802 protein-coding genes, 21 tRNA genes, 1 other RNA gene, 14 pseudogenes and 1 riboswitch (2 of these 839 only partly in view) are annotated in these 922,746 nt (G+C 57.7%); of the genes and pseudogenes, 394 read left to right on the forward strand and 444 right to left on the reverse strand.

Features of this window, described 5'->3' with window-relative positions:
- A protein-coding gene (locus tag ACQQZ8_RS05785; protein ID WP_431711730.1) for a nicotinate phosphoribosyltransferase crosses the window boundary here: on the reverse strand, window positions 1–320 show its beginning. It extends 979 nt beyond the left edge of the window; 320 of the gene's 1,299 nt are visible here — the first part of the coding sequence; it begins with the start codon at window positions 318–320; its stop codon lies beyond the left edge, outside the window.
- A 124-nt stretch (window positions 321–444) separates the two neighbouring features.
- Between ACQQZ8_RS05785 and clpS the strand changes: the two genes are divergently transcribed.
- From clpS to ACQQZ8_RS05805, 4 genes are read left to right on the forward strand one after another with little or no spacing between them, the layout of a single operon-like run.
- Entirely contained in the window at window positions 445–729 is a 285-nt protein-coding gene (clpS, locus tag ACQQZ8_RS05790; protein ID WP_431711731.1) for an ATP-dependent Clp protease adapter ClpS, read from the forward strand.
- Window positions 730–733: 4 nt separating this feature from the next.
- A complete protein-coding gene (locus ACQQZ8_RS05795) occupies window positions 734–1,318 on the forward strand; it encodes a DUF2017 domain-containing protein (protein ID WP_431711732.1) in 585 nt (194 codons plus the stop codon).
- Between the two features lie 3 nt (window positions 1,319–1,321).
- Complete coding sequence (gene murI, locus ACQQZ8_RS05800; RefSeq protein ID WP_431711733.1) at window positions 1,322–2,239, forward strand: glutamate racemase; 918 nt, start codon at window positions 1,322–1,324, stop codon at window positions 2,237–2,239.
- 3 nt (window positions 2,240–2,242) lie between these two features.
- Complete coding sequence (locus ACQQZ8_RS05805; RefSeq protein WP_431711735.1) at window positions 2,243–3,151, forward strand: MBL fold metallo-hydrolase; 909 nt, start codon at window positions 2,243–2,245, stop codon at window positions 3,149–3,151.
- Between the two features lie 235 nt (window positions 3,152–3,386).
- On the opposite strand, the gene ACQQZ8_RS05810 is transcribed toward ACQQZ8_RS05805, so the two are convergent.
- Together ACQQZ8_RS05810 and ACQQZ8_RS05815 are read right to left on the reverse strand one after the other, a co-directional pair.
- On the reverse strand, window positions 3,387–3,587 hold the full coding sequence (locus ACQQZ8_RS05810; RefSeq protein ID WP_431711736.1) for a hypothetical protein: 201 nt from the start codon (window positions 3,585–3,587) through the stop codon (window positions 3,387–3,389).
- A gap of 363 nt (window positions 3,588–3,950) precedes the next feature.
- Window positions 3,951–4,271, reverse strand: a complete 321-nt coding sequence (locus tag ACQQZ8_RS05815) for a hypothetical protein (protein ID WP_431711737.1) — start codon at window positions 4,269–4,271, stop codon at window positions 3,951–3,953.
- Between the two features lie 441 nt (window positions 4,272–4,712).
- On the opposite strand from ACQQZ8_RS05815, the gene rph reads away from it, so the two are divergent.
- The 3 genes from rph to ACQQZ8_RS05830 all read left to right on the forward strand — a co-directional run bounded on the left by rph (window position 4,713) and on the right by ACQQZ8_RS05830 (window position 6,795).
- Complete coding sequence (rph, locus tag ACQQZ8_RS05820; protein WP_431711738.1) at window positions 4,713–5,447, forward strand: ribonuclease PH; 735 nt, start codon at window positions 4,713–4,715, stop codon at window positions 5,445–5,447.
- Window positions 5,444–6,079: an RdgB/HAM1 family non-canonical purine NTP pyrophosphatase gene (rdgB, locus tag ACQQZ8_RS05825; RefSeq protein ID WP_431711739.1), complete on the forward strand. Its 636-nt coding sequence runs from the start codon at window positions 5,444–5,446 to the stop codon at window positions 6,077–6,079. The genes rph and rdgB overlap by 4 nt, the downstream gene beginning before the upstream one ends.
- Window positions 6,080–6,312: 233 nt before the next feature.
- The gene (locus ACQQZ8_RS05830) at window positions 6,313–6,795 is read left to right on the forward strand and encodes a hypothetical protein (protein ID WP_431711740.1); all 483 of its coding nucleotides are present in this window, start codon (window positions 6,313–6,315) and stop codon (window positions 6,793–6,795) included.
- A gap of 226 nt (window positions 6,796–7,021) precedes the next feature.
- Here the strand turns inward: ACQQZ8_RS05830 and ACQQZ8_RS05835 are convergent, their stop codons facing one another.
- The gene (locus ACQQZ8_RS05835) at window positions 7,022–7,300 is read right to left on the reverse strand and encodes a hypothetical protein (RefSeq protein WP_431711741.1); all 279 of its coding nucleotides are present in this window, start codon (window positions 7,298–7,300) and stop codon (window positions 7,022–7,024) included.
- Between the two features lie 433 nt (window positions 7,301–7,733).
- Between ACQQZ8_RS05835 and ACQQZ8_RS05840 the strand changes: the two genes are divergently transcribed.
- The 3 genes from ACQQZ8_RS05840 to ACQQZ8_RS05850 are packed head-to-tail and all read left to right on the forward strand — an operon-like array spanning window position 7,734 to window position 9,728.
- The gene (locus ACQQZ8_RS05840; RefSeq protein WP_431711742.1) at window positions 7,734–8,126 is read left to right on the forward strand and encodes a GntR family transcriptional regulator; all 393 of its coding nucleotides are present in this window, start codon (window positions 7,734–7,736) and stop codon (window positions 8,124–8,126) included.
- A complete protein-coding gene (locus ACQQZ8_RS05845) occupies window positions 8,119–9,036 on the forward strand; it encodes an ABC transporter ATP-binding protein (protein ID WP_431711743.1) in 918 nt (305 codons plus the stop codon). Before ACQQZ8_RS05840 ends, ACQQZ8_RS05845 begins: the two co-directional genes overlap by 8 nt.
- Entirely contained in the window at window positions 9,033–9,728 is a 696-nt protein-coding gene (locus tag ACQQZ8_RS05850) for a hypothetical protein (protein ID WP_431711744.1), read from the forward strand. Before ACQQZ8_RS05845 ends, ACQQZ8_RS05850 begins: the two co-directional genes overlap by 4 nt.
- Before the next feature lie 310 nt (window positions 9,729–10,038).
- Here the strand turns inward: ACQQZ8_RS05850 and ACQQZ8_RS05855 are convergent, their stop codons facing one another.
- Entirely contained in the window at window positions 10,039–10,692 is a 654-nt protein-coding gene (locus tag ACQQZ8_RS05855) for an FAD-dependent monooxygenase (protein WP_431711745.1), read from the reverse strand.
- A gap of 17 nt (window positions 10,693–10,709) precedes the next feature.
- Window positions 10,710–11,078, reverse strand: a complete 369-nt coding sequence (locus tag ACQQZ8_RS05860; RefSeq protein WP_431711746.1) for a hypothetical protein — start codon at window positions 11,076–11,078, stop codon at window positions 10,710–10,712.
- 369 nt (window positions 11,079–11,447) lie between these two features.
- Here ACQQZ8_RS05860 and ACQQZ8_RS05865 point away from each other — a divergent pair, with 369 nt between their 5' ends.
- Complete coding sequence (locus ACQQZ8_RS05865) at window positions 11,448–12,446, forward strand: exonuclease domain-containing protein (protein ID WP_431711747.1); 999 nt, start codon at window positions 11,448–11,450, stop codon at window positions 12,444–12,446.
- A 51-nt stretch (window positions 12,447–12,497) separates the two neighbouring features.
- Window positions 12,498–13,898 (forward strand): plasmid pRiA4b ORF-3 family protein, encoded by a 1,401-nt coding sequence (locus ACQQZ8_RS05870; RefSeq protein WP_431711748.1) that lies wholly within the window; start codon window positions 12,498–12,500, stop codon window positions 13,896–13,898.
- Between the two features lie 55 nt (window positions 13,899–13,953).
- On the opposite strand, the gene ACQQZ8_RS05875 is transcribed toward ACQQZ8_RS05870, so the two are convergent.
- On the reverse strand, window positions 13,954–14,862 hold the full coding sequence (locus ACQQZ8_RS05875) for an ADP-ribosylglycohydrolase family protein (RefSeq protein ID WP_431711749.1): 909 nt from the start codon (window positions 14,860–14,862) through the stop codon (window positions 13,954–13,956).
- Between the two features lie 186 nt (window positions 14,863–15,048).
- On the opposite strand from ACQQZ8_RS05875, the gene ACQQZ8_RS05880 reads away from it, so the two are divergent.
- The 4 genes from ACQQZ8_RS05880 to ACQQZ8_RS05895 all read left to right on the forward strand — a co-directional run bounded on the left by ACQQZ8_RS05880 (window position 15,049) and on the right by ACQQZ8_RS05895 (window position 21,746).
- Complete coding sequence (locus tag ACQQZ8_RS05880) at window positions 15,049–16,104, forward strand: YeiH family protein (protein WP_431711750.1); 1,056 nt, start codon at window positions 15,049–15,051, stop codon at window positions 16,102–16,104.
- A gap of 63 nt (window positions 16,105–16,167) precedes the next feature.
- Complete coding sequence (locus ACQQZ8_RS05885) at window positions 16,168–17,334, forward strand: exonuclease SbcCD subunit D (RefSeq protein WP_431711751.1); 1,167 nt, start codon at window positions 16,168–16,170, stop codon at window positions 17,332–17,334.
- Window positions 17,331–20,381, forward strand: a complete 3,051-nt coding sequence (locus tag ACQQZ8_RS05890) for an AAA family ATPase (protein WP_431711752.1) — start codon at window positions 17,331–17,333, stop codon at window positions 20,379–20,381. Before ACQQZ8_RS05885 ends, ACQQZ8_RS05890 begins: the two co-directional genes overlap by 4 nt.
- A 138-nt stretch (window positions 20,382–20,519) precedes the next feature.
- Entirely contained in the window at window positions 20,520–21,746 is a 1,227-nt protein-coding gene (locus tag ACQQZ8_RS05895) for an MFS transporter (RefSeq protein WP_431711753.1), read from the forward strand.
- 87 nt (window positions 21,747–21,833) lie between these two features.
- Here the strand turns inward: ACQQZ8_RS05895 and ACQQZ8_RS05900 are convergent, their stop codons facing one another.
- Window positions 21,834–22,526 carry an IclR family transcriptional regulator gene (locus tag ACQQZ8_RS05900; RefSeq protein WP_431711754.1) on the reverse strand — a complete coding sequence of 231 codons (693 nt, stop codon included), beginning with the start codon at window positions 22,524–22,526 and terminating at the stop codon, window positions 21,834–21,836.
- 386 nt (window positions 22,527–22,912) lie between these two features.
- Between ACQQZ8_RS05900 and ACQQZ8_RS05905 the strand changes: the two genes are divergently transcribed.
- Window positions 22,913–24,280, forward strand: coding sequence for an MFS transporter (locus tag ACQQZ8_RS05905; RefSeq protein ID WP_431711755.1), 1,368 nt, complete (start codon window positions 22,913–22,915; stop codon window positions 24,278–24,280).
- A 173-nt stretch (window positions 24,281–24,453) separates the two neighbouring features.
- Here the strand turns inward: ACQQZ8_RS05905 and ACQQZ8_RS05910 are convergent, their stop codons facing one another.
- Window positions 24,454–25,476 (reverse strand): LacI family DNA-binding transcriptional regulator, encoded by a 1,023-nt coding sequence (locus tag ACQQZ8_RS05910; RefSeq protein ID WP_431711756.1) that lies wholly within the window; start codon window positions 25,474–25,476, stop codon window positions 24,454–24,456.
- Between the two features lie 48 nt (window positions 25,477–25,524).
- Window positions 25,525–27,204 (reverse strand): glycoside hydrolase family 13 protein, encoded by a 1,680-nt coding sequence (locus ACQQZ8_RS05915; RefSeq protein WP_431711757.1) that lies wholly within the window; start codon window positions 27,202–27,204, stop codon window positions 25,525–25,527.
- A 250-nt stretch (window positions 27,205–27,454) separates the two neighbouring features.
- On the opposite strand from ACQQZ8_RS05915, the gene ACQQZ8_RS05920 reads away from it, so the two are divergent.
- The 5 genes from ACQQZ8_RS05920 to ACQQZ8_RS05940 all read left to right on the forward strand — a co-directional run bounded on the left by ACQQZ8_RS05920 (window position 27,455) and on the right by ACQQZ8_RS05940 (window position 34,427).
- The gene (locus ACQQZ8_RS05920) at window positions 27,455–28,714 is read left to right on the forward strand and encodes a sugar ABC transporter substrate-binding protein (RefSeq protein WP_431711758.1); all 1,260 of its coding nucleotides are present in this window, start codon (window positions 27,455–27,457) and stop codon (window positions 28,712–28,714) included.
- An 89-nt stretch (window positions 28,715–28,803) separates the two neighbouring features.
- Entirely contained in the window at window positions 28,804–30,387 is a 1,584-nt protein-coding gene (locus ACQQZ8_RS05925; RefSeq protein ID WP_431711759.1) for an ABC transporter permease subunit, read from the forward strand.
- Entirely contained in the window at window positions 30,387–31,307 is a 921-nt protein-coding gene (locus tag ACQQZ8_RS05930) for a sugar ABC transporter permease (protein WP_431711760.1), read from the forward strand. Before ACQQZ8_RS05925 ends, ACQQZ8_RS05930 begins: the two co-directional genes overlap by 1 nt.
- A 141-nt stretch (window positions 31,308–31,448) precedes the next feature.
- Window positions 31,449–32,429, forward strand: coding sequence for an HAAS signaling domain-containing protein (locus ACQQZ8_RS05935; protein WP_431711761.1), 981 nt, complete (start codon window positions 31,449–31,451; stop codon window positions 32,427–32,429).
- Between the two features lie 498 nt (window positions 32,430–32,927).
- Window positions 32,928–34,427 carry an MFS transporter gene (locus tag ACQQZ8_RS05940; RefSeq protein ID WP_431711762.1) on the forward strand — a complete coding sequence of 500 codons (1,500 nt, stop codon included), beginning with the start codon at window positions 32,928–32,930 and terminating at the stop codon, window positions 34,425–34,427.
- On the opposite strand, the gene ACQQZ8_RS05945 is transcribed toward ACQQZ8_RS05940, so the two are convergent.
- The 3 genes from ACQQZ8_RS05945 to ACQQZ8_RS05955 all read right to left on the reverse strand — a co-directional run bounded on the left by ACQQZ8_RS05945 (window position 34,424) and on the right by ACQQZ8_RS05955 (window position 38,189).
- Entirely contained in the window at window positions 34,424–35,083 is a 660-nt protein-coding gene (locus ACQQZ8_RS05945; protein ID WP_431711763.1) for a phosphoribosyltransferase, read from the reverse strand. The two genes, ACQQZ8_RS05940 and ACQQZ8_RS05945, sit on opposite strands and share 4 nt — an antisense overlap.
- A 160-nt stretch (window positions 35,084–35,243) precedes the next feature.
- Entirely contained in the window at window positions 35,244–36,353 is a 1,110-nt protein-coding gene (locus tag ACQQZ8_RS05950) for a fatty acid desaturase family protein (RefSeq protein WP_431711764.1), read from the reverse strand.
- Window positions 36,354–36,542: 189 nt separating this feature from the next.
- Window positions 36,543–38,189 carry an ABC-F family ATP-binding cassette domain-containing protein gene (locus ACQQZ8_RS05955; RefSeq protein ID WP_431711765.1) on the reverse strand — a complete coding sequence of 549 codons (1,647 nt, stop codon included), beginning with the start codon at window positions 38,187–38,189 and terminating at the stop codon, window positions 36,543–36,545.
- 110 nt (window positions 38,190–38,299) lie between these two features.
- On the opposite strand from ACQQZ8_RS05955, the gene ACQQZ8_RS05960 reads away from it, so the two are divergent.
- From ACQQZ8_RS05960 to ACQQZ8_RS05995, 8 genes are all read left to right on the forward strand, one after another.
- Complete coding sequence (locus tag ACQQZ8_RS05960; RefSeq protein ID WP_431711766.1) at window positions 38,300–38,668, forward strand: META domain-containing protein; 369 nt, start codon at window positions 38,300–38,302, stop codon at window positions 38,666–38,668.
- A gap of 388 nt (window positions 38,669–39,056) precedes the next feature.
- A complete protein-coding gene (locus tag ACQQZ8_RS05965) occupies window positions 39,057–39,836 on the forward strand; it encodes an IclR family transcriptional regulator (protein WP_431711767.1) in 780 nt (259 codons plus the stop codon).
- 251 nt (window positions 39,837–40,087) lie between these two features.
- A complete protein-coding gene (locus tag ACQQZ8_RS05970; protein ID WP_431711768.1) occupies window positions 40,088–42,172 on the forward strand; it encodes a hydantoinase/oxoprolinase family protein in 2,085 nt (694 codons plus the stop codon).
- Between the two features lie 22 nt (window positions 42,173–42,194).
- Window positions 42,195–43,958: a hydantoinase B/oxoprolinase family protein gene (locus ACQQZ8_RS05975; RefSeq protein WP_431711769.1), complete on the forward strand. Its 1,764-nt coding sequence runs from the start codon at window positions 42,195–42,197 to the stop codon at window positions 43,956–43,958.
- Between the two features lie 52 nt (window positions 43,959–44,010).
- The gene (locus tag ACQQZ8_RS05980) at window positions 44,011–44,877 is read left to right on the forward strand and encodes a hypothetical protein (RefSeq protein ID WP_431711770.1); all 867 of its coding nucleotides are present in this window, start codon (window positions 44,011–44,013) and stop codon (window positions 44,875–44,877) included.
- An 11-nt stretch (window positions 44,878–44,888) separates the two neighbouring features.
- A complete protein-coding gene (locus ACQQZ8_RS05985) occupies window positions 44,889–45,221 on the forward strand; it encodes a hypothetical protein (protein ID WP_431711771.1) in 333 nt (110 codons plus the stop codon).
- Window positions 45,218–46,165, forward strand: a complete 948-nt coding sequence (locus tag ACQQZ8_RS05990) for an acetamidase/formamidase family protein (protein ID WP_431711772.1) — start codon at window positions 45,218–45,220, stop codon at window positions 46,163–46,165. The genes ACQQZ8_RS05985 and ACQQZ8_RS05990 overlap by 4 nt, the downstream gene beginning before the upstream one ends.
- 423 nt (window positions 46,166–46,588) lie before the next feature.
- Complete coding sequence (locus ACQQZ8_RS05995; protein ID WP_431711773.1) at window positions 46,589–48,139, forward strand: purine-cytosine permease family protein; 1,551 nt, start codon at window positions 46,589–46,591, stop codon at window positions 48,137–48,139.
- 85 nt (window positions 48,140–48,224) lie between these two features.
- Here the strand turns inward: ACQQZ8_RS05995 and ACQQZ8_RS06000 are convergent, their stop codons facing one another.
- From ACQQZ8_RS06000 to ilvD (ACQQZ8_RS06035), 8 genes are all read right to left on the reverse strand, one after another.
- Window positions 48,225–48,500, reverse strand: coding sequence for a LysE family translocator (locus ACQQZ8_RS06000; protein ID WP_431711774.1), 276 nt, complete (start codon window positions 48,498–48,500; stop codon window positions 48,225–48,227).
- Window positions 48,501–48,827: 327 nt separating this feature from the next.
- On the reverse strand, window positions 48,828–49,925 hold the full coding sequence (hpaD, locus tag ACQQZ8_RS06005; protein WP_431711775.1) for a 3,4-dihydroxyphenylacetate 2,3-dioxygenase: 1,098 nt from the start codon (window positions 49,923–49,925) through the stop codon (window positions 48,828–48,830).
- 36 nt (window positions 49,926–49,961) lie between these two features.
- Window positions 49,962–51,467: a 5-carboxymethyl-2-hydroxymuconate semialdehyde dehydrogenase gene (gene hpaE, locus ACQQZ8_RS06010; RefSeq protein WP_431711776.1), complete on the reverse strand. Its 1,506-nt coding sequence runs from the start codon at window positions 51,465–51,467 to the stop codon at window positions 49,962–49,964.
- A 58-nt stretch (window positions 51,468–51,525) separates the two neighbouring features.
- Window positions 51,526–52,185, reverse strand: a complete 660-nt coding sequence (locus ACQQZ8_RS06015) for a GntR family transcriptional regulator (protein WP_431711777.1) — start codon at window positions 52,183–52,185, stop codon at window positions 51,526–51,528.
- Window positions 52,185–53,687 carry a fumarylacetoacetate hydrolase family protein gene (locus ACQQZ8_RS06020; protein ID WP_431711778.1) on the reverse strand — a complete coding sequence of 501 codons (1,503 nt, stop codon included), beginning with the start codon at window positions 53,685–53,687 and terminating at the stop codon, window positions 52,185–52,187. Before ACQQZ8_RS06020 ends, ACQQZ8_RS06015 begins: the two co-directional genes overlap by 1 nt.
- Before the next feature lie 678 nt (window positions 53,688–54,365).
- Window positions 54,366–57,971 (reverse strand): hypothetical protein, encoded by a 3,606-nt coding sequence (locus ACQQZ8_RS06025; protein WP_431711779.1) that lies wholly within the window; start codon window positions 57,969–57,971, stop codon window positions 54,366–54,368.
- On the reverse strand, window positions 57,964–58,665 hold the full coding sequence (locus ACQQZ8_RS06030; RefSeq protein ID WP_431711780.1) for a hypothetical protein: 702 nt from the start codon (window positions 58,663–58,665) through the stop codon (window positions 57,964–57,966). The genes ACQQZ8_RS06025 and ACQQZ8_RS06030 overlap by 8 nt, the downstream gene beginning before the upstream one ends.
- A gap of 495 nt (window positions 58,666–59,160) precedes the next feature.
- Window positions 59,161–61,074 carry a dihydroxy-acid dehydratase gene (ilvD, locus tag ACQQZ8_RS06035; protein WP_431711781.1) on the reverse strand — a complete coding sequence of 638 codons (1,914 nt, stop codon included), beginning with the start codon at window positions 61,072–61,074 and terminating at the stop codon, window positions 59,161–59,163.
- An 81-nt stretch (window positions 61,075–61,155) separates the two neighbouring features.
- On the opposite strand from ilvD (ACQQZ8_RS06035), the gene ACQQZ8_RS06040 reads away from it, so the two are divergent.
- Entirely contained in the window at window positions 61,156–61,944 is a 789-nt protein-coding gene (locus tag ACQQZ8_RS06040) for a helix-turn-helix transcriptional regulator (RefSeq protein WP_431711782.1), read from the forward strand.
- Window positions 61,945–62,007: 63 nt separating this feature from the next.
- Here the strand turns inward: ACQQZ8_RS06040 and ACQQZ8_RS06045 are convergent, their stop codons facing one another.
- Window positions 62,008–62,439, reverse strand: coding sequence for a hypothetical protein (locus ACQQZ8_RS06045; RefSeq protein ID WP_431711783.1), 432 nt, complete (start codon window positions 62,437–62,439; stop codon window positions 62,008–62,010).
- Between the two features lie 792 nt (window positions 62,440–63,231).
- Entirely contained in the window at window positions 63,232–63,981 is a 750-nt protein-coding gene (locus tag ACQQZ8_RS06050; RefSeq protein ID WP_431711784.1) for an alpha/beta fold hydrolase, read from the reverse strand.
- A gap of 186 nt (window positions 63,982–64,167) precedes the next feature.
- Here ACQQZ8_RS06050 and ACQQZ8_RS06055 point away from each other — a divergent pair, with 186 nt between their 5' ends.
- The 9 genes from ACQQZ8_RS06055 (at window position 64,168) to ACQQZ8_RS06095 (ending at window position 73,056) form a co-directional block, all read left to right on the forward strand.
- Window positions 64,168–64,842: an NUDIX hydrolase gene (locus tag ACQQZ8_RS06055; RefSeq protein WP_431712150.1), complete on the forward strand. Its 675-nt coding sequence runs from the start codon at window positions 64,168–64,170 to the stop codon at window positions 64,840–64,842.
- On the forward strand, window positions 64,839–66,101 hold the full coding sequence (gene nadA / locus ACQQZ8_RS06060) for a quinolinate synthase NadA (protein ID WP_431711785.1): 1,263 nt from the start codon (window positions 64,839–64,841) through the stop codon (window positions 66,099–66,101). The genes ACQQZ8_RS06055 and nadA overlap by 4 nt, the downstream gene beginning before the upstream one ends.
- Window positions 66,098–67,693, forward strand: coding sequence for an L-aspartate oxidase (gene nadB / locus ACQQZ8_RS06065; RefSeq protein WP_431711786.1), 1,596 nt, complete (start codon window positions 66,098–66,100; stop codon window positions 67,691–67,693). The genes nadA and nadB overlap by 4 nt, the downstream gene beginning before the upstream one ends.
- Entirely contained in the window at window positions 67,693–68,556 is an 864-nt protein-coding gene (gene nadC / locus ACQQZ8_RS06070; protein ID WP_431711787.1) for a carboxylating nicotinate-nucleotide diphosphorylase, read from the forward strand. The genes nadB and nadC overlap by 1 nt, the downstream gene beginning before the upstream one ends.
- A 5-nt stretch (window positions 68,557–68,561) precedes the next feature.
- Window positions 68,562–69,698: a cysteine desulfurase family protein gene (locus ACQQZ8_RS06075; protein ID WP_431712151.1), complete on the forward strand. Its 1,137-nt coding sequence runs from the start codon at window positions 68,562–68,564 to the stop codon at window positions 69,696–69,698.
- Between the two features lie 387 nt (window positions 69,699–70,085).
- A complete protein-coding gene (locus ACQQZ8_RS06080; protein ID WP_431711788.1) occupies window positions 70,086–70,970 on the forward strand; it encodes a prephenate dehydratase in 885 nt (294 codons plus the stop codon).
- A 161-nt stretch (window positions 70,971–71,131) separates the two neighbouring features.
- Window positions 71,132–71,644, forward strand: a complete 513-nt coding sequence (locus ACQQZ8_RS06085; RefSeq protein ID WP_431711789.1) for a GNAT family N-acetyltransferase — start codon at window positions 71,132–71,134, stop codon at window positions 71,642–71,644.
- 71 nt (window positions 71,645–71,715) lie between these two features.
- Complete coding sequence (locus tag ACQQZ8_RS06090) at window positions 71,716–72,489, forward strand: alpha/beta fold hydrolase (protein WP_431711790.1); 774 nt, start codon at window positions 71,716–71,718, stop codon at window positions 72,487–72,489.
- Window positions 72,490–72,579: 90 nt separating this feature from the next.
- A complete protein-coding gene (locus tag ACQQZ8_RS06095; protein WP_431711791.1) occupies window positions 72,580–73,056 on the forward strand; it encodes an SRPBCC domain-containing protein in 477 nt (158 codons plus the stop codon).
- A gap of 53 nt (window positions 73,057–73,109) precedes the next feature.
- On the opposite strand, the gene ACQQZ8_RS06100 is transcribed toward ACQQZ8_RS06095, so the two are convergent.
- Both ACQQZ8_RS06100 and ACQQZ8_RS06105 read right to left on the reverse strand, forming a co-directional pair.
- Complete coding sequence (locus tag ACQQZ8_RS06100) at window positions 73,110–73,577, reverse strand: MarR family winged helix-turn-helix transcriptional regulator (RefSeq protein WP_431711792.1); 468 nt, start codon at window positions 73,575–73,577, stop codon at window positions 73,110–73,112.
- A 20-nt stretch (window positions 73,578–73,597) separates the two neighbouring features.
- Window positions 73,598–74,686 carry an LLM class flavin-dependent oxidoreductase gene (locus ACQQZ8_RS06105; RefSeq protein ID WP_431711793.1) on the reverse strand — a complete coding sequence of 363 codons (1,089 nt, stop codon included), beginning with the start codon at window positions 74,684–74,686 and terminating at the stop codon, window positions 73,598–73,600.
- 394 nt (window positions 74,687–75,080) lie between these two features.
- Here ACQQZ8_RS06105 and ACQQZ8_RS06110 point away from each other — a divergent pair, with 394 nt between their 5' ends.
- Entirely contained in the window at window positions 75,081–75,809 is a 729-nt protein-coding gene (locus tag ACQQZ8_RS06110) for a uracil-DNA glycosylase family protein (RefSeq protein WP_431711794.1), read from the forward strand.
- Between the two features lie 230 nt (window positions 75,810–76,039).
- Here the strand turns inward: ACQQZ8_RS06110 and ACQQZ8_RS06115 are convergent.
- From ACQQZ8_RS06115 to ACQQZ8_RS06135, 5 genes and pseudogenes are all read right to left on the reverse strand, one after another.
- Window positions 76,040–76,385: pseudogene (locus ACQQZ8_RS06115) on the reverse strand (hypothetical protein); the annotation flags it as partial.
- An 84-nt stretch (window positions 76,386–76,469) separates the two neighbouring features.
- Window positions 76,470–79,790 carry an efflux RND transporter permease subunit gene (locus ACQQZ8_RS06120; protein WP_431711795.1) on the reverse strand — a complete coding sequence of 1,107 codons (3,321 nt, stop codon included), beginning with the start codon at window positions 79,788–79,790 and terminating at the stop codon, window positions 76,470–76,472.
- Window positions 79,791–79,988: 198 nt separating this feature from the next.
- Window positions 79,989–81,482, reverse strand: coding sequence for a malate:quinone oxidoreductase (locus tag ACQQZ8_RS06125; RefSeq protein WP_431711796.1), 1,494 nt, complete (start codon window positions 81,480–81,482; stop codon window positions 79,989–79,991).
- Window positions 81,483–81,542: 60 nt separating this feature from the next.
- On the reverse strand, window positions 81,543–83,387 hold the full coding sequence (locus ACQQZ8_RS06130) for an ABC transporter substrate-binding protein (RefSeq protein ID WP_431711797.1): 1,845 nt from the start codon (window positions 83,385–83,387) through the stop codon (window positions 81,543–81,545).
- Window positions 83,388–83,567: 180 nt separating this feature from the next.
- On the reverse strand, window positions 83,568–84,503 hold the full coding sequence (locus ACQQZ8_RS06135; RefSeq protein WP_431711798.1) for a 2-hydroxyacid dehydrogenase: 936 nt from the start codon (window positions 84,501–84,503) through the stop codon (window positions 83,568–83,570).
- A gap of 169 nt (window positions 84,504–84,672) precedes the next feature.
- On the opposite strand from ACQQZ8_RS06135, the gene ACQQZ8_RS06140 reads away from it, so the two are divergent.
- The 8 genes from ACQQZ8_RS06140 to ACQQZ8_RS06175 all read left to right on the forward strand — a co-directional run bounded on the left by ACQQZ8_RS06140 (window position 84,673) and on the right by ACQQZ8_RS06175 (window position 89,780).
- Window positions 84,673–84,748: transfer RNA gene (locus ACQQZ8_RS06140), tRNA-Lys, on the forward strand.
- A 669-nt stretch (window positions 84,749–85,417) separates the two neighbouring features.
- Window positions 85,418–85,490, forward strand: a tRNA-Lys gene (locus tag ACQQZ8_RS06145).
- A 67-nt stretch (window positions 85,491–85,557) separates the two neighbouring features.
- Window positions 85,558–86,049: a thioredoxin-dependent thiol peroxidase gene (bcp, locus tag ACQQZ8_RS06150; protein ID WP_431711799.1), complete on the forward strand. Its 492-nt coding sequence runs from the start codon at window positions 85,558–85,560 to the stop codon at window positions 86,047–86,049.
- An 86-nt stretch (window positions 86,050–86,135) separates the two neighbouring features.
- Window positions 86,136–86,217, forward strand: a tRNA-Leu gene (locus ACQQZ8_RS06155).
- Between the two features lie 216 nt (window positions 86,218–86,433).
- On the forward strand, window positions 86,434–86,922 hold the full coding sequence (locus ACQQZ8_RS06160; RefSeq protein WP_431711800.1) for a MarR family winged helix-turn-helix transcriptional regulator: 489 nt from the start codon (window positions 86,434–86,436) through the stop codon (window positions 86,920–86,922).
- Window positions 86,923–86,962: 40 nt separating this feature from the next.
- Window positions 86,963–88,351 (forward strand): cryptochrome/photolyase family protein, encoded by a 1,389-nt coding sequence (locus ACQQZ8_RS06165; RefSeq protein ID WP_431711801.1) that lies wholly within the window; start codon window positions 86,963–86,965, stop codon window positions 88,349–88,351.
- Window positions 88,352–88,431: 80 nt separating this feature from the next.
- Window positions 88,432–89,043, forward strand: a complete 612-nt coding sequence (locus ACQQZ8_RS06170) for a hypothetical protein (RefSeq protein ID WP_431711802.1) — start codon at window positions 88,432–88,434, stop codon at window positions 89,041–89,043.
- Complete coding sequence (locus ACQQZ8_RS06175) at window positions 89,040–89,780, forward strand: glycosyltransferase family 2 protein (RefSeq protein ID WP_431711803.1); 741 nt, start codon at window positions 89,040–89,042, stop codon at window positions 89,778–89,780. Before ACQQZ8_RS06170 ends, ACQQZ8_RS06175 begins: the two co-directional genes overlap by 4 nt.
- Window positions 89,781–89,808: 28 nt before the next feature.
- Here ACQQZ8_RS06175 and ACQQZ8_RS06180 read toward each other — a convergent pair whose 3' ends face one another.
- Together ACQQZ8_RS06180 and ACQQZ8_RS06185 are read right to left on the reverse strand one after the other, a co-directional pair.
- Window positions 89,809–91,296 (reverse strand): SDR family oxidoreductase, encoded by a 1,488-nt coding sequence (locus ACQQZ8_RS06180; RefSeq protein ID WP_431711804.1) that lies wholly within the window; start codon window positions 91,294–91,296, stop codon window positions 89,809–89,811.
- Window positions 91,293–92,114, reverse strand: a complete 822-nt coding sequence (locus tag ACQQZ8_RS06185; protein WP_431711805.1) for a tryptophan-rich sensory protein — start codon at window positions 92,112–92,114, stop codon at window positions 91,293–91,295. The genes ACQQZ8_RS06180 and ACQQZ8_RS06185 overlap by 4 nt, the downstream gene beginning before the upstream one ends.
- A 116-nt stretch (window positions 92,115–92,230) precedes the next feature.
- Here ACQQZ8_RS06185 and ACQQZ8_RS06190 point away from each other — a divergent pair, with 116 nt between their 5' ends.
- The 8 genes from ACQQZ8_RS06190 to idi all read left to right on the forward strand — a co-directional run bounded on the left by ACQQZ8_RS06190 (window position 92,231) and on the right by idi (window position 98,405).
- Window positions 92,231–92,716 carry a MarR family winged helix-turn-helix transcriptional regulator gene (locus ACQQZ8_RS06190; protein ID WP_431711806.1) on the forward strand — a complete coding sequence of 162 codons (486 nt, stop codon included), beginning with the start codon at window positions 92,231–92,233 and terminating at the stop codon, window positions 92,714–92,716.
- Window positions 92,713–93,804 carry a polyprenyl synthetase family protein gene (locus ACQQZ8_RS06195; protein ID WP_431711807.1) on the forward strand — a complete coding sequence of 364 codons (1,092 nt, stop codon included), beginning with the start codon at window positions 92,713–92,715 and terminating at the stop codon, window positions 93,802–93,804. Before ACQQZ8_RS06190 ends, ACQQZ8_RS06195 begins: the two co-directional genes overlap by 4 nt.
- 4 nt (window positions 93,805–93,808) lie before the next feature.
- Window positions 93,809–94,687, forward strand: a complete 879-nt coding sequence (locus ACQQZ8_RS06200) for a phytoene/squalene synthase family protein (RefSeq protein WP_431711808.1) — start codon at window positions 93,809–93,811, stop codon at window positions 94,685–94,687.
- Window positions 94,684–96,267, forward strand: coding sequence for a phytoene desaturase family protein (gene crtI, locus ACQQZ8_RS06205; protein WP_431711809.1), 1,584 nt, complete (start codon window positions 94,684–94,686; stop codon window positions 96,265–96,267). The genes ACQQZ8_RS06200 and crtI overlap by 4 nt, the downstream gene beginning before the upstream one ends.
- Window positions 96,264–96,599, forward strand: coding sequence for a lycopene cyclase domain-containing protein (locus ACQQZ8_RS06210; protein ID WP_431711810.1), 336 nt, complete (start codon window positions 96,264–96,266; stop codon window positions 96,597–96,599). The genes crtI and ACQQZ8_RS06210 overlap by 4 nt, the downstream gene beginning before the upstream one ends.
- Window positions 96,596–96,925, forward strand: a complete 330-nt coding sequence (locus ACQQZ8_RS06215; protein ID WP_431711811.1) for a lycopene cyclase domain-containing protein — start codon at window positions 96,596–96,598, stop codon at window positions 96,923–96,925. Before ACQQZ8_RS06210 ends, ACQQZ8_RS06215 begins: the two co-directional genes overlap by 4 nt.
- On the forward strand, window positions 96,922–97,788 hold the full coding sequence (locus ACQQZ8_RS06220; protein WP_431711812.1) for a prenyltransferase: 867 nt from the start codon (window positions 96,922–96,924) through the stop codon (window positions 97,786–97,788). Before ACQQZ8_RS06215 ends, ACQQZ8_RS06220 begins: the two co-directional genes overlap by 4 nt.
- A gap of 86 nt (window positions 97,789–97,874) precedes the next feature.
- On the forward strand, window positions 97,875–98,405 hold the full coding sequence (idi, locus tag ACQQZ8_RS06225) for an isopentenyl-diphosphate Delta-isomerase (protein ID WP_431711813.1): 531 nt from the start codon (window positions 97,875–97,877) through the stop codon (window positions 98,403–98,405).
- An 83-nt stretch (window positions 98,406–98,488) separates the two neighbouring features.
- On the opposite strand, the gene ACQQZ8_RS06230 is transcribed toward idi, so the two are convergent.
- Window positions 98,489–100,810 (reverse strand): glycosyltransferase family 2 protein, encoded by a 2,322-nt coding sequence (locus tag ACQQZ8_RS06230; protein ID WP_431712152.1) that lies wholly within the window; start codon window positions 100,808–100,810, stop codon window positions 98,489–98,491.
- 250 nt (window positions 100,811–101,060) lie between these two features.
- Here ACQQZ8_RS06230 and ACQQZ8_RS06235 point away from each other — a divergent pair, with 250 nt between their 5' ends.
- Window positions 101,061–102,662, forward strand: coding sequence for a chitinase (locus tag ACQQZ8_RS06235; RefSeq protein WP_431711814.1), 1,602 nt, complete (start codon window positions 101,061–101,063; stop codon window positions 102,660–102,662).
- 107 nt (window positions 102,663–102,769) lie between these two features.
- Here ACQQZ8_RS06235 and ACQQZ8_RS06240 read toward each other — a convergent pair whose 3' ends face one another.
- The 3 genes from ACQQZ8_RS06240 to ACQQZ8_RS06250 all read right to left on the reverse strand — a co-directional run bounded on the left by ACQQZ8_RS06240 (window position 102,770) and on the right by ACQQZ8_RS06250 (window position 105,756).
- On the reverse strand, window positions 102,770–103,153 hold the full coding sequence (locus ACQQZ8_RS06240) for a hypothetical protein (protein WP_431711815.1): 384 nt from the start codon (window positions 103,151–103,153) through the stop codon (window positions 102,770–102,772).
- A gap of 110 nt (window positions 103,154–103,263) precedes the next feature.
- The gene (locus tag ACQQZ8_RS06245) at window positions 103,264–104,778 is read right to left on the reverse strand and encodes a putative bifunctional diguanylate cyclase/phosphodiesterase (protein WP_431711816.1); all 1,515 of its coding nucleotides are present in this window, start codon (window positions 104,776–104,778) and stop codon (window positions 103,264–103,266) included.
- A complete protein-coding gene (locus ACQQZ8_RS06250) occupies window positions 104,779–105,756 on the reverse strand; it encodes a hypothetical protein (RefSeq protein WP_431711817.1) in 978 nt (325 codons plus the stop codon).
- A gap of 120 nt (window positions 105,757–105,876) precedes the next feature.
- Between ACQQZ8_RS06250 and ACQQZ8_RS06255 the strand changes: the two genes are divergently transcribed.
- On the forward strand, window positions 105,877–106,041 hold the full coding sequence (locus ACQQZ8_RS06255) for a hypothetical protein (protein ID WP_431711818.1): 165 nt from the start codon (window positions 105,877–105,879) through the stop codon (window positions 106,039–106,041).
- Between the two features lie 934 nt (window positions 106,042–106,975).
- On the opposite strand, the gene ACQQZ8_RS06260 is transcribed toward ACQQZ8_RS06255, so the two are convergent.
- Complete coding sequence (locus ACQQZ8_RS06260; protein WP_431711819.1) at window positions 106,976–107,437, reverse strand: hypothetical protein; 462 nt, start codon at window positions 107,435–107,437, stop codon at window positions 106,976–106,978.
- Window positions 107,438–107,764: 327 nt separating this feature from the next.
- Between ACQQZ8_RS06260 and ilvD (ACQQZ8_RS06265) the strand changes: the two genes are divergently transcribed.
- The 9 genes and pseudogenes from ilvD (ACQQZ8_RS06265) (at window position 107,765) to ACQQZ8_RS06305 (ending at window position 119,392) form a co-directional block, all read left to right on the forward strand.
- Window positions 107,765–109,477, forward strand: coding sequence for a dihydroxy-acid dehydratase (ilvD, locus tag ACQQZ8_RS06265; protein ID WP_431711820.1), 1,713 nt, complete (start codon window positions 107,765–107,767; stop codon window positions 109,475–109,477).
- Between the two features lie 289 nt (window positions 109,478–109,766).
- The gene (locus ACQQZ8_RS06270; protein ID WP_431711821.1) at window positions 109,767–111,647 is read left to right on the forward strand and encodes an acetolactate synthase large subunit; all 1,881 of its coding nucleotides are present in this window, start codon (window positions 109,767–109,769) and stop codon (window positions 111,645–111,647) included.
- Between the two features lie 4 nt (window positions 111,648–111,651).
- On the forward strand, window positions 111,652–112,170 hold the full coding sequence (gene ilvN, locus ACQQZ8_RS06275) for an acetolactate synthase small subunit (protein WP_431711822.1): 519 nt from the start codon (window positions 111,652–111,654) through the stop codon (window positions 112,168–112,170).
- Between the two features lie 61 nt (window positions 112,171–112,231).
- Window positions 112,232–113,263 (forward strand): ketol-acid reductoisomerase, encoded by a 1,032-nt coding sequence (gene ilvC, locus ACQQZ8_RS06280; protein WP_431711823.1) that lies wholly within the window; start codon window positions 112,232–112,234, stop codon window positions 113,261–113,263.
- Between the two features lie 776 nt (window positions 113,264–114,039).
- Window positions 114,040–115,569: an IS21 family transposase gene (istA, locus tag ACQQZ8_RS06285; RefSeq protein ID WP_431710132.1), complete on the forward strand. Its 1,530-nt coding sequence runs from the start codon at window positions 114,040–114,042 to the stop codon at window positions 115,567–115,569.
- Between the two features lie 2 nt (window positions 115,570–115,571).
- The gene (gene istB / locus ACQQZ8_RS06290; protein WP_431710131.1) at window positions 115,572–116,351 is read left to right on the forward strand and encodes an IS21-like element helper ATPase IstB; all 780 of its coding nucleotides are present in this window, start codon (window positions 115,572–115,574) and stop codon (window positions 116,349–116,351) included.
- 168 nt (window positions 116,352–116,519) lie between these two features.
- A pseudogene (locus ACQQZ8_RS06295) lies at window positions 116,520–117,161 on the forward strand (CshA/CshB family fibrillar adhesin-related protein).
- 60 nt (window positions 117,162–117,221) lie between these two features.
- On the forward strand, window positions 117,222–117,446 hold the full coding sequence (locus ACQQZ8_RS06300) for a transposase (protein ID WP_431711824.1): 225 nt from the start codon (window positions 117,222–117,224) through the stop codon (window positions 117,444–117,446).
- A gap of 497 nt (window positions 117,447–117,943) precedes the next feature.
- A complete protein-coding gene (locus ACQQZ8_RS06305) occupies window positions 117,944–119,392 on the forward strand; it encodes a Coenzyme F420 hydrogenase/dehydrogenase, beta subunit C-terminal domain (RefSeq protein ID WP_431711825.1) in 1,449 nt (482 codons plus the stop codon).
- A gap of 328 nt (window positions 119,393–119,720) precedes the next feature.
- On the opposite strand, the gene ACQQZ8_RS06310 is transcribed toward ACQQZ8_RS06305, so the two are convergent.
- A complete protein-coding gene (locus ACQQZ8_RS06310; protein ID WP_431711826.1) occupies window positions 119,721–120,863 on the reverse strand; it encodes a polysaccharide pyruvyl transferase family protein in 1,143 nt (380 codons plus the stop codon).
- Window positions 120,864–121,685: 822 nt separating this feature from the next.
- Between ACQQZ8_RS06310 and ACQQZ8_RS06315 the strand changes: the two genes are divergently transcribed.
- From ACQQZ8_RS06315 to ACQQZ8_RS06340, 6 genes are all read left to right on the forward strand, one after another.
- A complete protein-coding gene (locus tag ACQQZ8_RS06315; protein WP_431711827.1) occupies window positions 121,686–124,175 on the forward strand; it encodes a helix-turn-helix transcriptional regulator in 2,490 nt (829 codons plus the stop codon).
- A complete protein-coding gene (locus tag ACQQZ8_RS06320; protein ID WP_431711828.1) occupies window positions 124,105–126,711 on the forward strand; it encodes a LuxR C-terminal-related transcriptional regulator in 2,607 nt (868 codons plus the stop codon). Before ACQQZ8_RS06315 ends, ACQQZ8_RS06320 begins: the two co-directional genes overlap by 71 nt.
- Window positions 126,712–127,264: 553 nt before the next feature.
- Window positions 127,265–128,773, forward strand: a complete 1,509-nt coding sequence (locus ACQQZ8_RS06325; RefSeq protein ID WP_431711829.1) for a sugar transferase — start codon at window positions 127,265–127,267, stop codon at window positions 128,771–128,773.
- 777 nt (window positions 128,774–129,550) lie between these two features.
- Entirely contained in the window at window positions 129,551–131,215 is a 1,665-nt protein-coding gene (locus ACQQZ8_RS06330) for a carbohydrate binding domain-containing protein (RefSeq protein WP_431711830.1), read from the forward strand.
- 22 nt (window positions 131,216–131,237) lie between these two features.
- Window positions 131,238–132,476: a hypothetical protein gene (locus ACQQZ8_RS06335; RefSeq protein ID WP_431711831.1), complete on the forward strand. Its 1,239-nt coding sequence runs from the start codon at window positions 131,238–131,240 to the stop codon at window positions 132,474–132,476.
- An 88-nt stretch (window positions 132,477–132,564) separates the two neighbouring features.
- Window positions 132,565–133,332: a sulfotransferase family protein gene (locus ACQQZ8_RS06340; protein WP_431711832.1), complete on the forward strand. Its 768-nt coding sequence runs from the start codon at window positions 132,565–132,567 to the stop codon at window positions 133,330–133,332.
- Window positions 133,333–133,420: 88 nt separating this feature from the next.
- Here the strand turns inward: ACQQZ8_RS06340 and ACQQZ8_RS06345 are convergent, their stop codons facing one another.
- The 3 genes from ACQQZ8_RS06345 to ACQQZ8_RS06355 all read right to left on the reverse strand — a co-directional run bounded on the left by ACQQZ8_RS06345 (window position 133,421) and on the right by ACQQZ8_RS06355 (window position 137,629).
- Complete coding sequence (locus ACQQZ8_RS06345) at window positions 133,421–134,455, reverse strand: sulfotransferase (RefSeq protein WP_431711833.1); 1,035 nt, start codon at window positions 134,453–134,455, stop codon at window positions 133,421–133,423.
- A gap of 78 nt (window positions 134,456–134,533) precedes the next feature.
- Complete coding sequence (locus tag ACQQZ8_RS06350) at window positions 134,534–136,072, reverse strand: lipopolysaccharide biosynthesis protein (RefSeq protein WP_431711834.1); 1,539 nt, start codon at window positions 136,070–136,072, stop codon at window positions 134,534–134,536.
- A gap of 3 nt (window positions 136,073–136,075) precedes the next feature.
- Window positions 136,076–137,629 carry a hypothetical protein gene (locus tag ACQQZ8_RS06355; protein ID WP_431711835.1) on the reverse strand — a complete coding sequence of 518 codons (1,554 nt, stop codon included), beginning with the start codon at window positions 137,627–137,629 and terminating at the stop codon, window positions 136,076–136,078.
- 209 nt (window positions 137,630–137,838) lie between these two features.
- Between ACQQZ8_RS06355 and ACQQZ8_RS06360 the strand changes: the two genes are divergently transcribed.
- Window positions 137,839–138,234 carry a UDP-N-acetylglucosamine--LPS N-acetylglucosamine transferase gene (locus ACQQZ8_RS06360; RefSeq protein WP_431711836.1) on the forward strand — a complete coding sequence of 132 codons (396 nt, stop codon included), beginning with the start codon at window positions 137,839–137,841 and terminating at the stop codon, window positions 138,232–138,234.
- On the forward strand, window positions 138,231–138,779 hold the full coding sequence (locus tag ACQQZ8_RS06365; protein WP_431711837.1) for a glycosyltransferase: 549 nt from the start codon (window positions 138,231–138,233) through the stop codon (window positions 138,777–138,779). The genes ACQQZ8_RS06360 and ACQQZ8_RS06365 overlap by 4 nt, the downstream gene beginning before the upstream one ends.
- 111 nt (window positions 138,780–138,890) lie before the next feature.
- Here ACQQZ8_RS06365 and ACQQZ8_RS06370 read toward each other — a convergent pair whose 3' ends face one another.
- Window positions 138,891–139,784: a glycosyltransferase family 2 protein gene (locus tag ACQQZ8_RS06370; RefSeq protein WP_431711838.1), complete on the reverse strand. Its 894-nt coding sequence runs from the start codon at window positions 139,782–139,784 to the stop codon at window positions 138,891–138,893.
- A 251-nt stretch (window positions 139,785–140,035) separates the two neighbouring features.
- Entirely contained in the window at window positions 140,036–142,042 is a 2,007-nt protein-coding gene (locus ACQQZ8_RS06375; RefSeq protein WP_431711839.1) for a hypothetical protein, read from the reverse strand.
- A gap of 589 nt (window positions 142,043–142,631) precedes the next feature.
- Here ACQQZ8_RS06375 and ACQQZ8_RS06380 point away from each other — a divergent pair.
- The 3 genes from ACQQZ8_RS06380 to ACQQZ8_RS06390 all read left to right on the forward strand — a co-directional run bounded on the left by ACQQZ8_RS06380 (window position 142,632) and on the right by ACQQZ8_RS06390 (window position 150,213).
- Window positions 142,632–147,614: a PKD domain-containing protein gene (locus ACQQZ8_RS06380; RefSeq protein ID WP_431711840.1), complete on the forward strand. Its 4,983-nt coding sequence runs from the start codon at window positions 142,632–142,634 to the stop codon at window positions 147,612–147,614.
- Window positions 147,615–147,619: 5 nt separating this feature from the next.
- The gene (locus ACQQZ8_RS06385) at window positions 147,620–148,159 is read left to right on the forward strand and encodes a hypothetical protein (RefSeq protein ID WP_431711841.1); all 540 of its coding nucleotides are present in this window, start codon (window positions 147,620–147,622) and stop codon (window positions 148,157–148,159) included.
- A 290-nt stretch (window positions 148,160–148,449) separates the two neighbouring features.
- Window positions 148,450–150,213 carry an SLC13 family permease gene (locus ACQQZ8_RS06390; protein WP_431711842.1) on the forward strand — a complete coding sequence of 588 codons (1,764 nt, stop codon included), beginning with the start codon at window positions 148,450–148,452 and terminating at the stop codon, window positions 150,211–150,213.
- 131 nt (window positions 150,214–150,344) lie between these two features.
- Here the strand turns inward: ACQQZ8_RS06390 and cysC are convergent, their stop codons facing one another.
- On the reverse strand, window positions 150,345–151,508 hold the full coding sequence (cysC, locus tag ACQQZ8_RS06395; protein WP_431711843.1) for an adenylyl-sulfate kinase: 1,164 nt from the start codon (window positions 151,506–151,508) through the stop codon (window positions 150,345–150,347).
- A gap of 194 nt (window positions 151,509–151,702) precedes the next feature.
- Between cysC and ACQQZ8_RS06400 the strand changes: the two genes are divergently transcribed.
- The 10 genes and pseudogenes from ACQQZ8_RS06400 to ACQQZ8_RS06445 all read left to right on the forward strand — a co-directional run bounded on the left by ACQQZ8_RS06400 (window position 151,703) and on the right by ACQQZ8_RS06445 (window position 163,995).
- Complete coding sequence (locus ACQQZ8_RS06400) at window positions 151,703–152,449, forward strand: 3'(2'),5'-bisphosphate nucleotidase CysQ (RefSeq protein WP_431711844.1); 747 nt, start codon at window positions 151,703–151,705, stop codon at window positions 152,447–152,449.
- Window positions 152,450–152,494: 45 nt separating this feature from the next.
- Entirely contained in the window at window positions 152,495–153,424 is a 930-nt protein-coding gene (cysD, locus tag ACQQZ8_RS06405) for a sulfate adenylyltransferase subunit CysD (RefSeq protein WP_431711845.1), read from the forward strand.
- Between the two features lies 1 nt (window position 153,425).
- Window positions 153,426–154,676 (forward strand): sulfate adenylyltransferase subunit CysN, encoded by a 1,251-nt coding sequence (gene cysN / locus ACQQZ8_RS06410; protein WP_431711846.1) that lies wholly within the window; start codon window positions 153,426–153,428, stop codon window positions 154,674–154,676.
- 318 nt (window positions 154,677–154,994) lie between these two features.
- Window positions 154,995–156,614 carry a phosphoglycerate dehydrogenase gene (serA, locus tag ACQQZ8_RS06415; protein ID WP_431711847.1) on the forward strand — a complete coding sequence of 540 codons (1,620 nt, stop codon included), beginning with the start codon at window positions 154,995–154,997 and terminating at the stop codon, window positions 156,612–156,614.
- Window positions 156,615–156,943: 329 nt separating this feature from the next.
- Window positions 156,944–158,533: a cellulase family glycosylhydrolase gene (locus ACQQZ8_RS06420; RefSeq protein WP_431711848.1), complete on the forward strand. Its 1,590-nt coding sequence runs from the start codon at window positions 156,944–156,946 to the stop codon at window positions 158,531–158,533.
- 232 nt (window positions 158,534–158,765) lie between these two features.
- Window positions 158,766–160,054: pseudogene (locus tag ACQQZ8_RS06425) on the forward strand (IS3 family transposase).
- Between the two features lie 578 nt (window positions 160,055–160,632).
- Window positions 160,633–161,616, forward strand: a complete 984-nt coding sequence (locus tag ACQQZ8_RS06430; RefSeq protein ID WP_431711849.1) for a hypothetical protein — start codon at window positions 160,633–160,635, stop codon at window positions 161,614–161,616.
- A gap of 162 nt (window positions 161,617–161,778) precedes the next feature.
- Window positions 161,779–162,483 (forward strand): hypothetical protein, encoded by a 705-nt coding sequence (locus ACQQZ8_RS06435; RefSeq protein ID WP_431711850.1) that lies wholly within the window; start codon window positions 161,779–161,781, stop codon window positions 162,481–162,483.
- 124 nt (window positions 162,484–162,607) lie between these two features.
- Window positions 162,608–163,575, forward strand: a pseudogene (locus ACQQZ8_RS06440) (transposase).
- A 150-nt stretch (window positions 163,576–163,725) separates the two neighbouring features.
- On the forward strand, window positions 163,726–163,995 hold the full coding sequence (locus tag ACQQZ8_RS06445) for a transposase family protein (protein WP_431711851.1): 270 nt from the start codon (window positions 163,726–163,728) through the stop codon (window positions 163,993–163,995).
- Window positions 163,996–164,073: 78 nt separating this feature from the next.
- Here ACQQZ8_RS06445 and istB (ACQQZ8_RS06450) read toward each other — a convergent pair whose 3' ends face one another.
- The gene (istB, locus tag ACQQZ8_RS06450; protein WP_431710131.1) at window positions 164,074–164,853 is read right to left on the reverse strand and encodes an IS21-like element helper ATPase IstB; all 780 of its coding nucleotides are present in this window, start codon (window positions 164,851–164,853) and stop codon (window positions 164,074–164,076) included.
- A gap of 2 nt (window positions 164,854–164,855) precedes the next feature.
- On the reverse strand, window positions 164,856–166,385 hold the full coding sequence (gene istA / locus ACQQZ8_RS06455) for an IS21 family transposase (protein ID WP_431710132.1): 1,530 nt from the start codon (window positions 166,383–166,385) through the stop codon (window positions 164,856–164,858).
- A gap of 283 nt (window positions 166,386–166,668) precedes the next feature.
- Between istA (ACQQZ8_RS06455) and ACQQZ8_RS06460 the strand changes: the two genes are divergently transcribed.
- Window positions 166,669–167,532: an ISAs1 family transposase gene (locus ACQQZ8_RS06460; protein WP_431711852.1), complete on the forward strand. Its 864-nt coding sequence runs from the start codon at window positions 166,669–166,671 to the stop codon at window positions 167,530–167,532.
- A gap of 107 nt (window positions 167,533–167,639) precedes the next feature.
- On the opposite strand, the gene ACQQZ8_RS06465 is transcribed toward ACQQZ8_RS06460, so the two are convergent.
- Window positions 167,640–168,890: an ISAs1 family transposase gene (locus ACQQZ8_RS06465; protein WP_431711853.1), complete on the reverse strand. Its 1,251-nt coding sequence runs from the start codon at window positions 168,888–168,890 to the stop codon at window positions 167,640–167,642.
- 95 nt (window positions 168,891–168,985) lie between these two features.
- The gene (locus tag ACQQZ8_RS06470) at window positions 168,986–170,158 is read right to left on the reverse strand and encodes a putative transposase (protein WP_431711854.1); all 1,173 of its coding nucleotides are present in this window, start codon (window positions 170,156–170,158) and stop codon (window positions 168,986–168,988) included.
- Window positions 170,159–170,311: 153 nt separating this feature from the next.
- Between ACQQZ8_RS06470 and ACQQZ8_RS06475 the strand changes: the two are divergent.
- A pseudogene (locus ACQQZ8_RS06475) lies at window positions 170,312–170,506 on the forward strand (IS3-like element ISAar44 family transposase); the annotation flags it as partial.
- A 287-nt stretch (window positions 170,507–170,793) separates the two neighbouring features.
- Here ACQQZ8_RS06475 and ACQQZ8_RS06480 read toward each other — a convergent pair.
- The 3 genes from ACQQZ8_RS06480 to ACQQZ8_RS06490 form a co-directional block, all read right to left on the reverse strand.
- Window positions 170,794–171,435 (reverse strand): hypothetical protein, encoded by a 642-nt coding sequence (locus tag ACQQZ8_RS06480; protein ID WP_431711855.1) that lies wholly within the window; start codon window positions 171,433–171,435, stop codon window positions 170,794–170,796.
- A gap of 14 nt (window positions 171,436–171,449) precedes the next feature.
- Entirely contained in the window at window positions 171,450–173,531 is a 2,082-nt protein-coding gene (locus ACQQZ8_RS06485; protein ID WP_431711856.1) for a glycosyltransferase, read from the reverse strand.
- 538 nt (window positions 173,532–174,069) lie between these two features.
- Window positions 174,070–175,236: a nucleotide sugar dehydrogenase gene (locus ACQQZ8_RS06490; protein ID WP_431711857.1), complete on the reverse strand. Its 1,167-nt coding sequence runs from the start codon at window positions 175,234–175,236 to the stop codon at window positions 174,070–174,072.
- Window positions 175,237–175,451: 215 nt separating this feature from the next.
- On the opposite strand from ACQQZ8_RS06490, the gene ACQQZ8_RS06495 reads away from it, so the two are divergent.
- On the forward strand, window positions 175,452–176,888 hold the full coding sequence (locus tag ACQQZ8_RS06495) for an IS1380 family transposase (RefSeq protein WP_431711858.1): 1,437 nt from the start codon (window positions 175,452–175,454) through the stop codon (window positions 176,886–176,888).
- Between the two features lie 500 nt (window positions 176,889–177,388).
- Here ACQQZ8_RS06495 and ACQQZ8_RS06500 read toward each other — a convergent pair whose 3' ends face one another.
- Entirely contained in the window at window positions 177,389–177,853 is a 465-nt protein-coding gene (locus ACQQZ8_RS06500) for a transposase (RefSeq protein WP_431711859.1), read from the reverse strand.
- A gap of 95 nt (window positions 177,854–177,948) precedes the next feature.
- On the opposite strand from ACQQZ8_RS06500, the pseudogene ACQQZ8_RS06505 reads away from it, so the two are divergent.
- The 5 genes and pseudogenes from ACQQZ8_RS06505 to ACQQZ8_RS06525 all read left to right on the forward strand — a co-directional run.
- A pseudogene (locus ACQQZ8_RS06505) lies at window positions 177,949–178,062 on the forward strand (hypothetical protein); the annotation flags it as partial.
- 134 nt (window positions 178,063–178,196) lie between these two features.
- The gene (locus tag ACQQZ8_RS06510) at window positions 178,197–178,337 is read left to right on the forward strand and encodes a UDP binding domain-containing protein (RefSeq protein ID WP_431712153.1); all 141 of its coding nucleotides are present in this window, start codon (window positions 178,197–178,199) and stop codon (window positions 178,335–178,337) included.
- A complete protein-coding gene (locus tag ACQQZ8_RS06515) occupies window positions 178,297–178,518 on the forward strand; it encodes a UDP binding domain-containing protein (RefSeq protein WP_431712154.1) in 222 nt (73 codons plus the stop codon). Before ACQQZ8_RS06510 ends, ACQQZ8_RS06515 begins: the two co-directional genes overlap by 41 nt.
- A gap of 186 nt (window positions 178,519–178,704) precedes the next feature.
- Window positions 178,705–179,778 (forward strand): hypothetical protein, encoded by a 1,074-nt coding sequence (locus ACQQZ8_RS06520; RefSeq protein WP_431711860.1) that lies wholly within the window; start codon window positions 178,705–178,707, stop codon window positions 179,776–179,778.
- Between the two features lie 161 nt (window positions 179,779–179,939).
- Window positions 179,940–180,219, forward strand: a pseudogene (locus ACQQZ8_RS06525) (helix-turn-helix domain-containing protein); the annotation flags it as partial.
- Between the two features lie 19 nt (window positions 180,220–180,238).
- Here ACQQZ8_RS06525 and ACQQZ8_RS06530 read toward each other — a convergent pair.
- Together ACQQZ8_RS06530 and ACQQZ8_RS06535 are read right to left on the reverse strand one after the other, a co-directional pair.
- Window positions 180,239–182,515, reverse strand: coding sequence for a putative transposase (locus tag ACQQZ8_RS06530; RefSeq protein ID WP_431711861.1), 2,277 nt, complete (start codon window positions 182,513–182,515; stop codon window positions 180,239–180,241).
- 401 nt (window positions 182,516–182,916) lie between these two features.
- Window positions 182,917–184,354 (reverse strand): annotated as a pseudogene (locus ACQQZ8_RS06535) (IS1380 family transposase).
- A 113-nt stretch (window positions 184,355–184,467) separates the two neighbouring features.
- Between ACQQZ8_RS06535 and ACQQZ8_RS06540 the strand changes: the two are divergent.
- Window positions 184,468–185,136: pseudogene (locus ACQQZ8_RS06540) on the forward strand (DDE-type integrase/transposase/recombinase); the annotation flags it as partial.
- On the opposite strand, the gene ACQQZ8_RS06545 reads toward ACQQZ8_RS06540, so the two are convergent.
- Window positions 185,071–185,469 (reverse strand): hypothetical protein, encoded by a 399-nt coding sequence (locus ACQQZ8_RS06545; RefSeq protein ID WP_431711862.1) that lies wholly within the window; start codon window positions 185,467–185,469, stop codon window positions 185,071–185,073. The pseudogene ACQQZ8_RS06540 and the gene ACQQZ8_RS06545 sit on opposite strands and share 66 nt — an antisense overlap.
- 20 nt (window positions 185,470–185,489) lie before the next feature.
- Window positions 185,490–185,801 carry a transposase gene (locus ACQQZ8_RS06550; RefSeq protein ID WP_431711863.1) on the reverse strand — a complete coding sequence of 104 codons (312 nt, stop codon included), beginning with the start codon at window positions 185,799–185,801 and terminating at the stop codon, window positions 185,490–185,492.
- 53 nt (window positions 185,802–185,854) lie between these two features.
- On the opposite strand from ACQQZ8_RS06550, the pseudogene ACQQZ8_RS06555 reads away from it, so the two are divergent.
- Window positions 185,855–186,296: pseudogene (locus ACQQZ8_RS06555) on the forward strand (transposase); the annotation flags it as partial.
- Window positions 186,297–186,654: 358 nt separating this feature from the next.
- Here the strand turns inward: ACQQZ8_RS06555 and ACQQZ8_RS06560 are convergent.
- Entirely contained in the window at window positions 186,655–187,803 is a 1,149-nt protein-coding gene (locus ACQQZ8_RS06560) for a hypothetical protein (protein ID WP_431711864.1), read from the reverse strand.
- A 174-nt stretch (window positions 187,804–187,977) separates the two neighbouring features.
- Between ACQQZ8_RS06560 and ACQQZ8_RS06565 the strand changes: the two genes are divergently transcribed.
- Entirely contained in the window at window positions 187,978–188,280 is a 303-nt protein-coding gene (locus ACQQZ8_RS06565; RefSeq protein ID WP_431711865.1) for a hypothetical protein, read from the forward strand.
- 150 nt (window positions 188,281–188,430) lie between these two features.
- Window positions 188,431–189,738: an ISL3 family transposase gene (locus tag ACQQZ8_RS06570; protein WP_431711866.1), complete on the forward strand. Its 1,308-nt coding sequence runs from the start codon at window positions 188,431–188,433 to the stop codon at window positions 189,736–189,738.
- Window positions 189,739–190,218: 480 nt separating this feature from the next.
- On the opposite strand, the pseudogene ACQQZ8_RS06575 reads toward ACQQZ8_RS06570, so the two are convergent.
- The 3 genes and pseudogenes from ACQQZ8_RS06575 to ACQQZ8_RS06585 all read right to left on the reverse strand — a co-directional run.
- Window positions 190,219–191,507: pseudogene (locus ACQQZ8_RS06575) on the reverse strand (IS3 family transposase).
- Between the two features lie 48 nt (window positions 191,508–191,555).
- The gene (locus ACQQZ8_RS06580) at window positions 191,556–191,801 is read right to left on the reverse strand and encodes a hypothetical protein (protein WP_431712213.1); all 246 of its coding nucleotides are present in this window, start codon (window positions 191,799–191,801) and stop codon (window positions 191,556–191,558) included.
- A 6-nt stretch (window positions 191,802–191,807) separates the two neighbouring features.
- A pseudogene (locus tag ACQQZ8_RS06585) lies at window positions 191,808–192,086 on the reverse strand (IS110 family transposase); the annotation flags it as partial.
- Window positions 192,087–192,219: 133 nt separating this feature from the next.
- On the opposite strand from ACQQZ8_RS06585, the gene ACQQZ8_RS06590 reads away from it, so the two are divergent.
- Entirely contained in the window at window positions 192,220–192,756 is a 537-nt protein-coding gene (locus ACQQZ8_RS06590; RefSeq protein WP_431711867.1) for a transposase, read from the forward strand.
- A 39-nt stretch (window positions 192,757–192,795) separates the two neighbouring features.
- Here ACQQZ8_RS06590 and ACQQZ8_RS06595 read toward each other — a convergent pair whose 3' ends face one another.
- Window positions 192,796–194,622, reverse strand: coding sequence for a hypothetical protein (locus ACQQZ8_RS06595; protein ID WP_431711868.1), 1,827 nt, complete (start codon window positions 194,620–194,622; stop codon window positions 192,796–192,798).
- Window positions 194,623–195,085: 463 nt separating this feature from the next.
- Between ACQQZ8_RS06595 and ACQQZ8_RS06600 the strand changes: the two genes are divergently transcribed.
- The 8 genes from ACQQZ8_RS06600 to metG all read left to right on the forward strand — a co-directional run bounded on the left by ACQQZ8_RS06600 (window position 195,086) and on the right by metG (window position 209,755).
- Window positions 195,086–199,429, forward strand: coding sequence for a glycosyltransferase (locus ACQQZ8_RS06600; RefSeq protein ID WP_431711869.1), 4,344 nt, complete (start codon window positions 195,086–195,088; stop codon window positions 199,427–199,429).
- Between the two features lie 119 nt (window positions 199,430–199,548).
- Window positions 199,549–201,474 (forward strand): glycosyltransferase family protein, encoded by a 1,926-nt coding sequence (locus ACQQZ8_RS06605; protein WP_431711870.1) that lies wholly within the window; start codon window positions 199,549–199,551, stop codon window positions 201,472–201,474.
- A 46-nt stretch (window positions 201,475–201,520) separates the two neighbouring features.
- Window positions 201,521–202,702: a glycosyltransferase family 4 protein gene (locus tag ACQQZ8_RS06610; protein WP_431711871.1), complete on the forward strand. Its 1,182-nt coding sequence runs from the start codon at window positions 201,521–201,523 to the stop codon at window positions 202,700–202,702.
- Window positions 202,703–202,740: 38 nt separating this feature from the next.
- Entirely contained in the window at window positions 202,741–204,459 is a 1,719-nt protein-coding gene (locus ACQQZ8_RS06615; RefSeq protein ID WP_431711872.1) for a glycosyltransferase family 4 protein, read from the forward strand.
- A 121-nt stretch (window positions 204,460–204,580) separates the two neighbouring features.
- Complete coding sequence (gene wecC, locus ACQQZ8_RS06620) at window positions 204,581–205,813, forward strand: UDP-N-acetyl-D-mannosamine dehydrogenase (protein ID WP_431711873.1); 1,233 nt, start codon at window positions 204,581–204,583, stop codon at window positions 205,811–205,813.
- Window positions 205,814–205,844: 31 nt separating this feature from the next.
- Window positions 205,845–207,029 carry a non-hydrolyzing UDP-N-acetylglucosamine 2-epimerase gene (gene wecB / locus ACQQZ8_RS06625; RefSeq protein WP_431711874.1) on the forward strand — a complete coding sequence of 395 codons (1,185 nt, stop codon included), beginning with the start codon at window positions 205,845–205,847 and terminating at the stop codon, window positions 207,027–207,029.
- Between the two features lie 104 nt (window positions 207,030–207,133).
- Window positions 207,134–208,141 (forward strand): NYN domain-containing protein, encoded by a 1,008-nt coding sequence (locus tag ACQQZ8_RS06630; protein ID WP_431711875.1) that lies wholly within the window; start codon window positions 207,134–207,136, stop codon window positions 208,139–208,141.
- A gap of 57 nt (window positions 208,142–208,198) precedes the next feature.
- The gene (metG, locus tag ACQQZ8_RS06635; protein ID WP_431711876.1) at window positions 208,199–209,755 is read left to right on the forward strand and encodes a methionine--tRNA ligase; all 1,557 of its coding nucleotides are present in this window, start codon (window positions 208,199–208,201) and stop codon (window positions 209,753–209,755) included.
- Window positions 209,756–209,814: 59 nt separating this feature from the next.
- On the opposite strand, the gene ACQQZ8_RS06640 is transcribed toward metG, so the two are convergent.
- Together ACQQZ8_RS06640 and ACQQZ8_RS06645 are read right to left on the reverse strand one after the other, a co-directional pair.
- Entirely contained in the window at window positions 209,815–210,435 is a 621-nt protein-coding gene (locus ACQQZ8_RS06640; protein ID WP_431712155.1) for a LuxR C-terminal-related transcriptional regulator, read from the reverse strand.
- A 74-nt stretch (window positions 210,436–210,509) separates the two neighbouring features.
- Window positions 210,510–211,643 (reverse strand): sensor histidine kinase, encoded by a 1,134-nt coding sequence (locus ACQQZ8_RS06645; RefSeq protein WP_431711877.1) that lies wholly within the window; start codon window positions 211,641–211,643, stop codon window positions 210,510–210,512.
- 236 nt (window positions 211,644–211,879) lie between these two features.
- Between ACQQZ8_RS06645 and ACQQZ8_RS06650 the strand changes: the two genes are divergently transcribed.
- The 11 genes from ACQQZ8_RS06650 (at window position 211,880) to thiL (ending at window position 223,086) form a co-directional block, all read left to right on the forward strand.
- The gene (locus ACQQZ8_RS06650) at window positions 211,880–212,938 is read left to right on the forward strand and encodes a 3-isopropylmalate dehydrogenase (RefSeq protein ID WP_265159116.1); all 1,059 of its coding nucleotides are present in this window, start codon (window positions 211,880–211,882) and stop codon (window positions 212,936–212,938) included.
- Between the two features lie 122 nt (window positions 212,939–213,060).
- A complete protein-coding gene (locus tag ACQQZ8_RS06655) occupies window positions 213,061–214,155 on the forward strand; it encodes a branched-chain amino acid aminotransferase (RefSeq protein WP_431711878.1) in 1,095 nt (364 codons plus the stop codon).
- Window positions 214,156–214,234: 79 nt separating this feature from the next.
- Window positions 214,235–215,353, forward strand: a complete 1,119-nt coding sequence (gene galE, locus ACQQZ8_RS06660; RefSeq protein ID WP_431711879.1) for a UDP-glucose 4-epimerase GalE — start codon at window positions 214,235–214,237, stop codon at window positions 215,351–215,353.
- Window positions 215,354–215,356: 3 nt separating this feature from the next.
- On the forward strand, window positions 215,357–216,121 hold the full coding sequence (locus ACQQZ8_RS06665) for a fumarylacetoacetate hydrolase family protein (protein ID WP_431711880.1): 765 nt from the start codon (window positions 215,357–215,359) through the stop codon (window positions 216,119–216,121).
- A gap of 129 nt (window positions 216,122–216,250) precedes the next feature.
- On the forward strand, window positions 216,251–217,756 hold the full coding sequence (gene gltX, locus ACQQZ8_RS06670) for a glutamate--tRNA ligase (RefSeq protein ID WP_431711881.1): 1,506 nt from the start codon (window positions 216,251–216,253) through the stop codon (window positions 217,754–217,756).
- A gap of 489 nt (window positions 217,757–218,245) precedes the next feature.
- A tRNA-Gln gene (locus ACQQZ8_RS06675) sits at window positions 218,246–218,317 on the forward strand.
- A gap of 49 nt (window positions 218,318–218,366) precedes the next feature.
- Window positions 218,367–218,439: transfer RNA gene (locus ACQQZ8_RS06680), tRNA-Glu, on the forward strand.
- A 40-nt stretch (window positions 218,440–218,479) separates the two neighbouring features.
- Window positions 218,480–218,552, forward strand: a tRNA-Glu gene (locus ACQQZ8_RS06685).
- Between the two features lie 91 nt (window positions 218,553–218,643).
- Complete coding sequence (locus ACQQZ8_RS06690; RefSeq protein WP_431711882.1) at window positions 218,644–220,410, forward strand: dynamin family protein; 1,767 nt, start codon at window positions 218,644–218,646, stop codon at window positions 220,408–220,410.
- Window positions 220,407–222,050 carry a GTPase gene (locus tag ACQQZ8_RS06695; protein ID WP_431711883.1) on the forward strand — a complete coding sequence of 548 codons (1,644 nt, stop codon included), beginning with the start codon at window positions 220,407–220,409 and terminating at the stop codon, window positions 222,048–222,050. The genes ACQQZ8_RS06690 and ACQQZ8_RS06695 overlap by 4 nt, the downstream gene beginning before the upstream one ends.
- A 7-nt stretch (window positions 222,051–222,057) precedes the next feature.
- Window positions 222,058–223,086 carry a thiamine-phosphate kinase gene (gene thiL, locus ACQQZ8_RS06700; RefSeq protein ID WP_431711884.1) on the forward strand — a complete coding sequence of 343 codons (1,029 nt, stop codon included), beginning with the start codon at window positions 222,058–222,060 and terminating at the stop codon, window positions 223,084–223,086.
- Window positions 223,087–223,088: 2 nt separating this feature from the next.
- On the opposite strand, the gene ACQQZ8_RS06705 is transcribed toward thiL, so the two are convergent.
- Window positions 223,089–223,829 carry an IclR family transcriptional regulator gene (locus ACQQZ8_RS06705; protein ID WP_431711885.1) on the reverse strand — a complete coding sequence of 247 codons (741 nt, stop codon included), beginning with the start codon at window positions 223,827–223,829 and terminating at the stop codon, window positions 223,089–223,091.
- Window positions 223,830–223,943: 114 nt separating this feature from the next.
- On the opposite strand from ACQQZ8_RS06705, the gene leuC reads away from it, so the two are divergent.
- From leuC to ACQQZ8_RS06735, 6 genes are all read left to right on the forward strand, one after another.
- Complete coding sequence (gene leuC / locus ACQQZ8_RS06710) at window positions 223,944–225,392, forward strand: 3-isopropylmalate dehydratase large subunit (protein ID WP_431711886.1); 1,449 nt, start codon at window positions 223,944–223,946, stop codon at window positions 225,390–225,392.
- A gap of 15 nt (window positions 225,393–225,407) precedes the next feature.
- Window positions 225,408–226,013 (forward strand): 3-isopropylmalate dehydratase small subunit, encoded by a 606-nt coding sequence (gene leuD / locus ACQQZ8_RS06715; RefSeq protein ID WP_431711887.1) that lies wholly within the window; start codon window positions 225,408–225,410, stop codon window positions 226,011–226,013.
- Between the two features lie 256 nt (window positions 226,014–226,269).
- Window positions 226,270–227,589, forward strand: coding sequence for a UDP-N-acetylglucosamine 1-carboxyvinyltransferase (gene murA / locus ACQQZ8_RS06720; protein ID WP_431711888.1), 1,320 nt, complete (start codon window positions 226,270–226,272; stop codon window positions 227,587–227,589).
- Window positions 227,590–227,605: 16 nt separating this feature from the next.
- Window positions 227,606–228,388 (forward strand): lysophospholipid acyltransferase family protein, encoded by a 783-nt coding sequence (locus tag ACQQZ8_RS06725; protein ID WP_431711889.1) that lies wholly within the window; start codon window positions 227,606–227,608, stop codon window positions 228,386–228,388.
- A 22-nt stretch (window positions 228,389–228,410) separates the two neighbouring features.
- Window positions 228,411–229,448, forward strand: coding sequence for an NAD(P)H-dependent glycerol-3-phosphate dehydrogenase (locus tag ACQQZ8_RS06730; protein WP_431711890.1), 1,038 nt, complete (start codon window positions 228,411–228,413; stop codon window positions 229,446–229,448).
- Window positions 229,445–230,566: a D-alanine--D-alanine ligase family protein gene (locus tag ACQQZ8_RS06735; RefSeq protein WP_431711891.1), complete on the forward strand. Its 1,122-nt coding sequence runs from the start codon at window positions 229,445–229,447 to the stop codon at window positions 230,564–230,566. Before ACQQZ8_RS06730 ends, ACQQZ8_RS06735 begins: the two co-directional genes overlap by 4 nt.
- Window positions 230,567–230,632: 66 nt before the next feature.
- On the opposite strand, the gene ACQQZ8_RS06740 is transcribed toward ACQQZ8_RS06735, so the two are convergent.
- Window positions 230,633–231,154 carry a DUF3515 domain-containing protein gene (locus ACQQZ8_RS06740; protein ID WP_431711892.1) on the reverse strand — a complete coding sequence of 174 codons (522 nt, stop codon included), beginning with the start codon at window positions 231,152–231,154 and terminating at the stop codon, window positions 230,633–230,635.
- Between the two features lie 66 nt (window positions 231,155–231,220).
- Here ACQQZ8_RS06740 and ACQQZ8_RS06745 point away from each other — a divergent pair, with 66 nt between their 5' ends.
- From ACQQZ8_RS06745 to rsmD, 4 genes are read left to right on the forward strand one after another with little or no spacing between them, the layout of a single operon-like run.
- Window positions 231,221–232,276: an LCP family protein gene (locus ACQQZ8_RS06745; protein ID WP_431711893.1), complete on the forward strand. Its 1,056-nt coding sequence runs from the start codon at window positions 231,221–231,223 to the stop codon at window positions 232,274–232,276.
- 21 nt (window positions 232,277–232,297) lie between these two features.
- Entirely contained in the window at window positions 232,298–233,266 is a 969-nt protein-coding gene (locus ACQQZ8_RS06750) for a DAK2 domain-containing protein (protein WP_431711894.1), read from the forward strand.
- On the forward strand, window positions 233,253–235,436 hold the full coding sequence (locus ACQQZ8_RS06755) for an ATP-dependent DNA helicase RecG (protein WP_431711895.1): 2,184 nt from the start codon (window positions 233,253–233,255) through the stop codon (window positions 235,434–235,436). Before ACQQZ8_RS06750 ends, ACQQZ8_RS06755 begins: the two co-directional genes overlap by 14 nt.
- 33 nt (window positions 235,437–235,469) lie before the next feature.
- The gene (rsmD, locus tag ACQQZ8_RS06760) at window positions 235,470–236,060 is read left to right on the forward strand and encodes a 16S rRNA (guanine(966)-N(2))-methyltransferase RsmD (protein ID WP_431711896.1); all 591 of its coding nucleotides are present in this window, start codon (window positions 235,470–235,472) and stop codon (window positions 236,058–236,060) included.
- Here rsmD and ACQQZ8_RS06765 read toward each other — a convergent pair.
- A complete protein-coding gene (locus ACQQZ8_RS06765; protein WP_431711897.1) occupies window positions 236,031–236,810 on the reverse strand; it encodes a spermidine synthase in 780 nt (259 codons plus the stop codon). The genes rsmD and ACQQZ8_RS06765 overlap by 30 nt on opposite strands.
- Window positions 236,810–238,021 carry an aminotransferase class I/II-fold pyridoxal phosphate-dependent enzyme gene (locus ACQQZ8_RS06770; protein ID WP_431711898.1) on the reverse strand — a complete coding sequence of 404 codons (1,212 nt, stop codon included), beginning with the start codon at window positions 238,019–238,021 and terminating at the stop codon, window positions 236,810–236,812. Before ACQQZ8_RS06770 ends, ACQQZ8_RS06765 begins: the two co-directional genes overlap by 1 nt.
- Window positions 238,022–238,152: 131 nt before the next feature.
- On the opposite strand from ACQQZ8_RS06770, the gene coaD reads away from it, so the two are divergent.
- The 17 genes from coaD (at window position 238,153) to mutM (ending at window position 255,383) form a co-directional block, all read left to right on the forward strand.
- Window positions 238,153–238,623 carry a pantetheine-phosphate adenylyltransferase gene (gene coaD / locus ACQQZ8_RS06775; RefSeq protein WP_431711899.1) on the forward strand — a complete coding sequence of 157 codons (471 nt, stop codon included), beginning with the start codon at window positions 238,153–238,155 and terminating at the stop codon, window positions 238,621–238,623.
- Between the two features lie 82 nt (window positions 238,624–238,705).
- On the forward strand, window positions 238,706–239,602 hold the full coding sequence (gene galU / locus ACQQZ8_RS06780; protein WP_431711900.1) for a UTP--glucose-1-phosphate uridylyltransferase GalU: 897 nt from the start codon (window positions 238,706–238,708) through the stop codon (window positions 239,600–239,602).
- 130 nt (window positions 239,603–239,732) lie between these two features.
- The gene (locus ACQQZ8_RS06785; protein ID WP_431711901.1) at window positions 239,733–240,812 is read left to right on the forward strand and encodes an LCP family protein; all 1,080 of its coding nucleotides are present in this window, start codon (window positions 239,733–239,735) and stop codon (window positions 240,810–240,812) included.
- Between the two features lie 137 nt (window positions 240,813–240,949).
- Window positions 240,950–241,798, forward strand: a complete 849-nt coding sequence (locus tag ACQQZ8_RS06790) for an ABC transporter permease (RefSeq protein WP_431711902.1) — start codon at window positions 240,950–240,952, stop codon at window positions 241,796–241,798.
- Window positions 241,788–242,666: an ABC transporter ATP-binding protein gene (locus tag ACQQZ8_RS06795; RefSeq protein WP_431711903.1), complete on the forward strand. Its 879-nt coding sequence runs from the start codon at window positions 241,788–241,790 to the stop codon at window positions 242,664–242,666. Before ACQQZ8_RS06790 ends, ACQQZ8_RS06795 begins: the two co-directional genes overlap by 11 nt.
- Window positions 242,667–242,669: 3 nt before the next feature.
- Window positions 242,670–243,707, forward strand: coding sequence for a glycosyltransferase family 2 protein (locus tag ACQQZ8_RS06800; RefSeq protein ID WP_431711904.1), 1,038 nt, complete (start codon window positions 242,670–242,672; stop codon window positions 243,705–243,707).
- Between the two features lie 3 nt (window positions 243,708–243,710).
- The gene (locus ACQQZ8_RS06805; RefSeq protein WP_431711905.1) at window positions 243,711–244,526 is read left to right on the forward strand and encodes a CDP-alcohol phosphatidyltransferase family protein; all 816 of its coding nucleotides are present in this window, start codon (window positions 243,711–243,713) and stop codon (window positions 244,524–244,526) included.
- A 39-nt stretch (window positions 244,527–244,565) separates the two neighbouring features.
- The gene (locus ACQQZ8_RS06810) at window positions 244,566–245,453 is read left to right on the forward strand and encodes a glycosyltransferase family 2 protein (protein ID WP_431711906.1); all 888 of its coding nucleotides are present in this window, start codon (window positions 244,566–244,568) and stop codon (window positions 245,451–245,453) included.
- Between the two features lie 78 nt (window positions 245,454–245,531).
- Entirely contained in the window at window positions 245,532–245,990 is a 459-nt protein-coding gene (locus ACQQZ8_RS06815) for an adenylyltransferase/cytidyltransferase family protein (RefSeq protein WP_431711907.1), read from the forward strand.
- 214 nt (window positions 245,991–246,204) lie between these two features.
- Window positions 246,205–247,446: a stealth conserved region 3 domain-containing protein gene (locus tag ACQQZ8_RS06820; protein ID WP_431711908.1), complete on the forward strand. Its 1,242-nt coding sequence runs from the start codon at window positions 246,205–246,207 to the stop codon at window positions 247,444–247,446.
- A gap of 406 nt (window positions 247,447–247,852) precedes the next feature.
- Window positions 247,853–248,413, forward strand: a complete 561-nt coding sequence (locus tag ACQQZ8_RS06825; RefSeq protein WP_431711909.1) for a hypothetical protein — start codon at window positions 247,853–247,855, stop codon at window positions 248,411–248,413.
- A 5-nt stretch (window positions 248,414–248,418) separates the two neighbouring features.
- Complete coding sequence (locus ACQQZ8_RS06830; RefSeq protein ID WP_431711910.1) at window positions 248,419–251,169, forward strand: stealth conserved region 3 domain-containing protein; 2,751 nt, start codon at window positions 248,419–248,421, stop codon at window positions 251,167–251,169.
- A 4-nt stretch (window positions 251,170–251,173) separates the two neighbouring features.
- On the forward strand, window positions 251,174–252,811 hold the full coding sequence (locus ACQQZ8_RS06835; protein ID WP_431711911.1) for a Stealth CR1 domain-containing protein: 1,638 nt from the start codon (window positions 251,174–251,176) through the stop codon (window positions 252,809–252,811).
- A 157-nt stretch (window positions 252,812–252,968) separates the two neighbouring features.
- Entirely contained in the window at window positions 252,969–253,532 is a 564-nt protein-coding gene (locus tag ACQQZ8_RS06840; protein WP_431711912.1) for a YceD family protein, read from the forward strand.
- A 2-nt stretch (window positions 253,533–253,534) separates the two neighbouring features.
- The gene (rpmF, locus tag ACQQZ8_RS06845; protein WP_013348816.1) at window positions 253,535–253,738 is read left to right on the forward strand and encodes a 50S ribosomal protein L32; all 204 of its coding nucleotides are present in this window, start codon (window positions 253,535–253,537) and stop codon (window positions 253,736–253,738) included.
- Window positions 253,739–253,740: 2 nt separating this feature from the next.
- Window positions 253,741–254,439: a ribonuclease III gene (rnc, locus tag ACQQZ8_RS06850; RefSeq protein WP_431711913.1), complete on the forward strand. Its 699-nt coding sequence runs from the start codon at window positions 253,741–253,743 to the stop codon at window positions 254,437–254,439.
- Window positions 254,440–254,459: 20 nt separating this feature from the next.
- Window positions 254,460–255,383 (forward strand): bifunctional DNA-formamidopyrimidine glycosylase/DNA-(apurinic or apyrimidinic site) lyase, encoded by a 924-nt coding sequence (mutM, locus tag ACQQZ8_RS06855; RefSeq protein ID WP_431711914.1) that lies wholly within the window; start codon window positions 254,460–254,462, stop codon window positions 255,381–255,383.
- 285 nt (window positions 255,384–255,668) lie between these two features.
- Here mutM and ACQQZ8_RS06860 read toward each other — a convergent pair whose 3' ends face one another.
- Together ACQQZ8_RS06860 and ACQQZ8_RS06865 are read right to left on the reverse strand one after the other, a co-directional pair.
- Window positions 255,669–257,870 (reverse strand): GH25 family lysozyme, encoded by a 2,202-nt coding sequence (locus ACQQZ8_RS06860; RefSeq protein ID WP_431711915.1) that lies wholly within the window; start codon window positions 257,868–257,870, stop codon window positions 255,669–255,671.
- 192 nt (window positions 257,871–258,062) lie between these two features.
- On the reverse strand, window positions 258,063–258,875 hold the full coding sequence (locus ACQQZ8_RS06865) for a serine hydrolase domain-containing protein (RefSeq protein WP_431711916.1): 813 nt from the start codon (window positions 258,873–258,875) through the stop codon (window positions 258,063–258,065).
- Window positions 258,876–259,025: 150 nt separating this feature from the next.
- Here ACQQZ8_RS06865 and smc point away from each other — a divergent pair, with 150 nt between their 5' ends.
- The gene (smc, locus tag ACQQZ8_RS06870; protein WP_431711917.1) at window positions 259,026–262,607 is read left to right on the forward strand and encodes a chromosome segregation protein SMC; all 3,582 of its coding nucleotides are present in this window, start codon (window positions 259,026–259,028) and stop codon (window positions 262,605–262,607) included.
- Window positions 262,608–262,636: 29 nt separating this feature from the next.
- Here the strand turns inward: smc and ACQQZ8_RS06875 are convergent, their stop codons facing one another.
- Window positions 262,637–264,589 carry a hypothetical protein gene (locus tag ACQQZ8_RS06875; protein ID WP_431711918.1) on the reverse strand — a complete coding sequence of 651 codons (1,953 nt, stop codon included), beginning with the start codon at window positions 264,587–264,589 and terminating at the stop codon, window positions 262,637–262,639.
- Window positions 264,590–264,602: 13 nt separating this feature from the next.
- On the opposite strand from ACQQZ8_RS06875, the gene ACQQZ8_RS06880 reads away from it, so the two are divergent.
- Window positions 264,603–264,914, forward strand: coding sequence for a hypothetical protein (locus ACQQZ8_RS06880; RefSeq protein ID WP_431711919.1), 312 nt, complete (start codon window positions 264,603–264,605; stop codon window positions 264,912–264,914).
- A 79-nt stretch (window positions 264,915–264,993) separates the two neighbouring features.
- On the opposite strand, the gene ACQQZ8_RS06885 is transcribed toward ACQQZ8_RS06880, so the two are convergent.
- Window positions 264,994–266,250 (reverse strand): MFS transporter, encoded by a 1,257-nt coding sequence (locus tag ACQQZ8_RS06885; protein WP_431711920.1) that lies wholly within the window; start codon window positions 266,248–266,250, stop codon window positions 264,994–264,996.
- 109 nt (window positions 266,251–266,359) lie between these two features.
- On the opposite strand from ACQQZ8_RS06885, the gene ftsY reads away from it, so the two are divergent.
- The 3 genes from ftsY (at window position 266,360) to ACQQZ8_RS06900 (ending at window position 270,989) form a co-directional block, all read left to right on the forward strand.
- Window positions 266,360–267,541, forward strand: a complete 1,182-nt coding sequence (gene ftsY, locus ACQQZ8_RS06890; protein WP_431711921.1) for a signal recognition particle-docking protein FtsY — start codon at window positions 266,360–266,362, stop codon at window positions 267,539–267,541.
- Between the two features lie 349 nt (window positions 267,542–267,890).
- Window positions 267,891–268,589 (forward strand): hypothetical protein, encoded by a 699-nt coding sequence (locus ACQQZ8_RS06895; protein WP_431711922.1) that lies wholly within the window; start codon window positions 267,891–267,893, stop codon window positions 268,587–268,589.
- 288 nt (window positions 268,590–268,877) lie between these two features.
- Window positions 268,878–270,989 (forward strand): catalase, encoded by a 2,112-nt coding sequence (locus ACQQZ8_RS06900; protein WP_431711923.1) that lies wholly within the window; start codon window positions 268,878–268,880, stop codon window positions 270,987–270,989.
- 74 nt (window positions 270,990–271,063) lie between these two features.
- Here the strand turns inward: ACQQZ8_RS06900 and ACQQZ8_RS06905 are convergent, their stop codons facing one another.
- The 3 genes from ACQQZ8_RS06905 to ACQQZ8_RS06915 form a co-directional block, all read right to left on the reverse strand.
- The gene (locus ACQQZ8_RS06905) at window positions 271,064–272,908 is read right to left on the reverse strand and encodes a thiamine pyrophosphate-requiring protein (RefSeq protein WP_431711924.1); all 1,845 of its coding nucleotides are present in this window, start codon (window positions 272,906–272,908) and stop codon (window positions 271,064–271,066) included.
- A 73-nt stretch (window positions 272,909–272,981) separates the two neighbouring features.
- Window positions 272,982–273,272, reverse strand: coding sequence for a hypothetical protein (locus ACQQZ8_RS06910; RefSeq protein WP_431711925.1), 291 nt, complete (start codon window positions 273,270–273,272; stop codon window positions 272,982–272,984).
- Window positions 273,273–273,392: 120 nt separating this feature from the next.
- Entirely contained in the window at window positions 273,393–273,992 is a 600-nt protein-coding gene (locus ACQQZ8_RS06915) for a cysteine hydrolase family protein (RefSeq protein WP_431711926.1), read from the reverse strand.
- 331 nt (window positions 273,993–274,323) lie between these two features.
- Here ACQQZ8_RS06915 and ACQQZ8_RS06920 point away from each other — a divergent pair, with 331 nt between their 5' ends.
- On the forward strand, window positions 274,324–275,403 hold the full coding sequence (locus ACQQZ8_RS06920) for a carboxylate-amine ligase (protein WP_431711927.1): 1,080 nt from the start codon (window positions 274,324–274,326) through the stop codon (window positions 275,401–275,403).
- 73 nt (window positions 275,404–275,476) lie between these two features.
- Here the strand turns inward: ACQQZ8_RS06920 and ACQQZ8_RS06925 are convergent, their stop codons facing one another.
- Window positions 275,477–275,986, reverse strand: coding sequence for a Dps family protein (locus tag ACQQZ8_RS06925; RefSeq protein WP_431711928.1), 510 nt, complete (start codon window positions 275,984–275,986; stop codon window positions 275,477–275,479).
- A 258-nt stretch (window positions 275,987–276,244) separates the two neighbouring features.
- Here ACQQZ8_RS06925 and ACQQZ8_RS06930 point away from each other — a divergent pair, with 258 nt between their 5' ends.
- The 3 genes from ACQQZ8_RS06930 to ACQQZ8_RS06940 all read left to right on the forward strand — a co-directional run bounded on the left by ACQQZ8_RS06930 (window position 276,245) and on the right by ACQQZ8_RS06940 (window position 278,814).
- A complete protein-coding gene (locus ACQQZ8_RS06930) occupies window positions 276,245–277,189 on the forward strand; it encodes a glycosyltransferase family 1 protein (RefSeq protein ID WP_431711929.1) in 945 nt (314 codons plus the stop codon).
- A gap of 174 nt (window positions 277,190–277,363) precedes the next feature.
- Window positions 277,364–277,858 (forward strand): transporter substrate-binding domain-containing protein, encoded by a 495-nt coding sequence (locus tag ACQQZ8_RS06935; protein ID WP_431711930.1) that lies wholly within the window; start codon window positions 277,364–277,366, stop codon window positions 277,856–277,858.
- On the forward strand, window positions 277,855–278,814 hold the full coding sequence (locus ACQQZ8_RS06940) for a cation diffusion facilitator family transporter (protein ID WP_431711931.1): 960 nt from the start codon (window positions 277,855–277,857) through the stop codon (window positions 278,812–278,814). The genes ACQQZ8_RS06935 and ACQQZ8_RS06940 overlap by 4 nt, the downstream gene beginning before the upstream one ends.
- 92 nt (window positions 278,815–278,906) lie before the next feature.
- Here the strand turns inward: ACQQZ8_RS06940 and ACQQZ8_RS06945 are convergent, their stop codons facing one another.
- The 5 genes from ACQQZ8_RS06945 to ACQQZ8_RS06965 all read right to left on the reverse strand — a co-directional run bounded on the left by ACQQZ8_RS06945 (window position 278,907) and on the right by ACQQZ8_RS06965 (window position 282,650).
- The gene (locus tag ACQQZ8_RS06945) at window positions 278,907–279,521 is read right to left on the reverse strand and encodes a flavodoxin family protein (protein ID WP_431711932.1); all 615 of its coding nucleotides are present in this window, start codon (window positions 279,519–279,521) and stop codon (window positions 278,907–278,909) included.
- A gap of 106 nt (window positions 279,522–279,627) precedes the next feature.
- Window positions 279,628–280,044 carry a CBS domain-containing protein gene (locus ACQQZ8_RS06950; RefSeq protein WP_431711933.1) on the reverse strand — a complete coding sequence of 139 codons (417 nt, stop codon included), beginning with the start codon at window positions 280,042–280,044 and terminating at the stop codon, window positions 279,628–279,630.
- Window positions 280,045–280,271: 227 nt separating this feature from the next.
- Window positions 280,272–280,475 (reverse strand): DUF6480 family protein, encoded by a 204-nt coding sequence (locus tag ACQQZ8_RS06955; RefSeq protein ID WP_431711934.1) that lies wholly within the window; start codon window positions 280,473–280,475, stop codon window positions 280,272–280,274.
- Between the two features lie 55 nt (window positions 280,476–280,530).
- Entirely contained in the window at window positions 280,531–281,448 is a 918-nt protein-coding gene (locus ACQQZ8_RS06960) for an SDR family oxidoreductase (protein ID WP_431711935.1), read from the reverse strand.
- Between the two features lie 122 nt (window positions 281,449–281,570).
- Window positions 281,571–282,650 (reverse strand): hypothetical protein, encoded by a 1,080-nt coding sequence (locus ACQQZ8_RS06965; protein ID WP_431711937.1) that lies wholly within the window; start codon window positions 282,648–282,650, stop codon window positions 281,571–281,573.
- Window positions 282,651–282,993: 343 nt separating this feature from the next.
- On the opposite strand from ACQQZ8_RS06965, the gene ACQQZ8_RS06970 reads away from it, so the two are divergent.
- The 5 genes from ACQQZ8_RS06970 to ACQQZ8_RS06990 all read left to right on the forward strand — a co-directional run bounded on the left by ACQQZ8_RS06970 (window position 282,994) and on the right by ACQQZ8_RS06990 (window position 288,471).
- On the forward strand, window positions 282,994–284,166 hold the full coding sequence (locus tag ACQQZ8_RS06970; protein ID WP_431711938.1) for a zinc-dependent alcohol dehydrogenase: 1,173 nt from the start codon (window positions 282,994–282,996) through the stop codon (window positions 284,164–284,166).
- 846 nt (window positions 284,167–285,012) lie between these two features.
- Window positions 285,013–285,270, forward strand: coding sequence for a DUF4235 domain-containing protein (locus tag ACQQZ8_RS06975; RefSeq protein ID WP_431711939.1), 258 nt, complete (start codon window positions 285,013–285,015; stop codon window positions 285,268–285,270).
- 47 nt (window positions 285,271–285,317) lie between these two features.
- Window positions 285,318–286,376: an acyl-CoA dehydrogenase gene (locus tag ACQQZ8_RS06980; protein ID WP_431711940.1), complete on the forward strand. Its 1,059-nt coding sequence runs from the start codon at window positions 285,318–285,320 to the stop codon at window positions 286,374–286,376.
- A complete protein-coding gene (locus tag ACQQZ8_RS06985) occupies window positions 286,370–287,740 on the forward strand; it encodes a PIG-L family deacetylase (protein ID WP_431711941.1) in 1,371 nt (456 codons plus the stop codon). The genes ACQQZ8_RS06980 and ACQQZ8_RS06985 overlap by 7 nt, the downstream gene beginning before the upstream one ends.
- Window positions 287,737–288,471 (forward strand): glycosyltransferase, encoded by a 735-nt coding sequence (locus ACQQZ8_RS06990; protein WP_431711942.1) that lies wholly within the window; start codon window positions 287,737–287,739, stop codon window positions 288,469–288,471. The genes ACQQZ8_RS06985 and ACQQZ8_RS06990 overlap by 4 nt, the downstream gene beginning before the upstream one ends.
- A gap of 183 nt (window positions 288,472–288,654) precedes the next feature.
- On the opposite strand, the gene ACQQZ8_RS06995 is transcribed toward ACQQZ8_RS06990, so the two are convergent.
- From ACQQZ8_RS06995 to ACQQZ8_RS07030, 8 genes are all read right to left on the reverse strand, one after another.
- Complete coding sequence (locus ACQQZ8_RS06995) at window positions 288,655–289,512, reverse strand: M23 family metallopeptidase (RefSeq protein ID WP_431711943.1); 858 nt, start codon at window positions 289,510–289,512, stop codon at window positions 288,655–288,657.
- Entirely contained in the window at window positions 289,509–290,048 is a 540-nt protein-coding gene (locus tag ACQQZ8_RS07000) for an ArsR/SmtB family transcription factor (protein WP_431711944.1), read from the reverse strand. Before ACQQZ8_RS07000 ends, ACQQZ8_RS06995 begins: the two co-directional genes overlap by 4 nt.
- Before the next feature lie 751 nt (window positions 290,049–290,799).
- The gene (locus ACQQZ8_RS07005; RefSeq protein WP_431711945.1) at window positions 290,800–291,231 is read right to left on the reverse strand and encodes a MepB family protein; all 432 of its coding nucleotides are present in this window, start codon (window positions 291,229–291,231) and stop codon (window positions 290,800–290,802) included.
- A 140-nt stretch (window positions 291,232–291,371) separates the two neighbouring features.
- The gene (locus tag ACQQZ8_RS07010) at window positions 291,372–291,854 is read right to left on the reverse strand and encodes a hypothetical protein (RefSeq protein WP_431711946.1); all 483 of its coding nucleotides are present in this window, start codon (window positions 291,852–291,854) and stop codon (window positions 291,372–291,374) included.
- A gap of 30 nt (window positions 291,855–291,884) precedes the next feature.
- Complete coding sequence (locus tag ACQQZ8_RS07015; protein ID WP_431711947.1) at window positions 291,885–292,208, reverse strand: hypothetical protein; 324 nt, start codon at window positions 292,206–292,208, stop codon at window positions 291,885–291,887.
- Window positions 292,205–292,507: a HigA family addiction module antitoxin gene (locus tag ACQQZ8_RS07020; RefSeq protein ID WP_431711948.1), complete on the reverse strand. Its 303-nt coding sequence runs from the start codon at window positions 292,505–292,507 to the stop codon at window positions 292,205–292,207. The genes ACQQZ8_RS07015 and ACQQZ8_RS07020 overlap by 4 nt, the downstream gene beginning before the upstream one ends.
- A complete protein-coding gene (locus tag ACQQZ8_RS07025) occupies window positions 292,494–292,775 on the reverse strand; it encodes a type II toxin-antitoxin system RelE/ParE family toxin (protein WP_431711949.1) in 282 nt (93 codons plus the stop codon). The genes ACQQZ8_RS07020 and ACQQZ8_RS07025 overlap by 14 nt, the downstream gene beginning before the upstream one ends.
- Before the next feature lie 526 nt (window positions 292,776–293,301).
- Window positions 293,302–293,823, reverse strand: coding sequence for a hypothetical protein (locus ACQQZ8_RS07030; RefSeq protein WP_431711950.1), 522 nt, complete (start codon window positions 293,821–293,823; stop codon window positions 293,302–293,304).
- Between the two features lie 569 nt (window positions 293,824–294,392).
- On the opposite strand from ACQQZ8_RS07030, the gene ACQQZ8_RS07035 reads away from it, so the two are divergent.
- Window positions 294,393–295,610, forward strand: coding sequence for an ammonium transporter (locus tag ACQQZ8_RS07035; RefSeq protein ID WP_431711951.1), 1,218 nt, complete (start codon window positions 294,393–294,395; stop codon window positions 295,608–295,610).
- 115 nt (window positions 295,611–295,725) lie between these two features.
- Here the strand turns inward: ACQQZ8_RS07035 and ACQQZ8_RS07040 are convergent, their stop codons facing one another.
- Window positions 295,726–296,418, reverse strand: coding sequence for a DNA-3-methyladenine glycosylase (locus ACQQZ8_RS07040; RefSeq protein WP_431711952.1), 693 nt, complete (start codon window positions 296,416–296,418; stop codon window positions 295,726–295,728).
- 178 nt (window positions 296,419–296,596) lie between these two features.
- On the opposite strand from ACQQZ8_RS07040, the gene ffh reads away from it, so the two are divergent.
- Entirely contained in the window at window positions 296,597–298,162 is a 1,566-nt protein-coding gene (ffh, locus tag ACQQZ8_RS07045) for a signal recognition particle protein (protein WP_431711953.1), read from the forward strand.
- Window positions 298,163–298,251: 89 nt separating this feature from the next.
- On the opposite strand, the gene ACQQZ8_RS07050 is transcribed toward ffh, so the two are convergent.
- Window positions 298,252–298,809: a hypothetical protein gene (locus ACQQZ8_RS07050; RefSeq protein WP_431711954.1), complete on the reverse strand. Its 558-nt coding sequence runs from the start codon at window positions 298,807–298,809 to the stop codon at window positions 298,252–298,254.
- Window positions 298,810–298,968: 159 nt separating this feature from the next.
- Window positions 298,969–300,681 (reverse strand): AMP-binding protein, encoded by a 1,713-nt coding sequence (locus ACQQZ8_RS07055; RefSeq protein WP_431711955.1) that lies wholly within the window; start codon window positions 300,679–300,681, stop codon window positions 298,969–298,971.
- 319 nt (window positions 300,682–301,000) lie between these two features.
- Here ACQQZ8_RS07055 and ACQQZ8_RS07060 point away from each other — a divergent pair, with 319 nt between their 5' ends.
- Complete coding sequence (locus tag ACQQZ8_RS07060; protein ID WP_431711956.1) at window positions 301,001–302,185, forward strand: hypothetical protein; 1,185 nt, start codon at window positions 301,001–301,003, stop codon at window positions 302,183–302,185.
- 47 nt (window positions 302,186–302,232) lie between these two features.
- Here ACQQZ8_RS07060 and ACQQZ8_RS07065 read toward each other — a convergent pair whose 3' ends face one another.
- Window positions 302,233–302,736, reverse strand: coding sequence for a hypothetical protein (locus ACQQZ8_RS07065; RefSeq protein WP_431711957.1), 504 nt, complete (start codon window positions 302,734–302,736; stop codon window positions 302,233–302,235).
- Window positions 302,737–303,023: 287 nt separating this feature from the next.
- The gene (locus ACQQZ8_RS07070; RefSeq protein ID WP_431711958.1) at window positions 303,024–304,100 is read right to left on the reverse strand and encodes a thermonuclease family protein; all 1,077 of its coding nucleotides are present in this window, start codon (window positions 304,098–304,100) and stop codon (window positions 303,024–303,026) included.
- 206 nt (window positions 304,101–304,306) lie between these two features.
- Here ACQQZ8_RS07070 and ACQQZ8_RS07075 point away from each other — a divergent pair, with 206 nt between their 5' ends.
- The gene (locus tag ACQQZ8_RS07075) at window positions 304,307–305,182 is read left to right on the forward strand and encodes a VOC family protein (protein ID WP_431711959.1); all 876 of its coding nucleotides are present in this window, start codon (window positions 304,307–304,309) and stop codon (window positions 305,180–305,182) included.
- On the opposite strand, the gene ACQQZ8_RS07080 is transcribed toward ACQQZ8_RS07075, so the two are convergent.
- The 4 genes from ACQQZ8_RS07080 to ACQQZ8_RS07095 form a co-directional block, all read right to left on the reverse strand.
- Window positions 305,179–305,913: a hypothetical protein gene (locus tag ACQQZ8_RS07080; RefSeq protein ID WP_431711960.1), complete on the reverse strand. Its 735-nt coding sequence runs from the start codon at window positions 305,911–305,913 to the stop codon at window positions 305,179–305,181. The two genes, ACQQZ8_RS07075 and ACQQZ8_RS07080, sit on opposite strands and share 4 nt — an antisense overlap.
- A 197-nt stretch (window positions 305,914–306,110) precedes the next feature.
- Window positions 306,111–306,584 carry a DUF3237 family protein gene (locus ACQQZ8_RS07085; RefSeq protein ID WP_431711961.1) on the reverse strand — a complete coding sequence of 158 codons (474 nt, stop codon included), beginning with the start codon at window positions 306,582–306,584 and terminating at the stop codon, window positions 306,111–306,113.
- A gap of 65 nt (window positions 306,585–306,649) precedes the next feature.
- Complete coding sequence (locus tag ACQQZ8_RS07090) at window positions 306,650–307,279, reverse strand: LysE family translocator (RefSeq protein ID WP_431711962.1); 630 nt, start codon at window positions 307,277–307,279, stop codon at window positions 306,650–306,652.
- A gap of 61 nt (window positions 307,280–307,340) precedes the next feature.
- Window positions 307,341–308,516, reverse strand: a complete 1,176-nt coding sequence (locus ACQQZ8_RS07095; protein ID WP_431711963.1) for a thiolase family protein — start codon at window positions 308,514–308,516, stop codon at window positions 307,341–307,343.
- Window positions 308,517–308,928: 412 nt separating this feature from the next.
- Between ACQQZ8_RS07095 and rpsP the strand changes: the two genes are divergently transcribed.
- The 8 genes from rpsP to ACQQZ8_RS07135 all read left to right on the forward strand — a co-directional run bounded on the left by rpsP (window position 308,929) and on the right by ACQQZ8_RS07135 (window position 315,937).
- Window positions 308,929–309,342, forward strand: a complete 414-nt coding sequence (gene rpsP / locus ACQQZ8_RS07100; protein WP_265159261.1) for a 30S ribosomal protein S16 — start codon at window positions 308,929–308,931, stop codon at window positions 309,340–309,342.
- Window positions 309,343–309,344: 2 nt separating this feature from the next.
- The gene (locus ACQQZ8_RS07105; RefSeq protein ID WP_431711964.1) at window positions 309,345–309,584 is read left to right on the forward strand and encodes an RNA-binding protein; all 240 of its coding nucleotides are present in this window, start codon (window positions 309,345–309,347) and stop codon (window positions 309,582–309,584) included.
- Window positions 309,585–309,798: 214 nt separating this feature from the next.
- Complete coding sequence (gene rimM, locus ACQQZ8_RS07110; RefSeq protein ID WP_431711965.1) at window positions 309,799–310,323, forward strand: ribosome maturation factor RimM; 525 nt, start codon at window positions 309,799–309,801, stop codon at window positions 310,321–310,323.
- 7 nt (window positions 310,324–310,330) lie between these two features.
- Entirely contained in the window at window positions 310,331–311,140 is an 810-nt protein-coding gene (gene trmD, locus ACQQZ8_RS07115) for a tRNA (guanosine(37)-N1)-methyltransferase TrmD (protein ID WP_431711966.1), read from the forward strand.
- A 234-nt stretch (window positions 311,141–311,374) separates the two neighbouring features.
- Window positions 311,375–311,734 carry a 50S ribosomal protein L19 gene (gene rplS / locus ACQQZ8_RS07120; RefSeq protein ID WP_431711967.1) on the forward strand — a complete coding sequence of 120 codons (360 nt, stop codon included), beginning with the start codon at window positions 311,375–311,377 and terminating at the stop codon, window positions 311,732–311,734.
- A 13-nt stretch (window positions 311,735–311,747) separates the two neighbouring features.
- Window positions 311,748–312,395, forward strand: a complete 648-nt coding sequence (gene lepB, locus ACQQZ8_RS07125) for a signal peptidase I (RefSeq protein ID WP_431711968.1) — start codon at window positions 311,748–311,750, stop codon at window positions 312,393–312,395.
- A gap of 404 nt (window positions 312,396–312,799) precedes the next feature.
- Window positions 312,800–315,211, forward strand: coding sequence for an LPXTG cell wall anchor domain-containing protein (locus ACQQZ8_RS07130; protein ID WP_431711969.1), 2,412 nt, complete (start codon window positions 312,800–312,802; stop codon window positions 315,209–315,211).
- Window positions 315,212–315,385: 174 nt separating this feature from the next.
- Window positions 315,386–315,937 (forward strand): hypothetical protein, encoded by a 552-nt coding sequence (locus ACQQZ8_RS07135; RefSeq protein ID WP_431711970.1) that lies wholly within the window; start codon window positions 315,386–315,388, stop codon window positions 315,935–315,937.
- 110 nt (window positions 315,938–316,047) lie between these two features.
- Here ACQQZ8_RS07135 and ACQQZ8_RS07140 read toward each other — a convergent pair whose 3' ends face one another.
- Window positions 316,048–316,419, reverse strand: a complete 372-nt coding sequence (locus ACQQZ8_RS07140; protein WP_431711971.1) for a helix-turn-helix domain-containing protein — start codon at window positions 316,417–316,419, stop codon at window positions 316,048–316,050.
- A gap of 286 nt (window positions 316,420–316,705) precedes the next feature.
- Here ACQQZ8_RS07140 and istA (ACQQZ8_RS07145) point away from each other — a divergent pair, with 286 nt between their 5' ends.
- Both istA (ACQQZ8_RS07145) and istB (ACQQZ8_RS07150) read left to right on the forward strand, forming a co-directional pair.
- A complete protein-coding gene (gene istA, locus ACQQZ8_RS07145; protein ID WP_431710132.1) occupies window positions 316,706–318,235 on the forward strand; it encodes an IS21 family transposase in 1,530 nt (509 codons plus the stop codon).
- Between the two features lie 2 nt (window positions 318,236–318,237).
- A complete protein-coding gene (istB, locus tag ACQQZ8_RS07150; protein ID WP_431710131.1) occupies window positions 318,238–319,017 on the forward strand; it encodes an IS21-like element helper ATPase IstB in 780 nt (259 codons plus the stop codon).
- A 78-nt stretch (window positions 319,018–319,095) separates the two neighbouring features.
- Here istB (ACQQZ8_RS07150) and ACQQZ8_RS07155 read toward each other — a convergent pair whose 3' ends face one another.
- Window positions 319,096–321,429 (reverse strand): AAA family ATPase, encoded by a 2,334-nt coding sequence (locus tag ACQQZ8_RS07155; protein WP_431711972.1) that lies wholly within the window; start codon window positions 321,427–321,429, stop codon window positions 319,096–319,098.
- A 799-nt stretch (window positions 321,430–322,228) separates the two neighbouring features.
- Here ACQQZ8_RS07155 and lepB (ACQQZ8_RS07160) point away from each other — a divergent pair.
- The 8 genes from lepB (ACQQZ8_RS07160) (at window position 322,229) to ACQQZ8_RS07195 (ending at window position 329,081) form a co-directional block, all read left to right on the forward strand.
- Complete coding sequence (gene lepB, locus ACQQZ8_RS07160) at window positions 322,229–322,936, forward strand: signal peptidase I (RefSeq protein WP_431711973.1); 708 nt, start codon at window positions 322,229–322,231, stop codon at window positions 322,934–322,936.
- A gap of 32 nt (window positions 322,937–322,968) precedes the next feature.
- Entirely contained in the window at window positions 322,969–323,697 is a 729-nt protein-coding gene (locus ACQQZ8_RS07165; RefSeq protein ID WP_431711974.1) for a ribonuclease HII, read from the forward strand.
- Window positions 323,697–324,017 carry a DUF2469 domain-containing protein gene (locus tag ACQQZ8_RS07170; protein ID WP_431711975.1) on the forward strand — a complete coding sequence of 107 codons (321 nt, stop codon included), beginning with the start codon at window positions 323,697–323,699 and terminating at the stop codon, window positions 324,015–324,017. The genes ACQQZ8_RS07165 and ACQQZ8_RS07170 overlap by 1 nt, the downstream gene beginning before the upstream one ends.
- 274 nt (window positions 324,018–324,291) lie before the next feature.
- Window positions 324,292–324,651, forward strand: a complete 360-nt coding sequence (locus ACQQZ8_RS07175) for a YraN family protein (RefSeq protein ID WP_431711976.1) — start codon at window positions 324,292–324,294, stop codon at window positions 324,649–324,651.
- Window positions 324,648–326,183 carry a YifB family Mg chelatase-like AAA ATPase gene (locus ACQQZ8_RS07180; protein ID WP_431711977.1) on the forward strand — a complete coding sequence of 512 codons (1,536 nt, stop codon included), beginning with the start codon at window positions 324,648–324,650 and terminating at the stop codon, window positions 326,181–326,183. Before ACQQZ8_RS07175 ends, ACQQZ8_RS07180 begins: the two co-directional genes overlap by 4 nt.
- A gap of 5 nt (window positions 326,184–326,188) precedes the next feature.
- Entirely contained in the window at window positions 326,189–327,406 is a 1,218-nt protein-coding gene (gene dprA / locus ACQQZ8_RS07185; protein ID WP_431711978.1) for a DNA-processing protein DprA, read from the forward strand.
- A 35-nt stretch (window positions 327,407–327,441) separates the two neighbouring features.
- On the forward strand, window positions 327,442–328,431 hold the full coding sequence (locus ACQQZ8_RS07190; protein WP_431711979.1) for a tyrosine recombinase XerC: 990 nt from the start codon (window positions 327,442–327,444) through the stop codon (window positions 328,429–328,431).
- Between the two features lie 146 nt (window positions 328,432–328,577).
- Complete coding sequence (locus tag ACQQZ8_RS07195; protein ID WP_431711980.1) at window positions 328,578–329,081, forward strand: DUF3145 domain-containing protein; 504 nt, start codon at window positions 328,578–328,580, stop codon at window positions 329,079–329,081.
- 137 nt (window positions 329,082–329,218) lie between these two features.
- Here ACQQZ8_RS07195 and ACQQZ8_RS07200 read toward each other — a convergent pair whose 3' ends face one another.
- The 6 genes from ACQQZ8_RS07200 to ACQQZ8_RS07225 all read right to left on the reverse strand — a co-directional run bounded on the left by ACQQZ8_RS07200 (window position 329,219) and on the right by ACQQZ8_RS07225 (window position 335,162).
- Window positions 329,219–329,803 carry a dihydrofolate reductase family protein gene (locus ACQQZ8_RS07200; RefSeq protein ID WP_431711981.1) on the reverse strand — a complete coding sequence of 195 codons (585 nt, stop codon included), beginning with the start codon at window positions 329,801–329,803 and terminating at the stop codon, window positions 329,219–329,221.
- Window positions 329,804–329,949: 146 nt separating this feature from the next.
- Window positions 329,950–331,188: a beta-ketoacyl-[acyl-carrier-protein] synthase family protein gene (locus ACQQZ8_RS07205; RefSeq protein WP_431711982.1), complete on the reverse strand. Its 1,239-nt coding sequence runs from the start codon at window positions 331,186–331,188 to the stop codon at window positions 329,950–329,952.
- A 175-nt stretch (window positions 331,189–331,363) separates the two neighbouring features.
- The gene (locus tag ACQQZ8_RS07210) at window positions 331,364–331,609 is read right to left on the reverse strand and encodes an acyl carrier protein (protein ID WP_431711983.1); all 246 of its coding nucleotides are present in this window, start codon (window positions 331,607–331,609) and stop codon (window positions 331,364–331,366) included.
- A gap of 138 nt (window positions 331,610–331,747) precedes the next feature.
- A complete protein-coding gene (locus ACQQZ8_RS07215; RefSeq protein WP_431711984.1) occupies window positions 331,748–332,803 on the reverse strand; it encodes a beta-ketoacyl-ACP synthase III in 1,056 nt (351 codons plus the stop codon).
- 52 nt (window positions 332,804–332,855) lie between these two features.
- Window positions 332,856–333,776, reverse strand: a complete 921-nt coding sequence (locus ACQQZ8_RS07220) for an ACP S-malonyltransferase (protein ID WP_431711985.1) — start codon at window positions 333,774–333,776, stop codon at window positions 332,856–332,858.
- 177 nt (window positions 333,777–333,953) lie between these two features.
- The gene (locus ACQQZ8_RS07225; protein WP_431711986.1) at window positions 333,954–335,162 is read right to left on the reverse strand and encodes a PucR family transcriptional regulator; all 1,209 of its coding nucleotides are present in this window, start codon (window positions 335,160–335,162) and stop codon (window positions 333,954–333,956) included.
- A 247-nt stretch (window positions 335,163–335,409) separates the two neighbouring features.
- Here ACQQZ8_RS07225 and ACQQZ8_RS07230 point away from each other — a divergent pair, with 247 nt between their 5' ends.
- Window positions 335,410–337,317, forward strand: a complete 1,908-nt coding sequence (locus ACQQZ8_RS07230; protein ID WP_431711987.1) for a heavy metal translocating P-type ATPase — start codon at window positions 335,410–335,412, stop codon at window positions 337,315–337,317.
- Window positions 337,318–337,468: 151 nt separating this feature from the next.
- Here the strand turns inward: ACQQZ8_RS07230 and aceE are convergent, their stop codons facing one another.
- A complete protein-coding gene (aceE, locus tag ACQQZ8_RS07235; RefSeq protein WP_431711988.1) occupies window positions 337,469–340,213 on the reverse strand; it encodes a pyruvate dehydrogenase (acetyl-transferring), homodimeric type in 2,745 nt (914 codons plus the stop codon).
- A 296-nt stretch (window positions 340,214–340,509) separates the two neighbouring features.
- Here aceE and ACQQZ8_RS07240 point away from each other — a divergent pair, with 296 nt between their 5' ends.
- The 3 genes from ACQQZ8_RS07240 (at window position 340,510) to ACQQZ8_RS07250 (ending at window position 341,615) form a co-directional block, all read left to right on the forward strand.
- Entirely contained in the window at window positions 340,510–340,986 is a 477-nt protein-coding gene (locus ACQQZ8_RS07240) for a DUF3052 domain-containing protein (RefSeq protein WP_431711989.1), read from the forward strand.
- Between the two features lie 2 nt (window positions 340,987–340,988).
- On the forward strand, window positions 340,989–341,450 hold the full coding sequence (locus ACQQZ8_RS07245) for a redoxin domain-containing protein (protein ID WP_431711990.1): 462 nt from the start codon (window positions 340,989–340,991) through the stop codon (window positions 341,448–341,450).
- 89 nt (window positions 341,451–341,539) lie between these two features.
- Window positions 341,540–341,615 (forward strand) — tRNA-Val (locus tag ACQQZ8_RS07250).
- A 392-nt stretch (window positions 341,616–342,007) separates the two neighbouring features.
- Here ACQQZ8_RS07250 and ACQQZ8_RS07255 read toward each other — a convergent pair.
- Both ACQQZ8_RS07255 and ACQQZ8_RS07260 read right to left on the reverse strand, forming a co-directional pair.
- Window positions 342,008–342,997, reverse strand: a complete 990-nt coding sequence (locus ACQQZ8_RS07255) for an Abi family protein (RefSeq protein WP_431711991.1) — start codon at window positions 342,995–342,997, stop codon at window positions 342,008–342,010.
- 997 nt (window positions 342,998–343,994) lie between these two features.
- On the reverse strand, window positions 343,995–345,011 hold the full coding sequence (locus ACQQZ8_RS07260) for a zinc-dependent alcohol dehydrogenase (protein ID WP_431711992.1): 1,017 nt from the start codon (window positions 345,009–345,011) through the stop codon (window positions 343,995–343,997).
- A 130-nt stretch (window positions 345,012–345,141) separates the two neighbouring features.
- On the opposite strand from ACQQZ8_RS07260, the gene ACQQZ8_RS07265 reads away from it, so the two are divergent.
- Both ACQQZ8_RS07265 and ACQQZ8_RS07270 read left to right on the forward strand, forming a co-directional pair.
- Window positions 345,142–345,735, forward strand: coding sequence for a TetR/AcrR family transcriptional regulator (locus ACQQZ8_RS07265; RefSeq protein ID WP_431711993.1), 594 nt, complete (start codon window positions 345,142–345,144; stop codon window positions 345,733–345,735).
- A 224-nt stretch (window positions 345,736–345,959) separates the two neighbouring features.
- On the forward strand, window positions 345,960–346,574 hold the full coding sequence (locus ACQQZ8_RS07270; RefSeq protein ID WP_431711994.1) for a class I SAM-dependent methyltransferase: 615 nt from the start codon (window positions 345,960–345,962) through the stop codon (window positions 346,572–346,574).
- Here ACQQZ8_RS07270 and ACQQZ8_RS07275 read toward each other — a convergent pair.
- Window positions 346,571–347,728: a methyltransferase gene (locus tag ACQQZ8_RS07275; RefSeq protein WP_431711995.1), complete on the reverse strand. Its 1,158-nt coding sequence runs from the start codon at window positions 347,726–347,728 to the stop codon at window positions 346,571–346,573. The two genes, ACQQZ8_RS07270 and ACQQZ8_RS07275, sit on opposite strands and share 4 nt — an antisense overlap.
- Window positions 347,729–348,047: 319 nt before the next feature.
- On the opposite strand from ACQQZ8_RS07275, the gene ACQQZ8_RS07280 reads away from it, so the two are divergent.
- A complete protein-coding gene (locus tag ACQQZ8_RS07280) occupies window positions 348,048–348,482 on the forward strand; it encodes a hypothetical protein (RefSeq protein WP_431711996.1) in 435 nt (144 codons plus the stop codon).
- 34 nt (window positions 348,483–348,516) lie between these two features.
- Here ACQQZ8_RS07280 and trhA read toward each other — a convergent pair whose 3' ends face one another.
- On the reverse strand, window positions 348,517–349,203 hold the full coding sequence (trhA, locus tag ACQQZ8_RS07285; RefSeq protein WP_431711997.1) for a PAQR family membrane homeostasis protein TrhA: 687 nt from the start codon (window positions 349,201–349,203) through the stop codon (window positions 348,517–348,519).
- A 210-nt stretch (window positions 349,204–349,413) separates the two neighbouring features.
- Here trhA and ACQQZ8_RS07290 point away from each other — a divergent pair, with 210 nt between their 5' ends.
- Both ACQQZ8_RS07290 and ACQQZ8_RS07295 read left to right on the forward strand, forming a co-directional pair.
- Window positions 349,414–350,064: a hypothetical protein gene (locus tag ACQQZ8_RS07290; RefSeq protein WP_431711998.1), complete on the forward strand. Its 651-nt coding sequence runs from the start codon at window positions 349,414–349,416 to the stop codon at window positions 350,062–350,064.
- On the forward strand, window positions 350,057–350,353 hold the full coding sequence (locus ACQQZ8_RS07295; RefSeq protein ID WP_431711999.1) for a transcriptional regulator: 297 nt from the start codon (window positions 350,057–350,059) through the stop codon (window positions 350,351–350,353). The genes ACQQZ8_RS07290 and ACQQZ8_RS07295 overlap by 8 nt, the downstream gene beginning before the upstream one ends.
- A 50-nt stretch (window positions 350,354–350,403) precedes the next feature.
- Here ACQQZ8_RS07295 and ACQQZ8_RS07300 read toward each other — a convergent pair whose 3' ends face one another.
- Both ACQQZ8_RS07300 and ACQQZ8_RS07305 read right to left on the reverse strand, forming a co-directional pair.
- Window positions 350,404–351,639: a hypothetical protein gene (locus ACQQZ8_RS07300; RefSeq protein WP_431712000.1), complete on the reverse strand. Its 1,236-nt coding sequence runs from the start codon at window positions 351,637–351,639 to the stop codon at window positions 350,404–350,406.
- Between the two features lie 206 nt (window positions 351,640–351,845).
- On the reverse strand, window positions 351,846–352,106 hold the full coding sequence (locus ACQQZ8_RS07305) for a GlsB/YeaQ/YmgE family stress response membrane protein (RefSeq protein ID WP_431712001.1): 261 nt from the start codon (window positions 352,104–352,106) through the stop codon (window positions 351,846–351,848).
- A gap of 378 nt (window positions 352,107–352,484) precedes the next feature.
- Here ACQQZ8_RS07305 and ACQQZ8_RS07310 point away from each other — a divergent pair, with 378 nt between their 5' ends.
- Together ACQQZ8_RS07310 and ACQQZ8_RS07315 are read left to right on the forward strand one after the other, a co-directional pair.
- Complete coding sequence (locus ACQQZ8_RS07310; RefSeq protein WP_431712002.1) at window positions 352,485–353,003, forward strand: gluconokinase; 519 nt, start codon at window positions 352,485–352,487, stop codon at window positions 353,001–353,003.
- Window positions 353,004–353,042: 39 nt separating this feature from the next.
- Entirely contained in the window at window positions 353,043–354,455 is a 1,413-nt protein-coding gene (locus ACQQZ8_RS07315; protein WP_431712003.1) for a GntP family permease, read from the forward strand.
- Between the two features lie 102 nt (window positions 354,456–354,557).
- Here the strand turns inward: ACQQZ8_RS07315 and ACQQZ8_RS07320 are convergent, their stop codons facing one another.
- Entirely contained in the window at window positions 354,558–355,289 is a 732-nt protein-coding gene (locus tag ACQQZ8_RS07320; protein ID WP_431712004.1) for a FadR/GntR family transcriptional regulator, read from the reverse strand.
- Between the two features lie 204 nt (window positions 355,290–355,493).
- Here ACQQZ8_RS07320 and gndA point away from each other — a divergent pair, with 204 nt between their 5' ends.
- On the forward strand, window positions 355,494–356,933 hold the full coding sequence (gene gndA / locus ACQQZ8_RS07325; protein WP_431712005.1) for an NADP-dependent phosphogluconate dehydrogenase: 1,440 nt from the start codon (window positions 355,494–355,496) through the stop codon (window positions 356,931–356,933).
- 119 nt (window positions 356,934–357,052) lie between these two features.
- Here gndA and ACQQZ8_RS07330 read toward each other — a convergent pair whose 3' ends face one another.
- On the reverse strand, window positions 357,053–357,544 hold the full coding sequence (locus ACQQZ8_RS07330) for an N-acetyltransferase family protein (RefSeq protein ID WP_431712006.1): 492 nt from the start codon (window positions 357,542–357,544) through the stop codon (window positions 357,053–357,055).
- 197 nt (window positions 357,545–357,741) lie between these two features.
- On the opposite strand from ACQQZ8_RS07330, the gene ACQQZ8_RS07335 reads away from it, so the two are divergent.
- Window positions 357,742–359,028, forward strand: a complete 1,287-nt coding sequence (locus ACQQZ8_RS07335; protein ID WP_431712007.1) for a dicarboxylate/amino acid:cation symporter — start codon at window positions 357,742–357,744, stop codon at window positions 359,026–359,028.
- Between the two features lie 112 nt (window positions 359,029–359,140).
- Here ACQQZ8_RS07335 and ACQQZ8_RS07340 read toward each other — a convergent pair whose 3' ends face one another.
- From ACQQZ8_RS07340 to msrA, 4 genes are all read right to left on the reverse strand, one after another.
- On the reverse strand, window positions 359,141–361,408 hold the full coding sequence (locus ACQQZ8_RS07340) for an ATP-binding cassette domain-containing protein (RefSeq protein WP_431712008.1): 2,268 nt from the start codon (window positions 361,406–361,408) through the stop codon (window positions 359,141–359,143).
- A 161-nt stretch (window positions 361,409–361,569) separates the two neighbouring features.
- Window positions 361,570–362,154, reverse strand: coding sequence for a serine O-acetyltransferase EpsC (epsC, locus tag ACQQZ8_RS07345; protein ID WP_431712009.1), 585 nt, complete (start codon window positions 362,152–362,154; stop codon window positions 361,570–361,572).
- 142 nt (window positions 362,155–362,296) lie between these two features.
- Window positions 362,297–363,232, reverse strand: a complete 936-nt coding sequence (gene cysK / locus ACQQZ8_RS07350) for a cysteine synthase A (protein WP_431712010.1) — start codon at window positions 363,230–363,232, stop codon at window positions 362,297–362,299.
- A 109-nt stretch (window positions 363,233–363,341) separates the two neighbouring features.
- Window positions 363,342–363,890, reverse strand: coding sequence for a peptide-methionine (S)-S-oxide reductase MsrA (msrA, locus tag ACQQZ8_RS07355; RefSeq protein ID WP_431712156.1), 549 nt, complete (start codon window positions 363,888–363,890; stop codon window positions 363,342–363,344).
- Window positions 363,891–364,001: 111 nt separating this feature from the next.
- Between msrA and ACQQZ8_RS07360 the strand changes: the two genes are divergently transcribed.
- On the forward strand, window positions 364,002–364,961 hold the full coding sequence (locus ACQQZ8_RS07360) for a Nif3-like dinuclear metal center hexameric protein (protein ID WP_431712011.1): 960 nt from the start codon (window positions 364,002–364,004) through the stop codon (window positions 364,959–364,961).
- A 123-nt stretch (window positions 364,962–365,084) separates the two neighbouring features.
- Here the strand turns inward: ACQQZ8_RS07360 and ACQQZ8_RS07365 are convergent, their stop codons facing one another.
- From ACQQZ8_RS07365 to ACQQZ8_RS07390, 6 genes are all read right to left on the reverse strand, one after another.
- Window positions 365,085–365,303 (reverse strand): hypothetical protein, encoded by a 219-nt coding sequence (locus ACQQZ8_RS07365; RefSeq protein WP_431712012.1) that lies wholly within the window; start codon window positions 365,301–365,303, stop codon window positions 365,085–365,087.
- On the reverse strand, window positions 365,300–366,349 hold the full coding sequence (locus ACQQZ8_RS07370; protein WP_431712013.1) for a WxL protein peptidoglycan domain-containing protein: 1,050 nt from the start codon (window positions 366,347–366,349) through the stop codon (window positions 365,300–365,302). The genes ACQQZ8_RS07365 and ACQQZ8_RS07370 overlap by 4 nt, the downstream gene beginning before the upstream one ends.
- 69 nt (window positions 366,350–366,418) lie before the next feature.
- Entirely contained in the window at window positions 366,419–367,045 is a 627-nt protein-coding gene (locus ACQQZ8_RS07375; protein WP_431712014.1) for a hypothetical protein, read from the reverse strand.
- Window positions 367,046–367,084: 39 nt separating this feature from the next.
- Window positions 367,085–369,445, reverse strand: coding sequence for a fibronectin type III domain-containing protein (locus ACQQZ8_RS07380; protein ID WP_431712015.1), 2,361 nt, complete (start codon window positions 369,443–369,445; stop codon window positions 367,085–367,087).
- A gap of 199 nt (window positions 369,446–369,644) precedes the next feature.
- On the reverse strand, window positions 369,645–370,103 hold the full coding sequence (locus ACQQZ8_RS07385; RefSeq protein WP_431712016.1) for a hypothetical protein: 459 nt from the start codon (window positions 370,101–370,103) through the stop codon (window positions 369,645–369,647).
- A 241-nt stretch (window positions 370,104–370,344) separates the two neighbouring features.
- On the reverse strand, window positions 370,345–371,202 hold the full coding sequence (locus ACQQZ8_RS07390) for a YaaA family protein (protein WP_431712017.1): 858 nt from the start codon (window positions 371,200–371,202) through the stop codon (window positions 370,345–370,347).
- Window positions 371,203–371,229: 27 nt separating this feature from the next.
- Between ACQQZ8_RS07390 and rnpB the strand changes: the two genes are divergently transcribed.
- The 3 genes from rnpB (at window position 371,230) to ACQQZ8_RS07405 (ending at window position 373,926) form a co-directional block, all read left to right on the forward strand.
- An RNA gene (rnpB, locus tag ACQQZ8_RS07395) (RNase P RNA component class A) lies at window positions 371,230–371,593 on the forward strand.
- Between the two features lie 237 nt (window positions 371,594–371,830).
- Entirely contained in the window at window positions 371,831–373,288 is a 1,458-nt protein-coding gene (locus ACQQZ8_RS07400) for a glyceraldehyde-3-phosphate dehydrogenase (protein WP_431712018.1), read from the forward strand.
- 275 nt (window positions 373,289–373,563) lie between these two features.
- Complete coding sequence (locus tag ACQQZ8_RS07405) at window positions 373,564–373,926, forward strand: hypothetical protein (protein WP_431712019.1); 363 nt, start codon at window positions 373,564–373,566, stop codon at window positions 373,924–373,926.
- Here ACQQZ8_RS07405 and ACQQZ8_RS07410 read toward each other — a convergent pair.
- Both ACQQZ8_RS07410 and ACQQZ8_RS07415 read right to left on the reverse strand, forming a co-directional pair.
- Complete coding sequence (locus tag ACQQZ8_RS07410) at window positions 373,923–374,345, reverse strand: hypothetical protein (RefSeq protein ID WP_431712020.1); 423 nt, start codon at window positions 374,343–374,345, stop codon at window positions 373,923–373,925. The two genes, ACQQZ8_RS07405 and ACQQZ8_RS07410, sit on opposite strands and share 4 nt — an antisense overlap.
- A gap of 63 nt (window positions 374,346–374,408) precedes the next feature.
- Complete coding sequence (locus tag ACQQZ8_RS07415) at window positions 374,409–375,026, reverse strand: hypothetical protein (RefSeq protein WP_431712021.1); 618 nt, start codon at window positions 375,024–375,026, stop codon at window positions 374,409–374,411.
- 284 nt (window positions 375,027–375,310) lie between these two features.
- Here ACQQZ8_RS07415 and pstS point away from each other — a divergent pair, with 284 nt between their 5' ends.
- Entirely contained in the window at window positions 375,311–376,465 is a 1,155-nt protein-coding gene (gene pstS / locus ACQQZ8_RS07420; RefSeq protein WP_431712023.1) for a phosphate ABC transporter substrate-binding protein PstS, read from the forward strand.
- A gap of 80 nt (window positions 376,466–376,545) precedes the next feature.
- Here pstS and def (ACQQZ8_RS07425) read toward each other — a convergent pair whose 3' ends face one another.
- Window positions 376,546–377,124 (reverse strand): peptide deformylase, encoded by a 579-nt coding sequence (gene def, locus ACQQZ8_RS07425; protein ID WP_431712024.1) that lies wholly within the window; start codon window positions 377,122–377,124, stop codon window positions 376,546–376,548.
- A 444-nt stretch (window positions 377,125–377,568) separates the two neighbouring features.
- Window positions 377,569–380,100, reverse strand: coding sequence for a response regulator transcription factor (locus ACQQZ8_RS07430; protein WP_431712025.1), 2,532 nt, complete (start codon window positions 380,098–380,100; stop codon window positions 377,569–377,571).
- Window positions 380,101–380,672: 572 nt separating this feature from the next.
- Here ACQQZ8_RS07430 and ACQQZ8_RS07435 point away from each other — a divergent pair.
- Window positions 380,673–381,425 (forward strand): MerR family transcriptional regulator, encoded by a 753-nt coding sequence (locus tag ACQQZ8_RS07435; protein ID WP_431712026.1) that lies wholly within the window; start codon window positions 380,673–380,675, stop codon window positions 381,423–381,425.
- Window positions 381,426–381,501: 76 nt separating this feature from the next.
- Here the strand turns inward: ACQQZ8_RS07435 and ACQQZ8_RS07440 are convergent, their stop codons facing one another.
- The 7 genes from ACQQZ8_RS07440 to ACQQZ8_RS07470 form a co-directional block, all read right to left on the reverse strand.
- Complete coding sequence (locus ACQQZ8_RS07440) at window positions 381,502–381,717, reverse strand: hypothetical protein (RefSeq protein ID WP_431712027.1); 216 nt, start codon at window positions 381,715–381,717, stop codon at window positions 381,502–381,504.
- 98 nt (window positions 381,718–381,815) lie between these two features.
- On the reverse strand, window positions 381,816–382,448 hold the full coding sequence (locus ACQQZ8_RS07445; RefSeq protein WP_431712028.1) for a TetR-like C-terminal domain-containing protein: 633 nt from the start codon (window positions 382,446–382,448) through the stop codon (window positions 381,816–381,818).
- A 3-nt stretch (window positions 382,449–382,451) separates the two neighbouring features.
- Window positions 382,452–383,216: a tyrosine-protein phosphatase gene (locus tag ACQQZ8_RS07450; RefSeq protein WP_431712029.1), complete on the reverse strand. Its 765-nt coding sequence runs from the start codon at window positions 383,214–383,216 to the stop codon at window positions 382,452–382,454.
- The gene (gene phnE, locus ACQQZ8_RS07455; RefSeq protein WP_431712030.1) at window positions 383,213–384,100 is read right to left on the reverse strand and encodes a phosphonate ABC transporter, permease protein PhnE; all 888 of its coding nucleotides are present in this window, start codon (window positions 384,098–384,100) and stop codon (window positions 383,213–383,215) included. Before phnE ends, ACQQZ8_RS07450 begins: the two co-directional genes overlap by 4 nt.
- Window positions 384,087–384,926 carry a phosphonate ABC transporter ATP-binding protein gene (locus ACQQZ8_RS07460; RefSeq protein WP_431712031.1) on the reverse strand — a complete coding sequence of 280 codons (840 nt, stop codon included), beginning with the start codon at window positions 384,924–384,926 and terminating at the stop codon, window positions 384,087–384,089. The genes phnE and ACQQZ8_RS07460 overlap by 14 nt, the downstream gene beginning before the upstream one ends.
- Window positions 384,926–385,870 (reverse strand): phosphate/phosphite/phosphonate ABC transporter substrate-binding protein, encoded by a 945-nt coding sequence (locus ACQQZ8_RS07465; RefSeq protein ID WP_431712032.1) that lies wholly within the window; start codon window positions 385,868–385,870, stop codon window positions 384,926–384,928. The genes ACQQZ8_RS07460 and ACQQZ8_RS07465 overlap by 1 nt, the downstream gene beginning before the upstream one ends.
- A gap of 483 nt (window positions 385,871–386,353) precedes the next feature.
- Complete coding sequence (locus ACQQZ8_RS07470; RefSeq protein ID WP_431712034.1) at window positions 386,354–386,920, reverse strand: hypothetical protein; 567 nt, start codon at window positions 386,918–386,920, stop codon at window positions 386,354–386,356.
- A gap of 446 nt (window positions 386,921–387,366) precedes the next feature.
- Here ACQQZ8_RS07470 and ACQQZ8_RS07475 point away from each other — a divergent pair, with 446 nt between their 5' ends.
- The 4 genes from ACQQZ8_RS07475 to ACQQZ8_RS07490 all read left to right on the forward strand — a co-directional run bounded on the left by ACQQZ8_RS07475 (window position 387,367) and on the right by ACQQZ8_RS07490 (window position 390,684).
- Window positions 387,367–387,594: a hypothetical protein gene (locus ACQQZ8_RS07475; RefSeq protein WP_431712035.1), complete on the forward strand. Its 228-nt coding sequence runs from the start codon at window positions 387,367–387,369 to the stop codon at window positions 387,592–387,594.
- Window positions 387,595–388,546: 952 nt separating this feature from the next.
- Window positions 388,547–389,143, forward strand: coding sequence for a helix-turn-helix domain-containing protein (locus tag ACQQZ8_RS07480; RefSeq protein ID WP_431712036.1), 597 nt, complete (start codon window positions 388,547–388,549; stop codon window positions 389,141–389,143).
- A complete protein-coding gene (locus tag ACQQZ8_RS07485) occupies window positions 389,140–389,694 on the forward strand; it encodes a DUF6036 family nucleotidyltransferase (protein WP_431712037.1) in 555 nt (184 codons plus the stop codon). The genes ACQQZ8_RS07480 and ACQQZ8_RS07485 overlap by 4 nt, the downstream gene beginning before the upstream one ends.
- 369 nt (window positions 389,695–390,063) lie before the next feature.
- Window positions 390,064–390,684 (forward strand): hypothetical protein, encoded by a 621-nt coding sequence (locus tag ACQQZ8_RS07490; RefSeq protein ID WP_431712038.1) that lies wholly within the window; start codon window positions 390,064–390,066, stop codon window positions 390,682–390,684.
- Between the two features lie 799 nt (window positions 390,685–391,483).
- Here ACQQZ8_RS07490 and ACQQZ8_RS07495 read toward each other — a convergent pair.
- A complete protein-coding gene (locus tag ACQQZ8_RS07495; RefSeq protein ID WP_431712039.1) occupies window positions 391,484–391,831 on the reverse strand; it encodes a hypothetical protein in 348 nt (115 codons plus the stop codon).
- Window positions 391,832–391,979: 148 nt separating this feature from the next.
- Between ACQQZ8_RS07495 and ACQQZ8_RS07500 the strand changes: the two genes are divergently transcribed.
- The 4 genes from ACQQZ8_RS07500 to ACQQZ8_RS07515 are packed head-to-tail and all read left to right on the forward strand — an operon-like array spanning window position 391,980 to window position 394,706.
- The gene (locus ACQQZ8_RS07500; protein WP_431712040.1) at window positions 391,980–393,122 is read left to right on the forward strand and encodes an ABC transporter permease; all 1,143 of its coding nucleotides are present in this window, start codon (window positions 391,980–391,982) and stop codon (window positions 393,120–393,122) included.
- Window positions 393,122–393,841, forward strand: a complete 720-nt coding sequence (locus tag ACQQZ8_RS07505) for an ABC transporter ATP-binding protein (protein ID WP_431712041.1) — start codon at window positions 393,122–393,124, stop codon at window positions 393,839–393,841. Before ACQQZ8_RS07500 ends, ACQQZ8_RS07505 begins: the two co-directional genes overlap by 1 nt.
- A 24-nt stretch (window positions 393,842–393,865) precedes the next feature.
- Window positions 393,866–394,519: a TetR/AcrR family transcriptional regulator gene (locus ACQQZ8_RS07510; protein WP_431712042.1), complete on the forward strand. Its 654-nt coding sequence runs from the start codon at window positions 393,866–393,868 to the stop codon at window positions 394,517–394,519.
- A gap of 34 nt (window positions 394,520–394,553) precedes the next feature.
- The gene (locus tag ACQQZ8_RS07515) at window positions 394,554–394,706 is read left to right on the forward strand and encodes a hypothetical protein (protein WP_431712043.1); all 153 of its coding nucleotides are present in this window, start codon (window positions 394,554–394,556) and stop codon (window positions 394,704–394,706) included.
- On the opposite strand, the gene ACQQZ8_RS07520 is transcribed toward ACQQZ8_RS07515, so the two are convergent.
- Window positions 394,707–395,012 carry a hypothetical protein gene (locus tag ACQQZ8_RS07520; protein ID WP_431712044.1) on the reverse strand — a complete coding sequence of 102 codons (306 nt, stop codon included), beginning with the start codon at window positions 395,010–395,012 and terminating at the stop codon, window positions 394,707–394,709.
- 341 nt (window positions 395,013–395,353) lie between these two features.
- Between ACQQZ8_RS07520 and ACQQZ8_RS07525 the strand changes: the two are divergent.
- Window positions 395,354–395,636: pseudogene (locus tag ACQQZ8_RS07525) on the forward strand (transposase).
- A 44-nt stretch (window positions 395,637–395,680) separates the two neighbouring features.
- Window positions 395,681–396,499 (forward strand): IS3 family transposase, encoded by an 819-nt coding sequence (locus tag ACQQZ8_RS07530; RefSeq protein WP_431712045.1) that lies wholly within the window; start codon window positions 395,681–395,683, stop codon window positions 396,497–396,499.
- 468 nt (window positions 396,500–396,967) lie between these two features.
- Here the strand turns inward: ACQQZ8_RS07530 and ACQQZ8_RS07535 are convergent.
- Window positions 396,968–397,040 (reverse strand) — tRNA-His (locus ACQQZ8_RS07535).
- Window positions 397,041–397,191: 151 nt separating this feature from the next.
- Complete coding sequence (gene orn, locus ACQQZ8_RS07540) at window positions 397,192–397,770, reverse strand: oligoribonuclease (RefSeq protein ID WP_431712157.1); 579 nt, start codon at window positions 397,768–397,770, stop codon at window positions 397,192–397,194.
- A 255-nt stretch (window positions 397,771–398,025) separates the two neighbouring features.
- Between orn and mptB (ACQQZ8_RS07545) the strand changes: the two genes are divergently transcribed.
- From mptB (ACQQZ8_RS07545) to abc-f, 6 genes are all read left to right on the forward strand, one after another.
- On the forward strand, window positions 398,026–399,543 hold the full coding sequence (gene mptB, locus ACQQZ8_RS07545) for a polyprenol phosphomannose-dependent alpha 1,6 mannosyltransferase MptB (RefSeq protein WP_431712046.1): 1,518 nt from the start codon (window positions 398,026–398,028) through the stop codon (window positions 399,541–399,543).
- Entirely contained in the window at window positions 399,522–401,039 is a 1,518-nt protein-coding gene (gene mptB, locus ACQQZ8_RS07550) for a polyprenol phosphomannose-dependent alpha 1,6 mannosyltransferase MptB (RefSeq protein ID WP_431712047.1), read from the forward strand. Before mptB (ACQQZ8_RS07545) ends, mptB (ACQQZ8_RS07550) begins: the two co-directional genes overlap by 22 nt.
- Before the next feature lie 63 nt (window positions 401,040–401,102).
- Window positions 401,103–402,209 carry a VanZ family protein gene (locus ACQQZ8_RS07555; RefSeq protein ID WP_431712048.1) on the forward strand — a complete coding sequence of 369 codons (1,107 nt, stop codon included), beginning with the start codon at window positions 401,103–401,105 and terminating at the stop codon, window positions 402,207–402,209.
- A gap of 126 nt (window positions 402,210–402,335) precedes the next feature.
- Window positions 402,336–403,115 (forward strand): DUF2637 domain-containing protein, encoded by a 780-nt coding sequence (locus tag ACQQZ8_RS07560; RefSeq protein WP_431712049.1) that lies wholly within the window; start codon window positions 402,336–402,338, stop codon window positions 403,113–403,115.
- Window positions 403,116–403,172: 57 nt separating this feature from the next.
- Window positions 403,173–404,264, forward strand: coding sequence for a GTP pyrophosphokinase (locus ACQQZ8_RS07565; protein WP_431712050.1), 1,092 nt, complete (start codon window positions 403,173–403,175; stop codon window positions 404,262–404,264).
- Window positions 404,265–404,475: 211 nt separating this feature from the next.
- Window positions 404,476–406,077: a ribosomal protection-like ABC-F family protein gene (abc-f, locus tag ACQQZ8_RS07570; RefSeq protein ID WP_431712051.1), complete on the forward strand. Its 1,602-nt coding sequence runs from the start codon at window positions 404,476–404,478 to the stop codon at window positions 406,075–406,077.
- A gap of 103 nt (window positions 406,078–406,180) precedes the next feature.
- On the opposite strand, the gene ACQQZ8_RS07575 is transcribed toward abc-f, so the two are convergent.
- From ACQQZ8_RS07575 to ACQQZ8_RS07600, 6 genes are all read right to left on the reverse strand, one after another.
- The gene (locus ACQQZ8_RS07575) at window positions 406,181–407,551 is read right to left on the reverse strand and encodes an MFS transporter (protein WP_431712052.1); all 1,371 of its coding nucleotides are present in this window, start codon (window positions 407,549–407,551) and stop codon (window positions 406,181–406,183) included.
- A 227-nt stretch (window positions 407,552–407,778) separates the two neighbouring features.
- Window positions 407,779–408,360: a TetR/AcrR family transcriptional regulator gene (locus tag ACQQZ8_RS07580; protein ID WP_431712053.1), complete on the reverse strand. Its 582-nt coding sequence runs from the start codon at window positions 408,358–408,360 to the stop codon at window positions 407,779–407,781.
- Window positions 408,347–409,876 (reverse strand): MFS transporter, encoded by a 1,530-nt coding sequence (locus ACQQZ8_RS07585; protein ID WP_431712054.1) that lies wholly within the window; start codon window positions 409,874–409,876, stop codon window positions 408,347–408,349. The genes ACQQZ8_RS07580 and ACQQZ8_RS07585 overlap by 14 nt, the downstream gene beginning before the upstream one ends.
- Window positions 409,877–410,238: 362 nt before the next feature.
- On the reverse strand, window positions 410,239–411,147 hold the full coding sequence (locus ACQQZ8_RS07590) for an SURF1 family cytochrome oxidase biogenesis protein (RefSeq protein ID WP_431712055.1): 909 nt from the start codon (window positions 411,145–411,147) through the stop codon (window positions 410,239–410,241).
- A 10-nt stretch (window positions 411,148–411,157) separates the two neighbouring features.
- Window positions 411,158–411,430 (reverse strand): acetone carboxylase, encoded by a 273-nt coding sequence (locus tag ACQQZ8_RS07595; RefSeq protein WP_431712056.1) that lies wholly within the window; start codon window positions 411,428–411,430, stop codon window positions 411,158–411,160.
- Between the two features lie 11 nt (window positions 411,431–411,441).
- Window positions 411,442–411,858, reverse strand: coding sequence for a DUF3099 domain-containing protein (locus tag ACQQZ8_RS07600; RefSeq protein WP_431712057.1), 417 nt, complete (start codon window positions 411,856–411,858; stop codon window positions 411,442–411,444).
- Between the two features lie 218 nt (window positions 411,859–412,076).
- On the opposite strand from ACQQZ8_RS07600, the gene ACQQZ8_RS07605 reads away from it, so the two are divergent.
- Both ACQQZ8_RS07605 and ACQQZ8_RS07610 read left to right on the forward strand, forming a co-directional pair.
- Complete coding sequence (locus tag ACQQZ8_RS07605; RefSeq protein ID WP_431712058.1) at window positions 412,077–412,799, forward strand: beta-ketoacyl-ACP reductase; 723 nt, start codon at window positions 412,077–412,079, stop codon at window positions 412,797–412,799.
- A 42-nt stretch (window positions 412,800–412,841) separates the two neighbouring features.
- On the forward strand, window positions 412,842–413,591 hold the full coding sequence (locus ACQQZ8_RS07610; protein WP_431712059.1) for an SDR family oxidoreductase: 750 nt from the start codon (window positions 412,842–412,844) through the stop codon (window positions 413,589–413,591).
- A gap of 70 nt (window positions 413,592–413,661) precedes the next feature.
- Here the strand turns inward: ACQQZ8_RS07610 and ACQQZ8_RS07615 are convergent, their stop codons facing one another.
- Entirely contained in the window at window positions 413,662–414,117 is a 456-nt protein-coding gene (locus ACQQZ8_RS07615) for a MarR family winged helix-turn-helix transcriptional regulator (RefSeq protein WP_431712060.1), read from the reverse strand.
- 62 nt (window positions 414,118–414,179) lie between these two features.
- On the opposite strand from ACQQZ8_RS07615, the gene ACQQZ8_RS07620 reads away from it, so the two are divergent.
- Together ACQQZ8_RS07620 and ACQQZ8_RS07625 are read left to right on the forward strand one after the other, a co-directional pair.
- Window positions 414,180–414,809, forward strand: coding sequence for a maleylpyruvate isomerase family mycothiol-dependent enzyme (locus ACQQZ8_RS07620; RefSeq protein WP_431712061.1), 630 nt, complete (start codon window positions 414,180–414,182; stop codon window positions 414,807–414,809).
- An 18-nt stretch (window positions 414,810–414,827) separates the two neighbouring features.
- On the forward strand, window positions 414,828–415,238 hold the full coding sequence (locus tag ACQQZ8_RS07625) for a DUF1304 family protein (RefSeq protein WP_431712062.1): 411 nt from the start codon (window positions 414,828–414,830) through the stop codon (window positions 415,236–415,238).
- A gap of 62 nt (window positions 415,239–415,300) precedes the next feature.
- On the opposite strand, the gene ACQQZ8_RS07630 is transcribed toward ACQQZ8_RS07625, so the two are convergent.
- Complete coding sequence (locus ACQQZ8_RS07630; RefSeq protein ID WP_431712063.1) at window positions 415,301–417,040, reverse strand: VanW family protein; 1,740 nt, start codon at window positions 417,038–417,040, stop codon at window positions 415,301–415,303.
- 200 nt (window positions 417,041–417,240) lie between these two features.
- The gene (gene serB / locus ACQQZ8_RS07635) at window positions 417,241–418,152 is read right to left on the reverse strand and encodes a phosphoserine phosphatase SerB (RefSeq protein ID WP_431712064.1); all 912 of its coding nucleotides are present in this window, start codon (window positions 418,150–418,152) and stop codon (window positions 417,241–417,243) included.
- Window positions 418,153–418,281: 129 nt separating this feature from the next.
- Here serB and ACQQZ8_RS07640 point away from each other — a divergent pair, with 129 nt between their 5' ends.
- From ACQQZ8_RS07640 to ACQQZ8_RS07670, 7 genes are all read left to right on the forward strand, one after another.
- Window positions 418,282–419,067 carry an ABC transporter ATP-binding protein gene (locus tag ACQQZ8_RS07640; RefSeq protein WP_431712065.1) on the forward strand — a complete coding sequence of 262 codons (786 nt, stop codon included), beginning with the start codon at window positions 418,282–418,284 and terminating at the stop codon, window positions 419,065–419,067.
- A 16-nt stretch (window positions 419,068–419,083) separates the two neighbouring features.
- Complete coding sequence (locus tag ACQQZ8_RS07645; RefSeq protein WP_431712066.1) at window positions 419,084–419,890, forward strand: sulfite exporter TauE/SafE family protein; 807 nt, start codon at window positions 419,084–419,086, stop codon at window positions 419,888–419,890.
- A complete protein-coding gene (locus ACQQZ8_RS07650) occupies window positions 419,883–420,707 on the forward strand; it encodes a TrmH family RNA methyltransferase (protein WP_431712067.1) in 825 nt (274 codons plus the stop codon). The genes ACQQZ8_RS07645 and ACQQZ8_RS07650 overlap by 8 nt, the downstream gene beginning before the upstream one ends.
- Window positions 420,704–421,453 carry a hypothetical protein gene (locus ACQQZ8_RS07655; protein WP_431712068.1) on the forward strand — a complete coding sequence of 250 codons (750 nt, stop codon included), beginning with the start codon at window positions 420,704–420,706 and terminating at the stop codon, window positions 421,451–421,453. Before ACQQZ8_RS07650 ends, ACQQZ8_RS07655 begins: the two co-directional genes overlap by 4 nt.
- 182 nt (window positions 421,454–421,635) lie before the next feature.
- Window positions 421,636–421,893: a type B 50S ribosomal protein L31 gene (locus ACQQZ8_RS07660; RefSeq protein ID WP_138173919.1), complete on the forward strand. Its 258-nt coding sequence runs from the start codon at window positions 421,636–421,638 to the stop codon at window positions 421,891–421,893.
- A 127-nt stretch (window positions 421,894–422,020) separates the two neighbouring features.
- Complete coding sequence (locus ACQQZ8_RS07665) at window positions 422,021–423,076, forward strand: lipoate--protein ligase family protein (RefSeq protein WP_431712069.1); 1,056 nt, start codon at window positions 422,021–422,023, stop codon at window positions 423,074–423,076.
- An 86-nt stretch (window positions 423,077–423,162) separates the two neighbouring features.
- Window positions 423,163–424,785, forward strand: a complete 1,623-nt coding sequence (locus ACQQZ8_RS07670) for a DUF222 domain-containing protein (protein WP_431712070.1) — start codon at window positions 423,163–423,165, stop codon at window positions 424,783–424,785.
- Between the two features lie 95 nt (window positions 424,786–424,880).
- Here ACQQZ8_RS07670 and pepN (ACQQZ8_RS07675) read toward each other — a convergent pair whose 3' ends face one another.
- The gene (pepN, locus tag ACQQZ8_RS07675) at window positions 424,881–427,532 is read right to left on the reverse strand and encodes an aminopeptidase N (RefSeq protein ID WP_431712071.1); all 2,652 of its coding nucleotides are present in this window, start codon (window positions 427,530–427,532) and stop codon (window positions 424,881–424,883) included.
- Window positions 427,533–427,547: 15 nt separating this feature from the next.
- Here pepN (ACQQZ8_RS07675) and ACQQZ8_RS07680 point away from each other — a divergent pair, with 15 nt between their 5' ends.
- The gene (locus ACQQZ8_RS07680; RefSeq protein WP_431712072.1) at window positions 427,548–428,162 is read left to right on the forward strand and encodes a VOC family protein; all 615 of its coding nucleotides are present in this window, start codon (window positions 427,548–427,550) and stop codon (window positions 428,160–428,162) included.
- Window positions 428,163–428,229: 67 nt separating this feature from the next.
- Here ACQQZ8_RS07680 and ACQQZ8_RS07685 read toward each other — a convergent pair whose 3' ends face one another.
- Window positions 428,230–430,245: an acyl-CoA dehydrogenase gene (locus tag ACQQZ8_RS07685; RefSeq protein ID WP_431712073.1), complete on the reverse strand. Its 2,016-nt coding sequence runs from the start codon at window positions 430,243–430,245 to the stop codon at window positions 428,230–428,232.
- Between the two features lie 25 nt (window positions 430,246–430,270).
- A complete protein-coding gene (locus ACQQZ8_RS07690; protein ID WP_431712074.1) occupies window positions 430,271–430,951 on the reverse strand; it encodes a TetR/AcrR family transcriptional regulator in 681 nt (226 codons plus the stop codon).
- Between the two features lie 70 nt (window positions 430,952–431,021).
- Between ACQQZ8_RS07690 and ACQQZ8_RS07695 the strand changes: the two genes are divergently transcribed.
- From ACQQZ8_RS07695 to ACQQZ8_RS07705, 3 genes are read left to right on the forward strand one after another with little or no spacing between them, the layout of a single operon-like run.
- A complete protein-coding gene (locus tag ACQQZ8_RS07695) occupies window positions 431,022–432,317 on the forward strand; it encodes an acetyl-CoA C-acetyltransferase (protein ID WP_431712075.1) in 1,296 nt (431 codons plus the stop codon).
- A complete protein-coding gene (locus tag ACQQZ8_RS07700) occupies window positions 432,317–433,654 on the forward strand; it encodes a 3-oxoacyl-ACP reductase (RefSeq protein WP_431712076.1) in 1,338 nt (445 codons plus the stop codon). The genes ACQQZ8_RS07695 and ACQQZ8_RS07700 overlap by 1 nt, the downstream gene beginning before the upstream one ends.
- Window positions 433,654–434,511 (forward strand): MaoC family dehydratase, encoded by an 858-nt coding sequence (locus tag ACQQZ8_RS07705; protein ID WP_431712077.1) that lies wholly within the window; start codon window positions 433,654–433,656, stop codon window positions 434,509–434,511. The genes ACQQZ8_RS07700 and ACQQZ8_RS07705 overlap by 1 nt, the downstream gene beginning before the upstream one ends.
- Here the strand turns inward: ACQQZ8_RS07705 and ACQQZ8_RS07710 are convergent.
- The 6 genes from ACQQZ8_RS07710 to ACQQZ8_RS07735 form a co-directional block, all read right to left on the reverse strand.
- Window positions 434,508–435,725: a glycosyltransferase gene (locus tag ACQQZ8_RS07710; protein ID WP_431712078.1), complete on the reverse strand. Its 1,218-nt coding sequence runs from the start codon at window positions 435,723–435,725 to the stop codon at window positions 434,508–434,510. The two genes, ACQQZ8_RS07705 and ACQQZ8_RS07710, sit on opposite strands and share 4 nt — an antisense overlap.
- Before the next feature lie 88 nt (window positions 435,726–435,813).
- Complete coding sequence (locus tag ACQQZ8_RS07715) at window positions 435,814–436,302, reverse strand: DUF1772 domain-containing protein (RefSeq protein ID WP_431712079.1); 489 nt, start codon at window positions 436,300–436,302, stop codon at window positions 435,814–435,816.
- A 162-nt stretch (window positions 436,303–436,464) separates the two neighbouring features.
- On the reverse strand, window positions 436,465–437,436 hold the full coding sequence (gene nrdF, locus ACQQZ8_RS07720; RefSeq protein WP_431712080.1) for a class 1b ribonucleoside-diphosphate reductase subunit beta: 972 nt from the start codon (window positions 437,434–437,436) through the stop codon (window positions 436,465–436,467).
- Window positions 437,437–437,814: 378 nt separating this feature from the next.
- Window positions 437,815–438,789, reverse strand: coding sequence for a TAXI family TRAP transporter solute-binding subunit (locus ACQQZ8_RS07725; RefSeq protein WP_431712081.1), 975 nt, complete (start codon window positions 438,787–438,789; stop codon window positions 437,815–437,817).
- Window positions 438,786–440,210 (reverse strand): sensor histidine kinase, encoded by a 1,425-nt coding sequence (locus ACQQZ8_RS07730; protein WP_431712082.1) that lies wholly within the window; start codon window positions 440,208–440,210, stop codon window positions 438,786–438,788. The genes ACQQZ8_RS07725 and ACQQZ8_RS07730 overlap by 4 nt, the downstream gene beginning before the upstream one ends.
- Window positions 440,207–440,872 (reverse strand): response regulator transcription factor, encoded by a 666-nt coding sequence (locus ACQQZ8_RS07735; protein WP_431712083.1) that lies wholly within the window; start codon window positions 440,870–440,872, stop codon window positions 440,207–440,209. The genes ACQQZ8_RS07730 and ACQQZ8_RS07735 overlap by 4 nt, the downstream gene beginning before the upstream one ends.
- Window positions 440,873–441,136: 264 nt before the next feature.
- On the opposite strand from ACQQZ8_RS07735, the gene ACQQZ8_RS07740 reads away from it, so the two are divergent.
- The 5 genes from ACQQZ8_RS07740 to ACQQZ8_RS07760 all read left to right on the forward strand — a co-directional run bounded on the left by ACQQZ8_RS07740 (window position 441,137) and on the right by ACQQZ8_RS07760 (window position 446,323).
- On the forward strand, window positions 441,137–442,438 hold the full coding sequence (locus ACQQZ8_RS07740; RefSeq protein ID WP_431712084.1) for an Nramp family divalent metal transporter: 1,302 nt from the start codon (window positions 441,137–441,139) through the stop codon (window positions 442,436–442,438).
- A 159-nt stretch (window positions 442,439–442,597) separates the two neighbouring features.
- Window positions 442,598–443,278, forward strand: a complete 681-nt coding sequence (locus ACQQZ8_RS07745; RefSeq protein ID WP_431712085.1) for an NADPH-dependent F420 reductase — start codon at window positions 442,598–442,600, stop codon at window positions 443,276–443,278.
- A 176-nt stretch (window positions 443,279–443,454) separates the two neighbouring features.
- A tRNA-Leu gene (locus tag ACQQZ8_RS07750) sits at window positions 443,455–443,539 on the forward strand.
- A 321-nt stretch (window positions 443,540–443,860) separates the two neighbouring features.
- Complete coding sequence (locus ACQQZ8_RS07755; protein WP_431712086.1) at window positions 443,861–445,177, forward strand: M20/M25/M40 family metallo-hydrolase; 1,317 nt, start codon at window positions 443,861–443,863, stop codon at window positions 445,175–445,177.
- Window positions 445,178–445,186: 9 nt separating this feature from the next.
- Window positions 445,187–446,323, forward strand: coding sequence for an acyl-CoA dehydrogenase family protein (locus ACQQZ8_RS07760; RefSeq protein ID WP_431712087.1), 1,137 nt, complete (start codon window positions 445,187–445,189; stop codon window positions 446,321–446,323).
- Here ACQQZ8_RS07760 and ACQQZ8_RS07765 read toward each other — a convergent pair.
- Complete coding sequence (locus tag ACQQZ8_RS07765; RefSeq protein WP_431712088.1) at window positions 446,300–446,554, reverse strand: DUF5703 family protein; 255 nt, start codon at window positions 446,552–446,554, stop codon at window positions 446,300–446,302. The two genes, ACQQZ8_RS07760 and ACQQZ8_RS07765, sit on opposite strands and share 24 nt — an antisense overlap.
- 45 nt (window positions 446,555–446,599) lie before the next feature.
- Between ACQQZ8_RS07765 and ACQQZ8_RS07770 the strand changes: the two genes are divergently transcribed.
- From ACQQZ8_RS07770 to mshC, 3 genes are all read left to right on the forward strand, one after another.
- Window positions 446,600–446,809 carry a hypothetical protein gene (locus ACQQZ8_RS07770; protein ID WP_431712089.1) on the forward strand — a complete coding sequence of 70 codons (210 nt, stop codon included), beginning with the start codon at window positions 446,600–446,602 and terminating at the stop codon, window positions 446,807–446,809.
- A 79-nt stretch (window positions 446,810–446,888) separates the two neighbouring features.
- The gene (locus tag ACQQZ8_RS07775; RefSeq protein WP_431712090.1) at window positions 446,889–447,713 is read left to right on the forward strand and encodes an undecaprenyl-diphosphate phosphatase; all 825 of its coding nucleotides are present in this window, start codon (window positions 446,889–446,891) and stop codon (window positions 447,711–447,713) included.
- Window positions 447,714–447,789: 76 nt separating this feature from the next.
- Window positions 447,790–449,052 (forward strand): cysteine--1-D-myo-inosityl 2-amino-2-deoxy-alpha-D-glucopyranoside ligase, encoded by a 1,263-nt coding sequence (mshC, locus tag ACQQZ8_RS07780; protein ID WP_431712091.1) that lies wholly within the window; start codon window positions 447,790–447,792, stop codon window positions 449,050–449,052.
- Here mshC and ACQQZ8_RS07785 read toward each other — a convergent pair.
- Both ACQQZ8_RS07785 and ACQQZ8_RS07790 read right to left on the reverse strand, forming a co-directional pair.
- Complete coding sequence (locus tag ACQQZ8_RS07785; protein WP_431712092.1) at window positions 449,049–449,960, reverse strand: proteasome assembly chaperone family protein; 912 nt, start codon at window positions 449,958–449,960, stop codon at window positions 449,049–449,051. The two genes, mshC and ACQQZ8_RS07785, sit on opposite strands and share 4 nt — an antisense overlap.
- Window positions 449,961–450,080: 120 nt before the next feature.
- Entirely contained in the window at window positions 450,081–451,079 is a 999-nt protein-coding gene (locus tag ACQQZ8_RS07790; RefSeq protein ID WP_431712093.1) for an aldo/keto reductase, read from the reverse strand.
- A 145-nt stretch (window positions 451,080–451,224) separates the two neighbouring features.
- On the opposite strand from ACQQZ8_RS07790, the gene ACQQZ8_RS07795 reads away from it, so the two are divergent.
- From ACQQZ8_RS07795 to ACQQZ8_RS07875, 17 genes are all read left to right on the forward strand, one after another.
- Complete coding sequence (locus tag ACQQZ8_RS07795) at window positions 451,225–451,668, forward strand: hypothetical protein (protein ID WP_431712094.1); 444 nt, start codon at window positions 451,225–451,227, stop codon at window positions 451,666–451,668.
- A 112-nt stretch (window positions 451,669–451,780) separates the two neighbouring features.
- Window positions 451,781–452,494, forward strand: a complete 714-nt coding sequence (locus ACQQZ8_RS07800; RefSeq protein ID WP_431712096.1) for an HAD family hydrolase — start codon at window positions 451,781–451,783, stop codon at window positions 452,492–452,494.
- Entirely contained in the window at window positions 452,491–453,612 is a 1,122-nt protein-coding gene (locus ACQQZ8_RS07805; protein ID WP_431712097.1) for a site-2 protease family protein, read from the forward strand. The genes ACQQZ8_RS07800 and ACQQZ8_RS07805 overlap by 4 nt, the downstream gene beginning before the upstream one ends.
- Before the next feature lie 38 nt (window positions 453,613–453,650).
- A complete protein-coding gene (locus ACQQZ8_RS07810; protein WP_431709280.1) occupies window positions 453,651–454,691 on the forward strand; it encodes a tRNA (adenine-N1)-methyltransferase in 1,041 nt (346 codons plus the stop codon).
- Window positions 454,692–454,860: 169 nt separating this feature from the next.
- Window positions 454,861–456,498 carry a proteasome ATPase gene (gene arc, locus ACQQZ8_RS07815; protein WP_431712158.1) on the forward strand — a complete coding sequence of 546 codons (1,638 nt, stop codon included), beginning with the start codon at window positions 454,861–454,863 and terminating at the stop codon, window positions 456,496–456,498.
- Window positions 456,495–458,120: a depupylase/deamidase Dop gene (dop, locus tag ACQQZ8_RS07820; RefSeq protein ID WP_431709281.1), complete on the forward strand. Its 1,626-nt coding sequence runs from the start codon at window positions 456,495–456,497 to the stop codon at window positions 458,118–458,120. The genes arc and dop overlap by 4 nt, the downstream gene beginning before the upstream one ends.
- Window positions 458,121–458,160: 40 nt before the next feature.
- Window positions 458,161–458,346, forward strand: coding sequence for a ubiquitin-like protein Pup (locus ACQQZ8_RS07825; RefSeq protein WP_431709282.1), 186 nt, complete (start codon window positions 458,161–458,163; stop codon window positions 458,344–458,346).
- A gap of 45 nt (window positions 458,347–458,391) precedes the next feature.
- Window positions 458,392–459,765, forward strand: coding sequence for a Pup--protein ligase (gene pafA / locus ACQQZ8_RS07830; protein ID WP_431709283.1), 1,374 nt, complete (start codon window positions 458,392–458,394; stop codon window positions 459,763–459,765).
- Between the two features lie 99 nt (window positions 459,766–459,864).
- Window positions 459,865–460,815 carry an FKBP-type peptidyl-prolyl cis-trans isomerase gene (locus ACQQZ8_RS07835; protein WP_431709284.1) on the forward strand — a complete coding sequence of 317 codons (951 nt, stop codon included), beginning with the start codon at window positions 459,865–459,867 and terminating at the stop codon, window positions 460,813–460,815.
- A gap of 39 nt (window positions 460,816–460,854) precedes the next feature.
- Window positions 460,855–461,250, forward strand: a complete 396-nt coding sequence (locus tag ACQQZ8_RS07840) for an FKBP-type peptidyl-prolyl cis-trans isomerase (RefSeq protein WP_431709285.1) — start codon at window positions 460,855–460,857, stop codon at window positions 461,248–461,250.
- 94 nt (window positions 461,251–461,344) lie between these two features.
- The gene (locus ACQQZ8_RS07845) at window positions 461,345–463,339 is read left to right on the forward strand and encodes a helix-turn-helix transcriptional regulator (protein ID WP_431709286.1); all 1,995 of its coding nucleotides are present in this window, start codon (window positions 461,345–461,347) and stop codon (window positions 463,337–463,339) included.
- Window positions 463,339–463,698, forward strand: coding sequence for a hypothetical protein (locus tag ACQQZ8_RS07850; RefSeq protein WP_431709287.1), 360 nt, complete (start codon window positions 463,339–463,341; stop codon window positions 463,696–463,698). Before ACQQZ8_RS07845 ends, ACQQZ8_RS07850 begins: the two co-directional genes overlap by 1 nt.
- 36 nt (window positions 463,699–463,734) lie before the next feature.
- Complete coding sequence (gene tatA, locus ACQQZ8_RS07855; protein WP_431709288.1) at window positions 463,735–463,953, forward strand: Sec-independent protein translocase subunit TatA; 219 nt, start codon at window positions 463,735–463,737, stop codon at window positions 463,951–463,953.
- Between the two features lie 14 nt (window positions 463,954–463,967).
- The gene (gene tatC / locus ACQQZ8_RS07860) at window positions 463,968–464,783 is read left to right on the forward strand and encodes a twin-arginine translocase subunit TatC (protein ID WP_431709289.1); all 816 of its coding nucleotides are present in this window, start codon (window positions 463,968–463,970) and stop codon (window positions 464,781–464,783) included.
- A gap of 72 nt (window positions 464,784–464,855) precedes the next feature.
- On the forward strand, window positions 464,856–467,639 hold the full coding sequence (locus ACQQZ8_RS07865) for a DEAD/DEAH box helicase (RefSeq protein ID WP_431709290.1): 2,784 nt from the start codon (window positions 464,856–464,858) through the stop codon (window positions 467,637–467,639).
- 40 nt (window positions 467,640–467,679) lie between these two features.
- The gene (locus tag ACQQZ8_RS07870; RefSeq protein ID WP_431709291.1) at window positions 467,680–469,278 is read left to right on the forward strand and encodes an amidohydrolase; all 1,599 of its coding nucleotides are present in this window, start codon (window positions 467,680–467,682) and stop codon (window positions 469,276–469,278) included.
- 371 nt (window positions 469,279–469,649) lie between these two features.
- Window positions 469,650–470,381 (forward strand): polyprenol monophosphomannose synthase, encoded by a 732-nt coding sequence (locus ACQQZ8_RS07875; protein ID WP_431709292.1) that lies wholly within the window; start codon window positions 469,650–469,652, stop codon window positions 470,379–470,381.
- A gap of 78 nt (window positions 470,382–470,459) precedes the next feature.
- Here the strand turns inward: ACQQZ8_RS07875 and ACQQZ8_RS07880 are convergent, their stop codons facing one another.
- From ACQQZ8_RS07880 to zapE (ACQQZ8_RS07905), 6 genes are all read right to left on the reverse strand, one after another.
- A complete protein-coding gene (locus ACQQZ8_RS07880) occupies window positions 470,460–470,807 on the reverse strand; it encodes an RNA polymerase-binding protein RbpA (protein WP_431709293.1) in 348 nt (115 codons plus the stop codon).
- Window positions 470,808–470,985: 178 nt separating this feature from the next.
- Window positions 470,986–471,903: an SPFH domain-containing protein gene (locus ACQQZ8_RS07885; protein WP_431709294.1), complete on the reverse strand. Its 918-nt coding sequence runs from the start codon at window positions 471,901–471,903 to the stop codon at window positions 470,986–470,988.
- A gap of 51 nt (window positions 471,904–471,954) precedes the next feature.
- Window positions 471,955–472,425: an NfeD family protein gene (locus ACQQZ8_RS07890; RefSeq protein WP_431709295.1), complete on the reverse strand. Its 471-nt coding sequence runs from the start codon at window positions 472,423–472,425 to the stop codon at window positions 471,955–471,957.
- A gap of 116 nt (window positions 472,426–472,541) precedes the next feature.
- On the reverse strand, window positions 472,542–473,375 hold the full coding sequence (locus ACQQZ8_RS07895; RefSeq protein WP_431709296.1) for a methyltransferase domain-containing protein: 834 nt from the start codon (window positions 473,373–473,375) through the stop codon (window positions 472,542–472,544).
- On the reverse strand, window positions 473,375–474,016 hold the full coding sequence (locus tag ACQQZ8_RS07900) for a peptide deformylase (protein WP_431709297.1): 642 nt from the start codon (window positions 474,014–474,016) through the stop codon (window positions 473,375–473,377). Before ACQQZ8_RS07900 ends, ACQQZ8_RS07895 begins: the two co-directional genes overlap by 1 nt.
- 14 nt (window positions 474,017–474,030) lie before the next feature.
- Window positions 474,031–475,086 carry a cell division protein ZapE gene (gene zapE, locus ACQQZ8_RS07905; RefSeq protein WP_431709298.1) on the reverse strand — a complete coding sequence of 352 codons (1,056 nt, stop codon included), beginning with the start codon at window positions 475,084–475,086 and terminating at the stop codon, window positions 474,031–474,033.
- 313 nt (window positions 475,087–475,399) lie between these two features.
- Here zapE (ACQQZ8_RS07905) and ACQQZ8_RS07910 point away from each other — a divergent pair, with 313 nt between their 5' ends.
- Window positions 475,400–475,762: an ArsR/SmtB family transcription factor gene (locus ACQQZ8_RS07910; RefSeq protein ID WP_431709299.1), complete on the forward strand. Its 363-nt coding sequence runs from the start codon at window positions 475,400–475,402 to the stop codon at window positions 475,760–475,762.
- 374 nt (window positions 475,763–476,136) lie between these two features.
- On the opposite strand, the gene ACQQZ8_RS07915 is transcribed toward ACQQZ8_RS07910, so the two are convergent.
- On the reverse strand, window positions 476,137–476,976 hold the full coding sequence (locus ACQQZ8_RS07915) for a hypothetical protein (RefSeq protein ID WP_431709300.1): 840 nt from the start codon (window positions 476,974–476,976) through the stop codon (window positions 476,137–476,139).
- Window positions 476,977–478,082: 1,106 nt separating this feature from the next.
- Between ACQQZ8_RS07915 and ACQQZ8_RS07920 the strand changes: the two genes are divergently transcribed.
- Window positions 478,083–478,460, forward strand: coding sequence for a DUF3054 domain-containing protein (locus ACQQZ8_RS07920; protein ID WP_431709301.1), 378 nt, complete (start codon window positions 478,083–478,085; stop codon window positions 478,458–478,460).
- On the opposite strand, the gene ACQQZ8_RS07925 is transcribed toward ACQQZ8_RS07920, so the two are convergent.
- Together ACQQZ8_RS07925 and ACQQZ8_RS07930 are read right to left on the reverse strand one after the other, a co-directional pair.
- Window positions 478,434–478,988, reverse strand: a complete 555-nt coding sequence (locus ACQQZ8_RS07925; protein WP_431709302.1) for a hypothetical protein — start codon at window positions 478,986–478,988, stop codon at window positions 478,434–478,436. The two genes, ACQQZ8_RS07920 and ACQQZ8_RS07925, sit on opposite strands and share 27 nt — an antisense overlap.
- A gap of 8 nt (window positions 478,989–478,996) precedes the next feature.
- Window positions 478,997–479,581, reverse strand: coding sequence for a hypothetical protein (locus ACQQZ8_RS07930; protein ID WP_431709303.1), 585 nt, complete (start codon window positions 479,579–479,581; stop codon window positions 478,997–478,999).
- Window positions 479,582–479,759: 178 nt separating this feature from the next.
- Between ACQQZ8_RS07930 and ACQQZ8_RS07935 the strand changes: the two genes are divergently transcribed.
- The gene (locus tag ACQQZ8_RS07935) at window positions 479,760–480,041 is read left to right on the forward strand and encodes an Lrp/AsnC family transcriptional regulator (RefSeq protein ID WP_431709304.1); all 282 of its coding nucleotides are present in this window, start codon (window positions 479,760–479,762) and stop codon (window positions 480,039–480,041) included.
- An 86-nt stretch (window positions 480,042–480,127) separates the two neighbouring features.
- Here ACQQZ8_RS07935 and trpD read toward each other — a convergent pair whose 3' ends face one another.
- Window positions 480,128–481,201 carry an anthranilate phosphoribosyltransferase gene (trpD, locus tag ACQQZ8_RS07940; RefSeq protein WP_431709305.1) on the reverse strand — a complete coding sequence of 358 codons (1,074 nt, stop codon included), beginning with the start codon at window positions 481,199–481,201 and terminating at the stop codon, window positions 480,128–480,130.
- 288 nt (window positions 481,202–481,489) lie between these two features.
- Here trpD and ctaE point away from each other — a divergent pair, with 288 nt between their 5' ends.
- From ctaE to ACQQZ8_RS07970, 6 genes and pseudogenes are all read left to right on the forward strand, one after another.
- Window positions 481,490–482,128, forward strand: a complete 639-nt coding sequence (ctaE, locus tag ACQQZ8_RS07945; RefSeq protein WP_431709306.1) for an aa3-type cytochrome oxidase subunit III — start codon at window positions 481,490–481,492, stop codon at window positions 482,126–482,128.
- Window positions 482,129–482,203: 75 nt separating this feature from the next.
- A complete protein-coding gene (gene qcrC, locus ACQQZ8_RS07950) occupies window positions 482,204–482,995 on the forward strand; it encodes a cytochrome bc1 complex diheme cytochrome c subunit (RefSeq protein ID WP_431709307.1) in 792 nt (263 codons plus the stop codon).
- A gap of 69 nt (window positions 482,996–483,064) precedes the next feature.
- Complete coding sequence (qcrA, locus tag ACQQZ8_RS07955) at window positions 483,065–484,114, forward strand: cytochrome bc1 complex Rieske iron-sulfur subunit (RefSeq protein ID WP_431709308.1); 1,050 nt, start codon at window positions 483,065–483,067, stop codon at window positions 484,112–484,114.
- A 2-nt stretch (window positions 484,115–484,116) separates the two neighbouring features.
- A complete protein-coding gene (gene qcrB, locus ACQQZ8_RS07960) occupies window positions 484,117–485,781 on the forward strand; it encodes a cytochrome bc1 complex cytochrome b subunit (protein WP_431709309.1) in 1,665 nt (554 codons plus the stop codon).
- Between the two features lie 404 nt (window positions 485,782–486,185).
- Window positions 486,186–486,353, forward strand: a complete 168-nt coding sequence (locus ACQQZ8_RS07965; RefSeq protein ID WP_431709310.1) for a hypothetical protein — start codon at window positions 486,186–486,188, stop codon at window positions 486,351–486,353.
- A gap of 76 nt (window positions 486,354–486,429) precedes the next feature.
- Window positions 486,430–487,131 (forward strand): annotated as a pseudogene (locus ACQQZ8_RS07970) (NAD-dependent deacylase).
- 14 nt (window positions 487,132–487,145) lie between these two features.
- On the opposite strand, the gene ACQQZ8_RS07975 reads toward ACQQZ8_RS07970, so the two are convergent.
- The 6 genes from ACQQZ8_RS07975 to ACQQZ8_RS08000 form a co-directional block, all read right to left on the reverse strand.
- Complete coding sequence (locus ACQQZ8_RS07975; RefSeq protein WP_431709311.1) at window positions 487,146–487,928, reverse strand: GntR family transcriptional regulator; 783 nt, start codon at window positions 487,926–487,928, stop codon at window positions 487,146–487,148.
- Window positions 487,929–488,020: 92 nt separating this feature from the next.
- Window positions 488,021–488,422, reverse strand: a complete 402-nt coding sequence (locus ACQQZ8_RS07980; RefSeq protein WP_431709312.1) for a cytochrome c oxidase subunit 4 — start codon at window positions 488,420–488,422, stop codon at window positions 488,021–488,023.
- A 2-nt stretch (window positions 488,423–488,424) separates the two neighbouring features.
- Window positions 488,425–490,143, reverse strand: coding sequence for an aa3-type cytochrome oxidase subunit I (gene ctaD / locus ACQQZ8_RS07985; RefSeq protein ID WP_431709313.1), 1,719 nt, complete (start codon window positions 490,141–490,143; stop codon window positions 488,425–488,427).
- A gap of 6 nt (window positions 490,144–490,149) precedes the next feature.
- Complete coding sequence (gene ctaC, locus ACQQZ8_RS07990; RefSeq protein ID WP_431709314.1) at window positions 490,150–491,040, reverse strand: aa3-type cytochrome oxidase subunit II; 891 nt, start codon at window positions 491,038–491,040, stop codon at window positions 490,150–490,152.
- A 212-nt stretch (window positions 491,041–491,252) separates the two neighbouring features.
- Entirely contained in the window at window positions 491,253–491,627 is a 375-nt protein-coding gene (locus ACQQZ8_RS07995; protein ID WP_431709315.1) for a HesB/IscA family protein, read from the reverse strand.
- Between the two features lie 137 nt (window positions 491,628–491,764).
- Window positions 491,765–493,174, reverse strand: coding sequence for a dipeptidase (locus ACQQZ8_RS08000; RefSeq protein ID WP_431709316.1), 1,410 nt, complete (start codon window positions 493,172–493,174; stop codon window positions 491,765–491,767).
- Window positions 493,175–493,385: 211 nt separating this feature from the next.
- Here ACQQZ8_RS08000 and ACQQZ8_RS08005 point away from each other — a divergent pair, with 211 nt between their 5' ends.
- Window positions 493,386–493,973: a DUF3043 domain-containing protein gene (locus ACQQZ8_RS08005; protein ID WP_431709317.1), complete on the forward strand. Its 588-nt coding sequence runs from the start codon at window positions 493,386–493,388 to the stop codon at window positions 493,971–493,973.
- A gap of 354 nt (window positions 493,974–494,327) precedes the next feature.
- Here ACQQZ8_RS08005 and ACQQZ8_RS08010 read toward each other — a convergent pair whose 3' ends face one another.
- Entirely contained in the window at window positions 494,328–495,392 is a 1,065-nt protein-coding gene (locus ACQQZ8_RS08010) for a quinone-dependent dihydroorotate dehydrogenase (RefSeq protein ID WP_431709318.1), read from the reverse strand.
- Window positions 495,393–495,453: 61 nt separating this feature from the next.
- On the opposite strand from ACQQZ8_RS08010, the gene ACQQZ8_RS08015 reads away from it, so the two are divergent.
- Window positions 495,454–496,485 (forward strand): alpha/beta hydrolase, encoded by a 1,032-nt coding sequence (locus ACQQZ8_RS08015; protein WP_431709319.1) that lies wholly within the window; start codon window positions 495,454–495,456, stop codon window positions 496,483–496,485.
- On the opposite strand, the gene ACQQZ8_RS08020 is transcribed toward ACQQZ8_RS08015, so the two are convergent.
- From ACQQZ8_RS08020 to ACQQZ8_RS08050, 7 genes are all read right to left on the reverse strand, one after another.
- Entirely contained in the window at window positions 496,482–497,291 is an 810-nt protein-coding gene (locus ACQQZ8_RS08020; protein ID WP_431709320.1) for an isoprenyl transferase, read from the reverse strand. The two genes, ACQQZ8_RS08015 and ACQQZ8_RS08020, sit on opposite strands and share 4 nt — an antisense overlap.
- The gene (gene recO / locus ACQQZ8_RS08025) at window positions 497,288–498,037 is read right to left on the reverse strand and encodes a DNA repair protein RecO (RefSeq protein WP_431709321.1); all 750 of its coding nucleotides are present in this window, start codon (window positions 498,035–498,037) and stop codon (window positions 497,288–497,290) included. Before recO ends, ACQQZ8_RS08020 begins: the two co-directional genes overlap by 4 nt.
- 138 nt (window positions 498,038–498,175) lie before the next feature.
- Window positions 498,176–499,918, reverse strand: a complete 1,743-nt coding sequence (gene leuA / locus ACQQZ8_RS08030) for a 2-isopropylmalate synthase (protein ID WP_431709322.1) — start codon at window positions 499,916–499,918, stop codon at window positions 498,176–498,178.
- A gap of 297 nt (window positions 499,919–500,215) precedes the next feature.
- A complete protein-coding gene (gene era, locus ACQQZ8_RS08035) occupies window positions 500,216–501,178 on the reverse strand; it encodes a GTPase Era (RefSeq protein ID WP_431709323.1) in 963 nt (320 codons plus the stop codon).
- Window positions 501,171–502,460, reverse strand: a complete 1,290-nt coding sequence (locus ACQQZ8_RS08040) for a hemolysin family protein (RefSeq protein WP_431709324.1) — start codon at window positions 502,458–502,460, stop codon at window positions 501,171–501,173. The genes era and ACQQZ8_RS08040 overlap by 8 nt, the downstream gene beginning before the upstream one ends.
- Window positions 502,461–502,463: 3 nt before the next feature.
- Entirely contained in the window at window positions 502,464–502,937 is a 474-nt protein-coding gene (gene ybeY / locus ACQQZ8_RS08045; RefSeq protein WP_431709325.1) for an rRNA maturation RNase YbeY, read from the reverse strand.
- The gene (locus ACQQZ8_RS08050) at window positions 502,934–503,959 is read right to left on the reverse strand and encodes a PhoH family protein (RefSeq protein WP_431709326.1); all 1,026 of its coding nucleotides are present in this window, start codon (window positions 503,957–503,959) and stop codon (window positions 502,934–502,936) included. Before ACQQZ8_RS08050 ends, ybeY begins: the two co-directional genes overlap by 4 nt.
- A gap of 314 nt (window positions 503,960–504,273) precedes the next feature.
- On the opposite strand from ACQQZ8_RS08050, the gene ACQQZ8_RS08055 reads away from it, so the two are divergent.
- Window positions 504,274–505,149 (forward strand): GerMN domain-containing protein, encoded by an 876-nt coding sequence (locus ACQQZ8_RS08055; protein WP_431709327.1) that lies wholly within the window; start codon window positions 504,274–504,276, stop codon window positions 505,147–505,149.
- A gap of 145 nt (window positions 505,150–505,294) precedes the next feature.
- Here the strand turns inward: ACQQZ8_RS08055 and ACQQZ8_RS08060 are convergent, their stop codons facing one another.
- The 3 genes from ACQQZ8_RS08060 to hrcA all read right to left on the reverse strand — a co-directional run bounded on the left by ACQQZ8_RS08060 (window position 505,295) and on the right by hrcA (window position 508,268).
- Entirely contained in the window at window positions 505,295–506,068 is a 774-nt protein-coding gene (locus ACQQZ8_RS08060; protein WP_431709328.1) for a 16S rRNA (uracil(1498)-N(3))-methyltransferase, read from the reverse strand.
- A gap of 3 nt (window positions 506,069–506,071) precedes the next feature.
- Complete coding sequence (gene dnaJ / locus ACQQZ8_RS08065; RefSeq protein WP_431709329.1) at window positions 506,072–507,193, reverse strand: molecular chaperone DnaJ; 1,122 nt, start codon at window positions 507,191–507,193, stop codon at window positions 506,072–506,074.
- A 61-nt stretch (window positions 507,194–507,254) separates the two neighbouring features.
- Window positions 507,255–508,268 (reverse strand): heat-inducible transcriptional repressor HrcA, encoded by a 1,014-nt coding sequence (gene hrcA / locus ACQQZ8_RS08070; RefSeq protein WP_431709330.1) that lies wholly within the window; start codon window positions 508,266–508,268, stop codon window positions 507,255–507,257.
- 128 nt (window positions 508,269–508,396) lie between these two features.
- Between hrcA and ACQQZ8_RS08075 the strand changes: the two genes are divergently transcribed.
- Window positions 508,397–509,269, forward strand: coding sequence for a DUF3097 family protein (locus ACQQZ8_RS08075; protein ID WP_431709331.1), 873 nt, complete (start codon window positions 508,397–508,399; stop codon window positions 509,267–509,269).
- Between the two features lie 95 nt (window positions 509,270–509,364).
- Window positions 509,365–509,769 carry a DUF4870 domain-containing protein gene (locus tag ACQQZ8_RS08080; RefSeq protein ID WP_431709332.1) on the forward strand — a complete coding sequence of 135 codons (405 nt, stop codon included), beginning with the start codon at window positions 509,365–509,367 and terminating at the stop codon, window positions 509,767–509,769.
- A 5-nt stretch (window positions 509,770–509,774) separates the two neighbouring features.
- Here the strand turns inward: ACQQZ8_RS08080 and hemW are convergent, their stop codons facing one another.
- Both hemW and lepA read right to left on the reverse strand, forming a co-directional pair.
- Window positions 509,775–511,004: a radical SAM family heme chaperone HemW gene (gene hemW, locus ACQQZ8_RS08085; RefSeq protein ID WP_431709333.1), complete on the reverse strand. Its 1,230-nt coding sequence runs from the start codon at window positions 511,002–511,004 to the stop codon at window positions 509,775–509,777.
- A complete protein-coding gene (gene lepA / locus ACQQZ8_RS08090; protein WP_431709334.1) occupies window positions 511,005–512,849 on the reverse strand; it encodes a translation elongation factor 4 in 1,845 nt (614 codons plus the stop codon).
- A 112-nt stretch (window positions 512,850–512,961) separates the two neighbouring features.
- Between lepA and ACQQZ8_RS08095 the strand changes: the two genes are divergently transcribed.
- Window positions 512,962–513,525 carry a type II toxin-antitoxin system PemK/MazF family toxin gene (locus ACQQZ8_RS08095; RefSeq protein WP_431709335.1) on the forward strand — a complete coding sequence of 188 codons (564 nt, stop codon included), beginning with the start codon at window positions 512,962–512,964 and terminating at the stop codon, window positions 513,523–513,525.
- A 204-nt stretch (window positions 513,526–513,729) separates the two neighbouring features.
- On the forward strand, window positions 513,730–513,990 hold the full coding sequence (rpsT, locus tag ACQQZ8_RS08100) for a 30S ribosomal protein S20 (protein WP_431709336.1): 261 nt from the start codon (window positions 513,730–513,732) through the stop codon (window positions 513,988–513,990).
- Window positions 513,991–514,088: 98 nt separating this feature from the next.
- Here rpsT and ACQQZ8_RS08105 read toward each other — a convergent pair whose 3' ends face one another.
- From ACQQZ8_RS08105 to ACQQZ8_RS08140, 8 genes are all read right to left on the reverse strand, one after another.
- The gene (locus tag ACQQZ8_RS08105; RefSeq protein WP_431709337.1) at window positions 514,089–514,544 is read right to left on the reverse strand and encodes a pentapeptide repeat-containing protein; all 456 of its coding nucleotides are present in this window, start codon (window positions 514,542–514,544) and stop codon (window positions 514,089–514,091) included.
- A 216-nt stretch (window positions 514,545–514,760) separates the two neighbouring features.
- Window positions 514,761–515,750 (reverse strand): DNA polymerase III subunit delta, encoded by a 990-nt coding sequence (gene holA / locus ACQQZ8_RS08110; protein WP_431709338.1) that lies wholly within the window; start codon window positions 515,748–515,750, stop codon window positions 514,761–514,763.
- Between the two features lie 35 nt (window positions 515,751–515,785).
- Window positions 515,786–518,053: a DNA internalization-related competence protein ComEC/Rec2 gene (locus ACQQZ8_RS08115; RefSeq protein ID WP_431709339.1), complete on the reverse strand. Its 2,268-nt coding sequence runs from the start codon at window positions 518,051–518,053 to the stop codon at window positions 515,786–515,788.
- Window positions 518,050–518,730: a helix-hairpin-helix domain-containing protein gene (locus ACQQZ8_RS08120; protein ID WP_431709340.1), complete on the reverse strand. Its 681-nt coding sequence runs from the start codon at window positions 518,728–518,730 to the stop codon at window positions 518,050–518,052. Before ACQQZ8_RS08120 ends, ACQQZ8_RS08115 begins: the two co-directional genes overlap by 4 nt.
- A 33-nt stretch (window positions 518,731–518,763) precedes the next feature.
- On the reverse strand, window positions 518,764–519,684 hold the full coding sequence (locus ACQQZ8_RS08125) for a DegV family protein (RefSeq protein WP_431709341.1): 921 nt from the start codon (window positions 519,682–519,684) through the stop codon (window positions 518,764–518,766).
- A gap of 10 nt (window positions 519,685–519,694) precedes the next feature.
- Window positions 519,695–522,139 carry a leucine--tRNA ligase gene (gene leuS / locus ACQQZ8_RS08130; RefSeq protein WP_431712159.1) on the reverse strand — a complete coding sequence of 815 codons (2,445 nt, stop codon included), beginning with the start codon at window positions 522,137–522,139 and terminating at the stop codon, window positions 519,695–519,697.
- A 292-nt stretch (window positions 522,140–522,431) separates the two neighbouring features.
- Complete coding sequence (gene glpK, locus ACQQZ8_RS08135; RefSeq protein WP_431709342.1) at window positions 522,432–523,955, reverse strand: glycerol kinase GlpK; 1,524 nt, start codon at window positions 523,953–523,955, stop codon at window positions 522,432–522,434.
- 43 nt (window positions 523,956–523,998) lie between these two features.
- On the reverse strand, window positions 523,999–525,678 hold the full coding sequence (locus tag ACQQZ8_RS08140) for an FAD-dependent oxidoreductase (RefSeq protein ID WP_431709343.1): 1,680 nt from the start codon (window positions 525,676–525,678) through the stop codon (window positions 523,999–524,001).
- A 343-nt stretch (window positions 525,679–526,021) separates the two neighbouring features.
- Here ACQQZ8_RS08140 and ACQQZ8_RS08145 point away from each other — a divergent pair, with 343 nt between their 5' ends.
- Entirely contained in the window at window positions 526,022–526,837 is an 816-nt protein-coding gene (locus tag ACQQZ8_RS08145) for an alpha/beta fold hydrolase (protein WP_431709344.1), read from the forward strand.
- A gap of 48 nt (window positions 526,838–526,885) precedes the next feature.
- Here ACQQZ8_RS08145 and ACQQZ8_RS08150 read toward each other — a convergent pair whose 3' ends face one another.
- The 28 genes from ACQQZ8_RS08150 to ACQQZ8_RS08285 form a co-directional block, all read right to left on the reverse strand.
- Window positions 526,886–528,835, reverse strand: coding sequence for a primosomal protein PriA (locus tag ACQQZ8_RS08150; RefSeq protein ID WP_431709345.1), 1,950 nt, complete (start codon window positions 528,833–528,835; stop codon window positions 526,886–526,888).
- An 18-nt stretch (window positions 528,836–528,853) separates the two neighbouring features.
- Window positions 528,854–530,059, reverse strand: a complete 1,206-nt coding sequence (gene metK / locus ACQQZ8_RS08155) for a methionine adenosyltransferase (protein ID WP_431709346.1) — start codon at window positions 530,057–530,059, stop codon at window positions 528,854–528,856.
- Window positions 530,060–530,159: 100 nt separating this feature from the next.
- Window positions 530,160–531,362, reverse strand: a complete 1,203-nt coding sequence (coaBC, locus tag ACQQZ8_RS08160) for a bifunctional phosphopantothenoylcysteine decarboxylase/phosphopantothenate--cysteine ligase CoaBC (RefSeq protein ID WP_431709347.1) — start codon at window positions 531,360–531,362, stop codon at window positions 530,160–530,162.
- 71 nt (window positions 531,363–531,433) lie between these two features.
- Entirely contained in the window at window positions 531,434–531,691 is a 258-nt protein-coding gene (gene rpoZ / locus ACQQZ8_RS08165; RefSeq protein WP_431709348.1) for a DNA-directed RNA polymerase subunit omega, read from the reverse strand.
- Window positions 531,692–531,701: 10 nt separating this feature from the next.
- A complete protein-coding gene (gene gmk, locus ACQQZ8_RS08170; RefSeq protein WP_431709349.1) occupies window positions 531,702–532,265 on the reverse strand; it encodes a guanylate kinase in 564 nt (187 codons plus the stop codon).
- A 3-nt stretch (window positions 532,266–532,268) separates the two neighbouring features.
- Complete coding sequence (mihF, locus tag ACQQZ8_RS08175) at window positions 532,269–532,604, reverse strand: integration host factor, actinobacterial type (RefSeq protein ID WP_431709350.1); 336 nt, start codon at window positions 532,602–532,604, stop codon at window positions 532,269–532,271.
- A 138-nt stretch (window positions 532,605–532,742) separates the two neighbouring features.
- Window positions 532,743–533,576 (reverse strand): orotidine-5'-phosphate decarboxylase, encoded by an 834-nt coding sequence (gene pyrF / locus ACQQZ8_RS08180; protein WP_431709351.1) that lies wholly within the window; start codon window positions 533,574–533,576, stop codon window positions 532,743–532,745.
- Complete coding sequence (carB, locus tag ACQQZ8_RS08185; RefSeq protein ID WP_431709352.1) at window positions 533,569–536,847, reverse strand: carbamoyl-phosphate synthase large subunit; 3,279 nt, start codon at window positions 536,845–536,847, stop codon at window positions 533,569–533,571. The genes pyrF and carB overlap by 8 nt, the downstream gene beginning before the upstream one ends.
- Complete coding sequence (carA, locus tag ACQQZ8_RS08190; RefSeq protein WP_431709353.1) at window positions 536,847–538,016, reverse strand: glutamine-hydrolyzing carbamoyl-phosphate synthase small subunit; 1,170 nt, start codon at window positions 538,014–538,016, stop codon at window positions 536,847–536,849. Before carA ends, carB begins: the two co-directional genes overlap by 1 nt.
- Window positions 538,016–538,519, reverse strand: a complete 504-nt coding sequence (locus ACQQZ8_RS08195; protein ID WP_431709354.1) for a hypothetical protein — start codon at window positions 538,517–538,519, stop codon at window positions 538,016–538,018. The genes carA and ACQQZ8_RS08195 overlap by 1 nt, the downstream gene beginning before the upstream one ends.
- Window positions 538,520–539,821: a dihydroorotase gene (locus ACQQZ8_RS08200; RefSeq protein WP_431709355.1), complete on the reverse strand. Its 1,302-nt coding sequence runs from the start codon at window positions 539,819–539,821 to the stop codon at window positions 538,520–538,522.
- Window positions 539,822–539,825: 4 nt separating this feature from the next.
- The gene (locus ACQQZ8_RS08205) at window positions 539,826–540,797 is read right to left on the reverse strand and encodes an aspartate carbamoyltransferase catalytic subunit (RefSeq protein ID WP_431709356.1); all 972 of its coding nucleotides are present in this window, start codon (window positions 540,795–540,797) and stop codon (window positions 539,826–539,828) included.
- Window positions 540,794–541,366: a bifunctional pyr operon transcriptional regulator/uracil phosphoribosyltransferase PyrR gene (pyrR, locus tag ACQQZ8_RS08210; RefSeq protein ID WP_431709357.1), complete on the reverse strand. Its 573-nt coding sequence runs from the start codon at window positions 541,364–541,366 to the stop codon at window positions 540,794–540,796. The genes ACQQZ8_RS08205 and pyrR overlap by 4 nt, the downstream gene beginning before the upstream one ends.
- A 181-nt stretch (window positions 541,367–541,547) precedes the next feature.
- On the reverse strand, window positions 541,548–542,246 hold the full coding sequence (locus tag ACQQZ8_RS08215) for an AfsR/SARP family transcriptional regulator (RefSeq protein WP_431709358.1): 699 nt from the start codon (window positions 542,244–542,246) through the stop codon (window positions 541,548–541,550).
- Between the two features lie 327 nt (window positions 542,247–542,573).
- Entirely contained in the window at window positions 542,574–542,984 is a 411-nt protein-coding gene (gene nusB / locus ACQQZ8_RS08220; RefSeq protein WP_431709359.1) for a transcription antitermination factor NusB, read from the reverse strand.
- Entirely contained in the window at window positions 542,984–543,544 is a 561-nt protein-coding gene (gene efp, locus ACQQZ8_RS08225) for an elongation factor P (protein ID WP_431709360.1), read from the reverse strand. The genes nusB and efp overlap by 1 nt, the downstream gene beginning before the upstream one ends.
- Before the next feature lie 76 nt (window positions 543,545–543,620).
- The gene (locus ACQQZ8_RS08230; RefSeq protein WP_431709361.1) at window positions 543,621–544,169 is read right to left on the reverse strand and encodes a tetratricopeptide repeat protein; all 549 of its coding nucleotides are present in this window, start codon (window positions 544,167–544,169) and stop codon (window positions 543,621–543,623) included.
- A complete protein-coding gene (gene aroB / locus ACQQZ8_RS08235; protein ID WP_431709362.1) occupies window positions 544,166–545,257 on the reverse strand; it encodes a 3-dehydroquinate synthase in 1,092 nt (363 codons plus the stop codon). The genes ACQQZ8_RS08230 and aroB overlap by 4 nt, the downstream gene beginning before the upstream one ends.
- A 61-nt stretch (window positions 545,258–545,318) precedes the next feature.
- Complete coding sequence (locus ACQQZ8_RS08240; RefSeq protein WP_431709363.1) at window positions 545,319–545,813, reverse strand: shikimate kinase; 495 nt, start codon at window positions 545,811–545,813, stop codon at window positions 545,319–545,321.
- Window positions 545,814–547,013 carry a chorismate synthase gene (aroC, locus tag ACQQZ8_RS08245; RefSeq protein WP_431712160.1) on the reverse strand — a complete coding sequence of 400 codons (1,200 nt, stop codon included), beginning with the start codon at window positions 547,011–547,013 and terminating at the stop codon, window positions 545,814–545,816.
- A 29-nt stretch (window positions 547,014–547,042) separates the two neighbouring features.
- The gene (locus ACQQZ8_RS08250) at window positions 547,043–547,855 is read right to left on the reverse strand and encodes a shikimate dehydrogenase family protein (protein WP_431709364.1); all 813 of its coding nucleotides are present in this window, start codon (window positions 547,853–547,855) and stop codon (window positions 547,043–547,045) included.
- Window positions 547,855–549,111, reverse strand: a complete 1,257-nt coding sequence (mltG, locus tag ACQQZ8_RS08255; RefSeq protein WP_431709365.1) for an endolytic transglycosylase MltG — start codon at window positions 549,109–549,111, stop codon at window positions 547,855–547,857. Before mltG ends, ACQQZ8_RS08250 begins: the two co-directional genes overlap by 1 nt.
- A 34-nt stretch (window positions 549,112–549,145) precedes the next feature.
- The gene (ruvX, locus tag ACQQZ8_RS08260; protein WP_431709366.1) at window positions 549,146–549,619 is read right to left on the reverse strand and encodes a Holliday junction resolvase RuvX; all 474 of its coding nucleotides are present in this window, start codon (window positions 549,617–549,619) and stop codon (window positions 549,146–549,148) included.
- The gene (alaS, locus tag ACQQZ8_RS08265) at window positions 549,612–552,302 is read right to left on the reverse strand and encodes an alanine--tRNA ligase (protein WP_431709367.1); all 2,691 of its coding nucleotides are present in this window, start codon (window positions 552,300–552,302) and stop codon (window positions 549,612–549,614) included. Before alaS ends, ruvX begins: the two co-directional genes overlap by 8 nt.
- Window positions 552,299–552,532, reverse strand: a complete 234-nt coding sequence (locus ACQQZ8_RS08270) for a hypothetical protein (protein ID WP_431709368.1) — start codon at window positions 552,530–552,532, stop codon at window positions 552,299–552,301. The genes alaS and ACQQZ8_RS08270 overlap by 4 nt, the downstream gene beginning before the upstream one ends.
- 10 nt (window positions 552,533–552,542) lie before the next feature.
- Window positions 552,543–552,914 carry a DUF948 domain-containing protein gene (locus ACQQZ8_RS08275; RefSeq protein ID WP_431709369.1) on the reverse strand — a complete coding sequence of 124 codons (372 nt, stop codon included), beginning with the start codon at window positions 552,912–552,914 and terminating at the stop codon, window positions 552,543–552,545.
- 124 nt (window positions 552,915–553,038) lie between these two features.
- On the reverse strand, window positions 553,039–553,665 hold the full coding sequence (rpsD, locus tag ACQQZ8_RS08280) for a 30S ribosomal protein S4 (RefSeq protein ID WP_431712161.1): 627 nt from the start codon (window positions 553,663–553,665) through the stop codon (window positions 553,039–553,041).
- A gap of 166 nt (window positions 553,666–553,831) precedes the next feature.
- The gene (locus ACQQZ8_RS08285) at window positions 553,832–555,199 is read right to left on the reverse strand and encodes a replication-associated recombination protein A (protein WP_431709370.1); all 1,368 of its coding nucleotides are present in this window, start codon (window positions 555,197–555,199) and stop codon (window positions 553,832–553,834) included.
- Between the two features lie 123 nt (window positions 555,200–555,322).
- On the opposite strand from ACQQZ8_RS08285, the gene dtd reads away from it, so the two are divergent.
- Both dtd and ACQQZ8_RS08295 read left to right on the forward strand, forming a co-directional pair.
- Window positions 555,323–555,760, forward strand: a complete 438-nt coding sequence (dtd, locus tag ACQQZ8_RS08290) for a D-aminoacyl-tRNA deacylase (RefSeq protein WP_431709371.1) — start codon at window positions 555,323–555,325, stop codon at window positions 555,758–555,760.
- 58 nt (window positions 555,761–555,818) lie between these two features.
- The gene (locus ACQQZ8_RS08295; protein WP_431709372.1) at window positions 555,819–557,585 is read left to right on the forward strand and encodes a DUF222 domain-containing protein; all 1,767 of its coding nucleotides are present in this window, start codon (window positions 555,819–555,821) and stop codon (window positions 557,583–557,585) included.
- Between the two features lie 43 nt (window positions 557,586–557,628).
- On the opposite strand, the gene ACQQZ8_RS08300 is transcribed toward ACQQZ8_RS08295, so the two are convergent.
- The 4 genes from ACQQZ8_RS08300 to hisS all read right to left on the reverse strand — a co-directional run bounded on the left by ACQQZ8_RS08300 (window position 557,629) and on the right by hisS (window position 562,375).
- Complete coding sequence (locus ACQQZ8_RS08300) at window positions 557,629–557,949, reverse strand: PadR family transcriptional regulator (RefSeq protein ID WP_431709373.1); 321 nt, start codon at window positions 557,947–557,949, stop codon at window positions 557,629–557,631.
- Window positions 557,942–559,063: a hypothetical protein gene (locus ACQQZ8_RS08305; RefSeq protein WP_431709374.1), complete on the reverse strand. Its 1,122-nt coding sequence runs from the start codon at window positions 559,061–559,063 to the stop codon at window positions 557,942–557,944. Before ACQQZ8_RS08305 ends, ACQQZ8_RS08300 begins: the two co-directional genes overlap by 8 nt.
- Window positions 559,064–559,210: 147 nt before the next feature.
- Window positions 559,211–560,995: an aspartate--tRNA ligase gene (gene aspS / locus ACQQZ8_RS08310; RefSeq protein WP_431709375.1), complete on the reverse strand. Its 1,785-nt coding sequence runs from the start codon at window positions 560,993–560,995 to the stop codon at window positions 559,211–559,213.
- 57 nt (window positions 560,996–561,052) lie between these two features.
- On the reverse strand, window positions 561,053–562,375 hold the full coding sequence (hisS, locus tag ACQQZ8_RS08315) for a histidine--tRNA ligase (protein ID WP_431709376.1): 1,323 nt from the start codon (window positions 562,373–562,375) through the stop codon (window positions 561,053–561,055).
- Between the two features lie 141 nt (window positions 562,376–562,516).
- On the opposite strand from hisS, the gene ACQQZ8_RS08320 reads away from it, so the two are divergent.
- Both ACQQZ8_RS08320 and ACQQZ8_RS08325 read left to right on the forward strand, forming a co-directional pair.
- Window positions 562,517–563,887, forward strand: a complete 1,371-nt coding sequence (locus tag ACQQZ8_RS08320) for a DUF349 domain-containing protein (RefSeq protein WP_431709377.1) — start codon at window positions 562,517–562,519, stop codon at window positions 563,885–563,887.
- 56 nt (window positions 563,888–563,943) lie between these two features.
- Entirely contained in the window at window positions 563,944–564,549 is a 606-nt protein-coding gene (locus ACQQZ8_RS08325) for a hypothetical protein (protein WP_431709378.1), read from the forward strand.
- On the opposite strand, the gene ACQQZ8_RS08330 is transcribed toward ACQQZ8_RS08325, so the two are convergent.
- The 9 genes from ACQQZ8_RS08330 to pdxT all read right to left on the reverse strand — a co-directional run bounded on the left by ACQQZ8_RS08330 (window position 564,546) and on the right by pdxT (window position 573,966).
- Window positions 564,546–566,810: a RelA/SpoT family protein gene (locus ACQQZ8_RS08330; protein WP_431709379.1), complete on the reverse strand. Its 2,265-nt coding sequence runs from the start codon at window positions 566,808–566,810 to the stop codon at window positions 564,546–564,548. The genes ACQQZ8_RS08325 and ACQQZ8_RS08330 overlap by 4 nt on opposite strands.
- 193 nt (window positions 566,811–567,003) lie before the next feature.
- Window positions 567,004–567,975: a protein translocase subunit SecF gene (secF, locus tag ACQQZ8_RS08335; protein ID WP_431709380.1), complete on the reverse strand. Its 972-nt coding sequence runs from the start codon at window positions 567,973–567,975 to the stop codon at window positions 567,004–567,006.
- Window positions 567,968–569,665: a protein translocase subunit SecD gene (gene secD / locus ACQQZ8_RS08340; protein WP_431709381.1), complete on the reverse strand. Its 1,698-nt coding sequence runs from the start codon at window positions 569,663–569,665 to the stop codon at window positions 567,968–567,970. Before secD ends, secF begins: the two co-directional genes overlap by 8 nt.
- A 55-nt stretch (window positions 569,666–569,720) precedes the next feature.
- Window positions 569,721–570,107, reverse strand: a complete 387-nt coding sequence (gene yajC / locus ACQQZ8_RS08345) for a preprotein translocase subunit YajC (protein WP_431709382.1) — start codon at window positions 570,105–570,107, stop codon at window positions 569,721–569,723.
- Between the two features lie 132 nt (window positions 570,108–570,239).
- Window positions 570,240–571,289 carry a Holliday junction branch migration DNA helicase RuvB gene (gene ruvB, locus ACQQZ8_RS08350; RefSeq protein ID WP_431709383.1) on the reverse strand — a complete coding sequence of 350 codons (1,050 nt, stop codon included), beginning with the start codon at window positions 571,287–571,289 and terminating at the stop codon, window positions 570,240–570,242.
- A gap of 9 nt (window positions 571,290–571,298) precedes the next feature.
- On the reverse strand, window positions 571,299–571,922 hold the full coding sequence (gene ruvA, locus ACQQZ8_RS08355; RefSeq protein ID WP_431709384.1) for a Holliday junction branch migration protein RuvA: 624 nt from the start codon (window positions 571,920–571,922) through the stop codon (window positions 571,299–571,301).
- A 61-nt stretch (window positions 571,923–571,983) separates the two neighbouring features.
- Window positions 571,984–572,580 carry a crossover junction endodeoxyribonuclease RuvC gene (gene ruvC / locus ACQQZ8_RS08360; protein WP_431709385.1) on the reverse strand — a complete coding sequence of 199 codons (597 nt, stop codon included), beginning with the start codon at window positions 572,578–572,580 and terminating at the stop codon, window positions 571,984–571,986.
- Between the two features lie 14 nt (window positions 572,581–572,594).
- Complete coding sequence (locus tag ACQQZ8_RS08365) at window positions 572,595–573,350, reverse strand: YebC/PmpR family DNA-binding transcriptional regulator (RefSeq protein WP_431709386.1); 756 nt, start codon at window positions 573,348–573,350, stop codon at window positions 572,595–572,597.
- A 4-nt stretch (window positions 573,351–573,354) separates the two neighbouring features.
- Window positions 573,355–573,966, reverse strand: coding sequence for a pyridoxal 5'-phosphate synthase glutaminase subunit PdxT (gene pdxT, locus ACQQZ8_RS08370; protein WP_431709387.1), 612 nt, complete (start codon window positions 573,964–573,966; stop codon window positions 573,355–573,357).
- A gap of 227 nt (window positions 573,967–574,193) precedes the next feature.
- On the opposite strand from pdxT, the gene ACQQZ8_RS08375 reads away from it, so the two are divergent.
- Window positions 574,194–575,024, forward strand: a complete 831-nt coding sequence (locus ACQQZ8_RS08375) for an aldo/keto reductase (protein WP_431709388.1) — start codon at window positions 574,194–574,196, stop codon at window positions 575,022–575,024.
- Between the two features lie 56 nt (window positions 575,025–575,080).
- Here ACQQZ8_RS08375 and ACQQZ8_RS08380 read toward each other — a convergent pair whose 3' ends face one another.
- Complete coding sequence (locus tag ACQQZ8_RS08380; protein ID WP_431709389.1) at window positions 575,081–576,226, reverse strand: CapA family protein; 1,146 nt, start codon at window positions 576,224–576,226, stop codon at window positions 575,081–575,083.
- Between the two features lie 72 nt (window positions 576,227–576,298).
- Here ACQQZ8_RS08380 and ACQQZ8_RS08385 point away from each other — a divergent pair, with 72 nt between their 5' ends.
- The 3 genes from ACQQZ8_RS08385 to ACQQZ8_RS08395 all read left to right on the forward strand — a co-directional run bounded on the left by ACQQZ8_RS08385 (window position 576,299) and on the right by ACQQZ8_RS08395 (window position 580,588).
- The gene (locus ACQQZ8_RS08385) at window positions 576,299–578,311 is read left to right on the forward strand and encodes a M3 family metallopeptidase (RefSeq protein WP_431709390.1); all 2,013 of its coding nucleotides are present in this window, start codon (window positions 576,299–576,301) and stop codon (window positions 578,309–578,311) included.
- Between the two features lie 2 nt (window positions 578,312–578,313).
- Window positions 578,314–579,078 (forward strand): GNAT family N-acetyltransferase, encoded by a 765-nt coding sequence (locus ACQQZ8_RS08390; protein WP_431709391.1) that lies wholly within the window; start codon window positions 578,314–578,316, stop codon window positions 579,076–579,078.
- 598 nt (window positions 579,079–579,676) lie between these two features.
- Window positions 579,677–580,588: an alpha/beta fold hydrolase gene (locus tag ACQQZ8_RS08395; protein WP_431709392.1), complete on the forward strand. Its 912-nt coding sequence runs from the start codon at window positions 579,677–579,679 to the stop codon at window positions 580,586–580,588.
- Window positions 580,589–580,618: 30 nt separating this feature from the next.
- Here the strand turns inward: ACQQZ8_RS08395 and pdxS are convergent, their stop codons facing one another.
- The 4 genes from pdxS to ACQQZ8_RS08415 all read right to left on the reverse strand — a co-directional run bounded on the left by pdxS (window position 580,619) and on the right by ACQQZ8_RS08415 (window position 585,204).
- A complete protein-coding gene (gene pdxS / locus ACQQZ8_RS08400; protein ID WP_431709393.1) occupies window positions 580,619–581,521 on the reverse strand; it encodes a pyridoxal 5'-phosphate synthase lyase subunit PdxS in 903 nt (300 codons plus the stop codon).
- Window positions 581,522–581,846: 325 nt separating this feature from the next.
- Window positions 581,847–582,404, reverse strand: coding sequence for an HIT family protein (locus tag ACQQZ8_RS08405; protein WP_431709394.1), 558 nt, complete (start codon window positions 582,402–582,404; stop codon window positions 581,847–581,849).
- A 27-nt stretch (window positions 582,405–582,431) separates the two neighbouring features.
- Complete coding sequence (gene thrS / locus ACQQZ8_RS08410; RefSeq protein WP_431709395.1) at window positions 582,432–584,447, reverse strand: threonine--tRNA ligase; 2,016 nt, start codon at window positions 584,445–584,447, stop codon at window positions 582,432–582,434.
- A 109-nt stretch (window positions 584,448–584,556) separates the two neighbouring features.
- The gene (locus tag ACQQZ8_RS08415; RefSeq protein WP_431709396.1) at window positions 584,557–585,204 is read right to left on the reverse strand and encodes a helix-turn-helix domain-containing protein; all 648 of its coding nucleotides are present in this window, start codon (window positions 585,202–585,204) and stop codon (window positions 584,557–584,559) included.
- Window positions 585,205–585,283: 79 nt separating this feature from the next.
- Here ACQQZ8_RS08415 and ACQQZ8_RS08420 point away from each other — a divergent pair, with 79 nt between their 5' ends.
- Both ACQQZ8_RS08420 and ACQQZ8_RS08425 read left to right on the forward strand, forming a co-directional pair.
- Entirely contained in the window at window positions 585,284–586,684 is a 1,401-nt protein-coding gene (locus tag ACQQZ8_RS08420) for an MFS transporter (protein WP_431709397.1), read from the forward strand.
- A gap of 111 nt (window positions 586,685–586,795) precedes the next feature.
- Window positions 586,796–587,236 (forward strand): VOC family protein, encoded by a 441-nt coding sequence (locus ACQQZ8_RS08425; RefSeq protein ID WP_431709398.1) that lies wholly within the window; start codon window positions 586,796–586,798, stop codon window positions 587,234–587,236.
- Window positions 587,237–587,455: 219 nt separating this feature from the next.
- On the opposite strand, the gene ACQQZ8_RS08430 is transcribed toward ACQQZ8_RS08425, so the two are convergent.
- Window positions 587,456–590,899 (reverse strand): DNA polymerase III subunit alpha, encoded by a 3,444-nt coding sequence (locus ACQQZ8_RS08430; protein ID WP_431709399.1) that lies wholly within the window; start codon window positions 590,897–590,899, stop codon window positions 587,456–587,458.
- 72 nt (window positions 590,900–590,971) lie between these two features.
- Window positions 590,972–591,280 carry a DUF6504 family protein gene (locus tag ACQQZ8_RS08435; RefSeq protein WP_431712162.1) on the reverse strand — a complete coding sequence of 103 codons (309 nt, stop codon included), beginning with the start codon at window positions 591,278–591,280 and terminating at the stop codon, window positions 590,972–590,974.
- Between the two features lie 398 nt (window positions 591,281–591,678).
- On the opposite strand from ACQQZ8_RS08435, the gene ACQQZ8_RS08440 reads away from it, so the two are divergent.
- Window positions 591,679–591,843 carry a hypothetical protein gene (locus ACQQZ8_RS08440; RefSeq protein WP_431709400.1) on the forward strand — a complete coding sequence of 55 codons (165 nt, stop codon included), beginning with the start codon at window positions 591,679–591,681 and terminating at the stop codon, window positions 591,841–591,843.
- A 53-nt stretch (window positions 591,844–591,896) separates the two neighbouring features.
- Entirely contained in the window at window positions 591,897–592,352 is a 456-nt protein-coding gene (locus ACQQZ8_RS08445) for an NUDIX hydrolase (RefSeq protein WP_431709401.1), read from the forward strand.
- Window positions 592,353–592,649: 297 nt separating this feature from the next.
- Here ACQQZ8_RS08445 and ACQQZ8_RS08450 read toward each other — a convergent pair whose 3' ends face one another.
- Window positions 592,650–593,081, reverse strand: coding sequence for a hypothetical protein (locus ACQQZ8_RS08450; protein ID WP_431709402.1), 432 nt, complete (start codon window positions 593,079–593,081; stop codon window positions 592,650–592,652).
- Window positions 593,082–593,305: 224 nt separating this feature from the next.
- Here ACQQZ8_RS08450 and ACQQZ8_RS08455 point away from each other — a divergent pair, with 224 nt between their 5' ends.
- Window positions 593,306–593,860 (forward strand): GNAT family N-acetyltransferase, encoded by a 555-nt coding sequence (locus ACQQZ8_RS08455; protein ID WP_431709403.1) that lies wholly within the window; start codon window positions 593,306–593,308, stop codon window positions 593,858–593,860.
- Between the two features lie 92 nt (window positions 593,861–593,952).
- Entirely contained in the window at window positions 593,953–594,468 is a 516-nt protein-coding gene (locus tag ACQQZ8_RS08460; protein ID WP_431709404.1) for a tetratricopeptide repeat protein, read from the forward strand.
- A gap of 96 nt (window positions 594,469–594,564) precedes the next feature.
- Here the strand turns inward: ACQQZ8_RS08460 and ACQQZ8_RS08465 are convergent, their stop codons facing one another.
- The 3 genes from ACQQZ8_RS08465 to ACQQZ8_RS08475 all read right to left on the reverse strand — a co-directional run bounded on the left by ACQQZ8_RS08465 (window position 594,565) and on the right by ACQQZ8_RS08475 (window position 596,860).
- Window positions 594,565–594,939, reverse strand: coding sequence for a phosphotransferase (locus tag ACQQZ8_RS08465; RefSeq protein ID WP_431709405.1), 375 nt, complete (start codon window positions 594,937–594,939; stop codon window positions 594,565–594,567).
- A 144-nt stretch (window positions 594,940–595,083) separates the two neighbouring features.
- Window positions 595,084–595,773, reverse strand: a complete 690-nt coding sequence (locus ACQQZ8_RS08470) for a YqjF family protein (RefSeq protein ID WP_431709406.1) — start codon at window positions 595,771–595,773, stop codon at window positions 595,084–595,086.
- Between the two features lie 385 nt (window positions 595,774–596,158).
- Window positions 596,159–596,860 (reverse strand): DUF6308 family protein, encoded by a 702-nt coding sequence (locus ACQQZ8_RS08475; protein WP_431709407.1) that lies wholly within the window; start codon window positions 596,858–596,860, stop codon window positions 596,159–596,161.
- A gap of 608 nt (window positions 596,861–597,468) precedes the next feature.
- Here ACQQZ8_RS08475 and ACQQZ8_RS08480 point away from each other — a divergent pair.
- Both ACQQZ8_RS08480 and ACQQZ8_RS08485 read left to right on the forward strand, forming a co-directional pair.
- Window positions 597,469–598,554 carry an S-(hydroxymethyl)mycothiol dehydrogenase gene (locus ACQQZ8_RS08480; RefSeq protein ID WP_431709408.1) on the forward strand — a complete coding sequence of 362 codons (1,086 nt, stop codon included), beginning with the start codon at window positions 597,469–597,471 and terminating at the stop codon, window positions 598,552–598,554.
- A complete protein-coding gene (locus ACQQZ8_RS08485; RefSeq protein ID WP_431709409.1) occupies window positions 598,554–599,183 on the forward strand; it encodes an MBL fold metallo-hydrolase in 630 nt (209 codons plus the stop codon). Before ACQQZ8_RS08480 ends, ACQQZ8_RS08485 begins: the two co-directional genes overlap by 1 nt.
- A 226-nt stretch (window positions 599,184–599,409) precedes the next feature.
- Here ACQQZ8_RS08485 and ACQQZ8_RS08490 read toward each other — a convergent pair whose 3' ends face one another.
- The gene (locus ACQQZ8_RS08490; RefSeq protein ID WP_431709410.1) at window positions 599,410–600,120 is read right to left on the reverse strand and encodes an SOS response-associated peptidase; all 711 of its coding nucleotides are present in this window, start codon (window positions 600,118–600,120) and stop codon (window positions 599,410–599,412) included.
- A 54-nt stretch (window positions 600,121–600,174) separates the two neighbouring features.
- Here ACQQZ8_RS08490 and ACQQZ8_RS08495 point away from each other — a divergent pair, with 54 nt between their 5' ends.
- The gene (locus tag ACQQZ8_RS08495; protein WP_431709411.1) at window positions 600,175–600,459 is read left to right on the forward strand and encodes a glutaredoxin domain-containing protein; all 285 of its coding nucleotides are present in this window, start codon (window positions 600,175–600,177) and stop codon (window positions 600,457–600,459) included.
- A 132-nt stretch (window positions 600,460–600,591) separates the two neighbouring features.
- On the opposite strand, the gene ACQQZ8_RS08500 is transcribed toward ACQQZ8_RS08495, so the two are convergent.
- Window positions 600,592–601,326 (reverse strand): lipoate--protein ligase family protein, encoded by a 735-nt coding sequence (locus ACQQZ8_RS08500; RefSeq protein WP_431709412.1) that lies wholly within the window; start codon window positions 601,324–601,326, stop codon window positions 600,592–600,594.
- A gap of 111 nt (window positions 601,327–601,437) precedes the next feature.
- On the opposite strand from ACQQZ8_RS08500, the gene ACQQZ8_RS08505 reads away from it, so the two are divergent.
- Window positions 601,438–602,049, forward strand: coding sequence for a uridine kinase (locus ACQQZ8_RS08505; RefSeq protein ID WP_431709413.1), 612 nt, complete (start codon window positions 601,438–601,440; stop codon window positions 602,047–602,049).
- Here ACQQZ8_RS08505 and ACQQZ8_RS08510 read toward each other — a convergent pair.
- Window positions 602,046–602,864, reverse strand: a complete 819-nt coding sequence (locus ACQQZ8_RS08510; RefSeq protein WP_431709414.1) for a thioesterase family protein — start codon at window positions 602,862–602,864, stop codon at window positions 602,046–602,048. The genes ACQQZ8_RS08505 and ACQQZ8_RS08510 overlap by 4 nt on opposite strands.
- Window positions 602,865–602,954: 90 nt before the next feature.
- The gene (locus tag ACQQZ8_RS08515; protein ID WP_431709415.1) at window positions 602,955–603,539 is read right to left on the reverse strand and encodes a helix-turn-helix domain-containing protein; all 585 of its coding nucleotides are present in this window, start codon (window positions 603,537–603,539) and stop codon (window positions 602,955–602,957) included.
- A gap of 74 nt (window positions 603,540–603,613) precedes the next feature.
- Between ACQQZ8_RS08515 and ACQQZ8_RS08520 the strand changes: the two genes are divergently transcribed.
- The 3 genes from ACQQZ8_RS08520 to ACQQZ8_RS08530 all read left to right on the forward strand — a co-directional run bounded on the left by ACQQZ8_RS08520 (window position 603,614) and on the right by ACQQZ8_RS08530 (window position 606,069).
- A complete protein-coding gene (locus ACQQZ8_RS08520) occupies window positions 603,614–604,537 on the forward strand; it encodes an NAD(P)/FAD-dependent oxidoreductase (protein WP_431709416.1) in 924 nt (307 codons plus the stop codon).
- Window positions 604,538–605,162: 625 nt separating this feature from the next.
- Complete coding sequence (locus tag ACQQZ8_RS08525; protein ID WP_265156112.1) at window positions 605,163–605,366, forward strand: cold-shock protein; 204 nt, start codon at window positions 605,163–605,165, stop codon at window positions 605,364–605,366.
- Window positions 605,367–605,457: 91 nt separating this feature from the next.
- Window positions 605,458–606,069 carry a tetratricopeptide repeat protein gene (locus tag ACQQZ8_RS08530; RefSeq protein WP_431709417.1) on the forward strand — a complete coding sequence of 204 codons (612 nt, stop codon included), beginning with the start codon at window positions 605,458–605,460 and terminating at the stop codon, window positions 606,067–606,069.
- Window positions 606,070–606,303: 234 nt separating this feature from the next.
- Here the strand turns inward: ACQQZ8_RS08530 and ACQQZ8_RS08535 are convergent, their stop codons facing one another.
- The 10 genes from ACQQZ8_RS08535 to ACQQZ8_RS08580 form a co-directional block, all read right to left on the reverse strand.
- Window positions 606,304–607,467 (reverse strand): FAD-dependent oxidoreductase, encoded by a 1,164-nt coding sequence (locus ACQQZ8_RS08535; protein WP_431709418.1) that lies wholly within the window; start codon window positions 607,465–607,467, stop codon window positions 606,304–606,306.
- Window positions 607,468–607,560: 93 nt separating this feature from the next.
- A complete protein-coding gene (locus ACQQZ8_RS08540; RefSeq protein ID WP_431709419.1) occupies window positions 607,561–608,817 on the reverse strand; it encodes an MFS transporter in 1,257 nt (418 codons plus the stop codon).
- Window positions 608,818–609,313: 496 nt separating this feature from the next.
- A complete protein-coding gene (gene nrdF, locus ACQQZ8_RS08545; protein WP_431709420.1) occupies window positions 609,314–610,288 on the reverse strand; it encodes a class 1b ribonucleoside-diphosphate reductase subunit beta in 975 nt (324 codons plus the stop codon).
- A gap of 207 nt (window positions 610,289–610,495) precedes the next feature.
- On the reverse strand, window positions 610,496–612,646 hold the full coding sequence (nrdE, locus tag ACQQZ8_RS08550) for a class 1b ribonucleoside-diphosphate reductase subunit alpha (protein ID WP_431709421.1): 2,151 nt from the start codon (window positions 612,644–612,646) through the stop codon (window positions 610,496–610,498).
- Window positions 612,643–613,125: a class Ib ribonucleoside-diphosphate reductase assembly flavoprotein NrdI gene (gene nrdI, locus ACQQZ8_RS08555; RefSeq protein WP_431709422.1), complete on the reverse strand. Its 483-nt coding sequence runs from the start codon at window positions 613,123–613,125 to the stop codon at window positions 612,643–612,645. The genes nrdE and nrdI overlap by 4 nt, the downstream gene beginning before the upstream one ends.
- 64 nt (window positions 613,126–613,189) lie before the next feature.
- Window positions 613,190–613,420: a glutaredoxin-like protein NrdH gene (nrdH, locus tag ACQQZ8_RS08560; protein ID WP_054820723.1), complete on the reverse strand. Its 231-nt coding sequence runs from the start codon at window positions 613,418–613,420 to the stop codon at window positions 613,190–613,192.
- A gap of 531 nt (window positions 613,421–613,951) precedes the next feature.
- Window positions 613,952–614,764 carry a PfkB family carbohydrate kinase gene (locus tag ACQQZ8_RS08565; RefSeq protein WP_431709423.1) on the reverse strand — a complete coding sequence of 271 codons (813 nt, stop codon included), beginning with the start codon at window positions 614,762–614,764 and terminating at the stop codon, window positions 613,952–613,954.
- Window positions 614,761–615,513, reverse strand: coding sequence for a YggS family pyridoxal phosphate-dependent enzyme (locus tag ACQQZ8_RS08570; RefSeq protein WP_431709424.1), 753 nt, complete (start codon window positions 615,511–615,513; stop codon window positions 614,761–614,763). Before ACQQZ8_RS08570 ends, ACQQZ8_RS08565 begins: the two co-directional genes overlap by 4 nt.
- A 132-nt stretch (window positions 615,514–615,645) precedes the next feature.
- The gene (gene poxB, locus ACQQZ8_RS08575; protein WP_431709425.1) at window positions 615,646–617,370 is read right to left on the reverse strand and encodes a ubiquinone-dependent pyruvate dehydrogenase; all 1,725 of its coding nucleotides are present in this window, start codon (window positions 617,368–617,370) and stop codon (window positions 615,646–615,648) included.
- Window positions 617,371–617,526: 156 nt separating this feature from the next.
- Complete coding sequence (locus tag ACQQZ8_RS08580) at window positions 617,527–618,306, reverse strand: YggS family pyridoxal phosphate-dependent enzyme (protein ID WP_431709426.1); 780 nt, start codon at window positions 618,304–618,306, stop codon at window positions 617,527–617,529.
- A gap of 130 nt (window positions 618,307–618,436) precedes the next feature.
- Between ACQQZ8_RS08580 and ACQQZ8_RS08585 the strand changes: the two genes are divergently transcribed.
- Window positions 618,437–619,045 carry a DUF2249 domain-containing protein gene (locus ACQQZ8_RS08585; RefSeq protein ID WP_431709427.1) on the forward strand — a complete coding sequence of 203 codons (609 nt, stop codon included), beginning with the start codon at window positions 618,437–618,439 and terminating at the stop codon, window positions 619,043–619,045.
- Between the two features lie 8 nt (window positions 619,046–619,053).
- Here ACQQZ8_RS08585 and ACQQZ8_RS08590 read toward each other — a convergent pair whose 3' ends face one another.
- Window positions 619,054–620,136 (reverse strand): PLP-dependent cysteine synthase family protein, encoded by a 1,083-nt coding sequence (locus ACQQZ8_RS08590; protein WP_431709428.1) that lies wholly within the window; start codon window positions 620,134–620,136, stop codon window positions 619,054–619,056.
- A 182-nt stretch (window positions 620,137–620,318) separates the two neighbouring features.
- On the opposite strand from ACQQZ8_RS08590, the gene ACQQZ8_RS08595 reads away from it, so the two are divergent.
- From ACQQZ8_RS08595 to ACQQZ8_RS08605, 3 genes are all read left to right on the forward strand, one after another.
- Complete coding sequence (locus ACQQZ8_RS08595) at window positions 620,319–621,158, forward strand: hypothetical protein (protein WP_431709429.1); 840 nt, start codon at window positions 620,319–620,321, stop codon at window positions 621,156–621,158.
- Between the two features lie 140 nt (window positions 621,159–621,298).
- Entirely contained in the window at window positions 621,299–621,664 is a 366-nt protein-coding gene (locus tag ACQQZ8_RS08600) for a hypothetical protein (protein ID WP_431709430.1), read from the forward strand.
- A 283-nt stretch (window positions 621,665–621,947) separates the two neighbouring features.
- Window positions 621,948–623,630 carry an ABC-F family ATP-binding cassette domain-containing protein gene (locus tag ACQQZ8_RS08605; protein ID WP_431709431.1) on the forward strand — a complete coding sequence of 561 codons (1,683 nt, stop codon included), beginning with the start codon at window positions 621,948–621,950 and terminating at the stop codon, window positions 623,628–623,630.
- Window positions 623,631–623,944: 314 nt separating this feature from the next.
- Here the strand turns inward: ACQQZ8_RS08605 and ACQQZ8_RS08610 are convergent, their stop codons facing one another.
- Together ACQQZ8_RS08610 and ACQQZ8_RS08615 are read right to left on the reverse strand one after the other, a co-directional pair.
- Complete coding sequence (locus ACQQZ8_RS08610) at window positions 623,945–624,844, reverse strand: VOC family protein (RefSeq protein WP_431709432.1); 900 nt, start codon at window positions 624,842–624,844, stop codon at window positions 623,945–623,947.
- Between the two features lie 84 nt (window positions 624,845–624,928).
- On the reverse strand, window positions 624,929–625,807 hold the full coding sequence (locus tag ACQQZ8_RS08615; protein ID WP_431709433.1) for an SDR family NAD(P)-dependent oxidoreductase: 879 nt from the start codon (window positions 625,805–625,807) through the stop codon (window positions 624,929–624,931).
- Window positions 625,808–626,052: 245 nt separating this feature from the next.
- On the opposite strand from ACQQZ8_RS08615, the gene ACQQZ8_RS08620 reads away from it, so the two are divergent.
- The 3 genes from ACQQZ8_RS08620 (at window position 626,053) to ACQQZ8_RS08630 (ending at window position 629,308) form a co-directional block, all read left to right on the forward strand.
- The gene (locus ACQQZ8_RS08620) at window positions 626,053–626,532 is read left to right on the forward strand and encodes an Lrp/AsnC family transcriptional regulator (protein ID WP_431709434.1); all 480 of its coding nucleotides are present in this window, start codon (window positions 626,053–626,055) and stop codon (window positions 626,530–626,532) included.
- A 221-nt stretch (window positions 626,533–626,753) separates the two neighbouring features.
- A complete protein-coding gene (hisC, locus tag ACQQZ8_RS08625; protein WP_431709435.1) occupies window positions 626,754–627,896 on the forward strand; it encodes a histidinol-phosphate transaminase in 1,143 nt (380 codons plus the stop codon).
- A complete protein-coding gene (locus ACQQZ8_RS08630; protein ID WP_431709436.1) occupies window positions 627,893–629,308 on the forward strand; it encodes an amino acid permease in 1,416 nt (471 codons plus the stop codon). Before hisC ends, ACQQZ8_RS08630 begins: the two co-directional genes overlap by 4 nt.
- A gap of 64 nt (window positions 629,309–629,372) precedes the next feature.
- On the opposite strand, the gene ACQQZ8_RS08635 is transcribed toward ACQQZ8_RS08630, so the two are convergent.
- Complete coding sequence (locus ACQQZ8_RS08635; RefSeq protein ID WP_431709437.1) at window positions 629,373–630,062, reverse strand: DNA alkylation repair protein; 690 nt, start codon at window positions 630,060–630,062, stop codon at window positions 629,373–629,375.
- A 1,001-nt stretch (window positions 630,063–631,063) separates the two neighbouring features.
- Here ACQQZ8_RS08635 and ACQQZ8_RS08640 point away from each other — a divergent pair.
- Complete coding sequence (locus ACQQZ8_RS08640) at window positions 631,064–632,431, forward strand: NAD(P)-binding domain-containing protein (RefSeq protein WP_431709438.1); 1,368 nt, start codon at window positions 631,064–631,066, stop codon at window positions 632,429–632,431.
- A 486-nt stretch (window positions 632,432–632,917) separates the two neighbouring features.
- Entirely contained in the window at window positions 632,918–633,589 is a 672-nt protein-coding gene (locus ACQQZ8_RS08645; protein WP_431709439.1) for a hypothetical protein, read from the forward strand.
- A gap of 501 nt (window positions 633,590–634,090) precedes the next feature.
- Here ACQQZ8_RS08645 and ACQQZ8_RS08650 read toward each other — a convergent pair.
- The 12 genes from ACQQZ8_RS08650 to ACQQZ8_RS08705 all read right to left on the reverse strand — a co-directional run bounded on the left by ACQQZ8_RS08650 (window position 634,091) and on the right by ACQQZ8_RS08705 (window position 645,776).
- The gene (locus tag ACQQZ8_RS08650; RefSeq protein ID WP_431709440.1) at window positions 634,091–634,549 is read right to left on the reverse strand and encodes a GatB/YqeY domain-containing protein; all 459 of its coding nucleotides are present in this window, start codon (window positions 634,547–634,549) and stop codon (window positions 634,091–634,093) included.
- 231 nt (window positions 634,550–634,780) lie between these two features.
- Window positions 634,781–634,853 (reverse strand) — tRNA-Ala (locus ACQQZ8_RS08655).
- Between the two features lie 70 nt (window positions 634,854–634,923).
- Window positions 634,924–635,304 carry a ribosome silencing factor gene (gene rsfS / locus ACQQZ8_RS08660; protein ID WP_431709441.1) on the reverse strand — a complete coding sequence of 127 codons (381 nt, stop codon included), beginning with the start codon at window positions 635,302–635,304 and terminating at the stop codon, window positions 634,924–634,926.
- A 63-nt stretch (window positions 635,305–635,367) separates the two neighbouring features.
- On the reverse strand, window positions 635,368–636,825 hold the full coding sequence (locus tag ACQQZ8_RS08665) for a hypothetical protein (protein ID WP_431709442.1): 1,458 nt from the start codon (window positions 636,823–636,825) through the stop codon (window positions 635,368–635,370).
- Between the two features lie 51 nt (window positions 636,826–636,876).
- Window positions 636,877–637,467 (reverse strand): nicotinate-nucleotide adenylyltransferase, encoded by a 591-nt coding sequence (gene nadD, locus ACQQZ8_RS08670; RefSeq protein WP_431712163.1) that lies wholly within the window; start codon window positions 637,465–637,467, stop codon window positions 636,877–636,879.
- Window positions 637,468–637,515: 48 nt separating this feature from the next.
- The gene (locus ACQQZ8_RS08675) at window positions 637,516–637,776 is read right to left on the reverse strand and encodes a hypothetical protein (RefSeq protein ID WP_431709443.1); all 261 of its coding nucleotides are present in this window, start codon (window positions 637,774–637,776) and stop codon (window positions 637,516–637,518) included.
- Window positions 637,777–637,821: 45 nt separating this feature from the next.
- Window positions 637,822–639,108 carry a glutamate-5-semialdehyde dehydrogenase gene (locus tag ACQQZ8_RS08680; protein WP_431709444.1) on the reverse strand — a complete coding sequence of 429 codons (1,287 nt, stop codon included), beginning with the start codon at window positions 639,106–639,108 and terminating at the stop codon, window positions 637,822–637,824.
- Between the two features lie 21 nt (window positions 639,109–639,129).
- Window positions 639,130–640,275 carry a glutamate 5-kinase gene (proB, locus tag ACQQZ8_RS08685; RefSeq protein ID WP_431709445.1) on the reverse strand — a complete coding sequence of 382 codons (1,146 nt, stop codon included), beginning with the start codon at window positions 640,273–640,275 and terminating at the stop codon, window positions 639,130–639,132.
- A gap of 5 nt (window positions 640,276–640,280) precedes the next feature.
- A complete protein-coding gene (gene obgE, locus ACQQZ8_RS08690) occupies window positions 640,281–641,867 on the reverse strand; it encodes a GTPase ObgE (RefSeq protein ID WP_431709446.1) in 1,587 nt (528 codons plus the stop codon).
- 133 nt (window positions 641,868–642,000) lie between these two features.
- A complete protein-coding gene (gene rpmA, locus ACQQZ8_RS08695; RefSeq protein ID WP_265156077.1) occupies window positions 642,001–642,255 on the reverse strand; it encodes a 50S ribosomal protein L27 in 255 nt (84 codons plus the stop codon).
- Between the two features lie 51 nt (window positions 642,256–642,306).
- On the reverse strand, window positions 642,307–642,615 hold the full coding sequence (gene rplU / locus ACQQZ8_RS08700) for a 50S ribosomal protein L21 (RefSeq protein ID WP_431709447.1): 309 nt from the start codon (window positions 642,613–642,615) through the stop codon (window positions 642,307–642,309).
- A 218-nt stretch (window positions 642,616–642,833) separates the two neighbouring features.
- The gene (locus ACQQZ8_RS08705) at window positions 642,834–645,776 is read right to left on the reverse strand and encodes an Rne/Rng family ribonuclease (protein WP_431709448.1); all 2,943 of its coding nucleotides are present in this window, start codon (window positions 645,774–645,776) and stop codon (window positions 642,834–642,836) included.
- Between the two features lie 487 nt (window positions 645,777–646,263).
- On the opposite strand from ACQQZ8_RS08705, the gene ACQQZ8_RS08710 reads away from it, so the two are divergent.
- The 5 genes from ACQQZ8_RS08710 (at window position 646,264) to ACQQZ8_RS08730 (ending at window position 650,068) form a co-directional block, all read left to right on the forward strand.
- Window positions 646,264–646,884: a vitamin K epoxide reductase family protein gene (locus ACQQZ8_RS08710; RefSeq protein ID WP_431709449.1), complete on the forward strand. Its 621-nt coding sequence runs from the start codon at window positions 646,264–646,266 to the stop codon at window positions 646,882–646,884.
- Between the two features lie 4 nt (window positions 646,885–646,888).
- Window positions 646,889–647,278 (forward strand): DUF2809 domain-containing protein, encoded by a 390-nt coding sequence (locus ACQQZ8_RS08715; protein WP_431709450.1) that lies wholly within the window; start codon window positions 646,889–646,891, stop codon window positions 647,276–647,278.
- 138 nt (window positions 647,279–647,416) lie between these two features.
- Complete coding sequence (locus ACQQZ8_RS08720) at window positions 647,417–648,016, forward strand: GNAT family N-acetyltransferase (protein ID WP_431709451.1); 600 nt, start codon at window positions 647,417–647,419, stop codon at window positions 648,014–648,016.
- Between the two features lie 217 nt (window positions 648,017–648,233).
- On the forward strand, window positions 648,234–649,547 hold the full coding sequence (locus tag ACQQZ8_RS08725) for an AI-2E family transporter (protein ID WP_431709452.1): 1,314 nt from the start codon (window positions 648,234–648,236) through the stop codon (window positions 649,545–649,547).
- Between the two features lie 353 nt (window positions 649,548–649,900).
- Window positions 649,901–650,068, forward strand: coding sequence for a hypothetical protein (locus ACQQZ8_RS08730; protein ID WP_431709453.1), 168 nt, complete (start codon window positions 649,901–649,903; stop codon window positions 650,066–650,068).
- Between the two features lie 113 nt (window positions 650,069–650,181).
- Here the strand turns inward: ACQQZ8_RS08730 and ndk are convergent, their stop codons facing one another.
- The 11 genes from ndk to ACQQZ8_RS08785 form a co-directional block, all read right to left on the reverse strand.
- Entirely contained in the window at window positions 650,182–650,598 is a 417-nt protein-coding gene (gene ndk / locus ACQQZ8_RS08735) for a nucleoside-diphosphate kinase (protein ID WP_431709454.1), read from the reverse strand.
- Between the two features lie 32 nt (window positions 650,599–650,630).
- On the reverse strand, window positions 650,631–651,071 hold the full coding sequence (locus tag ACQQZ8_RS08740; protein ID WP_431709455.1) for a DUF4233 domain-containing protein: 441 nt from the start codon (window positions 651,069–651,071) through the stop codon (window positions 650,631–650,633).
- Window positions 651,072–651,076: 5 nt separating this feature from the next.
- Complete coding sequence (locus tag ACQQZ8_RS08745) at window positions 651,077–652,426, reverse strand: bifunctional folylpolyglutamate synthase/dihydrofolate synthase (protein ID WP_431709456.1); 1,350 nt, start codon at window positions 652,424–652,426, stop codon at window positions 651,077–651,079.
- The gene (gene ileS, locus ACQQZ8_RS08750; protein ID WP_431709457.1) at window positions 652,423–655,662 is read right to left on the reverse strand and encodes an isoleucine--tRNA ligase; all 3,240 of its coding nucleotides are present in this window, start codon (window positions 655,660–655,662) and stop codon (window positions 652,423–652,425) included. Before ileS ends, ACQQZ8_RS08745 begins: the two co-directional genes overlap by 4 nt.
- Before the next feature lie 142 nt (window positions 655,663–655,804).
- On the reverse strand, window positions 655,805–655,990 hold the full coding sequence (locus ACQQZ8_RS08755; RefSeq protein WP_431709458.1) for a hypothetical protein: 186 nt from the start codon (window positions 655,988–655,990) through the stop codon (window positions 655,805–655,807).
- 37 nt (window positions 655,991–656,027) lie between these two features.
- Entirely contained in the window at window positions 656,028–656,189 is a 162-nt protein-coding gene (locus ACQQZ8_RS08760; protein WP_431709459.1) for a hypothetical protein, read from the reverse strand.
- 66 nt (window positions 656,190–656,255) lie between these two features.
- Window positions 656,256–657,299: a hypothetical protein gene (locus ACQQZ8_RS08765; RefSeq protein WP_431709460.1), complete on the reverse strand. Its 1,044-nt coding sequence runs from the start codon at window positions 657,297–657,299 to the stop codon at window positions 656,256–656,258.
- A 300-nt stretch (window positions 657,300–657,599) separates the two neighbouring features.
- Entirely contained in the window at window positions 657,600–659,054 is a 1,455-nt protein-coding gene (locus ACQQZ8_RS08770) for an FAD-dependent oxidoreductase (RefSeq protein WP_431709461.1), read from the reverse strand.
- 276 nt (window positions 659,055–659,330) lie between these two features.
- On the reverse strand, window positions 659,331–660,086 hold the full coding sequence (locus ACQQZ8_RS08775; RefSeq protein WP_431709462.1) for an SDR family oxidoreductase: 756 nt from the start codon (window positions 660,084–660,086) through the stop codon (window positions 659,331–659,333).
- Between the two features lie 40 nt (window positions 660,087–660,126).
- Window positions 660,127–661,239, reverse strand: coding sequence for a hypothetical protein (locus ACQQZ8_RS08780; protein ID WP_431709463.1), 1,113 nt, complete (start codon window positions 661,237–661,239; stop codon window positions 660,127–660,129).
- Window positions 661,236–661,556: a PadR family transcriptional regulator gene (locus ACQQZ8_RS08785; protein WP_431709464.1), complete on the reverse strand. Its 321-nt coding sequence runs from the start codon at window positions 661,554–661,556 to the stop codon at window positions 661,236–661,238. Before ACQQZ8_RS08785 ends, ACQQZ8_RS08780 begins: the two co-directional genes overlap by 4 nt.
- Before the next feature lie 124 nt (window positions 661,557–661,680).
- Here ACQQZ8_RS08785 and valS point away from each other — a divergent pair, with 124 nt between their 5' ends.
- Window positions 661,681–664,299, forward strand: coding sequence for a valine--tRNA ligase (gene valS / locus ACQQZ8_RS08790; RefSeq protein ID WP_431709465.1), 2,619 nt, complete (start codon window positions 661,681–661,683; stop codon window positions 664,297–664,299).
- A 116-nt stretch (window positions 664,300–664,415) separates the two neighbouring features.
- Here the strand turns inward: valS and ACQQZ8_RS08795 are convergent, their stop codons facing one another.
- From ACQQZ8_RS08795 to ACQQZ8_RS08845, 11 genes are all read right to left on the reverse strand, one after another.
- Window positions 664,416–665,561 carry a hypothetical protein gene (locus ACQQZ8_RS08795; RefSeq protein WP_431709466.1) on the reverse strand — a complete coding sequence of 382 codons (1,146 nt, stop codon included), beginning with the start codon at window positions 665,559–665,561 and terminating at the stop codon, window positions 664,416–664,418.
- 138 nt (window positions 665,562–665,699) lie between these two features.
- Window positions 665,700–666,308: a DsbA family protein gene (locus tag ACQQZ8_RS08800; RefSeq protein ID WP_431709467.1), complete on the reverse strand. Its 609-nt coding sequence runs from the start codon at window positions 666,306–666,308 to the stop codon at window positions 665,700–665,702.
- Between the two features lie 41 nt (window positions 666,309–666,349).
- Window positions 666,350–667,642, reverse strand: a complete 1,293-nt coding sequence (gene clpX / locus ACQQZ8_RS08805; protein WP_431709468.1) for an ATP-dependent Clp protease ATP-binding subunit ClpX — start codon at window positions 667,640–667,642, stop codon at window positions 666,350–666,352.
- Between the two features lie 170 nt (window positions 667,643–667,812).
- Entirely contained in the window at window positions 667,813–668,469 is a 657-nt protein-coding gene (locus tag ACQQZ8_RS08810; protein ID WP_431709469.1) for an ATP-dependent Clp protease proteolytic subunit, read from the reverse strand.
- A 46-nt stretch (window positions 668,470–668,515) separates the two neighbouring features.
- Entirely contained in the window at window positions 668,516–669,115 is a 600-nt protein-coding gene (locus ACQQZ8_RS08815) for an ATP-dependent Clp protease proteolytic subunit (RefSeq protein ID WP_431712164.1), read from the reverse strand.
- A gap of 254 nt (window positions 669,116–669,369) precedes the next feature.
- A complete protein-coding gene (tig, locus tag ACQQZ8_RS08820; protein ID WP_431709470.1) occupies window positions 669,370–670,716 on the reverse strand; it encodes a trigger factor in 1,347 nt (448 codons plus the stop codon).
- Window positions 670,717–670,808: 92 nt separating this feature from the next.
- Window positions 670,809–670,883 (reverse strand) — tRNA-Pro (locus ACQQZ8_RS08825).
- A gap of 160 nt (window positions 670,884–671,043) precedes the next feature.
- A tRNA-Pro gene (locus ACQQZ8_RS08830) sits at window positions 671,044–671,118 on the reverse strand.
- 357 nt (window positions 671,119–671,475) lie between these two features.
- Window positions 671,476–671,549 (reverse strand) — tRNA-Gly (locus tag ACQQZ8_RS08835).
- Between the two features lie 173 nt (window positions 671,550–671,722).
- Complete coding sequence (locus ACQQZ8_RS08840; protein ID WP_431709471.1) at window positions 671,723–672,682, reverse strand: Fpg/Nei family DNA glycosylase; 960 nt, start codon at window positions 672,680–672,682, stop codon at window positions 671,723–671,725.
- 2 nt (window positions 672,683–672,684) lie between these two features.
- Window positions 672,685–673,158: a ribose-5-phosphate isomerase gene (locus tag ACQQZ8_RS08845; RefSeq protein WP_431709472.1), complete on the reverse strand. Its 474-nt coding sequence runs from the start codon at window positions 673,156–673,158 to the stop codon at window positions 672,685–672,687.
- A 246-nt stretch (window positions 673,159–673,404) separates the two neighbouring features.
- Here ACQQZ8_RS08845 and pepN (ACQQZ8_RS08850) point away from each other — a divergent pair, with 246 nt between their 5' ends.
- From pepN (ACQQZ8_RS08850) to ACQQZ8_RS08860, 3 genes are all read left to right on the forward strand, one after another.
- Window positions 673,405–675,948 (forward strand): aminopeptidase N, encoded by a 2,544-nt coding sequence (pepN, locus tag ACQQZ8_RS08850; protein WP_431709473.1) that lies wholly within the window; start codon window positions 673,405–673,407, stop codon window positions 675,946–675,948.
- A gap of 96 nt (window positions 675,949–676,044) precedes the next feature.
- Window positions 676,045–676,539, forward strand: coding sequence for an OsmC family protein (locus ACQQZ8_RS08855; RefSeq protein WP_431709474.1), 495 nt, complete (start codon window positions 676,045–676,047; stop codon window positions 676,537–676,539).
- Window positions 676,526–677,026, forward strand: coding sequence for a globin (locus ACQQZ8_RS08860; RefSeq protein ID WP_431709475.1), 501 nt, complete (start codon window positions 676,526–676,528; stop codon window positions 677,024–677,026). The genes ACQQZ8_RS08855 and ACQQZ8_RS08860 overlap by 14 nt, the downstream gene beginning before the upstream one ends.
- A gap of 165 nt (window positions 677,027–677,191) precedes the next feature.
- Here the strand turns inward: ACQQZ8_RS08860 and ACQQZ8_RS08865 are convergent, their stop codons facing one another.
- A complete protein-coding gene (locus ACQQZ8_RS08865) occupies window positions 677,192–677,851 on the reverse strand; it encodes a hypothetical protein (RefSeq protein WP_431709476.1) in 660 nt (219 codons plus the stop codon).
- A gap of 133 nt (window positions 677,852–677,984) precedes the next feature.
- Between ACQQZ8_RS08865 and ACQQZ8_RS08870 the strand changes: the two genes are divergently transcribed.
- Window positions 677,985–678,914, forward strand: coding sequence for an acyl-CoA thioesterase (locus ACQQZ8_RS08870; protein ID WP_431709477.1), 930 nt, complete (start codon window positions 677,985–677,987; stop codon window positions 678,912–678,914).
- 83 nt (window positions 678,915–678,997) lie between these two features.
- Here ACQQZ8_RS08870 and ACQQZ8_RS08875 read toward each other — a convergent pair whose 3' ends face one another.
- A complete protein-coding gene (locus ACQQZ8_RS08875) occupies window positions 678,998–679,504 on the reverse strand; it encodes a flavin reductase family protein (protein ID WP_431709478.1) in 507 nt (168 codons plus the stop codon).
- Between the two features lie 173 nt (window positions 679,505–679,677).
- On the opposite strand from ACQQZ8_RS08875, the gene soxR reads away from it, so the two are divergent.
- The gene (gene soxR, locus ACQQZ8_RS08880; protein ID WP_431709479.1) at window positions 679,678–680,103 is read left to right on the forward strand and encodes a redox-sensitive transcriptional activator SoxR; all 426 of its coding nucleotides are present in this window, start codon (window positions 679,678–679,680) and stop codon (window positions 680,101–680,103) included.
- A gap of 47 nt (window positions 680,104–680,150) precedes the next feature.
- Here the strand turns inward: soxR and ettA are convergent, their stop codons facing one another.
- Window positions 680,151–681,833 carry an energy-dependent translational throttle protein EttA gene (gene ettA, locus ACQQZ8_RS08885; protein ID WP_431709480.1) on the reverse strand — a complete coding sequence of 561 codons (1,683 nt, stop codon included), beginning with the start codon at window positions 681,831–681,833 and terminating at the stop codon, window positions 680,151–680,153.
- 112 nt (window positions 681,834–681,945) lie between these two features.
- Window positions 681,946–682,419, reverse strand: a complete 474-nt coding sequence (locus ACQQZ8_RS08890; protein ID WP_431709481.1) for a single-stranded DNA-binding protein — start codon at window positions 682,417–682,419, stop codon at window positions 681,946–681,948.
- Window positions 682,420–682,584: 165 nt separating this feature from the next.
- Between ACQQZ8_RS08890 and ACQQZ8_RS08895 the strand changes: the two genes are divergently transcribed.
- Window positions 682,585–682,661: transfer RNA gene (locus ACQQZ8_RS08895), tRNA-Arg, on the forward strand.
- Window positions 682,662–682,752: 91 nt separating this feature from the next.
- Here ACQQZ8_RS08895 and ACQQZ8_RS08900 read toward each other — a convergent pair.
- On the reverse strand, window positions 682,753–683,703 hold the full coding sequence (locus ACQQZ8_RS08900; protein ID WP_431709482.1) for a CPBP family intramembrane glutamic endopeptidase: 951 nt from the start codon (window positions 683,701–683,703) through the stop codon (window positions 682,753–682,755).
- Window positions 683,704–683,991: 288 nt separating this feature from the next.
- Between ACQQZ8_RS08900 and ACQQZ8_RS08905 the strand changes: the two genes are divergently transcribed.
- Window positions 683,992–685,215, forward strand: coding sequence for an MFS transporter (locus ACQQZ8_RS08905; protein ID WP_431709483.1), 1,224 nt, complete (start codon window positions 683,992–683,994; stop codon window positions 685,213–685,215).
- On the opposite strand, the gene ACQQZ8_RS08910 is transcribed toward ACQQZ8_RS08905, so the two are convergent.
- The gene (locus tag ACQQZ8_RS08910; protein ID WP_431709484.1) at window positions 685,187–685,633 is read right to left on the reverse strand and encodes an Lrp/AsnC family transcriptional regulator; all 447 of its coding nucleotides are present in this window, start codon (window positions 685,631–685,633) and stop codon (window positions 685,187–685,189) included. The two genes, ACQQZ8_RS08905 and ACQQZ8_RS08910, sit on opposite strands and share 29 nt — an antisense overlap.
- Before the next feature lie 160 nt (window positions 685,634–685,793).
- Between ACQQZ8_RS08910 and ACQQZ8_RS08915 the strand changes: the two genes are divergently transcribed.
- From ACQQZ8_RS08915 to ACQQZ8_RS08940, 6 genes are all read left to right on the forward strand, one after another.
- Window positions 685,794–686,525 carry a LysE family translocator gene (locus ACQQZ8_RS08915; protein ID WP_431709485.1) on the forward strand — a complete coding sequence of 244 codons (732 nt, stop codon included), beginning with the start codon at window positions 685,794–685,796 and terminating at the stop codon, window positions 686,523–686,525.
- A 226-nt stretch (window positions 686,526–686,751) separates the two neighbouring features.
- Window positions 686,752–687,483 carry an energy-coupling factor ABC transporter ATP-binding protein gene (locus ACQQZ8_RS08920; protein WP_431709486.1) on the forward strand — a complete coding sequence of 244 codons (732 nt, stop codon included), beginning with the start codon at window positions 686,752–686,754 and terminating at the stop codon, window positions 687,481–687,483.
- Complete coding sequence (locus ACQQZ8_RS08925) at window positions 687,477–688,079, forward strand: energy-coupling factor transporter transmembrane component T family protein (RefSeq protein ID WP_431709487.1); 603 nt, start codon at window positions 687,477–687,479, stop codon at window positions 688,077–688,079. Before ACQQZ8_RS08920 ends, ACQQZ8_RS08925 begins: the two co-directional genes overlap by 7 nt.
- Window positions 688,080–688,115: 36 nt before the next feature.
- Entirely contained in the window at window positions 688,116–688,712 is a 597-nt protein-coding gene (locus tag ACQQZ8_RS08930; RefSeq protein WP_431709488.1) for a biotin transporter BioY, read from the forward strand.
- A gap of 5 nt (window positions 688,713–688,717) precedes the next feature.
- A complete protein-coding gene (locus tag ACQQZ8_RS08935; RefSeq protein ID WP_431709490.1) occupies window positions 688,718–690,205 on the forward strand; it encodes a class I adenylate-forming enzyme family protein in 1,488 nt (495 codons plus the stop codon).
- Complete coding sequence (locus ACQQZ8_RS08940) at window positions 690,202–691,380, forward strand: thiolase family protein (RefSeq protein ID WP_431709491.1); 1,179 nt, start codon at window positions 690,202–690,204, stop codon at window positions 691,378–691,380. Before ACQQZ8_RS08935 ends, ACQQZ8_RS08940 begins: the two co-directional genes overlap by 4 nt.
- Before the next feature lie 69 nt (window positions 691,381–691,449).
- On the opposite strand, the gene ACQQZ8_RS08945 is transcribed toward ACQQZ8_RS08940, so the two are convergent.
- From ACQQZ8_RS08945 to ACQQZ8_RS08965, 5 genes are read right to left on the reverse strand one after another with little or no spacing between them, the layout of a single operon-like run.
- Entirely contained in the window at window positions 691,450–691,794 is a 345-nt protein-coding gene (locus ACQQZ8_RS08945; RefSeq protein WP_431709492.1) for a metal-sulfur cluster assembly factor, read from the reverse strand.
- A 10-nt stretch (window positions 691,795–691,804) separates the two neighbouring features.
- A complete protein-coding gene (sufC, locus tag ACQQZ8_RS08950) occupies window positions 691,805–692,563 on the reverse strand; it encodes a Fe-S cluster assembly ATPase SufC (protein WP_431709493.1) in 759 nt (252 codons plus the stop codon).
- A gap of 51 nt (window positions 692,564–692,614) precedes the next feature.
- A complete protein-coding gene (gene sufD / locus ACQQZ8_RS08955) occupies window positions 692,615–693,898 on the reverse strand; it encodes a Fe-S cluster assembly protein SufD (RefSeq protein ID WP_431709494.1) in 1,284 nt (427 codons plus the stop codon).
- A 2-nt stretch (window positions 693,899–693,900) separates the two neighbouring features.
- Window positions 693,901–695,361, reverse strand: coding sequence for a Fe-S cluster assembly protein SufB (gene sufB / locus ACQQZ8_RS08960; RefSeq protein WP_431709495.1), 1,461 nt, complete (start codon window positions 695,359–695,361; stop codon window positions 693,901–693,903).
- Window positions 695,358–696,143 (reverse strand): helix-turn-helix transcriptional regulator, encoded by a 786-nt coding sequence (locus ACQQZ8_RS08965; RefSeq protein WP_431709496.1) that lies wholly within the window; start codon window positions 696,141–696,143, stop codon window positions 695,358–695,360. The genes sufB and ACQQZ8_RS08965 overlap by 4 nt, the downstream gene beginning before the upstream one ends.
- Before the next feature lie 193 nt (window positions 696,144–696,336).
- On the opposite strand from ACQQZ8_RS08965, the gene ACQQZ8_RS08970 reads away from it, so the two are divergent.
- The 3 genes from ACQQZ8_RS08970 to ACQQZ8_RS08980 are packed head-to-tail and all read left to right on the forward strand — an operon-like array spanning window position 696,337 to window position 699,030.
- The gene (locus ACQQZ8_RS08970) at window positions 696,337–697,296 is read left to right on the forward strand and encodes an ABC transporter ATP-binding protein (protein WP_431709497.1); all 960 of its coding nucleotides are present in this window, start codon (window positions 696,337–696,339) and stop codon (window positions 697,294–697,296) included.
- Window positions 697,293–698,060: an ABC transporter permease gene (locus tag ACQQZ8_RS08975; protein WP_431709498.1), complete on the forward strand. Its 768-nt coding sequence runs from the start codon at window positions 697,293–697,295 to the stop codon at window positions 698,058–698,060. The genes ACQQZ8_RS08970 and ACQQZ8_RS08975 overlap by 4 nt, the downstream gene beginning before the upstream one ends.
- A gap of 28 nt (window positions 698,061–698,088) precedes the next feature.
- A complete protein-coding gene (locus ACQQZ8_RS08980; protein ID WP_431709499.1) occupies window positions 698,089–699,030 on the forward strand; it encodes a COX15/CtaA family protein in 942 nt (313 codons plus the stop codon).
- A 74-nt stretch (window positions 699,031–699,104) separates the two neighbouring features.
- Here the strand turns inward: ACQQZ8_RS08980 and ACQQZ8_RS08985 are convergent, their stop codons facing one another.
- The 3 genes from ACQQZ8_RS08985 to ACQQZ8_RS08995 all read right to left on the reverse strand — a co-directional run bounded on the left by ACQQZ8_RS08985 (window position 699,105) and on the right by ACQQZ8_RS08995 (window position 701,488).
- Window positions 699,105–700,076 (reverse strand): HAAS signaling domain-containing protein, encoded by a 972-nt coding sequence (locus ACQQZ8_RS08985; RefSeq protein WP_431709500.1) that lies wholly within the window; start codon window positions 700,074–700,076, stop codon window positions 699,105–699,107.
- Entirely contained in the window at window positions 700,069–700,410 is a 342-nt protein-coding gene (locus ACQQZ8_RS08990) for a PadR family transcriptional regulator (protein ID WP_431709501.1), read from the reverse strand. The genes ACQQZ8_RS08985 and ACQQZ8_RS08990 overlap by 8 nt, the downstream gene beginning before the upstream one ends.
- A 130-nt stretch (window positions 700,411–700,540) precedes the next feature.
- Entirely contained in the window at window positions 700,541–701,488 is a 948-nt protein-coding gene (locus tag ACQQZ8_RS08995; protein WP_431712165.1) for a heme o synthase, read from the reverse strand.
- Window positions 701,489–702,114: 626 nt separating this feature from the next.
- On the opposite strand from ACQQZ8_RS08995, the gene tkt reads away from it, so the two are divergent.
- The 9 genes from tkt to ACQQZ8_RS09040 all read left to right on the forward strand — a co-directional run bounded on the left by tkt (window position 702,115) and on the right by ACQQZ8_RS09040 (window position 711,697).
- A complete protein-coding gene (tkt, locus tag ACQQZ8_RS09000) occupies window positions 702,115–704,217 on the forward strand; it encodes a transketolase (RefSeq protein ID WP_431709502.1) in 2,103 nt (700 codons plus the stop codon).
- 15 nt (window positions 704,218–704,232) lie between these two features.
- A complete protein-coding gene (gene tal / locus ACQQZ8_RS09005; RefSeq protein WP_431709503.1) occupies window positions 704,233–705,336 on the forward strand; it encodes a transaldolase in 1,104 nt (367 codons plus the stop codon).
- Window positions 705,337–706,911, forward strand: a complete 1,575-nt coding sequence (locus ACQQZ8_RS09010; RefSeq protein ID WP_431709504.1) for a glucose-6-phosphate isomerase — start codon at window positions 705,337–705,339, stop codon at window positions 706,909–706,911. It begins immediately after the preceding gene.
- Between the two features lie 6 nt (window positions 706,912–706,917).
- The gene (zwf, locus tag ACQQZ8_RS09015) at window positions 706,918–708,438 is read left to right on the forward strand and encodes a glucose-6-phosphate dehydrogenase (RefSeq protein ID WP_431709505.1); all 1,521 of its coding nucleotides are present in this window, start codon (window positions 706,918–706,920) and stop codon (window positions 708,436–708,438) included.
- Window positions 708,435–709,376 carry a glucose-6-phosphate dehydrogenase assembly protein OpcA gene (locus ACQQZ8_RS09020; protein ID WP_431709506.1) on the forward strand — a complete coding sequence of 314 codons (942 nt, stop codon included), beginning with the start codon at window positions 708,435–708,437 and terminating at the stop codon, window positions 709,374–709,376. Before zwf ends, ACQQZ8_RS09020 begins: the two co-directional genes overlap by 4 nt.
- Window positions 709,366–710,106 carry a 6-phosphogluconolactonase gene (pgl, locus tag ACQQZ8_RS09025; protein WP_431712166.1) on the forward strand — a complete coding sequence of 247 codons (741 nt, stop codon included), beginning with the start codon at window positions 709,366–709,368 and terminating at the stop codon, window positions 710,104–710,106. Before ACQQZ8_RS09020 ends, pgl begins: the two co-directional genes overlap by 11 nt.
- Before the next feature lie 477 nt (window positions 710,107–710,583).
- The gene (locus tag ACQQZ8_RS09030; RefSeq protein ID WP_431709507.1) at window positions 710,584–710,709 is read left to right on the forward strand and encodes a hypothetical protein; all 126 of its coding nucleotides are present in this window, start codon (window positions 710,584–710,586) and stop codon (window positions 710,707–710,709) included.
- A gap of 504 nt (window positions 710,710–711,213) precedes the next feature.
- Entirely contained in the window at window positions 711,214–711,396 is a 183-nt protein-coding gene (locus tag ACQQZ8_RS09035) for a hypothetical protein (protein WP_431709508.1), read from the forward strand.
- Window positions 711,397–711,505: 109 nt separating this feature from the next.
- Window positions 711,506–711,697 carry a hypothetical protein gene (locus tag ACQQZ8_RS09040; RefSeq protein ID WP_431709509.1) on the forward strand — a complete coding sequence of 64 codons (192 nt, stop codon included), beginning with the start codon at window positions 711,506–711,508 and terminating at the stop codon, window positions 711,695–711,697.
- Between the two features lie 119 nt (window positions 711,698–711,816).
- Here ACQQZ8_RS09040 and secG read toward each other — a convergent pair whose 3' ends face one another.
- The 13 genes from secG to ACQQZ8_RS09105 form a co-directional block, all read right to left on the reverse strand.
- Window positions 711,817–712,008, reverse strand: a complete 192-nt coding sequence (gene secG, locus ACQQZ8_RS09045; RefSeq protein WP_431712167.1) for a preprotein translocase subunit SecG — start codon at window positions 712,006–712,008, stop codon at window positions 711,817–711,819.
- Window positions 712,009–712,091: 83 nt separating this feature from the next.
- Entirely contained in the window at window positions 712,092–712,907 is an 816-nt protein-coding gene (gene tpiA / locus ACQQZ8_RS09050) for a triose-phosphate isomerase (protein WP_431709510.1), read from the reverse strand.
- Window positions 712,908–712,911: 4 nt separating this feature from the next.
- Complete coding sequence (locus ACQQZ8_RS09055; RefSeq protein ID WP_431709511.1) at window positions 712,912–714,138, reverse strand: phosphoglycerate kinase; 1,227 nt, start codon at window positions 714,136–714,138, stop codon at window positions 712,912–712,914.
- A gap of 17 nt (window positions 714,139–714,155) precedes the next feature.
- Window positions 714,156–715,163: a type I glyceraldehyde-3-phosphate dehydrogenase gene (gene gap, locus ACQQZ8_RS09060; RefSeq protein ID WP_431709512.1), complete on the reverse strand. Its 1,008-nt coding sequence runs from the start codon at window positions 715,161–715,163 to the stop codon at window positions 714,156–714,158.
- 185 nt (window positions 715,164–715,348) lie between these two features.
- Window positions 715,349–715,978 (reverse strand): superoxide dismutase, encoded by a 630-nt coding sequence (locus ACQQZ8_RS09065; RefSeq protein ID WP_431709513.1) that lies wholly within the window; start codon window positions 715,976–715,978, stop codon window positions 715,349–715,351.
- Between the two features lie 62 nt (window positions 715,979–716,040).
- The gene (gene whiA / locus ACQQZ8_RS09070; RefSeq protein ID WP_431709514.1) at window positions 716,041–717,021 is read right to left on the reverse strand and encodes a DNA-binding protein WhiA; all 981 of its coding nucleotides are present in this window, start codon (window positions 717,019–717,021) and stop codon (window positions 716,041–716,043) included.
- A 30-nt stretch (window positions 717,022–717,051) separates the two neighbouring features.
- Window positions 717,052–718,074 carry a gluconeogenesis factor YvcK family protein gene (locus ACQQZ8_RS09075; RefSeq protein WP_431709515.1) on the reverse strand — a complete coding sequence of 341 codons (1,023 nt, stop codon included), beginning with the start codon at window positions 718,072–718,074 and terminating at the stop codon, window positions 717,052–717,054.
- A gap of 14 nt (window positions 718,075–718,088) precedes the next feature.
- Complete coding sequence (gene rapZ / locus ACQQZ8_RS09080; RefSeq protein WP_431709516.1) at window positions 718,089–718,982, reverse strand: RNase adapter RapZ; 894 nt, start codon at window positions 718,980–718,982, stop codon at window positions 718,089–718,091.
- A 9-nt stretch (window positions 718,983–718,991) separates the two neighbouring features.
- Window positions 718,992–720,929 (reverse strand): excinuclease ABC subunit UvrC, encoded by a 1,938-nt coding sequence (gene uvrC, locus ACQQZ8_RS09085; protein ID WP_431709517.1) that lies wholly within the window; start codon window positions 720,927–720,929, stop codon window positions 718,992–718,994.
- A gap of 2 nt (window positions 720,930–720,931) precedes the next feature.
- The gene (locus ACQQZ8_RS09090) at window positions 720,932–721,603 is read right to left on the reverse strand and encodes a lysophospholipid acyltransferase family protein (protein WP_431709518.1); all 672 of its coding nucleotides are present in this window, start codon (window positions 721,601–721,603) and stop codon (window positions 720,932–720,934) included.
- Window positions 721,603–722,307 carry an HAD hydrolase-like protein gene (locus ACQQZ8_RS09095; RefSeq protein ID WP_431712168.1) on the reverse strand — a complete coding sequence of 235 codons (705 nt, stop codon included), beginning with the start codon at window positions 722,305–722,307 and terminating at the stop codon, window positions 721,603–721,605. Before ACQQZ8_RS09095 ends, ACQQZ8_RS09090 begins: the two co-directional genes overlap by 1 nt.
- A gap of 104 nt (window positions 722,308–722,411) precedes the next feature.
- Complete coding sequence (uvrA, locus tag ACQQZ8_RS09100; protein ID WP_431709519.1) at window positions 722,412–725,285, reverse strand: excinuclease ABC subunit UvrA; 2,874 nt, start codon at window positions 725,283–725,285, stop codon at window positions 722,412–722,414.
- 403 nt (window positions 725,286–725,688) lie between these two features.
- The gene (locus tag ACQQZ8_RS09105; RefSeq protein WP_431709520.1) at window positions 725,689–726,066 is read right to left on the reverse strand and encodes a GntR family transcriptional regulator; all 378 of its coding nucleotides are present in this window, start codon (window positions 726,064–726,066) and stop codon (window positions 725,689–725,691) included.
- Between the two features lie 84 nt (window positions 726,067–726,150).
- Between ACQQZ8_RS09105 and ACQQZ8_RS09110 the strand changes: the two genes are divergently transcribed.
- Entirely contained in the window at window positions 726,151–726,804 is a 654-nt protein-coding gene (locus tag ACQQZ8_RS09110) for an MBL fold metallo-hydrolase (protein WP_431709521.1), read from the forward strand.
- Window positions 726,805–726,883: 79 nt separating this feature from the next.
- Here the strand turns inward: ACQQZ8_RS09110 and ACQQZ8_RS09115 are convergent, their stop codons facing one another.
- Complete coding sequence (locus tag ACQQZ8_RS09115; RefSeq protein ID WP_431709522.1) at window positions 726,884–727,675, reverse strand: methyltransferase domain-containing protein; 792 nt, start codon at window positions 727,673–727,675, stop codon at window positions 726,884–726,886.
- 76 nt (window positions 727,676–727,751) lie between these two features.
- Between ACQQZ8_RS09115 and ACQQZ8_RS09120 the strand changes: the two genes are divergently transcribed.
- Window positions 727,752–730,286, forward strand: coding sequence for a DEAD/DEAH box helicase (locus ACQQZ8_RS09120; protein ID WP_431709523.1), 2,535 nt, complete (start codon window positions 727,752–727,754; stop codon window positions 730,284–730,286).
- 188 nt (window positions 730,287–730,474) lie between these two features.
- On the opposite strand, the gene ACQQZ8_RS09125 is transcribed toward ACQQZ8_RS09120, so the two are convergent.
- Window positions 730,475–731,227, reverse strand: a complete 753-nt coding sequence (locus ACQQZ8_RS09125; protein WP_431709524.1) for a metal-dependent hydrolase — start codon at window positions 731,225–731,227, stop codon at window positions 730,475–730,477.
- A 63-nt stretch (window positions 731,228–731,290) separates the two neighbouring features.
- On the opposite strand from ACQQZ8_RS09125, the gene ACQQZ8_RS09130 reads away from it, so the two are divergent.
- Together ACQQZ8_RS09130 and ACQQZ8_RS09135 are read left to right on the forward strand one after the other, a co-directional pair.
- Window positions 731,291–731,767 carry an N-acetyltransferase family protein gene (locus ACQQZ8_RS09130; RefSeq protein WP_431709525.1) on the forward strand — a complete coding sequence of 159 codons (477 nt, stop codon included), beginning with the start codon at window positions 731,291–731,293 and terminating at the stop codon, window positions 731,765–731,767.
- A complete protein-coding gene (locus ACQQZ8_RS09135; protein ID WP_431709526.1) occupies window positions 731,767–733,062 on the forward strand; it encodes an alpha/beta fold hydrolase in 1,296 nt (431 codons plus the stop codon). Before ACQQZ8_RS09130 ends, ACQQZ8_RS09135 begins: the two co-directional genes overlap by 1 nt.
- A gap of 83 nt (window positions 733,063–733,145) precedes the next feature.
- On the opposite strand, the gene ACQQZ8_RS09140 is transcribed toward ACQQZ8_RS09135, so the two are convergent.
- Entirely contained in the window at window positions 733,146–734,192 is a 1,047-nt protein-coding gene (locus ACQQZ8_RS09140) for a TerC family protein (protein ID WP_431709527.1), read from the reverse strand.
- A gap of 250 nt (window positions 734,193–734,442) precedes the next feature.
- Here ACQQZ8_RS09140 and ACQQZ8_RS09145 point away from each other — a divergent pair, with 250 nt between their 5' ends.
- Complete coding sequence (locus tag ACQQZ8_RS09145; RefSeq protein WP_431709528.1) at window positions 734,443–734,745, forward strand: protease inhibitor I42 family protein; 303 nt, start codon at window positions 734,443–734,445, stop codon at window positions 734,743–734,745.
- Window positions 734,746–734,764: 19 nt separating this feature from the next.
- On the opposite strand, the gene uvrB is transcribed toward ACQQZ8_RS09145, so the two are convergent.
- On the reverse strand, window positions 734,765–736,852 hold the full coding sequence (gene uvrB, locus ACQQZ8_RS09150) for an excinuclease ABC subunit UvrB (protein ID WP_431709529.1): 2,088 nt from the start codon (window positions 736,850–736,852) through the stop codon (window positions 734,765–734,767).
- 163 nt (window positions 736,853–737,015) lie between these two features.
- Here uvrB and ACQQZ8_RS09155 point away from each other — a divergent pair, with 163 nt between their 5' ends.
- From ACQQZ8_RS09155 to ACQQZ8_RS09165, 3 genes are read left to right on the forward strand one after another with little or no spacing between them, the layout of a single operon-like run.
- Window positions 737,016–737,354, forward strand: a complete 339-nt coding sequence (locus ACQQZ8_RS09155; protein ID WP_431709530.1) for a Pvc16 family protein — start codon at window positions 737,016–737,018, stop codon at window positions 737,352–737,354.
- Window positions 737,355–737,367: 13 nt separating this feature from the next.
- Entirely contained in the window at window positions 737,368–737,973 is a 606-nt protein-coding gene (locus ACQQZ8_RS09160) for a hypothetical protein (RefSeq protein ID WP_431709531.1), read from the forward strand.
- A 13-nt stretch (window positions 737,974–737,986) separates the two neighbouring features.
- Entirely contained in the window at window positions 737,987–739,960 is a 1,974-nt protein-coding gene (locus ACQQZ8_RS09165) for a DNA/RNA non-specific endonuclease (RefSeq protein WP_431709532.1), read from the forward strand.
- Between the two features lie 66 nt (window positions 739,961–740,026).
- On the opposite strand, the gene ACQQZ8_RS09170 is transcribed toward ACQQZ8_RS09165, so the two are convergent.
- The gene (locus ACQQZ8_RS09170) at window positions 740,027–740,287 is read right to left on the reverse strand and encodes a hypothetical protein (RefSeq protein ID WP_431709533.1); all 261 of its coding nucleotides are present in this window, start codon (window positions 740,285–740,287) and stop codon (window positions 740,027–740,029) included.
- Window positions 740,284–740,880, reverse strand: a complete 597-nt coding sequence (coaE, locus tag ACQQZ8_RS09175; RefSeq protein WP_431709534.1) for a dephospho-CoA kinase — start codon at window positions 740,878–740,880, stop codon at window positions 740,284–740,286. The genes ACQQZ8_RS09170 and coaE overlap by 4 nt, the downstream gene beginning before the upstream one ends.
- Before the next feature lie 26 nt (window positions 740,881–740,906).
- Between coaE and ACQQZ8_RS09180 the strand changes: the two genes are divergently transcribed.
- Window positions 740,907–741,581 carry a YigZ family protein gene (locus tag ACQQZ8_RS09180; protein WP_431709535.1) on the forward strand — a complete coding sequence of 225 codons (675 nt, stop codon included), beginning with the start codon at window positions 740,907–740,909 and terminating at the stop codon, window positions 741,579–741,581.
- A complete protein-coding gene (locus tag ACQQZ8_RS09185; protein ID WP_431709536.1) occupies window positions 741,578–742,693 on the forward strand; it encodes a class I SAM-dependent methyltransferase in 1,116 nt (371 codons plus the stop codon). The genes ACQQZ8_RS09180 and ACQQZ8_RS09185 overlap by 4 nt, the downstream gene beginning before the upstream one ends.
- Window positions 742,694–742,805: 112 nt before the next feature.
- On the opposite strand, the gene ACQQZ8_RS09190 is transcribed toward ACQQZ8_RS09185, so the two are convergent.
- The 7 genes from ACQQZ8_RS09190 to ACQQZ8_RS09220 form a co-directional block, all read right to left on the reverse strand.
- On the reverse strand, window positions 742,806–744,137 hold the full coding sequence (locus tag ACQQZ8_RS09190) for a hypothetical protein (protein WP_431709537.1): 1,332 nt from the start codon (window positions 744,135–744,137) through the stop codon (window positions 742,806–742,808).
- 231 nt (window positions 744,138–744,368) lie between these two features.
- A complete protein-coding gene (gene rpsA, locus ACQQZ8_RS09195; protein ID WP_431709538.1) occupies window positions 744,369–745,838 on the reverse strand; it encodes a 30S ribosomal protein S1 in 1,470 nt (489 codons plus the stop codon).
- Window positions 745,839–746,057: 219 nt separating this feature from the next.
- Window positions 746,058–746,975: a polysaccharide deacetylase family protein gene (locus ACQQZ8_RS09200; protein ID WP_431709539.1), complete on the reverse strand. Its 918-nt coding sequence runs from the start codon at window positions 746,973–746,975 to the stop codon at window positions 746,058–746,060.
- 5 nt (window positions 746,976–746,980) lie between these two features.
- Window positions 746,981–748,279: a GNAT family N-acetyltransferase gene (locus ACQQZ8_RS09205; protein ID WP_431709540.1), complete on the reverse strand. Its 1,299-nt coding sequence runs from the start codon at window positions 748,277–748,279 to the stop codon at window positions 746,981–746,983.
- A 76-nt stretch (window positions 748,280–748,355) separates the two neighbouring features.
- Window positions 748,356–750,977: a DNA polymerase I gene (gene polA / locus ACQQZ8_RS09210; RefSeq protein WP_431712169.1), complete on the reverse strand. Its 2,622-nt coding sequence runs from the start codon at window positions 750,975–750,977 to the stop codon at window positions 748,356–748,358.
- 136 nt (window positions 750,978–751,113) lie between these two features.
- Window positions 751,114–751,662: a dihydrofolate reductase family protein gene (locus ACQQZ8_RS09215; protein ID WP_431709541.1), complete on the reverse strand. Its 549-nt coding sequence runs from the start codon at window positions 751,660–751,662 to the stop codon at window positions 751,114–751,116.
- A gap of 233 nt (window positions 751,663–751,895) precedes the next feature.
- Window positions 751,896–751,980 (reverse strand) — tRNA-Leu (locus ACQQZ8_RS09220).
- 182 nt (window positions 751,981–752,162) lie between these two features.
- Here ACQQZ8_RS09220 and ACQQZ8_RS09225 point away from each other — a divergent pair.
- Complete coding sequence (locus ACQQZ8_RS09225; protein ID WP_431709542.1) at window positions 752,163–752,780, forward strand: ANTAR domain-containing response regulator; 618 nt, start codon at window positions 752,163–752,165, stop codon at window positions 752,778–752,780.
- Window positions 752,781–752,923: 143 nt separating this feature from the next.
- Here ACQQZ8_RS09225 and ACQQZ8_RS09230 read toward each other — a convergent pair whose 3' ends face one another.
- From ACQQZ8_RS09230 to hisI, 12 genes are all read right to left on the reverse strand, one after another.
- Window positions 752,924–753,427 (reverse strand): DUF1648 domain-containing protein, encoded by a 504-nt coding sequence (locus tag ACQQZ8_RS09230; protein WP_431709543.1) that lies wholly within the window; start codon window positions 753,425–753,427, stop codon window positions 752,924–752,926.
- A 125-nt stretch (window positions 753,428–753,552) separates the two neighbouring features.
- On the reverse strand, window positions 753,553–755,061 hold the full coding sequence (gene pyk, locus ACQQZ8_RS09235) for a pyruvate kinase (RefSeq protein ID WP_431709544.1): 1,509 nt from the start codon (window positions 755,059–755,061) through the stop codon (window positions 753,553–753,555).
- An 81-nt stretch (window positions 755,062–755,142) separates the two neighbouring features.
- Entirely contained in the window at window positions 755,143–756,600 is a 1,458-nt protein-coding gene (locus ACQQZ8_RS09240) for a glutamate synthase subunit beta (RefSeq protein ID WP_431709545.1), read from the reverse strand.
- Window positions 756,593–761,200, reverse strand: a complete 4,608-nt coding sequence (gene gltB, locus ACQQZ8_RS09245; protein ID WP_431709546.1) for a glutamate synthase large subunit — start codon at window positions 761,198–761,200, stop codon at window positions 756,593–756,595. Before gltB ends, ACQQZ8_RS09240 begins: the two co-directional genes overlap by 8 nt.
- Before the next feature lie 376 nt (window positions 761,201–761,576).
- The gene (gene lgt, locus ACQQZ8_RS09250; protein ID WP_431709547.1) at window positions 761,577–762,527 is read right to left on the reverse strand and encodes a prolipoprotein diacylglyceryl transferase; all 951 of its coding nucleotides are present in this window, start codon (window positions 762,525–762,527) and stop codon (window positions 761,577–761,579) included.
- Window positions 762,524–763,312, reverse strand: a complete 789-nt coding sequence (trpA, locus tag ACQQZ8_RS09255) for a tryptophan synthase subunit alpha (RefSeq protein WP_431709548.1) — start codon at window positions 763,310–763,312, stop codon at window positions 762,524–762,526. Before trpA ends, lgt begins: the two co-directional genes overlap by 4 nt.
- Window positions 763,313–764,581, reverse strand: a complete 1,269-nt coding sequence (trpB, locus tag ACQQZ8_RS09260) for a tryptophan synthase subunit beta (RefSeq protein ID WP_431709549.1) — start codon at window positions 764,579–764,581, stop codon at window positions 763,313–763,315.
- Window positions 764,582–764,661: 80 nt separating this feature from the next.
- Complete coding sequence (gene trpC, locus ACQQZ8_RS09265; RefSeq protein WP_431709550.1) at window positions 764,662–765,492, reverse strand: indole-3-glycerol phosphate synthase TrpC; 831 nt, start codon at window positions 765,490–765,492, stop codon at window positions 764,662–764,664.
- Between the two features lies 1 nt (window position 765,493).
- Window positions 765,494–765,742: an HGxxPAAW family protein gene (locus ACQQZ8_RS09270; protein WP_431709551.1), complete on the reverse strand. Its 249-nt coding sequence runs from the start codon at window positions 765,740–765,742 to the stop codon at window positions 765,494–765,496.
- 154 nt (window positions 765,743–765,896) lie between these two features.
- Window positions 765,897–766,487, reverse strand: coding sequence for a Trp biosynthesis-associated membrane protein (locus ACQQZ8_RS09275; protein WP_431709552.1), 591 nt, complete (start codon window positions 766,485–766,487; stop codon window positions 765,897–765,899).
- Complete coding sequence (locus tag ACQQZ8_RS09280; RefSeq protein WP_431709553.1) at window positions 766,487–768,049, reverse strand: anthranilate synthase component I; 1,563 nt, start codon at window positions 768,047–768,049, stop codon at window positions 766,487–766,489. The genes ACQQZ8_RS09275 and ACQQZ8_RS09280 overlap by 1 nt, the downstream gene beginning before the upstream one ends.
- Before the next feature lie 52 nt (window positions 768,050–768,101).
- Window positions 768,102–768,503: a phosphoribosyl-AMP cyclohydrolase gene (gene hisI / locus ACQQZ8_RS09285; RefSeq protein ID WP_431709554.1), complete on the reverse strand. Its 402-nt coding sequence runs from the start codon at window positions 768,501–768,503 to the stop codon at window positions 768,102–768,104.
- Between the two features lie 135 nt (window positions 768,504–768,638).
- Between hisI and ACQQZ8_RS09290 the strand changes: the two genes are divergently transcribed.
- The 3 genes from ACQQZ8_RS09290 (at window position 768,639) to ACQQZ8_RS09300 (ending at window position 771,041) form a co-directional block, all read left to right on the forward strand.
- Window positions 768,639–769,280 (forward strand): TIGR03085 family metal-binding protein, encoded by a 642-nt coding sequence (locus ACQQZ8_RS09290; protein WP_431712170.1) that lies wholly within the window; start codon window positions 768,639–768,641, stop codon window positions 769,278–769,280.
- A 394-nt stretch (window positions 769,281–769,674) separates the two neighbouring features.
- The gene (locus tag ACQQZ8_RS09295) at window positions 769,675–770,106 is read left to right on the forward strand and encodes a DUF6318 family protein (protein ID WP_431709555.1); all 432 of its coding nucleotides are present in this window, start codon (window positions 769,675–769,677) and stop codon (window positions 770,104–770,106) included.
- A gap of 218 nt (window positions 770,107–770,324) precedes the next feature.
- Window positions 770,325–771,041, forward strand: coding sequence for a PKD domain-containing protein (locus ACQQZ8_RS09300; protein WP_431709556.1), 717 nt, complete (start codon window positions 770,325–770,327; stop codon window positions 771,039–771,041).
- Between the two features lie 73 nt (window positions 771,042–771,114).
- On the opposite strand, the gene hisF is transcribed toward ACQQZ8_RS09300, so the two are convergent.
- The 13 genes from hisF to ACQQZ8_RS09365 form a co-directional block, all read right to left on the reverse strand.
- A complete protein-coding gene (hisF, locus tag ACQQZ8_RS09305) occupies window positions 771,115–771,885 on the reverse strand; it encodes an imidazole glycerol phosphate synthase subunit HisF (RefSeq protein WP_431709557.1) in 771 nt (256 codons plus the stop codon).
- Window positions 771,886–771,912: 27 nt separating this feature from the next.
- Window positions 771,913–772,761 (reverse strand): ATP phosphoribosyltransferase, encoded by an 849-nt coding sequence (hisG, locus tag ACQQZ8_RS09310; RefSeq protein WP_431709558.1) that lies wholly within the window; start codon window positions 772,759–772,761, stop codon window positions 771,913–771,915.
- Window positions 772,762–772,899: 138 nt separating this feature from the next.
- On the reverse strand, window positions 772,900–773,163 hold the full coding sequence (locus ACQQZ8_RS09315) for a phosphoribosyl-ATP diphosphatase (protein WP_431709559.1): 264 nt from the start codon (window positions 773,161–773,163) through the stop codon (window positions 772,900–772,902).
- A gap of 82 nt (window positions 773,164–773,245) precedes the next feature.
- Window positions 773,246–773,722, reverse strand: coding sequence for a 6,7-dimethyl-8-ribityllumazine synthase (gene ribH, locus ACQQZ8_RS09320; RefSeq protein ID WP_431709560.1), 477 nt, complete (start codon window positions 773,720–773,722; stop codon window positions 773,246–773,248).
- A 33-nt stretch (window positions 773,723–773,755) separates the two neighbouring features.
- Window positions 773,756–774,982: a 3,4-dihydroxy-2-butanone-4-phosphate synthase gene (gene ribB, locus ACQQZ8_RS09325; protein ID WP_431709561.1), complete on the reverse strand. Its 1,227-nt coding sequence runs from the start codon at window positions 774,980–774,982 to the stop codon at window positions 773,756–773,758.
- Window positions 774,979–775,602 (reverse strand): riboflavin synthase, encoded by a 624-nt coding sequence (locus tag ACQQZ8_RS09330; protein WP_431709562.1) that lies wholly within the window; start codon window positions 775,600–775,602, stop codon window positions 774,979–774,981. Before ACQQZ8_RS09330 ends, ribB begins: the two co-directional genes overlap by 4 nt.
- Window positions 775,603–775,605: 3 nt before the next feature.
- Window positions 775,606–776,670, reverse strand: coding sequence for a bifunctional diaminohydroxyphosphoribosylaminopyrimidine deaminase/5-amino-6-(5-phosphoribosylamino)uracil reductase RibD (gene ribD, locus ACQQZ8_RS09335; RefSeq protein ID WP_431709563.1), 1,065 nt, complete (start codon window positions 776,668–776,670; stop codon window positions 775,606–775,608).
- Entirely contained in the window at window positions 776,670–777,371 is a 702-nt protein-coding gene (pnuC, locus tag ACQQZ8_RS09340; protein WP_431712171.1) for a nicotinamide riboside transporter PnuC, read from the reverse strand. The genes ribD and pnuC overlap by 1 nt, the downstream gene beginning before the upstream one ends.
- Window positions 777,372–777,486: 115 nt before the next feature.
- Window positions 777,487–777,627, reverse strand: a riboswitch (FMN riboswitch).
- 31 nt (window positions 777,628–777,658) lie between these two features.
- Entirely contained in the window at window positions 777,659–778,318 is a 660-nt protein-coding gene (gene rpe / locus ACQQZ8_RS09345; RefSeq protein ID WP_431712172.1) for a ribulose-phosphate 3-epimerase, read from the reverse strand.
- 56 nt (window positions 778,319–778,374) lie between these two features.
- A complete protein-coding gene (locus ACQQZ8_RS09350; protein ID WP_431709564.1) occupies window positions 778,375–779,883 on the reverse strand; it encodes an RsmB/NOP family class I SAM-dependent RNA methyltransferase in 1,509 nt (502 codons plus the stop codon).
- Window positions 779,880–780,812, reverse strand: a complete 933-nt coding sequence (fmt, locus tag ACQQZ8_RS09355; protein ID WP_431709565.1) for a methionyl-tRNA formyltransferase — start codon at window positions 780,810–780,812, stop codon at window positions 779,880–779,882. Before fmt ends, ACQQZ8_RS09350 begins: the two co-directional genes overlap by 4 nt.
- A 4-nt stretch (window positions 780,813–780,816) precedes the next feature.
- Entirely contained in the window at window positions 780,817–781,380 is a 564-nt protein-coding gene (gene def / locus ACQQZ8_RS09360) for a peptide deformylase (protein WP_431709566.1), read from the reverse strand.
- A 74-nt stretch (window positions 781,381–781,454) separates the two neighbouring features.
- On the reverse strand, window positions 781,455–782,306 hold the full coding sequence (locus ACQQZ8_RS09365; protein WP_431709567.1) for a cytochrome: 852 nt from the start codon (window positions 782,304–782,306) through the stop codon (window positions 781,455–781,457).
- A gap of 196 nt (window positions 782,307–782,502) precedes the next feature.
- Here ACQQZ8_RS09365 and ACQQZ8_RS09370 point away from each other — a divergent pair.
- The 8 genes from ACQQZ8_RS09370 to ACQQZ8_RS09405 all read left to right on the forward strand — a co-directional run bounded on the left by ACQQZ8_RS09370 (window position 782,503) and on the right by ACQQZ8_RS09405 (window position 785,602).
- Window positions 782,503–782,575, forward strand: a tRNA-Gly gene (locus ACQQZ8_RS09370).
- Window positions 782,576–782,628: 53 nt separating this feature from the next.
- Window positions 782,629–782,699: transfer RNA gene (locus ACQQZ8_RS09375), tRNA-Cys, on the forward strand.
- Window positions 782,700–782,738: 39 nt separating this feature from the next.
- Window positions 782,739–782,810, forward strand: a tRNA-Val gene (locus ACQQZ8_RS09380).
- Between the two features lie 30 nt (window positions 782,811–782,840).
- Window positions 782,841–782,913 (forward strand) — tRNA-Gly (locus ACQQZ8_RS09385).
- 52 nt (window positions 782,914–782,965) lie between these two features.
- Window positions 782,966–783,037 (forward strand) — tRNA-Val (locus ACQQZ8_RS09390).
- 36 nt (window positions 783,038–783,073) lie between these two features.
- Window positions 783,074–783,149 (forward strand) — tRNA-Gly (locus ACQQZ8_RS09395).
- Window positions 783,150–783,373: 224 nt separating this feature from the next.
- A complete protein-coding gene (locus ACQQZ8_RS09400; protein WP_431709568.1) occupies window positions 783,374–783,592 on the forward strand; it encodes an antitoxin in 219 nt (72 codons plus the stop codon).
- 207 nt (window positions 783,593–783,799) lie between these two features.
- On the forward strand, window positions 783,800–785,602 hold the full coding sequence (locus ACQQZ8_RS09405) for a hypothetical protein (RefSeq protein WP_431709569.1): 1,803 nt from the start codon (window positions 783,800–783,802) through the stop codon (window positions 785,600–785,602).
- 77 nt (window positions 785,603–785,679) lie between these two features.
- Here the strand turns inward: ACQQZ8_RS09405 and zapE (ACQQZ8_RS09410) are convergent, their stop codons facing one another.
- On the reverse strand, window positions 785,680–786,741 hold the full coding sequence (gene zapE / locus ACQQZ8_RS09410) for a cell division protein ZapE (RefSeq protein WP_431709570.1): 1,062 nt from the start codon (window positions 786,739–786,741) through the stop codon (window positions 785,680–785,682).
- Window positions 786,742–786,947: 206 nt separating this feature from the next.
- Here zapE (ACQQZ8_RS09410) and ACQQZ8_RS09415 point away from each other — a divergent pair, with 206 nt between their 5' ends.
- From ACQQZ8_RS09415 to ybaK, 3 genes are read left to right on the forward strand one after another with little or no spacing between them, the layout of a single operon-like run.
- Window positions 786,948–787,862 carry a sulfurtransferase gene (locus ACQQZ8_RS09415; RefSeq protein WP_431709571.1) on the forward strand — a complete coding sequence of 305 codons (915 nt, stop codon included), beginning with the start codon at window positions 786,948–786,950 and terminating at the stop codon, window positions 787,860–787,862.
- The gene (locus ACQQZ8_RS09420; protein ID WP_431709572.1) at window positions 787,859–788,299 is read left to right on the forward strand and encodes a SufE family protein; all 441 of its coding nucleotides are present in this window, start codon (window positions 787,859–787,861) and stop codon (window positions 788,297–788,299) included. The genes ACQQZ8_RS09415 and ACQQZ8_RS09420 overlap by 4 nt, the downstream gene beginning before the upstream one ends.
- 6 nt (window positions 788,300–788,305) lie before the next feature.
- The gene (gene ybaK / locus ACQQZ8_RS09425) at window positions 788,306–788,797 is read left to right on the forward strand and encodes a Cys-tRNA(Pro) deacylase (protein WP_431709573.1); all 492 of its coding nucleotides are present in this window, start codon (window positions 788,306–788,308) and stop codon (window positions 788,795–788,797) included.
- 23 nt (window positions 788,798–788,820) lie between these two features.
- On the opposite strand, the gene ACQQZ8_RS09430 is transcribed toward ybaK, so the two are convergent.
- A complete protein-coding gene (locus ACQQZ8_RS09430; protein ID WP_431709574.1) occupies window positions 788,821–790,056 on the reverse strand; it encodes an alpha/beta hydrolase in 1,236 nt (411 codons plus the stop codon).
- A gap of 62 nt (window positions 790,057–790,118) precedes the next feature.
- Here ACQQZ8_RS09430 and msrB point away from each other — a divergent pair, with 62 nt between their 5' ends.
- The 9 genes from msrB (at window position 790,119) to ACQQZ8_RS09475 (ending at window position 799,999) form a co-directional block, all read left to right on the forward strand.
- Window positions 790,119–790,526, forward strand: coding sequence for a peptide-methionine (R)-S-oxide reductase MsrB (gene msrB / locus ACQQZ8_RS09435; protein WP_431709575.1), 408 nt, complete (start codon window positions 790,119–790,121; stop codon window positions 790,524–790,526).
- A 147-nt stretch (window positions 790,527–790,673) separates the two neighbouring features.
- Entirely contained in the window at window positions 790,674–792,047 is a 1,374-nt protein-coding gene (locus ACQQZ8_RS09440) for a DUF6421 family protein (RefSeq protein WP_431709576.1), read from the forward strand.
- Between the two features lie 10 nt (window positions 792,048–792,057).
- On the forward strand, window positions 792,058–792,762 hold the full coding sequence (locus ACQQZ8_RS09445; protein ID WP_431709577.1) for an SDR family NAD(P)-dependent oxidoreductase: 705 nt from the start codon (window positions 792,058–792,060) through the stop codon (window positions 792,760–792,762).
- 98 nt (window positions 792,763–792,860) lie between these two features.
- A complete protein-coding gene (locus ACQQZ8_RS09450) occupies window positions 792,861–793,922 on the forward strand; it encodes a threonine aldolase family protein (RefSeq protein WP_431709578.1) in 1,062 nt (353 codons plus the stop codon).
- A 56-nt stretch (window positions 793,923–793,978) separates the two neighbouring features.
- Window positions 793,979–794,617, forward strand: coding sequence for a DUF3000 domain-containing protein (locus ACQQZ8_RS09455; protein ID WP_431709579.1), 639 nt, complete (start codon window positions 793,979–793,981; stop codon window positions 794,615–794,617).
- A gap of 33 nt (window positions 794,618–794,650) precedes the next feature.
- Window positions 794,651–795,868 (forward strand): HRDC domain-containing protein, encoded by a 1,218-nt coding sequence (locus ACQQZ8_RS09460; protein WP_431709580.1) that lies wholly within the window; start codon window positions 794,651–794,653, stop codon window positions 795,866–795,868.
- Window positions 795,869–796,047: 179 nt separating this feature from the next.
- Complete coding sequence (locus tag ACQQZ8_RS09465) at window positions 796,048–797,286, forward strand: thiolase family protein (protein WP_431709581.1); 1,239 nt, start codon at window positions 796,048–796,050, stop codon at window positions 797,284–797,286.
- Between the two features lie 10 nt (window positions 797,287–797,296).
- A complete protein-coding gene (locus tag ACQQZ8_RS09470; RefSeq protein ID WP_431709582.1) occupies window positions 797,297–799,411 on the forward strand; it encodes a 3-hydroxyacyl-CoA dehydrogenase NAD-binding domain-containing protein in 2,115 nt (704 codons plus the stop codon).
- Window positions 799,412–799,516: 105 nt separating this feature from the next.
- Window positions 799,517–799,999 carry a Rieske (2Fe-2S) protein gene (locus tag ACQQZ8_RS09475; protein WP_431709583.1) on the forward strand — a complete coding sequence of 161 codons (483 nt, stop codon included), beginning with the start codon at window positions 799,517–799,519 and terminating at the stop codon, window positions 799,997–799,999.
- Between the two features lie 90 nt (window positions 800,000–800,089).
- Here the strand turns inward: ACQQZ8_RS09475 and ACQQZ8_RS09480 are convergent, their stop codons facing one another.
- Complete coding sequence (locus ACQQZ8_RS09480; RefSeq protein ID WP_431709584.1) at window positions 800,090–801,064, reverse strand: aldo/keto reductase; 975 nt, start codon at window positions 801,062–801,064, stop codon at window positions 800,090–800,092.
- Window positions 801,065–801,201: 137 nt separating this feature from the next.
- On the opposite strand from ACQQZ8_RS09480, the gene argG reads away from it, so the two are divergent.
- Window positions 801,202–802,629 carry an argininosuccinate synthase gene (argG, locus tag ACQQZ8_RS09485; RefSeq protein WP_431709585.1) on the forward strand — a complete coding sequence of 476 codons (1,428 nt, stop codon included), beginning with the start codon at window positions 801,202–801,204 and terminating at the stop codon, window positions 802,627–802,629.
- Between the two features lie 120 nt (window positions 802,630–802,749).
- On the opposite strand, the gene ACQQZ8_RS09490 is transcribed toward argG, so the two are convergent.
- From ACQQZ8_RS09490 to ACQQZ8_RS09530, 9 genes are all read right to left on the reverse strand, one after another.
- The gene (locus ACQQZ8_RS09490) at window positions 802,750–803,085 is read right to left on the reverse strand and encodes a hypothetical protein (protein WP_431709586.1); all 336 of its coding nucleotides are present in this window, start codon (window positions 803,083–803,085) and stop codon (window positions 802,750–802,752) included.
- Between the two features lie 17 nt (window positions 803,086–803,102).
- On the reverse strand, window positions 803,103–803,423 hold the full coding sequence (locus ACQQZ8_RS09495) for a hypothetical protein (RefSeq protein ID WP_431709587.1): 321 nt from the start codon (window positions 803,421–803,423) through the stop codon (window positions 803,103–803,105).
- Between the two features lie 56 nt (window positions 803,424–803,479).
- Window positions 803,480–804,049, reverse strand: a complete 570-nt coding sequence (locus tag ACQQZ8_RS09500) for a hypothetical protein (protein WP_431709588.1) — start codon at window positions 804,047–804,049, stop codon at window positions 803,480–803,482.
- A 24-nt stretch (window positions 804,050–804,073) separates the two neighbouring features.
- Entirely contained in the window at window positions 804,074–804,664 is a 591-nt protein-coding gene (locus tag ACQQZ8_RS09505) for a DUF402 domain-containing protein (RefSeq protein ID WP_431709589.1), read from the reverse strand.
- Window positions 804,661–806,628, reverse strand: a complete 1,968-nt coding sequence (dxs, locus tag ACQQZ8_RS09510) for a 1-deoxy-D-xylulose-5-phosphate synthase (protein WP_431712173.1) — start codon at window positions 806,626–806,628, stop codon at window positions 804,661–804,663. The genes ACQQZ8_RS09505 and dxs overlap by 4 nt, the downstream gene beginning before the upstream one ends.
- Before the next feature lie 214 nt (window positions 806,629–806,842).
- Window positions 806,843–807,334 (reverse strand): hypothetical protein, encoded by a 492-nt coding sequence (locus ACQQZ8_RS09515; protein WP_431709590.1) that lies wholly within the window; start codon window positions 807,332–807,334, stop codon window positions 806,843–806,845.
- A gap of 254 nt (window positions 807,335–807,588) precedes the next feature.
- Window positions 807,589–810,297, reverse strand: a complete 2,709-nt coding sequence (gene acnA, locus ACQQZ8_RS09520; RefSeq protein ID WP_431709591.1) for an aconitate hydratase AcnA — start codon at window positions 810,295–810,297, stop codon at window positions 807,589–807,591.
- A gap of 189 nt (window positions 810,298–810,486) precedes the next feature.
- Window positions 810,487–811,803, reverse strand: a complete 1,317-nt coding sequence (locus tag ACQQZ8_RS09525; protein WP_431709592.1) for a class I SAM-dependent RNA methyltransferase — start codon at window positions 811,801–811,803, stop codon at window positions 810,487–810,489.
- A 32-nt stretch (window positions 811,804–811,835) separates the two neighbouring features.
- Window positions 811,836–813,818, reverse strand: coding sequence for an APC family permease (locus tag ACQQZ8_RS09530; RefSeq protein ID WP_431709593.1), 1,983 nt, complete (start codon window positions 813,816–813,818; stop codon window positions 811,836–811,838).
- A 131-nt stretch (window positions 813,819–813,949) separates the two neighbouring features.
- On the opposite strand from ACQQZ8_RS09530, the gene ACQQZ8_RS09535 reads away from it, so the two are divergent.
- Both ACQQZ8_RS09535 and ACQQZ8_RS09540 read left to right on the forward strand, forming a co-directional pair.
- The gene (locus tag ACQQZ8_RS09535; protein ID WP_431709594.1) at window positions 813,950–814,645 is read left to right on the forward strand and encodes a potassium channel family protein; all 696 of its coding nucleotides are present in this window, start codon (window positions 813,950–813,952) and stop codon (window positions 814,643–814,645) included.
- On the forward strand, window positions 814,642–815,307 hold the full coding sequence (locus ACQQZ8_RS09540; protein ID WP_431709595.1) for a potassium channel family protein: 666 nt from the start codon (window positions 814,642–814,644) through the stop codon (window positions 815,305–815,307). Before ACQQZ8_RS09535 ends, ACQQZ8_RS09540 begins: the two co-directional genes overlap by 4 nt.
- Before the next feature lie 6 nt (window positions 815,308–815,313).
- Here ACQQZ8_RS09540 and ACQQZ8_RS09545 read toward each other — a convergent pair whose 3' ends face one another.
- Genes ACQQZ8_RS09545 through dut form a run of 4 tightly spaced genes read right to left on the reverse strand, consistent with a single transcriptional unit; the run spans window position 815,314 to window position 817,658 of the window.
- Window positions 815,314–816,027: a DUF3159 domain-containing protein gene (locus ACQQZ8_RS09545; RefSeq protein ID WP_431709596.1), complete on the reverse strand. Its 714-nt coding sequence runs from the start codon at window positions 816,025–816,027 to the stop codon at window positions 815,314–815,316.
- A gap of 30 nt (window positions 816,028–816,057) precedes the next feature.
- Window positions 816,058–816,447: a hypothetical protein gene (locus tag ACQQZ8_RS09550; protein WP_431709597.1), complete on the reverse strand. Its 390-nt coding sequence runs from the start codon at window positions 816,445–816,447 to the stop codon at window positions 816,058–816,060.
- 13 nt (window positions 816,448–816,460) lie between these two features.
- A complete protein-coding gene (locus ACQQZ8_RS09555) occupies window positions 816,461–817,162 on the reverse strand; it encodes a DUF3710 domain-containing protein (protein ID WP_431709598.1) in 702 nt (233 codons plus the stop codon).
- A gap of 37 nt (window positions 817,163–817,199) precedes the next feature.
- Entirely contained in the window at window positions 817,200–817,658 is a 459-nt protein-coding gene (gene dut, locus ACQQZ8_RS09560; protein WP_431709599.1) for a dUTP diphosphatase, read from the reverse strand.
- A 167-nt stretch (window positions 817,659–817,825) separates the two neighbouring features.
- Here dut and ACQQZ8_RS09565 point away from each other — a divergent pair, with 167 nt between their 5' ends.
- Window positions 817,826–818,380: a DUF3093 domain-containing protein gene (locus ACQQZ8_RS09565; protein ID WP_431709600.1), complete on the forward strand. Its 555-nt coding sequence runs from the start codon at window positions 817,826–817,828 to the stop codon at window positions 818,378–818,380.
- A 70-nt stretch (window positions 818,381–818,450) separates the two neighbouring features.
- Here ACQQZ8_RS09565 and ACQQZ8_RS09570 read toward each other — a convergent pair whose 3' ends face one another.
- Window positions 818,451–818,753, reverse strand: coding sequence for a DUF4193 family protein (locus tag ACQQZ8_RS09570; RefSeq protein ID WP_431709601.1), 303 nt, complete (start codon window positions 818,751–818,753; stop codon window positions 818,451–818,453).
- 240 nt (window positions 818,754–818,993) lie between these two features.
- Between ACQQZ8_RS09570 and sepH the strand changes: the two genes are divergently transcribed.
- A complete protein-coding gene (gene sepH, locus ACQQZ8_RS09575; protein WP_431709602.1) occupies window positions 818,994–820,037 on the forward strand; it encodes a septation protein SepH in 1,044 nt (347 codons plus the stop codon).
- 91 nt (window positions 820,038–820,128) lie between these two features.
- Here sepH and ACQQZ8_RS09580 read toward each other — a convergent pair whose 3' ends face one another.
- From ACQQZ8_RS09580 to ACQQZ8_RS09590, 3 genes are all read right to left on the reverse strand, one after another.
- On the reverse strand, window positions 820,129–821,301 hold the full coding sequence (locus ACQQZ8_RS09580) for an alkaline phosphatase family protein (RefSeq protein ID WP_431709603.1): 1,173 nt from the start codon (window positions 821,299–821,301) through the stop codon (window positions 820,129–820,131).
- 14 nt (window positions 821,302–821,315) lie between these two features.
- The gene (locus ACQQZ8_RS09585; protein WP_431709604.1) at window positions 821,316–821,903 is read right to left on the reverse strand and encodes a DUF5998 family protein; all 588 of its coding nucleotides are present in this window, start codon (window positions 821,901–821,903) and stop codon (window positions 821,316–821,318) included.
- Window positions 821,904–822,017: 114 nt separating this feature from the next.
- Window positions 822,018–824,678: a GNAT family N-acetyltransferase gene (locus tag ACQQZ8_RS09590; RefSeq protein WP_431709605.1), complete on the reverse strand. Its 2,661-nt coding sequence runs from the start codon at window positions 824,676–824,678 to the stop codon at window positions 822,018–822,020.
- 112 nt (window positions 824,679–824,790) lie between these two features.
- Here ACQQZ8_RS09590 and ACQQZ8_RS09595 point away from each other — a divergent pair, with 112 nt between their 5' ends.
- Window positions 824,791–827,406: a DNA gyrase/topoisomerase IV subunit A gene (locus ACQQZ8_RS09595; protein WP_431709606.1), complete on the forward strand. Its 2,616-nt coding sequence runs from the start codon at window positions 824,791–824,793 to the stop codon at window positions 827,404–827,406.
- A 98-nt stretch (window positions 827,407–827,504) separates the two neighbouring features.
- On the opposite strand, the gene cydC is transcribed toward ACQQZ8_RS09595, so the two are convergent.
- Genes cydC through ACQQZ8_RS09610 form a run of 3 tightly spaced genes read right to left on the reverse strand, consistent with a single transcriptional unit; the run spans window position 827,505 to window position 833,474 of the window.
- Entirely contained in the window at window positions 827,505–830,810 is a 3,306-nt protein-coding gene (gene cydC / locus ACQQZ8_RS09600; RefSeq protein WP_431709607.1) for a thiol reductant ABC exporter subunit CydC, read from the reverse strand.
- A gap of 27 nt (window positions 830,811–830,837) precedes the next feature.
- Entirely contained in the window at window positions 830,838–831,863 is a 1,026-nt protein-coding gene (gene cydB, locus ACQQZ8_RS09605; protein WP_431709608.1) for a cytochrome d ubiquinol oxidase subunit II, read from the reverse strand.
- A gap of 21 nt (window positions 831,864–831,884) precedes the next feature.
- Window positions 831,885–833,474, reverse strand: a complete 1,590-nt coding sequence (locus ACQQZ8_RS09610; protein ID WP_431709609.1) for a cytochrome ubiquinol oxidase subunit I — start codon at window positions 833,472–833,474, stop codon at window positions 831,885–831,887.
- 447 nt (window positions 833,475–833,921) lie between these two features.
- On the opposite strand from ACQQZ8_RS09610, the gene ACQQZ8_RS09615 reads away from it, so the two are divergent.
- The gene (locus ACQQZ8_RS09615) at window positions 833,922–834,296 is read left to right on the forward strand and encodes a BlaI/MecI/CopY family transcriptional regulator (RefSeq protein WP_431709610.1); all 375 of its coding nucleotides are present in this window, start codon (window positions 833,922–833,924) and stop codon (window positions 834,294–834,296) included.
- A 21-nt stretch (window positions 834,297–834,317) separates the two neighbouring features.
- Window positions 834,318–835,280: a M56 family metallopeptidase gene (locus tag ACQQZ8_RS09620; protein ID WP_431709611.1), complete on the forward strand. Its 963-nt coding sequence runs from the start codon at window positions 834,318–834,320 to the stop codon at window positions 835,278–835,280.
- Window positions 835,281–835,346: 66 nt separating this feature from the next.
- Here ACQQZ8_RS09620 and ACQQZ8_RS09625 read toward each other — a convergent pair whose 3' ends face one another.
- A complete protein-coding gene (locus ACQQZ8_RS09625; protein ID WP_431709612.1) occupies window positions 835,347–837,455 on the reverse strand; it encodes a DNA gyrase/topoisomerase IV subunit B in 2,109 nt (702 codons plus the stop codon).
- A 222-nt stretch (window positions 837,456–837,677) separates the two neighbouring features.
- Here ACQQZ8_RS09625 and ACQQZ8_RS09630 point away from each other — a divergent pair, with 222 nt between their 5' ends.
- Complete coding sequence (locus ACQQZ8_RS09630; RefSeq protein WP_431709613.1) at window positions 837,678–837,902, forward strand: DUF7455 domain-containing protein; 225 nt, start codon at window positions 837,678–837,680, stop codon at window positions 837,900–837,902.
- Window positions 837,903–838,033: 131 nt separating this feature from the next.
- Here ACQQZ8_RS09630 and ACQQZ8_RS09635 read toward each other — a convergent pair whose 3' ends face one another.
- The 4 genes from ACQQZ8_RS09635 to ACQQZ8_RS09650 form a co-directional block, all read right to left on the reverse strand.
- Window positions 838,034–839,248 carry an RNA polymerase sigma factor gene (locus tag ACQQZ8_RS09635; protein ID WP_431709614.1) on the reverse strand — a complete coding sequence of 405 codons (1,215 nt, stop codon included), beginning with the start codon at window positions 839,246–839,248 and terminating at the stop codon, window positions 838,034–838,036.
- Window positions 839,249–839,497: 249 nt separating this feature from the next.
- A complete protein-coding gene (locus ACQQZ8_RS09640) occupies window positions 839,498–840,613 on the reverse strand; it encodes a DUF4192 family protein (protein ID WP_431709615.1) in 1,116 nt (371 codons plus the stop codon).
- Between the two features lie 61 nt (window positions 840,614–840,674).
- Window positions 840,675–841,898: an MFS transporter gene (locus tag ACQQZ8_RS09645; RefSeq protein ID WP_431709616.1), complete on the reverse strand. Its 1,224-nt coding sequence runs from the start codon at window positions 841,896–841,898 to the stop codon at window positions 840,675–840,677.
- Window positions 841,899–841,942: 44 nt separating this feature from the next.
- The gene (locus tag ACQQZ8_RS09650; RefSeq protein WP_431709617.1) at window positions 841,943–842,923 is read right to left on the reverse strand and encodes a proteasome assembly chaperone family protein; all 981 of its coding nucleotides are present in this window, start codon (window positions 842,921–842,923) and stop codon (window positions 841,943–841,945) included.
- Between the two features lie 231 nt (window positions 842,924–843,154).
- Between ACQQZ8_RS09650 and ACQQZ8_RS09655 the strand changes: the two genes are divergently transcribed.
- From ACQQZ8_RS09655 to sucB, 3 genes are all read left to right on the forward strand, one after another.
- Window positions 843,155–844,666: a leucyl aminopeptidase gene (locus tag ACQQZ8_RS09655; RefSeq protein WP_431709618.1), complete on the forward strand. Its 1,512-nt coding sequence runs from the start codon at window positions 843,155–843,157 to the stop codon at window positions 844,664–844,666.
- 266 nt (window positions 844,667–844,932) lie between these two features.
- On the forward strand, window positions 844,933–846,312 hold the full coding sequence (lpdA, locus tag ACQQZ8_RS09660) for a dihydrolipoyl dehydrogenase (RefSeq protein WP_431709619.1): 1,380 nt from the start codon (window positions 844,933–844,935) through the stop codon (window positions 846,310–846,312).
- 162 nt (window positions 846,313–846,474) lie between these two features.
- Window positions 846,475–848,211 (forward strand): 2-oxoglutarate dehydrogenase, E2 component, dihydrolipoamide succinyltransferase, encoded by a 1,737-nt coding sequence (gene sucB, locus ACQQZ8_RS09665; RefSeq protein ID WP_431709620.1) that lies wholly within the window; start codon window positions 846,475–846,477, stop codon window positions 848,209–848,211.
- 103 nt (window positions 848,212–848,314) lie between these two features.
- On the opposite strand, the gene ACQQZ8_RS09670 is transcribed toward sucB, so the two are convergent.
- Window positions 848,315–849,910 (reverse strand): serine/threonine protein kinase, encoded by a 1,596-nt coding sequence (locus ACQQZ8_RS09670; RefSeq protein WP_431709621.1) that lies wholly within the window; start codon window positions 849,908–849,910, stop codon window positions 848,315–848,317.
- A 105-nt stretch (window positions 849,911–850,015) separates the two neighbouring features.
- On the opposite strand from ACQQZ8_RS09670, the gene lipB reads away from it, so the two are divergent.
- The 3 genes from lipB (at window position 850,016) to ACQQZ8_RS09685 (ending at window position 852,634) form a co-directional block, all read left to right on the forward strand.
- Entirely contained in the window at window positions 850,016–850,681 is a 666-nt protein-coding gene (gene lipB, locus ACQQZ8_RS09675) for a lipoyl(octanoyl) transferase LipB (protein WP_431709622.1), read from the forward strand.
- 37 nt (window positions 850,682–850,718) lie between these two features.
- Window positions 850,719–851,720, forward strand: a complete 1,002-nt coding sequence (gene lipA, locus ACQQZ8_RS09680) for a lipoyl synthase (RefSeq protein ID WP_431709623.1) — start codon at window positions 850,719–850,721, stop codon at window positions 851,718–851,720.
- A 152-nt stretch (window positions 851,721–851,872) separates the two neighbouring features.
- Window positions 851,873–852,634 carry a DUF4191 domain-containing protein gene (locus ACQQZ8_RS09685; RefSeq protein ID WP_431709624.1) on the forward strand — a complete coding sequence of 254 codons (762 nt, stop codon included), beginning with the start codon at window positions 851,873–851,875 and terminating at the stop codon, window positions 852,632–852,634.
- A gap of 75 nt (window positions 852,635–852,709) precedes the next feature.
- Here the strand turns inward: ACQQZ8_RS09685 and ACQQZ8_RS09690 are convergent, their stop codons facing one another.
- Window positions 852,710–853,042, reverse strand: coding sequence for an RDD family protein (locus ACQQZ8_RS09690; protein ID WP_431709625.1), 333 nt, complete (start codon window positions 853,040–853,042; stop codon window positions 852,710–852,712).
- 333 nt (window positions 853,043–853,375) lie between these two features.
- Here ACQQZ8_RS09690 and glnA (ACQQZ8_RS09695) point away from each other — a divergent pair, with 333 nt between their 5' ends.
- Window positions 853,376–854,800, forward strand: coding sequence for a type I glutamate--ammonia ligase (gene glnA, locus ACQQZ8_RS09695; protein WP_431709626.1), 1,425 nt, complete (start codon window positions 853,376–853,378; stop codon window positions 854,798–854,800).
- 335 nt (window positions 854,801–855,135) lie between these two features.
- Here glnA (ACQQZ8_RS09695) and ACQQZ8_RS09700 read toward each other — a convergent pair whose 3' ends face one another.
- The 3 genes from ACQQZ8_RS09700 to glnA (ACQQZ8_RS09710) all read right to left on the reverse strand — a co-directional run bounded on the left by ACQQZ8_RS09700 (window position 855,136) and on the right by glnA (ACQQZ8_RS09710) (window position 860,183).
- Window positions 855,136–855,603: a nucleoside deaminase gene (locus ACQQZ8_RS09700; protein WP_431709627.1), complete on the reverse strand. Its 468-nt coding sequence runs from the start codon at window positions 855,601–855,603 to the stop codon at window positions 855,136–855,138.
- Window positions 855,604–855,759: 156 nt separating this feature from the next.
- Window positions 855,760–858,783: a bifunctional [glutamine synthetase] adenylyltransferase/[glutamine synthetase]-adenylyl-L-tyrosine phosphorylase gene (locus ACQQZ8_RS09705; protein WP_431709628.1), complete on the reverse strand. Its 3,024-nt coding sequence runs from the start codon at window positions 858,781–858,783 to the stop codon at window positions 855,760–855,762.
- A gap of 59 nt (window positions 858,784–858,842) precedes the next feature.
- On the reverse strand, window positions 858,843–860,183 hold the full coding sequence (gene glnA, locus ACQQZ8_RS09710) for a type I glutamate--ammonia ligase (RefSeq protein ID WP_431709629.1): 1,341 nt from the start codon (window positions 860,181–860,183) through the stop codon (window positions 858,843–858,845).
- 133 nt (window positions 860,184–860,316) lie between these two features.
- Between glnA (ACQQZ8_RS09710) and panB the strand changes: the two genes are divergently transcribed.
- Window positions 860,317–861,153, forward strand: a complete 837-nt coding sequence (gene panB, locus ACQQZ8_RS09715) for a 3-methyl-2-oxobutanoate hydroxymethyltransferase (RefSeq protein ID WP_431709630.1) — start codon at window positions 860,317–860,319, stop codon at window positions 861,151–861,153.
- 28 nt (window positions 861,154–861,181) lie between these two features.
- Here the strand turns inward: panB and ACQQZ8_RS09720 are convergent, their stop codons facing one another.
- Entirely contained in the window at window positions 861,182–861,376 is a 195-nt protein-coding gene (locus ACQQZ8_RS09720) for an SPOR domain-containing protein (protein WP_431709631.1), read from the reverse strand.
- 106 nt (window positions 861,377–861,482) lie between these two features.
- Between ACQQZ8_RS09720 and map the strand changes: the two genes are divergently transcribed.
- A complete protein-coding gene (map, locus tag ACQQZ8_RS09725) occupies window positions 861,483–862,358 on the forward strand; it encodes a type I methionyl aminopeptidase (protein WP_431709632.1) in 876 nt (291 codons plus the stop codon).
- Window positions 862,359–862,398: 40 nt separating this feature from the next.
- Complete coding sequence (ppgK, locus tag ACQQZ8_RS09730; protein ID WP_431709633.1) at window positions 862,399–863,184, forward strand: polyphosphate--glucose phosphotransferase; 786 nt, start codon at window positions 862,399–862,401, stop codon at window positions 863,182–863,184.
- Window positions 863,185–863,283: 99 nt separating this feature from the next.
- On the opposite strand, the gene nrdR is transcribed toward ppgK, so the two are convergent.
- The 24 genes from nrdR to dinB form a co-directional block, all read right to left on the reverse strand.
- The gene (nrdR, locus tag ACQQZ8_RS09735) at window positions 863,284–863,772 is read right to left on the reverse strand and encodes a transcriptional regulator NrdR (protein WP_431709634.1); all 489 of its coding nucleotides are present in this window, start codon (window positions 863,770–863,772) and stop codon (window positions 863,284–863,286) included.
- An 88-nt stretch (window positions 863,773–863,860) separates the two neighbouring features.
- The gene (gene hisD / locus ACQQZ8_RS09740; RefSeq protein ID WP_431709635.1) at window positions 863,861–865,213 is read right to left on the reverse strand and encodes a histidinol dehydrogenase; all 1,353 of its coding nucleotides are present in this window, start codon (window positions 865,211–865,213) and stop codon (window positions 863,861–863,863) included.
- A 69-nt stretch (window positions 865,214–865,282) separates the two neighbouring features.
- The gene (gene dnaE / locus ACQQZ8_RS09745; RefSeq protein WP_431712174.1) at window positions 865,283–868,792 is read right to left on the reverse strand and encodes a DNA polymerase III subunit alpha; all 3,510 of its coding nucleotides are present in this window, start codon (window positions 868,790–868,792) and stop codon (window positions 865,283–865,285) included.
- Window positions 868,793–868,931: 139 nt separating this feature from the next.
- A complete protein-coding gene (locus ACQQZ8_RS09750) occupies window positions 868,932–869,879 on the reverse strand; it encodes an RluA family pseudouridine synthase (RefSeq protein WP_431709636.1) in 948 nt (315 codons plus the stop codon).
- Entirely contained in the window at window positions 869,876–870,439 is a 564-nt protein-coding gene (gene lspA / locus ACQQZ8_RS09755) for a signal peptidase II (protein WP_431709637.1), read from the reverse strand. Before lspA ends, ACQQZ8_RS09750 begins: the two co-directional genes overlap by 4 nt.
- A gap of 103 nt (window positions 870,440–870,542) precedes the next feature.
- Complete coding sequence (locus ACQQZ8_RS09760; RefSeq protein WP_431709638.1) at window positions 870,543–871,280, reverse strand: DivIVA domain-containing protein; 738 nt, start codon at window positions 871,278–871,280, stop codon at window positions 870,543–870,545.
- Window positions 871,281–871,502: 222 nt separating this feature from the next.
- Window positions 871,503–871,799 (reverse strand): YggT family protein, encoded by a 297-nt coding sequence (locus tag ACQQZ8_RS09765; RefSeq protein WP_431709639.1) that lies wholly within the window; start codon window positions 871,797–871,799, stop codon window positions 871,503–871,505.
- A gap of 24 nt (window positions 871,800–871,823) precedes the next feature.
- Window positions 871,824–872,372, reverse strand: coding sequence for a cell division protein SepF (locus ACQQZ8_RS09770; protein ID WP_431709640.1), 549 nt, complete (start codon window positions 872,370–872,372; stop codon window positions 871,824–871,826).
- A gap of 122 nt (window positions 872,373–872,494) precedes the next feature.
- Complete coding sequence (gene pgeF / locus ACQQZ8_RS09775; RefSeq protein WP_431709641.1) at window positions 872,495–873,217, reverse strand: peptidoglycan editing factor PgeF; 723 nt, start codon at window positions 873,215–873,217, stop codon at window positions 872,495–872,497.
- 23 nt (window positions 873,218–873,240) lie between these two features.
- Window positions 873,241–874,425, reverse strand: coding sequence for a cell division protein FtsZ (ftsZ, locus tag ACQQZ8_RS09780; protein WP_431709642.1), 1,185 nt, complete (start codon window positions 874,423–874,425; stop codon window positions 873,241–873,243).
- 221 nt (window positions 874,426–874,646) lie between these two features.
- Entirely contained in the window at window positions 874,647–875,381 is a 735-nt protein-coding gene (locus ACQQZ8_RS09785; protein ID WP_431709643.1) for a cell division protein FtsQ/DivIB, read from the reverse strand.
- Window positions 875,382–875,394: 13 nt separating this feature from the next.
- Window positions 875,395–876,798 (reverse strand): UDP-N-acetylmuramate--L-alanine ligase, encoded by a 1,404-nt coding sequence (gene murC, locus ACQQZ8_RS09790; protein ID WP_431709644.1) that lies wholly within the window; start codon window positions 876,796–876,798, stop codon window positions 875,395–875,397.
- On the reverse strand, window positions 876,798–877,925 hold the full coding sequence (gene murG / locus ACQQZ8_RS09795) for an undecaprenyldiphospho-muramoylpentapeptide beta-N-acetylglucosaminyltransferase (protein ID WP_431709645.1): 1,128 nt from the start codon (window positions 877,923–877,925) through the stop codon (window positions 876,798–876,800). Before murG ends, murC begins: the two co-directional genes overlap by 1 nt.
- A 103-nt stretch (window positions 877,926–878,028) precedes the next feature.
- Window positions 878,029–879,201, reverse strand: coding sequence for an FtsW/RodA/SpoVE family cell cycle protein (locus tag ACQQZ8_RS09800; protein ID WP_431709646.1), 1,173 nt, complete (start codon window positions 879,199–879,201; stop codon window positions 878,029–878,031).
- Between the two features lie 94 nt (window positions 879,202–879,295).
- A complete protein-coding gene (murD, locus tag ACQQZ8_RS09805) occupies window positions 879,296–880,828 on the reverse strand; it encodes a UDP-N-acetylmuramoyl-L-alanine--D-glutamate ligase (RefSeq protein WP_431709647.1) in 1,533 nt (510 codons plus the stop codon).
- Window positions 880,810–881,913: a phospho-N-acetylmuramoyl-pentapeptide-transferase gene (gene mraY / locus ACQQZ8_RS09810; RefSeq protein ID WP_431709648.1), complete on the reverse strand. Its 1,104-nt coding sequence runs from the start codon at window positions 881,911–881,913 to the stop codon at window positions 880,810–880,812. The genes murD and mraY overlap by 19 nt, the downstream gene beginning before the upstream one ends.
- Window positions 881,910–883,367 carry a UDP-N-acetylmuramoyl-tripeptide--D-alanyl-D-alanine ligase gene (locus ACQQZ8_RS09815; protein ID WP_431709649.1) on the reverse strand — a complete coding sequence of 486 codons (1,458 nt, stop codon included), beginning with the start codon at window positions 883,365–883,367 and terminating at the stop codon, window positions 881,910–881,912. Before ACQQZ8_RS09815 ends, mraY begins: the two co-directional genes overlap by 4 nt.
- 28 nt (window positions 883,368–883,395) lie before the next feature.
- Window positions 883,396–885,006: a UDP-N-acetylmuramoyl-L-alanyl-D-glutamate--2,6-diaminopimelate ligase gene (locus ACQQZ8_RS09820; protein ID WP_431709650.1), complete on the reverse strand. Its 1,611-nt coding sequence runs from the start codon at window positions 885,004–885,006 to the stop codon at window positions 883,396–883,398.
- Window positions 885,000–886,817 (reverse strand): peptidoglycan D,D-transpeptidase FtsI family protein, encoded by a 1,818-nt coding sequence (locus ACQQZ8_RS09825; RefSeq protein WP_431709651.1) that lies wholly within the window; start codon window positions 886,815–886,817, stop codon window positions 885,000–885,002. Before ACQQZ8_RS09825 ends, ACQQZ8_RS09820 begins: the two co-directional genes overlap by 7 nt.
- Window positions 886,818–886,891: 74 nt before the next feature.
- A complete protein-coding gene (locus tag ACQQZ8_RS09830; RefSeq protein ID WP_431709652.1) occupies window positions 886,892–887,656 on the reverse strand; it encodes a hypothetical protein in 765 nt (254 codons plus the stop codon).
- 1 nt (window position 887,657) lies between these two features.
- Complete coding sequence (gene rsmH / locus ACQQZ8_RS09835) at window positions 887,658–888,650, reverse strand: 16S rRNA (cytosine(1402)-N(4))-methyltransferase RsmH (protein ID WP_431709653.1); 993 nt, start codon at window positions 888,648–888,650, stop codon at window positions 887,658–887,660.
- A 163-nt stretch (window positions 888,651–888,813) separates the two neighbouring features.
- A complete protein-coding gene (mraZ, locus tag ACQQZ8_RS09840) occupies window positions 888,814–889,245 on the reverse strand; it encodes a division/cell wall cluster transcriptional repressor MraZ (RefSeq protein WP_431709654.1) in 432 nt (143 codons plus the stop codon).
- Between the two features lie 421 nt (window positions 889,246–889,666).
- Window positions 889,667–890,053, reverse strand: a complete 387-nt coding sequence (locus ACQQZ8_RS09845) for a DUF3040 domain-containing protein (protein ID WP_431709655.1) — start codon at window positions 890,051–890,053, stop codon at window positions 889,667–889,669.
- 167 nt (window positions 890,054–890,220) lie between these two features.
- Window positions 890,221–891,414, reverse strand: coding sequence for a DNA polymerase IV (dinB, locus tag ACQQZ8_RS09850; RefSeq protein WP_431709656.1), 1,194 nt, complete (start codon window positions 891,412–891,414; stop codon window positions 890,221–890,223).
- A 145-nt stretch (window positions 891,415–891,559) separates the two neighbouring features.
- Between dinB and ACQQZ8_RS09855 the strand changes: the two genes are divergently transcribed.
- Window positions 891,560–892,666 carry a polyprenyl synthetase family protein gene (locus ACQQZ8_RS09855; protein ID WP_431709657.1) on the forward strand — a complete coding sequence of 369 codons (1,107 nt, stop codon included), beginning with the start codon at window positions 891,560–891,562 and terminating at the stop codon, window positions 892,664–892,666.
- A gap of 99 nt (window positions 892,667–892,765) precedes the next feature.
- On the opposite strand, the gene ACQQZ8_RS09860 is transcribed toward ACQQZ8_RS09855, so the two are convergent.
- Window positions 892,766–893,119 (reverse strand): Rv2175c family DNA-binding protein, encoded by a 354-nt coding sequence (locus tag ACQQZ8_RS09860; protein ID WP_431709658.1) that lies wholly within the window; start codon window positions 893,117–893,119, stop codon window positions 892,766–892,768.
- 202 nt (window positions 893,120–893,321) lie between these two features.
- Here ACQQZ8_RS09860 and ACQQZ8_RS09865 point away from each other — a divergent pair, with 202 nt between their 5' ends.
- A complete protein-coding gene (locus tag ACQQZ8_RS09865) occupies window positions 893,322–895,052 on the forward strand; it encodes a LysM peptidoglycan-binding domain-containing protein (RefSeq protein ID WP_431709659.1) in 1,731 nt (576 codons plus the stop codon).
- Between the two features lie 69 nt (window positions 895,053–895,121).
- Here the strand turns inward: ACQQZ8_RS09865 and ACQQZ8_RS09870 are convergent, their stop codons facing one another.
- From ACQQZ8_RS09870 to ACQQZ8_RS09890, 5 genes are all read right to left on the reverse strand, one after another.
- Window positions 895,122–896,600, reverse strand: coding sequence for a sensor histidine kinase (locus ACQQZ8_RS09870; protein ID WP_431709660.1), 1,479 nt, complete (start codon window positions 896,598–896,600; stop codon window positions 895,122–895,124).
- Between the two features lie 7 nt (window positions 896,601–896,607).
- The gene (locus tag ACQQZ8_RS09875; RefSeq protein WP_431709661.1) at window positions 896,608–901,419 is read right to left on the reverse strand and encodes an NAD-glutamate dehydrogenase; all 4,812 of its coding nucleotides are present in this window, start codon (window positions 901,417–901,419) and stop codon (window positions 896,608–896,610) included.
- Window positions 901,420–901,529: 110 nt separating this feature from the next.
- On the reverse strand, window positions 901,530–902,768 hold the full coding sequence (locus tag ACQQZ8_RS09880; protein WP_431709662.1) for an AAA family ATPase: 1,239 nt from the start codon (window positions 902,766–902,768) through the stop codon (window positions 901,530–901,532).
- The gene (locus tag ACQQZ8_RS09885; protein ID WP_431709663.1) at window positions 902,765–903,430 is read right to left on the reverse strand and encodes a hypothetical protein; all 666 of its coding nucleotides are present in this window, start codon (window positions 903,428–903,430) and stop codon (window positions 902,765–902,767) included. The genes ACQQZ8_RS09880 and ACQQZ8_RS09885 overlap by 4 nt, the downstream gene beginning before the upstream one ends.
- Before the next feature lie 93 nt (window positions 903,431–903,523).
- Window positions 903,524–904,075 (reverse strand): hypothetical protein, encoded by a 552-nt coding sequence (locus ACQQZ8_RS09890; RefSeq protein ID WP_431709664.1) that lies wholly within the window; start codon window positions 904,073–904,075, stop codon window positions 903,524–903,526.
- A 116-nt stretch (window positions 904,076–904,191) separates the two neighbouring features.
- On the opposite strand from ACQQZ8_RS09890, the gene ACQQZ8_RS09895 reads away from it, so the two are divergent.
- A complete protein-coding gene (locus ACQQZ8_RS09895; RefSeq protein ID WP_431709665.1) occupies window positions 904,192–904,932 on the forward strand; it encodes a LysM peptidoglycan-binding domain-containing protein in 741 nt (246 codons plus the stop codon).
- 11 nt (window positions 904,933–904,943) lie between these two features.
- Window positions 904,944–905,459, forward strand: a complete 516-nt coding sequence (locus ACQQZ8_RS09900; protein WP_431709666.1) for an Rv3235 family protein — start codon at window positions 904,944–904,946, stop codon at window positions 905,457–905,459.
- On the opposite strand, the gene secA is transcribed toward ACQQZ8_RS09900, so the two are convergent.
- From secA to ACQQZ8_RS09970, 14 genes are all read right to left on the reverse strand, one after another.
- Entirely contained in the window at window positions 905,456–908,134 is a 2,679-nt protein-coding gene (secA, locus tag ACQQZ8_RS09905) for a preprotein translocase subunit SecA (protein WP_431709667.1), read from the reverse strand. The genes ACQQZ8_RS09900 and secA overlap by 4 nt on opposite strands.
- A gap of 67 nt (window positions 908,135–908,201) precedes the next feature.
- A complete protein-coding gene (locus tag ACQQZ8_RS09910) occupies window positions 908,202–909,440 on the reverse strand; it encodes a winged helix-turn-helix domain-containing protein (RefSeq protein ID WP_431709668.1) in 1,239 nt (412 codons plus the stop codon).
- A gap of 34 nt (window positions 909,441–909,474) precedes the next feature.
- The gene (hpf, locus tag ACQQZ8_RS09915) at window positions 909,475–910,164 is read right to left on the reverse strand and encodes a ribosome hibernation-promoting factor, HPF/YfiA family (RefSeq protein ID WP_431709669.1); all 690 of its coding nucleotides are present in this window, start codon (window positions 910,162–910,164) and stop codon (window positions 909,475–909,477) included.
- A gap of 160 nt (window positions 910,165–910,324) precedes the next feature.
- A complete protein-coding gene (locus ACQQZ8_RS09920; RefSeq protein ID WP_431709670.1) occupies window positions 910,325–911,116 on the reverse strand; it encodes a ComF family protein in 792 nt (263 codons plus the stop codon).
- Between the two features lie 61 nt (window positions 911,117–911,177).
- Window positions 911,178–912,881: an LpqB family beta-propeller domain-containing protein gene (locus ACQQZ8_RS09925; RefSeq protein WP_431709671.1), complete on the reverse strand. Its 1,704-nt coding sequence runs from the start codon at window positions 912,879–912,881 to the stop codon at window positions 911,178–911,180.
- Window positions 912,871–914,685, reverse strand: a complete 1,815-nt coding sequence (gene mtrB / locus ACQQZ8_RS09930) for an MtrAB system histidine kinase MtrB (protein ID WP_431709672.1) — start codon at window positions 914,683–914,685, stop codon at window positions 912,871–912,873. Before mtrB ends, ACQQZ8_RS09925 begins: the two co-directional genes overlap by 11 nt.
- Window positions 914,682–915,362, reverse strand: coding sequence for an MtrAB system response regulator MtrA (mtrA, locus tag ACQQZ8_RS09935; RefSeq protein ID WP_431709673.1), 681 nt, complete (start codon window positions 915,360–915,362; stop codon window positions 914,682–914,684). Before mtrA ends, mtrB begins: the two co-directional genes overlap by 4 nt.
- Window positions 915,363–915,498: 136 nt before the next feature.
- Window positions 915,499–916,563 (reverse strand): hypothetical protein, encoded by a 1,065-nt coding sequence (locus ACQQZ8_RS09940; RefSeq protein ID WP_431709674.1) that lies wholly within the window; start codon window positions 916,561–916,563, stop codon window positions 915,499–915,501.
- Entirely contained in the window at window positions 916,556–916,927 is a 372-nt protein-coding gene (locus tag ACQQZ8_RS09945; RefSeq protein ID WP_431709675.1) for a chorismate mutase, read from the reverse strand. The genes ACQQZ8_RS09940 and ACQQZ8_RS09945 overlap by 8 nt, the downstream gene beginning before the upstream one ends.
- Window positions 916,928–917,280: 353 nt before the next feature.
- The gene (locus ACQQZ8_RS09950; RefSeq protein ID WP_431709676.1) at window positions 917,281–917,496 is read right to left on the reverse strand and encodes a hypothetical protein; all 216 of its coding nucleotides are present in this window, start codon (window positions 917,494–917,496) and stop codon (window positions 917,281–917,283) included.
- Between the two features lie 1,366 nt (window positions 917,497–918,862).
- A complete protein-coding gene (locus tag ACQQZ8_RS09955; RefSeq protein WP_431709677.1) occupies window positions 918,863–920,536 on the reverse strand; it encodes an ABC transporter ATP-binding protein in 1,674 nt (557 codons plus the stop codon).
- Window positions 920,533–921,519 carry an ABC transporter permease gene (locus ACQQZ8_RS09960; RefSeq protein WP_431709678.1) on the reverse strand — a complete coding sequence of 329 codons (987 nt, stop codon included), beginning with the start codon at window positions 921,517–921,519 and terminating at the stop codon, window positions 920,533–920,535. Before ACQQZ8_RS09960 ends, ACQQZ8_RS09955 begins: the two co-directional genes overlap by 4 nt.
- Before the next feature lie 2 nt (window positions 921,520–921,521).
- Window positions 921,522–922,610 (reverse strand): ABC transporter permease, encoded by a 1,089-nt coding sequence (locus ACQQZ8_RS09965; protein WP_431709679.1) that lies wholly within the window; start codon window positions 922,608–922,610, stop codon window positions 921,522–921,524.
- A gap of 135 nt (window positions 922,611–922,745) precedes the next feature.
- Window position 922,746 carries a 1-nt sliver of an ABC transporter substrate-binding protein gene (locus tag ACQQZ8_RS09970; RefSeq protein ID WP_431709680.1) on the reverse strand. 1,637 nt of this gene lie beyond the right edge of the window, so just 1 of its 1,638 coding nucleotides falls inside the window; the start codon falls outside the window, past its right edge — the gene reads right to left on this strand; only part of the stop codon is in view: it crosses the right edge, with 1 base visible at window position 922,746.

Consider the following 922,746-nt stretch of genomic DNA (forward strand, 5'->3'; position numbering starts at 1 on the left):
ATCGGGGAGTTAGGGAAGTAGAGTTCCCCCTCCTGATACCCAGTGATATTGCCGCTAAACTTGAAGTTCTCCAGATAGTTCAGGGTCTGCTTGTTGACCACCTTGTGATCAGCGAGGAACTTTAATTGTTCATCCTCGAAGCGGAAATTGGCTAAGCCCTCCAGTAGCCGCCCGGTGCCGGCCACCACGCCATAGCGGCGTCCATCGGGCAGTCTGCGGGCGAAAGCCTCGAAGACACTGGGACGCTGAGCTGCGCCGGAAGCCAGCGTGGCCTGCAGCATGGTCAGCTCATAGTGGTCGGTGAACAAGCTGGTGAGCATAGGGTGCTCCTGTGAAAATCGTGGACAAACCTCGACTTACTGTATCCCGCCGCGTACCTAAGTGTGATATCCACGCCTTGGCGTAGGTGCCCGTTGCGCGCCAGAAGGGCGTAAAATGGGGGCCATGACCGTCATGCCCGAAATCCTTGAAGAAGTTAGTGAGCAGGTTCGCCACGATAAAAAGTGGCGCCTGATCGTGTGGAACGATCCGGTAAACCTGATGAGCTATGTCAGCTACGTTTTCCGCAGCCACTTTGGGTTCAGCGCCGAAAAAGCCGAAACCCTGATGATGCAGGTGCATCACGATGGTTTTTCCATCATTCTTTCTGGCACTCGGGAAAAGATCGAAGCCCATGTGCAGGCGATGCACGGCTACGGATTGAACGCAACCATGACTCAGGAGGCCTAGCTTCGTGGCCAAGGCCTTTCGACGGACCTCGCGCGGGATCGCCGGTTCATTGCACGAACCGGAACGTAAACTGCTGCGAGATCTTTTCGCCGATGTCATCACCCTGCTCGAAGAGCGCGACGAGATTCACCAGGTTGATGCCTCCGAAGATTTAGACCCACTCTATGCACTGACCGGGATGAGCCCGGATCGCGGCCCACTACCCGAACCGGCCGACCCGGCGACCGCCCGGTTGCTGCCTACGGCCAGTGATGATGAACAGGTGGCCAATGAGTTCCGCCGCTTTGGTGAACACGATCTGATTACCTCCAAGATCGGCCGGCTGCGTGAGGCGCAGTTCTTGATGGAAAATACCAAGATTGTGCTGGATGAGGCTGCCGCCTCCCGCTTTGCGCAGGCACTGAATGACGTGCGTCTGGTGCTTTCACAGCGGTTGGGGATTGAAAGCGAAGCCGACTCGGCCCGTATCGGTCAGATCAATGACGCCGCGCAAGTGCACACCCCGCAGGATTACATGGCCCTGGTCTACAACCTCATCTCTTGGGTTCAGGACACCGTGATGCAGGCGCTGCTGGACTCGGATTACTAATACATGAATTCTTTTTTCACTAGCGGACCGCAAAGCGTGCCGAACCAAGACACCCCGATCGGAATCTTTGATTCCGGGGTTGGGGGACTGACCGTGGCGCGTGCGGTGATCGACCAGTTACCTGGCGAATCACTGATTTACGTGGGAGATACTAAGAACTCGCCCTATGGCCCGCTGCCGATCGCGCAAGTGCGTGCCAATGCGCTGGGGGTCATGGACGAGCTGGTGGATGCCGGGGTGAAGCTGCTGGTGATCGCCTGCAACTCGGCTTCCTCCGCAGTGCTGCGCGACGCACGCGAACGCTACACCGCCCGGCACGGAATCCCGGTGGTCGAAGTAATTCAGCCCGCGGTACGGCGTGCTGTAGCCGCCACCAAGAACGGCAAGATCGGGTTGATCGGTACCCAAGCCACCGTGGGCTCACGGGCCTATGAGGATGCCTTCGCCGCAGCCCCGAACCTGGAAGTGACTTCCGTAGCCTGCCCCCGATTCGTGGATTTCGTGGAGTCCGGGATCACCGCCGGAAGTGAACTTTTGCAGATTGCCGAGGAATATTTGGCACCCTTGCAGACCGCTGGGGTGGACACCTTGATCCTGGGTTGTACCCACTACCCGTTACTGACCGGGGTGATCTCCTATGTGATGGGTGATTCGGTGAGTCTGGTCTCCAGTGCCGAAGAGACCGCGAAGGACACATTCCGGGCGTTGACAAGTCACGGGCTGTTACGCAGCGATGGAAATGACGCGCGTCACGAATTCCTTGCAACGGGTAACGCTGATAGTTTTGGGGTACTAGCGCGACGCTTCCTCGGTCCTGAGGTTCTGGAAGTCCGTCACGTGGAGAACGTAGCAGCCCACTATCCGACCGGTTCGATTGCCCGCATAACACCGCAGATGATCGCAGCGTCGAAAGGCGAGTGAGAGATGAAGCTGACCATTATCGGTTGTACCGGGTCTTTTCCCGGTCCCGGATCCCCGGCGTCGTGCTATCTGGTCAGCGCCTTCGACGGCACCCGTGACTGGAAGATTCTCTTGGATCTGGGCTCCGGCGCCCTAGGGGTCTTGCAACGCTACACCGACATCAAAGACATTGATGCGATCGCGATTTCCCATCTGCACCCGGATCACTGCATGGATTTGTGTGGTCTGCACGTGGCGATTCGTTGGGATCCGAACGGCTGGGACCGTGAGCGGATGCTGGTCTGGGGTCCGAAGGACACCGCGGATCGGATTGAAACGGCCTATGGGCTTCCCGCCGGTGACACCATGCACAAGGACTATGACTTTAATGTGTGGGCAGAGCGCGAGCCGGTCAATATTGGCCCGTTCACCATCACCCCCTACCCGGTGCGGCATCCCATCGAGGAAGCCTATGCACTACGGGTAGAAGCCCATGAGCCGGGGCCCGATGGGGAAATTCTGACCAGTGTGCTGACCTACTCGGGAGACACCGACACCTGTGAGGGGTTAGTGGAGGCCGCCCGCGGTGCGGACATGTTCCTGTGTGAGGCCGCCTTTGAAGAAGGCCGCGATGACCATATCGACGGAGTACACCTGACCGGCAAACGTGCCGGACAGATGGCCACCGACGCGCAGGTTGAACGCCTGCTGCTGACACACGTCCCGGTGTGGACTTCGATTAACAAGATTGTTGACGAGGCCAAGGAAACCTATGCTGGCGGGATCGCGGTGGCGGTTTCCGGGGTGACGTATGGCGTGTACTCCGGATCGCAACTAGGCACCCCGAAGTCCTTGCCGACCGCACCGGTTTCGGTGATTCGTCCTTCGAAACAGCGTGACTGGAGGGGCACTCGGCCGATCCGGAAAAAGTAGCGCTGCTCTACGTGGTCCGGTGCACGGTATTCCCGGGGCTACGTGGCCAACCTGTAGCCGTTCGCGGCCCCGATTCCCCAAAGACTGTTTACCAGCCTTCAAGGTGAAGAGCCGCAGCAACTAAAACTAACTCGACGAACGTTCTGCCCACCGGCTTAGCTTTCGTCGGTCTGGTGTGCTGACGGGCACTGCGCACCCTCTGCACGATGCCGAAGTGCGGCGAGGAACGGAGTGCTTACTCGCGCTCTTCCAGGACCATGGTTCGTATTTTTTCAATTTCCTCTGCTCGACCGGACCAATACTGCGCGTCAAGACCGAAACCCAATGAGGCTTCTTGAGCTTGGCGCAGAAAATAATCTCTATAATCTTCCAAGGCGTTGGTGAGATCGCGAAACTGATCGTCATTTAACGGGAGGGTAAGGATATGGTGTTTCATAACTAGAGCTTCCGTGTAGGCAATTCTCTACTTGCCTTCCCGATTTTACGAGGAATCATTTGATGTCTCTCCACCGTGGAGAGAATTAACAGATTCCCTAGTTAGAAGCCTGAGTGATAGTTGCACGCACTGTCGAGTCAACTGTCGGTCCACAGACAGTCAAACCTCTTCCCCACACCACTCTATGAGATCTAGGGCAGACCAGTGCAGGAAGGGTGCGCTGACCTCGCGTGGAAACGACAAGACGCGTGCTGTCGCAGCCTCAAAGACTGCCACAGCACGCGTCCGATAGCCTAAGCCTTTAGCTCAGAAGGTCTTCTCGTGCGTGTTCAAAAGAACGTTTGCTTCGGATTTTCCCCTGACCTAGACCCCGCTTCCCACATGACGGTATCCCGCGGAATACTCCGCCTCAAGGCTCGGCACCGGAGGTAAGACATGAGCCACCGCACTGTACTTCCAGTACTTCACCCGGAAGGTCTGATGCCCTTCGTCCCGAACCATGGTGAGGAACTGGGAGACACAAAGTCCATCAGGGACGATGTCAACGATGCGCAGTGAGTCGCAGGTTTCGGAAATATGGAGGAACACAAGCTCATCGTCCTCAATAAGGGCGACGAGAGCCGGTCCCATATGAACCGAAACCAGACCCATGACTTCGTCTACGGTTTCTGTGGGTTGTGTCATGACAATGGGCATTCCCTGGCGCCATCCGCAACTAGTCAAAAAGTTTCGTCCTGTGCGGGAATCCACAAGTTGGGCAACGCGCTGGGCGGTTTGTGATCTGACGATTCGACCTGGCATGGTAGCTTCCTTTACCTCTAACGATAATCTCTGGCTGACCCCATTGGCCTGTCGGTGTGTGCCCCGGTCACCGGAGCAATCGTTACGACGAGGCCCGCTTAATACCCTATCAATGCTACGGAGTGACCGTGGTCATTCATAAATACTCACAGCTTGCCTTCAGGAAGGGACAATGGGCACCACCGAAGGGGGAATTTAAGGGATCATTCGACGCGTTGCGACAGCGCTGGACATCTACCGAAACGCCACGCTAGTGCAGCGTCACATGGCCTGATGCGCAGTGGCTGGTGCGCAGTAGTGCAAGGGGATAGTTAGGATGGAACCATGACTTTACGTGCCGACGGCCGCAGCGCCGAGCAACTTCGAGACATTACCATCACCCGTGGCTGGTCCGCCCAAGCCGAAGGATCAGCACTGATTGAATTCGGTGACACCCGAGTATTGTGCACCGCCTCCTTTACCGAAGGAGTGCCACGCTGGCTGAAGGGGCAGGGGACCGGCTGGGTCACCGCCGAGTACGCCATGCTGCCCCGGGCCACTAATACCCGCAACTCGCGCGAATCGGTCAAGGGCAAACTTTCCGGTCGCACCCATGAGATTTCCCGTCTGATCGGCCGCTCCTTGCGTGCGGTGATTGACACCAGCGCGCTGGGCGAAAACACCATCGTCTTGGACTGCGACGTGTTGCAGGCTGACGGCGGCACCCGCACCGCGGCCATTACCGGCGCCTATGTGGCGTTGGCCGAAGCCGTGGAATGGGCCCGCCGCGAAGGGCTGGTGAAGAAGAACGCTAAGGTGCTCACCGATTCGGTGGCAGCGATCTCGGTCGGCATTATCGACGGCACTCCGATGTTGGACCTGCCCTATGAGGAAGATGTTCGCGCCGAAACCGACATGAACGTGGTGGTCACCGGCTCCGGTGATTTCGTTGAGGTGCAGGGTACCGCCGAGGGCGTGCCCTTCAAACGCGCCGAACTGGACGCCCTATTGGATCTGGCACTGATCGGCACCACCGAATTGGCGCAGATTCAGACTCAAACGCTGCGGGCCGGTGCATGAGCGCCCCGGTGCTGGTGCTCGCCAGCTCCAATCAGGGCAAGCTCCGTGAGCTGCGCGAATTGCTGCGCGACCAAGTTCCCGGCCTAGACGTGGACACTCAGGTGATCGACGCGGCCACCGCGGGAGCCGGGGATGTGGTGGAAGATGCGGTGACCTTCCAAGGCAACGCGCTGAAAAAAGCCCGGGAAATCGCGGCCAGCACCGGACTGATCGCGCTCGCCGACGATTCGGGAATCTCGGTTGATGTGCTCGGCGGAGCACCAGGGATCTTCTCGGCCCGCTGGGCTGGGCGACACGGTGATGACGAAGCGAATATTGATCTGCTGCTGGCCCAGTTGGGCGATATTGCCACCGAACACCGTTCGGCGGCCTTCATCTGTGCCGCGGCGATCGCCTCACCCGATGGGCAAGCCCATGTAGAACTGGGCACGCTGCCCGGGATCTTGCGTACCGAGCGCTCCGGGGACGGCGGGTTTGGTTATGATCCAATCTTCCAGCCCTCTGGCTCGGATCGTTCCCTGGCCGAATATTCGGCGGCGGAGAAGAACGCGATCTCACACCGGGCACGTGCCTTCGCGGCCTTACTCCCGCAGATCGTTGAACGCGTAACGGCACAACTTTCAGCGGGCTAAACCGCATCACGCCCACGCACGCCAAGAGCCGGTCAGCAGCTTATCTTCGGATGGGATGCTGACCGGCTTTTGCATGCCCAGATCTTTGATGCCCCTGCGGGGAACCTGTGGTGCGTGAGCCGGTGGCGTGCAGGCTTCTGACGGTGTTTGCTCGGCGTTTACGCGTAACTGAAACACTGTGCCTAGATCCGGGTCAAGGATGAGCGTGGTCGAAGTTCTAAGGGGGCTGAGGTATGAAACGTTCCGTTGTGATGCTCCGAGTCACCGCGCTCTGTCTCGGCATCGGCTGCTGGCTGTGGGTCTTCAGCCGCTACCTCCTGATCCCCGCCGGGCAACGCGGTACAGCACAGCTGGCTGACCTGGTCCTCGGTCTCGTCGTGGGTGCGCTGATTGTAGTACTGGCCTGGTTCGTCACCCGGCGCCGGGTGCCACCGCAGGATAACTATAGCGAGCTTGCCACGGGTGTGGGGACACTAATCAGCGCCCAGCCCACCGGACGCAACGAGAAAAATCTTCGGCAGCTTGAGCTCGTCATTGAGGTTCATGCGGCGGATGGTAAAAATTTCCCGGCTCGGATCACCGAGTCCTTCAATGCTGCCGCCGCGCGAAGAATGCTGCCAGGGGTGTTGATCCCGCTGAGTTTTCTTTCGGATCACCGCATCATCTATGCGTTGGATGCCGAGGACGAGGAAAGCAACAACGAGCCGCGCCGATAACAAAACGCCCCCACCCTTCTGGGCATTACCGCGCCATGCTAGTGCCACTACCCAGCCTGCTCTCGGCGCGGGAGTGCCTTGACTGCAGAAAAGAAGAGCGAGATCCGAGTCCACGCCCGCAGCTTAAGTAACGAGCGAGGACATGATGCGGAGCTGAACCGTAGTCGTGAGCTGGCCGCGCGATGGATGGTGGCGAACCCGGAGCCCATTGTCTGTGAGCCATTGGTTATGGGGCCGTGGGCAATTCTTCGTCCGCCAAAGGTTCTTCGTGCTCTGGTCGCAGATTGCCGGTGCTACTCGTGACGACAGCGGCATTGCCGGCGGCGGAAGCTACGGACGGAATGGACTGGGCGCCGGGCTGTGCACTGGCTACCGTTGGGCCGGTGGTTCCCAGACTTATCCCGAGGCTAAGCATTGAAATTGAAGCCAGCAAAGTGGTGTAGCGCGAACGATTATTGGCGCGCTGCTCGGCCTGCGAAGGACCCGAATAATTCGAGAAATACATCCGTCGTGTGCTCCTTAGAAGTGGTTTTTGCTCGGCGTAGGTTCATCGCTCATCGTTCGGGTGAACGTGCGAGGTGGGGCTATGAACCTTGAGTAACTAACCTCAATGGGTGCGTACGGCTCCTTTCGTGCTTCCTTGTCCATCATTTCTTCGGAATTTTTGTAGTTGCTGAGCGTGCGCTTCAGATCGGCTGGAGTTGCCGTAGTTCACGGAATTACTCCTAGTCAGATCCTTGACCGGAGAGTTTGGAGAATTCTCTGGGCGGACATCAGCGCGGGTGTTGCAGCGGAAATACGCCCCGAAAAGGTCGATCGGCCAAGAAAATAGATTGTGTCTTAGCCTCGTTAGTTATATGGTTAGTTACATGAGTAACTAACCAAGCAACTTAGGGGTTGATCCGAGTTGTGTTTGACGGACGTAAGGGAGGCGCGCAGTGATCAATGATTCGAAGCCGATCTTCATGCAGATCGCAGAACTGATCGAAGGCGACATCGTCTCCGGGGTACTGGCCGAAGAGTCGCAGGTGCCCTCAACCAATGAATTCGCCGCGTTCTATCGCATTAATCCGGCCACCGCCGCTAAAGGGGTGAACCGACTTGTTGAGAACGGGCTGTTGTACAAGAAACGGGGGATCGGAATGTTTGTCGCGCAAGGGGCACGCAACCAACTGTTAGCAGCACGTCGCCAACAGTTCCACGAACAGTTCATCCGGCCACTGACCGCCGAGGCAGCAAAACTGGGCATCGGGGTAGCAGAACTGGTCTCGATGATTCAGGACTCAACCCACAGTGAACCTAACGCCCAAGGAAGTGTTATCAATGACTAACGCACCAGCCATCAAAGTGACCAACCTCAGCAAAAGGTACAAGGAACTGACCGCGCTAGATGACGTGAATCTGTCCTTGGCCCCTAACCGCATCTACGGGTTGTTGGGGCGAAACGGTGCAGGTAAGACCACGCTGATGTCGATTCTCACCGGGCAGAGTTTTGCCCACTCGGGTAGCGTGGAGATTTTCGGACATAACCCTTACGAGCATGACGCCACACTGTCTCGGATGTGCTTCATTCGTGAGTCGCAAAAGTATCCGGACGATTTTCGTGCTGACCAAGCGTTCAAGGCGGCGGCCCTGTTTTACGAGAACTGGGACGAGGATTTGGCCCAAGATCTAATTCGGGCGTTTCAACTTCCGGTCAAACGCCGGATTAAGAAACTTTCACGCGGTCAGCTTTCAGCCGTGGGGGTCATCCTCGGACTGGCCTCACGCGCCGACATTACCTTCTTTGACGAACCCTATCTAGGCCTTGATGCGGTGGCTCGGCAGGTCTTTTACGACCGACTGGTCCAAGACTTTTCCCTCTTCCCGCGCACTATTGTGCTCTCCAGTCACCTGATTGACGAGGTGGCCAACCTGCTGGAGCACGTGGTGGTGATCGATGGCGGAAAGATCGTGATGGATGATGAAGCGGAAAACCTGCGCGGTGCAGCGGTGACCGTAACCGGCAATGCGGAAAAGGTCGCCGAATTTATCGGTGACTATCCGGTGCTGCACCGAGACGCGCTGGGCTCGCTGGCCAGTATCAGCATTAGGGCCAGATTGAGCGATGCACAACGACAGCAGGCCAAAGATATGGGGCTCGAACTTTCTAGTGTGTCCCTGCAACAGCTGGTGGTGCGCAGCGCCATGGGCCGTGACGAGGACCGAATCAACAATGCGAATGTCGAGGCAATGAAATGAACCGGATTATCAATGTTGCACGAATGCAGCTGATCAATAAATGGACCTTCATTGGGATCCCGTTGGTGATCCTGTTTGGCGCCTTCCTGTTCACCATGGCCATCTTCTGGCTGGTACGGCTCGGAGGCGGAACCGAGGTGATGTTCAGTGGTGGCGCGCAGGCTCCGATGTGGTACTTCTTGGCTTTGGGGATCCAGTCGCTGACGATGACCTTCCCGTTCTCCTTGGCGATGAGCGTTTCGCGCCGCACGTTCTTCCTTGGCACACTGATGCTGTTCGCAGTCAGTGCGCTGGCACTTTCGGCCTTCTATTACGTGATGGGATTGATCGAAACCGCCACGAACGGTTGGGGCCTGGGAGGGCGATTCTTCGCCCTTGATTGGGTGGCCAACAATAACGCGTTCATTCAGATCATGTTCTACTTTGTGCTTATGGTGTTGCTCTTCATCACCGGATTCTGGGCGGCGACCATCTACATGCGCTGGCGCACCACCGGTCTGCTGATCTTCTTCATCGTTCTGGGAGTGGCGCTGTTGGGAGCAGCGTTCTACCTGACCCTCGCGGAGCGCTGGGGAGAAGTATGGAGCTGGATGGTCACCTGGAGCGCGGGAGGCATCGCGCTATGGGGTGGTGTCATAGCTTTGGCCATGGCCGCAGCTTCCTACACCACCTTGCGCAAGGCCACCGCATAGATCGACCGAAGATACGCAATAACGCTGCGCAGTTCTCGCCTCGTCGAGGTGAGAACTGCGCAGCGTTTACGTTAAAAGGGCTGGGCATTAGCGCGCGAATGTGCCTATGCCATTGTGCGGCTTGGGTAATCCTGCTCCGAGAGCATTCTGTTTTCCCTCGTGCAGAACCAACTCTGCGCGGTTCCATGGGGGTTCAGCGTGCCCCACGCGGCCCGAGCTGATTGAATTTCTCGCCTACTCCTCGGACGTATGGCGATCGTCCTTTGCGCCGCAACAATAGATCTCGGGGGTTCTCCTGGATGATCTTGCCTCAGGCCGGCATCGGTGGCATGAGTCGCATGAGCGCATCTCGCGCTACTCCGGGGAATCCGCGCAGTGATGACAGCTGACCGGTCAAGCGTGAAAATCGAAGCATTTTCGCGGTGCGAGCGCGGCGGGCCTTTTCGTAGAGTCGCAAGGCCGCGGGAATATCGTGCGGGCTGGTGCGAAGCGCGTCGATGAGTGCGGTGGCGTCTTCGAATGCTTGACTTGCCCCTTGTCCAAGATCCGGGGTGAGTGCGTGAGCGGCATCCCCGAGTAGCGCCACTCGTCCCGAGGCGAGGGACGCTAGTGGCTTGGCCAGCGAAGCCGTTTCTCGCACGTGGATTCGTTGCGGGTCCGTGGCGGAGAGTAGGTCACCCACGGCTGGATGCCATTCCTCGCGGTCATAGCGCAGCCAGCGCAGAAGAGACACGGTATCGCTGGGCGTCTGCTGTTTCGAATTCCATAGCGCGTACCAGTAGACACTTCCGTCAGCCATGGGCAGTGTTCCAAAACGTCCCCTTGATCGATGGTCGAGCATTTCACCGATAATTGGCGCTACGTCTGGGGTGAAGTTCGGAACGATAGCTTGAGCGGCGTGCTGGCCCGAATGCTTGAGCCCTGGGTGGCCGGGAAAGAGGATTCTGCGCACCCGGCTACGCACGCCATCAGCTGCGAGGATCAGATCCGCCTGTACTGTTCCTCGTCGCTGGATGCTCCTTGGTAGGCGCCGTTGAAGATTCCCTCCGCCCAAGACCGCATGATCCGTCGGTTCGACCTATTTTCTAGGGAAGCGGCCAATTCGACCTGGACCCAGAACCCCAGCGCCTCCTCGCGCAACACGAGTGGCTGTGTCGATGAGCAAGTGCCCACCTCTTGCAGCAACGCCAGCTTGCGTTTCATAGCATTTAGCGTGTCCAGCAGATTCTCTCCGTAGCGGATCCGGCGCTGCCTGCGTGAGCCCCAGAGACTGATAGCCACAGAAATCGCACCGCCTACGACTGCGCCGAGCAGTGTGGAGCCAATGTAGATCAGGGCGTAACTGTCCATCCGTGTCAACTCTTTCGTTTGTGCTCCGACATGCTGTTTTGCTCAGTACTCTACGCTTCGCGGTGGGTCGCATTCGTGGCATTACTGATCAGGGGGTACGACAGCTGCGTAGCAAAAAGATGGCAAGTCAGGGGAATCGCGAGTCCTCACCTTCATCCATTGACCTAAGGCGTCGAAGGGCTGGCGGCAGGTCACGGGCGTGTGAGATGCCCTGCTTCCCGCTGAAGCTAGCCTGCCGTCGGGTGCACCGATCTGCGCAGGTCAACACCGAGAAACCAAATGATTACGAAGATGCGAGCGTACGGTATCAGCAAGTGATCACGGCTCGCGGAAACTCGTTCCCGGGCAGAAGCGAGTATGCTATTGGGCGTGGCATTGGATTTCACGGCAGTAGATTTTGAGACAGCAAACGGATTTATTGGCTCCGCCTGTTCGGTGGGGCTGGTTAAGGTCCGTTCGGGACGCATCGTGGAAACCGAACAATGGCTGCTGAAACCACCGGCCGGTTTTGACCACTTTGATCCACGCAACGTCTCTATTCACCAGATCACCGAAGACATGGTTCTGCAAGCTCCGCGGGTGGGCGAGAAACTCAGTGATCTGCTCGACTTCGTGGGAACTGACGTTCTGGTCGCGCATAACTCGGCTTTTGACTCCGGGGTCATTCGTGCCGCGGCCGAAGCTAGTGAACTGGCCGTGCCAGAAATCCAGCACCTCTGCACCGTGAAGCTCTCCCGCAAGGCCTATAACCTGCCCAGCTATTCGCTGCCCTTCGTGGCCGAAGAAGCCGGGCATCCAATCGAAAACCACCACGAGGCGCTCGCCGATGCCGAAGCCTGTGCCTGGGCCATGATCGATATCGCCGAACGCGGCCAGACCCCTACCGTGCAGAATACCGCCGAACATTATTCGGTGCCCCTAGGTCTGACCCGCGCGTGGCAACCCGGAGATGAACTCTCCCGAGCCATGCGGGATGCGCAAGGCTGGTTGGCCCGCGGAAACTCGTTCCCGCCCCGCGATGCTTTCACCTTCTGGCCGCAGGAGGGGGATAACCCCCGCCCGAACCGTGAGGCTGATCCGAGCCACCCGCTGTTCGGACAGGTTGTGGTGTTCACCGGAAATCTGTCGGTGCCACGTCCCCAAGCTAAACAGTGGGCCGCAAACCGTGGGGCGCAGACTGCTTCCCGGGTTACTCGTGCCACCACGGCACTGGTGGTCGGTGACGGGTTTGTTCCCGAAGACTTGGCCAACGGGCGGCTGACTAACAAGGCGAAGCATGTGCTGCGGCTGCGTGATGCCGGTCAGCGCGTTGAGGTGATCTCCGAGGGTGAGTTCATGCAGCTCGTTGAAGGATTCGCACTGCAGTAATACGGGCTCGGAGACGGTGCGCGGCGGCACCTCATCTGACAAGATGGGCTTATGTCCCGCGCGCAGTTGCTCACCCTGAAAATCGAGCTAGTTGAATCCCAACCGGTCATCTGGAGAACCTTCCAGCTCCCCGACACCGTCATGCTGGATGAAGCCGGCGATCTGATCCAATTGGTGATGGGGTGGGAAGATTGCCATCTGCAGGCCTTCCATTCCGGAATTCCGCTCGAATCATTCCATACTGATCCGCGCTTCCGCAGCTGGTATGACATGTTTTCCATCGATGAGCTGGAAGGCGAAGCGCAGGAAGAAACCACGCTGGCTCAAGCCCTGGAATACTCTGCCGGAGAGCTCTACTACGAATACGATTTCGGTGATAGCTGGCTGCACCGGATCACCGTAGAGCACGCCGAAGAGCTCAGCTACGTACCGGATGCCGCCCGTGCTCTTGACGGTGCCATGCGTGCACCCATTGAGGACAGCGGGGGACTGGGTGGATGGTACTCCAAACTTGCGGACGCAGCAGCACCCCACCCGAATGAGGAACAACAAGAGACCGTGGCCTGGATGCGCTGGCGTGTGGGCGAAAACGGGACGATTGATCCCAACGCCTTCAACTTAGCTGAAATCAATGCACGGCTGGCGACCCGCGGTCTGGAAGAGCACTGGAACAATGTCTTGGCACGCTGGCTCTATTCGCGTCCTCAGCTGCGGCGGCAATTCATTCTAGACCTGGCCAGTAGGGGAGAGGTGCGGCCGTTTAGTGAGCCAAGCGCGCTGCCCGATTGGTTTATCGCCCGCTTAGTGCAGCCGTTGCTGCGGCTCATTGCGTTGTGTGGTGAGAAGGGTGTCAAACTGACGCAGGCCGGAAACCTGCCGTCACTGGCCGTCAGTGCCCTAGTGTCCGATTTGGGTTGGGAATCATTCGACTACTCGCAGGGCAGCCGGATGGTGGAGAGCAATGTCGTCGAGGTGGCCGAACTTCGCGAAGCCGCCACCGCCATGCGACTCGTGCGCAAATATCACGGACGCCTCATCGTGACGAAAAAAGGCCGAGAACTCAGCGAGAAACCAGAAGAGCTGGCTTATCTGATGATCGAACAGGTGTCTTGGGTAGGTAATAATCAGCTGGAAATCGACGAAAACTTCGCCAACTGGCTGACCTGTGTCGGGGTGGGGGACACCAGTTCCCCGGCAGCCCGGGAATCACTGGCTGATGTCATGAACGGTCTGGGCTATGCCAACGGACGAACGAGGATGCCACTGACCGCCGAAGATTATGTTGGATTCAGTTCCCTGGCAGGATTCATGCGACGCGTTGCCACAGCTGAAATGAATTCCGGATACTGGGAGCCGGAAAGTGAACAGGCGCGGGTTCGCGCCCGTGAGCTAGCACGAATCATCCTCTTGAGCGTGGTGCGCGAACCGCACGGTGTTCTAAAGACCGCTTAAATACACGGTTCTGGGCTACCCAGCGCAACCCAGAACCGTGCGAAGAACTGTCGGGTCAGCCGACGAGTTTCATCCAACGCTCATGCAGTTCGGAGATGATTTCATCCATGGCGCTAGCCGGGCGCTCAAGCACCAGATCACTGCCGTGCAGGGCAGCGAGCAGCGCCACAGCATAAGCATCTGCTTCCGGGTCACGTTCCTGATCAGTTGCCGGTTGATCTTCGTCCTCGGAAGCCTGCTCCCCGAAGTAGGCGTTGTAGGCCGCGGTTGGTTCCATGCCTAAGGTGGCGCGCACCGCGTCAATGACCTGGCGCAAGGACTCGGCGGCGTTGCCGCTGAGCTCACCGAGCTCGGAATCCCACGAGTCGGCGGAGGCCGCACCGTTCTCCAATGCGGAGCGCAGGATCAGGGCGGCCGCCTTAGCGGTAGCTGCTGCCTGCTCGCCATGGGTGAGGAACGCGGCCGAGCTAGCTAGGGCGGCGGTGTTGGCCAGCGGGACGCGGGCTACCAATGCGGTCACGGCGGCGCGCGGCAGCACCCCACTGGAATCGTGATCGGCTGCGGTGGGGCGAGCGGCATAGCCCATGTCTGCGGAGTCCAACCCGGCCAGGTTCAGCGGGTCCCCGTCGGCAAGGCCTTCGTAGCGTTCCACCGCCGCAAATTCCGTGTCGATCCAGCGTGGTTGCGGCTCCGGGGCGGAGGCCGGGAACTTCCCGGTCAGTTGCTTGTAGGCACGCAGCCCGGCCAGCCACATGCAGGCGGCTTCATCACTGGCCACCCCGTCATGAGCCCACTCCAGGGCTTCCAAGAGCCCATCGGCCAGGAACAGGGCTAAGATTTCGGTGGCGCCGGGTTCATGTCCGTCACGGGCGTGGACCGCACCGTCGGCCAGACCCAGCAAGACCGCGAAGACCTTATCCGAGTAGTCGTTGGGAAGAGATGCAAATTCACCGTTATCAGTCACAAGCTCATTCTAAAGCGCCCGCTAGCGATACCGGCATTCGCGCTCGCCAAGAGTGGGCAACGGTTCAGTAAATGGGCGTCAAATACGAGCTGTTCCGCGAAACACGTTGGCTGGTAGGCGCAGAACCCCGGCAGGATTTAGGTATTCGGTTACCACCGCGGGGGCATTTCATGAAAAGTTTGGAAGATGCCACTGAAGAAGACCGCCGCAAACGATGCTGCGAAACGGAAGCAGCACTCGGCCGCGCCCTCGCGTTTTGCCGGGCTACGGGGAATGCTCCCCGGGTTGGCGGTGTGCCTCACCGGAGGAGCCCTGGCGCTACTTGCCGCCCAAGTACTTCCGGTCAGCGCCCTGCTGATTGCGATCTTGCTCGGTGCGCTCTGGCGAAATCTTGCCCCCGTCCCGACGGTGCTAGCCCCTGGCGTGCAGCTCTCGGCCAAGCGTCTGCTGCGAATCGGGATTGTGCTCTTGGGACTACAACTGTCCCTGTCCACCATTTTGGGATTGGGACCCGGAGTCTTGGCCGTGGTGGTGCTCTGCGTAACCCTGACCTTCGGTGCATGTCTGCTTCTAGGACGTTGGCTTGGCTTAGAGATGCCGCAACGATTGCTGATCGCGGCAGGATTCTCGATCTGTGGTGCCGCAGCAGTGGCCGCCACCGAAAGCACGGTGAAAGCCAAACAGGAGCAAGTGGCCACGGCCATTGGGTTGGTGGTGCTCTTTGGCACGCTGATGATCCCGCTCGGGCCGGCACTGGGTGCGCTGGTGGGGATGGATGAGCGCTCCACCGGGATGTTCATCGGTGCGGCAACCCATGAGGTGGCCCAGGTGGTTGCCGCCGGGGGTGCGGTCGGCGCGTCGGCGTTGGCGGTCGCTGTGACGGTGAAGCTGGCACGGGTGCTGATGTTGGCCCCGGTGATGGCCGGGGTGGCGCTCTATATGCGGCGGAAACATTCGGTACATTCGGCGCAGCGCCCACCGATCATGCCCCTGTTCGTGGCCGGGTTTATTGCCATGGTCTTAGTGCGCAGCGCCGGATGGCTGCCTCAGACGGTGTTGGAGCTTGCGGCGCTGGCTCAAACCTTCCTGCTGGCCACGGCAATGTTCGCTCTCGGGTTGGGTGTTCACCTGCGCAGCATCTTCCGAACCGGTGGGCGTTCGCTGATTTTGGCGGCCGCCGCAACCGTAGTGATCATCTTGGTCGCTTTGGCCGGCACCGCACTTTTCCCGCCGCTGGGTTAGCGGGCGGCACACAGCGGGGATCGCGATGGCAGAACTGTCGCAATGATTGCCTAAGCTGAAACTATGCGATTGCTTCACACTTCGGATTGGCATTTGGGCCGTTCCTTTCACGGTGCCTCACTGCTCAATGACCAACGTGCCGTCCTGGAACACCTGGTTGAGGTGGTGCGCGAGGAACACATCGACGTGGTGCTGGTCGCCGGAGACATTTATGACCGGGCGCTGCCGCAAATCGACGCGGTGAAACTGTGTAATTCCATCCTGAGGCAGCTTCGGGCCGCCGGCGCGACGGTGATCCTCACCAGCGGAAACCATGATTCGGCGGCCCGGCTGGGTTTCGCCGCGGACCTACTTGATGCCTCCGGTGTGCACATTATTGCCGATACCGAGCGCATGGTTCAGCCCATTGAACTGGATGCCGGGGATCATCAGATCCTTGTTTATGGGATTCCTTATCTGGAACCCCGGATGGTGATGAGTGAGCTGGGTGCCGAAAAGAATTCGCATTCGGCGGTCATTGCGGCCGCGATTCAACGCATCACCGAAGACCTTGAGGCGCGGCGCGCCATCGCCACCCAGCCGATCCTCGCCATGTCGATGGCTCATCTCTTCGCCGCGGGCGGGTTCACTTCCGAATCCGAACGCGATTTGAGTGTGGGAAATCTTGATGTGGTTCCGGTCGAGCTCTTTGAACCCTTTGACTACTCGGCCTTGGGGCATCTGCACGGCAAACAAACATTGCGTCCCGCAGTGCGTTATAGCGGATCGCCGCTGGCCTATTCCTTCTCTGAAGTGAATCAACACAAGGCCGTGTGGATCATTGAGACCCAGACGAGCGGGGTAGAGCAGATTCGCGAGGTGGCCTTACCGGTGCCGCGTCGACTTGCGGTCCTACGCGGCAAATTGGACCACCTGCTCACCGATGCGCAGTACACCTGGGCCGAATCCGCGTGGTGCCAAGTGACACTGACCGACACGGATCGACCCGCCGAAGCGATGGCGCGCATTCGCACGCGTTTCGAACACACCGTGGTCTTGCTCTTTGCTCCGGAAGAATCTACCCGCGAGACGGAGATCAGCTACGCCCAACGTCTGGCGCAGGCCAAAAGTATCGACCAGGTCTGTGAAGACTTTATCGATCACGTCAGGCACCGTCCGGCCGATGATGCCGAACGGGTGTTAGTGAATCAGGTTATTGGGGCAGTACGCGAAGGAGCACACGAACAGTGAGAATCCACCAACTGTCCATTCAAGCCTTTGGACCGTTTGCCGGCACCGAAGAGATCGACTTCGACGATCTCGGTAATGCTGGGCTGTTTCTGCTGGATGGGCCAACGGGAGCCGGTAAATCCAGTATTTTGGATGCCATCTGTTACGCCATTTACGGTTCATTACCCGGAAACCGGCAGGGGAGTCGACAGATTCGTTCGGATCATGCCGCCGAAGGACTGAACCCAGAGGTCAGGCTTAAACTGTCGATTGGTGAGCGTCGATTCGAGCTGACGCGTTCCCCGGCCTGGATGCGTCCGGCGAAGCGGGGGAAGAATAAATTTACCGAGGAGAAGGCCAAAAGCTCGCTGCGCGAACTCGTTGCCGGGCAATGGCAGGCCCTGTCCACCCGAAATGATGAAGTCGGGCAGATGATGGGCTCGGTCCTAGGACTGGACCGGGAACAATTCACCAAGGTCGTGATGCTACCGCAGGGCGGATTCGCCGACTTCTTGCGCGCCAAGGACTCCGAACGCGAAAAATTGCTCTCCCGACTCTTTGACACCAGCGATTACGCCAAAATCGAAGAAGAGTTCGCCACGCGGCTGACTATTTCACGCAAGAACACCGAGGCAATTGAAGCAGAGCTGGCGGCCTTAGCGAACCACATCCGGGAGGATGCCGAGCGGTCGCTACGTCACGAGGGAATTGAACTAGCAGGCGGCCACGAGGGCGAAGAGTATTTTGCGGAACTGGAAGAGCAACTGCTGACAGTGGCTACCGCGAACCAACAGGCATTCCTCGAACGCAAAAAAGGCTATGGTGCGGCCAACCAGAAACACTCAAGTCTCGCGAACCGACAACGGGTCTTTGCCCGGCTGAGCGAGTTGGAGCAGCTGCGCAAGGAACATGAATCCAGTGCCGAACGTGCCGCTGGAGTGAGTGCAGCGCTGATCCTCGATCAGCAGGCGCGACGGATTCGGCCCTACTTCGAACAGTTAGCCGAAGCGCAGAAGCGTGTCGTGGAGCTAGAGATCGCAGCGACGCAAGCTGTCTCCGCCTTACAGGAAAACGAACCCCGGCCTGCGCTGTCGCTGGATCAGCCTACCTTGGTGGCCTTGACAGAAGAACGTGATCAGCTCACCGGGCAGCTTTCGGTGCTTCGTGCAGCGTTGCCGGAGGAACACTCGCGCGTAGCTTTAGCCAAGCAGCACCAAGAGCTGGAGCTACGGGTGGAAAAGGAAAATTCCACGGCTAGTAACGCCCAGAGCCAGCTGGAACAATTCGCGGCCGAACGCACCAACCTGCTCACCCAAGACCTTGATGCGGTGGCCGCGGCGACCACCGTGCTGCAAGCCCAGCAACAGCTAGAGGCCAGTGAAACTGCGGTCGAGCAGGTCAAGCAGCGGGAGACGGCGGAACAGAAGCTGGACACCGCAAAGGACCAGCGCCGCGAAGCAGCAAAGGTGTTGGACGAGCAGCAGAACACCTATCTGCAGGCTCAGCGTCAACTTATGGAGCAAGCAGCGGTTCGATTGGCTGCGGCACTTGAACCAGGCGAACCGTGCCTGGTCTGCGGTGCAAGAGAGCATCCTCAGTTAGCCACTGCAGAAGCCGGGGCACAGCTGATGGATGAAGAACATCTTGACGTGCTCGAAGAGCAATTACAGGCTCAACGGGGCGTTGTGAGCCAGCATGAGATCAAGATCGAATCCTTGCGCACCACCCACCAAGCGCTGGTGGAACAGGTCGGCTCGCTATCGTTGCGTGAAGCCGCAGAGAAACTCGTTGAAGCGCGGGACCAGCTACAGCAAGCGAAGGATAAACAACAACAAATCAGCACCCGGGTGGCCCGGGCGGAAACCTTGGAAACCCAAATCCAGGACATGCAGGCCAAGATCTCTGCCTCGCAGCTCGCCGCCACCACGGCGAGCGAACAATGTGCTGCCGCAGGGGAACAACTGCGCCAACTCGATGAGCGATTAGCGCAGCTGCGAGGTGACTACCCATCTTTGACGGAGCGAACGAAATCCCTCGAACACACCCACCGGTTGGTACAGCAGACGCAGCAAGCGCTCGAACGGTTGCTTGATGCGCAGCAAAGCCGGATAGGGGCTCAGCAACGCTGGGACAGCGAATGTCAGCAGGCCGGGTTTGAAAGTACTCAAGGCTACCAAGACGCCTTGTTGCCGGCCGCAACCCGCACCGAGTACGAAAAGCTCTACAAGGCACGGCAAGAACGTGCCACCACCATCACCACCCTGTCCGAGTCGGCAGATATTGCCGAGGCTCGAAAGTTCGAAGCGCAAGGGCTGAGCACCCCCACCGAGGATGAACTCGAGCGGCTTCGTGCGGAACTCAGTGAGGCCGAACAACTACAAGAGGCGGCACGCCAAGCTGAGGTCGTGGCGCGCAGCGCGTTACAGCGGCTGCGCGACGGCAGGCAACGGCTAGAGAATCGCATTACCCAAGCCGGGCCGGTTATCGAGGACTACCGTCGGTTGAAGGCCCTGGCCGAAGTGATGCGTGGAGGCGGGGAGAACCGGCTCAAAATGACGCTGAGCACCTATGTACTCGCCGCGCGTTTGGAAGAAGTCACGGCGGCGGCCACCGAAAGGTTGCAGGTGATGAGCTCCCAACGTTATTCCTTGCACCATGATGACAGTGCGCGGGGTAATGCGAAATCTGGGTTGGGAATCCGGGTTCATGATGCCTGGACCGGCCGTGACCGGGAAACTCAGACACTCTCTGGAGGCGAGACCTTCATGGCCTCACTGTCCTTGGCTCTCGGATTGGCGGATGTCATCACCCACCATTCCGGGGCAGTGGATATGCAAACGCTCTTCGTTGATGAAGGTTTCGGATCTTTGGATACCGAAACCTTGGAACTGGTGATGGAGTCCTTAGAATCCTTGCGATCTGGTGGTCGGGTGATTGGCGTGGTGTCCCATGTTTCTGAGATGAAACAGCGCATCACCAACCGGCTGACTGTTGAGAAAACCCGCGAAGGCTCCACGATCCGCACTGTCGATGCTGAGGTGTCGCTCGCACTCAGTGGACAGCTTTAGACAAGAAACGTATCTTGAAAGTAGCGCCTAATGGCGTGTCTGGGTAGTTGCGCGTTGCGGGGTGAGGGACAACGCGCTCTTTAGTATGGGAGAAAATTGACCCAATCGTCTGCTTCTGAGGCACAAACCTCTGAGTCAATGAAGTCGACCGGCTACTCGGCGTTACTACCGCTGGTTGGTCGCAGCTACCTACCGCTCGCATTTTTTGCTCGCCTGCCCTTGGCGATGCTGACCATCGGCTCGATGACCCTGGTGACCGCCACGACCGGATCCTACGCCATGGGTGGCCTCGCCGCCGCGATGGTGGGAGTGGGATCCGCAGTGGGAGGTCCGACCATCGGCTATCTCGCCGACCGGCTCGGCCAACGCCGCGTGCTGCTCTGTGCCGCCTTCCTGCACACCATCATGCTGTGTGTGCTTACCTGGTATGGCAACGCGAGTGAACTCATCGCCCCGGGACTGCTCACGCTGATCTCACTGCTGACCGGTGCCACCGGCCCGCAGGTCGGACCCATGTCCCGAGTGCGCTGGATTTCCATGACACGCACCAAGAAAGCCAATCCCAAGGTTTTGGGTGCGGCTTTGGGAGTCGAATCCATGCTCGATGAGCTCGGATTCGTTTTCGGCCCGGTGGCCGTGGGTTTCCTCGCCTCGCTGCTACACCCGGTGTTGCCCTTGATTATTGCCGCGGTCCTCACCGCGGTGTTAGTTCCGATCTTTGGCATGCACCGGACCGAACGCGCGGTGGTGCCGGTACCGAAAAACACCCAACGGGTGAAGGCTACGAAGATCCAGCTCGCTGCCATATCCACACTGGTGTTGGGAATGATCGGGCTAGGCACCGTCTTTGGTGCCTCGGCGGCCGGGACGCTAGCTTTCGCCGGCGCGATGGGGGACTCCAACCGAGGTGGCTTGCTCTATGGTGCGGTGGGGCTCTCCAGTGCGCTTGCGGCGTTGTCGGTGGCTCTGTGGCCAGCCAAGTTCAAGCACACCTCACGCTGGATCGCTTCGGCTTCGTTCTTGGCGCTGAGCAGTATTCTGTTGCAGCTGCCGCAAAGTACCGGGCTGATGCTATTGATGCTGTTTATCGTCGGTTTCGGTGTGGGGCCGATCATTGTCGTGGTGATGACCCTGGGTGGGGAAGTTGCTCCGGCCGGTCGACTGTCCACCGTGATGACCATGCTCTCGGCCGGGATCGTGGTAGGCACCGCGATTGGCAATGGTGTAGCTGGGCTCTTGGCCGAATCCATGGGATATGCCGGCGCCTATTGGGCGTGCACCGTCGCAGCGACAGTTATCGCCTTGGCGGCGATGGCCATGAAACTGCTGGTCCGTCGCTCCACGCAACTGCAGCAAGTGTCCTAAACACAGAAAAGAACACCCATGAATATGGCCGCTTCGGAAGAAGCGGCCATATTCGTTGGTTAACGGGGGAATGTTCCCGCGCGGCGCTTAGCCCAGCTCATCACTAATCGTGATCGCCGATTCCTTCAACGCGCGCACAATCTTCTCGCGGGATTGCACGGTACTGGTGGCAAAAACTACCGCGAGGGCCGCTGGCGCGGTGGTCGTGGTGTCCAGTGGCACGGCAATGGACGTCACTCCGTGGATCACTTCGTTCTCACTGGTTGCATACCCATCTAAGCGTGCCTGACGGACTTGCTCCCGGTAGGGGATGCCATTATTCAGCGCATCCCATTGCGCCGGAGTGTACTTGGACATGATGGCAACCGGTGGGGCTCCCACATCCATGCCGTGAGCGGTGCCCGGACGGTGCACGATCGCGCGGAAGGAATGGGCCGGCTCGACGGAAATTAGCGTGGTGCACATATCGTGTTCCCATACGGCCAGGAACGCGGTCATGGATAGCCCATTGGCCAGCTTCGTCAGTTCCGGCAACGCAGTATTTTGTAGTTCGCGTTGCACCGAACGCGCTAGTGAAGCAAGACCCGAAGCAGAGCGGATCCGTCCGGATTCGTCCCGGGTGAGTAGCCGATGATCCTCGAAGGTTCGCAAAATCCGGTAGGCGATGGAACGGTGGACGTCCATCTTTTCTGCGATTTCCGCAATGGTGAGATTGGTGGGGGAATCCGCGACGATTTCCAACATACGCACGCCACGCGAGAGAGTCTGTGAAGCTGACATAATCCCTTAATTCTCCTTGGAGCCGGTGCACTTTTCGGGGCACAACCTAGAATTCCGCATATGACGGTCATCACCTCTTGCAGTGTATCCGTTCTCAGTTAGAACAGCTAGTTCGTTTTTTGAACGATATTTCGCCCGGTTCAATTACCAGAGCGCGAATGGATCACGTACGGAGCGCGCTGGCACGTAGGTCACGGCACCCAATTCCGTGACCATTCACTGGCGTGAACCTCGGGCTGCGAGGTCATATTCACGCGCATTGCGGGCTTTTCTCAGACTGTAGAAAAAAGACCTTGTGAGCTCTCTCACTCATAAACTATGCTTGGTTTCCGGGATACCGTCCGAACGTTCGGTAATTCTTTTCACCGCAATCTTGAGGGAATCAGATGTCCAACACAATCGTAAATCGTCGGAAGGAAGAGCGCCGCGTTCTGGCTGGCACTTTGGTCGGAACCACCATCGAGTGGTACGACTTCTTCATCTTCGCGCAGCTGACTGCCACGCTGCTCACCCCACTGTTCCTCGCGCCAGTGGGCGAATCCAACCCGGGCTTGGCACAAATTTTGTCTTTCGCCATGATCGGTATTTCCTTCTTCTTCCGCCCGCTGGGTGCGATCGTCGCCGGGCATTTGGGTGACCGCTTTGGACGCAAGAAGATTCTGGTTGCAACCCTGATCCTGATGGGTATCGCCACCTCGCTAATCGGCCTGCTACCAACCTATGCCCAGATTGGCATTGCCGCTCCGATCTTGCTGGTGGTCCTGCGTATTCTGCAGGGCTTTTCGGCTGGTGGTGAATGGGGTGGTGCCGCGCTGATGAGTGTGGAGCACGCTCCGGATAACCGCCGTGGCTACTTTGGATCCTTCCCGCAGATCGGGGTGCCGCTGGGTATGATCCTGGCCACCGGTTTGCTGTACGTCCTACGCGTTTCGATGACCCCCGAACAGTTCCAAGAGTGGGGTTGGCGTATTCCGTTCCTGCTCTCGGTAGTACTGATTCTGGTCGGCCACGTGATCCGCCGCGCCTTGGAAGAGTCACCGGTCTTCCAGGAACTGGCCGAACGCAAGAGCGAGGAACATACCCCGCTGAAGGACCTGATGCGTACGAACGCGAAGCAGGTTGTTCAGGCAGCGCTGATTTTCGTGTCGAATAATGCTGCCGGTTACCTGGTGATTGCTTTCTTCATCGCCTACACCACCAACGTGCTGGGGATGGAACTGGCACCGGTGCTATTGGCCACCACTATCGGTTCCGTTGGCTGGTTGACCTTCACCTTGGTCGGCGGGTGGCTCTCCGACAAGATGGGCCGTCGCAACACCTTCGTGCTGGGTTACGGGATGATCTTCGTGTGGATGATTCCAATGTTCATGCTGGTCGACACCGGCAACATTGTGCTGTACACCGTGGCGATCTTCGTCTTGACCATGGGACTGGGACTGTCCTACGGGCCCCAGTCGGCCATGTACGCCGAAATGTTCCCGGCACATATCCGCTACTCGGGGATCTCCATTGGTTACGCGATTGGTGCGATTCTGGGTGGCGCCTTCGCTGCCACCGTGGCGCAGATCCTTTTGGAAACCACCGGTTGGTCCGGTTCCATTGCCATCTACATCATGGTGCTGACCGTGATCTCCGCGGGTGCGGTGCTCTGGGTCGGTGAGACCCGCCACCGTTCGCTGGGTGTCACCGGATTCCACGCGGATGGCACGGCCAAGATCCCGGGCGTTCATTCCACGGATAACACCAAGGCATAAGTACCCTGTGTCGAGGCTCAAGCCTTGACAGAAGTGAACCCGTTTGTCGGAGAACGAACTCCGGCAAGCGGGTTTACTTGTGCCATATCGGCGCTGCTCACTGCGCGGGATCCCACTCGTGGGCGGTGAAGTGTGAGGCGCATTTGCGGTTAGCTGGTTGAGGATTTGAGTGTTTAGTGGCTTTGATCCTGATTGGCTTGGCGGCGAGTGCTGCCCCGGACGATCAGCCGATGAGTGATTTGGTGACCGGTGGCATCCTTGTGCCCAGCCAGAGTGCGCATCAGCATAGCCACCGCCTGTTCACCCTGCTCGCGCGGGCGTTGCTCTACCGTGGTCAGCGAAAAAACCTCGGCCAGCGGATGGTTGTCGATACCCACTACGGAAACGTCCTGCGGGACCGCAAGACCAAGTTCTCCCGCGGCGAGGATTGCGCCGATGGCCATCTCGTCACTGGCCGCGAAGATCGCGGTGGGCCGGTTTCCGGGGTGGCCAAGGAGTTGTCTAGCTACCTCTCGGGCCTGACCTATCGAGAAGTCGGCACTTCGGTACAAGAAACTGTCCGGTTCCACCCCGGCCTGACGCATGGCGCGTTCATAACCGATGCGTCGATGAGTGGGCATAGAGAAATCGGCATCTGTTTCTCGGCTGCCACCAATATGGGCGATCCGGGTGTGGCCGAGCTCCAGCAGGTGTTCGGTGGCTAGTTGAGCGACCTGTTCATCATCAACATAGAGCGTGGGAACTCCGGGCAGGGGCCCGCCCACGCCAACCAGTGGTTTAGCTAGCGCATGCAGGGCGGCCAACTCCTCGCTGGTCAGTTCCACGCTGATGGTGATCACCGCGTCAACGCGTTGGCGAAGCAGGAAATCGCTGAATACCCGTTCGCGTTCGGCGCGGTCCTTGCTCAGTTGATACAAGGTGGTGTCATAGCCCGCGCGCAGTAGGGCGGCGGAAATCCCTTCTAATACCAGTGCGTAGAACCAATGGCTGATATTGGGCAGGAGCACCCCGATATTGCGGGTACGGCCCGAGGCCAGTCCCGAGGCGCTGGAAGAAACCACATAGCCCAAGTCGTCCGCCGCTTGGCGGACACGTTTCAGCGCCGAGTCAGAGACGTTCCCACGGCCGGACAGGGCGCGAGAAACCGTCGCGATGGAGACTCCAGCGCGCTCAGCCACGTCCTTAATACCGGCCACGGATGTTCCTCTACTCATTCTCAACGTCAGCTAACTCTGGATACCATCCTAGTTTCCGGCACTGAGCCACAGTGCAACCTCGCCGGGAAGCGTGCCGGAGGGCGCAGCCGCATCACTGGAAACGAGCACTTCCAAACCTTGTAGCTGTGTCGGTAGCTCTAGAGGATGCGCGGCGAAGTTCACCAGCACGATGACCGCGCCGTTGCGTAGTGCCAGCAGGTCTGGGTGTCCGGTATCCAGCCACTGCACCGAACCTGCTCCGAGCCGATGACTGCGCCGCAGCGCGAGGAGCTGACGGTAGAGACTCAGCGTGGAATCCTGGTTCTGCTCCTGCACATCCCGAGCATAGGTGTCCCAGTGCGCTGGTTGGGGTAGCCAGGATTCGCCGGTTTGGCTGAATCCGAACGCGGGGGCCGTAGCCTCCCAAGGCAGTGGTACTCGACATCCGTCCCGGCCATAGCGTTCACCCTCGGTACGGAACCAGGTGGGATCCTGACGCGCTGCATCGGGCAGGTCTACGGCTTCGGGAAGTCCCAGCTCCTCGCCTTGGTACAGATAAGCACCACCGGGTAACGCCAGCATGAGGGTGCTGGCTGCCCGGGCACGGCGCAGCCCCACGGCCGGGTCGGGCAGGTTCTCGGTGCGTGGTCCGATCCCGTCACCCTGGGGGTTATCGGCCGTCAGGGCCAGACGGGTGGCATGGCGCACCACGTCATGGTTGGACAGTACCCAGGTGCTGGGAGCTCCCACCTCACCAAAGGCGCGCAGCGACTCATCGATCACCGCGCGGATTTCAGCCGGGTCCCACTGAGTGGATAAATAAGGGAAGTTGAAGGCCTGATGCATCTCATCACTGCGGACCCATTTGGCCATCAGGGTGAGAGGGCTGACCCAGGCTTCGGCGCACAGCACCCGCTCACCGGGGTACTCATCAATGACCTGACGCCAGTCGCGGTAGATTTCATGCACACCCTCCTGACCCCACCACGGGGCCAGTTCCTCGGTACCACCCATGGAAGCGGCAGTTGGATCCGGGGTGAAGTCAGGCAATCCCGCCGCTTTGATCAACCCATGAGCCACGTCAACCCGGAACCCGTCAACTCCGCGATCCAACCAGAAGCGCAGAACCCCGCGGAACATTTCGCGTACTTCGGCGTTATGCCAATTGAAATCTGGTTGCGAGGAATCAAAAATGTGCAGGTACCACTGGCCGTCGGTGCCATCCGGATTGCTGGTTTGGGTCCACATGCTGCCGCCAAATACCGACTCCCAGTTGTTCGGGATCTGCGGGCTATCGCGGAAGATAAACCGATCGCGCTCAGCGGAGCCAGGAGCCGCGGCGAGAGCCTGCTGGAACCACGGGTGTTGATCGGAGCAATGGTTGGGAACCAAATCAATGATCACCCGCAGATTCAGCTCGTGGGCGCGGGCGACCATCGCATCAAAGTCGGCCAAGGTGCCAAAGAGTGGATCCACATCGCAGTAGTCGGACACGTCATAACCGGCATCGCGTTGCGGTGAGGTGAAGAAGGGGGAGAGCCAGACGGCGTCCACGCCCAGCCCAGCCAAGGACTCCAGGCGGGAAGTGATACCGGGCAGATCGCCCATGCCATCCCCGTTGGAATCGGCAAAAGACCGCGGGTAAATCTGGTAGATCACCGAGGTGCGCCACCATTCCAGGGCGTCGGTGTCAGTATCGGTGGAGGCAAGTAGCGGCAAATCGGTCATGACGGTAACCCTAAGTGATTTCCGCCGCCTTGTAAACGCTTCCAGAATTGTCCCGTGAGTGCTCCGCTTCCTCGCCTTAGGAAATTGAAAGATATCAATTCTGCATAGCATCTTGCGAGGAAACATGATCTATGCCACTCTGGAAACGCTTACATTCGATAGATTGACCCCGATTCAATTCCGCACTTCGACCATTCGGGGAGCAGTACCCACTGCGGCGGAATCGATCCCCTTCCTGAAAGGCGCACCCATGAAGCTGAATACTCGCTCACTGCTCACCGGTGGAGCTCTGACCGCCGTGGCCGCACTGACGCTGAGCGCTTGTGGCGGGTCGACCACCCCGGCCGAGAACAGCCCCAGTGCCGCACCGAGTTCCTCGGCCGCCGCAGCCTCCAGTACGCTGACCGTCTGGGTGGACGCTAACCGCGCGCCGGTGCTGACCGAGGCCGCCAAGTCCTTTGAAGAGTCCTCCGGGGTAGCCGTGGAATTGGTGACCAAGGACTTCTCCAAGATCCAGGAAGACTTCCTGCGTCAGGTACCCACGGGCAAGGGCCCGGATATCACCATTGGTGCTCACGACTGGTTGGGTAACCTCGTGAACAACGGTGTGGTGCAGCCCGTTGAGCTCGGTGATACCGCCGGTGATTTCCAACAGGTTGCCGTGGACGCGATGAGCTATGAAGGTAAGGCCTACGGGGTCCCGTACTCGACCGAGAACCTGGCCCTGCTACGCAACACCGAGCTGGCTTCCGAAGCACCGAGTGACTACGCGCAGATGCTGGCCGCCGGCGAAGAATCCGGCGCCGAATTCCCGTTCCTGGTTCAGGTTTCCGAGACTGGGGATCCCTTCCACCTCTACCCCTTCCAGACCTCCTTCGGAGCGCCGGTCTTCGGTACCGATGAAAGCGGCGCCTACGACGCCAGTGACCTGACCTTGGGCAATGAAGGCGGACTAGAGTTCGCGCAGTGGTTGGCCGAGCAGGGTGAAGCAGGCAACCTGAACACCTCGATCGATGCCGATATCGCCAAGGAGAAGTTCGTTGCTGGGGACTCGCCATTCTTGATCACCGGTCCGTGGAATGTTGAGGCCGCTGAAGAAGCCGGTATTGAGCTGGCCATTGACCCGCTGCCAAGCGCCGGTGGGGAACCTGCCCAGCCGTTCGTGGGTGTCCAGGGCTTCTTCGTCTCCTCGAAGACCGAGAACTTGCTAGCCGCCACCGAATTCTTGACCAACTACATTGGAACCGAAGAGGTGCAGACCAAGCTCTACGAGGTGGGCAACCGCCCACCAGCACATAACGCCGCCTTCGAAGCTGCCAAGGGTGATGCCACCATCGCCGCCTTCGGTGAAGTCGGCAAGGACGGCGTACCGATGCCAAACGTCCCTGAAATGGCCGCGGTGTGGGAATTCTGGGGTGTAGCCGAAGCCGATATCATCACCGGCAAGGCTGAACCGGCCGAGCGCTGGACCCAGATGGCCGAGGATATCGAAGCCGCCATCAGCAAGTAGCGAACAGCAAGACACTCACAACGCCGGGGTGTGGGGCAAGCGCCCCCACACCCCGGCGTTGTACCGACACCAGTGGTGAGGGACAATCGATGACACTGACAACCAGCCAGAAGCCCGGTTCGCGGCGCAGCTCGCGTGAGCGTACCGCGGCCCGCTATGTGCGGGAAGCCAGCGGGGGACCGGGAGTGCTGCTGGCGAAAATTGCGATGCTTGCGGTGCTCGATGCCACCGCCGTCTTTGCGGTGTTTACCGCGCTGGTGCGCGATTCGATCCTCATTGCGGTGGTCATCGGGGTGCTGACCCTGGTGATCAACGTGGTGTACTTCAAACGTGGCTGGTTACCGGCCAAGTACCTGATCCCGGGCACAGTTTTCCTGCTGATCTTCCAAGTATTTGTTATCGGGTATACCGGGTACATTGCCTTCACCAATTATGGGTCGGGGCATAACTCGGATAAGGATGACGCGGTGATGTCCCTGCTGCAGTCCACCCAAGAACGAGTTCCAGAATCCACCGGCCTGCCGGTCACCATTCTGAGCGATGGGGAAGACCTCTCGCTGCTGGTGGAACGCGACGGGCAGACTCTCTGGGGTGATACCGAGAACGCGCTGGCCCCCATCGATCCGGCCGAGCTCAGCGAGTACACCCGACTGAATTTCGCTGATCTGCTCTCCCGACAGCAGGAGGTGACCTCCTTGCAGGTGGCCATCTCCGATGACCCGGAGGCCGGGAGCCTGCGAACCACCGATGGACGTACCGCCTATCCGTACACCTCGACCCTGGTGTGGGATGAAGAAGCGGACACCATGACCGATACCCGCACCGGGACCGTGTATTCGGACACCGGTGTGGGAGCCTTTACCGCCGCCGACGGACAACAGTTGATGCCCGGCTGGTCGATTAACGTGGGTTTTGATAACTTCACCCGCGCACTCACCGACCCATCGATCCGCTCTTCCCTATTGTCGGTCACCGTTTGGACCTTCGTCTTTGCGTTCCTGTCGGTGGCCACCACCTTCTTCTTAGGGTTGTTCTTGGCCATTGTCTTCAACGATCAGCGGATGCGGGGGCGGAAGATATACCGGGTGCTCTCGATTCTGCCCTACGCGTTCCCGGCCTTCCTTGGCGGGCTAGTCTGGGCAGGGATGCTTAACCGCGACTTTGGTTTCGTCAACCAAGTGCTCTTTGATGGAAGTTCCATCCCCTGGCTCACCGACCCCTGGCTAGCCAAATTCTCGGTACTCTGGGTGAATCTCTGGCTAGGTTTCCCCTACATGTTCTTAGTCTGTACCGGCGCCTTGCAATCAATCCCGGAAGAACTCTCCGAGGCCGCCAAACTCGATGGCGCCGGCCCCTTTGCGACCTTCCGGCTGATCAAACTGCCCCTGTTACTCGTTTCGGTAGCCCCGCTATTGATCTCCTCCTTCGCCTTTAACTTCAATAACTTCAACGTGATCTACATGCTCACCGAGGGCGGACCACGGCTTGAGACCAGCGGATTGAATGTGGGGTCCACCGACATTCTGATCTCCATGGTCTATAAGGTCGCTTTCGTGGGTGCCCAACGCGATTACGGTCTGGCCAGCGCGTTCTCCATCATCATCTTCCTGGTGGTGGCTGTCATTGGAATCATCAGCTTTAAGCAGACCAAGGCACTGGAGGATCTGAACTAATGACACGCACAGCACTAACGCCTCGCAGCACCGAACGTCCTGGCAAACCACAACCGGTGAAACACCGGAGTTTTGGTGCCTGGTTTGCGGCCACCGGGTGGCGGCACCTGATCGGAGTCGCCCTAGTCATTTATGCGGCTTTCCCACTGCTCTATGTTCTCTCGGCCTCGCTGAATCCCAATGGCACACTGTTATCCTCGAACGGGCTGTTTAGCACCATCGGCTTTGAAAGCTATGCCAAGCTCTTTGATGATCCGCAGCGCCCCTTTGCCGCATGGTTCGGCAATACCCTCGTCATCGGGCTGACCACCGCAGTGGCCTCGGTCTTTCTCGGCGCCTTGGCAGCCTACAGCTTCTCGCGCATGCGTTTCAAAGGACGGCGTTTCGGTCTGGTGACCTTGCTGGTGGTACAGATTTTCCCGCAGCTGCTGGCCGTGGTGGCGATCTTTATTCTGCTCAGCACCCTAGGTGATGCGTTCCCTGCTCTGGGGATTGACAACCAGCTGGCCCTGATTATGGTGTACCTCGGGGGCGCGCTGGGAGTGAACACCTATCTCATGTATGGCTTCTTTAACACCGTCCCGGTCGAAATCGATGAGGCCGCCAAGCTGGATGGGGCCGGCCATGCCCGGATTTTCTTCACCATCATCCTGCGTCTGGTGGCCCCGATCCTGGCGGTGGTGGGACTGTTGTCCTTCATCTCCACCACCAGCGACTTTGTGATCGCCTCCGTGGTGCTGGTCTCGCCGGAAAACCAGACCCTGGCAGTGGGTCTCTACCAATACGTATCCGAAGAATTCACCTCCAACTGGTCGGTCTTCGCTGCTGGCGCGGTGCTGGCCGCCCTGCCGGTGATGGCGCTGTTCCTCTTCCTGCAGAAGTATATTGTTGGTGGGCTGACGGCTGGTTCGGTGAAGTAACCCATCCGGTTCGCTGCATGGAGGGTTGCTCCCCGCAGGGACTGCGATCCTGTGGGAGGCAGTACGGCGTGCTCCGCCTGAACAAGTTCGGGCTGTGGCACCATGAAGAGGAATGCCTCTGCCCGAACGAAGGATCCTTTGATGGCCGCACGTCTGCCCAAAGCCGCCCGCGAGTACCTCGAGCAGCTCAGGATCGCACTCCAAGAGTTGGAACCAGACGAACGTTCACGAATCCTGCGCGAAACCCGTAACCGGCTGGCGACCTTACCGCGGCGCGGCCGCAACCCGCAAGATATTATCGCCGCCCTTGGCCCAGCGGAAAGCTATGCCGCCAACTTTGCCCGGGTACAGCCCGAAGCTCTCCAAGTCTCTAGCGGTCGTCACTTCCTGACCCGGATTTTGGCGTGGCCGACCTTCGCCTTTGCCCTCTTAACCGCCGCGGTACTGCTCTTCGCACCCGGTGCCAGCATCTCGGTCATGTTGGGTTTCGAGGCCTTCAGCTTGGCGGACCTGTCCTTCGGGTATGTCGAGGGAGCGGATCCGAGCTGGATCAATCTGTCCTTGCTCCCGGCGGTGCTCGTCTCACTGGTCCCGGGGCTCTTTAGCCTCACCCCGCTGATGATCGATGGGAAAGCCGGGATCTGGCTGCAACTGCTCGGAGCCGTGGTGATGAGTGTAGTGGCGGTACTAGCCGGGGAGGGTATTGGCTTATTCTTGCTACCTGCGGTGGTGCTGTTGTGGACTCAGGTGCTGGTTCCACCGGTTTTGATACGTAACTCCATGGGACGCCCGGGGTGGACGTGGCGCAGCGTGGGGACCATGCTGGTGGTGTTGCTGGCAGCCAGCGCGGTCTTCGCAGGATGGATGGGGCAAGAACCACTGTGGTTGATGCTGCTGCCAGCACTACTACTGATTCCGGCGATCGGTCACCTCATGCGTGCTCGCTGGGCCGAGATCGCTCTGATTGCCTGCGGCCTAGGCCTCATCCTATATGCCGGGATTGCCCTGACATTGCTCAGTGTCACCTTCTTGAGCGGCGCGCTGCTCTTTATAGTCGGTCACCTCGGATTGGCGGGGAATATGTGGAACCGACGTTCAGCGAATCTTTTGGCGCTGCTCTAGCGTGATTCCAGTGCGGTGATGCCGGGAGCTATGGTGTCGAGTTTTCCAGGATGCACTACGTCGAGTCGCTCGTTTCCCACGTGGCGTAGCGGGACAGCGGATGATCCTCGGAAAACACGGACATCACCCATGGCTGAGGGATAAAGTAAGGTTTTGCTGACTCCGTCAAGAACAGCTCTGGCAGCTTAAATCGCATGAACCCGGCCGATGATTCAGCTAGTCCAACGGTGGGGGCCAACTCAGTACGTGGGAGTGTTCTCCGTACTCGAAGCTCTCGTACCGGACTATGACGCTGACGGTAGGCTCCGCCCACGTGCCGGTGTGCGGCGACCGGACCCCGCCCCATGGGCTCGGAAATTTCGTGCAATGACACGCCCAGCGTCCTCAACTTCGTCATACCCACTGCTCACGTGGGTACATTTACTCTGATTTCCGATAGCCTTCGAATATTAGCAAAACCGAATAGGTGAGCGGCAGCGGGACTGGGTAAGGGGATTTATGGGTCAGCGCGGGGCAATCGGGTCGGAACCACTCTCTTCGGCCGCCCGCTGGAAGATGCTCGTGGTGCTTCTAGCAACCATGTTCATGTCGCTGGTGGGCGTGAGTATCGTCAACGTGGTCCTGCCGGCCATTCAGCATACGCTCGGTGCCACCGAAGCAGACCTGCAATGGGTGCTCTCGGGATATGCGCTGACTTTCGGCGTGGTCTTGGTTGCCGCAGGACGGGCCGGGGATGTCTACGGGCGGGGTCTGATCTTCCTCGCCGGGCTGGTCATCTTCACCGGAGCCTCAATCCTGGCGGGATTCGCCCCCGACGCGACCAGCCTGAATGTTGCCCGCTTCATCCAAGGTTTAGGTTCAGGACTGCTCAACCCACAGGTGCTGGGCATGATTCAGCAACATTTCCACGGTGCCGAACGTGGACGAGCCTATGGCGCCTTGGGAACGATGGTGGGTGTCTCTGTTGCCATTGGCCCGGTGCTGGGCGGTTTCCTTGTCGAAGGATTGGGCGAAGATTTTGGGTGGCGTTCAACGTTCCTAGTGAACGTTCCGATCGGGCTAATCGCCATTCTGCTGGCTATTCGTTGGTTGCCTAAACCCCTCTTCACGCGTTATCAGCCGCAAGTCGAAAAACCCGGTACTGCGCAGGAACCGAAGAAACCAGCGAAGCAGCGGGCAGACCTGGACCCGGTGGGATGCATCATGCTGGGGCTGGCGATCCTCGCGCTCATGATTCCCTTCGTTGTTGCCCGCGATATTCCGTGGACGTGGTGGTTGCTGCCGGTGGCTTTGTTCTTGCTGGCCGGATGGATCCTCTGGGAGAAGAACTACAAAACCCGGGGCCGCGAACCCATGGTAGATCTTCAGCTGTTTAAGATTCGCTCCTTCACTCTGGGAAATATGATTGCCGGGTTCTACTTCATGGGTGTTTCTAGCGTGTGGGTGTTGGTTGCGGTCTATGTGCAGCAGGCGCAGGGGCTCAGCCCGTTGGAAGCCGGGCTGGTCGGCCTACCCGCGGCTCTGGCCTCGGCGTGGAGTTCTCACGTGGCCGGCAAACATGTGGTGTCCTTGGGACGCAAACTGGTGATTTGGGGCATTATTAGCGCCTTACTGGGGTTGTTCAGCACCATGCTGGTCGTGGAGCTTCAGGCCGTTGGAATGGTGAGCATCTGGTGGATGCTCTTGACCCTGAGCTTCATTGGCCTAGCCCAAGGGGCGATTATCTCCCCAAACCAAGCATTGACACTGATGGATGTCCCGGTTGCCAACTCGGGGAGCGCCGGAGGGCTCATGCAGACCTCACAGCGTATCGGTACCGCTGTTGGGCTGGCTGTCATTACCGCCATTTACTATGCCACCGAGCTGATTACCGGTGCCTGGCATACGGCGATGACGGTCGGTTTCGTGGCGATTACCATCATGGTGGTGTTGACGTTGATTGTTGCGATCATCGATCACCGTAAGGGACACGAGTTTGCCGATGTGCTGGGCCACTAGCCGGCAGCACGAAGTAACTGGTGTACTCGCTGCTCGGTGACCTGAGTGAAATCTTCGTAGTAGGCACCCACGGCATTGAATTCTTGGGGCCGAATCAGAGCGAAACTTCGATCCGCATAGCGGCTGAGTTCATCGAGTTCGGTCGGGGCTGCCACCGGAACCGCGGCGATCAACATGGCTGGCTGGAATTTTCTTACAAGCGCCAGTCCCGCCTTCATGGTCGCGCCGGTAGCCAGCCCATCATCACATAGCACGACGATGCGGTCGGTCAGCTCAGGGGCGTAGTCCGCGAACTGGTCGGATAATGCGCTCAGCTTCTGTCGCGCGGCAGTTTCGGTGTCTTCCAGCGAATCGAGCCCGAAGGATCTGCTAGCACGGCGATACAGTTCGGCATTCAGTACCCGGTCTTCTTCGCCCCTGTACTGGGCCAATGCTCCCAGCGCGAGTTCGGGATTGCTCGGTGCCCCGAGCTTGCGTACTGCTAAAGCGCCGAGAGCGGCACCTAAAGCGTGGGCTACTTCGGCGGCGATGGGCACGCCGCCGCGCAGGAGGCCCAACACGACGTATTCGCCGGCTGGCAACTCGGTGGCCAGCGCCAATCCCAATGCGGCGCCAGCCTGTGTCCGATCCGAAAACCCTTGGTGTGCCCGTTGCATACTATTTAGTCTTCCTGATTAAACGTCATAGCAACAGTCAACCGAGGGCTACAGGTCAACGGATTCAGTGCTTGGCGCACGGAAAACCGAGCCAGCCGGAGAATCCGAACGGCGGGGAACACCGGCTGCTTGGCGAAACTCGGCGAAGGGTTTTGGCGTACTAGAACTGGCGGTAGCTGGCGATCATGGGGCAGTCGAAGGGATCGCGGGCCGAGAGTCCGACCTTGTTCAGATAAGTGATCACCGAGGCGTAGGATTGCCGAACCGTAGCCACCGTGTACGGGATCTGATGTTCGGCGCAGTACTTCCGGACAATGTCGGAGACTGCGGCCAGGTTGGCGCGTGGCATTGAGGGGAAGAGGTGGTGTTCGACCTGGAAGTTCAGGCCACCATACACGATGGACAGGATCTCATTGCCCCAACGGCTCTTGGCCATCACATTGCGGCTGGTGAGCACCTGACGGGAGAAGAAATCGATACGCTGTTCCTTCGGCACCATTGGCATGCCCTTATGATTCGGGGCAAAAGACCCACCCATGTACACGCCGAACACGGCCAACTGAACCCCGACGAAGGCGAAAGCCATGCCTACGGGAAGGAACGCAAAAACCAATCCGAGGTAAATGGCAATGCGAAGCGCGATCGCTGTCAGTTCACGTCCACGGTTCTTCACCCGCTCGCCCACAAACAGGTACTTGATGGACTGATAATGCAGGTTCAAGCCCTCTAAGGTCAGCAGCGGGAAGAACAGGTAGCCCTGACGTTCGGTGATCCACTTCAGCAGCCCGCGCTGACGCTGCGCATCAGCGGGCTGAAAGGAAATGGTGTCCCACTCAATGTCCGGGTCCTTGCCCACGGTGTTCGGGGTGGCGTGGTGTTTATTGTGCTTATTCATCCACCACTGGTAGCTGATCCCCACCACCACATTGGCCAGAAAGCGGCCGAGTTTGTCATTGGTTTTCGCTGAGGACAGGATCTGCCGGTGAGCGGCCTCATGAGCCAAGAACGCAAACTGGGTCAGCAAAATACCCAAAGCCGCCGCCATCAGAAGCTGAAACCAACTGTCGCCCAGCAAAATGAACCCGGTAACAATCCCGCCGAAGAGGGCCACTAACACCAAACCCATGATCAGGTAGTGTCCCCGGCGGCGACCGGTCAAACCGGCTTCACCCACCAAAGCTTTGACATGGAAAAAACTCTGCGGATCTCCGGGACGAACAGTTTTCTGTTCTGTACGTGGAGCGGACAATGTGGAAGAGGTGCTACTCAAGTAAAGGTCCTTGGGTGTGTAGCGGCGACTTTTCAGTCGAAAGAACTGAAAGTCTCAACTCCTATGATTGAAGTCTACGGTGAAATGCTGTGTGGTGACTGATCATGACGTGCAATCCAGCTAGCACTTCCAAAGCTCAGCAAGCGTCCGAGACATCGAGGCGCGGGCTAGTACGAATGACGCCGGGCTTTAACCGTTCACACCGACGGTGATCTGACCAGCTTCCACATGCCACCGTTGATCCAAGCACACATTTTCAAGCATCCGCCGATCATGGGTCACCAACACTAAAGCGCCAGTGTAGCTTTCTAAAGCTTCCTCCAGCTGTTCAATGGCGGGCAGATCCAAATGGTTGGTGGGCTCATCAAGAACGAGCAGATTCACCCCGCGAGCCTGTAACAGTGCCATCCCGGCCCGGGTACGCTCGCCAGGGGACAAGTTCTTCACCGGTGACGCGGTTTGATCCGCCTTCAAACCGAACTTCGCGAGCAGTGTGCGCACCTCGGCGGGGGAGAAGTCCGGCACCGCCGCTTCAAATGCCGCACCTAAAAGGTCCTCGGGCGGCAGATAGCTGCGCGCCTGATCAATTTCGCCGATCTGCACGGAGGAACCGAGCGAACTGCTCCCCGCATCAGGGGTCAAACGACCGAGCATGAGTTTGAGTAACGTGGATTTTCCCGCACCGTTGGGTCCGGTGATCCCAATCCGTTCGCCCACATTCAGCTGGGCGGAGATCGGACCTAAGGTGAAATCACCGAGTGTCAGCTGCGCATTGTTCAGGGTGCATACCACCGAGGAGGACCGTGGGGCAGTGGCAATCTCGAACTGCAGTACCCATTCCTTCCGCGGTTCCTCCACTTCCTCCAGACGCGAGATCCGCGATTCCATCTGACGTACCTTCTGTGCCTGCTTCTGCGATGACTCGGTATTGGCACGCCGGCGAATCTTGTCGTTATCCGGGGACTTCTTCATGGCGTTCCGCACGCCCTGTGAAGACCATTCACGTTGAGTGCGGGCCCGGGCCACCAGGTCTGCTTTCTGTCCGGCGAATTGGTCGTAGGCTTCGCGGGCGTGACGCCGGTTAATAGCCCGTTCCTCCAGATAGGATTCGTAGCCGCCGTCATAGACGGCCACGGAATTCTGGGCCAGGTCCAGCTCCACGATCCCGGTGGTGCAGCGGGCTAAGAATTCACGGTCATGGGACACCAATACCACCCCGGTGCGTAAGGAGGTAATAAAGGATTCCAGGCGTTCCAACCCTGCCAGATCCAGGTCATTGGTTGGTTCATCGAGCAACACAATGTCAAAGCGGCTGAGCAGCAAGGCGGCCAACGCCACCCGGGCCACCTGGCCACCGGACAGGGCGGTCATCAGGGTGTCGCCGGGAAGCTCAAGCCCCAGTTCGGCCAACACGGCAGGTGCACGGTCCTCCAGATCGGCAGCCCCACTGGCCATCCAATGATCAAAGGCAGCAGCATAGGCATCATCGGCCCCGGGAGCCCCGGATCCTAGCTGTTCGGCGGTGGACTCCATGGCCTCGGTGGCGTGCGCGCATCCGGTGCGCCGTGAGAGATAGGCGGTGATGCTTTCGCCCGCAATCCGTTCATGTTCCTGCGGCATCCAGCCAATAAAGGCCTGATCCGGGGCGGTGGACACGGTTCCGCCCTGGGGTTCATCTACCCCGGCCAAGAGCCGTAGCAGGGTGGATTTTCCGGCCCCATTGGCACCCATCACACCTAGCACATCCCCGGGGGAGAGAGTGAAGTTGAGGTTGGAAAACAGGGTTCGGTGGGCGTGGCCGCCTGTGAGGTCCTTGGCCACGAGTGTTGCGCTCATAGACCCTATTCTAGGTTTGCTTGGCCCCTGCATCAGTCTGAGGCGTAAGAGAGCTTGCGCACGATGTACCGGCCTTCCTCGGCTACCAGTTGCTGGACTACGCTCGGGATATGAAACAACTAGCGCTTGCTCTGTTGCTACTATCCCTACTAACGGTTGGTGCCGCTTGTGCGGTGAACCAGCCCCAGGAACCACGGATTGTAGGAATCTGGGGGAGTCAAGAACCGGGGCAACCCTGGCTGGAATTTGCGAAGGATGGGACGCTCAGCGGTAGTGATGGCTGTAACAGGGTAATGGGTCAGTGGAGTGTCGCGAGGGCGGAACTGAGTTTAGGTGAAATAGCTTCCACGAAGATGTTTTGCGAAGGGGTGGACACCTGGCTCAACGGAATCCACTCGGCCAGCATTGCGCGCGATACCCTGAAGGTCCGTGACGTGCATGGAACCGAAATTGGAAAATTGCGGCGTACCGATTCCTGACCCCGCCACGTGGTGGTGTGAGGACCTCTCGGAATTGAATACGCTGGCGATACTGTGGAACTTGAGCGCTGGTAGTCAAACGTTGACAAACTGGCACACACGGCCGCCCCACCGTGTTCATCGTGCACAGGCAAAAGAGGCCACTGGGCTGCTCGAACCTCCAGTTCTAGACAGCGCATTGCCCAAAAGTTGCCCAACATTCGAGTAAATAGGCAATAAATCACTAGATAAGACAACGCAGGCAGACGGTGACGGTAGTGGTGGCAGGTCTGGATACTACGATGTAAGCAGCCACGGGTACTATGTCGAGGGGCATGACAGCATCGTGCTACCGATCCTTTGCCATGGCGCACCGAACGTACTATGGATGGAAGCGTGAAAACTAGTCATGATCGAAAGTCTAGATCGGGCCACCAGAATCCTGGATTTGTTTTCTTCCGATATCCCCGAATGGACCGTCAGCGAAGTATCCCGGGCTTTAGGTTTACCGAAAACTACCGCGTGGGAACATCTGAAATCAATGGTGGAATTGGGGCTTCTGCGTAAATCCGGTGCAGCGAACTATCGCTTGGGTTGGCGTTCCTTCCAACTTGGACTGCGGGCCAGGGCGACCTCGGAAATTGCCAGGCCCGCAAGAGCGGAGCTACAGCTGTTAGCTGAGCGCTTTGGTGAGACGGCTCAACTCGTTTCGCGGTATGGGACCGAGGTGGTCTATTTGGAAAAGGTCGTCATCCAGTCAGGGGTCCGCTCCAGTCTCACCCGGGTCGGTGAACGCTTGCCTTCCACCTGCACCGCGGGCGGTAAGGCGTTGCTCGCGCACCTAGCCAGCCCGCAACTCGATGAGCTGTTTCCCGGGCCGGGACTACCTCAAATGACCGAGAAGTCGCTGGATACGGTGGAGAAATTGGCGCGGGATCTCGAGCTGGTGCGTCGGCGCGGCTACGCCGTGGATCACGAGGAAACTCTGGAGGGCATGTGTTGTGTGGCCGCGGTGATCCGCAACAGGCAAGGTGATGCCACCTGGGCGTTGACCTTGAGCTTTCTAGAATACAAATTTGATCAGCATGCCGCAGAATATGCCCAAGCCCTGATCGAAGCCTCCGAGCGATTATCTCATCCTCCACTGCCCGAGTTGGAAGAACGATCCGTACGAAAAACCGGTAACTGACCTGTCTGCGAGTTATTTGCACTGGCCCCGGCACTACCCTTTCGAATTTGTTGGTTCCGAAAATAATCCACGGCTGTTCGGGTAGTCCGAACAAGCCTCTTGTCGGGCATAGTGCTCCAGATTACAGTTTCAACTCAAGATCGAGCCGCGAATCATCCGCATTCTCTGGTCCTGATCGGCACCAGAAGGATAAAAGCCCAAACCACTCTCGGCACTTCACCCTGCCCAATTTTTGACCTAGGGAGCAATCAGTGAGCAAAGCATCCAGCCCAGTCGGCCGTCGCGTCGGAATCGACATTGGTGGAACCTTTACCGACCTGTTCGTCGTGGAAGCCGATGGCACCGGGAAAATCTACAAATCGCCAACTACCCCGCATGACCCCTCCGAGGGGTTGCTCGCCGGGTTGAGTAAGGCGGCTAAGGCGAACGGTGAATCCCTCGAAGTTTTCATGGCCGGGATCACCACCATTGTGCACGGCACCACCATTGCCACCAATGCGGTGCTCACGGGTCAGGGAGCTAAAACCGGGTTCGTGACCAATGAGGGCTTCCGCGACCTGCTGAACATGCGCCGCGGGATCCGGGAACGGCAAAACGATTCCAAATACGGTCCGCCAGCTCCCCTGGTACCTCGCGACCTGGTTGGCACCGTACACGGCAGGATCGACGCCACGGGTACCGAACTTGTGGCCCTGGATGAAGTTGGGGTACGCGAAGTAGCCGCACACTTCCGTGAAACCGGGGTGGAGTCGATAGCTGTTTCCTACCTCTGGTCATTCCTAGACCCCGGCCATGAGCAGCGTACCGCCGAAATTTTGGCTGAAGAACTTCCAGGACGTTTCATCACCCTCTCCAGCGATGTGCTGCCACAGATTAGGGCCTATGAACGACACAGCACCACCACGCTCAACGCTTTTGTGGGACCCAAATTGCGAGGTTACCTGGCCAATATCGAAAAGAAACTCACCGATCGTGGCTTTGCCGGTACCCTGCTGATCGTACAGTCCAATGGCGGGGTCATGTCCCCGCAGGTGGCCAGCGACATGGCGGTTAATGCGTTGATGTCCGGTCCGGCGGCAGCCCCCGAAGCCGCCTTGCAGTATGCGCGCCGTCACGGCTCGCAGAACGTGATCACCGTAGATATGGGCGGCACCAGTTTCGATGTGGCCCTGGTGCGTGATGGGGAACCGTTGCTGACCAGCGACAGCGAAATTGGTGGATACCGGGTGGCGCTACCGATGCTGGATATTCATACGGTCGGAGCCGGGGGCGGCTCCTTGGCCTGGGTAGACTCCGGTGGCATTCTGCGGGTTGGCCCGCAAAGTGCCACCGCAAACCCGGGGCCGGCCTGTTACGGTCGCGGTGGCACCAACCCCACCTCCACCGACGCCGACCTCGTCCTGGGGTACCTGAATCCCACCATGTTTGGTGACGGTGCATTCGACTTGGACGTTGAAGCGGCCCGCAGCGCGATAATGGACAAGGTCGGTACACCACTGGGTCTGGATCTACTGACCGCTGCCGAGGGGATTTTCCGGGTGGTCAATGCCACCATGGCTGAGGCCATCAATGAGGTGTCGGTCAAACGAGGATATGATCCCCGAGAGTTCACCTTAGTGGTGGCCGGTGGAGCCGGACCGATCCATGCGGTGGCCATTGCCCAGGAATTGGGTATCGGCCAGGTGATCGTCCCGCGTGAATCCTCGGTCTTCTGTGCGGTGGGAACCCTACTCACTGACCTGAAGCATATGTATGCCCGAACCTTCGTCTCCGATATCGCGGGTCTCGAAGTAGACAAGGTCAGCGCCGTCTTCCGTGAAATGCGCACCGAGGCTCTTGACACCTTGCGCTCCGAGAAGGTCCAGGAACAAGATATCGAACTGGTATTCTCGGCCGACCTGCGCTACATCGGACAATTCGATGAAATCGAGGTTGAGCTTGCTTTCGATGAATCGCTGACCGAGGAAGACCTGTTCAAGCTGGTGGCAGATTTCGAAGCGCACCACGAGGCACTGAATGGTTATTCAATGCCCGGTGAACAAACTGAACTGATCAACCTGCGTCTGACCGCACTGGGGCGCACCGACAAGCCGGTTCTGCAAGATGACGAACCTGCCGGCGCGGATCCGCAAGCCGCAGCCAAGGGCCCCCGCCTCGCAGTATTTGGCGGGGAACAGATCGAGGTGCCAACATTTGACGGCCTGGCCTTGCGCCGTGGCAACTATGTTGCTGGTCCGGCCATTATCGAACAACCCACTACCACCGTGGTGTTGGTCAAGGGCTACGGATTAACCGTCGATGCCCAAGGCAATTACCTCATCGAGCCAACCAACTAATCTTTTGAAGGAGTCAATAGCCATGACCCAGACACCGACACAGACCAACACGGATCCAATCCTTGTAGCGGTCATCGGAAATGCCCTTGACGGAATCACCCGCGAAATTGGGCAAACCATGTTGCGCACCTCGCGTTCCCCAATTTTCGTGGAAGCACGTGACTTTGCCACCTCGATTTTCAGTGCCGATTGCCGACTGCTGGCTCAGACCCACTACATCCCCGTGATTGGCGGCGCCACTCCCTTTGCCCAGCGCGCCATTGCCGAATTTTTCGTAGGGGATGTGCAGGATGGCGATGTCTTTATCCACAATGATCCATTCAACGGCGGCTCTCATCTGCCCGACATTACGATTACCCGTCCGGTCTTTTGGGAAGGCGAACTGAAATTCTGGGCGATGACCAAGGGGCACAACGCCGACGTGGGCGGCGGGGGAGTCGTCGGGTTCAACCCGGCGGCCACCGATGTTCACGACGAGGGGATTCGGATCCCGCCGACCAAGATTATTGCCGAGGGCAAACTACGCAGGGATGCCTGGGAAATGATTCTCGGAAATGTGCGCATGCGTTCCCTGGTGGAAAGCGTGTTGAACTGTCAGATTGGCGCAACCGCCATTGGCGAACGCCGGCTGCACGGACTGCTTGAAAAGTACGGACCGAGCACCATCGAACAAGCCAGCGACGAACTACTTGCCGCCAGTGCCCGTCAGGTACGGAAGGAAATCGAGCAGATCCCCGATGGTCACTACAGTTCACACGCCCTGGTGGACAACGACGGCATCGAGAAGAACCGGGCCTATCAGATTGCGTTGACCATCAAGGTTCAGGGCTCGAAAATGATCTTCGACTTCAGCGACAGCGATCCGCAGGCCGCAGGCTTTATCAACAGCCCGCTGGCCAATACGGTGGCCTCGGCACACTTGGCACTTTTCGGAGCAATGGATCCGGATATCCGCTACAACAGCGGAGCCATCGAACCACTTGAGCTCATCGCCCCAGCCGGTTCGATCGTGAACCCGCTGGAACCGGCACCCGTAGCAGCTTGCACCGTTCCCACTTGCGAAACCATCGCCGGTGCCGTCTGGTTGGCGTTGGCCCAGGCCATCCCGAGCCGGGCTCACGCCGGCTGGGCGCGCTGGTGCACCCCGGCCACCATGGGGGTGAACCCGCGCACCGGCCGTCCCTTCGGAGACCTGCACTTCCTGGGGAAGGGCGGCAGCGGTGCCACCGAGGGTTTTGACGGCTGGGACCACCTGTCACCGGCCAATACCTTGGGCGGGTTGCGCACTCCAGACCCGGAACTCCACGAACTGGACACCCCCTACCTGCTCGAAGAGCTGGAATACCTGAAAGACAGTGCCGGCGCCGGACAATGGCGTGGCGGCCTGGGAGTTCGCTACCGCTGGAAGGTGCTGGCCGATAAAATTTCCTGCGCCACCTACGGCAGCGGGTTCATGCCAGAAACCGCTCCCTACGGTTTGCTCGGTGGGCAGCCCGGAATTGTCCAAAAATTGACGCTGGCCCAGGGCGAAGCCGAACCTGTAGCCGTAGAAACGAACTCCTTCTACACGCTGAACAAGGGAGACGTTTTTGAGGTCACCGCCAGCGGTGGCGGCGGCTTCGGTCACCCGCACCTGCGCCCCGCCGAACTGGTGGCCCGCGATGTGCGCCAGGAAGTGGTGTCCCTGGATGCGGCACGCACCAACTACGGAGTGGCCATCGACCCGGACACCTTCGAGGTCCTCTCGGAAGAAACCGCACGGCTGCGCGCCGGCAGCACCAAATAATTCCGCCCTGCCCACGGCAGGAACACACCTTTGAAAATCTAAGGAGATAGTCATGGCAGAAATAGTTCTGGCGGTCGCCGCCAGTCATGCTCCGGGCCTCTTGGGCCTATTCGATGAAGCACCCGAGGACTCGCGCCGTATCGTCACCCGCGCCTATGGGGAGATCGCCCGGCAGATCCGCGAAGCCGATCTGGATGTGTTGATTATGGTCGCTAATGACCATATGGCCAATAATCGTATCCGGGAATACCCTGACTTTGTCATTGGGATGGCACCGGTGCATAGCGGTCCGGCCGAGTTCTTCAGGGATTGGCTCAACTGCGGCGATTACGCCGTACCCGGGCGTGCCGACCTGGCCGAGATGGTCTTCAATGGCCTGAACCATCGTGGGGTGCGCGCCACGGCCACGCGCGAGAATCTGAATTTTGATGACAATATTTCGGTGCCGGTGAAGAAAACCGAAATCGACTTGGCCGGGGTGCCGATTATCCCGATATTGCAAAATGTGACCGTGCCACCGGTACCAGATCAGAACCGTTGCTATCAGGTGGGTCAAGAATTGGCCGACGTGATCAAAAATGATCTTCCCGAGGGACTGCGGGTGGGTCTATTCGCCACCGGAGGATTGAGCCACGAGCCCGGTGGAAAGCGTGACTTCTGGATTGATGAGGAGTTCGATAACTGGTTCCTGGGATTGCTGGCTGACGGGGATCACTCCAAGGTATTGACCGAAGCCACGGTGGAAAAGATGGAAGGTGCCGGGAACCATGGCACCGGTGAGTTGCTGAGCTGGATTGTGGTCATGGGTGCCATTGGCGAGAAGGAATGCGACGTGCTGGGCTACACGGCCTGGGATAAGTGGCGCTGCGGAATTGGTGCGGTGAGCTGGAATATGAACACCGCCGTGGTCGCCGGTTAGGAGGGGTGAAAATGAGTTTGGGAAAGATTAACCTGGCCCTGGTTTCACACGATCTGGTGCAGGACCTGAAATGGAGCGCCGAGTTGCGCACCGAATTCGAAATCGACGAAGCCCAAGTCCTGGATAGGTACCCACTACGGGAGGATGAGCGTAAGGCCATCGAGGAGCGGGATTTTCACACCCTCTACGAAATGGGGTTCCACCCCTACCTCGGGGCACAATTTGCCCGAATCCTCTTCGCCAATAACAAGAAGGGCGCGACCAGCGCGGTGGAGCATCTGCTGGCCTCAATCCGCCAGGAAGAAGTGCCGCACACCGAAGACGTAGTGGCAGGTGGGAAGTGACCTCTGCGGAGGTGGTCGGGAAGATCCATGAGCTTCCTGCCACGGAAGCTACGGTCACGGTGGGTCGGATCGACCCGAACGCACCCCCGGCGCTGTGGATCGATCCGGGAGACGAAGTGGTGCTCTCCACCTGGGCTCACTGGGGCAATCGGGTCACACCGCTGACTCAAATCGGTGATTTTGCTGCCATCAAGGCGGGTTTTCCCCAGGCCTTGGGACCGCATTCGCTCACCGGACCCATTCATGTTCGTGGTGCCAATCCCGGGGATGGACTGGTGGTGGAGATCCTCGAAGTGATTCCCGCCGCACATGGCTTCAACCTCGTGGTGGAAAATCCTCGGGGTCGCGGCGTACTGCGCGAACGCTTTGGCCAAGGCATGATCCGGCACTTTGAGCTGGACCGCGAATCCATGAGCACCACCCTCGGTCCGGTGCGGATCCCCTTGAAACCGTTCCTGGGGATCATGGGGGTGGCCCCGGAGTCCGATGAGGTGATCTCCACCGTGGAACCCGGCCCTTTCGGCGGGAATATGGATCTGTCCGCCCTGGTCGCCGGAACCCAGCTGACCCTTCCAGTCTTCCGCGAGGGGGCCGGGTTCTTCTGCGGGGACGCCCACGCGGTGCAGGGGGACGGGGAAGTCAACCAGACGGCCATCGAGACCGCGGCCGAACATGTCCGCTTGCGTTTTAGTCTGGTCCCGGGCGCAGGGTTAAGCACCCCACGAGCCGAAACCGCAACGGAGTTCATCTCCACCGGATTCGGCCAGACCCTGGAGGTCGCCGCCCACGACGCGGTCAATGACATGGTCAACTGGCTGGTTACCGAAGGGTTGGAAGAATCGGAAGCCTACAGCCTGTGTTCGATTGCCGCCGATGTGCGGGTGACCCAAATGGTCAACGGAGTGGTCGGTGTGCATACCGTGATGCGCAAACTGACCCGGTAACGGGACCCGTTACGGTTTCCGCCTCACAGAGGTGAGGCGGAAACCAGCACCGGCTGCTAAGCAGCCGCAAAGTATTTCTCGCTACGTCGTTCAGTCACGGCGAGCAGCGCAAAGTTTTCTTTTCCAGGTATCGATGGGGATATCTGATGTTGCATCACCGCATGACGCGCTGATGAGTGAGCTGAGCCACTACCGCCCAAAAAATGAGGGCAGTACCGGATACAGCCAGGTTGCCCACTAGCTGGCATAAACCTCTACCGGCCGACGTATGTACTGACCGCATGCTCAATGAGGACGTTGCGGGGAAAGTCATCACTTGGCGACCTTTTTGCTGCATCGCACCAGAGGGCCAGATGCAGCCCCTCACCCACATTCGCACCGGGTTCATGTTCGCGGATGCCCATTTCTGGCAAGGAGCGACCGATGTCGCGAATAATTCACTCCACCCTCCCCGAAATGAAGTCGCGTTCCACCGATGATCCACAGGTGGTTGCGGCTCAGCGGGCCAACGACTATAGCAATCACATGGTGCCAATCACCGCTCGGATTGGACGCTGGCAACTCACCATGTCGTACTGGTCACTGCTCAGCGCCATGATCTGGATTTTCTATGGAGCACTGGTGGCCGGCCTGTACGGCAGCGTCAACGCGGTGATCGCAATCGTGCTCAGTGTCGTGACCTATTCGATTATGGGAGGCATCTTTACCCGTTGGGGGATCCGCAGCGGCCTGAATAGCGCCATGCTCACCCGGCGGATGTTCGGCACCGTGGGCGCCCTACTGACCGCGTTTTTGGTCAGCGCCAATACCGTGTACTACGCGGTCTTTGAAAGTAGCACGCTGGCGGTCGCCTTTCAGTACTACACCCCGGATTGGGATATCCGCATCTGGTACGCGATTGTGGTGGTGGCCATGCTGCCGCTGATGCTTGGCGGCGTGCAGACTTGGATGGGCCGGATGAACGGGATTCTGCTGCCCTTCTACGGGCTCGGTTTGATTCTCGTTCTGGTTCTGACTGCGGTGAACTACGACTCCCAGGGCTGGATGGACTTTGCTGGGATCGTTCCCGAGGAGGCTCGCGCCTACCCCGGCTGGCTGCTCGGCTTCGTCCTGTACATGGGGGTTTGGCTGTTGCTGCCGACTACCCAAGATTTCGCTCGTTTCGGCAAAATCGAAGATGAGAAATTCCATACCGTCGTTTCCTTCGGACCGGTTTTCTACTTTTTCCTCTTCCTAGTGAACGGGGTGGCCGGAATCTTCCTGGTCCGCACCGTCGTTCCGAATGAGGCAACGGCGGAAGCCGGCGTGGTGATTGCGATCCTGGGAGCTTCGGGGCTATTAGGTAGGGTATTCATCGCTGTATCGCAGATTCGTATCAATTCGTTAAACTTCTACCAGGCTTCAACGAATTGGAACCGCATTTGGACAGGGGTGACTGGAAAACGAGTTCACCGAGCCATCTGGATCCTGCTCATTGGCACACTGGTCTTCTTATTGATGCTCACCAATGTCTTCAGCTATTTGGAGCGGGCGCTAACGTGGCAGGGTGTCTTCCTCGTGGGATGGGCTACCGTCGCACTGACGCACTATGTGATGGTTCCGAAGGACCGTCGGGTGGGCCCGGAATTTCGGGCCGGACGACTACCCAAGTTCACCTTGGGACTACTGGTGTGGGTTATTGCGGCCGGTGCCGGTATTGCAGTGGCCGAGATTCCGGGAGTTCCTCCCGTATTTAGTGCCGTCCCTGCCCTGGTGACCCTGGTGATTGCCGCGGTACTTTATGCGACATTGCTTGTCCTGAGGCCCGAACCGGTGAAAACCGGAATGCCGGATCCGCACACCGAAGTCAGCGATGCGCAACAGACCTGGATTCAGTGCCATAGTTGCGAGCTATCCTATGTGGCCTGGGAAATGGACCGGGATCCGAACCATGATCTAGAACCAATATGTGATGCCTGTTCCATGAACCATTAGGGATATGTGGGATGGCAATCTAGGAATGTAGAAGACCGGCCTCGAACCATCTTTAGTGGTGTTCGAGGCCGGTCTTCTCAATGCGTCAGGAACGGCTGTGGCCCGGATGGCTCAGGTACAGGATGCCGGCCCATTTGATCAGCTGGAACTGCAGCTCAGAGCGTTCAAGCAACGGGCCGAGGCCAAAGGCAATGGCGACTCCCGCAGAAAAGCATCCAATGGCGTTAGCGAAAACACTTGCTAGTGCGTTGGCGCGACCCTGGCTAAAAGCCCTTCCGACAACGAATATGACACTTGCTCCGGGGACGGCGATCAGGACCATGGAAACCAATATCAAGCCGATCCTTTGGGTCGCGGTCATTAACCGGAAATCCTATAAGGTTTGCAGATGTTTCACACGAGAACATGGGAAAAGTGTCGTCAAACACAAACGCGCTAGTCGCGCGCGGACGGATCATGGGGGAGTCGAGCCGGGATGCCAGCAAGGGCGTACACACCCGGAAGCCCCAGCTGATTACGTCGACTATTTCGTTCCTTTGGAGGTGCACAATAAATGCCGGGAACCGCCAATACTTGTGTATTATTCTAAGGAATAGCCAAAGCCCGGTGCGCTGGTGGCCAAGGATCAGGGAAGAACCTTGGTACCAGCACACCGGGCTAAGAAAACCGTTAGCCGGCTAGCGTGGGTTTAGAGCTGGTTGCCCAGCTTGAAGCCCTTAGCTGCTTCACCGTGGTAGGCGCCATCTTCGTCGCCAGCACGGGTGTAGGAGAAACCGTCGGCACCGATGGTGACGTCAAGCTCCGAGTCATCGGTGCGCTCAACGATTTCCTGCACGTTGCCGTCCAGGTCCAACACCAGCGAGGCCTCGGTGTACCAAGAAGGAACAACTGGGTTGCCCCACCAGTCGCGGCGCTGGTTATCGTGCACATCCCAGGTGATGACTGGGTTGTCTGGATCTCCGGTGTAGTAGTCCTGGGTGTAGATTTCCACGCGGTGGCCATCTGGATCCAGGATGTACAGGTAGAACGCGTTGGACACGCCGTGACGGCCTGGGCCGCGCTCGATGCGGTCGGACATGCGCAGTGCGCCGAGCTTGTCACAGATCTGGATGATGTTGTGCTTCTCGTGGGTGGAGAAGGCCACGTGGTGCATGCGTGGGCCGTTGCCACCGGTGAGTGCGGTGTCGTGCACGGTACCCTTGCGGTGCATCCAGGCGGCGTAGGTGGTGCCCTTGTCGTCCTTGATGTCCTCGGTGACGCGGAAGCCTAGGTCTTCCATGTACTTGCGGCCGCGTGGCACGTCCGGGGTGACCTGGTTGAAGTGGTCCAGACGGACCAGCTCACCGGCCGAGTACAGGTCGTAGCGCATGTGCAGACGCTCAACGTGCTCGGTCTCGAAGAAGAACTCGTACGGGAAGCCCAGCGGATCTTCCACGCGCAGCGAGTCGCCGATACCCTTGACGAAGCCGTCCTTGCGACGCTCGGTGCGGCAGCCCAGCTCCTTGTAGTAAGCCTCGGCCTTGTCCACGTCCTCTGGAGTGCGAACACGGTAGGAGAATGCGGCCACTGCGGCGATTGGGCCTTCGGTCAGCACCAGGTTGTGGTGGATGAACTCTTCGAAGGAACGCAGGTAGATACGCTTGTCATCTTCCTCGGTGACATGCAGACCCAGTACGTCAACGTAGAAGTCACGGGACTTCTTCAAGTCGGTGACGACAATTTCCATGTAGGCGCAGCGCAGGATATCCGGCGCTGGAACTGAAGGCTTAGGGATTTCGTTGCTCATGATGTTGCTCCTTTGCAAGCAGGAATGGTGGGTAAGTTAGGCGCCGAACTTCGGGGTGTGAACATCACCGAGGGTGATGTGAACAGCCTGCTGGTCGGTGTAGAAATCGATGGAGCGGTAGCCGCCCTCGTGGCCCAAGCCCGAGGCCTTCACGCCGCCGAAGGGGCTGCGCAGATCACGCACGTTGTGGGAGTTGAGCCACACCATGCCGGCCTCGATGTTCTGGGCGAAGTTGTGGGCACGCTTCAGGTCATTGGTCCACAGGTAAGCGGCCAAACCGTACTTGGTGTTGTTGGCCAGCTCCAGAGCCTCTTCCTCGGTGTCGAACGGGGTGATCGCCACGACGGGGCCGAAGATTTCTTCCTGGAAGATACGGGCATCTGGGGAGACATCTGCGAACACGGTTGGAGCCACGTAGGAGCCGTTTTCCTGACCTTCTGGCAGGTTCTCTGGGCGACCGCCACCGGCCACCAGACGGCCTTCAGACTTGCCGATCTCGACGTAGCTCATGACCTTGTCGTAGTGCTCTGGGTGAACCAGTGCGCCAACCTGGGTGGCTGGATCGTGTGGATCGCCCACCTTGATGTTCTTGGCACGGGCTGCGTAGGCCTCAACGAACTGATCGTAGATGCCACGCTGAACCAGGATGCGGCTACCGGCGGTGCAACGCTCACCGTTCAGCGAGAAAACACCGAACAGGGTGGAGTCAATCGCAGCGTCAAAGTCGGCATCGTCAAAGACGATGGCTGGGGACTTGCCGCCCAGTTCCATGGACATGCCCTTGAGGTTCTCGGCGCAGTTGCGGTAGATCAGCTGACCGGTGGAGGATTCACCGGTGAAGGAGATCAGTGGCACGTCTGGGTGCTTGACCAGTGCGTCACCGGCGTCTTCGCCGATGCCGTTGACCAGGTTGAACACGCCCTTAGGCAGTCCGGCATCTTCAAAGATCTTGGCCCAGAGGCTGGCCGAGAGTGGGGTGAATTCTGCGGGCTTGAGCACCACGGTGCAGCCCGAGGCGATCGATGGTGCGAGCTTCCAGGATTCAAGCATGAACGGGGTGTTCCAGGGGGTGATCAACCCGGCCACACCGATAGGCTTGCGGTTCACGTAGTTCAGCTGGCTGCCTGGCACCTTCAATGCGGTGTCGTGCTGCGCAACGATCAAATCGGCGAAGAAGCGGAAGTTCTCTGCGGCACGCTGGGCCTGGCCACGAGCCTGGGTGATCGGCAGGCCGGTGTCGAAGGTTTCCATTTCGGCCAGGCGATCTTCCTGAGCCACTACGGCATCAGCGATCTTGTACAGCACGTTGGCGCGCTCGCGTGGCTTCATCTTTGGCCATGGGCCGTTCTTGAAAGCTTCGGTGGCCGCGGCGACGGCGGCGTCGATGTCAGCCTTCTGGCCGGCGGCGGCGTTCACGTAGGGCTTGTTGGTTACTGGATCCAAAACCTCGAAGGTTTCGCCACCGATGGAATCAACGAATTCACCGTTGATGTAGTGCTGAATCTTGCTGGGCAGGTTCTCCGGGACAAAGTGCTTGCTCATTGAGGGATGTTCCTTTCGCTTCGGTGAATCTTAGAAAGTTTTTTTTGCTTCAGTGAAACTAGATGGCCGAGGGTTCCATGCCCGCAGCCGACAGGTACGCGTTGAGCGTGTTGGTGCGGTGGACCCTGGCCGCCTTCTCGATTTCGTTGGCAGGGGCCTTGGCATCGAGTAGATCCAGCAGCTGCTGGTGTTCCTCGACGGACTCGGCTGCCCGGTGCGGGATGTGTGAGAAGGAGCTCGAACGCATGGCTGCCAGGCGCCGCCACCCGCGATGGACCAGATCCAAAATATGCGGGTTGGGGCAGTTGCAGTACAGCAGTTCGTGGAATTCGGTATTCAGTTTGGTGAAGGCCAGCGGGTTGAAATCAACCAGTGATTGGCGCATCTGTTTGTTGACCTCATGGGCTCGGGCGAGCATCTGATCGGTCATCAGCGGGGCGGCCAAGGCGGTGGCCGCCGGTTCGATGACCGCCAGGGTCTGCATGGTGTGCAGATACAAGGTGCCATCGAGCTGAGCCACGGTGGCTCCGACATTGCGGGTGAAGTTCACTAGACCTTCGGCTTCCAGCCGGCGAATTGCTTCACGCACCGGAACCACCGAGCAGCCCAGCTCTTCGGCGATAGTCCCCAGCACGAGTCGATAACCTGGGGAGTAAGCCCCGTTATTGATCCGTTCGGAGACGATCGCGTAAGCTGCTTCGGATTTTGAGGGGGTCATTAGACTTCCCAGCTGGCCAGATCAGGCTTACCGGCATCCTGCCAAGCCTGGTACTTAGCCTTCCACTCGGCGTTCATCGGGAACAGGCCCTCGATGATGTGGCCGCGCTGCACCATGGCGAAGATGAATTCGTCGCTCATTTCGGTGGCTACCGCTGCCTCGGCTACCTCGGCGACCAAGTGTGGTGGAATGACCACAATGCCATCGGAGTCGGCCACGATCACGTCACCCGGCTGTACGGTGACGCCACCGCAAGCCACGGTGATGTCGCTGTCCCATGGCACGTGCTTGCGTCCCAGTACCGCTGGGTGTGCACCGTTGTAGAAGACCGGGACTTCTAGGCCGGTGACAGCCTCCAGGTCGCGAACCCCACCATCGGTGATGATGCCGGCGGCACCAAGAGTCTGGGCACGTAGCGCGAGGATGTCACCTAAGGTGGCCGAACCGGTTTCACCGCGAGCTTCCATGACGAGAATGTCGCCGTCGCCCAGCGAGTCAATGGACTGCTTCTGCATGTTGTAGCCGCCGCCCTTGGACTTGAACAGGTCCTCGCGGTTCGGTACGTAGCGTAGGGTGCGGGCGGTTCCGATGACGCGCTTCATGCCCTTGGTTGAGCCGGGTACTTCGATGTTCACGTTGTTCAGGCCCAGCTTGCGCAGGGTGGCAGACAGGGTAGCGGTAGCTACGGCGCCCAGCTTGGCGCGCACCTCATCGGTGAGTACCGACTTGCCGGTGACCACTGGTTCTAGACCGGCGGACTCGCGGTCTCCGTAAGCGTCTTCCTTGTCCTTTTCGGTGACCTTTGGCTGGTTACCGAATGCGGCAAATGCGGTGTTGCCTTCCACTGCGGTGGTCTTCAGCTTGCCGGTGCTGGCACCGGTTACTAGGTCGGTCACCTCAACTTCAACCACATCGCCAGGGAAGAATACGGAGGAACCAGCTGGAGTGCCGGTGAGGATGACATCACCTGGCAGCAGGGTCATCTGCTGGGAAAGGTCGGCCACGATGGTGGCGAAGGAGAAGAGTAGTTCGGAGGTGTCGGCATCCTGCACTAGCTTGCCGTTGACCCAGGTCTGCACACGCAGCTTGGCGGGATCGATGTCGGCTGCGTCGAGAGCAACTGGACCCATTGGGGTGTAGCCGTCACCGGACTTGGATCGGATGTTCGAACCCTTGTCGGCGTACTTGATGTCATGTACACCCAGATCGTTGGCGGCGGTGACCGAGCCAACGTAGCTCCAGGCGTCTTCGACGGATACGCGGCGGGCTGGTTTGCCAATGATCAAGGCAATTTCACCTTCAAAAGCCAGCAGTTCGGTGCCCGCTGGACGTTCCACGGTGGAACCGGAGACGGCGAGCGAAGAGGAGGCCTTCATGAAGTAGCTAGGGAACTTCGGGGTGCGTCCACGCTGTGTTGCCCGCGAGGAGTAGGACAGGTGTACGGCCAGGACCTTACCTGCCTGGCTGAAGGTCGTCTCGTCAACCGAAACCGAGGTGCTCATTGATTCTCCCACTTCCGTCGTACATCAAATCGTATACGATCAGTGTGCTCCGAATCTCAGCCGGTGTCAAGTGCTTGTGAGAACCAATTGTTGATGCCGAGTTTTTGGCTTGTTTGTGGAGCAACGTGGAATTGTGCGGGATGTTGCGGTGGCTCCAGCCTAGGGCAGCGCATAGGGTTTGGGGAGGACTTGCAGAAATTCCTCGGGTGCAATTCACGGGTGTGGTGTCGATTGAGGGGTTTCGCATCCTTACGGAGTCTGTGGAGCCCGGCCAAGGAGACCCGCTGCACGGCGCGGTTTGCCTCCAGCGCATACCTTCGTTGAATACCGAAGGCGAATAATTGCGGCTAAGTTTTAAGTATCGAGCATGAGTAGGAAGTAGTGCGGAACCTTGTTGATAGGGGCGCAGCTCGTGGAACCACGTCTTGTCATGTCTTCATGGGGACTGACTGTGGATATTAGGACAAGGACTTGCTGCTACTGACACCACGAGGCTCGGCAGCGCGGAAGAGACTGCCTGCCCCCGGAGGTAGCTGACTGTGATTGCTGTCGAAGCCGAGCACAGAAATCCAAGATTAAACGCCCCAGGGTATGACCTCAGTGGACTCCTGAGGTCATACCCTGGGCGAGGTGGTTGGCAAAGAACTGGCTTTGCCAACCACGGATCATATTGAAGATCTACTTGTTGCTGCGCTGGATCTCGTCCTGCGTCTGATCGAGCAGTTCCTCAGTGATCAACCCTGGTTCAGCAATACGTTGGGTGGTACCCGCCGCACCGCTGATGCCTGGTTCATCGGACAGATTGTTCAGAATGACCAGCTGGCCATTCTGGATTCTGAAGACATTCCAGTATAGTTCTTCGTCTCCAGCTGGAACATCAAAATCGGCAATCTTGTTATTGCCCTGGTAGAGCGCCACATTTGCGCCGGACGCCGCAAGCGATGGGAAACCACTGTAATTGTGAATGAAGAAGGTGTAATCACCGGTGCTGGTCACATCAAAAGTTGTTGTTTCCGGCCCGTAGGAGGTGACATCATCGACATCTAATTCAGCAATGATTTCTTCCCAGTTCGCGTCATAGGCTTGTTTCCTACCGTAGTACACGTGGTAGTCGTGTTCGGAGTCCACACCGATCAAATGCGAGTCCAGATCCGATGGTTCGGCACCCCAAGTCAGTACCGCACGGTACTGCGTGCTTTCCAGTTCCCGGGAGAGCTGAATATCTAGGGTTCGCGTTTCGCCTTCGGGAACAGCAATGGTTCGCGAGTACGGGATGTACCCATCGGCAGTGGCGCTGACAAATACTTGGCCATAGGCCAAGGCTACCGAGTATTTACCCTGTGCATCAGGGGTAACGTTATGGGTTTCGCCCTGACTGTCTTTGAAGCTCAACTGCACGTCGGTAAGTGGCTCGGTGGTGGCCGCGTCGGTGACTTGTCCCTCTAGTAGCGAGTCGGCGGCTTCCTCACCGTCGTCATCCTCATCGTCCGGATTTGGGCTGGGCTGCTCGTTGGCGCACAAGTCCAACTGAATGGGTAGCTCATGGTTCAGTTCATAGACGCGTTCAAGCCGTGCCATCTCCCATTCTTCACCGATCTCAACGCCAATGATTTTAATCTTGGCATCGACCTTGAGTGCGGCGGCCAGCACGAGTGCGTTAGTCAGGGCTGCACTGAGTTCGTCTTTGGCGCCATCATAGGTGACATTGAAAGTGGACTTACCCTCAGCAGACACCGAAGCTTTCGGACCTGCCCAGCCAAAGATTTTCACATCGACAGACAACTCCAAACCGCCTTGCCCGGAGACCTCACCTGAAGCCTTGACATTGCTACCCCAGCCAACACATTGGGCAGGCTCCTGAGGCTCTCCTTGGCCCGGGGCGCGAACCGGATTCCACGATCCATCCTTGTATTCCACGCCGTATTCGAAGGTCGGATTGAATTCTTGTCCGTAGGAGAAACTCACCGAGGCATCAAGGTTGCCAATGGCTTTGAGAGAGGCTCCTGGCACGAGAACAACCGGAACCGGTCCAACCATCACTGTGACAGGTGCACCCTTGAGCTTGGTGATTTCATAAGATAGTTCTTCGGAATATGTGCCGGATACTGCAGCCTCATATCCTGCCTTAAAACTACCCTTGAAAACAGACTTGAAGTGCGTCAGTTCGCCTCGTGGAATGCCCCAACTCCACTTGATCTCGACCTTCAACAATGTTTCCAGACCAAGCATGGCCTCAACTTCACCGACGAAGGAGATGCCACCGGAGGACTTAACCTCCTCAATAGCCTCTTCCTTGGTTCCGTCCGAGGCGAAAGACAGGTCGATTCTCTTCGATTCATTACCCTTGGTGAAGGCTAGTTCTGCCTTGCCGCTTAGCTTGTACTCACTCTTGAGGGAATCTTGTTGCGTAGTCTCGGCAGGCTGCACCAAGTTGCTTCGCCCCGAGCCCGGTGCCAGAGCACTTTCCTCAACTTCGATCAGTTCCGCGTTCGGGACACCCTCGTCGATGACCTCGAAGCCTTGATCGCCTTCCGGAGCGATCAGCTCGGTGCCTTCGGTGAACGCAGCCGTGCTACTTTCGTTATCAGCCTGCAAGAAAACATCGGTCAGGGTGGCTTCCTCGGTCTCTACAAGCCAACCCTCATCGGTTTGCTGAATGGAAGTTACTCGGCCCAGCGCGCCTTCGGGAGTGGCCTGCGAGGCATCTGCCACCAGAACATCTCCGGGGGACAACTCAGGCTCGGTGCCGAAGCGGAACGTTCCCTCGGAGTAGCCGTCAAGTTCGTCGGTTTCCACGATGACGACATCCGGGGAGATAACCGTCAGATCCTCGTCGGGGATGGTTACCTGGACCTTGGTCTCCGCGCTGGCTTTGCTCCCATCACGGGCAATAGCCGTTGCCGAGTAGCTGATTTCCCCTTCCTGTGGGGCAGCGGTGCGGAACTGCCAGTTCGCGCCTTCGGGCGAGTAGCGAACCGCGGCAGTGCCAATGTATTGACCGTTACCGTGTAGTTCGACCCGAGAAACCGGGGCATTGCTGGAGATTGAGCCCTGCAGCAGTACTTCACCCTCCGCGCCTAGATCCACCGACTCGGGGGCCTGAATCTCTACCGCGGTATCCCCGGCAGTGTTCGTGGTCTCTCCGACAATGTCACCCAACGCCAGCACGTTGACATCAACGCTGGAACCTTGCACGCTCAGCGCGGCCTGCGTGGTGGAGACTTCAACCAATTCGATCTGTGGCAGCGCGCCCAGCTCGGGATCGACCAGAACTCCTCGGCTACGACCCGAAGCCTCCTGACCAACATTCACAAAGGAGCGCATAGCGCCTTCGGTCGGTTCGGCCGAGACCAGTGCTAGAGCCTGTGCGCGCGTGGTGTGACCGCTGATCTCTACAGTGGTCGGTGCTTCGGCGGACACCTGACCACTAGTCCACTGCGCCTCGGCGGTGGGGACGTAGCTACCAGTGGAGTTCGCCGAGCTGACATTTTGCGCGGATCCCACAACCCAACCGGTGACATCAAGGCGTAAATGACCAGCAACGTTCGAGCTGATTTCAATGGTTCCGGCTTCGCTCACCATCGCGATGGTGGTGATGATGCTCTGGCCCGCGGGTAGTGCAAGGTCCTGACCGGAGATGGTCACGGTTCCGGCCTGCTCCAGCTGCAAGTTCGCCGTCACATAAACCGCGCGAACATCCTGGCTGGGAACTCCGCCGATGCCGACCACGCTAAGTTCTTCTGCGGTGGTGGGAAGCTGATCAAATCCCAATTCATTGATCGACTCGGCACGCTTGACCGCCTCGGGCAATGCAATAGTTGCACCCGGGGTTTGGTTATCGGCGGCGAAGGAAGCCAAAACTTCTACGCGCACCTTGGCTTGCGCGGAGGCGCTGACCGGGATGTGCCCGTTACTCACCGGCACCAAGATGGTGGTCGATGCTTCGCTGTTGCCCGGCACCTGAAGTACCGCGGCGCCAGCAGCAGAAACCTGCGTGGCCGCGTCACTGGCAAATACCGATAAACGGACCAGTGCTGACCCGTCCTCGAGGCCTGCAACAGTGAGCCCGGTTCCGGCAGTGGGAATTGTCCCCACGACGCCCGGCTCAATTTCCGGTAGACGATTCAGTGTATTGAAGCCCACCGTGTCGGAGACATCTTGAATCTGCGGGGTAAAAGTTTCCGATTCGTCGTTCGGAGCGGCCGCGGCGACCGGCGCCAATAGGGACAGTAGCAAGGAGGCGGAGAGCGCAACGCCGCCAGTTTTCCATAGTCGTTTAGTCATGGCTGCGGACTCCTCGCCGACGAATTACCAAAACTCCGAGGCCAACAGTCAACAGGGCCAGAGCCGCTCCAAGCGTCCACATGACCGATGCGCCCGTTACCACCGGGTTGCCCGGATCCTTCGCTTCGTGACGTGGATCTGAAGAATCGGGGCTTTGTTTCGACTCATCGGGACCGGTGTGCGGAGTACCGTCTTCAGAACTGTCCGGAGTGTCATCTGAGGAGTCTGGTCCGGTCTGATTCTGATCTGGATCCGGCTCAGAAGTCGGTTCAGGTTTCGGTGTCTCCTGATCGTTCTGGGCTGGAATGATGGTCGCGGTTCCTTCCTCAGAAAGAATCGCTTGCTGGGCGGTGGCGAAGGTGACCGCTAGTCGAGCGGAAGTTTCGGCCGGTGCAGACAGGGTCAGAGAAAATTCTTGCGGAAACTGATCCAATACCGCAGTGACACCCGATGGTGAAGTGCGGAATTCAAGAGAATTCTCAAAATCATCGCTGGTGATGGTTCCGGTGATCGTCGAAGCGTCGAGATTGCTAGCTTCCACGTCGATCCAGAGGACTTCAGCGTTATCAGGACTGGTAAAGGTGTTTTCGTCAGCCGCGGCGGCACTGCCTGCGGCCAGAATTACCACTGCTGCTGTCACCAGTCCACCGATCGGACGCCACAGCCTGTGGCGTCCGTGAACTTTATTGGGCATTATGCCCCCAAAACTGCACCAAGGTTCCCCCTATTTAGGTGATGATTGAAAACATCGCGTTCGACACCTTAAGAATCGATGCGTTTGACGTATATACAGTGAACGTCGAGCGAATCTTAAGATTATCTTAGGGTTGCCAGACTGACCACGATTATCTAACAAATAGACAGAATATGAAGGTCAATCATCAGTAGCTGATTCGATCGGCATTCCATCGCGGCCGAGGGTCTGTGTCACCAGAAATGCGATGGCTCGGTTCGGTGCAGTTGGAGTTCCACTCACGGGAAGACCTGAGCTTTCAATACACTTGGCGCAGAACTAAGCACCTGGCGCGCCGTGATGCCACGGGGTACTGAATTGGGGTTAGCGAACCTAATAAAGAAAAACCGGCCCTTCGAGGATCGCACCGATTCATCGGTTTGATCCTCGAAGGGCCGGACTCTTCATGGGCTAGGCCATGGTGAGTTTGAGCCTCAACGAGTGCACTTGTTGTGACTAGCGGGCGCTTTCCAGTGCTGCTGCACGCTCATCAGCTTCGCGCAGTGCACGCTCGACGCGATCCACATCGCGAACTGCACCCTTGTCCGCCGACAGCGCCATGGCGGCGTAGGCGCGCAGTGCCGGGGAGACAACGCGTTCGCGGTTGGCTGGGCGGTATCCGGTGGTGGACAACAAGCGTTCGCGGCGTTCAGCCAAGATATCTTCGGAGACATTCAAGGTCAGTTCGCGGGTGGGAATGTCGATGGAGATGATGTCGCCATCTTCTACCAGTGCGATCATGCCGCCGGAGGCAGCTTCGGGGGAGACGTGCCCGATAGACAACCCTGACGTACCGCCGGAGAACCGACCGTCAGTGATCAGTGCACAAGCCTTGCCCAGCCCACGACCCTTGAGGAATGAGGTTGGGTAGAGCATTTCCTGCATGCCCGGCCCACCCTTAGGACCCTCGTAGCGGATGACCACCACGTCCCCTTCCTTCACCTGCTTGTTCAGGATCTTCTCCACGGCCTCATCCTGCGATTCGCAGACCACTGCCGGGCCGGAGAAGGTCCAGATCGAGGGATCTACACCGGCGGTTTTCACCACGGCACCATCCACGGCGATATTGCCGCGCAGCACGGCCAGTCCGCCGTCCTTGGAGTAAGCATGCTCTACCGAACGGATGCATCCCTCTGCGGCGTCGGTATCCAGTGCGGCCCAACGCTCGGACTGCGAGAAGGCGGTGGAAGAGCGGACCCCGCCCGGGGCCGCGTGCCATAGCTCGAAGGATTCTTCGATGGCTTGACCGCTGCGGATATCCCAGGCGTCCAGCCATTCGCCCATGGTCTTGGCATGGACGGTGTGTACGGTTTCATCCAGCAGACCGCCGCGGCGCAGTTCGCCGAGGATGGCTGGGATGCCGCCGGCGCGATGCACGTCTTCCATGTAGTAGATCTTGCCGGCGCCCGCGGCGTTGGGGGCAACCTTGGCCAAGCATGGCACACGGCGGGAAACCTCATCGATTTCATCTAGTCCGAAGTCCACGCCAGCTTCGTGGGCTGCGGCCAGCAGGTGCAAGATGGTGTTGGTTGAACCGCCCATGGCGATATCTAGTGCCATGGCGTTGCCGAAGGCCCGCTTGGTGGCAACGTTGCGCGGCAGGACGGTTTCATCATTTTCACCGTAGTAGCGGTTGGCGATGTCTACCACGAGCTTGCCGGCGTTCTGGTACAGGTCTTTGCGGGCGGTGTGAGTGGCCAGCGTGGAGCCGTTACCTGGCAGAGCCAAACCCATGGCTTCGGTGAGGCAGTTCATCGAGTTCGCGGTGAACATGCCCGAGCAGGAACCGCAGGTTGGGCACGCGGACTCTTCGATGCGCAACAAATCGGCGTCCGAAACGTTTTCATTCACGGCCTCGGAGATGGCATCCACCAGGTCCAAGGTGCGTACGGTGCCGTCCACCAAGGTGGCGCGGCCAGCTTCCATGGGGCCGCCGGAGACAAAGACGGTCGGGATGTTCAGGCGCAGCGCGGCCATGAGCATGCCCGGGGTGATCTTGTCGCAGTTAGAGATACAGATCAACGCGTCGGCGCAGTGCGCGTTGACCATGTACTCCACCGAGTCGGCGATCAGATCGCGTGAGGGTAGCGAGTAGAGCATGCCGCCGTGGCCCATAGCGATGCCATCATCCACGGCGATGGTGTTAAATTCGCGGGGGATGCCGCCAGCGGCTTCGATGGCTTCGGAGACAATTCGTCCCACCGGCTGCAGGTGCGTGTGCCCGGGGACGAACTCGGTGAAGCTATTAGCTACCGCGATAATCGGCTTTTTGCCCAGATCGGCGCCGTTAACGCCGGCGGCGCGGAAGAGTGCGCGGGCTCCAGCCATATTGCGGCCATGGGTGACAGTATGCGAACGAAGTGTGGTCATACCCTAATCTCATCACAGGTTTTGCAGAGAACCGAGACGGTGTCAATACTAGTAGTGGTACTACTAGGAAAAGAGGGTTGCATGGATGCCGCGCAACGGCGCCGTGATGAGCTTGCGGCGTTTCTGAAGGATCGTCGGGCTCGGGCCGAACGTGCCGCGCATGGCCTGCCCGATGTGGGACGAAGTAGAGGCTTTGGGTTGCGCCGCGAGGAGGTGGCCACCTTGGCCGGGATTTCGGTCACTTGGTACACCTGGTTGGAGCAAGCCAGAGACATCAACCCCTCCCGGCAAGTGTTGGAATCCTTGGCCAGACTGTATCGGCTGACCCCGGTGGAAAACACCTATCTGCTCTCCTTGGGTGGGCATGGGCAATCTGGGCCGGCTGGCCCAGGGGCGATGACCCCGGCACTCCAGCGTTTGCTGGATGCCATGGATTTCCCGGCCTTCTTACTGGCCGCCGACTGGACGATCATTGGGTGGAATGCGGCCTATGCGCAGCTCTACCCGCGGATCAACGCACTGGAAGAGAAGGACCGAAACTTATTGTGGCTCGTATTCACCGACACCCAATTACGGCAGATGCTGCCGGACTGGGCGGAACAGAGCCGTGGTTTCGTCGGGAGTTTCCGCGCCGAAACTCGGGGTTGGCTCAGCCCGGCGGGAGAAAGCGGAATCGTTGCTCGGGTCTCGGCTGCCTCCGACGAATTTGCGGCCATCTGGACCGAACGTGATGTGGCCGGTTTCCGGACCCGTGAACGTTTATTCCGACACCCGGACAAGGGCGTGATGCGCTACGAGCAGCACAACCTCACACCGGCCGAAGCCCCCGATCTCACGCTCTTGGTCTACGCACCATTATGCGGAAGCTAACGTCAGTCTTTGCGCGGATGCCTTGAGCTGAACTACGCACTAGCCCGCAGTCACGGTCAGTTGCTACTTCAGCACGGTCGCTTCGCTTCCAAGAACCCCGTCCAAACTCGTTTTGACCGTCAGTGGCGAATGCTGTGCGTCATCGGGCAAAGTGAAGACGTGCGTGGTGGGTGCCAGATCGGCGGTGCAGTCCCTCCCCTCGACCGATTCAAAGGAGATGACTAGTTCCTTCTCGCTGTTCAGCATCATGTCGACGGCGCTCGGTGGACAGCTCGAAGAGCCCCAAGTGGTAACAGTGATGGATTGGGGCTTATATCCCCAGGTCACTAGTGGGGACTGCAGCGGCTGATCGATGGTCACACCCTCGGGTAGTCCACGGAATTGTTCATCGCTGACGGGTTGTGTTGCGCAGGCGCTGACCAGCAAAATGCAGGGCAAGATCAAGAGTGCGGTACGGAACTTGCCAGCTGGCCTTACCGGTGCAGGTGCGGTCATACGGCCGAGTCTACCCAGCAAGAGGTTCTACGGTCAGCGGCAGGCGAATCTTCCCACGTAGTCCACAGAGGGCTATCAGGAGTTGGATCTTACGCAGACCATCCGGGGATTCTCTCATTCGCTGAAAACTCGAGAGGAATCGCTAACAGCCTTGCCATAGCCGAATTATTGTCTCCCGAGCCTGCGCCGGGGAGCGTGCGATCCAGACCCTGGCAGGTACGGACTCTCATGCTTCGTCACCATCTCTGTTTCACAGTAGCGTGGTGAACCCGAAGCAAAGAGTCATGTGATCTGTGTTACGCAGCGTGCATGAAATTTGACGCATACGAATATAAATTTCTGGTAACGCTCTGGCTTCATGTTTCGAAGTGTCCGAATGATGCGCTTCGTGCTGGGCCGACTAACCCATTGGCCAGTTTGAATAGCTAGTTGACTAGCTAATTGTGGGGCGCACGCTGCGTGGCGCCGGTGCGTATCGAAGCAGACGAATGCTGACTCGGTGTAGGGAATTGAGTCAACCGCTTGACTCAGGGAGTGCTCAAGTAAGGCAAAACTGCCCAGTCAAATGCACATCGGTTTGATAAAAGGCGGTCTCACGTCGAATAATGAGTTCAAGTCGAACGAAGCACCCTAGACCTAGAGAGATAGCCGTTGGTTTCCATTGGGGTGGATACTAGCCGGGGATGCATTGGGGGAATGCTTCTCGCTGGGGCTGAGGTGGCTTCGTTCGACGATTAACTTATTCCGCGCAGTCGCCAAGCTTTCTGTTGACGGTCTTTTTGGCGCGTAGTTTTAGCTGACGCTCAGAAATTCTAGAGTCGCATTCTTGAACTCGCGGCTGGTCACCGCATTGGCATGGTTGCGTCCGGCAAGCCAGAGAACCTCACTGGGTGTCCCGGACTGCGCGAGCAAGCGGCGCAATTGTGGCATGGTCGTGGCCAAATCGTCCTGATCGCCAGCGACCAGTAGGGTCGGGGTGCTCGGTACTGCCTCGCCCGGATCATAGGGTTCGTCCTTGATACCCTCAACAAGCTTGAACAGAGCCGAAAAGTCATTTGACGCTTCATTGGTGGCAATCTTCATGACCTTCGCGGTGTACTCATCAGCAATGGATTCGCCGGTAGCCACGAACCGGCGGGCCTCATCTAGTGCTAGTGCCGCCAGTGGGTCGAGGCTGCCGGGCCCGCCAATGACCAGTCGGCGCACCAATTCAGGGTGCTTGGCAGCAAATTCCCAAGCCAGCCGTGCGCCGAGGGAGTAACCCAAAATATCTATGGGAGTATCGATCTCGGCCAGTGCCGAAGCCATCGACTCGCGGATCTTGCTGGGTGTCCACGGGCCCGGGGAGCGGTTCGGCTCAGCGCCGTGCCCTGGGAGGTCAATCAGGGCAACCTTGCGCCCGTGATCGGCTAGATGACGCACCCAGCCTGAACGTTCCCAGTTCAGTTCGGATGACGAAGCGAACCCGTGGATTAGCAGTACGGTCGGTGCGCTGACCTCAGTGTTCGCAGGAATAACTCGAAGATTCAAATCCAAGCTCATAGGTCAAACTATATGTCACTTTGATCACAGCCGTCGTTTCAGTAGAATCTGGTCATAGTTAATGTCAAACTGACTTTAACGACTTGGGTGGGTGACTTCCGCTCAAGTGAATCAAGATATTCCGCGCTAAAGAGGATGACCGTGAGCCTGCCCCTAGGATCCGCCAACGTTGCCGAGCGGCGGAACATGCCGCCGGCACTGGCCGTATCCACCGTGATTTTTGGGATTCGGCCCAACGCGCAAGGCCGGGCGGAACTCTGGCTGCCGTTGGTACGCCGCATCCGCCAGCCCTTCGCCGGGCATTGGGCACTACCCGGTGGGCCGGTGGGCGCTCGGGAATCCCTGGGTGCAGCTGGAGCCCGCACGCTGGCCGAAACGACGGGACTGCGTCCAAGCTATCTGGAGCAGCTCTACACCTTCGGGGACCCGGACCGCTCACCCACTCAACGCCTTGTGACCATTGGCTACTTCGCACTCGTCACCGAACAACAGGTTGGTGCCACCGTGGAAGACGACAACGTTGCCTGGTTCTCTGTCAATGACCGCGAACTGAACCAGCTGGCCTTCGACCACCGAGAAATTATCGACTACGCGCTCTGGCGGCTACGCAACAAAGTCGAATACGGGCAGATCGCCCACCGGCTACTCGGCGAGCGCTTCACCCTCGCTCAGCTACGTTCGGTCTATGAGGCGCTTTTGGGCAAGGAATTAGATCCGGCAAACTTTCGCCGCCAACTCAAAGCCACCGACAGTATTGCGGCCACCGACGAATATCTTGCCGGGGGCCAACACCGACCACCGCGGCTGTACCGCTATGCGGGTACTGGCCATGACCCACTGGAAGTAGACACCACACTATGAGTACACAGACTTTTTCCTCCACCGTCACCCGGTTGACCCTCAAAGCGCCGGGATCGACTTGCTCCTCAGGCTTATCGAGTAACCCGTGGGATACCCCGGCTGGTTACGGTCCCGGGGCTTCAGAGCAGGATGTGGTTCCGGGCGATTATCCACGACAGCAGAAGCTTCCGCAACAGTACATTGATGCCAGTGATGCGGAACTTGATGCTCGGATTCGTGCTGCCAAGGAGACGCTGGGTGATGATGTGGTGCTGCTCGGGCACTTTTATCAGCGTGACGAAGTGGTGAAATACGCCGATTTTGTGGGCGATTCCTTCCAACTGGCTAATGCCGCCCTGACCAAGAAGGACGCGAAATACATTGTGTTCTGCGGGGTGCACTTTATGGCCGAGACCGCTGACGTGCTCTCCGAGGCTGAGCAGGCGGTGATCTTGCCGAACTTGTCTGCCGGATGCTCAATGGCCGATATGGCTGATACCCCCAGTGTGCAGCAGTGCTGGGATGAGTTGATGGAACTGTACAAGGACGAGGAGGATGACGGGCGAGCCCCGGTCATTCCGGTCACTTACATGAACTGTTCGGCGGCGTTGAAGGCGTTCGTGGGCCGTAATGGTGGTTTGGTGTGTACCTCTTCGAATGCCAAGACCGTGTTGGAATGGGCTTTCCAGCGGGGCCGGCGAGTGCTGTTCTTCCCTGACCAGCACTTGGGCCGGAATACGGCGAAGGCCATGGGTGTGCCCTTGGAACAAATGCCGATGTGGACCCCGCGCAAGGCCTTGGGTGGCAATGCGGAGCAGACCATGCGTGATGCTCGGGTGATTCTCTGGCATGGTTTCTGCTCGGTGCATAAGCGTTTCAACACCGCCCAGATCGACAAGGCGCGCGCCGAGCACCCCAATGTGCGGGTGATCGTGCACCCCGAGTGCCCGATGGAAGTGGTGGACGCCGCGGATGAGGCTGGCAGCACCGATTACATCCAAAAGGCGATCGCTAACGCCACCGAGCCGACTACCTTTGCTATCGGTACCGAGATCAATATGGTCAATCGGTTGGCGGCGCAGTACCCGCAGCACACCATCTTCTGTCTGGACCCGGTGATCTGCCCATGCTCCACCATGTATCGGATCCACCCCGGCTACCTGGCTTGGGTGCTTGAAGAACTGGTCGAAGGTCGGATTGTTAATCGGATTCAGGTGCCCGACAGCGACCAGGGCGATGCCAAGATCGCCTTGGAGCGGATGCTGGCTGCCCGGCCATGACCCGGCAACTTCTCATTATCGGTTCCGGGGCGGCCGGGATGCTGGCCGCCTTGGAAGCGGTGTCGCACGGGGTGCACCCGGTCCTGCTGACCAAAGCTGAGCTGGGGGCAGGCAACACCGGTGAGGCGCAAGGTGGGCTGAGTGCGCTTACTGCTCTGGGGGTCTCTCGTGGGGATTCGGTGCAAGCCCATGTGAGTGACACCTTGAACGCCGGAGCCGGACATTGCGCCCCACACGCGGTCAGCACCCTATGCCAGGATTCCCCGGACTTGGTCACCCGCCTTGAAGCCCTGGGTGTGCACTTCGACCGGGATCCAGCCAAGAACTATCAGCTCGGGTTGGAAGCTGCGCATAGTGCGCACCGGATCTTGCATATCGGTGGGGATGCCACCGGTAAGGGGCTCGTCAATGCCCTGGGTGCCGCCTGCCGGTCCCAACAAGAGGCCGGAGCCCTAGAAATCATTGACCATGCCATGGCCACCGAACTGTGCGTGCGCGAAGGACGTGTCAGCGCAGTGCGATACCTGCGTGATGGGCAGCAACAGGTTCGCTCCGCAGATGCGGTATTGGTCGCTACCGGCGGGATCGGACAGCTGTACCAAAGCAGCACCAACCCGGCAGGTGCCACCGGAGATGGGATCGCCTTGGCAGCCCGGGCGGGGGCGGCAATCTCGGATCTAGAATTCGTACAATTCCACCCCACCATGGTGGACCCCGTGAAGTATCCCGGAGTCGGGATGATCAGTGAAGCGGTACGCGGGGAGGGTGCGTGGCTGATCAATGATGCCGGTGAACGGTTCATGCTCCAGATCGATGAGCGCGCCGAGCTCGCCCCACGCGATGTGATCGCCCGGGCCATCCATGCACAGCAGTTGGCTGGGTATCAAGTATTCCTTGACGCACGACATGTCGAAGCGGCGCAAGGTACCGGGTTCCTGGCCAAACGCTTCCCCTCGATCACCGCCCGGCTAGCAGCCTGCGGGCTGGATCTTGCTGCCGACCAGATCCCGGTGACCCCGGCCCAGCACTACTTGATGGGCGGGGTGCTCACCGATCTGGAGGGACGCAGCACCCTGCCGGGACTCTATGCGGCCGGGGAATGCGCTAATTCGCGCGTGCACGGAGCGAACCGCTTGGCCAGTAACTCGCTCTTGGACGCCATGGTCTTCGCCCGGCGCGCCATCCGGGCGATGCTCACCGATAGCGCGGACCAGCATGCCGACCTTCCTCCCACCGACAGTCGCCGATTGCCGGCAGCTAGGACAGGTAAACCCATCGACTTGCCCGAACTACAACGGATTGCGACTCAAACACTGGCCGTGTACCGCGAGGCAAGCGCCCTGCAGCAAACGATCGCGCGGTTGGACGCATCCACCGCGCAGGCCGCTGATGAGCGAACACTGGCCGAGCTGGAAAACCTCCTACTAGTGGCCCGGTTGATCGCTCATGCGGCTTTAGCACGCACTCAGAGCCTAGGCGCCCACTACCGGGTAGAGAATCCCGAACCCCGAACCGGCGAACGCACCAGCTGGCAACTGAGCCCCACCGACGAACGACAACACACCGACGAAGCGAAGGAAATATTCGCCTGATGAAGCAGATCCACCCAGTACCACAGCGCGTCATCGATCAGATCGTGGCCAACGCGCTCGCCGAAGACTGCCCGCGCGGGGACATTACTGCCGGAACGATTCTGCCCGCCGAAGCCCGGGCGACCGCCGCCGTGGTGGCCCGGCAACCCGGTGTGCTGGCCGGGGCGCAGGTCTTTGCTCGGGTTATGCACCAGGTGGATGAACGTATCGAGGTGAACCACCTGCTGGTTGACGGGCAGCCCTTTAGGGTTGGCGATCGCCTGATCGAGGTCACCGGGCCGGCGGCAAGCATTCTTACGGCCGAGCGCGTGGGACTGAACCTCCTGCAGCGTATGAGTGCTATTGCCACCGCCACCGCCGTATTGGTTGAACGTGTGGCACACACCAAGGCGCGGATCGCCGATACCCGGAAAACCACCCCGGGGTTACGTGCCTTAGAACGCTATGCGGTGCGTTGTGGCGGGGGAGTGAACCACCGCGATAATCTCTCTGACGCGTTCATGGCCAAGGACAATCACTTGGCGCTGCTCGGTGGAGGTCAGGCGCTGACCGCCGCACTACAACAGGTGCGTTCCCAACTGGGGCACACCACCGCCATGGAAGTAGAAGTCGATGAGATCTCCCAAATCCCTGCCGTGCTTGCGGCCGGTGTGGATGTAATTATGCTCGATAACTTCGCACCCCAAGATATCCCCGCCGCGATTAAACTCATTGATGGTCAAGCGATGGTGGAAGCTAGCGGTAACGTCTCGGCTCGGACGGTAGCTGAGATCGCCGAAACCGGGGTAGATATTATTTCTTCGGGCGCGATCACCCATTCGGTCGCCGCCATTGATCTGGGATTGGATGTGGTCATCGAGTGATCTATATGGACGCCGCGGCGACCGCACCAACACATCAGGGCGTACTAGATGTGATCTCGCCGCTGCTCACCCACGACTTCGGTAACCCTGCCTCACGCCACGAACTGGGCCGCAATGCCGAACGTGCCGTGGACTGGGCCCGCCACGTCATTGCCGAGGAACTCGCGGTGGGGGAGCACGAAATCTACTTCACCTCCGGCGGGACCGAATCGGATAATCTGGCGATTATTGGAGCGGCACTGGCCGCACCACGCGGGAAGAAGATCATTACCAGCGAGATCGAACACCCTGCGGTGAGCGAAGCGGCCAAATATCTGGTGGAATACCACGGTTTCACCCACGAACAGATCCGTGTAGACCGCCAAGGCCTAGTGGATTTAGCGCATGCCGCACAGCTGATCGATCAGGACACCGCAGTGGTCTCAGTATTGGCAGTGAACAATGAGGTCGGTACCGTCCAGCCGATCGCGCAGCTTGGCGCACTGGCGCGTGAAGCCGGTGCGTATATGCACACCGATGCGGTGCAGGCCGCCGGGTGGCTGGATTTAAGCGAATTGACGGCACAAGTTGATGCGCTAAGTATTTCCGGGCACAAGATCGGTGCCTTGAAAGGTAGCGGAGTGCTCTACGCCAGTGCCGCGAGCGAACTGGTGCCGTTGCTCCACGGTGGGGGACAGCAGCGCGGTGTTCGTTCGGGAACCGAAAACCCGGCCGCAGCGGTGGGAATCGCCCGAACGCTGCAACTGATCGCCGAGCAGCGCCAGGCCGGGGCCGCCGAATCCTATGCCTCCTACCTGATCGAACGAATCACCAGCCAACTGAACGACAAGTTCCCCGGCGCGGTGCAACTCACCGGTCATCCGGAACAACGTGTCGGAGGCATTGTCTCCTTCGTCTTCCCGCGCACCGCGGGGGAGACCGTACTGATCGAACTGGAACGCCGCGGCGTGTTGTGCTCTTCCGGGTCGGCCTGTGCTGCTGGCTCCACGGATCCTTCCCCGGTGCTCACCGCCATGGGATACGAGGCGGAATTAGCCCATACCGCGGTACGACTGTCCTTTACCCGCTCCTTGAAAGAAAACGAGATCAGTCAGGTTGCCACCGCTGTCATCACTGCCGTGAGCGGGTTGCTTGGCGGCTAAGTGACCGTGTTGTCGTTTTGGCGGTTCGTTCACTCGGAATCAGGTATGAGGTTGCTCGGTAATCGTTGTAGTCGTCCATCCCCAGCCGTCCGGCTTCTTGGAGAGAACCGTCCCAGAAACGGAATTCAATATCGAAGGATTCCTAGTCGACGTGCTTCCGCGCTCGCTGAGAAATCTAGATCGGTCGACGAGGGACAAAGGATAATCCGTGCCGGTATGCCACCGGCGAATGATGAACTTTAAACTTCATCATTTCGGTGAGGTGGGCACCGCCTCGTTACACTGACTGGGTGCCTGAACCGATGAACGTAAGTGTGGGCACAACCCGTAGCGGATGTTGGAATAGCTGACGCGGCGTAGCGAAGAACCACCACTTGGATTGAGATCATGAGTCAGAAAATTGCGTATCAGGGTGAACCGGGCTCGAATTCGAGTATCGCCTGCACCGAAAAGTACCCACAGATGGTGCCGGTACCCTGCGCGCGTTTCGAAGACGCATTGGCGATGGTGAGTTCGGGTGAAGCGGAGTTGGCCATGATCCCGATCGAGAATTCAATCGCTGGACGAGTTGCCGACATTCATACGTTGTTGCCGCAATCCGATCTGCAGATCATTGATGAGCACTTCCTGCGGATCCGTTTTGATTTACTGGGACTACCCGAGGCGAGTATCGAGGATGCCAAGGAAGTGTATAGTCACGTCCACGCATTGGGACAGTGCCGCGGGCTGACCAACTCCCTGGGACTCACTCCCATGGTGACCGGAGATACCGCCGGATCAGCTCGTGAAATCAAAGAATGGAATGATCCCACCAAGCTTTCCCTTGCCCCTCCGGGCGCCGCGGAAATCTATGGGTTGAAGACCTTGGCTCAGGGCGTGGAAGACGACCAAACGAATACCACCCGGTTCGTTGTTCTGGCCCCCAAACAGGACTTTCCAACGCGCGAAGACCTACCCAGTGCGGTCATGACCAGCCTGCTATTCAGGGTCAACAATATTCCTAGCGCTCTGTACAAGGCCTTGGGTGGCTTTGCCACCACCGGGGTGAACATGGTGCGCCTAGAGAGCTACATGGTCGGATCCGGGTTTACCGCCACCCAATTCATGGCAGATATTGAAGGTCACCCACAGGATGAACCGGTGCGTCTGGCTTTGGAAGAGCTCGCCTTCTTTACTTCCGAGGTCACCATCCTCGGTGTATATCCCGCACACCCGCACCGTCAGCTCGACTCCTCCGATCAGCGCGAATTCGCTGGCGCTTCCAACCGCTAACCAGGGTCCATGCGGGAGAGCATTCTGCGCTCACGGTGAACCTCGGGGAGTCGGCAAAGAGCCAGAAATTTTCCTAACACCCATGTCAGGGGCTAGCTATATGTTACTCAGGGTGGATTCGGCGTGGCCGGGATTCACCTGAGTTTGGTAGGTTAGCCTGCATGGAAGTTCGGCAGGAAGAATTTGATGACAGGGCCGGTGTCTATGCCGTAGTCCACGCAGCATTCGCCTCGGGGGATCAAACTATCGAACCGCCCGAAGTGGGTTTGCTGCAAAAGCTCTTTACCTGCCAAGACTACGACCCACAGTTCTCTCTAGTCGCCCTCGACGAAAACGTGGTGATCGGTCACGTGATCGCCAGTTGGGGAACCCTGGATGGTAAACATCGGTTATTGGGCTTGGGTCCGTTAGCCGTTGCGCCCGAGTATCAGCAGCGAGGCGTAGGCTCGATCCTCATGCAGGCCATTCATGACCGGGCCAAGGAACGGGAGCTACCTGGGATTGTCCTTCTTGGGCATATCGACTACTACCGGCGCTTCGGCTATGAGCCAGCCAGCGCCCACGGAATCACACCCTCGGACCAAGGGTGGGGAGAGCACTTCATGGTCAAGGTACTGAACGCGCAAACGCTCCCCACCGGGGCTTACCGCTACTCCGAACCCTTCGGTTGCTAGCGGGTCATCACATTCTGAGCTGAGCGATCAGATAGCCACTTGAGTAGTAGCGTTGCTATCCTATGGTCATCATGACGAACTATTTGTTGCCGGTGAAGCTTGACCGTGGTCAGGGAACACCCGTGGTGTTATTACACGGTTTAGGAAATAACCACCACAGCTGGGAATTCGTCCTCGAATACCTAGATTTCACCCGTCAGCGGGTGATCGCAGTAGACCTGTTGGGCTTCGGAGATGCACCCAAACCAGATGTGCGTTACACCCTCAAGGATCATTCCAGCGCTGTGGCTAACACCTTGGAATCTCTGGGTGTAAAAGACGCAGTGGTTGTGGGGCATTCCATGGGATGCAATGTGGCTCTGGATTTGGCGACCCGCTCACCCGAACTGGTCAATCGTCTGGTCTTGCTCGGCGCACCGTTATACCGTCGCGAACCACGAGCTAGCCGCCTGCGAAAGTTACTGCGTTCCGAAGGCCTATATTTTTCGCTTTTCGATCTCGTCTCTAGGTCACCGGAGCCGGTGCAAGCTGGGGGAGAGCTTGCCGAGGAATACGTCCCGTTCATTAAGGGCATGGAAATCACCGAAGAAACCTGGCCGGCCTACCGCAAGAGTTTGCAAAACTCGATCATGCAGTACGAGTCCTACCAGCAAGCAGAGAAGCTGAAAATCCCCGCACTCTTCGTTAACGGGATCTTGGATTTCTTCATTATTCGGCGCAATACCGTGCAGGTGCGTATCAAGAATAGGCGAATGATCCGGCTGAAGACTACACGTGGGCCGCACGAATTGACGCCTACACAGGGACAAGTGGCCGCGCGGTTGATTAATCGTGCCGCGGCCTAAGTCGCGGTGAGGAAATCCGTATAGCTCGCGGGTAAGAAATTCTTAGCAGTGCCTCTTGCCGAGGGTAAGGGGGAACTGTTTCCATGGATTATGAGCTCAGAGGATTCCATCGACGAATTGACCTTTACCGTGTCGGGGCATATTTCCAAACCGGTAGATCTGGTCTATGAAGCGGTAGCCGACCCGGAACAACTGTCGAAGTATTTCACTACCGGGGGTGCCCAAGGACGGATGGAAACCGGGGCAGAAGTGAGCTGGGACTTCCATGACTTTCCCGGAGCCTTCCCAGTACAAGTTATCAACGCACAACGCCCACATCGGCTCGAATTTACGTGGGCTGGCAATCACACGGTCGATAATAGTCGGCTTAACCGCGTGCTCTTCGAATTCTCGTCCGTTGATGCCGGAGCGCGAACAAAGGTCAGCATTAGCGAATTTTCGTGGCAACCCACCAAAGCCGGAGCGAGTGCCGCTTTCGATAATTGCGAAGGGTGGGCGAGCATGCTCGCGGCCATGAAAGCGTGGATGGAATACGGAATCAACCTACGTGAAGGGTTCTATAAGTAATTCTGCACCTTGTAGAACCCCTCATCGCGGCTAACCAAGCCGCAAGGTAATTCTTAGGCTTCGACGGCTGCGCGCAATTTTGAACATAAGTGCTGCAGTTGGTCGAACTCTTCTTCGCTGAGGGCGGCACCAAGGAGGTCGTGTAAGTGTCGGACATGTTCACGCCCAATATCACGTTGTACTTCCAACCCTTTGTCGGTCAGTGAGAGGATCATGGCGCGCTGATCCGCAGGATCAGTGATCCGGAAGATCAACCCGCGCTCCTCCAACCGGGTCACCATGCGACTCAATGACGGTTGAGAGATCAGCAGATGCTTATTCAGATCCACCAAACGTGACTTCCCGCCCGGGCAGTTGCGCAGATTGAACAGCACGTCATATTCGCGTAGCGAGAGTCGCTTGAACTCCGGCATGGCAGTGAGATGGCGCATCACCGAAACCTGGGCGCGAAAAAGTGCTTCCCAGGCTTCGATGGTGTTCTTCGCCGTTGCCGGCACCGAAGCTTTCTCAGATTGTGGCACGGGGCTCCTCAGCTCGTTCTTTACCCGCTAATCTTAGCCTTTTTCGCTTCGAGACGACCTGCGTGAGTTGGAGCTGGGGTGAGGTCAGATGGCGCGCGGGAAGCCATTTCCTTGCGCAGTTCGGGCAGTACGTACTCGCCGAACATATCCAGCTGGTTCAGCACGGTCTTCAGCGGCAAACCAGCGTGGTCAATCAGGAACAATTGACGCTGATAAGAGCCAAAGAACTCTTGGAAGGTCAGGGTCTTTTCCAAGACTTCCTGGGGCGAGCCCACGGTCAACGGGGTCTGCGCAGTGAAATCTTCGAGTGATGGGCCGTGACCATATACCGGGGCATTGTCGAAGTATGGGCGGAATTCACTCTTTGCCTGCTGGGTGGTCTTTGCCATGTAGAACTGGCCACCCAGGCCTACGATGGCTTGATCCGCGCGGCCGTGACCGTAATGTTCGTAGCGTTCACGGTATAGGCCGATCAATTGCTGGTAGTGCTCCTTCGGCCAGAAAATGTTGTTGGCAAAGAATCCGTCACCGTAGTAAGCGGCGATCTCTGCCACCTGTGGGGTGCGGATGGAGCCGTGCCACACGAATGGCGCTACGTCATCAAGTGGGCGCGGGGTGGAGGTGAAGTTCTGCAGCGGGGTGCGGTAACGGCCCTCCCAATTCACCACGTCTTCGTCCCACAGGCGGCGTAGTAGGTTGTAGTTCTCGATTGTCAGATTCACCGAGTCCTGCATGTTCTTACCGAACCAAGGGTAAACCGGTGCCGTGTTGCCGCGGCCAAGGACCAGATCCACCCGCCCATTGGACAGGTGCTGCAACATTGCGAAGTCCTCCGCGATTTTCACCGGATCATTCGTGGTGATCAGGGTGGTTGCGGTAGATAGAATGATGCGCTCGGTCTGGGCGGCGATGTACGCCAGCGTGGTTGTGGGGGAGGAGGAGAAGAATGGGCGGTTGTGGTGCTCGCCGATGGCATAGACATCCATGCCGATCTCTTCGACCTTCTTGGCGATGGCTACCTGCGCGTCAATGCGTTCCTTCTCTGTGGGCACCTGACCGGTGGTGGGGTCACGGGTGATGTCACTGACGGAAAAGACTCCGAACTGCATGGTGCTCCTTGAAACTTACCGAGGTATTGACGGGTTCGCGCCACTACCAATTTATATGCGTATGCATGTTAAAACAAGTTGATGCGTCAAATATTCCCCCCTGCTGGTTCTGGCCCCGCATTTGTACGTGACTGTGTGTTGTGGCCGTGCCTTACTGAAGACGCAGACTTATTCGTTCCAGCCAAGTAGAGCCGCAGGATCCTCTCTGATGGCATGTGAGCCACGGGCTGGTCTGAGCTGATGATAAGGACGTCACTGAGCAGAGTTTCGTCAACTTGGTTGGTAAGGTCGCTCCCGTCGTCGGCGGGCGATGGCTTGGGTATCCGTTGTTTGCCGGCAGGAGATGCGATCCTAGATTGAAGAAGATCATTGCATCAGTGAAGTGGGGAAAATTATGACTTTAATTGGGCATCAGGAAGTGTTGCCGGATGGTCAGCTGACGCTGGCTGATTTATGGCCTGACGGTGAGATCGAGATTGTGATTGCCGGTCTTAACCCGGCTCCGCCTAGCGTGGATGCGGGCCACTACTATCAGGGACGCAATGGGAAGCAGATGCTGAAGCGGGTCGCCTCGGCCATGTTCGCCCCAGAGCTGCTAGGGGGCGAGCACTTAGATGATGCTCTCCTAGCTAGGGGCATCGGTTTCACAGACCTAGTGAAAGCTCCGACAGTGGGGGAGAAGGATGTGAGTGAGCAACAGCTCGTGGAATCCTTGCCGGAGTTCGAGCGAAAACTTGCAGACCGGGATGTACGCTTGGTGATCAGCATTTACCGGCATGCCGGCATGCGCCTTCTGCGGAAGAAGAAGCTGGAACGCCCTGGACTACAAAATGAATTGACCAGTTGGGGTGCGCGCGTGTTCATCACTCCGAACCCTTATGGTGCAGCTGAACAGACCCGTCCCGTCTACGAACAGCTAGGGCGCGAAGTTTATAGGATCCAGACTGAGCCGGTGTTCAAAAGGGTGTTGCCGAAGGACTGGGTCGAGTTCTACGAAACGGTGTATAAGGTCGCTGCGTTCAGCTCGCAGAGCTTGGATGAAATCGCATGGGGGATGTATGACGAAGAGGTGAAAGCGAAGCTCGGTGCGTTGCCGACCCCGCCGTGGCACTTAAATAAGTAGCAGTAACGTTTAGAGCGTCGATATGCGCATCAGCTTTTTGGGGCGCTTTGCTTTCACCGATTCTTAGAGTGAGGATATGGTTCGACGGCCCCCGTCGGCTAACCGTGCAAGAGTCTTTCAAGGGAGTTCCCGAAAACTGGTGCCGGGGCTTGTCATAGAGTTCATAAAACCGTTAAAAGCAACCCGGCTACCTCTGATGCGAGTGCCACGAGGTGTCCCTTCAATCCGTGTCAAGCTATTTTCAACTCTTGAACGTCATAGGGTGAACCGTCCCGGATCATCGCAAACAGCACCGTATTCCGCCGGTGAGCCAACGCGATGAGTGCTTGGCTATTGTGTTTACTCTGGGCTTCTTTCCGGTCATAGTACTTACGGCTAGTCATACCGAAACGGATGGACTCGAACACCGAGAGGAACAGTGCCTGTTTCCAGCCCTTTGTTCCGGCTCTTTTAACTAGATTCGATCCGGCACTATCCCAAGGGGTACGGCCCTTCCTCTGAGTATCCTTGCACCGTTCACCAGACCCGCTTGTCCTCGATATTGCAGATCGCCAACCACAGCATCTTCACCGTCGCCGCAACCCAATAGGCAAAGAAGAACCCCATGAGACGCTTAGTCTGACCGACTACCACTCATGGGGTTCGTGCATTACTGCACCACTATTCTGTTTCGGGTTTGTCCTTCTTCAGCATTTCTTCGATCTCCCGACGTTCTTTGCGGCTGACCGGTAATTGTCCGGTCATCGGATTGATCAGTTCTGAATCGCTGTGTTGTGCGCGCTTGGCGGTCTTCTTCGCCTTGGTGAGCACCGGCGTGACACCGGTGTCTGCTTCTGCGGCGTCGGCATTGCTCGCCGGAGCATGTGCTCCCACCGCTGCCGGCACACCGTACTTGGCGTTCAGTCTTGCCTCGCGACGTTCGGCGTTCTTCTCCTTGCGGCTTTCCACCAGTCGGTAGAGCACCGGTACCAGAATCAGGGTCAGCAGGGTTGAGGTTACCAGACCACCAATCACCACAATGGCCAGCGGCTGCGAGATGAACCCGGAGTGTCCGGTAATACCCAAAGCCATGGGGATCAGCGCGAAGATCGTCGCCGCGCTGGTCATCAGAATTGGGCGCAAACGTTGGCGTGCACCATGGGTAATGGCATCCTCCAAGCTCATGGCATCACGTTCCGGTGTCTTCAACCGGTATTGGTTAATCAGGTCGATCAGCACGATCGCGTTGGTGACCACTACGCCGACCAGCATCAGCATGCCGATCAATGATGGTAGACCCAGCGGGGTACCGGTGAGCAGCAGTAAGCCAATGGAACCGGTCGCCGCAAATGGAATGGATACCAAGAGCACCAGCGGCTGAACCAGTGACTTGAAAGTGGCCACCATGATGACGTACACGATCGCTACTGCGGCCAGCAGTGCGAGGTACAGCTGTTCAAAGGATTCGGCCTGTTCGGTCGCAGCGCCACCGAGCTCGGCACTGGCACCTTCGGGTAGTTCCAGAGTCTCAAGTAAGTTGGTGATGTCTGCGGAGACCGTACCGAGCTGGTCAGCTCGTGGTGTCACGCTCACCGTGGCGACACGTTCACCATTGGAGGTGGTGACCACCTGCAAGACTTCGGCGATCTTGACCTCGGCGATGTCCTGCAGTTCCATCATGCCGGTGGCAGTCGGGATCTGCAGTTCACGCAGCTGCTCTTCACTAGTGAGCTGGTCTGGCTGACCGATATTAATGCTTAGATCCGTGTAGTCGATCCGCAACGTACCGGCAGGGATTGGAGAGAGCTGGGAAGCGACCATTCCAGCCAGCTGAGTCTCGGTCAACCCAACCTCAGCAGCCTTCTCAGCATCGATATCCACGGTGACCTGCTCGCGCTTTTCGGAGAGGTTATCGGTGATGCCAATGGTGTTCTCGACGGAGCTCAGTTGCTCCCGAACCGTCGCGGTTGCTTCGGCGAGGATCTCTTCCTGCGGGGCACTGACTTCAACGGTGACATCCGAAGACATCATCATGCCCGAACCCGAGGCCACGGTGATGTCCTGATTATCTGGCAGGCCAAGCTCATCAATGCGATTACGCAGCGAATCAGCCAAGGCTTCCTGGTCCATCTCTGGATCGGTGATCACGGTGAAGCTAGCAGTATCCGCGCCGGAGGAGCCCATCATGGCGCTCATGGCATCCCCTGAGCTACCAATGGTCAGCTGAACGTCCTGCACACCCTCGGCATCAGCCAGGACGCTTTCCACCTTGGTTGCTTCTTCCAAAGTAGTGTCCAATGCGGTGCCCGAAGGTAGCTTCTGGGTGACCTGCAAGGAGTTCTCGCCGGTTCCGCCAAAGAGGTTGGTGTTCAGCAGCGGGGTCATGGCCACCGTACCGGCCAGGATCAGCACCGACACCAGCAGGGTAATCACTGGATGCTTCTGAGTCTTGCGCAGCACCGGGGCATAGGAGCGCTGCAGCAGACCCTTATCCTCGGCGGTGTGGGCGGTCTTCGCAACCCCGGTACCGGGACGGTGGGGGAGGAACCAGTAGGCCAGCACCGGCACAATGGTCAAGGAGACCAAGAGCGAAGCCAGCAGCGCAATGGTCATGGTCATGGCGAACGGACGGAAGAGCTCTCCGGCCATTCCGGCTACGAGCGCAACCGGCAGGAACACCGCTACGGTGGTTAGCGTGGCCGAGGTGATGGCACCGGCCACTTCGCGCACGGCCAGGAGGATCGCGTCCTTTTTCGCCTCACCGTATGACAGGTGGCGCTTGATATTCTCGATCACCACAATCGAGTCATCCACCACGCGGCCAATGGAGATGGTTAGCGCGCCCAAGGTCAGCATATTCAGCGTGTACCCGAAGGTCTGCATACCGATGAAGGTGACCATCAGGGATAGCGGGATCGAAATTGCGGTGACCAGCGTGGAGCGGATCGAGAACAAGAAGATCAGGATCACGATTACCGCAAACACCAGACCCAATAGGCCTTCGGTGGCCAGCGCCTCGATGGACTGCTCAATAAACGGTGCCTGATCGAAAACAGTGGTGATCGTGGCGTTGGAACCCAGTTCGGCTTCCAGCTGCGAGATCATTTCACTGACCGCATGAGAAATCGCTACCGTGTCACCGGCGGGGGTCTTGGTAATGGAGATTGAGAGCGTTTCATCCCCATTGGTGCGGGTAATGCTGGTGGCCTCATCCGCCTCGATGGAGACCTCGGCCAGTTCGGACAGCAGTACCGGGCCAGTGTCAGTCTGTACCGGGATCTGGCGGATCGTCTCTAAACTATCCGGGGCCGAGCCAGCGATAATCGGTAGCTCCATCCCATCGGTGTTCAGTGTTCCCACCGGTAGCGGGGAACCGGCATTCTCAATGGCGTCCTGAAGATCGGCAACGGTCAAACCGGCCTGAGCTAACTCGCTGTCTTCGGGCAGCACCAGAATGTGCTGGGGTGAACCGCCGGATACCGCCGCTTCACGTACTCCGTCGATTTTGCGCAGTTTGGGCAGAGCAATGCGCTCAACGTCGTCATGCAGCTTCTCTAGTGAATCATCTGATGCCACGGCGAGGTAGGCCACGGGAAGGTCAGAAACCGATCCGGCAAAGCTGGTGGGTTCCACATCCTCGGGCAGCTGGCTCTGTGCATTGGCAATGGCTCGCTCCACTTGGGAACGCGCCCGATCCATATCGGTGCCATACTCGAACATCAGCGACAAGGTGGCCATATTGGTGCGTGAGGTGGCAGAGGAAGACTCCAGGCCCTCTACCGCCTGCATGGCCGTTTCCAGTGGTCTGGCTACCTGCTCGTCGACAACCTCAGGGCTAGCCCCGGGTTGTACCGCGATCACGGAGATTTGCGGGAATTCTAGAGAAGGGATGAGTTCCTGCTTGAGGGAACTCATCGATATCAGGCCGAAAATTGCCGAGAAGATCGTGATCAGAGCGATCAGAGCTCGGTTTTTCAGCGAGAGCTGGGCCATACGCTGCATACGGTTGAAGTCCTAGAGGTATCGCGGAAACGAAAAAGGGGCTTACACCTTAATCCTAGTTCGTTGGCAACCAACAACAGAATTGAAGTTGATTTGGCACCGTGAATTTTGGCACAGCCTACCGGAGAAGATCCCGGAAAACACGATCGGCCCGCTACACCAGCAACTGGTGCAACGGGCCGAGGGTACTCCGTGGATTTACTTCAGCTTCAAAACCTTATCGGTGTTGGCGACAACTTCGGCCAACAGCTTCGGGGATTCGTTTAGCTTCTGTCCGTAGGACGGAATGATCTCCTTCAGCTTGGCTTCCCAGCCAGCGAACTGCTTCGGGAAGCAGCGCGAGAGCAGACCAATCATGATCGGGGTAGCCGTGGAGGCGCCAGGGGAGGCCCCGAGCAGACCTGAGATGCTACCGTCCGAGGAGGTGATGACTTCGGTGCCGAACTGCAGCACGCCGCCCTTCTTCGCATCCTTCTTGATGACCTGAACGCGCTGACCGGCAGTGATCAGCTCCCACTTGGAACCATCGGCCTCGGGGAAGTACTCCGCCAGCGTCTGGTCCTTCTTGGCCCGGGACTTCAAAACTTCCTTGATCAGGTAGGAAGTCAGGGCCATATTGTCCTTGCCCACAGCCAACAGCGGGATGATGTTGTGTGGACGAACCGAGAGCGGCAGATCCAACTGGCTGGTGGACTTCAAGAAGTTCATCGAGAATCCGGCGTAGGGGCCGAAGAGCAGCGAACGCTTGCCATCCACGAAACGGGTATCCAAGTGTGGGACCGACATGGGGGGAGCGCCCACCGACGCCTGGCCGTACACCTTGGCGTGGTGCTGTTCGTTGATTGAGGAATCGGTGCAACGCAGGAACTGACCTGAAACCGGAAAACCGCCGTAGCCCTTGATCTCATCGATACCAGCGTTTTGCAGCAGTGGAAGTGCGCCGCCACCGGCGCCGACGAAAACAAACTTCGCGTTGACCTTGAACTTAGCACCGGTGGCCTTGTTCTTGACGGTCAGCTGCCAACCGGCACCCTCACGCGAAAGATTGACAACCTTATGGCCATAGTTGACCTCGGTGCCATTTGCACTCAGCGATGCGGTTAGATCCTTGGTCAGACGGCCAAAGTCCACGTCAGTTCCGCCGACAACACGGGACGCGGCAACCTTCTGTGCTTCGCTGCGACCACGGGCCACCAGTGGGGTCCACTCGTTAATGGTGGAAAGATCCTCGGTGTACTCCATATCGGCGAACAAAGGCTGTGCCTTCATAGCCTCGTAGCGGGTCTTGAGGTACGTGGCATGATCCTGGCCAATCACAAAAGACATATGCGGCAGCGAGTTGATGAATTTCTCTGGTGCACCCACTCGCTGATTTTCCACGGCCCAAGAGAAGAACTGGCGGGAGATGTGGTACTGCTCGTTAATGCCAATGGCCTTGGTGGGATCCACCGAACCGTCGGCTTGAGCCGGAGCGTAGTTCAGCTCGCAGAGAGCCGCGTGACCGGTTCCGGCGTTATTCCACGGGGAGGAAGACTCTTCGCCCGCCTGATCCAGGTTTTCGAATAGTCCGATAGACCAATTCGGTTCAAGCTGGTTGATGAGGGTACCTAAGGTGGCGCTCATAATACCGGCACCAATAAGTACGACGTCAAAATTCTTGGTTGACGCTTCAGAAGGCACGAGGATCTCCATCGACAGTGATACTTTGCTCTTAGGTCAGACTAGACCCATTACGTGAAGGATAAGAAATTCTCAACCCGTCAAATGAGTGTTCCGCTCGAGTTTGATGTCGAGAAACACTTCGTCCAGAACGGGTGAAGATGGGTAAAAGGTCACCGCGGCATCTAGAGCCAGTGCGGAGATCGGAAATACTAGTGGGACTAACGGAAGATCGTGAGTCAGTGTGGTGAGGATGCTGCGGTAGGCGGCCGTCCGCTCTTCGCCCACCGGGATGGAGCGGGCGGTCAGGATTTGAGCATCGAGCAGCGGTGAGGTGTAACCAAACTCATATTGCTTTGCGCTGAGAACACCTGAGATAAAGTCATCCTCGTTGCGGTAGGCGCCGGAGAAGCCTAAGAGGTGCAGTCCCTTGAATCCTTCGCTGCGAACCTTCTGGAGGTATTGACCCTCGATCCAGTCCATGGGGACCGGATTGACCTTGATCCCCACTGCGGCTAGATCCTCGGCAATCAGCGCGAAGGTCCGCTCGGGTAGCGCCATGTAGTTCCGGGCCACATTGCGTGGGTAGGCAAAGTCGATCGGACTGCCGTCATATCCGATCAACTCCAATAGCTTTTTGGCCTCATCCGGAGAATAGAAAATGACGTTGTCCGGGTTCTCCACACCGAAGGTGGAGGGCAAAATGCCTTGCGCGGATTTGGTGCCGTTGATGAATAATTCGCGGCTTAATCGGCCCTTGTCCACGGCGTGAGCGATGGCGCGGCGGAAGGTGGGGTTATCCAGCCAAGCGGCGCCGTGGTGCAATCCGAGGTACAGCACGGAGAAAGGATCTCGGTTGACCACCATCCGGGCATTGCGAACTAAGGTGCGCAAGATGTCCACCGACACCATGTCAAAAGCATCGATATCCCCGGACAATAGGGCCGTCTGCCGGTTCTGAGCCCGGGAAATCGAAGAAATTTCGATACGTTCCGGATGCTGCGGATTGTTGGTCACCCGCGCGGTATTCCAATAGGACTCGTTCAGTTCCAATCGCAGCAGATTGTCCTGGTGTTCCACAAAACGGTATGGCCCGGTACCCACTGGCAGTTCATTCAATGGTGGGACGGGCTGCTCGGCGGATCCACCGCTCAGCGACGCAGGCGAGGCAATGGCCAAACCCGGCAGGGTGAAGGCTTCGATAACTCCGGTAAGGCGCCGGCGCAGGTTGAGCTGCACCGTAAATTCATCCGGTGCCTCCACCGATTCGAAGTAGCTGGCGCTGCCGCCTTGCGAGTCACCGGTGAACAGTTCGCTTTCGAACTGAATGCGCATGGCTTGTAGCTGGGACTCCTGTTGAGCCAACGTAGCTTCCAGCTTTTCGTTGGTTTCGCTGGGGTTGGTCTGCGGAGCCTGAGCGCTCTGATTGTCTTCGGGTAGTTCGGGGACGTCCGATAGGTGGTGGAAGACCTGATAAAAGCCCTGTAGGCCGTTCTCCCGCTGCTCGGCACTGAGGTTAAGCCAGCGTTCAAAGTTTGCCACCACAGCTTGCGCGTTGAATTCGGTCCCGTCGTGGAAGCGTACGCCGCGACGCAGCGCAAAGGTGTAACGCAGACCATCTTCACTTTCGGTCCACGATTCGGCGAGACCTGCCATTGGACCGCCGGTCTGTGGATCGATGGAAACCAGGGTTTCGTAAATCTGTCGTGTCACGCGGAAGGAATCGTTATCCCCGGCGGCCGCCGGGTCTAGAGACAACGCCGGGGCAGCGGCCGCGAACTTGAGCTTTCGAGGTGGGATAGCGCCCGTGGGCGAGCCGCTAACCGGAGCCGGTTCGGGAGTGATGTCGGTGCAACCTGTCAGACCCAGCATGAGAGCCGCAAAAGATCCAGACAGTACGGCTCGGCGAGAGACCTGTTGCGGGGTATGAGATGACAAGATTCTGGCTCGACTTCCTAGGTCACATGGTCACAGGATGCGTGCTCCGAATATCGCGGCCAACACCGACATACGGTGTAGCGGACATGGGAGGATCTTCTCAAAGATAGCGCACCCACCACGCAGCAGGTTCAGAGCTAGCGCCGACTCGCCCTAATTGTGGCCGAACGGTTACCCATTTCACGGGCTATGCACAACATTCTCACCGAGTTCCCCCGCCGACCATGCCTGCAGCTGTCGTTTAAGCAATGCCACCATGCGCGGGAAGAAAGCCTCGGTGTTGCCCCCGTTATGCGGCAGAATCAACGCATTGGGCTGCTTCCACAACTCGTGATCGGCCGGTAGAGGTTCGGGATCAAAGACATCCGAAGCGACAAAGAGCCGGCCCGAAGCTACCTCCCGAGTCAGCGCCTCGGTATCCACCACCGGGCCACGGGCCACGTTGATCACCCGGGCACCATCGGGCAGCAGTGCCAATAGTTCGGCATTAACCAGATGGTGGGTGGAATCGGTGAGCGGCACAATCAGGATCAGTACCTCGATCTGAGGTGCAAGACTCCCAAGTTCTGCAATGCTGTGGATCTGACCATGCTCGTCACTCCGCGATGACGAAGCAAAGCGCAACAGGTTCACTTCAAAGGATTCAAGCCGCCGCCGGATCTGATCCCCGATCCGACCGGCCCCAACGACGGCCACCGTACGGTCGGCAAGCCCGGGCCAACGCTGAGGCGCCCACGTGCCAGTGGCTTGGTTTCGTACCGCATCCGGGAATCCGCGTAAGGAGGCAATGGCCAAGCCTAGAGCCATCTCGGCGGTCGCCGCGGCATGAACGCTTCCCGCAGTGGTGATGCTGGCTCGTTCGCCGACCAGTTCGATGAAGCCGTCATAGCCCGTGGTCTGCGTTTGAACTTGGCTGAGATTAGTGGCGCGGTGGATGCCCTGTAATTGGGACAGATCTGCCATATAAGGCAGCACCGCGATATCGATGGCTTCCACCTCCACCTCCGTCTGCCTATCGCTGACATCCCATACGACACCCCGAAGGTTTTCCGGCAGTGGACCTGCGGCTTCGAGTAGCTCGGCGGAAGGGAAGGACACGATGCGTTGTTCAGTCATAACCCCACCCTAATCAGCACCGGCCTAGGTGTGTAGAACCCCTAGTCATGTCGTGTAATCCAACTCACGCAGAAAAACCCTCTCGCCGATTTGCGTGACCAGAGAAAACTGGTAGAGTTTTATCTCGTTGCGAAAGCGCGAAACGCAAGTTTCTAGACCATCGCAACGGGCGCCTCTAGCTCAATTGGCAGAGCAACTGACTCTTAATCAGTAGGTTCCGGGTTCAAGTCCCGGGGGGCGCACCAACTACCGGCGAGATCTGATCTCGTCGGTTTTTTCATTTGTCCCGGAGCCCGAAGGCATGGCTACCGTGAGTGGGACCTCCAGTTGGAGCGATGCGGCGGCGGGTCATCCAAATAGTCCCCACATCGTCGGTAAATGAATTCGACTGGTGATTCCGGTATTTTGCTGAGCGGCCGGATTGGTTATGGATGCCCATTTTCTTTTCCGGTGTATATTTTCCGTACGGCGTTCCCTTTGGGGTTCCTGCGTTGGGGCAAGTGCTGGGGAAGTGCGCAATCTTGGAGCAGGCCTGAGTGCCCGGGCACGGCGGGAACTAAGTGAACAAGAATCCTGCGCCGGTACCGTTGTGTGACTATCTGGACCCGAGGTATGAAATGGCGTGCCAGTCACCGCAGCCATTAGGCCAGCTTGTAGGTGAACTTCGGTGCCGCGCATATGAATTCAACAAGCCGGAGGTGACGGGGATGAAGGTGTCCTGTGAGCCACTCCACGTATGAATTCTTGGAGAATTTTGCCGATCAGTCCCAAAAATTGCCAAATATAGGGATCTGACTAGGGTCTTTGTGTAAAGTGTTGGTACTTGCCCCCGATTTTTATTTTGGGGCAAAACCTGCGTATGATTATATCCGTCGCACGGACGGGTTCGGAAACGGACTAGTCAGCAACGGTAAGCGCCTCTAGCTCAATTGGCAGAGCAACTGACTCTTAATCAGTAGGTTCCGGGTTCAAGTCCCGGGGGGCGCACAGTGATCCGATCTGAATTATCAGGTCGGATTTTTTGTATACCGCAAACCGGATGAAGGGGATACGCATGACTACCGAAGCAACTGCCAAGCGCCTTGCTGTGGGGGATACCGCACCAGCATTCACTTTGAGTGACTCTGAAGGTAATTCGGTTTCGCTCGCGGATTTCCGCGGCAAGAAGACAATTGTCTACTTCTACCCTGCAGCTTCCACTCCGGGCTGCACCAAGCAGGCCTGCGATTTTAGGGATTCTCTGGAATCACTGCAGGGCTTGGGTTACGCAGTGGTTGGCATCTCCCCGGATCAGACCACCAAATTGGAAAAGTTTGCGAGCAAGGAAGAGCTGAATTTCCCGCTCTTGTCAGATCCGGAACATACTGTCTCGGAGGCCTATGGTGCCTGGGGAGAGAAGAAGAACTACGGGCGAGTCTATGAAGGACTCATTCGTTCCACCATTGTTGTTGACGAAGAAGGCAAGGTCTCCTTGGCGCAGTACAACGTACGGGCCACCGGCCATGTTGCGAAGTTGCGTCGCGACTTGGGGATCGACCCGAAGTAGGGACAAAGGCTCCGATTTTTTATCGGCCGATTTTTCCGCTACACTGATTTAGGTCGCACGGGCCAGAGATGGTCGGTGTAGCGTGAGCGAGTGTGGCGGAATTGGTAGACGCGCTGGATTTAGGTTCCAGTGTCTTCGGACGTGAGAGTTCAAGTCTCTCCACTCGTACAAAACAGGAAAAGCCTTGCAAAGGTGCCGGACGGCGCGAATTGCAAGGCTTTTTTGTCGCCAATTTGATCACTCTGCGTCCCGGAACGTTTGTGGTGGTCGTATGATGGATTGGCACGATCGACAGAGCATAAATGGGACGGAGAGCCAATAATGGAACGTGAGCCTCTGCCCACAACTTTTAGCTTGTCCTCTAGCGATCCGAAAGGTGCACTCGTGGATCGCGCCGGCATGAGCCCCATGGAATTAGAACAAATCGATTTGATCATGGCTCAGATGGGACGCCTGCGTGCGGTCGAACGAAAAATTTCCCAAGCGTCGCAGCGCTTTATGAAGCTCAACGAGACCGACATGCGGGCCCTTCGGCGGCTGATCGTGGCCAAGCATCGAGGAGATTTCGTCACTCCCGGACAACTGGCCAAATATTTAAACGTCAGCTCTGCTTCGGTGACTAAAATGCTGGACCGGTTAGAAAAAGGCGGACACCTTACCCGGCATCCGCATCCTCAGGATCGCCGGTCGCAATACTTGCAGATTACCGCCGAAACTCACCTGGCTGCCCGTGAGCAGGTGGGTAAGATCCACGCCGTGCGTTTTGAAGCCGCACGCAGGCTCAGCGTCGCCGAGCGTGAGATTGTCATCCGATACCTTGCCGAATCCGCCGATGATCTGGAATCGGCGATGATTTCGCTCGATTCCCCGTAAATGGAGCGGGCCGTCAGATTCTGGCACTAGGCTGGAGAGTGTGAGAAAAAATTCCGCACTCAATCTTGTCTGGTTCCGTGATGACCTGCGTCTAGCCGATAATCCAGCATTGGTGGCAGCCATGGAGGCTGGACCGAGTGTCGCGCTCTATATCCTGGATGAACAGAGCACAGGGATTCGACCACTGGGTGGGGCCGCACGTTGGTGGCTGCATCATGCATTAGCGGACCTCTCCGAGGAACTAGCCTCGCACGGTGTTCCGCTGCTGCTCTTTCGCGGGGAAGCGCCAGAAATTTTCCAAAAGCTCAGCGATGAACTCGACATTTCCCAAGTTCATTGGAACCGCAGATACGCGCTAGCCGAGCGGGAGATCGATGCGCAGATTAAATCCGCCTTACAAAACCAAGGCATCGAAGCGCACAGCCATGCGGCAAGTCTTCTGGTTGAACCGTGGCAGCTTAGCAACGGCCAGAACCAGCCCTATAAGGTCTTTGCCGCATTTCACCGACAGATCCTCGCTGCTACTTTCCGGCCCGTGCTGGAAGTGCCGGAAACCCAAGCTCAGGTGGAGTTCGAGGGCGAGCCGCCCGGTGTGAAGCTCGACCAATTAGACTTGCTGCCACAGAAGCCGGACTGGGGCGAGAAACTCCACGCGTGGTGGACACCGGGGGAAAGCTCGGCGCAACAGCGGCTGGAAGACGTCTTAGCCAATATCGCTGAGAACTACACCCAGGAACGTGATCGGCCGGACCGGGAAGGCACCTCGCGGCTGTCACCGGCCCTGCGCTGGGGGCATCTCAGCCCGGTGCAGGTGGTAACTGCGCTGACCAAGCAGATTGGCCAGCACGCAGATCCGGAAGGTGCTGCGGCGCTACGACGCCAAGTGATCTGGCGGGAGTTCTGCTGGCACTTGCTGTACCACTTCCCGCAAATGCCCACCCAGAATTTCCGGCCTGAGTTCGACTCCATGGATTGGACTCGCGCGCAGGATGACGAGCTGGCAGCCGAGTTCCTATCCGCGTGGCAGTCGGGGGAGACCGGCTACGGCTTGGTGGATGCCGGCATGCTAGAACTCTGGGATACCGGGTGGATGCACAATCGGGTGCGGATGGTTACCGCCAGCTTCTTGGTGAAAAATCTCGGGGTGCATTGGAAGGATGGCGAGCAATGGTTCTGGGATACATTGGTTGACGCCGACTTAGCCAGCAACACCGTTAATTGGCAGTGGGTGGCTGGCAGCGGTACCGACGCCGCACCGTTTTTCCGGATCTTCAATCCCGAGTTGCAAGCAAAGAAGTTTGATCCGCAAGGCTCCTATGTGGCGCGGTTTGCCCCGCTCAGTGCTCAGCCACTGGTGGATCTGAAGGAATCGCGAGCTGCGGCCTTAGCGGCCTACGCTCAAATCAAGGACGAGAAGCGGCAGGGCTAGGCACTGCATGGGTGCGGTGTCCGAGTGCGGGCACCGCAAACACTTGAGGACATGTGAACCCATCCAAAGGAGCGGGAACTGTGAAGGAACCAACGATCGAGCGCACGAAGCGGGACGCTGCCGTGGGCCGGGGATACGAAGGTCACTTTGTATTCCATGCCAACGACATTCTGCGGCTGCTGTCTTTGGCGTTAGTTGGGTTCAGTTGGTGGCAGTGGGGAATCCTTGAAGCGGTGGTGATGCTCCTGGTCAGCGGTGGCACCTGGGCGTTGCGCTTTTATAGTCTGACGCGCTGGCGGGACTTCTTCGGACAAATCGTGCTTCTGGCCTCGGGGTTGTTCAGCGTCATGGGCACCTACCAGCAGGTGAGCTGGCTAGATCTGGCCGTGCACACCACCATGCTCTGGGTGCTGACCCTCTTACTGCATGATGCTTTGCGCACGCACCGGTGGATTACCGCGCCGGAGACCCGTCAAACCCGATGGGGACAGGCCCTGATGATGCTCTCTGTCGGCTCGCTGCTGGCCGTGTTGTGGGAGATTGGGGAGTGGTTCGGCCACGACTTCATCGATTCGGCGGTAGGCGTGGGATACCGCGACACCATTGGCGATCTGGGTGCGGGATTGCTCGGCGCAGCCGCCGCGGCAGTGCTGATGTTACGGCGCCCGCACGGTAGGCGGGATGGACTGTGATCGGTCTGAGCGTGGTGATTCCAGTCCTCAACGATCAGGCACACTTAAAGAATCTCTTGCAAGCATTAGCCCTGCAGACTTATCAGCCGCAACAGATCATCGTTGTCGATAACGGCAGTACCGATCACAGTGCCGAGCTAGCTCACAGCACCGCCGGAACTACAGTGATCTTTGAGCCGCGTCCAGGTATCGCATCCGCCTCCGCCGCTGGTTACAACCAGGCACACGAAGCGGTGATTGTGCGCTGTGACGCCGATACTTTGCCGGATGCGCAGTGGTTAGAACGGATTGCCGCCCGATTTGCGGAAGACCCCGAATTGGATGCACTGACCGGTCCGGGCTACTTCACGGACTTACCCCGGTGGGCCAGGAGCATCGGATCTGGATTCTACGCTGCCGCCTACTTTGGTGGGTTCGGCGCAGCTTTGGCCCGCGTTCCCCTCTGGGGCTCCAATATGGCGTTTCGGCGCGAACTCTGGGCGCAGGTTGAACCGAACCTGCATCTGGATGAGGCGGCTCTCCATGATGATCTGGACATCAGCTGCAATTTACCGGACAGTGTCCGAGTGGTCTTTGATGCCAGACTTCGCGTGCGCGCCGCGGGGCGCGTTTTCCTTCGCGACGGTGCGTTGCGTGATTCGATGAGTCGGGCGTGGCGAACCTTGCAGGCCAACGGTGGACGGGAACTTATCTTTCGGCGTTGGCACACCCGGCTTGGCCTGCCTTCGGGACGTTAACCCGCGCCCGACCCATGAACGATCACGGTCAGTCAGCAGCCGGGTCCGCTGGCGCTTGAGCGCTCAGCTCTTCGGCTGCTGTGACGACGCGGCGTGCCATGGAGGAGAAGATCAGCCCGTGAAAGGGCATCATGGACCACCAATAGAGCCTGCCGGCTAAGGACCGGGGGAAGAAAATTGCGCGCTGGGTATAACGTGTCTTTCCTTCCTCCGGGCTCAGGCTGAATTCCAGCCAAGCCCGGCCTGGCACGCGCATTTCGGCGCGGAGGCGCAGCATCCGTGACTCTTCGAGGGCTTCGACCTTCCACCAGTCCACGACATCTCCCAAGACTAAATTATTGGGATTGCGTCGGCCGCGAATGAGTCCCACTCCGCCGACGAGTTTGTCGAGCACTCCGCGCAAGCGCCACGCCACGGGTAAGGAGTAATAGCCGCGATCCCCGCCTAAACCACAGATGACCGTAAACAGTTCCTTGCTCCCGGCGGTGGTGAGGCGTTCGCGACGGTCCTGATAAACCCGACGACCGGCCCACTGCGGGTCCGAGGGGAGGGGTTCACCTGGGGCGCTGACCGGGTGAGCGGTGGCCCAACTGGTTTGGACCGCATCGGCGCGGATCTTTTCCAGGGCTAGGTTCACGGCCTGCCGGTAATCGGTCAGTCCTTCCTTCGGAGGTGGGATGAGCTGGTGGATCTCCCAGTTTCGGACCACACAATCATGTTGTAGCGAGCCCACCAAGGGCACGGCCAAGGATCGCGGGATCGGGGTGACCAGATTGACCCACTGGGCGGCCAGCCACGGAGTTAACACTGGCAGAGCCAGTATGCGCGGCCTTCTAATGCCGGCCGCGTCCGCGTAGATACGCATCAGGTCCGCATAGCTATGGGCTTGCGGTCCACCCACATCGACACAGGCGTTCACCGGTTCGGGCAGTTTGGCTGCCTGAGCTAAGTAATACAAAATATCGCGGACCGCGATCGGCTGCACCTCATTGAGCACCCAGCGTGGGGCCGGCATCACGGGCAGCACATCACACAGGTGCCGGACCATTTCAAAGCTGGCCGACCCCGAACCAATGACCAGACCTGCCTGCAAGATGAGGGTGGGTACCGAACTGTCTTGAAGGATTTCTCCTACGGCTACCCGCGAGCTCAGGTGCGGACTCAACTCCCCGTCGGGGTGTAACCCGGAGAGGTAAACCAGCTGTTTCACCCCGGCTTCACGAGCGGCGGTGGCTACCGTGTGGGCGCATTCGCGTTCTAGTTGGGCAAAATTCGAGGAGGTGGCCATCGAATGAACCAGATAGAAGAACACCTCACTCTGCGCACAGAGTTGCGCGGCAGCTTCCGGGTCGCTCAGATCTCCCTGGATTACTTCAACCTGATCTTTCCAGGGAATATCGCGAAGTATCTCAGGGCGGCGGGAGAGCACCTTCACACGGTGCCCCTGTTCAAGGAGCAAAGGTACGAGACGTCCGCCGATATACCCGGTAGCACCCGTGACGGCTACGACGCTCATTGGTCAATTCCCTGAGCTGCGCGCCGAGGCAGCAGGAAACGCAAGGCCAACGCGCCCAGCACGATTACCCCACTGGCAATGAACGCGCAGATCGAGACCAGCTCGGAGGCATTGGGCTCGCTTTGCCGGCTGATGCCGATCCAGAAGATGCCCCAGGCCATGGCAGCGGCTACTCCAAGATGTCCCCGGTTGTACCAGGTGGTGAGCAAAGCGATGAGCGCGGCCACAGCCAATAAGGCCACCGCGGCCCCGGTGATCCACGATTCTCCTTCGCCTACTCCTAGCGAGCCCAGCAGCGCCGAAGTGTTGGCAATGGCTGCCACATTAACCCAGCCCAAGTACACCCCGAAGACAATCCACATCAGCCAGCGTTCGAAGGTGGTGTTCGCAGGGGTGCGGATCAGTAGCAGCATGATGCGAATCAAAGTCACCAACAGCAAGAGGATGACCACGAGGGATCCAGGCAGGGAATCCAGCTGCACCACGCCGATCCAGGCGGCGTTCAGCAATGCCGAGGCGATGATCCACGCCCGAAGTTCACGCTGCAGGGCCGAGGAACGTGCTTGCGGGAAGAACTGCCAGATCGCGTACACCACGAGCCCAAGATAGATGAAACTCCAGATGCTAAATGCGGTCCCGGCCGGCGAAAGCAGTGTGGAGTTGGTGTCGAGCCAGCCGCCGGCGGAATCGTTGACTGATGTTCCGCCAAGCGCTCCACTTCCGAGGAACGCGCCGAAAATCGCTACCGCCATAGCCAGTGCCGTTAGGATGCTCACCCCGAGAGAGGCGGGTCGCGTCGAATTGCTCGTTTGTTCCATCTGTCTTCTCCTTCGGTGAAACTCTGTGAGTTTGGGAAATACGCTGGACATATGAAATTATCTAAACAATGATGTATCTAACTTAGCTAACAATCAACCATGTAAGAGATTTTGTCATGGAACGTACAGGAAAGACCACAAGGGAGGCGGCCCGTTTGTTTCAAGAAATTATTGACCACTGTCAAGCCGCCGACACCGTCACCCGAGACCAGTTGGGCTTGAATATCACCGATTTCAAGGCCTTGAAGCTTTTATGCGAACACGGGGACTTTGGACCTGGACAGTTAGCGGCGGAGCTGAACATCAGTACCGCTGCCACCACGACGGTGCTCGATCGTTTAGAGACACGCGGTTACATCACACGTACCATGCACCCCACGGATCGCCGCCGAAGTAGTATTGCCGTCAATGGAGAACTTATTGCGGACCCATTCCTCGCGGCGAAGGCCCTGCTGCGTGATGCTGATGCCGCCATTTGTCGGATGCCGGAGTCTGCGCGAGAGCAGATGCTGATTTTCTTGCGGGATCTAAGTTCTCGAATGGAACGAACGATCCTGCAGCTGACCGTACCCAGCCCCCACCAGCGAAATGATCAGAAATGACAACCCTTCATCTTGGACCTAACTCAACCCGGCAAAGCAGTACTGCTGACGCTCGTGGCGCCGAGGAAGACCTGATCCGTCAACAGCTGGATCGACTCCTAACGGATCAGATTCACCGAGCAGCACGCTTCTCCTCCGAAACCGCAGCCCTCTGGAGGCTGGTGGCACCGACCGTGGGGGCCGGAAAACTCACTCGTCCTAAACTCGTTGGACTCGGTTACCGCAGCTTCGGCGGTCAAGATCCCGCCCGCAGCGTGGCCCTAGGGTGCGCCTTTGAACTTCTGCACTCAGCGCTACTGATTCATGATGACGTGATCGATCGCGACTTCATTCGACGCGGCGAGCCCACTCTCTCGGCGCATTACCGGGATCGCGCCCAAGAAGCATCGATGTCCGTGCCGGACGCCGAGCATGTGGGGGCAAGCGCCGCAATCATTGCCGGAGATTTGCTCTTGTCTGCAGCAATCAGGCAGGCCGGACAGGCCGCGGCCGGATTACCGATGGCGGATACGATCGCCCAATTTTTCGACCTTGCCGTGGTGCAAGCCGGGGCAGGGGAGTTAGAAGACCTGCTGTATTCCGTGCAAAGTAGCCCGGCCAACACCGCCGAAGTGCTACGCATGGAAGAGCTGAAAACCGCCGGGTATTCCTTCCAGCTGCCGTTGCTCTGTGGTGCCTTGCTCGCCGGAGCCAGTGAAAGTGATGCTGCGGGACTCAGTGAAATCGGCTGTCGGCTGGGTGTGGCCTACCAGATCGTGGATGACATCCTGGGGTGTTTTGGCGACCCACAAACTACCGGAAAATCGGTGGAATCGGATCTGCGGGAAGGCAAAAGCACGGTACTCACTGCCCTGGCTGCCGAAGATCCAGAATTTAGCGCCGAACTTGCCTCCTTTCGTGCCGGGCAAAGCAGCCTCGAACAATTGCGTCTCGCGCTGCAGGCCTCCGGGGCTGCGCAGACCGCGCGCATGCTTGCCGAGTCACTGTGCACCGCGGCACTGCAATCCACGCATTTCATGAGACTGCCGCAACAAACACAAGATGAGTTGCGCGCCTACGCCACGTTTATCTTGGAACGGAAAGCCTAAGAGCATGAGTATCAGTGCATTACATCTGTATACGCGCACCGCATCACGCAGCGCACGGGTGGTCATCGGACAGTACTCAACCTCTTTTTCCTTAGCCTGCAGGCTACTGGGCAAAGAAACCCGCGAGCACATCTCCAATATCTACGCCTTGGTCAGGCTCGCCGACGAGGTCGTTGACGGGGTGGCCAGCGAAGCGGGTCTAGCCACACCGGCCATTGCTCAGGCGCTGGATCGGTTGGAAGAAGAAACCACCGCGGCGCTGCACAGCGGGTACAGCACGAACCTGGTTGTGCATGCCTTTGCCTGCACCGCCCGCGAACATGGGATCGGTCTGGATCTGACGACTCCCTTCTTTGCCTCCATGCGCCAAGACCTTTCACGCAAAGACCACAACAGCGATTCCTTGCAGGACTACATTTACGGTTCGGCGGAAGTCGTCGGCCTAATGTGCCTAAAGGTATTCCAAAAAATGCCCGGAGCCCGGCCAGACCCCGAGGGGATTACCGTCCAGGCCGCCAAACGCTTAGGCGCAGCCTTCCAAAAAGTGAACTTTCTGCGCGACCTGGCGACCGACAGCGAAGAATTGGGTCGGAACTACTTACCGGGAACCCAGCCCACCCAATTTGATGAGAGCGCCAAACGAGCACTGGTCCAAGAAATCAATGATGACCTCGCCGCAGCCCTGAAAGGGGTTGCCTACCTGGCTCCGCGGGCAGCCCAAGCGGTACGCATGGCCCACGGACTCTTTAGCGAACTCAACGACAAACTGGCGCGCACCCCTGCGGACGAACTGCTCCAACGCAGAATTTCAGTTTCCAACGGACGCAAGGCGCTGATCGCCGCCGGCACTTTCCTCCCGGCTAAACACAGGAGCCACGTATGAGCACACCCCAGACACAATCCGTGATCGTCATTGGCGGTGGATTCGCCGGTCTGGCCAGCGCAGGTCTGCTCGCCGCAGCCGGACACCGGGTGACCCTGCTAGAACAGGGAGAACATTTAGGTGGCCGCGCCGGACGCCTGCACCGTGACGGATTCACCTTCGATACCGGGCCCTCCTGGTATCTCATGCCGGAAGTCTTTGAGCATTGGTTTGAGCTCATGGGCACCTCCGTGGACCAAGCCTTAGACCTCAAAGAATTAGCGACCTCCTATCGCACCTTCTTTGAAGGTGAAGAACCAGTGGATTTGAACCCGGCCAACGCTGTCGAAGTTTTTGAATCACTGGAAACCGGTGCCGGAGCGCAACTGCAAAAGTATCTGGCACAGGCCAGCGATAGCTATCGGCTGGCCCTGGACTATTTCCTTTACGATGACTTCGCCAAGCTCACCAACCTCATCCAGGGGCCAATACTCAGCAGGCTTCCGCAGTTGCTACCTTTACTGACGGGGTCTTTGCACCGGCACGCCGCCACTCGTTTTAACGACTGGCGCCTCCGCCAAATTTTGGGTTACCCCTCCGTTTTTCTGGGCAGTAGTCCGCGGCGCACCCCGGCCCTATATCACCTGATGAGCCACCTCGACTTGGTTGAGGGAGTCCGTTACCCGATGGGCGGTTTCAATGCGTTGGTTGATGCGATGGCCGACACCACCAGTCAGGCCGGCGCACGGCTCGAAACCAATTCACGGGTGATCGGTCTATCGACCGACGGCCCGAACGGTGCGGTCAGTGCGGTGCAGTGGAGCGACGCCGATGGAAAAATCCATCAGCAAGAGGTGGATGTAGTGGTCGGGGCGGCGGATCTGCATCACCTAGAGCATCACTTATTGGACCCGAAGCTACATACGCGTTCCAAACGACAATGGACGCGTGCGGATCCCGGACCCAGCGCCGTCCTGCTCTGTCTAGGAGTCCGTGGAAAGCTACCCCAGCTGGAACACCACAACCTGTTTTTCACCAAAGATTGGGACGAGAACTTTTCGCGCATCCACAACGGGCAACCGTTGGAACAAGAGACCAGCATCTATGTGTGCATGCCCAGCCATAGCGATTCGAGTGTGGCACCCGAGGGACATGAAAACCTCTTTGTTTTGGTCCCGGCCCCGGCAAACCTCGCCTGGGGGCGCGGTGGCAGCGAGGGGAGTGGTGACCCAATGGTGGAACGAGTCGCTGAGGCCGCCATTGATCAAATAGCCGCTTGGGCAGGGATTGCGGATTTGCGCGACCGGATTGTGCTGCGGCAAAGTTACGGTCCCGCCGACTTCGCGCAGAATGTCGGCGCATGGCAGGGTGGCGCCTTAGGGCTAGCCCACACGCTTGGGCAAAGTGCGTTCTTCCGCCCGGGGAATCACAACCCGAAGGTGCCAGGCTTGTACTATGCCGGTTCCTCGGTGCGTCCGGGCATTGGTATTCCCATGTGCCTGATTAGTGCGGAACTGGTGACCAAGGCCGTTTCGAAGATCACCACGCCCGGTCCGTTAACCGCAGTGCCCACGACGCGAAGGTTGGAACAGCACCAATGACCTATCTGCTGATCCTGCTGGCTTTGATCGGCTGCATGCTGGCGCTTGATGCCCGCTTCAAACTATTCGTCTTTGACCGGCCCATACCTGCCCTGCTCTCGCTGGCCGCGGGCACTGGAATTTTTGTTCTCTGGGATGTCCTAGCCATCGCCGAAGGGATCTTCCTGCACCGCGATTCCCAGTGGATGACCGGAGTGATGGTGGCTGACCAACTGCCACTGGAAGAGATCTTTTTTCTCCTCTTCCTGTGCTATCAAGTCATGATTTTGGTGAACGGTTGGCCAGTCTTGCGTAAGGCTCGGGCCAAGACTCAGCTCCGGGAGGACGCATGAGCTTTATTCAGATGGGGCTATTTTTCGTGGCCGGATCCTTACTCCTGCTCATACTTGCCCTCCGGTTGCGGCGAATCCCGATTCGCCGGGTGCTCAGTTCATTAATCGTGGCCACCGTGACACTCTTTGTGCTCACCGCGATCTTTGACAATGTCATGATCGCCTCCGGGCTCTTCGATTACGGACAGCACCTCCTCGTGGGCGTGCACCTGGGGCTGGCTCCAGTGGAAGATTTCCTCTACCCGCTGTGTGCGGTGATGTTCATGCCAGCATTGTGGTGGCTCTTTGGCGGACGCAAACCGCAACAAGTTGAGGAGCAGGCATGACACAGCTGTTGAAATCCCTGACGCTCACATCCAGGCCAGTGTCTTGGATCAATACCGCCTATCCCTTTGCCGCCGCCTACCTCTTAGCAGGTGGAGGGCTCGATTGGTTATGGATCGTCGGAACCATCTTCTTCCTAGTGCCCTATAACTTGGTCATGTACGGCATCAATGATGTCTTTGATTACGAGTCGGACCTACGCAACCCGCGCAAGGGTGGAGCCGAAGGAGCCTTACTGGAACGCGCGGTCCATCGTAAGGTGCTGTGGGCCTGCGCCATCGTGGCACTGCCATTTCTGCTGGTTCTGCTCTGGGGTGGGAACGCGGAAGCTAACCTCGCGTTGAGTATTTCGGTGTTTGCACTCCTGGCGTACAGTGCTCCACGGTTGCGCTTCAAAGAACGTCCGTTCTTAGACTCGGTGACCAGCGCGACCCACTTTGTCTCTCCGGGTGTCTACGGGTGGTTGCTCGCGGACAGCTCCTTGGGTGGGGCTGCTTTGGCAGCATTCGGGGCCTTCTTCCTCTGGGGAATGGCTTCGCATGCGCTGGGGGCAATCCAAGATATTGAACCGGATCGACAAGCCGGTCTGGGGTCAATCGCCACGGTACTCGGCGCACAGACCACCGCCCGCCTGGTAGCTGTGTGGTACGTGATCGCCGCGATCTTGGTCCTGTTCCTCTCCGGAGCCGAACGCTGGGCGGCCGTGTTGGCGCTCCCATATCTGCTCAACGTGTTGCCCTACCTGAACCTGAGCGATCAGGATTCGGCCCGCGCACACCGTGGCTGGGTTCGTTTTCTCTGGTTGAACTACCTGTGTGGGTTCCTGCTGACCATGTTGCTGATTTACATCGCACTAACCCAGTGACCGGCACCACCTCCAAATTCGTGAGCCCGAAGACCGGGCTATGGTTGAAGAACCGTTCAAAGTATAAGAAAGCTGGCTGATACACGGTGGAAGAATTAGATGTGGTACTGCTCTCCGACACCGGGGAACCGATCGGATCGCAGAGTAAGGCATTAGTCCACACCACAGATACCGCCCTACACCTGGCCTTTTCCTGCCACCTGTTTAACGATCAGGGACAGGTACTGGTCACGCGCCGGGCAATGTCCAAAATCACCTGGCCCGGAGTATGGACCAACTCTTTCTGCGGTCACCCACAACCCGGGGAAGACCCACTGGATGCGATACGACGCCACGCTGAAGTGGAGTTGGGCTGCAAGATTGAGGATCTGCAGATTCAGCTACCCGACTTCCGATACCGCGCCGTAGATGCCTCGGGCATTGTGGAGAATGAAATTTGCCCGGTCTACACCGCGCGCCTGGTGGGGGAGCTTCAGCCTAATCCCGCCGAGGTGGTGGATTGGCAGTGGGTTAACCCGCAAGATCTGGCGCAGTCCGTGGACGCCACCCCGTGGGCTTTCAGCCCCTGGTTGGTCGAGCAGCGCCCACAACTGCGGATCTATCACGCAGGCCTGTAGGAGCGGCTCCAGCTACTGGGTATTCAGTACAGTGCCCCCGGACCGTAGAACGAATCTACGGTCCGGGGGCACTGCTCTAAGCACTAACGGATACCAATGCGCTTACGTCGATCCTCAGAGCCACGCAGGTCACGATTGAGGCGCCGATCGCCCTGATAAAGGATCGTGGCCCAGTCGGTTGATTCGGGGGTGGCTTGTGGGTATTCCGGTGCGGGCTGTGCTTTGGTCCGCGGAGTGACAAACAGCCAGGAAACGATGCCCAATACCAAGTCGGCAATCGAGTTCTTCACGCCGATATAGGACCGGATGGCGTAGGCGGCCAAGGTGGCGTTAATGGCAGCAAACGCCGCATTGCCCCAGTTCTGTTGTTCCAGGTCCCGCCACAGGGTGAACAGCGAGAAGAACACGATCAGGTAGGGTACTGCCACATGCAGGGCAGGGGCAGCGGTGCGGTTACGTACCTTCGGAGTACGCGCAAAGGGGATCTTCTGGCCGGTGAAGGCCTGTTGGATGGATTTGAGGACACCGGCCAGATTGACCACCAGCAGCACCAAGTTAAAGCCATAGATACGGAAAATATCACTGAATCTGTGTCCACAATCCCGCAGGTCGCTACCCATGCACAGGAAGTAAGGGATGGCCGCGGCAAAGATCATGGGGCTGAGCAGGCGGCTGTCATAGGGGTAAGCCAGCAGGAACACCAAACCGAAACTTGCCCAGGCAATGGATGCCATGTAATTGATCCGCACCAAGAATTCACGCAACCGCATAGGATTATCGGTGCGCCTGCGGCTTCGTGCTTGTTGCCACAGTTTGGGAAGGATCAGCAACCCACCATTAGCCCAGCGACGGCGCTGCACGACCAAGGAACCGAAATCCGGGGGAGTGGCGCTGTAACTGAGCCGTTCCGGGTAATTCGCGAGGGTCCAACCATAGACCCCCAGGTCGATACTCGACTCGGTATCTTCAATCACTGTCCGGTCTTGGACATAGGTGTGAATCTGATAACCGCCCACCGTGCTGATCTGTTCAATGTCCTGCAGTGCGCGTTTGCGAATGACAGCGTTCGCGCCAACCCAGAACGTGGCGTCATAGTGGGTCATGCCCTGATGCAAAATATGCTGAATGTCCGTGGTGGCTCCGGCGACACGTTCAATGCGGGTGGGTGCGCCGCGAAAGGACGAATAGGGGGTCTGGACCACGGCGACCTGGGAGTTCTCCTCGGATTCCAAGAAGTACACCAGACGCAGACAGTAGTCCCGTAAGAGCAGTGAGTCGGCATCCAGGGTGAGGATATAGGCGCTATCGGGCACGCGCAGAACATCTTCCGGAACATCCTCTGGGGCCAGATCGGTGGTGTCATAGGGTTGCAAGATCAGCGCATCGCCGCGTTGCTCGGGCAACCAATCCTTGCCCATGACACTGATATAGGAGTTCAGGTTCATTGCCTTATTCGCTTCCTGCGACAGGCTGGCATACCTTTTGCGTTCGAAGTAGTCCATCTCCGCTTCGAAAATGCGCACCAGACGAAGATGCAATTCCTCCATACGCAAAAGATCCGGGTACTGATGTTGTGCGGCAGCCGCGTCCAAGGCTAATAACGTCAAGCGCAGCTCACGAGCCAAGCCCATGAGCACTGAATCGACGAAAAACTCCTCTACGTGATCCGTGACTTCTTCGGCTTGTGCCAGAGATTCCAGCCATTCGGCTGACCACCGGTAGCTAACGCGTAGCCGGTCGAGTAGAACTTCAGGAGCTTGTTCCCGGGCTACGTCAGCCAGAAAAGACTCTAGCGCCGCTCGATTGTAATCAGCTGGTTCGCTCAGTGCCTGAGCGATGTCAGCACCCAAAGCGCGAGTTGCGTTCAACTTGGTCAGAGTCTGCGGATCGCTGGGATTGGGATGGTCATCGAGGAGCAACACCACCCGTAAGTTGGGGAACTCTTGGAGGGCTGCTGACCACAGCGTGGCTCGAACTACCGATGGTTCCTCAGCATAGCTAGGAACCAGAACGGTCATTCCCTCGGAATAGCGATGAAAGTGTCGATCCAACTCACCACGAGGTACGCGCTGATGAGCGGCAAAACGTTGCATGGCCCCTTGTCGCGCGGTGAGATACATGAGCGCTGAGAAGGTCAGGAAGGTCACCACGATCAGGTACATGATCGCTTCGAACTGGAAACGGAAGCCAGCGCCGGGATTATTCGCAAATTGCCGGAAAATGGTAGTGATCAGATAACCCACCCACGCCAGGACGGTCGCGGTAATCGCGACACGCCCCCACGCCAATTTGCGGGTAGATGGCTTGGGATGCACGATCGACAGCGGTTCGGAGCGCTTCTCGGAACCCCACTGGCGACGCTGCGGAAGTGTCACATTGTCATTGGAATGTTTGGCTGCGCCCATGCGGGTTCCCTTCACGGAGCTAGGCTAGTTCCGTTTTGCGCTACGGTGAATTAGTCCCGAGCTGCCGGAGTTCTGTGATCTCGAGTTAAGCACATCAAGTTTTCGAATTCGGCTAATTCTAGAACACACCCTTAGGATATTTACAACATCAGCTTAATATAGACTGACAATGTCTTTGGCTGGGCTCCGATTCATGATTTCGAGGTGCCTGCGGGTACTGGAGACGTCCGTATTTTCACGAAGGTTACCGATGGCCATTGAATTCCAAGGACGCAGACTCTCATGGTTGCGCCTGAGCGTACTGCTCATCATCATTTCGCTACTCATTGCCGTGGGCTACGGGCTCTGGTTCCGAGCCAAAGATAGCCAAGCAGCTAACCAAAGTGAACAATGGTTCGGCGCTTATGTCGATGCGAGCTCCACACCCTTTTACGATATTGGATCGAACATTTCCAGGGGTGAGCGGGTGGTCTTAGGCTTCATGGTGGCCCATCCGGAGGCGGGCTGTACTCCCAGCTGGGGCGGCTACTACACCATGGACGAAGCCAATGAGACTTTCGATTTGGAACGCAAAGTAGCCCGCGTCCATGACGCGGGTGGCCAGGTGGTGGTTTCTTCCGGGGGATTACTCAACGATGAGTTAGCAACGGCCTGCGAAGATGTCACTCAAATTGCTCAGGGCTACCGACAGGTTCTTGAACGCTACGATTCGCGGATCCTTGATCTGGATATCGAAGCAGATGATTTGACCAATCTGGACGGCGGATTACGCCGGGCCGAAGCGGTTGCGCTGCTTCAAGAACAAACTCCAGTCGAAGTCTGGTTGACCCTTCCTGCGGCTACCTTCGGGATGGCGCCTGAAGGTCTGGCCGAGGTCGAACGGGTACTGGCGGCGGGCGTAGAACTTGCTGGTGTGAACCTGATGACCATGAACTTTGGCGAAACCCGAGACGCCAGGCAGAGCATGGGTCAGGCCTCCATTGAGGCCGCCGAATCCGCGCACCGACAGCTGGATGCGATATACGCCAAGCATTCTCAGCAGCTCGGTGAACAGAGTCTCTGGCGCAAAATTGGGGTGACCCCGATGATTGGCCAAAATGACTTGCTCGGTGAAGTCTTTGACTTGCAGGATGCCGAGCAGCTCAACGCCTTCGTCCAGGAAAAGGGTTTGGGACGCATCTCCTTCTGGTCCGCCAACCGCGATCAGTCCTGCGGGGAAAATTTCCCGGACCTTACCCGGGTATCCAATAATTGCAGCGGTGTGCAGCAGGCCCCCGGTGAATTTGCGCAGCGCCTCGCCGTGTTGGAGGGGCACACCCCGTCACCGGCTCCCTCGCCCACACCGAGTGCGGCAGTGCAGTCAGCGCCGGTTGAAACGGAAATCGCGGACGATCCTGCGACAAGCCCCTACCCGATCTGGAGTGATCTAGCAGCCTACGTCGAAGGTGACCGGATCGTGTGGCGCAAGAACGTCTACGAAGCCAAGTGGTGGAACCAGAACAACGCCCCGGACGCTCCGGCGACCAATGGGCAACCCTCGCCATGGCAGCTAGTCGGTCCAGTGCTGCCGGGTGATAAACCGCTGACGGTGCTCAAGGCGCCCGAGGGAATCTACCCGCAGTGGGATCCGGAAGAAACTTACACTGAAGGCGATCGGGTCTGGTTCGAGGATCGTATCTTGCAGGCCCGCTGGTGGAATACAGCTCAGTCGCCGCAGGCCGCCTTGCAGGGGGCCGCGGCCTCACCGTGGCAGGTGTTGGACAATGCGGAGGTTCAAAAAATCTTAGATGAGCAGGCGAATCCGTCCGCAACCGCATCTGCAGACGCGCAGCCTTCAGCTACCACGGACTGAGTCACTAGATTCAGTACGGTGCGAACCCGAGAGACCTTGGGTTCACACCTTTGGAGTCCGGCAGTCGGCTTGCTGATGGCAGCTTCGAAGACCGGGGCACGCAGTGGCTAGAGTGTGCGGAAGTGTTCTTCCGCTTCGGCGACGCTGGTGACGTACTTGGCGATCTGGGGATTCTTCAGATCACAGATCATGAAACCGGCCAAGACTTGATCCATATGGCTTGAGCCGAGCAAGGCCAGCCGTGTTGACGGATGCGAGGCAGCCAAGCGCGTGGACGCTTCAGGACGCACATCACTGATCCCAGCGATGAGAATCAACAGATGGATGGGGTTTTTGGCCTGAATTTCCAGAAGGTGTTCAGCTATGTCCTGGACAAGCTCTTCGGTAATTACGGTGCCCTCGGTGAAACCCAGCTGGAACCAGCCAGCGTCACTAGCTCTCAGTTCCCAGCACTGATGGCCTGAGCCGTGTTCGAGCTCCGCCGACTGCACATTCATTATTCCCCCCAGCAATATCCAACCGAACCGTCGAAGCTACACCTGAAGGTTACGACGAGTTCAACATCACAATATTTGTGTAAGCCAAAGTCTACCCAAAGATTTTACTTATTTGGGACTTTGTTCGAAGATGTGAAGGGACCGGGCCACCCGTAGAGGTACCCCTGAACCAGATTCGCACCAACCTCGCTCAGAGTGCGCGCTTGTTCAGGAGTTTCCACGCCCTCCACGATGCATTCCAGACCGCAGGTGGCTGCTAGGTCGATCACCGATTTCATAACCGCGCGCTGCTGTTTATTGGAGTCCACGCCAGTGGTGATGGTGCGATCGATCTTAATACCGGCAATGGGTAGCTTGCTGAGGTAGCCGAAGGAAGCGTATCCCGCGCCAAAGTCGTCAATATAAACGCGCACGCCCAACTCGCGTAGGGCAATGAAGGAATACATGTCGAGTTTGTCGCCCGAAATGAAATCTTCCTCGGTCACTTCGATAATGAGTGCGTGTGCCGGGACATTGTGCCAGCGCAAAAGTTCGGTGACTAAATCGGGAAAGCTGAGATCGCGCAGTTCCTTGGGTTTGACGTTGACTTGAACTCGGAAGTCATCGTCCACTGCGCTCTGCGCACGCCAGCGAGCTAAGTCTCGCAGTGCGTCGTCGAGGAGCCGTCGGGTGAGCTGGTTGAGCAAGCCGGCTTTTTCCAATAAGGGGAGGAATATCGCCGGCGGAAGGACACCGAGGGTGGGGTGGTTCCACCGCGCCAGCGCTTCGACTGCCACCGGTTGTTGGTCTTCGAGTCGTATCACCGGTTGATAAATCGGAGCGATTTGCCCGTCGCTCAGTGCGGTCGCTAATTCGGCACTCAACGCGGCGCGGCGGTGACGTTCCTGCAACATATAATCGGCGAAATTTCGCAGCTTATGGTTCGGATCGCGTTTGGCCACGTACATGGCCGTGTCCGCGCACTCTAACCAATCCTCGGCGGTAAAGGATTCGATTCCGAGACAAAAACCAATGCTGCATCCGGCGGTAATGACTGCCGGGCCCACTTGAATGGGACTGTTCAGGACTTGCAACAGGCGCTGACCTAAAGCACGAGCCGACGCGGTATCGGCCTGAACCAACACGGCGAATTCATCTCCACCCAGACGGGCCGCCATGTCTTGCGGGCGTAGGCTGGAAACGAGTCGCCGTGCAATTTCTTGCAGCACCTTATCGCCGGCACTATGCCCGTGAATATCGTTAATCGGTTTGAAGCCGTCCAAGTCCAAAAGGAACAGCGTGACCGGCGGTTCACCACGCCGAATGCCATCTAAGCGAGCCGCCAGTTCGCGGAGCAATGCCGGACGATTCGCTAGCGACGTCAAGGCATCGGTATATGCCAAGACTTCCAATCGATCGCGTGCTGCTTCTAGCAACGCGGTGCGCTGGCGTACACGTTTTTCGAGCTCGTCGTAGGTGGCCGAGAGCCTGATAGCCATGGAACGGATACCCACGATAATGGCATCTAAGTCGTCGCGTTCACGGCTGGGGGTCAAGCTCACGGAGAAGTCGCCCCGCGATATTTGGAGGACGGATTCGACGATTTGTTCTAATCGTGGGTCGGGCAGTTCCGCAGTCATTTAGTGACCCTTTGTACTGATTCGCGTGGCCTGAGCTCGTTTGTCCTCAGCACCGGACCAATCCTGTCTGGACTCCAAGAGTTCAGCCCACCACTGCAACAGGGGGACCAGATGGACCGGCTCTCCGCTGTATTGGGCCGTAAACCGTTCGAGTCTCTCCAAGGCCTGATCGTCCTGGCGCTGGGCCGAGAGCATGCGGGATTCGGTTAATGCCAGTCCTACCGCATCCAGATCCCCGGGCTCGATGAGCATGAACGCGAGCTTCGCGCGTTTGAGGCAGTCGAGGGTTGCTTCATCAGTGATATCGGCTTGAAGCCGAAACTCTGCGCTTGCACGATTGAAGCGGGCCCACATCAGCATGTCATTTGCCGGAGTCATCAGGCTGGCCGCCTGTTGATGATACTGCACACCTTGGGCCGGTTTACCGACCATGAAGGCCAAATTTCCAAGCGTCCAGTAGCCTTTGGCTTGCTCTTGCGAGGCGGCAACCAGCCGCAACGAACTAGCCAGATCGGTATGGAAACTCCATGCCTGATCAAGGTCACCGATCTCGACCAGCGCAGCCATGATCACCTGATAAATCCGTACCCAATCTGGTGAGTCTTGGGGCAGTTCGCGGGCGAGCCGCAGCGCCAGCTGGGCTGTATTCAGCGAAGCCTGGTGCTCAAAGGCGCAACGTTCAGCGGTCGAGCGTTCCAGCAAAGCCAAGATTTCATACTCGGTGCTCTGCGCTTGACGAGCGATATCGATCATCAGCTCGGCGACCCGTTTCATCAACGCATAATCGTCCACCGCATGGGCCGCTGTACCCCACGCGTCCAGCACAAGCCAGAGGTCTTTAACATCCGGGTGCTGATCAGCTTGATCGAGCACCAGTGGAGCGAATTCTAGTACGCGCGGGTAGTCACCATCACTGGCAGCGGCGAGCACTTCACCGATGATGGATTGTCCTCCGAGGACGCGTGGATGTTCTTGCACAGAATAAGTATTGCACTATTGCCTCAAGGAACCCTGAAGCCGTAAAGTTATCTCGGCCAGGATGAGCGTGCTTCACCTGCCAATGACCAGTCAATTCGATCATGTCAAGAAGGACTACATATGAAGAAGAGCTTCCTCAAGATTGCCGCACTGACGGGAATCGCCGCGGCGGTTCTTGCCGGCGCAGTGGTCGATAACAATGCAGATTCCGAGGTTAACGCCGGTGGGCTGTGGCCATACAGTTCGGTGATTAGCGTTCCTGCCGGCGGTCTGTGGCCTTACTAAGCTGGTGAATTCATCGCGACGACTCGCGATGAGATAAATGCCGTATTCAGTCCGTGACTGAATACGGCATTTCTATATCTACAAACCACACACGATCCATTGATTCCCGGATAGCCGGTTCAGATCTGCCGGATTAATGCGGCGAGATTCGACGCTGCGTTCACGGGCAACAGGTGAATTAGCCTACGGCTCAAGGCATTCCTGCGCCTTTCGTGACAGAAAGCTTCCAAGCTGTGCCCGGGAAGATGTGGACCTACGCTTCCGACTGTCCCCGTTATGCATCGTAGAAGACGATCCTGATGGTTATAGCGTCGAAAGATCACTTCGCTCCAGCGACAGCCTGCAATCCGCTGCTGCGGCGACTTTTTCTCTAAACTGCGGGCGAATTCTCTTATGAAACGTAATAGTCTCTCTAAAGACGTAATAGTTTGAAAGATGAGGGATTCTTGGGAACGTCGTTGGATAACTCAAACTCAAAGGTGAGCATCACTGGGTAGATCTTAAGGTGATATTGATCCACCCAAGTAGACGTAAGCGGCATACGCAACTGATGCTCTGCCTGTCAATAAAATACGCTAAGCCTTAGCCGGTTGTGCGCGTGCAGGAGGCGTAGAGTTTTTGAGGGCATGTCACTGTATCGAGGTTTCGTGGCTGTCTCAGTGGGTCAAAACATGATCCTCTAGAGATAGAGCTGGTTCGCCAGCTCTGCGCCCTAGCACCATCTTTGGGGGATCTGTCGTCGGTGGATGGCAGTTGTGTGTCGCTAGTGAAAGCCAAACTTCACTGGGGTGTGTCTTGCTGGGTGCCCGGTCGTCATTGACGATCGGGCACCCAGCGCGGCAAATGCTGCCGGGCCGCAGTATCCAGCGGAATCGGACCTGAGCCGTAATGAGGTACCTAGAAGCTCGTATCTCAGCGCTCTGTGCGCAACGTGCTAAACGAAGTTTTCGGTACCTTCAATGGTGTTCATGAAGTGGTTCATGAAATCTGCGAAATCCTCGGCATCTGAAACCTGATCCAACTCCACGCTATGTACTACGGCATCATCGATATGCAGATCAATGCTGGGCCGTTCGGCGATATTAAAACGGAAGACACGTCCAGTCGAGGTGGCAATTTCGTAGCCACCGTCATTGATGACCGCCAGCTGATTGACGTTGGTGTTATTGATGGTGATGGCTGCTTCCGAAGCCGATAAGTCCGTTGGTCGGATGGGTGCAATCACTAATTCGGCTGGTTGACGCCGATAGCCAATAATCTTTAGCCCGCCGCTACCTGCCAAACCCCCGGCTGCCACAAGGTTGTAGCTGGCGAAGTTTGGGATCTGCTGATCAAAAGTCTCATGTAGGAGACGCTTGACACTCTCGCTGGGATTCTCGGTGGGGCTACTGTCCATGATTCCCACTGTACTAATGTTGATCCGCATTCGGGGGAAGGCAAGCTCTAGGCGAAACAATCCGCAAAGTGGTGGCGGTACGTGGTCAGTGCAGTGCTAATGCCTCGAATTACTAGTCACTGCACGCCGTGAATAGGTCACCTGCGAGCTATTCGGTTGCTTATTAGCTGGCCGAGTAGATGATTGCTCGCCACGCTCGCAGCGACGGCTACATCCCTTTCGGCGCTGTAATCCGCTTGTGCTGGGCAGATTGATCAATAGTTTCCGAAAAAGATTTGTGTCGTTGCCGCGTCATGGGTTCCCCGATTGGTCATATTGACTTCTAGAATGAAAAACATGAGCCAGGACACTACGCCAGATATCAAGCCCCGTTCCCGGGCAGTGACCGACGGTATCCATGCAGCGCCTTCACGCGGAATGCTCCGTGCGGTTGGCATGGGGGATGAAGACTTCGTCAAGCCGCAGATCGGTATCGCCAGCTCGTGGAATGAAATCACCCCTTGTAACCTCTCGTTGAACCGCTTGGCGCAGGGCGCCAAGGAAGGTGTTCATGCCGGGGGAGGTTTTCCGATGCAGTTCGGAACCATCTCTGTTTCCGACGGCATTTCCATGGGGCATGAAGGGATGCACTTCTCCTTGGTATCTCGAGAAGTCATTGCCGACTCGGTGGAAACCGTCATGATGGCCGAGCGCCTCGATGGCTCGGTCCTGCTGGCTGGCTGCGATAAGTCGCTACCGGGCATGCTCATGGCAGCCGCCCGGCTCAACCTCTCCTCGGTATTCCTCTACGCCGGATCCACCATGCCTGGCTGGGTCAAGCTCGAAGATGGCACCGAGAAGGATGTCACCCTGATTGACGCCTTCGAGGCGGTAGGTGCTTGTGCCGCCGGCAAGATGAGCGAAGAGGACCTTGGCCGGATCGAACGGGCGATCTGCCCCGGTGAAGGCGCCTGCGGTGGCATGTATACCGCAAACACCATGGCCTCGATCGGTGAAGCCCTGGGGATGAGCCTTCCGGGTTCCGCCGCTCCACCTTCGGCCGACCGCCGCCGCGATGTCTTCGCTAAGCGTTCGGGTGAAGCGGTAGTAGAAATGTTGCGCAAGGGTATCCGTGCCCGCGACATCATGACCAAGAAAGCCTTCGAAAACGCCATCGCCGTGACCATGGCCTTCGGCGGCTCGACCAATGCTGTGCTGCACTTGCTAGCTATTGCCCGCGAGGCAGACGTTGAACTGAGCCTGGCCGACTTCAACCGAATCGGTGATAAGGTGCCACACTTGGCGGACCTGAAACCATTCGGACGCTATGTGATGACCGATCTGGATCGCATCGGTGGGGTGCCCGTGGTGATGAAGGCGCTGCTCGATGCTGGCCTGCTTCACGGGGACTGCCTTACCGTCACCGGCAAGACCGTAGCCGAAAACTTGGCACATATTGCCCCACCGGACCCGGATGGCAAGATCCTGCGCGCCATGAACGATCCGATTCACAAGACCGGTGGCGTGACCATCTTGCACGGAACCCTAGCTCCGGAAGGTGCGGTCGTGAAGTCCGCGGGCTTCGACGCCGATGTTTTTGAAGGTACCGCACGCGTCTTCGAGCGCGAGCAGGGTGCCCTGGAAGCTCTGGACAAGGGCGAGCTGCAGGCCGGGGATGTGGTGGTGATCCGCTACGAGGGCCCTAAGGGCGGCCCGGGAATGCGCGAAATGCTGGCCATCACCGGCGCCATCAAGGGCGCAGGATTGGGCAAGGACGTGCTGCTGCTGACCGACGGACGCTTCTCCGGGGGCACTACCGGATTGTGCATCGGCCACGTGGCACCCGAAGCCGCCGATGGCGGTCCGATCGCCTTCGTGCAGGACGGGGATAAGATCCGCGTGGATATTCAAGCACGCAGCTTCGATCTACTGGTGGATCCCGCAGAGCTTGCAGCCCGCAAGGTGGGTTGGGAACCGCTGCCGGCGAAGTTCAACTCCGGTGTACTGGCCAAGTACGCCAAGCTGGTCAACTCGGCATCAACCGGTGCCTACTGCGGCTAAAACCGAGCTGTGGGCGATGGGTGGACGGCTCCGGTATGTCCACCCATCGAACAGTAGTCTCATATATTGAGATAAGATAAGGGTCTTGTTGAACTTTTTCCGTACTTCGACAAGACTGGGTACATGCAAACAAGAACCAATGTTCTACTAGTTATCAGGCGCGGAGCCTGAATCACTGTCTGATACTAGACAGAACATTCGGTGACGCGCAGAGCCCCCTTTCGTCAGTAGTGACGGCCGCGGGGCGTTTTTTATGCGCAAACGAAGAGATAGAGAAGGAAGGATCCCGATGAGCAACGGAAAACCTGCCAATCCGGCTACGGTTGCTAAATCATTGAACCGCAGCAAGGATGCCACCGCTGTCTCTTCCGTCGTGGAAGCTTCGAACCCAGTTCAGGGTCCGAATAATATCGTCGCTCCCACACAGATGACGGGCTCACAAGCCATCGTCCGCTCGTTGGAAGAACTAGGCGTCAAGGACGTCTTCGGGTTACCAGGTGGGGCCATCCTTCCCACCTATGACCCACTGATGGATTCATCCAAGATCAATCACATCTTGGTACGCCATGAACAGGGTGCAGGCCATGCCGCACAGGGTTACGCGATGGTGACCGGGGAAGTGGGCGTCTGCATCGCCACCTCGGGTCCGGGCGCAACCAACCTCGTCACCGCGCTAGCCGATGCCAATATGGACTCGGTACCGATGGTGGCAATTACCGGTCAGGTCAACAGCAACTTCATTGGCACCGACGCATTCCAGGAAGCGGACATTGTTGGCATTACGATGCCAATCACCAAGCACGCCTTCCTGGTTACCAAGGCCGAGGATATTCCCCGGGTAATGGCTAGCGCCTTCTACCTGGCCCAGACCGGCCGTCCCGGCCCGGTACTGGTGGATATTTCCAAGGATGCCCAGACCGCTGACACTGTTTTCTCCTGGCCGCCAAAGATCGATTTGCCCGGCTACCGGGTCGTGACCAAGGGACATAACAAGCAGCTGCGCGAAGCTGCGAAGTTGATCTCCGGGGCCACCCGTCCAGTGTTCTACGTGGGCGGCGGGGTCATCAAGGCCAATGCCCATGAAGAGTTGAAGAAGTTTGCCGAGTACATTGGCGCCCCGGTGGTCACCACGCTGACCGCCCGTGGCGCATTCCCGGATTCACACCCCCAGCACGTGGGGATGCCAGGCATGCACGGCTCGGTGTCCGCGGTCACCGCATTGCAGCAGGCCGATCTGCTGATCACTCTCGGTGCCCGATTCGATGACCGAGTCACCGGGGTGCTCTCAAGTTTCGCACCCAATGCCAAGGTGATTCACGCCGATATTGACCCGGCGGAAATTTCCAAGAACCGCACCGCGGATGTGCCGATCGTTGGCTCGCTGGATGAGATCATCCCGCAGCTGCACGCGGCCTGTGAAACCCGCTTCGAAAGCGAAGCTCCGCAGGATCTGAAGCCTTGGTGGGATCTGATCTCGCGCTTGCGTGACACTTACCCGATTGGTTACACCCCGACCCATGATGGGTTGACCGCCCCGCAGAAGGTGATCGAACGGATCGGTGCGATGACCGGTCCGGAAGGCGTCTATGTGGCCGGTGTGGGACAGCACCAGATGTGGGCCGCACAGTTTGTGAAGTACGAGCGTCCGCGCTCGTGGCTGAACTCGGCTGGCCTGGGAACCATGGGCTACTCGGTGCCAGCAGCCATGGGTGCCAAGGTCGCCCAGCCGGACCGTGTGGTCTGGGCAATCGACGGAGATGGTTGTTTCCAGATGACCAACCAAGAGTTGGCCACCTGTGTCATTAACCAGATCCCGATCAAGGTGGCGGTGATCAATAACTCCTCCTTGGGCATGGTTCGTCAGTGGCAGACGCTGTTCTATGATTCACGCTATTCCAACACCGATCTGAACACCGGTCACGGAACCGCGCGGATCCCGGACTTCGTGAAGCTGGCTGACGCTTACGGTTGCGTGGGTCTGCGCTGCGAACGTGAAGAGGACATTGATGCCACCATCGCTAAGGCGCTGGAAATCAATGACCGCCCGGTAGTGATCGACTTCGTGGTCTCGGCCGACTCAATGGTGTGGCCAATGGTCCCCGCCGGAGTGAGTAACGACCAGATCCAGATCGCCCGGGGCATGACCCCCGAATGGGAAGAGGAGGACTAGGAACATGGCAAAGCACACCCTATCGGTGCTCGTCGAAGACGTTCCCGGTGTACTAACCCGAGTGGCTGGCCTTTTTGCCCGCCGCGCCTTCAACATCCACTCATTGGCCGTAGGCCCCACCGAGCTGGACGGCATCAGCCGCATCACCGTGGTGGTTGACGCTGAGGGGGACTCGCTGGAGCAGGTGACCAAGCAGCTCAACAAGCTGATCAATGTCATCAAGATCGTGGAACTACTCCCCGAAGCCTCGGTACAACGCGACCACATTATGGTCAAGGTTCGCGCCGATGCCGCAACCCGGTTGCAGGTCACGCAGGCCGCGGAGCTCTTCCGCGCATCAATCATTGACGTGGGTCCGGAATCGCTGGTGGTGGAAGCCACCGGCAACTCCTCGAAGATCGAAGCCCTGCTGGCAGTGCTCGAACCCTTCGGGATCCGCGAGATCGTGCAGGCCGGAACCCTGGCTGTGGGCCGCGGTGCCAAGTCGATGAGCGACCGGGCACTGAAAACCCTGTCCGCCTAAGGACATCAAAACTTAAGCTTTAAACACTTCTGAAACGAAGAAAACCATAAGGAGAAATACAGTGGCTGATTTGTACTATGACGACGATGCGGATCTGTCGATCATCCAGGGCAAGAAGGTTGCCATTATCGGCTACGGCTCGCAGGGTCATGCCCACGCACTGAGCCTGCGCGACTCGGGTGTAGATGTTACCGTTGGTCTGGCCGAGGGCTCTAAGTCCCGCGCCAAGGCCGAGGCCGAGGGCCTGAAGGTTGCTTCGGTTTCCGAGGCTGCCAAGTGGGCCGATGTCATCATGATCCTGACCCCGGACCAGGTTCAGGCCAAGGTCTACGCCGAGTCGATCGCCGAGAATCTGGAAGAGGGCAACGCCCTGTTCTTCGGCCACGGCTTCAACATCCGCTTCGGTTTCATCCAGCCTCCAGCCAACGTTGACGTGGCTCTGGTTGCTCCCAAGGCTCCAGGCCACACCGTGCGCCGCGAATTCGAGGCCGGCCGTGGTATCCCTGACTTGATCGCTATCGAGCAGAACCACACCGGTGGCGCCAAGGAACTGGCACTGTCCTACGCCAAGGGCATCGGTGGCACCCGTGCCGGTGTTATCGAAACCACCTTCACCGAAGAGACCGAAACCGACCTGTTCGGTGAGCAGGCTGTACTCTGTGGCGGTACTTCACAGCTGGTTCAGTACGGCTTCGAAGTTCTGACCGAAGCTGGCTACAAGCCGGAGATCGCCTACTTCGAGGTGCTGCACGAGCTGAAGCTGATTGTGGACTTGATGTGGGAAGGTGGCATCGCCAAGCAGCGCTGGTCGATCTCCGACACCGCTGAGTACGGTGACTACGTTTCCGGCCCACGCGTGATCACTCCAGAGGTCAAGGAAAACATGAAGGAAGTTCTGGCTGACATTCAGTCCGGTGCTTTCGCCAAGCGCTTCATGGATGACCAGAACAACGGTGGCAAGGAATTCAAGGAGCTGCGCGCCAAGGGTGAGCAGCACCCAATCGAGACCACCGGCCGCGAACTGCGTTCGCTGTTCTCCTGGATCTCTGATTCTTCCTCGGATGACTACGTGGACGGTTCGGTCGCCCGCTAAGCGCGGCTGAGCACACTGAAACCAAGGCTGCGGTACCCCAACGTTGGGGCACCGCAGCCTTGGTTTTTTTAAACCCTGCGGGAGAGTTTTACCTCAGTATCTTGCGTCCGCTCATCCTTGCAGAACCGCTCTGCGTCTGAGGATCAGCCCACTTTGGAAAGCTCACGGACCGACTTAAGATCCCAATAGCCACTCAGAAAATAATTTTTAGCCAGTTGGTCAATTTTGTCGTTTAGAGGGTGAGATGTGGTCATTGTGATCACACTTTCTACTTCCGGGCTAGAAATCTTAGGGAATACGCCCTCCAGTACGGTCCGTTATTCCCAATAAATCAGATATCCACCCACTGTTATGCCGATAAGTCAAGAAATTTCTGAGAGCCTCGGGGTGGGAGCTGTTTTTGCTCCGCGTGTAACTGCGTTAGTGTAATCGGCGAGTACCCTTTGTAGAGCATTTGAATCCTTTCAATAATTCCTGAAATTGATTTATGCCTTCGGTGTTTGCTCTGCCCCACCGTTACGTAGAATGTAAGCGGACATGAAAAACTGCCCATAGGTGGCCAAATAAATGCCCACACACGGACAACAAAACTGCCCGCTGACGGACAGCAGAATTACCCGCTCATGGCCAGCACTCTTTGCCCACTGATTTCATAACCAACCTTGTTCTCACCCTGATGCCACCTCGGCGAGGGAAGAGAGCGGGGCTCCTTTCCATCGGGTTTGATGAAAAGTACCAACAACTCATCAACCCATGGTTCTGAAAGGAGCCCCTCTATGAAGTCTGACGGAGAAATCATGGAAATTCTTGCAGCGTACGACCGAACCGGTTCGTTTCGCGCAGCCGCCGAACTTGCCGGCTGCTCACACCACACCGTTGCTAAGCACGTCAAAGCCCGTAATTCAGGCGCTCCGATTCCTGGGATGAAACCCCGCACAAAAATCACCGATGAGTACCGGGTAATAATTGAGCAGCTCATTGGTGAGTCTTCGGGCCTGATCCGTGCCGATAAAGTCCACGAAAAACTCATCAGCATGGGCTACACCGGTTCTGAACGTTCCACCCGCCGATCGGTGGCCGAGCTGAAGCGTTCCTATCGGCTAGGCAATCAGCGCAATCATCTGCCGTGGGTGACCGAGCCAGGGTTGTGGCTTCAGTACGATTTCGGTGATGGGCCAGTGGTGAACGGCGTGAAAACCGTGCTGTTCGTCGCCTGGTTGGCTTGGTCTCGCTTCCGGGTTGTGCTCGCGTTGCCTGACCGGCAGGGGCCTACCGTGTTCGCCGCTTTGGACCGCACCTTCCGGCTGTTGGGTGGTGCGCCGACGTATGTGTTGACCGATAACGAGAAAACCGTGACGGTGATGCATGTAGCCGGTATCCCGGTGCGTAACAGGTCGGCGGTGACGTTCGCCCGCTACTACTCGGTGAGCGTATTGACCTGTGAACCACGAGATCCAGCAACGAAGGGCGGAGTGGAGAACGCGGTGAAAATCGCGAAGGCGGATCTCGTACCCACAGAGACGAACTTGCGCCCCGCTTACAACTCTTTTGAAGAGCTTGAGGAGGCTTGCGACCAGTTCATGGCGCAGGTGAATCAGAAGAAACACCGGTCCACTGGGCAAGCACCGATGGACCTGCTCACCGCTACAGAGCAGGGTGCGCTGCACCGGATCCCGGATGAGCCGTTCACCCTCGCGCTGGGCGAAAGCCGTAAGGTGCCGATGAACACTTCCATGATCAGTTATGAGAACGCACGCTACTCAGTGCCCGGACGGTTGCTCGGTGAAACGGTGTGGGTGCGCACCGTGGGAGTCGGTTTACAAGCCACCGTGGTCATTGTTCATCAAGGTGTTGACGGGCCAGAACAGGTGGCCTCGCACTTGAAGCTGGGCCCGGGGATGGTGGCGGTGAAATCCGAGCATTTCTCCGGGAATCAAGAGCAGAAGATTCCGGGAGTGAAAGAGCCTAAGCCCCGTACCCAGGCAGAACGAGATTTCTGCGCCATCGGTGCCGGAGCCACCACCTGGCTGTGTGAAGCGGCCGCGGTAGGCACGGACCGGATCTTGGTGAAAATGGCTGAAGCGGTCAGCCTTGCCAAGTTACATGGCACTGCTGCGGTGGACCGGGCCCTCGGGTTAGCTGCGACGCATCATCGGTTCGGTTATGAAGACTTACGCTCCATCTTGGCCTGTGAAGTCGTTGGCAATCAGCCCGTGAAGCATCAGGGTAGTGAGCAGAGTTCCTTGACGCAAGGAACCAGATCATGGGCCGATTTCGGGGCCACTGAACCGACAGGAGAACAGTAGAAATGGTGATCAGCATCAATTCCGCACCACCGCTTCCAGAAGACCTCGAAGCCCAGTTCCGTGCCCTAAGGATGCCACACGCCCGCCTCGCGGCCCCCGAACTACTCGCCACGGCAAAGTCCCAGCGGTGGGAACCGGCCGAGGTGCTGCGGGCCTTACTTCAGGAGGAAACAACCGGCCGTTCCCGGTCGGTGATCGCTAGCAGGCGCAAAGCCGCAGGGTTTCCCACTGGGAAAACGTTCGATACATGGGATCCAACGCTTTCAACCATCCCGGTTGCGACGCAGCAGGCCTTACGAACTTTGGAATGGGTTCAGCGTGCGGAAAACCTTGTGCTGGCAGGCCCTTCTGGCACTGGTAAAACGTTCTTCCTCGAAGCGTTGGGGCAGCACGCGGTGGATGAAGGGCTGAAAGTTGCGTGGTTTACCCTTGAACGCCTTGCCGGGATCGTGCGCTCACACCGGGTCGACGCGTCAGTGAGCAAAGCCGTGGACAAGATTCTGCGTTCTGACCTGGTCATTATTGATGATATTGGGTTGTTACCGGTGCCTGAAGACGCTGCTGAAGCGCTTTACCGGGTGGTTGATGCCGCGTATGAGAAGAGCTCGGTAGCGATTTCCTCGAACTTGCACCCCGCGGGGTTTGACGAGTTGATGCCAAAGACTCTTGCTACCGCGACAGTGGACAGGTTGCTACACCATGCCCATATTTGCCAGACCAGTGGTGACTCGGTCCGACTGACTCAGGCGCTGGCCGGGGCGGGGGTGAGCGCGTTGCACTAGGACGAGTTCCCGGGGTGGACTGCTGTTGGTCACCGCCAGGCTGGAAATTACTTTCACAGTGGGCAGTGGTGGTGGCCGTCAGCGGGCAGTTTTGTTGGCCAATGGTGGGCATTTTTCGTGGCCGCCCGTGGGCAGAAACCAATGTCCCTTGACATAGAACTCGGATTTATGAATTACCACTTCGCTAACGTGTCCGCTGCAAGGCCTAGTCCCGCGAAAAGAGTGCTGTGCGCTTTGCTCGCCGCGATTCTTGTCCTCCTGGGTTTGCAGGCCGTTGAGTTTGTCGCTCCACCCAAAGCCCAAGCCACATACGCCACGGGGGGAAGTGGTGAGTATCGAGGGCTAATTGACTGGCTTGAGTGGGGTACGCATAATCAGGTCGTTCGCAATGGACGAGTCGCAACCACGCAGCGAACTATTGGGGGACAAACGCTGCTGACCACCTGCTCGCTTAGTGGAATCAGCGGAGGGGGAGTTGATCCGTGATCAGCCTATCGGCCAGGCACATGGACCAACGATGCATTTGACAATGTCTATAACATTGGTGGACAAAACAATGCCAACCAGCTGATTGCTGGTCTGACAAATACTAATAATGGGCAGCTAGTTAATCTCTCTGTCTCCTGCCAGACCACGCTCGATGGGCGACAGGCACCGATGGCAGGACTCGTCATTGCCGATGCTGAGGCTAGTAACGCGAGACAAAGCGAATATATTCAAGCCACCCCGCATCAGAATGCGAGCTGGCGGCTCATTGAGCGATTTCGCTCGTGCAGTCACCCGATGAATTCGGTCGTCTGGTCGGCCTAGGTTTTTCGGACAGTAGCCCCGAGTAAAATCTGGGTCAACTACCGAAGGAAGAACACACCAATGACAGCACCACGCCGTCGATACCCGCAGTCCCTCAAAGACGAGGTCGTCAAGAACATCATCGACACCTCACGCCCCATCAAAGACGTCGCCGCAGAGTACGGCGTCGGAGCTGAAACAGCCCGCGTGCTCAATGATTTGCGGATCTACTGGAATTCGGAAACACCTAAGCATTGCTGGTCGATGAACTCGGTGGCCAATCCCGCCGAGAATCCAGCTGTCTAACGCAAAATTCACTGATTATTTCAACACGTCGTTTGCTTCTTCAAGGTTTCTAACCTTGCTTTCAACGCTTTGATTTCAGCGATCTCTTCTCTGGTTGAACCGATGCATGCACCTGCGTGTATTTGGATTCGGAGGACTCAACGAATCGGAGCCTCCTTGCCCACATTGATCTTTGGATCCATGTCCGTGGAGGCTGCGAAGACCGACTTGTAGTTGGCGATGGGTTCCCGTGCGTGGTCCGGTGCACGGCCTTGGACAATGGGCGTGTACTACTGGGCTATGTTGTTGCTCGTCGCAAGCGAAGACATTATGAAACCAGGGGTGAATCACCAAGGGAGTTCTTACTCTGCGCTATCAACTCATGAGATCCAGTAGCCGGATGTGCATCAACAATACGTTGCATGGAATTGTTGAATCGACCTGAGTTAAACGCTGGCGTACCGGAAGCAGGTCACCTAGACTGGCCACGGACTAGCCTTTAAAGATTGGGGACTCTAATGGCTCGTGATCTACCTTTCGTTGTTAAATCTGGGCTTTGTGTGGGCTGCGGCGCCTGTGCGGTAGCTGAACCACAAGCCATTAGCATGGAATTGGGCGAACTTGGGGCCTATTTACCAGTACGAAAAGACGGAGGGGATCTCGAAGAGCTTCCCCCGGATGTATTGACTCGCGCTAGTGCTGTGTGCCCGTTCTCTAATAATGCGCGGAATGAAGACTCCATTGGACAGGAACTGTTCGACAAAGACGACGCGCGGCACCACTCCGCACTTGGTTTTCATCAGAAAATTGTCGCGGGGTACGTGAACGAAGAGCAATACCGAGAGCTCGGCACCTCGGGTGGCTTGACTTCATGGGTGCTCACGCAATTGTTGATCGACGGAGAAATAGATGCTGTCGTTCACGTCGCCTCGACTTTGGAAGGACTACCAAATCCCCTATCTCGATACACCATCTCAAGATCAGTGGATGAGCTTCTTGCAGGACGGAAGTCTCGGTATCACGTACAGACCTTAAACGAAGTCATGGCCGAAGTTCGTGAGATTCCCGGTCGCTATGCCATCGTCGGCGTACCCTGCTTTATCAAGGCGGTCCGGCTCCTTGCCGACCAAGATGAGACCATCAGGGATAGAGTCGTTTTCGGTGCCTCACTCTTTTGCGGTCACATGAAATCCACTTTGTACTCGGATTATCTTGCCCAATCTATGGGACTTGAAACACCCAATGTTAAAGACATTGATTATCGTCATAAAGAGCCAGGCCGGCCACCTAATAGGTACTGTTCGAAAATTTCCACCTTTGATCATCAAGAAGTGATTCGTGGTTCGGAGCAGATTCCCATGGCTAATTGGGGGATCGGCATTTTTAAGCTCGGTGCATGTGATTACTGTGATGACATCACCGGGGAGACTGCCGACATCAGTTTCGGTGATGCTTGGCTACCACCGTTCATGTCTGATTGGCAAGGAACCAATGTTGCCGTGGCGCGCTCTAAGATCGCAGCGAAAATCCTAGAACGGGGGGAGACCTCCGGAGCCTTGGAGGTCATTGATTGGTCGGCAGAAAAAGTGGCCGAATCCCAAGCTGGGGCAGTACGCCATCGTCGCCTAGGTTTGGCCATAAGGCTTGCTAATAGGATCAAAATGGGTCTATGGGTACCGAAAAAGCGTGTTTCTCCTGCATCAGACAAAGACCTGAAAAGTCTCTTCGGTCAGCGAATGATCAACCGGGAAGCCATCGCGCTGGCCTCTGGACCGACCTATTTGCGTGCCCGAAGAGCCGGTAACCTGAGCATTTTTATTGACGAAATGAGGCCCTACATCCGAAAGTACGATGGGTCTCGTTCATCAACATTATGGCGCCGAGCAGCCACGTGGGTTGTACTACGACTACCCACACCGCTGGAAGCTGCAGCGCGACGAGTTGCCCGGATATTGAAATTTAGCTAATGGGTGATGCACTGTTCAACTAACGCCAGCCGTGTTTTTTTACCGCATCTACAGCGAACGATAATTCACCCAAGTTCGCACACTAAAAATGCCGATGCGTATGCCCTCGCCATAGGATCTCTTGTAGGAAGGGTAGCGGGTCGTGAGATTTTCTAGCTCGACGATGAGCACGGTATAAAAAGCGTTCGGTTAGGCCGAAGACCATGAGTATTCGGTTCCAAGCAAAGAACGATTTCCGAAGGTATCGGTGCCAGCCTAGACCTTTAGTGTGCCCGGTACTGAAGACGAGGGAAGCTTGCTCGCTCGTTCTATTTTGGGTGGCTTCCGCCTAAGAGTGAGTGTTCAGGTCGTTGAGCGGTTTGACTGCGTTAGTTAAGTAGTCGCATGAGCGCTGTTTCTCGAACGCGATAATCTCACCGACACTGTGATAGTCAATCTCAGGTTCGAGAACCATTTCTAAGTCGTGGATCGTGATTAGTTCACGCTGAGGCAATCCCAGAACGTTGAGTAGATAACCGAGTTTTTCGATATTTCCGTATCCATGTCCCTGGCTCGATCGGGTGATGGTGGCAAAACTACGCTTGGAAATGACTGAGAAAATCGTTCCGTGGAATGTATCGGTCACAACGGCTGTTGCTTGTTGGAAGTATCCCAGCAGTTCAAAGGGGGAACAATCGACGAACATATCGCCGCAGGACTGCGCTCCGCCGAAACAAAGTACTTTCAATCCCTGCTTCTTCGCGTAGGCGCGGATATGGTCATTCTCCTCACGGGTGAGCCGTCCCGGATAGGCGTAGACCAACAGGTAGGGATCGCTGGCAATTGGCAAACTCGGGATATCTGCCCAGGTGGATAGGTCGATAATGAGCGTGGGGTCAAGGTGGATAGGTGGCGCGATGCCGGTGAGTTCTTGGACAATCTGTGCCGAATTAGTGTCCCTGACCGAGATGTGGTCAAACTGTGCGAAGGCACTGGCAAGTTCCTGCTCCAGACCGTGTGATCGGATTTTTTTCAGCGTTGTATTTCCGAATGATCCCGCATAGGAAATTAGGCTACGTGCCGACGAATCGATTCCAAATAGGTCTTTGGCATAACCGACATTGGCATTAGCCTGAACACAGTTAAAGACCTCATCGCTACCGATGACTTGCAAGTCAACGGCAAAGTTCTGGTTAGTTTCCGGTTTCAATGAAATCAGGGGAAAATACTTCTTTGCGTAATTGCGTTTATGATTCATGAAGCGCAAAACATCGACCACTCGTGCATCGATGGCGGAGTATTCCCGCAGTTTACCCAACAACCGCCCAACCTGGCCCTGTGTCCGGTGTCCTGTACTCTCATGAATTAGCGGCTTACCCGGTCGATAGTCGAGATAGTCAACCTGTGCCTCCGGCGACAGTTCGGTTAGCAGCGTGCGCAGGGCAAATGCTTGCAAGGATGAGCCGTAATTCAAGATCCGTTGCATGGTCATGATTCCTATGGTTGCCAATTCCCTGCCTCCTGTAGTTTGTGGGATGGTGAGAAGTACCAATTCCGAGCTATCTGGCGCTTGCCTGATGTTATTGAGTGCCGACTGGTCGCGATGAATACGGTATTGCTCATATCGTTGTATTGATGCTTTTGACCATGCTTTGTGTGGCGAACAGGCGCTGTTCGTGACCCTGGAATACTCATCGAGTCATTGCTGTTCAGCTGTCTATCGCACGGCAGGAGGCTGCTGAATTGCCCGAGCGGCCAATGAATACTGCTGGCCAAGGACGCGGCAAAGTGGAGAAATTTTGGCGATATTTCGCTACACGGTGAAGTGTTACTCTGCAGAGCGAACTGACCGTTACGGGTCAATCTCCGCACGGAAGCATCGGTTGTTGCGAACTCCACTCGCACGAACTGGCCCCCCAAGTACCTAGCGTTACGCGCAAATCAAAAGTAGTGAAAAATGTTCCCCAATAATTGCTCACTGATTCATGAGCCTAACCAGTCTGCCCAACGTTGACAAGAGGGTACGCTCGACCGGGAAAGAGTTGTTTGTGAGGAAGGAATCTTTACTCCTCGGAGAATGATTACCTGTCATGGCGGTTGATGTTTGCCAGATGGAACAGATCTGGCCATTTTAGCTGGTTCATGAACTGTGTTGGTGTCTCGATCCCCAGCCCATAAACGAACAAAAAAGAATCCAAAGATTTCCCAAAATCTCGTTTTCGCCAGCAGTAACAGGTAGCATGACTTCAACGAACCTAGCAGCCTATCTTGGGGATTGGCTGACATTATCCGAATCTTTGGGGGGATGGGGTAATTGGGTAATTTTTTGACGACTCATAAATGGGGAAATGAGTGGGATGGTATCCCGGAAAGTTGTGTCAGATTTGACCACGACACTGGGTTTTCACGTTCAGAAATTCACGACCGACTCAAAAAACTGTCCCAAGATCCGGCCAATGGCGGATATATCTTGCAGGGAAGACCAGGGTCCGGAAAGCGCGAGATAGTCCTCGACACCCTAAAACGATCTCGGACTATCTCCGATCCAATCTGGATTACAGGCAGTGAATACGCTAAGCAGTTGCCTTACGGCGCAATCCAATATCTGCTTACAGAATTGTCCGAAGAGCAGCTAGTTTCTCCCTTAGCCGTGTATGGACACCTACATCGTCAATTTCGCGAAACTGATCGCCCAAACGTCGTCATGGAAAATATTTCGGTGATTGATTCAGCTACCACGATGGTGCTGACACAACTTGTGACCAATCGAGTTATCACTTTGTTGGTCATGGATGACCGACAGGGGGAACTCGCTGAAGACTTGCAAGTTCTGGTTCGCAGTGGGGTTCTGAGTTTAGTCCGCCTTGGCGGACTGGGTTTAGAAGAGTCCAAGCATCGTATCGAAGCAAACCTTGGTTATCGGATTTCTTATCTGACAGCGTCTCGCCTCTGGGAGTTTAGTGCAGGAAACCCCGAGTCCATTGACGCGATAGTTGCCGATTGTCGTGAAGCCGATCAGTTTGTCTTTCAGAAAGACTATGCCGCTCTAAAAAATGAGCCACTTCATATCGGCATACATTTGGAACTTCGCGTCGCAGCTCAAATGGAGCGGCTCAATTCAACTCAACAACAGATGTATAAAAAAATAGCTCTGGGCAATTATAAGATGGTTGCCGCTGGAACTACGGGGTTTCAGGAGTTAGATTTCTTGCACGCACAGGGGTTGATTGAGCAAACTTCTACCGGCTGGAAACCTAGTGAACCATGTATGCATCGTGCTTTGCGCTCACTCTGGCCCGAACCGTCGGTTAGCGGAGAAGAAGGCGCAACGGTATCGGATTTCGTCACAGTGATCGACTTTCAACGAGTCGCTCAATCACACTTTGCGGATGTCAGGTCTCACGAGACCGGGCAAACAATCGAGATGAGTGGTGCATCTAATCGCCGGCTACGTGACCGGTTGCAAGAGTTACGAGCTCAGAAAGTGTATACGGCTGAGTTGCAACAAGTCGAACGCATAGACTTGACCCTACGCCTTCTGACTTATTACCTCGAAACTGGAGAAATTTCCCAAGCAGCACCCCTGGTGCGGGATTTTCTTGACCATGGATCGTGGCTCTGGCGATCATTAAGCCAGTGTCAGCAACACTTGGTACTTGCTCAAGCCGCCGAGTTCTACGCTCGGGTCAACGAGCTAGATAAATCCACAGAACTGTTGGATGCTCTCTTGGCGGAGTTACCACAGAATCCTCGATCGTCCAGCGAGTATTGTTTAGCCAATTGCATGGCAATGACTTTACGTTCATTGATTAATACGGCAGCGGCGTTAGCCCGCTGGGCAGAGTGCAGCTCACTTATTGATCTAGTTTTACGTGGGAAAACCAGTAATCCGGAACTGATCGCCCATGCAGAGGTCACCCGGTCCTTGGCGTTGTCTATTACCGGTAACTTTGCTGAGGCCATGGAAAGCATCAATCCATTGCGTCTACAGATTTTTCTCAGTGGCTCGGAATCGGCTAAACGTTGGATCGGCGTGATCTCTGCTGAAGAGGACGATGCTCGGGTCATACCGCAGGATCCCGCTTCCAATCTGACCGAGCAGAGTTCCTTGCCGTTCGAGGAACCGGTGAACACCCAAGAGTGTGTACGCTTGCTCTTTGAAATATTGGCTTCTCGTCAGATAAACCAATATGGAACGATCGTGCCAGACTTGGAAAGACTCGCTAGGTGGGCCTTGGTAAGGGGAGAAAAACTCCTAGCATCGCATATCTGGGCATTGTGTATTCGGGAAGGCCGTTTCGATCGGGCAACGGATCTAGAAAATCTTCAGGTAGCGGTAAAGCATCCGTTGGCTCTTGGGTTCCTTAAGCTAGTCCAAGCAACTAAGGACCTCAGTGCCGCAAGAATTTTTGATGCACTGCATGCCATGGTGTCTTTGGGATATGTTTCATACGCTAATGATCGTTTCAACGCTCTATTTGCTCGGTTATCGGCGCATCAAAATCGCGTTTTGGTTCGCAGCGCCAAACAAGGCATGGGGTCACGGCATCCAGAGATCTCCGAAGCATTTGGATACACGGATCTGGATAAACTAACTGGTTTAACACGACGTGAGATTTTCGTGGCCTCGGCAGCAGCCAACGGGATGACCAATGCGGAAATTGCCCAACGGGCCAACGTATCGGTTCGAACTGTTGAAGGCCACCTTTACCAGGTGTATTCGAAACTGGGCATTGGCAAGCGCGACGAACTTCAGAAACTGGTCGCTAACCAGCGAAAGAGTCATAGCAATGCCACACGGTAAGTTTCAAGCGGAAAGCTGGAAACGAAAAGAATTCCATGACTTGCAACGTGCACTGGTTTCCGACGATAGCAGCGGAGCGATTGTTAGCGGTGAAGTGGGAACCGGCAAGGCGATGCTGCTGCGTTCGGTGCTAGATTCACCATTGGTGACCTTGCCAACGGTGCGATTGATCTGCAGCCCCGGACTACGACAAGTTCCCTATGCAGCCTTGGCACCATTACTGGTAGGTGGGGCAGAACAACTTGATGATTCAAACATAGTTCATCACGCGATGTCCAGCGTACAAAGGATACTGGCAGAGCACCCCGGATCCAAACAAGTACTCATTGTCGTTGATGAAGCTCAGTTCATCGACCCTGCTAGTGTGTTTGTGCTCGGACAACTAGTGAATTCTCGACGCATTAAGTTCGTGGCGCTACGCGATGCTGCACAACACGAGCAGATAGCATCAGATCCTTTGAACTCCGTGATCAGGCTGGAACGAATCGTTTTGTATCCACTTGACGCACACGATGTAGGACATTATGCCTATACGTTGCTGGGAACACGATTAAGCCGGTGCGCGATAGCTCATATTCATCGGGCGACCAGTGGTCTGCAGGTGCTCGTGGAGCAGTATCTCAAGCTACTTGAACGTCAGGGGGCTCTGCAGACTATTGCGCAGCGTACTGTGATCAGGGATAGCCGAACTCTGATTGACAGTGACATGGTTGAAACAGTCCACGACCTACACCGTCGACTAGATGGGTCGCTGGCACGAGCTCTGGAAATACTTAGTTTGGCTGGCCCCGTGGGACAACAGCGACTTAATCAATTGGGCATAACACAACACGTCCATCTCATAACGAGTTCGCTGCTTGTGGTAAGTGAAGGCACAATCAGTATCGGCGGCAAATGCTATGCTCAGGCTCTGCGGAAGAGTATCCGTCCGGGACGAAGCCGAGAGTTATATGAGCTGGTTGCGCCAGTGCTAAACGACACCGAGCGCGCAAATCCAGAATTTGTGTTGTGGGGACTGTCTTTGGGTGAAAAGCCCAATGAAGAACTGGTCTTCCAAGCCATTAAACGGGCAAACTTAAGGGGCGACTTTCAGGCTTCCATGCAGATATGGGAACTTGGCCTAGAGGAGCAAGACAGGAAGAAGTACGTCCCAGATCGCGTACGTAGCCTATTGGGTTCCGGTCAGTACTTTGGAGCACTACATTTCGTGGACGGCCTAGTTTCGGGAACTGCACAGCAAAACCACTTCGTAGACGAGATACGTCAGGTTCTGCAGTGGTTGAACCCGACAGGATTATTCGATCCACCTGAAAGCGTGCAGCCAAGCAACTCACAGTTGCAGGCACTCGTGGAGGCGAGTTCTAATTTTGCCGACATTGCATTGATTTCGAAAATCATTGCGCTACGTCAGCGCTTCAATGCCGGGGATGGATCGTCATTGGTCAGCGAAGCTGATTACCGGAACCTCGATCAAAAACAAACGATACTTCCCGCGATAAGCTACCAAGCAGAAGTCCTGGTACTAGATGTTCGTTATCTTATTGAATCCGGTCATTACTCTAGGGCTCGTGAGCGACTTGCGGATTTCTTGCAGGAGAAAAGCGAAAGTCTAGGTGACTATCGGGGAGCAGTGCAGGCGCTGCAGGCCTACGCGCTAGTACGTCAGGGCAAGATGCGCCTGGCAAAGGACCTAGCCGCCGATGCGCTCGCCGAGCTTAGTGTCAGTGACCCATTGGGGTTGATGCCATTGAGTTTGTTGGTATCAGAATTTGCCGGCGTGCTGACCCCACAGGCGACAATAGACCAGATTTTCGAGATGCCGGGTTCTAGTGATCTTTGCCCAATTAGTACACGCGGTTTCTGGTCCGTGCAGGACAAGGAGATGTTGCGACTACTGCATTTGCTTAATGGTTCCCAAGACGCTGACCAGATCACTGAAGTTCTGCAGGGAATTGATCCGGGAAATATACTCCTTCACCATACCGCGCACTTTCTTGTCTGGCGTCACACCGTGAATCAGGTAGTACGCGATTATGCTGCCGAGATGATGCAGCGGCATACCGAGTCCCTCAGTCCCTTGATGCACCGTCAACGGATAATAGTTCAACAAGTACAGCAAGGTGATCCCGCACAGCTACGCGAGCTTGTCCAAAAGCTCGATACCTGGGGCGAGGTGGTACTCGCACTGGAGGTGCTCACCGATATTGCGCAGATCTGGACAGAGGCCGGTGATGCAAGGAAACGCGGCTTAGTCATCCGACAGATCTTGCTGAGACTTGAAGAACAGGCGCAGGAACCTTGGGGGGTCATTGCGCGAACGGTCAAAGACAGCGAGTTGACGTCGAGGGAAAGCGAAATCGTGGATTTGGTATGTAGCGGATTGAATAACCGAGATATCGCTCGGGAACTTACAGTATCCCAACGCACCGTCGAGGGGCATATGTATCGGATATTCACGAAACTTGGTATCTCGCAGCGTTCGGAGCTTACCCGGCGTGCAGCAGCGGAGACCTCCATGGAACGAGAAGAACTCTGAAGCAGGAGTAGCGTGCTTCGGGGCACCTGCGGGCACACACCAATTCATATCGTGCTTCCTGTACACGCCGCGCCGGCTGCTCTTGTGACATGAGCCGGTGTTTTTCATTGCTCGTGACTCTCGTCTGTTGCCCCACAGGTGCCTTTATTCTGCAGAATACTGCACATTGTTCGGATTTGTCCCGTCGAGCACCCTCGCGGTAGATCTTCCTCAGCACAGCCGGAGGCAGTGAGTGGCAACGAGTATCCAGAATCGAGGAGCACTATGTATACGCGTAGTCAGTACTTGGTTAAAGGGCATGAATACGAGTGTTGGCAGTAGGGAATTTAAAGGCATCTCACAGAAATGGGGTACCTGTTTACCCGTGAGTGCCAAGCTCTGGATTAATAGACTTCAATCAATGGTTGCTTTGCTTTGAAGTGCAAAAAGTAAGGCAAGATATTGGGGAAAATCTAGGCGGTTGGGGAGCCTGCACTCGCAAAAGCACGCTGCGTCGGAAGTGGGAATCCGAAGCACTATTTGCGTTGCCGGACATCGCCGCCGAGGGGGAAGCGTGTCGCAAGCATACGAAACATTGGGCAGTGCCCGATTCGGTGGAAAAGTCAACGACAAGGCCACCGGGACATGGGAGCATATTCTTGAAACACCGCAATCACAGCGGCAAGAAGGCTTCTCGGCAAACCGGTGGAGGCAAAAATTCACTCGAATTCTGGTTGTCTCCGATCTTGGGCTGATGCTGTTGGCTGCCGGAATGGTACATGTTCTTTATATCCCGGGAACTCAAGAAGCTTTGTTGCTTACCGCAGCCGCGCTGACAATCTGGTTGGTCTATCTTGCACTCCTCCGTAGCAGGGCCCCGCAGCGGATCGGCGTAGGGGCTAAAGAGTACAAACGTGTAGTAGATGCGACATTCTTTGCCGCGGGAACCGTGGCACTCGGTGCCAGTGTCTTGAACATTGCCGGGACTCGCGAATTGATCTTGGTTATGTTTCCAGCTGGTCTAAGCCTGTTGTTGCTCGGTAGATGGAGCTGCCGGCGCTGGTTACATGTCAAGTCCGCGCAGGGCTACGCACTATCTCAGGTGGTAGTGGTCGGACAAGCACCTGATGTTTCGTATGTTGTTCGTCAGCTGGAGAAAAAAGCCAGCCCGGCTTATCGGGTTTCGGCTGTGCTCTTTGACGGACAACCGGATCAAGAAATTGGTCACGGGGAATTTCCAGTTTTCGCGAATCTAGAGAACCTCGAGTCATCGGTCAATGCGGTGGGAGCCGACTCCGTCATCGTTGCAGGACCGTTGGCTGGAGGTAGTTCTGCGTTGAAAGATCTGAGTTGGCGACTCGAACAGACGAAAACTAACGTTATTGTGGTGTCTTCGTTGACGAATGTGGCAGGACCACGCATTAGTGTTCGCCCGGTGGAGGGTCTGCCACTGATGCATGTAGATATTCCGAACTTCTCCGGTGGGCACCATGTGGTTAAGCGCGTCATCGACGTGGTTCTCTCCAGCCTAGCTTTAGTGGCATTGTCTCCACTGTTCGTGGTGATTGCGCTGGCAGTGCGTCGCGATAGCCCCGGCCCAATTTTCTTTAGCCAGGAACGCGTTGGACGCAACGGAAGTAGTTTCCGGATGTATAAGTTCCGCTCAATGGTGGTCAATGCCGAAGCTGAATTGGAAAAGCTCAAAGAGCTCAACGAGGGTAGTGGTCCGCTGTTCAAGATGAAGCGTGACCCGCGGGTAACCAAAGTTGGTCAGTGGCTTCGCAAGTTCTCTTTGGATGAACTTCCACAGATATACAACGTCTTACGCGGGGACATGTCGTTGGTTGGTCCGCGTCCCCCCTTGCCGGAAGAAGTGGCAACGTATCAGGGGCATACCAGTCGCCGTCTCTTTATTAAACCTGGTGTTACCGGTCTATGGCAGATCAACGGAAGGTCTGACCTGGACTGGGAGGAAAGCGTACGGCTAGACCTCTACTACGTCGAAAACTGGTCTCTGACCGGAGACATTATGATCATGTGGCGTACATTCAGGGCGATGGTACAACCCGAAGGGGCCTATTAGAGCTCACCTACGTTTCATTGGGGCAATGCATTGACCATACGCAGACCAAATGCCGCAGCGGAATCTAATTCCGCTGCGGCATTTGGTCTGTTTATGCATGTCGGGACGTGATGATCAAAGCGTGCTGCTATCGCAGAGGCATTGCAATTTTCTAAGTACTATTTACTTGAAAGTAGGTGGCGAACAAGTACCGGTTACCCGTGTAAAGCATCAACCATGTACCTAAGGTTGGGTACAAGGTGGAAGCGTTCTCTGGCGGGGGCTGTTGGCAGGGTGTCAACAGGCAGTAGAGGTTCGTCATTGCCCGAGAGGCCTACCATGAAGATCGTTCACCGGCATTCCCCAGAAGTCGGTGGGAAATCCACCTTCTGAAGACGGGATCGGCGGTGAGTAAACGGCCCTAGCGGTCGTTTTATCCCCCAGCCGCCGCCGATCCCTTCGACTCAAAGTTTTGCTTCCGGTGACGGATGAGGACAAGTCGGGTTTAGCGGCTTCAACTCGGTGGTGAAGATGAGTTGTAAAAACGGTAGCTGCGTTCGGCTGGAAGGAGTTAGGTCAACCATCTTTTAAGTTGGTGCAACTAGTAAAGGCGGTGAGAAGGAGGGGGCTGTGGCAGGAATCACGAGGCGGTCCAGTGGGGCCTAATTTTCAAATCGTCTGAGTATTTCGTGAATTCGGCATCGATATCTGATCACGGCATATAGGATCTCTGAATAAAAGATCCTAGTCTAGTGTACAAAATTTGAGGTGGTGGCGAATTAGTGACTTAGGGGCAAATTGTTATCTAAACGTTGCTTTAAGCAATTTCCTCTCTGTAGAGTCGGTGACCGTGCCAGCTTGCCGCGGTTTTCTTCAGCGGTGAGGCCCTCGAAAGATACTTGGAGAAGTTGCTTGACTGTCCCGAACATTTCTAAAACCCATCACGGTTCGCATGCTAAACGTCGCACCGGACGCATCGTGGCCGCTACATTGGCTGTTGGTGTGGTGATCGGCGGCGGTGTTCCACTGACTTCAAATACCCTGCCGGCGGCGTGGGGCGCAGCCCAGCTGGTGAAGAATAGCACCTTTGATTCCGGGGTCAGCGATTGGAAGACCAACGGAAAGAACGAGCTGCTGCGCCACACTAGCAATGGCCGAAGCGGCGGAGCCGCGGAGTTGCGGATTGCCTCCGGTACCGGGCATGTCGCATTGAACGATGCCAAGCCAAGCGCGACCAATGTGAAGGCTGGCGCTCGTTACACCGTGACCGCGTGGGTCAAGGCAAAGAATCCAGGCGTAGGCGGGCACCTCCGCGTGCGGGCTATTTCCTCTGTCACCGAAACTCACCGTCAGTACTTCCAGCTGGATAACACGCAGTGGACCAAGGTCAATTTCACCTTCACCAACAAGAACGCTGGAGCCAAATTTGACTTGAACGTCATTGGCTACGACTTAAAGTCCGATAATGCGCTTTATATTGACGATGTAACTTTGATGGAGGGCGAAAACGAATCGCCTGTCTCACCGCCGTTGAGCAGTGCTGAACCGGAACAAGGCGACCTAAGCCCGGCCCCAGAGACCCCCGAGACTCAGCCGGAAGAGATCGGCGGTTACCTGACTAACAACAGCACCTATTCGAAGATTGGTGTTCCTTCTAAGGGCGCGTACTTTGGTGCAGCCGTTGGTTCAAATACCGATCCTTCAGTTTTTGAGAATGAAGTCGGTGGCAAACTCGGTATTCGCCGGACCTTCTACCAGGCTAATCAGGTTGACAATGCCGTGCGCAACGCAACGACTGATCTAAAGAACAACCGTCTACCGTGGATCAGCTTCAAATTGCCTTACAGCTGGAAAGAAATGGTAGCGGGCAAGGGTGATGCGTGGGCCAAGGACCTGGTGGCTAAGCTAGATGCCCTCAATGGGCCTGTTTGGGTTGCATTCCATCATGAGCCAGAAACTGAGCAGAACATTGCCGACTGGACCGCCATGCAAAAACGCTTGTCCCCAATCGTCAAGAACAACTCCGATAACATCGCGTTTACGACGATCTTGATGGGGTACCACCAGCTGTATGGCGAGGAACAGTACTCGTTAGAAAATACTTGGCCTGGTGACGGCCTAGTTGATGTGATTGGTTTTGACGTGTACAACTATCAGGACACCGTCAAGAATGGCAAAGTTCGTAAAGCAAGCGATATGGATGCCTACTTCGAACATTTCGAAGCTTTTGCCAAGAAGCACAACGTGCGCTGGGGCATAGCCGAGACTGGTCTCAACAATGCCGCGGCTGGCAACAGCCCGGAGTGGATGGAAGAGACCTATCAGCAGATCGTCAAGCGTGGTGGAGTGGCTATGACCTACTTTAATACCCACCTAAATTCGACGACTTCTTGGGAGATTACCGATAGGCTTAAGACGAGGCAATTTGCTGATGTCTTGAGTACATCACCAAAAATGAAGTAGTCCACTGGGGGAGGGCAGCTGCGTGTCAGACTCACCGGCGAACGGCAACGTTCAGCAGGCCGAGGGAGACGTGGCTGCCCTTCGTGCTGTTCTAAAGGACTTGGGAATAGCGGCCGTGTTGGAGCCTGTCCCGCGCCGCGGTGCAAGCTACGGAAACCTGGCGGTGCTTCCCGATGTCCGCAGCCCACGGATCGTGATCCCCACCCAACCTCGTAAGGCCGCACGTTTGGCATTGCAACGCTTCAGCGCAGACCTGTCGTTGAAGTCTAAAGTGCAGCGTTTTGGTGCGGCTCTTGCCTTGGCTGTTATGGGAAGCACTCCACCGCTGGTCAAATATCAACTAACGTTGAAATCCTCAGATGAGCATAATCTGCTAGGGCACTTGGCTGAGATCTTTAGTCAGGAAGTGCTTTTTAGCATGAGTATCGGCAACGAGCGGGTTAACCGTAAGCCGGTGCTGCAGCTTTTCTCCCGGTCCGGGACGTGCCTTGGCTACGCGAAGATTGGCACAACCGCGCTTACTTCCGATTTAGTGCGAACTGAGGCCTCGGCATTAAAGGAGCTGAACAGCAAACGTTGGGAGAACCTGCGAGTTCCCGAATTAATACACTCTGGCACGTGGAATGGGCACGAACTACTGATTATGGGCTATCTGCCGACGACGATTTTCACCCGGCAGGCCACGGTGGAGAAGCTTCGAATTTCGGCCCAAGACGAATTACAACGCACTTTTGCCACGACGGTGTCCCCTCTGGGGGAGCAGGACTGGTGGAAGGAGTTGTGCAGCAGCACGGAAGATTTAGCCGTTCGGTTCGCACCTGCCATCCGACTTAACGAAAACCTGAAACGAATTAACGAACATTATGGACGTCATGAATTGCAGCCAGGAGCATCGCATGGGGACTGGACTGCATGGAATATGGCGGTCCACCGTTCAAAGCTGCAGGTGTGGGATTGGGAACGCTTTAGCCGCGGATTGCCGGTAGGTTTCGACGCATTGCATTATGCGATTCATCATCAGGTTTCGCTCACCAAGGTGAGCAAAAATAGTCTGCTGCGGGGGATAAAGCGCAGCGGCGTGGGGGACTGTGCCACCCAACTGGCTTATCTTGCGCACTTGTGCGGAAGGTATCTTCAAGGGCTGGCACAACTTCAGATAACGGCCACCGAGGATAAAGCTGTGGCCCTGATGGAAACAATCGAGTGCATCTTGGGGGATTTAGCACATGCGAACACAAAACTTACGTCCATGGACGAGTAGGGCAAAGGAAGCACTACCGGATCCAGCGGTGTCAAAAATTCGGGGTGCACTCAGAGCCTGGGGTACGCTGACAGCCCGGTGGCGGGCATTGCCGGACTTTATCGTCATTGGAGCTCAGCGAAGCGGAACAACCACCTTATATCGGCTGTTATCGAGCCATCCGCAGGTGGTGCGACCCACAGCTTCTAAAGGCATCAAGTACTTTGAGGATTATTACCACCGCGGGCCGCGTTGGTATCAAGGACACTTTCCCCTGCGTCTCACGGCAAAATTCTTGGCTCACGGTGAACCTAAAACCTTTGAAAGCAGTGGATATTACAGTTTTCATCCGTTGGCGGCCCAACGAATAGTCAAGGATTTACCGGGCACCAAACTGGTGATGATGCTTCGTGACCCAGTGGACAGGGCATATTCGGCGCACCGCCATGAACTGATGCGCGGGTTTGAGACGGAAGAATTCGAGCGTGCCTTGGAGTTGGAGGCCGGAAGAGTCGACGGTGAGCTAGAACGGATCGAGCAGGACCCCAACTACAGTAGCTACAGCCTGCGTCACCACGCATACCTGTTGCGAGGGAAATATATCGATCAAATCCGTCGGATTCACGATGCTGTTGGTAAAGAGAATCTCTATCTCATGGATGCTGATGATTTCTTTTCTCATCCGCAAGAAGAATTTCGAGCATTGCAGCTGTGGCTGGGACTTGAACCGTGGACACCGGATAATATTCCAGCAGAAAACTCTCAACCACGAGCACCCATGACAGCTCAGCTGCGCGAGAAACTTCGCGAGTACTACGACTCCGCAGATGCTGAGTTAGCGCAGGTCATGGGTAAACAACCTTCATGGCGCCGCTAGGTAGCCAGTTTCAAGACGCATTGGGGCGGGTTGCTAAACCCGCCCCAATGAAATGTACAGATGCCAGTGGATGGTTGTTGTCAGTCCTTTAGCTGGCCCGCAGACGCCTGTTGAGCGCGTAGATCAAGCGTAACGGAGCGCTGATGATGCTGGCCGTCCAACGCTGGATGCGAGGCATCTGGGCGCGCCACTGCTCATCGGTGCTTAGCTGAATCTGTCCCACCTTAAAGCGCATGGGATTACCCGCCACTGTATGGTGCGCGTCGAGTCTCACCGTCTTGTTCGGGCTGATCGCTACCCGGTGCTCGGCTGCATCCAACCCCACAAATTCGAGAATCCGATCAATCGTTGTGGCCGGACTATCCATAAAGTCCTCATAGTGTACGGTTAACACTGGTATCTTGAGCAGACTCAGCGCATGAAACATCAGACTATAGGTCATCCAGTTGCCCATAGAGGATGGAATTGAATAGCGCGGCATCTCTTTGGCTTGCGCACCGGTTTCGGGACGCTGAATAACCTTTAACCACGAAAAAGCCACCCCACGTGGATCGCGTACCACGAGGACGCAGCGCAGTTCAATATCCAATGAACGTAGGAAGTACCCATAGGCCGGATGCTTACTAGAATCGACTAAGACCTCGGCTCCAGTAACCTGCTGGGCTGCACGATACAACTTATTTAATGAACTGATCAGTCGCGTCCGTTGAGCAGATGAGGTTTTGGAACTCCGTTGCAAGGACAACCACGGTAAGTAGCGGTTACGAACAATTGACCACCGGTCGCTGATCACTTGCTCCGTATCTACCGAGGACCATGAACCGAACGCCTTGGCACCGATGTCTTTCCACCGCTGACATTCATGGAAGCTATTGCCACAACCACACAATTCATTATCACGCAGGCCACGCTCCCAGAGATGTAGAACCTCCCCCATGGCTTCTACCCCCTGGCATTGAGCCAAACAGCGTTCCAAGACGGTTGACCCACTGCGCCCAAACCCGCCAAGCATCAATACGCGGGGTTTTTCCACCTTTGCTCCGGTGTGTGGCTTCCGCGGGTGGACAGCTTGATGCGGTTGTGGCTGTGGTTCGTTTGCTTGACTTTCCTGAAACGGTTCCACGAAGTTCCCCCTCAATGACTTCGGTTATGAATGTTGCATCAATGTTTGGTGTTTAGCCCGGTGGCGGCTTTTGACCAATTAGGTGCCGACGGGTTTCTTCTGAGTCAGTGATTTGCCAAGAACGGCAAAGGATTCCAATTGCAGAGGGCGGCGGAAAAGCCACAGCGCCGAAGCATAGAAGAGAATTCCTACAGCGGCTCCTGCGGCAAAGTGTAGGTAGGAATCACTACCGGTCAGTGTCACTGCCACAAGCGGTAAACCCAGACCTGCCACGGCACTTAGCCCTACCAGGAATCCAGCCCGACTCCACGGGTTCATTTTCAGTGTGCCGCGCACGAATATGTAAGTCAGCAGGTTTCGCAAGGTGATCGCCAGAGCCCAGGCCAGTGCTGCTCCGAATAAACCCATCGGTGGGATCAGTACGAAACACAAGAAAATGTTCAGAGTCAGACCGACAAGAGAAATCCAAAGGCTGGTGGTGCTTCGGCCTGCCATGAGAAGCATTGAATCCAAGGGCCCGCAGGCAGTACCGAGCAACATTGCTAAGGCCATCACCCACACTACGGACCGGGCCTCGTCACTGATGTAGTCTGCGCCGAAAACCATCAAGTAGAAATTTACTCCGATACCTGCAACAACGTAGATAGGCCACGAAACAACCATGTTCCATGCTGTGGATGTCTTAAATACTTGTTTGAGTGTGTCGAGTTGTTCGAGTGCCAACATCTGACTAAAACGTGGTTGCAATACCTGTTGAATTGCCTGCACACCGAATTGACCGAGTGCAACGAACCGGGTCGCCGCGGTGTAGATTGCCGCTTCGGCAGGACCTATGAGTGCCGCCACGATGACGATATCGGAGCGTTGCACCAGCGCCTGTGAAATTCGAGAGACCGCTCGCGGCCAAGTGAATTGCCAGAACTCCACACGGAGCCTGCGGGTGGGCGTCTGTGGTTTTTGCCGGGTAACGCGATAATCACGAAACACCGCTCGGAAAAATAGATAGGACAACACAGCGGAAAAGACATAGGGGGCGGCCCAACCAACCGTAAGTAGCAGTAGCCCCCCGCCGCTGGCGGCCACCACCAAGGCTCCCACTGGTTGCAGGGCCGGGCGCATGACTTTTTCGGATAACACCGTGCTACGAAAGGTTCCTAGGGCTCGGGCCGAAGCCATGCAGAACTCGGCAAACACTGCACACGGCAAGAAGCTGAGCAAAAGCATTACTACTTGTGCACCAGAATCAGCCGGTAACCCGATCAGCTCGGCTAGCACGGGAGCCGAAATGAGCCCGAACAATACCACCAGGACGGTTGCGACCATGACGGGTAGCCGGGCAACGCCCAAAACCGGGCGGATGTCACTGGCCCGTCCGGTTGCTTGCAAGCGCAGCAGGTATCGTGAGAGACCCACATCGGTACCCAGCGAACAGATGCTCAAAGCAATCATGAAAACTGAGGTGGCGGAAAAAAGCGCCCCGGCGGTGTGCTGAGAGAAGTACCGGGTCACCGCGATGATCAGCAACAAGTTAAAAACGGCCGATGCCGCAGCACCCAGCAAATTCGCTGTTCCACTTCGCGCAATGGTGCGTAGCTGGCCTTCTAAATGGTTCGGCATGAGTTAGCCAACTTTGCCGGAACTGATTTCCGGAATCTCTTCGGAGTTAGCGGCGTCGTGCCGAGCACTGGCATAGTTACTCTGGTGCGTCCTCCAGTGCGATGCATTCTGCGGGCAGATTAGTGTGCCGTGAACCGGGGCCTGTAGATCGGAACAGATTTGCTGCGCGGCGAGTAACTCGCTACTGCGCGTTGTCCGTAGCCGAACTTCTAAGAGCACACTGTGAACGCCCGACATCAACCACTGTGTCGCGCTATCGCTTGGATCGGCCGCTACGATCACTACCGCATCGTAGCGGCTGGTTGCCTCCGCGAGAAGCTGTGTCAGGAGTCGTTTGTCCTTTACTGCGGTAAAACCATGGCGCCAGGAACCGACACCGAGTACCGATAAATACTCGGAGCGCTGGTCTACCGCACGGGTCAGTGTGATCGTGCCGTCAAGTACTTCACCAAATCCTTCCTTGGGAATCATCGACTGCTCGGGATCAAGCCCCGAACCGGTCGTGTCAATGATCAGCGTTCGGTAATGCGCGCTACTCAATGCCTCAGCCACAGCGATCGAAGAGAGCGGGAAACCTGTTTCTTTCGCAGTGGGAAGAACCATCACAACCCGGTTCTCACCCTGATTGAGTATTCCCAGGAGCTGTGAGCGAAAAGCCGAAAAACTATGGCTTTTGGCGTTTCCTGCCGTACGTGTGGCGGTGCTGATGACCGCGTGGATTGGATTGAGCTCTAAACGCTGTAACTGGCGTTCTACACGGATCTTGCCACGACGGACCGCTAACCAGAGCAAGCCCGCAGCGAGGAATGCTGCGAGGAATAACCCCGCAACGGCACCGAGGAATGGCGGACTGAGCAGTGACGCCCGGTCAGCCAGAGCTGGCGTGACGACCTGCCCAGGATCCACCAGCGTGGTGCTCAAGGAACTCATCCGAGCCCCTAATGCGGCAATCTGGCCGGCCCCGGCTTCCAGCTGAGCCTGCAGAACTGTCTTTTCTACTGCAGGGGTAGTATCGGAGTTAAGCAGAACAGTGTACTCGGCCATGTCACTGCTGAGCTTGTCGATTTCTTCCTGAATTCCAGTAACCTGCCCTTGCAGACTGCGATTGGCCTGTGAGCTGCGGAACTCCAAGTATGCTTCGGCAAATGCTTGCGAGATGCGAACTGCTTCGTTCTTATCTGCATCTGCGTAGGTGATTTCGATCAGCTGAGTGTTGACCGGCACGTTGGTGCTCAGACTTTGCCTGATCTGGCCAGGGGTACCATTCAGCCCGGTAGCTTGGATCACTTGGGAAACTACAGTATCCGATTTGATGACCTGAGCCTCGGTGATGAGATTGACCAGTTGCTCGCCACGGGCACTGGGGTAGAACGGGTTGCCTTCCAGCGGTGCCACGAGAATCACTCCAGTGGCGGAATGATTCTGGGGTATTTGCAGGCCGGCGAAGTAACCGGCACCAGTTCCTCCCAGAAGTAATAGCAGGCAGAAGAACCACAGTCTGCGTAGTTCCAGAAGCCAGCGTTTTAACCGATGACTGGGCGTAGTTGCGATATTCAAGATGAGTCCCCCATGCACTTATCTTTTGAACCGGGGCTTCCCCAAGCACCCTTCTCTGTAATATACCTCTCATTTGACTTAGTGGGCCGACGTTAGCAAATAAATTTCGGACTTCACTGTCCAGCGTTTAGAAAACTGAGTACGCTGTGCCCATGGGGAAATTGATGTTTGTTGGGTCTAGTGGGGGACACCTAGCCCAGATGTTGAGTATGTCTGCGTGGTGGAAAGACCAGCAACGGTGCTGGGTTACTTTTGATACACCTGATGCAATTTCAGCATTGCGAGGTGAGCGTGTGCATTGGGCCTATCACCCGACAACGCGAAACCCGTTAAATGCGCTACGCAATTTCTTGCTCTCGATCAAACTTTTGCGTGTCGAACGTCCCGAGGCGATTATCAGTACGGGAGCCGGGGTTGCCTTGCCATTTTTTCTGACCGCGAAACTGATGCGTATTCCCACCGCGTATGTGGAGGTTTACGACCGCATCGACTCACAGACGTTGACCGGAAAACTTTGTCGCCCGCTGGCCTCAATTTTTTGTGTGCAGTGGGAAGAACAGCTCAAGCACTATCCGGGCGCAGTAGTGATTGGGCCGCTATTATGAGTCGCATACAAAGGGTTCTGGCTCTGGTGGGAACCGACCACCACCCTTTCGATCGATTAGTTCAGGTGTTGGATAAGTGGTATCAAAATCAGGATGCGCCTGACCGCGGGTTGGTGTGCGAAATCCAGTACGGTACCTCCAAACCACCCACGTATGCCACAGGCTACAGCTACCTAGAGCGAGTTGAGCTTGATGAAAAGATGGCCCAAGCCGATCTGGTGATTTGTCATGGCGGTCCGTCCACCATTATCGAGCTCTTGCGCGGCGGAAAGTTCCCACTGGTAATGCCGCGTGATCCGAAGCGTGGGGAGCATGTTGATGGTCATCAGCAACGTTTCGCCGCACATATGCAACGGCGGGGCATGATTGAAATAATTGAGAGTCTTAACGATCTCAATGCGGGGATTCAGCGGGTGCATAGCGGTCACTACGATCGCGTGCTGCAGAATTTAGACTTGCCGGATCCGGCGGTAGCAGCATGGAAACTGGCGGGGTTCGTGGACCGGTTAACCGCCGCCCGAAATGCAAGGAACGTTTCCGGTTAAGACCATTAGACACCGGAACTCATCGTAGATAGTCCGTGACACCACAATCACCAGTGAGGGCGTGGTCTAATTGCAGCCCACGCCCTCACTGGTCTCTCGGGCCTACCGTGTCTAGATTCCGCGGCCGCGCTGGTGCGCTAAGTCCTGTAGTTTTTGAGCGGAGACCAGTCCGAGCGAGACCGCGATCGCTAGATAGGCGCGTCGCTCACGTGCCGAGTGCCGTATTGTCCGCCAGGCGGTACGCAGTGCCGCCTGGCGGTGGCCTAGCGCAGCGTAGGCAAATGCTTGACGCCCGAGTAGACGGGCCTTACCTCGCGGGTCTAAACCGAGCACCGGGTGTTTGTTCAACAGGTAGTCGCAGGCCTGAATGATAATTTCCCAGCGTTGCGAGAATTGTGAGTACCCCCAACGCACTCTTACCAGTGGTTCTTCTGCCACGGCGATCGGTCCCGCTTGGACTGCACGCAAGATCCAGTCGAAGTCCTCTCCATAACTACCTGGCATTTCTTCGTCGACCAAACCTATTTTGTCTAAGAGCGCATCACGTTTGACGATTACTGAGGACGGGTGTCCCTCCATGACGCGTCGTCGAACCATCGGTGCAAGAGTCATATCCTGAGGAGAGGGAATCCGGACATTGGAGTGATCGCCATAGTCAATGATGATCCCCGAGATCGCAGTTAAGGCTTTAGAATTTTCCAGCAGGGCCACCTGCTTAGCGAGTTTGGATGGCAACCAAATATCATCGTCGTCGCAAAATGCAACATAGTGACCTGTCGCCGCCATGATGCCACTGTTACGGGCCCCAGCTAGCCCCGGCGTTTTGGTATTGGTGATTACTCGTATCGATCGACGCTCCTCGGAGGTAACCAAGGAGTTGTCAGGATCGGATTTGTCGAAGACCACGATCAGTTCGATTTCTCCGGCATAGTCTTGTTCAATTACTCCCGCAATGGCGAGCTTCAGTAATTCAGGACGGTTATGCGTGGCAATCACCACGCTCACTCGCCCCGGTTTCGTTGAATCTTGCGCAGATGAGCTAGGGCGTTCTTGAGCCGAGATGTCATACGTCATTTTTCCCCCAAATATTTTCGTTTTCGTATTGCTCACCAGGGCGTCGGGTCCCCGAAAATTCTGCTGGCTTCGAGATCATGGCCATGAAAGGATCAGCATGGCCCGTTGATCCACGGCGGTGCCCCCGCGAATTCGAACTATGCCCACGCGTAGGCCACGGTCAGTGAATGTCCGTTGAATCGTCATCGTTCCTGTCCTGTCCGCCGTGGCTTTGTGCCTCGACTGAGCTGAGACTCAATGGCTGCTGCACTATGATTTCGGAATCGATGAAGTGCTAAGCCGCCTAATAACCCGACCAGTCCGAGTGAAACAATCAAGACCTCTGGCTGATTGCGTGCTGTTTTCCCTTCCGGGGCACGAAGTACCTGACCGGCAGTGGTATCACTAACCGTTAGATCGATAACGGTCTCTTGAAAGACGCGCCTGCTCTCATCCGCAGTCAGATTGGGGTCACCATCCTCTGCTGTATTCACTACATCCAAAGTCAACAACTGATCCTGTAACTCATTGAGTATCTGATTTCTGCGGTCCGTTAAGTATTCCTGTCGCATCTGCAAGTAGTTGCGCGAGAGCATGTCGGTGACATCCACGGCTCGCGCCAAATCTGAATCGGTGAATTTCAGATGCAATATTCGGGTGTTTGCCGTTGCCGTAATTTCTACGCGCTCGCGCAGATCATAGTAACCCAGCTCGGGATACCGGGTTTGAACAGCACGCACCGTACGATCGGCCAACACCAAAGCCGCTTCAGTATCGACGGTGATACTGCGTGGACTGGAAGACTCGATGGCCGATAAGTGCAAGGGCGTGGGCGCAAGAAGGATGGAAGTTTGCGCCGAATACACCGGTGGACGGAGCCCAGTAATTGCCCCACCGACTAGCAACCCGCAGGCTACGGTGCCAGCGACCATGAATTTGCTCGTACGATTATGCGGAAAGTAGGATCCTAATTCGCGTAATGAACCTGGGTGAGTGTCGTGGTATTCACGCCACGCGAGTCCGATTGCCAGCATGATGGTCAGCAGCGGGGTTCCTAAGGTGTCGTAGATGAACATTTGCAAAGCAAAAAAGGTCAACACGGATAAGGCCAAGAGTTGCAGGTGCGTGCGCGCGCGTAGAAAAGCCAATCCTTGGTGCAGAAAAAAGGCTAGGAAAAAGACCAGCCCCACCACACCTTGAGTGAAAACTACCAACCAAATGTGGCCTTGGGTGCCCAAGGGAGGAACTCGGCAGGCCGAACAGTCTGCGCTGCCTCCGCCGGCGATGGAAGCGAAATTTCCTTGAACGTCCCGGGTGGTGCCAAATCCTGCAACTGGAGAACCCGTTGCAGCACTAACTGCCGAGAGCGTCAATAGCTGGGCCCGACGCTCGTTGCTGTGCGCATTATCGAGCCGTTCAGTGGCGCTATCGGCTAGCGGACTCATGGAGAAGCCCACCGCACCAATTATCAACGCGGCACTCAAGGAGGCAATGAGGCGCAGGCGTTGTTTACGTGGGACTCGCAAGATCAGATAGACAACAAGGATCAATGCGCCGACTCCCAGCGACGCCCATAGGCCTCGGTTCATTGAATACACCACCGGGGGTACCGCTGCGATCAAGACGAGCACGCCAAGAATCCGCTGCCAACCGCGACGTCCGATGATCCAGCCCAAGACGAAGAAAGGCAAATACATCGACAGATTGCTACCCCAAGAATTGGCGTAGGAGAAGGGCGCCATGGGCCGAAACTCTTCACGCCCCAAGAAATTCGTCAGGCTCGAAGCTGCGGGATGGACTAAGGAACTAATGAAACTATTGGACCGTATCGAACTAGGCAAAATCATTTCAACTAGCGAGGTCACTTCGAAGCGCGGAGCGATCATTCCTAGCAATCCACCGCCCACGGTGACAACGAACATCCATCCCAGCAGGCGCACAATCCATGAATCGGAGACCTGATCCTTGCGAGCGTTGAGGATCCACAACAAGGCGATGGTGCAGCTGGCGTACCACAGACACCGATAGAAAAATACGAGTAGGCGGCCAGGCCCTCCGCCGGGTACAGCATCCGGTGCATTTGCCCAGAGCAGGAAAACTCCGGCGGCAACCCAGATCAAGAAGAGGATCCACCAGCCGAAACCTCGCGGAACCAGAACCTTTTTTTTGAACAATTGACGGGCGAAGGGGATCGCAATCAGAATTGGCAAGATTGAGCTAAGTCCCAGTAGCCACCACAGTGGAAAACCTAGAAGAACTATTGTCAGTGGTGCATGAGCATGCCGATACCACACAGGTCTGGAACCAGTTTTATCCTCACGTGCTGCGGAAGAGGACCTCAAAAGTATCTGCACGACCTTAGCCCCCCAAGCAAGAAAGTCACAGTGCAACTTGTCGGTGCGGTTACCGGACCCCAATCCGAGCCGCACCAAGATACTTGAGCCTAACCAGTAGTGTGGCCGAAAACAAGTGACCATTGCACAATGAGGTCTTGCGTGCCAAGAAGGTAGCGAACACGGAGCCTAACGGTCATCAGGCCTAATCACAAACCTCACGGCATACTCGACTTTGCTCTTAACTACTTGAATTCACATAGATTCTGGTTTTGCTTCTGGCGCCAAGAGCCTAACGTGAGAGCATCACCACTCTTGGGGATTGGGAAGCATGGAATCTGAGCGAAACCATGTGCCAGGTGAGGTGGGGGATCACAACAACTTATGGGGAGAGTTCTTAATGGAACTACGTCGTGGGAAGCCCAGAGGCCGTCTGGGCCAAATTATTTTGTCCTTAATTGCGGCCATGGCAATGATGGTAGTCACGCTGACGGTACCGACCGTAGCGCAAGGTGCCGAAGTAAGTGAACACCCTAATCTGGTCAGTGACCAACCGTCTAACAACACACCGCATGTAATCGATGGTTACGTCACCGGTGTGGTGCAGGTCGGGGCCAACACCATTGCGGTAGGTAACTTCAGTCAGGTGCGCAATCCGGGAAATAACACCCCGGTGATGACCCGGAATAATATTTTTTCCTTCAATACAGCCAGTGGCCAGATCAACTCCGGCTTCGTACCTGCCGTGGATGGTGAGGTAACCGATGTCATTTCGGCAAATGATGGGGACAATATTTTTATTGCTGGTAACTTCAACTCAGTCAATGGCGACAACGCTCGCAAGGTTGCCAAACTGAATGCCGTGACCGGCAACCGCGTCTCGGGTTTCGGCAATCCCGCATTTAATGGGCGGGTCGCCGAGGTGCAGCTGGCCAACGGTGTTCTCTACGCAGTTGGTCGTTTTACTGCCGTTGGGAGTAATTCACGCACACTGCTGGCAGGACTGGACCCCAATAGCGGGGCTCTCCTTCCGGACGTTAACCTGGTCTTTGCAGAACCCCGCAAGGGTGCCATGACCATTTACGGTATGGACATCAGCCCGGACGGATCACAAATGATTGTGATGGGAAATTTCCAGCAGACTGAGGGGCAAGAACGCCGCCAGATCGCCAAACTCGACCTGGGGTCGAATGGGCAAGCATCCCTCGCGGACTGGTCCACCCAGCGCTACGCACCGGCCTGCGCCGGTGCCTTCAACACCTATATGCGTGATGTCGAGTACTCCCCGGACGGTGAGTTTTTCGTGGTTGTCACCACCGGCGCTTACTTCGCTGGAACCCTGTGTGACACGGCGGCACGTTTTGAAAGCTCACAAACCGGCTCAGGAATCAGCCCCACTTGGGTCGACTACACCGGTGGAGACACACTCACGGCAGTGACGATCACCGACCGTGCCGTCTATGTGGGTGGACATCAGCGTTGGATGAACAATCCCTATGCCGGTGACCGCTGGGGGCCAGGAGCGGTGGAGCGAGAAGGCTTAGCCGCACTTGATGTTCGTAATGGTGTCCCATTCACTTGGGATCCGGGCAGAACCCGCGGATATGGGGTTTACGAGCTGGCGGCTAACACCGGCGGCATGTGGATCACCAGTGACACCGATCGTATCTCTGGATGGCAATACCGAGGTCGCATGGCCTATATGCCACTAGCTGGCGGCGCCGAGTATCCAAATGAGAACATTGGAAGCCTCGACGAGTCGCTCTACGTTATCGGGGCTAGCTCTGAGGACAATGAACAGGTGCTGGTCCAACGAGATTTCTCACCGGCCGGCGTAGCCAGTAGCACCGAGATTGAGACCGGAACTGACTGGTCACAGGTGCGTGCCGGATTCATGATCGACGGAGTGCTCTACACGGCGCACAACGACGGGACCATGCAGCGCCGCTCCTTCAACGGTACGAGCTTTGGTGCTTCCGAAGCGGTTGATACCTTGGGACTAAATGCCTTCGTCAGTGAACTGGCGAACATGACCGGAGCATTTTATGACTCGGAGCGTGCCCGGTTGTATTTCACTCGTAGTGGTTCGAACACCTTGTACTATCGGTATTTCGTCCCCGAAAGCCAGATCATGGGCGCGGAAGTCTATTCTTCCCCATCCAATGGTGCGTCCTTGAACTGGGGACGGACCACCGCGGTATTCCTCTCCGGTGATCAGCTGATGGTAGCCGATAACACAGGTAATCTGTCTTCGTGGCAGTGGGATGCCCAGGCCGGAAATGTGGTTCCGGATTCTAAGCAAACAGAATCCGGGCCGCAGATTGATGGCATTGACTGGAGTGCTAGGGATGCCTTCCTCTACGCGGCTGACGAGCCACAGCAGTCGGTGTCGGTACCGGACCCGCGGGCCGATTTTGACACCACTGTGAGCGGCAGTCTCGTCAACTTTGACGCCTCCTCCAGTAACACCGAGGAAGGCAGCATCAGCTCCTACGAATGGGATCTGGGCGACGGGACAACCGCCACCGGTGAACTTGCACAGCACAGCTATACCGAAACCGGTAACTACACTGTCACGTTGACCATCACCACCAGCACCGGTGAGACCGCTTCTAGTAGCCGGTTGATCCAGCTCGGAGGCGAGTTTAGCGGGCCGGTTGCACCTGCTGATGTCTATGGGGCAGCAGTGTATAACGATCAACCAGATCTGTATTGGCGACTGGGTGAATCAGAGGGTAACACCGCGGCCGATTCCAGTGGAGCCGGCAACGAAGGTACCTATTACCGTTCAGTGAATCGTGGCGCTGAGGGTGCGCTCGCCGGGGTAAGTGACGCGGCTATCGAACTGTCCAATAATCAGTCGTTCAACTACGGCTGGCTGGCCAGTAATCGTACCGCCACCAATCCTGGTCCATTCTCTATTGAAATCTGGTTCAAGACTGATACCACCGGGGGCGGAACATTGGCTTCCTTCGGTAACCGGAATGATCAGCTTTCAAGTCAGCATGACCGTAAGATCTTCATGCTGAATAACGGTCAATTAGTCTTTGGTACCTATCCTGGTTCCGAGGCTCGAGCGACGACCAACGAAACCTTCAATGACAATCAGTGGCACCATGTGGTGGCCACGCAAGGTGTCGAAGGGATGAAGCTCTACGTTGATGGAACTCTGCGTGCTAGCCATGCGGCAACATCCGCGGAGAACTTTACCGGGTACTGGAAAGTCGGGGCTGAAACCAGCTGGTCTGGTCCTAGCAGGGCATGGTTCATTGGTGCGCTGGATGAGTTCGCCATCTACGGCTACCCGATGGATGAGGCAACTATTGCCGAACACTACACACTGGGTAGCAACGAGCCGCCGGCCAATCAGCTGCCCGTTGCAGAATTCTCACTGCAAGCCAATGGACTGCAGATTGGAGTGGATGCTTCGGCTTCTAGCGACCCGGATGGATCGATCACCTCATACTCGTGGGACTTTGGGGATGGCAATACCGCCAATGGAATATTCCTGAACCATACGTACGAACAGGACGGTGAATACCAGGTCAGTCTGACCGTCACGGATAACCGTGGCGATACGGCCACGGTCACTCAAGAAGTCACGGTCGAACAACTGCCGAACCAACTGCCTGAGGCAGCGATCGGTTTGACTGGTGCCGGACTGCAGGTGGCCCTCGATGCCAGCGGATCAACCGATACCGATGGTGCGATTGCCAGTTACGAATGGGATCTGGGCGATGGTACGACCCAGTCTGGAGCAAGCATTGAGCATGAATATGCTGAAGCCGGGACCTACACCATCACCTTGACCGTCACGGACGACCGGAACGGTAGCCATAGCGCCACTGTGGATTATGAAGCGGCGGAAGTCCAACCGCTGGTCTTCATTGATTCCGCCGAGGTGAGTATGACCAGTAACCAGGCAAGGGTCACTTTGCCATCGGGCATCCAGGCCGGTGACGGTTTGCTGCTGCTGACGGCCTCGAACTCTACAGGTCACACCATGGCTGACCCCAGTGGGGTCACCGGATGGGAAGAACTCGGGGAGCAGGCAACCGGTGGAGTGCACTCCCGAGCGTTTAGCAAGGTAGCCGCGGCCACCGATGCCGGTGCTCAGCTTACGCTGGCCACCAGCGGAACCATCAAGACGTCGATCCATGTCTTGGTATACCGCGGGATCGGAGATAACTGGGTGCAGGAAGCCAATGGATTGATCACTTCCAGTAGCAGCACTGAGAAGCAGGCACCGTCGGTGAATGTGGGACAAGCCGGTAGTACCGTGGTCAGTTACTGGGCTGATAAGGGTAGCGTGGAGAATCCGGTGACCCCACCGGAGAGCGACACGGTTCGTGGTACCGCTGCAGGAACCGGTGGTGGTCGAATGACCTCGGCAGTCAGCGATCGTGTGGAAATGGTTGTTGGAGAACACCCCGGAGCGATCGCACAGTTACAGCAGTCCTCTACTCGGACGGCCGTCTGGTCGGTGGTGCTGAACCCAAGCGGTGGAGCGCCAATTGTGCTCAATGAACCCCCAGTGGCTGACTTTACGGTTAGCAGTGACGGGCTGGAAGTAAGTATCGATGCCTCTGCTTCCAGTGACCCAGACGGTGAAGTCGCTGGCTACAGCTGGGACTTCGGGGACGGTAATACCGGGAATGGGGTGAGTGCCAGCCACAATTACGCCGAAGCTGGCACCTACACCATCAGCCTAGTAGTAACCGACAATTCCGGTGCCAGTTCGACGGCAGTGGAACAGGAAGTGACTGTCGAAGAGATCGTCATTGATCCGGAGCCCGAACCGGGAGTCGGTGAGACGGTGGAGTTTGTAGCTGCCTCAGAAACAAACCTTTCCAGCAGCGTTCCGCAGCTAGCAGTGCCGGCTCAAGTGACCGAAGGCGACGGGTTGCTGCTGATGGCTACGGTGAACTCGTCCAATCCCACCGTCAGCGAGCCCAGCGGGGTCACCGGCTGGACGCTGGAGGATTCCTTGATACAGGATGGGACGCAAACCTTCCTGTATTCCAAAGTGGCCGAGGTCTCGGACCCCGAAAGTACCGTAGTTCTGGGACTGAGCTCCATCGCGAAGACCGGCATGCATCTGCTGGCCTATCGCGGGATCGGTGAGGACTGGGTCCAGGACGTGAATATCGAACTGATACGCGATGCCGGAACAGAGAAGTTCACTCCTTCAGCCACTGCTACCGGTGAAGGAGTGCTGGCCATCGGCTTCTGGGCCGATAAAGGTGGCATCACAAATGAGTTGACCCCGGGGCCTGGACTGGTGGCGTTGGGTGCCACCAGTGGTTCTGGTGGAGGTCGAATCACTTCCTTGGTCGCGCATAGTGATGGTCCGGTTGCTGCGGGTACGGTGGGCGACTTGTTGGCTACCACCGATAATTCAGCGCACCGTACGGTGAGCATGATTATCACCTTGAGAGGGAAGGAATAAGCACCATGAGTAGCAAAGTTGAAGAACGCACAAAGCGAGCCACCGGCCACCGACGGATGCGCACGCTTCTGGTGGTGCTTCTCGCCGCTGCGGTCCTGCTCGCCTTGTGGCTAGCTCAAGGAGCCGGGTGGTTTGGTAACCAACAATCGGCATCGGACGGACAGTCAGGAGCTGAGGTAGTCACCATTGCCGAATTGGAGGCCGAAAAACAGGTTCCTCCGGTGTTGAGTTTCGAAGATAGTAAGCCTTCGGACTGGCCCGAAGGTGAGACTACCGGGTGCACGTATGTTCACGAGCAGTTCCAGAAGATCGCCGACGACGTGGACGCGCGAGGGTTGGATGCCATGCGGTATTGGTTAGATGCCCTAGACGAGTTGGAAGGTGATCCAGAAATGGATCAGTACTCCCAGCAGTTTATGGAAATCAAGCGTGAATGGAGTACCGTCCTAGCCGCGGCGGAAGCTGAGGATGCTGATACGGCCTCATTACTGGCCCAGGGCGAAGAATCCTTGGACAAACTGCGGGAAGGAACTGGCTGTGAGTAAGCGGAGCGAAAGTTAGGCACTGGTATCACGAATAATTGGCTGTGTCCCGGAGGCGCGTAGCAAGGCCTCTGGGACACAGCCATGCTCCTGGCTGTCTCGCAGGCCCTTTCTGGGCTGCTTTGCGGAGAAATAAATCCACACCGCATCTGGACGCTGGGGCGATGCTTTGACATGATGAGACACACCGTAGTGGCACGCTTGGGGGAGGGCGTGACCGGTCGGGGGACCGGTTAGCGAAGGGGGTAGCAGACTTTCGCAGCTCGCGGTGCTGACAATACAAGGGGAGTATTGTGGGGATTGACGCGATTTTTACGCTGATCGTTGTGGGTTTGGTGCTAGTTGCCTTGGCCTTGACGAGGCTAGGTGCGGATCTGATCCTTTTGGGTGCCGCTCTGACTCTGATGGTCAGCGGTATCCTCGAACCAGACGAGGCTTTTGTCGGTTTTTCTAATCCCGGCGTCATCACGGTGGCAGTTCTCTACGTGGTAGCGGCCGGGCTGACCGAAACTGGGGCCGTGCAGTGGATTACTCAACACTTTTTAGGCCGGCCAAGCTCCATACGCGGAGCTTACCTGCGCATGTTGCTGCCGGTTGGAGCAATGAGTGCCTTCCTTAACAACACGACAGTGGTAGCCATGCTCTTGCCCGCTATCCAAGATTGGTCATCTCGGCTGCGCATTCCAGCCTCAAAACTGCTGATTCCGTTGAGCTACATGGCAATTATTGGTGGCACCATAACGCTGATTGGAACAAGCACCAATCTTGTGGTTAGTGGCCTACTCCAAAGCGAGAAGGGCGTAACGCTACGAATGTTTGATATAGCCGTTGTCGGAATTCCGGTGACTCTTGCCGGGGGACTGCTACTGTACCTGTTTGGAAATAAGCTTCTGCCAGAACGTCGAAGTGCTCTGGAACAATTACAACAAGCTCGTGAATATGCGGTTGAGTTTAGTGTCGCCGAATCCGGTGGTTTGGCGGGAAAGTCTGTGGCCGATGCCGGACTGCGAAACCTCACCCATGGTTACTTGGCCAAGGTGCAGCGCGGTGGTTGTGAATTGGAGGAAGTTACCCCGGAAACTCTCCTAGAACCCGCAGATGTGTTGATCTTTGTCGGGGCGCCAGAATGCGCTGGAGAGCTTCGCCAAGTCCGCGGACTGAACCCGAACGGTGGGGACGTCACTAAACTTAAGGTTCGGCATTCTCAGCGGCGACTTGTGGAAGCAATTGTAGGACCTGACTTTGCTGGCATTGGTCAAACCGTGAAGGAAAGTAAATTCCGTTCAAACTATCAAGCAGTGATCCTGTCGATCTCTCGATCAGGTGAAATGTTGCGTGGAAAGATCGGGGATGTGAAATTACGGGTAGGCGATACCCTATTGCTGGAAGCCGGGGCGGATTTCGTGCGCCGCTACAGGTTTCGCCGTGACTTTATGCTGGTCAGTAATATCAACAATAATCCGCCGGCAAACTTCCGGAAGGCACCGTGGGCGTTAGGCATTCTCCTGTCCATGATTTTGCTCAATGCCAGCGGAGTTTTGCAGGTAATCGAGGCGGCCATGCTCGCGGCTGCCGCCATGGTATTGTCCGGTTGCCTGGCAGTGGGCAATATTCGACGCTATGTCAACACCCAAGTCATCATAGTTATCGGGGCTTCGTTCGCTTTGGGTGCAGCCATGCTAAAGACTGGTGCCGCCGAATTTATTGCATCAAAAATGCTTTCCGTCGGTGTTGGACCTTGGGGTGCTCTGGCGTTGACTTTCTTACTGACCCTGATCTTTACCGAGATACTAACTAATAACGCAGCGGCGGTCCTGGTCTTTCCTATTGCTATGGCTGTGGCAGACTCGGTGGGAGCCAACTTTATGCCATTTGCAATCACCGTCATGATTGCCGCCTCAGCTAGCTTCATTATCCCGATTGGCTACCAAACGAATCTGATGGTGATGGGTCCTGGGGGGTATCGTGTTAGCGACTTTATTCGTATCGGGATTCCCATGAGCATGGTGACAGCTTTAGTAACTCTCACCGTGGTTCCGGCGGTCTGGCCGTTATAAGGACTGCAGAAGAGCGTAGCAGAGCAGTTGTGGATGTCTTGAAAGACCCGAATACACGTCTGCGCGTCATTCCGTTGAAAGACGCGCACCGACCTGAACACCGACCTGTGTGCCAAATGTGTGGCAGTGCGTTAAGAGTCGGTTTCCGAGGCTAAGAGTTCCATCACTCGCGAGGTTGCCTCCGCGATCGATAATTTTGATAGGTCCAATGACAGGTCTGCATCCATGGGTATTTCATAAGGTGAATCGATACCGGTGAAATCTTTAAGCAGACCGGCGCGAGCTTTGGCGTAGAGTCCCTTGCGATCTCTAGCCTCGCAAACCTCCAGAGGGGTACTGACGTGTATGAGTAGGAAGTTTCCGACTTCCAAAGCGTGCTTACGTACCGTGGCTCGTGTCGTTGCGAAGGGTGCGATGGGAGCGCATAAGGCAATCCCCCCGGATTCACTGATGCGTGCGGCGATCCAGCCGATACGTTCGACATTTGTTTCACGATCTTCGCGGCTAAAGCCCAGCCCTTTGGAGATAAAACGACGAATATCATCACCATCTAGCAGAATCGGCCTATGACTTTGAGCCACTTGAAGTTGCTGGCGCACGGCTCGCGCCAATGTCGATTTACCCGAACCAGATAGACCGGAGAACATAATGACAGTCCCGCTTCTCACTGCCCGCACAGGTTTGGCTACACGCAGGTCCCTAATGATCCGCGGGGAGATTCGTTTCAGTAGTTCAGCAGGACCAACCTCAGCAGGAATAATCACATACCGAGCTCGAACCCCGGTAAAAAGTTGCGCAGCATGTTCTAACTGCTGAATTTGTGATGCCGTGGTGCCCTGCTCGTTGGCTGGGTTAGAGAGAACAAGCAAGAATACCGTGTCAGGCAGCAACATGTTCCGGGTACGTAACTCGGCAAGCTCCGCAAGGGTCGGTGGCTGACTAAAAAGTATCACCGGCGCATCACCCAGTGAGCCAGTGACCCGCAACATCCGAAATACTCCGTGCTCAGGCGCCGCTAGGGCTCGCACTTCGCTAATTCTTGCCGTCTGAGGTGTTGGAACGTCATCACGTACCCACCGCACTAAAGCTAAACCCGTGCCATCCGGATCCGCCAAGATTTCCGGTCCCTCAGGCACGCTCTTCGCCGTGGCGAGTTCTGGTTGTTCGGCGGTCAACCGCGAGGCGAGTACCGACTTTGAAACCAGCCCCCCCAACACTAGTTCCAACAAATCCAGCAGCGGCTCATCCAATTGCCGCAACGGAACATCAATGAGCTCTGGAGCGTCGCTATCCATCCGGTCCCCCCTGAAACATCGCTATGAACACCACACTAGAGAGCATTGGGCATTTCGAACAGAGCTTAGGCGTAAACGCAATGAAATCGCTATACCCCTATGATCCGAGGCACAAACGTGGGTACTATGGCTCAACACGACATGATCTTTGGGGGATCACTCGTGTGAATAACGGGACAAAAGGGGGATGTTCTGTGGGGGACCTAGAGTACGCACGTGCCTTTGCTCAAGGCGCGGGCCAGCGGCTGCTCGAATTGCGAGTAGCCGCTCAAGCACGCGGAGTAACCGGCAAAGAACTCAAAGATGCTGGGGATAGTGCCGCGCAAAAGTACCTCAGTGAGCAGTTGCGTCAGCATTATCCCGATGACGCGGTACTTTCCGAGGAATCCGAAGATACAAAAGAACGCCTGCATAGTAGCCGAGTATGGATCATTGATCCCCTGGACGGGACCCGCGAATACTCTGAATATCGCGGCGACTGGGCAGTACACGTCGCTTTATGGGAGTGCGGGAAGCTGGTGACCGGAGCCGTAGCCTTACCCGGGCTAGGGGTCGTGCTCGGTACTGATGCAGTCATTGAGCGGCAGCCAACAGCGAAGGGGAGCCCCATCCGGGTCGCCGTATCGCGGAGCCGTCCGCCGGCACTGATCCACGAACTTGCGCAACAGCTTGATCTTGATCTGATACCTATGGGCTCAGCTGGATATAAGGTGTGCGCGGTGGTACGCGGTGAGGTCGATGCCTACATCCACGCCGGGGGTCAATATGAATGGGATTCGGCGGCACCGGTAGCCGTGGCCGCCGGCATGGGACTACACACCAGCCGTATTGACGGGAGCGTCCTGCGCTACAACCAAGAAAACCCGTACCTGCCGGACTTGCTCGTGTGCCGGCCCGAACTCAAGGACAGGCTCCTAGAAGCCATCCGGTTCTACAACTAAGCAAATCGAATATCAGTGCACTCATTGACCTTGGGGGATTAATCAATGAAACTCAAAAATTCCGTTGCTACGGGCATGCGCTATCAGCTTGATCAGCTCTCCGCGCTCGAAGCCGAATCGATTTTCATCATTCGTGAAGTCGTCGCCGAACTGGAAAGACCTGGATTACTTTTTTCCGGCGGCAAAGACTCGGCGGTGCTTTTACATTTGGCTGCCAAGGCCTTCGCTCCAGCATCCATCCCATTTCCGGTGGTTCACATTGATACCGGGCATAACTTCCAAGAGGTACTGGACTTTCGCGACGCCGAAGTGGCTCGGCGCGGAGTCCGGCTAATCGTGGGCTCAGTTCAGGAGGCCATTGATGTCGGTGCCGTGGTTGAAGAACGCAATGGTTCGCGCAATCGGATCCAAACCCCGGTACTGCTGGACACCATTGAAAAGTACGAACTGAATGCACTCATGGGTGGTGCTCGCCGGGATGAAGAGAAAGCTCGGGCGAAAGAAAGGGTGTTCTCTTTCCGTGATGAGTTTGGTCAATGGGACCCGAAGAATCAACGGCCGGAGCTGTGGGGGCTCTATAACAGTCGGCTGAACTATGGGGAAAGTATCCGCGTATTCCCGTTATCGAACTGGACCGAGCTGGATATCTGGAACTATATCCACCGCGAGAACGTGCAGATTCCCTCGATTTACTTTGCCCACGAGCGTGAAGTCTTTGAACGCAACGGGATGCTTTTCGGTGTCCACGAGTTCTGTCAGCCACGCCCCACCGAAGAAGTCCGGACCCAGCTGGTGCGCTATCGCACTGTAGGAGATGCCAGTTTGACCGCCGCGGTGGCTTCCGAGGCCAGGACCAGCGCGGAGATTATCGACGAGGTGGCAATTACACGGATCACCGAACGTGGGGCTACGCGTGGTGATGACCAAGTCAGCGAAGCGGCGATGGAAGACCGCAAGAAGGAAGGGTACTTCTAAAATGGATCTGCTACGCATTGCTACCGCTGGCTCAGTGGACGATGGAAAGAGTACTCTGATCGGGCGTCTACTCTTTGATTCCAAAGCCATTTTTGCCGACCAATTGGCATCGGTGGAAAAGACCAGCCAAGAACGCGGAACCGAATATACCGACCTTGCGTTACTGACGGACGGGCTACGTGCCGAACGCGAACAAGGGATTACCATCGATGTGGCCTACCGGTACTTTGCTACGCCAAATCGGAAATTCATTGTTGCCGATACACCCGGGCATATTCAATACACCCGCAATATGGTCACTGGTGCGTCAACCTCGGATTTATCGATCATTCTGGTTGATGCCCGCAAAGGACTGGTCGAACAATCTCGGCGGCATGCATTCTTGGTGTCACTGCTGCAAGTACCGCACCTAGTCGTAGCGGTCAATAAAATGGATCTCGTTGACTGGTCGCAAGAGGTGTTTGACCAGATCCGCCGAGAGTTTACGGACTATGCTGCGCGGCTGAATATCGCCGATATTCAAGTGATCCCAGTCTCCGCACTCACCGGAGATAACGTAGTGTCCCGTTCGGAGAATATGCCCTGGTACCAAGGCGCTTCGCTGATGCATCACTTGGAGCATGTACAGATCGCCAGTGATTCGAATCTGGTGGATGTGCGTTTCCCCGTGCAATATGTGATCCGACCGCACAACAATGACTACCACGACTACCGTGGCTATGCCGGCCAAGTAGCCAGCGGGGTGATGAAAGCGGGAGACAAAGTGACGGTATTGCCCAGTGGGCTACCGTCAACGATTAAAGAAATCTCCACCGCCGATGGGCCGGTTGAGGTGGCCTATCCACCCATGTCGGTGACCGTGCGCTTGGACGATGATGTGGATATATCGCGCGGCGACATGATCGTTCGACCCAATAATCAACCGAAGGTGGCACAAAACTTCGAAGCGATGATTTGTTGGATGGGCGAAAAGCCGATGAAAAGCGGGCAGAAACTCGCCATTAAGCACACCACAAAATCGGCCCGAGTGCTGATTAAGGAACTGCGCTATGGTTTGAATATCAACACGCTGCACCGAGACGAGGAAGCTAGCACGCTCAGTTTGAATGAGATTGGACGGGTTTCCTTGCGCAGTACACAGCCACTCTTAGCTGATGAATATCAGAAGAATCGGACTACGGGTGGATTCATCCTGATAGACGAGATCACGAACAACACGGTGGCGGCTGGAATGATTATTGAAGCCGAATAACGAGTAGGACAGATAAATTTCCTGAGCATCTTGTTGCTAAGCCTCGGCGATTAGCAACAAGATGTTCTTCGTGTGAATTGAAGAGTTTCCGGTGTGCGCCGCTGAGAAGAAAAGAATCACTGTTTGTCCGTGCAGGGCTGTGCCGACGGGTGAAATCACAGATGTCAATCGATTATAGCTACTAAGTGAAAGTTTTCACAAAGTCCTTCTGGGATTGCGTAATATCCTGCAAATCGCCCGAAATCAAGGCCTCGGGGCGATAATCTATTGCGTGGGAACGATCCGTAATGGACGCTCCCTGCGCAAGCATCCAGCCCAATGAAATCGCAAAGGTGCCCTCCTGTGTCTGACAACAAGCCCGTAGTACTTCTGGCCGAACAGCTTTCTCCTGCAACCGTGGCTGCACTCGGTCCCGACTTTGAAATTCGTCAGACGGACGGAGCCGACCGCTCCCAGCTGCTCGAAGCCATCGCCGATGTCGACGCGATCCTCGTTCGCTCGGCCACCCAGGTAGATGCCGAAGCGATTGCTGCAGCCAAGAACCTTAAGGTGATTGCTCGCGCTGGTGTTGGTCTGGACAACGTAGACATCAAGGCCGCAACACAGGCCGGCGTCATGGTGGTCAACGCGCCCACCTCTAACATCATCTCTGCAGCGGAACTGACCGTGGGGCACATTGTTTCCCTTGCCCGCCGCATCCCCGCAGCCAACGCTTCGCTCAAATCCGGTGCATGGAAGCGCAGCTCCTTCACCGGTATTGAACTTTTTGAAAAGAAAGCCGGCATTATCGGACTGGGTCGTATTGGTGCACTCGTTGCACAGCGGCTTCAGGGTTTCGGTATGGAGATTGTGGCCTATGATCCATATGTCACCCCCACCCGTGCCCAGCAGCTGGGCGTCACCCTATTGAGCCTAGATGAACTACTGGCTCAGTCCGATTTCATCACCATCCATATGCCACGCACCCCAGAGACCGTCGGCATGTTGGGACAAGAAGCCTTCCGCAAGATGAAGAAGAGCACCTACGTTATCAACGTGGCCCGCGGCGGTCTGGTAGACGAAGACGCACTCTACGAAGCCTTGAAGAACGAAGAAATCGCTGGTGCCGGTATTGACGTATTCGTCAAGGAACCAAGCACCGACCTACCATTCTTCGAGTTTGACAATGTCACCGTCACCCCACACTTGGGCGCATCCACTGATGAAGCCCAGGAAAAGGCCGGTGTATCAGTAGCTAAGTCGGTACGACTGGCGCTGGCCGGAGAACTGGTACCGGATGCGGTCAACGTGGCCGGAGGAGTCATTGACGAGAATGTCCGTCCAGGTATCCCACTGATCGAAAAGCTGGGACGTATCTTCAACGCTTTGGCCACAGGCTCGCTGACCAGCATTGACGTTGAGGTTGCCGGTGAAATCGCTTCCCTCGACGTCAAGGCCCTGGAACTGTCGGCTCTGAAAGGTGTCTTCATGGACGTGGTTTCGGATCAGGTTTCCTACGTCAATGCGCCAGTACTGGCCGAACAGCGTGGCGTTGCCACTCGTTTGATCACCAGCCCGGATTCACCAGAGTACCGTAACCAGCTAACCATCAAGGGTGCTTCCACCGAGGGCACCCAGCTTTCGGTCGCTGGTACCTTGACCGGTCCGAAGCAGATTGAAAAGCTAGTCGGCATCAATGGCTACGAGATCGAAATCCCAATTTCGGATCATATGATCATCGTGCGCTACACCGATCGCCCTGGCATCGTTGGCAGCTTGGGTAACGTTTTGGGGGAGCAGAATGTGAACATCGCCGGTATGCAGGTCTCGCGCGATGAAGCACGTGGCGAAGCTGTCGCGGTGATCAATATTGATTCCGCACTGCCGGCCGGGGTTCTCGACGTCGTTGGCGCAGCAATCGGAGCCAGCGTCGCTCGCGAGATCAACTTGGCAGATTAATCGAAATAGCTTTTTAGAGATTGCTGTTTGACGTTTCTAAATGAACTGCTCCCTGAAAATGGAACTGAGAATTCAGTTCTAAATTCAGGGAGCTTTTCTATTGGTATATTTGGTCGTTCTATCCGCCGATCCTAGTACTTTTGAGCGCTCATCTTTAAACTTGACGGCAGGTACCTCAACAATTTGATGGAATTCAACGAGCAGAGTCACTGGTCGGTCGGCCCTAGGGGTTCAGGCTAGTGTTAGTTAGGCCGGACCTGAGCGGTAGCGTATAACTGCGTCGGTACCGTTACCCCGTCACACAAACACGGATTCGAAGAACTGATCGAATGGGAGAACCTTACTTGAAATCGAAATGGACAAGTTTTGCTGTTGTGCTTCTTACCTGCAGTTTGATCGCAGGCTGTTCGTCGTCAAACACCGAAGCTGATCATATCGATTCTTATGAAGAGGAGTCGTTCACAAGAAGCTCAACGACGCCCACTCCTGGAGCCGAACAATTCTTCTCCCAAAAGTTCAACAGCCATCCCAAGAGACCAGCCGTAAATATTACGATCGAGAACGACGCGTCGGGTACGACCCTTAGCGATGACAATATTGGTCTCTCGTTTGAGGCTGTTGAACTTACGGATCCGCGCTGGGATCCGGACTTTGGCAACCTGGATGAGACGTTGCAACGCTTAGGCAGTCCTGGGTTGCGTTTTGGTGGAAATTCACTGGACCGGCAAGTATTTTGGAGTTCTACCGGGGAAGAAGCTCCGCAAGGAAAGACACTGATTACGCCTGAAGATTTTAAAAAGGTAATGAAGACTGTACAGCTGTTAGACGCAAAGGTCACCATCGGTATCCCCCTTGGCGATTTCGCACCTGAGCGCGGCGCCGACATGGCAAAACATGCTAGTAAAATCTTCGGCGATAATTTAATCGGCATTTCTATTGGAAACGAACCCAATGGTTATACAGCCCAGCATCGGCCCGGATTACAGATTCGCAAATCTGATGATTGGGGAACAGCAGAATACGTCAAACAGGTCGAAGCGTACGCAGAAGAAATTAGAGCCGTGGTAGGGAACGAAACGCCGCTGATTGGGCCCGGAGTATTCGACGGTTCCTGGATGACTGCATTCCTAGACGCAGAAATACCCAATACTGCGGCACTAACACAACATTATTATGCGACTTATGATTGTACAGCTACCGATGTCCCAAGTAGAGGACCTGAATGGCAGAACTTATTAGACCCAATCGTCGAAAACAGCTCCAAGAAAATGCTGGGGATCGGACTTAGCAAAGCTCAAGCAGAGAATTTGCCGTTATGGGTAGAAGAAACCGGTTCAACTAGTTGTCCTGGGACAAATAACACCTCGAAGACTCATGCCACAGCATTGTGGACGGTAGAACAGATTCTTAGCGCGGCTCAACAGGGCGTAGAACGCATGAATATGCATTCCATGCTTGGTGCCTGTCGGGGTGGTGCCCCCATGTCACCAATTTGTTCCGAGACAGGCGACGGATTGGGTGGTACTGGGGAAATTCTTGCACAACCAAACTACATGGCAATGCAGCTGGCCAGTATTAGCGTTGGGGGAGAATTCTTGCGAGTCGCAATGTCCGGAGATAAGGATGTGCATGCTTATGCGGTAAAGACCAGTGAGGGTCGCATTCTCGTAACCATTGTGAACCAAAATGATGCTGCAAAATACTCCTCTAGCCCTGTCACTATTGAAATTCCTGATGGGTATGCTAGGGTGCGTGCTGCCCAGATAAGCGCACCGGAAAATGCTAGTCGCAGCCGGACCAAATTTACCGGCTTGTTGCCCGTAGAAAAGAGCGACGGTAGCCTATCGGTTTCGCAGAAAGGATTGTTGGGGATCGAATTGTTGGCCAGTAGCGCGACAGTGCTTGAATTCGAGAAGTAGTGCAAACGTAGGGTAAACAGGCACTTAAAAGTTTGTGAGTTTTGAGGTGGCTGATCTGGGACTAACATGCAGGATAAGAATCAGCAGTCCCACCCCTAGATCTAACTCATTAAAAGCTTCACTCGCAAGGTGTCTTTCATTTAAACTTTCCATCCCATATGGGTGGGTCGGCCGGTAGCAATGAACCGTCCCGGATTTGATGCCGCTGTCTTTCGAGAGAAAGATAGTAACTATGCCCAAGAGGTACCCTGCCGAAGTTCGTGACCGTGCTGTAGCCATGGTGATGGATCGACTTTCCGAATATCCCTCCATTTATGCTGCATGCAAGGCATTGGCCCCAAAGTTGGACGTTGGTAAAGAATCCTTACGGCGCTGGGTTCTTCAAGCCCAGGTTGATGCCGACCAAAAAGAAGGCTCGACCACCGATGAGCAAGACGAACTCAAGCGTCTGCGGGCCGAAAACAGGGACTTGAAGGAAGCCAACGAAATCTTGAAGGCTGCCTCGATTTTCTTCGCGAGGGAGCTCGACCCTCGCCGCCGCTAATCTGCCGGTTCATTGACGAACAAAGAGCTTTAGGTCATGCGGTCGAGTCGATCTGCGCCGTCCTGCGATCGCAGGGCGTGCAGGTTGCCGCACGAACCTACAGAGCCTGGAAAACACGTTTGCCAGCCCTGCGCGCCTTTGAGGACGCGAAGATCATTGACACGTTACGCAGCCTCAAAGAGTTAGACAGTAAAGGAAGACCGAAACCAGAAATCCTTTACGGCCGGCGGAAAATGACTGCTTGGCTGCGGCGCAACGGTCACGCGGAGGTCTCCAAGCACACCGTGGATCGGCTCATGCGAGATGAAGGCATGAATGGCCTGATTCGTGGACGTAAGACCCGCACCACAATCCCCGGCAAAGACGGCCACAGAGCCGGTGACCTGCTAAATCGAGACTTCAGCGCAGAGGCACCCAACCGGATTTGGGTCACGGACTTCACGTACGTACCGGTGTATTCCGGGTTCGTTTACGTTGCGCTGGTGATTGACTTATATTCACGGGCGATTGTTGGGTGGGAAACCTCCACTGTGAAAGACACGGCCTTCGTGGAACAATGCTTAAAGATAGCTTTATGGCGTCGCAAACACACTAAAAGACCAGTTGACAAGGGGCTTCTGCATCACTCAGATGCAGGATCGCAGTATACTTCGATCCGTTATACCGACACGTTGGAGATTGAAGGCTTGGTTCCTTCCATCGGAAGCGTCGGTTAAGCGTACGATAACGCCGCTGCCGAAACTGTGATGGGTCTATTCAAGAATGAAGCCGTGGCCAAGGGATCGCCATTCAGATCTGGTGCACTGAAGACCGAATCAGATGTCATTGAGATCGTCTTCGACTGGGTGTTTTGGTACAACAATGATCGCTTGCATTCCTCGCTGGATCACCAAACTCCCGAGGAATTTGAGCAAGCCTACTATGATGAAATAACAGGCTCGTTACCCGACGCTGCCGCACATAAGACGGCGGCATGATTTCCGGGACGGTTCAGTTAAAGAGCTTGAACGTCTTGGGTATGACGTTCAGCTGGTACCGTGTGCAGCTTAGGGCAAGTTTGTCCGAAGCCGTATATTTCTGTGAGCACTTGGTCGGCACTGAGTTGTTTACCAAGGTGATATGTTGCGGGCCGTAACCTTGGTCGGCTTGGGAGCATCGCTAAAGTATTCGTGTACTAGATATACAAAGCTCTGATTTCAAGGCTCAACGCCCGTAATAACATACCGGTAAAGGTTTTCGGTCGCAGTATCAGGTCAGTGAGCACGTCGCGTTGGAAATGGATCCGTTAGCGTTGGACCTACCATGTAGGCTGGATCCTTTTAACACTGTGAGTCGGCCTCTACTTCCAGAAATAGCTATTTGTAATTCCAGTCCGGCCACCAAACTGACAGCCCAAAGACTTCCAAGCCATTCACGCATAAGTGACCTACGTACCTTTCGTACGACCTACGTAGTAATCTAATTCCGGTTTGTTAAACCAACAGTCGACGTCAGTTTCTTGTATCGACCCAATTATTGGGATACTAAGTAGGTTCAGATTTAAAAAGGAGTCACCTTGCCCTCGCACCCCTTCTATAAAGTTCCGATTCAGAAACTAAGTTCGTTCGAGTCCTTTCAGCCAGTCGAAGGTGATCGCGAGCAAATCTACACGCTCAACATTGGCGACAACATGGAACTCGGTACCTACGTCGGTTTTTCTAAGACCGGTTCGGACGTGTTGCGCATAGCATTTCATGCCGCTAAGACATCGAAAGAAGCACGTGGGCACAAGTTCTCTCCGCTGGGTATGTCGCGGAACTCGGGTGATTCATTCATTCTCTTCTCGGACCCGACCTTGACGATCAGCGACAGGTCACTTCTTGCTTGGTATCTGGGCACTCCTGACGTCAATCCGGACGACTGGATGGAGCTTCTCGTCCGTCGAATGATGCAAGCTTGTAAGGCAAAGTTCCTCATCGTGGAAGGGTCTTCCGGTGGCGGATATACTTCTTTGCGTTTCGCTTCCAGGTTCAACAACGCTGTTGCAGTACCGAAAATGCCTCAAACGGACCTGTTTCGCTACATGCCTGGGCCTCTTTCTATCGCTCTTCGCGATGCCGGCTGGGGAAATTGGACATACGAACGGATCCTTGAAGAATGCCCGGAGAGGTTTCGTATTGCAGACGTGTATAACGACCCCGCGTGGCATAGAAACAACCTTGTCCAGTACGTGCAGAACATGGGTGACACTTCGCATGTTGATGGCCAGTTGAGGCCGTTCATGCGCGAAGTTGGCGCGTCGCACGAAAGTGCATTCTCAGTGCTGCGGGGGCAATTCGCAATTTCTAGGCCGTTCACTGGCGGGGGGCACGTTAATATGCCGCCAGAGTACTGGCACGCAGAAAATTCTTTCGCAATGAATCGCCTACGTAGCGCTCGCGCCAATGTCACGCCCGAGGATAGGTGGCAACGGCCAGCCAATCGTGTCATTCCTGAGCATCTAAAAGCCGTGCGGGCCGAGAACCTAGCTCAGCATCCAGACCTCAACAAAACTTGGTAAGGTCAGACGCTTCATGATTGACACCTATTTGGACAGGGACTCTGCAAAATGTTAAATCCAAGAAGACGCGACACAGAACAATATATTGACGATGGGGTGTCTCGTTTCAAAAACCTTGAATCCTTTCTATCTAGACGCATCCGACCGGGTTTATCTTCGATCATGGAAACCAACCGCTGGTTTGACTTCTTCTATGAAGATCGTGGATCGAAAGTCACCTTTGTAGTTTTTCCAGCGGCTGTGCCTTCTTCGTTTGAAACGTATCCGTTCTTCACCAGCCGCTCCATGGCCGAAAAGCTCGGCGCGAATTACTTATGCTTTGCTGACCCATCAGTTGGTGGCAACGAAGGCCTATCAACATTCTGGTACTTGAATACTCGAAGAGTCCGAACTCAGACCTTGGTCCCAGCTATTGTGCGTCATGCACTCCAAACCGGTTCTGGTGAGAAGCTTCTATTTTTCGGTTCCTCCGCGGGCGGTTTCGGGGCTCTCATGTACAGTTCGATGTTCCCAAGTTCGTCATGCTTGGTGATGAATCCTCGAATTGATTTATTGGTACCTCCTGTTTGGTTCGACGAATATGCTTCATTCGTGTACCCAGGATGGGACACCGTAAAACTTAGAAACAAGCTTCCTACTAACGTGGCTAAGTTCTATGCTCTCCCTCCAGGTAATCGAGTGGTCTACTTACAAAACAGACAAGACAAGAATTACTTCGAGAACCACTATCCTCAGTTTTCGTCAGTAGTGAAGGGCCGGAGCGATGCCGAGTTCGTACTGGGCGATTGGGGTGTTGGACATGTAGTGCCGCCCCGTGATGAGTACATGCCTCGTCTTCGGAGAATGGTAGCGCGTCTTCTGACATAAGCTAAGCCAAGTAGTGTTCCTAAATAGGTATGGCTTCCTGACTTCGAAAGCGGTTCTGAAAAAGCATTGGTCACGGCGCGTTTAATCCATCCCAGCAATACCGGAATGTTATTTCTAGTGGCAGGTGCAACTCACTGATGAAGAACGTCGGCTACTCAAAGAGTATAAAGCTAATGCACCGCACAAGCTCGTGATGAAAAAGGCCGAAGCGTTGCTCTGACTTTCTCGGGATGTCGCCCCGGAAATTGTTGCGGAATTCGTGGACCGTGAGCCCTCGACCCTTCATGACTGGGTGACAGATTGGCACAAGCCGCGCATGGCCTCGTTGTTAACCGGGCATGCGGGAAACCTGAACCGCAGCTTCCTCACCGAAGAGCAACGAGAAACAGTCACCCAGATGCTCTCGTAACCGCCAGGAGATGAGTATCTTCCTGCCCAGTTCTGGGATGTTCCAAAATTGGATCACTGGTTATCGACCACGTTCAACATCGAGTACGCCTCTGATTCTTCGTATCACTTCCTGTTGCGCATGGGTGGACAGTCCTTCCATAAGCCGGAGAAATTTGACCGCAGACGAGCTGATGCAAAGGCTATTGACCTGCGGATCAAAGAAATCCGTGAAGAATTGGTTGTCCCCTTGGTTGATGAGAACACAGTGGTGTTCACTGCGGATGAGGTGTGTATCGGTCAGGAAGCAGTGGTGCGCAAGGCCTGGTATGAGAAGAACACGAAAACCGTGTTAAAAGTGGAGTGGCAGAACAGTGCCACCATCCTGGAAGCAGTGCAAACGCTGGTAGGGCTGAAGCCAGGGAAGAAAATCATGATCGTGTGGGATAACGCTTCCTGGCATAAGAACAAGCTGATCCAAGCAGAACTGGCCTCGGGGCAGACTTTGCAGGATATTCATTTGATCAATTTCCCGCCCTACGCGCCGGATCATCACCCGATTGAGCATGTGTTCAATGATGGAAGAACGCGATCAGTAATGTGCAGCGTAATGATTTTAAGTCTACGGTTGCGGCAGGGCTGTTGCGTTCTTCGATAAAACACACACCGACTAGGGGAAACCCGTCCATGACACCGGGTTGTTAATCAAGGAAATTCCTGTTAAGAATGTTTGCGACCAAGCAAAACCTTCTCCAACAGGAATTCCGTATGCAAGTATCTCTCGAGAACCTCATCGAACGCTAACACGAACTGCCGGCACTGTCCTACGACACCCTCACCACCATTCCCTCAGGCTTGATCAAAGCCCTCAAAGCCGTTGAAGATCCCCGCAGAAAACAAGGCCAACGCTACGACCTCGCATGGCTACTAGCGATCATGCTCTGCACCATCATGTGCAAACTGACCGGATATCGACAGATGAGCCGCCTCGCCGCCCGACTACCAGGCCGTGGCATCCACCGCATCCCGGATCCTTCCACCTTCCACCGTGTCAAGGGACATTGGTTTCTGCCCACGGGCGGCCACGAAAAATGCCCACCATTGGCCAACAAAACTGCCCGCTGACGGCCACCACCACTGCCCACTGTGAAAGTAATTTCCAGCCTGGCGGTGACCAACAGCAGTCCACCCCGGGAACTCGTCCTAGTGCAACGCGCTCACCCCCGCCCCGGCCAGCGCCTGAGTCAGTCGGACCGAGTCACCACTGGTCTGGCAAATATGGGCATGGTGTAGCAACCTGTCCACTGTCGCGGTAGCAAGAGTCTTTGGCATCAACTCGTCAAACCCCGCGGGGTGCAAGTTCGAGGAAATCGCTACCGAGCTCTTCTCATACGCGGCATCAACCACCCGGTAAAGCGCTTCAGCAGCGTCTTCAGGCACCGGTAACAACCCAATATCATCAATAATGACCAGGTCAGAACGCAGAATCTTGTCCACGGCTTTGCTCACTGACGCGTCGACCCGGTGTGAGCGCACGATCCCGGCAAGGCGTTCAAGGGTAAACCACGCAACTTTCAGCCCTTCATCCACCGCGTGCTGCCCCAACGCTTCGAGGAAGAACGTTTTACCAGTGCCAGAAGGGCCTGCCAGCACAAGGTTTTCCGCACGCTGAACCCATTCCAAAGTTCGTAAGGCCTGCTGCGTCGCAACCGGGATGGTTGAAAGCGTTGGATCCCATGTATCGAACGTTTTCCCAGTGGGAAACCCTGCGGCTTTGCGCCTGCTAGCGATCACCGACCGGGAACGGCCGGTTGTTTCCTCCTGAAGTAAGGCCCGCAGCACCTCGGCCGGTTCCCACCGCTGGGACTTTGCCGTGGCGAGTAGTTCGGGGGCCGCGAGGCGGGCGTGTGGCATCCTTAGGGCACGGAACTGGGCTTCGAGGTCTTCTGGAAGCGGTGGTGCGGAATTGATGCTGATCACCATTTCTACTGTTCTCCTGTCGGTTCAGTGGCCCCGAAATCGGCCCATGATCTGGTTCCTTGCGTCAAGGAACTCTGCTCACTACCCTGATGCTTCACGGGCTGATTGCCAACGACTTCACAGGCCAAGATGGAGCGTAAGTCTTCATAACCGAACCGATGATGCGTCGCAGCTAACCCGAGGGCCCGGTCCACCGCAGCAGTGCCATGTAACTTGGCAAGGCTGACCGCTTCAGCCATTTTCACCAAGATCCGGTCCGTGCCTACCGCGGCCGCTTCACACAGCCAGGTGGTGGCTCCGGCACCGATGGCGCAGAAATCTCGTTCTGCCTGGGTACGGGGCTTAGGCTCTTTCACTCCCGGAATCTTCTGCTCTTGATTCCCGGAGAAATGCTCGGATTTCACCGCCACCATCCCCGGGCCCAGCTTCAAGTGCGAGGCCACCTGTTCTGGCCCGTCAACACCTTGATGAACAATGACCACGGTGGCTTGTAAACCGACTCCCACGGTGCGCACCCACACCGTTTCACCGAGCAACCGTCCGGGCACTGAGTAGCGTGCGTTCTCATAACTGATCATGGAAGTGTTCATCGGCACCTTACGGCTTTCGCCCAGCGCGAGGGTGAACGGCTCATCCGGGATCCGGTGCAGCGCACCCTGCTCTGTAGCGGTGAGCAGGTCCATCGGTGCTTGCCCAGTGGACCGGTGTTTCTTCTGATTCACCTGCGCCATGAACTGGTCGCAAGCCTCCTCAAGCTCTTCAAAAGAGTTGTAAGCGGGGCGCAAGTTCGTCTCTGTGGGTACGAGATCCGCCTTCGCGATTTTCACCGCGTTCTCCACTCCGCCCTTCGTTGCTGGATCTCGTGGTTCACAGGTCAATACGCTCACCGAGTAGTAGCGGGCGAACGTCACCGCCGACCTGTTACGCACCGGGATACCGGCTACATGCATCACCGTCACGGTTTTCTCGTTATCGGTCAACACATACGTCGGCGCACCACCCAACAGCCGGAAGGTGCGGTCCAAAGCGGCGAACACGGTAGGCCCCTGCCGGTCAGGCAACGCGAGCACAACCCGGAAGCGAGACCAAGCCAACCAGGCGACGAACAGCACGGTTTTCACGCCGTTCACCACTGGCCCATCACCGAAATCGTACTGAAGCCACAACCCTGGCTCGGTCACCCACGGCAGATGATTGCGCTGATTGCCTAGCCGATAGGAACGCTTCAGCTCGGCCACCGATCGGCGGGTGGAACGTTCAGAACCGGTGTAGCCCATGCTGATGAGTTTTTCGTGGACTTTATCGGCACGGATCAGGCCCGAAGACTCACCAATGAGCTGCTCAATTATTACCCGGTACTCATCGGTGATTTTTGTGCGGGGTTTCATCCCAGGAATCGGAGCGCCTGAATTACGGGCTTTGACGTGCTTAGCAACGGTGTGGTGTGAGCAGCCGGCAAGTTCGGCGGCTGCGCGAAACGAACCGGTTCGGTCGTACGCTGCAAGAATTTCCATGATTTCTCCGTCAGACTTCATAGAGGGGCTCCTTTCAGAACCATGGGTTGATGAGTTGTTGGTACTTTTCATCAAACCCGATGGAAAGGAGCCCCGCTCTCTTCCCTCGCCGAGGTGGCATCAGGGTGAGAACAAGGTTGGTTATGAAATCAGTGGGCAAAGAGTGCTGGCCATGAGCGGGTAATTCTGCTGTCCGTCAGCGGGCAGTTTTGTTGTCCGTGTGTGGGCATTTATTTGGCCACCTATGGGCAGTTTTTCATGTCCGCTTACACACCGCCTACTGGCGGCTTTGGACCCCTCCAGCGTGCAGAAAGCGCTCACCCGCTGGGTTGCCGAACATGCACAACGGAGCAACACCAGCGCTCTGCTGGCCGAAGCGATCAGCATCGACGGCAAGGAACTACGTAGCGCCAAACATGGTGTTAACCAGCGTGTTCACTTACTCTCAGCCTGCACCCATGACACCGGCACGATCCTGGGACAAGTCGATGTTAACGCGAAAACCAATGAGATCAGTCGGCTACCTGAACTGTTGGAGGACCTCTCCGAGCAATACGATCTGACTGGACGAACCATCACCCTGGATGCTTTACATACTCAGAGGGACACCGCGAAGCTCATTACCCACACGTACCAAGCGCACTACGTATTCACGTTGAAGGGCAACCAACCCACGCTCCATGCTCAAGTTAAAGATTTGCCGTGGAAGCAGGTACCGGTCACGGATACCACGATCGACACGAGTCACGGGCGTTTGGTGATCCGTAAACTGCAGCTCGCGACGGTCAAGGAGCGGATGTTGCCAGCTTGGCCCGGACTCAAGCAGGTCGGACGGATAACCCGAGAACGGATTCGCAACGGGGTGACGAGCACTGAAGTCGTTTACGTGCTCACGAGCCTTCCTTCGTTTCTGGCTGGTCCTGCCTATCTTGCTGACGCTATTCGAGGTCATTGGAGCGTAGAGAACAAAGTGCACTGGGTGCGGGATGTGACGTTCAACGAGGATAAGAATCAGGTGCGTACCGGGTTTGCTCCCCGGAATTTAGCGGCGTTAACCAATGCGGTGCTCACAGCATTTCGGATGATTGGGGTGAAGAATATCGCTGAAACCGCGTCGGAATTGCATGCGTCGCATCGATTGATCCGTCAGGTGTTAGAGGCGGTGTGAGGGATCACTTTTTAGAACGCAACGACCCTGATTCGGGGTGCCATTCGTGCCTTTTTAGGACCCCGGTGTCCACAGGGCTTCCGCAAAGTCGTGAGTGACCTCCACCACTAACCCTCTACGCGGATTTCACCTAACAGCAGCCCGGCCATGAACTCCGGATCCCGCCCAGCCCTGCGCCGCGACTCGGCGACCCGATCAAACCCGGCCAGCCGCAACAACGACAACACCAAATTCGCCAAAGACGCAGCCACCCTCGCCGCCGTTCCACGCCTAATCTGATTCTTGTCCTCATTAAACCCCACGTCACGCACCCAATGGACCTTGTTCTCGATACCCCAATGATTCACCAGCATCCGATTGACCACCGACACATTCGCCATGCCCGGGGCTAGTGAAGTCACCACGTAAACAGTCTCGCTATTCGTTTTCCCGTGTGCTGTCCGTTGGCTGAAACGGGTCAGCTGACCAACCTGCAAAGCCCACGGCCACGCGATCTTCAACGCTCCTACCGGTTGCACCAGTTTCAACTCACGACGTACGTACCGGCCATGATCCCAATCCTCAATCACATCGCTCACTGGGATCTGCTCCCAAGCATGCTCAGCGCATTCAGCCTGCAGGGACGGTTGGTTACCCTTCACCGTCATCACGTATTCACACCCGTAAGAACGAATCAGCATGGCGGTGTCCCTCTGGGTATGCAACGCGTCAACAGTGAGCACCGCACCAGATAGGTAGCCAGGCTGATTCTCATCGATGGTGCGCAACAGGTTCTTCAAGTAGGGGATCTCATTAGACTTTTCCCTTACTGCTACCTGGCCCAGGACAGCACCCGTCTGCTGGTCGGCTGCAGCAAGGTTATGACTCCGAGTGCCGGTACCGTGTTTAGCACTACGTGATTCCTTGCCATCGGCACTGAACGTCTTGAAATCAGCGTATTTCTTCACCCCACGCACCACTTTGCGCGCACCAGGCGACCGTTTGGTCAGTTGGCTGGCGACCCACCCACTGCTGGCCGTGTCCAGCTCATCAGGATTGATCAGTGCGAGGACCCGTTCGAAGGTGTCCTGTGATGGTGGGCCATGAACGAATTGTTCACCCCATGCAGGGTTTCGTTTCCACAGGTCCACCACGTATTCATACATCTGAGTGTAGCTGTGGTGGTTCGCTAGGTACGCGGCAATAGCCAACGTGAGCACCAGCTGTAAAGGGTGGCGGATCCCTCGCCGGCTACGCGGATCTTTGATACCTGCCAGGACGGTGAACAGCGGACCGTTTGGGTGCGGGTCGTGAAGTTCTGTGGCGAGGGTCGCGTCGGTGAATTGGCGTTGGAGCAGGGTGATCAGGGAAGATAGCAAAGGTAAAGGCTTCTGTTTGGTTCTATTGTTTCGCAACTCCAGAATTAACAGAGGCCTTTGCTGTATCGCGATTTAATGACGTTTAATGACTTCACCTAGTCAGATAGTGGTTTGGGGTGTGCGCCCGGACTTTGCGGTAACCCTGTGAACACCGGCGCCCCGGTGGGGTCCGATACCCAGGTTTCCATGCTCGCCGGGGTGGGGAACTTCAACCTGGTGGAGTACTGTTTGCCGGTGTACTTCGTCCCTTGGTAGGTGCGGGCATGCCCATCCACATAAAACAATTCCAACCCGTCCCCGGCGGCGTCCAACCGGTGCAGGTGATGGCGGGCCAACGCTTCAACCAGATCCGTCGCTTTGCCTTCCGCGGCCAGTTCCTGGTGTTTACGGCGCACGGTTTGCACCTCCGGGGCCCGGTCCATGCCCAGGATCCTGCCGAACGCGACCGGGTCTAACTGGGTCGCTCCCTCCGCCCGGGGTTCACCGGCCAGGGTACGGAACACGGTGTCCAGGACCATCGTATCCAGCCCATAGAACCCCGGTTTTAGACACCCATACACCTGGTGCACACACCCGCGCAGGCCCGTGGCCTCCAACACCGGTAACGCCAAGAGCAGTCCGGCGTACGGGACCCTGGCTGCGGCGGTGAACACCGGCGCGGCCTCGGTGAGTGCACCGATGGATGCGGCGACCCGCTCATGGGTTCGGGATTCCGGGGCAGCTAACAACGGCAATTCCTCCTGCACCATTGGCTGGGGTTCCCTACCAAGGGCATCGGTTACCGGGGTGACTGTTGGGTGTTCCTGTGGCCGGTGGCCGGTGGCTGGGTCCAGCCTCATGGCCCGGCGGACACTGAATTCCGAAACCCCCGCCTGTTCGGCGGCGGCACGGTTCGATAGCCCGGAAGCCTTCAGTTCGTGGATCTGGGTGATCAGTTCGGGGGTGAGTTTGGAGTTGCTTTGCGGTCCGGGTTTGTCGCTGATCAATCCGGCGATCCCTGACGTAGTCACCGAGGCTTTCCACCGCCACAAGGTCCCGGTGGAAACACCGAATGCGGTGGCGATCACCCCGGCGCTGGCTGCCCGCAGGGTCAACAGGTTCACAGCCGCGAAGCGGCGGGTTTCCTGATCCTCGGCATCCCACACATGGGTCAGCAGACCATGGATGAACACCTGCCCACCATGTTCATCTTGGACCAGTTCCGTGGCCGCGCCGATCAGGGTTCCCGGCCCGGTAGGAGCGAAGGTCAGGGGTGGTTGTGTCGTCATTAAACCCATTGTTCCACCCCACCAAAACACTAGTAATCGTCTTAATGATTATATCTCAACAGTGGTGGGATTAACAGGCTCGAGCGGGTGAACTTCCCCGAAATCCCGGGGAACTTCAGCAGACGAGGAGGAACCGATAACCAGAGCCCTGATACCCCTGCGGACGTGCATTTCGGGATGACCGGACATGTTGAGGACCAGCGCCTGACCGCGCTGGCGAAGGCGTGGGAGGAACACCCCGAACGGTTCGGTCAGCGACGTGTGCCGAAGAAACTACAACTGCCTGCGGCCGCGTGGATCAACGAACCGGTGAAGCAGGAGGAAGGTGAAGAAATGCTCGCGGTTTAGCACCCTTTGGTCTCACTTGACTTGAAAATTTCCGTACGCGCGGTGGCAGGGAGTTACTCATGCCTTGACTGTCGCAGTATTTCATCGTCAATTTGTTCACGATGTAGTGAGACATCGTGTCCACGATGTCATGAGATCGTGTGTCCACGAAGTGATGAGACAGGACAATCCCAAATAAGGGTACCTGACACCCGATTATGTTGCATGGAACATAATCGGGCACGGTTATAGGAAACCTTTTGGATTTTGATTTCGGTGGACCACACCGGTCAGAAATGCGAAGCTAGCTACAATTCCTCGATTTCTAATCCTAACCGAGCGGTACCAAGCAAGTACTCCAGAATTCGTCGTTCGTTGGCGTGAAGTTCCGCTGATGGTGGAAGCACGATAGTTCCAGCATCCAGATCTTCTGCAAATAGGCAAGCTATCGCAATTAGTGGAAACCAGCCCTTATTTCCGGATGCAACCGTATGTAACCATGCGTTCGAAGCTACGGTAATCCCGTTGACTCGGCGTATTGCGCCACTAGCTTGGTCCGAGCGTAAAATCTCCAAAAAAGCTACTTCTTGGTTGTTCGGCTTCAGCAGCTGTTCAGGAACCGTTTCATTTGAAACGATGCGCAATTTCCGTTCGCCAATAGGTAGAGCTTTTGGGTAGTACTCAATAGGTTGGATGTCGAGCTGAACGGGTTTTGCAGCGGCTTTTATTGCAGTCGCTACAGCAGGAGAAAACTTGTGGGGCATGGATACTGGCCCACCAAAGCTGTCCCCGAAAACTAAGTATGCCGCGATGGCTTGGCGATCCCAATGGCGGTTCTTGGGGGCAGAATCAATCCATAAATGACTAATTCTCGGAGTACCATCATAGTCTTCTGGTTCAGCTAAGAACCCCGTGGGCCCATGTAGTTCACTAAGCCACTTTATAATCATAATATATCGCTCTTTTATTTATTTGAAGTTGATTCCAAAATAGGATATTCTAATTTTTTGTTATTTACAGCCAAAACTGCCCGCTTATCTTCTAATAGCAGATGAAGCATTTCATGAGCAGAGTAACAATTCAAAAATTCGCAATAATTCAACCGATTACCCTGCTTTATTTTTATTATTTCCTTATCTGAATTGACTATACTTTGATATTCTTTTTCACTTATATTTCGAACGATTACTGCGACACAAGTATTGTCCGAATCTTCAAGAAGCATCTGGGCATTTTCAGACAAGTAGTTTTGAATCAATTGCTCCGAATCATCAGAATTATCGTAGAAAGCTGACGTTAAATCATTTCGTAGAACAGCCTCAAATTCATCCACATGCCCTGACTTTGTCAGACTCATCAATTCTGCATATGAAAGTTCATGTGCAGGTGCCAAACTTCCCAAAAGTTCATTGTTGCGCCAAATAGTTGGAAATTCTGGACCTAAATTATTTTTTAAAATTTTAGGGGAAATAAATTTTCTTGCCACAAGATGATCGGGAAGATAAGGCAGCAAAACATTAAGTTGCTCGGCGTGTCGGATTTCTGTCCAGTCATTCGCCCCTCGCTCCTCCTTCATTTTATTCTTGCCCCAAGCTGAAGTCTCGAAAGAGAACATTTGACGCGTCTGACGTGCAGCCAATTTTTGAGTATGTTCATCGGTGACGGTAATTTGTCCTGGATGAAGCCTGCGCAACATTAAAATCTCGCCGCAGTGAACAAATTTGAATCCGCTGCGCACCATACGAAGCGCGAGATTATTGTCCACGCCGCTAGTTAAAGATTCGTCATAGCCGAGCGAACGAATTATATCGGTCTCTACCATCCAAGTGCCATGGCCAGGAGCACCGCCGGTCTCATCAATAGTCCCTGGGTTGAGCGCCTTGGTTCTAAAGAGGTGCATCTGTCCAGTCTCGTCATCGAAGTTAACGAATGCACCGAAAGTCCCATGGATTCCTGCTTCAATGACATCTAGCTGTGCCTGCAACCTCCAAGGTGTCATTAAATCGTCATCATCGTGAACCGCTGTGTAGGTACCGCGAGATTCACGTGCGGCTAGATTGCGAGCAGACGCGACGCCTCGTTGCTCTTGGTAAAAGTACCGAATACGCGGATCGCTAAAACTTTCAACGATGGACTTAGTCTCATCAGTCGAGCCATCGTCAACTACGACAATCTCAAAATCTTGCATGGTTTGCCCAAGCACCGAGAGAATGCTTTGAGTGAGATATTCTGCTCTGTTATGGGTTGCGATGGCCACCGAGACCAGCGGTGGAGCAGATTGAAGACGATGCTCCCACAAATGAGTGTTCCGTATAAAGGTTTTGTCTGAGTAAACTATATCCTTATTAAACTGAATCGCTTCTCGCGCATCAGCTGTCACTTCAATCTGAGCTCGGGTTGGCTGGTGCCACATATGATACATGCGGACCTCAGCATCGTCTATCCAGAGCAACCGTTGACCGGCTCGTTTGGCACGTGTGGCAAAATCGATGTCTTCTCCGCCGTACGTATGCATGCGTTCATCGAGACCGCGGATTTTTGTGAAAACCTCGCGGGAAACTGCCATCATTCCACCCATACCCCAGCGAGGTCTGAGGCGAGAAACAGATTCAAAGGTTTCCCAATCAAATCCAGCCTCATATACCTCTTTGTCGCTCCACGTCGAAGGTAAATCCCTGCATTGCAATAAAATACACAATGATGGGTTCTCAAGGAGGGTTCGGCCGATGATTTCAAATGAACGAGGGCTAAACACCATATCGGCATCGGTCGACACTAGTATTTTTCCACGTGCATGGGAAAAGCCTGCATTTAACGCCCGAGATCGTGACCAGGAACCATCCGTTTCCGTATAAACATAGCGAGCGCCCGTTACTTCGATGCCTTCCTTGGTTACCTGACCGTCATCAGAACCATAGTCTGAGACGATTACTTCTCCCTTCAACGGACCAAATGAGTTGATTATACTCTTAACTGCTAGTTGAAGTCGCCTTTCTCCCCAGTTTCTAAAACCTATAACTACCGAGATATCTATATCAGTCTGCATTTGAAGTTTCTCCTGTAGCGAGCCGGAACAACGAAGAATAAGTGGAGTCTGCGCCCGGCACTATTGAATGTGCGTAAACACTGGTTACCGGATTGTATGCAAGCGGTTTTCTAGAGGGCCAAGAAAGAAACTCTATCTCTAATTTTCCACTGTTAGGTAAGTTTAACAATGGCCCCTTAAAGAGACCTTTTGAGCTGCTTTTTGGAATATAAACAAAATATGAATCTAATGCTGTCGACCAACTTATATTGAGTTTAGACGAAGCGGATTCCAGATGTGGTAACCAGCGAATTAAGGCAACGATAGAGCGCTCGGCAACCGGTCCGTCCAATAGAAATAATAGCTGGAGATCCGATTGTGTATAATTTGAATTAAGACGCAGAGTTTCCTGCGAAGAATTGGACATTCTTGCCCTACTTTCGTATGAATTTACGCAATCGATAGATAATAAATAAATTATTATTACTGTTTTATAAATTTCTTCAAAGATACGATATGCGGATAAGTACCACGAAATGGATCGTGATGCTCACTCGATTTAGTCGCGACCATATATGTCCCGAGTATAGATCTTACTAGAAACGTCATCTAGCTCAGGCGATCTGCGATTCGCTATAATGACACTTGCGCGAGATTTGAAATCATCAAGATTTTGTACTATTTCGGAATTGAAAAAACTCTCCGCATCCAAGTTAGGTTCATAAATAATTACCGGGACACCCTTGGCTTTGATTCTTTTCATGATTCCCTGAATCGCCGACTCTCGAAAATTATCTGATCCTTCCTTCATCACGAGACGGTAGATCCCAACAGTTTTTGGTGAGCGTCTTAGCACATCATCTGCAATGAAATCCTTACGTGTCCGATTGGCATCAACTATGGCGGTGATCAAATTCTGAGGAACTTCGGCGTAATTAGCTAAAAGCTGTTTAGTATCCTTGGGTAAGCAATAACCACCGTAACCAAATGATGGATTGTTATAGTGGTCACCGATGCGTTGGTCTAACCCAACACCGGTAATAATCTGTGCCGAGTCTAAACCTCTCGAAACTGCATAGGTGTCCAGCTCATTGAAATATGCAACTCGCAGGGCGAGATAGGTGTTCGAGAAAAGCTTTATAGCTTCGGCTTCCGTCGAACCCGTCAGAAGTAGCGGAACTTCACTTTTCAGGCTTCCTTGCTTCAGAAGATTTGCGAACTCTATACCCTTTTCGCCCTCATCTCCCACAACAATCCGAGATGGATAGAGATTGTCATAGAGGGCGCGCCCTTCACGTAAAAACTCGGGGGAAAAAATAATGTTCGCATTCTGATGCCTATTACGTAGCATCTCCGTAAAACCCACCGGAATCGTCGATTTAATGACAATGCATGTCTCAGGATTTTCCCTTAATGCCGCGTATGTAACGCCTTCGACGGAGGATGTATCAAAATGATTGGTCTCGGGGTCATAATTAGTGGGTGTCGCTATGACCACAAAATCGGAGTTTGCGTACGCTTCCTTGGCGTCCAGTGTCGCGTGTAGATTTAGTTGCTCCGTGACTAAATACTCAGATAGCTCTACATCGACGATTGGAGACCTCCGTTCATTAACAAGTTTAACGCGGTGTGCGTCGATATCTAGAGCGACAACTTGGTGGTGGCGTGCTAGGAGTACTGCATTTGACATCCCGACATAGCCAGTTCCAACTACGACTATCTTCATATGCTCGTCCTTCTAACATTCGTGAAGCCTTAAAATTGTTCCGTTGTGGACCGGCGTTCCCATGCGACGGTACACAAAGTTTAATTCTAACCTTGTTTGTTTAACCCAGTGGTTTCATGACGGGGCTCCGTCATTAACAAAGAAAAGGTGACCTGAACAGGGTAAATAGGAGTTGTTGAAGCTCTAAAATACCCGTTCGAAGGATCACCTTTTCGATGATCAATTCTACCCTGACTTATCCCACGCCGCGAGTTGAACTCACCGACCAGCACCTGATTTCCCACGCTGGACTGAGCGCTATGGGTGACCTGCTGAACGCTGTGGATTTCAGGGCCCTGTGCGAGGACCGGTTCTCCCAGTTCGTCCCCAAAGCTGCGATTCATCGTCCAGGGAAAATCATCGCAGACCTGGTGCTCACCCTCGCCGCCGGGGGCGAGCAGGCCTGCGATCTGGATATCCTGCGCACCAGTGCCGGGATGTTCGGCCCCGTTAGCTCCGAGGCTACGGTCAGCCGGTTCATGGGGCGGGTCAAACATATGCCCGAGGCGTTCACCTACGGGTACCAGACCATGAGTAAGACCCTGCGCTCCAGGCTCTGGGGGGCGGCCGGTGACCGGAACCCGGCGAAGCGTGCCACGAGGATCAACCCGTTAATCATCGACATTGATGCCACACTCGTTCAGGCACATTCGGACAAACAGGGCGCGGCGGGCACCTATAAGGGCGGGTACGGTTTCGCGCCTATGATCGCGAGCGTGGATTACGGGCAGGGGTATGGCACCGGAGAAATCTTGGCCGTGCTGCTGCGCTCAGGGAACATGGGCGCGAACAGCGCCAAGGACCACATCGAAGTTTTGTCGCAGGCACTGGCCGTGCTGCCCGATGACTTTTACGACGATCACGGCGTGCTGATTGGTGAGAAGCTGCTGGTGCGCACCGATTCAGCTGGTGCTTCCCGGGAATTTTTGAACCACCTGGATTCGTTGGGCCTCCAGTTCAGCACCTCGTATTCCCTGCCCGTGATTAAGGAACGCGAGATCGGGTGGATCAGTCAGAAGAAATACTGGGAACCGGCGGTTGATCAGCATGGTCAGCGGCTGCGTGATGTGTGGGTTGTGGACGCCACCGAGGTGATGAAGCTGAAGGCTTATCCGCCGAACACCCGGATCTATGTGCGGGCTGAGCCCCTGCATTCGGGAGCGAAAGCTTCTTTGTTCGATACGGACGGGAACAGGATCACCGCGTTTCTCACGAACAGCCCGTACTACAACATTGCCGAACTTGATCGCCGACATCGTGCTCGTGGACGCTGCGAGAACCGTATCAAGTCCCTGAAGCATGCCGGGCTGGGTAAGCTGCCCTATTGGTCGTTTGCCGCGAATCAGGCCTGGACGTTACTCGCGGCGCTGGCGGTCAATCTGTTGGCGTGGGTGCAACTGTCGGTGCTGCCGGTCGGGCATCAGGCATCGGTTTGGGACCTGAAGCGGTGGCGGTACCGGTTGTTTAGTATTGCGGGGAAGCTGGTGCGCAGCGGTAGACAGGCGAAGCTGCTCATCCCCAAACATGCTCCGGAAGCTGGGCTGTTCACACTCATCGGTGATGTCTGCCAGAAGCTGCATCAGCGCTGGCGGCAGGGGCACCTTATCGCCTGAATCAGGGTCCTGTTCAATAACCATGACGAGATGAAAGAGCATCAGAAGTTTCGAGGAGGTGGACCTCGACGCCCAAGGGCTGGCGCACCCCAGCCAACGCCAGCCTGCCCGAAAACAAGGATGGCCGCTGACCTACGAGAGTTTCGGGGGGTCAGCGGCCTTCAGGCAACCGATGAAACGGCTGGGTTAGGTGGTTACACTCATTTTCGAAGAGCCTGATTACCGCATGACAACTGTTTCGGCGCGAAGTGTACCAGGGTCTAATACCGAGCGTCACCAGTGAACTGGTGGCATATAGATTTTTCGTGGGTTAGCTCCAATTGCTACCCTGCCAACCTTTACCTCAGTGCGGGGTACGTTTTGAACTGGTGGCAGCAGGATCCTGCCTGACCACCAAGTCTTCTAGATATTACCGAAGAACTAGCTCGTGAGATGATCCATCTTCGAAGCTTCCTGCAACGGCGAAGCCAAAGACCAACACCAAGCAGCTAGCTCCCTAGCTATCGCGGTGTTCGCTTTGACCGGGAGCTTGCCACGCTTATCAAAAGCAATCCACCGGTCAGCAAGCCTACGGTTACCTTTAATGCTCGGCACCTCGTGGAGGAATCCACCAAATCCAATTGACGTTGCAACCGCAGCCCAGGCCGTGAATACGCTCGCTTGTGATGCCATGCAGCTTCGATCAACAGCTTACGCATATGCTTGTTTCCGGCCTTGGTAATCGGTCCCTGCACTCGCTTAGTCCCGGACGAATACTCGCTGGGCGTCAATCCCACATAGGAAGCAATCGTTGCCCCAGTGAACCGGGTGAAGTCACCAATCTCGGCAGTCAACCCAAATGCTGTGGTCGTTTGAATGCCACGCAAGCACATCAGTGCATTGATGACCGCACTGTACTCGCAGGCTTGTGCTTGAGTTTCAATGTGCTCGTCCAAACGGTTCACATGCTCCGTCAACGTCAACACGAGTTCAAGGTCAGCATCATAGGCCAACTGCGTGGCGATCTGTTCGAAGCGCTGCTTCTTCAGAAATTACCGAGCGTATTGGTGGAGAAATCCGTGTGTTGGCAGACGACATAGGTTACGACGCACGAATCGGGCGTAAGTTTTTGAACGCAGGAGTGGGGTTCGGTGGCGGTTGCCTGCCCAAGGATATTCGCGCGCTACAGACCCGCGTCAGCGAACTTGGGATGGATCGCACCATGTCGTTCTTACACGAGATCGATCAGATAAATCTGCGCCTTAGGGAAAGTGTAATAGACCTTACGAAAGCTATTCTCAAGGATGTTGCAGGAAAAAAGTCGCAGTACTGGGTACCACGTTTAAGCCGAACAGCGACGATGTTCGCGATTCTCCGGTACTTGAGGTTGCCTCTCAAATTTATAACGCAGGTGCGGACGTACATGTTTATGACCCGCAGGGGAAGAAAAACTCTGCTTCATTTTCCTAGACTTAGATATAGCGAATCACTCGAGACAGCCTTGCAGGACGCTGACTTGGTGCTCCTTCTGACTGAATGGCAAGTATACAAGGAAATCAACCCTTCACATTCATTGGCACTGGTATCGCAACCTAATATAGTCGACGGAAGGAATGCACTAGACACTTCCGCTTGGGAAATGGCAGGATAAAAATTCTATGCGCTAGGGAAGAAGACGGATGATCTTTGTATTTCGTGAATAACTCCTCGAATAAATATAAAACAATTCACGCTCTGACATACAAAGAAAGCCAAGAACCTTAATTCCTATCAAATATTAAATTAATCAACAGAATTATCAGTTTAACTAAATGACTTAAAATATACTAGGAGAAAGATGTCTGGAGATTATTCTTCTTTGACAAAGTTCGTTCGCGAAACGATTGTTGAACCAAGGCTGGAATTCAATCATCTTAAAACGACGAAATCGGCGATCAATAGTATAATCAATGAATTTCAGAAATTGGGCTGGACTACGGAGCATGTAGAGAACACCAAATCCAAAGTCCCCAAGCACAGAATTATCTCGAAGGATGGAAGCATAATTCTCTCTATGAGCAGTGCGAAAGTTTTTCGTCATCCTATGTATACGGAACAAATTTGTCAGCGAAAGCATCTGACAAAGCGGATGCTAGCTTTTGAAAAATTACCGATTCCTGCTGGATCTGATTTTTCGCCAACGGAAAAAAATATTGCGCGAGCCTTTTTCGGAAAAATCCCAAAACCCGTAGTTATCAAGCCAACCAATTCTGGTGGTTCGCATGGTGTCACAGTTGGGGTATTGACGATAGAGGACTTTGAGTCTGCGTGGAATTTTGCCATCGATGAAGGTGGAAGTAATTCCAGCGTGCTCATTGAAGAGTTTGTTCGGGGTATTGAGTTACGTGTCTTGGTTATCGGCGACCAAGTTGTAAGCATAGTCGCACGGATACAGCCCTTTGTTGTGGGCGACGGTAAATCGGAACTCAGTTTTCTGATCAAGGAAGCAGAAAATGCGCGGAAAGTACACTATAGGGCCATGCAGCTTCCTGTAGTCATCGACTGGAATTTTGTATCTAAACGTGGCTATTCCAGCGAATCGGTCCCTAAGGAAGGAGATATAGTTTTCCTAAATCCCTTGAGTCTCCTTGCCAACGGCGCTTTCTACGTCGACATAACTGATTCGGTTTGCGGTCCGATTAAAAGCATGGCAGTAAACGCCCGAAAGGCAATTCCAGGTTTAGAAGTAGGTGGCATAGATATTCTGGTTGAAGATATCAACGATGTCACCACGGCTGTAATATTGGAGGTGAACACTGCCCCTTCGCTTAATATACATAGATATGCAACTCATGGGCAGCCACGAGCTGTAGATCTCGATATTGTGGAATATTTTCACGCACAGAGCTTAAGTAGTGTTTTAACTAAGTAATGTTCTCTATCGGGACTTCGGTAACAGTTCTGTACCAGGACATCGGTGACTGTTCCGCGATTAAAGTGGTAACACTTCGTCAGGATCTTTAACCCCAAGGGGAACCACACAGCCCACCCAACGGCACAAAGACCAATGGGTGGGCTGATGAACTGGAAAGTGTGAAAAATGATCCAGTTGACCCGACGATACGCCTTGCCATCGCCCGATGGCCAGACGACGCACCCAGAAGGCGCTGTCACCGCCTTCTGCACCGAACACGAAATCAGCCGCAAAACGTTCTACCAAATCCTGAAACGAGCCCGAACCGAAGGCCAAGCCGCAGCGTTGGAGCCCCGCTCACGACGCCCGAAAACCTCCCCGAACACCACAAGCGAAGCCATCAAAGACCAGGCTGTGGCCATGCGCGCGACCCTGGAAAAGTCCGGATGGGATCAGGGTTCTGGTTATCGGTTGAAAATTAATGCGCCACTTCCCGGCCCTTGACCCGATACCGCAGCACCCGGTCCGTGCCCGGATACACGGTCCCAGTCGCGGTGAGTCGTTCACAGAACTCGGCCAAGGCCGCGCTCTGCCTCTTAGTGGGCATGGGGTCCAGGACCACGTCCAGGTAGCCGTCCTGCCGCGGATCGATATCCCCACTGCCGGTCAGTGCTTGGCGGACGAACTGGTGAGTATAGTTGTGCGCCTTCAGGCTGGTGTGCACCCGCACCTCGGTGGCCAGCATCATTGATACGTTATAGGCGGCCATCCGGAACGCGTGCATGAGCTGCTTCAGCTCGGTGTCCAGCACCAATTGCCCCGGGTTCACTTCACCCAACGGCAACCTGGTGGGGATCTTCTTGTACGCCGCTTCGGCCTGATCCAGTTCCTTCTTCGCCTTGGTCACCGGGGCCCACAGGTCGTTATGCATCTGGTTCGTGAACACCAGGTTTTCCCCGGGCTGCGGGGTTGTGAGCCTCAGCTCCTGGGCTTCGACCGCACCAGCCAGGGCGTTCAGCTGCACCGCCAGCAGGTCCCGCTTCCGTTTGGCTTTCTCCTTGGCCGGGTTTGGCACACTACGCTCCACATCATCCAACGAGGCCTGGTAGGAATCGTGGGAGTCCAGGGCGAAGTGTTCCCGGGCGCACCGGAAGTAGTTTTCCTGCCGCCACCGGGAGGCGGCGTGGTACATCAACTCCGCCGCCGGCAGGGTCGTGTTGGTGGTCAACAAATGGATTTGCCGGGTCTTTTCCCCGGTCGCCTCACGGGCTTGTTTCCCGGCGGCCACGATCCGGCTGATCTGCCGGATCGGGAAACTTCTCTGGTTCTCGCCCTTCCCGTAGGTCAACTCCACCATGGTGTCAGCCAACTGCTGATACGTGTACTGCACACCGTGCCGGTCGGTGTGGGTCGCTTCGGCGAACAGGGTTGTGTCCACGTCCTTGGTCTCGCCCTTGCGCCAGGACAGCGGGTCGAACCCCGCCAAGGAGAGGTCATGGAACAGTGCCGGTGACCAGCCATCCCGGTCGAAACACACCAGCACCCGCCGCTCATCACCCACCAGCTCCCGCATCATCGGCACCAACCGGCGCAGCTCACCCACCAACGAGGAATTCGGTTCAGCCATGACCATGAACACCGGCGCCCCGGTGGGGTCCGATACCCAGGTTTCCATGCTCGCCGGGGTGGGGAACTTCAACCTGGTGGAGTACTGTTTGCCGGTGTACTTCGTCCCTTGGTAGGTGCGGGCATGCCCATCCACATAAAACAATTCCAACCCGTCCCCGGCGGCGTCCAACCGGTGCAGGTGATGGCGGGCCAACGCTTCAACCAGATCCGTCGCTTTGCCTTCCGCGGCCAGTTCCTGGTGTTTACGGCGCACGGTTTGCACCTCCGGGGCCCGGTCCATGCCCAGGATCCTGCCGAACGCGACCGGGTCTAACCGGGTCGCTCCCTCCGCCCGGGGTTCACCGGCCAGGGTACGGAACACGGTGTCCAGGACCATCGTATCCAGCCCATAGAACCCCGGTTTTAGACACCCATACACCTGGTGCACACACCCGCGCAGGCCCGTGGCCTCCAACACCGGTAACGCCAAGAGCAGTCCGGCGTACGGGACCCTGGCTGCGGCGGTGAACACCGGCGCGGCCTCGGTGAGTGCACCGATGGATGCGGCGACCCGCTCATGGGTTCGGGATTCCGGGGCAGCTAACAACGGCAATTCCTCCTGCACCATTGGCTGGGGTTCCCTACCAAGGGCATCGGTTACCGGGGTGACTGTTGGGTGTTCCTGTGGCCGGTGGCCGGTGGCTGGGTCCAGCCTCATGGCCCGGCGGACACTGAATTCCGAAACCCCCGCCTGTTCGGCGGCGGCACGGTTCGATAGCCCGGAAGCCTTCAGTTCGTGGATCTGGGTGATCAGTTCGGGGGTGAGTTTGGAGTTGCTTTGCGGTCCGGGTTTGTCGCTGATCAATCCGGCGATCCCTGACGTAGTCACCGAGGCTTTCCACCGCCACAAGGTCCCGGTGGAAACACCGAATGCGGTGGCGATCACCCCGGCGCTGGCTGCCCGCAGGGTCAACAGGTTCACAGCCGCGAAGCGGCGGGTTTCCTGATCCTCGGCATCCCACACATGGGTCAGCAGACCATGGATGAACACCTGCCCACCATGTTCATCTTGGACCAGTTCCGTGGCCGCGCCGATCAGGGTTCCCGGCCCGGTAGGAGCGAAGGTCAGGGGTGGTTGTGTCGTCATTAAACCCATTGTTCCACCCCACCAAAACACTAGTAATCGTCTTAATGATTATATCTCAACAGTGGTGGGATTAACAGGCTCGAGCGGGTGAACTTCCCCGAAATCCCGGGGAACTTCAGCAGACGAGGAGGAACCGATAACCAGAGCCCTGGGGATCACGGACCGATCAGCGTACACGACAAGATGAACAAACTTGGCATGCAAGCCCCCTCGATCGCCGTCCTAGCCCAGCGGTTTCATCTGGGTGCAGGTCGCCGCTGATTTCCGGTTTTTCCGGGAATCAGCGGCTTTCCCCGTATCTGGGCTCGCTTCAGGCACCATGGTCACTGGTGTAGGTGCCGGGCTCCACGATTCCCGGGTATTCTTCTTTCATCTCGTCTGTGGTCAGCGGGTCCGCGGTGTCAGGCCGCGAGGTGGCCGTGTTTCCACTGCTGGTACCAGGCATGGCTGCGATCCAGTAGCTCCATGACCAGTCCGGCCTCCGGCGCGGTTTCCGGGATCAGCAGCCTGGTTTTCCTTCCGCTGGTGGTTAGTTTCCCGGCGATCGCGTACAACCGGTACCGCCACCGCTTCACATCCCAGCAGCCGGCAGGATGCCCCAACGGGAGCATGGCCAATTGAATCCACGCGGTGAGGTTCATGGCCAGTACCGCCAGGTTGATCCAGACCTGGTTCGCGGCAAAGGACCAGTAGGGCAGTTTGCCCATCCCGGTCGCCTTCAGCGTCTTGATCCGGTTTTCACACCGTCCCCGCGCCCGGTGCCGGGCATCAAGAAATGCCGGGTTGTAGCGTGGCGCGTTCGTCAGGAACGCGGTGATGCGGTTCCCATCGGTGTCGAACAGGGAGGCCTTCGCCCCTGGGTGCAGCGGTTCGGCACGCAGATAGATGCGGGTGCCTGGCGGGTAGTTATTCAATACCAACACTTTGCTCGCATCAATCACCCACGCGTCATCGCGCAGGTTGCCGTGCTGGTCCGTGGCAGGTTCCCAGTACTTCTTCTCATCGATCCACCGGATGAACCGCTCATTGACCACCGGCAGCGCATAAGAAGTGGAGAACTGGATCCCCAGCGAGTGAAGGTGGTGCAGGAACTCGCGGGAGGCGCCAGCGCTGTCGGTGCGCACCAGGATCTTCTCACCGAGCAGATGGCCTTCAGCATCGTAGAAGTCCTCCGGTAGCTGGGCCAGGGCCTGGTCCAGGACGGTGATGTGATCCTTGGCTGAGTTCGCGCCCTTGTTCCCGGGGCGTAGCATCACCGCGAGGATTTCCCCTGTCCCGTTCTCTTTGCCGTAATCCACCGAAGCGGTCATCGGGGCGAACCCGAAGCCGCGCTTATAGGTGCCCGTAGCGTGTTCCTTATCGGAGTGCACGTGCACCAAGGTGGCATCGATGTCGAGGGTCAGTGGGTCCTTGGCCGTGGCCCGGGCAGCCGGATTCCTCGCCCCGGCCGCGGCCCAAACCCGGGAGCGCAGCGTGCGGTGCATCGTGGCGAACGCGTAGTCGAACGCCGCCGGCTGGTCCTTGATCCGGGCCATGAATCGGCTGATCGTCGCCTCGAAAGGCCACCGGGCCAAACAGGCCCGGTGAGGAGCTGAGCTGGTCGATATCGGTGACTTGCTCGCCACCGGCAGCGAGCATGATGGCAAGGTCAGCGATCATCTTGCCCGGACGGTGCATCGCGGTGACAGGGACGAACTGGGAGAAGCGGTCCTCGCATAGCCGCCGGAAGTCCAAGGCGTTGAGGAAGCTGGTCAGTACCCCGAGCCCTGCTTGGGACACCAGGGCCTGCCCAGTGAGTTGGGCCGGGACATGCGGGAAACCGCGGGTAGAATGGTGCATCGAAAAGGTGATCCTTTGAACTGGGTGAATGAAGCTTAGATACCTCTATTTTCCCAGTTCAGGTCACCTTTTCCTCGTTAGAGACGGTTAATGACGCCTCAAACGATGAAACCGCCGGGCTAGCGCGGATCTTCCGTGAACGCGGACTGATCGTCCCAGCCCCACAGAAACGCCCGCGTTCCTCCTTCCGATCCTTCCGGTACCCGATGCCCAACGCGTGCTGGCAGCTGGACGCCACCGAGTACGTGCTGGAAGGCGGACGTAAATGCGTGATCTTCCAGCTCATTGATGACCACTCCCGAGTGGCCGTAGCATCCTTGGTCGCCACCACAGAGAACGGCGAGGACGCGGTGAAAGTCTTCCGTACAGGTGTTGCGGCCCGCGGCCTACCGCAACGCTTACTTAGCGACAACGGCGAGGCGCTAAATCCGATCCGTCGAGGCGTGATCAGCGAGCTGGTCGCTTACGCCAACAGCCTGGGTGTTGCCACGATCACCGGCAAACCGTATAAGCCCACGACACAGGGGAAGAATGAGAGGTTCCATTCGACCTTGTTCAAGTGGTTGAAGAAGCAGCCGATCGCCAAAGACCTGGCCGAGTTGCAGGCGCAGGTGAATGTCTTTGACTAGGTATATAACACGCAGCGCGGGCACCAATCCTTTGAGGAGGGCTGCACACCGCAGGAAGCATGGGACGCCACTGAAGCTGCGGAGCCTTTAGCGGAAGGTGAATGGGTGAAGCTGAGCACCACGCCCAGCCCCACCATCGCAGAAACAATACTTGCTACTGCTCCTGTGCCCAGAGGCCGTACCGGGGCCACGGTCCCCAGGGCTCTGGTTATCGGTTCCTCCTCGTCTGCTGAAGTTCCCCGGGAAGCCGTTGCGGCGCAGCCAAGCGGTCATTTTCAGGCGTCCGTAAAGGATCTCCGGTCGCGGCCGCCCCTTGGCGTCTCGGATGTTCAGTCCGCGCAACGTGTCGATGATCTTTGCGTCCTCAATCGCGCGCAGGGCCGGCAACCGTGTTTTCCAGGCCCGGTAGGTTCGTGCGGCAACCCGCACGCCCTGCTGACGCAGGACGACGCAGATCGACTCGACCGCATGGCCTTCGGATCTCAATTCGTCAATGAAACGGCAAATCAGCGGCGGCGAGGGTCGAGTTCCCTCGCGAAGAAAATCGAAGCAGCTTTCAGGATCTCGTTGGCTTCCTTCAAATCCCGTACCTCGGCCCGCAGCGCCTTGAGTTCCTTGAGCTCATCGGTGGTCGGCCCGTCCTTCACACCGGAATCCACCTGGGCCTGAACCACCCAACGGCGCAACGACTCGGGGCCGACGTCAAGCTTCGGTGCCACTGCCTTGCAGGCGGCATACACGGAAGGGTATTCGGAGAGCCGCTCCAGGACCATCCGCACGGCACGTTCACGGACTTCGGCGGGATATTTCTTGGGCATGGTTGCCATCTTTCTCTCGAAAGACAGCGGCATCAAATCAGGGACGGTTCACACTGTATACATGCCGGTGGACCCTGACCACGGGGCAGTCTTCTGCTACAGAACAGCAAGATTGAGGATCTGTTCTAAGTGCCGGAGCATGAACCGGTACAGCTGGTCTGGAGTGCTTATCAGAAGATGGTGGATGCCCACCGGCAGCCGAAACCCGAGATCGGGCGGTGGGCGTTGGAGCCACTAATCAACGAGGTCGGTACGAGGGTCCCGAAGGGATTGCCGGAGTTGAAGAAGCTCGGCGGCACCTTACGCAGGAGGAAGATCGATAGCTTGGCATATTTTGACCATGCGGGAAGCTCGAATGGGCCTACTGAAGCCTTAGATGGCCGGTTGGAACACCTGCGGGGTATCGCGTTGGGGTTCAAGAATTTGACGCACTATAACGCACGGTCTCTATTGGCGGCTGGTGGGTTTAGGCCTCGTTTACATCCTGAATCCTGAAGAGCCGGTAATCAACCCGCGTATATCAGAGTGAAATTGATTTCGTTACGAACGTTCCTGCAGCTATGAAGCACAGTGTGGTGGTACTAGAAAGCAACCTGCCTCGGGCCCACTGAATTAATGGTTCGAGATCGGTCGTCTATGCCCCTTGACTAATGCTTACTACATATCAGATCAGGAGCTTAGAACGCAATGCCCCTGCATCTTCCGTTGGGGAAGATCCGCGCGGACGGTTAGCAATGGAGGTCACCAACCACTTTGCGGAACCCCCGCCGGTGGCGGGGGACTGTCACGCCGGGATCCATGGGAGCCGGAGGGTGAAATCCCCTCCGGCCACCCGACCCTGCTGAGACCAAGGCTAGATTAACCCTTCGTGCCATTGAGACAGAAATTCTATACATTCTCTGTATTCTTCAAAGTCTTCTTCCGTATATAGATCTATTCCAGCATCTAGACACTTACTGTAAACCCGAATCTTCTCACTCGTCGTCCACGATTGAGTGAAGGTTGGATTGAGTCGTTCGTAAAAATTAAGGGATTTTTTGTGCGTGAATTCAAAAACTTTCTTAGGGATATCTTCAGAAATTAAAGATGCAACTTCTATTCCAAATTTCTTTACCATATAAAGCGTACGAAAATCCGATGGCAGATTAGTTCCGAATTTAAGCTCCGGCGTTATATTCTTCATCTGAATGTCGCTTATTTTGCCACCACTATGCAGTGACTCTATAGCGTCAAAAAGGAGTGCTTTACGTTTAAATTTCTCGGATCCTGGCGCGGCGAGTGATTCTAAGCTAGCTTTTGCTAGTCCATGTGAATAGTGTTGCAGAAGCTGGATGGCACCCATTTCTGTTAGCCCTAGGATCGGATTGAACATACGCAATCCTGCCGCCGCAAAAACTGGTTGAGCCTTATTAGCAAAGCGCTTTCTTTGTAGATTCCACACTGATCCTTCCAATATGGAACCGAAACTGTAAGAATGAGCTTTAAAGTAATCGCGCAGAAGAATCGGGGCAACGCCCATAAAAGTCCAATGATTACGCGCAAAGCCCTCTTTTCTAAAGTTCGTTTTGACAGTCGTTGTTTCGAAGCGACTAAAGAATTTAGCTTCACGTTCAAATGCTCCACCGAAATCCATTGAAGCGAGCTTCACCGTATCTGGCATGACAGCTAAAGCCGCGAGTGAATCGAACCCTCCGCTGAAGTTAAGCACATAATTTTCGGATGGTGGCGCACTCTGCGGAAGATCTTGTAATGGTGCTTTGACTGAGGACTTCGTGATCCCCTCTATTGACTTCCTGACTTTTCTCGATATCGGAAGATCAAAGACTATTTCGTCATATTTGGTACCGCATAACGTTGTGAACGCTAATGCAATTAGATCATTTGCCGGAACAAATCTTTCCGGTAGCGAGAATGTAAGAATACGCTCTTCTAGACCGACTGATGTTCTAAACGACAATATCGAATCGTTGTCAACCTCGAAATTATCTACTGTGATTTTCATAAATTCCTTCTATACCCGGGAAGCCTTTCCGGATTGTTGTGTCATCACTGAAACAACCATCTGACATGTTCGTCTTAATATGTGGATACAACTTGAGATGGAGAAAGAGCTTCTGTTAATTCTTGGTTGTCACACACAGAACAACGAAAACCCTTTGCATGCTATCTTCCCTCATTGTTGCCTCTGAACGCCACTCCAAACCTGCCGCAGATCGATATCAACGCACTGACCAGCCCGCAGGTCTCCCTACTCGACGCCCTACGGCTAGTGACCGACCCGCGCTTCAAACACGACATCCGCTACCCCTTCTCCCGGCTGCTGACAGTATGCATCTGTGCAGCTCTATCCGATGACATCTCGTTGCTGCGTATCGCCGAATGCGCAGCATGGCGGACCCTTGGTGCCCGAAAGAGCGCTCCGGCCACCACGACCATCCAACGCGTGGTTCCCCAGAGGCATTGCGTTCTAAGCTCGTGATCTAAACCACTTTGTGGGCTCTTCAGGATTGAGAGTGTAACCGCCTGAACCCGACACCTCGAATCCCGGGCATGTCGCAAAGCGCGAAAAAGTCGAGGCCTTCTAGAAGAATGGAAGTTCCTACACAAGCCATTTCTAGAGACCTCGACCGTGCACCATTCTATCTATACTCCCGCAAATCTCACGACGTTCGCCAACCTCGACCAGCTGGGACTGACTGCCATCGGGCAGCACCTCAGCACGGCGAAAGCTGAGATCCTTTGCGAAGTCACCAGTCCTGACCCGTGGTGCCGCACCTGCGGTGAGCCCGGGGTCCCCCGCGATACGATCACCCGGCGCCTGGCCCACGAACCCTTTGGATGGCGGCCCACCGTCTTGGTCATCAAACACCGCCGCTACCGCTGCAATCATTGCCGACGAGTATGGCGTGAAGACCTGTCTCGAGCAGTAGCGCCACGACAGAAAATCAGCCGGGCCGGGCTGCGCTGGGCGTTGGTCGGTTTGGTCTGCCAGCACCTGTCGGTCTCCCGGATCGCCGAAGGGCTGGGGGTCACTTGGAACACCGCCAACGAAGCCGTACTGGCTGAAGGCCAACGCCTGCTGATCAATGATCCTGCCCGTTTCGACGGGGTGAAAGTCCTTGGTGTGGATGAGCATGTGTGGCGGCATACCAAGACTGGAGACAAATACGTCACCGTCATCGTGGACCTGACCTCTGTGCGCGACGGCACCGGCACCGCACGCCTGCTCGACATGGTTCAGGGCCGGTCCAAAGCGGTGTTCAAGACCTGGCTGGCCGAACGTGACGAGCAGTGGAAGCAGGGCATTGAGGTGGTCGCGATGGACGGGTTCACCGGGTTCAAGACCGCTGCAGCCGAAGAATTACCAGCGGCGGTGGAAGTCTTGGATCCTTTTCATGTGGTCAAGCTTGGATCTGACGCGTTAGACAAGACCAGGCAGCGGGTGCAGCGTGAGCAGCACGGGCGGCGCGGGCGTAAAGACGACCCGCTGTATCAGTGCCGGCGTACCTTGACCGTCGGGTTGGATTTGGCCACGGAGAAGCAGAAGGACAAGCTCGAAACATTGTTCGCAACGAAGACGCATGAACAGGTGCAGTTGGTGTGGAGCGTGTATCAGAAGATGGTGGACGCCTACCGGCAACTGAAACCCGAGATCGGTCGGTGGGCTATGGAACAGCTCATCAAAGCCATCGGTACGAAAGTGCCCAAGGGTCTACCGGAGCTGAAGAAGCTCGGCGGGACCCTGCGGCGCAGGAAGGCTGATATCCTCGCGTATTTTGACCACGTGGGCAGTTCGAATGGGCCTACTGAAGCGTTGAATGGCCGGCTAGAACACCTGCGAGGTATCGCGTTGGGGTTCAGGAATCTGGCGCACTATATCGCACGGTCGTTGCTGGAGACTGGCGGGTTTAGGCCGCGGTTACACTCTGAATCCTGAAGAGCCACTTTGTGCGCCTCGGGTATCAGCTTACACTGAGCATAAAACGCTTCCGTGTTCTCACGGATCTTCAAAAGTCCGGCACTACGAAATGAACCGTCTGTAAGTGTTGAAGGTGGCTGGCCTGAGGCTAGCTGGCAGAGTGGTACTGGTTCCTCCAGCCAAGTGTGACTCATGAACCGTCTGACCCCTACGGGGTGTAATTCCCGGGATCTGTCCACCTGGCTGGAAGGGCCAGCGCCGCCCCGGCCCACCGGGATGGCTTGATTAGAAGCCTGCCCAATCCCTGTGGATTGTGGTCCCTTACAGGCATGCCTCGTAGTGATCTTCTCCCGGGCCGACGCCGGTCACGACGTTCGCACGTTAAAAAGGAGACATCGCATGTCAATTGTGGCAGATCACTATCGATTTATCGTCGGCGTGGATACACACGCCGCAACTCATACCTACGCGATCATGGAGTCTGAACCGTCCCGGAAATCATGCCGCCGTCTTATGTGCGGCAGCGTCGGGTAACGAGCCTGTTATTTCATCATAGTAGGCTTGCTCAAATTCCTCGGGAGTTTGGTGATCCAGCGAGGAATGCAAGCGATCATTGTTGTACCAAAACACCCAGTCGAAGACGATCTCAATGACATCTGATTCGGTCTTCAGTGCACCAGATCTGAATGGCGATCCCTTGGCCACGGCTTCATTCTTGAATAGACCCATCACAGTTTCGGCAGCGGCGTTATCGTACGCTTAACCGACGCTTCCGATGGAAGGAACCAAGCCTTCAATCTCCAACGTGTCGGTATAACGGATCGAAGTATACTGCGATCCTGCATCTGAGTGATGCAGAAGCCCCTTGTCAACTGGTCTTTTAGTGTGTTTGCGACGCCATAAAGCTATCTTTAAGCATTGTTCCACGAAGGCCGTGTCTTTCACAGTGGAGGTTTCCCACCCAACAATCGCCCGTGAATATAAGTCAATCACCAGCGCAACGTAAACGAACCCGGAATACACCGGTACGTACGTGAAGTCCGTGACCCAAATCCGGTTGGGTGCCTCTGCGCTGAAGTCTCGATTTAGCAGGTCACCGGCTCTGTGGCCGTCTTTGCCGGGGATTGTGGTGCGGGTCTTACGTCCACGAATCAGGCCATTCATGCCTTCATCTCGCATGAGCCGATCCGCGGTGTGCTTGGAGACCTCCGCGTGACCGTTGCGCCGCAGCCAAGCAGTCATTTTCCGCCGGCCGTAAAGGATTTCTGGTTTCGGTCTTCCTTTACTGTCTAACTCTTTGAGGCTGCGTAACGTGTCAATGATCTTCGCGTCCTCAAAGGCGCGCAGGGCTGGCAAACGTGTTTTCCAGGCTCTGTAGGTTCGTGCGGCAACCTGCACGCCCTGCGATCGCAGGACGGCGCAGATCGACTCGACCGCATGACCTAAAGCTCTTTGTTCGTCAATGAACCGGCAGATTAGCGGCGGCGAGGGTCGAGCTCCCTCGCGAAGAAAATCGAGGCAGCCTTCAAGATTTCGTTGGCTTCCTTCAAGTCCCTGTTTTCGGCCCGCAGACGCTTGAGTTCGTCTTGCTCATCGGTGGTCGAGCCTTCTTTTTGGTCGGCATCAACCTGGGCTTGAAGAACCCAGCGCCGTAAGGATTCTTTACCAACGTCCAACTTTGGGGCCAATGCCTTGCATGCAGCATAAATGGAGGGATATTCGGAAAGTCGATCCATCACCATGGCTACAGCACGGTCACGAACTTCGGCAGGGTACCTCTTGGGCATAGTTACTATCTTTCTCTCGAAAGACAGCGGCATCAAATCCGGGACGGTTCAAACCGCTTTAATTTTGGAACGCGACTCGTTACGTTGAGCATAGAAATTCGGTCCGAGTTCTTTAAAAACCTCACCATGGGCAAGCAAATGCCAGATAGCCACGATCAAGGCGGGCTCCACAGCGACTAATGTACGGCTCCCGCCACGACGAGCATAAAGCCGTAGGAACTTCGCCGCGAAGAACGTATCTTTCTGCTTCGTGGAGGCTAAAGCGGCAGTTCCCAACGCCGCTTTCAAATACATGTTCCCTCCCCGGGTATGTGATGACTCCGACCGGCCAGCGGACTCATTCTGTCCCGGACAGACACCAGCCCACGAGGCCAGATGCGCAGCATCAGGGAACACTGTCATATCCGCGCCAATCTCCGCCAGAATCACTTGCGCACTGCTTCGGGAGATCCCGGGAATCGTTTCTAACGCTGACCAAACATCATGAAAAGGGCTTATCGCCTCATCGATCTTCCAAGGTCGGGTGGCCGGAGGGAATTTCACCCTCCGGCCACCCGACCCTGGTACAAAGGTGCCCACTAAACGCCAGAGCTCGCAGTGACGTGGTGAGAAGCCGGTGCTCAAAGCTACCGGGCCTGGGCAGATCTAGTCGTGGGATATCACAGATGTGTATTCGCCGTGGCGGAAAATCGTGTTCAAAGTCTATTCTGTGATGGATATTTTCTCCCGCCATATCGTGGGATACAGGGCGGAAGAGCGTGAAGCGGACCATTTGGCGGTAGACATGTTTGAGACGGCGATTGCTCAGCATGGGGCACCGAAAATAATCCACGCTGATTCAGGCCCTTCGATGAAAACTAATTTGCTCCGCGAGGTGTTAACCGCCCATGACGTGGAGATTTCACATAACCGTCGGTACTTGAGTAACGATAATCCTTTCAGCGATTCCGGTTTTCGCACCATGAAATACCGCCCTGCTTACCCACGTATTTTCAGGACCGTTGAAACGGCACGAGCTTACATTGATGAGTACCTGCCTTGGTACAACACGGCGCATAAGCATTCGGGGATCGCGTTGTTCTCTCCTTCTCAGGTCCATGATGGGTCTTGGGTGGATGTCTGGGATGTTCGAGATGCTGCATTGCAGAGTTATTACCGGAAGAATCCTGCACGGTTCCGTCGTCGTCCGGTGACGCCTTCGCCGGCGGATCATGTGGGCATTAACCTGCCCGAAAAAGACTTGGCCTGATTATCGGTTTAGTGGCTCCACACAGCTTGACATTTTTCGCTAGCCGAAACTTAGCCAAGTAAGAATCCCACCTAAGCTATATAGGTCACGCAGTTCCTGTCTTCTGAGATTTCCTTTTGTGGCTAGATGATTAATATATTTTGAGTCCACAATATCTAGAATGGTGTTGCTACCTGATTGCTCAAGAGCATTCGATAGAAGCTCCTGACCGGTGCTCTGATAAGCGACTTGCCAAAAGTTGACGCCTAGAGTATTAGCTTTGTTAACCAGTTCAGCCCTTTCTTTTGCAGTGTGGTTAGGTTCTGAGACCTGAAGATTACGGAGTTTGGAGAGAAACGGACTGTCGTCCGAGTACGTCATCTCTTGGACAGGCTCAAATTTTATCGAGTCGACAGTTTCTGCGAACTGAAGTTGAGATGGGCGCTTCCGTAAGGTCGAGAGCTCGGGACTAAAACGATCGTAGTCGAAAGGAAAACTAAGCAACTCTTTCTTAAGAGCTTCCATGAGATCGAAGCCCAGAACGTTCGCCTTGCGAGCAACGCTTCCGAGACGACGCGACAATTCGTATCCAGCTACGGAATAGAGGGGGTCGAATCTTGAACCAACTCTGCTCCAGAGCAACGACGACTGACCGATGTGGTACCTGTTGCGGACATGCGTGTAATAAGCATCAGGGAGAAACGAAATATCATCGTATAGGTTATCGAGTACGTCAATTCTCGAGGTCAACTTGGATCTAATGTGAGCCATGGCCGACGGTGATATAAACGATGCGTGTGGCGATTCACTTGGCATCAGTCGCTCGCAAAGCTCACTTGTACCGAAAGAATCAGGAATCGGTTCAGGTAGGCGATTGCCGTAAAAGGTGCGCAACACCTCTCCGTACCCTCCGCCCAGTGCGACTACATTTGACTTTAATTCGCGTCCGTAGGGTCCGGTGCTGGTGATACCACCACTTGCAAATAGTGCACCTAAGAGTCGTTCGGTCATATTTGTGGTGGGAGCGTTCGCTAACCCAGCTGAGTCTGTGCGGCGCAGTTTAAGCGTATGTGTTAGCCCATCGGCTATCTTACGATCGGTCGAACCCTCAGGTCCTGAACAGAACATTAGGAACTGGTTTTTCGTCCCAAGTTTGAGAATCGATGCGAGAACAAGTCGGGAATCGAACCCACCCGTCAGATGTGCAATCGCGGTGGAGCTTTCTGATTTCGAGATAGCTGATGTCGAATTAAGTACATCGCTGATCAATTCACCAAAAAGTTCGTGGTTTGAAGCTGAAGATAATTCATCACGAATTGTATAGTTCTCAACGCTGACACATTGATTAGACAATGAATAATATTGGAAGGGTTCAAGCGAAGTCACGCCTTGGTAGCTGGATGGTGTGAGCCCCCCGTTCCCGAAGATTAGCCGCTCAATTTGGAAAAGTGGATCCTTGGACATCGGAATATTGAGTTCCGTAGCTTTTTCCACAATCGACTGTATCGAGGTTGATATGAAAACGCTTCCGTTGGCTGAAAAGCTGTATGCGATTGCGCCGCCTAAAGGATCTGGAAAACAGGCGGCCCATCCCTCGTTTTTGTCTTGAACGTAGAGAGCGCTTGGATTGCTTGCAGAGCTCGACCACCAACGGGCGATCTGGCCCTTGGTCCAGTGGGCCGCTGCGGATGGGAGGACGGATTTCAGATCGGAAGTTCTTCGAATGCATTGGCCTGCAATGATGGCACTGCCGTCAAGCCAAAAATGTCGTTCACCGACTCTCATAGATGGAATCTCGGATTCAATCTGAGGTGCGGCAATTCGACCATTGTGTGATTCGTTTGAGCTTGACCGAATGACTGGTGCTTTCAGCAGCGTTGTATTCATAAAAAAAGACTCTACTTCTTATTATCTCGCTAAGCTGAATCGAGTTGGTTCGGATTCCTGTCGCATGCTGCCGATTTACCTCAGTAAAACGGAATCTAGGGCAAGGCAACGAACGTAAAGAAATTCTGATGGTCTTTCTTCCTAGTTGAAACATCTACGAATAGAAGGTGCGAAGACGGTGCAGGTTCACATCAATATGCTGGTCAAAACTTCGGATCAACATTCCTAAAGCTTGGTGACTGGGATTCAATTCGCATTATCGATTGAGCAATTACACAGTTTTCTAGAGATCTCTGTCGAACCGCTAGAATAAAAGGGTTCGTGAACGTTCGAAATTATTAACGGAGATTCGTAGTTGCGGAATTCTAAGGCAGTAGAACCAGCATCCATCACTTCTAGGGCGCAGAACCGACAACTGCGTCAGCGCTACCTTCGCGGAGGGACGCTAGATGAGGCTTCGCTCTTGCAAGACTTCTTGGAACTGGAGATACGGTACTCTGAAGTCTCGTCTGAAGCTGCCGCATTGAGAACTGGGAAGGTGAAGCTCGAAGGCCTGATTGCAAGATATGATCGGTCGAGCAAAAAAGACGCCACAGAACTTGCGCAACTCAAGAAGAACGTCCGAACACTTGAAGCCAAGCTGAAGAACGAGACGGCGCGCGCAGATAAGTTTAAGAAAGCCTATGACGCGCTTCGCAACCACCCGGTGGTTCGTACAGCACGTAGCCTTAAAACACCTTTCGCCCGTAAGCCGAATACGCCGACTCCAACTTTAGGCGCGGCCGTTCAATCCGAGGCTACTGCGAATAAGGCTAGCGTTGACCCGTCAGTAAATTCTGTGAGCACCGCTGACACCGGTTTCCCGGAACAAAAGACACGTCACGATGACGAATTACTTCAGTCGATAGCAAATCATATCGAGGCATACAGATCAGCCGGAGCAGTCTCTGAACCTGTTGCAAACATTGCTGCATTGCTCGATGGTGCGCAGATTCCTAGTCGATTTGCGAATATGTACCAGCAGATCCAAGGACAATATCGTCTACTGGAGGAGCAACCCTCTATTCCGCCTAAGACGTATTCCCCGGCTTATGTTCCGCAGGCGAACAAGGTGATGTACTGCGCCCATAGCACGGGTGAATACAATAGCAATGGTTATTCGACACGAACTACCGGGCTTACTTCAGCGGTTGTCGACGCCGGCTACGAGCTGTTCATAGCCGCCAGACCTGGCTATCCATGGGATTCGAATGTCAATCGTGCTTTGCCGAAGAAGTCCCGTCTGATTCGTGAGTATCAGGGCGTCAAAACCCATTTTAATCCTGGTGTCTCGCTACGCGATGATCCCCTTGATAAATTTGTCCAGCTTTCAGCAGACATCTATGTGCGAGAAGCCATGATGAATCGCCCTTCAGTGATTTCTGCAGCTTCGAACCACATTACTGCGTTGCCTGCACTGATAGCTGCACGTCGACTCGGCGTTCCCTTCATCTATGAGGTCCGTGGTTTGTGGGAGCTCACTGCGGCATCCGCCAATGAACAATGGGCCGACTCTGAACGCTTCAAACTTGCTGTTGAACTAGAAACACTGGTTGCATCTGAAGCAGATCAGGTATTCGCAATCACCGAAGAAGTACGTGAAGAACTAGTATCGCGTGGCGTCGAGCGGGAACGAATCGAAATACTCCCGAACGCAGCAAATATCTTCCAATACGTGCCGTTACCCAGCGAACGCTCAAGGGCTAAGAAGCAGAAAAGGCCGGGGGAGTACCTGCTCGGGTATGCAGGAAGCCTTGTCGGCTATGAGGGGCTTGACCTGTTGGTTGACGCGATCGCTCAATTACCTGAGTCGCTCGACCACGTTGGTGTAGTAGTGGCAGGCGATGGCGCGGAACTAGCTGCTCTGCGTAGCCGTGCCCAGCGTCTTGGTTTGACGGATCGCGTACGATTTGTAGGCCGAGTGCCGAACGACAGAGTAAACGACTATCTTTCGATATTCGATGCCGTGATTTGCCCACGTAAGTCGAACCAAATTACTGAACTTGTGTCACCCTTGAAACCTATTGAGGCAATGGCAGCTGGGCGCCCGGTTTTGGGTTCAGATGTTGCTCCTATCAAGACGCTGTTGGGAACTGACTCTTCACGTGGACTGCTTTTCACCGCCGATGATGTCGACTCATTGGTCGAGAAAATCACTTATCTTGCAGAGAACCCACAAGTTGGTGAGGAAATTGGCCGCCGTGCGCGCCAATGGACTGTCAAGAACCGTACCTGGCCACTTATAGCCCAGACTTACACCGAGGCGATCCGTAAAATAACCGTCCCAGTTCAGGGTACTGGCAAGAAGCTCTCCGATGTCCGGATGGCCCTAATTGCCGATGAATTCACCACCTCAACGCTCAAACGAGAAATCATAACCGTAAGTCCGACTCCCCAGAACTGGCGTCAGGAACTAGAATCGCAAGAGATCGATGTACTCTTTGTGGAATCTGCTTGGGCCGGTAACGACAAGTCTTGGACTCGAATGGTCGGTTATTACGAGGACGATCAACACTCCGAACTGAAGAAGATTGTTAAGTTCTGTCGTTCTAAGGGGATCCCCACGGTCTTCTGGAATAAGGAAGACCCTGTACATTTCAATCGCTTCCGCTTAACCGCAAAACTGTTCGACGTCGTGCTTACGACGGATGCCAACTGTCTGGAAGACTATTGGAACCATCGTGGTGCAAACCTCAAGGCGTTGGGATCATTACCTTTCTGGGCGCAAGCTGAGATCCATAATCCACTGGCATCACGCCGTGAATACTCACATTCGGTGGCCTACGGTGGATCTTACTATGGGGATCGCTTCGCTGAACGTTCCGCGGAACTACGATCCATCCTCGAAGGAGTAAAGGCTGAGGGCTTGACGATCTACGATCGTCAAGCTGACAATCCTGATTCGCCATACCGTTTCCCTGCAAGCCTTGAACCTTTTGTCCAAGGTGGTCTTACTTACGAAGAGATGGTGCAGGCTTACAAGTCGCACCCGGTTCACATTAACGTGAACTCCGTAAATAATTCGCCAACTATGTTCTCACGCCGTGTGTTCGAAATCTCGGCTTGCGGTACACCGCAAATCAGCGGTAAAAGCTTTGGCGTCAGCTGGTTGTTCGATGGGCATATTCCCGTGGTGCGGTCACGCCGGGAATCCGAATTGATCAGTACGCTGTGGATGCAAAGTGAACGTGACAGGGTTCAAGACGCCTGGGGCCCGCTGCGAGTGACGTTCGAGAAGCACTTGGCGCATCACCGTCTTGCCCTCGCGCTTCGGATGGCGGGAATCCCAGTTGAAATTCCGGTGTTACCAACTTTCGGTCTGGAGCTAGACGCTGTGGACAACGAAACTGTGGAAGCACTGCAGTCCAGCAGCCTTCGCCCAGCAGAGATCCTAGCTCGCAGCGCAACTATTGATGTGGACGTGCAACGCAAAATCACTGCACTTGGCATTCGAATCGTCGCCGACGAAACTGGCCTGAGCTCCGCGGCGCTAATAAAGAACATCGGGGAGATCTTGCATGATGAAAACCTCTTCGAAGACTTGCTGATCGCACTTGTGTATTCTGGTGCCTCCAGCATCGAAGCCTCGGAACGAGACACTGATACACGTGGGCTACCACTGTGGCTTCGTGATGAACCTGACCACGGGACACCAACTATTCAGTGGACTACAGGCGGAGTATCCGCCGGAGACCATGTCCGTCTGCGCAGAGTTTTTGCAGCAGCGGTAGCCGAAGAATCTTCCACGGTAAACGGCATCTTGACAGACAGTAATAAGTCGAAGCAGGTGGTAGTCGCAGGCCACGACCTGAAATTTGCGGGGCAAATTCTGGAGTTCTTGGAACAAGGAAACTCGAAGCTCCAGATCGACAAATGGGCGGGCCACGGACAGCATGATCCAGCGCGCAGCCAAGAGCTAATTGCGGATGCCGATACCATTTTCTGTGAGTGGTCCCTTGGCAACCTTGTCTGGTATTCGAATAACAAAAAGCCAGATCAGAGGTTGATCACCAGATTCCATTCGCAGGAGCTCTTTACCGAATATCCGAGTAAGGTCGATTACCGGCAAGTTGACCTAGTGATATTCGTCAGTGAATTGGTACGTGGAATGGCGATCCACAAGTTCGGAATACCTGAAGACAAGACAGTGGTTATACCGAATCCTGTTGCTGTCGAAGCTCTTGACTTGCCGAAACCGGAAGGTTCAAAGTTCGTACTGGGCTTTGTCGGAATCGTTCCTCAAATGAAGCGTTTCGATCTGGTGCTGGATCTGCTGGAACAGCTTCGAGCCGAAGACCCTAGGTTTACCTTGCGGATCAAGGGCAAACGGCCCGAAGAGTACCCATGGATGGCAAGTCGTGAAGATGAAATGGCCTTCTACAATGCTCAATACGATCGAATTGAGCACTCCCCATTGCTTCAAGGGGCGGTTTTTTTCGACGCTCATGGTGATGACATGCCTCAGTGGTACCAAGGCATTGGAGTCGCAATTTCAACCAGCGATTTCGAATCGTTCCATTTCACCTTGCCTGATGGCGCTGCCTCTGGTGGACTACCTGTCGGCATTGCCTGGCCGGGATCCGAATGGATCTACCCGGAATCCTGGATCTTCCCAGATACTGCTGGGATGGCAAAGCGCATTTTGTCCACAGTTTCCGATGAACAGCTCTATGATGACACCGTGTCTGCGGCGAAGGAATTCACGGCTGGGCATTTCAATCAGAACGACATCGTTGAGAAACTAGCTATTGCCGTTCTAGGGAATTAGCACTTCTCTCCAACTTCATAGCAGTGCAGGTGATCGCACATTTCAAGCATAAAATGGCTGATCATCTGCACTGCTGAGTTGGGTATAATCATATTTTTCCTCTATTTAGATCAATCGTGGTGAGTGGTGCAGTGAAACTGTCAATCGGCGAGGTTCGAAAGGCCCTATGGCATCTACGCAACGGGGGCCCGGCACAGTTACGTGAATGGACCAAACGTCGATCCTACGAGCACAGAACCGGTGCTTTACATCACGGGGATCTATCCGACGTCGAGAAATCCATTGGCATCCGCTTGCCGGACACACTGGTGTCCAAGGGCTATACTCAACGCAAGTCATTTACCGTGGCAGTAATCCTTGACGACTTTAGTGCTAAGGCATGGTCCCCGGAATGGAACTGTGTCTTCATCAAGCCAAATACGTGGGAAGAAGAACTCGCCACAGTTGAATTCGATTTCCTTTTCGTGGAGTCGGCATGGGCAGGTAACGGAAAAGCCTGGCAGTACCACTTAACAGGGCCTACAGCTCCACGTCCCGCGTTCGTTGATATGGTTGAAGCCTTCCAAACACGGAACATACCTACGGTCTTCTGGAACAAAGAGGACCCGCCGCACTTTGAGGACTTCCTTGACACCGCCAAACTGTTCGACTTTGTGTTCACCTCTGACGAGCGCATGATCTCGCGCTATGAGCAGGAGCTAGGGCATGGTCGAATTTACGCTCTTAGTTTCGCTGCGCAGCCAGCCTTCCACAATCCTGTTCGCCCGTTATCCCAACCTCGGCGTGACGTGGCTTTCGCAGGAATGTACTTTGCGCATAAGTTCCCAGAGCGCCGCGAGCAGATGGACATCGTTTTAGGTGGTGCAGCGATGGTTGCTCCCCGCCTGGAATCAGGTTTTGATATTTTCTCCCGCCAATTAGGTGGAGATGAAAAGTACCAGTTTCCGGACCCGTTTAATAAGCATGTTGTGGGGTCGCTGCCGTACGAAAAGATGCTAACTGCCCACAAGTACTACAACGTCTTTCTCAACGTGAACTCGGTAGTCGACTCACCGAGTATGTGTGCTCGACGGATTTTTGAAATTACTGCGGCCGGGGCTGCCGTGGTGTCGGCTCCTAGTACAGCAATCAGCAACTTCTTTGCTCCGAATGAGGTGATCGAAGTTGCTGACCAGGAATCAGCCGCGCATGCGATACGCAGTTTGACCCGAAGCCCGGAGTTAAGGGATCGCACCGTTCACCTGGGACAGAGGAGAATCTGGTCTGAACATACCTACGCGCACCGCGCACGTTCGGTGGCAGAGAAAATCGGTTTGACTGAGGAACAGCCGTATCCGCTCAGCATGGCCAGTAGGCCCTCAGTCAGTGTCGTGGTCTCTACGATTCGCCCACAACAGATTCACCACATTATCCACACGGTGGCAAAGCAATGGGGTGTGCAGGCTCAGCTTATTCTCGTCGCGCATAGGTTCTCCGTGGATGAAAGGGACTTCCAGACCCAGATGACTGTTGCTGGGATTGAGAATTACAAATTGATTCAAGCCGGCGAAGAATTATCTTTGGGCGACTGTTTGAATCAGGCTGTAGCGCTTTGTGATGGTGATTTCATTACAAAAATGGATGATGATGATCTTTATGGCCAGCACTATCTATTCGATCAGGTGGCAGCGCTGCGTTACAGTGGGGCCTCCGTGGTCGGAAAACAAACTCATTACATGTACCTTGGGCAGTCCGACGCGACACTCTTAAGATTTGCCGAGCGGGAGCACCGGTTCACCAACTTGGTGATGGGACCAACGATGTTGGGTCATTCAGAAGTCTTCAAAGCCAACCCCTTTGAATCCCGTAGCCGTGGGGAAGACACCCAATTCCTCCGTGATGTTGCCAATGGCGGTGGCACCATTTATTCTGCAGATCGGTTCAATTTTCTGCAGATGCGTTCCGGAGATGGAAACAATCACACCTGGAATCTGAGCGATGCCGAACTCACAGCCACTGGTACTATTCAATGGTTCGGTAAGAATGACAGTCATATTTTCTTTTAGAAAATTGGCTGATGACGTGGCAACACTGCGGGAGGGAATGTAGCGGATGCGCATACTTCTGCTGACGCATTCCTTTTGGCCAGATATTTCTCCTCCGCAGAGACGGTGGGGGGTCTTTACAAGGGAGTTTGCCACTACTGGCCATCAGGTCGATGTGGTGGCTCCGAAGGTCTTCGATCAAAACCTCATCAAAATCTCGCAACGGCTGGCACCTCCAGAGGGTGTCACGGTACACCGATATCCGTCGATCAGTAAGCCCAGCACTATGGTGGGAAAGCTGACGAAACACGCGCTCGACGCATTGCGAAGCATTCCTACAGCTCTTCGGACATCCAAGCCAGATGTAGTTATTGCCACAGTACCTGCAATTCCCACACTTGCAGTGGGTTATTTAGTTAGCAGATTACGTCGAGTACCGTTTATCGTGGACCTACGTGATGCCTGGCCTGATCTATTGCAGGATTCACAAGTTCTTCGTTTTCCTTGGCTTGAGCCTCTGGTTTCACGAGTTCTGACTTTCATGATTCACCGCAGCGATCTGGTCGTCACCGTTTCCGAAGGGTTCTCGCGAAAACTCGCGTCTGAAGGGGCGCGGAAAGCCATCACTATTTCCAACGGGGTTGATATTGACCGATACGGAATGGATCTTTTGGCCACCCAACGCGGCGAGCGGCTGCGTGTATTGTACTTAGGAAACCTTGGCAGGAGTCAAGGCCTTGATCTGGTGATCCGTGCTGCGGCCATGGCAGGAAACAAGGTTCAATTACGGATCGTTGGTCAAGGAACTGAAAACAGCAGTTTGCAAGAACTTGCTGCTGAACTCGGTGTTGAAGTGGACTTCAGGGACCCTGCGTATGGTCCCAGTGTTCTTGATAATTATGCTTGGGCTGACACTTGTTTAGTGACCTTACGTTCGGACTGGGATAGCTTCGAACATACCATTCCGTCAAAGCTTTATGAGCTATTGTTCCTAGACTGCCATATTACCGGCTTGGTGAAAGGTGAGGCCGCGGCGATCATCCGTGCCTCGGGATCAGGCCAAGTCGTTGAGCAATCGGAGCACGCGTTAGCGCAACACCTTCTGAAACTGCACGCCGAACGTGATCTGCTCACCACAGGTCATGCCGGCTCTGAGTGGGTGCGCCGAAACGCAGCATTGCCTGCCCTGGGACAGCAGTATCTACGAGAAATTAAAATACTGACTGACCAATATCTAGAATCGAAGTAGAGATCTTGCCCATTCACCCACGGACCACTTTGCGTAATTTGGTCAATACCGTTGGTTTGGTATATTCAAATATTTCGGATGATCCAAGCTTTTTCGCCCTGCAGGTTGTGAGGAAATTCAAAAATCCGGTTCTCCGACGGATCTTGAAGTTCCTGCTTAACACGCCAATGAGTAAAACCAGACGTGAAGTACTACTCAATGTGCTCGCTGAAAACACCAGTGGCATACTGTCGGTCTGTGATCAATGGCTCGCGGATAGCACTCACAAAAGTGCAGACGGGGTTTTACTGGCCAATGTGTGCGTAGCAGTGCACCAGTGGGACAAAGCCGAGATTGTCCTCGACCAGCTCGGTGATGATCCGGGTGCGATCCGAGTTCGGGCACGAATGGCATGGCACTTGGGCGACCTGCGCGAAGCGATCAATATTCTTTCCAGCAACGGAACTTCGCGACAATTACGCCATTATGAGAGTGAACTACAGGTGCTTTCTGGATGGCGACCACTGCTTGAGAAACAAGATATCCCCCCTACACATCAGGGCAACCAAGTACTTTACTTCGCAACTAATTCGTTGCCTTATACAGGTAGCGGATATGCGCAACGTACCCATTCCATAGTTACCTCCCTTCCGGGGGCAGGCTGGCCAGCCTCTGTTGCCACGAGGAATAACTATCCAGCGAATATCGGGCATCTACTGGCGCCAGAACGGGAAATGGTTGACACGATTACCTATCGTCGCCTCTTTTCCTTTCCAGCGCGTACCGATATGAAGGGGCGACTCCAGCAGCAGACCGATGAACTGATGAAGCTTGTCCAAGAAATCCGGCCCACGGTACTGCATACAACCACGGACTTCAGTAATGCTGTGTCTATTCGAGCTGTGGCTGAAGCTACTGGCTTGCCATGGGTGTATGAAGTACGCGGTCAGCTGGCCGATACTTGGGCCTCCACCCGTCCGGAATCCGCTCAAACTTCCGAACGCTATCAACTGTTCCAGAAGCGTGAAGCCGAAATGGCTCAGGCAGCGGATCATGTGGTCACCCTGGGTGAGCAGATGAGACACAACCTTATTGCGGCTGGCGTTACGAAGGAAAAAATCACAGTTCTTCCCAACGCAATCGGGGATAAGTTCCTTGAAAAGCCGATAGCACGAACTACTGCGCGCGCCGAGGTCTCTTTGGAACCAGATGCCTTCTTTGTTGGCACGGTTAGCAGTCTTGTTCCGTACGAGGGTCTGGATACGATCCTGAAAGCGGTGGCACTAATTGCGCCAGATTATCCTTCACTGAGAGTGCTAATCGTCGGGGATGGGACCGAACGGGAGAATCTGCGCAGGTTGGCGCAAGAGCTGGGAATTATGGACATTTGCCAGTTCCCCGGACGTGTCCCCAGAGAAAAAGCACATTTCTACCACGCAAGTTTGAATGCGTTTGTTGTGCCGCGTAAGGATCTGGCCGTGACACGCTCGGTAACCCCACTCAAGCCCGTTGAAGCACTAGCTAGCAATGTTCCGGTTTTGGCCTCGGATTTGCCGGCTCTGGGGGAGCTCATAGTAGACGGTGAGAATGGTCACCTGATCCGTGCCGAAGATCCGCAAGCGTGGGCCACTGCTATTGCGAAGCTGATATGCGAACCTGATCAGGCATCTCATATGGGAAGCAAAGGTCGTGACCTAGTACTTCGCACGCGTACGTGGTCTTCTATCGCACATCGATTAGCCGCAATCTACGAGCAGATAATAAATAAAGCTTCGTGACGTGAAAGGTTAGTTTGCGATAGGGTACTTAAGGTTGTGCTGAGGCTGAGCGAGTCTGGACATCACCCATGGTTTACGTCAAGTAAAACATTTACCACGCACCTGAGAGAAAGCGACTTTAGTGAACAGCATTAAAGAAGTTGCCGTTATCGGACTGGGCTACATTGGTCTGCCCACTGCCGCAATCCTGGCATCCAAAGGAATCAAGGTAAAGGGCGTCGATGTTTCGCCTCGAACTGTTGAAGCTGTCAACAAGGGTGAAGTTCCATTCGTCGAACCAGCACTTGGCGAGTTTGTAGCTGAAGCAGTGGCTAAGGGAACCTTAAGCGCTAGCTTTGATACCCCGGAAGCTGAAGCCTACATTGTCGCAGTTCCTACCCCGTTCAACGAGGACCACACTGCAGATCTGTCCTACATTGAGGCAGCAGCAGACGGTATTGCACCGAAGCTCAAGGGTGGCGAGCTGGTCATCCTCGAATCGACCTCTCCTCCAGGTGCCACCGAGCACATGGCCGATTACCTGTTGTCCAAGCGTCCGGACCTGACCAAGGACAGCCTGCTGATCGCTCACTGCCCCGAGCGTGTGCTGCCTGGCTACGTCATGGAAGAGCTTGTCACCAACGACCGTATTGTCGGCGGTATCACCCCGGAAGCCGCTGAAAAGGCTCGCGAACTCTACGAAACCTTCTGCGAAGCCGCGATCCTGACCACCGATGCAAAGACCGCCGAAATGGCAAAGCTCGTGGAAAACTCCTACCGCGACGTGAACATTGCTTTCGCTAATGAACTTTCGGTTATTTCCGACAAGCTTGGCATTGACGTCTGGGAATTGATTAACCTGGCCAACCGCCATCCACGGGTGAACATCCTTCAGCCGGGCCCCGGTGTTGGTGGACACTGCATCGCAGTGGATCCATGGTTCATCGTTTCGGCAGCTCCCGAGGAATCAAACCTCATTAAGATGGCTCGCAATACCAATGACGCCAAGCCGAACTGGGTTATTAACAAGGTCAAGGAAGCAACCAAGTCTGAGAGCTTCAGCGGCAAGGTAGCTATCATGGGTCTGGCGTTCAAAGCCAACATTGACGATATGCGTGAGTCGCCGGCGATTGCGATTACCCGTAAACTCGCTGAAGGGAACCCTGACGTAGAGTTCCTGGCCGTCGAACCACACGTCGAAGAACTTCCCAAGCAGTTGCACGGTATTTCGAACCTGAGCATGGTCTCCACCGAAGAGGCACTACAGGCGGCCAACGTTGTCACCTTGCTGGTCGACCACGACCAGTTCAAGGCAGTTCCTGCGACTGCGCTGGCAGGAAAAGAAGTTGTCGACACCCGCGGCTTGTGGCGCTAAGCCTTTAGAACTGACAAGGTAATCATCCCCCATGAAAAAGATCATGCCGATCTATGGCACTCGCCCCGAGGCCATTAAAGTCGCTCCGATCGTTAAGGCCTTGAAGGAATCGGGAGATTTCGAATGCGTGGTGGCCGTGACCGGCCAGCACCGCGAGATGCTCGATCAAGTCAACGAGTTGTTTGACATCACCCCAGAGTACGATCTTGATGTGATCCAGCCACGCCAGACCCTTAACGGATTGCTGACCAAGACCATTTCAGGTCTTGACGAAATCTTTGAAAAAGAAAAGCCGGATGCAGTTGTAGTGCAGGGTGACACCACCACCTCAACTGCTGGTGCTATCGCCGCGTTCTACCGTGGAATCCCGGTAGTTCATGCCGAGGCTGGACTGCGTAGCTACGACATCACTTCGCCTTTCCCCGAAGAAGCCAATCGTAAGCTCACCAGCCAGATTGCTAGTCTGCACCTTGCTCCAACTTCGTTGAGCAAAAGCAATCTGACCCGCGAAACCTTTGCTGGCCAAGACATTGTCATCACCGGCAATACCGTTATCGATGCGTTGTTGACTGTAGTTGAGAAGAAGGTTCCGTTCAGCGATTCGAAGCTGGAAGAGATCGTCAACTCCGGTAAGCGCATCGTCTTGGTCACCACGCACCGTCGTGAGAACCAGGGCGAGCCAATGCGTGGCATTGGACGGGCTTTGGCACGTTTGTCTGCCGCTGAACCTGACGTGGAATTCATTCTTCCGCTGCACCGTAACCCTGCCGTTCGTGAAGCGTTGCTACCTTCCATTGAAGGGCTTGAAAACGTCACCCTGACCGAGCCTTTGGCTTACGGTGAGTTTACTAGGATTATTGATGCTGCCACCGTGGTTCTCACCGATTCCGGTGGAGTTCAGGAAGAAGCACCTAGCCTGGGTAAACCGGTACTGGTTATGCGCCTGAACACCGAGCGCCCGGAGGCAGTCTCTGCTGGAACGGTGCGACTGATCGGAACTAACGAAGAGCGAATCTTCGATTCAGTAACCGAGCTTTTGCATAATGAAGAAGCATACGAAGAGATGGCCAATGCAGTAAACCCTTATGGGGATGGCAAGGCATCTGAACGTACTGTGGCAGCCATTGCCCAGTTGCTGGGTGTGGGTGCGCGTATCGAAGACTTCGACTCGCGATTGCCTGATGCCGAGGATCTCATGCGCGCTGCCAGCATCTAATCCAGCTCTGTCGAGAAGGACTGAAACCACCGGGTTTCAGTCCTTCTTTTTAATGCCTTGTGATGCCTCAAGTTTCTTGGACTACGACTGAGTAGGATCGAAGTATGATGAATCAAACTGCCATATTTATCGATGCCGGATTCTTATTGTCACTAGGTGGACATAGGGCTGCCGGGACAACGCTAAGATCAGCCTTTACCATCCACTATGAATCCCTGGTCCGAGGTATTGTCCAGACGGTCAAGAAGAACACGGGCCTGAACAATTTGCGGGTTTATTGGTATGACGCGTCCAAAGACGGGTTATTTACCGAGCAGCACAAGCGTATTGGCTTTATTCCGGGGGTGAAAGTCCGTCTGGGGCGGATCTCCTACAATGGCGAACAAAAGGGAGTCGACTTGCGCCTTGCTCTGGATCTCGTCGGTGTGGCCCGCAACGGTTCAGCCTCGGTGGCTTACCTCGTTTCAGGTGACGACGACCTGGCCGAGGCCGTAGAGGAAGCACAGGACCTGGGCATGAAGGTGATCCTCCTGGGTGTGCGCCGGGATGAAAGCAGGCTCGGAGTGGCTTCGGTGGCCGAGCACCTGGCGCTCACCGCGGATGCCATTGAAACGATCCCGGATCAGCTTCTGGATAGCTCCTTTACCAAGGTGATCGAGTGGGATAACGAACACGCGGTGCAGGCCGCCTCGATTGCTTCGGCTCCAGAGGAACACGCCGTGCAACCCACAAAGCCCGCGGCACCGACCCCGGCTGTCATGGCACAAAAGCTCAAGGCCGCCAGCAAAGAGGCCCCCGCCGATAGCGAAGCCGAAGTCGTGTACTCCAGTGGGGGAGAGCATTCGGGGTTCCACGGCAAAGCCGCGTATGAACAGCGTGAATTATCGGTTGCCGAGGAGATCGGTGGAAAAGTGGCCCGATCGTGGTTAGCCAGCACCACGCAGCAGGAGCGGGTCGAGCTCATGGCAGACAGGCCTCAACTTCCTCCGGAGATCGACCGGACCCTACTGAAGGATTGCGCCCAGGTCGTAGGTGAATGGAAAACCGACCAACAGCAGATACGTCGGGTACTTCGTACCGCCTTCTGGGACTGTCTGGATAAGTACTCCTAAGTTCCACCGGCCGTCCCCGAATCCTGAAACCTGACCTACCTAAGGTAAATTATTATCGTGACTTCACAGCAAAAACCCTTTTACATCACTACTGCAATCTCCTACCCGAACGGTACCCCCCATATTGGGCATGCCTACGAGGTGGTAGCTACCGACGCGATGGCGCGCTTCAAGCGCCTGGACGGTTACGACGTGTTCTTCATGACGGGCACCGATGAGCACGGGCAGAAAATGATGCAGACCGCTGAGAAGGAAGGGATCAGCCCGGCCCAACTGGCTCAGCGGAACTCGGATGCGTTCCAGGCCATGAATGACGAGCTGGGGATCAGCTACGACCGATTCATCCGGACCACCGACGCCGATCACCACGCGGCGGCCCAGGAACTGTGGCGCCGTATGGAATCCAACGGAGATATCTACCTGGACGCCTATGCGGGCTGGTACTCGGTACGCGATGAGGCCTTCTATTCCGAGGACCAGACCGAAGTCCGGGAAGACGGTATCCGTTACGCCATAGAGACCGACACTGAAGTCACCTGGACCGAGGAGGAGTCTTACTTCTTCCGGCTGTCCAAGTACCAGGACAAACTGCTGAAACTCTATTCCGAGTCGGAGTCCTTCGGCGCCCCGCAGTCCCGTTTCAACGAGGTGATTCGATTTGTCGAAGGCGGCTTGACCGACCTGTCGATTTCACGTACCACCTTCGACTGGGGGATCCCGGTCCCGGGAAACAACAAACACGTCATGTACGTGTGGGTTGACGCACTGACTAATTACCTGACCGGTGCCGGTTTCCCTGACGTTGATTCGGCGTCCTTCAAGAAGTTCTGGCCGGCAGATGTCCATGTCATCGGCAAGGACATCTCACGGTTCCACGCCATCTACTGGCCGGCCTTCCTGATGTCGGCACGTTTGCCGCTACCGAAGCGCGTCATGATCCATGGCTTCCTTCACAATAACGGTGTGAAGATGTCCAAGTCCCTGGGCAATACGGTGTCACCGGACGACTTCGTCCAGCAGTACGGGCTGGATCAGGTGCGCTACTTCTTCTTGCGTGAAGTGCCCTTTGGCGCGGACGGTAACTACAACCATGAGACCATCGTGGCGCGCATCAACGGCGACCTCGCCAACAATTTCGGCAATCTCGCACAGCGTTCACTGTCCATGGTGGCCAAGAATTGCGGGGGAGTCGTGCCGACTCCCGGCGAGCTCACCGAAGCGGATCGCGCGGAACTCGCGGCTGCCGCTGGTCTGTTGGAGATCAACAGGGAATTCTACTCCCGTCAGGAATTCAGCCGGGCCCTGGAAGCCGTATGGCATGTCCTGGGGGATACCAACGCCTACTTTGCCGACCAGGAACCGTGGAAACTCAAGAAGACCGATCCGGAGCGCATGGAGACCGTGCTCTATGTGACGTTGGAAGTGGTCCGTCAGGTCGCCCTGCTGCTTCAGCCGGTCCTACCGCAGACCACTACCGCCATGTTGGATCTGCTCGGCGTCGGTAGCGGCTCTGCGCGGACCTTCGAGAACTACGGGCGTGCATTGGTGCCCGGTACCGAGTTGCCGGCACCGGCCCCGGTCTTCCCTCGATACGAAGAACCCAAGCAGGACTAGAACGACAAAGGGCGTGGACTAGGAAAAGGGTATTTCCTGGTCCACGCCCTTTCGCATGCCTAGGGGCTGACCACCCCGGTCTGGTAAGCGATCACCACGGCCTGGACCCTATCTCGGGCATCCAGTTTGGCCAAGATGTGGCCGACATGGGTTTTGACCGTGGCTTCCGAGAGGAAGAGGTCCTGGGCGATCTCCGGGTTTGATCGGCCCGAGGCAATGAGCTCGAATACCTCACGTTCTCGCCGTGTCAACGAATCAACCCGCGCCTGTAACCGGGAATTGGGCTGCACATTGCGCTTGAGCATCGGTGCCATATGATCCAGCAGCCGGCGGGTGGTGGACGGGGCAATGACGGCATCCCCGCGATTGACCGTACGTATGGACTCCAGCAACTCCTCGGGCGGGGCATCCTTGAGCAGGAAGCCGCTGGCACCGGCCTGGATCGCACTGAGTGCGTATTCGTCCATATCAAAGGTGGTCAGCACAATGACCTTTGGGGCGGACTCCGGCTTCTGTCCGGCGCCCAGCAGCCGTTCGGTGGTTTCGATCCCATCCATTTCCGGCATGCGCACGTCCATCAACACCACATCCGCAGTGGGCAGCAGGTAGGTGGCCAAGGCCTCGCGTCCGTTGCCGGCCTCGGCAATGACTTCCATATCCTCCTGGGAGTTGATCAGCATCCGAAACCCACTTCGAACGAGTAATTGGTCATCGACCAGGGCCACCTTGATCGGTGTTGGTTCGTTCACTGTTATTAGTCCTCCGAATATGGGATGAAAACTGACACTTGAAATCCTCCGCCGGTAATCGGGCCGGCTTTTGCCCAACCTTCGTAGAGCGAAACCCGCTCACACATTCCCCGAAGGCCTTGCCCCGCACCGTCCTGGGTCAAGGCGCCGGCTCCCCGGCCATTATCCGTGACCAGGATTTCCAGGCCCTTACCGGTCCAGGTCAGGGCCACCTGTGCCGAGGCATTGGCGCCGGCATGCTTCATGACATTGGTCAGGGATTCCTGGACGCACCGGTACGCCGTGAGCTCCGCGCCGGCGGGTAGTTCGCGGCGGGGTGCGCCCTCAACGACCAGGTGGGCTTCCAACCCAGAACGTTGCGTGGTGCCAACCAGGTCATCGATGTCCATCAGCGTTGGTAACGGACGGTTCTCGGCGGCTTCGTCGGTTCGCAGGACGCCGAGTAACCGGCGCATTTCCCGTAGTGAAGAGCGTCCGGTATCGGAGACGGTCTTCAGGGTTTCGATCGCGATCTGCGGATCCTTGGTTGCGGCGTAGCGGGCACCATCGGCTTGGGTGATGATGACCGAGAGGGAATGGGCCACGATATCGTGCATTTCCCTGGCGATGTGGTTGCGTTCGTCCGAGGCCGCCAAATCACGCTCGTATTGGCGTTCCATCTCCAAACGATTGGCCCGGTCTCGCAGGCCTTCCATGGTCAGCCTTCTGGTCCGCGCCAAATCACCGAAGGTCCAGGAAACGAGGACTATCAGTGACAGGCCGACAAAGGAGATGATCATGTCAAAGCTGATCAGCTGACTGTCACTGTATGGTACGAACATCCGGCCAGTGACCAACATGGCGCCAACGATCCCCGTTGCCAGGGTGGCGAATGATTGCCAGCGCTTGCCGTAGACGGCGATGGTGTAAACAAGAATCGGGACCGAGAACTGCGAAGGCAGCAGACCCGGATAGGTCGCGACCTGCAACAAGTGGCCGCCGATCACGATCAGGGTGACGGCCCAAGGGTGCCTGCGCCTGTACATCAGCGGGGCCGTTTGCAACAGGCAGAGTACAAACAGATACCAGGGATTGTAGACCCCGTAGCCCAAGCCAAGCGTTCCAGCCGAGACGACCAGGGTGTAGGCGGCCCCGGCCATGAAATCGACCTTGTGGGGATTGCTTCGAATCCACTGATCGATCCGGCGGTGTGGGCTACGAAGATTCAAAATATCTGCTCAACTGTTCAGGATGGGGACTTGCCTTTCCAGCATACTGAATTCCACCAAGCCCAACCTCCTGCCCAGGTCTGAGATTCGTGACCGCACACAAGTCAAAAATCTCATTATTTGAGATAAGTTCTCACATCTTGGATTCTGTCCGTTAATATCGGGGTATGGGAAACGTCTTAGATATTGCTGTCATTGCCGGAGACGGAATCGGGCCGGAAGTTGTGGCCGAAGCCGTCAAGGTCCTGAAGGTTGCCACTGCCGCGAGCGGTCGCCGGCTGGAACTCACCGACTATAAGCTGGGTGCCGAGCACTGGCTGGAAACCGGTGAGGCGCTGAATCCTGAAACCCTTGAATCCATCAAGAAGCATGACGCCATCCTTTTTGGTGCTGTCGGAGCGGCCCCGGGGGACACCCGGATCCCTTCCGGGGTTATCGAGCGTGAGCTCTTGCTGAAGTTGCGGTTCTCCCTGGACCATTATGTGAACCTGCGTCCGGCCAAGCTGTATCAGGGAATCGAAAGTCCGCTGGCGAACCCCGGAGCGATCGACTTCGTGGTGGTACGCGAAGGAACCGAAGGGCCCTACGTGGGCAACGGCGGCTCGGTGCGTACCGGCACCCCGCAGGAAATTGCCACCGAGGTGTCGGTTAATACCGCCTACGGTGTCGAACGTGTGGTCCGTGACGCGTTCAGCCGCGCTGCACGCCGCCCGCGCAAGCACGTGACCCTGGTCCACAAGCACAATGTGCTGGTGCATGCCGGCCACCTGTGGCGCCGCACCGTCGAAGCCGTTGCCGTGGATTTCCCGGAGGTCACCCACGACTACCTGCATGTGGATGCCGCCACCATCTTCCTGACCACGGACCCCTCCCGGTTCGATGTGATCGTCACCGATAACCTCTTCGGCGACATCCTCACCGACCAGGCAGGTGCCATCACCGGAGGAATCGGGCTGGCTGCCAGCGGCAATATCAACAAGTCCGGCACCTACCCGTCAATGTTCGAACCGGTCCACGGCTCGGCCCCGGATATCGCGGGTCAGCAGAAGGCCGATCCGACTGCCGCGATCCTGTCCGTTGCCCTGATGCTCGACCACCTGGGCCTGGCCAAGGAAGCAGCCGCGGTTGAGCAGGCTGTGGAAACCGAGATCACTTCGCGTCAGGAATTGACCGATCCGCGCACTACCGCCGAGATCGGCGATGCAATTGTGGCATTGCTGGCATAAGCTACTGATAACGGTCTATCTGGCAGAATTGGATGCCAGGTAAGCCAAACCACGAACGGGTGTTCTGCTGATTGCGTGGGACACCCGTTTTACGTCACCCAGTAAGGAAGTCCAAGGTCGAAATGGAATTCACCGAAAATCTCTCAACCAATCGCGCAAGCGACGAGCAACGGGCCCGTATCCTGGCTGACCCCGGTTTTGGAGACTTCTTCACGGACCACACTGCCGTTATCGACTGGAGCGCCAATGAGGACGCAACCGGCGGTAGCTGGCACGATGCCCGTATTGAACCCTATGGCCCGATCGCCTTGGACCCGGCAGCGTCCGTGCTGCATTATGGCCAGGAGATCTTCGAGGGCCTGAAGGCCTACCGTCATGCCGATGGCACCGTCTGGACTTTCCGCCCCTACAAGAACGCGGCACGCCTGAACCGTTCGGCGGCCCGACTGGCCCTGCCGCAGCTGGATGAGGAAGTTTTTGTTGAATCCCTGCGTCGTGTGGTCAAGGCCGACCAGGACTGGGTGCCCGCCGAAGAGGGCGAGTCCCTTTACCTGCGTCCCTTCATGATTGCCACCGAGGCATTCCTCGGGGTTCGCGCAGCACGCAAGGTGTCCTACCGAGTTATCTGCTCGCCGGCTGGCAACTACTTCGGCGGGGAGCTGAAGCCGGTCTCCATCTGGGTATCCACCCAGTACGCCCGTGCCGGCCGCGGCGGTACCGGTAATGCCAAATGCGGTGGCAACTACGCCGCCTCGTTGATAGCGCAAATGGAGGCCGAAGCCAACGGTTGCAAGCAGGTGTTGTTCCTTGACCCGTTCAACAACAATGCCGTGGAAGAGCTTGGTGGGATGAATGTCTTCTTCGTCATGAAAGACGGGACATTGGTCACCCCGGCCTTGACCGGAACCATCCTGGAAGGTGTGACCCGCGAATCAGTACTGCAGCTGGCCAAGGACAGAGGAATGAAGATCGAGGAACGCACCATCACCCTGGATGAATGGCGTGAGGGCGTCAACAGCGGCGCGATTGCCGAGGTCTTCGCTTGCGGTACCGCCGCGGTGATTACCCCGATCGGCGTATTGAAGAACGGCGATGAAATGATCGGAAACCCCGACGCCCCGGCCGGTGAAGTCACCATGGCCATCCGTGAGGAATTGCTGGGGATCCAGCTCGGTACGGTGGAAGACCGACACGGTTGGCTGGAGCAGCTGGCCTAGTCGGAGCCCAAGATCGATAGAATGACCCGGATAAGGAAAACCTGTCCGGGTCATTTCACTTTCCAAGGTAAGGAACCACGTGCGCGTATTGGTGACTGGTGGAGCCGGCTACATCGGCTCCCACACGGTATTGCTCCTTCTCGAAGAGGGACATGATGTCGTTGTCGTAGACAACTTCAGCAATTCTTCGCCCGAATCCCTGCGTCGTGTCGCTGCCCTCTGCAGCAGGGCACCTCGGCTATATCGGGTTGACCTTCTGGAATCAGAGAAGATCAACCAGATAGTCCGGGACCTTGCACCCGATGCAGTCATCCATTTTGCGGGGTTAAAAGCCGTGGGCGAGTCGGTGGCCAAGCCGCTGTCCTATTACCGCAACAACGTGACCGGGACGCTGAACCTGCTGGATGCCATGGAATCGGCTGGATGCCGCAACCTGGTCTTCAGTTCCTCGGCCACCGTCTATGGCGAATCCACCGAGCTACCTCTGGTGGAAACCACCCAACGCAGCGCTACCAACCCCTATGGCCGGACCAAACTGCATATCGAGGAAATGCTGGAGGAACTGGCTGCCGCCGATGAGCGGTGGTCCATCGCCGCATTGCGCTATTTCAACCCCGTCGGGGCCCACGAGTCCGGTCGGATCGGTGAGGATCCACAGGGTATCCCCAATAACCTGATGCCATATGTCGCCCAGGTCGCCGTGGGACGAAGGGAGCAGGTCAATGTCTTCGGTGGCGACTACCCGACAGTGGACGGAACCGGGGTGCGCGATTACATCCACGTTCTCGACCTTGCCGCCGGCCACCTTGCCGCCCTGGACTACCTGACCGATCGGACCGGCAGTTTCGTCTGGAACCTCGGAACAGGCGAAGGGTCCAGTGTGTTGGAGGTCATCCAGGCCTTCGCCCGGGCTGCCGGTAAGGACGTGCCTTACCAGATTGTGGACCGTCGGCCCGGGGACGTTGCCGAGAATTATGCGGATCCAGTTAAAGCTCGTCTTGAACTTGGCTGGAAGGCCGAACGAGGCCTTGAGCAAATGGTCCAGGATATGTGGCGCTGGCAGGAAAACAATCCCTATGGATTCCCGGAGGAAGCGTCTGATTCCTACGACAATGACGAATTGAACGAACAACTCTTGAAGGCGGCATCCACCGTACAGTCGTCATCAAAGCCCAACAACGAGGGGAACCAGAAGTAGCCCATGCGCATCGCACGTTTTGTCGTAGATAGCGACCCACTATACGGAGTCGTCGAAGACCGGAAGGTCCATGTCCTGGCGGGGGACCCGTTTTTCCAGGGAATCAAGCCCACCGGCCAGAGCCATGACCTGGATGATGTGAGACTTGTCGCTCCGATCATCCCACGCTCCAAGGTCGTGGCCTTTGGCAGGACCTACCGCAAGCACGCCGAGGAACTGGGCAACCAGGTGCCGGCCGAACCGATCATGTTCCTGAAGCCCAATACCTCCGTGGTCGGGCACAATGAGCCGGTCACGCTCCCGTCCTTCTCGGATGAGATTTCCTTCGAGGGGGAACTCGCCGTGGTGATCGGTCGCATCTGCAAGGACGTCCCTGCGGAGAAGGTGCCCGAGGTCGTCTTCGGGTACACGGTGGCCAACGACCTGACCGCCCGCGATGCGCAGCGCACCGACCTGCAGTGGGGCCGGGCCAAGGGCTTTGACGGTTCCTGCCCACTGGGGCCATGGATCGAAACCGAACTGGATGATCCCGATAATGTCGGGATCATCACCCGGCTTAACGGGCAGGTGCGCCAGGACGGTGGAACCAATGAACTGATCTGGTCCGTCAATGAACTGGTGGCCCGCGCCTCCGAGGCCTTTACCCTGCTGCCCGGGGACGTGATCCTGACCGGCACACCTGCCGGGGTCGGGGAAGTCCGCGAAGGGGAGAGCATCGAGATCGAGATCGAGGGCATCGGCACCCTGCGTAGCGTTTTCCGCCGCTGAGCCCGGCGTCGACGAACGCACCATGTGGCGGGCATCGGCCCGTGCCAAGGCCCCCGACCAGTGACGGCCGGGGGCCTTGGTGCTACCCAAATGGAGTGCATGGAACTCTGGGCATAGAATGAAGTCATCATGACTGATCTATCGCTGATTCCCCTTGTAACCGAAGACACCCCGGTACGGGTACGTTTTTGCCCGTCGCCGACCGGTACGCCACACGTTGGCCTGATCCGCACGGCCCTGTTCAACTGGGCCTACGCCCGCCACACCGGCGGCAAGATGATTTTCCGCGTGGAGGACACCGACGCCAAGCGCGACTCCGAGGAAAGCTACAACCAGCTGTTGGATGCCCTGGACTGGCTCGGCATCGACTGGGACGAAGGCGTGAATGTCGGTGGACCACACGCACCATACCGTCAGTCGCAGCGTGATGACATCTACCAAGAAGTCATCACCAAGCTTCGCGAAGCCGGTCATCTCTATGAGTCGTTCTCTACCCCGGAAGAGATCGAAGCTCGCCATCGCGCGGCCGGCCGTGACCCGAAACTTGGCTACGACAACTTCGACCGCGAACTTTCAGCCGAGCAGATCGCGGCATTTAAGGCTGAAGGCCGTGAGCCGGTCTTACGTGTACGTATGCCGGATAGCGACCTGACCTTTACCGACTTAGTCCGGGGTGAGATTACCTTCAAGGCCGGTTCTGTTCCGGACTTCGTGGTGGTGCGTGCCAATGGAAAGCCGCTGTACACCCTCGTTAACCCTGTAGATGATGCGCTCATGGGCGTGACCCACGTGCTGCGCGGCGAGGATCTGCTTTCTTCGACCCCACGCCAGATTGCTCTCTATGCGCTGCTGCATGACGTGGGAGTGGCTAAGTACATGCCGCGCTTCGGCCACCTGCCATATGTCATGGGTCAGGGAAATAAGAAGCTATCCAAGCGGGATCCCGAGTCCAGCCTCTTCCTGCACCGTGACCGCGGCTTCATCCCTGAAGGCCTGTTGAACTATCTGGCCCTGCTCGGTTGGTCGCTCAGCGCCGATGAGGACATCTTCAGCCGAGAACAACTGATTGAGGCCTTTGACGTCACCGACGTGCTGTCCAACCCTGCTCGTTTCGACCAAAAGAAGGCCGAAGCCATCAATGGTACGCACGTGCGCATGCTTGAACCGCAGGACTTCCGGGATCGCCTTGTCCCGTACCTGCAGGCCTCAAACCTCGTGGGGGAGCAGCTCACCGAACGGGAAAACAGCATTCTGGATGCTGCTGCACCACTAGTTCAGGAACGCGTTGGGCTGCTGGGCGAAGCCTCAGACATGATGGAATTCCTCTTCCTTGAAGATGCGCAGATCATAGTAGCCGAGGGCGCTATGAAGGGTATGCCAGCAAACCTTGCGGAAGTTGTGGAAGCCACCATTGATGCTCTGACTCCATTACAAGACTGGAACGCGCAGAGCATCCAGGACGCTCTGCGTGCCAAGTTGGTCGAAGAGATGGAGCTCAAGCCGCGTCACGCATTCGGACCTGCACGCGTCGCGGTTTCTGGTAAGAAGGTTTCCCCGCCGTTGTTTGAATCCATGGAAATTTTGGGCAAGGATTCTAGCCTGAATCGCCTACGTGCATTCGCTGCGGGGCTCTGACTCGTCAACGGTTAGAGCTCAGCCGAACTAACAACGCTCTCGATACCAGCCGCCCACGAAGCAGCTTGGTATCGAGGGCGTTGTTTCGTCACAGGGTGTAGCAAGCCGACAGCTACAAGCGTGAACGAGCAGCAATACAACCCCACGTCGGATTCTAATAAGCCGATAACGACATCGAGGCGTCGCGGCCCTGCTGCACTAGCGGCGGTGACTGGTCATTTTGCGGACGCCGTCAATCTTGGTCCTATATTCCCCCTAGTGGCAGCCTAAAATCGTGTGGCAGCTCACAAGAAGGAGTTTGTTTGTGGTGGCAAAAATGTACGCTGAAAAGCAGGTTAAATCCGCGAGAATTCGGCGTTCTTTGAGGGTTTCTTGCCCGAGGGTTCCTCGATTTGTCTCTTCCCAAAAACGTATGTATAGTTATATCTCGTGCTGAGGCAAACAGAACGGTTCAGGAAGCTGAGCTAATCAAAAAGCCGCAAGTCACAGTGGGATATGGTGTAATTGGCAACACAACGGTTTCTGGTTCCGTCATTCTAGGTTCGAGTCCTGGTATCCCAGCGCTTCATCAAATTTTATTTGATGAGCTAAGAAGAAGTTCTTAGCGTGCGGCCCCATCGTATAGCGGCCTAGTACGCCGCCCTCTCACGGCGGTAACGCGGGTTCGAATCCCGCTGGGGTCACAAGTTCTTCTTTATAGGTCCTCCGCCAGCGGAGATATACGGCCCCATCGTATAGCGGCCTAGTACGCCGCCCTCTCACGGCGGTAACGCGGGTTCGAATCCCGCTGGGGTCACGCAAAATAAGCCACGGTTTCCGTGGCTTTTTGCATATCTATGTGCGTGTACCTGCTTGCCTGCGACCGTCTATCGGGCAAGATGGACACTATGGATCCTAATCAACGACCGGCTCAGCCTGCGGGGCGGCAGTCTGAGATCTCTCCTGCTGTTAGCGCATTAGGGCATACTCTTGAAACGCTGGCAACGATCTTACAGCGTATGGTTCTGATCCACGGTCACTCCAGTGATCAAGAAGACCCGGAAACCTTGCGCGTCCAGCTGATCAACCAAATCAATGATTATTTGCTTCCGCGCTCCGCTGATGCTCAGGCACCGCTCTTGACGGTTGTCGGTGGCTCAACAGGAGCAGGCAAATCAACCCTAGTGAATTCATTACTGGGGGAAACAGTTACCTGGGTGGGCGTTGTGCGCCCAACCACGCGCACCCCGGTGTTGATTCATCATCCGGATGAGGCTGACTGGTTCTCAACTACCCGTGTTCTATCCGGCCTATCGCGTCTTCACGGCAGCGGATTCGAATCAGGGGAAGCACTTCAACGCACCGATGCGGTGTTACTTGTCGCTCACCCAGGAGTGCCTGTGGGCTTGGCAATTCTAGATGCCCCAGACATTGATTCGGTGTCGGAGGACAACCGGGCATTGTCCCAGCAACTTTTGAACGCTGCCGATCTGTGGATCTTTGTCACCACCGCTAATCGGTACTCGGACGCTGTGCCCTGGAAACTCTTGGAGAAGGCAGGGGAGCGGGCAGTGACAGTGAGCGTGGTTCTCAACAGGGTCCCCGAAGGGGCCGCCGAACAGATCCGTCCCGATCTCGAAAACATGATGGAGTCCAAGGCGTTGGATCCAGCCTTGTTGCACATTGTCCACGAATCCGAACTCACGACAGATAGACTCATCCCCACGAGCGAACTCACCGAATTACGAGGTTGGTTGGAACAGCTGGGGGCAGATAGCGCGGAACGTCAGCGTGTTGCGGCACAGACGCTCCGCGGTGCACTGGAACAGCTGGCAGTCGACCTGAATCAGCTACAAGATGCCGCCGCCAACCAAGACGCATTTCTTCGTGACCTTGAAGAAGGAACTGTCCGGCGGTTTGGGGTGGCTGTAGAGAACACCCTTGAAGCGCTCAGTGACGGTTCTTTACTCCGCGGAGAAATCTTGGCGCGCTGGCAAGACTTCGTTGGTGCTGGTGAACTGATGCGGGGTATCGAGGGAACTATCGGACGCGTGCGCGATAAGGTTGCTGGGTTCTTCAGTGGCAAGCCGCCAGCAACCCATCGGGTGGAGAGCGCGATCGAAAGTGGACTGCACACCGTTTTGGTCAACGAAATTACCAAGGCCTGTCAGGACGTGGACCGGCAATGGATCGCAACCGCACTTGGAACCGAGTTGCTCCTGGAGACACAGGCACCCCGCCCAGCAACAAACCTTTCCGACCGCGCCTCCGAAGTGATTCGCGCATGGCAAAAAGACGTTCTGGAGATGATCCGCACCGAGGGGGCTGGTAAGCGCAAGACTGCCCGCATAGCCGCATTCGGTGTGAACGGGATTGCAGTCGCTTTGATGGTTCTAGTTTTCGCGTCCACCGCCGGACTCACTGGTTTGGAAATCGGGATCGCTGGCGGGTCAGCAGTCGTAGGACAAAAACTCCTCGAAGCAATCTTCGGAGAAGATGCTGTGCGGCGAATGACTCAGCGGGCCAGCAGCATGCTTCGGGACCACTGCCAAGGGCTTATCAACGAAAATAAGTGGATCTATACGCAGGTCACCTCCCAAGCGCTGAGTGCTAGTGTCACAGCTGAACTCGATGCCCACATCCGAGGACTAGCCGTAGGGGGGAACGCAAAGTGAGCGAACGTCAACGTGCTCGTGCGGCGTCAAAGGTCACCGAACAAATCGAGTTGCTAACGCAGGCGTTCGAAATTTCCGCGCCCTACACCGAACAGCAGGACCTTGAACGCGCCGGCGCAATCCTTCACCGGGCGGAAGAACGCCGAAAACTGTCTACCGACCACACAGTGATTGGCTTATTCGGTGCCACAGGTAGCGGAAAATCGAGTTTGTTCAACGCGTTGGCAGGTGAAGAGATTGCGCGTACTGGGGTAGTCCGACCAACGACCAAGTCCCCTGTGGCAGCCATCTGGGACCCAGAGGATGCTTCCGAGCTCCTCGACTGGCTCAATGTCACCGAGCGTTATACGGTGCGCAAACCTTTGTCCGGTTCAACCAGTAGCCGCCGAGCTGCGCATACCAGCGGTCTACTCTTGCTGGATCTTCCGGACATGGATTCCACCGCTATAGAACACCACGCGATCGCGCAGAAGCTCGCGGGACAGGTAGATTTTCTGATTTGGGTACTTGACCCGCAAAAATATGCTGATGCCTCAATCCACCACGGATACTTATCTACCCTCAGTGCCCAATCCAGTAACTTGCTCGTTGTGCTGAACCAGATTGACACGGTAGCACCGACCGATCGTCCCGCGGTGCTTAGTTCTTTGGAAGCCTTACTCAAAGCCGAGGGGCTTGATGAGGTACCGGTAATTCTCAGTTCTGCACGTACCGGTGAAGGGATTGAGCAGATCCGCGGGCAAATCCTTGCTGTGATGCGCCGCCACGAATTAGCCGTTCAACGGGTGCGCAACGACATCGATGCTTTGGCTACCTCCTGGAGTGCAAAGTTACCGGCCTCCGATATCAAACCACCTGCCAAAGAGCATCAGCAAAATCTTGAGCGAGAGGTCGGTCGAGCACACGGAACTGAACGAATAGCCGATGTGGTCGCTACCTCCTACCGCCTGCGGGCAGCGCGCAATACCGGATGGCCGCTAACCACATGGCTCACCCGGTTACGTAACGACCCGCTCAAGCGCATGAATTTGGGCAGAAACGACAAACCTGTTGAACTATCTTTGACCTCTCGCCCTGAACTCTCGGCGGCTGAATCAGCACAGGTGGAACAAGCCGTAGACCGCTATGTCGCAACGGCGGTGCAAGACCTTCCTGCGTCATGGGCAAACCCGCTAAAGGATAGATTCCGCGACGTGTCACAAACTTTGGCGGGACCGGTCGATCAAGCCATCGCTTCAACCAAACTTGGCGTCGACAAACGTTCCTGGTGGTGGCCATTGATCAAATTTCTGCAGTGGTTCAGCCTTCTCGTCGCTCTGGCCGGCGGGGCTTGGCTCGCCGCGCTTGCCTTGGCTGGCTTCCTGCAATTTTCACTTCCCGAACCCCCTAGAATAGAAGGTATTGCTTATCCCACGCTATTACTGGTGATAGGCGTCCTGACCGGGATTGTATTGGGGATCGGTGGGTCGATTTTTAATCGGCTTATCGCTAAAATCAAGCGCAAGAAGGCAATGGGGAACCTAAATAAATCGGTGGCGTACGTGGTGCGGCAAGAAGTTGTTGATCCTACTCGGGGACATGTGGATCGTTACAACACCTATGCCGGGCTGATACGCCAAGCAGCAAAGAGAGTGCAATAGGTTTCGAGTGACTCACAGCGATCAGACTTCCGACCGAACCATTTCTGAACTGGGCGAGAACGGAATTCTTCAAGTCATTCTGCCCATTTTGAGCAGTAGCAGCCCGAATCTTGGCCCGGGAGATGATGCCGGGGCTCTAGCGGTGAACACCGGTGAGGTGCTCGTATCCGTGGATACGATCGTGGAGAATCAGGATTTTCGGCTGCGGTGGCCCAGCGGGTGGCAGCACCATGCCTTCGATATTGGCTGGAAATCCATGGCGCAAAATCTCTCAGATATCAATGCCATGGGTGGACGCACAACCGGTGTGGTGATTTCCCTTTCGCTGCCGGGGAACACCACAGAATCTTGGATTAAAGGATTTGCGGATGGTGTTGCCCAAGCACTCAAGAGCCTGAGCAGTTCAGTTCCCCCAATATTGGGTGGAGATTTGAGCTTGTCAACCGAAATCTCGGTAACCACCACCGTCTTGGGCGAAGTGAAGGAACATAAGGTCCTGCGTTCGGGAGCACAAGCCGAACAGGTAGTTGCTGTGGCAGGACGGGTGGGGATGTCCGCAGCAGGCTTGGCACTATTGGAGCACCCTGAATCGCAGCAGCATTGGGGACGCTCGATGCGTCGACTGATTGCCTCGCAGTGCCGACCAGTCCCGCCGCTGGAATCCGGGCCTCGAGCTGCGCAGGCCGGAGCCAGTGCCATGCTCGATCTCTCTGACGGTTTGATTATTGATGCCGGACGCTTGGCCGTGGCAAGCGGAGTAGCCATTGAGATTGATTCTGCAGTCCTCGGAGAATTTACCGAACGTTTAGAGCCGGCCGCCGAGCTTTTGGGTATCGAACCATTGCAGTGGGTGCTCTACGGTGGCGAAGATTTCGGGATATTAGCCACCTTCCCAGATGAGGCAGCGGTCCCAGAAGAGTTTGTCATCATCGGTAAAACGATTGCTATGCGCAACGGTTGCCCGGCTGTCTACATTGACGGAGAAAAAATGGCCGAATCCCAAGGATTCGACCATTTCGCCTCAGTTAATCGTTGAGCCTAACGACTGAGCGAGGCGTTAGGATCGTTCTGCGCGCGCAATAGATCGGAAAGTTCATCAGCGGTTCGGACCACCGCTTCGTGATGGATCTTTCCTGGCTGCCGGGTTAAACGCTCAATCGGACCCGACATCGAAAGGGCTGCAATAACACGCCCTGATTGGCCGCGCACCGGAGCCGATACCGAAGCAACTCCCGGCTCACGTTCTCCCAGCGATTGAGCCCAGCCGCGTCGGCGCACCCCGGCCAGAATGGTTGGCGTGAAACGCGCGTTACGCAGCCCATCGATCATCCGCTCATTATCTTCCCAAGCCAAAAGAACCTGAGCGGCGGACCCTGCTTTCATAGATAGTTGGGTGCCCACCGGGATGGTATCGCGAAGACCCACCGGACGTTCGGCGCTGGCGATACAGATACGGTGATCACCCTGCTTACGGAACACCTGCGTGCTTTCGCCGGTCAGATCGCGCAGCTTGATCAAGAGCGGGCCAGCAGTTGTCACGATTCGGTCCTCGCCGGCTGCTCCAGCAAGTTCAACCAAGCGATTTCCCAGTTCAAAACGGCCATGCATGTCCCGCCCGACTAGTCCGTGGACGACCAAGGATTGAGCCAAACGGTGAACAGTCGGCCTTGAGATGCCGGTGATCTCTACTAGCTGAGCCAGTGAGGTGGGGCCATGCTCTAATGCATTTAGAATGGCAGCTGCCTTGTCTAAGACACCTACCCCGCTACTAATCGTCATGAACAAATCCTCTCATCTCATTATTTGAGATTCAAGTCCGCATATTGGAAATCACTTCTCTGAGCGTGGCACACTTAGAGGTGTAGAAAGTACTTATTGAAGGAGTGTGTCTCAATGTCTGCGCAGCAGGTTCCTATGACACTGGCAGAGAAGGTCTGGAACGCCCACGTGGTGCGAAAGGGTGAAGGCGAAGGCGCTGCCCGTCAGCCGGACTTGATTTACATTGACCTACACCTACTTCACGAGGTCACCAGCCCCCAGGCTTTCGAGGGTCTGCGTCTGGCCGGCCGCAAACTGCGCCGTCCCGATCTGACGATCGCCACTGAGGATCACAACACCCCAACCCTTGATATTGATAAGCCAATCGCGGATTTGACCAGCCGCACCCAGATTCACACGCTGCGCGATAACTGCAAAGAATTCGGGGTCCGTCTGCACTCCTTGGGTGACAAGGAACAGGGGATCGTCCACGTTGTTGGACCCCAACTAGGCCTGACACAACCAGGTATGACTGTGGTTTGTGGCGACTCGCACACCTCCACTCACGGCGCATTCGGCGCCTTGGCGTTCGGCATCGGTACCTCCGAAGTGGAACACGTCATGGCAACTCAGTCTTTGAGCCTCAAACCGTTTAAGACCATGGCCATCAATGTTGAAGGCACCCTGAAGCCCGGGGTTACTTCCAAGGACATTATTCTTGCGGTTATTGCCAAGATTGGTACCGGTGGCGGTCAGGGATACGTCTTGGAGTACCGCGGCTCGGCGATTCGTTCCTTGTCCATGGACGCACGCATGACTATTTGCAATATGTCCATCGAGGCCGGCGCTCGTGCAGGAATGATCGCCCCGGACGAGACCACCTTCGAGTACGTCAAGGGACGCCCACATGCTCCTGCCGGAGAGCAATGGGATGCAGCAGTTGAATACTGGAAAACCTTGCACACGGACGAAAACGCAACTTTCGATGCCGAAGTATTCTTGAACGCTGACGAGTTGGAGCCCTTCGTGACTTGGGGCACCAACCCCGGTCAGGGAATCTCATTATCGCAAAGTGTGCCGCATCCGGAGGACTTCCAGGATGAAAACGACCGCCAAGCCTGTGAACGCGCCCTGTCCTATATGGGATTGGAAGCCGGAACCCCGATGAAAGATATCCGTGTGGATACCGTCTTTCTTGGCTCCTGCACGAACTCCCGAATGGAGGACTTGCGAGCTGCAGCAGAGATCATTAAAGGCCGCGAAAAGGATCCGCAAGTTCGGATGATCGTTGTTCCAGGCTCCGCTCGCGTCCGGCTGGAGGCTGAAGCGGAAGGACTGGATCAAGTATTCAAAGAATTCGGTGCTGAATGGCGCTTTGCCGGTTGTTCCATGTGCTTGGGCATGAACCCGGATCAACTAGCCGAGGGGGAGCGCTGCGCCTCGACCTCAAACCGAAACTTTGAAGGGCGCCAGGGCAAGGGTGGACGCACACACCTAGTCTCACCGCTGGTAGCCGCAGCGACCGCCATCCGCGGAACACTGTCTTCGCCATCCGACCTAGCTTCGACTCCAGTCACCGTCTAGAAAGGGAACATTTCGATGGAAAAGTTTGTCACCCATACCGGAATCGGTGTTCCGCTTCGTTCTAGCAACGTAGACACCGACCAAATCATTCCGGCCGTTTACCTCAAGCGGATTACCCGCACCGGGTTCGAAGATGCCCTGTTCGCCGGTTGGCGCAAGGATGAGAACTTCATCCTCAACAAGGAACCCTTCTCCAAGGGATCAGTACTGGTGGCAGGTCCGGACTTTGGGACCGGGTCATCACGTGAACACGCAGTGTGGGCGTTGAAGGATTACGGGTTCAAAGCTGTACTCTCTTCCCGATTCGCCGATATTTTCCGCGGGAACTCTGGAAAGCAGGGTCTGGTAGCAGCGCAAGTAGCTCAGGACGATATCGAGCTGATCTGGAAAGAGCTGGATAACAATCCAGGAACCGAAATCACGGTCAACTTAGAGTCCCGTACGGTCACCTGTGGATCGCTGATTGCGCCTTTTGAAATTGATGACTACACCCGCTGGCGTTTGATGGAAGGGCTGGACGATATTGGCCTGACCTTGAAACACGAGGAAGACATTTCTGAGTACGAGAATACTCGCCCGAGTTTCAAACCACTGACCTTGCCAGCGCGGACAGCGGACTAGAAGCCATCAAGAACTAAACTCTGGCGGTGATGGGACCCAACCTATGTGGGAACCATCACCGCTAGAGTTTTGTCTACATCTTCCCGCAACCTCGGGCTTGTGTGTGAGTTCGCTGATAACTTGAAATATTGTCCGTGGTTCGCATAGTTGTACCTCAAAGGGCTATGTACTTAGCGGTATGCTTACTAAGTCCTATACCCTTTCGAAAAACGAAAGTAGTGGACGTTTTCAACTACGTGATGAGGTTTATTCATTCATGGGCAAGATCCTAACGATCCATGGTGGCGTGCCATTGGTTGGCACCGTACGTGTCGGCGGAGCTAAGAATCTGGTTCCAAAGGCAATGGTTGCCGCACTTTTGGGCAACACACCCTCCATCCTGCGTAATGTACCCGAAATCAAGGATGTTTCGGTGGTTCGCAGTCTGCTCGAGCTTCACGGCGTGACCGTAACTCAAGATAAAGACACCGGGGATCTGACCATGGATCCCGCTGATGCCAAGACTGCGTCAAACCGTGCGATCGATGCCCATGCCGGGGATTCACGTATTCCAATCCTGTTTTGCGGCCCACTCATCCACTCGATTGGCCAAGCCTTTATCCCGGACCTCGGTGGCTGCCGCATTGGTGACCGACCAATCGATTTCCATCTAGACGTACTGCGTGAATTTGGGGCCGTAGTCCACAAGGGCGAAGAGGGCATCCGCATTTCTGCGCCCAACGGACTAACCGGCGCGAAGCTGGAACTTCCTTACCCGTCTGTCGGGACTACCGAACAAGTATTGCTATCCGCAGTGCGAGCACGCGGTGTCACCGAAGTCCGTAACGCTGCGATCGAGCCCGAAATTCTCGACCTGATTGCTCTTCTGCAAAAGATGGGTGCCATCATCTCGGTGCACCGGGACCGCATCATCCGGATTCAGGGTGTTGAGGAGCTACGCGGGTACGAACATGTGGCGCTCCCTGACCGCAACGAAGCCGCTTCTTGGGCTTCAGCGGCGCTGGTGACGAAGGGCGATATTTTTGTTCAGGATGCGCAGCAGCGCGACCTGACAGCTTTCCTTCATGTCTATCGTCAGATTGGTGGCGAGTTTGAGGTGAAGCACAACGGTATCCGTTTCTATCACCCAGGTGGTGACTTGAATCCGCTGATCCTAGAAACCGATGTGCATCCTGGATTTATGACCGACTGGCAGCAGCCACTCGTGGTCGCGTTGACACAGGCCAGCGGCGTTTCGGTGATCCACGAAACGGTCTATGAAAACCGTTTCGGGTTCACCGAGGCTTTGCAGCGCATGGGCGCCACCGTGCAGGTCCACACCGATTGCCTGGGTTCGACTCCGTGCCGTTTCGGACACCGCAACTTCAAGCATTCAGCCGTGATCGTTGGCCCGGTCCAGCTGCAGGGGGCAAATATCGATATCCCTGATCTACGTGGCGGGTTCTCACACCTAATCGCTGCCCTGGCAGCGGAGGGAACCAGTACCGTAACTGGTATCGAAATCATCAATCGTGGCTATGAACACTTCACCGAAAAGCTTCGCGCACTCGGAGCGAACGTGGAATTTAGCGAGTAAAGAGGAGCATCGCTTCGTGGGTGAATCCACCATTGAACAAGAATCGGGAAAGACTAAGGCCGTCTTCGCGGTTCTGGCCGGCATTGTCAGGCCAGCTATGAACGCCTTGATTGGCAAAACCTGGAAGGGTTTTGACACTCTGCCTCAGGGTGGATTCATCCTATGTGTTAATCACACAACCAAGATCGACCCGTTGGTGGTCGGTCATGCCCTTTACAGTCACGGGCGCTTGCCACGGTGGTTGGCTAAAGAGTCTCTGTTCACCGCGCCGGTCATTGGCTGGGTTATGAAGAATACTGGTCAGGTTCCGGTAGCTCGCAAGAGTAGTAGCGCGGGGGATTCTCTAGTCGCCGCTAAACGAGTATTAGATGCTGGTGGCGTCATTGTGATCTATCCCGAGGGCACCTTGACCCGAGACCCCAACCTTTGGCCAATGAAGGGGCATACCGGTGCGGCGCGACTAGCCTTGCAGACTGGTGCTCCGGTAGTGCCCATGGCGCACTGGGGTGACCAGGAATTACTGCCTCGCTATGGCAAGAAAATGAGCCTTTTTCCACGCAAACATGTGGTGGTAACTGTTGGCGAAGAGGTCAATTTAGATGACCTGCGTCAGGGACCTCGTACACGTAGTGTGCTTCAGGAAGCCACCGATCGAATCATGGGACGAATCACTGCTCTGCAGGCCGAACTACGCGGTGAGACTCCACCAACGTCGTTTTGGGATCCGGCCGAACACGGGCAGGCTGCCACAGGATCTAGCTACGAAGCGCCTAAACCGACTCCAGAAGACAAAAACTAATCCAGCTCAGGGAGATAGTTCCGTGACAAAAGCTTTGCCACGAAAGATCGCCGTTATAGGTGCCGGGAGTTGGGGGACAACTTTCGCTAAAGTGATTGCCGACACCGTGGTTGATCAGGGTATCCCGGTAATGATCTGGGCACGCCGCAAGGATGCAGCGGCAGAAATAACCGAACGACATACTAACTCGCGCTATTTGCGTGAGACCAAGCTTCCACGGAATATCAGTGCCTCGGATGACAAGGCGCAGGTGTTGGCGGACGCTGATCTGGTGGTTTTGGCGATCCCGGCGCAGTCCCTGCGTCAAGAGCTGACAGACCTGACACAGTACTTAGAACCCAACGCAGTGTTGTTATCGCTGATGAAGGGCCTAGAGCGCGGAACCGATCTGCGGATGAGTGAAGTCATCGCAGAGGTAACGGGGTTTGCGAGCGAACAAATTGCTGTCCTGTCTGGACCTAACCTAGCCATGGAAATTGCGCGCGAACAACCAACGGCTTCCGTGGTGGCTTGTAGCCATGAAGCAACGGCCAGCTGGATTTCACAGTTGTGCTCCGCCCCCTATTTCCGCCCCTACACGAATGATGATGTCTTGGGTGTAGAGCTAGGCGGCGTCGTTAAGAACGTTATTGCCTTAGCCGTTGGTATCTGTGATGGCCTTGGCTTCGGAGACAACACTAAATCCTCGGTAATCACCCGTGGACTGGCTGAGACTATGCGACTGGTTCTTGCCTTGGGTGGACGCATGGAGACGCTGGCAGGTCTTTCTGGACTGGGCGACTTGGTAGCCACCTGTTCCTCATCACTGTCGCGAAATAATACCGCTGGGCGTCTGCTAGGCCAAGGACTGTTCCTCGAGGAAGTCAATGACCGGATGTCACAGACCGCCGAAGGAATTAAATCGGCTCGTGCGGTCTTAGAGCTGGCATCAGCGCATGAGGTTGAGATGCCCATTACCGAAGCGGTGGTTATGGTGCTGGAAGGCACATTGAGTGTGGAGAACATGGCTCAACGCCTGCTGTCGCGGGAATTGAAAGCTGAAGGAGAATTAGCGACATGATTCAAAAATCGGACGCCAAACAGCGGATCGTCCTGCTATTCGGTGGACGTTCCTCCGAGCATTCGGTTTCCTGTGTGACTGCAGGTGGTGTGATCCAAGCGATCAACACCGAGCGTTTCGAGATCATTCCGGTAGGAATTACCACTCAAGGGGAGTGGACACTCGTCGAAGAAAACCCCCGCGAGTGGAGCCTTTCAGGTGGTTCCTTACCGCAAATCAAGGAAGTAACCACGTCCGTGGCGCTATCCAATAGGGGCGAGCACACGCATTTGATTGCGCGTAACGGGGAGCAGATCACTGACTTGGGTCAGATCGATTTAGTGTTTCCCCTTTTGCACGGCCCTTTCGGTGAAGACGGGTCCATTCAAGGGTTATTAGAGATCAATGGCGTCCCATACGTTGGCTCTGGCATTGCCGCCAGCGCCATTGGCATGGACAAGCATTTCATGAAGGTCGTCTTCGAATCTGCCGGTTTCGCAGTAGGACCCTACGTAGTAATCAACAACAAGGAATGGGTTCGTGACTCCGAAGCCTGTCTAGCGCGATGCCAGAAGCTGGAATACCCGTTATTCGTAAAGCCGGCACGTGCTGGATCTTCCGTAGGAATCACAAAGGTCAGAACCCCGGAACAGTTACGCACTGCCATCGAGACGGCACGCAGCGAAGATCCAAAAGTGATCGTGGAACAAGGAATCGAAGGACGCGAAATCGAATGTGGTGTCCTCGAAGGCATCGGTTCGGCGCCAGCCCGGGCATCGCTGCCAGGTGAAATTGCGGTGGAGAGCGCCGAGAATGACTTCTACGACTTCGAAGCTAAGTACGTTGATGGTGCAGCAGCTACACTGAGTTGCCCGGCCGCACTACCAGAAGAAGCCATCTCTACCTTGCGAGATTTGGCGGTGAAGGCTTTTGACGCAGTCAACGCCGAAGGTCTTTCCCGAGTCGATTTCTTCTACACCCCGCAGGGTGAATGGATCATCAACGAAATCAACACCATGCCAGGCTTCACCGCAACGAGCATGTACCCACATATGTGGCAAAAGTCCGGAATCGACTACCCAGAATTGATCCAGGAATTGATCTCCTTGGCTCTGGCGCGTCCAACTGGGCTTCGCTAGAATCCGAAAAATATGAGCGTGGTATCGATATTCTAATATCGATACCACGCTCATATTCATAAAAGGCTAAATATCAACTGACTTTTCGTAGGAGACGCATTCACGTTCCGCTGGGATTTTAGAGGCCGCATCGCTCAGCGACGCAATCACTGTGCTGGATGGGATCACCTGCGGGTCAAGTAACACTTCCGTGGCTGGGTTGCGACCGTAAGTGGTGAGCGTCCACACGCCATTCTCACCCTCGCGGGCAATCCAATCCACGCCATTAACCGAGACGCACGGATCGGTGGTGGGCCCTGGCACCTCCACACCGCAACGTAGGACTACTTCGGTAGGTTCTCCCCACGCGGCGGTGGCTTGTGAACTAGTGGGGCGTTTCTCTACATCCCCGATGACTTCAGGCAGTAAGACCATCATGTTGGCGCATAGCGGACTAGCTGCGTCTTCAGCCGCCTCAACGGCAACCATGGTCTGACAACCAGTGATCAGTGTGGCAAGGGCCACAGTTCCAGCCAGAATTCCTGCGCGTTTGCTGATACTTGAGACTCGACTTGATAACGGTTTGCTTTGATAACTAAAGATGGCCACCTTATAAGCCTATCGTTCAATTCTGAAAGCTAAGATGTAGGGAGTTCTAACGGCGAAAGGTTGCAAATGTCCCAAGGTTCAACTCACCAGGATGAACTCCAACGTCCACGCAAGAAAAAACGTCGGGGTCTGGCCATCATCATCTCTGTTTTGGCGGTGGTGTTGGTCGCAGCGCTAGTTGCTGGGCTTTATGTACTGAATCTGGGTCGAACCTTTGACCGAAACACCGAGACCCTTCCCACAGTCTTTCCGTCCGAAGATGTCCGGCCGGTAGAGCGGGAAGAGTCCAAAGACGCGGTAAACATCCTGCTACTCGGTAGCGATACCCGAGCCGAACGCGATGAGGACGAAGATGCCGAAGGGTTTGCCACCTTACCCAATGGTGGCCGCTCGGACACTTTGATGATGGTCCACATCCCGACTAATCGTGAGGCGATCTACGTCACCTCCATCATGCGCGATACCTGGCTGGATATCCCCGGAGTAGGTACCGCGAAGATCAACCGTGCGTTTGCCAGCGGAGGGGTTCCTAAAGCAGTCGAAACCCTTGAGGGGCTCTTCGGCGTACGTATCGACCATGTAGCTGCCATTGACTTTGAAGGTTTCAAAGGACTTACCGACGCTCTAGGTGGGGTGACGATCAATAATCCGATCGCCTTCCGCCAATCGCTGACTAACGGCATGTACTTCCCCCAGGGGCAGCAAACTCTTAACGGCGAACAGGCTCTGGCATTTGTTCGTGAGCGGAAGTCATTCCCCGGGAGCGACTATCAGCGCGTGAAAAACCAGCAGCTTTTCGTCCGTGCCATGCTCGGACAAATCTTGTCTCGGGACACATTGACCAATCCGGCGCGTATCTCAGATGTGATCAGCGAAATCTCTCCATTCATTGCCGTGGATGATTCACTAGATTCGAGCACCGTAGCGAAACTAGCTAGTGGCATGCTCAACATCCGCACCTCGGACATGGAGTTTTTCACTCTCCCGAATAACGGACCCGGACGATCAGCGGATGGACAGTCAATCGTCATTCCCGACATGCAAATGATCGAAAAATTCGGTACCGCGCTACAGGAAGATAAGGTTGATGAGTTCGTTGCTTCAACCGACCTGTCACGCTAATTCCAGAAAGACTGATTTCTCATGAGTCACAAACTCGACATCTCTGGACGAGCCATCGCCAGATGGCTGGAGCGGAGTGTAAAGAGTCTGGGCAATCATTCGGACCGACTGAACGCGATCAACGTTTTTCCGGTGGCTGATGGCGACACTGGAAGTAACCTGTACCTGACCACCCGGGCAGGACATGACGCGGTCAGTAAATTGGAGAGCTTGGATGTGGGCGGCTACCTCGAGGTAGCCGCACGCGCAGCCATGGAATCAGCGCGCGGTAATTCCGGCACGCTCCTAGCGGTATTTCTCAGTGGGCTCGCCGAGCCCTTAGCCGGCAAGGAGCGGCTCACCGCCCCCGGTTTAGCAGCGGGCTTGGAACGTGCCAAAGTGCGCGCCTGGTCTGCGTTGAGCGATCCGGTGGACGGCACGATGCTCTCGGTCATCAATGCGGCCGCGCTGGCGGCTGGTACCACGATGATGCATCTGAAACAGGATCCCGAGAGCCGGGCTGCTATGGATACGCTGCTGACCCAGATTGCTCAGGCTGCTAAGTTGGCTGTCCAGGGCACCGAGAATGAACTACCTAGTCTGGCTGCCGCCGGGGTGGTGGATGCCGGTGCGGTGGGCATGCTCATCATCATTGATGAATTATGTGCGGCGATTCGCGGTATTGATGCGAACTTTGATTATTACGAGAACTTCCATGGCTACAACATTCAGGACCCACACGTGCACCTCACCGTGGAGAATGTTGAAGGGGTGGAAGTGATGTGCACGGTAACCTTGGACGCGCTGGGCGCCGCCACCTTGCGTGGACAACTTGATTCAGTGGGGGATTCGGTGATCATGTCCCCGGTTAATCAACAAGGCGAGTTCTTCCGGTGGCGAGTTCATGTACATGTTGCTGAGGCCGAGCAGGCCCTGACCGTGATTAAGGAACACGCCGATCCGGTCAACCTATCGGTCACCGATCTGTGCCACTACAATGCGGGAAGCTAATTCTGGGTTGCTCGAACGCGAGCTGAAACACGTTCTTGGATCCAGCAGCGCCACACAATTGGAGAAGGCCTTCGGCTACAACACCGTTGAGCAGTTTCTACATCACTTTCCGCGCCGCTATGTTGAAGTTGGCGAACTCACCCCGATCGCGGAACTACCCTATGACGAACATGTGACCATCGTTGCTCGGGTAACTAATACCAGCCAGCGACAAATGCACTCGCGCAAAGGGTTTATCTTTGAAGTGACCGTCAGCGACGAGCTAGACAGCAATGGTCAAGAACTTCGGATGACCTTCTTCAATGGGTACCAAGCGCGAAATGAATTACAACTCGACACCGTGGCTATGTTCTCGGGCAAAGTTAGCTGGTATCAAGACCACCTCCAGTTGAGTCAACCAGATTATGCGATTCTGGATGAAGCCTCCGAAGCTGACCCACGCCCGATCCCGATCTATCCCGCTTCGGCGAAGATGCCCAGCAAAAGGGTTCGAGACCTGATGGGATTGGTGCTCGATAGCCTGGGTGAAGAAGACTTGCCCGAATTTATCCCGGACTATTTACTGCAAGAACACGGTTACACGAGGCGATACCAGGCCTACAACGATCGGCACCGGCCCAAGGAGCTCGGTCACGGTTACCGGGCTCGTAGCCGTTTCGCCTATGAAGAAGCATTTCTGCTCACACTCTCGCTCGCAGAGCGCCGTGCCGTGCTCGGACGTCAGCTAGCCGTTGCCAGACCGTACACCTCTCAGGGACTAGCAGACCAATTTGACGAGCGGCTACCCTTTGAGCTGACTGAAGAACAGTTACACGTTGGTCAGGAGATCAGTTCGGATCTATCTAGAAACCATCCCATGCATCGGCTGCTGCAAGGTGAAGTGGGTTCGGGTAAGACGGTGGTGGCGCTGCGGGCGATTTTGCAGGTCATTGATACCGGGGGACAGGCTGCGCTCTTGGCCCCAACCGAGGTGTTGGCCACCCAGCACTTCGAATCGATTCGAAAGATGCTTGGCCCCTTGGCCGAGCCAGGCCTGTTCGGCGAAGGAAACGGGACCGGTGTGGCGCTACTTACCGGTTCGGCGAAAACCGCACAGCGTCGCGAAGCGCTGCTGGGTATAGCTAGTGGACAAACAGGATTGATTATCGGTACTCATGCGCTGCTGGGTGAACAAGTACAGTTCGCGGATCTTGGGTTAGTGGTGGTTGATGAACAACACCGTTTCGGTGTTGAACAACGTGATGCGTTGCGGGCTAAGGCGTATACCGCGGTTCCGCACACTTTGGTGATGACCGCTACCCCTATCCCACGCACGGTCGCTATGACTGTCTTTGGTGACTTGGAGGTTTCAACGATCCGCCGGATGCCCTTTGGGCGTGCCCCGATCACCACGCACCTAGTTCCCATGCAACTTCCCGGGTATCAGCAGCGGCTCTTTCAACGCATGGCCGAAGAAGTTACTAAGGGGCATCAGGTCTATGTGGTGTGCCCCAGAATTAGTGATTCCCGCAAAGAAGCCGGTAGCCAAATTGCCGGTGCGGAGGCCGAGGGCACAGAACCAATGAGTGTCGAATCGATGTTTGAACTCATCCACTCGATTCCATTGTTTAATGATGCTCGGGTTGAAGCCCTGCATTCCCAGCTTCGCACAGAAGATAAGCAAGCAATCATGGAAGAGTTTGCCGACGGTACGGTTGATATCCTGATCTCCACCACCGTCATTGAAGTCGGTGTTGACGTGCACAACGCAACTTTGATGGTGATCATGGATGCCGAAAACTTCGGGATCTCGCAACTACATCAGTTACGTGGCCGAGTAGGCCGTGGTGGTCTACCCGGTACTTGCCTGCTCACCACCTGGCTCGATGCCGATCATCCCTCAGTAAGCCGGCTTCGGACGGTCGAGGCGAGCATCGATGGATTCGAACTTGCCGAGGCCGACCTTGCTGAACGCAAGGAAGGTAATATTCTGGGTGTTCAACAGTCCGGAAGCCGCTCCTCGCTTCGGGTGCTCAGCGTTATGAAGGACCGCAAAATTATCGAACGCGCTCGCCACGATGTTGCTGAGCTTACCCAAGGCAAGCAATGGCGAGCACTTCACCCCCTTTTAGCCGAGACATTGAACTCATGGGTTGATGAATCGACCCGGGAATTCCTTGACAAGAACTAGCTGTAGAGCGCCAAGATCTAAAGAGATAAATACATGAGCAGAATCATTGCTGGCGTGGCCGGGGGCCTGAGCCTCAAATCCGTTCCAGGTGATGCCACCCGACCAACCACGGACCGTGTCAAAGAAGCTTTGTTTTCCCGACTCGAGAGCTGGAATGTGCTTTCCGGTGCCCGGGTGCTCGATCTCTTTGCCGGATCCGGAGCGTTAGGGCTTGAAGCGGCTAGCCGGGGAGCAAGAAGCGTTGTTCTGGTGGAGAAGGCTACCAAAGCTATCGCTGTGTGCCAGCAGAACGCCCAGGCGCTGAACAAAGCTTTGAAAAACGAGACAGTTCAGCTGCGCCGCGGCAGTGTGGACAGCGTCTTAGATGGGTTCTTTAACGAGACAACCCGAACCCCCACGAAGACTTTCGATCTGGTTTTCCTAGATCCTCCCTACCCACTGACCGAGTCCGAACTGGAATCAACTTTGGCTAAGTTAGCACCTGTCCTTGCCGAGGATGCCACCGTGGTAGTTGAAAGGTCAAGCCGCTCAGCAGAGCCGGTCTGGCCAGCCAGCTTGGCAGTGATCGCCGAAAAAAAGTATGGCGAAACTCGGTTATGGTTTGCCGAACCCATCGAGGTCTAAGCCGCTTCTGATCTCCGAAGGGTGTGGGCCGGCTTCTTGGCAGGCAACGATCTGTTCGGTATTGACCGGGAAATTTGCCGCGGTGAGTACCAGGTTGCCAGGGTACTTCCGGGTGAACATCTCCGGTGGTGCACTGAGCGCGACAAAGGAAAAACTCTGACCAGCCGCGGCCACTTGCCGATCGGTAAAGCGTAGGGGTGGATCATCCCCAACATTGACAAACAGCACGCCGCGCGGTGCGAGTTTGTTGGCCAACAAGCCGTAGTATTCCGGGGTGGTCAAGTGCTCCGGGGCGTCTTCGCCAGTAAAAATATCTACAATGATGACGTCGAATTCGTTCTCGGCAAGTTGTTCTAGCAATACATCTTTGGCATCGGCCACGATCGGATGCAGCGCGGTTCCGTCGGGGAACGGTAGATGTTCAATGACAAAATCCATGAGCTCCCGCTCGATATCCACCCCAACCTGTTGGCTCCCCGGATACTTCACGGTGGCCCAACGCGCGAGAGTCAATGCACCAGCACCTAAATGCAAGATCCGGAGCGGCGCATGCTCTGGAAACAACACTGAGATGTGGTTGGCGATACGCGCCAAATATTCGTAGAAAACCTCGCTAGGATGACGCAAATTGACGTGCGATTGTTCGGCCCCGGCAATGGAGAGAACATAGGCTCCGTCAATGAACTGGTCCGGCTCAATCGTGGCGTGGGCTTGGATGCCACCCAACCAGCGACGGACACTTTGAGGCATTATCGGCCCATCTTTTCTGCTAGTCCTTCGAAACGTCTCATGGCTTCATCGAGCACTTCAGGTTTCTTACAAAAAGCAAAGCGCAAGAAGGAAGCATTGTCTTGTCTACCGGCAGGGTGACAAAACGCGGCAAGCGGTATCGCGGCCACACCTATTTTCTCGGGAAGCATCCGGGCGATAGACGTTGCATCGTCAAAACCCAGCGGAGCGAGATCCGCGACCAAGAAATATGTGCCAGCCGGGCGATAGACCTCTAATCCTGCACGTTCTAACCCCGCCGCCAAGTGTTCGCCGCGGGATCCCAGATCCTCCGCAAAAGTCGCGAAGAATGAGTCGGGCAGGTTCAGAGCCTCGGCGATAGCCAGTTGGAAAGCCGGTCCGGAGGAGTAGCTGAGAAATTGTTTGACGGTTTGTACCGGATAGATCAACTGCTGGGGTCCGGTGGCCCAACCAATCTTCCAGCCGGTGAAGGAAAACGACTTACCTGCCGAAGATATGGTGATGGTTCGTTCAAATCCGCCTGGTCGGCTCGCGATAGGAATGTGCGTGGCCCCGAACGTGAGGTGCTCGTAGACCTCGTCGGAAATGATGAGACTGTTGTGCTTGTGCGCGAGTGCGATAATTCGGTCCAAGACTTCGGTGCCAAACACCGCACCGGTGGGATTGTGCGGGTTATTCAAGATGATCAGCCTGGTGCGGTCGTTGACCGCCCGCTCTAACTCGTCAAGATCCGGCTGGAAATCCGGGGCACGTAGCGGGAGCACTTTGTGTTCCGCGTTGGCCAGCTTAATCATGGCTCCGTAGCAGTCGTAGAAGGGTTCGAAAGTCAGCACTTCATCACCGGCCTGGGTAAAGGCCAGAATGGACGCTGCAATGGCTTCGGTGGCGCCAGTGGTCACCACAACCTCTTGCGCAGGATCAACGTTCAAACCATAGAAGCGCTGTTGATGCTCACTGATTGCTTCGCGCAGCGGAAGCAACCCGCTTCCCGGGGCATATTGATTGTGGCCATGACTTATGGCTCGGAGCGCCGCATCGCGAATCTCTGCCGGCCCCTCGGTGTCAGGAAAGCCTTGCCCTAAGTTCACCGCCCCATACTGTCCTGCAAGAGTGGTGATTTCTTCGAAAATGGTCCGGGCATGATTACCGGACTGATCAACCAAATTTGCACCGTAGGCAGTTCTCAACCAAGGGGAATCCGCAGAAGTCATACTTCATATTATGGTGTTTGACGGTTACTCAAGCCCATTGCCCTACCTAGACCCCACTCCTTGCCCCTAAAGTTACGAAGCCAAGTGTCGCGCTGAGCCCCGCCGGGGATAGTTCTTGATAGATTCAGTACATGCGTAGAGCGGTATGCCCTGGATCCTTTGACCCTATTCACAATGGCCACGTCGAAATTATTGCCCGAGCGGCGAGCCTCTTCGACGAAGTGATCGTCGCTGTGTCTACAAATTATTCGAAAAATTATCTATTCGGTGAGGACGAACGCGTCGCCATCATTGAAGAAACCCTTGGCGGACTCCGTGGAGTGAGCGCGGTGGCCATGGGTCCGGGACTCTTGGCTGACTTTTGCAAGGAGCAGGGCGCCGAAGCCATTGTCAAAGGTTTGCGCAGCACTGTAGATTATGCCTACGAAATACCGATGGCTACGATGAATCGGCATTTGACTGGTGTAGAAACCGTATTCTTGCAGGCTGACACGCGATACACTCACTTGTCGTCCTCCCTGTTGAAGGAAGTTTCTTCACTTGGGGGAGATGTCGACGAGTATTTTCCGCGAGCTGTCGTTAAACGGCTTAAGAAGATTTAGCACTCTAACTGAAACTCCCGCAGTGCGGAAGCTCTATTTTCGCTCGCGGTGGGTCTAAACACGAAGGACGGTCTAAGTACAGATGACTTCTCAGAAGAAGATCACCAAAGCCGTGATTCCGGCGGCCGGCTTAGGTACCCGGTTCTTGCCAGCCACGAAGGCGATGCCGAAAGAAATGCTGCCTGTAGTCGATAGGCCGGCAATCCAATATGTGGTTTCAGAAGCTGTCAGTGCCGGACTTAGCGATGTGCTGATGATTACCGGTCGTAGCAAGCGCGCGCTTGAAGACCATTTCGATCGGGTACCTGCGCTGGAACAGAATCTTATCGAAAAAGGGGATGAAGAGAGGCTTCGTTTAGTTCATGAAGCGACGGGGCTTGGTGACATTCACTATGTCCGTCAACAAGACCCGAAGGGTCTGGGACATGCCGTCCTTTGCGCCAAGCAACACGTGGGCAACCAGCCCTTTGCCGTGCTGTTGGGAGATGATTTGATCGATGAACGAGACGAACTACTCTCGACCATGATCGCTGTACAGGAACAAACCGGCGGTTCGGTTATAGCGTTGATGGAAGTTGAACCCGAAAACATCAGTGCCTATGGTTGCGCGGATGTTAGCGACGTTGAAGACTCGGACTACGTAAAGGTTAACCGCTTGGTAGAGAAGCCTTCCGTAGAAGATGCGCCAAGTAATTTGGCGGTTATTGGCCGTTACGTGTTACATCCGCGTGTTTTTGAGGTTCTGGAGCACACCGAACCGGGCCGTGGAAATGAGATTCAGCTTACGGATGCTCTGCAAGAGCTGGCTGCTGCCGAAGGCGAAGGCTCCGGTGTGCACGCAGTTATCTTTAGGGGACGGCGTTACGATACCGGCGATAAACTAAGTTATTTACAGGCGATTATCACCTTAGCGATCGATCACGAAGAGATAGGGGAGCGATTGACCCCTTGGCTTAAGGACTTCGCTCAAACTCTCTAAGAATTATTCATGAAGTGGCTACTCAGCAAGAACACATTTTTGTTGAGTAGCCTTTTTATTTGCCAGAAGACACGAAATCATTCTGATATTCGGGTCAAGGTCAGCATAATCACTAATCGCGAGGTGCAGCATGTCCAATAAGGGAATTGGTGAAGCCACCGAATTCACCTCGCGTAGTGCCCGGTTAGGGTTGGAGCGTAGGAGAAAACGCAAGCGCAAGCTACAGGCCGTTGTTCTCTCTGCTGTTGCTGTAGTTCTAGTAGCCGCTTTGGGGGCTGGCTATTACCTATTTAATTTGGCGCAGAAGTTTAACTCTCAGTCCAGATCGGTAGCTATTTCCTTTACTCCTGAACAAGAAAGATCTCGTCCCATTAAGGATCCAGAGGATGGATCCTTAAATATGCTGTTGCTAGGTGTCGATCATAGCGATGAAAGCACTCCCACTGCTCAGGAGACTGGATTAGAAACTACAGGTCAGCGCAGCGACTCGATGATGTTGGTCCACATTCCAGAAACACGTGACGAAGTATTCGTGATGTCGATCGTTCGCGACACTTGGTTAGAAATTCCCGGCTATGGAATGAATAAGCTCAACGCGGCTGTTTCGCTGGGTGGCCCCGCCCTGTTGATACAGACTGTTGAGGGATTGTTTGACACCAAGATCGATCATGTAGCCATGATCGATTTTCAAGGTTTTCGTGAGCTTAGTACCGCCTTGGGTGGAGTTGAGGTAGAGAATGAACGCGCATTCACGGCTCACAACACCGATTACTTCTATCCGCAGGGGCGGATCACTCTTGAGGGAGATCGTGCGCTGAGTTTTGTGAGAGAACGAAAGTCTTTCTTAGATGGCGATTACCAGCGCGTGAAAAACCAGCGGGAGTTTATTGCTGCTGCGGTCGATCAAATGCTTGCGCCCGGGGTGCTCACGAACCCGGGCAAGGTATACGAATTGGTCGATAAGGTTTCGCCCTATCTGACTTTCGATGATTCTTTTGATGCGGCGACCATGGCTGGCCTGGCTATGCAGCTGAATAATGTCTCGTCCAGTGACATACGAATGTTCACCATGCCAACTGCGGGAAGCGGCACTAGCGCCGACGGGCAAGCAATTGAGTTAGCCAGTGAACTAGCGATCCAGCAGATTAGTGAAGCATTGAAGACCGATACGATGGCCGAGTACATGGAACTGCATATTCTGGAGGAGTAATTTAGTTACTTGCGAGATGAGTCACTATCATCCTGAGAGTTACATCCCGGGGTTGTCCCCTAAGATCAACTAGACTTTGAGCAGTCTGGTTGGAAATTTTAGACTTTTAGACTGAGTCGATAGAGGAAAACACGAACATGACAGTTGCGGAGACGGCCGAGCAGCATGGGTTGCACCGAGTTGGTGCGCGCCCTACGCTCGGTAGGTATCTGAAGCAAACTTGGGAACGTCGTACATTCATTTACGAGCTTGCCAAGGCCCGAGTGCAGTCACAGAACCAGCGCAATCGTCTGGGTATGTTGTGGGTAGTTATCAAGCCGACGTTGAATGCCCTGATGTACGGATTTATTTTCGGCGTCCTGCAGGGTGGAAATAAGCCTGCGGATTTCCCGATCTTCGTTGTCATTGGTGTTTTTCTGTTTGAATTTTTCACCTCATCTATGAATGGTGGTGCCAAGTCCATCACCGGCAACGCCTCGTTCGTTCAATCCCTAGCGTTTCCGCGGCTTGCTTTGCCAGTGGCACAAGTCACTCAAGGCGCCCTCACGCTGATGCCGATGGTCGCCGTGATGTTCATTTACGCGATGATCCTGGGTACCACACCCAAATGGACATGGTTCATGATCATCCCAATCCTCTTGCTATTTACCGTGTTCAACATGGGCGTTGCTCTGGTATGTGCCAGAATCACCGTGCACATTCGTGACTTCACCAATATTCTGCAGATTATTAGTCGGATGCTCTTCTACACCTCCGGAGTCCTCTTCGGAGCAGACCGACTACTAAGCCAATGGCCGTGGATGCTCGCGGTCTTCGATTGGCATCCGATTTATCAGACACTCGAACTAGCGCGTGGCTATATTATGAACGACCACCTGCTTCAGCCACGCGGCTGGATGGTCGTGTCGATCTGGGCGGTTGTAAGCATCGTTGTTGGATTGATTTACTTCTGGAAGGCAGAGGAACGGTACGGTCGTGTCGATTAATTTTGAAGATCTCATTAATCCACGGCTTCACCCCGAGTATGAGCCGGAACCGATTTTTAGTGATGACACCTCCTTCATTGATGTCGTTGAACCAGCCGCAACAGCGGAAACGGAACTGCAGGTAGACCCCACCCGACAGCCAGTGGTCATGGTCGACAACCTGCATGTGAAATATCAGGTTTACTCCAGTGGTAAAGCTGTGGGCAAAGCAGGAGCTCGGCGTTTGTTGCAGACCAACGTCAAAGGTCTACGCACCGTCCACGCACTCAAAGGTATATCCTTCGTTGCTTACGAAAATGAGTCGATCGGTGTTATCGGCACCAACGGGTCCGGAAAGTCCACATTACTCAGAGCCATCACTGGTCTCACCACCCCCGCCTCCGGTGCAGTGTACGCTTCGTCTCGTCCAAGTATGCTCGGTGTGGGCGCAGCCCTGATGCCCGAGATGTCGGGAGATAAGAACATCACGCTCGGAGGGTTGGCACTTGGTTTTAACCGTGAAGAGGTTGAAACCATGCGCGAAGAAATTACCAAATTTGCTGAGCTTGAAGAGTTCATTGATTTGCCCATGCGCACCTATTCCTCGGGTATGAGCGCACGACTTAAATTCGCCATTGCAGCCTCGAAACAGCACGATATTCTCATTATCGATGAGGCCTTAGCCGTCGGTGATGCGAAGTTCCGCAAACGCAGTGAAGCGAAGATTCGTGAAATCCGTGAGAACGCTGGCACTATTTTCTTAGTTTCACACTCGATGAATTCCATCCGAGAAACCTGCAATCGCGTGATCTGGATTGAGAAGGGCGTCCAGAAAATGGATGGTGACCCGGACACCGTGATCAAGGCTTACGAGAAACACAAGAAATAACCTATGAACGAAACGCCTGGCGTCTCCTACGTGATGCCAATTCTTAACGAAGCTGAATATCTCGAAACCGCGGTGAACGCTATTTGGGACCAGGATTATGAGGGTCCCAAGGAACTGGTGCTCGCCTTGGGGCCGAGCAGCGATGCCACCAATGAGGTTGCCCAAAGATTGGCGGCCGCAGATCCACGGATTGTGCTGGTCGATAACCCTCGGGGGCGAACTCCTATTGCCTTGAACCTGGCGATCAAGGCTTCCAGCATGCCGGTCATCGTTCGAGTGGACGCGCACAGCGAAATCCCTCCGTTCTATACCCGCAGAGGGGTAGAAACCCTCTTCCGAGTAGGGGCCCATGATGTGGGTGGACTGATGGATGCCAAAGGTCGGAATACACTGCAGCGCGCGATTGCGGCCGCATACCATTCCCGCTATGGATTCGGAGGTGCCGCATACCATTCAGGAGCGCCCGAAGGGCCGTCGGAATCGGCCTACCTAGGTATTTTCCGACGGGAGATTTTTGACGAGGTTGGCCTCTACGACGAAACCATGTGGCGTGCCCAAGACTGGGAGCTATGTTTCCGCATCCGTTCGGCAGGCTACAAAGTCTGGTTCGACCCGGAACTCAAGGTTGGGTATTATCCGCGAGATAACTACAAAGCTTTGATCGAACAGTCCTATGCATCGGGCACCTGGCGAGGCGAGATCGCCCGCAGGTACCCCAGTGGTAAGTCGCTGCGCCACGACATTCCACCCATGATGGTTTTCGGGGTCACGGTAGGTCTGATCCTGAATCTGCTAGGCCCTCGAAACTCCTCGGTACGGACGCCGCTTGCGCGATTAGCTCTAAAAGTCACAAAAAGTATCCCCGTGCTCTATAGCGGTTTTGTCCTGTATGCGGGTGTCACGGGTAAGGCGAAGTCAGTGAAAGAGAAGTTATTGACCGCCACCGTATTCCCGGCGATACATTTCCCTTGGGCTTTAGGCTACGTGCGCGGACGGATCTTTGGTGCCCAAGGCACAGTGGATAAGGGCAGGGTTAAATAGAAGATGGTTGAACGTCCGAAAAACCCCACCCTGGATCAGCTGCGTGAAGTGTGCCAGCCTCCAGAGGTGCGCTCGCGGCGAAACGCCGAACACTGGACGGCCGAGCTTTACCTACGGCACATCTCCATTTATCTGACGGCGGTTCTGGTACGCACCCGAATCACCGCCAATGGAGTTACCGGTCTGATGATCCTTTCCGGCTGGTGCATGTCTCTGGCGCTGCTAATCCCGGGCATCTGGGGACCGCTGCTAGCGGTATTCTTCTCGCAACTACAGTTGTACTTTGATTGCTCGGACGGTGAAGTGGCTCGGTGGCGTGCCAGTCAGTCACCCAAGGGTATTTTCATTGACATGGTCGGTCACCACACCACCGAAGCGTTGATCCCGATCGCCCTGGGCTACCGGGTGTTTGTGGAGCTCTCTGCCGATGCTGCCACCGAAGCGCAGGCTTGGCCGACCCTATTTTTGGCTGCCTGCCTGTCAGTACTGTTGGTGTTGAACCGTTCACAGTCGCTGATGGTTCACGCCGCACGCGGCATGGCTGGTCTGGGTAAACTTCCTGACACTGCTGCTGCCCGGGCAGTACCCACCACGACTTTGGTTGGACGGCTTCGTTCCATGGCGCGGTTCCTTCCCTTCCATAAGCTACTGCACGCGGTCGAACTGAGCTTAGTGATTCTCGCCTGCGCGGTAATTTCCGCGTTGCTCGGAATGCCAGGAGTAGCCGAGAAATGGATGATCTGGGTTCTACTACCTGCCACCGTCCTGGTGAACATCGGGCACTTCCTGTCCTCGATGGCCTCATCCCGGCTGAAGTAGCCTGGCCGAAAAAATTCTCATCAGATGAAGGAGGGATCAATGCCGTCTGCCGGTAAACCCACTATTGGTGTCGTAGTACTCACCATGGGCACCCGACCAGTAGAGCTTCGCCGAGCCCTTGACTCCCTTCTAGCCCAACAGCATGTCGAGATTGACGCTGTTGTGGTGGGTAACGGATGGGACCCGGTAGATATCCCGGATCCAATCCGGACCCATTATCTGCCCGAAAACCTCGGTATCCCCGCCGGACGTAACGCCGGAGTTAGCGAAGTGTCCGGCGAATTCTTGTGCTTTTTGGATGACGACTCATGGTTCTTAGATGATGACTTCCTGATGACGGCAGTTGAACGCTTTGACCAATACCCACGTATGGGACTTTTACAACCGCGTATTACCGATCCAGAACGTGAAGACGAACCCACCCGGTGGATTCCCCGGCTCAATAAGCGCAGTGCCGAGGAACCAAGCAAAGTTTTTCATGTAGGTGAAACCTGCTTGGTTATGCCGCGAAAGATCTTTGAACAGACCGGTGGGTGGGCCGGGGGATTCTGGTACGCCCATGAAGGAATTGAGTTGGCATGGCGAGTCTGGGATACCGGGCATTACGTGTGGTACGCCGGTGATCTGCGAATTGGACACCCGGTCGTTGATCCACGGCGTCATGATGAATTTTATCGCCTGAATGCCCGGAACCGGGTCTGGTTGGCTCGCCGAAATCTACCGATTCCATTGCGCTGGATTTATACGATTGATTGGGCCTTGGTCGAGTGTCTACGGCTTCGCAAGAACAAGGCTGCGGTACGTCAGTATCTTGCTGGCTGGAAAGCTGGCTGGAAGGGAAGCCCCTGGTATCAGGCTCCGCGTAAACGTATTAGCTGGGCGACAATTCTTCGGATGACAAAGGCCGGACGTCCGCCCGTACTATAGTGAGATACTTCCCCTAATCAGGAAAGCGGTACGTGATACGCCGCAGATAGTAGATTGCAGAATCAAGGTGGCCGATTTTTGAAGACAGTATTGACCTATGGGACGTTCGATTTGTTCCATATTGGACATCTGAATATCCTCAAGCGTTTGAAAGCGCAGGGGGACCGCTTGATTGTTGGTGTCTCAACCGATGATTTCAATGCCATCAAGGGAAAGCGACCGATCGTTCCCTTTGACCAGCGCATTGAAATCGTGCGTTCCATTCGCTTCGTTGATGAGGCCATTCCCGAGGAGTCTTGGGAACAAAAGCGCGAGGATATCCGCAAATACAATGTTGATGTTTTTGGGATTGGTGAAGACTGGAAGGGGAAGTTCGACGACCTCGAAGATGAAGTCGAAGTTATTTACCTTCCGCGCACTACCGGTGTTTCAACCACCGAAATGAAACGAGTGCTCAGCGAATTTGATGAGCGGCATGTGGAATCTTTGAAGAACACACTGGATACGCTAAGCCAGATAGTCAAAGAGCTCAGTTAGGGATTGATAGTTCGAGAGAACTATATCCAAACCACAGTCAGCACATAAAGCGAGTGTGTCGACGCAGGCTTGTGCCGGTGTGAAACTCACAATAAGAAAAGGGTGATCAGCAGTGCTGCATGGTTGGAAAGGCCGGCTCGGGAGAGCGGTCCCTGACTCGGTTCTTCGTAGTTTCCTTGCCAACGAGCGCCGAAAAGGCGGAAGTGTTCAGCAAGTGCAGCGGTTCTCCACGCTGAGAGACAGCAACGTTCAACAAACAAAGCAACTGGCAGATTCTCTCAACTTGTCCTACATACAGGACCCAAACAGTTCCACGTATTGCATTTCGCAAGCGCATTGGCAAGTACTGCGCACGGCGCTCTTACAAGCCAACTTTGACCTCCAGCCGGTAACTCACCATTCGTTTGCCGCCGCCTCCGCCTGGAGTATTTCTCATGGCAACAAAGAGAGCGATTCACGTACCGGAGTCATATGGCAGGTATTTCCTGGGGCGATCGAACCCACCGCGGATGCACAGGACTTTGTTGGTCCCATAGACATCGTTTACACGTGGGTTGACTCTCAAGATCCGCGATGGGAAGCCACCTACCGAGAAGCCGTTGCTTCGCAGGGGCTCACGACGGATCTTAGCGCAACGGATCTGGGCCGCTACACCTCACGCGATGAATTACGCTACTCATTGAGATCCCTTGAGATGTATCTTCCATGGGTGAATCATGTCTATTTGGTGACTGCAGGTCAGAGGCCAGCATGGCTTGATGAAGCACATCCGAAACTCACCCTGGTGGATCATGAGGAGATTTTCACCGAACCCGGTGAGTGTTTGCCGACCTTCAATTCGCACGCCATTGAATCTCAGTTGCACAACATTCCAGGTCTTGCCGAGCACTTTATTTACGTCAATGATGATGTGTTCTTTGGTCGCTATCTCAATCCCAATGTTTTCTATGGTCCTGCTGGTCAGACAAAGTACTGTCTGACTAAAGGGCATTTTGCGGAGGCAGAAGATCCCGATCTTCCAGTTAATAAAGCGGCTGCCAATAACCGTGAGGTAATCGTGAAGCGGTTCGAACGAACCACGTCACGCAAGTTCCAGCATGTGGCGCATCCCCAACGCAAGCAAGTGCATCAGGAGATTGTGGGGGACATGCCCGAACGCATTGCGGAAATTGCTCGGCAGCGGTTTCGATCACCAAGTGATCTATCGATCCCATCCTCCCTGGCGCATCAGTATGCGGCACAGCTGGGACTAGGTTTTCCCACACAGGTTGCCTACCAGTACGTGGATATCGGTTCGGAGAATTTCTATGTGGACATTCTCCGGCTACGGAAGAACAAAATTTTAGATATGTTTTGCATCAATGAAGTGCTCCAGAGTCAGGATGCTCACCGCAGCAAAGTGGTAACCGATAGTTTAGCCGGCCGGTTTCCTCATAAATCATCTTTTGAGCTCTAATCGTCAGGTAACAAAGAATCTGCGCGCCTAGATTTATTGATGACACGAACATGATCGGCGTTCAGGTCAGAACCGATCGTGTTGTTTGTCTAACGTTGTAGGTTCCGCGATGTGAGCATCGAGGCGTTTAGACTTGATAGTTGTGTGGCGCGGGCATGAATAGCTGCTCTAGCCCAAAGGAAAGGACACGACCCTGCTACCGAATCTGTTTGTCAGGTCTCAGTCGCGATTCGAAGTACTCGAGTACTCGTGGTCCGCGCAGGGCCGTTTGAGTTTTCTCCTCACGGATCACACAGAGGCTGCCAACGCGCATCCTCCGCAAGTCCGTCTCACGGTCCCAGACGCAAATGCTGAATTGGTTCCTGCGCGTTTCGTGACCCAGGTACCCAGTGGGTGGCATTTCGAAGTGACAGCACCGGCCGCGCGGGACTACCTTCTGCAGGCCGCCGTTCCCGGCGACTCTTTCAGTGCCGTGAAATTACCTCAAGGGCTCAAAAAGCCAACAGGTGGATTGAGTTTTTTCACCAAACTATTCGGACAAAAAACCGATGCGCTTCAGGTTCAGTCCGCTGAGGTTCCACCCCAAATCGTGGTTCGAAGCCATCACGGTTCGTTGACAGTTTTGGACGAAGGCAAAAAAGATCAAAATCTGTCTTTTGTTTGTCGCTCTACTAAGTCGCAAGTTTCTGGAACGGCGACACCGGAAGGTACACGTTTTTCGATTCAAGAATTTCATGACGCATTAGCTGCTCTGCCGGACGGTGAAAGCTTGTGGGACTGTGTATACACAGCTAACCCGAAGAGCCGAGTCAGCTTTCGTGTAAAGACTCCTTCGGAACGTAAGCCCCGCAATAATTACCTCTACCCATGGTTCTGGATGGTCAATGACCAGGTAGCGGCCAAAGGGAAAGCTTATTGGACCAAAGACTCGCGTTTGGCAGTCAAGATCGTGAAGAAAGGGCTATAACCAGGATGAAGATCTCATTTCTGCTGACCACCGGCGACACCAACGCGGGCACAGAGCACGCCGTTAAGGCTCAAATTCAGGGATTGCTTCAGCGGGGCCACCAGGCTTCGATTATTAGCCTTTACCGGACTGATGGCTCCTTGCAATCGGCGGTACCTTCTGAAGTGGCTGTGACCTACTGGATTGATTCGGATGGGACAGACCTGTCCGGGACGGTGCCAGCCGAGTTAACCTCAACAATTTTTTCTGAACCTTCGTCCTTGGTGCCCTACGCGTGGGACGATCAGTTCAATAAACTTGCCGATATTGTGGCCCAGCAGCAATTGCCGCGCATTGATGCGGACGTCTTGGTGACTACCACCCCGGCCTTGGCCATGTTAGCCTCGCACTTTGCCCCGGATGCCACCGTGATCGTAGCCCAAGAACACCGGGCTAGTATGCGCCGTGGAGTGGGCATCACTCCGCTGGCGAATGTTGCACATAATATTGATGCGATCGTTTCGTTAAACAACGAGAACGAAGATTGGATCTTAGAAGAGTTCGCAGGCAAGGGATTTGTCAGCGCCGTTATCCCCAACTCATTAGAAGATGTCTTTCGCCCGCGTGCTTCGGTTGATAACCGCACCATTATGGCCTCGGGCCGGCTTGCTCCGGGAAAGCAATTTGACCATCTCTTGAAAGCCTTCGCGCTATTCCGCGAAAATCACCCCGATTGGGATTTGAAACTGTATGGTTCCGGTGCTCGTGAGACAGCCTTGCGCACGCTCATGGGCGAGCTGAATTTAAATGATTCGGTGACCATCATTACTGGTCTCAACGATCTACGCACTGAGTGGTCCAAAGCCGGAATTCACGCCATGACTTCCCGAAGTGAGGGGCAGCCACTGGTGATTCTGGAAGCCTTAGCAGCCGGGGTGCCTACCGTTGCTTACGATTGTCCGATCGGTCCGCGCAATATTCTGAGCCATGGTCAGGATGGGTACTTGGTGCCGCTAAACGACACGGAACAGTTTGCTCAGACCTTGGGACAGCTTGCCGAAGACCATGAACTGCGCGCAGCCATGGGACGCAAAGCTTTAGAAACTGCTGTGGCGTATGCGCCGGATACCATCAACGACAAGTGGGTTGAGCTCTACGAACAGCTCCTTGAACGCCGCCATGTCGGTGAATCGCGGATATCGACCAATCTCCGCCATGCCTCAGCAACCGATCAATCCGGGTCTGCAAAGGGCGCGAACGTGGATTCTGTCCACGGACAAGCCTCGGCATCCGGGGATAAGTTCCAGATCACTATCGTTGAACCTGAAGAACTGTCGGTCTCTCGTGTGATGGATGATAACCGTGAGGCAGTGCGCAGCCTGTTGGCCGAAGCCAAAGTGCCTTTCGTGCAGATTCCTGCTTACGGAACGTATCGGCAGAGCTTTGCGGTACGCGAAGGCGACAAAGACGCACTTCTAGCAACTATTGCTACCAACGCACCGGCCAGCCTTTGTTTACGTCCTATGCGGGGCAACCGGCAATTTACCGCGAAGGATTGGCACCCGCGTTTCGCGCCACTGGATCCCTACGCCGAAGATTCACTGGATACGCTGCGCGCGTTTATTCCGATCTCTGACTCCCTGAGGCGGTTCACGTGGGGTTCTGCCATGGGTGTGGACATCGAATTCTGGACGGAAACTGATGAAGGTTATACCCCAGGGCGGCACAACCCGGGTGTGGATCTACTGACCGAAGAGGACTTCACGAACGGACAGATACTGACCGATGTTCCATTATGGGATCACATTCAGTACCCCATTGACGTCGTATACACCTGGGTAGATGATCAAGACCCTCAGTGGCAACAACAAAAGCATGAGTTCACCGCAGACACCAGCGGGCAGCATGAACTCTCAGTGGGACAGATGCGGTTCCGCAACCGGGATGAACTGAAGTACTCGGTCCGTAGCGTGCGCTCCTTTATGCCGTGGGTACGGAATATTTACTTAGTGACAGCCGATCAGTACCCGAAGTGGTTGGCCGAGGAGTCCGAGATCAAAGTCATCACCCATCGTGAGATCTTCCCGGAGCCAGAAGTATTACCGGTATTCAACTCGCACGCGATTGAGTCTTGCTTGCACCGGATCCCGGGTCTTGCCGAACACTTCCTGTACTTCAATGACGACACCATGCTGCTGCGGTTGCAGGATCCCGCAAACTACTTCCACGGTAACGGGTTGGCCAAGTTCTTCATGTCGCCGGTTAAAATCGCTATCCATTCGAAGGATGCCGAACCGCATATGTGGGCCGCGCAGAATAACCGCAAAATGCTGTTTCAACGCTTTGGACGAGTCATCACTCGCGGCATGCTACACACCCCGCAGCCGCACCGAAAGTCTGTGCTCGAACAAATCGAGGCCGACTACCCGGAGGTATTCCAGAAGGTTCGGGCTGCGCGATTCCGTAGCCCGTCGGATATTTCGCTTCTCTCTTCCTTCGCCCAGTACTATGGCTACTTCACTGGGACCTATATGCCTGGAAACTTGAAGTACACCTACTGCTCGCTTTCCACGCCATCGCTGCCGCAGCGGCTACACGATTTGCAGGTCACGCAGAGTTTTGACGTCTTGACCATCGGCGAAGGAGAGAATCCGCAGTGGTCCGGTGAACAGGTGGATGAGATGATTGATCAATTCTTCCGCAGTCGTTTCCCTTACCCCGCCAAGGATGAAATCCATTCAAAGAATGTTCCCGTGCCAAATGGTGAGGGGGTCTAGCGCAGTGCAAATTATTCACACGGTCAAACGTCGTTTGAGCGGGTTGCCAGCGGAAGTTGGGCGCAAGGCGCTTCAGAAGGTCTATGCTGTGCGTACTTCGGCAGAGTCGACGGTACGCGTCAAACGCGGCGGCGCCACAGGAACGTCCTTAGTCAACTTACCCATTGGACCACGTGTTGGATTTGTTAATCCCAGACTTCAATTACCACAGGTTGCCGCGGATAACTACTTGCATCTGGAAACCGTCCTCAAGCGACTAGACCTGAACTTCTGGGCAATAAAGGTTGCGCCTGATCTCAACCCAACGCTCAATCTTCTAGGCGAGGATTTTGCCACCGTCCTTAAAGCTTTAGCCGCGGAAGATAGCTTCGATAACTGGTACTTCCAGCAACTGGCAGAGGATGGGACGGAGACTGGCCCGATCCGCTTCCTGTCGGCCGTCGGAAACAACCTGAACGCTCTGGAAGGTATCCGGATCTGGCGCTACGTCACCCCATCCACCGAATCTTCCTTTTTTGCTAATGGGTTGCAAGGTGTCGATGTGGTGCGTTGGGACACCGGCGAAACAACGTCGGTTATCGCCAGTGGCGTGTGGAACCCTAAGGCCGTCCAATTACCGCACCCGCAACAGAACCCAGACGCCTTCACCAAGGCGCTGGCCGCTGCTAATGAAGCTGCGGGTCATTATTGCGAGTTTCCGGTAGACGCGGTGATCACCTGGGTGGATGGCGACGATCCCGCGTGGCAACAGCGAAAGAACGAAGCTCTCGGGCAAGAGCAAGACTTGCTCATCAAGGACGCCACCGATGACGCGCGCTTTGAACCCCTGGATGAATTGCGTTTTTGTCTGCGATCGATAGAACAATATGCGCCGTGGATCCGTACCATCTACCTGGTCACCGACCGGCAGATCCCTAAGTGGCTGAAACAGTATGAGGGGAGCCGGCTTAAGGTGGTGGACCACGCTGAACTTTGGGAGGACCCACAGCAACTTCCGGTATTCAACTCACACGCCATCGAAGCGAACCTGCACCGAATTGAGGGTCTCTCGGAGAACTTCCTATACTTCAACGATGATGTGATTTTGACTTCCCCGGTCAGCGCCGATCATTTCTTCCACCCTAGCGGTTTAGGAAAAGTGTTCTACTCACGGGCTCTTGTTGATTTCGCCGAAGTATCCGAGGAGGACAACGTCTCTACCGTGGCCTCGAAGAACTCTCGACAAGTTCTTACCGGGGATGGTTTGCCGGCAATGAACCGAAAGTACTATCACACCCCGTACCCATTGAATCGGACCGTAATGCAGGAGATCGCAGAACGGTATCCGCACTTGCACCGGATGACCAGCGGCGCTAAATTCCGCTCAATGTCTGATGTGGCCTTTGCTGGGTCTTTTTACTTCAACTACGCCTTGGCCACGGGACGATCGGTTCCTGGGCGAATTCGCTATGACTACATTGATCCCGCCGATAATGCCGCCTTGGCGCGTTTGCGGGCCATTATTCGGCAACGGAACATGCATTGCGTCGTGGTCAATGACGGCTCACAAGCTATCGATAAGGACGCGCGGGAGCGTTTGAAGCGCCAGGTTCCCAAACTCTTGACCCAATTACTCCCGGTTCCATCCAGCTTTGAAGCCTAATGTGCGGCTTGTCACCCGCTGTTCAGGGGGCTGCTAGCTTGGCTCGATGGTTTATCGTGGGCTAAGATAAGATGTCGGTCTATGTTCAATAGGAGTTATCATCAGCGAAAAGCGTTCTGATCGGTCGTCACAAGACGCCCTAGATCATAACTCTCCTTTGGTTATTTCAACCAAGGAGCTCGGGCGATCACCCGGGTCGATGATCCCTTTAGTTGAGCAGATACCCGCACCCGCTAACGTGGGTGTTGCACTCATTGGTGTTCGCGAAGGATCCGAGATTTCCTTGGATCTGCGGCTCGAATCAGTACATGAGGGTGTTTTGGTTTCTGGAATCGCCACGGTGGAGATCACCGGTGAATGCGGCCGTTGCCTCACACCCATAGAGTATGATTATGAAGCCGATATTCAGGAGCTCTTCTACTACGAAGGGTCCGCTGAATTCGAGCAAGACGATGAAGTAGACCAGTACTGGGTTGTCGGTGATTACATTGACATTGATCCGGTGCTGCGGAACGCGGTGGTAACCGCCCTGCCGTTCCAGCCGGTATGCCGGGAAGATTGTTTAGGCCTTTGCAGCGAATGTGGCAAGAACCTTAACGAGGATCCTGAGCATCACCATGAGGTCGTTGATCCTCGTTGGGCAGCGCTTGCGCAGCTGGCCGACATTGTCGCAGAGGATGCGACACCAAGTAAAACGTCAGACGAGAGAGAAGAGAAGTAGTCGTGGCTGTTCCAAAGCGGAAGATGTCCCGTGCGAATACTCGTGCCCGCCGTTCTCAGTGGAAGGCTACCGCACCGAACCTGGTGAAGACCGTTGAAAACGGCCGCGTCACCTACAGCCTGCCGCACCAGGCCAAGGTCGTAACCGACTCGGCCGGTACCGAGCTGTTCCTTGAGTACAAGGGTCGCAAGGTCGCCGACGTCTAAGCATGTCTTCTATAGAAGAACTTCAGAAGCGTCTCGGAGTCACCATTGACTCCGAGACGCTTCGTCTTGCACTGACCCATCGCTCTTATTCCTTTGAGAACGGCAACGTTCCAACCAATGAACGTTTGGAGTTCTTGGGGGATTCGATCCTTGGGTTCTGTATCGCCGAATACCTGTACGAAACCCAGCCCGATCTGCCCGAAGGCGATCTCGCTAAGCGCCGCTCAGCCGTAGTGAGCATGCGCGCGCTGGCCTCGCTAGCTCGGGATCTGGATCTGGGGCAGCACATTTACTTGGGACGCGGTGAGAAGCAATCGAATGGCGCCAATAAACCTTCGATTCTTGCCGACACCATGGAAGCCATTTTTGGTGCCGTTTACCTACAGCACGGCATGGCTGCGGCCCGCACGCTCATCCTTGGCCTGATTGCTCCTTTATTGGAAGACGAAGACCTGTTAGGTGCCGCCACCGACTGGAAAACCGTAATCCAAGAACAGGCTGCGGCCGAAAAAATGGGTGACGTGTACTATGCGGTCGAAGGTGCTGGGCCCGATCACGCTCGTACCTATGACGCGGTGCTCCATATTGGGGACCGTGTACTTGCCCAAGGAAGCGGCCCCTCCAAGAAGGAAGCCGAGCAGGAAGCAGCCCGCCTCAGCTGGAAAATGCTGCACCCGCCAAAGCAAGTGCCGGCAAAGTAGCCGAAAGACCCGAGAATCTCATGCCTGAACTTCCCGAAGCAGAAGTTGTCCGCCGCGGATTAGAGTCCTGGGTCCGGGGACGCCGGATTGAAGCCGTTGAGGTACTTGATGCACGCTCGGTGCGCCGTCACCTGGATGGTCCCCAAGATTTTCGTGACACCCTGCAAGGCTGCACTGTCGAAGCAGTGGTTCGGCGCGGAAAATTCTTGTGGATGAACCTATCCGGGCTCACGACTCCGGCCGCGCTGGTGGCACATCTGGGTATGAGCGGTCAGTTGTTGGTTGAAGAACCAGACGCGCCGGATGAAAAACATCTCAAGGTGAGACTCTCACTGAGCGAGCGGGGGCAGGATCCCGGTGAGCTGCGCTTTATTGATCAGCGGATCTTCGGCGGGATGTTTCTCTCCGAGCTGGTGCCCACCCCGGATGGTGGCCCCGGCGGTCTTGGAAGCGAATCCCCGCTGATCCCGCACGCAGCAGCCCATATTGCCCGTGACGTGCTAGACCCGGCACGTAGCACTGAAATGCTCTATGCAGCATTGCGCCGCCGGACAACACAGGTCAAACGAGCCATCCTAGATCAAACAGTCATTGCCGGAGTAGGAAACATCTACGCCGATGAAACGCTCTGGCAAGCAGGATTCTCCGGGCTGCGCAATACCGCAACCATCCGCCGCAACGAAGTCATCCGGCTTGATGAGGCACTGAAGGATGTAATGACACGTGCCTTGGCCGCCGGTGGCACCAGCTTCGATGCTCTCTATGTGAACGTCAACGGGGCCAGCGGATACTTCGACCGGTCACTGAATGCTTACGGGAGAGAAGGAAAACCCTGCCAACGCTGCGCCGAGCAGGGGATCACCTCATTGATACGGCGCGATGCGTTCATGGGGCGATCCTCCTTTACTTGTCCGGTATGCCAGCCGCGGCCGCGTAGGCGCTAGCTGCTGGGAGCCGATACACGTCAGTACAGCGAGCCTGACTGCGGCAGCACGACAAATCCGGGTGGAGGCTCTGCCCACGTCTGATGTCTTTTTTACCCCTCTGCGCCATGAACGCTAAGGGGGTGGATCTTCGGTGAACGATCACACCCGGCTCAGACTGCGTGACCGAATACAAAGAAACCTACCTCAGCTACAGGGTATAGGCCGCTGTAACTGACGCAGGTTTCTTTGGGTATCCGAAAGGCCGCTAGGCCATGAGGTGGTTTAGAGCCGACGAGTCACTGTCTAGCAGCGATTTACGTGACCGTTCGTTCGATAGGCTACCGTTTCATCCAGAACCAGCGGACCACCCAGCAAGATGTTGGTCCATCCTTCCAGACCTTCCAAAGTGTCGGCTATGGATCCTGGCAAACAGCGTTTGGTACTCAGTAGCAACGGTGCTTGGTTATAACCCGCAGCGACCGCACCGGTCAGTCCATCCGGGAAGCGTGTGCCGGTCGCGATAAACTGCCGCTGCGAACCATTGGGCCAGAACTTTTTGGCGATCAGAGCACTGGTGTCATAGAGCGTGTCTCCGGCGTGACGGGTAACCTTAGCGTTTGGAACGGCTTGCCGGATCTGTTTCTCAGCAGCGGCAGAAATTGCTATTGGTCCGCCAGCTAGATGTACCTGAGTTGGCTTGAGTCGTTTGAGTTCCTTGATTGTGGGTGCTGGCACCTGTGAGTGCTTGGTCAGTAGCATCGGTGTCTTACGGCCTGCGGCAACCGCGGCCAATGACATGGCATCCTCAAATCGTTCACCGGTGGCTACGAAAACTTCCTTGGAACTCTTCCAGTTAGCGGTGATTTTGGTGCTGGTGTCATAGAGAGTGTTGCCCCAAATACGTTTCACCGGGCCGTAGGATTTCAGTGCTGCGGCTGTTTTATCGCTAATGGTGACCGGTCCACCAAGCACAATGATCTGTTTAGGCTTCAGCCGTCGCAGTTCAGCGGCTACAGCGGCGGGAATCGAATTCTTCTTGATCAATAGCATTGGCCCTGACTTCAGCGTTGCCAAAGATGACCCGGAGAGCGCGTCAGGAAAACGCTCACCCGAGGCAATCACCACGGTTTGAGCCGTACCTGAGAACGTACGCTTGGAAATTGCCACCGGTGTGTCGTAAAGGGTTTGTCCAGAAATCCGTAACGGAGCTAATCGGACTGGCCAGCTGGACGCGTCGCCGCGGTAGTCGGTGATCAAACGGTACGGGGTCGACTGCTTATTCCGGGCAAAATCCTGAAGACTTGTCAGAGTTCCGTTCCACACGTTGGCATCCACATTATTCGAATTGCCTAACAGGTTGGAGTTATCGGTGTACTGCCACACATTAAAGGTAGTCCACCCTGCCGGAAGCTGTCGTGGATTCTTCGCCACATCAGCGGTGGGGAAGATCGAGACATGTAGCGGCCAGTTCTTGAAGGCGCTGGTTTGTCCAATGCAGTCATCCCACCATGACTGGGCGGTATAGATCATCGGCAGTCGACCGGTCGCTGACTTGATGGTTTGCCCGAAGTCCTGAATCCAGGATTGCAGCTGAGCCGAGGTCATACCGTAGCAAGAATCGCCCTTACCGGCGTTATACGTAGTTTCCGGGTAGGGGTTCCACTCAATGTCTAAGAGAGGAGGCATGGTCTGGCCATCTGCGCTCCACCCGCCACCGCGTCCCAGAAATTCGTGGGCTTGAGTTTTGCCTGATGAGTGTGCGGGCATCGCAAAGTGATAGGCCCCGCGAATTACGCCTGCTTGCTGAGCCTGGGTGTAATTGCGATCGAACTGCGGATCTTTGAATACCGTGGTGGGCCAAGACTGGGTGGCTTTGATGTAGGCGAAGCGGGCACCTTGTTGTCGGGCTTGACTCCAGTTCACCGTTCCCTGATGGTGTGAGACATCAATTCCTAGAGTTCCAGGGGCACGCCAGGTGCGCAGATCGGACTGAGAACCGGGGAATGAGAGTTCTGGCCTGTTCGGAACCTGGCCATTGTTCGCGGCGATCTGGGCTAAGAGTTCCAGTTCCTGCACGGTGGGAATCGTCGGGTCGCCAGTTTCTTCCACGCGCTGCTGCCCTTGGCCTAGCTGGGCATCGAGGTACTCCAGATCCAGAGCACTTAGCACGCGATCGGCGAGTTCTCGGCGTTCTTGATTCGAAATATCGGTGTCCGATTCCAACCGAGATTCGATGGCTTGAGCGACTTGGGCGGGTGATTCTGCCTTGGGAGCTGGCGACAGTTGCGCCTCCTCGCTCGGCTGGCTACTGGGGGTCGTCGTCGGTGCGATCGTGGCGCTGGCAGGCTGTTGCGTCAAGTCAACGCTTTCAGCCGTCTCGACGAGATCGTCCTGAGTCGTGCTCACTGCGGCCGAGACCGGTGTGCAGACTGTGGCGGCTAACCCGAGGGATAGCGCTAACGACAATGGGGCACGGCGCGATCGGGTGCCGTTACTTCGGAACACGGGAACTCCTGTGAAGTATGGGATAAGTGCGAGTGCGAATGAGACCAGTCTAACGAGGGGTTTCGTATCGCGAAGTGATTCTGGACCAACAGTCACAAAGTATTCTGTCGAAAGTTGGCCAATGTCGGCCGTCAGAGACCTATATTCCTTAAGACCAGCAATGCGTGTGTGGACGAGCCAACTCTCAGCTGGCTAGCTGTACTGCTGCAGCACTGCCGTGTTGTAGTCCGCCCAACGTTCGGCGGCCCAGCTGCCAAAGGGCTTATCGGTCAGCGTGACGCAAGCCAACCCATGTTCGGGATCCACCCAGAGGAAAGTTCCGGACTGGCCAAAATGGCCAAAGGTGCTCTGTGGGTGATTGGTACCGGTCCAATGTGGGGACTTGTTGCCGCGGATTTCGAAGCCTAGACCCCAATCGTTCGGGTTCTGCCGCCCGTAGCCGGGCAAGATGCCAGCCACTCCGGGGAAGTGAACGGTAGTGGCATCTTCCAAGGTCTGTGGAGCCAATAGTGTGGGGCGTAGTAGTTCGGAAGCGAAGCGGGCAAGATCAGTTCCGGTAGAGACTGCGTCCTTGGCGGCGCTCCCCTCAAGCGTGGTCTGAGTCATTCCCAAGGGTGCCAGGACGGCTTCTTGGAGGTATTGGGCAAAGGACATGCCAGTGGCCTGTTCAAGATGCTCTGCCAAGACCTCAAACCCGGTATTGGAGTAGCCGCGCTTCTTTCCCGGTTCAAAACGGATGGTATCGCTATCAAAGTCATAGCCGGCAGTGTGCGCTAACAAGTGATGCACCGTTGAGCCCTGTGGCCCAGCTGCGTTGCTCAATGCGATGGCTTCTTCCTCTAAAGCGAGCAAGAATGCGTATGCGCTCAGTAACTTGGTGACCGAGGCTAAGGGGTATTGACGTTCCAGATCGCCGCAGGAACCAAGGATCTGGCCAGAGGCACCGATGACCAAACTAACCGCGTTTTCTGCTGGCCATTGTTTGATCTGAGTTAGAACGTCCATAGTGAATCCAATCTCATGCCGGATTCCCACGCCAAAGAACGTGAGAAAGCCGCTGTTTCGGGGGCTTGCTTCGATAGACTTGCTAAGTTGCATCAACCCAGCTTCAACACCAGCCTATAACCGTCTCAACGAACTCAGGAATTTAGCGCCGTGCATCTAAAGACACTCACCGTTCGCGGGTTCAAGTCTTTTGCTTCGGCGACCACATTTGAGTTTGAACCTGGCGTCACCGCTGTGGTCGGGCCTAACGGCTCGGGCAAATCTAACGTGGTGGATGCCTTGGCCTGGGTGATGGGCGAACAAGGGGCAAAGACACTACGCGGCGGCAAAATGGAAGATGTCATCTTCGCCGGCACTGCCGGACGCCCGCCTCTGGGTCGAGCACATGTCTCATTGACCATTGATAACACTGACGGCCAGCTCCCGATCGACTACTCCGAAGTGACTATCTCGCGCACTCTCTTCCGTGCCGGTGGTTCGGAGTACGCCATCAACGGCAGCTCTTGCCGGCTACTTGATATTCAGGAGCTGCTTTCCGACTCGGGGTTGGGCCGCGAAATGCATGTCATTGTCGGTCAGGGGCAACTGGACCGCATTCTGCACGCTACGGCGGAAGATCGCCGTGGTTTCATCGAGGAAGCGGCCGGGGTGCTCAAGCACCGCCGACGCAAGGAAAAAACCTTACGCAAGCTTCAAGCCATGCAAGGCAACTTGGATCGACTCGAGGACCTGAGTGCTGAAGTACGGCGGCAACTAGCGCCTTTGGGGCGGCAAGCCAAAATCGCCCGGCGTGCACAGACTGTGCAATCGGATGTCCGGGATGCCAAGGCTCGGCTGATGGCTGATGACTTGGTGACCCTGAATACCAAGCTGGCCCAAGATATTGATGATGAATCCAAAATTCAGGCCGCTCAGCAGGAAACCTCAGCACGGCTTGAACATGTTAAGCGCCATATCGCGAGCCTCGAAGCGAAGCTGAGCGAAGTCACACCCCGGTTAGGGCAGATCCAACAAACCTGGGTGGAGCTCACCACCTTGCAGGAGCGTTTCCGCTCCTTACAGGCTTTGGCGAAGGAACGCGCCAATTTGCTGGCGAGCAACCAGACGCACTTTGATAGCAGCCGAGACCCGCAAAAGCTCGAAGACCAAGCCACGCGGCTGAGTGAAGAGCTTGAAGAGCTCGAAGAAGCGCTGGAAGATCGGCACGAGATTCTCGCTGAAGCGGTGGAAGCTAAGGAAGAAGCCGAAGAGGCAGCTCGCGCCGAACAACAACGCATGGCAGCCATGTTGCGGGTGGCAGCCGACCGGCGTGAAGGCATGGCACGCTTAGCCGCCCAGGTAGCGTCCGCGCGCAGCCGGGTAGATGTCACCAGCGCGGAGATCGCCCGACTCAAAGACAACGATCAAAACTTTGATGCGACCTTGGCCGCGGAACACAAGTCCTTTGCTGAACTGACCGCAGAGCTTGAAGAGTTCACCGCATCCGAAGAAGAGCTCAACCATGCGTTTGAAATAGCCGAAGAGAAATACTCGCAACTTTCGGCCCAGCAGCGCACCGAACGGGAACGCGAACGTGAGCTGTCGGCCCGCGAAACTGGGCTCAGTGCCCGTCTGGAAGCACTGAAACTCAACGTCAAACGGGATGATGCGTCGCAGTCGTTATTGCAGGAGCATTCTGCGCTGTTAAGTGGACGCCTGGGGGAGCAGCTGAGTATCACCCCCGGTTACGAAAAGGCAATCGCCGCGATCTTGCGTGAAAGCTCCGAAGCGTTGGTAGCCCGGGATAGGGAACAAGCCTGGGATCTTGTGCAAGAACTCTTTTCCGCCGGTGGCGTCAGCGCCTCCCTAGTGCACGCTTCTGGCCAAACTTCGGTGAACACCAGCCAAATCGCCGAAGCGATCCTGGCCAGGGAAGTTGTTCAAGCTGAGGCCGAGATTGAACCGATCCTCGATCAGTTGTTACAAGGTTTTTATGTTGTAGAGGATCTGAAGTCTGCTCGTCAGGTCTTAGCAGCACACCCGCAGGTCGCCGTGGTGACACTGGATGGAATCTTGCTCTCGGCGCAACGCAGTGTCCTTGGTGATTCAGCCGGTGCCTCGCTTATTGCGCAGCAAGCTCTGGTGGAGGCTACCGCCGAAGAATTGACTCAGGTTCGCGAGGAACTTCAAGTATTAGAGCGTTCCTTAGCCGAACGTGAACCGCTGCTCTATGAGTCCGAGAACCGCCATGACGAGGCACTGGCCGCGCTACGCGAATCGGATGTGGCAATCACCGAACTCACCGGGTACTTAGCCGAACTTGGCGAAAAGCTCCGCTGTGCTGAGCACGACCGGAAGACCCAGCGCCTAAAGTTAGCGCAAGCCGAAGAAAAACTGCTGATTGAGCAAGAATCTTTGGAAGAAATCACCGAGCGCATGGAACTGGCCTCGGAAGAGCGTGATGAGGAAGCAATTGATGATGCTTCCCGGGCTGCGCTGGCCGATGCCGCGGCCGCAGCCCGGCAACAAGAATTAGAGGCCCGTCTAGCTCTGCGCAGCAGCGAGGAACGGGTCACCGCGCTACGTAACCGCGTGGAAGGTCTGCGGCGCACCGCCGCGGCCGAACGTAGCCACCGCGAAGTCGCTGCCCGACGGGCCGAAGAACGTCGCGCGCAGGCGCAGAATGCAAGCCGGGTGGAGCAACATACGGTACGAATCCTCCAGTTCATCGAGGTTTCGGTACAGATGGCTGCTAGCGAACGTGAGGAGCTCTCCGAAAGACAACGCGAAACCGAAGAACTACTGACCGGGGAACGCACGGAATCAGAAAAACTCTCCGCGGAACTAACCCGGCTCTCGGACGCCGCCCACCGTGACGAGGTCGCGCGAGCAGAGCTGCGCCTGCGCATCGAGAACCTCGAACAGCGTGCCGTGGAAGAACTCGGTTACACCTCGGATTACCTGATCGCCCATTTTGGGCCCGATCAACTGATCCCTGAAACGCTGGATCCGGAAGATCAGTGGGCCGAATTGCGTCAGAACGTGGACGCGGACGGAAACCCAGTGGGAACCAAACCTTTCGACCGGGTGGAACAAGAAAAACGCCTGAAAAAAGCCGAACGAGACTTGGCCGCTTTGGGAAGGGTTAACCCGCTAGCGCTGGAAGAATTCGCGGCTCTGGAGGATCGTCATAAATTCCTCACCGGGCAACTAGAAGATCTAAAGAAATCCCGGGCCGATCTGCAGCAGATCATTCGGGACGTGGATGAGCATGTGGAGCGGGTCTTCACCGAGGCTTATAACGACACCGCGGTACAGTTCACGCGCATTTTTGATCGGCTCTTCCCCGGCGGGGAGGGGCAATTGGTGCTAACCGACCCAGAGAATATGCTGACCACCGGGATCGAAGTTGAAGCTCGCCCAGCTGGAAAAAAGATTAAGCGGTTGTCCCTGCTCTCCGGTGGCGAACGATCGCTGACCGCGGTGGCACTGCTCGTAGCGATCTTCAAGGCTCGCCCCTCACCCTTTTACGTCATGGATGAGGTGGAGGCGGCTTTGGATGATGTGAACCTTGGTCGATTGATCACTATTTTTGAAGAACTTCGTGAATCTTCGCAGCTAATTGTGATTACCCACCAGAAAAAGACCATGGAAGTAGCCGACGCGCTTTACGGGGTCACCATGCGTGGTGACGGGGTCACCACGGTGATTAGCCAGAAGATGAACCGCGAAGAGACTTCGATAGATCTTTAGCCACCCAGTACTGCATTGTCCTGAGCCCGTCAGGTCTTCGGGGGTCTGCTGGTTGAGGGTGTCGCTGACTCTGTGGTGGGCTGTGCCGGTGTTAAATCGAATTCCACCACCGTGGTCTGTCCCATAGAGCCGAACACTCTGCCGGTGGGACCAACCGCAAGCCGAGCCCCAAATCTGAGCTTTTCCTTAGGGTCGGCGATATTGGCAATGGTGCCATCAACAAAGTCCACGAGGGTCGCAGTGCCATGTGCGCTATGCACCACTTGGGTGCCTTCGCCAATTCGCGCGATATCCGCATTAGCCCAGCCCGGCCGACGCTCTTCATTGCTAATCGGGGTCAGCTGATGTTTCTTCAGCAGCTTGCCGTTCTGTGGATCAATGACGGCAATACCTTCCATGTCTGCAACGACCAGCCACCCGGCGATCAGTGTGGGGGAGTACAACGCCCCAGCATTGGGTATCGGAGTGCTCTGCCAAACGACTTTCCGAGTGGCAATCTCCACTTTGAAGACATGGGCCAAACCCTCGGTGTCAGGAATCCCGTAACCGTTACGAACCGAGCTGACACCGTATAAGTACTTCTCATCGGCAGCAAGCCCGATGATGGATTGCGCCTTGATAAATCCCTGACCGCCACCATCAAGCACCCATTCGACACTATCGCTGTGCGGGTCAATCATTCCGATAACTCCGCCCGCCAGGCCATAATCCGGGACCGTCCCAAAGAATACGTTCCGCGAATTCTTGGCCCACCCGAAAGGACGAGACTGTTGGTATTGCCGGCTGAGCCTCACTAGCCGTTCATAAGCCTGCGGGGTATCTCTATTTGGGAAATCAACGCTGATTATGTCGGCCGAACCATAGGAACCGATGTATAAGTGCTCGGCATCGAATTCAATCATGCCCTCGATCTGGTTCACGACATTCTGCTGATCCGGTGAACTCCAGCGCTGTCCGGTATCAGGGTTAATTGCCGCCAACCCACTACCCATGTAGCCACCAATATAGATATTCCCGTTCGAGTGTCCTAACAGGGATTGAACCGTGAATTCTCCGGACGCCAGATCAATGGACGCGGTACGTTGCACGCGCTTGGTTCGCAAGTCAAAGAACTCCACCTGCACACCATCCGCGGTGGCACTGACAACAAGCACATGAGAATTCAGCGCTAGCAGTGCCAGCGGTGAATCGGCATTGACGGTGCCCAGCTTGGTGTCAGTCCAGGAATCAGTGCTGGTCCTATACAACTCACCCTTGGTCAGCGTGTAAAACCGTGAGGTTGAATCTTGCTCCGACCATGAGCTTTGCCGGGCAGACCATACTCGGTCGATCTTTTTATCCCAGGATTTAGTCTCGCGATTAAGTAGCATCTGCTCAGTCACATTGCTTGCCGAAGCCACCAGGTAATTGCCGTGAACATCTAGACGTGAAATAAAACCCTCATCCATGGGTTGTGGAAGCGGGATTTCGGTGCGTTCCTCGGGATTGCTGGTCGCGAAGGAGAAAACTCGCGGGTTTTGCGACCCGGTGCCCACCCACACGCGATCTTGCTCGTCAATTGCCAAGCGCCGGACATAGTCGGTGTCCTCGGCTACCCGAGAATAGGTCGTGATTTCTTTGGTTCTCGGCATATAACTAAATACCGTGCCGCTGGGATAGGTGCCACCCCAAACATTGCCTAAGGAATCCAGAGTGATGTCATAAAGCGAGGTAGCTTCGGGAACTTCACCGAGGAAGGTGGTGGAATCTGGCGTTGTTGAATCCCAGACATAAAGATACTTCGCGGTGACAATGTAAAGACGTTGCGCCTTTTCATCCCACGCCATCGATTCGATTCCACCATTGTGGCTTTTGGCAAAGACCAAACTGTGGACGAGTTTGCGTTTCGTGGGATCAATAATTTGTAGCTGATTTGCCGGTCCGACAATGGTCAGTGCTAACCAGGGGAGAGCCGCGTTATGCAAACCATACAGCGGAACCACCGATTTGACCTTGATGGCAGGAAAAGCTCCTGGCCAGCTAGTTTTGACTCCCTTAGTTGGGCCCACCCTCGAAAGCGTCTGGACTAATCGTGGATCCTTGGAGCTCAAAATCGAAGGGGTGGGTGGCGGCGAGGGCGAAGGCCCGGACGAGCCTGTTGGCGAAGTCATCGTTTCCGGGGCGCCAACGCTGCAGCCACTGAGTACACCGGTGCCCAGAAGTGCTAAGGCGAGCACCGACCGTCTATTGACTTCACGCGAAAGTGGCGATCGTGGTTCGGACACACAGAACTTTCTCTCGGCATACGGGTGCGGTGGGCGTTTATAGTCCAGTAGCAACCTTAACAACGCCACTTGGAAGATAGCTGAACGCTAGCTGAACCTCTGCGTCCAGCACTCCACTGAGCTCAGTTGGCCTTGGGGGCTTCGGACCCCTTGGGCGCCGGGCGGATCGTGCTTGGAGTGAACAGCCACGCGAAAACACCAATGAGGCAGACGGCGCCGGAGGCACTCAACGCCACCTGGTAGCTAATATTGTCGGCCATCACCCCGGCGATCAACGGCCCAATGATGGCACCCAGATCGGTGGCCATTTGGAAGCCTGCCAAAGCTTTGCCACCGTTGCGTCCCGAACCAATGACATCGGCCACCGCGGCTTGTTGGGCAGGCCCCAGAATGCCGCCACCAAAGCCGGCCAGGATGGAGAGAATAATAAACGCTGGCAAGGACGTGAAGTAACCCATCAGCACAATCGAGGAAAGCAACACGAGCATGCCCACGAGGACCGGGATCTTACGTCCCACGGCATCGGTCAGTCGTCCGGAGAATGTCAGGGCGAGCCCATTACCCACCGCGAAAATCGCCAAGGAAATACCGGCAACTTGTTGACCGGTGCCCTCTCCAAAGATCGCCAAGGCAAACAGCGGAATCATGGAGGTGCGGATACCGAAGGCGAGCCAACCGTAACTGAACCCGGAAGCCAGCGCAGCGCGGAAGGTGGGGGAGCGCAATGCTTCACGGGTGGTGAGCACCTCAACCGGTTTCACCGGCTCGGCATCCGTTGCGGAATCCAGTTTGTTCTTCACCGGCTTACGGGCCAAGGCCACATAGACCACGACAGCTGCGATCACGAGTGCCACACCATAGATCACGAAAGGTAGCCGCATCCCGAAAGGCGCCAGCAAGGTTCCAATAACCGGCCCGGTCACGTTACCCAGCAGGAAAGAGCCAGCATAGAGCCCCGAGATCCGGCCTCGGGATGCCTCCGGAGCTAACCGGGCAATCAAGGCCATCGCCGAAATCGTGAACATGGTGGATCCGAAACCGCCCAGACCACGAGCGATCAACAACTGGGTGTAGTCCTGGACCACCGCACAGAGCAGGGTGGAGAGCGCAACCAGCGACACTCCGGTGACGTAGATCCGTGGTTCACCAAGTTTGGCCGTCAACATACCGGCCACGGGGGCGAAGATCAGCCTCGCAAAGGCGAAAATGCTGACAATGACGCTCGCTGCGGCCGCACCAACATCGAAGCTGACCGCGTACTGCGGCAAGATCGGTGCAATAAGACCGAAACCTACTGCGATGATGAACGCCGCAATCAGTAGAATGGTGATTTCCCGTGGAATTCGCGGACGCACGGTACCCGGAACTTTTTTCGACATGTGTACTTTGCCCGCCCAATCCATTGAGGGCAGCGGGCTAACCAGCTTCCTTGGGGGAGCGTCGGATTGAACTGCCAGCCATCATTCTAGACTGTGAGATGATTTAATCGTGTCTGATCAGCTTTTGACAATAATCATTGTGGTCGCGGTCATAGCGATCATCGGCATTGGAGCCATCGCGTTTGTCTCCAAGGGCCGGAAACCAAAGACTCCCTACACTAGCGAACGCGACGCGAATGATCCGCCAGCGGGGACCGGAACCCTCACCGAAGAACGTGAGGACACCGAAACTCCAAGTGCTCCCGGTGAAGCGGCTGCTACCGAGGTTGTTGAGGCGCCAGCGCCACCTCAGCTCGATGTCCCCGAACCGGTACAGGGACGACTGGCGCGCCTACGTGCCCGCCTCAGCAAATCCAACAACATGTTCTCCAAGGGCCTGCTGGCCCTGCTCAGCCAAGACAAAATCGACGATGACGTCTGGGATGAGATCGAAGAGACCCTGTTGCTCGCCGATCTGGGGACCGAACCAACTCTTGAACTTGTTGATGCGCTGCGCGAACGAGTGAAGATCGAAGGCAGCCGCGACCCACAGGTGGTCAAAGCGATGCTGCGCGAAGAGTTGCTGAAACTCGTCGATCCTTCCATGGACCGTAACTATTTGCCCGAACCTCACCCGGATCGTCCGAGTATCTTGATGGTCGTCGGCGTCAATGGCGTGGGTAAGACCACCACCATTGGCAAAATGGCCCGCGTATTGGTGGCTCAGGACAAGGACGTGCTCTTGGGCGCGGCCGATACCTTCCGTGCCGCCGCTGCCGAGCAGTTAGCCACCTGGGGCGACCGCGTGGGCGTTCCTACCGTCCGTTCGGAAATTGACGGGGCAGATCCGGCCTCGGTGGCTTTTGAAGCCGTTTCGGCTGGCATCGACCAAGAAGTCGATATTGTCATGATCGATACCGCTGGCCGCCTGCAGAACAAGGTCGGGCTGATGGACGAGCTGGGCAAGATCAAGCGCGTGGTGGAAAAGAAAGCCACCGTGGATGAAGTGCTATTGGTCTTGGACGCCACCACCGGACAGAACGGTCTGGCTCAGGCCAAGGTCTTCTCCGAGGTGGTCAACGTGTCTGGCATCGTCTTGACCAAGCTGGACGGTACCGCCAAGGGCGGCATCGTCGTGGCAATTCAGCGTCAGCTGGGTGTGCCGGTGAAGCTTGTTGGTCTGGGTGAAGGCCCGGATGACCTGGCACCGTTTGACCCCGAAGAATTCGTGGACGCACTGCTGGAGGGCTAAAAGTCCTCGGGTTTACCCTTTGAACGCTCCCCCGCGTTACGCTGCAACATCAGCGCAACGCGGGGGAGTATTTTTATGCTCCGGGACAGGACTCGAATTTGCAGTCAGCGCCCTAGCCGATCACGCGGTCGCGAAATGGGGAAACCACCTCAACATGGATAGACTCATTGGCAAGAGACAGTGGCCTTTCGGTGAGGTTAGATTGCCTAGTTCGTAGTGGATTCTGCCCCATCGTTCCAGACACCAATGACTTGCTGGCTAAGTGGAGCGCTGTCTTGAAGCACGAGATGGGCTCGAACTTCAGCGGAAGGCGATCACGGTGAATACGCAACCGTATAAACGGTCATGGGTGACCAAGCACAGTAAGGGACTGCTGTGGCCGCTTTTGACCATGGGTTTTGGAACCTGTGTGGTTTTTCTTTACCGCGGAATTCGGATGAGTAACCCGCGCTGGATAGCTAGCGGTGTGGGATTCTTACTGCTGACGATTGCCACCGTGAGCATTATGCCCGCTGAAACTACCACCGAGGGTGCAGCCCCGAGCTTCGCCGAAGACTTTGCCGTAACCCTGGCCGTGGCGCAGTGGGTTGGCGGCTCCGTCGTGGCTTGTGCTTTCAACCGCACCTGGCTCAAATTTGTGGCGGCACAGGAAGCCCAAGAGTACGCCCCATTCCCTGCTCCGGGAACGTACCACCAGCATCCGCAAGGACTAGGTCAGGCTCCAGGGTACCCGCAGCATTTCCAGCATCCACAACAGCAATCACAGGTACCGAGCTTTACTCCTGAGGTCGAGCAAACCCCAGTGAATCTTCCCTGGCAGCATCGCACGCCGGTTCCTCCGTTACCCACCAACCCGATACACCAGCTGGATGCCAACCGGGCGCGACACGAAGACTTCCTTCGACTGGGCCTTCCCCGCGAAGTAGCCATCCAGCTGTATTCCGCACGCATACGGGTGGGTCACTTTACCAACTTTGAACATATGCTCTTGGTCAGCGCTGCCGACCCGCGGGTGCTGAATCCGTTGCGGGAGCGCTTCAGCTTCTAAGCATTATCTGTTCGGCATAAACTCCCTCGATCCTTGCCACCGACTCAGCTCCTGCGCCACGTCCACCGGCGGTCTGCTCAACAGGTAGCGGCAGGACCGAAAGGGCAGAACTCAGGGGTGCACGGTCGGCACTCTATGAGAGAACCATGGGAATGTGAGCTTTCGCTGTTGTGCCGGTGCCCATCCGATTAACGTGGCAGACACGTGCGAGAACCGGGTCAGTGAATGCCACTGATGCCGTTCTCGGCGCTGTCCGTTACGAATAGTCGCTTGAGCAGGAGCAACGTTATGCAGGACTCATCAGCACCACAACAGGAATCAGCAAGCAACGGCCCACCGAAGGACTATGGCCAGAACTCCGAAACCCTGACTACCAGCCAAGGCGCGCCGGTCACCGATACGGATCATTCACTGAAAGCCGGCGAACGCGGCCCGACCTTATTGCAAGACCATCACCTGCGTGAAAAAATCATGCACTTCGACCACGAGCGAATCCCCGAGCGCGTAGTGCACGCCCGCGGTGCCGGTGCTCACGGCACGTTCACCAGCTACGGCAACGCTGCGGAGCTATGCCGGGCAGACTTTCTGAAACCCGGAAAAGAGACCAGGGTCTTCGTCAGGTTCTCCACCGTGGTGGGTTCGCGAGGCTCCATGGACACCGCGCGAGATACCCGAGGATTCGCAACCAAGTTTTACACCGACGAGGGCGTCTTCGATCTGGTGGGGAACAACATCCCGGTGTTCTTTATCCAAGACGGGATGAAATTCCCGGATGTCGTGCACGCGGTCAAACCGCACCCGGATATCGAGATTCCCCAAGCCCAATCGGCCCATGACACCTTCTGGGATTTTGTCTCACTGCACACCCCGGCCCAAGCCCACACCATGTGGAATATGAGCGACCGCGGTATCCCGCGCTCCTATCGGATGATGGAAGGGTTCGGGGTCCATACCTTTAGATTGATCAATGACTCCGGTGCTTCTTCTTTAGTGAAGTTCCATTGGAAACCACGTCTGGGTGTGCACTCGCTGACTTGGGAAGAAGCTCAGCTGGCGGCCGGTGCGGATCCTGATTTTCACCGGCGGGACTTGGCCGAAGCCATCGATGCCGGTGCTTTCCCGGAATGGGAACTGGGCGTTCAGATCTTCCCTGATGACGGCAGCGCCAGTTTTGCCGGAATCGACCTGTTGGACCCCACCAAGTTCGTACCCGAAGAATTGGCTGCGGTGCAGCCGCTGGGCAAGCTGGTACTGAACCGGAACCCGGAGAATTATTTTGCGCAGACCGAGCAGGTGGCTTTCCACCCCGGACACTTGGTGCCGGGGATCGATGTCACCGACGATCCGCTATTGCAGGCGCGCCTCTTCTCATATTTGGACACCCAACTCACCCGTTTGGGCGGACCAAACTTCGCGCAAATCCCCATCAACCGTCCAGAAGCACCGGTCAACGACATGTTTCGTGATGGCCTGCACCAACACGCGGTTCATTCGGGGATTGCCCCCTACAAGCCGAATTCCCTCGATGGGGGATGCCCCTTCATGGCGGATCTGGCGGCCGGTGAAGTGCCACCATTGGACTTTCCACAAGAAATTCCGGCCGCAGTAAAGGAACGAAGTGAACCGGTCAGTTTCTCGGATCATTACAGCCAAGTACGGATGTTCTACCGCAGCTTGTCAGCGCCGGAACAGCAGCATGTGCAGCAGGCATATGCGTTCGAACTGGGTAAATGTACCGACCTTGCGGTACGCCAACGCCAGGTACAGTGCCTCGCGGAAATCGATGGCACCCTAGCTAAAGTGGTCGCCACGGCCTTGGGGCTGCCGACACCCGAGGCCACGCTCAGCGTGCCAGATGCCGAACCAAGCCCGGCAGTGTCTCAAGTGGGCAACAGCTGGCCGGTGGACGGTCGCAAAGTCGCACTGATTTTTGATCAGGCTGAGGAATCCGCCCTTGTGTCAGCAGTGCAGGCACTCAAAGCCGAAGGTCTAGAACCGCTGCTCGTCTCTGCTCACGGGGGCATGATCAACGAGGAGTTGCCGATAGATCGCAGCTACATGACCGCGCGTTCCATTGAAGCCGATGCGGTTGCACTGCTCGGTCCGCTACCCACGGCCCCTGATGCGCAGGTTCACCTAGATGCCAAGGCCGGGCTCACTCCGCCGCCGGTTGATGTCGACCCCCGCGTCGTGCTGCTGGTGCTGGAGGCCTACCGGCAGTGCAAGGCCATCATCTGCCTGAACGAAGAAGCGGTGCAGGTCCTTGATGCGGCGGCCATCGGTGCGGAGGAACCCGGAATAATCATGGCCGAACTACAGGAGCTCACGCCGCAGGCCAAGCAGCTTTTGGCCACGCACCGGGTGTGGGAGCGTTTCCCCGCAAAATCTATGGATTCCTAACCACTTCGAGAATACTTCGTAAGGTTTCGTCCCTGGTTGGCTCTGAGTCACCAGGGACGAAACTTTGCCCGGGCTCAGCTGGTGCCGAAAAGCTTGGCCTCAAGATCCGCATAGGTTTTCAGCAATTCCAGTGCGTGGGTGGCGTTCGGTCCTTCCTGAGAAAGCGCCTTGCGCATGGAATCCACCGCCGCAACCCCTTGCGGGTAAGGCGGGATCAGGGGGATATCGCGATCGGTGCGTACCTCTAAGATCGTGGGGCGATCAGCACTGAGTGCTTCTTTCCACGCTTTGCTGATATCCCCGGCGAAGCACACTACTTGGGAACGCATCCCGAGCATCTCCGCGTACTCGGCGTAGGGAAAACCCGGTAAGTCTTGGCTTGCGGCAAACCGTGGTTCACCTTCGGTTTCGCGTTGTTCCCAGGAGACTTCGGCCAGATCCTGGTTGTTGAGAATGCACACCACAAACCGTGGGTCGCTCCATTGATGCCATTGCTCACTCAAGGTCACCAGCTCGGCGTTGCCACTCATCTGCATTGCCCCATCCCCGGCCAAAACGATCACCGGTCGATCCGGATGCCGTAATTTTGCCGCCAGACCATAGGGGACGCCGGCACCCATACTGGCCAGGGTGCTACATAAATGGGCTGGCACCCCGGGTGGGAGCCGCAGCTGTCGGGCATACCAGTAGACGCAACTTCCCACATCCACCGCCACTTGGGCATCGCTGGGGAGTAACCCGCTGAGTTCGCGGATCATCCGTTCCGGGTTCACTGAATGGGCTGGAACCATGGCGCGTTGTTCGGCTAACTCGTGCCAATCCTGCACGGTTTGTTCCACACGCTCCCGCCACGGCGCACGGTGTGTCGCATCGGGTGACACCCGCTGAGCCAAGGCTTCGAGGGTGAGGCGCGCATCGCCCACCAATGCCACATCCACCGGGTAGCGGTTACCCGGACGTTGCGCGTTCACGTCAATCTGGATTGCCTTGGCTTGATTCTTCGGGGGATAGAATTCTGTCCACGGGTCATTTGAACCCACAATCAGCAGCAGATCACAGGAGTTCAGTAGCGCGGCGCTGGCCGAGGTGCCCAGATGGCCCATGACTCCGGCGCTGAGCGCTGCGGACTCATCCACATAGGGTTTACCCAAGAGGCTAGTGACGATCCCCGCACCCAGTTGTTCGGCCAGCTGATGCACCTGGGCGGTTGCGGTACGTGCCCCCTGGCCCACCAGCATTACGATCCGTTCGGCACGATCCAGTAATTTGGTGGCTTCATCCAAGGCGGTATCTTGTGCCACCACCAGCGGTGCCTGCCAGAGCGGTGCGGTAGGGATCTGGGCATGTTCGGTTTGTGGGTCGGCGGCTGGTAGTTGCTGCACATCGTGGGGAAGGATAACCACTGCCGGTTGGGAGGAAGCCAATGCCGAACGAATGGCCCGATCAATCACAGGTTGCAACTGTTCGGCGGAGACCACCTCTTCGCAATACACCGCCACATCCTTGAACATGGCTTCGAGATTGATCTCCTGCTGATACCCACTTCCCAGGGCCGTGGTGTTCTGCTGCCCGACAATGGCCAGTACTGGGATCCCATCGAGTTTCGCATCGTAGAGACCGTTGAGTAGATGGACCGCACCAGGTCCTTGAGTGGAGAGCATAACGCCCAGATCTACGCTCTTACTTCCTGTGTCCTCGCCTTGGGCGCCGTATTGGCCCAGACCGTATTTGGAGTGCGCTACCGCCATAAAGGCCGAGTTTTCTTCGTGACGGGATTGAATGAATGTGATTCCCGTGTCGCTACGTCTCAGAGCTCCTAAGACCGGATTAATTCCATCTCCGCTGTAACCGAACAGTCGGGTGATTCCCCAAGTGTTCAGTCGCTCGATGAGCCGGTCAGACACTGTTGCTTCGCTCATTGTTTTGCTCCTGGCTCGTAGAGATAGACTCGGCGCAGAGCCCGCAAGGCCCTGCGCCGAGTAAATCCCAGTACTATGTGTGTCTCTCAGGGGGCCGGAGTACCGGATCGTCGGTTGCTTCGCCGATTTCTTCATCCACCGTGCGGTTGATCGAGTCCACCGACTCGGTGGCCGTGGCCGTGGGATCAATGACAAATTGATCCTCGGCTACCGCTTCCGTGCCGCGTAGCGGATCTGCGGCCGCTAAGCTATCCGGATCGTCCGAAGAACCACCATCGGATGGTTGCCCGTCACGGCCATCTTGCGGTTCGTCGTCGTTGCCCTCGCCAGTGACTTCTAAGAATTCGGAGTCATTGAGTGACATCTGATTCCACCTCGCCTCGTGTTTGGGAGTAACCGTTAGAAACTGACCTACTAGTGTGCCTGCCTGCGCCGAGCTTCCGGACCGCAGGGTCAGACTGAGAATTTTCTAGCTGCGGCTAACCTACTCGCTTTGCTCAGGGCGGGATATGGCGTTGATCAAACTCTCAGTATCCACGGCTGGCTGTCGGTGTTGCTCGGCCAATAATTGCAAGGTGGTCTTTTCGAAATGCGGGTCTTCGGAAGCTACCGCCTGTTTAGCGATGGCTACCCGAAAATTCGCCGCGAACGCATCTCCTGCCGTTGCGGCGATACACGACTGGGAAGATACCCCGGCAATGATCAGTGAGTGAAAACCTAGGGTGCGCAAGGATTGTTCAAGTACGGTTCGGAAAAAGGCGCTGTCACGGTGCTTAATGATTTGTTGACTCCCGCGCAGATCCAATTCGGCCAGATTCTGCGCTTGCGTGGTGCCCTCAAGAACGAATCCTTGATCGTCTTCTAACATGCTCAGCGTCCATGTCGACTTATCCCGGCGGTGCACGGTGCAGATGTTAAACACCGGCAAATCGTACTCATTTGCCGTGTTGATCAGGCGCTGACAATGCTTCAGCAGTGTGGCGCGTTGACGCTCCAAAGCGGGGTACTCAAAAAACGCGTTTTGTAGGTCAATGAGAAGTAGTGCCGGGGATGAGAAATGCTCCGGCTTCCAGATGTTGTTCATCGTTCTCGCCTCCGGGTGAGTAGCGCTCAGCTATTGTCGCGATCTACCGATCAACGTTAAGTGGCACTGCGGATTTCCACTAGCGGGCGGCTGATTCTTTAGGGAAAGACTCAGCGTTAACGATGCTGAGTAGTGCCGAGCTGACCTAGCACATTTTGAACAGCGAGGCACTGGATAGCAACTGATCGGCAGCAAATTCTCCGGGTTCTGGAATCTGATAATCATCCGTGAGTTATGTTCGCTCTCAATAGGGTAGATGTACTCTAAAAGCCATCCAAGGTGTACCGGGACTGTGGCCCGAACAACCTGCTATTTTCGGATAGGACTACTCATGAGCACCTTCGGTATTGAAGAGGAATTTTTCATTTTTGACGCGGAAACCGGGATGCCGGCCCAACCACGTCATGATCCCTTTCAGGAACTCTTAGCCGCGCAGCGGGCCGGGCAAGTCCAGCAAGAATTGTTGGCCTGCCAAATCGAATACGCCAGTACCGTCTGTCAGGACCGGACCGAGGCGCTGAGCGAATTGCGCAACTTTCGGATGGCCTTGGCGTATCACGCGGAACGCGAGAATCTGCGGGTCGCCGGGCTCGGCTCAGCCCCGATGATTCCGCATCAGGCGCCTGTCCTGACCGATAATCAGCGCTATCACGAGATTGGTGAATTTCTCTCCGGAATTACTGATGAACACTACATGTGCGGTCTGCATATTCATGTGTCTATTCCCGATCGAGAGGCTGGGGTGAAGGCCTTGAACTTCCTGCGCCCGTGGCTTCCGCTGCTCTGCGCATTGGCCGCCAATTCACCGTACTGGCATGGGACCGATAGTAAGTTCTCTTCGTGGCGGACCATTCACTATCGCAAGTGGTCGGTTCAGGGTATTCCGCCGCATTTTGGTGATGCTGCCGATTACGAGAGCCGACTGGCCCGGTTGGCCTCCGCCGAGGCGGTACCCGATTTGGGGCATATTGGGTGGGGGATCCGGTTGTCTGAAAACTATCCAACTATTGAGCTTCGGGTGGCCGATTCGCAGATGCGCGCCCACGACTCGGTTCTCTTGGCGGTCCTGACCCGGGCCTTAGTGGACACCGCCATTGAATCAATTACCCCAGAAGAGCCGTTCTACCCGGAGATGCTGGACCTAGCGCTATGGCAAGCGGCCAAAAATGGGGTTCATGCTAACCAGTTGGATCCGCGAAATGGTGCCACGATTTCCACCCGCGATCTGGCCCGGCGTCTATTGAAACTGACGGAACCGGCCTTGCGGGAGAGCAAGGACTATGATTTCGCGGTTCATTCCTTGCGCAATTTGCTGGAAACCGGCAACGGGGCAGTGCGGCAACGCGCGGCCTTCGCCCGGGGTTCCATAAGCCACCTGCTGGAAAACGCGCACGCGGAAATGCAAATGTAGCGTGGCAGCTAAAGACAAAGCTCTGGGGGTCGAAGCAGATGCTTCGACCCCCAGAGCTAGTGGAACTATCGCTTTATGGTTTGCGTGTTTCCGCGCTGATGAACCATGCCTGCTGTTCCAGGGCGGCAATGTATTCGTGCAGGATATCGGCGGTGGTTGGGTCAGCTTCGTCCACGGGATCGTGAACCTTACGCATGACACCGACGGTCGACTCCAGCGCCTTGACCACGATATCGATTGCCGTGGTGGTCAGAATCTCGCCATTAGTGGGCTGATCCAACTCGGTGTATTTACCGATAGTGCCCACCAGCCCGTCCGGGGTGACGTGCATAGCACGCATACGTTCGGCGATCTCATCAGATCCACGCCGGGCAATGTCAACAATCTCATCAAGGTTCTGATGCAAGTCGCGGAAGTTGGGGCCGACCACATTCCAGTGGATTTGTTTGCCTACCAGTTGCAGATCCAGCAACTGAACGAGGACTAACTGCAATGAATCACGCAATTCTGCGGTGGCAACGAAACCCGATTCTGCATTTTCCTTCCGGGTTTTGCTGGCCGGAGTGCTCTTGTTATTCGTCATTGTTTCTCCTTTGCAGTGAGGTTGAAACCTGCGACGGTTGGTTGGTGAACCAGAACCGTTCACTTCGGACGTTACTCCGCTGCAGGGGCGAGAGGGAAACCCTGCGGCAAACTCCCACCCTTTCCTAAGGTTAAGCCCCCTGATCTGGGCGCGAATCTGAGTGTTCCATCCAAATCATTGAGTGTGCCTCATGGTGCTGTTTGACTGTGGCCAGTTCTGAAACCGAACCACGGCTAGAGACTGCGGTGGCCCCCACTGATGCTCAGCCCAACGTGGATTGCTGCACATCATCAGGAATTCGATCTCATGCATGTGCACTTCGGCTTTGATGCTCTGGATCCGCAGACCCTCACACGTTGCATTGAGCAACTTCGGGCGCACGGCAAGCCGCTGGTGTATACGGTCCACGATCTATACAACCCGCATCAGCAGGACCGGCGGGCACATCTAGAGCTACTCAATGTGCTGATCCCTGCGGCGGACGCGCTCATCACCCTCACCGACGGGGCCGCGGCCGAAATTCTGCGCCAGTGGGGCCGCGAAACTTTTGTCTTACCGCACCCGCATGTGGTGGATTTCCCCACCATGGATCGTCTTCGCGCTCACCGTGCAGCAGTCGGCCAAGGGAAGACACCGCGACGTATCGGGGTGCATTTGAAGGGTTTGCGGGAGAATATGTCCCCATCCATACTTGACCCCTTGGCCCGGATTGTGCAGCGCATCGCAGATACGGAACTACAGGTGAACATTCACCGGCAGATTCTCGACCCGCAAAACTCGGAGTATCGCCCCGAATTAGCCCGACACCTGCTCGCTGGGCACGAACAGGGAACTTGGATCCTGGTAGCCCACGAATACTTTACGGAAACCGAACTCTTCGAATACTTAGCCTCCCTGGATATTGCGGTGCTCCCTTACCGCTTTGGCACCCATTCGGGTTGGTTAGAGGCGGCGTTGGATGTGGGCACCAAAGTCATTGTCCCGGACTGTGGGCACTATCTGGATCAGCACCCTTCGCTACTGTCCTATCACTGGGACGGGGATGAGATCTTGGAATCCTCCCTTCGCACGGCGATTGAAGAACAACTGCGCAGAACCCACCTCCCGGGCATGGATTCCGCGCAAAGGAAAATCCAACGCCAAGCGCTCGCCGAAACGCATCAGCGGATCTACTCCACACTGTTGCGCTCCATGGTGCGCTAAACCGCTAGGTTTGGGTCTCACAGATGGTTCGCACGGGGCCTTGAAAGAGCTAGTGGGTTGCGGGTTTCCTGATTGTTTGCCGAGATCAGTAGGCAGTGGGCTGGTTAGTGGCTTAACTTAGCGGCAGATGGGGTTTGTGTGGAAGCGCGGTGTCGTGACGGAAGGACAGAGCACATGGGTAGTACATATTTCTCCCGCGCATATGCTGCGGTAATCGGCGTCGGATGCGCATTAATGTTGGCCGTCTGCGGATGCGCCCAGTTACCTGTGGACCCGGAAGGAACTTTAGAGGGAGTGCGGGCGCACACCTTGCGGGTAGGACTATCTCCCAATCCGGATTTCGTTAATATTCAGGGCAGCGACTATTCCGGTAGCGAGGTGAGTCTGGTGCGGGACTTCGCCGAACATCTGGAAACCGAACCAGAATTCGTAGTGGCCGGGGAGGAAACTTTGGTCAAGCAGCTTGAGACAGGGCAGCTGGATTTGGTGGTCGGTGGAATCAGCAGCAAAACACCGTGGACCGATCAGGTAGGGCTCACCCGCGCGTACCGGGAAACCGTGGATGCGCTCGGTGAAGATGTGAAATTGGTGATTCTGGTCCGTCCGGGGGAGAACGCCTTCCTGTCCGAACTGGAATACTTCCTCGACCAACGGGGGCACACGACATGAGCCAGCGTTATGGAACCCACCTGCCAGCAGAGCAACGCGACCAGTTGCGCAAGGCCGCCCGCTTGGAATGGATCAGTATTGGCTATGCGGCTTGTACAGTCACTCTGGTCGCGCTGGTGGTCGGCAACTCGCAGGCGATGCGTACCGCGTGGGTTGAGGATATGCTCTCGGTGCTGCCACAACTGGCGTTTCTGATCGCTTTGCAGTTCACCCGCAAATCGCGCCGTCCCTCCCATCCCTACGGCTATCACCGGTCCATGGGGGCGGGGCATTTAGTGGCAGGGGTCGCGTTGCTCACGGTGGGTGTGATACTCGCTTACGAAGCTGTGTCGGCGTTACTGAAAGCGGAGCATCCCACGATCGGGACCATGAACCTGTTTGGGTACACCATCTGGCAGGGATGGTTGATGATGGCGGTTATGGCCTTCATTGCTGCCCCGGCGATTGTGCTGGGGCATTTGAAGATCAAGGCGGCCAAGCCACTGCATAATAAACTGCTCTACGCAGATGCTTCCATGGCCAAGGCTGACTGGCATACCAATGTGGCCTCGATTGTTGGTGTGGGCGGGATTGCCATTGGCCTGTGGTGGCTTGATAGCGCGGCAGCATTGGTCATCTCCGCAGGAATTATCTTGGATGGGGTGAAGAACACCCGTTCGGCCACCGTGGATCTGCTTGATCGTCGAGCCAGCGGCATAGATGGTAAGGAAGCGCATCCGGTGCTGGCTGATCTTGAACGCACCGTGGATCGCGTTGCGTGGGTCAAGGAGTCGGCGATCCGTGCCAGAGAGCTGGGCCAAGTCATGCATGTGGAAGTCTTCGTGGTTCCCTCCGCTGAGCAGATCAGTCTTCGGCAACTCAACTCGCTGAAAAAGGAGTTACGTGAGGTGGACTGGAAGGTGTATGACGTGGTGATTACCCCGGTGGTTGAGCTACCCGACTTCGCCAACAGGTAAAAGACGACAAAATCCACATCCCACGCTCCAGAACCGGTGAGGAACCGGCTGGAGCGTGGGATGTCTTTGATCGGTTGCTCGGTAGCCGAGAATTATTCGGCCGGGAAGGGCTGAGCACGCAATAGCTTGGCTAGATGTGCAACGTTCCTGGTGGCAATATCGGTGGCGTTGGCGGTGACCTCGGGGGTTTGCTCTAAGTCCTGATAATCGGTGGTATGCATGGCCTCGCCCACCCAATAGGTGGATCCTTGGCCGGCAATGGTGAAACCAACTTCGGCCAAACCTTGGGATAACTCGGCGATCACGTGGTGCGCCCCGTCCTCATTGCCGACCACCGCAACCATGCCGACCTTGTCGAAAAGGATCGGGCGGCCTTGGTCATCGGTTTCCGCGAGTTCGGCATCTAAGCGTTCCAACACGCGTTGGGCGACACTGGAGGGATGCCCCACCCAAATTGGACTGGCGAGCACCAAAATGTCGCTGGCCAGAAGCTTGTCTCGGAACATCGGCCAGTCATCGCCGGGCCCCATATCTTTAAGCACCCCGGGTTTCACATTGAAGTCCACTAACCGGAATGTCTCGCTTTGCACCCCGTGAGTCGCGAGTTTGTCGGCAACCTGCTGGGCGATGAGCTCGCTACTAGAGTCTTTGGGGGAGGGGGAGAGCGTACAGGTCAGAATCAAGGCTTTAATCGCCGGATCGGTCATGGTAGTACTCCTTAGCTGAAAAGAGAAGGTCGGCTCCGCCTTGGGGGAAACGAAGCCGACCTAAGCAAAGATGCTGCGAAACTAGGGGGAATCTCGCAGCGAGCTTTTATTCGAAGGAAATCAACCTCAACAGATCACCTACCCGATCCTCGGGGTAGTTTTTAGCGATGTCAGCCTGCGAGAGCATCCCGATCAGGGTGTGTCCGTCAATTACCGGTAGGCGGCGGACCTGGTGCTCCTGCATGGTGGTGATGGCTAGCTCGATGCTGTCATCGGCGCCGATGGTCACCGGTTTGCCTTCACCCAGTGAGCCGGCGAGTACCGAGCGCGGATCGTTACCCTGAGCGACTGTCTTCAGCACAATGTCGCGGTCGGTCACCATCCCCTTTAGTCGGTTATCTTCCCCGCAGATGGGTAGGGCGCCCACGTCGAGCTGCGCCATCAGTTGGGCAGCGGCCTCTAGAGTTTCGTTTTCGCCAATGCACTTGGCATTGTCGGTCCTCATTTCGCGTGCGGTCTTCATAACTTCTCCTTGATGCCGTTCAGTAGTTAGATCGTGCTTTTGTGGAGATGTTGGGTTGTTATCACCCGTTCTATTCGCATCGTGAGTAGAGTATCGGCTGGAGCTCTCGCAGCTTCCTGCGCGACACTTTCCACGCTATGAAGTGCAGCCAGAACTGTCGAGGGTCCGCCTATTTTTTGAGGTTTCGCTCAGGTTGATCGGACGGGCGCTGGGCCGCGGATACCCGGCTATTCCTCGTGCCCCTGATCCTGGCTCATGGACCCTTCGGCTGGTGGTGTTTCACCCGGGGGTACACCGCCACCGGGTTCTAGCCCGGTGATCTTCTGTTCCTGCGGATCGGGGTTCGAGGTGGCACCAGCATCGCGTTCGCGCTCGCTGGCCGACTGCGCATCCTTGGCAGCAATTGGTCCCTGCTCACCATTTCTGTTCATTGTCATTCCTCCTCATCTGTTGAGCATTGAGAGCTCGGGGGTATGTAGGCACGCTTTAGGGGGTGGACCTGCCGCCGTTCACGTTCAGCGTTTCGCCCACCACATAGCTGGATTCGGGGGAGGCGAGGAAGACATAGGCCGCTGCGAGTTCCACGGGTTGTCCGGCGCGACCCAGCGGCACATTGTGCCCAAACTTTGGCAACTTATCTTTTGGCTGCCCATCAGAGACCTGAAGCGGAGTCCAGATCGGCCCCGGTGCCACGGCGTTGACCCGGATCCCACGCGGTGCGAGCTGAGTTGCCAGTCCCTTGGTGAAGGCGTTAATTGCGGCCTTCGTGGAGGCATAATCCAACAGCACCGGAGAAGGCTCGTAAGCCTGCACCGAGGTGGTGTTGATGATGCTGGCTCCCTCGGGGAGGTACTTCAACGCGGCCTTAGACAGCGTAAACATGGCCAAGATGTTCACTTGGAAGGTTTCTAAAACCTGTTCGTCGCTCAGATCTTCGATTTGCTCCACGGCAATCTGCTTGCCAGCGTTGTTGACCAAAATATCGAGGCCACCCAGTTCTTTGGCGGCCTGGTCAACCAGCTCGTTGCGGTAATTGGATTCCAGTAAATCTCCGGGCAGCGCCACCGCGGTGCGGCCTTCTTGTTGAATCACCGAGATGATCTTTTGCGCATCTTCCTCTTCCGCGGGCAGGTAGGCGATGGCTACATCGGCACCCTCGCGGGCGAAGGCAATAGCCACCGCCGCGCCGATCCCGGAATCACCGCCGGTAATGAGGGCTTTGCGACCTTTAAGCCGGCCGGTCCCCACGTAGGACTGCTCACCATGGTCGGCTTGCGGCTCGAGTTTGGCATCTAATCCGGGTTCGGGTTGGTCTTGCTTGGGTGGGGAGATTTTGGGGTAACGGTCGACCGGATTATCTAAGGACAGCTGATTGTTGTGGGCCGGTGAGGTTGGATCGGGCATATTCATCGTAATCCTCCTAAGCGGGGTTTATGACTGCTCGGATATTTCACGCTAGGACAGCTATGCCACTCTCTCAACCATGTGGCTAGATTCATGGGGAACGTTCAAGAAGCACCGAACTGTCACAAATTCTTGGTTTCGGGATCATCGGATTCTTCGGACTGCAGACGCAAATATCGGCGTTCGTATTCGCGTTGGCTAAAAGTGGCCTGTTGCACCGAAGCGACCTCATCAAAGCTCGAACCAATGGCACCGCCCAGCGTGCCCAAAGACGCGGCCAGCCACGCGAGATTGACGTATTCGCTCGGAGACACCGGGTGATCGAGCTGGAAGGCCAGGAACTCGTGGTCAATGACAACGAGGGAACCCAGAAGGAGCGCCAAGAACAGCAGACAGTACATCGCCGCGGCCGCAATAATGAGGGTGAGAACCGTGGCGACGTTATAGAGAACAGCTCGTTCCTTGCGACGCTGCCCATGCGGGTTCTCCCATAGCCGGTTATGGAATAACAGCCACAAGCTGAGTACAAGGATGCTGACTAGGGTGATAAAAGCTAGCCGCAGACTACTGAGGTAATCTGCCATGGACCAGATACTGGTGTAGAACACACCAAAGGCGCCGGTGGCCGCCGCTCCGGCGAGCGCCGAGGATAGACGGGGAACGAGCCGCCAGGGCCGATTGCTGCGCACCATTCCGCTGACCAAGAAAATGCGTCCGCGCAAACCCCGAATGCTTTCATATCGATCCCCGCTCTGCCCATCGGTCTGCGGTTCTTGGATGCTGCCGCGCACCGAGAGTGTGCGAGCTAAGCGGGACGGAGGAGTTAGCTGGGGTTCCATGCCAGAGAGTTCACGGAGGACTTCCATAACCACGGTTGACACGTTGCGGGGAAGCGCAAACCCGAGACTGGGCACCACTAGAGTCGCCGCCCCATAGGCTCGGCTAATGATCCGGCTGACCGGCTGTTCATGGCGATACTGCGGGATGTCGGTGAGGTAGATGATGTAATCCCACCCAAACTTTTCGCGCAACATAGCCACATGCTCGTTCAAAAGCACCTGCCCGGAGTCATCCAAGGGAAGGGTTAGGGGGTCTACCTCGACCACCCATTGGTGAGCGTGGTGATCTTCCCGGTGCAGTAAACGTTCGAGCCGTTTCCGTATTTTTCCAGCCAGTGCTTGGGCAATCCCGGGATCGGCCACGAGGCCTACGGTGCGCTGTGCTGGATCTGGTGTGCGAATGGGGTACCTCCGCCAAGGTTGGATTGCCGGGTTCAGCAACGGTAGGTTCGACCCTTCACGGTAAGATCAGGTGATCAGGATGCGCCAGCGGATCCAGATACTTCGCAGGATCCTGTCACCAACTGTTGCGACCTTTTTTAGGTTTTCTGAGTGTAGCCGCAGACTTTCCCGATCCGTCTTGTCCGCCTTCTCTGGCTGTGGAAGTCTCGCAGCATTGCGTGAGCCGAGGAACTGCAGCCGAAGTCGGTCCATCGGGCGGCATACGTATCGTCTTGAACACTGTCCTTATTTAGGAGCAATCCAGATGAAAGCACTGACCTGGCAAGGAAAACGACAAGTTGAATATCGTGAGGTTCCCGATCCACGGATTGAAGAACCAACGGACGCGATCGTGCGCATCACCTCCACCGCCATTTGCGGTTCGGATCTCCACCTCTATGAGCTGCTTGGCCCCTATATGCACCAAGGTGATGTGTTGGGACACGAAGCCATGGGGATCGTGGAAGAAGTCGGTTCGGAAGTGACCGAACTATCGGTGGGGGACCGCGTGGTCATCCCCTTCAACATTGCCTGCGGGGATTGTTGGATGTGCCGCCGCGGGCTGCAATCGCAGTGCGAAACCACCCAAGTCCGAAAGTTCGACAAGGGTGCGGCCCTCTTTGGCTACTCGGAGTTGTATGGTCAGGTGGCCGGGGGACAAGCCGAGTACCTGCGAGTTCCTCACGCACAGTACGGGGCGATCAAAGTGGGTCAGGAACTGCCCGATCACCGCTACCTTTTCTTATCCGATATTTTGCCCACCGCATGGCAAGGCGTGGAGTATGCCAATGTCCCAGACGGTGGAACTCTGGCGGTATTTGGTCTGGGACCGGTAGGGCAGTTAGCGGCACGGATCGGAGCTCACTTGGGACATGAGGTCATCGCGGTCGACCCGGTGCCTGAGCGCCGCGCCATGGCTTCACGTCACGGAATAAAGACCATGGATTTCTCCAAACACACCGTGGGCCAGTTACGCGAAATGACTGGACGCGGCCCGGATGCGGTACTGGACACCGTCGGTATGGAAGCGCACGGTTCCCCGGGAGCCTCCCTTCTGCAATCTGCTGTCGGGTTGCTTCCCGATCCGGTGGCGCAAAAAGCCATGGAAACCATGTCGGTGGATCGCACCGTGGTGCTCCATTCTGCGATCTCCGCAGTACGCCGCGGAGGCACCATTTCGCTCAGTGGGGTGTATTCCGGCGCGGCGACGCCCATGCCGCTATTGGAGATGTTCGATAAGCAGATTCAACTGCGCCAAGGGCAATGCAACGTCAAGAATTGGACGGAGCAGTTGCTGCCGTTCACCGAGGACTCGGCAGACCCGCTAGGGCTGGATGATCTGGTGACCCATCAGGTGAGCCTCGAAGAAGGACCGAAGATGTATGAGACCTTCCAAAAGAAGGAAGATCAGTGCATCAAGGTGGTGATGACCCCGTAGCCGGGGCACCGATATTTTCGAGTCGTGGCCAGAGCTAGCCGCGCCTACGGGAAGGCCCGGGGCTTCAAACTACCGGCGAACGCACTTGCGACGACTGTGCGCTCGCCGAGAGGGTGGAATCCGTTTTCAGCGATTTATGGTTTTTTGCGTCTGCAGTCCTGAGCCTGTGGCGCGCATCGGATGCCCTCGTCCCTTGACCGCCGGTGACGCGGGTGAAGGTCGTGCCCGATTGGAAGCGTTCGGGGCTTACCTGGAACACTGCCTCGCCCACCTGCGGGAGGAGCAGTCGAATGTGAGCGCATCGCACCAGTGAATCCTTGACCGATCAGGCACACCCAGCATAAGGATCACACATCCAGCTTCTTTCCTCGCCTCCGCGACTAACCACAAAGCTTCCTAGGAGTACTGGCTTCTGACCAAGTGGCACGGCAGATTAGTGTGCAGCAGGAAAGGACGGACAAATGGGACACAGGCCACGGACACAGATCGGTGCACAGAGCATCACGCCCAATAATGTGGATGCGGTACTCTGCTCCGTCTGCGGCACCGCCAGAGCGGGGCTGAACCAGAACGTTGGTCGGCGTAACCGGGATTCCCGTGCGGCACACGAGGGATCTTGGCGGTCACTGCGATCCTTCACGACCGTCTGGGCTACGTGCGGCACCCCGCCGCGTCATCCGGTCCCAAGTTGTCGGCTGCGGCCAGCTAGAACGGGTTCCGTCACCGGACACAAGCGTGCCTCACAACCCATCGATCCGCCGTGCCCGCCGTAGGGCAGTCGGCCCCGAAACCGCTGTAAAAACCCGGGAATGCTAGCAACTCACCCTGAGAATGAAGGAGTGCATCATGAAAATACTCGTCAAGATCCTTGGAACCGTCCTCTCCTTACTCACCGGCTGGTTAGGAACCAAAGTCGTTAGCGGGCTATGGAAAACCGTGACCGGTGAGCAGCCTCCGGCACCGAACAATCCCGAAGTTCAGCAGGAATCAACCCTAGGCAAGGTGCTGACTTTCGCCATCATTTCCGGCGCCAGCGCGGCGGTGATTCAAGCGATCACTAAGCGCTGGACCAGAGACTTGGAAGCTAAAGCCGGCTCCCACTAGCACCTAAACTAAAGGATTCCCAGCCCATTGATAAGGACAGGAGATCGGTGAGAACCGCATTAGTGTCTTTTGCCGCAGCGAAAACAAGCAACGGAGTGGTGCCCACCGCCGAGAGCTGGCCCACCGCTGAGCTGATACTGGAGGCCGCCGCGAATGCAGCGGGCGATCCGCAGCCGATTCTGCAGATCCTCGCCGAGGACGCCTACCCGCCACCGACCCCCGGGAATGGACACACACGTGAGCTATGGGAGCTGTTGGCCAGCGTCTCGGTACGGGATCTGAGCGCGGCACGGGCCTTGGAACCACATTTGGATGCCGCCGCAATCCTTTATGAGGCGTCCATCCCTTGGACCGCAAACGGGAGCTGGGCAGTGTATGCGGCCGAAGGCCAAGGGATGCGTCTGGAGGCCGAGCACGTCGGCAACACCTGGATATTGAATGGAACCAAACCGTGGTGCTCACTCTCAACAGCTGTTGACCGGGCCTTAGTCAGCGCACATACGGAACATGGGCGGGCACTGTTCGCAGTGCACATGCGTGATCCGGGAATCATCGGGGTACCGCAACCGTGGGTGAGTCACGGGCTGCACCGGATCCCGAGCGGACCCGTCCAATTCCAACAAATCCGAGCCGAGGCGGTAGAGGAGCCCGGATGGTATCTGCAACGACCAGGGTTCGCGATTGGTGGGGTCGGGGTAGCCGCCTGCTGGTTTGGTGCAGCCGTCGGGATCTTCCGCGACCTGCTGCACCGAGCCGAAAGCCGAGAACCGGATCAGCTGGCCTTAGCGTGGCTGGGCGAAGCAGACCGGCTGTTGGCAGCCGGCGCAAGCACTCTCAAGGATGCGGCCACACTGGCCGATCTGGGTGAATTGGGCGCGGTCCAAGCTTACCGGGCACGCGGGACGATAGCGCAGATCTGCGAACGAATCATCCAGCTCCATGCGCACGCCACAGGCCCGGCACCCTTAGCCTTTGATGAGCCACATGCCCGGCGCGTGGCCGATCTGAGCGTGTATCTACGTCAACACCACGCGGCACGTGACGATGCGGTGCTCGGGAAAATGCTATTGGATCAGCGGCAGAAAGGAGACGTGGAATCATGGTGAGCTTCAGCCACACCCAGCGGGGAACCAGTGCCAGAGAATGGGTCGAACACGGGCTGGGTGAGATTACCAAAATTGAACCGGATGATCTCTTTGCGCACGCCGAGCGGCTTGTGGTCCTGGTGGCTCACCCGGATGATGAGACTCTGGGAGCCGGCGGCTTAATCAACCTCGCGCTGCGACGCGGAATCCAGGTCCAGGTGCTGTTATGTAGCTTCGGCGAAAGATCCCACCCAGATTCTCCGACGCATAGCGCTGCCATGCTCACCGAACGGCGGAAAACCGAGATGGTCCATGCCATGGATGCTCTGCAATCTTCCGCACCCGGTCCAGGCTTATTAGACATTAAGTTCGGGAATTTTCCGGACGGGATGCTCAGTGAATATGTCGACCAGATTGAGATCGTGCTCCACTCAACACTCGGGGACACCGGGTGCATTATCGCTAGCACCTACCGGGATGACGGTCATCCGGATCATGAAACTCTCGCCAACCTCGCGGGCCGCCTAGCCTCCGAACGTGGCCTCTGGCATCTAGAGTTCCCCATCTGGTATTGGCATTGGGCCGAACCGGAGCACGACACACGGTGGAAGCACTGGCATCGGTTGCCACTGGATCGCACCGCAGCAAAGGCCAAGCACCGAGCCATTGGAGCCCACACTTCGCAGATCGAACCACTCTCAGCCCAGCCAGGTGACGAGGCGATCCTGCCTGCGCGGGTTCGTGAACACTTTCTGGCAGGGCAGGAGTTCTTCCGCTGTACTCGACCCGGGCAACGCGATGCTCAATCAGCGAGCACAGTCTTCGAACGCCTCTATCGACAACGCCCCGATCCGTGGGATTACCGCAGCAGCGACTACGAACGGCGTAAACAGCAGATCTTGCTCGCCTGCTTACCCGCAGCACAGTACGCCCGCACCTTGGAGTTGGGTTGCTCGATCGGGGTTCAGAGCGCTGCCCTCGCCCAACGCAGCGCCGAACTGGTCGCCGTGGATGCCAGTGAACGTGCGCTGCATCAGGCCCGGCAGGAGGTGGGCCCCAACGAACTGGTCCGCTTCGAGCATGCCGTCATTCCCCGGCAGTGGCCCGCGCTACCGGCAGAATCGGTGGACTTGGTGGTGTTCAGCGAGATCGGCTACTTCCTCGCCGCCGATGAGCTAGCCCAAGTGTTCGACAAGATTTCCCAAACCCTCCAACCCGGCGGCCACCTCGCACTCTGTCACTGGCTACATCCCATCGAGGGGTGGCCGCTGGATGGGCGGGATGTTCACAAAGTAGCTGAAGAACTGGGCTGGGACCGGCTGGTGATCCATGAGGAAAAGGATTTCATGGTCGAAATCCTCGCCAAACCCGGGGGTCAACAATGAGCAGAAAACTAGCGGCGATTGCCATCGTCGTGCCAGCACACAATGAGCAGGAGCTACTGAACGGGTGCTTGGAATCCATCAGAGACACAATGAATCACTTCGCCCGGTTACATCCCGCAGTGCACTTGTCCTGCACGGTCGTATGTGACGCCTGCACCGATAACAGTGAGCAGTTAGTCGCCCAGATGTGTGCCCGCGATTCGAGGTTCACCCTGGTACGAACCAACCGGCATAACGTGGGCGCGGCGCGGGCACTGGCAGTGGATTGCGCCTTGCAACGGATACCGACACAGATCGCAGCCGAGCAAATGTGGCTTGCCAGCACCGATGCCGACACCCGGGTTCCCGAGCACTGGCTCGAAGAATTTGCATTGCTCCACCGCCACGGGGCACAAGCGGTCACCGGGACCGTGGAGCCGGAATACAGCGACTTAGACCCCGAGCGGTTCGCACGATGGAAAGCCGCCTATCAACCAGTAGCCGGGCACCAGCACATTCACGGGGCGAACCTAGGAGTCATTGCCTCGGCATATCTGGCGGTGGGAGGATTTGCCGCGCTGACCGCGCACGAGGATGTGAAACTCATTGAAGATTTACGTGCCGCGAACTATCGGGTGGTGGGCAGTGAACGTCTGCAAGTGGTGACCTCCGGACGGTTAGAAGGCCGGGTCAATGAAGGGTTCGCCAAGTATCTTGCCGCACTGCAACCGGAGGCGACACCGGTACCTTAGAGACGGTTCACCGGCCTATCGGCTCGCATCGGGCCGCGCCCGGGGGAGTATAGGAATAACTCTCTAGTTTCACGCAGCGGCCGCTGCGTTCAGCAAGCGCTGGAGCGAACTACTAACCCCATTCTGCTCGTGCCTCAGCGATACTTCTTGCCGACCGACCCCACGGCACGCATCAGTGGCTGCTTACTCGGAATGCGCGATCAGATGTTTGCCGTTCTCCGGAAGCGTCGCGATGGAGCCGCTAGCTGGTCCGTCAACCACGACGTTTGAAAAGTGCATCGGAAGGCCTTGACCAGTCCAGAACGACACGCGATCCATCAGCTGCGCATGTACGTGGGGTTTGCTGCTATTGCCCGAGTTACCGCAATAGCCCACGAGCACACCGGCCGCGATACGCTCACCAACAGCCACTCTCACAGACCCCTGCTTCAGGTGCGCGAGAACAGCATAGACACCGTCATCACTGCGAATGATGACATGGTTGCCGATCACAAATCCGGGACCGCCAAGTTCTCGAAGCGCCCCCTCAATCATCATGTAGGTAACGCCCCACATGTTCGATCGGGCCAGATGATCCCGCCGCCAATCCGACGCACGCACCACAGTGCCTTCGATCATGGAGTACACCGGTTGCCCGAAGGCGGGGTATTGATTCGGATCGCGCATCGTCCGCTTACCGAATTCTGGACGCGGCGCGTGGATTTCGTCATATGCCAGGTCAATCGCGTAGGCCTGTACGTAGGCGCGAACGCCGTGACTTGGCACCGCGGACCCCGGGCTATTAAGTGCCTGCCACCGTCCAATGATCGGTGCAAGAACTGCTCGTGAGGGCACTGGTACTAACAGACGCGGACCGGTGTAGGTTAGGACCACGCAGAGCGCTGCCACTGCCATTGCCTCCAGCACCACCGTGGTTCGGTAGGGTGCAGCCGCATCTGCCGTGATGAACCGGCCAAAGATTGCGTTACCGATGAGGATCCCGGCTGCTGCAAAATATCGCGGGCCGCGTACTCGGTAGCTCGCCAGGAGTCCGCGTTTCATCGTTCCGCTCCCGTCAGGCAGGCGAGCAGCGGAACGACGCGGGCTGCCGGAACTTCGTAGCTACCGCGACCGCTCTGCCGTACCCATCCAGCTGCCACGAGCTGTCTGAGATGATGGTGCAGTTTTCCGGTGGATCCCAGCGACGCAACTTCAGCGAGTTCCGCGGTCCCGTGCACTCCCGAGAGAATATGCTTGATGAGCTCCAGGCGTCCCGGATGCCCGAGCGCACTGAACGTTGCGGCGAAGTCTGACCAGTCTGTTTCGAGCAAACCGCTGCTAGCGGCACTTTGTTGCCAGGCCACCGGCGCGCCACTGGTCAAAGTGAGGCTGCCGACAATCATCACCGCGCCATCCGCCGTGCGTGGGTGGTCTGCTAGTCGTTCCCGCAGCCCATGCAATGCCCAGAACTGCTCTTCGTCAGGCACTGGTACTGAAGCCGAGGTTTGAGGCTTGCGATTTCGGTCAGATTCAAGTTGCGCCACCCGCTCTGTCAATTCAGCCAGCGCCTGCCTGAGGTCTTCAAGTTCATTCGCCATGATTCAATAGTGCGATACTCCAAATAAACGTAGTAGGCCGCAGATGCATCAATCCCGCAGTTTGTCGGTACGCGGCCACATCCACCAAACCGCTGATCTGAAGTTCAGGCCAAGGGTTGAGCTGGAAGCTTTTGCAGCGTGAGATCGAGAGCCAAGGTCGGCCCGCGTCCAACCTGTCGACCTTCGAAGAACCCGAGGATCTGACTTCCTCCAGGCTCACGACATCGGGCAATTTCTTGAATGGTTGCGGGTAGCAGCTCCGGAGTCACCCGAATCGCGGAATGCCAGACGGGGATTTCGACTAGGCTAGCCGACTGTACGGGGAGAGCACTCAGATCCGTGAGATGGAACGTGGTTTTCGGAAAGCGGTTCCGAGCACCGTCGAAAAAGGCTGGCACTATATCGACGCCTGCGATACGACCGGAGACATTGCTTCGATAGATCCGAGGAATTTCGTGTACTCGAAGTTCACATCTCCTGCTGAAAGAAAATCAGCCCGCGCCTTCCGGCAACGGGCTGATCATGATGTTAATCATCGTAGCAGGGTGACTGACGGACGGTAATAAGCAGGCCTGAACAGTAGCCCCGCTCCAAACGGCACAGCTAGGGCCGAAACGCGGATAGACGCTAAATCTCCAGTCGCAGAAGGGCCTGCAGTTAACAACCCTTCACCACCAGCTCAGCGCCCAGCCAGCACACAGTAGTGGGCGAGTTCCGGTCCCGAGAATGGGGTGCTTCGAAACTCAAGTGCCTAGAACTCTCGAAACGCTGACGATTGCGCACGTTGAGTCGCTGTTGCTGTCGCATTCAAGTCCGTACACCAGTGGGGATACACGCGAAAGCCGCGCTTGCCAGCCCCTTGGCCGGAGGTGATTCCGAGCTGGGCAAGGTGCGATGCGGTGAAGCGAAAGACTCCGCGCTGACCAAGCTGCTCCACGAACACCAGCAAACCCGCATGCACGGAACCAGCCGAGAAGGGTTCGGTCACGCCGTTCTCATCGCGCGACCAAAACGCCAGAAAAGCACCGGGCTTGGTCGGGGTAGTGCGCGCGGTCCTGATATGCCAGTACTCCTCGCCAATTCTCGCAAGTCCCGACTCGTAGTCACTGTTCTGCGATTCGGGCGTCACCGATGCGGATACTCCAATCGCGGCCACGTAGGCCTCAAATGCACTGAATGACACCCCATGAATCTATCAGTGCGGATCGTCATGGGCTCATGGGCTCATGGGCGGGCCGCTGGCGCTAGAGATTTAAGCGAAACGCGACTAGACGTTTGATCTCCAGTCGCAGACGTCGCCACACATACCAACCCCTAAAAGCGTTACGCAAGTGCCCGCGCCATCACTGCTTGCTGCACAAGCAACAAGAACCGCTTGAACTCATGCCCAATAAAGGCACCGTGCAGGATCGCGTCGGAGCTGACTTCACGCCCCCGAACGAAAGGCGGACATGGTGCGAACCGCGCCCCCTTTGGGGTGAGGCCCAGCAACTCAGAGGTCACTTGATACGGAAAAAGCTGATCTGCGTTTGGGCCCGGTCCATCGGTGATCACAACATCAGCTGTGCGGATCGCGTCACGAAGCACGCCTTTCCAAGGCATGCCTTCAACACGAAGTTCTTCAGGGCAGCTTTGATGAATGTTGAGGTCATATGCTTGCGCTGCTTTCCACCATGCCCTGGCGATATTTCCATCCGCACCCACAAACAGGAAGCGAAGCCGTGTAATATCGGCCTCACGCGAGAGCGCGTAAAAATCCAACAGCACTTCGCAAGGGTGATTGACCGAGGTCATCGCATTGATCACTGGCAGCACGTTTGCCGAAGCGAGCCGCTCTCAGACTCCAATGTCGGACTGTCGAACGACAAGTAGGCTCGCCCATTGACTGAGATATGCGGCCACATCCGTCAGATCCTCGTTCCTATCGAGCGACTCAGGCGGGAACGTGACAGGTTGTATGCCCATTTGCGAGGCACCCCGTTCAAACGACAACCGTGTGCGCAGACTCGAAGGAGGAAAGAACATGGCCGCTGCAGCCTCGAACCGTGGCCCCGCACCAACCGCGTACTGATCGACGACCTCGAAGAGCTCGGCGAGTTCCGGCCTCCCCCAATCGCACAAGGTGAGAAGATGGCCCGCTTCGATAGCTTTCTTGCTCACGCGACCTTCAACGGAGCAATCTCTGCGATCTGATCCCCTGCGATGTCCTCAGCCCGTTCGAGTTCGTAGTGGCTTTGCAAGTTAATCCAGAACTCTGCCGACGTGCCAAAGTACTTTGACAGCCGCAGGGCAGTGTCGGCGCTAATTCCACGCTTGCCATGAACGATCTCATTGATGCGCCTGGGTGGCACCCCAATGTCCACCGCGAGCCGGTTCTGCGTAATCTCGAACCCTTTGATGAAATCTTCCATGAGAATCTCGCCCGGGTGAATGGGGGGAATCTTGTCAATGATAGTCAATGATCTCCACCTCCTCTGGTCCAGTGTCTGTCCAGATAAAGCAGATCCGCCACTGGTTATTAATTCTGATACTGTACTGCCCGGAACGGTCGCCCTTAAGCGCCTCAAGCCGGTTACCTGGCGGGACACGAAGATCGTCGAGAATTTCTGCGGCCCCCACCTGACGAAGCTTGCGCAGAGCGACCGAGTGAATCCGAGGATCAATCGACCGAACACGTTCGCGTCGCCACAATCGTTCGGTGTCTTTGTTTCCGAACGATCTGATCACCACTTAAGCATATAACGCGGCGCGTTAATAACGCTAGACGTTAAACCTCCAGTCGCAAGCTTCGCCTTCCTGCAACTGCTTCGGTGTGGGCTTACGTAGCGCCGAGGAGGGGCATGGTCTGATGTGAAGTGGTCTCGCTGCTGCTGGACACGCAACGGGTTCACACTTCGTCTGCTACCAGTGACACGCTGAACCCGAGGGGCCGAGCCCGACGACGCCGCAGTCGAACGTAGAGTCCGTTGCCGGCGTTCAGTTCTTATGAGCTAGTGACCTGTCGGCGAACGAGTGGCATCGAGTGGCAGGGCTCTGACTGGTTCCGGAATAGAAGCCGGCGTCATCGGGCACGAGAACAGAGACCCGATCTCGATATCGCTGACCGAGTTCCGATTCAGCGTCTGCTGGCTTCAGCCGCGAGTTCGTCGTTGCCGAAACGCGGGCCGCGCTGAGCCCGGTCTTTCGTCTTACCAGAGGCGGTGGTGTGCGGCGGCTCGCTACAGCTCTGGGGTTCGTGCTTGTCTGGGAGCGACTAGCTGACGCATCCCTCGCTTTGTTCCGTGAGCATCCAGCCATCGTGAGTTGAAGTGAGGTGGATGGTCCCGCACTTGCCGGTTCCGATATAGGTAGAGAACAGCGTCGCTTCCGATGCAGTCTCCGAGACGACCTCCACAGTGACCTCAGCGCTTGCCCCGGTAGCTGTGTACATGGCCGCGGTTGTCGTGATCATCGTGTTGCAGTCGGGGAACTGTGTTCCGAGGCTTGCCGAGAACTCGGAGATCATGCGTTTTTGCAGCTCATCGGACATCAGCGAGCACGCCAGTGCTGCGTCCGGTTCCCGTGACGCAGCAAGCCAGGCGAGATAACTCTCGACGGGGGTGGCGCGTACGTCCTCGCTCGGAGCAGCGGTGGCCGGTGCCGCGGGCTCGTCGGTCCGCGTATCCGAAGCGATCGGAGTTTCCGTGGCAGGTGGCGGTTCGGTTCCGCCGGTACATCCGGCGAGCGTCAGTGCGATCACTGCGCAGAAGATTGGAAGAACAGGGCGTGCAGGCATTTTTCTCCAAAGGCTGAGAACGCTCGTGCGAAACTGTCGGCTGAAGCGAAGACAATAACCAAACCATCATATTTGAGCGCGGAGAACGGTCGTACTCAAATCCGTTTCCGCGGTGACCAGGTTGTTCTCCGATCACCAGCAGACCCGGGTGTCCGGCACCGGTCGAGCAGGGTGCGGTTTTGCCGTCCGTATCGCGCGTCCACCACGCGGGAATGACACCGGGCGTGGTCGGCGTGGTGCGTGCATTCCTCACCAAATCTGGTAATTCCCGACTCATATTCACTGCGCCCGAGCCCATCTTATGACTCTGAAACAGGTCTAACCCGAGGTACTTATGGGCAGTTATTACTCGGCTTAGGCATGGCTTTCTGGAGCGGATTAACCTCCTGGAAACACAAACGATCATTGACTGTTACGTATGCCCCCGCTTTGTCATACTCCCGTAACGAAATCTACGTATGACTCGAAACATCCGAGGTCAAAGATGGATACAGCAGGGGTTGTCCCAAGGAAGCGCCATCCCCGCACAGGAAAATACTGAACGCAGTAATGAGGGGAAGAAGGCTGAGATGGAACTAACTACAGCCAGCCTATGGGTTTTGATTGCCGGCGCGTTAGTGCTGCTAATGACCCCGGCGCTGGGATTGTTTTACGGAGGAATGACACGTTCCACCGGCGTCGTGAATATGATGCTGATGAGTTTTTCGGCCGCCGCGATCACTGCGGTGGTCTGGGTGCTCTGGGGGTATTCGCTCTCAGCTGGCCAGCCGGCCATCGCCGGGTTGATCGGCAATCCGCTCAGCGACTTCGGGCTAGCGCAGACCGATCCGGCGGATCTTTTGGACGTTGGTTTCGCCGGGGCGTTTGCGATGATCGCAGTAGCAATTATTTCCGGGGCAATCGCTGACCGTAGCCGCTTTGGGGCCTGGCTCGTTTTCGTGCCGGTTTGGGTTTCTCTGGTCTATGCACCGATCGCCTTCTGGATCTGGGGCGGCGGAATGCTCAGCGCTGAGGGGGTGCTTGGCGGATACTTCGGCGAAGCCATTGACTTTGCTGGTGGCGCGGTGATTCACACCAACGCCGGTGTGGCGGCGCTGGTGTTGGCACTGAAGCTCGGCCAGCGTCACAACTTCCATGATCGTCCACAGCCCCACAACACCCCGTTGGTTATGCTCGGTGCGGCCTTGCTTTGGTTCGGTTGGTTTGGGTTCAACGCTGGTGCCGCCACCACTGTTGAACAGGCCGGGTTGATTTGGGTCAATACTCTGGCAGCCCCCGCCGCCGCGGTTCTGGGATGGATCCTGGTTGAGAAGGTTCGGGGTAACCGGCCATCTTCGGTGGGTGTGGCTTCGGGTCTGGTCGCCGGACTGGTGGCCATCACCCCCGCTTGCGCCAATGTGGCTCCGTGGGCGGCACTGGTCTTGGGGCTTATTAGCGGCGCCGCCGCCGCCTGGGCGGTGGGTCTGAAATGGAAACTCGGCTATGACGACTCGCTGGACGTGGTCGGGGTGCACCTCGTAGCCGGACTGGTGGGCACCCTCGCCTTGGGGTTCATCGCCTTGCCAAGTGAGGAAACCGCTGGTGGCCTATTCTACGGTGGCGGATTCGCACTGCTGATCTCCCAGCTGGTGGCTTGCACCGTGGTGATCATTTTCTCCGCCGTGGTCACTTGGGTGATTGCCAGTGTTGTCGACAAGATCATTCCATGGCGTGTGGCTAGCGACATTGAAGTAGCCGGAATCGATGTTGCCGAACATCAAGAATCTGGTTACCAGCTGATTCGCTAACTGGTTCCGCAGAATCTTAGCGAGTGTCTGGGGCTACCTGCACAGTGGTTGGTGCAGGTAGCCCCAGAGTCGTTTGGCCGGTGCCATCCGCGCACATTTCTAACAGTGGGAAAGATCAGCTGCCGTTGATCAAGTGCTGGCTTGGGTCATATACCCATGCTGGAGCATTGCGTCCGGGCCGGAAACTGGAAATCGATGGCTCGTTCGGGATCCAGAACCGCCACGGGAATTCGGTACTGCCGGCCACCCCGGCCACTCCGACACGGGGACCGCGTGCCACGCGTTCCGGTGGCTGTGATGGGAGCTGGATGTCGAAGGGGTCGGCAAACAAACTCAGCCCATCATGAGTATCGCGAGTGATCCCCAAAGCCTTGCCCAAGTTACCCGGTCCGCGCGCCAATTGTGCATCCGAGATGGTGGATCTGCGTGGCGGATTTGTCGGTTCTGTTGCCACCGAGCGGCGTTGTCTGGCTAAGTCGATTCCTTGGACTACTTCACCGGCGCGGATCAGGACGGCTGAGGCTATTGATTCGGGGGAGCACACCAGATTCAGGGCAAAGTGGATTCCATAGCTCAGATAGACGTAGGCATGCCCCGGTGGGCCGAACATTGAGGCATTACGTGGGGTTTTGCGGTCCTTAGAGTGCGCGCCCGGATCGTAGGGGCCTTCGGTACCCAAGCCGTGATACGCCTCGACCTCGGTGATCCGCACCGTCACCTGACCTTGCGGCGAGTTCACGCCTAATAGACCGCCCAGTAAGCGTGGTGCTACGTCCAAAGCAGGGGAGAGAAACAGCTGCGAATCCATGTCCTCAGTATCTCAACAGCCTTGCTGAAGGCCTACCGTAAATGTGATTTTACGGTGAGTTCTGTAGCGAAGCGGCGAATCCGGCAATGCGGGGGATGGATTATTGATATTCTTGTATGTTGAGTCCTGTGCGTTTTGATGACGCACCACACGACCTACCGAAAGAAGTGCCCGGCACGTGTTTAATTCACTTTCCGATCGCCTGACATCCACCTTCAAGAACCTGCGTGGCAAGGGTAAGCTCTCCGAGGCTGACATTGATGGTACAGTCCGCGAGATTCGCCGCGCCCTGCTTGATGCTGACGTAGCCGTCCCGGTGGTGCGCGCCTTCGTTGCCCAGATTAAGGAACGTGCGCTGGGTGCCGAAGTTTCCGAGGCCTTGAACCCGGGCCAACAGGTCGTCAAGATCGTTAACGAGGAACTGGTAGGCATCCTCGGTGGGGAAACCCGCCGGATCAATCTGGCAAAGACCCCTCCCACGGTGATTATGCTCGCTGGTCTGCAGGGTGCCGGTAAGACCACGCTGGCCGGTAAGTTGGCTAAGCACCTGAAGTCCGAAGGGCACACCCCGATGCTGGTGGCCTGTGACTTGCAGCGCCCGAATGCGGTCAAGCAGCTGCAGATCAACGGTGAACGCGCCGGCGTTCCGGTGTATGCCCCACACCCGGGTGTGTCCAGTGAATTCGACACCCCAACCGGTGATCCGGTAGCCGTAGCCCGTGATGGTGTGGCTGAGGCCAAAGCTAAGCTGCACGACGTCGTGATTGTGGATACCGCTGGTCGTTTGGGTGTGGACACCGAAATGATGGCTCAGGCCGCGAATATTCGTGCCGCCATTGATCCGGATGAAGTGCTGTTCGTCATCGATGCGATGATCGGTCAGGACGCCGTCAATACCGCTCAGGCATTCCATGAGGGCGTGGACTTCACCGGCGTGGTGCTCTCCAAGCTTGATGGTGACGCACGCGGTGGTGCCGCCCTCTCGGTGGCTTCGGTGACCGGTAAGCCGGTCATGTTTGCGTCGACCGGTGAAAATCTGGACGATTTCGAAATCTTCCACCCGGATCGTATGGCCAGCCGAATTCTGGACATGGGCGACATTATGACGCTCATCGAACAGGCCGAGAAGAACTGGGACAAGGGCGAAGCCGAGCGGATGGCGAAGAAGTTCGCCGACCAAGAAGACTTCACGCTGGATGACTTCCTGGCGCAAATGGCCCAGATCAAGAAGATGGGATCGATGAAGAAGCTGCTGGGCATGATGCCCGGTACGCAGATCTCCCGTCAGCAGTTGGAACAGTTTGATGAGCGTCAGATCGACCGGGTTGAGGCGATCGTCCGCTCCATGACCCCGCACGAGCGCAACGCTCCGAAGATCATCAATGGTTCGCGCCGTGCCCGTATTGCTAAGGGCTCCGGCGTATCGGTCTCCGAGGTCAACCAGATGTTGGAACGGTTCACCGAAGCGCAGAAGATGATGAAGAAGATGGCTTCCGGAGGCGGAATGCCAGGCATGCCAGGCTCCGGTCGCGGAGCGGCACGCAAGGCGAAGGCCAAGGGCAAGGGCAAGAAGCAGGTCAAGTACGGCAATCCTGCCAAGGCTGCTCAGGCCGAGTTGGAAGCTAAAAACAAGAAGACTAGCGCTCCAGCCGGTGCGGCCTTCGGCAAGGGCGGGGTTCCGGAGGACTTTGATCCGTCGAGCCTGAACCTGCCCGCAGGGTTTGAGAAGTACCTCGGGAAGTAACCGGGTCAACAAAAACTGAGGGTGCTGATCCGTCACGGATCAGCACCCTCAGTCTTTGTGCCATTGAGCAGGGGACCCCTCGGCTGTTGCTACTGCGCCGATTCTTCCTCGTTCTTGGTAGCCGCCCGTTCTTGCACGATCGCCTCGGCCACACTGGAGACATCGGCAGCGAAGGCATAGAGCTTGGAATCGTTCAGGTGGACCCACCAGCGTCCGCAGAGATTGGTGGTTTTCTCTTCGGTCCCTTCAGGCCACCAGTCAGCCTCTAGGGTGCGGAAGGTGACGAATTCTTGCGGATCCATGTCTTCGGTCCGCGGATCACTGGCATAGGCTTTGGCCAGTTCTTCGTCCGTGGGCTGCCCGACTGTGTCGATCGCGGGACATTCGGCGGGTATCTGCCCGGCGTAGTCCATGATAAAGATCCGCTCATGGCCGGTGCTGCGCTGTTCGAGCTTCACATTGCTTCCACCGGCAGGCACCCACTGCGGCAGCAAACCGGAGCTCACTCCTTCTTCGGAGGTTTTGGCCGACTTGGAGGCCGATGCCTCGTATTTGTTACTCATCGAGTCAGCCAGCGTGCACCCGGTCAGGGTCAGTGCCAGGGGAAGGGCTAAAACAACAGTGGAGAAGAGCTTGGTTTTCATCATGCTTCCAGCCTAGAAATTTACCTGCTCTGCCGCGTCGGGCCGAGGCAGTAACTTCCTTGGGCTCTTTTCCACCCGTGGCATGAACTTCAGCGTACTCAGCTCTGACTCTGGTCTGGGTTTTCGAGCCGTAGCAGGCAGAGGAACCGGGTGCGTGGTGGATTAGGAGCCGCGTAGGCTGGGGAAATCGGTATCCCGGTATTCGTTGGCTGGCGGGTTTCCCTCCCGGTGTGCTTCGTGCTCGTTGTGTCGCAGTTCCACCCGGCGGATCTTTCCGGAAATGGTTTTGGGGAGGTCTGAGAATTCCAACCGCCGAATTCGCTTATACGGTGCTAAATGTTCCCGGCAGTACCCGAGGATGGATTCGGCGACCTCGGCGCTGGGTGCGTAGTTTTCGGCCAGAATCACGAAGGCCTTGGGTACGGTGAGACGCATGGGATCTGGGGCGGGCACCACAGCGGCTTCGGCCACCGCTGGGTGCTCTAGTATTACTGATTCTAGTTCGAAGGGGCTGAGCTTGTAGTCGCTGGATTTGAACACATCATCGGCCCGCCCTACATAGGTCAATACCCCGTGTTCATCTCGTTCGGCGATATCTCCGGTGCGGTAAAAACCGTCGCGAGTGGCCTCTTGAGTGGTCTGCGGATCTTGGAAATACCCCTTCATCAACCCTACGGGTCGTGGGTCCAGCCGAAGACAAATTTCGCCCAGCTCGGCAGGTTCTCCGGTATTCGGATCAAGCAGCTCCACCTCATAGCCGGGCATTGGGCGGCCCATCGCACCGATGGTGATGCGTTCCCCGGGAGGGTTCGCCACCTGTACGGTGGTTTCGGTCTGCCCGTACCCATCGCGAATCATCTGCCCCCAGGCCCGGTGTACTTGGTCGATTACCTCGGCATTCAATGGTTCACCTGCCGACACCAGTTTGCGGGGTGGATTTTTCAGCTGGCTGAGGTCGGCTTGGATCAGGTAGCGCCAAACCGTGGGTGGGGCACAGAAACTGGTGACCGCTTCGCGGTCCATCTGTTGCATCAGTGCTTTCGCATCGAATCGCTCATAGTTGTAAACAAAGATGGTCGCTTCGGCAATCCACGGGGCAAAGAAATTCGACCAGGCGTGTTTACCCCAGCCCGGGGAAGCCACATTCAGGTGCACGTCGCCGGGCTCTAATCCGATCCAATACATGGTGGCCAAATGCCCAACCGGGTACGAGACCTGGGTGTGCTGCACGAGCTTGGCACGTGAGGTGGTTCCCGAGGTGAAGTACAACAGCAGATTTTCATCCGCTGCGGTGGGTTCAGCCAACTGGAAAGCAGGCTCGGCATACCGCGATTGCGCATAATCTAGGGTCTCACCGCTTGTTTCTCCGCCGACCTGCACCAGACGATAGTCACCTGGCACCTGAGCGAACTTCGGGATTTGCTCCGCATTGCTGATAACCCAATTCGCTTGACCTCGTTCAATGCGATCTGCTAGGTCAACCCCGGTCAGCTGGGTGGTGGAAGGGATCAGCACGGCGCTCAATTTCATTCCGGCCAACATGACTTCCCACAGGGCAATCTCATTACCCAACATCACGATCATCGTGTCCAAGCGTTTGAAACCTTGATCGCTGAACCAGCGGGCCACCTGCGCGGACCGCTGAGAAAGCTCAGCCCACGTGTACCGGACACTGTGACCATCGGTTTCGGTGATAATCAGGGCCTCAGTATCTGCGCGGCGAGGATCCTGGGCGATCTGATCAAACCAGTCATAAGCGAAGTTGAAGTCGGTGAACTCGGGCCAACTGAACTCCCGCCGTGCCCGCGAGTAGTCTTCTCGGGCATCCAATAGCATGTCGCGGGCCGCGCGAAATTTCTCGAAATTCGTTGACATGGTCTGATCCTTTTCCCGCAGTTTGAAGAAAACCCGACATCGCAGGCAGCTGATTCTGTTGCCAATATACGCTGCTGACCACTTTTGGCGAAGTGTTGCGTCAATCTGCGGGTTCGAGTTGAGTTTTCCCGACAATCTGTTCAAATTCGGTTGTCGTGGGGGAGGTGAGCTGCCCGGAAAGGGGGAGTTGTTTCTTGAGCCCTGAGAGGTACCGCGTGTGCGGTCTTGGCGTATTTATCCCTCCAAGGGGTGATGCCTCCGCCGCGTTGTGCCCCGTAGGATGAGCAATAGGTGAGATTTTCTCCAACGAAAGAAGTCTATGACTACCGAAGAATTCAACGTCCTCTCCTTGGAGTTTCATTTTCGTGGACAGCACAGTGATGCCGACCAGCGGGTTTTTGAGGCGCTCAGTGCCCTGAACCTAGTGGGGTATTGCGGTAGCGGCGAAGTGTGGGAACAGACGACCCTGGTGAGCGCGGAACTGAGCATTGATGAATATGAGGTGCCGCTGACTGCTGATGCTGCCGGCGAGCTCTCGTTCACCTCGCTGAAGCCCGCTGAACTTGGTGAGGCCTTGCTTCAGGCCAGTGGCGCCGAAGCCATCTACTTTGACGGTGATTTGGTCAGCGGAACGGGTCTCGGGTTAGAAGACGACTCGATCCATGGCGAGTTGCCAGTGGGGCTCACCCCGCAGGTGATCGCAGGACCACGTGTGCCACGCAGCGAATTGGCGCTTTCTGCCATGGGTCACGGCGGTGGCTGGAGAGTCCGCGAGGATGCCCAGGGCATGCTGGCGGTTCGAACTGGCGCGCCCGTGGAACTGACGCTCAACCGCAAGATGGTTCCGGCGCTGGAACTGACCCGGCATGATGCGATGTATCACATCCAGCTTCATGCTCGCAGGGGTGCCCTGAACATCGAGGGTAGTGCCGCCGTCGAATACTGGATGCCGGTGGGTGACCGCCCGGTCCCAGCAGTCGCCGCTGGCAGCCCGGCAGCTAAGTTACAGCAAGACCTAGGACTCTGGCTCAAGGGCGTGGATCAAGATGATCTAGACCAGTTGGCAGAGCTGTGGCCCGAGGCTGTTGCGCCATTGCAAACTTTGAGTGCCGAACGTGATGAGCATGCCTTGCGTGACTTCGTTCAGGCACTGGGTTTGCCCGAGGAGATGGTTGATTTAGCCAACGGGGAGCCGATCCCAGAGGAGTTTGAGCACCTGCGTGCAGGGCTGGTCACCGGGCTGAACCTCGCGGTGGACGAAGAAATCGATTCGGCGCGGGGAGTAATGAAGCTGGTCTACCGCACTGGCTGGAGCCCCACCGCGCTCATTTCTTCCTCACTGGGCGTCCTTGTTGCTGGGTACGCGGCCAACCGGTGGATGAAATCAATCGGAAAGCCCGGAACCGGATGGCGACGAACCATTATGTTCTTCTGGTACTCCGACGCGATCTACTATCTGGCGCGCGGAATCCGTGACGTACTAGGCAAAAGAATCAAGGGTTAGCCAAGCCAAGAGAAGTACGAAAGGCCTCACCCCGGGGCTAGTAGTTTTTAGCTCTGGGTATCGGTATCGGGTGTGGCGTGAACTCGCCGCCACAGATCACGCATTCGGTGCCGCGCTGGGCCCAGTGTCTTGGAGAGGTGCACTTCAAGGGACGGGAAGATGTTCAGTAGTATCTTCAACGCTGGGGCAGCGTATCCTTCACCGACGGAGCCTTTGGCGGTTCCCTTGCGAAAGAGCGGGTGCAACCAAATCCATTCCAGTATCGGTTCATCGCTCTGGTATCCGGAGATTTCCATGGCTCCGATGGCCACACTCTTGGATCCCTGGTGTTTTTCGGGATGCAGAATCAGGAAATACTTACGTCCGGGATAAGTGATCTGCACACCGAAGCCATAACTCGTTTCGTGAAACCAGTAGCGCATAAAAGACTCCACCACTGCGAGCTGCCGAGTGGTTGTAGCTTCCAGAATGAGGCCAGGAGGAACTTTCCCGTGGTCAACAATCTGCGGTGCCAACGAGTAATTCTCGACGAAGCTCTTTAAAGTCTCCATGCTTCGAGTATGCACGATGCGCCCCTTGATCTATCGGACAAATCCGCGTCACCGGCGCGTTGTTTCCCAAGATTGACAATTTTTACTCTGGGCCCGCTGAAATACCGTCAAGAGGTTCGCGCCTATCAGTTCATCGTGCCGACGAACAGTGTTTGGTTGATAGGAATGCTAACTCTCTCGACAAGAACCGTCGATGTGCAGCATAGCTACCAAATTCTCGCTACACGCAAGGTGCAGAAGAAATGATGGAGGTATTGCCTTTTACTCCGGGCATTCGGAGCAGCTGCTTAGCATGGGCGCCAGGTCTTGCCACCAGGAGCGTAGCAGCGTGGTCCGGTGTAATTCGATTTGGTCTTCTTTGGAGTGCTCTTCTGCTTCGATTTGCGGGGCGCGATCGGCGTGGACTTTTTCTGTTTTTGTTTCTTGGCCCGGTTTTGCTCAGCAATGGCGGCCTGCCGCTGTTCTTCCTGCTTGCGCGCTTCTGCTTCCCGCTCTAGACGCTCAGCTTCTGCTTCCCGCTCTAGACGCTCAGCTTCTGCCTTTGCCTTGCGTTCTGCTTCTAGTCGCGCCTCTTCGGCTTGGATCAACTTCTCCTGTTGGTCCAGATGGGAACGTTCCGTGGATTCTACGGTTTCCATCGCTGTAGTCAGTCGAGCCGCTGATCCAGTAAAACGATTAGTTAGTAAAGTATGTGTCACTGGGTGACCATCTGGGGTGAGTGCTTCCATCGCTGACTTTGCGCCATAGCCTATGACTAAGGCTGCTGCGGCTTGGCCGGCAAGGGAGCCAGCTTCATCAATATCGTCACTAAGTTCGTGTGAGACATTATCCAAGGCTTGATAGGCTTCTTCGAACTGAGCAGGAAGCGTGCACTCAATCTGAGGACTGAACAGTCCGCGAGCGTTAGTACTGGCCGATTGCTCAGCGGCCAGAACCTCGTCGTAGAACCTAACATTCGGTTCGTACTTCACTGCGATTCCGAATCCGGCTGCGGCAATATCGGCGTTGACTAGACTGTCGTCCTTGTACACTCCAGCAAGTGTGCGTCCGTAACGATCTGTTCGCTCAATATCGTATTCAAGCTCGACTTCGTCGCCTGGGGCTAGCAGGGTTTTGAGGTACTCGGTAGCCTCTGGCCCGAGGCATTCAATCGCCTTGTTGGGATCCACACTTTCGGGGGTGTCGATATTTAATAGACGAACCCGCGTTTCGTTTCCTGCGATTCGCATATCCACGGTGTCACCGTCGATAATCCGCATGACAATTCCGCGTGAATCATTGGACGGCAGAAAAGAACAACCTGTTCCGGTAATTAGCAAAGCCAACGAGGCCAGTGTGACGATCAGCTTATTTTTAATTTTCATCGAGCACGGACTACTTTCCCCAAGTTCTGCGAGTGATTTGTTGAGTGACCTCAGCACCAATTGAACGACTGACTAGTTTAAAGTTCAACTTAGATCCGATTGTGACGGCCTGTTCGTGCAGTAATGTAGGCCTCCGTAGGTTTATGCTTGAAGCTTCAACTAAATTCTGCTAGGCTTGAAAGCAATCAGGAACTAGCGGAAAGAGGATGACAATGACCACCATCGCCGAAGATAAACTCACCGACCAACTCACCATGAATGCTGTGCAGTTGAAGGTGGGTGACATGAAAACTATGTCCACCTACTATCAGCAGGCTTTGGGCCTTGATGTCCTCTCGGAAAACGCCGAAGGTACTGTGCTGGGACGTGGCAACACGGAACTAATCAACCTGAAAAACGCCGCGGGACTCAAGCTACCTGCGCAGGGTGAAGCTGGACTGTTCCACACCGCGTTGCTGTTCGACAATCAGTCGGACCTGGCCGCCACCGTCTATGCGGCTGCACGCTTTGATCAGACACGCTTCGTTGGTTCCAGCGATCACCTGGTGTCCGAGGCTTTCTACTTCACTGACCCGGAAGGCAACGGTATCGAGCTGTACTGGGACCGCCCACGCGATCAGTGGCAGTGGACGAATGGTGAAGTAGCCATGGACACCATCTACCTCGATCCGAATAAATACTTGAATACCCACTTGAGTGAAGCCGCGGTCTCCAATCTCACTAGCTCCAACGCTGGAGTGGGACACGTGCACCTGCAGGTAGGCGATGTGGCTACCGCCCACCAGTTCTACGTGCAGACACTTGGCTTTGATGCCACCGCAACCTTGGGGAATACCGCGCTCTTCGTGTCCGCCGGTGGCTACCACCACCATATGGCCATGAACGTGTGGAATTCGCGCGGTGCCGGCCCACGCAAGGACACCTTAGGGTTGGGCGAGGTGTTGATCAATGTGCCTACCGCGGACGAGCTGGGCAAGATTGCCGCACGCCTTGATCACGCTAAGGTGGCGAATCACCACACGGGTGCGGAACTACGTTTCCTTGATCCATGGAACAACGCCTTGCGCGTGGCCGTGAACTAACCCTCCGGTGTGCTTGAGGGGTCCTGGGGTGGGTCGACCGTGACGTCCTTGAGCTGGGTGAAGGACGTCATTAAGGTCTTCAGCTGCGCGTATTCCTCAGTCTCCAGGTAAGCGCGCATGCGCTGCGTGCCGTGGAGATTCGGATCTACACTGGTCAGCTCGTCATCCGGGCCGATTTTTCGTTCGAAACTGGCACTGCCACCCTGATAGTTAAAGGCGGTGGACTGTGGCTGAAACTCGGCCTGTTGATCGGGGCTAACTTCAGTCAACGCGATCAGGGCAGTATCCGGGTTTGCGGAGGCAGAAATGAACGCGAAATGTGGTCCCTCGGTGGAATCCAGGCTACTGCCGTCGAGGAGGATATTATTCTCCGGAATGCTCGGCAGAGCGTTCTCGGCGAGAGAGTCCGCTCCGGTGCGCAATGTGGCCATAAGCTGACCCTCGGAATTCAGGAATTCCACACTGGTGGCCGATTCCTGATTGTACTGAAAGTACACCGGTTCAATCTCACGCATGCTCCAATCCTGCGGCAGGTCTACCGAGAAATAGCCATTAGCTAGCTCAACACTGTCAGCAGCGACCGTGGATTGCGCATCCTGATCTTGCTGTTCGTGAACGCCCTGACTCTGCGATTCTTCTGAGTCTAGGCTTGCCGCGGAACAGCCCGCCGCGAGCATTGTGAAAACCAAAACGCCGACAAGCGTGGTGCGTGAACGTGAGATAGAGGGCATCGTGACCTTTCGTTGGCTCAGCTAATCCGTCATAGACCGCACCGCGACGTGGGTAAATTGTCGATGAAACGATCCACATCGGTCACCCCGGATTAGTTCGAATCTATGTCAACCCTACGTGGTGACGTTGATTCAGAGATCCTCTTCTGAAAAGCGTCAAGGAAACTATGATCAGCCTTGCGGCTAATCCGAAGAATCTAGCGCACCGCGAAGAAGTCCAGTTGGACCGCCGTGGGAAGTCTGCGTCCCGAACCGATAAATACGGTGTCGTTAACCCACGCAAAAGGGTTGTCCGCCGCAGTCGTTATTCTCGGGCTAAAGCGAAAGTAAATCCGGTCTGGATGAACTGGTTCACCGCTAACCAACCTGGCTAGGTCCTCAGCAGCACCCGTACGCAGCGCAAGATTGTCAACGAACAGACGACTTCCGTCTTCGGCCTCTAGTACGTACACCGCGTGCAGGTATGCGGTGGTTTTACTGGGGTAGAGCTGGAAATCGGCTCCAGCGTCGAGCACGCGTCCAGTCCACCCTGCACCGTGCACCTTTCCGCCGCGGATCGGAACGACTGTGCGCATTCCATCGATGGTTTGCCCGATGTCGATGGGCGGATCAACCTCCACGGTGACGGAGGCAAAGAATTCAAGCTCTGGGGGTGTGGGCATCTGATGCATGGGACCAGCCTAATCGCCGGCCCGAGGTGGGCGCTGCATGATCTGAGCCCAAACCCAGGTGCCCGCTACGGGCGGGTTAAGGCTAGACGCAACCCGAAACCGATCAGCACGGTACCGGTGATCCGGTCCATGATGCTCACGGCCTTGGAGCTGCGCAACCAACGGCTAGCCAGGCTTGCACCCCAAATCAACACGCTGGCCCACACTAGGGTGAGCAGCACATGTACCGCAGCTAAACCCGCACCCATGAATAGGGCGTTAGCTTCCGGGGGAGTGAACTGCGGGATCACCGCCAAATAGAACACCCCGATTTTCGGGTTGAGCAAGTTTGTCAGTAACCCCATGCCAAAGACGCGTGACTTCTTGCCCGGCACATCCAGCACTACCGTGTCAGTCGAGCCGCGGCGCAAACTGCGATAAATCATCTGGGCACCCAGGAAAATGAGGTAGCCGGCACCCGCATACGTCAACAGCTGGTAAGCCAGCTGGGAGGCAGCAAGGATGGCAGAAGCGCCAGCGGCTGCAATAATTCCCCAGACGAGCACGCCAGTACAGATTCCCGCGGCTGCCAAGAAAGCCTCAGTTCGTGAGCGTGCCACAGCCGTGCGCAAAATGAGTGCGGTATCCACTCCGGGAACCAGAGCCATCAGTCCAGCAACGAGTGCGAAGGACAGTAGGGCCGTGAGAACAGACATGACTCAAGGATAAAGCCGAATGAACCGCGTAGCGGAATGGCGCGTCACTTAGTCCAGCGGTCTAGGCGCGCTTGAGTAACATTGCAATCGCTTGGCCGCCACCGATACACAGGCTAATGACCGCGTAGGTGAGATCTTTGCGTTGTAATTCCATGGCCGCACGCAACGTCAGAATCGCCCCGGTGGCTCCCACCGGATGTCCCAAAGCAATGGCTCCACCATAGGGATTGACCCGTTCGGGGATCAGTTCGGCATCGCGAATCACGGCCAACGCCTGTGACGCAAAGGCCTCGTTGAGTTCCAGCACGTCAATATCCGCGGGTTGCAGACCGGTTTCGTCAAAAAGTTTTCGTAGTGCAAAGGTGGGGGCATAGCCCATATACGCCGGATCCATCGCCGTAACCGTCACCTTTTCAATGGTGGCAAGGCTGCGAAGACCATGGGATTTAACCCATGACTGCCGAGCCAAGACCAAGGCCGCCGCCCCATCGTTGACGCCCGAAGAGTTTCCGGCGGTCACCGAACCTTGCGGATCAAAAACGGGTTTTAGCTCCGCCAAAGACTGAAGCGTGACCGAGGCACGGGGATGCTCATCGATGTCTTGCTGAGCCGAACCACTGAGTGATTGATCCACAATCTCTTCAGAGAAGACCGCACGCGCGGTTGCTGCGGTCGCCAGCTGTTGCGAACGGAGCGCGAAAACGTCCTGCTCCTGACGACTGATCTGGTACTTCGCCGCCACATTTTCCGCGGTGGTACCCATATGCCGATTGCTAAAGGGATCAGTCAGCATGGCCAGGGTTCCATCCAAGAGTTTGCGGTGCCCCAGTTTTCGCCCGGACGCTGCAGAGTAATCTAGATAGGGCATATTCGTCATGGATTCGTTGCCTCCGGCCACCACCACTTCGGTGGCGCCAAAAGCTAGGGACTGTGCGCCGCTGAAAACCGCCTGGACCCCTGAGCCGCAGAGCCGATTGACGTTGAACGCGGTTGTCGATTCCGCTAAACCCGCCGCGAGTGCAACGCGCCGTGCGTTATAGGACTCGGGGCCAACCTGACCGATGCAGCCCATGATGACCTCATTGATCGCATCTTTAGGTACCCCACTGCGCTGTACCGCTCCGGTCGCCGCTGCGGCACCCAAATCAGTGGTCGATAGATCCTTATATAAACCGTTGAAGCGCCCCACCGCGGTTCGTGCTCCGGCGATGATGGTGATTTTGTCATTATTGATCATCTGCTTCTCCTGCACTGGTGACGATTCTGGCTGCCAGTCTACGGGTTAGTACTCCTAAAATCGCCCGGTCGGTGCGCGCATTTACCTCGGGAACGCAGTAGAGGACCAAAGCCTGCTGCCCTTGGCTAGAATCATCTTGAGCCGAAATCTGTGATGCGCTAATCGCGCGGAGTCGTGAATAGCGGATTTCCCCCGCGCTGCGGTGCGGATCTGCACCAGCACAGTTATGCAGGACACAAGCCAACAAGTTGGTTTATATTCACCCGCTCTGGCATAATTGCAGGGTACTCGATTTGATGTGGCCCCTCTCTCCATGTCAGGTCCTGTCCTTAGAGCTGACCTAGTATGGCTTGCCCCACAAGCGCAAAACCGTTGGCTCGACCATGTTGAGAAAACAGGAGTGACCACAAAAGTGGCCGTTAAAATTCGTTTGAAGCGCTTCGGTAAGATGCGCGCCCCTCACTACCGTGTGATCGTCATCGACTCGCGTGCCAAGCGCGATGGCCGTGCGATTGAAGAGATCGGTCTGTACCACCCAACCGAGAACCCATCGCTGATCAAGATCGATTCCGATCGCGCTCAGTACTGGCTGTCGGTAGGCGCTCAGCCAACCGAGCAGGTTCACGCACTGCTGAAGATCACCGGTGACTGGCAGAAGTTCAAGGGCATCGAAGGCCAGGAAGGCACCTTGAAGGTTGCCGAGCCTAAGCCTGAGTTCGTTGCTCCACAGAAGGGTTCGGTTATCCTTCCAGAAGCCGTCACCAAGAAGGCTGAGAAGCCAGCCGAGGCCGAAGCCGAAGCTGCTGAAGCCACCGAGGCTGAGTAACAATGCTCGCAGATGCGCTTGATCATCTGGTGCGTGGCGTGGTTGACGAGCCGGAAGATGTCAGGGTTGCCCTGAAATCTAACCGGCGCGGCGACCTGCTTGAGGTTCGTGTTCATCCCGACGATCTTGGCCGAGTCATCGGTCGACAGGGACGCACCGCCCGGGCACTACGTACCGTGATGGCTGCGCTGGCCAACGAGCCGATTCGTGTCGATGTCATTGACACCGACCGTCGTCGTTAGTCGCGAAACTTTGGGGTTATGCGCAAGATAACTCCGCATGAGAAGGGGTTCCCGCCACAACAGGTGGGGACCCCTTCGCATTTGCCCACTGAGAATCAGTAAGGCGCGAGGCCCGGATCACCCGACCAGCCGCGCCGATGCGGTATTGGCTCCGCATAGAATATTGCTCAGTACCCTACAGACCACCTCTTCTAAGGAGAATGATCACCTCATCATGCGTATGCAGGTAGCACGAATCGGCAAGCCACATGGCATCCGCGGCGAAGTGACTGTGCAGGTATTGACTGATGCTCCCGAGGAGCGTTTTGTTCAGGGCGCGGTATTTCACGTGGTTGACGGGCCGGTTCAGCAGTTGACCATCAAGAACGCGCGCTGGAATAAGGCAATCTTGTTGCTCTCCTTCGAGGAGATCGCGGACCGTAACGCCGCTGAAACCCTGCGTCAGGCCCGGTTGGAATTCGACACCGAGGATGAGGTGGATGAGGATGATGACCAGTGGTACGAGCATGAGCTGGTAGACCTCAAGGTTCTGCTCGATGGCCAGCAGGTCGGTGTGATCACCGAACTGCGCACCGGCACGGCTCAGGACCTTCTCGTTTTTGAGGCCCCGGACGGGGAGGAAGTTTACTTGCCTTTCGTGGAAGAGTTCGTCCCGGAAATCGACATTGAAGCCGGAACCATGACCATCACCCCGCCGGCCGGTTTGTTGGAGATTAACCGCGAAGAAGCCGGGGAGTAATCCGCCGATGCGTATCGACGTTATTTCGATCTTCCCCGAATACCTGGCACCTTTAGATCTGTCGCTGATCGGCAAAGCTCGCACTCAGGGGTTATTGAACCTGAATGTCACGAACTTGCGTGATTACACCTTTGATCGTCACCACAAGGTGGATGACACACCATACGGCGGGGGAGCCGGCATGGTGATGATGCCCGAGCCTTGGGGTCTGGCGCTGGATGCGGTGCGTGAGGCAGAAGGCAGCAGCGCGCGACCAACTCTCATTGTGCCCTCCCCAGCCGGTGCCGTGTTCGATCAACAGATGGCGTACGAGTTGGCTGAGGAAGATCAGCTGGTTTTTGCCTGCGGACGCTATGAAGGTATCGACGAGCGCGTCATCGACTACGCCCACGAACACTTCAACGTCATCCCGGTTTCCATCGGGGACTATGTGCTTAACGGGGGAGAGGTCGCCGTCTTAGTGATGGTTGAAGCCATCGCTCGACTGATTCCCGGGGTCATCGGAAACCCGGAATCACTCGTTGAAGAATCCCATTCCGACATTTTGCTTGAATACCCGGTCTACACAAAACCGGCACAATGGCGCGGACGCGAGGTGCCCGAAGTCCTGCTGGGCGGAAACCACCAGCGGGTGGCACGCTTCCGGCGCGATGAACAGATTAAACGCACCGCGACCCGTCGGCCCGATCTGATCACGCAACTGGACGTCAGTACGCTCAATCGCAAGGACCGCGATCAGCTGTGGCATGCGGGTTTTGCTCTTCAAGATGGCCAGATCATCCCTAAATCCGAACTTGACTGGGACTCCGAGTCCTAGATCACGAATGTCCATGCGGCACTGAACTGGCCTGCTAGGCAGAATCTGTGGCAAAATTGATTCTTGGTGTGTTCTGTTAGCCGCCTGCCGCAGGGGGTGAGGCTAACGCGCGGAACCACTGCGTCAGCATGCTAGAGCCTTGCTGATGGCTAAGACCTTTCAAGGCCACCCTTAGCGGTGGTCCTTGCCACTAAGGACCGGTGACCTGCGGCATTTGTCCTAGGAGATGCAACCATGCATATTCTCGATTCTGTTGACGCAGCCTCGCTGCGTAACGATGTTCCAGAGTTCGGCCCAGGCGACACCTTGAATGTTCACGTGAACATCATCGAAGGTAAGAACTCCCGCGTCCAGGTTTTCAAGGGCTACGTCCTTGGCCGCCAGGGCCGTGGTGTCGGTGAGACCTTCACCGTTCGCAAGGTGTCCTTTGGTGTAGGCATCGAACGTACCTTCCCAGTTCACTCCCCGATCATCGAAAAGATCGAGCTAGTGTCCAAGGGTGACGTGCGCCGCGCCAAGCTGTACTACATGCGCGATCGCCATGGTAAGGCAGCACGCATCCGCGAGAAGCGCGACTTCGGTTCAAAGAAGTAGTCCGTATTCACTCATGAATCGGATTGCCCGCACCGAGCGAGCATCCACAAAGCGCCGGACCTGGTATTGGGTCTGGCGCTTTGTTTTTGCCGCAATTATCCTCGGCTTCCTCGCCACCTTACTGATTCGGGCGACCGTGGTGGATCTCTATCGCATTGAATCGGTTTCCATGCAGCCCACGCTGAATCCGGGTCAGTCGATTATGGTTGACCGTCGCGCCTATCAGGATTCCGAACCACAACGCTCCGACGTTGTGGTCTTTGATGGTCGCGGCTCGTTCCTGCCCTACGAGCGTCAGTCCGTGGGTGATTCCATCTCGCGTGCCTTGCGCTTGAGCGGTGCTCAGAGTACCTACGTCAAACGTGTCATAGCTGTTGCTGGGGACACCCTAGAGTGCTGCGATAGCAGCGGACGACTGCTCCTGAATGGGGAGCCGCTGGATGAGCCATACCTCATGGCTGGTGATGACCCCAGCTTGATCGAATTCGAAGTCGAAGTACCCGCCGGCCGAATCTGGGTGATGGGCGACCATCGGTCACAATCGGAGGACTCGCGCTCGTTGCTCGGGGCTAGCGGCGGCGGGATGATCTCCCTCGAACGGGTCGAAGGCCGGGTGCAAGAAATTATCTGGCCGATGGATGAAAGGTCCGCTGTTCGCTAGAAAATCGCGACACGGAGGGAAATCTTGAAGAAATTTTTGTGATCCCGGGGGACAAATCTGCTTCTTATCCAGTGAGAATGGTGCAATCTTCAATTAGGTGCTTCGATCACGGTTAGTTCACCGATTCGACATTGACGATTCAATGGCTGACTTGGGGATAATAACCAACCGTGGATAGCTAACCGAACAGATGCTTGCGTTTGCATGTAAAAACTTGGAACTTCCTTAATGTTGGCCTTGAGTAACCCTGTGTTTTTGTTTGGCAGAGCTGTGCGTAGCTACTTGAAACTGAATATCTCCTATAGATATTGTTTCAATTTGGTAACACATCTATGCCCAGTGGGATGGCGGATTACGGTCCGGCATCCATCGGGCTTCGCACCAAATAATTGGGAGAAGCATTAATGCCTAATCCGAAGAAAAAGATTGCGCAGCGTGGTGCTGTCGTTGTCGCCTCCACCGCACTGGTGTTTGGCGGCAGCGTTCTGGCCTACCCCGCTTTCGCATCGCAGGCGCCAGAAGCGCCGGTTGATGCAGCGACTCCTGCGCCTTCGCAGGAAGTCGGTGTTGACACCACTGGTCTGGCTGAGGCTATCGAGCGTGACCTCGGTAAGTCTCCAGAGCAGTACCTGAAGGATTCCGAGCTCAACGTCGTCGCGACCGAGCTGAAGAAGCAGCTTCAGGATGCTGAAATTGACCACAACGTCGTCATCGAAGATGGAGTCGTTCTGGTACAGGTTGGCGAAGCTAACCTTGCAGCTGTCGAGAAGATCGTAGCCGCCGTGAATGGCGACTCCGAAGAAGCTCCAGCTACCGCCGAAGCTACTGATGCTGCAACTGAAGCACCAGAGAGTGAAGAGGCAGAAGTAACCGAGGAAGCGCAGGCCCCGGAAGAGGCTGAGGCCACCGAGGAAACCGTCGAAGCAGACGAAGCTGAGATCGAGGTGCAGGCCCTGCCAGAGGGCGAGCCAGCCGTCGTTTCTAGCGTCCACGACGTGCTTGACGAACTCGAAGAGCAGATTGACCCTAGGGAAGTAACCCGCCTGACGTCGATCACTAAGAACGCCAAGGGCGAGATCGTCATCACCGCTGGTGGTCCGGAGAAGGTCGTTGACTCCAAGACTTCCAAGAGCGCCTCGGCCTCGGACGAAGAAGGTCTGACCCTCGAAGAATTCGATGAGGTCGTTGAGGGCGTCAAGCTTGTCACCGAAACTAAGGGTGGCCCAGAGAAGCCTGCCGCGATTGAAGACATCTACGGCGGTATGGGTTACGCATCCACCCCCGATGGTGACTTCACTGGTTCCATCGGAATTTGCTCGATTGGTTTCACCGCCTGGGCTCCGAACGGTGATGACGCATTGGTCACCGCCGGTCACTGCTCGACCGACGGTCTGAACCCACACACCGCAGTGCTCGAGCACAGCGCACCAGATCAGTTCACTTCCATCAGCAACCTGCTGGGCACCTTCGGGTTCAACCAGTTCGGCTTGCCAGGAAATGCCGGGTACGAGGGCACCGATCCTAACTGGGAGAGCTGGGAAGATGGCACCGACATTGCCATCATCGAAGACATCAACCCCGACCTGAACCTGCACCCTGGGGTAACCCAGTGGCCAGCCGGTGAGGACGTGCGTGACCAGACCCTGAACATCACCAACGCTGGTGCCGCCACCGTTGGCGCAGAGGCCTGCAACTCGGGCCGCACCACCGGCTGGCGTTGCGCTCCGATCACCGGTGAAGGCGTCTTCTACGTGATTGGCTTTGACTCCGCTGGCGAGCCAGATATGAATAACATCCGTACCGTTTGGGGTTACACCTCCGAGCTGCCTGATGGCGACCCCATCCTGTTGCCAGGTGACTCCGGCGGTGCCGTAGTCGTGGGTAACCGTGCAGTGGGCGTGAACAGCGCCTACGGTGACGAAGGTCGCCGCGCACAGTACACCGGTTTGGCCGATGCCATGAGCAAGACCGTGGTCGGTGACTACGAGATCAAGTTCTTCGTCAACGCTCCGACCGTGAGCGCTCCAGCTAACGGTAGCGAAATCGAGCCAGGTACCACCATCAGTGGTTCCGTCTCGAACGCTCCAAGCGACGCAGAGGTTGAGGTCATTGTCGACGGCGAAGTCATCACCACCGCAACCGTTGACGGCAGCGGAAACTTCTCGTTCAACGCTCCAGAGACCGAAGGTGAATTCGCCTTCCAGCTGAAGACCACTTCGGGTAACTGGAACGAATCGGAACTGACTTCGGGCAACTACACCATCGTTGCTGCCGAGCCAACCGAGGAGCCAACTCCGACTCCAACTGAGGAGCCGACCCCGACTCCGACTGAGGAGCCGACTCCGACTCCGACTGAGGAGCCGACTCCGACTCCGACTGAGGAGCCGACTCCGACTCCGACTGAGGAGCCGACTCCGACTCCGACTGAGGAGCCGACTCCGACTCCGACTGAGGAGCCGACTCCGACTCCGACTGAGGAGCCAACTCCGACTCCAACCGAGGAGCCGACTCCGACTCCGACTGAGGAGCCAACTCCGACTCCAACCGAGGAGCCGACTCCGACTCCGACTGAGGAGCCAACCGAGGAGCCAACCGAGGAGCCAACTGCTACTCCAACCGAGTCGCAGGAGCCTACCAAGAGCCCTGAGGAAAGCAAGTCCCCAGAAGCAACCCAGTCGCCTAAGCAGGACGATGACGAGGATCCGCTGGTCAACACCGGTTCCGCAGTCACCCCAGTACTGGCAGTTGCCGGTGCACTGGGCTTGGGTGGCGCGCTGCTGCTGATGCTGCGTCGCTCCAACCGTCGCCACGGCTAATCCCCGCCGCGACAGTTGATACCTGGCTCAGGTAGAAACTCAAAAGAAAAGCCCCGGTACTTACCGGGGCTTTTCTCATTCAATACACATGTGCTTCTCGGAAGTCTCTGCGGCAACCAGCATAGGCTGGTTGACAAGGAACTAATCCGAATTCAAGAAGAAGTGAGAGACCGGATGAAGAAACGACAGCTAACTCAAATCCTTGGCGGTGCTGCCATCGCTGCACTAGCCCTATCTGCCTGCGGTAGCACGACCGGACAGACTCCCACTCAAAACCAACCCACTCAGGAACAAACTCAGCCAGCGGAGGAAAACGTGGATCAGGAAGCCTTGCTGAAGATCCAGGATCAGCTATCAGCTTCGCTGGGGACCAGCTTCGTACAGGGCTGGATCCAAGACGGCAAGATGCACATCGCCACCACCGATCAAGCCACAACCCAAGAAATTGAGTCGGCTGGAGCAGTGCCCGTGGTCGTTGACTTCAATGCCCAGCAACTGCGTGAAGGCATTGTGCAGATTATGAACTGGCAAGCTCAACAGCCCGATCCGATCCGGACCGCGATTCATGGTTATGAGCTCAACGGGATGGAAGGCGGTCTGACCCTCCGCGTTGATCCAGGTCATATCGAGGAGCTGAAGCAGCTGCTCGATGAGGCCAAACCGGCGGGGGAGATCCCATTGAACTTCGCTCCAAGCAGCGGAATTTCCACCCCAGCAGCCGGCTAATCAGCGGTGCAGGCTAACAACAGCCGGGTTGTGTCAGAGCTCTTCAGACTCTGCACAACCCGGCTGTGTGACTTTGTGAGGGCCGTGCTTGAGCCCTCGTGGCTGAGAAGCTAGACAGTCACACCAGTCCTGTCAGAATGGAAGCGTGCCGCCAACTGCTGCCGGTTCTTGGTTCCGGTACGCCGGTACAACTTGGTCAGTCGCGCTTCGACGGCACTGACCGAGATATACAGCCGCTTGGCAATGGCCTTATTGGTCATCCCTTCCTGGATCATCTGCACCACTTCGATTTCCTCGCGAGTGAAGTCCATGTCCTGACTAGGCGAAGGCTGTTTACCTCGCGAAGCTAAGGAATTTTCGACATTGATGACCCACGCCTTGGCACCCAATGAGCGATAGAGCGAACGCGCAGCGATCAAATGTTCCCGGGCCGCTTCGGGCTGACCGAGCTCCTGCAACCGGTTACCTAGAGCATGGCGCACCCGAGCCAGCTCAAAGCTGCTATCCGAAGGGGTCCATGTAAGCGGACATGAAAAACTGCCCATAGGTGGCCAAATAAATGCCCACACACGGACAACAAAACTGCCCGCTGACGGACAGCAGAATTACCCGCTCATGGCCAGCACTCTTTGCCCACTGATTTCATAACCAACCTTGTTCTCACCCTGATGCCACCTCGGCGAGGGAAGAGAGCGGGGCTCCTTTCCATCGGGTTTGATGAAAAGTACCAACAACTCATCAACCCATGGTTCTGAAAGGAGCCCCTCTATGAAGTCTGACGGAGAAATCATGGAAATTCTTGCAGCGTACGACCGAACCGGTTCGTTTCGCGCAGCCGCCGAACTTGCCGGCTGCTCACACCACACCGTTGCTAAGCACGTCAAAGCCCGTAATTCAGGCGCTCCGATTCCTGGGATGAAACCCCGCACAAAAATCACCGATGAGTACCGGGTAATAATTGAGCAGCTCATTGGTGAGTCTTCGGGCCTGATCCGTGCCGATAAAGTCCACGAAAAACTCATCAGCATGGGCTACACCGGTTCTGAACGTTCCACCCGCCGATCGGTGGCCGAGCTGAAGCGTTCCTATCGGCTAGGCAATCAGCGCAATCATCTGCCGTGGGTGACCGAGCCAGGGTTGTGGCTTCAGTACGATTTCGGTGATGGGCCAGTGGTGAACGGCGTGAAAACCGTGCTGTTCGTCGCCTGGTTGGCTTGGTCTCGCTTCCGGGTTGTGCTCGCGTTGCCTGACCGGCAGGGGCCTACCGTGTTCGCCGCTTTGGACCGCACCTTCCGGCTGTTGGGTGGTGCGCCGACGTATGTGTTGACCGATAACGAGAAAACCGTGACGGTGATGCATGTAGCCGGTATCCCGGTGCGTAACAGGTCGGCGGTGACGTTCGCCCGCTACTACTCGGTGAGCGTATTGACCTGTGAACCACGAGATCCAGCAACGAAGGGCGGAGTGGAGAACGCGGTGAAAATCGCGAAGGCGGATCTCGTACCCACAGAGACGAACTTGCGCCCCGCTTACAACTCTTTTGAAGAGCTTGAGGAGGCTTGCGACCAGTTCATGGCGCAGGTGAATCAGAAGAAACACCGGTCCACTGGGCAAGCACCGATGGACCTGCTCACCGCTACAGAGCAGGGTGCGCTGCACCGGATCCCGGATGAGCCGTTCACCCTCGCGCTGGGCGAAAGCCGTAAGGTGCCGATGAACACTTCCATGATCAGTTATGAGAACGCACGCTACTCAGTGCCCGGACGGTTGCTCGGTGAAACGGTGTGGGTGCGCACCGTGGGAGTCGGTTTACAAGCCACCGTGGTCATTGTTCATCAAGGTGTTGACGGGCCAGAACAGGTGGCCTCGCACTTGAAGCTGGGCCCGGGGATGGTGGCGGTGAAATCCGAGCATTTCTCCGGGAATCAAGAGCAGAAGATTCCGGGAGTGAAAGAGCCTAAGCCCCGTACCCAGGCAGAACGAGATTTCTGCGCCATCGGTGCCGGAGCCACCACCTGGCTGTGTGAAGCGGCCGCGGTAGGCACGGACCGGATCTTGGTGAAAATGGCTGAAGCGGTCAGCCTTGCCAAGTTACATGGCACTGCTGCGGTGGACCGGGCCCTCGGGTTAGCTGCGACGCATCATCGGTTCGGTTATGAAGACTTACGCTCCATCTTGGCCTGTGAAGTCGTTGGCAATCAGCCCGTGAAGCATCAGGGTAGTGAGCAGAGTTCCTTGACGCAAGGAACCAGATCATGGGCCGATTTCGGGGCCACTGAACCGACAGGAGAACAGTAGAAATGGTGATCAGCATCAATTCCGCACCACCGCTTCCAGAAGACCTCGAAGCCCAGTTCCGTGCCCTAAGGATGCCACACGCCCGCCTCGCGGCCCCCGAACTACTCGCCACGGCAAAGTCCCAGCGGTGGGAACCGGCCGAGGTGCTGCGGGCCTTACTTCAGGAGGAAACAACCGGCCGTTCCCGGTCGGTGATCGCTAGCAGGCGCAAAGCCGCAGGGTTTCCCACTGGGAAAACGTTCGATACATGGGATCCAACGCTTTCAACCATCCCGGTTGCGACGCAGCAGGCCTTACGAACTTTGGAATGGGTTCAGCGTGCGGAAAACCTTGTGCTGGCAGGCCCTTCTGGCACTGGTAAAACGTTCTTCCTCGAAGCGTTGGGGCAGCACGCGGTGGATGAAGGGCTGAAAGTTGCGTGGTTTACCCTTGAACGCCTTGCCGGGATCGTGCGCTCACACCGGGTCGACGCGTCAGTGAGCAAAGCCGTGGACAAGATTCTGCGTTCTGACCTGGTCATTATTGATGATATTGGGTTGTTACCGGTGCCTGAAGACGCTGCTGAAGCGCTTTACCGGGTGGTTGATGCCGCGTATGAGAAGAGCTCGGTAGCGATTTCCTCGAACTTGCACCCCGCGGGGTTTGACGAGTTGATGCCAAAGACTCTTGCTACCGCGACAGTGGACAGGTTGCTACACCATGCCCATATTTGCCAGACCAGTGGTGACTCGGTCCGACTGACTCAGGCGCTGGCCGGGGCGGGGGTGAGCGCGTTGCACTAGGACGAGTTCCCGGGGTGGACTGCTGTTGGTCACCGCCAGGCTGGAAATTACTTTCACAGTGGGCAGTGGTGGTGGCCGTCAGCGGGCAGTTTTGTTGGCCAATGGTGGGCATTTTTCGTGGCCGCCCGTGGGCAGAAACCAATGTCCCTTGACAGTCCATTGCGCAAGCAGTGCCTGAAAGCGGGCAATGGAGTCCGAACCCTGTAGGACCAATGCCTGCGCCAGCCGGATGGTGAGTTTGGCGCGCCGCCCCGGCACCATACTCATCTGCTGATACCGGGCGTGGTATTCGACCGCGGCCTGCTGGGTGCGTCCCAAGAGCAACAACGCCTCGATCAGATGCGTGGTCGCCAAGACATAACGAATATCGGCTTCATCGCCATACGCCTGCAAACTATCTCGATAGGCCTGCAGTGCCCGCTGGGGCTGGGAAAGCATGAGCGCATTGTCTCCGGCCAACATGGAGATTCGTCCCAAGAGTTTGGGGCTCAGCTCCCCGATGACCCGTGGTTGCATGCTCTCGAAAAAAGCATCGGCCATGTCCTGCCGGTTCTTCGTCATCCAATACCACGCTTGGATGAGCTGCGGCAGCGGTTCGAGCAATGCCGGAGTCTGCGCCGAGACCCAGCGTTCCACCAGAGTCATGGCCCGAGGGAGATTTTCGTTTTGGATGGCATTAGCGGCCGAGAGTAAGAGGATGACCTGTTGCGACAAGCGGGTTGGCTCGGCCCCCGAAGGGCTTAAGCGTGCCAAGATTTCCCGTGCCTCATGGTGATAACCGATATTTAGCAGACCGATCACCAACGCTTGGCGAATTTCCACCCCGGCCTGATCCTGAGCGGCGGTCAGCATCTCCTGGTAGGCCTTCAGCAGCTGACCGTAGTCCATCTCCAAAGACGCGAGGATCAACTGAGCCTGCGTCAACAGCCCACTGTCCTGCTCATCAGCTCCCTCCAGCAAGCTGGCGGCCGCGCTCACCGAGGCGCGTGCCGCGTGCGCGTCTTCGCGGATTGCGTGCGCCAAAGCTTCAGCGGACAACAACTGCCCACAGGCCACCGGGTACTGGGCTTGGTGGGTCCGAACGAGACTATGCGTATCAATCAACGGTGCGGTATGTCCGGTCACTGCGGCAATCCGAACTCGCAGCGTGGCAATCGCTAACTCGGTGCGGGCCACCGGTGCCAGATGCTCGGCAAAATTCAAGTAGCGCTGGGCCGCTTCCAATGCCGCGGCATCGAGAAGATCGTGGGCCAGACCAGTCAACAGCTCCGGCAAGTGGGTGTCAAGCATTCGCAGGTTCAACGCACGTTCAATGAGTTCCAGAGCAGCGCTGACATCCCCTCGGTTCACCAGCTGCCGACCATGGGCGATCAGTTCAACCGCCGAGACCTCGGCATCGTCCGCAAAGCTTTGATGAAATAGTTTGAGAGCCAGATCGCTGGAGCTACGCTCCAAATACTGGTGCAATCCACGGCGTTCTTCGGTGCTCAGTGACCAATACACCGCGGAACGGATAGCCGGATCACGGAACTCCAAGTGTTCTTCCACCGGTTCCAATAGCCCCCGATAGACCAGTTCATTAATGCTGTCGGTCCAGATATTTGCCCCGGCTAGTGCCTGCAAGTCGGGCCGTGGACCCATAGCAGCCAAACGCAGCAAGCGCAGCTCGTGGTCGCTAAGCCCAGCCAGTTTGCTGGGCAGAATCGACCGGTAATCCTCGGTGGGCTGCAACGGCAGGCACAAGGGCCCCTGTCCATTGCGTTGGCGAGCACTGAGCAGCTCTAGCTGCTCAAAGATCCGGCCGGGAATCCCATGGGAGTGATCGGTGACCATTCTCAAGACCGAGCGATCTGCCCTAGGACCTGCATGTTCGGCCGACAGATTCAAAGCTTCGGCTTCGGTCAACTCGGGCAAATGAAGTTGGCTCAAGGCCGATAACTCGGCTGGGACGGGGGACAAAGACAAACTACCGACGAATCGGGTGCGCATGCGCTGCAACTTGGTGGCCAAAAAGCTGATCACCTTGAGACTTGCCGGGTCCATCAGATCGATATCATCGAGCAACACTACGGTGCCCGGAGCTAAACGCTCGGGTAATACCTGCTGCAAGTAACGTGCGACCGCATAACTGTCGACTTCGTCTACTGGCCTGGCCGGTAAGAACTCTTCCAAATCGATGGGGGAGCTCAGCGGCACATTCGCGAGCAACATCAGTAATCCGGACAGCGGCCAGTTGGACTCCAGCGCGCTGGTGCGCAGATAGCTGTGCGGTTGGTTGCCTAAACGTTGCGAAAGCTGATCTAGCATCCATGACTTGCCCGAGCCGGGAGCGCCACACAGTAAGACGGCGGCATCCCGTGGCCCACTGATTTTCCCCAGTAGCGTGGTTAGTAGATTTTTCCGGCTACGCAAGGCGCATCACCAACATCTGGGCAACAGCACCTGCCCCGCCTAGGCTAGGCCTGTTCCGTACCAGTCCCATGGACCCAGCAGTCACTTTTCCCCCAAAAAATCCAATTGTCGATAGGCGTTGCCGCGGCGATGACCCCCCAGTACATCGCTCCACCCTTCTGACGAGAACAGAAAATTAACCCCGCTCTCGGCAAAAGAGATGTTAATCAACAAGTATAGACAAATAAGACCGTACCGGCGGGCGCATCCTCACACCAGATGACTCTCAAGGTCACACAAGTGACGGAATCTTGGAGTCAGAATGAGCTGTCTTCGAGGCGCAATTGAAGGTATACGAACTAAATTATGAACCCCGGTTTGGTGCTGGGGCTGTTGGGGATAACCCCAACTTAACCCCGAGATGCTTGGCAAAACCGGGAAGAACGCGAGAGTCTAAAAGTGCCGGATCGCCAAGGTGGGTCCGTGCCGCCCAGACGCCAGTTCTCGGCGGCTCAAGGCAACGGTGTGACAGTGGCAAGTAATTTCTGGGGGGAAACTTGCTCGTGGATCCCGCAACACTGCGGGATCCGCGTCGCACCTAGGTGGAGTTGGCGGTGGCGGATCGCGCAGTTCGGTAAATTATCGAATTTTGGGGGACTTCGCGAATGGTTCGTGACGATGGGGATCTGTCACGAACCTTCCGCCACCACCGCAAATGGGCTAACGAACCCGCTATGGATCACTCGTGGCGTGGCGCCATCGGCGCGCATTCATGGGCTATCGTAAAGTGCACGCACAAAGTACGGCACTAAGGGGATACGTGAGCACCGAATCCGGTGAAACCTATGGCCAGCAACGGCATCTGCTCTCGAAGATGTGGCGGGTGCTGCGTGAGATTCTCATTGTTCTGATCATCGCCGTTGGCTTATCCCTGCTGATCAAAACATTCTTCTTCCGGGCCTACTACATTCCCTCCGGTTCCATGGAACAGACCTTACAGATCGATGACCGGATCTTCGCAAATCTTATGGTGCCTGGCCCCTTTGATTTGCAGCGTGGCGACGTGGTGGTCTTCCGCGACGACGACGCTTGGCTGCCGCCCATCGCCGTAGAACAAAATGGCGTTCAAAAAGCCCTCAGCTTTATCGGCCTGCTGCCCGAACAGGATGAGCAGTATCTGGTCAAACGCATCATTGGGATGCCCGGTGATGTGGTGGAATGCTGCGGTAGCGACGGAAAGCTGACCGTCAACGGGACGGCTATTGACGAACCATATGTGTTCCCGGGTGATGCGCCCAGCGACATCGCCTTCTCGGTCACCGTGCCGGAAGATCATCTATGGGTCCTCGGCGATCATCGCGCGGCCAGCGCAGATTCGCGCTACCACATGGACCGCAATGGGGGGTTCGTGAACATCGCCACCGTGCAGGGTAAGGCGCAGGTGATCTCTTGGCCAATGAACCGCTGGGGTGTGGTCGATGCACATAACGAAGTTTTTGACGCGGTGCCCTCGCCAGCCAGCAACTAACAGCCTGTGTAGCTCTCAAAGGAATCTGCTCCGTGCCACGCAAAACCGAAGGAACTCCCACCACACTCACCCATGAGCGTGCCTTAGCCGTCAGTACCCGCACGCGCTACATTGGGGCGGTGGACGAGGTTGGGCGAGGTTCCCTTGCCGGTCCAGTCAGTGTGGGGATGGTGGTCATTGACGTGGATGCGGTGCACGAATTTCCGCAGCTACGCGATTCCAAGTTACTCTCCGCCCCGGTGCGGGAGAGCCTGGTTGCAGAGATCCAGCGCTGGGCCGTTGGCTATGGTGTCGGACATGCCGCCCCGGCTGAAATTGATGAGTTGGGGATGACCGCAGCTCTAAGGTTGGCTGGTACCCGTGCCGCACACATGTGCTCCATTGCGCCGCAAGCCGCGTTGGTGGATGGTAGCTACGACTGGCTTTCGGCTAAGGAACCAGACCTCTTCGATCTGCTCGAAGACCAGGGCGAACGCACCGGCCTGAGCATCCCGACACGTACCGTGATCAAGGGGGACATGACCTGCCAAGCGATCGCCGCAGCATCAATTCTCGCCAAAGTTGAACGCGACGAGATCATGTTGCGCGCGTCGGAGCAATACCCCAGCTATGGTTGGCAGATCAATAAGGGCTATGCCACCGCAACACACCGGCAGGCTATCGCAGAACACGGGCCCAGTGAATTCCACCGGTTGAGCTGGCGCTTGACTTCGGGTACCGAGAAGGATGAGAGTGAGTCCACAAGAGGGGAGGAAATCTAATGGGCGCAGAAGATCTGGAGAACTACGAATCAAATCTTGAACTCAAGCTTTACCGCGAGTACAAGGATGTTGTTTCACTATTCAATTACGTCGTGGAAACCGAGCGTCGCTTTTATCTGGCGAACCAGGTTGAGCTGAAGACCCTCTCCAATGCCGGTGAAGTCTATTTTGAACTGAACCTGACCGATGCGTGGGTCTGGGATATTTACCGCCAAGGACGTTTTGTGAAATCCGTGAAAGTCTTAACTTTCAAGGACGTGAATATTGAGGAGCTGAACCGCAGCGAGTTGCAGATCCCTAAGGATGGGATCAGCGGCTAGCTAAGCCTCCGATGGAGATCACATACTGTGGCTCGATTCCCTCTATCCGGGGGAGTCGAGCCACAGTTTTTGAATCATCCGATTCGACCGAGCTGCGCATGGTAGAGCTTCTTCAGCAGGCCCCGTCGCCCGGTCACGACCCGCGATCTGCTTCGCAGCTGCTCACCATACGGTGATTTTCGTTTTTGTCCACAACCCGTACGCCCGCCGCGGCATTCCGGTTGTTGCCGCCCGATACTGACGGCGTAACAACGGACTTTTTCGGTGGTGGGTGATGACACAACATAATCAGCGGTTGGGACGGGTCGGTGAAAGGGTGGCCGCAGAGTATTTAGCGAGCATCGGGCACCAAATCATTGCCCGTAATTGGCGTACAACCTTCGGCGAATTAGACCTGATTTCCCTGGACGCCGGTGAGCTAATTGCTATCGAGGTCAAAACCCGCAGTAGCGACAAGTTCGGTACGGCATTCGAGGCCATCCACCCCGAGAAGTTCCGCCGTATTCAGCGCCTGGCGCAGCGTTGGGCCCAGGAAAACCACTGGCAGTACCAGGACATCAGAGTGGACGTGTTGTGCATTTACCGGTGTGATCAGCGGTGGCGCATCGAGCATCATCAGCGGGTGACATCATGACCCTAGCGCGTACCCGCTGCGTCGGACTGGATGGGCTCAACGGTTCAATGGTCGACGTGGAAGCCGACTTGGGAAACGGGATCCCCGGGTTCATCATTCTTGGCTTACCCGATGCTGCACTGCGTGAAGCCCGTGAACGGATTAAGTCGGCGGCCCGAAATAGCGGTATTCCCGTGGCTAACCGCAAACTTACCGTCAACCTGTCCCCGGCCTCGCTGCATAAACGCGGGTCGAGTTTTGACCTTGCCATTGTTTTAGCGGTGCTCGGCGCCGACCAGCAGATTCGGGCCTGCCCCCGCACCGTGTACCTCGCCGAATTAGGGTTGGACGGCAGATTGCGTCCGATCCGCGGGATTCTTCCCGCCATCCTCGTCGCCATGCGCTCGGGGGCACGAAAGTTCGTGGTGAGCCCAGAGAACGCGGACGAAGCCCGTTTGGTTCCCGGTGCGGAGATTCAGGTGGCAACGCATCTGTGCGAGATACTCGAATTCTTTGGCGCTGACCCGCAACGGTTACGCAAGCTCGTGGCGCATCGAGACAACAGCCCAGCGAAGCCACAAACACCGGCCCAAGTACCAGATCTTGCCGAGGTGAGCGGGCAGCACGAAGCGCGGTGGGCCCTGGAAGTCGCGGCGGTCGGGGGCCATCATCTGTTGATGACCGGACCGCCGGGCGCCGGCAAAACTATGCTGGCCCGATGCTTGCCAGGCATCCTGCCACCATTGGATGAAGCACAAGCCATAGAAGCCACCGCCATTCAATCGCTGGTTGTACCCGTTCAGGAACACATCACCGGGCTACGTTATGACCCGCCGTTTATCGCCCCACACCACAGCTCCTCCACCACCGCCCTGCTGGGTGGGGGATCAAATGAAATCAAGCTTGGGGCGATTACCCGGGCGCACCATGGGGTACTGTTCCTCGATGAAGCCGCAGAATTTGCGACCGGGGTACTCGATGCGCTGCGCCAGCCCTTAGAGGATGGCCAGATCATGCTCTCGCGGGCGCGGATCAACACGCGGCTCCCGGCTCGTTTTCAACTACTGTTGGCTACGAATCCGTGCCCCTGCGGTAACAACTATGGCAGCGGCCGATCCTGTAGTTGTACTCCCATGCAGCGCCGGCGCTATTTGCTACGGCTCTCCGGGCCAATTCTTGATCGGGTGGATCTGCAAATCACGGTGGCACCGGTTCCCGCCGAACACATTATGTCGCAAGCGGTCGCCGAAAGTAGCGCCACCGTCAGGTCCCGGGTGATGGCTGCCCGGGAGCGTGCGGCACATCGCTTATCCCGGTGGTCGCTGCACTCGAATGCGCAGATACCCGGCCCGATTCTGCGTCAGGACCTGTCCTATTCCGAGAATTTTATTGCGCAGCTACGAAAGATCGCCCACCGAGCTCAGCTTTCGGCGCGCGGAGTGGACCGGGTTTTGCGCGTGGCCTGGAGTCTTGCCGATATGAATCAGCGTCCAAGCCCCAGCGCTGAAGATCTGGAACTGGCCCTCTATTTGCGACAGAACATCGAAAGGTGAACCCCATGGACGCCGAGATAACCCACACGATGAGTGCAACCTATGCACAGTTGAGTTTTCTGATCGAAGCCAACGATTATGTCGCCGGGGTGCTGATGCGCCGGATCGGCCCCCGGGAGCTGCTGGCACTCATACACCGGGTGGATTGGTATCCGCGGGACCTCAAACACCTAGTGGAAGAGGAACTTGGGGTAGCTAGCTCATCGAGCAGCCGGGTCAGCTTTGAAGCGGCGCTTAGACGCTGGCGACAGCGGCTCCCTTATGCCCCACCTGCGCTGAAACACTTGGATATCATCCGCGAGGTGGGTGGGGGACTGCTGACCCCAGCGGACAAGCTCTGGCCGAAACAGCTTAACGACCTCGGCTACGGTGCACCGCTGTGTCTGTGGTGGCGCAGCAAGGATCCAACGCGTCTAGCGAGCCACGGCATTGAGCGAAATGTCGGCATTGTCGGATCACGTGACAGTAGCGACTACGGCAACCAAATCACCGTCGAGCTCGCTGGAGAACTAGCCCAACGCGGTATTTGTGTGATCAGTGGTGGAGCCTATGGCATCGATGCTGCAGCTCACCGCGCTGCGTTACAGGCCGAGAGGTCAATTACGGACTCAGTGCCCACTATCGGGATTATGGCAGGCGGGCTGGACCGACTCTACCCGGCCGGAAACCACCAGCTACTGCGACAAATCATTGATCAAGGAATCCTACTCTCCGAGGTGCCACCGGGTACCGCCCCAGCCCGATTCCGTTTCCTCAACAGAAACCGGTTAATCGCCGCCTTCTGTCACCTCATCGTCGTGACCGAAGCACGGTTCCGTTCCGGGGCCCTGAACACGGCACGACAAGCAGTCGATCTGGGTCGCGAAGTCGCAGCAGTTCCGGGCAGCGTATTCTCCCCCAATTCAGTGGGTACGCACCGGCTGATTCGTAGTGGCGAAGCCGGGCTGATTACCAACATCGCTGATGCCTTAGAACTCCTCCCGGCGCTACTTCCCGAGGTACCGCAGCAGCTGAGTATTGACCACGAGCGGGCCACCGATGGGCTCAACCCGGAGCAAGCTCTGCTCCTTGACGTGCTTTCCCGCACTCAGGCACTAACCCTCGATGAACTCTGCGCCCGCAGCGGAGTGCCGGTTCCTGTAGCACTGACTGCTCTGCACTATTTGAAGTTGCGCAATCAGGCTAGCGACCTGGGGTCTACGTGGAAACGTGTGGGTAAATAGCGGTTGCGGTGGCCACTCACGGTACATTGAAGAAGATGAATACCAAGTCCGCCGCCTCCCTGCCGCAACCGAATCAAGAACACCGGCAAATCCTGGAAGAATATCTGGGCTATCTGCAGTTTCGGCGCGGTCGCAGCGAGAACACGGTGCGCGCCTACGACGCTGACTTGCGCTCGCTCTTGGGCTATCTGCAAGAGCAGGACATCGCTCAGCTACAGCTCGTGTCACTTGATGAATTACGTGGCTGGCTCGCATCCATGCAATCCCAAGGAGTGAGTCGAACCACGATGGCCCGGAAAATCTCGGCGGCCAAGAACTTTTTTGCCTGGTTAACCCGCAAGAATATGCTGAACGAAGACCCTGCCCTACGTTTGCAAGCCCCCAAGAAAGAACAGCGTTTGCCGCACGTGCTGCAACAGTCCCAAGTCGAACGTTTACTGCAAGAAGTGAAGCAACCACCGGCAAGGTCTACTGCCCAGAGTGAGAAGAAACCAGAATCCGCCACGCCACGAGATGCGGCTCTTGCCATCCGCAACCAAGTTATCGGAGAGATCCTGTACGCCAGCGGGCTACGCATTAGTGAGCTGGTCACACTTGATGTGAGCGATGTTGATTTTGAACGCCGAACCTTGCGAGTGGTCGGTAAGGGTAATAAAGAGCGTATGGTTCCCTTCGGGCGCCCAGCCCAAGGCGCTTTGGAACTGTGGCTGAACGAAGCGCGTCCGGTACTTCAGACCCCAGACAGCGCTCAAGCGCTTCTCTTAGGTTCCCGGGGTGGACGGCTCAACGTGCGTCAGGCTCGTGAAGTGATCGCGCAAGCCTTGCGTCAGTTGGGGGACACCGCGGCAAGTGGGCCGCACGCGCTACGCCATACGGTCGCCACGCATTTGCTTGACGGGGGAGCAGATCTGCGTGCCGTGCAGGAATTCCTAGGCCACTCATCCTTGGCCACCACCCAGCTGTACACCCATGTCTCGGTTGATCGACTGCGCCAAAGTTACCAACAGGCGCACCCGCGAGCCTGAACATTAGCCGAATTATTCGCGATAATCGCCCTTTCGACTGGCTTAAGCGCCCGAAGATCAGGCAAAATAGAAACAGCTCACGTAGCAAGTCGAATCTGTTGTGGTTGACGTAGGGGAAGACGATCAACACGATAACGGAGGATGGCATGTCTGCGTCGATGACCAGGGGAATAGTCTTTATCCACTCGGCCCCTGCTGCGCTATGCCCACATCTGGAATGGGCGATCGGGTCGGTACTTGAACAGCCAGTCAGCCTTGACTGGACCGAACAACTTGCCGCACCCGGACTTCGGCGTGCCGAAATTCAGTGGCGCGCCCCCCAGGGAACCGGCGCGATCCTCGCCTCCGCGATGCGCGGGTGGCAACATCTCCGCTTTGAAATCACCGAAGAACCAAGCCGTGGCTGCGACGGTAGCCGTTGGTCCTTCACCCCAGAGCTCGGCATTTTCCACGCCACCATCGATACCGCCGGAAACATTATGGTCAGCGAGGATCGCATTCGTTGGGCCTATGAGAAGGGCGATGGAAATCCTTCAGTCTTCTATCAAGAAATGTCGATCGCCCTAGGTGAAGCCTGGGATGAAGAGCTCGAACCCTTCAGGCACGCAGGTGATGGTGCGCCTATACGTTGGCTCAACCAGGTGGTTTAGCCAATAGTCACAAAGTCTCCGAGTGAGTTGTCACGAGCCACCCGGATCATTCCCCCACCGTGCGGGGTGTTACCACAGTCAAGAGGCTCCCATCGGGGCCTCTTGACTACGTTAGAGAGCCCGCGACAGATTTTTTGCTAAGGGTGACGAACCACGTCAAAGACCATTTTCTGGATTCCATTGGCGTAGCTCTCGGACTCGACTAGGCGTAACTGCTGGACCGGCAGGGCGCTGTCACTGAACAATCGACGCCCTTCACCCAGCAGCAGCGGGAAGACTAACAAGTGGTATCGGTCGATCAACATGTGTTCCTGTAGGCTATGTACTAGATCCAAACTCCCGTGGACGGTAATGGGTCCACCATCGCCCGCCCGCAACCGTGCCACATCACTAATAGAGCGGAGGATCTTCGTTTCGCCCCAGCGCGGGTGCGTCTCACGCTGTTGCAAGGTGGTGGACACAACATACTTGGGTTGATCGTTGTAGTCGGCGAATTCCTCTTCCATATCGGGCCATACCTCGCTAAAGGCTTGGTAGGACTTCCGCCCGAGCAGCATCGCGGTGGATTCGCACTGCTCGCTGGCCTTGAGCTCATAGGCGGCATCGAGGTGCTCCACCTGATTGAAAGTCCACCCAGCATGACGATAACCGGGTTCACCGCCCGGAGCTTCAGCCACCCCGTCGAGGGAGATGAGTGTTGTCACGATCAAGGTACGCATCATGGGCCTTTCGCAGACTCAGTGGTTGCACCCCAAACTACCGCGAAGCTGGCCGCTTTGAAAGAGCTTGGCCAGAGCCCGCGAAAAAGACTGAGCCCGGGTTTTGCACCGGCTCAGGGCGGCAAAACACGGGCTCAATCCAAGCGGTACTAGAAGCTGCGGATCGCCACCACAGCGTTGTGTCCACCGAAACCGAAGGAGTTATTCAGCGCGACCACCGAACCCTCACGTAGCTTCGCTGGCTCACCGGTCACCACCTTCAATGGGATCAGCGGATCCTGATTGTCCAAGTTGATGGTCACCGGGGCAAGACGATTGTAAATAGCCAAGGTGGTGAGCACCGATTCCACGGCCCCCGAGGCACCCAGCAAGTGACCCATCTGCGACTTGGTAGCCGAAACCCACACATCGTCCAAGGCATCGCCCAGTGCGGCACGCAATGCGGTGTATTCCGGAACGTCACCCACCGGAGTGGAGGTGGCGTGCGCGTTCACATGCACGACATCCTCGGGCTGGATCAGCCCGTCGTACATGGCGGCCTTCAACGCCCGGGTGGCACCTAGACCATCCGGATCTGGGGCGGTGATATGGTGCGCATCCGCGGTGACCGAAGAACCGGCCAGCTCGGCGTAAATCCGTGCCCCACGGGCCAGAGCGTGCTCCTCGGCTTCCAGCACCAAGGCACCGGCACCTTCACCCATGACGAAGCCATCACGGTCCACATCGTAGGGGCGCGAAGCCCGGGCTGGATCATCGTTGCGCTTACTCAACGCCTGCATCGAGGCGAAGGCGGCAATCGGCATCGGGTGGATCGCAGCTTCGGCACCGCCGACCATCACCACATCGGCCTTGCCCGAACGGATCAAATCCAGACCCACATGCATAGCTTCGGTACCCGAGGCGCAAGCCGAAACCGGGGTATGTGCCCCGCCCTTAGCGCCCAGATCCAAGGAGACCGCTGCGGCCGGACCGTTTGGCATCAGCATCGGGACGGTCATTGGCAGGACGCGACGAGGACCCTTTTCCTTCAAGGTGTCCCAAGCGTTCAGCAAAGTCCAGACGCCGCCGATGCCGGTAGCGAAGGCGACCGAGAGTCGATCGGCATCGACCTGCTCGATTCCCGAATCCTTCCACGCCTCACGTGCGGCCACCACAGCGAACTGCGTGGAGGGGTCCATGCGCTTCATTTCCACACGGGACAGGGTTTCACTGGCCGGGTTCGATGCCCGGGCGGCGAAGGTGACCGGTAGCTGGTATTCCTCCACCCAATCGTCGGTCAGTGGGGCTGCCCCGGAGGTACCCTTCAGGGCGTTGGCCCACAGGGTGGGAACATCTCCGCCGATCGGGGTGGTGGCTCCGAGACCGGTGATCACTACTTTGCGCGCCATCGTCTATCTCTCTACTGGGCGGGAATCAAAATCTGAGTCCGTGAAGGTACGCTGACCGCCACGGTGCCTTGCTCGGTGAGCAAGGGCATGGTCCGGCAGGTTGCAACTATGCCGCCGGACCATGCGCACTTAAAAGCGTCGGGTTTGTGCAGACAATCCCGAACTGTCCAGAACCTTAGCCCTGAGCCGAAACGATGAAGTTGACGGCGTCGCCGACGGTCTTCAGGTTCTTGACTTCCTCGTCTGGGATCTTCACGTCGAACTTCTCTTCGGCGTTAACCACAATGGTCATCATCGAGATCGAGTCGATGTCCAGGTCCTCGGTGAAGGACTTGTCCAGCTGCACGTCTGCTTCGTCCAGGCCGGTCTCTTCGTTCACGATTTCGGCAAGACCTGCCAGGATTTCTTCGTTGCTAGCCATGGATGGCTCCTTTTCTTAGGTTGTGCCGGTAGTACCGACGATGATCTGGGCGCGTGCCCACCTCCTGAACGGTGGTGGAGGCACCCGGTCTGGGTGAAATACCTTCACGCTAAACGTGGCGGCTCTCAAATCTTTAGTTTATGGCAGGACGACCACTTGGGCGCCGAAGACAAGCCCGGCACCGAAACCGATTTGCAACGCCAGCCCGCCGGAAAGTTCGGGATGCTCGCGACGCATCCGGTCCATGGCCATCGGGATCGAGGCGGCCGAGGTATTACCGTTTTCGGCAATATCGCGGGCGACCAGCACGCTGTCGGGAAGTTTCAACTGCTTGACCATTTCATCAATGATGCGCATATTGGCCTGGTGTGGCAGGAAGGCGGCCAGATCGCTGGCTTCAATCCCGGCCTCGGTCAGTGCCTTGCGGGCCATCTTCGCCATTTCCCACACGGCCCAACGGAACACGGTTTGTCCGTCCTGACGCAGCGTGGGCCACAATTTAGCTTCGGTGGAAGCCAGTACCGAGTTCCCCTCCGGGGTCTGCTCGGCGTCCACGACGACATCACGCAATTCCAGTTGTGAGTGCGTCATCCCGATGGCCGACCACTTCCCACCATCCGAACCCCACACCGACGGGGAGATGCCCGGGATGTCGCTGGCACCGATGACCGCGGCCCCGGCCCCGTCACCGAGCAGGAAGGAGATGGTGCGTTCGTGATTGTCGATGTAATCCGAGAGCTTCTCCGCGCCGATGACCAGCACGTTTTGCGCCAGCCCGGACCGAACCAGAGCATCGGCTTGAGCCACCGCGTAGCAGTATCCGGCACAGGCCGCGGAAATGTCATAGGCCGGTGCGGGGGTCAGCCCTAACCGGTCGGCCACCGCGGCGGCAGCCGAGGGGGTGGCATGCGGGAAGGTGACGGTTGCGACGATGACCGCGCCGATCTGCTCAGTTTGCAGTCCGGCATCGGCGATGGCGGAGCGTCCGGCAGCCTCACACATATCTAGCAGCGAGGTGTTCTCATCGGCTCGGTGGCGGGTGATGATCCCGGTGCGCTGGCGGATCCACACATCGGAGGAGTCGATCCACTGGCAGACATCCTCGTTGGTAACTACCACGTCGGGCCGGAAGGAACCGGTACCCAGAATACGACTGTGGGCGTTGGGCGTCAGCTGGTTCAATACGGCGCTCATGGCTGCTTCTTTCGTTGAATCCGAATCGGTGGGCAGGAACGGGATGTTGGCTTTAGGCGGTGTGTTCGGCGATGAACTCGGCGGCGCTGGACAGATCGGCGGGAGTCTTTACCGCCAAGGTCTTCACGCCCTTCAGCCCGCGCCGGGCCAAACCGACCAAGGTGCCGGCCGGGGCAAGTTCCAGCACGCCGCTGACTCCGAGACCGGAGAGCTGGTCCATGCACAAATCCCAGCGTACCGGGCGCGAAACCTGAGCCACCAAGGACTGCAGGTTCGCAGCGCCCGAGGCCACCTGCTGCCCGTCGAAATTCGAGAGCATGGGACGGGTTGGGTCGGTGGGGTGCAGTGTTGCCGAAAGCTGCTGGAGCACGCCCACCGCTGGTTCCATGTGCTCGGTGTGGAATGCGCCGGCGACCTTCAAAGGGATCACCCGGGCCTTAGCTGGCGGGTTCTGGTTCAAATCCTCGATTTGTTCCATGGTGCCCGCAGCCACCACCTGACCGCCACCGTTCATATTGGCCGGAGTCAAACCATTGGCTGCAATGGCGGAGAGTACTTCCTCGGGATCCCCACCGAGCACTGCGGCCATTCCGGTGGGGCGGACCGCCGCGGCCTGAGCCATCGCGTTAGCGCGTTCCCGAACGAAGGTCATGGCTTCGGGTTCACTGAGTGCACCGGCCAGCGCGGACGCGGTGATTTCACCGACCGAGTGCCCGGCCAGCACGCTATTGACCGGAAGCTGATCGCCGAAGAGGGCGCGCGCGGTCACCAGACCGGCGGCCACGATCAATGGCTGGGCCACCGCGGTGTCTTTGATGGTCTGCTCATCGGAGACGGTTCCGTGGGTCACCAAATCGCGTCCGGTGATCTGTGAGAGTTCATCAAGATGTTCGCGGACCCCGGCTACTTCGAGCCAGTCGGTCAAGAATCCTGGGGTCTGGGAGCCCTGTCCCGGGCATACAATTGCTAGCACTCTTCAAGCTTTCCAAAGAAGGGGAGGTTTTCGCTCAGTATTTCGGTACCAACCTCATGGCACCTCTTTGTAGGAAGTCTACAAAAGTCTGTAGTGCACTGTCGACAAAACCCCATCAAAAGCCGAGTATGTGTCGCAGCCTACTGTGTGTACCCTCTAAAAATCGTTAGCCTCCACCTAGCTGCGCACCTCACGTAGTCGGCCCACTAATAACGCGGTTTGCAACACGAAGGCATCGCGCGGCACCAAAGGATCCCACCCGGTGACTTCGCTGACCCGTTTGAGCCGGTAGCGCACCGTGTTGGCGTGCACGTAGAGTTCCCGAGCGGTGCCTTCCAGCGAGTGGCCGAGGTTCAAATAACTGGACAGGGTTTCGGTCAACGCATTACTGGCCTGCTGCAAGGGCAGGTAGACCCGCTCGTAGAGCGCCTCGCTGGCTAGCGCGTCACCGTTGATGACACGTTCGGGCAGCAGATCATCGGCTGCTACCGGTTGTTCGGCTTCCGGCCATGCCGGGGCGGCCAAGTATCCGGCCATCGCGGCCGCGGCCCCATAATGCATTTCCTTCACTGAGGGCGCCAACGGGGAATAGACCACCGGGCCGGGACCGAAGTGCTTGGCCAATCGGCTCAAATCCACTTCCTCAAAACGGGTATCGGAAAGCATCAGGATTGCTCGGTCGCCTAGGATCCCGATCAATGAGTCGCGCCCGAAGCGTGGGGCGACCCGGCGTAAGGCCGAGACAAAATTTACCGGCGGAGTTGCTGGGGTGGCCCCGACGATGATCCGAATATTCTGTTGCGACTTCCAACCGATTGCGGCGATCCGCGAGGACAGCGAAGCTTGCGACTCCCCGTGAAGTACCGCATCCACCACGTGGGCCTCCAGCCGGGAGTCCCACGCCCCACGGGTTTCGGCGGCTCGCGCGTACACATCCGCCGCGGCGAACGCGACCTCTCGGGAATAGCGCAGCACCGCCTCGCGCACTGGCCCCTGTTCGGACTCGGCAACAATATCCGGTACTTGGGATTCCACTACTTCCACAATAGTGCGCAGCAAGGCCAAGGCTTTTTGCAAACTGATCGACCGGGTCAACTCGGTGGGCGCCGCACCGAACACATCGGTCATCACCCAGGCCGGGGTGGACTCCGGATGCTCATACCAACTGATGAAGGTGGAAATCCCCTTTTGGGCAACTAACCCCAGGGCCGCACGTTCTCCGGGCTCCAACGAGCGATACCAGGGCAGGGACTGATCTAAGTATTTCAACGCGGCAGTCGACAGCACGCCCTGATGTGTTTTGAGTCTGCGAATGGTTTCCGGGGACGGTTTGCTCAATCGGTTGGTTCGCACCCGGATGGCGGCAGCATCGGCCTTGTCGTTCATAGATACGAGCATACTCATTACCGACTACGCATCGTGTCATCCCTGAGCACCATTATCCGTTGTGCGGCGCAGCATCCCGGGTCGAGCGAGACCAGCGAGCCAGTGTTGCCTAACGCTCAAGCGCGCCGAACCGCCGGGGCCTCAGGAACGCACCTGCGCAGCTTCATCTTGCCTTGTGAATGCGCCGGATGATGAATACTGGTGTTAATCAGCTCAGCATGGCGCGTAACCGAAATGAGGTGGCACGATGACCCAGACATCATCGAAACCCGAACAAAACACCGGGTCCAAAAACACCGGCGGAGGCCTGCGCTTTCTGCGCGAACGGCTACTGATGGTGTTGGTGATTCTGTCCTTGGTTGCCGGAGTCAGCTTGTGGCTGACCGGCCAAGACCTAGCCTTAGCCATCCTCGCCTATCTGATGATCGGTGTGGTGATCGTAGTTACTGCGATCGGCATGGTGCGGGACTTGATGAAGGGGCACTGGGGGCTTGATATTCTCGCCGTGGTGGCGATGATCGCCACCCTCGCGGTGCAGGAATACGTGGCCGGGCTGATTATCGCGCTGATGCTCACCGGCGGTGAAGCGCTGGAAGATCTGGCGGCCCGCCGGGCGAGCCGCGAACTCAATCTGTTGTTGGATCGCACCCCCAGCTACGCCCAGCGGATTCACCCCCAGACCGGCGAAATTGAAAGTATTGCCGTGGAGCTGGTGCAGGTGGGGGATGAGCTGCTGGTCCGTTCCTCGGAGGTCCTGCCCGTTGACGGCATCTTACTGTCCGCGCACGCGGCCATCGATGAGTCCTCGGTGACCGGTGAGCCCGAGCCGGTTACTTGCCGCACCGGGGACGCGCTGCTGTCGGGAACGGTGAACAGCACCGAGAGTTTCACCATGCGGGTACAGAAGATCGCCAGCGAATCCAACTATGCCGCGATCGTGAAACTGGTGGAAGAAGCCGTCGAATCCCGTGCCCCCATGGTACGTCTGGCCGACCGTTACGCGGTGCCTTTCACTCTGGTTGCATTGTTCATCGCGGGCTTGGCCTGGTATCTCAGTGGGGATCCAGTGCGCTTCGCCGAAGTGTTGGTGGTGGCCACTCCGTGTCCACTGCTGATTGCCGCCCCAGTCGCCTTCATGGGTGGGATGAGTTCGGCAGCGAAACTCAATGTCATCATCAAGGACGGGGGAGTGCTTGAAGTCTTAGCCCGGGTGCGTTCGGCGGCCTTCGATAAGACCGGCACGCTCACCCAGGGGCGACCCGAAGTCGTTGAGATCCGACCGGAAATCGGTACTGCGGAGCACACCCTGCAACTGGCTGCGGCCGCCGAACAATTCTCGGTCCACGTCTATGCTGCCCCGATCCTTGCCGCCGCGCACCACAGGGGTCTTGAACTACCCGGCGTGGAACGTGCCGAAGAGATTGCAACGCATGGGGTCAGCGCCCTGCTCAACGACGGTAGACAAGTCCGGGTGGGTAAGCCGGCGTTTATTGAGCAGGTCACCGGGCAGTTACAACGCGCCACACTGCAGGCCGGTCAGACGGCCGTTTATGTCTCGCTGGATAGTGAGCTGGCCGGGGTGATTGTGCTCTCCGACCCGCTGCGGCCGCAGGCGGTTGACACCATCCAGCGGCTACGGGAGCAGGGGGTGAGTGAGTTCGCGATGGTCACTGGCGATGCCACCGCCACCGCGCACTCCGTGGCCCAAGAAGTCGGTATTTCCCACGTACATGCCGAAACTACCCCGCAGTCGAAGGTCGAGATTGTTCAGGCAATGGTCCAGCGTCCGGTGCTGATGGTCGGTGATGGGCTCAATGATGCTCCGGTGCTGGCTGCGGCGGATGTGGGTATCGCTATGGCTGGCCGCGGTGCAACGGTGGCCAGCGAGTCCGCGTCTGCGGTAGTGACCTCCGATGACATTTCACGCGTCGCGGATGTGGTGCAAGTATCCCAACGCACCATCGCTATTGCCTTGCAATCGATTTGGATGGGCATCATCATCTCGGTGGGTCTGATGCTAGTGGCAGCCTTCGGTTTCCTGCCAGCGGTTGTCGGGGCAATGTTGCAGGAAATTGTGGACGTGGTGGCGATCGTCTCGGCCCTTCGCGCACTGGTGATCTACAAGAAAATCAAACGCGAACCTAAAAAGCACTGACTCGCCCCGAAAGTCTCAAGGCTGAAGAGTCCTCGCCGCTGATTAGCCGTAACTAAACACCGTGGGTGCGGGTTGCTTCGAGGATTAAAAACATAGCGGGCGCGAACTCAGTATGAGCTGTGTTCGCGCCCGCTACCGGGAGCTAGACGCTTTAGGCGTCGCCTCCGGCGTTACCCGAGGAGCCCGCGTTCGGGTTGTTCAGGTCATACTTCTGATGCGCTGTGACCGGGGTCTCGGCCGGGATCTCTCCCCGCTTCGCGAGGGTCTGCAGGGTTTTCACCACCAAGGAGTGCGCGTCGATCTTGAAGTAGCGGCGGGCCGCGGCCCGGGTATCACTAAACCCGAACCCGTCCGCGCCCAGGGTATGGAACTCACCAGGCACATACGGGCGTACCTGCTCCAACACCGCGCGCTGGTAATCACTGGTCGCGATCACCGGACCGGTCACTGACTCTAGTTGCTGGGTCAGGTACGGTACCGGTGGCTGGGCGGCCGGGTCATCAAGCCCGGCCCGGTCACAGGTCTGTCCTTCGCGGGCCAGTTCGTTCCACGAAGTCACGGACCACACATCAGCAGACACCCCCCACTCGGTAGCCAGGATTTGTTGGGCTTCTAACGCCCACGGCACCGCGACCCCCGAAGCCAGCAGTTGCGCCCGAGGCCCGTCAATACTCGCTTCCTTCAACAGGTAGATCCCTTTCAGGATCCCGTCCACGTTCACGTTTTCGGGTTCAGCGGGCTGACTGATCGGCTCGTTATACACCGTCAGGTAGTACATCACGTTCGGATCCGGATGCTGCCCCCCGTACATGCGTTCAATCCCGGCCCGCATAATATGCCCGATCTCATACCCATACGCCGGGTCATAGGTGATCACTGCCGGGTTCGTGAGCGCTAACAGCGGGGAATGCCCATCCGCGTGCTGTAGCCCTTCACCGGTCAGGGTGGTGCGGCCAGCGGTCGCACCAATAATGAACCCGCGAGTCATTTGATCCGCGGCCGCCCAGAACGCGTCCCCGGTACGTTGGAACCCGAACATCGAGTAAAACACATAGATCGGGATCAACGCTTCGCCGTGGGTGGCGTACGAGGTCCCGGCGGCGGTGAACGCTGCGACCGCGCCGGCTTCGTTAATGCCGGGGTGGATCAGCTGGCCTTGCGGGGATTCCTTATACGCCAACACCAGGTCCCGGTCTACCGAGAGGTAGTTCTGCCCGGCCGGGTTGTAAATCTTCGCGGTCGGGAAGAAGGAGTCCATGCCGAAGGTGCGGGATTCATCGGGCACGATCGGCACGATGCGGTGACCGAAGTCTTTATCCCGCATCAAGTCTTTGAGTAGACGCACGAACGCCATCGTGGTCGCGGCTAACTGCTTCCCTGACCCGCGTTGCGCGATCGCGTAAGACTTCGCCGCGGGCAGGCTGATCTGCTTCTGTTGGTGGGTTCGACGCTCCGGGATCGCCCCACCCAGCTCAGCCCGTCTGGCCATCAGATACTGGTGCTCTGGCGAGGACGCCTCGGGCCGGTAGTACGGGGGTAGGTACGGGTCAGCTTCTAACTGCTCATCGGTGATCGGGATCCGTAAATGATCCCGGAACCCCTTTAAATCCTCTAAGGTGAGTTTCTTCATCTGGTGGGTCGCGTTACGGGCCTCGAAATGCGGCCCTAACCCGTAGCCCTTCACGGTCTTGGCCAGGATCACCGTGGGTTTGCCCTTGAACTCGGTCGCGGCCTGATACGCGGCATACACCTTGTGGTAATCATGCCCGCCACGCTTCAGATTCCAGATCTGATCATCACTGAGGTGATTGACCATTTCCTTAGTTTCGGGGCGTTGACCGAAGAAGTGTTCACGCACGAACGCGCCGGACTCGGCCTTATAGGTCTGATAATCCCCGTCCGGGGTCTGGTTCATCACTTCAACCAGTGCGTTGCCCTGCTCGGATTCGAGCAGGGTGTCCCATTCGCGGCCCCACACGACCTTGATTACGTTCCACCCGGCACCGCGGAAGAACGCTTCGAGTTCCTGCATGATTTTCCCGTTACCGCGCACCGGCCCGTCCAGGCGTTGCAGGTTACAGTTCACCACGAACGTGAGGTTATCCAGGCGTTCGTTCGCTGCGAGTTGTAAAAAGCCGCGCGATTCTGGTTCGTCCATTTCCCCGTCGCCGAGGAACGCCCACACGTGTTGATCGCTGGTGTCTTTAATCCCCCGGTTATGCAGGTACCGGTTTAGTTGGGCCTGGTAGATCGCGTTAGCTGGGCCTAAGCCCATGGACACGGTAGGGAATTGCCAGAACTCGGGCATGGACCGCGGGTGCGGGTAAGACGGCAGGGCGTGGCCTGCCTTGGACTTTTCTTGCCGGAACCCGTCCAGGTCTTCTTCGGACAGGCGTCCTTCAAGGAACGCGCGAGCGTACATGCCCGGCGAAGCGTGGCCTTGGAAGAAAATCTGATCCCCGCCACCGGGGTGGTCTTGACCGCGGAAGAAGTGGTTAAACCCGACTTCGTACAAGGTCGCGGCCCCCGCGTAGGTGGAGATATGGCCTCCGACCCCGATCTCGGGGTGTTGCCCGCGGTGGACCATGATCGCTGCGTTCCAGCGCATAAAGGCCCGGTAGCGGCGTTCGATTTGCTCATCACCAGGGAATTCGGGTTCTTGATCGACCGGGATCGTGTTCACGTAATCGGTGGTGGTGACCATCGGGACCCCCACGGACTTCGCTCCAGCGCGTTGCAGCAGCGAGCGGATGATGAACTGAGCGCGTTCGGTTCCTTGCGACTCGACCAGTGAATCGAAAGAGTCTAACCATTCCTGGGTCTCTTCCGGGTCTTGATCGGATAACTGATACGTCAGACCACTACGAATCTGAGAAATATGCTCCTCGACAGCCACAGATACTCCTTATATTGAAGCGGCTTCACACCGGAGGTGAGTTTCAGGCACCGGCATGAGTGGATTTACGAGCGGGTGCGCACTGGAGTGGCGTGCTCTGCTCGTTCATCTTCAACTCTAGTTCGATCTGTCATCTTTTGTGGCCAAGATTTCTTCGTTCAGGGCGAAAAAGAGCCAATTTTACGTGAGCTAGGTAACATTGACTAGGGGTATCTATCTTGATGCCCCTGACATCGAGAGATGTAACACTCGTTAGTCGCAGGAAAATACCGGCGTGTTGCAGCGTTAGCGCTTGAATGGTCAGGCAAAAGCGTGTTTCGTTGGTAGTAACGCTTTGCACCAGCAGGAGGAATGAAGTGAGCGACGCCGTATCGGCAAATGTGGAGCCCGCAAAGAAGTTGGGTTTCAAAGATGAAGATCTAGTCCAGGAATTAGGGTACGACGATGATGTGGACTACGACCTTCGTGATTCCATCGAGGATCTGATTGGCTCTGAACTGCTCACGGAAGAAGACCACGATGTTGTAGACGCCGTGATCCTTTGGTGGCGCGATGGCGATGGGGACTTGGCCGATTCCCTGATGGATGCCTTGTCCAATCTTGAAGACAACGGTGTGGTGTGGCTGCTGACCCCTAAGCAGGGTCGTGACGGCCATGTGTCCCCGAGCTTGGTGCAGCAAGATGCGCCAACCGCGGGCCTTCATGTCACCAGTAGCGAAGGTGTCTCCAAGGAGTGGTCCGCCACTCGCTTGGTACAGCGCCGCAAGAACTAATCATGAGGATTGGGGATCGCCTGCCGGCGTTCCAGCTTGAAAATCAGTACGGGGAACGCGTCCTGTCCGACGATCTGTCGTTGGGCAGGACGCTACTCGTGTTTTATCCCTGGGCTTTCTCCCGAGTCTGTGGATCCGAGCTGGCGCAACTGCAGGAAAATCTAAGCTTGTTCCAAGATCGAGATGTGCGTTTACTAGCTATCTCGGTCGATCATAAATTTGCGCTGCGGTCCTATGCCGAGCAAACTGGGATCGAATTCGAGTTGCTAGCTGATTTTTGGCCCCATGGGGGATTAGCTAGTTCCGTGGATGCTTTTGATGCCGAACGCGGTGTGGCGCGACGAGTCAGTCTCTTGAATGAGGGGGGCGTGGTCGTCGATAGGTTCGAATCCGCGCTCACTGAGCCCCGCACTTTGCAGCGGTATGTGCAGGCCTTGGGTCGACTCGGAGTTGAAGAGAGCTAGATCACGGCTTTTCGATTTGCATCAAAGAATAAACCTCAGTAAAGTTATTCCCTGTTGGCAAGGAAATTTTCTTCCAAGACAACAGGTTAGGGCCTTTAGCTCAGCTGGTAGAGCGTCACGTTTACACCGTGAATGTCATCGGTTCGATCCCGGTAGGGCCCACCAGTAGAAACCCCCTCCACTTGGCAGAAATAAGTCAAGCGGAGGGGGTTTTACCTTTTGGTATTGCCCCTGCTTTCGAGCGATCTCTTTTTGAACCACTCCGCTGGCTTACTCAAGCATGAGCGAGAGTGTGTTCACGTTTGCTCGGCTGCTCCTTCGCTTGTTGTGCAGGATGTGCTCTTCGCGCGAGCTCACTGGTTTTATCGGTACCAGCGGTTGGTGGCCGGGCTTGAGAAGCGCGGTCGAGGAGTGCGTGCGTTTCGGGATTTTGCCGCAGTAGATTCAGAAGTCCTGTTACCTCTCGGCGGGGGTGGATCGGGGTAGCCACGGCTCGCGCCGCTAGATCATTGGTGTGCGCCGAGTCGTCGTTTTTATACTTCTCAGTACTCACGGCATTAGTCGGCTCCAAGACCCTGTGGTGGTCGAGACCACAACTGTTCCTCACGCCATCGATCGGGAAACCCCATCTCAGCTACAGTCCGTCCAGGTAACGCAATGAAGGAATCATCGATGAGTGTCCTCATTTTCCACATCCATGTCGTGCCAGGTGATGTGCCTTGCAAGAGATGTCCCATGACGATCAGCGCACCGTAGAGACGTTCGCTCTGACCTTCGGGTAACGAGCGTAGCCTATCCATGGTTCGTAGTCCCGCAGTGCTGACCGGGGTGAAGGATCGATTCCAGACGCGAGTATGGTGGGCGCAGGTGTTTCGTAATACGGTCAAATGTTCAAACCATCGCGCAAGGGGATGGGCTTTGCGTGCCTTTTTCCGTTGGTTCGCGCTGAGGGCAGAGTCGACGATGTTCACGCCGAGTTGCTCAGCGATCATCCACTGTTCTCTCGCGCGGAGTCCGTCGTAGAGTTTCGAGACATCAGTAAAATCCAGTACCTCGGTGAGGACCCAGATCGGTAGTTCACCGCCGTATTTTACTTCGTGGTGACGAATCGGGTCACTGTGGCGACGGGCACGATCGGCGCGGGTACGCGCAATTGCCAGCCACGTAGGATGATCGAAGCTTGGTCGGAACATGGTGCGGTCTCGGTAGGCGAGTGGTCCATTTGATCCGATGAGGTAGCCCAAGTGGCTACGCAGTGTGATTTCGACTCGCTCGATACCGTCGTGGATGAGCGTGCGCAACTTCCGATCGAACTCATACAACTTCACCACGTCATCGAAATTGGCGCCTGATGTGAAGTGATCAAGACGGCCTCTATTTTGCCCATCATCGATCTTATGATAGGGGTACCAATATCCGCTCAGTCTGTAGTAGCCGATGTTCCTCAACCATTGTCCAGCTACTGCATGATCAAGCGTAAGGCCACGTAAGGTAAGCGCGTTGATCTGCTCATCGATGGTTGTGAACGGCTTCACTCGATGTGTCACGTCGGCGCGACCTCCTCGTAAAGGAGATCCAGCCCACACCAGCAAGGCTGGGCGGGCTGAACTATTAACGCCAAATATACCACTAGGTGCGAACAGTAGGGCGTTCGTTCATTCGGGAGTTACGCATTCCGCTGGATCACTATATGTGGCTACCCTGGCTCATAATCGGGCTGCAGGGCGGCTCGCAATCTAGATCGCAGCTATTCACAGAGAACCTGGTGTATGAAGTCGGGGTACTCAATCGATGAGCGAGTCGTCATACGGATCTCGCTAGTCCTCACTGGTGCAAGTGGTTTATTCCCTGACATGAATATTAAAGATTCAGTTCCTTCGCAGATTGCGTTCACCGCAGGATTTGTTGCTGTGTCTCTCAACCAAAACGCTGAAGCTCGCAGAAGGTCGGAACTTATCGCTGCCTTGCATGCACGACGACAACAGGTTTCCCAAGAGCTTTTGACTTACCCGCACAATTCTTTTCAAGGGGACCCCAGCGCAGGAGGCGATCGCAAATGTGTGCCAAGCGACTAAGGGAGAGCTTGCCACTTTAATTGGTCCCGCACCCACGATTACCAAGGAAGTGAACGTGTTCTTCGATGATTACGTGGGCCTATCTAGAGGCATGGGTCATGCGGGTTTAAGCCCAAGGTTCGATACTGAATGAGTTTTGCAACCGGGTTCTAGCTCGCGCGGAGTATTGAGCTGACCCGCGGGGCACTTCGGCGCTCCCTCCACTGCTCCGACACGACCACACCACTCGAACTTTAACTGACTAGAACTCGTTATCGTGGATCACGCCGCTCAGCCCCACTGGGAACTCGGCGAATCTGCGATTTGACCGCTGGGTGATTGTTCGAGGAGCCCTTCAGTGCCACCCCATATTTGACGGTCGGTCCCGGGCAGATGAGAGATACATCTGACCGGAATCGGTTTGCGCATTTTTCCGGCAAAGGACGCGCCAGCCCAGCGGGCCTGGCACGTTCCCCTGCGCAGTTCAGTCTCAGTCGAAAAGTACCGTTACCTTGTCCGCGGCACCGGGTGTCTGGGCGAGTTCAAGCGCCTCCAGCGCCTGGTCGAATGGGAAGCGGTGGCTAATAATCTTCTCGTACTTTTCCCAGTTGGCAACGATGTCATCCGTGACCTCAAAGATCTCGGTCGGGTAGCCCATCGCCCACACGATTGTCAGCTCGGTGGTCAAAATGTTGACAAAGTCTAGCTCGACGGGCTGCTTATGCACCGCCACGATCCCAAGCGTCTTACCATGCCCCGCAATTTGCGTAGCGGTTTGCGGCACCGAGGCCACACCGGCTGCGTCCAGGAAGATATCGGTGTCTGAGCGCTGCCCACGGACCATCGCGGTCTCACCTCTTCCGTGTAGCTCGATCAGTCGGGCGGCCACATCCTCGGTGGCCGAATTGATGACCGCATCTGCACCGATTGCCAGTGCCTTCTCCAGCCGCTCGTCAAGGATATCGATGACGACGATGTGCTTGGCGCCTTTGCTGCGGTATCCGAGCAAAGCGCCCAGCCCAATGGGACCCGCCCCAAAGATCGCGATTTTGTCGCCAGACTTGGGCTGAGTGCGGTTCACCGCATGCAGCGCCACGGCCATCGGTTCGTTCAGGGCGGCCACTTCCCAGGGCACATGCTTCGGGATGACCTTCAGCTGCTTGCCCGGCTGGTAATCCTTGACCAGCACGTACGGAGTGAGGGCTCCCTGCGCACCGCCGGAACCGAGCAGGCCATCGCTAAACATCATGGTGTCGATGACCACGTGGTCCCCAACCTCGATCTGGCTGACCCCGGCACCGATTTCGACCACCTCTGCGGCCGGCTCATGACCGAGGCGAGTATTGCCTTGATGGGGCGGGATGCCTCCCATGTGGGCGTAAAAGGCATCGGAACCGCAAATGCCGCAAGCCCGGATTTTGAGCAACACTTCGCCGTCCCCGGTGGTGAGATCGTCAACTTCGACCCATTCGATTTTGTCTACCCCGGTGACCATGACAGATTTCATGCGAACTCTCCCCATTCTTAAGCTGATTTCGCGGCGTCAAAATTGCGTGTAAGTGCCGCAAGTTTGCGGCATTCACGAATAACCTAACACGGTTCAGTAATTCCTTCTAGCGGTGTGGGAAGATGGCTTTATGAGTGATTCGGGCCCCGGAAGACCACGCGAGACCTCGCATGCGCAGATTCGCGAAATCGCGCGTCGGCTGTTCGCGCAACATGGGTACGCTGCGACTTCCCTCACCCAGATCGCCGCGGAGGCGGGCATCAGCCGCACCACCTTGTTCAGCTATTTTCCGGCCAAACGGGATCTCATCTGGGAGGAGTTCGACGCCGGCCAAGACCGTCTCCTTGCGGCCCTGAGCCAGAACGACGAGTTGCCGGCGGTCGATCTCCTCGCTGAGGCACTGGTAGCAATGGCTGACTATTCACCCGCGGAACACGACGGGCTGAAGTTCCGTTGGGGTATCGTCCTGGAGAATACTGAGCTACGTAGTTACTCCACGGAACGCACCGAGCAGGTATTGCAATTAGCAATCGATACCGCAGCGCAACGAACACAAGTCTCCGATCGGCAGCTGGTTGAACAGGTTGCCCGCGCTCTGGGTGCGGTGGCCGAGCACTGTGTCGAGCGTTGGGCCCGTGCCGATCAACCCGCTGTCGGCCTTGGGGACGAAGTGCGGCTGACGCTCAGTCCTTTTGTTGAGCGGCTGCGCACCCTACTGGACTAAACGGGGCAACTCAGATCTCGTGGTGAGGATCCGAGGAGCTGCCCCAAAATCTTCTGAGTGTTGCCACAGCGAGTCATCGGCATACGCTAGGTGACCCCATATGCGGCGCAAGCTGCTGCGCAGTCTCCAGTCAGGCACAGCAAACCGCGGTGCTGGCAACAGCCCCAAGCGTGCGACTGCTGTGAACCTGACCTGCGGTGATCCATCTGTGAGAAGCTTGGTTTATGAGTAGTGCTCCGAAAGAAAATCTTTGGTTGGCCGCGGTCCGCGCCAATCCCGATCATGCGAAAAACTATGCGGCACGGTGGCGTGGCTTTGTCGATGAAGGGCGCGATATTTACGGTGAGGCGCGGCTGATTGATGCCATGGCCGATCGGGGCAGCCGAATACTGGATGCTGGCTGTGGAACCGGCCGCATCGGCGGGTGGCTTTCCGAGCGCGGACACGAGGTGGCCGGAGTGGATCTGGATCCCGACCTGGTAGCCGTCGCACAAGAAGATTATCCGCAGGTGGACTGGTCCGTGGGCAATTTAGCGCAGTTCCAGTTGACCACGCCTACCGGTGAGCACCGAGAGTTCGATTTAATCGTTTCGGCCGGAAATGTGCTGACTTTTCTCTCCGGTGATGAACGGGTTCCCGCGCTGAAATGTCTGCGGGAACACCTAGCTCCGAACGGTCGACTCATTGTCGGTTTCGGCGGCGGGCGCGGCTATGATTTTGCCGCGTTCGAATCCGATGCGGCTACTGCCGGGTTAGCCATTGACCAACGGTTCTCCAGTTGGCAATTGCATGCACCAGCCGCAGACTTCCTGGTGGCCGTGCTCAGTCAGGTGACTTAGTCGCGGGAGCCGGACGCGACTCGCAAACGCCACAGTGAAGTGACTTCCTTCGACCGTGCGGTGTGCAACAGATCGCTGGTGTCCCGGGCCCGGGAGTGTGTGGGCGTGGTCTGCAGTCGGTCAATGACTTCGAGGCCCGCCTGCGCAATCGTCTGAGTGAGCTCCTCGGGTCGGCGCAGTTCGAGTAGTTCGGCCAGATCAGAGATGATCAGCCAGCCCTCCCCATCTTCGGTGAGGTGCTTGGGTAGGCCAGTGAGAAAATCCTTGAGCATTTTGCTACCGGGGTCATAGACTGCCGCGTCCAAGCTGGTCGGCGCACTGCCGGGTAGCCAGGGCGGATTGCAAATGATCAACGGTGCTTTGATGGTTGGAAACATGTGGGTTAGTTGCGCCTCGGCGTGTTGTTCTATCCCCAGGCGCCGGAAAGTATCGTTAGCGCAATCAACCGCGCGTTGGTGAATGTCGGTGCCGGTCACCTTCGCCACCCCACGTTTCACTAGGAGTGCGGCCAATACCCCCGTTCCAGTGCCGATATCCACGGCGAACTCGTGGCTGGGCAACGGTGCTTGGGCCACGAGGTCCACATACTCATGCCGGGTGGGCAGGAAAGTGCCATAATGCGGGTGGATAGTCTCGCCCAAGGCTGGAACTTCGACACCTTTGATGAACCACTGGTGCGCTCCCTGGACTCCGACGAGTTCCTGCAAGCTCAATACCGCAGTTGACTGGCCGAAACCCGGTTGATCGGCATAGCCAAAGGAGATGGCAGCAGCAAGTTCGGGTGCCCGCGATAGCGGGACCCGCGCGGTTACCGCAGAGCCGGAAAATACCACGGGGACAAGCAGCAGCGAGAGCATCCGGGAACGCTGGGCCCGGGCCTGACGAATCTTGTAGAACTCCTCGGCGGGAGTCGGCTCGACCGGTTGCTTCTTACGTGGAGTCTTGGCTAAACGCCGATCCATCGCGCTGAGCATTTGTTTGGCGTTGTGAAAGTCTCCAACCCAGAGCATTGCCACACCCTGGGCAGCGTACTTCATCGCTTGGATCGCGGTGAGTTGATCATCAACAACGACCAGACTCTTCGGTCGAGGACGCCCATTGCTGGAGTACCAGCTGCCGCTGAGCGCTTGCCCGTCTTGTTCCCAATGCAGCAACTGTTCGGCGCTCGGTGATTGCTCGCTAATAGGACATGACCTCGATCGATAGCTGGTGGGTGCGCGAACCGATAAGCGGTCCAGCAGGTCGTAAATGCTGGTTGGTGGCGCATTACCAGTCTATCCGGTGCAATTACCTACCTCGGTTGTCGCTTTCCGCTTCACCCGCCCAGTCCGCTATGCCCCAACGCGTCAGCGCAAATCTCACCACCTGCGTGAAATTGCTGGTGTCAGGGGCTTGCCGCATACCGAGATTCACTCTCGATATAGCGGTGTGACGTGGAGGTTAGAACGAATGTCATTGGGCTATGCTCGCTCTATGTGCAAATCCATCATCTGGGCAGTGAACTCCAGTGCCTATGATCAAAAATTTAGCGACGAAGCGCGCCGAGTATTGGGAGTGGCACCCGAAACGAGTGAATTTCACATCAAAACCAAGCGGTTACGCAAGAACACTCAGTACTTCACGCTAGTGCGCAATATGTGTAATTGTGGCAGCCTGATCGGGTTGGGTCAGCAGGGTGAACCAAGCGATGAAATCGAAGCCGAGGCGTTATTGAACTGGCTGCGGGGGATGCCCGAACGAGCAAACTGGGTGTCGCGTATCGCCATCTACAACACCTGGTCCCCGCAGGACGAGCAGCTGATTCCGCACACGGCGCGCGGCATCAAGATCTCCGAACTGACTGAAAGTCTGCTGCGCTCCCTAGAGGAGGACGCCCTGCTCACGATTGACTACCCGGTGCATGCCTAAGCGGTGTCCGAAGAGGTCTATGTAGCGCATTTTTCTAGGAAACCACGAGGAGGATTGCGAACCAATGGCACAGAAAACCAGCGATGGTTCCGGCATGGAACAGCTCATGAAAACCGAAAACTCCGGGCCACGGATTCGGCCGCTTCAGCGCATAAAAGACGGCGCCCGCGGTGTACAGCAACCCGCCGGCGATAATAAGCACCATCAGTAGTGGGTTCAGTTGGTAGAACGCCGGAAGGTACATGACCGCACCCCAGCCTAAGAGCAGATACAAGCTCACGGTGAGCCAGCGAGGCGCTGTGGGCCAGAAGATCCGCAATAGTGCCCCGCTGAGTGCGCCAATCCAAATAATTATTAGCAACAAGTTTCGCTGGCCCGGCTCTAAGGCTAGGGATATCGGCGTATAGGTTCCGGCGATCAATAAGAAAATATTCGCGTGGTCGGCCCGACGTAACCAGATTCCCCGTTTCGGCCCCCACGTCCCGCGGTGATAGAGCGCTGAGACCCCGAAGAGGAGCACTGCAGTTAAGGCGAAGACTGCGCTATACCATTCGGCGATGGACGGTTCGGCGAGGACGATCAGGACCATACCCAGCACGATGGCTAGGGGAGTGAACCAGGCGTGCAGTAATCCGCGCCATCGGGTGCGTTCGGTACCGCTTATCAGGTGCTGATCGGGTGCACTGTTAGCGGGATTTTCCGTGTGTGATGAGCTGGCCATGGCGAGTCCTTGCTGCAGGAGATGCCCTGTGAAGCAGAGCTAACTCCCAGTCTAATTTACTGATCAGTAATAAGTTAGCCGCGATCATTTCACACTACCTCTCGACGAGCGGAGGGAGACCTGCTATGTTTAACTTTGTAACGCAAAGTACTTGTCAATAGAAAGCACTTTGTATTTCATTCGCGGTCAACCATCGAGGAGAAGATCGTCATGGACAGCGAAAACAAGAAGTTAGACCCGGCACAGATTCTTGCTGGGATCGATCAAGAATCAGAGCAGGCGCAACAGGCGTTAGCGCCTAACCAGAGATTGCTGTATGCGCTGTGGGGTAGCACCTGGATGATTGGCTTCCTAGCCTTCTACGCGGCCTTTGTCCCAGTTGATGATCCGCTGATCTCACGCTGGGTAGCTGCGGGCATCACCGCTTTTGCACTGATCTTCAGCATAGTTTTTTCTGCGATCCACTCGGCTAAGCGAGCCAGCGGCACTCGCGGACCATCGATGGTACAGGGCGCCATTTATGGAAACTGCTTCTTCCTGAGTTTCCTCTTCGTTGGTTTACTTGGCTGGCGACTGGCCGCGGCAGGGCTGAGCGCCATGGGCCTGCTCTCTTATGCCGTAGCAGCCTGTGCTCTGGTGGTTGGAGCATTGTGTGTCACCGGGGCATTAGTCTGGAATGACCGAACACAACTGATCTTTGGAGGCTGGGTGCTGGTGGTTGGCCTGCTCTCACTGGCATTGCCGGCACCGCATAATCTGTTGGCAGGTGGATTAGGTGGGGCAGGACTGATTGTTCTGGGGATATTGCACGGTGCTGGGAAGAGCGCCGTCACCGGGGCGGTGGTGAGTGGGAATGACTGAGCTTGACCCGGTGATCCACGCCCAAGCCAGGCTTCGGATCATCACGATTCTCAACACCCTGGGTCCGGGGGATTCATTGGCCTTTCCCAGATTGCAGGACTTGCTGAAGATGACCTCGGGTAATCTAGCGACGCATCTACGCAAACTTGAAGATGTCGGTTATGCGCGGGTTGAGAAGGTACTCGAAGGGCGGGCTCCAGTGACCTATGTGGGCATCACCGACCAAGGGCGTAGCGCCTTTCGTAACTACAAGCAGGGGCTACTGCAGTTGCTGGCCACTAATGAGTAGCTCTGCTATCCAGCAAGTCCTGTTGACCTCGGCGTGTGGTGGATGAAGCTTTAGTTCGGTGGAAGAAGCTGATCAAGCGCTTCGTAAAACGCATCATTGTTGAAGTAGGCCCCGTGGTTCCGCGGGAAGGGAGCTCGATTATCTAGCTCGTGATCCTTGACCCGCGGGCCAGCGAGGGCGCCGGCCCGGAAGGACAGCAGATCCTGCCGGTCATAGAAAAAATACGTCAGTGGAAAATTTTGGGGTACCGGGTATCCGTCATGAAATGACGCTGCTGACAAGGCATCGAGCTCAAAGAGCAATCCGCTCTGCGTAGCGACGGCAATCAGGGTGCTGACTTTGGGGATGCGGTTGGTCAAGAGCAGGTCGAAAGCCGCAACCGCACCGAGACTGTGACCAACGATGATGAGTTGGCTTTCGGCGATCTGGTTGATGCGTTTGGCGATCAGCTCGCGCAGTGGGTCGGGGCGGCTGAGATATTTGAGTGCGTCGCCTATCCGTGCCGCGTTCTGTTGAATCAATTTTAATCGATTTTGCGCCGCCCAGTGTGTGATGAGCCGCAGGATTCCGGTCAGTAGCGCGTCTGTAAATTGTGCGTGTACCGTTTCGATCGAGGCCTCACGCTGCATCAAGGCCTGGGCGGTAGTTTCTTCTAGCGCAGTACGATGTACCCCATCTAGTGGGGTGGAACAACCCAGTTCGGCATCGCGTAAAGCGAGCAGGAGGGCAATGAAAGCCCGAGCGAATGCGGCCGTGGTGACTTCCTCGTACGGTCCCGTGGCGGTGGCAAGCTCGGTAAATGGGTCGCTAGCCACAAGCTGGGTGGCCGCGGCCATTGCGGGACCAGCTAGCCCAGCCAAGGCGAGTTGCCGATGCAATTCCGTTCCTGGTTCTAGGCTCAGTCCGAGACGATCGGCGTAGATCCGTGCACGGTGTTCATCCGCAGCGGCTGTTGGTGATCGGCGTTCGGCACACCGTGCTTCAAGTTCCGCTAGGGGAGCGGCATCGAGGATCTCCCAGAGTTGAACTTGTGACCCGGCATTGTGTTCGGATGCGGAGGTCGCCAAAGTCATGGTCCGGAGCGGTTCAATAAATTGCAGGGGAAAATCTTGCGGGATGCTGCTGCCGCCGGCGAGGAGTTCGGCTCCGACGAGGTCGCCCCAGGGTAATCCATAAACATTCAGGGCTGGGCGGATTTTGTGTAGCCCGGCACGAACCTGGTCAAAGTATGCGGTGATTCCATCCCCACGCACACCGGTGCCGTGAATAAAGAGTAGCGCCGTCATAACCGTCCTCCCGGGCTATCTTGCCGGAGACCAGACTAGGCTTATCGACCCCATGTTAAAAAGATGTTCCTGCACAAGTGTGGGTAAATTCAAGGGTGCTTGAGGCCTATCAGGACAGAAAAATCCGCCCCCAACCGGGCTTGATCCGGTTGGGGGCGGATTTCACGCTAAGACTTAGTGCCTTAACCTCAGCCTGAGCTTGCTAGCTAGGCCTTCTTCCGGGTTAGGAAGCCCCAGATCAACAGCACGACGAGCGAGCCGCCGATGGCCAATAGCCAAGTCTGTATGGACCAGAAATTCTCAAGGCTTACATCAAATAGGAGCGAGCCGAGCCAACCGCCGACCACGGCGCCTACGATGCCTAAGAGTAGCGTGGCTAGCCAGCCGCCACCTTGTTCGCCCGGTTTGATGGCTTTGGCGATTGCGCCGGCGATCAGACCTAAAACTATCCATCCTAGAAAACCCATGGGTCACCTCACTGGTTTCAATCTATCGAAGACTCGGTTGAGCCGCTGATACAGACGATACCCTCGACTTCTGATCGAACCTATGGATTATCAGGAAACATTCAGCTATGCCTCAATCGAACAGTATTTTATCTACTGTTCTCGAGGGGTCTGGCGGCTGGCGACAACTGCGAAGAATCGGGATAATCCCTCGTCGGAAGCAAAATTTGAGTAACCCTCGTCACTGTGAGGTGACTGTGCTCTTATCAGTGTCGGCGCCAAGTGCTCCAGTTGTTATTGACTCGCGTGCCATTGCCACCTAGGCTGATTAAATCAGATTTAAACTACTTTGTTTATGTATAAGTCTGACAATATTGTGTGGCACGACGGAGTGAGCAGATGACAGCGCAACTTGCCCCCTTGGTGATTATGGGCGTTTCAGGTAGTGGCAAGTCCACGATTGGGGAACTCTTGGCCACGGCCTTGGACTTGAAATTTGTTGACGGTGACACCCTGCATCCGCAAGCTAACAAGGACAAGATGCGCCGCGGGATACCCTTGGATGATTTCGACCGCACCCCTTGGCTGCACATCATCGGGCAGCATCTAACGCAACGCGATTCGACCGGTCGCCCGGTGATTATTGCGTGTTCCGCGCTGAAGCGCTCCTATCGAGACCTGCTGCGCACCCATGACCCACGAACCCGTTTTGTCTTTCTTATCGGCGGATCCGAACTGATCCAGCAGCGGCTGGATGCGCGGGATCACGAATACATGCCCAGCTCATTGCTGCACAGTCAACTAGAAACTCTTGAAGAACCAAGTGCCGATGAGCAACCGATCCGCGTGGACATTACCCTGTCCCCGCAGGCGATCGTCGCCTCGGTGATCGCTCAGCTATCTCCGGATGCTTCTTAAGACCCCCGGTAAAACTTTCACCATCGCTCAAGGACGAGAATGATTACTGAGATAACCCTGAATTGGCAACTGGGCACATCAGCGCTCTTGGGATTGGCTGCTGCGGCCATCGCGCTATTGCTGGTGCTCATCATCCGCTTCCGGATCCACGCGTTTATCGCATTGGTTGTCACCAGTTTGTTGACCGCCGTGGCCGCAGGCATCCCCGCCGGGGAAATCATTGGCACGCTGACTTCCGGGTTCGGTGGAACGCTGGCCAGCGTTGCCCTGTTAGTTGGTTTGGGTGCGATGCTCGGCCGGATGCTGGAAACCAGTGGGGGAGCACAAGTGCTCACCCAGTGGCTGATCAGCAAGTTCGGGGAGAAACGAGCCCCGCTGGCCCTCTCTGTGGCCTCGCTGCTCTTCGGCTTCCCGATCTTCTTCGACGCCGGACTGGTGGTGATGCTGCCGATTATCTTCACCGTGGCACGCCGATTGGGCGGCTCCCTGCTCTTCTATGCAATTCCCTCGGCTACCGCTTTCTCGGCGATGCATATCTTCGTTCCGCCGCACCCCGGTCCGGTGGCGGCGTCCGGGCTGCTCGAGGCTAACGTTGGTCTGGTGCTCGTCCTTGGTCTCATCGTGGCGATACCGACCTGGTACGTTGCCGGTCACCTCTATGGCAAATTCGTTGGCCGACGCTTCAACATCCCGGTGCCCAGTATTCTCAGCGGAGCAGCTGGTGGGCAGACGAGCGAAGAATTCAAATCAGCACCGAAGGTCAACACTGTCTTCACCTTGCTGCTGTTGCCTTTGCTTCTCATCTTCTTGAATACCGGTCTGAATATGCTCTCCAGTGCCGGGCTGGTGGATGCTGACGCGACTTGGGTGCAGTGGCTGCGGCTGTTGGGTGAAACCCCGGTCGCGTTGATCATCACCGTTTTACTGGGCATGTATCTACTCGGTTTCCGGCAGAAGAAGGACAAGACCCTCATCGAGACCGTGGTGGACTCGGCCTTGGGGCCGGTCTGTTCGATCATCCTGATCACCGGAGCCGGTGGCATGTTCGGTGGGGTTCTGCGAGCCAGCGGCATTGGCCAGGCCATTGCCGATTCGCTGGAAGCGGTGGGAATGCCACTGATTGTGGCAGGCTTCCTGATTGCTGCCGTAGTACGCGTGGCTCAAGGTTCGGCCACCGTGGCCTTGACGACCGCAGCTGCGATCGTGCAGCCAGCGGTACTGGACGATCCAAGCCTCAGCTCCTTGCAAGTGGCCACCATAGTGTTGGCCCTGGCTGCCGGGTCGGTGTTTGCCAGCCACGTCAACGACTCCGGTTTCTGGCTCATTTCACGCTTCTTCCAGATGGATGTACCCACCACCTTAAAGGTGTGGACCGTCGGTCAGGCTTTGGTCTCGGTGGTCGGGTTTGTCTGTGTCCTGCTGCTTTACGCGCTGGCCACAATGATTGCCTAACCCGCCAAAGCGAGAACACTATTAGCCACTGCCCGGCACACGGTGAAATTACCGTATGCCGGGCAGTGGCTGTTCAGTTGAAGATTTTGGCATTCCGGGGGATCAGTGAACCGCTGGCGGGTCGATAAACAGTCGCTCTTGACCTTGCCAGATGCCACAGATTTCGCTGTGCGTGCGGCGCATAATATTGTCCATATTGGCTCGGGCCGCCACCGGATCACGGTTCGACACTGCGTCGGCGACCGCCTGATGCCAAGCTAACGCCTCCTCATGCGGCCGCTCGGGCATCAGACCCAGTTGGGTGCGACCACGCAGGGTCTCGGCGATCGGGATGGAGAGATTGGCGAACATTTCATTGCCCGACGCGGCCAGGAGAGTGGCGTGAAATTTAATATCCAGTTCCAAGAAACGCTGAAGATCCCCGGTGCGCCCGTAATGGTTCATCTGCGCCGAGAGCGTCATGAGTTCTTCACGGAATTTTTCTGGGGCAAACTGAGCCGCCAGCTCCGCGGCCATCGGTTCTACCGAGATGCGTAGCTCGGTCAGTGAGCGTAACTGTTTACCTTGCCCGCCACTGGCTAATCGCCACCGAATCACATGTGAATCAAAGGGATTCCAGCGGGCCATGTCTTGCACCCGAATACCCACGCGTTTGGTGCTGATCACCAGCCCGCACTGAGCTAAGACGCGAACCGCTTCACGGATCACCGAACGAGAAACCTTCAGTTCCTGTTCCAGATCGGCGGCCAACAAAATACTGCCCGGTGCAATGGTTCCGTTAACGATCCGCGAACCAAGCTCTTCGACCACATGCGAGTGCAGACTCATTGCCATTGAACCATCTTATCCAAGATCAGTGCGGCAAAACCGGAGCCACGGAGCAGCAAGCCAAACAAATATGCTTTATTTCCATGGAGTTTCTGGGTATCACTCACGCCCAGCGGTAGAATGAAAACGTCACGAGGCCGTGCGGGTACGGAACATGCGTGCCTGAAAAACACGGCACAGCTTTCCAGTTCAAAATGGAGTACAGAATCTATGCCTGCACAGATTGGCGTTACCGGTCTTGCCGTGATGGGCGCGAACCTCGCCCGGAACTTCGCCCGCAACGGTTACACCGTTGCCCTGCACAACCGCTCGGTGGGGAAGACCGACGCTTTGCTCAACGCGCACGGGGATGAAGGCGACTTTATCCGCACCGAAACGCTCGAAGAACTGGTCGCAAGCCTGGAAACCCCACGCCGCGTGCTGATCATGGTGAAAGCCGGTGCCCCGGTGGACTCGGTTATCGATCAGCTGGTTCCACTGCTGGAAACCGACGACATCATCATTGACGCAGGCAACTCGCACTACACCGACACCCGTCGCCGCGAATCCGCGCTGGCCGAAAAAGGCCTGCACTTTGTGGGCGTGGGCGTCTCCGGCGGTGAAGAAGGCGCACTACTGGGCCCCTCGATCATGCCAGGTGGTTCGGCCCTGTCCTACCAGTCACTGGGTCCCATGCTAGAGAAGATCTCGGCCAAGGCCGATGACGGAACCCCCTGCTGCGCCTGGGTCTCCACCGACGGAGCAGGACACTTCGTGAAGATGGTGCACAACGGCATCGAATATGCCGATATGCAAGTCATCGGTGAAGCCTACGACCTGATGCGTCACGCCGCAGGGATCGAACCAGCCGACCAGGCGAAGATCTTTGCCGATTGGAACACCGGGGAGCTATCCAGCTTCCTGATTGAAATCACCGCCGAGGTGCTCGGACATGTGGATGCCGCCACCGGCAAACCGCTGGTCGACGTTATCCAGGACTCTGCCGGACAGAAGGGAACCGGGCGTTGGACCGTGCAGTCCGGCCTAGATATGGGCTCGCCGGTCTCGGCCATCGCCGAATCGGTGTTCGCCCGCTCGCTCTCCTCCCAGCGGGAGATCCGCGCCGTGGGTCAGCAGGTGCTCCAAGCACAGACCGCCGAGGTGACGCTGCCGGATAACTTTGTCGAAGACGTGCGTCAAGCACTCTTCGCCTCCAAGCTGGTCTCCTACGCGCAGGGCTTGGATATGCTCACCTCCGCGGCCGGCGAATACGGCTGGGAACTGAAGCTGGATGAGATCGCCGGATTGTGGCGCGAAGGGTGCATCATCCGTGCCGCCCTGCTCAAGGACATCACCGCCGCCTATTCGGCCGAGCAGAAGCCAGCGAACCTGCTGTTCGCTCCGGCCTTCGCCGAAGCGATCGCCCAAGCACTGCCAGCTTGGCGCCGGGTAGTCTCGATTGCCGTGCAACTGGGGATCCCCGCCCCGGTCTTCTCCTCGTCGCTGGCCTACTACGATGGCCTGCGTCGCGACCGGTTGCCAGCTGCCCTAACCCAGGGGTTGCGTGACTACTTCGGTGCCCACACCTACCGCCGCGTCGACAAGGAAGGCACCTATCACACCCTGTGGAGCGCGGACCGTAGCGAAATCGCCGCGGAAGACACCCACTAAACTTTTTTAGAGCCACCAGAACCGGCTCGTGACCCAGAAAAATATTCTAGGTTACGAGCCGGTTCTCGTTATAAGTCACGTATTTGCGGTGTAGTGGCGGGGCAGGGCAGGGCAGCTAGCTAGCGCACCATCCGCGCATCGGTGACATTCGGTGCGGTGGCATCGGGCAGTGTCACCCCATCGAGCCGGAAACCGTTGCGTTCATAAAAACGAATGGCCCGAGCATTGGTGTCTTCTACCCAAAGCATGGCCGATTCATCACTCAACACGGACTCCAGCAAGGATTGACCGGCCCCGCCACCATGAAAACTCTGATCCACGTTCAAACTGAAGAGTTGCAGCGGCCAGGACTTCCGGTCTTCTTCTTCGCTCGGCGGGCCGGCGAGCGCGAAACCCACAATGCGATCCGGTGTCGCCGCAATACACACCCGGAGCCCCGGTGTCGGGTTGGTCAGGATTTGGGTCCACATCTGCTGGCGTGAGGCGCGGTGCTCCGCGTTAAAAAAGTCCGCGGGAAACAAATCCCCGTAGGTTTGCTTCCAGACCTCGATATGCAGGTTAACTAGCTGTTCCAGATCCTCGAGCGAGGGTTGGCGAATTGCAAGTTTCATATTTTGTCTTTTCTCGGACTTGTCGACGGATATTTGATCATCATCCTAGTGAACGGTCGGATCTATCGAAAAGACCGAGATATTTGTGAAATAGATTTCGGCTCAGGCGCTGTGAGGTCTATTATTGTGACTCGTGCGTTACGCCACACGTGTTCGACGCACAGTCACTCACCCAACCCGTTGAGAAAAGGAACCGTGTGAACATGCTGAAGAAAATCCCGCTTCTAGGATGGGTGCTTATCGCCATCATCCTGGGCGTTGTGCTCGGCCCGCTGATGCCGGTCTGGCTCGGTAGTGTCTTCCTGACTTATAACTCCATCTTCTCCGGTTTCCTCGGTTTCGTGGTGCCCTTGATCATCTTCGGTTTGGTCACTCCGGCCATCGCCGAATTGGGTAAGGGTGCTGGCAAATGGTTGGGAATTACCGCGGCTATTGCCTATGGTTCGACCATTGCTTCGGGTTTGCTGGCCTATTTTGTCAGCCGCTGGCTCTTCACCGGCGCGCTGTCCGGTGGTGGACTGTCGGAGTTGGATGAGCAAGCGGGTTCGGGTTTCGCCCCGTACTTCTCGATTGTGGGTAGCCCCGGCGAAGGAGCGACCGAGATCGTGCTCTCGCCTTTCTTCGATGTGATGACCGCTCTGGTGTTGGCCTTTATCGTGGGTATCGGGATTACCGCTTTCCATTCCAAGGTGATCTTCCGTGGTGCGGTGGAATTCCGCAGCATCATCGAAGGGGTTATCCGCCGGGTTGTTGTGCCGGCGCTGCCACTGTTCATTTTCGGTATCTTCCTGGATCTGTCGGCCAGCGGTTCGGCAATCACCGTGATTTCTAAGTTCCTGCTGGTGGCCGTGGTGTCCTTTGCGTTGACCGTGGTGGTGCTGCTGATCCAGTACACCGTGGCCGGGGCCATGAATAAGCAGAATCCACTCAAGGCCCTGTGGAATATGCGTGCGGCCTACTTCACCGCGCTGGGTACTTCCTCCTCGGCCGCGACGATTCCGGTCACTTTGGAGTCGACGAAGAAGAACAAGGTCGCGAACGCTGTTGCTGGGTTCGTGGTGCCCTTGTGCGCCACCATCCATCTGTCGGGTTCGATGGTGAAGATTACCGCTTTCTCGATTGCGGTACTGTTGCTGACCGGCGGCGACATTTCCTTCGGCGCGTTCCTGCCGTTCATCCTGATGCTGGGCGTCATGATGATTGCCGCACCGGGTGTTCCCGGTGGCGCGATTGCGGCCGCGGCCGGTCTGCTGGTACAGATGTTGAACTTCGGTGAAGTTGAAGTCGGACTAATGTTCGCCGCCTATATTGCACTGGATAGCTTCGGTACGGCTACCAACGTCACCGGCGACGGCGCCTTGGCGATGATCATGAATAAGCTGACCAAGGGGAACCTGGGTGAGCAGGTGCAGGATCCTGCCGATGAGCAGATCGTTACTGCCGAAGGTGCGACCGAACGCGAGACGCACACTCTGGGTGACTAACTCAGAACCTCAAAACCGTTTCAGGGGTGCCACAAACGAGTAACTCGTTTGTGGCACCCCTGAAGTTTTAAGCGGCCGGTCTCGGTGAAGCTGACGCGGCGGCAGCCGTTGCTTAGGCCGAGCCGCTGACGTACCGAGCCAAATGCTGACCGGTCAGCGTGTCAGATTGTGCCAGCGCGTGGGCGGTCCCTTCGAAGATTACCGACCCGCCCTCATAGCCGGCTCCGGGACCGAGGTCGATCACCCAGTCGGCGTGCGCGATCACGGCCAGATGGTGTTCGATGACAATGATCGTGTTTCCCTCCTCCACCATATGGTCTAAGAGCGCCAGTAATTTATCCACATCCGCCATGTGCAAACCGGTGGTCGGTTCGTCCAGGACGTAGATGCCCGAGCCCTTGCCCAGATTGATCGCTAATTTCAGCCGTTGTCTCTCGCCACCGGACAGTGTGTTCAACGGTTGCCCGAGCTTCAGATACCCCAACCCGACTTGGTTCAGCCTCGAAAGGATCGGCTGGGCCTTGGGGATCTGGAGACGTTCGAGTGCTTCCTCCACGCTCAAGTTGAGCACCTGAGCGATATTCAACCCATCGAGCCGGTATTCGAGCACCTGCGCGGTGTAGCGCTGTCCCGTGCAGGTTTCACACGGCATCGCGACCCCGGCCATCGAGACCAGGTCCGTGTACTGGAACCCGACCCCACCGCAGGCCGGGCAGGCACCGACGGAGTTGGCGCTGAAGAGGCCGGGTTTGACACCGTTGGCCTTGGCGAAGGCGGCACGGATCGCATCAAGCATCCCGGTGTAGGTGGCCGGGTTACTGCGCCGCGAACCGCGGATGGCGGATTGATCCACCACGGCCACATCGCTGCGTTTAGAAATGGTCGAATGGATCAGCGTGGATTTACCGGACCCGGCCACCCCGGTAATCGCGCAGAGCACCCCGCGAGGAATATCAACATTCACATTCTTCAGATTATGCGTGCTCGCCCCACGGATCTCTAACGGCTGCCCACCCTGGCGCGGTGCCTGCTTTAGCGGGACGGTGGCCGAAAAGTGCTGTCCGGTCAGCGTGTTACTGGTCAGCAAGCCTGCCACATCTCCGGCGTAGGTGATGTGCCCGCCGTGGATCCCGGCCCGGGGGCCTAAGTCGATCACATGATCGGCGATCTTAATGACCTCCGGCTTATGCTCCACCACTAAAACCGTATTGCCCTTATCGCGCAGGTTCCCCAGCAACGCATTCATGCGCTGAATATCGTGCGGGTGCAAGCCGACGGTCGGTTCATCAAAAACATAGGTGACATCCGACAGTGCGCTGCCCAGATGACGGACCATCTTCACCCGCTGAGCCTCACCGCCGGAGAGCGTACCGGCCGGCCGGTCCAAAGAGATATATCCCAAGCCGATCTGCACCATGGATTCGAGCACCGCACGCAAATTTGCGAGCAATGGTGCGGCCTGCGGCAGCTGAAAACTATCCAGCACCCCCATCAGGTCGCTGACTTGTAAGGCGCATAAGTCGGCGATGCCATATCCGGCCAGGCGCGAGGCACGGGCCTTGTCACTCAGCCGGGTTCCGGAGCAGACGCTACAGGCGGTGGTGCTGGAGATCCTCTCGATCCACTCACGAATGTGCGCCTGCTTGATCTCGCGGCCGGAGAAAATATAGTTCTCCCGGATCCGAGTCAGCAACCCGGAATAGCTCATATTGGCATCCTTGAGCTTCACCTTGCCGGTCGGGGCGTTGAGCAGCCGATCCAGCATCGGCGCCGGCATATCGCGCAGCTTCACCTCCAAGTCCGCTTCGGTTCCGGCGGTCAGGGTCTGCCACAGCCAGGAACCCGGGGCGAAGTTCGGTGCCTGGATCGCCCCTTCGTTTAGTGTTTTATCCCAATCCAGCAGCTCATCCAGATCGATACTGGCCTCGGTGCCGAAGCCTTCACAGCTGGCACAGGCTCCCTCGCCAAGATTGAAGGAGTACGCTCCCGCGCCACCGGCACTGGGTTCGGAATACCGCGAATAGAGCACCCGAAGAAGCGAATAGGCATCGGTGGCGGTGCCCACGGTGGACCGCGAGTTAGCTCCCATGCGTTCTTGATCCACCACAATCGCTGCCGAGAGGTTCTCCAACACCTCCACATCGGGTCGTGGCATCGCGGGCATGAAGGATTGAATGAAAGCCGTATAGGTTTCGTTGATGAGTCGCTGAGATTCAGCGGCGATGGTGCCAAAGACCAGCGAGGACTTCCCGGAGCCAGAGACACCGGTGAAGGCCGTGATCCGGCGTTTAGGAATGTCGGCGTCGATGCCCTGCAGGTTGTTCTCGCGGGCTTGCCGGACCCGGATCATGTCGTGACCGTCGGCGGGATGTTGGCTCATGGTTTTAAGCCTACCCAGCCGGTGTTCACTTTCCGTGAGTCGGGCACGGATGCTAAGGAAACTTTTTGACGATGCGCCGCAGCAGACGAAAAAGCTGGGGTGGGACACATCTTTCTCGATGTGTCGCACCCCAGCCTGAGTTGCTTAAAGCGGTATGTTGCTTAGATCCACATGGCCGGGTCGATGTATTCGGCCGGATCCACCGCAGGCTTCCGTTCCTCGGGGGAGCGCGGACGGTTACGGGCCGGAATGCCGGTGACAATGGAGCCATTCGGGGCGTCCTTGACCACGACCGCGTTGGCGCCAACCGCCGAATCATCACCGATCAGGATCGGACCCAGGATCTTTGCCCCGGCACCGACCACCACCCGGTCACCGAGGGTGGGGTGGCGCTTGACCTTAGCCAAGGATCGACCACCTAAGGTCACCCCGTGGTACAGCATGACGTCATCACCGATCTCAGCGGTTTCCCCAATCACCACACCCATGCCGTGGTCAATGAAAAACCGTCGACCAATTTTCGCGCCGGGGTGGATTTCAATACCGGTCAGTGCCCGGTTCAGTTGCGAGAGTAAGCGGGCGGGGAAACGTAATGACGGATTCTGCCACATTTTGTGGGCGGCCCGGTGCATCCAGACCGCATGCAACCCGGACATGGCGAAGAAGTTCTCCACGTCGTTACGGGTGGCCGGGTCATGGGTGCGGGCGGTGGCCAGGTCTTCACGAAGCCGAGAGAGAAAACTCATATGTCTACCTTATGGGTCTGTGGCAGGTGTCGCGACTTTAGCACTAGCCATGACAGCAAAACGCTGCGCCGATGATTGGTTCTTAAAGACTCCAACCCATCGGCGCAGCGTTTTATTCAATTTAATTCAAACCGAGACGAAATTAGCCGCGGATGTCATCGAAAAGCAGGGTGGAGATGTAGCGCTCACCGAAGTCGGGAACTACAGCAACGATCAACTTGCCAGCATTTTCTTCGCGGGCAGCAACCTGCAACGCACCCCATACGGCGGCACCGGCGGAAATACCCCCGAGGATACCCTCCTGCACACCCAGCGCACGAGCCACCGAAACCGAATCCTCCACCGGGGCATCCAAGACCTCGTCGTACAGGTCGGTGTCCAGCACCTCGGGGATGAAGTTGGCGCCCAGGCCCTGAATCTTGTGTGGTCCTGGCTTGCCACCGTTGAGGATGGGGGAATCCTTCGGTTCCACGGCCACGATCTTCACATTCGGGTTCTGTGCCTTGAGGTAACGGCCGGCGCCGGTAATGGTACCGCCGGTACCGATACCGGAGACCAGCACGTCGATCTTCCCGTCGGTGTCTTCCCAGATCTCCGGGCCGGTGGTGCTCTCGTGGATCAGAGGGTTGGCTTCGTTGGCGAACTGCTGAGCCCAGATCGCGTTCTCGGTGGTGGCCACGATTTCCTTGGCCTTCTCCACCGCACCGCGCATGCCGTCGGCACCCGGGGTCAACACAATCTCTGCGCCGAAGGCACGCAACATCACTCGACGCTCGGTGCTCATGGTCTCTGGCATGGTCAGCACAACCTTGTAACCGCGAGCCGCACCGACCATTGCCAGGGCGATGCCGGTGTTGCCGCTGGTGCCTTCAACAATGGTGCCACCGGGCTTCAGCGCGCCAGACTTCTCCGCGGCGTCCACGATGGCCACACCGATCCGGTCCTTGACCGAGTTGGCTGGGTTGTAGAACTCGAGCTTAACGGCAACGTTGCCTGGCAAATCCTTATCTAGACGGTTCAGCTTGACCAGTGGGGTACCGCCGATGACCTCGGTGACATTGTTATAGATTTTGCCCATGGTGTCTCAATTCCTTTGCGCACTGCGGCTACGAGTGGTGGTTTCACAGCCCCACGAGGTGAGGCCGCAAAAAGTGTTTCATTACCAAGGGTAGTAAACCCCTCGCTGGCTATGAGCTTTTAAGCCACGAGCCGTAATATTTCTTTACCTTTGCCAGCTTCGGGTCGATGATGACCCGGCAATACCCGGTGGCCGCGTAATTGCTGTAGTAGTCCTGATGCACATCCTCAGCTAACCAGAAGTCGCCCGGCTCCTCGAAGGTGGTCACGATCGGGTCCGGGTAGAGCTTGGCGAACTTGTCGATGGCCTGCTGAAATTCCTGGCGTTGGGTCTCATCCAACGGGAACATGGCGCTGCGGTATTGGGTACCCACATCGTGTCCCTGCCGATTCAAGGTGGTGGGGTCGTGCAGGGTGAAGAACATGTCCAAGATAATCTCGGCCGGCACCACAGCCTCATCGAAGATGACCGCCACGGCCTCGGCGTGACCGCTCATCCCGGAACAGACCTGCTCATAGTTCGGTGCGCTGGTGTGCCCGCCGAGGTAACCGGAAATCACCGCATGGACGCCACGAGTACGCTGATAGATCGCATCCAGACACCAAAAACAGCCTCCGGCCAGAATAAACGTACGTAGTTGGCGTCCTTCATGGGTGATAGTTGGTTCGAATGACAATGCTGGGACGGTATTTGAGGTGCTCACAACCATCCACAACGTCCCGGCGTTGCATTCTGTTCCCGGCCGCCCGCCCCCGCGTAGGCTAGAGGTATGCACAGCAAGGTGAATGACCCCGAGGGCAAAAAGCCAGCGGAGGCAACAGCAAAGCAGCCCCAGGCTTCTGAGGCTCAGCCGCAGGATGTGGAGTCCACGGCGCCGGAGCAATCCGCCGCGGCCAAAAGCCCAACCTTGGGCGATGTTCTTGAAGCGGCCGAGGAACTCTGGCCCCAGTCGCTGGCCGAAGATTGGGACGCGGTCGGTCTGGTCGCCGGACGCACCACCAACCCGGTCAACAAGGTGCTCTTCGCGGTAGATCCGACCCTCAGCGTGATTGAAGATGCCATCGAACGCGGAGCGGATCTGCTGATCACCCACCACCCGCTGCTACTGAAGCCGGTCAATCAGGTGGCGGGAACCAACTTTAAAGGTGAAGCCATTCACCGTTTGATCGAGTCGGGTTGCGCACTACTCACCGCCCACACCAACGCCGACAGCGCCATCGGTGGCGTGAATGATGCGCTCGCCGATGCTTTCGGGCTTAGCGATTGCGTGCCGCTGGTGGGAACTAAGGACGGGTTGCCCGAAGAAGGCCTGGGCCGGGTGGGCTACCTCGAAAACCCGATGAAACTGCAAGACTTTGCCGAACGTGTTTACTCGGTGCTCCCGGCGGTAGCCGGTGGGGTACGCGTCGCCGGGGAACGCAATGCGATCGTGCGCAAAATCGCTTTGTGCGGTGGCGCCGGTGACTCATTGTTTGATGCGGTCCGCTCACATGACGCGGACGTGTATGTCACCGCCGATTTGCGTCATCACCCGGCCAGTGAGGCCCGCGAGGCCGCCGGTAACTCCCACCCGTACCTGATTGACGTCTCACACTTTGCCTCGGAGTGGGTATGGCTTTCGGCCGCGGCACGCGCCCTGCAGAACGTCTTGGTGGATCTTGGATTCGAGTTGGAGGTTGAAGTCTCCCTCATAAACACCGACCCTTGGGACTTTATCCTGACCCCTTAAAACCCTTGTCGGATCCGGAGTTGCTAGGCTCAGCAGCAAGCGAAAACCCGGCCACTGATCGGTTCGAAGAACGCACCGGTCAGTGGCCGGGTTTGAGTCTAAAACAGCCCACCGAATACGTGCTTATCGCCGAGCTGTGCCATGCCTGCGCGTCAGTCCGGCCACCAGCGCGCCCAGCGCAAACAGGCCTACCGCGAGCAGTAGAACCAATGGTTCACTACCAGTATCCGCCAGGTGCGGCGGAAGCACTTCGGGGGCAGGTGAGGGGATACCTGATGTGGGAATTTCGCTGATCTCCACATGCAGGTCAATGGAATCACCCGCTGTTTCAGGCTGGCTCATACATCACTCTCCTGAGTAGCTAGCCGCACTTCGGCTGCTGCCTCGCGTTTGGCCTGTTCCAAGAGTTGTTCGAAGCGTTGCTGCTGCGTTGCTTTGCGCCGCCGCAATCCCACCACGCACAACGTCACGCCGACTAACACCAACAGCTGCGGCAGGGGGAGGGTCCACACCCAGATCCGTTCGGTGAGCACCACCTGTTCGCTCCGTGCCTGATCTGTCCCGGTGATCTTCAAAGTTGCCGGGGTGAGGAAAATTGGCCAGCTCGAATCCAGGGTGAGCGAGATGCGCGATTGATCTCCGGGTAACAGGGAACCGTTGTCTGTCGTGGGGGCCTGCGAATTCATGAAGCTACTCAGCTGGCTGCCCGGATCCAATTGCACATTGCCCGTGTTACTCAGTGCGAAATCCACGGAGATTTCACCGGGGCTGAACGGATTCCACAACTGCGTGTAGCTGGCGTCGATGTCTTCCAGCGCCAGGGCCGGGTGCAACTCGCCTTCCACGCGCGTCATAACACGAAACCCGATCCGGGATTCAAGTCCGACACTTGCACCATCGGGCGACTGGCCCACACTGGTGATTGCCGACGCAACCCCGGCAGCATGATCTCCCGGCGTGGCGTTATCCGGTACCGTGACCTTAAAACTGACGGTTTCACTGGATTTGGGACCCACCGTCACCTCGTCTTGAATGGTGATCCAGGTGCCCGCGGCAGTAGATGGTTCATCCGAGGCGAGCATATTGAACCGTCCGGTATTGGTGAAGTAACCGTCGGCTGCCTGAAGCCCAAAAGTGGCCGCTTGGGTGCTGTGGTTTTTGACCACGAGCTGGCGTTGCACGGTTTGTCCCGGTTCCAAGGACAACTCAACCCACGGCTGTGGGCTCTGGCTTTCGTCCGGCAAGGGGGTCATCGACCAAGTGATGGGTGCCTGGTCGGTGGAGGGGATGGCGCTGGCGGTGGCAGGAAGGCTGCTGGCCAGCCCGAGACCGACGGCCAGCAGCGTTGCTGCGGCGAGGCGGGTGAAACTACGGGGTGTGTGCGGCATGTTCATCCAATGCTGGGGGGGGTGATTCGGGCGGCAAGTCGCCGCCCGAATCACGGTCTTGCGAACTGATTACTCGAACAGTGACAGTGTCAGCTTCGAGCGATAACTGCCCGGCTCCACAGTGCTGGGAGTGCGCAGGAACAGGTCGGCGCTCGCCGTCCAGGAGCCTTCCTCCAACACCTCGTTGGAATCCCAGGCCATGGCCAACAGCTCCTGGTCGACCAGCCCAACGTTGTCTGGGCCCGCATCCAACACGGTATCTACCGTCTCACCTTCGGCGACCCCGCCGGATTCGCCACCATCGATGAGCCGCGGGTTCCAGCCCAGGTGCTCGGCACCGATGCTAGCGCCGGTGTCGCTGGTGAATGCGCTGGCGGTGCCCAGGACATACCAGTAGGCGCCTTCGGCGACATCCTCGGCCGCACGGGTATCGGTGACGCTCACGGCCGGCAGAGTTCCGGTGAATTGGCGCACCAAGTCATCGGAGCCACTTTCGGTCAACGTCATGGAGCTTGCTCCGGCGACGGTCATCGCCAACGCGCCCGGTCCCTCGAGCTTAGCGATATCGACGTTGACCTCAATTTCCTGACTGTCTTTGGCTGACGTATCGGCGATTGCCGCGGTGCCGACACCGGCTAGAAGGGTGCAGCCTGCGGCAAGTGCGAGGGCACGGGGAATAACTTTATTCTTAGTCATGATCGGTGAAAAAACTTTCTACTGAAAATGTATGTGGAATTAGCAGCTCGCGGCCGCGAATTCAACCTGTTGGGTGCTGCGGGTTTCCCCGTCGTAGGCCTCGACGCTCACGGTGCCTTCGCTCAGCTCGCTCTGCCGGGTGGAGAAAGCAGCGGTGCCCTTCTTACCGGCCTCGACCTTCGCGAACTGCTTGGAACCAAAGTCGTTGACAATGTTCAGCGAGATCGGTCCGCTTTCGGCGTTGGTGGCGGCAACCATCAAGGTGGCCTTACCGGCTACGCAGCGAACCGAGGTATCGACCGCAACGTTCAAGGCCGGCTCGGTCTCTTCAGGAACCGCGACTCCGGCCTCGGTGACCCACTTGGTACCGGCAGCATCCTTGGTGATGGTGAATTCATCCCACAGGTCCCCAACATTCAACTCCGTGCTGGCGCTGCTGGTCTTCTCCGCGATATATGACTTGTAAGTCAGCGCATCGGCGGTCACGTCCACGATCTGGTAGGTGGTGAAGCCACGGCCACGCAACACCTGAGTGGCATTGTTCTGCGTCCACACATTGTCCTCGGCGGGAGCCAGCTGGTAGTGCTTCGCTCCGGAGTTAGACACGATGTAGACCGGACCATCGGTCACACCCTCATGCTCGGTCACGTTCTCGTTGTTGTATCCGCGGGCGTAGACGTGGTCGTGACCCATCTGCACCAGATCGATATTGTGCTTCTGGAACACCGGAACCCAGTGTTCGCGCAGGATGGGTTCGTTACGACCCGAGGATGCGGAGTACACCGGCTGGTGGAAGGTGACAACGTTCCACTTGGAGCTGGTTCCTTCCAGGATGTGATCCAACCAGGCGGCCTGAAACTCGATCCACAAGGAGCCCAGATCGTTGGCCGGACAGTCGCTGCCTTCACACGCGGGCAGGTTTTCCGGGGTCAAGAACCCACTGCTGCGCGTTGCGTTGATCGAAATGAAACGCACACCTTGGTAATCGGCGTAGTACACGGTTTCCTGCGCAAATTCAGTCCAGTGCTCGAACAATGCGCGGTACTGCGCAGCCTGTGGGGTATCGCCCACGGTCAGCTGTGCCAGTTCCCCAACGGTCTCCACGCTGGGGTTATTGCGCGGGTACTCGAAGTTGGCCTTCCAGGCGCGGAGCTTGGCATCGCCAGAGTATTCGTGGTTACCCGGAGCGGCCATCACATTGGTGGTTGCAGCGGACTGCTCCATCCCCTTGAACCAGTTCACCCACTGGGTTTCGTTGCTGGCAGTGTCGATCAAGTCACCGGCATGGACCGAACCCACGATATTTGGTGCGGCGGCCATGGCCTGCTCAACGACCTGTGGCCAGGTGGTGTCCAGCCCGATCTGCGCGTCACCGAAGTAGATGTACTGGAAGTTTTCGGCATTCGGGTCGGCGGTGGTGAACGTGAACCACTGGCTATAGGAATCTGCGTTGCCCACCCGGTAGGTGTAGCTGGTGGCCGGTTTCAGCCCGGTGACCTCCACAGAGAAGTGTGGCAGTGGGTTGTTGTTCACCCGGTCCACGAAAGCTGCATCGATGCTGCGCACTTCGCTGCCAGCGGTTTCGCGGATTTCAACCACCCCAGTTTCCTCATCAGCCAGACCGCCGAGCCAGGAGATGTACTGCGAAGTCTCCGGGGTTTGGGTGGGGGTGAGGATGACGCGCGATGGTGGCTCACGATGCTCGGTAGTGTGCAAGCTCAACTGCGGCATGTCCAGGTAGATATCTGAACTGCTAGCGCGGTCCTGGTGAAGGCTCAGCGCCACCGTGTTTTCCCCGTCAACCAGCACCTCGGCTGGGACGCGGAAGGAGCTGGAGATCGGATCTCCATTGGAGGAACCGGCGTACTCCTGATTGCTTTGCCCGGTGAGGCGATCATCCAAGAATCCGGCGACCTTGGTGCCGTTGACCCAGACGACGAGGGCATCGTCGAAGGTGACATCGCCGCTGATCTCCACAAACTGATCCGCTTGACCGGCTTCAAGATCGAAGCTGGTGCGGAAGAAGTAGGTGGGGATCGTGGTGCTTGGCTGATCCGCAAGGTACTGATTCAGCAAGGTTCTCGGGGTGTGCGGACCCACTGGTTCCAGCACTCCGCGTTTAGCGCCGAAGCTGCCCTTAGCGCTCTTCCACGCGCTGTCATCGAAATCAGTTTCGGTCCAAGCGTTCATTGACCCGAGTCCTGCGGCCGGGTCAGTGCCGTCATCAAGGAATTTCCACTCGGTGTCCGCCGTGGTGATCACGGTAAGTTCTGCAAGCTCGTCGGTAGGCGCAGCCGTAGCTGCTTGACCGGTAATAACTGTCGTGCCCAACAGTGCCAGCGCCAAGGCGCCGACTCCCGTACGTGTGAGCCAAGTGCTGGCTCGTGGTTTCTGATGCATCTGAACCTTCAGCGTGAGTTGGATAGATGATGCCCCTGACAGAATTTATTAGGGTGCGGCTCTCATCTAATTCCACGCAGCTAGCCGAACGGTCAACAGCTAGTGAACAGGGGATTTACTAATTGAAGGTTGATGAACTTCAACTTAATTTTTGGCTAGCACTGACCCACGCCGTGCCGCGCAGAGTGCTCGTGACGGCTTAGTTGCCCAGAGGGAGGAGCAAAACGATCCACTGGGCAACCAGGCACGGCTTCTGTGCGTGCTCGACCTCCATGGTCACCTCGTACGTCACCCGGTAACCTTCCCCGCGGGGCTGAACCTCACTAACCAGCAGCCGGATACGGATCCGCTCATCGATGGTCAGCGTGCGCAGAAAACGCACTTGGTCTAAGCCGTAGTTATAGCCGTGCCAGCGCCCGACAAGTTCGGCCACCAAGTAGTCGAGAAGACCTAATTGGTGGAATCCTTCGACTATTCCTTCGGGATACATCTCACCGATACTTGGCCCGTAGGTTTGGTCCAAATAGGTGCCGGTATAAAAGTCCTGTTGTCGTTTCGGGTCGATAGAGAACCACTCACCGACCAGCGTGCGGCCCTGCATACCTGGCCACTGATCTAAAGATTCCGGTAAAGATGGGTGCGGATGGTGTTGCGCCATGAACGTCCTTGATCACTGGGGAAGAGCCGGGGGCGAGATGTTGTTGTGTTCATTCTCGCAGTTGCCGACGCGGGACAGCTGACCGGTTCGCCGATCTAGGCTGCAACGGGCTCTCGCACCATACCGGAAGACATATAGCCCTCGCAGGTGCAACGTGTGGCCCGACGATCACGCGAGCACGCCAGTTGCTCGCTAAGTCATGATGCTTGATCGTTGCCAGAACCTCAGATGTTAGTTGTGATTAGCCGACTTTTGCGGTGGTGAACTGGTGGTCTTCGGCAAGCGCAATATTCAGCGCCACACCCTTCTTGTCCTCGGTCAAATGTGCGTCCCAGCGACTCTCGGTAAGTTTCAGCAGCTGTTCAATGCTGGTGGGCGCTTGGTCCTGCTGGACAAGGAAGCGGGCCACTTCACCGCGGGTGTGCTTCGCGAAGTGTGAGACCACCTTGGGCACCCCGCCGCGTAACTGGTATACATTGACCGCCACGGCATTACCGTTGCTGGGCTTATAGGCTGCAGCGTAGGTGCTAGAGCGAGCATCAACCACCAGCTGGTCACCGATGAGTTCATCAAGCACCGGGGTCAGACGCTTCTTCCACCAACTGGCAAGCTTGCCCAGCTCGGCGAGTTTGGCGTTCATAGACAGCCGGTAGGGCGGAATCCGATCGGCGAAACTGACAGCACCCCACAGTGCGGAGACCACCAATATGGCGTCATCGGCTCGCGCTTGGGAGGCCGCATCGAGGTTCTGGTAGCCCAAAGCTTCAAAGAGCACGCCGGAATAAATGTCGTGTGCCCGCGCGGCTGGTTCGGTATGCAGTGCAATATTTCGAGCGACCTCGTTCGCGAGGGAGGCGCCCACTCCGAGTACTTCCATGGCATCGGGCCGCGCCGAGACCTCGGCCAGCGCATCGAGCACCTCACTACGCGCACCACTGAGCTCGGGGAAACTGAGTTCGGCCAGTTCAAACGGGTCTCCAGTAGCGTGGGCGGTCTTACCTTCGGAGGGTGGAAGCAAAATAAACACGACTTCGAGCTTAGCCGAAGCGTCCGGAGCAAAATGCCTAAGCTCACCTTGCGGCAATGTCAGATTCAGCATCCAACGGGTCTAGACTTAGATGCTGAATGGGATGACCAGACGATCGCGTGTCACCGTGGGTGGCCCGAGGAACGTCCGGGCTCCGCAGAACAGGGTGGTGGGTAACGCCCACTCGGGGAAACCCGCAGGCTAGTGCCACAGAAAATAGACCGCCCGAGGCAACTCGGGTAAGGGTGAAACGGTGGTGTAAGAGACCACCAGCATCTCAAGTGATTGAGGTGGCTTGGTAAACCCCACCCGGAGCAAGGTCAGACAGACTGCGCAATGAGGGTTGTTCGCCCCATGCAGTCGGGTGGACCGCTAGAGGCTGTCGGCAACGCCAGTCGTAGATAGATGATCGTCACCGTCTGAATTGACGGCACAGAACCCGGCGTATCGGTCATCCCATTCGCCCACTTCCGTCGTGTTTTCGGCCATCAAAGCATGAATGAGCAGCTCGCAAGGTAAGTCTCTGGGTGATAGGACTCACAGGGTCACATTCTGTACAGGTTCCCCGAACGTTTATGATGGATATGTATTCAACGGGGAATGATCCTGACACCCCGTGCCACCGTAATGCAATGGTGCTTCTCACGGTGCCAACCGACTTTAAGGATCCGAAAGTCGGCTGAATTGGAAGGGATTTTCTGTGACCCAGCAGTCTGTCGTTGCCCAGGAAGAATGGAGCGGGCGCGAAGAGCTCGCCGAGGCCATGATTCCATTGATCGGACGTCTTTACCGCAAGAACAATGTGGTGACCTCCATCTACGGCCGCAAGTTGATCAACCAGTCGGCTATCGACATCATCAAGGCTCACCGTGTGGTGCGTCGCATCGATGGTGAAGAGCTGGCGCTGACCGCCACCATGCCAATCCTGGAAGCCATCGCCGAACTGAACGTCGGCGCCGTGTCGGTAGATCTGGGACGACTGAACAAGAAGTTCGTCGCCTCTGGTGCCACCGATCTGAAGGCTTTCTTGACCGAAGAACTGGGGGAGAAGGTTGGCAAGGCCGGGCAGGCCGACGCGGAACCACAGGACGTTGTGCTCTACGGTTTCGGTCGTATCGGTCGCCTGCTGGCTCGCATTCTGATCGAACGCGGCGGCTACGGATTGCGTCTGCGCGCCATCGTGGTGCGTAAGGGCAGCGACAATGACCTAGAGAAGCGCGCCAGCCTGCTGCGCCGCGACTCGGTCCACGGCAAGTTCGACGGGTCGATCACCATCGACGAAGAGAACAACACCATCTTGGCCAACGGCACCCTGATTCAGGTCATCTACTCGAACGACCCGGCCAGCGTTGACTACACCTCCTACGGCATCAACAACGCCATCGTGGTGGACAACACCGGCCGCTGGCGCGATGAAGAAGGCCTGGGACAGCACCTGAAGTCCAAGGGCGTGGCCCGGGTACTGCTGACTGCACCAGGTAAGGGCGATGTGAAGAACATCGTTCACGGCATTAACGATTCGTGGATTACCGCCGAAGACAGCATTGTCTCCGCCGCATCCTGCACCACCAACGCCATCACCCCGGTGCTCAAGGCCTTGAACGACAAGTTCGGTGTCAGCCACGGTCACGTGGAAACCGTTCACTCGTTCACCAACGACCAGAACTTGATCGACAACTTCCACAAGGGTGAGCGTCGTGGACGTTCGGCAGCACTGAACATGGTGATCACCGAAACCGGTGCCGCCAAGGCTGTGGCGAAGGCTCTGCCGGAGTTCGCTGGCAAGCTGACCGGTAACGCCATCCGCGTACCGACCCCGAACGTTTCCATGGCGATCCTGAACCTGAACCTGGAAAACGAAACCGACAAGGATGAGCTGAACGCTTACCTGCGCGAAACTTCGTTGACCAGCGAACTGCATAAGCAGATCGATTACATCGATTCGCCAGAGGTTGTCTCCACCGACTTCGTTGGATCCCGCCGTGCCGGCATCGTTGATGGTCTGGCTACCATTGTCTCCGGCAAGAACGCCGTGGTGTACGTGTGGTACGACAACGAGTTCGGTTACTCCTGCCAGGTGGTTCGCGTGATCGAAACCATCGCAGGTACCCACCCGGTCGCCGTTCCAGCTCTTGAGGCTGAAACCGTCACCGCCTAAGGGTTTAGTCCGTGCAGGATAAACGCCGCCCAGATAACTTTGCTTATCTGGGCGGCGTTCTGCCTTTAACCCTTGGGTCGCCGGCAGAAGTCAGCGCTGCGCCAACTACCGCCTCTCGCCGGCGGGGTTGGCCACTTGCTAGGATCAGAGGCATGCGAATCTCCCTCCATAAAGGCCGGGTTCTGGCGGCCCTGAGTGTACTTTCTGCAGTTGGCTTAGTCTTAAGCGGTTGCTCGAACGGGGAGGATCACGGCAAAAGTTCCCCGAGTTCGCCGGTGGCAGCCGAACCCTTAGCTCTGGAAGTGACTTCCGGGGATCCTGCGGCGGTACGGGGTAACTATTCGCTGGGGGAGTCGAGTATGGATGCTCGACTGGAAGGTGAGCTGATCATCGGTGCCGATGGGTGTCTGCAGCTACTGACCGGGCAAGATGAGTCGACGTTGCTGGTCTTTCCGGATGAAGCAGATCCCATCGAGCGAGGACGTCCGGGGATCGAGATCTCTTCAACCCGCATCATGGTCGGTGAGCGGGCGAGTTTTGCAGGCGGTGGCTACGAACTGAGTGAAGAGCAATATGAAACACTTCGCCGCTGTGTACCAAGCGGCGAAGTGTTTCTCGTCCAAGGTTTGGCGGGCTAGTTTCCCGCCGTTGCGCGCGCACTTTCTTGATATAGCTGCCCGAGAATTCCGCGCACTAAATCCTTGAGATCGTGTCGGGTCAATTGGGTCAGCTGTAGATCGTACTTCGCACCAAACCTAAGTTGGCCATCCTGATAGAGATAGGCGTTCGCCTGCGCGGGAATGGGATCGGTAACGGTGGCTCGCGCATCTGCAGAGCCCAACAACACCGTACGGATCTCAGCGGGCCCCCAACCGGGCTTCTTGAAACCCTCGGTGGTTTTCTGAAGCACGGTTTGGTGAGATGCATTGGGTGAGTGCTGAAGAAATTGCTGCAGCGCCGTGTTGCCGAGCAGTTCGAGGGAGTTCATCGCAGCGCTGAAGCAATGACGTTGCGCTTGAGCCAGATTCTCGTACTCGTCGGGGAACGTGCGAATCATGAGCCGCAAGGTCCAGGGCCGGCCGTAGTTGCGGCGGCCCGGTGAGCGCAGATCAATCAGTAGCTAGACCTCGGACAGCTTCGGATGCCTCAGCCGAACTGTGAGCATGGGTGATCCACCGTTATCACGCCCGGCAAAAACGCGCCGATCTTCGGGCGCTGTGGCGGAGAGGTCATCATCTAGATCATCGGCGAGGCGGCGGGTGATCACATCGTGTGCTGCCCAAGCACGAGATTCTCCGATCAATGACTCGGCCTCGGTATCTACTTCGGTCAGGGAATCGAAGAGCAGCCCGCTGAGCCAGGCGCAGTGCGGATTCTGGCTTGAGCGCCACAGGCCCACCAGATCGGCTTGGTTGAGCACCTGCCAATTTGCAACGTTGAGATTCCTCCGGCGATTGAGATCCACGAGGTAACGACCAATGGTGGTACCGGACTTTTCCTCTTGTGCCGCGACCCACCGCTCATACTTTTCCAGTTGGCCCGACCGATCAGTGTCCGAGACCTTAGCTTCGAGCACGGCCAAGACCTCATGCGTATCCCTTGGCGTCACCACCATATCCAATCGACCGGCTGCTGGCTTGGTGAGGACGAACTCTCGTCTGATGACAATGTCCGTTCTGCCTAGGTTGAGGAATTGCGCCAGCGGTAGCGGATCGAGCTCGGCAAGCAGTGCCACCATGTCACTGAGCGGACTCTCATGCGAAGTAAAGCGGGAAATGGCCTGACGGTAAGTCGATTCTCCGATGATTAACCCGATCTGTGCGTCGTGTGAAAGGCGGCGCGGTTGCTGCCAAATTTTAGTCTATTCACGAGGCTGAATCATGCTGGAGACAGTGACATCCGGGTCTAAATCACAGCGACGAAAATCTCACTGTTCAGCCATTAGTAACTTTGCGTTAATCTGCCTACCATTGATCTAGGTCTTTGGCCGTCTACCGAGTTGTTTATTGCAGGAGTTATTCCATGGCAGGTGCCGCCGCACAGTCCCGTCCGTCACGTTGGCCTAGCCGTACCCGTTGGGCCCTGGCGGTACCGGCGCTACTGCTGAGCACCGGGTTGCTTGCCGGTTGCGGTAATGACTACCCATTGGGTGATGCACAGCGGGAAGCCGCCGAGAACAACACCTCCAGCCTCAATGGCACCATCACCGGTGGGGGTTCTACGGCGCAGAACGCGGCAATGAACGCCTGGACTACCAGCTTCTCCAGTGTGCACCCACGCGTGCAGGTGCAATACGCCTCTGTTGGTTCGGGTGCAGGCCGTGCCGGACTATTGGCCGGCGGCACCGAATTCGCTGGGTCGGATGCTTATCTGAAGGATGAGGAAGTTGCTGACTCCATCGCCCGCTGTGGTGCCGACGGTGCGATCAATATCCCTGCCTACATTTCGCCGATTACCGTGGCGTTTAACCTGCCAGGTGTCAGTAGCCTGAACTTCGATGCCGATGCCGTGGCCAAAATTTTCAGTGGAGAGATCACCAGCTGGCAGGACCCAGCCATCGCCGAGCTGAACCCCGGGGTGGAACTTCCAGATGTACCAATGACCGTGGTGGTGCGTTCGGATGACTCCGGGACCACCGAAAACTTCACCGAGTACCTGCATGCCGCAGCCGAAGAACACTGGGGGCACGAGCCGAGCGGATCATGGCCAGGCGGCACCCGGGTGGAACAGGCTCAGGGTAACTCCGGTGTGGTGACTACCGTGGTACGTACCGCCGGCGCAATCACCTACGCCGATGATTCGCTGGTTGATTCCTCGCTAGGTAAGGCAGCGTTGAAGGTTGGCGAAGGTTTCGTGGGAGTGAGCGGCGAAGCTGCGGCCCTGGCCGTGCAAGATGCCGATCGCGTCGAAGGCCGCGGCCCTCACGATGTGTCCTTGCACCTGAATCGCACCACCGAGACTCCGGGCGCCTACCCGCTGGTAATGGTCTCCTACTTCATCTTGTGCAGTAGTTACGAAGACTCTCAGCGTCTGGAACTGCTCAAGGAGTTCGCCCACTATGTGGTGAGCGACGCCGGTCAGCAGGCAGCGGCTGATTCGGCCAAGAGCGCCCCGATGCCCGCAACTCTCGCTCGGGATGCGGCTGAAGCGGTGGATTCCATCACCGTACGAGGCTAAGGGTTTCACACAGACTTCTGATCCAACAAAAAACTCAGGCGGTATTCGAAAGCTACTTTCGAATACCGCCTGAGTTGTTATTACTCGCCGTGGCCGAAGGGATCCTCATCCGTTCCTGGTAGCCAGGTATTGCCCGGAACGCCCCACCCCAGCGATTTCTTGGCTTTGAGCCAGCGCTTATCCCAACGGGGAACGAGCTTATCTACATAGAGGAAGCCATCAAGGTGGTCGAATTCGTGTTGCATGATGCGGGCAAACCACCCATGCGCTTCGAAGCTGACGGGCTTACCGAATTCGTCAACCCCCTCCACCTTGGCGTAGTCCGCACGCTTCAAGGGGAATGAAAGCCCGGGGACCGAGAGGCAACCCTCTGACTCCTCATCGACATCCGGGGTCGCCTGGGAGATCTTGGAGAGGGTGAGCTTTGGGTTGATCAAAACCCCGCGTTCCGGAGCGGTATCCTGTTCGGCGTAAATGTAGGTGAAGATCCGTAGTCCCACACCAATCTGTGGTGCGGCAAGACCCACCCCATGTGCCGCGTCCATGGTCTGATGCATATCGGCGACAAGGGCACGTAATTCCTCATTGAATTCGGTGACCTCAGCGGCGCGTTTGTGGAGTACTGGTTCACCATAGACGGTGATCTGCCGGATTGGCACTGGTTCGGATCCTTTCCAAGAGCCCAGCCGTTGACTCAACCATAATTTCACGCCTGATGTGTCCTGTGCCAATTCAACCGCGTGCTAGGTCGGGGAATGTGATCACTCTGGCATACCCCGGAACCCGTATTCGAAACTGTGTTCTAATACTTGCAATTGGTCGTGAAGTTCTAATGACTCTCGTGGGACACTCGGCGCCTCAGACGAAAACAGCCAGCACCTTTCAGTGCTGGCTGTCCCGGTATCGGCCGAAGAATTCATGGTCCAGCTGCGGCTGCACCTCGAAGGACTGTGGCGTACTCGCGATTTTTCCGCGTGATACGCCCCCCAAAGCGTCTGAGTATCACGCGTTCAATCACCACCAGCCTAGGGGCTAAACCTCGAAAAAACAGTAGCATTAGGTAGTCACAGAAGCAGACTTAGGTAGTAAAAAATGATGCTGGATCAAACGCTTGATGATCCATCGGGCTCCTCGATTAGTTGTCGACGATCTCGAATGCCAAGCTTTCCGTAGGACTTCTGCAAATGACCCTCCACCGTGCGCGGAGAAAGGAACAGGGCTTCGGCAATGACCGTATTACTCTCCCCGCGCGCTGCCCGCGAGCAAGCGGCATACTCTCGGTCGGTCAGCACTTGCGGATTCACCCGGGCCCGACCTAATCGCGGACTATTGACCTGGGTGAGCGGCTGCATGATGCGAGTGCTCAGCGTGAGTAACTGTGAGGAGCGCGCCCGTTTACCGCGAGCCAAGGCAAGTTCTGAGCCATGATTAGCCAATTCCGCAGCATAGAGCAGCCGACCTTGATCGACATGGGACTGCACTAGCGCATCCAACTCGGAATCAAGCTCGCTGAGTGCTTGGGTGTAGCCAGCTAAGGTACGGGCGAGCTCGCCTTCCATCTCGCTGGCCAACACACTGAACCCCAGCGTTTCGTCGTGTAGTTTGAGCCGCCACGCATCATGCTGCACCCGAAGCTGTAGCATTCTGAGGTCTCGGGCACGGGCTTTACTCAGTAGCTGCTCGGTGTGCTCTCGGGCAGACTCGGGGCCGTGAGCAAGCAAAATGACCGGCATCAGCGCCCGCTCGGTCTCCAAGTGCAACCATCTGCCGCCAGTGCTTGCGCTGTTCTTGCTGATATCGAGAAAATCCCGCATTTGTTCAAAATTTCCCACCAATGCCTCGGCCCGCGCTCGCAGGGCGGCAATCAAGCACCACACGCGATCCGGATCGCACCACTGAGCTAACGACATTGCCTGGGCGAAGGATTCAATCGCCTTACTGGCATGGCCCTGATCCAATTCAATAGAGCCGCGAGCTAAAAAGTAACGCGCCGAGTTAACCAAAGGAACCTGATCTTCAATACGAATCAGCATTGAAATCAGATCGTGATGGGCCCCGCCTTCTAAGAGCATGACCGGGTGTAAAGCCACAAAAATGTGGCCGAAACCCCGGACCTTAATCGGATCGCTCAATGTCTCGGTGAGACGCTGGATCAAGAGGTCTAGAGCCTGCGAAGGAGACCCGCGAAAAGCGATATTGACGCAGTAACGTGCCAAGGCCTGAGCCTGAATATTTGGCGCGACTTCCGGATCCGTCGCGTATTGCAGCAGGCGTGAAAAATCTTCGGTGGGCTCATTGGCATTCTCAACAATAAGCCGAAGCGCAGCAATATCACGAGGGTCCTCCGGCAGTGGTTGCAGTAGCTCTAGAGCCCGGCCAACTTCGCCCAGTGTCAGCCGGATTTGGGCGCCCGCCAACCGTAGCACCGGACACGCACTATTGCCGATCGTTTCAATATCGGTCAGCGCAGCTTGAGAAGCTCCAGATTCGTGCAAAGCGGTGGCCCGTGCCGCGATCAGCTGGTGATACTTCCAGGAGGAGTACTGCTCCGGGTCCAGATACTCGGTTAGCGTCAAGACTGCCGCATAGCGTTGGGCAGAAAGCGCCAGAGTCACCGCGCGCAGCAGGTCATCGGGAGCCGATTCAATGCCGACCGCCTGACAATGGACGGTGATATTTGCCCGAACGTACTCGCTCAATTCCAGATCGGCCACCACGGGAAGTAAGTGCTCCAGGATTGCGCGCAGTTCGGCCCGGTCAAGGCTCGCAGTCACACTGGCGGCGGGCAGTTGGTCGGTCAGCCGGATGAGCTTAGCTCCGGTAGATAGCGGACCGTTATGATCCAACTCGGCCAGCCCTTCATCAATCATCGCATCCAACGCGGGAGACCCGAGAATCATGCGTGCTTGCGAGATGGGCAAAGTCCCGGTGATGCTCAGTTTCGCTGTAGCCACTCTTAAGTTCGCTGGTAGTTGCGCTAAGCGTCCAGAAATCTGATTCACCATACGTTCGCCCTTTGGCTCCCACAGCGGGTGAAGAGTCCAATACTCACCGGCAAGCCGAAGTTCCTTAGTTTCGAGCGCATCGTCAACCAATTCACGCAGATATAAAGGATTACCCGCACAACTGCGCAACAACCGCCGGATACTCGGAGCATTCACTTTCCCGCCGAGCTGCCGACTCACCATGAACTGCGCATCCGCGAAGTCCATCGGCGCAATGCTCAGCCGATGGGAGATATGCCGGGCAGATAAATTCTGCAACGCCCCAGGAAGGTGCTGAATCCCGACACCAGCCACCACCAAACGCAGGTGCTCGGAAGTAGCCAACTGCGCCAATACAGCCGCGCTCTGCTCGTCCACCTCCTCGGCACGATCTAAGAAAATATAAGTTTCCTCAGTAGCGACGAGCCCGGTCAACGCAGAAATCATCGAGGTAGGGGATTGAGCGGCCGAACGAATCTGCGAAATCTGCGAACAAAGCCCCGTGAGCAACGCGAAAGGTACGTCATGTAACGCCGCGGCCCCAGTTACCCAATAAAAACGCTTATTCAACTGACCAAAAATCGACAACGCAAAGGTTGTCCGCCCGCTACCATGCGCACCGGCAATAAACACTGTCTCACTGCGCTGCACAGCATGTATCGCATCCTGAAGCGGCTTTCGCCGGGAAGGAAGAATTGGCGGCAGGTGAGTATGGGAGCCAGTCATGTCGAGAAGTGCTTTCGGGTGGAGGGGAAATCCCAAAGACGGTATTCGAAACTATGTTCTAATTTCGCTCCCGTCTCCATCTCCACCCTGACCGGCAAGGATTCACATCAACCCGTGAATCTACACGCCGCGCACGCCAGCTGATCCGCACAGTGACAGATCCAACAGCCAAGACGTTCATTGCACCAGTGTGTCACCGTCCAGATAAAAGCAAAAGAGCCAGCCTTTGCCCGCTGCACGAGCCAAACGCTAGCCGCACCGCGCCACCCCTGGCGCTCGCCGTGGTGTCTGGCAGGTGAGTTCTCTAGAAGTTGTTCCGCGCACCTTGCTGATGCGTCAGTATGCAGCAAAGTCCCTCTTGAGTATTCATTGACCTGCCTCGCAGGGGAATCGTCGCTGCGCGGGAGGTGAGCTTTCGGGTGACGTGGCTGGCCTTGAAGAAGCGTCCAGCACTGCCCATTGACATTGACACTGCGTCAACCTTTAGCGTGGAAGTTATGGAGTGGTCAATACAGCAAATCGCGCGCATTGCAGGCACCAGCAGTCGCACCCTGCGTCACTATGACCATATTGGTTTAGTTCCGCCCAGCCGGATTGGTAGTAACGGGTATCGCTACTATGACGAGTCGGCATTGCTTCGGTTGCAACGTGTATTGCTGCTGCGCGAACTCGGACTTGGGCTCGCGCACATCGCGGATGTGCTGGCCCAAGAAACGGTCGAGAGCGGGGCGCTGACTACCCACCTTGCGGTGCTCAAACAGGAACACCGCAGGCTCGCCCGGCAAATTGCCGCCGTCGAGCACACCATCGCATCTTTGAAAGCAGGGGAATCTCTTATGGCCGAGAAAATGTTCGAAGGTTTCGACCACACGAAGTATAAAGACGAAGTGACACAACGGTGGGGCAAAGCTGCCTACGCCACATCCGATGCCTGGTGGAAGGCGAAGTCCAGCGCGGAACAGGAGCACTGGCTGCAGCAGGTCAAGAACCTGAACGAAGACTGGATTGCTGCGGCAACCGATCCGTCCATCAGCGCGGATTCACCGATCGCTCAGGAGCTCGCCGCACGGCACATTGCGTGGTTGAAATCTGTTTCCGGAACTCCCGCTGCCGAACCACTCGGTGACCTTCGCGGCTATGTTCATGGGCTGGCAGATATGTATGTCTCTGACCCGCGATTCGCTGCGAACTACGGTGGGGTCACGGGTGCGAAATTCGTGCGCGATGCACTCTTGGCGCATCTTCCCTAAACACGGCGGTTACCCCGGCCGACCCCACCGTGCGGCGCGGCAAATTTTCCCGTGCGCCGCGAGGTGATGGTTTTGGTTAGTCATCGGCCCAGACCAGATCGTTCTCTGCCAATGCCGCGGAGAGAAGGTCAATCGCTTTGGGGCCTACCCCGTGCAGGGCGAGCAGCGGTTTCTTACCGAATGCCGCGACTTCGACGAGGCTGGTAATGCCCTGCGCGAGCAAAGCGCTGGTTGCCGGTCGGCCGATTTTCGGTAAGTCACCGATCTGTGCGGGAAAATCTCGGGTGCTCATGGGTTGAGAATAGCAAGAGGGGAGCGCAAAAGGCCGCAGAATGATCATGCATTCTGCGGCCTACTGCCCGGGTTCGGCACCTACGGCCAACGCCACTTTCAGTTCTTGCGTGCCATGCCCTGCCAGATGGTGTCATAGGCGTGCCGCACGCGTTCTCGGGTGGCCGGATCCGCCAGGTTATCCCCACGCACAATGAGCTGGTAGTAGACCACGCCGGCTAGCGCATCGACGGTTGCCGGAACATCGAGGTCCGCGCGCAGTATCCCTTCATCCACCGACTGTTGCAGCGCCGTCTCCAGCGGTTCGCGGCGTCGGGCCACATGAGACTTCCAGTAGGTGCGCTGGAGCTCGCGATTGTCGATGATGAGCTTCAGCCGCTGAAAGAAGCGGTGGGTTGGATAACCGCGAGTAGTCGGGAAGCGTTCACCTTCGGCGGGCATCAAACTGGCGAAGAGCGTGCGGCGCAGGTCATCGCCTGGTTTAATGACTGGGTATTGCGTGCGACCCACATCGAGCGCGGCTGCGGTGAGTTGCGTGATCGAGGGCCACCGGCGATAGAGCGCCGCACGGCTCACCCCGCTGCGACTCACAACCTTAGAGACCGATACTTCTTCGCCGCGCTCCAGTAGCTCAACGGCCGCTTTGAGGATCAGTTCATCAAGTTCTGTATCGCGCGGACGCCCGGGACCGTTGCGAACCTCGGCCCCGGACGTCCTCAAGATCTCTGTCACCGTTTAGGCCTCTGCGGCCCGGCGACGCAGTTGGGCGATCGTGTCCTCCGAGAGTCCGGCAATGCGCAGCGGGGTCAGTGGATCGGTGTACTTGGTCCGTAACTGCTCCAGGAGGAACTGCATGGAGACCTCCATGCCTTCCTTGTGCAGGTTGCCCTCGGCGGAAAGCTTATCCAAGTCGAAACCGAGCTTGCGCATCAACGGTCCGAGCACCGAACGGGTACGCTGCCCGACACCTGGCATGTTCGGGCCGGTCAGCGAGTAGTCGGCCACGATGTCAGCGTCGCTGGCACCGAGCACGAGCAGCAGCGAGGCTGCCAAGACGCCGGTCCGATCGCGTCCTGCAGTACAGTGAAATGCGGTGGTGCCAGGGGAGTAGGCGATGACGTTCAGTGCGGTCACCAGCTGGCTCGATGCACGTTCAACAAGGTTCAGGTACATCTGGCCCATGGACTCGTGGGTCAGCGTCGGGCTGTCACCGCTCAGTGATTCGGACATCTTCCCCATCAGGGGAATGTGGTGGTAGGAAACTGCCTGCCCGCCCAACGGACCTCGACCAGTGACTTGCACCTCTTCAATAGAGCGTAGATCGATGATCGCGGTGAGCCCGTTGGCCACCAATTCCTCAGCGACCTCGCCGGTGACCAATGACAGGTCATCGGTGCGGATCGCCAGCCCCTGGCGAAGGAGCCCACCGGCGATAGCGATGCCGCCTAAATCGCGCAGGTTGGCGGGGGCGCTGAGCGGGTGTTCGGTGGTGATGGTCATGTGATCCTCTTTCGAATAAATGCACTTGCTTGGTCGATGATCGTCACAACGACGATGATGCTAATGATGATGGCGCTCAGATGGCCGTAGTCGTACAGGCGCATGGCGGTGGTCAGTTCCAGACCGATACCGCCGGCACCGACGAGCCCGAGCATGGTTGCCCCGCGCACACTGCCTTCGAAGAGCAGCAGCGTGTAGGACACCAGCAGGGGAGCTGCCTGCGGCAAGACACCGTATTGGATGACTTGGCGGTGCGATGCACCCACAGATTTCATGGCGATGATCGGACCCTTGTCCACCGATTCCATCGCTTCGGCATAGATCTTGCCGATGGAACCGAGCGAGCCCAGGGTCATCGCGAGAATACCGGCGAAGGGTCCCAGACCCACCGCGGACACAAACATCAGCGCGAAGACCAGATCGGGAATCGCACGGATAACGTTCATCGTCCAACGTGCCGGGTAGTACACCCACTTCGGGGCCAGGTTTGACGCCGCGGCCATCGCGACGAACAGGGAGAGCACCGCACCAAGCACGGTGGAGACGATGGCCATCTGCACGGTCTCGATCAGCAGTTCGATGATCAGCCCGATTTTTGAGAAGTCCGGTGGGAAGAGCCGGCTAATGAAGTTAGCCATGTTGACGCTACCCTCGCCGAGCTTTGCAAAGTTGAAGCCCGCGCCCTGAAAGGACCACATCAAGAAAGCGATCGCTACCACGGCGCCAAACATTGAGCGCGCTCGGGGGATGGAAACCGCCCGTTCTAGGCGGGAGTGCTGTTCGGGGTCAAACCCCGGGTTGGTCCTTGCCGAGCCTCTGGCCTTTTTCACGGCTGCCGTATTGCGCGGATTGGTAGGTTTCTTGGTTGGATCAATGATCGCCATCCTCGCCCTCCTGATCGTCATATAGGACGCCCAACGCGGCAGCGTCGAGGGTTGCCGTCGGGGCGGAGACCAACATTTCTCCGTGCTTCAGCCCCACGATGCGATCGCTGTGCCGGAGCGCTAGGGGCAACACATGCAAACTGACGAGCACCGGAATGCCGTCCTCCTTGGCGATGCTGCGGAGTAATTCGAGCACCGAATCCGAGAGCTTGGGGTCAAGCGAGGCCACCGGTTCATCGGCCAGAATCAGCTTCGGGTTTTGCATCAGCGCCCGGGCGATGGCTACGCGCTGCTGCTGCCCGCCACTGAGCGAGCGGGCCTCATCCTTGGCCTTGTGCGCAATCCCGACGCGGTCTAGCAGTTCCAGAGCGCGGGTGCGCTGCTCGGTCTTGAACCCGCCGACCAAATTGAACGGACCGGCCGCGTGCAGGCCGCCGGTGAGGACGTTGGTCAGCACACTGAGCCGTCCCACCAGGTTGAACTGTTGGAACACTTGGCCCGCGCTGGCACGCAGCTGACGGAGCTGTGCGCGGCGCAGATCGTTCAGATCGAAGCCGGCGACCTTCACCGATCCACTGGTGATCGGGGCGAAACCGGTCAGGCTCTTCATCAGGGTCGATTTGCCGGAGCCTGAGGAACCGAGCAGGGCAACCATTTCCCCGGCAAAGAGATCCAGGTTGACTCCGTCAAGAACTAGTCCGTCCTCGGCGTTGTACTGGACTTGCAGATCCCGCACCGTCACCAGGGGTGTAGGTGGGAGCAGTTCGCTATCACGCGGTAAGCGCATACTGCTTAATGCGGCTACCTTCGACGTGGTCTCGGACATTACTGCAGATCCGCAATGTCAACGCCGGCCACCGCGGCTACATCAACCAAGGACTGGAAGATTTCGGGCGATGGTTCAAGGGTCGGGGTAACACCGACGAGGTCGCGGTACACGTCCAGTTCCTCGGCGTTTTCGTCAACAAAGACCTTTGGCAGTGCTTCGAGCAGCGCTGCGCGTTTGGTTTCACTGACTTCCTGGCTTGCGATCACGGCCATGCTCACGTCCATGGTGACGCTCTCGCCAATCACGCGGGTTTCGCCTTCTTCAAAGGGGAAGTAGTCGGTGCCGCCCATCTCCATCAGCATCGAAGCGGTGCAGGAGGCAGCAACTTGGCCTTCCTTGACCGCCAGCGCACTGCGATCATGTCCGCCGGTGAACATCACTTCATAGTCCTCATCACGGGTCAGCCCGTGGCTATCCAGCAGGTGCACCGGCATGAAGAAGCCCGAGCTTGAGCCTGGGGCGGCGAAGGCGACAGTCTTACCCGCCAGATCCTCAATGCTCTGCAACGGTGAATCTTGCAGCACATAGCACTTGGAGACCGGCTCGGGGGAGCCCGGCCAGGTCATGAGTGCGTCGACTTCACCGGTGTTCACGGCCAAGGCGCTAGGGAAGGCACTCATCAGCGCGATATCAACGTGGTCAGCGCGTACCGCCTCAACCACGCCGAGGTAGTCAGGAGCATCGATGACTTCAACCTTCATACCGGTTTCTGCCTCAACGAGTTCGCGAATAACATCTACCGGGTTGACCGCGGTGGGATCATCCCCAGCAGGCAAGGTCGCCATCTTGATGACTTCGGCTTCGTTCGAGTTGCCGCCATCGGGATTGCTGGCGTCGGCATTGCCACCACATCCGGTAAGAACGAGTGCGCCGATCGCGGAGAGTCCGATCAATGTGGTGCTGGTTGCCCGATTGTTTGCGAGTGAGCGGGAGGAGCGCATGGCTACCTTTCAATACAGGGAAGAACTTATGCTCTGGAATTACGAGAACATAAGTATCTAAACCCTTGAAGGTGTCTAGTAATTACGAGACTGCTAGGCCTTGAATGGAACGCTAGGTGAACGATCGGTGAATCCATGCGGGAGGGTCAAAAGTAGAGCCGGAGGCACAACGAAAAGATCTGGTCAGCAGATTTTTCTACTGACCAGATCTTTGGATCTACGGTTTTCTTAACTAAATGATGCGGATTGGGTTTGCTGGGGCGCGGTATTTGCCCTTCGGTAAAAACTTTGCGACAGCGACGTGTCGGGCAGGGGCTGAGCGGATAGATTCCTGCCGGCCTCCCGCGTCATTCTTTGAGCTATGGTGCTTGCGCGTCGGCACAGGTTCTAGCGGTCGCGATTGAGCGCGTGCCGCACCGGAACCCGAACTTGCGCTACCGGGGCTGTGTCATTCGCGCCCAAGCCGCATTCCAGTGGATGCACTTAGAACGGCAACGGGCTCTGGGCCGGGTCGACCAGAAGCAGTCCGACTACGCGGAGCTGATCATCGAAAGCAACGCGACCCATGACCTCTCCCGCCTCGCACTGCAGTGTCGTCACTCCGACCACGGTGCCGAGCAGCTGGTCGTCTTCTTCGATGCGTTCTCCGGCGGGGAAGGAGACGTGCGTGTCGCTGTAGGATTCCTTCGCGCCCACATCGGCTAGTACCCGTGCCCATGTCTCGGCGATCAGCGGCGCTGGTAGTTCGCTCCGAACATCCGGATGCATCAGCGGCTCGAGGCTCTCGTATTCGGCTGCGCTGATGTAATTGAAGACCTGTTCGGTCAGCGTGCGTATTTTCTCGATGGACATGACTGCTCCTTCTATCGTCTGGCCAGTGGCTGGGTTTGTGACCTCACCGAATCTCTTGAACGCAGCCTGACGGCTCATGCCGAGCGTCTGGCCAATGTCGGCCCACGTGCGACCATCGCGGCGGGCTTGCCGTACCGCCTCACGTAACTGTGCTTTCGCAGCGTCGAGGGATGATTTAGCGATCTGAATTTCGTCCACGAACATCAGTCAACCATTGGTTGACATATTGTGTCAACCAAAAGTTGACGTTCAGTGGGCAGGATTGAACACTGTTCGCGGATTTGGTGAAGTGGGACTCCGGGGGTGCGGCCGGGCTAAGGGGGTTACGGCCTTCGTGCGGCAAAAGCGCGGCTTCTTGAGGTGAAGGGGTCAGGTCGTAGCCGAGGGGTTTTAGAGCTCAGGAAAATCCTTGAAGACTTTTTGGCGCCTGGTTAACGGATCAGTGCGTTCGTGGTGGGTGGTACAAGGTACGAATGGCTGGTGGTCTTTTGACTCATCTGTTTTCCGAGAGACGCCCGGGCAGAGGGTGCGTGCACGTTCTGGCTAGCCGATGAGTGGCCCCGCGCACCTAAGCTCAGATTGGTGTGTGAATTGCGGGTTCTCGTCTGCTGGCGACACCTGCTCGGAGAGGGGCGGTCTGAAGCGTGGTTGCAGACGGCCAGGGCTCTGGATGCTCGCTTAACGGCGGTGGGTTGCGTGCTAGGTGGTGGCGTGATGCCTTGCGCGAAGCGTTCTATGGTCTGCTAATGCAAATCACTCTGGTAGGTTTTGCCTCGCGGATCGCCGCTTTGGTGACCTCTGGAGTGTCAACGAACGGGCGGCTCTCGCGCAGCGTAGTCATGCCTTTCCTGAACGCCTGTGGGCAGAGCTGAGTGCTATCTGAGGTGGCCCAGAAGAACCATCCGGCTTCCATGTGCCGAAGGTAAAATGAAACTCGCGAATTCTCACGACTCACGAGCTAGAGGGAAAGGTTCCGCTCCTTTGCGGGTGGAGCACGCTTCTTCGAGCGTCATCGATAGCGAATTCTGGTAGGACGTTGTCACTGGGCTTGCGGCTGCCGGGATGTTCGCTATCTTCACGGCGGGCTTTGCCTTTCGTGCAACTAGGCTAGCGAATGAAACAATTAAGACGCATCCTGAAGGGGAAGAATTGTGGGCTAGAGCCGAGTGGAGTTTCTGTCTTGCCTTGTAAGAAAATCTCGATCAAAAAGTTGTTGGTCGAAAGGCCATTGAAGTTCTCGTAGCGGATGCCTCCGGTAGCGAAGATGCTCCCGTAGCTTCCAACAGGGCATCGGTGGGGATAAAAGCAGATAACTCTTCACGAGTAGGAGAACCGGCAACTAGATGGTCGAAGTCTTTAAACTTGGCTAACTCTGCTAAAGGCTTGAGCCCCAGCCCGCGGGAGATACTTGCAATAGTTGCTGGTAGAACACTGCCGCGACTGACTTGCTGGGTGATGCGAAGCCGGGGTAAAGCAGCGAGTTATGCAAGGCGGACCAAACCAGTGCCTGGAGCTACTTCATCCAGCCACTGTCGAACTTCTGACCGACCTAACTTCACGCCACGTGTCTCCATCGCGTGGCTAAACGCTCAGGTACACGTGCGAAACGCGCACTACTATTCCCCATCTGCTCTAACTTATCGTGTCAGAAACAGCAAAGCATGCGATGACTCGAAATAGGCAGAACACAATTCAGCAACAAATCGAGAATTTGGGCTCAGTCTCGTGATTGAAAGTGGGAGGCATCTTGGTGAAGCGATTCTCCGTAATCGACTGGAGATAGGAAAATTCCTTTATGTCACCGAACGGTGACATAATAGTGTCATGGAGTCCTCTTCGTACACAGCCTCTGCCCTCGGAGCACGAATCAAACACCAGCGTAAGACCCTTGGGCTTACGCAGGCTGAGCTGGCGCGCTCCGTTGGGGTTTCGCGCAAATTCCTTATCGATCTTGAAGCGGGAAAAGAAACCGCAGCTCTGGGGTTGGTGCTGAAGGTGCTTCAGGAATTGGGGTTTGAGGAACCGGGAATGAACCGGATGCAGGATCGCGGAGCGGAAATTGCTCGTGCTTTCCAACAGACTCTGGCCATGCAGGATTACGAATACGCGCTACGTTTGGTCAGCGAATACACGACCGAATCCCTAGAAAAGAGAGGGCCGTTGTTACGCGAAGCCCCAGTGCTGGAGGACCCGCAGTATTTCGTTGCCCTGGCCGCACTGACCCGCTGGATCGCCTCTAAAACACAATCTCACACCCCGCGCTGGGCGCGCCGGGTCTTGCCTTCACCCGAACCAGTCTTCCTTTCGGAAAAAATCTATCCAGTCGGCGACCGCATGAAGGAACTAATCCGCGCCGAGACACCTATCGAGCTCAAGGAATTGAACGTATGGATGCGTGAGCGCAGTTTGGCTACCGCATGACCGGGGAAGGATTGCGCCGAGATCAAGTCATTAATTTACTTAACGATTTAGAGCGACGCTTAACCGAGCGCGGCACCGTACTGGATATACAGATCGTAGGCGGAGCGGCCTTGCTGCTCCACGGGCTGATTGACCGGGCAACCGAGGACATAGACGCCAGATATCAACATTCCACCGCAGTGGACGAGGTTGCAGCGCAAATGGCTAAGGAGTATGGGCTTCCGGACAAATGGTTGAACTCTCATGCGGCAGCATTCCTCCCAGAAAACGTCCAGTGGATGGTCCCGCCAACAGGTTCTTTCTCAGCAGTCAGGTTGGCTGATTTACCGTCCTTGGCCGCAATGAAAGTGGCCGCCGAACGTGAGAAAGACATTATCGATCTAGGGTATCTCGTGAACGCGTTAGGAATCGAAGATCCAGAGGAGCTGGTGGATCTTGCCTATGAGATGTATGGGGAAGATTCAATGCCCTTGTCACAGGGTCGGCTGAATTACGAGATTGTCGCTGACGAAGCTATCGCGGTAGCTCGTCGTCTAAAGAATGGTAAGTAGCTAAATACACTAGAGAATGGGGCATCCCAGAAATGCTCTCTGCGATAGGTGAATATTACGCGGCACAAGACCGCCCAGAGAAACCAACTGGATGCGGGCGCCTCGCATGGATTCGACCCCGGTTAAGCGTGGCTGCGACATCCCGGTAATGCAGCGTCTAAAGCTTCAACTCGCCAGACCCTGAGGGTTCCTTCTGACCTTCGATGGTGCTATCTACGTAGCCACACACTTAAGGCGCGCTCATCTTCCGTAGTGTACGTCCGGTAACGAGGTAGCCGCGCTCTGTTGACCAACCTAAGTGAAGATCTGAAAACTTTTGTTCCCTGACAGGTAAAGATCCAGAGATGCTACTTCCAAATCCACCAGACCATGGTCAAGCACCTGACCCTGAATCCACGCACCGTCCCAGATCGACAGCTTTTGACCCTCACCCGTGCACTAATGAAAGTCAGCACGAAAAAGGAAGCAGCGAACTGGACCGAGCAGTTCAAGCAATGGCAGTCCATGCACGAAGTAACGCTCAAGGAACGCACCTACGCCAAGGACAACACCGCGTCCAGACCCGCCCGCGTGAAGCCACACCAAACCTGGTGGTACACCCATATCAATCTGCGTCGCGGCGAGAAACTCTTCCAGAGCCTGTTAACAGAGAACCAGCTTTTCCAGTGGTTAGACCAGGCAGGAGAAAGCGAGGTGCTGCCTCGGACTACAAGCCCACTCGAAGGTGGCATCAACGCTGGTATCAAGGACCAGCTACGACTACACCGAGGTTTGACGCCTGAACATTCCCTCGCGCTCGTGCGCTGGAAATTGTATCAACATGCAGAAAACCCGAAGGATCCATGGTCATTCGTGCAACGGCGGCATTGGGAGGGGAAAAGCACACCGAAACCCACCAAAGAAGAACCCCTCGGACCGGTGCTTTACGACAACAAGTTCAGTTGGGATGACGGTAACGGAGTGCAAAAAGGGTGGGGCGGGCGTCGATGAACACAGTTCCACGCGTCATCTGTACACACTTTTGGTACTTAACCCGGATTAGATACAACCAAACCGTGCAACGAAAGAACGCCTAGCCAAATAATTACTTATCTGACTAGGTGTTTCCTGGGGTCCCTGCGTAGACAGTTCTCAAACCCCAGCCCGAAGCTGAAATCCTTGATTTCCTGCTGGAAGCGAGGGATGTACCGTGTGTCCCAGCGGGTCGTTAACGACCCAATTCAAGACGTGCGAGGGCCCTGTGTCAGGAGGATTGAGAAACCTCAAACCTTCCTCACCTCTGCCGAAGTAGACCGCCTGGTCGATGACTACCTCGCTGGTCTTAGCGTCGGATATCTTGCACAGAAATATGGGGTGCATCGTGCGACAGTCTCGAAGCACCTCACCCGAAACAACGTTGGTCGTCGCCAACGCGGACTCACAATTGACGAAATCGCTGAAGCCGTGAAGCTTCACGGAGGCGGCATCTCTATGCGCGCAATCGCACTCACGCTTGGAGTCGACCGAAAGCAGGTGCGGGCATCGCTCGTCGCCGCGGGCGCATTGTCTACTTAGTGCTGAGACTTCACCGCTCAAGCATTTGTCTGTGGGGCAATAGGCGATCGCGTATCGGCGGTTCTCGAAGTATCACGCTCGGGAGTGCAGAGTCACATTTCGACAAAGCTATCTTGGCGCATGTTGCACTAAAAGCCCCCGCCTGCCGGGGAACGAGTCGTGTAGCCATCTCGGACAGTCACACGCATGCTGAAGTTCAGCGAGGGGAAGTAGGAGCTGTGGCTACCAGTGGTTCCTACCAGAAAACAGCAAGCCCGACGTTGATCAGGGCCAGGCCGCCCACCGCGTGCGCGATACCGGTGGGAACGGTTTGACCGCGCTTCACCTTCCGTCGCCCAATCCAGGCCGCCACGAGGATCACGATAAGCAACACCAGTTTCACCGTGATCTTGATGTGATTGACGTCGGCATCGCCCATCGACGCCAGACCCACAAGCAACACGCCGGTAATGAGCTGCACCCATGCCCCGATGAACTGAAAGAGACCCACGGATGGTTTCTTGAACGTTGCGAGCCACCCTCCGACGAGCGCGGCTGCTCCGAGGATGTGAAAAAAGACCAGGGTGGCGTGAAGAAGATCCATACCGATCAGCTTATGGTGGTCGATCTGTCGTTGCCGCCATCTGCCCCATAAGGGGCGGGGATTCTCGGTGACCTTTCAGGTTTCTCGACATAGTGTTGACATGTTTTCGACCCTGTGTCGGCAAGATGAAACGATCCGGAAGGAAGTCATGTTTCTTGCAATCCGCGAACTGAAGTTTGCGCGAGGACGGTTTGGGCTGATGGGTGCTGTTGTGTCACTCATCGCCATCCTTATGGTGCTGCTGTCTGGTCTGTCCTCGGGCCTGGTCAACGATGGTGTCTCAGGCCTGAAATCGCTGCCAGTCACGGCGTTTGCTTTCGACGAGGGCACGAAGACCGACAATGCGTTTTCTCGCTCGGTGGTAGACGTTGAACAGGTTGACGCGTGGAAATCACAGCCAGGTGTCAAGCATGCTGACCCCGTCGGCGCTGGGATGACAAACGCCACCACCGACAATGGCACGCAGATTGACCTGTCGCTCTTCGGCATCGAACCCGACTCCTTCCTCAACCCAGCGGTCTCTGAGGGCGAGCAGCTCTCTGGCCTCGCTGGAATCGTCGTATCTGAGACCGCGAAAAATGACGGACTCGAACTCGGCACAATCATCACCCTCGATCGCCTCGACACCGAACTCGAGGTCATCGGCTTCACCGAGGGCCAGGCGACGTTCGGGCACGTCGACATGGCGTACCTCAACCTCGATACGTGGAGATTGATTGCATCGGGTGCGGCGCAGCCTGGTACCCCTTCTCAGGCGCAAGTCGACGCGCTCGACTTCGATGTCGCGAGCGTGGTGGCACTGCAGGCCGAAGACGGCGAGGAAATCGACGTGCTTGCTGGTGATCTAGCGGCTGGCACAACAACGGTCGATCTGAAGGAGTCCTTTAACTCGTCGCCGGGGTACGAGGCAGAAACCCTCACTCTCAGCATGATCCAGGTGTTTCTCTACGGGATCTGTGCACTGGTCGTAGGCGCATTCTTCACGGTGTGGACCATTCAGCGTCAGCACGAGCTGGCAGTGCTCCGCGCTGTCGGTGCCTCGGGCCGGTACCTGCTCCGTGACTCGTTGACGCAGGCGGCAATCCTACTTCTCAGCTTTACAGCGCTCGGCGTGGCGGCCGGTGTCGGTCTCGGTTCAGCTATGCCTGAAGGGATGCCATTCGCGCTTGAAGCAGAGCCTATTCTCACCTCTTCAATCATCACTATTGTTCTGGGTCTTGTAGGTGCCGCTGTCGCGGTGCTTCGCATCACACGCATCGACCCAAATACTGCCCTGGGAGGTCAGCGATAATGGCGACAGAACACGCAATCAAGTCAGCACTTTCACTGCGCAGCGTCACGGTCGAACTGGGTGACGGTGACAGCAAAGTGCGCCCCCTCGACCACGTCGACTTCGAAGTTGCCAGCGGCGAGTTCGTTGGTGTCGTCGGCCCATCAGGCGCTGGAAAATCCTCTTTGCTCGCAGTCGCCGGAGCACTCCTGCAGGCAGACTCGGGAACTGTCGAAGTGTTGGGGCAAGACCTGTCGAAGATCGGTCGCTCTCAGGGGAAACTCGCAAAGTTCCGGCTCCGTAATATCGGCTTCGTCTTCCAATCAGGAAACCTCATCCCGGCGCTGAATTCTGCGGATCAGCTGCGCCTAGTAAACAAACTTTCTGGAGGCCCTACCTCGTTCGACCCGCTACCACTCCTCGACGCAGTCGGCATGGCACACAAAGCGAAGAACCTTCCCGGGCAGCTATCCGGCGGAGAACGCCAGCGTGTGGGAATCGCACGCGCATTTGTCACGAACCCAGGCCTGCTGCTCGTTGACGAGCCGACGTCGGCACTTGATCGTTCACGTAGTCAGCAGATTGTGGCGCTCCTTGCTGAGCAGAGCCACGAACGAGGGGTTGCGACCATTATGGTGACGCATGATCATGACGTGATTGGTCACTGTGACCGCGTGGTAGAGATGGTCGACGGACGCCTAAGCGCGTTTGAAACGAATGTGGCTGCGAGCGTCCACTAGCCCTATCTCCAGAAACCGAGGTGTATGTTCAAGGACAGACGCCACGTGTGGAAAGAGGAGGCGATCGCAGTGCCCAAAATTAGTGCAGCCACGGTCGTGCAACACCGCGCTCAACAAGAGCGCCTCATTCTTGATGCAGCGCACGCGATTCTCGAAGAAACTGGCGATGTCACAAGCATGCGGGAAGTTGCTGAGCGAGCGGGTCTCGCGAGATCTAGTGTCTACCACTACTTCGGTTCCCGTGAGGCGCTCCTCAACGCGCTCGTACAAGATGTGTTCCCGAAGTGGACCGAGCGTGTCACGAACGCGATGGCCGCCGAGCCCGAACCCAGCGGACGAATCATTGCCTATGCGCTGGCCAACGTGCAGCTCGTCGAGGAAGGGGCGCACGCCGTCGGCTCCGCACTCGCCGCCCTCTCACCCGGCGAAGCTCTCAACGAACAAGCCACACAGATGCATCGTGCAATACAAGAGCCATTGATTGAGACCCTTACCGAACTCGGCGTTCAAAACCCTGAGGGGCTCGGTGAGCTTATCAACTCGGTAATACACGCCTCCACACGATTGTTGGAGTCGGGGCAGCAACCTGAGCAAGTGTATGCCGGGCTTACCGCAGTTATCGGGCCGATGGCACGCGAGATGCAATCGCAGAAGGTCCAGGAGATCAAGGGCGCGTAAGACCATCGCAGACGCTCGCTATCGACTCACTAACATGCCCCGGGTTCCAGCCTACGAGGAAGCCGAGATGCGAGAGCTTGAAGAACAGATCCAGGAAGTGCTCTACATCGTTGAGGCGGGCATTTCAACAGGAAGCAGCCCTGAGAGCATCGTTCAAGAGTTCCTCGTCTACAACGATCAGGGCTGACTAGTTCCAAATCTCTAGCTCATTTGGGTGGCCGAGCTCGATCTGCGCCACAACTCCCTCGTAGAGATAGATGTTGCCAGAAGCACAAATGGTTGAGCTGGCAGGGATTGACTCAAGCCACCAATCGCCCCAAATCACAAACGTGAGCCTGTCGTTGGACGGGTAGTCGAGGCCAATATTCACGAACAAACCATAGTCGAGGGCCCGAACACTCTTCAGTGGGCCGCAAACCCGTTGCCAGCTTCCGGCATAGCTTCGTGCTTCATCCCAGCCAAGCCCTCCGTCCGGCCAAGTCGGCTTCGGCATAGCTTCGTGCTTCATCCCAGCCAAGCCCTCCGTCCGGCCAAGTCGGCTTCGGCGGAGCTACAGGCTCAAATGAACAAAGACCGTCTTCCCGAAGCAGCCTAACCGACTCCTCCCCAATTTCGGGAGTCCTCCAGTGGTCGCAACTCTGCATACCCTGCTCAATGGTGCCAATGACTATCTTGATGTAGTCAGTGTAAATCTTGTATTCGTCAGGACAGCTTTTATACATTGCATCAACTTTGTCGAGCAAGTTTCGAGAAGTATTGGGCTGACCCCGTTTTCTAGGTCCATTCGTTATGTGAGTCCAGCACCCCGCTTTTGTGGGGAGAATGGATCACACGATGAGCAATCAAAGAAAGCGTCATACCCCGGAGCAGATCGTTCGGAAGCTCGGTCAAGCCGACCGGCTTCTCGGTGAGGGCAACACGGTCGCCGATGCGTGCCGCGAGCTTGGTGTCACCGAGCAAACCTATTCGGTGGCGCAACCAGTACGGTGGCATGAAAGCCGACGACGCGAAGCGCCTCAAAGAGCTCGAGAAGCAGAACGCGACTCTGAAGCGCTTGCTTGCGGAAGCTGAGCTAGAGAAGGCTGCGCTGAAGGAGTTGGCTGAGGGAAACTTCTAGGCCCGGGCAGACGTCGCGCCGCAATCACGCACCTGATTCGCACATTGCAGATCAGTGAGCGCATGGCGTGCCGCCTGTCCGGGCTCTCTCGCTCCGCCTGGCGCAGACCCTTGAAAGGTGACACCCTGGCAGATCCCGACCAGGCGTTGCGCGACTGGCTCCGAGTATTTGCGAAGAACCACCCGAGGTGGGGATACCGCCGCGCGTATCACGAGGCCCGTGCTGAGGGCTGGAACGTCAACCACAAGAAAGTGCAACGGTTGTGGCGAGAAGAAGGGCTACGGGTTGCGCAACGGCGCAGAAGGAAACGTGTCGGCTCGTCGACGGCCCATGCACCCAAAGCGACCGCTCCGGGCGTCGTGTGGGCGGTCGATTTTCAGTTTGATGTCTGTGAGCGTGGCAAAGCGATCAAGATCTGCTCAATCGTCGATGAGCACACCCGCGAGTGCTTGGGTGGTCTTGTGGAGCGGTCGATCACCGCTGAACGTTTCATCGAGCATCTTGAGGAGCTCGTTGCCGAGCGTGGGGCGCCGATGGTGCTGCGCAGTGACAACGGGCCGGAGTTTATCTCTGACGCCGTCGCAGACTGGGCGGGCATAAGAACCGGGTTGTCGTACATTCCGCCGGGCCAGCCGTGGCGGAATGGGTATGTTGAGTCTTTCAATTCAAGGCTCCGTGACGAGTGTTTGAATATCAATAGCTTCTACTCGCTGCTTCATGCAAGGGTCGTGATCAGCGATTGGAAGCATGAGTACAACTATGATCGTCGGCATTCCTCGCTCGGCTACCGCACCCCGGTCGAGTACGCTCGGTCTTGCACCCACCAGTTAGAAGAAACCGACTCGCATACTGAGCGGACCTAACAACGGGGGCAGCCCAGTATCACCTTGCCGTTCAAGGGCAAGAGCGCTCTCGAAGGTTCGGCGACAGTCCACTGAATCTAATGAGTTCGAACTGGAGGTTCTGTCTCCGTAGGTAGAACAGCCTGCGACTAGAAGCGGGAGAAGGAGGGCTATGGCCATCGACTTGGACCGGATTGAACCGCCGGCTTTTCCCATGTTTTTCCTACCTGCTTAATGCTCGTGGTATTGGCAAGCATAATCAATCGATCATGTCGTGAGAGAAACCGAGAAAGAATGTTCAGTTGGTGGCAGGTCAAACTTGACATATGTGCACGCGAGTCGGGCACGAACAACACTTCGGTTCACTCTGTGACACGGAGCAACAGATGAACCCACTGAACTGGGCAACCGAAGCGAAAATGAGGGAGAGGTTCAAGCCTTTTCAAGAGAGTTTACTCTCGATAAAGGTTTGAACCTCTCCCATACCCGGGTGAGTAACGGGGCTTGAACCCGCGACCTTCTGGACCACAACCAGACGCTCTACCAACTGAGCTATACCCACCATATTCGTGTCCGTCCTTGTCAGGTTGCTTTTGCTTCCTGATTTCGTACCGGGCAACGAGAATTACTATACACGCATTTGGCTGGTGAATGCCAACTCGGAATCAACCGAAAGTGCTGTGTTGTCAATCACCAGCCGTAGATCGGCGTTGCTACTTGCCACTTGGGGATTTCTGGACGATCTTCTTAGCGATCTTCGCGGCCTCAGCCGAGGCCGGACCAGGGGCGGGAACCATGATGGTTTCGCGGTAATAGCGCAACTCATCGATGGAATCCTGAATGTCACCCAAGGCTCGATGATTACCGGTCTTCAGTGGCGCGTTGTAGTGCGCCTTGGTGTACCAGCGGCGGGCTAATTCCTTAATCGTGGACACATCGATGACCCGGTAGTGCAGATGCTCGATTACCGAAGGCATGTCACGGGCCAAGAAGTTCTTATCCATCCCCACCGAGTTGCCACCTAGGAGCGCCTTTTTTGGCTCCGGCACGCGCTGGGTAATGTACTCCAGTACCAGTTGCTCGGCCTGGGCCATCTCCAGCCCATTTTCCAGCTCCGGCAGTAAGCCGCTGGCAATGTGCATATTGCGCACGAAATCGTCCATCTGCGCCAGAGCCGCCGCAGTGGGTTTGATAACCACGCTGATGCCCTCGTCGAGCACATTCAATTCGGCGTCGGTGATCAGCACCGCTACCTCGATCAGCGCATCATGAACCAGATCCAGTCCGGTCATCTCGCAGTCGATCCATACAATCATTTCTGAGTTACTAGCCACAAGTTCCAATCTACCGCGCGGTGCGCAAGATTACTGTTTCATAGCTACCGGCCTGCGGTGTCACTTCGGGGTGCTGGGAAGCCCCAGTGCTAAAATCGTCTGAGGTTTTCCGCGCGCTGGCGCACCACCTGCCCGTTGTGCGATACCAGCTCGCCGGGCCGTCACGGTGCTCCACAGATAGCCAATCCAGCCCTAGTTTCATGAGGTGTATCGGTGTCCATTAATAAGCCAGAGGTCTTGGCCAAGAAACCAGACGCTGGGCTTTCTCATACCCTCTTTAGCGGGGTCATCGGCACCACCCTGATCCTCTTTGGCTCTTTCGGAGTGGGTTGGTTGGCCAGCGTGTCCCCGCTGAACCAAGACCGCTTCTTCATCATGATGCGTACCGAAGCCGCCGGAGTGCTCAGCTCCGTGGTGCTGCTGACGCTCGGATGCTGGGTATTAGTGCGTGCTTGGTGGCGGCTGGGACAAAAACTCTCCGGGTGGCCCGAAGGCTCACTGAAGCTGGTACGCAAGGCGGTGTACCTGTGGAGTGCACCGCTGTTGATCAGTATTCCGATCATGTCCCGCGATGTGTTCGCCTACATCGGGCAGGGTCGTCTGGTAATGGCCGGGCAGGATCCCTATAGCGATGGGATCTCCTCGGTCAGTAACTGGTTCCAACTCGGGACCGACACCATGTGGGCCGAGGACGGAACCCCCTATGGTCCGTTGTTCCTGCTGATCGAATATCTCGTGGTGGCAGCGGTCGGTTATTCCACCGACCTGTCGATCCTGGCCTTTAGGCTGATCGCCTTCGTCGGGGTCATTCTGTGTTTGTATTACGTGCCTCGCCTCGCCAAATTGCATGGGGTTGACCCGGCCAAAGCCACCTGGGTGACGGTCGCGAACCCATTGTTCCTGCTCAACTTTGTGGCCAGTGCGCACAATGACTCGCTGATGGTGGGCTTGTCGGTGATGGCCGTCTACTTAGCCTGCCAACGCCGCGGCGTGCTTGCGGTTATTGTGCTCACCGCCTCCATCGGGATTAAGCCCATCACCCTCGTGCTGCTGCCGTTTATTGGACTGCTCTGGGCTGGCAAGGACGCCAGCTGGCCACGCAGGATCCTGTACTGGTTCTACTCGGGCATGATTCTGCTGGTGCTCATGACCCTCTTCGGATACTTAAACGGTTATTGGTTCGGATGGCTGAAGGTCATGCTCTTCACCGGTACCGGCTTCTCGATCTTCTCGCCGTTGGGTATCGGAGTGATGCTGCTTTCCGCAGCGGTCTCCGCCTTTGGACTGTCCACCGAGTGGATCCTGCCGGCCTTGAAACTCTTTGGCCGGCTGGCCGGGGTGGCCTTGGCGATGGTCGTGATTTTCCGCGGCAAGTATTCGCACCTCGTGCAGCGTCTAGCCATTGGTTTCTCCGCCATCGTGGTACTTTCCCCGGTGATTCACCCTTGGTATCTGTTGTGGTTGCTGCCGTTCTTCGCGGTCACCGGTATTCGCGATGACTGGCAGATGCTCTGGGTGCACATCACGGTGTTGTTCTTCGTGGCCTACCAGGCCGCCGATCAGCTATTTATTTGGCAGTTCCTGCAAGCCGATTTGGTTCCGCTGGCTTCGCTGCTCTCCTGGGCGATCTCGCTACTGGCCATCGCCTACCTAGTCTTTGTTGACCGGCAGACCCGTCAGGTGATGCCGCAACTGCTCAAGAAGACACCATGGCTGAGCAAGAAGCGGTAGAACCGGGTCCCGGTCGCCTCGCTGCCACCCCTACGCTCGGCCCCTTGGTCTGGCAGGGGATGGCGGCCTCCGCGCTGATCACCGCCGCCAGCTGGGGTGTGGGCTGGTTCCCGCGCAACCAGCTCTCGCAGCTGGCCCGAAGCGGGTTCTTCATTGAGTTTCGTACCGAACTGACCGGGGTGCTGCTGTGCATCGCGGCAATGATTATCGGCATCCTCTGGCTGCTTCGCACCTGGCTGCTGGCCCGGCCTTGGGTCAGTAGCACCGAATCCATCAGCGAACGGCAACTGCGCGGCCTGTTAATCGCGTGGGCGGCACCGCTGCTGGTCAGCTTCCCGATTCTCTCGCGAGACGTCTATTCCTATCTGGCCCAAGGGCGGATGCTGCACGCCGGAAAATCCCCGTATAGCGAAGGGGTTTCGGCGCTGCCGGGCTGGTTTGATGGGGGATCGGATGGGCTCTGGGCGCAGTCACCCTCACCCTATGGGGTGCTGTTCTTGGTGCTCAGCCAAGGGGTCTACGTCATTTCCGGCGGGAGCCCAGAAATCGGGGTGGGTCTACTCAGACTCTTGGCGGTGGCCGGTGTCATCGGCTGCTATTACCTCACTGGCTGGCTGGCCAAGAAAATGGGGCATAACCCGCGCTGGGCGCTGTGGGCGATCGTAGGCAACCCACTGTTCTTACTGACCATGATCGGCGGAGTACACAACGATGCGCTGATGATCGCCGTCACCTTCTGGGCCTTTGGATTAGCGCTGTCACGGCGCATGCTCTGGGCCACGCTGGCGCTGATGCTCGCGGTAAGCATTAAACCGATCGTGTTGGTGCTGTTGCCATTCTTGGGTTTGGCGATGCTGCCAGCGAACGCGCCACTGCGCGAACGCATCGTGATGTGGGCGAAAATCAGTGTGCTGAGCTTTGCTTGGCTGCTGCTCTTCGGCGTGCTGACCAACCTGTTCTTCGGCTGGCTACCAGCGATGTTCACCTCCGGCAATGCCGCCTTCCCTTATGCGCCGGTCGGTCTGTTGGGCACCATCATGGGCTACCTCGGCTCGCTGTGGGGTTTGAATGCTGGGATTGTGGCCACCGTGATTTTCACCGGGTTCCGCCTGCTCTCGCTCTATGTGGTGGCGCGCCTAGCGCTGGCCAAGGACACCTCCCGGCCGATCCGGCTGGCCGCGTGGGCGTTGAGCGCGGTGGTGCTCTTAGCCCCGATTATCCAGCCCTGGTACATCCTGTGGCTCTTTGCGTTATTCTTCATTTCCGATCAGATCTCTTGGCCCAGCGAAAAGCTGATGGCGGGTTTGACCATGCTCATCACTCTGGTGGTGTGCGTGGATCAGCTGTCCATCGAACAATGGCACAGCGTGTGGCTGCTGAAGCTCGGTGCAGCGCTCTTAGGATTATCCCTGCTGCTGATCATGGTGCGTCTGGACCGGCCGATCCGGCAGATGCTGCGCTCCGGGCCGCATGCTGCGGACACCCGTGTGAACTAAAGAGCGTTATCTCACAGCGGGCAAGTCAGACCCACGCCCGCAGGGGATTCTAGTCTTGAGAGTATGCAAAGGACATCCGATATGCTCTGGCCCGCTCTGATGGCGGTACTTTCGGCGGCGCTATTCATCGGCGCGGTCGGTATCTTCCTGCTAGCCCTGCAGTACTACAAGCACGGTCGGTTATCTTGGCGCCGGACGATCACCACGCTACTTGCCGTGCTCTACATTTTCGGGCTCTTTAGTTACACCATGCTGCCGCTCCCCGAAACTCGGGATGCTTTCTGCCGTCCCGGCGTCGCCGAGGTGCAGCTGGTGCCCTTCCAATTCCTCGACGATTTTCAGCTGGCTTTAGCTTCCGGCAAACGGGCTTTCCTCACCAGTTTTACCCTCTGGCAGGTGCTGCTCAATGTGCTGCTCTTTATTCCGGTGGGCATCTTTGCGGTGCGTTGGCTGCGTGCCAATGCTGTGCTTGCGACCTTGCTCGGCGCCGGGCTATCGCTACTAATCGAAGCCACTCAGTTTACCGGGGTGTGGGGAATCTACACCTGCGCCTACCGGGTGGCGGATGTGGATGATTTGCTGGCCAACACCACGGGGGCGCTGATCGGCACCCTGCTGGCGTACCTGCCGATCTTTGCTTTCCTCTCCGGGCCACGGGAACCCGACGCGATCCGCCAACCGGCACGGGAGGTGGGCCGTGCACGTCGGGCACTGGCGGCAATTTTCGATCTGGCCTTCATCACCGCCGGTTTCACGCTGGTCAGTCTGCTGGGAGAAATCGGCGACCGGCTCGGAATGCCTGCGCGACAAGCCAGCGGCTGGCAGGTGGCCGGGGAAATAGTCATCGTTCTGGCGGTGCTTGTGCTCCCGGCCGCACTGCCGGGCCGCGCCACCCTGGGCCAACGCTGCAGCTGGTTCCAGTTGCGCGACACGCAGGGTCGTCAAGCTAGCGCGCTGCGTTCCATCGCGCGAACCCTGCTGGGTTTGGGCGGGATTTACTTGGCGTATACGCTGCTTGGGCTACTGCCCACGGAGCATCCGCTGAACCTGTTGCGCCTAGTGGTTGGCGGGTACACGGTGCTGAGTGTGATCTGGTTGATCTTCGACGCCACGGCCCGGGGGTTGTCCGCCCGATTGAGCTCCACCGGCTTCAGCGATCGACGCGCGTAGCGCAGCTCACGGTGCAGATGGGGGTTGACTGGGGCTAAAATGGCTTTGGCATTGTTGACTCGCAGACTATATGCCAGATTTCTTCAGTGACCGTACTCAATTGATCAGTTAGGCCTGCCCGCACGCATGGACAACCAGCCAGAAATTCCACAAGAACCACATCGCGCGGTATTGCGCACCGCGGTAGGCGCCACGGTACTCATCGCGATCGGCGCCTTCGTGCTCTCCTTCGCAGCGCTGACCGACCTCGCCGAACGATCCGGTATCGACCCGTCGTTGGCATGGATCTGGCCAATTATCATCGACGGTATGATCGTGGCCGCCACCGTGGCCATCGTGGCACTCAACGGCTTCCCCCGCAAGGCCATGGTCTACCCGTGGGCGCTGCTTTTCTTCGGCGCAATTGTCTCCACCGCGGCGAACTCCACCCACGCGATCCTGACCGTGGATTCCATTGAGAACGGTGTTCCGGCGCTGGTCTCCGCCTTGGTCGCCGCGATGCCGCCAGTGGTGCTTTTGGCCATCACCCACCTGACCGTTCATATGTACCAGAAGAAATCTGAGGCTGCGAAGCTACGCGAAGCGTACGAATATGATGCCGAGGTCGAAGCCGCAGAGAAGTACGGGGTGGCTTATGACGATGGCTACCAGGCGGCGGTGACTGACACCCAGGTGGCCGAGGCGGAGCGCTTGAAGGAACTGGAACAGCAGCACCAGGATGCGCTGGCTCGGACCCGCGCCGAAACCATGGCTGAGTCCCGCAAGTCCGCAACCGCCAATGCGCAGCCGGTCAACAAGAAGCAGGTCAAGTCCAATGCACAGCCGATGACCGGGGCTACCACCACCGTCATTGAGGACAAAGCCCCACTTTACGATGATCTGGCACAGCGCCTGAACCAGAACTAAATCGGGGACCTTGGCTAGTAGACTCGCAGCAACACCACTTCTTGAGGGGAGCAGCTAATGGCCGAATCCATGGATCGCGTTCTCGATTTCGCGGCGCAGATTGATGAGTCGGCACGCCGCTATGACAAAGTGCGGGACCAGCTAGACGAGGTGCTGGCCGCGATGCTCATCCGTATTCGCGCACTGTTCGATGACTACGGGCAAATTCAGCCCTTGTTTATCACCGGCCGAGTGAAATCGGTGGAATCCTTCCGTTCGAAGGCTTCCCGAGTATTACAAGGGGACCCGCAGGCTGAGCCGGTGCTGGAATTCCCTAACCCCTTGCGTGAAATTCACGACATGGTGGGGGTGCGGATCATCGTGCAACTCCCGGGGGAGATCCAGCAGGTGGCCAACATGATCAAGTCCCAACGAGATGACTTTGATTGCCGCAGTGACCGGGAGAAAGATATCGGTTCGGTCGAATCGGGAACCTACGGTTACTCCTCGCGCCACCTGTTACTCAAAACCCGCAACGAACCCAGCGTGCGACGCTTCCAGGAAAGTTTGGGCAAACCCGTGGTGCCCAGCGGAAACTTCACCTTTGAGGTACAGATCCGCACCATTTTGCAGCATGCGTGGAGCGAGATGGAACACGATATCCGCTTCAAAAACACCGCCAAGCAGGTGTGGAATCCCCAGCTGGATCGGCAGTTCACAGCCACGGCCGCCATGTTGGAAACGGTAGAGAACTACTTCACCGAAATCAGCGACCTGTACGCCACCTTGGGCGAGTACCAAGACCATAACGGGGTGGGCGGTGAACCGTTGAGTAGTGAACGCATCGGAGAAATTTGGCAGACCCTGCTGCCCCATGTGGACCGTAAACGCGATGATGACTGGACCTGGGCGGCCGAACTGCTCGGCGCCCACGATATCCTGGCCACCTGGCAGCTGGCTGAACTGCTCAACCCAGACATTGTCACCGAAGTGCGTGCCGCACTGGACCACCGCTATTCACCGGGCCCGGACCGGCTACTGGATGACATGCTGTTATGGCATTTTGGTGGGGCGCATATCGAAAAAACCAGCGCGAATGACGAACGCCGTCAGGCATCCTTGCGCCGGCGACTGATTCAGATGAACGATCACCGTAACCGCATCAACTAGCGGATTGTCGCGGCGGGACTTGTGCTGCTGCACTGCTCCCGCGCCCATGACAGGGGGCGCTAGCGCGCCGTCTTGGTGTGCCCTCCATTCCCCGGTGGGTTGTTAGCTTGTGCACGTTGTCTTCGGGTTGCTGCTAATCACCGGTAAACTGGGTAAGTTGCCCGAAAGCGGGTAACCACTGCAGCCTGCATCCTTTGAAAGGGGTTCACAGATGATTTCCGTAGCCAACCTTGAGCTACGCGTCGGCGCCCGACTGCTGATGGACGAAGTGAACTTCCGCATCGATAAGGGCGACAAAATCGGCCTCGTGGGGCGCAATGGTGCCGGCAAAACCACGATGACCAAGGTGCTGGCCGGAGAAACCCAGCCCACCGCCGGTGAAGTAGCAACCCGAGGCTCCATCGGTTACCTTCCGCAGGATCCGAAAACCCCGGACATGGAACAGCTGGCCCGCGACCGCATTCTGTCGGCTCGTGGCCTAGACATTGTCATCAATAAGCTGGCCAAAACCCGGTTGGACATGGCCAGCGAGGATCCGGCGATCGCCGCCAAGGCGATGCGCCGCTATGACCGACTGGATGCCGAATTCATCGCTGGCGGCGGGTATGCCGCCGAATCCGAGGCCGCGGCGATCTGTTCAAACCTCGACTTGCCCGACCGCATCTTGAACCAGCCGCTGCGCACCCTGTCCGGTGGTCAGCGCCGCCGTGTGGAGCTAGCTCGAATCCTGTATTCGGATGCCGAAACCTTGCTGTTGGATGAACCGACCAACCACTTGGATGCTGACTCCATCATCTGGTTGCGCGACTTCTTGAAAAACTATGCCGGCGGCGTGCTGATGATTTCGCACGATACCGGACTTCTGGAAGCCACCGTGAACAAGGTGTTCTACCTGGACGCAAACCGCGCCACCGTGGATGTCTACAACATGGGCTGGAAGCGTTATCAGGTGCAGCGTGAAACCGATGAGCAGACCCGGCGTCGTGAACGGGCGAATGTGGAAAAGAAGGCCAGCACCCTATTGGCTCAGGCCAATAAGATGAAGGCTCGCGCCTCCGGTGCCTCGGCCGCCCAATCCATGCTCAAGCGCGTTGACCGGATGTTGGCCGGATTGGAAGAGGAGCGCAGCAGCGACAAGGTCGCGGCACTACGCTTCCCAGACCCGGCCCCGTGTGGCAAAACCCCGCTGATGGCCGAAGGGCTGTCCAAGTCCTACGGTTCCTTGGAAATCTTCACCGATGTGTCCTTGGCCATCGACCGCGGCTCCAAGGTGGTTATCCTGGGGCTGAACGGTGCCGGTAAGACCACCCTGCTGCGCATGCTGGCTGGCGTGAGCGAACCGGACACCGGAAACATCCTGCCCGGTCACGGGCTGAAAATCGGCTACTTCGCTCAGGAACACGACACCCTGGATCCGGACCGTACGGTGCTGGAAAATATGCGCCGCACCGCCCCGAGCGAGTTAGGCGATGCCGACGTGCGTTCGATCCTCGGCTCCTTCCTGTTCGTGGGCGATGACGTCCACAAACCAGCCGGGGTGCTCTCCGGTGGTGAGAAGACCCGTCTGGCTTTGGCAACCATTGTGGCCTCCAGCGCCAACGTATTGCTGCTTGACGAACCGACCAATAACCTGGACCCGGCCTCGCGCGCCGAGGTGCTCGGCGCTTTGTCGAACTTCAGTGGCGCGGTAGTCATGGTTTCGCACGATGAGGGCGCGGTCGCCGCACTGAATCCGGAACGTGTGGTCATCCTGCCCGATGGTGATGAGGACCTGTACAGCGAGGAGTACCTCGAACTGGTGGCGCTGACCTAAAAATCTGCTGCGCGAAGGCCGGTTCCGTCACCCCTCACCGGGTGACGGAACCGGCCTTCGTATGCTTAATTCACAAGATGATCAAGCAGCACGTTCACTGTTCTTATTCCAGCGGCTTCTTACTGGTTTCCACCGAGCAGGCCACCGCGATCAGCGAGATTACGGCAGCACCCATCAGATACCATCCCGGTGCCAATAGGTTTCCGCTAGTGGCAATCAGCAGGGTTGCCACGAACGGTGCGGTCCCGCCAAAGAGCGCGTTGGAGAGGTTGAAAGAGACCGCGAACCCGGAATAGCGCACCCGAGTGGGGAACATTTCTGCCAGATAGCTGGGTAAAGTGCCATCGTTCAAGGTCAGCATGGCCCCGAGCATGATTTGCACCAGAATGATCAACAGGAAACTACCGGTTTCAAGGAGCATGAACGCCGGGACCGTGAGCAGCACGAAGAGGATCGAGGCGCTCATCAGCACCTTCTTGCGTCCAAAGCGATCAGAAAGCATGCCGGTGAGGAAGATGAAACCGATATAGGTTGCCAGCGCCACCGTGGTGGCGATGTAAGACCGGGTTTCATCGAGTCCCAGCTCTTGGGAGAGATAGGTGGGCATATAGGACAGGATGACGTAGAAGCCCACGGCATTCAGCAACACCGCACCGGATGCCAACAGCAGGCGCCGCCAGTGTTCCCTGAACAGCGAACTGACCGGGGCCTTGATCACCTGGTCTTCTTTGGCCAATTCCTTGAACGCTGGAGAATCCTCTAGTTTGGTGCGGATATAGCGGCCGATGAGTCCCATCGGAGCTGCGAGCAGGAACGGAATCCGCCAGCCCCAGCTTTGCATGTCCTCAGCTGAAAGCATGCCGGTGAGTAGCGCGGCCATCAGCGAACCCAGGAGCAGACCGGTGGCGGTACTGGCCGGTACCACTGCGGCGTACAAACCGCGCCGGTTGGCCGGAGCGTATTCCACCAAGAACGCCGAGGCGCCGGCATACTCGCCAGAGGCTGAGAAACCCTGCACCAGACGCATCAGCAACAGTAGAATCGGGGCCCAGATCCCAATCATGTTGTAGCTAGGCAGTAACGCGATGCAGAACGTCGCCCCGGACATCAGCAGAATCGACCAGGACAGAGCTTCTCGTCGGCCGACCCGGTCGCCAATGTGTCCCCAAATAAATCCACCCAAGGGGCGGATCAGGAAGGAAATGGCAAAGAGGGCGAAGGTCATCAGCAGCGCGGTCTGCGGGGCCGATTCGGGGAAGAACACGACCGAGATGGTGACCGCGAGATAACCATAAGCCGCGTAATCAAACCATTCGACGAAGTTGCCGATAAAACTGGCGGTGACCACCTTCCGCCGAGTGGCTTGACCTACTCCTGCGGGATCTGGACGTTGTTGACCGCTCAGTGATGGCCCTAAATCTACGGATGCGGCCGAGCCAGAATGATCGGCCGGGTGTGAAGAGCGTGAATCCAATGGACACTCCCAAAAATACGAATCGTTGCAGACATTGCAACTATGTTGCACATAGCGCATTTGTGGCACGCATCACTGTCAAGAGGTTTCTGGCTGGCTCTGTGCAGAAACACGAAGCCGGTCCACACCTGGGGGGGTGGACCGGCTTTCAGTGCTATGGAGTTACTTGCGTCGCACTCAGATCGTCGCGGCGGAGTTCAATCTCCGCGAGATAATCAGTGGGAACCTTAGTTCACCAAAGAATCCGCGAGTCTGAGTAGATTCTCGCGTGCCAACTTAAGTTCTTCGGGCGTGAGATAGGGCGAATCGGCCGATAAAGCAAGTCCTTCGGCGGCGAAGCGCAAGGTCAGCGCGTTCGCCTCATCCAACCCATCGGCGGTCATCGCTTCCCGCCACCGGGCCGCGTCAGCGAGCATCAGTCGGTGCGGCACTTGTTCACGTCCAAGTATTTGGATCAAGTGCGAGGGGGAGTAGAACTTGCGGATCACTTCACTATCACCGGTGAGTGCACGGATATAGCCACGCAGCAATTTTCCGGGACGATTCTCCGCCAGATCGACCTGGGCGTGAACCTCATCCCAGAACTGCTCGATGGAGTCCTGAACCACGGCATCTTCAAGTGCTTCACGGCTGGGGAAGTGGTGAGTCAGTGCGCCTTTGGAGACCTTGGCCTGGGCAGCAATTTTCGCCATGCTGACTCCGGCGCCATATTCCGAGAGTAAGACGGTGGCCGCGTCCAGTAACGCTCGACGGGTGCGTTCCTTATCGCGGCTCCCCTCGTGGTTGGCGGTGTCCTCACTGGTGCTCATTGACATTCTCCTGGGCTGTGGTGGAAGAAGGAATCAGCTTCCACGCGATAAATGCGGCTACGAGCAATAGTACTGCTGCGATATAGGCGGTGATTTGCATGCCGTGGGTGAAAGCGTTCTGTGCCATGGCCAAGAGATTCGCATCAGCATTGCCGAGCACACTCGCCGCACTAGCCAGCGAATCATTCACCGCGTTTGCAATCGGTTCAGGCGTGCCTTCAGGAATATTGAGGTTGGCGCGATAAAGCGCGGTCTGCAATGAGCCAAGCACGCCAATGCCTAGAGCGATGCCCAGCTCGTAGGCAGTTTCGGAAATCGATGAAGCCGCACCGGCACGTGCCGGTGGCGCGGCCGAGACCACCGCATCAGTGGACAAAGTCATGGCCAGACCAGTGCCCAAGCCAATAATCGCCAATGAAATGCCGAGGCCGAGATAATTCGGTAGACCCTCGCTGACACCCAGTGCCGCCAGTCCGATAGCGCCGATAATCAGGCCCACGGAAATGGCTCGACCCAAGCCCAGCCGGGAGAGCGCCACACCCACTACCAAGACGACCAGCATCGAGGCGATGGTGGCGGGCATTTCGGCCAAACCAGCCCAGAACGGAGAATATCCGCGGACCAGCTGCAGGTACTGGGAGAAGAAGAAAAGCAGGCCAAAGAAGGCGAAGATCGATAGCGCGTTGGATGCTACGGCGCCGCTAAATGCCGGAATCTTGAACAGCGAAATATCTACCAGTGGGGTGGTAAGCGTACGCTGGCGACGTACGAATAGGTAGCCGCAGATCACACCCAGCAAGGCGGTGACGAGCACCGAAAGATCGAAGCCGTTGCTGATGCTGTGCTTAATCGCGTAGACCACGGGCACGATGGTCAGCACCGAGAGGACCGAGGAGACCAGATCGATGTTTCCGGCCTGCGGGTTCTTGGACTCCGGAAGAAGTTTAATGCCCAGCAGTACGATCAGCGCGATGACCGGAACGTTGATGAGGAAGACCGAACCCCACCAGAAGTGCTCCAACAATGCACCGCCAACCAGCGGCCCCACAGCTCCACCGGCCATGGCACCGGCCGACCAAATCGCGATCGCTCGCGAACGCTGGATCTGGTCGTGGAACATATTGCGAATAATCGACAGTGTCGAGGGCATCAAGGTTGCCCCGGCAAGACCCAGCAAGGCGCGTGCGGCAATCAGGGTTTCAGGGTTCGGGGCAAAAGCCGCCAGGACCGAGGCCATGCCAAAGAAAACGCTACCGATGAGCAATAGTTTTTTGCGGCCGATGCGGTCTGCCAGATTGCCCATGGTGACCAGAAATCCGGCCAGCACAAAGGAATAAATGTCGCCGATCCACAGGATCTGGGTGGCGCTCGGGGAAATATCTGCAGTCAGGGCCGGCACGGCCATGTACAGAACAGTTCCGTCGATGGCCAATAGCGTGACGGCCAAGATTAGAACGACTAGTGCGGACCATTCTCTACGTCCGGCACGTGGCGGAGTTGCGGGTGTTGAATTCACCTAACCATGCTAACGGACTATTTGGTTTGTTGTAGGTACTATTAGATTTTTGTGATGAAGATTAACCACTCTGTTTGCGGCGCAGTGAATTTCGGCGCAGTGATGTTGAGCTGAGTTGAGCGTGCAAGTGCTGACCCCAAAAGGGGGCTGGCAACCAGCGGATAAGTACGTTCATAGCGGCCGCGGATCATGAGATTTAGCGTCGGCTTCGATTTCCGCCCGATGATCCAGGTAACCCGAAACGCTCATGACGCTGCGGGCGCAGGTAGCTTCAGGCTCGCCGAAGAGCGCGCGGGTGAGCAGCTAGGCGTGCTACCACGCCTGATTATTTGCGCGAAGCCGCGGCTATCGCGCGCGCAGAATTACCTGTTTTCGTGAATCTCGGTGGAGTCCGCGGCATCAAGCATTGCATCTTCGGCGGCCTCATCGGTCAGGGACCCATCACGGCGATGGGTTTTCACCTGCTTGGCACGAATCTTGCGGACCTTGTGCAGAGGAGCATCGAACCCTGCGGCCTGAGCTTCGGCCAGCTCTTCGGCATCCTCGCGGTTAATCTTGCGTTGTTGCTTGGCCGCGTACCAGAAGCCGATGAAGGCCAGCACGCCGAAGGCGAACCACTGGTAGGAGTAGGACAGGTGCGGTCCCTCATCGGTATCCGGCTCATCCAACGGTTGCGGGGCAGTAGCCGGTGCCGGATTCTCGTGGTACATAATGCCATACGCGGATTGTGAAATCGGGTAATCCAGCACCTGAGCAAAAGTTGGCAAGTTCACCGTGGCCAGCTGGCCTTCGGGGGCATCGCGATCCAAAGTTGGTTCGCTGGGCTTGAGTCGTACCTCAATATCCACCACACCTGTGGGTGCAGCGGGGATTTCATCGGGCCAGCCAGGCCGAACATCGCCAATGGGCAAGTAGCCGCGGTCCACCACCACGGTGGCACCGTCGGTGGTGCGGAAAGGTACCAAGACCTCATAGCCGGGACGGCCAGCCTTAATCCGGTTACGTACCACGCGCGTATCGTCGACCAAATATTCACCGCGTAGCGCCACGGTGGTCCACTTCTTCTCCGCCGGCAGCTCGTCGAATAACGCCACCGCTTCGGGGGAGGAGTCGGCCGGGGCGAAGTAGTTCTGATTCACGTGGGAGATCTCGGTGAGCACCTCGGCGCGCCGATCCATCTGCCAGCGGCCCAAGAAGACACAGGCCCCAGCGAAAATGCAGACCAACAACAGCCAACCGACCCAGCGGGTACTGGCCAAAAAACGATACATGAGGTGCGTTTTACTCCTTTGCCGCAGCAGCGTCGGATGTGCTGGAGGCTTGTGCCGCCTCGGTGATGGGTTCGGTTTCTTTGTAGAGCAGCCGTTCGCGCAGATAGTTTTCCAACCAGCCGCGGTGCTCGGGGCAGGCCAACCAGACCTTGCGACGCTCTGGGGTGTGGATTTTCGGGTTATTCCACAGGATCTTGTCGCTGGCCGGTTGCTTACAACCCTTCCGGCTACAGATCAGTTCGGGTGCGCTGTCGGTGCCGCTGAGGGCGGAAAGTACGTCCAATGATCGACTCCTTACTTCGCTGAATCTTCGGGTTGTTCTCCCGAGGGGTCGCTGGCCCAACTACCGTCGATAATCACCGGATCTGGCTCCTGGGCCTGCGTGGGATCCGCTTCCGGTTCGGCGCCCTCAAGTTGGGCCGGTGCGATGTCGGTGTAGAACTCGGCCGGTGGCTCACGTTTGGTGATGTCGGCCCCGCGGTTGGCGATTACCACCGCGACATAGGGCAACACGATCGCGCCGACGAGCATGATCCACTGCAAGGGCCCGGAGGTGAAAAAGGCGGCGATAAAACACAACACGCGAATAGTCATCGAAATCGTGTATTTGCGTACGCGAGAACTCTGGTCCACGGCGTGTGCCTCGTGGGCCTCGGTGATGCGATGAACCGGCACCGCATGCTGATTGCGGCGTGAATGGGAAGGGGCCATTACCTCAGACTATGTTTCTCTCACGGTGTTCCGTAGACCATTGTCTCATCGAAGTCTGTGAGAATCGCAATTTCTACTCGGCGTCAAAGTAAGAATACTCGCCGGTAAGCAATAAGATGACTGGTGATGCAATTTTTCGCCTCTCACCTGCCCCGCTATCGAATCATGAATGCTGCGCAGGGCCCCAGGCGGGAACAACCGACGGAATTGGAGTACAGATGAGCACTGAAACCACCAGTGGACGCAGCGTCTTGGTGACCGGTGGAAACCGCGGGATCGGGCTGGAAATTGCCCGCGCCTTCCAAGCCAACGGTGACAAGGTGGCGATCACTTACCGCAGTGGTGAAGTGCCCGAAGGATTGCTCGGGGTCAAGGCCGACGTCACCGATGCGGAGTCGATCGACGCCGCATTTACCGAGGTTGAAACCGCCCATGGGCCGGTCGAGGTACTGATCGCCAACGCCGGGGTGACCAAAGATACCCTGCTGCTGCGCATGAGCGAAGACGACTTCACCTCGGTGATTGACACGAACCTCACCGGTGCTTTCCGGGTGATCAAGCGTGCTTCTAAAGGCATGCTCCGCAAGAAGTACGGCCGGGTGGTGCTGATTTCGTCGGTGGTCGGTCTCTACGGCTCACCGGGTCAGATCAACTACGCTGCCTCCAAATCCGGGTTGGTCGGTATCGCCCGCTCGCTGACCCGCGAACTCGGAGCCCGCAATATCACCGCCAACGTCGTGGCCCCGGGTTTCATTAACACCGACATGACCGCCGCCTTGCCCGAGGACGTCCAGAAAAACTACCTGGCCTCCATCCCGGCAGGCCGCTTCGCCGAAGCCGAAGAAGTTGCCAAGGTGGTCCGTTGGGTGGCCAGCGATGAAGCCGCCTACATTTCCGGTGCGGTCATTCCCGTCGACGGCGGCTTGGGCATGGGCCACTAGGCCCCGCAGCGCACATACACAACAGCTTTCAAGGAGATAATTATGAGCGACTACAAGAGCGCCATCGTCACCGGTTCCTCCCGCGGCATCGGAGCGGTCACCGCCCAGCTACTGGCCGAACAAGGTCTGGGTGTGGTCATCAACTACCGCTCCAAGGCTCCACGGGCCAATAAGATCGTGGCAGCCATCGAGGACAAGGGCGGTCGCGCCGTCGCCGTCGGCGCTGACCTGACCAGTGCAGAAGGTCCAGCGGCTCTGGTTGACGCGGCCGTGGAAAACTACGGTTCGCTCGATGTCCTGGTACTGAACGCCTCCGGTGGCATGGAAACCAATATGGGCGAGAACTACGCCCTGCGGCTGAACCGCGACGCTCAGCTGGCCATGCTGCAGGCTGCACTGCCCAAGCTGAGCGAGGGCGGCCGAGTGGTCTTCGTGACCAGTCACCAGGCCCACTTCATCAACGAAGTCTCCACCATGGATGCTTACGACGCGGTGGCCAAGTCCAAGCGTGCCGGCGAGGACGCGCTCCGCGAGATGATCCCGCAGTTGGCGGAAAAGAACATCAGCTTGGTCGTCGTGTCAGGTGACATGATCGAGGGCACCATTACCGCCACCTTGCTCAATCGCATGGAACCAGGTGCCATTGATGCCCGCCGTGAAGCCGCCGGCAAACTGTACTCCGTGGAGGAGTTCGGTGCCGAAGTGGCCAAGATGGTCTTTGCCGAGGTTGAATCCGGCCACACCGAGCTGGTCGGCGGCGCCGGGGACTTCCTGAAAGCCTCGGGCCAGTAAGCAAACGCACTATTAATCCACAGGGGTGTCCGGCATATTGGCCGGGCACCCCTGCGGCGTTTAAACCCCACTATTGGGCGCGATTAGTGATTTCTGCCAGCGCGTTCAGATCACGCACCAGCCGGTCATAGCGGGCCGAACCGAGCCCTTGACGCCACTGCCGCTCGATCCGTTGGATTTCAGCGGCGGCCACTTCGGCGGCAGCTAGACCCCGCTCGGCGGCGAGCACCAGGCTGGCCCGAGCATCTAGTGGATCCGGAACCCGCCTGACATAACCGGTGCGTTCCATCGCGCTGACTAGTGCGCTAGCGGTCTGTTTGGTGACGTAGATGCGGTTGGCCAGCTCGGTGATGCGTGAGCCGTGGGCAGCAAGGCGCTGAAATAACCGGGCCTGCGGCAAGGTCAGATCGGTGAAGCCGGCGGCCTGAATTGCGCCGAAGACCCTTTCCTCTAGCTCGCGATAGGGGATGAACAGTAATAGCCCCACATTAAATGGACCGAGATCCGCACTCTTTTCCCCTTGCATATAGTCAGTATAACGAACTAAAATTAGTCAGTAAAGCTGACCATATTTTGGGGTGGACACAGATGCAACAGAATCTGATGTGGGAGCTGGTCACCGAGCAGCGCGAGCAATTGAGCCAACTGCTCGAGCGCTTGGATGGGCCACAGTGGGATGCTGATTCGTTGTGCCCCGGGTGGCGGGTACGGGACGTGGCGGCTCATGCCATCGCCCCGGCGACCACCGGTCTGGGGCAGGTGGTTCGCGGAATGCTCGCAGCCCGTGGGGACTTCAACCGGATGATCTTGAGTGATGGACGCCGCCGCGGTGAGACGCCAGTGGAGGAGATCCTTGGGGACTACCGGCGCTTTGCCGCCTCATGCCACCGCGCTCCCGGCGCGGTCGGTGTCACCCCGTTGCTGGACATCATGGTTCACGCCCGCGACATCGCCATCGCGCTGCAGCTGCCGTATCCGCCGATGCCGGTGGGTGCGGCCACCGCCGCTGCCGATCTGGTCTGGCGGCTTCCCTTCCCCTTTGCCGCGCGTCGGAGCTTGGCCGGGTACCGGCTTAGGGCCGCCGACACGCAGTGGACGGTGGGCGAAGGCGCCCTAGTTCAGGGGCCCATGGAGGCCCTGCTACTGCTCCTCACCGGCCGGGATGCCTGGCTGGGACGACTCGAAGGTCCCGGTGCGGAGCGTTTGAAAATGAAATGAGAGGCCAAGGAGATGGCCATGGAAACACTAAATATTGTGGGCCAAGTGACGGCCCTGCTCGGTGCGCTGATCCTGATCGTGGTCGCACCCTTGGAAATGTTCTTCTATGGGCACCCGGCGGTTGCGAAGTTCCTGAGCGTGGATGCGCAGCATGTGGACGTGGTGAAGATGTGGGCCTTTTGCATCGGGGCGCGGAACCTGCTCTCGGCGCTGGGCGTCATCGCCGGTCTGATCATGATCTACTGGGCTGATCCGATGCTGGGCACCGTGGTGGTCCTGGCTTTCAGCTGGTACATGCTGTTGGCTAGCCTGGCGATGGCCGCAGCGGATGCGATCGGATATTGGCAACCGCGTGGCGGAAGCATTAAGGGAACTATTGCCGCGAGCGTGCTGCCGCTGGTGGTGATCATCTCGCCGCTGTTCACTTGAGATAAAAATGCTGGCGGGGCGATCCACTTGAATCGCCCCGCCAGCTAAGCAGGTTACGGAGGTTAGTCGTCCTTCTTGGGTCGCTCGCCGCAGATGACCTTATTCCAAGGGGAGTAGGTCCAGGTGTTGGTGTCCGGTGGCAGGGTCTTGGACCCGTCCAAGGCCACCCGGTCGCGGGTGACCGAGATGGTGAAGCCCTCACGCCCACCGGATTCCGGGGTGCAACTATTGGCGGTGTTGTAGATGGTTTCCGGACGGGTGAAGCTGTGCTTCCCGCTGGAGGAATGAGTGACCTTCCAGTACTTGGTGCTCCACAACCGTGTGTGTACCTCGCTACCGGAGACCCAAGCCTGAATCATTACGCCATAAGGGGTGTTGTTCTTCCACTTCATATCCACCTGGCCCTCCCAGAGGGTGGCTTCGCGGCCGGCCGGGTAGCGTTCGAACCAGCGCGAGTGTGGCTTATGTTCGATGTCATCGTAGCCGGCGAAGAACCCGGCGTTATACATCTGCGTGGAAATCTGCGACAGCCCTCCGCCCACTGCTTCGCTGACAAACCCGCTATTGACCACGCCGGAGCTGTAGTAGCCGTTGGCCGTGGTAATGGGAGCCAGCACGTCTAAGAGCGAGAAGGTTTCACCCGGTTCGACGATCACTCCGTTGAGCTTGGCCGAGCCGGCCTTCAAGTTCTTGGTGCGCACCGTGTCATTGGTGGGGTACGGGGTGGTGAAATGAACGATCTCTTCCTTGATGCCCATCTTTTGCGCATCTTCGGTGCTGAATTCCGGTTCCTTGGTTTCCAGAAGCACCTCTGCGGTGCGGTTCTCCGCCTTGGTCGCGGCCAGTACCTTGGCGCCCAGGCCCGCGGTCTCTAGGGCCACCCCGGTCTTCGATTCGATGATCTTCGGTTTACCGTCGGACAGCACGATCTGCGCGTCCTTCGCGGTGCTGCTCAGCTCGGAGTTCTTGGTGGCGGAGTCGTAGAGTTTTTCATCGTCCAAGCTCAGCTGCGGAGCCCCATCGCTGACCTGAAAGCTGGCCGCGGCCGCGATCGAGCCGGCGGAAAGCTCCACGGTCTTATCCTCGGATTTGAGGATGACCGGGCCGTTCAGGAGCGCCTTCACCTCGGATTCGTGGAAGCTGGACAGTTCGGCGGCCGACACCTGAGGCTGCTCGATCTGTGCGGGTAGTTCAATCACCGCACCGTCGGCGCGCCAGTGATCGGTCACTTCCGTTGCGGCTTCGGGCACCTGCAGGGCGATTCCATCCTGCGGTTCTACGAGGCTGGATTTTCCGTCCGCAAAGACGATGTTGCCCTCGGCCACCTCGGCATTCGCTTCTTCGGCTACCCCCTGCAGCGCCGTAGTGAGCTTCTGCTCATCGGCGCGCACCACCGGAGCGGCATCGTAGGAGTCGGTCAGCCGCTGATAGAGCTTCACCGGGTTGATTTCGTAGCCGGTCAGTTCCGCAATGGTGGCGGCGGTGTCGATTTCGAGGCCGGCGGCCACCGGATCTAGCTGGTAGTTCGCGCCGTGAACAGTGACCTCGATGGCCTCTTTGCTGCGCGGAACCAGCTCGGTGTCGAGTTTCTCGATGGCATCGGCCTGATTCAAGGAGCCAATCTGCACCCCGGAGACCGTGGTGTTGGCGGGGATTTGTGAACTAATCCATGCGGCACCACCGAAGTAGAGTCCAGCAACGGCGACCACGGAGCATCCGGTGATAATCCATGGTTTGGCGCTGCGTTTGGATTTCTGCTCAGCTTCTGGAAGCTGGCTTGGATCCTTCTCGGGGGTCTGCACGGGTTCTAGACTCTTTCGCGGGGAATAGGGGTTCGGCTAGCGCCAGCCTTGCCTCGGCTTAAGCGGGCGCGGCTAGCGTAGGCCATCAAAATACTATCGGTTGGAACAACTCCCGAAGGTGCTTTCACACTGTTTTAGCTTGAATCGTTATCCAGTTGTTGGAAAACTTCAACTTCTCTTCGCTGTGATCGTCTGCCGCTTTAGGCGGGTAACACCAGGTCGGCAATCACATCCAGCGCTTTGAAATCCAGTTTTACTTGCGCCCGATCACGCAGGGCCGGCTTGGCGTTGTAGGCCACACCCAATCCGGCGGCGTTGAGCAGATCCAAATCATTGGCCCCGTCACCGGCCGCGATGGTAGCGCCGATCGGAATACCATTCAGCTCGGCCCAAGAACGCAGCATGGTTTCCTTGGTGGCACGATCAACAATCTGCCCGTGCACGGTTCCATCGAGGACTCCGTCGACGATTCCTAAGGTATTAGCCAGTGCATAGTCCAGCTCCAGGTCGGTGGCCAAGGGGTCCAAGATCTGTTGGAAACCACCGGAAACCACCGCCACCAGATGCCCGGCAGCGTGGAAACGCTGCACCAATTCGCGGGCGCCAGGGGAGTATTCGATGCGCTGCTGAACTTCGCTCAGCACCTGCTGATCCAGATCCTTCAAGGTGGCCACACGTTGAATCAGGGACTGCGCGAAATCTAGTTCCCCGCGCATGGCAGCTTCGGTGACCGCGGCAACTTCCGCTTCCCGACCGGCATGAGCGGCCAGCAATTCGATCACTTCCTGCTGAATGAGCGTGGAATCCACATCCATCACCAGCAGCAGCCGTTCGGCTTGGGTGATCGTCTCGGGAACGACCGCCAGGCAAATATCCGCGGCGGAAATGTAATCGCCAGCGAATTCTTCGGCCGCGAAGGCTTCGACTTGGGTGCGTAACTCCTGCTCATCAGCTGGCAGGTGAATACGGGTCACCAAGCGACCGGAGGACTCGGTGATCGGGAAGACCGCGCCTTCGGGCACTGTCAAGGCAACGCCCATTCGAGAAAGAAAGGCCTCAAAGTTGGGGCGGGGCAGCTCAGCACGGGAAACCAGAACAAGAGTTGATGACATGAGACCATTTTGCGCTCAGCCTTGCCCTACGACCAAAAATGACGTGCACAGTGGTGGCAGCAGAGCCCGTGGGATACATAACGCGTGGCAGTTTAGGCAAATCAAGCGGAAAAGTTTAGGGTTTTATCCATGAGCGAAGTGCTATCTTTCAACGATGTCAGCGTGGTGCGCGGACCTAAGGAACTGTTGTCGAACGTTTCCTGGAACGTGGCCGAAGGCGAACGTTGGGTTGTTTTGGGCCCTAACGGCGCGGGCAAGTCAACCCTGATGAATATTGCCGCGGCACGGATGCACCCCAGTCGGGGTAGCGCCGGCATCCTGGGGGAGACCCTGGGCAAGGTTGATGTCTTCGAATTGCGGCCACGCATCGGACTGAGCTCAACATTGATCGCCAACCAGATTCCCTTCCAAGAAACCGCCTTGAACGTCGTTTTGACCGCCGCCTACGGGTTTACCGGTCGCTGGCGCGAAGCGTACGAGAAGATGGACGAGCGTCGTGCCTTCGCCCTGCTGCACGAATGGGGGATGAGCACCTTCATGAACCAGCCCTTCGGCAAACTGTCCGAGGGCGAACGCAAGCGGGTATTGATCGCCCGGGCGATGATGACCGACCCGGAACTGCTCATTCTGGATGAGCCGTCGGCCGGATTGGATGTGGCCGGGCGCGAAGAGCTGGTCTACCAGATGGCCGAACTGGCTGCCGACGAAGACGCTCCGGCGCTGGTTCTGGTGACCCACCACTTGGAGGAGATCCCACCGGGTTTCACCCACGTGCTGCTGCTCAACCGCGGCAAGGTGGTTGCTGCCGGGGAACTTGAAGCGACGCTGACCGAAGCGAACCTCGCGGCCACCTATGAAATGGATCTGCAACTGCGTAACGAGAACGGGCGCTACTCCGCGTTCGCACGCCGTTAGAAAGCTGTAATACACGTTGGCTGAATACTGGCAGGAACTGCTGATCTTCCTCGGTGGTCTGTGGGCCGGCACCATCAACACGGTGGTCGGATCCGGAACCTTGGTCACCTTCCCGATTCTGGTGGCGCTTGGCATCGCCCCGGTCAACGCCGTGGTCTCCAATGCCATGGGTCTGGTGGCCGGCGGCTTCTCCGGAGCCTGGGGGTATCGACGTGAGGTCAGGCAGGTTAAACGCACACTCTTAAAGCTGGTTCCGCTCTCCCTGCTGGGTGGGTTAATCGGTTCTTTGCTCCTGCTGAACCTGCCCGAATCGGTCTTCGGGGTGGTCGCCCCGGTGCTGCTGTTGGCGGCACTGATCCTCGTGATTTTTCAGCCGCGGCTGGCCGCATGGGCTAAGACCCGGCAGGCGCAGCGCAGCGGCACCGACCCGGATGCCGCCGACCAAGCGCGGATCCCACTGATCCTGTACATCCTGGTCTTCCTTATCGGCGTGTACGGCGGGTACTTCACCGCGGCGCAGGGCGTGTTGCTCATGGCGGTCTTCGGGGTATTCCTGCAAGCCTCGCTGCAGCAGTCCAACGCGATCAAAGTGATCCTCTCGCTGCTGGTGAACCTGATCGCCGCGGCCATCTACCTGATCATCGCCCCGGAACGGATCCACTGGATCGTCGTGCTACTCATCGCGGTGGGCTCGTTGATCGGTGGTTTCATCGGTGCGAAGGTTGGGCGCAAACTCTCCCCAGTGTGGCTGCGCGTGGTCATTGTGGCGCTGGGCCTCGTTGCGCTGACCAACATGACCTACAAGCTGGTGGCCGGTGCCTGAATCCGACTACGCGCACCGCGTGCACGATATTAGCGAGCTCTCCGATCCACGGCTCGATGACTACCTGCGCCTGTCCGAGGCGGCGTTGCGAATGCGTAGCGACATCGAGAACGGGATCTACATCGCCGAAAGCACCATGGTGGTGCAACGTGCCATTTCGATGGGGCATGTTCCGCGCAGTTTCCTCCTCGCCCGCAAGTACTTACCGCAACTGGAAGCTGAATTTGCGCGGTTCCCCGAGGTGCCGATCTTTGTGGGCGAAGACGCGCAGCTTCAGGCCCTGACCGGGTTTCACTTGCACCGTGGTGCGCTGGCGGCCATGGAACGGCCAGCTGGGTTGGACTTGGACACGGTCCTGGAAAACAGCATCCGCATCGCTATTTTGGAAGACATCGCCGATCACTCCAACCTCGGTGCGCTGCTGCGTTCGGCCGCCGGGCTTGGGGTGGACGCGGTGCTGATCACCCCGCAGTGCGTGGATCCGCTCTACCGGCGTAGTGTGCGCGTTTCCATGGGCACTGCACTGACCATCGACTGGGTGCGTTTGGAGAGCTGGCCCGGTGACCTGCAGCGGGTGCGTGAGCACGGCTTTAGAATTCTGGCGCTGGAATTGACCGAGAACGCCACCGAGCTCGGTGCTTTGCAGCCGCAGCCGGGGGAAAAGATCGCGATGATTCTAGGCAATGAGGGGCGCGGGGTTCGCGCCGAAACTCTGACGATGGTCGATGAATGCGTGATCATCCCGATGGCTCGCGAGGTAGCTTCGCTGAACGTGGCCGCTGCCAGCGCGGTAGCCTTCTGGCAACTTTGCCGATGAGTAGCGATAGCTCGCGACTCATCGGGTCTACTCCTTCCGATTCCGTTCCAACGGTGCTGGCCCAGACCCTGTCGCAGTCGAGAGCAGCTTGGCTCGGGGAAGAGCCCGAGTCACTGAAACTGTATCCGAGTGCCACTGGACAAAGTGAACCCGATTTCATCAGGGTGACTTACGATGCGACCTTCGCGCGGGTAAGTTCCGGGCTCTACCTACGGCACAACCCGGAATCATTGAGCTCCCGCAAGCGGCAACTCGTCCTCTTCCTGTTCTTGCAGTTATTGGGTTTCGCGTCCATCGCGGTAGCCACTTGGGCTCTGGCTTCCGGATTTGCGGCCAGCAGCACTATGGATGCGGCGGTTGTCGGTGGTTGGTTCGGCCTGCTGATGTTGGGCGGGATCACCCATGCAGTAGTGAACTACCTCTGGCCACTTCGGGCGAAAACAGCGAGTCGGCATTGGATTGCTTTCCTCACGCTCACCGCGGAACATTTTGGTGGAACCATGGCCTCACTGGCTACTGGTTACGCATTGAGTATTTTAGACTTCACGCCCCCAACAGAGATCGAAACCCTGTGGAACCCGCTGCTCATCGCCGCACCGGTACTGGCCTTATCGCTACTCCTTTTCAGTGTCTCCACCTTTGTTTTGCGTCGTACCACGGCCCGGGTAGGGCACCAGCTGGATGTCACCACGCTGGAAGTTGCCGAGGGTATTGACCTGAGTGTGCAGCTGCCGCAAAACGGCTAACCAAGGGGTAGCGGCTACGGGCTGGACAATGTGTTTCTTGCCATGCGGGTTAGGTTCGCTCCGTGACGAAGCATGCGATAAGATGGACTGTCTGTGTGCGCATCGCTGCGGTGCAGACACCAATTTTCCGAGTACGTTGTTGCTGGCAAAATCCAGTGGCAGATAACCAAAGGGTATAAAGCATGAAGGCTGACATCCATCCAAAGTACAATTACGTTGTTTTCAACGACCTGGCATCGGGCGAGAAGTTCCTGACCCGTTCCACCGTTGGTAGCTCCAAGACCATCACCTGGGAGGACGGCAACGAGTACCCAGTCATCGACGTCGAAATCTCGGCCGCTTCGCACCCGTTCTACACCGGTAAGCAGCGCATCATGGACACCGCCGGCCGCGTCGAGCGCTTCAACGCTCGCTTCAAGGGCTTCGGCGGCAAGAAGTAGGTTTTACCTACCCCGCTTTGTGACTCACGGCGGGTGGTATGCGAAATTTTCGTATGCCACCCGCCGTGTGGTTTTAACGCCGATGTCAGCATGCAAAACAGCGGACTGAAGCCGATAGGATGAAGGTATGATGCACCACGGAGAATATAAGGTCGTTGGCGGAAAACTAGTTGTCGCGGATTTACGCAGCAGCGACGGAGTGATTACCGAAGCCTCGATCAATGGGGATTTCTTCTTGGAGCCAGATGAGGCGCTGCAAGACATCAACTATGCCTTGGTGGGACTGCCCACCACTGCCACTAGCGCAATGATCCGTGAGTCGGTCACCAACCATCTGCGCAGCGAAGCGGTGATGTTCGGTTTCGACGCCGACGCCGTCGCTCGGGTGGTTCGTCGCGCGCTGGGCCACGCCACCACCTGGTCCGACCACCAATGGCAGATCATCGCCCCACAACCCATCCCGATCACCGAGCAGGTGGCCCTGGACGAGGTGCTCGCTCGCGAGGTCGCGGCCGGAACCCGGCAGCCCACCATCCGTTTCTGGGACTGGGATGAGCGCGCGGTCGTCATCGGCTCCTTCCAGTCGCTAGCCAATGAGGTTGATATCGTCGCTGCTGAACGTCACGGCGTGCAGCTGGTGCGCCGCATCTCCGGTGGCGGAGCCATGTTTATGGAGGCTGGCAACTGCATCACCTATTCGTTGTACGCCCCCGAGTCGCTAGTTGACGGCATGAGCTTCGCCGACTCCTACCCCTTCCTCGACGCGTGGGTGATGGATGCGCTCAGCCGGATGGGAGTTCAGGCGCATTACAAGCCACTGAACGACATTGCCACCCCCGAAGGTAAAATCGGGGGAGCGGCGCAAAAGCGCTTGGCCCGCGGGGGAATGTTGCATCACGTGACCATGAGCTATGACATTGACGCTGAAAAAATGGTCGATGTGCTGCGGATTGGCCGCGAAAAAATCTCCGACAAGGGGATTGCTAGCGCGGTCAAGCGCGTGGACCCGCTCAAGCGCCAAACCCAGCTGGATCGTGGAGAAATCATCCGCATCATGATGGAAACCTTCACCGAACGCTACGCTGCCACCCCGGCCAGCATTGACGACTCGGTACGTGCCGCCGCGCGTGAACTCGCCGCTACCAAGTTCACCACCGAACAGTGGACCGCGCGCGTACCCTAAACCTGGTATCGTCCCCAGCTCAAAATCGTTCGAAAGTTTATTCGAAAACGGCTTCTCATTTCCCGCAATTCTTGGGATAATTGGATATGGGCATCAAAGAGGTTTTCCAAAGTGAAGACGACTTCAGTCGTCTACCTTTGATGCCTGACGGCACGCGGAAATTCATGGGCGACGCGGGACGGATCTGGGCCGGACATGCGGAACTAGAAATGCTGACTCGCAGCATCGAAGCTAAATGGGAAGAGATTACAGATCTCGATGTGCCCGGTTGGGCTGGGCCCGCTCTGGCCCGGATTCGTTCGATCAACCAGTTGCGTTCGATGCTCGATGCCCTAGAAGCGGTGACCTTAGCCGACGGGCTGGAACTGGCTATCCGTGGACCGCTAGTCCATGAGGTGGAGAATTTCGCGGACGATGTGATTCAGGTGCCTGCCGGGAGCACGTTACCGCAGTTCCTTGAAGAGCGCTGGCAGGTTTCACCAACTGACCATGACTTGGTGCGCTCCAACTACATCACCGAAGTCGCAGTAGCCAGTCGCATCACCACTGCCAAAGCTCGGCAGCGCCTCACTACCGCGTTGGGTCTGCGCGATCTATGCCCGGATACTTTCGACGAACTGAGCAAGGGCAATATCACCTCCAAGGCCGCCGCTACCATCGTCTCTCGGGCTCAGGACTTGCAGCCCGAGCAAATCGCCGAGCTGGAACAGCAGCTGCTGCCCGTTGCGCGACGTGGCGCTGATGATCAAGTGATGGACAAGAGCCGGCGAATCCGCCAAAAGCTACTTCCAGAAAACGTCAACGAGCGCCGGGAAAAGGCGGAGGAAACCCGTCAGATTACCTGCCGCCCGGAACCTAATGGCATGTCAAAAATCGAGTGGCTCCTCACCGCTGAAGACGCCCAGAGTGTGATGTCCACCGTGGATGCGCATGCTAAGGCCCACTTCGCAGACGACGAACGCTCAATGTCCCAGTTGCGTTCGGACATTATGCGAGACGCCCTGATCGACGGCTGGCCAGCAAAGCCTGGTCCCGGACACCGGGTGAAGCTGATCGTGACGATCCCGGCCGTTGAATTATTGACCGATCATGGCAAAGGACTGGCCGAACTTGAAGGGCATGGGCCGATTCCAATGGGCGTGGCTCTCAAATTGGCTGCCAAAGCACCCACCTTCGCCCGGGTTTTGACCGATCCGTGGGATGGTGCCCCTATGGATGTGGGTCGCAAACGTTACCGCCCCAGCCAGGCATTACGTGATTTCGTGGGATTGCGCGACGGCTATTGCACCTTCCCAGGGTGTCGTAGGGAGTCACGCACCTCCGAAGTAGACCACATCGAAGATTGGGCCCAAGGTGGGGAGACCAGCCGAAAGAACACTCGTGAACTTTGCCGCCAGCATCAATTATTCAAACATCTACTCGGCTGGCAGAGTGTGCACCGCAGTGACGGATCAATATTGTGGACCAGCCCCAACGGTGTGGTGAGCGAATCCTTGCCGCGGAGCGTGGCCACCGGACTATGCGCTTCCACGGACATGTCACGACTGGAGCACGGGCCACAGCAACCCCAGATAAAGCTGACCGCTGACGTTCGACGAGTCCTAGCGCTGGGTGACTATGGACCCAAGCCGAAGGTGCAATGGTTTACGCCGGCTGCGGACCAAAAAGTAGTCATTGGTTCGGCTCTGCAGCAACTGGACACCGGCTAGTCAAACTCGATCCACTCCAGTCATGCTTAAGCTGCTATTACCGACCGTGGTGGGCTTCCCGTCAATGTGCAAGAAGCCCACCAAGACCGAAAAACCTAAGCTCGTGCGGTCTGTCGTGATACTAACTGGGCCTCAAGACTACGCTGCAACTCGGCTTGTTCCTCCAACATAATGCGACGTAATGCCCGAGGCGCTGCATGATTCTCCTCCAGCCACGAGGTGACCGCGAACAGAGCAGGATTCTTCCGTGGTTCCTCCGACAGCTCTTGCGAGCGGGGGAATAATCCGCGGATGATCCGAGTGGAAAATTCCATACTCATGGATTCGAAGATACCGCTGATCTCTGACCAGTAGCGATCTTCAAAACCCGCCAAGAGCTCACGCGAGCCAAGGTTGAATCCCTCTGCGATGGAGCTCAGCGCATCGTTGGAAAGTGCACCGTGTTCATCTTGTGCGGTGAGAACTTCTTCAAAAGCTTGGGTCTTCACGGCTTGATCCGGACGGGCAGCAAGCGCAGTGCGCACCGACTTCTGGGCCGTGGCAGTCGGGTTTGCCTCTAGGGCCGCCTGCATCTTCGCAAGGTTCTGCTCATCGAGACCGCCGGTGGCAGCCACCGCGATCCAACTCAACCACAACAGCTGCTCATCAACCTGCACAGCAAAGGAATTAGGCTCAGAAGACAGGAAAGAGTTCACGGTCTGCAGGCCGACACCACTGCGAGCAAGGCGTGCCAAAGTACGTGCGGTGGTGGTTTGGTTGTCACTGCCGGCCGAGAGATCACCAAGCCACTGGACGAGGACCTCAGCGGCACGCTGACGTGTTGCTTGGCGTAATTCCGGAGCCAGGTAGCGGTTCAGGCTCAGCAGTAACTGATCCATCAGAACTGCGAACACACCCGCATCCGAGACGGTAGAACCATGGTCAAGCAAGGCCGCAACATAATGTTGGGCTGGCAAACTTCCGGCGCGTACTGCGTCCCAGAGTGAGGCCCAGCAGGTGGCGCGCGGCAGCGAATCCGTCAGGGACCCGAGGTGGGTCAGCAGAGTGGAAAGTGAACGCTCATCGAATTCAATGACCGCGTAGGTTTCATCCCCATCATTGGGTAGCAATAGATCCGGGGCTTGAGTGCCAACTAAGAAGTCCAGCGCAACGCTTTGTCCGCTCAGCTCCACGCGCTCGCTAAGTTCGCGCACCAGCTTTCCCTCGCGCAGTACATAACCGCCGATGCTCAGCACATGCGGACGGACGATGGGCTCCGCGGTGAGTGGGTCAGTACCGCGCTGCACCAAGCGGGCGGCAGTGATCACCTCTTGGTCATCGTATTCCAGCTCGATGCTCAGCCGGGGCACGCCGCTGGTCCGCAACCAGGCCTGAGCCCAAGCGCTCATATCCCGTCCGCTGGCAGCACCCAACGCTTCGAGGAAGTCATCTAGTGAGGTATTAGAGTATTCGTGCTTCACGAAGTAGGCCCGTGCCGCGTCGCGGAAGGCCTCAGCACCGACGAATGCGGCCAGCTGCTTGAGCACGCTGGCGCCCTTGGCGTAGGTTATGCCATCGAAGTTCTGATCTGCTGCCTGCAAGTCGGTGATATCGGCGACGATCGGGTGAGTGGTGGGCATTTGGTCCGCTACATAAGCCCAAGCTTTGCGGCGTGCGGCGAAAGTGGTCCACGCGGTTTTGAAATCGGTGCCTTCATCATTAGCTAGGGTACCGATGTAGTCGGCGAAGGACTCTTTGAGCCACAGATCATCCCACCACTTCATGGTGACCAAATCGCCGAACCACATATGCGCCATCTCATGCATGATGGTGTTGGCGCGTTGTTCGTGTTGTGCCTCGGTGGCATGCGAAGTAAACACGTAGCTTTCGGTGAAAGTCACCAAACCCGGGTTTTCCATCGCGCCTAAGTTGTACTCCGGGACGAAGGCCGAGTCGTATTTACCCCATGGGTAGGGGTAGTCAAACAGCTCGTGGAAGTAGTCGAGGCCCTGTTTGGTGACCTTGATCAGCTCCGCCGCATCAAAATCAGCAGCCAAGGTAGCCCGGCAGCTGAAGGCCATCGGAATGACCAGCTCGGAGCCATCCTTTTGCGGTAGCCGGTGCTCATCGCGCACTACGTGGTAGGGGCCGGCCAATACCGTGGTGATGTAGGTGGAAATCGGTAGGGTCGGGGCGAAGCTGACCGTTTTGGTTCCATCTTCGTGAATATTCTGCGACTCCGCGGCCTGGTTACTGGCCAGATGCCAAGACTCGGGGCCGCGCACGGTGAAGCGGAAGGAAGTCTTCAAATCTGGCTGTTCGAAACAAGCGTAGACGAGGCGGGCGTCGGCCGGCTCGAACTGAGTATAGAGGTAGGTTTGTTGGTCTTGTGGGTCCACATACCGGTGCATTCCCTCGCCACTTCGCGAATAGCGGGCACGCCCGGTCACGGTTACGACGTTAACCCCGGAAGTGTCCAGATCGCTTAAGTAGATCCGGCTATCGAGCACGGCCTTATCTACCGCGATCATCTGCCCATTGAGCTCAATCTCCTGGATTCCCGCGTGAATGAAATCGAGGAAAGTTTCGTTGTGCTTGGAGGTAAAACGCAGCGTCGTCTGCGAGAGGTAGGTCTCCTGCTCACTGTCGGTGGCGTCACTGACATCTAAGAAGATGTCGGCGGAATGCCAGGTGATATTTGCCTCGCGCCAAGCCGCTTCTTCGCGGGTGAGATTTTCATTCGGGGTATAGCGTTCTAGAGTCTCCACCCTCCCAGCTTAGCTATGAAACGTTTACTTTATAATCCTTTGGTCGATTTAATTCCTACTGAGAAGGGTGCTCTCTCTGATTTTGCTAAAAATACGGCTCAACTGCTGGTGGCTGGCGAGGCATGGGCGTACCCTGAAGCGAACAGTTATCCGCAGTTTCCGGCCAGTGCAAAGGAGCTTGCGAAGTCGCGAGTGCTCAGGTTCGATCACATTGGGATCACCGTGGCCGATTTAGCTCTAGTGACCGATTTCTTTACCCAACTTGGGCTGGAAATTGAAGGGCAGGTCTCGGGCTTAGTGGGCGAATTTTTGGATACCGTCTGTGGGCTGGAAGATGCGCGCACCAATATTGTCATGCTCAAACTGCCTGAAACCCAGCTAAGGATAGAACTGTCGAATTTCGAAAAACCGGCTCCCGGGCCCGTACCGCCTGCGGCAATGGCTAATGAGCTGGGCTTGCGGTCACTTGCCTTCGAAGTCGAGGACCTTGCCGAACTGGTGGCCAAACTCGACGCCCAAGGCTATGGGCTCGTTGGCGGCATCGGCGAATACCAACGAGAGTGGCGGATGGCCTATGTGCGCGGCCCGGAGGGAATTATCGTGGCGCTGGCACAGCGCCTGAGCGACTAAATCACCGCAATATGGCGATGCCCGGATCTAGCTGATGCTAGATCCGGGCAACATTTAGCCGGTGGGGCTAGACTTTGGACTTCTGCAAGGACTTTTCGCTCACTGGAGCTTGATCGCTGGCGCGCAGCTTACGGTAGTACTCCATTGCTTCGTCTTGACGTTCGCCCTCGATGCCGGTGGCGATCTCGGCACGCAGGTGCTCTTGAGTGTAGCCGAAGGCGTCGACCAGATCTTGGGCGTGTGGCCGCAGCCGAGCCAATAGGCGGTTGATGTATTCCGGCAGGGTGCGCGCACGCTGCATCGAGAGTCGGCCGTTGGCCTGGTACCAACCCAGATCCGCTTCGATCACGGTCAGCGCGAACACGTCACGCAGCCAGGTAAGCACCTCGCGAGTGTTCTCATCACTGACCTTCTCCACGGCCCGGGTGAAGGCTTCCCAGCGCAGCAGTTCGCCGTGGGCACGGGCTGCCTGAATGAGTAGATCCTGATTCTCGTTGAACTTCTTGGCAGTCTTGACCGGATCCTTCCCGGCGCTACGCAAGTTGCCGGCCACCTCGGCGACCATGGCATCAACCCGCTCGGCCAGCAGTTCCTTTTGGTTCTCTGGATCCTTGAAGAAGTTAGCGCTCTTGCGTTCATCGTTGACATCGGCAAAGGTCTGGGCGACGGTGCGAAGGCCGGTTCGGTCCAACGCGGTGGTGCCGACCTGTTTGGCCACATAGCGGGCCATCGCGCCGGTATCGAGCTTGCGGAATTCGGCGGCGTAGTCGGTGAGCAGTCGCTTACCCACCAACTGCAGCAGCACGTTGTTATCACCCTCGAAGGTGACATAGATGTCCAGGTCATCGCGTAGCTGGTTGAAGCGGTTCTTGGCCATATAACCCGAACCACCGCAGGCCTCGCGGGCCTCCTGCAGGGTGTCGAGCGCATCCCAGGTGCTCAGCGACTTCAGTGCTGCGGCCAGGGTTTCTAGGTCCTGTCGGTCCTCGTCGGTATCCTCGGCCCCGGAAAAGACCGCGTCGAACTTGGTAAGCAGTTCATCGTGAGCGAAGGACGCGGCGTAGGTGCGAGCCAGCTTGGGCAGCAGACGGCGCTGGTGGCGCTGATAGTCCAGAATGGTGGTTTCCTCGGTGTCCGAGGTGCTGGTGAACTGGCGGCGCTGGTTGGCATAGGTGATGGCGATCTGCAGGGCGATCTTGGAGGCACTGGTGGAAGCTCCATCCAGTGAGACGCGGCCCTGAACCAGGGTGCCGAGCATCGTGAAGAAGCGGCGACCCGGGGACGCGATGGGGGAGGAATAGCTACCGTCGGCGGCAACATCCCCGTAGCGGTTAAGCAGGTTGGTGCGTGGGACGCGGACGTTGCTGAAGTGCAGTCGGCCGTTATCGATGCCGTTTAGGCCGCCCTTGAGCCCATCATCTTCGCCGCCGATGCCTTCCAGGAAATTGCCCTCGGCATCGCGGATGGGCACGTAGAAGCAGTGCACCCCGTGATTCACACCCTTGGTGATCAGCTGGGCGAACACCGTGGCCGCAGTGCCGTGCAGTGCGGCGTTACCCAAGAATTCCTTCCAGGCAGCCTTGAACGGGGTGTGGATGATGAATTCCTCGGTGTTTTCATCGTATGTGGCGGTGGTGGCCACCGAGGCAACGTCCGATCCATGACCGATCTCGGTCATGGCGAAGGCGCCGGGGACCGAGAAGTCTAGAATGCCCGGCAACCACTTCTTGTGATGCTCCTCGGTGCCAAGGTGCAGTACGGCGCCCCCGAACAGACCCCACTGCACACCGGCTTTGATCTGGAGCGAGGGGTCTGCCGCCACCAGCTCCTCGAAGGCCGCGATCGAACCTCCATGGTTGTCGCTGCCGCCGAAGGCTTTAGGGAAGGCGAGCTGGACGGCGCCTTCCTCGGTGAGGGTGCGCAGCTGACCCAAGACCCGCTCGCGGTGTTCATCCATTCCCAAGGCTGGGTCGCGTTGGAGCTCGGGGCGAGCGGCACGAGCACGTGAGTGCTTGCGGATGTCCGACCATGGGCCCAAGAGCTGTTCGGAGAGGGCGGCGACATCAATACGGTTGTGATTCATGAGGGTCATTACCTTTCTGACGGCTTCAGGCGCCGAGTTTGGTGGAAGCAATTCCATGGGTCAGCCAGCTGCACAGGGCTTCGGCAAGTTCTTCTAAAGTAGGCCGGTGTTCATCGGCTGGCTGGCGTAGCCAGAGCTCGCCAGCGGCACGGACCATTCCTAAGGCGGCACGCGGCCACAGCGCCACGGCGCCGGAGTTCTGCTCAGAACCTTTTCTGGCATAGGCCCAGAGGCGTTCGGAAATCAGCAGGGTGATCTCATCGAAGAAGGCCCCCAGGACGCGGGTGGAGTCTTCCTCCACCGCATTCGGTGCGGTGAGTGCATCACTGCTTTGCGCGGTGACGAAGAAGTAGATATTGGGGCTGCTCTGTGCCAGCTGCAGATAGGCGGTAACCATTGCGTGTAGCGCACTTGATTCCGCTTCCTGAGCTTGACCGGCGGCGATTACTTGCTGCCGGAAGTCACCGATGACCACTTCACTGAGTGCTTGGCGCAACCCTTCTTTGTCGCCGAAGTACCGGTAGTAGACCGGTTTGCTGGTGTTGGCGTGGGCCGCAATGTCATCCATGGAGGCCTGCGGTCCCAGATGGTGGATGGCCTTGCGAGCCAAGGACAGCAATTCGAGCCGGCGTTCACTGCGGTGGCGTTCCCACCGTGCGGCGCGACCATCACCTGCCCCGTCGATTCCTGCTGAGATATTCTTCACGTTACTCACAGTATCATGTACTCTTGGTTATAGTAATACTTGTCACAGCCTCTAATTCAGGAGTCAATTCATGACCAGCCCTTCCATCCGCCAGGCCGTAGTGATTGGCGGAAACCGTATTCCCTTTGCTCGCTCCAATACCAAGTACGCCAATGCGTCGAACCAAGACATGTTCACCGCCGCACTGGAAGGCCTTGTGGCCCGCTTCGGTTTGCAAGGAGAACGTATCGGTGCGGTCTCCGGCGGTGCAGTGCTCAAGCATTCCAAGGATTTCAACCTGATTCGTGAATCGGTGCTGGGTAGTTCGCTGGATCCAGCTACCCCGGCCTATGACGTGCAGATGGCTTGCGCTACTGGAATGGAAGCCATCGGTTCGCTGGCCAACAAAATCAAGCTGGGTCAGCTGGACTCGGCCATCGGCGGAGGCGTGGATACCACCAGTGACGCCCCCATCGCGGTATCCGAGGGGCTGCGTCAGGTGCTACTGGAATTGGCTCGTTCCCGCACCACCAAGGCCAAGCTCAGCGCGCTAGCCAAGTTGCGCCCGGCACATCTGGCTCCGAATGCTCCGGGAACCGGCGAACCACGCACCGGACTATCCATGGGAGAGCATCAAGCCAAGACCACCAAGCAGTGGGGGATTACCCGCCAGGCACAGGATGAATTGGCCTTGGCCAGTCACCAAAATCTCGCCGCCGCCTATGAGCGGGGATTCTTCGACGACCTGATGACCAGCTTCAACGGGCTCAGCCGGGACAATAACCTGCGTGCGGAATCCACTTTGGAGAAGCTCGGCAGCCTCAAACCCGCCTTCGGTAAGGCACTGGGCGAGGAAGCCACCATGACCGCCGGTAACTCCACCCCGCTGACCGACGGGGCTTCCACCGTGCTGCTGGGCAGCGAAGAATTCGCCGAAGCACACGGACTGCCAATGCTGGCGAACTTCGTGGACTTCGAGGCGGCCGCGGTGGACTTTGTGCATGGCGCCGAGGGGCTACTGATGGCCCCGGCCTATGCGGTGGCTCGATTGCTCAAACGCAATAACCTCTCTTTGCAAGACTTTGACTTCTACGAGATCCACGAAGCCTTTGCCGGCACCGTGCTGGCCACCTTGAAGGCCTGGGAAGATGAGGAGTTCTGCCGGGAGAAGCTCGGATTGGAACAGCCGCTGGGCTCGATCGATCGCAGCAAACTCAACGTCAACGGCTCATCCTTGGCGGCCGGGCACCCCTTCGCCGCCACCGGAGGCCGGATCGTGGCCTCGCTGGCGAAGATGCTGCACGAAAAGGGGAGCGGCCGGGGACTTATCTCGGTGTGTGCCGCCGGCGGACAGGGTGTCGTAGCGATTCTGGAGGCACGAAACTAATGGCAGATAAGTATTTTGAACTGGTTAATTCCGGCTTTACCGCGACCTTAGCCAAAAAGTTAGGGCTTCCGCGTCCGGCTCGACTGCGCCGTTGGGATGCCAGCGCTGACCTAGTGCCGGGCCCCTTGCTGGTGCTGGGATCCTCGGCACACGGTCAGCAACTGAGCGACACCTTGATGAGTTGGGGGGTGGATGTGCGCCGCAACGACGCCGGAAGCGCCAAGCTAGGCGGCATTATTCTACTGCTCGATGAACTGGAACATCCAGAACAGCTCTCACCCCTGATGCTCAGGGCGGGTAAGGCGTTGCGGCAGCTACTACCCGGCGGGCGCGTCGTCTCAATTTCCCGCCCGGCCCTAGCAACCGATGCGCCAGCAGTGGCGGCGGTGCGCCAAGGAATTGATGGGGCGCTGCGTTCGCTGGGACGCGAACTGCGTGGAGGCGCCATAGCCAATGGTATTTTGCTCAGTGGACCCGCACAGGCCGATAGCCCCAGCGTTCTGTCGGCCATGCACTTCTTCCTTTCCGGGCGTAGCGCCTATGTGGATGGGCAATTTGTTCAAGTCAGTGGGCATGAGGGCGAGTTGCCGCAGAGCTTTGCGAAACCGCTTGAAGGCAAGGTAGTGGTGGTCACCGGCGCTGCCCGCGGAATCGGCGCCGCGATTGCCAAAACCATGGCGCGCGATGGGGCGAAACTGATCGTGGTGGATATGCCGGCCGCGTCGGATGCGCTGAGCAAAGTGGCCAACCAGGTCTCCGGGACGGCGCTGCAATTGGATGTCACCGCAACGGATGCTGGCGAACGGATCATCGAGCATGCCCGCAGCCGTTATGGGACGCTGGACCTGGTGATCCATAACGCCGGAATTACCCGGGATAAGTTGCTGGCCAATATGGATGCGGCACGCTGGGATTCGGTGATTGCCGTCAATATTGCGTCGCAGCTACGGATGAACGAGCAATTATTGGCCGCGGGCCTACCCGGATTACGGGTCGTTTCCTTGGCTTCGACTTCCGGTATTGCCGGAAACCGCGGGCAAACCAACTATGCTGCCTCCAAGGGCGGAGTAATTGGCATGGTTCGGGCCAGCGCCGCAGACTTCGCCGCCAAGGGTGGCACCATCAACGCGGTAGCTCCCGGGTTTATCGAAACTGAAATGACGGCAAAGATTCCACTGGGGACCCGGACCGTCGCCCGGATGGTGCTGCCATCGCTGATGCAAGGCGGGTTGCCGTTGGACGTGGCCGAAGCCATCGGATTCCTCGCGTGGGATGCCTCAGCGGGGATTAACGGTCAAACACTGCGCGTTTGCGGGCAATCCCTGGTAGGTGCCTAATGAACGCCGAAATTGTGAACCAGCTACCGACCATGGCTCAGGTTTATGCCAAGGCGGTGAAAACCCTGCGCCGCAAGGGCAAGAATCCGGTTCTGCCCGAACGCACGTTGGTGTACCGGCAGGCCAGTGCCGATGCCCAGAAGCTCGCCGAATTCCGCCGTGCTGTGGGTGCTGGCATGAACGGGCAATTGCCCAGTCTCTATGTGCACAGCCTCGCTTTCCCCTTGGCGATGTCCCTGATGGTGCGTGATGATTTCCCGCTGCCGCTGCTGGGAATGATTCACCTGACCAATGAGGTTACCGTCAATCGGCCGTTGGGGGAGCAGGAGAGCTTCGACATTGAAGTAAGTGCCGAGAAGCTGCGCGCTCATCGCAAGGGTGTCACCTGTGATTTAGTGGTGCGGATCCTCACCGACGGGAAGCAACGGATGCAGCTGCGTTCCACCTTCCTGTCCACTGCGGCCACCATGGACGGCCCCAAGCCAGCCAAGGAAGAGCATGAAGAGTTTGTCCCCGGTCTGCCGACCGCGCAGTGGCGGCTCTCGGCCGACACCGGCCGAGTATGGGCGGCGGTGGCCGGGGATTACAACCCGATTCACCTGAGCAAACTTTCGGCGAAGGCGTTGGGGATGCCTAAGGCCATCGCTCATGGGATCTATCTGGCAGCACGCGCCCTAGCCGGGATTGAACCGGTGGGCGTGGGCTATGAGTGGGAGATTAAGTTCATGAGCCCGGTGACCTTACCGGCCACGGTGCATCTGCAGTTTGAGGCCGAGGACGATGAGTTCGAGGTGATTGCCTGGAACCCGCGCAAGCTCAAGCCACATTTCGAACTTGAGCTAGAGCTCTTGGACTAATTCGGCAAGAAGTTGCCCGGTGGTAGGGGATTGCGGTCCTGGCGAGCTAGCCGATAGCTGGCCAGGGCCTCCACCGCGGCCCGCTCCCAGGTGAACTTTGCACTGTGTTCCAAAGCCGCGTGGCCAGCCCGCGAAATCAGCCCGGGATTACGGGCGAGTTTCACCAACTGCTCCGCCCAGATTTCCGCATCCGGTTGCGGCATCAGCCACCCGGACTGCTGGTCGTGCACGGCATAATTCAACCCGCCCACCTGATTGGCGATGACCGGTGTTCCGCAGGCTTGGGCCTCTGCGGCAACCAGACCGAAGGTTTCAGACAGCGAAGGCACGGCCACCACATCGGCATTGGCGAAGACCGTAGCCAACCCTTCGGGACTGAGCGGGGCATGGAAGGTCACTTGCTCTGCCAGTCCGGCCGCCGCCACCATGGCCGGCAGATCATAATCAGCCGCCCCGGAAAGCGCCCCGTAGAGATCCGCCGTGATTTTTAGTTCGGGGCGGCTGCGGAGCGCCTGGCCGATCGCTGCAATCAGCAGATGCGCGCCCTTGAGTTTTTGCATCCGCCCGGCATAAACGACATGCAAGTCATCGGAGCCCTCCGGACGACGGAGTTTATCTTGCGTGGGATGGAAGATGCGGTGATCAACCCCGGGCAACACCACATCGAGTTTCGTCGACGCGAGAGCGTAGAACCTAGTCAACTGCCTCGCTTCAACCGGGGTGTTGGCGATCACGCGTGTTGCCGCGGCCAGGAGAGTCTTTTCCGAGTGCTTGCGAAGCACCGGCTCGGCAATTCCCGATTCGTATTCCTTAGCCGCTGCGGAGGTATGCATCGAAAGCACCAGCGGAACCTGCCAGGTTTGAGCTAGGTGTAGCCCCAGCATGCCCGATAGCCAATAGTGCGCGTGGATGACATCAAATGTGAACTCGGCCAGATGTTGCGCGGCGGCGGTTACGGCTTCGGGAATGATGCCCGGTAGTTGCTCCTTGCTCAGCGCCTGCCCGGGCGCGGCTTGCAGATAGTGGATCCAGACATTTTCCCGCACCTCTTCGGTACGCGTTAGCTCGGCGGTTCGGGTGACCAGATGAACCTGATGTCCCAACGCCCCGAGCGCAAACGCCAGATTCTTCACGTACACGTTCATGCCGCCGGCATCCCCAGCACCGGGTTGCTCTAGGGGTGAGGTATGCAAACAGAGCATGGCAATACGCATTCAGTGGTCCTACCGGATCGATAAAGGGGGCTAGAACGATGGTATCAAGCAGCCTGCCAAGCGAAGCCTAGACAGTATGCGGCGACGCTCAGCTTGCTCCGGGGTGCAGGATCACCAGCATGATGCCCACGGCCGCGCCGGCGTTGCCCAACATGCGAAGCACATTCCAGCGATTCCACGGACCCTGAAATAGTCTTCGGGCGCGGCGTGCCTCCCATGGTGCGACGATGCGGCGTTGGGCCAAGAGGCGATTGAGCGGGAAGTTGATCATCGTGCTGATCAGCGTGCTCGCCACCGAGAGCGCACTGCCAAGTACCACTGGCCAACTTTGCGACCAATCATGGAATAACCCCACCGCCGTGATGACCGAAAGTGCCGGGCTCAGCAGGAACAGCGTGAGGAACCCCGGGTTCACTATTGCCGCATTAATTTTGCGGAAAGTATTCACATACTCGGTGTCACTCAGGGTTTTGAATCCCGGGGCGATGGCGCACACGAAGGACGCGTAAATACCAGCGAGCATGGCATTACCCAGCACGCTCAGCACCACCGCCACCTGAAGCCATAGTTGTTCCATCACTCACCTGCCGTGAGTTAATCTTCGCATTAGACTTCGCGGCGGGGATAGGGCGCCGTACCGAAGACCGGTCAAGTGTGAGTCAAGTTGGCGATTAAGCAGTGCGAGCCGGTAGGGGACGGAAGATTCCGTTCACTACCGGCTCGGCACAGAGCGGTGGCTTTACCAGCCCCAGTCCTCATCTGCGGTGGCTTCGGCCTTACCAATGATGTAGGACGATCCGGAACCGGAGAAGAAGTCGTGGTTCTCATCCGAACCCGGGTTCAGCGAAGCCAAGATGGCAGGGGAGACGTTGGTGACCTCGGCCGGGAACATCGCCTCATAGCCCAGGTTCATCAAGGCCTTGTTAGCGTTGTAGTGCAGGAACTTGATCACGTCTTCGGCCCAACCGATGTCATCGTACAGATCGTGGGTGTACTTCACTTCATTTTCGTACAGTTCGAACAAGAGCTCGAAAGTGAAGTTCTTCAGCTCCTCGCGCTCGGCGGTCGAGAGCTGGTTGTGGTCCATCGAACGCTGGAACTTCAGGCCGATGTAATAGCCATGGATGGCTTCATCGCGGATGATCAGACGGATCAGGTCGGCGCTGTTGGTCAGCTTCGACATGGTCGACCAGCGGAGCGGGGTGTAGAAGCCGGAGTAGAACAAGAACGATTCCAGCATGGTGGAAGCGATCTTCTTCTTGTATGGGTCTTTTCCGTCGTAGTAGGAACGGACGATGTTGCCCTTGTTCTGCAGTTCGCGGTTCTCGTTGCTCCAGCGGAAGACTTCGTCGATTTCTCGGGTGGAAGCCAGCGTGGAGAAGATCGAGGAGTAGCTCTTGGCGTGCACCGATTCCATGAAGGCAAAGTTGGTGTAGACCGCTTCCTCATGCGGAGTGAGCGCATCGGGGATCAGCGAGACGGCGCCCACGGTGCCCTGCAGGGTGTCCAGGTAAGTCAGACCAGTAAACACGCGCATGGTCATCAATTTCTCGGCGTCACTGAGCGTGGCCCAAGACTGAATGTCGTTGGACAGTGGAATCTTTTCCGGAAGCCAGAAGTTCGCGGTCACCCGGTTCCAGATTTCGACGTCTTTCTCGTCTTCGATCCGGTTCCAGTTAATGGCCTTGATGGGGGTGGTGGAAACGTTCACTGGCTACTCTCCCTACACTTTCACTGCTCAGCTCTACCCAGACTGCGCTCAATATCGGTTCAGTAGGCGCTGAGTCGAAGCCTGAAAGCGCGCAAGGTGGTGCTTTTGCTGGGTGCGATATTGAGAAGTATCTTTTGGCTGACGACGGGCCATGGTGGCGCCGCGCGGACCAGCCTTAACGCTAGCATCTTAACGGTATTTTTTCTTCCTCCGCGCGCGCTCTGAAGTAAGCGTGTCAAGTGGATAACTTGCTCTTGACAAGGTTGTTTCCACATTATTGCGTGATTTCGCTGGGTGGCGATGCAATGGTCACACTCCCGATGTGCCGTATCGGAAAATCCGCGTGCTAGCAAGCGGAATTAGCGCGGTCGGGCAGCTCTAACCGTGGAGTTCGCGATAAGTTTGTGCGGCCGCCGGATGCAAAGGTTGGCCGGCAGTGGCGACGAGGTTATCGAGGCTGAGGAACTGGATACCAGCGCTGGTGTTCGGGATGAGTTCACCGGCATGTTGAACCAAGACCCGTACCGTGTCTGAGACCAGCTGATCGGGCAAATCAGTGCGCCCGATCAGAAGGTTTGAAACCCCGAGGGTGTGAATGCTGGGCATGCCATGGTAGGTGTCCTGCGGCACGACCACCCGATCGTAGAGTCCTGGGTATTTGGCCCGCAAGGCGGGAATCAACGAACTGAGATCTAGCAGCCGTAGCGGGGTCTGTACATTTGCTTGGGCAATGGCGTGAATCGCGATTCCACCAGAAATCATCATGGCATCGATCCGACGAGAGGTCAGTGCCCGAAGTCCAGCATTTAACCCGAGCTGATACTCGATCGCGCCCTGCCCGGGTTCTTTCAGCCCGGCCGTGTCCAACAGGCGCTGGCCGGTCAGCCAGGTGCCGGCCCCTTTGGCGCCAGCCCCCAGAGGCTTGCCGCGTAGGTCAGCAACCTGATAGATCGGATCCTCAGCGCGCACCAGTAGATGGAAGTAATTTTGATAGACCCGACCCAAGGCGCTGATTTGACCCTCGGCGATCGCGGGGGAGACTGCCACACTGTCGGCCAAGGCCAGGCCCAGTTGTGCCTCTCCCCGAAGTAACAGCTCGATATTCTCGGTGCTCGCTTGGGTCACCAGTGGTTCGGCCGCATCAGCCACCCGGTATCTGACCAGAGCTTGGGCCAAAAGCACCGCGAACTCGTGATACAGCCCGCCTTGTTCGCCTCCGGCAACCCGGACTAAGGCAGCTGCCGGTGGGCGTTGACAACCGGCGAGCGCACCGGTCAAAGCTCCGCCGAGCAGACCGAGAGAGGAAAGACGTAAAACGCTGCGCCGCGACAGCTCACGAGGTTGAGAAGTCATGATCCCTCCGCTGAGTTTCGTTGCTGCACCGTGGGAAAACGTAGCGTGGCCCGCAAGCCACCGCCGGAGGCATTCTCAATCTCTAGGGTTCCACCATTGGCTTCGGCCAGTCGCCCCACAATTGCTAACCCCAAGCCGCTACCTTCAATTTGTTGTTGATTCTCACCGCGCCAAAAACGCATGCCAGCCCGAACTAAGTCGGCAGGATTGAGTCCTGGCCCGTGATCGCGGACGCTGATAGTTACCGCTGTAGCAGCAGTGCTCAGCTGAAGGTCGATGGCCGAACCCTGCCCGTACTTTAGCGCGTTGGTCAGTAATTCACCGATCATTTGCGAAAGCTCAAAACCATTACAGCGGATGCGCAGATCCTCGCGCGCATCATTGAGCAGACGTAATTCGGTGTTGGACTCGTGGGCTTGTGGCTTGATTCGATCCAGTTCCTCACTGAGTACCTCCAGCGGGTCAATTCCCGAATCGTTAATGCTGGGGGTGTCACCGCGGGCCAGAGCGGCACGTTCCGAGGCGCGGTGCTCGGCGCTGGCCAAACGCAAAACCGAAGCTAGGAGGCGTTCCACGGCAAAGAGTTCGGCCTCCACCGCCTGGATGGCCTGGGGCTGCGTTTCGCCCAGTTTGAGTTTGAGCAGATCAACACGAAGTCGCAGGGCAGCAATCGGATTGCGTAGTTGATGCGAGGTTTCGGCAATCAGCTCGCGTTGCGCACCCAAGCTTTCGGTCACTACCGCGGACATCGCCGAAAAAGAGCGTTGGAGTTGCCGAAGTTCCGGGGGACCGTCCTCGGCCACGCGCTTCGGTGTCCCGGTATGTGTGAACTCCTGAACCGCGAGATTCAGCCGGTGTAGCGGGCGAATCACCCAAGAAGTGACCCACCACGCCAGCGACACCAACACCACAGTGGCAACCAGGGCGATCCCCACGATCACCAGCCATCCGGACAGCACCCGATCACGGGTGGCTGCCGGATTGACTTCGAGGATGACTGCACCGAGGACCTGACTGGAGTTACCGAAGGGGCGGGCCAGTAATTCGGTTCCGCTCGCAAAGGGGTTGACGGTCGGCAAATCCGTATCCGCCAAATTCAACCCCGTATTGTGCAAGGCCTCGGACACCCGTGGCTGCTGCGGATCAAGCCCACCGCTGGAAAAGACCTCGTGGCCCACCCGCACAACTACCCCTTCGGAAAAGAGATCCGAGTAGCTTTGCATTTCGGTGAGCAGGTGATCAGGATCTTCTTGAGCCTCAGCCTCCATGGCCAGTTGCACAAAACGGTTCAGCGAGTCCAGCCGGCTGAACTGTAAATCTTGGGTGGCGCTGCGGCTTACCGACTGCATGAGCACCACGCAGCAAACGGCTACCAACACCGCCAGCAGCGCGCCAAGCACCCCGAGCACGCGGAGCCTCACGAGTCGGTGACTTCCAGACGATATCCCACACCGCGAACGTTCACGATCAGTCCCGGGCTAGCTAACTTGGCCCGAAGCCCGGTCAGGTGCACATCTAGGGAACGAGAAACCGCCAAAAAAGCATCGCCCCAGAGTGTGTCTAGGATCTGCTCCCTTGTCACCACGGTTCCGGCGTGCTGCGCTAACAGGGTAAGCAGATCGAATTCCTTTGCGGTCAGACGTAGTTCGTGTCCGTTGAGCCGGGCCGCGCGCCCCTCGATGTCGATAGTCAGCCCTCCGGCAACAATGGAGCGCGCCGTGGCCGAATCCTTGGGCATCCGCCGAGCCACGGTTTCGATCCGCGCTAACAGCTCAACTAAACGGATCGGTTTCACCAGATAGTCATCCGCCCCCAGCCGCAATCCACGCACCACGCTGCGCTCATCGTCCCGGGCAGTGAGGATCAGCACCGGGATCTGGGTGACCTGCCGCAGTTTACGCAGCAACTCCAAGCCGTCCATATCCGGTAGCCCCAAGTCCAGCAGGATCATCCCGGCCTGGCGGTGACGCAACAGGGCATCGGCTCCGCGTCCCACGCGGGTTGGCCGATGGCCGACCGCTTGCACCGCATCGATCAGCGCGGCGGCTACCGCGTCGTCGTCCTCGACGATGAGCAGATCCATACAGTGCAGTGTCCTTTGTCCAAATATCTGGTGGGTCCGGTGGCCTACCGGTCGGTTATAAGGCTACCGGGTAAAACCTAAGGAAGTGTTAGGACTTTGCTTTGGCGTTGGCTGTGGGCTGTGGCACGCCTAGATTGGTAGCTGAGAAATGTGAATTCGTGACGTGTCTCCCACTTCCGCCAATTCACTAGGCAGCCGCTGAGCGAGGACTAATCGCCGCTTTGCTGCTTGATCAATCACGCAACTTGAAGGACAGATATTCGCATGGCTGAAAATACGCCTCCAGTAGTTCCGGAAGGGGCCCGCGAGACCGGGATCGATTCCGCCAGCCCGCCCAAGTGGAAAATCGTTGGCCCGGGCCTGGTGGTTGCGGCCACTGGTGTGGGTGCCGCCGATATGGTCGCCACCCTCGTGGCCGGTAGCCAGTACGGTTACGCACTGCTCTGGGCGGTGGTTCTCGGTGTCATCCTGAAGATCGTGCTGGTTGAAGGCGCCGGACGTTACACGCTGGCCACCGGCAAGACGATCTTCCAGGGGTGGCGTTCGCTGGGTAAGTGGACCACCTGGTACTTCGGGCCGTACATCATGATCTGGGGCTTCGTCTACGGTGCGACCGCCATGAGCTCGGCCGCGATGCCGCTGGCCGCGCTTTTCCCGGCCCTCGATCTGAAAATCTGGGCCGTGCTGATGGGCTTGGCTGGCTTCGCGATGATCTGGTTCGGCAAGTACGCGTTCTTTGAGAAGATCACCGCAGTCTTTGTGGGCATCATGTTCGTCACCGTGGTGGGTCTGGCGTTTATTGCCGCCCCGAACATTGGTGAACTGTTCACCGGTCTGATCCCCATGATCCCGGAAGGCGGCGTGGTGTACACGCTGGCTCTGGCCGGCGGCGTCGGCGGTACCATCACCTTGGCTGCCTACGGGTACTGGCTGCGTGAAAAGGGTTGGTACACCCCCAAGTGGATGCGCGTGATGCGCATCGATAACTCGATGGCTTATGTGGTTACCGGTATTTTCGTGATCGCGATGCTGATCGTGGGTGCCGAAGTGGTTCGTGCCGCCGGGATTTCGCTCTCCGCTGGCGATGCCGGGCTGCTGGAACTGGGAGATGTGCTTAAGCAGAAGTATGGCGAGGTGATTGGCACCGGTTTCTTGGTGGGCTTCTGGGCGGCTTCCTTCTCCTCCATCATTGGTGTGTGGAACGGTGTCTCGCTGATGTTCGCAGACTTCTGGGGCAATATGCGTGGCAAGGAATCTGGTCACCCTGACACCCGCGTGGGCGGCAAATACTTCCGTTTCTATGTCATCTGGCTGACCTTCCCACCGATGGTGCTGTTCCTGATGGATCGCCCGATCGCGCTGATCCTGGCCTACGGTGTTCTGGGCTCGCTGTTCATGCCATTCCTGGCGCTGACACTGTTGGGGCTGCTCAACGGCAAGCGCATCCCGAAGGAATGGAGCAATAAGCTGCACACCAATATCGCGCTGGGAATTACGGCGTTACTCTTCCTCGCCTTGGGTGTCAATGAACTGGTCAAGGCCGTGAGACCGCTCTTTGGTGGTTAGCGGCTAGCTACTAGGACCTAAGTTCACGGGCTGGTGATCGCATTCGCGATTACCAGCCCGTGAGGTCTTTAAAGCGCAGCCAGCCCGGGGGTGTCGGGCTGAGTAGGGTTAAGCTGTGCACGAAGCGCAGTGAAAAACTATTCCAGGGTGGAGTCGGAGATGAACGAAGAGACCGAAGCATCAACTACAGCCATCGACCGTATCGGAATTTTAGGTGCGGGCCGTGCCGGTACCGCCCTCGCGCGGGTAGCCGCGGCAGAAAGCATTCAGGTGCAAATTGCTGCCTCGCGTCCGCCGCGGATGCTGAAATACCATCTGCTGCAATATGCGCCGCAAGCTACCGCCGTGGAGCCCGCGCAGATCGCGCAGAATGTGGACCTAGTGGTGCTGATGGTGCCGCAGGAAGAACTCGATGACGTTGACCCGGAGAGCCTTGCAGGCGTGACGCTGGTTGATGCAACCAATCGCTGGGTAGCCGAACAATTGCCCGAGTGGTTCGAGAAGGCCCTAGCCCGCGGAGCCAGTAGTTCCGAGGCGCTCGCGCAGCGTTTTACGGCCAGCCGGGTAGTCAAAGCACTGAATCATATTAGCCATTGGGATATGGACTCCTTTGGTCGGCGTAGCGCCACACCCCGCCGGGCCTTGGCTGTCGCTTCGGATCACCCGGTCGACGCCCAGCGAGTGGCCGCGCTGATTGAGCGGCTAGGCTACGATCCGGTCGTGCTGAATTCCTTGGCGGACGGCGTAGCACTGGAGCCTGACGGGCAGATCTTCAACCAGCAGCTGGGGGCAGATCAACTGCGCGCAACACTGATGCGGGACGCGCCAGAACCGAAATGATTGTGATCCTCGCCACCGATCAGCGGTTTTGTGGGTCGATTTCACCTACTCAGAGCCGCTTTAGCCGCAAGATTCCGGGAAAAATCAGTAAGGGTGACGCGAATTGGAAAAGGACTTAAACTGGTGCTAGAGTTTTACTTCGTTGCCAGCGATACTTCGCAGACAACAAACAACCTGCGCGGGTGGCGGAATAGGTAGACGCGCTAGCTTGAGGTGCTAGTCCTCGAATAGAGGGTAGGGGTTCAAGTCCCCTTTCGCGCACGCAGGAACCCCCGATTGACTACGGTCTTTCGGGGGTTTGCTTTTTCCCTGATGAGAGCAACAGTAAAAATACTCTGCTGTGGTGCCCGGCCGAGCGACTGCTTGCAACCGCGGCTTCGACGCCGCAACCGATCCGGGAACTCTTGACTCTTTCCATGTCACTCGGGTATCTAGGGCAAGCTGAACCCGCAGGTACGGGGCCGGTTCTGATCGTGTCGTAGGCTGTTCGTTGCGCGGCAAGGGCACTAGGGTTAGCTGTGCGGGAGCTTGCGAATTTCCGCCCCGACAAGCCAACCATCATTGGGAAGGAACCACGCCTCGATGCCGACACCACAAGCAATTGAACTCATGGAATCCGAGGCGGTTGAATTCTGCCGCAAGCTCATCCAGATCGATACCACTAACTATGGCGGAAATAAGGGTGCGGGGGAGCGGGAAGCGGCCGACTACGTTGCCAGCCTGTTAGAAGAGGTCGGTTTAGAAACCAAAATCTACGAATCAGCTCCGGGGCGGGCGAATGTGGTCACCCGGCTAGCCGGGTCAGATAGCACTCTGTCAGCCTTGGTGGTGCACGGACACCTTGATGTGGTGCCGGCCATCGCCGAGGAGTGGAGCGTGGATCCTTTCGGCGCCGAAATCATCGATGGGATGATCTGGGGCCGGGGCGCGGTGGACATGAAGAACATGGACGCGATGATTATCGCCGCGGTGCGGCATCTGCGGCGCGAAAACATTGTCCCGCCCCGCGATCTGATAATCGCATTCTTTGCCGACGAGGAAGCCGGTGGCGAATACGGAGCCGGCTGGATGGTGGAACATCATCCCGAGCTCTTTGCCGGGGCCGGCGAGGCAATCAGTGAGGTGGGCGGGTTCTCGGTAGATATCAATGGGCGGCGAGCCTACATGCTGCAGACCGCGGAGAAGGGCATCGCCTGGATGAAGCTCACCGCTGACGCCGTAGCGGGTCACGGTTCGCAGATCAGCCCAGAGAACGCGGTGACCCGGCTGGCAGCCGCGGTGGCTCGCATCGGTGAACATGAATGGCCGCTGTCTTATACCAAGACCACCCGCTCGCTGATGGAAGAGATGGCCGAGCTGATGGGAATGGAGTTCGACGAAGAGAACCCGCAGCCGATTCTGGATGCCATGGGCACCGTGTCCCGATTCGTCGGGGCCACCTTGCAGAACACCTCAAACCCCACGGCTTTGCAGGCCGGGTACAAACACAATGTGATTCCAGCTCAGGCTGAGGCTCTGATCGACTGCCGCACGCTCCCAGAGGAACACGAGCAGGCCATTGCCAAGATCCGGGAACTGGCCGGGGAGCATGTGGAACTGTCGATGGTGCATGAACAGCAGTCCTTAGAAGCTCCATTCTCCGGCTCGCTGGTGGATCAGATGGTGGATTCGCTGGTGCACGAGGATCCCGAGGCGTTGGTGCTGCCTTATATGCTTTCCGGTGGTACGGATAACAAGTGGCTGGCCACCTTGGGGATCACAGGGTACGGTTTCGCCCCCTTGCAGCTGCCGGCCGAATTGGACTTCACCGGGATGTTCCACGGGGTAGATGAGCGAGTTCCGGTGGACTCCATCAAGTTCGGGGTGCGTGTGCTTGAAAACCTGCTACGCAACTACTAAGGCTGGAACATGCAGATTAACGATGTGCTCGATGCACAATTGCTGGAAACCTTCCGCGCCCGGGCAGCCGAATACGATGCGCAGAACACCTTCTGCACCGAAGACTTCAACGATCTGGTAGATCGGGGTTATCTCAAAGCCTTGCTCCCGGTGAACGCGGGTGGTTTTGGCTGGGATGTGCGCACCCTCGCCTTGGCCCAGCGTCGGCTAGCCACCGCAGCGCCAGCTACCGCCCTCGCGGTGAATATGCACCATGTATGGGCCACGGTGGCGCAAATACTTGAGCGCCGCTCGGATACCCGGCTGCAACTGGTCAACGAGTGGATTGCCGCCGGTGAGGTGCTGGCCTTCGGGATTAGCGAACCAGGTAATGACGCGGTGCTCTTTGACTCGAACACTACTGCGGAAGAACAACCCGATGGTTCGGTGAAATACACCGGGCTGAAGATCTTCACCTCCCTGTCCCCGGCATTCACCCGTTTGGGTGTGTTCGGGAAAAACGCCGATGAGCAGCTGGTGCACGGATTCGTCGCAGCCGGTGACACGGTGCGCTCCGGACAGGACTGGAACACCTTAGGGATGCGGGCCAGCCAATCGCACAGCACCACGCTGGACGGGGCGATTGCCCCAGCAACGTGGGTGCATACCCGCCTGCCCGTGGGACCGAATGCGGACCCGCTGATCTTTGCGATCTTTGCGGCGTTTCTGAGCCTCACCGCCAGCGTGTATGTGGGGATGGCCGAACGTGGCCTGCAGCTGGCCAGCGAGGCGATGCAGCAGCGCAAGCATCAGGACGGTACCGGCTACACCCAGGATGTGCGTGCCAGATCCCTGCTGGCCGATGCCGGGATGCGCGTGATTATGCTCGACGCCCTGCAGCAGCAAGTCACCGGGGACCTGGATCAGCTGGTGGATCACGGCGCGGCCTGGTTCCCGAAGCTAGTGACCCTGCGTACCCACGCCGGGGATATGGCACGGGAGAACATTTCGGTGGCCGGACAGCTATTAGGCGGCGCCGGATACTTCCGCGGCAGCGAATTCGAGCGACTCTACCGGGATGTCCAGGCCAGCTGGTATCACCCTTCGAACGCGGCCTCCGCGGCAAATACCGTCGCGTCTTGGTTAGTAGGTCCGCTGCAGGACTGAATCCTGCAAAGTGCCGGTGACCCGCATTACCCGTCGGCGCAACCAATATTTGGACCCGCCACCCTCATAACGGCAAGTGCGCACCAGTTCCCACTTCCCGTTATCGGCGTGCTCTTTCAGCGCCGAGCGGGCCAGGTGCTTAGGTTCGCCGGGAAAGACCGTGAGGACCAAATACTCGAAGCGGTCGTCGTCCGGTGCGAACAGTGGTGCCTTGATCAGCTGATGGTGCATGTTGCCCCCCTACCTTTTCCTTGACTGCGGTTGTAGCGTAAGGGCATGAGCATCGACCCCCAATACGCCTTGCAGGTCCTGATCGTCCGGCTGGAAAACCACCTCGAAGCGGTCTCCCAAAGCCGTGGCGCCAGTGACGCTGCGGTGGACGCCGCCTTCGGATCCTTGGCCGATGCCTTCGAAGCCTATGACGATGCCATTTATGACAAGTATGGAGAACTCTTGCCGTTTTCGATACCCGGCGACGATGAGTGACTACAACCACGGGCGGATTTAACCTAGACAACGCGTTTTTGATTCCGCAATGCTCGACGCAGTGAAGTAATGTCGAGGGGTGAATTGGTTTGAAGCAGCTTTCTTAGGATTGATTCAGGGACTCACCGAGTTCCTGCCCATTTCCTCATCGGCCCACCTGCGAATTGTGGGCGAAATTTTGCCCAATGCCCAGGATCCCGGTGCGGCTTTTACCGCCATCACCCAGTTGGGTACCGAAACCGCGGTGGTGCTGTTCTTCTGGCGGGACATCGTACGTATTGTCGGTGCGTGGTGTAAGGCGATTGTGGGCAAACTCCCGCATTCTGACCCCGACGCCAAAATGGGTTGGCTGATCATTCTTGGATCGCTACCCATCGGCGTGCTGGGCCTGCTGCTGGAAGACTATATTGACAGTAACTTCCGTTCGCTGTGGGTGGTTGCCACCATGCTGGTGGTTTTCGGCCTGATCCTGGCCGCAGCCGACCACTACGGCAAACAGGTCCGTCCGCTGGAGAAGCTTACCTTCAAGCACGGCATTCTCTATGGTTTTGCCCAAGCCATGGCCCTGATTCCCGGGGTGTCGCGCTCCGGCGGAACCATCACCGCGGGCCTGCTGATGGGTTACACCCGTGAAGCTGCGGCACGCTACTCCTTCTTGTTGGCCATCCCCGCGGTCTACCTTTCCGGGGTGTACAAGCTGATCAAATCTTTCTCAGAACCCATGGTGTACTCCATGGCGCAGACCGGTGTGGCCACCGCGGTGGCCTTCGTGGTGGGTTTCCTCATCGTGGGCTGGTTCCTTAAGTTTGTTTCCTCGCATTCCTACCGACTCTTCGTCTGGTACCGCATCGGATTGGGTCTAGTGATCTTTGTCCTGCTGGGAGCCGGTGTCATCAACGCCTAGTCCGGGAATAAAACCCCCACCTGTGTACTTGGCACAGGTAGAGACCATCTCATCGCGCCTTTGAAAGGAATCTTGCGTGCACGCTTGGACCAGCCCGGAAGTACCGCATATTGTCGGAAGTGCCCCCATCTTGGAGCTTTTTGACACCGCGACCGGCACTAAACGCCCATCCGCTCCGGCTGATCGGGCCAACGCCCCAGCGAGCATGTACGTGTGCGGGATTACCCCGTACGACGCTACCCATATGGGGCACGCCGCCACCTATGTAGCTTTTGACCTGTTGCAGCGCACCTGGCTGGATAACGGCCGGACGGTGACCTATACACAAAACGTCACCGATGTGGATGACCCGCTATTGGAGCGCGCTGCGCAACGCGGATTGGATTGGCGTCAGTTGGCCGAGGAGCAGACCGACCTGTTCCGTGCGGATATGGAAGCGCTGAACGTGATCGCCCCGCAACACTATTTGGGTGCGGTGGAAACCATTGACCTGCTGATCCCATACATTGAAAAGTTCTTGGCTAGCGGTCTGGCGTACACGGTACAGGCCGGCGAGGACGGGGTGGAAGGCGATGTGTACTTCGACTCGCAGGCCGCACAAAATGATGCTTGGAAGCTCGGCAGCGTCAGCGGTTACGAGCGCGAGGTCATGGAACAGTTCTTCGCCGAACGCGGCGGGGATCCGCAACGCGCGGGAAAGCGTGATCCCTTGGATCCGCTGTTATGGCGTGCGGCCCGTGATGGCGAGCCGAGCTGGGATGGCAGTAGCTTGGGCCCGGGTCGTCCGGGGTGGCATATCGAGTGTTCGATTATTGCCCGTTCCACCCTGCCGGCCCCGTTCACCGTGCAAGGTGGCGGTAGCGACCTGATCTTCCCGCACCACGAATTCTCTGCGGCTCACGCTTCCGCGGCTGACGGTAAGCCACTGGCCGAACTATTCGTGCACACCGGGATGGTCGGCTTAGACGGCGAAAAAATGAGTAAGTCACTGGGTAACCTGGTGCTGGTCTCCAAGCTGCGCGAACAGGGTGTCGAACCAGTGGTGATTCGCACCGTCCTGTTGGGCCAGCACTACCGGACCGACTGGTTCTGGACCGATGACTTGCTGAACGACGCGCAAGAGCGCGTCAACCGCTGGCGGGAACGCATCGCCGGCACCGGGTTGGCTGAAGCCACCGCGTTGATCACCCGTATCCGCTCACGGATGGCCGATGATTTGAATTCGCCCGGCGCGTTGGAAGCCATTGACCAGTGGGCTGCTAGTGCGGCCGAAGGCTCCGGGGAAGGCGAGAAGGTTATTCGTCAGGCGTTAGATTCGCTGCTGGGTCTGAAACTCTAAATATCGTAACTTGGTCCTGATTCGCCGCGGCCTGGGTCGCGGCGTTTCAGGTACCGTTCGAATTCGCGGGCAATCGATTCTCCGCTGGCCTCGGGCAGTTCGCTCGCATCGCTGGCCTGTTCCAATTGGCGCACATAGCGGGCCACATCCGGGTCCGCTCCAGCTAATTCATCCACCCCGCGCTGCCAAGCTAAGGCATCATCGCGCAATTGCTCGGCCGGAAAGTGCGTACCTAAGAGTTCTTCGAGGGTTTCAACTAAGGCCAATTGCACCTTCGGGCTGGGCGCTTGAGCCACATAGTGCGGCTGTTGCGCCCAGAGCGACATGGTAGGGATACCCGCGGATTCAAAAAACTGCGTCAAGACCCCGGGAATTCCGGTGGGCCCTTCGTACACCGACGCGGTGAGCTGCAGCTGCTCCTGCAAGCGCGCATGATCCGAATGCAGCAGCGTCGGTACCGATCGGGTATGCGGGACATCGGCCAAGAGCGCCCCCACGGTTAAACAGGCCCCGACATGTTGCGCGGCGGCCAAATGCAGCACCTGCTGGCAGAAGGCTTTCCACCGGTAGGTTGGCTCCACCCCGAGAGCGATCAGCAGATCCGCCGGCTGCTGGGGTAGCGGCAAACGGTAGAGGTCGGTTTGCGGCCAGTCGATCACTGGTTTTCCGCCCTCGCGGCGGACCCGGGGGCGGCTGAACTGGTAATCATAGAACTCGTCTTCACCCACTGTGCCCAGATAACGGGTCTCGGCGCTATCCAGCACCAGACGCACCGCGTCACTGGCGGCCGAACCTGCATCATTCCAACCTTCAAAAGCGCAGACGAGCACCGTTGGACGCGGCGCGTCCTGCGCTAGCGAGTCGGCGACAAACCCGGTCAGGGTTCGCTGGGATCCGTGTTCTTGCATTGCTGCCCCCAAAGGTTATTAGCAAGCTGCCCTGATGCTGAGGCCGAAGCAGCTTTTCATTCTGAGTCTTGCACGCCCCGCTAGGCGGGGCAACGTTCGTTGTGGCTCCGACGCATAGTTCTAGTGGCTGGGGTCAAATTCTTCGCTGTCGATACTGGCTCGCTGCGCCGGGTTATAGCGGTGCCCGGCCACGGTGTCCTGATTGATAATTTTCCCGATCTGGCGCAGTTGCTCGGCGCTGAGCTGCACCGTTGCTGCGGCCATGTTTTCGGCCAGATGCGATAACTTGGTGGTTCCTGGAATCACATGCAGATGTTCGCCCTGAGCCAGCACCCAGGCCAGTGACAGTGCGGCCGCGGTGGTATCCCAGGCCGCGGCTAACGCCACCAACCGGTCAACCAGTGCTAAGTTATGACCGATATTTTCGGCATTGAACCGGGGCATCCGCAGACGCATATCGCCGGCTTCTAGATCGTTGAGTTGGCGTAACTTACCGGTAAGCAGCCCACGGTATAACGGACTAAAGACCACCAATGCGATCTCCAGCTCGGCGCAGGCGCTCAACAGGGCCAATTCTGGATTGCGGGTAGCTAGCGAGTATTCGTTTTGAACCGCCGCGATGGGGTGCACAGTATGGGCCCGATGCAAAGTGGACACCGAAATTTCCGACAACCCGATCCCGCCAATTTTTCCGGCCTGATGCGCTTCTGCCAGGGCCCCGACCGACTCTTCAATGGGGACCTGCGGATCGAGCCGATGCAGATAGTACAGATCGATGTGATCCGTCCGTAACCGCGCGAGTGATTCGTCGATCTGGCGGTGCAGAGTTGCTGGGCGGCCATCGATTTTGCCTCGCCCCTCAACGACGGACAGCCCACCTTTGGAAGCGAGAAAGAATTCTTCGCGGCGTCCGGCAAGGTGCTCTCCAATAAGCTGTTCGCTGCGCGTAGCACCGTACAGCGTGGCGGTGTCCAGATGGTTGACTCCGGCATCGAGCGCAGTATGTAGCAGCTGCGCGGCCTGCGCATCGTTAAGGAAATGCGAATATCCATGAGTTATATTCATGGTTCCCAAACCGAGCGGATTGACCTGTTTACCTGCCAAGATTCGTGTGAGCATGAACTCATTCTTAGCATGTAGGCCGGGCTATTTCGTGGTACATGACACCACATGTGCGCAGCGTATTTACCAGCATCCGATGATCGAGCACAGACACTTTGTCCCAGAGCTTTGGCTCAACGGGTCACTCTCGTAGGGTAGAACTATGAAGTGGATCATTCTGGCCCTGATAATTCTCGTCGTGCTCCTGGTCTTGCAACGCATTACTACGCCGCGAGCCGAAAAAGATCCCTACCAATCATCAAACCTGCGTCCGGGGACTAACCACGACATTGACCAGCTGGTGGCCAATGGTCAAAAGATTGCGGCGGTCAGAAAGTTACGCGCCACCGACCCCACCTTGAGTTTGCGTGATGCCAAAGCGCGGATTGATAGTTGGGAACCGGAAAACAAGCCATATAGCGTCGCGCCCGGAGCCCAACATGCCCCGGATGCGAAGCAACTTCCTCCACACGTGATTGTGGAGATCGATCAGGCGATCGCCGCCGGAGAAACCATTAAAGCGGTCAAAGTGCTGCGCGAGCACACCAACCTAGGTTTGTTGGAAGCCAAAAAACGTATCGACCAGTGGGTTCCGGGACGCAACTAGTTTGCGCCAAACCCGTACGGCCGAGAAAACCGCACGCGCAGCCCGGGCGGAGTTATTTATGCTCACCGGCGGCTCAACCACCGGGTTGGTTTCTCTCACGTAGAATTGACTCATGCCAAATCAACGTTCGACACCCGAGTCAGCTACCTATTCCACCCAGCCCCAGGCCGTGTTGTGGGATATGGACGGAACGCTGATCGACACCGAACCGTATTGGATGGCCGGCGAAGCCAACTTGGTGGCCGAGTTTGGTGGCAGCTGGAGTTCGGAACAAGCCCACGCGTTGGTTGGTGCGGCCCTGCCCGATGCGGCTCGGGTGCTGCAAGAAGCCGGCGTGAAACTGTCGGTGCGAGAAATTATCGATAGCCTCTCCGCCGAGGTGATTGCCGGGATTAAAACGAAGCTCATTTGGCGCCCCGGGGCATTGGAACTCTTGGCAAAGATTTCCGCCGCCGGAATCCCGCAGGCCTTGGTGACCATGAGCGAACGCAGCATCGTTAACGATTTCTTGGCACAGTTGCCCGGCTCTTACTTCGATGTCACCGTCGCCGGCGATGAGGTTCGCGCCGGCAAACCGCACCCGGAACCGTACTTGCGGGGGATCGAATTGCTCAGCGAAAAATTCGAGCAACGGCTGAACCCCGCGAGCTGTGTGGGATTTGAAGACTCGTTGCCGGGGATTACCGCGGCCAGTAGCGCCGGGCTATACGCGGTGCTGGTACCTAATGCCACCGATCCCGGTGTCGGGCGCTGGCGCCGCCTCGAAAGCTTAGAACACCTCACCCTCAGTGACCTCGAAACCTGGTTGGAGCCGATCAACGCGTGAGCGAAACGAAAGAAAAATCACCGGGTCTGAAGCTTGGGCGGATCGCCGGAGTCCCGGTGTACTTGGCCTACTCCTGGTTTCTGATTACTGCGGTCATCACCGTGGTGTTCGGGATGCAACTCCAACGCAGCGGGTGGGTACCTGCTCCCACCGCCTTCCTGCTGGGGTTCAGCTGCGCGATCATGATCGCGCTGGCGGTACTCATTCACGAGGTGGCCCATGCGATGGTGGCCCGCTACTACAAGTGGCCCGACGCGCACATTGTCTTGACGCTCTGGGGAGGCCACACCCAATTCGGTTCCTTCAAAGCCACCCCCGGCGCGTCCCTGGCGGTCGCGCTGGCCGGGCCGCTCAGTAATTTCGTGGTGGCCGCTGCCGCGTGGGGGCTGCAGTCGGTAACCGACTTGCCCTACAGCCCGGCCGCGATCCTCAATTTTGTCATCTACGCCAACCTACTTTTGGGCATCTTTAATATTCTGCCCGGCCTGCCACTGGATGGTGGGCGGCTGGTGGAAAGCGCGGTCTGGAAGATTACCGGTAGCCAAGAACGTGGCACCATTGCCGCGGCTTGGGTCGGCCGGGCGATCGCAGTGGGGATTGTGATCTGGTTTGCGGTGCTCCCGCTGCTCCGTGGCCAATCCCCGGAACTGACCACAATGGTGATCGGCATTATGGTGGCGCTATTCATGTGGCAAGCCACCTCCGCGCTGATCGCACACTCCAAGTTGCGGTTAAAATTGCCGCAGGTACGTGCCGGGAATCTGATGAGTCCGGCCAGCGGGATGCTCAGCACCGCCAGCGTGGCCGATATCCGGCACCGGCAGCAGCAACGCGCCGGACAGATCGTGCTGGTCAGCCCGCAGGGGATGCCGATCGCGGTGGTCGATGAAGGCGCGCTCAGCGCGGTACCGCACGATGCAGCGGCGAGCACTGAGGCAACTGCGGTCAGCCGTGCCCTCGGCGATGGGGCGGTCATCGCCGAGAGCGCCGATGGCGACATCCTGATCCATTACCTAGCAACCGTAGAAACCGCCGAATACGCGGTCATCAACGCCGAAGGGTACATCGTCGGAGTCCTGCACCAGCAACAAATCTTGCGTGCACTGAACGTGCGCTGAAACCCGTTAAACAACTTAGTGATGCAACTAGTCAAAGGATGAGCTTCGTGAGCCAAACAAACATCAGCGAACCCACCGGCGCCGGCGCGCGCCGCGGCCCTTTCCGGGTCGGTGACCGGGTCCAGCTGACCGACGAGAAACGTCGGATTAACACTGTCACCCTCGAAGCTGGCGGAACCTTCCACTCCCATAAGGGCATCCTTTCCCACGACGCGATTATTGGCCTGCCCGACGGCTCGGTGATCGAAAACGCCGATGGCTACCGCTACCAGCTGCTGCGCCCGCTCGCAAAGGACTTTGTGCTGTCCATGCCCCGCGGGGCCGCGGTGATTTACCCGAAGGATGCAGCCCAGATCATCGCCTTCGGCGACATCTTTCCCGGCGCACGCGTGGTGGAAGCCGGCGTAGGTTCCGGTGCGCTATCCATCTCGCTCTTGCGAGCCATCGGCGATCACGGTTCGCTGCATTCCTTTGAACGCCGCGAAGAGTTCGCCGAGATCGCCCGCGGGAATGTTGACACCGTCTTCGGCGGACCGCACCCGGCCTGGCAAATCTCCTTGGGCGACTTCCAAGAAAAAGTTGTTGAACTCGAAGAACCGGGCAGTGTGGACCGCGTGGTCCTCGACATGCTCAGCCCCTGGGAATGCCTCGACGCCGTAGCCACGGTCCTCGCACCGGGCGGAGTGTGGACCAACTATGTGGCGACGGTGCCGCAGATGTCCCGGGTGGTTGAAGCCATCCGCGCCTCGGGCCAGTTCACCGAGCCCGAATGCTTCGAAACCCTGGTTCGTGGGTGGCACGTGGATGGTTTGGCGGTGCGCCCAGATCACCGGATGGTAGCGCATACCGCGTTCCTGATCACCACGCGCCGGCTGGCCGATTCGGCCCAGGGGATCCCAAAAGCCAAGCGGGTGAAGGAACATAACTTCGCTGCCGAGGACGTCACCGCCTGGACCAAGGATCATGATGAGGCTGCTTGGACCGGTGAAGCCTTGGGCGAACGCGGGGTCTCGGATAAGAAATTGCGGCGTGCCGCCCGCGATGCCGCACGCCCAGCACGCACCCGCGAAGCGGAGTAGATTTCAACATGTGGGAAATTTCTGGTCGCCGAATTCCGGTGACCAGTCTTTCCTTCGTAGGATGACCTAAGACGGTTCAAGCAGAATATGGTGCATGGATCGTTGCCGATGTCATGGGAGTGATTAAGTGTCTGAACCAAACGAAACGCAACTTACCGAACGTCTGACCATGAGCGAACGTCAGGTCAACGTGCTGCGCGATAAGAACCGCACCTTGGATCGACAGTTGGCCACTCTCAGCGGAAACAACCAGCGTTTGGTTGCGATGCTGGAACGCACCCGGGAACAAATCATCGATTTGAAGTCGGCGCTGGAACGTGACGGGGACACCCCGTTCTCGCACGGCACCATTGTGGCCAAATTCCCGCGCAAGCACCCCGAAGCAGGACTGGGTATCGAATCCACCGCCGTGCAATCGGTGGATGTCAGCCAGGGTGGTCGTCGACTACGCGTGGGCATTAGCCCGCTGATGGATTTTGACAAGCTGCACATCGGGCAGCAGGTGCTGCTCAACGAGGCGATGGTGGTGGTCGCCGCGCTGGGGTACGAACAAACCGGTGAACTGGTGACCATCAAGGAAGTGCTGGAAAATCACCAGGTTGTGGTCATGGCGCGAGCCGATGACCAGCGGGTGGTCGAACTGGGCCAACCACTACGCGAGGAACACCTGCGTGTCGGGGATCAGGTCACCTTGGATGGACGGACCGGGCTGGCGATGAGCCGGGTACAGCTCACCGATATGCAGTCGCTGGTGTTGGAAGAAGTACCCGATATTTCTTATGCGGATATCGGCGGGTTGAGCAACCAGATCGAGGCCATCCAGGACGCCGTCGAGTTACCCTTCAGTCATCCGGAACTGTACCGTGAACACGGGTTGAGCGCGCCGAAGGGAATCTTGCTCTACGGTCCGCCAGGCTGCGGTAAAACGCTGATCGCTAAGGCCGTGGCGCACTCTCTGGCGCAACGTGCCGCAGCCAAGTCCGGGCGCGAGAATGCGCGCAGCTACTTCCTGAACATCAAGGGCCCGGAACTGCTGGATAAGTACGTGGGCGAAACCGAACGTCACATCCGGCTCATTTTTGCCCGCGCCCGGGAAAAGGCGCTGCACGGGGATCCGGTCGTGGTGTTCTTCGATGAGATGGATTCACTCTTCCGCACCCGCGGCACCGGGGTGTCCTCGGACGTGGAAACCACCATCGTCCCGCAGCTGCTGGCCGAAATTGATGGGGTGGAACGCCTCGATAATGTGATCGTGATTGGTGCTTCTAACCGTGAAGACATGATTGATCCGGCGATTCTGCGCCCGGGTCGACTCGATGTGAAGATCAAGATCCGCCGCCCCAGCGCCCAAGGTGCCGCCGAGATTTTCAGCAAGTACCTCACCACCGATTTGCCCCTGCATGAATCCGAGGTGCAAGCCGACGCGGGGGATAAGCAGGCTACCGTGGAGCGGATGATCGCAGCCACCGTCGAATCCATGTACGCGCTGGAAGAATATAACGAGTACCTCGAAGTCAGTTACGTCAATGGGGACACCGAGATCCTCTACTTCAAGGATTTCGCATCCGGCGCGGTGATCCGCAATGTGGTGGACCGGGCCAAAAAGGAAGCGATCAAAACCCTGTTGACCAGCGGTGAACGTGGTTTGAAGATGGATTACCTGCTCAACGCGGTACGCGATGAGTTCGCCGAACACGAAGATATGCCCAACACCACCAACCCGGATGATTGGGCTCGGATTTCCGGGCGTAAGGGTGAGAAGATCAGCCATATTCGCACCCTGGTGAATTCGCGGAGCAAGGGATGAGTGCCCGCCGTCTGGTCGGTCTAGAGACCGAATACGGGATCATTCGCCCCGGCATGCCGCGCGCCAACGCCACGGTACTGTCGGCACAAATCGTTGACGCCTATGCGCAATTGGTGCGGCAGGGGCAACGCCAGCTCGGTGCCGCACGCTGGGATTACAGCGATGAAAGCCCACTGCAGGATGCCCGCGGTTTTGCCATGAGCCGCGATAGGGCGCATCCCAGCCAACTGACCGACGTGGAACCCAGCGTGGGGGAAGCTACGGTGTGGGATGCCGAATCGGTGGCTTTGGACGCCGGGGATGCCCGGGTAGGGCAAACCCTGTACTCCGAACACAGCAGCGGCGAGGTCGTGATGAACATGGTGCTGGGTAACGGCGCCCGGTTCTACGTGGATCACGCCCACCCGGAATACTCCAGCCCCGAAGTCACCACCCCGCGGGCCGCGGTGCTCTGGGATCAAGCCGGCGATGAAGTGATGCGTCAGGCCGCCGCTCAAGTCAAAGCCTTGGGCGGTGGTGAACTGCTACTGTACAAAAACAATACCGACAATAAGTCCGTCTCCTATGGGGCGCACGAAAACTATCTCGTACCCCGGGCCGTGGACTTCGAGCACCTCGTGACCGGGCTCACCCCGTTCTTCGTGACCCGACAGATCTACTGCGGCTCCGGACGCGTGGGTCGTGGCCAGCTCAACGAACACGCCGAATTTCAGATCTCGCAACGAGCTGACTTTTTCGAGGCCGAGGTGGGCCTGGAAACCACGGTTAATCGCCCGATCATCAACACCCGCGATGAACCGCACGCCAACTGGGACAAATATCGTCGGCTGCACGTCATCATCGGGGATGCGAACCTCGGACAAGTTTCCACCCTGCTGCGGGTGGGCACCACCAACTTGGTACTGAGTCTGATCGAGGCCGGTAGCGCCCCGAAGCTAGAACTCGACGATCCGGTGCAGGCGCTGCGGGTTTTCAGCCACGATACGAGCCTGCGTGCCAGTGTGCGGCTGCGCGACGGACGCCGGATGAGCGCCATTGACATCCAAAATGAGTACCTCAACGCTGCCGAAACCTACTGTGCGGAACGTTCAATCACGGACGCGGACACCACCGAAATCCTTACCCGGTGGCGCCAGACCCTGCAGTTGTTGTCCGGCGATCCGCACTCCGCGGCCAGCACCGTGGATTGGATCGCCAAGCATCAGCTGGTTCAAGGGTTCGCGCAACGCCACGGCGTGGATTTGAGTGATCCGCGCATCGCACTGATGGATCTGCAATGGGCGGATCTGCGCACCGATAAAGGTCTGTATTACCGACTCGCGGCCCGCGGACGGATGGAAACCCTGTTCAACGCCGAAGAAATTGGCCGCGCTGTCAGCACCCCGCCGGAAGACACCCGCGCCTACCTGCGCGGAATGGTGTTGCAACGTTACCCACAGAACGTGGTCGCGGCGAACTGGGACGCGCTGTCCTTCACCTTACCCGGAGCCCGGAAACTGCGCCGCATACCGATGGGCAACCCGTTGGCCGGCACCCGCAAAGATCTGGGAGCCCTGTTTGAGGCGGAGCTAGAAGTCAACGAATTTCTTGACGAGCTGGCCAAGACGCGTCCGGTCGGCTGAGAATGGCCACAGCACAGTTCACTAACCTAAGGAGTACCCGATGAGCCAGGAAAGCATCTCACCACGCAGCAACCGTCAAGCCCAGCAGCAAGACGTGGAGCAGCAGATCACCCAGGTGCAGGGCACCGACGCCGGTGTTGATGACCTGCTTGACGAGATCGACTCGGTGTTGGAATCCAATGCCGAGGAGTTCGTGCGCGGATTCGTGCAAAAGGGCGGCCAGTAGGCTCCCGGGCATAGCGCAGCAACACACTAACCGAAGGGAACGAAGGTGGATCGCAGGATCTTTGGCATCGAGACCGAGTACGGATTAAATTATGTGCCCAATGAAGGTCGTCGGCTCACCCCCGAAGATGCCGCCCGGCACCTGTTTAAACCGGTAGTCGAATGGGGCAAATCCTCCAATGTCTTCCTGAGTAACGGCTCGCGTCTCTACCTGGACGTGGGATCCCACCCGGAATACGCCACCGCAGAATGCGATCAGCTGGACCAGCTGATCGCCCATGACCGGGCCGGTGAAGCGATCCTGCTGGATCTGGTGGAACAGGCCCAGGATGAACTGGCCGAGGCCGGACACGACGGTAAACTTTTCCTCTTCAAAAACAATGTCGACTCGGCCGGGAACTCCTATGGCTGTCACGAGAATTACCTGATTTCCCGGCGTACCGAATTTAAACGGCTGGCCGATATGCTGATTCCGTTTCTCGTTACCCGGCAGCTACTAACCGGTGCGGGACATCTGGTGAAGCTCGAAGACCGGACTGTTTTCGCTTTCTCACAACGCGCCGATCACGTCTGGGAAGGTGTCTCTTCGGCCACCACCCGGTCTCGTCCGATCATTAACACCCGCGATGAACCGCATGCCGATGCCGAGTATTACCGGCGCCTGCATGTGATCGTGGGGGACTCCTCAATGAGCGAGACCACCCAGTTGCTGAAGATCGGGGCCACGGACCTGGTTCTGCGCATGATCGAATCCGGGCAAATCTATCACGATTTACGTCTGGAAAACCCGATTCGCTCCATCCGGCAGATCTCCCACGACTTCACCGGTCAAACCGTGGTGCGGTTGATGGGTGGGGATGAACCCACCGCCTTGCAGATTCAATGGCAGTTGCTGGAATCGGTGAGCAATTTCGTCCAACGCCACGGGGCCCACAACGACTATGTTCCGCAGGTGCTGGAGTTATGGGAGCGCACCCTGAACGCCATCGAAACCCAGAATTTTTCTAGCATTAACCGGGACATCGACTGGGCGATCAAACATCAGCTGCTTACCGGCTATGCGCAGAAAAACGGTTTAGCCCTCGACTCGCATCGGCTGGCGCAACTGAATCTGACCTACCACGATATTGACCCGAACCGCGGGCTCTTCCACCTGCTCGCCCGCCGCGGTCGGGCCAGTTCGCTGGTTACCCCAGAGCAGATCCACGAGGCGATCAACCACCCGCCGGCCAGCACGCGGGCAAAAATTCGCGGAAAATTCATTACTGCGGCGCGCGCCACCGGACGACGCTATTCCACCGACTGGGTCCACATGAAATACGAGGAAGGATCCGGTGGCGTGGTGCTGTGCAAGGATCCCTTTGCCACCGAAGATCCGGCGGTCGATGAGCTGATCGAATTGATGCAACAACCGGTTTAGTCAGCCGAAGATTAGAAGTTTCACAGTTTTCCGCATTAATCTGGAGAGAGTGGGTCGTGGCGCACACCGCGTGAACGACACCAAGGACAACAATCTCCTGTGACGAAAGTAGAACTTGTGCGCAAAGTTTTCGCAGCATCCGCCCTCGCCTCGGTCCTCGCGCTAGCAGCCTGCGGCTCCAGCGGTGGCGGGTCGCTGAGCGACATCGACATCAAGCCCGGTGCCGATGCGAATAGCGAACCAACCGTGACGATTGATGCTCCACTGTTGACGGAAGAGTCCGAAGCAGTGGTGCTGATTGAGGGGGAGGGTGAGCAACTGGCCGAGGGTCAGAACATCAGCCTGAAGTCCGGGATTTACAAGAACATCGATGGCCTGCTCACCGATGAGAATTTCACCGGTGCAGCCGTTCCGATGACGTTGGACTCGGCCATGCAGCAACAAATGCCTGAGCTCTACGAAACCCTGCTCGATGCTAAGGTCGGCTCCTGGATCGCCTACACCACCGTGGATGGTGCCCAGAACCCCGACGGCAGCATGGCTGAGCCGGTAGATGGTGCCCGCGCCGAACGCGTGATCATCATGCACGTGCAGGATGCCAGCAGCCCAAGTAGCGCGCTGAGCCCCGAGGATGTGACCAGCTTGAAGGAGGAAGGTAAACTCCCGAGCGTTGACACCTCCGGGGATGAACCAAAGATCACCATCCCGGCAGACACCCAGGCCCCCGAAGGCCTAGCAGTTGACGTGCTGGAAGAGGGCAGCGGACCGGTTGCCACCGAAAGCGCGGATGTTGAAGCCTTCTACACCGGTGTGCGCTGGGAAGACGGGGAAACCTTCGACGGAAACTTCGGTAGCGGCAATGCCTCCGCGTTCAACCTGCAGGGTGTCATCAAGGGCTGGACTCAGGGCCTAACCGGACTGAAGGAAGGCTCCAAGGTATTGCTGAGCATCCCATCGGATCTGGCCTACGGCGATGACGCCAGCAGCGGACGTCCCACCGGACCTCTGGTGTTCTACGTAGAATTGACCAAGGTAACTAACGCCGAGTAATCGCTCACCTTCACTGTTCGAACAAGAGGAGAACACAGCATGTCTTTTGGTGCACGCAACTATGACCGCAGCAAGCCGGAAATCGACTTCCCGGGGACCGACGCCCCCACCGAACTGGTCATCACCGACCTGATCGAAGGCAGCGGCAAGGAAGTCGCTGCGGGAGACACCGTGCAGGCCCATTACGTGGGTGTTGCCTGGTCCACCGGCGAAGAGTTCGATGCCTCCTGGAACCGTGGCTCAACGCTGGACTTCCCGGTGGGTGTGGGCATGGTCATCCAGGGCTGGGATCAGGGTCTGCTGGGGATGAAGGTTGGCGGACGTCGCCGTCTGGAAATCCCTTCGGATTTGGCCTACGGCGCGGCTGGCGCCGGTGGCGCGATTGGACCCAACGAGGCGTTGATCTTTGTGGTTGACCTGATGGGCATCAAGTAATTTTGCGCTGTGACCTGTGGCTCCGACACCCGTGTCGGAGCCACAGGTGCTTAACCTGCACAAAATCCCGCCGCGGATTCGTTATTGTAGGCTCGTGAGCACTAAGCAAAGTGGTGGGCCCACTCGGGCCGAACGGCTGACCAGCTTGATCTATGCCTTGGCGACCAACGGGCACCGGTGGACCAGCGAACGTATCGGCGACTACCTGAACCCCGAAGGGAATAAGGAAGCGCGTGATAAGGCGATCGAGCGAGCCAAAGAGGAGATCCGCAACGAATTCGGGTTGCAGCTGCTGAGTGAAGATCACGGGGGTGTGACCCACTACCGCATCGACACCAACGACTGGTATTTGCCGGCCATTGAATTCAGTGCCGCCGAGAGTGCGTTGATAGCGCTGGCCGCCAGTCTCTGGAAAGACAGCAAACTGCAGTCACTGGCGCTGAACGCGAGTAGCCGGATCACTGGTGAAACGCCCTCGGAAGCGGATATCGCCCCCTATGTGGGCAGCTATCTGCCACGGCTGTCGATGGACGAACCAAACTTCAAGGATTGTGCGCTGGCGGTATTCAACCGCAAACGCGTGCAATTCGCCTACCGGGATGCCGCCGGTCAACAAAGCCAACGGGTGCTGGACATCTGGGGGATCGGGCAGCGTTTCGGCAACTGGTATTTCACCGGCTGGGACCACAGCCGCAACGCGACCCGGGTCTTCCGGCTCTCCCGCCTCGTCGGTAAGCTCACCATCGTGAACTCGCCGAAGACTGGTAAAGACTATCGGCCACGCCCCAAAGGTTTCTCAATGAGTCAGGTGCTGCAGGACTTCGATCTGCACAACCCGGCACACTTGGCCAGCGTTGAGCTGCGCGGAGCTGCGGCGTTGCCATTACGTGCCCGCGCTCTGGAGAGCAACGCACAGCGGATCACCGTGGGCTATGCCGATCAGGAGGCGTTCGCCGCAGAACTAGCCAGCTATGGGCCGGATGTGAAGGTCCTTGAACCCAAACCCTTGGCCGAACAGGTGCAACAGCTGTTGCACCAAGCCGGTGCCGCCGCAGCGCAGGTGGCCGAACTGCTGGCGGGAAAGACGGTGAAATACCAAAGCACCCGCGCAACCGGGCGGGCCTCCACCGCAACCCAAGTGATGCGCAATATTGACATGATTCAATACGTGGTTGCGCACGGGTCGGCGAGCATCAGCGAGTTGGCCGAACGTTATGCCCTTTCGGAAGCTAAGGTCCGCCAAGAGCTGTCACTCATCATGATGTGCGGGGTGCCCGGTGGGCAGCATGACGAGCTGATCAACGTCAACGATGGTGATCTGGAAGCCGAATCGGTGTCCATCTCCAACGCGGCGCTGCTGGCCGAACCGCAGAAACTGGCTCCGATGGAGGCCGTGGCGATACTTGGCGGACTCAACGCCTTAGCCTCGATCCCTGACTTTGAACACCGCGGCACTCTCGACTCGGCCTTAGCCAAACTCAACGCGGCGGTAGCTCGGTACGAAGGCTGGAACGGCGCACTGGGTTTCGCGCTGAGCCAGGTGCAAGAAGAGGACAGCGATTCCTTATTGGCTTCGGCTATCCGCGAACACCGGGTCATCAATATCGACTACTATTCCCCGAAATCCGGCACCCATCAGGTGCGTGCGGTGGAACCGGTCCGGATCTTCGAAGATGGTCAACTAGGTTATTTGCGCGCCTATTGCCGCACCCGGCAGCAGCTGCTAACTTTCCGGCTGGATCGTATCCTGCACGCTGCGGATGCGCGGGAAACCTTTGAACGCGGTGCTCGACATGAGGATCACGCGCAGATCCAACTACAGTTCAACGCCAGTGCCGAAGACTTGGAAGTTGAACTGTATCTCGGTGCAGAACTGATTCCCGTGATCGAGCCCTACCAGCCGACCGCTTGGTCAACGAAAATAGCCGACGGGTATTTAGCCAAGGTGCGTTTCTCACATGACTCGGTGTTGGCTCCCTTGGTGGCACGCCACGGGGGTAGTATTGCTGTGGTTGCGCCGGATGAAACAGTTACGAGGATCAATCAGTGGCTGGAGAGCGCAAGCAAACTTTACGAGGAAGGTAACTGATGCTCCCGTGGTGGTTCTGGGTTCTCTTGTGGGCCGTATTGGTGTTGCTCACACTGCTGGGCATCGTTTTGGCGGGCATCAGACTCTTCCGCCAAGGTATGCGCGTCGTTGATGCCTTAGGGAACGCCGCCGATAAATTCTCCCAAGACCTGGCTCAAGAGGGCACCGTGGTGGATTACACGCCACGTGGGCGTGTTTACCCCAGTGGAACCGATGCTACCCACGCCGATCCCGAGCAGCTGCGCGAACTTCGTCAGCTCGGGAAACAAGAATGTATCGAGGCCCGGCGGGTACGCCGTGTGGCCCGGCGTCAGGCCCGCGGTCAGGCGCAGAACGTGTACGACCTGAAACTGTTTTAGCGTAGACTTTGAGGCAAGAGATAGAAGGGAAACCCCGTGGGTGGAATTCAAGGATGGCATCTAGTCATCATCATTGTGTTGGCACTGTTGCTGTTTGGTGCCCCCAAGTTGCCAGGCATGGCACGTTCCATGGGTCAGTCCTTGCGCATCTTCAAATCTGAGGTGCGCAAGATGAAAGACGACGACGAGGATCCCAAGGGCGAGACCATTGACGGCCACGTAGTGGATCCTAAGAATGACGAAAAGAACAACTGATCACGCTTCTCAAAGTGGCTAAAACATCAGATTCCACCAGCGCAAAGAAAAAGCGCCCAAAGAACGCCGAAGGGCGGATGGCGCTTCGCGAGCACCTCGCCGAAGCCAGAAACCGCCTGTTTAAATCGCTGATCGCCTTGGCTCTGGCCACGGTCGGCGGATTTTTTCTCTACGACCAGATCCTTGCTCTCTTAATTAGCCCGGTAAATCTTGCCGGGGGAGCGGTCAACTTCGTAGCGGTGATGTCACCCTTTGACATCATGCTCAAGGTGTCATTGTTCGTGGGGTTAGTGCTCTCATCCCCGGTCTGGATCTATCAGATCTGGGCATTTATCGTGCCCGGGTTGAAGAAAAACGAACGTCGTTTAGGGTATTCCTTTGCCGCAGCCGCCGCACCACTGTTTATCGGTGGCGTGGCCATGGCATATTTCATTTTGCCCTACGCCCTGCAGTTCTTTATTAGTTTGGCACCGGAGAACTCCGAGATGCTGGTGAGCATCGACACCTACCTGCCGTTCATCTTCCGCCTGCTGCTCGCCTTTGGCTTAGCCATGCTGGTGCCGGTGCTGATGGTCGGGCTGAACATGGTGGGGGTGCTCAAAGCCAAAGTCATCTTGAAGAACTGGCGAATCACCGTGTTCTTGATCGCGTTGGTGGCGGCCATGGCCGCACCCGGTGGAGATGCGATCACCATGTTCGCACTGGCCGGTCCACTATTCATTACCTTCGCCGGGGCCACCCTGATTTGCTGGTTCAACGACCGCAAACGGGTGAAAAAACTTGCGGCCCAGGAAGCCGAAAACGAACGCATGGCACGCGGCGAGAGCTAGCTATCGGGTCGCGAGTGAAGCCTGAGTTTCATTCCGACCCGCCACACCAACTCAAGGAGACTCCGACACAAAGTGAGCACCCCGGCCGAACGCTACCAGCAGGCTAAAGCACGAACGGTAGAACGCGGAACCGTCCTACCGGACTTTCGGGCCACCCTTGGATTTGATCTTGATCCCTTTCAGGAACAGGGTTGCCAGTCGGTGGCCCAGGGCCATGGGGTGTTGGTGGCGGCACCCACCGGCGCCGGTAAAACTGTGGTCGGTGAATTCGCCATTTTTCAGGCGCTGGCCCAGGGGCGCAAAGCCTTCTACACCACACCGATCAAGGCGCTGAGTAACCAGAAGTACTCCGATCTGGTCAAGGCGCACGGGGCGAAGCAGGTGGGCCTGCTCACCGGAGACACCTCGATCAACTCCGAGGCGCAAATCGTGGTGATGACCACCGAAGTATTGCGCAATATGCTCTATGCCGATTCACAGACCCTGGATGGGCTGGGTTATGTGGTGATGGACGAGGTGCACTATCTAGCCGATAAATTCCGTGGCGCGGTGTGGGAAGAAGTCATCCTGCACCTGCCACAGAACGTCCAAATCATTTCGCTCTCAGCCACCGTCTCCAACGCCGAAGAATTCGGTGGCTGGTTGGATACGGTGCGGGGGAACACGGACATCATCGTCTCCGAACACCGGCCTATCCCACTATTCCAGCATGTGCTGGTTGGGCGTCAGCTGGTCGATTTGTTCGCAGAGGACCTCTCCTTTGACGAAAGTGCCGGGCAAGACGCCGCCAAAACGATCGTGAATCCCGAGCTACGCAAGCTCACTCGCTCCTTCCGTCCCGGCGGCCGTCACCCACGTTCACGTGGGCCGCGAGACCGGATGCGGGACCAGCGGCCCGATACACAGCGCGCCAGTCGTCCAGAAACGATCATTTCCTTGGATCGTGCGGGGATGCTCCCGGCAATCTTCTTCATTTTCTCGCGCAAGGGCTGCGATATGGCGGTGCACCAGTGTGCGATGAGCGACTTGCGGCTGACTACCGCCCAAGAAGCCGCCGAAATCTCCGAGGTTCTCGAGGAGGTCGCCTACCGAATCCCCTCCGATGATCTTGAGGTGCTGGAATTCTGGTCCTGGCGCGATGCCTTGATGCGCGGTTATGCCGCTCACCATGCCGGAATGCTGCCGATTTTCAAGGAAATCGTTGAGGAACTGTTCACCCGGGGCCTGCTAAAGGTGGTTTTCGCCACCGAAACGTTGGCCTTGGGCATCAATATGCCCGCGCGCAGTGTGGTGTTGGAAAAGCTGGTGAAATTCAATGGAGAATCGCATGTGCAGATTTCCGCCGGAGAGTACACCCAGCTCACCGGACGGGCCGGGCGTCGCGGCATTGACGTGGAAGGGCATTCCATCGTCTTATGGACCCCCGAGGTTGAGCCCGAAACCCTGGCCGGTCTGGCCTCGAAGCGCACCTACCCGCTGAACTCCAGTTTCCGTCCGACCTATAACATGTCCACGAATCTTTTGGCCCAGTTCGGCCGGGAACAAACCCGTCAGATCTTGGAATCCTCCTTCGCGCAGTATCAGGCCGACCGCTCGGTGGTGGGTTTGGCTCGTCAGGTCCGCTCCCGAGAAGAATCCTTGGCCGGTTACCAAAAATCCATGGAATGCCACCTCGGGGACTTTTCCGAATATGTGGCGCTGCGTCGCAAACTATCGAAGGTAGAAAAGCACGCCTCGAAATCTCGGGTGCAAGAACGCCGCTCCGCAGCCGAAAAGTCCATGCAGGCCGTGATCCGCGGGGATGTGGTTGATCTACACAGCAGCCGGCTTTCAGGGCGTGCAGTGATCGTGGATCTGGATCCTTCGCTCTACGATCCGCGGCATACCGTGCTGACCGAGGAAGGGCGGTTACGCCGGCTTTCGGTGGGGGATCTGCGCGGGCCGTTGAGCATTGTTTCGCGCATCAAGGTCCCCAAGTCTTTCACCGGTAAGTCACCGAAGGAACGCCGGGATTTGGCCGCCTCATTGCGCAATGCCATCCATGAGCATCGTCCGCCGCGCAAGGATGCGTCAAGTTTCGACTTTGAGGGCTCGGACGACTTCCAGCGTGAGGCCGAGTCTTTGCGCCACGAACTGGCCAACCACCCGTGCCATCACTGCTCGGACCGGGAAAATCACGCCCGCTGGGCCGAACGCTATTGGAAGTTGAAAAAGGAGACCGATCGGCTACGTCGGCAGATCTCCGGGCGCACCAACACCATCGCCAAACAGTTCGACAAAGTGTTCGCGGTATTAGAACACTTTGGCTACCTGCGCGCGGCCGAAGATGAGTCAGATCTGGTCATCACCGATGCCGGACGTCGCTTGCGGCGCATTTATGGGGAGCGGGACCTGTTGACCAGCCGAGTGCTGGAGACCGGGGCACTGGAAAAACTCAACCCCGAAGAACTGTGCGCCGTTGTTGCCTCATTGGTGTATCAGAGCCGGCGTGACTATGAGCGTCCAGACCCCAAAATGCCCACCGAACGGGTCAGTGAGGTGTGGGATGAGCTGGTGCGTTGCTGGGCCGAGCTCTCGGACGTCGAAGAACTCGAAGGGATAGACCCCACTGACCCACCGGAATCCGGGCTGATCTGGCCGATGTATAAGTGGGCCCGTGGCGCCTCGCTCAATAGCTGCCTTCGCGGCTCGGATCTGGCACCGGGCGACTTTGTGCGCTGGGCCAAACAGGTCATTGACACCCTGGATCAGCTGGCAAAAAACGCGCAGTTGCCACCACGTCTCTCGAAGAATGCCCGTAAAGCCACCGACTTGGTTAAACGCGGCGTTGTAGCGTACTCGAATGTTTTGGACTAGGCACCGAGTGCCAGCGAAATTTGTGAAGGACTAATCAGATATGGCTTTGACGCTTTACCGCAATGGTTCGATCTACTCCGCGGCCGATCCTTTTGCCACCGCGATGCTGGTGGATGGGAACACCGTGGCTTGGCTCGGTGGGGAAGATGCCGCGGACCGGCAGGCCAAACGCGCTGACGAGGTGATCGATCTGCAGGGGGCGCTCATCACCCCGGCGTTCGTGGACTCACACACACATCTGGCCGCCCTCGGGGCCCGCTTACGCGGCGCCGATCTGAGCACGGCGAAAAATGCTACGGATCTGCTGGCGCAGGTTGCTGCGCAAAGTAGCGGCGCTGGCGAGCTGATTAGCGGTACCGGGTGGGAGGACACGCGTTGGGACGATCCGACGCTACCGAGCCTCGCGGCTTTGGATCAGGCGGCAGCCGGTAAGGGACTGTATCTGACGCGGGTGGATAAACATAGCGCCATCGTGAACCAGCGGCTGCTTGACCAACTCCACCTGGCAAGCTTAACTCCGGGACTCGTGCGCGGCACCGCGCACGATCAGGTGACCCGAGCACTGCAGCAGGACCCGGCGGTGACCGCTGCCGATCAGAAATGCGCTCTGGAACACTACGCCTCACGCGGTTTCGCCACCGTGGTGGAGATGGCCGGCGAGCACCTGGGCGGGAGCGAGGCGCTGCGCCAGCTCTTGGCCGAGGATGATCCTCAGCTGCCGGAAGTCTATGCCTATTGGGCCGAAGCAGTCAGCACCGCCGAGGCGGCCAGTGGAACCCTCAAGAGCTTCGCGTCCTCGCGCCTCCTTGGGCTCGGTGGCGACCTCAAGGTTGATGGATCGCTGGGCAGCCACACCGCAGCGTTACGCGAACCATACAGCGACGCGCCAGAGCTGCGTGGAGAGCTTTACCTCAGCGAAGAGCGGATCGCCGCACATTTGGTGGCCTGCACCCAGGCGCGGATCCCTGCCGGGTTCCATGTCATCGGGGATGCCGCACTGGATCGGGTGCTTGCCGGGTTTGAGCTGGCTGCCCAAACGGTGGGGGTGCCCGCCTTGCAGGGGGCACGTCACCGGCTGGAGCACGTGGAAATGGTCGATGAGGCGCAGCGTGAGAAACTGTTGAGCTACTCGATCACCGTGTCCATGCAACCGCGCTTTGACGAGTATTGGGGCGGGGAGCAAGGCATGTACCAGAGCCGGGTCGGTGAGCGCGCGCAGCAAATGAATAATGTGGCCGCGATGCTGTCCACCGGGGTTCCGGTGGTCCTCGGCTCCGATGCGCCGGTAACCGAGGTGGATGGCTGGGCCGTGGTGCGTGCGGCCATGTCGCTCAGTAACGTTGCCGGACGGATTTCGGCGCGGGCCGCCTTCTTGGGGCAAAACCGCTCGGCCTACCGCGCCCTGGGCATGATGAACCCATTCTCCGGACAGTTAGTCATCGGTGCCCCCGCCACCTTCGCGGTGTGGAGTGCCTCTGAACTGGCTGTCCAGACACCGGACACGCGTATTTCCTCTTGGTCTACCGACGCCCGCGCCGGCACTCCACTGCTGCCGGTGGTGGATGAGGAAATCCCACACTGTTTACGCACCGTACGTGAGGGCATCACGATTTTTGATGCGCTGGAGCGAAGCGCTTAGCCCTGAGCATAATGCCTTGTTCGGGCAACTGCGTGAAAACGCGGAATCCTAGGGTGACATGGCCGGAATATGTGTACGTTGTGGTCACGTCGTGGTTGACACAACCGGTGGGTAGGGCGCTAGGCTGGTGAGCAGCGCCACGTCGAGGAGTCCCGGTTTTCCGGCTTCGCGCGACGCAGCAAAAAGGGTAATCCCCGGTGACCTTAGATAACATTACTCGTCGGTAGACGCGTAGTAGGGCCGAAGTCACCGGGGATTAGCTGTGTCCAAATCAGTAACCCCCAAGTTTCGGGGCATATACTTTATCTTTGGACTTATTGCCCGCATCTAGTGCTGCGGGCACGTAGTAAGAATTTCGAGAAAGGTGCCGCGTGCGCGTCATTACGATCATCCCCACGTACAACGAACTGGAGTCGCTGCCAATTACGGTGGGGCGGCTGCGCCAAGCGGTCCCGGAGGTTGACGTACTGATTGCCGATGACAACTCACCCGATGGCACCGGTGAACTGGCCGATAAACTGGCCGCAGATGACCCAAAAATCCATGTCATGCACCGTAAGGGTAAGGAAGGTTTGGGCGCGGCTTATATCGCCGGCTTCCGCTGGGCACTAGAGCGCGACTACGACGTCATCGTGGAAATGGATGCCGACGGTTCGCATATGCCCGAACAGTTGCCACGACTCCTCGAGGCGAGCGCCCGTGGCGCGGACCTAGTGATCGGCTCACGCTGGGTTAAGGGCGGGGAAGTGGTGAACTGGCCACTGAGCCGGAAGATCATTTCACGTTGCGGCAGCTTCTACTCGCGCACCCTGCTAGGGCTGCCCCTGAAGGACATCACCGCCGGTTACCGTGCCTTCAAACGCGAAACCTTGGAAGCTATTGATTTCGATGCCATTGAGTCCCGGGGGTATGGCTTCCAGGTAGATATGACCTTCCGCGTGGCCCGGTTGGGTAAGAAGATCGTGGAGGTTCCGGTTACTTTCGTCGAACGTGAACTCGGTGTCTCGAAGATGAGCGGAAATATTGTGCTCGAGGCCATGCTGAATGTCACCCGCTGGGGTTTGACTGCTCGCTGGCAGAAACTGACCGCAAAGAAGCGTTAGTCCACAGACAACACAGCGCCGGTTCCGATCACTACTGATCGGAACCGGCGCTTTGCTGTAGCTGCTGGGCAGTCGCGGTTAGACGGCCTCGCCGCGCGATGCGCGCAGCTGCGTCAGACGGTCGGCCAGAATCTTTTCCAGCTCTTCCTCGGAGCGACGCTCTAGGAGCATATCCCAGTGGCTACGCACTGGCTTCTCATTGCTTGGTTCTTCTTCCTTGGCTTCACCGTGAACCAGCTTGGCTTCCTTGCCGGTCTTGGTCAGCCAGGTTCCAGGAATCTCGGCCTCGGCGGCAAAGACTACGAAGACTCGTTCGCCGTCCTCGCACTGGTACTCCACACGCTGACGTGCTGCCGGCTCGACGCCTGCCTCAGATTCCATGCTCTGTGCGCCAAGGCGCATGCCTCGGAGGCTGCGATCGCTCATGTTACTCCTTACGAGATCCTTCGAATACGCTACATGGTTCAACGGCTGGTGCGGTTAAAAGATTCCCGCCTGACCCGATCCGCGTCCAAAGTATCCATTATACGTGTCAGCGGCGAGACCCGATGACAGGGTCTCGCCGCTGCTTAGCTTTGCTGTGCTCTTCGGCTAGCTGATTGCCTTAGGCTGGGTCTTCGGACGAAGTCTTCTTCGCATCGTTGACCCCACCTAGGGCTCCACCGATGCCCTTGAGCGCATCGGTGACCTCGCTTGGGATCACCCACAGGGTGTTGGAGGTGCCTTCGGCCAGCTTCGGCAGAGTCTGCAGGTACTGGTAAGCCAACAGTTCCTGATCCGGACGGCCAGCGTGAATGGCATCGAAAACCTTCTGAATGGCCTGGGCCTCACCATCGGCGCGCAGGATCGATGCCTGGGCATCACCTTCGGCCTTGAGGATGGAAGCCTGACGTTCACCTTCAGCGGTCAGGATGTCCGACTGCTTGGTGCCCTCCGCGGTGAGGATCGCCGCACGGCGATCACGCTCGGCGCGCATCTGCTTCTCCATCGAATCCTGGATCGACAGTGGTGGATCGATGGCCTTGAGCTCCACGCGGGAGACACGGATGCCCCACTTACCTGTGGCCTCGTCAAGCACCCCACGGAGCTGGCCGTTGATCTGGTCGCGGCTAGTCAGAGCTTCTTCCAGATTCAGGCCGCCGACCACGTTACGCAAGGTAGTGGTGGTCAGCTGTTCAACTGCCTGAATATAGTTGGCAATTTCGTAGGTGGCGGCGCGCGGTTCGGTGATCTGGAAGTACACCACGGTATCGATGGATACCACCAGGTTATCTTCGGTAATCACCGGCTGGGGTGGGAAGGAAACCACCTGTTCGCGCAGATCGAGCAGGGGCAAAAGCCGATCGACAAAGGGGATGAGGATGGTCAACCCGGGGTTGAGTGTGCGGTTGTACTTGCCCAGACGCTCCACAATGCCAGCACGTGCCTGAGGCACGATCCGCACACTGCGCAGCAGGACGACGATCACGAAGATCGCCAGCACCACCAACACAACAATCAGCCCAAAGGAATCGGAATCCATGGGTACTCACTTTCTTGGTGTGTAATGCGAGTGAAAACTAGTGCCAAACTTCTACTGATTATTCTCGGTAGGTAACTTCAGGAAGGCCGTGGCCCCGTCGATGCGGCTCACTACCGCGTAGGTGCCCGGATCCATGGCCGGTTGACTGCTATCGGTCCGTGCAGTCCACACTTCACCAGCGATCTTCGCGCTACCCGAGACCCGCGAGACCGGCTCCAACACCAGAGCGTCTTTACCTATCAGACGTTCAATATTGGTGCGATACCCTTCGGGGGAGCGGCGCAAATGTTTCATGGCGATCGGCCGGACCAAGAAGATCATGGCCAGTGAGAGCAGGCAGAAGACCACCACCTGTAACCAGCCCGGCCCATCGGCCAAAGCCACCGTCAGGCCACCTAAGCTGCCGACGCCGAGCATGATGAAGTAGAGATCCAACGAGAGCATCTCAATGATGGCAAGGAGGAGAAATGCTGCAAGCCAGATGACCCAGGCATTTTCCAAAACCCATTCGGCTGTACTCAATGCTTCATACCTTCGATCGCGAGAATGACCAGCCCCAATAACTGGCTACCTTGGTTCTATTCTGCCGTAACGGACGCAGAATGTCGGTAGTCAATTAGGCGGATATTTCCTTCAGCCTAAACGAATGAATAAATACCGAAGGCCGCACGTACTTCTTGTGTGCCTATTCTGTTCACGCGATGACGCAGCTCATCTGGATCTAGATGATGCCCAGCCGGTCCCATGAAGGCTAGATTAAACAGATCCTGCGGATCTAGCGACATGTCGAAACGTAATTCCTGCACATTGTCCAGACGCAAGTCGTGGTCGCCAAATCGAGCGATCAGTTGATCTTGCTTGGCCTCGGCAATGCCTAACATTCCTAACGGCTCGCGCACCTGCTGCAGATGATCAGGCAACGCTGTGACCACGAGGCAAAGCCCCCCGGGAGCTAATACCCGACGAAATTCTTTGGGGTTGTGTGGGGCGAAACAATTGAGCACTAGATCGCGGGAGGCATCCGCGCTTGGCAAGGTGCGCCAGACATCCCAGACTATGGCGGTGGTGTGTTGCACCTTGGCCGCCCGGCGCATGGCGTAGCGCGAAATATCCAAGGCCACAGCCTCGGTGTCTGGGACGCCCAAATTCTCGACTAGCTCGCTCAGGTAGTACCCGGTTCCAGCCCCAGCATCAAGGATACGGGTGGGGTTTACTGCGCCTTGGCTAGCGGCTTGGGTAATCGCGGTGGCTAGTGGCTGGTAGTGGCCACGCGTTTGAAACTCCGCACGCGCAGCAACCATGGCCGCAGTGTCCTCGGTAAAGTTCGTTCCTTTGCCGGTCAGGAAGTTGTAGTACCCCTGTTTCGCGGCATCAAAGCGGTGACCCTGGTGGCAGCTGAGTGTTTTGCGTTGCGCAGTAGCAAACTCTAGTTGCTGCTGGCAGTGGGGGCAGAGCAATGAACTAGCAAGCATTAGAATCCCAGCAATGTTCGGGCTTGTTCCACGTCGAATCCCGGATACCGTTCGGCTTCTTGCTGCGAGATTAGCGACCGCGTCTCGGCTTTATCGATATACACGCAACCGGCCAAGTGATCGATTTCGTGTTGCACGATCCGAGCCTGCCAGCCGCGGAAGTCGCGCTGGATCTTCTCGCCTTCCCGATTTTGGTAGGCAGCTTTGACGGTCACCGCGCGGGAAACGACTCCTTGGAAACCAGCAAAAGACAGGCAACCCTCGTAGAAGGCAGCTTGGGCGCTGCCTTGCGCGGTGTAGCGCGGATTGATGAACTCGACGTATTCCAAGGGTTCTCGTTCGCGCACCGTGGCGGCTTCCTCGGTGAGCTCGTACTGATCCTCGAGGACTGCCAGCGCTAGGGGGATACCAATTTGCACCGCGGCTAAGCCCACTCCGGGCGCGGCATACATCGTTGCACGCATCACCGTGAAGAGGCGGTCTAGTAGTTCGGGGGAGAGCTGCCCGGTGTAGGTCAGGGCACGTTGACGTAACGCGGGGTGACCCAGCTGCACGATCGGAACGACATCGTCAACGGCTTGGTCCAGTACATTTTCGACCAATGCGGCAATCTGTTCGGCAGTCAGTTGTTGGTAGTCCATGGTCCTAGTATTTCCTACCCTCGATCAAAAGTTGGTTTGACTAGTTGCGCGAGCCGTGAGCTGAGTCGTTCGGCTTCGGTGAGTGGTATCTGGTGGCCCAGCGTCGAAAGTTCATCGCGGCAGTACAGGTCAACGTGAACGTCACGGTCATAAAGGATATCCAAGAGGTTGGCGAAGCGTCGTTCTTCGTCCATTGGAAGATTATCACTGCGTGGAATTCCTACGATGCTCCATCGGTTAAATTTCCGCGCCAACTCAAGGTAATCGCGGGTATTGCGTCGCGTTTGGCACAATAGCTGATAGCTGATCTGAAGGTGCTCACCGTGAATGTACACCGGAGCTAAGTTGTCGTACCCGACTCTCAGAGAAGAAGCCGAAACCTTCTGCATCGGGGGAGTCGCGTCGATCAGTAGCTTCCCGGCCCGGAAACCGCTTCGTGCTGCCGCACTGATCTCAGTCCTGCGGTAGTCCAGCTGGTTATCGAGCGGGAAAACGGTAAAGTCAGCACGGATCTTGGCGATGGTCGGTTCGATGAGATGGTGGAAATACGGGTCATCGAGCAGCTGTTCCGGCGCATAGTTCGAGGTGGTGATCAGGGTGACTTCATGTTCCTGACAGTAGCTAACCAGTCTGGCCATAAACATTGCGTCCCCGGGTTCGACGCAATGAAATTCATCGAAGCACAATATTCTAATGCCTTGAAGTTTGCTGGTTAATCCGCGCATAAAGACCGACCCCATGGCCGCGGAATCTTCTTCACTCGCTCCGGCCTGCTGAACTTCATGAAAGAACTCATGAAAGTGGTATCGGGCCGAGCTTGCCGAATCTAAAATGGCAGCGAATGTATCCAGCAGCAGCGATTTGCCTCTCCCCGGAGGTCCGTAAATATAGCATCCACGAATGGTTGGGGTGTTGGATTTGGGGGAGCCGAGCTGGGCAAGTTCCCAGAGTAGACGTTCTTGTGGTTCATCGGCGGTAACTCCCCGAGCCTGCAAGTCCAGCTGCATGCGATGCAGCCGTTTGATGGGATGATTCCGGGGCAGGAACACAGAAGGAACCAAGGATGTCATGCCTCAAGTTTGCCAGTGAAAAATACCCTCACAAATTTAGCGACTGCAAGAGGCGTGATTCCAAGCGTTAAAAAGCTGCAGAAAAGGTCACTATTGAACATAAAATACCAAGTCAAACCCGTAATAAGGAAGAATTTGGGAGATGCTACAGGGGAGTGTCGCTACTTGATCCGGGTTACGGAGAATAAAGATTCCAGCTGTCCCGCCCTCGCCAAAGTCGGCGTTGCCACCCATAATGGGTACACCTGAAGGGCTGCGCAGTTCCTTGTGAACCGAATCCACTCAGCCCTGGGCCGATGGGAGGACGAAAGTCATGCCGGAGCATGTGACCGCCGAATTTCGCGATGAGATCATCTCGAATGAGCAGCTTGATATGGCCATGACGGTCCTAAAGACTTTGGCCGATCCGGCACGGCTACAAATGCTCTCGGCTTTATCCACCGCGGAGCATACAATTTCGGAGTTGTCCCAGTTTGTTGGAGTTAGCCCGTCGGTGGCCAGTCAACTTTTGTCACCATTGCGCGCCAAAGGTGTGTTGCAGTCACGTAAGGTCGGTCGGCACGTTGTGTACGAAATGACTGACGAGAACCTCAAACGATTTATTGCGCAGACCTTGGAGTATGCGGCGCTACGTTTGGAGGCACGTGGCGCGGAGAGCAACGAACTGGCTGAGTAAACTACCGACGCGTGTTTCAGATGGTTTGGGAGACTTTGCTTTGGCAGTTTTCTTTGCGGGAAAAGCTCTCATTTCAGCCCCTTCCTCGAAGGATAATAAAGAGCCGATAATCCACATTATGTAAAGTAGTGGTTTTCTGGGGTGTCCCCGTTTTGCTCTTCAGGTCAGCTTTTTGTGCAGTAGTGCCAACCTCTCCTTGGATCTCACCCAGTTTCGATCTCACACCGTTTGTTCGTGCCAATGATCGCAGCGTTTACTACGAACCCCGTACAGGAATACCTGCGAACAACCATGCGTACCGCATTGAAGACCACAACAGTGCGACCAGAACGCCTTTGTCTGGTAGCTCATGAGTCGTCCCATTTTGGAATGATTCAGTTAATCCGGTCTCCGTTGCTCGACAAGTCGGCATCTGGGTGAATTTGGTGGACCTCCAGCCCCGGTGTCTCCATCAATTCCCGCACCAGCGACAGGGATCCAGCAATCAGTGTGGAGTCATAGTCGATCTCGGTGGCCATCACCCAAGACCGGTCAGAAGGCCAAAGGATGTTAGGTGATTGTGGCCAGCTTGGGTCGAAGATCCATGGTGCATGTTCAGGCCATGAAACATCGGTGAAGTCGCTCACAGCTGCGTGGAACAGCAGATAGTTGCGACCTGTGCCGGCGTGTAGCTCAAGTCGTGCCGGGACCGGCGCAGAGGCGATATCGGAGTCGAAACCCTGATTCAAGTTTTCATCCGCTGTTCCAGGCGTGACCAGGCTCAGAGGTTCGGATACTTCAACGCCGTTAAAGGCCGGTGGCCCGTCAGCACATTGGACAATGTCGTCGCGGTACCTAGCGGGCATCCTTTCTTCGAAGTACATGACTCCCCCAGTGTTCAGCGGTGAATCCCAGCCTTCCCAGATGGCAATGACTGCAGCGTTAGGTGTTTCGGTATGTTTACTCAGCACCTGGCACAGCGTAGCTAATGAGTCGGTATCTAAGTTTCCCTCGATAGAATCTGCATACCTCCAGCCGTCTTCGGCGATGACCTGGGCGGTCTCACCGTAGTCGCGTTTCAAAAGTCGAGCGAATTGGGCCTCGGGATGCATGATCGTGCCAAAGGCAGTGGCCACGGTAGTCCAGGAAACCATCTCCGTCTCCAGTGCGTCTTCGAGAACATCGGCGGATTCAAAAACACGTGACTCCTCGATTCCATGCCACGAATTGTTCACCCGGGGCCGGTCGCGTTCAACGGGATGAAAGACTCTTGCGTACGCTTCAAATCCCCGGGGTACAACAGACAAGATAGTCCCGAAGGGTTCCGCCTTCAGAGAGCGCAACCACAGGGCTTGGGCGGACTCCCTCAAAGCAACAAACTTTTCTGGCATCGCCACTCCCCTATGCGCATTGATGGATTACGTGATGACTTGCGTTATTGGGCTGAGCATACTGCAGTCTGGCGGACTTCACTTGCGTGGCATAACCCAGACCAACGGTAATTGATGCGAGATCGCGAACTATCAGTCACCGGATAGCTCTGGCCTTACTGTCCGGAGCGGTGGTCGCGGATCAGCTATTGCGTTCTCGAAATTAGCGTGCGAAATCTCCAGCTGCTAGAGCAAATGATTGTAAGGATTCTTAGATGATACGAAGAAGTCCCCAGTTAGCGGCCGCCGCGATAGTTATGGTCAGCGCCTTGGCCGGTTGTGCGGCAAGTGGACCGACAGGCAGAGTGAAATCGAAATTCAGGATATGCCCGCGGGGCTGGAGTACGAAGACCTTGGGGTAACGATTCTCGATGACGCGGGAGACACTTTGGTTTCACACCAACTTTCTGCGGCATCCTCTTATCAGGTAGAAGGCTTACCCATAGGCTGGACGACGGTTGAAATACTAGAGGTATGCGAAGTTTCAAGCGAGCTCACCCAAGATGCATCATCGATGAAACTGATCATCGACGGGGATAAATGCACCCTCGGAAGTTAGAGTGAGTGCGCCGAGGTGAGACGCTCTTGTGAGGGGTAGAACCAACTCAGTGGCTCTCTTGCCAATGACCTGCTCCCCCCGCCTTAGGCGTCATGATCCCCAGTGCATTTTTAGATACTAAGATCGCATCCGAAACCCGGTTGGCGTGCCAGGCATTGAAGCTCAGCAGATAACCGACAACTGAGTGCTCTGCGAGGATCTTTATCCAGAGCAGATTTTGCCGAGTAGAGATTGACAGGGTGTGGCTGTGGAATGTCAGCAGTGCACTGATCATGACTTATGGCACAGCTATGTGATGCGCGAAATGCTCATCGTTGAGCGGCTCATCTCGGATATTGCCTAAGATTGACACATGACTGAAAAAGTACGCTTGTGGCCACTGTGGCTCGCGATTGATGTAGTTCTCATCGTAATTTTTGCGATCTTAGGCCGGAGCGAACATGAGCACGCGCTCTCCCCTATGGGAATCATTCAAACCGCAGGACCCTTTGTGATCGCGTACCTGATCATGGTCTTGATTTCTCGGCCGTGGGTTACCATCAACCGAATTTGGCCAACCGGCTTATTGATTTGGTTTGGCACCGTTGCTGTTGGCCTCTCATTGCGCATCGGTTTCGGGGCGACCGCGGCGGTACCGTTTATTATCGTCACCGCGCTGGTACTTGGCCTGTTCTTGGTCGGACGCCGGGTGATAACGATGTTGCTAGCCCGCCGCTCCGTGGCTCAGTAGCAGCCCGATCCCGTAGGCAGCGCAAGCACACAGCGCACTGGAAAATGTTCCGAGAATGAACTGTTCTGCCGCGCGGTGATTCTTTAGTTCGGAGAAACGTCCAAGACCCTTGATCGCCAAGACCACAGCGACACCCTCTGGCCAGGAAGCCCAGAGGGTGCTCGCGATCGCTGCGCGTTCCAGCAATCCGATCCACAGTCCCCCGCGCAGGGGTGATGCCTCCCCCTGTGCCTCAGCTGACTTAGCCTGCTGATTAGCGGCCAGATGAAAAATGAGCTCGGTGTAGGCGCTACCGCTAGTGATGGCGAAAATCACCGAGACAACAATGATCAGCAGAAGCGGGATGTTGCCGGAGTTTTCGTTCGTAGCGGCAATGCTGCCAAGCAGTGCGGCGGCGACCGCCGTTAGTAGCGAAGCGAGCGTTAACAGCTTTCGCGGCTTGGTGGGCTTCTTTGCTGGACGTAGCAATAGAGTGCTGGCGGCAAAACCCGAAGAGACGATCAGTAGGCTCCACGCAATCCAATCCATTGCTGCTCCTAGGTGTCCAGTAACTTATCCAACGCTTTAGCTGCTTCCAGCATCATCCTATTGGTTTCGAACCACAGGCTGGAGGCCAAGCGCATCGAAACTGCTTGCTGGGAAATACCTAACTGTTCGGCCACTTGTGTCTGGGTCATTCCCTGATCCATCAGTAGGCCGGCTTCCCAAGAGGTGGCTCGTCGCTTGGCAACAATACTTGCGGTGAGCTGTAGTTCGGCTTCCAACCTCTCGGCGTCGGCGACCGCTGCGGCCACCGCAATATTTCCTGGAGCCCGTTTGGCGCGTTCCACTGCATCTCGGGCGTATTCGAAAGCTGGTCCGCGGCCGGCGCGGGTCTCTTCGGGCAAGGGCTCTTCGACCGCGCCGAAGCCCAAACCGACGCTCCAATCTCCCGAAGCAGCCAGCATGACCGCAAGGTGCACGGCTTCCCCGGCATGATCTAGTACGCCTTGGACTTCATCCCCGGCGGTTCGTTGGAAGGGGCGCACCGGTCCCACCGTAGAATTAGCCCGCTGAATCAAGTTCTCAACCTTGTCCTCATTTTTGCGTGAACGACGTTGATCTACGGTCAAAACAATCATGGATACAATTATATAGACTTGTATTTGATACTACAACTTGCAGACATTGTTATTTTTGAAACGTACCAAGTCGATAATGACGCCATCGGAGCGACGTTGTGACGAACAGTGCACTAGACTCACAGTAGACGCACCAATTGGGCCATGGACTGGCCGCAAGACTCATAGAGAGGCACTCATGGTTACCGCTTTTGTCATGATTCAGACCGCCACGGACAGCATTCCGGAATGTGCCCAGAAAATCTCCGAAATTGAGGGCATTAGCGAGGTTTATTCGGTCGCGGGTGACTGGGATCTGATTGCCATCGCGCGTGTGCGTCGTCATGAGGATCTGGCCACGATTATTCCAAACGAGCTATCCAAAGTTCCCGGGGTACGTCAGACCCAGACCCAGATCGCTTTCCGCGCCTACTCCAGCCATGATCTGGAAGCAGCTTTCTCATTGGGTCTCGACGGCTAACTCCAGCCGGAAATTCTCACTTCACGAAAGACGCCGTTCTGCTGCAGCTAAGCAGGAGAACGGCGTCTTTCGTGGTTTATCGGGGCTTAATTGACTTGGACGTGTGCCCGTTGATTAGCATCTGCCCAGCGTTGCAGTGCCTCAGTGGCCGCACCGGAATCAATGGACTGCTCCGCACGCTTGATGGCAGCGGCCACGCGCTCGCTAAAACTGCCCGAAGCTTGCTCGTCGTAGGCCACCATGCCAGCGGCCGCATTGAGAACCACGGTATCTCGGATCGGACCTGGCTTCCCGGCCAGTACCTCGCGTACAACGTCAGCGTTATGTACTGCATCTGCCCCGCGGAGTTGTTCTAGGGTGGTGTGCCCGATCCCAACCTCGGTGCAGTCGAAGCTGAATTCGTGCACTTCTCCGTTGCGCACTTCCCACACTCGGTTAGAAGTGGTCGTTGTCAGCTCATCAAGGCCGTCTTCCCCGCGGAAAACCAGCCCGCGGCTTCCGCGGCTAGCCAGAACGCCAGCCATAATCGGCGCCATGCGCAGATCCGAGCAACCGATGGCCGAGGCGCTAGGGAGCGCCGGGTTGGTCAAGGGACCCAGGAAGTTGAACGCCGTAGGGATGCGCAATTCGCGTCGGGCCACAGCCACATGCCGCATCGAAGGGTGGAAGAGGTTCGCGAAACAAAAGGCAATCCCGGACTCCTCGTAGACCTGCACAAGGCGCTCCACTGGTACATCTAAGTGAACGCCCAGAGCTTCAAGAACATCGGCCGAGCCGGATGCCGAAGAAGAGGCTCGGTTGCCATGCTTAACTATTGAGACGTCGGCACCAGAACAGACCAAAGTAGCCATGGTCGAGATGTTGACCGTGTTCTGTCGGTCTCCCCCGGTTCCTACAATGTCCAGGGTTTGTCCTTCGATGCGAATCTTCCGGGCGTTGTTGACCATAGAGTCGACGAGACCGGTTAATTCGGCCACGGTTTCGCCCTTGGAGCGCAACGCGACGAGGAAGCCGGCGATCTGCACGTCCGAGGCATTGCCGCTCATCATTTCATTCATCGCCCACGCGGCATCATCACGCTGCAAATCCTTGCCGCTGATGAGCGTGGCCAGAAGATTGGGCCAGGTGGGGAACTTTTGGGAAGTCTGGGTCGTTGACACGTGTGTAAGCCTAGCGATTTGCTGGCCGCACCTGCCACTTCGTTGCGTCGCATGAGTCACATCAAAAGCAGCTAAAACAGCGAAAAACCGGCGATAAATAGGTCATTAAAACGTTGCGTAAACCTCGGGTTACGGCAACTCGCGCGACACGGCTCTACAAATTGTAGAAACAGTTTATTCCCTACTTCCGCGAGTTTCCGGGGATGTGGCGAAGATGTGGCGCAAAAAACCATTGTCACGTGCCATTTGCATTGGTAACTTCGGGGCTTTTAGAGACATAATGACAGTGTGACAACTGCGACTCATGCCCCAAATACACCGGTGCCAAGTGCACCGAACCGCCCCAACATGGCGTCGGTGGGAACGATGGTGTGGCTCTCCAGCGAGCTCATGTTCTTCGCCGCCCTCTTCGCTATGTACTTCAGCCTGCGCGCCGCGGCGCCAGAGCTCTGGGCGACTGAAACTGCCAAACTCAACGTGCCATTCGCGCTGACCAACACGCTCATTCTTGTTGCCAGCTCGTTTACCTGCCAGCTCGGTGTTTTCCGTGCCGAAGAGTTCAAGGCCCGCCGTACCGGCGGCCTGCTGAACTTTAAGTCATGGGGAATGATTGAGTGGTTCGTCCTGACTTTCATTATGGGATCGATCTTCGTGGCAGTGCAGGCATATGAATACGTCATCCTCGTTAACGAGGGTGTCGCTATGAATTCCAACTCCTACGCTTCGGCCTTCTACATCACGACAGGCTTCCACGGCCTGCACGTGATCGGCGGTCTGATTGCGTTCCTGCTGATTATCAGCCGCGCGATGCTGGCCAAGCGTTTTGGTCACTTCGAAGCGACTGGCGGCATCGTGGTGTCTTACTACTGGCACTTCGTTGACGTCGTGTGGATCGCACTCTTCGCGATCATCTACTTCCTGAAGTAGGCAACTAACAATCACCGGTTGCCTCCATAGAAGTAGGGCAACACCACACCAAGAAAATAAGTGAGGAACCAGCAAGTGAAGGCTCTTTCGAAAAAGCGCCGCCACCCGCTCGCCGCTGTGGCCCTGCTCTTGTTCGGTCTGCTGATCACCGGCAGCCTGTACACGGCAGCTGGCAGCATCAATGAAGCAAAGGCGGCTACCACGACCGCTTCGGCCGCAGATATCGAGGAAGGTCAGAAGCTGTTCGTTGCGAACTGCGCGACCTGCCACGGCATTAACGCTGAAGGCTCCCCTGCCGGACCATCGCTGATTGGCGTTGGCGCGGCATCGGTTGACTTCCAGGTTGGCACCGGCCGTATGCCGATGCAGATGCAGGGCCCACAGGCTCAGCTGAAGCCTGTACAGTTCGACGACGAGCAGATCTCCCAGCTCTCGGCATACGTGGCTAGCCTAGGCGCCGGACCAAGCATCCCGGACGAGGAATGGCTGGATACCAGCAAGGGTGACGCTGCCCATGGCGGTACCGTCTTCCGCGTGAACTGCGCCATGTGCCACAACGCTGCCGCTTCCGGTGGTGCGTTGACCCGCGGCAAGTTCGCCCCAACCCTGCACGGTGTATCCGAAAAGCACATTTACGAAGCAATGGTTACCGGTCCGCAGAACATGCCTGTGTTCAACGATTCGAACATCACCCCTGAAGAGAAGCGTGACGTGATCACCTTCCTGAAGACCATCGAAGCTAACGGCACCGCCGGTGGCGCTTCCCTTGGTGGTCTTGGTCCAGTGGCTGAAGGTCTGTTCGTTTGGACCGCCGGCCTGGGCATCATCATCGGGTTTGCCGTTTGGTTGACCTCGCGTCCTTCCTAAGACGCCTACGGCTTTTGCCGTAACCATCACTACGTACATTAAATTCTTGAGAGAAGGATGAGAGACAACATGGGCAACCATAGTCACGGCAGTCCCGAGGACTCGGGCACCGTTGCTAAGGCTGACGATGTGGCTCAGGATCGGTTCCCGGATCCGGGTCTACCACCGCACCGTCCGCGCATCGCTGATAGCGATCCGCGTCAAGCCAAGCGACACGAGCGTCAAGTAGCGCTGCTATTCATTATCTCCATCATCGGTACCGCGCTGTTCTTCGTGGCCTACTTCGTCCTGGGTCACCTCGGCGATATGACCTTCGCTGAACTGCGCGTGCAGAACGCGGTTCTTGGTTTGGGAACCACCTTCGCGATGTTGGGCATCGGTGTTGGCATCGTTCACTGGGCCAAAACCCTGATGCCGGACCATGAGCTCGTTGAGGAACGCCACGAAATCCGGTCGGAAGAGGACCGCCAGGATGCCGTGGAAATCATCGACACTATTGTCGAAGAGTCGGGGATCAAGCGTCGTCCGCTGATCCGCAACACCCTGATTGCAGCCATCGCTGTGGCTCCAATCCCAGCGATCTTCATGTTCCGCGATCTGGAGCGTAGCGGTAAGACCGCAAGCCAGATGGTAGACCAGCTTCGTCATACCATGTGGGACACCGGTGTCCGGTTGACCCGCGACCCATCGGGTACTCCGATCAAGGCCGCCGATATTCAGATCGGTAACGCTGTTCACGTTATTCCTGAGGGTTTGAACGAAGCAGAGAACATGCTCAACGAAAAGGCCAAGGCTGTTGTCTTGGTTATGCGCATGAACCCTGCCGATATGAAGATCTCCGAGGGTCGCGAGGACTGGCACGTAGACGGCATCGTCGCCTACTCCAAGATCTGCACCCACGTGGGCTGCCCGATCGCGCTGTACGAACAGCACACCCACCACCTGCTGTGCCCATGCCACCAGTCGACTTTCGACCTGGCACAGGAATGCAAGGTTGTTTTCGGTCCTGCCGGTCACGCATTGCCACAGCTGCCAATCATGGTTGACGATGAGGGCTACCTAGTAGCTCGCAGCGACTTCCAGGAGCCAGTTGGCCCAAGTTACTGGGAGCGTGGTTAATCATGTCGAGCACTACTGAATACACTCCAAAGACAGGCACCGGTCGCATTGCCAACTTCGTGGACTCACGCGTTGGCGGTTCGGCCATGGTCAAGGAATTCGGTCGTAAGATCTTCCCTGACCACTGGTCCTTCATGTTCGGTGAAGTGGCACTGTACACCTTCGTACTGTTGCTGCTCTCAGGTACCTTCCTGACTTTCTTCTTCGATCCATCGATGACCCACATCACCTACAACGGTTCCTATGTTCCGTTGAAGGGTATTGGCATGTCGGTGGCAATGCAGTCGACCATGGATATCTCCTTTGATGTCCGTGGTGGTCTGTTCATGCGTCAGGTACACCACTGGTCCGCACTGCTGTTCGTCGCCTCGGTGTCGGTACACATGCTGCGCGTCTTCTTCACGGGCGCTTTCCGCCGCCCACGTGAACTGAACTGGGTCGTCGGTGGCGTGCTGCTGATTCTGGCTCTGGCCGCTGGCTTCACCGGTTACTCGCTGCCCGATGATCTGCTTTCCGGTAACGGTCTGCGCATTATCGATGGCGTGATCAAGGCGATCCCAATCGTCGGTACCTACATCTCGATGTTCTTCTTCGGTGGAGAATTCCCGGGTATCCACGTGATCCCGCGTCTCTACTCGCTGCACATCATGATCGTGCCGGCCATGATCATCCTGATGATCGTGATTCACTTGTTCATGGTTGTGACCCACAAGCACACCCAGTACCCAGGTCCAGGTCGCCGCAACGACAATGTTGTCGGTTTCCCTGTTGGCCCGGTCTACGCTGCAAAGGCTGGTGGATTCTTCTTCATCATCTTCGGCATCGTGGCCTTCATCTCCGGCTTCTTCCAGATCAACGCAATCTGGAACTACGGTCCATATGACCCATCACCGGTTTCAGCCGGTACCCAGCCGGACTGGTATATCGGGTTCGTCGACGGCGCGCTGCGTTTGATGCCTGGCTTCATCGGCAACTTCCCGTTTGAATGGGTAATCCCATTCCCATGGGGAGATAACACCCTGAACCTGGCAGTGCTACTGCCAGCTCTGGTTCCTGCCGGTATCCTGTTCACCATCATGTTCGCGTGGCCATGGATTGAACGCTGGGTGACCAAGGACGATCGCGAGCACCATGTGCTTGACCGTCCACGCAACGCTCCATTCCGTACCGCTGTTGGTATGGCCGGTGTGGTCTGGTACTGCACCATGTGGGCCGCTGCTTCCTCGGACTTGATCGCAACGCACTTCTTGGTCTCGCTGAACGACGTCACCTACTGGTTGCGCGTACTGTTCATCATTGGCCCGTTCGTCGCCTTCTTCGTCACCCGCCGTATCTGCCTGTCGCTGCAGCGCAAGGATCGCGAGATCGTGCTGCACGGCCGCGAGACCGGTACCATCCAGATGTCGCCTGAGGGTGGCTTCTCGGAGAAGCACGAGGATATCGATGTTTACCGTCGCTACCTGCTGACCAACTTCGAGGATCGCCTGTACATCCCGGCTCAGCCGGATGCTGCAGGGCACATTACCCGCAAGGAGAAGCGCCGCGCGAAGTTCTCGAAGCTGTTCTTCGAAGATCGTGTCGCTCCAGTTACTCCAAAGGAACTGGAAGCAGCTCACGGCCACCATGAGGTCGAAGGTGCCAACGACAGCGATTCAATCGAGAAGTAAGCTCGACACGCAGTAGTCACACCAAAAGCGTGGGATCCGCAACCAGCGGGTCCCACGCTTTTCTTAACCCCCAAAGCCTTTGCGGCTCCGAGCCACGCACCGGTCCTTGCCGGAGCGCATGAGTGCCTAGCGGCATCACAATCACAGGTTCGTGTTGAAAAACTTGTCTGCTTCCCGGCAACGTTCTCCCCCGCAGCCGGCCATGGCCAGCAAGCTACGGCCAGCAAGCTACTCCCCTGGGATCCGCTTCAGTGCGGTGTGTACGGAACATGAAAGCCCTGAACAGAGCACTACCAAAGGAAATACCTAGCAGGCCCTAGAACACGCCATTGTCCAGCTCTGTGTCGCCCCAGCGCTTCGTGATTGGGCAGCGTAGGGCCAACTGGCCTATGGAGCCGCTCCTGATGTCGCTAGTAGCGTTAGGGCGCAGCCTAGCAAGCTGCGGCATGGTGCTCCCCCGATTCCTTTGTGTTTTCGGTAGCTTCGGGTTCTCCCAGGATGAGCAATTGGCTGCTCGCCCAGAGGCGGCACTCGGTGGCATTGGGTTGGTCGGTCTCAGCGACTTCGGCTAGGGTCGGAAGCATGCTAGTTGAGGCTCTTGCGTTGCTCCGAGACGCACGCAAAATTGAGATATTCACCGGTGCCGGGATGAGTGCTGAATCCGGTCTGGAGACCTATCGTGATGCCCAAACAGGTATCTGGGAGAATGTTGACCCTCAGGCCATGGCCAGTATTTCTGCCTGGTCCAAAGATCCCGAACCGATGTGGGCGTGGTATCTCTGGCGGGCAGGACGCGCCGCCCAAGCCACACCCAATGCAGGACATCGTGCCGTGGCCGAGCTCAGCGCGATTCCCGAAATGAAGTGGGTACATGTGACCACCCAGAACATCGACGATCTCCACGAACGAGGAGGGTCGAGGGAAGTCACCCATCTGCACGGCAGCCTCTTTAAATTTCGGTGCACGATCTGTCACCGGCCGTAGCGCAAGATCATTGAATTCCCATCACAACAACACGAACGTCTTACGCCCCCGAAGTGCCCTACCTGCAGCAATGTGATCCGACCGGATATTGTGTGGTTCGGTGAGGGACTGGACGGAGAAACTTGGGAACGTTCAGAGCAGGCGATGCTGGAAGCGGATGCCGTCATCATTATCGGCACCTCCGGAGTAGTCCAACCGGCCGCTTCCCTCCCACGCCTTGCCATGCAGCGAGGGATACCAATCCTGGAAATATCTCCCGCGAGCAGCGAATTTACTCGCTCGGTGGATCTGTTCTGGCAATCCACTGCCGCAACCGCACTACCGGAACTTGTTCAGGCGCTCAAACGGGAGCGTAGCAGGAGCTGAGCACAGGATATGACTTATATCGAGGTGGAATACCTCGGAGTGCGGGTTCCTAACCGCTGTAATGGCACGAAGAGCTTATAGCGATCCGAACGGTACAGCGAGACCGAATAGTCAGCAAGCCGTTCACCGATATAGGCATAGCGGGTGATTTGGAGCAGTGGGAAGCCGGCATCCACACCCAACAGGTGTGCTTGAGCTACCGTAGCAGCGGTACTTTCCACCTGGTCCTCGCCCCATTCCAGCAAGATGCCATAGCGTTCGTGGAGGGTCTGATAGAGCTTGGACGGTGCCGGGCCATCGACGAAGCCGGGGACGAGGTCTGCCGGCATATAGTTTTCATCCAAACTCATGGGTGTACCATCGGCCAAGAGCAGGCGCTTGAAGCGAACCACGTAGGTCCCCTCCTCCACCATCAACTGGGCGGCCAGATGGGCGGAGGCTTTGATCTCATCGAACTCCAGCACCCGGGCATCGGGCACCATACCGCGCCGCATCATATCTTCCGAATAGGAATGCAGACGTACCCGAAGGTCCATCTTCTCCGGCACCACAAAGGTGCCGATCCCCACCACGCGTTTGAGCACTTGCTCATCGACCAGCGCGTCAATGGCCTGACGCAGGGTCTTGCGGGCCACCCCGAAGTGTTCGGCTAGGTCTCGCTCGGGAGGAAGCTTATAGCCGGGCTCACAGGCCTCCCGAGCATGGGTTTTCAGTATCTGACGAATCTGCCGGTACTTACTTTCAGAACTCTGCGGATCCAAGGTAGCCGTGACGGCCGGGGTCGGTGCGTGGCGCACGGTGGGTATCCTTTCCGAGCTGGCTAGCTATTATTCCTATTAAACGCCAAAGGGCGACGAGTAAAAACTCGTCGCCCTGAGACTTAGTTTAATTAGTGAGCGTGATCGCCACGGCTGAACTCGTTGACCCAGCCAACTACACCGATGATGGCCAAGCCAGCACCAATGTAGAAGACCCACCAGCCAACGGCCAGACCCAAGAAGCAGATACCTGCTGCCGAGGCGAGGATCAGTGGCCACCAGCTCCAAGGAGCGAACAGGCCAACGTCACCAGCGTTTTCGTGAATCTCACCGTCAACGCGGTCCTCGGGACGGATACCCACGTTCTTCGCGGTCATCATCAAGTACCAGCCGACCATGCCGGACATACCAGCGAGCATCAGCAGGGCCAGCAAGCCAACCCATTCGCTCCAGTTAGTCATGTAACCGTAGACAACTGCAATCGGGGTGAAGAAGAAGATTCCACCCAGGAAAATCCAGGATTCAATTTTCATTCTTACTTGTCCTTCTGATCAGCAGGGCCGAAGATCTTGGCCACCGGAGTTTCAGGGGTCATCCGACCACTGAGTTCTGGGTGGTGCAGATCCAGCGCTGGGCGCTCGGAACGGATACGTGGGATCGAGTGGAAGTTGTGACGTGGTGGTGGGCAAGAAGTAGCCCACTCCAGCGACGCACCGAAGCCCCATGGATCGTCAACGGTAACCTTCTTGGCCTGACGGTGAGTAATCCAGACGTTCCAGAAGAACGGAATCAGGGACATACCTAGGACGAAGGAGAACACGGTCGAAACCTGGTTCATTAGGGTGAAGCCGTCTTCTGGCATGTAGTCAGCGTAACGACGTGGCATACCGATGACACCCAACCAGTGCTGGATCAGGAAGGTTCCGTGGAAACCGACGAACAGTAACCAGAAGTGGATCTTACCCAGACGCTCGTTGAGCATGTGACCGGTCCACTTTGGCCACCAGAAGTAGAAGCCAGCGAACATAGCGAACACCACGGTACCGAAGACCACGTAGTGGAAGTGAGCCACCACGAAGTAGGTATCCGAAACGTGGAAGTCCAGCGATGGAGCGGACAGGATAATACCGGTCAGACCACCGAACAGGAAGGTCACCAGGAAGCCGATGCTCCACAGCATTGGGGTTTCGAAGGTAATCGAACCCCGCCACAGCGTACCGATCCAGTTGAAGAACTTCACACCGGTCGGAACCGCGATCAACATGGTCATGAACCCGAAGAACGGAAGCATCACAGCGCCGGTGACGTACATGTGGTGTGCCCACACGGCCACGGACAGGGCAGCAATGGCGATGGTCGCGAAAACCAGACCCTTGTAACCGAAGATTGGCTTGCGGCTGAAGACCGGGAAGATCTCCGAAACGATACCGAAGAACGGCAGCGCGATGATGTACACCTCAGGGTGACCAAAGAACCAGAACAAGTGCTGCCATAGGACGGCACCGCCATTATCCGGGTCAAAGATATGTGCACCCAAGCGACGGTCAGCACCCAGAGCGAACAGCGCAGCTGCCAGCGGTGGGAAGGCCATCAGGATCAGGATCGAGGTGATCAGGGTGTTCCAGGTAAAGATCGACATGCGCCACATGGTCATACCAGGTGCACGCAAGCAGATGATGGTGGTGATGAAGTTCACCGCACCAAGAATGGTACCGAAGCCCGAGAGTGCCAGACCGAAGACCCAGAGGTCACCACCGATACCCGGGGAGAATGTCGTATTCGACAACGGGGCATAAGCGAACCAACCGAAGGAGGCTGCACCCTGTGGGGTGAGGTAGCCGGCTAGGGCAATGGTCGAACCCAGCGAGAAGAACCAGAACGCCAGAGCGTTCAGTCGTGGGAAGGCCACATCGGGCGAACCGATATGCAGCGGCATCATGACGTTTGCGAAGCCTGCGAACAGCGGGGTTGCAAACATCAGCAACATAATGGTGCCGTGCATGGTGAACAGCTGGTTGTACTGTTCCTTGGTCTGCACGATCTGCATGCCTGGCTCGAAAAGCTCGGCACGAATCAGCAGCGCCATTACGCCACCGATGCAGAAGAAAATGAACGACGAGATCAGATACATGTATCCGATCTTCTTGTGGTCGGTCGAGGTGATGTAGTCGACGAAGATGCGGCCCTTAGACTTTGGCACTACGGCCGAGTTGACGGCCTTAATATCGTCGGCTGCGTACTCTAAAGTAGTCATAATCGATTACTCCCCTTCCTCAGCACCATGGTGCTCGATGATCTGAGAGTTCACCTTGTTAGGCTGGCGATCGTATTCTTCGCCGATATGACCATCGTTCAGCTGGGCCAGCTGTGCCTTGAATTCGGCCTCGCTGACAACTTCCACGTTGAAGAGCATCTCCGAGTGGTACTCGCCGCACAGTTCGGCACACTTGCCGTCGAAGGTACCTTCAACCTGTGGGGTCAAGTAAATGTAGTTGGTGCGACCTGGGATCATATCCAGCTTCTGCAGGAACGCAGGCACCCAGAACGAGTGGATAACGTCGCGGCTGTTCAGTTCCAAAGTCACGGTCTTGTTGACCGGCAGGTACAAGGTTGGCAGGGTTTCCTGGACTCCAGCGGAACCATCCACTGGCAGGTGAGCCTGCTCGCCGGCGAAGTACTTCTCCTGACCCTCGTAGGAGTAGTTGAAGTCCCATGCCCATTGCTTGGCACGAACGTCAACGACTACCTCGGAATCAACCGGAGTATTCATTGCCTTCTCGGTGCTGTTGTTGAAGCTGAAGAAGACCAGTACCAAGACCAATGGAATGGCCGTGTAGAAGATCTCGATCGGCAGGTTGTAGCTGAGCTGACGCGGGTAGCCAGTATCGTTCTTGCGGCGACGGTAGGCGATGATGCACCAAAGCATCAAACCCCAGGTCAATAGACCGATAAGGGTAACTGCGATCCACGAGTTAACCCACAGGTCCTGAATCATCCCGGTGTGGTTAGTCGTGTCGCGCTCCACATTGGGGAGCCAACCGCGCTTTACCTCCGCTGAACATCCCGTCAACAGCAGTGCGCCAGCGCCGACCAAAGCCATGACTTTGGCTTTGGCTGACCCGCGACTGCCGGTTCGGTCTTGCGAACTCACAGACGGCCCTTCCTCTTTGTTGGTGCAGGTGTGGTCTTCGTAGGTCATCTCGCGTTTACGAGCATGTACCGTGAGCTGGCCCACGAAGCGAAACATAGTTTTACTACTTAATGTAGAGCTTACCCTCTTCAAGGGCCTAATGCAGAAAAAAACACCTCTGTTCGAACGAAAGTTTCTTTAACGTTCGAGCAGAGGTGTTAGTTCCCGGGCTCCTAGTGGAAGGAGTCTCCGCAAGCGCAGGATCCGGAGGCTGCAGGGTTGTCAATGGTGAAGCCCTGTTTGGAAATGGTGTCTTCAAAGTCAATCGACGCGCCGCTGAGATATGGCACGCTCATCTTGTCGACAACAACTTCCACACCTTCGAAATCGCGGATGTGGTCTCCGTCAAGTAGACGCTCGTCAAAGTACAACTGGTAGATCAGGCCCGAGCAGCCCCCTGGCTGTACGGCGATCCGCAGGCGCAGGTCATCACGACCCTCCTGCTCGAGCAGCGAACGTACCTTGTCGGCGGCTACATCACTGAGTTTTACCTCGTGGGTAGGCAGTTCAGCTGAATCGCCCTTGACGTCATTTGCTGGTGCAGTCATGATTCTCCTCCCATACTGCGAAGGTGTCCGCCCGCATCCCGGGAATCCAGAAGCGGTGTGCACCTAATGTTCTATCTTCTATCCTACGACTGATCGGCGCCGATGCACCCATCGATCAATTCACACTATGAGCGTTGTCATAGTCCGTGATTATTCATCCTGGCCAGCAGTAGTGCCTCGGCCACGATGGCGTTCTCAAAGTCCCCCAGATGCAACGACTCGTTAGCCGAATGCGCCCGAGAGTCCGGATCCTCAACCCCGGTCACAAGGATTTGCGCTTGTGGGAAGATATCGAGCAAATCGGCGATGAATGGAATAGACCCTCCTAGTCCCATACTGACCGGCTCGGTTCCCCACGCTTGTTCCAGCGCCCAGTTTGCCGCGGTGGTTGCCGAGCTCTGCGTGGCGGCCTGATAAGCATTACCCGCTTCGGTGGCGGTGAACTTAACCTGTGCGCCGTGCAGATCCTGCTTCAGTAAATGCTCTTCCAGAGCGTTCAGTGCAGAAGCTGGATCCTGTCCCGGGGCCAGACGCATCGAAATCTTGAACCGCACGCTCGGGATCAGGGTATTCGATGACTTATCGACACTGGGCATATCCATACCAATCACGCTTAGCGCTGGTTTATTCCACAGTCGGTCGGTCAGTTTGCCGGTGCCAGCAAGTTTCATCGAGTCCAATATTCCCGAATCGGCCCGGAACTGTTCTTCGGTGTAGTCCACCTCAGCGATATCCTTGGCCACCAAGCCAGGTACTGCCACCGAACCGTCGGCAGTGTGTAACGAGGCGATCAGCTTTGCGGCTAACACTGGGGCATCCAGAACTGGGCCGCCGAACATGCCTGAGTGAACCGCATGCTTCATCGACCGGACCTCAACCTCCGCAGCGGCCATGCCTCGAAGTGAGTTGGTCAAAGCCGGGGTGCCGACGGCCCAGTTCGAAGAATCGGCCACGATGATGACATCGGCAGCCAGTTTTTCTTGATGCGCTTCCAGGAAGTTTCGGAAGGACGGTGAACCCGCTTCCTCTTCCCCTTCGAAGAAGAAAGTCACCCCGACACCAAAGTCCGCGACCTGATCCAGCACAGCACGTAGCGCAGCGATGTGAACCATGATTCCGGCTTTATCATCGGCAGCGCCACGTCCATAGAGACGTTCACCCACGCGCGTTGCTGTAAACGCGGGGGTGTTCCAATCAGCGGGGTCCCCTGGGGGCTGAACGTCGTGGTGTGCGTAGAGCAGTACCGTTGGCTTGCCCGGTTGCGCTGCCCGACGCGCTACCACTGCCGGGCTGCCCATAGTGCCCTGATCGGTGGGTTCGCGCAGGATTTCGACGTTGTCGACTCCAATGGCTTCGACCAGTGCGGCAACGGCCTCGGCACTTCGTTCGAGGTCGGCGGGATCAAAGGAATCCCATGCGATTCCGGGGATTGCCACCAAATCGCTGAGTTCCTGAAGGATAGTGTCGAAGTTTTGGCTCACGTGTTGGCGTAATGCCTGAATATCTACGCCGTGGTTGTTGGCGTATGCCGAAGTATCACTAGTCATACCCCCAGCCTAACAACCCGGCATAGCCTAACCGCAGTTAATTCAAAGAGTCACTTCAGATTCCTCGGAACTTAAGTTGCGGGGTCCAGCGGATCTTATACAAGGCGTAGACGCTGTAGCTTTAAGGCTTTCCTGAGGGTGAATCCATACTAAGCCGTAGCGTGAGTCGCTCAATGTCACATCCGAGGCAGCAAACCGATAAGATAGGCGGGTGTTTGGACGTAAGAAGGATGAACCTCAGCCCCCGCCGGAGCAGCCACAGGCAGCACCGGCCTCCCCCGATGGCCGAAAGACTGGCCCGACCCCAAAGCGCAGTGATCAGCAGGCAAAGCTGCAGCGCCCACTGGTTCCCAGTGACCGTAAGCAGGCCAAGGAACTAGAGCGCAAACGTCGTATCGAGGCCCAAGAGCGCCTGCGGATCGGTAATGAAACCGGCGATGAACGCTACTTGATGCCGCGTGACCAGGGGCCGCAACGCCGTTTTGCACGCAACTTCATTGACTCGCGCTGGATGTTCGGCGAGTTCTTTATGTTCATCATCCTGGCATTCTTGGTGGCTTCCATCGGATTCAGCCAAAACCTCAGTGTTCAGGTTTATGTTCAGTTCGGTTTGTGGATCATCCTGGCCTTGGTGCTTATCGAAGCATTCATGACCGGCTGGCTCCTGAAGCGCGAACTGGTGAAGCGTTTTGGCTCAATGGATCGTGGAGTTCGACTTTATGCGGCCATGCGCGGAATGCAGTTCCGCAAGTTGCGTCTGCCGAAGCCGCAAGTCAAGCGCGGAGAAAAGCTGGACTAAACCAAGCACGTATTATCGTTTTGATAAGGCGAATCCTCAAGGGGATTCGCCTTATCTGCTTAATGTGCTTTACCTGCGCGGCGGCCCCCGTGCAGGGGTGCTGGGAGGGATTCGGTTTAAAACTTAGGTTGAATACCGGATATCTAATACAAGGCAGAAGCCTTGTTTTAGCGAGTACAAGGTTTTACTAGTTGAAGCGTCTATGCGATTGGCGATGCACCTCCCCTACCCGATGCTGATTGCGTTCTTGGCGGCTAGGCGCCGGCGTGAGTAACGAGGTGTTAAAAACTTTTGGCGTGGGTTCTCCTGAAGATGCCTCGTCTGGAGAACCCACGCCTTGTGGAACTGAATCTACTAGCTCAACTTAGCTAGCTCACGATTGATGTTTCGCGCCCAAAACGGTCCCTCATAGAGAAACGCTGTGTACCCTTGGACCAGATCGGCTCCCGCATCGAGGCGTTGCTTCACATCTTGTGCGTTACTGACACCACCCACGGAGATAATCGCCATTTCGGCAGGGACCAGGGCACGTAACTGCCGCAACACCTCAAGCGAACGTTCACGCAACGGTTCACCCGATAAGCCTCCGGCACCAATTTCTTCAACCTTTGCGGAGTCCGAACGCAGTCCGGTGCGGCCAATGGTGGTGTTCGTGGCAATGATTCCATCGAGTTTCAACTCCCCCGCCAGCTCCGCCACTTCGGCAAGATCCTCATCGCTGAGATCAGGAGCAATCTTGACCAACAGCGGAATGTGGCGTCCGGCCACTTCGTCGGCCTTGCTGCCCACTGCTTCCAATAGCGGACGAAGAGACTGCACGCTTTGGAGTAACCGTAGCCCCGGGGTATTTGGACTAGAAACGTTGACGACTAAGTAGTCGGCGTGATTCGCCAACTGTCGGGTGGATGCCAGGTAATCGTCCACGGCATCTTCGAGTTCAACGATCTTGGTCTTCCCAATATTCACCCCGATGACCGGGCGATGCGCAGAATATTCGCGCTTCAGTTGCTGCCGCGAACCGGCCACCCGAGCGGCCACCACTTCGGCACCCTCGTTGTTAAAGCCCATCCGATTAATAACCGCACGGTCTTCGATCAGGCGAAATAGTCGCGGTGAAGGATTACCCTCTTGCGCTTGTCCCGTGACCGTGCCGATTTCGACGTGGCCGAAACCGATATCGCTCAGACACATGATTCCTGTGGCACCCTTGTCGAAACCAGCTGCCAGACCAAAAGGTGAAGGGAAATCGATTCCCATCACGGTACGGCGTAGCACGGGGCTGGGAGCGAAGAATTTGCGAGTGAGTTTGCTCAGACCTACACGCTCAGCAAGTTTCAAAGCATCAAAGGCAAAATGGTGCGCCTTTTCCGGATCCATACGACTAAAAATCTGCTTGAACACGAGGGGGTAAATGCGCATGTATCCAAGTCTCCCCGCTGATTGTGCGACGAGCAAATTCTTTACCGGTTAGGCTAGAGGAATGAAGCAACCGGTTCTCCTACCCTCCGCACAATGGGCAGATTATGGTAGTAGTTCGGGAGTTGGGCAGTGGCTCCCCGACCCACTAGGGCCTGAATATAGCTACACCACCCTAGACTTCGGGTTTGACGCCGAAGGTCCGGCCGTCGCCACAGTGGTCCGCTATCAACCCGCCGGGCTGGTCAAGAAACTACTCAACCGATCACGTGGAGTGGTACTGAGCCTGCACGGTTGGAGCGACTACTTCTATAACCGGCAACTGGCCGAATTCTGGCACGAATTGGGATACCACTTCTACGCCTTGGATTTACGTCGCTATGGACGCAGCCTCCGCGCCGAACATGAACTGCCCGGTTACACTGATGATCTCAGCGAGTATGACCAAGAGATCAATGCCGCCTATGATCTGATCCGCGACGCACACCCCAAATTACCGATCTTATTCATGGGGCACTCCTTGGGTGGTTTGGTGCTGAGTCTGTGGGCGCAGCGCAGTACTCGCAAAATCGACGGTTTGGTGCTCAACGCGCCTTGGCTAGAGTTCCAAGGGACCCAGTTCTTACGGGTGCCCGCGCAGACCATTTTAGAGCCCATGGTCAAACGTTCTCCCCGGCGGAAATTGCATCTGCCGGAACTGGATCACTACTGGACCTCACTATCCCGTGACGGTTCGGGCGAATGGGACCTACATCCACTATGGCGGCCGCGGTATGCGTTCCGACCCACAACCGGATGGATGCGCACCGTGCTCGAGGGGCACGCCCAGGTAGCCAAAGGATTAGATCTCAGCGAGCCGATTGTGGTTCTGACTTCGGAAAAGTCTCATTTTTCAGCTAGCTACGATCAGCTGATGCAACGTACTGACTCCATTGTGGATGTGAATCTGGTGCGCCAGCGTAGCCTCAAATTGGGACGATTCGTGACTAACTTGACGGTGCCTGAGGCCATGCATGATGTGTTCACTTCGGCTGAACCGGCACGCGCCATGGCCTACCGCAACCTAGCCTGCTGGGTGCGGATGCTGCAGCATTAGCCCTGCAGGGGTTGATCCACTGCACCGCCATAACGCCGATCGCGACGAGCATACTGTTCCACCGCATTGAATAGTGTGCGCCGGTCAACATCGGGCCAGAGTTCATCGAGGAAGACCATTTCGGCGTATGCCGATTGCCACAGCAGGAAGTTGCTCGTTCTTTGTTCACCGGAGGTACGCATAAAGAGGTCAACGTCGGGTAGCTCCGGAGCATGCAGGTAGCGTCCAATAGTTTTTTCGCTAATCCCTGAGGGTTTCAGTTTCCCGGCAGCTACATCCTTGGCCATAGCGGACATCGCATCGGCCAACTCCGCCCGTCCACCATAGTTCACACACATCGTGAGCTGACATCCGAGGTTGCTCTTCGTCAGTTCCTCGGCGGCTTTCAGCTCATTGATGACACTCTTCCATAGGCGAGGTTCACGCCCGGCCCACCGGATGCGTACGCCCCAAGAGTTCAGGGTATCGCGCTGCCGACGCAGCACATCACGAGAGAAGCCCATGAGAAAGCGCACTTCCTCCGGGCTACGTTTCCAATTCTCGGTTGAAAAAGCGTAGACCGAAACATATTTGATCCCCAATTCGACCGCGCCAGCCATCACATCAAGCAGTGCTGCCTCACCGGCGCGGTGCCCCTCGGTGCGTGGCAGACCACGCTGGTTAGCCCATCGCCCGTTACCGTCCATCACAATGGCGACATGTTGCGGTAGCACCGCGGCCGGAATCCGCGGAACGGCCGGGTTCTGCTCATGCTTGTAGGGTTTGGCCACACCGGCCGCTCCGGTGATCGGGGCTAGCTTATTCACGTTCTCTCCACATGACGTAGGGATTTCACGGCACGCTCCAGGTGCCATTGCAAGTAATTAGATACGATTTTCGCCGCTTGATCGCGAGCCTTAGGGCCGGCAGTACTCACCGTGTCCCAGTCCCCTTCCAACAGCGCCTGAAGGTAACTGATAGTGATGGGGTGCGGCGAAATGGATCCCGAAGGCCGACAGTTATGGCATACCACCCCACCGAGTTGAACATGGAGCGCGGAATGCGGACCCGGAGCGCCACAACGAATACAGTCGGTGAATGATGGCGCCCAGCCAGCGATGGAGAGCGCACGCAATATATAGGAGTCAAGGATCGCCCCGGGTGCCACAGTCCCCCGCGATAGCAAGGCAATGGCCCCGTGCAGCAGCCGGTATTGCCTTAAGGTCGAATCCGCATCCGCTTCAAGTAACCGTTCGGCGGTTTCCACCATGGCGGTGGCCACCGTATAGGCCGAATAATCCAATACGAGCTTTTGCCCATAAGGGTTGCGCAATTGCGCCTGAGAGATCACATCAAGGGTGCGTCCAACGACTACCTGAGCGTCCACCTCCATAAACGGCTCCAAGGTGGCACCGAGGCGGGAAGAAGTGCGACGTACGCCCTTCGCAACCGCCCGAACCAAGCCGTTGGGGGTGATTAAGGTGATGATGCGATCGGATTCCCCGAGTTTATGGGTTCGCAAAACAATGCCACGAGTGCGGTAACTGCGCGATGCGAATCCTGATCTTGCCACGCAGATGATTATCTCACCTTTCGCCCCGCCGCTGGATCAGCGCGCCGTGTCGGCTGCCATCGCGCCACAGAGGTGCAAAGCCGGCCCGGGGTCAGCCTCACGCTGTGAGACTCACCCCGGGCCGGTGTACGAGAGTTGTTACTTCTGGTCGCGGATCACGCGGTTGACCGCGGAAATCACTGCCTTCAGCGAAGCGATGGTGGTGTTAGCATCCATGCCCACACCCCACAGGATTCGGTCCTCGACGGCGCATTCGACGTAGGCGGCGGCTTGGGCGTTGCCACCTTCGCTCAGCGCATGCTCGGTGTAGTCCAACACGCGCAGGTCCACACCGTCCTCGTTGAGGATCTTCACCAGTGCGGAGATCGGGCCGTTGCCTTCAGCAGTGCGCTCTTGCGCCACGCCGTTCACCAGCAGCTTGGTGCGCAGTACGAAACTGCCGTCCTCGGCCGATTCCGCCGTCGCCGAGCTGATCTTGTAATGACCCCAAGGAGTCAAATCGCCGCCTTCGTGGGCTGGCAGGTACTCGTCCTGGAAAATATTCCAGATGGTGGCCGAAGAAACCTCGCCGCCTTCGGAATCGGTCTTCTTCTGAATCACTCCGGAGAACTCGATCTGGGCACGGCGTGGCAGATCCAAGTTATGGTCGTTCTTCAGCAGGTAGGCCACCCCACCCTTACCGGACTGCGAGTTCACGCGGATTACTGCCTCGTAGGAGCGACCAATATCCTTCGGATCAATCGGCAGGTAAGGAACGGCCCACACCAGCTCGTTCAGGTCCTTACCTTCGGTCGCGGCCTTGGCATCCATGGCTTCCAGACCCTTCTTGATCGCATCCTGGTGCGAACCGGAGAAGGCGGTGAAGACCAGATCGCCACCGTATGGGCTGCGCTCTGGGACGGGCAACTGGTTGCAGTATTCCACGGTGCGACGAATATGATCCATATCGGAGAAATCAATCTCGGGGTCAACGCCCTGTCCGAACATGTTCATGCCCAGGGTGACAAGATCAACGTTGCCGGTACGCTCACCGTTGCCGAACAAGCAACCTTCAATGCGGTCTGCGCCGGCCAGATAGCCCAGTTCAGCTGCCGCGACACCGGTGCCGCGGTCGTTGTGTGGGTGCAGCGACAGGATGATCGAATCCCGGTTAGCCAGGTTCCGGTGCATCCACTCGATCGAGTCGGCATAGACGTTCGGGGTGGCCATCTCCACGGTAGCTGGCAGATTCAAGATCATCTTCTGCTCGGGGCTGGCTTCCAGAATCTCCGCCACTGCCTCGGAAATACGCTTGGCAAACTCCAGTTCGGTTCCGGTGAAGGATTCCGGCGAGTACTGATAAGTAATTTTGGTACCGGTCAGCTGCTCTTCGTACTTCTTGCAGAGCCGAGCACCCTGAACCGCGATATCGACGATACCGTCCATGTCCTGACGGAAAACTACTTCACGCTGCAGGACCGAGGTGGAGTTATACAAGTGAACAATGGCCTGCTTCGCACCTTCCAACGCCTCATAGGTGCGCTCGATCAGATGTTCGCGGGACTGAGTGAGAACCTGGATGGTCACGTCCTCGGGAATGCGATTCTGCTCGATCAGCTGACGGACAAAGTCAAAGTCGGTCTGCGACGCCGAGGGGAAACCGACCTCGATTTCTTTGTAGCCCATCTGTACGAGCAGATCAAACATTTTGTGCTTGCGCTCGGGGCTCATCGGGTCGATCAGAGCTTGGTTTCCATCACGTAGGTCTACCGCACACCAGCGTGGGGCCTTGGTGATGTATTTATCGGGCCACGTGCGATCGGGCAGGTTGACCTCGATCTGGTCCTGGAAGGGAACATACTTGTGGATTGGCATGTTCGAGGGCTTTTGCATGTTTTGCATTTCGGATTTTCCCCTAGAGACGGTGTGGGTTGTTTCATTGGGGCCAGACACGAGCTACTCCGCAACGAGGGGTCGGCCGAAGGACCACTAGCGGTCCGTTGGATCCTCGCAGCGGCTAAGTAGTAGTAGAAGCTCGAAATGCATTTCTCAAACATAGCACCGGTGGTGACGTGAGAAAGACTTATTGCACGAATATGTCATACTCGGCACCGCGTACTGACTAGGTGATACATGGGGTTTAAAAAGTTTGCCGGGAAAGAAAAAAATCTTTCCCGGCAAACTTTTATGCATATTTTCTTAGAAGCCCAAGCGTCCTAGCTGCTTGGGATCACGTTGCCAGTCCTTAGCCACCTTCACATGCAAGTCAAGAAACACTTTCGTGCCCAGCAACTTTTCGATGCCGCTACGCGCGTTGGTGCCGACCTCACGCAACCGTGAGCCGCCCTTGCCAATCACAATGGCTTTCTGGCTTGGACGTTCCACATACAGGCTGACATGGATGTCGATCAGTGGATTGTCCTCGGAACGGCCCTCACGCGGGATCATTTCCTCAACTACCACGGCCAGTGAGTGCGGCAGTTCGTCGCGGACACCTTCCAATGCGGCTTCGCGCACCAGTTCGGCAACCATCACCGATTCCGGCTCATCGGTCAGTTCGCCATCCGGGTACAGCGGTGGGCCCTTGGGCATATTCTCGGCCAAGACGTTGGCTACCTGCTCCACTTGGAAGTCTTTGACGGCACTAACCGGAACGATCGCGACAAAACCTTCCGAACCGAAGCTCTCGATCCCCAGCTCGGAGACGGCAATTAGCTGCGCCGCGAGAGCCTCACGGTCCACCAGATCGGCCTTAGTCACCAACGCGATAATCGGCTTGCGTTGCAGCTGGGCGAGCTGCGAGGCGATAAAACGGTCACCTGGACCAATCTTCTCGTTGGCAGGAATGCAAAAACCGATCGCATCAACCTCGGACAGCGTTTCTGCCACCAAGTCGTTCAGACGCTGCCCGAGCAAGGTACGCGGACGGTGCAGGCCAGGAGTGTCCACGAGAACAAGTTGTGCGTCCTCGCGGTGCACAATTCCCCGGATGGTGTGACGGGTAGTTTGAGGCTTCGCGGAAGTGATGGCAATTTTCTGACCCACCAGCGCGTTGGTGAGCGTGGACTTTCCGGCATTCGGGCGGCCCACAAAGGAGGTGAAGCCCGAACGGAAATGCTCCGGCCACTGGCCAGTGATAGGCGCGATCTTTTTATCAGCCATGAGTTGATTCCTCTGAAATATCAATATCGTCTGAAGCGCTCTGAGTTAGACGCTCTACATGGATTTTGCCGATGCGATTTCGCCGCCCGGCAAGGGTCACGACTTCTAGTCGCAGCCCGTGAGTTTTGGCAACCGAACCCAATACGGGTACGGATTCCAAAGTCTTGGAGAGTAGGCCGCCGACGGTTTCGACATCCTCTTCTTCAATTTCAATCTCGAAGTGATCGGCCAAATCATCAATGGAGACAACGGCTTGAACAGTCACCGAACCGTCGGGGTTCTCTTCGAGTTCCACCCGTGTGCGGTCGTATTCGTCGTCGATTTCTCCGACGATTTCTTCGAGTAAGTCTTCCAGCGTGATCAGTCCGGCGGTGCCGCCGTACTCATCAACCACGATGGCCATATGAATGGCCTCTTGCTGCAGCTCTTGTAATAATTCAGCCGCGTTCTTTGACTCGGGCACGAACCGAATCGGGCGAGCCAAGTCGGCCAAGCTTGAAGCTTGCTGCAATCCGTGTACTTCCCGGATGACATCCTTGAGGTAGATCAAACCCTTGAGATCATCGGCATCTTCCCCAGCCAACGGAATGCGGGAGAACCCGGAGGCCATGAATAGATCCAGCGCCCGGTGAATGGTGGTATCGGCATCGAAATAGACCATCTCAGTACGCGGCACCATGACGGCTCGAATATTGGTTTCTTCCAGGTCCATCACCGAACTGATCAGTTCGGCGGATTCTTCTTCCAATTCGGTGCCCTCGCTGGCGCGATCAACGATGTCACGCAGCCGGTCCTTGTCCAAATATCCTGTCTCGTGGCCAGCTGCTGCCGGCGCTAAAGCGGCACCGATGGAGGCCAGCCAATTGGTGATTGGACCCAAGAGCACCCGCAGGAAGCGCACCATCGGCGCTGAGAAGCGGACTACCTTGGCCGCGTTGGCCTGCCCATACCGGCGCGGGGAAACCGAGACCAACACAAAGCCGATACCGGCCATGGTGATCGTGGCGAACAGGCCGGTTAGCCAGATGTTTTCAATCCAGGACCCATACACCAAGGCGATCGCGACGGCGGCCGCGGTTTCAAACCAGATACGCCAAAACCGGATGGATTGAGCGTGGCTGTTTGTGTCTTCGAGAATTTTGCCCAAAGCACTGGAGCTGTCCTCGGTACGAAGTTTTTCTGCTGCATGTCTGCTGAGCGTATAGAAGGCGGCATCGGCCGCGGTGAGTGTGGCTGCCGAGGCGACAAAAACCACAGCTGCAATGATCAGAACCGTCAACACCGGTTATTCCACCGTCTCCTTCGGGGCTGGGCGACCGAGGAAAGCTTCAAGCAGTTGGCGTTGAATCCCGAACATTTCGGCCTTCTCCGCTGCTTCCTCGTGATCGTATCCCATCAGGTGCAACAGTCCGTGTGTGGTCAGCAGCAAGATTTCATCGGCGAAGGAATGACCACCCTTCGCGGCTTGTTCTTGAGCCACCGGCGGGCAGATGGCAATATCACCCAGAAGTCCGGACTCCGAGGGCTTGTTCTGGGTGCCAGGGCGCAATTCGTCCATCGGGAAGCTCATCACATCGGTGGGACCTTCCAGATCCATCCACTCCACATGCAGATCGCTCATCGCGGCCTCGTCGATGAAGACCACCGAGACTTCCGTGCTGGGATGCAGAAACATCGTATCCAAGACGTGGCGGCAAAGCTTTTCCACCTCGGCTAACGGGATGTCGTAGTCTGTTTCGTTGTTGACTTCAATGCTCATTTACTGCGCCGTCCCCGGGTAGCTTCCTTGCGTTGTTTGTCGTCCCAGCGGTCATAGGCCGAGACAATATCGGCGATCAAACGATGCCGGACCACGTCGCTCGCGTCGAGCTGACAGATCGAAATGTCATCGATTCCCTCAAGCACCTGAGTAACTAAACGCAGCCCACTCATGGCGTTACCTGGCAGGTCGACCTGCGTGATATCCCCGGTGACCACCATTTTGGAACCGAATCCTAAACGCGTGAGGAACATCTTCATTTGTTCGGCCGTGGTGTTCTGCGCCTCGTCGAGAATCACGAAGGCATCATTGAGAGTACGTCCACGCATATAGGCCAGTGGCGCCACCTCGATGGTGCCGGCTTCTAACAGGCGCGGGATGGATTCCGGATCGACCATATCGTGTAGCGCATCATACAGCGGGCGCAGATACGGGTCGATTTTTTCGGTGAGAGTTCCGGGTAGGAATCCCAGCTTCTCCCCCGCTTCGACCGCTGGACGGGTCAGGATGATGCGGTTAACCTGTTTTTCTTGCAATGCCGCTACGGCTTTAGCCATCGCGAGAAAGGTTTTTCCGGTGCCGGCTGGACCCACTCCGAAGGTGATGATCGAGTCATCGATCGCATCCACATAGGATTTCTGATTGATCGTCTTCGGTCGGATCGACTTGCCCCGGGCGGAGAGAATTTTCAAGCCGAGGACTTCTGAAGCCTCGGCACCACCGCTGGAAACCATGCGAATAATCTGTTCAATGGTTTCTACACTCATCCGTGAACCACGGGAAGCCAGGCTGCGGGCCTCTTCTAAAACCCGCTGTGCTCGACGGACTTTCTTTGCCTCACCGAGTAGCGTTAGCCGGGAATCTGCTGGCCGCAGCTCGACCCCCGGGAATGCGCCGTTGAGGATTCGCAGGAGCTCATCATTCGCCCCGAGGGTAGCGATCATATGTTCGGCATGATCAAAGGTAATCGTGACCGAGGCGCGATCGGATTCGCTCGGTGAGTGGTTTGTTTCAACCTGCATACGGTGCTTAGGGCCCCTTTTGGCTTGAACGTCGGGTTTCACAGATGAACCTAGTCTATCGAGAACAGCGGGAACTACGCCTACTATTCCCACTGTTGAAGTGAAATCGGTGGCTTGCTCAAGAGCAAGTAGATATAGATTTGGTTACAGATCGGCTTTTTGGGTGATTTTGGCCCAATCCTCCCAGCTGTATGTGGCAAGGTTTTTAGCGCGGAACATATGTTACCGGTGAGTTCTAAATCACATTAGGGTTGAATAGTTAGGTGTTTGGTTTGGTTACAGCAAGGACGTCACGACGAATCACGGCTGGGTTCGTGGTTCTGGCGCTTGCCGTGGCTGTGGGCTGTACCGCTACCGCTGAGGACGATGAGCACCGCATGCCAGGCACGGCTGCTAGCACTGAAGTCCAACTTCCGGAGGTTCCCGATGAGATTGAGAAACTCTCTGATCAGCAACTGATCCCGGTCTATTGGCTGCAAGCCAGCAACGATGGGGTCTACCTGTACCGCGAATACGCCCAGACTCTCTCCTCCGGAGACCCGGTGACCGACGCGTTGACTTATCTGCTGAACGAAACGCCGGCTAAGGAAGGGTGGCTAACTTTTCTGAAGCCCACCACCGAAATCGGGGTGTCGATGAGTTCGGATAATGTGATCACCCTCGATCTGCCGCAACGAGTCTTCACTGCAAAGCTCGATGAAGGGTTGGCGCAGCGCAGCATTCAACAATTAGTGTTTACCAGCACCGCTGCAGCGGCCAACGCCGGACTCTTTTCCAGCGCTGGCGCACCGCGGGTGCGGATCCTGGTTGACGGGGTCAGTAACGCCACGGTCTTCGAAGACTTCCAGCTGGAGAGCGAGTATCAGCGCGATCCCAGTATTGTGGCTCCCATCTGGATTATCGACCCGCAGAACGGTACCGAAGCCACCAACGGCAAGGTGCTGCTCAACGGGCGTGCGGCCAGCTTTACCGATGGCCTGTACTACCAGCTGGAGAAAGCAACCGAATCAGAGGACTGGGCAGCCCAGGGGGAACCGATGCGGATCGAGTCCAACGAGTTGGCTGAAGACGGCTCCTTTAGCCGGGAACTTGACTTGCCGACTGGTAACTACCGGTTGACCCTGTGGGGCCAAAGTCTTGATTCCGATGCGAAGATCGCTAGGGTCAGTAGCCTGTTTAGCGTGCGCTAGATAGCACCTCAAACTCTAGCTCTTCGTGGTCAGCGCACCGCCGCTGCACTGACGAACCACCGACGGCGCCCCTTAACGCACACAACGCCCAGCAGACCAACCCGTGAGGGCTTATCCGATAGGCGTTGGGCACACCCCACTGAGACTAAATCTGCCCCAAAAGGTGACGGATCAAGACCACCGCGGCGGGACCGGCCGTGGAGGAACGTAGCACATGCTGACCCAAGACCACCAGCTGCGCGCCAGCGGCAGTCAACTGCTCGACCTCGCTGGGGCTAATGCCGCCTTCGGGACCCACAATAATCCAGACACCCGCGGAGTCGTTGGCCTGTTGGCTCCAGGCGGTGACCAATTGGGTCATCGACTGCGAAGCGTCCTCGTGCATGAGCAGCACTAAGTCTCCGCCCGATACCAGGTCTGCAACCTCTGTGGCCAAGGCCTTAGTGCCCAGTGGCGGATGCACGGTGGGTTCGAAACTGCGCCGCGATTGCTTCTGCGCACTCCGAACCAGAGCTTGCCATTTAGCTAACGCCTTGTCGATCTTCGGGCCACTCCAGCGCACGATACTGCGATCGGCCTGCCAAGGGCGAACCGCACCGATTCCAAGCTCTACCCCGGATTCCACCGCCTGCAAGTCACGATCAGACTTTGCCAGAGCTTGAATCAATCCGATGGGGTGCGCTGGTGGGGCTTCGTCAATCACTTCAAGAACCGTGATGTTCATGCCCTGTTTATCGGTGGCTGTGACCTCGATGACCAGCCGTCGGCCCTGCCCAGTGAGCAGATCCAGCTGCTCGCCGACCTGCACACGCTTAACGTTGACCGCGTGGTGCGCCTCAGCGCCTTCGATGCGCAGCTGATCCCCGATGCTGGCCGTGGCGGCCAGCATCGGGTCAATGACGAAGCTGTGGTTGCTCATCCGTTAGCGCTGTCCCAGCTTGTCGCGTAGGCGAGCGAACATGCCGCTGGCATGCTCTACCTGACCTGCGGAGAACTCCTCACCACGCAATTTTGCCAGCTGCTCGAGCAGCTCACGCTGCGCCGCATCAAGCTTGGTGGGGGTTTCCACGCTCAGATGCACAATGATGTCTCCGCGCTTGCCGCCGCGTAAGCGTGGCACCCCGAGGCCTGGCAGAGTCACGGTGTGCCCGTCCTGCGCGCCGGGTTCCACCTGGACCGACTGTTCCCCATCAAAGGTTTCCAGCTTCAGTTCGCAACCTAGCGCCGCAGCGGTCATGGGAATGGTCATCTTGGCGTGGAGGTCGTTTTGGGCTCGCTCGAAGATCTTGTGTCGACGGACCTCAATCTCCACGAACAGATCCCCGTTCGGGCCGCCGCCAGGGCCGGCTTCGCCCTGATCGCGCAACTGAATTCGGGTACCGGAGGCTACACCGGCTGGCACGTTCAGCTGCTTCGACACATGTTCGCGTACCCGGCCATCGCCGTTGCACTCCAGACAAGGATCCGGGATGGTGGTGCCGAAACCACGGCATGCCGCACAGGTTTCCACGGTCATCATCTGGCCCAAGAAGGAGCGAACCGGACGCTGTACCTGGCCCTGCCCGTGGCAGATACTGCAGGTGACCGGACTGGATCCGGCACGGCAGCCCGAACCTTCACAGGTTTTACAGGTGACCGCGGTTTCCATTTCCAATGGGTAGACGGTTCCCTTAACGGCGTCTTCCAGATCGATGGTCACCGTGATCAGCGCGTCGCGGCCACGCTGGGTACGCGAAGCCGGACCTTGGCTGCCTGCCGCCCCACCGAAGAATTGTTCGAAGATGTCACCGAAGCCACCGAAACCGCCACCACCGAAGCCCTGCTGGCCGTTGCCGTTCTCGTCACCGGTTGCATCGTAATTAGCGCGCTTGGTCTCATCCGAAAGCACTTCGTAGGCGCGTGTGACGAGCTTGAACTTTTCCGCGGCATCATCGCCCGGATTAACATCCGGATGAAGTTTGCGGGCCAGTTTGCGGTAGGCGCTCTTAATTTGTTGTTGCGTAGCGTCCTGAGCGACACCCAGCGTCTCGTAATGCGAGCTCACGTCTTCGCGTGTCCTTTCGTAACCGTTGATTGAAGTCTATGTGGGGAAACCCGAAGGTTCCCTAACTGGCCAGAATCTTTGAGAGGTAGCGTGCTACCGCACGTACCGAGGCCATGGAACTTGGGTAATTCATCCGCGTGGGGCCTAATACCCCGAGCTTATTGCGCGAATCGCTGCCATAGCTGGTTGCTATCACTGCTGCTTCGGAAAGCTCACCAATATGTGTTTCGGTGCCGATACTCACCGACAAGCCACGCGAATCCGCTTCTAGTTCGGAGAAGAGCTTGAGTAAAACCACCTGTTCCTCCAGTGCTTCCAGCACCGGGGTGATACTTAAGGGGAAATCCCCACCGGCTCGAGCGAGGTTCGCGGTTCCGGCCATGAGGATTCGTTGCTCGGTAGCCGAGCGTGCCATCTCTCGCAGCGCGTGGAGGATCTCGGCTAAGAGTTCGCGAACCACCGGGGCCACGTCGATCACCGTGGTGCTGATCAGCGCATCCAGATCGGCAAGCCGGTACCCGGCCAAGGCGGAAAGAATACTGGTCTTCAGCCCGACAAGGGTCGCATCGGTGAAGCTTGTGGCACAGTTCAAGACCCGCTGATCCACGCTGCCATTCGAAGCAATAAGTACCAGCAGTACCTGTTGCGGACCCAACCCGACCAACTCAAGATGACGTAACGAAGCGGTGTCGTATTGTGGCACCTGAATCATGGCCACCTGATTGGTGAGCTTAGCCAATAAGCGCACCGTGCTGTGTAGCATCTCTTCAAGATCTTGCGAGGTGTCCAAAATTTTATTGATCGCATCACGTTCGGCCCGCGATAACGGCTTAATCTCGCTGATTTCATCGACAAAGCGTCGATAACCCTTTTCGGTGGGAACTCGCCCGGATGAGGTATGCGGGGCAACGATCAGCCCTTCCTCTTCCAGGGCAGCCATGTCATTGCGAATAGTCGCCGCTGATACGCCAAGATCGTGGCGATCAAGCAGGTTTTTGGAACCGACTGGCTCCCGGGACTGGACATAATCCTCAACGATGGCGCGCAAGACATCTAGTCGCCGCAATTCACTCACGGAAACACCGCCTTTCACTCCTGCTGATGTTTAGCACTCGAACTCTCCAACTGCTAAGTCTAATACCTTTGAGCGTTGCTAGCATGGGAAGTTGAGCGGTATTCGATCACAGCGAAAGGGCATGATCAGTGAGCAACTACCCGTGGGGCGCAGTGGATCTGGGCGCGCCTGCCAAAAAAGTTCTCCGTCAGGTGCCGGTGGAACGCGGACTGATCTTGGAAGATGTTGCCTCCGGATGGGTCGGTGAGCTGATTCGTACCGAAAAATCTGGGGGGATGCGGGTCATCGTGCTCGAAGACCGACACGGTAAGACCAAGTCCTTCCAATCCGGGTTCGGGTTCTTGTTAGAGGGCGAAGCCATCGAATTGGTTGAACCGCAGGCTAAGGCACAAAAACCGGCAACGCTGATCTCAAGTTCTGGTTCGCGTGCGGTGACCGGCCAGAAAGCTCGTACCGCCCGCGCCAGTCGCATTTGGGTGGAAGGTAAGCACGACGCCGAGCTGGTCGAAAAAGTCTGGGGTCACGATTTGCGTGTTGAAGGGATCGTGGTGGAGCCGCTACATGGCGTGGACGATCTGGCCGGGGCAATCGCCGAATTTGCCCCCTCCCCGCAACGCCGCCTTGGAATCCTCGTGGACCACCTGATTTCGGGAACCAAAGAAGAAAAGATCGCGGCCGAAGCGATGCGGGTCCCCGGCGCGGCGCACAACGTACTGATCTTGGGTCATCCGTACGTGGACATTTGGCAGGCAGTGAAACCCGAAGTCTTGGGTATTGCAGCATGGCCGGTGATTCCGCGCGGCACCGACTGGAAGACCGGGGTGCTGCGCAGCTTCGGGTGGCCGCACAATACCGCCGAAGATATCGGATTGGGCTGGCAACGGATCCTCTCGCGGGTGGAACACTATGGACAGCTGCAGCCCGAATTGCTCGGGAAAGTTGAACATCTCATCGATTTCCTGACCACCGAAGATTACGGTTTTCTAACAATCGAAGAATAGTGCTCAGAAGTCGGCGGGTTGGCGTCTGTGCCCCGCAGTGATGGATAGAATCGATGTTGACATTGCCCATCATTCGAGCCCAAGGATTATTTCCCGTGTCATCTCGCCAGACTGAGTCTTCGTCCGAAAACTCACGCTTCGAAGGTTCAAAGGTTAACGCGTTGCCGCTGAGCCCATCCGAAGATCGGCAATGGGCAATGCTGGCACATTTCGGTGGAATTCTCGGCTGTATTCCCTCGGCCATCATCTTCGCGATTTACCGTGATCGTGGCCCCTTCACCGCCCAAGAGTCAAAGGAAGCGTTCAATTTCACCTTCCCGTTGACCTTACTGGCGGTGATCTTGAACATTTTGAGTATTATCCCCGGCATCGGGTGGATCTTCGCCATTGGAGCGGTCGCTCTCTGGGTATTCATGACCCTGATGGGCGCCCGCGCCGGCATCGAAGTGAATAAGGGCCGCCCTTACCGGTACGCCCTCAACCTGCGACTGATGAAGTAACTTTCCTAGAAGTCCAAGAGTTTACGCACCACGAGGTCGGCTAAGAGCCGGCCTCGTTGCGTTAACACGATTTTTCCGGCCAACGCCAGCTTGGGGTCGATGAGTTTATCGGCGATTAAACCAGCCACCGCCTGGCGCCCTGAGGCATCCAACTCCGAAATCTGCATCCCGGTGTTCAAGCGCGTCAATAGCATGGTGCGCTCTAGCTGTACTGCCTGCGCATCAGGGAATTCACGCCCTGCGGCCGGGGAGATTCCGCCGTCGATCCGCTGCTGATAGGCTGCCGGGTGCTTCACATTCCACCAACGTAAACCGCCCACATGCGAGTGTGCTCCGGGGCCAGCTCCCCACCAGTCACCACCCTGCCAGTAGGCCAGATTGTGTCGGCAGGCGTGGGCTTCGCCACGTGACCAGTTCGAAACCTCATACCAATCGAATCCGGCCTGAGCGAAGAGCTCATCGGCAAGCTGGTATTTCTCCGCGTGATCGTCATCGTCGATATTCGGCACCTGGCCACGACGAATCTGAGCCGCTAGTTTGGTGCCCTCTTCGATGATCAAGGCATAGGCGCTGATATGGTCCGGTTCATAGCTCAATGCCGCTTCAACACTCGTGCGCCAATCGGCCACGGACTCCCCCGGCGTGCCGTAGATTAAATCGACACTGACGGCCAACCCGGCTTCGCGCGCCCAGGCCACGGCCTGCGGCACCCGTTCGGGGTTGTGTGTCCGATCCAATACTTTGAGCACATGCGGAACCGCGGACTGCATCCCAAAAGACACCCGGGTGAAACCGGCATCCGCTAGTTCCTGTAAGGATTCACGGCTCACCGAATCCGGGTTAGCCTCGGTGGTAACTTCCGCTCCGGCGGCCATGGTGAAGTTGGCGGTGATGCGCCCCAGTACCTTTGCCAAATCCGAGGCCGGTAACAAAGTGGGCGTTCCCCCGCCAAAGAAGACCGTATCGATCTGCCGAGCGGGAACTCCGGATCGATCCAATACGTGGCGGGCAAAGTCGATCTCGCGACTGACCGTGTCGGCATAGGTTGCTTGGGTGGCTCCGGAACCCAGCTCGGTGGCCGTATAGGTGTTGAAATCGCAATACCCGCACCGCACGGTGCAGAAGGGAATATGGACGTAGAAGGACATGGTCCGCTCCAACGCACCCTGCGCACAGGATGCGGGGAGCAGACCATCGGCCGGAGCCGGATCGCCGTCAGGCAAAACTGATGGCATTTACTTCTTTTTCGGTTCTTCGGTGGACAATGCGGCGATGAACGCTTCCTGGGGAACTTCCACCCGGCCGACCATCTTCATGCGCTTCTTGCCTTCCTTCTGCTTTTCCAGCAGCTTGCGCTTACGGCTGATGTCGCCGCCGTAGCACTTGGCCAAAACGTCCTTGCGGATGGCGCGGATGTTTTCGCGGGCAATAATGCGCGAACCGATGGCCGCCTGGATCGGCACCTCGAACTGCTGGCGTGGGATCAGCTCACGCAGCTTGCCGGTCATCATGGTGCCATAGGAGTACGCCTTGTCGCGGTGGGTGATCGCGGAGAACGCGTCGACCTGGTCGCCCTGCAACAGAATGTCGACCTTGACCAGATCGGCAACCTGCTCGCCGTCGGCCTTCCAGTCCAATGAGGCGTAACCGCGAGTGCGGGACTTGAGGTGATCGAAGAAGTCGAAGACAATTTCGGCCAGCGGCAGGTGGTAGCGCATCTCCACGCGATCCTCGGAGAGGTAGTCCATACCGCGCAACGTGCCACGGCGGTTCTGGCACAGTTCCATCACTGCGCCAATGAACTCACTCGGAGCAAGAATGGTGGCGGCCACCATCGGCTCGTGCACCTCGAGGATCTTGCCATCGGGGAACTCCGAGGGGTTGGTCACGGTGCGCATCACCTTGTCTTCGGTCATCACCTCGTACACGACGTTCGGTGCGGTGGAGATCAAATCCAAGCCGAATTCGCTCTCCAGACGCTGGCGAGTGATTTCCAGGTGCAGAAGTCCGAGGAAGCCCACACGGAAACCGAAGCCGAGCGCCACGGAGGTTTCCGGTTCATAGATCAACGCGGCGTCATTGAGCTGCAGTTTATCCAAGGCATCACGAAGCACCGGGTAGTCGGTGCCGTCCAGCGGGTACAACCCGGAGAACACCATCGGCTTGGGCTCTTCATAGCCGCCCAAGGATTCCTCGGCTGGTTTGATGCTATTGGTGACGGTGTCACCAACCTTGGATTGGCGTACGTCCTTCACACCGGTGATCAGGTAACCTACCTCGCCCACGCTAAGGCCCTTGGTGGGAACCGGGTTCGGTGAAGACACACCAATTTCCAGCAGTTCGTGGGTGGTGTCGGTGGACATCATCTGGATCTTTTCACGCGGCTCCAGTTTGCCGTCGACCACACGTACATAGGTCACCACGCCGCGGTAGGTGTCGTATACCGAGTCGAAGATCATTGCACGAGCCGGGGCATCGGCAACGCCGACCGGTGGCGGAAGCTGCTTGATGACCTCATCGAGCAGCGCTTCCACACCTTCACCGGTTTTGCCCGAAACCTTGAGTACGTCTTCGGGTTCGCAACCGATCAATCCGGCCAGTTCCTCGGCATACTTTTCTGGCTGCGCGTTGGGTAGGTCGATTTTGTTCAAGACCGGAATGATCGTCAGATCACTTTCGATGGCCAGGTACAGGTTGGCCAGGGTCTGCGCCTCGATGCCCTGTGCAGCGTCGACCAGCAGGATGGCGCCTTCGCAGGCGGCCAATGAGCGCGAGACCTCATAGGTGAAGTCCACGTGACCGGGGGTGTCGATCATGTTCAGCGCATAGCTGGTGCCATCAACTTCCCAAGGCATGCGCACGGCCTGAGACTTGATGGTAATTCCGCGTTCCCGCTCAATGTCCATCCGGTCCAGGTACTGGGCTTTCATATCGCGCGCCGCGACCACTCCGGTGAGCTGCAGCATCCGGTCGGCAAGAGTCGACTTGCCGTGGTCGATGTGCGCGATAATGCAGAAGTTCCGGATGATCGAAGGATCAGTCGCGGCGGGCACCGGTGCGGTGCGGGCCATAGGAGACACCTAAACAGACCTCACTAAATAACGTTGAGTACACGTGGATTTAGTCTCTATTCTGTCATGATTTGACCGAAACTACGCTATTGCAGCGGATCGCGCTGATAGTTTGTGCTCTATGGCATTCAACGCACGAAAGTTCTTTTCCGCCCTGAATCGTGTTGTCCGTGAAATCACGCGTGCACAACAGACCGCCAACAAGGGCGGCAGCGGCTCGACCCGGGGCACCGCTAGTAAGTCACCGGCCCCTCGGCCCAGGACAGCAACTCGGGCAACACCGCGAGAAAACCTCAGCGGATATCCTGGCGATTACAGCGGCCGGATCAGTTTTGAATACAGCCCCAAACTCGACGGGCAACCAGATCCGGGCGAGGTGGTCTGGGGGTGGGTTCCTTATGAGGAGGACCATTCTCAGGGCAAGGACCGTCCCGTGCTACTGGTGGGGCGGGATGATCAATGGCTGCTTGGACTTATGCTCACTTCGAAGGACAACACCAACGGCAAGCATCGGGATCCCGATTATGTGGACATCGGTAGCGGTGCCTGGGACCGCCAGGGCCGGCCTAGTGAGGTGAAACTGGACCGGGTGATCCGTTTAGCCCCGGACGCGGTGCGACGTGAAGGTGCCGTGCTTGGTCGGGAGCAGTTCAGCCTCGTTGCCGAACGGTTTAAGTCCCGCTGAGAAGATGCGCTAGATCACGCCGCCGAGCGGGGATACAACTCGAACTGCCCCCACTCTTCTGATAGAGTTTGTAGTTGTGTGTCGCGCAGGTTGGGCGACACGCCCCCTTCGGGTCGCCATAGGTGCCCCACACCGCTCAGTCGATGGCCTGAAGGATGAACCCTCTACCGACCGTATAAGACAATAAACGAGAGAGTTTATTAAGTGGCAAACATCAAGTCCCAGAAGAAGCGCATCCTCACCAACGAAAAGGCTCGCGTCCGCAACGTCGCAGTCCGCTCCGAGGTTAAGACTGTGATCCGCAACGTCAACGCTGCAGTTGCAGCCGGTGACAAGGAAAAGGCAACCGAAGCACTGCAGGTTGCCGGCCGCAAGCTGGATAAGGCAGTTAGCAAGGGTGTTCTGCACAAGAACAACGCAGCTAACCGCAAGTCGGCCATCGCCAAGAAGGTTAACGCCCTCTAAGCTTTAGCAAACTTCAAGAAATCCGGGTTCCCCACAAAGGAACCCGGATTTTTTTGTTGCTCGCTGAGCTATTGGACCTCACGCAGACTCAAGAATTTCTAGAATTCGACCTGAATCCCCAGCAGGGTGGCCAGATCCTCGGCCAAAAGGTTGAATTGTTGACCGCTCATTTTGCTCCCCCGCAAACTTTCTAACCCGTGAACCTGGAGAAAATCCAGACCCCGGATGTCAACCTGCCGTAGTGTGGCTCCCTGCAGGCCCAATTGTTTGGTTCGGCATTGTTCAAAGCTCACACGCTCGATGTTTCCGCCCAGATCAATTTCGTCGAACTGACAGTTTCTGAACAATACGTCTCGCACTTTCGCGCCGCGCAGATTTAACCACCCAAATTTGCAATCCTCGAACACCACCGAGTCAAGGTCTGCTTCCGCAAAATCCGCCGAACCGAAGCGACTATGGTGCACGCGTACCGCGTTGAGGGATGAACCAGCTCCGTGGAGAACTGGGCTATCGATGCGCTCGAGTACGCATTGCCACAGCCGGGTGTCGAGCAAGGACTGCAGGTTGAACGAACTGAACCGGCACTCCTCGAAGCGCAGTTGCGCTGCATCCAGAGGCGCAGCGAATCCTGTGAAATGTAGCAGCTCCAGATATTCACCGGAATTCAGATCTGTGAATTCACCTCGTAGCAACGGAGGTAGTGTGAACGGGCGAATCCGTGGTTGCTTCATCCCAGAAGGCTCCTAAGACCTCGCGTGCCAGCGGGTTTACTAGTGTGGCGCTTTGCCGGCGATAAAAAGTACGGCCTGTTCTAGGGCATAGGCCGCCGAACGGCTACCACCCTTGACCATACTGTCGGTGAGCGCCACCTTCTCGATGCATTCGGCGACATCCTTACGCTTCCACCCGCGTGCCTGCTGTTGCGCGGCTTGGACCTGCCAAGGAGCCATGCCAAGCTCACTGGCCATTTTCGCCACCGGCTCGTTGACCCCTAAGACTTTGGCTAGTTGACGGACCTTCAACGCCAACGTGGCCACCACCGGAATTGGGTCGGTCCCGGTGTCTAAGGCGTGGCGCAAGGTGGCCAGGGCTTGTTGGGCGTTGCCAGCGATGGCAGCGTCCGCTACCTTAAAGGCGGTGGCTTCTACTCGCCCACCGTAATACCGGTCCACCAGATCCTGATCGATGAGCCCGGTGGTGTCAGCAATGAGCTGTTGGCACGATGCCCCCAACTCGGCTAGTGATGAACCGACCGCGGCAACCAAGGCCTTAACCGCATCATTGGTGATCCGGCGTTTGGCGACCTTGAACTCAGCGGTGACGAAATCAACCTTTTCCGCGTCTCGTTTCAAGGGCTGACAATCGACCACCAGTGCACCGGCCTGTTTCAGTGCGTCGATCAGTTTCTTGCCACGCTGCCCCGAATGATGCATGATCAGTACATTTTCTGGTGGCGTATCTTTCAGATAGGCCAGTGCATCACGCAGGAAGTACTCGTTCATGCCGGCCAGATCCTGGATTTCAACGAGGTTGGCGGAGGCGAAGAGCGAGGAACTGGTCGCCATGAGCAGCTCACCGGGTTCATAGGAGGAAGCTGACAGCCGGGTGATTTCGATCCCCTCGCGGGCCGAAGCTTGTTGGCGGAGGATTTCGAAAGCGCGTGAGGCAATATATTCGTCGGGTCCTGAAAGCAGGATCAGTGGTTGTGGGGTGATCTCCCGCCACGAGATGCCGGCTGATTTTTGCGCGCGTGCCATCATGTTCCTTTACAAACCGTTTTCCTGCCTCACTGATCCTATCGAACCGGACCGGCAATTCCGGTGGCGGTGGCTCTGCCGTGCTCAAATGTGATCGTTACCGTGCCGTTAATGTCGCTGCGTAACACTTCGGTGCCCTGCTCATGGGCGGCTTGCAGAATGCTCTCATGGGGGTGGCCGTAGTTATTGCCAGCACCCACCGAAATCAGCAACAGTCGGGGTGTGAAGTGTTCTATGATCTGTGTTCCACCGTTACGTGCCCCATGATGTGAGGCCTTCAGCACGGTGATTTCTTGTTGCGTGAGCTCATCAAGTAGCTTCGACATGGCGTGTTCCTCCATGTCCCCTGCGCTGAGGAAACTATATGTGCGATCCGCAATCCTGAATTCGAGGAGCAATACCAAGGAGGTGTCATTAATGCTTGCCGAGGAGATCCCCTCAGGATCCGGGCCGAGCACCCGAACGGTGGTGCTGCCTTGGGAGAACTCATCACCTTGTTGGACCTGCCGCAGCTGCCGCTGCGGGTTCATGGGAACTGGTGCCGAGGTGAAGATTTCGGCCACGGGCACCGGGCTGGCCAACAGTTCGGGAAGGGCGCCCATATGGTCTTCGTGCGCGTGAGTAATGAATACCGCCTCCAGCTTTTCAATCCCCAATTCATCAAGGCAGTTTAATAGCCCACTGTTGGCGCTTCCGGTATCGATCAGCCAACCCGAATGATTTCCCAAGGAAATCACGAAGGCATCGCCCTGCCCGACATCACACATCGCCAGTTGCCAATGAGGTGGCGTGGGTCGAATTAGTGAGGTGGCAGGAAGCAGCAAGGCGCAGAGTGCGACCATGCCGAAAACGAGAATTTTACTCCCCAGGCGGCGCAACCAAGGGTGTTCTGCGTGCATTACGGTGAGAATGACTATGCCGAACCCGAGTGTGAATCCGGTGGCTAAAAGGACCCCGAACGCACCCGGTGGCCAGGGACGTTGCGCGCCGGGCCAGGACACGGCCCAGAGCGCCAGTTCACCAATCCCCCAGGCTGGAACTCCCGGGATCCAAACCAGCAGATTCACTAAAGCAGGGGCCGCGAGAACCAATGCAACACACAGGATTCCGAGGACCGTGATCAGCGGGATCACTGCGGTCACCAGTAGATTCAGCGGGATCGAGTACAAACTGAATTTCTCGGATAGAGCGATAATGACCGGTAGGCAGGTCAGTTGTGCTGCGGCACAGATCGCGATGGGTTGAGCCACGAACTGTGGCACAGCGCGGGAAAGAAAGACGGTGATCGGTGGAGCGAAAACAATGATTCCTAAGGTGGCCAAGACAGAGAGTGCAAAGGCTGCCTCGGCGGCCAGTTCGGGGCTAATCAGCAGGAGCAAGGTCGCGCTCAGGCATAAGATCCCGAGACTGGCTCGACCACGTCCAAAATGCAGGCTGACGGCGGCGATCGCCCCCATCACCGCGGCCCGCAGCACGCTGGGTTCGGGTCCGACCAGCAAGGTGAACAGCACAAGGCTTACGGCTAGTCCGCTGAGCACTAGCAAACGCATGGCACCCAATGCTCGGAGGATCAGCATGACGATCCCGCCAACGATGGCGCAATTGGACCCACTGACGGCAGTCAGGTGGCTCAACCCGGTGGCTTTCATCGCCTCGGTGAGCCGGTCATCCTGTAGTGACCTATCCCCGTAGAGCATCCCCGGCAATAAGGCTTGAGCCGAGTCCGGTAGTGATTCGACGGCGGCGGCAAACGCTTCTTTAACTCCATCGCTACGACTTGCTACGGCGGCAGTGTGCATGCTTAGTGGCCCGGTGACGGTCCCCCAGTAGCGGATCGCGCTGCGGGCGCCGGTGGATTCTAGCCGCATCAATGAGGTGAAGCTGCGGGCGCCCGCCGGTGGTGGCTGATGCGCAGTGACGTAAATTTGGGCCTCGCAGCTCACCCAGTTCTCTGAATCCCGGTAGCCAAGCAGTTCTGCCCGGCCTTTGAACAGTCCGTCGTCCGAAGTGCGCGGCGTATCGGAGTATTCCCACATCACCCGCAAGGTCGCGGAGTCTGTCAGTGGCAGGTGGCAGGTGGTGTGTCCCAGGTTCCCCACCATCACTGCCACCGCAGCAGTGAGCAACAATAACGGGCCAGTGAACCAGGGTGCAGCATAGCTACGGTCATGCTGGGTGCGTGCGGCCAGTGCAAAAAGCAGGGCAACGCTCAGTAGACAGGGCACTACCACCCAGATCGGTGGGAGGAACCACGCCGCCAACCATGCGCCAGCTAAGAGCCAGAGTCCGCGGAAGTCGATGTTCATGGCACCTGAACCAGATCCTGGAGCTTACCGACCAGCACCGACCCAATCCCGGTAACCTCATCCAATTCCTCGACCGAGGTGAAGGGCCCGTTCGCTTCACGAAAATCGATAATTCGTCCGGCCAGTGCCGGGCCGATCCCCGGTAGCCGGGTCAGGGTCTCGGCATCGGCCTGATTAATGTTAATGAGACCGTCTGCGGGCTGGCCGGACTGGCTGGGCTGGGCGCTACCGGCCGGGGCGAAACCTGGCGGTATCCCCGCATCCTGAGGTCCGGGAAGAAAGATTTGTTGCCCGTCCACCAGCACCGAGGCCAAGTTCAGGAGTTCCGGGCGGGCTTCTGAGTTCATTCCTCCGGCGGCCTGAATAGCATCATTGATGCGCGATCCGCTGGGTAGCTCGTAGACTCCGGGGCGGTTCACCTCGCCGACCACATGCACAGTTAGGGTTTGGGCAGTATCTGGTTCTGGGGGTGGCGTGGAAGGAGGCGCCCCGAGTTGCTCTTGTTCGGTCTCGACGCTCAGTAGCTGCTCGGTGGGTTCGCTGGAATTGAACAGGATTGACAGGCTGACCCAGGTGATGACTGCCAAGACCACGGTGATTGCGGCCGCCCGGGACACGGCGAAGCGGATCCGCGAGGGACGCGGAGCGCTCGTGGAGAAAATATTGTGCCGGCCCATGCCAGCCAGTGTGGCCGGTGAGCGGCAGCCGGGTTACGTACCTTCGGCCGGCTGTGGATAGTTCGGGGCGATACAGGCAGCGACCACTCCGATACCGGTGTGCGCTGCCAAGACCGCAGGCAAATCTTCTAAGACAACCGGCCGATCACTTAAATCCTTGAGCTGTTCGCTGATTTCTTCAGCTTCTTCCAGCGCCCCGAAATGCATGACACCCACATCGAGATCGGTCTGCGCAGTCTCGGCTGCGTCCCGTGCCAGAGCCACAATCCGTGCCAAAGCGCGAGGGAACGTGCGGGGCTTTTCGACCGCCTGAATGGTACCGGCGCTAATCGAAAGAATGGGTTTGACGCTTAGCAGGCTCCCGAGCACCCCTGACAGTGCGCTGATGCGTCCACCGCGGCGCAGTTGCTCCAAGGAGGGGACCGCGAAAAACACTTGGTTATCTTCGGCAGCGCGGGCGATGTCCACGAGTTCTTCGAAACCTGCTCCGGCGGCACGCCGGGAGAGCATTTTGCGTACGGCGAAGCCCAGAGCCAACGCCACGGTGCGGGAGTCCACCACGGTAACCGGAACGTCCACCTCACCGGCGGCGAGGCGGGCGGATTCATAGGTCCCGGACAGTGAAGCGGACATGTGTACCGAGATGATCTTTTCGCATCTGGCGGCGGCCAGTTGCCGGTAGGCGTGGATGAAATGTCCCGGCGAGGGGCGTGAGGTACGCACCGCCTGCCCCATGGCCAGACCCATCAGCAGTGCCTGTGGGTCATCTTGATGAATGACGTCGTCGACGATCACCGGGATGGAGAGCACCGTAAAGTCCGGGTATTCCAGCCAAGGGCCGGATAGGCAGGCCGAGGAATCGGTGACGATCCCAATTTTAGAGCGCGCCGGGTCACGTGCTGGACGGAATTTCGGGAACCATCCGGCACGTGACCCGGTCGAGCGATCACTCATAATTGTCAGCTTACGGCGCTGGCACCACGTTGACGAGCTTTGGAGCGCGCACAATCACCTTCAGCGGAGCCTTGCCATCCAGCATCCGCACCACGTTCTCGTGGGCTAGGGCTGCGGCTTCCAGATCGGCTTCGCTGATGTCCACTGGGACCTCCAGACGTGCCCGAACCTTGCCCTTGATCTGCACCACTGCGGTAATGGTGTCATCGACCAGCAAGGATTCATCCACGGTAGGCCACAGACTGTTGGACACGCTTGGTTCGTAACCGAGCTGGGCCCACATGTCCTCCGCGGTGTACGGGGCGAAGAGGCTGAGCAACTGAGCGACCACGTCGGTGGCTTCGCGGACGGCTGGATCGGCGGCCCCGGCACCGGAGTCGATGGTCTTACGGGTGGCGTTGACCAGCTCCATGGTCTTAGCGATCACCACGTTGAACTTATTCGAATCCAGTAGCTGCGCCGACTCGTGCACGGTGCGATGGGTAATCTGACGTAGCGCCTTGTCCCCGGTGCGGTAGTCCACTCCCGGCGCACTGGTGACATCCTGAGCTAGTCGCCAGGCGCGAGCCAAGAACTTTTGTGAACCGGCTGGCGACACGTCGGCCCAGTCCACGTCGTCCTCCGGTGGGGAGGCGAAAACCATGGTCAGCCGCACGGCGTCCACACCGTACTTGTCCAACTGTTCGCCCAGATCCACACCGTTACCCAAGGACTTACTCATGGCCTTACCGCCGTTGAGTACCTGTCCCTGGTTCAACAGGGCGCTGAATGGTTCGGTGGCGTCAATCAGACCCAGATCGTAGATGACCTTGGTAAAGAAACGGGAGTAGAGCAAGTGCAAGATGGCGTGCTCCACACCACCCACGTACTGACCCACCGGCATCCAGTCACGGACGGCCTGCGGGTCGAATGGGCCCTCGGTGTAGTTCGGCGAGACGAAACGCAGGAAGTACCACGAGGAGTCCACGAAGGTGTCCATGGTGTCGGTGTCGCGCTTGGCGTCCTTGCCACAGGTTGGGCATGCCACGTTGACCCAGTCCTCCGCGGCGGCCAGCGGGCTGGTGCCCTTCGGGGCCAGATCTTCACCGCGCAGGTTATCCGGCAAACGCACCGGCAGCTGATCATCGGGTACCGGGACTTCACCACAGTCGGCGCAGTGAATGATCGGGATGGGGGTGCCCCAGAAACGCTGGCGGGAAAGCAGCCAGTCGCGCAGCCGGAAGTTCACCGTGTGCTTGCCGGTGCCAGCAGTTTCCACGATCTCGATAGCCTTGGCGATCGCCGCTTCCTTGCCCAGCCCATTGAGCTCACCGGAGTTGATCAGTTCACCGTCCCCGGCGGTAGCCACGCCACTAACCTGGGGGTCTTCTTCCCCGGTGTTGACCACTACGCGGACTGGCAGGTCGAAAGTGCGGGCGAAATCCAGGTCGCGCTGATCGTGCGCGGGCACCGCCATGATCGCGCCGGTACCGTAATCGGCCAGCACGTAGTCAGCAGCCCAGATCGGCAGCTTCTCCCCGGATAGCGGGTTGATGCCGTAGCGTCCGGTGAACACGCCGGTCTTCTCCCGCTCGGTGTTCTGGCGCTCAATTTCGGACAGGTGAGTGACCTGCTCCTGGTAGCTTTCCAAGGCAGCACGCTGCTGCTCGGTGACCAGCTCATTAGCCAGCTCAGCGTCGGCGGCCACCACCATGAAGGTTGCCCCGAAGAGCGTGTCCGGACGGGTGGTGTAAACCGGGATGTCCTTGGCTGGCTTATCGTCGGTGGCCTCAATGGTGAAGGTCACCTCGGCGCCTTCGGAACGACCGATCCAGTTCTTCTGCATCAACAGCACACGCTCTGGCCAGTGACCCTTGAGCTGCTCCATGTCCTCAAGCAGACGGTCGGCGTAGTCGGTGATCTTGAAGTACCACTGGTTCAGCGCCTTCTTGGTGACCTCGGTGCCGCACCGTTCACAGGCGCCGTTAACAACCTGCTCGTTGGCCAGCACGGTCTGGTCCTTCGGGCACCAGTTCACCGGGTGGTTCTTGCGGTAGGCCAGACCCTTTTCGTAGAAACGATTAAACAGCCACTGGGTCCACTGGTAGTACTCGGGATCCGAGGTGTGCAGACGGCGGTCCCAGTCCGCGGAAATGGCGTATCTCTTGAAGCTGGCGGCCTGCGTGTCAATGTTGGCGTAAGTCCACTCCGATGGGTGGGCGTTGCGCTTGATCGCGGCGTTCTCGGCCGGCAGACCGAAGGAGTCCCATCCGATTGGGTGCATCACGTCGTAGCCCTTGAGCTTCCAATAACGAGCCACCACATCACCCATGGCGAACGCTTCGGCGTGACCCATATGGAGATCACCGGACGGGTAAGGGAACATGTCTAGCACGTAACGACGTTCGGCCGATCCATCTTCCTTGGGCTTGAAGACCTTAAGATCTTCCCAAATAGGGGCCCATTTGGCTTCCATGGACTGGAAGTCGTACGTATTCGTCTCGTGCGTCGATGATGTCACTTAGCTCGTCTCACAAACTTGCTCAATTGATTGGTCTGACCCAGAGTGCGCGATGACCCGAGCCGAAAAGCTTCGGGGTGCGCCACCTTAGACTAGGTGAAACTGGGAATGCATACCGCGATTCTACCGCAACAGCACGCGCCGAAGCGCATCGAAGACCCGGCCTTGGTGCACTGTCGAGCACGCCTCAGCTCGGTCCTGAACCCCCGGGGCTCGCAAGTGGCTCGTGCGCTGGCGAACGCGGTGGTTAGGAAATTTCGGTGTCTTCATCCACCCAGTCGAAAGTGCGGGTCACCGCCTTCTTCCACACCCGAAGCTTTCGCTCGCGGTCTGCCTCACTCAGCGTAGGTTCCCAGCGTTGATCCTCGGACCAGTTCTTTTCCAGGTCTTCTAGGTTTTCCCAGAACCCGACGGCTAAACCGGCCGCGTAGGCGGCCCCCAGCGCGGTGGTTTCGGTCACCCGGGGCCGCAAGACCGGCACCCCGAGCACATCGGACTGAAATTGCATGAGCTTATCGTTGGCCACCATCCCGCCATCCACCTTCAATTCGGTGAGCGGAACAGCTACGTCGGCGTTGACCGCATCCAACACTTCGCGAGTTTGGAATGCGGTGGCCTCCAGGGCGGCCCGCGAGATATGTGACTTATTCGCATATCGGGTGAGCCCCACAATCACCCCGCGGGCATCGGAGCGCCAATAGGGTGCGTAAAGTCCGGAGAAGGCCGGGACGATATAGACCCCGCCGTTGTCTTCCACCTGTTCGGCCAGCTCTTCAATCTGAGAGGCACGCGAAATCAGACCCAGATTATCGCGCAGCCATTGCACCAGGGATCCGGCGACCGCGATGGAACCTTCCAGCGCGTACACCGGTGCTTGCTCCCCGAGTTGGTAGGCCATCGTGGTCAGTAGCCCATTATCTGAGTGCACGATGTCTTCACCGGTGTTGAAGATCAGGAAACAGCCGGTGCCGTAGGTGTTCTTAGCCTGCCCCGCACTGAAGGCCGCTTGCCCGAAGGTGGCCGCCTGCTGGTCGCCGAGAATACCGCACACCGGGGTGCCGGCCAGTAATTGGCTCTCATGTACCTGCCCGTAGATTTCGGAGGAGGAGCGGATCTCGGGCATCATCGAGCGTGGCACGGTGAAGTCAGCAAGGATCTGCTCATCCCATTGCAGGGTCTCTAAATCCATGAACATGGTGCGCGAGGCGTTGGTGACATCGGTGAGGTGTACTCCCCCGGCTGGGCCGCCGGTCAGGTTCCACAGTACCCAGGTGTCGGTGGTGCCAAAGAGTAAATCTCCGGCTTCGGCCCGGGCTCGCGCATCGTCCACGTTATCGAGGATCCATTTGATTTTGGTACCCGAAAAGTAGGTGGCCAATGGTAACCCGACACGTTGCTTGTAACGATCCACTCCCCCATCAGCGGCCAGCTCATCGACGATTTTCTGGGTGCGGGTGTCCTGCCAAACGATCGCATGGTGGACTGGTTGACCGGTATGGCGGTCCCACACCACGGTGGTCTCACGCTGGTTGGTGATGCCCACGGCCACGATGTCATGCCGAGTCAGGTTCGCGGTGCCCAGCGCTTTACCGATAACCTCCCGGGTGTTGCGCCAGATTTCGGTGGCATCGTGTTCCACCCACCCGGCGGCGGGGAAAATCTGCCGGTGTTCCTGCTGGCCCACCGACACCAGCTGGCCCGCATGATCGAAAATGATCGCCCGGGAACTGGTGGTGCCCTGATCAATGGCTAACACGTATTTCGGGCTCAATCTCGTTATCCTCATCTTCCGCCGTGACCAGTGGTGTTACCGACTACAGTACCGCTGCATCGTGCTGCTGGCTCAGTAGGGCTAAACACTCGCTGACTTGTTCGTGCGTTTGGGTGTGCGACCAATCCAGCTCCGCGCCGAGAATCTCGGCGACTTCTTCGGCCAATTCACGATTCACTAGGCCACGGAAGGCCAGATCGGTGCGGCGAATAAACACGTCGGCAAGCTTTGCCACTTGTTCTTCGCGGACCAGATATTTCAGCTCCTGAACCGAAAGCTCGGGACTGTGCTGTAACACCTGCTCCTCGTGCCCGAGCGCCGCCAACACCTCATCGGCCCGCGTGCCATAGCGTTCTAAGAGCACGCCCGCTCGGAATTCCCCCACCTGCGATGCGCGTTGCTGAACCCAACGATCCATGTCTTCTTGGGTGCGGGGGAAGTTCTTACCGCCACCAATGTGCACACCGACCGTGCTGTGGATCCGGTCGGCTCGCAAATATTTCAGAGCCCGATCACCCAAAGTTTCGGCTAAGGCCCGGAAAGTTGTCCACTTGCCACCGATCAACGAAAACATGACGGTTCGATCGGTGAGCCGGGTTTCTTTGACCTGATAATCCCGCGAGACGAAGCCCGGTGCGGTGTCGTCGTGATGCGGTAGCGGTCGTACCCCGGAGAAACGGTAAACAATGTCTTTGCGATCCACCGTGATGTTCGGGAAGACGTGTTGGATCAACCGGAAAAAATACTCGACTTCTTCCTCGGTGCAAACCGCTGGCTCACGCATATCGTGTTCTAGATCGGTGGTGCCCACCAGCACCCGGTCTAGGAGTGGATAGATCAGCACGATTCGGCCGTCGGAATGCTCGAAAAAGATCTCTCGGCCGCCGGTGGCTGCGAGCAGTTCCGGGTGATCTAAGACAATATGCGAACCCTTGGTTCCACCGGTCCAGTTGGTCTGCATTCCAAGCTGCTCAGTGGTTAAATCCACCCACGCGCCGGTCGCGTTGAAGATGACATCGGCACCAAAGTCAAACTCTTCACCGGTGAGTTCATCGCGTAGCTGGGCCCGTCCGTCGCGGAACCCGGTCAGCGATACGTAGTTGCTGGCTCGAGCCTGAATTGGCTCCGCCAGTCCATCGCGCAGCAAATCCAAGGTCAGGCGTTCGGGGTTATGGACCGATGCGTCAAAGTAGGTGGCGGTGTACTTCACGTCTTGGCGTAGTTCGGGGAGATCTTTGCGTGCGGCCTGACCCCAAGTGAAATTGTGCCACGGGGTATTTCGACCACTAATCCCGGCAAAAATGTCGTACATGACCAGTCCCGCCTTGATCAGCAGGGCACCGCGTTCACTTGCCTTGCCTTGGCGGTGGGTTAAAAAGCGCAGCGGCGCGGAGAAGAGGCCGGAGAAGGTGGAAAAAATCGGGATGGTGGTACGTAAGGGTTTGACATAGTGCGGGGCGATTTCCAAGAGCGTATTGCGTTCTCGCACCGATTCGTGGACGAGCCGGAATTCACCATTCTCCAGATAGCGAATCCCCCCGTGAATCATGTGTGAACTGGCGCCGGATGCTCCCTGACAATAATCGCCCCGTTCGACCAGAGCCACATCGATTCCCTGCATTGCCAGATAGCGGAAAGTCGCTACACCATTGATCCCGCCACCAACGATCAGTACCTGAGCTTCGGGCCGCTCACGTAATCTCTCTAATTGCTCCCGAATCACGATGTGTGGGCTCCCTTCACTGGCCGCTTTCCGTCTCACGTCCAGTCTGCTAGTTGTCGAACGCTCAGGTCAACCAAAATGTAGTGAACCTACCCGCAAGTTGGGATGACAGTGAGGGGCCAGCCGCACTGTCCCCCGAACGGGTCCTTTCCCCCTGCGCTGCTGAGCTTGCGCGTCAGGCCCACTACAGGATTTAGCGACACCACAATCGGTCTTTGGCCGCTGGCGTAAAAATTCGGCTCCGGGGAAGGCAACATCAAATTGTCGGCACCTGCTGGTTAAAATTGAAGATATGAGCTTTCGTGAAGTCCTCGTGTCCACACATCATCATCAAGGTTCGAGCATGAAGGTTTATAGCTACCCCAGCGCCTCCCCCACCCCGGCCGGAGTGATCTTCGCGGTGCATGGATTCCGGGGTGACCACCATGGGCTTGAACGAATCAGCGAAGAGCTTCGCGACTATACCCTGATCATTCCCGATCTGCCTGGCTTCGGCTCCTCCACCGCGATGAACCAAACACACGATGTGGAACAGTACGCGCGGGTGCTTGATGAGTTGTGCGCCGAGTTGGAACTCGGTGGGCACGTGGTGCTGGTGGGACACTCCTTCGGCTCATTAGTGGCCGCTAAGTTAGCAACTTTGCGTGAGTTTGCGGCGCTGGTCCTGATCAACCCGATTTCCGAGCCGCCCCTTGAATCTTCGCAACGACTCGTTGCCACTCTGGCGAGCAAGTTCTATTCGCTCTGCGCCAAAATGCCGGGTAATATCGGTGAGGCGATTCTACGCTCCTCCTTGGTGACCGATGCGATGAGCGCGTTCATGACCAAGAGCAGGGATCCGCAGATCCGCCGTTATGTGCGTGAGCAGCATCGCGCCTATTTCGGTGGGTTCGCCAACCGTCAGACTCTCGCGCAGGCCTATCAGGCATCGATTAGCCACACGGTCCAGCAGTGGGCACCGGGGATCGCCGAGCCAGTCTTAATGGTGGGTGGCGAGCTGGATGAGATGGGAAGCCCCACCACCCAAGAAGAGCTGCGCTCCGTTTTCCCGGACGCGGAACTAGTCATGCTGCCTGAGGTGGGCCATCTGATCCATTACGAAAAGGCCGAAGAAACCGCCACAGCTATCCGCTGCTTCCTTCAGCGACTCGCTGCGTGATCCAGTTCTAGCCCCGAACCATACTCATGCGGGCTTCGAGCCAGCCACTTACAACACTTCGTCGGGGTCAACGGCAAGGTTAACGAGAGGTTCCTTGGCCGCTGACATCCTTGCCCGCAAGGCGCGTAAAGCGCCAGTGACTTCTGGGCCATCCGCATACGAGAAAAACAAGACATAGCGATGCTCATGAGTTTCTTCAGCAATGCTCGGCCCATGAACCCGCACCGGGGCGCTTAAAGCCGAAACGAAGCGTTCAGCTCCGGGTCCGCTGACAATTGCCGATCGCACCGCCGGGGGCAGCCCGATCTGGTGACGTTCAATCAGTTCACGTTCGGCAAATCCGGCAGGATCCCAGCGAACCAGAGCCGCTCCCGCGGGGCTGGGGTTTCCAGTGAGCACCACAGTTCCCTGACTCTGGGCCAGAGCCGCAGCGGTGAACCACCGCGTCAGCACTTGTTCGGCGTTGCGCAGCGAATCGTGGGCCAACATTTTATCGGCATCAAGCAATAACACCGCCCCATAACCGTTCTCTGCGGTGGGTTCGGCGCCCGGGGTCGCAACCACAAGAGCTGGCTTATCTGGGATATTACGGACCGGTTTCGCTCCGGTGGAGGAAATCACCGGAACCTTGGTAAAGGCCTGCCCCAGTTCTTCGGCGGTGCGCTGTGCACCGATGCTCACGGCGCGAAGTCGTGGGGAGGAACAGTTCGCACACCGGTGATTACGGTAATAAATACCGCACCATTTGCAGTTGATTGAACTGTTGGTTCCCGAGATTTGTAACGGGCCTTGGCAGTCGGGGCAGCGTGCGAAGCTACGGCAGTCCTGACAAGCCAGCGCCGGCACGAAACCGGTACGGGCGACCTGGACTAGCACCGGCCCGGTTTCCAGCGCCTTGCTTGCCTCCCGCCACGCTAAAGAAGGTATACGTGCGCGAGCCAGCATGGGATCACGTTCGAGCTCAAAGTCGTTGGTGGTGGCGACAACTCGAGCCACACGAGCACGGAGCAGATCTCGGGGTAGCTTCAGCTCCTCAGCCCACCCAGTGTCCACCAGCCGCTGGGCTTCAACACTGCGCGAGCTGGAGGCAATCAGCAAGGAGCAGTCGCTATGCTGACTGCGGAGCAACGCAACTTCTCGACTGTGCTGGTATGGAGCCCGTTGCTCGCGGTGCGACTGGTCGCTGTCCTGCCAGAGGATGATCAGTTCAAGGTCCGGGACATGGCAAAGGGCCGCGGAACGCGTACCGATGACGAGGGAAACCTCCCCACTAATGGCACGCAAGAAGTTACGGTAGCGCGGAGTCGGCCCATCTTCGGCCTGTAGCCGGGCGTATGCCGCAGAACCGATAGTTGCATCCAGATAGCTGCTCAGCCGCACGAGGTCTGCGGCGTCGGGCACGATGATGAGTACCGCGTGACTACGCCTGAGCACCGGACGAGCGGCATCAACTAGGAATCCGGGCCATGACCCGGCGAAGTTGGGGACCCAGCTGGTAACTGCGCGCACCCGTTCGCCGTGGCCGAGATGTTCAAGGAACCGTTCTCCCCCAGCATAGTGGGACAGCTGATTGTCATCTGGTTCTTCGAGAACCAGCTGGACGACTTCCCGCGTTTCTTTTTCGACCCGGGCGGCCCGGGCAGGAATTGCTGAGCGGACCACATCCCAGAGGGTTCCGGCATAGCGTTCGGCGATAAGCTCGGCACAGCCCAGTATCTCTGGGAAGAGGACTTGGGTGGGTGAGACCAGCTTTCCCAGTTCACGCAGCTTGAACTCGGGGCGCATATCGCGGATGAGCTCGGTGACCAGCCCGTCGAGTTGCCGTCCAGAGAATGGAATTTTGACCCGCATACCCACCCCAATACTTTCATGGAGTGAAGCAGGAACAATGTAGTCAAAGGGCCGGTCCAAGTGTGGGACCGGAGAATCAATCAGCACCCGAGCCACCAGCTTTATGGCTGCTGGCTCGGGTGCTGCGATTAGTGCGTCCTGTGACACGAAGCAGTCCTCAACGGGCTAAACGTTGAACCAAGCGCGTAGCGCCTCAACCTTGTCCAAACGCTCCCAAGTGAAATCGTTATCGTCGCGGCCGAAGTGACCGTGAGCGGCGGTCTTCTGGTAGATCGGGCGCTTCAGATCCAGATCTTCGATGATGCCCAGCGGACGCAGGTCAAAGATTTCGTTGATGGCCCGGGTGATCTTCAACGGGTCAACGGTCTCGGTGCCGAAGGTTTCCACGTAGAGTCCCACCGGACGGGCCACGCCGATCGCGTAGGCGATCTGGACTTCGGCGCGGCGTGCCAAACCAGCGGCCACCACATTCTTGGCTACCCAACGCATGGCGTAAGCGGCCGAACGGTCGACCTTCGAGGGATCCTTACCCGAGAATGCGCCACCACCGTGGCGGGCAAAACCACCGTAGGTGTCCACAATGATCTTTCGTCCGGTCAATCCGGCGTCACCGACCGGTCCGCCGATGATGAACGGGCCGGAAGGGTTCAAGATGATCTTGGTCTGCGAGGTATCCAAACCGGACTTCTCCAAGACCGGGGTGACTACTTCTTCGAGTAAATCGGCTTTCAGCGTCTCCAGCTCGTATTCGGCAGCGTGCTGGCTGGAGACCACCACAGTGTCGATCGAGACTGGCTTGTCTCCGTCGTAACCAATAGTGACCTGAGTTTTACCGTCCGGGCGCAGCAGTGGCAAGCGCGCGTTCTTGCGCACCTGAGTCAACCGTTCGGAAAGTCGGTGAGCCAGGAAGATGGGGGTTGGCATCAGCGAATCGGTTTCATCCGAGGCATAGCCAAACATCAGTCCCTGGTCGCCAGCACCCTGCAAATCACGGGGGTCCTTGGCGGTACCCTGGCGTGACTCCAAGGAGTTGAAAACACCGTCATGGATTTCCTGAGACTGCTGACCAATTGAGACCGACACGCCACAGCGGGCCCCATCGAAACCATTGGCCGAGGAGTCATAGCCGATATCCAAGATGGTGCGGCGGACAATCTCGGGGATTTCTACATAACCGTCGGTGGTTACCTCACCGGCAACATGGACCAGGCCGGTGGTGGTCAGGGTTTCCACCGCGACCTTGGAGTTCGGATCCTGCGCCAGCATGGCATCCAAGATGGCGTCGGAGATCTGATCGCAGATCTTATCCGGGTGTCCCTCGGTTACAGATTCCGAGGTAAACAGGCGTAGTTCTGGGGTAGATGAAGTCACGTAAATACTCTATCTGGTCGGACTGACCCTTTAGCGGCACCCAAGTCGTTGAATGAACTTTCGCGACATGGTTCTGATCACTTATGACACGTGCTTTGCGTTATATTGCGTTAGCCAACTGGTTTATGACGGTGCGCGCCACCTGAAGTTTACTTCCGGCCGCAGTGACCGCTTCACTTCCGTCGGCAAAGAGGATGGTGGCGTCATTGGTTTCGGCGCCGAAGGTTTTAGTTGCGCCCACTTCGTTCACCACCAAGATTTCACAACCCTTTTTCGCCAGCTTCGCCCGGCCGTAGTCCAGCACGCTCCCTTCGGCATCGCCGGTCTCCGCGGCGAAACCGACAATCAGGGCCGGTAGCTGGCTGTCGTTAGCTCGAGCGGCAACAACTTCAGCGAGAATATCCGGGTTACGCACCAGCTCAATGATGGGTGCCGAGTGCTCATCGCGTTTCTTAATTTTAGCTGTCTCGATGCTGGCCGGGCGGAAGTCTGCTACAGCGGCGTTCATGATCAGCACATCTTGACCCGGCGCGTGGGTGAACACGGCCTCCCGCAATTCCAATGCCGAGGAGGCATGGATCAGGGTTACCCCGTGCGGGGCTGCGACTTCCAAATGCGTCGCGATCAGAGTCACGATCGCTCCAGCGTCGCGGGCGGCTTGCGCCAGCGCCACGCCCTGGCGTCCCGAGGAACGGTTGCCTAGGAAACGCACCGGGTCCAAGGGTTCCCGTGTCCCACCGGCGGTAATCAGGATTTTCTTGCCCTTCAGTACCGGATCGTTCAAGTAGCTTTGGATCTGTTCAAAAATCTCTTCGGGTTCTGGAAGTCGTCCAGGCCCGGAATCCTTGCCGGTGAGGCGTCCCACCGCCGGTTCGATAATGTGTACACCGCGTTCGCGCAAGGTAGCAACGTTGGCGGTGGTCGCGGGATGCTGCCACATTTCGGTGTGCATGGCCGGGGCCATCACCACCGGGGCTTGGGTGGCCAACAGGGTGCCGGTGAGCAGATCATCGGCCAACCCGGTCGCGGCCTTAGCCAACAGATCGGCAGTAGCTGGAACCACCAGCACCAGATCGGCCTCTTGCCCCAAGCGCACATGGTTCACGGTGTCCACCGCGTCAAAGACGTTGGAGGTCACTGGGTTACCGCTGAGCGCCTCAAAAGTCGCATTGCCCACGAACTGGGCGACATTATCGGTCGGGATGACATCTACATGGTGTCCGGCTTCGCGCAGCAGGCGGAGCAGGAGCACGGACTTATAGGCAGCGATTCCGGCGGAGACGCCCAGCACAATTCTCTTCAAGAACAATCCTCAAGGTTAAAAGCGGATGGCGCCCACCAATGAAGTGGGACGCCATCCATGCGATGTGGGTACTACTCGGCTTCGGCCGGAGTGACCTTCAGCAGGCCCTCGTTCAGCTCGCGCAGAGCAATAGTCAACGGCTTTTCGTTGAGCTTAGTTTCCACCAGTGGGCCAACGTACTCGAACAGGCCTTCATTCAGCTGTGCGTAGTAGGCGTTGATCTGGCGGGCGCGCTTAGCCGAATTCAGCACCAGCGCGTACTTTGACTCTTCCTTGGTCAGCAATGAGTCAATTGAAGGATTAATGATTCCTTCGAGGTTTTCAGTCACAAGACTCCCCTTATTTTTCGTTTAGCCCCATACGGGCCACAAGCTCTTCGGCGGCACGCGACACACTGTCATTGACAATGGTGACGTCGAATTCGGATTCCGCTGCAAGTTCTAGTTTAGCGGTTTCTAGACGCCGCTGCTGTTCTTCGGTGGTTTCGGTGCCGCGACCGATCAAACGCCGCACCAATTCGTCCCAGGAAGGCGGGGCCAAGAACACGAACTGCGCATCCGGCATGGTCTCTTTGACCTGACGGGCACCTTGCAGATCGATCTCTAACAGGACCTTCTTACCCTCGGCCACAGCCTTTTCGACCGTTGAACGGATCGTGCCGTAACTGTTTTGGCCGTGCACGACCGCCCATTCGAGCATCTCGCCCGATTCGACAAGCTCGCCAAAGCGTTGTGGGCCCACAAAGAAGTAGTGAACCCCTTCCACCTCCCCCGGGCGCGGATCACGGGTCGTTGCCGAAACCGACAACCAGACCTGCGGATAGTTCTCACGGATGTAGGTGGAGACTGTTCCCTTGCCTACGGCCGTGGGGCCGGCTAGAACTGTTACCGACGCTGGGGTCATTGACTACGCTTTCGTTTTGGGTGGCGATTGCTTGAAGTGCTCGGTGATGGCCACACGCTGTTTACGTCCCAGCCCACGCAGTCGGCGCGAAGGGGAAATGCCCAGGCGATCCAACAGGTTGGCGGCACGGACTTCGCCCACGCCGGGTACCGATTCGAGCAGGTCCATGACACGCATGCGCCCTACTGCTTCATCTTCGTACACCAAGTCTAGTACTTCGGTGATGGAGATTTTGCCGGTGCTGAATTGGGCTTTGATTTCGGCACGGCGGGTTCGGGCTGCTAGCGCCTTGGCACGAGCACGGATCCGATCTTCATCTGATAGTTCTCGTAGTACCATTTTTAGCCATCCTTCATCGAGTTGTGGACTAAGGCCATGTTGTCAACGTAACCAGCAATTGCCTCGATTGCAAGAGTAATCGCGCTGTGGCTACCAGAAACTTTAGTTGCCACAGCGCGATCTGACTACCCAAAACGGTTAACTTACAGAGATCAATTCCTCACGGACCGCCACCGCGCGAGCACGCAGAGCGGCAAGGTCCGGTCCGGCCTTGAGAATATCTCGGCTGCTGGTAGCTAACACCTGAGAAAAACACCCGGCGAAAGAGTCGGCAAGATCACGTGCCGTCGCTCCTTGAGCACCGAGCCCCGGAGTCAACAGCGGTGCCTTGCTGGCGGCCAAATCAATACCCAATTTGGCCGGGGCATCGCCCACCGTGGCACCAATGACCAGTCCCACGTGGCCCAACTCATCGGCTTGCGCGTTCTCTGCGGTGACCGCGTCGATGATGCGCTTGGCCACCGAAGCATCCCCGCCCACATGCTGCACGCTAGGACCTTCCGGATTGGAGGTCAGCCCCAAGACGAACACACCCCGGCCAGTTTCTGCGGCTAGGTCAAGGGCCGGGCGCAGCGACTCGTACCCCAGGTACGGGCTGAGCGTCACCGCGTCGGCAGCCAACGGGGACGAATCGCTCAGCCAGGCGCTGGCATACGCAGCCATGGTTGAACCAATATCCCCGCGCTTAGCATCAGCCAAGGTCAGCAGGTTCTTTTCCTTAGCCAGCGCCAAGGTTTCTTCGAGCACCGCAAAACCTGCCGAACCGAAACGCTCATAGAGTGCCACCTGTGGTTTGACGATCGCCGCCACGCCACTCAAAGCTTCGATGGCATCGAGTGAGAAACGGCGCAACCCGGTCACGGTATCCCCCACACCCCAAGCTTCAAGCAGCCCGGGGTGTGGGTCGATGCCCACACAGAGCGGGCCATGGGTGTCCATGGCCACGCGTAGGGTGGTACCGAAATTAGACATTGCTCACATCCGAGAGCAGATCTGGGTGCTCCTGCAAGCTGGTGACATCCCAGTTGTAGTGACGCAGCGCGCTGATCGCCTGCACCGCGGCACCGAATTCGGCCACGGTGGTGATGATCGGGGTGCCCACACTGGTCGCAGCGGCACGGATCTCATAACCGTCCCCGCGGGCCTCGGAGCCCGAAGGGGTGTTCAAGATGAGCCCGATCTCCCCTTCGGTGATCATATCCACGATGGTTTCCCCGCCCTCATGGACCTTCTTCACCACGGTGGTCGGGATACCGTTGCGGCGCAGCACCTGGGCGGTTCCGCCGGTGGAGACGATCTCAAAGCCGTTATCGGCCAGGTGCTTGACCGGCAACACGATCGAACGCTTGTCCCGGTTAGTGACCGAAACGAATACCTTGCCGGCGGTGGGCAGCGGGTTATTGGCTGCTGCCTGGGACTTAGCGAAGGCGGTGTCGAAGTATTTATCGATACCCATCACTTCACCGGTGGAGCGCATTTCCGGGCCGAGCAGCGAGTCGACGACCTTACCTTCTGGGGTGCGGAATCGGCTGAAGGGCAGTACGGCTTCCTTCACAGCTACTGGTGCGGTTTCTGGCAGGTGGGTGCCATCACCGGTGGCTGGCAGCAGTACGCCACGCAGATCCGCGATAGTTTTGCCCACACCGATCATGGCCGCGGCCTTGGCCAGCTGAACGCCGGTGGCCTTGGAAGTGAACGGTACGGTGCGGCTAGCCCGTGGGTTGGCTTCAATCACGTAGAGGATGTCCCCGGCCAGTGCGAACTGGATGTTGATCAGACCACGCACACCCACACCTTCGGCGATGGCGCGGGTTGCTTCGCGCACCTTTTCACGCACATCGTGGCCCAGAGTGATCGGGGGCAGCACACAGGCCGAGTCGCCGGAGTGAATACCGGCTTCCTCGATGTGCTCCATGATGCCGCCCATGTACAGTTCGGTGCCATCAAAGAGTGCATCCACGTCGATTTCGATGGCGTCTTCCAAGAAGCGGTCCACCAATACCGGGTGATCCACGGTGATTTCCGTGGCGTTGGCGATGTAGCGAGCCAGGTTCGCCTCGTCATAGACGATCTCCATGCCGCGCCCGCCCAGCACGTAGCTTGGGCGCACCAGTACCGGGTAACCAATCTCATCGGCGATCCGCTTGGCATCCTTGAAGGAGACGGCCGTGCCGTTCTTCGGGGCCACCAGACCGGCCTGATCCAGCACCTGCTGGAAGGCGCCACGGTGTTCAGCCAAGTCGATGGCCTCTGGGGAGGTGCCCAGGATTGGCACGCCGGCGGCCTTCAGTTCCGCGGCCAGCTTCAGCGGGGTTTGTCCGCCCAGCTGGACGAACACACCGAGCACCCCGCCGGACTGCTCTTCGGCGTGGATGATCTCCAGCACGTCTTCCAAGCTCAACGGCTCGAAGTAGAGACGGTCGGAGATGTCGTAGTCGGTGGAGACGGTTTCCGGGTTGCAGTTGACCATCACGGTCTCGTATCCGGCCTCACGCAAGGCCATCACCGCGTGCACGCAGGAGTAGTCGAACTCGATGCCCTGGCCGATGCGGTTTGGTCCGGAGCCGAGGATGATCACCGACTTCTTCTCGTGGGTTGCCACCTCGTTTTCCTCATCGTAGGAGGAGTACAGGTACGGGGTGTAGGCCTCGAATTCGGCGGCGCACGTGTCCACGGTCTTGTACACCGGGCGGATATCCAGTGCGTGACGCACCCCGCGCACCACGGCCTCGGAGTTGCCGGTGAGCTTGGCGATCTGCGCATCGGAGAAGCCATGACGCTTCGCCTCGCGCAGCACCTCGGCGTTCAGGTTCTTTGATGCGGCCACCATCGCGGCAGTTTCGTTGATCAGCTGCAGCTGATCGAGGAACCAAGGGTCGATGGCGCTGGCTTCGTAGAGGGTTTCGATGGACACCCCGGAGAGCAGCGCGCGCTGCACTAGGGAGAGCCGCTCGGTGGTGCCCACTTCGATCTTCTTCAAGACCTCGGGGATGTCCTCTTCGCGCAGTGGCTCGAAGGACAGTTCGCTGCCCTTCTGCTCCAAGGAGCGCAGCGCCTTCTGCAGCGCCTCGGTGAAGTTACGGCCCAGGCTCATCGCCTCGCCCACCGACTTCATGGTGGTGGTCAGGGTGGCGTCGGCGGCCGGGAACTTCTCAAAGGCGAAGCGTGGGACCTTCACCACGACATAGTCTAAGGCTGGTTCGAAGGAGGCCGGGGTCTTCTTGGTGATATCGTTCTGGATTTCATCCAGGGTGTACCCCAGGGAGACCTTGGTCGCAATCTTGGCGATCGCGAAACCGGTGGCCTTGGAGGCCAGCGCGGAGGAACGCGAAACCCGCGGGTTCATTTCGATGACGACCACACGCCCGGTGTCGGGTTCGATGGCGAACTGGATATTGCAGCCACCGGTGTCCACACCCACCTCGCGGATCACCGCGATGGAGATGTCACGCAGCTTCTGGTATTCGCGGTCGGTCAGCGTCATGGCCGGGGCCACGGTGATCGAATCGCCGGTGTGCACGCCTACCGGGTCAAAGTTTTCGATGGAGCACACGACCACGACATTGTCGTTCTTGTCGCGCATCATCTCCAGCTCGTATTCCTTCCAGCCCAGGATGGACTCCTCCAGGAGCACCTCGGTGGTTGGCGAGTACTGCAGACCGGCGCCGGCGATGCGGCGCAGATCCTCGGGGTTGTAGGCCATACCGGAGCCCAGCCCACCCATGGTGAAGGACGGACGGACCACTACCGGGTACTTCAGCTCCTCCACTGCCGCAAAGGCTTCGTCCATGGTGTGCACGATGATCGACTTGGCCGATTCGGCGCCACAACGCTCCACCACGCCCTTGAACTTCTCGCGGTCTTCACCCAGTTCAATGGCTTCGATGTTCGCGCCAATGAGTTCCACGTCGTACTTCTTCAGCACGCCGTTCTTATCCAGGGCGATCGCGGTGTTCAGTGCGGTCTGCCCACCCAGGGTTGGCAGGATCGCATCCGGGCGTTCCTTGGCAATAATCTGCTCGACCACTTCCGGGGTGATCGGTTCCACGTAGGTGGCGTCGGCGAACTCCGGGTCGGTCATGATGGTGGCCGGGTTGGAGTTGACCAGGATGACCCGCAGGCCCTCCTCCTTCAGCACGCGCAGTGCCTGAGTACCGGAGTAATCAAATTCGGCGGCCTGACCGATGACGATCGGGCCGGAACCGATGACCAATACTGAGTTCAGATCGGTACGCTTTGGCATTACTTGTTGTCCTTACCTGCAAAGTTGTCCAGTACATCGGCGAAGCGGTCAAAGAGGTTTGCCGCATCGTGGGGGCCGGAGGCTGCCTCGGGGTGGTACTGCACCGAGAACGCCGGGATATCCAGGCAGCGCAGTCCCTCAACCACCTGATCGTTCAGCGAGTAGTGAGAGACCTCTACGTTGCCAAAACGCTCGATGGGTGCGGTGAAAGTGCCTTCCAGCGGGGCGTCGACGGCGAAACCGTGATTCTGGCTGGTGATTTCTACCTGCCCGGTTTCCTTCACCTTCACCGGCTGGTTGATCCCGCGGTGACCAAAACGCAGTTTGTAGGTGTCCAAACCTAGCGCACGGCCCAGGATCTGGTTACCGAAGCAGATCCCGAAGTATGGGATACCGGCATCGAGCACTTCGCGGACCAGTTCGATTTGTTCGGTGGCGGTGGCCGGGTCACCGGGGCCGTTGGAGAAGAACACGCCCGAGGCACCGGTGGCCTTGATGTCTTCCAAGTTGGCATCGTGCGGCAGCACGTGCACGCGCATCCCGCGTTCGGCCAAGCGGATCGGGGTCATCGCCTTGATACCTAGGTCGATGGCTGCCACGGTGTGCTTCACTTCTCCGTCCCAGCCATGATCCTTGGGCTCGACGAAGTAGGCTTCATCCACCGATACTTCGGCGGAGATATTGCGTCCGGCCATCGAAGGCTGTGCGGCCACCTCGGCCACCAGTTCGGCCTCCGGACGGTCAGCGGCTGCACCGGAGAAGATCCCAGCCTTCATCGCCCCCGCTTCGCGCAGGTGACGGGTCAGGGCGCGGGTGTCGATGCGTTCGATGCCCACAATGTTGTTGCTGATCAGATCATCTTCCAAGGTGCGCACACTGCGCCAGTTGCTGGGACGGCGGGAGGCTTCACGCACTACGTAGCCGGCGGCCCACATCCGGGTGGACTCCGGGTCTTCGTCGTTCACCCCGGTGTTTCCGATATGCGGGAAGGTCTGCACCACGATCTGGTGGGCGTAGGAGGGATCAGTCAGGGTTTCCTGGTACCCGGTCATGCCGGTGGTGAATACCGCTTCACCGAGGGTTGTGCCCACCGCGCCGTAGCTGCGTCCACGGAAGATGCGACCATCTTCCAACACCAGCACTGCTTCTGGGGTGCTTTGAGTATTCACTAGTTTGTCTCCTGCTCTGCTTCATCATCGATCTGTGATGCAAGCAACTGATAAATCTTTGCGATATCCGTGTGGTAGCGGGCGCGAAACCCGGTGTCGAACTCGGCCTCGTCCTTGGCCCAACCCACAACGACCAGCCCGTCCTTCTCCACAAACTTCCCGGCCATGCCGCTCGCCCGCTTCAACCGGGTTAAGGCGCTGTAGGGGATGTGCACGTCATTGCCGCCGCGCATGAAATGCACTCCGCGTTCACCGATGACCAGGTCCGCGTTGCCGCGCACACCTAGCCCGTGCACCGCGATGCGGTCCAGCCAATCCTCCCCGCCGGTGGTGCAGACATACATCCCTTCGAAGCGGTGCACTTCCACATCTTCGAAGTTCTCATAGGGCGCCGGGACCTGACTTTGGCGGCGGATCCGGTTGCGCCACCCGAGCCAGATCAGCACCACCGCGGCGATGATGACCGCCAGGGTCAGGCCAATGGAAAAGACATACGAGTTCATTTAGTTGCTGCTCCGTGGGGTGGCCAATTCCCCGTCGAGCACCGTGGGGTGACCGTGGTAGAAGGTGGCGCGCACCTGGCCCGGTAGTTCCATGCCGGCAAACGGTGAGTTCCGGCCCTTGGTTTCCATTGCGTAGGGGTCCACGATCCAGCGCACGGCCGGGTCCACCAAGGTCAGGTTCGCCGGTTCACCCACCGCGATGGGGCGGCCCTGATCGGTGAGCCGACCGATGGCGGCCGGGGCGCTGGAAGTAATCCGGGCCACGTCCTTCCAGCCGATCAGCCCGGTGTCCACCAGCGTGTGCTGCACGATTGACAGGGCGGTCTCCAGACCGGTCATCCCCATCGCGGCAGCACCCCACTCGCATTCCTTGGTTTCGGCGGTGTGCGGGGCGTGATCGGTACCGATGACATCGATGGTGCCATCGGCCACAGCCGCGCGCAGCGCCTGCACATCACTGGCCCGGCGCAAGGGCGGGTTCACCTTGTACACCGGGTCGTAGCTGCGCACCAACTCGTCGGTGAGCAGCAGATGGTGTGGGGTGACCTCGGCGGTCACCTGAATTCCGCGGGCCTTGGCCCAACGGATGATCTCCACACTGCCAGCGGTGGACACGTGGCAAATGTGTAGCCGTGCCCCCACATGCTCGGCTAAGAGCACATCGCGGGCGATGATCGATTCCTCGGCTACGGCCGGCCAACCGCCCAAGCCTAAGTCCGCGGAGACTTCACCCTCGTTCATCTGGGCGCCCTCGGTTAGCCGTGGCTCCTGCGCGTGCTGGGCAATCACCCCGTCGAAGGCCTTCACATATTCCAGGGCGCGGCGCATCAACAGCGGATCCCACACGCAGATCCCGTCATCGGAGAACATTTTCACCGCGGCCCGCGAGTCGGCCATCGCCCCGATTTCGCTGAGCTGTTCACCGGCCAGTCCCACGGTGACCGCACCTACCGGGCGCACATCCACCCAGCCAGCACGCCGTCCCAGCTCATAGACCTGCTCCACTACCCCGGCGGTGTCGGCCACCGGGGTGGAGTTGGCCATGGCGTGCACTGCGGTGAAACCGCCCTTGGCTGCGGCCTTGGACCCGGTTTCCACGGTTTCAGCGTCTTCCCGGCCAGGTTCGCGCAGGTGCGTATGCGGATCCACCAGTCCGGGCAGCAGCACCTGGCCGCTGGCATCGATCACGTGGGCGTCTTCGGCCTCCAGCCCGGCGCCGATCTGGGCGATCAGCCCATCAACGATCAACACATCCGCGGTTTCTTCGCCCAAAATGTTGGCGTGACGAATCAGATAGTTCATGGACCTAGCTTTCCTTGATCAAGTCGCCGGAGAGGAGCATATAGAGGCTGGCCATTCGCACGGCCACACCATTGGTGACCTGGTCCAGCACGGTCGAGCGCGGTGAATCCGCGGCGGCCGAAGAGATTTCCAGACCACGATTCATCGGGCCCGGGTGCATAATCAGGGTTTCATCACCCGCAGCATCCAGCGCGGCGAGCCGGGCATCATCCAACCCCCAGTAGCGCGAGTATTCGCGCGGGTTCGGGAAGTAGGCCGCGTGCATCCGCTCCCCCTGCACCCGTAACATCATCAGCGCGTCCACCCCGGAGGCAATGACCTCATCGAGGTCGTAGCTGATGGTGCACGGCCAGGCGTGCGCGCCCACCGGCAGCAGGGTGGGTGGGGCCACCATGGTGACCTCGGCGCCCAGCGTTTTGAGCAGCCACAGGTTGGAGCGGGCCACCCGGCTGTGCAGAATGTCCCCGACAATGGCGACCTTCAGCCCATCCAAGCCCTGACCTTGGGCCTCACGACCATTGCGGAGCGAAAGCTGCCGGCGCAGGGTGAAGGCGTCCAGGAGCGCTTGGGTGGGGTGTTCGTGGGTGCCATCGCCCGCGTTGACAATCGGCAATCCGATCCAGTCGGTGGCGGCCAGCCGTGCCGGGGCGCCGGAGTCCGGGTGTCGAATCACCACGGCATCCGCACCGATGGCCAGCAGGGTTTGTGCGGTGTCTTTCAGCGACTCGCCCTTGGACACCGAGGAGCCCTTGGCGGAGAAGTTGATCACGTCCGCGCTCAAACGTTTGGCGGCAGCCTCAAATGAGATCCGGGTGCGCGTGGAATCTTCGAAGAACAGGTTCACCACGGTGCGTCCGCGCAGCGCCGGAAGCTTCTTTACGTCGCGGGTGCCGTAGGCGCGCATTTCTTCGGCAATATCGAGGATTTGGATCGCTTCGGCACGCGTAAGATCCGCGGTAGAAATCAGGTGTTTCATGCCCCCGCCTCGATGATGACCTCATTGTGTTCATCGGTCTCACGCAAATGAACCCGGACCTTTTCGCTTTTCGCGGTGGGCAGGTTCTTGCCCACATGGTCGGCCCGGATCGGTAGTTCACGGTGTCCACGGTCCACCAACACGGCGAGCCGGACAATCCGCGGCCGGCCCCAGTCCGCGAGTGCGTCCAGTGCCGCGCGGATGGTGCGTCCCGAATAGAGGACGTCATCGACCAGCACTACTACTTTGCCATCGATCCCTTCCGCCGGTAGCCGTGTGGGAGCCGGGGTGCGGGTAGAAGAGTGCCGTAAATCATCGCGGTACATGGTGATATCGAGCTGGCCCACCAGAGATTCGGGGGCGATGCCTTCGGCGGAGGATGCGGCGATGCGTTCGGCCAGCCGTTGGGCTAACGGAAAACCGCGGCGCGGGATGCCCAGTAGGACTAAGTCCTTGGTACCCTTATTGGCCTCAATAATCTCGAAGGCGATGCGTGTGAGGACTCGTTCAATGTCATCGGAATTCAGCACGGTGCGTGCCGCCGGTGACGCTGAGGAAATTTCGCTCATCTGGGTGCATCTCTCCCTTCTTCGCCTCACGGGACGATCTTAAAGGAATATTGCTTCTTAGAAATTATCACGGGCGTGCACTCATCCCCTAGCTGATTACCCATGCATGGCGATGAATAGGCTATGGGATCGCCCACACCGCGCCTAGGTGTGGGTTTCGGCCGGTGCACTTGCGGGCAGCTTAGCCGCTGCGTAATTGGGCTAGGGTGTGCGTGATTTCCGGGCCCGGGCTCATCCCTAAGTCCATTTGCAGCCGGTCGATGAACGCTAAGAGTTCGGCCGCCGCGGCGGCCCGATGCCCTTGGCGTGCCTCGGCCAAAGCGAGCGTGCTGGCGGCCCTTTCGCTCAGCGGGTCCAAAACCAGCGCCTGGCGGGCTAAGCGCACCGCACAGTCCGCGCGGTCGGTGCCCAGTAAGCATCCGGCGCAGTGTTGCAAAGTTTCGGCCCGCAAGGCCCGCCATTGTTGTTGCTCGGGAAGTAACCACAGATCATCCCAGTCCGGCAGTAGCTCCCCGGCCTGCAGGAGCTGCTCCACCTCACCGGGGTGCAACTGACCCACGCTGCCCCAGTGCGTCAGAGACTCTGCCAGTTGCCGGTAATCTATCTGGGTGTGCTCGCTGATTTCCAGCCAACCATCGGAGCAGAGCACCAGGCCCGCGGCTTGTCGATGAATGTGGTGCAGACTCACCCGCAAACTATCCAGCGCCCGCGAATCGGTGCTGTCGGGCCACAGCGTGCCGGCCAGCCGCGGGCGCGGTAAAGCGCCGCGTACGGCCAACAGGGCGAGCACGCGTTGTTCGCGCAGGCATAAGGGGATCCGTCGTCCGCAGGAGGTTAAACCCCACCGAAGAAGTAGCTGTAGCTTAAATTGCGGCCTCATCGCTCGATCCCCCTCGCCCCGCATGGAAGCGCTCAGCACTTTGACCCTCGCCACCGGTCTATCTTTGTACTGTTTCAGCCGCTGTGGGCCGCGTCAATGCATCGAGCGAAGGTGCTGGGGTTATCACCAATAGCTTGTTTTGCGTCTGCGCGATCTGCGCCCACGCTAGTCACCGGTGCGAGCCTGCCGGTGCTCCGGGGCTGCTGCTCCCCAGCGGGACCCCGCGCTAGGCGACATGTTGGTGCGGGCGCGGATCTTTAACGCCAAAGGTCGTGGTGCCCACCCCTTTTTTAGGGTGTACACCACGACCGTTTAAGAGGTGAGGGATTAGTCGATCAAGGTGTCCTTGATCTGCTGGATCCGCCCCAGCACACCGTTGACGAATTCCGGAGAGTCGTCGGTGGACAGTTCACGAACGTTGGCGACCGCCTCGGACACGGCAACCGCGTCGGGAATCTCGTCGTTGTACAACAGTTCCCAAATCCCGATGCGCAGTGCCACCCGGTCGACCGCGGGCATCCGCTCAATGGTCCAGCCGCGAACGTAGCTCTCTAAGATCTCATCGATACGTTCGCGGTGCGCCATCACGCCCTCCATAATGGTCAACGAGTATTCGTTGAGCACAATTTCGGAGTTTTCGCGGCGCGAAATGGCGACCTGCAACGGGTCGGCGTCGCGCTGTTCGGCTTCAAACAGGAATTCCAGGGCCCGCCGGCGAGCCTTGGCGCGGGCACTCACTAGGAGACACGTCCTAGATAATCGCCGGTGCGGGTATCAACCTTGACCTTGGTGTTCTGATCCACGAACAGTGGAACCTGGATTTCCTTACCGGTTTCCAAGGTGGCTGGCTTGGTGCCGGCCGAGGAACGATCGCCCTGCAAGCCAGGCTCGGTGTAGGTAATTTCCAAAACTACCGACGGTGGCAGTTCCACGTACAGTGGGTTGCCATCGTACATGGCGATGGTCAGTTCCTGGTTTTCCAGCATGTAGTCTGCGGCGTCGCCCACGGTGGCGGCAGCGACGGTCACCTGGTCGTAGTCATCCAGGTTCATGAAGACGAAGTCTTCACCGTCCTGGTAGAGGTACTGGTAGTCGCGGCGATCAACGTTGGCGGTCTCAATCTTCGCGCCGGCGTTGTAGGTCTTGTCCTGCACACGGCCGGTGAGCACGTTACGCATCTTGGTGCGCACGAACGCGCCACCCTTGCCCGGCTTTACGTGCTGGAATTCGATGATGGTCCACAGCTGGCCATCGATCTTAATGACCTGACCGTTTTTGATGTCAGTCGTATCTCCCACGAGTCCTCAATCCTCTTATGCAGCCAGCTCGCGCCAGCCTTTGTCAAAAAACCATTGTCCAGTGTAGCGCATTGGCTTAGGCGCTGGCTTGCAAGCGCTCTTGGGCAACTTCTAGGCAGATGCGCGATGCCTGCAACAGGTGTTCGGGCGAATCGATGGCCTGACGCTGTTCCAGTGCCAGCGAAAACCGGGTGATTGCCGCGCGGTAGTCACCGGTTTCGTAGAAAGCCATGCCCAGATGATGCAACATGAGTGCCTCATATTCGGTGCCGGCGAACTCCTCGGCGAGCTTGCGCAACCGGTGGATCGCGCGATGCAAATCACCTTGAATACGGGTTAATTCGGTATCCAATACCCGCAGGTGAGCGTTCATCGGATCGAGCAGACGCTGCTCGGCGATCATTTCGCCGGCCTGTGAGAGTTCACCGCGAGCCAGGTGAATGACCACCTGATCGGTGGGTGAACCCACTTCCATGGAACGCTGGGCGGCGGCTTCGTCGGCCACAAAAGCGCGCATGGTCTGTGGGTCAATCAGAATCCCGGCGATGCTGGTATCCACGCCCTGGCGGTTGACCGAGGCGACGTCGAAGTGCAGAGAATCGTGTCGCACATCCATCATGGTCACTCCCCAATCTCCTGGTATGCGGCGAAGAGCAGCGAGTTATCGGGGACCTCATAAATTCGTGGCCGGCCGATGTCCTCCAAGACCACGAAGCGTAGCTGATCTCCGCGGGCCTTCTTATCGCGTTTCATTCCGTCTAAGAGTGCGGCCCACCGGTCGTTGCGGTAAGTGGTGGGTAGCCCCAAGGAGGAGAGGATGGAGACGTGGCGATCGGCCACAGCATCGGAGGTATAACCCACCGAGCGGCCCAATTCGGCGGCGAAACACAGGCCGATGGACACCGCGGCGCCGTGGCGCATCGCGTAACGTTCGGCCAGTTCAATAGAGTGCGCCAGGGTGTGGCCGTAGTTCAAGAACTCGCGTTCCCCGTTTTCCTTCAGATCCCGGGAGACCACATCGACCTTCACCGCGATGGTGCGCTCGATAATTTCACGTAGCCGGTCACTGGCCGGGTCAATGGCGTCGGCCGGGTCCTCTTCGATGAGTTCCAGGATCCGTTCATCCTTGATGAAACCGCATTTAACCGCTTCGGCTAAACCGGTGACCAGTTCGTTTTTGGGGAGGGTAGCTAGGCTATCGAGGTCTGCCAGCACGGCGGTGGGCGGGTGGAAAGCCCCGACCAGGTTCTTGCCTTCGGCGGTGTTAATTCCGGTTTTACCGCCCACGGCGGCGTCAACCATTCCCAGTAGTGAGGTGGGGATGTGAATGACCTTCACGCCACGCAACCAGGTCGCGGCCACAAAACCGGCCACGTCGGTGACTGCGCCGCCGCCGACGGAAATGATCGCATCGCTGCGGGTGAAATCGTTCTTCCCCAAAACTTCCCAGCAGAAGGCGGCCACCTGAATGTGCTTGCCTTCTTCGGCGTCGGGGATTTCGGCGGTCATTGCCGTGTACCCTTGGGCGTCAAGTTCATCCTTGACCAAGTCCCCGGTGGTGCGTAGGGCACGCGGGTGAATGATCAAAACTTTCTTGACATTAACCGGCAGCAGCCCGGGAAGTTCGCCGAGCAAACCGTTGCCGATCAGAACCGGGTAATTGGCTTCCGGAGTGTTTCCGGTGACCTGAAGTGTGGTGGGTGCTAAAGGCATCCGTTGAGATCCTCCTGTGGTGCTGATCTTTCCAGACTACGCCCGCACGGAGTCATTCGTGCTATCTCGTGTTGCTAATCACATAGTCTTTAATGATCCGAACCAGCTCGCTAACTTCTTGATCGTCGACCTTAACGGTGAAGTCAGCGAGCTGTTCGTAAATATCTTTGCGTTGCGCGTAGAGCTCTTTCCAGCGCGTGAGTACGTCCACCCCGGCCAGTAGCGGGCGGCCTTGACCGCCCGCTAGACGCTTAGTGGCGGTCTGTTCATCCATTTGTAGGTAGATGACCGTCCCGCGGCGTAGCATCTGCTGGTTTTCTTCGCGCAGTACCGCTCCCCCGCCGGTGGCCAACACTCCGGCCTGGGTGGCCCGGATGGTCTCGACCTCCAGTTCGCGGAAGCGGGCTTCGCCGTGGGCGGCAAAAATTTCCGGGATTGAGCCGTGGCTCATGACGATCACCTCGTCGGTATCCAGGAAGGTGGTATCCAGCGCCTTGGCCAGCGACCTGCCAACGGTGGACTTACCGCAGGCCATTGGCCCGATCAGGTAAATCATTTAGACCCCGGTAGATCCCAGATTCTCTGGGATGTTGGCCAGGTAGCCGGCGATATTGCGCTTCACCTCGGCCACCGAGTCGCCACCAAATTTCTCCAATACGGCCTGCGCCAACACCAGGGCGACCATCGCTTCGGCGACCACTCCGGCGGCCGGTACCGCACAGACATCCGAACGCTGGTGGTGCGCGGTGGTGTCTTCACCGCTGGCGATATCAATGGTGCGTAGTGCCCGAGGCACGGTAGCAATAGGTTTCATTGCGGCCCGTACCCGCAGCACCTCACCAATGGACATGCCACCTTCGATGCCGCCGGCCCGGTTGGAGGCGCGCTGGATGCTGCCATCGGCGGCGCGTTCAATCTCATCGTGAGCTGCCGAACCGCGGCGGGCGGCGGTGGCAAAACCGTCACCGACTTCCACTCCCTTGATGGCTTGGATGCCCATCAGCGCCGCGGCAAGCCGGGCGTCGAGTCGGCGATCCCAGTGCACGTAGGAGCCGAGGCCCGGAGGGAGGTTGTAGGCCAGCACTTCCACCACCCCGCCGAGGGTTTCCCCGGCCTTGTGCGCATCGTCCACTTCCAACACCATGGCGTCGGAGGTTTCATGATCAAAGCAGCGCAGCGGGTCGGCATCCAGCCGCTGCACATCGGCGCGGGTGGGTAGCGCCGAATTTTCGGGCACCGCCACGCTACCGATCGCGGTGGTGTGGGACACCAGTTCGATGCCCAGCTGTGCTAAGAATGCCGACGCTACCGAACCGAGGGCGACGCGGGCCGCGGTTTCCCGGGCGCTAGCGCGCTCCAAAACCGGGCGGGCATCCTCAAAACCGTACTTTTGCATGCCGGTGAAATCGGCGTGTCCCGGACGCGGGCGGGTCAAGGGGGCGTTGCGCGCCATTGACGCCAACTGGTCCAAGTCCACCGGGTCGGCGTTCATCACCTTTTCCCACTTGGGCCATTCGGTGTTCCCGATTTCGATGGCGATCGGGCCGCCTTGGGTGCGCCCATGACGCACCCCACCAAGGAAAGTGACTTGGTCCTTTTCAAACTTCATGCGCGCTCCGCGCCCATAACCGAGGCGGCGGCGCGCTAACGCGTCGCGAACAACCTCACTGTCCACCGAAACATCGGCGGGTAGACCTTCAAGAATTCCAACGAGAGCCGGGCCGTGCGATTCGCCCGCGGTTAACCAACGCAACATGACGTTCATTTTGCCATGTCCTTGGCCAATTACTGGCCTCGATGAAGTCCCACGGCGTTAAACATGGCATTTGTGACATTCTGCCGCTGCCGGTCATCAAAATCTTGACCGCTAAAGAAACGCACCTGCTCAACCGCCTGATGCACCAGCATTGCCAGCCCATTAATTACCGGCCCGGACCAGTGCTGCGCCAGCACCGAAGGCCAGGGATCATAAGCCACATCCAGTAGGATTCCTCTCCCGGAGCCCAGTTGCGCCACCCAGTCGTCGGCCGCGGAGGGTGGCAGGGTGGAGATCACCACCGGGGCATCGGTAATTGAACCCAGCAGCCGGGCGTTGGCGCGCATCCCCAGGTTGCGGGCAAAATTCAGGGTGCTGGCGGCGCGTGAGATATCGCGCACGATCAGCTCCAGCTCACGCACCCCGACCTGTGCTAACGCCTCAACTGCGGCCAGCGCGGTGTTCCCGGCACCCAGGATGGTTCCGCGTCTCGAGTGGGTGAGCCCGGCATCGGCCAGCGCCTGCACAATGCCATAAATATCGGTGTTCTCCGCGTGCAACGTCCCATCGGGGCGCACCACAATGGTGTTCAACGCCCCCATCCGGCGCACCGTGTCCGACACACTGTCCATCTGCGCGACAAACACGTCCTTCAGCGGCATGGTGACCGAACAGCCCACCCAGTGCTCGGTGCGTAGCCGTTCGGTGAACGCCACGGCCTGCTCCCGGGACAGTTCAATTCGCTGATAATCGATGGGTACACCTAGCAGCTCATAGGCGGCGCGGTGCAGCGTCGGAGATTTGGAATGGGCGATGGGCTGGCCCAGAACCGCGGCTTTCATCACTGGCACACCCCTTCGTTGGCCGCGCAGTAGTCACGGAACTGTTGATGGTTCCGCTGGTGCTCGGCGTAGCTGCTGGCAAATTTGGTTTCCCCGGTTTCGATGTTCACCGTGACCCAATAGTAGTAATCGTTGGATGCCGGGTTCACCGCCGCGCTAATCGCGCTTTCGGCCGGGGAGCCGATCGGGGTGGGTGGCAACCCGGGGTGCTGGTAGGTGTTGTACGGGTTGGAAGCATCGGCCTTCTCCGCCGGGGTGAACTGTAAGGTGTACCGATCAAGCCCATAGACTACCGCCGAATCCACCTGTAACAACCCGTGGGTTTCCCGATTGTCAGGGGCCAGCCGGTTATTGAGCGCCCCAGCCACCGTGGCGTAGTCCTTAGGCTGGGCCTCCGCTTGCAGGATCGAAGCGATCTTCAACACCCGATAGCCTTCGTTCGGGTCGGTGATCCCCTGCTCAGCCAGCGTCTCGGTGGTGGCACGCACCATCCGGGAGAGCACATCTTCGGCGCTAGTTTCCAGCGGGAAGCGGTAGCCTCCGGGGAACAGGTAGCCTTCCAGGTTCTGCGCACCCTCCGGCAGCCCAAACTTGGCGGGCTGGTTCGCCAGTTCTTGCAGCTCTTGAAGCGGGAGACCGGAACTGTCCGCAATCTCCTGCAGCGCAGCCGACAAACGCACATTTTCCGTGATGCCGACGTAGAAAACCTTCTCGCGCGTGTCATCGACCATAATTGCCGCCGCTTCGGCCGCCGGGATCTGTTTGCGCAGCGCGTAGGTGCCCGGGTGGATCACCTGATCGTCCTGCTCCTCCATCGCCTTGACGAAGAGGCGATCGCTGGCCACCACATCCAACTCGTCGAGTTTGCGTGAAATGATCTGGATCCCCCAGCCATCCTCCACGGTCAACTCCACATTTTCGCCGCCCGGCCCGGGATAATCATCCGGGTTCAGCGACTTGTAGATCCCGCGCACGGTAAACACCGAGGCGGTCACCACCAAGGCAAACACCAGCAGCGCAACCACCATGATCAGGTTGCGTCGACCGCGCTTTCGCCGCCCCACCGGCGCACTAGCGGTCGTGTCCTGCTCCACGGATTCCTGCGCCGCGACCGGTTCCTCACCGACCGGCAGCCGGTCGAAGAGGATCTCCGGGGCACCGGGCGCCGCCACGGGCGTGTTTTGCTGTTCCAGGAACCGCTGGTGCAGCTGCTGGCGTGCCTGGCGGTGAGATTCTCGCCGCGATGCGTCTGGCATGGGGGCCTTCCTGCTGGGGATTAAGGGCGCGAGACTAGCGAACCACTACCCGGCTGGCTTGGATCCGCACCTGATTACGCTGCATCTCCAACACCTGCTGGAGGATCTCGACGGCTGCCGCCTGATCCACCACCGCGCGATGTTTCTCGCTCTTCCGCCCGGCCTCGTGCAACGCCCGGTGGGCGCTGACGGTGCTCAGTCGTTCATCGATCAACCAAATCCCCACCTCGAGCTGCGCCGCATGCGCTTCCTCGGCGAGGCAAATGGCATAGTCACGTGCCATTTTAGTGGATTCGGTGAGGTTACCCGAGAGTGACTTCGGCTCACCAATGTACACGTCGGACACCTCGCGATCAACAATCATCTTCAGCAGGATGCGTCGATCGGAGTTCTTTTTCATATCCCGACGCAGGGTCTGCACCGGCAGTGCCAGCACTCCGCCGGAGGCAGCGACCGCGACGCCGACGCGGGCATTGCCCACGTCGACGCCCAGCAGATTGCTAGCCATTGGCTACAGCCGCCCGGATTGCTTCCAGCGCGGCCGGGATCTTCGAAGCATCCTTACCGCCGCCCTGCGCCATATCGTCCTTGCCGCCGCCCCCGCCACCCAGTACACCGGTGGCGGTGCGTACTAGCGCGCCAGCCTTCTGGCCGGCTGCGCGGGCTGCTTCGGTGGTTGCCGCCAGCACCAGCGGACGGCCGCCGCTGACACCGATCAGCACCACCACGGCGGCCTCGGAGGCCAGCTTGCCGCGCAGGTCCATAGCCAAAGCGCGCAGCGCATCGGCCGAATCGACGCTGCCGGCGTCGTGCGCCAGCAGTTTGATCCCGGAAATGTCCTGGACCTGATTCAACAGGGCTTGGCCTTGCGCCAGCAGCTGGGCGCTTTTCAGCTCAGCAATCTGCTTCTCGGCCGCCTTCAGCTTAGCCACGGTGTCACCCACGCGCTCAGAAATCTGCCCCGAAGGCACCTTGAACATCGAGGACAGCTCGTTGACCAGTGCGCGCTCGGCTGCGCCGTGACGGAAGGCTTCCATCCCGACCAGCGCTTCCACGCGGCGGTTGCCAGAACCCACCGAGGCCTCGGAGAGCAGCGTCAGCTGGCCGATGGTGGCGGTGGATGCGACGTGGGTGCCGCCGCACAGTTCACGGGACCAGTCCCCGTTCATTTCCACCACGCGTACCTGATTGCCGTACTTCTCACCGAAGAGGCCGATCGCCCCGCGGGCCTTGGCCTCGGTCAGCGCCATTTCCTCGGTCAGTACGTGGTGGTTGGCCAGAATCGAGAGGTTGACCACCTCTTCGATTTCCTGGCGGGCCGCCGCGGAGAGCTGCTCGGCCCAGGAGAAGTCGAAGCGCAGGTAGCCGGCCTTGTTGAAGGACCCGGCCTGGGTAGCTTCACCACCCAGGAGTTGCCGCAAGGCGGCGTGTACCAGGTGGGTGGCCGAGTGGGCTTGTTCCCCGGAGTGCCGGCGGATCGCATCGACCTGGGTGCGCACGAGGGCCTCGGCGGGCAGTTCACCTTCGCGCACCACGACCTTATGCACGTTCAAACCCTTCACCGGGGCCTGGGTGTCCAGCACTTCAAGCACGAAACCGTCGCCGGTAATCAACCCAACATCCCCGGCCTGACCGCCGGATTCGGCGTAGAACGGGGTTTCTTCCAGCACCAGGTCAATCTCCTGACCCTGCTCGGCGAAAGGCACTACGGCCCCGTCGTGCACAATCCCGCGGATCTTGGACTCGCCTTCCAGCTGGGTATAACCGGTGAAACGGATCGCCCCGGATTCGGCCAACTGGTTGTAGATGGCCACATCGGCGTGCCCGGACTTCTTCGCCTTGGCGTCCTGCTGCGCCCGGGTGCGCTGTTCATTCATCAGCTCGCGGAAACGGTTCTCATCCACCGTCAGCCCGGCCTCGGCGGCAATCTCCAAGGTCAGGTCGATGGGGAAACCATAGGTGTCATGCAGGGTGAACGCGTCGTCTCCGGAGAGGTTTACCCCAGACTGCTTCGCTTCACCCAAGGCCTCATCCAGCCGGGTGGTGCCCGAGGCAATGGTGCGGCGGAAGGCTCGCTCCTCGGCGTAGGCGATGCGGGAGATGCGGGCGAAGTCCTCTTCCACGATCGGGTAGACACCCTTCATCGCATCACGCGACACCGGCAACAGCTCCGGCAACACTTCGCTATCCACGCCCATCAAACGCATGGCGCGCACCGCACGGCGGATGAGTCGGCGCAACACATAGCCACGGCCCTCATTACCCGGGGTCACCCCATCGGAGATCAGCATGAGTGAGGAGCGGATGTGATCGGCGATCATGCGCAGGCGCACGTCGTTGGCGTGGTTTGGATCGGCCGGATCCTCGGTGGAGGTGTAAGTAATCCCGGCCAGGTCGGCGGCGCGATCCAGCACCGGACGCACCTGGTCGGTTTCGTACATGTTCTCCACGTCCTGCAGGATCATCGCTAGACGTTCCAGACCCAGACCGGTGTCGATATTGCGTTTGGGCAGTTCGCCGGCCACATCGAAATCGGTCTTCGAACGCACCGCGGAAAGCCGGTACTGCATGAACACTAGGTTCCAGATTTCGATGTACCGGGTCTCATCGACCGCTGGCCCACCTTCAATGCCGTACTGTGGGCCGCGGTCGTAGTAGATTTCCGAGCACGGGCCACCGGGGCCGGGCTGGCCGGTGTTCCAGTAGTTATCTTCCTTGCCGGTGCCTACCACGCGTTCAGTGGGGATACCGATCTTTTCTTCCCAGATGCGGCGGGCTTCCAGGTCCTTCTCTTCCCCGTCTTCGTAGACGGTGACCCACAGGCGTTGCGGATCTAGCCCGTAACCACCCTGCTCGATCGGACTGGTCAGCAGCTCCCAGGCCCAAGTGATGGCTTCTTCCTTGAAGTAATCGCCGAAGGAGAAATTGCCGCACATCTGGAAGAAGGTGCCGTGACGCACGGTCTTACCCACTTCTTCAATATCCCCGGTACGGATGCACTTCTGCACCGAGGTGGCGCGGGAGTAGGGCGGCTCTTCCACCGCGGTGAGATAAGGAATGAAAGGCACCATCCCAGCCACCGTGAACAGTAGCGAGGGGTCGGTGGAGACCAGCGAGGCGCTGGGAACCGCGGTATGGCCCTTGGAGACGAAAAAGTCGACCCAGCGGCGGGCAATTTCCTGCGTTTTCATCGTGCTGCGGGTGATCCCTTCATAGTGTCCTGGTCCACGCCCAGGGCGGTACGTAATTCTTCTTCGCGCTGCGACATGCCGGTCTTAAAGGCCTGGGCGATATCGGAGAGCTGGTCGGCGTACTTGCCCACCTGGCGGTTCAGTGCCGCCCCACTGGAAACTTCTTGATATTTTTTGGCGGCTAGCACGCCCACACCGACACCGATGGCAACCCAAAAGATTTTCTTCATGGTGTTTCTCCTAGCGGCTGCGGCGGCCGCTGCTGCGCGGCTTGGCGTTCATCGCGGCCTTCACCCCGGAGGTAAAAGCGGCAATCTTGATCAGTGGTTTGCCCATGGTCGCGGCGGCCAAGGCGGTTAGTGCCGAGGCGTTGGCCGTGGCGTCCGACACGTTGGAAGTAATCGCGTCGACCTTCTTCAGCTGATCATTGGTGGTGGCCACGGTATTGGTCACTTCCCCAATCAGCGGAGTGGTGCCATCGGACAAATCCTTGATGGAGTCGCGAAGCTCATCAAAAACCCGGCCCAATTTGATGATGGGAACAGCCAATAAGGCCACCAGGATGGCGAAGACGCCGGCGGCGATGAGCCCTGCAATATCCGAACCCGACATGTGCTTCCTCTTCTATGTTGTCAGTGCTGCCAATCCACCTTATCGAACCGAGCGGTGCAACAGGTAGTTAAGGGCCAGTGGCCCGCAACCGAAACGGTTACGGGCCACTGGTGGCACACTAGGCTTAGCGTGCGTAGTATTCGACCACGAGGTTCTCTTCGCAGGTCACTGGGATCTCAGCACGCTCTGGGGTGCGCAGGTAGGTGGCCTGCAGGGATTCCAGCTTCACGTCCAAGTAGCCTGGAACAGCAGGAAGCACCTGTGCGTGCTCGCCGGCTGCGGCCATCTGGAATGGAACCATCTTCTCGCTCTTCTCGTGAACGTGGATCATCTGACCCGGCTTCACCTTGAAGGACGGACGGTCCACACGCTGGCCGTTGACCAGGATGTGACGGTGCACTACCAGCTGGCGGGCCTGCTGGATGGTGCGGGCGAAGCCGGCACGCAGAACCAAGGCATCCAAACGGGACTCGAGCAGAGCCAGCAGGTTACCGCCGGTCTCGCCGCCGAGGCGCTTGGCTTCCTTGAAGGCGCTGAGCATCTGAGCTTCACGGATGCCGTACTGGGCGCGCAGACGCTGCTTTTCGCGCAGACGCACTGCGTAGTCGCTGTCCTGCTTCTTGCGGGCGCGACCGTGCTGACCTGGGCCGTAGGGACGGCGTTCCATGTACTTTTCAGCTTTAGGGGTCAGCGCAAGGCCGAGGGCGCGCGACAGGCGCACGGTACGGCGGGCACGGGCGTTAGCCATAATGTGTCCTCTTTCTTAAGCGACGGGTGGTAACTGGCCTCCCGGACGGAGAGTGGTGGGGCGTCGCATCCCGATGATCACTACAACCGCGCGCAGGGCACGGCTTGCCAGCCAAAGATCAAGTTTACACTAGCCGCTGGTGTGCGCCGGGCCGGTGTAAGCAAGCTCGCTATCTTTTGCGCCGAATGATCTGTCGCAGCGTCGCCAGACGGGAGGCGATGGTTTTTTCCGCACCGTTCGCGGTGGGCCGGTAGTAGTCAACCCCGGCTAAGTCATCGGGCGCATATTGCTGACTGGCGATGGAATGCGGCGCATCGTGCGAATAGAGATAACCCACCCCGTGGCCCAAGGCTTGGGCTCCGGGGTAGTGCGCGTCGCGCAGATGATCCGGCACCAGCGACCCCTTTCCGGCCTGCACATCGGCTAGAGCCTCGTTGATCGCGTTGTAGGCGGCATTGGATTTCGGGGCGGTGGCCAGATGCACGGTGGCGTGCCCGAGCATGATCCGCGCCTCGGGCATCCCGGTCAACGCCACCGATTGGGCGGCCGCCACGGCCAGCGGCAGGGCACTGGGATCTGCCATCCCAATGTCCTCGCTGGCCGAAATCATCAGCCGTCGGGCGATGAAACGCGGGTCCTCCCCGGCATGCAGCATCCGCGCCAGATAGTGCAGGGCCGCATCCACATCGGAGCCACGAATGGATTTGATGAATGCGCTGATGATGTCGTAGTGCTGATCCCCGTCGCGGTCATAGCGCGCCACGGCTTGATCCATCGCCAGATGCACGTGCTCCTGGCTGATCAGTACCGGGGTGCTGGCCGATCCGCTGGCGTTCCAGGCCACCGCCCCGGCGGCCTCCAGCACGGTCAGCGCGCGGCGGGCATCGCCCTGAGCCAGTCGCACAATGGTGTCGCGTTGTTCGTCCGGTAGCGCCAGTTCATTGTTGAAACCGCGTTCATCGCCCACCGCACGTTCCAAGAGCGCGGCCACATCCGCCTCACTCAGCGGCCGTAGGGTGAGCAGCAGGGAGCGGGACAACAGCGGTGCCACCACGGAGAAGGAGGGGTTTTCGGTGGTGGCAGCCACCAACACCACCACCCGGTTCTCCACCCCGGGCAGTAACGCGTCCTGTTGCGCCTTGTTGAAGCGGTGAATCTCATCGAGAAAGAGCACCGTGGTGACCCCGCGTAAATCCCGGTCCTCCTTGGCCTGCTCGATCACCCGGCGCACATCCTTCACCCCGGCGGTGATCGCCGACAGCTCCACAAATTTGCGGTCGGTGGCCCGGGCGATGACATGGGCGATGGTGGTTTTTCCAATCCCCGGGGGCCCGTAGAGGATTACGCTGGAAGGCCCGGTGGGGCCACTGACCGGGGATTCGGCCAGCTGCCGCAGGGGTGAGCCGGGGCCGAGCAGGTGCTGCTGGCCCACCAGCTCATCGAGGCTGCGCGGGCGCAAGCGCACGGCTAAGGGTGGGCGAGGGCGCTTGACACTGCCCTCGGTATCATCGGCCAATGCATCGAACAAATCACTCACCCCCTAAGCCTACCGATGATCCCGCCGCACGGTGCCCGGAGCTGAGCTTGGCAGGCCGCGGGTAGTGAAGTTCGGTTGACTCGCCCCGGCAGGTAACCTGTTAGCGGCGAGAGAAAGGATCCGATGCGCGCTGTAGTTCAGGTGGCGAGTGCCGCCCAGGTTGAAGTCGACGGGGAAATCGTGGGGCAGCTGCCCTCCAGCGGTCTGGTGGTGCTCTTGGGCATCACCCACGAGGATGATGCGGCCACCGCCCGCAAGGTGGCGGAAAAAATCTGGCGGCTGCGGATCTTGGATGGTGAAACCAGTTGCGAATCCGAACACGCGCCGCTGCTGGTGGTTAGCCAGTTCACTCTCTACGGGTCGGTGCGTAAGGGCCGACGTCCCTCCTGGACTCAGGCCGCCCCGGCAAGTCACAGCGAGCCGCTCTACGAGTACTTCATTGAGTACCTGCGTTCCCTGGGTGCCAGCGTCTCCAGCGGAGTTTTCGGGGCGATGATGCAGGTGTCGCTGACCAATTCCGGGCCGTTCACTCTCTGGGTGGATTCCGCGGACCTTCCATAATCCACAGCCCGGCCGCTGCTGTGGCAGCAACGCGCAGTTCTGCCCCAACATGGTGGGCATGGACATCACTAGCACGCTACGCGCCTTACAGCGGCTTGGTAGCGAAACGGCAGATCGGGCGCTTGACGCCGGGGTGCTCATGCGTCTGGAGCGACTCTGCCTAGCCTTATTCATCGCCATCGGTCAGCTGGTGGCCCGGTGTAACGACCCGCGGCTGGTGTTAGCTCACGCACAACTTGTCGAAGCCTTTGCCCAACAGGTCCATCATCAGCAGCTGTCGGTGGCCGTGCTCAGTGAGACTACCGGGGCGCACTCGTTGAGCATGGACACCTACGACGCGCTGCGTGAGCCGGACTATGATTTCCCCGGTGAGCCGCAGCGAAGCGCGGGCAGAACCTGCTATCTAGACGCTGCCGATCTACTGTCCCACTGGTTGGGGATTAATTATCATGAGCTGAAGCGGCGGATCGCCGACGCGCACCTGCTGATTGCCCGGCGCGGTCCGGAAGGATCCCTGACCACCCCGCGGTTCACCCGATTGGCCGAACTCTACGCCTCCGGCGCGGCCGACCGGCGCACGGTTGCCCGAGTTGCCCGGCAGTTAGAGAAACTGGAGCCGGTAGATACCGTGTTCGACGGGGTTCCCCTCCCACCCACAGCCACGGCTGCAGATGGCCGGCTGCTGGAGGACCATGCCGCTACCGCGTTGACACAGTTGGGTCCCAAACAAGCCGCCAAACAAATCAGCGCCATCCTGAAGGACTACAAGGTGGGCACGCCCGCCCCGCTCCCCCTGGGTCTCTTCTTGGGCCGGGAGCGCGCGGACGGTTCGCAGGAATTTCTCATGCGCACCCAGGGAGCGGATACCGATATGTTGCTCTCGGTTATGAATCATGCCGATGACCGGCGCACCCAAGCCGGCAAGAGTGCGCGTCTTTCCGAAGCAGAACGCCACTCACGCACCGCTGACCCCGAGGCTTCCCAGGATGAGCTACCCGGGGTGCGGGACGCGGGCAGCGCCCAGTCCTCGGTTCAAGATCCGCTCTGGCTTACTAGCCAAGACCCGATGCCACTGTGGGCCCAAGACCCGGAAGCGGATGATCGAGCAGAACCCGCCGAGCCTCAAGAATCACCCGAACAGTGTGGACCAAGCGTCGCGCAACGTCGTTTGAACGCACTCATGGATATTCTGGCTGCCCCGGCCAGTGGCGGGGCGATCACACCGGTGAGACCAAAAATTGTGGTGTACATGTGGTTGAAGGAACTCGAAGACTTAGCCAACGCCCACGCGGTGACCGCCAATGGGGTGCGTCTGCCCGCCGGTGAACTTCGTCGATTATTGGCCGCCAGTAAGATCATCCCGGTTGTGCTCGGCGGCAACAGCCAACCCTTGGATGTGGGTCGTGCCAATCGATTCCATCAGGGGTCGATCCGCACCGCGATTTTGGCCCGGGACCGCGGCTGCATCCTTCCCGAGTGCAGCACCCCACCAAATCAAGTGGAGATCGATCATTACCGACGACCGTGGTCCGAAGGCGGTGAAACCAGCGTCGACAACGGTGTGGGTTTGTGTCAAGGCGGGCATCACCAACGCCACGCGGGACAAATCCAGATCGTCGACGTTAATGGTTTGCCGCATGTGATCTTGCCCAAACATCTGGACCCGGAGCAAAAGCCGCGGCGAAACACCTATTGGGGAGCCCTACAATTGGGTGATGCCGAACGAGCCGCGGCGGAATGCTGTGCACCATCCGAACCCAATCCTGCAAAGCGCTCCACAGGGAGCACCGATCAGGAAAGTCCACCTGGGGCAGCCGGAGAATAACTCCGCACCGCTGGGCCGCCGTGCCCGCGCGGATTCACCTGCGCTAGAAGATTCTTTGCAGCCGGCTAAAGGCCTGATGATAGTTGCGCAGTTGCCGACGTCCAGCGGCCGTGATTTCATAAACCTTCCGTCCCGGGCCGCCCTGCCCTTCCTCCCAACTGGTGGTCACCAGTTGCTCGGCCTCCAGTTTCCCCAGTGCCGGGTAGAGCGTTGCGCCCTTGATCGGGTTGAATCCGCGTGTCTCTAAACTTCTGGCCAACGCATACCCATGAGCACTGCCCCGCTCCAGCTCGCTCAGGAGCAGAAAACCGAGCATCGCGCGCTGCCATCCGGCGGGGATGGGGCTAGCTGCAGGCTCAGTCATCCTCAACCCCCGCGCCGATGACTTGCGCGTCCCTGCGCCGTTCCGCCAGTTTCTCCGAAATATCCTTTGAGCGGGCCGTCGGGCGCATCAGATATATCGACAACCCAAGTACCGCTAACCAAAAAGCTAATGTGCTGATGCTCCACCAGGTAACACCCCCGCCCATGATCTCAGCGAGCTGGGCAATGACGAAACAGCTAGGAATCAGCAGGTAAAGCACTTGTTTGAGCCACCAGCGACGACGTACCGGCCCTTCCTGAAGTGCGGCTAGTGACACCACGAACTGTGCCGGCGGCCCAAATTCCTCATTCGGATCGGCCGCCGGGTCATGGGCATGCACCTGCTCCCAATGGCTGCGCGCCACAGACAGGGCCGCACGGGCTTCGGCGCGGGTGAACCCGTAGCGGCCCCGGAGAAACCTTTCGGCTAAAGCAAACCATTGCTTGGCTCCAGCTACCGCAATGGGATCGCTATCCGCTTCGGTGAGCGGAAGCAGGAAGAAGCCCACGAGTAAAACCAGACCAAGGATCGGGCCTACCAGATTGGGCATGGGAAGCACCCGTTCACTACCTAGCGTCAGCAGTAGCGCCGCACACCCTAAGGCTCCAACTAATCCTCCAAGGAGAACAAGAAGTGCGGCCCTGAGCCGCGCGGACAGGCGCAGGTACCAAAATGCGTGCCCCGCCCCGGCGATTCCTGCGCCAGCGACCAGACAGGCCAGCTGCCAAACCTGCCAAGATTGTGCCAGCCAACCATCGCGAAAGGCTACGTACAGCCCAAAACCGGCTATGAGTAAGCCGATGACTAGTCCAGCCCCACCCATCAGGCTGCGCATGCTCTCCAGCGGCATCTCGCGACGTGCCACCTGCTCGGCCGGGCGCAGTGCTATAGCTCGTTGCCGGGCGTAGTCGATGGGTTCACCGAAGAGCTCGTGTGGATTCTGAGCACTATCGTTCACCGCGTTCAGGACCCGAATGAGCTCCCGATCGATCTGCGCGGAGGGCGTGTCCTTCCAAAGCAGAGTCGCTTGCACACCCCGCGCCCAGGATTGGTGAGCTGGTTCAAATCGACCAATCAGGTCCTGATCCGCAGCGTCGTTACCGTCGTCTGTCATCAATCCTCCGAACTAGGTTAATTTCCAACCTAGTAGATTCTCTAATGTAGATCAAGGCGCATAAATCTAGATCAGGGGCCGCAAAAGGCCGAAGGGCCGATCGAATCTCGGGAGATTCGATCGGCCCTTCGGGTGAAGTTGAGGAGGCTACTTGGCCTCGGCCACTTCGGCCTTCTTCTCAGGCTTAAAGTCGATACCGGCTTCCTTACGCTGCTGCGCGGTGATCGGGGCCGGAGCCGCGGTCAGCGGATCGAACCCGCCACCGGTCTTCGGGAAAGCGATAACGTCGCGGATCGACTCCGAACCGGTTAACAGCTGCAGCACCCGATCCCAACCGAAGGCGATACCGCCGTGTGGTGGGGCACCGTACTTGAAGCCCTCGAGCAGGAAGCCGAACTGGGTCTGCGCCTGTTCCTCATCCACACCCATGACCTTGAATACGCGTTCCTGCACCTCGCGGTTGTGGATACGGATCGAACCGCCGCCGATTTCGTTGCCGTTGCAGACAATGTCATAGGCGTAGGACAGTGCCGACCCCGGATCGGTGTCGAAGGTGTCCATAAACTCGGGCTTCGGGCTGGTGAAGGCATGGTGCACGGCGGTCCATGCGCCACCACCGACGGCCACGTCGCCGGAGGCAACCGCCGCGGAAGCTGGTTCGAACATCGGGGCATCCACGATCCAGACGAAAGCCCAGTCCCCGTCCTTGATCAGACCCGTGCGGTGACCGATTTCCACGCGCACCGCACCGAGTAGGGCACGGGATTCAGCTTTGTCACCAGCGGAGAAGAAGATGCAGTCCCCCGGCTTGGCGCCGGTGGCCTCGGCCAGCCCAGCCTTCTCGGTCTCCGAGAGGTTCTTGGCAACCGGTCCGGCTAGTTCGCCGTCTTCCTTGTAGAGCACATAGGCCAAACCACGGGCACCGCGCTGCTTAGCAAATTCCTGCCAGGCATCAAGAGTTCGACGCGGCTGGCTGGCACCGCCAGGCATGACCACGGCACCGACGTAGTCGGCCTGGAAGACCTTAAAGGTGGTCTGAGCGAAGTACTCGGTCATTTCGGTCAATTCCAGACCAAAACGCAGATCCGGCTTGTCCGAACCATACTTAGCCATTGCCTCGGCGTACGGCATCCGACGGATCGGGGTGGGGATCTGCACGTCGATCAACGCCCAGAGTTCCTTCACGATCGACTCGCCTAGCGCGATGATGTCATCTTCCTCCACGAAGGAGGCCTCAATGTCCAGCTGGGTGAACTCCGGCTGACGGTCCGCACGGAAGTCCTCGTCGCGGTAGCAACGTGCAATCTGGTAGTACTTTTCGAAGCCGCCGACCTGCAACAGCTGCTTGAACAGCTGCGGCGACTGCGGCAGAGCGTACCAGCTGCCCGGAGTTAGACGCGCCGGAACCACAAAGTCGCGAGCACCTTCCGGGGTCGACCGGGTCAACGTCGGGGTCTCAATTTCGACGTAGCCCTGATCGTGCAGCAGGTTACGCGCGATGCGGTTGGCCTCCGAACGCAGGCGCAGGTTCTTGGCCGGGGCCGGACGGCGCAGGTCTAGGTACCGGTGACGCAGGCGTGCTTCCTCGCCCACCTCCACGTGTTCATCGATCTGGAATGGCAGCGGGGCCGAGGTGTTCAGCACCTCAACGACATCGGCGATGACTTCGATTTCACCGGTCGGGATGGCAGGGTTTTCGTTGCCTTCCGGGCGACGTTCGACCATGCCGGTCACCTTGAGCACGAACTCGTTACGCAGCGGGTTGAAATCCTCCTCGTCGCGCACCACGATCTGGGCGAAACCAGAGGCATCGCGCATATCAAGGAATGCCACACCGCCGTGGTCACGACGACGCGCGACCCAACCGGTGAGGGTAACCTGCTGTCCAATGTGCTCGGCGCTTAGTTCGCCCAGCTTGTGAGTGCGTAGCACTACGGTCCTTTCCGTCGAAAAAGAGTCTTGATCTAGGTGAGAGTTTAGTTCACTTCGTTAGCTCACCGAATTTTGCAGATCCTCGGCCGGTGGGTTCCAGCTGGCCGGGTCGGCGCTCAGCTGCTCGCCGGAGCGGATGTCCTTGACCTCGTGGCTGCCGTCGGCGTGGGTGAACCAGACGAAGGGGATCCCGCGACGATCGGCGTACTTGATCTGTTTTCCGAACTTTTCGGCGCTGGAAGCCACCTCGCAGGCAATCCCGCGTTCGCGCAAAGCCGCGGCCACGTCCTGCGCCTCATGCCAGGAATCTTCATTGGCCAAGGTCACATAAACCACCGAGGGCACCGAGCGTGCCGCGCTGACCAGTTCCTCACCCAGAATACGAGAAACCAGACGGGTGACGCCGATGGACAGACCCACGCCCGGGTAGTTCTTCTTCCCCTTGGAGGCCAAGGATTCGTAGCGTCCGCCGGAGCAGATCGAACCCAGCGACTCGTGCCCCACCAGTACGGTCTCATAAACGGTGCCGGTGTAATAGTCCAGCCCACGGGCGATGGACAAATCGGCGACCACCTTGCCCGGGGCCCGTTTGGAGGCGGCGGAAATCACCTCGGCCAGTTCCGATAAGCCGGTGTCCAAAAGTTCATGTTCCACCCCTAGGGCGCGCACCTGCTCGACGAACGTGGTGTCCGCGGTGCAGATCCCGGCCAGTTTCAGCGCCAGCTCGGCCTGTTCGGCGCTGGCCCCAACCTCGGTCATCAGGATCTCGGTGACCTTTTCCGGCCCAATCTTTTCCAGTTTGTCGATGGCGCGCAGCACCGCATCGGGATCATCCAAGCCCAGCCCGCGGTAGAAACCTTCGGCAAGCTTGCGGTTATTCACCCGGAGCCGGAAGTCCCCAATGGGCAGTGCGGAGAGGGCATCGGCGATGGTCAACGCCAGTTCCACGTCATAGCTGAAGGGCAGCGACCCGTCGCCCACCACATCGATATCGGCCTGCGTGAATTCACGGAAGCGGCCATCTTGCGGGCGCTCCCCACGCCAGACTTTCTGCATCTGGTAGCGGCGGAATGGGAAGGCTAAGTGACCGGCGTTCTCCACCACGTAGCGGGCGAAGGGGACCGTTAAGTCAAAATGCAGCGCGAGGGCGTTCGGGTCATTCTTCTCATCCTCCGCCGCGAGCCGGGACAGACCGTAGACTTCCTTGTCGATGTCGCCCTTGCGTAGCAGCTGAGCGCGGGTCTCTACCGCACGGGTTTCGATGTTGGCAAAACCATGTAACTCAAAGACCCGGCGCAGGGTGTCCAGCACATGCTGCTCAACCACACGTTCGGCGGGAAGCCATTCGGGGAAACCGGACAATGAGGCCTTGCGTGCCATGAAACTCCTTAATTTGTTTGCGCTATCTCCTATAGTAGGGCGCAATAGTAGAGAATACTGTGCGCTGCGGCTTACAAAGAAAGCGACGTCACAGGTACAGTTACTAGAAGCAAGTGCACAGTTAGTGAAAGAGTTTCAGCGGTGACCAGCAGTCAGAAATCCGACGACAAGCAGATAACCCCTACACCGCAGGCCGTAAAGCCTGCCGTGAAGCCGGCAGTTAAGGCCCCTGTGGCCGCCCCGGCCGCGTTCTCCTCCGACCTTGAACAGGCCCGTCAATTCGCTCGTATCACCGAGGATGGGCATGTTTTTGTCATCATCGATGGCAACGAGCATCCGGTGGGCCAGTACCCAGATGCCACCGAAGACGAGGCTCTGGCCTACTTTGTGCGCAAGTATGACGACGTGGTTTCCCAGATCATGTTGCTCGAGCAGCGGGTAGCTGCCAAGGCACCAAGTGGGGATATGAACAAGACCATCGAGTCAATCGCCGCGTTGGTGGCCGAGCGTTCCATGGTCGGCGACATCGCCGCCCTCGAATCCCGCCTGGAGACGCTGCGCAGCGCCGTGGAGGCACTGGCCGCTGATCAGCGTCGCGCGACCGAAGCTGCCCGCGCCGAGCAGCTGAAAGTTCGCGAGGGCATCGTGGAGCAAGCCGAAGAAATGGCGGCGAAGAACCCCGAGCAGATTCAGTGGAAGACCGCCTCGCAGACCATGAATGGTTTGTTCGACGCTTGGAAGGAAGCTCAGCGTTCCTCCGTGCGCCTGCCGCGATCCACCGAAGATGCCCTGTGGAAGCGCTTCCGTGCCGCCCGCACCACTTTCGATCGGCACCGCCGGGCCTACTTCTCGCAGCTTGACGCGGTCAACTCCGAGGCCAAGTCGGTCAAGGAAGGGCTGATTGAGCGCGCCGAGGCCTTGCAGAACTCCACCGACTGGGCGACTACGGCCACCGAGTACCGCAAACTGATGGATGAGTGGAAGAAGTCCCGTCGGGCATCGCGCAAGGATGATGACGCACTGTGGTCGCGCTTCCGTGCCGCGCAGGACGTGTTCTTCCAGGCTCGTGCCGCCGAGAACGCCAAGGTCGATGCCAGCTACCAGGAAAATCTGGTCGTGAAGGAAGCCCTGCTGGAGGAAGCCCGCGCGCTACTTCCCATTCAGGATCTGAACACTGCCAAGAAGGCGCTGGATTCAATCCGTAGCCGCTGGGAAGACGCCGGAAAGGTTCCGCGTGCGGACCTGCCTCGGATCGAAGCAGCCTTGCGCCAGGTCGAAGATGCGGTACGGAGCGCCGAAGAAGAACAGTGGCGTCGTTCCAACCCAGAGACCAAGGCCCGCTCGAACTCGATGTTGACTCAGTTGCAGGACACCATCGCCCAGCTGGAAGACGATCTAGCCACTGCCAAGGCGAAGGGCAATGCGAAGAAGATCGCCGCAGCTCAGGAGGCTTTGGACGCACGCCGGATGTGGTTGAGCACCTTGGAAAAGTCGGCCGCCGACTTCCAGTAATCCACAACTAGCTGATTCTCGTTCCGCGCGGCGGTGCGATCTGTTTCAGTAGCTTCATGAACAAAGCTACCGAGCAGCGCACCGCCGCGTTGCGTATTCCCGAAGATCTATTTGTCATCGGCCAACCCTTCACCCGCAATGAGCTGGGTGCGATGGCCTTCCGCGGCTATTTGCGTGAGACGCTACCTGGCCACTATCTCGGAACTCGGCACCGCTACACACCCACCGTGCGGGCCAAGATCACCGCACACGTGGCTGGAAAGCAGTTGCATAAGTCCGATGTGTTGATCCGCGCCACCGCGGCATGGATTCACGGCCTCATTTCCTACTGCCCCACGCTCAATATTTCTAGCGCGCACTATCGTCGTCCGGCCAACCCGGTCCACGGGGTAGGTTTCGAATTCATGCAGTTGGAGTTGGACGAGTCCGAAACGCTGATTCGGGGCCCGGTATTACTCACCGACACGCTTCGCACCGTGTGCGATATGGCCTGTCATGACCCATTGCCGTGGGCCGTGGAGGCGTTGAATCGGGTGGTGGGCATGCAAGACCCGTATGTGAACCTGCAAACCATCACCGCGAAACTTCGCAACTTTCCGGTCAGTTCCCCGGTACAGCGCGGGCTACGGCTGGTGGAATCGATGGAACAACAGGCCGCTTAGCGCCGACTGGTGGCGGTGGTACGGTACACGTCGTACACTCCATCAATGCGCCTGACCTGATTCAACACGTGGGTCAGGAACTTCGGATCACCCATTTCGAAGGCGAAGCGTGAGATCGCCACGCGTTCACGGGTGGTCTGCACACTGGCCGAGAGAATGTTGAGATGGTTCTCGCTCAAGATCCGAGTCACATCGGAGAGTAGCGATTTCCGGTCCAGGGCCTCAACGATGATTTCGACCCGGAACACCCCGGAATGCTTATCTGCCCAGAGCACGTTGACAATGCGATCGGACTGTTCGTTGAGCTGCCGCAGGTTCAAGCAATCCGATCGGTGAATGGACACCCCGGAACCGCGCGTGACGAAACCGGTGATCTCATCTGGCGGGACTGGAGAACAGCAGCGCGCCAGTTTCACCAGCACATCGCCCACGCCCTCGACCACCACACCGGCCTCGTTGCCCGTGGTGGGCTTCACGATGCGTGGGGCGACCGTGACCTCCTCTTCGACCTGTTCGGCCTCTGGAGGCCCGATCAGGGCTGTGAGATGCTCGATGACGTTCTGTGCACTGGTGTGCCCATCGCCCACCGACTGATAAAGCGCGGAAATATCCTCGTGATGCAGCCCGGTCGCCACGGCGGTAAGCAACTCGTGGGTCATCAATTTCTGCAGCGGCAACTGATTGCGCCGCAGCTCCTTGGTCAGCAGCTCCTTGCCCTTCTCAATGGCCTCTTCGCGACGTTCCTTGGAGAAGAACTGGCGGATCTTGGCTTTAGCGCGAGCTGACCTAACGAAGTTCTGCCAGTCCTGCGAGGGCCCGGCGCCTTCGGCTTTGGAGGTGAAAACTTCCACCACGTCGCCTTGCTTGAGCTCGGTATGCAATGGCACCAGTTTGCCGTTGACCCGACTGCCGATGGTGCGGTGCCCCACATCGGTGTGGACCGAGTACGCGAAGTCCACCGGCGTCGAACCGGCGGGCAAGGACATAATGTCGCCCTTGGGGGTGAAAACATAAACTTCATTAGAGCTTATTGAATAGCGCAGCCCGTCGAGGAACTCCTCGGAGTCCTCGGTGTCCGCCTGCCATTCCATCAGTGAACGCAGCCAGTCCATATTCTGCTTGGGCGATAGCGCGGAATTATCCGGATCCCCATGCTTGTACTGGAAGTGCGCGGCCACACCATACTCGGCACGCACATGCATCTGGTGGGTGCGGATCTGAATTTCTACCGGCTTACCATCTGGCCCCATCACCGTAGTGTGCAAGGACTGATACAGATTCAGCTTCGGCATGGCGATGTAGTCTTTGAAACGGCCCGGAAGCGGGCTCCATTCGGTGTGCACCACACCTAGCGCCCCATAGCAGTCCTTGACCGAATCTACCAGGATGCGCACACCCATCAGATCGTGGATATCGTCAAAGTCTTTCCCTCGGACGATCATCTTCTGATAGATGGAGTAGTAATGCTTCGGGCGGCCGGAAACCTCGGCCTTCAAACCCTGCGCATTCAATTCGCTTTCCAGCAGGTGCCGGACGTTACCCAAGTACTTTTCGCGTTCTGGCGTGCGATCGCCCACCATCCGCACTACTTCTTGGTAGACCTTGGGGTGCAGGGCGGCGAAGGACAGATCCTCCAGTTCCCATTTCACGGTATTCATCCCCAAGCGGTGCGCCAGTGGGGCGAAGATTTCCAAGGTTTCCTTGGCCTTCCGGGCACTGGATTCGGCTGAGACATAGCGCCAGGTCCGGGCGTTGTGGAGGCGGTCGGCTAATTTGATCAGCAGGACCCGGATATCGCGGGACATCGCGATGACCATCTTGCGCACCGTTTCGGCCGGCGCCGCATCCCCATAGTGGACCTTGTCCAGTTTGGTGACACCGTCCACCAGCATCGCGATCTCTTCGGAAAAGTCCGCAGTGACTTGTTCCAAGGAGTAATCGGTATCTTCCACCGTGTCATGCAGCAAGGCTGCGGCAAGGATCGCTCCGGTCATCCCCATTTCGGCCAGAATGGTCGCCACGGCCACCGGGTGGGTAATGTACGGGTCCCCGCTCTTGCGCTTTTGCCCTTCATGGTATTTCTCGGCAACCTGATAGGCGCGCTCCAACAAATCCAAATCGGCCTTGGGGTGCTGGGCTTTGACGGTGCGCAGCAACGGTTCAAGAGTGGGTGAGGTGTTGGTGGTGCCACGTCCGGCGAATCGCACAAGGCGCGAGATGGAGCGTCGTTTCGAATTGTTGAGATTGGATGCCGAGGCCATGCTCAACTCCTTCCACCCGGTTGAGGCGATTAACCGCCAATGCGCCCGGCAGGGTATCGCCGCGACGTGACACGTTGTGCTTAGTTCAATGTTTATAGCACGTTCACGCGTTGACAACTAATTCGGTTGATTGAGGCCGCACGCAAAAAATGCCGCGGAATCCAAAGATTCCGCGGCATTTCGTGCACTATTTTTAACGCTTGCTGAGCACTCGTTCACTCTGGCTGATGACTTCTGGTTCATTGCGGCGCAACCAGGAGTACATCGGAGCCTGTACAAACAAGGTGGACAGGGCCGAGATGATCAACCCGATGAACAGTGCCAAGGACAGGTCCTTGAGCGTACCTGCCCCGAGGAAGAAGGCGCCGATGAACAGAATCGCGGCCACTGGCAGCACCGCCACCACCGAGGTGTTGATCGAACGCACCAAGGTCTGGTTCACCGCAAGGTTCACCAGTTCGTTGAAGGTGCGATCATTGTTCTCGATATAGTTCTGCGTATTTTCGCGTACCTTATCGAAAACCACCACGGTGTCGTAGAGGCAGTAACTCATAATGGTCAAGAAGCCGATGATCGCGCTCGGGGTGATTTCGAAGCCGGAGAGGCTATAAATTCCCATGGTCAACACAATCACGGTCAACAAACCAATCACCGCGGCCACGGACATCTTCCAGGTACGGAAGTATGCGGCCATCAGCACGGTCACCAGCGCCACGAAGACTACCAAGCCCACCAGGGCCTGACGCGAGACGTCCTGGCCCCAGGTTGGGCCAATGAAGGTACTGGTCACCTGATCGGTGCTGACCCCGTAGGCGGAAGCTAGTTCCGCGGCGATGCTCAGGGTTTGATCATCGTCCAGCCGTTCGGTCTGCACCCGCATAGTGTTCGGTGCAATATTAGTGACCGTGGCCTCCTGGCCAGGTACCGCGGTAGCCACAGCCTCTTCACCGATGGTGATGTCGGTGTTTTGCACCGCCGAGACGGTGAATTCGGATCCACCACGGAAATCGATGCCGAGGTTGAAGCCACCCTTGACCACCGGAACCAGAACCGAGAGCAGTAACAGTACCGCCGCGATGCTGAACCAGAGCCTACGCTTTGGAACAAACGGGTAGGAGCGTTTGCCGGTGTAGAGCTGATTGCCCCACTGTGCGAGCTTATTCATTGTCCTGCTCCCCCTTGGCCGCTGCGGCACGGCGTTCGGCGATGGTCATGCGACGTGCTGCCTCGGCTCCGGCCTTGGCATGCTTCTTGCCGCGGTTTGCGTCGACGTTTTCACCAAAGCGGCGCACTTGACCGGCACCGCGGTAGAGCGGCACCGCGCCGAGCAGGGATGGGTCCAGACCCGAGAGGCGGTGTCCGTCGGCGAAGAACTTGGTCCGTGAGAGCACCACCAACAACGGGTGGGTCAGACCATAGACGATGATCAAGTCGATCACCGCGGTCAGACCCAAGGTGAAGGCGAAACCACGCACGTTACCCACGGCCACGATGTACAAGACCACCGCGGCGAGCAGGTTCACGGCTTTGGAGACCAAAATGGTGCGCTTCGCGCGTCCCCAACCCACATCGATAGCACCGGCCAACGGTCGGCCGTCGCGCAACTCATCACGGACACGTTCGAAGTAGACGATGAAGGAGTCAGCGATCAAACCAATGGCCACAATCAGACCGGCTACACCCGCGAGGGACAACCGGTAGTTCATGGTCCAACCCAGTAGCACCACGGCCAGATAGGTCAGTACACCGGAGACCAGCAGCGACAGAATCGTCACTAGGCCCAGCGCCCGGTACTGGAAGAGCGAGTAGATGAACACGACGATCAGGCCGATCACACCGGCAATCAGACCGGCGCGCAGCTGATCGGCACCCAAAGTGGCCGAGATCTGCTGCTCGGACTGAATCTCAAAGCTAATTGGTAGCGCACCGTACTTCAATTGCTCGGCCAAGGCTTGCGAGCTTTCTTCGGTGAAGCCACCGGTGATCTGCGGGCGACCGTCGGTAATGACCGCATTGGTCGTTGGCGCGGAAATCACGGTGCCATCCAGCACAATGGCGAACTGGTTGCGGGAGCCTTCCAAAGAGATCAAACGCTGGGTGGTCGCAGAGAACGCATCGCTGCCCGCACCGTTGAACTCGATCACCACGGCCCACTCGCCGGTCACCGCGCCCTGAGCACCGCGGCTCATCTGGGCGTAGGCGTCGGCGATCTGCTCACCAGGGATTTCCACCGGACCCAAAATGTATTTCACGCCCATGCGTGGATCACAAGATATCATTGGTTCGGCCGGGTCATGCACCTCGGACTCGCGCTCCGCTAAGACGGCGGGGCAATCGAATCCCTCAAACTCTTGGTAGAGCTCGGCGGTGATCCAGTTTGTATCCGAAGGGTCCTGCGGTTCACCTTCCGGGGTCGGAATTTCTTCCGCGGCGGTGCGCTGCTCCTCCGGGATAGCCTCAAAAGGCCCGGTGATCAAGACCGGACGGAATTCCATATTCGCCGAAGCCTGAATCAGCTCACGGGTCCGAGTATCCGGGGTGCCGGGCATCGAGACGACGACATTGCGGCCGGACTGGGTGGTGATTTCGGCTTCCGAAACACCCGAGCCGTTCACACGCTGGCGAATAATTTCTACGGCCTGATCAAGCTGATCCTGGCCGATGCTTTCATCACCCTTCACCCGAGGCGCCAGAATCATCTGGGTGCCGCCTTCGAGGTCGAGTGCTAGTTTGGGGGCGAAGCTGGTCTTACCGGCAGCAACACCGGCAACAAGAATGCCGGTGGCAATGATGGTCAACGCCAACAGCCAGATCATCGCCTTACGCGCCTGTTTTACAGGTCCAATTGATGACATCTAGTGTGCTTTCTCATCCAGAAGCGGGCAGTGGCCCTCACGGGCCAAGGACGAATTAGTTACGTCCGTCCTTGTCCTCTTCGTCCAGACGACGCAGGGTCTCTTCTGGGCTTTCAGTGGTGCTCACGATGTTTTCAGCGGCAGCCTCGGGCTCGATGAACTGGGCGATAGCCTGACGGTGAACGGTCAGGACAACTCCGGGAGCAACTTCCAGCTCCACCCGATCCTGCTCATCAATGCGCACCACGGAACCGAAGATCCCGGAGTTAGTCATCACCTTGGCGCCCGGAACGGTCTTTTCCTTGAGCGTTTCCTGCTGTTTACTGACCTTCTTGCGGCCACGGATCATCATCAGGATCAGCACTGCGAACAGGCCTACCATGAGGATCAACGAAGGATTGAAGCCGCCAGCCGCTGCCTGGCCAAGGGTCACTGAGTACACGTAATTTACCTGCTAACAAGTCGTTTTAATAGAGTGCGTGGCCCCTACCGGCCTCTAACAGAGGCAAGGCACGAGCCACTACAGTCTAGTCGCACCCGAGGAACAGGTGGCAACATTTACGCGGTCAGAAGACTAATCCTCATCAGATTCATAGCTCTGAGTACTGGCGAAGATCGCATCCTTGGGCATGGTGAGCCCCAAGTGTTCCCAAGCGCTAGGCATCGCAATGCGTCCCCGCGGGGTACGACCCATCAGTCCTTCGCGGACCAGATAGGGCTCGGCCACTGTTTCCACGGTCTCGGTTTCTTCCCCTACCGCGATGGCCAGGGTGGATAGGCCCACCGGTCCCCCACCGAATTTTTGGCACAGTGCTTCAAGCACCGAACGATCCAGTCGGTCTAGACCTCTGGCATCGACTTCATACATATCCAGTGCGGCGCTGGCGGCGCGATGATCAATCTCTTCGAGGCGATTGACCAGCGACCAGTCGCGCACGCGACGAAGCAGACGGTTGGCAATACGCGGGGTACCGCGTGAACGCGAGGCAATCTCGGTGAAGGCCGCGGAGGTCACGCGCAGATCCAACATCATCGCCGAACGCCGTAGTACAAGCTCCAGCTCTTGTGAGGAATAAAATTCTAGGTGGCCGGTGAAGCCAAAACGGTCACGTAACGGTCCGGGCAGCAACCCCGCCCGGGTGGTTGCCCCCACCAGCGTGAAAGGTGGCAGTTCCAAGGGAATCGCGGTGGCGCCGGCGCCCTTACCCACGATGATGTCCACGCGGAAGTCTTCCATGGCCATGTAAAGCATTTCTTCGGCCGGCCGGCTCATCCGGTGAATCTCATCTAAGAAGAGCACTTCACCCTCGGTCAGTGAAGATAGGATCGCAGCAAGATCTCCGGCGTGTTGGATGGCCGGGCCCGAGGAGATGCGCAGTGGCGCGTTCATCTCCGAGGCAATAATCATCGACAGCGTGGTCTTGCCCAACCCCGGCGGACCGGAGAGCAGGACGTGATCGGCGGTCCGCTCACGAATTTTTGCAGCTTCCAGTACCATCGAAAGCTGCTGCCGGACCCGGCCTTGGCCGACGAAGTCATCAAAGTTCTTGGGCCGCAGGGCCGCTTCGATGGTTCGTTCTTCGGTGCCGGAGCCGGCATCGGTGAGGCGGGGGGAATCATTCACGTGCTGATCCTATCGGGCGCGAGTGCCGGTGGTCATGCTGCGCAGCGCCGCACGCAGGATCTCGGAAACGTTTCCGGTTTCGACAACTTCCGGGGAGGCCTTCACCAGCTTCGATAAGGTGGATTTGGCGTCCTTTTCGGTCCAGCCCAGGCCCGTCAGCGCCTCGATCACTTGCGATTCCCAGACCCCTGCCGCGGCCGGGGCCGGCCCGGTGCCGCTGGTTTGCGCGCCGGTTGGCACAAGTTTGCCGTTGAGCTCTAGCACGATTCGACTGGCTCCCTTGGGGCCGATCCCCGAAACCTTGGTGAAGGCCGCGGTGTCCTTGGAATTGGCGGCGATACGCACATCTTCTGGGGTATGAACCGCCAATATGGCCAGCCCAGTGCGCGGCCCGATCCCCGAAACCGAGGTGAGTACCTCAAAGACCTCGCGTTCATCGGCCGAGGCGAAACCGTAAAGCGCCATCGAATCTTCGCGAACCACCATCGAGGTATGCACGGTGGCTTCCTCGTTTAACCGCAGCCCGGAGAGCGTATGTGGCGTGGCGTTAATCAGCATGCCGAAACCGTTGACGTTGATCACCGCGGTGTTCAAACCGAGAGATTGGACCTGTCCGGTCAATGAGCTGATCATGCCACTCCTTGGGATGTTGCTGTGCTACATCCAGCATATCGAATATATGTACGAATATCGATTAGCGGCGTGTGCCGCGACGTTTGGCCGAGGCCTCCGCGGCAATCCAGGCCTGCTGGGCGCTGGTGAGTTGGGTGGAGCCAACTTTGCCTGCGCTGGCCGCGGCGTTCGAGCCGACTGCCGCCCCACGCCATGCGTGGGCGATGGCCAGCGCCACGGCATCGGCGGCGTCGGCGGGTTTCGGTGGGGAATCCAGCCGGCAAATTTTGGCCACCATCTTGCCCACGGCGTGTTTATTGGACTGCCCGTTGCCGGTCACCGCGGCCTTCACCTCGGTAGGGGTATGCAAAGCCACCGGAATATTACGTTTCGCGGCGGCAGTGATAACGACCCCGGAGGCTTGAGCGGTGCCGATGACCGTGGTGACGCTCACCGCGGAGAAGACCCGTTCGATGGCCAGGACATCGGGTTGATGCAGATCCAACCACGCGTCGATGGCCTCGGATATTGTCAGGAGCCTGCGATCAAGCGGGGTGCCCGGCGGAGTGCCCGCCACGGACGCGTCGATCAGCGAGACTTTGCGATTAGGTTCGACGTCGACCACGGCCAACCCACAACGGGTTAGTCCGGGGTCGACGCCAACGACACGGAGTGTCAAGTTCGCCGTATTTCCTAGTCTTCTTCCAGAACGGCCATAACCTCTTCGGAAATGTCCGCGTTGGTGTACACGTTCTGCACGTCATCCAGTTCTTCAAGGGCATCGAACAGCCGCATGAACTTCCGGGCGCCCTCGGCGTCCAGGTCAACCTTCATCGACGGCAGGAACTCGATTTCATCGGTTTCATACTCGATCTCGGCCTCGTCTAGCGCGGTAGCGACCGCCCGCAAGTCGGTGGGCTCGCTGATCACTTCGAACTGGTCATCGACCTGTTGCACCTCTTCGGCACCGGCATCCAACACGGCCATCAGCACGTCGTCCTCGCTGAGTTCACCAACCGGCATCCGCACCACGCCCTTGCGGGAGAACAGGTAGTTCACGCTCCCGGGATCGGCGACGGTACCGCCGTTACGGGTGATGGCCACGCGGACCTCGGAGGCGGCGCGGTTCTTATTGTCGGTCAAGCACTCCACCAACAGGGCTGAACCCTGTGGCCCGCGGGCTTCGTAAATAATCTCGGTGTAGTCGATGACCTCACCGGTCAGCCCGGCACCACGCTTGACGGCGCGGTCAATATTGTCATTGGGCACGGAGTTTTTCTTGGCCTTGGAAACGGCCAGTTCCAGCGCCGGGTTGCCGGCGGGGTCGGGGCCACCAGTGCGGGCGGCAACTTCGATGCCCTTGATGTACTTAGCGAAAGCCTTGGCGCGCTTGGCGTCGATTGCGGCTTTCTTGTGTTTGGTGGTTGCCCATTTGGAGTGGCCTGCCATGGTGTTAAGCGTCTCCTCGCGTCATATTAATGAAAAATTCGTGGATGGCATTGCTGCCGGAAACTTCCGGATGGAAGCTCGTTGCCAACAAATTTCCCTGTCGTACCGCAACAATTCTATCGTGAAACCCCGGCAGCTGAGCTGGAACGCTGCACAGCACCTGCACCGTCGGCCCAATTTGCACCGCTTCCGGGGCGCGGATGAACACTGCGTCGAGCTCGATCCCGTTGAACTTTAGCGAAGATTCGAAGGAATCGACCTGCCGCCCAAAGGCGTTACGGCGTACCGTCATGTCGATGCCGCCGAAGCTTTCCTGCACGCGCCCGGTAGCAGAGATGGCCGGATTTTCGATGCGGTCAGCCAGCATGATCATTCCGGCGCAGGACCCATAGACCGGCACCCCGGAAGCAATCAATTCGCGCAGCGGGTCCGTCAAACCGTAACTACGCGCCAGCCGGTCGATCACCGTGGATTCCCCGCCGGGAATCACTAACCCATCCAGCTGGCTGAGCTCCGCGGGGCTGCGCACAGCAGTGGTGCACACCCCTAGCCGGGCTAAAGCCGTGAGATGTTCGCGGAAGTCCCCCTGTAGGGCCAGCACTCCAATATGGCGCATCGTTGGTCTGCCTTTCGAATGTGGCGCGAGTCTAAGCGTAGTGCGCCTCCGCGTTCTTGCTCCGCGCTATGGCGGTGTGTTGGAAAAGTTCGTACCGTTGGGCTTTCCTTTGGATATCCGCGTTGCTAATGGATAGTGCTGCGTCACGTTGCTCAGCGAACATGGCTTGAGCCGACGGGATGTTGGTAGGTTGAAAACATGAACCGTCGACGAGGTAGGAGTCAGCCATGAGCGTGCCGCAGATCCATTTCGAGTTGCCCGGTGCGGTGCAGATGCCGGCTGTGGCTTTGGGGACTTGGCCGATGCAGGGCGGCGAGGCGGCTCAAGCCGTCGAGTCCGCGTTGCGGTTGGGCTACCGGCATATTGACACGGCCGAAAACTATGAAAATGAAGAAGGTGTGGGCGAAGGGATCCGCCGCTCCGGTCTAGAGCGTTCGCAGGTCTTTATCACCACTAAATTCAACAAAAAGTGGCATAGCGTCAAGGGTGCCCGGCAGGCGTGGGAGAACTCGGTACAGCGTCTGGGCGTCGAGTACCTCGATCTGTTCCTCATCCATTGGCCGAACCCGGATCAAGGGACCTACCTTGAGGCCTTCGAGGGGATGGTGAAGTTGCAGGAGGAAGGGAAGGTGCGCGCCATCGGCGTGTCGAACTTTAAACCCACTCACCTGCAGCATCTGCTGAAGGCCGGATTAGAGCCGGCCGTCAACCAGATCCAGATGAACCCCGAATTTGCGAACCCCACTGCGCAGGCTTTTCACCGCGAACATGATATTCGGACCGTGGCCTACAGCCCGCTGGGCCGCGGCAAGGGCCTGTTGGAACAGCCGGTGCTGGTGGAGCTGGGCGAAAAGTACGGCAAGTCGGCCTCGCAGATTGCGTTGCGTTGGTTGGTGCAGCAAGGTATCGGTGCGGCGGCTAAGTCCTCCAGCCCCGAACGGCAGGAAGAGAATCTGGCGATTTTCGACTTTGAGTTGAACTCTGAGGACATCGAGCGGATTAATTCCTTGGATACCGGCCAGCTTGCCAACCTCGATGCGGATAATTTCGGCCACTAATCTCGGCCGGTCAGCTACCGACACCGCGCATCCACAGTTGGATGCGCGGTGTGCTGCTACTGGCGCTGCGCGGCGGGCACCCAGTCAAGTAGGCCATCGGCGATGGCATCGTAAGCGTCAATGGTCTGAGTGCTGCGCTCTAGGGAAGCCGCGGCGCTTTTGGGATCCACACACGTCGATTCGGTGGCTACCTGACACCAGCGCACCGGAGATTCCGTGAGGAAGTGCGGCACCCAGGCTAGCTCGCTCACTTCCCAACTAGCATCGGCCTGCTCGGTGAAAGTAGCTTTGACGCTCACTCCTTCCCGGTTCAGGATATTCGGGGTGGCGTGTTTGGCGACCGAATTACCCAGCCCATACACAATCCAGGTCCCCCGGCGTTTCTCGATGGGCTGGACCGAGTGCGTGTGATGCATGTACACAAAGTCGAAGCTTTGTGAATCGGCCAAATCGCGTCCAAGTTTGCGTTGCGCGGCGGTGGGTGCGGTGGTGTACTCCGCCCCGTTATGCACCGCGGCGACCACGATCTGCGCGCCAGCATCCCGCGCCGCCTCGGCCCGGGCGATCAGACTCTCGGCCGACATATCGGTATTGACTCGCCAATCGGTGTCCGCGCTGAGCCCATTGAGCGAATAGGTGGAGGTGATCACCGCCAGCTTCACCCCGTTTACTTCCAGAATCGGCGGCTGCTGGGACTCTTCTTCGGTGCGGTAGGAGCCGGTGAAAAACATGTCGGCCGCGTCTAAAGTGTCGATGGTGCGGATGACTCCCGCGGTGCCGTCATCCACCGTGTGGTTGGTGGCGGTAGTGCAGCCGTCGTAACCCACGTCTTTGAGGTCGCTGACAATCTGCGGGGGCACGGTGAACATCGGGTAACCGCGGTAAGGCGGTTCACCGATTGGGGTTTCCAGGTTACACAGGGCCACATCGGCGTCCTGAATATAGGGTTCAAGCCCGGCCAGCAGCGGGCCGAAATCGTATTGGTTCTCACCCTGTTCAGCTTCGTCAAGCAAGGTGGGATGCAACAGCACATCCCCGGTGACGGCCAGTGACAAAGTGGCTGGCTCGGGGGTGGGGCTCACGCTCGGCACTGGCGTTGGGCTCGCGCTGGGGCTGCTGGCGGGTGTGGGCGCCGCGGAGGGCACCGTGGAACATCCGGTGAGCAAAAGGAGCGCGGCCACACCTAGTACATGAAGCTTCATGCTTCTCAGCTTACGCAATCTGTGCCCGCGTAAATACCGCATATCGCGGCGCAGATATGGGAACCTTTGATTATGGTCAACCCCCTCTTGCAACGCAGCGAACTGCCCTATCAGTGGCCTGACTTCGCCAAACTTGGTGCCGATGAATACCTTCAGGCCGTGCAGACCGGTGTCACGGTTCAGAATGAGGAAATCCGGGTGATTCTGGACAACTCCGAACCGGCCAGTTTCGCCAATAGTTTCCTGCCCTTGGAACGCAGCGGACAGATCCTGCGTCGGGCGCAGAGCACTTACTTCACCGTGTTGTTGGCTCATGGCACCGAGTCGATGCTCGCCGTGCAGGCCGAGATCACCGGGATCGGCACCCGGCAAGAGGACGAAATTTACCTAAACGCCGCCTTGCACACCCGGCTCAAGCAGGTGGAGCTCAGTGCGCTGAGCGGTGAAGATCTGCGTCTGGCCACCGAAACCCTGAAACGTTTTGAGTTGGCCGGGGCCACCTTGGACGAAGCGAGTAAGACGCGGCTACGCGAACTGAACGCGCAGATCGCGCAGCTTTCCAGTGAATTCTCCAAAGCCGCGCTGGAATCGATGAATGCGCATGCGGTGCTCTTTGACACGGTCGAAGAGTTGGCCGGATTGGACGAAAGCGCCATTGATCAGGCTGCCGAAGCAGCTCGCCGGGCGGGCCATGAGCAAGGATTTTTAATCACCTTGGTCTCCCCCACCCAGCAGCCGGTGATGGCAGAGCTGCAGCTGGCCGCATCTCGGCGCAAGGTGTACGAATCTTCCCTCAGCCGCGGGCTAGATGATGATTCCACGTTGACCTTGGCCAGTGAGATGGCACGTTTGCGTGCCGAACGTGCGCAGCTATTGGGTTATGCCACCCACGCCGATGCCGCGCTGGCCCAAGCTACCGCCCCGGATACTGCCGCCGTGGCCCAGCGCCTGACCGAACTCACCCAGGCCGCGACCGCCAATGCCCGCGCTGAGGCTGAAGCTCTGGCCGAGATCGCGGGAGTGCAGCGCATCGACCCATGGGATTGGCAGTACTACTCGCAAGCGGTCTTGCGCGAAAAGTACGCTTTGGACTCCGCCGCCCTGCGTCCCTATTTTGAGTTGGAACGGGTATTGCACGATGGCGTGTTCGCCACCGCCACCCGTCTCTACGGGCTGAGCTTCAGCGAACGCACCGATTTGCCGCTCTACCACCCGGACTTAAGGGTATGGGAGGTTTTTAACTCCGACGGGAGCGCGCTGGGCCTCTTTGCCGGGGACTTCTTCGCACGTGATACCAAAAAGGGCGGGGCCTGGATGATCTCGCTGCGTGATGCGGCAGCGGACTTGGGCGAACAACCGGTGGTCACCAACACCCTGAATATCAGCAAACCGGTGCAGGGTCAGCCGGCCTTGTTGACCTTGGATGAAACCCGTACGCTCTTCCACGAGTTCGGGCACGCACTGCACGGGCTGTTTTCTAACGGCAAATATGCCTCGCTGGCCGGAACTTCGGTGCCGCGTGACTTTGTCGAGTTCCCTTCACAGGTAAACGAGATGTGGCTGATGCATCCCGAGGTGGTGTCCAACTATGCGGTGCATTACCACACAGGCGAAGCGCTGCCGCAGGAAATCATCGACAAGATCCGCGCCGCCCAGCTTTGGGGCGAAGGATTTGCGACCACCGAATACTTGGCCGCAAGCGTGTTGGACTGGGCGTGGCACACGCTGAAACCCGGAACGCGGGTGGAGGATCCGCTGGCCTTTGAACGCCAAGCGCTCCTGGACTTCGGCTTTGACCCGGATCTGATTCCGCCGCGCTACCGTACCGCCTATTTCCAGCACATTTTCGCCAATGGGTACTCTGCCGGGTACTACTCCTACATTTGGTCCGAGGTGCTGGATGCCGATACCGTGCAGTGGTTCGTGGAAAACGGGGGTCTGACCCGAGCCAATGGGGACCGTTTCCGTGCCGAACTACTTAGCCGCGGCAATACCCGCGAACCGTTGGAGTCTTACGAGCTTTTCCGTGGCCGTCCCGCTGAAGTTGAGCCACTCTTGCAGCGCCGAGGTTTGGTGAAGGCTTAATTATGACGACGATAGCTGTGGCGCAGGATGCGCTGACCCACTGGCACCAGGCGTTAGCGGTGGCCACCGGTGGCAAAATTTTCACCACCCACGGGTGTTCCTGGGTGTGGCAACCGGTCCGCAAACGGCTGCTGTTGCTCTTCCCCGATAATCCGGAAGCCGCAGGGCTGCGCCCCGCCTTGGCCGAGGGACGCCGGCTGGGCGCCCGCCGAGTTGAGGCTTGGCTGAATTCCGGAGCCTCCGCCGCACAGCTGTTGGATGCCGGATTCACCGATAATGCGCAGGTCTCCTGGCATGCCGGATTGCTAGCCATTCCGCATGAACAGTGGAAGGGCAAGATCCGGCTAGGTACCAATGTTCCGGAGGCCTCGGGGGCCGATGCGAAAGAACTGGAAGTCACTAACCTGTGGCGAAATCAGGAAACCGGGCTGCGCTCGGGACACCCGGCCTTGCGCCGCATCGAACATGCGGCAGCGCGTACCGAGGACAACGAGATCGTCGGCCGCGGCTTTGTTCAGCAGGGTTTGACCGGTCAACTGATGGTGCACTCGCTGGCGGTCTCCCCCAGCCACCGTCGACAGGGTGTGGGAACCGCGCTATTGCACGGGCTGTCGCGTTCAATGATCAATCCGTTGAACCCGTTGGATGACACCGAGCCGCAGGAACTGCTGGCCGCAGCCACGCCACGCAGTGCCGAGTTCTTCTCCGCCAACGGGTTACGCCTGTTGGGACGCGGACGGCATCTCGTGCTTCGCTCCTGGAATTAGCTTAAATTCGGCCAACCCGCATCGTCAGAGGTGCGGGTTGGGCTGTCTCTGACAGCGTTTTGACGTTCTCCTGGTAGCTGGTCGCGTGAACCAACCACGCATAGTCCTCAGCCGGAGCACAGCGCAGCAAGTGTCGTTGTGCCGCCGGGACTCTTGGGAGCCACCCGATCTGTTGTAGTTGATCGGTTGATTCGAGACCGTCAGTGTCAGGATGGGCAAGTCGCCGAAAGCTCACTGCACAGAGGGTTATTTGATGCACAGCTCTTGCCAGGCTTGCCAGTTGTTTGCACCCCCGACTGTCGCGGGTAGCTACTGCGGGTTCTGGAACATCGCCGGGGTGCCGGGTGGAGCCGGTTTCTCCCAGCCTGAGGAGCCCTCACTGCGGCGGCTCAGGCATTGGCAATCTGTAGCGCGTGCTAGTCAACGATCTCTGGCTTATCTTTGCGTGACCGAACCTCCGGCGGTTCAATACTGAACCCCTTCGCTAGGCCGGGGTAAAAATCGCGGTGAAAATTCATGGATCAAGAAAGCTATTTTCTCCCCGACGACGGGTCTAGAATGTTCCCACTACGAACCTCGTTTCGTTTTAGGGGGCATCATGAAAAGCACGCTTTCGATGCCGCAGGTTGCACAGGTCGAACATCACTGGGTGCAGCTGAGCGACGGAAAAATTCACCTCGCCACAGTGGGTGCTGGTGAGCCGGTGGTTCTCCTCCCAGGCATGGGTATGTCGTGGTGGCAGTGGCGAGAGTTGATGCCGCTGCTAGCTGACGCAGGTTTTCGAGTGCTAGCCCTGGACTTACGTGGTGAAGCTTGGAGCGACCTGCCCAGCGCGGCACTCACCCGCACTCGGCGCAGCGAGGACGTGTTGGATCTGCTTGACCGGTTAGAACTGGATCGCGCACACCTCGTCAGTCACGATTTGGGGTCGATTGCGGCTTATCAGCTCTGCCTAGAACATCCGGACAGGTTCATTTCGCAAGTTTTGTTGGCGGTACCGCCCCCACAGCTGCAGTTCACGATCCGCATGGTGCCCGGGATGGCTCAACTGTGGCATCAAGAACTCTTGGCCATTCCAGCGCTAGGACCCTGGCTCTTACGTCACGGGCCGTTACCGGGCTGGCTGTTAGGACATTTTGCCGCAAGAGAACTGCCTGCCGAAGTGACGCAGCTTTATACCGAGCTACTGCGGGATCCAGCCACGGCCTCGGGAATTAGTTGTCTTTGTCGTCGGATGCTGCTTCCCGAACTACTACGAATTACCCGTGGTGTCTACCGTGAACAACTTTTCATGATGCCCACGCTCTTCTGTTTCGGCACGCAGGATGGTGCTTTTCCCCCGCCGATCGTCAAGCAGGTTTTTGCCCAGACGACTCGCTACGGCCCAGAAGTGAAACTAGAAATGATCGAGGGTGCTGGCCACTATCTGAGCGACGAACAGCCCACGGAAACGAACCAAGTGATCCTGCAATTTCTGGAAGAAAGCTCCTCCGCGCCCACCTCAACCTAGGGTGTAGCATGGGCGCGGATTGCTTGAATCCTACCAGCCGCGTTCGGCCAGCCGGTGTGGCTGGGGCAGCTCATCGACATTGATGCCCACCATGGCTTCACCCAGTCCGCGGGAAATTTTGGCCAGCTCATCGGGGTTATCGAAGAAGGTGGTGGCCTTCACGATGGCCTGAGCGCGCTCGGCAGGGTTGCCGGACTTGAAGATGCCCGAACCGACGAACACCCCATCGGCCCCCAACTGCATCATCATTGCCGCATCCGCCGGGGTGGCAATGCCGCCGGCGGTGAAGAGCACGACGGGCAGTTTACCGGTGGCGGCAACTTCCTTGACCAGCTCGTATGGGGCCTGCAGCTCCTTGGCCGCGACGTACAGTTCGTCTTCTGGTAGGGCACGCAGCTGAGCGATCTGGGTGCGGATCTTGCGCATATGCCCGGTGGCGTTGGATACGTCCCCGGTGCCGGCTTCACCCTTGGAGCGGATCATCGCCGCGCCTTCGTTGATCCGGCGCAGAGCCTCGCCCAAGTTGGTGGCACCGCACACAAAAGGCACGGTGAAAGGCCACTTGTCGATGTGGTTCTCGTAGTCTGCCGGGGAGAGGACCTCGGATTCATCAATGTAGTCCACGCCGAGGGACTGCAAGACCTGGGCCTCCACGAAGTGACCGATGCGGGCCTTGGCCATCACTGGGATCGACACGGCCTCGATGATGCCGTCGATCATATCCGGGTCGCTCATGCGCGAGACACCGCCCTGCGCACGGATATCGGCCGGCACTCGCTCCAAGGCCATGACCGCCACGGCACCCGCATCTTCGGCGATCCGCGCTTGTTCGGGGGTCACCACATCCATGATCACACCTCCCTTGAGCATTTCAGCCATTCCGCGCTTCACGCGATCGGAACCAACCTGGGGAGTGTTTTCTGGGGTCGACATTGGTGTGCGTCCTTTCCTTGAGGGTTCTGCTACGCCAGTAATCGTAGGATGCGGCGTAACAAAAGCCTTAGGTGTTGCGTCACAAACACCAAGTGGGTGAGCTATCACCCGATTGAGCTATATGACGTAACATTCAGAAGCCAAGAAAAACCCTAGTCAACAAGGGATCGCAGAAATTTAGCAGAGTTTTTGGATACGCCCAAACCTTCTTCCGGTTTAAGGCTGGAAAGCGTGCTGCGGCCAAGGGGTTGGCGAAGAAAAAACACGGCCGCATTGCTCCACCCTAGGGAGCAATGCGGCCGTGTGAGGCGCGCTGGCAGGTGGCCTAGGCCTGTGCCCACGCCTCGGAGATCTGTTGGCGCACCTCATCGAGTGAGGCGCTGATCGCTTTGGTCTGGGCGATGATCGGGAAAAAGTTCCCGTCCCCACCCCAGCGTGGCACCACATGCTGGTGCAGGTGGGCGGAGATTCCCGCTCCCCCGGCCAAGCCCTGATTCATCCCGAGGTTGAACCCGGCCGCGTTAGACACCTGACGCAGCACCCGCATCGCTTGTTGCGCCAAGGCGCCCATCTCCGCGGTTTCCTGCGCGGTGATGTCATCGTAATTTGGCACATGCCGGTAAGGGCAGATGAGCAGGTGTCCCGGGTTGTAGGGATAGAGGTTCAGCAACACATAGGCGGTTTCACCGCGGTGTACGATCAGCGACTGTTCGTCATCGCGCTCCGGGGCCACGCAGAACGGGCAGTCATCCTGGTCCTTGAACTGGTGCTGCCCGCCCTTGACGTAGGCCATCCGGTAGGGGGTCCACAACCGTTGGAAAGAATCCGGCACTCCGGCCAGCTCAAAATCGTCGGTGACGTTTTGATCGTTGTCGTCCTCCATGCCTGACCCCCTCGGTGTGGTGGTTACCTAGTTGTTGTTCTCGCGGTTCCTGATCGCGGTGACGATGCGGGATACCGCAACATCGACCGGCACCTGGTTGTCCTGGGACCCGTCGCGGAAACGGAAGGAGACCGCTCCGGCTTCGGCATCCTCGCCACCGGCGATGAGCGTGAACGGGATCTTGTCCTTGGAGGCGTTGCGGATCTTCTTCGGGAAACGATCCGAGGAGTCATCCAACTCCACGCGCACCCCTTCGGCTTTCAGCTTCGCGACAACCTCGCCGAGGTACTCGTTGAAGGCCTCAGCGACCGGGATGGCGCGAACCTGCACCGGGGAGAGCCAGGCCGGGAAGGCGCCGGCGTAGTGCTCGGTGAGCACACCCAGGAAACGCTCGATGGAACCGAACTTCGCCGCGTGAATCATCACCGGTTCCTGACGGGTGCCGTCGGCCGCCTGGTATTCCAGACCGAAACGGGCCGGCTGGTTGAAGTCGTACTGCACGGTACCCATCTGCCAGGTACGGCCGATGGCATCCTTGGCCTGGACCGAGATCTTCGGACCGTAGAAGGCGGCGCCACCGGGATCGGCGACCAGCTCGACGCCGGTTTCGGTGGCCACCCGTTCCAGTACGGCGGTGGCTTCTTCCCACTGTTCGTTGGTGCCGATGAACTTATCCGATTCCGGATCGCGGGTGGACAGCTCCAGGTAGAAGTCGTCCATGCCGAAGTCCTTGAGCAGCGAGAGCATGAAGTTCAGCAGGTGCTCGACTTCGGCCGGGGCTTGCTCCTTGGTGACATAGGAGTGCGAGTCATCCTGGGCGAAACCACGCACGCGGGTCAGACCGTGGACCACACCGGACTTCTCATAGCGGTAGACGTGACCGAATTCGAACAAGCGCAGCGGCAGTTCGCGGTAGCTGCGGCCGCGGCCGCGGAAGATCAGGTTGTGCATCGGGCAGTTCATCGCCTTCAGCCGGTATTCCTGGCCCTGCTTGGTGATGTTGCCCTCCTCATCGCGCTCTTCGTCGATGTGTAGCGGCGGGAACATGGTGTCCGCGTAGTACGGCAGGTGGCCCGAGGTATGGAACAGCCCGTCCTTGGAGATGTGCGGGGTGCCCACGTACTGGAAGCCCTCTTCTACGTGGCGGTCGCGCACGTAGTCTTCCATCTCGCGCTTGATGATGCCGCCCTTGGGGTGGAACACCGGCAGACCCGAGCCCAGCTCATCCGGGAAGGAGAACAAATCCAGCTCGGCGCCCAGCTTGCGGTGGTCGCGGCGCTCGGCTTCGGCCAGGCGCTCCTGGTAGGCCTTCAGGTCTTCCTTGGTTGGCCAGGCGGTGCCGTAGATGCGTTGTAGCTGCTTGTTCTTTTCGCTGCCCAGCCAGTAGGCGGCAGCCGAACGGGTCAGCGCATAAGCGTTCTTGATCAGCTTGGTGTTGGGCAGGTGCGGACCGCGGCACAGATCCTTCCAGACGGTCTCGCCACTCTTGCGGTCAACGTTGTCATAGATGGTGGTTTCGCCGGCGGCCACTTCAACGGTGACGCCTTCGCCGGAGGTGTCGGCCGAGTCGGCCTTGGCCAGCAGCTCACACTTGTACGGCTCGTTGGCCATTTCGGCCTTGGCTTCCTGAGGGGAAACTTCGCGGCGCACGAACAGCTGGTTCTGGTTGATGATCTTCTGCATCATCTTTTCCAGCTGCTTGAGGTCTTCTGGGGTGAACGGCTCCTCGACATCGAAGTCGAAGTAGAAGCCGTCGGTGATGTAGGGACCGATACCGAGCTTTGAGTCCGGGCGCAGCTGCTGCACGGCCTGAGCCATCACGTGTGCGGTCGAGTGGCGCAGCACCTCCAACCCCTCCGGATCGGTAATGGTGACGCGGGTGACGGTGGTTCCAGCTTCCAGTTCGCGGGCCAGGTCGCGTAAGACGCCGTCGACGTGCATCACAATGACGTCTTTATCCGCGGCGTAGTACTGCAAACCGGTTGTCCCCGCGTCCACCTGTACCTGCTCGCCATCGATGGTGAGAGTCAGCTGCTCGCTCATGAGATCGGGTTCTACCTTTCGTAACGAAAATGGCTTCATAGCTTGCGGCATACCTTGGCCACAGCCAGCCACGCTCCAGTCTAGTTCAGCAGCTCACTGGGATGCGCGTTCACCTTGGGTTTTGTGGCGATTGAGTAGTCTCATGTGATTCGTTCAACAACGATTCGGCATTGATGAGTGTCATAACGTGCCAGACTTCGCGGTCCGAGGCGGGCTGAGAGCTTTCCACTGCGCCATTCTTCAAGTCCTCGCGGAACGCCGGGATGACTTTTTCCAGGCGGCGAACCAGTTCATGCATTTCATCCACTGTGAGCATCAGGTCGCTGGTCATCAGCTGGGCCTTGGCCTCACCCGGTTCCTCTCCGGAGTAGTGGCGTCCCCCGTGGAGCATGGCCGCGTGTAGGCGCCGCTGCTCATCATGTGCGATCTGCCCGAGGTAGGCATCCATGACCACACCGGAAGGATCATCTTCCCGCGCCCCAGCCTCACCGGTGGTATAGGCCGGGGCAACCGTCGTCCACACACGATCGCGCTTGTCCCGAGCCAGCTCGGGATCCTCGGTAATCATTTCGGCCTTAGCCAGTTCACGTAAGTGGAAGCTGACCTTGTTCGCCGGAATATCTAGGGCTTGGGCAAGGTCTGCGGCCCGAGCCGATCCCATGGCCGAGAGGGTGTTCAGAATCTGCCTACGCAAGGGGTTGGCAATGGCCTTCAGCATTGGCGTAGTGAACGTGACCAGCGACTCATTAGTGCTCATGCGCCCAGCATAGCAATCGCCCAAATATTATTGCGCAAATTCTATTGCGCAATAATATTTGCGGGTCTAGTCTTGAGCCATGACCACAACCCCAGCCCCCGCTGCTTCCCCCGTGGAAGCAACCCCCTGTGTGCAGCCTGCGCTGCGCCGGCAGCGTGACTACCGTAATTGGTGGTGCGCCGACACCTCGGCGCTGTTGGCCGGTTCGGTGTACGGGTTCGCCATTCCGCTGCTCTTATTGGCGGTGACCGGGTCCGCGGCTCAGGCCGGAGCACTGGCGGCCATCGGCTCGCTGGCGCGCATCGGATTGCTACTCCTTGGTGGCTCGCTGGCCGATCGCGGCAACCGAGCCCGGCTGATCATGCTGGGTGGTCTGATCGCCGCCACATTGACCGCCAGCTTGGCGCTGATCTCTTGGATCGGTAGGCTCAGCGCAACCATCCTGTGCCTAGGCCACGTTTTATTGGAGTTACGTGGCGGCCTATTTTCCAGCTCCACCGATGCAGCGCTGAAGGATGTTGTGCACCCAACGCAGCTGGGTCGGGCAATGGCCGCAAACCAGGGCCGTGATGCGGTGCTCAGTCTCGGCGGGGCACCCTTGGGTGGGTTACTGATGGCCTTGGGCGCGGCTCCGACGCTAGCCTTTATCGCCTGTTTCCAGTTGCTGACGGCTTTCTTTGGCCGCAAGCTGGCCCCGGCTTTGGCCCGTGCGGAGCGTCAGGCAGCAGCCGAACCGGATTATCAGCCCAGCGCGCAAGGGATTGTCTCGGGGATCCGCTGGTGTTTCGCCCGCCCGCAGCTACGAACCATCCTGTGGCTGATGGTGGCCGTCAATCTGGGCACCAATGGGGTGATGACCGCACTGGTTTACGGGCTGCGAGAACGTGGGGAAAGCACGATCAGCATCGGCCTGGTGACCGCCAGCTTAGGGGTTGGGTTACTACTCGGCTCGTTCGCTGCCGGATGGCTGATTGATCGGGTGCGCACCGGCGTGCTGGCGTGCCTGTCATTGAGCACGCTAAGTCTCTGCCTGCTGTTGCTGGCGGCCGGTGAGCAATTGTGGTGGCTCGGGCTGATGTTGGCCGCAGCGTTCCTCAGTGTTCCGGCGCTGAACGCGGCGATCGGTGGATACTTCATGGCTCTGGTGCCACGGGATCTGATGGGTCGAGCCAACTCGGTGATGATGCTGATGGCGATGCTGGCACTGCCGGTGGGCTTGGTCAGTGCCGGTGCCGGCATTCAACTACTGGGGTTAGCGCCCACGGTAACGCTCTTTGCCCTGCTCACGACGTTGGCAGCCTTGGCCGCCTGGGGCAGTTCGCATATCCGTTCGATCCCGCACCCGGCTGACTGGAGTGCAGCAGCCGCAACACCAAGTCCCACGGCGAGCGCGAGCGCAGCGAAGCGGAAGCTGCGTTGGGATCGTGCGCAAAGTGCTCGGCAAGGACTCGAGCCACATTCTCAGTCGATTTATCTCTAGCGTGCCCGCCGTTCATTTGGTGCCTTCCCCTTGCGGTGACTGCAGGGGGAAGGCACCAAATTGCGTCTAGTGGCTCTTTCGCCACGGCGTGGGTCTCCCTACGCTGGGTGTATGAGCAAAGTTGCCCCGCCGACCATCAGTGCGATTACCCTGGGCGTGCGTGATGTGGCGGTATCTGTGAAGTTCTATACCGAGGGTTTGGGTTTTGAGTTGGTTCAGCCGGCTCATCTGCAGATTGTTTTTGTGCGTGCTGGTCATGGGCTGATGTTGGCGTTGTGGGATGTGGAGCAGATGCCCAGTGAGTATGGGCAGGTGGGTCATTCACCGCTCGGTCCGCCGATTGCTTTGGGCCACAATGTGCGCGATGCTGCTCAGGTGGAGGTGCATTATCGGCGGGCGTTGGAGGCTGGAGCGTCGTCCGTCTCTGCCCCGACCAAACAGTCTTGGGGCGGGACTAGCGCCTGCGTGGCGGATCCGGATGGGTTCCGCTGGGATTTCGTGCATAATCCGACGTTCGTGATCGAAGCCGATGGGCGGGTGAGCTCGGTCTGAGCCGAGGAGCATCTTGTCGCTTTTTAGCTACCAGAAATCGCTGCCCGGGGATCGTTTAGTCTTGACTGGGTCGAGCAAGAACCTATAGGTGTCTAAGAAATTTGGTAACCCGGTCAGAGTTTTGGGTCTCAGCTAGCAGTCACCGGGTGGCGCTGAAGTATCGGTGTTCACGTTCTATCAGTAAGTGTCGGTATGCAACGCCTATTGCTCACCCTGAATTTATGCCCCACGCTGATCCAGGCCTTCGGCATCCATGCGTTTGGCCAGTTGCCCTAGGGTTTCGGTGATTGGTTCGGCCTTTCGCATTCCGCGGGCGTGTGGCCGTTGCGGATCGTCGAGATAGGTACTGGCTGGCCAGGTCTCGGGCTGGTGGAGATCCCAGACGTTCAGTGCTTGCAGGGAGATGCCGCGGGGGCCGGTGCGTCGGGTGGCGCCATGGATGAGCAGCATCCGGGTGTTGAAGAGTAAGGGCCCGGTGCGTTGTTGGACATCGTCGAAGAAGGTGGCATCGATGCAGCCGGTTCCGTCGTCCACCGAAATGAACACCACGCGTTTGCCGCCGCGCATCGGTGGGGTTTGGGTGGCCACGCGTACCCCGGCGACCAGCACCTCACTGCCGTTGCGCAGGTTCAGTAGTTCTACCGCACGGGTCATGGGTAGGTGTTTGAGTACCTGGTTATAGGACTCGATCAGATGCTCACTGACATCTAGGTGCATCAGGTCCAGTTCGGTACGGACTTTTTCGCTGGGGCTGAGTTCGGTTCCGCTGGCTTTGATGGTTTCAAGGTTGCCTAGGGGTAGGGCCAGTTGTCCCTCCCCGGGGCGGTAGCGTGCCGGCAGGCTGCTATGCCCCATGGAACGGGTGTGGGCGATGGTGTCGGCGCGACTGGTTCCGGTGAGTAGCGAATCGAACACGCCTAGGGCGGCGAGGTTTTGGTAGGTGCGTCGGGATAGTCCCGCGCGGTGGCGCACATCGGCCAGTGAATCATAGGGTTGCCCGGCAACTAGGCGTTGTACCTCGCGTTCGCTCATTTGGTGGATCTCGCGGAAGGCTAGGCGGATTCCGTATTGTCCGGGACGTACCGTGCCCTGGGCGCGTGGCACTTGGGGGGCCTGCCGCGCGGTGGAGTCGAAAACACGTTCGACTCGGTAATGTCCGGTGGAGCGGTTCACATCCAATGGCAAGATTGGGATGTTCATCCGTCTGGCTTCGGAAACCAGTAGTCGTTTGGGGTACATACCCGGATCGTGTTCCCAGATACCGGCCAAGAAGGCCTCCGGATGGTGTGCTTTGAGCCAGGCCGAATGGTAGGTGGGTACCGCAAAGGCGGCCCCGTGGGCCTTGCAGAACCCGAAGGAGCCGAATCCGGCCAGCACCTGCCAAACCCGGTCAATCACGTCTTGGCTGTAGCCGCGTTTAGTGGCTTCGGTGCGGAAGATCTTCTCCACTTCCGGCTCACGCTGCGGGTTTCCCAGTAGCCGGCGATAGACGTCGGCCATCCCCAAGTCACAGCCGGTCATCACGTGAAGGATGCGCAGTACCTGTTCATGAAAAACCGTCACCCCGTGGGTTTCGGCGAGCGCAGGGATCAGGTCCGGGTGCAGGTATTGGGCCGGGGCGAAGCCGTGGCGGTGCTCCAAATAGGGTTTGACCATGTTTGATTGCATGGGCCCGGGGCGGAAGAGGGAGATGTCGATGATCAGGTCGTTGAACTCTCGAGGGGCAAGTTTGCCGATCAGTTCGCGCTGGCCCGGGGATTCGATTTGGAAACAGCCCAAGGTGTGGGTGGAGCGGATCAGTTCGAAGGTGATCTCATCATCCAGTGGCACCTTGCTGAAGTCGATGTGCCCGTCGGCGTCGATATAACTGTCATCGCGGTGTCCCCCGGCGCGGGCGACCCCCTGCTTGGTGGTGTGGATCCGTTTGATTTCCTCCAGGGTGTAAGCGATGGCGGATTGCATGCGCACCCCGAGCACATCGAGTTTGATTAACCCCATCAGATCCATATCGTGCTTATCGAATTGGCTCATCTGTAACCCGATGCCCGAGGGTTGCACCGGGGTGCGGTCCAGCAGGCTGGCATCGGAGAGGATCACCCCGCAGGGGTGCATGGAAATATGCCGCGGTAGCCGGTCCAGCCGTTCGGTGATATCCACCAGCTGATCGAGTCGACTATTACCGTTGATCCGTTGCGCCAACAGCGCGAGTTCGGGTTTGTCATCCAGCGCCTCACGGAAGGAGGAGGCGGAAAATCGCCAGAGCTGTTTGGCGATCTCATCAATTTCCTCCTGCTCAACCCCCAGGGCGGCTCCGGCATCGCGTACCGCGCCCCGGGCCCGGTAGGCGTTTTGCATGCTCATCAAACTGACCCGTTCGGCCCCGAAGGTGTTAAAAATCTTGTGGTAGATCTCGTGGCGGCGCGCAGATTCCACGTCGATATCAATATCGGGCAGGGTGGTGCGGGTGGCGGAGAGGAAGCGTTCAAACACCAGGTCGTGTTCCAACGGGTTCACGTGGCTGATCCCCAAGAGGAAGTTCACCAGCGAGGAGGCTCCGGAGCCGCGGGCCGAGACGCGCACCCCCATCTGGGTAATAAGCTTCACGGTTTCGGCCACGGTCAAAAAGTAGCCGGCGAAGTCCAGCTGGCCAATGATTCCTAGTTCCAGATCAAGACGGCGCTGAACCTGTGTGGCATCGGCATCGGGCAGCAGTCGCGACACGGCGGCTTGCACCCGCTGCGTCAACTGATGCTGGGCATCGCCACGGATACCGATAACACGGTGTTCGGGGATTACCGGCTGCTTCCAACCCAGATCGGTGTGGGGATCGAGCATCGCCCAGCGGGCGAGGTCTTCGGTGGAACGTAGCAGCCGCAGCCCCCAGCTACGTTCGGTGACACGGCCGATATCCGCGGCCAGCCGGTGCATTTGCTGTGGGGATTTGAGCCAGCCCTGGCCGGTGGGTTGCAGTTCGGTGAGCGCATCCAAACTATTCAACACCCGTGCCGAGTCCAAAATATCGGCGGTGACCGCACCATCGGGCCCGGCATAACGGACGGCGTTGCTCAGGATTGCTTCAATGCCCATCTCGTGGGCAAGCCGCAGGAATTTGCTGGCGTGCCCTAAGCAGTAGCGTGCCCCTTCGGCCGAGAGATGGGTGGTGATTTCTGCGCGGAGCATCCCGCCGGCCAGGTTGCGCCAGAACTGCAGCTGTTGCCGGGCGCGCTGGTATTTACGTTGCTCAATAGAGCGTCCCACCTCGGACTCGGCACCCAAGAGCACCATCAGTTGCCCACCGGCTAGGTGTTCGCGCAGTTGCTGATAACTCAACCCAACCGTTTTCGTCTTACGGTGCGCGGCACTGACCACTCGGCAGAGCGCCGCATACCCAGCACCCCGCACCTGCCCGCGAGCAAGCAGAATAATCCGCCCGGTACTTTTTCCTTCCCGATCCAATACCGCGAGGTTCACTCCCAAAATCGGGGCCAAAGCTTCCTTCAGGCAAGCAGCTACATGCTTGACCGCACCATAAAGCCCATCGCGGTCACTGAGCCCCAAGGCCACCGCGCCCTCAGCTTTGGCCTGCGCAGCGAGCAGCTCAGGGGTGTCCACCCCATAGTGCGCACTATATGCCGAGCTGACATTAAGGTGGGTGAAACTCATGAGCGCCTAATCCTTCGAAACTTTTCAGAACAATATTAGAACAAAATTTCGAACATTAAGCATGTGCACTACTCAGGCGCTCGCCGGAAGCTCCTGATGCACTTTAATCAAGCGCCAACGTGTGGTTTGCGGATCAAAACTTACATCCACACTCACCCCATCGCCAGTGGCTGAACCCAGGCCAAGCTGCAGTCGCCAGACCTCGTAATCCGCCAATCCGCCGCCACTTCCGCGCGGGACGCGCAGGCCTTCTTCCCACCATTTGCGCCGCTCGAACCAGCGATAAGGCTGGGCAATGAGGCGATATTCCCGTCCGCGCCACCGCACACGCAATGGCAGCCCGGCGGGAGTGCAGGTAACCTCAATCCCCTCGGTAAACATGCCCACGCTCGACTCCTAACTGCCGCACCGTCAATTCTATTCGAACATGTATTCGAATCACTAGTGACAGTAGTCAGCCCGGCGGACAGTTTAGGTGGAATACCGAACGCTCGGGACTAGAGCGATGCCATCCATCGCTCAAAGAGGCTCTTCGAGTTTGCGTGGTGGCCCGAAAAGACATAAGGCCTTGAGCCTCGCACCTGCAGGGACGAACCCGCTGCGGCCAGTCGGTCAGATTCTAGGAAATGCAGATTACATATGCCAGATCGTTCAAAGCTCCACCCCGAAGGATGAGCTGTTGACCTGACGGGTGAATATGATACGCACCCATATACAGCCGCGATTCATGTACAGCATTATTCCCACCTTGCTGCTGGTGATACTGAACTGCCTGAAAAGTGGGGCGACGGAATAACCATGACGATATCGAGAAGCCCACGCGCATGGAGCTATATTGGATTGCCACAGGACAGGCCCATGTACTTGCCGGTGGGCAGGCAGCGTTCTTTGGGCGTATCGGTGGAGGAAACTGTGAGATCGAAATCGGTCATTTTGGTATCTAGCTGGGCAGAGCAAAAAGGAATATTTTCTAATGTCGTGAAGTAGCTTAGGTAATATGTCCCGCTCGTCTCGAATTGCCGTCCGCATTCTCTTACTGTCCGAGTCATCCCGAGTGCTGATGTTCGAAGGACGCGATCTATCTGACTCTTCAGATACCAAACGCTTTTGGTTCACTGCTGGCGGTGGGGTTGAGCCAGGAGAATCGCTGCTGGAAGCCGCTAAGCGTGAACTTTGCGAGGAAACAGGTTTAGTAGACGTTAAATTGGTCGGGCCATTCCATAGACGCGATGCCAACTTCTTAAATCACGGAGAGCCGCTGTCTCAGGTCGAGCATTACTTCGCTGCCCGCACCGACAGGCTGTCGCTAACCCGCAATGGATGGACGGACCTAGAACGAGCGGCCATGACGCAATACCGCTGGTGGTCAACGGAAGAGCTAGAGACGGAGGCTGTGACATTTTTTCCCAGCAACCTCGTTGAACTAGTCAGTTCAGCCACCAATCTGGTCTGATCCGTGAAACCCTGCGGCTGAGCCAACAACGAACGTTTGCGACATGCTGTTCCATGGTTCTATGCATAGACTCCTCAAACCGCACTCGCTCGAGCAAATCGATAACCCTCTCGCCCGCTAATAAGGATGGTGGAGATGGCGTCCGTATAAGGTTCCTTCACCGGGCATTTTCTCGGGCAGGGTATACGGGAATCAGGAATTATTACTACCCCATAGTTTTTAAGTCACTGATAGCCAGCTGAAAAGCGTCCCATATCAGGGCCGGCTTGCGGAACATCTGAAGGGAAGAAGTCACTCCTAACGGACGGGACGCTGCAGAATGCGTTCGACGATTTGCTCAGGAGTTTCGTCAGCAACAATCCGCATCCCCGATACAAACGAAAGAGGTTGCCATCCGTGGTACCAATCTCGCATATCTTTGTCGCTGAACTCAGTAAATTGTGGCCTCGTCGAATGTCGTTTGACAGTCTCTTCGAAAGCGAGGTCAAATGAATAAAATCTGGCATCGGAAGTATGCCCTGCAACTCTTGCCAGCATGCCCCCATATCGGGAGGCGTTAAAGATCCCTTCCAGGATTACATTGTGCCCACGATTTAGACAATGTATGGCAGCAATTTCGAGTAGGTCTGCGTGAGCTAGGCTTTCCTGCTCGCGCTCATGGTAAATAACTCTGCGAAAGTGGTCCTGCTGAAGCACCGCGGTAAGTTTCCCGAGTTTGCTTTGAAGCATGCGCGCGATCGTGCTTTTGCCTGAGCCTGAATTTCCACGAATCACTACCAACACTCACATCACCCGTATTTCTTAAGATCCAAATATGAAACCGCTACGCATCGATGTACGCAGACGGCCTCATTCTAGCTACGAAGTAAACGGCGGCGTCCCGCAGAGGGTGCGGCTTACGGGCGGGCAGTCGATTCCGGTCCGGTGGTTACGTGAGCACCTAGGATTGGATCATGCATGAAGTCATACACGTGCGTCGGCATGACGAGCTTACAGCGACTGAATTAGACGCACTCGCGCACCTTTTTGACAGTGAATACCAGAATGAATATGGGGCTTGGAACCCGGACGAGCCGTACGGATATTCGCCTGCTGACACTCATGTAATGGCGTTTCACAGCCGAGAGCTGATTGCACATGCAGGTTTCCAGCGTCGCCTAATTTCAGTCGGGGACCGTGAGATCCTAGTCGCTGGAACAGGCGGTGTACTGGTCGATAAACGTTCTCGTGGCACAGGCATCGGCGGGCGAACTTTACGCAGTGCTCAAGAAGTGATGCGCGACGAAGCCGGTGTCGATTTCGGTTTCTTAGGATGCAGGGAAGAAGTTGTTCCGTTTTACAAGTCGGCGGGGTGGGTGCAAATTTACGCCACGGAACGATGCTTATCACGTCTCGACCAAATTTCGGTCGTTGTGTCGGAAGGCGGTCCAAACCTAGTTTGTTCGGCCAAGCGCGTTGCGAGTCAGTGGCCGCAAGGCGATATCGATCTGAGGGGCACGCCGTGGTGATCGAGCCGTCCCAGCCAGGGTTCGGCTTGCGGGTATGATTATTCACCCTTGGATTGATTGCCGTTTGACTTGCCGCATGTCAAGATATGGCAATGAATGACGCTTACTGGGACCAGAAGATCGACAACTTTTATAAGTACTCTTTCGACGAATCAGATCCTCCGGCTACCATCGCCATGATGCAAACACTCGCTTCAGAACGACCAGTTGGTGATGCTTCGGCTCTCTTTGAACTCGGTGGTGTCCACGACTCGTTGGGGATGGAAGATGAAGCAATTCACTACTACCGGGCTGCGCTTGAGGCCGGGCTAGAGGGGGAACGCGCGACTCGAGTGTTCATCCAGTTGGCAAGCACACTGAGAAACGTCGGTGCGTCGGCCGAAGCCGTTTCTATACTGGAGTCTGCTCCCTCGTCGAACGTCGACGAAAGCGCGCGTCAAGCATTTCTCGCACTGGCGCTTTACGATGAAGGTCGTTATGGAGATGCTCTGCGGATCGCATTGCTCGCCCTCATCCCCACACTCGATGGATATAAAAGAGCTCTGAGAGAGTATGCGGAGGAACTCCCGAGCAAACAGACAATACGGAAGAGCATCAATCTTGCCTAGGGGTTCCCGTTCTTTGAATTGTCAATGTTCCAGTAGCGCGTTCCCTAAACGGGGTTTTGATCGCAATGCAGAAGAGGTCCGCTAACCTGCACTGATTTAACTCCAACAGACGCTGGACCAGAAAATATTCTCGCGGATCCACAAGGATGCTTTCCCAGTTGCAGCTGAGATCTCAGACTCTGGCCTTTGGGCGGCGATAAGGAAACCCACCTGTTGATGCCTATAAGTGTTCCGACGTATCAACGCCCATCGAACCTGATCAGCCGAAGCACTCCGTGAGAGCTTTTCCCACCCATGCCACACGCCCAAACTAGTTAAGTCAGTTGAGCTGCCGCTCTCCGAAGCTAAATCCCAGTCCAAAATTCCGGATACACGTCCACCATCCCAAAACACGTTATGCCCGCCCCAATCCCCATGCGAGAAAACAAGACTTTCCACACTCAGGCTTGCCAGCGCTTCGACCGATGCCATCGCCAAAATTTTTATCTGAGGATCGAATCGAGGAAGTACCTCCTCGACTTGAATTCGGTACCAATCAGTACCTCCGCAAAATGAAAGAGGATCTGACAACAGACCACGCAACGGGGTCGGGTCTATGGAAGATGATGTTCTAATTCAGAGACGGGTAGGCGCAGCAAAGACCGTATCGACAGCACGCGCGTAAAGCACCGAATCAGGTTCGCGCTGAGCTAGACCTTCAAACCCCGCTAGGGTCAGCAACCGGTCATCCAACGACACGAGTCGCGCGGTCTGCAAGGGCCAGGGCTCGTGGGAGTTGCGGCAATACAATGTCCGCCCCATGTGCCGCTGGTGAAATGCCCATCGCGCGTTGAGAGCAACGGCAATTTGTTGCTCGTCTTCCGACAGCGCTTCGACTCCATCGCTTTGCGGTTCCACGACGAGTTGTGAACGAGCTTCACGGTTCCCATGACGACGTGTCGAGTAGCTCAACTGACCGGCCTGCCGTTCAATGGTCATCGAGGCCCACTGGTATTTCAAACCGAATGCTGCTCTGGCGCAGAGTACCGGCAGCAGATGCGATGCTTCCAAGCTAAGGAATACGACACCGCGGCGGCCCTGTCGATCAACGGAGTAGAGCCGGACATTGACTTCTGGGAAGTCCCCGAGCCATGGAATCCGGGGACCGCCGAAGAACGCACTGCGCGACATCTGGAAGGCAATCTGCCCAACCCATGCACTTCCGTCGACAATGTCGGGAACACAGCCAGCAGGCATATACCGCGCGACTTGGTCAGGTAAAACACGCCAATGCAGAAATGAAGCATCGCTCCACCGTTGGCTCATGATGGATTTCGCCCCCCAGTGGCGGTGGAGCAGGCGAAAATTCTTCCATTTTATTCCTCAGCCATGCGGATTCACTCACTCTACAATAAGACGAACACTCCAGAGACCTCGGTTGATCCGTGCCAACCCTGCCAGATCAAGCGATCTTCCTTGGCACTCGCACTGTCTGCAAATTCCCGGCCCTAACCCATGGGTTACAAGACATCCCACCCTGCCCCACGACAGGATCGAAAACTTTGGAAATTCAGCAACCATGCCTCCTAAGCGGCTTCAAGACAAGCAACAACGGCGTCGATTATGAGCACTGGAGCTTCCAGCTCCACACTGATCATAACCATCCCAAAAGTCCCGGTTAATCATCTCTAGCTTCAAAAATTACCGTTGTCTATGTACCAGCTAACTTAGGTTGCTGAGCCGGCTGCTGAATATGCCCAAACCGAGCTTTGCTCTTCCCTTCCATCCAAAGGATGATGTCCAAGACGCGCAAGATCGACAGATGAACCTGGCCGGACGTCTCGCGGATGGTATGCAAACGGTTAACGAATATACCTCCCGCGTCGTTCTGGAAGGCCTCAAACCATAGTTCCCATTGAGCGCTGCTGTTCGAAATTTGCACTTGAGCTGCGATCACCGAGTCATAGATGGGAATGAGGTGCGGCCGCTTCCGAGCGAGAATCTTGCTGGCTGTTGTTTGACCGATCCCCCAGCTGTCTTCCTTCTGGCGTAACAGTCTCCAAAGTGCGCTGGCTGGTGTATCCCGTTCAAAGAAAACCTCAAAATCGGTGGCGCGCAGATCCTCGATCCGAGTTTCGACGGGTATCTGGGACAGTAGCGACTCGATTTCGCATTCCAGATTCTCCAATATGCCAATGGCAGCCTGCGCGGGAACATGGACGGAAAGCATCGAGACGGCAATAAGATCCGCGGCCGTAACTCGATTCGGCTCATTTATGTCCCCGCCACCACCAAAAGTCTCGAATCTAGAACCGGTGTATCTCGGACGACCGTTGACCTGTTGCCCAAAGTACGTGCGAATGTGCGTAACCGCACGGTCATCCGGAATTGCTGAAAGAACTTGACGTGGCATACATCCCCCAGAATAGTTTTTCGGCATGTTCGCCCCAACTCAAACCAACGTAGCAGGTGAAGAGGTAACCTGCGGACACCATCCATGCGGGTTACGGTCGCAGATTCCACACCCGCAGGTCCCTGTTTCTGATCGTCTCCAGCAAATCGTCCTGACATACCTGTCCAAGAACCAACCGGTACTGTGCCAGGCCAGACACCATCCGTTGACTCCCGGGGTACATCACGACTTAAAGGGTGATCAAGCAACCGCCGTTCGAATTCTGTGTTCTCCACTTTAAGTCCAATATGGTGAAAACTCCCACCTCGCTTCCCGAGGGCTAGCAGTAGCCACCATTATCAGCAGCCGAACAATATACTGTCCACGACAGATTCAGTCATTGATTATGTTCCAAACGAGCATAATCACTCACCGGGCCTCTTACTGTCCACTCAATAACGCTTCACACTATTAAGCCTTCAACGGACAAGACCTCAGCCCATCACCGGTGCCGCGTGTCACACCAGCGATTCCAACCCACCGCGGAGCGCCGGAGCTAGCTTCGACTCACCACTGCCGATAGCATCAAGGAGACCTGAAATATAACGTATCCAAGGGGACCAAACCACATGCCACATAAGGTTAAAGCCGTAGTTTCTCGTGCCAAGGACGCCCCCGTCGAGGTCCTTGACATCATCGTCCCGGACCCAGGCCCGGGCGAGGTCGTCGTTGACGTACTAACCACCGGTGTCTGCCACACCGACCTGCACTACAAGCTCGGCGGAATTGGCGATGAATACCCATACCTGCTGGGTCACGAGTCCACCGCCGTGGTCAGCCAGATCGGCGAGAACGTCACCAACGTCAAGGTGGGCGATCGCGTCATCCTGAACTGGCGTGCAGTCTGTGGCCAGTGCCGCGCCTGCGCCAAGGGTGAGCCAAAGTACTGTTTCAACACCTTCAACGCCACCCAGAAGATGACGCTGGAAGATGGCACCGAGCTCTCCCCTGCGCTAGGCATTGGATCCTTCGCCGAGAAAACTCTGGTTCACTCCGGTCAGTGCACCATCGTCGATGAGGAAGCCGATCCGGCAGCTGTGGGCCTGCTGGGCTGCGGTGTCATGGCCGGTATTGGTGCGGCCATCAACACCGGTGAAGTCAAGCGCGGGGAATCCGTAGCTGTCATCGGTTGTGGCGGGGTGGGCGCGGCAGCCATTGCCGGCGCGCAACTGGCCGGGGCGACCACCATCATTGCGGTGGATGTGAACCCGGAGAAGCTAGAAGGTGCCAAGAAGTTCGGTGCCACCCACACCGTGGACTCCTCCAAGGTCGACGCAGTGCAAGCCATTCAGGAACTTACCGGCGGTTTCGGTGCCGATGTGGTCATCGATGCGGTGGGTCGTCCAGAGACCTACAAGCAGGCCTTCTACGCTCGTGACCTCGCCGGCCGCGTGGTACTGGTCGGTGTACCGACCCCGGAAATGAAGCTCGAACTGCCATTGCTCGATGTCTTCGGCCGTGGTGGCTCACTGAAGAGCTCCTGGTACGGCGACTGCCTCCCAAGCCACGACTTCCCCATGCTCGTCGAACAGTACAAGCTTGGACGTCTGGATCTGGATTCCTTCGTCACCGAGCGCATCAAGCTCGATGAGATCGAGGCAGCTTTCGACAAGATGCACGAAGGTACCGTGCTGCGTTCGGTGGTGGAAATCTAATGAGCGCACAGATCGAAAACATCGTCACTTCCGGAACCTTCTCGCTGGACGGTGGCACCTGGGATGTGGACAACAATGTTTGGCTCATCGGCGATGAGCAAGAAGTGCTGGTCATCGATCCGGCCCACGAACCACAGAAGGTGTTGGACGCGATTGGTGATCGCACGGTGAAGGCCGTGCTACTCACCCACGGGCACGATGATCACATCCGTGCCGCCGGTGAGTTCGCCGATGAGGTAGATGCACCGTTGTACCTGAACCCTGCCGACATGATGCTCTGGGATGCGGTCTACCCGGAACGTCAACCGGATGTCGAGGTCAAGGACGGGGATGAGTACTCGATTGCAGGGGTCACCCTCAAGGCGCTGCACACCCCTGGGCACTCGCCGGGTTCAACCTGCTTCCACGTTCCGGAACTGGATGTACTCTTCAGCGGTGACACCCTGTTCCACGGTGGCCCGGGAGCTACCGGACGCAGCTACTCCAGCTTCGAGACCATCATCGAATCGATCCGTGAACGGCTGTTGACCCTGCCGGAAAAGACCGTGGTCTACACCGGTCATGGGGAGAGCACCAGCATCGGCGCCGAGGCACCAAATCTGGATGAATGGATTGCCCGCGGCCACTAGTCGCCCCCGGGCAAAGAGCCCGCCGGTTGATCGTGCTTCAGCATGGTCAACCGGCGGGCTTTGCCATCTCCGTGCTCACCCGCACCGGATCGGCGGAAAACTACCATGGCGAGGTGATCGACTCAGACCAGCCACTGCTCCAGTGCGATCTGCTGGTGCCGAAAATCCCGCAGGACACACGGTGTCTAGATTGGCTTGGGCTGCTGCCGCGCTGACAAGCCGATCGTTAGAACAGCGAGGAGGAATGCGGCTCGATCAATTCGGCGTAGTTGTTGCGCACATTGCCCACCGCGGGGTCGACTTCATGCAACGTCCAGTGCGCAGCCACGTCGAAAGCGTTGGCGCGTAATTCATCGAGGAGCACTGCGGTGTCGCAGGCCGCCGGATCCAGCCACTGTTTCATGGTCTGCTGATCCATCGGGATGGGCAGCCGGTCGTGTAACTCCGCGAGCTCTGCAAGGACACCTGGCGCATCAGCGGGCGGGGAATCCATGGTCAGGATCGTGGTGGAAAGCACCCAGCTGTCATCCGCATCCTTCCACCACTCATAGAGTCCGGCAAAAAAGATGAGCTCCCCCGCGGGATGATGGACAAAGTACGGGTGTTTCTTCGCGCCGACTTTCTTCCACTCGTAGTACCCCTGCACTGGAACCGCGGCACGCCGTTTCTTCACCGCCGAACGGAAGGTTGGTTTACTTTCCACGGTTTCGCTGCGCGCGTTAAAGGCACGTACCCCCACCGATAAATCTTTAGCCCATCCCGGAACCAGTCCCCAGCGGGCCACATGGATCTGTCGGTGCAGTTCGCCCTCCACCAGACGTTCCAGCACGATCGGAACATCCGTTGTGGGAGCCACATTCCAGGATTGACGCAGTTCAAGGTTCGCGTCTGCTTCGGCTTCAGCCTCGGCAACCAAGTCGCCGATGGCTTTTGCCATCACGTATCTGCCACACATGGGAACAAGTCTGCCACTTAAATGGTTCAATAAAGTATGACTAACGCAGTTAATTACGACCAGTACATCCCGGAAGCCGGGGCCGTCACTATGTTCACCACCAACTGGTGCGGCTATTGCCGAAACCTGAAGCGGATGATGGATCAGAAGGGTGTGAAGTACACCGAGGTGAATATCGAACAGGTCGAAGGCACTGCCGAAATTGTCGAGTTCTTCAACGGCGGCAACCAGACCGTTCCTACCTTAGTCTTCCCCGACGGCACCGCTGCCACTAATCCCGGCATCCAGGAAGTTGTGGAACGCTCCGGGCAGGGGGCCTAGGTTCTTAGCCCGCACCATCTGCGGTGGGGGCTGGTTTTGATCTCGAAGATCGCGGCGGCCAGGTCATCAGTACTCGGCCGCCACGATCTTGTTCGCCACAGTACGAAGCTGAGATTCGGAGGATCACGTGGCTTAGCGCCTGATCTCATATTCCGTTGCGTACTCGGTCAAGAGTTCTTCGAGAAAAACCTCTGGTTTCACTCCGGCTACCAGATCGTCGGCCGCACCCACGGTGCTCGGGTCCATCGGGATCTGCATCTTTTGATACACCTCATCCAGTACTTCACGGATCGGGGCTGAGTCACTGATCACGAAGACGGAGGAAAAGAGCCAGGCCCCAGCAATCACCCGTTGAGCGGTACCCACCAATTTCACCGGCACCGGGGTATTAGAACCAGGCCCGGGGATACCGTGAACAGAATGTTCACCGGCACAGTACTCGCCAGCTAATTCGCCCACCTGAGCCTGCACCCCCAGGCGTTGCAGCGCCCTAGCGTACAGCTGGCCAAAGTGGATAAAACGGGCTTGATGACCCAGCATCGCATCATCGTGCGGTTCAATATGATCCACGATAAGTGTGCCCCGGTGATAGGCTGCCGCTCGCCCGCCTGCCTTACGCACCACTGGCGTGAATCCATGCTTCAGCGCGACTTTAACCGCATCCTCATACCCTGCCAAACGCACATCACGTTGCCCGAAAGCAAGAGTGGGATCCGGACGGTAGATTCGTAGAAGTGCGGGCCGGCTTCCTGCGCGTACCTCCCGTAACAGCTCGACTCCACGTTCTAGATCGGCAACCGCGTCACCACTAGGCTCTTCAGTGAGCACATGCAGGGCCACGGACTGCCGGAAATTTTCACGATCCATGACTTTCAGTCTAGTACCGGCCTGGCCGCCCGAGGTTTGTCTGCCCTAGTGTGGCCAACCGGACGCTTGATTGGTGTCGCAGGCGGCTGCTGTTGAGGAATAATGGAAGGCGTGCCAAATTCTCCTACCGCGGTGATCCTTATAGGCGGCGCTTCCGGATCAGGCAAGTCTTATCTCGCCTCCCGCTTCGGACGACCGCATTTACCCTTGGATGAGTTCTACCGCCAAATCAGTGAGGACGGCTCTCCTGAACTGTTCCCGCGCACAGGGTATGGCGAGATCAATTGGGATCACCCTGCCACATGGAACCGGCAGGCGGCACTGAACGCGATCACCGAATTGTTGGACACCGGCTCAACCATGGTTCCTAACTATTCGATCAGCACCTCCAGCTACAGTGGACACCGCGAAATTCACGGTCTAGGTCCGATTGTGGCCGAAGGGATCTTCTTGGCGGAGCTACTTGAACCGCTCAAAACCATGGGAATCAACGTCCGCGCCTACTATGTTGACGAGCCGGCGTTGTTCACCGCGGTTCGACGATTTATTCGTGACGTTTCCGAACGCCGCAAACCGATTCCTTTTCTTATCAAGCGTGGTTACGCGCTTTTTAGGGCACACCGGTCAGATCGTGAGCATTACCGAACTCAAGGGTTCGACGTTGTTGCCAAGCCCAAGCTGAAGCTACTACTGGCCGATTTGGTTGATGACACTCGCGTTTAGAGCGGACGGACGGTCAGGATCTGCTCGCTGCGGCCAAAAGGGCCGTCAAGATCGTGTAAGACCGCCGAGGTCAACCCGATACCGTCGCTACCGTAGGATTGCTGAGCCTCAAAGCCGAGCCACTGCCCGGCAGGTTCCCGGTACATATGAACCTGCAGATCCACGTTGGGGAACATCCAACTGTTCGGTCCAGGTTCGGATCGTGGCGCCACACCATTGGCCGTATCCGCCATCCCGAGCAGTCGAACCACATCGGGGCTCTGCACATCCTTGACCATAGCGAAGGGGTTACGGATCCACACGATACCCTTGCCCGGTCGGTGGCCGGGGGCGGCACGCATTTCTAGACCGCGGATGTAACCGCCGGGCCACATCTTGGACGCATCATAGGTTTGGCAATCTTCTGGACCCATAATTTTTGCATCTTCTACCCCGGCGACCTGACTGGAGTCTCCGGTTGCCAACCGCCAAGCCCGCGCAACAATGCAGGTTCGACCGTTGGTGATCATTTCCGCCTCAACCAGTTCAATAGTCCGTCCGGGACGCACCATCCGTGTTTTGATCTCGCACTCGCCAGCATGGATCAGCCCGTAGATCTCCAGGCTCATTCGCGCCATGCGCATTCCTTCGCGGGGCTGGAAGTTTATGAGCTCGTGGCTCAGCAATCCGGTTGCAGGAGCCATATGTTGTTCATGTGCATTCCATGCGCCTTGGGCGTGAATGGTGGAACGGTAGCGGCCCTCGCCTAGTGGCTCATAGTAGAAATCGCCGGTAGCTAGGACTTCTGCGAGCTGGTCATCGACCTGATAGGTCATGGTGGTACCTCATTGAAAGATCATCTTTTACGTGCTTTTGCTCACCCTACCGGAGAATACTCTGAGGGGTGAGGCAGCGTACCGGCTGTGTCACGATGATGAGCTGGCATCATCGCGATGAGCATGATGCCCGGCAGGGTCCATAATGCTCAACACCTCGGCTACCTCACCCACCGCCCAAAATGAGTGCGGGGTCATGGTGTCGAACTGCGCCGCTTGTCCCGCTTTGACGTGAAAAATTTTGTCACCCAGACGCAATCTGACTTCGCCACGCAGCACCGTGAACCAATCCTTTCCGGGATGAACCCGCGGCTCCGGTTCGTTAGCGGCTTCCCGCGGATCAATCCGCATTTTCACCACTACACTTCCGTTCAGACCATCGGGATCCGATAAACGCCAGGTTGTCAGTCCGGGAAACTGAATCGGTTCGGGCCGAATGACGGCGTCCTGACCGGCCGCGGGCGCTACTAATTCATCAATGGTCGTATCAAGTGCTCGTGCCAGGGGAACCAGTTGATCTAAAGCGATCCGACGGTTTCCGGTTTCAATTCGGCTCAAGGTCGAGACACTCATCCCCGACCTGCTAGCCAAAGACTCGAGAGACCATCCTTTGGCTTGGCGAAGGCCACGAATGCGCAGCCGAACAATAGCGTCCAAATCCAATTCTTGCGTCATGCGCAAAAGTGTATCCCAATTCAGCAAAGCGCTTCTAGGATTTAAACCACAGAACCCACGCAAGGGAGTACATCATGGAAAAGTTTGACGTCGCTGTCATCGGTGCCGGTGCGGCAGGAATTTCGGCGGCTGTGGCCTTGGCTCGTAGCAAACGGTCGGTGTTGGTGCTCGACGCCGGAAAACCGCGTAATGCGGCTGCTTCCGGTGCACACAATGTCATGGGTATGGAAGGAAGCTCGCCGCAGGAAATCCTCCGGCAATCTCGTGAGAAAGCCGAAGCGTATGGCGTTCAGTTCAGCTCTAGCCAGGTCAAGGAACTGAGCGGAAGCAAAGAGGAAGGATTCTTGGTCAACGGCGGCGAAAGAACCTTCAGCGCCCGGCGGATCCTCTTGGCAACCGGACTCAAGGATGTCCTGCCAGACATTCCAGGTTTATCGGAAGCTTGGGGCAAGAGCGCACTGCATTGCCCCTACTGCCACGGCTGGGAAGTGAGAGATCGACGAATCGCAATCATTGGCATCGGCATGATGAGTGCACATCAGGCTAAGCTTTTCAGCCAACTCAGCGAGCATGTCACCTACATTAATCACACCCCAGAGATGCTTAGCGCTGAGGACCGGCAAGTCCTCACCGCACTATCCATCCCCATCATCGACGCTCAGCTGGAGTCAGTAGACGTAGACACTTCGGGCCAGCTCGATCTGTTGCATCTGAGCACAGGACAGAAGCTCGCTATGGATGCCGTTGTGGTGATGACCCGCCTGCAGGCTAACGCTGAACTCTATGAAGCCTTGGGTGGAGTTCTCTGCGCTAACCCACTAGGAAACTACATCGCCGTCGATCAGATGGGCGCGACCGACATTCCTGGGGTTTATGCCGCGGGCAACGTGGCTGAGCTCAGCGCTATGGTCTTAGCGGCCGCGGCTAGTGGAGTCAGCGCCGGAGCCGGAATCAATTATGATCTCATCGCGCAAAAAATTGAATCCCTCATCAGTTAGAACTCATTTTTGACTAAAACTTACTCCAAAATCAGCTAACCAAACCATATTTTTCGCTTCCAAGAGATGCGATAAAAACCGGGCCGACTTGGGAGAAAGATGATGACGTCGCCACCTAATCTAGATTGTGGTGACGTCATCATGCTACGAACCGGGATAAATCGGTGCTATGCTTGTGGAGTTATCCCGCGTTCCGGAGTAATCCAGAATGCACAAGGTTGAATCTGCATCATAAGTCGCAAGTTCAACCATGCAGCAGCTTGGTTCGCTGACGTAGTTACTACGCGCGAACTCTTATTGAATCGAATCCTTAATTTTTTCTTCTCCACTGCCACTCCGGTCAGCTTCCACGTCTTTCCACCACCTTTCATGGGTGTTCGTAACGCTGCCTCAAATCTTCAGTCCCGGATCTGGCCACACAACCTCACGGAGTTTACGGATTCTTTCCCCTTTACGGAGCAAACTCAGCTCCAGCATCGACAGAATCAGCAATCGATTTTCGATGCTTCGCCTAACCACGGCTGCGCCAACTGCGCACTAAGGTAACCACAAATTTCGTATTGCTCCAGCAATACGGCAGTAACGGTCGCAATGAGTGGCCGAAAATGAATAGGAAATAAATATTATGGCCACTGGCACTGTGAAATGGTTCAACGCTGAAAAGGGCTTCGGCTTCATCGCTCCTAACGATGGTTCGGCTGACGTTTTCGCTCACTACAGCGCAATCCAGAGCTTCGGTTTCCGTAGCCTTGAAGAGGGCCAGACCGTGGAATACGATCTGGAAGCCGGTCCAAAGGGCCCACAGGCAACCAACATCCAGGCTCGCTAAGTCTGAAACATTCTCGCTGCGGTTGAACAAACTAAACCTTTGTTCAACCGCAGCGGTGTTTAACCGCAGGGTTCCGCCTAGGATTTTAGACATGCATCAAACGTCTCAAAACGAGCCCTCTCAAAAAGCCAGCTACGTCATCGATCCTGTCACGTTACGCGAAGTTGTTAACAACGAGGCTCTAGTCCTAGCACGGATTTCTGAGCTGGAGACGGCAGGTGAGTCAGGCGACAAGGAACGTATCGCGTGGCTTCGCATGATCGGACGGTTACAGGATGCTGAGGAGCTGGGCTGGGTGCTGCTGGTCAGGTCGGGCGGGGCTAATGCTATGCACGACATCTTTGCCCCACTTCCGTTTGAGGCGGTTCCCGATGCATTGCGTCTAGCTCACGTCCTGCACTGGCAACGCAACTACACGCAGGCCGAACTCCTCTTCGGCGCAGCTTTGGAAGCTGGAAGACGTGCGGTTGGAGAAATGGACAAAAACTCCCGCATCGCCCGAACGTTGGTAGCTTTTACACACCAACATTTAGGCAAAATGTATTTTGATCAAGGGCAGTTGGCCACAGCACTGAGGTGCTTCGAACATGCTTTAGCCCTTCGGCATGAGCTGCAGAGTCCTGTGGATCAGCTCCAGTCCACGCGGCAAGCTATCGCCACGACTGAATCACGCATGTCCCCAGCCAAAACTTCATTGCCCTGACTAATTTCTAGACGCCAAAATACCCCGACATTTGGCTGAAGAGCCTCTAACTCACTGAGATTCTTAGTGCTACCTCGTTGCCGGGCCCACGCGACCTTCAAAACCATCGGAACGAGTCGCGTCACCTAGGTGGTGGGCATTTGCCAGTGGGACAGGTTGCAAGCGCCAGCTACTCACAACGAACGACCCAGAAAGCAAAGTGGTCTCACCGCAAAGCACTCTGAGGTAGTTAGCTTATCTTCGTGCCGCTTGTGGCGGCCTTTCCCGCAAAAGACCAACACCTAATAATCGTGCAGGGATTCGGCTCAACCACGGAACTCGTTCGAGAACCGTCCCCACCATGGCCGGAAGTGTCAAGCTTGTGTCTTGTTCAAGAATACGGCGTAGCCCGCGGTGCATGATTCGCTGAATCGATTGAATCGTAATCGTCGGCAAGTATCTACGCCGTTGCACCGCAGCGACATCCCGATCCGTGATGTGGCCTGTGGCCAAGGGAGTGGCGAGTAGTCGTGCAGCACATACCGCATCTTGAACCGCAAGATTCACTCCAACCCCACCAGCCGGACTCATCGCGTGGACCGCATCCCCGATGCCAAGAAAGCCACGCCGCCACCATCTCGATGCCAGATTCACCCGGACCTCCAGCAACTTGAGATCCTCAAGTTCGAGCTTCTCTATACCCTGCGCAAGAGCTGGAACATCCTCTCGAAACTCGGCACGAAACTTTTCAATGCCGCGCTGACGAAGGATCCCGTCTTGCCCTTTCAACAACAACCTGGCCGCCTGCACATATCCGCGCCGCGGTATCAATGCATAGACACGTTTCGGTCCAAAAGCCGGCAGTAACGACTCCGCAACGCGATGCGTCCCTGAAACTCTGAACCACCAAACGTCTATGGGTACTTTTGCATCGCGTACCGGTAATTCCGCTTGCTCGCGCATTTTCGACCAGCGGCCATCTGCCGCGATGGTCAGCCTTGCAAAGGCCTCACCCTGTCCCGCTGCGCTCCGGTAACGCACGCCAATGACTTGTTCCTGGTTGAAGAGCAGCTCATCGGCTTCACAATTTAATCGAAGTTCAAAACTCGGTTCCTTGGCGGCAGCTTCGGCTAAGAGGTTGAGGAAATCCCACTGCGGTGCCATCGCAATAAAAGGGTATGGGTGTTTCAACGAGGCCAAATCAACTACGGTCACGCGCTTTCCTTGAGAATCCTCTAGCTGCGCCCGAGCGACCTTAGAAAATCCGATTTTCTGGAATTCATCCATCAGACCAAGTTCGTGCAGGATTTGGAGGGTAGAGGGATGAATCGTGTCACCGCGAAAGTCTCTGAGAAAATCTCCGTGTTTCTCCAATACCAGAACGCGCACCCCACAGCGGGCCAGAAGTAAGCCAGCCATTAATCCGGCTGGTCCTGCCCCGACGATAATGCAGTCCCATGATTCTTGCATGACACTCCCCCGCACTGCTCGGCAGCTACTCCTAGCTTGGCACTACGAATGGTGTCTGGAAAGTTGTTTGGACGAGAAAAAGTCTCGATTGACAAAAATCACCACGACCACCGGCAGGAGCAAGATCAGCGACAGGCCACCGTAACCCAACCACAGCAATAGTGGCCCGGCAAGAAGTCCGCCAGCTGCCCCGAAGAGATTCATGACCAGATCCGAGGTACCTTGAAGTTGAGGTCGCTGTTCAAGGGGCACCGCCCCGGTAACCATCGTGGCACCGGCGACCGTCGCAGCGCTCCATCCCAATCCCAAACAAATCAGCGCAAAGGTCACCAACGCATAATCATCGCGCCAAATCCAAGCCGAAATACTTGCCACGATGAATAACAGCTGTCCAATCAGCACCACTCGTTGTGCGCCAATCAGATCACTCAGCCACCCAAAAACTGGCGAAAGCGCATACATTCCCGCCACGTGTGCCGAAATCGTGATCCCAATCAGCGTCAGACTTGACCCATGATTTTGCAGATGGATCGGCGTCATCGACATCAGAGCCACCATATGCGCATGGCTCAGTGCAACCGTTAAGACCGCTTGTCTGGCTGGGCGCGAAGAACGCAATGTACTAAACCCGCTAGTGCGCTTGCTGATTCCGGTACTAATCTTGCCTTCACGGGCTAAGGCCACATGCATCGGATCGGGCCGCAAACCCAGCCAATAAATGATTAGACCCATGGCTTGAGCACCCATAGCGATAATAAATCCACCGGTAAACTCAGGCAGTCCCCAAGCCTGCGAAATTACTTCGCCAGGTTGAAACAAATTCGGACCGGTTACTGCCCCGACAGTAGTCGCCCACACGACTAAAGACAGGTCACGCCCGCGAGTTTTTGGATCTGAGAGATCTGTTGCGGCAAAACGCGATTGTAAGTTCAGCGCACTTCCGGTTCCTAACAACCCCATCCCGAGCAACAAGACGGGCCACCACTGTTGAACTGCCGCAGCCAGAATCACTAGGACGCCTAAGATCGCGATGAGCGCGCCACACGACAACGCGATGCGACGACCGCGGTTCTGTGCGAGTAGAGCCAACGGCAGAGCCATCGCGGCGGCACCCACCGTGTTCATTGTGGCCGCCATCCCAGCTAAGGATTCGTTGCCCGCGACGTTCACGATCAACAACGATCCAAGCGTCAACGTGGCACCCGAACCCATTCCGCCCAGGACCTGTCCGAGCGCAAGAATGGTGATCGAGCGGCGCCTGACCCGTTGGATCTGTTGGGCGGAGAAAACCCTCGTCATGTTCCTCAGTTCCTCAGCATCTAATTCTGCTCCGATCTTAGCCACTGCCCTGCGCAAACAGAGGTTAACTCAGGCGATTCGCACGAATATAGAGTAATGCTCAACAACTACATGGTCATTGCTCTGCAGACTTACCAAATCCCATGTCCGGACTGATTCCGCTCCCCTTGCAAGCTTGATGATTTAAGTCTGCAGAACCATGTTGGCTCAACCCCAATTACGAATGCCAACATTGCATTGAAGTATGCCATTGTCGGCTCCTTCGTTTCCCGAGAGCCGCTCGTGGATTTGGGTAAAGGTTTGATGGCTCTTCGAGATTTGGCGGGGTGACCCCCAAAAAAAGAAGTGAGTCCGCAGTACCTTCTGAGAATATGGATGTTGACTAAGACAAATTGTGAGTACGGGGACAATTGCTTACTTGATCGACATATTGCCACCTTCGTTATCACTTCACATTCAAAAGAGCCGCAAAATAGGGCCACTCAGAACGGGGCTTCTAGAATTCCCAATCCTCATCTTCGGTATTCACCGCTTTACCAATGACATAAGAGGAACCGGACCCCGAAAAGAAGTCATGATTTTCGTCGGCGTTCGGACTCAGCGCGGCCAGGATTGCTGGTGAGACATTGGTGACTGCGGCCGGGAACATGGCCTCGTATCCCAGGTTCATTAATGCCTTGTTCGCGTTGTAGTGCAGGAATTTCTTCACGTCTTCGCTGAGCCCCACCGGATCGTACAGCTCGTGCGTGTACTGCACCTCATTCTCGTAAAGCTCCATCAGGAGTTCAAAGGTGTAGTCCTTGAGTTCCTCACGACGCTGGGCAGTTTCCTGTTCCAACCCTTTTTGATATTTGTACCCGATGTAATACCCGTGGACCGCCTCATCACGAATGATGAGCCGAATCAGGTCTGCCGTATTAGTCAGCTTTGCCCGGGAGGACCAGTGCATCGGCAGATAGAAACCGGAATAGAAGAGGAATGATTCCAACAGGGTTGAAGCGACTTTACGCTTCAGCGGATCCTTCCCGTAGTAATACCCCTCGATGATTTGTGCTTTCTTCTGCAGATAGGTGTTCTCGGTTGACCAACGGAAGGCGGCTTCGATTTCCTTGGTGGAGGCTAGGGTGGAGAAGATCGAAGAGTAGCTCTTAGCGTGCACCGATTCCATGAAGGCGATATTGGTGTAAACCGCTTCTTCGTGTGCGGTCAACGCATCGGGAATCAGACTGACCGCACCCACGGTACCTTGCAAGGTATCAAGTAGCGTCAATCCGGTGAATACCCGCATAGTCAGAAGCTTTTCGTCCTCGGTCAGCGTTGCCCAAGACTGCAGATCACCGGACAACGGGATTTTTTCAGGTAGCCAGAAATTATTGACCAAACGGTTCCAAACTTCAACGTCTTTCTCATCTTGGATACGATTCCAGTTGATCGCTTGGACGTGATGGGTGAGTCGAGAGTTTTCAGTCATGTTCACCTCTTATCGAAGTTCCGAAAGATTCGGGGTTTCGATTCTAGCGCCGGACGCCCTGCATGGTCAGTAGCCTTATGAGGATACCCGTGTTTTGTGCCGTGGTGTCCGCTTATTTTTGGGACCTACAGCAATAGACCCCCGGAAACGTGATTTGTTTCCGGGGGTCTATCAATCACACTGAGCAGTTAGCTCTGGGGATTGTGCTTAGAGCATGCACGAGACGCAGTTATCGACCTCGGTACCTTCCAGTGCCAGCTGACGCAGGCGGATGTAGTAGAGGGTCTTGATACCCTTACGCCATGCGTAAATCTGTGCCTTGTTGATGTCACGGGTGGTGATGGTGTCCTTGAAGAACAGCGTCAAGGACAGGCCCTGATCCACGTGCTGAGTCGCAGCAGCGTAGGTGTCGATGATCTTCTCGTAGCCGATCTCGTAAGCGTCTTCATAGAACTCGATATTCTCGTTGTTCATGAATGGCGCTGGGTAGTACACGCGCCCGATCTTACCTTCCTTGCGGATCTCGATCTTCGAAGCCACCGGGTGGATCGAGGAGGTCGAGTTGTTGATGTAAGAGATCGAACCGGTGGGTGGGATGGCCTGCAGGTTCTGGTTGTAGATACCGTGCTTCATGACCGAAGCCTTCAGGCTTTGCCAATCTTCCTGAGTTGGAATCTTGATCCCGTCAAAGAGCTCGCGTACTCGCTCGGTAGCTGGCTCCCACACCTGGTTGGTGTACTTGTCGAAGAATTCGCCGGAGGCATACTTCGAGTTCTCGAAACCGTCGAAAGTTACTCCGCGTTCGATAGAGAGCTTATTCGAGGCGCTCAGAGCGTGGAACAGAACGGTGTAGAAGTAGATATTAGTAAAATCAATACCTTCCTCGGAGCCGTAGTGAATGTGTTCACGCGCCAAATAGCCATGCAGGTTCATCTGGCCCAAACCGATGGCATGGGACTTGGAGTTACCGTCAGCGATCGAAGGAACCGAGACAATATCGGACATATCCGACACTGCGGTCAGTGCACGGATGGCGATATCGACTGAACCGGCTAGGTCTTTACCGTCCATGGCCTTGGCGATGTTCATCGAGCCGAGGTTGCAGGAGATGTCCTTACCCACAGTGGAGTAGCTCAAGTCATCGTTGAACTCTGAGGCGGAAGATACCTGCAGAATTTCCGAGCACAAGTTGGACATGGTGATGCGACCGGCAATTGGGTTCGCACGGTTTACCGTATCCTCGAACATAATGTACGGGTAACCAGATTCGAACTGGATCTCGGCGACCGTGGTGAAGAAGTCACGCGCGTTGATCTTCTTCTTGGCAATCCGCGGATCGTCAACCATCTCGTAGTACTTCTCGGTAACCGAGATTTCGCTAAATGGCACTCCATAGACGCGCTGTACATCGTACGGGCTGAAGAGGTACATGTCCTCGTTCTTGCGCGCAATTTCGAAGGTGATATCCGGAACCACTACACCCAGCGACAGGGTCTTAATGCGAATCTTCTCATCAGCATTCTCGCGCTTGGTGTCCAAGAAGCGCAGAATATCCGGGTGGTGGGCATTCAGATAAACCGCGCCGGCACCCTGACGAGCGCCGAGCTGGTTGGCGTAGGAGAAGGAGTCTTCCAACAGTTTCATGACCGGGATAACACCGGAAGACTGGTTCTCAATCTGCTTGATCGGGGCACCGTGCTCACGCAGGTTGGTCAGCGACAGGGCCACACCGCCACCGCGCTTCGAGAGCTGGAGCGAGGAGTTCACAGCACGAGCGATCGATTCCATGTTGTCTTCGATACGCAGCAAGAAGCATGAAACAAGTTCGCCACGCTGGGCCTTACCTGCGTTGAGGAAAGTTGGGGTCGCGGGCTGGAAACGACCCGAAATGATCTCGTCAACGAGGCTCTCAGCTAGGGCTTCTTCACCACGGGCAAGGTGCAGTGCAACCATGCAGACGCGGTCTTCGTAGCGCTCCAGGTAACGCTTGCCGTCGAAGGTCTTGAGCGTGTAGGAAGTGTAGAACTTGTAGGCACCAAGGAAGGTCTGGAACCGAAATTTCTTGTCGTAGGCGCGTTTGAATAGGCCACGAATGAAATTCATCGAGTACTGATCGAGCGTTTCACGCTCGTAGTACTCGTGCTTGACCAGATACTCCAGCTTCTCGTCTAAGTCGTGGAAGAACACGGTGTTGTTGTTGACGTGGTCCAGGAAATACTGGCGCGCAGCGTAACGGTCAACCTCGAACTGAATCTTGCCATCTGGACCGTAGAGGTTCAGCATAGCGTTCAGGTCGTTATAGGTCAGCCCCTGCAGGTGCGCAGGAAGCTCCTTGGAATCGGTGGAGTCCATCGTCATGTCCGCTTCTGAGACTTTAGTGTCCAAAAGGTATCAAGCCCTTCTTTGACTTTGAGAACATCTTCTGACGTTCCCATCAATTCAAATGTGTATAAAACCGGTACGTTGCATTTGGCTGCGACCTTCTTGGCGGCCAAACAATACGCTGCACCAAAATTGGTGTTTCCAGATCCGATGACTCCCTGCAGCAGCCGACGATTTTGTTCGCTTCGAAGGAATCTGAGGATCTGAGGTAAAACTGAACGTTTGCCGTTCTCGCCACCGTAGGTGGGGATCAGCAAGACATAAGGTTCGGTGGCAATCAGCTCTGGTTCAGCGGAATAGAGGGGAATGCGGGCCGAGCTGAGATTAAGTTTTTGCACGAATCGATGCGTGTACTCCGAGGCAGAAGAAAAATAGATCAACTGCTGGTCGGTGTACCGCACTTCGCGACCATCTTTATCCAACTGCCGGTTCTCGGCGAGGGCTGATGGTGGCATGTGAATCGCCTCCACTCACTCGCTTTGCGCGAGCAAGATCGTTGTGGGTCGCAGACCGTTGAACCTAGTTAGCCTGAGCCAAGGTCTCGATCTTGTCCGGACGGAAACCGGACCAGTGATCGTTGTCGGTGATAACGACCGGGGCCTGCATGTAACCCAAGTTGCGGACACGTTCCAAGGCGGCGGCATCCTGCGAGATGTCGACCTTGTTGTACACAATGCCCTTCTTATCCAGCGCACGGTAAGTAGCGTTGCACTGGACGCAAGATGGCTTGGTGTATACGGTGACGGTCATGTCCCTGCTCCCCTGTTAAAAAGTCCCTATTGGCCGTGCGATCAGCCACCTAGGCTTGCCGCTTGCCATCACATCTATCGAGCCCGAAAAACGTGTTTCGGGTATTTTCGACGCTGAGCGTCTCATCGGGTTCAATACTACATCTTGTGTTCGCCCGCGCAAGCAGCCACAACATGATGTATTACAAGTATGTCATTTGGTGGTTGTCAAGTCCACAGCAGCTGTGGATAAATCGGGTCGATTAAACCCCGATTTCTCGCGATCTTGGAGTGCTTGTCCACAGCCGGTGAGTAACCCGTTGTGGGTGAAAAAAACTTCATGTGACTCTTCTTTCGGCGTGTTGCCCGGACCTTATCTAGTGGGTGGATCTGCGCCCCATCCCTACCCCTAGTGTCCGTCGCCGTACCCACATTTTGGATCCGTCGCTGCCAGCTGTGGGCAAGATTCTGTGCTGCGGCACAAAAAATTTCGCGGCCGGAAGGTTTTCCTTCCAACCGCGAAATTCTGCTCCCGCTGCGCTGCTCGGTCGGATCAGTGCTCCGGGCTAAAAAGTGGGTGCTTCCCGCTTAGAGCCGTGGCGGTATCCGCCACCGCCTGTTGCACCGCATCCAAGAGCGTGGAGCCGGTCAGTAGCTGACCGATCAGCAGACCCGCAAAACAGTCCCCCGCCCCTTTGGCTGTTGTTTCAACCAGTGCGGTGTCGACCTGTTCGAAAGTCTCGGAGTCCACCGCTAGCAGCGTCCCAATGAGGCTCGGGACATCGGTCGGAGCCGAGGTGACCAGCACATGGGTGCACCCGCGCTCGATGAGATCGAGCGCCGCATTGGCCGCATCCTGTTCATCGAGCACTGCTTCGCCACTGAGTAGCTCTAGCTCAAAAGCGTTGGGGGTCAGTAGCCACGCCTGGTCCACAAGCTGCTCAGCGTAGGCCTGGGCCACCTCCGGTTGGGTGTAAAGACCCACATCTCGATCCCCCATGGCTGGATCGACAATGAGTTTCAACTGCGGGTACTGCCCGCGGGCACGATCTAACCACTGGGCAATAATCTTCGCTTGCGAGGCTTGGCCCAGATATCCCACAAAGACATACTCGGTGGCCGCAAGAACTTCGCGGGCCAACAGATCATCAAGGAACTCGCCCAGCCATTGATCACTGATTACTCCACCGCCCACGCTGGGATAATGCGGTAGGTTGCTCAGCTGGACGGTTGGCACCTGCACACAGCGCTGCCCGGCGGCTTCGATCATCCGGGCCACGGTATTGTTCCCCACCGCCCCGTACACCAGTTGTGAGCCGATCACCACGACCTTGACCGAACGTTGGTCCAGTTCCAGGGCGCTCATGCGTTGTTCCGTGGCGGATGCTGACGCGCCCCAAAGATCCCTTGTCCGACGCGCACCACGGTGGCACCTTCGGCAATAGCCAGTTCGAAGTCGCCGCTCATACCCATGGAAAGCTCGGTAAACAGCTCGGGATGGGAGACCTTTTGGCGCACCTGTTCGGCACATTGGCGAAGTTCTCGGAAACAGCCGCGAATCACCTGTTCATCGGTGGTGTTGGTGGCCATGGTCATCAGCCCACGCAACACCAAACGGTCCAGGGGTTCGATGGCCTGGGCCAGCTCGGCAACTTCGGAGGCCTGCAGACCGGATTTAGTGTCTTCCCCCGAGGTATTAACCTGGATGTAAACCTCCAGGCTTCGGTCCTGGTCTTCCAATTGCCGTTGGAGGGTCTCGGCCAGCCGCAAGGAATCGAGGGCATGGAATTCATGGGCGAAGCGGGCCACGAACTTGGCTTTATTGCGCTGCAGTGGACCAATAATCGCGTAGCGCAGATCCGGGAGGTCCGCCAGCTCTTCGCTTTTAGCCTGAGCTTCCTGAACCTTGTTCTCCCCTAAGGTGGTGACCCCGGCCGCGATAGCCAGCCGCAAGCGTTCGGAAGGGATGGTTTTGGTGACTGGGAGCAGTCTCACCGAGTCCACCGGACGCCCGGCGGCAAGCGCGGCCGCCTCGATCTTAGACTGCACGGCGTCAAGGTTATGCGCGAAGTCCTCGGTTGTCGCGGCGTGTTCCGCGGCTGGTTGCGAAGTCATGGAGATGTACTGGCCTCTTCTTCCCACGTAATGCCCTAGTCTCGAATCCGGCCGCGCTAGAGAGCGGGCCCGGACATTTCAAGCATAGGGTTCTTGGGCAGCGAGTTCATCTTTCACCGCGGGTTGCCTGGTCTAGAACATGCGCCGCCAGTTAGTTTTGGCCAAATCCAGCAGTTCATCTCCGCGCCCGGACATGACGGTCTTGATGGCGAACAATGCGAAGCCCTTGGCCTGTTCCAGCTTGATGGTCGGCGGCATACTCAATTCCTGCCGGTCGGTGACCACATCGAGCAGCACCGGCCCGTCGTGGGCCAGCATCTCGGCGACCGCTTCGGGCAGCTCATGCGATTCGGTGACCCTGATCCCCTTGATCCCCATGGCGTTGGCTACCGCAGCAAAATCCGGGTTCTCCAGATCGGTGGCGTAGGTCAAATACCCGGCCGCTTTCATTTCCAGTTCAACGAAGTTCAGTGAGGAATTGTTAAACACCACGGTCTTCAGCGGCAGGTCATTCTGGTTGGTGCTGAGCAGTTCCCCAAGCAGCATCGTCAATCCCCCATCCCCGGCCAAGGCGATCACCTGCCGAGTGCGGTCCACCGCTTGGGCTCCCAAGCCGTGGGACAGTGCGTTGGCCATCGACCCATGATTAAAGGAACCGATGAGGCGCCGACGCCCATTCATGGTTATGTAGCGGGCGGCCCACACCGTGGGGGAACCGACATCGGCGGTGAAGATTGCGTCCTCGGCGGCGGCCTGGTCGATGAGCCGGGTCAAATATTGTGGATGGATGGCGGTTCCGGGCTTGGATTCGGTCGCCAGCTCGTCAAGTTTTTCTCGGGTCTTTTCAAAGTGTTTGACCGCTTCGTCCAGGTGTTTGCGGTGTGTGCTGCGCGGCAATACGGCGGCGAGCGCCGCGGCGGTATCCTTGACGGTGCCGACTAACGGGAGGTCAACCTGGGTGCGTCGACCGATTTGTTCACCGCGCAGGTCAACCTGGATCACCGTGGCGTGCTCGGGCAGAAACTGCTGATAGGGGAAGTCGGTGCCCAGCATCAGCAGTACCTCGCATTCGACGATGGCTCGGTAGCCGGAGGCGAATCCGATCAGTCCGGTCAGTCCCACGTCGAAGGGGTTGTTATAGGAAATGTGTTCCTTGCCGCGCAGCGCGTGGACGATGGGGGCCGCGAGCTTATCGGCCAGTTCCAGCACCTCGGTGTGGGCCCCGGCGGTTCCCGCGCCGGCTAGGATCGTGACTTTCTTGGAGGAGCCGAGGATCGCGGCGGCGCGTTCGATTTCCGCTTCGCTGGGTAGGATCCGCGGGTTACTGGCGGTGATAGCGCGAGGAGTGATCTTTGGCATCTCCGCCAAAGCCACATCCCCGGAGATCACCAAGACGGCCACACCCCGTTTTTCGATTGCGGTTCGGATCGCAATGTCTAGGATGCGAGGCATCTGTGAGACATCGCTGACTTGCTCCACATAGACCGAGCATTCACGAAACACTTCCACCGGGTGGGTCTCTTGGAAGTAGTTGGAGCCGATCTCTTCGCTGGGGATGTGCGCGGCGATGGCCAGTACCGGAACCCGTGAACGATTCGCATCGTAGAGTCCGTTGATCAGGTGTAGGTTTCCCGGGCCGCAGGAACCAACACAGACCGCCAGCTGTCCGGTGATCTCTGCTTCGGCCGCCGCAGCGAAGGCCGCGGCCTCCTCATGGCGGTGATGCACCCATTGGATCTCGCCGTTTTCACGCAAGGCGTCGGTTAGCCCGTTCAGCGAATCCCCCGGAATCCCGTAAATGCGCCGCACCCCTTGGGCGTCGAGCTGGCTGATAATGTTCTGGGCCATATTGGGCATGAAAGCTCCTCTACGCAGAAGGTGTGCTGCTTGGCAACAAAGTGCCTGTATCTTTCACCCTATGGCCAACCAGAGACAACGTCCACGGATCCGCTCGGCTTTTTCAGCGGCCACCCAGTAACCGCCAATGGCACACCCAGCGGTTTGACTGTGCCCCTAGTGTGCGAAACCTGGCCAGTAGTGGCTATCGGGTAGTGCCCGGGCCCCAAAAATCGCTTGCCCGACGCGCACCACGGTTGCCCCCTCGGAGATCGCCAGCTCAAAGTCACCGCTCATTCCCATGGACAGTTCCTCCAGACCGATCCCTTCCGGTGCCGTGTCACGCAAGCGGTCACGCAATTCGCGTAAGGTAACAAAGCAGCTGCGCACCTTGGCGGTATCCGAGCTGAAGACGGCCAAGGTCATCAGCCCTTGGACCCGCAACCGGTCAAAGGCCGGAAGTTCCTTGATGAATTGAGCGGTGGCAGCCGGTTCCAAGCCGAATTTCGATTCCTCGGCCGAGGTGTTGACCTGGACGAACACGTCAAGGGTGCGGTCTTCAATTTCGAGTCGGCGTTGCAAGGCGGTGGCTTGCCGCAGATTATCTAGGGCCTGAAACTCGTGGGCGAAGCGGGCCACATACTTGGCCTTGTTAGTCTGCAGGTGCCCAATGACCGAAAATTTCAGTCCGGGGATATCGGCCAGTTCCTCCGCCTTCCGTGCCGCCTCCTGCACCTTGTTTTCGCCCAAGTAGTCCATGCCGGCCGCAATAGCTAAGCGCAGGCGTTCTTCCGGAACAGTTTTGGATACTGGAAGCAGACGTACCGACCCTGCCGGTCGGCCGGCTTGCGTCTCTGCGGCAAGGATACGTTGTTGCACAGCACTGAGGTTAGCTCGAAAATCCTCAACGGTTTGTGCGTGCGCCGCAGCGTTGGGTGCGGGGACCTGCTCACTCATTATCGGAGCCACTCCTTGAAATATCCGATGAACGGCCAATAATCTGATTCTAAGTCTATGCATGTATCCTGCGCGGGGTAGCTCAACGAAACAATCCGCGACTTGAGTCTTTGGAAGGGACCGCACGGCAATGAACCCTAATCCCGAGCAGCTAATCGATGTGCGAGACATTCCCAAGCCGGAACGCCATCCCTTGATCTTCGGTCGCTACCAGCAGCTTCAGGTGGGCGAATCTCTCTACCTGCATGCCGATCATGAGCCGCAGAACCTGCGTCAAGAGTTTGAGCGCGATCATCCCGGAACTTACCGGTGGGAAGCCGAAGAGCTGACGGTCGGGCACTGGCAGGTGCGAATCACTAAGGAAGCTGCCACCCCGGCGCCCCGCATCATGACCAACAGCAAAGATTTAGGCAGCGCCACGTCGGATACGGATCTGAACGGAGCGATCTGGAAGCTTGAGCCCAGCGAACGGCAGCTGGATGCCAATATCATCGCACTGTCCGGCGGCGAAGAAATTGGTGAACACCTCGGCCCGGATCTCGATGTGTTACTGCACATCATCAGTGGCAGCGGCACCCTTGAGACCGAAACCGAGCGGCTCAACCTCACCCCGGGCGATGTGGTGTATCTACCGGCCCGTGCCCGCCGCCGATTTATCGCCGCGGATGAGGGGTTACGCTACTTTTCCGTTCACCAACGCAAACGCACGCTGGGACTGATGCCCACACTCCGCGGTTAAGCCCACGCTCAGTCGCGCCAGCTGCCGGTGGCAAGGAAATGCTCCAGCACCGCATAGTGGGGCTCCAAGTGAAGGTCATTGGCCACCAGCCAGGCATCGTCATAGTAGGTGTTGAGGTAACGCTCGCCCTTGTCACAGATGAGGGTGACCACACTGCCAGTTTCTCCGCGCTGTCGCATCCGAGCGATGAGCTGGAAAGCCGCATACAGGTTGGTGCCGGTGGAACCACCAGCCCAATGGCGGGTGCGGGCCCGCAACAAACGCATGGCGGCGATCGAACCGGCATCCGGGACTTGGAACATCTCATCGATCACCCCGGGCACGAAGGACGGTTCAACGATCGGCCGGCCTATCCCCTCAATCCGTGATCCCTTCCCGGTTTGGTAGCTCATATCAGCCCTGCGCCACCCCTCGTAAAAGGCCGAGTTCTCCGGATCGGCGACAGCCACCTGCGTATGATGCCGCCGGTAACGTACATACCGGCCAAATGTGGCGCTGGTGCCTCCAGTACCGGCGCCCACCACAATCCAAGCCGGCACCGGGTGACGTTCGGCAGACAACTGACTGAACACAGACTCGGCAATATTGTTATTCCCCCGCCAATCGGTGGCCCGCTCGGCATAAGAAAACTGATCCAGATAATAACCACCACTGGACGCAGCCAACTCCCGAGCCGAGTCATAGACCGCCGAAGGGCCATCCACAAAGTGACAACGTCCCCCATAGAACTCGATCAGTTCCACCTTTTCGCTGCTGGTACCGTGCGGCACCACCGCAATAAACGGCAACCCGAGCATCCTAGCGAAGTAAGCCTCAGACACCGCGGTGGACCCGCTAGAGGCCTCCACCAAGGTGGTGCCCGCAGAAATGTGGCCGTTAACCAGCCCATAGAGAATGAGCGAGCGCGCCAAACGATGCTTCAACGACCCGGTAGGATGCACCGACTCATCCTTCAAATACAGGTCGATCCCCCAGTGTGCAGGTAAGGGAAAGACATGCAGGTGCGTATCTGCGCTCCTATTCGCATCGGCGTCTAACAGGGCAATCGCATGGCGGACCCAGTCCGCTCCCAGAAGAGTTGCATCAGTCACAGCATCCACCCTAAACCGGATTCCCACTCAGACCCCACCCCCTGACACCAAACGAGGTGTTTAGCGAGACGCGGCCGACGTAACGGACCGGCTCGCACCACCTGCCGCCGGGTTCCCACGCTGCGCGGTAGCTAGGTGATATGTTGTGAGCACCAAAAGCACGCTGAGCTAAAGACAGGGAAATGTTGCGCCCCAGTGAACCCAAGAATTCGGCGCTCGCCGCCATTTCGAGCGCCGTGCTGGGCTTCGGCTCGCTGCTGTGGGTGTTACTAGCTGGCGGCGCATTCTTTGGCAACACGGTGGCCGAGACGGCCGGTGGGTGGTTAGCCAGCGATGGTACCGCGGCAGCACCGGCGGCACCGGCCTTTTACATCTGGTGGCCGCTCTATCTGGGCTTAGCCGGATACTTCCTCTGGCAACTGTTACCGAGTAACCGTGGGGCCCAACTACACCAGCAGATTCGCGGTTGGGCCGTGGGCTCGATTCTGCTCAATGCGCTCTGGTTGCAGATGATCCAGTGGGACCAACTAGGTTTGTCGCTAGTGGTGATGCTGCTGTTGGTTGCGGTACTCACCACCCTGGTGCGGTTGATTAGCACGCAGGTGCTGTACCGTGCCACCGACCGTTGGGTAACCCGTGCCACCTTCGGGATCTATTATGGCTGGATTCTGATGGCCGCGATCGCCAATGCGGCGGCCTGGTTCAGCAGTTTAGAGAGCCAATCTTTGGATCAGGCCTTGAAACCGCTAACCGCCCTGTTAATCCTCTTGGCGGGGCTCGCAATTTGCGCGCTAACCTTCAAGAATCCCATGGGAATTTATGTGAATGCCGGGTCCTTATGGGCGATCGTCTGGATCGCGGTGGCACGGTTTAGCGGGGCACTGCCCTCAGCCTCGGTCGCCGTGTGCGCCGCGGTGGCCGCAACACTGATGCTGATCTGCTTGGCTACCAGCCTGCGCCATCGCGTAGGTTCTTTGCTCCAGGAGATGCTTCGCCGGGCCAAAGGTGCCGCAGGGTCATAGGACGGCAGATTCTTGCTGTGAATTCGCCAAAAGCATGATTCATTCCTTGAGTCCGAACTTGCCGCTGGCTAGGCTGGAGATTATGGCAACGGGTTGTTCAGCCACCGTGTTGCCGAGGGGAAATCAACGAAAGAGGGAACATGTCCAAGACAAAGACCAAGAAGAGCTTCCAAGAGGTTGAGAAGTCGTTGAAGAAGCTGGCGAAGAACGCTAAGGCCGAGATTCCCAATGATTTGAAGGATAGCTGGAACAAGGCAATCGCTGGCGTCGATGTCAGCGCCATCAGCGACGCCGGAGCGAACTTGGTCAGCAATGTGACCGGAGACTCCAAGGCTGCCAAACGTACCCGCGCTTCGGTGGAAGATGCCGTGTCTCGTGCGCAGAAGGCGCTCAGTGCAGAAACGAAGAAGAGCTCCGGTGGACGCAAGTTCTTCATCTTCCTGCTCCTTGCTGGTGCCGCCGTTGCAGCGATCCTAGCTGCCAGCAAGAAGTCCGCAGCCCACTAATATTCATAAAGCCTAACGTGCCCGGTTTTCCGCCCGCGGAATACCGGGCACGGTTTTTTAAGCTTTGCTATAAGGTGCCGGCTTGACCTGCAGACTAAAACGTGTCTCTGCTCCGGCCATACCGCCGGGCCCCAGCACCTTAGATCGGCCTTGCGCAACGACCTCCGCCTGCACCACATCTTGCGAGAAGTCCTTCTGCCGCAGTCGCGATGCGGTGCCATAAAGCTCAGGACTACTCGGTTCTTCAGAGAAACGTTTGGGTCTCTTGCCCTAAGATGATCTGGTGGCACACATCGACGTCTCAGACATCCAATATTTTCTTTCCGATGGCACCCAGCTTCTTGGTGGGGTCAGTTTCAAGGTCACCGAGGGCTCCAAAACCGCCCTGATCGGGCCGAACGGCACCGGTAAAACAACCCTCTTTAAGATCATCGCCGGAGATCTGAAAGCCGACGAAGGCACGGTCGGCCGCTCCGGTTCACTGGGTATTATGCGCCAGTTTGTGGGGCAGGTACGCGATGAAAGCACGGTGAAGGACCTGCTGCTGACTACCGCGACAACCCAGGTCGTTCAGGTCGCCGACAGGGTTGCCGAACTCGAAGCGAAGATGCTGACTTCTCAGGACGAGAAGGTCCAGATGAAATACGCCGAAGCGATCATCGAGTGGGGTGATGTAGGCGGTTACGAACTGGAAACTGTGTGGGACAAGGTGTGCATGGCAGCACTCGGGATCCCCTTTGACCGGGCTGCCGAGCGGCTGGCCTCAACGCTTTCCGGTGGCGAGCAGAAACGACTGGTATTAGAGGCCCTGTTCGCCGGGAACGACGAGGTACTGTTGCTCGATGAGCCGGATAACTATTTGGATGTGCCCGGCAAACAGTGGCTGGAACGCACGCTCAACACGTCGGAGAAGACGGTACTGTTTATCAGTCACGACCGTGAACTGCTGAATAACGCGGCCACCCGGATTGCGACGCTCGAGCCTGGACATAGTGGGGCAACGGCTTGGGTGCACGGCGGCGCCTTTGGCTCCTATGTGGAGGCGCGGCGCGAACGCAATGAACGGTTCGAGGAGCTGCGTAAACGCTGGGACGAAGAACACGCAAAGCTCAAGGAATTGGTCAACATGTATAAGACCAAGGCCGCGTTCCGTTCGGATATGGCTAATCGTTACCATGCTGCGCAGACACGGTTGGAAAAGTTCCTTCAGGACGGTCCGCCGCAGGCGATTCCGCTGGAGCAGAACGTGAGAATGCGTCTGCAGGGAGGCCGTACCGCCAAACGTGCCGTAGTGGCCGAAGATCTGGAACTGACCGGGCTCATGAAGGCTTTCAGTAATGAAATTTGGTTCGGTGACCGGGTGGCGGTGTTAGGTTCTAACGGCTCGGGTAAGTCGCACTTCTTGCGTTTGCTGGCCGCGGGCGGGACCGATCCTGAAGCCGAACATCTGCCAGTGTCCGACGTGATTTTGGCTCCGGTGGAGCACCGCGGGTCGGTGAAGCTTGGCGCGCGTATCCGCCCGGGCTATTTCGCTCAAACACACACCCGCCCCGATCTCTTCGGTCGTACCCTACTAGAAATTTTGCATCGCGGCGACGAACACCGTTCCGGGTTGCCGCGTGAGGCGGCCGCAGCAGCCCTGGACGGCTATGGCCTGGCTGGGCAGTCCGAACAAAAGTTCGAGTCGCTTTCCGGTGGCCAGCAGGCCAGATTCCAGATTCTGTTATTGCAGCTGTCCGGAGCTACCTTACTTTTGTTGGATGAGCCCACCGACAACTTGGATCTGCATTCGGGCGAAGCTCTGGAGCGTGCCATTGCCGCCTTTGAGGGCAGCGTGGTGGCCGTGACCCATGACCGCTGGTTCGCCAAATCCTTCGACCGCTTCTGGGTTTTCGGGTCCAACGGTCGGGTTTATGAGGCTAATGAACCGGTGTGGGATGAGGGCCGGGTAGAACGCGAGCGCTAAACACTGCTGCCGACTGACCAGATATCTGAGGTCGCCGCGGGATTAAGTCTCAATGGTGGGGCGAAGACATTCATAGGGGTGAATCGAGGGGTGAATCAACCCCAAAAAGCCAAATTCAGCGTCTCACCGTAGGTCAGAATGGGATGACATGGACGTTTCTTGGGGGTCATTCACCAATATCGAATGGAACGTTCGGACTGAACCTCGTACTCGCACGAAAGTCAGTCACGCAGTACTGCCCGTGGTCCAACGCGTGCGGACAAGAGCCTGTGGTCGGTGATATTCCGACTGCAGGCTTCTGTGTTCTCTGCAGTTCAAAAATCTTCGATGACGATCTTGCCCATTTTCATTAGCTTGGCATAGGCCTCGGGTCGATTCATCAGCGCACTCATATTGGCCGGCACGATCTGCCAGCTCACCCCATACCGGTCCCGCAGCCATCCGCATTGTTCCTCGGCAGGATGTGCGGAAAGAGCCAGCCACAACCGGTCAATCTCCGCTTGGTCGCGACAATGCACTTCCAAGGAAATGCCGCCACTAAAGGTAAAGTCTTGCGCGACCCCGGAATCCATCGCGCTGAATCGCTGGCCTGCCAACTCAAAGTCGCTATACATCAGCGAGCTTGCGTTCACCGGCTCGGTCGGATCCGAGTAATAGACCTTCTGCCCCACCGCGCTGTCTTCGAACAATGTGCTGTAGAAGGTTATGGCTTCTTCCGCCAGATTTTGCGCTGCTCCGGCAAAGAGCAAGCTGGGCGTGAGCAGCTGGGCCGGTTCGGCCTGCTGGGCCAGAGACAATTGCCAACTAATACCATAGCGGTCCTCCACCCAACCATAGAGTGGGCTGAAGGGGTAAGCACCCAAATCCATCAGGACTTTTCCATCGCGGACGAACCCCTCCCAGACCTGGCGTAAGACCTGTTCAGCAGAAGTCGAACCGTCATCGAGGAATTTTTGATGGAATTGCAGGGTAAAAGAAATACTGGGGTTTGGAGTAATCTCCGGCCCGGCGTTGATCAGTGACAGGCGATACCCCGCCACGTCTAGGTGAACCACTAACGGTTCTCCGGCGAAGGGCTGCTGAAAATCCAGTAATCCTTCGCTCGGATAATACATACCGATCGAACTCGAAGTCCGAGGCAGTAGCGAAGCATAAAACTCCGCAGCCTCTACGGCGTTAGCGTTATACCAAAGGTTCGGAACAATTTTCTGCATCAGCTATCCCCTCCTTGCATATCGCAGGCCCCGCACATAGCGGCCCGAAAGGCGCCGCGCGATCACCCTCGGATTGTTGTAGACCTAGCGTACTGCGTCGGGTCTCCGATCGTTAGAGCCAACAGCATCTCGGCCCGAAAATTGATCCATTGAACGATAAATCCCCAAAACATGTTGTGCCAGGAAATCCCAGACTGGCCGCGGCAACACACCGCGCAGGAACTGACCGAGTCGGGCAGTCCACGGCATGAGCACCAACGGGGACCCAGCCAGCATCGCTTCCCAAGCCCGATTAGTGACCTCAACCGGTTTCATAATCGGGGTTAACAGCATCTTCTTAGCCCCGGCAAACATCCCGGTACTCACATAGGTGGGGCAAAAAGTGGTCACCCGAACTTGATTACCCGGTACGCGTTGCAGTTCCAACCGCACCGAATCACTCCAAGACATGGCCGCGGCTTTCGATGCGGCGTAAACACTCATATTGGGGTTGGAAACAAATGCCGCCGCCGAGGCTATGGTCAGAATTCGTGCCGGCTCACCTAGTGCGCTCATCGCCGGAAGCAATTCCAAGCTCAAAAGCATGGGCGCCAAGGTGTTGACCTGCATGGTTTGCACTACCTGCGTAGCTTCATGGGCGATGAAGGGCTTACCGGTGACTACTCCAGCGTTATTAATCAGGACCTGCGGTGTCCCTCCGGCGAGCACCTGAGCGGCGGCACGACGGATTTGCTCCGGGTCGCACAGATCCACCGGGGCTGCTTCAACTTGCAGCCGCGGGTAGCGGTCACGTAGCTGATCGGTCAAACGCTGCAACAATGGTTCATTGATATCCCATAAAATTAGCCGTTTTGCGCCCTCTTGGGCGGCTCTGCGTGCGAAGATCTCACCCATGCCCTGTGCGGCACCAGTAATCAGCACCGTTAGCGACTGGACGGATGCCAGACCCTGCGATAAGCCCACCGATTTCACCTTTCAACCTCCAATGTTACTGACCAGTGTATGTTAGCTCACAGTACCGGCATCTCCATCGGCTCTTCGCGCCTTCCGAGGCCGAGCAGCCGCGCTACCCCACGCTTGCCCAAACCACCGTTCAGGCCGAAACAGCCATGCGCATCATGACCTAAAATTGGTTGAGGTTATGCCACAATGCCTAGCTCTTCGCAGTGCATATCCGATCACAAAACGTCAGCGAACAAAGGAAGAAAGTGCAACTGGATGCCCTGGATGTAGGTCTGATCGAGTTATTGACCGACTCCCCCATGCTTCCAGCCATGGAATGCGCCCGACGTCTCGGGGTGGCTCGCGGTACCGTGACCAGCCGGCTAACCCGATTGCAGGAAAACGGGGTGATTCAGGCGATCATTCCACGCATTGAACCCGCCGGTTTTGGCTATCAACTGGTGGCCTTCTGTTCGGTGGAGCTCGATCAGAAGTACGGACATGTGCGAATTACCGACGCGCTGACCGAATCCATTCCGGAAATCATGGACATGTATACGGTGACTGGTGATTTCGATCTACACCTGCGCGTGGTGGCACGCAATGCCTCAGAGCTTCAAGATGTGTTCGATCGCATTTCTCAGGTGCCCGGTGTTGCCCGCACCTCATCCTCCTTAGCACTGCGTGAGCATTTCCAAGGACGCACCATGCCACTGGTCAAGGCCCAAGCAACCCGAAGCGAATAACCGCACCCAGCTATACAACCTGTACAGCAAAATCGTGTTTCAACTAACGTTCGACAGTCGATCTGCCTAGTGTGGTGCGCACCACTTGCATGCGCTCTAGGCTCGCTCCTACGATATCTGAGCGTGAGCGGATTCACTGCTCTGCCACATGTGGCCAATTCATTGCGTCTGGAGAAGAACCCAGACTCGGCGGTGCGGGTGCAACCCACCAGCACCACCGCATGACCAGCACAGCCCAAAGCGACCTACTCGGTGCACCAGCTGCCGGTAGTGCCTTCCGTTCAGAGAGGATCTTGATGACCATCCACACCCGACCAGGGCTCGAAATGGTTCCCGCATATCGACAGGGAAAGGCGGCTTCCCCCGGAGCGTCGAAACTCTCCTCTAATGAATCGCCACACCCACCCTTGGACTCGGTCATCGAGGCGGTTACCGCACGCTTGACTCAGCTGCATCGCTACCCAAATATTGGTGCGGAGACCCTCCGCGCAGCGATCGCGGACAAGAACTCGGTGGCGGCAGAGAATATCGTTTTGGGCGCAGGCTCCGTAGAGGTCGCCTCTCAGCTAATTCACGCGGTGGCCGGTCCGGATGATGAAGTGATGTTTGCGTGGCGGTCCTTTGAGGCTTACCCCTCATTGGTCCGGATCTCTGGCGCGATCCCGGTGGAAGTTCCCCTCAATACGGATGCCGCCCATGACCTGCCGGCCATGCTGGATGCGATCACCGCAAAGACCCGTCTGATTTTCATCTGTAACCCGAACAACCCCACCGGGACAGTCGTCGATGCCGCAGCGCTCGACGCCTTTGTCGACGCGGTTCCGCGTGATGTGCTGGTAGTAATCGATGAAGCCTATGTGCACTTTGACCGTTCGCAGGTGCGCGCCGACGGACTCGCGCTTTTTGCCAAGTACCCGCACGTGGCAGTGCTGCACACCTTCTCCAAGGCCTATGGCTTAGCCGGATTGCGCGTAGGCTACGCCATCGCCCACCCGCCGGTTGCGGAGAATCTGCGCAAAGTGTCGCTTCCTTTTGGGGTGACTGACCTCGCCCAAACCGCGGCAGTGGCGTCCTTGCAGGCCGAAGCGGAACTGAATGTTCGGATCAATGAGGTGGTCCAGCAGCGCGAACGCATGTACGCCGGGCTGATCGCCGCGGGGTACCCGGCGGTGGCTTCCGAGGCCAACTTCGTCTGGGTCAGTGCCGGTGAACATAGCGCCGAGCTGGATGCACTGCTTGCCGCCCACAAGGTGGTCGCTCGCACCTTCCCAGGCGAAGGTGTGCGCATTTCAGCTGGTTCAGCCGAAGACACCGACCGAGTTCTCGCCGCGTTGGCCGCAGCACATGCGGAGGTTGGCGCGTGAGTCATTCCATGCTGAAAAGTACTCCCAAGGGGGCTGAAGCTCCCTCCACCGGCGGATCTAACCAGCTACATAAGGGGTTGAGCCGGGCCCAAATATCGATGATGGGATTGGGCGGTGCCATTGGTGCCGGGCTCTTCGTCGGATCGGGCCAAGCCATCTCCATTGCTGGCCCGGCCGTGCTGATCTCATATCTCCTGGCCGGAACTATTGTCATTGTGATCATGGCGATGCTGGCCGAGATGGTTGCCGCCAATCCCTCGGCCGGAGCTTTTAGTACTTTCGCACACAAGGCCATGGGCCGCAGCGCCGGCAGCACCGTTGGCTGGCTCTACTGGATTCAGCTGGTGGTAGTGATCGCTGCCGAAGCGACCGGAGCCGCGGCGATCCTTTCCGCTTGGGTTCCCGGCATTCCGCAATGGTCCTGGGTACTGCTCTTCGTTGTTGTACTGACCGGCGTGAATCTGCTGGGGGTGCGGAATTACGGGAAATTTGAGTTCTGGTTCGCCTTCATCAAGGTTGCCGCGATTCTGGCTTTCCTCGCCTTTGGTCTGTTGGCGATTCTTGGGATCATCCCCACCAGCCAGCCAGTAGGGTTTGCCAACTTTGTGGAGCACGGCGGTTTCGCGCCCAGCGGCATGGCCGGAATAGCGGCGGCGCTGTTGATCGTGATTTTCTCTTTCGGTGGCACCGAAGTGGTCTCCATCGCCGCTGCCGAATCCGATGACCCGGCGGGGAATATCAAACGCACAGTGTCTCAGGTGATGCTGAGGATCCTGTTCTTCTACTTGGGCTCGATCATCGTGATTCTGGCGGTACTCCCGTGGAACTCCGCAGCAGTCATCGAGGGACCCTTCTCCGCGGTGCTGGCGGTATTGAATGTTCCCGGCGTGGAGCTCATGATGGCACTGTTGATCGTGGTGGCGTTGCTTTCGGCCATGAACGCCAATATCTACGGCGCCTCGCGGATGCTCTACTCCTTGGGCCACCGGAAGATGGCCCCCACTCTGGTAACCACGGTCACTGGTCAGGGGGTTCCGGCTAACGCAGTAATCTGGTCGGTTTCCTTCTCCTTCATCGCTGTGGGGTTGAACTGGGTGTGGCCCGATGCCGTGATGCCGCTCTTGCTGAATATTGTGGGATCCACCATCATCGTGATTTGGAGCTTTATCGCGCTGACCCAGTTCATTTTGCGTCGGCGGGCGCAGCGTGAGGGAACTGACTTACCGATCAAGCTCTGGGGTTTCCCGTTCTTGTCGCTGGCAACGATCGCGGCAATGCTCGGAATTATGGCCATGGCGATGACCGATGCCACTGCTCGTACCCAGTTATTGCTCACTCTGGGTTTGACTGGTGTGCTCTGGCTGGGCATTAAGTATGCCCTGCGAAACCGAAGCGATATCGACGTTCGGTAGTACTTCCTTAGAATCGACCGAAGGCCGGGCCGCGGTGTCTTTTACCAGACATCACGGCCCGGCTTTAGTGTTCCTGCCTCCGCACCATTTCTTCAATCCAAATCGGGGCAAACGGCGAGGTGCAGCCCGGTGAGGTGGGATAGTCGGCGAGCACTTGCAGGTCGTGGCCGATCTGCAGCGCGCGGGGTCGTAACTGCGCGTTGAAGATTCCGATCGTGGCCAGAGTGTTGTTCATGGCCCATTGCAACCGATCTGGTGCGTGGGCCATTTCCGCTTCAATCGTGTCTAACAGCCCGGGTAGATCCAGCAACTCGGGTTTCTTGGTGACCTGAAATGCCGTCAATTCCCACCCGGCGGCAGCCAGCAACGGATTGGTATCGGCGAACCAACGTTGACGTAGCGCTTCAAGATGAACGCTTTTCTTCACCACATAACTGATGAACCAGTCGTTAACCTTGGGCACGACGGCTTCACGCACCCATTGATCAAGCTGCTGTTCATTAAATTTCTTGGGTTGGCAGATCAATAATGCCAACAACCGCAGGATCGTTTCACCGCTATCCCAGAGTTCAACGGCGAGTTCTTGGTTGGCTTTCAACGACTTAGCCACGGCCCGGAGCTTGGTGAGATTGACGCCAAAATCGTTGCCCTGTTTCTCATTGACAGCACGCATCCGCGGATCTTCCAATTCGGCAAGTTCTGCTCGAATCTCATCCACCGTACTTTGTGGATGCAATGTACTCTGCCAGGCCATCGCTACTCCCTTCGAAAATCAGTTTTCCTACCGTCCAGCCTAGGCGAAAAGTGGCGAAGTCTTAGCTGCAAAGCTCCATGGTTAGTTCACGCAATCAGGCACTTTGTCCACGTGTTTTGAAGGCAGCATTGGCTACTAAGTTGTGCTGGAGAGAATGACCACGACGCCCCCGGCAGCGTATTACCACCCTCCGCGAATGGAACGTTCCTGAGCGTAGCGCAGGGTTATCAAGGTTGCAACGGAAATATCTGGGGTCAGCGAATCCACCGGTAGTTGACGATCGGTCAGCGCCTACTCGCAACTTGCAGGTAAATCACTAAACCTGCCTTTGGCAAGAGTCCCCCACCAGGTGATGCTCCTCGACTAGACCGGCCATTCCGATCCCTCTAACTGTGAATCTAGCTTGCTTAGCCAGGCTCAGTTCATCCGCAACACCCCTCAATCCAGGACACTTTCAGCGGTCAAATAGTCAGATAAGGGTCCTTGGATCTACAGAATATTCACAGGAATTTCAAATCATCATTTCTACTCAATGAATGACTTCATGGCGATAAATTGAGTTGGATTTAAGCTTCAATTATTCACTGCAATCTGCTATATCCACGACAGCGGAGGCCGACCACACGATTCCCTAACACAATTCTTAGTCGTGTTCCCTGAAGGTAAAATTTAGGGTCTCACCTAGGCTTTAAGGCGATTTGGTTAGACTTCGATAACCGGAAAAAGTTCACTGAGTAGGACTTTTCCGAGAAACTGTTTTGACGTTCTGTTACACTAGAACTTGTAGGATTTCGTAGCGACGGTTGGATCCTCTGGTATGTGAATGCTGATTTGCATGCCTGACCGGAGGTTGTTGGTCGCACATTTTATGGATTCCACGTGGTGTTTTCAGGTTATTCTGAGTGATTATTTCCGCCACGTGACGTTGGATATTAGGCTGAAAAGCCGGAGAGGTACGCTTGCCAAAACGCGTTGCAATTATTGGAGCAGGACCCAGCGGAATGGCCCAGTTGCGGGCTTTCGAATCAGCCAAGAAATCCGGTCGTGAGATCCCCGAAATTGTCTGCTTCGAAAAGCAGGATGACTGGGGAGGACAGTGGAATTTCAGTTGGCGCACCGGCATTGATCAGCACGGTGAACCAGTACATTCGAGTATGTACCGCAACCTCTGGTCTAACGGGCCGAAGGAAGCACTTGAATTCGCCGAGTACACCTTTGATGAGCATTTCGGGCGGCCCATTTCTTCTTACCCGCCTCGCGAAGTACTTTGGGATTACATCAACGGCCGGGCCGAAAAGTCCGATGTAAAGAAGCATGTACGCTTCTCCACCGTTGTACGTTGGGTCGACTTCGATGTAAACACTGATCTATTCACCGTGACGGTAGAGGATCTGAAGACTGGAAAAACCGAAAGCAGTGAATTCGACCATGTGATCGTAGGATCCGGGCATTTCAGCTTCCCTAACGTTCCAGAATTCGACGGGATCGAGACTTATCCTGGCATCCTTATGCACGCACATGATTTCCGCGGGGCCGAAGGCTTAGCCGATAAGAATGTCTTGCTCATTGGGTCGAGCTACTCCGCGGAAGATATCGGAGTGCAGTGCTTCAAGATGGGCGCAAATTCCGTCACGATTAGCTACCGCAGTGCACCAATGGGCTTCGACTGGCCCGACGGTATCGAAGAAGTACCCTTGATCAAGCGGTTTGACGGATCCACCGTGCATTTCCATAACGGTGAAACTCGCAAGATCGACGCGGTGATTCTGTGCACTGGATACCTGCACCACTATCCATTCCTCCCCTCGGATCTGGCACTGTCTTCGCCGAACAACCTATACCCGGACACCTTGTACCGCGGTGTGGTCAGTGAGGCCAACAACAAGCTGTTTTATCTCGGTGCCCAGGACCAATGGTTCACTTTCAATATGTTTGATGCGCAGGCGTGGTACGTCCGCGACGTCATCCTTGGTGACGCTACGCTGCCTTCGGCAACGGAGCAGCGTCAGGACATTGATCGCTGGCTTCAGCGCTTCGGTGCCCTAGACGGTGCGGCCGACGATATCGGATTCCAAGCCGACTACATTCGTGATCTCATCGAACAGACAGACTACCCCATGTTCGATCTTGACGAGGTCAGCCGGATTTTCTTAGCGTGGAAGGACGATAAGAAGAGCAACATCTTGAATTATCGTGACCAAGTGTACCCGTCAGTCATGACCGGTACGTTGGCAGCTGTGCACCATACTCCGTGGCTGCAGGAGCTTGATGATTCACTAGAGCGTTATCTCTCGACACCGCAGGAAGACGAGATCCAACGAATCGTTCGCGGTGAAGAATCTTCACATAACAAGGCCGCCCAGAAGTAGGCCGGCACGCAAAAGAAATCTCATCCAGGCGGGGAGCACTCAGGTAGGTGCTCCCCGCCTGGATTTTTGGCCGCTACCTTCGCCACAAGTGACCCGCAGCCGAAGCTTCAGATCATTTTCCAGGGATCTTCCGCGCAGTTCAAGATCGCCCAGGTTTCCCGTTGCACCTCGATGATGGACTCAGGTTATTGACCGACGGTTAATGACGCGACTTCCCTAGGTCACTGCATCTTACTCCGAGGGGTCTACGTGGAAAATTTCGAAATCACTTACCGACTGCCAGTAACGGCTGTGACACTTACCGGTACACGCAACGGTGTAGAAAACTGGGTGCTCAGTCCAAGAACGTTCACCATCCGTGTAGCCTGAATCAGCGTCGAAATTGTGGCCGCTCCCGCCGCCGCTCGAACGAATCAAGTCAATAGTGAGTCATGGGCCAAACGCAGCGCCGACATTTCTATGACTGCAAACTGACGTTTGGCGGCGATGAATTCGAGCTACAAGGAGCACTCGAATACCGGATTACTGAATGCACTGCGCCCCGGAGACACGGTAGCCGGATCCTGGGCTCCCCCAGCTACTTGCTCTCATGGGTCCTGCTGGTTCCGCGATGACGGTGGCTGTTGGTTTGGCTGGTACGGTATTCGGGCAATCAAGCGCTATATTTGCATTCGCTGCGAACTACGAAAGGGCATCGGTAGAGCCGGCGACCCTAATAAGCCGGGTATCCATCCTCGCTACAGTCAAGAGCATCCCGAGCGCGCCACACTGTTGGCCAGCCTACGGTTTTCGCAGGCGTTACTGGTCGTCAGACATGGTCGTTGCACCTTCGACCCTGCAGAATCCGCTGCAGGAACGATGAAACCTGGTCTACGGGATCTGAATCAAGCGCTAAAGCATTGGAACGTCGGGCGCCAGAAAGCCGGAGCTCATTACGAGCAATGGGTAGGTGATCTCTGGCAGACGAAGTACATCAACCAGTATCATCAAGCGTTCGTCTTGGATCAGTCACCCACCGATGCGCAGCTGGAACAGGCCGCTACCGAAGGTTTCAAACCCATTGGATCCAACGGATGGCAACATCTGTGTGATCACCTGCGCGTTGGGATCTCCGTGGAGATACTTGGCCGCAAACCGGTCACAGAGAAAGTGCAATGACCGGTCCCTGGCCAAACATTGCCCGGGACGTTGAGCTACCGGAAACCTCAACTGGCCCAACTCACCCAATGACAGAATGCGCCCGAGAAAAACCAGAAATATCGGCTGACCCGTCAGCTGGTGGAGAGCAAAGTCGATGAGCTTCCAGGTGGTGAGTGCAGGTTACCGATTCATCACCAGGATGGAAAGCGAACCTGATTCATCAAATTCAACGCTAACGGCCTATGAACGAACGTTAGTGACGAGCATACCGATGGACGCAGTCATCGAGCCGAACAGTTGATGCAAGCTCCAGAGAGCCTTGCGGGAGCTATCGCCGCCGGGGCTCGCATCGCCAAAGGCTCGAAGCTCTACTCCCGAGCGCTCAGGATCCCTCAGAAGAGCTACGCACCGAGCTGAAAGAAACTGAACTTCGTGCACGGCTGGCCCGCGCCCAGGTCTTGCTAGCAGACCCGACGCGGAGCCTCACACTCTTTACCGTCACGAGACCGAACCCGCGCATTAGCTCAACTTAGCCCGAACCATATCGGACACAGCCTTACCGTCAAAGCGACCGGCGATTTCGGCACCGATCAGTCTCATGGCCTTGCCCATGTCCTTCATTGTTAGTTCGTGATCTGCGGCCAGCTCAGCCATAATCCGATCGACAATACCCTGCGCTTCATCCCGGCTAAGCGCCTTCGGCAAATAAGTTGAAATAAACTCCGCCTCGGCAAGTTCACGTTCTGCGCGCTCGCTCAGTCCCTCGGCGGTGGCGATCTTGGCGGTTTCCTCACGGTTGGCAACTTCTTTGCGCAACAGTGTCTCTACCTCTTGATCGGTCATAGCGGTGGGGTTCTTGCCCGACTTTTCTTTGGTGCCGATTGCACTGAGAATGTTGCGTAGCGTTGTTTTCTCTAGCTCGTTGCCGGCCTTGAGGTGAACAATGCTATCGTCGTGCAAACGTTCTTTGAGACTCATCAGTATTTGACTCCTTGTATTGATACTGGTGAAAACTCTACTCGCTGTTGCCCCGCTTAGTCCGGGGTTTTCGGAATCAGAGCAGGGAAGTGTTGCTTTCGCCTTATCCTCGATACCTTCAAAGTGCAATCCGGAGCGAAAGCAGACATGCCACGCGATAGGCGAAATAAGAAAATCCGCCAAGCATTGCTTGACGGATTTTCTTGGTACGAGCTGTCTCAATTTCTCGAGTGGAGGTAAGGGGATTCGAACCCCTGACCTTCTGCATGCCATGCAGACGCGCTACCAACTGCGCCATACCCCCGAGGACTTGCTACCCTTTCAGGCAACTCATCAATCATAGATGAATTACCCAGTCAGGCGCAAATCAGAGCTTAGCCTGCAGATTTACGCAGTTGCTCGGGAAGCTCGATCACTGGGCAGTCTGCCCAGAGACGTTCAAGGGCATAGAAAACTCGGTCTTCTTGGTGCTGAACGTGAACGACCACGTCTCCGTAGTCCAGCAACACCCAACGTCCGAGTCCAAAACCTTCGCGACGCACTGGACGCAACCCTATTTCTTCGTGAACTTTTGCCTGAATTTCATCAACAATCGCGTTGACCTGTGGCTCCGAATTACCCGAGACAATCAGGAAGGCGTCGGTCACACCCAATCGTTCGGCGACGTCAAGAGCGATGATGTCTTGTGCTTGCTTCTCGTCGGCGGCCAGTGCTGCAATGTGAACCAATGCGATCGAATCGGCGTGTGCGGCCATAAAGGGGTATATCTCCTAGAAGAGGGACTTAATTCTGCTCAATTATACGTCAGCAACTATGGACTAGTTGCTGAACATCATGATGATACCGGCCACCAGTGCAATACCGCCTACCGCGAGGGCTGCAATCATTGCCAAGTACATATTATTCGCACGACGTACGCCCGCGGTCTGGGCATCTAAGGGCTGCAAGCCTTGAGCATCTACTGCGCCAACGCGTGGCAAGTCCACTACGTCAAAGGCAACTTCCTCGGCAACCTCATTGGCTACCGCGGCACTGGCTTGCACCGGCTTTGGCTTCGGAGTTTCCGTCTGGCGCTTGGCAGCAGGTTTTGCTGGGGTCTTGGCGGCAGGTTTCGGCGCGGGTTTAGTGCCAGGTTTTGCAGCGACCGGTTTAGGTGCGGGTTTCGCGGGTGCCGCCTTGCCTGTGGACTCAATATCCAGCGCAACGCTCTCGGTTTTCGGTCCGGAAACGCCCGATCGCGCTACCGAATCTTCGAACTCGCGAATATTACCCAGGGCTCCGGTGAACGGATCCGATGAGGTATCTTCCTTACCAGCCTTGACGTTTTCTTGACGCAACCGCTCACGTTCGGCAGCGCGACGCGAAATGATGGCGGCGCGTGCCGCCATTTCACGTTGATGCGCTAGAACCTCTAAGTCGATTTCACTATCGTCATCGCTGAGCAGGTTCGGGTCAACGGGTGGTGCCGGGGCATGCTGGCGGCGAGCCGCTAGCGCTTCCTCGACGCTCATCACAGTAGTTTCCGGGTCGTCATCTGTGGTCTTAGCGACTGCCGGCTTACTACTTGGGCTCTGAGCTTTCTTCCCTTCGCCAGCAGATGCACTGCCCTTCTGCTGTTCTGCGAGAGCTTGAAGGCGCAATTGGCGACGGGTCAACGGCTTCGGCTCTACCGCTGGTTCTGCCGTAGGAATATTTGTGGTGAGCTCCGAAACTTCTTCCTGCAAACGCCGACGCTCACGTAAGGCTTCGCGGTCGCGTGCCCGGCGTAATGAAGCGCGCTCCCCCAATACCGGCTCGGTGCTTTGAGGTGCTTCACTTTGCGTGGATGCTGGAGCCGCTGGCTTAGCCGCAGCTGCGTCAGCCGGCTTGGCGCCGGGTTTCTCCGCAGCAGTTTTAGCCGCTGTTGCCTTGGGCGCAGAATTCGTCGATTCACTCTTGGCAGTGGAGGACACCGGTTTGGAAGCGGGCTTCGCGGCCGGAGCTGCTGGCTTCGCGGTATTGCTCGGTGCAGGGCTCGCTGGGGCAGGTTTTGCTGGTGTAGCTGCTTTCTTTGCTGCTGGTACCGGGGTAGCTTTCGCGGGCTCTTGTTTGGCAGCTGGCGGCTTGGCAACCTTGGGCTGATTGGAAGGGGATTCGGCTTGAATTTCTTGTTCTTTAGCCGCTTGTTCACGGGCTTCTTGTTCGGCTCTGCTGTTAGCCAGCAGGGCTTCCATTTCTGCCCGCCGCTTTTCACGCAGAGCTCGCCGGCTTGAAGCCGGCTGCGTGTTATCGCTCATCCTGTCCTTCTCCCGACCGCATAGAGGATTATCTACACCCTTATCTAGTGATTATGCCGTGTTGAGGGTGTCACTTGAGGGGTGCGACTCGGTATACAGTCCATATTTTGCAATGTACTGCACCACACCGTCCGGCACTAAATACCATACCGGTTTACCGCCAGCCACGCGGGCACGACAGTCGGTAGAGGAAATCGATAGTGCGGGGATTTCCAGTTCAGAGGCACTGTCCTGCGCCACCTCGGGCATCTGATGTCCGGGTCGGGTGACGCCCACAAAATGCGCTAAGTCCCAGAGCTGATCGGCATCCTTCCAGCTCATAATCTGACTCATTGCGTCAGCGCCGGTGATGAAGAACAACTCCGCCTCGGGACGCTCGGCTTGCAGGTCACGCAGGGTATCGATGGTGTAGGTATCCCCACCACGGTCGATATCTACCCGGCTGACGGTAAAGCGGGGATTTGACGCGGTAGCGATCACCGTCATCAGGTAACGCATTTCAGCGGGAGTCACTGTCCTGTCAGCTTTTTGCCAGGGCTGCCCAGTGGGGACGAACACCACTTCGTCCAGATCATATTCGGCGGCAACCTCGCTGGCAGCTACCAAGTGACCATTGTGGATGGGGTCAAAAGTACCGCCCATTACGCCGAGGCGGAATGGGCGGTGCTGTGCTGAAGAATTCACTAGTGGCTAGTGCTTAGTCTCGTGAACCTTAGTCTGCCGGTGGATGTCTTGTGGTTCAGGCTTTGCTTGGTGACGATTACCAACGTTGGTGTACGACAGGGTCACCAGCAGGCCAATCATCAGGGCAACAAAGATCGCCCCACCGATGAGCAAGGCCCAGGTGTCGCCGGAAAGGCCGGATTCGGTAGCTGCTACAGCTAGGTACAGAGCGTTCAAGTGACTCTCCAGATACTCATAGTGATCAACGGCCAACCATCGATCAACCACTTACGATACGTTCTTCTACATCCTACCGAAAACGGTAGACAGAAACTATTTACGAATATGTCCGTCGCCCTGAACCACCCATTTGGTGGTGGTCAGTTCGCTCAGACCCATCGGCCCGCGAGCGTGAATCTTCTGCGTTGAGATTCCTACTTCGGCACCTAAGCCTAGTTGTCCCCCGTCAGTGAAGCGCGTTGAGGCGTTGACAATCACCGCAGCCGAGTCAATTTCAGCGATAAAACGTTCGGAGTTTTTCAGGTCGCTAGTAATGATTGCTTCGGTATGTCCGGTGGAATACTGGCGAATGTGCTCCAAGGCCTCATCCATGTCGCTGACCAGTTTCACCGCGATATCCAGATCTAGGTATTCATTGGCCCAGTCGCCTTCACCGGCGATTACCGGAGACAGTTCCGCAGCGAGTTCTGCGGCAGCAGCGTCGGTGTGCAAGTTGACCCCCGCCTGGCGCAGTTCTTTGAGTACCGGCAGAGCAGCCGCCGCATTGTGGTGAATGAGTAGGGTTTCCACGGTGTTGCATACACTTGGCCGCTGAGTTTTGGCGTTCAGCAAGATATCAATGGCCATTTCGGTGTCGGCGCTTTGATCAATGTAAATATGCACATTGCCTTCACCGGTTTCGATAACCGGGACCTTGGCGGTGGTGACTACCCGCTGGATTAGTTCCCGGCCGCCGCGTGGAATCAGTACATCGATTTTGCCCCGGGCACCCATCATGGCGTCCGCGCCAGGGCGTCCGTATTCGTCCACCGAGATCACCAGATCCCGGGGCAGTGAAACCTTCTCTAAAGCGTCACGGATCAAACCGACTAGCGCCATGTTGGAGTTCAAAGCAGCTGAGCCACCGCGCAGTAAGACGGCGTTGCCGCTCTTCAGTGACAGTCCGGCAATATCAACGGTGACGTTCGGGCGCGCTTCGTAGATTGTGCCGATCACGCCCATGGGCACGTGTATCTGGCGCATCCGCAACCCATTAGGCAACGTTTCTCCGCGCATGACCCGGCCCACCGGATCTGGGAGTCCGGCTAGCTCTTCAAGGGCGGAGATCAGCCCGTCGATACGTGCGTCATCGAGTTTCAAGCGATCCAGCATCGCCTTGGAGGTTCCGCGTTCGCGACCCTCTTCCAAATCCTTGGCGTTAGCCGCAAGGATCATTGGACGGTTCTGATCTAGGGTTTTTCCGATTTGACGCAGTGCACGGTCTTTCCAGTCCCGGTTTGCCCGGGCAAGAACGCGCGAAGCTTTACGTGCTCGGTCGGCCAAAGAATTAATGGCCGTTACGGTATCGGTGCTGTCGATGTTTACTGCTTCCAGACTCATATATCTATGATAGGAACCGGTCTAGAGCAAGGCTAGATCATCGACATGTATCACCGAGCGTTCGTAACCTTCACCGAGCCAAGTGGTGAGCTGGTTGGTGGTACGTCCCAGCATTGCGGGAAGTTCATGCGAGGCGTAATTCACTAGTCCGCGCGCAAACACTTTGCCGTGCTGATCGCAGATCTCTACGGCGTCACCGGCTTCGAAGTCACCGGACACCGCAGTGATTCCGGCGGCCAACAGCGAATTTTCGCCACTGCGCACCGCACGGGTAGCCCCGGCATCCACGGTCAATTTGCCCTGCGGGCTCGCTAGGTGAGCCAGCCATACATCACGCGCCGAACGACGGGTGTTGCGTGCCGCGAACCAGGTGCCCACGTCGTTCCCAGCTAGAGCTTGAGCGGCATTGTCTGCGGAGGTCACGAGCACGGGGATTCCCGATGAGGAACTCATCACCGCTGCCTCGACCTTGGTGATCATGCCGCCGGTGCCCACCCCGGCCTCCCCCGCGGTACCCAGATTTACGGCATCCAGCTCGCGCGGATGCTTGATCACCGGGATACGGTTTCCTCCGTGACGTGGGTGGGCGTCATAGACCGAGTCCACATCGGAAAGCAGCAGCAGCGCGTCGGCCTTGATCAGGTGGGCGACCAGCGAAGCCAACCGGTCGTTATCCCCGAAGCGGATCTCGTGGGTGGCCACCGCGTCGTTCTCGTTGATGATGGGTAGCACCCCGAGTCCCAGCAGTCGGGTGAGTGAACGCAGCGCGTTGGTGTAGCTTTGCCGGCGGCTCAGATCATCGGCGGTCAGCAGCACCTGAGCGACGGTTAGACCGTGAGTAGCGAACTCGTTGGTGTATTGCGCCAGTAAGAGTCCCTGCCCTACAGCTGCAGCCGCCTGCTGGGTAGCCAGGTCCTTGGGACGCTTGGCTAGACCCAATGGAGCGAAGCCCGCGGCCATGGCCCCGGAAGAGACCAATACGACTTCGGTGCCGCGGCTAGCTACCATAGCGAGCGCGTCGACCAAGGCTTTCAGCCGCTCGTGGGAGATCCCACCTTCCATGGTGGTCAAAGACGAGGACCCCACCTTAACCACCAGCCGCTGCGCCTGCGGCAGCTGGCTGCGCAGGGTGATGGCAGAGAGGGTCTTGGTCGCGCGCAGGCTCATGTGCGTTAGTCTTCCTTCTTTTCGTCCCCGGTGTGTGGGCGCTGCCGCTTGGCCTTAGCCTGGACACTTTCTGTCCAGATCCCGGCCTTGCGTTCGGCTTCTAGCTCCGCTCGTGCGGCAGCCTTCGCCGCCTTACGTTCATCATGTTCGGCACGCTTCTGCTCACGGGTTGGACGGCTGCGGTCTTCCAAGCGCACGTCCTCGCCGCGACGGCCACCGCCAAGAAGCTCCGCTCCAGCGGCCATGGTTGGCTCCCAGTCAAAGACCACCGAGTTTTCCTCGGCACCGATGACTACCGCCTCCCCCGGTTTGGCGCCGGCCCGGAACAGACCATCTTCCACACCCAAGCGGTTCAAACGGTCCGCCAGGTAACCCACGGCTTCATCATTAGAGAAATCGGTCTGCATAATCCAGCGTTCCGGTTTCTCACCGACGACCCGCCACAGTGGTTCAAGGTTCTGTTCCTCGCGGCGGATAAGGAATTCCTTCTTGTTCACCGAGCGTGGACGGATCACCGGCACTTCGACCACCGGTGCTTCATGCTCGACCTTAGCGCGTGCCTCTGAAACTAATTCAGCCATGGCAAAGGACAGTTCACGCAATCCATTACGCGAAAGCGCAGAGATCTCAAAGACCCGATAACCACGTTTTTCGAGTTCTGGACGCACAAATTCGGCCATGTCGGCCCCGTCTGGCATATCTACTTTGTTGAGCGCCACCAATTTTGGTCGCTCGGTGAGCGGCACGATAGTCCCATCGGTTCCGGCGTAGGAGGAATCGACCTCATAGGCGGCCAGTTCGGCTTCAATCACCTCAAGGTCGGTAATGGGGTCACGGTCCGACTCCAGCGAGGCACCGTCAAGCACATGCACGATCGCTGCGCAGCGTTCGACGTGGCGCAGGAACTCATGACCCAGCCCCTTGCCTTCGGAAGCGCCCGGGATGAGACCCGGCACATCGGCCACGGTGTAACGCACTTCACCGGCTTGAACCACGCCGAGATTGGGGACCAGAGTGGTGAATGGGTAGTCGGCGATCTTCGGCCGGGCGGCGGATAGCGCGGCAATCAGCGAGGATTTACCTGCCGAGGGGTAACCGACCAAAGCGATGTCCGCCACGGTCTTCAACTCGAGGACTAGATCATTTTGCTGACCGGGAATACCCAGCAAAGCGAAGCCCGGGGCTTTGCGCTTTTCCGAGGCAATGGCGGCGTTACCCAAACCACCCTGACCACCGGCGGCGGCGAGGTACTCGTCTCCGATATTCACCAAATCGGCAAGGATGTCCCCGTCACGGGTTTTAATGATGGTGCCGGCCGGGACGGGCAGAATCAGGTCCTCGCCCTGCTTACCCGGACGTAACCCGCCCTTGCCTGGTTCACCATTGCCGGCTTTGCGGTGCGGCAGGTGGTGGAAGTCCAACAGGGTGGTGACCTGCGGGGAGACTCGCAGGATGATGTCTCCACCGTTACCCCCGTTGCCTCCGTCGGGTCCACCTAGGGGTTTGAATTTCTCTCGGTGGATGGAAACACAGCCATGTCCACCATTACCGGCGGTGACATGTAGTGTTACGCGATCAACGAATGCGGCCACGGGGGTTCTTCTCCTTGAATAAGGGGATACGAGATCTACTCGTCATTAAGTCTAGCTAAACGCACGCAAGGGGTGAGCCGGAATCCCGGCCCACCCCTTGACGTACTAAAAAAGTTTTGCCTGTTGCCTATACTTAGGCGGCAGAAACCACGTTCACCACGCGGCGACCACGACGGGTGCCGAACTCAACCGCACCAGCGGTCAGGGCGAACAAGGTGTCATCCTTGCCACGTCCAACGCCGGCACCTGGGTGGAAGTGGGTGCCACGCTGACGAACGATGATTTCGCCTGCGTTGACTTCCTGGCCACCGAAGCGCTTAACGCCTAGGAACTGTGGATTCGAGTCGCGACCGTTTTTGGTCGAGCTCGCACCTTTCTTACTTGCCATAGCTTAAACCTCTTTCGCTACAAATATTCTTGTTCTACGATACGCCCAAAATTAGGCGATCGAGGTGACCTTGACCTTGGTCAAAGCGGCACGGAAGCCCTGGCGCTTCTTGTAACCGGTCTTGTTCTTGTACTTCTGGATAACGATCTTCGGGCCGCGAAGGTTTTCAACAACCTCAGCGGTAACCTTGACCTTTGCCAGCTCGTCAGCGGCGGAAGTTACCTTCTCGCCATCAACCAACAGCAGAGCCGGAAGCTCAATGGAGCTGCCTGCGGCAGCCTGAAGACGGTCAACGGTGATGAGGTCTCCAACGGAAACCTTCTCCTGGTGGCCGCCTGCGCGGACAATTGCGTACACCACGTGGGTACTCACTTCTACTCGACGTTTATTGTCTTACCGGCGCAGAAATCTACCCTTATTCCTTCGGCTAGGAACGATCCGGGGATCTCATGCGCTTGTGCCTTGACGCCGAGCGGAAAAACCGTGATCTTGGCGTTTAGCACCGATGAACTAGATTACGCTAGAAAACGCTGCCGGGGCAAATGAAAACCGCTCCGGCGCGCCCTGCGTGATCAGGATCATCTTTTCAGTTCGCGTACCGGAACCCCCACTCCAAGCATCACTGGCGCTGCAGCTGGCTCGGTGGTGGTAACGCTTGGCTTACTGAGTGTCTCCATCTGCACACGGTTACCCGTGGCATTGGCGACGTCGCTCACAACAACCTCTGCGTTCGCATCCCCCTGAGCCGAGGTGGCTCGGCGGCTGCGGCGCTTTGGTTTTGTGGAACTCTGTACTGCGGCAGCAACCGGTGCGGGCACAGTCTCTGCTGCCGGCTGATCTGTGGCCGTGGCCGGCAGCGCGAGACCGGTGAGAACCGGCTGCTCCTGCTCAGTGCGATCGGTAGCCTGGGGCGCGGTGGCGCGTCGGCTGCCGCGTCCGGTCTTCGCCGCTGCTGCGGGAGCCGGATCCGGGCTAGTTTCTGGCTGCTGCTCAACTGCCTGCTCAGCCTCCGAAGCCTGCGTGCTCGACTCTTCAGCGCTCACCGAAGAACGCGAGCGTGAACGAGAGCGTCGCCGCTGCTTGCGGGCCCGGTTGGACTCGCCATTCTCCGTCTGCTCCTGGGCACGTTCTCCCATCGGCAGCACCGCTTCCAGCTCTTCGAGGCTCGCCGGGGTGGCGGCAGGCTTCTGAGCGCCGATAACCTCACCGGCGCCGGGGGTCTCGGTACTGTCGGTCAGGTGTGAGGCTGCGGCAATGTTAGCCAGTGCGCTACGAGTTGCTTCGGTCTTCTCAGCGTTCTGCGACTCGTGCTGCGTGCCTTCTGCGGGCTTAGTGTGCTCGCTCTCCTGCTGTCCTGAGCGACGGCGGCGGCTGGAACGACTGCTGCCGGACTTAGCCTCCTGGCCCTTCTTCGCATGGGACTCCCCGTGCGAGTTAAAGCTCTTGCGGTGCTCAATGGGTTCTTCGTGGGTGATGACACCGCTGCCGGCACAATGTTCGCAAGACTCGCCAAAGACTTCTAACAGGCCGGTGCCCATCCGCTTACGCGTCATCTGCACCAGCCCCAGGCTGGTGACCTCAGCGACCTGGTGCTTGGTCCGGTCACGGCCCAAGCATTCGACCAGGCGGCGCAGCACGAGGTCACGGTTGGCTTCCAAGACCATGTCAATGAAGTCGATCACGATGATCCCACCGATATCGCGCAGGCGCAGCTGACGGACGACTTCTTCGGCCGCTTCCAAGTTGTTCTTGGTCACGGTTTCTTCCAGGTTGCCACCGGAACCGGTGAACTTCCCGGTGTTCACGTCCACCACGGTCATCGCTTCGGTACGATCGATGACCAGCGAGCCACCGGATGGCAGGAAGACCTTGCGGTCTAGGGCCTTGGTGATCTGTTCATCAATCCGGTACTGAGCAAAGATATCCTCATCGGAGGTCCACTGTTCAAGACGACCCAGCAGATCCGGGGCCACGTACATGACATAGGCCTCAATGGTGTCCCAGGCTTGGCTGCCGGAGACGATCAGCTTGGTGAAGTCTTCGTTGAACACATCACGGACCACCTTGATGGTCAGATCCGGTTCCGAATAGAGCAACTCAGGAGCCAGCGTCTTGCTGGAGGTGGACTGAGCTTCGATGCCCTCCCACTGAGCGCGCAGTCGGTTGATGTCGTTCATCAACTCTTCTTCGCTTGCCCCTTCGGCAGCGGTACGCACGATCACACCGGCGTCTTCTGGCAGGTGATCCTTCAGGATCTTCTTCAGCCGCTGACGTTCCACATCGGGCAGCTTGCGGGAGATCCCGGTCATCGAACCGCCGGGAACGTACACCAAATAGCGTCCGGGCAAAGAGACCTGACTGGTCAAGCGGGCACCCTTATGACCCACCGGGTCCTTGGTGACCTGAACCAGCACCGAGTCTCCGGCCTTCAAGGCGTTCTCGATGCGGCGCGGCTGGCCTTCCAACCCGGCAACATCCCAGTTCACTTCGCCGGCATAAAGCACAGCGTTGCGGCCACGGCCAATGTCCACGAACGCGGCTTCCATGGAAGGCAGGACGTTTTGCACCTTACCGAGGTACACGTTGCCAATCAGCGAATCCTGTTGGGTCTTCGACACGAAATGCTCGGCCAGCACCCCATCTTCCAGCACACCAATCTGGATCCGATCTTCACGTTGGCGCACAATCATCTGGCGTTCCACCGACTCGCGGCGAGCTAAGAACTCGGCTTCGGTGATCACATGGCGGCGACGGCCGGTCTCCCGCGATTCACGCCGGCGCTGACGCTTGGCTTCCAAGCGGGTCGAACCGCGCAGCGCGGTGACCTTATTCGAGGCGTGGCTGTCCACGCTGGTGCGTGGGGCACGGACCCGGGTGACGGTATTGGGTGGATCGTCCTGCGATCCCCCTTCCAACTCCAGGTCTACCTCACCGCGACGGCGGCGACGCCGACGGCGTGAGGTCACCTCTTCGGACTCGTGCTCATCATCCTCTGCAGGCTGCTCGGCGCGCACTGGCTTCGCCTTCGGGATGGCGTGACGCACCACGGTATGGGCAGCCTCGGGAACGGCGAACGGGTTGATCATCATGATGCTGCCATGTTCGGCCAAGAGCGCACCGGTGTGATCCTCAACTTCTTCGGGCGCTGCAGGCTGCTCAGCAACCTGTGGCTGGGTCACCGCGGCAGTTTTCACCGGCTGGTCCTGAGCGGTGCCAGGAAGCTTCGCGGCCACTGACTGCTGCTGGTCAGTATCGGTGTTCTGTGCGGCACGTTGCGCGCGGCGTTCGGCTTGACGGTTCATCCGCGCGGTGTCCGGGGTGTTGACCGGGGTGCGGCGCGTAATGCGCAAGCGGTTCAGATTTGGTTCCACACCGGCGGCCGCGTTCAACTCAGCCAAGGTCATTGCCTGACGCAATGGACGGGCCGGGGTGGTGGCAACAGTCGTGCGACGGGCACGAGTCGAGCGGTTACCGCGCTTATTTCCGCCGGAACCACCCTTGCGTTCTTTTGATGCGCTCATCAGGTTCGCGTACTCCTCTAAAACATTTCAACGCCCGCGCTTCCACAGACAGCGCAGCGGTTGAAACTCTATGTATTTATGCCTACAGCCAGCCATTTCAGGCCTACCGGGCAACAAAGTCCTGTGTCATTCCGCCTGACCATATTCGCCGTAGATGCACTATTGCACCGCGGCGAATAAGGCACGGTCAACGGGGTGCTTTAAAACCGACTGTTTTCCTTTACAGTCCTTCGATCCGCGGTCTTCGTCCGGGAGGCGCACTTTAGGGCACTCAACCGGAGCGATACATCGCCTGTCGATCTGTCGTTCAAAGTCTCTCGTTGGGTTGAAAACAGACTGTGGATCCGTGAACAACCACTCATATTCTCTCATATTCATGCGCAACACGTTTCATGGCTCCTAACTTTCACACAGCAAACCCTCTTAGGATGATCAGGACAGCTGCGCTTTGCCGTGCAATTCCACGAACATATGGACTAGACAGAAGATGATTTCTACCCACGAAAAATCCTCTACTCCGGGCGTGTTGCCCTGGTGGAGTAGCAACCGCGGATTCGGTGTCTTGGCCGCACTGACAGGACTGGTGGCTTTTATCGCTTCCGGGATTCTGGTGCTGGAACGTCTTGAGCTATACAAAAACCCGGATTACGTCACCAGCTGTGATTTCAGCCCGTGGGTTTCCTGCGGCACCGTGATGAAGTCTTGGCAAGCTGCCCTCTTCGGCTTCCCTAATCCATTTATCGGCATCGTTGGTTTTGCCATCGTGATCACCGTGGGGATGGCCATGCTGTCCGGGGCTAAGTTCGCCAAGTGGTACTGGCTTGGCTTCCAGCTGGGCATCACCTTCGCCATGGGTTTCATTATCTGGCTTTGGTCTCAGGCGTTATATGACATCAACGCCTTGTGCCTGTACTGCATGGTGGTCTGGGCCATGACCATCCCGTTATTCGTCCACACCACCGCCCGCAACATCATTCATGGTGTCTTGCCGGCCGGAGCCGGGTTGAAGAAGTTCGCCGCCGAGTGGTCCTGGGTGATCACCGTCGTGCTACTCCTCGTGACCGCCGCGAGCATCATGGCACGATTCCCGAATGCGTTCTTCGGCTAGTTCAGTGAAACGACGACTCACCTTGGGGATCACCGCACTCGCGGTGGTCCCCCTTGGTTTATTCCTGCGCTTCTTACCCTTGGGGCTCTTTGCAGATGTAGCTGGCGGGGCACTGTATGCGGTGTTGATCTACTTGTTACTCGGGGTTCTCGCCCCAGCAACCAGCGCCTGGCGGCTTGGCACGCTGGCGTTAGCTTGGTGCTGGGCGATGGAGTTCTTGCAGTTAACAATGCTTCCTGCCATGTGGGCTGCGCAGCTGCCGGTGCTCCGTCTGGTTTTTGGTACCGGCTTCGCCAGCTGGGACCTGCTTGCTTATACCTTCGGGATCCTGCTGGTGATTATCTTTGATCAGCTGCTGGTCAGAAACTACACCAGAGCCAAGCAGCTGAGCTAGACCGGTGTGTCGGAGCGCTGTGCGCCAGGAATTTTCCGCGAGTTCTTCGGGGCAAATAGCTGGGTGTGCACAAGAAATTTCAACCGCAGAAGGTGAGCTATCACCCATATTGCGGAAGAAAAGGACTAGGTTTAAGATATGGCCTCTACGAACTGGAATACAGAAACCGCTCAGGACTACGGCATTAACTTGCTAGTTTCCGAAAATATTCGGCTACGCGAATTACAGGAAGAAGACCTGCCGCTGCTGGCAGGTTGGTGGAATAGCCCGGAATTTATGGCTTTGCAGGGACATATCGTCTTGCCGCATCCGCGCACCGAGGCCGCAGAAATTTTTCGGACGTGGAGTCAAAACAAGGGCATGAAGGACGGCATTGGGCTGTGCATCACCCTGCCAGACGACACGTTGGTTGGTCACACGGCCTTATATGACTACCAAGCGTCCTCCCGCTGCGCGGAACTGATGATCATGATCGGCGGTTCTTATGTGGGTCAGGGGTACGGTTCAGAAGCAACCAAGATGATCGTGGACTTCGGATTCCGCGAAATGGGGCTGAACCGGATCGGTTTGGGCGTCTGGGAATATAACGAACGAGCCCTGCGCACCTTCGCCAAGGCCGGATTCCGCGAAGAAGGACGTATGCGCCAAGCAGGCTTCCACAATGGGAAGTTTCACGACAAGATTCTACTGAGCCAACTGGCCGATGATTACTTCAGCTCGACCACAGCCAGTTCCTAAGCAGATTGCTGCTTATCAGCCGCACTGGGCGGTGGTCCAATGAACCGGTCCCTGATTCTCTGCTCACTATCGAAGCGGCGTACATAGCATGTTGGATTGTTTTTAGAGCTGCTCGTCGTAGCGATATTTAATTCCATCCTTTGGACGTGTCACAAACTGCGTGCCGCTGACTAGCCTATTGTTTAAGGTATTCGTCAGCATTCACGTAGGAGCGAACATGGCTTTCTTCCGCAAAGGCACGACGGCTCGGCGGGCTGCGCAGCATCCGCCCTCCCCCGTCGTCACCGCGGCCAAATCTTCGGATCATCCCGAATTTACCGTGCAGGGCCTCTGGACCGACGTGGCAGGCCGCCTCGGAATTCGTTGTCTGCAGATTCTCATTATCGGCACCGTCGCCAGTTTCCTGATTCTGGGGATGCTGCGGTTGACGATGATCGTGATCCCCACCCTGATCGCACTGATTCTGGCCTGTGCACTGTGGCCGCTGGTGGTTCGGCTGCGTCGGGTCATGTCACCCATGCTCGCCGCGTGGGTCGTTTTCCTCGGCTCGTTACTGGTGCTCGGCGGGATTGGTACCGGCCTAGTGTTCTCGGTGATCAATGAATGGTCCACCTTGGTCAATCAGGCTGTCGAGGGCTTTAACCAGCTCAACGAACTTGTCCAGCGTTTCATCGGAGACATGCCGTTCACCATCGATCAGGCGCAAATCGATAGTGCCGTGGAAACAGTCACCTCCTTCATCACCAGTTCGCAATTTGGTGCGGGAGCGCTCAATACTCTCACCGCCGCGGGCAGCTTTGTGACTGGATTGATCTTGTTGCTGGTGATCTTGTTCTTCTTCTTGAAAGACGGCGACCGGATCTGGGCTTTCTTCATCTCTTGGACCCCCCAGCACTTCCGTCACAAGTGGATCACCTCAGGTGACCGAGCATTGCACACCTTCGGCGGTTACATCCGCGGAACCTCGATTGTGGCAGCCGTGGATGCCGTTGGTATTACCGCTACCCTGCTGATCCTGCAGGTGCCTTTGGCCATCCCGCTAGGTGTGGTGGTCTTCCTCGGTTCATTCATCCCCATGGTCGGTGCCACGGTTGCCGGTATTTTGGCGACCTTGGTGGCGCTAGTGACCAACGGCCCAATCATCGCCTTGATCGTGTTAGCCGCGGTGATTCTGGTGAACCAGCTCGAAGGTAACTTCCTCCAACCGGTGGTGATGGCTCAAGCACTGAACCTGCACGCACTGGTGATTTTGATGGCGCTGACCGCCGGCACCGTGCTCGGCGGCATTGTGGGAGCCGTGCTCGCCGTGCCTTTGACCGCTGTGGGCTGGGGAATTATCAAGGTATGGACCGACCGCGAGAACCCGCATGCGGTGCAACAAGCCAAAGAACAAATCCACCATATGGCACAGTTGCGTAAGGAAGATCAGGCCATTGCGAGCCTCGAAGAAAAGGAAGAGCAAGCCGAGAAGCTCCAAGAAGCGGCCGAAGCGCTTGGCGAATCCGAAGAAAAGACGCAAGGAAAAGACTAACTCTCGGCTCGGCCACTATGCTGCGCTCCGCTGACAAGCAGGCCCAGCATAGTGGCTTTTCTTTGGCTAAAGACTGCTCCAATGCACCAATCGCACAGACGAACCGGATAAACCACGCAAATTGCGACACGTGACTTCTGCCGACCCGCGCCTTGCCTTTTGATAACTGGTTAGGGTTATTATGTGTCAAGCGCATTACTCTGCGGAAGTTTGTGCTCTTTGGGGATGTGGACCGTTATCCAGTGTGAAATGCTGGCAAGGTTCCGGTGAAATGAGAGCACTTGGGGCAACCGGAAGCAGGTATCAGGTATAGCCACGCATTCTATCGAGTTCGTGGACAAGGAAGGTTACCCATGCTGAATTTTAAATATGAGAATGCTCCACAGCAGCAGGCTGCCGGCTCAGATGTACTCGTAAACGAAACCGCTGGCACAAATGCCGGGGACTCTGACTGGGCCGATACCGCCAACACACTGCCGCCAGTGAAGGATTCTGGTAATACCTTGGGCGGCTGGCTCTAGGCCAGCTCCAAGATTCTTAGTGATCAGGCCACGTGCACCTGAGCTAATCACACAATCAGAAAAGCACCCGACATCACCATGATGTCGGGTGCTTTTGACGTTTTGACCCTGGCTTAGTTACCGAACCAGATGCCGATTTCGCGTTCTGCTGATTCGACCGAGTCTGAACCATGAACGAGGTTCTGCTGAACCTTCAGACCCCAGTCGCGACCGAAGTCACCGCGGATGGTTCCCGGGGCTGCGGTCGTTGGGTCGGTCGTGCCAGCCAGCGAACGGAAGCCAGCGATCACACCGTGGCCCTCGGCCACAATGGCCACTACCGGGCCGGAAAGCATGAACTCCACCAGTGGCTCGTAGAATGGTTTGCCTTCGTGTTCGGCGTAGTGCTGGGCCAGCAGCTCACCGGTGGCATCCATTTGCTCCAGCTTGCTGATGGTGTAACCCTTGGCTTCGATACGAGCCAGGATCTGACCGGTCAGACCACGCTTGACACCGTCAGGCTTGACGAGGATCAGAGTACGTTCGGACATTTATTACCTCTTCGACTAGTGAAATTCTTCTCTTAGGATTCTACCGGTGGGTTATTACGTTCCCATTCGGCTTGTTCGGCTGCGCGGCGTTTATTTTCGATATCCATCTGTTCGCCCTTATGCAGCGCGTACCACCAGCAAGCTGCAAAAGCGGCACCTATATAGAACATGTCCCAGGCCACGAAGCCACACAAGATGAATAGCAGCTGAATGATCCAGCCCATGACGATGCCCGCTGGCTTCCGCAGGAAGGCGCAGGTGATAATGCACAGCGCCATCAGCACCGCACCGCCGCTAAGGATCAGCACTTCGGAAACTTCCGAGCGCTTAAGTCCTAGAACGTTCAGCGTGAAGAATAGTGCGACAAACGCTTCTAAACTCAGCACCGAGGAAGCCAGTGTGATTTTCAAAGACCGTGGCTTCTTGGTCATGCCCGGACGCCATTCGCGTTGGGCTCGGGTTAACCGTGCCATGAGTACTACTCACGTCCCTTCAACAACAGAGAGATCTCGCCAACAAGGGTAATCGAACCGGTCACCAGTACACCACCGGCCAGGTCGTCGCCGGCTTCGGCGCGGCCCACACTCCACTCGATGGCATCTTCCAAATCCTCGGTGATATGCAGGTCAGCTTCCGGCCAGCCGGCTTCCACAGCTAGCGTGGCCAGTTCCCCTGCGGGAATCGCCCGCGGTGAAGAGGACTGGGTGAGGCACAGGTCATCGACCAGATCCCCGTACTCTTCACGCAACTGGTAGAGCATGCCTGCCGCATCCTTTTCCTGCAGGATTCCCACCATGAGCACCAAGCGGCTGAATCCGAAAGATTCCTTGACCGCTTGGGCGGTGACACGGATCCCGTCGGGGTTGTGTCCGGCGTCAACCAGCACGGTGGGGGCGCTGCGCACCATTTCCAGGCGTCCTGGGCTTGTCGCGTCGGCAAAGCCCTGACGCACGAGCTCCACGTTCAGTTCGCGTTCACCACCACCGAGGAATGCTTCCACGGCGGCCAAGGCCAAGGTGGCGTTCTGTGCCTGGTGGGCACCATAGAGCGGAAGGAAGATCTCGTCATAACGTGCGGCTTGACCTTCAATTTCCAGCAGCTGTCCGCCGACTGCCACCTTACGCTCCAAGAGTTTGAAGTCGAGGGTTTCAAAGCCGTAGGGTACTTCCAATTCTCTGGCACGGGCCAACAAGACGTCGGCCGCATCCACCGGTTGTACCGCGGAAATCAGATACCCGCCGGGTTTGAGGATGCCGACCTTCTCTTCGGCAATCAGTCCGGGGGTGTCGCCTAGCAGGTCGGTGTGATCCAGTGAGATCGGAGTGATCACCGAGACCGCGGCATCGGCCACGTTGGTGGCATCGGTGATGCCGCCCAAGCCGACCTCGAGGATCAGCACATCCACCGGGGCGTCAGCGAAAATCGCGAAACCCAAGATGGTCACAGCTTCAAAGTAGGTTAGCCGGTTCTCGCCGCGTTCGGCCAGTTCAGCGTCCACAAGATCGAGGTAGGGCGAAATCTCATCCCAGATCCGCACGAAAGTCTCATCATCCACGGGTTCACCGTCGATGCTGATCCGTTCGGTCACCGAAATCAGGTGTGGTGAAGAGTAGCGGCCGGTGCGCAGGTCGTGGGCACGCAGCAGCGACTCGATCATCCGCGCCGTGGAAGTTTTGCCGTTGGTTCCGGTGAGGTGGATAACCGGGCAGGCCTTATTCGGCTCACCCAAGATTTCCATGGCCCGAAACATCGGTTCCATGCGGGGTTCAATCTTGTTTTCTGGCGCGCGAGCTAAAAGCTCGGCGTAGACACGTTGCAATTCGCTCACGCGTTGGTCTCCACCTTGATCTCGGGGTCGGTGATCGCATTATCAATCACCAGGTCTAGGGCATTGGTCAAGGTCTCACCCATCAGCAGTTCACGGTTAGCTTCCAGGGCCGCAATGATCACATCATTGGCCTTGACCGTAGTGTGGATGCGATCCGAGACCTGCAGGTCCGCGTCCTTACGAGCGGCTTGCACCGAACGAACCATGTCGCGAGCGATGCCCTCGGCCGCTAGTTCCTCGGTGACCTCGGTATCCAGCACCAAGAAGCCGCCCTCGATGACTGCGGCGGCGATCTCGGCTTCGGCATCCACCACCGTGTCTAAGGTGTATTCGCCCTCTACTAGTTCCAGACCACCGGCGGTCACCACGCCGTCGGTGACCGACCAGTCCCCGGACTTGGCGCCCTTGATCGCCTGTTGCACGTTCTTGCCCAGTCGTGGGCCGGCCGCGCGGGCATTGACCACCAGCTGCTGGCTGATGCCGTAGCTTGCCGAATCCACGCCTGCGGAGTCGATCAGGCTCACGGTCTTCAAGTTCAGCTCATCCTTGATGATCGACGCGAAGGTGCCCTGCAGTCGTGCGGCGTCGCTGAGCACTACCTTCAGTTCACTCAGCGGCAGGCGCACACGCAGGTTCTTGGCCTTGCGCAGCGAGGAGCCCACCGAACAGATCTTGCGGGTGATCTCCATGGTGTCCAGCATCTGGGTGTCGGTTGGGAACTGACTTGCCTCGGGCCAGTTCGCCAAATGCACCGAGCGTGCCCCGGTCAATCCGCGGTAGATTTCCTCGGTGGCCAGTGGCAGCAATGAGGCGGCAACCTTCACCAGAGTTTCCAGTGCGGTGTACAGGGTGTCGAAGGCCTGGGTGTCCTCGTCGAAGAACCGCTGGCGGGAGCGACGCACGTACCAGTTGGTCAGCGTGTCCATGTAATGGCGCACTGCCTCGGTGGCGTCGGAGACCTCGTAGGAATCCAGTGCTTCGGTCACCTCACGGACCAGCTGTCCGGTGGCGGCCAGCATGTACTGATCCAGCGGGTCGGTGGAACTGGTGGAGAACTTCGCCTCGTATCCGGCCCCGTTGTTGGCGGAATTCGTGTAGAGGTTGAAGAAGTGCCAGACATTCCACAGTGGCAGCAATACTTGACGTACTCCATCACGGATACCCTGCTCGGTAACAACCAAGTTGCCGCCGCGCAGGATTGGACTGGCCATCAGGAACCAGCGCATCGCGTCGGAGCCGTCACGGTCCAACACCTCGGTGACGTCCGGGTAGTTGCGCAGCGACTTAGACATCTTCTGCCCGTCCGAGCCAAGCACGATGCCGTGAGAGATGACATTGGTGTAGGCCGGGCGGTCAAACAGCGCGGTGGACAGCACGTGCATGGTGTAGAACCAGCCGCGGGTCTGGCCAATGTACTCCACAATGAAGTCCGCTGGGTGGTGACCCGAGTCGAACCACTCTTGGTTATTGAAGGGGTAGTGTACCTGCGCATAAGGCATCGAGCCGGAGTCAAACCAGACATCGAGCACATCTTCCACACGTGTGAGGGTACCGCCCTCGGCGCAGCCCTCGTGGGCTTTGGTGAGCTCGTCAATGAATGGGCGGTGCAGGTCCGGTTGGCCTTCGTGGTTCAGTGGCAGGCGGCCGAAGAAGTTCTTGATTTCTTCCAGCGAGCCGAAGACTTCACGGTGGTTGCATTCGGCCCCGTCGCATTCCCAGACCGGGATCGGTGAGCCCCAGTAACGGTTGCGGGAGATCGACCAGTCTCGGGCATTTTCCAGCCACTTGCCGAACTGGCCGTGCTTGACGTTGCCCGGGATCCAGTTGATTTGCTCGTTCAGCTCGACCATGCGGTCCTTGAACTTGGTGACTTCCACGTACCAGGAGGAGATTGCCCGGTAGATCAGTGGGGTGCGGCAGCGCCAGCAGTGTGGGTAGGAGTGCTCGTAGGAGGCCTGCTTAACCAGCTTGGCTTCGTCCTTGAGCACATTGGTGATGGTCTTGTTCGCATCAAAGACCTGCACACCTGCGATGTCGTTGAGTGCTCCGCCAGCGAACACGGGCAGGAACTTGGCACCTTCATCTACCGAGAGGATTACCGGGATGCCATGCTCTTCACAGACCTTCTGGTCATCTTCACCGTAGGCCGGGGCTTGGTGCACGATACCGGTACCGTCGGCGGTGGTAACGTAGTCGGCCGTGACAATCTGCCAGGCGTTCTGGGTGCCGTATTTCTCGGTGTCGGTGTAGGTGTCCCATAGCGGGGCGTAGCGCACGCCGGATAGGTTCGCGCCGGTGTAGCTGGCGGTGATCGCGGCAGCAGCTTCCTTGGCGTCCTTGTACCCCAGGTCCTTGGCGTAGGAACCCAGCAGGTCGCGGGCCAGCAGGAATGGGCCGGTGACGGCAGAGGCCTTCACTCCGGCTTCGCCAGCTGGGACCACAATGTATTCGACCTCGGGGTGCACGGCCAGGGCGAGGTTAGTCGGCAGGGTCCACGGGGTCGTGGTCCAGGCCAGGGCCTGAACCCCGGCCAACGCCCGGGAAACTTCGGTTTCACCGGCAAGAATGCTGAAGCCTACGGTAACGGTCTGGTCCTGACGGTTCTTGTAAACATCGTCATCCATCCGCAGCTCGTGGTTGGACAGTGGAGTTTCGTCTTTCCAACAGTAGGGCAGCACGCGGAAACCCTTGTAGGTCAGCCCCTTGTCCGAGAGCTGTTTGAAAGCCCAGATCACCGACTCCATGAACTCCACGTTCAGGGTCTTGTAGTCATTTTCGAAGTCGACCCAGCGGGCCTGTCGGTTGACATATTCCTTCCACTCATCGGCATATTTCATCACCGAACTGCGGCAGGCGTCGTTGAACTTGTCGATACCCATGGCTTCGATTTGCTGCTTGTCGGTCATGCCCAGCTGCTTCATCGCTTCGAGCTCGGCAGGTAGACCGTGTGTGTCCCAACCGAAACGACGCTCGACACGCTTGCCACGCTGAGTCTGGTAACGGGCTACAAGGTCCTTGACGTACCCGGTGAGCAGGTGGCCATAGTGCGGCAATCCGTTAGCGAAAGGAGGGCCGTCGTAGAAGACGAACTCGTCACCTTCACGCTGGTCAATGGAGGCCTGGAAGGTATTGTCGTTCTTCCAGTATTCCAGTACCCGCTTTTCCAGGTCTGGGAAGCGCGGCGAGGCCGGGGTTGAACCGGTGGGGTCGGTGGTGACCTTCGGGTAGAAGCTCATCGAATGGGCCGTCCTTCAAGCGTAGGGTCGATAAATCCTTGCCTACGAGGACGGCATAAGCCGCGGTACCACCCCGTTTATCCCCCACCAGCGGGTGGGGAATCTCTTCTCATCAGCTGTGACGGGCTGGTCCCGCTTGGTTCTACTGAGCCAGAGGTGGCCGTTCTTCCAAGGACTCCCCGGTGATGGCCGGATCAATGTCAGTTAGATCCAAGTCTAACGCCTTGCTGGCAATGAAAAAATTCCTGAGCCCCTCCGGTGGCTGGCCCTCGGGTGTGATCTTCACCGCGCCGTGGATCGCCAACTGTTGAAAACATTGCTTCGGCACGCGGTGACCCGCTTCCCGAAGAAAGCAGAGTCCTCCGTTATACGGACTTCGAGCCCTTTTTGCGTGTGCCCAATTCGCCGTCCACTTCATCAGCGAATTTGGTTTCAGCGGCCGTCTGCGGCGACTCTTCTTGCCATACCTGTTCCAGATCGGCTGCGAGGTTGGCTTCCTTCTTCTGCTTGCTATTCTCATTGCCCATAGCGCCAGTGTATCCCGCTTTATCCTAGTTGGGCAGGGGTTAGTCCCCCGGCGTGGGCTCTTCTCGCTAGGCGGTGTGATGCTGCGCGGCATACTTCACCGCGCCACGAATACTCGCGCGCTGCTTCGCCGCGTGTTTGCGGCGCAGGTAGAGCATATAGTCCCGATCGTAGCCAGTGAGCGGTTGAATCGGGGCTGTTTTGCGTCCGCCCCAGCGTGCCATTAAGGCCACTAATACCCCGCCTAAGCAGAGCAACTCCACCAGCAACCAACCGAGGTAGGCCACGGAGTACAACGAATTAGTCGGGTTCAACCACATCAGTGGCAGCACCGCCATCGCTGCCGTGGTGGCCAGCTTGGTGAGGATCAGCAGGTAGGCCACGAAGGTCTCCGGGTGAGAGAACCTCGATTCGAAGCGTGAACCGTAGTTGTGGCGGTAAAGCATATTCGCGTGCATTTTGGCTTCAACCACCCGGACGCTGACGTATCCCGAGGTGAGGCAGAGAAACAGGACGATCGGCAGGTGTTGCACCACCCCGCTGGCACCATGCACCAGCAGAATGTAGCCCAGCAAAGCCGTGACGTGGAGCAAGCTGATCAGCGCCAGTGCCGAGAAGTGCCAACGCAGAATCTGCGGGCGTGCAATATTAGCTTCAGCTTGAGGCCGAACACCCCATCGGCTGGCATACCAGCGGTCATAACGCTCCAGTGGGTCATCCCCCAGCTGCTCCAGCACCGGTTCAACTTGGACCGCGTTGACCTCATCTAAGTGCCCCAGTTGCAGCAGGAGAGCACCCAGGGCCAAACACACCAGATGTTCGAAACGTTCCATGCCTTCGGTGAAGATAACCCCGACCGAGTTCAGCCCCAACATGGTGATGATAAATAGCCGGATATTGGATATCAGCCGGGCCTTCATCGGCCGCTCCACCGGGTAAGGGGCCCGGTATGCCAAACGATGCGGTGGTGGGGCGGCCAGTGCCAGCGCAATAACGATCGCCACCAAGACCCCATAGACAGCTAGCACTAACCCGGGGCTGGGAACCCACACATGGGCTAACCAGTTATCTAGTTCGGTCCACACCCCACTTGAAGCAAGCGGCAGTAGCATCGGCAAATACAGGCTTAAGACAAACAGACCCAATGTTTGGCCTGGTTGCTCCCGCCCATAGAGCCGGGTCCCATCCGCTAAATACCGCAAGTTTGTGAGAAACGGATTTTTCACCGCACCCCTTTAACCAGTTTCGGTGCACCTTGGTCAATAAAACGCTCCAGTGCCTGAGATTTCGAGTCTAGGCGACAATAACTGTGCTGACCACGGTTGTTTTCCTCGTCAGTAGCGTTTAACGCACGTTGGCGGTCAATCTCGATAAAGGAGATTAACCGCCAACGATAGAGCCTGGGGTAGGTCTTACAGGCTCTCAGCCAATTTTTTTGCCCGGGCATGCTCCAGCATGTCATCGCGCGAGACGATCTTGATGCGGTCACGAGTCACCTCGCCGAAGCGGGTTTCCACGGTTCCAGCATCCGAACCCAACGTCTTTTCTTGGGTGTCTAGTTCCAGCCAACCTTCCCAGTCGGCGAAGTCGATACCGCGTTCGGTCAGCAATTCAGCGATCGGTTGATCGTTTGTTGGCTGTGGCAGGGATTCCAGATCGGCAAGTAGGTTGTTGATGGTTTCCAGTGCGTCACCCTTGGTGTGACCAATCAGGCCAACCGGGCCACGCTTAATCCAGCCGGTTGCGTACAGGCTAGGAACCTGTTCGCCTTGGGCGTTGAGCACCCGACCAGCAACGTTTGGCAGCACACCCTTGGCCCCGTCGTAGTCGATGCCGTCAACGGCCGAACCGAAGTAACCCACCGCGCGGTACACGGCTTGGACCGGGTAGCTGACAAACTCACCGGTGCCGCGAACATTGCCGGTTCCGTCCAACTCGTTGCGTTCCATCTTCAGGCCGACGACCTTACCGTCCGCACCCTCAATTTCCACGGGCGACTGCAAGAAATGTAGGTGCAGGCGACGTGAGGCACTTGGTGCCTCCTCACGCTCTTCCTGCTCAATCAGCCAGTTGGTCAGCGTGGATACCATGGTTTTGGTCTGGTTGTTGCTCTTAATCGCCTGATCGGAGGCTTCATCAAATTCGAAGTCTTCGGGGTAGAGCACAATGTCGACATCCTTGGAGTGCGAGAGTTCGCGCAGTTCCAAGGGGGTGAACTTCACCTGAGCAGGTCCGCGGCGACCGAAGACGTGCACATCGGTCACGGCGGAGTCATTCAGCAAAGTGTAGATGTGCTCCGGAATCTCAGTTTCCAGCAGCTGGTCCGCGTGCTTGGAGAGGATACGGGCAACGTCCAGGGCTACGTTGCCGTTACCGATCACGGCTACTTCGCGGGCGCTGAGGTCCCAGTGGGTCTCGGCGTCCGGGTGGGCGTCGTACCAAGAGACGAAGTCGGCGCCACCAAAGGAGCCTTCCAGGTTCACGCCTGGGATGTTCAGGTCGGCATCCTTCTGTGCACCGGTTGCGATGATCACCGCGTCATAGCGCTCGTGCAGTTCAGCTAGGGTGATGTCGCGACCCAATCCGACGTTGCCATAGAAGTTGATCCACTCATTGTTCAGCACCTTGTGCAAGGCGGTGATAATGCCCTTGATGCGTGGGTGGTCTGGAGAAACGCCATAGCGGATCAACCCGAAGGGGGTAGGTAGCTCATCGAAGAGATCGATCTTCAGTTCCAGTGCACCAGATGAGACGGTCTCGCTTTTGGCGAGCATATCTGCCGCGTAGATGCCGGCCGGGCCCGCACCCACGATGGCCACACGCAATGGGCGGCTAGTCAGGTGTTCTGGAATGGCAATTTCAGTCATCAAACAACATCCACTTTCTGAGTCAACGAGCAGGGCTCAACTTCACTAAGTGACACCGGTCAGCGGCACCAGAGCGTCCGCGCAACAGCACTAACTCCCCTAGTACCAACCGTGCCGACCCTAGGTTCGAGCCGATTACGTTACTGAAGCCCTTACAGGCGTGCACTACGATCAACTTCTAGGGTACCGATTATTCGGCACCTCGTCTGTGAGAAAGCTCGCCTAATTAGCGAAAATCACCATATTCTTATTCGGACACTACGCCAGCAGCGCGTTTTACTCCCGAATAAGCTTATGGTTGGCCGCTTGCGCCTGCGGACGCATGACGATTTCGTCGAGATTAATATGGTGGGGCAGGCTCACCGCATACCGGATCACTTCGGCCACATCCTCGGCTGTGAGCGGCTGGCTTACCCCGGCATACACTTGTTCCGCGGCATCGGCGCTACCTAGGCGACGCAGAGCGAATTCTTCGGTAGCCACGAGCCCGGGAAGAACTTCGATCACCCGCAACCCATGACCGACTTCTTCTAAACGCAAGGCACTAGTCATGGCTCGTTGCGCCGCTTTGGCCGCGTTGTAACCACTGCCACCTTCATAACTGGCCAGTGCAGCGGTAGACGTGACGTTCAGGACCGTACCGGGCACTTGTCGTAGTTGCGGTAAGAGCGCACGGGTCAGCCGCATGGTTCCCATCACGTTGACCTGATACATGAACTCCCAGTCAGCGTCCTTGGCCTCGCCCAAGTAATCGACGCCGCGGGCTCCGCCAGCGCAGTTGATCAAAGTATCGACGTTTTGCACCTTGTCCCGCAGGGCATCGACATGCTCTTGGTTGCTTACGTCTGCCGCCAAGGCAATCGCGCCGGTCTGTTCGGCGAGTTGTTCCAACCGTTCGGCACGCCTGGCCACCGCATACACCGTCCAGCCTTGCGTTCGAAGAGCCCGAACGGTGGCTTCACCGATGCCGCTCGAAGCGCCGGTGACCACCGCGCAACGTGTATCCGAGTGTTCGTGTTGAGAGGAATTCATGGTTCAAGGTTAAAACACCTCTTGCCCATTGCAGTAGTTCCTAGGCCGTGTCACCGAGCAGTTCCGTTTCCGGTAACTGCCAGCGTCCGGGATTGGCTCCGAGGTAAATCGCTGCAGCTAGGCAGAGGTCAGCCAGCAGGAAAATGAAGGGCCCCGCCGATCCGGCATCTGCTCCGCTCAGGCCGAAGGTGTCGGCCAAGGACATGCCCAGAGGGAAACTAGCCACAAAATATCCGCCACCCATCAGCGCAGCCAGTAAGAACCAACTAGCCATAAACCCGCGCAATTCAGCAAGAAATTTCGGCTGTCCACGGTAGCAGGCGGTGGCGAAACCTACGATGATGGCCAGCCACCCGGTGGCCCAAATTGCCACCATTTGCCACCCGGTCCCCGCACCCGCTTCACGCATCTGCGCATAGACCTTCCCGAGTTCCCATCCGGGCAGTTTCGCCTGCGGGTTCCACCACATAATCTGTGCGATCCCCAACACGATGAAAAGTAGCAGTGTCATAGCTGCTGGCCACGTGATGATCCGGCGGATGCCGGGTTTGAGCATCCGCCGTTCACGGGCAACGAAACGAGCATTATTCATGAGGATCAGCCCGGTGATCAAAGCAGCTAGAAAGAGCAACATTCCTGCTCCGGCATTGGAAGACAAGACGAGGTACACCACGAGAAGCAGTATCAAGATCATGGCTAAGCTGATGAACGAACGTTTTTGGGTCGACACCAAAGCTTGCAATGCCTGGGTGAGCTTACGGTACCCCAACAGCAACAGAATCAGAGAGATCGCCGGTACCACCCATCCGGCGGTTGTCAGAACCCCTCGAACGATCGGCGTCGCGTCATTAGACACCAGATACCCGCCGGTGACTAAGGCTCCCAAAACCAAGACACCACCGGAACCGATGAACGCGACCGCCCACCGAGCATAAAGGTATGCCTGAGCGTCGGGTGCGAGCTCCAGCATGGGGTGGCGTTGCCGGCGAATCTGCCAGCTGCTTCGTAGCGCGCCGGTGACCACTTGGTGTTCAGGGATCCCGATCTCCGCCGCTCCACCAAGGTCAGTCTGCCACTCTTCAAGGTAGCGTGCGCGTTGCACTTCAGGCAGTAGCCAACTAATGCCGCGCAGCAGGATAAACCAGATTTTCATGCCCCAGCACCTGCCACGCGCGGTTTGGACGCAGTCGATTTTTTGGTGCGAGCACGACTGATGACGGCCGGTGCCGCCACGGCCCCCTCGGAAGTCAATTCATACAGTCGGCGCCGGGGTCCGGCCCGCTCACTGTCCGATTCCCAGCTGGAAGTCACCCAATCTAAGCGCTCCAGCCGTTCCAAAATCGGGTACACACTTCCAGGCGGACGGCCAGTTTCTTTGATGATATGCAAACCCCAAGTGGCCTCGGCCGAATTTCTAAGGACTTCCAACACGTCCGCAGTGGCAGGGGTGATCCGTGAGAGTTGCTCCATAGCGCTAAATCTACCTATATCGAGATAGCAGGTCAAGAGTGTTTTCAGGGCAGAATTGCGAAGGTGTCTCAAGCCATGGGCGCTAATGCGAAGCCCTGCGCGGAAACATGAAACAATGAGCTACATGGCAAAAGAAAACTTGGGCACAGACACGCCCATCACGGTTTCCGTTCCCGACAAGCCCGCTTTGGAAGGCCTTGAGGAACGTCTTTCGTCCCGGTGGCGCACCGAGGGCACCTATCACTTCGACGAGAACACCACCCGCGAGGCGGTGTATTCGATCGACACTCCCCCACCCACTGCATCCGGTTCGCTGCACGTAGGACACATGTTCTCCTACACGCAGACCGATGTCTTGGCCCGTTACCAGCGCATGAGCGGGAAGAATGTGTTCTACCCGTTGGGCTGGGATGACAACGGTCTACCCACCGAACGCCGCGTACAGAACTACTACGGTGTGCGCTGCGATCCAACCAAACCCTACATCGAGGGTTACCGTCCACCAGCAACCCCGGCCAAGAACCAGCGTGACTGGGATGTGGTGAGCCGCAAGAACTTCATTGAACTGTGTGAAGAGCTAGCCGTCGAGGACGAGAAGGTTTTCGAACAGCTCTTCACCACCCTGGGCCTATCCGTGGACTGGCGGATGACCTACCGCACCATTGACGATAATTCGCGTGCAGTCTCGCAGCGTGCCTTCCTGGAAAATTTGGCTGCCGGTGATGCCTACATGGCCGAGGCCCCAACGCTGTGGGATGTCACCTTCCGTACCGCGGTGGCACAAGCCGAGCTGGAGGACCGCGAGGTCGCTGGCGCTTACTACCGCTACCCCTTCACCACGGCCGAGGGTGAGCAGATCTTCATTGAGACCACCCGCCCAGAATTGCTGGCAGCCTGCGCGGCTCTGGTCGCCCACCCGGATGACGAACGTTACCAGCACCTGTTCGGCAAGACGGTCACCTCCCCGATTTTCGGTGTTGAGGTGGAAGTTCGCCCACATGCCTTAGCTCAGGCCGACAAGGGGTCGGGTATCGCCATGGTGTGTACCTTCGGCGACTTGACGGACGTGACCTGGTGGCGCGAACTGCAGTTACCAACCCGCGCGATTGTGGGACGTGACGGCCGTATTCTGGCCGAGACCCCCGCGTGGATTAGCAGTGAAGCCGGCATTGCCGCCTACGCCCAGATCGCTGGCAAGACCGTGTTCTCCGCCAAGGAGACTGTGGTTCAGCTCTTGACCGAGGCGAACCTGCTCGATGGAGAGCCGAAGAAGGTCACCCGTCCGGTGAACTTCTTTGAAAAGGGCGATAAGCCGCTGGAAATCGTTTCGTCCCGTCAGTGGTACATCCGTAACGGTGGCCGCGATGAGGACCGCCGCGAGCGCATGATCGCCCGCGGTGAGCAGATCGACTTCCACCCATCATTCATGCGTTCACGCTACGAAAACTGGGTGTCTGGACTGAATGGCGACTGGTTGGTATCGCGTCAGCGTTTCTTCGGCGTGCCCATCCCGGTCTGGTACCAGCTCAATGAGCAGGGCGAACCGAACTATGATGCGCCACTACTGCCCAGCGTCGAGCAGCTGCCGGTCGACCCGGCCGCCGATGTTCCAAACGGATACACCGAAGAGCAGCGTAACCAGCCAGGTGGATTCATCGGTGATGCCGATGTGCTCGACACCTGGGCGACCAGTTCGCTCACCCCACAGATCGCCGGTCGCTGGAACACCGATACGGAGTTTTTCTCCAAGGTTTACCCCTTCGATTTGCGCCCACAGGGCCATGACATCATCCGCACCTGGCTGTTCTCCACTGCCGTGCGTGCCGATGCGCTGCATAAAAACGCCCCATGGAAGCACGCAGCAATTTCCGGCTGGATCCTGGACCCGGACCGAAAGAAAATGTCCAAGTCCAAGGGCAACGTGGTGGTGCCGACCGAGGTGCTGGAGAAATTTGGTTCCGACGCGGTCCGCTACTGGGCTGCCAGCGCGCGGTTGGGCGCGGATACCGCCTACGAGATCAACCAGATGAAGATCGGCCGCCGTCTAGCGATCAAGATCCTCAACGCCTCCAAGTTCGTGTTGAACTTAGGTGCCACCGAAGCGAACATCATCACCGATGACGCCTCGGTGATCAGCAACGGCCTAGACCGTTCATTGCTGGCGCGCCTAGCCGCGGTGATCGATGACGCCAAGCGAGCCTTCGACTCTTATGACTACGCCCGCGCGCTAGATATCACTGAGTCCTTCTTCTGGTCGTTCACCGACGACTACGTGGAATTGATCAAGGACCGCGCCTACGGCGGCCATGGAGCAACCGAGCAGGCAAGCGTGTTGGCCGCACTGGCCACCACTTTGGATTCAATCCTTCGCCTGTTTGCGCCGTTCCTTCCTTTCGCGACCGAAGAGGTCTGGGGATGGTGGCGTGCCGGTTCGGTACACCAAAGCTCCTGGCCAACCGCCAACCATCTGGCGCAGGCGTTGGAAGGTGCGGACACCGCGGTGTTGCCAGTGGTGGGTCAGGCCTTGTCCGGGATCCGTAAGGCCAAGAGTGATGCCAAGGTTAAGCAGCGTACCGAGGTGCTCTTCGGTGAGATTCACGCCCCGGCTACTCAGTTGGCGCAGCTACGCTTGGGCTTCGCCGATTTGAAGTCCGCGGGCAATGCTCGGGATCTGACCTTAGTCGAAAACGATGCCGAACTCATGGTCAGCAACGTCGAATTAGCGCCCGCCGAAGAGGACTAACCCCTAGGGCTAGCTCAAAGCTCATGCCGGGTTTTGCTGTCAGTGACAGCGGAGCCCGGCATGACTTGTTTAACCAGTTCCGCCAATGCCAACCAGAGGTTCGCGCTGGACGTTGCTTAGGCAGCTAATGGCTCCCGGTGCTGAGCTACGCGCGAGATCACGGTTTCAAGCAGAAATAGGCTGGACCCTGCGACAACTGCCAACAGAACCGACACTAACCACGGAGCTGGTACGGTCAGCAGGAAGAGTATGCCCAACAACAGCACGCCGGCGACTCCAAGCAGCAGCCGTACCTGCCCGAGTTTATCTGGCTGATCAGCCCAGAACCAGCACACCAGGTAATACAGTACGGCCACGATAGCCGCCGCGATCGCTAAGCTCCGCAATTGCAGGAACAGTGATGCCGAGAGTTCTGTCACCATTAAGTCCACGAACTCGCTGGAAATCGCAGACTCCTCAGCCCAGTCCCCCACCCAACGTTGCGCCCAGTTGGCCAGCGCGTAGCCCAGCCCAAACACCAGCCCCAGCACGCTCAAGGCTTTACCCAGAAGTTTCCGGTTGATGATTACGCCGGAAACCAGCAACACTAGGCTCACCCAAGGTAGCCACAACGCCGCATTTTGGATGCCATTCGACCAGCTACGCAGCACATCCATGGATTCGTACTCCAGCAATACCACCTGAAGATCGAGCTGCGGGATAAACCGTGCCCAAGGCACCTCTTGCCCGGTCAGATCGGCCTTCACCTGCTCGGCCAAGACCCCGATATCCAGCGCGAAGGATCCGCTGGACGCAGCGGAAGTGGACTCCAGACTCTGCATCAGTTGCCCATGGCTAGAGCGGATTCCCTGTTCCCAGAGTGAATCGAAGACAGAGGTGTTGACTGCCCGATTCATCGCCGCCTGAACACCTTGATTGACCCGCCGTTCCAAAGCTGCCAGCGCATCATCCACAGTGTCACTCACGCGACCGGGCAGCCAGTCTGGTAAGCCCGTCCCGCTGTCCTCACGCCAGGCAGAAACATCGATTTGCGCCAACAGACCATCGGTGGCTTGCTCGGCAACAAATTCTTTGACCACCGGTTCGGTGGACAGTGGACCCATTTTCTCGCTGAACGTCTCGGTATTCAGAAGCTGATGCGATGCCCACACACTGGTAAGCGCCAGCGGTGCGAGCAACGCGCCCAGCCCTATCAGCAGGATGCCTATAGTTGCAGCCAAACGCGTGTGCTTGGCCATACCGCGCGAGCGAACAGGGCGCATCAGTTTACTTCTTTCACTCACACCGTATACAGATTCCGATGCCAGTCAGCATACGCTCCTTTGATCCCACGCAGAAGCATCAATTAACGGCTAGGGCGGTCACCGAATTCGGTGACCGCCCTAGCTATACACAGTTTATTAGTCGAAAGTTGGGCTCTCGGTGCGCGAGCGCTTCATCTCAAAGAAGTGAGGGAAGGAGGCCAATTGCACCGCAGCGTCAAACATCCGTCCGGCATCCTCGCCGGTTGGCACCCGAGTGATCACCGGGCCAAAGAAAGCTACTTCGTTGACCTCAAGAATCGGGGTTCCGACATCTTGACCAACTTTTTCGATTCCGGATTGATGACTTTCGCGCAAGGCAGCGTCATTGGCATCGCTCTGCCCGGCTTCGGCCAGTTCGGCCGGCAGCCCCACCTTCTCCAGCGCTAGGCGAATAACTTCCTCACGGTCTTCATACTTCTCATAGTGGAAGAGTTCACCCATGGCGGTGTACAGCAGATCTTTGTACTGTTCACCGTGGGCAGCAGCTGCCGCTACGATCACCCGCACCGGGGACCATGCGCGGTCCATGGAATCACGGTAATCAGCTGGCAGATCACGGCCCTCATTCAAGACGGCCAGACTCATCACGTTCCACTGAACGTCGATGTCGCGCACCTTCTCAACTTCCTTAACCCACCGGCTGGTGGCCCAAGCAAAAGGACAGATCGGATCGAACCAGAAATCAACTTGCGTGTGTTCTGCCATGAAAAGGCCCAGCTTTCTCTCGGTTTGTACTAATCGTTGGGTTAAGCGGACTTCTTGCCGCGCTTGTCGCTCATTGCCGTGGACACCAATTTTGGTTCGGCCTTATCAATCACGACATCGCGAGAAATCACTACTTCACCAATGCCCTCAAGGCTTGGTAAGTCAAACATGATGGAGGCGAGGGATTCTTCAAGGATTGCGCGCAATCCGCGGGCCCCGGTTTCCCGTTCGATGGCCAGATCCGCAATCGCTTCAAGGGCTGGCTGTTCGAAGCTCAGCGCCACCCCATCCATCTGGAACATCTTCTGGTATTGCTTCACCAGAGCGTTCTTAGGCTCGGTCAGCACCCGCACCAAGGCATCACGATCTAGGTGCTCTACGGTGGTGATCACCGGCAGGCGACCGATAAATTCTGGAATCAACCCGAACTTCAGCAAGTCTTCGGGTCGCACATCGGAATATGAGGCGGTTTCGGACTTCAGCGCCGTCAATGGTGCACCGAAACCAATCCCCTTACGTCCGGCGCGGGAGGAAATGATTTCTTCCAGACCCGCGAAGGCGCCGGCCACGATGAACAAAATGTTGGTGGTGTCCAGCTGCAGGAAGTCTTGGTGTGGATGCTTGCGTCCGCCCTGTGGCGGTACGGCTGCGACGGTACCTTCCAAAATCTTCAACAAGGCCTGCTGCACACCTTCACCCGACACGTCGCGGGTAATCGACGGATTCTCACTCTTGCGCGAGATCTTGTCGATTTCATCAATGTAAATTATGCCGGTCTCGGCCTTCTTCACATCGTAGTCGGCTGCCTGAATCAGTTTCAGCAGGATGTTCTCCACATCCTCGCCCACGTAACCAGCCTCAGTTAGGCTCGTCGCGTCGGCAACCGCGAAAGGTACGTTCAGCTTCTTGGCCAGCGACTGCGCCAAGTAGGTTTTACCGCAACCGGTCGGCCCAATGAGCATAATATTCGACTTGGAGACCTCAACGTCACCGAGCGGATCCTCATTATTCAGCGCGGCAATCGGGTTCTTATCTTGGTTGCCGTGAATACGCTTGTAGTGGTTGTAAACGGCCACCGACAGCGCGCGTTTAGCTGCTTCCTGCCCGATGACGTATTCCTCAAGGGAGTCAAAGATCTCACGTGGTTTAGGCAGCGAGAATTCCTCGTTAGTGAGTTCCTCGGCGAATTCCTCGGCAATGATCTCGTTGCACAACTCGATGCACTCGGTGCAGATGTACACTCCGTGACCGGCGATCAGCTTCTTGACCTGCTTCTGGCTCTTTCCACAGAAAGAACACTTCAACAGGTCCGAACCTTCTCCCATTCGTGCCATCGCGTTGCTCTCCCCTTTAGTTGAGTACCGTGGTCCTTGGTTAATTCTAGGGCAGGACACCTACGGATTAGCGAAAGACGGCGGCCTACCAGCCGTGCCTCACGGTTTAAGACCGCGAGCACACAACCGGTAAACCGCCATCATGCATTACTTATTCCCGTGTCAGATGCTTAGTGGTTGATCTGACGGGACACCTTGCGCGAAGTGAGCACTTCGTCGACGATGCCGTATTCCTTGGCTTCGGCCGCGGTCATGAACAAGTCACGTTCCACGTCGTTGCGGATCTTCTCCACGGTCTGACCGGTGTGGTTGGACAGCGTAGTCTCCAACCATTCACGCATCCGCATCACTTCTTCGGCCTGAATCTGCAGGTCCGAGGCGGTGCCGCGTTCCCCGCCACCCATGGCTGGCTGGTGAATCAGCACGCGAGCGTTCGGCAGGGCCAAACGCTTGCCCGGAGTACCAGCTGCCAGCAGCACTGCCGCTGCCGAGGCTGCCTGACCCAGGCATACGGTCTGCACCTCTGGACGGATGAACTGGATAGTGTCGTAGATCGCGGTCATCGCGGTGAACGAGCCACCTGGCGAATTGATGTACAGGGTGACATCGCGTTCCGGGTCCATGGACTCAAGCACCAGCAACTGGGCCATCACATCATCCGCGGAGGCGTCATCTACCTGGGTACCGAGGAAGATGATGCGATCTTCAAAGAGCTTCGCATATGGGTCCTGACGTTTGAAGCCGTAAGGGGTGCGCTCTTCGAACTGCGGCAGAATATAGCGGGCCGAAGGCATGGACCCAGCGGTGGCATCGGGGTTGAACTGCATGGTATCTCCTACGAAAGTCTAGTAAATCTGGAACAACGAGCGCCGATTAGGACTCGTTACCTACTCCGCCACCACCGCTGACGGTTCCGGCGTGCAATGCGATCTTGTCAAAGAAGCCGTATTCCAGGCCCTGCTCCGCGGTGAACCACTTATCGCGTTCATTATCGGTCAGGATCTGTTCCAAGGTCTGACCGGTCTGCTGGGCGGTCAGCTCACTCATGACCTTCTTCATGTGCATGATCAACTCGGCCTGGATCTTGATATCCGAGGCGGTACCACCGATGCCGCCCGATGGCTGGTGCATCAGGATTCGTGCGTTAGGGGTGGCGTAGCGCTTGCCTGGGGTGCCAGAGGAGAGCAGGAACTGCCCCATCGAGGCGGCCAACCCGGTTGCCACGGTCACCACGTCATTCGGGATGAACTTCATGGTGTCGTAGATGGCCATGCCGGCGGTGATCGAACCACCCGGGGAGTTAATGTACAGGTAGATATCGGCCTCTGGGTCCTCAGCCGAGAGCAACAGCAACTGCGAGCAGATGGCGTTGGCATTCTCGTCGCGAACCTCGGAACCCAGCCAAATGATGCGTTCCTTGAGCAGGCGGTTGTAGATGTAGTCCTCACGGGAGGCCGGGTCAACGCTGGCCATCGTGGGAGTGCGCGAATCATTGGACATGTTCTCTACCTCTTCCGAACGTGTAGATCAGATCGGGAAAACCCGTTTCGGGTCTGCTGCCGATGCGACTGGTTATCTTTGAGATTACTGACTTCAACCGTCTCTTGGCGTGTTTCATGCCCTTGTTTCGCTCACGGCGCATGCATCTGGGCATGGAACAGAGAAAAATGACCGCCGTCCACTGGTTTTCCAGTGGACGGCGGTCATTGATCGTTTAGCGCAATAGCTTACTTGGCGTCTGCTTCTGCAGCTTCCTCGGTAGCTTCGGCGGCAACTTCTTCTTCACCGGCTGGCTTCACGAAGGAGGTCAGGTCAACGGTCTCACCCTTGGAGTCGGTGACCACTGCGTATTCCAGAACCTTGGCCAGTGCCTTGCGGCGACGAACCTCACCCATCAGCATTGGAACCTGGCCGGCGCCATCAAGCATCTGAGCGAACTGGTTTGGATCCATGCCGTACTGACCGGCGGTCTGCACGATGTAGTCGATCAGCTCAGACTGCTCCACGCCAACTTCCTCGGCGTCAGCAACAGCGTCCAGCACCAATTCGTTACGGAAGGCACGCTCGGTGTTTTCGCGGACCTCTGCGCGGTGCTCTTCGGTGTCGTGGCCTTCTTCAGCGTTCGGGTTATCGAAGTGCTGTTCAATCTGCTCTTCGATGACCGACTCTGGCACAGGAACCTCAACCAGTTCCAAAAGCTTGTCCAGAACCAGCTCGCGAGCCTCGACGCCCTGCTCGGTAATCTTGCCCTCAGCTGCGTCCTTGGCCAGCGATTCGCGCAGTTCGGCAATGGTGTCGAACTCGGAAGCCAGCTGAGCGAAGTCATCGTTGGCCTCTGGCAGTTCGCGCTGCTTCACGGCGGTGACGGCAACCTTGACAGTGGCGTCCTTGCCAGCGTGCTCGCCGCCAGCCAACTTGGTTTCGAAGGTAGCGTCTTCGCCTGCGGACAGACCGATGACAGCCTCATCCATGCCCTCAAGCATGTTGCCGGAGCCAACCTGGTAGGACAGACCCTGTGCGTTATCGACTTCTTCGCCCTCAACGGTAGCGACCAGGTCGATGGTGATGAAGGAGTCAGCTGCAGCTGGAGCTTCAACTTCCTTCAGGGTGCCGAAGCGTCCGCGCAGGTCCTCAAGAGCCTTCTCGACGTCCTCGTCGGCAACTTCCTTGGCCTCAACGGAAACTTCCAGACCCTTGTAGTCAGGCAGTTCGATGCTTGGGCGGATGTCAACTTCAAGAGTGAAGACCAGCTGGCCCTCGCCTTCCTTCTCAATCGAAGGCAGCTCGGTGATGTCGACCTCTGGGCGAGAGAGCGGAGTCAGCTCGTTCTCGACCATGGCCTGCTGGTAGTAACCATTCAGACCCTCGTTCACAGCGGTCTCAATGACGTAGCCGCGGCCCACGCGCTGGTCGATCAGACGGGCAGGAACCTTGCCCTTGCGGAAACCTGGGATCTGGATCTGCTGTGCGATGGTCTTGTAGGCCTCGTCAACGCGGGGCTTGAGCTCCTCATAAGGAACTTCAACGGTGAGCTTAACCCGGGTTGGGTTGAGGTTTTCGACGGCGCTCTTCACAGCGTTGTACTCCTGAATTTATCTAAGAATTAGGTCTTGATCTGCAAAAAAACCCCGCAACAAAATATTGTTGCGGGGTTCTTCACACAGAGTCGGGGTGACAGGATTCGAACCTGCGACCTCACGCTCCCAAAGCGCGCGCTCTAGCCAAGCTGAGCTACACCCCGATTAGCAGTGACCAGTCTAACCGTAGTCTGCACCGATCTACTAATCGTTTGTGATTCCTTCCGGCAACCTTTTGAGTTTCCGCTGATCACAAGAACTAAATGAATTAGATCTCATCCGCAACAAACTTGGCAGCTGATTAGTGCCTCATCTAATGCAGAGTCGGGGTGACAGGATTCGAACCTGCGACCTCACGCTCCCAAAGCGCGCGCTCTAGCCAAGCTGAGCTACACCCCGAAAAGTAAATCCTCAAGACTTCAGAAAAAGTCTAAAACTTACGTTTCACATGGTCTTTCTCGGTAACCCGTAGGTTTCCGTGATGACCACAAGAAATAAATTTACACGGGTTCAAAACGAAAGCAAAATCGGGGCCAACTTTCGCCCGCAATCCTGGTCACCAAACGCAAAAACGTTGATTTTTCGGCAAACTTTCGAGCCGAGACCGGGCTGAATTCCGCGCCGGAAGGTTGTTTTTGCGAATTTTCTCGAAAAATCTTTTATGTGACAACCGCAACACTTCACCGCGAGGGCTTCGCCAGCAACCACTCTGCGGGAATAGAAAAAGACCCCATCTTTCGATGAGGTCTTTTCTTCTGGAGGGGATGACGGGAATCGAACCCGCGTCATTAGTTTGGAAGACTAAGGCTTTACCATTAAGCTACATCCCCAGATTTCTCGGCGTCGTTGCCGTGAACAAAATTCAGTCTAGAGCATAGATCTTGTCAAGTGCAAATCGACGCTTCCCCGTTCCGACTTGGGGGCTTTAAAGACGAACTTCTCATGCGCCGGAAGTCTTTTGACTCCCGGTGCATGAGAAGTTCGCGTCAATTACTTGAAGGTATTAGCTACGTTTACGCGGGGGTCGCTGACAGCGGCCACACCAATAAAGTTTGCGGCCAGCAACCTCTGCTAGCGCCACCTGAGCTGAACACCGTCGGCATTTCAGACCTTGCCGCTGATAGACGTAGTAAGCATTATCTGGCCATACCGGACCGAACGGGTCACGATCCGCTTCGCGGGTGGTGATGATTTTGCCTTCACGCACCCCGTCCTCCATCAGCTCCACCAGATCCCACCACATCTTCTTTGCCGCCTGCGTGGAGACCTCGTTCGCGGCCAGCTGTGGATCGACCTTGGCACGAAACAGCGCCTCGGCCCGGTAAATATTTCCTACGCCAGAAATCAGAGCTTGATTCATCAGCACAATGCCGATCGGAGTCTTGGTGCGACTAAGGTTGCGCCGGAACTCGGCATAGCCGCGTTCCAGCTCCTTGAGTGGATCAAGATCTAAATCTCGGCCCTTGGACTGGGCGAAACGCAGTCCGGCGCCAACTAAGGGATCCGGGCCGAGTTTCTGCAACTGCTGCTGTACTTGGTCCCAGTCCAGCACCTCACAGGCGCTAGGACCACGCAAGTCGGCCCAGCCGTGCTCGCTAACAAATCGTGCCCGCACCTGACCCACCGGCTCCGGCGGCCCGCTATAAGGCTGAGCAGCATCTTGGGTTAACTCGCGTTCGCCAATCCGGCGCGGGGCCCCAATGGACGAGGCACCACGAAAATGCTCATCTCCCCCAAAATCCACGGCTCCGTAGAGGCCAAGGTGTACCCGTAAAAACAGCTCATTATCGAACTGGATAAAAAGTTGCTTCCCCTTGGCCCAGGCCGTTTCAAGTCTGCGCCCGTCCAATCGCCTCGCGTCCGTGGCGAATCTGCCCTGAGGCGAGGTAACACTCACGATTTGGTTTCCGAACGCGTCGTCGAACTGCCTAGACAGGCGGTGGAGGGAATGTCCTTCGGGCACGGTTAGTCGATGACCTCGCCGGTCGTTTCGTAGCTAGCAATCTTACCGATTCGACGCTCGTGACGTTCGGCGTTGCTGAAGGGCTCCTTGAGGAAGGCCTCAATAATTTCGGTTGCTTCCTCCACGGAGTGCTGACGTCCACCCACGGCAACAACATTGGCATTATTGTGTTGACGGGCCAGCTGTGCGGTGTCTAGATTCCAAGCCAGCGCCGCACGGATTCCTTCAACCTTATTAGCCGCAATCTGCTCACCGTTGCCTGATCCACCGAGAACAATCCCCAACGCTTCCACTCCGGAACGCTGATCGGCAATGACGGCCTTGGCCGCGTTGATGCAAAATGCCGGGTAATCGTCATCCGGATCATAGGAACTCGGGCCGTGGTTCACCATCTCGTATCCCTTGGTCGACAGGTGCTTAACCAGGTGATCGCTCAGTTCCAGACCAGCGTGGTCGGTCGCAATATGTACGCGCATGTGAGTTCCTCTTCCATTGGGGTGCTCGTCAATTCTGACAGCACCAGCTTAGCGATCCATCCGGGCCGGATTCGAATCTGATCGCTCGATCACTCAGCGGTTCGCCGCAATCTGAATTCTTCGCGCGGAAATAACCGGAAAAGACTTGCATTGCCCCCGGTTCAAAGTGGCAGAATAGGTCTAGTTGTTCAATAAATATTTCACATCTTTAGATGCGGTTATTGCCGCATAGATTCGGAGCCTTTCATGCCCGGAATGAATCTCACGCGCAGCGAAGCAAGCGAGCGTGCAGAACTTCTCAACCTCGACAGTTACCACGTCGAGTTGGACCTCACCACCGGGGAGGAAGTCTTCGCTTCGCGCACCACGGTGCGTTTCTCCGCCCAACCAGGAACATCCACGTTTATCGACGCGGTTACCGCCTCGGTACGTTCCATCACGCTTAATGGGGTGAGCCTTGATCCGGCCGAGCATAGCGATGGGGTGCGGATCAACTTGCCGAATCTGGCGGCAGAAAACCTGTTGGTCATCGACGCCGATGCGCTCTACATGAACACTGGCGAGGGTCTACACCGCTTCGTTGACCCGGTGGATAACGAGGTTTACCTGTACTCACAGTTTGAGGTGGCCGACTGCCGGCGCATGTTCGCCGTGTTCGAGCAACCCGATCTGAAAGCCACCTTCCAATTCACGGTCACCGCGCCAAAACACTGGAACGTGATCTCCAATGCGCCGACCCCACGTCCGGAACTGGTCGGGGAAACCGCTGCCCGGTGGGATTTCCCAGCCACCGAAAGGATCTCCTGCTACATCACCGCGCTGATCGCAGGCCCGTACCAGGTTCAGCGTGATTCGCTGGTTTCCTCCGACGGTCGCACCATCGAACTGGGTGTGTTTGCCCGCGCCTCGATGATGGAATTCCTTGATTTTGAGAACATCATCACGGTGACCCGGCAAGGCTTTGAGTTCTTTGAAAAGAACTTCGGTGTGCCCTACCCCTTCGAGAAGTACGATCAGCTTTTCGTGCCGGAATTCAACGCCGGAGCCATGGAAAACGCTGGAGCCGTAACTTTCCTAGAAGACTACGTATTCCGTTCCCGTCCAACCCACGCCATGGTCGAACGCCGAGCAATCACCATTCTGCATGAATTGGCGCATATGTGGTTCGGTGACCTGGTGACCATGAAGTGGTGGAATGATCTGTGGCTGAACGAGTCCTTCGCCGAATTCATGTCCACCCTCGCCGCCGCGGAAAACACCGAGTTCACCGGCTCCTGGACCACCTTTAACATGCTGGAAAAGAACTGGGCCTACCGCCAGGATCAGCTACCCTCCACGCACCCGGTGGTGGCCGAAATGAATGATCTGGCGGATGTGGAAGTGAACTTTGACGGCATCACCTACGCCAAGGGTGCCAGCGTATTGCGTCAGTTGGTCGCGTTTGTCGGGCAGGACGAGTTCATGGCTGGAGTGCGCAGCTACTTTGCCAAGCACGCCTGGAAGAACACTGAACTGCCAGACCTCCTGCGCGAACTCGAAGCTGCTTCCGGGCGCGATCTAAGCAACTGGTCCGGGCAGTGGCTGGAAACCGCTGGGGTCAACACCCTCAAGGCCACTATGGAGACCGACAACACCGGCAGCATTACCGCCTTCAGCATCGAACAAAGCGCCGTGGCCGAGTACCACACCATCCGCGATCACCGCCTTGCAGTTGGTTTCTACTCACTTGATGAGCAGGGCAAACTGGAGCGCACCCATCGCGAAGAACTAGATATCACCGGAACCAGCACCCCGGTTCCGGCATTGCTGGGCATGGCACGCCCCGACCTGGTGCTACTGAATGATGATGATCTGACCTACGCCAAGATTCGTCTCGATGAGCAGTCATTGTCCACCGCCACCGAACATCTGAAGGATTTCACCGAGTCCTTGCCGCGCACTTTGGTTTGGAGTGCCGCGTGGGATGCGGTGCGCGATGCCGAAACCGGAGCCAGCAGCTACATCCAGCTATTGCTGAACAACATTGGCTATGAAGCAGATTCCTCGGTGATCATGGTGCTGCTGCGCCAACTGAACACCGCTCTGGACTCCTATGTAGCCGAGCAGAAGCAGCAAGAACTGGGGATCTATGCCGCCGATCAGTTGTGGGAACTGGCCGCTGCAGCAACCGCGGGCTCGGATGCTCAATTGCAGTTCACATTGGCTTATGCGACCCGTGCGCGCACGGACGCTCAGGTCGACCGCTTGCAGGGACTGCTCGATGGCACGGTGCTTTTGGATGGGTTAGAGCTGGACACCGACCTCCGCTGGAGTCTGATCATTGCATTGGCCGCTGCGGGCCGAAAAACCCCGGCTCAGTTGGATAAGGAGCTGGCCGCTGACTCAACCTCGCAGGGAAAGACCAACTGGTACACGGCTCGGGCCGCCATGCCGACCCGCGAAGCCAAGACTGAAGCCTTCAACCTGGTGCTTTCGGGCACCTTGTCCAATGACAATCACGCCGGGGTAATTGCCGGTTTCAACAAGGCGCATGATACGGCGCTCCTAGCTGATTTCGCCGAGCCTTACTTCGCGGCAATCATGGATAAATGGTTGACCCTGTCCCATGAGATGGCCAAGCGTATCGTGATTGGCCTCTACCCCAGCGCATCGATCAGCGAACTGACCATCGAACGTACCGATGCGTTCTTGGCAGAGTTGAACGATGAGCATCCGGCACTGCGTCGTCTGCTCGTGGAAAGCCGTGCCGACGTGGTGCGCGCGTTACAGGCTCAGGCGGCAGACGCCTAAGACCGTGTAATCCCCCACCTGATGGCGTGCTCCATGGGCCTGAGCCTGTGGAGCACGCCATAACACTTTGTACGCTAAACATGGGAGAATTAGCCCATGGACCTTTCGCGACATAATTACCAGATCTCCATGCGGTGGACCGGTAATCGCGGTGAAGGTACCCGCAGCTATCGTGGCTACGGCCGGGAGCATATTCTCAGTGCCGAAGGCTTACCCGATATCGCTGGGACCGCCGACCCGACCTTCCACGGGGATGCCGAGCGCTGGAATCCCGAACAGTTGCTACTCGCCGCGCTCAGCCAATGTCATATGCTTTCCTACCTACATCTGGCCGTCAAGCACGGCTTGGTAGTGACCAGCTACACGGATCAGGCCCACGGTACCTTGAAGTTGAACTATGACGGCAGCGGTCAATTTACCGAAGCCACCCTCCAGCCCGCCGTTGGTTTGCTCGAGGAGTCCCAGCGTGAGCTCGCGGATGCACTACACGTACAGGCCAATAAGGTCTGCTTTATTGCACGCTCGGTGAACTTCACAGTCCATCACAAGCCAATTAGCCCTTTTCAGGAAAGAAGCCATGACCAAAGCTAATCCCTTGCCACATCGCGTAGCGAATGATCCCTTCAGCAACCCTGTCGTGACCGGGCCTTCCAGTCAGGAATTCTTGGAGCTGTCGACCGCCGAGGTCGATCTGGCCGAATACGGTGGCACGTTTTATCAGGAAGTAGGCGGTCGTCCGATCTTCGCCGAGCTGGCTCGCCTCTTCTACGCTTCAGTGGCAGAGGACGCCGATTTCCGCAGTATGTATCCAGAAGAAGATCTGTATCCGGCACAGATCCGCCTGCAGCTCTTCCTAGAGCAGTACTGGGGAGGCCCCACCACCTATTCACAACACCGCGGCCACCCCCGCCTACGGATGCGTCATATGCCTTTTCACGTCGATTCGCATAATCGTGATGTATGGCTGGGGCATATGAATAAGGCAATCGACCAGCTAGGCCTTGCCCCCTTGCATGCCGAGACCATGCGCGATTATTTCGATCGGGCCGCCCATTCCTTGGTGAACCGTCCAGACTAAGCGGGCCTGCGCACGAACCAATGCTCCCCACCAGAAGGTGCTGATCCCTCAGCCCAACTCGTGGGGAGCATCACTTTAAGCGCTTCAACAGTTTCTGATTACGGGTTTTCGCAAGGAACAGAACCGACAGCGCAACCGCCGCTTCGTCAGCGGGCGCTGAGCGAATTAAAAGAGTGCAGCATCCTGGCGCAAGAGCACGTGTCCACGCGAACTCGTGACGCGAAGCCATGAACCATTGCGGAACACCGTGCTTTGCCCCTGCGGGGCTAGGAACCCCAAGGTTTCCATTGCAAAGGCTGCTCCCAGCGCAAGCGCAGGTTCGGTGTCGGGCTGGGGTGAGGACCAAATGCGCTGGCGCACCTGAGCAATCACCGGCTTACCGGGGTTTGCCGGCAACGCGTCTGCCACCGCGGTAATCCCGGCACGCGCCGCCTCGGCGAGGACCGCATCACTGATACGCGATAACGGCTCCCACCCGGAAACCGGTACCTGAATCCCCGTCCAGGACGGGAACTCCGGGACCGGAGGGAGCGTAAACTCCCGTGACGTATCGGCCATACGAGCCAACCGGTCCTGAATTGAAGCCACCGAATAACAAGCGGTGAGCTGTGCGGGTTCAGCCAAACGGTGCACTCGCATACCGAGAATAGTAAATTCACCACTGCCCAGATTCGTCGGAGCCAGCACCGGCACATAGACGGCCAAGGCGGCGCCGCGAGCCATTAGTTGTGCGGCCTCCGCATCGATGCTCTTAGCCCGGTTAATCAGGTTCCGCAGATCATGCACCGTGCTGGGGTCATCAAAAATCAGGGCTTCACTAGACATAAATTCATCGTCTCACGATCAAGGATTAGTACGAGACCGGTGTGATGATTTCGTCATCACCGGCATCTGTTGGAAGATGTAGAACAGAGAATTACGTAGCCGGCCACTCCAGAAGTTACCATCAAGTAACAAAATGGTTTTACACGTGACATATATTGAGGGAGCACGCATCGTGACCGATTCCACGCAAAACACCCAACGTTTGATCGAGCTGTTGGACCTCAGTAGCAATCTTCAGGCGCGTACCGACGAGGATATTTTTGTCGGATACACCCCGAAGCAGAGTCGGCCTCGGGTCTTTGGTGGCCAGGTGCTGGGCCAATCCGTGATTGCTGCCACCCGCACCGTGCCGGTCGAGCGGAGCATTCACTCCATGCATGGATATTTCCTTCGACCCGGTGATCCGCATCAGCCAATCACCTTCGGTGTCGAACGCATGCGTGATGGACGTTCTTTTTCCGCGCGGCGCGTGCATGCTTACCAAAACGGCAAACCCATCCTGTCGATGATTGCTTCCTTCCAAGAACCTTCGGTGGGGTTGGATCATCACGATCCCATGCCCGCAGGCATTCCGGATCCAGAATCCCTGCCCACCACCGCGGACCTGATTGGTGATATTGATCATCCGGTAGCCCAAGAGTGGGCATTCGAGCGCCCCTTTGATGTGCGTCATGTGTCGGATCCGATTTATCTCCAAGCCGCCGGTGAACGTACGGCCGAAAGTGCTGTCTGGATTAAGACCACCGCTGCCATGCCTGATGATCCAGCTTTGCACCGTGCCGCACTGGCCTACGCCAGTGACTACACATTGTTAGAACCGGTATTGCGTCGACACGGTATCGGCTGGGTCAGCCCGGACATGAGCGTGGCAAGTCTAGATCACGCCATGTGGTGGCACCGCGATTTCCGCGTGGATGAATGGCTGTTGTACATCCAACGCTCCCCTTCCGCTTCCTCAGCCCGCGGCCTAGGAACCGGCAGCATCTACAACCGCCAGGGCCAGCTCGTTGCGACGGTCGCCCAGGAGGGTATGGTTCGCATGCCCATCGATAAGTTGGGCTAATCGGTTTTCGCCACTGACCCGCAGATCATCAGGTCTGCGGGTCAGTGCTTTCCTGAGTTCTTGGGGCCTAGAGCCACCGGAAATCAACCAGGCCGCACCTCCAACGCTGTCGCGCCGCTCAGGTCCCAGTAGCCGCGGTCTTGGTAAAGCAGGTGTTGAGACTTTGGCCCCTGAAAAACTTCTAGCACCTCCGCGGCGATCAGGCGCGATCCACCCACCTGAAGTGAGCTATGCATGCGGGCGCGGAATGCCACCGGCGCTTCGGCGAAATATGGCTCCCCGTTCTCTAAATGCTGCCAATTCTGTTCCGCGGTAAAGCGCGGGCCATCCGGACGTGCGAAGGCATCGGCCAGCTGACTATGTTCTTGGCCCAGTAAATGGATCAGGAATGTCGGGGCTTGCAACAGGGCACCGGCCGAACCGGAGGATCTGGTCAAGGAAAAGGACACGGCCACGGGGTCAACGGATAGCGACGCCAAACTTGAGACAGTAATGCCCACCGGCCGACCATGTGGATTTGCGGTAATTAAAGCTACACCCGCCGGGTGCGCTCGGAATGCTGCCCGAAAGTCATCGGCCACTGCGCTCATTAACACTACTCACTCTTCTTCACTGCCCCGAGGGGCCACTGTCATCTCGAATGGTCGACAAGTATTCGACACACCCGATCTTAAAACCTCAAGTAAACTTGAGGTCAAGATTTCACTTCCGGAGGTAAGCTATCTCACCTTTATCAGCCGCCGACTCCGAGCCCGCCGAAGAGATGCTTAGCATAGGTCAGATCAGCGAGCGAACCGGTGTAGCCCGATCGGCGTTGCACTACTACGAGGAACTTGGTTTGGTCGGCTCGCTGCGTACTGCAGGGAATCAACGTCGCTACCCGCGACATATGATTCGACGTATCACGCTAATCTCAGTGGGCCGAAATTTGGGTATCCCCTTAGCGGATATCGCGAGAGCACTCGAACCGGTACCACTGGATCATCGACCATCCGAAGCGGATTGGCAACGTGCCTCGCAAGAGTGGATCAGTATCCTGGAAGCCCGACGGAAAACCATTGAACAACTCGAACAGCGGCTCACCGGCTGTATTGGTTGCGGTTGCTTGTCACTAGAGGCTTGCCACCTGCTAAACCCGCGTGATCAGTTGGCTCAGGAAGGTTTTGGCGCCCGCCGCTTGGAGGGCTAAATAAAACGCCCGCCTTCGTGGTGAAAGGCGGGCGTTCATATTCGGACTTAGTCGCGAGTCAGACGGCGGTGCGTCACGCGGTGCGGCTTGGCAGCATCCGGACCCAGACGTTCGACCTTGTTCTGCTCGTAGGAATCGAAGTTACCCTCGAACCAGTACCAGTTCGCGGGATCCTCTTCGGTGCCCTCATAGGCCAGAATGTGGGTGGCCACGCGGTCTAGGAACCAACGGTCGTGAGAGACGACCACGGCACAACCTGGGAATTCCAGTAGCGCATTTTCCAACGAGGACAGGGTTTCCACGTCCAAGTCGTTAGTCGGCTCGTCAAGCAGCAAGAGGTTTCCACCCTGCTTGAGGGTCAGCGCCAAGTTCAGACGGTTACGCTCACCACCGGAAAGCACACCTGCCTTCTTCTGCTGATCCGGGCCCTTGAACCCAAAGGCCGACACATAGGCGCGCGATGGCATTTCAACCTGTCCGACCTGAATGTAATCCAGCCCATCGGAAACAACTTCCCACAGGCTCATCTCTGGGTCGATGTTCTCGCGATTCTGGTCGACGTAGGAAATCTTGACGGTTTCACCGATCTTCAGATCTCCCCCATCGAGCTCTTCGAGGCCAACAATGGTCTTGAAGAGGGTGGACTTGCCTACACCGTTGGGACCAATCACGCCGACGATGCCGTTACGTGGCAGGCTGAAAGACAGTCCGTCGATCAGCACACGATCGCCGAAGCCCTTCTTGAGATTGCTTGCCTCGATGACAACCTGACCCAGCCGTGGGCCCGGTGGGATCTGGATTTCTTCGAAGTCAAGCTTACGAGTGCGCTCGGCCTCCGCAGCCATTTCTTCGTACCGTGCCAGACGAGCCTTGGACTTAGTCTGTCGGCCCTTGGCGTTGGAGCGAACCCATTCAAGTTCTTCGCTCAGACGCTTAGCGAGCTTCTGATCCTTCTTGCCCTGTACTTCCAGACGCTCGCGCTTCTTCTCCAAGTAGGTGGAGTAGTTGCCCTCGTATGGGTGCAGGCGACCGCGGTCGACTTCACAGATCCATTCGGCAACGTGATCCAGGAAGTAGCGGTCGTGGGTGACTGCCAAAACGGCACCTGGGTAGCTTGCCAAGTGCTGTTCCAACCAGAGGACCGACTCGGCATCCAAGTGGTTAGTAGGTTCGTCAAGCAACAACAGGTCAGGCTTCTGCAGCAGGAGCTTACACAGTGCCACGCGGCGGCGCTCACCACCGGAGAGGTGTGTTACCGGCTCGTCACCCGGTGGGCAGCGTAGCGCATCCATGGCCTGCTCCAGCTGGGAATCGATATCCCACGCATCGGCAGCATCAATAGCTTCCTGAAGCTTGCCCATCTCTTCGAGCAAAGAGTCGAAATCGGCCCCATCTTGAGCCATTTCTTCGGAGATCTGATTGAAGCGCTGGATCTTTTCGTAGATTTCTCCAACGCCCTCTTGGACGTTGCCCAAGACGGTCTTTTCTTCGTTCAGTGGGGGTTCCTGCAGAAGGATCCCGACCGAGTAACCCGGTGAAAGCCGTGCTTCACCGTTGGACGGGGTGTCAATCCCCGCCATGATCTTAAGGATTGTGGACTTACCAGCACCGTTTGGACCCACGACGCCAATTTTGGCTCCCGGGTAGAACGACATGCTGACATCGTCAAGAATGACTTTGTCACCAACGGCCTTGCGAGCCTTGGTCATCGTATAAATGAATTCCGCCATGCTGTTAAGGCTAGTCGCTCTAAGGGTGCAAAACCGAATTATCGGCGGATCTATTGCCGTGGCGGTGCCCAGATTCACATCGATATCCAGGCACCGCTAAGCTGTGGCAAATTCAGGCTGCGTCGGACTGCGCATCCGGCCAATGCGTCACGACTGGTTTCTCCGTCTCTGACACCGTTCCCGTTGCGTCTTCATGCGTGCTGGGCCGTGCCGCGGTGGCGCCGTCATGGCGCACCCGTGTGAAGTTCCCGGTACCGAATTTCAGGTCGTGCCCCATCCCGTAAGCTTCTAAGTCGGCGCTCGTTCCAGCGCTGCCATCATTGCGTTCAAATTGGCGGATCTGAAGTTTTCCGAAGATGATGACCCGATCTCCACGGCGCAGGCTTTCCATCGCATTTTCGGCTAATGCCCGAAAGCAGGTCACTGAGAACCAGTTGGTTCCGGCATCACTCCACTCACCGGATTCCGGGTCTCGCTTTCGGTCATGGGTCGCGGCCCGGAATTTGAGCATGGTAGTCCCCTGCGGGGTGATGCTCAGGTGGGGTTCGGTACCCACCACGGCGCGAATCGTCACAAGGTCACTCATGGTGTCCTACTCCTTAGCTTTTTCGCCCCCGGTAGTTTGCGGGGTGAAACTAGGATGTGACCGGTGAAGAGGAATTCCGAGGGCATCTGCACCAGTTGTGCATAACTACCCAGGGGTACCGATTTCGTGAACTGCCCTGTCACTGGCTAAACTATTTTCGGTTATGCCTCCGTAGCTCAGCTGGATAGAGCAAGAGCCTTCTAATCTCTAGGTCGTGGGTTCGAATCCCGCCGGGGGCACCAGCAACAAACTGTGCCACACAGCCGTGTGGCACAGTTTTTCACATGTCATCGAGTAAATGTCCTTGGCGTGCAGCAGCTTCGCCGCGCTTAGCTAGGAAATTTCTTTCGGGACTGCCGAATCGCTTTCTGGCACTCTTTGGGCGTGAACCGTTTCCCGGTCCTGCATCTGGTCTTTGGGTTTGAAGGCACCACACACCAGCATCAGCACAATTACTACCGCCGGCAAGAGCCAACCGCTCCAGCCCATAATGGTCATCTTGCTCGGTTCGAGGAAGGCACCAAAGGCGAGGAACAACGCACTGAATCCCACCGAGGCGTTAAATACTCCGTGAGCGATTGCCACCGGCCAGACGGAGTTGGAGTACATGCGCAGCCAACCCAAAAACGCTCCCACCACAATGCACATTCCGGACATGTATACCAGCGACATCGGCCCTGAGGAATAGGGGTAGTTATAACCCAATAGGAGCAATGGCGCATGCCAAACTCCCCAAATCACGCCGGAAAGGATAATCGCCCGAACGGCCCCGAGGCGAAGTAGTCGCGGCCAAAGCCAGCCGCGCCAGCCGATTTCTTCACCCAGGGCGGGCAAGGCATTGAGAAACCCTCCGAGCACCGCAAAGCTAAACTGCATAGCCAAAAACTGCGCCGTGCTCTGTTCACCGGCCAGGACGCGGACCGCCACAAGGTTCTGGAAATCAGCGGGATATACGCCAAGCACATCGCCGACGAAAAGTGCTTGAAAAATGAGCGCTAAGGGAATCAGGATCCCCAGTACCACTCCCAGCAGAAATTTCCCGATCGGTCGCACCGGCCAGAGCCCAACCTCGCGCCCAAAGCTCTTGATCCGCCGTTCAAAGAGGCTCACGATCACCGCCGCAAACGCTGGCGTCCACATCATCAATGCGGCGATCAACGTAAATTGCGAGTGTCGTAGACCTGGACCCAGCCAGAGTGGAAGAGCCACCAGCCAAGCTAACCCCATACTCAACGCAACAAACCCGATGATCGGAAGTGTCCTTGGCGTTTTCTTCGTTTTCAACCTGGCTAACCTATCTGACGTTTCACTACCCTGCGCTTATACCCTAGTCGGACGACACTACGCTGCCCTCAAGCAGCGCGCAGCGGCCTACCAAGAACTCCCCAGCTACATGCGACGTTCCGGTGCGCTAGTAAGATTTAATTACTTTCAAGTAACCTTCAGCTGTGCAGATCATTAGCTCAGCCTCAACACTTCCCCAATTCGTGGTTCATTAGGTCACTTTTCCACTTTAGCCGACCAGCATTGCGATAAAATCAAAGTAATGTATTTATTAGTAAGGTTTCAGTGATGGTCACACAGGCAGCACCAACACATCGCTTCACCCAGGAACGTTTAGGCATCAGCCTTGTATTCCTGGTAAGCGGTCTGTGGTTTGCCTCATGGGCCGGGCGATTGTCAGTTATTAGCGACGTCTTTTCTTTTAGCGGTACCGGTCTTGGCACGTTCTTGGCCTGCCTGACCGCCGGTTCGCTTATGGGTCTAGGGTTAGCGCCCACGCTGATCCGCAAGGTATCAACCCGTCGCATGTTGACCTTTCTGCCGCTGGCTCTTGCTTTCGGGCTGATCGCACTAGGTCTCGCCGTGTCCATTGTGCGTACCCCCGAGATCGCCTATCTCACGCTATTTTTCAGTGGCATCATCTTCGGAATCCTCGATGTGACCATGAATGTTTACGGGGCCGGAGTAGAACGACGCATCGGACATAGCATCCTGCCCTCACTTCATGGTTTCTTTAGCCTGGGTACACTGCTGGGTGCGGGATTCGCGACACTGACGATCACATGGCAGTGGTACAGTTTCTGGCACTTCGGGGTGGTCGCCTTAGTACTGTGCGCTTTGGCAATCTGGTCGGTTCGGTTGCTATCTTATGAAGCCAAACTTGGAGCGAAACGTCTAACCAGCACGCCAAAACCGACCGGAGCCAGCCCGAAATACATGCTGTTGCTCTTAGGTCTAATGGTGGCCGGGTTGAGCTTCACCGAAGGAGCAGCCAATGATTGGCTCGCGGTAGCCTCTCATGATGGTCACGGATTGCCGCACTCCACCGGTGCCCTGATGTTCACGGTATTTGTGGCCGCGATGACTATCGGACGCTTCGGCGGCGGGACCGTAGTCGACAAGCTCGGCGCGGTACGCGCATTGCTCCTCTTGGGAACCTTTGGCCTCGTCGGCGTGGTGCTATTCATCACCGGCACCTCCGTAGCCCTGATCGCGGTCGGCGCGTTACTGTGGGGACTGGGTAGCTCCTTGGGATTCCCGGTAGGCATGTCCATCGCGGCATCCCGGTCGGAAAAGCTTGGCTCGCGGGCAGTGAGTATTATTAGTACCTTTGGTTATGCCGCCATGCTCGGCGGCCCGCCAGTGATCGGATTCCTCGCCGACTTCATCACAGTACTGCCAGCTCTCTGGCTGGCTGCGGCGGTGCTGGTAGTCTCGCTACTCATCACACCCTTTGCCGGCCGAACGCCCCGGGTATCAAACACTAAACCGGCAAGGTCTTCCGCTCCTTGATATTGCGCATCACGATGGTGCTGGTCAGCTTTTCAATGCCAGGAAGCTGCACCAAGACCTCATCATAGAGTTGTTGATAGCCCGGTAAGTCGGCAGCATACACACGCAAGAGGAAATCAGGTTCGCCAAAGAGCCGCTGCGCTTCGACAATAAAGTCCACTTCCTCCACGGCGGCCTCAAACGCTTTCATTTGCGACCGGTTCTTCAGCGTCACAAAAACCAGTGCTTCGAAACCCAACCCAATCTTCTGTGGATCAATGACGGCTTGGTAGCCGGTGATGACTTGCTCGCGTTCCAGCTCGCGCATCCGACGGTGACAGGGTGCGACGGTCAGTCCGACACGTTCGGCCAGCGTGGTCGCACTCAGCCGGCCGTCCTGTTGCAATTCGGCTAATATTGCTCGGTCTAGTTGATCCATGCTCAGATCCTACCTTTAGAACAAACTTCTTCCCACAAAAACCCAAAATTGGTAACTTTTTTGCTTGGTTACCGTTATTTGAGGAATAAAACGCAAGCACTTTTCGCGACTTTTTCCTTAGAGTGGGGGTTGCTAACGCGCTACACGCTGGGAGGCTGACATGGACTTATCACTCTTTACCGGATTCATAATGGTTTCCTTCACCTTGGCATGCACCCCGGGAGCGGACTGGGCTTACATCATTTCCTCTGCGATCGCTAAGCGCAGTTTCGTGCCAGCAGTCATGGGCCTACTCAGTGGCTATTTGCTCCATACCGCCTTGGTAGCTGCCGGGATCGCCGCCGTAGTCGCCGGTTCACCCGATCTCTTGAATTGGTTGACCGCCGCTGGCGCCCTCTATCTGTTTTGGCTCGGCATCAGCACGCTGCGCAGCTGGAATAAAGCCACGTTCTACCAAAGCCCTGGCGAACGTGTCGAAGTATCCGCGGCTGCGCCAATTGCACGCCCAAGCGATTCGGCCACAACGAATCCGCAAGTGCAGAGAACTAGTGTTGCCACCCTAGAGATCAGCGCCCCCAAGCACTCCACCTCTGTAGATTTCTTCAAAGGGCTGCTCACCAGCTCAACCAACCCCAAAGCCTTATTGCTTTATGTGGCGCTAATTCCGCAATTTATCTCGGCCAGTACCCCGTGGGCGTTGCCGAAGCAGACCATGGTGCTGGGATTAACGCATTTTGCGGTCTCGATAATCATCTACTTTGGCGTGGCGCTGACCGCTCGCGCGTTGTTACGTAGCCGTCCGTTCGCGGCTCGAATTGTTACGATACTCAGCGGGCTGATCATGATTGGCCTGTCCATCGGCCTGATTTTCGAGCAACTCATCTTGCAGTAAGTAATATTTCTGGGCCACGCCCTGGCAGTACCACCCGGCCCTCGAATACCCCTGCGACCTGCTGATTCTACATAGTGAATCATTGGCCATCGATGTCTCTTTCGACCAGATTCTGAACTTTATTGAACACTGATCAAGACAATTGAACAGTGATCAAGTATGCTCGGTACAGCGCAAACCCGAAGCGCTAACCGCAGCAACACCAGATCGACCGAAAGACTCAAGGATGCAGGCTCACCCGCAAGCTGAACGCACAGCTCGTTTCAGCTCCCCCATTGGTATCCGGCTAGAGCGTGTTTCGGTGCAACGGGCCGAGCGAACCATCCTGCAGGATATCTCTCTGACCCTTGATGAAGCGCGGATCGGAATTATTGGACCCAATGGAGCCGGGAAGTCCACCTTGGTGCGACTGCTAAACGCTTTGGTCTTACCCACCTCCGGCGAAGTCCACGTTGCTGCGCGCAGCACGCAGCGTGCCGGAAAAAATATTCGACGCGATGTTGGATTCGTCTTTCAGAACCCGGCAAATCAAATCATCATGCCGCTGGTTCGCGACGATATCTGCTTTGGACTGAAGAATATGGGCTTGCCCCGTGCCAAGCGAGTCGAGCGAGCCGATCAGGTTCTGGCGGAGTTGGGGATTTCGCATCTGGCCGAACGTGAAAGTCACACGCTCTCCGGCGGGGAGCAGCAGATGGTGGCCTTAGCCGCAGTTCTCGCCATGGATCCGAAGGTGATCATCTTTGATGAACCTACCACCATGCTGGATCTGCGTAACCGGCTACGCTTCCAAAAAGAAATTGCGAAATTAGCGCAACAGGCGATCGTGGTCACCCATGATTTGGAGCTGCTTGAAGACTTCGATCGGGTGCTGGTCGTGACCGACGGTGCAATTAGTTTCGACGGATCCCCCGCCCAAGCCATAGATTTCTACCGCCGGTGGAGCGCCCAATGTTAGGAGTACGCAATAATTCTTGGCTTGCTCAGGTGCCCGCTGCGCTGAAGTTCGGCAGCCTGCTAGCGCTCAGCATTGGCATTTACCTGCTGACTCAATGGCTGGTTTTGCTGCTGTGCCTACTTATCGCGGTCGCAGTGTTACTCTCCACCCGCGCCCAGCTTAAACAACTCCTTTGGCCCTTCAGTTCCTTAGCACTCATTGCCGGCCTGATATGGGTGCTGTTGGGCATTCAAACCGGCTGGGAGCAAGGGGCCGTGGCCGCGCTACGCCTGCTCACCCTGTGCGTCTTGGCCTATGCGGTCAGTTTAAGCACCACCTTTGAGCAGATGCTCGACCTTTTCCAAAAGGTCGTCTCTCCGCTACGAGTCCTCGGTGCCAATCCCGCACAGATCTCTCTCGGACTGGCCTTGACTATCCGCTTCATCCCCGAACTACAACGCGTTTACTTCGAGGTTCGCGAGGCCCAACATGCACGGGGGCTGCAGAACAACCCGATGGCGATCAGCGTGCCTTTAGTCATTCGCTCGCTACGCATCGCCGAGGAAACCGCCGAAGCGTTAGACGCCCGCGGCTACGACAGCAACGCAACGCATTAGACACCGCCTGTGAAGCACCTAGATTGAGGACTCTGTATGAATACTTCACCAATCACCCGTCCCGCGCGCAGCGCCAGCGCCACCAAAGACACCGTCCTAGTCGCCATTTTCGCGGCGATGATTGCCGCCATGGGATTGGTTCCGCCGATCACCTTAGGCTTTATCCCCGTGCCAATCACCTTGCAAACTATGGGAGTTATGCTGGCCGGGGCCATGCTCGGGCCGGTGCGTGGCATGCTGTCCGCACTGACCATTGTGGTCTTGGTGGCCGCCGGACTCCCGTTACTCTCCGGAGGTCGTGGTGGTTTGGGAGTATTTGCCGGACCAACCGGTGGATACCTGTTGGGGTGGGTACTGGGCGCCTTAGTGACCGGACTACTCTACAAGTACTGGGCGCTACGCCATCGTTCGAGTGTCGGGCGTTTCCTCAGTGGGTTCCTCTCGGCGATTATCGGCGGGGTCCTGCTGGTGTACTGTGTCGGAATCCCCTGGACCACGATGGTCACCGGAATCCCGATGGGTACCTCCGCCATTGGTTCATTAGGCTTCCTGCCCGGTGATTTGCTCAAGGCTGCAATCACCACTCTGGTTGCCATGACCGTGCATCGCAGTTACTCCGGTTTGATGAAGTAAGCCCCATGGAGCTAGCCACGACTTTCGTTGCGCACGTGCGCAGCCATCCCTCGCAGCTTGCGGTGGTGAGCTGCGTCGAGGCACTGAGCTATGCACAGCTCTACGCCGTGGCAAGTGACCTGGCCGAGAGCTTCACCGCCGCAGCTACTTCCAGAGTGCAGGACAGCTCGCTTCACCGGGTTGGGATACTTTGCGCTGACCCGGTGGATTTCATGGCCGGTTTTCTGGCCGGGATACTGAGTGGCTGCCCCGTTGTTGTCCTTGACCCTAGCTGGCCCGTACAGCGTCTCCACGGCGTGATCGCCGAGCTCGGACTCCAGCATGTCCTCTGCGATTCCTACCATGAACTACTGCTGAAGCGAGCTACACCGACGCTAGAGCTCATTCGTGCTGCCCGGCCGGGCCAACCCCTCAACCCGGCACCGGTGCCGGTCATTGATCCGCGTAGTGAACTCGTAGTCGTGTTCACCTCTGGCACCACCTTGGCGCCCAAAGCCATTAGCCGCTCCCGCAGCTCTTGGGCGCACACCTTGCGGCTAGGGCAACGCATCTTGCACGCGCAGCCAGCAGAAGTTAATCTCATTCCCGGGCCGCTGGCGCACGGGTTGAGCTTGTATGCGGCTTTCGAAACACTGTTGACCGGTGGCACCGCCTTGCTGACCGGGCGCTGGGACGCACAGGCTGCCCACGCGCTACTTCGCGCCCAGCAGTGTACCCGCATCGTCGCGGTTCCTTCGATCCTCAAACTCCTGCTCGATCACTATCCAAGCTTGTTGACAAGTGTGCGTTATGTGGTGAGCGGCGGTGAAGGTTTGCCGCGCTCATTGCGCCAGCAGCTGCAATCCCTGGAGTCGGTCGTCGATGTGGTGGAATACTACGGCACGAGCGAGCACAGCCTGATCGCGTACCGGAATTCCACCGATGCCCCACCCCCCTCGGATGCGCAGTTTGCCGGGCAACTGTTTCCCGAAGTTCAGCTGCGGATCATACCTCCGAAACCGGATGCGACAACCGGTGAAATCTTTGTCCGCAGCCCAATGCTGGCCAGTGACTATCTGAACCCTGACATCACCCTCCGCCGCCAGGACGGATATCTGAGCGTGAATGATTACGGCAAATATTGCGCTGGGCAGCTGCTGCTGAACGGCCGTGCTGGCGGCATGCTGAATCTGGGCGGAAACAATATATACCCCACTGAGATTGCCCAAGGGCTAGGGAAGGTGCTGGCGGTCGATCAGGTACAGGTACTAACTGAGCCGGTCAGCGGCATGGCACCACGGCTCATCGCATTTATTGAGGCTAGCAAGTCCCAAAAGTTCAGCGACCTAACGGACTTAGGTGAACGCTTAAATAACTATCTACCCGCGTACAAAGTGCCGCACGAACTAGTTATTCTCAGCTCCTGGCCGCGAACCGAAAGCGGCAAAATCGCCACTGCTCAGCTACTGAAGGCACGCAGGCAGGCATCCAGCATCCGAATGGTGTTGCGATGAACCGGGTGTACCTGATCGCGGCACGTCGCACACCGATCTTGCGGGTCGGCAAGCAATTCGCGGCACTGGGTCCCGAACGTCTCGCTGCCCCAGTCATCAATGAGCTACTGACGGATAGTGGAATTGCTCCGGCGGCGGTAGATCACGTAATGCTGGGCAACGCTGCCGGACCGGGCGGGAACGTTGCGCGAGTGAGCACGCTGGCCAGCAAGTTGCCCGAAACCACGCCGGCGACCACCCTCGATGCCCAATGTGCCAGTGGCTTAGATGCCATTGCCGGTGCCGCGCGAATGATCGCCGCCGGAGAGGCCGAAGCGGTGATTGCGGGCGGGGTAGAAAGTGCGAGTACAGCTCCTTGGCGGGTTTCGCGGCCGCGTGATCCCTTCGAGCCGGTACGGCAGTATTCGCGGGCACGGTTTACTCCTTCCCCGGACCCCGATCCGAACATGGGTGTGGCGGCGGAGAATATTGCGCGGCGTTTTGGGATCAGCCGCGAACGGCAGGACGCTTTTGCCCTGCAAAGCCAGCAGCGGGCAGTGGCCGCGCAGAGCGCCGGACATTTCAGCGATGAATTAGTTCCTCTCACGGTTAACGGCAGCCTCGTGCAGCAGGACTCCTGCCCTCGCCCGCAACTCACTGCCGAGAAACTCGCGGCCCTACGCCCGGCCTTCGTGCCCGGGGGTACGGTCACCGCGGGAAATTGCTGCCCCATTAATGACGCGGCGGCCGCAGTCCTGCTGGTTTCTGAGGCGCGGCTCCATGAGCTCGGCCCCGAGTTCGCGCTGCGCTATCTGGGCACCGGACATGGTGCCTGTGACCCGCAGGTTTTAGGGATGGCTGCGGTACCGGCCTATCGTCAGCTATTAGCCCGCGTCGGCGAACCGCTCACCACGGCTGGGGCACTCATCGAATTCAACGAGGCATTCGCGGTGCAGGCTTTGGCTTGTCTGGATGAGCTGGGGATTGATTCGAGATCGGTCAACCTTGATGGCGGGGCAATTGCCCTGGGGCACCCTTATGGGGCCAGCGGCGCAATCTTGGTTACCCGACTTTTCTGGCAGGCCCGCCGAAGCCGGCGCTCCCACCGCGCCGCGGTGGCGTTAATGGCAGCCGCCGGCGGGACCGGCACCGCCGTGGGTTTTCAATCCGTGGATTTACGGTATTCGGCAGATTAAACGACGCGACCGATGTGCGAAGAAACGTGTTGTTTCTCCGCACATCGGTCGCGCAGAAGTCAGACGGTCTTAGATGTTGAACCCGAGGGCTCGCATCTGGTCACGTCCATCGTCAGTGATCCGTTCTGGACCCCAAGGTGGCATCCAGACCCAGTTCAGGCGGTGCTCGTCAACAATATTCTCCAGCGTCGAAGACACTTGATCTTCGATAATATCGGTGAGCGGGCAGGCCGCGGTGGTCAGGGTCATGTCAATTAGTAGCGCACCGTCATCGGCGTACTTCAAACCGTACAGCAGACCCAAGTCGACGATATTGACACCCAGTTCCGGGTCAATAACATCCTTGAGCGCTTCCTCGACCTCATCCAGCGGGGTCACTGAGGTGCCCTGCTGTGCTTGTGTTGATTCGCTCATGGTTGATTCCTTAGGCAGTGACGTTCAGGTAACGGTCGTAACCTTCTTCTTCCAAACGGTCGGCCAGTTCTGGGCCGCCCTGTTCGGCGATCTTGCCGTCAACGAAGACGTGCACGTGATCGGGCTTGATGTAACGCAGGATGCGAGTGTAGTGGGTGATCAACAGAACGCCCATGTCGTTTTCTTCCTGAGCGCGGTTTACGCCCTCGGAGACAACCTTCAGTGCGTCCACGTCTAGACCGGAGTCGGTCTCGTCCAATACGGCAAACTTTGGCTTGAACAGTTCCAGCTGCAGGATCTCTACACGCTTCTTCTCACCACCGGAGAAGCCTTCGTTCACATTGCGCTGAGCGAAGGTCGAATCGATCTTCAGCTGTTCCATGGCGTTCTTCACGTCCTTGGTCCAGGTGCGCAGCTTCGGGGCTTCGCCGTCGATAGCAGTCTTGGCGGTACGCAGGAAGTTGGTCATGGACACACCAGGAACCTCAACCGGGTACTGCATAGCCAAGAACAGTCCAGCTTTAGCGCGCTCGTCAACGCTCATCTCCAGCACATCTTCACCGTCAAGGCTGATGCTGCCGCTGGTCACGTTGTAGCGTGGGTGGCCGGCAATGGTGGAGGCCAAGGTCGACTTACCCGAACCGTTAGGACCCATGATTGCGTGGGTTTCCTTGGTGTTGATCACCAGCGAAACACCCTTGAGGATTTCCTTCGCGCCCTGCTCGGTGTCGATCGAGACGTGCAGGTCCTTGATTTCCAAAATAGACATACGTCGTATCCGTTTCTATATCTAAAAAGCTTGTGAATGGTGTCGGCCAACTTAGCTGTTGGTGACTGCCAATTCTTCTTCGATGAGGTCGGTGAGGCGCTCTTCGAGCTGCTCGTCGCCGATCTGCTGCACAACTTCGTTCAAGAAGCCACGTACCACCAGACGGCGGGCGGTCTTCTCATCGATGCCACGGCTCATCAGGTAGAACAGGTGCTCATCATCGAAGCGGCCGGTGGTGGAGGCGTGCCCCGCACCATCGATCAGACCGGTTTCGATTTCCAGGTTTGGAATCGAGTCGGTACGCGTTCCATCGGTGAGCACCAGGTTGCGGTTGGCTTCATAGGAATCGGTGCCGGAGGCTTCCTTGCGGATCAAGACATCGCCTACCCAGACGGTGTGGGCGTCCTGGCCCTGCAGCGCGCCCTTGTACAGCACGTTGGACTTGCAGTTGGGCAGGTTGTGATCCACAAACAGGCGGTGTTCCAGGTGCTGACCGGCGTCGGCGAAGTACAAGCCGTAGAACTCTACTTCACCGCGTTCCCCGGCAAAGCTTGCCGAGGGGTTCACGCGCACCAAGTCGCCACCGAAGCTGATCGCGATGTGCTTGAAGTGGGCATCCTTCGCCACCGAAGCCTGTTGGCTGGAGGCATGAATTGCATCATCTTCCCAGGCCTGCAGTGACACGACGGTCAGTTTGGCGCCGGAGCGAACCTCGAACTCGATGTTCTGCGACAGGACAGCCGAGCCGACGTGATCCAAAACCAGCATCGCTTCGGAGTTCTCCTGAGCGATCACGATGATGTGCTGGGCGCTAGCCTCCAGCGACTCACCGGTAATGCGCAGGGTCGACTTGATGCCTTCGCTGTTGGCCGGAATGGTCAACACGCTTGCTTCCGCAGCGTGCTTCCACGCGTTGGCCGAGACCCGGTCATCCGGGGTGGCGACCACGCCGCGCAGCTTATCGCCGGCGGGCACGGTAGTGATGGTGACCTTCTCTGAACCGCTCAGTTCCAGCTTTGGAGCTGGTCCGGTGAGTTCAGCGGTGTGTAGGCCGCCCATGCGCTTCAACGGGGTGAAACGCCAGTCTTCTTCGCGGCCGGTCAACGGTGCGAAGTCTTCCAGCTTGTAGCTGGCCATACGTCCGGCACGGGAGGAATCGGGAACTCCGGCTCCCCCGCCGTGGCTGTGACCCTTGACGGAGTCGCCGGCCAACGGTGCGGAGGCTGCGGTCTCGTTCAATGGCGAGAGGTTCTCGCCCTCTTCGGTGAAACCAGGGATCGAAGGTGCGCCGATGCGTGCCTTCTCTTCTGGGATACGGGTGGTGGTCTCCGACATTCTTAGCCGACCGATCCTTCCATCTGAAGTTCAATAAGGCGGTTCAGTTCCAGCGCGTATTCCATGGGCAGTTCGCGAGCGATTGGCTCCACGAAGCCACGCACGATCATTGCCATCGCCTCGTCCTCGGCCAGGCCGCGGGACTGCAGGTAGAAGAGCTGATCTTCGGACACGCGGGAAACAGTTGCCTCGTGGCCCATGGTGACGTCGTCTTCACGCACGTCGATGTATGGGTAGGTATCCGAACGCGAGATCTGGTCAACCAGCAACGCGTCACAGACCACCGAGTTTTTGGTGCCCTTGGCACCTTCCTGCACCTGAACCAGACCGCGGTAGGCCGAACGTCCACCGTTACGAGCCACCGACTTAGCCACAATGGCGCTGGAGGTGTTCGGAGCGATGTGTACCATCTTCGAACCGGTGTCCTGGTGCTGGCCTTCGCCGGCGAAAGCGATGGACAGGGTTTCACCCTTGGCGTGCTCGCCAACCAGGTATACGGCTGGGTACTTCATGGTGACCTTCGAACCGATGTTGCCATCGACCCATTCCATGGTGGCGCCTTCTTCACAGACGGCACGCTTGGTCACCAGGTTGTACACGTTGTTCGACCAGTTCTGGATCGTGGTGTAGCGAACGCGGGCGTTCTTCTTCACAATGATCTCAACTACTGCCGAGTGCAGCGAGTCGGACTGGTAGATCGGGGCGGTACAACCCTCGATGTAGTGAACGTAGGATCCTTCATCGGCGATGATCAGGGTACGTTCGAACTGACCCATGTTCTCGGTGTTGATGCGGAAGTAGGCCTGCAGCGGGATTTCCACGTGGACGCCCTTCGGGACGTACACGAAGGAGCCACCGGACCAGACTGCGGTGTTCAACGCGGCGAACTTGTTATCGCCGGCCGGGATGATGGTACCGAAGTACTCCTGGAAGATCTCCGGGTGTTCCTTCAGCGCGGTATCGGTGTCCAGGAAGATGACTCCCTGTTCTTCCAGATCCTCGCGCAGCTGGTGGTAGACGACCTCGGACTCGTACTGAGCCGCGACGCCGGAAACCAGACGCTGCTTTTCAGCCTCGGGGATACCCAGCTTGTCGTAGGTGTTCTTAATATCTTCGGGCAGGTCTTCCCAGCTGGTGGCCTGCTTCTCGGTGGAACGCACGAAGTACTTGATGTTGTCGAAGTCAATGCCAGACAGGTCTGCACCCCAGGTTGGCATGGGTTTGCGGTCAAAGTACTTTAGCGACTTGAGGCGACGCTGCAGCATCCACTCAGGCTCGCTCTTCAACTGGGAAATGTTCTCAACGACGGCCTCGCTTAGGCCACGCTGGGCGGCGGCACCCGCCGCATCGCTGTCAGCCCAACCGTATTCGTAATTACCAATTCCGTGGAGTTCGGGGTTCTTCTCCAGAATTTCGGTAATCACGCCCGGGTCGGCAGACTCATGTGAAATCTGATCCGTCATCGCGGCCTCTCCTGCTTCGTGAACTGAATTCGAGTTCTCTTCTCGGCGCTACGTGGCGCCTTTTCACGCCCCACAGGGATGTGGGTCGTGCACACGTGTCCCCCGCTTGCCAACGTGGACAGTCGACGAACGTCGACTCCCAAGAGGCGAGCAAACATTTCTGTTTCGGTGTCGCAAAACACCGGGAACTCACGTGCCAAATCTTGGATCGGGCAGTGTCCTTGGCACAGCTGGACGCTGCGCATCAGTTCCGTGGACAGTTTGGTGTCCACGGCTCGGGTGTACCCGACAAAACCATCGGTGTTGAGCAGCTCGCCCAACACTTCGGCTCGTTTCTCTAGGCCCTCGGTTCCTTCGAGGGCCTTGGCGTAGCGTTCTTCCATCTCTTTGAATCGGCGACGAGCGAATCCGCGGATCGCGTCTTCTCCCGCTGCTTCGCCCAATTCCTTGAGCGCCAGAGTGGCGATATCCAGGTAGTCATTACCGAGCTTGGTCTGTCCGCGGTGGGACAAGACGTACCGCCGAGATGGGCGTCCGGCTCCGGACTTTTGGTTTGCGACGAGCTTGACCTCAACGAGCCCAGCCTTGGACAGGGCATCGAGGTGGCGTCGAACGGCCGCCGGGGTAAAACCTAGTGTCTTACCCAGCTCCGCTGCGCTGACTGGCCCGTCCTCAAGTACGGCGTACAGCACACGGTCGCGAGTCCGCTCTTCGGTATCCCCAATCGCGCCCACTGCTTTTGTCGGCTGTTCGCCGACCGAGTTTGCTTTAGATGAATACACAACACAAGCATGACCAAATTTTCGCGGTAGGTCTAGTAAGGGAGGACTTACTAAGGTGACCATGCTCAATCCTTGAATAGCCCCTCAAATCTAGGGAAGAATGCCTCGTGAATCCAGTTTATCGCGCTTCGTTCAGTTGCGCCGTGAGCAATGACTCATCTGAGATAACTTCGACCTAGCGTAGAATTGATGGGTGTCTTCCGTATCCCCCAGTCTCATCATCAGTGAGCTGTGTAAAGATCTTGGACCAGTTCCGGCGCTGAATGACCGGATGCTTCGAGTTCTGCACAATATTTCGCTCAAGGCTTTCCCCGGACAGGTAACCACGTTGCTCGGTTCCAACGGTGCCGGAAAATCGACGACCCTCGGGTGTGCGCAGGGCTTGCTCCGCCCGGAAAGTGGCACCGTTGAGTTATTGGGCGAAGACCCCTTCGGGGACAAACCCGAATTGCGCTCTCGGGTAGGTGTGATGCTGCAGGATGGCGGCTTGCCACCCTCGATGCGCCCCATCCCGTTATTGCGACATGTCGCCTCGCTGTATCAGCGGTCATACGATATCGACGCGCTGATCGAACGCTTGGACATTCATTCCTTTGCCTCCCGCAGTATTCGCCGACTCTCCGGAGGACAAAAGCAGCGGGTCGCTCTCGCCGCGGCATTGGCCGGCGATCCCGAGGTCCTCTTCTTGGATGAACCCAGTGCCGGTCTGGACCCGCAGACCCGCCAGGTGGTTTTCGATTTGATTCTGGAGTTGCGCAACGCGGGGAAGACCATCATCCTGACCACACATTTGATGGATGATGCACAGCGTCTGAGCGACTACGTGTACATCATCGATAAGGGTCGTACCGTCGCTCAGGGTACCGTTGCCGAACTGACCGCTCTGGCCGCCGAGGAGCAGGACACTCGCCCAGTGTCCTTCGGCACCCGCCCAGGGCTGAGTCTGCCTGCTGAACTTCCCGCGGGACTGCACCTGAGTGAAACCAGCCCCGGTGAGTACCGTCTGGATGGAGTGCGCTCTCCCGAGCATTTACAGTGGTTGTCTAACTGGTGGGCTCAGGCCGAAGTGCTGCCTACCCATATCTCGCTCCAGGCCCGCAGCCTGGAGGATGTTTTCCTTGAGATTGCACAGAAGGAGTCCGAGGACGCATGAGCTCAACTTTGAGCACCGCACGGAATAACGCGGTGCCGCCGCTGAAACGCATCGTGCTTCACGGCAAATATGAGACCATTCAGATGCTCAGCAACGGCGAACAGCTCGTGCTGGCCATTGTGATGCCGGTAATTGCCCTGTTCGCGCTGACCTTCACCGACCTACTTGACGGCGTAGCTGAGCAGCGAATCGATGCCGCCGCACCGGGCGTTCTGGCGCTGTGCGTGATTTCCACGGCTTTTACCGGTCAGGGAATCGGCACCGGCTTCGACCGCCGCTATGGGGTGCTGCGGATGTTCTCCACCACCCCACTGGGCAAGGCCGGTCTGATCTTTGGCAAGGTCATCGCCGTACTCACCGTTTTGGCGATCCAGGTCGTTTTGATCACCTGTTGCGCCTTACTCATGGGCTGGGAACCACGCTTGGTCGGGATCCTGCCCTCGCTGCTGTTCTTGCTAATCGGTGCCGGCTGCTTCACCGCACTGGGGCTCCTGATTGCCGGAACTGTCCGCCCCGAGGCTACCTTGGCAATCACCAACCTCGCCTGGATCCTGCTGGCGGGCGTTGGTGGGGTACTTTTCCCCGCCTCACTTTCTCCGGACTGGCTGCAGCTACTGCTCTACGCCATGCCGTCGGCCGGCTTGGGTGACGCGCTCCGTGCCGCACTCATCGACGGCTCCTTCCACTTCCCGGCGGCGATCCAGCTACTGGTTTGGACCGGTGTCGCTTCGTTCGCTGCCGTAAAGCTGTTCAAATGGAACTAGAAACCACCCACACCCAAGGGAGAAGTTAATGTCTTCGTCCGCTGCCCGGACTACGAGCTGGTCCGACAGATTGCCGACCAAGGTCACCAAGACCGTGCACGGTTTGGCCATCGCCTCGCTCATCTCGCAGGTAGGCATCATCGTCTCTGGCGGTGCGGTGCGACTGACCAAGTCGGGCTTGGGATGCTCGGAATGGCCCAATTGCATGCCCGGTTCAATGACTCCGGTTCCGGAGATGGGAATTCATGGGCTGATTGAGTTCGGTAACCGCCTGCTGACCTTCGTCTTGATCGCTATTGCGGTGGCTTTCCTCGTCTCGATTTGGAAGCTGCGCCATACTCACCGGCCATTGTTTGTCTTGGGCATTGTGCTCTTGGCTGGCATCCCTTTCCAGGGGGTCATCGGCGGGATCACCGTCTGGACCAAACTGAACCCGTGGGTGGTCTCACTTCACTTCCTGCTCTCTATGGCCTTGGTTGTGCTGGCCACGTTGCTGGTGAACCGTACGGCTGCCGAATACAAGCAGCAGCACATCCCGAGCCAAGAAAAGACCCTTGGGCAGGTTGCGTGGGTCGCCTGGATTGCCGCGATGCTAGCGATCATCTTCGGAACCATTGTCACTGGTACCGGACCACATGCGGGCGACGCTTCGGCTCCGCGGCACATGTTCGACCCGTTGCTGGTTACCCGCATGCACACCGCGCCGGTCTACCTGCTGATCGGCTGTGTGCTGGTGCTGCTGTTCTTAGCGGCTAAACGCCAAGCTGGCCCAAAGTTTAGGAACGCCCTAGTCTGGTTGATTCTCATGATCGCCCTGCAGGCGGCCATCGGGTACATCCAGCACTTCACGGGGCTGCCAATCGGCATGGTGTTGGCTCACATGCTGGGTAGCGCACTGTTGGGTATTGCGGTAACAAATGTCTGGGATCGGGCAACGATGTTGCCGCGCTCCCCCTTGGTTAATCGCTAAGACTGTTCTGCAATACACCGCACGGCGGTTTATTCTCGACGTTCACACTTCGAGAATGAACCGCCGTGAGTGGTTTAAGGAAGCTCCGTTTCGGTAGGTGCTTTGAACTTTGGTGTGGATAGCCGTAGCAGGCCGTAGAGTCCCAAAGCCACCAAGACTCCTCCGCCCACCCAGAATGCGGCAATGAGGATGCCAGCATCGACCACACCGACGCCGAGCACGAAGATTCCATAACCGAGGACCACCCAGTGAGCTAACCGCCAATTCATCGCGTACCCGAGGGCCAATGCGAGGCTAAACAGCCCCCAGATCAACAATGGGATCTGTTCGGCACCTAGATTCCCCAGCACGAGGCCGGACAGGACCAGCACCACCGGGCTGAATAGCAACACCGCACCAAGAATCCGTAGGGTCAGCTGTTCGGCGGATCGTGCAACCGGACGAGACGCATAGGGCAGTGTGGCCGCCAACCATGCCGCCAGGGCCGCCGGAACAAAGAACAGCCCGGTTCCCACGAGGTCAACGAAGACCACGATGCTCAGTAGCGCAGCTACGCCGAGGAAGCCCCAGCGTCGGACACGACTCGGAAGCAACAGGGCGCTGAGCACCAGCGCAGCGGGAAGCAATGTCAACACAGCCACACCGGGGCCATAGAGCTCTAACAGGGTCGCCACGGCCTGCTCCGGGCTGGATCCGGAGTCGGGATGTTGTCCTGTCGGTTGCCGCAGAAAGAAACTGACCACCACCGCGGCAATCACCGCAAAAGCAAGAGTAAACCCGCCCAGGATCCGGCCACGATCAAACCGCGCCGCCCCTGTCGGCTGAGCAATCCCCCACTCGACCCGGCTAGTCTCGGCCAACTGTTCGGGATCCCCTAAGCCCAGAAGCACCGCATCAGTATTCCGTCCGGAGGCCGTAGCCTCCACAATATGAGCTTCAACATCCTGCAGAATTGAGTCCTTGACTTCTCCCGGAAGATCACCCAAGAGTTTATTTAGCTGGCGCAGGTAGCGCTGCGCGGGCCGATCTAATTTCGTGTTAACCATGGTGCCCTCCTAGAAGACCGTAAACTTGAGCGCTGATCTGATTCCACACCGCTTCAAACGTGGCCAACTGTTGCTGGCCTTCAGCGGTGATTGCGTAGTATTTGCGCGACCTGCTGCCTGCGGCCTGTTCCCAGCGGGTATCGACACTCCCAGATGTTTTCATCCGCGCCAGCAGCGGATATAGACTGCCTTCGCTAGCGCTGAGTTCTCGGTCCATCAGTTCGTTGGCGATCTCTAGGCCGTACATTTCACGGTCCTGCAGAAGTGCAAGAACACAGTATTCGAGCACACCCTTACGCAGGTTCGTGGCAATTTTTTCGGAGCTTTCCGGCATACGATGATGATACCTTGCACCACAAGACTTGTATAGCAAGATAAATCATTGAAGATCTGCATCAGCAATCTTGCTCCAGCATGTAGGCACAAAAAAGCCCCCGGTGCACCGGGGGCAATTTTCTCAAAGACTACGGGAAGAGCGGGCTACCAACGAACGGGTCAATAGCCAAAGCCAGGAAGACGATCGATAGGTAGGTAATCGAAATATGGAAGACCTTCATGGCCTTGCGATTCATCTCCGCTGGAGAGTGATCGCGCTGGGCTTCACGGTATAGCACGTGCGACTCGTAAACGAACCAAAGCCCGGAGCCACCGGCTAATGCGGTATAGACAATGCCTGCATAACCCATCGGCACTAGAAGCATCGAACAAACCAAAGTTGCCCACGCATAGAGCACCACCTGCACCGAAACACGGCGGGCGTTGGCGATCGCGCCGAACATTGGCACCGATGCAGCATTGTAATCGTCCGCATACTTCATGGACAGAGGCCAGTAATGCGGCGGGGTCCACAAGAAGATCACGATAAACAGGATGATTGCTGGCCATTCAACGGTGTTGGTTACCGCGGCCCAAGCGATCACTACCGGCATACATCCGGCAATACCGCCCCAGACAATGTTCTGGGTGGTGCGGCGCTTGAGGATCAGCGTGTAAAGAACCACGTAGAGCAGGATCGCCAACAGGCCCAGAGCGGTCGTCAGCGGATTAGTACCAAACCAGAAGACCGCCAGCGAAGCCACCGCCAGAACCCAGGAAAACGTCAGCGCTTCACGCGGGGTGACATCCCCGGTCACCAAGGGGCGGCCCTTGGTGCGCTTCATGAGCATGTCCATGTCACGGTCGAAGTAGCAGTTGAAAGAACCGGAGGCACCGGCAGCCATTGCGCCACCCAACAGGGTGGCGACCATCAACCAAACGTCGGGGAAACCGCGTTCAGCGAAGATCATGGTCGGCAGCGTGGTAACCAGTAGCAATTCGATGACTCGGGGCTTGGTCAGCGCCAGATAGGCGCCGGCCTTGCGCTTAATGAATTCACCAGTGCTCTCCTCGGGCTGGCGCGAGGACCGGGGAATCGGCGAATCAGCGACGGTAAGAGTCTTCAATTAAACGCACTCAGTTCTACACGGGTACAAGACAGACGAATTCATTCTACGCGGAATAGAACTCAGTTGGTAGTTAGGGCTGGAGAGAACTGCCAAGATACTAGGTGATTCCGGTCATCTCTGCGCAGCTTTGGCCAACGGCACTGGCACGCTGCCACCTGCAACAGGTCTCCCGTGACAACTGCGCATGGATTGTGCACCGGCGCGGCCACTCCAAGTTGCAACATCAGACTCGCCGCACGACAGCTAAAGCCTATACAAATTCTAGCCTTTGTATATTTGACGCTCACAACATTGGAACGTTGTACTTCTGGTCAGCTACTGTTGCGCTTTGGAACTACTGCGTCCGCTGGCCGCGGGCTTCTAGAGACTCATCGCGGACAAAGCCTTGGCTCGCAACGCAATTTTGCGTGCTTTACCCGTGTCATCTTGGTTAAGGCCGCGCATAAAACAGTCGTTCCGCGATAGAGTGGTTTGCAGTTGCGCCGTCGCTGCCTTGTCCCGAGTTTGAACGCCACGGGTACTTAGGTCGACGGCGTATTGCGTGCCAGCGGGACCCTACCCCGCCTCAAGCCTGAATGGAAGGAAACGCCGCAGTGGCGACTGAATCCTTAGTTGAAGAATTTTCACTTACCGAACTAGACCGCAAGGCCATCGATGCGGCCCGTATATTGGCCGCCGATGCCGTGGAAAAGGTCGGTAACGGTCACCCCGGTACCGCCATCAGCTTGGCTCCGGCCGCGTATCTGATTTTCCAGAAACACCTGCGCCACGATCCGAATGATCCACAGTGGATCGGCCGCGACCGTTTCATCCTTTCCCCCGGTCACACTTCGCTGACCCTCTACTTGCAGCTCTTCCTTTCCGGCTACGGTCTGGAAATGAAAGATTTGGAAGCGCTACGCACTTGGGACGCCAAGACTCCAGGTCACCCGGAATATGGTCACACCGACGGGGTGGAGATCACTACCGGCCCATTGGGTCAGGGTTTGGCTTCCTCCGTGGGCTTCGCTTACGCCCAGCGCCGCATGCGTGGTCTGCTCGATGCTCAGGCGCCTGCTGGCACTAGCGTCTTTGACCACACCATCTACGTCATTGCCTCCGACGGCGACCTGCAAGAAGGTGTCACCTCCGAGGCTTCCTCGCTGGCCGGACATCAGCAATTGGGCAACCTTGTGGTGATCTATGACGACAACAAGATCTCCATCGAAGACGACACCGATATTGCCTTCAACGAAGACGTGCTCAAGCGTTACGAGGCTTACGGCTGGCACACACAGCGTGTGGACTGGGTTAAGACCGGAAACTACGTGGAGGATCTGGCTGAGCTGGATTCCGCGATTCGCACGGCCAAGGCCGAAACCAGCCGCCCATCGATCATTAGCCTGCGTACCATCATCGGCTGGCCTTCGCCTACCAAGGCGAACACCGGCGGCATTCACGGTTCGAAGCTCGGTGGCGAAGAGGTTGCCGGGTTGAAGCAGATCCTGGGCGCCGACCCGGAAGCAAGCTTCCATATCGCTGATGAGGTGCTGGGTCACGCTCGTCAGGTAGCTGATCGCGGTGCGAAGCTACATACCGAATGGCAGCAACGCTTTGATACCTGGGCCGCGGCTAACCCCAAAGAAGCTCAGCTGCTCGAACGCCTGCAAGCTGGCGAGCTCCCGGCAGGTTGGGAGCAGAAGCTTCCAGTCTTCGAAGCCGGCACGTCCCTTGCCACCCGTGCCGCGTCCGGAAAGGTCATTAACGCTGTAGCCGATGTCCTTCCTGAACTCTGGGGTGGCTCCGCAGATTTGGCCGGTTCGAATAACACCACGATCACCAACGCCAAGTCCTTCGCCCCGGCCGAGCGTTCCACCGAGACTTGGAGCGCCGACCCCTATGGCCGCGTGCTGCACTTTGGTATTCGTGAGCATGCTGCCGCGTCGATCACCAACGGCATCGTGTTGGCTTCGCCAACCCGCGCCTTCAACGGCACTTTCCTGATCTTCTCCGACTACCAGCGTCCGGCGATTCGCTTGGCCGCCCTGATGGGTGTGCCATCGATCTTCGTGTGGACTCACGATTCCATTGGTTTGGGTGAAGACGGCCCAACCCACCAGCCGGTCGAACAGCTGGCTTCGCTGCGCGCCATCCCGAACTTCGATGTGGTGCGTCCGGCTGATGCCAATGAGGTCTCCTACGCGTGGAAGGGCATGCTGGAGCTGAAGGACACCCCTTCGGGCATTGTGCTTTCACGGCAGAACCTGCCGGTCTTCGATCGCAGCGCACCAGGCTTCCGTCCAGCAGAAGGCACCTTGAAGGGTGGCTACATTCTGGCCGAAGCGGTCCGTGATGGTGCTGAGGTCACCCCGGATGTCATTTTGATCGCCACCGGTTCGGAAGTTGAACTGGCCGTGGCAGCCCGCGAACGACTGGCCACCGAAGGTCTTGCCGCCCGCGTGGTCTCCCTGCCAAGCCATGAGTGGTTCGCTAAACAGGATCCGGCGTACCGTGAAGAGGTTTTGCCCTCGGCAATTACCGCCCGTGTTTCGGTGGAAGCCGGCGTGGCCATGGGCTGGCGAGAAATCGTTGGCGCACAGGGCGAAATCATCTCGCTGGACCACTTCGGCGCTTCGGCCGATTACAAGAAGCTTTACAGCGAATTTGGTATCACTACCGACGCCGTTGTTGCCGCTGCTCTCAAAGTTGCGAAGTAAGGAAACCATTTACTCATGAGCAATCCAAACACTCAGGCACTATCCGACGCCGGAGTTTCGATCTGGCTAGATGATCTGTCCCGTGAACGACTCACCAGTGGTTCGCTGGCCAAGCTCATCGAAGAGAAGAACGTCACCGGGGTGACCACCAACCCGGCGATCTTCGCCGCAGCACTGGCCAACGCCGAAGTGTACGGTCAGGCCATTGCGGAGCACCGCGATAAGTCGGTGGAAGCTGCGATCACCGAGATCACCAGCGATGACGTAGCTGCCGCCTGCGACCTGTTCCGTCCGATCTATGATGCCAGCAACGGGGTTGACGGGCGGGTGTCCATCGAGGTGGATCCACGTCTGGCCCACGATACCGCGCAGACCATCGCTCAGGCCAAGGCTCTGTACGAGCGGGTAGACCGCGAGAACGTACTGATCAAGATCCCCGCCACCTTGGCCGGTTTAGAAGCGATTAGCGAGACCATCGCCGCCGGAATTTCGGTGAATGTGACTCTGATTTTCTCCTTGGAGCGTTACCGCGAGGTCATCAACGCGTACCTGATCGGTTTGGAAAAGGCGCAGGCCAACGGCTTGGATCTGTCCAAGATCCATTCGGTGGCATCCTTCTTCGTTTCCCGTCTGGATACCGAGATCGACAAACGCCTGGATGCCATCGGCAGCGAAGCGGCCGCAGCAGTGCGCGGGCAGGCTGGCGTAGCCAATGCTCGGCTCGCCTACCAGGTCTTCCAGGAACAGTTCGCTACCGAACGTTTCGCGGTGCTCGCCGCGGCCGGCGCCAATGTGCAGCGTCCGTTGTGGGCTTCCACCGGGGTCAAGGATCCGGCATACCCAGCCACCTTGTACGTCACCGAGCTGGTTGCCGCACAGACCGTGAACACTATGCCAGAGAAAACCTTGGACGCCACGGCTGCCGAGGCGCAGGTGCACGGCGATGCGATTGCTGGCAGCTATCCGGCAGCCAATCAGGTCTTGGATCAACTGGCGGCACTGGGCATCGATTACAACGAGGTCGTTGAGTTGCTCGAAGTCGAGGGCGTGCAGAAGTTTGACGACGCCTGGAATGAACTGTTGTCGGATATGGCTGTGGCACTCAAGGAGGCCAAGTAAATGGAACTGGGTCTGGTGACCTCCGGGGCCGCTCTAGCCGCGGTTGAGCAGTACCTTCCACAGTTACTGCACCACAAGGTCGGGAGCCGTATTGCTGGGAAGGACTCCACCCTCTGGGGTCCCGAGGCACAGCCCGAAGCGGCCATCCGGTTGGGCTGGACTAATCCATTTGATACCGCTGAAGAACTCGTCCCGGCGATCTTGAATCTGCGTGATGAGTTTGTTGCCGAAGGTCTGACCCGGATCGTCTTGTGCGGTATGGGCGGCTCATCGCTGGCTCCCGAGGTCATTGTGGCCCATGACGGTGTGGATCTGGTGGTCTGCGATACCACCGACCCGCAGATGATCGCAGGCATTCTGGCCGAGGATTTGCAGCACACCGTGGTGGTGATCGCATCCAAGTCCGGTTCCACCGTCGAAACCGATTCGCACCGCCGGGTTTTTGCCGCCGCTTTCGAAGCCGCGGGTATTGATCCGGCCAAGCGTCTGGTGTTGATCACTGACCCAGGCTCCCCCATGGATAACCGTGAGGGCGTTCGCGCCGTATTCAACGCCGACCCGGAGGTTGGTGGACGCTACTCGGCGTTGACCGCTTTCGGGCTGGTTCCTGCCGGGCTTGCCGGAGCCGAAATCGACATGCTGATTCAGGAAGCCGGTCTCATCGCGGATCTGCTCACCGAGGACGACGAAGATAACTTGGCTTTGCATCTGGGGGCCGCGATGGTCACCCCGGGTCGTGACAAGCTGCTCTTCGCCCCGCATGCACAGACCGTGGCCGGGTTCGGTGATTGGGCCGAACAGTTGATCGCCGAATCCACCGGCAAGCAGGGCAAGGGTGTCCTTCCCGTGGTCGCCCTCGCCAACGCTCCGGAGCTGAAAGCCGAACTGGACGATGTGCTGCCGCTCCATCTCTACGACGAGCTACCGCAGGAAGTTGACGAGAACGCCACCGCCATCCACTTCTCCGCTCCGCTGGGTGCCGCGTTCCTCATTTTTGAGTACGCTACCGCGGTGGCCGGCTATCTGTTGGAGGTCAACCCCTTCGATCAGCCGGATGTGGAAGCTGCTAAATCCGCCGCACGCACGCTGCTTGACGCCCCAGGTGCCGGATCACCCGACGCGGTCGATGGTGCCATCGAGATTTTCGGTTCCACCCACGATCGCGTGGATACGGCCCTCGACGCACTGGTAGCGCAGCTACCGGAGGACGGATACCTGGCGGTGCAGGCTTATCTGGACCGTCACGCAGATGCCCAGTTGGAGGAACTTCGTGACCTGTTGGCCGCGAAGTCCGGCCGACCGGTCACCTTTGGCTGGGGACCGCGTTTCTTGCACTCCACCGGGCAGTACCACAAGGGTGGCCCCCGCCAGGGGGTCTACTTGCAGCTCACCGGTGACAGCGAACAAGACGTGACGATCCCAGGCCGCAGCTTCGGGTTTGCGGGTTTGATCGCGGCCCAAGCTTCCGGGGATGCCAATGTGCTTTCCGGCGGTGAGCATGGCCGTCCGTTGCTGCGTCTGCATTTGACCGACCGCCCCGCGGGGATTCGCCAGCTGATTGAGGCTGTGAGCTAGGAAGTAATGAGTAATCCACTACGCGACGCCCGCGACCGACGGCTGAATCGGATCGCCGGTCCGGGCGCGCTGGTGTTCTTTGGGATCACCGGCGATCTGGCCCGTAAGAAATTGATGCCTGCCGTCTATGACTTAGCGAACCGGGGGTTGTTGCCACCAAACTTCGCGATCGTAGGTTTTGGGCGTCGCGACTGGTCCGCCGAAGACTTCGCCGATCAGACCCGTGAATGGATCATCGCCAGCGCACGTACCCCCTTTAATGAGACCGTGTTCGCCCAGCTGGCGAGCGGGATGCGTTCCATATCCGGGGCTTTCGACGATGACGCGGCCTATGAGAAGCTCTCTAAAACTTTGGATGAGCTCGCCCGCACCCGAAACACCGGGCGAAACCATGCCTTTTACCTCTCGATCCCTCCAAGCTGGTTCGACGTGGTCTGTCAGAAGCTCTCCGAGCATCAGCTGGCCAATGATGCCAATCCGGGCTGGGAACGGGTAGTCATTGAAAAGCCTTTCGGACACGATTTAGCCAGTGCCCGTGAATTGAATGAAATCGTTGAATCGGTGTTCCCCGCGGACTCGGTCTTCCGGATTGACCATTATTTGGGTAAAGAGACCGTGCAGAACTTGTTGGCACTGCGTTTCGGCAACCAGCTGTTCGAACCGCTGTGGAACAACAAGTATGTGGATCATGTACAGATTACCATGGCCGAAGATATCGGCATCGGCGGACGAGCCAGCTACTACGACGGCGTGGGTGCGGCCCGAGATGTGATCCAGAATCACCTGCTGCAACTCTTGGCCCTGACTGCCATGGAAGAACCGATCTCCTTTGACGCGGATCATCTGCGTGCTGAGAAGGAAAAGGTACTCACCGCGGTGAAGCTGCCCGAAGACTTGGGCACGGCCAGTGCCCGTGGCCAGTACACCTCAGGGTGGCAGGGCGGCGAAGAGGTCGTCGGGTTCCTGGATGAGGAGGGCTTCAACCCGAAGTCAAAGACCGAAACCTATGCGGCGATCCGCTTGAATATCAACACCCGGCGCTGGGATGGGGTCCCCTTCTACCTGCGCGCTGGGAAACGTCTAGGCCGTCGCGTCACCGAAATCGCGGTCGTTCTCAAGCGTGCCCCGAATTTGCTCTTTACCGATCATAAGGATGATGAGTTTGGGCAAAATGCGATCGTGATTCGCGTGCAGCCCGATGAGGGTGCAACCATTCGTTTCTCCTCGAAGGTGCCTGGCACTCAGATGGAGATCCGTGATGTCACCATGGATTTCGGTTACGGTAACGCCTTCACCGAATCTTCACCCGAAGCCTACGAACGGCTGATTCTCGACGTGCTCTTGGGCGAACCACCGTTGTTCCCGCGCCATGAGGAAGTTGAACAGTCGTGGCGGATCCTTGATCCCTTCGAGGAATATTGGGCAGGCCTAGAGGAGCAACCAGATCCGTACCACCCGGGTTCGTGGGGTCCGGCGAGCAGCGATGAATTGATGGCCCGAGACGGAAGGACGTGGCGGCGCCCATGATGATTGATCTTCCCAACACCACCACGAGCCAAGTGGCGAAGAAGCTGATTTCTGCGCGCCGTACTCACGGCGCTTCGGCCCTCTCCCGAGTACTGACGCTCTTGGTGGTCACCCGTGAAGGGTTCGCTGAGAAAGCCATTGAAGCCGCAGACCTGGCCAGCCGCGAGCACCCTTGCCGGGTGATCGTGGTAGTTCGCGGCCCCGAACGCGGCAAGAACCGGCTGGATGTCCAGATCCGGGTGGGCGGTGATGCCGGCGCCTCCGAGGTGATCGTGATGCGCACTCACGGTCCGAATATCGTCGCGGACGAGGCGTTAGTCTCCGCCTTGCTGCTCCCCGATGCTCCCATCGTGGCTTGGTGGCCGCACGGTGTCCCCCAAGATCCGGCGAATACCCCGCTAGGTCGGCTCGCCCACCGCCGAATTACCGACTCTGCCGAGGATCCGGATCCGTCGGCTGCGCTGTTCCAGCGGGCGAAAACCTATCAAGCCGGTGATTCGGATATGGCGTGGACCCGCATCACGCTGTGGCGCGCTCAATTGGCGAGCATCCTGGATCTTATCGGCACCGAAGGGTTGAAGAACATTACCGTGAAGGGATCGGCGAACTCCCCCTCAACTACCCTGCTAGCTGCATGGCTCACCATGTGCCTAGATGTTCCGGTGACCATCGCAGCCGATAAGTCCACCGGCGGACTCTCCAGCGTGCGGTTGGCCCGCACGGGCGGCGATGTGGAACTCTCCCGTCCGAGCGGCGAGGTGGCACACCTCTATTTGCCAGGCAGTGCCCCCCAACGGATCTCCCTACCGCGCCGCCCGAATGCCGACTGTTTGGCCGAAGAGATGCGCCGGTTAGATGCCGACGACGTCTTTGGTGAAGTGGTCACCCGTGGCCTGCATCTAACCAATCTGAGGAGTATTGAGCCCAGTGATCGCTAGACAGATTGTTATTCATGAGGATTTGAACACCACCGCTCATGCCGTGGCCGCCCGGTTGATCACCGCAACTCTCGATGCTATTGCTGCACGCGGTGTGGCCCATGTGGTGCTTACCGGCGGTAGCTTGGGAGTCGCCGTGGCCAAGGCCGTAGCGGTCAACCCGGCGCGTCACTCGGTGAATTGGTCCTTGGTGCATTTTTGGTGGGGAGATGAGCGTTTTGTGGACGCCGCTTCGGCTGATCGAAATGCCGGTCAGGTCGAAGAGTTATTCGCCGAGCTGGATTCCTTAGGGCTGGATCGGCAGACCGTTCACCAGATGGGTGCGGCAGATGAGTATGCTTCGGCGGAGGAGGCAGCAACCGCCTACACCGAACTACTGCGTGAGGAAGCCGCCGCCGAGGCGCAGAATCCCGAGTTTGACGTGCTGATGTTAGGTATGGGACCGGATTCTCATGTGGCTTCCTTATTCCCGAATCACACACGTGCAGATGGTCTGGGGGCAATCGCAGTGCACGACTCTCCCAAACCTCCAGCCGACCGGGTCTCATTGACCATGAGCACCATCAACACGGCCCGCGAAGTCTGGTTGTTGGTGGCCGGCGGCGAGAAGGCCCCCGCCTTGGCAGCCGCCCAGCACGAGGTCAATGAGCATGCCGTGCCCGCTAGTGCCGTCAAGGGTACGGTGGCCACCCGCTGGCTCGTTGATCGCGCCGCAGCCTCCCTGCTCTGAGCACCGCAGAAAGACCGATGCCGGCAATATGTATTGTTGCCAGCATCGGTCTTTCTCTGTCTCGAGGGCTTTCTCTGTCTCGAGGGCTTTCTCATGTCCTAGCGGCCACAGCACATCCCCGTCTACGGCACCTGAATGATCGGCCTATCCACCGCTCAGGAACTGCAGCCAGCTACTTCCCGTCCTATCCGGAGAACTGTGCGACCAACGATTAGTTCTAGACCCGCTCACTGATCCGCTTCGAGGAACTTTGAGCACGGGATGAAACTGAGTATCACACGAGGTTGTGAACTGAACGTTCCGGGACAAAGGACGCGAAATACTCCTGCGCCAACATTGTTTCTCCCGCCACCAGAGTATTGAGCTGCGACATAGCTGGCCGATACGCCACCGTCCCGGGCCTGAGCAGACCCACCGACTTGCGGGGCACAAAGTGCAGCGAGCCACTTAGGTAGTGAAACTTCGCCGCCACACCCTGTGGCCACTCGGGAAGAGCGTGCTGGCAAGGCCACTGCGGTGCGTATGGCCTCCGGGTTACGCGGTGGCCAGGTACTTGACGAGGGTCAGAGTCTGTACCCGATTCGCGGGCATGTCATCCTTTGAATCAAGACCATCCAACACACCGAGCGTGAGTGCTTTGAGCGCCCGTAGGGCATCTGCTCCATCACTCAGCGGCCATGTATGAGCATGCCACTGCCACGGTTCCGTAGCAGGCCAAATGCGACAGACTGGAGCACGGGGTGGGCTTGTTGTCGGCAGTGGCGACCATCCGAGCGGAATGTGCAACTGGCATACTGTGGCGGCTAATGCCGCGCTCGGTCACGGTGTGGCCAGCGCCCCAAGCCGTGATCCCTCCGCAGAGCCGAAACCAACATGATTTGCGCCCTACAAAAGATCCTGGGCGCGGGCGTGCGACCTCGGAACTACAAGGCAGCCTTCGTCGATTCAGCCGAATAAGTCCGCGCTGAGCCTTGATCGCGTTCGATGCGGTAACAACTTCCCTAATACATCTGGGGTTAACCACAACCTAGGTCTTTAACACCCAGATGTTCATCCCGGTCATCCTATGGTGAAGGGAGATTTTTGGCTCGTTCGAAGGACCCCTAAGTGCAGACCCTGTCCCACACCGGAATTCAGTTGTTGATTGGTATTCTGGCGGTTTTTTGTTTATTGAGTGGTCGCCTCGAACTGGGCGTACTCTTCCTCGTTCTGGGGCTGATCATTCCGTTGGCACACTGGGTTGCCAAGCGTTTAGAGATGCCCACTGTCCCGCACCAACCGGAAATGTGAGCGCTAGATCCCGTGCCTGCCCCTAGTAATTGTGCTGAGCGTTCCCTGTTGCATTGCGTGATTCTCCGGTAACGTTGAAAGACACACAGGCATCAGGGGGTGTTTCAAAATGAGCCCACGAAATATGATGCTGCTGCAGGTATCCATCATGATTTTCGGGATTATCAGCATGCTAACGGGCCGAACCGGTTTCGGAGTTTTTTGTCTGTTGGCCGCAATGACCCCATCTATTTACGTCCGAATCGTGGGGCGGTTCCCGCAGCAAGCTAAACCGCAGCATTCCTCGAGCGATCCGGGCTAGAATTTGTCGCTCTGGGCCCCAGATGCGGACTTAGGGTGTTCGCATCCGGGTAATGACGCGTTAAAAAGCTCTCGGGGCTTCCGTTAGACGGAAACCCCGAGAGCTTGTCGTTCTAATGCTTAGGATTCGATGCTGAAGCGCATAATCAGTGCTAATCCGATGATCACCGCTGCCCAAATCAGGCCCAAGACGATGGTGACGCGGTTCAAGTTACGTTCGGCCACACCGGATGAACCCAAAGATGAGGTTACCCCGCCGCCGAACATATCTGACATTCCGCCACCGCGACCCTTGTGCAGCAGGATCAGCATGGTCAACAGGACACTGGTAATTCCCAGTAGTACCTGCAGAACAATCTCAATGACATCCACTACGTTGGTTCCTTACCTAGGGTTTAATCGGTCACCAGATGATGCTCGAACCTAACAATATTAGCAAACTCTTGGGCATCCAAGCTGGCGCCACCAACCAACACCCCGTCAACATCGCGCTCACGCATGATCGCCGCAGCATTTGCAGCCTTGACGCTGCCACCGTAAAGCAACCGAATCGACTCGGCAACCTCGCTGCCGAAACGTGCAGCCAGCGCTTCACGGATCGCTGCGCACATTTCCTGTGCGTCTTGCGGACCAGCCACTTCCCCGGTGCCAATGGCCCAGACCGGCTCATAGGCGACAACCAGTGTGGCAGCCTGCTCGGCGCTGATTCCTTCCAAAGAGTCCGCCAACTGGGTCAGGGTGAACTCCACATGTTCCCCAGCCTGGCGCATCTCCAGTCCCTCACCGACACAAAGAATCGGAGTGAGACCGTGACGGTAAGCCGCAGCCAACTTGGCCGCAACGATAGCGTCATTTTCGTGGTGGTACTCGCGGCGTTCGGAGTGACCGACCAAAACGTAGGTGCAGCCGAGCTTGGCTAGGAACTGACCCGAGATCTCACCGGTATAAGCCCCCGAGTCCTGCGCAGAGAGATCCTGGGCCCCGTACACGACATCCAGTTTGTCTCCGAGGGTCAGCGTCTGCACGCCACGGATGTCGGTAAAGGGAGGGAACACGGCAACTTCGGCACGGTCATACTCATGCTGGTTGTCCTTTAAGGTCCACGCAAGTTTCTGCACCAAGGTGATCCCTTGGATGTGGTCCATGTTCATCTTCCAGTTACCAGCAATCAGTGGCTTGCGAAGAAATTTCCCATTTTGCGAAATGGTCATGTGGTTAGCCTTCCAAAGCGGCGACACCCGGTAGGGTTTTGCCCTCAAGGTATTCCAGTGACGCTCCGCCACCGGTTGAGATATGTCCAAAGTCGTCTTCGGCGAAGCCCAGGGTACGCACCGCTGCCGCGGAGTCGCCACCACCGACCACGCTGAAGGCCTCCGACTCGGCCAGTGCCCCGGCGACCCGACGGGTCCCTTCGGCAAAGGCCGGGATTTCGAAGACACCCATTGGACCGTTCCAGAACACGGTATTGGCGCTAGTGATGTAGCTGGCAAACAATTCGGCGGTTTTCGGACCAATGTCCAGGCCTAGACCGGTGCTGCCAAAGCTGGCTTCTTCGATCTTGTCTGCTTCCAGCACCTCATATGCGGCGTCGGCGCCGAACTTCTCTGCCACCACCACATCGGTGGGAATGATGATGTCGCAGCCCAGTTTCTCGGCACGACTCAGGTAATCCAAGCAGGTGGCAACCTGGTCTTCTTCCAGCAGTGAGCCGCCCACGGCGTACCCCTTGGCTTTGAGGAAGGTGAAGGCCATACCGCCACCAATCAGCAGCTGATCAGCCTTACCCAACAGATTGTCAATCACGGCCAACTTGTCCGAAACCTTAGACCCACCCAAAACCACCACGTACGGGCGTTTGGGGGCCTCGGTCAGGGTCTGCAGCACCTTCACCTCGGTGGCTACCAGGTCACCCTGGTAGGAAGGCAACAACGCGGCAATGTCATACACCGAAGCGTGCTTGCGGTGAACCGCACCAAAGGCGTCATTAACGTAGGCGCCCTGGTTGCCGGTCAATGCGGCCAGTTCGGCCGCGAAGGCGGCACGCTCGGTGTCATCCTTGGAGGTTTCGCGGGCATCGAAGCGAACGTTCTCGATCACCAGCACGCTACCGTCAGCCAAGTTGGCCGCAGCCTGCTGAGCCGATGGCCCAACAACATCTTCGGCGACAACCACTTCGAAGTCGGCAAGTTCATCAAGACGATGTGCAGCCGGAGCGATCGAGTACTTCGGGTCCACGGCGCCCTTCGGGCGCCCCAGATGTGCCATGACGATAACCCGTGCACCGGCTTCGGTGAGCTTGCTGAGCACTGGCAGGGACGCGCGCACGCGCCCATCATCGGTGACAGTGCTGCCGTCCAACGGCACGTTGAGGTCGCAGCGGACCAAAACGTGCCGTCCCCGCACACCGTCGGCGATCAGTTCGTCGAGAGTCTGTGAAGTCATGACTCTAGATTATCCGACTACAGCCTCGAACCCACCAATTGAGTCAGGTCAACGAGTCGCGCGGTGTAGCCCCACTCGTTGTCGTACCAAGCCAAGACCTTGACGGTATTACCGATCACCGTGGTGAATTCCGAGTCGAAAATCGCCGAGTGCGGGTTGCTCACAATATCGCTAGAGACCAGCGGATCGGTGGAGTACTGCAGGTAGGGTGCTAGTTGCCTCTCGGCTGCAGCCTTAGCAAAGACCGCATTGATCTCTTCCACGCTTGCTTCACGAGCAAGGTTCACGGTCAGGTCGGTCGCCGAGCCGGTTGGGACCGGTACCCGCATGGCATAACCGTTCAGCTTGCCTTTCAGTTCCGGGAGCACACTACCGATGGCCTTCGCGGCGCCGGTGGAGGTCGGGATCATATTCAAGGCTGCCGCCCGAGCCCGACGTGGATCCTTATGCGGGGCGTCCTGCAGGCGCTGATCCGCAGTGTACGCGTGGATGGTGGTCATCATGCCATCAATAATGCCGAATTCATCGTTCAGCACCTTGGCAACCGGAGCCAAGCAGTTAGTGGTGCACGAGGCGTTGGAGATGATGTGGTGCGCGGCCGGATCGTAGTTCTGGTCGTTGACGCCCATCACAATGGTGATGTCTTCGCCCTTAGCTGGAGCGGAAATGATGACCTTCTTGGCGCCGGCATCAAGGTGCTTCTGTGCGCCGGCGGCTTTAGTAAAGCGTCCGGTGGACTCGATTACGATGTCAACACCAAGGTCAGCCCAAGGCAGATTTTCCGGGTTCTTTTCGGAAAAGACTTGAATACGTTGTTCGCCGACGATCAGGAAGTTTCCTTCCACACTGACCGGCTGATCCAGAACTCCAAGAATGGAGTCGAATTTGACCAGATGGGCCAAGGCGTTGATGTCGCCCAGATCGTTGACGGCAAGCACCTGAATATCGGCGTTCTGGGCCAGAACAGCGCGCAAGTAGTTGCGCCCGATGCGTCCGAAGCCGTTGATTCCAACACGGGTTGTCACGAGACTATCTCCTCTAAACGGGGATGCTGACGCCACTTGCCGTGTGCTAACGGAAGTGGCCTTTCATTGGAAGGACACTCCGTTGTGTCGTGTTTCGAACCCCGTCGAGGCGGGGTTCGAAACACATTGTTAACATCCTACGTTACTGGAACGCAGATGTGAGGCGGGTAACCGCTGTGTTTTAACTACTTACCTGGGACAACCAGCGAAGCGGCACCATTGCGGGCTGCTGCGAAGCGTGCCTGGACGTCGGCCCAGTTCACGATGTTCCAGAAAGCCTTGACGTAGTCGGCCTTGACGTTGACGTAGTCCAGGTAGAAGGCGTGCTCCCACATATCCAGCATCAGCAGTGGGGTGGTTGCCACTGGGATGTTGCCCTGCTGATCGTAGAGCTGCTCGATAACCAGCTGGCCGCCGATTGGCTCGTAGGCCAATACGGCCCAACCCGAACCCTGCAGGCTCATGGCAGCTGCGGTGAAGTGACCGCGGAATGCGTCGAAGGAGCCGAAGAACTCGTCGATGGCTGCTGCGAGCTCGCCTTCAGGCTTGTCGCCGCCTTCTGGCGACAGGTTGTTCCAGAAGATCGAGTGGTTGGTGTGACCGCCCAAGTGGAAAGCTAGGTCCTTGGACAGCTTCGGGATGTTGCCGAATTCGCCCTTTTCGCGGGCTTCGGCCAGCTGCTCCAGTGCGGAGTTTGCGCCGGCAACGTAGGTTGCGTGGTGCTTGGAGTGGTGCAGCTCCATGATGCGAGCCGAAATGTTTGGCTCCAGAGCGGCGTAGTCGTACTGCAGTTCAGGCAGCGAATAAACAGCCATGATTCTCCTCAATCTAATCAATCGGACGAATCTCCGCGGGCAATCGGCGCCCACGGGGACAATTATTGTTCCAGTGCATCTACTGGAACGCTGGACTCAGTCCCAGGTATTCCCAGCTCACCGGCTTTTTTGTCGGCCATGGCCAACAAGCGGCGGATCCGGCCTGCGATGGCGTCCTTCGTCATTGGCGGTTCGGCCATCCGGCCGAGTTCATCCAATGAAGCTTGTTTGTGCTCTAAGCGGAGCAGCCCTGCGTAGCGCAGGTGGTCGGGGACCTCATCGCCGAGGATCTGCAGGGCGCGTTCCACCCTAGCTCCGGCGGCGACGGCGGCTTGGGCGCTGCGACGCAAGTTCGCATCATCGAAGTTTGCGAGACGGTTTGCCGTGGCTCGCACCTCCTTGCGCATGCGGCGTTCTTCCCACACCATCAGCGCATCATGCGCGCCCATGCGAGTCAAGAGTTGCGCGATCGCGTCTCCGTCACGGATCACCACACGGTCTACCCCACGTACTTCACGGGCCTTGGCGGTAATATCGAGCCGACGGGCCGAACCGACCAACGCCAGCGCGGCCTCCGGTCCGGGGCAGGTAATTTCCAAAGCCGAGCTGCGTCCGGGTTCGGTCAACGAACCGTGGGAGAGGAACGCTCCGCGCCAGACGGCTTCGGCGTCGGCGGTGGAACCGTTCACGATCACCGAAGGCAGCCCTCGAACCGGGCGTCCCCGGGCATCCAAAAGCCCGGTTTGGCGGGCTAAGACCTCACCGTCCTTGGCCACCCGCACAATGTATCGGCTGCCCTTGCGGATGCCGGATCCGGTGACCATCACGATTTCGGCATCGTGACCATAAAGTTCTGAGATTGCCAGTTTCAGCCGACGTGCCGTGGCGGCTAGGTCAACCTCTGCCTCGATCACAATACGTCCGGATACAATATGCAAGCCGCCGCTAAACCGCAGCATGGTGGAAACCTCGGCCTTACGGACCGAGGGCTTGCGGATTTCTACCCGGGACAGCTCGTCTTTGACGGAAGCCGTCAATGCCATGAATCAAACTCCCTTACATGGTTCTTCATCCTACGAACCGATGGCGGTGAATACCTCGTGATAGGCCGCCGCGAGTCGCAACGGGTCGTGAACAGCACGACCGTCGGATACTCCTACTCTACCGAAAAAGACACGCGCACCCAGTTTTTGTGCTGCAAGCTCAAAACGCTCGGGGTTCGAAATCTTCGATTCATCAGCGATAATCGCATCAAATTTCATTTCCGGCGCGTACCTGGCAATGACCTCTAAATGCGCAACTTCATCCATCCCGCCGGTTTCTGCGGTGTTCATCGAGAGATTCATTGTCAGCACCTTCTTGGCCGTGGTTGCGGCCAGCGCCCCACGCATTTCCGGAAGAAGCAGATGCGGCAGAACTGAGGTGTACCAAGAACCAGGCCCAAGGATCACCCAATCGGCCAAGTCAATAGCTTCCAAGGCCTCGATACAGGCTGGTGCTCCGACCGGCTCTAAGTTCACATTGGTGATCAACGTGTTACTTCCGGCTTTACCCAGCTCCGCCTGACCACTGATCCGCACCCGGCGCAGATTGTCCTGCTCGTCGGCTTGTAAAACTTCACCGTGAATGGTCAATGGCACCGTGCTCATCGGTAGCACTTGGCCGCGTGCACCGAGCAGAGCCCCGGCCCAGCGTAGCCCGGCGACCGGGTCATCAAGGAGTTCCCACAAGGCGAGGATCAGTAGGTTTCCTACCGCGTGCCCGTTCAGCGGCTCACCTTCGTTCAGCTGTGCCTCAAATCGGTGTTGCATGACATCACGCCAGGTGCGACCCCAGTCGTTATCGTCACACAGTGCAGCCAGCGCCATCCTCAGATCCCCGGGCGGGAGTACCGGAAAAGACTCGCGCAACCGTCCGGAGCTTCCGCCGTCATCGGCCACCGTCACAATGGCGGTCAATGCGGTGGTTAACCGGCGTAATGCGGCAAGTGACGCGGACAGCCCATGTCCGCCGCCAAGTGCCACCACTGAGGGGTTGTGCGAAGAGTCATCGCGGCTCAGTCCCTGAATCGGGATCGGCCCTGTTGCAAATACCACGTGCGTTCCCCAGCCTACTCGCGGCCTAGGTCACGGTGGGTAACCTTGACCCGGACATTCGGTAATTGCGCTAAACGGCGCCCCAGCTCAATGGCGGTCGCCACCGAACGGTGTTTGCCACCGGTGCAACCCACCGCAAGGGTCGCATAGTGTTTATTTTCGCGGCGGTATCCCTCGAAAACCGGTTCCAGGGCGCGCAGGTAATGGCTGATAAATTCCTCGGTTCCAGGATTTCCCAATACGTACTCGGACACCTCGGGGTCCTGCCCGGTTTTCGGCCGGAGTTCTGGAACCCAGTGCGGGTTCGGGATGAATCGCACGTCAGCCACATAGTTGGCGTCGGTGGGCAACCCGTATTTGAAGCCGAAGCTCATCACGTTCAAGCGCAACACCACTGGACCGGAGTCACTGAAGAGTTCAATGACGGAGCGAGCCAGGTCATGCACGGACATCTCTGAGGAGTCCAGAATTACTTCGGCGGCCTCGCGCAGTTCGGCGGTGACATCGCGTTCCCGTTCAATCCCATCAAGGATGCGCCCGTCACTCTGCAGTGGGTGGGGTCGGCGGCCTTGTTCAAAACGCCGAACCAACACATCATTGTCGGCATCCAGATAGAACAGTCGATAGCCCACGCCCCCGGCCGTGAGGGAACTAAGTGCGCCCCGCATTTCGGGGAATAGGTCCTTGGAGCGAACGTCCATGACCACCGCGACCTTGGGCAGACCGCCTTGCGAGCGGCTCATCAGCTCGGTGAGCATCCCCAGCATCGACGGTGGAAGGTTCTCCACCACGTACCAACCGAGGTCTTCCAAGGCGTGGGCCACGGTGGTGCGTCCGGCACCGGACATCCCGGTGACAATCACTAGCTCGGTTTCCGGAGGTTTTACTGTCTTGTACTCGACCGTCATAACTTAAGGCTAGTCGAGAATTTCTCCGGTGGTCATATTAACCGCGCCTGATGACGTGATTTGCAAAGATTCCTGAATGTTGGTGGCTAACCTTTCACCCACGCCCTTAACCTGCATTAACTCTTGGATGCTGGCGGCACGAATTTTTTTCATTGACCCGAAGTGCTTGCGCAGCGCCTCTTGTTTCGCGGTTCCAAGTCCCGGAATTTTGTCCAACTCGGACTCGATCATCGATTTGGAACGTTTGGCGCGGTGGAAAGTGATCGCGAAGCGGTGGGCCTCGTCGCGTAAACGCTGCACCAGATATAGGGCAGCGGAGGAACGGGGCAGAATCACCGGGAACGGGTCATTCGGCAACCAGAGCTCTTCTAAACGTTTGGCCAATCCCACCACGGGGATGTCGTCAATACCCAAATCATCCAGCGCACGCTGCGCAGCGGCCACCTGGGGTGGCCCACCGTCAACAATGACCAAGGAAGGCGGGTACGCGAATTTTTTCATTTCCGGTTCGCTGCCATCGATGGCCCCACTGGTGAAGGATTTCGCGTCAACCTGATCCTTCAAGTAGCGGGTAAACCGGCGGGAGATCACGTCATACATGCTCGCGGTGTCATCACGCGCCGCTTCCCCGGTAATTGAGAACTTGCGGTATTCGCTCTTCTTCGGAAGCCCGTCTTCGAAGACCACCATAGAGGCCACCACGTTGGTGCCTTGGGTATGTGAGGCGTCATAGCATTCAATGCGTAATAATGCTTCATCTGTGCCCAGGGCTTCCTGCAACTCCTGCAGGGCCGCCGAGCGGGTGGAAATGTCGCCAGCACGTTTGGACTTATGCAGACGCAGCGACTGTTCGGCGTTTTCCACCACGGTCTGTGCCAACGCCGCCTTATCGCCGCGCTGTGGAATGCGAAGCGAGACCCGCGAACCGCGTAGCTCTGAGAGCCAGGTGGTGACATCGTTGATATCCACCGGTAGGACCGGGACGAGAATTTCACGCGGAATCCGGTCCGGATGATCGGCGTAGACCTGGGTGAGCAGGTGCTCCACGAACTCCTCGGGCGTGTGGTCGGCGACTTTCTCCACCACCCAGCCGCGCTGGGAGCGGATCCGACCGGCACGCACGTGGAAAACTTGTACCGCTGCTTCCAGTTCGTCCTCGTGAAAACCGAAAATATCGGCATCGGTGTTCTCTGCCAGCACCACCGCATTGCGTTCAAAGACCCGTTTGAGTGCGGCAATATCGTCCCGATACCGGGCAGCCTGCTCGTACTCTAGTTCGGCCACGGCCGCGGCCATCTTCGCTTCGAGGTCTTTGATGAAACGGGTTGCTTCACCGCCCATGAAGGTACACAGGTCCTCAGCAAGTTTCCGGTGCTCGTCCGGGTCTACGCGTCCCACACACGGGGCAGCGCATTTGTCGATATATCCCAGGAGGCAAGGCCGCCCCGAGGCTTGGGCACGGTTGAACACTCCGGGAGAGCAACTGCGGACCGGGAAAACCCTCAGCAGGGTATCGAGCGTTTCACGGATGGCCTTCGCCGGATAGAACGGGCCAAAGTATTTGACCCCCTTGCGGCGGTCCCCACGCATCACCAGGGCGCGCGGATATTTTTCATTCAAGGTCACCGCGAGATAGGGATAGGATTTGTCATCGCGGAAGACAATGTTGAATCGGGGGTTGTACTCCTTGATCCAGGTGTACTCCAGCTGCAGGGCTTCCAGTTCGGTGGCGACCACCGTCCATTCCACGCTGGCCGCGCTGAAGACCATCGCATGGGTTTTCGGGCTAAGCCGTGCGGGGTTGACGAAATAGGAAGACAGTCGGTTGCGCAGCACCCGGGCCTTACCCACATAGATGACCCGCCCATGTTCATCCCGGAACCGGTACACCCCTGGTTTGGTGGGAATATCCGAGGTTTTCGGGCGGTAGGATGCTGGATCGGCCATGGTTATTTCGCGTCCGGTGGTAACTGGTTGTAGGCGGCGACGCGTTCTTGGCCGGTCAGTTCGGCGATGGCGTCCACGATCCGGTCGGTAGCCTTACGGCGTTCAGGCAAAGGGTGTTTACGTCCCATTTGTTCAAAATACAGCGGTTCACCGTAATGGATCGAGAATTTAGTGGGTCGGATTCCCTTCTGATCGGCCGGTTGAAGGTTTTCGGTACCAATCAAACCTACCGGGATCACCGGTGCTCCGGTCGTCAGCGCAAGCCACCCCACACCGGTACGCCCACGGTAGAGTTTCCCGTCGCGCGAACGTGTACCTTCGGGGTAAATCCCAATCCCGCTGCCAGCTTCGAGCACGTCAACCAGGGAGTCCAGAGCGGCGACACTGGCCGCCTGCTCCCCGCGTTGCACCGGGATGGAGCCCACGGATTCGAAGAAAGTCTTCATCACCTTGCCCTTGATGCCGGGGGTAGTGAAATACTCGGCCTTCGCAAAAAATGCGACATCTCGTGGAGTCAACGCCTGAATGATGATGGAGTCCAAGAAGGACAGGTGGTTTGAGGCAACGATGAACGAGCCGTCCTTGGGAACGTTTTCAAGCCCGGTAATTTCGGGCCGGCACAGCGTATGCAAGGCCACACGGATCGACGATCGAGTCATCGTGTACAGGCTCATTAGTTGGTGCCTTCCTGAGGTTCTACATCGTTCTTCAGTGCGCTGGGTGTTGTTGCTCCCAGCAGCAGTGCCGCTAGTTCGGTGGTGTCATCCACCACATGATCAGCCACCGCTAATTCCGATCCCTGGGCGAAGCCCCACCGCACACCGATGCTTCGGATATGATTGTCGCGAGCGGCTTCAAGGTCATAGTAGCGGTCCCCCACCACGACAGCGCTCTGCGGGTCCAGATCCGCCCGGTGGACCGCGGCGGCAACAATGTGGGCCTTGCTGGATCCGTGTTCACCCACCTCGCCACGGTTACCGTGCACGGCATCGAAGGCGCTGTCCAATCCTTGGACTTCCAGCAGTTGCCGTGCGATGGGTTCCGGTTTCGCGGTCGTCACTGCGAGGTACATTCCGGCGTCGCGCAATTGTGCCAATAGTTGGGTGATCCCGGGGTAAATCTGTGACTGGGCCATGCCCTGCCGGGCATACTGCTCCCGGTAGGTGGCAATGATCTGGTCAATGTTGGCATCATCCACGCCAGCTAAGGTGCGTAATCCGATGTGCAGCGGTGGACCGATCAACGCGGCCACCCGGTCTTCCCCCGGGTCGGGCAGACCATGGGTACGCAACGCATAACGGATACCCGCAGTAATGGCTCCCGCGGGATCCACTAGGGTCCCATCAAGATCAAAAAGCACACTTGAAACCGACAACATCACTTAGCAATTCTCGCACGCTTTGCACCCGAAACCCGCCATCCCAGCATTGAGAGGCGGATCTCGGGTGCCAGCGGCGATCCATCGCGCGGGAAGTAGCTGAGCTAGCTCAACACTTCGCTGAGGAAGCGTCCGGTATGCGATTCGGGGGCCTTGGCCACGACTTCTGGGGTACCGATGGCCAAAATGGTGCCACCACCGGAGCCACCTTCGGGACCCAGATCGATCACATAGTCGGCTGACTTGATGACATCGAGGTTGTGCTCAATGGTCAAGACGGTGTTGCCCTTTTCCACTAGCCCTTGCAGCACGGTCAGGAGCTTACGAATATCTTCGAAGTGCAGACCGGTGGTCGGCTCATCCAGCACGTAAATCGACCGGCCGTTCGAACGTTTCTGGAGTTCGGCCGCCAACTTCACACGCTGCGCCTCACCACCGGAAAGTGTGGTGGCCGGCTGACCGAGCCGCACATAGCCCAAGCCCACGTCGACCAGGGTGTTCAGGTGGCGGGCGATCGGGGTGAACGCGGCGAAGAACTCCGCAGCTTCGCTAATCGGCATATCCAGCACATCGGCAATGTTTTTGCCTTTGTACAGTACCTGCAGGGTTTCGCGGTTGTAGCGGGCACCGTGGCAGACCTCGCAGGGCACATACACGTCGGGCAGGAAGTTCATTTCGATCTTCAAGGTGCCATCGCCCGAGCAGGACTCGCAACGACCACCCTTGACGTTGAATGAGAACCGGCCTGGGAGGTAGCCGCGCACCTTCGCCTCATTGGTTTCGGCGAAGAGCTTGCGAATATGGTCAAAGACGCCGGTGTAGGTGGCCGGGTTGGAGCGCGGGGTGCGGCCGATCGGTGACTGGTCCACGTGCACGACCTTGTCCAAATGTTCCAGACCCTGCACCCGGGTATGCCGTCCGGGGACCTGCTTTGCCCCGTTGAGCTTATTGGCCAGCACCTTGTACAGGATGTCGTTGACCAAGGTGGATTTACCCGAACCTGACACACCGGTCACCGCAGTGAACACACCCAAGGGGAAATCGACGGTGACATTTTGCAGGTTGTTTTCTTTGGCGCCCACCACTTGAAGCATGCGCTTTTTGTCCACTTTGCGGCGCTTGGCAGGAATGGCGATCTGCCTGCGGCCGGCCAGATAATCGCCAGTGATCGAATGTTCATTGTTTTTCAGTTCTTCAAGCGATCCGGAGTGCACCACGGTGCCACCGTGTTCCCCGGCGCCCGGACCAATGTCAACAATCCAGTCAGCTTCGGCGATGGTGTCCTCATCGTGTTCCACCACGATCAGGGTGTTGCCCAAGGACCGTAAACGAATCAGGGTATCGATCAGTCGGCGGTTGTCGCGCTGGTGCAGACCAATGGATGGCTCATCGAGCACATAGAGCACCCCGACCAGTCCCGAACCGATCTGAGTGGCCAAGCGGATACGCTGCGCCTCCCCACCGGACAGGGTCCCGGCGGCACGCTCGAGGGTCAAGTATTCCAGGCCCACGTCGAGCAAGAAGCGCATGCGGGCCGCAATTTCCTTGAGCACCTGTGCGGCGATCTGGGCCTCACGTGGGGACATCTCAATGCCACCCATGAATTCGGCGGCGCTACGTAAGTCCATGGCGGACACTTCGGCGATCGACTTGCCGCCCACCAGCACCGACAGCGAAGCCGGGTTCAGCCGCGCCCCGGAGCAAGTTGGGCACGGGATCTGCCGCATGTACTGCTCGTACCGGTCGCGGGCATGATCGGATTCGGTCTCTTGGTGCTTGCGGTGCACATAGGAGATAACACCTTCGAATCCGGTGGAGTACTTGCGTTCGCGGCCAAAGCGGTTCTTGTACTGCACCACCACCTTGTGGTCCTTGCCGTTGAGGATCGCCTGCCGAGCCTTCGCTGGCAAGTCTTTCCACCGGGTGTCCATGTCGAAACCGAGTTCTTTACCCAAGCCTTCGATCAGCCGGTTCCAGTATTCGGTGGTGGCTTTACCCAAAGACCATGGGGCGATCGCCCCATCGGCCAGTTTGACCTCGTCATCCGGGACGATCAGCGCCTCATCGACCTCCAGTTTGGTGCCGATTCCGCTACAGGCGGCGCAGGCCCCGAAGGGATTGTTGAAGGAAAAGGTGCGTGGTTCGATCTCATCAATCGCTAGGGGGTGCTCGTTCGGGCAGGCTAAGTTCTCTGAGAAGGAACGGATGCGTTGAGGATCCTCGGCATCCAGATCCACAAAGTCGATCAGTACCCGGCCCTCGGCTAGGTTCAGTGCAGTTTCCACCGAGTCGGTCAACCGTTGGCGTACCGTGTCGTTGATCGCCAGACGGTCAACCACCACCTCAATGGTGTGCTTGTACTGCTTGGCCAGTTTAGGCGGGTCGGTCAGCTGAATGGTTTCGCCATCTACCCGGGCACGGGCGAAGCCCTTGGCCGAGAGCTCAGCGAACAGGTCAACGAATTCACCCTTCCGGGCGCGCACCACCGGCGCAAGAACCTGGAAACGGGTTTTGGTGGGTAGCTCCAACAGCTGATCAACAATCTGCTGTGGGGTCTGCTTAGAAATTGGTTCGCCACATTCCGGGCAGTGCGGGTGCCCGATGCGCGCCCAGAGCAGACGCATGTAGTCATAAACTTCGGTGATCGTGCCCACAGTGGAGCGTGGGTTGCGGCTGGTCGACTTCTGGTCGATGGACACCGCTGGGGAGAGCCCCTCAATGAAATCGACATCGGGCTTGTCAACCTGGCCCAGGAACATGCGGGCATAGGCCGAGAGCGATTCCACATAGCGGCGCTGACCTTCGGCAAAAATGGTGTCGAAAGCCAAGGAAGACTTGCCCGAACCGGACAGCCCGGTGAACACGATCATCGCATCACGCGGCAGATCGAGGTCAACATTTTTCAGGTTGTGTTCACGCGCGCCTTTGACGACCAAACGTGATAAATCGACGGAAGTAGTCTCTGCAGTAATAGCCACCAGCCCATACTAATCGAAAACTGATTCGAATAAGAGTGGGTCAGCGCACATCCAGGAAGTGAGATTAACCGCGGTGGCGAGCACCCGACCGTTTACTGTGCCACGGCGGCTTTCTGCACTCGGCAGAGCAGCATCCCGCCGGCGGTGGACAGCGCAATATCGCCCTGAGCGAGACACCAGGTGCGCAGAAATTCAATGTATCTAGCACCGGTCGGCGGCGGTGAGCGCAATAATTAGGCGGGATTCAGGGGCCTGCGAAACGGCAACGTCTGCGCCTGCCGCGTCTAAGTGGCGTGCAACGCGGCCGGGCAGTGTGCTGTCTTCGGCCTCGGTGGGCAGATGCTTGAACCCGCCACCGGACTCCCTCTGCCGGTGGTTACCGCCGGGCTGGCTCGGCTGCAGGTTATTTCGGAAGGGAGCTGAAGGCTGCTTTCAGATACTGAATCGCTTGGTCTTGATCCACGTTCCAAATCTGACTGATTCGGGCGAGGTCCGCGGCCGCGTCAGTGACTTCCTGTACCCCGCGCTCGGTGCCGGCTTGCACCACCGTTCCATGGCGACCACGGGTCACCACGGCACCTTGGCTCTCCAGTTCTTTGTACACCTTCGCTACGGTGTTGGTGGCCAAGGATAGGGTTCCGGCCAGTGCTCGCACCGAGGGGAGTTTGGTTCCCGGGGTGAGCTTGCCCTCGGTGATGGCGCTCAGGATCTGCTCACGAACCTGTTGGTAGGGGGCGGTAGCAGATTCCGGGTCGATGCTCAGGAAATCCAGGGTATCCATGACTGCTTATCTTTCGGTAGCGGATCGTCGGCGTTTGTTTCGAGCCTATCGCTTTGGACCGGTCAAGGGACTTAGGCTAGGCGTATGAGTGAACTTATCCTTGACGATGTGGTCATCCGCCACATCAGTGTTTCCGATATGGCCAATAACGTCTATTTGCTGACCGAGCGGTCTTCCGGAAAGCAGCTACTGGTGGACGCTGCCGATGATTGGTCGGCTATCGCCGAGATGATTTCCAGCGCCAGCGAGGATGGCCCGGACCCCACACTCACCGGGATCGCCACCACCCACCAACATTGGGATCATGTGCGCGCGCTGCAGGACGCTCATCAGGCTTACCCAGTTCCGACCTATGCGGGAGCCGAAGATGCTGCAGAGATTGAAAAGCAGTCCGGCGTGGCCACTTCCCATCCGGTGAAGCACGGGGACCGGCTGCCCTTGGGCGATGTGGTGATCGATTGTGTACATTTGCGTGGCCATACCCCGGGTTCCATCGCCTTTGTGGTGCGTGATTCTTCCGGCGCTGTGGTGATTCTGAGTGGGGATTCGTTGTTCCCTGGCGGGGTGGGTAATACCTGGGAGGATCCGCAACGCTTCGCTTCACTTTTTGCCGATGTCAGCGAGCGTCTGTTTGGTAAGTACCCGGACGAAGCCTTGGTTTACCCGGGGCACGGTGGTTTCACCACACTGGGTGATGAACGCCCACAGCTACCCGAATGGCGTGAACGCGGCTGGTAAATCTTAGGTCGGCTTCGCGGGCACAGCACGCGGAGCCGACTGGCGATTAATTTCCGAACCGCGCCGACGGTCGGTCTTCTCAACCGAGTTTCTGGCCCACCATGAAGATGCGACGGAAGGGGAAGTTCACCAGTTTTTGCCCATCCTCCACCTCAATGCTCTGGTACTTATCCGCGATGGCCACCCGGTAATCTTCCTCAAAATCCAAGTATTCTTCCGGACTTAACACCGCTTTGACCGGCAATAGCGCGGTTCCGCGCACCCACTCAAGGACCGGGTCATCCCCGGAGAGCAGCTGATGGTAAGTGGTTTCCCACACATCGGCCGTGTACCCGGCATCGATGAGAAGTTGTTGATACTCCACTGGCTCACTGACCGCATCATCATGGCGTAACACCCCGGACAGTTTCTGTGCCCAGCGTGGGCTATCGGCGACTTCACGCATGGTGGCATGTGAAGGTGAAGAGAAATTCCCGGGTAGCTGGATCGCCACGGCCGCTTCACTGTCGAGCTGCCGCAACCACCCTTTGAGTAGCTCTTCATGTCCCGGGATCCATTGCAACATGGCATTGGAAAAGATCAGGTCGATCGTGTCGTCGGCCTGCCAGCTGCGGGCGTCGGCCAGTTCGAATCGCAGGTTCGGCGGGTTCTTCTGCGCGCGGGCGGTGTCAATCATTTGCTCCGATGAGTCCAATCCCAAGACCAGAGCTTCGGGCCAACGCTGCGCCAACAGCTTGGTCATATTTCCTGGCCCACAACCCAAATCCACGATTTTCTTGGGTGCTAGATTTTGCACGCGGTCCATCAAATCCAGATACGGGCGACCCCGATGATCCGCGAATTCTGTGTACTTGCTCGGATCCCACTTCATAACCCGAGTTTAATGCCGTGGGGTACACCACGCATAGAGCCAGTTCATAGTTCGCAACCGATAAGCTGGGATCATCATGATGCTCACAGACTTGCTTCCTTCCGATCCAACGAACGTTTCCGACGAAGAAATCTATGAGGCCTTCGGCCGTTGGGTTTCGGAACGCGGCATAACCCTGTACCCCGCTCAGGACGAGGCCTCCTTGAACCTGGTGGCCGGTAACAACGTCATTCTGGCCACCCCCACCGGTTCGGGTAAATCCTTGGTAGCGATCGCCGCGCACTTCTATGCCATGTGCCGTGACCAAGTCAGCTTCTATACCGCTCCGATCAAAGCGCTAGTTTCGGAGAAATTCTTCGACCTGTGCAAGATTTTTGGTGCGGAGAACGTGGGTATGGTCACCGGTGACTCGGCAGTCAACGCCGATGCCCCCATTATTTGTTGCACCGCAGAGATCTTGGCCAACATTGCGCTACGTGAAGGCTCCAACGCGGATGTCAACACCGTCATCATGGACGAGTTCCATTTTTACGCCGACCCGCAACGCGGCTGGGCCTGGCAAGTGCCGCTGATCGAACTCCCGCAGGCTCAGTTCTTATTGATGAGCGCCACGCTGGGTGATGTCAGCCGCTTCGAAAATGAACTGAGTGAGCGCACCGGACGCGAAACCACCACGGTGGCGCACAGCGAACGGCCCATCCCGCTGCACTTCTACTACTCCATGGAGCCAGTACAGGAAGCCGTGGATGAGCTGATTCGCACCAGCCAAACCCCGATCTACATTGTGCACTTCTCGCAACTGGATGCGATCGATCGCGCCACCGGGTTGATGAGCATCAATGTGGCCACCAAGGAAGAAAAAGAACGGATTAGCGAACTCATCGGCGGGTTCCGTTTCGCTGCCGGGTTCGGTAAGACCCTCAACCGCTTGGTACGCCACGGGATCGGCGTGCACCATGCAGGAATGTTACCGAAGTATCGCCGGTTGGTGGAACAGTTGGCCCAAGCCGGGTTGCTGAAGGTCATTTGCGGCACCGACACCCTCGGAGTGGGTATCAACGTGCCGATCCGTACCGTGGTCATCACCGCCCTGTCCAAGTTTGATGGCACCCGCACCCGCATCTTGAACGCCCGCGAATTTCATCAGATCGCCGGTCGGGCCGGACGGGCCGGGTTCGACACCGCCGGAACAGTGCTAGTCCAGGCTCCCGAGCATGCGATTGAAAACGCGAAAGCGATGGAAAAGGCCGTGAAGAAGCACGGCGAAGGTTCCTCGAAGCTGCGCCAAATTCCGAAGAAGAAACCCCCACAGGGCTTCGTAACCTGGGGCGAGAAGACTTTCGAAAAGATCGTCGACGCCCAACCGGAGACACTGAAATCTTCCTTCCAAGTCTCGCACTCGATGATCTTGAACCTGCTGGAACGTGAAGAGAACACCTTCGCCACGATCAGTCGGCTCCTGTCCGAAAACCATGAGACCCCGGCCGCGCAACGTAAACTCAAACTGCGGGTGCTGGGTATTTTGCGTGAACTCTTAGCCACCGGGGTGGTGGTGCGCAATAGTGAGCCGGATCGGCATGGAAACTACTATGCGTTGACCGTGCACCTGCAGCAGAACTTCGCGCTGAACCAACCGTTATCTCCCTTCGCGCTGGCAGCCCTAGAGCTCTTGGATCCGGACTCGGCCAGCTACGCCCTAGATGTGGTCTCGGTGATCGAGGCAACCTTGGAAAAGCCACGTCAGGTGCTCTCCGCCCAAGAGAAGCGGGTGCGCTCGGAAGCCGTGGCACAAATGAAGGCTGACGGCATCGAATATGACGAGCGGATGAATATTCTCGATACGCTCAGCTACCCACAACCGCTGGCGGAGAAACTGGAATCCGCCTTCGAACAGTATCGGCAAGGTGCTCCGTGGTTGGCGGACTTTGAGCTGGCTCCCAAGTCAGTAGTGCGTGACATGTACGAACGCGCCATGGGCTTCTCCGACTTCGTCCAGTATTACCAGTTGGCTCGCTCCGAAGGCGTGCTATTGCGCTACCTCACCGACGCATACAAGGCCCTGCGCCAAACCGTGCCGCAGGATTCGCTGCGCGAAGACCTCAGCGACCTGATCGAATGGTTGGGCGAGATGATCCGTCAGATCGACTCTTCCTTACTTGATGAGTGGGAAGAACTCTCGCGTGGGGAGATGCCGGAAGATCATGCCAGGGAGATCACTCCCCCGGCCCCGGACAAGCTCACAAGTAACACCCGCGCCTTTAGGGTGATGGTGCGCAATGAGATGTTCCGCCGGGTCAAGCTGTTCGCCGACGAACAGGATCAGGCCTTGGGCGAGCTGGACGGCCACAATGGTTTCGACGCCGATGCTTGGGCCGATGTCATGGACGGCTATTTCGAGGAACATGATGACATCGATGATGGGCCCAGTGGCCGCAGCACCAAACTGTTCATCGTGAACGAACAGCCCGGGCGGATCTGGCAGGTGCGACAAATTTTCGCAGACCCCGAAGAGAATCATGACTGGGGTATTAACGCGACCATCTCGCTCGACGACTCCGACGAGGCCGGGTTCCCGGTGGTCACGCTGACCAGCGTGGGACGCCTAGACTAGTCAGCTACACCTTCCCCGTTTGCGAACCGGCCAGCTCACAGCGCGCGAACTGGCCGGTTTAGTGCAGTGGGCTGAAGAGTCCTCCACCCGGCGAAGCCGGCGTAGCACTCATCTCCGGATCGGTCAGTAGCTCGGAGACGGACTTCTGTGCCGCCAGCTCCAGCAGCCTGACTCGTGGCCCTCGGCACTCAGGCCACCAGCAGGGCAACCACGACATACGAGGTCAACGCGCTGGCCAAGACCCATTCGGCATTCGATCCGGTGGCCCCCAGAACCGGGATGGCTACCCGACCATTGGCCTTCCAGCTTCCACCGATCACCGGTAGTTTGCGGAACCAACGCGGGGCCCGAATCTTGATCGGCCATAACCAGTTCACGCCGCCCACGGTGAGCATATCTCCCAGGATATGGACCGCTGCGCCTAACAGCACAGCCAGAAAGAACCATGAGCGCTCGTCCGGCGCGTTCATCCCCACAAATCCGGCCCCGGCCACGGCGATGATCCAACATAAAATAGCGGGCATAAACTTCATGGTTTTCACTGCGAAAGAAATCAGTAACACGGCAAAGACCGCGGCCCCCGGATAGACAACACCCCAGCTTTCGGTGGCTACCGCCCATTTGTCCACAATCCAGGCAAAGAGTGCGAAACCTAGGATCCCGAGCAAGGAATGGGTGCCGTTACGGTGTCCTCCGGAGACCGCCGAAATCATTCGGGTGACGAGATTGGAGACCGGCGGCAGCGAACGAGCGATGGTTGCCGAGTGGTGGTCGGCGTCCGGGAGCATTGCCGCTCCGGCGCAAATAATCGCTCCTGCCAGTGTCTCCCAGCGAGTCATCTCAAACAGACCAAAGCCAAGATTAACCGACCCGAGGTTGACGTTCGTTGTTATTGCCAGCCATGCGGCAGCGCCGCTCACCGCGTGGTGTCCACCCATCATAAGCTCAACCTTAGAACGTGTGTACTACACTTTGCGTGCAGCGGAGCAGGTAACCTTAAGCACATGTCAACCCTTAGAGAAGCACGTAGTGAGGACTGTGCCGCGATCCTGGAATTGATCCATGAGCTGGCAGTCTACGAAAAAGAACCCGATGCCGTTAAAAACACCGCCGAGGATATTGCTGAGCATCTCTTTGGGCCATCCCCACAGGTACACGCGCATGTGGTGCAGGAAGATGATGGCCGTATCGTGGCCATCGCCATCTGGTACCTGACTTATTCCACTTGGGAAGGTAAGCACGGGATTCACCTCGAGGATCTGATTGTCACCGAAAGTGCTCGCGGCCGCGGGTATGGTGGGGCCCTGCTACAGGCACTGGCGAAGATCGCAGTGGAGCGCGGCTATCGCCGGCTTGAATGGTCGGTTTTGGATTGGAACGAACCGGCCATCAAATTTTATGACTCGCTGGGTGCCTCGTCCATGGATGGTTGGACCGTTCGCCGGCTTGACGGGGACGCACTTGCGAAGGTGGGAAGCTAATGCGCTACAGCGGGATGACCATCAGTGATCACTGGATTAAAGTTCCTTTAGATCATCGCAACCCCACGGGTGAAAAGATTGATCTTTATGCCCGAGAAGTGTCCACCGATACAACTAAGCCCTGGTTGTTGTACCTACAAGGCGGCCCCGGCGGGAAATCTCCGCGCCCGGCCGGTCTGTCGGGCTGGCTGGCCGAAGCAGTCAAATCATTCCGGGTTCTGCTCTTGGATCAGCGAGGCACCGGATTATCTACCCCCGCCAACCGGCAGACTCTCGCGCTGCGTGGGGATGCTGCGGCACAGGCCCACTACTTGCACTTTTTCCGTGCCGATTCCATCGTGCGTGATGCAGAGCTCCTGCGCGCCCACTTAGGAGTCGAGAAGTGGAGCACCTTGGGCCAAAGCTACGGCGGTTTTTGTACGCTCAGCTACCTTTCGCTATTCCCCGAGTCCCTCGAACGTTGTCTGGTCACCGGCGGGCTGGCTTCACTGACTGCGGATGCCGACACCGTCTACCGGGCCACCTATGCGCGGATGGCCGAACGGAATGCCGAATATTTCTCGTGGTACCCGCAGGATCGTGACATTCTGGATCGTATTTTCACCCATGTGCGCACCTTCCGCGATGAGCTACTACCTGATGGGCGCACCGTGACCGTGCCGCTGGTGCAAATGCTTGGCCAGTTCCTCGGCGGAAACACCCGGATTCATTCCTTGCATCATGTGCTGCAGGAAGCATTTGTCTCCACCCCGGGCGGTCCACGGCTATCCGACACCTTCCTTCAGGTGCTTTACGATCAAGCCAGCCGGGCCGCGAACCCGTTGTACGCGATAATGCACGAGTCCATTTATGCGCAAGGCGCAGCCACCAATTTCGCGGCCGAACGGACACTGGGCGAGTTCCCCGACTTCTGCCCCACGGCTCCCAGCCCGCTCTTGACCGGAGAGATGGTGTACCGCTGGTATTTCACCGAGGATCCGGCCTTGCGGCCACTGGAAGACACCGCTCGACTGCTGGCCGAGTACGAGAGTTTCGGCCCGCTTTACGATCTCCAGGTGCTGGCCAACAATCAGGTCCCGGTGGCCGCAGCCGTCTATCACGACGATGTGTACGTGGATCGTGCCCTTTCCTTGGAAACCGCCGAGCGTGTCCAGGGATTGCAGGCTTGGGTGACCAAAAGTTTTCACCATGATGGGTTGGCGGATGAAGGCGCCTACATCTTCAAGCGGTTGCTGGCAATGACCAACAACGAAGCGGTGGAACCCGAACCAAATAAGCCACCGGTTCAGCCCTAACGCGCAGGCTTCACCGGTTGACGATACGCCAATGCCCGGTACGGATGATCCGTACCGGGCATTGGCGTAGCTACATCTAAACCTTAGTTTTCGTTGCGTTGACCTTCAGCCTCAACTGCGGCCTTGGCGGCAGCTTCAGCCTCGGCCTTCGCGGCGGCACGACGCCCCAGCGGGGTCCATAGCGACAGCACGGTGGCAATCACGATGGTCGAAGCAATCACGATGAGTGAGAAGCCAGTGCTGATATGCGGAACCCACTCGATGGGCTGTCCACCGTTGAGGAAGCCCAGCTCATTGTGGCTCAGTGCGTGGAAGATCAGCTTGACGCCGATGAACGCCAGGATGAAGCTCAGTGCGTGCTTCAGGAAGACCAAACGGTTCATCAGACCGCCCAAGAGGAAGTACAGCTGGCGCAGTCCCATCAGCGCGAAAATGTTCGCGGTGAAGACGATAAACGCGGACTGGGTCAGACCGAAGATCGCAGGGATCGAGTCCACTGCGAAGAGCAGATCGGTCATACCAATGGTCACGAAAACCATCACCATCGGGGTGAACATGCGCTTGCCGTTAACGGTGGTGCGCAGCTTGTTTCCGTCGTAGTCCTTGGCGATCGGCAGCTTGCTGGTCAGCTTCTTGACGATGCCTGATTCACTGTCCTCTTCCTCATCATCGTCCTTCATCTGATGCCATGCGGTCCACAGCAGGAAGGCACCGAAGATGTAGAAGACCCAGGAGAGATGTTCGATCATGGCCGCGCCAAGCAGAATGAAGATGGCACGTAAGACCAGCGCGATAATAATGCCGAACATCAACACTTCCTGCTGGTACTTCCGCGGTACCGAGAAGCGGGTCATGATGATGATAAAGACGAACAAGTTGTCAATGGACAACGAGTATTCCGTGATCCAGCCGGCATAGAATTCCTGACCCAACTGTGGGCCAGCCTGCCACCAGAGGATACCTCCGAAGATCAGCGCGAGGGTGACGTAAAAAGCTACGAACAGCCCGGCTTCTTTCATCGACGGTTCGTGCGGCCGCCGCACAACATAGAGCAGATCCAAAAGCAGGATCACGCACAACGCGGCCAATGAAATAATTTCAAATTGAAGGGTTAACCCTGAAGCGCCCACAGATGAGCAACCTTTCGTCGTAAGGGTATGAAAAAGGAACCGCAAGTCTCTCCGCCGCCATGATGAGATCTCATGTCCGGCTGCTGCATCCGGCGAAACTTCATTGTTTACGCGTGTTGACGTTCACAGCATTGGGATACTCCCCTACGTACAACCCTCAATTGTAGCCCATCGGGAGCTTAGCCGACACAGCAGCGCAGAGTTTGACGATCTCGCGCGTCACAGAGCTTGCGCACTCTAGGATTGGGGCATGGAACAGATCGAGACCGACGGCAGCGCAAATCTCACGGTCAGGCGGGGCACCCGGATCCACCTGTGCCCGCCACTGGGCAGTGGAAGCGGTGAGCTGTGGACGCTGAGCGAATGCGGTTCGGGCTTGATCGTTGAACGTGAAGGCAAGCCCGATGCGGCCCACGAGCAGGTCCGGCACAGCCGTCACGTCGCCTCACTGCGAGCCATCAGCAGCGGTTTCTGGCAGGTGGAGATGCAGCTCTCCCGGGCGTGGGAGAGCCAAACCGCCGAGATTCGACGTTTCAGCATCACGGTCCACTAGAACGCGAGAGCGAGCCTGCTTAAGCGTGCCCCGCGCTCTTCATCTGACGTAATTCCTTCTTCAATTCCGCCACCTCGTCACGCAGCCGCGCCGCCAATTCGAACTGTAGCTCAGCTGCGGCCGCGTGCATCTGCTCGGTCATCTCTTCAATCTGCCCCAGCAGATCTTCGGCCGGAGCCGCCGCCAACCCATCTTGCCGCACCCTGGCCGAAGGAGAGCTTCGCTTCGCATTTTTCGCCAGCCGGTTGTTATTCAGCAGCTCCTGGGTATCGGCATCTTCGCGAGCCAGCTGGTCGGTGATATCGGCAATCTTCTTCCGCAACGGTTGCGGGTCGATCCCATGCTTGGCATTGTGGGCACGTTGAATCTCGCGGCGACGGTTGGTCTCTTCGATCGCTTGCCCCATGGCGTCGGTGATCTTATCCGCATACATGATCACCTGACCGGACACGTTACGCGCGGCACGGCCAATGGTCTGAATCAGCGACGTGGCCGAGCGCAGGAAGCCCTGCTTATCAGCATCGAGGATCGCCACGAGGGACACTTCGGGCAGATCCAAACCTTCACGCAGCAGGTTAATCCCGACCAACACGTCAAAAGCACCTAAACGCAGTTCGCGTAGCAACTCCACGCGGCGGATGGTGTCCACATCCGAGTGCAGGTACTGCACCCGCACCCCATGTTCGGTCAGGTAATTGGTCAGGTCTTCGGCCATGCGTTTGGTCAGCGTGGTTACCAGCACGCGTTCGTCCTTGGTCACCCGGTCACGAATCTCATCGAGCAGATCATCGATCTGCCCCTTGGTAGGTTTGACAATGATTTCCGGGTCGATCAGCCCGGTGGGACGGATAATCTGTTCCACCACCCCGTCGGATTTACCCAGCTCGTACTTGCCGGGGGTGGCCGAGAGGTACACGGTCTGCCCGATGCGCTCCAAGAACTCATCCCACTTCAACGGGCGGTTATCCATCGCCGAAGGTAACCGGAAGCCGTGTTCCACCAAGGTGCGTTTGCGCGACATGTCCCCCTCGTACATCGCACCGATCTGGGGGACGGTGACATGCGATTCGTCGATCACCAAGAGGAAGTCGTCCGGGAAGTAGTCCAGCAGACAGTGTGGGGCACTACCCTGTTCACGGCCATCAATATGCCGTGAATAGTTCTCAATACCGTTACAGAAACCCATCTGCTCCAACATTTCCAGATCGTAGGTGGTACGCATCCGTAAACGTTGGGCTTCAACGAGTTTGTTCTGCTTCTCCAAATCGCTCAGCCGCACCTGCAACTCATCCTCAATGGATTTGATGGCCCGACTCATCCGGTCCGCGCCGGCCACATAATGGCTGGCCGGGAAAATGTACATCTCCGTCTCTTCGCGGATCACCTCACCGGTGACCGGGTGCAAGGTATAAATCGCTTCGATTTCATCGCCAAAGAATTCGATCCGCACCGCATGTTCTTCATACATCGGGATGATCTCCACGGTGTCCCCGCGCACACGGAAGGTGCCGCGGTGAAAGTCCATATCGTTGCGCGTGTACTGCATGGCCACGAACTGGCGCAGCATCGCATCGCGGTCCAGCTCCTCGCCTTGCCGGACGGTGACCATCCCGGCCACGTATTCTTCCGGGGTGCCCAGACCATAAATGCAGGAGACCGTGGCCACCACAATGGTGTCCCGGCGGGTGAGTAGCGAGTTGGTCGCCGAGTGCCGTAGCCGCTCCACTTCCTCATTAATCGAGGAGTCCTTTTCAATAAAGGTATCGGTCTGCGGCACATAGGCTTCGGGTTGGTAGTAGTCGTAGTAGGAGACGAAATACTCGACCGCATTATTAGGTAATAATTCCCTAAATTCATTGGCCAGCTGGGCGGCGAGGGTCTTGTTCTGCACGAGTACCAGGGTGGGGCGTTGGACCTGTTCCACCAGCCAGGCGGTGGTGGCCGACTTACCGGTACCGGTGGCACCCATCAGCACAATGTCTTTCTCACCGGCTTGGATCCGCTCGGTCAGTTCCTTGATCGCCTGCGGCTGGTCACCGGCCGGCTCATACTCGCTAATGACTTCGAACGGGGCAACAACACGCTTGATCGGCTGGGCAAGACTCATGCTTCCTAGACTACGCCCGCCACCGAAGTTTTTCAGTGCCCATCGCCAGCGGAGAAATTGCCCGCGCCGGCTTGAGCGAATAACGCCGGTGTAACGCTGGGGTAATGCCAGCTTGACACGATGGGCTTCGAACACTGTCCAACGGTTGCCGGGGGTGGTAGGAGTGTCTGAGTTCAGCATCATTCACGACGTCACACTCCAATTGCGCCGTGAGATCTTTCAGGCCCTGAATTCCACCGCGGACACCGATTTCGGTTTGGATGGGCAGCTGGAGCGGATCACCTTGGATTCCCCCGCCGCCGAGTCGGATGATGCGACGGTGGCGAGCATGTACCTCTACCGTTTTGGGATCAATCCCGCGTTACGTAACCAGGCGGCGTTGCCGAACCGCAGCGACCCTTCGCTGCTGCATCATCCCCCGCTGCCGGTGCAATTGCATTACCTTTTCACCCCGCTCCTGACCGAGGAATCGGTAAATTTGCTGGTCCTCGGCCGGGTTTAGTGGGCAGGTCGGGGTGAGCCTCGGTCCGGCCGGGGGTGGCCAACTGCGGGCCTCCTATGAGCAGGGACAGCTGAGCATGGGTGCGCAGGTGCAGCTGACTGTGCCCGGGATGGAATCGGTGGATGTGAACGTGAACTATGCCCACGGCGTGTTGCAGGGCTCGGTCGATGCGGGGATCGATCCGGATTTGATCCCCGGACTGTCCGGGACCGTGCATATTGAGTACGCCCAAGACATGTGGAGTGGGTCGACCACGCTGAATTATTCGGCCGATGACGGCAAGCTTTCGGGCACCATTACGGTCAGCGTGACGCAGACCGAAGCTGGCACCTTGGAATTGGGTGGTAGCGGTCAGCTCACCGCCCAGCTGCTGCCCAACGTGGCCGGAACACTGACCGCCACCATCCTGCCCGAGGGTGGGGTGGATGTGTCGGGCACCATCGAGGTCACCGAGCCGGTGCAGTTGTTCGATGAAAAACGCACTGAGAAAGAATTGTTTTCGCATTCGCAGAACATCCCGTTGTGGGCCATCTTGGTGGCAGTGATCCGGATTCGGGCCGGGGGTCTTCCGCAATATCACGGTCACCGGATCCTACACGCTGGGGGCCGAAGAGGCTGATCCGAGCTTTACGGTGACCGGTGAGCTATTCATTCCGGCTTTTGTCGAAGGGTATGTGGCCTTCGGTGCGGGTTTGGGGCTGGATGTGGTGCTCGGATCGTTGACCGGTGGTATTGAAGCCATGGGTACCGCCGGGTTGTACGGGGCGCTTAGCGTGATCCCGGAATTGGCCTACCAGGACGGGCAGTGGTCGATTTCCGGGGTGGCCACCCTCGCGGCAGGTGCGCGGCTGAAACTGAGCTTGAATGCGTGGGCAGAGATTGAGGCGCTGTGGGTCACGGTGTGGGACAACACCTGGGAGTTAGCTTCGGTCACCATGCCGATCGGCCCCGATCTGGCATTGCAGGCACGGATGAACTACGGCTTCGGGCGTCCCGACCCCCCAGAGTTGGAGTTCTCCGCTACTGATATCGACTCCGAATCGCTGATCCAGTCGGCCATGCCCGAAGATGGGCCGCCGCCTTCCGGAGCCCGGGAGGCGTTACAGAATCGGGCCGAATGGCAGGGTGCGCTGCGTGAGCAACGCGCCGCCGCGGTCCCTGCGGACTTGGCGTCACAAGCCCAGCAGAGCCAACCGGCTCCTGCTCTACCACCGCGTCCTGCCACCACGGCCGGGCCACCGGCGGGTGCCGGGACTCCCAACGGCGCCGCTAGCACCGCATCCCCGCCCACTGCGAGCGCACCGGGTGGTGCCGACCGTTCACCTGGCCCGGCAACTGCCTCACCACATAGTCCCGAAGCTCAAGCAGCGGCCACCGATGATTCGCTTCCGGCCGCGGTTCCCGAAGCCCAGTCGCCCAATTCCGATCAGCCACGCTTTAGCGGACCCATCACGCTGGCAACTCTGGATGAGCTACCGGTTCCGGCCGAACGGAGCCAGCAACAGATGTGCGAGGATCTGGAGGCGGCTGGCAAGGTGTTGGATCTGGCCATGGCTGCCAGTAACGCCAGCGACGAGTTGGCGGCCTACTTTCCGCGTATCAAGCAGCGTTTCCGGCTGGCGAGTTTGGGGTACGAGGGGGATCTTGATTCCGGGTTCGATATTGTGGCCCGGATCAACCCGGAATTGCGTCGCACCCGGTTGACGGAGCCACTGCGCGGCACCGGGTTACTGGATACCGGGGCGGGAACGCATGTCACCAAGGTGGATTTCTACACTTCCAACCTTGGTGGCGGCATCGTGGGAACCAGAATGGTCGCCAGCCCTCTAGGCCCGGATCATGTTCTGGGATCCGCGCCGCGCGGAGCGCAACCAATCATGGATCAGCTGGGAAACCAGTACAACCGCGGCCATCTGCTCAATGAAAATCTGGGTGGCCCGGGTCAGAACCACAACCTGTTTCCGATCACGCGTAGCGCCAACGCGGTTCACCATACCGGGATCGAAGACACGGTCAAACAGTGGGTCAATTCCCAGCGTTATTGGGTGCGCTATGAGGTGGCTATCGACAATATTAGTGGGCTGAAGACTGCTGCGGACGGGCTGAGCAAGTACGTCAATGCCGACATTAAGGCCAAGGCCCAGATCTTGAACTTGGAGATGGAGCCATGGCGTACCGTGCAGGTCAGTATTCCCTCGCTCTTTGATCTGCGCTCGGTGATCAACGTGGAAGACGATTCCAGCATTTCGCCGCGAACCCCCGAGGAAGCGGACCTGCGTGAAGTGCGGCAAGTGGACCGGGACGCCACCGTGCAGGTTAAACCCTCGCACGGAACGAACTTCCCGGCGGCGATGCGCGCGGATCTGGCCGATATGCTCGCCGCAAACGGGGACTGGAATGGCGTACGCGCGTTGCTGATGCGCGCCGACGGTGTGGGTCCCGCCACGGTCACCGCCTTGCAACACGCTTTTAACGCCACGGCGCAGAACTATAACGGCAGCACCGTAGAACTCGCCGCGCCACTGGACAAGCGTCTGGTGACTCTGGCAGCCGGACATTGGATGCACATCATGGCCGATCTAGCGAAGCTGACCGGCGAAGCATAGCCGGTCAACTGGTCGGTGCGATACGTCAGCCGCACCCAATCCACGGCTGTCGCCAGCTGATCTAGCTCAGCGCCGCGTCGCGCGGGACTGCTGAATCGCCACTCGTTTCGCGGTATTCGCGATCAGACCTCCAAAGAACGCCATGCTCAGCACGGTCGCGGACGCCAGCCCGAGCAAAGCAAGCCAGCCACTGACGTAGACCACCGCCGAGTAGGGGCCGTCGGAGGCCACGAACTCGGCTCGCCCACCAAATCCCAACCAGAGCACCAACGTTACTGCGAAACTGAGCAGCATCACCCATTTACTGATTCGTAGGGTACGTTTCATGGGACCAGTTGAGTTGCATAAATTTCGCTGACTTTGGTGTTCAAATCCGCGATGGTTCCATCGTTGTGGATCAGAATGTCGGCCACCGCAGCACGCTGATCGTCGGTAGCCTGCGCGGCCATCCGCGCCACCGCGTCCGCCCGATCCCAGCCACGGTCCTCAATCATGCGCCGGATCCGCTCATCATGCGGAGCCTGGACCACAATGACGGTATCGAAGCGCTCGATCTGGTCACTTTCCACCAATAACGGAATGTCTTCGACCACCACTTCGACACCGGAGGCCACTGCTTGCTCACGTTGCCGGTTCGCTTCGGCACGGACCAACGGATGGACAATCGCGTTCAGCTTTTGACGTTCGGCCTGATCGGCGAACACCCGGGCGCCCAGAGCAGCCCGATCCAAGGCCCCCTCCGCCGTGAACACCGAGGCCCCGAAGGTTTCACGGATCTTCTCCAGCCCCTCGGTTCCCGGCTCCACCACCTGACGGGCGATAACATCCGCATCGATCACTACGGCCCCGAGTTTGCTTAATTGCGCGGCCACCGCCGATTTGCCCGAGGCGATGCCACCGGTAAGTCCAACATGCTTCATAAGACCCACCCTATAAACTATGTCTAATGAACAGCAATGTTTCCGTGGCGAGTCGGTACACCACTCTGGCCGAAGATTTGGCGCATGAGGTGGAGATCAAGCGTTCGCGTTTCATCACTTACCTCTATCGGGTCGACTCCGAATCAGCGGCCCGAGAGAAAATCGCAGCCCTGCGCAAAACCCATTTCGATGCCCGGCACCACTGTAGCGCCTTCGTCTTAGGTGCCGACCGAATGGTCCAACGCTCCTCAGATGACGGAGAACCCTCCGGAACCGCCGGGATCCCGATGCTAGAAGCACTGACCAAACGCGCCACCGGGCACGGCACCGACCTCAGCGACATCGTGGCGGTATGTGTGCGCTATTTCGGGGGGATCAAACTCGGCGCTGGCGGGCTGGTGCGCGCCTATTCGGATTCGGTCTCTCAGGCGTTGGATGCCGCCACCCTGCTCACCCGGCAACGTATGCTGCTGTTGCAAGTCGTTGCCTCACATACTGAGGCTCCGCGTTATGAGAACGAGCTACGCGCCAGCGGCTACCATGTCGGGGCCACCGAATGGCTGGCCGAACATGCGGTGCTTGAAGTAGCCGTGGACGATGTACCCGGCGCCGAAGCCGACTTCGCGCAATATCTGGCCACCCTAAGTTCCGGCACGGCGCAGGCCACGAAGTCCGGCCACGAGTGGGTGGATCTGCGATGAGTGAACTACTGGAGCAACTTCGCCGTTACCCCGATGTCGAAGCGGAGAACCTCCATGCCGTGGATGCGGCGGACCGACTGATTTTGGACACCGTGCAGCACTGGCCGGCAGAGGTGAGCGTCTGGGGTGATCATTATGGGGCACTGACCCTCGGAGCCTTGGAACGCGGGGCGCAGACGGTGCGGGTGCACACCGATTCACTCACCGCGCAACGGGCACTGCGAGCCAACCTTGAACGTTTAGCCCCGCAGTGGGAAACCCGGATCAAGATTTTGCCCGCCGCCGAAGCATTGCACAATGCGAGTCTGGTGTTGCTGGCCTTACCGCGTGGCCTGGATGTTTTAGATGAGGCCGCGGCGCTCATCGCCAACCACGCCGACCCGCAGGTGATCGTGCATGCCGGAGGCCGGATCAAGCACATGAACCTGAGCATGAATCAGGTCTTCAGCCAACGCTTTGCGCACCTCGACGTGTCCTTAGCCCGGCAGAAGGCGCGAGTGCTCACCGCGCGGGCGCCTTTGACCCAACAACCAGCGGCGGATTTCCCGGTACGTTCGCGCCACCGGGTAAACGCACAGGGTTTCGAGCTTGTGGCCGGGGCAGCGACCTTTGGTCAAGCCCGGCTCGATCCGGGCACCCGGCTATTGCTCGAAAATCTGCCGGATCTCTCCGACTATGACACGCTGGTGGATTTGGCTTGCGGCAATGGCAGCATCGGGATCTATGCGGCGCTGTCCTACCCAGGCTTACGGGTGTTAGCTTCAGATCACTCGGCCTCCGCGGTGTACTCCACACGCAGTGCGGCGCACGCGAACGGGCTCGCCGAGCGCATCGAAGCGGTCCAAGATGACGGGCTGAGTCGACTAGCGGATTCAAGTCAGCCGCTAGTGGCTCTCAATCCTCCGTTTCATATGGGCAACACGGTGCATGCCGGGATCGCGCTGAAACTCATCGCTGAGGCAGCCCGGGTGTTAACACCCGGTGGCCAGTTCCTTTGCGTGTTTAATTCGCACTTGCGCTATCAGCCGGAGATCAGCCGGCTGGTCGGACCGGTCACTCAGTTGGCCCGCGACCCCAAATTCACCGTGGTTTCAGCCTCCCGCCGAGATTAGAACTCGCCCGCGGGCTGGTCTGCTCTAGGATCCACGCGCCAGGGGTGGGCTCTATCAACCGGGAGGTAGCGCAGCCCACCGCGCGCCGATGAGCTGAACCTCGGCCCGTAAGTCAGTGCGGATCTAACGCCAGATAGGGGCGTTGACCGTGCACGCGCACTAAGGATCCAGCAATCCCCTGCAGGTGTAGCGGGATCCGGTCGATCACTTCCCCTGCCGGATCCGCAGGGTCCCATACCTTGGTGTCCAGGGCTTCATTGCTCACACCTCGGAAGCGGATGCTGCGTGCGCTCCGCTGGAACACCTCGTTGACCTTATAGGGGTAGATTTGGCGCATTGGGGCCGCATGGATGGCAGTGCCGTGGGCACCTTCTTGCTCGAGGAGCCGAACCGGGCGAGAACCCCAACCGCTGAGGCCTATGAGTGGGATGGTGGTATTGGATGGGATCATCGCTTCATGCACATGATCCCCGAATACCCAAGGCTGCGTGGCCAGACGCACCACGGTGTCCGGGGTCATGGCGTTGACCGCGTCGATGCCGTGCTTCGGGCAACGGTCGTTGACCTTCACAAAAGAGTTGAAGTATTGATCTTCCTCAACGGAGCTTTGCTCGGAGTCCAGTTCACAGGCGCAGTCTTCACTTTGCGCCTCCTCGCGCAGGATCACCCCGCTTAGCGCACCGAAGCGGATTGCCGAGCCGTCCGCACAGAACACCGGGACGCGCAACACCATGTGGCCCACGAAGCGGCGCACCAGCACCCGGAAGAGCACCAAGAGTGCCCACAGCGCTAGGCCCACACAGCTGAAGATGACCGTTTCCAGCGGTTCCCGGTCAATGCGATCCCATTGTCGTTCGGCCGGGCCAAAGAAGTTAATACCTACTTTGAATAACCCCAAGGTGAGACCGGCGCCCACCAGTTTGGGTAGGAAGGAAGCCACTTCGCTGCGTGCGCTGGTTCGTTCAAGTTCGGTTTTGGGGATCTGTAGCTGCCCGGTGGCGTTGCGCCGCCAGCGCCGTAATAGCACACAGAATCGGGCACCGCTCAGATTGCCGATGCAGCCCAGCAGCAGGAAGTATCCTAACGCCCCGGCCAACACCGGGAAACTCTGCGTGGCGATGCCACCGGTGGCATAGATCAGCGCTCCGCTGATCAGCACGCCACACCACGGGGCCAACCGGCCCGCGGCGAGCCCGGCGATGGTCAGGGTTACTGTTCCGACAATCAGTGACCACACGCCGGTGTTCTCATAGAGCGGTTCAACATCGCGGATGACGAAGATATAGCACAGCAGTCCCGCCAGTGGCAGCCAGCTGCCCAGCATCAGCAACCACCCGGGCAGGGTGCGAGGTACCTGCTGCCATTGCTCGGCGCTCAACTCCACATACGGCACGCTTACCTTTTCGGCGTCCGTGCCTCGGGTCATCGGTTGGACTTGGGTCATCTCCCGTTCCTTCTTTCACCCTGTGCCTCGTGGTTTTCGCCGAGACTTGTACTAACTTGAGCATAGTTGTCGAGGCTTTCTCTAAGGATCATCATTCAGGGGGATTTTGTACCGGTGCCGTGCGTGAAAGATACTGCGTGCGGTGGATACCCTGGTTAAATGTCAACGGCGGGTCCACCCCACAGGGGTGGACCCGCCGTCACTTAGCTCTTGCTAAGACAAGCGAGGCAATTAGTTGCCGGTCAGCTTCTCACGCAGTGCAGCCAGTGCTTCATCCGAAGCCAGGGTGCCGGAGTCGCTAGCAACAACTGGCTCAGAGGAGTACGAAGCTGGAGCTGGTTCGGCCGGAGCAGCTTCTGCCGATGCATCGGCGGTCAGTGCCTCGGTAACCTGCTTCTTGTGTGCTTCCCAACGCTCCTGAGCGGCAGCGTACTGTGCCTCCCAAGCCGCGCGCTGGGTCTCGAAGCCCTCGAGCCACTCGTTGGACTCTGGGTCGAAGCCCTCTGGGTACTTGTAGTTACCCTCTTCGTCGTACTCTGCGGCCATGCCGTACAGTGCTGGGTCGAACTCGGTGCCCTCTGGGTCAACACCTTCGTTAGCCTGCTTGAGCGACAGCGAGATGCGGCGGCGCTCCAGGTCGATGTCGATGACCTTGACGAACAGTTCGTCGCCCACGGAGACAACCTGCTCAGCCAGTTCAACGTGGCGAACTGCCAGCTCGGAGATGTGGACTAGGCCTTCGATGCCGTCTTCGACGCGAACGAACGCACCGAATGGAACCAGCTTGGTAACCTTGCCCGGTACAACCTGACCCAGTGCGTGGGTGCGGGCGAAGGTCTGCCAAGGATCTTCCTGGGTAGCCTTCAGCGACAGGGAGACACGCTCGCGGTCCAGATCGACTTCCAGAACCTCGACGGTAACTTCCTGGCCAACCTCGACAACCTCGGATGGGTGGTCGATGTGCTTCCAGGACAGCTCGGAAACGTGTACCAAGCCGTCTACGCCGCCCAAGTCCACGAAGGCACCGAAGTTGACGATGGAGGAAACAACGCCCGGACGAACCTGGCCCTTTTCCAGCTTGTTGAGGAAGGTCGAGCGAACCTCGGACTGGGTCTGCTCAAGCCAGGCACGGCGGGACAGCACAACGTTGTTGCGGTTCTTGTCCAGCTCGATGATCTTGGCTTCGATTTCCTGGCCAATGTATGGTGCCAGGTCGCGCACACGGCGCATCTCGACCAGCGATGCAGGCAGGAAGCCACGCAGGCCGATGTCCAGGATGAGGCCACCCTTGACAACCTCGATGACGGTACCGGTAACGACGCCGTCCTCTTCCTTGATCTTTTCGATGTCGCCCCAGGCGCGCTCGTACTGTGCGCGCTTCTTGGACAGGATCAGGCGGCCTTCTTTGTCTTCCTTGGTCAGAACCAAGGCTTCGACGTTGTCACCAACGGCGACAACGTCACCTGGGTCAACATCATGCTTGATGGAAAGCTCGCGGGAAGGGATGACACCTTCGGTCTTGTAACCGATGTCGAGCAGAACTTCGTCGTGGTCAACCTTGACAACGGTGCCTTCGACGAGGTCACCATCGTTGAAGTACTTGATGGTGGCATCGACGGCGGCGAGGAAGTCCTCAGCAGTTCCAATGTCATTGATGGCAACGACTGGGGCGCTGTGCTTCTCGTTCGAGGTGATGGTCATGTAGTAGGGACTCCGATGTGGATAGATTATGGTCAGTCGAAACCCCGGAAGTCCCAGAGTTTCGAACGGGTATTACTTAACAGTGGACATGGCAAAGCCATGGCACGCTCATCAAGTCTACGCGTCTAGCCAACACCGGGTCAAAGCGAATCCCACAAACTTTGCCCCAAGGGTCTTGTGGGGTTAACCACATTTTGCTCGGGGTATCCGACATGCCCGCTAAATCGTAAGCACATCACCAAGCCGCAGCAACTGAACTCCCTGGGCGTCCAGTCGGTCGCGTAACCCGGGTAGCCCGGCGGTGATCCCGGCGGCGGTCGCGCCGCCGGGCTGATTGAAGTGTCCGATCCCCACATCGCCGCGACCAACGTTGCCCAGCGCTGTGGTGACCTGTGCCGCGCTGAGGGTGGCCCCGGCATCCAGATTTACCGTGAAATTCATCGGGATGATCTCCAGTTCACGCACCAGCGCGGCAGATAGTTCATCCATATGCGCTGTTCCAGAGCGAAAGAATCGGCACTGCACACCAAATTCCTCGAAGAGGTACCGCTGGTTGTCCATAATTTCGGCGTAGGCTTCGGCAATGGAGCCGGTGCCTTGGATGCCGTAGGCGGACTGTCCGGAGCTGGCCAGCGGCGCATGCGTGGTGCCGTGGTTGGCGATCTCAAATAATGGGTCGGCGGCCAGTTCAGCTAATGTCGACCGGTTCTGCTCAGCCCATCGCTGATTGACAAAGAGCGTAGCCGGCACCCGGTGTGTGCGTAAGGCTTGGATCAGCGCTGCGTCATAGCCGCTACCGTTCGCTCCCCCGCAGGCGTCGAAGGTGAGTGTGGCCGCCCGGCTACCGGCGGGCAGGCTCAGTTGAATTCCAGGCACTTCCAGTCCGAATTCCCCGGCCGGTTTTCCGGTGTAGCGTTCCACGGCTTGAGCAGAGCTCAGTGCGGCTTCCGGGAAAACCGGTTGCGAGCTTTGTGGCGCCGAGGCCGTGGGCAGCTCCGGGCGGGGCGTTGGTGCGGTGCTGCGTTGATTACCGTCCTGCGGGGCGCAACCCAGCAAGGAGAGGATCGCCACGGCGGCGCCGGAGTTCAGCACGGTGCGGCGCCTCACCCGGGAATTGAGCTGTTTGTCCGCGGTCATCGCTTCTAGAAGTCCGTATAACAGTAAGGAGCCTGGCTCACGTTGAAGAGCCGATCCAGCTTCCGGATGGCCTCCTGCGTGGTCTGCTCCAAGACTCCGGCACCAGCCAAATGGCTGGCGTTGCGTGTGCCTAGGTACAAGGTGGCCAGATCCCGCACATCCATGAGGGTGTCATAGTCGGCGGTACTCTCCAGCAAGTGCGCGCTGCCTATTCCCTCACGCACCTGAATCTGCCAGGTTCCCGCGGCAAAGCCGAGCGAGTCCACGACCTTCACCCGGATGTCACCATCTTGCTGGTAACCGCGGGCCGCGATGGCTGCCGGCAAGTCCAGAATGCGGAGCCACAAGTGATCCCCGGCCGCCTTAATCTTGTAGCTGCGCGGATCAATCAGTGCGCTGCGCAGCACATCATCCAGCGGGCCGCGGCCGGAGAGCTTTTTAATCAGGTCATGGGAGCCGAGGAATTCGATCAACTCCCAGCGGGCCTGCGGCGTGTGCGCGCAAAGCATCGCAATATTCAGTTGCGCCGGATCATGCTCCCAGCCAGCGAAACTATAAGTCACGAACCCATCGACAGTGCCCTGCGCATCCACATGGAGCGCGGCGCGCAGTTCCTTATGCGGTGTCAGTTTTTGATAAGACTGCCAACGACCGGTGGCGAAACCATAGTCCATGCTCGTGTTGCTCACCGAACCATAGGTGGCTAGATGTTGCTGCTGCAGAAGGTCGCGCACCTGCGCTTCAAGCTGTGCTGGAGCCAGAGAAATAATCTGTCCGGTACGCTGGCCACGCATGGTGGCACCGTTAGACACGTCGAGTTCAAAACGTGCCCGCTCGGCGGCCAAGCCGAAACCGAAACGGCCGTAGATGGTGGCTTCGGAGGCGGTGAGAACCGCCAACGGCATGCCGGCCTCACGGGCCCGCTGTAAATCCGCGGTGATCATGCTACGCAGGATTCCGCGACGTCGGTGGGTTGGAGCCACCGTCACCCCACTGATTTGGTCAACCGGAACCAAGGATTGGCCACCCACATTCATGGTTCCCGGGAATGACAGGTAGGTGCCGACCGGGGCTTGGTCGTGGATGCTGGGCAGTGCTTGGCCGTCGTCATACATCGCATAGAACACCGCCAAATCGGCAATATCCAGCTCGGTGAGGGTTTGCTGGTCTTCATCGCTGGCTTCGGGTTCGTAAAAACCACGGGAGACCGCCCGGGAGAAGGCCGCGGATTTGTCGCTGGGTTTGCCAGCTACCAGCTCGGGTGTAAAAACTTCGAGTCGGAGCTCGTCGTGGGTAACACTCATCTCTTCGGTCTCCTGTGGGATTAACGGGGTGAGCTGGCCACGCCTGGATTCTCGGCGCGGCCAGCTGAGGGTGTGTTTAGTGTCCGGCTTCGTGCCAGGACTTGCCGGTGCCCGGTTGCACATCCAATGGCACCTTGAGCTCGGCGGCCTGACCCATCTCCCGGGTCACCAACGCCTGCACGGCGTCTAATTCACCTGCGGCGATTTCTAGCACGAGTTCGTCATGGACCTGCAAGAGCATCCGTGACTGAAAGCCGCCGGCGCGCAGTTCCTCATCGATCCGCAACATCGCGACCTTGATCAGGTCCGCGGCCGACCCCTGAATGGGTGCGTTCAGGGCGGCACGTTCTGCGATTTCACGCAGCCGGCGGTCGGAACTGTTCAGCTCGGGTAGGTACCGGCGACGTCCGAAAATGGTTTCGGTGTACCCGTCCTTACGCGCCTGATCCACCACCGAACGCAGGTAGGTGCGCACCGCACCGAAGCGATCGAAGTAGTCCTTCATCAGCGTGCGGGCTTCGTCCACCGAGATCTTCAGCTGTTTGGACAGCCCGAAGGAACTCAACCCATACGCCAGACCGTAGCTCATCGCTTTGACCTTGGAACGCATTTCCGGGGTGACTTCCGGTGGGGTCACGTTGAATACGCGCGAGCCGACGAAACGGTGCAGGTCTTCGCCCTGCTGGTAGGCCTCGATCAGCCCCTCATCCTCGGATAGGTGCGCCATGATCCGCATTTCGATCTGTGAGTAGTCCACGGTCAGCAGCTGCTCGTAATTGTTGCCCACCACGAAGACATCGCGGATCCGTCGGCCTTCTTCGGAACGGATCGGAATGTTCTGCAGGTTCGGGTTCAGGCTGGACAGGCGTCCGGTTGCGGCCACGGTCTGCGCGTAGGTGGTGTGGATCCGTCCGTCATCGGCGATGGCTTTGCGTAGCCCTTCCACGGTTTGCCGTAGCTTGATCGCATCACGGTAAGCCATCAATGCCACCAGAAACGGGTGTCCGGTCTTCACCAGCAGGTCGGCGAGGGATTCGGCATCCGTGGTGTATCCGGTTTTAATCTTCTTGGTCTTGGGTAGTTCCAGTTCCTCAAAGAGTACGACCTGCAGCTGCTTCGGGCTGGAGAGGTTCACCTCATGTCCGATGGCCGCGTAGGCTTCTTCGGTGGCCTGTTCCACCTGCGTGGTGAAGTGGTCGTAGAGTTCATCTAGTTTGGCCCGATCCACCGCGATACCGGCCTGCTCCATCTCAAAGAGCACCTTCACCAGCGGCAGTTCCATATCCCGCAGGAGTTCGGCAGCGTGCTTTTCGTCCAGCCGCGCGGCGAGGAATCCGGAGAGCTCGTTGATCGCCTGGGACTGGGCCAAAGTGGCCTGCTTCAATTCCGCATCGACCCCTAGCCCCAAGTCCAGCTGACCCTTCTTATCCGGCTTCACTACCGGCACGGTTAGCTTCAGATGGTACTGGGCAATATCTGCTAGATCGTGGCTGCGCCGATCGGGTTGGATCAGGTAGGCGCCAATCAGCGTGTCATCCACCACCCCGTCCAGGCGCAGACCGCGCTCGGAGAGTAGATGCATGGTGGCTTTGGCATCGTGCAGAACCTTCGGTGCTTGCGCATCAGCCAAGTAGGCACCCAGCGCCTGATCGGTGGCCGCATCTAACTCACCGAGAGCCGCCCAGGCCGAATCGGTGCCGTGAGTGAACGCCAGGGCTGCGATCTCTCCGCCGGAGACCGCCGGGTGAATTGCAATCTTCTGCCCGTCGGCGGCCTGCAGGAACTCGGTTAGCGCCTCGGGGGTGGAAAGCTCGGTGAGGGTGAACTCAACAATCTCCCGCTCATCTTCTTCCTCCTCGGCAGCAAAGAGGTCAAACATGCGTTTGCGCAGGGTGTTGAATTCCAACGCGTCGAAGAGGTTCTCGATCGCTTCACGGTTCGGGGTTTGTAGCACCGACTCTTCGAGCGTCACCGGCAATTCCAAATCGGTGCGTAGCGCGTTCAGTCGACGATTACGCTTCACGTCTTCCACGTGTTCGCGCAGCTTTTCACCCACCTTGCCCTTGATGGAATCGATGTTCTCCAAGATGCCGTCGAGGTTTCCGTAGAGCCCCAACCATTTCGCGGCTGTTTTCGGGCCCACGCCGGGGACACCGGGCAGGTTATCGGCTGTTTCACCGACCAGTGCGGCCAGATCGGAATAGCGTTCGGGGCGCACGAAGTATTTGGCTTCGACCGCGTCGGCGTCCATCGGCGGGATGTCGCTAATCCCCTTCTTCGGGTAGAGCACCAGCGTCTTATCGTTGATCAGCTGGAAGGCATCCCGGTCACCGGAAACCACCAATACGCTAAAGCCAGCTTCTTCACCCTGGTGAGCCAACGTGGCCAGAATGTCATCGGCTTCGAATCCGTCCAGGGTTATCGACGGAATGTTCATCGCCTTCATGACCTCTTGGATCAAGTCGATTTGTCCGTAGAACTCTTCCGGAGTCTTATTACGTCCGCCCTTGTATTCGCCGTACTCCAGCGATCGGAAGGTCGGGGTGTCCAGATCGAATGCGACTGCCACGTGAGTGGGCTTTTGTTGCCGGATCATGGTCAGTAGCATCGACACGAATCCGTGGACAGCATTGGTATGTTGCCCGGTGCTGGTAGCAAAGTTTTCCGCGGGCAGCGCATAGAAGGCGCGGAAAGCCATCGAATGCCCGTCGATAATCAGTAGTCGGCGGTCCGTCTCGGACGTCAAATTGGTTGTTTCACTCACCCTGCCAGCCTAGTGGCCACGGGCAACAATTTCACTTCTCACACTGGGTGATCTTTACACCAACAACAAACTACTTGAGCAGCCGGTAGCGGTCCTGAACAACCCCGTTACCCCGGTCCATCCGCTCAAGTAACTCAAAACGGCTGGCGTTGCTGGTGACGAAGATGCTGATTCCGTTACCGATCGCGACTGGAACGGTCAAGAGCTGCAACTCGTCAAGGACCTTGGCTTCGAGGAATTTCCCCGCGAGCTGGGCTCCGCCAACGATCCAGACATCGAGCTCTTTAGCGCTTTGGGCGATATCGCGGGACCAAAGTTCTACATCACCGCGTACGAAGGTCAGATCCGCTCCTTCGATTGACGGTAGTTCGTGATGCGTGAAAACCCACACGGGTTTCGACCCGTAGGGCCAGGCTTTGCCCTCCTTGGTCAGTTTTTTGACAAGCCATAGGTAGGTTTCCCCACCGAATACCAGGGCTCCCACGCTGTTAAAGAATTCTTCAAAACTTTGCCGGAACCCGGGGTTGCTCTCAAAGGCGTCGAGCCATTGCACATCTCCGTGAGAGTCCGCGATAAAACCGTCAATGGAGGCACCCACATAGTATTTGAAGCTCGTCATGGCTCTACTATATGGCTGGATTTGATCGCAAAGGTAGATGTTGCCATTCAGGGTTTCTAGATGACTAGCGGGTTTTGACATTGACGGGCCCACAGCGGACACACCGCTTTGCTGGTCACAACGTGTGACCAACCCGCCAACCCATCAGACTCCCCGGGATCCCAGAATCGCGTCTGGCGGAAAAAGAAAATTCCCCGGCGAATCACTTTGTGATTCTCCGGGGAATTTCGCTTTGGTGCCCAAGGTGGGACTCGAACCCACACATCTCTCGATACCGCATTTTGAGTGCGGCGCGTCTACCGATTCCGCCACTTGGGCTGGCACTTCATAAATATTACTGGAGGTTTTTTAAAATTCCTAATCGAGGATTTCGGATCGCTCACCTCGGGGGCCTACAGCCAAGTAGGATTGGTGCAGAAGCCCGAAAATTCGCGCTTTGCATCCTGCTATGTGATGTAGAGCGCACCTTGATTAACGCTGCCTGTAGAAGAGGAAATTCATTGAGCGAGCTGCCCGACATCACTAAGATTCCTGCGGAAACTCCAAGCCAGGCCCGCCGGGTGCTGGTGGCCGAGGATGAAACCCTGATTCGCTTGGATATCGTCGAAATCCTTCGCGCCGAGGGCTACGAAGTGGTCGCCGAGGTGGATAATGGTGAAAGCGCCATCGAAAAAGCCCGCGAATTGCGGCCAGATCTGGTGCTGATGGATGTGAAGATGCCGGTGCTGGACGGAATTAGTGCCGCTGAAACCATCGTCAAGGAGCGCATCTGCCCGGTGGTTCTACTCACTGCCTTCAGCCAAAAGGAACTGGTTGACCGTGCCCGCGAAGCCGGCGCGATGGCTTATGTGGTCAAGCCCTTCACCGAGGCCGACCTGACCCCGGCCATTGAAATCGCGATTTCTCGCCATGATGAGCTGCGCGCCTTGGAAGAGGAAGTGAGTAACCTCACCGAACAGTTCGAAACTCGCAAGCTCGTGGATCGAGCCAAGAGCCTGTTGATCACCAAAATGGGCTTGACGGAGCCAGAAGCTTTCCGCTGGATTCAGAAGACCTCGATGGATCGCCGCTTGAGCATGCGGCAAGTGGCCGAAACCGTGGTTGACCAAGTCAAGTAGGTCTTTAAAGCCAATTTTTTCGCCAGCGCCGACGGTGCTGGTCCGAAGGAAGCTACCAGCCCACTGCTCGCTTACCCGCGAGGTGGTCTGGTAGCTTCCTTACTTTGTGCTACCTCTCAACAGTGCTGCCGGAATGCTCAAGCTCAGGAGCCATAGCCCTTTAGCCCGTCAATCAGTGCCCAGATCGTCATGACAGTTACCGTGGGCAACAATAGTCCGGTCAACGGAATGCCGAAGTATCCCAGCACCAGCAGTGCATAGCTGACGACTAAGAACAGCAGCAGGCGTACGCAAGTCCGCTCGGCATTCTGGTGAAACTTTTCGGCGCGCTCCGCCGGAACGAAACGCGCATGGTTATGCAGGTCGGTTCGCTTGGAAAGAAATGAAATGAGATAAAACAGCGGCAACAGGACCGCACCCAAGACAAGCACCGTCCACCGTGGACCATAGCCATCGGGCTGGCCCAAAAAATTGTAATGGGTGACCACGGTGGGCGGTAAGAACGGGAAGCGCAGGAGCATTGCCGCGGTGAACCCCCAGATCAGCACCCAGGCCCAGCGCCGAGCCACCGGCACCCAAGCGATGCTCGAAAACCCGGCCGATCCCTGACGAACGAAGTTTTCTTGCCGGTGCGGTAAGTGGTTCACAGAAGTCAATCTAACATTTATGGTCGTGGGATAAGCCTCGGTACCTCAGCTGACCCGAACTAACAAACCGCGTGTGGCCCCATCCCTTGAAGAAAGAGATGAGGCCACACGCGGTGCATATTGCATTAGATCGAGGAGCTACGCACCTTCTCCTCAGCCCACGGACCAACCTTTTCACGGTCCGGCATCGGCTTGCCTTCGATTAGCTGACCGGCATCAGCTAAATCGCCCACCTTGTGGATCCGCAAGGAGTTGGTCGAACCGGCCTGCCCCGGGGGGGAACCTGCGGCAATGCACACCAGATCGTTGACTTCGGCCAACCCCTCGGAGAGCAGCCGTTGATCCACCTGTGCGGTCATTTTGTCGGTGTGATCGGCATACTCCACCAGACGTGCCTGCACACCCCACATCAGAGTGAGAATGTTATAGGTCTGCGGCAAGGGGGTGAACGCCAGCACCGGTTTATGTGGACGCAGCCGCGACAAACGGCGAGCCGAATCACCGGACTGGGTGAACGCCACAATGTACTTAGCGTCCAGTTGGTCCGCGATGTCCACGGCGGCACGGGTGATCGCCCCACCACGAGTCTTGGGTTTGGAACCCAAACGTGGGATTCGGTCCAGACCATGTTCCTCAGTCGAAGCGATAATCCGCGCCATGGTGGCCACGGTCTGCACCGGGTACTGCCCCACGGAGGTCTCCCCCGAGAGCATGACTGCGTCGGCACCGTCGATCACCGCGTTGGCGCAGTCCGAAGCCTCGGCCCGGGTCGGGGTCGGTGACTCAATCATCGATTCCAACACCTGGGTGGCCACGATGACCGGCTTCGCCCAGCGGCGAGCCAACTCGATAGCCCGCTTTTGGACCATCGGAACTTCCTCTAGCGGTAATTCCACACCCAGATCACCACGGGCCACCATTATCGCGTCGAACGCATCAATGATTTCTTCCAAGGCGACTACGGCTTGCGGCTTTTCGATCTTAGCGATCACGGGAAGGCGGCGGCCTTCCTCGTCCATGATCTCGTGCACTCGGGTGATGTCCTTGGCGTCACGCACAAATGACAGCGCCACCATATCTACGCCGGCTCGGATTGCCCAGCGCAGATCTTCCTCGTCTTTGTCGCTCAATGCCGGAACGTTTACGGCCACCCCAGGAAGGTTTATGCCCTTGTTGTTCGACACTTCCCCGCCCACCACGACTTCGGTGTGCACATTCTTCTCATCAACACTCACGGCACGTAATTGCACCTTGCCGTCGTTGACCAGCAAGAGGTCGCCGGGTTGAACATCGCCCGGTAGCCCCTTGAAGGTGGTGGAGCACAGGTTACGTTCACCTTCGATGTCATCGATGGTGATGGTGAACTTCTCGCCGGGTTCCAGAATGTACTTCGCATCTTCACGGAAACGACCCAAGCGGATCTTGGGCCCCTGCAGGTCGGCGAAGATGCCCACCGCACGGGAAATTTCCTGTGCCGCGTTGCGGATGTTCTCAAGATTTTTCGCGTGTGTTGGGTGATCCCCGTGGCTCATGTTCAAACGGGCAACATCCACACCCGCTTGCAGAACAGCCACCGTGTCTTCGTAGCTGGAAATCGATGGACCCCAGGTAGCAACAATTTTTGCGCGTCTCATACCGTCAGCCTAATATGCCTTTCATCCTTCACGGTGCGTCACCATCACCCAAAGGCTGAAAATGTGACGCACCTGTGACAATCACATGATGCTGATGGCACTATCGGTTGGTGCGACCGGTGCAGGAAGAGAGGTGCTCCCGATGAGTTCGCGGTCCACCGCCGCGGCAACCGAACGTCCCTCGGCGATGGCCCAGACGATCAAGGATTGCCCCCGTCCGGCGTCCCCGGCCACGAACATCGAGTCGGTGTTCGTCCGGTAGTAACCATCACGGGCGACGTTGCCCCGGTTGTCGAAATCGATACTGGCCTGTTCGATGAGCCCGGAAGTTTCCGGACCGGTGAACCCAAGTGCCAATAACACCAAGTCGGCTTTGATAACCCGCTCGGTGCCAGGCTTCGGGAGGCGCTTGCCAGCGACGAATTCCGTCTCTGCCACTGTAACACTGATCACCTGCCCTTGTTCACCATTGAAGCTCACCGTGGAAGCCAAATACTTCCGTTCGCCACCTTCTTCATGAGCTGAATGCACCTCAAAAAGTAATGGTGTCATCGGCCAAGGATGCTCCGCAGCCCGTTCGGTGGGTGGCTGTTTCCCGATGGCCAGCGTGGTGACGCTCGCGGCCTGCTGGCGCAGCGCCGTGCCTAAACAGTCCGCCCCGGTGTCTCCACCACCCAGAATCACCACATGCTTGCCATGTGCATCGATTGCCGGCTGAGCTTGGGTACCGGCGACGACCCGGTTGGAGTCTTTCAGATACTCCATCGCATGGTGCACCCCCTCCAGTTCACGACCCGGGATGGCTAGTTCGCGCGGCACCGTAGCTCCGGTGGCCACAATCACCGCATCATAGTCACGGCGCAGCTGATCCCACCCCAGATCCTTACCGATCTCGATGCCGCTGCGGAAGATGGTGCCTTCGGCACGCATTTGCGCCAGCCGGCGGTCAAGGACCGCCTTATCCAATTTGAAGTCCGGAATCCCGAAACGCAGCAGACCACCGATGGCTTCATCACGTTCATACACCGCCACCGTATGACCCACCCGGGTCAACTGTTGAGCTGCAGCCAAACCGGCCGGCCCGGAACCCACAATCGCCACCCGGTACTCGGTGTGCCGTTCGGGCAGCACCGGGGTGAAGTCTCCCCCGTCCATGAGGTGTTCGGCCAGTTCGGCTTCCACTTGTTTGATGGTCACCGCAGGTTGGTTGATCCCCAATACGCAGGCGGCCTCGCAGGGGGCCGGGCAAAGTTTGCCGGTGAGTTCGGGAAAATTATTGGTGGAGAGCAGGCGAGCTGCGGCCTCATCCAAATGTCCGCGATAGGTCAGATCGTTGAACTCGGGAATCAGGTTACCCAGCGGGCACCCCTGATGACAGAAAGCCACCCCACAGTCCATGCAGCGTGAAGCCTGAGCTTGCAGGGTGCCGGATTCTTGTCGCTGGACGACCTCTTGGTAGTCCATTAAGCGAATCGGGACCGGACGCTTTGGCTGGGTGACCCGTTCACGAACCTTCAGAAAACCTCGTGGATCAGCCACCGGTAACCTCCAAAATTTTGCTCCATACCGTCGCCGAGTCTGGGTTCTGCCCCGATTCGGCGGCCAGGGTACGGATTTCTTCTACGGCCGCGAAATCACGCGGGATGATGCTGGTGAACCGTTGCCGGGTGCTTTCCCAGTCCAGGACCAGCCGTTGGGCCAGCGGTGAGGCGGTGCGCGCGATATGTTCGGAAAGCAGTTGGAAAATCTGCTGTGCTTCGTCCTCATCGATACCGCGCAGCAGCAGGTCGCCTCCGGAGGCTGCCATAGGGTTGAGGTTGCGTTGATCAAAATCCAAAACCCAGGCAGCGCCGCCGGACATGCCGGCACCGAAGTTTCGCCCGGTGGGTCCCAAGATCAGCACTCGACCGCCGGTCATGTACTCGCACCCGTGCTCCCCGATCCCCTCGGCCACCAGTGTGGCACCCGAGTTGCGCACGGCGAAGCGTTCACCGACCTGACCGTTAATGAACATTCGGCCGCTGGTGGCACCGTAACCTAACACGTTGCCAGCAATCACCTGAGCTTCGGGTTGACCGGTGGTGCTCATGTCAGGGTGAATGGCAATTTGCCCGCCACTGAGTCCCTTACCCACGTAATCATTCGCATCTCCGGTCAGCTCTAAGCTAATTCCAGCGGGGAGGAACGCTCCCAGAGACTGACCGGCCTGGCCACTGAGATGCACACGGATGCTGTCATCGGCCAACGGCTCCAGCCCAAAAGTTCGGGTGACATGATGTCCGAGCAGGGTACCCACCGAGCGGTCGGTGTTGCTGATCTTGGACACAATGTCCACCGGACGGCGATCGCTCAGCGCAGGCTGAGCCTGGTCGAGCAACGCCAAATCCAAATGCGTCTCCAAACCATGGTCCTGCCCCGAGGTACGGCGGCGGGCCCTAGCGTCAACCGCTGGCACATGAGTGATTGCCCCTAGGTTCAACCCGGATGCCTTGTAGTGCGCGGCAGCCTGGCGGGTATTGAGCAGCTCGACCCGGCCAATGACTTCATCCAGTGTCCGGGCACCCAAGGAAGCGAGTAATTCACGCACCTCCTCAGCAATGAACTCAAAGAAGTTCACCACGAATTCGGCCTTGCCGTTGAAGCGTTCACGCAATTCCGGATTCTGCGTGGCCACACCCACCGGGCAGGTATCCAGATGGCAGACACGCATCATAATGCAGCCGGAAACCACCAACGGTGCCGTGGCAAAGCCAAATTCCTCGGCTCCCAAGAGCGCACCAATCAGCACATCACGGCCGGTCTTCAATTGACCGTCGACCTGGACGGTGACACGTTCCCGCAGACCGTTGAGGATCAGCGTCTGCTGCGCCTCGGCCAAACCAATCTCCCACGGAGTTCCGGCATGCTTCAAGGAATTCAGTGGGCTGGCACCGGTGCCCCCATCGTGACCGGAAACCAGCACCACATCCGCTTTGGCCTTGGCCACACCCGCCGCCACGGTGCCGATCCCGGCCTCCGAAACCAGTTTCACATGCACGCGCGCTGACGGGTTGGCGCATTTTGCGTCGTGGATCAGCTGCGCCAGGTCCTCGATGGAGTAGATATCGTGGTGCGGTGGCGGGGAGATGAGCCCTACACCCGGGGTGGAATGCCGGGTCTTGGCGATCCACGGGTACAGTTTCGCGGCCATGAGCTGACCGCCCTCCCCCGGCTTGGCACCCTGCGCCATTTTGATCTGAATATCATCGGCATGCGTCAAGTACAGGCTGGTGACCCCGAAGCGTCCCGAGGCGATCTGTTTGACCGCACTGCGGCGGCGCGGGTCAAGTAGCCGTTCGGGATCTTCCCCACCTTCCCCGGTGTTGGATTTGCCGCCCAACTGGTTCATGGCAATGGCCAGCACTTCGTGTGCTTCGGCGGAGATCGAACCGTAGCTCATCGCGCCGGTGGCGAAGCGTTTGACGATCGAACTGACCGGCTCAACCTCAGCAATGTCAATCGGGGTGACCCCGCTGGTGTCGAAGTCCAGCAGCCCGCGCAGAGTTTTCAGTTCACGCTGCTGATCATTGACGCCGTCCGTGTACTTTTTGAACACGTCATAACGCCGGGTTCGCGTCGAATGCTGCAAACGGAAGATGGTCTGCGGGTCGAAAAGGTGTGGGGGTCCTTCCCGCCGCCACTGATACTCGCCTCCGGTTTCTAATTCCTGCAGCTCAGTGGCGCCAAAATGTTTCGGGTAAGCGCGTTCATGCCGGGCGGCAGCTTCAGCAGCCACCACATCCAATTCAATCCCACCGAGTTTGCTCACGGTGCCGGTGAAGTATTGATCCACCACGCGCTGGGAGAGTCCCACGGCTTCGAAGGTCTGCGCTCCGCAATAGGAGCTGACCGTGGAGATCCCCATTTTGGACATGATCTTCTGCACCCCCTTGCCCAGGGCTTTGATCAGGTTGCTGGAGGCATGCGACTCATCCACGCCCTTCAGCCGCCCCTCGGCGGCCAGCTGTTCCACACTTTCTAAAGCCAGGTAGGGGTTAATGGCGCTGGCACCGTACCCGATGAGTAGTGCGATGTGGTGTACTTCGCGCGCATCCCCGGATTCGATGATTAGTGAGACCCGGGTACGGTTCGAACTCTTGAGCAGATGATGGTGCACCGCCGAGGTCAGCAACAGCGAGGGAATTGGTGCCCACGCGGCCGAAGAGTCGCGATCCGAGAGCACCAGATAACGCACCCCGCGGTTTACCGCCGCAGAGACTTTCTCACAGATTTCCTGTAACCGGGTGCGAAGTTCCTGCTCCCCACCATCCGGGCGGTAGAGTCCACGCACCTTCAAGGTGATTTTCTGCCCTTCCGGGTCACGCAAATTACTGATCTTGGCTAGCTGATCGTTAGTGATCACCGGGAAATCTAGGGCGATCTGTGGGGCGTGCACTTTCTGCAAGCTCAACAGGTTGCCATCCGGGCCGATCGAGGTGGCCATCGAAGTCACCAGCTCTTCACGGATCGCATCCAAGGGCGGGTTGGTCACCTGGGCAAAGGACTGCGTGAAGTAGTCAAAGAGCAGCCGAGGGCGTTGGCTGAGCACGGCAATCGGGGTGTCGCTACCCATCGCTCCCAATGGTTCGGCACCGGTGCTGGCCATCGGGCCGAGCAGCAGGCGCAGTTCCTCGGTGGTGTACCCGAAGGTCAGCTGCCGCAGTTTCACCGAGGCGGAAGTGTGACGCACATGCTCCAGCTCGGGGAACTCGTCCAGGGTCTTCTTATTCTGCTTCACCCATTCGGCCCAGGGTTTAGCGGCGGCGATCCCCGCTTTCACCTCGGCATCCTCGATGATGCGGCCTTCTTGCAGGTCCACGATGAACATCTTGCCCGGGGCCACGCGTCCCTTGGACAGGATCTGTGCTTCGGGCACGTCGATGACCCCCACCTCACTGGCCAATACCAGCAGGTTCTTGTCGGTCACCCACCAGCGTGCCGGACGCAACCCGTTGCGGTCCAGCACCGCTCCGGCCATCCGTCCGTCGGTGAAGCACACCGCGGCCGGCCCATCCCACGGTTCGATGAGCATCGCGTGGTACTCGTAGAAGGCCCGCAGGTTCGGGTCCATGCTCTGATCGTTTTCCCAAGGCTGCGGGATCATCATCATGATGGTTTCGGTGATATCTCGCCCGGAGAGCAGCAGCATCTCGGCTACCTCGTCGAAGCTGGCCGAGTCCGAGGCACCCGGGGTGCAGATCGGAAACATTTCCTCGGGTACTTCTCCCAGCAGCTCGCTGACCAGTTGGGATTGGCGCGCGCGCATCCAATTGCGGTTGCCCTTGACCGTGTTGATTTCCCCGTTGTGCGCGATGGTGCGGAAGGGCTGGGCCAGTGGCCAGGCCGGGAAGGTGTTGGTAGAGAAACGCGAGTGGACGATGGCGCAGCGGGTGGCGAATCGTGGGTCGGAAAGATCCGGGTAGAACGGCTCCAGCTGGGCGGTGGACACCATGCCTTTGTAGACAATGGTTTGCGAATCAAAGGAGGCGAAGTAGACGCCGAGTTTGTTCTGGGCGCGGCGGCGGATACGCCAGCAGGCGGCATCCAGGGCCCGGCTGCCGGGGTGTGGTTCAGGGGCGCTGAGGAAGAGCTGGGCGATATGTGGCATGCAGGCCGCGGCGGAGGATCCCAGAACGCTGGGGTTCACTGGTACTTGGCGCCAGCCGAGTAATTGCAGATTTTCTTCGCTTGCCAGGACAGCCAGTTCGGCCATCGCCTCGGTGCGGGTGGACTCGTCCTGAGGTAGGAAGGCCATGCCTACCGCATAGTTGCCGCGGGCGGGAAGCGGGAAATCGGTGACCTGACGCAGAAAGTCGTCGGGTAAGTGAATCAGGATGCCGGCACCGTCGCCGCTTCCGGCATCGGCCCCGACGGCGCCGCGGTGTTCCAGGCGGCGCAGGGCGGTCAACGCGTGGTTGACAATGTCATGACTGGCCTCATTATTGAGGCTGGCGATCATCGCCAAGCCGCAGGCATCCTTTTCGGCACCAGGGTCATACAGACCTTGGGCGCCGGGAAGCGCGGCGAACCGGGTGTAGGGCGAGGAATTCTCCTCGCCATACCCTGGCGAGGCGTTCAGCTGAACTCCGGTCATACTCATGAAATTGCCTTTCGTGCATGGTGCGTGAGGAACACGGCATCCAACACACGACGAAAGGCTTGGTTTGTGGCTATCGCCTGGCGTTGCACGCCATTGCCCCACTCCCGTGAACCCCGGTTGCCGGTGTTGTGCACCGGCCTGACCGCTTCGCTCTCGGGTTTGGGAACTTCCCCACCGCGTTGTGGTTGTCTCGATGCACCGTGCATTGCCAGCGGGTTACTGTGGCCTGCCACACGCCGCATCGGGTTACTAATATACGCCCGTCGTATTTCTTGGCGGTGACCTTTTATGTTTCAAACATGTTAAAAACAACCCGCCGCGAAACAGCAACAGAGCTGTTTCGCGGCGGGAAGGTTACCGGGACACGCCAGGTTTTCTAGCCTGCCGGAGGCGGGTCTTTGCTGCCCTTGGTCTCGTTCTCGGTTTCCCTTAGCGATTCCGTTTCGGCCGGTATCGGACTGCGCCCTGGCAAGAAGAATGAGTCCACCTTTTCGGAACGCAAACGCCCCAGCGAGTAGGCCAAACCAATCAACGCTCCGATCACCAGCAGGATCGCCAGCAATTGGTGGATACGCAAATCCAACGGCCCAACGCTGATCACTTCTGCCGCATCGATGCGGAAGACTTCCATGATGGCGCGGCCGATGCCATACCAGATGACATAGCAGGCGAACAGCGCACCGCGGCGCAAGGCGAATTTCTTATCAAACGCCAGCAGCAAGAACACACCGGCCAGGTTCCACAACGATTCGTAGAGGAACGTCGGGTGGAACAACGTCTCGGCCGGAAGCCCGTCCGGAAAGTTGTAGTGCTCCGGGTCGATTTCCAGACCCCAGGGCAAAGTGGTTGGTGAGCCGAAGAGTTCTTGGTTAAACCAGTTCCCCCAGCGTCCGGCGGCCTGTGCCAGCAGGATTCCCGGGGCGGCAGCATCGGCAAAAGCCGAAAGCCGGATCCCGGTGCGTCGGCAACCGATCCACGCGCCCAGTGCACCGAAGGAGATGGCCCCCATGATGCCCAACCCACCGAGCCAAATCTGCGGGATTTCGGCCCAGTGCGCTGGTCCGCCACCGAGCCCAAAATAGTATCTCGGGTCGGTAAAGATCACATGGTACAGCCGGCCACCGATGATGCCGAAAGGAATCGCCCAAATGGCAATATCCCATAGCGTATCGCTGGTCCCGCCGCGGGCGCGCAGCCGTCGACCCGTCAGCCACAAGGCCAGTACAATGCCCAGAAGAATACATAGCGCGTAGGCGTGGATGGTCAGTGGGCCCAGCGAAATCTGAGACCATTCCTGCGGCGGTGAAGGAATCGCGGCAGGGATCATGCTTGAACGCTTCCGCTTAACTCGGCGGCGAGGGCAGCCACGGCTGGCACCCCACCATCACGCAATGCCGCCACCAGAGCGGTTCCCACGATCACCCCGTCGGCGTAGGCACCGATCTCTTCCACGTGTTCGCGCTTGGAGACACCGAGTCCCACGCAGGCGTTTTCGGCACCGGCAGCATGCGCCGCAGCAACCACACCCTGAGCCGCGCTGGAAACATCGGACCGAGCCCCGGTGACACCCATAATGGAGACGCAGTACACGAACCCACTGGATGCTTCTACGGTCAGTTTCACGCGTTGCGCGGAGGAGCTCGGAGCTACGAGGAATACGCGTTCCAGATCAAATTCTTCACTGGCCGCCAGCCATTCGCCGGCTTCTTCCGGCACTAGGTCCGGGGTGATCAGCCCCGATCCGCCGGCCGCGGCGAAACGCTTGGCGAATTCATGCACGCCCATCCGCAGCACCGGGTTCCAGTAGGTCATTACCATCACTGCGGCATCACAGCGTGCGGTAATCCCTTCGATGATCTCGAAAATCTGGCTGACCTTGAACCCATTGGCTAGCGCCTGCGTGGTGGCCTGCTGGATGACTTCGCCGTCCATCACCGGGTCCGAGTAGGGAATCCCGATTTCGATAATGTCCACCCCGTTTTTGGCCACGGCAACCGCGGCCTCGATGGTGGTGGCCACATCCGGGAACCCGGCCGGCAGGTACGCGATCAGCGCCGGCCGACCTTCGGCCTTGGCTGCGGCAATTTTCTCAGCACTGGTGATACGCGACATCTACTGACCTTCCTGGGTGTCGGTGGCAGCTTCGGCTGCGGCATCGAGCAGACCGAACCATTCGGCTGCGGTGTGAACGTCCTTGTCGCCGCGCCCGGAAAGGCTGACCAAGATGTTCAGCTCAGCGGCTGGCACACCGGCAGCGATCTTTCGTTGGGCGATCTTGATGGCCCCTGCCAGGGCGTGCGAAGACTCGATTGCCGGCAGGATTCCTTCGGTGCGGCACAGCGCGCGGAAAGCGTCCATCGCTTCGGTGTCGGTGATCGGTTCGTAGGTCACCCGGCCAATATCGGCCAGGTAGGCGTGCTCCGGGCCGACGCCCGGGTAGTCTAGGCCCGCGGAAATCGAGTGCGATTCGATCGTCTGTCCATCGTCGTCCTGCATCAGGTAACTCTTCGCCCCGTGCAGCACGCCGGGGCGGCCCAGCGTGATGGTCGCGGCGGTCCGGTCGGTTTCCACTCCGTCACCGCCAGCCTCAAAGCCGTAGATCTCCACGTCTTGGTCGTCCAAGAAGCCGTGGAAAATGCCGATGGCGTTCGAGCCACCACCCACACAAGCGGCTACCGCATCGGGCAACCGTCCAGTCTGTGCCAGAATTTGCTCGCGCGCTTCATCGCCGATCACTTGGTGGAAGTAGCGCACCAGAGCCGGGAAGGGGTGACCACCGGCGGCGGTACCCAGCAGGTAGTGGGTGGTTTCCACATTGGCTACCCAGTCGCGTAAGGCTTCGTTGATCGCGTCCTTCAGGGTTTGGCTGCCCACGGTCACCGGGATCACGGTGGCACCGAGCAGTTCCATCCGGGCCACGTTCAGGGCCTGCCGACGGGTATCCTCCGCGCCCATGTAGACCACGCATTCCATGCCCATCAATGCGGCCGCGGTCGCCGAAGCCACCCCGTGCTGACCGGCCCCGGTTTCGGCGATGATTCGGGTTTTACCCATCCGCTTGGCCAAGAGCGCTTGGCCGAGCACGTTATTGATCTTGTGGCTGCCGGTGTGGTTCAGGTCCTCCCGCTTCAGGAAGATCCGTGCCCCACCGCAGAACTGCTCACCAAAGCGCTTGGCTTCGGTCAGTAGCGAGGGACGCCCGGAGTAATTCTTGTTTAGCTCCTGGACCTCGGCAACGAACGCGGGATCGTTCTTCGCGTCCTCAAAGGTCTGGGTTAGCTCATCCATGGCGGCCATGAGGGACTCAGGCATCCATCGTCCGCCGTACTGACCGAAGTATGGGCCGCTGGCGTTCTGCAACGAGCCGTCGGAAGTGCTCATTGGTTCCCTCTTTTCTCGCAAGATATGGGTAATGCCCCCACAGTGTTTGTTACTGAGTCGGGGGCATTACGTTTGCTGTGTTAGTTTATGCGCTCGGGTTTAGCTGCGCTGCCCACCGCAATGAATTCGGCCACGGTCTTGCGTGGGGCGGCGTGCTTCACCAGCGCCTCACCCACCAGGATCGCATCGGCACCGGCCTGCGCGTATTGTTTGACCTGTTCGCTGGACTCCACTCCGGACTCGGCAATAATCACCGCGTCGGATGGCAGCAGATGCGCCAGCTGACCAAAGGTCGCCGGATCCACATCCAGGGTTTTCAGGTTACGCACATTCACACCGATAATTTTCGCGCCCACGGCGACCGCGCGGCGAATCTCCTCTTCGGTGTGGGTTTCTACCAGCGCGTTCATTCCTAGGGACTCGGTCAGCTTGAGGAAGCTGGCCAGCGTAGCATCATCCAGCGCCGCCACGATCAGCAACACCAGATCTGCGCCGTGAGCCCGCGCCTCATAGATCTGGTATTCATCGACCGTGAAGTCCTTGCGCAGGATGGGGATCTTCACCGCGGCACGCACCGCATCCAGATCCGCCAGCGTGCCCTTGAACCGCCGTTGTTCGGTCAATACCGAAATGACGCTGGCTCCCCCGGCCTCATATTCCGCAGCAAGTTCTGCCGGGGCCGGGATCTGCGCCAGTTCACCCTTGGACGGGGAGCTGCGCTTGACCTCGGAAATGACCCGCAGGGTGGTATCACGCTGCTGTTGCTCGGGGTGACCGCCCAAGGCCGCGTAAGCGTCCAGTGCCGGAGCGGCGGCCCGGGCCCGCTGGATCATCGTGTCCAGATCGGTTTGTGCACGTCGGGCGTCCAGGTCTTCCCGGACGCCCGCAATGATTTCGTCGAGAACGCTCAACTTAGTGGCTGGCTCCGCTACGCGAACCACCCACGCCGAAACCGGCCTTCTTCATAATCCAGCCGATGACCAGACCGAGCAGTACCACGCCGGCGCTGATGTACACCACGGTGTGTGCGTGGTTCGCGAAAGCGATCCCGCCAACGATAAAACCAAGCGTCATGATCAGCACGCAGGTCCATGCAGCTATCGAGTTTCCGTGTCCAACCTCTTCGGCAAAGATCGGGTCAATCTCGGTCTTCTGCGACATAACAGAACGTCTCCTTGGTTCTTACTACTACTTCTCATCCGCACTTTTGTGATCTCAAGGCGGAGCTTTAGGCTTCCTGCTCTATTCTGCCACCTGATTGCGACGAAGACACATTCTCACTACGAACGTGTTGCATTCAACCTTGCTGGCCGGCTCAGCGTTCGGCGCCGGTGGGGTCTTCCCCGGAGGAGAGCTGCTCCCAGTCCGAGATGCTGTCCCGGGTTGCGGCCGGGCGATTAGTGGCATTCTTCTGTTCGGTGACCCGATCATATTTGGTGTTCTTCACCCAATTGCCAGCGGCGAACAACACCGCCAGTCCCTGCACGATGATCAAAACGCCGGCCACAATCACCACCATCGGCCAGGAGTTTGCCACATAGCTGCCGGTGATTTCACGTAATCCGGTGGCTTCGGCCACCGCGCCGGCGGCCGCGGCCTGCGGATCCAGGAACGCGGTCAGCCCGGCGGCAAGCACCCCGCCACCGGCCAGCAGGTTCACCCCACCGATAACATAGCGGGCCACCTTGCGCCCGATCAGCAGCGCCAGCGCGCCAGCGAGCACCACCACGCACAGTGCAGTGACCGCCGGAGCGGCTTGCGAACCGTCGACCACAATCTGTGGCATTTGTACGGTGGTAGCTTCCACCGTGACCACCACCCAGGTACGCGTGGCTGCCCACAGACCTAGCAGAGCGGCAGCCACCCCGAAGAGGGCTACATTACGCAGACTTAACAGCTTTCGCATTACTTATCCTCAGCGATCGTGCTGGCTGGCCGCATGGTCGATGAGGCCCAGACCGCGCGCAAGGGAGCGGCGGCCTTGTTAATGGTTTCTAGTGCTTCATCGGCCAGCTTCGAATCATTCACGATGCCACCACCGGCCTGCACATAGGCGCGGCCATTCTTCAGCAGTGCCGAACGGATGGTGATCGCCATATCCATGTCCCCGGCGAAGTCTAGGTAACCAACCACGCCGCCGTAGACACCGCGGCGGTACGGCTCATACTTATCCAGCAGTTGCAGAGCTCGCGGTTTCGGCGCCCCAGACAGGGTACCGGCAGGGAAGGTCGCGGCCAGCACATCATAGGCCGCCACCCCGTCACGGGTCTTACCCACCACATTGGAGACCAGGTGCATAATATGGCTGAACCGTTCCACCTCCATGAACTGGGTGACTTCCACGGTCCCGGCTTGGCAGACCTTGGACAGATCATTGCGGGACAAGTCCACCAACATCAGGTGTTCGGCGCGTTCCTTCTGATCGTTCAGCAAGGACTTCTCGTGCAGCTGGTCTTCTTCGTAGTTCGCCCCTCGCGGACGCGAACCGGCGATCGGGTGCGTGACCACATGTCCGTCGTTCACGGTCACCAGTGCCTCCGGTGAGGAACCTACCACCTGGAAGGGCTCACCGTTTTCATCCACGAAGTTATAGAGGTACATGTATGGGCTGGGGTTGGTGGCCCGCAGCACCCGGTACACATCCAGCGCGCTGGCTTGAGTTTCTAACTCGAAGCGTCGCGACACGACGATCTGGAATACTTCCCCATCGACAATCGCTTTCTTAGACTCGCGGATCGCGTCCAGGTACTCGTTTTCAACCCAGGAGTGCGTGACCGCATCCATCAGCTCTTCGGGTGGCACATCGGTACCGGAAAGCACAGCCGCATTATTCGGCAACTGCGCATCAAGTTGCGTGAGCATCGCTTCCAAACGGGCCACCGCATCGTCATAGGCCTGCTCGACCCGTTCATCGCTGCCATCGAAATTGATGGCGTTGGCGATCAAGGTAACGGTACCCTCGGCCGCATCGTGAGCGGCCATATCCGCCACAAGGTTCATACTCAGTTCTGGCAACTGCAAGTCATCGGCTGGCGGGTTCGGCAGCTTTTCCCAGTGTCTGACGCACTCCCAGCCGATGAAACCCACCATGCCACCGGTCAACGGAGGCATTCCCGGCAGCGGTTCGGTGCGTAAAGCCTGCAAGGTATCGCGCAAGACCTCGACACTCACTCCCTCGGTGGGCAACCCGGCAGGAATCTTTCCCTGCCAGTAGGCCTGCCCGTTACTCCGGGTAGAAAGAGTGGCCGGGGAACTGACTCCAATGAAAGAGTGCCGCGACCAAACCCCACCGGCTGCCGCTGATTCCAGCAGGAAGGTTCCCGGGCGACCTTGGGCGAGCTGACGGTACAGCCCGATTGGGGTCAGTGAGTCGGCCAGCACACGCACGGTGACAGGAATGACGCGACGCTTCTGCGCCAAGGTCAGGAACTCTTCGCGGGTGGGTGAAATGCTACCTAGGTTTTTCATCAACTTCTTCTTGGGGTGGGGTCTTCGCTGGCGGCTTCCAAGTGCGGGCTGCTTAGGCCGGACGATGCCCGGTCACGACGGGAAGATCGCGGCCGGTGAAACAGGTGGGGGCTCCGGTGTGACAGGCCGCACCGACCTGATCGACGCGCACCAACAGGGCATCCCCGTCGCAGTCTAGGGCCGCTGACTTGAGGTACTGGGCATGGCCGGAGGTATCACCCTTACGCCAATATTCCTGGCGCGAACGCGAATAATAAGTCACCCGCCCGGTGGTCAAAGTACGGCGTAGTGCCTCATCATCCATCCAACCCAGCATCAGCACCTCAAGGGTGTCGAACTGTTGGACGATGGCGGCAAATAAACCGTTCTCATCGCGCTTCAAACGGGCGGCAATTTCGGGGTCAAGCTGCGCGGGTTCGGAGCCCGAAACCGCGCTGGAATTCGAAGTAGACATCCACCTAAGCATACTTGTTTCAAAACCCAGCACGGCCTCGTGTGACACATCGCAACCAGCATTTTTGAAGCTACGCGACGCAACATGAGTGATTTAGCATTCAGGAACCTGCAAGGCGTGCTAGGTTCAGAGGTGATGCACCTGATACACGCTTCTCGACTCGCACTAGCTGAGGCCCTCTTAGCTGCTGGCCCCTCAGCCGATACTTTATGCACGGGATGGGAATGCCGTCATTTAGCGGCTCATCTTGTGTTACGGGAAAACTCTCCACTTGGAGCAGGAGTGGTTCTCAAACCACTGGCGTCGAAGTTGGAATCCCGTTTGCAAGAGTTAGCCGAAGAGGCGAAGAAGCTGGATAACTATGTCGGCTTAGTCCGCCGCTTTCGCTCCGGACCAAGTAAGTTTTCCCCGTTTTCAATCGATCGGGTCAGCACAGCGGCCAACCTCTCAGAATTCTTCATTCACACCGAGGACATTCGCCGTGCCCGCACCCAGTGGGCACCACGTGTCTTGGACCGGGAGTACACCGAAATGCTCTGGCAGGACCTGACCCGTCGGGCTCGGATGTATTACCGGAACAGCCCCGTGGGCGTCATCTTGGCACGCCCGAATGGCAAACGTTGTGTGGCCAAAAAGGCAGCCAAACCGGTGACCATCATGGGTCCGGTAGCCGAACTCATCCTCCATGCTTCAGGCCGCGGGGACAACGCCCTCGTAACCTACGAAGGCAGTGAAGAATCCATCAAGGCTCTGAAAAAAGCCAAGATGGGTTTCTAAAACCGCTACTGATCACCGGCGCGATCATCTCACCTCGAGCTATTGGGCGATTTCGCGCGCACTGGAGACCCCAATAAAATATCCACAGTTATTGGCAACCTCTCCCAAATCCTGCGCTTCCGGTCTAGGATGACGTTCATTCACGGCGCTTTGCGACGGCAATGGAGGTCTATCGATGGCTTACAGAATATGGAAACCCCGACTGCTGGTTATTCCTCTAATCACAGCTTTCGTCCTAACCTCCTGCCAGCCGAGTGAGCCGAGTGAAGATCCCCCGCCATCCGCCACCGCAGAAACAACCCAAGCAGTTACTCCGTCGCCCACCGTGTCAGCCACTCCGACACCGAAACCTGCCACAGCCGAAGGACCTGCCGAAAATATTCCAGTTCCCGAGATGCCCACGGCAGCGAAGAACACCAGCGAAGAGGGATCCGCCGCGTTCCTCGAGCACTATTTCGACCTAATCAACTATGCTCTTCACACATACGACACGGAACCACTTGAGAAACTGACGTCGCAATCCTGTGTCCCTTGTGGAGAGGGTCTCATTGATCCGATTTGGTATCACGCAGATCAGGGTCACTGGCAGGTTGGCGGAACTAATCACCTTGCTGTTACCGGAGCTACCCTGGCTTCAGAAAATGAGGGACTAGTCTCGTTCAACCTCGAGGTTGACGCCCAGACAATCTATTCGGCGCCCAATCAAATAGTTGAAGAATCACCCGCATCTAATGAAGTTATTACTGGTGTCGCTGTATTAAAGCTGGAGGGTGCTTCTTCTAGCTGGAATGTGTATGACATCAATATGTCGATAGAAGAACACTGATGCGGTACTTACTTGTAGCTCTCCTGACCATCTCACCGCTATTCCACGGCAATTCAATCCCATTTAGTTCCAGTCCGGATACCACTAGTAGTCTCTCGGCAAATTGCCAACGAAACACCCAGTTGTATAGATACTTCGCAGAAGTCGAAGAACAAATTTGTTCCTCACCGCAGAGAAACCAAAGACGATTCAATCGAAGTCCACTAATAGAGACAGAATTGACCAACAATGCGCCCCAACGTGATGGTCAGGAATACACTATTGAATATATCGATCAATGCACAACTGGTTTTGAATTTGCCAACGGCTGCGATGTAAACACCGACGAAGCGCGTTGCACCGACGGTTCTTCACCTTACATCCGGATCGTCCGCTTCCGCGGAGGAGACCGAGATGGTCAGGTCTATTCACTAAACAGGATCTGCCCGGGGGACGATACGCCAATTGAAAGCGACCCTGAGGGAATCATAGTTGAGGAAATTCGCATCTCTCCCGCCGAATTTAGAAGGTTCCCTATCCTTCCGTCAATTCTGAACAGCGATCCAGAGCAGTTCTCACTGCGGAACGGCCACACACATCTTTGGGCCGCTGCCGAAACTCAAACGTTTTCGACCAACATCAACGGCACACCCGTTGAAGTCCGGGCCATCCCAATCCAATGGCTCTGGGATTATGGTGACGGCAGCACAAGAGTCCTCAACTATCCGGGCGAACCCGCTCCGAACCACACGTTGCACCATGAAACACCAACAAGTTATTCATACACAGAGACCGGAGTCTTCGAAGTCAATTTGACCACTCTATATCGCGGAGAATTCAGGATCGTGGGTGAAGGCTGGCAATCGATCCCCGGCCAAGCCGCCGTTCCGAGCAACGCAGTACCCATCGACGTGTGGCGAACCGAAAAAGAATTGGTCGCCCCGGACGGCCAATAATTCGAGCCGTTAAACAATTCGAGACGCCGCGTATCTGCTCAACAGATGCGCAACGTCTCGAATTCTTAGGTTCTTAGCGGACGGGGAAACCGGCTTCGCGGATCGCGTCCTTAACCTTGGCGATCATGTCAACAGGTCCGAAGTGGAAGATCGAAGCGGCCAACACAGCGTCCGCCCCGGCTTCAATCGCTGGTGGGAAGTCCTCCGGCTTTCCGGCTCCACCGGAAGCGATCAGCGGAACAGTCACTGCCGCACGAACTGCACGGATCATTTCCAGATCGAACCCATCTTGGGTGCCATCGGCGTCGATCGAGTTCAATAGAATCTCACCGACACCACGTTCTGCAGCTTCCTTGGCCCAGGCTACGGCACAGGTACCGGTTCCTTGGCGGCCACCCATGGTGGTGACTTCGTAGCCCGAAGCGACTTCCGGGTTGTCGGTGCGACGGGCATCGAGCGACAACACCAGAACCTGCGAACCGAAACGTTCGGTGATCTCGTTGATCACTTCCGGACGAACTACTGCCGCAGTGTTGATCGAAGCCTTATCTGCTCCGGCACGCAGCAGTCGGTCAACGTCCTCGGCGGTGCGCACGCCACCACCAACGGTCAACGGGATGAACACTTCATCGGCGGTTCGCCCCACCACGTCGTAGGTAGTTTCCCGGTCCGAACTAGAGGCGGTGACATCGAGGAAGGTGAGCTCATCGGCGCCAGCCTGGTTGTAACGGCGAGCCAGCTCAACCGGATCCCCGGCATCCCGTAATCCTTCGAAATTAATGCCCTTCACCACGCGACCGGCGTCGACGTCTAGGCAGGGAATGACGCGAATTGCCACAGTCATTATTTTCTCCTTGTGAGTGTGCCGAAACTAGATGCGGCAAGCGTGGATCTGGCTGACCAAAATGGCGCGCGCGCCTAAATCGTAGAGTTCATCCATGATGTTGTTGGTCTGCGACTTGAGCACCATCGAACGAACTGCGCACCATTCCGAGTCCTGCAATGGGGACACGGTCGGCGATTCGAGACCAGGGGTGAGAGCCGCGGCCTGATCCACCTGCTCCTTACGCACGTCGTAATCAAGCATCACGTACTGGCGAGCCACCAGCACGCCGGAGAGACGGCGAATCAGAACTTCCAACCCATTTGGCTTGTGATCGGTGCGGCCCAGCAACACTGCCTCGGACTGCAACAGCGGCGGACCGAAGATCTCCATTCCGGCGGCCTTAATGGTGTTACCGGTTTCCACCACGTCAGCGATGGCGTCGGCCACACCCAAACGAACGGAGGACTCCACGGCACCATCCAGGCGAACCACCGAGGCATCGATCCCGGATTCCTTCAGGTAGTGATCCAGCAGCACGTCATAGCTGGTGGCGATGCGCTTCCCGTTGAGTTCTTCGGCGGAGCCAAAACTGCCCACGGGTGCGGCGAAGCGGAAGGTCGACTTACCGATGCCCAGCGGCAGCAGCTCCTCGACGGCCTCGTCCACGTCGGCATCGCGGTACAGGTCGCGGCCGGTGATTCCTACATCGAGGATGCCGCGCCCGACATAGACGGCGATATCGCGAGGACGCAGGTAGAAGAATTCGACGTTGTTATCAGCGTCGGTGATGACCAGTTCACGGCTGTCGCGGCGCTGCAAGTAGCCCGCTTCCTTGAACATGGTCGAAGCAATTTCGGATAGAGCACCCTTATTGGGAAGTGCTACGCGAAGCATGTGAAACTCGTTTCTGTGCTGGCGCTGGGCAATCTGCTCTGACAGCGCCAAGGTGTCTGGAATAACCGATGAATTTGGCCGTCGTGCGTTGCCCGACGCTCACCCGGGTTAGCCGGATGCGAGTCGACCGCTCGACGGCTACAAATGCTTGTAGATATCGGGAAGGTCCAGTCCCTTGGCGATCATCATCACCTGCAGGTGGTACAAAAGCTGCGAGATTTCCTCGGCTGCCGCCTCGTCACTTTCGTATTCGCAGGCCATCCACACTTCGGCGGCCTCCTCAACAATCTTCTTCCCGATGCCGTGCACGCCGGAATCGAGTTCGGTGACGGTACGAGAGCCTTCAGGGCGGGTTTGGGCCTTGAGCTTCAGTTCGCTGAAGAGCTCGTCAAAAGTTTTCACCCCTCTAGCCTAGCGTTTATGGGTGCGCCCGTTCACTTTGGCACACCCATTATGACGCTTGGCACCGGCAGCCGCGGCGGCTTTAGGCCAGTGCCGCCAGGGTCAGCACGGCGGCCGAAAACGCCTCATACCCCTTATCCTCCGCGGAACCTTCCAGCCCGGCACGATCCAAAGCTTGAGCCTCATCGTCGCAGGTAAGCACCCCGAACCCGATAGGGGTCAGCGTGTCCAAACTCACCTGCGTCAGCCCCATCGTTGCCGCTTGGCACACATAGTCAAAGTGTGGGGTGCCGCCACGGATCACCACACCCAACGCGATCACCGCATCATACTTTTCAGCCAAGGCCTTGGCAGCCACCGGCAATTCGAATGAACCAGGAACCCGCACCAGGTCCACGGTACCGATTTTTGCGTCGGCTGCGGCACGCTGTGCGCCGTCGATCAGCCCGTTCATCACCTGCTCATGCCAGCTCGCGGCGAGGATGGCCACTTTCAATCCGGCCCCATCAAGCTGGGCTAGTGCCGCAGCAGTGTCGGTAGGTGCTCCGTGTTTGCTCATGTTCAGTCCTGCTTTCGATCTCTGGGTGGGTGCTTAGAAAGTGGTTTTAGTCTCAGGCATCTGCAGGTTGTGCCCCATGCGTTGCTGCTTGGTGCGCAGGTAGGCCTCATTTTCGGCGCGTGGCGTGATCAGGCTCGGTACGCGTTCGGTGACATCGATGCCCGCCTCACGCATCTTCTCGAGCTTGTCCGGATTATTGGTGATCAACCGCAGCTTATCGATGCCCAGGTAACGCAGGATGGCCACCACCGCGTAGTATTCGCGCGCATCTACCGGCAAACCGAGGTGGGCGTTGGCATCGGCGGTATCAAACCCACTTTCCTGCAATGAATAAGCACGCAACTTATTCAACAGGCCGATGCCGCGTCCCTCGTGCCCGCGCAGGTAAATCAGGTGTCCGCCCTCTTGGGCGATCTGCGCCAAGGCGGCATCTAACTGTTCCCCACAATCGCAGCGGAAGGACCCAAAAACGTCCCCGGTGAGACATTCGGAGTGAATCCGCACTAAGGGGGCATTCTGTGAGTGGGTGGTGGCTCCGGGGTGCGAAAGCACAATGTGCTCATGCCCATCCACAAAGGAGCCACGGGCCATGAACTCCCCGAAGGGGGTGGGCAGACGCACCGGTTCGGTCATCTCGATCCCGTCGTTGACCTTACGCCAGCGGACGAGGTCATCGATGGAGATCAGCGGCAGCTCATGTTCTGCGGCGAACACTCGCAAGTCATCTAGGCGCATCATGGATCCGTCGTCGTGCACAATCTCTACTAGCACACCCACTGGTTCCAGTCCGGCGGCGACGCACAGATCCACCGCGGCCTCGGTATGCCCACGGCGTGCCAACACCCCACGCTCAGTGGCGCGCAAGGGGAAGATGTGTCCCGGGCGCGAGAGCTGCTTGGCGGTGGTCTGCGGGTCGGCCAGCAGACGGGCGGTCAGTGCCCGATCCGCGGCAGAGATCCCGGTACTGATCCCCTCCTTCGCATCGCAAGATACGGTGAAGGCGGTGCCTTTTGCATCCTGATTGATACCCACCATCGGGGCCAAACCAAGCTCATCGGCGCGCTGGGCACCCATCGGCACACAGATGACGCCCGAGGAGTAGCGGATGGTGAACCCCATCAGCTCGGGGGTGGCGAACTCGGCGGCGAAAATAATGTCACCCTCATTTTCGCGATCCTCATCATCCACCACGACCACCGCTTTACCGGCCGCCATCGCCGCTAACGCTGTGGGGATCGAATCGAACTCTTTACTGCTCATCGTTCTTCCTTCCCAAATGCGTTCAGGCGTGCCACGTATTTGGCCAACACATCGACTTCGATATTGATTTTGTCCCCCACTTGGCGCTCACCCATGCTGGTTTCACGCAAGGTGATTGGAATAATCCCCACCTCGACCCAGTGCTGCGCAGCTTCCACTGGGGAGACCGCGGTAATCGTCAGGGAGATCCCATCCAACGCGATCGAGCCTTTTTCCGCGGTCAGTGGCGCGTATTCGGCGGGCAGACCGATCCGGAAGGTGGTCCACTGTCCGTGGTCCTCGCGCAGCAGCACCGCACCCACGGTGTCCACGTGCCCCTGAACCACATGCCCGTCCAGCCGTCCCCCGGCCGGAGTGCAGCGTTCCAAGTTCACCTGATCCCCAGCACGCAAGTCACCGATGCTGGTGCGACGCAGAGTTTCACCCATCACGTCCACACTGATCTCTTCGCCGTCGATGGCGGTTGCCGAAAGGCAGACCCCATTGATGGCAATGGATGCGCCGTGGCTGAAGTCTTCGGTGTGCCCGGACACCTGCAGGCGCAAGATGGCACTATCTGCGGTTTCGTCGCGGACCAGTTCGCGCACGGTCCCCCGCCCAGTAATAATTCCGGTAAACATTGGCTATGAGTTGTCCTTCCTGGTCTGTGCTTCGGGTTGCGGTAGTGGCTCCAGATGTAGCAGTACATCTTTGCCGAGCTGTTGGAGCGCCTCGGGTTGGGCTGCGTCCAATCGAAAGTGGTGTGCTTGGCTCAGGGTGCGCACACTGCCGAGGTTGATCGAGGCACTGCCGGCCCCGATCAGCAGCGGCGCTTGATAGCAGTACAGTTCATCGGCCAGATCGGCTTCGATGAACGCACTGGCCAGTGTGGCTCCGCCTTCGATCAACAGGTGTGCGAAGCCTAGCTCCTTGGCCCGGCGCACCACCTGATGCACATCGTGAGTGCGCAATTGTTCCCACCGCTGGTCAAAGGCCAGCGCCAAATCATCGGGTAGTTGCCGGTGTCCCACCACGAGCCGGTAGGGCTGCTGGGCATGGGGTGAACCGTCGGGGGTTCGTGCGTTCAGACGCGGGTTGTCCGCGAGCACGGTCCCGGCACCCACCACGATCGCGTCCACTTGGGCACGCAACGCGTGGGCGTGCTGCCGCGACGCTTCCCCGGTAATCCATTGGCTGCTGCCGTCCGGAGCGTTGATCCGCCCATCCAAGGACTGTGCGGTTTTCAGGGTGATAAATGGGCGGTTTTGTGCCTGCGCCCGGAACCAGCGATGGTTCAATTCCCAACTGGCGGCATCGGCAGCGTGGGAGACGCTCACACCGTGGGCACGCAAGTAGTCCGCCCCACCCCCGGCGCTTGTCTCATCGCGCACCGCATAATGCACATGTCCGACGCCGGCTGCGGCGATCGCCTGTGCGCACGGCCCGGTGCGTCCCACGTGATTACATGGCTCCAAACTCACCACCATGGTCAGTTTCGCCGCTTCCTTCGCACTGAGCGCACCTAGTTGCCGCAACGCCTCGATTTCCGCGTGCGGGTGCCCGGCACCCAGATGAAAACCAGTGGCGATGATCCGCGCATCCGCATCCAGAATGCAGGCACCTACTAGGGGGTTAGCGCCGCGTCGACCACGGCCTGCGGCTTCTAGTGCGGTGCGCAGCGCGGTTTTCAGACCCTCGGCGGTGAGCATCAGCGCTCCACCTTGATCAGCGGGTCAGGCATTTCGGTTTCAACGCTGGGTTTTTGCGTTTTCTTAGCTCGCATCCAGACGAAGAACCCGATCAGCGTGAAGACGCCGTAGAACAGGTACATAAAGGCGCTGGCGTAGTATCCGGCGGAGAACAGCAACGGCACCCCGACCACATCCACGGCCACCCAAATCAGCCAGAATTCCACCCAGCCCTTGGCCATCCCCCACGTGGCCAGCAGTGAACCAACAAAGGTCCAGGCATCGGCCCATACCGGTTCGTAGGATCCTAGGATTCTAAACAAGGGAGTCAGCGCGATGGTGCCGATCACGAGCACGGCAATCAGTCCGATCCGTGTGGGATTCGATGCCCAACGTGGGATGACGGCGCTGCCCGCATTATTCGCCGACTGCTTCCAGCGCACCCAGCCATACACGGCCACCGCGATGAACATGACCTGCCGGCCGGCCTGACCAAGCAGGTTGGCGGTATCCGTATCTCCGAAGAGGCTGCCCAAAAAGACGGTCAAGAGCAGTAAGTTGCCGATGATACCCACCGGCCAGGCCCACACCTTGCGGCGCATGCCACCAAAGGCGCTGGCCAGACCAAAAATGTTTCCGACGACCTCGCGCACCAACAGCGCTGAGCCACCTACCGGAATGTAAGAGTTGAAAGCTTCAATGAGCCACCGCAGTATGTCCATCATTACCCTTCTCGAAGCGGCGGCTCCGGGGGTAAGTCATTTGATGCCCTGCGGTCGAAAACTCTCTACAGCTACGCCATGGCAGCTGGAGCGAATGACAGACCTGTCAATCAAATTCGTGCTTCTCCCATCCAGACTTTAACTGTCGGTACCGGAATTCCACCGGTTCAACCAATCTGGGTTCCTGTCATCAGGCCCAGCTCGGGTCGCGGACTATTACCGCCGGTTCGGACTTACACCGACCCCGGAGCACGTATTTACGTTTACTGATGTTGATTATGACACATTTAATGCACACCTAGGGCAAGATTGCGTAACACATCGATTTCTACGGCCGAATCCTCGGCCGAATAGACCGCCGAACCGGCCACAAACACATCCGCACCGGCCTCGACCGCGCGCAGAATCGTATCTCGGGAGATCCCGCCATCCACCTGCAGCGCGATGGGTTTGCCACTACCGTCAATGGCTTCCCGCGCACGACGGATTTTCGGAAGCACCAAATCTAAAAACTTCTGTCCCCCGAAGCCCGGCTCCACGGTCATCAACAGGAGCATGTCCAGTTCCCCGAGCATGTCCAGGTACGGTTCGAGCGCTGTGGCCGGGCGCAAGGCCATCGACGCCTTGGCGCCGGCGGCCCGCAACTCACGCGCTAACCGAATCGGTGCGTTAGACGCTTCGGCATGGAAGGTCACCGAGTCCACGCCCAGCTGTGCATATTCCGGGGCCCAACGGTCCGCGTCCTCAATCATCAGGTGAATATCCAAGGGCAGCTCGGTGCTACCGGCAATGGCTTCCACTACCGGTTTGCCCAAGGTCAGGTTCGGCACGAAGTGGTTATCCATCACATCCACATGCACCGCATCGGCGGTGTGAATGCGCCGCAATTCACTGGCAAGGTTAGCGAAATCGGCCGACAGGATCGAGGGATTGATACGCACTGTGATGCGCTCCTTTGAGGTGGGGTGCCGTCGAGGCGGGAACGTGGGATGCAGGGGTGAGTTTAGGCGGTCTTGGTCAGCAAGGCCATAAACATGGCATCGGTGCCATGCACATGCGGCCACAGCTGAGCGGTGCTGCCATCGGCTAGCGGGTTGCCAGCCGCAGGAGTCCCATCGAGCATCACCGAAGCCAATGCGGCCCCAGTGTCTAGCAAGCGTGCATTCGGGTTGGCTTTCAAGAAGTCCTCCACCACCAGCCGGGTTTCGGCCTGATGCGGCGAGCAAGTGACGTAACCGATGACCCCACCTACACGTACCGCATTAAAAGCGGCGTTCAACAGCTGAAGTTGTAGCTCGGTCAGCTCCGGAATATCTCGCGGGCTCTTGCGCCAACGTGACTCCGGACGACGCCGCAGTGCGCCAAGCCCGGAGCAGGGTGCATCGACCATAATCCGGTCAAAGTCCCCGGCATATCCGGCTTCACCGTAGCTGCGCCCGTCGTTACCCACCACCATCCAGTAGTCCTCGGGCACCGCAGCCAGCGAGTTCTCCACCAGCCGGGCACGATGTTTGGTGGGCTCATTGGCGGTCAACCGGGCATCGCGCTGCGCCGCATAAGCACCCAGGAGGGCGGCCTTCCCGCCGGGGCCGGCGCACATATCCAGCCAGTAGCGGTCCTCGCCACCCGCGGGCAGCTCGACGGTGGCTAAAGCGTGGGCCATGATCTGGCTTCCGGCGTCCTGCACCCGGATAGTTCCTTCCGAGACTCCCGGGACCCGGGAGACATCGCCTTGGGCGTAGGTGGCCGAACCGGAAACCATCGTTCCAAGCTCCGCTCCGGCGGCCAGCACCGGGGCCAGCTCGCCCAACCCCGGAAGCGCAATCAGGTTGACCACGGGGGCTAAATTGTCCGCCTCCAAGAGTTCGGTAATTTCCTGACTCGCCCGCCCGTGGGTGACCAGTGCCTGACGCAGGGCGCGCACAATCCACTCCGGATGCGCGTGTTCCAGCCCGAGTTTTTGGCTTTCACTGGTGGCCTGAGCGCTGACTTCTGCTCGCCAAGTATCGGAATCCTTGGCGCTCACCCGGCGCAGCACCGCATTAATCAGTCCCGAAGGGCCGGCGCCGATCTGCGCACGAGCCAAGGACACGGTCTCATCCAAGGCCGCATGATTCGGCACCCGCATGGCCAGCAGCTGATGGGTGCCGAGCCGCAGCGCATCCAAAATTGCCGGATCTAGCTCGGGCAAATCGCGGTCCACCAAGGTGGCCAGAATCGCATCGTAGAAACCTTGGGCGCGCAAAGCCCCGTAGCTCAGCTCGGTGGCGAAAGCGGCATCGCGCTTCTCCAAGCGGTGATCACGAATCAGCTTCGGGAGCACCAGGTTGGCATAGGCGTCGGCCGAAGATACCTCACGTAACACCTTGAAAGCCACCAGTCGTGCCGGATCCGCGCTACGTTTACGCTGCGCGGGGGCGGAACTGGAGAACTGGCGCGGACCGCTGCGTCCGCGGTTGCGGGTGCGTCCATGTTCGTTCCGACGCGGTTCATTGCTGCTGGGCTGGCTCACTTGAAGCTCACTTCCGTCCCGTTGGCGAGCAGGCCACGGGCCCAGTCGGAGGCTTTCATCATTTTCTTGCCCGGAGGCTGCAAGGTGGTTAGTTCCAGGGCCCAGGTGGCGGTGCCGATCAGCACGGTGGGCTGTTTACCCGGTTCGATGTGTAGCTGCCCCGGTGCCAGCTCGGTTAGCTCACGGCGTTCGATCAGCGGGCCGAACTTGAAGCGTCCGGCATTCACCTTCACCCACGGGCCAGGCATTGGCATGGTGCCATGGGCACGGCGCCGAATTTCGGTGGCGGGGCGGGTGAAGTCCAGTTGTGCATCCACCTCGGTGATCTTCGGTGCGTAGCTGCCAGAGCCGGTTTGCGGCACCGGACGAGCCACCCCGGCATGGATCGCATGCAGCGTGTCGACCAACAGCTTCGATCCGGAATGGCTCAGCCTCTCCAGAAGTTCCCCGGCCGTATCCATCGCAGCAATAGGTTCGGTGACCTGTCCGAATACCGGCCCGGTATCAAGCCCGGTCTCCAATTGGAAAGTCACTGCGCCGGTGATGTCATCACCGTACATGATCGAATGTTGTACCGGGGCGGCTCCGCGCCAGGCCGGTAGCAACGAAAAGTGCAGATTGATCCAGCCGTGCCGCGGAACACTCAGTGCTGTGGCCGGAACTAACCCACCAAAGGCGACGATGGCCGCCGCGTCCAGCTCCAGTTCCGCAAGCTGGGCGGTCACCGACTCATCGATCTTCGCGGCCTTAATCGTTGGAATCCCGAGTTCCGCAGCGCGCGCAGCCACCGGGGAGGGTGTCATCACACGCTTCCGCCCCAACGGGGCGTCTGGACGGGTCAATACCGCGGCAAGCTCAAATCCAGCGTCGACCAAATAGTCCAACGAGGTCACAGCAACCTGCGGGGTCCCAGCAAAGAGAATTCGCATCGCCCTAGCCTCCCAGACCGGCGCCGAAGCTGGAGCCCAATGCCCCAGAGCGTTGGTTCACCGTACGATCGGCAGTGTTTTGATAGTTTGTGGCGCGCAACTTTTTCCATGCGGCCTTGCGGTCGGCGTCGGCCAAGCGTTCTAAAAAGAGAATCCCGTCCAAGTGATCGGTTTCATGCTGGATGCATCGCGAGAGCATCCCTTCGCCCTCGAGCACCACCGGCTTGCCAAACTTGTCGAATCCGGTGGCGCGCACCTGCCGACGACGCGGCACCGGGGCAGTAATCCCAGGAATCGAGAGGCAGCCTTCGGGTTCATCGGGCTGAAAATCCTCACTAAGTTCCAGTACCGGGTTAATGATGTGCCCACGCACCCCGTCGATCTGGTACGTGAAAACTCGCAGCGAGATCCCTACTTGAGGGGCGGCCAAACCGGCACCCTCGACGTTTTCCATGGTTTCATCCATGTCAGCAACGAGCTTCTGGAGCTCCGGGCCGAATTCGGTGACCTCTTGTGCCCTGGTTCGTAGAACAGGATCCCCGATGATCCGAATACCCAATACCGCCATAGTTCGCGCGACATCCCTTCAAGGTTTATCTTCAACGTGGTGAGCGCAAAGCCCTTTCACCCAGTCTACGGGAGTTAGCTCGCTGCTCTCGGCGGAGGGCCGATCTCCCGCAGCCCCTCAGGCCGGCGACTCAACTCGTAATTCGCCATCCAACTGCGCTGCAAGGCCCAGAACTTTGACCAATATCCGGGCAGGGTACTCGGGTCGGCCATAAAGGTCCGTGAGGTGTTCACCCCTAGGGCCACTGCCAGCAACATCACATCCGTGTCATAAGGCCACGGGTCCCACAGGCCATTGACCGGGTCCAGATTGCGTTCCTCAGCCTTCGCCGCAGCGGCCAACTGCATGATCACCTTCGGATCTAGGCTCTTGAGTTGACCATCTCGATCGGTGCCCTTGGTCTTATAGTCCAGCAATGCCACCCGCCCTCCGACGCGAGCCACCAGATCGATGGTTCCGGCATAACCCACCGTTTCGTTCCAGACGGTCACTTCGGCTGCGATGGGCTCCACCCGATATTCACGCCACCACTGTTCGAAGCTTCGCGCGAACCCCAGCTCATCATGGGCGGCTAAGAGTTCTCGGCTTGCCTCCAACTCGTGCACTTGACCCAGTTCACGCAGCGCAAACTGTTCGGCATAGTTATGCACCCGATCTCCGCGTGCTGCGGCCTCATCACGGAAACGTTCCGCGGCGACCGCGGCTTCACGGACCAACCGACGCATCTGCCCCGGTTCGCCCATGGCCGAGGCCAGTTGCTGATGTTCCGCCAAGCTCTTCGCCGCCAGGTACCCGGCCCAGCCAGTGAGGTCAATATGCTCCATTGAAATTACCGTGGTGATCGATGGCACCTGGACCGGGCCACCAACTTCGCGGGCATACATGCGTCCAAGTTCTGTTTGCGTGGCTAGTCGCGGGGAAGTCATATGCCGATCATGACACAGGCAAGATCCGCTTTTCGCCTAGTCCGGGAGTATTTATCGGGAACTTTCCGCGGAATATCGCAAATAAATCGCGGTGTGAACCAGATCTCAGCTTTTCGATTTGGTGCTTTGACCTGATCTCGTATAGAGTTTTTACTCGTTGGAAAGACGCCGGAAACGGCAGATGAACAACAGTTTTGCGGACATAGCTCAGCTGGTAGAGCGCAACCTTGCCAAGGTTGAGGTCGCGAGTTCGAACCTCGTTGTCCGCTCGCAAAAAGATCACCGAATCGGTTTACCGATTCAGACCGGTTTATCCCGGCATGGTGGGGTGGCCGAGAGGCGAGGCAGCGGCCTGCAAAGCCGTATACGCGGGTTCGAATCCCGTCCCCACCTCGCATTTGGCAGCCTGCCAAAAGCAATCAAATCTTTTTTGCGCGATTGGCGCAGCGGTAGCGCGCTTCCCTGACACGGAAGAGGTCACTGGTTCGATCCCAGTATCGCGCACGGAACATTTATCTACGGATGAGTGCTCACGCGGACATAGCTCAGCTGGTAGAGCGCAACCTTGCCAAGGTTGAGGTCGCGAGTTCGAACCTCGTTGTCCGCTCGGAATCACCTAGGGTATCCTAGGTTCCTTGCCGAAATTCTTCGGAAGATTGGCGCGATTGGCGCAGCGGTAGCGCGCTTCCCTGACACGGAAGAGGTCACTGGTTCGATCCCAGTATCGCGCACGGAGCATTCATTGTAATATGAAAGTTCTAAATTATGCGGACATAGCTCAGCTGGTAGAGCGCAACCTTGCCAAGGTTGAGGTCGCGAGTTCGAACCTCGTTGTCCGCTCCACTAAGAAAGACCATCTCACATGAGATGGTCTTTCTTTTTTCAACTGCGTCTCTCGGCCCCCTACACGCCCCACCGGCCCGAAGAATCGAATTCTCAGTTACGCACTCAGCGGAAGTGCGGATTAGCGCAGGCCAAAAGCTTTCAGTGATGCGCAAATCAGTTTACGATTGAGCACAAGAGTGGGAGCGGCAGGTGTTCCCAGCGTTGAAGAGGGAGGTGGCCTTTTGTCGAAATTTGACGAGCTAAAAGGCAAAGCCGAAGGACTAGCGCAAAAGGCTGGCCAATTCGCCGCAGAGAATTCCGTAAAGGTTTCCGAAGGCATCGAAAAGGCTGGAGATTTCGTCGACGAGAAAACCGGTGGCAAGTACGCCGATAAAGTTGACAGTCTTCAGGATGGTGCCCAGAACCTGCTGAATAACCTCAAAGGCGATAAGCAGGCCTAGGTCTTGAGCGTTTAGTCGGGCATCGCCCTCAGCGCGTTAGGAGGCACCGGATCTTATGAGATCCGGTGCCTTTCCTTAGTTTCGACGTCTTTTGGAATCGTGCAGTCCATCGCATGTCTGCCAGCTAGGTTCATACGATCGAAAACTTGTCCACAGCTGGGGCACTAACTGCGTGGATTGCTTGACCTCGCCATCACACTGATGGGCATGGCAACCACTTCCTTATCCGCCGCACTTGGCACACTTCGGGATGCAGTGCATTCCCACGGTGCGACCTTCGACGGCGGCCTGTTACGCGAACTTGGACAGCACAGTACCCAGCTGCTGCTCACAGTGATCCAGCAGATGGAGCAGGCTCAAGATCCTCGCCTTTCCTTAGAGATGGCTGCCATGACCGAAAGCGTCTATCGGGACGTTCTGCGCGCGCAGCTATCAGCTGCGGCCGCCTTGGAAGCGACCGGCGCCCACCGTTTAGCTATCGAAGAATACGATGCCATCCGTCGTGGTGACGTGGATTATGCCAACTCTCCGGACTATCTGTCGGGCAGAGCGCATTATCAAGATACGAGCCGACTATTGGAAGCGTGGCTCGATATTGAATACTGGGAAGCAAAAAACCGCGTTGATGATGCGCACCGTGTCGTGTCGCGTCGCACGATGGCTGGTAACGGCGCTCCCCCACGTTTTGAACGACTTGCGGCGCTCTTCAGCGATCGGAATCTCGATCCGCGTCTTGCGCGCGACGCGGCCCGCCGGTTAGAAAAGTTTGAGCCGCCGGATCAAATCCACGATGGTCAAGAGCTGAAGCCTAGTGCTGTTGCCCCCGACGGAGTTCTTCTGGAGGAGCATGCCGCGAGGGTGTTACGCGAGAATCAGCGTGCCTCAGCGAAGAAGCACTTCAAGGAGCTGTGCACCGAGTACGCCAAGGAACACACCGAAGTTAGTAAACCCGAACTCGGTATCTTCAAGCTGCCGACCGTTCAGGGTGTGGAACGCTACCAAGTTAATGTGGCCGGTCTTCAAGCCGAAATTTGGCGCTCCGTATGTGTACAGGCCGATAATCCCCGCACCATCGCCGGCCAAGCTGCCAGAATGCCGCAGGGCGCTGCGGAGATGGCACCGACTCCGGCGCGAGAGGCCGCCACGGATCACGACGCGGCACCGGGAACTGTTGGCACCGCCAGCAGCCCAGCGCGCGTGGGAGGGGATCAGCCTGAAGATCCGCAGGAAGCCGAGGTGGGCGAATGGATGAAAACCACCCAGCCCCCTCCGGATTGGGCGACCGACAAAAAGGGTCCAGAAGCAGCTGTAGCCGAGCCAAGCGATCGGGCCGCGACTGAGAACAACTGGCTCAATGAGGGCGTCAATACGGACGGTGTCTGTCCAGCTCGGCGCCGTTTGAATGCCCTTATGGCACTAATGACGCGGCGCGCGGATAGCCGCGGGGCAAGTGCGACCATTGTCCCCAGCGTGGTAGTGACTATGACGCTAAATCAGTTGATGCACCTATCAACTGCCTACGGCGTGACCACCCACGGCATTAAGATCGAAGCAGGCGAACTTCGCCAGCTGTTGGTCCGAGCCAAAGTCTTGCCACATGTTCTGGGTGGTCAGAGCCAGATACTGGATGCTGGAAGATCGCGACGATTCCATTCCGACGCCATGCGAACCGCACTCTACGTGCGTGACCGTGGTTGCATCATGCCGGACTGTAGCTATCCCCCGGAACTCTGCGAAGTGAACCATTGGCCCGACGGCGGGTGGGCTGGCGGTTGCGGGACCAGCGTGCGTGAAGGCGCCCTGTTCTGTCCGCGTGAGCATGGAGACTTCCATGCAGGAAAGTTCAAAATCATCCTGCATAATGGCCTACCGCATGTCTTGCTTCCGCCACATTTGGACCCAACCCAGACCCCGCAACGGAACAAATACTGGTTCCCCAACACCTACCTGGACCCGACGGATCAGCTGGACTTACCCGAGCACCTTGGCGAGCCGCCCGGGGCGGCCTAGTACGAAACGCTGTGCCGAATGTACCAAACGTAAAGTTCCTCGCACACCCAACGAAGCATCGCGGCTCCAGCAGAAAGCTAGATCTCGGACTCGCCGATCTGCCCTTCGCGTGCCAGCGCGGTCAGTCGCGATACCGCACGGAAGTATTTCTTTTGGTACCCGCCGGACATCATCTCCGGGGTGAAAAGCTCACTAAAGGGCTTACCCGAGGCAATGATCGGCACATCCTTGTCATAGAGGCGGTCAGCTAACACCACGAAGCGTAAGGCAATGGACTGATCGCTGATAGTGTCCACGTTGTGCAACACCAAAACATCGGTTTGCGACAATAGCTGACGGTACCGGCTCGGGTGAACCTTGGACATGTGAGTGACTAGCTCGTCAAAGTTGTCCACCGCCAAGGTAGCTTCCGGGTACCGTTCCCGAGCGAACTGTTCGATTTGTGCATCTGCCAAGGGTTGCGGAGCCTCGGGCAATCCACGGTGCCGGAAGTCTTCGCCATCCACACGATGCACATCGAACTGATCCGACAGCGCCTTAATTTCGCGTTGAAAGTCGACCGCTGCGAAACGCCCCTCACCCAATGCGCCGGGCAGGGTGTTGGAGGTCGCCGCAAGCTTCACCCCAGCATCGGACAGTTCGCGCATCAATCGGCTCATCAATACGGTATCCCCCGGGTCATCGAGCTCGAATTCGTCGATACACACTAGCTTGTACTGGCTGAGCACCTCTACGGTTTGTCGGAAAGAGAGCGCCCCAACCAGGTTGGTGTATTCCACGAAAGTACCGAAGGCTTTAGGTCCCGGGCTGGCATGCCATAGTGAAGCCAGCAGGTGCGTCTTACCCACACCGAATCCACCATCGAGGTAGATCCCGTTCTTGGTGGTCTTCTTCTTGCCAAAGAGTCTGGAGAACACACCGCCACCGTTGCTCTTGCCCACCGACTGGGCGAACTGCTGCAGTTTGGTGACTGCTTCGGCCTGCGAAGGCTGAGTCGGATCCGGACGATAGGTGTCGAAGGACACTTCACCGAAGCGGTACGACGGGTGGAAGCCGGCCAAAAGTTCCTCAACCGAGACATTTGGGGTTGTTTCGGTCAAGTGGGTGATTGCGGCCTGTGGCTCCATATATTCCTTCATTCCCGGTACTCAACTGTGATTTATGCGCCCTTGGGCAGATCCATCGGCCATTTTACCCCGAAATTTCCATGGTTTTGTGGATCGATGTGACCTATGACGACGTCAGTGCACGAGTATGGGGACTAACCTAGAGAGTAAGCCCATCACCGGAAGTCCGCAGGGAAACACCGGTGCTAGCAATCTCCAACTAGGAAAGTGAGCAATTCATGTCGCTACCCGTCGACTCGAACCCAGCCTACGCCCAGTATGCCCACCCAGAACGGCTGGTCTCCACACAATGGTTGGCCGACCATTTGGGAACCGAAGGTTTGGTGGTACTCGAATCGGATGAAGACATTCTGCTGTACAACACCGGGCATATCCCCGGCGCACTGAAGATCGACTGGCACACCGAACTGAACGATGAAGTGACCCGCGATTACGTGGACGGTGAAGGTTTCGCCGCTTTGATGTCGGCCAAGGGCATCACCCGGGATAGCACCGTCGTGCTCTACGGTGACAAGTCCAATTGGTGGGCATCCTACGCGCTTTGGGTTTTCACGCTCTTCGGCCACGAGGATGTTCGGCTGGTTGATGGTGGCCGGGACAAGTGGATCTCCGAAGGACGCGAGCTGGTGACTGACATCCCGACTCCTACCCCAACCGAATACCCGGTCATTGAGCGTGACGATTCGAAGATTCGCGCCTACCTGCCCGAAGTCCTTGATCACCTGGGCAAGCCCCTGATCGATGTGCGTTCATTGGAAGAGTACACCGGCGAGCGCACCCACATGCCTGCGTACCCTGAAGAAGGGGCGCTGCGCGGCGGACACATCCCCACCGCTGCCTCGGTGCCTTGGGCTCGGGCTGCCGCGGAGGACGGCACGTTCAAGTCGCGTGAAGAGCTGGAAGCAATCTACCTTGGTGAGGCTGGCCTGAACGAGGGCGATGACATCGTGGCCTACTGCCGTATTGGGGAACGTTCAAGCCACACCTGGTTTGTACTTCAGCACCTGCTGGGCTTCAAGAATGTGCGTAATTACGACGGTTCGTGGACCGAGTGGGGCAATGCCGTACGCGTTCCAATCGTCAAGGGTGAGGCAGCCGGCGAGCTTCCGGCAGGTTTCGGAGATCGCCGATGAGTCAGCTACCCGAAAGTCTGCGTGAAATTGTTGAGGAATTCGCCGAAGTTCCTGAGCCGCAGCGGCTGGAACTACTGCTAGATTTCTCTCGTGAGCTACCGGAGCTGCCCGAACGCCTAGCGGATCACCCGGAGCTGTTTGAGCAGGTCGTTGAATGCCAGTCTCCGCTTTTCCTCGTTGTCGAGGTCGCCACTGATGAACAGCGCACCACCAGCTTGTTCTTCTCCGCACCGCCAGAGGCTCCCACCACACGTGGATTTGCATCTGTGCTGGCTGCTGGACTCGATGGGCGCAGTGCCGCAGAGATTTTGGAGGTACCCGCAGACATGCCGCAACAGTTGGGGTTGTCCCGGGCGCTCTCACCACTTCGGATGCGCGGAATGAGCGCCATGCTGGCACGAATTAAGCGACAAATTACCGAGCAGATAAACAACTAAGGTTCGATGAAGCAAAGCAAATCCGTCACCACCCCGGCCACTACCGCACTGGATACCGCCGGGGTGGCGTACACCGTACACAGCTATGCGCACGACGCGCGCTCCACTGATTATGGTTTGGAAGCAGCAACCCTATTAGGTATCGATTCTGCGCAAATGTTTAAAACCTTAATGGTTGCCGCGGACCGCGAGTTCGCGGTGGCGCTCGTTCCGGTGGCGGCGCTCTTAGATCTAAAGGCTCTCGGCGCGGTCTTAGGCCTGAAGAAATTGGCGATGGCCGATCCGGCTGCAGCCCAGCGCAGAACCGGGTACGTGCTAGGCGGTATTTCCCCGCTGGGGCAGCGAAACCCGTCCCCGGTAGTGATCGATGCTAGCGCCATGCACTGGCCAGAAATTTTTGTCTCCGGTGGACGACGTGGGATCAGCTTGCAGCTTCCCGCGCAGGAACTTGCCCGGGTCACCGGCGCAAGGTTCGCGCAGATCGCGAACTTCAGCTAGCCTCCCCCGCCGCGGGCACACGGCTATTTTGCTTGGTTAGTGCTCTGGTATTCAGCCAGGCGCCGGCTAAGGAAGTCACTGATAGCCGCGGCGAACCCGGCCGGATCAACGTTCGGTTCGCGGGTGTGCCCTGCCCCGCTAAAGGAACGTAGCGTCACCAGATCCGGGCGTAACCGTGCAAGCCGCTCACTGGGTCCGCTGGGAACGAACTCGTCATCGCGGCTATGCATCAGCAAGATGGGGTGGGTTAGCTCTGCAGCACGCTCCACCCAATTCAGCCGTTTGAGGTTCACCGGCGCGGCTAGCCCGGTAATCCAGCGTCCAGCACGGTTACTCAACAGCCATTGCGCCACCAATCCCACGGTCTGGGGGATGCGATTCAGCCGGGCTTGGTGCGTGAGCACATCGACCCAGTTAATTACTGGCCCCACCAACATCAACGAGTCGATCTCTTTGGCCAAATACGACCGGTTGGCCACCTGCAGACTGATAGCACCACCCATTGACCAGCCAAGAAGTACGATCTGCGTGGCGCCCTGGTCCTTCGCGTAGCGAATGGCGCTTTCCACGTCGTGCCACTCGGTATCGCCCAAACCATATCGTCCATCGCTGGCGTTCGGGGCATCCCCATCATTGCGGTAACTCAACAACAGGGCACTGACACCTAAGTCTTGCAAGGTGGGAAGTGCGCGGATTGATTCGGTACGTCGAGCCCCTCGCCCGTGCACACAGATCACCCATGTTGAGCGATGCGTGCTGCCTTCAATAAACCAGGCCGGGGCCGGACCCACTTCCAGATTGACCGTTACATCCGTAGCCTCGATTCCCAGGTCAGAGGGATGTTCGTAAATACTGCCGGAGAGGTTCCCGCGTTTGGCTCCGCGCAGCGTGCCATAGTAGGTGTGCAGTACCTTGCGTGCGATCAACCGCGGTTTGTCCGCCACCGGAACCGGCCCCGAAACGCGCACGCAACATTGTCCGGCGTGGGTATAGAAACTGTGTTCCCCGGCCGCGGAGGTTTCGGTATCGCGCAGGAAGTGAATCCACGTTTCTCCGGCTTCGTCGGTGACGATCTCTCGAACGACGTCACGTCCGGTGGCATTGAGTTCGGGGGTGACCACCCGACGAGCGAAATACGCTGCCAGTGCAGAGACGCTGGCGGCCACAACCGATCCAGCGACCAGACCGATTCCTGCACCCAATAAGGTGGCAGGCACGGTTTTGCGTGGTTCTAAGGTACTTACGATCTTTGCGGCCATACTTTTATCCTCTCAAATGAATCTGAGGGAATCATCCGCGGCCACTTTGCGTTAAGCAGGGTATGAATTCACCAACAGAACATAGCGAAGTGCAGTGGAAAGAAATTCTCAGCCCACAAGAGTTTCACGTACTGCGTGAGGCCGGGACCGAACGCCCCTTCACCGGAGAATACTGGGACACCACCACCGAGGGCGTCTACGCTTGCCGGGCTTGCGGGGAAGAGCTTTTTGCCAGCACCACCAAGTTCGATGCCAACTGTGGCTGGCCATCCTTCTTCGCCCCACTGGCGGAGGATCGGGTGCGTTACATTACCGATAATTCGCTAGGGATGAAGCGCATCGAGGTACGTTGTGCGAACTGTGATTCGCATATGGGTCACGTGTTCGAAGGCGAAGGGTTTAGCACTCCCACCGACCTGCGGTATTGCATTAACTCACTCTCGCTGAAACTTCGGCCCGTCGAAGGCTAACAGCCCATGAGGGTCCTGGGGTGCTATGAACCATTTGCCTAAGACTTACTTATGCAACATTCATGGAGCATGACCTTTGCTTGTTTTGCGGCGTAGCGTGGTTACTAACTGACCACCGGTCCTACCGCAACATTAGAGGTGAAAACGATGACCCAGACCCCAGTAAACCGGCAGATGAACGGCTCCGAGCTAATCGAATCGCCGGCATGGCTTTCGCTTAAGTCCGCCGCGACCAGCTTCCAGGCGCTTCAGCAGAAAAACGGCTCACTCGCCGATGCTGAGCAACTGGAAACCGGCCGCGCGCTGCTTGCCGAAATTATTGAGGCCATCGAGACGCTCAGCCCCCAGTTCCCGCACGATGCCGACTATCTGCGTAGGCTCGTTGCAGACTTACAGCGGTGGAGCGACGAAGGTCTAGGGGTACCAGATTTCCTAGATTCGTTGCTCGAATTCCAGCCGCAGACGCAACGTGAAGACGGGCTGATGCATCTGGTCGTCTTCCCCATGTATACGCAGAACGGATCGACCAACCGCCACCTTGAAGCGGTGTTGGTGCAAGTGATGTGGCCAGACTTCATCGCCGAATTGGAAGCCGGCCAGTACTCCAACGCCCTGTTTGTGCCGCTGCGATTCTTGGACTTCACCGCAGGCTATGACACCAACTCCGCGGTGCTCTTCCCCGAATCGGTAGCGATCCGCGAAACTCCGAGTTTCACCTGGGGAGCTATCTTCCAGGATCGCGAGGCCGTACGTTTCCGCAAGGTACTCAAAGAGGCTGCAGCCATTACCAATCTGCAGCTTCCGGCCGAAGCGGCAGAACTCCTAGAGAATCAGCAGCTAACCGAAGAAACCTTCATCCTGTGGGACCTGATCCACGACCGCACTCACATGCGCGGAGACCTGCCCTTCGACCCCTTTATGATCAAACAGCGGATGCCGTTCTTCCTCTATTCACTGGAAGAGCTACGCTGCGATTTGACCGCCTTCCGTGAGTGCGTGAAGCTCGCGCAGGACCCGCAAACCGATGAGCACACCCGCAAGAACGCGAAGCTCGTGCAATACGCCGTGGTCTTTGACCGAATCTTCCGCTTTGCGATCACCGGCAACCGGGTGCGTAACTACGACGGGCTAGGCGGACAGCTTCTTTTCGCTTGGTTGCACCAAAACCACGTGCTGCACTGGACCGACACCAAACTGAGCATTGATTGGGATGAAGTTGCCGAGGTCGTCTGTGCACTCGGGGACGCGATTGACCAACTGTACTGGCGGTCGATTGATCGCCCGAAGCTGGCCCATTGGTTGGCCGCTTACGAGCTCATCTCCTCCACACTCACCCCACACCCAGCCTCGGTCTGGGCTAAGGGGCCAGCAGCCTTGCCATTGACCGCACCACTACGTGAAATTACCGATCAGGTAATGGACGACGAATTTCCGCTGTCGATGTTCTACGAAGCACTAGAAAAGAAGATGCGCCAAACCATCGAGTCCACTCGGGGCATGTATGGCGCAAGTAACGTCTAGGCTCGGAGGTATGGAACAAACTCTTACAACTCCACGAACCGTCCTACTGGCCGGTGCCACCTCCGCTGCCGGTGTGGCCATCACGCGCGCCCTGATGCGTCAGGGCGCGCAGGTTCTGGCCGTGGGTTCAAACCAGCAACGCCTTGACGACAAACTTAGTTTCGCTACCGCTCGGTTCGAAGCGGATTTGGGGGATGAAACACAAGTTCAAGACTTGGCGCAGCGGGTGCATGCGACGCAGGGCCGAATCGACGCACTGCTGCATCTGGTCGGTGGCTGGCGTGGCGGAAAGGGGATCCCCGGGCAAACTGATGCGGATTACCAATTTCTGCATCGCTCGGTAATGACCACCCTGCGCCACACCACCAAGGTCTTCTATCAGGACTTGCTCGACTCCCCCGCCGGTCGGCTGGGTATCGTCAGCTCACAGGCGGTGAGCACACCCACCCCGTCAAACGCCAACTACGGCGCAGTCAAAGCCGCCGCAGAATTCTGGGTGCAGGCGATAGCGCGTGACTTTTCCAAACAAGCCCCACAGGCCGCGGCGAGTATCTGGGTGGTCAAGGCCCTCACCGACCAGCGCCCGCAGGCGCCGGGGAGCAAACTTGCCGGATTTACTCACGTGGACGAACTGGCGGCGGCAGCCTGTGAGCTGCTGCATGCCGACCCCGCCCACGTCAACGGTGAACGCATAGTGCTGCCAGGCCTGGAATAGACTTGAAAACACGGCTGTAGCCGTAGCGAGAACACTCTCTTCACCGCTGCCGCCTTGCCCATATTTATCTCTGTCGAAAGATGAAGGAATTCCCGCCCATGAGCTTGAGCCACGACAGCACCGTCCGCGGATTCGCTTCCGATAACTATTCGGGGGTTCATCCCGAGATTCTGCAGGCCATTGACCGGGCCAATGGTGGCCACCAAAGTGCTTACGGGGATGATTACTACACCGCCGAACTCGATCAGCTCGCGCAACGAACTTTCGGGTCTCAGGCCGCAATTTTCCCGGTTTTTAACGGCACCGGAGCCAATGTCATCGCCCTGCAGTCACTGCTGCCACGTTGGGGTGCGGTGATTTGTGCGGCTAGCGCACATATTAACGTCGATGAAAACGGCGCACCAGAACGCATCGGCGGAATGAAGCTGCTTCCGGTAGAAACCCCCGATGGCAAGCTCACCCCGGAACTGCTCGACCGGGAAGCTTGGGGTTGGGGCGATGAACACCGCGCCCAACCGTTGGCGGTGTCGATCACCCAGGCCACCGAGTTGGGGACCCTCTATACCCCGCAAGAGATTGAAGCTCTCAGCGCGCACGCCCATTCCAAGGGCATGCGCGTGCATCTGGACGGTTCGCGTCTCGGTAATGCCGCGGCCGCTCTGGGTGTCTCGTTACGCGCACTGACCACCGACGTCGGAGTAGATATCGTCTCGCTCGGCGGCACCAAGAACGGCATGCTTTTAGGTGAAGGCGTACTCACGCTCCACACCGAACTGGCCGCGGATATGAAGTACTTGCGCAAGATGAACATGCAATTGGGCAGCAAGATGCGCTTCATTTCGGCGCAATTGCTCGAATTGTATGGCACCGATCTCTGGCACCGCTCCGCATCGCATTCCAACGCCATGGCCGCACAGTTGGCCCAGGCCGTCCGGCAGAGCGAGGGGGCCGAACTCGTCTATCCGGTGCAGGCCAACGCGGTTTTCGCTAAGCTTCCGAACGAGGTTGCGGATCGGCTTCGGGAAAAGTTCCGTTTCTATGATTGGGACCGCGTCGCCGGGCATGTCCGCTGGATGTGCTCCTTTGACACCACCGAGGCCGATGTATTGGCCTTCAGTGCAGCCCTGCGTGAGGAATTGACCAGCTACCACGGGAAATAGGGCCATTCGGCGTGCCGTAACACACTGCGGCTCTGGGGGCGTTTTAGACTCGAATCGTGATCCACGAGCAACAACGTCCCCAGGTTCCGCAGGCGTTCACTCAAGCCTTGACGGAACTTTCGCATGCCAAGGTGCGCGAGGAATTAAGTATTGTGGAGATCCCCGCCCCGCAACGTTTAGCACCCTTTGCCCTGGCACTGAGCGGTGAAGTCAGCGCCAAATCGGGGCAGGGACATGGCGACTACGGGCAGGAATTTACGCAGACCCCGTTTTTGAATGCCGATCAGGATCTGGCTACCGGGCGTTTTGTTCTGCTTTACGACCCGGCCAGTCAGGACCTCTGGAACGGAAACTTCCGCGTCGTAACCTACATCCGAGCCCGACTGGAAGAAGAAATGGGTCAAGATGCGATGCTCGGCGCGGTGGCTTGGAGCTGGTTTGAGGAGGCGCTGCGCGGACGCCATGCCCAGTACCATTCGGCCGGCGGCACCGCCACCCGGGTCATCTCCGAATCCTTTGGCCAAATGGCCAGCGATGAAGCTCAGGTCGACATCGAGCTACGCGTCTCTTGGTCCCCGGCCAGTGGCGAACTAGGTTCCCACTTGAGTGCGTGGGCCGATATGGTGTGTATTTTTGCGGGCTTGCCACCGCTGCCGGACGGGGTACAGCAACTGCCGATGCGGCGGCTACGCTGAATTTCCGACGCTCAGACTTATGATGGAAAGATCATGAGCAGTCCTGACATCGAATCCCCAGAACCAGCCCTCGTCGAACTAAATACCCCCAGTGAGGGTACCCCGGAGGTCATCAACACCGCCCCAGGGCTGGAACGCGCGGTACGTAGCCTACAGTCCGGGCACGGCGATCTGGCCGTGGACACCGAACGAGCTAGTGGTTTCCGGTACGGGCAGCGCGCCTTTCTAATTCAAATCCGGCGCGAAGGCGCCGGCACCTGGTTGCTGGACCCCGAAGAGTTGGACTCACTGGCCCCCTTGGCCGATTTCGTCAATCACGAACCCTGGGTATTGCATGCGGCTAGTCAAGATCTTCCGTGTTTGGACGACGAAGGGCTGCGCCCAACGGCACTTTTTGATACCGAGCTCGCCGGACGGCTGGCCGGGTACCCGCGCGTGGCGCTGGGCACCATGGTCGCCGAACACCTGAACCTAAAATTAGCCAAGGAACATTCTGCCGTGGACTGGTCCACCCGTCCACTGCCCGAATCTTGGCTGAATTATGCGGCGCTCGACGTCGAGGTGCTGCTGCAACTGCGTGACCGTCTGAGCGAGGTACTTGATGAGCAGCAGAAACTAGAGTTCGCCCAGCAGGAGTTCGAATACCTTTTGAACGCTCCAGCCCCTGAGCCGGCCGCCGAGCCGTGGCGTCGACTCTCGGGCATTCACAAACTTAAAAACCGTCGCGCCATGGCTGTGGCCCGTGAACTTTGGCTAGCCCGTGAGGCCCTCGCCAAATCCCGAGACGTCGCCCCGGGACGGTTGCTCTCTGATGCGGCGATCATGGTCGCAGTGGAACATCTTCCCAGCTCGGTGCCGCAGCTATTGCAGACCCGTGGCTTCCATGGACGCAGCGCCAAACGCGATGCGCCACGCTGGCTCGATGCCATTTCGCGCGGCAAAGCTAGCAGAGATTTGCCGCAATTGCGCGCGGTGGGTAATTCGATGCCCAACCCGCGGGCTTGGACCGAAAAGAATCCGCAGGCTGCCGACCGCTTGGGCGCGGCAAAGATGGTGGTCACCGAGGTGGCTGAGCAATGGAATATTCCGGGTGAGAACCTACTAACCCCCAAGTACCTGCGGCAGCTCAGCTGGGAGCCGCCGCAGAGCATTTCCACGCACTCGCTCGATGAAGCCTTAGCCGAACTCGGCGCCCGCCCATGGCAACGCGATCTTTTGGCGGCAAAACTGGCGGCGGTCTTCAGCAAGTAGCTGCGCCTGAAGTTACCCGGTCTGGCTACCCGCTTCCGTGCCCGCGTAACTGCCGGCACCTCAGTGCGTGAGGTAGCGCACTTGCACTTCAAGTTACCGCTTAGTAACCTATGTTGTGGGTCACATACCCCTGTCTTTCCGACTTTCGGAGCAGCGGAACACAACAAGGAGCCACAACGGTGAGTACTCAGGACTCGAAAGTGCACTCGACGCTCGACGCCCGCGATGTCGTCTTCATCGACGGTGTTCGCACCCCCTTCGGCAAAGCCGGAGACAAAGGGATCTATCACGGCATGCGCGCCGATGATCTGGCCGTGAAAACGGTTCGTGAACTCTTACGCCGCAACCCGAATCTCCCGGCCGAGCGGGTGGATGAAGTCGCCATCGCCGCAACCACCCAAACCGGTGATCAGGGCTTGACGATCGGCCGCACCGTCGGACTGCTTTCTGGACTCCCTAAGTCAGTGCCGGGTTACGCCATCGACCGGATGTGCGCCGGAGCCATGACAGCGGTCACCTCTACCGCCGGCGGGATCGCCTTTGGCGCCTACGACGTGGTCATCGCTGGCGGCGTCGAACATATGGGTAATCACCCGATGGGTGCCGGCGCGGACCCGAACCCGCGCTTCCTGGCCGAAAAAATTGTTGACCCGCAGGCGCTGAACATGGGCAATACCGCCGAACATCTCCACGACCGGTTCCCACAAATCACCAAGGAGCGTGCGGATCGATACGCTGTGGCCAGCCAGCAGAAGCTCGCCGCCGCCTATGCCGCCGAGCAGATCCAGCCGGACCTCGTTCCGGTGGCGGCCCGTCGTCCCGGGGAAGGATGGAAGTTCCATGTCGCCGATGAGCCACCCCGTCCGGGAACCACGCTGGACGATCTGGCCAAGCTGCGCACCCCATTCCGCGCCCATGGACGAGTTACCGCGGGCAACGCTGCGGGGCTGAACGATGGGGCCACCGCAGCGCTGCTCACGAGCGCTGAAGCGGCTACAGAACTAGGGTTAGAACCAAAAATGCGCATGGTTTCCTTTGCCTTTGCCGGAGTGGAACCAGAAGTCATGGGTTACGGACCCGTACCGGCCACCGAGAAAGCCTTGGCCAAAGCCGGATTGCAGATTTCGGATATCGGTCTATTTGAAATCAACGAGGCCTTCGCGGTGCAGGTTCTTTCATTCCTGGATTATTTCGGCATCGATCAAGATGACCCTCGCATCAACCGTTACGGCGGGGCCATCGCTACCGGCCACCCGTTGGCTTCCTCCGGGGTTCGGCTCATGACCCAGTTGGCGCGCCAATTCGCCGAGGACCACACGGTACGTTATGGCATCACCACCATGTGCATCGGACTGGGCATGGGTGGCACGGTCATTTGGGAGAACCCACATCACGAAGACTTCGGGACCAAGGCTTAGGAGCAGGACTATGACACAGGATTTTTCGGCGGTTGCCGCGTTGATGAAAAACGAGATCATCACCCATACCCTCGTGGAGGAAGTACAGCTACCGAGCGGGAAAAAGTTGGTGCTGCTCACCCTGGATAACGGGTTAGACCACAAGAAACCCACCACGTTGGGCCCGAACTCCCTGCTGGAACTGCGTGAGGTGCTCACTGGGCTGCAACAGCGCGCCTCCAACGGCGAGTTCGATGCGCTAGCGATCACCGGCAAACCCTTCTTCTTGATCGCCGGCGCGGACTTATCAGCGGTGACGAGCCTGTCCAGCGCCGCCGATGCGCGCGCCATGGCCGCTCTGGGACATGCCACCTATGACCTACTGGCGGATCTGGGAGTGCCCACCTTCAGTTTCATTAACGGTCTGGCTCTCGGAGGCGGACTAGAAATCGCTCTGGCCTGCACCTATCGCACCGTCTCCAGCACCGCCGGCGCGCTGGGACTACCGGAGTCCTACCTTGGCCTGATCCCTGGCTGGGGTGGCATCTACCGACTGCCGCGCCTCATTGGCCCAGAAGCGGGGTTGCAGGTCATCATCGAAAACCCTTGGAATAACAACCGGACACTCTCCGGGGCGGCGGCCTACAAATTAGGTGTGGCCGATGCCCTCTTCGAGCCGGCCGACTTCCTCGAACAATCGCTACTGTTCACCGATGCGGTGCTCACCGGAGCGCACAAGGTCAATCGTCCGAATGCGGTCGATGACACCGACCCTGCGGTTGCCGAGCGTTTTGTGGCCGCCGCAGACGCTGCTGCTAGCTTTGTTGAGGCGAAGGTTTCCGGTGCCGCACCGGCTCCCTACAAAGCGCTCGAGGTTTTCCGCGCCGGGATTGGCAAGTCCCAGAAGCATTCGGCAGAGCTAGAAATCGATGCGCTCACCGAGTTGATGGCCACCAAGGAATTCCACAACACCATCTACGGTTTCCTCGATTTGGTGCAGCGTCGCTCCAAGCGTCCTGCCGGAGCCCCGGATGCCAAATTGGCTCGCCCGGTGACTAAGGTCGGGGTGGTGGGCGCCGGGTTGATGGCTAGCCAGCTGGCCCTCTTGTTTGTGCGTCGGCTGAATGTCCCGGTTGTGCTCACCGATTTGGATCAGCGACGTATCGATCAGGGCTTGGACTACATCCGGGGAGAACTCGACAAGCAGCTTGCTAAGGGCCGGATGAGTCAGGACGCGGTAAACCGGGCCAAGGCACTGGTCAGCGGCTCGGTGACCAAAGATGCCTTCGCCGACGCCGACTTCGTCATCGAGGCGGTCTTTGAAGAACTGTCGGTGAAGAAGCAAGTGTTTGCCGAGGTGGAAGCCGTGGTCAGTCCCGAGTGCATCCTGGCGACCAACACCTCCTCGCTTTCGGTGACCGAAATGGGTCGCGATCTCAAGCACCCCGAACGCTTGGTAGGGTTCCATTTCTTCAACCCGGTCGCGGTCATGCCGTTACTGGAGATCGCGGGCACCGAATGGACCAACGAGTCCACGCTATCCACCGCTTTTGTGTTGGGTAAGGCACTGCGCAAAACCTGCGTGCGTACCACCGATTCGGCAGCTTTCGTCGTCAACCGGGTGCTCTTGCGCCTGATGAGCGAGGTGCAAGCCGCGTTCGATGAAGGAACCGAGGCGCAGGTGGCCGATACCGCTCTGCAGCCCATGGGACTGCCGATGACCCCGTTCACCTTGCTGGCCATGGTTGGTCTGCCGGTGGCGCAGCATGTCAACGAGTCGCTCCATGCGGCATTCGGGGAGCGTTTCATCGTATCGGCGAATCTGCAGGCGCTAATCGATAACCAGATTAAGGCGCTGTGGGTGAAAGACGACTCCGGAACCGCGATCATCGACCCGGCGGCCATGGCAGTGATGAGCTTCGGTGATTCTCCCTCGACCAAGGAACAGCTGCTCACCCGAGTGCAGGATGCCCTAGCCCAGGAGATCGGTTTGCTGCTGGCCGAGGGTGTGGTGCAAGAACCTCAGGACGTGGATCTGTGTATGATCACCGGTGCTGGCTGGCCATTGCACCTGGGTGGAATCACTCCGTATCTGGATCAGGTCGGAGCCTCGGAACGCATCAACGGAAAGAAGTTCCACAGCTAGCCTGTCCCGGCACTAGCGATCTCAGGCATCCGGTGTGGGCGGCTCAGTTCGTCTCACACCGGATGCTTTACGCTAGTCACAGGATTCTCTGCCAGAATAGAAGACATGACTCAAGCCTCTCTGCCCGCTCGTCGAACCGTCATGTGTGCCGCCACCTTATTGGGCGCCACGGCCACGCTCACCGCCTGTGGCAATGGAGAATCCGCGGCTCCGATTAATACCCCGGCTCCGATCCCCGAACCAACCGGTGAAGGTCAAGTAGTTCTGGAAGCCGAGCAGCTTCCGGTGCTTTCTCGGGCACAGGTGGCCGCCAAAAATCCGGATAATGGGCGCGACGTCGGGGTCTTGCTGTTCCGCAAGGATGAGCAAACAGTGCTGGCCTACTCAAATATTTGCACCCATCAGGGGTGTGCGGTGGGTGTGAAATCACCGTCGAAGGATGATTTCTACTGTGCGTGCCATGCTTCGCATTTCGAACCAGAAGGTGGCACTGCCACCGCCGGTCCGGCGCAGGCTGCGCTGACACGTTATGCCTGCAGCATTGAAGACGGGAACATCCTCGTCTACATCCCCGCCGGTGAGGCTTAATACCTTTAGTCTGTACGACAATAAACCGGCCACTGCGCGAAGGTTCCGCCCTTTCGCGCAGTGGCCGGTTACGTTGGTGAGGAACGCGGCCTAGAAGAGGGCTACCCGTTGCGGCGTCGGGAAGATTTCATCCATATCAGCGCGTTCCTGCTCGGTGGGTACCCAACGCACCGCCGCGGCGTTAACGACCACCTGCTCAGCTTTTGTCGCCCCGGCGATGACCGAGGCCACCGGCTGTTGCGCGGCCAGCCAGGAAAACGCCAGCTCTACCGGGCTGAGTTCACGTTCGGCGGCAAACTGCGCAAATTTCTCCAGCTGAGCAAAATCGCTGGTTTCCACCAGGTGCTGCCGAGCGTGCGTGAGTCGGCTGCCTTGTGGGGCGTGACCCTTGCGGTATTTGCCGGTCAATAGGCCGTTAGCCAGCGGGAAATACGGAAGGACGCCCAGCCCAAATTCGCGCGCCGCAGGAAGCACCTCAAGTTCCGCGCGACGGTCGATTAGGTTGTAGTGGTTCTGCGCCGAGATAAACCGTTCGGTCCCTAATTCGCGAGCCACGTATTCTGCCTGCGCAATCTGCCATCCGCTTCGGTTAGAGTGCCCGATGTAGCGCACCTTTCCGGAGCTAACCAGGCTATCCAGCGCGCTTAGGGTCTCCTCGATCGGAGTGTTCGGATCCGGGGTATGGAATTGATAGAGGTCGATGTAATCGGTATTCAGCCGACGCAGCGAAGCCTCCAAGGCACGCACGATGTAACGCCGTGAACCACGTGCCGAGAAATCGGCTCCGTTGACCCCGCCCATATCCATACCGAATTTGGTGGCGAGAATGACCTCTTCGCGGCGTTTACCCAGCGCCTGTCCCAGCCGTTCTTCGGAGAGGCCCGCTTCCTTACCGTACACATCGGCCACGTCGAAGAGCGTAATTCCGGCTTCTAGGGCGGCATTGACCACCGCATCGGTCCCGGCCTGCGACTCGGTGGCAGTTCCGGCGCGGCCCAGATTATTGCAGCCTAATCCCACCACCGATACGCTTAGCCCACTGCGTCCCAATTGCCGAAATTCCATGCCAACCCCTAATCAACTAGCGTTCGTAGCACCGGTGGAACCCGGTGTCCCCCACCAACTTATCTGGTGTGGGGTGAGTTGCGACTATTTATCGTCAAGATTCACTACATTGCATATTTATCCATTAGACTGTTTGTATGTCTAAAGTCCTCACCAATCTCCCTGTTGGCGAACGCGTCGGCATCGCCTTCTCCGGCGGCCTTGACACCTCCGTCGCCGTTGCTTGGATGCGTCACAATGGTGCCATCCCTTACACCTACACCGGTGATCTCGGTCAGTATGATGAACCGAATATCGATGCCGTACCTGGCCGCGCTCTGGAATACGGCGCCGAAGCCTCGCGCCTTGTGGACTGCAAGCCCGCCTTGGTTGAGGAGGGCTTCGCTGCCCTAGCCTGCGGCGCCTTCCACATTCGTTCCGGCGGTAAGTCCTACTTCAACACCACCCCGCTCGGTCGCGTCGTAACCGGCACCCTGCTGGTTCGTGCGATGCGCGAAGATGGCGTGGATATCTGGGGCGACGGCTCGACCTACAAGGGTAACGACATCGAGCGTTTCTACCGCTACGGTCTGATGGCCAATCCGCGCCTGCACATCTACAAGCCATGGCTTGACCCGAACTTCGTGCAGGAACTGGGTGGACGTCAGGAAATGAGTGAGTGGATGGTGGCCCACGGCTTCCCATACCGCGACTCGGCTGAAAAGGCTTACTCCACCGACGCCAACATCTGGGGTGCCACGCACGAAGCGAAGACCTTGGAACTGCTGGACACCTCGCTGGAGTCCGTCGAACCAATTATGGGCGTCAAGTTCTGGGACGAATCAGTCCAGATCAAGAGTGAAGACGTGTCGATCACCTTCGAAGCTGGCCGTCCAGTGGCCATCAACGGCCAGGAATTCGACAGCGCCGTAGCTCTGGTCAACGAGGCAAACATCATCGGTGGCCGTCACGGTCTGGGCATGAGCGATCAGATCGAAAACCGTATCATCGAAGCTAAGTCCCGTGGCATCTACGAAGCACCGGGCATGGCTTTGCTGTTCATCGCTTATGAACGTCTGGTCAACGCGATCCACAATGAAGACACCGTGGCCAGCTACCACAACGAAGGCCGACGTTTGGGTCGCTTGATGTACGAAGGCCGTTGGCTGGATCCGCAGTCGTTGATGCTGCGTGAGTCGATCCAGCGTTGGATCGGTTCAGCGATCACCGGTACCGTGACCCTGCGTCTGCGTCGCGGCGATGACTACACCATCCTGGACACCACCGGCGATAACCTGAGCTACCACCCGGACAAGCTGTCGATGGAACGCGTCGGGGATGCAGCCTTCGGCCCGCTGGACCGTATCGGCCAGCTGACCATGCGTAACCTGGACATTGCCGATTCCCGCGGCCGTTTGGAACAGTACGCCACCATGGGTCTGGTCGGTGGACACACCGCGGATCTGGTGGGTGCACTGGAAAGCGGTGGCGCCGAAGCTATTGCGGATGTCGCACCGGTCGACGGCGAGGAGCTCGCTCAGGACCGCATCATCGAAAGCGCCGCTTTCGATGCCGGAACCGACTAAGCACTTACCCGCCCGGTAGTACAAAACCCTGACTTTCTCGTGAAAGTCAGGGTTTTTGCTTTGTCCGTAACGGCCGGAGCGCTCTGCCGTCAGTGCTTGGCTCAGTCCACGGTACGCAAACTAGTTCGTGTTCTCCCAGCCGTTGAGCACCGCTAGGGACTGCAGAGCGAGCATGAAACCGATGAGCGAAATCATCCGCAGTGAACCATGAATGATCCGGCCTGCCCGGGTTTCACGGCTGGGCAAGTTGAACACTTCATCGGCCAACCAGGTAATCAACGTCGTCAGGGTGCCGATCAACGCTTTTTGTTCTTCGGGTAGATTCATCATGCGGGCCAGCCCAAGCCCCAGAGCGACTCCCACCAAAACCAGAGCGGTGGTCAGCATCCCTTGGCGCCAAGAGGTAAAACCCCAGCGTCGCAGAAGGCGACGCCAAGTGAATTTCTTGTCTTCCATCTGTGGCTTACCTAGCGCTAGATGAGCGTGAGGAGCGCGCGAACCGAGACGGTGAAGCCGATGAGCGCCACCAGCTTCAGAGCTAAGCGGATCCACCCCTGTGTTCGAAGGCTTCGCGAGGTAAAGCTCACCCCGTGTTCCACCACCCACGCACCGATACTAATGAACACACCGACCAAAGCCAGCTGTGCCGTAGGCAGGTTGAGAATCGAACTGAGCCCCACCCCCAAAATCACCCCGATGCTGGCCTGAAAAACTAGGTGCATGGGGGTGCGGCTTTGCCCCATCCGCGATTCCCGTCGTGCATCCTTTGCCTCGGGGGTGTTACTCGGCTCCATGACTCCTCTTCATTTCAAGCGTTATCGGTTCCTGGCGGTCGTGCAGCAGATCGGGTTTACTGCAGTGCGAAAGGCTTCGCTGGCAAGGGATGGACAACCTTAGCCTGCTCCAGACCGGCATACGGGGCGGTGGCGATGGTCATCTTCGTAAAGTCCAGTTTGGCTTCGCGAATGCAGATCTTGATCGCGTTGACCGCCAGCTTTGGGGCCGGGGTCAGAATGCGCAGATTCAACTTGAACCGCGCGAAATCGGTGGATTCCACGGTACCTAGCCCGCGCCACGCCAGATGCGCGGTCAATGCATCGCTGGCCTTATGTTCGAGGTAGCGGTCGCGCTCGGTACCTTCGGCGCTTTTCAGCGCATACTGCACAATCACCCACGACTGTTCCTCATCCGGGATCTGCGCGAAACCGTCTAGTTCACAGGTCTGGCTGAATCCTGCGAACAGTTCATCGGCCCGTTCCATATCCACGTCCTGCACCGAACTGGTCTTGGACTGATGCCCCACCAAACCATGATTGATGACAAACTGTCCGAGGTCTTCATTTTCGAACTGCTGATACCAAGCCTCACGAAATTCAAGCTGGTTCTTGTGGTTGGTGCGATAGGTGCGAATGATCGCCATCGTGGTGGTCCTTTTTCGGTAGCTTCAATCTTGCAGGTGCAGTTGGCTGGCCCAGTCGAGCCAATGTCTGCGGAATTCTGGGTTGAACGGTGCGCTATTTTCATGCACGCGCCCTAAGAGTTCGAGGGCTTGGGCACGCATAGACTCCTGCAGCGCGGCGGGATACCCCATGGATTGCGTGTGCGCGGCGAATTCGTCCTCATCGTCAAGGAAGACACCGCGACTGGTGGACCGGATGACATCCAAGTCCATGTCGATGGAGTTCACTTCCCAGCCGCCAGCCGGCAGACGCTTCCAACCGATCTGGGTCGAGACATCGAGGTAAATGTCGATGTCCTCCCCCGGCGCGCCATAGAAGGTGCCCACCCATTCCCCGGAACGAGGCACAAGACAGAGCGCATCGGTAGCCGCGAGAAAAGCATGTCCGGGGCGGCTAACTAGGGACCCTTGGGGCTGGTAGATCCACTGGCCGTGTTCATCGGATCCCAGCAGGAACCCGGGAACCACCCAGTGCGCACGGCCATCGTACTTCCACGCGCGGGCCACAACCAGTTCACCGGCTGTGGCCGACTCCGGTGTGCGTGGCAACCCCTGGGGGCAGTGTTGTGCGCTCACAGCTTGGGAATCTGACCGGTGGGTAGCTCTTGGCCCGGTAGCGGGCGGGCGAAAGGCACCTTCGTTCCCAGCACCTGGGCTAGCGTGTCCTGAGCGACCTGCTGGGCGGTTAATCCCACGCGCTGAAGAACTTCCTCGCGTGTCCCGTGCGCGAGGAACTCGGTAGGCAGACCCACCTCGTTCAGTGCGGTGTCCACTCCAGCGGCACGCATTTCGGTGCGTAATCGCGAACCGATGCCACCGGCGCGCACCCCATCTTCGATGCATACTACGATGCGGTGCCGGGCGGCGAGGGAAACCACCGCTTGCGGGATGGGCAGGACCCAGCGCGGATCCACAACGGTCACCGAGACACCTTGGCTGTTTAGCCGCTGTGCCACATCCAAGGAGAGCTCACTCATCGCTCCCACGGACACGATCAGTACGTCCGGGGCCGCCCGGTCCCCGAGTCGGGCCAGCACGTCCACCCCGCCAGGTAGCTGGTCAATGGCCTCAACTTCAGGTCCTACCGAGCCCTTGGAGAAACGCACCACGCTCGGCGCGTCTTCAATGGCCAGCGCCTCACGCAGTTCCTCCCGCAGCCGGGTGGCATCGCGTGGTGCGGCTAGGTGCAGGTTCGGGATGATCTGAGTTAACGCCATATCCCACATGCCGTGGTGGCTTGGACCATCTGGGCCGGTCACCCCGGCACGATCCAGCACAATGGTCACCCCGGCCTTGTGCAGCGCCACGTCCATGAGCAGCTGGTCAAAGGCACGGTTAAGGAAGGTGGCGTACACGCACACCACCGGATGTAGCCCACCAAAGGCGAGTCCAGCGGCGGTGGTCATGGCGTGTTGTTCGGCGATACCAACGTCGATGACGCGTTCTGGGAAGGCATCGGCCATCTTTTTCAACCCGACCGGCTGTAGCATCGCACCGGTAATCGCGACAATATCTTCCCGCTCGGAGGCGACTTGGGCGATTTCCTCGCCGAAGACGCTGGTCCAGGATTGTGCGCCGGGGAGGCTGACCGGGGTGCCGGTTTGCGGGTCGATCACGCCTACCGCGTGGAACTGGTCCGCTTCGTCGCTGACCGCTGGGGCGTACCCGTGCCCCTTTTCGGTCAGCGCGTGCACCAGCACCGGTCCGGCGAACTGACGAGCCTGCACCAGGGCCTCTTCCACCGCGGCCTGGTTATGCCCATCGATCGGGCCAATGTACTTCAAACCAAGATCTTCGAATAGTCCTTGCGGGGCCCACCAATCCTTGAGGCCTTTTTTGGTGGCGTGCAAGGATTTGTAGGCAAACTTACCCACTGGCCCGGAGTACTTGAGTTTCTCCTTGAGCTTATCCATGGCGTCTTCGTAAGCCGGGTGGGTGCGCATCTTATCCAAGCGCTGGCGCAGCCCGGACAGTTGGTTGGCCAGCCCACCGATCGTCGGGGCGTAGGAGCGTCCATTGTCGTTCACCACGATGACCGCTTTACGATCCTTGTCGGCAGCGATGTTATTTACCGCTTCCCAAGCCATCCCACCGGTCAGTGCGCCGTCGCCAACCAGAGCCACCGCATAGCGCTCGTTCTCCCCGTTGAGCGCATAGGCACGGGAAATCCCGTCTACCCAAGACAGTGAGGAGGAAGCATGCGAAGATTCGACGATGTCGTGTTCCGATTCGCCCCGGTCCGGGTACCCCGACAGGCCGTCCTTCTGCCGCAAGGTGGAAAAGTTCTGTCGGCCGGTCACCAACTTGTGCACATAGGACTGATGCCCGGTATCAAAAACGATGGAGTCCGTCGGGGAATCAAAAACCCGATGAATACCTAAGGTTAGTTCCACAACCCCGAGGTTCGGGCCCAAGTGTCCGCCGGTGCGAGCCACGTTGTCAACCAAAAAATGGCGGATTTCTTCGGCGAGCTCTTCAAGCTGTTCGAGGGTTAGCGCCCGCAAATCGGCAGGCTTCTTGATGGTCTTAAGTAAAGACACGTTCATCCCCTTCACATACTCGCCCAATATCGGACCGGTAAAGTCCATGCGAAACCCTAAGTCTAACGGTCTCACGAACCCCTTATATTATCCGCCACGGGCTCCCCCGACGGCGAATTTGTTGGCCATGACTTTAACTACCTTGGACGCAGTCCTGCAACTGCCCTGCGCACCACAGTAGCAATGGTGGTTGGATACACAGGGGTGAAAGGAGCTAACGGTAGGTGTGGATGGTTCCTCCGTAGCCTTCTGGAAGTCCCCGACCGCTGGCCCATCCGGCAAGCACCTCGTAGGCCTGTGCCAAGGTCAAGGCCTGCGCATCGGGAATCGGGGCGTCTGGCGCGCTGGAGAGCCTGTCGGGCTCAGCGCTGGCACCGATGCGCATGTTGTAGGCGTTTCCGGCGGTGATGATCGCCAGTTCCACGGTGAAGGTTCCGTCCTCCAGCCACAAACCTTGCGCATATTTCGTGACCGGTTCGTCGTCCTCAATTTGATACCGCGACTGATGTTGTGCGGTTAGCGCCAATACGTCGGCTATTTGGGCAATAGTCTTTAGCGGCTCCCAGTCGTTACAGTCATGGACAAGCCAATACAGTTCGTCTACTGGTTCCTCGGCGAGCATCAGTTGGTTCAGCTCTTGGGCGGAGTACCAATCCCGCGGTGTCGCAAGGAGCCGTTCAGCCACGGCAGCAATCTCATGTTCCATGCTGCCAAGCTATCGCAGGACACCGACAGCTCGGCGCCCAAGCCTGGCCCTGACCGGCACGGCGGAAACCCACGGCTGGTTGCAATGGTCGGTGAACCTGCCCAACCGCGCCAAAAACATCCAGTGCGGCCCAAGTTTCGCGATGACAGTAAGCAATTTTCGGCATTAAACGCCTCAAGGGTCCAGAACCTATAGGTTCTGGACCCTTGAGATCTAGTTCGCTACCAGAAGGTGCGCCACCGAAGGACTAAAGCCTAGTTGGCAGCTGCGATCTGGCGAAGAACATACTGCAGGATGCCACCGTTACGGTAGTAGTCTGCTTCACCCGGGGTGTCGATGCGCAGGTCGGCGTCGAACTCGATGACCTTACCGTCTTCGGCGGTTGCGGTCACCTTCAGGGTCTTCGGGGTGGTGCCGTTGTTCAGCTCGGTCACACCGGAGATCGAGAAGACCTCGGTACCGGTCAGACCCAGCGAATCAGCGGACTCGCCCTGTGGGAACTGCAGTGGCAGAACACCCATACCGATCAGGTTCGAGCGGTGGATACGTTCGAAGGATTCGGTGATGACGGCCTTGACGCCCAGCAGTGCGGTGCCCTTGGCAGCCCAGTCACGCGAGGAGCCCGAGCCGTATTCCTTACCACCCAGAACGACCAGCGGGGTGTTGCTAGCCTTGTAGTTCTCTGCCGCGTCGTAGACATAAGCCTGCGGAGCGCCTTCCTGGGTGAAGTCGCGGGTGAAGCCGCCCTCGACGCCGTCCAGCAACTGGTTCTTGATGCGGATGTTAGCGAAGGTACCGCGGATCATGACCTCGTGGTTACCACGACGCGAGCCGTAGGAGTTGAAGTCCTTGCGATCCACACCGTTCTCAATCAGGTAGCGGCCAGCCGGAGTGTCCGACTTGAACGAACCTGCAGGTGAGATGTGGTCGGTGGTGACCGAGTCGCCCAGCTTCAGCAACACGCGGGCACCATCAATGTCCGAAACCGGCGCTGGGGTGGCGCTCATGCCTTCGAAGTATGGCGGTTTACGCACATAGGTGGAATCCTCGGCCCACTCGAAGGTGTCGCCTGCCGGGGTCTCCAGAGCCTTCCAGCGCTCATCGCCCTCGAAGACACCCTCATAACCCTTGGCGAACATCTCCTCGTCGATTGAGGAATCGATGATCTCCTGGACCTCGACCGGCGATGGCCAGATGTCCTTCAGGAAGATCTGGTTACCGGCTTCGTCGACACCTAGGGAGTCAGTTTCGAAGTCGAAGTCCATGGTACCGGCCAGGGCGTAGGCGATGACCAGTGGCGGGGAAGCCAGGTAGTTCATCTTCACGTCCGGGTTGATACGGCCTTCGAAGTTACGGTTACCGGAAAGCACCGCGGTGGCGGCCAGATCGTTGGCGTTGATGGCCTCGGAAATCTCCGCATCCAGTGGACCGGAGTTACCGATGCAGGTGGCGCAGCCGTAACCGACAACGAAGAAGCCTAGCTCCTCTAGGTAAGGAAGCAGTCCGGACTTCTCGTAGTACTCGGTCACTACCTTGGAGCCCGGTGCTACCGAAGTCTTCACCCATGGCTTGGACTTCAGGCCCTTCTTGGCGGCATTGCGGGCCAGCACAGCGGCGGCCAGCATTACCGAAGGGTTGGAGGTGTTGGTGCACGAGGTGATCGAAGCGATCGAAACCAGGCCGTGATCCAAGGTGAAGCTGGTGCCATCTTCCTTGGAAACTTCCACAGCCACCGATGGACGACCAGCGCCCTGGGTATCGGCAGTGTCGGAGACGTAGTTGTGGATGTCCTTGCGGAACTGTTCCTTGGCGCTGGAAAGCTCGATACGGTCCTGTGGACGCTTCGGGCCGGCGATGGATGGAACGACGGTGGACAGATCCAGTTCGAGGTACTCGGAGAAACGGATCTCGCGGCTTGGATCGTGCCACATGCCCTGTTCCTTGGCGTAAGCCTCGACCAGGTCGATGTTCTCCTGGCTGCGCCCAGTCAGGCGCAGGTATTCCAGGGTGACACCGTCGATGGGGAACATGGCGGCGGTGGAACCGAACTCTGGGGACATGTTGCCGATGGTTGCACGGTTAGCCAGTGGCACCTCGGCCACGCCTTCGCCGTAGAACTCAACGAACTTGCCAACCACGCCGTGCTTACGCAGCATTTCGGTGATGGTCAGCACCACGTCGGTTGCGGTCGCACCGGCTGGGATGGAACCGGAGAGCTTGAAGCCCACCACGCGTGGGATCAGCATCGAGACAGGCTGGCCAAGCATTGCGGCCTCGGCCTCAATGCCACCAACGCCCCAACCCAGAACGCCCATGCCGTTGACCATGGTGGTGTGCGAGTCGGTACCCACACAGGTGTCTGGGTAAGCGCGCACGACGCCGTTGACTTCGCGGGTCATCACGGTGCGTGCCAGGTACTCGATGTTGACCTGGTGCACAATACCGGTGCCCGGTGGGACGACCTTGAAGTCGTCGAATGCGGTCTGGCCCCAGCGCAGGAACTGGTAACGCTCACCGTTGCGCTGGTATTCGATTTCCATGTTGCGCTCGACCGCACCGGCGAAGCCGAAGGTGTCGATCTGCACCGAGTGGTCGATGACCATTTCGGCTGGTGCTAGCGGGTTCACACGAGTTGGGTCGCCACCCAGGTCCTTGACGGCTTCGCGCATGGTGGCCAAGTCAACGACACACGGAACACCGGTGAAGTCCTGCATGATCACGCGGGCCGGGGTGAACTGGATTTCGGTGTTCGGCTGAGCCGAAGCGTCCCACTGGCCAAGTGCGTTGACGTGGTCCTTAGTGATGTTGGCACCGTCTTCGGTGCGCAACAGGTTCTCCAGCAGAACCTTCAGGCTGTAGGGAAGGCTCTCGGCACCTTCAACCTTGTTCAGTCGGTAAATTTCGTATTCGGTTCCATTGACGTCAAGTACGCCCTTGGCACCGAAGCTGTCCACATTGCTCACTGGGACTCCTCTCGCCAGACTTCATCTTGATGCACACGCAGATCTTCATTCCAGTTAGGGATCCCTAACTGAGAAAGTCATGGTTATTGCGCGGCAGAGCTAGTATCAGTCTATCGTCTTCGCTGGAAATTTCCCTGTTGGGTAGCGTTAAACAACTAAAATTCACCCATAAATGCTCGAAAGTGACATTTAGCGGCGCACAAAGAGCCCCACAGACTCCAGATGGTGAGTGTGCGGGTACAAATCGTGAACCTCAACGTGCCGTAATTCGTAGCCGCGCGAGGTCAATCGCGCCACGTCCCGTGCGAAAGAAGCCGGGTCGCAAGACACATAGCAAATCTTCGCGGCCCCGCTGGCAGCTAACTCCGCGGCCACCGATTTCTCGATCCCGACCCGCGGCGGATCGAGCACCACCGTATCGAGTCCCGAGGTGGAAACTTGTTTCAGCACCCGCTCCACCCGGCCTTGGATGACCCGGGCGTGGGGCAACTGTCGCAGGTTCTTCTTCGCATCCCGATGCGTTCCCGGCGCGCCTTCGACGCTGAAAACCGTCCCGGACTGCCCCACGCGCTGGGCCAAGGGCACTGAGAACAGCCCCGCGCCGGCGTAAAGGTCCGCGATGACCTGACCGGGCTGCGGGTCACACAAATCTAGTACGCGTTCGGTGAGCACGCGCGCGGCTTGCCGGTGAATCTGCCAGAAGCCTTCCCCGGTGATCCGGTAGTTGTGCTCCCCCACCGTCTCACTGAGCCAGGTTCTCCCGCGCAGCCGAGTGAGCTGGCCCTGCCCGTCGGCGGCAGCCCCACTGCCCTGCGAGAAGGCCGCAATGTTCAACGCTTTGGGTAGGGCTGCAGCAACTCGCGCCGCGGCACCCCGCTCGGCTTCGGCCAACAGCACCAATAAGGACTCATCGGTGCTGGACACTGCCACCTCCACTCGCGAAATCCCGCGGAAGTTCAGCTCATAGAGCCGCGCCGTTTCAATGGCTCGGTGCGCCAGCGGCATCGAGCTCAGCGCGGTGAGCGTATGACTGCGGTGCGCGCTCATCGCCAGCCGGCCGTGGGCGTCGACGGTATAGGCCATCCGGGTACGCCAGTGCAGACCGTCGCTCTCCTGCGGCGCGGGGAGCACCTGGGTGAACCCGGCCGCGGCGGCTTCCATCCCGGCCAGCCGCTGAAATTGTTCGCGGACTATCTGCGCCTTCAGCTCACGCTGCCAAGCTAGTGCGATGTGCCCGAACTCGGCGCCGCCCACCGGCTCGGCGTGTTTCAGCGCGTTCGCAGGGTCCCAAAAATGCTCGACTCGGTGCTCGCTTGGCTCCAGCACCTCACAGACATCGGCACGCCAGAACTTGGCCGTGGGATCCTGTTCGGTAACCCTCACCCGCACCAGCTCGCCGGGGATGGCATGGCGCACAAAAATGACCCGCCCCTCGTAGCGGGCCACGCAATGCCCACCATGGGCAATCGGGCCCACACGCAGTTCCAGAATCGTGCTGTCGGGCATTCAGTGTCCTTCGTCAAGTAATTTAGCTTCTGCTAGTGGTGGGCCGAGGATTCTTCGCTGCCACCGGCCTCGGTACTGAGCAGCCGCCAAGGTACCGAGGCGACCACCACCCCGGGCTCATGGTGCAGGCGGTTTTTCACCCGCAACGCGGTCTGGTTGTGCACCAGTTGTTCCCACCAATGCCCCACCACATACTCGGGGATGTACACCACCACCAGGTCGCGAGGTGAAACCCGGCGGATCGAACGGATGTGATCGATAAGCGGGTCGGCGATGGTGCGATAAGGCGAGGCGAGAATGGTGATCGGCACCGGAATCTGCAGCTGTTGCCAGTCCGCCAAGGTGCGTTCGGTTTTCGCCGCTTCCACGTCGACCATGATCGCCTCAAGTTTAGATGGTCGCGAGGCGCGCGCAAAGGCGATCGCCCGCAGCACCGGTTTACGCACCGTGGACACCAACACAAGCGCGTGCACCCGGGCCGGCAACGCGGTGGCTTCCTGGGTGAAGTCCACCGCCAGTTCGCTATCCACCTGCCGGTAGTGCCGGCTCAGCGACTCCATAATCGCCATCAACAGCAGGATCCCCACCACCGCCAGCCATGCGCCATGGGTGAAGCGGGTGATCAGTACGACGATCAGCACCAGCGCGGAGAGCACCAACCCGACCAGGTTCAGCAGCCGCTTGCGATGCACCGCGGCTCTGGCGGCGCGTCCGGTGACCTGCACCAGGATCCGGGACCAATGCCGCAGCATCGCCGCTTGGCTGAGCGTGAAGGAGACGAACACGCCCAGCACATAGAGTTGCACCAGAATGGTCACATCTCCCTTGAAGGCGAAAATCACGGCGATGGCCGCCAGCCCGAGGGCCAAGATGCCATTGGAGAAGCCCAGTCGATCCCCGCGGGTGCGCAGCTGGCGGGGTAAGAATCCGTCGCCGGCCAGATGACTAGCAAGGTTCGGGAAGGAGTTGAAGGCGTGGTTCCCGGCCATGAGCAATACCCCGATGGTCAACACTGCCACGAGGATCACCCCGAGCCCAGCACCTGCGAACACCGCTTCGGCAAGTTGGGTGAGGACCGGGGCTTGCATGTACTCCGGCCCCACCGGCTGCCCGTCGCGCAGCAAGCTTTGCTGCGGGTCGCTCACCACCTTCACCCCGGTCGTCCGAGCCAAGAACAGGGTCCCTAAAGTCAATACCCCACTGAGCACACCGATCACCAGCAGGATCCGCCCGGCGTTGCGGGCGCGTGGTTTGCTCAGCGTATGCACATTGGAAATTGGCACCTCGATACCGGTCAATGCTGCCGAACCGGTGGAGAACGCGCGCAGTATCAGCAGTGCTCCGGCCATGCCTTGCAAACCGGTGGAAAATTCTTGTTCCGGACGGATCTGGAGCTCGGCACTTGGCGCCATCCCCAGCGACCCTGTCATCGCCAGTACCGCACCCCAGAGAATCAGCAGCAGCATCCCCGCCACGAAGAGGTAGACCGGTATGGCTAACGCCCAGCGCCCTTGGCCGCGGCCACGCAAATTCCCGATCACCAGGACCGCGACGATTACCGAGGCCACCAGTGCCTTCTCATCCTTGAGCGCCGGAATCACCGCGGCCACGTATTGGGCCGCGGAGGTGCTGGAGACCGCCACGGTAAGCACAAAGTCCACCAGCAAGGCCGCGGCCACCACCGCGCCGGAGCGCGGACCAAGATTGGTGCGCACGATCTCATAGTCGCCGCCCCCGGAGGGGTAGGCTGCCACCGATTGGCGGTAAGAAAAGACCAATACCAGCAGCACCAAGAGCACCGCCAGGCCCACTTGCGGGGAGAGTAAGGTGGCCGCTACCCCGGCCATCGCCAAGGTCAACAGGATTTCATCCGGCGCGTAGGCCAGCGAGGACAGCGCGCTGGAGGAGAAGATCGGCAACGCGATTCTCGGCGGCAACGGTTTGCGTTTCAACCGTTCGGTACGGAAAGGCCGCCCCACCAGGATCCGTTTCAGACCGTCGAATAAAGCAGGCACCTTCCAACGGTATAACAGGGCGCCCAATGCACAACAGTGACGCGGCGTAGCAGCGGCCATGGCGCAAAACATGGCACACTGTTTTCGTGCCACAAAGTGGTCAACGAATTCGGCCGGCTAAGGAGTTTACTATGGCCCACTTCGTCATCATGGGCTGCGGCCGGGTGGGGGTGCATCTGGCGCATACGCTGGATGACTCGGGACATTCGGTCACCGTCATCGATCAGAACGAGCGGGCCTTTAGTGCCTTGGGTGAGAACTTCTCCGGCAACACCGTCACCGGTGTGGGCTTTGACCGCGACACCCTAGAGGCCGCGCAAATCACTGAAGCCTACGCCTTTGCCGCGGTATCCAGCGGGGATAATTCCAATATTCTGGCCACCCGGGTGGCCCGGGAAACCTACCATGTGCAACATGTGGTGGCCCGCATCTACGATCCGGGGCGCGCTGAAATCTATCAGCGGCTGGGAATTCCCACGGTGGCCGCGGTGCGTTGGAGCGCCGAACAGGTGCTGCGCCGGATCTTGCCAGAGCATTCGATGCGCGCCGATTACCGGGAAGCTTCCGGACGGCTGATGCTCACCGAGGTCGCGTTGCATGCGGATTGGTACGGGCTTCAGGTCAAGGCGCTGGAGCAGGCGGCGGGGATCCGCGTGGCTTATCTCACGCGCTTCGGGGAGGGCATCATTCCGCGCTCCCACACCCGGCTACAGGGCGGGGACTTAGTACATGCAATGCTTCCGGTCGCGCAGAGCAGCGAAGTGGAGAAGATTCTGGCCAGCGCACCCCGCGCGGTCGGTGACATAACGGGAGGGTTCACCCAGTGAAGGTCATGATTGCCGGGGCCGGGTCGGTGGGTTCGTCCATCGCCCGAGAACTGTTGGGTAACGGCCACCACGTGCTGCTAATTGATCGGGACCATGCCCGTCCCGAAGATTCGCCGCTGGCTCAAACCCAGTGGATCCGTGCCGATGCCTGCGAGTTAAGCACTCTGCAACGAGCCGGACTGGAAGATTACGATGTGGTGGTTGCCGCCACCGGTGACGATAAAGCCAACCTGGTGATTTCCTTGCTGGCCAAGAGCGAGTTTGGGATCCGGCGCACCGTCGGACGCGTGAACAGCCCGAAGAATGAGTGGATGTTCGATGACGCTTGGGGGGTGGATGTGGCGGTCAGCACCCCGCGCTTGATGACCGCGTTGGTGGAAGAGGCCGTGGAGGTCGGGGATTTGGTGCGACTGCTGAGTCTGCAGAGCGGGACAGTGCATTTGATGGAGTTCACGGTGCCCCACGATTCGGCACTCATTGGGCGTACCATGGGTCGAGTGCCGTGGCCCGAAGACACCACGATGGTTTCGGTGATCCGGGACCGCGCCCCATTCCCACCGAGCCGTGATGATGTGATCGAGGGCGGGGATGAACTGTTCTTCTTGACCACCGAGGCTGCCCATGAGCAGCTGCGGGCGGTGTTGCGCGACACCGCCCACTAAGCGGGGTTAGGCCGGCGGCTGACTTTCAGACAGCATCGCTGGCGGTCGGGATATCAGCCAAGCAAACCAGAGCCCTGCCGCGTAGAGCGGAACACCCATCACCAAGCGACTAATCCCCAGCGCCACCACTTGATCGCTGAAGTACAGCGGCAGCTGCACCGCAAGCCGCGCGGCGAACACCCCCACCATGATCCAGGTGGCGATCTGATAGCGTTTCAGCCGCTGCGGCTGTGCTCGCCAGTCGGTCCCCTCTTGACGCAAGAACCCATAGAGCACCCCCAACAGTGGCCACTTGACGATGATCGAGATCAGTAGCGCCACGAGGTAGGCAGCGACGATGAAAAACCCGGGGACATAATAATCCTTTGCCTCCCCCGTGCTGCGAGCCGCCAGCGCACAGATCAGAATGCCCACCAGACCACTAATTGATTGGGTCAGCGAGGAACGCTTCGCAAGACGGAACGCCATGAACACCGCACCCACCGCGATCGCGGCGATCAGCGCGGTATTCAGTTCTCCGGTCAACGCAAAAAGCAGCACGAAGAGGAACCCGGGGGCCACGGTCTCCACGATCCCACGCAACCCGCCGATGCTGGCTAGCACATCGATCTGGCCGTTGGTGGTTTTACTCAACGATGTGGCGGAGCCCAAACGTTCAGCTAATGAAGGTTCATTAGCCGCGTTCGGTGCATCCTCTTCCGGCTCGGGTTGCTGATTCATTGTCCTCATCTCGGCGACGGTATTAGGTGGTTAGCTTTCGGTATCCGGCGGCAGGATCAGGTAGCGCGGATTGTGGATCGTCGGTATATGGTCCAGCCGACTGAGCATACCCGAATACCGGATTCGCACCCCGGGAGCAATCCCGGGCACCTGCTTTTGTCCCATGAACAGTAAACGCACGTACGCGATGCTTGACGGACGGGGCCCCGGGGCTGGGAACCGGTCGATGACCGTGGCGATCAGCGCGGGCCGCTCCTGCTGTGGCAGGTGAGTGACCGACTGGATGTACCCGCAATGTTCAATGCGTCCACGCAGCGGCAACCGGTCCAAGGATGCTACTTGGCGTGGGGCATTCGATGCTGGTTCCATCTCGGCGCGCATCCGCTGCGCATCGGGATGCTGACCCTCGTGTGTGTCCACCAGGTTTGCTCAGTTAGCCGATTTGGGTGATTTCCGGTCCCCGCTCGGGGCGCTGAACTGCTGGGGCACCCGGAGGTGGCTCGGCGTGGGTGCGAGCGTTCTTCGGCACGCTCAGTGGCAAGAGTTCCTGTGGCGGAAGAGGCGAAGTGCCGCGATCAACCACAACTCCGCGCACCAGCTCGTCGACAACCTCGGAAGCTTCTTCATTGCTGATGGCTGCCCCGCCCACGACGATGCGCAGGAACCAGCGCGGACCGTCCACCCCGATGAAGCGTAGGGCCACATGCCCGGATCGACCATCGGGCAACTGCTGCGGCACCTTGGCCAGTAGTTCTTTACCGAATTCACCGTCGCGAATGTACAGCTCCCCTTGCTGTTTGGTGAGGTCTTCGGCGATCTTGTTACTGATTCCGGGCCATAACTGTTCGGACTTGGAACGGGCGAAAGCCTGCAACTGGATGCGTGATTCGGCGACTTCCAGGGAGAGCGAGATGACCCTTTTGGTCTTCTCCTCCATATCCAAGCGAACTTTCATTCCACTGATTGGCTTGAGCAGCAGGGAACCGAAGTTTAGGTAGTCATCGGGATTCTCAATGTCATTGATGTCCTTTGGTCCGTTGCCCGCTAGCTGGCTGGGTTGCTCTTCAACCGCCGGTGGGGCGTTCTGCTCTGCCACTTCCTGCTGCTGATCGCGCTTCTTACGCTTGAAAATCATTTTGTCCTTAAAATCGCTTCGTTACACCCTAGGGTACTTACTTCCCCTGAAACCCGCCCGTTGAACCGAACCCGGAGACCCCGCGGCTGGTCTCGTCCAAAGAGTCGACAACCCGAAAGCGAGCCTGCTCAACCTTCTGAATCACCAGCTGGGCGATGCGATCTCCACGGTTCACGGTGAAACTCTCGGAACTATCAGTGTTCAGCAAGGTGACCATGATCTCGCCGCGGTATCCGGCATCCACCGTTCCCGGAGCGTTGACCACGGTGATCCCATGCTTGGCGGCTAGCCCGCTGCGTGGGTGAACCAGCCCGACGTAGCCTACAGGCAGCGCCAGAGCGATCCCGGTCCGGATCAGCGCGCGCTGCCCCGGGGCAAGGACCACTGATTCGCGGGCGTGCAGATCCGCTCCTGCGTCGGAAGGATGCGCGTAGCTAGGAACCGGCATCTGCTCATCCAGTAGCTGTAGCGAAATATCGAGGCTTGGTTCGCTCATCGGTGTTATGTCATCTCCCGCAAAACTTTTTTAGGTCAATTCGTGGGCCACTCATTTCCGGACCGTATCGGCTGGGACCACCGAAACAACTCTAGCGTGTCCTCCCCTTACGTTGCGTATCTCACCGAAGACCGAAATCCACAGCTTCACCCCCTAAACTTGGTGCTATGAGTACTGCGAGCCCAGCCGAAACCACCGTGCTATATAGAGAAAAACTGTGGCCTTCCCCCGCAACGTGGATTTGGCCACTGCTAATTTCCGCCACTGCGGGCGTAGCTTTTGCACCCATCGCCATGGGTTTGGGAATCGCTGTCGGAGTGGCCACCTTGGTGGTGATATGCCTGATCATGGTGCTCAATGTGGGCCAAATCGTGGTCACCGAAGACTCGGTGCGCGTGGCACGTGCGCATATCGAGCGCGAATTCATCGGAGAGGTGACCGGTTACCGAGGTGAAGAGGCGTTTAAGCAGCGTGGACAGAAACTGCACGGCTTGGCGTTCATGAACCTGCGCGGCGGATTCGATGCCGTGGTCAAGCTCGAGGTCACCGACCCCCGCGATCAGACCCCCTATTGGCTCACTGCGACCCGCCGCCCCGAGGAACTGACCCGGGTATTGGGCGGGTTGATGGATGAATACCGCCGCGATGCTGAAGAAGCGGATGCCGCGGACAATGCCGGAGCTGCGGATCCTTCCGAGACTGGCCCCGAAGAAAAGAACTAGTTCACCCCCAAATAAAAATGCTTGACGGCGACCGTCAAGCATTTTTTGTTTACCCAGCTAGCGTGGGTAATTAGTCTTCACATTCGGCACAGAAGAGGGCCGCCCCATCCTGCCGGACCAGCAAGGAACGATGGCGCACCATGAAACAGGAGGCGCAGGTAAATTCGTCGGACTGCTCGGGCATGATTTCCACGCTCGCCTCCTCCGGATCAATTTCGGTTCCTGGCAGGATAAAACCTTCGGCCAGTTCGGCTTCGTCCTCATCGATCAGGGTGGCCTGAACCGCGGTACGTCCGGCATTCAGGCTGGCCAGCTGCTTGGCGGCTTCCTCTTCACGCGAGGAATCGCGTGGTGCATCGTAATCGGTTGCCATCGGGATGTCTTTTCTCTTTTCCTCAAAGAACTTGCAACTGCTCGTTGCGGCAGATTACACCACCACGAGCCTGGGTGTATAACCAGCTACGCGCCATTAAATTCCCGTTCCGGGTCACTCAAAGCCAAGTTTCGTGCTCGAAGCCCTAGGAAATTCTCGCCACACCCCTTGCGGTAATAGGAAATTGCGTCGCTCAGTGGCAAAGTTTTAGACAGGTAATAATCCGGGTGGAGGGTAGTGATGCGTCAGCTGAGACTGGTAGGAATACATGAAAATGGTTCCAGCCTGCAGGTCAGCAGTGACGACGGGATGAGCTTTGAGCTGCCCGTCGACGATGCGCTGCGTAGCGCCATGGCAGAGATTGCCCGGGCCCGAGCGCCGCGTAACCGGGAGCAGTCCCCGGATCATTCACCGCGTGAAATTCAGTCACGGGTCCGTGCTGGTGCTTCGGCCTATGATCTGTCGATCGAGTGGGATGTACCCATCGAGCAGATCCTGAAATACGAGGGACCAGTGTTGGCCGAACGGGCCCATATCGCACAGCTGGCCCAGCGTGTGGAGGTTTCCGGCCCGCAAACCGATGCCGAGTACCGTGAAGCGTTCGGCGAAGAACCAGCCGATCTCGGCGCGATGGTGAACCACCGGTTGGGGCAACTGGGTATCGATGCCGAGAATGTGGAATGGGATTCGTGGAAGGACCCGGAGGGCCAGTGGATGGTCACCGCAACCTTCGCCTCCCCGCTACACAATGAGAATGTCGAAACTTTGGGTAAGGCTTCCAACGAGGATCAGAATGTCGCTAAGTGGGCATTCCACCCACAGCGTCGCACCTTGCGGAATCTTAACCGCTGGTCGCAGACCTTGAGTGAACAGGCCGCCCCCGAATATTTCTCCTCCGTCACTCCGGTGGCTGTCCAAGCTGAACCGGAGTCAGGCGCCGGTGAGACGGCCAGCGAATCCGGGAGCAACGAAGAGCTGATTGATCTGCTCAATGCCCGCCGCGGACAGCGTACGGGAAGCGACCAGGGCACAGATGAGCGTTTGAACGAGATCATCGAACGCAATATGAATAAGTTTGAGCAGGAGGATGACGAGTCCGGTTTGCCGCATCTGCCGCAAACTATTTCGACACGTACCTCGCAGCTGACCGTGTTACATAATCAGTCCGAACCGGCGGAGGATGAGAAGTCCAGCGGCGATGAGGAAGCCAACCAGCGCAAATCTAAGCGCTCCTCGGTTCCCAGCTGGGATGACATCATGTTCGGTCGGCGGAAAAAGGACTAGCCGCCGCAGCCTGTAGGCCCGCCCCAGAAATGTGATCGGAGCCGGACTTCACCCGTGGTGAAGTCCGGCTCCGATGTTCGTTTTGTCTCTGTTAGCCGGTGTGCACGCTCAGCAGTGGCACAATCCGTTCCGCGGTGGTCAGCGAGCCATGCTGTCCGATCATTTCGAAAGCGGTGGGGGCCACCCGGCGTCCGTCGTAGAATGCCACCGGCTCGGCGGCCAGAATCAGCAGATCCCCTAACCGTTCGGCCACCCCTTCGCGCAGCTGACCAAAAAGCCCATAGGCTATTGCTTCGTCACGGGTCAACACCCAGGCCTTGGTTCCGTAGCGCTCAATCCAGGCCGCGCGAACCTTGGCGCGGGTGGCCTCGGGGGTATTCGCCGCGAAGCTCAGTTGCACCCCTCGTGGTTCGCCACTGGTGAGCTCCACTGCCTCGATCAGCTCGGGTTCAAGGCTGTAGTCGATGCGTTGCGAAGCTGACACGTCGACCATCCCATGGTCCCCGGTAATCAGCACACTGGTGCCGGCTGGGAGCCGGGAGACCATGAGTTTGATCGTGTAGTCCAGTTCTTCGAGGGTGTGGCGCCATTGGTCCGAGTCCACCCCGTATTTGTGCCCAGCCTTATCCAATTCGTTGAAGTAGGTGTAGACCAGTGCGTGACGTTCCTTGGCGAAGACCTCGGTGGTGGCCCGGGACCGGGCAGCCAACGAATTCGCGGCAATGAACGTCGGTCCGCGCAGCGCCGCCCGAGTCAGCGCAGAGTCGGCGAAGAGCCCCAAGGAGACCGTGGCGACATGTACCCCGTGTGCGGCGATGGTTTCAAACACCGTGGGTAGCGGTTGCCAGAGTGCTGGGTTCAGGTTTGTCGGCCAGCCGCCAAGCTGGTTGACCACCCTGCGGCGTTCCGGGTCGATGACATCGTAGCCCACGAGCCCGTGAGTGCCTGGGCTCACCCCGGTACCCAGAGAGCTCAGTGAGGTCGCCGTGGTGGAGGGGAACCCGGTCGTCAGCCGCTGCGCTTGGGAGAAGATGGAGCGCAGGAAGGGTGCGTGGGCCAGATTAGCTTTGAGCTGGTTCCAGCCCAGTCCATCGACCATCACCAAATTGACCCGCCGGGTGGCCGGAAGCTTCAATGGATTCGCGAAGCCATTCACACCTAAGGCGTGGGCCGCGGAAGGTAGTAGCTCCCCCAGCGTGTCCTGCCCATACTGTGGTGCGGGAGGCAGCTTGGTAGCGGGGGTAAAAGGGGCTTGTTCGACCACGAAGTGTTGAGCTCCTAAAAACTTGTTGCCTGACGCAGCCGGACCGCGAAACGGCGGGCCTTGTTGACCGCGTTTTGCCCGTCGGCCTCGGCACTGACGCGGATCACGAGATCTTCGGGTTGCGCGGTGCCGCTCAGCCCATGATCCGCGTCGCAGGCTGGATCCCCGCAGCCGGCGGGGGCGAGGTCCAAGCGGGTGGTTCCGTTCCAGGACAATCCGAAGGTCAGCTCGCGCACTTCCTCGCCACTGCGGTAGTGCTGCGGCTGATGGAAAACATAGCTGGTGGCCACCGAGGCGATGCGTTTCAGGGCCGTCATTTCGGTGGAGACTTGAGCGACGATTTCGCTACCGTGATCATCGAGCTGCTGGTCATCGACGTGAATGATGAACAGTGCCGCATCGCTGAGTACCAGCACGGTGATGTGGCGGTGTACTTCGGTCCGATCAAAGTGGGTTTCGAGGTGGACGTAGTGGTCCAGCACCGGACGGTTGACCATGGCTTCGGCGAGCACGTCCTGAATCATTTGCGGATAGAAGCCGGCACGAACCAGATCCTGCTGCAGATCTGCGGCGGCGGTCGTCGAATAGGATGGAGAGCTCATACCTCAAGTTTACCTAGTTCCCCCGACCATTACCTATGCGGCAACACAGCGCGCTGAACCGAGAGTCCTGCTTGCGACGCCCGGCGCGTGGGCGCGGGCGTTAGTGGACGATAGTTAGCTGCGCAGAGCCCGCCGGACGGTGTCGGTACGTTGTTCGGGGTTGCCCACCTGGATTTCGACCGCGAGGACGCTGAGCGAATCCGCGGAGACGGTGACCGGGGAGAACTTGAGAATCGCGATTTCCCGGTGGTTGTCCTTCAACAGCGCCACCCGATTCAGCAGGTCTTTGAGCTGCTCTAGATCCACCGCAGGTAGCCCTTGGTAGCCGAAGAGCCGGGCGCTACTGCGCGGACGCCGGATCAGTTGATCCAAGTCCTGTTGAGTCATCGGCACCACACCGTGAGACCAGTCATCGAGCAGGTTCACCGGATCCCCGGAGAGCCCGAACGAGAGCACCGGACCCAGGAGCGGGTCCTCCACTGCCCGGATCACGCAGGCTTGCCCGGCCTCGGCCATCGATTGCACCTCTAGGGCGGAGACCCCCCAACTCTCCATGGACTGGGTCATATGTTCGAAATTAGCGCGCAGGGTCGCCTCATCGGTGATGTTCAGTCTCACCCCACCCAAGTCAAAACGTTGGCGCAGGTTCTCATCGTTGGCTTTCAGCGCCACCGGCCAGCCCAACCGGTTCGCGGCGGCAACTGCAGCATCCGCGTCATGCACGATTGCCGAATCGAAGACCGAAATCCCATAGAAGCGCAGCAGCTGGGTGCTCTGCGCGTAGTCGAGGGTGCGCAGTGCGGTGCCCGGAATGTCAGCGGTGAGCTGCTTCAGATACTCTTCGGCCCCATCCACATCAATGTCCTTGGGCGCCGGGAGCGGATCATGCTCCACATTCAGCCATTGCCGGTATCCGTGCGCTTTATCCAGGGCGCGTACCGCCCCAGCCGGAGAGGTGAAGATCGGGATCTGTTGGTGCACCCCGGTGGCGATGTTGCGATCCGGGCGTCCGGAAATCACGATCAGCACCGGCTTGCTGGAATCGGCGAAGCTTTGCAGCTCTTTGAGGATCGCCTCATCGCGAATCCCCGGAACGGGCAACAGGGCCACGATCAGCGAATGCACCTGCTCGTTAGCCAGAGCCGCCTGGATCCGGCGGCGCAGTTGTGGCAAGGCCCGGGATTGGCCGAGGGAGAAGTCCAGTTCCTCCGGTTCAGCGGTCGCGTTCAAGGAGCGGGTGGCTGCCACATCGCAGATCACTTCAGCGAGGGTCAGCGAATTAGATAGTACCGACACGTTCGGTCCGGCCGGCACCGGGGAGGTGGACAGTACGGTGGCCACATCCATCAGTTCCTCGACCGAACCTACTCGGATCACCCCGGCTTGAGCCAATACTGCGTTCAAGGCCGCGGACGGGGCTTGGGTGGTGCGCACCGAGTGACCCGGCGGGAGCCGGTGCCCCAGCACATCACTCTTGGCGACGATGACCGGTTTGGTGCGCGAGAGCCGACGCGCGATGCGGGAGAATTTACGCGGGTTACCGAAGGACTCCAGGTGCATGGCGACCACTTCGGTAGCTTCATCGTCCTCGAAGTACTGCATGGCGTCATTACCCGACACATCGGCGCGTAGCCCCGCGGAAATGGCCGAGCTCAGCCCGAGTCCGCGCTGTTCTTGGACCCCGTGTAACAGCACTCCCATGGCCGCGGATTGTGAGAAGAAACCGATATTTCCGGCCGCTGGCAGACGCTGGGCCACTGAAGCGTTGAGTTTAATCTGGCTGGCGGTGTTCAGCAGCCCCAGCGAGGCCGGACCAATGACCCGCATTCCATTAATTCGGGCACGGGTGACAAGTTCGCGCTGTTCACGTAGACCGGTGTCGGACTCGTAGCCGGCGCTCATCACCAGCAGTCCCTTGACCCCGTGAGCGGCGCAATCATCAACCACCGATAAGATCCGTTCCTTGGGAACGCAAATAATCGCTAGGTCCACCGGGCCCGGCACCTCGGTAATCCGCCCATAACTGGGCAATCCCCCAATTTCGAAGGCTTGCTCGTTAATCGCGTAAATTGCGCCTTGGAAGTTCGATTCGATCAGCCGGTTAAGCACCTCATAACCTAAGGTGCCCCAGGTACGGCTGGCGCCGATCACTGCCACCGATTTCGGGGCAAGTAGCCCGGCCACGGAGTGTGCTTCGGCACGGTGTTCGCGCGCTTCCATCACCGAACGGGACTTTTCGGTGGGGTCGATCGGGAAGACCAGCATCACCACCCCGTCTTCGAAGTGCCGCGCCACGGCGTACCCGGCTTCGGCAAACACGGTGAGCATTTTGCGGTTTTCCGGCAAAACTTCGGCGGTGAAGCGTTCAATACCGTTTTCGCGCGCTGCCGCAGCCAGGTGTTCGATCAGGATGGAGGCGATCCCGGTGCCTTGGAAGTCGTCGGACACATTGAAGGCCACCTCGGCCTCGGTGGGGTCATCAAGCTGGTCGTAGCCACCGATGCCGATGATTTTTTCCCCGCGCAGCACGATGAAGGAAACCCGTGTGCGGTGATCCACATTGGTGAAGCGGTCCAGCTCTTTGGGTGTTAGTTGCGACTTGTACGTAAAATAGCGTAGATAGACCGATGCTTCGGACTGGTGCTTGTGCATTTCTTGGAGCGCATGAGCATCGGCCGGGGTTATGGGCCGAAGGTGCGCGGTTGAACCATCACGAAGCACAACATCCGCTTCCCAATGAGCCGGATATGCCGCAGAAACTTTAGGATCCACCATAAGCTAAACAATAGTGCGCGTCAGGGGCCTACGGCCAGATACGACGCACCACAGCATGCGCCGCGGTCATGCAACTTCTTATCCAGCAGTAGGTAGGAGCACGAACAGCTCAATGGCTCGCAAGAACACCACAGTGACCGACGAGGACTTTGTCGAGAACATTATCGATATTGATGTCACCAGTGAAATGGAGAATTCCTTCCTGGAGTACGCCTACTCGGTGATTTATTCTCGGGCGCTGCCCGATGCCCGCGACGGGCTCAAGCCCGTGCAGCGACGCATTCTCTTCCAGATGTCCCAAATGGGTCTGCGCCCGGAAAAGGGACATGTGAAAAGCGCCCGCGTGGTCGGCGAGGTGATGGGTAAGTTGCACCCCCACGGGGACGCGGCGATCTACGACGCGATGGTGCGTTTGGCGCAGGATTTCTCGTTGCGTCTGCCGCTCATTGATGGACACGGAAACTTCGGATCGCTCGATGACGGACCAGCAGCCCCCCGCTACACCGAAACCAGGTTGGCCGCCGCCGCCGTGGCAATGACCGCGAACCTGGATGAAGATGTGGTGAACTTCGTCCCGAACTATGACAACCAGTTCATGCAACCCGAGGTGCTGCCGGCCGCGTTCCCGAACCTCTTGGTGAACGGAACCACCGGTATCGCGGTGGGTATGGCCACCAATATGGCCCCGCATAACCTCACCGAAGTGATTGCCGCGGCCCGCCACCTGATCGCTAACCCTGAGGCCAGTGTCGAAGATTTGATGAAGCTGGTGCCTGGCCCGGATCTCCCTTCGGGCGGAACCATCGTGGGTCTGGATGGGATCAAGGATGCTTACCGCACCGGCCGTGGACTTTTCCGGACCCGGGCCAAGGTCACCTTGGAGAAGATCTCGGCGCGTAAATCTGCGCTGATGGTCACCGAGTTGCCGTATCTGGTGGGCCCCGAAAAGGTGATCCAGAAGATCAAGGACGGGGTGCTGAATAAGAAGATCACCGGGATTTCCGATGTGGTGGATCTGACCGATCGCACCCATGGGCTCAAGCTGATGATCGAGCTGAAGAACGGGTTCAACCCCAACGCGGTGCTTGCCAGCCTGTATAAGTACACCCCGATGGAAGACACCTTTGGCATCAATAATGTGACGCTGGTGTCCGGGCAGCCCCGCACCTTGGGGTTGCGTGAATTGCTGCAGGTGTATGTGAGTCACCGGCTGGAGGTGGTGCGCCGGCGCACCGCGCACCGTTTAGCCAAACGTGAGGAACGCCTGCATCTGGTGGAGGGACTGCTGATCGCCATCGTCGATATTGACGAAGTGATCGCCTTGATTCGTTCCTCGGATGCCGCCGCCCAAGCACGCGAACGCCTGATGCAGGTGTTCGATCTCTCCGAACCGCAGGCCAGCCATATTCTTGAGCTGCGTTTGCGTCAGTTGACCAAGTATTCCCGGATCGAGTTAGAGGCCGAAGCCGAACAGTTGCGCGCCGAAATCGCCGAATTGCGCGAGATTTTGGGTTCCGATGCCCGGCTGCGAGAGGTAGTTTCCAGCGAGTTGGCCGAGGTCTCCGAAACCTTCGGCACCCCACGTCGTACCGTGTTGAGCAAGGACGCGAGCCTGAAGCCCTTGCGCGGCACCGAGCTTCCCGAAGCAGTAGGTAGCGGTAAGAAGGCGACCTTAGCCATGGAAGTGGCGGACCGCCCGTGCCGGGCCCTGCTCTCTGCCACGGGTCAGCTGGCCCGCACCACCGACCGGACCACGGTAGATTTCAGCGCCGGGCGTGTCAAACACGATGTGCTCCTCTCGCAGGTGGCCACCAGCGCGCGTGGCGAAATTGGGGCGCTCACCAGTACTGGACGGATCATCCGGGTCTCGATGATCGATGTTCCGGTACTCTCCGAAGGCCACGGCTTCCCTCAGTTGTCTCAAGGGGTACCAATTAGTGAGTTCCTGAAACTGCCGAAGCATGAGAAACCCATCGCGCTGGTGCCGCTGAACCGGGTGCTTGCCTTGGGTACCCGCAACGGCGTGGTGAAACGGGTGAACCCGGATTATCCGTTGAACCGCGACGAGTTTGAAGTGATCACCCTGAAGGACTCCGATGCGGTGATCGGTGCGGGCGTGGCCGAGGAGAACACCGAACTGGTCTTCCTCACCGCAGGGGCGCAACTGCTGCGTTTTGCCGCCGCAAATGTGCGGGCGCAGGGCCGCACGGCCGGGGGCATGGTCGGCATCAAACTCGCTGCCGAAGATCAAGCGATCTTCTTTGGGGTGGTGCCGGAAAACGATCACTCCGCGGTGGTGGCCACCGTGGCGATCCGCGACGATGTGTTGCCCGGCACCTCGGGACAGTCGGTAAAGCTCACCGAGCTCGAGCAATTCCCGGTCAAGGGACGCGCAACCGCCGGTGTGCGAGCTCACCGTTTCACCAAGGGTGAGGAGCGTCTGGTCTTAGGGTACGCGGGACCGGGCCCAGCCCGGGCTTCCTCCCCTGCCGGGGTGGTGCGCGCGCTACCTACCGAATACGCCAAACGCGACGGTTCCGGAGCCCCGTTGGCCCAACCCATTGCCATCTTGGGCGGAAGCACCCCGGATTCCGAACCGGTAGCCACCGCACCGAACAGTGCCACCGCACAACAGCCCGCCGCGGCTGCGGACACTAAGATCGGTCACGAGCTGGTTGAGGACTCCGTGCCCTTCTCCGATGGCGGGGTCATCCTCGGCGACGATTAACATCCTGAGGAACCGCAAAACCAGCTGTGGCCCCGCACCTGCGGGGCCACAGCTGGTTTAACTACGTTGGCTACGGCGGGCCGTGACGCTGCCCTGCTTTAGCTGTTCTGCAGCAACCGGCCGGTACCCAGCCCAATCCGGTTCTCACAGTCCGCGGCCAACTGCTCATCGTGGGTGATCAACACGACGGTACGCCCGGCCAGCGCAGTGCGCAGCTGCCGCATCAATTCCAGACCTTCCTCATGTCCCAAGTGTGCGGTAGGCTCATCGAGCAGGATCACCTGCTTATCCGCGAGCAAAGCACGCGCTACCGCCAACCGGCAGCGCTGTCCCCCGGAGAGGCTATGACCGCCGCTGCCAATGCGGGTCTGCAGCCCATGCTCCTGCTGGGCATACCATTCCCCCAAACCTACCCGGCGCAACACCTGCTCATACTGCTGGGTTGTGGGCAACTGCCCATTGACCCCCAGCGCCAGGTTGCGTTCCAAGCTGGAGTCAAAGAGGTGTGCTTCCTGCGGGCACCAGGCGACCGAAGTCAGTGCTCCGGGGGTCAAGATCTGAGGTCGCTGCTGCTCGTCGAGGGTGAAGATTTGCCCCGCTAGCGGAGTGAGCGCACCGAGAAGCGCGGTAAGTAGGGTGGACTTGCCCGAGCCCGACGGTCCGCTGATTGCGGTCCACTGTCCGGCGGGGATCAGCGCATTCAGCTCAGTGAAAAGCGGCCGTTCTGGGCTGTAGCCCAGGGCCAGACCCCGAAGTTCGAACCCATGGACCGGGGATCCAGTCTGCTTAGGCTCGGCAGCTGCGGGGGTTGGGGTATCGGCCACCGAACGTTCGGCGAGCGCCTGACGCAGCTGCCGCAACCCACCAGCTTGTTGCCAGGCGGTGATGGCCGCACTTCCGGGTTCGGCCAAGGCCAGGGCAAGCAGCGCGGCTACCGCGGTCAATTCCGGGCTGACGGTGGATACCGCGACTGCCCCCAGAGCCAATAGCATTGTGCCGAGACTGAGCAGCATAACCCCCACCCCGTGGCCCAGCGCGTGAGCTTTCGCGCGGCGCTGGTTTTGCGCCTCGGCGGCGGCCAAACGTTGCAGCACGATGGGCAGTGAATCATTGGCCCTTAGCGCGGCCCGGCTCCGCAAGATTCCCAGCACCTGCTCATTGACCTGCAGGCGATGCTCCAGCGCTAAGCTGAGGTTCCGGCCTTCCAGCACCCGAACCAGCGGCAGAACGATCAGCAGCGTCGCACCAAAAACCAGCAGACTCAATACCCCGAAAGCCGGTTGAATCAAGAACATCACCCCGATGCCGAGCACCCACACCAGGAGCGCTTGGAGCGGAGGGAACACCACCCGTGCCAGCAGGTCGCGCAGTTCATCGACCTCCGCGAGGAGGAAGCGCAGCACCACCGGGGAGCGGGAGATAATCCCCCAACGTGCCGGCTGGGCAACCATTGCGTTCCAAATCTTTTCACGCAGCTGCCCGGCATAGCTCAACACGGCGTCGTGGATGGCCAATTGCTCCACATAGCGTAGGGCTGCCCGCCCAATTCCTAGGGCACGGACCATCACGATGGCGACCAATAGGTGTAGCACCGGAGGCATATAGCTGGCCTTGACGATCAGCCAGCCACTGACCGCTCCGAGCCCTACTGCGCAGATCACCGACAGCACCCCGAGGATCAGGGCCTTAGTGGCCGCCCGTTGTCCGAAAAGGAGTTCCCGTACCGGGTGGAAACCGCCCTGAGCGCCGTTTTGCGCCGGCGGATGGGTCACGCTCGGCTCAGCTGGTGCATCCGTCACTTCAACTGCCGGTGGGTCGGTCGTGACCGAGGCAGGCTCGGCGCTCCGCGCCCCGAGCAGCACATCATGACTGGCGATTAGTTGTGCACACCGGGCAGGTAGCTCGGCTAAGAGCCGGCGCACGGTGGCGGCGTTGTGCGCATCAAGATGCGCGGTCGGCTCATCGGCCAAGAGCAGGCGCACCGTTGGGTCACTGTGTACCCGGGCCAGTGCCCGCAAGACTTCTAGCCGACGCAACTGCCCCGGGGAATATTCGGCGATCTGGCCATCGAGCTGTCCCGCCAAATTCAACTGTTGGGCGAGGTCCTGTAGCAGCTCGTGGCTCGCTAACGGGGCGTCCAGGGCCAGCTGCTCAGCCGCAGTCGGCTGATTAAACACCGGGTGTTGTTCAATCACGGCCAGCGAACCGTTGATGCCGATCCGACCGGAAACCAGGTCGGGGTCCATCCCCGTGGCGCTGTGCGCTTCGGCGATGGCTTTGAGCAGCGTGGTCTTCCCCGAACCACTGATCGAATCAAGCAGGTGGCGCTCGCCGGCGTGCAGGGTGAGCTGGTAGTCGCGATAAATCGGCTGGTCTTTTCGATAGCTCAGCTGCAGATCGTCGATCTGCAGGATCACGTCCTGCCCCGGAGCCGGGGCTGCCAATGGCCGGGCCTGCACTTTCTCGGTCAGCGCGGTGTACTTCTGGTAGGCGGCCAGCCCGTCATCAGCCGCGTGGTAGGCCGATCCTACGTCGCGCAACACCGCGAAAATTTCTGGAGCCAGAATCAGGACGGTCAACCCAATGGCCAACTCCATGTTCCCGCCCACGAGGCGCAGCCCGATGAACACCGCGACCACGGCCACCGAGAGGGTGGAGATCAGTTCGAGCCAGAAGCTGGAGAGGAACACCGTTTTGAGGTTGTCCATGGTGGTTTTGCGGTACCGTTGGCCCAACGCCGCGATAGCGTTGCCCTGCGCCTGCGCACGGCCCAGCCCGAGGAGAGCTGGTAGCCCTAGGGCCAGTTCGTAGAGTTGGTGAGCCAGCCCATCCAATCCGCGTTGACTGGCGGCCACCTTGTCTTGGGTGTGCATCCCAATGAGCACCATGAACATCGGTACCAATGGAATGGTCAGCACCAGGATGATTGCGCTGGTTAGATCCTGGCTGAGAATGTAGAGCCCGAGCACCGGTGGGAGCACAAATGCGGTGACCATGGCGGGGATGAACTTGGTGAAGTAGTCATCGAGCTTATCCAGCCCATGAGCGGCTAGGGTGGCGGTGACCGGGACGGAGAAGTCGCTGTCCGCGGCGGTCAGGGTGGTGTGTTCGGCACTGGTTTTGACCAGTCGGGCACGCATCCGCTCCTTGGCTCCCAAGCCCATCCGTCGGCTGGCCACGTTCAGTCCCCAGCCGGCAGCTGCGCGCAGGATTGCACCGAGCACTCCCAACGTCAGTAGCGGCTCGGGATCTACCGGCGTGTTGCCGGCCAGTGAGGCGATCCAACGGCCCAGTGCGAAGGCCAGCAGGATTAATCCGGCGGCTTTGGCGAGTGACCAGCAGGTGAGCAGCACCAGTTGGCCGCGGCTGAGCAGCTGACTGGGGAGGAAACGTTTGGCGGCCATTGACAGTCCTTTGTGCTCGTGGGCCGGTTACTTGACGACCGGGGTGACCGGGCTCAGTTCCGGGATGTGCTTTTCGTGGATGCGTTTGCGGAACACCCAGTAGCTCCAGGCCTGATAGGCCAGCACCAGTGGCACGGCGAAGGCCGCAACGATGCTCATCAGTCGCAGGGTGTAGGGGCTGCTAGAGGCGTTGGTGATGGTCAGGTTGAAGGCCGGGTCCACGGTGGAGGGCAACACCACCGGGAAAACCGCGGTGAAAATTGCTGCCACGCCGAGAGCCAGCGCGATCCCCAAGGTGCTGAAGGATAGCCCTTCCCGGCCACCCTTGGCAGCCACCCAGGTGCTTAGCAGCATGACGGCGCTGAGCCCCAAGAGCACCCAGGCCACCGTCGAATCAGCGCGCCGCAGCACCACCAGTGCCCAGAACACCAATGGCAGTAGTGCGAGGGGCATCCAACGCACCAAGAGGGTGCCGCTGCGTTTGCGGATCGGACCATCGGTCTTCAACCGGAGGAAGGCCAGCGCCTGAATCAGGCAGTAACCCACGACGGCAAGCCCACCGAGCACCGCTTCCCACCCGAACCAGGAGAACGCGCCACCGATGCGGTCTCCGTTCGCGTTCAACGGCAGCCCCAGCGTGGTCAACGCCAGCATCGCCCCGACCCCAAAGGCCGCCACGAAGGAGCCCAGACTCATCGCGAGATCCCAAAGTTTTACCGCGGTGCGCGTATGTGCCTTCCCACGGTATTCGATGGCCACCGCCCGGAAGATGAGGGCGGCGAGCACGAAGACCAGCGGGATGTAGAGTCCGGAGAACAGTGAAGCATACCAGTGCGGAAACGCGGCGAAGGTCGCACCGCCCGCGGTGAGTAACCACACCTCGTTGCCGTCCCAGACCGGACCAATGGTGTTAAGCATGACCCGGCGTTCGCGGTCGTTGCGAGCCATGGAACCCATCAGCATGCCCACGCCTAAATCGAAGCCCTCTAAGAAGAGGTAGCCCAGCCACAGCACAGCGATGAGCACAAACCAGAGTGTGGGTAACCATTCCATCGTGATCTGCCTTTCCGGATCCTAGTAGGCGAAGGCGAGTACGTCGCCGTCGTGCTTGTCTTGGTCATCGTTCTGCGCATCGGTGCTGTGGTTCAGTTCGGGCATCGCCGAGGCCACGCCGCCACGCACATAGCGGGTGAGTAATACCAGTTCGACCACCAGCAGTACCGCGTAGATCAAAGTGAGCAGGATCGTGGAGAAGAGCATTTCTCCGGCGCTGACGGTGGGTGATACCGCGGCGGCGGTAAACATGAACACCTGATCAATTCCACTGAACTGCGGGTTCGGGGCCACGACGAAGGGTTGGCGTCCCATCTCGGTGAAGATCCACCCGAAGGCGTTGGCGCCGAAGGGTGCAGCAATGCCGGCCACGGCCAGTCGTGAGATCCACTTATTGTGTGGAACCGTGCCCTTGCGGGTGAGCCAGAGGGCTACCGCCGCAGCGACAGCGCTGAGTCCCCCGAGGGTGATCATCAGCCGGAAGCCCCAGTAGGTCACTTCCATCACCGGCAGGTAATTGATTTCCTGTCCGGCGTACTGGCCGAGGTATTCCTCTTGCGGGTAATGCGTTCCGTACTTCTCCTGGTACTCCGGGATCAACGTATTGACCCCCTTCACCGGGGTGTTGAAATCGTTATTGGCGAGGAAAGAAAGCAGACCGGGCAGTTCAAATACCGCGGTGACATCATCACAGGTGGTTGCCCCAGCCCCGCGGATATCCCCGATAGTCAACACCGAGAAGCCAGTTCCATCGTGGCAGGCGGCTTCGGCGGCGGCCATTTTCAAGGGCTGTTGTTCGAACATCAATTGGGCTTGAGAATGCCCCGAGAAAGCCACCCCAGTGAAGGAGACCAAGGCGACGACCGCACCAATCCGCAAGGAAGTGATCCATACCTTGTAATCCGTCCGGTCCCGGTTGCGTCCCTTACTGACATCCTCACCGACGATGACCTTGCCCTGCGCATCGACGGTGTCGACTCCTTCGCTGCGGCGTCGGTAGAGATGGAACCAAGAGATGCCGAGCAAGAATCCACCGGCCACCGCGAAGGCACCGAAGATCGTGTGCGGGAAGGTGACCAGTGCCGTGTTATTTGTAAACACGGCCCAGGCATCGGTCATCACCGCACGCCCATCGATGATCTCGGTACCGACCGGGTGCTGCATCCAGGAGTTGGCCACCAGAATGAAGTAGGCCGAAAGGATGCTGGCCAACGAGGCGATCCAAATGGTCGCTAGGTGGAGTTTGGCCGGGAGTTTCTTCCACCCAAAGATCCAGAGACCCAGGAAGGTGGACTCGACGAAGAACGCCAAGAGGGCTTCCATCGCCAGTGGTGCGCCGAAGACATCACCAACGAACCGACTGTATTCGCTCCATGCCATCCCGAATTGGAATTCTTGAACGATGCCGGTGGCGACTCCCATGATGAAGTTGATCAAGAAGAGTTTGCCCCAGAATTTGGTCATGCGCAGCCACTGCTCGTTGCCGGTGCGTAACCAGACCGTTTGCAAGACCGCGACGACCAAACCTAGGCCGATAGTCAGCGGAACCATCAAGAAGTGATACACGGTGGTAATACCGAATTGCCACCGGGCGATCTCTAAGACATCCATTGTTACCTCATGGTCACATCATGATTTCTACTTAGTGTAGAAATTTCGTCCGAGACCTAGCGTAGCCAATTTCGACAACGTGTAGAAATCCTTTCACCTCCCAACGCCCTCGCTCCACGCCGCACCGCTGAAGAGGCGCGCCCCGACCAGCACCGGGCTCAGCGGTCCGCCGCCACGTGCGGCAACACGCTCATTCGCCCGCGATAACTCGACGATTAGTAAGCAAGGGTGCTCGTTGGGCAAGGACCAAAATTCAACCGCGGCTCGAGATTCTCACTGCCCCATTTTGCGGACTGTGATTTTGCTGACTAAATCCATCTCAAACACGTTTTTTACGTGATGTAGAAAAATTTCTCGCTTCGCTATAGAATTGAAGGACAAGGCGTCTTTCGTTGACCCCAATGAAGGGCGCTACAGAGTACAACAAAGCAAGTGAGGTACTGCCCAGTGGCTAGCCTTGGCGACCTAGAACGCTCAGTCATGGAACTGCTGTGGGATTCCACGGAACCATTGACCGCCAATGACCTGCGCGATGAGTTGGCAGCACCAGGAGATACTGCGAAAGACCTCGCAGTCACCACGGTGTTGACCGTACTTGCGCGCCTAGAAAAGAAGGGGCTGGTGGTGCGTGAACGCAGCACTCGCCCACATCGATACAACGCATCGTCCACGCGTGAAGATCACACCGTGAACCTGCTCAACGAGGCTCTGGGCTCTGCACAGAATCGTGAAGCCGTCTTGGCACGCTTCATCGGCGGCATTTCGCCGGACGAAGCAGCGACACTTCGTGCTATTTTGGATGCACCGAAAACCGCGTCCTAATACTAAGATTTAGAGGGCCGAGTGCTTCTCACCTCATACTTTCTCGCGGCGTTGGCCATCGCACTTGCGTGGCCAACGCCGTTGGCATTGTCTAAAGCCAAGTGGACTAGTCGCTCCCCGGTAGCCGCCGTCATCTTGTGGCAAGGCATCGCATTAGCCGGTGGCCTGTCGATGATTGGCGCCATGCTCGTCTGGGGGCTTGACCCGCTAGGTGATGATCTGCTGACCGCGCTGCATCGCGGTTGGCTGCTGCTGATGGGCGATCCCACGGTACCTTTCCCGGGGGTTGTTCACCTTTTCGCGTTGAGCACCGCTTTCCTCTTCGCCTTCCACTTGGTTCTCACCCTGATTCGTGCAACGTGGCGAATCCTTCGGCAACGGGCCAAACACCGTGAACTGCTACTGTTACTCAGCAATCCGGCGGCGAACAGTCCCAATACCTTGGTGCTGGATCACGATACCCCGGTGGCCTACTGTGTGCCGGGAATTACCCGGCCGATCACCGTGCTCTCCCGTGGACTGCTGGATCAACTCTCCGAGAGTGAGCAGGCCGCGGTATTAGCCCATGAGCGTTCCCATCTGGAACAACGCCATGACGTGTTGATTTTGGCCTTCACCGCCTGGCATGAGGCGCTGCCGTGGTTGCCCACCTCGAAACTGTCACTGCATGCGGTGCGGCAGCTGATCGAAATGCTGGCCGATGATCAGGCGCTGAAGGATGTGGACCGGTCGGTGCTATTGCGCGCCATCGTCACGGTAGCCTCAGCGATCTCCCCCGCAGAAGATACCCCTGCCGCCAGTTCGCAGAGCACCACAGAGCTGGAGGGTGTTCCTAGTGGGGAGCTGACTTCAGCACGCTTACAACGCCTGCTCGCAGCACCCAATCCCCTGTCCAGAAGCCGGCGTGCCTTGGTTTATCTTGCGACGACCCTGCTGCTTGGATGCCCCACGGTGTTGCTGATCGCCCCGCGCCTCTTAGGCTAAAAGCCCTCGGCACAAAGACCTCCGGCCCGCTCCCTAAGGAGCAGGCCGGAGGCTTTGGATCACCCGTTAGACGTCGATGCGCTCACGTTCAAGCTGATCCGCACCGGAAATAATGAACTCCTTACGCGGTGCCACGTCCGAACCCATCAACAAATCAAAAATCTGCTCGGCTGCTTGGGCGTGTTCAATACCCACCCGCCGCAACGTACGGTGCCGGGGATCCATGGTGGTCTCCGCCAGCTGGTCCGCGTCCATCTCACCTAGACCCTTGTAGCGCTGGATCGGCTCCTTATACTTCTTTCCCTCGGCTTCAAGCTTGGCCAGAAGCCGATTCAATTCAGCTTCCGAGTAGGTATATACCAGCTCATTGGCCTTCGATCCATGGTTGATAACCTCGATGCGATGTAAAGGTGGAACCGCGGCATAGACGCGTCCTTCCTCAATCATCGGGCGCATATACCGGTAGAAGAGAGTGAGCAGCAGGGTGCGAATATGTGCCCCATCAACGTCGGCGTCGGTCATTAAAATGACCTTCCCATAGCGGGCCTGAGAAATATCAAAAGTCCGCCCCGAGCCGGCACCGATGACCTGAATCATCGAGGCGCACTCGGCGTTGGAGAGCATATCGGAAATCGACGCTTTTTGTACGTTGAGGATCTTTCCGCGGATTGGCAGCAGAGCCTGGAAGTCGCTGGAGCGTGCTAGTCGTGCGGTACCCAGAGCGCTATCGCCCTCGACGATGAACAGTTCGGAACGCTCGGTTTCCTTGGTGCGGCAATCCAAGAGTTTGGCCGGAAGGGTGGAGGATTCCAGCGCGGTCTTTCTCCGTTGGGTTTCCTTGTGCATCCGTGCCGACACCCGAGACTTCATCTCGTTGACGACTTTCTCCAACAGGGTGGAGGTTTCCTGCTTTTCGACTCGTTTAGTCGAGTTGAAGCGTTCGTTTAAGGCGTTCTCCACGACCTTTGAAACGATTTGACGTACCTGGGAGGTACCCAAGATTTCCTTGGTCTGCCCTTCGAACTGTGGTTCGGCCAATCGCACGGTGAGCACCGCGGTCATCCCGGCCAGGACATCATCCTTCTCAAGCTTGTCCTTCGCACCGAATTTAAGTTTCCGTGCATTGGCGTCCACGGCTTTCCGGAAAGACTTCAGCAGCGCTTGTTCGAAACCCGTTTGGTGCGTCCCGCCCTTGGGTGTGGCAATAATATTCACGAAGCTACGGAATGTGGTGTCATAACCAATCCCCCAGCGAATCGCTAAATCAACCTCACAGATGCGCTGCACATCTTCGATATGGCTACGTCCGTTGGCATCGAACACCGGCACCTTTTCGTGGAATGAACCACTGCCTTGGATGCGCCAGACATCGGTGACCGAGGAATCGCTGGCAAGGTATTCGGCGAACTCGCTGATTCCACCGTCGTGCTGGAACACCTCTTCATAGGGGCCCTCTTGTCCCAAGGTGCCCGGTAGCCCCCGCTCATCACGCAGCTGGATCCGTAGTCCGGGCACCAGGAAGGAGGTTTGTCGGGCGCGATTTTGCAACTCTTCGTAGGAGAAACGGGCGTCGGAGGTGAAAATATTCGTATCGGCCCAGTAACGGATGCGCGTACCCGTCACCCCACGTTTGGCCTTGCCGACAACCTCTGGCTCGGTGGCTTGTTCGAAAGCTTCGAAGTCGGCCTCGGCACGCGGCTTTCCACGATCCGCGAAGCGTCCTGGTTCACCGCGACGGAACTGCATCCCGTAGGTCTTTCCCCCGCGATCCACTTCTACATCCAAGCGAGCAGATAGCGCGTTGACTACCGAGGCACCCACGCCGTGCAAACCGCCGGAAGCATTGTACGAGCCGCCGCCAAACTTGCCGCCGGCGTGCAGCTTGGTGAAGACCACTTCGATACCGCTTAATCCGGTCTTAGGTTCGATGTCCACCGGGATGCCACGTCCATCATCACGGACCTCGACCGACCCATCGTTGTGCAAGATCACCTCGATGGATTGACCAAACCCGCCAAGGGCTTCGTCCACGGAGTTGTCAATAATCTCCCAGAGACAGTGCATCAACCCGCGCGAGTCGGTTGAGCCAATGTACATTCCGGGACGCTTGCGGACCGCTTCCAGCCCTTCGAGCACGGAAAGGTGACGGGCGTTGTAATTGTCGGCTTTAGCCACGTGGTTGCAAACTCCTACTTATGCCGGACAGGTGATTCTAGAAACCATTCTAGTCGTCATTGTGTTCGAATCCGGTTAGCTTCTCCGGTCTAGAGCGGTTCACGTGGACTTATGAGCTTATCCACATCGGCTACGCGGTGAGCGAAAGAAGCATGTTTCGGGCATAAACTCCAAGGAATAACTGGTTGTATTGAATACACCTAGATTTAAAGGAGGCTGGCAATGACTACTTCAACTGCAAGTCGTGAACTCAACGCCCTCGACCGGTGCGACCGTTGCGGCGCTCAGGCCTATGTGCGGGCTGTGCTGGCTTCCACCGGTGGTGAACTATTGTTCTGTGCCCACCATGCCCGGGCGGTGGAGCCTAAGCTTCGCCCGCTGACCGCGCAGTGGCAGGATGAGTCGGCACGACTCTACGAAAAGCCAAAGGTCGATATCACCGACTAAGCATACGCATCAGCGTGCAGGCGATGGTTCCCAGCAATGGGAGCCATCGCCTTTCGCTTTAAGCTCGGCCGGAGGGTTAAAGCACTGATGGGGTGTCGGAAGCAGAACTTCCAACACCCCATCAACCGTTCTTAGTCGAGGTAATCGCGCAATACTTGGGAGCGCGATGGGTGACGCAGCTTAGACATCGTCTTGGACTCGATCTGACGGATCCGCTCACGGGTAACCCCGTAAACCTTTCCGATTTCGTCCAGAGTCTTAGGCTGACCGTCGGTGAGACCAAAGCGCATAGCAACTACGCCGGCTTCACGCTCCGAGAGCGTGTCAAGCACCGAATGCAGCTGCTCCTGAAGCAGAGTGAAGGACACCGCGTCGGCCGGAACCACAGCCTCGGAATCCTCGATCAGGTCGCCAAACTCGGAGTCACCATCTTCACCCAGTGGGGTGTGCAAGGAAATCGGTTCACGACCATATTTCTGAACTTCGACGACCTTTTCAGGGGTCATATCCAGTTCCTTGGCCAGCTCTTCAGGAGTCGGTTCGCGGCCAAGATCCTGAAGCATCTGACGCTGTACACGAGCGAGCTTATTGATGACTTCGACCATGTGAACCGGAATACGAATGGTTCGTGCCTGATCGGCCATGGCGCGGGTGATCGCCTGACGAATCCACCAGGTGGCGTAGGTCGAGAACTTAAAGCCCTTGGTGTAGTCGAACTTCTCAACTGCACGAATCAGACCTAAGTTACCTTCCTGAATCAGGTCCAAGAAGAGCATACCGCGGCCGGTGTAACGCTTAGCGAGCGAAACGACCAGGCGCAAGTTAGCTTCCAACAGGTGGTTCTTGGCGATCTTTCCGTCATGGACGATCTGCTCATAATCCCACTTCAGACGTTGCTCCATGGAGCCGTCGTCGTTGTTCAGCTTGTCCTGCGCAAACAGGCCAGCTTCAATACGCAGCGCAAGATCGACTTCCTGCTCGGCGTTAAGCAGGGCGACCTTACCGATCTGCTTCAGGTAATCCTTAACGGGGTCAGCGGTAGCACCAGCAACTAGAACCTGCTGCTGCGGCGCATCATCTTCCGAAGAAGTCAGAACGAAGCCCTTGGCGTCTTCTTCCGCGCCTGCCTCGGCTTCACTATCTTCAGGACTCTCGGTCGGGCCATCAGTCTGGTCCTCAGCTTCGGTTCCTGCTTCCTGAGCGGTAGCAGTCTTCTTAGCTGGAGTCTTTGCCCTGGTTGCGCGCTTTTTCGCGACAGGTTCCTCTGCCACAGCCTCGGCGTTGGCTTCCTCAGCCGCGGTTGCGTTGGCAGCTTTGCGCTTAGCGTTCGTCTCAGTTGATGACACGAATAACCTTTCTCACGATGCGTCCCAGATGCACCTACCGGTAACACCACTATGACCCTGTCAAGTCCGAAGGCGGAGAATCAAAATTCACGCCAAGACAGCGGTCGAATAGTTTCAACGTCGCTGCGTCGTCTTTTGTTCCCACACTCGGTGTGGGGGTTGAAGAGCAATCGGACCTAACCGGGTCTATTTTCCTATTATCCACGAATCTAGCCATCGACACCACTTGAGTGCTTCCTAGGCCGTGTTTCACTCGAAGCTTGCGCGCCAAGCCCGCTCCGGATCGGTGGCCCACTGCGGCATGATTCCGCGCTGCAATAATTGTTCAAGCAGTTGCGCTAGACGATATCCGGGTTCTTCTTTTAATGCGCTTCGTAACAGCGCCATGGACATGCTCCCGCGCCCCTTCGCCCATTCGATCCAGGCCAAGAGACAGAGCAGTGCCGCACGTTCCTCCCCTTGCGCTACCCCGAGCAGGTCACGGCAAATAAACCAGAGTTGCTCAACCCTCTCCCACTGCGGAGTCAGCGTGCCACGCCCTAAGAGAAAGTCAGTCATCCCGCTGATTTGCACCGGCTGCCCGCGGCGATGTGCCTGGATGAGCGAGACGGCATTGACCGCAGCAATTGTTCCGGCCCCAGCCAAATAGGGCAGTATGTCACGCACCATCCGGATACTAAGACCAGAAATCAGTCTGGCGGGAATCAACGGTTCGTTGCGCAGAATCCGTTCCGCATCAAAAGGCTGGGCATCTAGAATCATCGCCCACGCATCCAAACTGTCGAGATAATCCCCATCTAAAGTTTTTGCCAGCTCGCGAATCTGTGTGGCGTTTGGCCATTCGTGAACATCACGGCCGTCCCACGGTTCAGTCAGTGGAGCCGAACCGGCAACCACTAGCCGCAAAGACGTAGGACTCAATTCGGGGTGGGCCACGGTGAGGCACCCGTGCTGCGGATTCTCGCAGGAGTAATCCCAAACCTGTCCCCCGTCGTAGCACCAGGCTTGGTGCAACGGAATGTCGCGGTCGGATAATTCTTCGGCCAGACAGCTGATCAGTTCGGACCACGGCAGGCAGCCTGCTGCTCCTGCGGTCGATTGGGGGTACACCACTCCGACCGTCGCACTCAAACCCGGTAAGCGTGAGAGTAGCTCACACACTTGTGCGATCCATACCTGATAATCGGTTCGTTCGGCCGATCGTGCGGGCAGATCCACCCGCAAAGTGGCCTCAAGTCTGCGTTCAACCAGCAGCAGCAATACCACGGATTTTTCCGGATGAAATCCTAGGGCATGAGGGATGTACGCTAAAACATCTTCGGCACGCTCTAGGGAGAGCGGCTCGTGGTTCGGTGTAGTTGTCATGCCACGACAATGAAGGTTCTGAGCCAAACTCACCGTGCAGTGCTCTCCGAATGTGGAAACTTCAGTCTGTGGGGTTTTGCTGCTGTTGACGCGCCTTACGACGGGTAATGAGCATCCCGGTGACACCGATGATTACGAAAATAAATTGGATACTCAGCGCCATTTTCATCGATTCAAGGCTGTACAGCTCACCGCTGTATCCATTGAGCCGATGAATAAAGTCCAGTGTCAGACCCACAAGGTAAACACAGATAAACCCGCCAAAGAACCCACCGACGTTGACCACTCCGGTGGCGGTTCCCATGAGCCGCGGCGGGTTGAAGGTTCGGGCAAAGTCGAAGGATATCGCCGAGCCGGGGCCTCCGGCTGCGATCGCTGCCATCAACACAATCAGCAGCCATAACGGAGCTTGTCCTGGCCACAATATAACCAGCAACCAGACTAGCGTCATGGTTCCAACGATCGTCAACGCAAACTTCGAACGTTGATTCGGGAAGCGGGCAGTCAGCGTTCCTAAGATTGGCCCTAGCAGCACCGCAACAATGACGAACATGGACATCAACGCCGAAGCTAAGGATCCGGGGAGCCCTTGGCCCTCCACCAAGAAAGGGAAACCCCAAGTCATCAGAAAGACGTTGAGCATGAAGGCGGTACTGAAATGCGTCCAGAAACCTAGTCGTGTTCCGGGTTGCCGCCAAGCCGCGGCAAGCCGCTGCCGGGTTTTCAGTTGTGGGCCACCTGCCACGTTCGGCCCCGTGTATCCGTTGCGTACGAAGGCGATGACCAATATCAAGGCGACAAAGGAAAGCGCCGAGAGCATCGCGAACGCAGGGGTCCAACCCACCATAATCAAGACCGCGTGGAAGGGAAACAGGCTGATTAGCTGCCCAGCTTGACCAACGGTACCGGTTAGCTGGGTGAGGAGCGGGATCCGTGAACCACTAAACCACATGGGTAGCAAGCGGATGGCCGAGACGAAGACCATCGCGTCACCCGCGCCAACCAGTACCCGACCAACAAGCCCTTGCGGAACGTCGGTCGCGAAGGCGAGAAAGGCCTGCCCACACAGCATCAGAACGGTGCCGGTGCTGATCATGGCACGCGGACCCACCCGATCCAGCAGCAAACCTACCGGAATTTGTCCGAGCGAGTAGACCAAAAGCTGAACGACCGAGAAGGTGGCAAGGATCGAGGCGTTGGTGCTAAAACGTTCGGTAGCTTCCAGTCCCGCGACCCCAAAGCTGGTGCGTTGGGCGACCGAGGTGATGTAGGCCAAAACCGCCACCGAAATGACTATCCAGGACTTTCTGGAGTTCAGATTTTCAGGGCTCAAAGTTGTGTGTCACCGGATTCGCCGGGGTGTTCATTGCTTTCCTCGACCTGAGTATCCGGCAGCCACTGGCTGAGGTCTTCAATACCGGCCAGGAAGGTTTCGGCTCGGGCACCAATTTCTTCGGCGCTCGGAAGCTGTTGATCTTCGTCGAGCAGGAGGGAGCGAGGCGCGTGCTCCTGCGCGTGGGCATCAAAACGCTTTTCGAAACCGTCCACCATTTGGCGAACTTCGGCGCTGGAGTTGATCTGTTCGGCCAGCTGCTCTTCGATAGCCCGGCTCGCCTCACGTAGTCGCTCGGTCGGTAAGGCCAGATTCAGGGCAGCCCCCACATATTCCAACCCCGCCACAGCCACCGGCGGGTATTCCGCTTCAGCCAAATAGTGTGGGGTGTGCAGCGAGTAGCCCACCACATCGCGTTTGGCCTCAGCCAAACGGATCTCCAACAAATCAGTGAACCCGGCTGGCAGCTCGGCGCTTGGTGCCCAGGTGGAGATCCCCTCGATCAGATCTGGGCGGTTGCCGTGCGCCGTAACTCCGACCGGACGGGTATGCGGCACCGGCATCGGTAGCGAGTTGGTGGAGACCACCGGGCCGATGTTGAAGGCGTCGATTAGCCGCAGGAGGTCCGCGCTGAATTCTTCCCAGAGCAAGTCCGGTTCCACCCCGGTGAGATACCAGAAGTCCCGATCCATTTCATCGGTCATCAAATAAAGTTCAATGACCGGACGTTGGTACGCGGCGAAGTGGTCTCCGAGATAGGTCACTCGCGGTCGCTGGGCGGTATACACCACCAGTTGATCGGCGGCGAAGCTGGCCACTAATTGGCCACGCAACTGGGCGAATAGCTCATTGTGGATCTGCAGGTGGGCTTGTCCAGCATCACCGGCACCCTTGAGCGAAATGTACATCCCCAGTCCCTGCAGGCGCGGACTGTCAAGGTCATCGACCGTGAATGTGATAAGCGAATGACTGGACATAGCACCCCCTGATGGACGGATGGTTCGGGTTTCATCGCACCCGAAGCACACTTCAGCGTTTCATTCTATCGCGCACAAGGCTAATCGGACTGTGAACTGGGGCACGCTCGGCAAACTCTCGGCTACTATCTAGTAGTGGACGTGTGCGGAACCGGGTGCGCGAACAGCTCGTACCCGCGTCTTTCGCAACCCAATCCTCAGACCCTACAAAGGCTTAGAAGGAATGATTTCGTGATCAACTCCAGCGATCTCAAGCTGACCGCAATCGGAACAGACATCAAACGCAAGAATGCTGAGGCCTTGGTGCTTGGCATTTACAAGAGCGATGACAAGGTGCGCATCGCTAACTCGGTACTGGGGGCGCAGAGCACCGCAACGCTCGAGCAGACGCTGAACGACCTGGGCGTTGCCGCCAAAGCCGATGAGTTCACCCGGTTGCCCGGAGTCGAGGATTCCAAGGCCAAGGTCCTGGGGTTCATCGGACTGGGGGTTTCCGAACTGAGTCAGCTCACGGCAGAAACGCTGCGCCGCGCCGCTGGTTCGGCCGCGCGCCAGCTCAGCGGGGTGAAGAGCGCACTGTTCGCCTTGCCAACCGAGAGCGTTGAGTTAACTGCCGCGGTTGCCGAAGGCATCGCACTGGGTAATTACCGCTTTGAGAACTTCCGTTCGAAGAAGAGCGAGAAGCCACAGCTGACCGAGGCTATTTTGGTCACCCCGGTATCGGCAGACAAGCAGCTTCCTGCAGCCCTCAAGCGCGCCGCCATCTTAGGCCGGGCAGTTCGTGCCACCCGCGACCTGATCAACACCCCAGCCAATGAGCTGTACCCGGAATCCTTCGCCGCCACCGTGCGCGACTACAGCAAGTCGCTACCTTTGAAGGTCACGGTGTACGACGAGAAGAAGCTTGCCAAAGACGGTTTCGGCGGCTTGCTGGGGGTCGGCGGCGGCTCGGATCGCCCGCCTCGGATGGTGAAAATCGAGTACTCCCCCGCCAAGGCCTCCCGGCATTTGGCGTTGGTAGGTAAGGGCATCACCTTCGACACCGGTGGCATCTCGATTAAGCCGGCTGCGGGTATGCATGCGATGAAGTCAGATATGTCCGGGGCAGCTGCAATGTTCCAAACTATCGCCGGGATCGCCGAACTCGGTCTGAACTTGAAGGTCACCGCCTGGCTTTGCTTGGCCGAAAATATGCCAGGTTCCCGAGCCACGCGTCCGGGTGATGTGCTGAGCATGTACGGCGGTAAGACCGTGGAGGTGCTCAACACCGACGCCGAAGGCCGTTTGGTGATGGCCGATGGCCTGATGGCAGCCAGTGAAGAAAAGCCCGATGCGATCATCGATATCGCCACCCTGACAGGTGCGCAAATGCTGGCGCTGGGGCTCCGCACTGCCGGCATCATGGGTGATGAGGCGCTGCGCGATCAGCTGGTTGCTGTCTCGGACCGGGTGGGCGAGCAGGCTTGGGGCATGCCGCTACCGGAGGAACTGCGCCCATCGATCGATTCGCAGGTAGCGGATCTGGCCAATATCGGTGAACGTATGGGCGGCATGATGACCGCCGCGGTGTTCCTGCAGGAGTTCGTCGGCAGTGTCGATGACAAGCAGATCCCGTGGGCTCATATCGACTTCGCCGGCCCAGCTTTCAATGAGGGTGCCCCGTGGGGCTACACCCCGAAGAACGGTACCGGCGCGCAGGTTCGCACCTTGATCGCCTTCGCCGAAGAGTTCGCGGCCAACTGAAGTTCGCCTTTGAGGTGAATAAAGACACCCCGACGCGGGAGGCCCGCCCGGCCTCCCGCGTTTTTTTAGTGCAAAAATAGAAGAGAAAACTGACTTTCGACCGCTTCAAGGTGACTGATGTGTGCCGACGGGACTAAGGTAAGTTTTGAAACATCACGGCAAGCTGTGCTGCGCCCTTGAGTCAAGTGGCGTTGGCAGTGTGCCTCACCCGATCCGCGGTCGGCTCTGAAGCCGACCACATTAGCTATTTACGAGGGAGCGTTCACGTGGCCGATTCGGCAGCAACGCAAGAATTCGATGTCCTCATCCTCGGCGGCGGTTCCGCTGGATACTCGGTAGCCCTGCGCTCCATCCAGTTGGGTTTCAGCGTCGGCCTGATTGAGAAGGAGAAGCTCGGCGGCACCTGCCTGCACACCGGCTGTATCCCTACCAAGGCGTACCTGCACTCTGCCGAGCTGGCTGAGAACGCCCGCGAGGGTGCCAAGTACGGTGTGAACACCACCTTGGACTCGATTGATCTGGGCGCGGTGCGCAGCTACAAGGACGGTATTGTCGCTGGCAAGCACAAGGGCCTGTCCGGCCTGCTGAAGATGAAGAAAGTGAACGTCATCGAAGGCGAAGGTCGTCTGGTCTCGCAGGACACCATCGAAGTCAACGGCACTCGTTACAAGGGCAAGAACATCGTTCTGGCCACCGGTTCCACTTCTAAGACCTTCGGTCTGGAAATCCGCGATCGTGTGCTGACCAGCACCGAGGCACTGAATATGGACACCCTGCCAAAGAGCGCCATCGTTCTGGGCGGCGGCGTTATTGGTGTCGAGTTCGCTTCGGTCTGGAAGTCCTTCGGCGTAGATGTCACGATCGTTGAGGGTCTTCCCTCGCTGGTTCCTAACGAGGATCCTGCCATCATCAAGGTGTTGGAGCGCTCCTTCAAGAAGCGTGGCATCAAGTTCAACACCGGTGTCTTCTTCGAGAAGGTCGAGCAGGACGCTAACGGTGTGAAGGTTTCGTTGGCCGACGGCAAGGTACTGGAAGCTGACATCGTGCTGGTCGCCGTGGGTCGCGGGCCAGTCACCGAGGGCTTCGGTTTCGAGGAGCAGGGCATCACCATCGATCGCGGTTTCGTAATCACCGACGATCGCCTGCACACCGGCGTGGGCAACATCTACGCTGTGGGCGATATCGTCCCCGGCCTGCAGCTGGCGCACCGTGGCTACCAGCACGGCATCTTCGTCGCTGAAGAGATCGGCGGCCAGAAGCCGACCATCGTTGAAGATATCAACATCCCGAAGGTCACCTTCTGCGAGCCTGAAATTGCTTCGGTGGGCTACACCGAACCAAAGGCCAAGGAAAAGTTCGGTGCTGATCAGATCGAAACCACCGAATACAACTTGGCTGGCAACGGCAAGTCTTCGATCCTGGGCACCAGCGGCATCATCAAGATGGTGCGCGTGAAGAACGGCCCAATCGTGGGCGTACACGGCGTGGGCGGACGCATCGGTGAACAGATCGGTGAAGCACAGCTGATCGTGAACTGGGAAGCCTACCCAGAGGACGTGGCTCAGCTGATCCACGCTCACCCAACGCAAAACGAGTCGCTGGGTGAAGCCGCTATGGCTCTGGCTGGAAAGCCACTGCACGGCTAATTTCGCTTAGGTCAAGAAGCGGCGTACTCTTCGCGGTACGCTGCTTCTGGACTAGGCTCGAAGATAGCGCCTTCGAACAGAATACTTGGATCCGTAAGATTCGCCCCAAGAGGGCAAGACGGATCATCCAAATAGCATGCAATTTAGAGGAGATACGGGAAGATGTCTGAAACCGTAAACCTACCCGCGTTGGGTGAAAGTGTCACCGAGGGTACGGTAACCCGTTGGCTCAAGCAGGTCGGCGACCGCGTTGAGGTTGACGAACCGTTGGTGGAAGTATCGACCGATAAGGTCGATACCGAAGTTCCATCCCCAGTCGCCGGTGTGATCGAAGAAATCTTGGTCGCCGAAGACGAAGAAGCCGAAGTTGGCGCACCGTTGGTCCGCATCGGCGACGGTTCCGGTTCCTCCGCAGCTGAAGAAGCCCCAGCCGAAGAACCTGCAGCAGCCGAGCCAGCCGAGGAAGAGTCCGCTCAGGAAGAAGCTCCTGCGCAAGCCGAAGCTCCTGCCGCTTCGGCCGGTGCCGCATCCGGTACCGAGGTAACCCTGCCAGCTCTGGGCGAGTCGGTCACCGAAGGTACCGTCACTCGCTGGCTCAAGGAAATTGGCGACGATGTTGCTATTGATGAGCCACTGCTTGAGGTGTCCACCGATAAGGTCGACACTGAAGTCCCGTCGCCTGTTGCCGGTAAGCTGCTGGAAATTCGCGTAAACGAAGACGAGGAAGCCGAAGTTGGCGCTGTGCTGGCTGTCATCGGTTCCGCTGACGCTGCCCCTGCCAAGGAAGAAGCTCCAGAACCTGAGGCTCCAAAGCAGGAGGCTCCAAAGCAGGAAGCTCCAAAGCAGGAAGCTGCTCCAGCAGAGGAAAAGAAAGAAGCACCTGCTGCTCCTGCCGCGAAGGAAGAAGCTCCAGCTCCGGCTGCTCCTAAGACTGAGGCTCCTGCCGCCGCTGCCCCAGCATCGGCAGATGCCGGTTACGTGACCCCACTGGTTCGCCGCCTGGCCAACCAGAACGACATTGACCTGAGTAGCGTTTCGGGTACCGGTGTTGGCGGTCGTATTCGCAAGCAGGACGTGCTGGATGCCATCGAGGCGAAGAAGCAGTCCGCTGCTCCTGCACCTGCTGCCGCTGCCGCCCCGGCAGCCAAGGCCGCCCCAGCCGTCGAGGTTTCCTCGCTGCGTGGCACCACCGTCAAGGCTCCACGTATCCGTCAGGTGATTGCCCGCCGCATGCGCGAGTCGCTGGATGTTTCCACGCAGTTGACTCAGGTCCACGAGATCGATATGACCCGTATCGTGAACCTGCGTGCCAAGGCGAAGGCCGGGTTCAAGGCCACCAACGGCGTGAACCTGACTTATCTGCCATTTATCGCTAAGGCCGTTGCCGAAGCGTTGAAGGCGCACCCAACCCTGAATGCCGAGTACGACGAGGACAAGCAGGAAATCACCTACCACAATGCCGAGCACTTGGCATTTGCTGTCGACACCGACAAGGGTCTGCTTGTTCCAGTGGTTTCCAACGCAGGTGATCTGAACTTGGCTGGTTTGGCCGGAAAGATCGCTGACGTTGCTGCCCGTACCCGGAGCAACAAGATCGGTCCGGATGAGCTGTCCGGAGGCACCTTCTCGATCACCAACATCGGTTCGGTTGGGGCCCTGTTCGATACCCCGATCATCAACCAGCCGCAGGTTGCCATCCTGGGCACCGGTGCGATCGTCAAGCGCCCAATGGTCATCACCGATGCAGAGGGCAACGACTCGATTGCCGTCCGTCACATGATGTACCTGTGCTTGACCTACGATCACCGTCTGGTTGACGGTGCGGATGCCGGACGCTTCCTGCAGACCGTCAAGGCACGTCTTGAAGGCGGCGCTTTCGAAGGCGATCTTGGTCTCTAAGCTGATGGCTTAGTCAGGATCACTCAGAACCCGTTTCTTCCCGTAGTGGGAGGAAACGGGTTCTTTCGTTTTGCGGGCGACCGACCGGCCCCCTGCGCTGCGCCTAGTGCCCACTGCGAAACAAGGCCTGCCCCTCGGTGGTCGTGCCCACGCTTCCTGAATCACGTGAAAGTACTCGGGAGATTCGCCAGCCCTGATCCACGTGCCGCAGTTCGAAGCGCACTTGCTCGGCCATGCTGGCCTTAGCCTGATGGATTACCTGATCCTCGCTGATTAACCGGTACTCATAGTGGTTGGATGAGCTCTGCGCGCCGACAATGACCACATCCGGATACTGGCGAGCGGTCACCTCCAGATCTTCGAGGCTCGTGTGCAATCCGCTAAGGGACAGACCCAGCTCATCGAGCTTGTCCACCATGCCGCGATCAAGTTGCAGCTGTTCGGACTGCGGAACGTAGAGGGCTGCTAAGGATGCCCGGTCCCCCGCGTTCAATGCCGTATCACGTGCCCGCGATAGCTCAACTAACTCGGTTAAGATCAACGCCTGGTCTTGGGCGCAGGGTGGTAACTGGGCATCTGATTGCATTGCGCAACTGCGTAAGGTTTGCGCCGGCTCCGCTTGCGGCTGAGCGTTGGAAGCCCCCGGGCTTGCTTGTACCCAGTGCTGGACCCACACCCCCGCACCAATAATCAGCCCCACCCCCAAGACGAGAGCCGCAACTATTTTCCGGCTGCCAGGAGTAACCTTGAGCGGCCGGGCGCGTCCCGATGTTGCGCGCCTTTGGTTCTGTGCTGACTGGGCTCTGTGCGACCGCGTCGTGGTTCTTCGACCGCTCCGCCGCTTCGATGCTACGTTCCGTTTGCTTGCCGCAGGGTGGATTGTTGACATTAAATGGGCGGCAAAACCGGGCACCGAAGCACTCCAATTCAGTGGTTCGGCTTTCCCGGAGGAAAAAAGGGTGCGGGCAAATTGATCAGCCGACGGGCGTCGGGCGGGATCCTCCGCTAAGCCGTCGAGTAACAAGTCCACGATAGGGTTCGGGATCTGCGGAAGAATCACATCGATCGGCGTGCGTTGTCCCGGCGCCTCAGGGACCTGTCCGCTGAGTAGGTACCATAGGCAGGCAGCGAGCGCATAAATGTCTGCTGCCGCAGCACCACTGTCAGCGCCACCGTTAGCTTTTTCCGGAGCCATAAATCCTGGGGTTCCTACCGCTTGAGTCGGCTCCACCAAAAGTTGCGCTTCTTGAAAGTCAGCCAGCTTCGGCATCCCTTGAGCGGTCAACAGAATATTATTTGGGGAAATATCCTGATGTGTCAGACCTTTGCGGTGCAGTTCCGCGACGGCGTGCGCGATTGGCGCCAAGGCCGTAATCGTTTCCCCCAATGGCAACGCCCCACGTGCCTGCACCATCTGTCCTAGGCTGCCGCCGGGACAATATTCAGCGAGCAAAGCCGGCCCCTGATCGGTTTGCGCCACCCCATGAAACTCGATCAGGTGTTCTCCGGATCCCCCGGTAGCTGGCTGTCGCAGTGCGGCCAGTGCTTCTTGGTTGCTAACGAGTTTTAGCACCTGAAATTGCTGGTCGTGCTCACGCTGGACCAACCAGACCAGGCAAGTCTCCCGTTGCTGCAATGGACGAAGAGTCAGATACCCCTCGCATTGTGGCCAAGCGAATGCGTCTACTTGTTCTTCCATGTTTAAGTTGTAGTCGCTTCGGCAAGAACGCGTTTAAGTTTTCCACAATGCTTCCATGAAGTTAACAACTCGAGGGTAGGGATGATTCGGCGTACTGTGAATCACATGACCATCGAATTCGAACGTCTCGGGCTAGGTGAATCCTTCGCCCCATATCTAGAAGTATGGGACTACCAAAACCGGCTGCACGATGCCGTGGCAGCAAATGAGCAAGGCCCCAAGATCCTTTTCCTTGAGCACGAAGCCGTTTATACCGCAGGTCGGCGGACCGAAGATGAGCAATTGCCGCAGGATGGCACGCCCGTAGTCGAGGTGGACCGCGGCGGACAGCTAACCTGGCATGGTCCGGGTCAGCTGATCGGATACCCAATCGTGAAGCTGGCCAAAATCAACGCAATCCGACTTTATGTGGAAACCCTCGAAGAAGTATTAATGAATGTTCTCACCGAACTAGGGATTCACACCGTTCAGGTGAAGGGCCGATCGGGTGTGTGGGTCCCGGGAGCTGCCGGGGCACCGGACCGGAAGATTGCGGCCATTGGGATCCGCATCAACCACGGGGTCACCATGCACGGTTTTGCTTTGAATTGTTCGAATACCTTGGAACCTTATGAGCAGATTATTCCGTGCGGGATCACTGACGCCGGAGTAACCAGTATTTCGCAAGAGCTTGGTCGGCGGGTCAATCCCATCGATGTGGTTGATCGAGTCCAGCAGGAATTGGATCGTCTGCTTACACCACAAATTTCGATGACCGCCGCCGTTTCCTAACCACACCTTTCCCTACTCTCAGAAAGTACGACTAATCATGAGTGTCGCACCTGAAGGCCGACGTATGTTGCGTGTTGAACAGCGGAACTCCAAGGTTCCGGTGGAGCGTAAACCCGATTGGATTCGCGCCGATTTGAAGATCGGCCCCGAGTATGTGGGGCTGAAGAATCTGGTTAAGTCCGAAGGCCTGCACACCGTCTGTGAAGAAGCCGGATGCCCGAATATCTTCGAATGCTGGGAAGATAGGGAAGCGTCATTCCTGATCGGCGGCTCCGAATGTACCCGGCGTTGCGATTTCTGTCAGATCGATACGGGTAAGCCGCAGGCGCTGGACCGCTCAGAGCCGTTTAAGGTGGCGATGAGCGTGAAGAAAATGGATCTTCGCTACGCGACCGTCACCGGTGTGGCTCGTGATGATCTGGAAGATGAGGGCGTGTGGTTGTACGCCGAGACCGTACGCCAAATCCACAAAATGAACCCGGGAACCGGCGTGGAGCTGCTCATTCCAGATTTCTCGGGTAAACCGGAGAATCTGGACGCAATCTGTGATTCAGCCCCAGAAGTCTACGCGCACAACGTTGAAACCGTTCCGCGGATCTTTAAGCGAATCCGTCCGGCCTTCCGTTACGAGCGTTCCATGGATGTCATCACTCACGGGCATCAGCGCGGTTTGATCACCAAGTCAAACCTTATCCTCGGGATGGGTGAGACGCGTCAGGAAATTTCTGAAGCTATGGCAGACCTGCACGAGGCGGGCTGCGATCTGTTGACCATTACCCAATACCTGCGTCCGACCGAACGTCATCTGCCGGTTGATCGTTGGGTAAAACCAGAAGAGTTCCTCGAACTACAGCAGGAAGCCGAGGAACTAGGCTTCCTCGGGGTAATGTCCGGCCCGTTGGTCCGCTCTTCCTACCGTGCTGGCCGTTTGTGGGCCGGCGCGATGCGTAAGAAGGGACGCGAAATCCCTGAGGCGTTGGCGCATATCGAATCTTCGGGAAACACCCGTCAGGAAGCTGCCTCGCTGATATCCACATAGCCGACCGAGCGTTGCGGGTGTCCGAAAGGATACTCGCAACGCTTTTTCGTGCCTCCTTAGCGGCTCAATCCATCCGCTATCTTCCGTGTCGCTGCGCATACTCTCGGTGCGTATGGAACCTGCCTGGCTAACTCAGGTAGAATTAAGGAACTATGGCCAAAAACTCCGACAATGTCGCATCAGAAGGAGCCTCGCAGAAGAAGCGAGGCTTGTTTTCACGCAAACCTAAAGCTGAAAAGAAGAACAAAGAGCCCGGTCGCCTGAAGCAAATGGCTCAGGTCTTCCAGATGACCCGCCGCAACGACCCAATGGTCGTTTGGTGGATGTTGCTGGCCGGCTTGGGCGTTGTTGCTATCGGTCTGCTGATCGGTATCTTGATCAACAACTGGATCACCATGTTGCTGATCTCGATCCCGCTAGGTTTGCTGGCCGCAATATTCATTTTGTCGCGTCGCGCCGAAAAGGCGGCGTTCTCACAGCTAGAGGGACGTCCCGGCGCCGCTGGCGCGGCGATGAGCGTCTTGCGCCGCGGCTGGATCTTGAAGGACGAGCCGGTAGCGGCGAACCGCCATCAGGACCTGCTGTTCATGGCTGTGGGCCGTGCTGGCGTCGTGCTGGTCACCGAAGGCCCCAACGGTCGGGTGCGCGAACTGGTCACCGCCGAACGTAAGCGGATCGGCCGAGTGCTTCCCAACGTACCAATCAGCGTCATCAACGCCGGTAGCGACGAAAATCAGACCCCCTTGCACGAAGTGGGGAAGAAGATGAAGAAGCTCCCCAAGCAGCTGTCCAAGCTGGAGGTCAACGCCGTAGATAAGCGGTTGACCACGCTGAGCATCAACCGCTTGCCAATCCCTAAGGGCATCGACCCGAATAAGGTCCGCCCAAGCCGCCGCGCGATGCGCGGGCGCTAAGACTGAATATGACTGAAGCCGTGACGACATGTCACGGCTTCAGCCATTTAAGAGTATTCCGAGGTTTTGGCGTAGTTAGCGCACGTTGACCAAGATACTGTTGCCAGCCCGGTCGTGGACTCCACGTTGGTCGGCATCCGCAATCAACACCGGAATGACCAAGCACAGCAATAGCGAGCGGACCACACCGGTGAGCGGTTTGATGGCCTTGCCATCCATGGACTGCACCTGCATCCCAAAGACGCGATGACCGATGGAGTGACCGGTGATCCCCACGGTGAGCATCTGGACGGCGCAGAAGATCAACAAGGTGGCCAACGGGGCTGATTCGAAAAGCCACCAGCTGACCAGCATGGCCAAAACCCAGTCCAAGATCAGGGCTCCGACACGCCGAGGGAAACGGGCCACAGATCCAGGGCCTTTTTCCGGTCGACCCAGGCGCTGGCCCGGCCATTCTTGGGCATTCAGTTGAGGCGGTCCTTCGAGCCAAGAACCTATATCTTTACGTTCCACACCCCTAGTTTATCCGGCCAGTCTGTGAGAGCCCATCCCCTAGGGTCGGCTCCACTTTCCTCATAACGTAACACTGCCCGAAAAAGCTGCCATGTAACGCGCAGGAAACAATCGAGACACCACTAAGAAACGGATCCTCGGTATTGTAGAAGGGTAAGCAAGGGCAAGCGATCATGATGTGACCGACTTGTTTACCGAAAAATACACACCACAGGGAGTTACCTGCACATGTTTAAGAGTCCAGAAGAAGCTTTGGCGTATATCGCCGAAGAGGACGTGAAGTTCGTCGATATTCGTTTCACCGACCTACCAGGTGTTCAACAGCACTTCAACGTTCCTGCCAAATCAGTTGACGCAGACTTCTTCGTCAACGGCCAGTTGTTCGACGGCTCTTCGATCCGCGGCTTCGCAGGTATCTCGGATTCCGACATGCAGCTGATTCCCGACGTGAAGACCGGATTCATTGATCCGTTCCGCGTTGAGAAGACCCTCGCATTCAACTTCTCGATCATCAACCCGCGGACCGGTGAGCCTTACCACCGCGATCCGCGCGGTGTAGCCGAGCGTGCCGAGGCCTACTTGGAATCCACCGGTATCGCCGATACCGCATTCTTCGCCCCCGAAGCCGAGTTTTTCATCTTCGAAGATGTTCGCTACGAATCCAAGCCACAGGGCGCCTTCTATTCCATCGACTCGGATGAAGCCCCATGGAACACCGGACGCGAGGAACAGGGCGGTAACCGCGGTTACAAGACTCCATTCAAGGGCGGATACTTCCCGGTCTCCCCTACCGACAAGCAAGCTGATCTACGCGACGCGATCTGCATCGAACTAGACAACGTCGGTCTAGAGGTCGAGCGCAGCCACCATGAGGTGGGTGCCGCCGGTCAGGCAGAAATCAACTACAAGTTCAACACCATGGTGCACGCAGCCGATGAACTGATGCTCTTCAAATACGTGGTGAAGAACGTGGCCGACGCCTGGGGCAAGTCCGCAACCTTCATGCCAAAACCGGTATTCGGTGACAATGGTTCGGGCATGCACGTCCACCAGTCGCTATGGGCTGACGGCGAGCCACTATTCTACGACGAAAAAGGGTACGCTGGCCTGTCAGATACCGCTCGCTGGTACATTGGCGGCCTGCTGAAGCACGCCGATGCCGTGCTCGCGTTCACCAACCCGACCGTGAACTCTTACCGCCGCTTGGTCAAGGGGTACGAGGCGCCGGTGAACATGGTGTACTCGCAAGGTAACCGCTCGGCCGGTATCCGCATTCCAGTCACCGGTTCTAACCCTAAGGCTAAGCGCATCGAGTTCCGTGCACCAGACGCGTCGTCGAACCCCTACCTGGCGTTCGCGGCCCAGTTGATGGCTGGCCTCGACGGTATCAAGAACCGCATCGAACCAGCAGAGCCGATCGACAAGGATCTCTACGAGCTGCCACCAGAGGAAGCCAAGGACATCCAGCGTGCCCCCGAGACCCTCGATGAGGCACTGCGCGCCTTGGAGAACGACTACGAGTTCCTGCTCGAAGGCGGGGTTTTCACCGAAGATTTGATCCGCACGTGGATCGAATACAAGCGCGAATACGAGCTAAAGCCACTGAGCCTCCGCCCGAACCCATACGAGTTTGAGCTTTATTACGGCTGCTAAACCATAGCATCCTCGCCATATCGTGAGGGCAAGGCCCGTGCCGGATCCAATATATCTTGGGTCCAGCACGGGCCTTGCTGGGTATGGTGCAACCCCTGAGTTTCGGCACCGATTCTCCCTCGCCCACGGAACCGCGATCCATCGCGGAAATTGTGTCGAGGCCATGACCTACTTCATCGATGAGATGAATCAACGTATGGGAGCCGTGGCGGAATGGTCCGCAAATCTCGACAGTAATTACGCTGATTTCGATCAGTAGCTTGGCTAGTGGTCTGTTCTCTTGGCTGGGCCAGGGAGGAAGCCTGCCCAGACATCAGAACCCGGTACTCAGTCTTTCAGTATTCGACACGGTCGGGCTTCTGCAGCCACCGCTCAAAGACCTGCAACGCTTTGGGCTCATCAACTTTGATGAATGGGATGCTGCGTAGCTCTGCCGGTTTGGCCAGCTCCTCATAGATAAAGGAATCGTCGAACCCGATACGTGCTGCGTCGGCGCGGGTGTTGGCGAAGTAGACACGCTGCACCCGCGACCAGTAGACAGCGCCGAAGCACATCGGGCAAGGTTCGGAGCTCGTATAGAGTTCGCAGTCCGACAGGTCGAAGCTGCCTAACATTTCTGCAGCCAAACGTAGCGCTCGCACCTCGGCGTGGGCGGTCGGATCATCCGACCCTGTCACCCGGTTATAGGCGCTCGCAATCACTTCTCCGTCGCGGACGACGACTGCCCCGAAGGGGCCGCCCTTATCGTTGTCCATGCCATCCTGCGCCAAAGCAATGGCCAGATCCATCATCTTCTGATCCATCTCCTGCGACTCCCCTCGGTGGTACTTTCCCGAAATGTTACCTGCATCTCACACTGTACCGGGAAAAGTCTGAAGTCATGAGCGGATTTGGCAACCAGACTTCGAAGAGATTCTGGCAGCTATTCGACGACCCGATCGTGCTCATGCGACGAGCGCTCAGTCCTCGAATCCAAAGAAGCGACGCTCCACGATGGCTCGGGCCCGGCGCGTGGCCTTCAGGTAATCTTCCTCCAGCTGGTACCCCTGATTAGGCTCATATCCACACCAGCGACCCACAGCTTCCATATCGCGAGCTGATCGCGGCAACACATCACTGGAACGGCCCGAGGTAATAATTTCAGCGCTACGAATTTTGGTGGCCAGCACCCATGCCTGGTCTAAGGTCTTCACTTCAGATCGTGAGAGTAGCTTCAGCTCGGCCAGCGCTTTGAGCCCCTGACGAGTCGAGGTGGTGCGGAGGCTGGGGTGAGCGTGGGCGTGCTGCATCTGGAAAAGTTGCACCAGCCACTCCACATCGGACAACGAACCGCGTCCCAATTTCAAATGGAAGGCCGGATCCGCGCCACGGGGAAGGCGTTCGGCTTCCACCCGGGCCTTGATTTTACGGATCTCCTTGACTTCCTGTTCGCTCAGCGCCTGTTCGTAGCGGATCGGATTGATCAGTGCGATAAACGCCTGTCCCACTTCTGGGTCCCCGGCCACCACCCGGGCACGCAGCAAAGCTTGCCGCTCCCAGACATCAACCCAGCGGGTGTAATACTCGGTGTAGGATTCCAAGCTTCGCACCAACGCCCCAGATTTACCTTCGGGACGCAAATCCGCATCCACTTGAAGTCGGACTTCGGCAGGGATCGCCGGTTTCAGAGGGCGTGAGATTGCCGAGATCAGTTCCGTCACCACCCGTAGTGCCTGCTCCTGCGCAGCTTGCGGATCAGCATGTGGGCGGGGACGCTGCACGAACATCACATCGGCATCCGAACCGTAGCCGATCTCTGCCCCACCTTGACGGCCCATCGCGATCACCGCAATGTCGCTGTGATGCCCATGCTCTGCGATGTCTTGCTGCACCAGCACCTGCAAGATCGAGGCGATAGTGGCCGAGTCGATATCGCTCAGCGCGCGTCCCACCTTCGAGACGGTCAACAACCCGGCCCCATCGGCGAGGGCAACACGCAGAAATTCTTTACGCCGAGCCACCCGCACCTGCCGGATCGCGACCGCAGGTTGCTTGTTCCGCCGGATAATCGAAGCAAATTGTTGTCTCAACGCTTCGTCACTCAACGGGGTCAGCGATTCGTCATTGCCCAGCCAAGCGGCCGCGGTGGATTCTACGGCCAGCAGGTCGGTAAGAAAGCGAGTGTTCGACAGCAATGAGCTCAGCCGTTCGGCGGCTGCCGTGGTATCGCGCAGCATGCCGAGGAACCAATGGGTTTTGCCCAAGGATTCGCTCAACCGACGGAAACCCAGTAGACCGGCATCCGGATCCACGCCCTCGGCAAACCAGCCCAGCAGGACCGGCAAGAGTTGGCGCTGTAGGGCGGCGCTGCGCGAAACCCCGGCGGTGAGCGCCTCGATATGCCGCATCGCGGCCTTCGGATCCAAATAGCCCAGAGCCCGCAGCCGGGCCTGCGCCGATTCTGGGGTGAGCCGCACCTCGTCGGTACTCAGGTTCGAGCTGGTGACCAGCAGTGGGCGGTAGAAAATTCTTTCGTGGAGCGTTCGGACCAGTCTTTTGGTCTCATTCCAACGGCGCATCAAGGATTCAGCACTGGTCAGTCGAATATCACCGGCGCCGCGGATGGCACGTGCAAGGACTCGTTGCGCATGCTCGCTACGCGGCATCAGGTGGGTCCGCCGCAATTGGCCAAGCTGGATCCGGTGCTCCAGGAGTCGCAGGAAACGATAGGCTTCATCGAAGTTCAGCGCGTCTTGGCGTCCAATGAAGCCCAATTCACTCAAGGCTTGGATCGCCAAAGTGGTAGTGGAAATCTGCAGGGCGGCTTCGACCCGTCCGTGCACGAGCTGCAGTAGCTGGACCGTGAACTCCACATCGCGCAGTCCGCCTGGTCCAAGTTTTATCTGCCAGTCGACCTCTGAGTTGTCGATATGGGCATTGACGCGGCGGCGCATCTTTTGCACGGACTCGACAAAACCATCGCGTTCGGAACTGCTCCATACCAGCGGGGCGACCATGCGTTCGTAACGCTCACCCAGGTCCCGGTCTCCGGCGATGCAACGCGCCTTAAGGAGGGCTTGGAATTCCCAGGAGGCGGCCCACCGCTGATAGTAGGCTTCGTGGGAGGCCAAGGTGCGGCTCAACGCCCCGTCCTTGCCTTCCGGTCTTAGGTTCGCATCCACTTCCCACAAGGGTGGCTCTCCTCCGGGGAGCATGATGGCGCGTTGGGTTCCGGTGGCTAGGTGGGTGGCGATGTCCGTGGCTTTCGCTTCGCTAAGCTCCCCCATCCCTTGATGCACGTAAATAACGTCCACATCAGAAATGTAGTTCAGCTCGCGGGCGCCACATTTCCCCATGCCAATGATGGAAAAGTTCACCAAATCAACGTTGGTCTCGCCGAACTGTTCGACGGTTTCGGCACGGCTGATCGCCAGACCCGCTTCCAACGCGGCGGCAGCCAGATCGGCAAGTTCCCCAGCCACTTCGGGAAGTATCCGTTGTGGTTCGGCCGAGCCGAGGTCTCGAAAGGTCAGATCCAGTAACGCTCGTCGGTAGGCGGTGCGCAACGCTCGACGCGCCGGTTCACCACGCAGTTGCGCCACCCAATGCCCGGCCCCCGAGGGGACGGCCTGCACCGCGTCGAGTAATTCGGTAACCAGTTCCTGATCGCCGCGACGCCGAAAGTAGTCTTCGGGCTGCCCACTGACCGTGTTCAATGCCTCGGGGCAGCGGATCATAAATTCGCCCAAGGCCGAGGAAGCACCAAGAATCCGCACCAACATTTGGCAACTGTGCGGCTTACTGAACAAAGCGGCTGCATTCGGGTGCCGCTCAATCAATCGCAAAGCCAAGAGTAGGGCCTGATCCGGATCCGGTGCGTGCGCCATACTGCGCACAATGAGTCCCGTATCTAGATCTTGAAACTCGTCCGATGCGAGGAATCCTTTCGCGCGGCTGACCTCCAAAAAGCCCGCATTGATCAAATCCCGCGACGACGGTGCCATCTGCGCCAAGTCCTTCCCTCCCGGCCCGGCTTAGTGGAACGGGTAACTGCTCTGAATGCTTAGAGCATCCTCAGATATCTGTTCAACTCGAAGGGAGTCACTTCCTGACGGTATTCTTCCCACTCCGTGCGCTTGTTGGCTAAGAAGGAATTGAACACCTGTTCCCCGAGAATATCTGCCATCAATTCGGATTCTTCCATTGCTCGAATGGCCTCATGCAAGGACCCGGGTAGTGGATCGTGCCCGGAAGCACGACGTTCGGCGGTGGACAAGCTCCACACGTCATCCTCGGTCGGGTCCTCCAGTTCGTAGCCCTCATGGATCCCCTTCAGCCCAGCACCCAAGATACAGGCGTAGGCCAGATACGGGTTGGCAGCCGAATCGATGCCACGGTACTCCACTCGGGCGCTTTGACCCTTGCCCGGCTTATACAGCGGCACGCGCAGCAATGCCGAACGGTTGTTGTGCCCCCAGGAGAGGTGGCTCGGTGCTTCCCCGCCACCCCAGAGGCGCTTATAGGAGTTGACGAACTGGTTGGTGACCGCGGTCATTTCTTTGGCGTGATGTAGGATCCCGGCGATGAAGGATCGGGCGATATCCGAGAGCTGATATTCGCGCCCGGCTTCAAAGAAGGCGTTGGAGTCCCCCTCAAAGAGGGAGAAATGGGTGTGCATGCCGCTACCAGGCTGATCGGCAAAAGGCTTGGGCATAAAGGTGGCATGCAATCCCTTCTGCATTGCCATCTCCTTGATGACGGTGCGGAAGGTCATGATGTTATCGGCCGTCTGCAGCGCATCGGCGTAGCGCAAGTCGATCTCGTTTTGTCCCGGGCCAGTCTCGTGGTGGGAAAATTCTACCGAGATCCCCAGAGCTTCTAGGGTAGTGACCGACAGGCGACGGAAGTCCTGGCCGATCCCATCAGGCACGTGATCGAAGTAGCCGCCTCGATCGATCGGTACCGGCCGCCCATCGGGACCCGGCTCTGCGGATTCGAGCAGATAGAACTCTATTTCCGGATGCGTATAGCAGGTAAATCCAAGCTTTGAGGCTTCATCGAGCTGTCGTTTGAGTACATGCCGTGGATCCGCAGCTGACGGGGTACCTTCCGGGGTGAGAATGTCGCAGAACATCCGGCTGGTGGGTTCCACCTCACCGCGCCACGGAAGTAGTTGGAAAGTGGCCGGATCCGGCTGTAACAACATGTCTGATTCGTAGATGCGCGATAGTCCCTCAATGGAGGAACCATCAAAACCCAATCCCTCAGCAAATGCATCCTCCACCTCGGCCGGGGCCAAGGCCACAGACTTGAGCGAACCGACGACATCGGTGAACCAGAGTCGAACAAAACGAACATCACGTTCTTCGATCGTGCGCAGTACGAATTCCTGCTGACGATTCATTGCTCTCCACCTTGCGTGTTGTTTGCCGCCCGCGTACCGGTGACGGAAATTTACAGGTCCTGAAGCAACACTATACTTTTTGTGCCCAATGATCAGGAAACAAAGCCGTGCCCAAGTGCGCTAAGGTTTTTTTATGGCACAACCCTATCTTTCTGATCCGTCCACGCGCCCGGCACGGATCCGCATTGGACATCTAACCGAAGCGAAGCAACGTGGTGAAAAGTTCTCCATGATCACCTGCTACGACACAATGCTCGCGGAAATCTTTGACCAAGCGGGGATTGAAACCCTGCTGGTGGGAGACTCCGCAGCAAACACCGTACTGGGCTACAACTCCACCCTGCGGATCACTCTCGATGAAATGATCGTATTCGCTAAGGCCGTAGTCAACGGGGCCCGCCGTGCCTTGGTCGTGGCTGATCTACCCTTTGGCAGTTATGAGCAGTCCCCCGCCCAAGCGGTAGCTTCCGCGGTTCGCCTGATGAAGGAAGCCGGTGTTCACGCGATTAAAATTGAGGGCGATGAGCGATTTGCCCCCTATGTTGACGCGATGGTGGCCGCCGGTGTTCCGGTGATCGCTCATATCGGTTTCACTCCGCAGTCCGAGCATGCACTCGGTGGCTACAAGGTGCAAGGCCGTGGGGACTCCGCTGCGCAGCTGGTCCGCACGGCTGTGGCCTTGCAGGATGCTGGTGCATTCGCAGTACTTCTGGAAATGGTCCCCAGCCCGGTAGCTGCCGAAGTAGATGCGGCGTTGCGGGTGCCGACCATCGGCATTGGTGCCGGGTCTTCGACTACGGGTCAGGTTTTGGTGTGGCAGGACATGCTGGGGCTGGGCACCGGACGTACCCCACGGTTTGTGAAGAAATACGCGAACCTGCGTGAGGTGATTTCCGAAGCGGTCACCGAATACCACCAGGACGTTGCCAACGGCAGCTTCCCAAGCGTCGAATACGAGTTTGAAAAGTAGCCCAAAAAGCCCAAGACGGGGGTGAAGCTTAGTCTTCGTCCTCGTCTTCTTCGTCCCAGGCCTCGTTGCGCGCCTGCACTTTGGCCATGGCTTCCTGGGCTTCAGCCTCGGTACGGTATGGACCCAGCAGCTGTGACCAGTCAGATTGAGGTCCCTTTTCCACCTGCCCGGTGCCAATGTTGTACCAATATTGACCCTCACCAGGAATTGCATTAGCTGCCATGGTTTTTACCTTCCGCACTGTAGTTTCTTACCGCCAGCCTAATACCGGTTCTCCTAACTGTCATCGCAGACCGACAGTAGCGCCCAAGCCGTCTAGTATTAATGACATGACTACTGCTGCTACTGCCCCGATTGGCAATCTCACCCCCGGTATCATTGGCCCCGAATTAGTGGTTCCCGCGAGCATCGAACGTCCCGAGTATGTGGGCAAGCCCGAACCTTCTTCGGTGCGCCACCCGGATGTGAAAACACCGGAAGTCATTGAACGCATTCGTATCGCTTCCAAGATCGCCGCGCAGGCGCTGGCCGAGGTAGGCAAAGCCTGCCAGCCAGGCGTCAGCACTGCGGAACTGGATCGCATCGGTCACGAGTTTCTCCTCGATCATCAGGCCTATCCCTCGACGCTGGGATACCGGGGCTTCCCGAAGTCCCTGTGTACCTCCGTAAACGAAGTTATTTGCCATGGCATCCCCGATAGCACCGTGTTGCAGGACGGGGATATCATCAACATCGATATCACCGCCTACATTGGCGGGGTTCATGGCGATAATAACGCCACCTTCCTCGTTGGCGAGGTGGATGAGGAATCCCGCTTGTTGGTAGAGCGCACCGAGATCTCGCTGCAACGCGCTATTAAGGCCGTGATGCCCGGACGCGAACTGAACGTCATCGGTCGGACCATTTCCGCCTACGCCAAACGTTTTGGCTATGGGGTAGTGCGCGACTTCACCGGACACGGGGTCGGTGAAGCCTTCCATACCGGACTGATCATTCCGCATTATGATGCCGCTCCGGCTTACAATCAGCTCATCGAAACAGGTATGGTTTTTACTATTGAGCCGATGCTGACACTCGGAACTATCGAGTGGGATATGTGGGCCGATGGGTGGACCGTGACGACTAAAGATAAGAAACGCACCGCCCAGTTTGAGCACACGCTACTGGTCACCGACAATGGCGCCGAAATTCTGACCTTGCCCTAGCCGCGGCTGTTAATTCCCAGGTAAGGCCGAGAGGAGCCGCATGGAGCACAAAGCTACGCCCGAACATACTTACGCCTATGGTGTTGACGTAGGTGGAACCGGGATTAAAGGTGGGGTGGTGGATTTGTTCACCGGCCAGTTGGTCGGGGAACGCTACCGGATTGACACCCCACGGCCAGCAACTCCACAGGCAGTGGCCGAAGTGGTTGCGGCGGTGCTTAACGAATTACGCCAACGCCCGGGGATGCCGGCCGACGCGCCGGTGGGTGTGGCACTGCCGAGCATTGTGCACCACGGGGTGGCTCGCTCGGCGTCCAATATTGATCCGACCTTCATTGGTACCGATCTGGTGGCGCTCTTGAGCCAGCAGATCGGCCGTGAGGTGACTGTGCTCAATGATGCCGACGCTGCGGGGCTTGCCGAAGCCGAATTCGGGGCAGCTCGCGGGGTGGCGGGATCAGTTCTGATGCTCACGCTGGGCACCGGAATTGGTTCGGCGTTACTTTTTAATGGTGAACTGGTACCCAACTTTGAACTGGGGCATTTGGAATTCAACGGGCAGATCGCCGAACGCGGCGCGAGCGCTTCAGCACGTCAACGTGAGGGGCTGTCTTGGAAAGAGTATGCGCAACGTTTGAACGGCTATCTGGAACACGTGCAGTTCCTCTTCTCACCCGAGCTGATCATCCTAGGTGGCGGGGTGTCGAAGAGCCCACAGAAGTTTGTCCCACTACTAGAGCTTGAAACCAAAATCGCGGTAGCGGAGCACGCGAATAACGCCGGGATCCTTGGCGCCGCACTACACGGCAGTCGACAAAACAGCTAATCGACATCGCTGCACAACAAACTCATCCGCCCCACCCTCAGCCTGAAATTACCAGCCGGAGGGTGGGGCGGATGCGTTGTCGGAGCGCCTAGTGCGCAGCTACTGCGCGGTCAGTGGACGTTGTGTCCCGGTGGGATGCGCGGGCCGCTCTTCACGTAGTTTCGCGATCGCGGCTTCAAAGTCCTTCAGCGATTGGAAGTCCTGATAGACACTGGCAAAACGCAGGTAAGCGACTTCATCCAGGCGCTGTAGCGGTTCAAGAATCGCCAGCCCGACTTGGTGAGCTGGAATTTCTGCGGCCCCGGAGAGCCGAACAGTTTCTTCAACTTCCTGAGCTAGAACCGCGAGATCGTGGTCGGTGACCGGGCGTCCTTGGCAGGCCTTACGCACACCATTGATGACTTTAGTGCGCGAAAAGGCTTCGACGGCTCCGGATTGTTTCACCACGTTCAGGCTCGTGGTCTCCAAAGTAGTAAAACGGCGCGAGCATTCGGTGCACTGGCGTCGCCGACGAATCGATACACCGTCGTCGGCCACACGGGAATCAACGACACGCGAATCGGGATTGCGGCAATATGGGCAGTTCATCGCACCTCCAAGGATGTGTTGCTGACACCGGATACTTTTCTGGCAGGATTCACTGTGAGTTCACCGATGTCATGTAACAGTTTATCGCTTATTTGCGCTGCCGTACTTGAACCGCGTCCCCGTGCGCGGGCAGGTCTTCAGCGTGGGAGAGGTTTATCACGTGCTCGGCCACCAGATCCAAGGCTGCCTGATCATAATCGATCACTTGAATGGCCTTGAGGAAGGTGTTGACGTTCAATCCCGAGGCGTGCAGCGCGGTCCCGGAGGTGGGTAGCACGTGGTTCGATCCTGCGCAGTAATCCCCCAAGCTCACCGGCGCGTAGTCGCCCACAAAAATCGCCCCAGCCGCGGTAATCTGCGCGGTTACCTCGCTGGCGTTCGCGGTCATGACTTCCAGATGTTCGGCCGCGTAGGCGTTACACACCTCGATCCCCTGAGCCAGGTCCTTCACCAAGATGATCGCTGACTGCCGTCCGGACAACGCCACCTGAACTCGTTCGGTGTGCTTGGTATTGGCCACCTGAACGCTCAGTTCGGCGCGTACCGCCTCGCTGAGTTCCGGTGAGTCGGTAATCAGCACAGCCGCCGCGTTCTCGTCGTGCTCGGCCTGCGAAATCATATCCGCGGCGATGTAGCGCGGGTTAGCCCCGGCATCAGCCAGAATCGCGATTTCGGTGGGACCGGCTTCGGCATCAATGCCCACCACACCCTTGACTAAGCGCTTAGCGGTTGCCACAAAGACGTTACCCGGCCCGGAAATGACATCCACCGGCTCAATTCCACCGCGTGGATCCTGTGGCACATCTATACCGTAGGCGAAGGCCGCTACCGCTTGGGCGCCTCCCATGGCGTGGACCTCGGTGATTCCCAGCAGTTTCGCTGCGGCAAGAATGGTTGGGTGTGGCAGCCCACCAAATTCCTTTTGCGGTGGGCTGGCCAAAGCTAAGGACTCGGCGCCTGCCGCTTGAGCAGGGACCGCATTCATGATGACCGAGGAGGGGTAAACGGCCAACCCGCCGGGCACATACAACCCAACCCGGCGCACCGGCACCCACCGCTGGGTTACCGTGGCACCATTCGCGTAGCTCACGGTGCAATCTTCAGGTATCTGCGCAGCAGCAAATTTGCGGGCACGCGCAATGGACTCTTCCAATGCCTCACGAACTAGCGGATCCAGTTCGGCCAAGGCCCGGTCTAACTCCGCAGCCAGCACCCGGGTATGCTCCAGTTCCACCCCGTCAAAGCGTGCCGAAAGCGCTAAGAGAGCAGCCATACCCTCACTACGCACCTGGTCAATTATCTGTTGCACCGCCTCCGCGGCGGTCTGTGAATTAATCTCCGGGCGCGGCAGTTGGGCCTTAAGTTGGGCACGGCTGTGCTGCTGGTCGCGCCAATCAAGGGTTGCCAGCAGAGGAAAAGTGGTATCAGCTGTAGAGTTCACCCAGCTAGTTTATCTGTCAGCCGATACCAAGGCGTAACCGTGACCGGGACCGGTCACAGTGAACTGTGGCTACCCTTCGACACAAGCGGGGCCTAAGAGAACCTTCAAGTCTCCGAACAGTGCCGGGTTAGGGTTCACCCGGTAGTTCATTCCCAACCGCATCAGCGAGGTACCGCGCGATCCGGAGAGCTTGACCCGGACCTCGGTATTGCCACGGTGTGTGCGCAACACATCACCTAGTTGCGAGACCAAGGTTTCGGTCGCCTTGTGGGTGGGAATGGCAATAACGACCGGGCCGTTGCCAGTGGCATCGGAGAGTTCCGGAATCATCATTTCCTGGGCATTGAGTGTTATTGAGCCATCGTCACGGCGCTGCACCCTGCCCTTGATAACTACGATCAGATCATCAGCCAAAATTTCGGCGATCGGTTGATAGGCAGCACCAAAGAACATCACTTCCATGGAGCCGGACAGGTCTTCGACCTCGCACCGGGCATAGGGATTACCGCTCTTCTTCGCAATGCGTCGTTGCAGTCCGTTGATCATCCCAGCAATAGAAATGATGTGCCCGTCCGAGGGCCCATCATCGGAGATCACATGGGTGACCGGCATATCGGCGTACTGTTCTAGGGCGGGGCCCAGACCCTGCAGGGGATGGTCGGAGACATACAACCCGAGCATTTCTCGCTCGTAGCCCAGTTTTTCTTTTTTGTCCCAGTCGGGAAGGTCCGGGATGCTCACTGCCATTGATGAGTCAGTTTCTTCGGCACCCAAGGCACTAAAGAGGTCGAATTGGTTGGCAGCCTCATTGCGTTTGAGCTGGATCACCGAATCGATGGCTTCTTCGTGCACGGCGACTAAGGCGCGACGTGGATGGTCCAGAGAGTCGAACGCTCCGGCCTTGATCATTGACTCAATGGTGCGCTTGTTGCAGACCACGGCAGGAACCTTGCGGAGGAAGTCGCCGAAGTCGGTGTAATTACCCTTTTCCTCGCGAGCCTGCACCATGCCCTCGACCACGTGCGTCCCCACGTTACGCACCGCGCCCATACCGAAGCGGATATCTGTCCCCACCGGGGTGAAGTTCTGGGCCGATTCGTTGACATCCGGGGGTAGCACGGTGATCCCAATGCGGCGACACTCATTGAGATACATGGCCAACTTGTCTTTGTCATCACCCACGCTGGTGAGCAGTGCCGCCATATACTCCGCGGTATAGTGCTCCTTCAGGTACGCGGTCCAATAGGAGATCACCCCGTAGGCGGCGGAGTGAGCCTTATTAAAGGCGTAGTCCGAGAATGGCAACAGAATCGCCCAGAGGGTATCGACCGCCTCATCGGAATACCCGTGATCGTTCATTCCCTGTTTGAAGCCAGCAAACTGTTTATCCAGTTCTTCTTTCTTCTTTTTGCCCATGGCACGGCGCAGAATATCTGCCTGGCCGAGGGAGTATCCGGCCAGCTTCTGGGCGATGGCCATCACCTGCTCCTGATACACGATCAGGCCGAAGGTGCCACCGAGAATCTCTGCCAGCGGCTCTTCCAGTTCCGGGTGAATCGGCACCACTTCTTGTAACCCGGTTTTGCGCAAGGCATAGTTATTGTGCGCGTTCGCGCCCATCGGCCCCGGGCGGTAAAGCGCGAGCACTGCCGAAATATCTTCGAAGTTATCCGGCTTCATCAGCTTCAGCAACGAGCGCATCGGTCCACCGTCGAGCTGAAATACGCCCAAGGTGTCACCGCGAGCAAGTAGCTCGTACGCACCCTTGTCGTCCAGGGGTAGATTTTCCAGGTCCAGCTCGTGGCCGGTATTCGCCTTGATGTTTTCGATCGCGTCGGAAATGATGGTGAGGTTTCGCAAGCCCAAGAAGTCCATCTTGATCAACCCCAAGCCTTCACAGGTTGGGTAGTCAAACTGCGTGATAACCTGTCCATCCTGAATACGACGCATGATTGGAATGACGTCGATAATCGGATCCGAACTCATAATGACGCCGGCGGCGTGCACACCCCACTGGCGTTTCAGGCCTTCTAGACCCTTCGCGGTTTCAAAAACACGGGCTGCCTCGGGGTCATTGGCCACCAGATTACGGAAATCGGCGGCTTCGGCGAAACGCTTAGCTTTCGGGTTCTCAATGTCATTGAGCGGAATGTCCTTGGCCATCACCGCTGGCGGTAGCGCTTTAGTGAGGGTTTCTCCCATGGAGAAGGGGTAGCCCAGCACGCGCGAGGAGTCCTTCAACGCCTGCTTCGTCTTGATGGAGCCGTAGGTCACGATCATCGACACGCGCTCATCACCGTACTTCTCGGTGACGTACTTGATCACCTCGGGGCGGCGACGATCGTCGAAGTCAACGTCGAAGTCGGGCATGGAAACACGTTCCGGGTTCAAGAAGCGTTCAAAGATCAAACCGTGTTGCAGCGGGTCGAGGTCGGTAATCCGCATCGCGTAGGCAACCATCGAACCTGCACCGGATCCACGGCCGGGACCGACACGGATGCCGTTGTTCTTAGACCAGTTGATGAAGTCGGCCACGACGAGGAAGTAGCCGGGGAAGCCCATCTTGATGATGACGTCCAGCTCGTAGTCGGCTTGTTTACGTACATCATCCGGAATACCATCCGGGTAGCGGTAATGAAGTCCGCTATTAACTTCCTTAATCAGCCAGCTTGTTTCATCCTCCCCTTCCGGGCAAGGGAACTTAGGCATGTAGTTGGCGTTGGTGTCAAAGCTAACTTCCGCCCGGTCGGCAATCAACAGCGTGTTGTCACAAGCTTCGGGGAACTCGCGGAAGAGTTCCCGCATTTCTCGGGCGCTCTTGAGGTAATACCCTGAGCCGGAGAAAGCGAAGCGCTTACCGCCCTGATCATAGGTAGGCTCATCCAGGGTGGATCCGGAGTTAATGGCCAGGAGAGCTTCGTGGGCTTTGGCATCGGATTCATGCGTGTAGTGCAGGTCGTTGGTGGCCACCAGTGGGATGTTCAGTTCCTTAGCCAAACGCAACAGGTCTTGGGTGATCCGCCGTTCGATCTCCAGACCGTGATCCATGATCTCGCAGAAGTAGTTTTCCTTGCCGAAAATGTCTTGGAACTCGGCCGCAGCAGCTTTCGCAGCCTCGTATTGACCTAGGCGCAACTTGGTTTGCACTTCACCCGAAGGACACCCGGTGGTGGCGATCAGCCCATTGGAGTAGGTGCTTAGCAAGTCCCGATCCCAGCGCGGGTACTTACCGAAGACCGAATCAAGCGAAGCGATGGAGCTGCCCTTGAACAGGTTGTTCATGCCCTCGTTGTTATAGGAGAGCAGGGTCATGTGGGTATAAAGGCCACCGCCGGAGACGTCATCACCTTTTTGTCGCTCTTCAGTACGCCACTTGACACGTTCCTTGTCATTGCGGGCGGTACCGGGAGTGACATAGGCTTCCACACCGATAATTGGTTTGATCCCCGCCCCGGTGGCCTGGCGCCAGAAGTCGAAGGCACCGAACAGATAGCCATGGTCGGTGATTGCCATGGCTTCCATGCCCTGCCGGTTTGCTTCTTCGAAGAGTTCCCCGAGGCGCGCGGCACCATCGAGCATCGAATATTCGGTATGGGTATGTAGATGAACGAATCCGTCACGTGTTGCACTCACCCATCCAGTCTAGCCCGTACCGATCTGGTACTGAGGCTCGGGAGGGGTTGGAAAACACACACCGACAAACGTTGAAACAGGCGAGCTAATAAGTGCCTTCGCGTAGCAATTCCAACGCATGCGCCAGATCAGCGGGATAGTCACTGACGAACTCAGTCCACTGTCCACTGGCCGGGTGTGCGAAGCCCAACCGGTGCGCGTGCAACCATTGGCGGGTTAGCCCAAGGGCGGCGGCCAGTTTCGGATCCGCCCCATAGGTTTGGTCACCGGCACAGGGATGCCCGAAAGCCGAGAAGTGAACGCGAATCTGGTGGGTGCGACCGGTTTCCAGTTCCACTTCAACCAGGCTCGCCCGCCCGAAAGCTTCCTCCACCTCGTAATGGGTCACCGAGTCACGGCCACCATCGAGCACCGCGAACTTCCATTCGAAGTTCGGGTGGCGGCCGATGGGAGCGTCGATGGTGCCCTTCATCGGGTCGGGTAAGCCTTGTACCACCGCGTGGTAGATCTTTTTCGGAGTGCGCTCCTTGAAAGCTCGCTTGAGTTCGGTGTAGGCCTGCTCGGTTTTGGCCACGACCATGAGCCCACTAGTGCCCACATCAAGCCGATGCACAATACCTTGACGCTCTGGGGCACCGGAGGTGGAAATATTGTAGCCGGCCGCGGCTAGAGCACCGACCACGGTGGGACCAACCCAACCCGGTGATGGGTGGGCTGCCACGCCAACCGGTTTGTCAATCACAACGAAGTGTTCATCATCGGCAATGATCTTGAGGTCTTCCACCAGACTCACCCTTACCTTCAGCGGATCTTCACGGGCCGGTAGATCGACAACTACCCGGTCAGCGGCTTTGAGTTTAACGGATTTGGACAGGACCTTGTCATTGACCCGAACCCGAGCGTTTTTGCATAGTTCCGCTGCTTCGGTGCGCGATATTGCTAATTGGCGGGCAATGAAGGTGTCGCTACGGGTCCCGGCATCTTCCGGGCCCGCTTCAAGTTCGTGTATTGCCGCTGGCCGGTCCAAGCTCATTGTTTGTCTTGCTCACCTTCGGACTTCGTGGTGGGCACCGCTTTGCGGCCGTCCAGATTAACATTGCGGATGATCAAAATTGCCACCACGATCATCGAACACACAATAAATGAATCGGCAATGTTGAAAATTGCGAAGCGGGGTACCGAGATCATGTCCACCACATGCCCGAAGCCGAGGCCGGGTTCCCGAAAGATCCGATCGATCAAGTTACCAGCTACCCCACCGAGTAGTGCGCCCAAAGTGATGGCCCAGGAAAGGGTGCGCACCTTGCGTACCAGTAGATAGCTGACGTAGATGACCACGAGCGCCTGCAGGATTGCGAAAATAATCGTGAAGTCTTCGCCGATGGAGAAGGCGGCGCCGGGGTTGAGGATGTAATGGATATTCAGCAGTCCCGGGATGACTTCGAAGGACTCTCCCAGCTTCATATTTGATTCGACATAGAGCTTCGTTGCTTGGTCTAAAATCAGAGCCAGCAACGCGATGCCGAAACTCACGGCCAGAAAACGTCGGCTTGAAGCCTGTGTAAGCCGCGGAGCTTCCGAGTTGTTTTCCATGTACACCCTTAAGTAGAGCTCATTAAACGTCAACGGTGGCGACCGGATGCCCGGTCACCACCGTCAACTAAACTGACTGATCTAAGTCGGCAAACCGGTGAGGTTAGCTGTTCTTAGTAGTGCTATCGATCGAGGCCTGCGACTCAAGGTCGCGCAGCTGGCCTTCGATGTAAGTCTTCAACCGCGCACGGTAGTCACGCTCGAATACGCGCAGCTGCTCGAGCTTACGCTCCAAGACAGACTTCTGCTGTTCCAGAGCTGAGAGAGTCTTACGGCTCTTCTCTTCTGCCTCGGTGACCATGGTGGTCGCTTCGGTCTTAGCTTCGGCGATGATCTTGTCACGCTGCTCCACGCCAGCGGCAACGTATTCATCGTGCAGGCGCTGAGCCATAGCCAGCACGTTGGCGGCCGACTCGGCGGTCTCAGCGCGTGCCGGTGCCTCGGCGGCAGGTGCGGTCTTCGGAGCTTCGACCTTCTTCTCTTCGGCAGGCTTAGCAGCCGGAGTTTCAGCCTTCTTCTCCTCAGCTGGCTTAGCAGCCGGAGTTTCAGCCTTCTTCTCCTCAGCTGGCTTAGCAGCCGGAGTTTCAGCCTTCTTCTCCTCGGCAGGCTTAGCAGCCGGAGCTGCGGCAACCGGTGCCGGTACCGACTGTTCCTTCGCGGCCGACACGTCTTCGCCCAGCGCAGCTAGACGGCTGCGAAGCTCGTCATTTTCAGCGTTCAGGCGGCGAAGTTCAACGACGATTTCGTCGAGGAAATCATCTACCTCATCCTGGTCGTAACCTTCGCGAAACTTGGTCGGCTGAAACCGCTTATTGACTACGTCTTCTGGCGTCAAAGCCATTGGGTCACCTCAATACTGGGATCTCTTCCGCACGACCTAGGTTGCCCTGCGAAACACTTAGCGTTATTCAATACTACGACTGGCGTGGTCGAAGCACCATTTCCTAAAGGATATAACGTTTCGGACACTAAACACGAAATACTGATCAATGTCCGTGTCTTTTACCGTGAAACTTGCTGCTTTCCACAGTATTCGACAAACTTACTTTTCAGAATCTAGAAGCTAGATTCCAACTTGCACACCGAGGTTTCCCACGATTAATTTTGCGATCATCACCACGATGAACAAGATCAAAAAGGACAAGTCCAACCGGATTCCACCCAAGTCAAGCGGCTTAATTCGTTTACGCAGCCAGCGCAGTGGCGGATCGGTGATGGATACAACTACTGATGCGGCAACCAAAGCAATCCCCTTTGGACGCCAGTGTCGCGCAAAGCTCTCAGTTACATCCAACACAATTCGCATTAATAGCAAAATCTGCAGGATGCTGAGCGCGAGATAAAGAATCCCGAATAGCATCGTCGTGCGTTCGCTCCTTGGCAGCTAGCTCTGGTTAAAGAAGGTAGCCTGGGCTTCGGACTGCTTACGGTCCTCTCCCAGTACCTCCACGCTAGCCGGGGAGAGTAAAAAGACCTTGTTAGTGACGCGTTCGATGGAACCATGAAGCGCGAAAACCAAGCCGGCGGAGAAGTCCACTAGACGTTTGGCATCGGTTTCGCCCATATCGGTGACATTCATAATCACCGGAATACCGTCGCGGAAGTTCTCACCAATGATTTTGGCATCATTGTAAGAACGTGGGTGCACGGTTGTAATCTGACGCAATTCGGAATCCTCATCCCTCACCGAAGGGGCACGCTTAATAGGAGTCACAGGAGCCCGGTATTCGGTTTCCTGCTCATAATTGGTTTGCGGAACCGAGGCTTTGGCTGCCGGGACCGGGCGAACTGCTTCGGCGGCTCTTTGTGGAGCCGGCTCTTCAACTACCCGCACCTGAGCGCGCTGCTCGGGCTTTTGTTCTGGAGCCTCTTCGTGCTCGACTGCATCAGCCAAGCCTAAATAGACCATTGCTTTACGTAGTCCATCAGCCACGATTCTCTCCTTTAATCCCGTACATGCAAGCGCAAGTGCATGATTCCGCTAATTCGACGCTACCGCACTAGATTCAGCTAGTGCAGTAAATCTGCCCCAAGACTTCGGTGTGTCGCAGGGCTCTAGGCAGTCTTCCAGATAACTCCGGCGATCCGTCCACTGGATGATGAACGGCGGTAGGAATAGTACTGCGGATTTTCCAGTGTGCACTGGGCGGAATTCCGGACACTAACCCCGAGATTTTCTAGTTGCTCGCTAGCCGCAGCCGGTAAATCCAAGCCTGCGCTTCCCCACCGGGTGACACTACCGATTCCGGGCATAACTTCTTCGGATTCGGCACGCATTGTTTCGGGAACTTCATAACAAGCACCGCATATGGCCGGGCCGATCACTGCTTCAATTTGATCGGAGCCAAGCTCCTGCATCTGCTGCACTGTGTGCCGAAGAATTCCATCAAGCAAGCCACGCCGCCCGGCATGGACCGCTGCAGTGATTGTCTGCTCTGCCTGTTCGTTGCGTCCCACGAAAAGCACCGGCAGACAGTCGGCGACCATCACTGCCAACGGATCAGCAGCATCCACGCTCACCAACCCGTCACAGGTAGGAACCTGCTGTTCACTGTGTTTCGTTGTTGAGTCTTGGATAAGACGAAGCACCGTGGCCGAATGGACTTGATTCATAAACTTCAGTGAAAACGCGCGAACCCCGATCCGCGACTCCAAGCTGGCACGGTTTTCCCGCACTTGGTGCGGGTCATCGTTCACGTGCAGGGCGAGGTTTCCCTCAGCCTGTGTGGTGAACGCCAGGTGGATCTGCGGATCGAGGTTCGATACGTAATGTAGCACTGCGTCAATAGTCCTTGCGTGGACTACTTCAAGAAGTCCGGCACGTCCAGATCATCGTTGGATCCGTTCAGATCCGAGTCGACGACATCGGGGATCTCCTGAAAGTCACGCTTAGATCCTTCGACCGGCTTGCTTTCGGTGACCGTAGTGGCAGCAGGCTTCTCGGCTGGCTGGGCCGGGGCTGCAGCTGCTGCGGGCTCGGCCGCTGGTGGAGTGGTGATGGATTGAGCTGGCAGCTTAGCCATCGGCTTGCTGGTGGCATCAACCGAGTCAAAACCGGCGGCAATCACAGTCACGCGGGCTTCGTCACCCAGTGCGTCATCGATGACGGCCCCGAAGATGATGTTGGCTTCTGGGTGTGCAACTTCCTGCACCAGACGCGCTGCTTCGTTGATTTCGAACAAACCAAGATCAGAACCGCCCTGAATCGAAAGCAGCACGCCGTGCGCGCCATCAATCGAGGCTTCCAGCAGTGGCGAGGCAATGGCTAGTTCGGCGGCCTTGACCGCACGGTCTTCACCGCGCGCCGAACCGATACCCATAAGCGCCGAACCTGCACCTTGCATCACGGATTTCACATCGGCGAAGTCGAGGTTGATCAGGCCTGAGGTGGTAATCAAATCGGTAATGCCCTGCACACCGGAAAGTAGCACCTGGTCTGCTTGACGGAAGGCATCCAAAACCGAGACGTTTCGATCGGAGATCGAGAGCAGTCGGTCGTTCGGGATCACGATCAGGGTATCGACCTCATCGCGCAGCGCCTCAATGCCGGCCTCTGCGGAGTTGGCACGACGACGGCCTTCGAAGGTGAATGGTCGAGTGACCACACCAATGGTCAGCGCACCGAGCGAACGGGCAATGCGAGCCACCACGGGGGCGCCACCGGTACCGGTTCCACCGCCCTCACCCGCGGTGACGAAGACCATGTCTGCGCCGCGCAGCACGTCTTCAATTTCTTCTACGTGATCTTCGGCCGCTTGGCGTCCGACATCCGGATTAGCGCCTGCGCCAAGGCCGCGGGTCAGTTCACGACCGACGTCAAGCTTGACATCGGCATCGCTCATTAGCAGGGCCTGGGCGTCGGTATTGATGGCGATAAATTCAACGCCCTTCAATCCAACTTCGATCATTCGATTGACTGCGTTTACACCGCCACCGCCGATGCCGACGACTTTAATGACCGCGAGGTAATTTTGTGGAGCTGCCACGTCCCGCTTCCCTTGTTAGTTGTGCTACATGAATCACGACACCAGCGCGAAACCTTCACCTTTAGCCTTAAGGTTGAGCTTCTGTCAAGCTATCGCTATAAGAACGCTATGAGTCGAACTGGTTTTGTTCAACGACCACCCGGGGGCGTGTCGCCTCTACTACGTTCCATCTTTCCAGACTTATCGCGCAAGATGCGGCTCCCACACCCACGACGCAAAAGTTAATACGTCACGGGATTCTCTGGATTAGAGATATCGATCACCTTGGGCGGATTCTCGGAAGTTTCCAACTCTTCCAAGAAAATCTTGGCCACTTGGTTCTTTAGCTCCGCTTTTCCTGCATCGCCCCAGACCAGCGTCCGGTCTTTGGGTAGGGCCAATTCCACAAATTGGGCTTGGCTGAGTTTAGCCGCCGAGGACTGAGCGATCACTTCGGGGTCAATCGAGCTGAGGATCGCGGTAAGCAGTTGAAAAGACTCGGCGTCTTCGGTTTCTTCCGAGGCGTTGACCGCAGGCAAGGCAAACTCATCATCCGGGGAAATTTCCTTGAGCTTGCGCCCATCGGAAGCGACCAGGTGGCGGCTCTCTCCAACTACCAGAATCGCCACCGGCTCAGCCTCGATAATCTCTATGACCAGAGTGTCGGGCATTTGTGCCCGCACCACGAGTTCATCGATGGCTGGCTCATCACCCACTAGCTCGTTGACCATCGCCTCAGAAATGCGCGGCAACGGAGTACCTTCCAAGACGGCCAGCCGTTCGGTAAGCGCCGACTCGCTCACCAAACTCGCGCCGGTCACTTGAACATGCTTGGCCGCTAAGACTGGGGTAAAGCTAAGAATCAGTACCGCGGCTAAGCTCAGTAGAACGACCCCACCGGTGATCCACAGGATCAACTTGCGTCGCTTCTTCTCCGGGCTTTCCGGTAGGGGTAAGACTTTTGCAGTTTCGCCCAAGGTCGTTCCTCTCTCAGCGCTGATGGGTTTCCAGCGCTTCGACGATCTGCGGACCAAGATAAGTCACATCACCGGCACCGATGGTCATAATGACATCACCGGGAGCTGCGGATTCCACCACCCGAGCAATGGCCTGCTCGGTGTTGAGCACGGCACTGGAAACCGCCACCCGGTCCGAAATCAGGGCGCTGGTGACCCCCTGAATTGGTTCTTCTCGGGCGGGGTAAATATCTAGTATCGCAACGGTGTCGGCCAGCGAGAGCGCTTCGGCGAATTGTCGGTAGAATTCCCGGGTCCGACTGAAAAGGTGTGGCTGGAAAATCACGTGTAGTTCGCCGGTATCGGCGACCGCGCGTCCGGCACGTAAGGCTGCGTGAACTTCAGTGGGATGGTGCGCGTAGTCATCAAAGACTCGAATTTGGGCCACTTCACCCTTGAGTTCAAAACGACGTGCAGCTCCGGTGAAACTGGCTAGCGCTTCGAGCGCCGCGTCAGCGTCCAACCCCACATGCAAACCGACAGCTAAGGCAGCGGTGGCGTTGAGCAGATTGTGCTCCCCCGGGATCCCCAAGTTCATTTCACGGCTTTCGCCGCTGCCCCACTCGACGGTAGCAACAAAGCGTTCACCCTCGGGGCGGGCATCGCTCAGACGGCGATCAGCCGCATCGGAAAACCCGTAGGTTTGTACACGTAGCTCGGGGCGCTCGCGACGCATCTGTCGAGCTAAGTCCGCCGCACCGGGATCATCCGCGCAGCAGATCAGCAGCCCATCTTCAGGCAGGAGCCGGGCAAAATCGACGAACGCCTGATGAACCGCGTCGGCGGTGCCGTAATGATCCAGATGATCGGCCTCGACGTTGGTCACAATGATGACGTTCGGGCGGTAATTCAGGAACGACCCATCAGATTCATCGGCCTCAGCAACAAAGACCGCACCTTCTCCCAGCTCGGCATTCACCCCGAGGCTGGCAATATTCGCGCCTACCGCAAAGCTCGGGCTTGCCCCAACACTGCGCAGCATGTGTGCGGTCAGCGCGGTCGTAGTAGTCTTTCCATGGGTTCCGGCCACGGTCACCGCGTGGTGGCCTTCCATGGCAGCAGCCAAGCCCTCCGAACGGTGCAGAATCTGCAATCCACGTTCTGTCGCGGCATCATATTCCGGATTCCCGGGCTTGATAATTGAGGAAATGATGACGGTATCGGCATCGCCTAGATTCTCGGCGGCATAACCCACATGAATCCTAGCTCCGCGGGCCCGCAGCTCTTCAAGTACTGGCAGGTCCTTGGCATCGGTACCCGAAACACTCAATCCGTGGTCGAGCAAGAGGCGAGCTACGGCGGAAACTCCGACCCCGCCAATGCCCATCAGGTGGACTTTGCCCAGTTCGCTGAGCTTCTGGTGCAGTTGCTGCGACATTACTTGCCTTCCTTGCCAGTTACCGAATCAACGGTGTCAAAATACTCGATGACCTGTCGCGCCATCACTTCGGCGGCGTTTGCTCGGCCTTGGGTTCCCGCGGCTCGGGACATTTGTTCCAATCGATCCTTATCCCCCAGCAGGGGCAGAACGGTTCCGGTCAGGTATTCGGGGGTGAAGTCTTGATCATCGACCAGAAGTGCGCCACCAGCGGCAACGAGTTCCCGGGCGTTGAGTTTCTGCTCGCCATTACCTATTGGCAACGGAACAAGCACCGAAGGTACCTGGGCCACCGCTAGTTCGCAGACAGTTCCGGCGCCGGACCGACAGATCATGAGATCTGCGGCGGCATAGGCGTAATCCATCCGGTCCACATACTCGAGTTGAGTGTACCCGGCGCTCTGCAGTGGTTCTCCGTCCTGTGTCATCACTTGTTTGCCCCGACCGGTGATGTGCACGGTATGGATGCCAGCGGCAGCAAGTTCAGACAGCGCACCTTCAATAGCCCGGTTTAGACTCAGTGCCCCGGAAGAACCACCGGTGACCAGCAAGACCGGCTTGTCATCACTCAACCCAAAGTATTCGCGGGCTTCGGCACGTAGCGCGGTGCGATCCATGCGCGCCACATGCGAGCGCATCGGCATCCCGATCTGCTGCTCATTGGGCAGACCAGTCTGCGCGAACGTCGTGGCTACGACCTTCGCGTGCTTCGCACCGATTTTATTTGCCAGTCCGGCCACCGAGTTCGCCTCATGAACGAAGATCGGTAGACCCATGCGTTTGGCTGCAATATAAGCCGGGGTACACACATATCCGCCAACCCCAATCAAACCTTGTGCGCCATCTTGACGAAGAATGCGGGTGGTCTGCCGCACGGCCTTGATAAAATTGAAGGGGAAGGTCAACAAATCCTTGGAGATGCTCCGTGGCATCGGAACCTTGGGAATTAGTTCCAGCCGGTACCCTGCGTCGGGCACGAGTTTAGTTTCTAAACCCTGGGCGGTTCCCAGCGCGAGAATTTGCGACTGGGGGCGCTGCTCACGGATCGCGTCAGCAATGGCTAGCATCGGTGAGATGTGACCGGCGGTTCCTCCCCCGGCGACGACCAAACGGATGGGCTCACTCATAATGCTCAGCTGACTCCTTATGCTCAAAATTATTCTCAAGCCGCCCGACGGCGGCGGTGTGCCTTTTCCGGCACGGGGTCTTTGAGTTTACGCGGCGTACCTTCTATTGTGCCGTGTCTGGGCCGGTTAGCAGTCCCTTAGTCTCGGCGCGTTTCTGATCCCGGGCGCTTGACAGCACAAACCCCATGGCCAGCGTGACGGCAAGCATGGCCGAACCACCGGAGGAAATGAAGGGCAATGGCACACCGATCACCGGTAGCAGCCCGCTGACCGTGCCGAGGTTAATGAAAGACTGGCCGATTACCCAGCTCATCAGGCAGGCCATCAGGATTTTGGTGTACAGATCGGTGGCACGCATTGCGATGCGATACATCGCCAAGGTCAGTAGCGTAAAGAGGATCAGTACCAGCAGCACGCCGATAAAACCGAACTCTTCACCCAGAATGGAGAAGATGAAGTCGTTTTGTGCCTCGGGGACATAAGACCATTTCATCCGTGACTGACCTGGGCCCACCCCGATCCAACCACCGGAGGCGAAGGCTTGCAGGCCCATATCTGCCTGATAGCAGTAAGTATCTTGTGGCCCGCAGTCAATTCCTAACCAAGCCAGCACGCGTGCCCGACGGTTATCGGAGAACATCACCAGTGCTCCGACGCCCACCAATCCGCCCAGACCGGTCAGCAACAGGTATTTCATCCGCAACCCGGCCAAGAAGAGTGCGGTTGCCAAAATCAGAATCAGCACCAAGCCGGTTCCCACGTCACGGCCGTACAGCACCAGCCCTAGCAGGCCTATGCCTACGGGCACAGCCGCTGGCACTATGACATGCTTCCAGTCGCGGAGCAACGCTTGCTTCTTCTCAAAGATTGCCGCGCAGTATACGGAAAGAGCGAGTTTAGCGAATTCACTGGGCTGCATACTGAATCCACCGATGAAGATCCAGTTCCGGTTACCCAGCCGGCTTTCGCCCAGCGGAGTGAAAGCCACAAGGGAAAGCAAAACCGCTGCCAAGACCACCGCAAAGGTGGCAAGACGGCGCAATTGGGTGGGTTTGAACAGCTGCATCACCAACATTGCGGCGATACCTAAGCCGGCGAACGCGGCTTGGCTTAAGGCCACTGTGAAACCGTCACGGCCGCTAGCGATCGCTTCAACCGAGGCCGAGGATTGCACCATCAGCACTCCAAAGACGGCCAACACGATGGTGCAAATCAATACCAAAGTATGGTCGATCGAGGCGCTGGTGCGGCTTCCGGCTTCAATGCTGGTAAACATCCGTTTCAGCCACGGGGGCTTGGGTGCGGACGTGTTACGCGGTTGTCCCTTGTCTTTGACCATCCCCGTGCCTCCCCCCGGCGGTGAAAAATGTTTAGTCGGCTTGTGCGATTTCATCCATCAGATCACTGACTGCGCTGATGAATGCGGTGCCACGCTGGGCGTAGGAAGTGAATTGGTCCATGGAGGCTGCGGCCGGTGCCATCAACACGGTGTCCCCGGCCTGTGCAAGTTCCGCCGCCTGACGCACAGCCTGGGTCATCACCCGAGACCCGTTCGGCGCCGTACCGTCGGCGTTGGTCGCCTCCCGGGTGATATCGTGTACCGGCACCTGCGGCGCGTATTCGGCTAGAGCCTGGAGCAAGCTGCTATTGTCGGTACCGATCAGCAACACCTGTTGCAAGCGCTGGGCATGTTTTCGGATGAGTTCGGCGTAATCTACGCCCTTGGACACACCACCGGCGATCCAGAGAACCTTGGTAAACGAACTCAGTGACGCGTCGGCCGCGTGGGGGTTTGTAGCCTTTGAATCATTAATCCAGAGGATTTCATCACGCCGAGCGACAGCCTGAATCCGGTGCGCGCCCGCGTCGAAACCTGCCAAGCCCTTAGCCACTGCCTCGGTCGGCACCCCGTAGGCACGGGTAAGAGCCGCGGCTGCGGCGGCATTGGCGGCGGTATGGCGGGGAACGATTTGCCCGATCTCGTCCAACGCAACTAGTTCAGCAGCGGTGTTGCGACGATCTTCGATAAAGGCCCGATCCACAATGAGCCCCTCGACGATGCCGATCATTGACATCCCCGGAGTGTCGGTGGTGAAACCAATAGCGCGGCAGCCCTCGATTACATCGGCGTCCTGCACCATCTTGATGGTTTCCGGTGCCTGATTGTTGAAGATGGCTGCGACTTGGGTGCGTTCGTAGATCCGCGCCTTGGCTTCCCGGTAACCATCGAATCCGCCGTGCCAGTCCACATGATCCTCGGCAAGGTTTAGTACCACCGAGGCCAGCGGCGAAATGCTGTGCGTGTAGTGCAGTTGGAAACTGGAAAGCTCCACGGCTAAAACGTCATAGCCTTCCGGATCGCGTACCGCGTCCAGAATTGGGGTACCAACATTGCCCACAGCAACGGCTTTGAGTCCCGCGGCGAGCAGAATCGATTCCGTCATCCCCACGGTCGTGGTTTTTCCGTTGGTTCCGGTGATCACCAACCATTGCGGGACTTTCCGCCCGGCACGGTTTTGCACCCGCCAAGCTAATTCCACGTCACCCCAGATAGCGATATCCGCTTCGGCGGCTTGGGCCAGCACCGGGTGGCGGGGGTTCCACCCCGGCGAAGTAATCACCAGTTGGGGTTGCTGCCCGTCAATGAGCGGCAAGGAACTAACGTGTTCTTCACCCAGCAATACCTGATGGGCACCAACAATTTTCAGTGTGTCGGCACGCTGGCGATTGAGCTCATCATCTTTGGAATCAATCACGGTCACCTTGGCGCCGAGTTCGATCAACGTGTCCGCCGCAGAGAAACCGGTGACCCCGAGTCCGGTGACTAGTACCCGTAAGTTTTTCCAGTCAGCGTCCCAGCTGGTTAGTTCATCTAGTACTACGCTCACAGTGCGACAACCCATTCAGAGTAGAAAAGTCCCAGTCCGGCAGCGACAAAGAGCCCGGCCAGAATCCAGAAACGAACCACCACATTCTCTTCGGACCAGCCCGAGAGCTCAAAGTGGTGCTGCAACGGTGCCATCTTGAACACGCGTTTGCCTCCGGAGAGTTTGAAGTACCCCACCTGGATGATCACCGACAGTGCGATCAGCACAAACAGACCCGCGATGATGACCAGCAACAGCTGGGTGCGGGAAAGGATCGCCATCGCGGCCACTGCGCCACCAATGGCCAGCGAACCGGTGTCGCCCATAAAAATCTTTGCCGGTTTAGCATTCCACCACAGGAAGGCGACTAGGGCACCGGAGATGGTGGCACCAAAGAGTGCCAAATCCTGTGGGTCGCGTACGGTGTAGCAAACCTCTCCAGCACCCATCAGCGAGCACGCCTGGTTTTGCTGCCAGATCCCCATCAGGGTGTAGGCACCAAAGACCATGATTGAGGCGCCGGTGGCTAGACCATCCAAGCCGTCGGTGAGGTTCACGCCGTTAGTGGTGGCGGTGACGATGAAGTTGGACCAGATCACAAATAGAACCAGCCCTAGCATCGGGCCAGCGAAAGCGAGGTCAATTTCGGTGTCGCGGAGGAATGAAATCGCGGTGGACGCCGGGGTCAGCCCTCGATCGTTGGGAAACTGCAGGGCGAGCACCGAGAAGCTGATCCCCACGATGGCTTGCAGGACAATTTTTTGCCAAGCACGCAGACCTAGCGAGCGACGTTTGGCGATCTTGATGAAGTCATCTAGGAAACCGACCAGACCCATGCCGCCGAACAGCAGCAGGACCAGCAGGCCGCTGGCGGTAATGCCAGCGCTGGTGCGGCCCAAGGCCGCCAGGATCGCGTGGGTCAGGAAGTAGCTGATGAATACCGACAAGATAATCACCACACCACCCATAGTGGGGGTACCGGACTTGACCGAGTGCGAGTTCGGCCCATCGTCGCGCACCACCTGCCCGTACTGCTTTTTGGTGAGCAGTCGGATATATAGCGGCATCGATACCATCGTCAGCACTAGGGCTATTCCGGCCCCTAAAATTAATGCGATCACGCTCCGCGACCTTCCTCTGCTAGTGCAGCGATGTCATCTCCAAGGAAACGCAGTCCGGCACCATTCGATGACTTGAACAGCACAATATCTCCCGGACGAAGTTGTTCGGTTAAGAACCGTTTGGCTTCCTCCACATCAGGAACGTAATGTGCTTCATCTCCCCAGCTGCCTTCGAGGACCGCTGAGTTGTAAGCTGGTTTGGCTTCGGCGCCAATCACCAGCAACTTCTTGATATTCATGCGAACTGCCAGTCGGCCGAGCATGTCGTGTTCGAGTACCGAGTCCGGTCCCAGTTCCAGCATTGCGCCGAGCACCGCCCAGGTACGGCGGGCATGGCCCTGCTCGTCGGGCAGTCCAAGTTCGGCTAGGGTGACCAGGGCTGCGCGCATTGAATCCGGGTTGGCGTTGTAAGCATCGTTGATGATCGTGACACCATCGGCGCGTTCAGTACGTTCCATGCGCCAGCGGCTGCCGGCACCAAGGTTGTTCAGGGTGGAGGCAATCAGTTCCGGAGCCAAGCCCAGCGCGTGGGCGGCGCTGGCTGCGGCCACAATATTGGTGGCGTGGTGCCGCCCCAGCAGACCGCTGGTAATCCGGTGTTTTGCCCCATCGGGGAAGTTAAGCGTCAAGTTGACCTGTCCGCGGGCATCTGTGGTGACGTCGCTGGCCCACACCGCCGCTGATTCGGGGGCGGTTCCAGCGGCACCGAAGTAGCCAAGGTTCGCCGCCGTCCGGGAGGACATCCGCGCCACCCGGGCATCATCATGGTTCAGCAGTGCGGTGCCGGTCGCTGGCAGCGCCTCGACCAGTTCACCCTTGGCGCGCTCGATGTTATCCACGCCTCCGAATTCTCCGGCGTGTGCGCTACCTACGCAAAGCACCACCCCAAGTTGTGGCTTGACCATATCGGTCAGGTAGCTCAGGTGCCCGATCCCGGTAGCCCCCATCTCAATCACCAGGTATTTGGTGTCTTCCGTGGCGGTAAAGACCGTGAGCGGTACACCCACTTCCCCGTTGTAGGAGCCGATGGGGGCCACGGTGGGCGCGTCTTGCGCTAACAAGGTGGCCAGCAGATCCTTGGTGGTGGTTTTTCCGGCCGAGCCGGTAATCCCCACGACCACTGCATCGTTGCGTGATTTCAGCAATTGCACAATATGGGCAGCTAACTGCCCCATGGCTTGCACCGCGTCGGCAACGATGACCGCCGGGTGCACGGTGCGCGAGGCGTCAAAGGTTTCCCGCTCGGCCAGTGCTGCGACGGCACCGGCTTGCAACGCGGAATCGATATAAGCATGGCCGTCGGAGAATTCTCCGGGCTTGGCAACGAACAGTGCGCCGACGCTGACTTCACGTGAGTCGGTGGTGACGGCGGAAATCACCGTGGCGGGCTGGACCGTAGCGGTCGCTTGGCCCCCGGTGATATCAAGGATCTCTTGGATGGACAGTTCAATCATGGCACTTAGGACTTTACACTCAGGCGAATTACTCGATGGATTGTGGGAATGCTGAAATGGGCGTGAATCCGTGTTTGACCAAGGCTCTGGCCAACTCCTCACGGTCATCGAGTGACACGTCGATTCCTGCGACTTCTTGGTAAACTTCATGTCCGCGCCCGGCTACCAGGATTGCGTCATTGACGTTGGCCAAACTCACAGCGAATTCCACGGCTCGATCGCGTGGCGCGACGTTATAGAGTTGCACATTCAGCCCATGGGTCTCGATAACCTGCTGCGCTCCGGCGGCTACCTGCTCCCGGATCGGACCGGGAGCTTCATCGTGCGGATCGTCATCGGTCACAATCACCACATCGGCATGTTGCGCGGCCACCGCTCCCATTACGGGGCGTTTGCTGGTGTCGCGCTCACCGGTGGCACCGAAAACTATGATCCGCCGTCCGTTAGCCTGCACCGGTAAGGACTCAAGCGCCTTGACTAGGGCATCGGAATTATGGGCGAAATCAACCACCGCTACCGGGGTTTCACCGATAACCTGCATGCGTCCGGGAACCGCGACGGAGAATGGGTCATACTGATCCAGCGCCTGCTGAACCTGCTCTACTGCGACCCCGCTAGTCAGCACCATACTCAGCGCCAAGGCCGCATTGGCGACGTTGAATAACCCTGGCAGTCCGGTGCGGACCTGCAAGGATTCACCTTGTGCCCCGGTTAGGGTGAAGGCATGGCCTAATCCGCTGGGATGCACAGAGTTCACTGTGAAGTATGCCGCGGGATTCTGCGAGTCAAGACTGAGTGTCTGTACCGGAATACGCGCTTCAGCAGCCAGCTTTTGCCCGTAGTGATCATCGATCATCACCACGGCACGCTCGGCACGCTCGGGTTCGAAGAGTCGTGCCTTGGTCGCGTAATACTCCTCCATCGAACCGTGCAGATCCAGATGGTCTTGGGTCAGGTTGGTGTAACCGGTGACCGCAAATTTCAGCCCAGCCACGCGCCCATAGCTCAATGAGTGGCTGGAGACCTCCATGGCCACCGACTGCACGTCCAGTTCGTTCATCCGAGCCAGCACGCCGTGCAGCTGAGTGGCTTCGGGGGTAGTCAGCACGCTTGGGATTCGCTCGCCGCGCACGGACATTTCGATCGTGCCAATGATTCCGGTGGTCCGCTCCAAGGCGTCGAGCAGCGCGCGAATCATAAAGGTTGTGGTGGTTTTGCCGTTGGTGCCGGTCACTGCGAAGAGCTGCGGGGTATGCCGATCGGTGCCGTAGATTCTTGCCGCGACGTCGGCGGCGATCGCACGTACTTCGGGCACCACGGCAACCGGAACATGGTTTTGCTCGCCGATCAGTTGGGCGCCACGCTCATCGGTTATCACCGCGCGGGCACCGTGAGCCAGGGCATCATCCACGAATTGTGCACCGTGGCGCTTTGCCCCGGAGATCGCTAAGAAAACGTCGCCGGGTTGAACGGTCTGGGGATTCAGGCTCACACCGCTCAGTTCCACGTCCTTGGCCTGGGGATTCAGGATTTTCGCGTCAATGCTGGCGCAGAGCCTGCGCCAATCAACCGACGCCGCATTGTGGGGGCGCAGGTACCGTTCGAGCTCACGCGGAGTTTCCTGCTGCTGCTTTACCAAGGTTTCTTCTGTTCCTTACCGATGAAGACGTTGTAGGTGTCGGGTTCCGTGGAGGACGGTGGGATGTTGAAGGTATTCAACGTGTGGCTCATTACCTCGGTGAAGGTTTCGGCTACCGTAAACTGCTTCCAGTCCCCCTGTGGCCGGAACATCGTGGCAACCACGACGAACTCAGGATCATCCAGCGGTGCTACTCCGGCAAAGGAATAAGTGTACCCGTCATACGCTCCGGTCTCACCGGCGGCCTGGCCGGTGCCGGTCTTCCCGCCAACCCGATACCCCGGTATTTTCATTTTAGTGCCGGTACCGTCCTGAACTACCGATTCCATGAGTTTTAGCATCTCGTCGGCTGTTGCTTTCTTCACAACCCGAGTTTCCTCTGGCGCGGCGGGCTGCTCGACACTACCATCTTCATTGATGTATGCCTCGATCAGGCTCGGGTCAATGCGAACTCCCCCGTTGGCGAGCGTCTGGAAAATTGAAGCGGTGTGCAGTACCGTCTGCGAATACGCCTGACCGAACATGGTGGTGAAGTGCTGGCGTCGGTCCCAGCCGCTAGGGTCAGCCAGCTGCCCTTTACTGGCACCGTTCAGGCCAACCTGAATAGCTTCGCCCAATCCGAATTTGCGCATGTAGTCATAGCGTTGTTGGCTGGAGAGCGTATTGCCCACCATCACCGTTCCGGTGTTATAGGACCGAGCAAAGATTCCGGAGACCGTCATATCGTAGGTGGCGTGGGGCAAAGAGTCGTTAATCGTCTCCTTGTTTACGGTGTACTTATTCGGAACTTTGAACTCATCGGTGGGTTTGACCTTACCCGCGTCAATTGCGGCGGCGAAAATTGCCGCCTTGCCGGTAGAACCAGGCTCGAAGGCGCGGGTAATGGACACGGAGCGGCGGAATTCGCTCGGGGTGGCCCCCGGATCGTTCGGGTCCATTTGTGCCGAGTCACCGATGGCGTAAATTTTGCCGTTCTTCACACCCATCACGACCACCGATACCCATTCGGCGTTGTAGCGCGCACGGGTTTTTTCCGCCTCGCGTTGGGCGACGAAGTTGATGTCGGAATCGATGGTCAACTGCACGTCTTGGCCGTTGATTGCCGGAATCTCTTCGACATCGGCCACAGCGATACGGACCCCGTCGGCGCCTACCTCGATCTTGCGGCTGCCGTCGGTGCCGCGGAGCCGATCTTCCTGACTCAGTTCCAGGCCTTCGGCACCCACCACGGAGGTTTGGTCTTCGGAGTTACGCACGAAACCAAGCAACGGGCCAGCAATTACACCTTGCGGGTACTGCCGTTCACTGCGCAGCTGAGAGACCAGGCGAGGCACACCTACTTCCATGACCTCGGTCTTAATCTCGGGGGTTACCCCCTTGGCAACGATCACATAGCCCTTGGGCTTTTGTCCGGAGGCGGGACGGATGGCTTGATAGACCTGCTCATAATCCTGTTCGAGAATAGTGGCGATCTCTTCGGCAGCCTGCTCGTAGCTCACCCTTTCCCGCTCGTTGGAGCCATCCAGCTTGAGACGTCCGAAGGTGTCTTTTTGTTCGCGTTGGTCGATGACCAGATCATAGCGATCCACACTCACGGCCAGGATGGTGCCATTGCGGTCCACGATTGAGCCACGTGCCGGGGTGATCACCTGTTCCCGTAGCCGGTCCTGTTGCGCAGCGTCAGCGACTTGGGCCGCGTTGATACCTTGGACATAAAACAGTCGGCCGGCGATGGCCAATAGTGCTGCCAGCGACAGAATCAAGATGAGTCGCATGCGTCGTTTCGCTGTGTCAACGGTCGTTGAGTTCATAATCCTGCTCTTTCCCCTCAACTTATAGTTCGACAGCGTGTGGTGCCGCCACCTTCTAGCTTAGAAAGGGTTCATTAGTTTGTCGGGGATTTGACCGATGGTGCCGGGATCGTGCCGCCGTTCAGCTCTTCACTGTCAAAGACCGGCCGTCCATCCGAAGCAACTTCACGTTCCTTGGTTTCGGCCTTCGGCTTCTGGCTTTCGGCAACCTTCTGCTCGGCTTCCTGCTTCTTTGCCTCGGCCGCCTTCTTCTGGTTAGCTTCGGCAACCTTGGCACTCTCGGCATCGTTACTTGCTTTGGAACGAATGCTTTCACCCGGAAGCGGAAGGCTCGCATAGTTGGCGCGATCGCCTTCGAGTTTCGTTGCTGGCTCTGCCGACTGCGTGATGGTGTCTGTTTGCAAATCAACCAGTCCCGGAGCGGCCGGTGCCACTAGACCTAGCTCCTTGGCACGCTTAGCTAAGGTCTGCGGTGCGGCTAAGGACTGAGCTTCTTTAAGCAACGTCTGGTTCTCTTGGGAGAGCACGCGCTCCTGGTTACGCAGGCTCACCATTTCATATTGCCGCTGAGCCACCGAGGTATTGAGCAGCACCAGTGAAACAATCACTGCGAATGCCAGAACCACCAACACAGCGATCATCACGATCAGTGGCCGGCGGCGCTGCGATGAGGAATGTGGAACGAGGGAGAGCGTCATCCGCCGTTTAGAGTCGACGAAGGGCACCTCGCTAGCGGCCACCGGTTCCGGTTGAACCGCGGCGGCGGTAGCCCCGGAAACCAGCTGCTGCGAGTTGTAAGCGGCGGTCTTGGGCAGACGGCGTGGTGCGCGTTGGCTCATGCTAGCTCCTCTTGAAAATACGCTCCACGGCCCGCAGGCGAGCCGATGCAGCACGAGAGTTTTCCGCAATTTCTTCGTCGGTCGGTTTCTCGGTCCCTTTCGTGAGGACCTTGAACACAGCCTTATGTTCCTCCAGCTCGACAGGGAACCCCGGAGGGGCCGATGAGGTGGATTCCTTGACAAAGAACTTCTTCGTGATTTTGTCTTCCAGCGAGTGGTAACTCATCACTACTACTCGTCCACCCGTGTTGAGCACCCGCATGGAAGCCGGAATCGCGCGTTCTAGTACGTCAAGCTCTTCGTTAACAGCGATCCGCAAAGCCTGGAAGGTGCGTTTGGCAGGGTGACCGGAGTTTCGCGCTGCCGCAGCGGGGATGACCGAACGAATGACCTCGACAAGCTCCGAAGTTGTGCGGATGCGTTGCTTCGCGCGCGCTTCGACGATGGCATACGAGATCCGGCCAGCAAATTTTTCTTCGCCCCACTGGCGAATAATCCGTTGCAGCTCTTCGCGTTCAAGATCGTTGACCAAATCCTCTGCGGTCGGTCCAACGGAAGTGTCCATCCGCATATCCAAGGGCGCGTCATAGGAGTACGCAAAGCCCCGATCGCGTTCGTCCAACTGTAAAGAGGAGACTCCTAAGTCGAAGAGTACTCCGTCTACACCAGCGAATCCCAAGTCTTCGACCACATCGGCGATTTCATCGTAAACAGCATGAACCAAGTCGGTTCGTTCAGAGAAAGCGGCTAACCGTTCACCGGCCAAAGCCAGGGCCTGCTCGTCACGATCCAACCCAATCAAGTGCAGGTTTTCATAACGCTGCAAGATGGCTTCAGAGTGACCGCCCATTCCTAGGGTGCAGTCAACGACAACCGCCCGACGATTTTCGGCATGAGCCCGCTCGATGCCTGGGGCCAACAAATTAATGCAGCGATCCAGCAGGACTGGAATGTGCCGTTCTGCTGTTGGCCGTGGTTCGTCGTTCGCTGGCATTGTGCCCCCTTGTCGCCGTGTCGTTGTACTGAGATCAGATCCCCCTCCAACCCAAAGCTGGTGCATCGGTTCTGACTCCGGGGAAGTGAAGTCAGACCCGTGCTGCTTTAAGGTGGCTGGAGATCTCATCCCAGCCTTGGTGCTCTGCCAAGCTGATTAGGCTTTAGCTAAGACCAGGTATTTCTTCCTCGTCAGTATCGGAGAAGGCATCTTCTTGCTGCTGCAGGTATTCCTGCCATGCCGTGCTATCCCAAATTTCAATGCGGTTACCTGCACCGATCACTGTGACCTCACGGTCTAGTGCGGCGTAGCTACGTAGCATCGCTGGGATTGTGACCCGCCCTTGCTTGTCTGGCACTTCATCTGAGGCACCGGACAGGAACACACGTGCATAGTCTCGTGCCCGGCGAGAAGAAAGCGAAGCTTGCGCGAGTTGCTCATGTTGCTTCTCAAATTCCCGCTGGCTAAAGACATAGATGCACCGTTCCTGCCCACGAGTCAGCACCAGCCCATAGGACAGCTCTTCACGGTATTTGGCAGGTAGAATCAGCCTCCCCTTGTCATCAAGGCGTGGTGTATACGTCCCTAAGAACACGTACCCCGCCTTTCACGAGAAGTGGTGATTCTGCCATCTCCCTCTACTACGCTCCACTTTACTCCACACCCCTCCACTGTCAACGCGATTAGAGGCGGTTTCATCCTTAAATGGAGAAAAGAACCCGGAATTATCAGGGTTCTTACAGGGGGTGCTCGGTGGAGGGTTTTGTCCGCCCATTCCAAATCGAGGATGCCTATGAAGCAGAAATCTGCTGATTTAGGGGTTATTCAGGCCACGGATCACGCGCGTGGAGGAAAGTGGGGGTCTGGGGTGGGGCAAAGATCCGTGAGTGCAGTGTTGTGAATGGGGCTTTCTTAGAGCTTGCCGTGAATCCACTGCGTATCAGTCTGGAGAATAATTTTTGGGCATAAAAAAGGCACGATCCAATTGGATCGTGCCTTCGCTCACTTAGCAGGCGTCAGCGCCCGTCCTGATCACGTTTACGCTGATTCCATTTTTCTTCCAGGCCAGACATGAACTGGGAATTCCCGCCCGAAGGACTCTTCGTCCGTCCAAAACTAGGAGAACCGCCAATCTTCCCTGTTGACGACTTCTTCAGCGCAAGCGCCACCCCACCAAACATCACGATGAAGCCAATGACTCCGACAATGATCAGGTGCTGCGAAATACCAAAAATCAGCGCAGCTAAACCGATGATGAAGACCAGCGCACCCAACGCAATATGACGGGTTGAAAGTTTGCCAGCGTTTCCAGACGCCTTCATGTTGGAAGCGAAGCGACGATCTTCATGCAACTGCTTTTCCAGCTGCTCCAGCAGACGTTGCTCATGCTCGGATAGCGGCATCGTCCTCTCCTCCCAATCATTTCCCTGACGGTTTCTTCCTCCGTCAACACATATAACGAATAGACCTAGGATTTTGTTCCAGCTACTTCGTCTACGTATCTCTAAGGATAGTCTTTTTCACCACTCGCCTGCTAGTTGATCCCGGATTCTGTTGAAACCTTCAGCAACTATTCCGACGAGTCATCAGGTTTGTGTGGTTTAACCAGTCTGGCCGGGGTGAGACGACCGGTCGGGAAGCGTAAAGCAATCGAATCTGCGATCTTCTCAGCCTCCCGAGTCTTTTCGTCTTTAGGGTCAAGGGTCATCTGTAGGCCCACGTTTGCCTGAGCTAATTTCTCCACCCGAACACCAACGAGCCTTACTGCCTGGTCCAAAGGCTGGAGTTTGCGGAATAGTTCAATAATCCCGTTGCTGATCAGTGAGGGTGAGTCACTTGGTGCGCTCAAAGTCTTCGAACGGTTTGTAGTCGTGAAATCCGCATATTTAATCTTGATGGCTACGGTCTCAGCTAACTTCCTGCCCCGACGTAGCCGTGCGGCTACCCGGTGGCTGAGTTCAACGAGTTCATTTTCCAAACTTTGGGTATCCCACAGATCGGTCGCGAAGGTGTGCTCGGCAGAGATCGATTTCTCTTCACGCACCGGATTAACCGGCCGCTCATCGATTCCGTGCGCTAATCGGTAGAGATTCTTGCCATGTTCACCAAAGCGTTGCACGATCGATGATTCAGAATGCGCCGCTAGATCAGAAACTGTCTGTATCCCTGCCCGATCGAGTTGTTCTAATGTGCGTTGCCCAACACCCCACAAGGCACCAATCGGTAGTTGATGGATGAATTCCACGGTGCGTGCCGGAGGTACCACAACTAAACCGTTGGGTTTAGCGTGTTCCGAAGCCAGCTTGGCCACAAACTTGTTCTTTGCGACTCCGACGCTTGCTGGTAACCCCAGTTCTTGGGCCAGGTGCTGCTTAATCGACTCGGCAATAGCGACCGGGCCGCCCAAGCGTCTAAGACTGCCGGTGACATCTAAGAATGCCTCGTCGATACTCAGTTGTTCAACGAGTGGGGTGATGGTCGAAAAATAGCCCATAATGCGCTGAGAAACCTGCGAATACTGCGCGTGGTTCGGTTCGATTATCTTTGCGTGCGGCGCCAGAGCTTGAGCTTGGGACATTGGCATTGCCGATCGGACTCCGAGGGCCCGGCAACTATAGGACGCCGACAGCACAACGCTGCGTCCGGAGGCGAAGCCGACGATGACTTGCTCTCCCACTAACTCGGGACGTGACAGGAGCTCGACCGAGACGAAAAACGCATCCATATCGACGTGCAGTATGGCCCGCTCAGGCTTCTCGTTCATACTGCTCAGTCTACTGAGCGTCACCGACGCTCACGGTTATTCGCATTAGTGCGACGCACCAGAACCCCCACATCGGTGATGTATCCGATTCACTGTAGAGTGGAGAACGTCGCCCCACACTTCTTCCTCCGAGAATTGGAAACGAATGTCGCTGCCTGAATCCATTGTTGACCTTACCCCTCAGGCTGAGGAGCTCACCACGTCGTATTCCCAACGGGTGGCTGATAACCTCGAGGTTTTCCTTGCCGCAAAGAGTGCGGAAGTCGGTCAAATTGCCAGTAGCGCAGTTGCACTCGTGGACGCCATCAAAGACCTCACCGGCGGCGGGAAGAAACTTCGGCCGGCTTTCGCATTTTGGGGTTTCATAGGTGCCGGCGGTCAGCCAGAAAATGAGGACATCGTCAAGGTGGGTGTGGCACTTGAACTCTTCCAAGCAGCCGCACTGATTCACGATGACCTGATCGATCGATCCGACACCCGTCGTGGTAAACCTAGTGTCCACAAGCGTTTCGAAGCTCAGCATCGTGAGCTAAAGCTTGACGGGGACGCGCAGCACTATGGCGGGGCCAGCGCAATCCTTGCCGGGGATCTGTGCCTGTCATTGAGTGAGGAAGTTTTTGCCTCCGTCGAATCGGCGGGAGCCAGCGCACGCACGATTTTCAACCAGATGCGTACGCAAGTGATGGCCGGCCAGTATTTGGATATTTTGGAAGAATCCGCTGGGTCGTCCTACGACCCGGAGGAGGCTGTGCGTCGTGCCCGAAACATTGTGCGATACAAATCAGCGAAATACTCTACCGAGAATCCGTTTCTGCTCGGCGGCGCGTTGGCAGGTGCCGATGAGGAGTTGCTGAGCTCTTATCGAGCCTTCGCGTTACCGCTTGGTGAAGCGTTCCAGTTGCGCGACGATGTGCTGGGTGTTTTCGGCGATCCCTCGATTACCGGCAAGCCTTCGGGTGATGATTTGCGTGAAGGTAAACGCACCGAATTGATTGCCCATGCCATGCTGCTAGCAGATGATGCCTCAAAGCAGCTGATTTCTGCCCGCTTAGGGGCACCGGATCTGACCCCTAACGAAGTCAAGAAGATCAGCGCAATCCTGGAACGCTGCGGGGCTTTGGCCAAAACCGAGTCCAATATCGCTGAGTTGACTTCTGATGCGTTGGCCGCGCTAGAGAAAATTCCGGCGAACGAACTCGCTTTAGCGGGCATGTCGTTCCTGAGCGATGCTGTGACCAAACGAAACAAATAATTACTTTTTGATATAGACCGCGCCCAGCGCGTCGATTCCCAAATATGGAATAAGGAAAAATAGCCTGGTGTCCAAGAAATTGGTCACCAGGCTATTTAGTTACCAAGCTAGGGCTTGGGCTCTCCGTCTAATTTCAGTCTTCCGTCCCTCACGAAGTGCTTGCATGGGGGTTCCTGGCAATGACTCATCGGCAGTAAACAGCCACGCTAAGGATTCCTCATCGCTATATCCGGCATCCTTCAACACGCTCAAGGTTCCTTTAAGACTGTCGACGACTTGGCCATTCATAACGAACTGCGCTGGAACCGAACGAATCTGACGTTCCCCCACACGCAGGGCAACAATCTTACGGTCATCGATCAATCGGTGGACTTCGCGAATATCCACTTCCAGCGCTTCGGCTAGATCAGGCAGGGTAAGCCATTCGCTTACTAGGTTTTCAATCTCTTTCACACTTCAAGGTTCCCACAAGTTTCTGAACGTCAAAAGAATTTTCGTCAAAGCTCGCCACAGTAGTTTCATTGCGTCACCCTAGTAGTGTAAATTTTCATGTATCACTTTGATAACATTTGCAACACGGTCCTCATGAGTAACGACCCCCGCATGGGATTGGCCGAGAACGCTTCATTGCAGCCTTCAAAACGAGGAAGATCTAATGCCCCAAGTTTCGAATCGCGTCACTAAGAGTGCGCTGGGTGCCGCAGCTAGCGCCGCTATCCCTGCGGTGGTACTCGGAAGCCTCGCAGCCGCACCGGCTCAGGCCGCACCCGTTGAACTACCAAGCACCTCTTTATTAGTTCCAAAGGGCGTTTCTGTTGAGTCGGTGAAGATTGCCGAAGAACATATCAAGGCCAATCTGCTTGCCTCACGCATCCCAACTCTGGGTTTCCCGGCGCAGCAACAACTGCAGGAAATTGAAGTTACCTCCGGTGCGTCCTTGTGGAGCATTGCTCGTGAACACGACACGACAGTTGCAGAACTAAAGAAGATCAATGATCTCAGTGGTGACCTGATTCGAGTTGGTCAGAAGCTGAAGGTTCCTAGTGGATCAAGCTCTGCGAAAACTACTACGAAGGTTTCCCAGAACGCCAAGGGGTCAGGCACGCACTCCAGCTACACCGTGCGCGCTGGCGACACCATGGGCCACATCGCCATGCGCCTGGGCGTCTCGCTCAACGAGGTCCGCAAAGCCGCTGGCAACCCCTCAGCAGACCGCATCATCGTCGGCCAAACCCTGAACTTCGGCGGCAGCAACGCGCAGGCCGAGAGCAAGCCCCAGACCTCCACTAATACAAAGGGATCGGGCACGCACTCCAGCTACACCGTGCGCGCTGGCGACACCATGGGCCACATCGCCATGCGCCTCGGCGTCTCGCTCAACGAGGTCCGCAAAGCCGCTGGCAACCCCTCAGCAGACCGCATCATCGTCGGCCAAACCCTGAACTTCGGCGGCAGCAACGCGCAGGCCGAGAGCAAGCCACAGACCTCGCAGAACACTCGGGGTTCGGGCGAGCTCACGAGCTACACCGTCAAGTCCGGTGACACCTTGGGCGCGATTGCGGCACGTCATGGAATGTCGCTGAGCACTCTCATGAGCCTGAATAACCTCAACGGCAAGTCACTGATCTACCCGGGAAACAAGCTCAAGCTGTCCGGGCAGGCGGCACCGAAGAGCGAGGCCAAACCGAAGCAGGAAAGTAGCTCCGGTAGCTACACCGTCAAAGCCGGCGATACCCTTGGGGGCATTGCCGCGGCACATGGCATTTCCCTAAGCCGTCTCTTGGACCTGAACCCACAGATCAGTGTGCACACCCCACTGCAGATCAATACCAAACTCAGCATCAGTGGTTCCTCAATTGCGCCGAACTCGACGCAGAAGTCACAGCCACAGTCCGATCAGAAGATCGGCAACACGTTCTTGGGACGCACCTACCCCGATGCAACGGTTCGCAACGCCAATGAGAACAAGGATTACTTGGATTCCATTTCGGTGCCAAGCAAGGGTGAAATGCAGGCGCTGATCCGTAGCACCGCACAGAGCATGGGAGTGGATCCCGCGCTGGCTCTGGCACATGCCCATCAGGAGTCTGGTTTCAATCAGCGTGCGGTCTCCCCCGCCAACGCAATTGGAACGATGCAGGTCATTCCTAGCACCGGCGAGTGGATGTCGACTCGAGTTGGACGCAAGCTTAACTTGCTCGATCCGAAAGACAATGTCGTCGCAGGTATCGCAACGATTAAGTACAACATTGATAATGCTGCGAACCTGGATCAGGCCATCGCCGCCTACTACCAAGGCTTGGGTGGTGTACGGAAGTACGGCATGTACTCCGATACCAAGACCTATGTAGCTAGCGTCAAGGCTCATATGAAGCTCTACCGTTAGAGTTAAGAAACTTCAACGCACAAGGTGAGGGACAGATACTGTCCCTCACCTTGTGCGTTGTTTCGGCTCTCAGAGAGCTGATTTACGCAGTTCCAGTGGCATTTCAATCACCACTTCAGTTCCCTGCCCATTGACTTGTGTCCAAAGGATTTCTCCGCGCAGTTCGCTGGTGACGAGGGTTCGCACGATCTGCAATCCCAGTCCTTCGTTCACTGCCTCCGTCGGCATGCCATGGCCATCGTCGCTGATGCTTACCCGGAGCCAGTCTTGCCGATTCTTGGCGAAACGCTGAGCAACGAGCTGTACCCGTCCGTCGCGACCGGCCAGCCCGTGTTCCACTGCATTAGTTGCTAGTTCGTTGATCACCAACGACAAAGGAGTGGCTAGTTCGGCTGGCAGCATCCCAAATTGGCCTTCTCGCACCGTTTCAACTCGCTGGCCCGGCGAGGCGATTTCCACGATCAGACGGAACTGTCGATCCATCAAATCATCGAATTTCACCGTCTCGTTCAGCCCCTTGGAGAGGAATTCGTGAACCGATGCGATGGTTGCGACCCGCCGCATCGCTTGCTCCAGCCCCTGTTTACCTTCGGCCGAATTCATGCGTCGTGACTGCATGCGCAACAGCGCCGCCACGGTTTGCAGGTTGTTCTTCACTCGGTGGTGAATTTCACGGATGGTCGCATCCTTGGTTACCAGTTCCTTTTCGCGCCGACGAAGCTCGGTCACGTCACGGCAAAGCACGAGCGCTCCCCAGCGCTGTTTCTCATCTCGTAACGGAATTGCGCGCAGGGAAATGTTTACGCCCATGTATTCGATTTCGGTCCGCCATGGCATTTTGCCTTGCAACACCAGCGGTAAGGTTTCATCAATCACCCGACGGTCACTGACCAGCGCCATGGTGACATCAGATAAGGATTGTCCCTGAAGTACTTCCGCGGCGCCGAGGCGACGGAAGGCAGAAACCGCGTTCGGGCTGGCGTATTCGACCACACCACCGGCGTTCAAGCGAATGAACCCGTCACCCACGCGCGGGGCACCGCGTCGTGAGCCGGTGGGACTCGCAAAATCCGGCCAGAGCCCCCGGGTGCCCATAAGCAACAGATCTTCGGCACTTTGCCGATACACCAGCTCGAGGTTTGATGCAGTCCGGCTGGAAGCCAGATCGAAGTGCGTGGTAATGACCGCGACCTTACGTCCTTGACGCACCAGCGGGACAGCCTGCACCGTGCTTTGACCGACCAAATCAAAGGGTTGTTCCACGGAGCGTTGGAGTTGCCCGGTGTCCCAGGCGCGGTCCACCATGATTCTCAAGTCCTTGCGGATCCGTTCACCGACGAAATCGGTATGGAATGCCGTGTGCGCAGTGGAAGGGCGCACATGCGCCAACGCCACATATGATCCATCCCCGGTGGGGAACCACAGCACGAGGTCTGCGAATGCCAGATCCGCGACGAGTTGCCAGTCCCCCACCAGTAGGTGGAGCCAGTCCTCATCACCGGGCCCGAGCCGGGATTGTTGTCGCAGTTGCTCGGTGATGAGGGCCATGGGCTATTTACTTCCTTCGGACGATCGAACGCAGCAGGCGAAGGGCTACCGAAAGCGAGGACATGTCATCGCGTTCCAAGCTGTTCACTTCGTGGAACATCTTCTTCGCACGATCAAGGTTAGCCGCGGTTTCCTCTTCCCACGCTGCAACACGCGCACCGGCATCCGGCAGGTCACCGGCCACATCGAGCACATCATCGGTCATATCGACCACTGTCGCATAGAGATCGTCGCGCAATGCCGCACGGGCTAAGGCCTTCCAGCGGTCGGTACGTGGAAGCGCGGTGATCCGATTGAGCAGGGCGTCGATCTCAAAGCGAGCGAATAGCTGGAAGTAGGTGGTGGCCACCTTTTCAGTATCCGCATTAGTGCGGAAGATGAAGTCGGCGATGTCCAACAGCGGGTAGGACTCGAACTGAGAGGCCCAGTGGGTAGCCTGTTCGTTGGACAAACCGTGTTCCATGGCATCCTGACGCCAGGTGCTAAAGCGTGCCGCATCCACTCCACGCAGTAGCTCAGGCAGCTGTGCGCGCAGTTCGTGAACCTTCGTTGCGAACCGGGAGACCAAGTCGTCCAGGCTCTGGCTCAGATCCGCATGATTCAGCATCCACCGCGTGGCACGGTCCAGCAGACGGCGCATATCGTGGTGCTGCCGGCTCCAGTATTCGATGCTGCGGCCAGCTGGCTGCGCATTGATCTGCTGGAACCACGAATCGAACTCATAGATTTCGCGAAGCACACAGAAGACCTTAGCGATCTGTTCCTCGCTGGCACTGGATTCCTCCATGGCACGGAACAAGTAGGTGATACCGCCAATGTTCACCATCTCGTTAGCGACCACCGTGGCAACGATTTCATCGCGCAGCGGGTGCGAATCCAATTCATCCCCGAAACGTTCGACTAACTTGCTTGGGAAGTAGCGCTTGAGCGTACTACGGAAGTAGTCGTCCTTGATCAACTCGGTGCCGGAGAGGGCCTGGGCGAGCTGAATCTTGGCATAAGCGGTCAGCACGGCCAGTTCCGGAGTGGTCATAGTGCCACCGGAAGACCGCCGCGTTTCCAGCTCAGAGTTGCTCGGTAGAAACTCCAGTTCACGGTTCAGGTCGGCATGCTCTTCCAGCCAGTCCATCAGACGTCCATAGGCCGGGGTCCACGTCAGTGCGGCGTGCTTTTCATTGAGCAGCAGCACATTCTGGTCGAAGTTGGTGCGCAGCACCAACTCGGCCACATTGTCGGTCATCGAGATCAAGAATTCGGCACGTTCATCCGGCGAAATTTCTCCGGCCTTCACCTGACGATCAACGAAAATCTTGATGTTAACTTCGCGGTCAGAAGTATCCACACCGGCAGAGTTGTCGATGGCGTCGGTGTTCAGAATTACTCCGACCGCGGCTGCTTCAATGCGTCCACGCTGGGTCATTCCCAGGTTGCCACCTTCGCCGATCACCTTGGCCTGAACGTCGCGGCCATCGATACGGATCAGGTCGTTCGCTCGGTCTCCCACTTCCGAGTGTCCCTCGGTGCTGGCCTTGATGTAGGTGCCAATCCCGCCGTTGTAGAGCAAATCTACCTTGGCCGACAGGATCGCCTTGAGCAGTTCGTTCGGGCTCAGCGAAGTTGTTTCGGCAGGTAGTCCCAGCAACTGCTGAATTTCTGGGCTCAACGGTACCGACTTCAGGGAACGTGAGAAGACTCCGCCGCCCGCAGAAATCAGTTCAGGGTTGTAATCCGCCCAGCTGGAACGCGGTAGATCGTAGAGCCGCTGGCGTTCTGCAAAGGACACGGCAGGATCCGGATTAGGGTCCAAGAAAATGTCACGGTGATCGAAAGCAGCGACCAGCTTCACGGTCTTCGTCCGCAACAGCCCGTTACCGAAGACGTCGCCGGACATGTCTCCAATGCCCACGGCGGTGAACTCTTCACTCTGCGTGTCGATTCCCAACTCGAAGAAGTGACGCTTGACCGATTCCCAGGCCCCGCGTGCGGTAATCCCCATGCCCTTGTGGTCGTAGCCGACCGAGCCGCCGGACGCGAAGGCATCGCCCAACCAGTGGCCGCGCTCTGCGGAGATCTCATTCGCGGTATCCGAGAATGTTGCGGTTCCCTTATCGGCGGCAACTACCAAGTAGGTGTCATCTCCGTCGCGACGCACCACGTCCACTGGCGGTACGACCCGTTGCCCCTGCTCGTCGGTGACAATATTGTCGGTTAGCTGCAACATGGTCGAGATGAAGATGCGGTAGGAGGCTTTACCCTCTTCTACCCACGCCCCACGATCAACGGCCGGATTAGGCAACTGTTTGGCGTAGAAACCGCCCTTCGCACCGGTCGGGACAATCACTGAATTCTTCACCATCTGGGCTTTGACCAGTCCCAAGACTTCGGTGCGGAAATCCTCTCGTCGGTCCGACCAACGCAGCCCACCACGTGCCACCGCGCCAAACCGGAAGTGCACGCCCTCGATGCGTGGCGAGTACACCCAAAATTCGTGCTTCGGACGAGGGAATGGGGCGAAGTCGATTTCGGCGGGCGCAAGCTTGAAACCCTGCGCTTCAGAGTCGGTGTAGTAGTTGGTGCGTTTGGTGGCCTCAATAACCTTCACAAAACGCCGCAGCAAGGTGTCAGCGTCAAGGGCCGGCACCGCTTCTAAGGCACTGGTGATACGCGCGTGTGCCTCAAGTCGAGCAACTTCCGAGGCTTCGCTGGAATGCTTCGGATCAAAGATGGCGTGGAAGAGCGCGACAATGCCATGAGTCACCGCAGCGTTACTAATCAGCGTGTTAGCAATGAAATCCGTGGAGTTTGGGACACCGAGCTGCAGCAGGTAGTGCGCGTAGGCGCGCAACATCGCCACTTCTTTCCAGTGCAGTCCTTCACGCAAAACTAAAGCGTTGAGCTTGTCCGATTCCACCTGATTGCGCGCCACTGCCGCATAGGTTTCAGCCAATTGCTCCTTGACGACATCGAATTCGATCTCGTCATCGATCTTCAGACCCAAATCATAGATGTAGCGTCGCTCTCCATCACGTGGATTGAGCTCGAAGGGACGCTCGTCAACAACTTCCAGACCCAGGTCTTGAAGTACTGGCAGGATCCGGGACAAGAGCAAAGGCTTACGGACATAGATCTTCATCCGCGCCGTGACCAAACTGTCCTCACTCTGCTCCAGCGGTTCATAGAAGGAAACCAAAGGACCAGCTTGAGTGGGATCATCCAGCTCGGTAAAACGCTCAATATCCGCCAGTGCGTCCTCAACCTCGAACTGCACCTTGTACGATTCCGGGAAGGCTTCAGACCAAGAGCTCGCCAGCGACCGTGCGTGATCGGCACCCAGTTGATCGCGCGCCACATCGCCTACGGCTTCACCCCAGGAACGCACGGCGCGAGCAATATCCGCTTCCAGCGCCTTTCGATCGATCACCGGTGCCAAGCCGTGGCGTTGCAAGCGAATTCGGTAGAACAAGCGAACCAGGGTGGAGTCACCCATCATCACATCGTGTTCCATAGAATCGGGGTTAAAGGCCCGTTGCAGCACGTCTTCAATACGTTGACGAACTAGCGTGGAGAAACGGTCACGCGGCAGATAAACCATGACAGACATGAAACGACCGTAGTCATCGGCGCGCAGGAATACTGAGGTACGGCGACGTTCCTGAAGACGAAGAATGCCAAAGGCCGTCTGTGTCAGGTCTTCAACAGAAATCTGGAAAAGCTCGTCACGCGGGTAGGATTCCAAGATCGTGACGATGTCCTTGCCCGAGTGTGAATTCGGGGCGAACCCAGCTTGCTTGAGCACGGCGTCGACCTTTTCGCGCACCAGCGGCACGGTGGTGACACTCGCCGAGTACATGGTGGAGGCGAATAGACCGATGAAACGACGTTCACCGTCCACGTTGCCATTGGCATCGAAGCTCTTCACACCCACGTAGTCTAGGTAGGTACCCCGATGCACGGTGGAACGTGCGTTAGCCTTGGTGATCACCAGCGCCCGCTTATCACGTGCGGTGTCACGGCCCCGCTTGGTCAGGTGCAGTGCGCCACGGTCATCAACGTCACGCATGACGCCCAACCCACTGTCGGGGCGGGCGCGCAGAACGTCCTCACCGTATTCGGTCACCAGTTCATAGTCGCGGTAGCCCAGGAAGGTGAAGCGTCCGTCCACCATCCAATTGAGCAGCTCCACGGCCTGATCCAAATCTGGCAGCTCTTCGGCTCCAACGATCTTAGGCAGGGATTCGGCAATCTCGCTCGCGCGATCCAACATGATCGGCCAATCCTGCACCGCGAGTCGCACATCGCGCAAAATGGTGAGCAGGCCTTCACGGATTTGCGCGGCTCGGGCCTGACTGACTTCCTGATCCAGTTCGATTGAAATCCAGGATTCCACCACGGTATGTGCATCTTGGACTGTTAGTGCGCTTAAGTCCGATAGTGCTGCGGTGTCCCCGCTAGCAGTGTGATGCTCGTTGGTGGCCGTGAGGGAACGAATCTGACCGGATTCCTTGTCACGTGCGACCACGAAGGTCGGGTGCACCACCAAATGAATGGGTAGTTTCTGGCGCACCAGTTCGGTGGTAACCGAATCAACCAAGAACGGCATGTCGTCGGTGGCGATGTACACAATGGTGCGCCCTGCCTGTGGTTGCAGGACAACATTGGCTTCTTTGGCCTCACGGCTAAAGCCAACGTCCAGATGGGTGGCCACGCGATCTTCCAGCTCTCCTGGCTGGTAGGCAGCGAAGTCCTCTCTGGCTATTTGTTTATAGTACTCACTGATCAGATCGTTGGTTAGTGTCGCCTTGACAAATGCTGCTGACACGGCCGATTCCGACGAGTTCAACTGAACGCCTCCAAGAGTGAAGATCAACGATTCGCGTCATTGCGAATTCTCAATTCCCTCCAGCCTATCGCGTTTTTTCGTGGGTTAGTTCACATTGTGTCCCGCTTTTGGGCCACTTTGGAGGCACCTAATCGAAATGGAAGATTTTTCTGTGTCAGGGAAGAAATTTCTGCGCGTAATGCACAACGCGGGGCAAGCTCAAGCAACGCACACCCAGCTAAGACTGCTGCCTGACAGACTTGATGATCTGCAGGTAGGAATCCCACGATCGGATAAGACGGTCCGAACCGTTCCCAGGCTTCGGATACGGCTCGGCGGGGGCTCCGCCCGGAGGAGCCGGTGCCGATTTTATTAAAAAGGATTCGCAACGGCACACTAAATTGCTGATCGTTTAACTCATCAATGGCGCGAATTGCTCGCGGGATGCCCACGCTATCAGCGGCCACCACCATATAGACTTCGTCCGAAAAGTGCAGTGCCTCGACGCTCACCCCATTACGTTGTGGGGCGTTGGTATCGAAGCTAAGTTGCTCATCGGTTTCAATCGGGGCGGACAGATCCAACACCACCCGATCATAGTGTTCCCGAAAGACCATCACCGCTCGGCGCAGCGACGCCGCACGCACTTCCGGCCAGCGACTGGCGCGTGGGATCCCGGTCGCCACCCGGAGGACCGCGGAGCCAACCTGCAGGGAAGCGCACACCGCTTCCAGTCGGGAGATGTTGTAATTGCCCGCATCCACCACCCGGCAGATTTGTGCCACAGCTGCCGATTCGTCCAACAACCCCAGCTGTACCGCGAGCGAGGCCCCGTAGGTGTCAGCATCAATCAGGATGACCTTCTGACCGGCGGCTGCTGCTTCGGCGGCAAAGTTCAAGGCGAGGGTGCTGCGTCCCGGCGAACCTACAGCACCCCAGAAACTGGTCACGATCCCGTTGGTGTGTTCGTCGGTTGTGGGCTCGGTGGGCGAAATGATTCCTTGGGCGCGTTGTGCCTGAGCCAGTTCCTGCAATCCCCGTGTAATTAAGTGTTCTAGATCTGCCGCGCTGCCCGTGGGTGCGGCGCTCAGCACACCCGGAGTCGATGTAGGATGCTCATCAAGCAGAACCAGCATGACGTCTAGTTCCCGCACAAAGTCCACCTGTTCCGTCGGTAACATCAATTGCGGGTCAGCGATCAGCAAGACCTGTCCCATTCCAGATGCGCAGGCGGCTACCGCTTCGGAGATTTCTTGACAGACCCGAACCACCATCAAGTCGCCCTGATAGCTTTCGATCCGATGCACAACGGCCTGGTTGTCTCCCAACACCACCACCGAAATACTCATTGGGACTCCCCCGCCGGGTTGTACACCACGATGATCCGCGATTCATTGGCTAGCGCCTGAAGCAATGGCTCAAGATATTCCGGCTCGACCAGTAATTCCAGGTTCACCCCACGTTGCCCAACCAATCCCGCTGCGCGTTCGGTGCGGTCCGAGACTTCGACCAGATTCGCTAACAATGCTGGGGTCCCATAGGTCGCGGTGCCCGGTTCGCGCTGCGCAATCCACACATCCACCCTGCTACCCGGGGTGATGGCTGCGGATAGATCAACGGGCAAATCGATATTGATCGGACGCCGGGAACCTAGTTCACTACGCGCAATAAAATCGTGAGCAATCAACTGTCCGGCACCGATAAAGGTGTTTGCCCGCAAATGTTCTACTCCATCGAGCTCGGCAGGCAGGTAATGCTGCAAGGATTCGCCAAGCTGCACCTGTAGGATTTGGACATTGTTTTCGGTCAATGGTTCACCGAGCGAAATATCCTGGGTGGCCACATACACCCCGCTGCGTTCGTCCATGGCATTAATCAGAACGACGATCCCCACGATCGAAAGTGCCACCAACGCGAATCCCAATAAGAGCCTCGGTTCCCGCCACCGCGCCCGACGCACACGTGGCGATTGAGTCAACGATCTGCGCGCCCCGTCTTGTTCCGTTGTCATGATCCCCCAACTTTGCTTCAAGCCACCCGCATAGTGCTGGAGAGCATAGTGCAAGATCCTTGACGACGGAAGAGTAAGCCACAGGTTTGTGGACTAGTCGGGGTGCTGCCCGGTAATCCACCCCACTGCCCGATAAGGAATCAACACCCGGCCTTGGAGATTACGCGGACGAGCGAATTCATCGCGTGGGTGAATGCCCAGAACCAAAAAGTCCTCCGCCGCCTGCTGCAGTATCCCCTCACCCAACAGGGCACCGTCAAGCGCAAAAACTTGGACCGCTTGGCGATCTCGAAGCATGGCTCGAACGACTGCACCGAACTTAACCTGCGATAAGGTTCCATTCGGACTCAGGGTCTGATCTGCAAGGGCAATCGATCGCACGGACTCTAGACGAATCAGCCAGTTCACCGCTGCTTCTTCGAGACAGAGGTAGTCCTGCCCGACAGGCCCCACTCGGCCGGTCACCTCCTGGGCTCCGGATAATCGGAACGCTAGGTTCTTGCCGACCAGACCCAGCAACCGGTCGCTCAGACGCTGGCGTGCCTTCTCGATGCGAATGGATTCAGCAATTTCCTCGCGTAAGTCTTCGGCCAGCTTCGACTCAAGCTGTGCCTCCAAATCGGCAAACAGGGATTCCCAGCGCATGCCCCCACTGTACGGAGCGCTAATGATTCTGCCAACACTCTTCCCCTACAAGAAAATAAGTGCAACTATTAATATCAAACAGAATCAAACTTCATCAAATGCAAGGAAGTGAGATCATGTTGTTGAGATTGAAGTTTGGGGTAATATCGCTCGGGTTGATCCTGATCATGCTGCTTTTGGCGATGCTGACCCGGCGCGTGATGGAGTTTGATGATTCCATCTGGCCGGCTCTAAATCTTCCCGCCGCCACGGGGATGTTCCTTCAGGCGCTTCTTTTGGCCAGCATCGGCTACACGTTGTGGATCTTTTTAGGTCTGCTTTGTCAAGGACTCATCTTGTGGGCCGCTCACAGTCAGCGTGGGGATCTGGTGCAAAGCTTGTCGAAGCATTGCCCGTATTTGTTGCGCGGCATGACCGCCTCGGTGCTCAATGTCGGGCTCTTGGTCACCGCCCCAGCTTTAGCGCCTGCCTCGGCAGTCGACCTCGGAGCACAGCTTATCGCCACAAGTTCAAGCCTCAATGAAGCGGAAAAACCGGTGGAGCCTGACGGTGCCACCGAGAAGCTTGTGGCTCCGGTACCCACGTGGGTGCCGCGGCAAACCTCGATTACCTTGGATCGGTCATTGGGTGCCCCGGCACCGCACAGCACCCCGCGCAATATTGTGCAGGAGGTGGTCGTACGCCCCGGCGACAATTTGTGGAATATCGCCCAGCAGCATCTGGGAGATTCGGCGACCCTCCAAGAAATTGCCAGCTATTGGCCACGAATCCATGCACTAAACCAGCAGAGTATCGGGGCGAATCCGAATCTGCTTCATGTGGGCATGGTTCTGCTCTTACCCACCACGGATTCCTGAAAGGTCGAATCATGACACTTACGACGCAAACCATTCGCCGTGGTTCCCAGTGGCATACACAGCCGTCAGCTAATCTCAGCGTGCGGCTGGCTGGTGGCACGATCATTCATTCCTTGGCCTACGAGACACCTACCAGTATCGCCAAGCCGATGAACCATATTTTCCACCGGACTGCAGTACCGCGAACCACTGGCTTAGCCGCGGTTCACCTCTGCCATGCCGTTGCACGGGCGGTCTTCGAAATATTGGCCGGGTACCGCAGTTTATGGCAACTAAACTTCGTCATGGAACCGCGCTGCATCAATAAACTCCGGGACCAACAGCTCCTTGAGACCCAAGATCTAAGCCTCGAACCGATTCCAGGTACCAGTCATGGGCTAGTACGCACGATGCGTATGGAGCTCACCGCGTCAGGGGCCTACGAATGTGCCGCCGTATTGGCCTTTAAACACCGCGTCCGTGCCGTGGCTCTTCGAATTGAACCATGGCACGGACGCTGGCAGGTGACCGAGTTAGAAGTGCTCTAGCGCTTCTTACTCTTCTTCGACCGGTTCGCCGAACCGCTGGCCACCTTCTTCTTATTGCTGCTGGCCTGCTCGCGCCGGGTGCTGGCCTCCCCATCCTCATCAGGCCCGGTGAACTGCAAGTTGCGCGGCTTAGCAGGTTCGCCCAGATTGACCGTGACTTCTTCGGGCTGCTTCTCGCCCGTAGGAAGTTCTAGGTGGAACAGGGTACCGATGGCATCCTCACGAATCCCCTCCATCATGGTCAGGAACATCGTGTATCCCTCACGCTGATATTCGACCAACGGGTCACGTTGGGCCATGGCACGCAGGCCGATACCTTCCTTGAGGTAATCCATCTCGTAGAGATGTTCCTGCCACTTGCGTCCAATCGTGGATAGTACCACCCGGCGCTCCAGTTCACGCATGGTCTGTGCACCAACGGCCGCTTCACGACTCTGGTACTGCAGTTGCGCGTCCGAGAGCACTTCGGCCTGGATAAATTCGGCGCTCAGGTGTGAGACACCGCCAACTTCCTCCACCAGATCATCCACGGTCAGGGTGATCGGGAAGATTTGCTTGAAGTTGGTCCACAGCTGACGCAGGTCCCACTCGTCTGGGTGGCCAACCTGGGTTGCTTCCAGAACCATGGCCTTGATGACGTCCTCAAGGAAGTGTTCGACCTTCTCGTGGATATCATCGCCTTCCAGGATGCGACGACGGTCGGTATAGATCGCCTCACGCTGACGGTTCATCACGTCATCGTATTTCAGCACGTTCTTGCGCTGTTCAGCGTTAACGCCTTCCACCTGTGCCTGCGCAGATTCGATCGCCTTAGAAACCATCTTGGATTCCAACGCCACGTCATCTGGCATGGACGGGTTGTTCATGATTCGTTCGGCCATGCCCGAGTTGAAACGACGCATCAAGTCATCGGTCATCGACAGATAGAAACGGGATTCACCCGGATCACCCTGACGTCCGGCGCGACCACGCAGCTGGTTATCGATGCGTCGCGACTCGTGGCGCTCGGTGCCCAGCACATAGAGACCACCGAGTGCGGCAACTTCCTCGGCATCGCGCGAGACGGTTTGCTTGGCGGTAGCAAAAACCTCGTCCCACTGAGCTTCATACTCTTCGGAGTTGTTCTCCGGGTCCAACCCGCGGCGTTCCATCTCCGCCACTGCGATGAATTCGGCGTTACCACCGAGCATAATGTCGGTACCACGGCCAGCCATGTTCGTGGCGACGGTGACCCCGCCCTTCTTACCTGCCATGGCCACGATCGCCGCTTCACGGGCGTGGTTCTTGGCGTTAAGTACCTCGTGGCGAACCCCCTGCTTAGCCAGCAGCCGGGAGAGGTATTCGCTCTTCTCCACGCTGGTGGTACCGACCAGGATTGGTTGACCGGTCTTGTGCCGATCCACGATGTCCTCAACGACCGCGTCAAACTTGGAGACTTCGTTCTTGTAGATCAGATCCGATTGGTCGATGCGGATCGCTGGACGGTTAGTCGGGATCTCCACCACGCCGAGCTTATAGGTACTCATGAATTCGGCCGCTTCGGTCTGTGCGGTACCGGTCATACCCGAAATTTTGTCGTACATGCGGAAGTAGTTCTGCAAGGTGATCGTGGCCAAAGTCTGGTTTTCGGCCTTGATCTCCACACCTTCCTTGGCTTCGATCGCCTGGTGCATGCCTTCGGAGTAACGGCGGCCGGCCAACGCACGGCCGGTGTGCTCGTCCACGATCATCACTTCGCCGTTGACTACGACGTAGTCCTTGTCCTTCTTGAAAAGTTCCTTCGCCTTGATGGCGTTGTTCAGGAATCCAATCAACGGGGTGTTCGCAGCCTCGTAGAGGTTGTCGATCCCCAGGTAATCTTCGATCTTTTCGATGCCCGGTTCCAGCACACCCACGGTGCGCTTCTTCTCATCCACCTCGTAGTCGGTTTCGCGAACCAGGGTGGTGATGATCTTCGAGAACTCGGTGTACCAACGATTCACGTCTCCGGAAGCCTGCCCGGAAATAATCAGTGGGGTACGAGCCTCATCGATCAGAATCGAGTCAACTTCGTCAACAATGACGAAGTGGTGTTCGCGCTGAACGAGCTCTTCCTTGCTCCATGCCATGTTGTCGCGCAAGTAATCGAAGCCGAACTCGTTATTAGTGCCGTAGGTAATGTCGCATTGGTACTGTTTGCGGCGTGCGGCAGGATCCATATTGGCCATGATGCATCCGGTGCTCATGCCCAAGAATCGGAAGACACGTCCCATCAAATCCGACTGGTATTCAGCGAGGAAGTCGTTGACGGTCACCACGTGCACACCCTTGCCGGTGAGCGCATTGAGGTAGGCCGGCGCGGTAGCTACCAGGGTTTTACCTTCACCGGTACGCATTTCGGCGATATTCCCCAAATGCAGTGCGGCACCACCCATCAGCTGCACATCGAAGTGGCGCATACCCAGAACGCGATCAGCGGCTTCACGCACCGCGGCAAAGGCTTCGGGGAGCAGTGAGTCCAGAGACTCTCCTTCGTTATACCGAGCCCGGAACTTTTCGGTTTCTCCCCGAAGTTCCTCGTCGGTCATTTCGCGAAATTCGCTCTCCAACGCATTGATTGCCTCGACGTACACCCGAAGTTTTTTCAGAGTCTTCTTGTCGCCGGTCCGCAAAATACGTTCTAGCAATGATGCCACGTGGTAGCTCCCAATATCTCAAGCACAGTAAATTCTGGCGATCCCCAGTCTACGTGAGTAATTGCAACTACTTGCTCATTTCGCTGCTGGGTTTGGCATTTGCCGCTAAAGCCCATGGGTTACACAGCACTCGCTCAGTTCCTACATTCACGGTGTCCAGTCCCAGCCAGTTTGCCATCCGCCATAATTCATTATTGCTGCGTTCCAGCCAGTCTTGGGACGGCGCGGATTCAAAATACAGGGCCTGCACGCGCAACTCCCCGGTTTTCCGTTCGGCCTTTAGATCTACCCGGCCAATAAAACGGTGCCCCAGAAGAATGGGAAAAACGTAGTAGCCGTACCGTCGCTTGGCCTGTGGCACATAGATTTCTAACCGGTAGTGGAAGTCAAAAAGTTCCGCCAAACGTCGACGATCGAAAACCATCGAATCAAAGGGCGAGAGGATCCGCACCGTTTGCGAAATGCGCGACGGAATCGGAGTATCGGGCCACAAATAATACTCGACCGGCTGCCCAGAGACCTGCACCTTTTCCAGTTGCCCAGCATCCACCAGTTCGCGAAGCACGGTACGCACCTCGCGCAGCGGCAGCCGATAGTATTCCGCCAAAGATCGATCCGTGGCCAGACCGAGGCTGCGTGCCGCAGCCAAAACTAAGCGGCCCAGCGAATCCGCCCGGTCCCCTTGAACCGTGCGATGCTGGGCGCTGAGCACCTGATCGGCTAGCGCAAACCGACGTTCAAAGTGCTGATTGCGACCCAAACTAAGGATTTCCGCCTGACCGAATAAGGCCTCAGTAACCAGTTTCGTATCGTTCCAATTCCAGCCCCACCCGGTGGCTTCCTGCTTACCAGGGACCCCTAGGGCCTGGCTGAGCTGACGGGCGGATGACCCGGGATGCTCCCGCAAGTATTGCAACACGTCCTGTGTGAGGCTGCGTTGCGTGGCGTTGAACCGCTGCGACCGGTCCGCCCAATGCCCGTCCCGCCATCGAGCAAGGTCCATCACATAGTCACTTTGCACGAAACTGGCCTCGTGCCCCCAGTATTCGGTGACCCCGCTGGCGGGCTGCGCAACTAAAGCATCCAGATCCTGCCGGTCATAGTTTCCGATCCGGGCAAATAGTGGCTGGTAATGTGCGCGACAAACCACATTGACCGAATCCACTTGCGTCTGACCGATTCGGCCGTACACTTCGGTCAGCTCGGCCACCGAGCTCTTCGTGTCACGACGCTTGGTCGTTAAACCTTGGGCGGCCACGCAGATCCGTTGAGCCTGTTGCAAGCTCAGATCTGCGTGACCGCCCATCACTTTATGAGTATCCCGAGAGGAAAACTGCGGGTTAGTTCACTGACGCGTCGCGGTAGCCGCGGACTTCAGTCGGAACTTCATCATCCTCGTTCAACGACGGATCAAGGGTGATCACACCGTACTGGTACTGGTGACGTCCGTAGACCACAGAATGTGCCCCATTGGCCTCGTCAATGAACAGGTAGAACGGGTGACCGACCATTTCCATGCGGTCTACAGCGTCATCCACGCTCATGACCTCAGCCGGGAAGACCTTGCGGCGGATAACCACCGGCGTGTATCCGGCTTCCTCTTCCTGAGCCGCTGCTTCGGCTGCGGCCTGATTCTCAAGAGTTTGTTCCACCAGCGTCTTGTCGGTGGCGATGTTTGGAAGATTGCTGGTTGCCTCGTGCACGGCGACCGGGGTGTGGTTCCCGCGATGTACCTTGCGCTTGTCCCGGGCCTTACGTAAACGTTCCAGCAGTTTGGAGAATGCGATGTCGAAAGCTGCGAACTTATCCGAACCGGTTGCCTCAGCACGAATTGCCGGTCCCTTGCTCACGACGGTCAACTCCACCGACAATGCGGTGGATTGGTTGCGGGCGTGAGCTTCCTTGACGACTTTGACATCTATCCGCTGCACCTTGTTGGTCAATTGCTCGACCTTGACCATTTTTTCGTCCACGTACTCGCGGAAACGATCAGAAACGGTGATGTTGCGGCCGCTGTAGTTCAGCTCCATGGTGTCCTCCAAAATAGAGTCGGGTGACACAACAGTTCAGGATTTTCTCAGCTCCTGAACTGAAGATGGGCCTTCGCTGCATCTGTGATGCAACCCATACTTCACCATATGCCACTTCGCGCAATATTCCACTATCTGACAGCGAGATTCGCGATCGCGGTTAGCATAATCCGGTCTTTCCGTGTCCCTCTGGAGGCGATGTCAACGCCACCACAATCCCGCCGATGACCTGATATCCCGCGTCAGTACAGGCCTGTGCGGCGGCGATCATGGTCGCGCCGGTGGTGAGCACATCATCAACTAAGAGGACTTGTTGTCTGTCTGTTAGCGCCTGGAAGACGTAAAACGAAGTAGTGGACGCGCGTCGTTGCCGTCCGCTCTTCGCCTTCTGTGCTGGTTTCCAGGAACTGGCTAACCGATATTTCAGGATCGGTTGAACCTCAAGGCAATGATCAAACAGTCCGCGTCTGTCCGCACGCAGTAAGAGTTGGTGCACTGGCCAGTATCCGCGGGTAGCCCTGGCCTTGTACGAGCTGGGTACCGGGACCAGCCACACAGTGCTTTGCCGAGGCTGGGGCGGGCAAATGGTGTTGGCCAAGGCCGCCAAATACGGGGCCAACAGTTCGGCCAGAAAGAGTCGCTGATGATTCTTGAAGGCGAGGATCGCGCGCGCTAGTTCATTGGCGTAGCGGCCGGCGGCGCAGGTCAAAAAGCGTTGCTCACCACCGGGCAGTTCCAGTGTCATCCGTAGATCGCGTGGCACCGGGATATTCTGTAGCGCACGCGCGAGGCTATGCCGACAATCGGGGCAAAGCCGGTGATCAACCCGCTCACAGCCTGCACAGCTGGTGGGCAGCAGCAGATTCACGGTTTCGCTCAACCCCCAGCGCACCATCCCTGCCAGTCGGTGCAACCAAAGCTCATCGATACGCCGAACCCATTTATCACTCATGGGCGTATCCTGGCTCGCTTCTCAGCCACCCAGGATGCTGCACCAACCTATTGTGGGTTTCTTACCCCGGGTAGGACACGTCCGAAGCGAAGTCTTCCAGAACCCGCCAAGTGTTACCCACCCGGTTGTGTAATTCATCGAGGGTTCCTGCGTAGACCGGGCGGCGCTCCCCCACGCCTACCGCCAGGTTCACCATGCCCAGTAGTGGCGAGAACTGTTCGCTGCCGCCGGAGAAGGTCAGTAATTCGGCGCGTACCGATTCATTGCGTCCCAGCTGCGCGACCACCACCGACTCATCCGAGTTCCACAGTGCAGTGTTTACCGGAACGCTGGGGAAAATCTCCATCGGGCGATCACTCAAACCACGCGGCACGCCTTCGGTATCGCGCACCACTCCGGCGACCACAACACGGTCTCGTTCACCGTTGTCAAACACCATGAGGGCGCGTGAACCATCGCGAGATATGCGCAGTGATTTCACTTCCGCACCTTCCAGCCAGGAAACGGCAATCGGTCGGGTTTCTCCCGAGACGGCCGGATCGGCAGGTGCGACGATCAGTGAGGTTTCTGCCGCGTTATCGACCGTCCAGGTCCACCCCGCCACATCCATGGAGGGCCGTAATAGCTCACTACCTTGGGCCAGCACACTGACCTGACCGCGTTCATCCACTCCCAGAAGCTGGGTTCTGTCTCCGTTCAGGAAGGTGAATCGGTTGCCCACCGGGGCCATCGCGGGGGCTTGGGGCTGATATTCGCCCAAATTAGGCACTCCACCAACCGGAATAATGCTCAGCCCACGAATATAAACCAGTTCGTCCTCTACCAGCCCCACCAAGGTATCCGGGGTGCTGGGGTTGATTTGTGGTTCAGCATAGTCCGCCGCCACCGGACCAATAACTACCTCAGTTTCCGCGGATTGCATCTGCACGCGCTCCACGGAGGTCAGTTCGGCTAAGGAAGCCGAGAGTTGACGCTGCATCAGCTGTTTAGCCAGATCAGTGCTGTCCTCAAAGGTTTCCGGGTTCAGATCCACCGTAGCCGTCCCATCCTTAATCGGCACCGCGGAGCGGATCAAGGAGCTGGCTGGGGAGAACGCGGAGACCACAGCGTTTTGTAGATATGGGGCCGGGCCGTCCAGCAGTGCTTCTACGATCGAGGTCGCAGCCCCACTTCGCGATGAGAACCAACGGGTGTCCGGGACCAAATAGTTGTAGCTGGTGTCATAGAAGTACAGGGAACGGGGTGCGAAAATCCGATCGAAATAGCTGCTTTCGAGCATGATTCCGTCCGGGGCCGAGGAGACCCGCCATTCCCCGTCAACCTCGGTCAGTTCAATATCGACAGCGCGAGTGGAATGTGGTGGGTACTGGGTACGGATTCCATTTTCATCCACCTCGGCGGTGATCTCTAATTGGATGGTGTAACGGTTTTCATTGTCAGCGCCGATGATCGAACTGGCATCATAGACCAGGGTTCGGGTGGTGCCCTTCCATTCGTTTTTCAGCACCGGTGTCATGAACTCGCGAGCCACCGCGTAGTCCTGAGCCAAGGAGATCCCAGCTTCCATGAAGCCTTCGACAATGCTGCGCGGGCTAGCTCCCTCGGCGGGCCCCAGCGCCGAAAAACTATAATCCTGCGGTTCACCGTTATCAGCTTGGGTGTCGATCTGTTGCACCGGGGAGCTGCGCGGAATGGACGCGCAGCCACTGACCAGCAGAACACCGGCGAGCAGCAACAGCAGGACTCTCACGAGTTTAGGAGCCATCGGCTTTGCCACCCCCGGAGTTCGTATCGATTTGTGTGGTCGGGTCCGCAATGTCGTCCTCTAGCGGGTCATCCAGTAATAGCGGCACGAACCCAATCTTTGGCAATTCACCGGTCAGCGGGAAGTGCTCAGGCAAGCTGGCACCGCTCAGGTCGGGGACAATGCTTGGCTCCAGGGGTAGTGGGGAGCTAGTCATCGTGTCACCTGGAGTACGTGGCAGGGTCAACCGGAAATTCGTACCTACTCCGGGTTCACCCCAAACTTCCAACCGTCCGCCGTGCAGCGCGGTATCTTCCTTGGCAATCGCCAACCCCAGGCCAGAACCTCCGGTGGTGCGTTTCCGGGCCGGGTCGGCACGCCAGAAACGATCAAAGACGTGAGCTTGTGCTTCGGCGTTGATACCAATACCGTGATCGCGTACCGAAACCGCTACGGTGTCCTCATCCTGAGCCAGGGAAATATCAATCGGATTACCTTCACCGTGCTCGGCCGCATTGAGCACCAAGTTGCGCAGGATCCGTTCGACCCGCCGCGGGTCAATTTCGGCTACGCAGTCATCCCCACTGATATTTAGCCGCAAGATGGAGCCGTATTCATCGGCCACCGGAGTGGCTGTGTCGATCACTTTACGCACGATCACACCCAAATCGGTAGATTCTCGATCCAGCACCGCCACGCCCGCGTCAAAGCGGGAGACTTCTAGCAAGTCATTGAGCAGGTTCTGAAAACGTTCAATCTGGTTGTACATCAGCTCAGCCGAACGGGCGGTCATCGGCTCGAAATCTTCACGGGCGTCATAGATCAGCTCCGCTGCCATGCGCACGGTGGTCAGCGGGGTGCGCAATTCGTGAGACACATCCGAAACAAAGCGTTGTTGCATGGCTGAGAGCTGGTTCAGCTGGGTGATCTGGTCTTGCAGCGATGCGGCCATGTGGTTGAAAGCTGTTCCGAGGCGCGCAACTTCATCCTCCCCGATCACCTTCATCCGCCGGTCGAGGTCACCGGCGGCGATGCGTTCGGAGACATAGGCTGCGTCGGCCACCGGACGCACCACGGTGCGACTCACCGACCAGGTAATCACCCCGACCACCAGCAACAGGATCAAGCCTGTGAGCATCATGGCGCGGTTGATGAACTCTAAGGTGTTCTGCACACTGGAGAGGTCATAGACCAGATAAAGCCCGTAATCGACCCCTGGCGGTAAGAGCACCTGAGTGCCGAATACAATTCCCGGTACTTGATTTGCACCGGAACGAATCTCTACCGATCGCCAGAAAATCCCTGATTCGTTCATCACCCGTTCGGAGAGGTCATCGGGGATGATGCGGCTGGTCAGCTCGCCCGAGGCGGTGGGAGCGACATAAATGTTCTCATCCCCCGGAAAGGGCACCAACACGAAGTCACGCACCACGGTAGCCCCATCGCCCTGCAAACTACTCAAGGTGCTGTTAACCAGCGACTGCGTGGATACCCGGTCGGTGGTGGCCGCTGACTCGAAAATCGATCGGGCTTGCGTCAGTCCCCGTTCGGATTCGTTGGCAATTTGATTGAAACGTTCGGTAAAGAGCGTGTTGGCGATTTGGTTGGACAAGAATGCCCCGGCCGCCAGCAATGCCAGAGAGGTGAAGAGCAGAGTGGAAATCACCGTGCGGTCCATCAGGTGCCGGTTCCAGCGCCGCTTGAGCGAACTCAGCGGCCGCTGCACCCAGTTCTTAACCCGGTAGAAGCGTGGCGCCCGGGGAAGTTGCTGTTGGCGCAGATCGACCGGGACAAGTTCTTTTCCGGTCGTTGCGCGCTGGTTCAACTTGTTGACCCTGCCTTATACCCAACGCCACGGACGGTGAGGATGATCGCCGGTTTCTCCGGATCCTTTTCGATCTTGGAGCGCAGTCGCTGCACGTGGACGTTCACCAACCGAGTGTCGGCGGCATGCCGGTAACCCCACACGGCTTCCAAGAGTTGCTCACGGCTGAACACCTGCCATGGTTTGCGTGCCATGGTCACCAGCAGATCAAATTCCAGTGGGGTCAGTGAAATTACTTCCTCGCCACGGGTGACGCGGTGTCCGGCCACATCAATGTTCACGTCGGCAACACTCAAGGTTTCGGCCGTATGAGTTTCGGCCGGACGCAGTCGGGCGCGGACCCGGGCCACGAGTTCGGCTGGCTTGAACGGCTTGGGCACGTAATCATCGGCGCCGGACTCCAAGCCGCGCACCACATCAGCAGTGTCGGACTTGGCGGTGAGCATAACAACCGGGACATCTGATTCGGCGCGGATTTGCTTACAAACTTCGATTCCGTCGATCCCTGGCAGCATCAGATCCAAGAGCACCAAATCGGGGTTGGCTTCGCGGAAGGCTTCCAATGCGCCGGAGCCTTCATAGCAAAATACCGGTTCAAAACCGTCATTTTGCAACACAATGCCGATCATTTCCGACAGCGCTTCGTCGTCGTCGACGACCAAGATCTTCGCCTTCATTTATCTTCCCCCTGAAACCAGCCTGCCAGCATCGCAGTAGTCTACGCGCAGCAATGGATAAGGTCTTTATCCTTTGTTCCTAAGATACATGAGTAGTCTCTCATTTATCCCGTGCCCACCTGTGTGGGCGTGTGTGTTAGGCATCGACGCGGGTCTGTTCCAGCCCCTGAGCGTAGGCGGTGAGTTGTTGCAAAGATTGCAGCACCTCGCCGGCGCTACTGGCACGAAAATCACCGTGCGGCATCAGCCGCAGCGCGGATAGTTTCTGCAGTGGCAGCCCCAACGTACGCCACGGTTTGAGAATGTCGTTCACGCCCTGCACCACTCCCACTGGACGCTGTCCCGGGGTCAGTGCTTCGAGGTACACCCGGCCACCGGCCTCCACGAGCCCGGCCATGCGTTCCCACTGCTGGTAGTCCATAGCGCGCGGGTTAATGATCAGCCCATCAACCCCGGCCTGCGTCAACAGATCAACCCGTTGCACCCACGCCGGATCGGTGTGCGGCACCGCGCACATCCAGTTCACCGAGTGCTGCGCTTGGACCGCGTCGGTCAATTCCTGTAACGAGCTACGAACTTCACTGCGTGGAATAGATCGCAAGGTGCGGTAACCACTGGCGGTGGGAATCTTCCCGTCGAGCACCAACCCGAGATGGGATTCTTCGAGCTGCACGGTGTAGTACTTTAGCCCGGAGGTACGGGTGAGTCTGCTCAACCAGTCGTTCAGCCCGAGGGTATAGGCCTGAATCACATCGCGTCTGGCGCCGTGGTCACTGATCACCCGTTCCCCATTACTCAAGTAGAGGTTGGCGCTCAGCGTCCAGGGGCCCATCACCGAAAGTTTCAGACGTTCGGCGGGTTTCTTTTCCTCACCCAACACGTCTGCCAGCAGATTTTCATCACTACGCAACAACGCCCGAGCTCGGCGCGCATCGATCCCGTCGGGAACCCCGAGACGCCAGCCATGCGGTTGCAGGTCAAAACCCAGCTCATTGATCAGTGCGGCACTGCGCGCCAAGGGTTCGGCCCAAATTCCGCGTTCAGGTAGTTCTGGGAGCACGGCAAGATGTGGTTCACCCAGTTCCCCGCGCACCACCTTATGCACTTCAAGCAGCTCTTTACCCGCGAAAGCGCTGTGGCAGGTGACGTGAACCGACTGTTCCGCCGGATGCGTGGAGGCTTCCGGGGTTGAATCAGGCATCGTGATGAGTGTCCGAAATATGCTGGTGGTGACGGATCACCTCGGAAATGATGAAGTTCAGGAATTTCTCGGCGAATTCGGGATCTAAGTGCGCTTCACGAGCTAGCCGGCGTAGCCGCTCAATCTGGGATTTCTCCCGATTGGGGTCACTGGGCGGAAGTTTGTGACGGGCTTTAAGATGTCCAACGCGCTGGGTGGCTTTAAAGCGTTCGGCTAGTAGATACACCAGCTGAGCATCAAAATTATCGATGCTACCTCTGATCGAATACAGCTCCTCCAACACGTTTTGTTCAACCTCGCCGTGGAGGGAACTGGAGTGCGGGTCGAAGACCGTGGCCTCGGTATTATTATTCGGCTCGCTCATGGGCCTAGTTTACTTTGTATGAGGTCATAGTCCGCATTAGATGACTTTGGGTCCGGCAACCACGCGTGGGAACCACCTTCTCGAGCGGCGTGTAGCTTTCTGCGCTTTGTTCAAGTCCACGACTCTGCTGCTCCTCACCATGCTAAGACTGGGACCCATCCAAGTGACGCCGATAGGTTGAGCCACTCTCCTTGACCCGGGCTACTTGGTCTACGCATTAATCGCGTCGGGAAAGACAGCCCTCGTCGAATTTTTGTTCAATCGTTCAAGGAAGCGAAGTTAGAAGTTTCAATATCGCCGAGATGTGTACTGCTCTGGTGCTTCGAGGTTTGGTCTGGAACTTTTTAGTAGGTCTAGATGCGGTCCTGCTCAGATACCCAAGACCACGTTGCTACGTCGATGGTGAAATCATTGCCTATAGCATCACTAAGTTTGTCCTTGAGTACCTGTGCCTCAGCTTGGTGCTGCTCGGCTTGGGCTTTCGAAGGCCAACCAGTGACCGGATCAAAATAGTCAAGAAACACCTGGTTCCACTTGCGGAGCTCTTCGACAAGGTTTTGAGGAATCATCGGAAGGTCATCGCCTTCGATGAAATTGTCTGAGCTCGGGATCGAAATCGGAGTAATGTCAGAATATTGAGGGGTAATAACTAGTCGTTGCCTCACGTTCGTAGTCCTCTTCACATTCGTGTTCTCCATCGGAGCGGTGTAGCAAAGCTTGTTGCTTCCCAGCGTAGCGAATCATTTCAGGATGACTGAGAATAGGCTTCGTGGCACAGTTCAGCACATCATCCCAGTTCTCAGTTCCGCCGACGGCGTTAGTCTGATGCTGATGATGTGATCCAAGGCTATCTTTGATGTGTCTGTAACCAGCTGACTTGATCCAACATTTAAGTACGACCGTCCTATCGGTGAAACGACTCTAGTTCCGTGCCTGACAAGAAGTGACATTCCAATTCGAGCTCTTGGGATTCTTGCGTTTGAAACGGTCAACTGCTCCCTAGAGAACTGAGTTGGCAATCTGAATTCCATCCGGTTTAGCCGGCATCTCAGGGATATTCCACTCAACGTTTGGAGCAAGCTGGAATCAGGGACAGCACCAGCCCAGCACGTAAAGCGGCCGCGATATTTTTACCCATCAAGAACATACGAATTTTTTCACTGGCCGGATTTACCAGAAAATTCCTAAGCCATGTTCACTGCTTCCACCTCACTTAGTGGAAACGAGTAATTGGTCAAGTATCTTCGGTTTGCCTCGTCTGACTAGGAATATTACGACCGGTTCAGTCCAAGCCCCTAAACCTAGGTTCCGCCGCCGCGATCGATGCGGATTGAGGAGGCCAGGGCCTTCCCCGCGCCATTGACAGCCTCGGTAGCAGTCTTGCCTTGGCTCACGTCGGCCAGCCTACGCCCGGCCATAGCCTCACGGCCAATCCCCTAAGCTTCGCTTTGTTCAGCTGCGGAAGCGCGAGGCACCGGAGGCATGCTGTCTCGAACGCGGATCAGCCGCGCGCGAGCCATTGCTCGGCGGGTGTTTTCTCGAATGCTCGAGGTAGCAAGTTGCGCCGACACGGTAATCACGTTCCCACAGACGTAGGCGTATCAGTTTCCAAGAACGACTCGAAAAGGCGCTCAATGCGCACGTCGCTGCGGACAACACATCATCAGCGAGAGCGTCCGGCACTGGATTTCCTCTCTTCACAAGCTCATTTCCGCATATATCGCACAGAGGTTGGCTCGCAATTTTTCCTGCCTACATGCCTCCAAAGCATGCATTCGTGGTGTTAGTCCTAGTTGCTATAGCTTGCCGGGCAATCCGGTACCCAAGGTGGGGCATAACCCGAACGTAGGTAATTACACTCTCACTCCTACAGAGCCACGTTGGGCCCGGGAACCTGTGACAGGTTTCCGGGCCCAACGCTGACTTACTTCATCACTACTTGCCGCGCAATTGCTCAATCATGGCGCGACGTTGGGCTTGCTCCTGCGGATCCGGAACCGGGAGCGAGGCGATCAGGCGTTGGGTGTATGGGTCTTGCGGGGTATTGAGTACCGAGCTGCCTAATCCTTCCTCGACCAGTTTGCCGCGCAGTAGCACTCCAACCCAACTGGCGAGCATGTCCACTACAGCCAAGTCATGTGAGATGAAAAGCGACGCGAAACCCAGTTCCTGCTGCAATTCTTTGAACAGCTCCAAAACTTTGGCCTGTACCGAAACGTCCAACGCGCTGGTCGGTTCATCGGCAATCAACAGCTTCGGGTCCAGTGCCAGAGCCCGCGCCAAGGAAGCACGCTGACGCTGCCCACCCGAGAGCTCATGCGGGTAACGTTGCGCGTAGCTGGCAGGTAGCTGCACGGATTCAAGCAGCGCCGTCACCTTGTCGCGGGTTTGTCGCGGATTCAGCTCACGGTGCACGTTCAGCGGCTCGGCCACACATTCACCGATAGTGAGCTGCGGATTGAAACTGGCCGCCGGATCTTGGAAAACGAACCCGATGTCTTGGCGCAATGGTTTAAAACTGCGTTCCTTGAAATCGGCCATTTCGTAGCCCAACACCTGCAATGAGCCCGCGGTCATCCGATTCAACCCGGCAATGGTCCGACCGATCGTGGTCTTGCCCGACCCGGACTCACCCACCAACCCGTAGACTTCCCCGGCATGAATGCTGAAACTGACCCCGTCCACCGCGGTAAACCCGGGCGAGCCTAAGCGTCCGGGGTAATGGATGTTCAGGTCCGTTGCTTGGACTAATACATCGGCCTGGGCGTGTGGGCGTTCATGCAATCCGGCGGACGCACTATTGCGTCCCAAATGGGGTACGGCAGCCAACAGGGACTGAGTGTATGGTTCGCGCGGGTTTTCAAAGAGGTCGCGGGTGTCGGCCTGTTCAACCACCAGTCCTTTGTTCATCACGATCACCCGGTCGGCGATGTCCGCGACCACCCCCATATTGTGGGTGATGATCACGATCGCGGTGCCCAGTTCCTCACGGATGGAACGCAAAAGGGCAAGGATTTCGGCCTGAACGGTCACATCCAATGCGGTGGTCGGCTCATCGGCCACGATCAGTGAAGGCCTTAAGGCTAGAGCTGCAGCAATCACCACACGTTGTTTTTGTCCGCCGGAGAATTGATGCGGGTAGTAATCCACGCGTTTCTCCGGTTCCGGAATGCCCACCTGCGCCATGGCTTCCACCACTCGGGCTCGCGCTTGTTTTTTGCTGATTTTGCTGTGCGCGCGAATCCCTTCCATAATCTGCCAACCCACGGTGTACACGGGGTTCAATGCGGTAGAGGGTTCCTGGAACACCATGGACACATCACGGCCACGCGCAGCACGCAATTGCGCAGCACTGGCTGTGAGCATGTTCTGCCCCTGCAAGTAAACAGCCCCGCGGGAAACTCCATTTTCGGCCATAATACCCAGCGCCGTGCGTGCAGTGACCGACTTCCCAGATCCGGATTCACCCACGATGGCGAGAATTTCTCCAGGTTTTACCGAGAAATCCACACCCCGTACGGCCGGCACGGCCCCGGAATCGGTGACAAAGTCGATATTGAGATCCGAAACTTCAAGGACCTCGGTACCGGTTGTGTTCTGCTGACTCATGCCTGAGCTCCTGTCTGGATCATCCGACGGGCCTTTTTTCGGCTAATTCTGCGCAAACGCGGGTCGTTCAGGTCATTCATCGATTCGCCCACCAAGGTGAGTCCCAACACCGTCATCACGATGGCAAGCCCTGGGAAGAGCCCGGTCCACCAGATCCCACTGGTGGCGTCGCTCATCGCCCGGTTCAGGTCAAAACCCCATTCGGAGGCGGCGGTCGGTTCGATGCCAAATCCCAAGAAGCCCAGACCGGCTAGGGTCAGCAGCGCTTCGGAGGCGTTGAGGGTAAAGATCAGTGGCAGGGTTCGGGTGGCGTTACGCAACAGGTGAGTAAACATCACCCGCCAACTGCTTGCACCGATCACCTGCGCCGATTCCACGAAAGGTTCAGCCTTAAGTCGAATTACTTCGGCGCGGACCACCCGGTAATACTGCGGAATGAAGACCACGGTGATGGAGATGGCCGCAGCCATGATGCCACCCCAAAGCGAGGATTGCCCTTGGGAGATCACGATGGACATGACAATCGCCAGCAGCAGCGAAGGGAAAGCATAGATGGCGTCGTTAATGACCACCATAATCCGATCGAACCAGCCTCCCAGATAACCGGAGACCAGGCCGAGGAACACCCCGAGGAAAATCGACATCAGCACCGCGGCAATAATCACCCAGACTGCGGTTTGAGCACCGTAGACGGTGCGGGAAAAGACGTCGTACCCAGAAACCGTGGTACCCCAAAGGAATTTGTCATCCGGGGCACTTTGTCGTGGGAAAGCACCCTCGGCATCGGAATTCTGGGCGAAGTCGAAGGGAGCAATCAACGGGGCGAAAATCGCGGTCAGCAACAGTATGAGCGTCAACACCAGACCAACGATCAGCATGCCGCGTTGCAGGCCCGAAGACATTCGCAGATGAGAAATAACCGGCAGGCGCAACCACCAAGGAGCACCCACTTTGGCTTCACTTACGGTAGTAGTTTGTACCATTGCTAGAACCTGACTCTCGGGTCAATCAGCGCAGCGACCACGTCAACAATGAAGTTAGTCACCGCCACAATCACAGCCAACAACACCACGATGCCCTGCACCGCGACAAAGTCGCGTGCGGTGAGGTATTCGGCCAGTTTGAAACCCAGCCCTGACCATTCAAAGGTGGTTTCAGTCAGCACCGCGCCACCGAGCAACATCGCGATTTGCAGACCCATCACGGTGATAATGGGGATCAGCGCCGGACGGTACGCGTGCTTGGTCAACAACCGGAATTCGCTTACCCCGCGCGAACGGCCGGCTTCCACGTATTCACGGCCCAAGGTTCCGATGACATTGGTACGCACCAGACGCAGGAACACTCCTCCGGTGAGCAGGCCCAAAGCCACCGCCGGCAGCACCGCATGCTGGGTGACGTCCCAAAACGCATCCATATTCCCACTGCGCAGAGCGTCTAACCAATAGATGCCGCTGGGGCTGTTGAGGTTTGTTAACGCCAGTTCGGTTTGCCATTGGGCTCGGCCAGAAATCGGGAGCCAACCCAGCCAGACACCAAAAATAAGTTTGAGCAGCAAGCCGGCGAAGAACACCGGAGTCGCATACCCTAAGATCGCGAAAATGCGCAGTGCAGCATCGGAGTAGCTATCGCGGAATCGGGCGGCAATCAACCCCAGGGGAATACCAATCAGCAACGCCACCAATACTGCGTTGATGGACAGTTCCAAGGTAGCCGCACCATAGGTGATGAGTACCTCGGTGACTTCCCGGTTATCGCTCATGGTGCGGCCCAGGTCTCCGCGCAGGATCTGGCCGAGGTATTCAAAGTATTGGACCAGTACTGGCCGGTCATAACCGGCTTCGGCGATGCGTTCGGCTAGCTGGTTGGGTGTCAGCCGGCCGCCCAAGGCGGCGGTAATCGGATCCCCGGTCACGCGCATCAGGAAAAAGACCACGGTGATCAGGATAAAAACGGTGGGAAAAATTAGCAGGAAGCGGGTGATCAGGTAACGCAAAAAGCCGCCACCAAGAGTTTTGCGTTTCTTCCGCGGGGCGCTGACGGTGGGTTCTTCCACAGGCAGAGTTATGGACATTCAGATTCCTTCAAAGGATGATTCCGCCGGGTACCGGGCACAGAGCTTGACACACCAAAGGGGCTCACAGTTAGGTTGCCCGCGGTGGGCACAGTGAGCCCCTCAAGGGGTGAGGTACACAGCTAGGCTGGGTGCT

It is taken from the genome of Glutamicibacter uratoxydans, from assembly GCF_050753455.1.
Classification (GTDB): domain Bacteria; phylum Actinomycetota; class Actinomycetes; order Actinomycetales; family Micrococcaceae; genus Glutamicibacter; species Glutamicibacter uratoxydans_A.

Excerpts from the sequence above, each read along its gene's own strand:
- clpS (WP_431711731.1), top strand. The coding sequence starts at position 445 with ATGACCGTCATGCCCGAAATCCTTGAAGAAGTTAGTGAGCAGGTTCGC.
- murI (WP_431711733.1), top strand. The coding sequence starts at position 1,322 with ATGAATTCTTTTTTCACTAGCGGACCGCAAAGCGTGCCGAACCAAGAC.
- ACQQZ8_RS05805 (WP_431711735.1), top strand. The coding sequence starts at position 2,243 with ATGAAGCTGACCATTATCGGTTGTACCGGGTCTTTTCCCGGTCCCGGA.
- ACQQZ8_RS05810 (WP_431711736.1), bottom strand. The coding sequence starts at position 3,587 with ATGAAACACCATATCCTTACCCTCCCGTTAAATGACGATCAGTTTCGC.
- ACQQZ8_RS05815 (WP_431711737.1), bottom strand. The coding sequence starts at position 4,271 with ATGACACAACCCACAGAAACCGTAGACGAAGTCATGGGTCTGGTTTCG.
- rph (WP_431711738.1), top strand. The coding sequence starts at position 4,713 with ATGACTTTACGTGCCGACGGCCGCAGCGCCGAGCAACTTCGAGACATT.
- rdgB (WP_431711739.1), top strand. The coding sequence starts at position 5,444 with ATGAGCGCCCCGGTGCTGGTGCTCGCCAGCTCCAATCAGGGCAAGCTC.
- ACQQZ8_RS05830 (WP_431711740.1), top strand. The coding sequence starts at position 6,313 with ATGAAACGTTCCGTTGTGATGCTCCGAGTCACCGCGCTCTGTCTCGGC.
- ACQQZ8_RS05835 (WP_431711741.1), bottom strand. The coding sequence starts at position 7,300 with ATGTATTTCTCGAATTATTCGGGTCCTTCGCAGGCCGAGCAGCGCGCC.
- ACQQZ8_RS05845 (WP_431711743.1), top strand. The coding sequence starts at position 8,119 with ATGACTAACGCACCAGCCATCAAAGTGACCAACCTCAGCAAAAGGTAC.
- ACQQZ8_RS05850 (WP_431711744.1), top strand. The coding sequence starts at position 9,033 with ATGAACCGGATTATCAATGTTGCACGAATGCAGCTGATCAATAAATGG.
- ACQQZ8_RS05860 (WP_431711746.1), bottom strand. The coding sequence starts at position 11,078 with ATGGACAGTTACGCCCTGATCTACATTGGCTCCACACTGCTCGGCGCA.
- ACQQZ8_RS05870 (WP_431711748.1), top strand. The coding sequence starts at position 12,498 with ATGTCCCGCGCGCAGTTGCTCACCCTGAAAATCGAGCTAGTTGAATCC.
- ACQQZ8_RS05880 (WP_431711750.1), top strand. The coding sequence starts at position 15,049 with ATGCCACTGAAGAAGACCGCCGCAAACGATGCTGCGAAACGGAAGCAG.
- ACQQZ8_RS05885 (WP_431711751.1), top strand. The coding sequence starts at position 16,168 with ATGCGATTGCTTCACACTTCGGATTGGCATTTGGGCCGTTCCTTTCAC.
- ACQQZ8_RS05895 (WP_431711753.1), top strand. The coding sequence starts at position 20,520 with ATGAAGTCGACCGGCTACTCGGCGTTACTACCGCTGGTTGGTCGCAGC.
- ACQQZ8_RS05900 (WP_431711754.1), bottom strand. The coding sequence starts at position 22,526 with ATGTCAGCTTCACAGACTCTCTCGCGTGGCGTGCGTATGTTGGAAATC.
- ACQQZ8_RS05905 (WP_431711755.1), top strand. The coding sequence starts at position 22,913 with ATGTCCAACACAATCGTAAATCGTCGGAAGGAAGAGCGCCGCGTTCTG.
- ACQQZ8_RS05915 (WP_431711757.1), bottom strand. The coding sequence starts at position 27,204 with ATGACCGATTTGCCGCTACTTGCCTCCACCGATACTGACACCGACGCC.
- ACQQZ8_RS05920 (WP_431711758.1), top strand. The coding sequence starts at position 27,455 with ATGAAGCTGAATACTCGCTCACTGCTCACCGGTGGAGCTCTGACCGCC.
- ACQQZ8_RS05925 (WP_431711759.1), top strand. The coding sequence starts at position 28,804 with ATGACACTGACAACCAGCCAGAAGCCCGGTTCGCGGCGCAGCTCGCGT.
- ACQQZ8_RS05930 (WP_431711760.1), top strand. The coding sequence starts at position 30,387 with ATGACACGCACAGCACTAACGCCTCGCAGCACCGAACGTCCTGGCAAA.
- ACQQZ8_RS05935 (WP_431711761.1), top strand. The coding sequence starts at position 31,449 with ATGGCCGCACGTCTGCCCAAAGCCGCCCGCGAGTACCTCGAGCAGCTC.
- ACQQZ8_RS05940 (WP_431711762.1), top strand. The coding sequence starts at position 32,928 with ATGGGTCAGCGCGGGGCAATCGGGTCGGAACCACTCTCTTCGGCCGCC.
- ACQQZ8_RS05945 (WP_431711763.1), bottom strand. The coding sequence starts at position 35,083 with ATGCAACGGGCACACCAAGGGTTTTCGGATCGGACACAGGCTGGCGCC.
- ACQQZ8_RS05955 (WP_431711765.1), bottom strand. The coding sequence starts at position 38,189 with ATGAGCGCAACACTCGTGGCCAAGGACCTCACAGGCGGCCACGCCCAC.
- ACQQZ8_RS05960 (WP_431711766.1), top strand. The coding sequence starts at position 38,300 with ATGAAACAACTAGCGCTTGCTCTGTTGCTACTATCCCTACTAACGGTT.
- ACQQZ8_RS05965 (WP_431711767.1), top strand. The coding sequence starts at position 39,057 with ATGATCGAAAGTCTAGATCGGGCCACCAGAATCCTGGATTTGTTTTCT.
- ACQQZ8_RS05975 (WP_431711769.1), top strand. The coding sequence starts at position 42,195 with ATGACCCAGACACCGACACAGACCAACACGGATCCAATCCTTGTAGCG.
- ACQQZ8_RS05980 (WP_431711770.1), top strand. The coding sequence starts at position 44,011 with ATGGCAGAAATAGTTCTGGCGGTCGCCGCCAGTCATGCTCCGGGCCTC.
- ACQQZ8_RS05985 (WP_431711771.1), top strand. The coding sequence starts at position 44,889 with ATGAGTTTGGGAAAGATTAACCTGGCCCTGGTTTCACACGATCTGGTG.
- ACQQZ8_RS05995 (WP_431711773.1), top strand. The coding sequence starts at position 46,589 with ATGTCGCGAATAATTCACTCCACCCTCCCCGAAATGAAGTCGCGTTCC.
- ACQQZ8_RS06000 (WP_431711774.1), bottom strand. The coding sequence starts at position 48,500 with ATGACCGCGACCCAAAGGATCGGCTTGATATTGGTTTCCATGGTCCTG.
- hpaD (WP_431711775.1), bottom strand. The coding sequence starts at position 49,925 with ATGAGCAACGAAATCCCTAAGCCTTCAGTTCCAGCGCCGGATATCCTG.
- hpaE (WP_431711776.1), bottom strand. The coding sequence starts at position 51,467 with ATGAGCAAGCACTTTGTCCCGGAGAACCTGCCCAGCAAGATTCAGCAC.
- ACQQZ8_RS06015 (WP_431711777.1), bottom strand. The coding sequence starts at position 52,185 with ATGACCCCCTCAAAATCCGAAGCAGCTTACGCGATCGTCTCCGAACGG.
- ACQQZ8_RS06020 (WP_431711778.1), bottom strand. The coding sequence starts at position 53,687 with ATGAGCACCTCGGTTTCGGTTGACGAGACGACCTTCAGCCAGGCAGGT.
- ACQQZ8_RS06025 (WP_431711779.1), bottom strand. The coding sequence starts at position 57,971 with ATGACTAAACGACTATGGAAAACTGGCGGCGTTGCGCTCTCCGCCTCC.
- ACQQZ8_RS06030 (WP_431711780.1), bottom strand. The coding sequence starts at position 58,665 with ATGCCCAATAAAGTTCACGGACGCCACAGGCTGTGGCGTCCGATCGGT.
- ilvD (WP_431711781.1), bottom strand. The coding sequence starts at position 61,074 with ATGACCACACTTCGTTCGCATACTGTCACCCATGGCCGCAATATGGCT.
- ACQQZ8_RS06040 (WP_431711782.1), top strand. The coding sequence starts at position 61,156 with ATGGATGCCGCGCAACGGCGCCGTGATGAGCTTGCGGCGTTTCTGAAG.
- ACQQZ8_RS06045 (WP_431711783.1), bottom strand. The coding sequence starts at position 62,439 with ATGACCGCACCTGCACCGGTAAGGCCAGCTGGCAAGTTCCGTACCGCA.
- ACQQZ8_RS06050 (WP_431711784.1), bottom strand. The coding sequence starts at position 63,981 with ATGAGCTTGGATTTGAATCTTCGAGTTATTCCTGCGAACACTGAGGTC.
- ACQQZ8_RS06055 (WP_431712150.1), top strand. The coding sequence starts at position 64,168 with ATGCCGCCGGCACTGGCCGTATCCACCGTGATTTTTGGGATTCGGCCC.
- nadA (WP_431711785.1), top strand. The coding sequence starts at position 64,839 with ATGAGTACACAGACTTTTTCCTCCACCGTCACCCGGTTGACCCTCAAA.
- nadB (WP_431711786.1), top strand. The coding sequence starts at position 66,098 with ATGACCCGGCAACTTCTCATTATCGGTTCCGGGGCGGCCGGGATGCTG.
- nadC (WP_431711787.1), top strand. The coding sequence starts at position 67,693 with ATGAAGCAGATCCACCCAGTACCACAGCGCGTCATCGATCAGATCGTG.
- ACQQZ8_RS06075 (WP_431712151.1), top strand. The coding sequence starts at position 68,562 with ATGGACGCCGCGGCGACCGCACCAACACATCAGGGCGTACTAGATGTG.
- ACQQZ8_RS06080 (WP_431711788.1), top strand. The coding sequence starts at position 70,086 with ATGAGTCAGAAAATTGCGTATCAGGGTGAACCGGGCTCGAATTCGAGT.
- ACQQZ8_RS06085 (WP_431711789.1), top strand. The coding sequence starts at position 71,132 with ATGGAAGTTCGGCAGGAAGAATTTGATGACAGGGCCGGTGTCTATGCC.
- ACQQZ8_RS06090 (WP_431711790.1), top strand. The coding sequence starts at position 71,716 with ATGACGAACTATTTGTTGCCGGTGAAGCTTGACCGTGGTCAGGGAACA.
- ACQQZ8_RS06095 (WP_431711791.1), top strand. The coding sequence starts at position 72,580 with ATGAGCTCAGAGGATTCCATCGACGAATTGACCTTTACCGTGTCGGGG.
- ACQQZ8_RS06105 (WP_431711793.1), bottom strand. The coding sequence starts at position 74,686 with ATGCAGTTCGGAGTCTTTTCCGTCAGTGACATCACCCGTGACCCCACC.
- ACQQZ8_RS06110 (WP_431711794.1), top strand. The coding sequence starts at position 75,081 with ATGACTTTAATTGGGCATCAGGAAGTGTTGCCGGATGGTCAGCTGACG.
- ACQQZ8_RS06120 (WP_431711795.1), bottom strand. The coding sequence starts at position 79,790 with ATGCAGCGTATGGCCCAGCTCTCGCTGAAAAACCGAGCTCTGATCGCT.
- ACQQZ8_RS06125 (WP_431711796.1), bottom strand. The coding sequence starts at position 81,482 with ATGGAGATCCTCGTGCCTTCTGAAGCGTCAACCAAGAATTTTGACGTC.
- ACQQZ8_RS06135 (WP_431711798.1), bottom strand. The coding sequence starts at position 84,503 with ATGACTGAACAACGCATCGTGTCCTTCCCTTCCGCCGAGCTACTCGAA.
- bcp (WP_431711799.1), top strand. The coding sequence starts at position 85,558 with ATGACTACCGAAGCAACTGCCAAGCGCCTTGCTGTGGGGGATACCGCA.
- ACQQZ8_RS06180 (WP_431711804.1), bottom strand. The coding sequence starts at position 91,296 with ATGAGCGTCGTAGCCGTCACGGGTGCTACCGGGTATATCGGCGGACGT.
- ACQQZ8_RS06185 (WP_431711805.1), bottom strand. The coding sequence starts at position 92,114 with ATGGAACAAACGAGCAATTCGACGCGACCCGCCTCTCTCGGGGTGAGC.
- ACQQZ8_RS06190 (WP_431711806.1), top strand. The coding sequence starts at position 92,231 with ATGGAACGTACAGGAAAGACCACAAGGGAGGCGGCCCGTTTGTTTCAA.
- ACQQZ8_RS06195 (WP_431711807.1), top strand. The coding sequence starts at position 92,713 with ATGACAACCCTTCATCTTGGACCTAACTCAACCCGGCAAAGCAGTACT.
- ACQQZ8_RS06200 (WP_431711808.1), top strand. The coding sequence starts at position 93,809 with ATGAGTATCAGTGCATTACATCTGTATACGCGCACCGCATCACGCAGC.
- crtI (WP_431711809.1), top strand. The coding sequence starts at position 94,684 with ATGAGCACACCCCAGACACAATCCGTGATCGTCATTGGCGGTGGATTC.
- ACQQZ8_RS06210 (WP_431711810.1), top strand. The coding sequence starts at position 96,264 with ATGACCTATCTGCTGATCCTGCTGGCTTTGATCGGCTGCATGCTGGCG.
- ACQQZ8_RS06215 (WP_431711811.1), top strand. The coding sequence starts at position 96,596 with ATGAGCTTTATTCAGATGGGGCTATTTTTCGTGGCCGGATCCTTACTC.
- ACQQZ8_RS06220 (WP_431711812.1), top strand. The coding sequence starts at position 96,922 with ATGACACAGCTGTTGAAATCCCTGACGCTCACATCCAGGCCAGTGTCT.
- ACQQZ8_RS06230 (WP_431712152.1), bottom strand. The coding sequence starts at position 100,810 with ATGGGCGCAGCCAAACATTCCAATGACAATGTGACACTTCCGCAGCGT.
- ACQQZ8_RS06235 (WP_431711814.1), top strand. The coding sequence starts at position 101,061 with ATGGCCATTGAATTCCAAGGACGCAGACTCTCATGGTTGCGCCTGAGC.
- ACQQZ8_RS06245 (WP_431711816.1), bottom strand. The coding sequence starts at position 104,778 with ATGACTGCGGAACTGCCCGACCCACGATTAGAACAAATCGTCGAATCC.
- ACQQZ8_RS06255 (WP_431711818.1), top strand. The coding sequence starts at position 105,877 with ATGAAGAAGAGCTTCCTCAAGATTGCCGCACTGACGGGAATCGCCGCG.
- ACQQZ8_RS06260 (WP_431711819.1), bottom strand. The coding sequence starts at position 107,437 with ATGGACAGTAGCCCCACCGAGAATCCCAGCGAGAGTGTCAAGCGTCTC.
- ilvD (WP_431711820.1), top strand. The coding sequence starts at position 107,765 with ATGAAAAACATGAGCCAGGACACTACGCCAGATATCAAGCCCCGTTCC.
- ACQQZ8_RS06270 (WP_431711821.1), top strand. The coding sequence starts at position 109,767 with ATGAGCAACGGAAAACCTGCCAATCCGGCTACGGTTGCTAAATCATTG.
- ilvN (WP_431711822.1), top strand. The coding sequence starts at position 111,652 with ATGGCAAAGCACACCCTATCGGTGCTCGTCGAAGACGTTCCCGGTGTA.
- istA (WP_431710132.1), top strand. The coding sequence starts at position 114,040 with ATGAAGTCTGACGGAGAAATCATGGAAATTCTTGCAGCGTACGACCGA.
- istB (WP_431710131.1), top strand. The coding sequence starts at position 115,572 with ATGGTGATCAGCATCAATTCCGCACCACCGCTTCCAGAAGACCTCGAA.
- ACQQZ8_RS06300 (WP_431711824.1), top strand. The coding sequence starts at position 117,222 with ATGACAGCACCACGCCGTCGATACCCGCAGTCCCTCAAAGACGAGGTC.
- ACQQZ8_RS06305 (WP_431711825.1), top strand. The coding sequence starts at position 117,944 with ATGGCTCGTGATCTACCTTTCGTTGTTAAATCTGGGCTTTGTGTGGGC.
- ACQQZ8_RS06310 (WP_431711826.1), bottom strand. The coding sequence starts at position 120,863 with ATGACCATGCAACGGATCTTGAATTACGGCTCATCCTTGCAAGCATTT.
- ACQQZ8_RS06350 (WP_431711834.1), bottom strand. The coding sequence starts at position 136,072 with ATGCCGAACCATTTAGAAGGCCAGCTACGCACCATTGCGCGAAGTGGA.
- ACQQZ8_RS06360 (WP_431711836.1), top strand. The coding sequence starts at position 137,839 with ATGTCTGCGTGGTGGAAAGACCAGCAACGGTGCTGGGTTACTTTTGAT.
- ACQQZ8_RS06365 (WP_431711837.1), top strand. The coding sequence starts at position 138,231 with ATGAGTCGCATACAAAGGGTTCTGGCTCTGGTGGGAACCGACCACCAC.
- ACQQZ8_RS06380 (WP_431711840.1), top strand. The coding sequence starts at position 142,632 with ATGGCAATGATGGTAGTCACGCTGACGGTACCGACCGTAGCGCAAGGT.
- ACQQZ8_RS06385 (WP_431711841.1), top strand. The coding sequence starts at position 147,620 with ATGAGTAGCAAAGTTGAAGAACGCACAAAGCGAGCCACCGGCCACCGA.
- cysC (WP_431711843.1), bottom strand. The coding sequence starts at position 151,508 with ATGGATAGCGACGCTCCAGAGCTCATTGATGTTCCGTTGCGGCAATTG.
- cysD (WP_431711845.1), top strand. The coding sequence starts at position 152,495 with ATGAAACTCAAAAATTCCGTTGCTACGGGCATGCGCTATCAGCTTGAT.
- cysN (WP_431711846.1), top strand. The coding sequence starts at position 153,426 with ATGGATCTGCTACGCATTGCTACCGCTGGCTCAGTGGACGATGGAAAG.
- serA (WP_431711847.1), top strand. The coding sequence starts at position 154,995 with ATGAAATCGCAAAGGTGCCCTCCTGTGTCTGACAACAAGCCCGTAGTA.
- ACQQZ8_RS06420 (WP_431711848.1), top strand. The coding sequence starts at position 156,944 with ATGGGAGAACCTTACTTGAAATCGAAATGGACAAGTTTTGCTGTTGTG.
- ACQQZ8_RS06435 (WP_431711850.1), top strand. The coding sequence starts at position 161,779 with ATGGAAACCAACCGCTGGTTTGACTTCTTCTATGAAGATCGTGGATCG.
- istB (WP_431710131.1), bottom strand. The coding sequence starts at position 164,853 with ATGGTGATCAGCATCAATTCCGCACCACCGCTTCCAGAAGACCTCGAA.
- istA (WP_431710132.1), bottom strand. The coding sequence starts at position 166,385 with ATGAAGTCTGACGGAGAAATCATGGAAATTCTTGCAGCGTACGACCGA.
- ACQQZ8_RS06470 (WP_431711854.1), bottom strand. The coding sequence starts at position 170,158 with ATGACGACACAACCACCCCTGACCTTCGCTCCTACCGGGCCGGGAACC.
- ACQQZ8_RS06480 (WP_431711855.1), bottom strand. The coding sequence starts at position 171,435 with ATGATTATAAAGTGGCTTAGTGAACTACATGGGCCCACGGGGTTCTTA.
- ACQQZ8_RS06485 (WP_431711856.1), bottom strand. The coding sequence starts at position 173,531 with ATGCAGACTGATATAGATATCTCGGTAGTTATAGGTTTTAGAAACTGG.
- ACQQZ8_RS06490 (WP_431711857.1), bottom strand. The coding sequence starts at position 175,236 with ATGAAGATAGTCGTAGTTGGAACTGGCTATGTCGGGATGTCAAATGCA.
- ACQQZ8_RS06495 (WP_431711858.1), top strand. The coding sequence starts at position 175,452 with ATGATCAATTCTACCCTGACTTATCCCACGCCGCGAGTTGAACTCACC.
- ACQQZ8_RS06515 (WP_431712154.1), top strand. The coding sequence starts at position 178,297 with ATGACCCGCAGGGGAAGAAAAACTCTGCTTCATTTTCCTAGACTTAGA.
- ACQQZ8_RS06520 (WP_431711860.1), top strand. The coding sequence starts at position 178,705 with ATGTCTGGAGATTATTCTTCTTTGACAAAGTTCGTTCGCGAAACGATT.
- ACQQZ8_RS06530 (WP_431711861.1), bottom strand. The coding sequence starts at position 182,515 with ATGACGACACAACCACCCCTGACCTTCGCTCCTACCGGGCCGGGAACC.
- ACQQZ8_RS06550 (WP_431711863.1), bottom strand. The coding sequence starts at position 185,801 with ATGCCCAAGAAATATCCCGCCGAAGTCCGTGAACGTGCCGTGCGGATG.
- ACQQZ8_RS06560 (WP_431711864.1), bottom strand. The coding sequence starts at position 187,803 with ATGAAAATCACAGTAGATAATTTCGAGGTTGACAACGATTCGATATTG.
- ACQQZ8_RS06580 (WP_431712213.1), bottom strand. The coding sequence starts at position 191,801 with ATGTATTTGAAAGCGGCGTTGGGAACTGCCGCTTTAGCCTCCACGAAG.
- ACQQZ8_RS06590 (WP_431711867.1), top strand. The coding sequence starts at position 192,220 with ATGGATATTTTCTCCCGCCATATCGTGGGATACAGGGCGGAAGAGCGT.
- ACQQZ8_RS06595 (WP_431711868.1), bottom strand. The coding sequence starts at position 194,622 with ATGAATACAACGCTGCTGAAAGCACCAGTCATTCGGTCAAGCTCAAAC.
- ACQQZ8_RS06610 (WP_431711871.1), top strand. The coding sequence starts at position 201,521 with ATGCGCATACTTCTGCTGACGCATTCCTTTTGGCCAGATATTTCTCCT.
- wecB (WP_431711874.1), top strand. The coding sequence starts at position 205,845 with ATGAAAAAGATCATGCCGATCTATGGCACTCGCCCCGAGGCCATTAAA.
- ACQQZ8_RS06630 (WP_431711875.1), top strand. The coding sequence starts at position 207,134 with ATGATGAATCAAACTGCCATATTTATCGATGCCGGATTCTTATTGTCA.
- ACQQZ8_RS06640 (WP_431712155.1), bottom strand. The coding sequence starts at position 210,435 with ATGCTGATCAACTCCCAGGAGGATATGGAAGTCATTGCCGAGGCCGGC.
- ACQQZ8_RS06645 (WP_431711877.1), bottom strand. The coding sequence starts at position 211,643 with ATGGCCGGGGCCGCCTACACCCTGGTCGTCTCGGCTGGAACGCTTGGC.
- ACQQZ8_RS06650 (WP_265159116.1), top strand. The coding sequence starts at position 211,880 with ATGGGAAACGTCTTAGATATTGCTGTCATTGCCGGAGACGGAATCGGG.
- ACQQZ8_RS06655 (WP_431711878.1), top strand. The coding sequence starts at position 213,061 with ATGGAATTCACCGAAAATCTCTCAACCAATCGCGCAAGCGACGAGCAA.
- ACQQZ8_RS06665 (WP_431711880.1), top strand. The coding sequence starts at position 215,357 with ATGCGCATCGCACGTTTTGTCGTAGATAGCGACCCACTATACGGAGTC.
- gltX (WP_431711881.1), top strand. The coding sequence starts at position 216,251 with ATGACTGATCTATCGCTGATTCCCCTTGTAACCGAAGACACCCCGGTA.
- ACQQZ8_RS06690 (WP_431711882.1), top strand. The coding sequence starts at position 218,644 with ATGGATCCTAATCAACGACCGGCTCAGCCTGCGGGGCGGCAGTCTGAG.
- ACQQZ8_RS06705 (WP_431711885.1), bottom strand. The coding sequence starts at position 223,829 with ATGACGATTAGTAGCGGGGTAGGTGTCTTAGACAAGGCAGCTGCCATT.
- leuC (WP_431711886.1), top strand. The coding sequence starts at position 223,944 with ATGTCTGCGCAGCAGGTTCCTATGACACTGGCAGAGAAGGTCTGGAAC.
- leuD (WP_431711887.1), top strand. The coding sequence starts at position 225,408 with ATGGAAAAGTTTGTCACCCATACCGGAATCGGTGTTCCGCTTCGTTCT.
- murA (WP_431711888.1), top strand. The coding sequence starts at position 226,270 with ATGGGCAAGATCCTAACGATCCATGGTGGCGTGCCATTGGTTGGCACC.
- ACQQZ8_RS06735 (WP_431711891.1), top strand. The coding sequence starts at position 229,445 with ATGATTCAAAAATCGGACGCCAAACAGCGGATCGTCCTGCTATTCGGT.
- ACQQZ8_RS06745 (WP_431711893.1), top strand. The coding sequence starts at position 231,221 with ATGTCCCAAGGTTCAACTCACCAGGATGAACTCCAACGTCCACGCAAG.
- ACQQZ8_RS06750 (WP_431711894.1), top strand. The coding sequence starts at position 232,298 with ATGAGTCACAAACTCGACATCTCTGGACGAGCCATCGCCAGATGGCTG.
- ACQQZ8_RS06755 (WP_431711895.1), top strand. The coding sequence starts at position 233,253 with ATGCGGGAAGCTAATTCTGGGTTGCTCGAACGCGAGCTGAAACACGTT.
- rsmD (WP_431711896.1), top strand. The coding sequence starts at position 235,470 with ATGAGCAGAATCATTGCTGGCGTGGCCGGGGGCCTGAGCCTCAAATCC.
- ACQQZ8_RS06765 (WP_431711897.1), bottom strand. The coding sequence starts at position 236,810 with ATGCCTCAAAGTGTCCGTCGCTGGTTGGGTGGCATCCAAGCCCACGCC.
- ACQQZ8_RS06770 (WP_431711898.1), bottom strand. The coding sequence starts at position 238,021 with ATGACTTCTGCGGATTCCCCTTGGTTGAGAACTGCCTACGGTGCAAAT.
- coaD (WP_431711899.1), top strand. The coding sequence starts at position 238,153 with ATGCGTAGAGCGGTATGCCCTGGATCCTTTGACCCTATTCACAATGGC.
- galU (WP_431711900.1), top strand. The coding sequence starts at position 238,706 with ATGACTTCTCAGAAGAAGATCACCAAAGCCGTGATTCCGGCGGCCGGC.
- ACQQZ8_RS06785 (WP_431711901.1), top strand. The coding sequence starts at position 239,733 with ATGTCCAATAAGGGAATTGGTGAAGCCACCGAATTCACCTCGCGTAGT.
- ACQQZ8_RS06790 (WP_431711902.1), top strand. The coding sequence starts at position 240,950 with ATGACAGTTGCGGAGACGGCCGAGCAGCATGGGTTGCACCGAGTTGGT.
- ACQQZ8_RS06800 (WP_431711904.1), top strand. The coding sequence starts at position 242,670 with ATGAACGAAACGCCTGGCGTCTCCTACGTGATGCCAATTCTTAACGAA.
- ACQQZ8_RS06805 (WP_431711905.1), top strand. The coding sequence starts at position 243,711 with ATGGTTGAACGTCCGAAAAACCCCACCCTGGATCAGCTGCGTGAAGTG.
- ACQQZ8_RS06810 (WP_431711906.1), top strand. The coding sequence starts at position 244,566 with ATGCCGTCTGCCGGTAAACCCACTATTGGTGTCGTAGTACTCACCATG.
- ACQQZ8_RS06830 (WP_431711910.1), top strand. The coding sequence starts at position 248,419 with ATGAAGATCTCATTTCTGCTGACCACCGGCGACACCAACGCGGGCACA.
- rnc (WP_431711913.1), top strand. The coding sequence starts at position 253,741 with ATGTCTTCTATAGAAGAACTTCAGAAGCGTCTCGGAGTCACCATTGAC.
- mutM (WP_431711914.1), top strand. The coding sequence starts at position 254,460 with ATGCCTGAACTTCCCGAAGCAGAAGTTGTCCGCCGCGGATTAGAGTCC.
- ACQQZ8_RS06865 (WP_431711916.1), bottom strand. The coding sequence starts at position 258,875 with ATGGACGTTCTAACTCAGATCAAACAATGGCCAGCAGAAAACGCGGTT.
- ACQQZ8_RS06880 (WP_431711919.1), top strand. The coding sequence starts at position 264,603 with ATGGCAGGAAAAGCTCCTGGCCAGCTAGTTTTGACTCCCTTAGTTGGG.
- ACQQZ8_RS06885 (WP_431711920.1), bottom strand. The coding sequence starts at position 266,250 with ATGTCGAAAAAAGTTCCGGGTACCGTGCGTCCGCGAATTCCACGGGAA.
- ACQQZ8_RS06900 (WP_431711923.1), top strand. The coding sequence starts at position 268,878 with ATGCAGGACTCATCAGCACCACAACAGGAATCAGCAAGCAACGGCCCA.
- ACQQZ8_RS06905 (WP_431711924.1), bottom strand. The coding sequence starts at position 272,908 with ATGAGCGAAGCAACAGTGTCTGACCGGCTCATCGAGCGACTGAACACT.
- ACQQZ8_RS06910 (WP_431711925.1), bottom strand. The coding sequence starts at position 273,272 with ATGTCACTCAATGACTCCGAATTCTTAGAAGTCACTGGCGAGGGCAAC.
- ACQQZ8_RS06915 (WP_431711926.1), bottom strand. The coding sequence starts at position 273,992 with ATGAACAACATCTGGAAGCCGGAGCATTTCTCATCCCCGGCACTACTT.
- ACQQZ8_RS06920 (WP_431711927.1), top strand. The coding sequence starts at position 274,324 with ATGAGCACCTTCGGTATTGAAGAGGAATTTTTCATTTTTGACGCGGAA.
- ACQQZ8_RS06925 (WP_431711928.1), bottom strand. The coding sequence starts at position 275,986 with ATGACGAATAACAAGAGCACTCCGGCCAGCAAAACCCGGAAGGAAAAT.
- ACQQZ8_RS06930 (WP_431711929.1), top strand. The coding sequence starts at position 276,245 with ATGCTCAGCCCAACGTGGATTGCTGCACATCATCAGGAATTCGATCTC.
- ACQQZ8_RS06935 (WP_431711930.1), top strand. The coding sequence starts at position 277,364 with ATGGGTAGTACATATTTCTCCCGCGCATATGCTGCGGTAATCGGCGTC.
- ACQQZ8_RS06940 (WP_431711931.1), top strand. The coding sequence starts at position 277,855 with ATGAGCCAGCGTTATGGAACCCACCTGCCAGCAGAGCAACGCGACCAG.
- ACQQZ8_RS06945 (WP_431711932.1), bottom strand. The coding sequence starts at position 279,521 with ATGACCGATCCGGCGATTAAAGCCTTGATTCTGACCTGTACGCTCTCC.
- ACQQZ8_RS06950 (WP_431711933.1), bottom strand. The coding sequence starts at position 280,044 with ATGAAGACCGCACGCGAAATGAGGACCGACAATGCCAAGTGCATTGGC.
- ACQQZ8_RS06955 (WP_431711934.1), bottom strand. The coding sequence starts at position 280,475 with ATGAACAGAAATGGTGAGCAGGGACCAATTGCTGCCAAGGATGCGCAG.
- ACQQZ8_RS06960 (WP_431711935.1), bottom strand. The coding sequence starts at position 281,448 with ATGCCCGATCCAACCTCACCGGCCCACAACAATCAGCTGTCCTTAGAT.
- ACQQZ8_RS06970 (WP_431711938.1), top strand. The coding sequence starts at position 282,994 with ATGAAAGCACTGACCTGGCAAGGAAAACGACAAGTTGAATATCGTGAG.
- ACQQZ8_RS06975 (WP_431711939.1), top strand. The coding sequence starts at position 285,013 with ATGAAAATACTCGTCAAGATCCTTGGAACCGTCCTCTCCTTACTCACC.
- ACQQZ8_RS06985 (WP_431711941.1), top strand. The coding sequence starts at position 286,370 with ATGGTGAGCTTCAGCCACACCCAGCGGGGAACCAGTGCCAGAGAATGG.
- ACQQZ8_RS06990 (WP_431711942.1), top strand. The coding sequence starts at position 287,737 with ATGAGCAGAAAACTAGCGGCGATTGCCATCGTCGTGCCAGCACACAAT.
- ACQQZ8_RS06995 (WP_431711943.1), bottom strand. The coding sequence starts at position 289,512 with ATGAAACGCGGACTCCTGGCGAGCTACCGAGTACGCGGCCCGCGATAT.
- ACQQZ8_RS07000 (WP_431711944.1), bottom strand. The coding sequence starts at position 290,048 with ATGGCGAATGAACTTGAAGACCTCAGGCAGGCGCTGGCTGAATTGACA.
- ACQQZ8_RS07030 (WP_431711950.1), bottom strand. The coding sequence starts at position 293,823 with ATGCCTGCACGCCCTGTTCTTCCAATCTTCTGCGCAGTGATCGCACTG.
- ACQQZ8_RS07035 (WP_431711951.1), top strand. The coding sequence starts at position 294,393 with ATGGAACTAACTACAGCCAGCCTATGGGTTTTGATTGCCGGCGCGTTA.
- ACQQZ8_RS07040 (WP_431711952.1), bottom strand. The coding sequence starts at position 296,418 with ATGGATTCGCAGCTGTTTCTCTCCCCTGCTTTGGACGTAGCACCACGC.
- ACQQZ8_RS07050 (WP_431711954.1), bottom strand. The coding sequence starts at position 298,809 with ATGATGAAAACCAAGCTCTTCTCCACTGTTGTTTTAGCCCTTCCCCTG.
- ACQQZ8_RS07055 (WP_431711955.1), bottom strand. The coding sequence starts at position 300,681 with ATGTCAACGAATTTCGAGAAATTTCGCGCGGCCCGCGACATGCTATTG.
- ACQQZ8_RS07060 (WP_431711956.1), top strand. The coding sequence starts at position 301,001 with ATGACTACCGAAGAATTCAACGTCCTCTCCTTGGAGTTTCATTTTCGT.
- ACQQZ8_RS07065 (WP_431711957.1), bottom strand. The coding sequence starts at position 302,736 with ATGGAGACTTTAAAGAGCTTCGTCGAGAATTACTCGTTGGCACCGCAG.
- ACQQZ8_RS07070 (WP_431711958.1), bottom strand. The coding sequence starts at position 304,100 with ATGAAAATTAAAAATAAGCTGATCGTCACACTGGCCTCGTTGGCTTTG.
- ACQQZ8_RS07075 (WP_431711959.1), top strand. The coding sequence starts at position 304,307 with ATGACAATGACCACCATCGCCGAAGATAAACTCACCGACCAACTCACC.
- ACQQZ8_RS07080 (WP_431711960.1), bottom strand. The coding sequence starts at position 305,913 with ATGCCCTCTATCTCACGTTCACGCACCACGCTTGTCGGCGTTTTGGTT.
- ACQQZ8_RS07085 (WP_431711961.1), bottom strand. The coding sequence starts at position 306,584 with ATGCATCAGATGCCCACACCCCCAGAGCTTGAATTCTTTGCCTCCGTC.
- ACQQZ8_RS07090 (WP_431711962.1), bottom strand. The coding sequence starts at position 307,279 with ATGTCTGTTCTCACGGCCCTACTGTCCTTCGCACTCGTTGCTGGACTG.
- ACQQZ8_RS07095 (WP_431711963.1), bottom strand. The coding sequence starts at position 308,516 with ATGATCAATAATGACAAAATCACCATCATCGCCGGAGCACGAACCGCG.
- ACQQZ8_RS07105 (WP_431711964.1), top strand. The coding sequence starts at position 309,345 with ATGCTCGCAGATGCGCTTGATCATCTGGTGCGTGGCGTGGTTGACGAG.
- rimM (WP_431711965.1), top strand. The coding sequence starts at position 309,799 with ATGCGTATGCAGGTAGCACGAATCGGCAAGCCACATGGCATCCGCGGC.
- trmD (WP_431711966.1), top strand. The coding sequence starts at position 310,331 with ATGCGTATCGACGTTATTTCGATCTTCCCCGAATACCTGGCACCTTTA.
- rplS (WP_431711967.1), top strand. The coding sequence starts at position 311,375 with ATGCATATTCTCGATTCTGTTGACGCAGCCTCGCTGCGTAACGATGTT.
- lepB (WP_431711968.1), top strand. The coding sequence starts at position 311,748 with ATGAATCGGATTGCCCGCACCGAGCGAGCATCCACAAAGCGCCGGACC.
- ACQQZ8_RS07130 (WP_431711969.1), top strand. The coding sequence starts at position 312,800 with ATGCCTAATCCGAAGAAAAAGATTGCGCAGCGTGGTGCTGTCGTTGTC.
- ACQQZ8_RS07135 (WP_431711970.1), top strand. The coding sequence starts at position 315,386 with ATGAAGAAACGACAGCTAACTCAAATCCTTGGCGGTGCTGCCATCGCT.
- istA (WP_431710132.1), top strand. The coding sequence starts at position 316,706 with ATGAAGTCTGACGGAGAAATCATGGAAATTCTTGCAGCGTACGACCGA.
- istB (WP_431710131.1), top strand. The coding sequence starts at position 318,238 with ATGGTGATCAGCATCAATTCCGCACCACCGCTTCCAGAAGACCTCGAA.
- ACQQZ8_RS07170 (WP_431711975.1), top strand. The coding sequence starts at position 323,697 with ATGGGCGCAGAAGATCTGGAGAACTACGAATCAAATCTTGAACTCAAG.
- ACQQZ8_RS07175 (WP_431711976.1), top strand. The coding sequence starts at position 324,292 with ATGACACAACATAATCAGCGGTTGGGACGGGTCGGTGAAAGGGTGGCC.
- ACQQZ8_RS07180 (WP_431711977.1), top strand. The coding sequence starts at position 324,648 with ATGACCCTAGCGCGTACCCGCTGCGTCGGACTGGATGGGCTCAACGGT.
- dprA (WP_431711978.1), top strand. The coding sequence starts at position 326,189 with ATGGACGCCGAGATAACCCACACGATGAGTGCAACCTATGCACAGTTG.
- ACQQZ8_RS07190 (WP_431711979.1), top strand. The coding sequence starts at position 327,442 with ATGAATACCAAGTCCGCCGCCTCCCTGCCGCAACCGAATCAAGAACAC.
- ACQQZ8_RS07195 (WP_431711980.1), top strand. The coding sequence starts at position 328,578 with ATGTCTGCGTCGATGACCAGGGGAATAGTCTTTATCCACTCGGCCCCT.
- ACQQZ8_RS07200 (WP_431711981.1), bottom strand. The coding sequence starts at position 329,803 with ATGATGCGTACCTTGATCGTGACAACACTCATCTCCCTCGACGGGGTG.
- ACQQZ8_RS07205 (WP_431711982.1), bottom strand. The coding sequence starts at position 331,188 with ATGGCGCGCAAAGTAGTGATCACCGGTCTCGGAGCCACCACCCCGATC.
- ACQQZ8_RS07210 (WP_431711983.1), bottom strand. The coding sequence starts at position 331,609 with ATGGCTAGCAACGAAGAAATCCTGGCAGGTCTTGCCGAAATCGTGAAC.
- ACQQZ8_RS07215 (WP_431711984.1), bottom strand. The coding sequence starts at position 332,803 with ATGAGCGCCGTATTGAACCAGCTGACGCCCAACGCCCACAGTCGTATT.
- ACQQZ8_RS07225 (WP_431711986.1), bottom strand. The coding sequence starts at position 335,162 with ATGAACGACAAGGCCGATGCTGCCGCCATCCGGGTGCGAACCAACCGA.
- ACQQZ8_RS07230 (WP_431711987.1), top strand. The coding sequence starts at position 335,410 with ATGACCCAGACATCATCGAAACCCGAACAAAACACCGGGTCCAAAAAC.
- ACQQZ8_RS07240 (WP_431711989.1), top strand. The coding sequence starts at position 340,510 with ATGGTCAGGCAAAAGCGTGTTTCGTTGGTAGTAACGCTTTGCACCAGC.
- ACQQZ8_RS07245 (WP_431711990.1), top strand. The coding sequence starts at position 340,989 with ATGAGGATTGGGGATCGCCTGCCGGCGTTCCAGCTTGAAAATCAGTAC.
- ACQQZ8_RS07260 (WP_431711992.1), bottom strand. The coding sequence starts at position 345,011 with ATGAAATCTGTCATGGTCACCGGGGTAGACAAAATCGAATGGGTCGAA.
- ACQQZ8_RS07265 (WP_431711993.1), top strand. The coding sequence starts at position 345,142 with ATGAGTGATTCGGGCCCCGGAAGACCACGCGAGACCTCGCATGCGCAG.
- ACQQZ8_RS07270 (WP_431711994.1), top strand. The coding sequence starts at position 345,960 with ATGAGTAGTGCTCCGAAAGAAAATCTTTGGTTGGCCGCGGTCCGCGCC.
- ACQQZ8_RS07280 (WP_431711996.1), top strand. The coding sequence starts at position 348,048 with ATGTGCAAATCCATCATCTGGGCAGTGAACTCCAGTGCCTATGATCAA.
- trhA (WP_431711997.1), bottom strand. The coding sequence starts at position 349,203 with ATGGCCAGCTCATCACACACGGAAAATCCCGCTAACAGTGCACCCGAT.
- ACQQZ8_RS07290 (WP_431711998.1), top strand. The coding sequence starts at position 349,414 with ATGGACAGCGAAAACAAGAAGTTAGACCCGGCACAGATTCTTGCTGGG.
- ACQQZ8_RS07295 (WP_431711999.1), top strand. The coding sequence starts at position 350,057 with ATGACTGAGCTTGACCCGGTGATCCACGCCCAAGCCAGGCTTCGGATC.
- ACQQZ8_RS07300 (WP_431712000.1), bottom strand. The coding sequence starts at position 351,639 with ATGACGGCGCTACTCTTTATTCACGGCACCGGTGTGCGTGGGGATGGA.
- ACQQZ8_RS07305 (WP_431712001.1), bottom strand. The coding sequence starts at position 352,106 with ATGGGTTTTCTAGGATGGATAGTTTTAGGTCTGATCGCCGGCGCAATC.
- ACQQZ8_RS07310 (WP_431712002.1), top strand. The coding sequence starts at position 352,485 with ATGACAGCGCAACTTGCCCCCTTGGTGATTATGGGCGTTTCAGGTAGT.
- ACQQZ8_RS07315 (WP_431712003.1), top strand. The coding sequence starts at position 353,043 with ATGATTACTGAGATAACCCTGAATTGGCAACTGGGCACATCAGCGCTC.
- ACQQZ8_RS07320 (WP_431712004.1), bottom strand. The coding sequence starts at position 355,289 with ATGGCAATGAGTCTGCACTCGCATGTGGTCGAAGAGCTTGGTTCGCGG.
- gndA (WP_431712005.1), top strand. The coding sequence starts at position 355,494 with ATGCCTGCACAGATTGGCGTTACCGGTCTTGCCGTGATGGGCGCGAAC.
- ACQQZ8_RS07330 (WP_431712006.1), bottom strand. The coding sequence starts at position 357,544 with ATGAAACTTGCAATTCGCCAACCCTCGCTCGAGGATCTGGAACAGCTA.
- ACQQZ8_RS07340 (WP_431712008.1), bottom strand. The coding sequence starts at position 361,408 with ATGAGCCAACATCCCGCCGACGGTCACGACATGATCCGGGTCCGGCAA.
- epsC (WP_431712009.1), bottom strand. The coding sequence starts at position 362,154 with ATGAGTTTTCTCTCTCGGCTTCGTGAAGACCTGGCCACCGCCCGCACC.
- cysK (WP_431712010.1), bottom strand. The coding sequence starts at position 363,232 with ATGGGCAAAATCTATAACAATGTCACCGAGGTCATCGGCGGTACCCCA.
- ACQQZ8_RS07360 (WP_431712011.1), top strand. The coding sequence starts at position 364,002 with ATGCACAGCAAGGTGAATGACCCCGAGGGCAAAAAGCCAGCGGAGGCA.
- ACQQZ8_RS07365 (WP_431712012.1), bottom strand. The coding sequence starts at position 365,303 with ATGAGCCAGCCTGAAACAGCGGGTGATTCCATTGACCTGCATGTGGAG.
- ACQQZ8_RS07370 (WP_431712013.1), bottom strand. The coding sequence starts at position 366,349 with ATGCCGCACACACCCCGTAGTTTCACCCGCCTCGCCGCAGCAACGCTG.
- ACQQZ8_RS07375 (WP_431712014.1), bottom strand. The coding sequence starts at position 367,045 with ATGACTAAGAATAAAGTTATTCCCCGTGCCCTCGCACTTGCCGCAGGC.
- ACQQZ8_RS07380 (WP_431712015.1), bottom strand. The coding sequence starts at position 369,445 with ATGCATCAGAAACCACGAGCCAGCACTTGGCTCACACGTACGGGAGTC.
- ACQQZ8_RS07385 (WP_431712016.1), bottom strand. The coding sequence starts at position 370,103 with ATGGCGCAACACCATCCGCACCCATCTTTACCGGAATCTTTAGATCAG.
- ACQQZ8_RS07390 (WP_431712017.1), bottom strand. The coding sequence starts at position 371,202 with ATGCTGAATCTGACATTGCCGCAAGGTGAGCTTAGGCATTTTGCTCCG.
- ACQQZ8_RS07410 (WP_431712020.1), bottom strand. The coding sequence starts at position 374,345 with ATGATTCGCACGTTCCCCGACGAGTACGAGAATCTGGCTCAAGCGCAA.
- ACQQZ8_RS07415 (WP_431712021.1), bottom strand. The coding sequence starts at position 375,026 with ATGGTGGCACTGCTTGCCGAGCTCGATCCGCTACCGCTGGCGCAATTC.
- pstS (WP_431712023.1), top strand. The coding sequence starts at position 375,311 with ATGGCAGGTGCCGCCGCACAGTCCCGTCCGTCACGTTGGCCTAGCCGT.
- ACQQZ8_RS07435 (WP_431712026.1), top strand. The coding sequence starts at position 380,673 with ATGGAGTGGTCAATACAGCAAATCGCGCGCATTGCAGGCACCAGCAGT.
- ACQQZ8_RS07440 (WP_431712027.1), bottom strand. The coding sequence starts at position 381,717 with ATGAGCACCCGAGATTTTCCCGCACAGATCGGTGACTTACCGAAAATC.
- ACQQZ8_RS07450 (WP_431712029.1), bottom strand. The coding sequence starts at position 383,216 with ATGACCATCACCACCGAACACCCGCTCAGCGCCCCCGCCAACCTGCGC.
- phnE (WP_431712030.1), bottom strand. The coding sequence starts at position 384,100 with ATGGCGATCATTGATCCAACCAAGAAACCTACCAATCCGCGCAATACG.
- ACQQZ8_RS07460 (WP_431712031.1), bottom strand. The coding sequence starts at position 384,926 with ATGTCCGAGACCACGTCGAAGGTAGCCGCATTAAGCAGTATGCGCTTA.
- ACQQZ8_RS07465 (WP_431712032.1), bottom strand. The coding sequence starts at position 385,870 with ATGCGCTCCTCCCGCTCACTCGCAAACAATCGGGCAACCAGCACCACA.
- ACQQZ8_RS07480 (WP_431712036.1), top strand. The coding sequence starts at position 388,547 with ATGGAGTCCTCTTCGTACACAGCCTCTGCCCTCGGAGCACGAATCAAA.
- ACQQZ8_RS07485 (WP_431712037.1), top strand. The coding sequence starts at position 389,140 with ATGACCGGGGAAGGATTGCGCCGAGATCAAGTCATTAATTTACTTAAC.
- ACQQZ8_RS07490 (WP_431712038.1), top strand. The coding sequence starts at position 390,064 with ATGGTCAAGCACCTGACCCTGAATCCACGCACCGTCCCAGATCGACAG.
- ACQQZ8_RS07495 (WP_431712039.1), bottom strand. The coding sequence starts at position 391,831 with ATGGATCTTCTTCACGCCACCCTGGTCTTTTTTCACATCCTCGGAGCA.
- ACQQZ8_RS07500 (WP_431712040.1), top strand. The coding sequence starts at position 391,980 with ATGTTTCTTGCAATCCGCGAACTGAAGTTTGCGCGAGGACGGTTTGGG.
- ACQQZ8_RS07505 (WP_431712041.1), top strand. The coding sequence starts at position 393,122 with ATGGCGACAGAACACGCAATCAAGTCAGCACTTTCACTGCGCAGCGTC.
- ACQQZ8_RS07510 (WP_431712042.1), top strand. The coding sequence starts at position 393,866 with ATGTTCAAGGACAGACGCCACGTGTGGAAAGAGGAGGCGATCGCAGTG.
- ACQQZ8_RS07515 (WP_431712043.1), top strand. The coding sequence starts at position 394,554 with ATGCCCCGGGTTCCAGCCTACGAGGAAGCCGAGATGCGAGAGCTTGAA.
- ACQQZ8_RS07520 (WP_431712044.1), bottom strand. The coding sequence starts at position 395,012 with ATGCCGAAGCCGACTTGGCCGGACGGAGGGCTTGGCTGGGATGAAGCA.
- orn (WP_431712157.1), bottom strand. The coding sequence starts at position 397,770 with ATGACCGGACTGGATCTGGTTCATGATGCGCTGATCGAGGTAGCGGTG.
- mptB (WP_431712047.1), top strand. The coding sequence starts at position 399,522 with ATGGCTGAGCAAGAAGCGGTAGAACCGGGTCCCGGTCGCCTCGCTGCC.
- ACQQZ8_RS07555 (WP_431712048.1), top strand. The coding sequence starts at position 401,103 with ATGCAAAGGACATCCGATATGCTCTGGCCCGCTCTGATGGCGGTACTT.
- ACQQZ8_RS07560 (WP_431712049.1), top strand. The coding sequence starts at position 402,336 with ATGGACAACCAGCCAGAAATTCCACAAGAACCACATCGCGCGGTATTG.
- ACQQZ8_RS07565 (WP_431712050.1), top strand. The coding sequence starts at position 403,173 with ATGGCCGAATCCATGGATCGCGTTCTCGATTTCGCGGCGCAGATTGAT.
- abc-f (WP_431712051.1), top strand. The coding sequence starts at position 404,476 with ATGATTTCCGTAGCCAACCTTGAGCTACGCGTCGGCGCCCGACTGCTG.
- ACQQZ8_RS07580 (WP_431712053.1), bottom strand. The coding sequence starts at position 408,360 with ATGAGCACCAGTGAGGACACCGCCAACCACGAGGGGAGCCGCGATAAG.
- ACQQZ8_RS07590 (WP_431712055.1), bottom strand. The coding sequence starts at position 411,147 with ATGTATCGTTTTTTGGCCAGTACCCGCTGGGTCGGTTGGCTGTTGTTG.
- ACQQZ8_RS07600 (WP_431712057.1), bottom strand. The coding sequence starts at position 411,858 with ATGGCCCCTTCCCATTCACGCCGCAATCAGCATGCGGTGCCGGTTCAT.
- ACQQZ8_RS07605 (WP_431712058.1), top strand. The coding sequence starts at position 412,077 with ATGAGCACTGAAACCACCAGTGGACGCAGCGTCTTGGTGACCGGTGGA.
- ACQQZ8_RS07610 (WP_431712059.1), top strand. The coding sequence starts at position 412,842 with ATGAGCGACTACAAGAGCGCCATCGTCACCGGTTCCTCCCGCGGCATC.
- ACQQZ8_RS07615 (WP_431712060.1), bottom strand. The coding sequence starts at position 414,117 with ATGCAAGGGGAAAAGAGTGCGGATCTCGGTCCATTTAATGTGGGGCTA.
- ACQQZ8_RS07620 (WP_431712061.1), top strand. The coding sequence starts at position 414,180 with ATGCAACAGAATCTGATGTGGGAGCTGGTCACCGAGCAGCGCGAGCAA.
- ACQQZ8_RS07625 (WP_431712062.1), top strand. The coding sequence starts at position 414,828 with ATGGAAACACTAAATATTGTGGGCCAAGTGACGGCCCTGCTCGGTGCG.
- serB (WP_431712064.1), bottom strand. The coding sequence starts at position 418,152 with ATGTCATCAACTCTTGTTCTGGTTTCCCGTGCTGAGCTGCCCCGCCCC.
- ACQQZ8_RS07640 (WP_431712065.1), top strand. The coding sequence starts at position 418,282 with ATGAGCGAAGTGCTATCTTTCAACGATGTCAGCGTGGTGCGCGGACCT.
- ACQQZ8_RS07655 (WP_431712068.1), top strand. The coding sequence starts at position 420,704 with ATGAGTAGCGATAGCTCGCGACTCATCGGGTCTACTCCTTCCGATTCC.
- ACQQZ8_RS07660 (WP_138173919.1), top strand. The coding sequence starts at position 421,636 with ATGAAGGCTGACATCCATCCAAAGTACAATTACGTTGTTTTCAACGAC.
- ACQQZ8_RS07665 (WP_431712069.1), top strand. The coding sequence starts at position 422,021 with ATGATGCACCACGGAGAATATAAGGTCGTTGGCGGAAAACTAGTTGTC.
- ACQQZ8_RS07670 (WP_431712070.1), top strand. The coding sequence starts at position 423,163 with ATGGGCATCAAAGAGGTTTTCCAAAGTGAAGACGACTTCAGTCGTCTA.
- ACQQZ8_RS07680 (WP_431712072.1), top strand. The coding sequence starts at position 427,548 with ATGAAACGTTTACTTTATAATCCTTTGGTCGATTTAATTCCTACTGAG.
- ACQQZ8_RS07685 (WP_431712073.1), bottom strand. The coding sequence starts at position 430,245 with ATGAATCACAACCGTATTGATGTCGCCGCCCTCTCCGAACAGCTCTTG.
- ACQQZ8_RS07695 (WP_431712075.1), top strand. The coding sequence starts at position 431,022 with ATGACCAGCCCTTCCATCCGCCAGGCCGTAGTGATTGGCGGAAACCGT.
- ACQQZ8_RS07700 (WP_431712076.1), top strand. The coding sequence starts at position 432,317 with ATGGCAGATAAGTATTTTGAACTGGTTAATTCCGGCTTTACCGCGACC.
- ACQQZ8_RS07705 (WP_431712077.1), top strand. The coding sequence starts at position 433,654 with ATGAACGCCGAAATTGTGAACCAGCTACCGACCATGGCTCAGGTTTAT.
- ACQQZ8_RS07710 (WP_431712078.1), bottom strand. The coding sequence starts at position 435,725 with ATGCGTATTGCCATGCTCTGTTTGCATACCTCACCCCTAGAGCAACCC.
- ACQQZ8_RS07715 (WP_431712079.1), bottom strand. The coding sequence starts at position 436,302 with ATGGAACAACTATGGCTTCAGGTGGCGGTGGTGCTGAGCGTGCTGGGT.
- ACQQZ8_RS07725 (WP_431712081.1), bottom strand. The coding sequence starts at position 438,789 with ATGACTTCTCAACCTCGTGAGCTGTCGCGGCGCAGCGTTTTACGTCTT.
- ACQQZ8_RS07735 (WP_431712083.1), bottom strand. The coding sequence starts at position 440,872 with ATGGATCTGCTCATCGTCGAGGACGACGACGCGGTAGCCGCCGCGCTG.
- ACQQZ8_RS07740 (WP_431712084.1), top strand. The coding sequence starts at position 441,137 with ATGGCTGAAAATACGCCTCCAGTAGTTCCGGAAGGGGCCCGCGAGACC.
- ACQQZ8_RS07745 (WP_431712085.1), top strand. The coding sequence starts at position 442,598 with ATGAACGAAGAGACCGAAGCATCAACTACAGCCATCGACCGTATCGGA.
- ACQQZ8_RS07755 (WP_431712086.1), top strand. The coding sequence starts at position 443,861 with ATGCCGACACCACAAGCAATTGAACTCATGGAATCCGAGGCGGTTGAA.
- ACQQZ8_RS07760 (WP_431712087.1), top strand. The coding sequence starts at position 445,187 with ATGCAGATTAACGATGTGCTCGATGCACAATTGCTGGAAACCTTCCGC.
- ACQQZ8_RS07765 (WP_431712088.1), bottom strand. The coding sequence starts at position 446,554 with ATGCACCATCAGCTGATCAAGGCACCACTGTTCGCACCGGACGACGAC.
- ACQQZ8_RS07770 (WP_431712089.1), top strand. The coding sequence starts at position 446,600 with ATGAGCATCGACCCCCAATACGCCTTGCAGGTCCTGATCGTCCGGCTG.
- ACQQZ8_RS07785 (WP_431712092.1), bottom strand. The coding sequence starts at position 449,960 with ATGCAAGAACACGGATCCCAGCGAACCCTGACCGGGTTTGTCGCCGAC.
- ACQQZ8_RS07790 (WP_431712093.1), bottom strand. The coding sequence starts at position 451,079 with ATGCTCACACGAATCTTGGCAGGTAAACAGGTCAATCCGCTCGGTTTG.
- ACQQZ8_RS07795 (WP_431712094.1), top strand. The coding sequence starts at position 451,225 with ATGAAGTGGATCATTCTGGCCCTGATAATTCTCGTCGTGCTCCTGGTC.
- ACQQZ8_RS07800 (WP_431712096.1), top strand. The coding sequence starts at position 451,781 with ATGCCAAATCAACGTTCGACACCCGAGTCAGCTACCTATTCCACCCAG.
- ACQQZ8_RS07810 (WP_431709280.1), top strand. The coding sequence starts at position 453,651 with ATGAGCTTCGTGAGCCAAACAAACATCAGCGAACCCACCGGCGCCGGC.
- arc (WP_431712158.1), top strand. The coding sequence starts at position 454,861 with ATGAGCGAACGTCAGGTCAACGTGCTGCGCGATAAGAACCGCACCTTG.
- dop (WP_431709281.1), top strand. The coding sequence starts at position 456,495 with ATGAGTGCCCGCCGTCTGGTCGGTCTAGAGACCGAATACGGGATCATT.
- ACQQZ8_RS07825 (WP_431709282.1), top strand. The coding sequence starts at position 458,161 with ATGAGCCAGGAAAGCATCTCACCACGCAGCAACCGTCAAGCCCAGCAG.
- ACQQZ8_RS07840 (WP_431709285.1), top strand. The coding sequence starts at position 460,855 with ATGTCTTTTGGTGCACGCAACTATGACCGCAGCAAGCCGGAAATCGAC.
- ACQQZ8_RS07850 (WP_431709287.1), top strand. The coding sequence starts at position 463,339 with ATGCTCCCGTGGTGGTTCTGGGTTCTCTTGTGGGCCGTATTGGTGTTG.
- ACQQZ8_RS07870 (WP_431709291.1), top strand. The coding sequence starts at position 467,680 with ATGGCTTTGACGCTTTACCGCAATGGTTCGATCTACTCCGCGGCCGAT.
- ACQQZ8_RS07880 (WP_431709293.1), bottom strand. The coding sequence starts at position 470,807 with ATGAGCGATCGCAGCCTCCGAGGCATGCGCCTTGGCGCACAGAGCATG.
- ACQQZ8_RS07885 (WP_431709294.1), bottom strand. The coding sequence starts at position 471,903 with ATGGATTCCGATTCCTTTGGGCTGATTGTTGTGTTGGTGGTGCTGGCG.
- ACQQZ8_RS07895 (WP_431709296.1), bottom strand. The coding sequence starts at position 473,375 with ATGCTTGCTAGTTCATTGCTCTGCCCCCACTGCCAGCAGCAACTAGAG.
- ACQQZ8_RS07900 (WP_431709297.1), bottom strand. The coding sequence starts at position 474,016 with ATGGACTACCAACAACTGACTGCCGAACAGATTGCCGCATTGGTCGAA.
- zapE (WP_431709298.1), bottom strand. The coding sequence starts at position 475,086 with ATGACATCCTTGGTTCCTTCTGTGTTCCTGCCCCGGAATCATCCCATC.
- ACQQZ8_RS07910 (WP_431709299.1), top strand. The coding sequence starts at position 475,400 with ATGCCGGAGCATGTGACCGCCGAATTTCGCGATGAGATCATCTCGAAT.
- ACQQZ8_RS07920 (WP_431709301.1), top strand. The coding sequence starts at position 478,083 with ATGACTGAAAAAGTACGCTTGTGGCCACTGTGGCTCGCGATTGATGTA.
- ACQQZ8_RS07925 (WP_431709302.1), bottom strand. The coding sequence starts at position 478,988 with ATGGATTGGATTGCGTGGAGCCTACTGATCGTCTCTTCGGGTTTTGCC.
- ACQQZ8_RS07930 (WP_431709303.1), bottom strand. The coding sequence starts at position 479,581 with ATGATTGTTTTGACCGTAGATCAACGTCGTTCACGCAAAAATGAGGAC.
- ACQQZ8_RS07935 (WP_431709304.1), top strand. The coding sequence starts at position 479,760 with ATGGTTACCGCTTTTGTCATGATTCAGACCGCCACGGACAGCATTCCG.
- qcrA (WP_431709308.1), top strand. The coding sequence starts at position 483,065 with ATGGGCAACCATAGTCACGGCAGTCCCGAGGACTCGGGCACCGTTGCT.
- qcrB (WP_431709309.1), top strand. The coding sequence starts at position 484,117 with ATGTCGAGCACTACTGAATACACTCCAAAGACAGGCACCGGTCGCATT.
- ACQQZ8_RS07965 (WP_431709310.1), top strand. The coding sequence starts at position 486,186 with ATGTCGCTAGTAGCGTTAGGGCGCAGCCTAGCAAGCTGCGGCATGGTG.
- ACQQZ8_RS07980 (WP_431709312.1), bottom strand. The coding sequence starts at position 488,422 with ATGAAAATTGAATCCTGGATTTTCCTGGGTGGAATCTTCTTCTTCACC.
- ctaD (WP_431709313.1), bottom strand. The coding sequence starts at position 490,143 with ATGACTACTTTAGAGTACGCAGCCGACGATATTAAGGCCGTCAACTCG.
- ACQQZ8_RS07995 (WP_431709315.1), bottom strand. The coding sequence starts at position 491,627 with ATGACTGCACCAGCAAATGACGTCAAGGGCGATTCAGCTGAACTGCCT.
- ACQQZ8_RS08000 (WP_431709316.1), bottom strand. The coding sequence starts at position 493,174 with ATGACTAGTGATACTTCGGCATACGCCAACAACCACGGCGTAGATATT.
- ACQQZ8_RS08010 (WP_431709318.1), bottom strand. The coding sequence starts at position 495,392 with ATGCGCATTTACCCCCTCGTGTTCAAGCAGATTTTTAGTCGTATGGAT.
- ACQQZ8_RS08015 (WP_431709319.1), top strand. The coding sequence starts at position 495,454 with ATGAAGCAACCGGTTCTCCTACCCTCCGCACAATGGGCAGATTATGGT.
- leuA (WP_431709322.1), bottom strand. The coding sequence starts at position 499,918 with ATGCAAAACATGCAAAAGCCCTCGAACATGCCAATCCACAAGTATGTT.
- era (WP_431709323.1), bottom strand. The coding sequence starts at position 501,178 with ATGGCTGATAAAAAGATCGCGCCTATCACTGGCCAGTGGCCGGAGCAT.
- ybeY (WP_431709325.1), bottom strand. The coding sequence starts at position 502,937 with ATGAGCATTGAAGTCAACAACGAAACAGACTACGACATCCCGTTAGCC.
- ACQQZ8_RS08050 (WP_431709326.1), bottom strand. The coding sequence starts at position 503,959 with ATGCAGGTTGAAACAAACCACTCACCGAGCGAATCCGATCGCGCCTCG.
- ACQQZ8_RS08060 (WP_431709328.1), bottom strand. The coding sequence starts at position 506,068 with ATGAGCAACCACAGCTTCGTCATTGACCCGATGCTGGCCGCCACGGCC.
- hemW (WP_431709333.1), bottom strand. The coding sequence starts at position 511,004 with ATGCCATCAGTTTTGCCTGACGGCGATCCGGCTCCGGCCGATGGTCTG.
- ACQQZ8_RS08095 (WP_431709335.1), top strand. The coding sequence starts at position 512,962 with ATGGCATTCAACGCACGAAAGTTCTTTTCCGCCCTGAATCGTGTTGTC.
- holA (WP_431709338.1), bottom strand. The coding sequence starts at position 515,750 with ATGATGGCACGCGCGCAAAAATCAGCCGGCATCTCGTGGCGGGAGATC.
- ACQQZ8_RS08115 (WP_431709339.1), bottom strand. The coding sequence starts at position 518,053 with ATGAACATCGACTTCCGCGGACTCTGGCTCTTAGCTGGCGCATGGTTG.
- ACQQZ8_RS08120 (WP_431709340.1), bottom strand. The coding sequence starts at position 518,730 with ATGGGCCGGCACAATATTTTCTCCACGAGCGCTCCGCGTCCCTCGCGG.
- ACQQZ8_RS08125 (WP_431709341.1), bottom strand. The coding sequence starts at position 519,684 with ATGAGTGATCGCTCGACCGGGTCACGTGCCGGATGGTTCCCGAAATTC.
- leuS (WP_431712159.1), bottom strand. The coding sequence starts at position 522,139 with ATGGAAGCCAAATGGGCCCCTATTTGGGAAGATCTTAAGGTCTTCAAG.
- ACQQZ8_RS08145 (WP_431709344.1), top strand. The coding sequence starts at position 526,022 with ATGAAGGTTTATAGCTACCCCAGCGCCTCCCCCACCCCGGCCGGAGTG.
- gmk (WP_431709349.1), bottom strand. The coding sequence starts at position 532,265 with ATGACCCCAGCGTCGGTAACAGTTCTAGCCGGCCCCACGGCCGTAGGC.
- mihF (WP_431709350.1), bottom strand. The coding sequence starts at position 532,604 with ATGGTACTACGAGAACTATCAGATGAAGATCGGATCCGTGCTCGTGCC.
- pyrF (WP_431709351.1), bottom strand. The coding sequence starts at position 533,576 with ATGTCTAATTTCGGTACCACCCTACGCGTGGCCATGGACACCCATGGC.
- carB (WP_431709352.1), bottom strand. The coding sequence starts at position 536,847 with ATGCCAAAGCGTACCGATCTGAACTCAGTATTGGTCATCGGTTCCGGC.
- ACQQZ8_RS08195 (WP_431709354.1), bottom strand. The coding sequence starts at position 538,519 with ATGAACTCGTATGTCTTTTCCATTGGCCTGACCCTGGCGGTCATCATC.
- ACQQZ8_RS08200 (WP_431709355.1), bottom strand. The coding sequence starts at position 539,821 with ATGAACTATCTGATTCGTCACGCCAACATTTTGGGCGAAGAAACCGCG.
- ACQQZ8_RS08205 (WP_431709356.1), bottom strand. The coding sequence starts at position 540,797 with ATGAAACACCTGATTTCTACCGCGGATCTTACGCGTGCCGAAGCGATC.
- pyrR (WP_431709357.1), bottom strand. The coding sequence starts at position 541,366 with ATGAGCGAAATTTCCTCAGCGTCACCGGCGGCACGCACCGTGCTGAAT.
- ACQQZ8_RS08215 (WP_431709358.1), bottom strand. The coding sequence starts at position 542,246 with ATGAGGCCGCAATTTAAGCTACAGCTACTTCTTCGGTGGGGTTTAACC.
- aroB (WP_431709362.1), bottom strand. The coding sequence starts at position 545,257 with ATGCCTTTAGCACCCACCACACTTCAGGTCACCGGAAACACTCCGGAA.
- ACQQZ8_RS08240 (WP_431709363.1), bottom strand. The coding sequence starts at position 545,813 with ATGATTTACCTGATCGGGCCAATGGCCTGCGGTAAGTCCACCGTTGGC.
- aroC (WP_431712160.1), bottom strand. The coding sequence starts at position 547,013 with ATGTTGCGTTGGTTAACCGCGGGCGAATCGCACGGCCCGGCTCTCGTT.
- ACQQZ8_RS08250 (WP_431709364.1), bottom strand. The coding sequence starts at position 547,855 with ATGAAAGCCGCGGTTCTGGGCCAGCCCATCGCCCATTCCAAATCTCCG.
- mltG (WP_431709365.1), bottom strand. The coding sequence starts at position 549,111 with ATGCCAGACGCATCGCGGCGAGAATCTCACCGCCAGGCACGCCAGCAG.
- ruvX (WP_431709366.1), bottom strand. The coding sequence starts at position 549,619 with ATGGCTAGCAATCTGCTGGGCGTCGACGTGGGCAATGCCCGCGTCGGC.
- alaS (WP_431709367.1), bottom strand. The coding sequence starts at position 552,302 with ATGAAAACGCAGGAAATTGCCCGCCGCTGGGTCGACTTTTTCGTCTCC.
- ACQQZ8_RS08270 (WP_431709368.1), bottom strand. The coding sequence starts at position 552,532 with ATGAAGAAAATCTTTTGGGTTGCCATCGGTGTCGGTGTGGGCGTGCTA.
- ACQQZ8_RS08275 (WP_431709369.1), bottom strand. The coding sequence starts at position 552,914 with ATGTCGGGTTCGGATATTGCAGGGCTCATCGCCGCCGGCGTCTTCGCC.
- dtd (WP_431709371.1), top strand. The coding sequence starts at position 555,323 with ATGCGCGCTGTAGTTCAGGTGGCGAGTGCCGCCCAGGTTGAAGTCGAC.
- ACQQZ8_RS08295 (WP_431709372.1), top strand. The coding sequence starts at position 555,819 with ATGGACATCACTAGCACGCTACGCGCCTTACAGCGGCTTGGTAGCGAA.
- ACQQZ8_RS08300 (WP_431709373.1), bottom strand. The coding sequence starts at position 557,949 with ATGACTGAGCCTGCAGCTAGCCCCATCCCCGCCGGATGGCAGCGCGCG.
- ACQQZ8_RS08305 (WP_431709374.1), bottom strand. The coding sequence starts at position 559,063 with ATGACAGACGACGGTAACGACGCTGCGGATCAGGACCTGATTGGTCGA.
- hisS (WP_431709376.1), bottom strand. The coding sequence starts at position 562,375 with ATGGCACGCAAGGCCTCATTGTCCGGTTTCCCCGAATGGCTTCCCGCC.
- ACQQZ8_RS08325 (WP_431709378.1), top strand. The coding sequence starts at position 563,944 with ATGAACAAAGCTACCGAGCAGCGCACCGCCGCGTTGCGTATTCCCGAA.
- ACQQZ8_RS08330 (WP_431709379.1), bottom strand. The coding sequence starts at position 566,810 with ATGGCCTCGGCATCCAATCTCAACAATTCGAAACGACGCTCCATCTCG.
- secF (WP_431709380.1), bottom strand. The coding sequence starts at position 567,975 with ATGAATAAGCTCGCACAGTGGGGCAATCAGCTCTACACCGGCAAACGC.
- secD (WP_431709381.1), bottom strand. The coding sequence starts at position 569,665 with ATGTCATCAATTGGACCTGTAAAACAGGCGCGTAAGGCGATGATCTGG.
- ruvA (WP_431709384.1), bottom strand. The coding sequence starts at position 571,922 with ATGATCAGCTCATTGACCGGACAGGTCCAATCTCTCGGTTTGAACACC.
- ACQQZ8_RS08365 (WP_431709386.1), bottom strand. The coding sequence starts at position 573,350 with ATGGCAGGCCACTCCAAATGGGCAACCACCAAACACAAGAAAGCCGCA.
- pdxT (WP_431709387.1), bottom strand. The coding sequence starts at position 573,966 with ATGCGCCATATTGGAGTGCTGGCCCTACAGGGGGACTTCCGCGAACAT.
- ACQQZ8_RS08375 (WP_431709388.1), top strand. The coding sequence starts at position 574,194 with ATGAGCGTGCCGCAGATCCATTTCGAGTTGCCCGGTGCGGTGCAGATG.
- ACQQZ8_RS08380 (WP_431709389.1), bottom strand. The coding sequence starts at position 576,226 with ATGAAGCTTCATGTACTAGGTGTGGCCGCGCTCCTTTTGCTCACCGGA.
- ACQQZ8_RS08385 (WP_431709390.1), top strand. The coding sequence starts at position 576,299 with ATGGTCAACCCCCTCTTGCAACGCAGCGAACTGCCCTATCAGTGGCCT.
- ACQQZ8_RS08390 (WP_431709391.1), top strand. The coding sequence starts at position 578,314 with ATGACGACGATAGCTGTGGCGCAGGATGCGCTGACCCACTGGCACCAG.
- ACQQZ8_RS08395 (WP_431709392.1), top strand. The coding sequence starts at position 579,677 with ATGAAAAGCACGCTTTCGATGCCGCAGGTTGCACAGGTCGAACATCAC.
- pdxS (WP_431709393.1), bottom strand. The coding sequence starts at position 581,521 with ATGTCGACCCCAGAAAACACTCCCCAGGTTGGTTCCGATCGCGTGAAG.
- ACQQZ8_RS08405 (WP_431709394.1), bottom strand. The coding sequence starts at position 582,404 with ATGGAGGACGACAACGATCAAAACGTCACCGACGATTTTGAGCTGGCC.
- thrS (WP_431709395.1), bottom strand. The coding sequence starts at position 584,447 with ATGAGCGAGCAGCTGACTCTCACCATCGATGGCGAGCAGGTACAGGTG.
- ACQQZ8_RS08415 (WP_431709396.1), bottom strand. The coding sequence starts at position 585,204 with ATGAGCACTAATGAGTCGCTGGTCACGTTCACTACGCCAATGCTGAAG.
- ACQQZ8_RS08420 (WP_431709397.1), top strand. The coding sequence starts at position 585,284 with ATGACCACAACCCCAGCCCCCGCTGCTTCCCCCGTGGAAGCAACCCCC.
- ACQQZ8_RS08425 (WP_431709398.1), top strand. The coding sequence starts at position 586,796 with ATGAGCAAAGTTGCCCCGCCGACCATCAGTGCGATTACCCTGGGCGTG.
- ACQQZ8_RS08430 (WP_431709399.1), bottom strand. The coding sequence starts at position 590,899 with ATGAGTTTCACCCACCTTAATGTCAGCTCGGCATATAGTGCGCACTAT.
- ACQQZ8_RS08435 (WP_431712162.1), bottom strand. The coding sequence starts at position 591,280 with ATGTTTACCGAGGGGATTGAGGTTACCTGCACTCCCGCCGGGCTGCCA.
- ACQQZ8_RS08445 (WP_431709401.1), top strand. The coding sequence starts at position 591,897 with ATGTCCCGCTCGTCTCGAATTGCCGTCCGCATTCTCTTACTGTCCGAG.
- ACQQZ8_RS08450 (WP_431709402.1), bottom strand. The coding sequence starts at position 593,081 with ATGCTTCAAAGCAAACTCGGGAAACTTACCGCGGTGCTTCAGCAGGAC.
- ACQQZ8_RS08455 (WP_431709403.1), top strand. The coding sequence starts at position 593,306 with ATGCATGAAGTCATACACGTGCGTCGGCATGACGAGCTTACAGCGACT.
- ACQQZ8_RS08460 (WP_431709404.1), top strand. The coding sequence starts at position 593,953 with ATGAATGACGCTTACTGGGACCAGAAGATCGACAACTTTTATAAGTAC.
- ACQQZ8_RS08465 (WP_431709405.1), bottom strand. The coding sequence starts at position 594,939 with ATGGCATCGGTCGAAGCGCTGGCAAGCCTGAGTGTGGAAAGTCTTGTT.
- ACQQZ8_RS08470 (WP_431709406.1), bottom strand. The coding sequence starts at position 595,773 with ATGAGCCAACGGTGGAGCGATGCTTCATTTCTGCATTGGCGTGTTTTA.
- ACQQZ8_RS08475 (WP_431709407.1), bottom strand. The coding sequence starts at position 596,860 with ATGCCACGTCAAGTTCTTTCAGCAATTCCGGATGACCGTGCGGTTACG.
- ACQQZ8_RS08480 (WP_431709408.1), top strand. The coding sequence starts at position 597,469 with ATGCCACATAAGGTTAAAGCCGTAGTTTCTCGTGCCAAGGACGCCCCC.
- ACQQZ8_RS08485 (WP_431709409.1), top strand. The coding sequence starts at position 598,554 with ATGAGCGCACAGATCGAAAACATCGTCACTTCCGGAACCTTCTCGCTG.
- ACQQZ8_RS08490 (WP_431709410.1), bottom strand. The coding sequence starts at position 600,120 with ATGGCAAAAGCCATCGGCGACTTGGTTGCCGAGGCTGAAGCCGAAGCA.
- ACQQZ8_RS08495 (WP_431709411.1), top strand. The coding sequence starts at position 600,175 with ATGACTAACGCAGTTAATTACGACCAGTACATCCCGGAAGCCGGGGCC.
- ACQQZ8_RS08500 (WP_431709412.1), bottom strand. The coding sequence starts at position 601,326 with ATGGATCGTGAAAATTTCCGGCAGTCCGTGGCCCTGCATGTGCTCACT.
- ACQQZ8_RS08510 (WP_431709414.1), bottom strand. The coding sequence starts at position 602,864 with ATGACCTATCAGGTCGATGACCAGCTCGCAGAAGTCCTAGCTACCGGC.
- ACQQZ8_RS08515 (WP_431709415.1), bottom strand. The coding sequence starts at position 603,539 with ATGACGCAAGAATTGGATTTGGACGCTATTGTTCGGCTGCGCATTCGT.
- ACQQZ8_RS08520 (WP_431709416.1), top strand. The coding sequence starts at position 603,614 with ATGGAAAAGTTTGACGTCGCTGTCATCGGTGCCGGTGCGGCAGGAATT.
- ACQQZ8_RS08525 (WP_265156112.1), top strand. The coding sequence starts at position 605,163 with ATGGCCACTGGCACTGTGAAATGGTTCAACGCTGAAAAGGGCTTCGGC.
- ACQQZ8_RS08530 (WP_431709417.1), top strand. The coding sequence starts at position 605,458 with ATGCATCAAACGTCTCAAAACGAGCCCTCTCAAAAAGCCAGCTACGTC.
- ACQQZ8_RS08535 (WP_431709418.1), bottom strand. The coding sequence starts at position 607,467 with ATGGCTGGCTTACTTCTGGCCCGCTGTGGGGTGCGCGTTCTGGTATTG.
- ACQQZ8_RS08540 (WP_431709419.1), bottom strand. The coding sequence starts at position 608,817 with ATGACGAGGGTTTTCTCCGCCCAACAGATCCAACGGGTCAGGCGCCGC.
- nrdF (WP_431709420.1), bottom strand. The coding sequence starts at position 610,288 with ATGACTGAAAACTCTCGACTCACCCATCACGTCCAAGCGATCAACTGG.
- nrdE (WP_431709421.1), bottom strand. The coding sequence starts at position 612,646 with ATGACGATGGACTCCACCGATTCCAAGGAGCTTCCTGCGCACCTGCAG.
- nrdI (WP_431709422.1), bottom strand. The coding sequence starts at position 613,125 with ATGCCACCATCAGCCCTCGCCGAGAACCGGCAGTTGGATAAAGATGGT.
- nrdH (WP_054820723.1), bottom strand. The coding sequence starts at position 613,420 with ATGACCGTCACCGTATACACCAAGCCATCTTGCGTCCAGTGCAACGCT.
- ACQQZ8_RS08565 (WP_431709423.1), bottom strand. The coding sequence starts at position 614,764 with ATGAGCGCCCTGGAACTGGACCAACGTTCGGTCAAGGTCGTGGTGATC.
- ACQQZ8_RS08570 (WP_431709424.1), bottom strand. The coding sequence starts at position 615,513 with ATGACTTCGCAACCAGCCGCGGAACACGCCGCGACAACCGAGGACTTC.
- poxB (WP_431709425.1), bottom strand. The coding sequence starts at position 617,370 with ATGCCCAATATGGCCCAGAACATTATCAGCCAGCTCGACGCCCAAGGG.
- ACQQZ8_RS08580 (WP_431709426.1), bottom strand. The coding sequence starts at position 618,306 with ATGAGTGAGCAGGTCCCCGCACCCAACGCTGCGGCGCACGCACAAACC.
- ACQQZ8_RS08585 (WP_431709427.1), top strand. The coding sequence starts at position 618,437 with ATGAACCCTAATCCCGAGCAGCTAATCGATGTGCGAGACATTCCCAAG.
- ACQQZ8_RS08595 (WP_431709429.1), top strand. The coding sequence starts at position 620,319 with ATGTTGCGCCCCAGTGAACCCAAGAATTCGGCGCTCGCCGCCATTTCG.
- ACQQZ8_RS08600 (WP_431709430.1), top strand. The coding sequence starts at position 621,299 with ATGTCCAAGACAAAGACCAAGAAGAGCTTCCAAGAGGTTGAGAAGTCG.
- ACQQZ8_RS08610 (WP_431709432.1), bottom strand. The coding sequence starts at position 624,844 with ATGCAGAAAATTGTTCCGAACCTTTGGTATAACGCTAACGCCGTAGAG.
- hisC (WP_431709435.1), top strand. The coding sequence starts at position 626,754 with ATGACCAGCACAGCCCAAAGCGACCTACTCGGTGCACCAGCTGCCGGT.
- ACQQZ8_RS08635 (WP_431709437.1), bottom strand. The coding sequence starts at position 630,062 with ATGGCCTGGCAGAGTACATTGCATCCACAAAGTACGGTGGATGAGATT.
- ACQQZ8_RS08640 (WP_431709438.1), top strand. The coding sequence starts at position 631,064 with ATGGCCCAGTTGCGGGCTTTCGAATCAGCCAAGAAATCCGGTCGTGAG.
- ACQQZ8_RS08645 (WP_431709439.1), top strand. The coding sequence starts at position 632,918 with ATGAATTCGAGCTACAAGGAGCACTCGAATACCGGATTACTGAATGCA.
- ACQQZ8_RS08650 (WP_431709440.1), bottom strand. The coding sequence starts at position 634,549 with ATGAGTCTCAAAGAACGTTTGCACGACGATAGCATTGTTCACCTCAAG.
- rsfS (WP_431709441.1), bottom strand. The coding sequence starts at position 635,304 with ATGGCCGCACACGCCGATTCGATCGCATTGGTTCACATTGCAGCACTG.
- ACQQZ8_RS08665 (WP_431709442.1), bottom strand. The coding sequence starts at position 636,825 with ATGAGCGATAACACGCAGCCGGCTTCAAGCCGGCGAGCTCTGCGTGAA.
- nadD (WP_431712163.1), bottom strand. The coding sequence starts at position 637,467 with ATGGGCGGTACTTTTGACCCCATCCACAATGGTCACTTGGTAGCTGCC.
- ACQQZ8_RS08680 (WP_431709444.1), bottom strand. The coding sequence starts at position 639,108 with ATGAGTCTGGAAGCAGTAAACATCGACAGCACCGATACCGTAACGGCC.
- proB (WP_431709445.1), bottom strand. The coding sequence starts at position 640,275 with ATGAGCCTGCGCGCGACCAAGACCCTCTCTGCCATCACCCTGCGCAGC.
- rpmA (WP_265156077.1), bottom strand. The coding sequence starts at position 642,255 with ATGGCAAGTAAGAAAGGTGCGAGCTCGACCAAAAACGGTCGCGACTCG.
- ACQQZ8_RS08705 (WP_431709448.1), bottom strand. The coding sequence starts at position 645,776 with ATGAGCGCATCAAAAGAACGCAAGGGTGGTTCCGGCGGAAATAAGCGC.
- ACQQZ8_RS08710 (WP_431709449.1), top strand. The coding sequence starts at position 646,264 with ATGATTTCTACCCACGAAAAATCCTCTACTCCGGGCGTGTTGCCCTGG.
- ACQQZ8_RS08720 (WP_431709451.1), top strand. The coding sequence starts at position 647,417 with ATGGCCTCTACGAACTGGAATACAGAAACCGCTCAGGACTACGGCATT.
- ACQQZ8_RS08725 (WP_431709452.1), top strand. The coding sequence starts at position 648,234 with ATGGCTTTCTTCCGCAAAGGCACGACGGCTCGGCGGGCTGCGCAGCAT.
- ACQQZ8_RS08730 (WP_431709453.1), top strand. The coding sequence starts at position 649,901 with ATGCTGAATTTTAAATATGAGAATGCTCCACAGCAGCAGGCTGCCGGC.
- ndk (WP_431709454.1), bottom strand. The coding sequence starts at position 650,598 with ATGTCCGAACGTACTCTGATCCTCGTCAAGCCTGACGGTGTCAAGCGT.
- ACQQZ8_RS08740 (WP_431709455.1), bottom strand. The coding sequence starts at position 651,071 with ATGGCACGGTTAACCCGAGCCCAACGCGAATGGCGTCCGGGCATGACC.
- ileS (WP_431709457.1), bottom strand. The coding sequence starts at position 655,662 with ATGAGCTTCTACCCGAAGGTCACCACCGACCCCACCGGTTCAACCCCG.
- ACQQZ8_RS08760 (WP_431709459.1), bottom strand. The coding sequence starts at position 656,189 with ATGGGCAATGAGAATAGCAAGCAGAAGAAGGAAGCCAACCTCGCAGCC.
- ACQQZ8_RS08765 (WP_431709460.1), bottom strand. The coding sequence starts at position 657,299 with ATGCTACTGCCGCTTGCTTCAAGTGGGGTGTGGACCGAACTAGATAAC.
- ACQQZ8_RS08770 (WP_431709461.1), bottom strand. The coding sequence starts at position 659,054 with ATGACTGAAATTGCCATTCCAGAACACCTGACTAGCCGCCCATTGCGT.
- ACQQZ8_RS08775 (WP_431709462.1), bottom strand. The coding sequence starts at position 660,086 with ATGAATTCCTCTCAACACGAACACTCGGATACACGTTGCGCGGTGGTC.
- ACQQZ8_RS08780 (WP_431709463.1), bottom strand. The coding sequence starts at position 661,239 with ATGAAAATCTGGTTTATCCTGCTGCGCGGCATTAGTTGGCTACTGCCT.
- ACQQZ8_RS08785 (WP_431709464.1), bottom strand. The coding sequence starts at position 661,556 with ATGGAGCAACTCTCACGGATCACCCCTGCCACTGCGGACGTGTTGGAA.
- valS (WP_431709465.1), top strand. The coding sequence starts at position 661,681 with ATGGCAAAAGAAAACTTGGGCACAGACACGCCCATCACGGTTTCCGTT.
- ACQQZ8_RS08795 (WP_431709466.1), bottom strand. The coding sequence starts at position 665,561 with ATGCGCCCTGTTCGCTCGCGCGGTATGGCCAAGCACACGCGTTTGGCT.
- ACQQZ8_RS08800 (WP_431709467.1), bottom strand. The coding sequence starts at position 666,308 with ATGGCAGAACACACGCAAGTTGATTTCTGGTTCGATCCGATCTGTCCT.
- clpX (WP_431709468.1), bottom strand. The coding sequence starts at position 667,642 with ATGGCACGAATGGGAGAAGGTTCGGACCTGTTGAAGTGTTCTTTCTGT.
- ACQQZ8_RS08810 (WP_431709469.1), bottom strand. The coding sequence starts at position 668,469 with ATGCAGTTCAACCCCGATGCCACCGCTGGGTCCATGCCTTCGGCCCGC.
- ACQQZ8_RS08815 (WP_431712164.1), bottom strand. The coding sequence starts at position 669,115 with ATGGCCAGCGTTGACCCGGCCTCCCGTGAGGACTACATCTACAACCGC.
- ACQQZ8_RS08845 (WP_431709472.1), bottom strand. The coding sequence starts at position 673,158 with ATGCGCGTACATATTGCGACCGACCACGCTGGTCTGGAACTGAGCGAT.
- pepN (WP_431709473.1), top strand. The coding sequence starts at position 673,405 with ATGCCCGGAATGAATCTCACGCGCAGCGAAGCAAGCGAGCGTGCAGAA.
- ACQQZ8_RS08855 (WP_431709474.1), top strand. The coding sequence starts at position 676,045 with ATGGACCTTTCGCGACATAATTACCAGATCTCCATGCGGTGGACCGGT.
- ACQQZ8_RS08860 (WP_431709475.1), top strand. The coding sequence starts at position 676,526 with ATGACCAAAGCTAATCCCTTGCCACATCGCGTAGCGAATGATCCCTTC.
- ACQQZ8_RS08865 (WP_431709476.1), bottom strand. The coding sequence starts at position 677,851 with ATGTCTAGTGAAGCCCTGATTTTTGATGACCCCAGCACGGTGCATGAT.
- ACQQZ8_RS08870 (WP_431709477.1), top strand. The coding sequence starts at position 677,985 with ATGGTTTTACACGTGACATATATTGAGGGAGCACGCATCGTGACCGAT.
- ACQQZ8_RS08875 (WP_431709478.1), bottom strand. The coding sequence starts at position 679,504 with ATGAGCGCAGTGGCCGATGACTTTCGGGCAGCATTCCGAGCGCACCCG.
- soxR (WP_431709479.1), top strand. The coding sequence starts at position 679,678 with ATGCTTAGCATAGGTCAGATCAGCGAGCGAACCGGTGTAGCCCGATCG.
- ettA (WP_431709480.1), bottom strand. The coding sequence starts at position 681,833 with ATGGCGGAATTCATTTATACGATGACCAAGGCTCGCAAGGCCGTTGGT.
- ACQQZ8_RS08890 (WP_431709481.1), bottom strand. The coding sequence starts at position 682,419 with ATGAGTGACCTTGTGACGATTCGCGCCGTGGTGGGTACCGAACCCCAC.
- ACQQZ8_RS08905 (WP_431709483.1), top strand. The coding sequence starts at position 683,992 with ATGGTCACACAGGCAGCACCAACACATCGCTTCACCCAGGAACGTTTA.
- ACQQZ8_RS08910 (WP_431709484.1), bottom strand. The coding sequence starts at position 685,633 with ATGGATCAACTAGACCGAGCAATATTAGCCGAATTGCAACAGGACGGC.
- ACQQZ8_RS08915 (WP_431709485.1), top strand. The coding sequence starts at position 685,794 with ATGGACTTATCACTCTTTACCGGATTCATAATGGTTTCCTTCACCTTG.
- ACQQZ8_RS08920 (WP_431709486.1), top strand. The coding sequence starts at position 686,752 with ATGCAGGCTCACCCGCAAGCTGAACGCACAGCTCGTTTCAGCTCCCCC.
- ACQQZ8_RS08925 (WP_431709487.1), top strand. The coding sequence starts at position 687,477 with ATGTTAGGAGTACGCAATAATTCTTGGCTTGCTCAGGTGCCCGCTGCG.
- ACQQZ8_RS08930 (WP_431709488.1), top strand. The coding sequence starts at position 688,116 with ATGAATACTTCACCAATCACCCGTCCCGCGCGCAGCGCCAGCGCCACC.
- ACQQZ8_RS08935 (WP_431709490.1), top strand. The coding sequence starts at position 688,718 with ATGGAGCTAGCCACGACTTTCGTTGCGCACGTGCGCAGCCATCCCTCG.
- ACQQZ8_RS08940 (WP_431709491.1), top strand. The coding sequence starts at position 690,202 with ATGAACCGGGTGTACCTGATCGCGGCACGTCGCACACCGATCTTGCGG.
- ACQQZ8_RS08945 (WP_431709492.1), bottom strand. The coding sequence starts at position 691,794 with ATGAGCGAATCAACACAAGCACAGCAGGGCACCTCAGTGACCCCGCTG.
- sufC (WP_431709493.1), bottom strand. The coding sequence starts at position 692,563 with ATGTCTATTTTGGAAATCAAGGACCTGCACGTCTCGATCGACACCGAG.
- sufD (WP_431709494.1), bottom strand. The coding sequence starts at position 693,898 with ATGTCGGAGACCACCACCCGTATCCCAGAAGAGAAGGCACGCATCGGC.
- sufB (WP_431709495.1), bottom strand. The coding sequence starts at position 695,361 with ATGACGGATCAGATTTCACATGAGTCTGCCGACCCGGGCGTGATTACC.
- ACQQZ8_RS08975 (WP_431709498.1), top strand. The coding sequence starts at position 697,293 with ATGAGCTCAACTTTGAGCACCGCACGGAATAACGCGGTGCCGCCGCTG.
- ACQQZ8_RS08980 (WP_431709499.1), top strand. The coding sequence starts at position 698,089 with ATGTCTTCGTCCGCTGCCCGGACTACGAGCTGGTCCGACAGATTGCCG.
- ACQQZ8_RS08985 (WP_431709500.1), bottom strand. The coding sequence starts at position 700,076 with ATGGTTAACACGAAATTAGATCGGCCCGCGCAGCGCTACCTGCGCCAG.
- ACQQZ8_RS08990 (WP_431709501.1), bottom strand. The coding sequence starts at position 700,410 with ATGCCGGAAAGCTCCGAAAAAATTGCCACGAACCTGCGTAAGGGTGTG.
- tal (WP_431709503.1), top strand. The coding sequence starts at position 704,233 with ATGAGCAATCCAAACACTCAGGCACTATCCGACGCCGGAGTTTCGATC.
- ACQQZ8_RS09010 (WP_431709504.1), top strand. The coding sequence starts at position 705,337 with ATGGAACTGGGTCTGGTGACCTCCGGGGCCGCTCTAGCCGCGGTTGAG.
- zwf (WP_431709505.1), top strand. The coding sequence starts at position 706,918 with ATGAGTAATCCACTACGCGACGCCCGCGACCGACGGCTGAATCGGATC.
- ACQQZ8_RS09020 (WP_431709506.1), top strand. The coding sequence starts at position 708,435 with ATGATGATTGATCTTCCCAACACCACCACGAGCCAAGTGGCGAAGAAG.
- ACQQZ8_RS09040 (WP_431709509.1), top strand. The coding sequence starts at position 711,506 with ATGAGCCCACGAAATATGATGCTGCTGCAGGTATCCATCATGATTTTC.
- secG (WP_431712167.1), bottom strand. The coding sequence starts at position 712,008 with ATGCTGATCCTGCTGCACAAGGGTCGCGGTGGCGGAATGTCAGATATG.
- tpiA (WP_431709510.1), bottom strand. The coding sequence starts at position 712,907 with ATGACCATTTCGCAAAATGGGAAATTTCTTCGCAAGCCACTGATTGCT.
- ACQQZ8_RS09055 (WP_431709511.1), bottom strand. The coding sequence starts at position 714,138 with ATGACTTCACAGACTCTCGACGAACTGATCGCCGACGGTGTGCGGGGA.
- ACQQZ8_RS09065 (WP_431709513.1), bottom strand. The coding sequence starts at position 715,978 with ATGGCTGTTTATTCGCTGCCTGAACTGCAGTACGACTACGCCGCTCTG.
- whiA (WP_431709514.1), bottom strand. The coding sequence starts at position 717,021 with ATGGCATTGACGGCTTCCGTCAAAGACGAGCTGTCCCGGGTAGAAATC.
- rapZ (WP_431709516.1), bottom strand. The coding sequence starts at position 718,982 with ATGACGGTCGAGTACAAGACAGTAAAACCTCCGGAAACCGAGCTAGTG.
- uvrC (WP_431709517.1), bottom strand. The coding sequence starts at position 720,929 with ATGGCCGATCCAGCATCCTACCGCCCGAAAACCTCGGATATTCCCACC.
- ACQQZ8_RS09090 (WP_431709518.1), bottom strand. The coding sequence starts at position 721,603 with ATGAGCCTGTACACGATGACTCGATCGTCGATCCGTGTGGCCTTGCAT.
- ACQQZ8_RS09095 (WP_431712168.1), bottom strand. The coding sequence starts at position 722,307 with ATGTTGTCGGTTTCAAGTGTGCTTTTTGATCTTGATGGGACCCTAGTG.
- ACQQZ8_RS09105 (WP_431709520.1), bottom strand. The coding sequence starts at position 726,066 with ATGGATACCCTGGATTTCCTGAGCATCGACCCGGAATCTGCTACCGCC.
- ACQQZ8_RS09110 (WP_431709521.1), top strand. The coding sequence starts at position 726,151 with ATGAGTGAACTTATCCTTGACGATGTGGTCATCCGCCACATCAGTGTT.
- ACQQZ8_RS09115 (WP_431709522.1), bottom strand. The coding sequence starts at position 727,675 with ATGAAGTGGGATCCGAGCAAGTACACAGAATTCGCGGATCATCGGGGT.
- ACQQZ8_RS09120 (WP_431709523.1), top strand. The coding sequence starts at position 727,752 with ATGATGCTCACAGACTTGCTTCCTTCCGATCCAACGAACGTTTCCGAC.
- ACQQZ8_RS09125 (WP_431709524.1), bottom strand. The coding sequence starts at position 731,227 with ATGATGGGTGGACACCACGCGGTGAGCGGCGCTGCCGCATGGCTGGCA.
- ACQQZ8_RS09130 (WP_431709525.1), top strand. The coding sequence starts at position 731,291 with ATGTCAACCCTTAGAGAAGCACGTAGTGAGGACTGTGCCGCGATCCTG.
- ACQQZ8_RS09135 (WP_431709526.1), top strand. The coding sequence starts at position 731,767 with ATGCGCTACAGCGGGATGACCATCAGTGATCACTGGATTAAAGTTCCT.
- ACQQZ8_RS09145 (WP_431709528.1), top strand. The coding sequence starts at position 734,443 with ATGGAACAGATCGAGACCGACGGCAGCGCAAATCTCACGGTCAGGCGG.
- uvrB (WP_431709529.1), bottom strand. The coding sequence starts at position 736,852 with ATGAGTCTTGCCCAGCCGATCAAGCGTGTTGTTGCCCCGTTCGAAGTC.
- ACQQZ8_RS09170 (WP_431709533.1), bottom strand. The coding sequence starts at position 740,287 with ATGAAACGTACCCTACGAATCAGTAAATGGGTGATGCTGCTCAGTTTC.
- coaE (WP_431709534.1), bottom strand. The coding sequence starts at position 740,880 with ATGAAGCATGTTGGACTTACCGGTGGCATCGCCTCGGGCAAATCGGCG.
- ACQQZ8_RS09180 (WP_431709535.1), top strand. The coding sequence starts at position 740,907 with ATGAACAGCAATGTTTCCGTGGCGAGTCGGTACACCACTCTGGCCGAA.
- ACQQZ8_RS09185 (WP_431709536.1), top strand. The coding sequence starts at position 741,578 with ATGAGTGAACTACTGGAGCAACTTCGCCGTTACCCCGATGTCGAAGCG.
- ACQQZ8_RS09190 (WP_431709537.1), bottom strand. The coding sequence starts at position 744,137 with ATGACCCAAGTCCAACCGATGACCCGAGGCACGGACGCCGAAAAGGTA.
- rpsA (WP_431709538.1), bottom strand. The coding sequence starts at position 745,838 with ATGACCATCACCTCGAACGAGAAGCACAGCGCCCCAGTCGTTGCCATC.
- ACQQZ8_RS09200 (WP_431709539.1), bottom strand. The coding sequence starts at position 746,975 with ATGACCGCGGACAAACAGCTCAATTCCCGGGTGAGGCGCCGCACCGTG.
- ACQQZ8_RS09205 (WP_431709540.1), bottom strand. The coding sequence starts at position 748,279 with ATGAGTGTTACCCACGACGAGCTCCGACTCGAAGTTTTTACACCCGAG.
- polA (WP_431712169.1), bottom strand. The coding sequence starts at position 750,977 with ATGGCTTTCCGCGCCTTCTATGCGCTGCCCGCGGAAAACTTTGCTACC.
- ACQQZ8_RS09215 (WP_431709541.1), bottom strand. The coding sequence starts at position 751,662 with ATGACGAGCTTCAAATACTATGTGGGTGCCTCCATTGACGGTTTTATC.
- pyk (WP_431709544.1), bottom strand. The coding sequence starts at position 755,061 with ATGAGACGCGCAAAAATTGTTGCTACCTGGGGTCCATCGATTTCCAGC.
- gltB (WP_431709546.1), bottom strand. The coding sequence starts at position 761,200 with ATGAGTATGACCGGAGTTCAGCTGAACGCCTCGCCAGGGTATGGCGAG.
- lgt (WP_431709547.1), bottom strand. The coding sequence starts at position 762,527 with ATGATCCCTGCCGCGATTCCTTCACCGCCGCAGGAATGGTCTCAGATT.
- trpA (WP_431709548.1), bottom strand. The coding sequence starts at position 763,312 with ATGTCGCGTATCACCAGTGCTGAGAAAATTGCCGCAGCCAAGGCCGAA.
- trpB (WP_431709549.1), bottom strand. The coding sequence starts at position 764,581 with ATGAGCACTTCCGACGGCTCGTTGCAGAACGCCAGCGGCCCATACTTC.
- ACQQZ8_RS09270 (WP_431709551.1), bottom strand. The coding sequence starts at position 765,742 with ATGTCGCAGAAGACCGAGATTGACCCGATCTTTGCCGAAGAGGTTGGA.
- ACQQZ8_RS09275 (WP_431709552.1), bottom strand. The coding sequence starts at position 766,487 with ATGCGAAAGCTGTTAAGTCTGCGTAATGTAGCCCTCTTCGGGGTGGCT.
- ACQQZ8_RS09280 (WP_431709553.1), bottom strand. The coding sequence starts at position 768,049 with ATGAAAAACCTAGGTAGCATTTCACCCACCCGCGAAGAGTTCCTGACC.
- hisI (WP_431709554.1), bottom strand. The coding sequence starts at position 768,503 with ATGTCTACTTCGAATTCCAGCGCGGTTTCGGGCTCCGAACCCGCGCAG.
- ACQQZ8_RS09290 (WP_431712170.1), top strand. The coding sequence starts at position 768,639 with ATGCACCTGATACACGCTTCTCGACTCGCACTAGCTGAGGCCCTCTTA.
- ACQQZ8_RS09295 (WP_431709555.1), top strand. The coding sequence starts at position 769,675 with ATGCCCACGGCAGCGAAGAACACCAGCGAAGAGGGATCCGCCGCGTTC.
- hisF (WP_431709557.1), bottom strand. The coding sequence starts at position 771,885 with ATGACTGTGGCAATTCGCGTCATTCCCTGCCTAGACGTCGACGCCGGT.
- hisG (WP_431709558.1), bottom strand. The coding sequence starts at position 772,761 with ATGCTTCGCGTAGCACTTCCCAATAAGGGTGCTCTATCCGAAATTGCT.
- ribH (WP_431709560.1), bottom strand. The coding sequence starts at position 773,722 with ATGAGCAAACACGGAGCACCTACCGACACTGCTGCGGCACTAGCCCAG.
- ribB (WP_431709561.1), bottom strand. The coding sequence starts at position 774,982 with ATGAGCAGTAAAGAGTTCGATTCGATCCCCACAGCGTTAGCGGCGATG.
- ACQQZ8_RS09330 (WP_431709562.1), bottom strand. The coding sequence starts at position 775,602 with ATGTTTACCGGAATTATTACTGGGCGGGGGACCGTGCGCGAACTGGTC.
- ribD (WP_431709563.1), bottom strand. The coding sequence starts at position 776,670 with ATGCTCACCGCCGAGGGTCTGAAAACCGCGCTGCGCACCGCACTAGAA.
- pnuC (WP_431712171.1), bottom strand. The coding sequence starts at position 777,371 with ATGGACATACTGCGGTGGCTCATTGAAGCTTTCAACTCTTACATTCCG.
- fmt (WP_431709565.1), bottom strand. The coding sequence starts at position 780,812 with ATGCGAATTCTCTTTGCTGGGACCCCGCAGGTTGCTGTGACCTCGTTG.
- def (WP_431709566.1), bottom strand. The coding sequence starts at position 781,380 with ATGGCGGTATTGGGTATTCGGATCATCGGGGATCCTGTTCTACGAACC.
- ACQQZ8_RS09365 (WP_431709567.1), bottom strand. The coding sequence starts at position 782,306 with ATGACTTCCCCGCGACTAGCCACGCAAACAGAACTTGGACGCATGTAT.
- ACQQZ8_RS09405 (WP_431709569.1), top strand. The coding sequence starts at position 783,800 with ATGGCAACCACTTCCTTATCCGCCGCACTTGGCACACTTCGGGATGCA.
- zapE (WP_431709570.1), bottom strand. The coding sequence starts at position 786,741 with ATGAAGGAATATATGGAGCCACAGGCCGCAATCACCCACTTGACCGAA.
- ACQQZ8_RS09415 (WP_431709571.1), top strand. The coding sequence starts at position 786,948 with ATGTCGCTACCCGTCGACTCGAACCCAGCCTACGCCCAGTATGCCCAC.
- ACQQZ8_RS09420 (WP_431709572.1), top strand. The coding sequence starts at position 787,859 with ATGAGTCAGCTACCCGAAAGTCTGCGTGAAATTGTTGAGGAATTCGCC.
- ybaK (WP_431709573.1), top strand. The coding sequence starts at position 788,306 with ATGAAGCAAAGCAAATCCGTCACCACCCCGGCCACTACCGCACTGGAT.
- ACQQZ8_RS09430 (WP_431709574.1), bottom strand. The coding sequence starts at position 790,056 with ATGGCCGCAAAGATCGTAAGTACCTTAGAACCACGCAAAACCGTGCCT.
- msrB (WP_431709575.1), top strand. The coding sequence starts at position 790,119 with ATGAATTCACCAACAGAACATAGCGAAGTGCAGTGGAAAGAAATTCTC.
- ACQQZ8_RS09440 (WP_431709576.1), top strand. The coding sequence starts at position 790,674 with ATGACCCAGACCCCAGTAAACCGGCAGATGAACGGCTCCGAGCTAATC.
- ACQQZ8_RS09445 (WP_431709577.1), top strand. The coding sequence starts at position 792,058 with ATGGAACAAACTCTTACAACTCCACGAACCGTCCTACTGGCCGGTGCC.
- ACQQZ8_RS09450 (WP_431709578.1), top strand. The coding sequence starts at position 792,861 with ATGAGCTTGAGCCACGACAGCACCGTCCGCGGATTCGCTTCCGATAAC.
- ACQQZ8_RS09460 (WP_431709580.1), top strand. The coding sequence starts at position 794,651 with ATGAGCAGTCCTGACATCGAATCCCCAGAACCAGCCCTCGTCGAACTA.
- ACQQZ8_RS09470 (WP_431709582.1), top strand. The coding sequence starts at position 797,297 with ATGACACAGGATTTTTCGGCGGTTGCCGCGTTGATGAAAAACGAGATC.
- ACQQZ8_RS09475 (WP_431709583.1), top strand. The coding sequence starts at position 799,517 with ATGACTCAAGCCTCTCTGCCCGCTCGTCGAACCGTCATGTGTGCCGCC.
- ACQQZ8_RS09480 (WP_431709584.1), bottom strand. The coding sequence starts at position 801,064 with ATGGAATTTCGGCAATTGGGACGCAGTGGGCTAAGCGTATCGGTGGTG.
- argG (WP_431709585.1), top strand. The coding sequence starts at position 801,202 with ATGTCTAAAGTCCTCACCAATCTCCCTGTTGGCGAACGCGTCGGCATC.
- ACQQZ8_RS09490 (WP_431709586.1), bottom strand. The coding sequence starts at position 803,085 with ATGGAAGACAAGAAATTCACTTGGCGTCGCCTTCTGCGACGCTGGGGT.
- ACQQZ8_RS09495 (WP_431709587.1), bottom strand. The coding sequence starts at position 803,423 with ATGGAGCCGAGTAACACCCCCGAGGCAAAGGATGCACGACGGGAATCG.
- ACQQZ8_RS09500 (WP_431709588.1), bottom strand. The coding sequence starts at position 804,049 with ATGGCGATCATTCGCACCTATCGCACCAACCACAAGAACCAGCTTGAA.
- ACQQZ8_RS09515 (WP_431709590.1), bottom strand. The coding sequence starts at position 807,334 with ATGGAACATGAGATTGCTGCCGTGGCTGAACGGCTCCTTGCGACACCG.
- ACQQZ8_RS09525 (WP_431709592.1), bottom strand. The coding sequence starts at position 811,803 with ATGCCCGACAGCACGATTCTGGAACTGCGTGTGGGCCCGATTGCCCAT.
- ACQQZ8_RS09535 (WP_431709594.1), top strand. The coding sequence starts at position 813,950 with ATGGCCCACTTCGTCATCATGGGCTGCGGCCGGGTGGGGGTGCATCTG.
- ACQQZ8_RS09545 (WP_431709596.1), bottom strand. The coding sequence starts at position 816,027 with ATGAATCAGCAACCCGAGCCGGAAGAGGATGCACCGAACGCGGCTAAT.
- ACQQZ8_RS09555 (WP_431709598.1), bottom strand. The coding sequence starts at position 817,162 with ATGATTTTCAAGCGTAAGAAGCGCGATCAGCAGCAGGAAGTGGCAGAG.
- dut (WP_431709599.1), bottom strand. The coding sequence starts at position 817,658 with ATGAGCGAACCAAGCCTCGATATTTCGCTACAGCTACTGGATGAGCAG.
- ACQQZ8_RS09565 (WP_431709600.1), top strand. The coding sequence starts at position 817,826 with ATGAGTACTGCGAGCCCAGCCGAAACCACCGTGCTATATAGAGAAAAA.
- ACQQZ8_RS09570 (WP_431709601.1), bottom strand. The coding sequence starts at position 818,753 with ATGGCAACCGATTACGATGCACCACGCGATTCCTCGCGTGAAGAGGAA.
- sepH (WP_431709602.1), top strand. The coding sequence starts at position 818,994 with ATGCGTCAGCTGAGACTGGTAGGAATACATGAAAATGGTTCCAGCCTG.
- ACQQZ8_RS09585 (WP_431709604.1), bottom strand. The coding sequence starts at position 821,903 with ATGAGCTCTCCATCCTATTCGACGACCGCCGCCGCAGATCTGCAGCAG.
- ACQQZ8_RS09590 (WP_431709605.1), bottom strand. The coding sequence starts at position 824,678 with ATGGTGGATCCTAAAGTTTCTGCGGCATATCCGGCTCATTGGGAAGCG.
- ACQQZ8_RS09595 (WP_431709606.1), top strand. The coding sequence starts at position 824,791 with ATGGCTCGCAAGAACACCACAGTGACCGACGAGGACTTTGTCGAGAAC.
- cydC (WP_431709607.1), bottom strand. The coding sequence starts at position 830,810 with ATGGCCGCCAAACGTTTCCTCCCCAGTCAGCTGCTCAGCCGCGGCCAA.
- cydB (WP_431709608.1), bottom strand. The coding sequence starts at position 831,863 with ATGGAATGGTTACCCACACTCTGGTTTGTGCTCATCGCTGTGCTGTGG.
- ACQQZ8_RS09610 (WP_431709609.1), bottom strand. The coding sequence starts at position 833,474 with ATGGATGTCTTAGAGATCGCCCGGTGGCAATTCGGTATTACCACCGTG.
- ACQQZ8_RS09630 (WP_431709613.1), top strand. The coding sequence starts at position 837,678 with ATGACTACTTCAACTGCAAGTCGTGAACTCAACGCCCTCGACCGGTGC.
- ACQQZ8_RS09640 (WP_431709615.1), bottom strand. The coding sequence starts at position 840,613 with ATGACAACTACACCGAACCACGAGCCGCTCTCCCTAGAGCGTGCCGAA.
- ACQQZ8_RS09650 (WP_431709617.1), bottom strand. The coding sequence starts at position 842,923 with ATGTCCAGTCATTCGCTTATCACATTCACGGTCGATGACCTTGACAGT.
- sucB (WP_431709620.1), top strand. The coding sequence starts at position 846,475 with ATGTCTGAAACCGTAAACCTACCCGCGTTGGGTGAAAGTGTCACCGAG.
- ACQQZ8_RS09670 (WP_431709621.1), bottom strand. The coding sequence starts at position 849,910 with ATGGAAGAACAAGTAGACGCATTCGCTTGGCCACAATGCGAGGGGTAT.
- lipB (WP_431709622.1), top strand. The coding sequence starts at position 850,016 with ATGACCATCGAATTCGAACGTCTCGGGCTAGGTGAATCCTTCGCCCCA.
- lipA (WP_431709623.1), top strand. The coding sequence starts at position 850,719 with ATGAGTGTCGCACCTGAAGGCCGACGTATGTTGCGTGTTGAACAGCGG.
- ACQQZ8_RS09685 (WP_431709624.1), top strand. The coding sequence starts at position 851,873 with ATGGCCAAAAACTCCGACAATGTCGCATCAGAAGGAGCCTCGCAGAAG.
- glnA (WP_431709626.1), top strand. The coding sequence starts at position 853,376 with ATGTTTAAGAGTCCAGAAGAAGCTTTGGCGTATATCGCCGAAGAGGAC.
- ACQQZ8_RS09700 (WP_431709627.1), bottom strand. The coding sequence starts at position 855,603 with ATGGATCAGAAGATGATGGATCTGGCCATTGCTTTGGCGCAGGATGGC.
- ACQQZ8_RS09705 (WP_431709628.1), bottom strand. The coding sequence starts at position 858,783 with ATGGCACCGTCGTCGCGGGATTTGATCAATGCGGGCTTTTTGGAGGTC.
- glnA (WP_431709629.1), bottom strand. The coding sequence starts at position 860,183 with ATGAATCGTCAGCAGGAATTCGTACTGCGCACGATCGAAGAACGTGAT.
- panB (WP_431709630.1), top strand. The coding sequence starts at position 860,317 with ATGGCACAACCCTATCTTTCTGATCCGTCCACGCGCCCGGCACGGATC.
- ACQQZ8_RS09720 (WP_431709631.1), bottom strand. The coding sequence starts at position 861,376 with ATGGCAGCTAATGCAATTCCTGGTGAGGGTCAATATTGGTACAACATT.
- map (WP_431709632.1), top strand. The coding sequence starts at position 861,483 with ATGACTACTGCTGCTACTGCCCCGATTGGCAATCTCACCCCCGGTATC.
- ppgK (WP_431709633.1), top strand. The coding sequence starts at position 862,399 with ATGGAGCACAAAGCTACGCCCGAACATACTTACGCCTATGGTGTTGAC.
- nrdR (WP_431709634.1), bottom strand. The coding sequence starts at position 863,772 with ATGAACTGCCCATATTGCCGCAATCCCGATTCGCGTGTCGTTGATTCC.
- dnaE (WP_431712174.1), bottom strand. The coding sequence starts at position 868,792 with ATGCTCGATGGTGCCGCGCGCCTCGGGGAACTCTTCGAAGAAGCAAAC.
- ACQQZ8_RS09750 (WP_431709636.1), bottom strand. The coding sequence starts at position 869,879 with ATGAGCTTGGACCGGCCAGCGGCAATACACGAACTTGAAGCGGGCCCG.
- lspA (WP_431709637.1), bottom strand. The coding sequence starts at position 870,439 with ATGGAAAACAACTCGGAAGCTCCGCGGCTTACACAGGCTTCAAGCCGA.
- ACQQZ8_RS09760 (WP_431709638.1), bottom strand. The coding sequence starts at position 871,280 with ATGGCTTTGACGCCAGAAGACGTAGTCAATAAGCGGTTTCAGCCGACC.
- ACQQZ8_RS09765 (WP_431709639.1), bottom strand. The coding sequence starts at position 871,799 with ATGCTATTCGGGATTCTTTATCTCGCGCTCAGCATCCTGCAGATTTTG.
- murC (WP_431709644.1), bottom strand. The coding sequence starts at position 876,798 with ATGTCGCAGCAACTGCACCAGAAGCTCAGCGAACTGGGCAAAGTCCAC.
- murG (WP_431709645.1), bottom strand. The coding sequence starts at position 877,925 with ATGAGTGAGCCCATCCGTTTGGTCGTCGCCGGGGGAGGAACCGCCGGT.
- ACQQZ8_RS09800 (WP_431709646.1), bottom strand. The coding sequence starts at position 879,201 with ATGTTTACCAGCATTGAAGCCGGAAGCCGCACCAGCGCCTCGATCGAC.
- murD (WP_431709647.1), bottom strand. The coding sequence starts at position 880,828 with ATGGGTTGTCGCACTGTGAGCGTAGTACTAGATGAACTAACCAGCTGG.
- ACQQZ8_RS09815 (WP_431709649.1), bottom strand. The coding sequence starts at position 883,367 with ATGATTGAACTGTCCATCCAAGAGATCCTTGATATCACCGGGGGCCAA.
- ACQQZ8_RS09825 (WP_431709651.1), bottom strand. The coding sequence starts at position 886,817 with ATGAACTCAACGACCGTTGACACAGCGAAACGACGCATGCGACTCATC.
- ACQQZ8_RS09830 (WP_431709652.1), bottom strand. The coding sequence starts at position 887,656 with ATGAGCCAACGCGCACCACGCCGTCTGCCCAAGACCGCCGCTTACAAC.
- rsmH (WP_431709653.1), bottom strand. The coding sequence starts at position 888,650 with ATGCCAGCGAACGACGAACCACGGCCAACAGCAGAACGGCACATTCCA.
- ACQQZ8_RS09845 (WP_431709655.1), bottom strand. The coding sequence starts at position 890,053 with ATGCCGCTATCCGAGCATGAGCAACGTCTGCTGGAGCAGCTGGAAAAG.
- dinB (WP_431709656.1), bottom strand. The coding sequence starts at position 891,414 with ATGAACGAGAAGCCTGAGCGGGCCATACTGCACGTCGATATGGATGCG.
- ACQQZ8_RS09855 (WP_431709657.1), top strand. The coding sequence starts at position 891,560 with ATGTCGCTGCCTGAATCCATTGTTGACCTTACCCCTCAGGCTGAGGAG.
- ACQQZ8_RS09865 (WP_431709659.1), top strand. The coding sequence starts at position 893,322 with ATGCCCCAAGTTTCGAATCGCGTCACTAAGAGTGCGCTGGGTGCCGCA.
- ACQQZ8_RS09870 (WP_431709660.1), bottom strand. The coding sequence starts at position 896,600 with ATGGCCCTCATCACCGAGCAACTGCGACAACAATCCCGGCTCGGGCCC.
- ACQQZ8_RS09880 (WP_431709662.1), bottom strand. The coding sequence starts at position 902,768 with ATGAGTATTTCGGTGGTGGTGTTGGGAGACAACCAGGCCGTTGTGCAT.
- ACQQZ8_RS09885 (WP_431709663.1), bottom strand. The coding sequence starts at position 903,430 with ATGACAACGGAACAAGACGGGGCGCGCAGATCGTTGACTCAATCGCCA.
- ACQQZ8_RS09890 (WP_431709664.1), bottom strand. The coding sequence starts at position 904,075 with ATGCGCTGGGAATCCCTGTTTGCCGATTTGGAGGCACAGCTTGAGTCG.
- ACQQZ8_RS09895 (WP_431709665.1), top strand. The coding sequence starts at position 904,192 with ATGTTGTTGAGATTGAAGTTTGGGGTAATATCGCTCGGGTTGATCCTG.
- ACQQZ8_RS09900 (WP_431709666.1), top strand. The coding sequence starts at position 904,944 with ATGACACTTACGACGCAAACCATTCGCCGTGGTTCCCAGTGGCATACA.
- ACQQZ8_RS09910 (WP_431709668.1), bottom strand. The coding sequence starts at position 909,440 with ATGGGCGGTCACGCAGATCTGAGCTTGCAACAGGCTCAACGGATCTGC.
- hpf (WP_431709669.1), bottom strand. The coding sequence starts at position 910,164 with ATGGAGCTGAACTACAGCGGCCGCAACATCACCGTTTCTGATCGTTTC.
- ACQQZ8_RS09920 (WP_431709670.1), bottom strand. The coding sequence starts at position 911,116 with ATGAGTGATAAATGGGTTCGGCGTATCGATGAGCTTTGGTTGCACCGA.
- ACQQZ8_RS09925 (WP_431709671.1), bottom strand. The coding sequence starts at position 912,881 with ATGGCTCCTAAACTCGTGAGAGTCCTGCTGTTGCTGCTCGCCGGTGTT.
- mtrA (WP_431709673.1), bottom strand. The coding sequence starts at position 915,362 with ATGAAGGCGAAGATCTTGGTCGTCGACGACGACGAAGCGCTGTCGGAA.
- ACQQZ8_RS09940 (WP_431709674.1), bottom strand. The coding sequence starts at position 916,563 with ATGCCTGATTCAACCCCGGAAGCCTCCACGCATCCGGCGGAACAGTCG.
- ACQQZ8_RS09945 (WP_431709675.1), bottom strand. The coding sequence starts at position 916,927 with ATGAGCGAGCCGAATAATAATACCGAGGCCACGGTCTTCGACCCGCAC.
- ACQQZ8_RS09950 (WP_431709676.1), bottom strand. The coding sequence starts at position 917,496 with ATGATTCCTCAAAACCTTGTCGAAGAGCTCCGCAAGTGGAACCAGGTG.
- ACQQZ8_RS09955 (WP_431709677.1), bottom strand. The coding sequence starts at position 920,536 with ATGAGTCAGCAGAACACAACCGGTACCGAGGTCCTTGAAGTTTCGGAT.
- ACQQZ8_RS09960 (WP_431709678.1), bottom strand. The coding sequence starts at position 921,519 with ATGGTACAAACTACTACCGTAAGTGAAGCCAAAGTGGGTGCTCCTTGG.
- ACQQZ8_RS09965 (WP_431709679.1), bottom strand. The coding sequence starts at position 922,610 with ATGTCCATAACTCTGCCTGTGGAAGAACCCACCGTCAGCGCCCCGCGG.